The following is a 922,746-nucleotide window of genomic DNA, read 5'->3' as shown; positions in this document are numbered from 1 at the left end:
AGGCCTTCGCCCACTATCGCTGGTAATCGAAGAGACGAGTTAGGTAAGGAAAATCTATGGCACTTGATGTGCTCAGCGACCTCAATGAGGTCCGCAACATCGGCATCATGGCTCACATCGATGCCGGTAAGACAACATGTACAGAACGTATTCTGTATTACACCGGTAAGAACTACAAGATCGGCGAGACGCACGAAGGCGCCTCGACCATGGACTTCATGGCCCAGGAAAAGGAACGCGGCATCACCATTCAGTCTGCTGCGACCACCTGCTTCTGGAACCGTCAGACCCATGACGCCGACAAGAAGTTCCAGATCAACATCATCGACACCCCCGGCCACGTGGACTTCACGGCCGAGGTGGAGCGTTCGCTTCGCGTGCTCGATGGCGCCGTCGCCGTCTTCGATGGCAAGGAAGGCGTAGAGCCCCAGAGCGAGACCGTGTGGCGTCAGGCCGACAAGTACGGCGTGCCGCGCATCTGCTTCATCAACAAGATGGATAAGCTCGGAGCCGATTTCTACTACTCCGTCGACACCATCAAGAAGAAGCTCGGAGCCACCCCGCTGGTCGTCCAGCTGCCGATCGGCGCCGAGAACGACTTTGTCGGCATGGTCGACCTGATCCGTATGAAGGCGTACGTCTGGAAGGACGTCACCACCGATCTGGGTGCCCACTACGACACCGTCGACATCCCCGATGACCTCAAGGACAAGGCCGAGCAGTATCGTTCGGAACTTCTCGACCAGGTGGCCGAGTCCGATGACGACCTGATGGAGAAGTACCTCGAGTCCGGCGAGATGAGCGACGAGGAGATCCGTGCAGGCATCCGCAAGCTTACCATCGAGCGCAAGGCCTACCCGGTCCTCTGTGGTTCCGCCTTCAAGGACAAGGGCATTCAGCCGCTGCTCGACGCAGTGGTCGACTACCTGCCGAGCCCTGAGGACGTCCCTGCCATCGTCGGCTTCAAGCCCGGTGACGAGTCCCAGGAGATCGACCGCAAGCCCACGATGGACGATCCGTTCGCCGCGCTGGTCTTCAAGATCTCGACCCACCCCTTCTATGGCAAGCTCGTGTTCGTGCGCGTCTACTCCGGCTCCATCAAGCCCGGCGACACCGTGCTCGATTCCACGAAAGACAAGAAGGAACGCGTCGGCAAGATCTTCCAGATGCACGCCGACAAGGAGAACCCCGTCGACGCCGCAGAAGCCGGCAACATCTACACGCTCGTAGGTCTCAAGAACGTCTCCACCGGCGACACGCTGTGCGCCGACAACGCTCCTATTTCCCTCGAGTCCATGACCTTCCCGGACCCGGTGATCGAGGTCGCCGTGGAGCCGAAGACCAAGGCCGACCAGGAGAAGATGTCGATCGCGCTGGCGAAGCTCGCCGACGAGGATCCGACCTTCCAGGTCAAGACCGATGAGGAAAGCGGCCAGACGCTGATTTCCGGCATGGGCGAACTCCAGCTTGACATCATCGTCGACCGTATGCGTCGCGAGTTCAAGGTGGAGTGCAACGTGGGCAACCCGCAGGTCGCCTACCGCGAGACCATCCGCAAGGCCGTCATGAACCAGGAATACACCCACAAGAAGCAGACGGGTGGTTCCGGCCAGTTCGCAAAGGTCTTGATGAACTTCGAGCCGATCGACCCCGCCGAGGGCAAGGACTACGAGTTCGTCAACGAGGTCACCGGCGGCCACATCACCAAGGAATTCATTCCTTCGATCGATGCTGGTGTGCAGGAAGCCATGGAGTCCGGTGTGCTCGCCGGGTTCCCGGTGGTCGGCGTCAAGGCGACCGTCACCGACGGCCAGATTCACGATGTCGATTCCTCCGAGCTCGCGTTCAAGATCGCCGGTTCCATGGCGTTCAAGACCGCGGCCCCGAAGGCCAAGCCCGTCATCCTCGAGCCGATCATGGCCGTCGAGGTGCGTACGCCTGAGGAGTACATGGGCGACGTGATGGGCGACATCAACTCCCGTCGTGGCAACATCCAGGAGATGAAGGACGCCACCGGCGTCAAGGTCATCGAGGCGAAGGTCCCCTTAAGTGAGATGTTCGGCTACATCGGCGATTTGCGTTCCAAGACGCAGGGCCGTGCGATGTTCACCATGCAGATGGATTCGTATGCAGAGGTGCCGAAGGCGGTCTCCGAGGAGATCATCAAGGCCCAGCGCGGCGAATAAAATACTTCGCCCAAGGCGTGTCTGTCTCCAGTCGGCGCTAAAATTTTCTAGCGCTGACTGGGTTCGGGCACTTTGTGGCAGGTAACCCAGAAACCCAGTAAACTGTAGCGAGTATCTCGATGCCGAAAAGCTCGGGATTAACTACGAAACGTCCAGGAGGACAAGTAATGGCAGAAAAGGAAAAGTACGAGCGGACCAAGCCGCACGTTAACATTGGCACCATTGGCCACGTTGATCACGGTAAGACGACCCTGACCGCGGCCATCTCGAAGGTGCTGCACGAAGAGTACCCCGATCTCAACCCGGAGTATGACTTCGATCAGATCGACGCGGCTCCTGAAGAGAAGCAGCGTGGTATCACCATCAACATCGCCCACATCGAGTATCAGACGGCCAAGCGCCACTATGCTCACGTGGATTGCCCCGGCCACGCCGATTTCGTGAAGAACATGATCACCGGCGCCGCTCAGATGGATGGCGCGATCCTCGTCGTCGCCGCCACTGATGGCCCGATGGCTCAGACCCGCGAGCACGTTCTGCTCGCTCGTCAGGTAGGCGTGCCGAAGATTCTCGTCGCGCTCAACAAGTGCGATATGGTTGACGACGAAGAGCTCATCGAGCTCGTCGAAGAAGAGGTCCGCGACCTCCTCGAAGAAAACGGCTTCGATCGTGACTGTCCGGTCATCCGCACCTCCGCCTATGGTGCTCTGCACGATGACGCTCCGGATCACGACAAGTGGGTTCAGACGGTCAAGGACCTCATGGACGCAGTCGACGATTACATCCCGACTCCTGTCCACGATCTCGACAAGCCGTTCCTGATGCCTATCGAGGACGTCTTCACCATCTCCGGCCGTGGCACCGTGGTGACCGGCCGTGTCGAGCGTGGCCGCATCCCGGTCAACGCCCCGGCAGAGATCGTCGGCATTCGTCCGACCCAGACCACCACCGTCACCTCCATCGAGACCTTCCACAAGCAGATGGACGAGGCCGAGGCTGGCGACAACACCGGTCTGCTGCTCCGCGGCATCAACCGTGACGACGTCGAGCGCGGCCAGGTCGTGGCCAAGCCCGGCACCGTGACCCCGCACCACAAGTTCGAGGGCGAAGTCTACGTCTTGACGAAGGATGAGGGCGGCCGTCACTCGCCGTTCTTCTCCAACTACCGTCCGCAGTTCTACTTCCGCACCACCGACGTCACCGGCGTCATCACGCTGCCGGAAGGCGTCGAGATGGTTCAGCCTGGCGATCACGCCACCTTCTCCGTCGAGCTGATTCAGCCCGTCGCGATGGAAGAGGGCCTGACCTTCGCAGTTCGTGAAGGCGGCCACACCGTCGGCTCAGGCCGTGTCACCAAGGTGATCGAGTAGTTCTAGAACGTAAGTTGTAGATTTACTTACTGGTTGTGCCCCGCATCGAAAGGTGTGGGGCACAACTGTATTTAATAGTATGAGTACGTAAAGCAAAAGCCGAGAGAAACAGACGACTGGCGAACTGTACAGACGCCGTGGCATAATTGCTGAGGCATTTTATGGAATGCAAATCGTTTGAAAAGTAAATGACTAAGGTGACGAGACGTGGCACAAACTAGCAATGACATCAAAAACGGGTCGGTATTGAACCTGGACGGACAGCTCTGGACCGTCACGAAATTCCAGCACGTCAAGCCTGGCAAGGGGCCGGCTTTCGTGCGTACCACCATCAAGAACGTGCTCTCGGGCAAGATAGTCGACAGGACCTTCAACGCCGGCATGAAGATGGAGTTCGAAACCGTCGATAACCGTACGCTGCAGTATTCCTATGAAGAGGGCGACAGCTTCGTCTTCATGGATATGACCACCTATGATCAGGTCAACATCCCCAAGGATCTCGTTGGCGATCAGGCAAAATACTTGCTTGAAGGCACCGACTGCATCATCAGCTTCCACGACGGCACCCCGTTGAGCGTCGAGCTGCCCGCATCCGTCGTCTTGAAGGTCACGCAGACCGAGCCGGGCGTGCAGGGCAACCGTTCGAACGCCGGTACGAAGCCCGCCACTGTCGAGACCGGTGCCGAGATCCAGGTGCCGCTCTTCGTGGGCGAAGGCGAAATGGTCAAGGTGGACACCCGCGACGGTTCCTACCTCGGCCGCGAAAACAACTGATTTTCCCTTTCCGGCTTGGCACGTTATGGCCTGCCAAGTCGGAAAGCCGTATTCGCAAACGGTAATTCGCATATTTTTTACTGAGAGGCTACTGACTATATGGCACGTTCGACAGCTCGCAAGCGGGCGCTCAATACGCTCTACGAAGCGGATGAAAAGGGGCAGGACATCCCGTCGCTGCTCGCCGAACGCATTGCCGAACCGGGAGCCCAGACCCCGTTGCCGGATTACGCGATCGAGATTGTGCGAGGCGTGGCCGACGAGCAGGACGGCATCGATCACGCGCTCGACTCCCACTCCACCAAATGGCCGCTGAAACGCATGGCCGTGGTCGACAGGAACATCCTGCGGATCGCCGCCTGGGAGATTCTCTTCAATGACGAGGTGCCTGGCCGTGTGGCTATCGACGAGGCGTTGGGATTGGCGAAAACCCTTTCCGATGACGACTCGCCGGCTTTCATCCACGGCCTGCTGAGCGCGCTGTGCGATGACAAGGATACGGTCCTTGCCGACATCAGGGCGGCGCATGAAGCGCAGGCCAAGGAGAAAGCGGAACGTGAAGCGGCCGAGCGTCGCTCCAATTCGCCGACCGCTCCCGGGTTCCTCCAGTCCCGTGGCATCTCCGGCCAAGGCGATGGTGTGCCCTTTGAGACGGAGTCCGAGGCCGAACCGGAGACGGGTAACGCTCAATCCGGTGACGAAGACAATGCGGATTCATCTCAGACCGCCGGCACTGACCATGGTGCCGACCCGTCCGACGGGAACGGCGACGTTCCGGGTGAAGCGACGAAACCGACAGACAACGAAAACGAGACTTCCGACGATTCGTCCGGAACACTCGATAATCCTGCAGCAGCCGAAGCCGAGACATCCAAGGTTTCGGACGATGACGCCGTGGGCTCGTCGTCGCCCGTCGATGTGCCGATTCAGCCTGATACGGCTGGAGAGGAACAGTCGTTGCCGCCGGATGGTGACGATGACTCAACAATTGTGTAGTTCGTTCTGACCGCGGTACGGTGGCCGGGCCGCGAATGTGTTTTTCCGGTCCAGTTATTCCGAGTCCGCGCACGGGCCCGGCAAAGGGGGACTCGTGGTGAGTCAGCAAGCAGCGACAGCAGCACAGTATTCGAAAGACGATGCTGTGCTGTTGTTGGAAGATGGCCAGCTTTACGTCGGTGAGCCTTATGGAGCGTCCGGCTCAACGTTCGGTGAGATTGTCTTTGCAACGGCCATGACCGGCTATCAGGAGACGATTACCGACCCGAGCTATGATCGGCAGATCGTCGTGCAGACATTCCCGCATATCGGCGATACCGGAGTCAACGACGAGGATCCGGAATCCAAGCGGGTCTGGGTGGCCGGCTATGTCGTGCGTCAGCCCAGCCCGAATGTCAGCAACTGGCGTGCCAACGACAGCCTTGACGATGAGCTCAAAGGCGATTCCGTCGTCGGCATCAGCGGCATCGACACCCGCAAGCTGGTCCGCCACCTGCGCCAGAGCGGCGTGATGCGCGCCGGCATTTTCTCGGGAAACGCTTTGGTCGATGAGACCAGCGGCGAGCTGAAGTCCGTGGACGTGCTGTTGGACGAAGTGCTGGCCTCGCCGAAGATGCAGGGTGCCAGGCTCTACGACCATGTCAGCACCAAGGAGACCTACACCGTCGAGCCATGCGGCGACTTCGCGGGCAAGGAGCCCCTGTTCACCGTCGCTGCCGTTGACCTCGGCATCAAAGGGATGACACCGCATCGCTTGGCGGAGCGCGGCTGCCGAGTACATGTCGTTCCGTCAACCGTCACCCTGAACGATATCAAGGCATTGAATCCTGATGGCGTCTTCTTCTCCAACGGCCCGGGCGACCCGGAGGAGGCCGCGCCCGAAGTCGATTTGCTGCGCCAGGTGCTCGACGCCGGCTATCCCTTCTTCGGCATCTGCTTCGGCAATCAGCTCTTTGGCCGTGCGCTCGGTTTTGAGACCTACAAGCTCAAGTTCGGTCATCACGGCGTCAACCAGCCGGTGCGTGACATGACCACCGGCAAGGTCGAGATCACCGCCCACAACCACGGTTTCGCGGTCGACGCGCCGATCGGCAAGATCGTTGAATCTCCGTATGAAAACGGCAAATACGGTCGTGTGTTCGTCTCGCACATCGACCTGAACGACGATGTGGTCGAAGGCCTGCAATGTGTCGATATCCCTGCCTTCTCGGTGCAATACCACCCCGAGGCCGCCGCGGGACCCCACGACGCCGCCTATCTGTTCGACCGTTTCGTCTCGCTGATGCGTGCCCGCAAGGCGGGGGAGCCGGTTTCGTCCGTGCTTACGGCACCGACATTTTCATCTTCATCGAACACAACCGTCAATAGCCAATCCGCCGATAGCGCTGACAAGGAGAACAAGTAATGCCGAAACGTCAGGATATCAAATCCGTCATGGTCATCGGATCCGGCCCCATCGTCATCGGCCAGGCCGCGGAATTCGACTATTCCGGCACCCAGGCCTGCCGCGTGCTACGCGAGGAAGGCATCCGCGTCATCCTCGTCAATTCCAACCCGGCCACCATCATGACCGACCCGGAAATGGCCGATGCCACGTACATCGAGCCGATCGACGTGCCGATTCTCGAGCGGATCATCGCGCGTGAACACCCCGACGCCCTTCTGCCGACGCTTGGCGGGCAGACCGCGCTGAACGCCGCCGAAGCGCTGGGCAAGGCCGGGGTGCTTGACAAATACCACGTCGAACTCATCGGTGCCTCGCTTGAGGCCATCGACCGTGGCGAGGATCGTGAGCAGTTCAAGAAGGTCGTGGATTCCGTCGGGGGAGAGTCCGCGAAAAGCGATGTCGCCCATACGCTCGATGAAGTCGACGCCATCGTGGCCAAGCTCGGTTTCCCGGTGGTCGTGCGCCCAAGTTTCACCATGGGTGGCCTGGGTTCCGGCATCGCCCACAACGAAGAGGAACTGCACCGCATCGCCGGCGCCGGCCTCCACGATTCGCCGACCAACGAGGTCCTGGTCGAAGAGGGCATCGAAGGCTGGAAGGAATACGAGCTCGAGCTGATGCGCGACCGCAACGACAACGTAGTGGTCGTCTGCCCGATTGAGAACGTCGATCCGGTCGGCGTGCACACCGGCGATTCCATCACCGTCGCCCCGACCTTCACGCTCACCGACCGCGAATACCAGAAGATGCGCGACCTCGGCATCGCCATCATCCGCGGCGTCGGCGTCGATACCGGCGGCTGCAACATCCAGTTTGCCGTCAATCCCAAGAACGGCCGCATCATCATCATCGAGATGAACCCGCGCGTCTCCCGTTCCTCGGCGCTGGCTTCCAAGGCCACCGGCTTCCCGATCGCCAAGATCGCCACGAAACTTGCGCTGGGCTATACGCTTGACGAGATCCAAAACGACATCACGCAATCCACACCGGCCTGCTTCGAGCCGACCATCGACTACGTGGTCACCAAGGTGCCGCGTTTCACCTTCGAGAAGTTCCCGGGCGCTGACCCGACACTCACCACCTCGATGAAATCGGTGGGCGAGGCCATGGCCTTGGGCGGCAACTTCCAGGAGTCGCTGGGCAAGGCCATGCGTTCCATCGACAAGCGCCACATGGGCTTCAGCTGGGACGGAACCAAGCCGGATCAGGCCGAGGTCGACCAGCTGCTCGAAGACATGCGCACCCCCACCGAGAACCGCTACCTGCAGGTGCAACGCGCGCTTTGGGGCGGGGCCACGCTTGAACAGCTCTACGACGCCACCAAGATCGACCCGTGGTTCCTGCGTCAATTCGAGCTGATCAACCAGACCGCGATGGAAGTGCGGTTCACCGAAATCCTGTCGGCCCGGCTCCTGAAGAAGGCCAAACTGGCCGGCCTTTCCGACCTGCAGATCGCGCACCTGCGCCACTTGGGCGACGAGGGCGAGAACACGATCCGCGAGCTGCGCCATAGCTACGGCCTGCGCCCGGTCTACAAGACCGTCGACACCTGCGCTGCCGAATTCGACGCGGTCACGCCGTACTACTACTCCTGCTACGCGGACGAATCCGAACTCAAGCCGCGCGACCGCGAGGCCGTCATCATTCTGGGATCCGGTCCCAACCGTATCGGCCAGGGCATCGAGTTCGACTACACCTGCGTGCATGCGGTGCAGGAATTGGGCAAGGACTATGACACGATCATGGTCAATTGCAACCCCGAGACCGTCTCCACCGACTACGACATGTCCGACCGGCTCTACTTCGAGCCACTCACCTTCGAAGACGTCATGGAGATCTACGACGCCGAGAAGAAGCTCGGCCCGATCAAGGGAGTCATCGTCCAGCTCGGCGGCCAGACCCCGCTTTCGCTGGCCGCACGTCTCAAAGCCGCTGGTGTCCCGATTCTCGGAACGTCGCCGGAATCCATCGACCTGGCCGAAAACCGTGAGCTCTTCGGCGAGGTGCTGCGCCGCGAGAAGCTCAACGCCCCGCGTTACGGCACAGCGCTCAACATGGACGAGGCCCGCGAAGCCGCCCATTCCATCGGCTACCCGGTGCTGGTGCGCCCCAGCTACGTGCTCGGCGGACGTGGCATGGAAATCGTCTACGACGACGAGCAGCTCGAGAAATACGTCGACCGCGCGCTCGAGGAAGCCAAGGCCGACACCGTGGTCTCCGGACGCCTGCCCTCGCCGCTGCTGATCGACAAGTTCCTTCAGGACGCCATCGAAATCGATGTCGACGCGCTTTATGACGGCAAGGAGCTTTACATCGGCGGCATCATGGAGCACGTCGAGGAGGCCGGTGTCCACTCCGGCGACGCGGCCTGCACCTTGCCTCCCTCGACCCTTTCGGACGACCAGATTCAGCGTCTGCGCAAGGCGACATTGGCCATCGCCGAAGGTTGCGGCGTACGAGGCGTGATGAACGTCCAGTTCGCCTACATGGCCAACACGCTCTACGTCATCGAGGCCAACCCGCGTGCCTCCCGCACCATCCCGTTCGCCTCCAAGGCGACCGGTGTGGCGCTGGCCAAGGCCGCGGCCCGCATCATGGTCGGGGAGAGCGTGGCCGACCAGCGCAGGCGTGGATTGCTCCTGCCCAAGGGCGACGGCGGCACCATCCGACCTGGTCAGCAGGTCGCCGTCAAGGAATCCGTCTTGCCGTTCAAGCGTTTCCGCACGGTCGCCGGCAAATCCGTCGATACCCTGCTCGGCCCCGAGATGCACTCGACCGGCGAGGTCATGGGCTTCGACCGCGACTTCCCGCACGCCTTCGCCAAGTCCCAACTCGCCGCCTATGCCGGCGGACTGCCGACACAAGGCAACGTGTTCCTCTCGGTCTCCGACACCGACAAGCGCCAGCTGCCGCTGATCGCCACCAGACTTCAGGAGCTCGGCTTCACCGTCTGCGCCACCGAAGGCACCGCTTCCGTGCTGCGTCGCTATGGCATCGAGTGCAAGGTGGTCGGCAAGATCTCCGAGACCTCTGAACGCAGGCAGGAGCTGAAGGCCGAATACGGCGACGATTACATCGACAAGAATCCTGTCGAGATGATCGAGTCCCGGGAGATCAACATGGTCCTCAACACCCCGAGCACCCGCAGCTCCCGTTCCGACGGCTACGCCATCCGCGCCGCCGCCGTGATCGCCGATATCCCGCAGTTCACCACCATCACCGAGTTCTCCGCAGTCCTGCTCGCCATCGAGGCGGTCAAGGCCGACGACTACCAGGTGATGAGCATCCAGGAGCACGCCAAGCAGCTCTTCGCCTCCGAAATGGAGTAGCCAAAACGGACGTTTTCTCGCGTGTGGCTCTGCGATCATGCGAGAAAACGTCCCCGCTTTGCCTGAGCCAAGAATGGTTTTGCCGCCTGGAATCCCCGTATAACGCTGTTCTGTACTGACAAATGACTTCAAAGATGAAACGCATGAATCGTAAAAAGAACAAAAAGGTCATGGCCTTCATTTTGGCCTGCCAGATTGCCATCATTGCATTGGTATGTGGAGGCTTGTTGTTGCGGGACAGCCCCCTTGCGGAGGTTGAGTATAGTCTTTCAAGAATCTGGCCGGTGGTCGACCAGAAGGTCCACCTCCCTCAATCTCAGTTGGATAAGGGCAAAGTCGTCACTCTTGCGATGCGTTCCAGCCTGCCACCTGTTGAGAGGGGCAATTTTGCTTTGGATGCGGGTGGTTGGTACATGAAGGGCTTCAAATATGTGGTGGATATCGGGATTGCGGAAGCGGTTCCGCTCAATGAACGCGATAGGAACGGTACGGTAAAACAAGAGTCCTGGAACGATGGCCAAGACGATGCCAAAGCACATGTCGCGATGAGCAAGAGTGCGGATGACAAAGACAACGACGGTTTGGCAATTGGTGAGACCAAGGATTTTCCTGATGACGGCTGTTCGCTTACGTTGATCGGGTTGAAGGGTTACGCGCCTGTGCCACAACCGGGGAATATGGTTGGAGGAAACAACGATGGCTACGCTACGGTGTTGGTAACGCCGTATCAGAACGGGCCTGTGGTCAAGAAGAGTGCACAGGAGCCAGAGGACGATTCCGGCAAAGGTACGACGCGAACGGTGAAAGTCGGCAGCATTACCCATATCGACAAGTTGAATGTTTTTGCGCCATACACGCTTGATCATGACAAGCAAGGATATTCCGCGATTTTTTGCGTACAGGATTATGCGTCCAGAGGTTCATATCAGCGTTGTATGCCTAACAAATATACGCGTTTAAGACTTGGCGAGACAAAGACCTATCACACCAGCACCGGCAGCTCGGATGTCGATAATGTGGAATGGTCGCTGACTCTGCAAGCTCTCACTCAATCAGACGGTCTCCAGGCGTTCACCATCCAAGTCAAACGCCAGTAAGCTCGCGCGACGCGGTTGATGCGGTGTCAACATTTGTGATATCTGATTTAGTTGTTCTGGTGAGCTTGGCTTCTGCTGTTATCGATTGAGATTTTGTAGATATTCTCGTGCAGACATGCTATTGACATTCGAGGATTGGAAAGCTGCGGAGTCTCTGGTGATGATGACATCAGCATTATTATGTTCCGCGACCGCACGGATGAGACCGTCTTCAAAATCTGGTTCAGTGGAATAGGCCGATTCCCGGCATTCTGCCATACCTGTCGGTGGTACATCGAAAATGATTAGAAATGCCCGAATCAATGCCCTGCATGCTGGCTCACCGATGTATTTGCGGCAGATATAATAACAGTCCTTCAAAGAACCGGAGGTGACGTAACCGGTATCCTTACCGTCGACCAAGTGTGCCAACAGCTGCTCGTCATACACATGTTCAGGCCGATCAGGCACTATGTAATCGACAAGGATGTTGGTGTCGACCAGCAGCTTTAGACATCGCGGTTCTCCAGTTCTGCACGCAATTCGTCATCACTCATGGTGGCGAGTCTTGTCCCTCTGGGAACTTTTGATACGATTCCTTGCGCATTGGCGAATGCTTCCTTGCGTGCGCCGCGTTGTGTGCCGTTCATCCTGGTGAATCGTGGCACCACGCCGGTTTGTGCGATAGTCGACCACAGTTGGTTGATCAGTTTGTCGGCAGTCAAACCGGACTTGCGGATATAGGAATCCGCCAATTCCTCGGTCCGCTTGTCAATAGTCGCAGACACTGTTGCGGTGGCCATGCCGGTCTCCTTCGCTGGTTGGTGCAACGTCTAATGGCAAAAGCATATCAGCTATCTGTCAGACATCGCGATTGGCTCATCTTGCGTAAAGCCGGGATGCACAGCGCTTTGTGTCATGTTGTGGTATATGTGAAACGCATGGGAGGAAAGCCTGAGAAGAGTATGGGAAAAGAATCGCACTACTCCGATTCGGGCGTTTCGCTACACTGGAACCATCTATTTCAGGAGCGGAGATTATGAGCGTTGGTAATGAAGAGCATGTCGCTGGGCAGTCGCACAAGGGCCGTTTGATTGTCTTGACCGGGCCGACGGCCGTGGGCAAGGGAACCGTCGAGGCGAATCTACTCAGCAAACATCCTGAAGTCTGGGTTTCGGTTTCCGCCACCACACGCGATCCGAGGCCGGGGGAGGTCAACGGCAAGAACTACTGGTTCATGGATGAGGCAGAATTCGTAGCCAAGGAAAAACAGAACTGGTTCCTCGAAACCGCGGTCGTACATGGCATGGCCCATTACGGCACACCTCTGCAGCCGGTGCTCGATCACTTGGCCAAAAATATTCCTACGATTCTTGAGATCGACCTGCAAGGTGCCCGCCGCGTCAAGCAGCGTGCCGCCGAACTCAATCTTGAGATCGTCTCGGTATTCATCGCCCCGCCGAGTTACGACGAGCTGGTCAAGCGCTTGATCGGCCGTGGCACGGAGAATGAGGAACAACGTAAAAAGCGTCTGGAGACCGCGAAGGTCGAGCTGGCCGCCGAGCCGGAATTCGACGTCAAGATCGTCAACGACACCGTCGATCGCGCCGCCGACGAGCTCTGGGACGTCATCGCCAAGGAATACGGCATCAATAATTGAGTGAGGACTCATTGGCATTTCTCGTAGAGGGAGTTATTCAAAAATCTTGACTGTATTCTTTCCTTGGATATCAGTGTCAGACGAATTGGTCTTTTCTGATTTGCCGTTTACACTTGTTGTATTCGGTTTTAGCACTGTTGCAATGATTGGATTCGACATCGACGGTTGAAGGATACTCTTATGAAAGATATCGATTGGAAAGAGAACGCGATAGTTTTCGTCATCACCCTTGTCACTTATTTTGTGCTGGGGATTTTCTGGTTTGACCATGGGCATTTTTTGGCGGCATTGACTGATCCGAAGCTTTGGTCTCAAGCTATAGGTCTCTCCGCGGTCTTGGTGGTCGTGCATGTTGTCGAAGACATGCACAAGGCGAAAAAGAAGCGTGAGGCAGAACACTCATCGAGCGCGAGCAAACAATAGCTCTGTTTTTTATTAGTCATGGTTGTGCTTGATGATTGATGTGTATGATTCCGTATCGGCATTTCCATAACAGTGGCCCTGCATATGAATGAAGTCATATGCAGGGCCACTTGTGATTAATAAATAAACCACTAGTACATCACGCAAGACCGCTGAGCTTGTTGATTAATTCAGGATCGCGGGCCGAGCCGTAAAGCGGGGAGTCCTGTGGACTCCCCGTAGGCGAGGTGAGCGGCCGCTAAGGCCGTGAAGGCTACTTGAGCCCTGAGAGCTGATTTATCAGCTCGGGGTCTCTAGTAGCCCCCTTGTCAGCAGAACGGGCGAAGGCGGCGTAGGCCTTGAGCGCGAGGCTGACCTTGCGGTCGCGGTGGGCGACGTAGCCGTCTCCGGCTTCGAGCTCCTTGCGACGTTCATCGAACTGCTCGTCGGTGAGTTCCACGTTGATGGTGCGGTTGGGGATGTCGATGTCGATCATGTCGCCGTCCTTGATCAGGGCGATCGGGCCCTTGTTGGCCGCCTCGGGGGCGACGTGGCCGATGGCCAGACCTGACGAACCGCCGGAATAGCGGCCGTCGGTGATCAGCGCGACGTCACGCCCGATACCCTTGCCCTTGACGAACGAGGTGGGGTAGAGCATTTCCTGCATGCCCGGGCCTCCCTTGGGACCTTCGTAGCGGATGACCAGCGCTTCGCCCTTTTTGAGCTTGTCGCCCAGGATGACCTCGACGGCCTGTTCCTGGGACTCGACGATGTGGGCCGGCCCGCGGAACTTCCAGATGTTCTCGGGCACGCCCGCGGTCTTGACCACGCAGCCGTCGGGGGCGAGGTTGCCGCGCAGAATCGCGAGGCCGCCTTCCTTCACGGCCGGATGGTCGATGTCGTGGATGGCGCCATTGACGCGGTCGGTGTCAAGCGAATCGGAGAGCGTCTCGTGCGTGAACGGCTCGGGGGACTTGATGTGGCCCGGGGCTGCGCGGTAGAGTTCCTTGGCCTTGTCGAGGCAGGTCGGGCGCATGATGTCCCAATCGTTGAGCTTGGCCTGAAGCGTCGGATAATCGACCGAATGCACGTCCTGGTTGAGCTTGCCGGCACGGTCGAGCTCGCCGAGGATGCCACAGATGCCACCGGCGCGATGCACGTCGGAGATCTCCCAGTCGCCGGAGGGGCTGGCCTTGCAGATGCAGGGCACGGTGTGACTGATGCGTTCGATGTCATCGAGCGTGAAGTCGACGTCGGCGCTCTGCGCGGCGGCGAGGATGTGCAGCACGGTGTTGGTCGAGCCGCCCATGGCCACGTCCATGGTCATGGCGTTCTCGAAGGCGTGCTTGGTGGCGATGGCGCGCGGCAGCACGCTCTCGTCGTCCTCGTTGTAATAGCGGTTCGCCAGCTCGACGATCATCTTGCCCGCGCGCTCGAAGAGCTGCTTGCGATAGCCGTGCGAGGCGAGCGTGGTACCATTGCCGGGCAGGGCCAGGCCGAGTGCCTCGGTCAGGCAGTTCATCGAATTGGCGGTGAACATGCCGGCGCAGGAGCCGCAGGTGGGGCAGACGGTCTTCTCGTAGGCCAGCAGGTCCTCGTCGGAAACGTTGTCGTCGGCGGAGGCATACATCACGTCGATCAGGTCGGTGGTCTCGGTATTGCCGTTGGACAGGGTTGTCGAACCGGCCTCCATCGGTCCGCCTGAGACGAAGATGGTGGGGATGTTGAGCCTCAGCGCGGCCATGAGCATGCCGGGTGTGATCTTGTCGCAGTTGGAGATGCAGATCAGGGCGTCGGCGCAGTGCGCGTTGACGGAGTATTCAATGGCGTCGGCGATGATGTCGCGGCTCGGCAGCGAGTAGAGCATGCCGGTGTGGCCCATGGCGATGCCGTCGTCGACGGCGATGGTATTGAACTCGCGGGGGATGCCGCCAGCTTCGCGTACGGCCTTGGAGACGAGGCGTCCGACCTTGTTGAGGTGGACATGGCCGGGCACGAACTCGGAGAACGAGTTTGCGATGGCGACGATGGGTTTCTTGCCCAAGTCGTCTCCGGCCACGCCTGCGGCGCGATAGAGTGCTCGGGCACCGGCGAACATGCGGCCGGTCATGATATTATGTGAGCGCATTTGCATGGTTCAATTTATACGTTGGCTGCCATGCCGTCTGTTGCGTTTCGACCGCATAATGAACGGTTTTTTAGAAATTGCACGGTATGTGGGATACGCAGGTACCGAAATCATGGTATAGGCGTATACTAGAGATTTTGGATAGCTTTATTCTTTTTTAGGGAGCAAACAATATGGCATTTGGCACCGAGCCCACACCGAGCGGTCTTGCCGATCCGACGATTGACCAGCTGATGGAGAAGAGCGAGCACAACAAGTACTCGCTGTCGATTTTCGCGGCGAAGCGCGCCCGTCAGATCAACTCCTACTTCACCCAGCTCAACGAGGGTCTGTTGCAGAATGTCGGCCCGCTGGTGGAGTACCAGAACAACGAGAAGCCGCTTTCCATCGCCTTCCGCGAAATCAACGAAGGTCTGCTGGAAGAGACGCTCGGCGAGGACGACCTGAGTGAAGGCAGCCTCGACTAGTCTCGTTCTTCATTTTTTAAAGCCCGATTCCGCTATGGAGTCGGGCTTTGTTTTTCTCTATGCTATGCGTGTCAATCGGTGCGTTGAAATAGAGACATAAGGGTAGGCTTGCTTTCCGTATGTATACACGTCAGCCGCCTCAAACGGCTCTGGCATGGAAGAAAGAAGTTCACTGTGTCTACAGAAGTGACAAAAGAACGTCGCCTGATTTCCGCGGAATCGGTTACCGAAGGGCATCCCGATAAGGTCTGCGATCAGATTTCCGACGCCATCCTCGACGATATGCTTCGTCAGGATCCCCATTCCCATGTGGCCGTGGAAACATCGGCCGCCATCGGACAATTCCTTATTTTTGGCGAGGTGACCAGTTCCGGGTATTCCGACATCCAGCGCATCGTGCGCAATGTCGTCAAAAATATCGGCTACACCTCCTCCGAGGTCGGTCTTGACGCCGATTCGTGCGGCGTGCTGGTCTCGCTGACCGAGCAGAGCGCGGAAATCAACCAAGGTGTCGATCGTCTCAACCCCGAGCAGGAGACCGAAGTCTCGCGCGAGGAACGCTACGAGGCCCAGGGCGCCGGCGACCAGGGCATCATGTTCGGTTACGCCTGCGACGAGACTGACGTGCTGATGCCGTTGCCGATTTATCTTTCGCATCGTTTGGCCTATCGTCTGGCCCAGGTTCGCAAGGAGAGCATCGTCCCGCATCTGCGCCCGGACGGCAAGACCCAGGTCACCATCGAATACGACGATGACGACCGTCCGGTTCGTGTCGACACGGTGCTCATCTCCACGCAGCACGACCCCGACGTCGACCACGATTGGCTACTGCCGCAACTACGCGAGCATGTCATCGAACCGGTACTCGCCGAAGTCTGCGGTGACAAGATTAAGCATGACGATTACCGCATTCTGGTCAATCCGACCGGTTCGTTCATCTTGGGCGGTCCGGCGGCGGACGCCGGCCTCACCGGCCGTAAGATCATCGTTGACACCTACGGCGGAGCGGCCCACCACGGTGGCGGCGCGTTCTCCGGCAAGGACCCGAGCAAGGTCGACCGTTCCGCGGCCTACGCCACGCGCTGGGTGGCCAAGAACATCGTCGCGGCGGGGCTTGCGCACAAGGTCGAGGTGCAGGTGGCCTATGCCATCGGCGTCGCCGATCCGGTGAGCGTCAACGTCAACACCTTCGGCACCGAGATCGGGGGAGTCACCCGTGAGCAGATCCAGGCCGCGGTGCGCAAGGTCTTCGACCTGCGTCCGGCCGCGATCATCGACGAGCTCGACCTGCTTCGCCCGATCTATCTGAAGACTGCGGCATATGGCCACTTCGGCCGCACCGACCCGGACTTCACTTGGGAGGCCACCGACAAGGTCGACGAGCTCAAGGCGGCCATCGCCGAGCTCTGAGTTCATCAGTATATTCTCGTCAGGAATTCGTAGGCCGTGTCATGCATCGTTGGTGCGTGGCACGGCCTTTTGTGTGCGAAAAGTGCCTTTTGACCTCATTAGAATGCATATTTTTCACATCGGTGTGAAAAATGTGCGTTCTGGCGTCAATAAAACGCACATTTTACGCTTGAATCCGGAATACGCATGAATGGACATCAAACCCTGGCTCAAGCACAACGATTATCGGATTTCACAACCAGCAAAATCGTTACGGTGTCGTAACTGAGCAATAGGCTGAATATGATTTTGCATGAAGAGATGCAACGAAATGCACTTATTTTGGAGGTTGCGCATGGCCGTTATGACCGTAGCCGATATGGTTTCCATGTTCCTTAAGGACAATGGGAAAATCAACATCACCGCATTCGACGGTTCATCGTTTGGACCTCAGGACGCCCCTTTGCACATCACCGTGAACAATTCGCGTGCCGTATATTATATGGTCGACCATCCCAACGATCTCGGCCTTGCGCGCGCCTATCTGCAAGGCGACATCGCCTCCCCGGAGCTCATCCCCGGCAATCCGTACGAAGTGTTCAAGGAGCTTATGGCTCTCAAGCCGGATATGAAGAAGCCGAACCCTGCTGACTTGGCGCGTATCGTCGCCGCCGTCTATTCGCATGGTATCCGTCATCCCGAAGCGCCGTCCATCGAAGGGCCGAGCCGTTGGCGTCGCCGCACCGAAGGCCTGCTGCCGCACTCCAAGGCCGGCGATTCCGCCACGGTGAGCTATCACTATGACCAGTCCAACGAGTTCTATCGTCTCTTCCTCGGCTCGTCGATGACTTACACCTGCGGCGTGTTCAACACCCCGGAGGATTCGCTTGAAGACGCGGAATGGCGCAAGCTTGACCTTGTGCTTGACAAGCTCAACCTGAAGCCTGGCGATCGTCTGCTCGACATCGGCTGCGGCTGGGGCTCGATGGAAATCCGCGCCGCGCAGCGCGGCATCAAGGTCCTCGGTGTCACTCTGGCAGGCGAACAGGTCAAGTGGGCGCAGGAATGGATCAAGCGCGAAGGCCTCGAAGACCTCGCCGAGGTGCGTCAGATGGACTACCGCGACGTGCCCGAAGGCGACTTCGATGGCATCTGCTCGATCGGCATGATGGAGCACGTCGGCTTCAAGCACTATCCCTCCTACTTTAAGGAGATCTTCGACAAGCTCAAGCCCAACGGCCGCTTGCTGAACCACCAGATCACGCGAGTCAACTCCATGACGGGCAAGTCTGCCGGCGAGTTCATCGATCGCTACATCTTCCCCGACGGCCAGCTGGCTTCCCCGGGCGAGATCGAAACCGTCATCCAGGACACGGGCTTCGAGGTCGTCAATCAGGAGAACCTGCGCCAGCACTATGCGCTGACGCTGCATAACTGGAACAAGAACCTGGTCGCAGGCTGGGACCGCGCCGTCGAGCTGATGGGCGAGCCCAAGGCACGCCTGTGGGGTCTCTATATGGCCGGTTGTGCCCTGAACTTCGAGCTCAACAACATCCAGATCCACCAGTTCCTCTGCGTGCGTCCCGATTCAGAGACCGGTACCGACACCTACCCGCTGCGTCCGTGGTGGGTCGAGAACGCCGACGTTCTGCCGACGCCTTCCAAGGCCTGAGAACAATACAAAGCGTCACGGTTAAGCCGTGGCGCTTTTTTATTATGAGTCCACGTTATCATTGAAGCATGAGTGAACCGCAGGCCGAGCAGCCGGCGCTCGCCGGGCTGGCCCCGCGCAAGCGCCGCAAGACGGTCACCCATACCCCGGCCGCGAAAAACCCCATCGCACAGGTCGTTCTGGACGTGCAGGCCACACACCTGGGCCAGACCTTCGACTATCTCATCGACGAGAAATTCTCCGAATCCGCGCAGCCGGGCGTGATGATACGCGTGCGTTTCGGCGGCAGGCGCGTCAACGGCATCATCTGGAACCGTGTCGAAAAAAGCCATACGGCCGCCTCTGCGTTGCGCTATATCGAACGGGTCATGACCCCGGACGTGCTGGTGTCCGCCTCGATGCGGCGCGACATCACCGCCATCGCCGAGGCCTACGGCGGCACCCCCGCCAATATCCTGCGTCTTGCCGTGCCGCCGAGAGTCGCCAGGGTCGACAAGGAACAGCATCTGGCGATGGCCGGAACGTGGGTCGGCAGCCGTGGCCGGGTGAAATTCGACGAAGACGCGCTCGATCAGGGATCGCAACGGCTGCGGGGGAGCTATGACAACGCTGTTTCCCTGCAGGCCGCAATCGGCGCGGGAGGATTCTCTTCGTTCGTGCTCGACGCCTTGCCCGGAGCCGGTCGATCGGCCGGCGACCTGGCTTATCTGGCCAGTCTATCGCTCGCGTCCGGCCGAAGTGCCGTACTGGTGCTGCCGACCATGCGTGAGGTCAATGACCTCGCAACGGCATTGCGCCGATTCGGATTGAAACCATTTCGGAAGGCCAACGCCTCCAATGGCGGCTTCGTTGGCGATTTCGTGTTGTTGTCGGCGGCGATGGCCCCTTCCGAGCGCTATCGTTCCTACCTTGCGGCAGCCAGCGGGCAGGTTCGCTGCGTCATCGGCACCAGGGCGGCGATGTACGCGCCGGTGGAAGGGCCGGGGCTGTTCGCTGTTCTGGAAGATTCGGCCTACCAGTACGCCGACGGGATGATGCCCTATGCCGCCGCACGTGGGGTGTTGCGTCTGCGCGCCAAGCTTCATGGTGGCACTTTCGTGGCCATGGCCAATGCCTGCAGCGCCACCAGCGAGTGGGAGGTGAGCGGGAGGTCTGGTACAGCCGGTGAAGTTTCGCTTGACATCAATCCGACATCAGACTCAAACGCAAAGAACGGCATCGATGATTCCGTGTCACCGATTTCTGGCAGTATTCACTCAGTTGGTGCAATGATTGATACCATTACTCAGTCATCAGCCCAAGAGGTGGTCTCTGCGGCTTCTGCCACGCGCAATGCATTCGCAAATGCTGCCGATGCCGTAAAAGGTGAGATTGCGGCTGCAGTGAGTTCTGGCATGAATGCAGCATCCTCCGTAGCTGACGGGGTGAGCAATGTGGTTGCCAATACGGTTGAAATGGCGCGGAATAACATTGAATCCGCAACCGGAATCGATTCTATACAACGTGTAAGCACGGATGCAAACGGTACGGCGGAAGTAGAGTCTGCGGCATCGAATTCGCTGGCAGATATGAAGATTCCTGACGATGGGCCGATATTGGAAACCGGCGAAACCTACCCGTTGGCCGCGAGCAACGACTCGCAACCGGTCGGAGACGCCGATGCCGGCAGACGAGTAGAAGCGGATGATGCTGCCTTTTCTGTAGAGCCTGTCTGCCACGTCGAGGTCTGCGAGACGCCGGTCAGCGGGTTCAGCACGCCGGTGCATCCGTTGCCGGCTGTCGTCGATGACGTCGCGCCGTGGGTCCGCTGGCTCAACCGCGACGAGCTTGCCCGCCTGGCCGACCCGTCCATCGGCGCTCGCGTGCCGCATACCGCTGTCCGGGCTCTCTCGCAAGCCTTGGAGAACGGGCCGATTCTCTTCTCCATCCCGCACGACGGCATCGCCGAGGTATTGAGCTGTGCACGTTGCCATCGTCAGGCACGGTGCCCGCGTTGCACCGGGCCGTTGCAGCGGATTCGCGGTGCCGCGCCGAGATGCCGCTGGTGCGGGGCACCCGCCGGTGATTGGACATGTCCCAATTGCAAGAGTGCGCGCATGGGCGTCGTGCGTGTCGGCGCTGCCGGCACTGCCGCGCAGCTGCAGCATCTGTTCCGTGATATCCCGATGGTGCTCTCCAGCCCGAGCCAGCCCCATGGCATCGTCGATTGGGTGCCGGACCGGCCGCTGATCGTGATTGCGACACCGGAGGCTGAACCGAGGGTGAAGACCGAGGACGGCGGTATCGGTCATTATCAGGCGGTGGCCATTCTCGACGCATGGACGAGCCTTTACGCCCCGGGGGTGGACGCCCGTATCGATGCGCTCACCGCCTGGATGAGAGCCGCTTCGATGTGTGCCTGCCGCAAAGAGGGTGGGCAGGTCTTCCTGATTGGCGAGACCGACCCTGCCATCGCCGAATCGTTGGTGCGATGGGATTGTCGTATCCTTGCCGCCGCAGAGCTCGACGAACGCGCCGAGACCGGTCTCTCCCCGGTTTTCGCGGTCGCTTGCGTTTGGGGCCGACGGGATGCGGTGATGGAAACGCTGAACAATATAGGGGCATTGACTTCAGATTGTAGCCGGATCAGCACCGAGGTCGGCGTGCTTCCCGCAGTGCTTGGCCCCGTGCCCATAGCCCAGCCCAGAACGGTGGATGCCCGCGAGCTGGAGGCTACCCAGGACCGCGTCAAAGCCGTGGTCCGCGTCCCGCAACGTCAGCGTGCCCAGCTGGCCAAACGCTTGCATGTCGAGGTCGCTCGGCATGTGGCCACGCGTACACCGGGGGAATTGCGGTTCCAGCTTGACCCCAAGGACCTTATTTAGCCGGCAGCGCCATGTTTTTCGTTTCGTCGTCGTGCCATGAAAGCATGGAAAAAGAACCGATATCGAATGTTTTGTAAGGAGGAGCCATGAAAGGCTGGCCGGGCGAACCGGAAATGGAATACAACGTGATCAAGTCGGAGGATGCGGTGCAGGGCGCTGCCGGCAAACCGATCGAGAACGTGATCTTCGATTTCGGCAATGTGCTCGTGCGTTGGGATCCGCAGGCAGTCATGTTGCCCCGGTACTCCCAGGAGCTGACCGACAGATTCCTCGACAATGACGTTTCCGGCTTCTACGATGCCAGCGACGAGATGGATGTCGGGGGAAGGGCGGTTGAAGCCGTGGCTGCCGTGCGACAGAAGTACGGCGAGCCGTGGGCCGGGATGCTTGACTATTATTTCAAGAATTTCGAGGATTCGCTGGTCGGGCCGGTCGAGGGCATGCGCGTTCTGGTTGATGACCTGAAGGCCGCGGGTGTCGGCGTGTGGGGTCTGTCGAATTGGGCGACCGAACTGTTCCCGCCGGCAAAGAAATTCTATCCGATTTTAAGCGACCTGGACGATGCCGTGGTCTCCGGCTATGTCAAGTTGCGCAAGCCGCATCGCGATATCTTCGAATTCGCGCTGAAACGTTTTGACATTCCCGCCGACACCGCAGTGTTCATCGACGACAAAGCCATGAACATCGTCGGCGCGAACTCGGCAGGTATCCGAGGCGTGAGATTCAATGATTCCGGCAAATTGAGGGCGCTGTTGAGGCGCAGCGGCGTCGATATTCCGGGAATTCAGAGCTGAGAAGCGTACTGATTCGTCTTTCCGGGTTCAATCGGTCGTAATCCTGGTCATCTGACGGATATGAGAGGTCCATCGGTTTCGCTGTCCGAGGACTTTTCACGGTTATCATTGGTTGAGGTTGATTGACGATTTGAGGATTGGAATAAAGGAACCGTTATGTTGAAAGTATTGTTCGCCGGAACACCGGATGTGGCGGTTCCCGCGTTACGCCAGCTGGCCGAAGACAGGGAGCATTTCGAGGTCGTCGCCGTGCTCACCAGGCCCGATGCGCCTCAAGGCCGGGGTCGGAAGCTTACGCCGAGCCCCGTCAAAGAGGCGGCGTTGGGCCTCGATATTCCTGTTCTGGAATGCGACCCGAAAGAGCCGACCTTCATCGCCGAGCTCAAAGCCACCGGAGCCGAAGCCGGGGCCGTGGTCGCCTATGGCAAGATTCTCAAGGAAGACGTGCTGGGCGCGTTGCCGATGGGGTGGTATAACCTGCATTTTTCGCTGTTGCCGCAATGGCGTGGCGCGGCTCCCGTACAGCGCTCGGTCTGGAGCGGGGACAGCATCACCGGAGCCACCGTCTTCAAACTCACCCGCGGCATGGATACCGGCCCCATTCTTGCGCAGTCGACTTGCGAGATCGGTGCACACGACACTTCCGGAGATATCCTCGAACGACTGGCCGAAGACGGCTCGCATCTGCTGGCCTCGGCGCTGACGGCGATGGCCGAAGGCCGGATCGTGCTTCAGGAACAATCCCAAGGCGCCTACGAGGTGGCCAGGAAAATCACGCATGAGGATGCGCGCATTCGCTTCGATGTGCCGGTGTTCGCCGCCGACCGGCAGATTCGTGCCTGCACTCCCGAGCCGGGCGCTTGGTGCATGCTGCACCCGCAAGGTGTAGGTGACAGTGCGAGCCAGCCTGAGGCAGTCGAGGCTTCTTCAAACGCTGAACATGATATGGGCGACGCCGAGCCCTTCCATGTCTTGAAGGCGCGTCCGGCGGATATGAACGACCCTCAGGTGCCGAATGACCTCGGACCGGGCAGGCTGGCCAGCACCAAAAAGCACGTATGGGTGGGCACCGTCACCACTCCGCTCGAACTTGAAGAAGTCAAGGCGCAGGGCAAGAAGGCCATGCGTGCCGCCGACTGGGCGCGGGGAGCGCGCCTGTCTGCCGACGCCTACGTCGACTGAACTCAACGGGAAACAACATTTCAGCAGTATGTACAAGGAAGGCATAAGATGAAGGAACTCAACATAGCCGGGCAATCGGTGCCGGCGGTCGGAATCGGCACATGGCATATGGGCAATGAGCCGGAACAGCACGATGAAGAGATTGCCGCGATCAGGGCGGGCATCGAAGCCGGGGCGAGGGCGGTCGACACCGCCGAGACCTACGGCACCGGCAAGTCCGAAACGCTGGTGGGTGAGGCGTTGCAGCCGTTCAACCGCGACGACATCTTCCTCATCTCGAAGGTACGGCCGGAGAACGCTTCCAAGGCGGTTATGGAAGAGCATCTGGACGCGAGTCTCAAGCGTCTGCAGACCGACCATCTCGACCTGTACCTCTACCATTGGCGCGGCTCGATCCCGCTCGAGGAGACGGTCGCGGAGCTCGACCGTTTGCGTGAGACCGGCAAGATCGGTGCCTGGGGCGTCTCGAACTTCGATATCCCGGATATGCAGGAGCTGGTCGAGCTGCCGGCAGGTGGCAACGTCGCCGCCAATGAGGACCTTTACCATATCGAGTCACGTGGCATCGAATACGATCTGCTTCCTTGGCAGCGCGAACGCCATATCCCGCTGATCGCCTATAGCCCTGTAGGCGGTCTTTCCAACAACCTGAAAACCAGCATGCTGACCGACCCCGCGGTCTGTAAGGTGGCCGAACGGCACGGCGTCTCCACTTACGAACTGCTGATTGCATGGACAGTACGCGACGGCAACACCCTGGCCATCCCGCAGACCTCGAACCCCAAGCATATGCGGGCCAATATCGCCGCGGCCGGCATCGAGCTGACACAAGAGGATCTGGCCGAGCTTGACGGTCGCTATCCGGCACCGACCCACCGTATCCCGCTCGATGTGGACTGAGTCGGAGAGGCATCAAGGGAAGCGGATTGGTGATGAATGACGGCGAACAAGGCGGCAATAGCCAAGTGTCCGGTAAAGCCGGGGCAGGCGATTTGCCCAACGCAGGTAATGAGGACGGCGCAGGTATGAACAAACGTCATGATTCGCAGACCGGGAACAACGAAACCTTCGACGATCTCGCCCGCGAAAACGACAACCTGCGGGCCAAGAACCATGCGCTCGCCGTCGCCCTGACACGCGCCGGCAAGGAAGTGCAGAAAGCGAAGTCGCAGCTTTCGCTGATGGCCGCGCCGCCGCTGAACTTCGCCACGATGGTGTGCGTGGACTCGTGCAGCACCGACGAACAGGGTGTGCAGCGTGCCAAGGCCGAGGTGCTCTCGGGCGGCCGTCGGCTTATCGTACCGGTGGCCTCGAACGTGTCGGCCGCGCGTCTGGTCGGCGGTGCAACGGTGCTCCTCAACGAGAACATGGTCTTGGTCGAACAACGAGGACTTGAGATTTCCGGCGCCGTGCGTACTGTCAAGCAGGTTCTGGATGACGGACGGCTGATGGTCGCCGACGAGTCCGGCAACGTCACGTTGATCGAACGGGCGAGTGCGCTCGCGAATGTCGCCATCGAACCGTCGGCCCGTGTTCTGGTCGATGGCTTGACACGTATGGCGTTGGAAGTGCTGCCCGTGGAGAACGCCACCGATCTGGTGCTTGAGCAGACCCCGGACGCCACCTTCGATGACATCGGCGGCCTGGACTCGCAAATCGAACGTATCAAGGACGCCGTCGAGCTGCCGTTCCTGCACCGCCAGCTGTTCGAGCGCTACGATCTGCGTCCGCCCAAGGGCGTGCTGCTCTATGGCCCTCCCGGCAACGGCAAGACGCTGATTGCCAAGGCCGTGGCCAACGCGCTTTCCGGTGGAGATGCCGAAAACGGCGTGTTCCTTTCCGTCAAGGGGCCGGAGCTCTTGAACAAGTACGTGGGGGAGTCCGAGCGTCTCATCCGTCTGATTTTCAAACGTGCGCGCGCCCGTGCGGCCGAAGGCAAGCCGGTTATCGTCTTCATCGACGAGATGGATTCGCTGCTGCGCACCCGTGGCTCCGGGGTGTCCAGCGACGTGGAGACCACGATTGTTCCGCAGTTCCTGTCTGAGCTCGACGGGGTGGAAAGCCTCGACAACGTCATGGTCATCGGTGCCTCGAACCGTGTGGACATGATCGATCCCGCCGTGCTGCGTCCCGGCCGCCTCGACGTGAAGATTCGCATCGACCGGCCCGGCAGAAAGGCCGCGGCGCAAATCGTATCGCATTATCTTACCGACAACCTGCCATATGAGACAGGTCAAAGCGCGGCAACGCTGCGCAAGGTTCTGGTCGATAGTGTCTATGCCGAAGGCCCGCAGCGCCATATCTGCGACGTATGCGACGATCAGGGACGCTGGAGTCGGGTGACCCTTGCCGACGTGATGAGCGGGGCGAGCCTCAAAAACATCGTCGACAGGGTCAAGACCCACGCCGTCAAGGATTCGATTACACTGGGCCGTCCGATGGAAATCGGCGTTGATGCGGTGCTTCGCGCGGTCGACGACGAATTCGAGGAGACCGGTGATTCGGTGATGGACTCGGATCCCGTGCAATGGTCGAAAATCAACGGCATCGCGGGAGGCCATGCGGTGCGTATTCGTCCTGCGCAGTGATTCTTGCAGGCAAGGGGATGTAAGCGAATGAGCGTACGCAGGATGATGGGAACCGAAACGGAATATGCGGTTTCGGATATTGAGAGCGACCATGCCAACCCGGTCCGACTCTCGTTCGATGTGGTCAGCGGTGCCGCGAATCCGCAAACACAGCATATCCGCTGGGATTACCGGCAGGAAGACCCGTTGAACGACGCTCGCGGCACTCGTCTGCCCCGTGCCGCCGCACGGCCGGACATGCTTACCGACGAGCCGCAAAGGCAGATCGTCAACGTCATTGCCTCCAACGGCGGACGTGTCTACGTCGACCATGCCCATCCCGAATATTCGGCTCCGGAAACTATGGATCCCTTTGAAGCCGTCTGCTACGACCACGCCGGTGACCGGATCATGCTCGAAGCGGCACGGAGGGTCAATGAACGCAACGGTTCCCATATCGTCCTGCACCGCAACAACGTGGACGGCAAAGGCGCCAGCTGGGGCACGCACGAAAACTACATGATGCTGCGTCGCGTCCCGTTCGACGAAGTCGCGGCCTTGATGACTTTGCATTTCATCTCCCGTCAGATTTACACAGGCTCCGGTCGCGTCGGCATCGGCGAGAAAAGCGAGGAAGCCGGCTATCAGCTGAGCCAGCGAGCCGATTACGTCCATTCCATTGTCGGTCTGCAGACCACCTTCGACCGGCCGATTGTCAACGCCCGCGACGAATCCCATGTCACCGGTGACTACCGCCGCCTGCACGTCATTGTCGGTGACGCCAACCGTATGGACGGCCCGCAGGCGCTGAAGCTCGGCACGACAAGCATGCTGCTGTGGCTGCTCGAGCAAAGTGACGCCGCTGATTCGAATTCGGAGCTTGACTTGGATGCTCTGCTCGTCGATTTGCAGCTGGTCGACCCGGTTGAGGCGATGCACGTCGTCTCGCATGACCTGAGTCTCGCCGCTCAATTGCCGCTTGAGCAGGGCGGCACCACGACCGCTTGGCAGATTCAGATACGTCTGTTTTCAGCCGTCTGTGCTCAAGGCGCATCGACGTACGGAAGCGACAACCGCGGCGAGCCGCTATGGCCTGACGAGCCGACCAAACGAATCATGGAGATGTGGCGACAGGCGCTGATGGATGTCGCCGCCGTACGCCATGCCAGCGAAGACCAACGTCTGAAGATGGCCGACGAGGCCTCGCGTTTGGAATGGCTGCTCAAATGGCAGTTGTTGGAACGCCTACGTCGCAAAATCGGTGCCGACTGGTCCAATCCGAAACTGGCTGCTCTCGACCTGAGTTGGGCCGCGCTTGACCCGGCTCGTTCGGTTTTCGCCCGCCTGCAATCTCAGACGCAACGGGTGACGTTGAATCAAAATGACGATTCCGATCAGGCCGACGCCCAAGTCCAACGTGCCGCCTCAAATCCTCCTGAAAACACCCGCGCTTGGCTACGTGCGGAAATCATCAAACATTTCCCGCAGCAAGTCGTCGCCGCATCCTGGTCGCACGTCACCGTCACGCAAGACGCAAACGAAGGTGGCGATCAATCCGTCACCTATACAACGGATGCCGAAGGCAACCGCATGGCTCGGACGTCCGCCCATCTTTTCTCGCTCGACATCTCCGACTCCGCCCGCTGGTCCAAGACAACCTGCGAACAGTCGCTAGCCTACTCGCAAACTCACCATGAGTCCGCCGCGCAAACTCTGCAACGGCTCGCAAACATGGAAAGGCTATAGGCTCTCCATCAACTGCTGATACTCCGAATCGGGTGTAAAGGCGAACGGATCAATCAATTCAGCAGTGTGGCGGGTCGGGGCCGTTGTCTTCAGATGCGTCCAATCGCAGGTGAACGTGGCTCCGGCATCCAGTGCCTGACGGACGAATGCTCCCCGCAGTGCGGCCCGCGTGTCTTCCGGTGGGTTTTCAACGGCATGTTCCGCAGCGTCGTCAGTCACAAGTGTCTTCATCAGGCCATGCGCCACCAATGACGAATAAATGGATCCGTTGACGATGTCGTGGTAGTCCATATCGATTTGCCGCGCCTGCACCTCCGAGAGCGCAGGATTGCGCTTCGCCATTTCACTGAGCAACTGGTATTTCGCAACCCAGTCGACACGGTCGGACAACGTGCTGAAATCCTTGGCGTCCAATGCGTCAAGAGCGGTTCGCCATTCACACAAAATATCCGAGCAATCGGTGTTCGGCAAGGATTGCTCGATTTGCACACGATGCGATTCGATAAACCGTGAAACGATATCGAGATACAGGTACTGAATTTCCAAGGCCGTCACAGCGTCGGAATGCTGTCCATCGGCGAAAACGGTGGGCCGCAGCCCGAGTTTTTGCTGCATTGTGCGGAAGGCGTCGATATCTTCGAGCTGTACCACCGGTTTGCTGCAGCTCAGGTCGGCGCTCATCGCCTTGTTGGACCGGCTTGGGTCAGTCAGGGCGCAGCATTCAAAGCCCGAGGCAACAACGCCTTGTTTCGCGGCGCTCTCGATGGCACAGAGCACCAGATGCGTGGTGGCGAGTTTCATCTTCGTCGCCCACTGCGAACGGTTGGAATCGCCGATGATGACGTGCAGCCTGCGGAATTCGTCCGGGTCGGCGTGCGGCTCGTCGCGCGTGTTGACCATCGGCCGGAAACGTGTGGTGGAGGAGGAGACCCCCTCATCGAGGAACGCCGCGCGCTGCGTGATTTCGAAGCCGTTTTGCGTGACTCTTCCGGCACCGGTCAAGAGCTGACGGGTCACCAAAAACGGCAACAGCTGCGCCTTGATGATCGGCAAAGAGACATAACGCCGTACCAGATAGTTCTCGTGGCATCCGAACGCGTGACCGGCGGAATCGACATTGTCTTTGAACAGATGAATGGCTGCATGCTCGCCGTGGGTTTTGCGCAGACGCTGTTGCGCTCCGAGGGCAAGGCGACGCATGATGGATTCGCCTGCCAAGTCCTGTGTGAGCGCTGTTGCAGGGTCGCGTGCCTCTGCTGTGGCGTATTCCGGGTGCGAGCCGACGTCGAGATAAAGCCGTGAGCCGTTTTCCAAGTAGGTGTTGGTGGAGCGAGTCCGTGAAAGTATCGGTGCAAACATCATCATGGCGACCTGGCCGGGATCGCAGGGTTTATCGGTTCCTGTCACTGATACGCCGTATTCGGTTTCGACGCCGAAAATACGGTGGAACGAATCATAATCGGGGGAGCGGGACGTGGTGTTGCCGGGGCCCTGATTGCTGCTGTCGCGCAGCTGCGGCATCACTCGCCGCCTTTTTGGACGAAGCTGGAGACGTAGGTTTCCGCATCGGTTTCCAAGGTCGACGAGATGTCGTCGAGCACGGCGTCCAGAGCATCCTCCTGCTCTTGGGATCGGGCGGCCTTCTGCCTGTTTTGCGCAACCTGTGATTGAGGTTCAACGCTACGATGTTGCTGCTGGGCGAACTGCTGTGCCATGTCACTCCTCACATCAGGCAACCAGAGCAAACCCCATTGCTCGACGTTGCCGTCAATATGCATGTTTCTGTATTTACTTTAGCTCAAGCGATATTGAGCATCGCTTCTTGTTCATTGACTGATATCAAACCTGCGCCTATCGATACTCAGGGCCTGTGGCTCCACGCTTTTGCGGATGCGCCGGTTCCCGATGAATGAAAGAAAATCCCGATATGGGAAGCGTTAAAACCTAATCGAAAATGTCTCATTGGAACGGATACGCCAAGTCGACAAGATATGGCTTCAGGTCTTCGGTAATCGGACCGTTGGTGGCCACGATGTCGTTCTCGCCGCGCCAGTGTATCGGATTGCCGTTCCAGCGGCTCACCCGGCCTTGTGCCTGGCGAACGACGACGGTGCCGGCCGAGACGGCAGGAATATCCCACTGGTGCAGGTGCGGTTCGAAATAGGCGTCGTAAGTGCCGTCCGCCACCTTGCACAGATCGAGCGATACCGGTCCGATACGCTTGACGTCGGCCGGTTTGCCGGCTATATGGCTCAGGACGTGGAACGCGCGTTCTGATTCCGCGGGAACATGTGACATACCGAAACTCACTACGGAACCGTTCAGCGAGCTGATGGTCGAGGGAAATACCTTGCCTCTTTTCTCCCCGATAGGCGTACGACGAATGCGGATGGCTCCCTGTCCGCTGGCGGCCAGATAGGTCAGGCCCAGGGCAGGAGCATGCACGACACCCAGTACCGGTTGTGCCGAGTTTTCCTCGTTGAATTCGAAAAGAGAGACGGTGATGGTCCATTCGCTCATATTCCGTCGGAAATTAATGGCCCCGTCGATCGGGCCGACGCACCAGAAACGGTCCCCGGGTTTTGCGCCTTCGGGCCTGTCGCGCCACATGCCGTCAAACGGCTCAAGATAGTTGAGACGGTTTTCGATGAAGGCGACGAGTTTCTTGTCGATGGTGCTGCCAAGCTGTCTGGTGGTTGAAGGAATTTCCAGTTCGGCAAAATCCTGGGGATTGATCTGATCATGAAGCGCGTGTTTGCCTGCGTCCTGGGCCACCTGAGCCACTTTGAGCGCCAATGCTCTTGGATTAGTCGTCATATCTACCTGCCTGTTTTCTGCTTGCTGTCTATATACTATCCTGTAGGCTTTATAAGCTTCGCGCACGCATGAAAAAACCTCCGGTCGAATAGATCAATCGGAGGTTTCGCAGATCAGATGATCGTGATCGTCACATCACTTCTTGTCGGAGACTGCCTTCTTGAGCAGGCTGCCGGCGGAGATGCGGACACCGTAGGATGCCGGGATCTTGATCGTTTCGCCGGTGCGCGGGTTGCGGCCGGTACGTGCGGCGCGGCGAACGCGCTCGGCGGAGAAGAGACCGGTGAGCTTCAGGCCTTCGCCGGACTGCATTGCCTCGACGAACACATCCTGGAAGGCGTTGACGGCCGCTTCGGCCTGAGCCTTGGTCAGGTTGGACTTCTGTGCAATCTTCGAAACGAGATCAGACTTGTTGTATGCCATGAAGAATCCTTCTTGATTAGGGGCTTTCTAGTTTGTTGAAAGCCACGTTTCAGTAGTATAGTCTAGTCCAAAGTCTCGCCAAATACCGCCGATTACGGTACTTTTTTCCTTGATTTGTAAAGATTTCGGCCTTCCAAGGGTGTTTTTAGCCGTATTGGGATGAAAATAGCTGTCTGAAAGGGCTGAGGCCGGATTCCAAGCAGAATTCGGATCGGCGGGCCGTTATTTACAAAACCGGATAATAATCCTTGCGAATCTTCACAAGAGATTATGGTGATCGAGCCGTTTCATCGCCATTGCGCCGATCGGAATACGCAGCCAATAGAAACCGACGCGATAGAGCAGTGTGGCGCTCAACGCGACGGCGGGAGGCACGCCGATGGAGGTGAATGCGAAGGTCAGCGCAGCCTCGACCGCCCCCAGACCGCCCGGCGTGGGGGCCGCGCTGCCGAGTGTGTTGGCCAGAAGGAAGACGAAGATGGTCTCCAGGGCATTCGAGGAGTTGCCGAAAGCCATCAGCGCCGCCCAGAAGCCAAGACCCGTCGCGATATTCAGGATCAATGCGCCGAAAATACCGATGGCGAGTTTCTGGGGCTGCGCCAGCACCTCGACCAATTGATGGGCGTAGGAGCGCAGAAGCGGAAGGTATTTGTCGACGATCATGCGTCTGATCGGAGTGATGGCCATGCACAGGCACAGCAGTAGTACGATGGCGCCGATGACCACCACCAGTGTATTGGTCGGCACCATGCCGGAAAACATGTTACGGCCGGTGAACAGCCCCATGACCAGAAGTAATACAATAGTAGTCAAGCCCTGTACTGCCCATGTCACCGACATGATGGCGGTGGCGGCGGTGTTCTTGTATCCGTTCTTGCGCAGGAATTGGAGATTGACGAACGCAGGACCAACGCCCGCGGGCATGGAGACCGCAGTGAACCCGGATGCGGCTTGGGAACAGAAAAGATCGAACCAGTGACGCTTGCCGTGATCCATGAACGAGCCGAGCGTGACGGCAGACCCGACCCAGGCGAGCATGGAGAGCAGCAGACAGATCAGGGCCCAGACGATATTGGCGTGACGGACCGCTGCAATGACCTCGTTGGGGCGAAGCTGGGTGAAGATGACGGCGACGGCGATGATAAGCAGAGTGATCGAAACGAATGATTTGACATTGAAACGGGCCAGTGTCACCGGTTCCGGCGAATCGGTCTCATCGTGAGGGTCGAGCGCATTCAGACCGTCGCGCATTTCGCCGAGCAGCGCTTTGTTCCAACCAGGGAGATTGCGCGTGGCCGAGGGGATGGCTACTTTCTGTATGAAAGGGGCCAAGGAAATCAACGTCTGCCGGTCCCAGACCTTCAGTGCTGCTTCAATCGCGAGTTGTGGGGTGCTCAGCGTGGCGAGCAATACCAAAAGCTGTACCTTGTCCATGGCGATGTTGGTACTGCCGCTTGCGTAATCGCCGTTCTGCCAGCCGACGATGACATGCTCGCCATGGATCTGGGCGAGGGTGTCGGGGGTGATGCGTCTGTGGGTATAGCCCCGGCGATTCGCGCGGGCGAGATAACCCATATAATCGGTCATGGCTTCTTTGGTGAGGTTGCTGAGACCGGTGGGGCTCGGGGTGTCGGCCACGTTCAGCACCAGTACCGAGGATTCTTCGCTGTCCATCACGCCGTACGGGCTGGGTGTGGTCAATCCGCAGGATTGAAGACCCAGAAGCATCGAAAAATGGTGATGGACGGCATCGCTTGCCGAGCGGTCCCGTCGTATGGCGACGCCGGTAAACCGAAACCCCTGCCACAGCTGGTTCAGATACCCCGCGGCGTGGGGCAGGGAGTCCAGCACGGAGATGATATAGCGTTCGCCTTGTTCGTCTTTGGCGTCATAGATACGCGAGTTTTCAATCAGATCGTCGTCGAGCCTTGATTTGAGGGCTCCCGTTTCGGTTTCTTCTTCGCGTCGATGCAGTTCGGTGAGGCTCAGACCGATGTTGCCCACAGCCTGAACGATTCCTGAACCCCACAGCCCCTGGGTCCTGGTTCCCATAGCAAAGCGCAATACCAGGCCGATGATGCGGCCGACCGCGAAGGAGACGATGGTTCCGGCGACCGAATGCCATGAGACGATAACGAAAACCGCAGCCGCGATAAACAGCGTGTTCCAGCCCCATTTGACCGAGGAGCGAGAACGTTTCGGACCGGCTACGGTCAGAAACGCGCCGATGCCCGCATAGAAATCGGGGAGCATCGCCGGCCCCGCGCCTTCACTGGATTGCACGGCATTGATCAACGCCGGTACGCCTATATGTGCCAGAAGGAAGGAAAACCCGAGAATGACGGCATATCCGCAAAACAACGCCACTACCGAAACCGCTGACTGGAACCATTCCCTGTTGATGAGCAGATGGATCAGCACGCTGATGATGACGACAAAACTGAGGAATTGCTGAAGGACGGACACCGGCAGATCCATAAGCCAGGTGAAGGCCTGTCCGGCGGTTTTGGCGTCGTGTTCGACGCCGGTGGTGATGCCATGCAGGTACGTGGCGAAAACGATGACGACAACGGCCAGTATCAGCGCCCCTACAGCGTGAATCAGATCATTGGCATTGTGGGCACGCTGAGGGGCGACATCGTCGATATCGACCTCATAATGTCGCGCTGATTGCTTTGGCGGAGCTGAATCGACCGGCTTTATGGGATTCTGCGTCGGGTTTGGCGCTGGATCCGTCGTGGCCGCCGGTGGCCTCTCCGAAACCGATGAAGAGGGGGTTTTGTCGCTCATTGCCCGTCAAAACCCACCAGTTGCGCCGCCAGGCCAATATAGGTCTGTGGGGTCAGTGCCTTGAGACGCGTGGCGGTGGCCTCATCGAAGTCCATGGAATCGATGAATGATTCGATGTCGGCCTTCGATATGCTTTTGCCTCGCATGAGCTCCTTGACTTTTTCGTATGGGCGTTCCATGCCTTTTCGCCCGGCGAATTCCTGGGCGCGCATGGCCGTCTGGATGGGCTCGCCCAAGACCTCCCAGTTTTCATCGAGTTCACGGGCGATGACCTCGAACGCGGGATGGATGGACTTGAGGCCTCCAAGCAGGTTATCGAGTGCCAGCAGGGAATAGCCGAGCGCCGCGCCGACGTTGCGCTGCGTGGTGGAATCGGTCAGATCGCGCTGCCAACGGCTTTCAACCAGCGTGCTCGAGAGAGTGTCTAGCAACGAGCAGGAGAGTTCGAGGTTGGCCTCGGCGTTTTCGAAACGAATCGGATTGACCTTGTGGGGCATGGTCGACGAGCCGGTTGCGCCTTTGACGGGTACCTGGGCGAAGACACCACGGGAGATGTACATCCAGATGTCCACTGCGAGATTATGGAGGATTCGGTTGGTATGGCTGACGGTGCCGTAGAGTTCGGCCTGCCAGTCATGGCTTTCGATCTGGGTGGTCAGCGGGTTCCATGTAAGAGACATGCGGTTGGTGACGAATTCGCGCGAGATGGCCAGCCAATCGGCCTGCGGGCAGGCGATGGTATGCGCACCGAACGTGCCGGTGGCGCCGTTGAGCTTGCCGAGATATTCCTGTTGTTGAACGTGGTTCAGCTGGCGGTTCAGACGATGGACGAAGACCGCAAGCTCCTTGCCCAACGTCGTCGGGGTGGCCGGCTGGCCATGCGTCAGCGCCAGAAGCGGAAGATCCTTGAATTCCTCGGCTTTCTGCGCGAGAAAATCATTGAGCTCACGGGCTCGGGGCAGCCAGACCAACGTGACGGCCTTCTTGATGCAACGGGCGATGGCCAGATTGTTGATGTCCTCGGAAGTGCAGGCGAAATGCACCAGCGTCTTGAGGTTCGGCAGTTGCGTCTCGGCTCCGAGCACGCTTGACGCGGCTTCAAGCTCGTCGTCGATGTAGTATTCGACGGCCTTGACGTCGTGATGCGTCTTGGCCTCATAAGCCGCGTGGCGTGCAATGCCCTCGGCCCCGAAGTTTTCGGGTATGTCACGCAGATAGGTGACTTCAGCGTTCGTGAGAGGCTTGACGCCGTCCAGAACCGGCACATTGCCGTTACCGTCGAATCCGTTGGCCAGAAGAATCATCCATTCGATCTCGACGGTTATCCGTTCGCGGTTCAATGCGGGTTCGCTCAGATATTCAACGAGTGGGGCGGTCTGCTGGTGATAGCGTCCGTCCAGTGAGGTCAGTGCGATTGCCGGTGAAATTTGAGTCAGCTGCATAAGCCCTTACCTTAGCGCGACCCGTTGTCTGAACCGGCTATCCTCACCAGGGCTTGACGTCGGCGCCTTCCTCGCTTTTGGTCGGTGTTTTCTTGTCGCCGTTTACCGGACCGTTGGGCTGATTGGCCTTGAGCGTCTCCTCGACCTGCTTTTTTTGCTCGTCGGTCAATCCTTGGTTGCCGGCTTTTGCCGAATCGGAAGACGAGCCTTTGCCTTGGGCTGCGCGTCCACCGCTCTTTCCGTTGCCGTTGGTACTGGCTATCTTGTGCTTGACGGTAGCGGTGAGCTTGCCGGAGATGTCGCTGTTGACGCTGATGAGGTTCTTCGTGTTCGGGGCAAGCATACGACCCAGACGGCGGGCACTGTCGAATTGGGCGTTGGCCTGGTCGAGTTGGGCTTTGAGCCGTTGCGGATCGGCATTCGGCTTTTTGGCGTATTCAAGGCTGGCATTGAGGGAGGCCGTGGCCTGATTGTAAGTGTCTATGGCCGCCATGTTTGCCAAAAGCACTCCTGCGATGGCAAGGAACATCACGGCGAGAATCCCCATGATGATGCGTACCGGCAATGATGCCATTGCCGCCCGGTTCTTGCTGTTGGCTTTCAAAGGAGCTGAAAGTGTTGCCTTGCCTTGTTTCTTGCGTGCCTTGGGCGTTTTGGCAGGTGCTGCGGGGGGCAAAGGAGAAAGGGTTTTATGTTTCTTCACAGCAGTCTCCTTGAATTCGTCAGCCAGCTGCCCATTTCCATCGTCAGCGCAAGAGCCAAGACTATAGACAACGGCCAGACCAAGGGCATCACACGTTTACGCCGTTTGGGTGTGTTCACATCCCTGAAATGCTTGGAAACCGAGGCCACAGAAGACTTGTCAAGTCTGTGGCTGCGATCGAGCACTATGCATTTCCCGCTCATTTCGTCGGCTATTGCGCTCAGGTTTTTCTTATCCATTTTCGAGATTCCCGGCTGGCCGGTGGCGGGATCCTTCACCCAATCCTGATCGCCGGTGCCCGGCTGGTCGCTTGACGAGTCGGTGAGGCCTGCCTTGACTTCCGGAATCCGCCCGCCTTGGGTGCTGCCGACGGCGAGGGTAAAGGCGTCGTCAAGATACGCTCGAAGCGAGGAGAAGGTTCGACGTGAACCGGCGGATGTCTGTTCGCCGTCAGAAATGTAATAGAGTACGATTTTGTCGTGCGGATGAGCGGCGCGCATTTGCTTGAGCGTGACCAGCAGAGGGTCGATCGGAGCGTCCAGATTCGATCCGGCAGAGACGGCGGTCGGCTCCGTGCGCAACCCTGTTGCCCAGTTGTGAATGGCTCCGATATCGGGGGTGAGCGGCACATCCAACGTGGCGTTGGCGCCGAAGTGTACGGCGGCAAAGCTCGAATCGTCGTAGATGCCGGTCAGGTCATTGATGGCTTTCTTGGCAGCATCCAGCCGCGTCAATGTTTTGGAGGAGCCGTATTGGGCATCGGCAACGGCCATCGAACCGGTCACGTCGGTGGCGATGACCACGTCGGTGGTGTTCACCGCCCTGCTCGTCGTACTGGCGACGGTCGAAGGGGTCAATGCCAAGAGCGCGATGATGATGCAGATGGCACAACGGCGTATGCATGCCCACAGGGTCTCGTCGCTTTCGCCTTTCCTGCGTCGGTGAGTAGCGACCACGGCGATCGCAAAACCGATCATGATCAGCGCGATGGCGATGCCGGCAGGCCACCCCAGAGCGGGATTGAAACGCAATGTCATAAGGTTTTCGAGGTTCATCGTTTGAGCCTCCAAGCCAGGCTTATCCAAATCACTGCCAACAGCGCCAATGCCAATGTCCACCAACCCGGGGCGTCGACCAGGGCCGCCTTGCGGATTCTGTTTTCGTCCCTGTTCTTTCGTTTTTCGATCGTCTGTACAAGGTTTTCTATCGGTTTGCCGGAATGCACGGAGAAATACGAACCGCCGTGCGAAGTGATGTCGCGTTTCATCTCAATGGTCGTGCGGTCATTTTCGCTGCTCTCCGGCCCCGCATACAGGCCGTCGACAACGATTCCGGCCTTGTGCGTCAGATCCAGGGCCGAGCCCAACGTATAGGTCGATTTGCCGGAGAAATTGTCGGTGGCGAGCACGATCGAGGCTTTACCCGCATCGTCTTTGGACCGATTCGTCGAACCAAAAGTGAAACCGGGCAGCATCGCCGCGCAGCTGACGAGACCGTCGCCTATCAGGCTGGTCTTGTCCTTGCGGTTCTGGGTGCCTTCGATAAGGTCGGAGAACTTCTGCAGGGTACGTGGATCGGTGTTGTCGATTTTGTCTTGGGAGGAGATGCTTGCCAGGATGTCGCTTGCGTTTTTGAGTTGTCCTGAAACCAACTGATAATCGTCGGTCAACGGGAAAAGGGTGCGGGAAGTCGAATTGAAGAGGCTCAGGCCGATGCGTTCGCCCTTGAAATTCGAGACCAGCCGTTGGTAGGATGCCAGGACCTCATGGTCGTATGACAACATGGAAGGCGAGACATCCAGACACAGAACGATATCGCGATTGCTTGCCCGTTCGTCGGCCTCATCGACCGTAGAAGGTCTGGAAACCGTGGCCAGGGAAACCAGAAGGGCCAGCGCCAAAACGACCACCGCGACACGATTCAAAACCCGCCACTGCCGGAAAAGCTCTCCTACGTGTTCGGCATTGAGATCCTCATCGAGGTCGAAGACCGGAATCTGGGGCGACTTGTCGGGCCGACGCATGCCGACCAGTTGCCAAGCCGCGATGAGGACGATTGCGACCACGAGCCCGATCACGCAGGCCCAGGGCCAATGCCATTCGAGGTTCATTTCCGCCACCTCTCGATCAGATTGGAAACCCACTCGGCAGCCTGTTCCACGCTGATGTCACGGGCCTGCGCATGGCGTTCGACATCAGCGAATTCCGGGGGATAGAGCGCGCTGATGGTCTGGCGCAACAGCTTCATTCCCGGGTCGGATGAAGCGGAAACCGGAATGTGGTTGAGGTCTGCAAGCGTATAGGAACTGATGTCTTTGTTGGTTTTTACACCCGCAAAATCCCGGGCCACCTGTGCCAGTGCCTGCAAGGCTTCGTCCCTTGTCTTTTCGCCTTGCGCATGTTGCTCTACGATGCCGTTGATTCGTTTGCGCCATGCCGTTTTGTCGTTTTGGGGGCTATGGGCGCCATGAACCTTGGCAGGGGTCTCTTTCCTGGGTCTTGAAAGCACCAATATCGCGATGACCAGGATGACTGCGACACCAAAAGAGCAGATGAAGGCAACGATGAGTCCGGTCGGCATCGTAATCAGGCCTTCGGGTTTGTAATCGGCCATGCCGATAGTATTCGCGGTAAGGATCATGCCATTTCTCCCGCCACGAGGGGGAGGGCTTCAGGAGAGGTGAAGGAAGTCTGTTTCAACGTCACACTGACCAGATGAATGAATTGGGAGAACATGTCTTCGCTCGACGTGACACATATCAGTGTCGCACCGCTGGCTTTGAGCCGTTCCTGCAATTGGGCCGTCAGATATCGTCGATGCGTGTCGACGGACTTCGCCGTCTGTTCGCCTATCATGAATGCAGGAATGCGCCGCCCGTCCGCTCCGTCTGTGACCTGCCCGAATGGGACTTTTCTGAAAGGATTCAGCGTCTCGATGTCGATGAGCATGAGCGGGTGCATCGCGGCGATAAGCCGTAGGGAATGCAGGTGATTGTCGTTGAGAGCATGGCCATCGGTCGCGATGACCACCAGCGAACCCTTGTCGTTCAGCGTACGGGCGTACGAAAGCAGGGCTTCGAAATTGCGAGGAGGCCGACTTTGGCCCCTCACTGCGTCATCGATGGCCTTTTCGAATTGGGCCAGACCTCCCTTGAACGGCTTGCGTATGATGTTCAGGCTGTCCGCGAACACCAACGAGATTTTGTCATGGCGGCGGGCGCTCAGGGCCGCGAACATGCACATGGCGTTGCCCGCCACTTCCGTTGCGGTCTCTCCCGAGATTGTTCGGCCTTCCATTTCCAGACCGTTATCGACAAGCAGATGCACGCGCGAGGTCACCAGGCGTTCGCGGTCGATGACCATGGGATGGCCAAGTTTCGCGCTCGCCTTCCAATCGATGAGCCTCGCCTCGTCCTCGAAAGTGTAGTCTCTGGTCGACATCGGGTCATTGTTTCCGCCGAGCCGTGATGAAGAATGCTCGCCTTCGAGCACTCCCAAGGCGCGACGTACGGTAGGCAGGGTAAGTGTCGAGGAAAGCGTTTCGATCTGCCTACGTACTTTTCTTGATGCCGGTGAGACGTGACGTAGGTCGTGGCTCATGGAACAGGCACCGTTTCGACGATGGAATCGATGATCTGGTCGGGGCTTGTGCCTTCGGCCTGGGCCTCGAAGGTCAGAAGGATTCGATGCCGCATGATTTCATGCAGGAACTTCTTGATGTCCTCGGGAATCACATAGTCGCGCCCGTTCAGGATGGCCTGTGCCTGTCCGACGCGAACCAGCGAGATCGAGGCTCGGGGGCTTGCACCCAAACGCACTTTGGCTGCCAGGTTCTTGATCGGGTGGCTGCCGGCGCCGCGTGAAGTGGCGACCAGATCGACCACGTAATTCATGATGGCCTCGGAAACGTGGACACGCCGGGCGGCGGAGCGGAGAAAATCGACGTCGGCGATGCTCAAGGCGTTCTGTGCAGGGGTTGTGGTGTCCACCACGTCCGTCCCGCGGCTGGCAAGCATCGAAAGCATGCGCGTTTCGTCGGCGGCGCTTGGGTAGGTCATGACGGCTTTCATCATGAAACGGTCCATTTGCGCCTCGGGAAGGGTGAAGGTGCCCTCTTCCTCGATCGGGTTCTGTGTGGCGATCACCATGAACGGCTTGGGCAGGGCGATGCGCTCGCCGCCGATGGTCGTGGCGCCTTCGGCCATCGCCTCGAGCATGGCCGACTGCGTTTTTGCATTGGAACGGTTGATCTCGTCAAGCAACACGAAATTGGCGTGTATCGGGCCGATCTGCGTGGAGAACCGCTGCTTGGAGAAGTCGAAGATCTGTGTGCCGACGAGGTCGGACGGCATCAGGTCGGGCGTGCACTGCACGCGACGGAAGGAACCGGAAACCGAAGTCGCCAAAGTCTGCGCGGCAGTGGTTTTCGCCAGGCCGGGAACGGATTCGATGAGGATATGGCCGCCGGCGATCATCGTCGTGATCAGGGCTTCACGGAGGTTGACCTGTCCGACAAGCGTTTGCGCGAAACGCATACGAATACGATCGGCCAACTGTTTGGCGCGGATGCCTTCACTTGCTGCCGCGTTGGAGGTGGCGGGGGCCGGAATGGATGCTGCGGGCCGTTGCTGCTCGGCAGGTTGTGAAGAACGCGGATGTGGGGGGAAAATTGCCATAACGCTTCAATTCTTGATTCGGATGTTTATTGCTCTGTGTCAGGCATTGTAGCCGAGGGTAGAGCCGAGTGGGCCGTAAGGTCCCAATTGATCGGTGTGGTTCCCATTTGCTGCAGTGCGGCGTTGGCTCGCGAAAACGGACGCGAGCCGAAGAATCCCCTTGAAGCCGAGAGGGGGCTCGGATGAGGGGACTTGATGATGAAGGCGTTGGTCAGCAGCGGTTCGAGACTTTGGGCGTTGCGGCCCCAGAGAATGGCGACCAATGGCTTCTGGTTGCCGTTCTCGTCTTTACGCGCGTTTAAAGCCTTGATGGCGGCGTCCGTGATGTTCTCCCAGCCTTTCCCCTGATGGCTGTTGGGACGGCCGACGCCTACCGTCAGGCACCGGTTCAGCAGCATGACCCCTTGGGCGCACCAAGGCGTGAGATCCCCGTTTGGTGCAATCGGTACCCCGAGGTCCTCGTGCATCTCCTTATAGATGTTCTGCAGGCTTTTAGGCACCGGGCGCACATCGGGGGCCACGCAGAAGCTCAATCCAACAGGATGACCCGGGGTGGGGTAGGGGTCTTGCCCGACGATCAGAACCTTGATGGAATCGAACGGTATGGTGAAGGCGCGCAGGATATTATGACTCGCTGGCAGGTAACGGCGTCCGGCCCTGTGCTCGGCACGCAGGAAGTCGCCCATGCGGTGAATATCCGGTTCCACGTCGGCCAAAGCTCGCGCCCAGCCGGCCTCGACGAGCTCTGAAAGTGGTTTGATGTGGGTTTCGCTCATGGCACCTACTCTAGGTTCGGGTCAGTATGTTTGCTTTTCCTGAGGTTTTATCACAAAAAGAGATTTGACGGCGGAGGACGCTATAGTTGATAATGATTATGCGTAGCGGAACATATTGGAGGAGAACTTATGGCGCGTGACGACCGTAGCAACTATGAGTCTTATCAAAAGGACGCGTTCGACAACCCCCCCAAGGGGCCCATAGGTGTGCATCGTGGCAACACCTCATTGCTCTCCCGCTCGATTCCTTATTTTATCGTGGTCGTAGTGGCCGTTCTGGCCGGACTGTTGGTCTGGGGCTTCTATTCGGGTGAACTGCAAAAAACCTTTGCCGGGCACAACCAAAGCCAGTCCCAGACCACGACCAGTGAAAAGACCGAGAAGAAGAAGCCCGCCAAAAGCAAAACGGACACGAAGTCGAATACCAAGTCCGACGCCGACGCTTCCACCAACCAGCAGCAAGCGGCCCCTCAGCCTGCTCAGCAGGTGAATAAGCAGACGGCGGTCCAGGTTCTCAACGCCACCGGTACGACCGGCTATGCCGCGCAGAAGAAGGCGGTGCTCGATCAGGCTGGGTACTCCAACGTTACGGCCGGAAACCCGACCGGCGATGTACCGGCTTCGACTGTCGTCTGGTATGCCAATGAAGCAGACAAGGCGACAGCGCAGGACGTGGCCAACACCTTGGGAATCTCTTCAGTAGAGCAGAAGAGCGACGCCGGCCAGCCGATTGTCGTCTTGCTGCAGAACTGATTGGTATTGTTAGCTGTCGATTGAACAGGCTTACCGCTTTATTTGCTTATTTTTCCTTGTTTATGATGCAGTTTCGGCGTGTTTCGTGTTTTTGACTGGGGTTCTGTCTATAGTAAAAACTGTTACGTGATGTAGTATCCGGAATCAGCCGGGTACCTCATATTGTTTTCGCGTGACACTCGGATGAGAGAATGGTTATTATGGCACAAGGTACCGTGAAGTTCTTCAATGCTGGCAAGGGTTACGGATTCATCAGCCCCGATGATGGGAGCGAAGATGTTTTCGTTCACTATTCCGCTATTCAAAGCGAGGGCTTCAAGAAGCTCGACGACGGCGATAAGGTGGAATATGAATTCGAGCAAGGCCCGAAGGGCCTGCAGGCGACGACTGTCACCAAGATCTGATTGCTAGCGCATCGCTATATTTAACGTTGGGTCCGGTTTGCAAGAATCGGGCCCAACGTTTTTTCATGCCAACAGCGCAATTTCATCAATGTTGGCACTCGACCGATGGGAGTGCTAATCTTGAAATTAGCACTCGGGGCTCGAGAGTGATAATCGGCAGCTGACGGTTGGTTATCCGGCTCCTGGGATTTCGGGTGAGTCAATATAAGATGTGTAGCCACTTGTGGAGGAAACAATGGCAAAGATGATTGCATACGACGAGGAAGCTCGCCAAGGAATGCTTGCGGGTCTTGATGAACTCGCCAATACCGTCAAGGTCACGCTGGGCCCGAAGGGCCGTAACGTGGTGCTCGACAAGAGCTATGGCGCTCCGACCATCACCAACGATGGCGTTTCGATCGCCAAGGAAATCGACCTTGAGGATCCTTACGCACATATCGGTGCCGAGCTGGTCAAGGAAGTCGCCAAGAAGACCGATGACGTCGCAGGCGACGGCACCACCACCGCGACCGTGCTCGCGCAGTCGCTCGTGCACGAGGGCCTGAAGAACGTCGTTGCCGGATCCAACCCGGTGGCGTTGCGCCGTGGCATCGAAAAGGCCTCTGACGCCGTGGTGAAGGAACTCGTCTCCGTGGCCAAGGACGTGGAGACCAAGGACCAGATTGCCGCCACCGCAACGATTTCCGCCGGCGACCCCGAGATCGGCGAGAAGATCGCCGAAGCGCTCGACAAGGTCGGCCAGGATGGCGTGGTGACCGTCGAGGACAACAACCGCTTCGGTCTGGATCTCGACTTCACCGAGGGCATGCGTTTCGACAAGGGCTATATCTCCCCGTACTTCGTCACCAACAACGACGAGCAGACCGCCGTGCTCGACGAACCGTACATTCTGCTGACCAGTGGCAAGCTCTCCAGCCAGGAGGACGTCGTCCACATCGCCGAACTTGTGATGAAGAGCGGCAAGCCGCTGCTGATCATCGCCGAGGATGTCGACGGCGAGGCGCTGCCCACCCTGATCCTCAACAAGATCCGTGGTACCTTCAATTCCTGCGCCGTCAAGGCTCCTGGCTTCGGTGACCGCCGCAAGGCCATGCTGCAGGATATCGCCATCTTGACCGGTGCTCAGGTCGTCTCCGATGATCTGGGGCTGAAGCTCAACTCCATTGATATGTCCGTGTTGGGTCAGGCCAAGAAGGTCATCGTCTCCAAGGACGAGACCACCATCGTTTCCGGTGCAGGCTCCAAGGACGACGTCGAGGCTCGCGTCTCCCAGATTCGCGCCGAGATCGACAACACCGATTCCGATTATGATCGCGAAAAGCTGCAGGAGCGTCTCGCCAAGCTCGCCGGTGGTGTGGCCGTCATCAAGGTCGGTGCTGCCACCGAGGTCGAGGCCAAGGAACGCAAGCACCGCATCGAGGACGCTGTGCGCAACGCCAAGGCCGCCATTGAAGAGGGCCTGCTGCCCGGCGGTGGTGTCGCGCTCGTCCAGGCTGCCAAGAAGGCCGAGGACTCCGCTGACGTCAAGGCTTTGACCGACGAAGAGGCCACCGGTGCCGCCATCGTCTTCCGCGCCATCGAAGCCCCGATCAAGCAGATCGCCGAGAACTCCGGTGTCTCCGGTGACGTCGTGCTGAACAAGGTGCGTGAACTGCCTGAAGGCCAGGGCTTCAATGCCGCGACCAACACCTACGAGGACCTCCTCGAGGCCGGTGTGGCCGACCCGCTGAAGGTCACCCGTTCCGCCCTGCAGAACGCGGCTTCCATTGCCGGCCTGTTCCTGACCACCGAGGCCGTGGTGGCCAACAAGCCCGAGCCGAAGGCCGCTCCGGCCGCCGGCCAGGGCGCCGACATGGGCTACTGATCCGTGGCTGACTCTCGGAATACGCAGTGATAGAGGGTCATGAGGATTGAGAAAGCGCTGGTATCTTTTACAAGGTACCGGCGCTTTCGCGTTGCCCGGTTTGGCGGTCTGCCGCCACACCTGATTCAGGCCGAGAGCAGACCGCTCAGCGAGTCTTGTCTTGTGGCTGTGTTTTTCAACTGTTTGTTGTTCTGTCATTGTTGAGTCCGTAGCGGACTTGAAGCTCGTTGGTGAACCTATTCGCTACAGTGGTTGATATGTCAGCCAGTATTTTGTCTTTTCCGGATATCGAGGAAAGCTCAAGGGATTGTTTGTACGGCGAAGTCCGATCTGAACCGTCATCGAAAGGTCATCATCAGCGAATTTTGGGATTGATGGTCGCCTTCGCCGCTTCGTTGCTAGGGGTTGTGTTGCTTTTCGGCTTTGCGCAACCGGCTCGGGCGGCAAGCTCGTCAATGGGTGAAATCAACGCCGAGGTGACCGACCCGCAAAATCTTCTCGGTGGCAACGTCTCCCACGTCAATGACGAAATCGCTTCCATCAAACAGGAAACCGGTGTGACGGTGAGGCTTTTGTACCTGGCCAATTTCGCTGGTTCCAAAGATCCCGATACATGGGCGGGGGAGAGTCTTGAATCGACCAAGCCTCCCGCCAACACCGTCCTTCTCGCGCTCGCTTCCAACGACGGCAGACTGGTGGTCGCCGTCTCGCACAATTCCGATGACTGGCTGAAAGACAAAGACCATGTCTCCCGACTGTCTCAGGCTGCACTCGGCCCGATACAGAAGGGCGACGATCCTGATTGGTCCGGCGCAGCTTGCGCCATGATGGATGAGATCAAGGTTCTGCATAAGCAGGAGACTTCGAGAAAACCGAAAATCATCATCGCGGGGTCTATCGCGGTTATTCTTGTCATTATCGTCATCGGCGCTGTTGTCATGCTGCTCAGGCGTAGAGGAAAGAAGAAGAAAACCGGCGAATCGCCTAGCGACAAGGACTATCCAAGTGACGAAGGCCCGAAGACCGGGCAAACGGATAGTTCAGATGCAGCGAAACTCGTGAAACCCAAGGCTAAGGGGCCGCGTCATCGCAAGAAAAAGTGAGGAATAATCCGCCGAATGCCGTGATCGTTTGGCTGATTTCCCGCCACTGAATCCGGTCCCCGCCGTTTTGCTGAGTGATGAATAATGCACTTTGTGCAGGAAGTATTCAGGAAACATACAGACAGTTGAGCAATCCTTATCATTATGAGCAAACAAATAGAAGCGTCGATCGTGGTTGTGGATGACGAACCGTCAATTCGGGATCTGCTGGTTGCATCCCTGCATTTTTCCGGCTTCGAGGTGACTACGGCCGCAAGCGGCACCGAAGCCATCGAAGTAATCGAGAAGACCCAGCCCGATCTGATCGTCCTCGACGTGATGCTGCCTGACATCGATGGATTTACGGTGACACGCCGGATTCGCCAGGAAGGCATCGACGCGCCGGTGCTGTTCCTGACCGCGCGCGACGATACCCAGGACAAGGTCATGGGGCTTACGGTCGGGGGAGACGATTACGTCACCAAACCGTTCAGCCTGGAGGAAGTGGTCGCCCGTATTCGCGCCATTCTGCGCCGCACCCACGAACAGACGGAGGACGATCCCATCCTGCGTGTCGGAGACCTGGAAATCAACGAGGACTCCCACGACGTGACGCGGGCCGGACAGACCATTGATCTGAGCCCCACCGAGTACAAGCTGCTTCGCTATCTGATGGACAACGTCGGCCGTGTGCTCTCCAAAGCCCAGATCCTCGATCATGTATGGCAATATGACTGGGGTGGGGACGCGGCGATCGTCGAATCCTATATTTCCTATTTGCGCAAGAAGGTCGACGGCGTTGTCGTCACCGATACGGACGGCACCAAACACAAGGTGGTTCCGCTTATCGAGACCAAGCGTGGTATCGGTTATATGATTCGTGAACCGAAGGAATAGCAGCGCTGATGATGAAAGCACAGGCATCGGGCGATTCGCAGGAGCGTGGAGACGCGGAAACGGATGGGACTGCAACGAATGATGGTTCGTCGCAGCCGGAGGCGATACACGGCAAAAACGGCACATCCCAAAAAGGCAACAAACCGAGCAGATTCCCGGCTCTTGCCCGGATGCGTAGACGTTGGCTCGGCCGTTTGGACGCCGTACCTCTTTCCACCAAGCTGGTAGCCTGCACGCTTGTCCTGCTGATGGTCGGCACCTTTGGTATTTCGTTGACCATACGTCAATTGGTCAGCAGCTATCTGGTGGCGAAGACCGATACCCAACTGCGTGATCAGGCCCAATTGGTCTATAGCAACGTTGACCTGCTGAGTCGTAAAGACGAGAACGAGAACGTCGGGCCGAACGAATATTTCATGCAGTGGCGGGACTACAAAAGCAACGTCATCATCAGAACGCCGTTGGTTCCTGTATTGCGCAATAGTGTCGTTTCGGAGCCCGAGTTGCCACCCAACGGCTCCATGGGCGATGTCGAATATGACAAGCCTTTCACCGCCGCTGCCAACGTTCGTGAATTGAATTCGTCGGTCAAAACGGACAAACGTACCATGCAGGTGGCCCAGGCCCCATGGCGCGTGCTCGCCCTGGAAGGCAGGGAACGTGGACCCGATGGCACGAGCACGGTGAAAATGACGGTATATATCGGCATATCGATGGCCGACCAGATCGATATCATCAGCACGTTGACCCAATATTCGATTTTCGTCAGTATCATCATTGTTCTGCTCGGCGCGGTAGTGGCCACGTTGATTATTCAGCGCACCTTGCTTCCGCTGAAACGCATCGAGAAGACCGCTGCCAAAATCGCCGCGGGTGACTTGACCCAGCGTGTTCCGGCAGCGCCGGAAAACACCGAGGTCGGCTCGCTTGCAGCGTCGCTCAACGCCATGTTGGCACGCATCGAATCAAGCTTCCGCGAGCAGCAGGAAACCACGGACAAGATGAAGCAATTCGTCTCCGACGCGAGCCATGAATTGCGAACCCCTTTGGCCACGATCCATGGCTATTCCGAGCTGTATCACATGCAGCGCGATCTGCCGGGTGCTCTTGAGCGTGCTGATGAATCCATAGACCATATCGAGGCTTCAAGCCAACGGATGACCGTGCTTGTGGAGGATCTGCTTTCGCTGGCCCGCCTCGACGAGGGACGTGGCATCGACATGACCCAGCAGGTCGACCTGAGCCAGCAGCTGAAGGACGCCGTCGACGATTTGCATGCGCTGGACAACAATCGGCTGATCAGAAAAGGAAGCCTTGAACTCAATGCCAAGGACGGCAACAAGCCCTCGCATCTGGTGTTCCGTGAGGGCGAATTCCCCGCTCTGACGCTGACAGGAGATGCCTCGAGGCTGCGTCAGGTCATCACCAATATCGTCGGCAATATTCATCGTTACACGCCATCGGATTCGCCTGTAGAGGTCGGGCTGGCCGTCCTTCCCGCATCCATCAGTCCTGAATCGTTGCAACGCATGCCTCCAAGCCCTGAATCGTTGCGCTACTTCCTTGAGGCCGTCGAAGTCGGGCAATCCATGCAGATGGGGATGAACTATGCCGTGTTCAGCTTCATGGACCACGGTCCCGGCGTCCCCTCGGACCGCCAATCCCAGATTTTCGAACGCTTCTATACAGCCGACCCCTCGCGCGCCCGTCAAAAAGGCGGTACGGGATTGGGCATGTCCATTGCTCAATCTGTGGTGCGAGCCCACCATGGGTTCATCGATGCGACTACGACCGCCAATGGCGGCGGCCTTACTCTTACTGTCATTCTTCCCATCGGTCCTCTTGAACCTCAGGTGCCTGCCGTTGCCATGAAATCGAGGAACAGGAAAAACGGCAAAATCGGCAAAGAGGCAAAGCAGGATAAGCAGGAAAGACAGAACGCGACGGGAATCCACCAAGGCAAATGGTCCCGGCACGATAAGAGCTAGGGAACCGATCTTTCGCGGTTTGCGTAGTCGTTACGCTAGACTGGTAGGAGATCCAAGAAAACGGAACGTGAAAATGATATTCCGTCAAGAAATTACAGGATGAACGAGGTGTGTTATGCCCAGCGGGAAAGTGCGTTGGTTCGATGCTAAGAGAGGTTATGGCTTTATAACCGCAGATGACGGCAACGATGTGTTCTTGCCTGCGGCGGCATTGCCTGCGGGGACCTCGACCTTGCGTAAGGGAGCCAAAGTCGAGTTCTCGCTGGTCGATGGTCGCAAAGGCCCTCAGGCCATGGATCTTCATGTTTTGGGGCCCGCACCATCGGTGGTGCGCGCCACCAGGCCCAAGCCTGACGATATGGCAGCCATTGTCGAGGATCTGATCAAATTGCTCGATTCCGCAGGCAATTCCTTGCGACGCCATCGTTACCCGAACGCCGGCGAAAGCCGTAAATTGGCCACGCTGCTGCGTGCCGTTGCCGATGATTTCGATGTCGAGGATTGAGAAGAAAACGGAAAGCGAAATGACGGAAGACAGTATGGCGGAAACAACGGCGGATACGGACGAGCGTTCTGATGAAGAAGCCAAGCTCGACCCACGTGCTTTGGCTAAATCGGTGGTGCTGGCGGTCGCCGATGAACCCGATGAGGTGGGGGAGTTCGTCCAGGGCATCGATTTGGGCGACAATGTCACCGATTTTCGTTTTGTGTGCCTACGCAAGGGCTATGAGGGCTGGCAATGGGCGGTGACGCTCTACCACGATACGGAGCTCGATTCGTGGAGCGTCAACGAATCAACGCTGGTTCCCACCGAGGATTCACTGTTGGCACCGGCTTGGGTTCCCTGGAAGGACAGGCTTGAGGCGGCCGATCTTTCGGTGACGGATTCCTTGGGCACCGATCCGGACGACCCGCGTATGGAAGACGGGTTCCGCAAGACGAAGGCCGTGCAACAGGATTCGGCTGAAGATGCGGGAACTGGCCGGGCCGAAGGAAGCGGGGAACACGCAACCGGGGAAGTCGTGACGGACGTATCGGGTGTTGCCCAAAGCGACGAGGAAACGACAGCCGACGGCGAGGCTGATGGCGAGGCGAAAACCGACGAAGCCGCGCAAACGAACTCGGATATCGACCCCGAAACGGGATTGAGCCGTGAACTTGAAGACACTGTCGAGCAATTCGGGCTTTCACGCCGGCATGTGATGAGCCAATTGGGGCGCTCGCAGACCGCGAAACGTTGGTATGACGGGCAGCACGGTCCGAAGTCGCTTTCCACCAAGACGGCCGAGGGCAATCTGTGCTCGACGTGTGCCTTTTTCATCGGGCTCAAGGGTGACCTCGACACCATGTTCGGCGTGTGCGCGAATCGTTGGAGTCCCGATGATGGACGGGTGGTGTCCCTCGACCACGGTTGTGGAGAGCATTCCGAAATCGCACAGCCAGAGCCATCGCATCTTTGGGTACAGTCCAAGCCTGCATTTGACGATTTGCATATCGACATCATTGCCCAGGCGCCGCGTGAGGAGCGCGGTCAGGTCGAACTCATCGAATCGATCGACGAGGATGACGACAATGTCGACGCCCAATCCGATGAGGCCGACGATGAGACCGCGACCGACGTCGCTTCTGAGACGGACATCGCCGAGCACGCCGTTCCCGGATCGCTGGACGATGATGACGAGAGTGACGATGATGCGGACGAAACGACCGTGGTCGGCAAGGGCACCGTGGGCAGTGCAGTGACCGCCGAGGTTGCCGTTGAATCCACCATCGACCTGAGTGACGATGGTGACGGTTCGGATGATTCTGATGATGCCGACGATGCCGACGATGATTCGGCCGACAGCGACACTGAAGACGACGATTCGGATGAGGACGAGCCCGATACCAATATCAGCGATTCGTATATCGCAGACGATGTTGAGGACGCAGAGACCTTGGATTCAACCTCGAAAGCCAATGCTTCCGATGAAGCTGAAACCGAGACGCCTCAAGGCGAGCGTGTGAACGACGCAGACGACAACGATACTGAGGAACCGTCTGAAACAGGGGAGGCGGAAGCGGGCTTGGCAGCGCAAGAGTCGGCGAGCAGCGCTATGCCTTCTGCACAAACACAACCAGGTTCGGATGACGAGTGATGATCGGTGGTGACGAAAGCACGTATTCGTAAGCCGAAATTGCTATATACGGGTGGATTTTAGCCGTTTCCATTGCATTTGTTGCGTTCTCAGCGCAATCATCGCGCGGCACGAAATAAACGTCATCGTAAATCGGTAGAGTTAAATGGACTATCAAGAAGTGGAAGGACAAGTATGTTCGAACGGTTTACTGACCGTGCCAGACGTGTGATCGTACTGGCGCAGGAAGAAGCCAAGGCCCTCCAGCACAACTACATCGGTACCGAACATCTGCTGCTCGGCCTGATTCGTGAAGGCGAAGGAATCGCGGCCAAGGCGCTCGCCGCCAAGGGCGTCACCTTGGAAGATACCCGCAAGCAGGTGGAGGAAATGATCGGCAAGGGCAATGCCGCGCCGAATGGTCATATTCCGTTCACTCCGCACGCCAAGCAGGTGTTGGAGCTGAGTCTGCGTGAGGCGCTGCAGCTGGGGCATAGCTATATCGGAACCGAGCACATCCTGCTCGGCCTTATCCGCGAGGGCGAAGGCGTGGGCACCCAGGTGCTCATCAAGATGGACGTCGATCTGGGCGAGCTTCGCAGCTCCACCATCGATTTGATTCGTGGCAACTCCGGCGGAGCGGAAGGCAACGGCAAAGGCGATCTTGCCAACGCAGGCGGCGTGGAGAACAAGGGTCGTCAGACCGGTTCCGCCATTCTCGACCAGTTCGGCCGCAACCTTACCGCGGAAGCCGCTGAAGGCAAACTCGACCCGGTGATCGGACGCGCCAAGGAGATTGAGCGCGTCATGGTCGTGCTTTCCCGTCGCACCAAGAACAATCCGGTGCTGATCGGTGAGCCCGGCGTCGGCAAGACGGCCGTCGTCGAAGGCCTGGCGCAGAAGATTCACGCCGGTGATGTGCCTGAGACCCTGAAAGGCAAGCAGGTCTATTCGCTTGACTTGGCCTCCATGGTGGCAGGTTCGCGCTATCGCGGCGATTTCGAGGAACGCTTGAAGAAGGTTCTGAAGGAAATCAAGACCCGTGGCGACATCGTGCTGTTCATCGACGAGATTCATACCATCGTCGGCGCAGGGTCGGCGGACGGCGCTTTGGGCGCTTCCGACATCCTTAAGCCGATGTTGGCCCGTGGCGAGCTCCAGACCATCGGCGCCACCACCACCGACGAATACCGCAAGTACATTGAGAAGGATGCGGCGCTTGAGCGTCGTTTCCAGCCCATTCAGGTCGATGAGCCGTCCATCGCGGATACCATCGAGATTTTGAAGGGGCTGCGCAGCCGCTACGAGAACCACCACAAGGTGACCATCACCGACGGTGCGCTCCAGGCCGCGGCCGAGCTTTCCTCGCGTTACATCCAGGATCGCAACCTGCCCGACAAGGCCATCGACCTTATCGACGAGGCGGGCGCGCGCCTGCGCATCAAGCGTCTCACCGCGCCGCCGGAGTTGAAGGAGCTTGACGGCAAGATAGCCAAGATCTCCGACGAGAAGGACAAGGCCATCAAGGACCAGGACTTCGAGAAGGCCGCGGAATTGCGCGACCAGGAAGACAAGCTGCAGACCGAGCGCAAGGAGAAGGAAAAGACCTGGCGCGAGGGCGGCAGTGATGTCAAGATGGTCGTCGACGAAGAAGTGATCGCCGAGGTCGTTTCCTCGACCACCGGCATCCCCGTCTTCAAGCTCACGCAGGCCGAATCCAAGAAGCTTCTGAACATGGAGTCCGAGCTGCACAAGCGCATCATCGGCCAGGACGAGGCGGTTTCCGCACTGTCCCGTTCGATTCGCCGTACGCGTGTCGGCCTGAAGGATCCGAAGCGCCCTGCAGGCTCGTTCATCTTCGCAGGCCCCACCGGCGTCGGCAAGACCGAGCTGGCCAAGGCGTTGGCGCAGTTCCTCTTCGACGACGAGGACGCGCTGATCCGCGTCGATATGTCCGAGTTCTCCGAGAAGTACGCCGCGTCGCGCCTCTTCGGTGCGCCTCCGGGATATGTAGGGTACGAAGAGGGCGGCGAGCTCACCGAGAAGGTGCGTCGCAAGCCGTTCTCCGTCGTACTCTTCGACGAGATCGAGAAGGCTCACCCCGACATCTTCAACACGCTCTTGCAGGTGCTGGACGACGGTCATCTGACCGACGGCCAGGGCCGCAAGGTGGACTTCAAGAACACCATCATCATCCTCACCACCAACCTCGGCACCAAGGACATCGCCAAGGCCGCCAACACCGGTTTCAGCTCCGGCAACGACACCGAGTCGAGCTACGAGCGGATGAAGGGTCAGGTCACCAGCGAGCTCAAGCAGCAGTTCCGTCCTGAGTTCCTCAACCGCTTGGACGACATCATCGTCTTCCGTCAGCTGACCGAGCCCCAGGTGCGCCAGATCGTCGATCTGGACCTGACCCAGCTCAACGACCGCCTCTTCGAGCGTCACATGTCGCTCGAGCTGACGGACGCGGCCAAGGATCTGCTGGCGCAGAAGGGCTTCGACCCGCTGCTCGGCGCCCGTCCGCTGCGTCGTGTCATCACGCGCGACATCGAGGACGCCGTCTCCGAGCAGATTCTCATGGGCAAGCTCAAGAACGGCGAAAAGGTAGAAGTCGACGCCGAAGGCGAAGGCATCCTGGGTGAGTTCACTTTCAAGGGTGTGCCTTTCGAGGACCCGAACGCCAAGCCAGCGGATACTGACGCTGAAGGCAAGCAACCTGAACTGGTAGGTGCCGGTGCGCCGGTTGATACGGCTGCTGCCGAATCAGCTGCGTCCACCGATTCGGACGATTCCTCCGATGCGCCATCAAACGCTTCGAGTGCTTTCCCGGCCGGCTCCGGTTCGGATGCCCAAGGTAGCGATACCTCAGATGCTCCAAGTGAGTGATTGTAGTTAAGCGAACGCAGATTCAACGCGTCCGCTGTGCGAGGGTCCGGTTTCCTCAACGAGGAGCCGGGCCTTTGCGTATTCGCTTTTAAAAGCGCTCGTGCCAAACCGTAACAGGTGTTTTTCTCCTTACTGGGCTCAAAACGGTAAGGAAAGTGTTGTTCTGACCTGATTTTGTGCTTTTTTCACTGATTCAGTTCAAGGTTCCGGTGAACGGCTTGAAATTGAAATAAAACGTATTTTGAGTTTTGCTTGTAAATGAAAGAAAGTATCCTTAGATATATAAGAGTTATTTCTATCAAATAAGGAGGATGTGATGATGAAAACCGTAGATGAATCAAAGACGATTTCTGTGACCAATGATCGATACCGACTGAAATACCATGTGATGACGCCGTTTGGGTGGATGAACGATCCCAATGGTTTCTCGTATTCTAATGGTTATTACCATCTTTTCTATCAATACAATCCGTACAGTGCCGAGTGGGGGCCGATGCACTGGGGTCATTACCGCAGTCGTGATCTGGTGCATTGGGAGCAGTTGCCCATCGCCTTGGTGCCAGGTGACCCGGAAGATGCGAATGGCTGCTACTCCGGTTGCTCGATTGCCAAGGATGGACGGCTTTACCTGATGTACACCGGGCACAACCTGCTGAAGCCCGATGACCCGGATCATTATCGTGAGGTCCAGAACATCGCTTATAGCGACGATGGCGTTCATTTCACGAAATACGAAGACAACCCGGTTATTGCCACGCCGCCGGAAGACAATACGCAGGACTTCCGTGACCCAAAGATTTGGCAACATGACGGCCATTATTATGTCATCCTTGGTTCCCGTGGCAAGGACGGGCTTGGTCGCGTGCTGGTCTATCGTTCGGATGACTTGTTGCACTGGGAATACCGTGGGCCTATCGCCAAGTCCGACGGGGAGAAGACGCAGGGCCATATGTGGGAATGCCCCGATTTCTTTGAACTGAATGGCAAAGATGTTCTGCTGTTCTCGCCACAAGGCATTGAAGCCACCGAGAAGCAATACCTCAATCTCCACCAGACCGGCTACTTCGTGGGCGATATGGATTACGAAGCGAACCGGTTCACGCACGGCGATTTCAGCGAAATCGACCACGGGCATGATTTCTACGCCACGCAGACAACACAGTCGCCTGATGGCCGAAGAATCCTGATCGGTTGGATGGACATGTGGGAATCGGCTATGCCTGAACAGGAAGACGGTTGGGCCGGGGCGTTGACGATACCTCGCGAGCTGACGTTGCGCGATGGGCATGTCTATATGAATCCGGCAAGGGAGCTCAAGGAACTTCGGCAGGCGACCGTTCTCGACGAAAGCACGGAAGTACGTCTTGAGCGGTTGAACCTGCCTGATCCTCAGCATGTCGAGTTGCTGGTTGAGGGTGAACTCGCAAATTGGCAGGGACATCGTTTCGAAGTCATGTTAGCAACTGAATCTGGTCTGCTGATTTCACTTTCATATGACAAAGACTCGGGGGAGCTGGTTCTTGATCGTCCCGACAAAGGCGATGACGCCAAGCGTTTCGGCACCGTAAAGCGGAGCGATACGCTGAAGCTGCAGATTTTCATCGATACCAGCTCCGTCGAGTTCTTCGTCAACGACGGCGAAACGGTGTTCACCGAGCGCTACTTCACCGAGCAGAAGCCGACCATCGAGCTCAAGGCCGATGCCGAGCTGCCCATGCATTTGACTGCGTACACTCTCGGCTGAGTGGTCATAGGTGAAAACTAAGTCCTAAACAATGTGATTGGGTTCTAGCCTCATGGCCTATAATCCGGGTTCAAGAAATGAAGCAACGCGAAAGCCGGCCCCTATGAGAGACACAGGCACTCCGGCTTTCACATCCCTTTCCCCAGCGGGGCGGGCTCGGTTCAAGCTTAATATGAAAAGTGGTTTGCACCAAATCGATGGTGCAAACCACTTTTTGTTAGGCTATGAAAATCTAGCGCTTACTTCACGGCGTTGAGCCACTGTTCCTTGGTGGCCTTTTCACTCTCGAGCTTGGACTTCTTGGCCGGGTCGGACTCGGCGGCGATCTTGGCATCGAGCTCGTCGAGCTGGGCCTTGAGCTGGGTCTCGAAGCTGGAGACTCGGGCGTCGGCCTCGGGGTCGCTCTTCTGCCAGGCGGCCTGTTCGACGGCCTTGATCTTGTTGTCGACGGCGTCCAGCCGGCTTTCGATGCGGTGCATGTCCTCACGAGGCACGTAGCCGATCTGATCCCACTCGTCCTGGATGTCGGCCAGCGCCTGACGAGCCTTCTTGGCGGCCTTCTCGTCGGCGACCGGTACCAGAGCCTCGGCCTTCTTCAAGAGCTCTTCCTTCTTGGCAAGGTTGTCCTTCTCGTTGGAGCTCATCTGGTCGCGGTCGGCCTGACGCGCGTTGAAGAAGACGTCGCATGCCTCGCGGAAGCGTGCCCACAGCTCGTCGTCTTCCTTGCGCCCGGCACGTCCGGCAGCCTTCCAGCGGTCCATCAGCTCGTTGAATTGGTGCGAGGTGGCGCCCCAGTCGGTGGAGTCCTTGATTTCATTGGCTTCCTTGATGATCTCTTCCTTGACACGCTTGGTCTCCTCGCGGGAGGCGTCGCGGGCCTGAGCCCACTTGCGACGGTGCTGGTTGAAGGTGGTGCGTGCGGCGGAGAAGCGCTTCCAGAGCGCATCGGCGGTCGGCTTGTCGATGCGGATGGTAGTGCGCTGATGCTGCTGCCAAGCCTCGAAGAGCGAACGGAACTTGTCGGCGGTGGAACGCCAGTTCGTGTTCTCTGAAAGCGAATTTGCGAGGTCTTCGGCCTTCTCCACGATGGCTGTGCGCTCCTTGATCGCCTTCTCGAGAGCGGCCTTGCGCGCCTCGGCCAGCTCAGCCTTCTTGGCTTCTCCAGCCTTCTTCAGCTCCTCGTACTGTGCCTTGAGCGCGGCGATATCGCCGACGATGGCCGGATTGGTGGTTTCCTCGCCCAGGTTCTTGACCGATTCGTCGATCTCGTGGGGCTTGATGTTCGCGGCCTTGAGACGCGTGGCAAAGAGATCGAGCTTGGCCTTGAGATCGAGATAACGGCGGGCATAGAGCGTCAGTGCCTCTTCATTGGTGGCTCCGGGGAATTCACCGACTTCGCGTTCGCTTTCGCCTTCACGTACGTAAACCGTGCCCTTCTCGTCCACGCGTCCAAACGCTTCGGCAGCCTTGACGTCGGCCTCGGAGTAGGTGTGAGCAGGGGCTGTAACCGGGTGCTTTGCAGGTTTCTTGGCAAAGGCCAGGGGAGAGGGAACGTGCGGCTTCGGCGCAGGCTTGGCAGGCGCTGCCGATGTGGTAGGCGCAGGTGCACTCGGCGTGTCGTCAGGCTTCGGTGCGGCCGGCGCAGTCGGTGCTGCTGCGTCCGCAGCCTTCGGCGCCTGAGGCTCGGCCGGAGTCTGCGCTGCCGTCGTTTCTACTGGTTGGGACGTGGCGCTGGCCTGTGCGTCCGCGGCAGGCTGCCCTGCCTGTGCGTTGGATTCATTGGTGTTTTCGGTTTCAGTGACTTGTTCGTCGGCCATGGCCAGCTCCTTGAGAGTCTTCGTGTAACAGGTGTTGCGGGTTCGAGACGGATGCCTCATTTTTCCACAACACCATTTATTATAGGGAGTTATGGCAAAAGGCGCATCAATATCAGGATTTCCGGAATGGCTGCCCGAAGAACGGGTGGTCGAACAGCGTGTCATCGACACGGTCCGCAGGGTTTTCGAACTCAACGGATTCATCGGCATCGAGACCAGAGCGGTCGAGGAAGGCTCGAGTCTGCTGAAAAAGGGCGAGACCAGCAAGGAGATTTATCTGCTGTCCCGGCTGCAAGAGGTCGGACACGAATCCGACACCCCGATCGAGCATCGTCTCGGGCTTCATTTCGATTTGACCGTTCCGCTCAGCCGTTATGTGGTCGAGCATTCCGGTCAGCTCACCTTCCCGTTCAAACGCTGGCAGATTCAGAAGGTCTGGCGTGGTGAGCGTCCGCAGGAAGGCCGTTTCCGTGAGTTCGTCCAGGCCGACATCGATGTGATTGGCAACGGCGAGCTGGAAGACCACTATGAGGTCGAGCTGCCGTTGGTCATGGTTCAGGCGCTTGAGCAGCTGCGTCAGTTCGGCCTGCCCAAGGCCACGGTGCACGCCAACAACCGCAAGCTTTCCGAAGGTTTCTACCGCGGTCTGGGCCTGAGCGATATCGAAGGCGTGCTGCGTGAGATCGACAAGCTCGACAAGATCGGTGCCGACGAAGTGGTCAAGCTTCTGGTCAGTGAATGCGGTGCGAACGAGGCGCAGGCACGGGCCTGCCTTGAGCTGGCAGAACTGACCGCCAAGGACGGCAAGGAACTGCTCGAGAAGTTCGATGAATTGTGCGCTGGTCATAATATTTCGCAGGATACCGATGCCTACAAGCTCGCTCGCGAAGGCCTCGACACGTTGGCGATGATCGTCGACGAAGCGGCCATCACCCGTCCCGGTTCCGTCATTGCCGATCTGAAGATCGCGCGCGGCCTCGATTACTACACCGGATCGGTCTACGAGACGTTCCTTGACGGCGCCGACCAGCTCGGTTCCATCTGCTCCGGTGGTCGTTACGACAATCTCGCCTCGCAAGGCAACAGGAAATACCCGGGTGTGGGCCTTTCCATTGGATTGTCGCGTCTGGTCTCGTATATGCTGCACACCGCGGGCGCGCACGCTTCACGCGTGTCTCCGGCAGCCGTCATGGTGGCCGTGTGGAACGAAGACGACCGTCTGGATTGCAACCATATCGCCACTGCCTTGCGCGATCGAGGCATCGCCGCCGACGTCGCCCCGAAGGCAGCGAAACTCGGCAAGCAGATCAAGTACGCCGACAAACTGGGCATCCCGTATGTCTGGTTCCCGGCAGATGCGTCAGGCGACGGCGAGGGCAGCGACCATGACGAAGTGAAGAACATCATCACCGGCGAGCAGGTCCCCGCCGACGCCAAGTCATGGCAACCCGATACGCTGTATGCTCAGCAAACCGTCTCTTTGGACAAATAAAAGAGCGCGGATTCTCGCGGTTTTCGAGCGGTTAGTAGATAAGGAATAGAGGGAGCATGAGCCAGACGGCTTATAGAACACACCATGCCACTGAAGTCACCGAGGCCTTGATCGGTCAGAAAGTAACCCTTGCGGGCTGGGTCGACCGCAGACGCGACCACGGCGGCGTCGCCTTCATCGATTTGCGCGACAGCACCGGCCTGGTGCAGATTGTCATCTACGACGAGGAGATCGCCCGTCCGCTGCGCAGCGAATTCGTCATCCAGGTCGTCGGCGAGGTGCGCGAGCGTCCGGACGGCAATGAGAACGAGCATCTTTCCACCGGCAAGGTGGAGGTCGTCGTCGAGTCCCTCAAGGTGTTGGCCAAGTCCGACGCCCTGCCGTTCCAGGTTTCCACGGCCCTCGAAAACGAGGCGGAGAACAAGCTGCCCGGCGAGGACATCAGGCTTAAGTACCGTTACCTCGATCTTCGTCGTCCCTCCATGCAGCGCAACCTGAAGCTGCGCAGCGATATGACCCGTGCCGCACGCCATGCGCTGGAGGATATGGACTTCACTGAGGTGGAGACCCCGACCTTCATCAAGTCCACGCCTGAGGGAGCCCGCGATTTCGTGGTGCCGGCCCGCCTGGTTCCCGGTTCCTGGTACGCGCTGCCACAGTCCCCGCAGCTCTTAAAGCAGCTGCTGATGGTCGGTGGCGTCGAGCGTTACTTCCAGCTGGCCCGCTGCTATCGAGACGAGGACTTCCGTGCCGATCGTCAGCCCGAGTTCACCCAGCTCGACATGGAGATGAGCTATGTCGACCAGGAAGACGTGATGGCCATGGCCGAGAAGGTCATCGCCGCCATCTGGAAGACCCAGGGCTACGACATCAAGCTGCCGATCGATCGCATCACCTGGCAGGACGCCATGGACAAGTACGGTTCCGACAAGCCCGACCTGCGCTTCGGCAACCCGATCGTCGAGCTCACCGATTACTTCAAGAACACGCCGTTCCGCGTCTTCCAGGCACCGTACGTCGGCGCTGTGGTCTTCCCGGATGGTGCGGACACCCCGCGCCGTCAGTTCGACGCATGGCAGGAATGGGCGCGCCAGCGTGGCGCCAAGGGTCTCGCCTACGTGCAGTTCACCGGTGACGGCACCTTGAAGGGCCCCGTGGCCAAGAACCTTTCCGATGAAGAGCGCAATGGACTTAAAGAAGCCGTGGGCGCCAAGGACGGGGATGCGGTGTTCTTCGCCGCGGGCCCGCGTGAATCCTCCCAGCTGCTGCTCGGCGCCGCCCGCGTCGAGATCGCGCGTCGTGCCGGCTTGCTCGACCCGAAGAAGTTCGCATTCACCTGGGTGGTGGACTTCCCGCTGTTCAAGCGCGCCGATGACCCGGATGACGACGATGTGGCGGTCGGCAACTCCAAGTGGACCTCCATGCATCACCCGTTCACCATGCCGAGCGCCGACTGGATCGACAAGTTCGATAAGGATCCGGAGCATGCGATGAGCGACTCCTACGACATCGTCTGCAACGGCGAGGAGATGGGCGGCGGTTCGGTGCGTATCCACCGCAACGACATCCAGGAGCGCGTGCTCGACGTGCTCGGTATCGGGCAAGAGGAAGCGCAGGAGAAGTTCGGCTTCCTGCTCGAAGCCTTCAAATACGGTGCCCCGCCTCACGCAGGCATCGCGCTGGGTTGGGACCGAACGGTTTCGATCTTGGCCGGTTGCGACACCATCCGCGACGTCATCGCCTTCCCGAAGGCCGGCGGCGGCCGCGATCCGCTCACCGGCGCACCGGCCCCGATTTCGGACGCCCAGCGTGCCGAGACCGGCGTCGATTACGATCCGGAAGAGGACGAAGACTGATTTGATTTTGTAATATTCATTACAAATCGCCAACGTATGAATGTGTCCAGTTCATTTTGAGCTGGACACATTTGTATGCACGGGCAGCCGAAACCATTGATATTCTCAAAATGATAGGCAATATTAAACAAGTAACAATAATTGCTGATATGTCTCAATAATTTCGCTGGTAACTATGTGGTAACACTGTGCAGGTATACTGCTTTCATGTCTGAAACAAAAGAAACCACTATAAAAACGCGCGAAAATGACGCGTCGAAACCATTGATGGACGAAAACCATCCACTGGTTGAGCTGTCCCATGTGGAGAAGCATTTCGGCAAACTCCATGTTCTGAAGGATATCAATCTCAAAGTCAACAAGGGCGAGGTGCTGGTCGTCGTCGGACCTTCCGGTTCCGGCAAATCCACGATGTGCCGTACCATCAACAGGCTCGAGACCATCGATTCCGGCACGATCCGCATTGACGGCCAGCCGCTGCCGCAGGAAGGCAAGGACCTCGCCAACCTACGTGCCGAAGTCGGCATGGTCTTCCAGCAGTTCAATCTGTTCGCCAACAAGACGATTCTGCAGAACGTCACACTGGCACCTGTCAAGGTCCGTCACATGGACAAGAAGGATGCGGACGACCTTGGCATGGATTTGCTGGCACGAGTCGGAGTCGAGAACCAGGCCAACAAGATGCCGTCCCAGCTTTCTGGCGGTCAGCAGCAACGCGTCGCCATCGCCCGTGCGCTTGCCATGCAGCCCAAGATCATGCTGTTCGACGAGCCCACCAGCGCGCTCGATCCGGAAATGGTCAATGAGGTGCTTGATGTCATGATCAAGCTCGCCAGCGAGGGCATGACGATGATCTGCGTGACCCACGAGATGGGCTTCGCTCGCAAGGCGGCCGACCACATCGTATTCATGGCCGACGGGAAGATTCTGGAAAAAGGAACGCCTGACGAGTTCTTCGACCATCCGAAGACAGATCGTGCCAAGGACTTCCTCTCCAAGATTCTTACGCACTGACCTTTTTGACGTGCGTCGGTGATATCGGAGGTTTTTGTCAATCGCGATTGCCGTCAGCTGTGACACACGTCACGACATCAACAAGGCAACAGATCATTAATCCGCTAAACAGCGAATGGGGAAGTATCGGGAAAGCAACAATCTATGAAACCATCATTCAACCATTTTTCGCGCACCTGGCGCAGGGTCCTCGCGGCCTTCTGCGCACTGGCTTGCGTGTTTACCGTAGCCGCGTGCGGCACGGACAACGAGGCGGGCAAGATCCGCATCGGCATCAAATTCGACCAACCTGGGGTCGGCTTCAAGAAATCCGGCACCTACGTCGGATTCGATGTGGACGTGGCCCGCTACATCGCCCGCACCCTCGGCTATTCCGACGACGAAATCGTCTTCAAGGAAGCGCCGAGCAAGCAGCGTGAGGCCATGTTGCAGAACGGCGATGTCGATATGGTCATCGCCAGTTATTCCATCACCGATGAACGCAAGAAAGCCGTCACGTTCGCCGGTCCGTATTTTGTGGCCGGGCAGGACCTGATGGTTCGCAAGGACGACCACGAGATCACCGGCCCCGACAGTCTCAACGGCAAGCGTCTGTGCTCGGTGACCGGTTCCACATCGGCCGAAGTGATCAAACAGAAGTTCTCGTCGAAAGTACAGCTGATGGAGCAGCCCGGTTACGCGGAATGCGCGACCGCGTTGTTCAGCGGCATCGTCGACGCGGTGACCACCGATGACATCATTCTGGCAGGCCTCGCCTCCAACGCCCACGGCAAGCTGAGACTCATCGGCAAGCCGTTCACGCAGGAATACTATGGTGTCGGCGTCAAAAAGGGCAACCTCAAATTCGCCAGGAAAATCGACAAGGCCATCGCGCAGATGGAAAAGGACGGTTTCTGGAAACGCGCCATCACCGACAATACGCGTGGGGTCAAGTACAAGCCGAATATGAAATATAATCCGCCGAAGCCGGATCTCGGGCAGACGGGAGTCGCGAAATGAGTGAATTCCTGCAATTGTTCAGCCAATATAATGTTCCCGGCGCATTTCTGGTCAATATCGAGCTGACCCTTTTCTCGGCGCTGTTCTCGCTGGTGCTCGGAGTCATCCTCCTGATGATGCGCATCTCGCCGATCTCTTCTTTGCGAACCGTGGCGAGCGCCTACGTCGAGTTCTTCAAGAACATGCCATTGACCATCATCATGGTGTTCATGGTGCTCGGCGCCTTCGCCCAGCTCAAGCTGACGTTCTCCAATACGTTCGCCGTCAACTTCTTCTGGCTTGCGGTCACAGGCCTGTCGCTCTACACGGCGGCATTCGTCTGCGAATCCCTGCGTTCCGGCATCAACACCGTCCCGCTGGGGCAGGCCGAGGCGGCTCGTGCGCTGGGCTTGAATTTCATGCAGTCCGCCACCCAGGTCATTCTGCCGCAGGCCTTCCGCGGTTCCGTAGCGCCACTTGGCAACACATTGATCGCGTTGCTGAAGAACTCGACGGTAGCCGCGGCCGCGTCGGTGGCCACCGAAACGTCGAGCCTGATGAGCGAGATGATCGAGTTCCATGCGAATTCCATCGTCGCGATCTTCCTGATCTTCGCGTTCGGCTACGTCATTCTGATCATTCCCATCGGGGCGCTGACAACGGTGCTTTCGAACAAGCTCGCGGTACGGAGGTGAACGCATGAGCAAGAACAACAACGAATCGTCCGTACTCTTCGACGAGCCGGGGCCCAAAGGCAAACGTCGTATCCGCATCGCCAACTGGATCGGCGGCATCCTCGTCGCCATCCTCGTGGTCCTCATCCTCATGCGCCTGCACAACCCGCCGGACGGCGAAAACCAGCTGGACTGGGAGCTTTGGAAGCCGGCGCTTGACGGCGAGGCCTGGACGGACTTCTACCTGCCCGGGCTGTGGATGACCATCAAGGCCGCCACGCTCGCGGTCATCGGTTCGGTCGTCTTCGGCCTGCTCTTCGGCATCGGCCGATTGCTGCCAAGCAAGATCGTGAGGGCCGTTTCCGGCGTCATCGTCGAGTTCTGCCGCGCGGTGCCGGTGCTGATGTTCATGATCTTCTTCTGGAGGCTCTTCTCCTTCATGGGCATCCAAAGTGCTTCCTATTGGGCCGTCGTGCTCGGCCTGATCCTCTATAACGGCTCCGTGGTCGCCGAACTGGTGCGCAGCGGCGTAGGCAACCTGCCTGGCGGACAGCGGGAGGCCTCGTTGGCCCTAGGGCTCACCACCACGCAGTCACTGATGCAGATCGAAGTGCCACAGGCCGTCTACGCCATGCTGCCGGCCGCGGTGACCCAGCTGGTGGTGGTATTGAAGGATACCGCGCTCGGCTCGATCATCATGTACACGGACCTTTTGCAGGAATCCCGTCGTCTCGGTTCGATGTACTTCAACATCCTGCAGACGTTGGTGGTCGCCGGCGTGGTCTACTTCATCGTCTGCGCGCTGCTCTCCAAGCTTGCGGAATGGCTTCCGAGCCGTATGCAGGAACGCACCGCCGCACCGACCGAGCCGGAACCCGTCGCGCCGATCGCCATCATGGACGCCTCGAACGTCAACCAGATCGCGGTGGCCAAGGAAGTGGATGAGGATCGTTACGGCGGGGTTCCGCGTCGCTATCACGTCCATCACCGCGGTTCCAACGCTTCGGTGCGCGAATGGCGTAAGACCCGCTATATGCAGGGCTACGATGCCACGCACCCGGAGAGCGAGAAGGATCCCGAACATATCGAGTTCCCTGACATCCCGATTCCCGGACTGAAGCACGGTCCGCATGGGGCCAAGCCTGGCGAAGGCAAGAACGAGTAGGTTATAGCGTTTTGCCATGGTGACCATCACTTTGCGGGTGGTCACCATTTTTGTCGATTATACGTTTGCTGGTTGGTCGTGGGATGGGAGGATATGCGATGTTCGACACGCTCCGGGCTGAGCCGTAAAAACGTAGTCCTGTGGACTGCGTTTAGACGAAGTGGACGCGATATATCGAGCGTGAAGACAAAATCTTTGATTGTGTTCGGCCAAGTCTTTACGGTCGAACATCGCATATCCTTCCATCCCACTTATGCAGCGTTCAATATGACAGACATAATGTCATGGCATTCTATTCTCCGTACTGTAATCGGTCTTGAAAAGTCATTCAAAACGGCTCAAGGTAAATTTGCTGCGTAGCCGGTGACCTATAGACTTGGGGCTATGACACAGAGTTTAGGGCAGCTGGCACCGAGCTGGGACGGCGGCGGCGAGAAACGCAACATCGATGCCGACGAAATCTATGACAGGTTTTTCGAATGGGTGCGCGAGAACAAGGGCATCGACCCGTGGCCGCACCAGGAGGAGGCCGTCATGGACCTTCTGGCCGGCGACCATGTCATCCTGAGCACACCGACCGGTTCCGGCAAATCGCTGGTGGCGCTGGGCATGCATTTCGCGGCGTTGTGCACCGGAAGGCGTTCCTACTATACCGCGCCGATCAAGGCGCTGGTCAGCGAAAAGTTCTTCGACCTGGTCGAGGCATTCGGCCGTGACAACGTCGGCATGATCACCGGTGACACCAGTATCAATTCCGAGGCGCCGATTATCTGCTGCACCGCCGAGATTCTGGCCAATCAGGCCTTGCGTGAGGGCGTGAACGCCGACATCGGCTGCGTGGCGATGGACGAGTTCCACTACTATGGCGATGCCGAACGTGGGTGGGCCTGGCAGGTGCCCCTGCTGACACTTCCCAAGACCCAGTTCCTGCTGATGAGCGCGACACTTGGCAACGTCGATGCCATTGCCGACAAGCTCGAGGACATGACCCGCAGCGATGTGGACGTGATCGACGACGCGCCGCGTCCGGTGCCGTTGAGCTACGAATACACCGACAAACAGTTGGCCGGCACGGTCGAATTGCTGTTCAACCGCGGCGATACCCCCATTTATGTGGTCCATTTTTCGCAGGACGCTGCATTGGAAACCGCTCAGGCGCTTGCCAGCACGGGAGTCTCCAGCAAGGAACAGCGCAAGGAGATCAGCGAGGCCATCAAGGGCACGCGGTTCACCACGGCGTTCGGCAAGATCCTGCAGCGCCTGCTGCGCACCGGCGTCGGCATCCACCACGCGGGCATGCTGCCGCGCTATCGACGCCTGGTCGAGCAGCTCGCCCAGCAGGGACTGCTGCCGGTGATCTGCGGCACCGATACGCTCGGCGTCGGCATCAACGTGCCGATTCACTCGGTCGTGCTGACGCAATTGACCAAATTCGACGGGTTCAAGATGCGCAAACTGCGTGCCCGCGAATTCCATCAGATCGCGGGGCGTGCCGGGCGTATGGGATTCGATACCGAGGGGCTGGTGGTCGCAGAGGCCCCGGAGTTCGAGATCGAGAACGCCAGGGCCATCGCCAAGGCCAACGGTGACCCGAAGAAGCTCAAGAAGATCAAGCGCAAGAAGCCCCAAGAGGGTTTCGTCACCTGGAACAAGGGGACGTTCGACAAGCTTATCGAGGCGGCTCCGGAAACACTTGTACCGCATATGAAGATCAGCCATTCCATGGTCCTGAACGAGGTGGCGCAGGGCGGTGACGCACGCGAGCGTATCGACAGGCTCATCGATGACTCCTCACAGACCCCCGAACAGAAGGAACATCTGCACCAGCGTGCCGACGAGATTTTCCAGACCATGTTCGATTCGTCCTTCATTGAGGCCGAGGACAATGGCCGTGGTGGCAAGGATTATTTCCTTGCAGTCGATGTGCCGGACAATTTCGCACTCGACCAGCCGCTTTCGCCGTTCCTGCTGGCGGCGCTGGAACTGCTCGATCCCGAATCCGACACCTACGCACTTGATGTCATTTCTATGGTCGAGGCGACGCTGGAAGACCCCAAACAGGTCCTGAAAGCCCAGCAACGGCAGGCGCGTGACAAGGCGATGGCCGAGATGAAGGCCGACGGTCTCGATTACGACGAGCGCATCGATAAGTTGCAAGAGGTTACTTGGCCCAAGCCGCTCGAGGAAACGCTCGACGCAGCCTTCGACGAATACCGCCACGATGTGCCGTGGGCCAACGACTACGAGCTCAGCCCCAAATCCGTGGTGCGCGACATGGTGGAGACGGCCAGCGATTTCACCGGCTACATCGCCCGCTACAACATCGCGCGCAGCGAGGGCACGCTGCTGCGCTACCTTTCCGACGCCTACCGATCGCTGGCGCGCACGGTGCCGGTGGAGAAGCGCAACGACGAGCTGGAGGACATCATCTCCTGGCTGCGCGTGGTCGTGCGTTCCGTGGATTCCAGCCTCGTCGACGAATGGGAGAACGCTGGAGGCGATTCGGCCGCCGATGCTGAAAGCGTGGCGCTCTCAGCAGCCGCACCGGGTGGCAAGGCCGCCGTGGTGGAAGACAGACGCGGACTCATTGTGCTCATCCGTAACGCCATGTTCCGTCGTATCCAGCTGATGGACCAAGACCGTCCTGAGGAGCTCGGTGCACTCGACAAGGACTGGGGTTACGGCGTGCACGAATGGGACGATGCCCTCGGACGCTATTATGACGAGCACGAATACGTCGGCATCGACCAGAAGGCACGCAGCGGCGATCTGTTCATCCTGGACGATCGCAACGAGGCCAAGGAGCACACCTGGAAGGTGCGGCAGATTATCGACGATTCCGACGGCGAGCACGACTGGGCCATCACCGGTACGGTCGACCTCGATGCCACGCAGGAAAGCGGCGAGGTGGTCTTTCTCGATTATCGCGTCAGCGACGAACTGGTGATGTAAGCCCGTAATGGTAAAAGTGTGAAAATTCATCTTATTGACGTTCTTGGTGCAAGCAAGTTGCCGAAAATATGCGGATTGAGCGAGCATTCTTTGTTTTTAGGGTCTCTTGGTGCACCAAGAGACATAACAATTGAAGAATTCGGGTTCTTTTTGCGTTTTTTTGATGTCTTGGTTACGCCAAGATAGCAGAAAACGAACAAATGTTCGAATGCGAGGTATAGGATAAGAATATGACCGTGGATTTGTTCAGCGCCGCCGATGCGCCCGAAGACGTGACCCGTCCGCTTGCCGTGCGGATGCGGCCGACGACGCTTGACGACGTGGTGGGTCAGCAACAGGTCTTAGGCGAGGGCTCGCCGTTGCGCAGGCTTGCCAGCCCGGCATCCAAAGGTTCCTTGACCGCGCCGAGCTCAATCATCCTCTTCGGGCCTCCGGGAGTTGGCAAGACCACGTTGGCCTATATTGTGGCCCAGCAGTCCGGACGCGATTTCGAGGAGCTTTCCGCCGTCACCTCCGGAGTCAAGGATGTGCGCGCGGTCTTGGAGCGTGCACACGAACGGTTGGTGACGCAAGGGCGTGAGACGGTGCTGTTCATCGACGAGGTGCACCGTTTCTCCAAATCCCAGCAGGACGCGCTGCTTCCCAGCGTCGAAAACCGCGATGTCACGTTCATCGGAGCGACCACCGAGAACCCGAGTTTTTCCATCAACAAGCCGTTGCTCAGTCGTTCGGTGGTGGTCAAGCTTGAGTCGCTGGAACCCGGCGACTTGAAAACCCTGATTACGCGTGCGCTTGACAGTGAACATGGGCTTAAAAGCGAGGTCAAGGCCAGCGATGAGGCGATAAGCGAGATCATTCGTATGGCCGGAGGAGACGGACGCAAGACGCTCACGATCCTCGAAGCGGCCGCGGGTGCGGTCACCGGCGACAAGGAACGCAAGAAAGGCGCTCGCAAGCCGATCATCACCCCTGACGTCGTTTCCTCGGTCATGGATTCGGCGACGGTACGTTACGACAAGGACGGCGACGACCATTACGACGTCGCCTCCGCGTTCATCAAATCGATGCGGGGCTCGGACCCGGATGCTGCATTGCATTATCTGGCCCGTATGCTGCGTGCGGGGGAGGACCCGCGCTTCATCGCGCGTCGTATCATGATCGCCTCGGCCGAAGAAGTCGGCATGGCCGCGCCCCAGATCCTGCAGGTCACCGTCGCCGCAGCGCAGGCCGTCGCCATGGTCGGCATGCCCGAGGCACGGATCATCCTCTCCGAGGCGGTCATCGCCGTAGCCACGGCTCCCAAGTCCAATGCCAGCTACAACGCCATCAATCAGGCGCTCGCCGACGTCGACGCCGGCATGATCGGACAAGTGCCGCTCTGGCTGCGCAACGCCCCGACCAAGCTGATGAAGGACTGGGGCAACAAGGAAGGCTACATATACGCGCACGATGCCCCTGGGGCCGTCGCCACGCAGCAATACATGCCCGATGAACTGGTGGGACGTGAATACTATCACCCCAACAACCGTGGCTACGAGCGCGAGGTGGGGCCGAGGTTGGAAAAGATACGTCAGATTCTGCATGGCGGGGCTGCCAACGACCAAAAAGAATCAGGCGGTGCTTCAGACGGTCGAGACAAATAGCTGGAAACGATTAGAATTATTAAAGGATAAGGCAGCAGCCATCATCAAAGGAGTGTCTATGGCAGACGAAACCAACAAGAATGAGAAATTGATCGTCAACTGCATACCGGTTCGTGAAAAGGACAGGCAGCGGTTCATCGAGGCAGCGGGTGACGTACCCATCGAATTCTGCGGTGATTATAAGCATTATGGCGATATGAAAGTGAAGGCGCAGATACCGGAGGGGCTTCGCGGAAAAGCGACGGCGGTGCTCGGTAATTTCGACCCGTCCATTGCCGAGCAATTCACGAACCTCGAATGGTTGCAGACATGGAGTGCGGGCGTCGATGCCTATATCAAGCCAGGTGTGCTGCCTGAAAGTGTGACGATCACCAGCGCTACGGGTGCCTATGGCCAATCTGTGGGCGAACATATGATCGCCATGATGTGGGCGTTGATGAAGAACTTCACCCGGTATGTGTGCGATCAGACGAAACATCAATGGAAGGACGAAGGTACCGTACTCACACCGAACGGCGCGACGGCTCTGGTCATCGGCACCGGCGATATCGGCTCGCATTTTGCACGTCTCGCCAAAGGTGCCGGCATGCGTACGGTCGGTGTGCGGCGCAGTGCCGACAAACCTGTTGAAGGCATCGATGAGATGCATGGTTTCGATGAACTCGATACGTTGTTGCCGCAGGCCGATGTTGTGGCGTTGTCTCTGCCGAGGGCGGCCGATACCCATCATCTGCTTGATGCACGTAGGATTGGCCTGCTGAAAAAGGATGCCATTGTCATCAACGGCGGGCGCGGAGATGCTCTCGACGACGATGCCTTGGCCGAGGCTTTGAGTCGTGGTGCCATCCGTGGTGCCGGTCTGGATGTCTTCGAGACGGAACCGCTGCCGAGCGACCATCCGCTTTGGGATGAACCGCGGTGCCTCATGACCCCGCACGTCGCCGGCGGCAGCCATCTGGCCAGCAACGACGCCCGTATCGTCGACATCGCCGTCGCCAACGTGCGCCGATATGTCAACGGCGAGCCGTTGCAGGACAACGCGCATCGCTAGATACAAGGAATACCGGATGGCCGTGTGGCTATCTACCGGTTTGCATGCTGATAGCTGTGGTTCGACTCCATTGGAGTCGAACCACAATTGCTATCGGGAAGGAGAATTGGTCAGTTTGCCCTGAGGTTTTTCCGGCCGTTCCATCGATGCAACATGTATTGAAATATACAAGAATCCGTCATTCCGACGATTCGGAATAACGGATTCTTGGTTGATGCCAACCAAAACAAATTCAGCAGAAGCCGATCACGGGAATGGATGGGCTTTACTTATACGCCTCGTCCAGCTGGGCTTCCATGTCGTCGAAGCGATCGACCTGCGGGTGGAAGATCGGATGTCCGGCGGCGACCACGAGCAGCGGCTTCTCGAGTGTGCGCAGATTGTCGACAGGATTCTCGTCCAACACCAGCAGATCGGCGGACTTGCCGACTTCCAGCGAGCCGGTCTCGTCGCTCAGGCCCAGGATTTCGGCGGTGACCTGAGTGCCGGCGTGGAAGGCTTCGGCCTTGCTGAATCCGGCATAACGGTTGAGCAGATCCATCTCGCGCCACGTACCGTACTGCGGCACGAACGGCATGGCGGTGTCGGTGCCGACGCCGACCTTGATGCCGGCTTCGTGCGCCTGCTTCGCACCGTTGACCATGCCTTCGACCACCGGCACGGAGTTCTCCATCTGGATGTCGGTCATGTTGAGTGTTTCCTGAGAGAGATACTTCATCGGCAGACCGGCGGAAAGCGTCGGCTCCAAGGCGCTCCAGCCCCGCAGCGAGTTCGGGTTGTTCAGGAAGAGCTCCGTGAGCTCGTCGTCCAGCGTGCAACCGTGCTCGATGGTGTCGACGCCGGCCTTCAAGGCCCTGCGAACGCCTTCCTCGCTCTGGGCGTGTGCCGCGACGATGATGTCGTTGGCGTGGGCCGCCTCGCAGATGGCCCGCATCTGCTCTTCGCTCATCTGTGGGGCTCCGGCCTCGCCGAGCACCTGCGAATCGGTGACGCCGCCGGTGGCCGCGATCTTCAGCGCATTGACGCCATGGTCGATGCTATATTCTGCTTCGCTACGCGCTTCTTCCGGGGTGGTGCTCTCCATGGCCACCAGCGGAGCGCCATGGCCGTCGGGAATCGCGAGCATCGGGCCGGCGGCCAAAATGCGCGGTCCGACCATCTTTCCGGCGTTGATACGGTCGCGGATGGCGACGACCTCATACCCGACATCGCCGACGGTGCGGATGGTGGTGACCCCGGAGTTGAGCAACGTCATGATGTTCGACTTGCTGGTCTCGTACATGAAGAGTCTGCCCGGGGCCGAATGCACAAGCTTCGCGGTCTTGCGCTGGCCTTCGGGTGTGCTGCCCTTAGGGTCGAGAGGGCGCCCTTGAGAGAAGGTATGGGTATGGCCATTGATCATGCCGGGGGAGACGACCTTGCCGCTTCCGTCCAGCTTGTGATAGCCCGGAGGCACCACAACGGTCGACGAGGGGCCGATTTCCCGGATCTTGCCGAGACCGTCCACGACGATGGTCGTGTCGCTTAACGTGCGGCCGTCAACGTCGCCGGTGGCTATGGTGGCATGTTCGATGGCGAATGGTTCTATAGCGGTATTGCGTGGTGCGTGCATATCGTCTCCTTGATAAGCAAAACAGTTTGATTGAGGCTCTGTTCCACTCTATCAGGATTTATCACATAACATTGCGAAAGAAATGAATTTATGACTTCATTTCGTAGACATCACAAACAGATTGCGATGCGCCCCGCTATAACCGCACCACCGAAAGAATTCCGATTTTAAGACTCAGCAATACGGCAAGATACATTGCGCACAGAATAATGAAGATCATATCTTTTCCGGTTACGCGCATGGCGTGCCAGTGGGTGCGGTGGATGCCTTCCTCGTAGCTGCGCGCATCAAGCGCTAGCGAGAGGTTGTCGGAATGCCGCAGGGCTCCGGCGAAAATTGGGACGATGATGGCCACTATCGCCTTGATTCGTTTGGCAGGCGTTCCTGTTTCGATACTGCCGCCGCGTGCCGCCTGAGCGTCCATGATGTTGCGTGCCTCGTCGGCCAGCGTCGGCAGGAAGCGCAATGCCAGGCTCATCACCAACGCCAGTTCCTGGGTATGCAGGCCGAGGCGTCGCAATGGGGAAAGCAGAGAGCCGAATCCGTCGGTCAGCGCCGTAGGTGTCGTGGTCTGCAAGAGGATGATTCCCAGCAAAATGACCAGCCCGAAACGGCAGGTGTAGAGTATCGCCGCCATCACGCCCTCGTCGGTGATCGGGAAATTGAAGAGAGTTACCAAAGGCCTGCCCGTTCGCACGAAGAGCATATTGATGATGCCCATGACCAGAAGCAATATCAGGAATCCGCGCATGGCACGGAACAGGCGTTTCGGCCCGAGCTTCGCCGCCGCCGCGAGGACGATGACCATCAGCGCGGTCAGCCCAAGCTGCGGCAGGGAGCTGACCATGAACGAGGTGAACATCAGCACGAGGAACACGACCAGTTTGACCCGTGGGTCAAGGCGCGCGATGAGACTTGGACGTTGGCTGGTTTCTGAAGGCGTATCGTCGGTTGTCGGTTTGCCGGCACTCGCCAATTGGGCGGTTTCCTCGCCTGTTCCGCTCTGAGCGGTACCGTCTTGTGCAGTTTCGCCCAGAGTGATGACACGGTCGGCGAGCTGACGCGCCTGACGCGGTGAGTGGGTGATCAGGACTATTGTGACGCCATGCGCGTTGAGCGTGCGTACCAGCGCGTAGATGCGCTCGCTGGCCGTGGCGTCAAGTCCCGCCGTCGGTTCGTCAAGAATCAGAATACGCGGGCCGCAGGCGATGATGCCGGCGATGGCGGCAAGGCGTTGCTGACCGCCGGAAAGCGAGAAGGGGGATCGTTCGGCCAGTTCACTGATCCCCAGCAGATCCAAGGCACGTTCCACGCGTTGATTGACGATCTGCGTCGGCAGACCCTGATTGTTGGGTCCGTATGCGACATCCTGCTTTACGGTTTCGGCGAAGAGCTGGTGCTCGGGTTGCTGCATCACCAGCCCCACGCTGGAACGCAGCGCTTTCTTATCACGTCGTGACATCGAACGCAAATCGATTCCCGCCACGTTGATAGAGCCGCTATCGGGTTTTGATAATGCTGTCATCAGTCTTGTCAGCGTGCTTTTGCCGGTGCCGTTGCGGCCCATGATGGCCACGACCTCGCCCTGCCTGATACACATCGAAAAGTCATGCAAAGTGTCGCTGCTGGCCTTCGGATAGCGGAACGACACGTGTTCGAAGCAGATGGCGGGTCCATCGGCACTGGATTCGATGTCGGATGCCGCAGAAGTTTCGTTTTTTCTGTTTTGGCTTGCGGCGTTGCCGGTCCGTACGTGTTCGAGTTCCTCGGTTGTGTCTGTGGCAGTGTTGGCCGAAGCGCTTCCGCCGCCTTCGTTTTTCCCGGTTTTGACGTCGATCGGGTTTCCCGAATTTGCTGCGATGATCAGACCGTCGGGTTTCAGCATTCCCGTGTCGTCCGCATTGGTCACCGAAAGCTTCAATGTGGCCTCTATCTGCGAGAGCCTGACCAGCCTCCCGTTTTCGAGACTGAGGATCCGATCCGCCGCCTTCAGCTCTTCGGGTCGGTGCGTGACATGGACGATGGTGGTCCCGGTTTTCTGGAGATTGTCGAGCACGCGCAGCACATCCTGCTGGGCTTCCAGGTCAAGCATCGCCGTCGGTTCGTCAAGTACGATCATCTTAGGGTTCATTGCCAGTATCCCCGCAATGGCGATGCGCTGCTGCTGGCCGCCGCTCATGCGCGAGGGGTCGTCGAGCAGGGAATCGTGCATGTCGACCGCGTTGAGGGACTCGGTGACCCTTGCCGTGATCTCGTCGGGTTCAAGAGCCAGGTTTTCCGGTCCGAACGCGACATCGTCGCCCACGACGGTGGTGATGATCTGATCGGCCGGATTCTGGAAGACCGCGCCGATGTCTTTGCGTGCCTTGCGATAGAGATCGCTGTGCGGGGTACCGGAAGAAAACACGTCGTAGCCGAGCAAGGTCACGCAGCCGTCATCGGGCGCGGCAAGCCCTGCAATCAGGCGGGAGAGCGTGGATTTGCCCGATCCGTTCGGGCCGACCAGACAGATGCGTTCGCCGGTGCGGATATCAAGGTCGATGCCGTTCAGCGCCCACGACTTGCCGCCGTCATAGCTGAAACGGATGCCGTTCAGCCGGGCTGCAAAGCCATTGGTGTCGTTTGCTTGGGTCGCTTTCGTTTTCCCGGTCCTTTGAACGCGATTCGCATGCTGATTCTTGTTGCCGGTTTTATTATCGATATCGTGGGCTGTAGAATACGCCGAAACCGAGCCCTCGCGCTCAGAAGACACGTAGGGCTCGGTATCAGCGTCAGTATTGTCGACCGTAGTCATTTCTGCGAAATCCCTAACGGTTCAACAGGTTGGAAATCGGCTTGTATATGGCGAAGGTGACCACGCCGTGGATGGCGAACTTGATCAGGTTGAACGGCAGCAGAATCGGCACGACCATCGCCAGCACCTGCGCGGTGGTCATATGTGCGTAGATCGGCGTGATAATGATATTGCCGCCGATGGCCGCGATCAGACCGAAAACCACGCCGACCAGGATGCCGACCAATGCGCCGACACGGGTGCGCATGCGCTTGTAGACCATGGCCGCCGGAACGCTCAGGAACACGGAGACCGCGATGGACATGATGGCGCCCCACGGGTTCATGAACAGGTGGGGGATCCAGCTCAGGACACTGACGATGAACGCCGCCATCGGACCGAACGCGAAGCCCGCGACCAGGCAGATGATGCCGGAAAGGTCGTATTTCAGCCACGGCACGCCGGGCATGATGGGGAATTCGATAAAGGAGGCCGCCATCGCCAGAGCCACGAACAGCGCGTAGATCGCGATGCGCTGCGTCGACCAGCGGCCCTTGTCGGCCACACCGGTGGAATGAGATGATTGCGTCTTGTCCCGCTGATAGGGGTCGGACGGATTTTGGGTACCAGAAATATTGCTCATGATGAGCCTCGTTTCTTTCATCCGGACTGTCACCGTTGGCCTCGGATTTTCACCGGATCGACCGCTTTCGCGGCTCGCGGGCTTCGGCAATGCTGTCGTTTTGAAATCGACAGTGCCGTTACCGCCAATAAGGAATTTCACCTTCCCTGAAACTTGCATTCCTATCTATACCCGTATGCATACCCAAAAGTCAAACGTTTTTGCGCACATTGATGAATTACACACGCGTGCTGTATGCATCGTGACAATGCCCGGGGTTCTTTCCGGTCTTGTTGCCGCCATCGTGTGGGGGTGCAAGAATAGGGGATATGACTGAAAACAACAACACTGTGGATATTGATGGTGCCGAAGGCAGGGAAGGCGCCACTTCAGAGCAATCTCCGATTGAGAAACTGGCCATCGTCGTGGTGACATACAAGAGGCAGAAGCTTTTGGCGCGGCTGTTCGATTCCATCAAGGCGCTGAACGCCGCCCCTTGGCGTGTGGTCGTGGTCGACAACGAACACAGCGACGATACCAAAGTGATGGTGCAGCGGTTTTCCGACGCGATCGATGCCCAGTGGGGCAAGACCGAGCCGGATGAAAGCGGCAACACCCAGCGTGTGGTCTATGCGCCGCAGGCGGGCAATATCGGCGGTTCCGGCGGCTTCTCCAACGGCGTGAAAAAGGCCTATGAACTCGGGGCCGTTTGGTTCTGGGTGATGGATGACGACGTGGCCGTGCTCCCGAACGCCATCGGGCAACTGGCCAAGTGGACGCCTCGCCACGACGTGATTCAGGGTTCGCGTCTGGATTACGACGGCGGCGATTTCTATTGGCAGTACGATTTCATCGTCCCGCTCGGCATCCCCAATCCCATCGCGCCCGCTGCGTTCGGCCCTTCCGGCTATCGCACGATGGATACGATGTGCTTCGAAGGCGGCCTGTTCCGTCGCAATATCGTGGAAAAGATCGGCCTGCCGGACCCGCGCTTCTTCATCTACTGGGACGACACGATCTACGGCTATCTGGCCAGCAAGGTAACCGATCCGATCGTGGTCAACGACAAGATCATCCAGCGTACGCGCGATATCGGCAACTGGGACATCGCCGGCGTCCGCCAGCTCAATTCGACCTCCGACATGAACCGTTACCACATCATGCGCAACCGCGGCTACATGGCCCGCTACTTCATGGCTCATGGCGACTATCGACCGGCATTGTTCGCTTTGGGTACGCTGCTGACCGCACTCAAAGAGGTCATCCGTCTTGTGGCCGTCGACCGCGAGCATATCAGGACCGGCCTCAAGGCCATTGCCAAAGGTTGGGTCGATTCGCGCAAGCTTTTGCATGACCCCAATTGGCAACCGATGCCGCCGCTGAAATAACGATACGGGGAAGGTTATGCGTCTGCATATTCAATTTAGGTGCTGATACAAGCGTATTGGCCATCGAGTGCGGTACAATGTCAACGATTATTTTTTCCAACCTGTTACAAGAGGGGTTAGCGATGATTGAGACAGCACAGGCCTTTGGCGTTGATATCGGTGGTTCTGGTATCAAGGCGGCCCCGGTGGATTTGGAAAAGGGTGAGTTCGCTCTGCCACGCCTGAAGATCCTCACCCCTGAGGTTTCCACCCCGGATGCTGTCGCAGCCATCGTTCGTCAGGAACTCGAGCATTTTGAAGTTCCGGCAGGGGCTCCGGTCGGCATCGCATTCCCCGCACCGATCAAGCCCGGCAAGCCGCTTGATTTCATGGCCAATCTCGACAAGTCATGGATCGGCCTGGACGTCACCGAAGTCTTCTCCAAGGCTTGTGGGCGTCCGGTCACCGTGGTCAACGATGCGGATGCCGCCGGACTCGCCGAACAGCAGTACGGTGCGGCCAAGGGTGAAGACGGGTTGGTTATCGCCACCACCCTCGGCACCGGTATCGGAACCGCGCTCATCTATAATGGCGTGCTGCTGCCGAACACGGAGCTTGGACATATCCAGCTGGAGAAGGGCAAGGGCGACGCCGAGAAGTACGCGGCATCCTCCGTGCGCGACAAGAAGAGCCTAGGCTACAAGAAGTGGGCCAAGCGCCTGACCAAGTATTACGGCCTGCTTGAGAAATACTTCAGCCCCGACCTCTTCGTGGTCGGCGGCGGGGTGAGCCGAATGGCCGACAAGTTCCTGCCCTATATCGATATCAAGACCCCGATTGTGCAGGCCAAGCTGCGCAACGAGGCGGGCATTGTGGGCGCCGCGTATTATGCGACGACCAAGCTTGTCTGATCGTTGGTTTTTGGAAGTTCCGTTCGGTGGTTGCCGGGCGGAACTTTTGTTTTGACTGAATATCCTGAAGTAGAATCGTCTCTGGTGGCTGCAGCCAGATCTTTCGATCATTGACAGGCAAAGATGTGGTCGAGGATTGATGCGGAATTGCGACATTGAAATTATTGGATGTGAATGGAGATCATGCGTTTTTCGTCAAGGGTCGGTTCGACCAAGCTCAATCCCATCGCCAAAGCTGAAGCCGAGGCAAGAAGCCGAGGAATCACACTCGATACCGTTAACGATTCCAATCCGACGAAGCATGGTCTTGCCCCCGCGGAAGTGCCAGGCGTTTATACCGCCGAGCCCCGCGGGCCGTTGGCGGCGCGGAAGGAACTCGCTCAATTCCTTACCAAGAGAAATCTCGAGGAAGCTCCAGAAGAACAAGATTCATCCGAATCTGTCAGCCCCGATGATCTCTATCTTTTGAGCTCCACATCCGAGGCCTATACGTGGCTGTTCAAGCTGATGTGCGATCCGGGAGATATCGTGCTCGGCCCCAAACCGGGCTATCCGCTGATCGAATCCATCGGCGGGCTGGAAAACGTGGATACGCTGGAATACCAGCTGCAATTCGACGGGTCGTGGTTCATTGACGTGGCTTGGCTGCGCGAGCTTCTGGAAAGTCCGAAAGGCAAAAACGTACAGGCCATCGTCCTGATCAATCCGAACAACCCGACCGGCTCCTATGTCAAGCCGGACGAACGCGAAGCACTTCTCCGGCTCTGCAGCGAGCACGATGTCGCCATCATCGCCGACGAGGTGTTCTTCGACTATGACATGGAACCGTTTGAAGGCAACCGGCGGCTGGCGGGTGAGCAGGGTGCGCTGACGTTCGCTCTGGATGGCTTTTCGAAACTTTTGGCTGCCCCGCACGCCAAAGTCGGATGGATTCAAGTCAGCGGTCCAAAGGATCTGGTTGCCGAGGCGCAACGCAGGCTCGATATCATCGCCGACGATTACCTGCCGTTCAGCGACATCATTTCAGATCGAATGCCGGAACTGCTTGCTGCGGTTCCCGGACAACTTGATCGTGTGCAAAAGCGCACTCGGGACAATCTCAAGCGTCTGCACACCATGCTGGACGAGGACGAATCCGGCTTGGTCTCGGTCCTGCGCGCGGAAGGCGGCTGGAACGTATTGCTGCGTTTCCCCTCGGTCATCGACGAGAACGCGCTGGTGCTGCGTCTGATCCGTGATTTTCACCTGACCGGTCAACCCGGCTATTACTTCGATATGACCGAAAACGGTTATCTGGCCGTATCTCTGCTGCCTGAGCCGGAGGTCTTCGAACGCAACATCAAGGCTGTTCTGCAAGCGGTTCTGCTCGAGCTCGACGTCGTTTGAGATTGTGGTAAGCCAGGACGTTTCCGGAAAGCGGAATCCTCTGAGTCCGTTGCTTACGCGACGATGAACCACGAAGCCACGGCTTGGAAGAGCGCAGGATTCGTACGGGTCAGGGCGTCCTCACGACCGGGGACGAAGACGGTGAGCAACGCTATCGCAATGCTTGCCAGAGTAAGCAGAAGCATGACAAGGCGCAGGGCTACTAAGCCCCAATCGATTCCCGGCCTGAGGGTCTCGGACATAGTCAGTTGCCGGAATCGGAGACCTGATCTTACCAACCGATGATATGAATTCTGTTGTGGTAACGGTGCGGCCTTTTCGTCATCTCTTGGATTGGAATGTGGCTGCGGCATGGTCTTTTCCTTGTTCCGGCAAGGTCTTGCATCGCCGAGAATGGCTCCGACCACCACGATTGCGGACATCGCCACCAGCCAGCCGAAATCGACCATGTAACGCCAGCCGATACCGCCTTTGACAATGTCGACGAACAGCAGCAGCAAAGCCAGCGGCAAGGCGGCAACAACCAGGCGGAGCAGGCCGCTGTGGCGGATACGTTTCCTCACTCTGGGCACCAGCGGCAAGACGATGATTGCAAGTGCCGGGCACAGTGTGAAAAGTCCGCCCACCACTGGTTCCGCGTAGCTCCATGACGTCACCGGTGTGGGGTTGACGGCAATGAACGGGAAGTCATGCGTAAAACGCAGCGGCAGGAACAGGTAATAGCCGAGCGTAGGCAGCAGGTTGGCGGGGGAGTTGCGGTAATGGGTCATGTCGGCGACGGTGATCTGGTAACGTTCCCCGAAATTGAGGGGAGAACCGAATCGGATCGCATTGTACATGCACAATGGCACCACCACGACCAATGCCGGAAGCAATATCGAAACCAGTACGCCGATCGTCGTTTTGTGCTTCGCCGCTTTTCCTGCGGTCGCAGACCTGGTGCATATCGCACGAATCTGTGGCCAGAATATGGGGAAGGCCAACAGCGCGACCAAGGCAAACGTAGGACGGCAGCCAAAATTGGCCGCCATGCACAATGATCCTGCGGCCAGGTGTGGCCACGACAGGGCCGACGCCCGCTCAATGGTCAATGTATGACAGTGAGGCAGTGTCGAACCGGACCAGAACCACAGGCCCATCGTGCTCAGGGCGAGGGAAGCGGCAAACGGAACCGAATAGAAATTCATGCGAAATGCCAGATAACCGACCTGTGAACCAAGCAGGAAAAGGGTGATGGCCATTGAAACCGTGGCCACTGAAGTCCGGGGATTCAGCAATTTGAGCAGCCGGATAACCAGCAGGGAGCCGAAGAGCACGAAGACAAAGAGCAGAAACGCCACAGCCGCGCCCGAAGGGAGCATGGAACCGCCCGGAACGAAGAGTGAGGTCGCCAGACGGTAGGGGGCAAAAATCAACAGAGCCGGCAACACGCCGAAATACGAATACCAACGGCCCCGATAGAACGAGTAATCCCAGTAAATCGGCGAGACTCCTTTTTGCAGTACGGCCTCACGGGCTTGTGGATCATAAGGATTTGCCATGTCTTTCAAGGCTTGCGGCACGCTCAGGTCCAATGATGCGCGGCCGTGAAGCAAGGCATCCGCCATGTGGCCATACTGGTTGAAATCATAGGTGTAATTGCCGGGCTCTTGGAAGTTCGCTGAGTTTGCCGTCCAAATCGATTGCACAATCGAAAATACGGCAAGCGCTGCGATGACCGACATGAAACCGGCGAAGGCAAGTCGTTGCCGCACGCTTGAGGTGTCCAGACGCCATCGCCACAGGATTGAAGAGGGCATCCACAACGCAATCAGCGCGACGATGCCGGCCATGGCCGCTACGCGTCCCCAACTGGCGTGGAACGGAACGCGCACGTTGGCATGAACGGCGGCGATATCGACCCGGGTCCCAGCAGGTTCGTCGACCCACACCTTGATATCCGTGGCTCGGGATGAGGCTTTGAAGTCAGGGACGCGAAGATAGCGAGAGTTGGAGATGAGTGTGGAAACGGAACGGACACGGGAGGAATGTCCGGCGGCGTCCACTCGAAGACGGAAAGCCGTCGACGGAGCCTTCGATGTTGTCTTCGCCGCGTTTTCCGTGTTTTGGCTGGCGTCCGCAAATCCCAGAACCTCAGATGGCGTGGTGAAACGGAATGTCGATTCGGCAGGATCGACGCGGATATACGGTGAACTTCCATCGCTCTGGGTTGTTAGGAACGCCGTGGTCGGGTCGGTGACCAGGAGCGTGCCGTCTTTCTGCCGGGACAACCCCGGACCGAGCGCATTGAGCGCCGAAACGGAATCGCGGCTTGCGCCCAGCGTGCTCCAGAACTGCAAGTTGAATGCGAAACACTCGAGCAGAAGTATGATCGCGGCCGCGAGAAGCGCGAATATGGCGGTCTTGTGGCGGTGGGCAAAGCTGTTCGAAGAAGTGTTCACACGTTTATTCTATAAGCTTTATGTCTGGCTGAATTGAAAGAATTGACGATATGTCCAATTTCACACAGCATTTGCATGATTTCGCCTCTTCTTCGCGTTTCGGTAGGCTCGTAGAAGGAGCCAGAGATATTGCGCATCGTGTGAATACGGTGGTTGGCAGCGGTGTTTCGCGCCACGATGTCGGCGCGGCTTCACCGGCTTCTTCATTTCATTCGAAAGCCGGCAACACGACCAACGCCATGATGCAGGGACTTTTCGACCGTGCCGTTGCGTTGGGACCGATGGTGAAGCGGCATGTTTTCGAGGATTTTGCGGATGTGCCTGACGGACTCTCGCTGGGTTGGGCGCAATTGCCGCAGCTTGACGGGCGTTTTTTCGCTCTGGGAGTCTTTCTTGCCTCGAATGAATTCTGTCAGGTCGCTTTGGTCGACGGCAAAGGCCGGGTGTTTTTGGGTGGAGACCCGCAAATGGACACCCACGATGTCGAGCCTGCGCTCGTTTTCGGCAAGGAAGGTGATTTTTCGCTTTCCAATGACAGCAGGATGCGAGGCGGCCAGAGCGGCAAACCATCCTCGAGGCGAGCAGCCGTCCGCCATACCGGTTTTGAGACGATGTCGGCGAATGATGTAGATCGGACTGCCAAAGCCCACGGCATCGACGTGGTGCAGGGCGGTATCGTCGGCCGTGATATGTTCGGCCAGATGGCCTGGCTCGCCTCCTGGCTTAAGCGAGGCAACCGCTATACGTTGGAACAGATGCGGTATCGTCTTCCGGAAAGCCTGCGCCTCGATCTGGAATACAGGGACGCGATGGCCGTTGCCTTTTTTGCCACTTACATGCTTCCGCAGTTGGACGGCCGGCTTATCGGTTTCGGCGCCGGCAACATCTTCCGCAGGCTCAACCGGGAAGCGCCGCTCGGCGCGATTCGCCGCAGCGTGCGTGACAGTCTGGAGGCCAGGACGCATGGGTTGCGCGTCTCCGGCCTCGAGGACTATTTCGCCGATCTGATGCGTGAATCCGGGGCCTTGAAGCCGTCTGCGGGGCTTGAGGCCGTACATGGTGCCGAACCGTTGCATCTTTATACTTCCAGCTATTCCGGCGCCTACTTCTTTACATGGGATGATTCGCTCAACTTGGCGCCGGCTCTTGAGGCGCTGAACATCGAAGGCAATCTCAACCGCTTTTCCGCGGTCAGCGTTTGGCTTGAACATAATGCTCATACCGGGGCATCGCCCATCGAAGATACGGTCACGCGTGCGCAGGCTGCCCAGATCGACCATGCGTTACTCGCTAATCCTGCTCTGATGGCGTTGAAGCCTTTGCCTAGTCAGGGTGTCGAACTGCGTGAGCCGAGTTCAGCCTCGTTGACCCGAATGATCGGGATAGCAGGTCAGACCGCAGACCGTATTGCAGCCGATATCGCAAGCACCGACGCTGCCGGCCACGGCGTTTCCTCCGCAAGGACTTCCGCTTCTGCCGGCCGTGGCGAATGGGTCTATCGCCAGGCGCTTTCCACGTTGCTGCGTGAGATCAGGGTGCCGTATCGTTTCGACACCGAATTCCGTTCAAATCTGGAACTCGGCAATGTGGCCGTTTCTTTCACCACGGCCGGACGCACCATGATGCCGGCCAGCAGGTATGACACGCAACGTCATGCTTGGGTGGCGTTGAGCGACAACGAGCGTACAGCGATGAGCGAACGCTACAATCTGCGGGTCGGTCTGCTGATCGCCGCCCTTTGCTTCGGCGTTGATGAGCGCATCCGGAATGTCTCCATCCGCATCGATTCGATGGGATTGCAAGAGGCGGTCGAACAGCAGGACTCGGCGATTTCCAAACTCATGGCTCAGGCTTTGGGTGCATTCGAACGTATGCCAAGCGGGGATGTGAGACGTGGTGGTTCGAAGGCCGATCCCAAGGACGGCGATATCCACGGCGATCCGTCCCAGGCCGGTGCGGTTGCGGCCGGTCACGAGTCCATGCCCTTCGCCTCCGCATCCTCCCAAGCCACAGACGACGATAGTATGAACAAGTCTTCAGATTCTCAACGTGATTCCGAAGGACAAGAACGTCCGGATTCGAACGGCGATAGTCGGGAAACGAACCCGGATAGCGCGAGCAAGTCCACAGAGTTTTCTGATTTTGCTCACAATCCGGGAAACAACAATGAGACGAGTGAGAACGACAGCACGAGCCACGATATCGCCGGACAGGACAGGGACAAGTCCAAGGACTCCGATTCCTCCACTCCTCGACATGTCGACGGTAACGCCAACGATGATGAAGCTCATGGCGACGAATCACATGGCGACGAACAGATTGATGCCGAATTTGTCGATCTGATGAAAGGGATCGACCTTGACAGCATTGCGATGTCGGTGCCGCAAGGTGATCAGCACGCCGATGACATGGCAGATGAAGCCGATGGTCCTGAGGGAGACGGTGGCAATGATCCGTTGGCGGTATTGCGCAGCGGCCCGACCGTGCACAATATGGCAACCGTGACCTTCACCCGTGAGGAATTCATGCGTGCGATCGCTTCCGACGGGCTAGAGCATCCTATCGAGACTTTCCGCCGGTTCGGTGCCTCGCTCAATATTGACGGTGCCATCCCTCGCAACGCCAATCCGCAATTCACTTTGCGAGACAAGCGTTTCTCTCCTTTGGGAAGCCAGGAGGAGCCGGAACTCGCCGATGTGAAGATCGACGGGGAGGCCAGCCGTGTGCTCGGCACAGACAACATCACCGGGCTTTCCATCCAACGCGCCGACCTGCTGCAGCGTGCGGTGAGCGATTTCCATAGGATCGCCGAAGATGCCGGCCTTCCCAGCGTTGCCAAGGCACAACAGGCGATGGCCGTGGTACAAGCCAATGGTGACCCGGAACTTGGAAAGCTCGCACCAAGCGTGAGCAGCGCGTTGATCGATGGAGTGGACACACCGGACCTTGATTTCAGTGTGGCCAAGGATCTGGATGCCGAACGCGTGAAGGCACGTGATCTGCTGTTCTCCGGTCAGGTCGAACAGGCCGTCGCAAGCCTTGAAGAGGCCGTCGAGAACGTGGATGCGCTGTATGCGCCAACCGGTGCCCCCCGTTATTTCAACTCCTACGCAGAACGCGTGGTCTATAACCGTCTTTTCGCCACCAGCGATGAAACCACCGTGCTCATTCCCGACAACCTGTTTTATGCCCACATGGAACTGGCCGACGTCCTGGCCCAACTGCAGGGTGCAAAAGCCGCGTTGCCGCACTTGAACGCCATGGTCTCCTACGCTCCGGCCTATCCGCTTTCACACATGCGCCTTGCGGTGCAGCTGGCGCGCGAAGAGGATTGGAATTCGGCGCGGGCGGCCTGCCTCAACGCGTTGCGCGTTTCGCTCGACCGTGACGATGCGGCGTACGCATACTATCGTCTGGCCTATGCGGAATGGATGCTCGGCGATTTCGACGTGGCCGCCGCCTGCTACATCATGTCGGAGCATATCTCACCCGGCAAAATCGCCTCGCTCGACGGTGAGCTTCAGGAATTGCTGGCACGCGCGCAATCGCAGTGCATTCTGGTGCCGGTTTCCTTCGAAGCCGCGCAACAGGTGCTTGCCTCCCACGACCTGCCGGTGTGGCCGCATACCGAAGTCGGCGACATCGTCCGCGACGCGGCTCGTGTCTGCGTCGACAAGGCGTTGTTCGTGCCCGCCCGCACCCTTTCGGTGGCTGCGGCGAGGATGGACGACAGCGCCGACGACGGCATGGACATGGCCCAGGCGCAGTTCCTGCGTTCGCTTAATGCATAGTCCGATCCAAGTCCTCGTGTTTTTCGCCCGCCTTTCCCGACTTCCCCGTACAATCGGACAGTGAGTGCTTGCGGCAGATATCGTCATGTTTTTCGTTGCCGTATGCGGATTGGATAGGTAAGATGGCCAGGTCGACGAAACCCGAAACGGGACAAGGCAACACGAAGGCAACGCCGCAGGGTGACCAGCTGGCCTGGGATTTCGGAAGCGGAGAGCCCAAAGTCACCGAGAATGCCGGTGCCGCGCAATACGCACCGGGTTCGTTGCCATGGATCGCCGCGTTGCAGCATACCGATGCCGATGCCGCCAGACTTGAGAGGCTTGATGTTTCCAAGCTCACCAGCGAGGCAGCCTCACGGCTCTGGGCGCGGGTGGCCGCATGGGTCGAAAGCGACCAGATAGCCTATTACATCGATTCCGATCCTGTTTCCTCCGATGCCGCCTATGATACTTTTCTGCGCTGTCTGCAGGCGCTCGAAGCCGATTTTCCTGCGTTGGACAATCCGCAATCGCCGACGCATCGCGTTGGCGGCACCTTCTCGAACGAATTTCCGGATGTCAAGCTGCCTTCGAAGATGCTCAGCCTCGATGATGTCTTTTCCATTGATGAGCTTAAGGAATGGTACGAAGGCGTGCTGAAGGCCCTCGAATGGCCGGAAGGCAAGCCGCTGCCGATGACCTGCGAGGTCAAGATCGACGGTCTCGCGCTCGACCTGCTCTACCGTGACGGCGTGCTCGAGCAGGGGCTGACCCGTGGCGACGGCACCACCGGCGAAGACATCACCACCAACGTGCGTACCATCGCCTCGATTCCACAGAACCTCAAAGGCAGCGCCCAGGATATTCCTCGTTTCGTGGAGATTCGTGGCGAGGTGTTCATGCGATGGGACGATTTCCGAGAACTGAACAAAGTGAACGAGGATGAAGGCAAAGCGCCGTTTGCGAACCCTCGCAACGCGGCTGCCGGCTCGTTGCGCCAGAAGGACCCGAGAATCACCGCGAGCCGGCACCTGAGCTTCTACGCGCATGGTCTTGGACTGCTGCAGTGGGCACCCGGTAGTGTCAATGTTGGGCACGACGCCGTCAACGATCAATCAGAGGCCTACGATCTCTATCAGAAATGGGGGATTCCGGTCTCTCCGCACAATCGTGAGATCACGAGTTTCGATCAGATTCTTGACATGATCGATTATTACGGCGAACATCGCGGCGACATCGAACATGCGCTCGACGGCATCGTGGTGAAGGTCGACGATCTGGCGTTGCAGCGCAGGCTTGGCGCCACCTCGCGCGCCCCGCGTTGGGCCATCGCCTACAAATACCCGCCCGAGGAGGTCAACACCAAGCTGCTCGACATCGTCGTGCAGGTCGGGCGCACCGGGCGCGTGACGCCGGTTGCGGTGCTGCAACCGGTGTATGTCGCCGGTTCGACCGTGGCCGCAGCGACCCTGCACAACCCTTCCGAGGTGCGTCACAAGAACGTGATGATCGGCGACACCGTCGTGGTGCGCAAGGCGGGCGACGTCATTCCCGAGATCGTCGGCCCCGTGCTCGAGCGGCGAAAGGGGCATGAGGACGAACTGCATGAGTTCGTCATGCCGGAATACTGCCCGTCCTGCGGCGCGAAACTGGCCCCGGCCAAGGAGGGTGACAAAGACATCCGTTGCCCGAACGTCGAAAGCTGCCCGGCGCAGTTCACCCAGCGGGTGATGAACCTGGCAAGCCGCAAGGCGCTGGACATCGAACATCTGGGCGAGCAGAGCGCCATCGCGCTGACCAATCCCGAGGAGAACAGGCCGGAGAGCGTGGCGACCTACGCGCCGGATCTGCGCGATATCGAGGTCGGGCCGGGTGAGGAGCCGGAGCCGTATGAGCCTGCTGCCGGACTGCGGTTGCCGGATAAGCAGCGACCGGTGCTCACCAGCGAAGCGGGGGTGTTTACTCTTACTGCCAATGATTTGAGAAATGTCGAGGTCTGGCGTGAATCCGCCATCATCGAGGTCAGCGAGCATATCGACGAACAAGGTCGCAAGCACAGGCGTCGCAAGAACCGTGGCGGCTCTGGGTTGTGGCATCGGGTTCCCGCGTTCTGGACGGCGCCGATCGACGCCAAGAAGGCGAAGTCCTCATCTGTAAAAGCAACCGATGGGAGCCGGACTTCCGCTGCAGGTGCCGAAGCGGCTGCCATGCAGATGGAGTCTTCGACGCGTACTGGTGATGTTCACAACGCTGCCGCACAGCCGGAAGGCCAGGTTTCGCAACAAACTCTGGCAGGATCTCAGTCGTCTTCACGTGAATATCCGGGCTATGACGTTCCCGCTGACGCTGTGGTTGTCGGTTCGAAGCGTCGCAAGACCAGAAGCGGCACGAGTGTGCAGCCGGTCTATGTTCGTCCCGGCGAAAACACCAAGAAAATGCTTGAGGAAATCGGCAAGGCGAAGCAGGCCGATCTCTGGCGCGTGTTGGTGGCGCTTTCCATCCGCCGTCTAGGCCCGCCGACCGCGCGTCTGATTGCCAACCGTTTCGGCTCGCTGGAGGCCATAGCCGACGCGAGCGTGGATGATCTGGTGGCCATTGACGGCATCGGCGAGGAGATCGCGGAATCCGTGGTCACGTGGTTCTCCAACGCCCGCAAACCGGGGGACTGGCGTGGCAGGATTCTCGAAGCGTGGAAGGCCGCCGGTGTCGGTCAAAGCGTCGAGGAGAACACGTTGGAGCAGACGCTCGCCGGCAAGACTGTCGTCGTCACCGGCTCGCTGGAAGGCTACAGCCGTGAATCGGCCAAGGAGGCCATCGTAGAGCGTGGTGGGAAGGCTGCCGGCTCGGTGAGCAAGAAAACCGACTATGTGGTGGTCGGCGCGAATGCCGGCTCCAAGGAAGCCAAAGCCGAGGAACTGGGTGTTCCCATGCTCGACGAGGCACAGTTCAAATCCCTGCTTGAAACCGGAGAGCCCGGAGACAAGAGCTGAGCAGTGACTGCCGTCATCGTCGGTAATCCAATGGCCGCAGAGAGTTCGCGCTATCGATATTACGTAATACGTATTAACTCTGGCGAGCCGTCTGCGAAAACGATACAGTGGAAGTCGAACGAAAAAGGAAGGCGCAATGACGGATAGCGGCACGATTGAACGGCAAATCGAACAGCGGATGTATGAGCGTCTCGGCCATGTCATCGATCCTGAACTGGGCCGTTCCGTCACTGATTTGGGTATGATTCCCGCGCTTGAGGCCGAAAAAAGCGAAGACGGTGAAAACTGCTACGACCTGACCGTCCACGTCGAGCTCACCGTGCCGGGCTGCCCGCTTTCCAAGACCATCAGCGAACGCATCATGCAGGCGGTGCGGTCCTATCCCGATGCAACGTTGACGCCGCATATCGAAATCGGTGCGATGAGTCGCGAGAAACTAGAAAAACTGGTGGGCGAGCTCAAGGCCGAGCGACGGCAGAACCCCTTCAACAAGCCTGGAACGAAGACGCGTATTTTCGCTGTCGCCTCCGGCAAAGGCGGTGTGGGCAAGTCCTCGGTTACCGCCAACCTCGCGGCCACCTTCTCGGCGCTCGGTTATGACACTGCCGCCATCGACGCGGATATCTACGGGTTCTCCCTGCCGGCTCTATTCGGCGTGCATACGCGTCCCACGGACCTGAACGGCATGTTGATGCCGGTGGTCGCATGGGGGGTCAAGATGATCTCGATCGGCATGTTCGCCGGAGCCGACCGTGCGATCCTCTGGCGTGGCCCGCGGCTGCAGCGTTCGCTCGAGCAGTTCCTCGCCGACGTGTGGTGGGGCAGTCCTGACGTGCTGTTGCTCGATCTGGCGCCAGGCACCGGCGACATGGCCATCTCCGTGGCGCAGGCATTGCCCAACGCCGAGCTGATTGTCGTCACCACTCCGCAGCCCAGCGCCTCGGATGTCGCCGTCCGTTCCGGTTTGGTCGCCCTTCAGGTGCCGATGAAAGTGCGTGGCGTGGTGGAGAACATGAGCTATTTCGACCACAAAGGCGAACGCCTGCGTATCTTCGGCGAAGGTGGTGGCCAACGTGTCTCCGACCAACTGACCGACGCGCTGGGCTACGACGTCCCTCTCCTGACCCAGCTGCCCTTCCAACCCGCGATCCGTGAAATCGACGATTCCGGCCGTCCGGCTGTTCTCAATTCTGATGGCTCTCTCGCCGATACTCCTGTTGCCGAGGCCTTTAAGTCGTTGGCAACCCGATTGATGAGGTAGGAGACTCACATTTTCCGTGTCCATCTATTCGGATGCTCCTTCGGCTGGAGACACGTCGCGTAAAATTGGAAGGTATCCGTAGTATTAAGGATTTTTGGCGGTAGCTTATGGCTTTATCAGGTTTGTTGTGATGAACGTTTGTGGATTACCGACTCGAGAAGGATGCGCTTATGACAGATATAACAAACAGTGGTATTGATGTTTGCGACGCACAGTCTTTTTCAGCCGCCTTTCGCAAGTCAATTACGACATTTGATGACGCTCCCGCCCCTCAAGGCATGTCGCCGTTTGTCTCCGGTACAGAGACGAGGCGTGATATTGCTGTTGTCCCTTACGATCCGTCCTGGCCAGAACGTTTTGACCGGTTGCGGGCAACAATCGTCGAAGCACTTGGCTTTAGGGTTCTTTCCATTGAGCATATCGGTTCAACCTCTGTTTCAGGTTTGGCCGCGAAACCGGTGATTGACATCGATCTTACCGTTGCGGATTCGGACAAAGAAGGCTCATACGTTCCCGCGCTTGAGCGGTCGGGGTTTCGGCTGGTCATCCGTGAGCCATGGTGGTACGGGCATCGCATGTTCCGCGGCGACAATCCGGCATGCAACCTGCACGTCTGGTCGCTCGGCTCGCCCGAGGCCATACGACATCTGCTGTTCCGTAATTGGCTGCGCATGAATGAAGCCGACCGTGATTGGTATGGTGAGACAAAATGCAAGGCTGCCGAGTATACGGCCAAGACCGGTGAATTGCCATCGGATTACAATCGGCGCAAGCAGGAGACGATTCGCAAGATATACAAGAGGGTCTTCGAAGCCGCTGGACTCGTCGATACGAGCAATAACAGATCCGACGGTTCGGATGTGGCTGAAGGCTGATCTTGGCGCTTGAATCTTGTCAATGGTAATCAGATACTTCAGTGTATTGCACTGATGAGCGGCAAGCGGTTTGCGGGTATTTGTAAATCGTCAGCACGTCGTGTCTTTGATCTGTTTTAGAGATCGGTCCATCAGCGGTTCGAAGGCATGTCGAAGATGATGGAAAGATCCTTGATGTCGTTGTCGTCTCCCAGATACGATTGGTTTTTCGTCACGCTCGGCGGCAGCGAGATCTTATATGATTTCTTCGCCGAGCTGCCTTCGCTCGACTGCCACGTCCCGTCGTACCAATCTTTCGAACCGTTGAGGTCCCACGCATATTTGATGCCGCCGTTGCTGCTCACCTTCGCCGACATGTCGTTGGCCTTGCCGTCTTCGGTGTAGTGGATCTCCCAATCGCCTTCGATGCCGCGGCGTGGGATGGTCAATGTCATCGGCACGTCGTCCCATTGCTGGCCGTTGTTGCCGGCAGCCTTGAAGTGATCCACGCTGTAGGTGACGCTGTCGCCGGTATAGTCTTTGACTGAGAAATGGCCGGTGCCGAGTTTTATTCCCATCATCGACATCGTCATTTTCCCGCTCTGCTCCACGTTAAGCGAGATGGCGTTGACGTCGTAGCCTTCGCCGTTGACGTGAATCGACCACGTTCCGGCAGGGGCCCCGGGCTTGCCGAAGCCGCCGGTCGGCGACGAACCTGCTCTGCCGAAGAACATGGTGGCCGCCACGATCAGTATCACTGCGACGAAAGCAATACAAAGAGCGATGGCGACGTTGCGGTGCGTTCCGGTTTTCCGGGCCGCGGGTACGGCCATGGGCTCGGTCAGCGGCTGGACGGGTGCGATGGCCGGAGCTGTTTGCAGGGGCTGCGACAACGACTGTGTTTGGGCCGGCGGCACTGCTGAGGTTTGCTTGTTTTCTGTACCATACCGAGGGCTTGCGGCTTCAATCATAGCCTTATCGGACGGACGCGGGGAATACGTCACGTGAGATTCACTTGGCATGACGGGCAGAGGAATGCCGGAGGCTGTTTGCTGTGACGCGGGCATAGGTGGAGCCGGGAAGGAGGCGGTAGTGGGGTCCGCCCGGAGTGCTGAAGGTAGCGGTGGGGCGGAAACGTTCGTATCGGCTTGCGGGTATGACGGGGCAGCCTTGGTTCCACAATGCAGACAGAATGATGCACCATCGTCAAGCGGCGTCCCGCAGTTCTTGCAAAATCTCAATTCTTCCTCTTCCCTCATTGGCAATATGACTCAAGAATATCGCCAAGGCTGGAATCCGTGTGGACGGTGTCGGCCGGAAACAGGATATCCCCGAAAAGCCTGGGCTTATCGGGGATATCATAGCGTTGACGCGAATGGCTCAGCGTCAAAGACGATCAAAAGGCAATCAGCAGTTGAAGTAGAGCTCGTACTCGAGCGGGGTAGGGGCCAGACGCTGCTGGTCGATCTCGTCGCGCTTGAGCTTGATCCAGGTCTCGATCAAGTCGGAGGTGAAGACGTCGCCCGCGGTCAGGAAGTCGTTGTCCTGCTCGAGCGCATCCATCGCTTCGCCCAGCGAGGCCGGAACATGCTTCATGTTGTCCAGCTCCTCTGGCGGCAGCTCGTAGATGTCCTTGTCGACCGGAGCCGGGGGCTCGATGTGGTTCAGGACGCCGTCCATGCCGGCCATCAGCTGGGCCGAGAAGGCGAGGAACGGGTTGCAGGAGGGATCGGGGACGCGGAACTCGATGCGCTTGGCCGCCGGGGCGGTGCCGGCGAACGGGATGCGGATGGCCGCCGAGCGGTTGCGGGCCGAGTAGACAAGGTTCGTCGGGGCTTCGTAGCCGGGCACCAGACGCTTGTAGGAGTTGAGCGACGGGTTGGTGAACGCGAGCACCGAAGAGGCGTGCTTAATGAGTCCTCCGATATACCAGCGGGCGATGTCGGAAAGGCCGCCGTAGCCGTTCTCATCGTAGAAGAGCGGCTTGCCGTCCTTCCAGAGCGACTGGTGGCAGTGCATGCCGGTGCCGTTGTCGCCGGCGATCGGCTTGGGCATGAAGGTCACGGCCTTGCCCGCCTCGAACGCGGTCTCGTGCACGACGTACTTGTACTTCTGCAGGTCATCGCCGGCGTGCTGCAGCGTGTTGAAGCGGTAGTTGATCTCCTGCTGGCCGGCGCCGCCGACCTCGTGGTGGCTGCGCTCGAGGATCAGGCCGACCTTCTGCAGATTGGCGACCATATCGTCGCGCAGGTCCTGGTTGTGGTCCTGCGGAGCGGGCGGGAAGTAGCCGCCCTTGACGCGGTTCTTGAAGCCGATGTTCGCCGAGCCATCGGCCTCGACTTCGGCGCCCGTGTTCCACGGGGCTTCGACGGAATCGACTTCGTAGAAGGAACGCTGCATCGTGTTCTCATAGCGTACGGAATCGAACAGGAAGAATTCGGCCTCAGGGGCGAAGCAGGCGGTGTCGGCCACGCCGGTGGACTTGATGTAGGCTTCGGCCTTGGCGGCGACCTGACGCGGATCGCGCGAATAGGGCTCCATGGTGATCGGGTCGACCACGGAGTGCGAGACAACGAGCGTCTTATGCTTGCGGAACGGGTCGAGGAACGCCGTGGAGACGTCGGGCACGAGCTTCATATCGGAGTTTTCGATGGCTTGGAAGCCGCGGATGGACGATCCGTCGAACGGCTCGCCGTCGGTGAAGGCGTCCTTGAGGAATTCGCTGGCCGGCACGGTGAAGTGCTGCTGGCCTCCCAAGAGGTCGGTGAAGCGCACGGAGATGTATTCGACACCTTCCGTATTGATGAGGGCTTCGAGGTCTTCCTTCGTTTCAAGTGCAGTCAATGGACCGCTCCTTTCGTTGTACTAACAAGTTTCAAGTGTAGAGTAATGAGTTTCGTCACGTCGCGCGTTCGGTTACGAATATGTTTCGTAAGGCGTTTTTCAATTGATATTCGTTTGAATTTCAGGGAAATCAAATATAAAAAATCCTCTCGCAATTTGGTCACGAGAGGATGGGGTCACCGGCCACGCATGGCCCGACGACTGATATGCTGCGGGCGTGTGGGGTCCATGCCCTTGGGGATGCCGAGTCCGCGCTTTTCCTGTAGGGTGCGCAAGCGTCCGTTGAGGGTTTCGAGCTCGTCCTTGGTAAGCACGAAGCGACGGCGTGGATGAATCTTGTTCATAAAAGCGAATTTGTGTTCGACGGGCTCATAGCTCTTGCACTTCAAGACGGTTTTACGCAGGTCCTTGAGCCGGACCTGGCCTTCCCCAGTACCCACCGAAATGGTGAAGACCGGGATATCGCTTCCGGCGGTCACGCCTTTGATGGACTGCTTCTGGCGTTCCAGCGGACGTTTCGTGCGGCTTTCGCTGCCTTCGGCCAACAGGTAGATGCCGTTGTATCCCGTTCCGCGCCAAATCGCCTCTTTGGTCTTCGGATCGATCCAGACCGGGGTCTGAGGGAAGTTATAGCCGGCCTTGTTGATGTTGCCGAGCACGCTGACGGCTGCTCCCGGCTGACCTTCCAGCTTGGCATAGCCGACCTTGTCCGCGCGGTTGGTCAGTGTCATGGTGAAGAGCAGCACACCTACCATCACCAGCAAGATGACCATGAATATCCAGGTGAGCCAGCTCCAGTGCATCAACAGACCGACGATGACCCCGACGACCACCGGCAGCAGGAAGGCGCCGGCAAGCAGCCAGGGGAGCGCCCTGTCTTCCGCGTGCGTGTACTTATAGATCTGGCGAATCTGATTGATGACCTTTGGGCCCTTTTTCTTGTCTTTTTTCGCCTTTTTCTCTTTGGCCATCGACTTCCTCACTTGTATTATCAGGCACGAACAAACTAAATCACGATTTTAGGGAGTGGTTGCGACGCAAAACATGCGGTCAGGTCATCTATGCGAAAACCTGTTGCGAATTCGTGGGGATTTATCTGGTGTGCAAGGGTCGTCCATCCGCTTTGAGCAGGACCTCGCCGAACGCCTCGCTGAAAGTGGGATGCGGGTGGATGAGACGTGCGGCGTCGCCGAGCGGCACGCGGTTGCCGACGAGCTGTTCGGCCTCGGCGATCAGGTCGCCCGCGTCCGGGGCGAGCATGTGGACTCCCAGGATTACCGGTGTATCGGGTCTGTCGTCATGCGACCCGGTGACCACAGACATCGAGCCGGGCTCGCCGCTCATGAGGATGCGCGCGTTGCCCATCATCGGGTAGACGGTCTCTTTGGGGTCATGGATATCAGGGTTGGCCTTTGCCTTTTCGAGCGTCAGCCCCACGCTGGCGAATTCCGGGGTCGAGAAGACGACAACGGGAACCGTGGCGTTGTCGACGGGCTTGGGATTGAGGCCGGCGATGGATTCGGCGATGACGATGCCCTGTTCGAAGGCGCGGTAGGCGAGGGCCGGGCCTTGCGTGATGTCGCCCACCGCCCAGATTCCGGGTTGGCTGGTGGCGCCATTGGCATCGGTGTTCACCAGATCATGCTCGTCCAGTTCGATGCCGGCGTCCTTGAACCAATCGGCATTCGTATTCGGATCGCGTCCGATGGCCGCCAACACGACGTCGGCCTGAACCTCGTGCTCGGTTCCGTTTTTGTCCTTGTCGCAGGCGTAGCTGACTGTTGCCTCTGATCCGTTCGGTGCGTTTTTGACATCGGTGAGGTGGCTGTGGGTGACGATGTGCACTCCGTTTCGGGCCAGTGCCCGCGTCAGTGCCATCGACGTGCGGTGGTGCATATGGGAGAGCACGCGTTCGTGACGAATCAGCATGGTCACGTCGACGCCCGCCGCGTTCCACATCGAAGCGAATTCCACCGCTACGGCCCCGGCGCCGACTATGACGGCGGACTTGGGGAATCGAGGCAGATCGAGCGCCTGGGTCGAGTCGATTATCCGGCCTGCAAAAGGATGGTCCGGCAACGGCCTTGGACGTGAGCCGGTGGCTATCACGATGTTGTCAGCGTTGATCTCGAAGGAAGAAGAGCTGTCTGGACTATCCGGGTTGTTCGAGTTGTTGACGGATTGAGCGTCGTTTTTCGAAGTGCGTTCCGGCACTGTAGCATCGTCGGCGCTGCGATTGTCGGTATTCGCTACATCAGTGGTTACTCTGACACGATGATTCTCGACGATTGAGGCCTCGCCTTTGACGACGTTCACTTTTCTGGCGGCAAGCAGTGAGGCGAGTCCGTCGGTCATCGTCTTCACGGCATTGTCCTTGAAGGCTGCGAGTTTCGCGAAATCGATGCTGTCGATACTCGCGTCGATCCCCATACGCTTCGCGTCACTGACATTGTGAATCGCCCGCGTCGCGGTGATCAGTGCTTTGGAGGGGATACACCCGCGATTGAGACAGGTGCCGCCGAGCCGTTCTTCGCGATTGACCAGGATGACCGAAAGCCCCAGTTCGCTGGCTCGCAGTGCCGTGGCGTATCCGCCAGGACCCCCGCCGATGACGGCGATGTCGATATGTGTATTCTGCATGTTCGCTCCAAAATCTTATCAACGCCAATACTAACCGGCAGTTAAGGAAAACGCAGGTACTGATTGTGCCCAGAGACACAAAATGCCTTCGCACGCAATCCTATGAAAGCGTACAAAGGCATTTTTCTTGGGGCAACGATTCAGCGTGTCCGGCTTACTTCGGCCAATTGCCGCGTTTTTTGGACGTCGGCTTGGGGATACGCCAACGGCGGAGCTGAAGGGCGCGGCCCCAGGCGTAGGAACCCATGCGCGTGCCTTTGGCCACGGATTTTTCGCCGAACTTCTCGATCAGCTTCTGCTTGAGCTTGTGCCACATCAGGAAGATGTCGATGACCGAGACAATCAGATAGACGTAGGACAGCATCAGTATCGGCATGTAAAGCTCCGGCCACTTGACGGCGATGATAATGCCGAAAATCATGACGCCGAAAATCACCGGAATGAAGTATTCGGCGAGATTGAACCGGGCATCGACGTAATCGCGCACATAGATATGCGCCGGGTCGCGTTCCAGACGTGGCATATGGGCCACATCTCCGTTGCGCATCGCATCGTACTGTTCGTCTTCCCTTTTTCTGATACGCTCTTTGGCGGCCTTACGGTCGGCCTTGCGGTTCTTGGGAACGAGAGGGTGGAGGTTGCGTTTCTCGGCGACCTTGCGCTTTGGTGTGGGATGACCTTTGCTTTCCTGTTCCTCAGGTTCGTTCACTGCGGAATCGACGGATTTCTGTGCCGTTTCCTTGTCTTTGTCCTTGCTGAAGGGATTCCATGTCATTCTCTCGAGATTACGGGCAAGCCTCGACTCTCGAATCGAGGCAAAGAGCGGAGAATAAAGGTATTTTCAGTGATTTTCTCGCGTTTTCCCGGGTCTGTGTGATTATCGAGGTAACGAACAAATTTGACAAGGAGCATCACATGTCTGCATTGAGCAAGGAAGAACTGCGTTCGCGGGTTGATGACGATTTTGAGCGTGTAGTCGATCTGTTGAGCAGGAAGGTCGCGTTGAAATCCGTTTCGGCGCAGGGCATCACTGGGGAACACATGCGGCGTTCGGCGCAATTTGTGGCCGACGAGCTGAAAGCGCGTGGGGTGGACGCCAAAGTAGTGCAGTCCAAGAATCCCGACGGCACCCCAGGTGCTTTCGAGGTGGTCGGTTCCAAGATCGTCGACCCCAAGGCTCCGACCATATTGCTGTATGCGCACCATGACGTCCAACCGGTCCCGGACGCTTCGGCATGGGACACCGACCCGTTCAAGGCGACCGAAATCGACGGACGCCTTTACGGACGCGGCGCGACCGACGACGGCGGTGGCATCGCCATCCATTCCGGCGCGCTGCACGCGTTGGGCGATGATCTCAAGGTCAATATCAAGGTCTTCATCGAAGGCGAGGAGGAGATGGGCTCCGAGAGCTTCATCCCCTTCATCGAATCCCACCGCGACGCGTTCGATTCGGATGTCATCATCGTGGCCGACTCCGGCAACTGGAGCGCCGAAATCCCGAGTCTCACCACGAGCCTTCGAGGCAACACCGACCTGGACGTCACCGTGAAGGCACTGGAGCATCCGGTGCATTCCGGACAGTTCGGCGGTCCGATCCTCGACACGAATACCTTGTCGGCCATGCTCATTGCCTCGATGTATGCCGAGGACGGATCACTGAACATTCCCGGACTCACCGGCGGAGACCCAGTAGGAGGGTTGCAGCGCGACCTCGACGAGGCCGGCTTCCGAGCCGATTCCTCGGTGGTCTCCTCCTATCGCCTCGCAGGCTCCGGTTCGTTGGCCTCGAGACTGTGGACCAAGCCCAGTATCTCGGTTATCGGATTCGATGCGCACCCGGTCGAGGGCTCGTTCAACGTCATCGCCAACGAGACCCGTTTCCGCCTTTCCATCCGCACCGCGCCTGACCAGCGTCCCGAGGACGCGGCCAAGGCTGTCACGGATTTCCTGACCGGCCATGCCCCGTTTGGCGCCGAAGTTTCCGTCTCCACTCTTGATACCGGAATGGGCTGGAGCATGGATCCCGACGCCGAGGCCACCCAGGATGCGCTGAAATCGATGCGCGAGGCGTTCGGCGTCGAGCCGATCAACAAGGGTGAGGGCGGTTCGATTCCGTTCATCCCCGAACTGCAGCGCATCTTCCCCGACGCCCAGGTTCTGGTCACCGGCCCCGAAGACCCCAAGGGCAACGCCCACAGCCCCAACGAGTCCGTCGATCTGACGAGCCTCAAAAACAACGTCCTCACCGAGGCCCTGATCCTAGACAAGCTCGGCAAGTAGCTGCTAGCTCGCTCGCTTCATTACAACGGTTAGTCGTGGCGGAGCGGGATATACAATGTTCGGGACGCTCCGGGCTGAGCCGTTAAGAACGAAGCCCTGTGGGCTCCGTTTAGGCGAAGTGAGCGCGTGACTCGCGCGAAGGCAAAATCTCTGATTTTGCTCAGGCCGTGTCTTACGCCCGAACATCGCATATCCCGCTCCGCCACTAATGATTGAGGCAGCTGACTGGCTACAACCTTGAAAGTGATAAGGGATCAGGGTCGGTGTCACTGAAAGCGAATAGCTGCCGCGTGCACAAGGTTTCTTGATGTATTCGGGCACAATAACGCGGCCGATGTCATAGGGCCCCTAATTCATGCGGCAGCAATCCGCTGGTGAGCCACCTCCCGCAACCCCTGTCAGTCAGTTTCCTCTGTGCACAAGTGTGTGGGCGGGATATGCCATGCTGAGGAGTAAAGCTTGGCCTATGCAAAATCGTAGATTTTGCCTTCGCGCGAGTCACGCGCTCACTTCGCCTAAACGGAGCCCACCGGGCTTCGTTTCTAACGGCTCAGCCAGTAAGGGTTCCGAAGCATGGTATATCCCGCCCACACACGACTACCCGTTGGCAGTTGACAGGGGATTGCTCTAGGATGGCGAATTGACACGGGGGCTGGCCTGCAGGCTGGCTGAGATGAGGATTTCCTCGACCGAATGAACGTGAGTCCGGACAATGCCGGCGCACGGACGTCTCTCTTTCCCGTGCCTTGTATGCACACCGACAGGCGGTGTGCACCACAGAAAGGCACAAATTATGTCAACATCATCATCACCTACACCGTCGTTCGACAATGTGGTTACTCCGTCTTACAGCCTCAAATGGCGTGTCGTCGATATCGTCGTAGCGGCGGCGATCGGCGTCGCCAGCTCGTTGATCTATTGGCTCGCGGCCGTGCTCACCGCGGCTCCGTGGTCGCTGATCGACGCCATCATCCCCGGCCTTGCAGGCATCCTCAACGGCCTGTGGCTCTTCGCCGGCCCGCTGGCCTCCATCATCGTACGCAAGCCCGGTGCCGCGGTGTTCGCCGAACTCGTGGCGGCCATCCTCGAAGCGTTGCTCGGCAACCAATGGGGCGGCGTCGAAACCGTGCTCATCGCCCTCATTCAGGGTGTGCTCGCCGAGCTGGTGTTCGCCGCGTTCCGTTATCGCAAATGGAACATCGGCGTGACCATGCTTTCCGGTGCGCTTTCCGGCGTGGGTTGCTGGGCGTATAGCTTCGTCAAGAAACTCATCGCCATGAAGTCCACCGCCGCCTACGGCCCGGTCTATTTCGCCACCACCGTGGTCTCCGGCGTCGTCATCGCCGGCGCGTTGATGTGGCTGCTGTATCTGGCACTTGCCAAGACGGGTGCACTTGATAAATTCGCTTCCGGGCATACGAGGAAGGCGTAGTCTGTATAGACGTTGAACTTTTTATCGGTAATGGCGATGCAGGGAGTCGGATGCAGACGATGATATCCACGGATTGCAAACCGTGCACGGTGAAAGCCGGACAGGTCGGCGACAGCGTGCCGCAGTCCATACGCTTCGAACATTGGGGATATCGTCACGCATCCCGCGCCGAGTTCACCATTACCGATTTGAACCTTGACATCAAGGCCGGCCAACGCGTGCTGTTGCTGGGCGCTTCCGGCATCGGCAAGTCGACCTTGCTTGAGGCGACAGCCGGTCTGATCGGTGGCGTAGGTGTCAGCGACGGAACCCAATCTCAGCCGAATGAGAACCATACGGCTCAGAACCATACGGCCTATGAGGACGAAGACGGGGGCGTGAGCGCCGGACGTATCCTGATCGGTGGCACCCCCGTCACCCAGGCAAGGGGCAAGGTCGGGCTCGTGTTGCAGGATCCGGATGCCCAAGCCGTCTTCGAACGGTTGGGCGATAACGTCGCTTTCGGCCCGGAGAACATGGCCATGGCCCCGGAGCTGATCTGGCCATGCGTTCGCCGCGCGTTGGATGCGGTCGGCCTTGGCGGACTGCAGTTGCATCGCATGGTCACGCACCTGAGCGGCGGACAGCTGCAGAGGTTGGCGCTCGCGGGTGCGCTCGCCATGAATCCCGGTGTGTTGCTGCTCGACGAGCCCACGGCGAATCTTGACCCGGAAGGCGTTTGCCAGATTGTGGGTGCAGTCAAAAATGTACTTGACAGCAACCATTCCACGATGGTGCTGGTCGAGCACCGGGTCGACGAATGGGTCGATCTGATCGACCGTGTGGTGTTGCTCGGCAAAAGCGGTGGTACCACGGCTGCCAAGGTTGAGGCGGATGGAACTCCGGACGAGGTTTTTGGCGATAAATCCATCGATTTCGACGAACTTGGCATTTGGATTCCCCGAAAATACCGTCAACGTGAATTAGGGAGTCGTTTCCATTCGGGAATCAGTACATCGCACAATGGCCGCAATACCAAGAAAATCCCTGTTCTTTCCACCAGACATCTGGCTATCGGACGAGCGGGCAAGGCCATAGCCGAAAACATCAATCTCGATTTCAGCAGCTGCGAAGTGACGGCATTGGTCGGACGTAACGGGGCGGGCAAATCGACGCTTTCGCTTTCGCTGGCGGGGCTGCTTGAGCCGGTTTCCGGCGAGGTGGTGGCCCGAGGGCCTTTGGCACAAGGTGTCAAGACAACCGCGCCGATAGCTTGGAAATCCTCCCAGCTGGCCAGCCGAATATCATACGTGTTCCAGAATCCGGAACACCAGTTCGCCCGCGGTACGGTGCTCGAAGAAGTGATGCTCGGCCCGATTCAGGCCGGCACATCTGAGCAAGAGGCCAAAACCGCCGCGATCGAGCTACTCAAACACTTCAGGCTGGACCGGTATGCCGAGGTCAATCCCTATACGCTTTCCGGCGGGGAAAAACGGCGCTTGACCGTCGCGTCGGCTTTGGCATCGGCCCCACGAGTGCTGATCCTCGACGAACCCACTTTCGGCCAGGATCGCACCACATGGCTTGAAATGGTCGATCTTATCGCACAATTGCGTGACCAAGGCATCTGCATCATCGTTGTCACTCATGATCGTGACCTCGTGCGTGCTTTGGATGCCCGGGTTATCGAGTTCCGAGCCGATGGCAGCGACGGGCGGGATGATGGTGTAAGCCTCGAATCCGTTGTCGGTGATGGTGGCGAAGATTCCAGTAGCCAAAGCAGGCGATCTGCCAGCAAGATTGCGGAAACGTCGGAAGGCAGGCAACAAAGCAAGCCTGAAACCGTCGAAGTCAGCGCCATCAACGACCGACAGGAACCGGAGCATCAGTCCAGCGCTTCGCCGTTCCTGGCCACCCTCAACCCTTCGTTCCGTTTCATCGGCGGTCTGCTGGTGGCCCTGCCGATGTTGCTGAGCCTCGATTGGGTGTCCGCCGGTGTGGCTCTGGCCGTGGAATTCCTGTTGCTGGCCATCCTGGGCATATCGCCTTGGCGCGTGGTCAAGTCCACGTGGCCCGTGTTCATCGGAGCTCCCGGATCGGCTCTTGCCGTGGTGCTCTACGGCAAGGAGGGTGGTACCCTCTGGTGGCACTGGGGATTGATGACCATTACGGATCGTTCGTTGATGCTTGCGCTGGCGACGGCATTGCGTGTGCTGGCCATCGGCGTGCCCGCCATCATCGCCGTCATCGGCATCGATGCCACCGATCTGGCCGATTCCTTCAGCCAGATTCTCCACCTTCCCGACCGCTTTGTCTACGGTGGCCTTGCCGGCATGCGCCTGTTCTCGGTGCTGCGCGACGATTGGGCGGCGCTCACCGCCTCACGCCGTTCGCGTGGGCTGGGTGATGAAAACAAGTTCAAGGCCTTCTTCCCGCAGACATTCGCGCTTCTGGTGCTTTCCATCCGTCGTTCCACCATGCTGGCCACGGCGATGGAGGCGCGCGGTTTCGGCTCCGACCTGCCAAGGACACACGCCAGGGTGAGCCGCGTCCACCCCCGTGATTGGGCATTTTTGGCGGTCTGCCTGTTGATTCCCGTCGTCTCCTTGGTTGTTTCGGGCCTCTGCGGCACCTTTGCCTTCTTTGGCGGCTGAGCAATATCGTATAAGATCTCGACTGGATCATGGAATCCTTCTTGTCAATTCCGGATTTGGCCGTGATCTATGCAAGGAATGGTGTCGACGTCGCGTAGAGTAGAGCTATGCCTTTTAATCAGCACATCATTGACAATCCCAAGGCCGAACGCGTGCGGCGCGTTACGGAACTTGAAAAGACCAAAGGGCGAAAGAAGTCCGGGAAGTTCCTTATCGAGGGGCCGCAATCGGTGCGCGAAATCGTGCGTTGGATGCCGGACGTGGTGGAGGACTGCTATGTGCAGATGGACGAGCGGCAGTCTGGGTTGGTCTCGTCGGTGGTCGAAGACATCGCGCGCGAAGCCGATGAACAGGGGCTGTATCTCCATCAGGTGACTGGCGATGTGATGCATCGGATGAGCACGGACGCGCAGGGTATCGTCGCCGTCGGCGATCTTGACGTCATTCGCAAACGAATGGCTGAGGGTTTTGCGGGTGGTGAAGCCGGTGATTTGACGAACGCCGAAGTGGTCCACAACGTCGCCACCCGGCGCACCGAGGTACGAAACAGCGTCAGTGATAATGACGAAACCGGCAAAGGTACTGTCAACGGGAATGCGGAAACGGCTGCACAAAGAGATACGCATTCCGATGTCACAAGCGGTCGGAATCAGGATTCGCTCGGTGATAGCGTGGCCGCGTCACATGACATTGAGCACGCTGGAAATATGGATTCGCTTGGCGACACGGTGGCCGCGTTCTGGCAGATCCGTGATCCGGGTAACGCGGGGACGGTGATTCGCTCGGCCGATGCCGCCGGATGCCGTGCGGTGATTTTCGTGGACGATTGTGTTGATCGCTTCAATCCCAAGGTCATCCGCTCCACGGCCGGATCGTTGTTCCACCTGCCGGTGGTCACGATGAGCACCGAAGAGTTCTTTGCGTGGGCTCAGAGCCAAGGCAGCGAGGTGATGGCCGCGGATGTCTATGGCACTAAAAAGGTCAAGCCGGAATCATTGATTGACGTGATGGCCGGGCTCGGGCAGCGTTGCAACGGTGACCTCAATGGTGGTGGAGGTCGTGCTGCGGAGGCAACATTGGTTTCAGATGGTGACCAAGACAACGACGTACGCAACGATTCGGGCGAGAATAATGCTTCCAACCAAACCGGTCAAGGCTCACACACGATCCTCTTCGGTAACGAAGCCCGCGGTCTGCCGGCCGACGTGCTTCAACGCGTGCAGCGTATCGTCTCGATTCCGCTATACGGCAAGGCCGAATCGCTTAATCTCGCGACCAGTACGTCGGTGATGCTCTTCACGTTGGCGATGGCGCGAGACGCTGCGAAACGTCAGTAGGAAAGGTTTCTTTATCGTGTGACGGGAGACACAATCGCAGTGTGCTCTATGTCGAGTCATATTGAAACAATGAAAAGGCTGTAAATGCTTGGGATTCATGACTTTTGCGTATGTATCCTCAGGCGTTTCAAGGTTTGCAGAAAATTGAAGGAAAGGGTACTCGTGGCACAGAGTGCGTCATTCGATGCAGAAGCGGTGACCGATGCGGTCGCCGAGGGCATCTCGAAAATCAAGGGTGCCTCCACCATGGAGGAGCTCAAAGCCATCAGAACGGAATATGCCGGGCCAGAATCGGCGATGATGCTGGCGAACCGGTCGATCGGCTCCCTGCCGAAGGAAGAAAAGAAGGGTGCCGGCCAGTTGATGGGCAAGCTGCGCAGCGAGTTCGAGCGCACGTTCGGCATCAAGACCGCGCAGGTCAAGGCCGCCGAGGAGACCCGTCAGCTCGCCGCCGAAACCGTCGATATGACCCTTCCGATCAACCGCAAGCCGTTGGGCGCCCGTCATCCGCTGCCCAAGCTGATGGAGGACGTCGAGGACCTCTTCATCTCCATGGGCTGGCAGATCTCCGCCGGTCCCGAGGTGGAGACCGAATGGTACGACTTCGACGCGCTGAACTTCGGCCCCGACCATCCTGCCCGACAGATGCAGGACACCTTCTACGTCAAGGGCAACCAGGCCAAGGACGCCGCAGGATTCGTAGGCTCCAACATGGTGCTGCGCACGCAGACCTCCTCCGATCAGGTGCGCGCGCTGCTCACACGCGGTGTGCCGCTCTACATCGCCTCTCCCGGTCGCGTGTTCCGCACCGATGAGCTCGACGCCACGCACACCCCAGTTTTCCACCAGTGCGAGGCGCTGGCCGTCGACAAGGGCCTGACGATGGGCGACTTGAAGGGCGTGCTCGACAAGCTCGCCGTCGCGATGTTCGGCCCGGAGGCCAAGAGCCGCCTGCGCCCGAGCTACTTCCCGTTCACCGAGCCCAGCGCCGAGCTGGACCTCTGGTTCCCCGACAAGAAGGGCGGCCCCGGCTGGATCGAATGGGGCGGCTGCGGCATGGTCAACCCGAATGTGTTGCGTTCCGCAGGCCTCGACCCCAACGTCTACACCGGCTTCGCGTTCGGCGTGGGCATGGAGCGCACGCTGCTGCTGCGCCACGATATCAACGACATGCACGACCTCGTGGAAGGCGACGTGCGTTTCAGCAAACAGTTTGTGATGGGGGAGTGAACCAACAATGCCAATGGTAGATATTGACTGGCTCAAGGAGCATGTCGAGGTTCCGGCCGGTCTGACGTATGAGCAGCTCGCCAAGGATCTGGTTCATGTCGGTCTCGAGGAAGAGGAGATTCATTCCTCGAACGTCACCGGGCCGATCGTGGTCGGCTACGTGATCGATGCCACGCCGGAGCCGCAGAAGAACGGCAAGACCATCAACTGGTGCCACGTCGATGTCGGAGACAAGTACAACGACACCGACGAGAACGGCAACAAGGTGCCGCGCGGTATCGTCTGCGGCGCGCCGAACATGGCCGCCGGCGAGAAGGTCGTCGTCACGCTTCCGGGTGCCGTGCTTCCCGGCGACTTCAAGATCGAACCGCGCAAGACCTACGGCCACATCTCCAACGGCATGTGCGCCTCGGAGCGTGAGTTGGGGCTCGGCAGCGACCACAGCGGCATCATCCTTCTGAACGACTACGGCTTCAGCAAGGACGAAGCCGAAGCGTTGAAGCCCGGTGACGATCTGATGCACGTGCTGCACCTGGACCAGCCGGTGCTCGAGATCAACATCACCCCGGATCGCGGCTACACGCTGTCCTACCGTGGCGTGGCCCGTGAATACCATCATTCCACCGGCGCGGCTTATACCGACCCGGCCATCGAACTCAATGAGAAGGCGCCCAAGGGTGTCGAGGCCAGCAAGGCCGATATTGAGGTCGAGATCGAAGACAACAACCCGATTCACGGCGTGCCCGGCTGTGACCGTTACTATGCGCGCACGGTGCGCGGCTTCGACCCGGCGAGCCCGACGCCGAACTGGATGCGTCGTCGCCTGATTCGCGCCGGCATGCGTTCCATTTCGCTGGCCGTCGACGTCACCAATTACGTGATGATGGATCTGGGCCAGCCGATGCACGCCTACGACCTCGACAAGATCAGCGGCCCGATCGTCGTCCGCCGCGCGAAGGCGGGGGAGACCCTGACCACGCTCGACGGAAAGAAGCACGATTTGAGCGTTGAGGATCTGCTGATCACCGATTCGCCCGAAGGCAAGCGCAGCTCGAGAATCCTCGGACTGGCCGGCGTGATGGGTGGCCTTTACGGCGAAGTCACCGCTGAGACCAAGAACATCCTTCTGGAATCCGCGCACTTCGACCAGGTGACCATCGCCCGTTCCGCACGTCGTCACAAGACCCCGTCGGAGGCTTCCAAGCGCTACGAGCGCGGTGTGGACTATGCGTTGCAACCCGCCGCTGCCGAGATGGCCGCCGAGCTGATGGCCAAGTACGGCAAGGGCACGCCCAGTGACACCCCGATCGACGTCGACCGCACGCAACCGCGCGAAGCCATCGATTTCAAGTTCACCGAAACCAAGCGCCTCACCGGACTCGACACCTCGGATAAGCGCATCCGTGAGATTCTCGAGGACATTGGCTGCACGGTCAGCGCGGGCTCGGCCGAAGGCCATATTTCCGTAGTGCCTCCGACCTGGAGGCCGGATCTGACCATGCCGTGCGACTTGGTCGAGGAGATTGCACGTCTTGTCGGTTACGACGAAATTCCCGTCACCATGCCTCCGGCTCCGGTCGAGGGTGCCGTAGGGCTGACCCCCGACCAGCAGCGTCAACGCGACGTGGCCAACGAACTGGCCGAATACGGTTTGGTGGAGACGCTGAGCTATCCGTTCGTCGGTGACGCCGACTTCAAGGCGTTCGGCTACGACGTTGACGAAATCAAGCCGGTGAGCGTCGAGGTCGCCAACCCGCTGGCCGGCGACCGTCCGTACCTGCGTCGCGATGTGCTGCCGACGCTGGCCCAGACCGTCCAGCGCAACATCCGCCGCGGTCTCGAAGACATCGCGCTTTACGAAATCGGCCACGTCTATCTCTGGGACCCGAACGCCCCCGCCATTCCGGCTCTGCCCGGCGGCCAGCGCCCGACCGATGAGCAGCTGAAGGCGCTTGATGCCGGCCTGCCCGTTCAGCCGTTGCACGTCGCCGCGATTCTGACCGGCAAGGCCGTGGAAACCGGCTGGCTCGGCGAACACCGCGATGTCGACTACAGCGACGCGGTGGAAGCGATGAACCGCGTGGCCAACCGTCTCGGAGCCAAGGTCACCTTGGTCCAGCCCGAACCGCAGGACGTACCGATGCAGTGGCATCCGGGCCGTGCGGCCAAAGTGATGGCAGGCGATACGTTTGTCGGCATGGTCGGCGAACTGCACCCGCACGTCAACGCGGCCCTCGGCTTCCCGGAGCATTCCGCGGCCTTCGAGCTCAACCTCACCGCGCTTTTCGCCACGTTGAGCGGCAAACCGGTGCAGGCCAAGCCGATCTCCACTTTCCCGCCCGTCAAGCAGGATCTCGCCTTCACCGTCCCCGACACGGTCACCGCCGCGCAATTGCGGCAGGCCATCGTCGAGGCAGCCGGCGACAACCTCGAGTCCATCGAGCTCTTCGACGTGTTCGCTGGCGACCAGCTGGGCGAGCATCAGAAGTCGCTCGCCTACGCCGTCACTTTCCGCTCTCCGGATAAGACACTCAAGAGCGAGGACACGGAGGCCATCCGCAAGGCTATTGTCGATAAGGCAGCAACCATCGGCGCGCAACTGCGTGCCTGAAGCTCAGTCCTAAGACATCTTGGAAAATGCAGCGATACGGAGTCTGCGCGCCGATGAGGTTCGCAGGCTCCGCGATTATCTACTTGATTTTGGAGTGGCACGATGAATGAATCTCAGAATCCGTTCGATGCGAACAGCGAGGGCAGCGCCGGTCCGTCGACCAATGCCGCTCCCTCCGGTCGCCAGGCTCAACCGCAATACGGTCAGATGAAAGTTCCGGAATACGGTGCGATGGCCAGCCAGTTCCCTGCGCAATACAACCCGTACGTCTATGGCATGCCTGAAGAGAAACCGAAAAACCAAAACGGGCAGATGAATCCTCCTGACGGCCCCTTCAACCGTCAAGCAGGAGCGGGATACGGCAATGGTTTCGGAATCTATCAGGGCAATCCCGGCAATCAGAGCAATGCGCCTTATGACAGGTCCGGCCAGATGCCCGGGAACTACCCCAACAATCCGAATAATCTATACGGGCAGCCATACAGCAACGGCCAACCTTACAGCAACGCCCCGGTTCAGCCCGGCGGTCCCGGAACCCCTGGATACCAGCCTGACATGCACAATGGCGTCGATATGAACGATCCGGTCCAAAACCCTTATCTGGGGCACTGGGATCCGCTCGCGATTGTCTCGATCATTCTGTTGTTCATGCCAATTACGTTCCTGCCGGCCATCACCGGCGCGATTTCCATGTGGCGCACGAAGAAATACCATATGAAAGGCTTCTGGGTGGCCACAGTGTGCATGGTGCTCGGTGTCATCGCGACGATTTTCGAAATTTGGCTGTTTTCCAAAGGTCTCAATCTCAACGATTTCTCCCAACAGATGCTGAATCAGTATGGTTCCGGTTCGGGAGGTTCAGGTTCCGGAGGCTCCGGCAGCGGCGGTTCGGTCAGCGCTTAGATCCAGCCTCCAGTGTGCTGACAGCGTTAACAATATGCATTATCAGAAAGTCCTTGTCCATGCAAATGGGCGGGGACTTTCTGATATTCACAGTGATGAGCTTGCTCTGTTTCTTCTGGTTACAAGGTTGTATGGGTATCCGTCAGACTGTCGTTGTCAGGACGTAATGGATTGTTTCCTTTAGTGTCCACTATTTGGATGTATAACTATACATAGTAGTGAATATATGTATTCTTGACATCATCATTCAAGAAAGGTGATGCGCATGAGCACATACACAGTGGCCGTGGCTGGCGCCAGCGGATATGCCGGAGGAGAGATGTTGCGTATTCTTGCGGCACATCCGGCGTTCGAGGTGACCACGGTGACCGGCGACTCTTCGGCCGGAGACAAATTGGGGCAGCATATGCCGCATATCCCGTCGCTGAAGGATATGGTCATCGAGCCCACGACTCCGCAGAGGCTCAATGGTCATGACGTCATCGTGCTTGCTCTGCCGCATGGGGTATCGGGAGCATTGTCCGAAAAGTTGGATGCAAACCGTGTGATGGTTGATCTGGGTGCTGACCACAGGCTTGAATCCGGTGAGGCATGGGGCCGGTATTATGGCGGTGATTTTCATCAGCCTTGGATCTACGGAATGCCGGAACTCATCGTAGGCAAGGAGACCAGCGGCGGATATCAACGGCAACGCGAGGAATTACACGGTGCATCCTTGATCGCCGGACCCGGCTGCAACGTCACTGCGGTCACTCTGGCCTTCCAACCCGCTCTTGCTGCAGGTCTCATCGAAGCAGACGACATCGTGGCCGATCTCGCTGTCGGATATTCCGGGGCCGGCAAAAATCTCAAGCGAGCGAATCTGCTGGCGGCGGAGGCAATCGGGTCGGCGACGCCGTATTCGGTTGGTGGCGTTCACCGTCATATTCCCGAGATCGTACAGAACCTGCGACATGCGGCGGTCGCCTGTTCCGGTGGCACTCATTCAAATCCGACTTCCGTGAAAGCGCCTTTGGGAGATATCAACGTCGGTTTCACGCCGATACTGGTACCGATGTCCCGTGGCATTCTTGCGGTCGTTTCGGCCAAACTGAGTAGCAAGGGTGAGGCGATGGACGACGAAAACATTCGAGAGGCTTTCGCTGATGCCTATCAAGGCCAGAAGTTCATTGAGTTGCTCGACAGCGGTGACATGCCGGCTACGGCGAATGTGCTGGGGTCCAACGAGGCACAAGTCCAGGTCGCCGTCGATCGGAACGCGAAACGTCTATATGGATTTGCCGCCATTGATAATCTCAACCGCGGCACAGCAGGGCAGGCGGTGCAATCCCTGAACATTGCGCTTGGACTTCCCGAAGATCAAGGATTGACAACGATTGGAGTGGCGCCATGAGCGTGACATTTGCAGAAGGCTTTTCAGCCGCCGGCGTCAATGCCGCAATCTCATCCAACACATCGAAAAGTGACTTGGCGCTGGTCGTTAACGAGGGGCCGCTTGACGCTGCTGCCGGAGTATTTACTTCAAACCGTTTCTGTGCCGCTCCGGTGCAATGGTCGCGCGAAGCCGTCGCCGATGGACACATCAAAGCTGTTGTCCTCAATTCCGGCGGAGCCAATGCCTGCACCGGTGAGCCGGGACTGAAGCAGAGCGAAGCCACTGCTGTACACGCTGCAGAGGTTCTCGGCATTGGGGATTGCCTTGAAGCCAGCGATATAGCGGTGTGTTCGACGGGTCTGATCGGCGAATTACTGCCATTGGATAACGTGCTTTCCGGTATTGACAAGGCATGCGAAGCCTTAAGCGATGATGTGGATGCCGGAATGGAAGCGGCCACAGCCATCATGACCACAGATACCAAGCCCAAAACCGTGAAGTTGGAAGGGAGCGGATATCGGATCGGCGGTATGGTCAAAGGCTCAGGGATGATAGCCCCGCAGTTGGCCACGATGCTCTGTGTCATCACCACCGATGCGGTGGTCGATGCGGCTCAATTGAAGACAGTTTTGGCCGCAGCCACAGAGCAATCGTTCGATCGCATCGATGTTGACGGATGCATGTCTACCAATGATACGGTGTTGCTGCTGGCATCCGGAGCTTCTGGTGTCACGCCGAAACCTCAGGAATTCTCAGCGTTGGTCCATCAGGCCTGCGCCAGTCTCGCCCGTCAGATCATCGGTGACGGGGAGGGTTCCAGTCATGACATCAAGGTGAGTGTTAGCGGGGCCGAAACCGAGGGCGCGGCGCTGGCCTGCGCCCGTGCGGTCGCCGGTTCCAATCTCCTTAAATGTGCAATCTCTGGCAACGACCCGAACTGGGGGCGTATCGTCAGTTCTCTGGGTACGGTTCCGGTGGATGTTGCCGCTTATGATGCGCGGGAAGTCACCGTGGATATCAACGGAGTACGGGTTTGCGAACACGGCGGAGCCGGCGCTGACCGTTCTGAAGTGAAGATGGATGACAGAGAAGTGAATATCGACATCGATCTTAACCAAGGCCGGCAGACCGCAACCGTTTGGACCGATGACCTCACCGGCGAATATGTGCACATCAATGCCGATTATGAATCCTGAGATTTTGGAAAAGCAAGCAATCGTTCGACCCGTTTATCGATACGGCGGTGGTCGCAGAAGTGGAATATACGGTAATCGGATACAGGGAAACATGTGAATGAAGGGCAAAATGTCGACAAATGAAGACGGACAATTATATCGGTCGGTCAATCAGGTTGATGGTGAGACGAAAGCCGATGAGGACACGTTCGATGTCCACAACGACCTGAAAGACGAGCAGAAAGCTGAGGTGCTGATCGAAGCGTTGCCATGGCTTGAACAATTCGCCGGTCAACGTATCGTCGTCAAATACGGCGGCAACGCCATGGTCGACGAACATCTGAAACGTTGCTTTGCACAGGATATGGTTTTTCTGCGCCAGGTAGGTATGCACCCGATCGTCGTACACGGCGGTGGTCCACAGATCTCCAGCATGCTCAACGATCTCGGTATCCATTCACAATTCAAAGCCGGTCTGCGAGTCACCACGCCTGAAATCATGCGGGTGGTACGGATGATTCTCACCGGTTCCGTTTCTCGTGAGTTGATCGGGCTGATCAACGCTCACGGTCCACACGCGGTCGGGCTTTCAGGAGAGGACGGGTCGCTCTTCGGCGCGAAGCGGTATCGTCCGGTGATCAACGGGGTGGAAACCGACATCGGATTGGTCGGCGAAGTCACCGAAGTCAATCCGTCAGCCGTCGAGAACCTCATCGCTCAGAACCGGATTCCCGTGGTCTCCTCGATAGCTCCGGATACGGACGATCCCACCCAGGTGTTCAATGTCAACGCGGACGCGGCGGCAGCAGCACTTGCAGTGGCTCTTCACGCCCGAAAACTTGTCATCCTCACCGATGTAGATGGTCTCTATGCCGATTGGCCGGATAAAAAATCGCTGATCAGCTCCATCGGTGTCGACAGGCTGCGCGAGATGTTGCCTGGCCTGCAAAGCGGAATGGTACCCAAAATGCGTGCCTGTGTGCGCGCATTGGATGGAGGGGTGCCTCAAGCTCACATCATCGACGGCCGTCAGCCTCATTCGATTTTGAACGAGGTGTTCACCAGTGCCGGTATCGGCACGATGGTCCTGCCAGGAGAGGCCATGAAACTGCGACGAAGCTGAGTGATGACTCACAACAGCGGCAAAAGCATGGATGTCCAACGGTTGTTTGAAGGCGAATGCAGTGACGCTATCAAACGAGACTGGCCTGATATGGCTTCCGGCCATTCGATTCGACTGTCTACACATGATAACCATATAGGAAAATAAAGATCTTCAAGGAAACTGGCAACACGCGAATTTGAAAGTAGTAAAAATGAACAACGATTATCAGCATACGGTGCCATCGAAAGATTCCAATAACAACTACAGAGCCGAAACGACCAAGATCGGAACAAAAAGCGAACAATGGATCCGCAAATACGGAAAAGTACATACCCACGCTTTCGGCACTCCTCTGCGTGTGATGGACCACGGCGGGGGCATGCATGTATGGGATGTGGATGGCAATGAATACCTTGATTTCCTTGCCGGAATCGCCGTCAATTCACTTGGCTACGCTCATCCGAAATGGGTACGTGCGCTCAGTGACCAGGCCGGCAAGGTCGCGCATATCAGCAATTATTTCGCTTCCGTTCCCCAAATCCAACTTGCGGAAAAACTACTCGAAATCTCCGGTGCTCCGGAGGGTTCCCGTGTCTATTTCGGCAACTCCGGAGCTGAGGGCAACGAAGCCGCGATGAAAATGGCCAAGCTTTATGGCAAGACGCTGCCAGGCGGGGACCCGGAACATGGCGGTGTGCCCGCACGAATCCTTGCGCTGACCAAAGGGTTCCACGGTCGCACGATGGGAGCTTTGAGCGCCACCTGGAAACTCTCCATCCGTGAACCGTATAATCCGCTGCTTCCTGCGGTTCAGTTCGTCGAAGCAGGTGACCTTGACGCTATGCGGGCCGCATTCGATGAAACAGGCAAGAACGGTGTCGGCCCGGTGGCCGGCGTGATGCTCGAACTCATTCAAGGCGAGGCCGGCGTGCGTCCGCTTGACCCGGAATATGTCAAAGGTGTGCGTGAACTTTGCGATAAGAACCAGGCTCTGATAATTATCGACGAAGTGCAGACCGGCATCGGCAGAACAGGAAAATGGTTCGCCTTCCAGCGCGAAGACCTGTCCGGAGGGATTACTCCCGACATCATCACCTTCGCCAAAGGCGTGGCGGGCGGCTTTCCGATGGGCGGCATGATTGCGTTCGGCGAGTCCTTGGCGTCACTTTTCTCGCCGGGGCTTCACGGTTCCACTTTTGCCGGAGGTCCGTTGGCGACAACGGCGGGGCTGACGACATTGCAGATCATCGAGGAAGACGGTTTGATAGCGAATGCCGAGGCTCGTGGTGAGCAGTTGCGCGAGGCTATCATGGCTTGCGGCAATCCGCTGTTCGCTTCGCTGCGTGGCCGTGGGCTGCTCAATGCCATTCAACTCGTTCATCCTTGCTCGCACGCGGCCATGAACTGGGCGCTTGATCACGGTCTCATCGTCAACGCAGTTGCCCCGGATGCGTTACGTCTTGCCCCGCCTCTTATCGTCAGCAGCGATGACGTCAACGAAGCCGTATCGATTCTTGCCCAGATTCCCCTCGATTTGCCTGACGACTGATTTGCCGAGGGAATTGATGGAGAGAAAGCCGCATCATTGCGTTTTTGCGTTGGATGTTCATGATTTTGTGGCACGGCAACCTCAGAGCCCTGTTGAGCGAAAATCATTCCTGGGTATCAGCAATTTTGTGGTATATATACCAATATGCGGATAGAAACGTAATATTTCAGTTTTATGCAGTATATTTATATAGTCAAATCAATAAAAGGAGATGGTTATGGCAGGTCAGCTTCGACACATGCTCCGTGATGATGATGTCAATCATGACGAGCAGAAGCAAATTCTTCAACTGGGTATGAAGTTCTGGGAAGACCGCTATTACCACCGTCCCTTCGCCGGTCCGCAGGGAGTTGCAGTCATTTTCGACAAGCCCAGCACCCGCACGCGATCCAGTTTTTCGGTGGGTGTCGCCGAGCTTGGCGGCTATCCGTTGGTCATCGACAAATCCGGTTCGCAGCTAGGGCGCGGCGAGCCGGTGGCCGATACGGCACGTGTGCTTACACGCATGACCAGTGCCATTGTCTGGCGCACGTTCGGCCAGGATCGTGTGGAGACGATGGCCAAGTACGCCACCGTTCCTGTGGTCAATGCCCTGACCGACCAGTTCCATCCCTGCCAGATCCTCGCCGATTTCCTCACCATCGCCCAGCATCGCGGGGGAGTCGACGCCCTTGCCGGCCAGACCATTGCCTACTTGGGCGACGCGGCCAACAACATGGCCAATTCCTATCTGCTCGGAGGAGCGACCGCCGGCATGAACGTGCGTGTGGCAGGTCCGCAAGGCTTCCTTCCCGCGCCGTCGATTGTCGCGGACGCAAAACGTATCGCGGCCGAGAACGGCGGTTCGATTCTGGTCACCACCGATCCACAAGAAGCCGTGGCTGATGCCGACTGCATCTTTACCGATACATGGGTGTCGATGGGAGAGGAAAACGAGTATGCCGTTCGTTCCAAACCATTCTGGAATTATCAGGTCAACGAGGAATTGATGAAACTCGCCAAGCCCGATGCGCTGTTTCAGCACTGCCTGCCCGCCTACCGCGGCAAAGAGGTCACAGCGGCGGTCATCGACGGGCCGCAATCGGTGGTTTGGGACGAGGCCGAAAACAGGCTGCATGCGCAAAAAGCCTTATTGACTTGGCTCATCGGAACACTTCGAGATGACAAGGAACTGCTCAAATGAACGATACTGAAGAGAGCGATATTACCGGCGAAGTCGATGACGAATCGGCTGGTTCAGCCGAAACCGCATCATACGACGGACGGAACCCGGAAAACAGGCTCCAACACCCTACAAACAGGACAGCCCGGCTGAGCGTTATCCAGGAGATTCTTTCCAATTCGGTGGTCTCTTCGCAAGGCCAGCTGCTGGGTCTGCTCGCCGATCGGGGCATCGACGTCACCCAAGCCACGTTGAGCCGTGACCTCGATGAAATGAAGGCGGTGAAAACCCGTCTCAAAAGCGGCGAAATGGCGTATACGCTGGGCGTTGAGCCCGAGTTCGATGACGCCACCGCCGAAAAAATCGACCAGCAACTCTCTCGCGGTCTTTCCGGATTGATCACCTCGGCCGCTGCCGCCCGCAATCTTGTCATCGTTCACACTCCTTCGGGAGCTGCGCAATACATGGCCAGTGTCATCGACAAGCAGCCAATCGATGGGATTCTGGGTACGGTTGCCGGAGACGATACGGTGCTGTTGGTCTGCAGTGACGACGATGCAGCCGTGGCGCGGAAGCAATGGATTCTCGACATCGTTTCGCACGGGCAACGTCCGCGTGACTGATTCAGTTTCGTGAGTTGACTGGACTGCATAAGATTGTGATTATCTCTGTATGAGGCTGGTGAGTGCAGAGTAAATCACAGAAAAGCGCTGAAAAGTGTGATTATCTCTGTGCGAGGCTGTCGGCTGCGGAGTTAATCACGAAAATCGGTGGGAAAGTGTGATTATCTCGGCATGAAGCAGCTCAATGCAGAGGTAATCACGAAAATTGGGTGCCGGATGCTCGTCGTTATGTGGGAGGTTCGATGACGGCAGTCCAAATTATGGACATTCCATTAGCAAGATTGCATATTTATACGAAGTAGTGTATATATTGACGTATAACGCTTCGAAGAAAGGGCTGTCATGAGCGATAAAAACCGCATCGTACTCGCATACTCCGGAGGGCTTGACACTTCCGTGGCCATTCCGTATTTGAAGGAACGCACCGGCAAGGATGTCGTCGCCGTTTCCCTCGATGTCGGTCAGGGCGGAGAAAGCCTGGAGACCATTCGCCAACGCGCGCTGGCCTGCGGCGCCGTAGAAGCGTATGTAGTCGATGCCCGCGAGGAATTCGCCAAGGAATACTGCATGCTGGCGCTGAAGGCCAACGCCAAGTACGAAGGCGTCTATCCACTGGTTTCCGCCATTTCGCGCCCGCTGATCTCCAAGCATCTCGTGCGTGCCGCCCACCAGTTCGGCGCCGACACCATCTCGCACGGCTGCACCGGCAAAGGCAACGATCAGGTACGTTTCGAGGTCTCCATCGCCTCAATCGACCCGAACCTCAAGGCCATCAGCCCGATCCGTGACCTCTCGCTGACCCGTGACGTCGAGATCCAATTCGCCAAGGACCACAAGCTGCCGATCACGCAGACCGAGAAGAGCCCGTATTCCATCGACCAGAACGTCTGGGGCCGGGCCATCGAGACCGGCTTCCTCGAAGATCCGTGGAACGGACCGACCAAGGACTGCTATACCTACACCGACGATCCGGCCTTCCCGCCGGTCGAGGATGAGGTCGTCATCAAGTTCGAGCAGGGCGTGCCCGTCGCCATCGACGGCAAGGATGTCACCCCGCTTGAGGCCATCGAGCAGATGAACAGCCGCGCCGGAGCCCAGGGCATTGGCCGCATCGACATCATCGAAGACCGTTTGGTCGGCATCAAGTCCCGCGAACTCTACGAAGCACCGGGTGCTGTCGCCCTGATTGCCGCCCACGAGGAACTCGAGAACTGCTGCCTGGAGCGCGAGCAGCACCGCATCAAGCGCGACATCGACAAGCGCTGGGCCGAACTGGTTTACGACGCCCAATGGTTCTCGCCTGCCGTGCGTTCTCTCAACGCCTTCATCGAGGATACGCAACGCTACGTCTCCGGCGAGATCCGCATGGTCATGCACGGCGGACGCGCCGTGGTCACGGGCCGTCGCAGCGACTCCTCGCTCTACGACTACAAGCTCGCCACCTACGATTCCGGCGACACCTACGACCAGAACGCCTCCAACGGATTCATCTCGATTTACGGCCTGCCCGACAAGGTGGCCGCCGCCCGCGACGTCAAATTCGGCAACGGCATCGAAGTCCCGGACAACTCCGTCGAATAGGATTGAATGGACTATTAATTACTGTTGGAGAATCCTTATTTAAAGGTTTCTAACTGTGGGGAGGTCTGGGGATATACAATGTTCGGGACGCTCCTTGGCCGCTCGGCCGTGTCTTACGCCCGAACATCGCATATCTCCGAGCCTCTGTTGACTTATGTTTAATTGTTTTGCATGGAACAAATGAGGGTATGGGATATGCAATGTTCGACCGTAAAGACTTGGCCTGCAAAATCACAGATTTTGCCTTCGCGCTCGGATGTCGCGCTCACTGTGCATATGGTGAGTCCACTGGACTTACCATTTAGCGGCACAGCCCGGAGCGTGTCGAACATTGCATATCCCAGACCTTCCGCCACAGTCCGAATTAATTTAAAAGTTGTTGGTTGCACAATGAAGGGAATCAAAGGATGACGGAGCAGAAGAAAAAAGGGGACGGGCATCTGGCGCTGTGGGGCGGACGGTTTAAGTCCGGGCCTTCGCCGGAGCTGGCTCGACTTTCCAAGTCGACGCAGTTCGATTGGCGGCTGGCCGATGACGATATCGCCGGGTCCAGAGCCCATGCCCGGGCGCTCGGCAAGGCAGGATTGCTCAGCGCCGACGAATTGAAGCGTATGGAAGATGCACTCAATACGTTGCAACAGCTTGTGGATTCGGGGGAGTTTGCGCCTGTCGAGGACGACGAGGATGAGGCCACGGCGCTGGAACGCGGGCTGCTCGAGATTGCGGGAGACGAGCTCGGCGGCAAACTGCGTGCCGGGCGTTCGCGCAATGACCAGATCGCCTGTCTTATCCGTATGTGGCTGCGTCGGCACGCACGTTCGGTGGCGGGCTTGGCACTCGGCGTGGTCGATGCGTTGATTGGCCAGGCCGAGAAGGCCGGGGACGCGGTGATGCCGGGCCGCACGCATATGCAGCACGCACAGCCGGTGCTGCTGGCGCATCAGCTGATGGCCCATGTCTGGCCGCTGCTGCGCGACGTCGACAGGCTCGCCGATTGGGACAAGCGCATGGACGCAAGCCCGTACGGTTCAGGCGCTTTAGCCGGTAATACGCTTGGTCTCGACCCAGAGGCCGTGGCCCACGAGCTGGGCTTCTCGCGGGTGACTGCGAACTCCATCGACGGCACCGCAAGCCGCGATTTGGTGGCTGAGTTCTCGTTTATCGCCGCCATGATCGGGGTGGATCTGAGCAGGCTCAGCGAGGAAATCATCATCTGGAACACGCAGGAGTTCGCCTTCGTGCGCCTCGACGACGCCTATTCCACCGGTTCCTCGATCATGCCGCAGAAGAAGAACCCGGACATCGCCGAGCTCGCCCGTGGCAAGTCCGGCCGGCTCATCGGCGATATGACCGGCCTGATGGCCACGCTCAAAGGCCTGCCGACGGCCTATGCCCGCGATCTGCAGGAAGACAAGGAAGCCGTGTTCGACCAGGTCGACACGCTCGAAACCCTGCTGCCCGCTTTCGCCGGCATGGTGCGCACGATGGTCTTCGACCTCGACCGACTCAAAGCCCAGGCGCCCACCGGTTTCGCCCTGGCCACCGACATCGCCGAATGGCTGGTCAAGCAGGGTGTTCCATTCCGTCACGCCCACGAGCTTTCAGGCGCCTGCGTCCAGTTGGCCGAAGGCCGGGGCGTGGAGCTGTGGGATTTGAGCGACGATGATTTCGTCACGGTATTCAAGGATTTCCTGCCTGCCGATTGTGCCCCGCAAGTCCGTAGCGTCCTCTCGGTCGAAGGTTCCGTCGACCAGCGCAACGGCAAGGGCGGCACCGCTCCCGTGCGCGTGCGCGAACAGATTGCCGAAGCCAAGCGAATCGCCGCAAAAGCCCAGACATTCGCCGATTCCGTCAGCGACGGACCTGCGTACGTAACACCGTGCGCATAGTGATAGACGTTGGTATTTTTGACATTGCCTCGAGTACGATGACAAGCTGAAAGCCTAATACAAGAAAGGTACCGACAGCATGACATTGGGTATCGGGACTCCGATAGCGACCCTCGAGGCATTGTGGGCGAAGCATACGATTCATCTGGCCGAGGCTCCCGGCGGCGAACCGTTCGGTGTCAAAACGGTGGACCGAAAGGCTTCCGGCGATGCCACACCGCTGATCATATGCGCGATAGGCGATTCGATGATCGCAGGCTGCGGCACGCAGGACCAGCAGGAGGGCCTCACGCCCGATATCGCGCAAGGATTCGCCGACGAGCTTCAGCGTGACGTGGCGTGGGAAGCGCACGGCAAGCTCGGTGCCACCATGCGACGCGTCCGTTACCGACAGCTTGCTGAAGTTCTCAAGGCAGGCAAGAAGTTCGACATCCTGCTGATCTGCGCCGGTTCCAACGACATCATGGCCAATCGTACGCTCGACGAATGGCGTGACGATCTCGGTGCCGTGTTAGACGAAGCCAAACCGTTGAGCGAACACATCGTCGTGCTGAGCCCGGGTCAGATGCAGCACGAGCCTTCGCTGGGGCGTGCCCTGCGCCGGGCGATTCTGCGCGAGATGGACGAACAGGCCGCGGTAAGCAAACAAGTCTGTGCCGCGCACCACGCCACCTACGTCGACATGATCCATGAGAACGTACACGCCGACGCGCCCGACTTTTTCTCACCCGATCATTTTCACCCAAGCGCCCAAGGCTACCGTTACATGACCGAAGGCGTGGTTGCCAAGCTCAGCACCGTTCTCAAGGATTGTTGAACCGGCAGACGACGAATCGATGATGCGACCGACTCCAATGCTGATGAATCGAGGTCGGAAGACAACGTTTTGGCTTGTGCCTTTAAGACACGCTCAACCGTTTGTGCGCGTTGGTCGATTGTCGGTTCCGTGGATGCATGCTTCCCCGTATCGTAATTCACGATGTTGTGCAAGGTCAGGGCGGCAATGACGCGCAAATGGTTCCACGGCCTCATGGTGTGATTCGTTATCGAAAAGGCGCGTGGCGCAATAATCGTCGCAGTAAACGATACTGTCGCCATCACCTGCGAAAATAGATTGGTTCAGGAGTCGTTCGGCTCTGGTTGTTTTGACACAAAAGAATAGGGGAATACGGTTATGGCTCACGTCACCAATTTCAAGGAAGCGGGATTTGACTCTCTCTTCGATGAATTGAACTGGCGCGGGCTGATTTCACAGTCCACGGACCGCGATCAGCTCGCCAAAGCGTTGAACGGCGGGCCGATTACCTATTATTGCGGTTTCGACCCCACCGCGGCCTCGCTGCATATCGGCAATCTGGTACAGCTGATCAATATGCGGCACCTCCAGGAAGCCGGCCATCATCCCATCGCGGTGGTCGGTGGCGCCACCGGTCTGATCGGCGATCCGCGTCAAAGCGGCGAACGTACGCTCAACCCCAAAGACGTCGTCGAAGGCTGGGCCCGCAGGCTCAAGAAGCAGATCGGCACGATTCTGGTAACCGAAGGTGACAATCCTGTGCGTTTCGTCTCCAACTACGACTGGACCGCCAACATGTCGGTTATCGATTTCCTGCGCGATGTCGGCAAGAACTTCCGTATGGGCACGATGCTCGCCAAAGACACGGTGGCACGTCGCCTCAAGTCCGACGAGGGCATCTCGTTCACGGAGTTCAGTTACCAGGTTCTGCAGGGCAACGATTTCCTGCATCTTTTCGACGAATACCACTGCACGCTGCAGCTCGGCGGCTCCGACCAGTGGGGCAACCTCACCAGCGGTCTCGATCTGATCCGCAAGGTGCGCGGCGAGAACGTCAACGTGTTCACCAGCCCCATCATCACCGACAGCCAGGGCAAGAAGTTCGGCAAGTCCGAAGGCAACGCCGTCTGGCTTGACCCCACGATGTTGAGCCCCTACAAGTTCTACCAGTTCTGGTTCAACCAGCCCGACGGTGAGATGGAGAAGCTGCTGAAAGCGTTCACTTTCCTGCCCAAGGCCGAGATCGAGCGGCTCGCCCACGAGGCCGAGGTCAACCCCGGTGCCCGCGAGGCGCAAAAGGCATTGGCATGGGAAGTCACCAGTTTCGTGCATGGCGAGAAGACCACGCAAGAGGCGATCGACGCTGCTTCCGCGCTTTTCGGGCGCGGCGGCGACTTGAGGACTATCAGCTCCGACATGCTTGAATCCTCCATCGACGGGCTCAAGATCGAAAACGAGGAAGGCGAGAAGGTCTTCGCCAAGGCCGTCATCGGTGAACGTGTGGCTCAGGCCGCCGTTTCCGCAGGTCTGTTCAAGTCCATTTCCGAGGCAAGAAAGACCATCAAATCCGGTGGTGTCTACATCAACAACGTGCGTGTCGAAAACCAGAATCAGGAACTGACCGGCAATGATTTCCTTGCCGATCACTTTGCGCTGATTCGTCGCGGCAAAAAGGCTGTCGGCGCCGTGGAACTTGGCTGACAGCAAGCTTTAATCAAGCCGATTAGAATCTATTAGAAAAAATATTTAGGATTTCTCGTTCATTCACGAACACGGGAAAGCTAAACCCAAACAAAAGGTACAAGCATATGGCAGAAGAACAGCGCGGCAACCGCGACGGCAATTCATACGGTCACGGTTCGTCCCGTTCAGGTGGTGGCTATCGGGGCCACGGCGGATTCCGTGGCAACAACCACGGCGGAGGCTTCCACAAGGGTGGTCACGGCGGTTACCGTGGTCACGATGACGATAGGCGCGGCGGATACCGCGGCAATGGCGGCGGACACCGCGACTTCCATCGTGACGACCGTCGTGATGGCGGTCGCAGCGGCGGATACCGCGGGCACGGTGATTCAGATCGCCGTGACTTCCGTCGCGACGATGACAGGCGTGGCGGGTACCGCGGTGGAGACGACCGCAGGGACTTCCATCGCAACGACGATCACCGTGGAGGCTATCGTTCCGGCGGTTATCGCGGCCACGACGATGATAGGCGCGGCGGATACCGCGGCAATGGCGGCGGACACCGCGACTTCCATCGTGACGGTGAACATGGAGGGTACCGCGGCGGCAACGACCGTCGTGACTTCCATCGCGACGACAGGCGAGATTTCCATAAAGACGGCGACCACAGGGACTTCCACAAGGGTGGATTCCGGCATGACGACCGTCGTGGAGGATATCGTGGCGGAGACGATCGCAGGGACTTCCGCCGCAACGACGACCGTCGCGGCGGCTACCGTGGCCATGATGACGATAGGCGCGGCGGATACCGCGGCAACGACCATCGTGACGGCGAACGGCGCGACTTCCATCGCAATGACGAGAGCAGGGGTGGCTACAACTCCCGTGGCAATGATCGTCGTGATTTCCACCGTGACGACCGGCGTGGCGGCGACCGCAATGGATATCGGGGCTACGACAACCGTCGCGATGACCGGCGTAGCGGGTTCCATAACGACGGACGCGACGACTACATGCACAAGGGCATGCGCCGCAATTCCGACGGCACCACCTCGTTCCCCTCGCAGAACCCGTATACCGACCGTCGTCCGGGCGAGCCGCGCATGCCCAAGGGCATGGAATGGTCGATGCTTTCCAAGGATGAGAAGGAACGTCTGAGGGGACTTTCCAAGGAGCACGCCGAGAACATCGGTCTGCACATCCTCGCCGCCTATTCGCTTGAGGCGGACGATCCGAAGGCCGCGCGCGACCATGCCGAATGGGTGGCTCACCAGGCCTCCCGTATCGATTTCTCGCGCGAGACACTGGCGTTCATCGCCTATCGTCAAGGCGATTACAAGACCGCGTTGAAGGAATTCCGCACGGCCCATCGTATGAACGGCTACACCGACTATCTGCCGTTCATCGCCGATTGCGAACGCGGCTTGGGCAACCCGAAGCGTGCCATCGAAATGGCCATGTCCGATGACGCCAAAGCCCTTACCGGCGAGTCAAAGGCCGAGATGTTTTTGGTCTACGCCGGAGCGTTGGGCGATTTGGGACTGTGGGACAAGGCCGTCGACGTGGTCAGCAAGCTGGCCGACACCAAGGGACTCCCCGGTGCCTACCGTATGCGTGCGCTGCAGGCCGAGCAGTACTTCCTCGAGGAAGCCGGCCGTGGAGATGAGGCGGCTGATCTCGACACCACCATCGAGCAGCTTGAAAACAAGTATGCCGACATGGACGAGGACGATATCGATGCCGAGGAAGTCGTCATCGATTATGACCTCGAGCGTCTGCCGGACGACATGATGGAAGAACTCGGCATCACGGAAGACGATGCACAGTTCGCGCCCGTCGATCCGTATGAGGACGATGAGGATTACCGGCGCGATTCCGAGGATTCTGGTGATTCGGATGAAGATCATTCGGATGAAGATTCAGACGAAGAGGATTCCGAATCCGAAGAAGCCGTCGGCACGCAGCTTGATACGGATGCTGCACTCGACGATCAGTCCCAGTCCGCGCTGGATCCGGAAACCCCGGAAGCCAAGGTCAGTGCCGCGGCTACGGCCAAGGAGAACGCCGACAGCACGCAAATCGTCGACGAATCCGGCGAGCCCGTCGATTCCGTCGATGTCGAGGCCGGTCAAGAGACGCAAGGTGAGGACGAAGAGGACGACGATCCTGAAACCCAAGGCGAAGCAGACGACGACGAAAACGAGTTGCCCGCCGAGGAAATCACCGAAGGTGCCGACAGTTCCGACGATCCGGCTGTAGAGCAGGAAGACGCGGACGAAAAAGACGAATCCGACGAAGAGGAGTAACACCGAGCGTGCTCAAAGCAACCGAACAACCGATCGAACAAGCCTATAAGCTGGCATTGCTGGATCTTGACGGCGTGGTCTACCGTGGCAAGAACCCGGTGGATTACGCCAGCGAGTCGATCACCAAAGCGCAGCGGGCCGGCATGACGGTGGAGTACACCACCAACAATTCCTCGCGTTATCAGCAGACCGTGGCTCAGCAGCTTCGAGGTTTCGGTCTTAAGGTTGAGCCTTGGCAGGTCATCACCTCTTCGGTTGTCGCTGCCAGAATGGTGGCGCGTGCCGTGCCGGCTGGGGCCAAAGTGTTCATGGTCGGTGCCGGCCATTTGCGTGAGGAATTGAAGAAGCAGGGCCTCACCGTCGTCGATCGTGTCGAGGACAACCCGGTCGCCGTGATCCAGGGTTGGTATCCCGAGGTTACGTGGAACGAGCTGGCCAATGCGGCTTTCGCCGTCGAACGTGGTGCGAAATATTTCGTCACCAATCGTGATCTGACGATTCCACGCGAACTGGGGATCGCTCCCGGTTCCGGGTCGATGGTCAGGGCCGTCATCACCGCCACGGGTGTCGAGCCCGTGGCTTCGGCCGGCAAACCCGAATCAGCAATGTATGACGAGGCGAGGCTTCTGGCTTCGCACGACGGTGCTACATTGGTGCCCAAAAACCAATGCCTGGCCATCGGTGACCGACTCGATACGGATATCGAAGCCGGCAACCGAGGCGGATATGATTCATTGGTCGTACTGACTGGTGTCGCCGATCCTGTGCAGCTGATGTTGGCCGAGCCCCATTTGCGCCCGACCTTCATTTGCCGTGACTTGCGCGAGTTGCATGAGGCCATGCCGGCACCGGTCGAGGTCTCGAAGCACGAATGGAAGTGCGAAGCCGCTTCGGTAAGTCTTGACGGCAATGAAGTTCAAGTCAGCGATTGCAACGATATCAATGCGTTGCGCGCCACGTGCAGCCTGCTTTGGAATCTGGCCGACGACGAAAACATTGATGCTGCAACATTGCGGCTTCCTGATTTCAGGTTGTAGGAGCATTCATGGCTGTTCGAAACGAAGACGGTTCGCCGTTCGGCAACGGTGGGCAAGCACAATTCCAGTCCGAGACCTCTTTTGAGGATTTGCGTGAACGTTACGACGAGCTTGACGGCTTGGCCCAGATGGACGACGAGCAGAAAATCGAGGCATTCCGTGGCGTATTGGCGACGCTGAACACGAAATTGAACAGTCAACAGCAAGGATGACGGCAAACATGCGATTGGACGCGTATATGGCCTCTGAGGGTCTGGTTCATAGCCGTACCCAGGCCCAGCGTCTCATCCGTTCTGGAAAAGTAACAGTCGACGGTCGGCTTGCCGACAAACCGTCTGTGCAGGTAAAAAATGGAGCCCAGGTTTCGGTCGATACCGGAGACGACTACGCCTCTCGAGGGGCGTACAAATTGCTTGGAGCTTTTGAACGGTTCGGCGATTTGGGCTTGCCTTCGCCAGCAGGCTTGCGTTGCCTAGATATCGGCGCGTCCACAGGCGGGTTCTGTGACGTCCTGCTTCGGCATGGCGCCTCCTCGGTCATTGCACTTGACGTAGGCCATGGCCAGTTGGTCCCGCGTATTTCCCGCGATCCGCGCATCATCGAAATGAGCGGTGTCAACATCAGGGACGTCGAGCCGGAAGATCTGCCGTACCCTCCGGCGTTCATCGTTTCCGACGTATCCTTCATCTCACTGACCTATGTGATCCCGGTGATTGCCAAAATCGCTGCGAGACAAGCCGATATCGTGCTCCTGGTCAAGCCGCAGTTCGAGGTGGGCAAAGGGCATCTTGGAAAGAATGGCGTGGTGGAAGACGAGGAGCTGCGTCGTGCGGCTCTGAAAACCGTTTGTGATTGCGCCAAAGCCAACGGGCTCGATGTGGTGGCCACCTGCCCCTCGCCGATACAGGGGACGCACGGCAATCGGGAATACCTGCTTTATGCCACCTTGCGCTGAAGCTCGTCATGGTCATTTTCATTCCACCGATGTTCGATGAGAGTTGCTCTGGAAGTCTTGTCGAGTCTTAGATCGTTGTCATAGATGACTTTCTCAACCTGAGAATGGCTCGACAATGCCACGTATCCGGCATCGATATTCCGGCAGACCGTATTGCTTAGCGCCACGCTAGTGGCGACAATACGTTGAATGCTGTTGGGTTCGAGATACTTGCCCATTCCGAATCGTTCGAACATCGTCGACTGTATCGGTCGTATCTCGAGCCTGTTCGTTTCGGCGAAATCCTTGATGGCTGTATGCCCCGCTATCCTTGCGTTCGTGGCTTTAAACGATCTGGCATCGATGGAACCGTCGATTTGAAGGGTTTCTTTGACGACGATGTTCGCATCGGTGCTTATCTCGCCGATAAAACCAATGCGGCGTGAAGAGATATGCTGTTTGGCGCGTATACTGCCGTGTCCTGAAAGGCGGTCCGAAACGATCTTGCCTGAACAGCTCAATATGCCGCCATCCATCATGATTCTGCGCCCTCGGCACAGTGATGTGTGCAGAATCCCTCTCACAACAAGCGTATCGAACGTCACGTTTTCGCGCATTATGGTGTTGCCGTGGGTGATGAGGACATCGTAGTCGCCGTCCTGAATGGTTCCGCCGAAGGTATTGAGGTTCATGGTTGTCCCTTTCGGCTCTTCTCGAATACTGTTTGGATACTATTTCTCCGTATTACCGGAACTTTAGGAAAAAATAAAACCAATAACAGGAAATCAAGCAACATTCAAGATTTCTTGATATTACAAATTGATGATTTCTGTTTGGAATGCTGATTTTTCTGTCGAATAACCATGCCAGATCGACGTTTCCGGGCATGATGTTAGGCGAAGTCGCTTCTTGTCGGTTTGCCTTGGAGTAAGCTCTTTTGTAGATACGGTTCGGTTAGGATGTGAGTGGAAACAGATTTCGTTTCCGGACTCTCAAGTGTGAAAGAGGCAGGACGATGGTCGGTAAACGACATGCAGTCGTGGTCACACATGCCCGTCTTCGCGAGACCAGTCTTGTCGTGCGTGAGGCGGTTGATCAGCTGGAACGTGCCGGATTCTGTGTTCGTATCGTCGACAGCCTCGATCCGCCGAAATTCGGTGAGTCGTCTCCCATCGTTGGCAGCGATACGGAGATCGTCGTCGTGCTCGGCGGGGATGGCACGATTCTGGGGGCTGCAGAGCTGGTCCACAATACTGAAGTTCCTATTCTTGGTATCAATCTGGGGCACGTCGGGTTCCTTGCGGAATTCGAGAGCTTCCAATTGAGCGAGGCGATCGCCCGGGTGGCCGACCGGGACTATTCGATTGATGAACGCAATCTGGCGAGCGTTTCCGTGGTTTCTCCGGATGGCAGGAAAACCCTGAACGACTGGGCGTTGAATGACATCACCATCCAACAGGCCGATCGTGACCATATGATCGAGCTCTCCGTCGGTGTCGACGGGGTGGAAGCCAGCTCGTTCAGCTGCGATGGCGTGATCATCTCGACGCCGACCGGTTCGACGGCCTATGCGTTCTCTGCGGGCGGGCCGATAATCTGGCCGGACGTCAAAGCCTTGCAGCTGATACCGTTGGCCGCGCACGCGCTGTTCACACGCCCTATGGTGATCGGGGAGCATTCGCGTTTCAGCGTCGATCTGATCGATGATTCCCTGACCGAGGGCTGGATCTGCTGCGACGGACGAAGGAAAATGAGACTCGGATACGGGACACGGACCACAGTGCATCTTTCTGCGCTTACCGTCAGACTCGCCAGCCTTTCAGGCGTGCCGTTCACCAATCGTCTCGTCACCAAGTTCAATCTTCCCAGCGTAAGCCTTCGCCAGCGTTCGCGGCTCGAGGAGCGCAAGCGGGAGGGCATCATCGCCAGCGAAAACAGGGCGAAGGTAGGTCATCCTTTGGCGGCTGGGCAACAAGGGGAGTGGAACGGAGTCCGGACGGGACAAACGGATGATGAGATCGGGGCTCTTTCTACCGGCTTTTTGCATTCCGAACGTGGCGACGAAGAAACCGATGAAACCGCTGAGGGAAATAAACGGGATGTGACCGCCGATGGCGGCGGTCGAGGCCTGCCCGGGAAAAATGATGTGTCTGAAAGGTAAAAAGCGATGCTTGAAGAACTGGAAGTGAGCAATCTCGGGCCCATTCGTTCTGCCTTGCTAACTCCGAGCAAGGGCATGACTGCCATTACCGGCGAAACCGGTGCGGGCAAATCCATGCTGTTGAGCGCGATTCGCCTCATCTCTGGGGCGACGGCCAGCGTGGCACGCGTATCCGCCGGTGCGGATTCGGCTTGGGCCCAAGGAATTTTCGATGTCGACGAGAACGGCGAAGCAACACGTCTTGCGCAGGACGCCGGAGTGCTGGATACAGACAGTGAGAAGACGGATCCGGATCCCGACGAAATCGGCCGGCAAGAGCTTTTCCTTTCGCGTACGGTTCCTGCTTCCGGGCGTTCCAGAGCCGTATTGTGCGGGCACAGTGTTCCCAGAAACGTGCTTGGCAACATCGCCTCGCAACTGGTCACCATTCACGGACAGGCCGATCAGATGCGTCTGGCGTCGCCGGCGCGGCAACGGGAATTTCTTGATATGGCCGCCGACGACAAAGCGGAGCTCGATGCCTATCGGCAAGCATGGGAACAATTGCAGGCTATTGACCGACGTCTGCACTATGTCACCGATCAGGAGGCGTCAGCCCGTGCGCGGGCAGATTATCTGCGAGAATCCATCGAGCAGATCAACAAAGTCGATCCCAAGCCTGGTGAGGACGAGGAACTCAAGGAAAAGCGCTCGCGAGTCGAGAATGCAGCGGAGATCGCCCAAGGTGTGGGGTCGGCGCTTTCCGCGTTGGACGCTTCACAAGTGGATTCGGACAGCGACGCACAGGGCGCTTCCGATGCCATCACCCATGCCATCCAGGCATTGCGCACCATCCATGTCGGCGGGTCGTTTGGTGAGGCTGCCGACCGCCTGGAGTCACTGAACAACGATCTTTCCGATATCGTGTTTTCACTTTCCAACGAAGTGGACAGTGACGAGGACGCGGAAGGATTGGACTTCATCAATTCACGTATTCACGAGCTCGACGAGCTGACCCGTCGCTGGGGGCCGACGCTCGAGGATGTCATCGCTTGGCGAGACAAGGCTGCGTTCGAAGTGGAAGATCTGGACGCCTCTCCTGAAAAGGTCGATGAGCTCAAGGCAGAGCGCCAACAGGCCTTCGAAAAGGCTATGAAAGCAGCCGAGGCCTTGAGCAAAAAGAGAAAGCTCGCGGCAGCGGCTTTGGCCAATACCGTCACCAAAGAGCTTTCCGCTTTGGCCATGGCCGGTTCCGGGCTCGAGATACGAGTGACGCGGCGTGATTCAGCGGGAAAAGGCAACTCTGCGTCGAAGAAAAACGCAAAAGACGATGCTTCTTCCTGTGTCTCGACTTGGCCATTGGAAGTGAACGGCATCGATGACATCGAATTTCTGTTCACGCCGTTCCCGGGCTCGCCGCAACTGCCGATGGGGAAAAGTGCGTCCGGAGGCGAACTGAGCCGACTCATGCTCGCGTTGGAACTGTCCGTAGCCGAAAAACGTGGCGCTGACCAATCCGACATGACTTTCATCTTTGACGAGGTCGACGCCGGAGTAGGAGGCAAAGCAGCGGTCGAATTGGGCAAACGCTTGGCCAAGCTCTCCAAGACCTCACAGGTCATCGTCGTCACGCATTTGGCGCAGGTCGCCTCATGGGCCGATGCCCAATTCGTAGTGAGCAAGGGCAAGTCCGGAGTCAAAGCCAGAAATGCCGGTTCGAAGGCAACTGTAGAGACGACCGTCAACGAGGTCACCGGCGACGCCCGCATCCACGAAATCGCGAGAATGCTCTCCGGCAGCGAATCCGCCACGTCTCTAGACCACGCCAAAGAGCTCCTGGACGAAAGCAGAATATGAGAACCAACGAAGGCAAAGCGGCCATCTTTGATTTGGACGGCACCCTGCTCGACTCCATGGACGTGTGGCATCAGGTCGATGTCGATTTCTTCGCAGAACGCGGGTTGACGCTAACCGATGATTATATGAGCGACGTCTGCGCGATGAAACCGGACGAGGTGGCGCGCTACACCATCGAGCGCTACGGGCTTGACGACACTCCGAATGAGCTGTCGCGACATTGGGACGAGATGGTGCTCGAGGCATACGGCACGACGGTGCAGGCCAAGCCTCATGCCGTCGAGTATCTGGATGATCTCAAAGCCAGCGGAGCCAGGCTTGCGGTGGCGACGTCGCTGTCGCCCAAGGTCCGTGAGATTGCGATGCGCCACGTCGGCATCGATTCGTATTTTGAGACGGTCGTCAGCGTTGAGGATACGAAAGCCGCCAGCAAGAGCAGCCCGGAGGTCTATCTGCTGGCCGCGTCGCGTCTTGGCGTGCGGCCGGAACATTGCACCGTTTTCGAGGATCTGCTCACGGCAGTGCGTACGGCGAAGAAAGCTGGCATGGGCGTCTGGGCCATGGAGGACTCGTATTCAGCCATTGACAGAGATGAGATCGCCAGGATTGCCGATGGCGTCATCAATGACTTCGATGACGCCCCTCGGCAACTGTTATAGTTACGACTTGCACAGTTAGCATAACTGTTATATAGTATAGCTGAACAGTATAACAGTCTTATTAAAAGATATGCATGCTGTTTGATAAACGCAAACAGAAAGGGGCATAGATGAAACTGATCATCTCATCCGTGTCCGGAGAACCGATCTACGAGCAAATCAAACGTCAGATACGCGAGGCCGTGCTGAACGGTGAGCTCAAAGGCGGAGATGCGCTGCCGAGCCTGCGCAAGCTGGCCCGTGAACTGCGAATCTCCGTGCTCACCGTCACCCGCGCCTATAACGAGCTGGCGGATGAGGGCATCGTGGTCAACGTGCAGGGCAAGGGTTCGTTTGTCGCCGACAAGGGTGATGAACGGATGAAGAAGAAGCTCATCGGCCAGGTGCGCAACGCCTTGCGTCAGGTGGGAGCGGCCGCCAAAGCGGCTGATATCCCGCTCATTGACCTGATGGATATGCTCGAGACTGAGTATAAGAAAGCCAAGTGAATCTTCTGTCAAACCGGTGAACGTACGATATTCAGGAGCCTCGGGCAGTGCTCGTTGGTTGCTTTTCGTTCATCTGTTGACAAGGATTTGCGCCACTTCTTATACGATTCTTATCGGTTCATCGGTGAACAGGAAAGGAATACGATGATGACACAGTCATCACCTATGACGGCCAAACCGGATACACGCAGTGTCTCCGCTGTCAGCAGTGCCGAGTCAATGGCACTGAGCGTCACTGACGTGACGAAACGTTACGGCTCCAACTTCACCCTCGGCCCGGTGACCTTCGATCTGCCCATGGGCTACATCATGGGGTTGATCGGACCGAACGGCGCCGGCAAATCGACGCTCATCAAGCTCATCCTCAACATGGTCCATCGCGACTCCGGTTCGATCAGCGTGTTGGGGCGCGACAGCATCGCCGACGAGGTCAAGGTCAAAGAGCGGCTTGGTGTGGTGTTCGATTCCAGCTATTTCTCAGCCTACTGGAGTGTGAAGATGGCCGGACGGGTCATGGCGATAATGTATGACAACTGGGATCAGACAAGGTTCGACTATTATGCCGATCGCTTCGGACTCGGAATGGAGAAGATCGTCAAGGATCTCTCGCGCGGCATGCAGATGAAGCTGATGATCGCGGCCGCTCTCAGTCACGACGCGAAACTGCTGATTCTGGACGAGCCGACCAGCGGTCTCGACGTACTGGCACGGGACGAGCTGATGGACATCCTGCAAGGGTATGTGGAGGACGGGCAACACAGTGTGCTGTTCAGCACCCACATCACCTCCGACCTCGAACGAGCCGCCGACTTCATCACCTACATCACGCAGGGGCAGCTCTATTACACCGGTCCGAAGGACGAGTTCGAGGATTCCTTCCGCATCGTCAAAGGCGGTCTCGACCAGATTGCAGACATCGAGCCGAATGCCGTAGGACTGCGTTGCTTCGGCACCGGTTTCGAGGCACTGGTCCATCGTCAGGTCGCCGACAGCATCGTCGGTCAAACCTCTGCATTCATCAGCGAACCGGTGTCCATCGACGACATCATCCGCCTGACCAATACGGCCAAGGCACCAACGTCAGCGAGCATGAACGAGGAGTGAACGAAATCATGGATTCCAAACAAATCGGCAAAGCCTTCCGCATCGACATATACAAGGTCCTGGCGTGGGGCAACAGGAAAAGCGTCAACGGCGTTGGCGGCAGCGTGTGGCTGTTGGTGTCTTTGCCGCTGATATTCGCGATCATAGCCAGAATAATGGGCAACGAAGAGGTGATGGATCCCATGAGCGGGGCCGTCACCGGGATGCTCGTCTTTGTATCGGCCATGACCGGCATGATAGTCTTCAGCTATGAGGACCAGACGGGAAGCGGGAAACTCAATGGGCTTTTGCCTGCCACGCGGGCCAATCAGGTGGTCGGACGATACGTTCTAACGCTGATTGCCGTTGCCATCGCCGTTGTGCTGCAGGCTGTCTGCGGATTGATCATGTATACGCCGCAAAGGATGAATGTCGCCGTTGGCCTGACGCTGCTGGTGCTGATTGTGGCCCCCATCCTTGCCAGTCTGTACCTGCCGATCGGCTATCGCTTCCCCGCGACGAAGGCGATGGGCTATGCGCTCATCCTGCTGTTCGTCATCGGAGCGCTGATGGCGGTCGTCGCACTCACCGTGCCGGATGCGGTGTTGAGCCAGGTGATAACCTTCGTCACCGGCGCCAAACTTGGACCGATCCCGTGGGTGGCCATCATCGGCCTGATCGTGGCCGTGGTAATGTACATTCTGTCCTGCCGGTTGTCGATGCACATCTACGAGCGTAAGGAGTTGTGAACATGGATCTGGGACAGGTAGTCAAGGCGTTTCGTCTCGATTGGTGGCGCCTGACGCAAATCAAGAAAGCCGTCTCATGCCCGGTATTCTTGACGTTGGCGGTGGTGCTCGCGACGCTTGCGCGGGTGATCGGCAACTATCTGCTGCCCCTGTTCGTGTTCGTTCTCGTATTCTTCAGCTCGTCGATGACCGGTGTGGTGGTCTTCGGTCATGAGCGACGTTTGCGTGGCAAAGCGGCGGAGACGACGTCGCGCCACGTACACGGAGGCCAAGTGGTCGGTCGCTACGTCCTTGTGCTCGCGGTGATGCTTCTGACGTTCGTCGTCCAATCGGTCTGCGGCGCCATCATGTATCTGCCGGATTACCCCGGCAGTGTGATCTCTCTGAGTCTGGCCCTGTTGATGTTCTCCCTGTGCTTCAACGCCGTGGTGCTGCCATTGTGCTACTATTTCCCGGCCAACGCAAAGATTGTCGCGTTGGTGCCGTTGCTCATCGTGTTTGCTGTGTCGATGTCTCTTTCGATAGGCATACCGGAATCCGTGTGGGAGACCTTTGTCAATTTCAGATGGAGCTTGCCGGGGTTGCCGATGCCATGGCCGGCCATCATCGGCATGGTGGTGGCCATGGCCGTGTTCGCGCTTTCCTGCTGGTTCTCCCAACTGATGGTCGCACATCGGAAACCGTGAGTGTGGCGTGCGGCCGAGACCCGGTCGATCCACACGGATGGCGTATGTCGGAAACGTTCGATCGCCGGTGTCGAGGCGGCGGTAGTTAAAGGCGCATCGAGACGTCGCGGACGTAGCCGGGCATCGCGTCGATGTCGATGACGTCGGTAAAGCGTTCGGCGGCGTGTTCCAGATCACGCAGATTCCTAGGCGCCGTGGTACCGCTTGCCTGCGCGAGGCGATCCATGCACGCGAAATCGGTGCCCGTGGTGTCGAGGCCGAGCGCACGGCCGACCACTCGCGGGAACTTGTAGGGGCTGGCGGTGCTCAGCAGCACACGCGGCATGTCCTTTTCGCGAGGCATCTGCTCAAGCAGGTAGTAGCCGCAGGCCGTGTGCGGGTCGATGACGTAGCGGTTGCGCTTCCAGCAGTCGGCGATCGCCTGGCTCACCTGCGTCTCGTCGGCCCACCCGCAGGCGAAGAGCTTGCGGATGCGACGCAGCAGCGGCGTGGGGATTTCGAAGGCGCCCCAATCCTTCAGGTCGGTCATGCACGACTGGATGAGGCGCATGTCGCCGTCGGACATGTAGTAGAGCATCCGTTCGAGGTTCGAGGAAACTAGAATATCCATGGACGGCGAAGTGGTTTGGTAGAACGGGCGCTCGCGGTTGTAGGTGCCGGTCATGAGGAAATCGAAGAGCACGTTGTTGCGGTCGCTGGCGACGGTGAGGCGTCCGACCGGAAGCCCCAGCATCTTGGCGTAATAGCCGGCGAGGATGTCGCCGAAATTGCCGGTCGGCACCACGAACTCGACTTTGTCGCCGACCTTGATGGCCCCGCGTTCGACCAGCTGCGCGTAGGCGGAGAAGTAATAGACGACCTGCGGCACGAGCCGGCCGACGTTGATGGAGTTGGCGGAGGAGAGCGAGACGTTATTGTCATTCCGCAGTGTTGCGGCCAGATCCTCGTCGCCGAAAATGCGTTTGACCGCGGTCTGCGCATCGTCGAAATTGCCGCGCACGGCGCAGACGTTGACGTTCGAACCGCTCTGGGTGGTCATCTGCAAACGCTGGATCTCGCTGACCTTGCCTGAAGGGTAGAAGACCGTGATGCCCGTGCCGGGGGTATCGGCAAAGCCGGCGAGCGCCGCCTTGCCGGTGTCGCCGGAAGTGGCGGTGAGCACCATGACCTTCTCTGCCGCGGTATGCTGATCGGAGGGTTCCCCGTGTCCGTCGGATACGCCCGAGGCGGTGCGTGCCATAAACTGCGGCAGGATCTGCAGAGCCACGTCCTTGAAAGCGCTGGTCGGCCCGTTGAACAGTTCGAGGATGTAATCGTCGCCCAACGGTTTGAGCGGAGTGATGGCACCATCGAGCCATTGCGGGCCGTAAGCCGCCTGCACGCATTCGTCAAGTTCAGAGGCCGAGAAATCGGGCAGCAGTACCCCCAGCACAGTGCGGGCCATGTCCTGGTATGGCTTACCGACCAACGTCGCTACGTCGATTTGCCGACTACCGAGGTCATCGCTGACAAACAGACCGCCGTCGCCGGCGAGACCCTGACGGATGGCCTGACGGCTGGTCAGGTGTTCGGAAGCGCTTCTGGTGCTATGGAAAGTGGTATTCATCACAACTTGCCTCGTTTGCTTTGGGCGGTCACGTAATTTCGCTGTGTCCATCAGTCTAACTGAACGCAACCCCGAATACCGAAGGTGTCCGAATCGGCCATGGCAGCTCCGTTTTGGACGCGGCAAGGCTTACAATCGTTGGCAACAGAGAAGGCGCGTGCCGGCTTTTCAAAGTCACGGCGGATGCCCGATCGCAGTGAAACACGTTTTGAATTTGAGGGAGAGCAACATGCTTGCAAGCGGTCGTCAGGATTCGACGGTTTTGGATTCGGAGGTGTTCCGTCAGGTCTGCGCCATGGCCGACGCCGCAACGCAGGCGCAGCGGGTGCTCGCCGAAGCCAACAGCGAAATGAAGAACGCTTTGCTGGACGCGATGGCGGACGAACTTGAAGCGGCGAGCAAGACCATCGCTCAAGCCAATGATGTCGATATGCGTGCCGCCAGGCAGGAAGGTATGAGTGCCGGAAAGCTTGACCGTCTGCACTTCGACGAAACTCGTGTGAAGGCGGCGGCCGACTGCGTCCGCCATGTGGCCACCCTTCCCGACCCGATTGGTCAGGTCGTGCGCGGCTCGACGCTGCCCAACGGCTTGCGCCTGAACGAGGTGCGTGTACCGATCGGCGTGTTCGGCATGATCTACGAGGCCCGGCCCAACGTCACTGTCGACGTGGCCTCGCTGTGTCTCAAATCCGGCAACGCCGTCCTGTTGCGCGGCGGTCATGAGGCGCGGCATACCAACGAAGCCACACTTGCCATCATCCAAAAGGTCTTGCAGGAGCAAGGCTTTGATCCGGCGCTGGTGGCCTCGGTCGACCGGTTCGGGCGTATGGGCGCCACGGCGATGATGGAGGCGCGCGGCCATATCGACGTGCTGGTGCCGCGCGGGGGAGCGGGTCTCATCCAGGCCGTCGTGCGCAATTCCAAGGTGCCGGTCATCGAAACCGGGGCCGGAAACGTCCACATCTATGTCGACAAAGCCGCGGACTTTGCCAAGGCCATCCCCGTCATCCTCAACGCCAAGACGCAGCGGGTCGGTGTCTGCAACGCCGCGGAAAAGCTTATCGTCCACCGTGACGTGGCCAAGGAGTTTTTGCCATTGGCGGCACGCGCGCTCGCGGATGCTGGAGTGGAACTTCACGCAGATGATGAGGCATATGAGATCATCGAACAAGGCGGCATCGGAAACGTGAACCTGGTGCATGCCACGGGCGAGGACTGGGATACGGAATATCTGGCGTTGAAAATGGGGGTCAAGGTCGTGGGAACGCTTGACGAGGCCATCGAGCATATCAACGCGCATTCCACCGGCCACACCGAGTGCATCATGTCCGAGGATTACAGCGCCATCGAACGCTTCACCAAGCGTATCGATTCGGCGGTGGTCATGGCCAACGCCTCCTCAAGGTTCACGGATGGCGGTATGTTCGGTTTTGGAGCTGAATTGGGTATTTCGACGCAGAAGCTGCACGCCCGCGGACCGATGGGGCTTGCGGAAATGACCACGACCAAATGGATCGGCTACGGCACCGGCCAGGTGCGGGCCTGATGACAAGCGAAGGACATGATATGAACGACGCTGAACAGAGCAACGACGACGCCGGTATCAAGGGCGCTGACAACAATCTGGAAGGCAATATTTCCGCCAGCCAGAATCCCGACAACCAGCCGGCGACCGCTACCGCCACAACGGACGGGCAGAAAATACCGGAAGGCGAGCAAGGTGCGCAGGAAAAGGGGCAGGCCGACTACCAGTTGGCCAAAGATCGCGGAATCGATATGAGCAATCCCCGTATCGGCCTGAAGATCGCTTCGGAACGGCTTGCCATCGTGCGTTACGTTTTTCTGGTGCAGGTGGAGGACGGCATCGCAACCGCCGACCAACGAGCCTCTTTGGAATATGCGGATGCGGCGCTTGTCGGGTGGCCTGAAATGGATGCGGACGACGTCGTCGACCTTGATGAAGACGGCCAAAAGACCGTAGCCGAACGCCTTGCCGCCATGGAACGCTACATTGCCGAGTTCAGCAGGCAGGAGGCGCAAGGCGGCATCGACGCCATGACCGACCTGCTGATCCGTGCCAGCGAGTGCGTCGCCTCCGTGCGCCGCCTGTACCAGCCCGATTTCCCGATTCCGACGTTCGCCGAGATCCGTCGTGTGGTGCAGGACGAATACGACGAGGACATGGGCAAAATCGACACCAGCCAACATGCCACCGCCGAAAAGATCGAGGAACAGACGGAACAGGCCGACGAGAAACGCGAAGAGACCGTAACGGAGCAATCCCAGAACGAGAAAAACGCCAAGAACAAGGGCAACGGCAAGGCATGAGCGACGCCGAGACCTCGATTGGCCAGTATACAGCCGCCGGCAGCGGCGAATCTTCCAAGTCTGCGCACGTGGGTGCCATGCCGTCAGCGTCCAACGCCAAGATTTCACAGCATCACGAACCGGCACGCAAGATGTCCGGTCTTTCCCAGCAAACCGGTCCCGACTCTATCGATGCCGCAACAACCGGACAACAGGGACATCGCCACGGCAACGGGCATCGACGCATCGGCATCATGGGCGGCACCTTCGACCCGATCCACAACGGCCATTTGGTGGCGGCAAGCGAGGTGGCATGGGTCTATGACCTCGATGAGGTGATTTTCGTGCCGACGGGCCGACCCGCGTTCAAGCTCGACAAGGACGTGACCAACGCCGAAGACCGCTATCTGATGACCGTCATCGCCACGGCCTCCAACCCCAAATTCACCGTCTCCCGCGTCGACATCGACCGCCCTGGTGTCACCTACACCATCGATACGCTACGCGACATTCACGAGTTGAACCCCGACGCCGAACTCTTCTTCATCACCGGCGCCGACGCCGTCGCCGAAATCCTCAAATGGAAGGAAGCGCGGAACATGTTCGGTCTGGCACGCTTCGTCGCGGTCACCCGTCCCGGCTACCAGAGCCCCGAACACATGCGCTCGCAGGTCGAGGTCGACACCTTGGAAATCCCAGCGCTGGCGATCTCCTCGACCGACGTCCGTCACCGCGCCGCGTCGGGCGAACCCGTCTGGTATCTCGTCCCTGATGGCGTGGTGCAATACATTGCCAAACATGGGTTGTATGCCAAGGACTGATTGCGCTGTTTGTCCATTAGCACCTTGGCATGGTACGTTTGTATTGATAAGTGAGATTTAACTAACACTGCCAATGGAGGCATAACGATGAAAAAGACCCGGCTTCGTATCGTCCAGGTGTGTCTGTCCGCAATCGTCTTGCTGCAAGCGGTATCGTCTTTCGGCGGGGGATGGCTGCAGCGTTATTGGTATGTCGATTCGGTGTTTTTCGCATTGAACGTTTTGTGCGTCATGGTCGTGCTTAATGAGTTTCGGACGGTTTCCAAATCCGCTCAGCAGCCATATGGTTGCGGTCGAAGAGACGCGGACGAGGTGCGTGTGTCCCCGTCTCGTTGAGCGGCTAATATGGCTTTGGTTCATACAGACGATAACGTTTGGAGACATGGTGAGCGCAATCCTAGAAGGAAAGCCCAGTAAGAATCTCATTCTCGTCACCGGCAGGGCCCATCCCCAGCTGGCGGCGGACGTCGCCAACCAGCTTGGCATCGACGTTTTGGAGACCACGGCGTACGATTTCGCCAACGGCGAGATGTATGTGCGTTACACCGAATCGGTGCGTGGCGCGGATGTATTTGTATTGCAGAGTCATGCGGGTGACGTCAACAAGGCCATCATGGAACAGCTCATCATGATCGACGCGTTGAAGCGCGCCTCGGCCCGTTCCATCACCGCCGTGTGCCCGCTTTTGGGCTATTCCCGTCAGGACAAGAAACACCTCGGCCGCGAGCCCATCTCATGCCGTCTCGTTTTCGATCTGCTGCGTACCGCTGGCGCCGACCGTGTGATGAGCGTGGACCTGCACGCCGCACAGTCCCAGGGTTTCTTTGACGGTCCGGTCGATCATCTCATTGCCATGCCGGTGCTCGTCGATTACATTCGTGACCGTTTTGAAGGCAATCTCGACAATGTCGCCGTCGTTTCCCCGGATGCCGGCCGTATCCGTGTGGCCGAGCAGTGGGCGCAGCGCTTGGGCGGCGGCCCGCTCGCCTTTGTGCACAAAACCCGCGATATCAACCGTCCGAACCACGCCACTTCCAACCGGGTGGTCGGCGACGTGGTCGGCAAGGATTGTGTGCTGGTCGACGATCTGATCGACACCGGCGGCACCATCGTCGGCGCCTGCGACGTCCTCAAGCAGGCCGGCGCCAAGTCGGTGACCGTAGTGGCCACGCACGGCGTGCTCTCCGACCCGGCCGTCGAGCGCCTGAAGAACTGCGGTGCGCGTGAGGTCGTGCTGACCGACACCGTGCCGATCGACGAATCCAAGCGTTGGGACGGGCTGACGGTCCTTTCCATCGCCCCGTTGCTCGCCAGCGCCATCAAGGCCGTCTTCGAGGACGGTTCGGTCGCCAAGCTCTTCGACACCTATCCCGAGCATCACGGCCAGGGCTTCCTCTTCGCTTGATCCGGCATCGTCGGAACCCGTGAGTTCGATTGGTCGCCGACGACCGTTTTCGGTGTCTTGTCTGTCGAGCGTGTCGGGTTGTCAGCGGCAACCAGCATAATAGAAAGTCGGTTCGGTCTTAGGGCCGTTCCATTCCTCCATGGTGTAAAGGCAGCACACGGGTCTTTGGAACCCTTAGTCTTGGTTCGAATCCAGGTGGAGGAACTTGTTCAAGTCGGCTGGATTTCCGTGTATCGGATGCCAGCCGTTTTGCATATTTAGGTGAGTGTTTCGTTTTCGAGGCACCGGAATTGGAGTGGATATGGCATTGAGTGCGGCAATTATTCTCGCGGCCGGTGAAGGCACGCGCATGCGTTCGACCAAGCCGAAAGTGCTTCATGAACTCGCCGGCAAGACCTTCCTTGAACGGGTGATGGCCTCGGTTTCCGCGCTCGATCCCGCCACGCTCGCCGTGGTCGTGCACTATCAGGCCGATCGCGTGGCCAAGGCTGCTCAAGGTTACAACGAGCACGTCGAAATCGTCAGGCAGGACGACATCCCCGGCACCGGACGCGCCGTGCAATGCGCCATGAACCAGCTTGATGCCGACGGCGAGCTCGCCGGCCCCGTGCTCATCGCCGCCAGTGATATGCCCTTGCTCGACTCTGCAACGCTCGATGCCTTGCTCGCGTTCCACAAGGCCAGCGGCAATGATGCCACCGTGCTCACCGCCAAGCTTGACGACCCTACGGGATACGGCCGCATCATTCGCGACAGCGATGGCAGCGTGCTGCGTATCGTCGAGCAGAAGGACGCCAACAGCAGCGAGCTGGCGGTCCACGAGATCAACACCTCCGTCTATGTCTTCGACGCGGCTGTGCTTGCAAGAGCGGTGCAGGGTCTCGACTCGAAGAACGCGCAAGGCGAATTCTACCTGACCGACGCCCTCGAAAGCGCCCGCAAGAACGGCAAGGTCGGCGCTCTCGCGGCGGCGGACTCCCTGAGCGTCGAAGGGGTCAACGACCGCGTACAGCTGGCCCACCTTTCCCGTAAGCACAACCTGCGCATCTGCGAGGCTTGGATGCGCGAAGGCGTCACGATTCTCGACCCGGAAACCACATGGATCGAAGACGACGTCCAGCTGGCGCGTGACGTCACCGTGCTGCCGGGATCCTTCCTGAAAGGGCACACCACCGTCGCCGAAGATGCCGTCGTCGGACCTTACACCACGCTTATCGACGCACAGATCGACACGGGTGCGACCGTCGAGCGCAGTCGCGTGCAGGAAACGCATATCGGCGCCAACGCCAACATCGGCCCGTGGACCTACTTGCGGCCGGGCAACGTGCTTGAAGAAGGCACGAAGGCCGGTGCGTTCGTCGAGATGAAGAAGGCGCATATCGGCGCCGGTACCAAGGTGCCGCACTTAAGCTACATGGGCGACGCCGAGCTGGGGGAGAACTCCAACGTCGGCGGCGGCTCCATCACCGCCAATTACGACGGCGTGCACAAGAACCGCACCCACATCGGCTCGAACGTCCACGTCGGTGCAGGCAATCTTTTCGTCGCACCCGTCGAGGTCGGCGACAATGTCACCACCGGGGCAGGTTCGGTCATCCGCCACGCGGTGCCGGACGATTCAATGGTATATTCGGAAAACACACAACACGTAGTAGAGGGCTGGAAGCCCGAATGGGAGCGTTAATTTAATGGCAGCACTGCAAAGTTCGATTGATGCCCTGCGTCTGGCCGCCGCGGCGGCCGACAGGGTGAAGGCCACCGATATCGTCGCCTTCGACGTCACCGGCCCCATCGCCATCACCGACGCGATGCTCATCGCCACGGCCTCCAGCGAGCGCCAGGTCCTGGCCGTGGCCGAAGAGGTTGAAAAAGAACTGTACACCAAAGGCGGAAAACTCGAGCCCCGAAACCGCGAAGGTCTTGACGAGGCCCGCTGGGTGCTGCTCGACTACGGTGATTTCGTCATCCACATCATGCATGAGGAAGAGCGTCAATACTACGACCTCGAACGGCTCTGGCAGGACTGCCCGGCCATCGACCTCAAGCTGCCAAAAGCAGGCGATGACGAGACTGCCGACGGCCGAACCGGCGATGAACGCGGCTGAGACGTCGGCCAATACTTCAGCCGTTTGTTTGCCGATCCGGATTAAGATTTCAACCACTCCGTCCGTCTGTTAGGAGTTCAACGATGGATTTCAGCACTCTATTCGATCCCAATGTCCACGTCCGTTCATTGACCTTGGTACGGCACGGACGTACCTCCTACAATGCTACCGGACGCGTTCAGGGCACCATTGACATCCCTCTTGACGAAGTAGGCGATTGGCAGGTCCATCAGACCGGAAAGGCATTGAAAGAGCTGTATGTCGACGGTGAGAAGGATCAGGCACGACACCGTCTGATCGTCGCCTCCGACTTGGGCCGGGCCATGGCCACCGCCCACGCTTTCGCCGATCTCATCGGCGAGGAGGTTCACCCGGACCCGCGTGTGCGCGAACGCCATTATGGCGATTGGGAAGGCCATGCGACCCGCGAGATCATGGAAAAGTATCCGGATGATTTCGTCTCGTGGCTCCACGGCGAGGGCGGCGAGCTCAAGCACGATGTCGAACCGGACAAGCATGTTGGTCTTCGAGCCTCGCAGGCCATCGCCGAATGGGCAGGCAAGGCCGAGCCGGATACGGATCTCTACGTCTTTTCGCATGGCGCCTGCATCGCCGACACGGTGCGAACCCTGCTCAACGCAGACAATGACACGGATGCCAATTCGGCGGTCTTCTCGATGCGCAACGCGCACTGGGCCAGGCTCATCCCCATCGCCATCGCCGGTCAGCTGCTGCGCTGGGCGCTTTCCGATTACAACCACGGCCCGGCCATCGCCGATACCGAGCAATGGGAGAATCCTCAGCTCTAAACCGATAGTATTGCGTATGATAGAAAAGAACAATTCATATCGCAGTAATGATTCGAGGTGCCCGTATGAATGATTGCAGCAAACGCATCTGGTGGCAGGTTTATCCTTTGGGCTTCTGCGGTGCTCCGGTGCGTCCGCAGTCCGATGCCGAACGTGAAATAACGCCTAGGCTCGATCGTCTGGTCAACTGGCTGGACTACATGAAAGGCATGGGCTGCAACGGGCTTTTGCTCGGGCCGATTTTCGACTCCGACACGCACGGCTACGATACCATCGATTTTTACCGGATCGACCCTCGGCTCGGCGATGACATGGCTTTCGATCGGCTGGTCACCGCCTGTCACCAACGCGGCATCGCGCTGATGCTCGACGGTGTTTTCAACCACGTCGGCAGGGATTTCCCGGAGTTCCAACGCGAGCTCAAAGAAGCGCAAGACGAGATGGAAGCAGGCAAATCCGTCGGACACGACAGCGATGACATGTTCAGCTTCTCCGTGACGCAAGACGGGACGCTTGATTATGCAAAATTCGAAGGTCATGCCATCTTGCCGGCGTTCAACCACGATGCGCCCCGCGTCGCCGATCTGGTGACCGACGTGATGACCTACTGGATGCGACGCGGCGTCGACGCCTGGCGTCTTGACGCGGCCATGACGGTGCCGACGCGGTTCTGGGCGAAAGTCCTGCCGCGCGTGCGCCGTGAGATTCCCGACGCCTGGTTCATGGGCGAGGCCATACAAGGCGATTACCCGCAGTTCGTGCGTGATTCCACCATCGACACCGTCACCCAGTACGAACTGTGGAAAGCGATATGGAGCAGCCTCAAAGACGGTAATTTCTTCGAGCTCGACTGGTGTCTGAAACGTCACGATGGCTTCCTTGAGACCTTCATACCGCAGACCTTCATCGGCAACCATGACGTCACCAGGATCGCCAGCCAGATTCAGGACGAAGGGAAACTCGCTCTGGCGGCCGTGATCCTGTTTACCGTGGGCGGCACCCCGTCGATTTATTACGGCGACGAACGGGCGATGCTGGCAGAGAAAACCGATGGTGTCGGCGGCGACGACAAGGTTCGCCCGGAATACCCCGAGACTCCGGAAGACCTGTCTGACGACGGCAAGTGGATGTATACGCTCATTGGCCGGCTTACCTCGATCAGAAGCGCCCGGCCCTGGCTGATCGACGCCGCTACAGAGCCGACGTTGCTTGAAAACAGGCATTACGCCTACGATGTCACAGCCAGGGATGGCAGCGCCAAACTTCACGTCGATTTGAATCTCGACGCCACCCCACATGCGGATATCTACGAGGGTGTCGGCGGCGCGCCATTGCTGCACGTCGAACACCACACATGATGCATGATAGATAGACTCGGATGGGCGATGCGGTTTGTATCCTGTGATTATCTCAGTAGGCTTGCGGAGATAATCACGAAATCCGTTCTGTTTCTGTGATTGTCAATGCATTTGTTTTGGTCTGCAGAGATAATCACATAATTGGGCCTTTTTCTGTGATTATCTCTGTATCTCATCAAAAAGCGCGGAGATTATCTCGGAATTCGTAATCGACGTGTGGATAGCGATGTGTATAACCGAAAAGTTATGCACGAAACGCCCGAGATTTTCCGCACTGGCTATCATTCGACCACAGTACCTGTTTTTGCCCCGCAAATCGGAGCAAATTCATTAGAGTTTGTGATATGAAGATCAACAAACGTATCGAAGACGAACTGCATGAGGCAGCGAGCCATGGACGATGTCTGTACGTTGCAAGCCACGCTGACCAGGAAATTCTTTACAGGCTTACCCGATCGGGACAGGTGATCAGGGCAAGGCGTGGTTTGTACGCATTGCAAGACATTTGGCGGAATCTTAGCGTGCAACAGCAGTATGTATGGATAATACGAGGACTGCATATCTGGCGTCCGGAATTGATTTTTGCAGGTCTGAGCGTGATTGCGCTCTACGGAATCGAGTATCCTTTCTGGCTAAACGAGCAACAAACGATATTTCTGGCGTCTACAAAAGCAATTGGTGTTGCCAAAACAAGCAAAACACGATACGTTCACGTCACACCGAACGAGACGCTCTTTGACAAAGACCGGTCCATGACCTCGGTTACTCAGGCTTTGCTTGATTGTGCGGCAAGATTCGAATTCCACGAGGTGCTGCCGATAATCGATTCAGCATTGAGAAAACGGCTGACAACGAAGTCAGCGTTGATGCAGACCTCGAAGGCTGTGCCAGCTGTTGAAGCCAGAATTGGTGTGCTGCTGCGCTATGCAGACTCAAGAAGCGAAAATGGGGGAGAGTCGCTGTGCCGCGCAATCATCATCGAAGAAGGTTTCCCGGCCCCTGAACTGCAACAGGAATTCCGGATGCAGGATGGTCGAAGATATAGGGTTGATGGATTGTACCGGCTCGCAAACGGGAAAGCTGTCGTTGTTGAATATGACGGTATGAACAAATACACCGACGCCACTATGACGGGCGGACAGAGCATTCGTCAGGTTGTTCATGCCGAGAAGCAACGCGAGCAGGATTTGCTGAATTCCGGCGTTTCGCAAATAGTGCGTTTCGACTACAAAGATATATTGCAACGTGATACGGTGACGAAAAAGCTGATTGAGGCTGGTGTTCCCCGCATCGCTGACAGAACGATGTTTTGGAGCAGATAATCAACGCCATACCTGGTCACATTGGTTATCTGATTTGTTGGGCCACTTTTACGATGTTAAAGCAGCATAAATTCAGGAAAATCGTGGAATAAACTTCGAATCGAAAGTGTGATTAGCGTCTTCGACGTACAGAGATAATCATGATAATGGGGTAAAAGTGTGATTAGCATCTTCGGTGTACGACGCTAATCACAGAAAATGCACTAAAAATGTGATGTTCTCTGCATCATGAGCGATTTTACAGAATTAATCACAAAAATGAGGCCAAAACTGTGATTAATTCTGTAACTAGTCCGTTTGTTTGCATTGTGGCATTCCTGGTTGAGGCTCAGAAAAGACTCAGGCACACGCGCTTTGCCTTCGGGCGGATGCACCGAGGTCCGTCTTCTTCCGGTGCCGGTTCGGCGACCTCATAACAATCAAGGTTTTCGGACATAGATAGGCTCGCCGTATGAATATCGTCAATGATTCCAGATCCATCGACGTGGCGATCAAGCCATTGTCCGGTCATATCACGCGAAACGAGCAACGGCATGCGGTTGTGGATTTTCGCCGCCTCTCCGACGGCATCACAGGTCAGGATCGTAGCGGTGAGCGTCCATGGGGAATCCGCGTTGTCGCGCCACCACGAAAACAGGCCGGCCATGGCGAGCATGGCGTCGCCTTGAGCATGAAAATAAAACGGACGCCTGCCTTTGAATTCGAAATACCCGGAAGCTGGGATGATGGCACGGCGGCTTCGCATCGCGTCTTTGAATGTCGGCTTTTGCGCGGCTGTCTCCATACGTGCGTTATAGGTCGGATAGGCGAGCTCCCGCTTGTCGCTGTAAGAAGGTACCAGCGACCAATAGCCGCCCGAAAGATGCCGTCGACCATCCTCGCCTGCCGCGAGGACCCCGATGGTCTGCTTCGGTTCGACGCGAAACGTTCGAGCCGGCAGTGCATAAGTGTCGACGTCTTCATCGTCGACACCGAAATCCGAAGCAACGGAGGCCCAATCAAGGTCAAGCGAAAATCTGCGGCACATTCCCACTCCTTCGTCCACTCAGCCCTGACTGCTTTAGCCCTTTGGCGCATACCAGGCAAGGCAGGCATACAAAAAGAGGACCTCCATACGAATCACGGAGGTCCTCACACTGTTCGCGGCCGGGAATCAAGCGCCCAAGCCGTTCTCAGCAAGTTCAGTCCTTGCTGATGGTGGTGCCGGCCTTGGCGCCGGCGGAGAGATCCTGGATCTCGGTGATCTCGAGCACCGGGATGGTGGCGGGCTTCTTGGTGCCCTTTTCCTCGGCGACCTTGACCTGCTCGTCGTAGATCGCATCGTCGGAGTGCAGGGTCACGTTGCCGCGGAAGCGGTAGCCCTTCTTGCTTTCGAGGTTGGCGAAGCAGATCACCAGCGGGCTGCCGTCCTCAAGGTTCTTGTAGTGCTGGCCGGCGGTGCGCTCGTGATAGGCGAGGTGGTTGTCGTCGAGCACGTACATCGACATCTTCGGGCCGAGATCGAGCTGGCCGTCCTTGCTGACGGTCGCGATCCACGCGAGGTTGTTGTTGATGAATTCCTTCATTTCCGGGGTAAGCGTAGCCATAATGCTGTCCTTTCGTTCGAACTGCTCTACATACGCTTTTATTCTACGTCGTCAGGCACTCTTTCACTAGAATAAACGTGTGACATTGCTCACCGAGCATAACAATGCCGAAAATGCAGATGTCGCAAACCGGTAATGCGGCGAAAATATGTTGCGGCTCTCATCTTCACTCCCGTTTTCAATATCTGAAATCTCAAACTGAGACAGAAAAATGTAACCAACGCGTGAAATGTTTCCATAACCGTAATTTCCCCGTATTTCTAGGCGTGTCGCGAGAAGAATATGTCTATTTTGAATAGCGGCAAACAAGGTTTGCGTGTCTGTAGAAACGGCTTGAACAGCCCTACCTGCAGATTTCGGAGACGAAGGGCAATAAGCTCGTACGGGTCGCTAGAAGCCTTGAAGGACGCGGCAGAGTTGAGAGAGAAGACCTGATTCGTTCGCTGCTGTCTTAAGCGAACAAATCAGAGAAGGACAAGAGGGAGAAGGCCATGGCGCATACGTTTGCGACCTACCTTTCGTCGAAGGGCACCGACCGCCGCGGCTTCCAAGGCCTGCGCAGCCGTCTTTCCCGCAATTTCCCGCCGAATCTCGCCAGACTCATGCTGCTGTGTTGCGCCGCGCTGTGGGGCGGCAGCTATCTGGTCTCCAAGATCGCGATGACGGCGATTACCCCGCAATGGCTCATGGCCATGCGCACCGGCGGGGCGTGCCTGATCATGCTGCTTATTTTCGGCAAGCATATCATTCCCGCGCTCAACAAGTCGATGCAGGTTCCTGCGCTCGTGGTCGGGGTCACCTACTGGGGGACGATGGTCCTGCAGACCAAAGGGCTGCTGACGATCGATCCCGGCAGAAGCGCTTTCCTGACGGCTTCCTATTGTGTGCTGACGCCTTTCGCCGCTTGGCTGGCCACAAAAAACAGGCCACACAACATCAACATCATCGCCGGAGTCATCTGTCTGATCGGCGTCGGCTTCGTCTCGCTGAAACCGGGCGGCTTTTCGCTTGCCCTCACCTTGGGGGATTGGATGACCATCGCCTGTGCCGTCGTCTTCTCGTTCAATCTGACATATCTCGGCATCTATTCCAAGAAATACAACGCGATCGCGGTCACCTTCGTCCAATTCGCCGTCGCCTGCGTCCTGTTCCTGATCGGTGCGATTTTCACCGAACCGGCTCCGAATGCTTCCTGGCTGGAACCGAAAATCATCGTGAGTTTCCTTTACCTGTTCATCGGGGCGACGACCTTGGCGCAGATCATGCAGAACATCGGCCTGGCGCACGTCTCCGCATCGTCGGCCTCCGTGGTGATGTGCACGGAGAGCCTGTTTTCCGAATTGTTCTCGATACTCTTCTGGTCGACGACGCTGAGGTTGACGACGTTGGTCGGTTTCGCGCTGATCTTCCTGGCTGTGCTCATGTCTATCCTGCATCGCTCGGTCTTCGTCAATCTGTTGCGACGGGTGGAGGATTGGGTGCACGATTGTCGTAAAAAGTAGGGGTCACGGGTTAAGAGGTTCTCGATAATAGTCTGTTTGCAATCGTCATTCGAGTAATGCCGAAGAGCCGATTATTTTGATTCCGGTCAAAACCCCTGATTCGAGAATCGGTAATACTATCATCTGCGATACGTAATAATGGCTTTGCCGACTAAGGCTCAGTGCCAGGGTTTCAGCACGTCAGCCGGTATTTTCGAAGCGTCAAAACGGTAATGTGCAAGAATGGGCATATGGTTCGGCTGGTTGAGGTAGTCGTTCTCGCGATCCTTCTGCCCCATGTTATGGATGAGGTAGGGGATTGATTTTTCATCGCGCCGGTCGGAGACCATGCCGATATGACCATTGTGCTTTTGGTTGGCGAAGAAAACGAGATCTCCCTGCTGCCATTGGTCGGTTTGGGCTGTATCGGTAGTGAGGGCCTGTCCGTATTTTTTGAAGAACACGTCCAGCACGGCGGTTCGGCGGAAATCGATATTGGTGTCGAAGTTGGAGGCGGCGTTGCGGTAATCGGCCGGATGTGCGGCAATGTCGGCGTCAACCATGTCCTTGAGGCTGTATCCGGCGTTCTTGAACGCGCGCCAGATGGTATCGGTGCAGGCTCCGCGATTGTCCGCCGGGTAGCCGCCCTGCACGTAGCTGTCGTCATAGGTGGGATGGACATTCGCGTCCTTGCGTGCGCCTTGCACGAAGTCGCTGTAATCATCGATGCCGTTGTGGTTGTAATCAACGGAACTTTTGAGTTTTTGCGCGGATCGGCCCGGCAACGAGGGGGAAGTTTTAGGCGCGCTGGTGACATTGGCGCCAAGACCCGCCGAATTCGGTTTCCGGAACTTTAGGTAGAGAAAGCTTCCTGCGGCGACCAGAGCGGCCACGAGCAATATCGCGACCAATGCTGCCGGCCAATGACGGCGGCTTTTGTGCAGCTCCGACACCGAATATTGCGTGGTATGCTGTCCGTGTTGTTGCATCTGTACCTTTCCGTTGAAGGCTAATCTAGCAGGAAAACCTTGTCTCTGCCGATATTTTGGTATTTCTTGACAATGCCGATGAAATTGCTGTGCAACCGGCGTTCGTTTCCTGTAAGCGTTCGGCAAGGTTTTGCGTATTTTCAGCTTTTTCCAATTTCGTTCGATAGGCTTAGGTATCATGAAGAATTTTTTCAAGGGAATTTCGGTCTCGCAGATCATAGCCGGTGCGCTTGCTGCGGTCACTTCGTTCCTGTTGTCCGCGAAAATCGGCATAGCCGGTTCCGTGATCGGTGTGGCTGTCGGTTCCATCGTTTCAGCTGTGGCTTCGCAGATCTATCAGAATGTGCTCAAGGAATCAAGCAGGAAACTGCAGGAAAACGCCCCTCAAGACGATGACACCGGCAGACAGGCCGCCCTTGGTGCGGGTTCCGACGACCAAACACGGGTAATAGGCTCCGACGTCCAACACCACGGTCAGTTGCGGCAACTTCCGGCTCATGGTTCACGCGTCACGCCGATGCTGCGCGACGACGGAACATCGGCGAGTCTGGCGGCTTTGGCGTCCACCAGAAAGACGGACGCTGGCTTTGATCAGCACGATGCGACCAAGACGCTGACTGCCACCCAAGTTGGCAAACATGAAAGCGATGAAACCACTCCTGCTGCAGGCAAAGCCGATCGAAATGTCGAAGGGACTCAGGTCTTGGCGCCATCGGCTTTCGGCAAGACCTCGCTGATGCCGCCGGTCGCCCGGCAACAGCAGTCGAGAGCCGGTTCCGGCAAAACGCTGAAAAGCGGTCCCGGACAACACGATGGCCATATTCGTGTGTTCGATTCTTCGAAGCAAAAACGTTATAAGCGATTGGCGATCGTCGTTGCCGTCGTCAGCGCATTGGTCGCTGTAGGCATTACCGCAGGCATCATTTCACTGGCAACCAAAGGGCAGGGTACCGATGATGTGGTTCGCAACATCGTCACGAACTCGGCCACGAAGAATCGTCAACAGCGCAACGATCCAAGCAACACTGAAAGCGATAGCAACCAGAAAACCGACGGCAACTCACAAAAGAACAACGGCACAACAGATCAAAGCAATTCCGGTTCCAGCCCTGATTCCGGGACTTCAAGTGGGTCGACTTCCAATGGTTCAGGTGGCGGTTCAGGAAACGCAAACGGCGATAATTCAGGCAACGGAAATTCCGGTAACTCCGGCAACGGAGCGGATTCAGATTCCAACAATTCCAGCGATTCTTCCAATACCGGTACAAGCAACGGCAACAACAGCGGATCTACCGACTCCGGTTCCACTGGCGGATCGACTTCCGGCAGCACCGGTACTGGTGGCAATGGCTCTGGGTCTACTTCCGGTTCTCAGACGGGCAACGGCACAACAGGCACGAATTCCGGGGCAAAGAAGTAAGTATCTCGACTGAGCGATTGAAGTGGGGAGGCGGGTACGGGCATTGGATTTATCTTGTCTGATATCTTCCTGTTTCAGGCGTCGCTTTTCTGTTTGAGCCCTTGTTTCATCGTCTTGTTTGAGACAGATAATCAAGAGGAAAGCGTTGCTTTGCCTTGTTTCGCTTCGTTTTGAATACCGTTGATTGGCTTGTAACGACACGCCGGTTTGGCGATTGAGCGAGTTTGTTGTAAAGTATCTAAGGCTTCGCAAGGAGCAATAACTTAAACAAGAACGGGGCTATGGCGCAGCTGGTAGCGCATCTCCATGGCATGGAGGGGGTCGGGAGTTCGAATCTCCCTAGCTCCACAGGTAAGGCTTTCGAGGTTTTCCTCGGAAGCCTTTTTCATATCGTTTTCGCGTTGTACCCGGCGGTTCCCTGTTTTTTGTTTCTTTCTGGGTTGTTGTCCGTATGGCCCGTAATTAGCCAAGAGAACGTATGCTTAAGGTACACATTGGAGTACATATCCTGAGTAGTGATATTAGGTGCGGAATCGAACCGTCAACAACCAAGTGACGAGAAAAGGTGGTCATCATGACCGATTCATGGCAGACGGTCCTGCTGTATGGACCCAGCGTGGTGTTCGCCGTGTTGCTGCTGTTCTCGGTGATAAGGGAGCCTCGACGGTTCCGCAACGCGATTTGGCTCGCCCTGTTCCTGCTGTGCCTTTCGAGTGCAATGATGCTCGATTTCTGGCGGGATTGGGCATTGATCCCGATTGTGCTGGTGGTCGCTTTCACGCCGGTCGTCGTCGTCGGGTTTCTCCTTGTCAACACCATCGTTGTCGTAGGCCATGAAGGTTTTTCGCTTTCCACCATCCTGCCTGCGTTGTTCGCCATCGTCATGATGGTGTGCGTCGCGGTGTATCCGCTGACCTTTTATTTCAACGCGCCTCGGTGGGGCAAAGGCGTCGGCCTGCTGATCGCCTTGGAAGGCCTTTGGTTCTTCTTCACGTTCGCGGCGCTGCTGCTGTATTCCACGATTTACCGGATTCTTCCGAGACGCCGAAAATACGATTACATCATCATTCTCGGGGCGGGATTGCAGGGTACGAAGCCCACACCGTTGCTGCGCGGGCGAATAGACAAGGCCGTCGATTTGTGGAACCGGCAGGATCGGCACGGCCTCTTTGTGGTTTCGGGCGGTCAGGGAGCCGATGAGGAAATCAGCGAAGCCGAGGCCATGAAGCGGTATCTGGTAGAGGTTCGGGGAGTGCCGGCCACAGCAATCATCAAAGAAGACCGGTCTACTACCACCCTGGAAAACCTGCGCAATTGCAAGGCGATCATGGACCAGCGTGATGGCGTGAGCGGTATCGGTTCCGGCGAGGGCACCGTCGTGTCTCAGACGTCTGAGACAAAGTCCAAGCGCCTCGAACGTATGAAAAACCGCCTGTCCTGCCCCTACCGCGTGGCCGTGGTCACCAGCGACTATCACGTCTTCCGCGCCAGCGAATACGCCCGGCAGCTGGGGCTCAAATCCGACGGCATCGGCAGCCATACCAAGGGTTATTACTGGCCGACCGCCTTTATCCGCGAGTTCATCGCCATCAGCAAGGCGCATTTCTGGCCGTATGCGGTCATCGTCGCGCTGTGGGCGGTGTGGATGCTGCTGGCCAAGTGACGGAAGCGATGACATGGTTATCGTCGTCGGTCTTTCTATGATGTTGGCGGCCAACAGGGCCAAGTTAACTGACGTAACCGGCGTAACCATAGGATTGGTGTATTCGGCTCCAACACGTTTCGGCGTTCCGTTCATCGTTGGGGTGCGGCACAATAAAACCAGTGATATGACACAAAACTGTACGTCATACTATAGGGGATACCCGGAAACGGAGAGAATATGATCGACGAAGTCATTTTGTTGCGCCACGGAAGGACAGCCTATAATGTCGTCCACCGCCTGCAAGGCCAAATCGATGTCCCGCTCGACATCATCGGCCAGTGGCAGGTCGACCAGACCGGACTTGAACTTGCCAAGCGCTATTACTGGGCGAAAGTCAGCAATATAGCCGCCAACCCGGATCTGCTGCCACAGCCGGGGCCGCAGGCGGCCGAACAAAGCGATACCGGCGAATACCAAAAGGTCCCTGCAGGTGAGCGGAAGATGAAAGTGATTTCCAGCGATCTGTTCCGTGCCGCTCAGACAGCGCACGCTTTTGCCGACATCCTCGGTCTGCCGGTCACGCTCGACAAGCGTCTCAGGGAGCGCAGTTTCGGGCAATGGGAAGGCAAGACCCGTCCCGAAATCAAAGAAATGGACGCTGAAGCCTACCGTTCGTGGCGTGCTCACGAGGGAGGCGAGACCAAGTATGGTGTCGAGACGCGCACCGAGGTCGGAGCCAGAGGAGCCAAGGCCGTACTCGAACTGCTCAATGAGAACGCCCAAGACACGGCTGCGACCACGCTGATGCTTGTCAGCCACGGATCGTTCATCGCCGCGACCGTCGAAACGCTGCTCGGCATGGATCCGGAGGTCGACGAACTCGGCAACATCCCCAATGCCTACTGGTCGACACTCAAGCCTCGCATCCAACCTGACGGAAGCTGCAAGTGGACGCTCGCGGAATTCAATTGCGGACCGGTGATATCGACAATTGCCGATTGGTCCAACGGACCCGAGGAACTGCGCTACCCAGGTATGGAATTGATGAAACCACTGCCTGTCACCGATACCGTCTGAGAAGCCAATGTACGGGCGCGAAGATGGTTTGGCACAACATCTTCTGCCGGCACGTCTCCGTCTGAACGGAAATACCGGCCAAACCGAATCAGGCGTTACGTATCCGGCAAAGCCGCAAGCCGCATATATCTTTTGTCGGATACATAACGCTATGCGCAAATTATGGCCGAGAAGTTCCAGCTCAAGGGTTATCCTTGAATTTTGGGTTAACAGCAGGAATCCGGAATGGCGTCCACTCCTTTTGGTTTCAGGACAGGCGTTCCGGTGGCCAGGACGCACGGTCGACAATCCTACCGGCGTCTCCTGCAAGATCCGTACAGCGAATGACGCGAAAGGCGGGTGGCAGACATGTTGAGGATGTTCAATACGATCAACGGACAGGTCGAACAGATCAACAAGCTGGAAAACGGCTCATGGATCTGTCTGTCGAACCCAACTGACGTCGAACTGGCCACCGTCGCTTCGTCCACCGGCGTCGACCTTGCCGATCTGCGCGCCCCGTTGGATGACGAGGAGCGTTCCCGCGTCGATTCCGAAGACGACTACACCATGATCATCGTCGACATCCCGACCGTCGAGCAACGGGACGGACGTGACCATTACGAGACCATCCCGCTGGCCATCATCGTCGCCGCGCACACCATCATCACCGTATGCATGCAGGACACGCCGGTGCTCCACCCATTCATGGAAGGCACCATCCGCGGCTTCAACACCTACATGAAGACGCGGTTCGTATTGCAGATTCTTTATCGCAACGCCACCATGTACCTGCGCTACCTGCGCATCATCGACCGCAGCTCCGACAACCTCGAACTGAAACTCCAGCACTCGATGCAGAACCGTGAGATCCTGCAGCTGCTTGAACTTTCGAAGACCTTGGTCTATTTCACCACCAGCCTCAAATCCAACGAGATCGTGATGGAGAAGCTGCGGGTGACCGAAAAACTCAACTCGCTCACGCACATCAAGCAGTATCCGGAGGACGAGGACCTTCTCGACGACGTCATCACCGAAAACAAACAGGCCATCGAGATGGCCAACATCTACAGCGGCGTCCTTGCGAACATGACCGACGCCTCGGCCTCGATCGTCTCCAACAACCTCAACAACGTGATGAGGATCTTCACCATCATCTCCATTGTCCTGGCGGTTCCGACCCTGATCTTCTCGATGTACGGCATGAACTTCCAGGACGGCATGTTCGGCATGCCCTTCACCAATACGCATTGGGGCTTCTTCATCGTCGTGGCCATCTCGTTGGTCATCACCGGGCTTGTGGCGTGGTGGCTGACACGCTCTAAGCTCTTCAAGTAGGTTCTGGATGCGACGTTCAAGATTGAAGCCCTGTTCTTCATCAGGTAAAAGAGACATACGCCGGCATCTCAAAGCGACGCTTGCAACGGTTTGCGGGGTCGGTCTGCTCTGCTCGGCTTCCGCCTGTGGGGCGACCCAGACACCGCCTTCCGCCAATGTTCCCGAAGGACCGACCATCGCCATAGCCGTTTCCGGCGACCAACCAGGACTCGGCTTGGAGCACGAAGGCCAATACTCCGGTTTCGATATCGATGTCGCTGACTACGTCGCCCAGAAGCTCGGTTACGCCCGCAAACAGATCGTTTTCAAACCGGTGAATGTCTCATCTGCGGTCACGACGCTGGATCAATCCAAGGCCGATATGATCGTCTCATCGATGCCGGCCGCTATCACCGCCGGCTCAGGCCTGCAATTCGGGATGTCAGAGCCTTATCTCACCGATCCGCTGGGGCTGCTCGTGCCTACACGGCTGGAGCACGATTTCACCGATATGTCTTCATTGGACAACCAGGATATCTGCACGGTCAAAGGGACGGCCGACGGAGGCAAGTTGGCTTCGGCTGTTCCTGCCGTAAGGATCCAGGAGCGCGACACCTATCCGCAATGCCTCACCGCTTTGCTCGCTGGCGAAGCAAACGCCGTGGCTGCGGACGCGGCCATCCTGCACGGGCTTGCTTCCAGCGTCGTCGAGCACGATGTCATGGTTTTGGGCGAGGGGGCTTCGTCGTCGGCGCCTTTGGCCAAAGCGATTGCACGGGTCGCAACGGTTCGCCACGCCGTGATGATTCGTCCCTCGGACGGCGAGCTCACCAGGAAAATCAACACCATTCTGCACGACATGGTCAAGGACGGCTCATGGCAGAAAGCCGCCGATGCCATGAGCCACGACATCGGCTACACACCCGACCCGACTCTCAACTCTGCAATGGCACGTCACTGAGCTTCCCGATATCGCAATGGAACAAGGCTTATCCGGTTTGCCGTTTCGCTGGCCGGAATTCTGCCGATATAGCCGACTCCCGCTGCTTCTGTGATTATCTCTGTATCGTGGGGCAACTTGCGGAGATAATCACGAAATCAGGCCGTTTTCTGTGATTATCTCCGCATTTATGGTCGTAATACGACGGTAATCACATTATCGGGTCGTTTTCTGTGATTATCTCTGCACCTTCTTCAGCATGATACGTGAAATCGCTGGCCCGACTGCCGGATTCATCCCGGTTCACCATCGTCGGCGACCATCCTTCGGAAATTTGCCGGCATGTGTCCAGTTGAGCCGCGATAATTCCTAATTATGAGCGACAATGAGCAGGGCGCGGCTTCGAGCGCCAATACAGCAAGTGTTCCGTCATACCGATACAACGCACAGATGGCGCAGGACATCGAGGAAAAATGGCAGAAAACGTGGGATGAGAAGGGCACCTTCTGGGCCGCGAACGTCAAAGGCGATCTGAGGGACGGCAACGGGCAACTTGCCGACGGACGTACCCCGTACTTCGCGATGGACATGTTCCCCTATCCCTCCGGCAAGGGGTTGCACGTCGGGCACCCGCTGGGCTATCTCGCCACGGATGTGGTCAGCCGCTACCATCGTATGAAGGGCGAGAACGTGCTGCACGCCATGGGCTATGACGCCTTCGGCCTTCCCGCCGAGCAGTATGCCGTGCAGACCGGCCAGCACCCGAGGGTGACCACCGAGGCCAACATCGCCAACATGCGCCGCCAGCTGCACCGCATGGGCCTGAGCTTCGACAACCGCCGCACCTTCGCCACCATCGACCCCGGCTACATGCGCTGGACGCAATGGATCTTCTCGCGCATCTACGACGCGTGGTACGACCCCGATTTCGTCCGTCCTGACGGCGGCAAAGGCTCAGCACGTCATATCGACACGCTGATCGACCAGTTCAAGAGTGGCGAACGCGCCATCCCCGGCTTTGAGGGTTCCGGCAAGGGCTGGGACGAACTGACCGAAGCCGAGCAGGCCGACGTGCTGAACGATTTCCGTCTCGCGTATATCTCCAAGTCGCCGGTCAACTGGTGCCCTGGTCTCGGCACAGTGCTCGCCAACGAGGAGGTCACCGCTGAAGGCAAGTCCGAACGTGGCAACTTCCCGGTCTTCCAGCGCGAGCTGCGCCAGTGGTCCATGCGCATCACCGCCTACGGCCACCGCCTGATCGAGGACCTCGACATCATCGACTGGCCCCAGAAGGTCAAGCTCATGCAGCGCAACTGGATCGGCGAATCCCACGGTGCCTCTGTCCACTTCAAGGTCTCTACCCCCAACGGCGAGCGTGACATGGAGATCTACACGACCCGCCCCGATACACTCTTCGGCACCACCTTCGCCGTGGTCTCGCCCGAGCACGATTTGTTGGCCGACGCTCCTGCGGCATGGCCGGAAGACACCCCGGAAAGCTGGAAGGGCGGCTATGCCACACCTGCGGAAGGCATCAAGGCCTATCGTCTGGCGGCCGAATCCAAGACCGCGCAGGACCGCGTCGACGAGGGTGGCGAGAAGACTGGCCTGTTCACCGGGCTCTATGCCGTCAACCCCATCACCGGCGATAAACTGCCGCTGTTCACCGCAGACTATGTGCTGATGGACTACGGCACCGGCGCCATCATGGCGGTGCCCGGCGGTGATCAGCGCGATTATGACTTCGCCCAGAAGTTCGGTCTGCCGGTCATCTATACCGTCGAACCGCTGCCGGATTCGGGTGAGAACCTGAGCGATTACGAAGGCAAGGCGCCGTTCGTCTCCCACGACGGCATCGTCATCAACTCCTCGACCGAGCACACGCAGGCCAAGGGCGACGCGCTGAGCCTCGATGGGCTGCGCGTCAACGACGCCATCGACAAGGTCAACGCCTGGCTCGAGTCCGCGGGCGTGGGCAAGGGCACCGTCAGCTACCGTCTGCGTGACTGGCTCTTCTCCCGCCAGCGCTACTGGGGCGAGCCGTTCCCGATCGTCTATGACGAGGACGGCGTGCCGTATCTGCTGCCGGACTCCATGCTGCCGATCAACCTGCCCGACGTCCCGGACTACAGCCCGAAGACCTTCGACCCGATGGATGCTGAAAGCAATCCAGAGGCTCCGTTGAGCCGCAACGAGGACTGGGTCAAGGTCACGCTCGATCTGGGCGACGGCCCGAAGACCTATTACCGTGACACCAACACGATGCCCAACTGGGCCGGTTCCTGCTGGTATTACATGCGCTATCTCGATCCGAACGACACCGAGCATATGGTCGATCCGGACGAATACGAGTACTGGATGGGCCCGAACCACAACCAGGAATCGGGCAAGACCGGTGGCGTCGACCTCTACGTCGGGGGTGTCGAACACGCGGTGCTGCATCTGCTCTACTCGCGTTTCTGGCACAAGATCCTCTTCGATCTGGGGTATGTCGATTCTCCGGAACCGTTCCACAAGCTCTTCAATCAAGGCATGATCCAGGCCTACGCCTACACCGACGACCGTGGCCAGTACGTGCCTGCCGCCGAAGTAGAGGAAGGCCCGGCCACCAAGTCCGGCGAGCCGACCTTCACCTGGCACGGCCAGCATGCCAACCGCGAATTCGGCAAGATGGGCAAGAGCCTCAAGAACATCATCACCCCCGACGACATGTACGCGCGCTACGGCGCCGACACGTTCCGCCTCTACGAGATGAGCATGGGCCCGCTTGACGAGTCCCGCCCTTGGAACGACCGCAACGTCGTGGGCGGCATGCGCTTCCTGCAGCGGCTTTGGCGCAACGTCGTCGATGAGAACACCGGCGAGGTCACCGTTTCCGACGAGGCAGCGGACACCAAGACATTGAAGCTCTTGAACAACACCATCGCCGATGTGACCGTCGAGATGGAGAACATGCGCCCTAACACCGCCATCGCCAAGCTCATCGTCTTGAACAACTTACTCACCGGGCTCAAGACCGTGCCGCGTGCCGCCGTCGAGCCGCTGATTCTCATGCTCTCGCCGATCGCGCCGCACATCTGCGAGGAGCTGTGGCAGAAGCTCGGCCACGACGAGTCGCTGGCCCATGAGCCGTGGCCCAAGGCCGACGAGCGCTACGTGGGTGAGGATTCCGTCACCGCCGTCGTGCAGATCAAGGGCAAGGTTCGCGCCAAGCTCGAGGTCAGCCCCTCGATCGACCCCGACGAGCTCAAGGCGATGGCGTTGAAGGCCGTGGCTGACCGCTTGGGCGGCAAGGAGCCGCGCAAGGTCATCGTCAAAGCGCCGAAGATCGTCTCCATTGTTCCGGCCGAATAATCGATAAACGATACTCTCGTCGGTCATGGTATGAAATGGCATCGAACCGTATCTGACGATTGACGCGAAAAGGACACCGGAATTTAGACCCGGTGTCCTTTTCGCGTATTCAGACATGGTCCCATGAATTCAGCCATACATGATATACGGAAATTCGTGAATCTTGGGACTGAATAACGCTATTGATTCGTTGAATGGTTTCGCCTGCTTTTTGATTTCCGTGCCTCCGCATCAGTCTGAGAGTTGTGGATGAATGTGGATGATTCGGCGGTCGAAGGCCCGACACGCCTCAAATGTGGATAACCCCTATCATCCGACCACAGTGGCCGTTTCGGCTCGACTTTTGCCTGCCGGTCAGTCATGCTTGAAGGTATGGGTATTCATTTCGGCGACACAACACACGACGAAGGCCGGTCCGTGGCGACACGGCTTCGCTCGACCGCGATGTCCCGTGACGAATCATCTAGCAACAGGCGCAACCACGAGGGCCAGGAACTCTTGAGCGTCGGTCTGCCTCCTTTGCCGCCAATCGAGCAATGGCTTATCGAACCGGAAAATACACAGGAAAACCAAAAGGAAGGCAGCGCCGCTTCCACCAACGTCGAAGTCCGTGATTTGACGGGCGATCGTGATTCTCATCAGGATGCTTTTGTCGAGGAGCCGTCAGAGCAAACATCTTTCCAAACGGACGCCGCACGCAGAACCGTCCCTAGACTGGTGTTCAAACCCATGCAAGCGGTCGCGGTGATATTGGTGTTGGTGGTGGCGTTGTGCGCCAGTCTGACGATGCTGGTGACACAGGCCGTCAATTACAACAAGCAACAGGCCGAAGCTTCATCATTGGTAAACACTCGAGCCGGTGCCGGTTTGAAAACCAAAGATTCCGACCAGCCTGGGGGAAATCCTTCGAACAAGGGCAAGACTTCCGGTTCTTCTTCGGCTTCCTCTGAACAAGAGGAGCGCGATTCCGGTACAGACGCCGGCTCGTCGTACGCAGGCCAGCCCGCACAAACCGGAAGCGGACAGAACGCATCCTCGGGCAATGAGAGCAACCTCGTCAACCTCAATACCGCCGACAGCACACAGCTGCAGCAGATCAAGGGAGTGGGCCCGGTGATGGCCCAGAAGATCATCAACTACCGTTCGTCGATCGGCCGTTTCACCAGTGTCGACCAGCTGCTCAAGGTCTCGGGCATCGGGCAGAAGACGCTGGAGAAGATACGCGGGCAGGTGACGGTATGAACAAGTGGCTGAACGATTCTCGCGGTTATGAACAGGGCAGCAGGGACTGGCGGATGCTTCCGGTGGCGTTGTGCGTATGGGCCGTCGTATTGGCTTCGCACATGGTCTTTGCCCGCCTCACAGGGCAGCAAGGCGATTCGACTTCCAACGGGCAAGCTGCCGGCGGCTCAGGTGCGTCTGGTTCGCCGTTTGCCTTGGCTGCGGATTGGCTGATAGGTTCATCAAACGAGAGAATCGTCCTCCCGATGGTTATGCTTCTTGCGTTGATGGCTGCTCTGATTGCCCTGCTTGTCTTGTCCCGGCGATGGTTAGGACGCCATTGCGCAATAGCGCGGATATTGCGAGAATCGCGAGGCAATAAAAGAGTGTGGGCGGCGGTCCTCGCTTGTTCGGCTTTGACGGCTTTGATCGCCTCGATGGGTGCCGATATCAAGGCATATCATGACCCTGTCATGACCCTGGCCAGAAATGGCGAAAGTGAGGTCGAGGCAAGAGTGCGCCTCGATTCGCCGATAACCGCTGCAAGCTCATGGCAGGCGGACTGTCAGGCCAACGCGCATCTGACGGGCTTTATGCACGATGATGTTCGACAGGCCAGCAACTCTCGTATCGTTGTGTACATGAACAAACCGTTGTGCGGGAGGCTGTCGGATGGTGAAACCGTAACGGTATCCGGTAGGGTGGAAGCTGCGAGATACGGCATGCGACCAATCTGGTTGACCGCTGACGATGACGCCAAGATGCGGGTGCTCGAACGTGCCCCGCCGGTTGCTCGTCTGATCGATTCCATGCAACGTTCGTTCTTCTCGGTGACCGAAGGGCTTTCCGAGCAAGGACGGGTGCTTGTTCCTGGATTGACGATAGGCCTTTTGGGCCAGGATTTCATGGGTGCGGGCGTTACCGGGCGCGAACCGGTCAACGCCACGTTCGCGACACTGCTTGAGATGCATTTCAAGGATTCCGGCATCATGCATCTGATGGCCGTTTCCGGCGGTCATTTCGCGCTGATCGGCAGTCTGATACGCTCGGGTTGCGCCCGGTTCCTCTTGCCACGCCAGATGGTGGCGGTACTGACGGTGATGGCCTATGTGGCGCTCGCGAGCGCCATGTACCCTTCCGACTCGGTGATGCGAGCGCTGATCATGGGTGTCTTCGCTTCTTTGGCCTTGTTTGCCGGCAGAAGGCCGCAGGCGATCAGTGCGCTGTGCTGGACAGTCGTCTTCACCTTGCTGGCCGATCCCGCGATGGCGAGAAGCTATGGTTTCGCCTTGTCGTGTGCGTCGGTGCTGGGAATTGTGCTGTGTGCCGGCCCGATATCGGAGCATCTTTCGACACTCTTGCCGAAATTCCTTGCAAACGGCATTTCGGTGACCCTAGCCGCCCAGCTGTTCACCTTGCCGATACAGGTGATGATGACACCGACATTGCCGTTGCTGTCGGTTCCCGCGAACCTGGTGGTGGCTCCGTTTGTCGATTTCTCCACGCTGACGGGCCTGGCGGGTTTGGTCTTTTCGCCGTTGGCCCCTCATTTGGCGTTTGTGTTGGTGTGGCTGTCGAGTTGCGGAACTTCGGTGATGCAATGGTGCGCGGATACCATCGGCGGTGCGCCAACCGCCACCATGCCTTGGGCCGGTGGGGTTGGAGGGGCGTTGATGGTAGTCGTCTGCGAAGTCGGCACGGTACTGCTGTTCAGGGCGTTGTCCATTATGACGAAAAAGCGCAATCCGAAAGGCGTGGTAACCAGTGATGACGGTTTGCTCATGCGAGTGAAAAGCAAAGGAGCGATATGGGTCAAAGAAACCGAACAAATGTTCGAACAGGTTGGCAAGCCGAGTTGAACCGAGAGACACGGCGCATGTCCACCGATGACACCGCATCGAATATCATAGAAAGTCGTAGGAGTTCCGCCGCGATGGTGGCCATATCAGGTAACCGAAAGGAATCGAGGGTGTGATGGCTGGAAAAAGGACTGCACAACAGACCCGATTCGTACTGGTTGTCGGAGGAGACGAGTTTCTCAACGAACAGCAGGTGCGCGATTGCCGTGACGCTGCCGCAAAGAACGGCCCGGAAGCCGAGGTCATCGAACTCGACGCCGGCGAGGCGGGCCAATACGACTTCGACGAAGCTGTGAGCCCGTCCCTGCTCAGCGCAAGCTCCATCGTCATCATCCGTCACATCCAGAACGCCGACGACGCCCTGGCCGACACCATGGTCGACTATTGCGCCTCCATGGCCAAAGATCCTGCCGAAGCGACGGCCACGGTGATCGCCCAGCATGATGGGGGCCAGAAGGGCAAAAGGGTCATCGACCGGCTCGCCAAAGCGGGGGCCGCAAAGAAAAGCATTCCCGACCTCAAACGTGCCGACGCCAAACTGAACTTCGTCATCCAATGCTTCGAACGCCGCAAACGGCGCGTCGATCCGGCAGCCGCCCAGCAGCTGGTGGCCGTCCTAGGGGAGAAGACCGGTGAGCTGGCGGCCATGTGCGAACAGCTTTGCTTTGATTTCGACGATGACCCGATCGGCCTCGATCTGGTCAATCGGTATCTGACCGGCAACGCCGAAGTCACCGGATTCGCCGTGGCCGATGCCGCGCTTGCGGGCAACAATGCCAAAGCCATCATCGACATGCGCTCCGCCGTCGCCCAAGGCACCGATCCCATCGCCTTGGTGGGCGCTCTGGCGATGAAACTGCGCACGCTCGCCAAGGCTTCGGCGGTGCGTTCCGGTGCCATCTCCCAGGCCGAGGCGAAAACCAACCCCTGGGTGTTGCGCAACGCGACACGGCAGCTGAGCGGATGGACCTCGGACGGCCTCTCCAGATGCATCCGGACACTCGCTTGGGCCGACGAACAGAACAAGACCAACGGGGGAGACCCGATGTACGCGCTGGAACGCTCCATCGAACTGATCAGCCACAAAGGACGCATGAACGTATGAGCAATGAATCTTCGTATACCCTTGAAATACCGACCGAAACCGACATGCAGGATCTCGGAGAGAAAGTGGCGGCAAACGTCCACGGAGGTGACGTTCTTCTGCTTTCAGGGCCATTGGGTGCCGGCAAGACCACTTTTGCGCAGGGCTTTGGAGCGGGGCTCAATATCGACGAACCCATTGTTTCCCCGACCTTCACCATCGCCAGGGAACTCGATGGCAGGTTCGTCGACGGCACGCACGCCCATCTGGTGCATGTCGACGCCTACCGGCTGGGAGGCAACGATTTCGCGCCCGGACAAGACACCGTTGACAGGCTGCTTGACGAGTTGGAATCGTTGGGGCTTGACGAGGAGCTTGAAGATCCGGGCGAGCATACAGTCATTCTGATGGAGTGGGGCGAGCAGATGGCCTCCGCTTTCGCGCCCGAACGTCTCGAAGTGCATATCGACCGTCCGATTGACCGTTCAGCCATTGCAGCGCACATCGATGAGACGGATGCAGAACTGAGCGGTGACGGCATGCGTACGGTGACCTTCGTTCCCGTCGGCGCACGCTGGAAGGATTTCAACCAGCAACTCGATGAACGCCACTAGGCGAAGGCCGACGAATCCGTTTCGTAGGTCGTACCGAAATGTATCGGCACCGGCTGAGGAGCGTATAACCATGCCGAGTTTCGTCGGTTTTGTCGCCGTTGTACAGTAGCAAAGGCATGAATCGCCATCCGTCGTCAGCATTCGCAGTCCGGATGGTATGGAATCTAGGAGCGGCAAATATGGCGAACACCTTGGTCATCGACACCTCATTCGGTTCGACGGTCGGAGTCTTGGGGCACGAACCCATCGTGGAGACCGATTCTCGTACCCACGTCGAAAAGCTGCAGGTCAATATCGGCAAAGCAGTTGGCCAGGCCGGGCTCACGCCCAGCGACCTTGACCGGATAGTCGTCGGTGTTGGACCGGCGCCGTTCACCGGGCTCCGAGCCGGTGTCGTGGCGGCGAAGGCCATCGCATACGCCACCGGCGCACCATTGCTCGGTCAAGACATCCTCGAGCCCCAGGCGTGGATGTCGAAGCTGAAACGGCAAGGTGATACCGCACTTGCCAATGTCGATTTTCTCAATGATTTGACGCAAGATACCGGCTCTGAAGCCATTCACCATCTGACCTTGGCTGTCAACGACGCCCGTCGCAGGCAGCTGTACTTTGCCCTGTATGGTGATGGTTGCGAGCCTTCTGTTGCAGATAAGGCGGTTGCAAAACCGGGAAACGGGAATCCGCAACCGTTCGTTTCCCCGATTGTCGACATGGATATCGATTACCCCCAGCATATCGTCGAACGAATCAGGCAAGCTGTTGAAAATCTTGTTGAACGGGCCGGCTCTCAGGATCAATACCGTATCGACATCGTTGGCCATGGAGCCTGCAAGTATGCAGAAACATGGCAAGGATTCGGTGCATTGCTTGGACACATCATCGACCATTCCGTTTTGGATGCCGGGGCGGCAGGCCTGCGCATTTTCGCAGATTGCGCTGCACGGAACAATGGCATCAATCTTGCCGGGTCGCGTGATGCCGACACCATCGCAGACAATGATGGCGTAAACAAGATCAAGCCCGTCGAACCGCTCTATCTGCGCCGTCCGGACGTCTCCGTACCCAACCCGTTGAAGCATGTGTTGAACCACGCCGGAGCCACGAAGGCCTGAAACGCAGATGATCGTCGAATTCGGTGCGCTTGACCGGCAGCGGGTGCTAGAAGCCGCGGCCAGGCTCGAGACGGAACTTTTCGGCAGCGAGGCTTGGAATCTGGATACCCTGCGTTGCGAGATGGCGGACCCTTCCAGAATCTATCTTGCCGATATCACGGATTCCGCCAATCCCACGGACTTCACCGATGCCGCCGACCCCGGAGGATCAGGGCAGGATACCGCGGCCCGACGAAAATCACCACGGCCATCTCCGTCATATCCGCTTATGCGCGGGTACGCCGGCATGTGGCACGCCGACGGCCAAGCCGAAATCATGACCATCGGCGTCGCCAAACGTTTCCAGCGACAAGGCATAGCCGGCAACCTGCTCGACGGCCTGATCGACTATGCGCGGTCCTGCAAGGTCCGTCGAATCAAACTGGAAGTCCGGGTAGACAACGAACCGGCAAAACGCCTGTATCATAACCGTGGATTCAACGATATCGGCCTGCTGCGGCATTACTATCAGCCCGAAGACATCGATGCCGTCGAAATGGCGTTGGACCTCGAAACGCATATCATGGGATTCGGCAGCGTCAAACAGAATATGGAGCAAATGCAATGAGCGAACCGACAGTACTGGGCATCGAATCGACCTGTGACGAGACCGCGGCGGCCATCGTGCGCGGACGCACGCTGGTCTCCAACGTCGTCGCCTCCTCGATGGAGGAACACGCACGATACGGCGGCGTGATTCCCGAGATCGCCTCTCGCGCGCACGCCGAAGCCTTCGTACCCGTGGTCTCAAAGGCACTGGCCGACGCGAATATGGAGCTTTCCGATGTCGACGCCATCGCGGTTTCGGCGGGTCCCGGCCTGGCCGGCTGCCTTGCCGTAGGCGTTTCCGGGGCCAAGGCCTTGGCGTGGGCCGCCAACAAGCCGATCTACGGCATCAACCACGTCATCGGCCACATCGCCGTCACCCAGCTGCAGTTCGGCCCGTTCCCGAAAGACACGTTGGCGCTTATCGTCTCCGGCGGCCATACCTCGTTGCTGCACGTCGAAGACGTCGCCCGTCATGTGGATGTGGTCGGCACCACGCTGGACGACGCCGCGGGGGAGTGCTTCGACAAGGTCGCGCGTCTGCTTGGCTTCCCCTACCCGGGAGGCCCTCATATCGACCGGCACGGCCAGTTGGGCGACCCGCACGCCATCAAGGTGCCGCAGGGGCTCACCAAGGGCAAGGCCGGCAAGGAGCACCCCTATGACTTCAGCTTTTCCGGCGTCAAAACGGCCGTGGCTCGTTGGGTAGAGGCCCAGCAGGCGGCGGGCAAGCAAATTCCGGTCGATGACGTCTGCGCCTCGCTGGCGGATTCCGTGGCTACAGTTCTGGCCAACAAGGCCATGCATGGCTGCGAGGAATACGGTTCCAAGACGCTGATCGTCGGAGGCGGCTTCTCCGCCAATTCCCAACTGCGTGCCAAGCTGCTCGAGGTGGGTAAGGAGCATGGCGTCGAAGTCCGTATCCCGCAGATCAAACTGTGCACCGACAACGGCGCGATGGTCGCGATGCTGGGCGTCAACCTCGTCGAGGCCGGCGTGCGTCCCTCCGCTCCCGATTTCCCCATCGACTCGGCCATGCCCATGAACATCATCAGCGTGTGACGTGCCGTCGGTCGGAATCGCGACATCCCGCAAAAATCAAGCGACACGCCATCGGGGTTGCGAGATGACGATTCTTGTATAAGATATATTTCTTGTGCGGTGCTTGAAGCTCCGTACGGGACATTCCCGCATAGCTCAGTTGGCAGAGCGTCTGACTGTTAATCAGAATGTCGCTGGTTCAAGCCCAGCTGCGGGAGCTCAATGAATTCTCGGAATCTTAACGGTTCCGAGAATTTTCGTATACGGTCGGATCGCCTCATCGATGCAGGCGACCTCGCTACAAGTCTGGAAGCCTTTGGGCCGGTCGAAACGTGTCGGGCGAGCCAACACAGGCAACGGCGTGTCAATCCTGCCAAAGCATCTATGCCTTTTGTTACTGTACTGCCTTGTGACCGGAGATGTGATGGTCGCAAATTGACGGGGAACAAAGAAGAGGTTGATGTTGGGACACACCGTGAACGGCCCGAAAACGGCTGAAATGAATGTGTCTGATTCCTCCCGTGTACCGGACGCTTCCCGTCCTTCCCGCAACAACGCGATCGATGGCCTTCGTGCTTTGGCGATTATCGGGGTGGTGGCCTATCATGTCCGTCCCTCCCTTCTCAACGGCGGATTCCTGGGTGTCACCATCTTCTTCGTCATCTCAGGTTTTCTGATAACCGGCAGCGTAGAACGACGGATGTCCAGCTCACAAGGGTTTCACTACGCCAGCTATATTTGGCGCAAAATCAAACGTCTGACCTTCCCGTTGCTATCCCTGATCGCCCTGGTCGTGCCGGCCGCTTATCTGCTGTCTCCGGGCATGCTGCCAAAACTGCATATCGACGCGTTGCCCAGCGCCTTCTACGCCAGCAATTGGGTCTATATCTTCCGCAAGGTTTCCTATTTCAGCGCCGCAGGACTTCCATCGCCGCTTACGCACCTGTGGTTTCTCGCGCTCACCATGCAGTTCTATCTGGTCTGGATTTCCCTGCTCTGGCTCATGCATCGTCTCCATCTCAAGCTGCGCGCACGATTCCTGATCACCTTGCTGCTCGCCGTCGCCTCTACGGCTGAGATGGTATTGCTCTATACGCCCGGTGCCGACGTGTCACGCGTCTATTACGGTCTTGACACACGCTTTTCGGAATTGATGATCGGAGCTTTGCTCGCGTTCATGGTCGAACAGGCGCAAACAAAGCATGGCCAAAAAGCCGACGCAACGGACACGGAACGATCAGGTGCCCCGCGTTGGGCGACTCCTGCAAATCTTCTGCTCGCCGGAGCAGGGTGCTGTCTCCTTGCCGCGCTGATTATCTTGTATTGCGTTTGTAGCGGGAACGATGCCATGCTTTACCGCGGCGGTTTCCAAGCCGTGGCTCTGATCGTCGCCTCGCTTCTCGCCATTGTCCTGGTTCCGGGCAATCTTTGCCGTTCGCTCATGGGCTTGCGGGTCCTGCGCTATATCGGGTCACGTTCCTTTTCGATGTATCTGGTCCATTACCCGTTGCTGGAGTTCATGAACCCTGCCGTCCGTACGCAGCCGCTGCGCTGGTGGGAATGGATCATTCAGTTCATGGTGCTTTGGGCTGCCTGCGAGGCCTTCTATCAGGCAGCTGAAGTAGTTCGAAAAGTGGTTCCGGAGAACAAGGTGCCGTTGCGTGAGATGCGACTGGTCACCAAGATTCTCGCCACATGCGGTGTCGTCGCGGTGGTGGCATGCACGGCGCTTCCGGTTGATTTCAACCAGATTGCCGCCAAACGTTCAACGGTTTTGCATCAGGAATATCTTTCCGTCGAGCGCAGCCTTGGCATTGCCACACCGGTCAATCGCGACCTTCTGACGCTGCGCCGGTCGGCAGTGCCCAAGCCGTCGCTGAACCTTCCTCCGCGTCTGGTACCAAAAGCCGCCAAAGTTCCCAAAAACCTCGATACCAAAGGCTGGACGTATGACGTTACGACCGGCTTGTGCAGCGCGAACCCTCTCATTATCAGCGATTCCGTGGAAATGGGTGCCCATGATTTCGTCCAGGAGCACATTCCGGCGAGCGTGCAGGACAATATGGTCGGCCGTCATTTCTCTACAGGCTCCGACCTTTTCCACCAGCATCAGGCGCAAGGCCAGGCCGGCAGCGTCGTTGTCATGGCGCTCGGCACCAACGACAGCATCGCCGACGAGCAGCAAGTGGAGAATCTGATCGCGTCGGTGGGTGACGAACCTCTCTATCTCACCACTGTCCGTGCCCCTACCGGCTGGCAGGATTCCAACAACCAGATTCTGCGTTCAGTGGCCGCCAAACACAAGAACGTCGGTTTGCTGGACTGGTATTCTGTCAGCAACGGCCATCCTGAGTACTTCTATGACGACGGCACGCACCTGACACCTGGCGAGGGCGGTGGCCGCGAAGCCTACGGCATCATGCTGCGTCAGGGTCTGTGCGGACAATGATGATACACAAGCTTTCGGTGCAGCAAGGCGGCAACCAGATCAGTTCCCTGTTCCGGGGCATCTGAAGCAGCCTTGCAGATGGTCGTTGACGATGCCCATCGACTGCATGTAGGCGTATATGGTGGTCGGCCCGACGAATTTGAACCCGGCCTTTTTCATCGCCTTGCTCATATCAGTGGATTCTTTCGTTACGGCAGGGACCTCCTCGGGGCTCTTCGGTCTGTTCACGCGCGGACCGTCAGGGGCGAAGCTCCAGATGTACTCGGAAAACGGCATATCAAGATCCAGCGCAACCTGTGCGTTATGAATGATGGCTTCTATTTTCCGTCGGTTGCGTATGATGGCCACGTCGTTCATCAGTCGGGGAATCTCGGGCTCCATCTGAGCGACCCGTTTGATGTCGAAATCATGGAAGGCGGCATCAATGGCCTTGCGCTTGTTGATGATGGTGTTCCACGAAAGCCCGGCCTGCATGGCTTCGAGTGCAAGACGTTCGAACAGGGCCTGCGAATCATAGCAGGGCGTGCCCCATTCGGTGTCGTGATAGACCAGCATGTCATGGCTGAGACTGAGGTAGGATTCCGGCCAGCAACGATGCAGACCGTCATGATGAATCGTCGTCTGGGCGTTGGTATCCCCGGAGCCCGTTTCCGCTGCCTGCTTTTCGACACCCATAGCTTTAACGTCCCTTTCTTTTCGTCGATTACGTCTTTTTATACTCTTGAGCCTCGGCAGTTGTGCAAATCCGGTGCATAACTTTTGCGACACGCCCGGGCGTTGTGGATAACCGGGGTCATTCGACCACATCACCTGTTTTTGACCCTCTATTTGAAAGAGGCGAGGCATAGTGGAAGAAAAGGAACGATGACTACGAAGCGACGATGAAAAGAGGCATGGCCATGATCATGGACGAGCGGAAGAGGAGGAAGCTCAGGCGAGAAAGGCTGCGGCGGGAAAGGGAGAAGCTCAGAGAAAAGCTGATCGGTCTGATTTGGGGGTCGATGACCATACTGGTGGTGTTCGCCGTGCTGTTCATCGGTTTCGGCGCCTCGGAGCACGAAGCAATGGCCGCCACTAATGTGGTTTCCGACGCAACATCAGGCCGTTCCCCTGAAAACGACAAGAGCGTTGATTCCTCGAGCCGATATCCTTTGGGGTTCGTCGAGCCGATCGGATCGTTGGAAGCTGCGGTGCCGAGCGGCAAAGGCTGCAAGGCGGACATGAGCTGGCCCGTTGTGCCGCACGTGCTGATCAGAAAGTTCAAGGCGCCGAAGCAGGCGTGGGGTCCCGGCCATCGCGGCGTCGACATCGCGGCGATAGAGGATACTCCTCTGTTGGCCCCCGCAAACGGTTTCATCAGTTTTGCCGGCATTGTCGCGGGAAAATCGGTGGTGAGCATCCGTCATAAAAGCCTGACCCTTACCCTTGAACCGGCGCAGACCCTTTTGCCAATAGGCACACCCGTTGTCAAGGGATTGCCGATTGGTGTCGTCAAAGGAATTTCGGACCATTGCACGGGAATATGCGTGCATTGGGGAGTGCGAAAAACCAAAAAGGAATACCGCGATCCTCAACTTCTTGCGGCAAAGAGGAAAATAATACTGAAACCTGTTTTATAATCCTGCATCCGCCAACGAGATATATCCGGGCTCGATCAGCAGATGCTTGAGATTGCTCGCGCTTACAGCCAACGGCTTTTCATGGATGATGTTGATGGTTGCATTGCCGACGGTTGCCGTTTTGACGTAAGGCAGTTCGGTCAGCTTTTTCCCGGCTTCCATTGTGGCGGTGGCACCAGCGATGTCGCGTGTGAGTTTCTGGATGTTCTCCATACCTGTCATCCATTGTTTGCCGTTGACCACATCAGGCATCATATCGGTGTAGGCACCGTATCCCGTGATGATCGGCCAGGCCATATCGCCGTTACTGTCCGTTTGCGCCTGCCCTTCGTCGCTGGCATCGCCCTCTTTACTGTCCTTTGGCTTTGGAGGGGCGATTTTATTGAGGTTGTGCTTGCCGGTCAGAGTCCCGACTATGCCGGAGACCTCGATCTCGGGATTGATGTCGGCGGCCGTGCCTGTGTACTTCAGTGACGTCAGTTCGTCTACCGCTGCCGATGAGACGAAATCGTTCATCGACACAATGCCGTCGACATGCAGCGGCTTGCCGTCCTTGGATGAAGCTGTGAGCCTGTTGTTCAGTTCCGTCTTTACCTCGGCTGTTCTTGAGGCCTTGAACGAAACCGACTCCCAATCGGCCTGCGTGGTGGCTGCACTCAGTTTTTTTGACGGGCTTATGGCCCTGCCATCTTTGAAGTAGGGTTGCAACACCTCCCATATGCCCGCAAAAGCCTCTTCGGAGAACGCCTGAGTGGCATTGAGATTCGAATCGGCGTCAGCAGCTACAGGAATCATGACCTCAATCGATTTTGGATGCATCTTGGTTGTTTTTTCCAAAGCAAGTTTCGAGACGAGTTGCTGCGCCTGCAGCATGCCGATCTGACGTGGAGTCGACATGCTGACAAAAATATCCGGAGTGAATCCGGCCAACGGATTGGCAAGAACAACGGTGCGAGCTCCCGCTTTTTTTGCGAGTTTCAAGGTTTTGGACAGCCGCTTTCCGGCTGTGACCTCATCATTGTTGTCGGTATTGTCCTGGTCGTTTTCGTTCTGTGTCTGAGTCGGTTTATCGCTCGAAGAGGCAGATGGCTTGTCGAGCGCACCGTCGGTGGTCCGACGAGCGGCGTCCGACGGCTTTTGTGTATCGTACTTAGGCGCATCGGTGGGATTGGTGACGTAATCGCCATACTGTTCATTGCCTTTGTTTGCAGAGGTCGCAGGGGCAACGATCAGTATCGTGTGGTGGTTGGTGTCATCCGACGCGCTGGAAAGCTGATTGACCACGTAGTCCTGTACGTCGTCACTTTGCTTGCTCAGGTTACCATCCGTTCTCACTTTGATGTTCTTCGATTGGAAGCCGGCACCCGTAAGCGATTTTGTGATGGTGGGCACGAATTTGGCCCATTTGTTCAGCGGTGTGTGAGACGATATGGAAATTCCATCGGATGGCGTGAAAATCATGACGTGGCTCTTGGCGGCAGCCGAACTCGTCGAGACCTTGTCGGTGTCGATCGAGGTGGTTCCTGCATCCTGATGCCCTTCGCCACAGGCAGCCGACGTCATCGTCAGAACAGTGGCCGTGGCCAAAGCCAGGAAACGTGCCAAGGAATGCTTGCCGCGCGTGCTCATGAGTCATCCTTCGTTAAAGCTTCGAATCAATCAAGACCGATAGTAGTCTTGGGCCGATATGAAAGCGCCGTCGCATCCGATTGTTCAAACAAGCATGCGACGGCGTCGAACAGAGCGTTGATCAGCGCGATCCGCTCAGTTCCCGCTTCAGCCCTTCATCCAAGGCATCCATGAAGCCGACGGTATCGAGCCAAGGCTGGTCGGGGCCGATGAGCATGGCCAGGTCCTTGGTCATCTTCCCGCTTTCCACGGTCGTGATGATGACCTGCTCCAGGGTTTCGGCGAAATGCCCCACCTCGGGTGTCCCGTCGAGCTTGGCACGCTGCTTCAGCCCTCCGGTCCATGCATAGATCGAGGCGATGGGGTTGGTTGAGGTTTTTTCGCCTTTGAGCCAACGACGATAATGACGTGTCACGGTGCCGTGTGCAGCCTCGGCCTCCACGGTCTTGCCGTCCGGCGTCATCAATACCGATGTCATCAGTCCGAGCGAGCCGAAGCCCTGCGCCACGGAGTCGGATTGCACGTCGCCGTCGTAGTTCTTGCAGGCCCAGATATAGCCGCCGTGCCATTTCATCGTGCTGGCCACCATATCGTCGATCAGACGGTGTTCGTAAGAAAGGCCCTCAGCCTCGAAACGGTCCTTGTATTCGGTTTCATAGACTGCGGCGAAAATGTCCTTGAATGCGCCGTCGTAGGCTTTGAGAATCGTGTTTTTGGTCGACAGATACACCGGGTAGTGCCGCATGAGCCCGTAATTGAAGCAGGCACGCGCGAAGCCGCGGATGGAGTCGTCAAGGTTGTATTGCACTTGGGCGACGCCCGCACCCGGATAGTCGTAGACCACGTGTTCGATGGGCTCGCTTCCGTCGGCGGGCGTGAAGGTGACCGTCAGACGTCCCGGTTTTCCGACCTTGAAATCCGTGGCCTTGTATTGGTCGCCGAAAGCGTGGCGGGCCACGACGATGGGCTTCTTCCAGCCGGGGACCAGACGCGGGATGTTGGCGATGACGATGGGCTCGCGGAAGATCGTGCCGCCGAGAATGTTGCGGATGGTCCCGTTCGGCGACTTCCACATCTTTTTCAGGTTGAATTCCTTGACACGTGCCTCGTCGGGGGTGATGGTGGCGCATTTGACGCCGACATGGTGCTTGTTGATGGCGTTGGCCGCATCGATGGTCACCTGATCGTCGGTGGCGTCGCGGTTTTCGATGCCGAGGTCGTAATAGTCGAGATCGACGTCAAGATAGGGTAGAATAAGGCGGTTCTTGATGTCCTTCCATATCACCCTCGTCATCTCGTCGCCGTCGAGTTCGGCGATGGTGCCTTCGACCTTGATCTTTTCCATGCTCGCCCTTTCTTGTAATGTGGCAATATGTTGCCATTATCACGCCGAAATATGTCACAGGTGTTGCTTTGACTGACTGGCGAGACGCTCTTTTACGTTGGATTCTCGATTGTCGGTGCTCGTCACGTAGGGGAAGTAATCTGGAAGCCATGACTCAGGAAATTGAAATCGGTTTGGGCAAAAAAGGCCGTTTGGCTTACTCCTTGGACGATATCGCCATCGTTCCCTCACGCAGGACCCGCGATCCGCAGGACGTTTCGACGGCTTGGCAGATCGATGCCTACCAGTTCGACGTGCCGGTGCTTTCCGCTCCGATGGATTCGGTGACCAGCCCTGCCACGGCGATTGCCATGGGCAAGCTCGGCGCTCTCGGGGTGCTTGATCTTGAGGGATTGTGGACACGTTACGATGATCCGCAGCCGTTGCTCGATGAGATCAGCCAGCTTGACGAAGACAGCGCAACGGCCCGACTGCAGGAGATCTACGCGGAGCCGATCAAGCCGGAACTGATCACCAAGCGCCTCCACGAGATTCGCGATGCCGGTGTGACGGTAGCCGGTGCGCTTTCGCCCCAGCGCACCCAGGAGTTCTATTCGACCGTCGTCGACGCCGGGGTCGACCTCTTCGTCATCCGTGGCACTGCGGTTTCGGCCGAGCATGTTTCGCAGAAACACGAGCCTTTGAACCTGAAGAAATTCATCTATGACCTTGATGTGCCGGTCATCGTCGGGGGTGCGGCCAGCTATACCGCCGCCCTTCATCTCATGCGTACCGGTGCCGCCGGTGTGCTTGTCGGTTTCGGTGGCGGAGCCGTTTCCGCCACACGTGCAACCATCGGGGTGCATGCACCTATGGCCACCGCGATCGCCGATGTGGCCGAGGCCCGTCGTGACTATATGGATGAATCCGGCGGGCGCTATGTGCAGATCATCGCCGACGGCGGCATGGGCACCTCCGGTTCGTTTGTCAAGGCATTGGCGATGGGAGCGGATGCCGTTATGCTCGGAGCGCCTTTGGCACGTGCGCAGGAGGCCCCGGGCAAAGGCACACATTGGGGTGCCGAAGCTCGCCATCCGTCCCTTCCCCGCGGGAAACGGACAAAGGTCGGAACGGTTGCGCCGTTGCAGCAGATTCTTTTCGGACCCAGCCATAACGCCGATGGAACTGTGAACTTCATCGGTGCCCTTCGCCGGGCCATGGCTTCCACCGGTTATGTCGATCTGAAGAACTTCCAGCATTGCGACGTCGCGGTCACGCTTTCGCATTTGGGCTGAAATGATGGAATAATCTCTTTTTAATGCTGTAGGGGCTACCTGAGTAATCGGGTAGTCCTTTGTGTTTATTGGCCATTATTTTATATCGTATATTATCGTATTCGATTCAAGGTTTTGAAAAAATCTTGAAATAATCTTGATTTTTGCCAGATTTGCCTCTTCTTTCTTGACAATGCCCTTCATTTCTGTTGCTCTGGGTGATACAAGAGAACAGCGAAAAGGAGGCTCAATGATGGCCATGCAAACACAACCCCGACAGATGACGGTCACTCACCGTTCCGTATTGCCGGCCTACGACGGGTCGATTCGAATAGAACTGTCGAACAGACCCGTCCCTTTTCACATCTCACGCTGCTATCCCGGAACCTTGAGCGAGGCCGAATGCAGAAAATTCAGCCTGGCATCCTGCAGACTGGCGTGCATGAGCCTGGACGTAGTGAGAGGGCGAACCCCTCCGCAACGGCTTCAGCAAGCGCTGAGCGGTGCCTGTGTCCAACGTCTCGAAACAATGTCGTATCTGTTGGAAAACCATCTTCGCACCCATCCGGAGCTCAAGGCCAAGTTGTGTTACCTGCCGGCTATACCCATGCTGGTATACACGACGTTGGTCAGCCCAGATATCACGGAGACCGTCGTAAGCCTGTCGGTCGGCCAATCGACGTACTGGGTCACGCTGGTGTTCAGACGCAGCGGATCGCGCTGGATCTGCACCACTGCGGACCTGGGCTGAGCGTATGTTGATGGCTGTTCGGGCTAAGTCAAAGTTACGCTAACGTAGTTTTGGGGCAACGAGCGCGTATAGTTGAGCATATGTTGCGAGAATTCTATTTGGATCCTGTCACCAAAACCACCGATAAGGACACCATTTACTCCCTGCTGTCAAAGCGAGCAGAGAAAGATCCCGACGGGGATATAGCCGAATGGTTGGATGAAGATACCCAGCAGTGGCATACGGTCACGGCCGGAGAAATGCTCGGCCGCGTGCGCTCGGTCGCCAAAGGGCTTATCGGCCTGGGAGCCAAGGCCGGAAGCATGGTCGTCATTTACGCGGCGACCAGCTACGAGTGGGGAGTAGTTGACTTCGCCTGCGCCGCTATCGGAGCGGTGAGCGTGCCGATCTACGAGACCGACTCACCGAAGCAGGCCCAAGGCATCGTCGAGGATGTCGATCCGATAGTCGCTTTCGGCGGCGACGCCGAACACGCCCAGACGCTCGAGCAGCTGCGCCGTGAGCGCGACGGCCTGAAGTATGTGTTCAACCTTCAGGACGGCGGTCTCGACGCGGTCTCCGATTTCGGCACTTCGGTTTCCGACGAGACACTTGACGAAGCGATTTCGCGCGTCCGGGCCGACGACATGCTGACCATCGTCTACACCTCCGGTTCCACCGGCAAGCCCAAGGGCGTCATGCTTTCGCATCGCAACTTCGTTTCCACGGCCTTCATCGGCTGGGCGGTGCTCGACGACATGCTCTACCAGCCCAGCCGTCTGCTGCTCTTCCTGCCTCTGGCCCATTGCTTCGCCCGTTATATCCAGTATGTAGCCATTGGAGCGCACGGCGTGGTGGGCTATACCTCAAGCGCCAAGCATCTCTTGACCGACCTGCGCACCTTCCAACCGACGTATTTGCTGGGTGTGCCGCGTGTGTTCGAAAAGGTGTACAACGCAGCCTCGCAGAAGGCCGGAGCCGGATTGCAGGGTCGTGTGTTCAGCATGGCGTTCGACCATTTTGTCAAGTGGTCGAAGGACGGTCAGGAAGGCCGTGGTCATACCGTGGCCGAACGTCTCAAACACAAGTTCTATATGAAGACGGTCGGAGCCTCGGTGCGCAGCGCCCTGGGCCCGAAGCTCAAGTATCTGGCCTGCGGCGGCGCGCCGATGAATGCCGACCTGGCCCACTTCTTCAACGGCATGGACGGCATCACCTTCATCCAGGGCTACGGCATGACCGAAACCGCCGCCCCCTGCATCGTCGCCTTCCAGGACTTCAACAAGGTCGGCGCCGTCGGACGCCCCGGCTGCGGCATCGCGGTCAAGCTGGCTGACGACGACGAGCTGCTGATCAACGGCGAGGACGTCTTCCTCGGCTATTACAAGCAGCCCGAGCTCACCGCCGAGGCCACCGAGCCGGGCGGCTGGGTCCATTCCGGCGACATCGCCCAGATCGACGATGACGGCTTCGTCTACATCACCGGCCGCAAGAAGGACATCATCATCACCGCCGGCGGCAAGAACGTCAGCCCCGCTCCGATGGAAGACACCATCGGTACCTGCCCGATCGTCTCCCACGCGGTGGTCATCGGCGACGGTCGGCCCTTCATTGCCGCTCTCATCGAGTTGGATATGGAGATGGTTCGTTCGTGGCTGGCCAACAACGGCATGGATGAGAATATGCCGATATCTGAAATCTGCAAGAACGACGCGGTGCGCGCCTTCATCCAGCAATACATCGACCAGGCCAACAGCTCGGTCTCCCGCGCGGAATCCGTACGTAAGTTCGCCATTGTCCCGGACCAGTTCACCCAGGAAAACGGTATGCTGACGCCAAGCATGAAGGTCGTGCGCGGCGAGGTCCTGAAGCACTACGCCGATCTCATCAATACGAAGGTCTATACTCCGAAGGCGCGAGTCAAGCCGGCGCCGTCAGCCACGAACGGCTTCATCGACAAGACCGCGGAATCCGTGCGGCAGGCCACCGATGCGGTGACCCCAAAGGTTCGCGAGGCCTATGAACAGGCCAAGCAGAAAGCCGGAGCCCGCCTTGCCGAACGCGAGATGGAACGCGAGGGTGAAGACCCTTGGAAGCAATCGCCGAAGACGGCAACGCCGGAGCGCGATTCGCCGGCACAGAAGTAAATAACCGTTCACCGATATCAAGAGGAGCAGTGCATTGGCGTTACGAGAAATCAGGGTGGTTCCCGATCCGGTGTTGAGAACCCCGTGCGAGCCGATTCGAACGATCACACCCGCGGTGCGCAATATGGTGCAGGACCTGTTGGATACGGTCGACGACCCTGGTCGTGCAGGACTCTCCGCCAACCAGATCGGCATCAGCCTGCGTGCGTTCTCCTACAACATCGACGGCAAGCTCGGCTACGTCCTGAACCCGGTTATCGAAGAGACCAGGGGAGAGCAGTACGGCGACGAAGGCTGCCTTTCGGTGCCGAAGCTCTGGTACAAGACCAGACGCGCCGACTATGCACGCGTGCGCGGTATCGACCTCGACGGCAAGACCATCGTCGTCGAAGGAACCGGCATCATGGGACGCATGCTGCAGCATGAGACCGACCACCTTGACGGCCACATCTATCTTGACCGTCTCGAAAAGGAAGAACGCCGGGAAGCCATGCGCCGCATGCGTTCTATACAATAGAGACACATTGCGTTGATCGCATGATGCAATGCAATCAACGTCTTTTAGCGTCACCGCCTGAGTCCTATGAGCATGTATGGGATTCAGGCGGTGACGTATATGATGGCTCAATCCGGCAACACGCCGAACAGGCGGCGGAAGACAGCGCATCAGGCATGGAACGCGCTAATGTTCTATCTGTCGGACAATCATTTGGATCCGTTTATTGTGGACCGAGACGATTGCGCGTGCAGTGGCGGCAAGGCAAGCCGTAAGAGACAGAGAACAACAAATCGAAGATGATACGAGGGTTCATCAATGTACGTCGATCCTGAACGCAACCAGACATCAGGTAATCTCAAATGGATCTTGCAGTACTGCAAACCGGACCTGCCACGCGTGGCGGTGTCGGTGGTGCTGCTGTTTATCAACGACGCCATGGCGGTCACCATGCCGCTGTTGGCGGGCCTGATCGTCGACCAGGTCATCGGGGCCAGGCACTTCGACATGCTCACCCGCATTTGCGGTGCCATGATCGTGGTGACGCTGGTGCGCGTGGTTTCCCGCTATATCTACCAGATCCTGATGGAACGTTTCGGCCAGAATTCCATCTACCGGCTCGTGAGTGACGAATACGAGAAGCTGCACGAGCTGGACTTCACCTATTTCAACCACACCCGCAACGGCGACATCATGAGCCGTATGACATCCGACACCGAGGCCATACGCCACTTCCTGAGCTGGGTGAGCTACCAGGCCACCGACTGCGTGGTCATGTTCCTCGGTGCACTGTGCGTGATGTACACCATCGACTGGCGGCTGGCCCTGGCACTTACCTGCGTCACCCCGTTCATCTTCATCCTCACCCGCGCGCTCTCCAAGCGCGCCGCGCCGCTGTTCTACGCCATCCGCAACTCGCTGGCCGATCTCAACTCGATGGTCGAGGAGAACATCGAGGGCAACCGCGTGGTCAAGGCCTTCGTCCGCGAGGATTACGAGACCAGCAAGTTCGACGAGCGCAACGACGACTACATGCAAAAGAACATGGACTCGGCCTACAACAACCGCAAGTTCATGCCGTGGCTGGATGGACTGGGCTTCTCGCTGCAGCTCATCACGCTGGGCATCGGCGGATTCCTCGTGATCAAGGGATACATGACACTGGGCAACCTCGTCAGCTTCAACAGCCTGCTGTGGATGATCGACGGCCCGGTGCGCCAATCCGGATGGCTGATCAACGATTGGCAGCGATTCGGCGCCAGCTGTATCAAGATCCGTCGCCTGCTCACGGCCGAATCGCGTATTACCGAAAAACCGCACGCCGCACAGTCCGTCAAACAGGCGGTCGACATCCAGGAGCGGGTGGGCGTGCGCAAACCCGAGAACGCCACGCCGGACCGCATGAGCGGAGAGATCCGCTTCGACCACGTCAGCTTCGCCTTCCCCGACGATCCGGAGACACCGGTGTTGAAGGACCTCAATTTCTATGTGCCCGCCGGCACCAAACTGGGCATCCTCGGCGAGACCGGAGCCGGCAAATCCACGCTGGTCAACCTCATCGCCCGCTTCTACGATCCAACCGTCGGCACCGTCCTCCTCGACGGCATCGACGCCAGGGACTGGCCATTAAAGACCCTGCGCAACCAGGTGAGCATCGTGGCGCAGGACACGTTCCTCTTCTCCGACACCATCGGCGACAACATCGGTTTCGGCGCCGGTTCCGCGCGTTCCTCCGACCCTGCCTACATACGCCGCATGGCCGGCATAGCCGGGGCGGACGAATTCATCCGCTCAATGCCGGAAGGCTACGACACCATCGTCGGCGAACGTGGAGTCGGACTCTCCGGCGGGCAGAAACAACGTCTTTCATTGGCCCGTGCGCTGGCCGATGACCCTTCCATCCTGATCATGGACGACACCACCTCGGCGGTGGACATGGAGACCGAAGCGCAGATCCAGCAGCATCTGCGCGACATGGAGACGCAAAAGACGGTGGTCACCATCGCCCATCGCATCTCCTCGGTCAAGGACGCCGACCTGATCCTGGTACTGGAACACGGCCGCATCGTCGAACGGGGCGACCACGAGCATCTGGTGGCGGCCCATGGCCGTTATTGGGAGATATACCGCAAACAGCTGGGCGTCGAATCCGGCGGTTCCCAAGGATTCGAAGAGTAGGAAGGAGGCAATCATGGCAAAACGCAATACCTATAACGAGGACGAAGAGCTCGAGGAAAAGATCAACCTCCACGACATCGTCCGTATCGCCGCCTATCTCAAGCCATATCTCGGCCAGGTCGCGCGCATCGTCGTTGTGGTGCTATCGATGAGCTGCATCACCGTCGCGGCCCCGTATCTGACCAAGATCATGATCGACTCCGCCATCCCGCACAAGGATTTCGGGCAGCTGGGCCTGCTCGCCGGCGTGTTCGCCATGCTCATCGTGCTCTACGAGCTGGGCGTGCGCTACAGGACCGTGGCGATCACACGCGTCGGACAGTTGATGCTCAAGGACATGCGGCGCGACCTGTTCACCCACATCCAGACGCTGCCGTTCAGCTATTTCGACTCCCGCCCGCACGGCAAGATCCTGGTGCGCGTGGTCAACTACGTCAACACGCTTTCCGACACGCTTTCCAGCGGCCTGATCAACGTGATCGCCGACATCTTCACCTTCGTGGTCACCCTGGTGGTCATGTTCGTCGTCGATTGGCGGCTTGCACTATGGAGCCTTATTCTTTTTCCGCTGCTGACCATCTGGGTGCTGGTGCTGCAACGCCTGCAGAAGCACGCCTACCAGCTGCTCTCCAACAAGCAGAGCAACCTCAACGCCTACGTGCACGAGTCCATCGCCGGGGTCAAGACCACCCAGACCTTCGCGCGCGAACGCAAGCAGTTCGACACCTTCCAGCAGCAGCAGGGCACGGTCCGCAGCTACTACATGAAGGCCATCTACGTCCAGGACCTGATGTGGCCGGGCGTGCAGACCATCAGCGCCATGACCATGGCGTTCATCTACTATGTCGGCATCATGGGCCTCGGCGGGGTCAACGTCACCACCGGCGTGCTCATCGCCTTCGTCGGCTACGCCAACAACTTCTGGAACCCGGTGATCGACCTCGGCAATTTCTACAACCAGCTAATCACCTGCTCGGCCTATCTGGAACGCATCTTCGAGACGCTCGACATCACCCCGGAGATCACCAACAAACCGGGGGCCGCCGCCTTGCCGCAGATCCGCGGCAAGGTCGATTTCAACGACGTCGTCTTCCGCTACGAGCCCGATGGCCGCAACATCCTCAACCTCGTCGACTTCCACATCGAACCGGGCAAGACCATTGCGCTGGTCGGGCCCACGGGCGCCGGCAAGACCACCATCGTCAGCCTGCTCTCGCGTTTCTACGATGTCTCGGAAGGATCGGTCACCATCGACGGCTACGACATCCGCGACGTCACCCTGCAATCGCTGCGCCGGCAGATGGGGGTGATGCTGCAGGATACGTTCGTCTTCTCCGGCAACGTGCGCGAGAACATCCGCTATGGCAAGCTCGACGCCACCGACGAACAGATCGAGGAGGCCGCCAAGGCCGTGCACGCCGACGAATTCATCCGCGAGATGCCCGACGGCTACGACACGGTGGTCGAGGAACGCGGCTCGACCATGTCCGCCGGCCAGCGCCAGCTGATCTCCTTCGCCAGAGTGCTCCTTGCAGACCCGCGCATCCTCATCCTCGACGAAGCGACCAGCAACATCGACACCCGTACGGAAGAGGCGTTGCAGGCCGGTCTGCAGCATCTGCTCAAAGGCCGTACGAGTTTCGTGATCGCGCACCGTCTTTCCACCATCGAAAATTCCGACGAGATCTACTACATCGACCACGGCCAGATCGTCGAGCACGGCTCCCACAAGGAGCTTCTGGAGAAGAAGGGCGCCTACTACCGCCTCTACGAGTCGCAGTACGCCATGCTCAAGGTACGTGAAGGCAACGCCGATGGAGCGTCGGATTAGGCAGATTCACTCCATTCGACGGGAAGAGGTTTCGTTGACGATCGCTGTCAAAAGAAACCTCTTCCCTTATTCCGGGGCTGTGGTATTTTATTACCAGTGTGTTCAACGGAGCGCGAGGCAGTCACGTCGCCGAGCAATCCACTTAATATTGTCTAATCAAGCACACAAATTCGCGTCATGCACGTGACGGACTGTGTCGGTCGACCGAATCGCCTGCAAAGGCGAGGACGTTGCACGCAGACCCGCATGGCCAGGCAAGAACCGACTGAAAGGTAGCATTATCATGGCTCAGATCACTATGAGCGAAATGCTGAAGGCAGGACTGCACTTCGGCCATCAGACCCGTCGCTGGAACCCCAAGATGAAGCAGTACATCCTGATGGAACGCAACGGCATCCACATCATCAATCTCTTCAAGTCGCTCGACCTGATCGACAAGGCCTACGACTTCATCAAGCAGACCGTGGCCCACAACGGCACCGTGCTCTTCGTCGGCACGAAGAAGCAGGCCCAGGAAGCCATCGCCGCCCAGGCCACCCGCGTCAACATGCCGTACGTTTCCGAGCGCTGGCTCGGCGGCATGCTCACCAACTTCCAGACCGTCTCCAAGCGCGTCGCGCGTCTGAAGGAACTGGAAGAGATGGACTTCACCGACGTTCACGGCTCCGGGCTGACCAAGAAGGAGCTCCTGCTCCTGCAGCGCGAGAAGAACAAGCTGGAGAAGCAGCTCGGCGGCATCCGCAACATGACCCGCACGCCTTCGGCCATGTTCGTCGTCGACATCAACAAGGAAGCGCTGGCCGTCGAGGAAGCCCACAAGCTGAGCATCCCGGTCGTCGCCATCGTCGACACCAACACCGATCCCGACCTCGTGGACTATCCGATTCCGGCCAACGATGATGCGATCCGCGGCATCGAGCTGCTGACTTCGCTGATGGCCGACGCCGTCGCCGATGGTCTGCTCGAGCGCAGCGGCAAGGCCGAGAAGACCGAAGACAAGTCCGAGCAGCCGATGGCCGCTTGGGAGAAGGACTTGCTCAAGGACAAGGAAGAAAAGCCGGCGGAAGCCGCGACGGCCACCGCCGAGACCAGCCCGGCCGAAGCCAAGTCCGAGGAGACGAAGGTCGAAGAGGCCAAGGCCTGACCGACATTGCAGTCAAAGGCGGTGTCGGAAACTTCCGGGTCTCCGCACCGCCTTTGGCGCATTCAATACATATTTAAGTAGATTTTTTACAAGGAGATATCAATGGCAGCAGTTACAGCAGCTTTGATCAAGCAAGTGCGCGACGACACCGGCGCCGGCATGATGGACGTCAAGAAGGCGCTCACCGAAGCCGAAGGCGACGTGGCACGCGCCAAGGAAATCATCCGCGCCAAGGGCATCCAGGCCGCTGGCAAGCGTGAGGGCCGCACCGCTCAGGAAGGCACCATCGCCTCCCGCGTGGTCGACACCGACAAGGGACAGGCAGGCTATGCCGTCGAGCTCAACTCCGAGACCGATTTCGTGGCCAAGACCCCGAAGTTCGTCGCCTTCACCGATCAGGTCCTGAGCGACGCGATCGCCGCCGGCGCCAGCAACGCCGACGAGGTTCTCGCGGCCAAGTCCACGGACGGCACCGTCAAGGAGAGCGTCGAGGAAGCGGCGGCCCTCTTCGGCGAGCATGTCAAGGTCGGCCAGGTGGCCAAGGTCGAAGGTCCGAAGGTCGAGATCTACGCGCACAAGAAGTCCGCCGAGATGCCGCCGAGCATCGTCGCCATCGTCGCCACCGACGAGAAGGGCGCAGCCGTGGCCCACGAAGCCGCGCTGCAGATTTCCGCCATGGGCGCGAAGTGGCTCACCCGCGAGGACGTGCCGGCCGATGTGGTCGACTCCGAGCGCCGCGTGGCCACCGAGAAGTCCCAGGCCGAAGGCAAGCCCGAGAAGATCATCCCCAAGATCGTCGAAGGCCGCATGAACGCCTTCTACAAGGAGAACGTGCTGCTCGAGCAGGAGTATGTCAAGGACACCTCCAAGCGCGTGGGCGACCTCTTCAAGGAAGTCGGCGGCGAACTGCTCGGCTTCGCTCGTATCGAGGTCGGCAAGGGCGACGAGAAGTGACCTGTCGCTTTTCACGGTCTTGACCTGATTTGACGTTGGCTGGTATCTTCGGATATCAGCCAATTTTTATATATCCCTACACCTGTTGTGCACTTGAAAGCGATACTTGCGCATTTGACCTCTGATAAAAGACGATCTTCACTGCTCAACATGTCAATCACTACTGTCATGGCGCCTCGTTGCGTGACACGGGAGACAATCTGGAGGCCTGCTGTCGCTGTGGACAGATAACCTGTTAGTCAGTAATATGCCGCCAAACCCAAGGATAGAGAGGCCGCGATGACTAAAGACGACAAGGACGATACCAAGCGAAGAGTGCTGCTGAAACTTTCAGGTGAAGCATTCGGCGGCGGTCATATCGGCATCGATACGGCGGTTATTCGCCGTATCGCCCAAGAAATCCATACGGCAGTCGAGCAGGGCGTTGAAGTCGCAATTGTTGTCGGAGGTGGTAATTTCTTCCGCGGCGCCGAACTCCAACAGGCCGGCATCGAACGCAGCCGCGGCGATTACATGGGCATGCTCGGAACCGTCATGAACTGCCTGGCCTTGCAGGATTTCCTCGAGCAGGAAGGCCAGGCCACGCGCGTGCAGACCGCCATCACCATGGGACAAGTGGCCGAGCCTTATATTCCGCTCAAGGCCATTCGCCATCTTGAAAAGGGGCGAGTGGTCATTTTCGGTGCCGGCGCAGGCATGCCGTATTTCTCCACCGATACCGTCTCCATCCAGCGTTCGTTGGAGATTCATTGCGACGCGGTGCTGATGGGCAAGAACGGCGTCGATGGCATCTATACGGCCGATCCCCGCAAGGATGCAAGCGCCAAACGTTTCAAGACTCTGAGCTACAAGCGTGCCTTGGTCGACAACCTCGCGGTCATGGATGCGGCGGCGCTTTCCATGGCCCGTGACAACGACCAGCATATCCGCGTCTTCGGTCTGGAAGAGCCGGGCAATGTCACCAAGGCCCTGATCGGAGAGCCGATCGGAACCCTCGTGTCAAACCTGGAATCGGAAGTCGTCGAATAATCCGTCGACTTATCAGCTTTCGCTGTTTTTCAGTCTGACAGATAGTCAAACCCATAGGAAACGTAAGAAACCAGAGACTCGCGTCGCGGGTCCAAAAAGGAGAAAACAATGGCAAATCCTGTAGAACAAGCCAAGGAACAGATGAAAAAGTCGGTGGAAGCCACCAAAGAAAACTTCTCCGGCATCCGCACCGGCCGCGCCAACCCTGCGCTTTTGAACGGCCTCGTGGTCGACTATTACGGCGCTCCGACGCCGATCAAGGCCGTCGCGTCCATCGGCGTGCCCGAACCGCGCACCCTCTCCATCACTCCGTTCGACGGCTCGCAGGCCAACGCCGTGGAGAAGGCCATCCGTGACTCCGACCTCGGCGGCAGCACCCGCCGCGACGGCAACGTCATCCACCTGACCATGCCGGAACTGACCGAGGACCGTCGTAAGGAATACGTCAAGCTCGCCAAAGGCAAGGCAGAGGACGGCAAGGTCGCCGTGCGCAACATCCGTCGCAAGGCCAAGGAGAGCATCGACAAGTCGGTGAAAGACGGCGACATGGGCGAGGATCGGGGCGATCGTCTGCAGAAGGATCTCGACAAGGTCACCAAAGAGACCACCGAGACCATCGAACAGCTTCTTGATGCCAAGGAAAAGGAGATCATGGAGGTCTGATCGGCGTTTTGCACCTCCGTACGTTTCCGAGATTGAACAGGATGTGCGAAGAACCAATCAGGCAGGCTTGAAAGAGAAGGCAATGACCAGCAGACAAGGGCACGCGGCAGGCGACGAAATGAGTTCGACGCTCAACGACATCAACAAGAAGACAGGACGCAACATGCCTCAGGCTGTTGCCACCGCAGTGATTCTCATCGCACTTATCGTTGCCTGTCTGCTGATCAAAATCGATTTGTACATCCTGCTGATCGCCGTGTTTCTCGTCTTGGCTTTGCGCGAGCTCCACGTCTCATTCGCCACCGTTCACCTCTATATTCCTCTGGTTGTGCTGTGGGTGTGTTGTGCAGGCACATTGCTTTCCGTCTATTATGCGCCGAATCACGTTCTGGCGGCAGGGATAGGCATCAGTGTTTCGGCGGTTGCGGTCGCCATTGCCGCCAACATGCGCCATAACGTCGGCAAGCGTCTTGCCGGAGCCATCGAAGGCAAACGAAGCGCGGCAAAAGATGTCGAGAAGACTTCGATATCCTCGGCGGCCAATACGAAAACCGAAGAAAGCAGCATCGACAACGTTGCGGTTTCCGTGTTTTTGGTACTTTATATTCTGGTGCTGGCCTCGTGCATCATCCTTCCGGAGACTTTCAACGGCCATCCTGTGGCCCATGCCATTATGCTGATTTTCCTGCCTGCGCTCTCCGACACCGGTGGGCTTTTCTTCGGTGCGTTCTTCGGGCGTCACAAGCTTTCGCCGCGTATCTCACCCAAGAAATCCGTCGAGGGACTTTGCGGTTCCGTTCTTTTTGCCATGGTTGGAGCATTCGTGATTTTCGCCATCACGTATCCCGACCTATGGTCCACGCGCTGGTGGGTTCCTATACTTACCGGAGTAATGGTCGGTGTCGTCGGTACATTCGGCGATTTGTGCGCATCAATGCTCAAACGCGATATGGGACTGAAGGATATGGGGCATCTGTTGAAAGGGCATGGCGGGGTGATCGATCGCGTCGATTCGATTCTTCTGTGCGCGCCTTTCTTCACCCTCCTGCTGTGGGCGACCGGCATGTAACTCAGCGGTCCTTGTTTTTCTCTATACAACAGTTAAGGGGTTATTCCGCCTTGCCGGACGCTTCTGAGCTATCCGGCCTATTGAATGATGAATGATGATGAATGATGATGAATGATGATGAATGATGTTTCACAAGATCAAATAAAGCCCGAAGAAGACGCAAAGGTTTCTGGCGCTTCCGAATCCGTCGAATCCGGAGTGACCGCCGGGGGAGACCAGGGCGCGTTTCGTGATGTGCTGGCCAAGAACCACGCACGAAGAGGCAAGCCACCGCTGCATTTCGCCGATATGAGCGACGAGCAACGTATAGAGACGGCCAAGCAGCTGGGTATGCCGAAATTCCGGGTCAAGCAGCTCGGCAACCATTATTTCGAACATTTCAACAACGACGTCTCCACATTCACCGATTTTCCCGCGTCGAAACGTGACGAGGCGCAACAGGCGTTCTTCCCGACATTGATCACTGAGGTGACCCACCAGGTCGCCGACAACGGCACCACCATCAAAACGTTGTGGGAGCTGTTCGACGGCTCGCATATCGAATCGGTGCTCATGCGCTATCCGAACCGCGCCACGCTGTGCATCTCCAGCCAGGTCGGCTGCGGCATGGGCTGCCCGTTCTGCGCAACCGGTGGGCTTGGCCTGACGCGCAACCTTTCGACTGCCGAAATCCTCGAGCAGGTGCGCGTCGCCGCCAAGGCGATGGAGTCGGGAAAAGTCGCCGGAGGTCCCGGCCGCCTGAGCAATGTCGTCTTCATGGGCGAAGGCGAGCCCATGGGCAACTACAAGTCCGTGCTGTCCGCCGTCCGTCAGATCAGCGCCATGCCGCCGCTCGGTTTCGGCATTTCGGCTCGCAACATCACCGTCTCCACCGTCGGCGTGGTGCCCGGCATCAAAAAGCTGACTGCCGAAGGCATTCCTGTGCGTCTTGCCGTCTCGCTGCACGCACCGAACGACACGCTGCGCGACGAGCTGGTGCCGATGAACCGGCGTTTCAATTCCGAGCAGGTGCTCGATGCCGCCCACGATTACTACCTGGCCAGCCATCGTCGTGTCAGTATCGAATACGCGCTGATGCGCGGCATCAACGACCAGGCCGAGCATGCACGGCAACTTGCCCATCGCCTGAACCACTACGGCGACAACTGGGTGCATGTCAACCCCATTCCCCTGAACCCGATCGAAGGCTCTAAGTGGACGGCCTCGAAACCGGAGGACGAAGAACGCTTCCTCGACATCCTGCACAGCGCCGGCATCACGGCGACCTTGCGCGATACCAGAGGCTCCGACATCGACGGTGCCTGCGGGCAGCTGGCGGCCAAGAACATACGCGCCTGACCCGCAATCAGCTGATGTGTCTCTCTTCTTCGTGAACCTTTTATTGGTTGAGCGACATCAATCATAGATCTGTCGCTCAACCAGAAGTGTTACATGCCGATGGGAATCGACTTTCTCGTTCCTTAAGATATATCGCATCCGCACAGCATTTATGGTCTAGTCTGAGAACATCGATCTGTTGACGAAATAGGAGTTGCGTTATGTCTTTGGCGGTACGAGTGATTCCGTGTCTTGACGTGGACGACGGACGTGTGGTCAAAGGCGTCCATTTCGAGAATCTGCGTGATGCAGGCGATCCGGTCGAACTCGCCGGACGCTACTACGAGGAAGGAGCCGACGAACTCACCTTCCTCGATGTCACGGCCTCAAGCAGCCATCGACAGACCATGATGGATGTGGTCACCCGTACTGCCGGCCAGATCTTCATCCCATTGACCGTCGGGGGAGGTGTCCGTTCTGTCGGCGACGTCGACGCATTGCTGCGCAGCGGTGCGGACAAGGTCAGCGTCAACACCGCCGCCATCAACAATCCCGAGCTCATCAGTGAAGTGGCGCAGCGTTTCGGCAACCAGGTCTTGGTGCTTTCCGTCGACGCTCGGCGCGAAAAGGGAGAGCAGCACACCAAATCCGGTTTTGAGGTCACCACCATGGGTGGCCGTCACTCCACCGGTATTGATGCCCTGTGGTGGGCGAAACGTGCCCAGGAGCTTGGCGTCGGCGAGATACTGCTCAATTCGATGGATGCCGACGGCACCGGCGACGGTTTCGATATCGAGATGCTCAAAGCCATGCGAAAAGTGGTCAATATCCCTCTGATCGCCAGCGGCGGTGCCGGCAAACTCGAGGATTTTCCGCCTGCGGTAGAGGCCGGTGCCGACGCAGTCCTTGCGGCTTCCGTGTTCCATTACGGCAAGATGACCATCGCCCAAGTCAAAGAGACCATGAAAGAGCATGGCATTACCGTGCGCGAGCCTGTAGTGAGCCGATAAATCATAACGGATCGAATATTGCGTTGCCTATTTTTTTCAGTTTACGGCAAAGCCAGTGATGGCTTGCCTATTGTCCAAGTAGAGAAAATCGGGAAAGAACACCATGAAGAAGAACGATATCACTTACGATAACAGCACAACGCTGGACCCGCGGATTGCGGCACGTCTGAAACGCGACGACAAGGGACTCGTGGCCGCCGTCATCCAGCAGTACGACTCCAAGCAGGTGCTGATGGTCGGCTACATGAACGACGAGGCTTTGCGTCGCACCTTGGCTACCGGCCGGGTCACGTTCTGGTCGAGATCACGTAAGGAATATTGGCGCAAAGGCGACACCTCCGGGCACGTCCAATATGTCAAAGGCCTTTCGCTCGATTGCGACGGCGACGCATTGCTCGTCGAAGTCGACCAGGTTGGGGCGGCCTGCCACACCGGCGCACGCTCCTGTTTCGATGAAGGCGGCCCGATTCCCGTAGTTGTCGGTGAGCGTAAGCCCGAAGACGCCGCCAACGATATCTGTCGCTGAAAAGCAGCGGTTATGGCCACGGGTATGATGGCCGACGGAGACAATATCGGTAAGCAACGCTTTGAGGGGCCATGACACAAGGATTAACATTGAATCTGTTTGCAGGTCGGCATTTGGCATATATTCCATCACCGACCATCTCGAAAATCGTCATCCCGCGAATAACGCTGGGCAACTGGTCGATCGGCCCTATCCCTATTCGTTTCTACGCGTTGTGCATCCTTCTCGGAATCGTGCTGGCGGTATGGATCTGTGAAAAGCGGTGGAAGAAACTCGGCGGCAATTTCGATCAGATTCTCGACATCGCTTTGTGCGCGGTACCGGCCGGCATCATCGGCGCGCGTCTGTACCATGTGGTGACCACTCCGGAACGGTTCTTCGGGCCCAACGGCGACCCGATGGAAATACTGCGCATCTGGAACGGTGGCCTCGGCATTTGGGGCGGGGTGTTGTTCGGCGCACTGGCTGCTTGGGCCTGGTGCAGACATAAGCATTATCCGATGGCCCTGCTCGCAGACGCGGTCGCTCCGGGACTCTTGGTTGCTCAAGCGGTAGGAAGATTGGGCAACTGGTTCAATCAGGAACTTTACGGCGCTCCCACCACCTTGCCGTGGGGCCTGAAACTCAATATGACCGGCTCCGCGATAGGTCACGGCGAACAGTGCTACGACGGCGAGACCTGCCCGACCGGAACCCTGTTCCAGCCTACATTCCTTTACGAAATGATCTGGAACCTCATCGGAGCGGCACTGATCATCTGGATAGGCCATAAGGCCATGGACACTCTCAAAGCCGGAAGCCTGTTCACCGTTTACGTGATGTGGTATACCGCAGGACGCACCTGGATCGAGGCACTGCGCATCGATTTCGCACACGAGATCCTGGGTGTTCGCGTCAATGTCTGGGTTTCGATGGTCGTCTTCGTGCTGGGCGTGGTGGCGTTCATCGTCGTGCAGAGGTTGGGCAGCACCACGATAAGCCTGTCCGAGCGTCTGCGCACCTTGACGGAGGTCGAGCAACGTGCCGAAGCCGATGCCCAACAATCAAAAGAGACGGCGGAAAAGAAGTAGCCAAACATCGAACCGTCAGCATCCCGACATCTTTGCGACATCGGAAAATTCAATGTCTAAAAAAGTGATTAGGATTGCCAAAGGCTTTGTTACGAGCCGTTTTCAAGTCGTTCGCACAGCATAGGATATACAGTTATGACCATTCAAATCGCACCAAGCATTCTTTCAGCGGATTTCTGCAATCTCGAACGCGACCTCAAGGCCATAGACCACGCCGATCTGGTCCACGTCGATGTGATGGACCATCATTTCGTGCCGAACCTCACGCTCGGCGAGCCCATCGTCAAACGTATCTGCGAGGTGACCGATCTGCCGGTCGATGTGCACCTGATGATCGAGGATCCCGATCGCTGGGCTCCCGAATACGCCAAGCTCGGCGCCGCTTCGGTGAGCTTCCATATGGGGGCCGTCCATGCTCCGGTGCGTCTGGCCCGTCAGCTGCACGAGATGGGTTGCAAGGCCTGCTTCGCCGTACGTCCCGCCGAACCGGTCGAACCGATTTTTGACATTCTCGAGGAATTCGACATGATTCTGATCATGACGGTCGAACCCGGATTCGGTGGCCAGAAGTTCCTGCAAAACCAAATGGCAAAAGTCCGTCGCCTGCGTGACGAAATCACCCGTCGCGGCCTGAAAACCCACATCCAGGTCGACGGTGGGGTCAGCCCCAAGACGGCCGACATCGTAGCCAAGGCAGGTGCCGATGTGCTCGTCGCCGGTTCCGCGGTCTATGGGGCCGATGACCGTGCGAAGGCGATCGACGATATTCGTGCCAAGGCACAGGCCGCATATCAGGCCTGATCCTTACGCTTGTTGCAGATGAAGTGCGAAAACAACGGAGAGATAAGATGAAGACATTCGAATCACTGTTCAAAGAGCTGAGTGAAAAGGCGCAGACTCGACCAATCGGTTCCAAAACTGTCGACGAGCTTGACAAAGGCACGCATTTCATCGGCAAGAAGATCAATGAAGAGGCGGGGGAGACCTGGATCGCCGCAGAATACGAAGGCGCCGACCGCACCGCGGAGGAAATGAGCCAGCTCATCTACCACATCCAGGTAATGATGATCAAGCATGGCATCAGCCTGGAAGACCTGTATAAGAACCTTTAGGAATCGACGTCTCTGAGCATCGGAACGCAACGATACAACGAAAAAGCGAAGGAGGAAGAAGAAAATGCTGAGAATAGCCGTCCCCAACAAGGGCATGCTCTCTGAGCCCGCATGGAGTCTCTTGAAAGAAGCCGGATATCAACTGCGTACCCAACCACGCCAATTGGTGGTTGAAGACCATGACAACCAGGTCGAGCTTTTCTATCTCCGTCCTCTGGATATCGCCATTTATGTGGGTCAAGGCGCGATCGATGTCGGCATCACCGGCCGTGATATGCTGCGCAACACCGAAACGGAAGCCAGCGAGGACCTTCCGCTCGGTTTTGGGGCTTCGACGTTCCGTTTTGCGGCCCCGAAGGATTCACCGATCACACAACTCGAGGATGTCGACGGCAAGCGAATCGCCAGCTCGTTCGACAAGCTGGTCGGCGATTATCTTGCGTCCCACGGCCTGCATGCCGATATCACCCATCTTGACGGGGCGGTGGAATCGTCGGTCCAGCTCGGCGTCGCCGATCTCATCGCCGATGTGGTGTCCACCGGTACCACCCTGCACAATGCCGGGTTGCGCATCTTCGGCGATCCGATTCTGCATTCGGAAGCCATTCTCATCCGTTCCCCCCGTATCGCCGATAACGACAAACGCCTGTTGATCTTCAAGCGTCGTCTCGAAGGTGTGCTTACCGCCCGACGATATGTGATGATGGACTATGACGTACCTGTCAGCAAAGTCGCGGCTGCCGTGGCGCTTACACCGGGACTGGAGAGTCCGACCATTTCACCGCTACGTGACCAGCAGTGGTGTGCGGTTCGGGCCATGGTAGAACGCGAGAAGGTGAACCAGACGATGGATCAACTATACGATGTCGGCGCGCGAGCCATCATTGTCACCGCTTTGCAGGCTTCAAGAATCTGAATCAGGCTCATGAAACTTCCAATCAATTCCAACAACCGTTACAGTCCGGACGCGCGTGATATCTATATCACCGTGCCGAACCTCATCAGTGTTCTGCGCATCGTCTCGATACCCGTCATTTCGTGGTTGACTGCACAGCACAAAATGATCGCGGCGCTTGTCGTGCTTGCCATTTCCGCGGCAAGCGATGGTCTGGACGGCATCATCGCCCGGAAATGGAATCAGGTCAGCAAAATAGGCCAGATTCTTGACCCGGTGGCCGATAGACTGCTGATTTTCTGCAGCATTCTGGCACTCGGCTGGGCAGGGATAATACCATGGTGGATGCTTTTCGTGGTAGGCCTGCGTGACCTCATATTGTTGGTATTGATCATCGTCTTGGCACAGCACGACTATGGACCTTTACCCGTTCATTTCGTCGGGAAAGCCGGAACCGCATTATTGATGATTTCCATCACCGCGCTGATTTTCGCGGATCTGTGGAACAATACCTTCACGCAAATCCTCCATCTGGCCGCCTTGGCCGCAGGGATCTGGGGCATCATCCTGTATTGGATGGCCGGTTACATTTACATCCGGCAAGGCGTCACCTTGCTTCGCCACGAAACGGACCAATGATGACCAAGCCGGAACGAGCACCCGCATCCTTTCGTGTGGAAGTCGACGAACAACCGATCAAACGACGTGCGGTCTTCTCGAGCGACGTTCAGAATCTCGGCTCATGGCATGCCGTCAGCGTTGACGCGGCAACTGCCCTTTCCTCACGCCGACGCCGCAAAGTCGATGATGACAGTCTGCGACTCATCGACGATCTGACGAATCGCCCACTCGACCCTCTTTTTTCCGATGCGCGGCTCACACAGCAAAAGCAACGCTCGAAATTCTCTGTCTGGTCCACCCGCATCATCGTCTTCATCATCTGCATCGCCGTGGGCTTTCTCGGCATCGTTTTCGTCCGTCAGCTCAATACCGACCCCCGCAAACAGGTACGTGCAAGCCTTATTTCGGAACTGGAAGCGCAGAATGCCAGCCTTGACAAAGCAACCACAGAAGTCACCGACCTGCATACCAAAGTCGCCAGGCTTTCCGATTCCATGCCGAATGCCGGCCCCGATTCGACGCTTACTCAGGATGAAATGGCAAACGGAGCGCTGGCTGTCAAAGGTCCCGGCATCGTTGTTACACTCGCCGACCCTGTAGCTTCAAGAACCGCCAACGGCAACGGTCCAAGAGAAAACAGTACCAATCACATCCGGGTGGTCACCGATTCGGATCTTCAGAATATCGTCAATCTGCTCTGGAGAGCCGGAGCCGAAGCGATTTCCATCAACGGTTACCGCCTTGGCGTCTCCACTTCGGTGCGAACCGCTGGACAAACAATTCTCATAGGGGTGAATCAGGTAGCCAGTCCCTATAAGATAGAAGCGATAGGAAACCACAAAAACCTGTCGCAGGCAATGAACAACGAATCGCAACCTGACTTGTACCGCACGCTTAACGCCGCGGGTATCAACCCACAGGTGTCAAGATCCTACTCATTGAGGCTGGCGGCGGCGCAAACCGCAAGTGTCGTGCACGCGAAAAGGAGCAAATGATGGCAGCAGTGCTCGGTCTGATCATCGGAGTCATCATCGGCATCTTCGTGAAGCCGGACATCCCCATAGTCCTCCAGCCGTACCTGCCGATCATGGTGGTGGCGGCCCTCGATGCGTTGCTCGGGGCGGCAAGGGCGTATTTCGAACGATCCTTCTCCGACAAAGTGTTCGTCATATCCTTCATCTCCAATGTCCTGACAGCCACACTGCTCGTTCTTCTCGGCAACCAGCTCGGCGTCGGCTCCCAGTTGCAGACCGCTGTCATCGTCGTGCTCGGCATACGAATCTTCTCCAATGTCTCCGCCATCCGTCGCTTCATCTTCAAGGGCTGATGGAACATGGCAGACAAAAGGAAACGCAATATTCTCAGCAGCATGCATATCCAGCATGCGCAGGATCGTGAAAACGATCGTACAGATACCGGCTCTTTTCCTCTGGTTCGTAAAAAGCCGCGAAAAATGGGAGGCGGACTCGTCACCAGGCTGATGACCAGCCTCCTGATCGTGCTTTTGTGTGCCCTGCTCGGCTTCGGCTACGCCATCCAGCTCAACAACAAGACCTCCAGCTACGAGACGATGAGCGAAGAGGAGCTTACCAGACTCATCAGCGAGACCAGCACACAGGTGCAGAACCTTCAGCAACGTAAAACCGAGCTGACCGGCCAGCTCAATTCCTTGAAGGCCGCCGCGAACAAACAACAGGAAGCGCAGCGCATCGCGCGTGAAAACGAAGACACCAGCGGCATCCTTTCCGGGCGCCTGCCAGCCAAGGGCAAAGGCGTCATCATTACGATTTCACAAGGAAGCAAGGAACGCATCGACGCCGCCACGATGTTCCAGCTGCTCGAGGAGCTTCGCAATGCCGGCGTCGAGGTGATGGCATTGGACAACGTGCGCGTGGTGACCTCGACGTATATCACCGATACCAAAAAAAGCCTTGAATGCGACGGGCAGACGTTGAAGACCCCATATACGCTCAAAGCCATCGGGGATCCGCAGAACCTGCAGAACGCGGTCAATATCGCCGGGGGTGTGGGCTCGAGGTTCAAGGTCAAATTCGGCGCCAAGGTCACCGTGACCCCGAGCGAAAGTGTAGATATCAGCGAGACACGCGATGTCGGGCAATATCAGTACGCGAAAACGGTAGAATGAAAACATGACTAATCCGATTCCAAGTGCGGGCGAAACGACCATCATCGGCCTGCCTGCTGTCAATATTCCTGTGACCTCGGCGGGGGACCGTCCGCTGACCCAAGACGACCTGGACACCATCACCAAACTGTCCCCAGGTTCGGCATTGCTGATTTCCACCAGGGGAGCGGTGTCGGGTTCCCGTTATCTTCTCGATGAGGACGAGGTGAGCGTCGGACGCGACCCACATGCGGATATCCTTTTGGACGATTCCACGGTTTCCCGTGCTCATGCCGTTTTCCGTCGCAGCGGTGACACATTCGAGGTTGCCGACGCCGGCAGTCTGAACGGCACCTATGTCAATCGTCAACGTGTCGATCGCGCGATACTGCACAACGGCGATGAGATCATGATAGGCAAATTCCGCCTGGTGTTCTTCTCGCCGTCCGCGGTGGTTGCCCAATAAGCAGGCAAGGCCGCGCGCTGAACAGTGATTGCGAAGAGGAAAGGAGACTGCCATGGACGCCAACGATACAGCGCCATCCATTCAGGGCGTATCGTCTCGTTTTCCTTCTCCGGGCAGGTTTCCCGAAACGGGGCATACCACCTCTGCAGGGTTGGTACAGGGGGAGTTGTTCTCCGAATCCAACGATGAGACGGCCACACGGGGCTATCGAGGAACGGTGGCTTCCAAAGTGGCCGGCATCACGTATCGTCAACTTGATTATTGGGCCCGCAAACAGATTGTAGTGCCTTCCATCACCCAATCGCATGGCTCCGGTTCAAGGAGGCTGTATTCATTCAAGGACGTCCTGATCCTGGCCGTTTCCAAGAAGCTTTTGGATACCGGCGTCAACCTGCAGAACGTCACCGCGGCGATAGGTTTCCTTTCGCGGCATCGCACCTCGCAACTCGAGCATATGACCATCATCTGCGACGGCCAGGATGTCAAGGAATGCGAAAACGGCGACGAAGTGCTGAAACTGATCGATCAGGGCACAGCGGTTTTCGCGGTTTCGGTGGGGAAGTTGTGGCATCAGGTCGAAGAGCAACTCGAGCAGGAAAAATATGTGGATGTCACGCCGGCGGATTCGACGGCTTCATCGTTGCCCGTGTCGCCTGTTGATGACATCGCCGCCGAACGCATGCGTCAAAAACTGGAAACCCAACGTCTCGAACGAGCCGAGCGGCATTGATAACGAACATGTCTGGGCAAATTGCGGATTCATCCATCGTTGTTATGTGTCCGTAACGATTTCTTGACTCAATCAGTAGAATAGTAATGAGTATACGTCGATATAAAGGTTGAAGAGCTATGGCCGCTATACTTCCCGGGTTTCTATGGGTTTTCGCGTTGCTGTGGGCATTGGGGATTTGTGCGATTTGCCTGGTCAACGGGGCACTGCGCAAAAAAGACGACCATCGCAAAGTCGAGACAGTGCAATGGTCGGTCGTCATCATGCAAATCGTCTCGATGTTCCTGTGTTGCGCGCCATACGGCGTCTACAAGCTGTTGCATGCCCAGATCCGAAGCGATATCCGCCATATATACGCCATTGTGGGGATTCCATCAGCCGTTGTGTTGGGCATCTTCTTCGCTTTCGAACTGGTGCTGATGTACCTGCAGGCCAAACAAGCCCAGAGAAGCATCATCGACGAAGTGCTCTCAAAGCGTCATCATGGCCAAAACTCGACGAACTCGACCTCGAAGACAGCAACCGGCCAATAATTCAAGACTTCCATCTTTCCGATTCTTCCTACGCTAATCCGTAAGCTTTCGCACGCTGTCCCTTTTGACGAGAAACATGGGAAGTATCACGTGTTTGTCTACGTCACGGTCGCGTCGTGCATCGATGATCATCTCCACGGCTTTCCGGGCCTCGGTGTGGAATGACTGGTAGATGGTGGTCAATGGCGGTCCCATGACGTCGGCTGGGTAGTCGTCTTCAAAGCCGATGACGGAAAGATCTGATGGGATGCTCAGCCCGCGTTCGTAGGCGGCACGATACACGCTCATGGCCATACGCTCGTTGCTGACGAATATGGCAGTGGGCCGATCGGACAGGTCCAACAATGTGCAGGCCGCACGATACGCGTCACCGGGGGTCAGATCCGTATATTGTTCCAGCGATGAGGTGAATTCCACATCCGTATGGTGAGCAGCGGCAAGAAAACCACCATCAAGTGCAATCGCCGATTGTGAATCCTCCGGTCCGTTGATCAGCCCGATCTTTTTATGCCCCTGTTCGATGAGATATTGAACAACCTGAAAACTGCCGGTCCATCGATCAATGGAAATCCACATGGCATCGTCGTCGACCGGCTTGATGGGGTTGACGACGACATAGGGAATGTTCCTGGAATCCAGCAGTTTCTTCTGTGTTTCCGGAATCTTGGATATCTGATGGATGATGACGCCTGTCGGATTCCGGTCGATGATGCCCCTGAAGCAGCGATCCATATCGAGCCCGGCGTTGAGCTGAGTGATGCTCAATGAATAATCCGCTTGCTGAACCCAATAGGAGACCGAACGAATGAATGAAAGCGTGCAATCGGACTCAATATGGTCCAGAACCAGTTCGATGCTTCGCGAAACTTTCGTACTCGCCAAAGGCTTGAAATAGCCGTTATCTTTCAGAATCTTTTCTACGTGTTTCCGAGTCTTGGCCGAAATTCCCTCTCTGCCGTTGATGACTTTGGAAACAGTAGATGGAGACACGCCTGCTATTTCCGCCAATTCATTGATTTTCATGTTTATTCACTTCTTTTCAATGCCTCAGCAGATTGCAGTCGTAAAGCTGCTGAATTTCTTTAATCGGTAATGAATCAAGTGTAGCAAACATATTGTATTTTAGAAAATTTCTAAATTTAACTTGCAATTTTCTAAATCTTTGCCTATTGTGATTTATGTAACAGATAAACCCAAGGTGAGGAAGCCTGGTCATGAGTAGTATCACCAACATTAAAACATTTGATTTCCGCTTTCCTACGTCCAATACCCTATCCGGTTCGGATGCCATGAATCCCGACCCTGATTATTCTTCGGCGTATGTAGAAGTCCACACCGACGCCGACGACGGCATCAAGGGCACCGGATTCGTGTTCACCATCGGCAGGGGCAATGACGTGGTCTGCCGCGCCATCGAATCCCTTTCCCATACTTTGGTCGGCCGCAACACCGAAGAGCTGCTCGACAATATGCGCTTGGCCTGGGACCTGCTCGTTCATGATTCCCAGCTGCGCTGGTTGGGCCCGGAAAAGGGAGTCGAGCACATGGCCATCGGCGCCGTGCTGAGCGCCTTGTGGGACATCAAGGCCAAGCGCGCCGGCAAGCCGCTGTGGAGGTTGCTGGCCGAGATGGAACCGGAAGAGCTGGTTTCCACACTCGATTTCCGTTACATCACCGATGCCCTGACGCCGCAAGAGGCCATCGACATCCTCAAGGACGGCGAAAAGGGCAAGCAGGAGCGCATCCAGCATCTGCTCGAGGTCGGTTATCCCGGCTATTCCACGGCCGCCGGCTGGCTCGGCTACGCCGATGAGAAGATGGTCGAAATCGCCAAGGAGGAGACCGAGGAAAAGGGCTTCAAGCAGATCAAGCTCAAGGTCGGACACAACGTGGACGACGATATCCGCCGTCTGGCACTTGCCCGCGAGGCGATCGGACCCGATGTCCGGCTTGCGGTCGACGCCAATCAGGTCTGGGATGTTCCGCAGGCGATCGAATGGATCAACAAGTTCCAGGACTTCAAGCTCGCCTGGGTCGAAGAGCCCACGAGCCCGGACGACGTCATCGGCCACGCCACCATCGCCCGTGCCATCAACCCGATTCCGGTGGCCACCGGCGAGCAGATGCAGAACCGCATCATGTTCAAGCAGTATCTGCAGGCCAACGCCTTCGGCATCATGCAGATCGACGCGACCCGTGTGGCGGGCCCGCAGGAGATCGTGCTCGAATACCTGATGGCGAAGAAGTTCAACAAGATCGTCTGCCCGCACGCCGGGGGAGTCGGCCTGTGCGAGGCCGTCTGCCACTTCGCCATGTTCGATTATTGCGCCGTGTCCGGTACGATGGACGGCCGCATGATCGAATATGTCGACAATCAGCACGAATACTTCGTCCATCCGACCCAGATCGAGAACGGCAATTATGTCACGCCGACCGCTCCGGGCAACGGAACCGAAATGACCGTCGAAACGGCGAAGAAGTATCTGTATCGCGGCTGATTTCGCATTCTTGAGTTGAGTGTTGCTCAAGAGAACATTTGTGATTGGCGTTTTCGTCATCGGTGCTGAAACCTCGGAAACGCCAATCGAAAAATAAAACAGAGCCGGCATCCGAACCCGACTCGGAATAGAACAAGGGAGTTATTATGGATTTGCATCTTCAAGGCAAAGTTTTTATGATCACCGGTGGTTTCAAGGGCATCGGCAAGGGCATCACTATGCAGCTCGCACAGGAAGGTGCCACCGTCGTCGTTCTCGATATGGACGAGAAGGAGAAGCCGACGTTCTGCAAGGACGTGGAACAGTACACCAAGAACTACGACACCTATATCATCAATCTGCGTGACACCGACAAGATCGCCCCGATCGTCGACGAGACCTACAAGAAGTATGGCCATATCGACGGCATCGTCAACAACGCCGGCGTCAACGACAACAAGGCGCTCGAAACCACATCCTGGCGCGAATTCGAGGAATCGATACACGGCAACCTCACCCATTACTATGAGATGGTCCATGCCGCCTGCGCTTACCTTAAGGAAAGCCATGGCGCCGTGGTGAACATCACCTCCAAGACCGCCGTCACCGGCCAGGGCAAGACCAGCGCCTACGCCGCCGCCAAGGGTGGCATCCTGGGCCTCACCCGTGAGTGGGCCGCGGCTCTCGTCGGTGATGATGTGCGTGTCAACGCCATCGTCGTCTCCGAATGCTGGACCCCGCTCTACGCCGACTGGATCAAGACCTTCGGCGACAAGGCCCACCAGGATGCCCGCCTGAAGCTCATCACCGACCATATCCCGCTCGAGCACCGCATGACCACACCCGCTGAAATCGGCAACACGGCTGCGTTCCTGCTTTCCGACCGCGCCTCGCACACCACCGGCCAGTGGTGCTTCGTCGACGGCGGCTATGTGCATCTCGATCGCGCCTTGGCCTGAGGAGACCCGACATGTCCGAAAACAATACAGTTCAGACAAAGAGCCCTCAAACCAAAGGCTCCAAGGCGACGATAGCCATCATTCTGGTCACCTCCCTGTTCTTCATCTGGGGGCTCACCATGAATCTGGTCAACGCCTTGGACAGCCCGTTCGGCCATTACATGCAGTTGAGCCACACCAAGCAGTCGTTGTTGCAGGTGGCTTACTACGGCGCCTACTTCATCATGGCCATTCCCGCCAGTATGATCTCCAAGCGCTTCGGTTACAAGGGCGGCGTGATTTCCGGCCTCGTGCTTTTCGCGGTCGGCGCCTTCACGGTCATCCCCGCGACCAACGCGGCCAGCTACGGCCTGTTCCTCTTCGCGATGTTCGTCATCGCTCTGGGCGCTTCGTCGCTGGAAACCAACTGCAACCCGTACATCACCAAGCTGGGCGATGAAAAGGGAGAGTCGTTCAGACTCAACCTGGCCCAGAGCTTCAACGGTGTCGGCAACGTGGTCGGTCCGCTTATCCTCGGTCAGATTCTTTCCAAGACGGTCGATCCCGGCAAGCCCGGATTCGATGTCGCCAAGATGAAGTTCCTCTCCGACACCCGTATGATCTACATCGTCATCGGCATCATCCTGATTCTGGTGCTGCTGGTGTTCGTGTTCTTCAAGCTCCCGACCCCTCCTGGGGACGAGGACGAGGAAGCCGACAATTCGTCCGGCTTCTCCACGCTGATCCATCGGCCTTACTTCGTGCTCGGCGTGCTGGCTGAGTTCATCTTCATCGGTCTGCAGGTAGCGGGCATGGCCATTTTCTCGGCCTACGCCTTGAAGCACTGGGGAGCCGGTATCAGCGCAGGCCTCGCCGCTTCGATGCTGGCACTGCTTTCCGTGTTCTTCACCGCCGGCCGCTTCCTGACCACGCCGCTGATGGCACGTTTCGACGCAGGCAAGATCTTGGGCATCTACATGACGATCAGCGCCGTACTGATGGTCGTCGCGTTCCTCGGTCTCGGCAAGTTCTCGGTGATCTGCTTCATGGTGGCCTATCTGTTCATCTCGATTGGCTATCCGACCATCTTCTCGCTGACCATCAAGGGCATGCACGGCAATGCCGCCAAGACCGGTTCTTCGGCCCTGACGATGAGCATTGTCGGAGCTGCTTTGATCCCGCTGCTGCTGGGCGCCATCCAGGACGCGGTCAGCATCGAGGTTGCGGTGCTGGTCATGGTTCCCGGCTTCCTCTATGTGGCTTGGTACGCCATCTGGGGATCCAAGATCGGTTTGAAGAAGGAGGCCTGAAATGACGGAAGCGAAGCTCAAGGTCATCGACTCGCATTTTCACATGTGGGATCCTGCGGTGCAGAATCTGCCGTGGCTCGATGGCATGAAGATCAACCGCAAATACACCTTCGAGGATCTCAAGGCCGAATATGAACATGTCGGCGTCGACTTCCTGGGCGGCGTGTATGTGGAGGTCGATTGCGTGGACCATGAGCAGGAAGACAGGCTCGTCTACGACAACGGCGACCCGCGCATCCTCGCCAGGATGTTGCGTGCCAGCCTTTCTCCTACGATGCGCGTGCCGCTCAACGCCACGGGCATCCGTGAGCCGCTGCACATCGACAGCGAACCTCGTGGCCGTTGCCTCGAACCCGACTTCATCGGCGGACTCAAGGCTTTGGCCGCCCACGGCATGCCGTTCGAACTGTGCTGCCGAGGTGGCGAGCTGGGGGATATGGCCAAGGCGTTCGGCCAGGTTCCCGAGGTCACGGTGATCATGGATCATCTGGGCAACGTCACGTCCCTCGATTCCGATTCGCGTGAGGCGCTCAAGGCCATGGCTCGGCTGCCTCACAGCTATATCAAGGTTTCGGGAGACAATCCCGTCGACCCGGATATCGTGAAGTACGTCCGCGACGTGTTCGGACCGCGCAAGGTGCTGTTCAGCTCCAATTGGCCGGTCGTCAACGAGCATTCGTCGTTCGCCAAGCATTTTGAGCTCATGCTCAAGATCTTCGGCGAGGACGAGGACTTCTTCATGAACAACGCCCGGAAAGCCTACGGAATCGAATTATAACAGAAAACATTACCATTGAGTAGTAATGGGATCGGCGAACAGGTGTCTGCATGGGAATGCGGCGTCGGTTGCGCGTCATCGCAGCAGACGTATGTATCCTTGTGCTAGACACCTGTTTGTGCGTGTTTGTACGGCATCAAGAAAAAGGAGTCAGATAAATATGAGCAAGGTTTTCGACGGCGTGTACTGCCCGTCAATCACGATAACCAAGGACGACGGAAGCATCGACTATGAGATGTGGGGGAGACACCTCGACCACTTGGCCGAAGCGGGCATCGACGGTATCCTGATTTTCGGAAGCATAGGGGAGTTCTATGCATTCCCGCTGAGCGTCAAGGAAGAGGCAGCCGACTTCGCCATCAAACGCGTCGCAGGCCGCGCGAACGTGCTGATCGGAGTAGGCGGCACAAACCCCGATGAAGTCAAGGAGTTCAGCGCCTATGCCTCGAAGGCCGGCGCCGATGCCGTCGTCGCTGTGTCCCCGTATTATTTCGGACCCTCGAATGCCGCGGCCGAGCGGTATTTCGACCTTGTGTGCGAATCGTCGTCCATCCCCGTGATCCTTTACAACTTCCCGCCGCGGACCGGCACCGATCTTTCTCCGGAACTGGTCGCCGAACTGGCGGCGAAGCACCCCAATATCGTCGGTATCAAGGATACGGTCGACACCATCAGCCATACCCGCAAGATGATCGCGGCCGTGCGGAAGGTGAACCCGGAATTCAGTGTTTTCTCAGGATTCGACGAGTATTACACGCCGAATCGCGTGGCCGGCGGCAACGGCGTCATCTGCGGCCTGACCAACGTGGAACCCGAGCTGTTCGTCAAGATGAACAAGGCCTATCACGATGAGGATTATCCCACCATGCTCGCCTGCGCGAAGAAGATCAACAAGCTTATGGCGATCTACGACGTCGCCGATCTGTTCGTCTCCGCGATCAAGGGCGGCGTCAAGGCCAAGGGACTGCCGATCAGCACCGGCATCCGAGAGCCTGCCGTCCAGCTAACCCAGCAGCAATACGAAACGATCCAAAACCTGCTGAAATAAACAACGGGATTTCATAGGATACGTCTCAATGACAAAACACTATTGAGACGTATCCGGCAACAAAACATTCGCCGTGTGATATGCATACAATAACTTGCATAATCACACGGCGATTTTATGTCAGACTCCTGAAAGAAAAGCAAAATACGGTAGGGGGACGTGCTGCGTTATGTTAGCAAGCTCTGCTTGGTATATAACTGCGAGACGTTGCATCAGATTTCTTCAAAATCAAAAATCCAATGATAGTAGAAGTACACCGCGTTATGTAAGCAAGCGAAGCTTGGTATATAACGTGGAGACCGCGAGCAGTTATGTAAGCAAGCTTGCTTGCAACATAACTGCGAGACGTTATGTCAGATTTCTTTGAAATCTGACATAACGTACATTATCGGATAATCATTAACACCTAGACCCGGTTGGCTTATCCGTTTATCCGGCTACTAAGGCATCACAAGAAAACAGCTCATAGCCAGTTACTGCGTTATCAACCAGCTCGCCGCTGCATCGGTTGAGACAACCAACAGGTTTCTAAAAGCAAATCCAGGATTCGCAATAAAACTGAAAACAAAAAGGTGGCCGTCTTTCTTGTAAAGCCAGCCACCGTTCAATTGATATTTATTTCCGTACGTGATTCAATCCCAGACGAACGATCACTCGTAATCCGGGAACCAACCTTCACGATGCATCTTGAGCCGCTTATCGAGCAATTCCTTCAATTCGTCTTCCGTGCGCCGTTCCATGAGCATGTCCCAGTGGGTTCTAGTCGGCTTCTTGATCTCGTCAACCTCATCCGGATCGGCGTCTTCACGTTTGGCGACTTCGCCGCAACGGCATTCCCATTCGGCAGGAACGTCGGCTCCTTCAGCGAACGGCAGAATCGTACGATGACCTTTCGGACATACATACGCAACATCAGTTCTTGCCGCAAAATCAACATTTTCATCGGATTCGAGTGATTTCGCTCCGATACTCATACCGCGCAAGCTGCGTTCCGCCATACATTCTCCTTGGTGTTTAGTCTATTTCTAAAGTACAGAACAGTTCGGACGAGACGATTATTCCCTCGTCCGTTTCGTTAACCGCTCAGTCGACTCCTGAGTACGCGACGATACCGCGGTTGACGAGCTTGTTGGCCTTTCTCGCGTTCTCCTCCAGATGCGGATTTTCCGCCTCGTAGTAGGCGTTCGCGCTCGAAATCTGCTGAAGGACGTCGGAAAGACGCTTGGCGTTGCGCACGAAATCGCCGCCGGTCAGTTCGGTGCCGTGCAGAATCTGAGCGAGGTCCTCTCCCCTGGCCCAGTCATACATGACGTCGACGAGACCGAAATCAAGCGGTTCCAGCTCGTCCAGATCGGCGTCTTCGCGCATCATCTCGACATCGGCGAAGACATCCCTCAACCGCCGACAGCTGGTCGCCACAGCGCCACCAGGGCCGCCGGGATACCGCCGCGGCTCGTTGTCGCCTCCCCTGCGTGCCTGATAGACCAGCGCAGACAGGGTCGCGGCAAGTTCCGCTGGCTCGAGATCGTCGAGGAAACCGTCGTTGATGGCTTCGGAAAGCACCAGATCGTATTCGCTGTACAGATGGCGAAGCAACTGGCCTCGGATGGTCAGCTGATAATCGCGTACGATTTGAGGAGGCCGAGATTCGGCATTTTGGGACAATACTGCAATGTCGCGATTAGAAGTCGACAAATCCGACACGCCGTCAGTGTTTTCTGAAAACGACTGGTGGGTACCATCTTCCTGCAACCCTGCCACACCGTGCTTTATGCGGGTTTCCTTGAGATAGCCCAGCGAGGAGAGCACGTTGCATATCTGGTCGAACTGACGTGCCACAGAGCCGGTGCGCGATTCGTAGCGTCCGCGCGCGTGCCGCAGTTCCTTGGATTCACGCAGCCAGCGATGCCCCCATTTCAGATGGTTCTGGAAGTCAGGGCAGGACTTGCAGGGGTGTTCGCTTTCCTCGGTTTTCAGTTCGTCGATACGTCTGTCGAGGGCACGGAACGCCTCACTGCGGGCCTTGTCGCTGGCAAACCTTCGACGTTTGAGGTGCCGGCGTTCGTCCTTCTGCAGGTAGGAAAGTTTCTGACGGATGGTCATGAAATCCTTGAAGTCGCCGTGCGAGCAGGTAAATGCCTTCTCATAGCCCTCGACGGCCTTGCTCAGGGTCTGGATACGTGATTCCAGATCTTCGGCGGATTCGTTGGCCTCCCATTGCGCGAACGAGTGATCGAGCGTATCTCGAGCGGTCTCGTAACTGCTGGAATTGAGCAGGTTGACCGCCATGTTAAACGTCGGTTTGAAGCTCGAATGCAGCGGGTAGACGCGTTTGCTGGAAAGCGAGGCGGCGGTAGCCGGTACGAAGTCCCGATGATCGACAATGACCGCGTGGCCGATGGTGTCGATGCCTCGCCTGCCCGCGCGACCCGTAAGCTGGGTATATTCGCCCGGCGTCAACGTCACGTGGTCCACTCCGTTGAATTTCTCGAGTTTTTCGATGACCACGCAACGGGCCGGCATGTTGATGCCCAGAGCCAGCGTTTCGGTGGCGAAGACCATCTTGACCAGCCCTTCTTCGAAAAGCCGTTCGACGATCTGCCGGAAAAGGGCCACCATACCGGCATGGTGAGGTGCGAAGCCCTCTTCTAGAGCGTAGCGGAAACGGGCGAATCCGAGGGCTTTGAGATCTGAATGGTCGAGTTCGCCTTCCACCATCTCGTCGACGATGGCGCGGATACGCATCACTTCGTCTTTGGTGGTCAGTTCCAGCCCCGCACGAAGGCATTGCTCGACGGCTTCGTCGCAGCCGTTGCGGGAGAAGATGAAGTAAATGCCCGGTAGGAGACCCATGAAGTTCAGTTCATCGACCACGGCCCATCGGCGCGGAATATAGCGGCGGACCTGACCGGGGCGACGGCGCTTCTCTGCTCCCCCGCGGTGTCTGTTTCTGCCGCCACGCCGTTCTTCGTGAGCCCTCGAGACGGCTTTTCTGTCGAGCTGGTCGATGCGGTCGACGAGTTTCGCGTTCAGCTTGTCGGTCTGCACACCGTTTTTGCTATGACGGTAAAGGTCGATGAGTTCCGGTTCGTGCTGGTCGTCGCTCTGCACCATGACGTGCTGTTCAAGCGGTACGGGTCGTTTCTCGGAGACCACAAGCTGCGTGGCCCCACGCACGGATTCGATCCATGCGCAGAAGTCCTCGACATTGGAGACGGTGGCGGAAAGCCCGACGATTTTGACGGACTCGGGAAGATGGATGATGACCTCTTCCCACACCGGTCCGCGGAATTTATCGGCGAGATAATGAACTTCGTCAAGGATGACATAGCGCAATGCCCGCAGGGTCTCCGAATTCTCATAGAGCATGTTGCGCAGCACCTCGGTGGTCATCACTACGATGTTGGCTTCAGAATTGATGGACGTATCGCCGGTCAGCAGGCCTACGTTCTTGGCACCATATACATCCACCAGGTCGTGGTATTTCTGGTTGCTCAGTGCCTTGATGGGCGTGGTATAGAACGCTTTGACGTTCTTTTGCTGTGCCAGGTGCATGGCGAAATCCGCGACAATCGTCTTGCCTGCGCCCGTCGGTGCCGCAACCAGGACATTTTTGCCGGCCTCGAGCGCCTCATCGGCTTCGATCTGGAAAGGGTCGAGCTCGAACGGAAGACTTCTGGCGAATCGTGCGGCCTCCGAGCGTTCATAAGCACTGTGTTTTTTGAACGCGGCATAACGTTGCGATGGCGACATCGGCACTTCCTCGGATGAAGCCGTATCAACCGGTGAAGTGAAATCCTCGTGATCCGGATCGAGGCGTTTTTTGTGGCGATAATGGTGTGAATGACTCATAAGAATGAAACTGTCGATTCATTGAAGACGGATATGCTTTTGCCTGTCGAAGAGGAACACACAAAGGGTAGCAAAAGCGTCATTTAATTGGACCTCGAGATTTTTTGACCGGTATCTATCGGAAGCCCCTCGCTCGCAGTTGCCCCGGCATTCTCCACGATTGCGCTGAAAGTCTGGTCTGTCGACTGTGGAATCGTCTGATTGCTTACCGGCGTCGGATTAGCGGTGAACGGAACGCGGTTATGCTTCCATACGCTCCAACGCTCGGCATGACGATTATGTCTGGTGATCCGCCTGCGTTCGACTTCGGTCTGGGCGAGGCTGTAGCGGTGTGCGGCTGTGGAAAGAGGTTGCGTGAACAACGGCTTTTCCCTGGCTGCGTTTCCCGGTTCCGTTTGCTGCATCGCATTGAGATAGTTCTGAATTTCCTTGCCGGTACCGGCAACGCTATGGGCCGCACGAACAGCGTGAATACCGGCATAGACCAAGCCGACGGCAAGGGCCGCAAGCATGACTACGGCGACGATAATCCAACCCCACCAAGGCATGTGATTCCCCTTTCCGGTTCGGCTCGTTACGGTTTATAGGTCTATCTTAGCAAATCAAGGTTCCGGATTGTCGCGCAAGCCTACTTATCCTGCTGGATGTTGTTTTCAAGAGTCAATTCACGATGGGCCCGGGCGACGATCATCGTCAACAGCGGCTCCGGCGCGACGGCGATGATATGGCGGGCGTGCGCGATGGCGAAAGCGACGAACCACGAATCCGAGGAAACTGTGAGATGGACTTTCTCCCCTTCGCCGCACGGTTCGACAGTGGCTCCGGGCAGTGTTTTGATGAACGGCAGATCCGGTTTATCGGTGATGAACACGGTCGAGGTGCCGTTGTCGAAGCTCCACTTGCGCAGTTCGGCGACTGGGACGTCGGGAATATCAAGTTGGCTTGTCGGCTCGACAAGGTCCGCCTTCTCGATGCGAGAAAGGCGCAATACCTGCCAAATACGTGGCTGGCCGGTGGCCTTGTTGATGGTCGTGTCTTTGGAGACGAACTTCTTCTCGTCTTTGGGCGCGGCCTTGGCCACGTCGGTCCAAACGGCGACATAATAGACGCCTTCATCCACGAAGATCTTGGAGGGCGCGACGAGCTTGCGGCGGGTACGGCCGGTACCGTCGGTGTATTCCATATCCAACAGCGAATCGGTGGAAATCGCACGCTTGACCACGCTGAAACTGCGAGGCTCGACTTCATAGCCGGTCAGCGAAAGCCAGGGCGTCTCCCCCGGCTTGACATGCTGGCGAAGACGGACATACAACGATTCCGCCTGTTCGCGCTGGGCAGTGGGAAGCAAGGAGGAGTGCGCGAGGTAGCTGACGGAGGCCGTCAGCATGCTCAGATACTGTTGCGAAATACCGGCCAGACGCTCAAGGCCGAGCGAATTGGTGGCCGAGACGATGCCGTCGGCGTCCAGCAGCGACCAATCGATATCGAAGAACTGGCTGCCTGCCATCTCGCCGTCATCGGAAACAGTGGTAAGCGTGTTGATGTCTTTGCGGATGACGGCAACACCCTTTTTCTTCTCGTCCTCTGTTTTCGGCTCTCCGATGAAACGTGCCGCAAGCTCCTCCAGGGAATATTCCTCACCCAAATGCGCAGAGAGGAACAGCATCAGGCGCAGCCGGCGATCCACCTCGCTGCCGGTCTGGAAGGAGGAATTGCGCTTCGAGTGCGATTTTCCGTTTTCAGGGTCGACATCACTGTTCGCCGTGGTCTTGCTGATGGACGGAGTGACGATGGTCTCTCCCATCTCGCCCTGGCTTTCGTCGGCCAACGTGAAATTGACCGCGGCATTGAGCCTGCGGTTCCAGGCATCCACCGCTTCCTGAGGGGAAACGACCGAAGAGCCCGGGTGCTCAAGCATGAACATGGCCAGATCGTCGGAATCCGTGTAGGCGACGTTCATATGCCCGCCGTCCACATCGATGGTCGCGGCGAAACGCCGTTGATCGACGACCTTCATCAGATTGTCTGGAATCGGCTGCGTGCCAAGCCCTGGGGCGATCGAGTCAAGCCCGAGTCCCGGAGTCGGGGTCTGCGGCACACGCGGTGCGGTACGTGAAGTGTGCTGTTGCTCCTCGTGTTTCGCCGACGACGAAGAAATCGACATCGAACGCGCCAGATAGTTCGCGGCGGCAAGCACTGGCAGATCTTCCTGCTTGAAACGCAGACGTACCCTTGGCTCATCGCCCAATTGCAGACGATAGGATGCGAAATCCTGCCCTTCGGATTTCGATGAGTATTCGGGTTGGCGGGACTCGATGGCGATGCCCATGGCCGCCAACTTGGCACGATCGCGCTGGAATTGCTTGGCGAACGCGGCCTTCGCAGCCTGATCGGCCAGCTCTCCATACGAATCGGCATAGGCCTTGACGCGTTGTGCTATCTGCCTTGAAGTCAACCATTGTGGGAACGCAGATGATAGAACGGCGAGCACATCCAGTTCGTGCTTGCCCCACTTGTCGGAAAAACGTCGCCTTCCGTTGCTTCCTTCTGCCATTAGTCCTCACGTATCGTTAATGTTCAAGTACAAGTGTGCGACTTGTGACGCACGCCCTTATCTATATTAGATGCTTTTTCCGGTAAATCGCGTAATTTCGCAAATTTAATTCTTTTTATCACGTTTTTACGCTTATTATGCGCATTTCACGGCCATTCAACCGGTTCATGGACACCATTTATTGTATTTTCAACTTAATTACATCAAACTTCGATAATCAATGACCGGAAAATGGCAACGCCATAATTCCAACGTTGCGATGTTCGATTAAAGCCACCGATCACCAAAGCCATTCGTCCGGTTCGATTCCCTGCGGTCCCACAAATTCCCCGTTAGGCACATAGCTGGGTTTGCCCTGATCCTTCAGAACGGCATCGCCGTAAAAGACGATATCGTGGCCAAAGGTCCAGTCGCCGTCGATGGTCACGGAATTGGCGGCCGCCAGCGATGGTATCGCGTACGGGAAACGGTCGTTGAAATCCTCGATATTGCGGTAATATCTCGGGTCCAGCTTCACCGACGGGAAGAGGTAATTGCCGTCCTCCATTTCGTAGGAATCGGTCAGATGGAACCGGTCAGAACGCATGATGAACAAATCGTCGGTGGTTTTGACCGGCAGGAAGCGCATGCGATCGACCTGCACGCAGATCGCGCCGTCGAAAAGCCCGATGGCCGCACCCATGGCGGTTTCCAGCTGCACCACTTTTACGGTAGCCGGATCGGTGGGGTCCACGGTCTTGTAATTGCGGATAATCGGCAGAGGCAATACCCCGTCGTATTGTTCCAGCATGGCCTTCAGCGCGTCGATGCGCACCCAGATGCTGTTCGTGTTGAAATAAGGGTGACGTTCGATGTCTTGTGCGGCCTCCTTATCGTCGGGATTGACCTGGGTCATTTCGCGCAAAACAAGACGTCCTGTCTTCTTGTCACGCACGAAGTGTCCGCCCTTGCGATCCGCATAAGTGCGGTTGGCCACCTCGACCATAAAGGGCGCCCCGGTGTTCTCGAAATACTGGGCCAGCGTACGTGAAGGACGTGCGCCCAGATTATCGGAATTGGATATGAACAGATATTCAAAGCCTTTTTCGGCCAGGATGTCCAGAAGACCGGATTCCCAGATGGTGGAGAACAGATCGCCGTGGCCGGGTGGGCACCATTCCAATTCCGGATTATCCGGAAATTCGACGGGTTTGCCGGTTCCGAGGTCGATTTTGGGTTCCTGATGCTGCACGATCTCCAGAGGAACGTCTTCCTGATGGAAGTTCTTGCTTTGTGTAAGCGCCTCGATGGTGTCCTTGGAGGTACGGAACGAATTCATCATGGTCAAAGGAAGCGGCACGTTGAGGCGCTCGCGAGCCGTAACGACCTGACCCAGAATGATGTCGATGAAACGCATCGGCCGAGCCTTGTGACGGCGGACAGGAAGCAATGATTTCGCCTTGTCGAGCCCCATTGAGGTGCCGAGACCGCCGTTGAGCTTAAGGAACGCGGTCTTGGCGAACGCATGGACCGCCTGATCGTGGTCGATGGTCTTGTACACATCATGGAAGCTCGGCACATCCTGCAAGGGCTCCACATCGTTCTCGCGAATCCAGCTGCTGGCATCATTGTGCTGCCATTCCTCGTAGAGCCTTTTGAATTGTGCAACGGCCACATCGCTCATATGTGCTTCACGCATCTTTTGCGCCGAAGCGTCGAAAGCGTCCTGCAAACCGCACCTCTTTCGTAGTCGAGTTTCCTTTTCTCTTCATCGGCAAAGCTCGGGGCCAGAACCGATAAGCATAGTTGTTAACTCTACTATCTTTTCTGAAAGCTTGCTGGACGGCAGACCGCTCGAACGTAAACGAACAGTAAAAATGTGCGTTTTCAGCACAATCCAGAACGATTTCAATACGTTCCTGCCGTTCTACCGTGCAGCGGTCGGTGCGTTCGGCGGCAAGGATGTCACGGTCATCCTCTCCGTCGGCCATCATTTCGAGCGCGGGAAGTTGGGCGAGGTTCCGGGCAATATCCATACCTATGAATCGGTGGGTCAGCTTTCCGTGCTGCGTCGGGCCTCGGCGTTCCTGACCCACGGCGGCATGAAGAGTCAACGAAGCATTGTATTACGGAGTACCGCAGCTTTCGGCTTCTGCCGGCACAGTGCCTGCCGAGGCCACAATATTTTTAGCTCAGCCTTGCCGCCACACCTGCTTGGCGCGGTTGAAGGCGGACCAGGCCTTGGGCCAGCCGACGTAGAAGGCGAGATGCGTGATTTCGGCGGCGATCTCGTCGGCGGTGATGCCGTTGGCCTTGCCCATGTTCAGATGCGCATCGAGCTGCTCGGTCGCACCCATCGCGATGATCGCCGCGATGGTGATCATCGAACGGTCGTGTGCCGAAAGGCTCTGCTCGTCGGCCCACACCTCGCCGAAAAGCATATCATCGTTGAAATGCGCGAATTGCGGGGCGAAATCGCCCAACCGGTCGTGCCCCGCCGACTGCTTGATTGCCATTTTCAAATCCTCTTCTGTTGATTATTGTCATGCATACAACGCAAATCCTTACTGTATTGACTTCAAGCGCTCGAAGTCAATACGATGAGAGTCATGAATCAGATTTGGCATTCCATCGGCGAGGCGGCGCTCTATTGCGGCCTGCCCGAAAGCACGCTGCGCTACTACGAGGACGTCGGCATCATCAGCCCCATTGCACGCGACCCCGACACCGGCCATCGCGCCTACAGCGACGACGATCTGCAGGCGCTGCTCATCATCTCCTGCCTGTCGGCGACCGGCATGCCGCTGGCGAAGATGAAGGAGTACATGGCCAACCGAAAGCGCGGGCAGGAAGGTGCGTCGACCGAAATCGAGCTGCTGCGCGACCAGAAACGTCGGCTTACCGAGGAACGCAGATTCCTGAAGGCCCGCGAGGAATACGTCACGCTGAAAATCAACTACTGGCAGGCCGTCGCGGCCGGCGACGAGGCGGAAGCCTCAAGGCTCGGAGCAGTGGCCGAGCAAAAGGTCAAGACGCTCAGCCACTGGAAATCGGCGAAATAAGCCAAGCTCGACGACTTTGACCAAAGCGACATTGAATATCAACAATATAGTAAAGAAGAACGTTATGGAATACATCGATCTAGGAACTTCAGGAATAAAAATCTCCCCGATGTTCATCGGAGGCATGTCCTTCGGCGAACCCGATCCGGCCCAGCACGTCTGGACGCTCGACCAAGAGCAAACGCAGGCGGTCATCGCCCGCGCCCTCGAGCTCGGCGTCAACGCCATCGACACGGCCAACTGCTACGCGCGCGGCACCAGCGAGGAATATATCGGCCAGGCGCTTCGGAATCTCAACGTGCCTCGCGAGAAAGTCGTTCTGGCCAGCAAGGTGTATTTCAACGAAGGGCACTCCTCCGCCGCAGCGATCAAACGCGAGGTCGAAGGCAGCCTGAAACGCCTTGGCACCGACTATCTCGATCTCTACATCCTGCACCGCTTCGACTACGGCACGCCCATCGAGGAAACCATGGAGGCGCTCGACGGCCTCGTACGCGAAGGCAAGGTGCGCGCGCTCGGCGCCAGCGAGATGTATGGCTACCAGTTCCACAACCTTGAAGCCGCGGCCGAGCGCAATGGTTGGACGAAACTTTCCACGGTGCAATGCCATTACAACCTCATCTACCGCGAAGACGAGCGCGAGCTCATCCCCGTCGCCCGGCAATACGGAGCCATCCCGACCGCTTACAGCCCGCTGGCCTCCGGCCACCTCGCGCGCAAGACCTGGGACTCGGATTCCTTGCGCGGCAGAACCGACAGAGTCGAACACAGCAAATACGACCACGATCGCGCGGCCGACCAGCCGATCATCGACCGTGTCGCCGAGCTCGCGGACCGTCACGGCGTGAGCATGGCCCAGATCGCTCTGGCCTGGCAGTGGGTTCACGGCCCGGCGGCACCAATCGTCGGCTGCAACTCCCCCGAACGCGTCGACCAGGCCGTCGCCGCCCTCGACGTCAAATTGAGCGAGCGCGACATCGCCTACCTCGAGGAGCCATACAACGCCCACGAGCTGGTCGGCCCGCTCGCCCGCCCCGGTGAAAAGCCACTCGCCGGCACCACCACGCCGCCATTGGCGAAGTAGGGGAGAAACAAGCAGAGGGTCCCCATGTCAACCAAACGTCCGGAAACCTCTATAAAGACACATCAGGGCTTGGCTCCGACACGCAAATAACCGTATTCCACGTCGGCACCAAGCACGATGCGGAATCTAGTGCCGCTGATGATGATGGCGCCGCTCGATTTCCTCTCGTTTCGTGGCTTCCCGCTCGGCATGCTCTGTGCGCCTGTCCTCGCGTTCACGACGCAGCCTGATATGGGCATCGGCGACGCTCTCCCCATCCTTGGTGAGGTATCGGCCGACGAAACCGTCCGCGATACGCTGGTGAGTTCCGGTCACCGTATCGTTCATTCTGCGAAAGCCACCGTGAGCCGCCTCCGCGATCTTCCTGTTTGCCTTCACCAGTTTTGACTTTGCCATAGCCGTCCTTTCCCGCCGCGCATAACCATACCCGACACCTGTTGGGTTAATATGGAGCCAGCATAACGAGCGGGAACACGACCGACAACCGACAGTTTCGTCAAAACCGTCGGAGTAATGGGGAGGAAAGCTTGAACACCAAGGGAAACAAGCGGAAACAGGAATCGCAGGAAAAAATAGAAAACGCCTTCATCGTCTTGCTTCGTAGCAAAGTCGCGGACGAAATCTCCGTCACCGAGATCTGCAAGAAAGCCAGCGTGAACAGAAGCACCTTCTACGCGAGCTACATGGACATCAGGGATCTCATGGACGCGATCGGGGAACGGATGCTCGGCGCCTTGCACAGCATCTACGCCGACGAGGAGACCCGCGGATACAACTCGAACGATTTCTCCAAACTTTTCGCGCATATCAAGGACCATCAGGACTTCTACCGAGCCTATTTCAAGATGGGACTCGACCTAAGACTCCAGCCTAATCGATACGACACACATCTCGCCAAGAAATACTACCCTTCCGGCGACATCGACTACCACAGAGCCTTCTTCAGGGCCGGCATCACCGCGATCATCAAGAAGTGGCTCGACGATGACTGCGACCTGAGCCCCGAACAGCTCTTCGACATCCTCAAGGACGAATACCGCAATAAATCTTGAAGAGACGCGGATAGCAACACAGAAAATTTGTACGCAAGGCGCGCCGGTCTTGGTCAAGGCGGGTCAATGGCAACTACCACGGAGCAACCGAATCGCCACTCGCGAAATCTTCGTTTACCACGCTACCAACCATGTTTATTGAGCTGCCGACCATTAGCCGAGCTTGCCCGTGCGCTTGGCCACCTGGGACATGAGTGTAACGGCCAAACGTTTCGGGTCGACCGGAGAATCGGCATCAAGACTGTCGGCGAGCACATTCCACAGTCCGCCGACGACGAACAGGTCAGCCAACCGCTCATCGCCCAGCTCAGGACCGTGCCAGGGAAGGTTCAGCTGCGGGAAACGCTCGGTGAACACCTCGTTTTGAATCGGCAGCGCCAAATCAAGCAACCCATTGTCCCGCAAGAGCCGCAGACGGGGCCTGCTGGCCTGAAAATACACGAAATAATGTCGGATGCCTTCGGCAAACGACATGTCGCCCATTTGCTCGTCCTCGTCGACCAACCCGGACATCAGACCCTCAAGGTAGCGACGCGCCACATCCGTTTTGCCAGTAAAGTGCCGGTAGAACGTCTTGCGCGAGATTCCCGCCGCGGCCGCGATTTCGGAGACGGTCAAGAACGCAAAGGGATTCGCCTTCAGCTTGGCGAACAGCGCGTCGATGACCCGATCCTCGACCTGATTTTCTTTATCAGTCATATAAACCTCGATATCCTCGCCACCGCAAGGTGACAATTCGCATGAATCTGTGTCACCCGGTGGACTTCCACGCCTAGAACGTCCTACCTTCATAGGGTAACAAATGTCACCCTGATAGAAAACCGCAGTTCGTGGAACCATCACGTGTGACGGAAAGGTCGATACATGTCAATATTCCTGAGTTTTTGGATCCTGCCCATCGTCTTCGTCATTCACGATTTCGAGGAGATGATCATGGTACCCGCGTGTAAGCGGCGGGAATCAGGCAGCATGAATCCCATCAAGCGCCGGGCGTTCGGCGCGGTCACCGACGGCCCGGCGCTCTGCTCCGGCGTCGCCGAGGAGATGGTGTTGCTCGTCATCGTCTCCATCGCCTGCTCGCTCACCGGTGGCACCACCTTGTACCTGGCAAGCTGCGTGGCCTACACGTTCCATCTCGTCGTGCACGTCCTCGCCTGCCCGTTGGCACGAGACTATGTGCCCGGCGCCGTCACCGCCCTGATCGAGATGCCGTTCATGGCCTGGCTCATCATCGCCTACTGGCGCATCGACCAGTCAGGTCTGGCGGTCTACCTGTTCTGGCAAGCCGCCGCCCTTGTGGTGTTCGTCGTGAACCTCAAGCTTATTCACACGCTGATGCCCAAGATTCAAACCGTGCTGTTGAGATACGCCAATCGTTAAAGGCACATCAAACGCTCAGTTCCCGCAAGTACTCGCGCTTTCCGGGGAACAGGAGCGCGAGGAGCAGGCAGAGCGCGAGCACTGGTATCCATATCCGGTAGACGCCGATGTAGGCGCCGGTCATGGCCTGCACGGTATGCGTCGACAGAGCCGTGATGTCGCGCGTGGTCATAGAGACGAAGACGGAGACGCCCAGCACGGAGCCGATCTGGCGGACCACGCTGATTACGCTCTGGGAGGCGGTCAGCAGCTCGCCCTGCAGGCTCGAGGCGGCGAGCACGTTGATCGGGCCGGCGATGATGCCGAAGCCGACACCGAGAACGAGCGCCGCGAGGGCCATGGCCGTCACGCTTGAGGGATCCACGACGGTCAGCAGCACATATGAGGCGAGTACGGCGAACAGTCCGGTCAGAACGAGGAGGCGCGGGCCGAGCTTGCCCACGGCAAGTCCACCGAGGCCGCCGAACGCGAAGACGGTCAGGGACATGGGCAGCAGGATCATCGCCGCGTTCAACTCGCTTTTGCCCTGCACAGCCGTGAAGAAGGTCGGCAGGATGACCAGCACGCCGATGTAGAAGAACTGGGCGACGAGGGCGACCAACGAGGCGGCGCTGAACTGGCGGAACCCGAACAGCCGCAGGTCGACCATCGGTGAGGCCACATGGCGTTCGACAAGCACGAACGGGACCACCGCCACGACACCCGAACCGAGGCACAACCAGACGCGCGGGTCGGCCATCCCCCAGTCCTTGGACTCGATGAGACCGAAGGTGACGGCGAACAGGCCGGCCATGGACACGACGCTGCCCAGCCAGTCGATGTGGGCTTGGATTCGCTTCTCGCCCTTCAGGTCGAGGGCGCAGAGCGAGAGCACAAGCGCGATGACGACGATCGGGACGTTGACCAGGAAGATCCAGTTCCACGAGAGCCGGTCGGTGACGATTCCACCCACGGTCGGACCGAGCGCGGCGGCACCTCCCTGGGTGAGGCCGAGCGCGGCGACGACCTTGACACGGTCCCTGACGTCCCACGCGGAGATGCCGAGCGTGTTGGCGACAGGCAACAGCACCGACGCCCCGAGGCCGGAAACGACACGCCCGGCGATAAGCACACCGAAGCCTGGCGCCAGCCCGGCCACCATGCTTCCCGCGCCGAACAGGAGCAGACCGACGACGAAGAGCCTCCCGCGTCCGTAGATGTCGGCCAGACGGCTCAACGGTATGGTACAGGTGGCCACGATGATGGTGTAGACGTTCAGAGCCCACGAGAGCCGGTCGAGCCCCACGCCCAGCCCGCGCTGCATGGCCGGCAGGGCGATGTTCATGATGGTGGTGTCGAGCATCACCAGCGCGATGCCCAGACACATGGCCACCGTCAGCGCGACCCTTCTGCCACGCGACGGCGCCGCTTGCGTTTCGATGTTTTCCACAATCAACCTCCAAAAGATGAGTATTTGCTCAGTTACTTGAGCGAGAATACACCCGTAAAAAGAACCCGTCAACCTAAATATGAGTTTATACTCATTTTATTTCACGTGCAGACGGCTCTGCGTCAGCCAGATTTCTAAGAAAATCATTCCAATTCCAAAAAATCTGAGCGTATACTCAGAACAGCAAGCAGGGAACGAAAGGGAACGGTAATGACGAAGCAACCGACGCAGCAGCGTGCCAGAGCGAAGGTCAGGCGCATCCTCGACACTGCCAAGCAGCTGTTCCTCGAAGGCAACTACTTCGAGGTCACCACCAACCAGATAGCCCGCGAGGCCGGGGTGTCCATCGGCACGCTCTACACGTATTTCGCCGACAAGGAAGCCATCCTGGCCGCGCTCCTCGAGGAATACGACGAGTCGTTCAACGACGTGTTCGCACACGTCGACACCCAGGAATCGTTCAACCTGTTCCGCAACGACAAGAAAGAATGGCTCGGCCGTCTCATCGACCAGCTCGTCAACAGCGAGGACCGGCAGTTCCATCTCCAGATCGAGATGCTCGCTCACGCCGTGCCCGCCGCCAGGCAGGTCCAGGAACGGCACAGCGAGAGGATCAAGGACCTCGTCCACCAATGCTGCCTGTACTACACCAACGGCGGTGACGTCAAAAACCTCAAGACGCTGTCGACCATCATCTTCGACTTCACCACCGCCCTCGTCGACGAACTGCTCTACACCGACCACACCAGCCAGGAGCGCGACCGGATCCGGCAGTCCGGCATCGACTCCCTCACGCTGATCATCGAGCGCAACATCGACCAATAGACATCTTGTCCCGGCGTTTGGTCACGTCTCCAGCCAACCACAATCCCCTATCACAAGGACCTTGGCGGTAAGTTCATCGTACCGTGAGGAAAGAATCTCCACGGATGGGTTATACGTGAAGATGTCAAGTGGTTCTATCACCCTTCTGCATCATAAAGTCGGGCAAACAAAGCTTTAGCGGACGGCACCACACGGCAGGGCGTTTTTTACATGCTCTCCTTTTTCAGGCCGCGGACCGCCAGTTGAATCCAATCAGCTGGCGGTTCAACGGTTGTTTCTTCTCAATTCAATTTTCAGCGATATTCGCGGTCAACTTTCCGCGACTTACATACGCGGTAAGTGATATCGCAGTTGAAGGCCTCTGCCGTTAATGCATCTTTCCTCCTTGTCCCCTTAGGGGTACACTTTCCCGGTATTCGTTGCGGCCGCGTCTTGTCTCGTCTTGTATAGGAGATGCGTGAAGCGCCTACCTAGAAAGAGACGAAACAATGAATGTGAATGGTTACGAAGGTCCCATGCGGTCTGGAACGCGACCAAGGCTGGCCGTGGCCACCCAGAACCTAGTCAAGTCCTATGGTGATTTCAAGGCGGTGGATGGGCTGAACCTGCAGGTACCGATGGGCGGCGTCTACGGCCTGCTCGGGCCGAACGGAGCTGGGAAGTCCACTACGATGAAGCTGCTGCTGGGGCTCACCTCACCGACTTCCGGCCGGATGTGGATGCTCGGGTCTGAAGTCGATGGCAAGCGGGGTGTGGGTCACCGCATCCAGCCGGGCCGTGTCGGTTCGATGATCGAGGGACCAAGTTTCTATCCCGGCCTTTCCGGTTTGGACAACTGCCGGATGGTGGCGGATTATCTTGGCCTGCCGGCTTCGGAGGCGACACAGGTGCTGGACCGGGTCGGTCTGAAAGGCCATGAAGGCAAGAAGGCGAAGGACTATTCGCTGGGCATGAAGCAGCGCTTGGGCATTGCCATGGCATTGATTTCGAGGCCGGAGCTGCTGTTGCTCGACGAGCCTACGAACGGGTTGGACGCCGAGGCGGTGGTCGAGGTCCGTGAGATGATCATGGATCTGGCGGCTCGTGAGGGTGTCACCGTCATCATCAGCAGCCATATCCTCTCCGAAATCGAGAAGATGGCACCGGTGGTCGGCATCATCGCCTCCGGCCGTTTGCTATATCAGGGTTCCTTGGACGATCTGCGCGAACAGGGGCATATCGATATCCGCGTCTCCGACCCGAGAGCGGCAGCGGAAATGATCGGCCAAAACGGCATCGTCTATCGGTTCGTTCCGTCGACCTGTACGTTGCGGATTCCGGAATGCCCGGATGGCCGGATTGCCGGTCTGGTCTCTCAAATGGTCAATAGCGATATCGCGGTCTATCGCGTCGCCTCCGAACGCAAGAGCCTCGAAGAGGCGTTCCTCGAACTGGTGGAAAGCCCTGATTCCGGTCGCGTCCAGACGCAGGTTACGGGAGGTGCTCGATGAGTTCGGTTACAAAGGGCTTTGCTTCCAGTCCATATGACAATTTGTATAGCAGCCAGCCGGCTAAAAAACCTTCTGCGGACCCAAACCGCGACGTGACTATCAAAGGCGGTATCGTCACCGCAATCCACATGGAGTTGCGCAAATTGAAAGGGTCGTCGTTCTGGTGGATGGCCGCAGGTATGGCATTGCTGACCTCCGCATGGTCGGGCGCGGCATTCGCAAAGCGGGCCGGCGGCAATCCCGCACTCCGTACCGTTCTGCTTGCCGATAACGAACCGTACAGCTTCATCAGCCTGATGGCTCCAATTCTGGCCGCGCTGCTGACCAGTCGTTTGGCAGTGATGGAAACGGGCGGGCGCATGAACCTCAAATGGCTGTCGTTGGGCCAATCGGAAGTGACGAGGTTCCTCGCCAAGTTCGCAGTGGCGGGGTTGGCACTCGCGATGTGCTTCATCATTCCTTTGGTGTGGATTCCGATGGCGGCGAAGGCAAACGGCTTCAGCTTTGCCGGAAGTTTGGCGAGGCTGTTGGCGGTGACGTCGCTGATCGCGTTGTTCTCGTCGCTGGCGGTCACGGCCGTCCAATTGCTGATTTCCATGGTCATCGACAAACAGGCCGTGGGCCTTGGCGTCGGCGTCATCGCCGGTCTGATCGGTTCCGGCCTGATTGCGATGGACAAGCCGCAGTTCGGCTGGCTGTTTCCCGCTGGCATCAGTTCAGCCGCCGATCCCTTCGTGAGCCTTGCCACGGCAGACGGATACGCCCATGTGACGATGGTCGGTAATCCCTGGATCTGCGTAGTGACCAGTTTTGCCGCTTGTGTGATTTGGACGGTCGGTTCGGCGCTGATGATCAAAGCGAAGGAATCAAGACGATGAACGGAAACATGATGATAAACGAACAGGTGACCATGAACAAGCGGATGGGCGACGCTCACCATACTCCGGATATGATCTCTACGAGCTTTACCAGTGACCATGGAACAACAACAAGGCGTCGATCCAAACCGTCCGTGACTGCGGCACTTCGTTGGGAGATGCGCAAGGCAGGCAACCTGTGGTATTGGATCGCGACAGTGCTGTTCGATCTCATCGGGATGTTCAACGGATGGAGCCAGTATGTCGACTATCGCAAGGATTTCCAGGCCCAAGGCGTGACGTGGGCGGCGGTCTGGGGCCAGGCCATCCTGCTGCCGAGCATGGTGTTCATGCCGGTTCTCGTCGCCGCCTTCGCCGCCCAGATCGAATCCAACGAGCACGTCGGCCGCAACTGGCAGCGCCTCAATGCCAGCGGCACGGCATCCACGGCCATCATCGGGAAGATGCTGCACGGACTGTTGGCTTCGTTCTTGACCGTCGCGGTGTTCGAGGCTGAATTTCTTGTGGTCGGCAAGGTGGTGCTGAGCTTCAGCCTGCGTGACGTCGGCCCATTCCTGCTCCGCGGCGTGCCGATGACGTTGGCGTTGTGGGCGATCATGACCCTCACCCAGGCGATTTCGGCGAAATTCGAATCGTTCGCCGGCACGATGAGCATCGTTCTAGCGCTCACTCTATTGGGATGCGTGCTTTCGCTGATTGTCCCGCCACTGACGTTGGTATATCCTTTCTCTCTGGTCACCGGCGCTTCGGCCGCGCGTGATCTGGGCAATATCGCGTCTTTTGGCTCCATTATGGTAGCGACGTTGATGGCTGCGTTCTGGATTATCGTCGGCGGGCTGCTGTTCCGCAGGCTCACCCGTAAGGCCGTGTGATGGGCTACAAAGTTATACGCCAAATCAACCATAATGGAGCGAAGAGAACGGTACGGCCATCGTGGAGGAGGACAGTATGAGGGAAGCAAAGCCGATGAATCGGTTGCGTCAGTCTTGGTCTCGAATGAACGGCGCCCATGTCCTTGCCGTGCTCTGTGCCTTGTACGAGACCGTGATCGTCACCCGTCTGCTGCTTGTTCCCCATATTGCCAATTCGACCTTGCGTGTGGCGATATCGGCCAATACGTGGACGATGCCATCATTCGTTCTGATCGTCGTTGTGGCGGTGGTCGGGATATGGTTCTGCCGTCGTTGGCCATTCGAAATGCTACTGGCGGAAACAGCTTTGCTCCTGCTAGTCTCAGCGCTTTACGGTTCGGCCTTCAGTTATCTGTCGGTGCCTTGGGCGGTTGCCTTGTACTTTGCGGCGTCTGGCAATGAAAGCATGCCATTACGGGTATGCGGGCTTACTGCTGCCGGCCTGCTGGGATTGGGCAGCGTGGTTTTGGCGACCGTATGGCATCAGGATTCCGGGTTGACCAACTTTCTCTACCCACTCGTTCTGCTCTACGTCATCTTCGTCGCAACCGGGATGATGGTACGAAACTGCAGGGAACATCGGCGGTCCGAGCAAGCATTGCACGATGAGCAGGAACGTGGTGAGAAATTGGCGTTGCAACGTGACAAGGCCGTGAGACAGTCGCGGATAGCGGCGGAACTCCACGATAGCGTTGGCCACGACCTCACCGCCATCATCGCCCTTTCCGAAGGATTGGATGACGTAAGCGACAAGCCTGAGATTGACGATGCCATCGGTATGATCAACGATTTGGCACGTCAGGGGCTTGCGGACACCCGAACCGCAGTGAAGGCGCTGCAGCCGGATAATCAAAGCAAAGACGGGCATACCAATCAGAAGAATTCCCATAGTGCCGTACCGAAAGTTGCCGGCGATATCGAAAGAGATATACAAAGCCGCAACGCAATCATGCCTATTCAGGATGTTCTGCACGATTGGGACGACATCGAACCCATTCTGGGCCATTCCCGACAAATCGGCATCGCCACGGCCTTGACGGAAACCGGACGTCGACCGCAGGATCCGCAACAGGCGGACTTGAGCTTCATCATCACCCGCGAATCCATCACCAACGCGATTCGGCACGGGCAGGGAGTCAGTAGAATCGTCGTCTCCTGGGACCATGACGGGCGCGGCGGCATCGCGATTGCCGTGCGTGACAACGGGAAATCAGCGGATGGACCGAATCAAGACAATGTTGTCGAGAAAAATTCGGCTATTCCCAATGGCCAGAAGGACGAGACAGGTCTTGCCGATTCACAGCGAGACGCCGGAGCAGATCAACCGGGATTCAAACATGCCGATGCCATCTCTCTGGAATCAATCGAACACAGCGACGGTACGGGATTGACGCGGCTCGAAAAAAGCGTCGAAAGGGTAAGCGGTACGTTTGCCGCTGGGCCGGATGCCGACGGTTGGACGGTGAAGGCATATATCCCGTCTCTGACCGAACCCGTTGATAGGCAATTCCAAGGCGGCGTGCAGATATGATTCATGTCATGATCGTCGACGACCAGCGGCCGGCCAGAATGGGGTTTGCTCTGATGGTCGCCAAAGACCACGAGCTTCAGGTGACCGGACAGGCAGAAAACGGGCAAGTGGCACTCGATGCGCTCGCTTCATTGCAAGCGGCGGGTAAGCCATTGCCTGATGTAATACTGATGGATGTGCGTATGCCGATTATGGACGGCATCGACGCGACCGCCGCAGTCAAACAGCGATATCCGAATATCAGGATTCTGATACTGACCACCTACGACCAGGACGATTACGCGTTCGGGGCTCTGGGAGCGGGCGCGTCCGGATTCCTGCTCAAAGACGTACATACAGCCGACCTGTGTCGTGCGATTCATTCCGTATATGTTGGCGACGCGATCCTCACACCACGCATCACCGCCGAGGTGATCAGGCGAGGAATCCCCAAAACGAACGCCGAAACAGAGCAAGCCGAACTGCGCGCCCGCTTCTCGACGCTCGGCAGGCGTGAACTTGAGGTCGCCTCCCTGGTCAGTGAGGGACTGTCAAACGCCGAAATCGCCGAACGTTTGAGTATCCAGCCCGATTCCGCCAAGAAAACGGTGAGCCGCATCCTCGCCAAGCTCGACGCCCGAGAGCGCGTCAACATAGCCGTTCTCTGGTATAAAGCCGGCATGAACGATGCGCGATGAATGGAAATCAGCAAGATATTGCATCAAGAAAATCGGGCTGTTCAATAAGTCAGTTATTGGGTTATCAAACAGAAAAGACTGAAATCTACGGCAATCGTGTCCAATCGTGTCTTATCGTGTCTGGAAGTACAGAGACATGCTTAGAGGAACCACCTTTAGAATTGTTTGCGTCTCAGAATTCTCAGATAGTTCTTTTTAAAGTCACGACGGTTCCTGAACATTTTACGATCAGTGGCCGTGTCTTCTTTTTCCTCAAATTTCAACGCTGTCAGTTCGATGGTGCACATCAAGTCCGCTGCCTGTTCGAGGCGGTAATCCTTCGGTTGAGCGTCACGGTATATGACAGCTTCTTTGGACAGAGCATAGCCGATGGACGATTGAAGAGCATTGGTGACGATTTGCTGGCCATTGTCGTAATATACCTTGATTGTCTCATACGATTGGAACTCATCGAGATGAGAGAGAAAGAAATTCGCCAAATCACGTTTTAGCTGCGCCTCAAACCGAGTTTTGTTATCGCCGAACATGCTCTTTCGGTGAGCGAATGTCACATACCTGAACGGGAGATAACGAGCCAGCGTGAAGAACGCGGAAAACAGCCGCTTGCGATCCGCCAAAGGCATATTCCCATAATCGTCGTGACCATTGAACAACGGACCAGCGTGAAACGGGATATCGGGCAGTCCAGAATCCCGTAAACGACGCTCATATCGCTCGATGGGCTCAGCAATGGGTGAAGATTGGACATGCAGCACAAGCGTGATGAGATAGTATTCGGATAATTTGCCCCACTCACCGGATTCATCCACGAAGATACTCAGCTCGCTCAACGGAGTCCCCTGACGATACGGCGTATAAAGTAATGCCGGGGGAATACCCCCGGCGACTTGGAGCCTTACCCTTTCGGGATAAAGCACTATTCATTGTGTCAGAGAACATCTCAGTATGCAAGTTTGTTTCAGCAGAAGCATCAGAAATACCGGCCAGAATGTGTGTTCAAAATAGGCATCGAAGTGTTCTGCCATATAGCTTAGAAGCTGTTTGAGATCGGCTGCGGGGATTTGAATTTTCTCTTTGCTTACTCCCTCAATAGTCCGGACTGTTTTTGGACACACATTCTGGCCTATAACCCTCTAATCATGTCTGAAAAAAGAAAAAGCCTGAAATTCCGATGTCTTGAAAACTTTGGAATTTCAGGCTTTTCTCGTCGGGTCGGCGGGATTTGAACCCGCGACCCCTTGCTGGATTGACGGTAGAAACGACTGGTAACGGACAGTGCTGGAAAATGCCGGTAACGTAGGAATCGCAACGATAATCAGGATGATCCGAAAAACGGTAGGGACGACTAGTGACGGTAAATAACGGAGGTCATCGTGTCTGAATCGTGTCTGAAAGCGACATCTACCCTGTTTACTTGACCAATATTCTGTCTGGGCTTTCCGCGCTCCGATAATTCGGACACATACGTATATGCATGCGCAGGCAGGCCCCGAAACTACTCAATCACGGCGACCTATGCCGTACTTTTACACAGAACACGACAAACCATGCTTCGAGAAAGCGGAAACGGTGTCGCCCTGGTGGCTTGGACTCGGCAATAGCATCCATCTATTAGAATTTTTGATTATGGGCATTTCACGTAGGTTCGCGATGACACGGTCGGCCCTGCTCGACTTCGCGCACGATGGCAGGCGCTCTGGAGCGCTCATGCTGGCGGCGGCCGTGCTGGGTCTGCTACTGGCGAATCTGCCGGCCACGGAACCCTTATATCGTGGCGTGGCTGATTTCCGCATCGTCGTTCCGCTGCCGGAATTGACGATGGGGCTCGGCGATTGGGCGCGCGACGGGCTGTTGGCCGTTTTCTTCCTTGTGGTCGGCCTCGATCTGAAATGCGAGCTGACGACGGGCTCGCTCTCCCGCGTGCGCGATGCCCTCGTCCCCGTGATCGCGGCGGTCGGCGGCGTGCTGGCACCGATACTCCTCTACCTGCTGGCCAATGCCGGATCTCCCTCTACGCTAAGCGGATGGACGGTGCCTACCGCCACGGACATCGCCTTCTCGGTAGCCGTGCTGGCGATGGCCGGCGGGAAGGGGGCGTCACGGCTGGCACCTTTCCTGACCACCCTGGCCGTGGCCGACGACGTGATCGGCATACTGCTCATCGCCGTCGTCTATTCGCATGGCGGCCGACTATGGGCGCTTATACCTCTGGCGTTGTGTCTGCTGGCGTGGTGGCTGCTCGCACGGGTGGAAAAGCCCATATGTCTGCTCATGGCTCCGGTCGCTCTGGTCGCATGGTACATGGCATTGCTCTCGAGCATCCATCCCACCATCGCCGGGGTCGTCCTCGGTCTGCTCGCGCCCGGCCGTCCAATGCACGCGAAGACCCGTGTCCGCGCCGAACGGTGGTCGAACGCCATCGGGCCGTTCTCCTCGCTGATCGTCCTGCCCGTCTTCGCTTTCTTCGCCATGGGAGTCTCCTTGCATGGCATGAACATCCTCACTCTGGCAAGTCCCATATTCCTGGGCGTGTTCTTTGGTCTGGTCATCGGGAAGCCGCTCGGCGTCACCTTGGCCGGAAAGGCCTGCCATCTCTGCGGACTGGGCTCGGGGCGCCGGCCGCTGGTCCGAAGCAAGAAGGGAACGGGTACGGCACGAATCGCCGCTCTTGAGGAGATGGGCATGGCCCAGCTGTGCGGCATCGGGTTCACGGTCGCCTTCCTCATGGCCGACCTCGCCTTCGCCGACCCGGTCTACTCCGGCATCGCCAAAATTGGCGTCCTCGCCGGATCCATCACCGCCGCGCTCATAGGATCGTCCGAACTGCTCATAGCCGGACATCGCAAACATTCCAACGAGTAACGGGAACTCCCGGCAAAACCAATGGCGTGACTTCCGACCCATCACATGCTTCCTGTGATTTCCGCTCTGTCGACAAGCTTGCGTAATTCATCAATAAGCGGTATAGATCGGCGTCGGCCGCCCGAAACCATATCCTGCCCAGAATGGGCTCGCCGACGAAGTGAAACGTTACTTGCAGTCGGTCTCACGACCGGCTCGTTCTTTTGCGTAACCGACGAACCGGTCGACGGCCTCGGGCGTGCGGTGGTCGAAGAACAGGCTCGTCTCCGTGTCGAGTCCCCTAATCGCGGCCATGTCGTCGCCGCTCAGTTCGAAATCGAAGATGTCGAGGTTCTCGGCCATGCGAGCCTTATGAGTGGTCTTGGGCAAGACCACGATTCTGCGCTGGGTCAGCCATCGCAGGATGACCTGCGCGACCGATTTTCCGTTCCGTCGGGCGATGGACCGCAGAACAGGGTTGTCGAACATGCCGGACCTGCCCTCACCGAACGGGGCCCACGCCTCGTGCACGACGCCAAGCCGGTCCATGTTCATGTGAGCGGCGGCCTGTTGGTCGAACGGATGGGTCTCCACCTGGTCGACCATCGGGGCGATCCCGTTGAACGCGGCCATGTCCGCGAGGCGGTCCGGGTAGAAGTTGCTCACGCCGATCGCGCGAGCAACGCCGTCATTGTAAAGCTTCTCGAGCGCATGCCACGCCCCGTAACAGTCCGCGAACGGCTGGTGCAGCAGCACGAGGTCGAGATAATCGGTTCCCAGCTTTCGCAGTGAACCGTCGATGGATCTCAGCGTGTTCTCATAGCCGTAGTTGCTGATCCACACCTTGGTCGCGACGAACAGGTCCTTCCGTGCGATGCCGGATTGCCGGATACCCTCGCCCACCTCAGCCTCGTTGAAATACGACTGGGCGGTGTCGATGTGACGGTAGCCGGTCTCGATCGCCTCGCGCACGCAGCGCGCACATTCGTCACCACCTATCTGGAAGACGCCGTAACCAATCTGGGGCATCTCAACCCCGTTGCTCAAAGCAATGTTCCTCATTATCGTTCCTTTCGATTGCCGTTGTATCCAGCTGATTCCACACGATATCCTCCGGTAGCAGCTACCGGTCAAACCGCGACACACCGGTAGTAACAACCGGACGCTGAGACCCCGCACGACGTGCGATAATGACGACAACCAACCCGAGACTTCGACGGAACAGGAAACCCTTATGATGGACGCAGCAGAAGAACACAGGCATCTGTACACGATGAAAGAGACGTGCGGGCGTATCGGCATGAACTACGAGGCGCTGAAATTCTACTGCAACGAAGGTCTCGTGCCTGGACTCAAACGCGACGAACGCAACCATCGCGTCTTCGATGAGCACCAAGTCGCCTGGCTGGAGGGCCTTGGATGCCTGCGCCGCTGCGGCATGGGCATCAAGGAGATGAAGCAGTACAGGGACCTCTGCTTAGGGGGCCGGTCCTCCATTCCCGAACGACAGAGCATGCTGGACGCCAAGCGCCATGAGCTGCAAGCCCAGGTCAAGGAAATCAGAGACTCCATCGCATACATCGACCGCAAGCAACGTTTCTACGACGACGTCCAAGCCGGACGCGCCGAATACCACAGCAACCTACTGCCAGACAAACTCGAGAAGCCAGACAACGAATAAAACCGAATACACCATTCTCACGCTGCTGGCCATACTCAAATTTGACGGAACCGGATGATGAAAGGCTCAATAGCCATTACCAGCGGATTTCCGTCTTAAATCAATCGGACTGATACGATTGCCAGTAATGGAAGATCCGCGAATGGAAGGGAACAATATGAGAGCCAGCCAAGAGGCTTGTGCCCAAGTTTCTGCCGCATCGTAGAAAGACAAAGCCCCGGGAGCTTGGTTCGGAAACCAGAGGCTTGTCCGGGGCATACGCGGAGAGTATATCATGAATGCGTGTCCAAAATCAGCATCGAATCGTTCTGCCATATAGCATAAAAGCTCTTTAAGATTGGCAACGAGAGATTCAAACCTGCTCTTTGCATACTCTCTCAGTGCTTCGATGCTGATTTTGGACACACATTGTGGCCCATACTCCGCTACCGTCACAGGTGCCGAAAACGACGGAGGTCTGCGGTCATCGTGTCTAATCGTGTCTGAGAAAAGAAAAAGCCTGAAATTCCGATGTCTTGAAAACGTTGGAATTTCAGGCTTTTCTCGTCGGGTCGGCGGGATTTGAACCCGCGACCCCTTGACCCCCAGTCAAGTGCGCTACCAAACTGCGCTACGACCCGAACAGTGCAAAGCACCGAAAGAAAAGTTTAGCACAAACGCAACGGTAACACTACTATCGGCGTGGCGCGGAAGAATAAGGGATTTGGGTCATCAAGACGAAAGACAGGAATAACAAATCAGAGCCATTGAAAACGGACAAATAAATACGCTAAAATATGCGAGCTTACTGCACGGGTACCCTAGGTAAAACCAAACGTGACGTGCGTCCATCATTGAAGGCGAACGTTGCGGAACCAATATCTTGGATTTAAAAACAGGAATGCAAGTCGAAAGCACAAAACAAACTCACGACTCACATTCCCCTCGTGATATCTTTACTTCTTCTTGCCGTTCGACTTGCGCTCGCGGATGTGCACCGAGATCTGGATCGGGGTGCCTTCGAAACCGAACTCCTCGCGCAGCTGACGCTCGATGTAGCGACGATAGCCGTGCTCGAGGAAGCCTGTGGCGAAGATGACGAAGCGCGGCGGACGCGTCGACGCCTGCGTGGCGAACAAAATCCGCGGCTGCTTGCCGCCGCGCAACGGGTGCGGGTGGGCGGACTGGATGCGGCCGAGGAACGAGTTGAGCTTGCCGGTCGGTATGCGCTTGTCCCAGGAATCCAAAGCCGTGTTCATCGCAGCAAGCAGACGGTTGGTGTGCCATCCGGTCTTGGCGGAAAGATTGACACGCTGCGCCCACGTGACCTGATCGAACTCGGTCTGCCATAGGCGCTCGAGGCGCTGCCGGTCGAATTCGTCCATCAGGTCCCACTTGTTGAACACCAGCACGACGGCACGCCCGGCGTCCACGGCCTGGCTCATCACCTTGAGGTCCTGGTCGGCGATCGGCTGCGAGGCGTCGAAAAGCACCAACGCCAGCTCGGAACGTTCGATGGCGGCCTGCGTACGCAGCGACGAATAATATTCGGCTCCGGAAAGCTTGTGGAGCCTGCGCTTGATGCCGGCCGTGTCGATGAACAACCAATCCTCGTCGCCGATGCGAATGACCTCGTCGACCGGGTCGCGCGTGGTGCCCGCCAGATCGTTGACCACGCTGCGTTCCTCGTGCGCCAGCTCGTTCAAGAGCGAGGACTTGCCCACGTTCGGCCTGCCGATCAGGGCGACACGGCGCAGGTTGGTCGGCGTGAGGAAACCGGAGGTCTTCTTGGCCTTGGCCAGGGTGTCGACGGCCACGTCGAGCAGGTCGCCTACCCCCCTGCCATGCATCGCTGAAATCCCGTACGGTTCTCCCAGCCCGAGCTTCCAGAAGTCGGCCGCCAGATATTCGTTGGAGCCGTCGTCGATCTTGTTGACGGCCAACACCACCGGCTTGCCGCTTTCGCGCAGCATATGAACGATACGTTCATCGGTGGAGGTAATGCCGACCTGACCGTCGACCACCAGCACCACGGCGTCGGAAAGCCCCACGGCCACCTGGGCTTGCGAGGCGATTGCGGATTCGATGCCTTCGACATCGGCTTCCCAACCGCCGGTGTCGACGAGTTTGAAGTCCGTGCCGGCCCATTCGGCGTCGTAGCTCACACGGTCGCGGGTGACGCCCGGGGTGTTCTCCACGACGGCCGCGCGACGGCCGAGAATGCGGTTGACCAAGGTCGACTTGCCGACGTTCGGACGGCCGACCACGGCGAGCACGCCGACGGCCTTCTGGTTGGCGGCCGAAGCCGAATCCCCGGTCTCGCCGGCCAGCAACGCCTCGTCTTCCTCGTCAAGGTCGTAGCCTTCGAGATTGGCGGCATACTGCTTGTAGGACTGTTCCTCAGCGGCGGCGTCGACCAGCTCGACGAGCCTGTCCAATGTCTCTTCAAACGTGAGGTCGGAATTGTCGACGGTCGTCACGCCTTCGGCCGCTTCGAGGAAGCTTGTGGCCTTGGAATCGGCCTTGTCACGGGCTATGACGTTATCGGCGCCGACGCCGGTCCCAGCCGCAGACTGTCCGGTTCTCCGAGCCTGACGCACTTCGGGTCGCGCGGTCAACAGCACCCGCACCTCCGCATTGGGAGCGACGACGGTGGTGATGTCACGACCTTCGGCGACGATGCCGGCGCCTTTCGAGAACGAATCCACGGAGACTTCACGGTTGATGTACGCCCGTTGCGCGGCGATCAGCAGATGCCGCACCGGTACGATATTCGAGACTTTCGAGACGTGGGACGAGACACGCGAATCGCGAATCGCCTCGCTGATGTCTTCGCCGTCGACCAGGACCTTCGGATCGTCGGGGTCGACGCCGATATCGAAGTGGTCTCCGGTGAACAGCTCCCCCACCATTTCGGTGATCGTCTGTTCGTCGACAGTCTCGGCATCCAGGTCGGCACCTTGTTTCAGGCACCACCAGGCAGCGGCGCGATACATGGCCCCGGTATCGAGGTAGGCGTAGCCGAAATACTTGGCCAGCGCCTTGGACGTCGAGGATTTGCCCACACCTGCGGGCCCGTCAATGGCTACGCGTATCACAGGCCTACCTCCTTGGAAAGCGAGCGAACCTCGGTCTGCGAAAGCACGCGGTACGAGCCGGGCTTGAGATCGCCGAGTTTAATCGGTCCGATCTGCGTACGCACGAGCCTACGCACCGGAAAGCCGACGGCACCGAAGATACGGCGGACGATGCGGTTCTTGCCGGAATGCAGCACCACCTTGACGATGGTCTGATCGCGCGAGGAATCGATGATGGCGCAATGGTCGAGACGGATAAGCCCGTCGTCCAGGTTGACCCCCTGGCTGACCAGTCGCCGACAGATGTTGCCGCTGATTCGCCCGTCCAGCGTGGCGACGTAGGTCTTCTTGACCTCGTAGCGCGGATGCATGACGTGCTGGCTCAGCTCGCCGTCATTGGTCATCAGGATGAGGCCTTCGGTTTCGTAATCGAGACGCCCCATATGGAAAATGCGCTCGTATTTGTCGCCGACGATGTCGCGGAGCGTATAGCGCCCCTTCGGATCATCCATCGTCGAAAGCACCTTCTTGGGCTTGTTCAACGCCAAGGTGATGTGCTTGTTGTTGAGCCGGATCCTCGACCCGTCGACCCGGATCTGCTGGCTGGACGGGTCAACGCGGGTGCCGAGCTCGGTCACCAGTTCCCCGTCGACCTCGACCCTGCCCTCGGTGATGATTTCCTCACACTTGCGCCTGGAGCCGAAACCGGCCTGTGCCAACAGCTTTTGAAGTCGAATCCCTTCATCGTAATTATCGTGATGCGCCTTTTCGGCGTGTGAATATGCGTGTGGCATCGTTCTCCCAACGTGGCCTTGCGAAACGGCTTGATTCCAGCGTTTCGTCGCGTACTGTACTCGCAGCGTTCCGACCTTGAAAAAATGTCCGAACACAACTTGTTTTATTATACAGTAGTTACTGCCCCTTTGCTATTATGAAAGATTGTATGGCGTGATTCGCCACTTTGACAATAAAAGGAACAGTGATGACGGAACAACAAGCACAACATACGGAAAATAAGACTTCGCCGGTCATTTCCATTTCAGGAATCTGCAGCGAACTTGTCGGCAGTTTCCTTATTTTTATCGCAATCTACTTGGTATCGGCGCTCAGCCCGTCATTGTATGGCCCAAGCGCGATCCTGGTCGCCGCTGCCACCGGTCTCGCCTACGCTGCGATGACCTTTGTCTTCGGCAGGTTCTCGGGCGGCCAGTTCAACCCGGCTGTGACGCTGGCGGCGATGCTGGTCAGCAAGATCGGTATCGTCAACGGCATCTGCTACATCGTGGCCCAGGTCGTCGGCGCCATTGCGGCCGGCGGCGTCGCCAAGCTGGTGCTGCCGACCTCGAAGGCCGCTCCGGCCAGGATGTGGTTTGCCAACGCGGTCAACGGCTATGATCAGGGATCCATTTCCGCCACCCAGCTGCAGCAGGCAGGCGTGAGTTTCGGCATTCTCTTCGCGGTTGTTGTCGAAGTCATCGCCACCATCATTGTCGTAGCGGCTTCGTTGCGTGCGATTGACGACGACGGCAAGGCCACCTCCAACGCCGCGGCCATCATGGGCGTCGCCTATGCGCTCGGCGTCACCTTCACCTATCCGGTCACCGGTTCGTCGCTCAACCCCGCACGCGCCACCGGCATCGCCATTTTCGCCAACAACGCCGGTCTTGCCACCCACCCGTTGCAGCAGCTCTGGATCTTCTGGATCTGCCCGATTCTCGCCGCGGCCATCGTCGCCATCGTCGTTATCATTGCTCAGATGATTTCCAGCAAGAATTCGGAGGATGCCGAAGCTCTCGACGTCACCGCCGACTGGGAGCAGGAAGACGCTCAGTCCGAAAACGGGAGCGCCGATGACGATGAGTCTGCTGACGCCGAGAAGTCCGATGATTTTCAGATGCCCTCCCTCACAGAATCAGAGATTCCCTCCGAGACGACCGATGAACCCAAGCCCGAAAACGACGCTACGGTCGAAAGCCCCCAAAACGAGGAAAGCCAAACGGATACCGACAAAGATTGAGACAATCGCTTTACATCATCAACTGAATGCTGAAGTAAACGACCAGTAATCCGATTCCCAAAGCGATGCCGATAAAGGCATCAAATCCTACGGAACGTATCTTCCAAGGGCTTCGGTCTTTGAAGATTAATCGAATCAATCCGGTAATGATGGCCGTCGCAGCGAATACCGCTGTGGCGGCCATCGTATATCCGAAGCCAGCCAACACGGCGGCAATGATGACGACGATAAGCACTCCCCATTCGAATAGTGGTTTGCCTTCGTTTTTCTCGGAGACATACGGGTGCTTGTGGGACATGGCCATTCCTTTTGAAATAAAAAATACCGGTACATCGGCTATATTAGCCGCGTACCGGTATTTAGTGTATCGGGCCATCAGAAGTTCGACATACAGCCGAATTCAAATCAGTGGAAGAAGTGGCGCGTTCCTGTCAGATACATGGTGATGCCACGCTTTTGAGCCGCCTCGATGACTTCTTTGTCACGAATGGAGCCACCTGGCTGTACGATGGCCTTCACACCGGCATCGATCAGCGCCTCGGCACCATCGGCGAACGGGAAGAACGCATCGGAAGCGGCCACAGAGCCTCGCGCGCGGTTCGCACCGTCGGCCAAAGTGTTGGCACGTTCGACCGCCAAATGACAGGAGTCGACACGGTTGACCTGGCCCATACCGATACCTATCGTCGCCTGATCGTGGGCAAGAAGGATGGCATTGGATTTCACACAACGAATCGCACGCCACGCAAATTCCAAGTCCTTGAGCGTATCGGCGTCCGCAGCCTGACCGGAAACCAGCTTCCAGTTTGAAGGGTCATCACCGGATGCATCGATCCTATCGATGGACTGCACCAGGATGCCGCCGTCAATCTGACGGAACTGCATTTCAGTGTGTGGCCTTTGGGCGACTTTGAGGATGCGCAGGTTCTTCTTGTGCGCCTTAAGGAATGCAAGAGCCTCAGGCTCATAATCAGGGGCTACGATGACCTCGGTGAAAATCGGGCGGACATTCTGCGCCATCTCAAGGGTAATCGTTGAATTGGCCGCGATCACGCCACCATACGCGCTCATCGGATCGCAGGCATGCGCCTTGAGATGGGCCTGTGCAACGCTCTTGCCGATTGCAAGCCCGCAAGGATTGTTGTGCTTGCACACGGCAACGGCGATCTGCGGCGCGAAATCCCAGACCGCGCGCCAGGCGGCATCCGCGTCCACATAATTGTTGTAGCTCATCGGCTTGCCGCCGAGCTGCTGCGCATGGGCGAAGCCGGTCTGGTCCAGCACGTCGACGTACAGGCTGGCCTGCTGGTGCGGGTTTTCGCCGTAACGCAGCCCATGTGCATAGTTCCATGTACGGGTCAGCTGGGAGGGGGACATCTCGGTCTGATGGGTTTCCGGGGCCTGTTGCGTTTTCGATATCTCGTCTGAAATCGACGAATCCGTCGAAGAGACACCGGCAATGTTCGTCGGTTGGGGCCAATGGCTGCCGGTCCACTCGGCTATGGTGGCGTCGTAAGCAGCTGTGGTTGCGAAGGCCTTGGCGGCCAGCCAGCGACGTTCTTGAAGCGAGAATCCGGTACCATCAGCCACACGTTGCGCTGCAAGGGCGTAATCGGCAGGATCGGTGATTACGGCAACGCTGGCACTGTTCTTCGCGGCTCCACGGATCATGGAAGGCCCGCCGATGTCGATTTTCTCGATGACGTCGGATTCACCAGCTCCGGACCGCACAGTATCCGCAAAGGGATAGAGATTGACGATGACCATGTCGAAAGGCTTAATATTCAATGATTCAAGTTCTTCAGCCTGCGCGGGATTGGTCATATCGGCCAAAATACCCGCATGGATGTGGGGGTCGAGCGTCTTGACGCGTCCTCCAAGGCTTTCGGGGAAACCGGTGACCTCCTGTACTTCGGTCACGTTCACACCGAGTTCAAGAAGTCGTTTCGCGGTGGATCCGGTGGAAACGACTTCGGTTCCTGCCTTGACGAACGCCTCGGCAAGCCCTTCGATGCCGGTTTTGTCATAAACCGATACCAGGGCCCGTTTGACCATGCGATTGGTTGCTGTCATCTGTCTCTCCCTTTGTTGTGGCGGTACTATGGGATTTCCGTCTCATCTTCCGGTGCAAGACCGGTTGCTGATGACGAGACCGAAGAATTGGAAATATCAGGGACCGAAGTGTCGTTATCGGCATCACTGTGGCTGGCGCCCGTTTCGTTTTCACTCGTTTTCCCACGTGATCTCAGATATCCGAAGAACAGCCGCATCGCAAAAACCATCGCGACGACCACAACGGAAAGAAGCCATGCAAAGGAGAAACCAAGGGCGCTCGGCAAACAAACCACCCTGGAAGAAGCCGCCGAATCGACACCGACATGGGCCAGACGATGCTGACCCAAGGCTCCCGAAGAAAGGCCGAAAAGGATGTTCATCAGCAAAGCCATCAAGGCGCTGGTCAGGAAGAAGGAGAGAATCGGATACCAGAACTGAACGATGATTCTGCCGACGTTCACCGGCTCGCCCGGTTTTCCTGCCCCGATGGCAAAGCAACGTGGCAGGAACAATTCGGTGATACCGATCAGCAATCCGCAGACGAGGGGTATCGATATGAAACAGATACGAAGCATATCGTTGGAAACGGCCTGCGGGAATATCGCAAAGACAGGCACGGTGGGAAGCCCCGCTGCGTGATCGTTCCATAATGTAAACGACGCCAGATCTCCTATGGCAAATCCCGACCCGAACAACCATGAGACTGCCCACAGGCAAAGATTAGGCAACCACGCCAGAGTACAGATTGTGGTCATGATCCGTGAGCCGGTCTGCATGCTGGCCATGTGAAAGACGCGAAGCATCGCACTCTGATTGGTGACGATCCAAACAATCAAGGTGATAAGACCAATGGCGAAATAACCCAACAGCAGTGCGGCCGTATTGACGAAACCGAGTTTCACGCTGACGGCCAGACGCTCGGAAATGTTGTCACGAACGAATTGAACGCACCGTTTCATCAGTTGCGACTGCGGCAAGGCGCCACAAAAGAAACCGACCGTATATACAGTGGCCGTCTTAAGGATTATGAACCAGACAGGATCTTGGAGAATGACCGCGACGTTCTGCTCAAATATCCACATGATAGCTATCCACAGCAATAGGCCGGTGACATAGGCTTGGGGACTTCGGGAAAGCGTTTTGGTGAGCCAAGCAATCAGCCAGACAAGCAGAAACGTCAAAAGCAGGGGAACGATGCTCAATGTGATGGCCCCGGCCCGGAAACCTGCACCTTGGCTTAAAAGCACAATCGCCAATGTCAGGGCAACAGACTCGCTGGAGAGGGTTCCCCCGCCTTCTTCCATGGAGACGATCAGTAATGTCAGCGCCATGAATAACCCCAGGCACACCGTGAAGATCACAGATGCACCAAGAGCTGTAAGAATTCCTTTAAGCCATGGCCGCTGGTATTTGCTCATGCCTTGAAAGTACCGCCGTTCATGAGCTGGCGAACGAGCTGGGCGGCCTGCCCGGGGGTCTTGCCTACCGCAATACCCGCGGCTTCAAGGGCCTCCTTCTTGTCTTGGGCAGTACCTTTGCCTCCGGAGACGATGGCACCGGCATGGCCCATCTGTTTGCCTTCAGGCGCCGTAAAGCCTGCAATGTAGGCAACCACCGGTTTGCTCATATGCTGCTTGGCCCAAGCCGCTGCATCCTGTTCGGCGTTACCGCCGATTTCGCCGATCATGATAACGGCTTTGGTCGCTTCGTCGGCTTCGAATTGCTGCAACGCCTCGACCAGCGTCGTACCCACTATCGGGTCTCCTCCGACACCGATGCAGGCCGTGAAACCGATGTCCGAAAGCTCACCCATCAGCTGGTAGGTCAGGGTTCCCGATTTGGAGACCAGACCGAGCGGACCGGAAGAAACGATTCCGTCAGGAATGATGCCGAGATTGATGCCATGATCGGCAGAATCGTCGACCTTGGGAAGCTTTAAGAGACCGGGGCAATTGGGCCCTATGATCCTGATGCCCTTCTGCAACGCCAACTCGACGCAATAGGCCGTGTCGGCCACGGGGATGCCTTCGGTGATGACGACGATGAGACCAATACCGGCGTCGATGGCCTCCAACATCGCGCTTTTCGCAAAGCGCGGAGGAACGAAAATCACGCTTGCCTTGGCACCGGTGGCTTCTTTGGCTTCCCCACAAGTCGCGTAGACAGGGATGGCGATATCGCTGTCGGACGCTTCGACGTGAAACGCCACATTCTGGCCGGCTTTTCGAGGGTTCACCCCGCCGACGATATTCGTGCCCGCATTGAGCATACGCGAGGTATGGGTCATGCCTTGGTGACCGGTCATCCCTTGGACGATGACAGGGGCATCATCTTCAACGAACAATGTCATTTGGTGGCCTCCTTGGCAGCGGGCTTTGCCAGCCTTGCGGCCTCTTGTGCAGCCTCTTCCATGGTGCTGCTGACATGGATGTTGGGATTGTGCGCGTTCTCAAGAATCTTCAAACCAAGTTGTGCGGCATTGCCGTCGAAACGTACGACAATCGGCTTGGAGACATTCAGTGTCGTAAGGGCTTCGAGGATTCCATGCGCCACCTCATCGCAGGCCGTGATGCCGCCATAGACGTTGACGAACACCGATTCCACCTGCGGGTCGGACAGCACGATGGAAAGGCTCTCGCTCATGACCTCTGATGACGCCCCTCCCCCGATATCGAGGAAATTCGCGGGCTTGGCGCCGTTTCCTTGTTCCTCTCCGGCACCAGAGACGGCATCCAAGGAGCTCATCACAAGCCCTGCACCATTGCCTATGACACCGACCTCACCTTTCAGATGGACGTAATGCAACCCGTGCTCTTTCGCACGTTCTTCGAACATATCGGTATGCGTGGTGTCGGCAAATTGCTTCCATCCGTCATGGCGGAAGGCGGCATTGTCGTCCAACGATATTTTGGCGTCAAGGGCACAGAGCTTCTTGGAGGATTCATCATCGGGATCGCCGATCTTCGCCAAGGGATTGATTTCGACCAGTGTCGCGTCATTGTCCTTGAAGCATTTCCACATTTTGAGCAACACGTCAGCGGCCTGATCGACGTCGGCATGATAGAAACCGATCGATTCCGCCATTTTACGGGCAGCGTCGATGTCAAAATCCTCCAGAGCACTGATGTGCAGGCGTTTGACCGATTCCGGGTGCTCCCTTGCGATTTCCTCAACCTCGGTGCCGCCATTGGCTGTTGCCAACACATCGAAATCTCGGGAGGAACGATCGAGGGAAATGGAGACATAGTATTCATGGAGCACATTCTTGGCTTCAGCAACCAAAACGCCGTTCACCTTGTGTCCGCTGATGGTCATCGGCAGAATCTGTTCCGAGGAGAGGATAGCCTCATCCTGCGTCTTCGCGAGTTTCACCCCGCCTGCCTGTCCACGATGTCCGGCACGGACCTGCGCTTTGACGACACACGGATAACCGATTTCATCGGCGGCAACGGCCACTTCATGGGAATTCTGCGCGAATACGCCTTTTGGTATGTCGATGCCCTGTTGCGCAAGCAACTGCCTTGCCTGATATTCATAAAGATCCATAAAACCCTCTTATCGATTGATGCTGATTCAGCCCGTGCCTTCGCGTTCGGCGCTCTCTGTCAGGCAGGCATGGTCACCAAGGAGCTGATTGGCACATCGCCCAGATCGTTTCGTCCCGTAAGACCGATGAGTTCCATGACGAAGCTGAAACCGACAACTTGACCACCGGCCTTGGAAATAAGGTCTGCAGCTGCCTTGGCCGTACCACCTGTAGCAATCAAATCGTCGACAATCAGCACTTTGTCGCCAGGTTTTACCGCATCTTTTTCGATTTCGACCTTGGCCTCGCCGTATTCCAAAGAGTAGCTTTCTCCGATGGTCTCGGGAGGCAGTTTGCCGGCCTTGCGCACGGCGAGAAAACGCTTGCCCAGCAGCGCCGCAAGAGGAGGTCCGATCAGAAAACCACGGGCCTCCAAACCGGCGACATAGTCAAAGGAATCGGCGGGAACTGGCAGTGCCAATTCCAGTGCCTTCATCAGGATGGAGAATCCACGGGAATCCGCGAGAACCGGAATGAAATCACGGAACAGCACACCCTTTTTCGGAAAACCTGGAATCGTCCGGATGAGCGAGGCCATGTATTGCGCATCCTCTGCGCCGACCTTGCCGAGCTCTGTGATGGTGATATCCGATTGTGTCATGAGCAAGCCTTACTGCCTATTGGCCATTGATTACTGGATGTTGAGTCGATGTTAAAGGCATCAACCCGCAATTATGAATATGGAATTACTTGTCTTTTGGACTGTCCTCTTGTGTCGTGGCATCATCCTCGGAAGCGTCACCGGCATGTTCATCATCCGAATTCTGTTCCGCTTCGTTGGTGTTATCGTCACTGTCAAAAGGCTCCTGCGCCTGACCATCGACTTTCGTCGACTCGCTTGCGGTGTTGTCGACGTCCTCTGCATCATTTGCAGAATCCGCATCATCGGACACAATCGGGTTGCCGTCCTCGTCCACTTCATCATCGTCAATGAAAGCTGGACGTTCGTACTTCTTGCTGATGGCACGGAAGGTAAAACGAAGTTTCGAACCTTCGGAATCGATGACGATCTCTTCATACTTGGTATCGACGGAAACGACCTCGCCGATGATGCCGCCAATGGTCTGTACCAATTCGCCAGGCTGTAACGAGCTGCGGAAATCCTGGACCTTCTGCTGCTGTTGCTTGGACTTGCGCGATTGCCACCACATCAAAGCGACCATTGCGATAAGAAGGACGAAAATAAAAATTGTATTGCCACCAGTCACAGGTAACTCCAATCGGACGAAACGTTAATAACGGACTTGCTGAAGATGCCAAACTCTCTGATATCTACATACCTACCGTACCGGATTTTAGAATAACTTGTTGACATCATCTTTGGGGACGAGACCCAGATGTTGCCAGGCTTTTTCGGTCGCGACCCTTCCCTTCGGAGTACGGACCATGAATCCTTCACGCACCAGATACGGCTCGCAGACCGTTTCCACCGTTTCCGATTCCTCTCCGACCATCGCCGAAAGATTGTTGAGACCGACGGGCCCGCCGTCGAAATTCTTGACGATGGCATTGAGCACGGCCAAGTCAAGCCTATCGAGGCCTTCGGAATCGATCTGGTAGAGCTTGAGCGCGGCTTGGACGTCATCGGGCCCTATCTCATCGAGATCGTGGACGATCGCCCAGTCACGGACACGACGAAGCAGACGGTTGGCGATGCGGGGTGTGCCTCGGCTACGCAGGGAAAGCTGTCGCGCACTGCCCGCGGCGAGGTTGATACCGAGCACCCCCGCACTGCGTTCGATCAGCCGCTCCAGCTCCTCATGAGGATAGAAATCCAAATGGGCGGTAAAGCCGAAACGAGCACGCAGCGGCGAGGGCAGCATACCTTCACGCGTGGTGGCACCGATAACGGTGAAGCGAGGCAGGGTCAGCGGAATGGAGGAAGCTCCAGGCCCTTTGCCCACCATCACATCGACACGGAAATCCTCCATGGCAATGTAGAGCAGCTCTTCCGCAGGCCGAGGCAGACGGTGAATCTCATCGATGAAGAGGACCTCGCCTTCATCAAGGGAGCTCAGAATCGAGGCCAAATCGCCCGCATGCTGAATGGCTGGCCCTGATGTCACTCGAATCGGCACCTGCAGTTCGTTGGCCACAATCATCGCCAGCGTGGTCTTGCCGAGTCCCGGAGGGCCGGCGAGCAGAATGTGGTCCGGCGGTACGTCACGTTTTCTGGCAGCATCGAGAAAGAGCTGCAATTGGGCTTTCAACAGAGGCTGGCCGATGAAACCGTCAAGCGCCTTTGGGCGAAGTTCCTCATCGCTGACGGGCTCGTTGCCGATCGGCTCGGAGGAAATCATGCGCAACGATTGTTCGTCAGCCCCTATATTGGATTGTGATCCGTTGTTCTCTTCCATGATGATTTAGCGCCCCCGATCCAAGGATGTCAATGCCAGTTTCAGGACTTTGGGAATATCCGTATTGTCCAGCGGCGTCTTGATGTCGTTGTCTTTGCAAACCTTGGTGACCGCGCGAGCTGCATCGTTTTCCCGCCAGCCCAAGGAGACCAGGCCTTCGATGACTTCCGTGGTGCCGCTGTCGTATTGAGGCTCGGACGAGGCACGGCCGCTTTCGATCTCATCGAGATTGATGGATCCGCGCAGCTCGAGAATGATCTTCTGAGCGCCTTTTTTGCCAAGCCCCGGGGCCTTGGCCAGAGCCGCCGCATCCCCATCCATGACGGTTCTGGCAAGTTTTTCCGGCGGGAGCGTCGAAAGCAGTGAAAGAGCCACACGCGGCCCGATGCCGCTGACCTTCTGCAACTGCAGGAACATGCGTTTCGAGGATTGCGAAAGGAATCCATAGAGTGCAACAGCGTCCTGCGAGACATTGAGCGAGGTGAACACCTTGGCATCCTGGCCGGAATGCAGGGCCGAAAGCTCCGCGGCAGGCATACGCACTTCGAAACCGACGCCGTTGACATCGATCAGGGCGGCGTCGCCTCCGACGCTTTCCACCCTGCCGTTGAGCATTCCAATCATCTGTCACTCCCACTGCCGAGAAGTTCTGATCCGACTAAACAAAATTTACAATTGCAGACGAAGCGAAATCGAGGTTGGCAAAGTTTCCGATTACAACAGATAACCCGACATCTCAATTATTCGAACATCTGTTCGATAGCTTACATGCCCCTATCGACGCTATGGCGTTTCTTGGCATGCTGCTGGGCCTGCGCCCATTGGCGCTGGGCCAGAGTGAGATGCTGTTCGCGCTCCCCGCCTTGAAGCGCACCCGAGGGACGCAGCGCATGGCATATCGCCTGCGCCAAAGCATCGGCGGCATCGGCGGGTTCCGGAATCCTGTTGAGGTTCAGGATACGCGCGACCATACGTTCCACCTGGATCTTTTCGGCACGCCCGTTGCCGGTCACGGCCATCTTGGCTTCGGTCGGCGTGTGTAGGGCCACGGGGATGCCACGCTGCGCCGCAGCCAGCATCGCAAGTCCCGCCGCTTGAGCTGTTCCAAGAACCGTATTACGGTTCTCCTGTGCGAAGACGCGCTCGATGGACACGGTGTCGGGTGAGAAACGCTCGATCTTGGCGGCAAGACCGTTGTATATGGCCAGAAGCCGCAGATCCTGCGAGATATGCGGGTCGCTGCGTACGACGTCTACATGAACAAAAGAAAGCCGGCGCGATGCGTCGGCTTCGATCACACCGACCCCGCAGCGGGTGAGCCCGGGGTCGACGCCAAGGATGATCACAGCGAATTACTCCTCTGTATCCAACTGTTCCATGACCTCGTCGGAGGCGGTCCAATTGCTGTAGATGTTCTGCACATCGTCGAGGTCATCGAGGTTGTCGATAAGTTTGGAGACCTTCTGAGCATCCTCAAGGCCCAGGTCCACCTCGGTCTTGGGAAGCATGACCAGATCCGCCGAATCATAGTCGATGTCGGCCTTTTGCAAGGCCTCGCGCACCGCGACCATGTCTTCCGGACCGGTGATGACCGTGTAGACATCACCCTCGTCCTTGACGTCATCGGCACCGGCTTCGGCAGCGATTTCGAAAAGCTTGTCGTAATCGAGCCCTTCGGAAGGCACCACGATCTGGCCCTTGCGCTCGAAGTTGAAGCTCACGGAGCCGGAGGTGGCCAGAGAACCATTGCCCTTGGTCAGAGTGGAGCGCACTTCGGCGGCCGCGCGGTTGCGGTTGTCGGTGAGGCACTCGATGATCAGGCCGACGCCGGCTGGCGCATAGCCTTCATAGTTGATGGACTCGTAGTTGGCGGCACCGGCCTCGGCACCGGAACCACGCTTGACGGCACGCTTGATGTTGTCCGCCGGCATAGAGGCCTTCTTGGCCTTGACGATGGCGTCGTAAAGGGTCGGATTGCCGTCCGGATCGCCGCCGCCCAGACGGGCCGCGATCTCGATGTTCTTGATCAGTTTCGCGAACAGCTTGCCGCGCTTCGCGTCGATGGCGGCCTTCTTGTTTTTAGTGGTCGCCCACTTGGAATGCCCTGACATATTGCTCCTAGCAGGTATACGAATACGTTAAACGTAACAATTTTAAAGCGGTTTCACGACAATACACGTGCATAGACCTCCAAAACGCGGTCGGCCACTTCCGGCCAGTCATACCGTTTCGAGTGTTCAAAGCCCGTTCGGCGCAGATGTTGCCGACGTTGCGGATTGTCCAGCAGCGAAATTATCTGACGCGCGCAATCGTGCCCGTCGCCATTGGCGAACAAAGCCGCATCCTTGCCGTCTTGCGCAACGGCCGCAAAGGCCTCAAGGTCGCTGGAGACCACAGCGCACGATGCGGCCATGGCTTCAACCAGAACGATGCCGAAACTCTCTCCTCCTGTCTGCGGAGCCACGTAGACATCGAGCGATTTGTAGAACCGAGCCTTGTCCTGGTCGCTGATCCTTCCGAGGAATTCGAAGTGACCGACCAACGATCCGCTTGGGTCGATCTTGGCCAGTATTTTCAAAGCATCGCGCTGGCCGGTACCAGCACAAAGAAAACGTGCCGAAGGATAACGCTTTACGATGTCATACGCGGCACATGCGAAGACCGAGAACCCTTTTCGGCTTTCACCCATGCGTCCCAGAAAACCGATTGTCGGTGCAACCTTTGTCCCCTGCCAAGATTGTCTGGGCTTCGCATTGGCGAAAAACCCACGATTGATGCCGTTGGGAATGACGTCATATCGAATCTTGCGAGGCCCATAATGCTTCACCACATCCTTGGCTGCATCCGAGACGCAGATGCCTGCGGAAAGCGAAGACAGATATTGCCTTAGATATCCTTGGAAAACGCGCAATGCCAACGGATAGGGGTCGAACGCAGCATGGAAGGTGCCGACGAACGGCGGATGGTGAATCATCGTCAGCGGCTTGTGGCTCAACGACGGGGTCTCCGGCTCGTGCAGATGGACGATATCGAAATGGCCCTGTTTGACCCAACGACGGGTGCGTGGGCCGACGAAGCCGAAATAACTGAGACGCGCCACCGAACCGTTGTAGGGAATCGAAAACGAGGAATCGTTTGTCGTCACCCATAGCGGCATGTCCCTGGTGCGTCTTCCGGGCGCAAGCACCTCCACGGTATGCCCGCGTTTCATCAGTTCCTCCGCGAAATCACGGATGTGGAACTGAACGCCGCCAGGCGTCTCAAACGAATACGGGGAGATGATGCCGACATTCAGTTTTCTGCCATGAAGCGGGTCCGGACGCTCGGCAGTGCCTTCGTTTTCTACATAGGACATGATTCTTTATTCTGCCATAGATTCGGTATTTCGGAGTTTGATTCTCGTCTTATCATCATTGAGACAATAATCACATTCCATTTTTACCTGCGTGATCGCTGTTCTGGATTTGTCTGAGCTCGGCCATCACCTCATCGGGAACATCCTTAAGACGCGAAATATCGAGATCCTCGATGAAAATCGGCTGCAGCATGTGCCAATCCTCGGGATGCGCAGCAATATCACGGCTCCACACGTCCACCCATGCCTGACTGATGGCGTGAATGGCCTCTTCACGAGGCAGACCGCGGAACTGAGCGATATCGATCGGAGCGCTGAGATCGACGACGTAACCGTAGCCGATGCCCGCTTTGCGTCGTGCCTCGCCATGAAGCCTTTCACGGAACATATTGACCACGAACAGCGGCTTGCCGGTATCGAGAGCCAGCGTCGCCGGCCCCCGCGCCACCCTGATGGTGGAGCCGAAGGCATGCACAAATTCACCGTACCGGCTCAAATCACGGTCGGCAAGCAGAGGCACCAGTACGTGAGGCTTGGCCAGTGCCCCCTCCAGTTTCTCGATCAAGTGGGGCTGGCCGGTCAGCAGTACCGTGATGTCCATACGCTTGCGGATTTCGATGAAGACGTCAAGCAGTTTCTGGTTTTTGAGCCGTTCCGCGGTCACAGTTACCGGCGCGATAACATCCGCCGCGAGAAACCCTTCGTAATCCCAGTTACCTTGATGGCTGATGGCCATGGGCGCACTGCCGGGATTGTCGTGCACCAGTTCTTTGCAGATGGGCAGTCCCGGTCCGATCGGCCTGGCCCGGGCCAGCAGCCGTTCATCGCTCTGCCCGCCCACCGTCATCGCCTCTGCGAAATACGTGAAATAGGAGCGCATGCCCTTGTGGCTCGTCTTGCGCAGCATTGTTTGCGATACGCTTCCGTCACGTGATTCAAGGACATGACGCAGGTTGCGCTCAAGCTGCTGCACTCCCCCGATATGCAACAGCCAGCAGATATCGGCAGCACAGAGGAAAAGGCCACGAAGCAGTGGCTCGGGGATGATCCTTGGGTGTTTGGCAAGAAATACGAGAAAATTATCGAACATTGCGGTTATTGTCCTTCAGGCTTGATGGAGATGCGGCCATATTGCCCTGCCGCCGTCTCTGCAAACGAATCACATACCATGTTGTGTTCGTAACGTAACGCCGCGTCAAGACGGTACGCAAAAGCCTGTCCGGCAACCAAACGAGGTATCGCAAGACAGGCTTTGCACGTGGTTTCAGATTGCGCCGTCGGCTTTCATCTGCCGGCGTACTTCAAAGATGCGCTGGAAAACCGTGATGGTTCCCAGAACCGCGAGGATGAGGATAAACGCCAAAAGCCACAAAGGGCTGCCGAAGATGCCGGTCAGCAGCATGCCGATCAGAATGATCACCAAACGGTCGCTTCTGGTGGCAATGCCGTTCTTGGCCTCATATCCCACCGATTCGGCACGGGCACGGGCATACGAGGTCACGAACGAGGTCATGATCGCATACAATGCCGCACCGACTCCGAGGTAACTGACGATATCGGGTGCACTCGTTGTCGCCGGATTGTACCACCAGTCACGATGCAGGCAGAAGAAGATGATGACCGCGACCAAAACCGCCCAATCGGCAATGCGGTCGAGCGTCGAATCCAGGAAAGCTCCGAATTTGGTGCCTCCCGTGGTCAACGCCGCCACCGATCCGTCCAATGAATCGAACGCCGCAAGAATGGCCAGCAGTATGGAACCTGGGATGAGCCAGCCGGTGATTCCCGTGGCAATGGCCACGAGAATCGTACCGACTGCCCCGATAACGGTCACTGCGTTTGCCGTCAGACCCATCGCCACCAACAGTTTCGCTATCGGGGCGATGAGGCGTTTGAACGGCGGTCGTAGTTTCTCAAGCATGCTTCAGCTTTTCCTTGGGGCTTGGTTTCTTACTTCGTCGCTTCGGCGAAATCGTCGGCGTTGTTGACCTGGGCACGGGACTTGATGACCTTCAGGATGTCGGCCTTCGCCGTCTCGACCGGCACGCCGTTGAGCTGGCTGCCGTCGCGGAAGCGGAAGCTCACCGCGTTCTTGTTGACGTCATCCTCGCCGACGATCAGAGTGAAGGGAACCTTCGACTTCGAGGCATTGCGGATCTTCTTGCCGAAGCGGTCGTCGGAAGTGTCCATCTCGCAGCGCACGGTCTCCTGCGTCAGGGAATCGATGAACTTGCGCAGATGAGGCGCGAACTCGTCGGCCACAGGGATGCCCGTGACCTGAACCGGGGCCAGCCAGACCGGGAAGGCGCCTGCATAGTGCTCAAGCAGGATGGCGAAGAAGCGCTCGATGGAACCGAACAGGGCACGGTGGATCATCACCGGACGCTGGTGGGTGCCGTCCTTCGCGATGTACTCGAGCTTGAAGCGCTCAGGCAGGTTGAAATCGAGCTGGATGGTCGAGACCTGCCAGGTTCGGCCGATGGCGTCACGGGCCTGCACGGAGATCTTCGGTCCGTAGAAGGCGGCCCCGCCCGGATCGGCGACGAGCTCGAGCTTGGATTCCTCGGCGACCTCGCGCAGCGTCTCGGTGGCCTCGGTCCAGATCTCGTCGCTTCCCACAAACTTCTTCTCGTCCTTGGTGGAGAGCTCAAGGTAGAAGTCGTTCAGGCCGAAGTCCTTGAGGACCTTCAGCACGAAGTTGAGGATGGACTTCAACTCGCCCTTCATCTGCTCACGGGTGCAGTAGATGTGCGAATCATCCTGCGTCAAGCCGCGCACGCGGGTCAGACCGTGGACCTCGCCGCTCTTCTCGTAGCGGTAGACGGTGCCGAACTCGAAGAGACGCAGCGGCAGCTCCTTGTAGGAGCGCTGGCGGGACTTGAAGATGAGGTTGTGCATCGGGCAGTTCATCGGCTTCAGGTAGTAGTCGAAGCCCTGCTTGGTGACGTTGCCGTTCTCGTCGCTCTCCTCGTCGAGGTGCATCGGTGGGAACATGCCGTCCTTGTACCACTGCAGGTGGCCGCTGGTCTCGTAGAGGCCGCCCTTGGTGATGTGAGGGGTCTGCACGAAGCTGTATCCGGCCTTGCGATGCATCTCACGGGAGTAGTCCTCCATGGCGTTGATGATCGCACCGCCCTTCGGGTGGAAGACGGGCAGGCCGGGTCCGATCTCCTCCGGGAAGGAGAAGAGGTCCATTTCGGCTCCAAGCTTGCGGTGGTCGCGCTTGGCGGCCTCCTCCATACGGGTCTGATAGGCCTTCAGGTCTTCCTTGGAAGCCCAGGCCGTGCCATAGATACGCTGCATCGACGGGTTGTGCTCGTCACCGAGCCAGTAGGCGGCCGCGGTACGTTCCAGCTTGAAAGCCTTGATATAGCGAGTATTGGGCAGGTGTGGCCCTTGGCAGAGGTCCTTCCAGACGATGTTGCCGTCACGGTCGAGGTTGTCGTACATCGTGATCTCGCCCTGATTCGGCACCTCGGTGCCGACGGTTTCGTCGATGTCTTCCTTCTTCTTGCCGATGAGCTCAAGCTTGTAAGGCTGGTCGGCCTCTTCGGCCTTGGCCTCGTCCTCGGTGACCACACGACGGCGGAACGACTGTGAGGACTTGATGATGCGCTTCATGCGCTTGTCGATTTCCTTCAGGTCTTCGGGGGTGAAGGGCTTGTCAACGTCGAAATCATAGTAGAAGCCGTTTTCGATGGCCGGGCCGATGCCGAGCTTGGCATCCGGTCGAATCTCCTGAACGGCCTGCGCCATCACATGGGTGGCGGAGTGGCGCATAATCGCCAAACCGTCCTCGCTGTCCAAGGCAATGGGTTCGACGGTGTCGCCGTCATGAAGCGGGGTGTAAAGGTCACGAGGCTTGCCGTTGAGACGCACGGCGATGATGTTCTTGTCTTCGGCAAAGAGATCGGTGCCGGTCTGTGTGGCTTCCACCTCCTTTGCGCTTCCGTTGAGTGTGATGGAGATGGTTTGTTCAGCCATGGTATGGTGTCCTTTGCTTTCAGGGTCCGCGTTACTAGGGGCAGACCTGGACGGTAATTCAACAGTGCCAACAATATGAGAGCAGGCCGACATGGCTGCGAAAGCGATGCATCCACAAGGCCACTTACTGTGCGGGGTTTGGGGATATGCCTTGTTCGGGACGCTCCTTGGCCGCTCGGCCGTGTCTTACGCCCGAACAAGGCATATCCCCAAACCCCAATCAAGAATGATAAAAATATTCAGCATCCAGAAAGAAAAACATATAGCCCTTGACACTGTTAGAGAATTATAAGCGAATAAAAGAGCGGACAACGGGACTCGGACCCGCGGTCTCGACCTTGGCAAGGTCGCGCTTTACCAACTAAGCTATGTCCGCAAAAAGATTAGATACTAATCGTGGGTGATGCTGGAATCGAACCAGCGACCCCTTCCGTGTGAGGGAAGTGCGCTAACCGCTGCGCTAATCACCCGATTGTATTCATTTATGAAACAAAAACCGGAGTCTCCTCCGGTCCTTGTGGGCGATACAAGATTCGAACTTGTGACCCCTTCCGTGTCAGGGAAGTGCGCTAGCCTCTGCGCCAACCGCCCAGGTTGTCTTGGAATCAAAAAGCTTCCGCTTTCCTCTTCCGAGGTGGGTACGAGAGTCGAACTCGTCTATACGGCTTTGCAGGCCGCTGCCTAACCGATTGGCTAACCCACCGTAAGGTCGTTACAACTCTTCGGACCTAGAGCGGACAACGGGACTCGGACCCGCGCTCTCGACCTTGGCAAGGTCGCGCTTTACCAACTAAGCTATGTCCGCAAAGTCTCAGTGAATTCCTTCACCGAAGCACGAGAGATAACTATATATGGTCTTCGGCCATTTGACAAATGGCTGCGTGTCGCCCCGAAATATCAATATTTCTGCCGAATAATTGGTCACTTCCTTACCCCGTTCCACAATGTTTGTTTCTACTCTCGTAGATGAAACTCATTCACCGATGGCATAAGCCCTCAAATTTCAAGGTTTCTAGCAGTTAAATTAGAATTTATGACAACAGATGCGAAAACAGCGAAGCCGATCATGGTCTGCGCCTTCGAAGGATGGAACGACGCCAGCCAGGCAGCCACCAATGTAATCCGCCATCTCGTGGCCACCTACGAGTCACGTGAGATCAGACATATTCGCACCGACAGCTATTACGACCTGCAGTCCGCACGTCCGATGATCTGCCATATCACCGGTCAGGCACGCATCGTCTGGCCGCAGACGACCTTCTACGAAATCACGATTGCCCCGGAAACCCATATATACGCCCAGATAGCCCCGGAACCCAATTACCGGTGGATCGATTATTGCCGTCATTCCCTGCGTATCGCCGATGAACTGGATGTCAGCGAAATCGTGACCTTGGGATCGATGTTCGCCGACTGCCCGCACACCCGTCCACTGCCCATCGAAGAATCGGCGTTGCGGCGCGGAGAATCAAGCATCCGGGGGGGCGCGGTCAAGGATTCGCAGAGGCACAGCAAAGGCAGCAACCCTTACGACGGGCCGGTCGGCATCCCTACAGTACTCGACATGTTCGCCGAGCAGGAGGGGTTCAGCACCAATTCGATGTGGATCTCCGTACCGCAATACCTGGCCGGGGACGAATGCCCGCAAGGCACACTGCAGATATTGCAGAGGCTCTCGCAAATATTGGGCGTTCAGCTCAACACCGGAACACTGCCGCAGCAATCCGTGACCTGGAAGGCGCAGGCCGACGTCCTCGCCAATTGCAACGATGACCTGAAATTCTACATCCATCATCTCGAGGCCAAATACGACCTCGACCAGCAACTCGACAAGCTGGGCAACGGCATCGTCTCACGCGGTGACGAGATAGCTCAGGAAGCCGAGGAGTTCCTTTCACACATACAAGACTGAAAGTCTGCGCTAACAGATACTTCGATCACTGATAAAACAAGAACTCACGGGATCAAAACAACAGAAGGTGCCTGCCGATCGTCTATTCGGCAGGCACCTTCTGTTTGCTCGACGCAGCTTATTCAAACAGCATCGAACACACTCAAATCAGAGCGGCAATCGGTGCAATCGTTGATGTTACAGCCTCGGCAGTCGCGGGTGAGGCCTGAAGCACGCCGGCAATCAAAAGAATCGCGACCACGACGGCGATGATGATGCGGTAGATGGCGAACGCCCTGTACGAGAAGGTCGAAACGAATTTCAGAAACGCGATGATGACGAAATAACCGACAATAAAGCTGACCACCATCGCAGCCAACGTCGCACCCCAGCCCGGGAAATTCGGCTCGCTCTTGTAATCCCCGACAGCCTTGACGGCTTCCAGAATGCCGGAACCGAATACAGCGGGAATGGCCATGATAAAGCTCACTCGCACGGCATCCTCGCGCGTATAGCCCATCGCACGCCCAAAGGTAATGGTGCCGCCGGAACGGGAGACGCCGGGAATCAGCGCCAGCATCTGGCCGACGCCGAAAAGCAGGGCGTCCTTCCAATTCATCTCGCGAACGGTCTTGCGCTCGGGGAATCTTGCGTCGACGACCCACAAAAGGATACCGAACAGCAGAAGCACTGTCACCGTGATCCAAAGGTTGCGAAGCGTGGTTTCGATGGCTTTCTGAAAGAGGACGCCTGCGATGAGAATAGGAATGGTGCCGATGATGATGTACCAGCCGAACGTCGCGTCGCGGTCGCCTTTGCCGAGCCGGGATTTCCAATCCGTGCCGCGATGGCCGAACAGGCACGAGAACCAGTGCGAAAGAATCCTGACGATATCACGTCTGAAATACAAGATGACCGCAAGCTCTGTGCCGAGTTGGATGATGGCGGTGAACGCCGCGCCCGGGTCGGAATTGAGCATCAGTTCACCGACAATGCGGATATGTGCGCTGGAGGACACCGGAAGGTATTCGGTGAGCGCCTGGACCAGTCCCAGAACGATGGCTTGGAAGAAATTCATAATCCCTCTTTATGCGTGTCCCCGTCAGGAAGAGTCTTACTCGCATTCGTCAATACGGCGGGTAGCCTACGGGGTTCGTGTCTAACGTGTTCAGCCTACCCAATGTATCGGAACTCCGTGTGTCTCGACTGTGATTGTCTCACATCGCATACGCAATGGGAATACAGAACCGCACAAGAAAGTCCATTGCCCGATAAGCCGCGAACCAGAAAATCCGCTTTGCAAGTGCTGGTAGGATTCCTTTATGGCTACTGAAAGCAAAAGAAAGGTAGCATCATGGCAAAATACCGTAAAAGCAGGGCGTTCGCGCCAAAGGGATTCTTCGAGTGCGAAGGCAAAGGTCTCAAATGGCTGGGCGAGGCCCAATCACAGGGCGGACCGCGTGTGGTCGACGTCTATGGATGGGGAGACGGATGGCTCGACATCGAGCGGGTGAACTCCTGCTCTCCCACCCCCAAGGCGGCCCATGACTTCGGGGCCGCTCTTGCACATATGCACGACGCAGGCGCCGACTATTTCGGTTCCGCACCGGCCGGTTATGACGGAACATGCTATTTCGGCCCGCTGCAGGATCCGGTACCGATGGATACCGGCAAATGGACGAACCCCGTTGACTACTTGGGTGAGGGACGTCTGCTGCCCATGGTCAGACTCGGGGTCAAACGCGGTGAACTGAACGACAACGATCTGGAAATGACGCAGGAAGTCATCGATGTGCTGCCCGATCTGCTCGGGCCTGCCGCGCAAGACAAACCGGCACGGGTGCATGGCGATCTGTGGAGCGGCAATGTGATGTGGACCGACGATTCCGGGCAGAGCGAAGCCGTTCTGATCGATCCGGCCGCGCACGGCGGTCATCGAGAAGAGGATCTCGCGATGCTCAATCTTTTCGGCATGCCCTATTTGGACGAAATTCTCGACGGCTACGAATCAGCGCATCCCCTCAAAAAAGGGTTCCCCGATAGAATCACCATCTGGCAGCTCTACCCGATCGCCGGGCACTGCGTCTTCTTCGGTGGCGGCTATGTCAGCGAATACCGTGCCATGTGCCGTTCGCTGCTGTCCTGAAGACCATTCCTAAATCCTTATGCGAGAAGCGCTTTCGTCCAAGACCGTATCCGAGAGCGCTTCTCACTATCACCGTTGCAATACAATACTCTGAAAAGTGATGGATTCGTGTTTTTCAGTGAAGGGCGTCTTTGAGCTTATCGAAGAAGCCCTTTCTGTTTGCCGCCGGCCGTGAGCTTTGATTCACCTTGACGGCGTTTGCGTCGTGGCTTTTCGCGAATTGCTCGATGAGGTCGCGTTCGCCGTCACTGAGCTTGGTGGGAATATGGACGCTCACATGAGCTACCAGGTCACCGCGTTCTTCGGGCTTGCGCATCTTCGCCACGCCGATTCCCCTGATGGAAACGGTTTCCTCTGGCTGGCAGCCCTCCGGAATGCTGATGGTCTGCTTGCCGTCAAACGTATCGATATCGAGGTCGTGACCGAGCACGGCCCAACTCATCGGAATCTGTATCCAACAATGCAGATCGTCGCCTTCACGCGTGAACTGCTTGTCCGGCTTGATACGGATATCGATATAGAGGTCTCCCGCAGCGCCGCCGCCTTCGCCGACCTCGCCCTGATTGGCAAGGCGCAGGCGGGTATTGTCTTCGATCCCGGCCGGAACGGTGACACCGACCTCACGCGTAGTACGGATACGGCCATGGCCCTGGCAGGTCGGGCAGGGATGTTCGATGATGGTGCCGTGGCCTTCGCAACGCTCGCATTGCACCGTCGTCATCATCTGGCCAAGCATGGTCCGCCGGACTTGCTGGCGCACGCCCTGACCTCGACAATCCGGGCAGGTTACCGGGTTTTCACCGTTTGCCGTACCTTTGCCGCCGCATTTCTGGCACAGGCCGAACGTATTGATCTTCACATGCGCGGTTCCGCCGAACACCGCTGTCTTGAGATCGATGGAAGTGCTGGAAAGCGCGTCACGCCCAGGCTGGGTACGCGGAATCGGACCTTGCCCGCCGCCACCGAAGGCGTTGCCGAAGAACTGGCCGAAGATGTCGCCCATATCGCCGAAACCTGCGGAAGCGAAGCCTGAACCCGCATTCGGGTCGTTGGGATCAATACCGGAATCGTACATGCGACGTTTGTCTGGGTCGCTCAGCACATCGTAGGCGTTGTTGACTTCCTTGAATTTGTCCTCATACTGAGGACCCGCGATATCTGGATGGTATTTGCGGCTCATCTTGCGGTAAGCCTTCTTGATTTCCTCGTCGCTTGCGCCGCGCTCTACGCCCAATACTTCGTAATAGTCTGTTTCTGCCACTGAAATTCCTCGAATGTATGATTCTAACCGAATAATGTTTATGGTACGTTCTGCCAGTTATTGTTTCATAAGCCTTGGAATACTAAGCCGTCTCATCGCTGGCTATCAGATCCGTGAGGTATCTGGCCACGGCCCGCACCGCCGTGATCGTCGTCTCGTAATCCATATGCGTGGGACCGATGGAACCGACAAACGCCACGGGACGCGAAACCGATTCCTTACCTTCTTCCCCGTCAGAATCGTTATCGGCGTCCGACACCTCGTCCGTCTCGCTACGGCCGTAGCCGGAAGAAACCACAGAGGCGTGAATAAGCCCGGGCGTCCTGGTCTCGGAGCCGATGGCCACACCGACCTCGCTTTCCTCACTGAGATCACTCATCAGATGCATGAGAACGACCTGTTCTTCCAACGCGTCGAACAACGGCGCAAGGTCGGCGCGCGATTGTTTGTGGGCGAGCTGCGAAGTCCCGGCCATATACATCTGCCCGGTGCCTTCGTCGTGAGCCATGGATTCGACGGTTTTGGCAAGGCTCTCCCCCAGCGGACGTACTGAACCGTATTCAGGCGCTTTGATGATAGTGCGGATACGACGCGCGGCCTGCACCAGCGGCATATCCATGCATTGCGCATTGACGAGCCCGGAAAACCTGTTCAACGCGATGGCGTCAGGCAACTGCCTCAAGGTAAAGGTATGCTGAGCCACCGAACCTGAATCCGTGATGATGACGGTAAGCATGGTGGCGGCGTTCAACGGGACGATCTCTATATGTCGCAGCTTTGATTTCGACAGCGCCGGAGACGAGACCACCGCGACCTGCCCGGTGATATTGGCCAGGAGACGTGCAGCTCTCTGCAACGTGTCCGACAGGCTTACCGAACCGGAAAGAAACGTGGTGATTCCACGTCGTTGCGCTTGCGAGAGCGGGACAACCGAAGCGAGCCGATCGACAAAATAACGGTAACCACGTTCGGTGGGGATGCGTCCGGCCGAGGTATGGGGCTGAATCAGATATCCTTCTTCTTCCAAAGCCGACATGTCGTTTCGTATGGTCGCAGAGCTTACCCCCAGGTTGTGCGCCCGCGTCAAAGCCGTCGACCCGACCGGCTCCTGCGAACGGATGTAATCCTCGACCACGGCCCTCAGCACCAGCATGCGTCTCGACTGTGTCATCGGTCCTCCTTCCATGGTCGTTTCGACACTCAAAGCGATATCCAAATATTGATAAGTATATCAAAGTATTAGCACTCTTGGTTGGAGAGTGCTAATCGTTCCACTCTCAGGATATTCGGCCATATTGCAAGGTTTTGTTTACGTGAACGCTAACATAACAAAACATACCAAAGGTGTTCAAAACCTCACTTTTCGTCGGCTCTTAAAGTTAGCATGAAAGGGCAATGTGAGGGTGCTCTGCGGCGCGGAATAAGCCGCGTTTGCGGCATCCAGAATATTGGAAGGAAAGTATACACCTATGACCGATTTCACTTGGTCGGATTTGGACGAGCGCGCCGTCAAGATGGCGAAGGTGCTCTCCGCGGATGCGGTTGAGCGGGCTGGCAGCGGCCACCCAGGCTCTCCCATTTCCCTGGCTCCGATTGCCTACACACTTTATCAGCATTACATCAAGCACGATCCCAACGACCCCCACTGGGACGGCCGCGATCGTTTCATTCTCTCCGGTGGCCACGCCTCGCTGACTCAGTATGTTCAGCTTTATTTCGCCGGCTACGGTCTGACGCTTGACGACCTCAAGTACTTCCGCGGCGGCGCCGACACGCGCACCCCGGGCCATCCTGAAGTCGGCCTGACCCCCGGCCTTGAAATGACCACCGGCCCGCTCGGCCAGGGTCTCGCTTCCGCCGTCGGCTTCGCCTATGGCCAGCGCTTCGAGCGTGGCCTGCTCGATCCGAACGCCCCCGCCGGCACCTCGCCCTTCGACCACAAGGTCTGGGTCATCTGCGGCGAAGGCGACGTCGAGGAAGGCGTTTCTTCGGAAGCCTCTTCCCTCGCCGGAAACGAACGTCTCGGCAACCTCACCGTGATCTTCGATGCCAACCACATCCAGATCGAAGGCGACACCAAGCTCACCTTCTCCGAAGACATCCTCAAGCGTTATGAGGCTTACGGCTGGTACACCGACGAAGTCAGCTTCGTCCAGCCCGACGGTTCCTACAAGGAAGACACCGAGGCCCTGGCCGCGGCGCTCGACAAGGCCGAGAAAGTCACCGATCGCCCGAAGTTCATCAAGGTCGACACCCTGATGGCCTGGCCGACCCCCGGCAAGACCAACGACGAATCTGCGCACGGCTCCAAGCTCGGCGCCGAAGCCGTCGCCGGCCTCAAGAAGGTTCTCGGCTTCGACCCGTCAGTGGACTTCCCCGTTGACGAAGAGGCTCTGGCCCACGCCCGTAAGGTCGCCGACCGCGGCCTCGAGGCTCACAAGGAGTGGAACGAGAAGCTCGCCGCTTGGCGCAAGGCCAACCCCGAGCAGTCCAAGCTCTATGACCGCATCAAGGCCCACAAGCTGCCCGAAGGCTTCGACGAGGCCATCGACGAGCTCGAGAAGAGCTTCGCCGCCGGCGATCAGGCCGCGACCCGCAAGTCCTCCGGCCAGGTTTTGAACGCCATCGCCAAGGTCATGCCGGAACTGTGGGGCGGCTCCGCCGATCTCGCGGGCTCCAACAAGACCGACATCGACGGCGCTGAGACCTTCGGCCCCGAAGCCGACGAGACCCGCACCTGGCCCAAGGCCAACAAGTACGGCCGTCAGCTGCACTTCGGCGTGCGCGAGTTCGCCATGGGCGCCATCACCAACGGCATCCTACTGGGCAGCGACACCCGTCCCTACGGCGGCACGTTCTTCCAGTTCTCCGACTATGAGCGTCCGGCGGTCCGTCTCGCCGCGCTGATGAAGCTGCCGAACCTCTACATCTGGACTCACGATTCCGTGGCTCTCGGCGAAGATGGCCCGACCCACCAGCCGATCGAGCACCTGGCCGCCTTCCGCGCCATGCCTGACATGGAAGTCGTCCGCCCTGCCGACGAGTTCGAGACCGCCGAGGCCTACCGCTACTTCTTCGAGAAGAAGAACACCCTGCCGACCGCGATGATCCTGACCCGTCAGGGTGTGCCGACGCTTGCCGAAACCGCCGAAAAGGCGCATGACGGCGTTCGCAAGGGCGCTTACGTCCTGGTCGACACCGACGGAGAACCCGATGTCATCATCATGGCCACCGGTTCAGAAGTCCAGTGGGCCGTCGAAGGCGCCAAGACCCTCGCAGCCAAGGGCGTGAAGGCCCGCGTGGTTTCCTTCCCGTGCATGGAATGGTTCGAGGAACAGGATGAGGATTATAAGGAAGCCATCCTTCCGAAGTCCGTTCGTGCCCGCGTCTCCATCGAGGCCGGCATTGCCATGCCTTGGTACAAGTACCTCGGCAGCTGCGGCAAGCCGGTTTCCATCGAGCGCTTCGGCCTTCAGGGCGACGGTGCGCAGAACATGATCGACCTCGGCATCACCGCCGAGCATGTGGTCGAAGCCGCCGAAGCCTCCATCGAAGAGGCTCGCGCCTGAGGTCCTGACCTCAACAATGCATAAGCGATGCGGTTGTTTGCCAGATTTCGCAAGAGCCGCAAGTAGCCGCATCGCTTTGAAAAACAAAAACTTTCCAATACCGATATTGGAATAAGGAGATAAGAATATGACAGAAGCAACGCAGCGCACCAGCGATTCCGGTGTCTCGATCTGGCTCGATGACCTTGATCGTACGCGTATCACCTCCGGCAACCTGCAGGAGCTCATCAAGGACAAGAACGTCGTTGGCGTGACCACCAACCCGTCCATCTTCCAGAAGGCTCTGGCCCAGGTCGGCCCGTACGACGAACAGCTCAAGGAACTCGGCCGCATCAATGTCGAGGACGCCGTTCGCGAACTGACCACCACCGATGTGCGCAACGCCACCGATATCTTCCGTGAAGTCGCCGAGAAGACCGATTACGTCGACGGCCGCGTGTCCATCGAGGTCGATCCCCGTCTGGCCCACGACACCGAGAACACCGAGAAGCAGGCTGAGCTGCTCTGGAAGATGGTTGATCGTCCGAACGCGCTCATCAAGATCCCGGCAACCCTTGAAGGCCTGCCGGCCATCACCGCCACGCTCGCCAAGGGCATCTCCGTCAACGTGACGCTGATCTTCTCGCTCGAGCGCTATGAGCAGGTCATCGACGCCTACATCTCCGGTCTCGAGCAGGCCGCGAAGAACGGCCACGATCTGAAGCACATGGCTTCGGTCGCCTCCTTCTTCGTCTCCCGCGTCGACACCGCCGTGGATAAGCTGCTCGAAGCCAACGGCTCCGACGAAGCGAAGGCTCTGGAAGGCAAGGCCGCTGTGGCCAACGCCCGCCTTGCCTACAAGCTCTATGAGGAGAAGTTCGCTTCCGATCCTCGCTGGCCCGCACTCGAGGCCAAGGGCGCCAAGAAGCAGCGTCCGCTGTGGGCTTCCACCGGCACCAAGAACGCCGCCTATTCCGACTGCAAGTATGTCGACGAACTCGTCGCTCCTGACGTCGTCAACACGATGCCTGAAAAGACGCTGAACGCCCTCGCCGATCACGGTGATGGCAAGCCCAGCATCGCCGGCACCTATGAGGAGAGCCAGGCCATCATGGACAAGCTCGCCGCACTCGGCATCAACATCAAGGACGTCACCGACCAGCTCGAAGCCGACGGCGTCTCGAAGTTCATCGCCTCCTGGGATTCCGTGCTTTCCGACACGCAGGCCGGTATCGACCGCGTCAACGGCTGATTCCTTTTAAGGGTAGTCGCAGAACCCCGGAGATATACGTTATTGTGGACGCTCCTTGGCTGAGCCGTTAAACTGGAAGTCCAGCGGACTTCCAGTAGGCGAAGTGAGTGCGATATAAGAGCACGAAGGCAAAATCCATGATTTTGCTCGGCCATGTCTTACGCCACAACAACGCATATCTCCGGGGTTCTGCTTATGCCAAAGGAGACTCTTTCTGCCAGCGAATAAAAGAATATATTCAACCAAGCTTTGCGTCTGCGCATCACCTATCCGTCGGCCTGAGCTCATGTTAAAGAGCATCATAAACAAATAACCAACGCAGTGAAGGTCGGGAAATAACTGTTTCCTAATTTGACTTAGCTCTTCAATAGCTTCTTAGACCACTCAGCGAGGAGTGACTTTACGGCTTCGGGGTTGTCGACGTGGATGTTGTGACCGGCGGGATCGATGATTTTGTAGACGGCGTTCGGATAATGCGGGAGCAGGGCCTTTTGGTCTTCGTTGCCGACAATCTGGTCCTGTTGGCCGGTCACTATGAGCGTGGGACCATGGTAGGTACCCATACGTTGCTCGGGGTCTCCATCGAGCCAATAACGCTGCCCCAGTTTGGCGTTGGCATCACGATCACAGAGTTTGGTTCCGGGGAGGATATAGCGCTGGTAGCGACGCCAGGCGTCGAAAGACTGGTTAACGCCCATGGTGACGAAATCGATGACCTTGTCTTGTGGCAGGCTCTGGGTCAGCTGCGGGTTCGCGTCAGCAACGACGTGCTTGGCCAAACGACGATGCGACATCACCGGGTCGACTACGGGAGCGATTAGAGCCATACCGGCCACGCGTTTGGGCTCTCGGGAAAGAGTGTCACGTACCAGCGCTCCGCCCATGGAATTACCAAGAAGAGCAAAACGTTTATTATCACCGACCAATTCGTCGACGGTATCGAAGAACCAGTCCGCAAGCTCCGGTAATCCGCCAATTCCCGGCAATGCAGACGTCCGGCCATAGCCCGGCAGATCCATATAGATACGTTGTGTCCCTTCGGCAAACGCGTCATCGAGCATCATCAGCGAACGATGGTCGACACCCATGCCATGGGCGATGACGATGGGCAGCCCTTCCCCTTTGACAACCGTATACGCTTCAGGCTGCACAGCCATATCACTACTCCCCTTTTTACCTGCTAAAATCTTCGATCCAACGATACACCTTCACAAACCGGTCAAATCGAAGGCACAATCACAAAGCCATATTCAAAAAAGACCAAACCGCAGCACTCATAGATGTGCTTCAATCCATTGGGCCACACCGTCGTCGTTGTTCGACGGGCAGAGCTCATTGGCGATAGCCTTGACCTCGGGTTTAGCGTTGGCCACAGCGACACCGCAACCGGCATGTTGCAGCATGTCTATATCGATCAGGTCGTCGCCGAAGGCAATAGTATCGTTCATGGAAATATCAAAATGGCGACAGGCTTCACGCATCGCGTTGAGTTTCGTGGCTTTGGGATTCATCAGCAGCCAGAGCACATCCTCGGAAATAAGCAGCGACATATCTTTGGGTAGCAGGGACTTCAGCCGCTCTTTCTGCAAATCCGTGGGAAACATCATGATCTTGTCGGCCATGCCTTCGCGCAGATCGCTGAAATCAGTGCGTGTATACTGCTGATTCGGCCAGACTTCATGCAGATCGAAGTTCATATAACGGGTATCGTCGTATTCGATGCCCATCCGCAAATCGGGCATCTGCTCGAGCAGACTCTTGCAGATCTCAACGCAACGGGCTACAGAGACTCCGAAACGGAGGATGTTCGGATTGCCGACATTGCTGTTGTCGGCTACTTCCTGCACGCTCGAGTGCGCGCAATCGAGGTCGACCACGCCGCCGTTGTGATAGGCGCACGCCGAGGCGCCGATCCGATGGACGAGATCGAACGCTGTCAACGGCGGTCTGGCCGTCGCCACCATCACCACGTTGCCGGCTTTGCGTGCCGCGTCGAACGCCCGCTCGCTGCGTTCGGAAAGCCAACGCCCGTCGTAGTCGTCACCGCACAGCACGGTCAGGTCCAAATCGACCACCAGCAGCTTGCCGCCATGCGAAAGGTCAATATTCATAGTATTCGTTGCTTCCTCATAGCTCCGTCCAACAGTTTGAGATACAGAGCATCACCAAAACAAAAATGCGTTCCACGGTGATTCCATGAAACGCATTTACCTAAAAACTAGATAATCACTTGATCAGGTTGAACTTGGTCATCAGACCCAAAGCGATGATGATCGCTACCCAGAGCAGGGCAATGATAATCGTCCAACGGTTCAGGTTCTTTTCTGCGACACCGGAAGTACCTGCGTTCTGGGTCAGACCACCGCCGAACATATCGGAGAGGCCGCCTCCCTTGCCCTTGTGCATGAGAATCAGCAGCGTCAGCAGCACGCTGAAGACAACAAGGATAATTTGCAGAACCAGCTTGACGATTGCCATTGTCGACACAGTTGAACCTCCAGTTCGAAACACTAGTTAATAAGTATACCTCAAAGTACGGAAAACGTTCCATTCATCGCCGATGACGCTTCGTTGATTCAACGGGAAGACGTCACGGTTTTCAACGTGAGGCGGCAGATCTTCGAAAGCTCGTCCGCATCGAGCGAAGCGCCTCCGATGAGGAATCCGTCGACATCGGGCTGGCTGATCAGCTCGACGGCGTTCTTCGAATTCACCGAGCCGCCGTAAAGGATACGCACAACGTCCGAGACCTTGGAGCCGAACGTCTCGTGAAGGTTGCTGCGGATGGCCTTGGCTGCGTCCTGGGCGCTGGCCGGAGTCGCCACCAGCCCGGTGCCGATGGCCCAGACGGGTTCGTAGGCGATAATCAGCTTGGCGGCTTCCTCGTCGGAAAGATCGCGGGTGACGTCGTGGACCTGTCCGACCGCGAAATCGAGCTCGATGCCCTTGCGACGCTCCTCCATGCTCTCCCCCACGCACAGGATCGGCTGCATGCCGGCAGTCAATACCGCTCGTACCTGGTCGACGATATTGGCATCGTCCTCCGGATGGTACTTACGCCGTTCGGAATGACCGACGATGACGTATTTGCAGCCGAGCTGGGCCAGCATGTCGGCGTTGACGTCGCCGGTGAACGCCCCTTGGTTGGTCACCGAAACGGTCTGCGCGCCATAGTTGATCTTGAGCTTGTCGGCCTCGACCAGGACCTGTACGCTGCGGATCGAGGTGAACGTCGGCATCAACGCGACTTCCACGCGCTTGTAGTCGAAATGGGCGTCGCGCAGGAGCCACGCAAGTTTTTGCACGAAATACGTGGCTTCGAGATGATCGAAATTCATCTTCCAATTGCCAGCCACCAATGGAATACGTGCAGAGGACATTGCTTTCCTTCCCAACCACGGAATTACGGTTTATCTGCTCCAGGCCGCTGCAGCTACTCCCCGTATGAGGGTTGCAGCAGGCAAGTGCAAAACAAATGCGGACATACCGAATGGCATGTCCGCAAACATTCCTGTTAGTAGTGTAGCGCATCTCGGCTACTCAAGCCTCAACACACCGCACCGCTGACGGTTTCGAATCGATTACTCAAGCACCTTGAGGCCAGGCAGGGTCTTGCCTTCGAGGAACTCGAGGGAGGCGCCGCCGCCGGTGGAGATGTGCGAGAAGCCATCCTCCGGGAAGCCGAGGTTGCGCACCGCAGAGGCGGAGTCGCCGCCGCCGACGATGGTGAAGGCGCCCTTGGCCGTGGCATCGACCATGCCCTGGGCAACGGCCTTGGTGCCGGCCTGGAACTGCTCAACCTCGAACACGCCTGCGGGGCCGTTCCACACGACCGTCTTGGAGTCGACGATCTTGTCGTGGAAGAGCTTCTGGGTCTTCGGGCCGATGTCGAGGCCCATCATGTCGGACGGAATCTTGTCGGCGTCGACGGTCTGCGGGTTGACCGGAGTATTGCCGTCCGGGAAGCCCTTGTTGACCACGACATCGACGGGGAGAATGAGCTCCACGCCGTTCTTCTTGGCCTCGTCCATATAGCCCTTGACGGTCTCGATCTGGTCCTTCTCCAGCAGCGAGGTGCCGACTTCGTAGCCCTTGGCTGCGAGGAACGTGTAGGCCATGCCGCCGCCGATCAGGAGGCGGTCGGCCTTCTTCAGCAGGTTTTCGATGACGCCGAGCTTGTCGGAGACCTTCGAGCCGCCGAGCACGACGGTGAACGGACGCTCCGGGTTCTCGGTGGCGCGGGAGAGGGCCTTGACTTCCTTCTCGATGAGCTTGCCGGCTGCACTCGGCAGATCGGCGGCCACATCGTAGTCGGAGCCCTGTGCGCGGTGCACGACGCCGAAGCCGTCGGAGACGAAGACCTCGCCCAAAGCGGCGATCTTCTTGGCATACGCGGCGCGCTCGGCGTCGTCCTTGCTGGTCTCTTCGGGGTTGTAACGCACGTTCTGCAGCAGCACGACGTCGCCGTCCTTCATGGCGGCGACCTTGGCCTGAGCATCTTCACCATACGTATCGTTGGCCAGCGTCACGTCGACGCCGAGCAGCTCGCCCAGGCGCTTGGCGACCGGTGCCAGCGAAAGCTCCGGGACGACCTTGCCCTTCGGACGGCCGAGATGGGCCATCAGGATGACCTTCGCACCATCGGCACGCAGTTCCTTGATCGTCGGCAGCGCGGCGCGAATACGGCCGTCGTCGGTGATCGTGGTGCCCTTCAGCGGCACATTGAAATCAGCACGAACAAGAACCTTCTTGCCTTTCAGGTCCCCTAAATCCTTGAGTGTCCTCATTGGTATCCTTTCCTTGAAAATCGTTCCCGGCTCGAAAACTCGTTTCCGCCAGCCAGGCAAAAGCATATAGTTGTGACCTATGTCACTTGCAATGGTACAATCCTCGCCCAACAAGAAAGCAGTTTTTGGCAAGGATTGACCTGAAAATACCCTAGAATTTGTGAGCGCTCACATCATCTTCTTGCCAGACGAATCAAGCTATTTCAGATTGCATAAATGTCTCTTGGCGGCTGGTACCCACGAAGAAGTACGCCATCCAACACGACAAACCCACACTACTCGCTCTGTTGCTGTTCCCTAGCCTTTTTCGTCTTATTGGCCAGTTGCAGCAGACGACGGATACGCCCGGCGATGGCGTCCTTCGTGATCGGTGGGTTCGAAAGACGGCCGAGTTCTTCGAGACTGGCATCCGTATGCTGAAGCCTCAAGTCACCGGCAGCCTTCAAGTTTTCGGGAATATCGTCTCCGAGAATCGCAAACGCCTGCTTGACCTTCTGTGTGGCTTCCGCCGCGGCTTTCGCGCTACGACGCATGTTCGCATCATCGAAATTCGCAAGGCGATTGGCTTTGCCGCGAGCTTCACCGTCCGTGCGCTTGCCGGTCCATTCACGGGCTGAACGAGGTGCCCCCATCAGCATCAGCATGCGCTCGATGGAATCTGAGTCACGAAGTGTAATACGTTCGGAACTACGGACCTTCCTCGCTTGGGCTGAAATGCCGAGCCTGCGGGCGGCCCCCTGCAATGCCGTCACCGTCTCATGCGAAGGGCAGATGATTTCAAGATAGCTGGATTTGCCCGGATCAGAAATCATGCCGCGGGCGAGGAACGCACCACGCCAGGCCGCCTTGACCTGCGCGATATTGCCGCTGATGACCTCGGCCGGAAGCCCCTCGACCAGATGCATACGCCGATCAAGCAAACCCGTCTGCAAAGCCAAGGCGGTCGCCCCGCGTTCGACAAGCAGATCATAACGTTGCACAATGCCGTTCGGAGTCTGCCTGCTGATTTTGGTGACTTTGGCTTCACGCTGAAAATAATGTGCGATCGTTTGTCGCAACCATTCGGTCGCCTCAAGCGAATCGAACTGTGCTCGGATGACAGCCTTGTTGCCGACGGGACGCAGACCTCCCCCGAACCGCATCATCGTCGCGGCTTGCGCCATCTTCGCGGCCGGCAAATCCGTTTGTACGCTTGCCAACTCGCTTTTGACCTCGTTCAGAAGAGCCAAAGCCCAACCTCCTACTTCCCGTTCTTCATATAAGTGTAATTGGAGCATTAAACGGAGTCATCTCGCGCCATGCCACGGCTATCTGTGATAGCGAATGACTTGGACAAGAATCCACCGTTTTACATCCCTTTGCCTGTTTTATGTCAGTACCTTGATATCCAGATCAATCGTTCATTGAAAAATAATTGACGATCTCACCTAAGCTATTGTCGCTCATGACGATGCAACTCCCGTGCGGATACCGTGACACTCAGCCCATGAGCCCTGAATCGTTTCGCCAATTCATTGCTGATCGCAACGGAACGATGCTGCCCGCCGGTGCAGCCGACAGCAATTGTGACATAATGCTTATCTTCCTGAGCGTAACCCTTGATGGCCACCATGATGGCCTTCTCATAAGCGTCAATGAATTCTTTGGCTCGCTCGTCACAAAGAACATAATCGCTGACGGCCTGATCGTTGCCGTTGAGTTCACGCAAGCTTGGCACCCAATAGGGATTGGGTAGGAACCTGACGTCGGCGACGAAATCCGCGTCGAGCGGAATCCCGTATTTGAAACCGAAACTGAAGATGTGGACGGAAACGGTTTTTGCGCCGCTGCCAAGCAGAGCTTCGTAGAGTTTCGTCGAAAGCTGGTGGATGCTGAGCGCTGAAGTATCGATGACGGTATCGGCCCGTTCCTTGAGATTTTCAAGCAGCTCGCGTTCCTCGCGGATGCCGTCGATGAGACGGTTGCCATGCTGAAGCGGATGCGGGCGACGAACGGACTCGTAACGCTGCACCAGAACCTTGTCGCTGGCATCAAGGAAAAGGATGTGCGTGCGTACGCCCAGATCATCCAAATGGCTCAGAACAGCGGAAAGATCATCGAAATAGCTCCGTGAACGCACATCGATAACCGCCGCAAGCTTATGGACTTTGGAACCGGAGGAAGTCATCATGTCGACCAGAGGGATCAAAAGCTTTGGAGGAAGGTTGTCGACCACGTACCAGCCCATGTCCTCTACACAGTCGGCGGCATGCGAACGGCCGGCACCGCTCATGCCGGTGATGAGCATGACTTCGAATTGACTGGCGGGTTTGGGTTCGTTGTTTTTCGTTGTTGGTGAAACGGCCTTTCCCGTGTCGTTCACGTCGTTCACGTTTGTTGCAAGGGCCGTCTTTTCGGCCTTGTTTCCGGTGTCGTCCGGTCCTTGCGTTTCCGAAATCACAGTGCCTCCTGTAAGGCGCTTCTCATCGCCTGCTCAAAATCTGCCGTTCCTATGATATGCGCCCCTACCGTCATCAACCTCACCTGGGCTATAGCCTGATACAGCAGCATTTCCTCGCCGCCGATGGCCGTTCCGCCGTTGGCGCACCAGACCTGCATGAGTTTGGTGGGGCGGGGATCGTAGACGACGTCCAGGAGGGTGCCGCTTGAGAAGATGTCGGCAGAATCATCTAAGAAATCGGCCAATTCCTTGGCACTTTCGTCCGCCCCATGAGCAGGTATGGTGTTGATGACGATATCAGCCTGGACCAGATACTTCGACACCTGCGAAAGCGGCACCTGCTGATAGAACAGATTATCCTGCGACTTCGCCAGCCGTTGCATCGGGTCGTTTTCACGCTGGTGGCGGGCGCATACCGTCACATTGGCGATGCCACCTTTCCCGGGCACCGTGATTTCCGTACATGCCGCCAAAGCTGAAAGCGCGGTGTTGCCATTGCCGAGGATGACCGCTTTCGCTCCTGGATGCTCAGACTTTCCAACACTATTGTTATCAGACGTATCAGGAATGACGGCTGTCATTGATGTCTCAGACTGGGAATTATCGAATTTAGGATTCCGAGATTCAGTCTTCTTTTCCTCGAACAGTTGCCAACAATGAGAAAGTGCTTTTACGATGCCTTCGACATCGGTGTTGTACAGTTTGATATCCGGTTTATCGGTACCCTTGTTCCATGAAAAGATGGCGGTATTGGCCACATGAAGCCTGCGCGACCAAGTATCTGCCGGAGTTCCATAAGGTTGAATCGTGCGTTTCAGCGGCATGGTCAGGCTCAAACCGGCCCATGAAGGATCTAGGCTCTTGAGGAAACCGTCAAGGTCTTCTTCACCGACCTCAACACGGTCGTAGTACCAATCGCCGAGACCCAGAGCCTTATAGGCTGCGTTGTGCAGCACCGGCGAAAGCGAATGTGCGATCGGCTTTCCTAGAACCGCACAGCGATGCTTGATTTCATTGGCCATTGGTTGACGCTTTCTCTCTCTGCATTTACTTTCCCGCTATTACCGGCAAATACCAACGAATAATGACAACTGCATGGCCTTCGCAGACAAACCGGAAAACATAAAGAATTAAGGAACCACACCATGAACCGATTCTCTATCGAATTTGCAACCTGTACAAGCGTGATCAAGCGAAATTTGTCACTCTAACACCCCATTTTGATCGATTAAATCCATGAGGGCATCACAAGTCAAAGGAGTCTTCGCATTTGACGTTGGTGATGAAATAGCGGCGTCATTTATGTACGTGATACCTTCACTAATATCACCGTGCTTGAAAGGATGTATCATCCATATCCGATCAGAAGTCATTTCTAATTCAATCGGGCTACCATGGCATGTTACTTCCATGAGAACCGAATCTTCATCCGCAATAGTAGTATCTCCGGGCTTTGCACTCTGAGGCTCAATATTCTCCTCATGAAGTTTATTCAGCCCGATATACCCGGTTTTTACATTTATTTTATAGCCTTTGCCCAGTGCCGTTTTCTTCGCATAAGCTGTTAACTCCGCAACCGTCTTTGGAGGTCCAGCTTTCTTCGGCGAATTTGCCGTCTTTGGCGATTTGCCTTTGCCGGCCTCAGCCCCAGCAGAGACCGAAGTAGTGTTGCTCGGTGCCTGCGGTGAGTTTCTATGACTGAGAGTAATCAATACTCCAATAAGGACGACCACTGTAACCAATACAATGATGACATCGACAACTTTCTTGGATACTCCAGCGCCGGCAGACACTGCGGATTGAGTGCTTGTTTCGGCATGAGGCAACTCTTCAGGTTGCCGAACAGTTGACATCGCAGCATCATTCACCGTTGCGCCAACTTCGGGAACCGGCCGCGATTGCTGTTTCGGCAAGGGCACAGGCGGAATCGGCTGTTGCCCAGAATAATCATTCGACTGAGGACCAGATGCCATTTGCGGCACCTGATTGGAATTTGAAGATTGACCAGACACTGATGGCGACGAGACGACTGACGACAATCTCATTCCACAATTCGGGCAAAAGGCACTCTCATCATTGACATTCGAACCACACCGTGCACATTTCATAATATGATCTCATTCATACAAATATGAGCTATTTCTTATTAGTCATCATCTCTGTATGAATCACTCCCTTCCACAAATATAAAATCAGAAACACATGACATGGCTATTGCTTTATTAGTCAATATAAAGATAGTGTCTAACGTTTTTCACAGAAACCAAGACTGTTCTACACGCATAGGTTTGAGTCCCGATTGCAACAGACAAGACATGCCCATCAGCCGAATAACGTGAGACAACGGAATTTAAATCACCAACAGGAATGAATCTGGCCAGCTCCTCAGTGGAACGAAACTTATGCACTCACCTCACACGACCGCGATACAGATACCGTAGATTTCCTCTCCACACCACTTCGCTGGTCACTTGCCGGTATCGTTCTTTTCATCCAGGTGCAAAGCGTTATAGATGGATTCGGCTTTCCGTTCGCCGATACCATTGACGGACTGGAGTTCTTCGACGGTTGCGGCACGGATACCCTTTACCGAGCCGAAGGCACGCAGCAGCTTTTTCTGGTAGCTTTCGCCGATGCCTGGGATGTTGTCGAGCGCAGAACGTAGGGCACCTTTGCGGCGGGACTTGCGGTGATAGGTGATGGCGAACCGGTGGGATTCGTCGCGCACGCGCTGCAGCAGGTACATGCCCTCGGACTGCCGTTTGAGGATGAGCGGGTAGTCCTCCCCGGGTATCCAGACCTCTTCAAGTCTCTTGGCCAAACCGCAGACCGCCACGTCATTCACACCGCAGTCTTTCAGGGCTTTGACGGCAATCTCCACCTGGGGCTTGCCGCCATCCACCACGATGAGGTTGGGTTTGTAGGCGAAATGACGAGGATGAGTGTCTTGCTGAACGACAGCATCCGCACTGGTCAGACCCGCTGCTTCGGAATTTACATCTTGTTTGATGGCATTTTGGTCATCACCGTTGCCGCTGATTTGTGATTCCTGTGACCGGTTTCTCGAAGTCGATCTGGCCGACACTTTGGCATCCTGCCGGGAACCTGTGGCAACGGCATGAGCATCACTCCCCTCACCGGTCTGAGACGGCTGACCAGATGATGCCGCGACCGCTTGCGCCTGCTGCCGCGCCTGCTCAACACGTTTCTCGTTGTCGATGCTTTCGCCGGTGTCGCCGGCAATGTTGCCGTGGCGGAACCTGCGGGTGAGGGTCTCGTACATGGCGCTCAGATCGTCAAGCGCACCCTTGCCGTCCTTACCGCGTATGGCGAAACGACGGTATTCGGATTTCTTGGCTATGGCATCCTCGAAGACGACCATGGAAGCGACCTGGTAGATGCCACCGATGGTGTTGGAGATATCGTAGCCTTCGATGCGCAACGGCGAATCGGGAAGCCCCAGCGCCTTGGCCACGTCGTTCATCGCCTGCGTTCGAGCACCGATATCGCTGATACGGCTCATTTTGCTGCGTTGTAGCGCCTGTTTGGCATTGGCATCGGCACGGTCCATCAGCGCCTTCTTCTCGCCACGACTGGGCACGCGGATGGTGACGGCCGAACCGCGCAGACCGCTCAGCCATTCCTCAAGTTCGCCACGGCGGGACGGCTCAATCGGAACCAACACCTCACGCGGAATCGGCGAGATGGGAGCCAGCAAATCGCTACGTCCGGTCTGCATCTGACGTTCCCGGCGGGTCCGGGTCGCCTGAGCACGCGAAAGACTGTCGGTGGCGGTGATGCTTTGGGTCGCTCCCAAAGCATCACGGCGTTCGACGATGTCGATGGCGCTATCCGCAGATACGGGGACCGATGCCGGGCCGTCATGGTCAGGATCTGCGGAATCCTTGGCAACATCGCTGTCTTGTTCCAGCAATTCCTCGCCGTTGCTGGGAAGGTTCAACGGAACATTGGCCTGGCTCTCCGTCTCTTCCATCATGTCGGAATAGACCTGCGTGATCAGGTCGGCGATGAGGTCGGCATCGTCGATGTCTTCGACCCGCTTGACGCTCCAGTTGCGTTCGCCGCGAATGGAACCGGAACGCACGAAGAACGCGTGGATAGAGGCTTCCAGTTCATCGGATTCCATGCCGAACACGTCGGCGTCCACATCCGAATCGAAGACGACCGCATTCTGCTCGGACATAGTCTTGAGCATCGAAATCTGGTCGCGCAGGCGCGCCGCCTTCTCGAATTCCATATCATTGCTGGCCTGTTTCATCTCACGTGTCAACCCGGCGATGAACGTGGTGCCGTAGCGGCCGGTGAGCACGCCGACCAGCCGCTCGCACATACGGCGATGGTCCTTTGCGCTGATCCTGCTAACGCACGGCGCCGAACATTTTCCGATGGATGCCAGCAGACACGGTCGGTCGGTCAGCTTGGCACGGTTGAAGACGGTTTTCGTACAGGTCCGTACCGGAAACGCCTTGAGCAGCTTGTCAAGGCTGTGGCGCAAATCCCATGCCTTGACGTATGGGCCGAAATATCGGGTGTCACGGCGCTTGCGGTTGCGGGTCACCCACACTCTCGGATATTTCTCGCCCAGGGAGACGGCCAGGTATGGGTAGGTCTTGTCGTCGCGGAAGACGACGTTGAATCGCGGGTCGAATTCCTTGATCCATGTGTATTCGAGCGTGAGCGCCTCGAGCTCGGTGGCGACCACCGTCCATTCAAGGCTTCGAGCGGTGAGCACCATGTTCTGCGTGCGCGGGTGCAATTCGCTCAGCGGCTGGAAATAGAAGGTGAGCCGGTTACGCAGGTTCTTGGCCTTGCCGACGTAGATGACCCTGCCATCACCGTCACGCCATTTGTAGACGCCCGGATCGGTGGGGATGTCACCGGTGGCGGGGCGGAACAGATCGCGGGTGTCGCCCAGCAGACGCTTCGGTTTGCCGGCATCCGCCTGCGCCGTCTTGCGCCAAGCGCCCTCGTCGCGTCGCTCTTCCATAAGGATTCATCCCCTTCCTTTTCTTATGGTTGGCCGCTGTCGCATCCGGCGACAGGCTGTGTCAGTGCCTCAGCATGGGGCCGAGATACTTGCCGGTCCAGCTCTTTTCGCATTTGGCCACATGTTCCGGCGTGCCCTGGGTGACGATGGTGCCGCCGCCGTCGCCGCCTTCGGGGCCGAGATCGATGATCCAGTCGGCGCATTTGACCACGTCGAGGTTGTGCTCGATGACGATGACCGTGTTGCCCTTGTCGACCAGACCTTGCAGGACCTGCAACAGCTTGCGTACGTCCTCGAAATGCAGACCGGTGGTCGGCTCATCCAGGATGTAGACTGTACGGCCGGTGGAGCGGCGCTGCAACTCGGTGGCGAGCTTGACGCGCTGCGATTCACCGCCGGAAAGCGTAGTGGCGGGCTGGCCCAGGCGGATATAGCCCAGGCCGACATCGACCAAGGTGTCGAGATAGCGGGAGATGCCGGTATACGCCTTGAAGAAATCGGCCGCTTCGGAGATGGGCATGTTGAGCACGTCGGCGACGGATTTGCCGTTGTATTTCACTTCGAGGGTTTCGCGATTATAACGCTGGCCGTGGCATTCCTCGCATTGCACATAGACGTCGGGCAGGAAGTTCATTTCGATCTTGATGGTGCCGTCGCCGTGACAGGCTTCACACCGTCCGCCTTTGACATTGAACGAGAACCGGCCGGGGCCATAACCGCGGACCTGGGCTTCGGGCGTCTTGGCAAAGAGCTGGCGGATCTTGTCCCATACACCCGTATAGGTGGCCGGGTTGCTGCGCGGCGTGCGGCCGATCGGGTTCTGGTCGACGTGGATGACCTTGTCGCACTGCTCGATGCCTTCGACGCGCGTGTGCTTGCCCGGCACGATGCGTGCGCCGTTGAGCTTGTCGGCCAAGGAGGGATACAGGATCGAATTGATCAACGTCGACTTGCCGGAACCGGAGACTCCGGTGATGCAGGTCATCACGCCAAGAGGAATGGATACATTGATGTTTTTGAGGTTGTTCTCACGTGCGCCGACAACCTTGAGCTGCCGATCCCGGTCGGTTTTGCGACGTTTCTTCGGCACTTCAATCTCGCGTCTGCCGGCGATATAGTCACCAGTGATGGAGCGTGGGGCGTCGACGACATGAGCCGCAGGCCCTGAATAGACGACTTCCCCGCCCTTCTCGCCGGCTCCGGGGCCGATGTCCACCAGCCAGTCAGCCTTTTCGATGGTCTCCTGATCATGCTCGACGACAATCAGCGTATTGCCGAGGTCACGCAGATGATGCAGTGTCTTGATCAGGCGTTCGTTGTCGCGCTGGTGCAGGCCGATGGACGGCTCGTCGAGCACGTACATCACGCCGACCAAGCCGCTGCCGATCTGCGTGGCGAGCCTGATGCGCTGCGCCTCTCCGCCGGAAAGCGTTTTGGCGGCACGCGAAAGGGTCAGATAGTTGAGCCCGACATCGTTCATGAACCCGAGACGCGCACGAATCTCCTTCAAGACCTCACCGGCAATGACGGCCGCCGAGCCCTCAAGACGAAGCGAGCGAACCCATTTGAGGCTGCGTTCGACTGGCATATCGCAGACGTCGGCAATGGACTTGCCGTCGACGGTGACCGACAGCACTTCCGGACGCAGACGCTTGCCCTGGCAGGTCTGGCACGGCACCTCACGCATATAGGACTCGTAATACAGCTTCATCTGATCGGAGTCCGTTTCGTCATGGCGACGCATGAGCGTACGCACCACGCCTTCGAAACCGGTGCTGTATTCGCGCAGACGCCCCCAACGGTTGCGGTAGGAGACCTTGACCTTGAAATCATGGCCGTACATGATGGCATGCTGAATCTTCTTGGGCAGGTCTTTCCAAGGGGTGTCGAGGCTGAAGCCCATCTCCTCGGCAAGACCTTCGAGGACGTGACGATAGTATTCGCCGGTGCCCTTGGTCATGCCCCACGGTTCGATGGCGTTCTCGTTAAGCGATTTGCTCGGATCGGGAATGACCAGTTCAGGATCGATCTCCAATTTGTAGCCGATGCCGTCGCATTCCGGGCAGGCGCCATACGGGGCGTTGAAGGAGAAGGTGCGCGGCTCGATCTCGTCAAGCTCAAGCTGATGGCCGTTCGGGCAGGAACGCTTCTCGCTGAACGGCTCGCGACGATTCGGATCCTTTTCATCCAGATCGACGTAATCGATGACCACGATGCCTTTGGCCAGTCTCAGCGCGGTTTCTATGGAATCGGTGAGACGCTGGCGGATGCCGTCCTTGATGACCAGACGGTCGACCACGACTTCGATGGTGTGCTTCTTCTGCTTGGTCAGCTTGATGTCGTCGGAAAGCTGACGCATCTCGCCATCGATCAACGCACGCGAGTAACCGTCGCCACGCAACAGCTCAAGCAGGTCTTCAAATTCGCCCTTGCGGCCGCGTACGACCGGTGCCAGAATCTGGAAACGTGTCCGCTCCGGCTTCTTCATCAAAATATCGACCATCTGCTGTGGCGTCTGGGCGCTGACGACCTCGCCGCAGACCGGGCAGTGCGGGATGCCGGTGCGGGAAAACAACAGACGCAGGTAATCGTAGATCTCCGTGATGGTGCCGACGGTGGAACGCGGGTTGCGGTTCGTGGTCTTCTGATCGATGGAAACGGCCGGGCTCAGGCCCTCGATAAAATCGACGTCCGGCTTGTCCATCTGCCCCAGGAACTGGCGGGCGTAGGCGCTGAGCGATTCCACATAACGGCGCTGGCCTTCGGCAAACAACGTATCGAACGCCAACGAGGACTTGCCGGAGCCGGAAAGCCCGGTGAACACCACCATACGGCTGCGCGGGATGGCGAGGTCGACGTTCTTCAGGTTATGCTCGCGAGCGCCCTGGATCGTGATCTTCAGATCGCTGGGAATGTGCGAGATATCCGCCACGAGCGAATTCCCGGTCTTCTTGAGCGGTGCTTTCGCGATCTCCTGGGACAGGAACGAGTCGCTGTCCATCAGCTTGCGCGCGACCACACTTGCCGACGAATTGTCGGTTTCCCCTGATTGATGCGCCGTTGATGCTGTTGCCAATGCTTACCTCCGCTTGATGCCGAATGCTCCACTGTAGATTAACCCATCATAGTGGACGGTTCGAACAATTGTTCGACTATCTATGAAGTCGGTTCGATCCCCGATATATCCTCAGATGCCAGAAGGTGCAATAAAGCGGTATTTTCATGACTCGTTATCGACAATCCACGTTTACGCCGTTATCTCGATTACACCATATCGCCTTTTCTCTTCATGAAAAGCATACGTGTCGCTATGATGGCATGTTGGTATATTTCGCCGTAATTCGGTAACAGCAACAGGACAGGTAATAAGGTATGGCAATCGAGGCGCAAGGGCTGGAAATTCAGATCGGGGCACGGACGCTGCTCAATCCCACTGATTTTCACGTGAGCAAAGGCGACAAGATCGGCTTGGTCGGGCGTAACGGCGCCGGCAAGACCACCCTCACGCGCACCATCACCGGCGACCTGCTGCCCACGGCCGGCAAGGTACGCGTTTCCGGCAAGCTCGGCTACCTGCCGCAGGACACCCACGCCGACGACCCCGAGCAGAGCGCGCTCGACCGGATGATGAGCGCGCGCGACATCGCCAGCATCATCAAACGTATGCGCAAGGCCGAAAAGGAAATGACCAACGAGAACCCGAAGGTCATTCAAAAGGCGATGGACAAGTACGACAAGGCCATGCAGGCGTTCGACAAGGCCGGCGGCTACGCAGCGCAGTCCGAGGCGATCTCGATGGCCGCGAGCCTGGGACTTCCCAACGAGACGATGCAACAGCCGATCGGCACGCTTTCCGGCGGTCAGAAGCGGCGCATCGAGCTGGCCCGTATCCTGTTCTCTGACGCCGACACCTTGATTCTCGACGAACCGACCAACCATTTGGACGCCGATTCCATCGAATGGCTGCGCGGCTATCTCAAGCGTTTCGAGGGCGGGTTCCTCGTCATCTCCCATTCCACGGAACTGCTGGACGAGGTGGTGAACAAAGTCTGGCATCTGGACGCGCAGACCGCACAGATCGATATGTATTCGCTGAGTTGGAAGGCCTATTTGAAGCAACGTGTGGTGGACGAGGAGCGTCGCCGCCGCGAGCGCGAGGTGGCCGAGAAAAAGGCCGCACGCCTGATGAAGCAGGGAATCCGTTTGCACGCCAAGGCCACCAAGGCCGTCGCCGCGCAGAACATGATGCGTCGCGCCGAACGGCTTTTGAGCGAGACCAGCGAGGCGGAACGGCAGGAGAAGGTCGCCGACATCCGCTTCCCCGAACCTGCCCCTTGCGGCAAGACGCCGATCATGGCGAAGGAGATCTCCAAGGCCTTCGGCTCCAACATTGTCTTCACCGGCATCGACCTGGCCATTGACAAGGGCTCGCGCGTGGTCATTCTGGGTTACAACGGCGCCGGCAAGACCACGACGCTGCGTATCCTGGCCGGCGAGGACAAGCCCGACACCGGCGAGGTCGTCTACGGCCACGGCTGCAAGATCGGCTATTTCGCCCAGGAGCACGACACTCTGGAAATGGACGCGACCGTGCTCGAGAACCTGCAGCACGTCGCCCCCGACCTTGACGACACCCACGCCCGTTCCATCCTCGGCAGCTTCCTCTTCTCCGGCGACGACGCGTTCAAGCCGGCCAGGGTGCTTTCCGGCGGCGAACAGACCAGACTTGCCCTGGCCACGTTGGTGACCTCGCGCGCCAATGTGCTGCTCTTGGACGAGCCGACCAACAACCTCGACCCGGTTTCGCGCGACGAGATCCTCAAGGCCATCGCCAAGTACGAGGGCGCCATCATCCTCGTGACCCACGACGAGGGTGCGGTCAAGGCGCTCAACCCCGAGCGGGTGCTGCTGATGCCCGACGGCGACGAGGACCTGTGGAGCGACGATTATCTGGATCTGGTGGCCGAGGAGTAGGTATCGTGGCCAAGCTGGGGTAACATCGAACCAGACATGGGCGGACACAGGAGGTCGGCGATGGACGAGGTAACGATGACGGAACTGATGCGCAAATCGATGCTGCAACGGCGGGCCTACAGTGTCGAAACGGTACGAGGCATGGAAAAGCCCCTACTGGATCGAGGCGTTCCGCTGATGCGTATGGCCGCCTCGGCTGCCGCAAGGGTCACCGCCGAACTGCTTGACGACCATGATATCGACATTGACGAAGCGAAAGTCGTGCTGCTGGCCGGTGCCGGAGATAACGGTGGTGACGGCCTGTTCGCGGCTGCGCAGCTGGCTCGCTCAGGTGCCCAGGTCACCGCAATCGCGGTCGGTAAATCACTGCATTTGCAAGGACTGCTGGCCTTCACCCGCAGCGGCGGAAGGCTGCTGATCATCAATCCGGAAGCGGATATTCCAGGGGTTTCCTCCGGTTTTGGCGCAGGCGAGGCCGGAGAACGGCTGCAAGCGGCAATCGAACTGGCACGGCAGGCCGACGTCGTGCTTGACGCCATGACCGGTATCGGCGTGCACGGCGCTCTGCGCGGGCCTGCCGCAACGATGGCGAGCATGCTTCATCCCGCCCGCGAGGATGGTACAGATCCGGAGAAACCGCCGTTCGTCGCTGATACCGAACAGGAACAGAGGCCGCTTGTGGTCGCCATCGATACGCCTTCAGGAATCGGCGTCGACGATGGAACCCTGCCTGGCAGCTATATTCCCGCTGACGTCACGGTGATGTTCGGCGCGATGAAACCCTGTGCGATGCTGCCTCCTGCAAGTTTCGCCTGCGGACGCGTCATGTTGGTCGATTTCGGCTTCGACATCACACACGCCGTTCCGGCCGTCTCTTCGATCGACGGCACAGCCGGCAGGATGATACGGCTGCCGCAACCGTTCGATTCCAAATATTCGCGCGGCGTGGTCGGCCTGATCACCGGTTCGGCGAAATACCCGGGCGCGGCCGTTCTGAGCTCCGGCGCGGCCGTCCGTTCCAATATCGGCATGGTACGTTATCTGGGACCGGTCAACGCGTCGGATATGGTGCTGCGCAATACGCCGGAAATCGTCATCGGCAAAGGTCGCGTCGAAGCTTGGGCCGTCGGCTCAGGCGTCCCGACAGGCGAAGCCGCGAATAATACCGCCATCCGCAATTCTGGCAGGCACGGCATTACCGCCTCCGACGGCCAGCGCGAAGCCATCGCCGCGCTGCTCAAGCATTACGCATTGCCGGATGAACACGCTTGTGCAACCGCGGAAGAGACCGAAATTCCGGTCCACGATCTGGACAAAGAGGCAACGTCCCAGGTTTCACAACGGACCGGAACCGTTCGGGACAACGCCAATCCGGATGCCGATGTCGAACGCGAACCGTGGACCATGCCGCCGATCTGCGTCGACGCCGGCGCACTCGACCTGCTGCCGAAGCGCGTGCCGCCGCATGTCGTCATCACCCCACACGCCGCCGAACTCGCCGCATTGCTGCGTCTTCGTGGCGAAAACGTGGACACCGCATCCATCATCGCGCAACCCTGGCACTGGGCGAAACGGGCCCACGAACTGACCGGCGCGACCGTGCTGCTCAAGGGCGCAGTGACCATCGTCGTCGGCGACTCCAACGTGACCGGGCTACCGGCCGACACCGAAACGGGATCCGAAAACGGCGACGGTACGCGCAAGATGACCACAACGTTCATCTCCGGCAGCGGCCCGGCATGGCTGGCCACGGCCGGGGCCGGTGACGTTCTGGCCGGCGTCATGACCGCAATGCTCGCCCAGCAAGGCGATGGCGAGCTGCAGCACGACCCGAGCCTCGACGTCATGACCGCCGCCAGTGCCAGCTATATCCACGGTTACGCTGCAAGCCTCGCCTCGGGTTCCGACCAGCACGGCTGGGAACCGCCAGAGATTTTCGACGAAGACGGCACTATCACGCCGGATGGCAAACCGGGGCGCCCGATCGTGGCGACCGACGTCATCGCGGCACTGCCCCAGGCGTTCGAGGAATTGCTGCAGGACTAGATATCGACGGCTTCGCGTGGCCGGTTTCAACATTGATGGCGCGATAATCAAAACGAGAGATCATAAGAGAGAGAAAAGAAAAAATGATGACCAGGCCGGAAAACAACGAAGCCGACAACCGCAACGCCGCCATCCATGATGTCATGTTCGATTTCTGCGGAGTGCTGCTCGAACTGAACTACCGCCCATGTTTCGAAGGGCATTTCCCTGAAGCCATCATCAACCAGGTCTGCTCGGACCGGGACGTCTACGGGTTCTTCGCCGCCGAGGCGCGTATGGACGCCGGCGAGGACTTCGCGGTGGTCATCAAGGACGTCGAAAAGGAATACGGCGACAAGGCGGCCACGATGTTCCGCTACTATATCGAGCATTACGGCGATGCTCTGCCGAAGACAATCGACGGGATGGAAATCCTGCTGTCGGATCTGCGCCGGGCCGGTTATGGCGTGTGGGGTCTGACGAACTGGTCGGCCGAGACCTTCCATTTCGCCTTCGAAAAATTCCCGCAACTTGAAAACCTGCTGCAGGGCACGGTGGTTTCCGGCGTCGAAAAGATGCACAAGCCGAACGCCGATATCTTCAACCTTGCCTTGACCCGTTTCGGCCTCGACGCCGCACGGACCGTGTTCTTCGACGATACTCAGGCCAATGTGGACGGCGCGAAAGCCGTCGGCATCAAGGGAATCCACTTCAGCGACGCAATCCAAGCCAGAAAAGCGCTGCGGGGCTTGGGCGTGAACATCTGAAGACAGCCGCAGCATCGGCCAACCGCAGATACATGGTCGTCCAAACCCAATCGTCTGCCGACGGACGCAAACCCAATAGCCGCATCCAGAAAACTTGATAACCTTCGCCGCACTGACAAATGTTCGACTGCGCGGATCAAATTATTATCAATTTACAATAATATTTTACTGAAGATAGTTATAAGCCAACACTGCTGATACACGCGTTGTTATAAACTGCTGCTATGACACTGCTGCAGCTGAAATATATCGTCAAGATCGTGGAGTGCGGCTCGATGAACGAGGCCTCCCACGAGCTCTACGTCTCCCAGCCCGCGCTGAGCTCGTCGGTCAAGGAGCTCGAGCACGAGATGGGCATCGAGATCTTCACCCGCTCCTCGCAGGGCATCGCCCTGACCGTCGACGGCGCGGAATTCCTCACCTACGCCCGCCAGGTGCTCGACCAGACCGAGCTGATGGAGGAACGCTACAAGCACGCCAAGCCGCGCAAGCAGCTCTGCTCGGTCTCCACGCAGCACTACATGTTCGCCGTCGAGGCGTTCGTAGAGATGATCAATTCGATCGAATCCGACGAATACGAGTTCACGCTGCGCGAGACCCGCACGCGCGACATCATCGATTCCGTCGCCAACATGCTTTCTGAAATCGGCATCCTCTACCTCTCCGACTTCAACAAGGACGTCATCGGCAAGCTGCTGCGCGGCAAGCACCTCGAGTTCCATCCGCTCTTCCGCGCCGGCCTGCACGTCTTCATCTCACGCGACAATCCTCTCGCGTCCAAGGAAAAAGTGACGATGGACGACCTCAAACCGTACCCGTTCATCCAGTACGAGCAGGGCGAGGAAGGCAGCTTCTACTTCGCCGAGGAGGCGGTCTGGCCCAAGGACTCCCCCAAACTCATCACCGTCACCGACCGCGCCACGATCCTCAACTTCATCATCGGGCTCAACGGCTACACCATCTGCACCGGCATCGACAACGGCGACCTCAACAACGAGAAGATCGTCACCGTCCCACTCGACACCGACGAGACCATGCTGGTCGGCTGGATCACCAACGAGCGCGCCAACCTCTCCAAAGCCGCCGAAAGCTACCTCGCCAAACTCAAGTCCGTCATCGCCAGCCACGGCTACACGCTCATCGAATAGCCTAATCTTTTGTGCGGTCGCCTTGTCCTGTCCGTTCTCGCTCACAACAGGCAGGACAAGGCAGCCTGCGTCAATGTATCGACATTTCGGTCCGGTATCTTGCCGATATATGCAGTATTGCGTGCATTCAAATCGAGTGCCTTGAGCTGTTCCACTTCAACGAACCCCGATACCGCGCGCTGACCGTTGACGGTTCGAGCATCCAGTTCGTCCATGCTGAAATGCAATGGATAGCCGTTGTCGTTACTGGTAATAGGGCAAATCATCGTCAATGCACAACGAGTGTTGTATTGGTTGTTGCTCACTACAACAGCGTATCTACGTTTGGTTTGTTCGTGGCCACGTGAGGGATCGAAATCGGTGCATATGACATCCCCTTTGAAAAATCTCATCAGATATCCTCCGCACCTACTGGCGCGCCGGTGTCCCATTCCTCACCCCAATATGGGCCGTTGTAGCCACGGAAGAGATCCGCGAGCACAGGCACGTCATATCTACCGACTTTCACCGTCCGCACGCCACTTGGCGTCAGAATGATGGAACCATCCTTGTATTCCACATTGAGCTCGGTGCCGTCCCCTATGTTGGCTTCGTCCCTGATCTCCTTGGGGATGCGAATGCCTTCGCTGTTGCCCCATTTCGCCACCGTCACCTTCGGCATAGGAGCACCTCTTTCCAAAACACGTGTACACATCTGTATATCCTTTCTGTATCATACCATGATTGACATGGGTCATTGATGTGAAAGGATAGGGGCACACCATCCATAGCGCAACTTTGCCGGTTGAAATTGTGGATATGTGGATGCATCGATGACTATCCACATATCCCTTCCATGGAAACGCAGAAATTATTCCCGATCGCGCACTGGACCGCCGACGTTTCCGTATTTCCTGCCTGCGTAAACGCCGTAGATTGAGACCGCGACAAGGATGACCAGCACGATGGCAAGAATGGCGTAGAGGTTCACCACGTCGTAGGTGTGCAGGGCCAGCCCGAAGACCACCAAGATCACGCCGCCGAGGATGAACATGAACCCGCCGAAACGCTGGCAACGACGCCACGATTCACGGCTTTTGAAGGCTCCCGGCACACGGACACCGCTCCATCGATTCATCCTGGTGTTCGGCATGACGTTGCCGACGACGATGAACACCAAACCGGTGACGACGTTCAGGATCGCCTCCAGAGGTATGACCGATCCACCGCGCCCTTTGCCGAACGCGTCGGCGATGAACCACACATTGAGAACGTTGAGTACCACGAACATGCAGCATCCTCCGATAATCCACACGCGCACCGTCGTCTTAGCGCTCATGCCGGCATTCGACTGCTTGCGAGCGGAACGTTCGACAGGAATCTCGCAGACCAGCCAGACCAAGCAGACCAGCAACGTGAACAACGGGAAGAAGAGCCAGTCGCCCTTGCCGCCCCAGCTGTCGAGCTCACCGTGCGCATTGTAGTGCATGGGCACGCGATCGGGCATATACGGCAATGCCAGCAGGTAGACAATCAGCGGCAGCAGCCCTAAAAGCACCATCGCCAGGTTCCAGCCCTTCGCACCGGCAATCGCGGATTTCCAGTTTCGGTTTCCGGACCCTTGAGACGCGACAGGCCGACGGCCTTTGATTTCGGGGTCATCGCCATGCTCTGATTCTGCTGCCGATTTCCGTTCCTCATCATGACCACTCATGATTATTCTCCTTGTTTCTTTTCTTTGCCGCAGTCCGCCGTTTCGACCACTACCCCACTGGTTGCGGATGATGGCTTCCTCGTTTCGGCGAATTTCGCGCTATAATCCGAAGCTTTGGAAATCGCCTCGTTGCGTTGCAACTCCTTCAACCAGACGATGGTGTCGTCGAGCACGGTCAGATTTGGCTCGTACCAGATCGTCGTGCCCTCGCGGCTGTCCGTCACCAGCTCGGCCTCGCGCAGCTTCTTGAGATGGTACGAAAGCCTTGACGCCGACAATCCCGTGGCCTGCGCGAGTTCTCCGGCGTTCATCACTCTGCGCCGCAGCAACTGCAGAATCTCGCGCCGCGCCGGGTCCGCGAGCGCCGACAACGTGGTCTGCACACCCATGGTGCCTCCTTCTTATACATCGAACATCGTTATATTTCAAATAATATTGAAATATACGATTATCGTACCGCGCTTCTCGATTTATTTCAAATTATATTGAAATAAACATTCGTAAATTTCGGAACAGCCCCGCGGACTTCAAGCTCTCAGAAGTGGACAACCCTTCATCACTGATGTACAGTTTCTTTTACATAGTAAAGTTTGCTTTACTTTTCTTGATAATGCATCTATCCATCAAAGCGGTAATGGAGGAACACATGAACAGGCAATCCGAGACACATCCGCGGGTAAGCGGTCCATTTGAAGACACTGCCGGCGAACCGGAAACGATCGATCAACGAGCCCAGCAAACCAACGTTTCCGCAACCAGTGCCTTCGGAGCGAAAACCATTTTCGGCGGCGGCAAAGTTGCGCTTTGGAGTATGAGCATTGGCATGGGATGCATCATCGGCATCGCTGTGGCCGCAGCCATCGAGCTATTGGCCGGCGGCTCGGTTCACGACCGGACGGAACTGGCCATCGCTGAAGGAATCTGCTCGTTCTTGGTAGCCGCTGGTCTAACGTGGATTATTCTGGTGGACAAGAGAACGTTGAAAGGCTACGACCAGCACCAGGAAGAAAGCGTCGAGAACTCCTGGATTCAGCGGTCTGCAGTTTACGGATTCGACGGCATCTTACTCGCCAATGCCGTGTTGAGCGTGGTACTCACTTTCCGCGACAAACCAATCGGCAGCACGGTGGCTCAATACTGCCTCGGCGGATGTGTGCTGATCGGAATACTTTCTTGGGGCATCGGCTATCTGGTACTCTACATCAAGGGCACTCGATGAGAAATCGTCTTACACAACTGCGAACCGAAAAAGGTCTGTCGCAGGCGGCGCTCGCCGAACTTGCCAGCGTAAGCCGTCAGACCATCATCTCCATCGAAAAGGGCCGCTTTGACCCGTCTCTGCCACTGGCGTTCCATCTCGCCTCGATCTTCGGCTGCACCATCGAGGACATCTTTGATCCGGACGAAAAAGTCGACGAAGAATGAGACTACTGTAAATCCGTCGTCCAAATCTGCCGATTTACAGCATACCACCCCACATGTTTTTGGCATGATCGATTTTGGCTTCTATCTCCCTTAAATCCGCAGCTCTGCGCCTGTCTTCTTCACTGGTCCCGGTCATGCTGTTTACTTTGTGCTCGAGACTATGCTTCACCCCGAACACCGCGCATAACGCGGCTGCACCGACTAGCACGACGATAACCAGCCACCCCATCACGACTCCTTCGTCTCCGACTTTGTGTTGTCGTCAGTTCGTTTGGCTTTCAACTCTTCTTTGGCGCGTAGATGACGTTGTCGATCAGGTTCTTGTAGTGGTCGGTGATGACCTGGCGCTTGGCCTTGAGGCTCGGGGTGAGCATGCCGTTGGCCTCGGTGAACTCGTCGGGGACGATCTCGAACTTGCGGATGGATTCGGCGCGCGAGACCAGCTCGTTGGCCTTGTTGACGGCACGCTCGACCTCGGCGCGCACGATCGGGTTCTCACTGGCTTCCTTCAGGTCCTTGACCGGTTCGGCGCCCTCGGAGACGAGCCAGGCATTCGCGTCCTGCAGGTCGATCGAGATGATCGCGGCGATGAACGGCTTGCGGTCGCCGACCATGACGCATTGGCTGACCACCGGCGAGGTCATGACGGAAGCCTCCACCTCGGCGGGCGAGACGTTCTTGCCGCCGGCGGTGATGATGATGTCTTTCTTACGGCCGGTCAGCGTGACGAATCCATCGGAATCAAGCGAGCCGAGATCGCCGGTATGAAGCCATCCGTCGACGATCTGTTCGGCGGTGATCTCAGGATGGTTGTGGTAGCCGACGCATACCGCACGGCTCTTGATGCACAGCTCCCCCGTATCGCTCACACCGACGGTGACGCCTTGCAGCGGGATGCCCACGGTGCCGATCTTGTAGCCTTTGGTGGGGTTGACCATCGCCGGCGCACAGGTTTCGGTCATGCCGTAGCCTTCGAGCAGGGGCAGGCCGACGCCGTTGAAGAAGTGGGCGATGGTCGCGTTGAGCGGGGCGCCGCCGGAGACCGCATATTCAACCCTTCCACCGAAAATCTGCATGATAGTGGAATAGACCAGCTTGTTGTAAAGGGCGTGGCGTATACGCAAGGCACGCGGAATCGGCTGTCCGGACTGCTGGGCCTTCGACCAGGCGATGGCCGTTTCGGTGGCGTGGGAGAAGATGCGGCCGGCGGCACCGGAGCCGGCCTTCTGCGAGGCGGCGTTGTAGATCTTTTCGAAGATACGCGGGACCGCGAGGATGAACGTCGGCTTGAACGTGCGGAAATCCGCCAAGATAGTCTTGAAATTGCTGGAAAGCCCCAGAGTGACCGTTCCTGCAAAGCAGACCAGCTGCATGAACCGGGCGAAGACGTGCGCCAACGGCAGGAAGAGCAGCAGCCTGCGGCCGGGTTTGTTCAGGATGTCGCCCATGGACTGCACGCCGGAGATGGTGATGAACACGAAATTCGAATGGGTCAGTTCGATGCCCTTGGGCGTGCCGGTGGAGCCGGACGTATAGACGATAGTGGCCAGATCGCCGCCTTTGACCGCCTGTTCACGTTGCCAGAACTCTTCGTCGGTGACGTTCTGACCGAACTTCTCGATGGTTTCGATGGCACCGGCGGCGATGACATAGACGTCTTTGAGGTCGGCGCAGGAATCGCGCACGGCATCGATCTTGTCGCGCTGCCCGTCGTCTTCGGCGAAGGCCATCCTGACGTTGGAATCGTTGAAGATCATCTGCACCTGGGCGGGCGAATTGGTCTCGTAGACGGGAACCGTGAGCGCGCCGATGGACATGATGGCCATGTCAAGCGCCGTCCACTGCCAGGAAGTGTGGGCGATGATAGCCACACAATCCCCCGGCTTGACGCCGCGCGCGATCAGTCCTTTGGCAAGCGCGATGACCTTATCCCGAAATTGCGTCGCCGTGAAGGACTTCCACTTGCCGTCACCGCCTACGTACTCGACCAGTGACTCATCCGGCGTGCGCTTGGCACGGTCGTCAAGCAGCGTGAAGATGTTCCGGTCGCTTTCGATCGGACGGACCAACGGCTGTGTATATTCCTGCTGCATACGGCTCCCTTATTGACGTAATACTAGTTAAAACTTTACCCCCAGCTCAAGAAATCAGCGTCAAGAACCACATTTGACCAAATAAGTTAACGTTTGATGTCATGCACCATATTTGGCCAAATATGCATCTGCACGCTCCTTGATATCGGTATCGAGCAGCGGGTTGCCGTCGGTGGTGACCATGCGCGAGGCGGCGGCGAAGATCTCGCGCACGTTGGCGATGGAGAGGACCGGGAAGCCGAACTCCTGCTCGACCGACTTGACGGCGGACATGTCGGAGTCCTTGGTCTTTTCCATACGGTCGACGGAAAGCACCAAGCCCACGATGTCAACATCGGCCGCGGACTTGAGTTTCGGAACGACCTCGCGAACCGCGGTGCCGGCGGTCATCACATCGTCGACCAGCAGGACCTTCATGCCGTCCTCAAGCGGCGTGCCGACGAGGATGCCGCCGTCGCCGTGGTCCTTCTTTTCCTTGCGGTCGAAGGTGTAGCCGACCTCCATGCCGTGCATGCTGGTCAGCGCGATGGATGTGGAGACCGCCAGCGGGATGCCCTTGTAGGCTGGGCCGAAAATCGTGGCGATATCGCTCGGCAAGGTGCCGTCGGCGATGGCCGAGGTGATCTTTTCGGCGTAGAACGCACCCAACGTGGCGATCTTGCGGCCGTTGTTGAAGGCACCGGCGTTGATGAAGTACGGTGACTGTCTGCCGGATTTCAGCGTGAAGTCGCCGAATTTCAACGCTCCCGATTGCAAGAGGAACTCGGTGAAACGTTCGTCTATCGGAGTCATCGCGCGGTTTGTCGGATTCTGTTTTTGTTGCTTGTTATTGCTGTCGGCCATGTTCCTAACCTTTCATACCAATAAAAATCTTAAAAATATCTACTGTCTGGATGACATCACCAAGTCTGGCCTTTGGCCAGTTTCGCGGCCAGTTCCGGACGGGAGTCGAGCAGATCGTCGAGCTCACGAGCCACGCGCATCGGGGCGGTCGGGTCGACCAACGCAGCGGCTCCGACCTCGACGGCGTTCGCACCGGCGTAGAGGTATTCCAACGCCTTCTCCCCCGAATCGATGCCGCCGATGCCGATGATCGGAATGCCGGGGATGGCCTGACGCACGCGCCAGACGAAACTCAGGGCAATCGGGAAGATGGCGGGGCCGGAGACACCGCCGGTACGGTTGGCAAGAATCGGCTTGCCTGTGTTGATGCCGATACGCATGCCGACCAGTGTGTTGATGAGGCTCAGCGCGTCGGCCCCGGCATCCACCGCGGCGTGCGCGACCTGAACGATGTCGGTGACGTTCGGAGAAAGCTTCACGATCATCGGCTTGCTGGTCAACGCCCGCAAATGCTTGATAAGGCGGCTCAGCGCAACCGGATCAGTGCCGACGCTCATGCCACCGTGGCTCACGTTCGGGCAGCTGACGTTGATTTCGAGCATGTCGGCCTGGGAGTCGGCGAGTTTGGCAACCACCTGTGCGTAGTCCTCATCGCTGTGTCCGGCGACATTGGTGATGACCATGGCACCGAGTTTCTTGAGCCGTGGCAGTTCGTCGGTCAGATAATGGTCAACACCGGGATTCTGCAGGCCGACCGAGTTGACCATGCTGGACGGGCCTTCGGCGGTACGCGGTCCGGGATTGCCCTCCCACGGCACCGGCGAGACGCCCTTGGTGCAGATGGCGCCCATCTGGCTCACATCGTAGTAGTCGCCGCAGGCGTCGAGTTGGAACGTGCCCGAGGCCGTGCCGACCGGGTTCTTCCATTCCGTGCCCGCGACGATGGTCTTGTGCCGCCATTCGTGGGGTTCCAAGACGTTCATCTGCTCGGCCTGTTGCGTTTGCTCGTTCATCGCAGCGTTTCCTTCATTCATCGTATTCGTCATTGCACTCACGCCTCCCAGCCCAATTGTTTGGTAGTAAAGACGGGCCCGTCCTTGCAGACCTTAAGCCTTCCTTGCGGTGTATCGACCACGCAGGCCACACACGCGCCATAACCGCAGCCCATGCGGGCTTCCAGGCTGAACTGAGCTGGAATGCTGCGCTTGCTGGCCCAAGCCGCGACAGCCTTCATCATGGGTGTCGGCCCGCAGGAAAGGATGATCGGTTTTTGGCTGCCGTGGCCCAATTCGTCTTCGATATCATTCAGTAAATCGACGACGTTGCCATCGGCGTTGGTGATGCTATGCGTCGCATCGGCATACGGCCTGACCAGGCCGTCGGCGAAACGCGCGTCTCGATAGCCGAAAACCGAGGTGACCTGTGTGCCGTCGTCACGTTCGCTGAGCCGTTGCGCAGCGTAGAGCAACGGCGGCACTCCCAGACCTCCGCCGACAAGCACGTAGTTCGCAGTCTTTCCAGTATCGAACGGGTTGCCAAGCGGGCCGAGGACATCGACGGTGTCGCCGGCCGTAAGCCCTGAAAACTCTTGCGTTCCAGCGCCTACAATCTGGTAGATCAGCGTGACATCGTCGCCCTCGACCTTGGCCACGCCGAATGGACGGGGCAACGCCATCGTGGCATCGGCGGGATACAGGTTCACAAACTGGGCCGGCTGCACGGTTGCGGCGACGTAGGAGTCGCGGATGACCAGCTCGTAGATGCCTTCCGAGAGCATCGACGCGGCGATCACCTCGTCGGTGCGTCTGCCGGGCTTTCTTCCGGCTTCGGCCGCCTGCCGCTCGACGGTTTGCGTGGTGACCGTGGGCATGAAAGTAGTTGCGCTCATGTTTCTCCTTTTGAAATTCTTTTCGTAAGCGGATTGGGTAATTAAGATTGCAGGGCTTTTCTCAAGTCGTCGCGCATCGCAACCGCAGCAGCCCGGGCGCTTCGAGCGACCAGATCGAGCGCCTCTTGCGAGGTCATGCTTTCGCTGTACTCCCCCGACCTCTTCCATGCGCCGATGATGCCGCGCGACGAGTTGACGATGGCACCTCGTCCGCTGGAATCAAACATGCCGGCAACATCCGCCGCTGTGCCACCCTGTGCGCCGTAGCCGGGCACCAGGAAGAAGGTATGCGGCATACGCGCGCGCAGCTCCCGTCCCTGTTCGGGATGGGTGGCACCGACCACCGCGCCGAGCCGCGAGTAGCCGTACTTGCCGATGGAATCGGCACCCCAGCCTTCCACCAGGTCGGCTACGTGTTCGTACACCCGCTCGCCGCCGGCAAGTTCGAGCTCCTGAATCTCCGCGCTCGAAGGGTTCGAGGTGCGCACCAGCGCGAAGATGTCGCCGTCCGACTGTTTGGCCGCGTCAAGAAACGGGGTCATGCCGTCGGTGCCGAAGTACGGGTTGACGGTGATGGCGTCCTCATGCCAAGGATGGCCGTTGATGTCGCCGTCCAGAGAATTGACGCCTGTCAGGTGCTTGGCGTAGGCGGCGGCCGTGGAGCCGATGTCGCCGCGCTTAATGTCACCGAGGACATACAGGCCTTGTGATTGCGCGTACTGGCAGGTCAGACAGTAGACGTCGAAGCCCACCGAGCCGTAGGCCTCGTACATCGCAATCTGGGGCTTGACAGCCGGTACGAGGTCTTTCACCGCGTCGATGATCGCGCGGTTGAAACCGTAGAAGCCGGTGACGATCTGCGCGGCCGGCGTCTCGCCCGACCAATCCATGCCATGCGTGCCGTTCTGCTCTTCCTTCGGTTCTGCGAATCCGTCCTGTGCGAGGATGACCTGCGGTGGCACCAGCGCCGGAGTCGGGTCGAGTCCGACCACGCTGGGATTGTCTTTCTGCTCGATGGCCTCAATCAGTCGGTCCATGGCCTTGGTTCCTTTCTTTCCGCGTTGTATCAGATGTTATGTTATTGGACATAACAGTTGATTTCACTGTTATGCTCGTCTATATATCAGTGCTTGGTTCCCCGCTTGCCGCTTGACTTTGCCTATATCACTGCGCTCCCAGCCTGCTGAACACCAGCTTTGAGCCGATGATGGTCGCCATGGGCCTGCCGGTGAGCTTCCATCCGTCGAACGGGGTGTTGCGTCCCTTGGAATGGAATCGGGAGGAATCGACCGTCCATTGATGACGGGTGTCAATCAAAGTCAGATCGACGGTTTCGGGATGTTCGACTTTGTTCAAATCCAACGTCCGTTTCGTCGCGCACTTCGACGAGGTGTTGAGCAGCATTGCCACGTCCGTCGGCGTGTGGCCCAACAGCCGTTCCGGTGCCAAGGCCATGAGTTCGATCAACCGTTCGTCGCTGATGGCACCGCTTTCGACCAGTACCTTATGACAGACTCCGTACGCGCATTCCAAACCGATGATACCGTTGGGCGCATCCGCCAGGCCAGACGCCTTTTCCTCTGCCGTGTGCGGGGCGTGGTCGGTGGCGATCATATCGACGGTGCCGTCCGCAATCGCGGCAACCGTAGCGCGACGGTCCGCTTCACTTCTCAACGGCGGATTCATCTTGGCCATCGCGCCGTACTTGAGGATATCCTCATCACAAAGCGCCAGATAGTGCGGAGCAGTCTCGCAGGTAATCGGCAGCCCTTCGGCTTTGGCTCGGCGAACGGCGTCGAATGCACCGGCCGTAGAGACATGCTGGAAATGGATATGGGCACCGGTTCGTCGTGAAGCTGCGATATCGCGGTTGACGATCGTCAGTTCGGTTTCGGCAGGAATTCCTGCGATGCCAAGTTTTCTGCTGACCGCACCGTCGTTGATGGCTCCGGAGTCGTGATGTTCGCAATGTTCCAGCACCGGCAACCCGGTCGCTTTCGCATCGGCGAGCACCTCGTCGAGAATCGTGTCGGTGATGGCCGACCCGTCGTCGGTGATTCCACGCAGCGGATGCTGCGAAACGGCGCCGGCTACGTTCGCGGCCGTCTTAGCTATGGCATGATTATCGACCGACGATTGCCCGGTGTGGTCCATGAACCTGGCATAATCCGCCGGCCTCGTCGGTCGTTTCCCGGCACGCCCCAGCGAGGCACAGACGGAGAGGTCGTAGCGAACCGGCAGCTGTATATGGTGCAATTGCTCGTATCGTTGCAGGTAGTCAAGCGTATTGTCAACGCCGACTTCCTTGAGCTCCTCGCCGCCGTCAACAACGTCCTGAACCTCGATGTCACGTCCGTCGGCCGCGGGCAACGTGTTCGGCATGATCAGCACGCGCGTGTAGCCGCCGGCCGCTGCAGCCTCACAGCCGGAGACCATCGTCTCCTTGGCTCGCTGACCCGGATCGCGGAAATGCACATGCGGGTCGGCAAGCCCCGGCGCGACAATCAGCGACGAACCGTCGATATCTCCGGATACGACGGCGTCCGCTTCGGCAAGCAACCGCTTGGTGTCGGTTTCCGGCACGATAAGATCGATACGTTCGCCGGTGTCCCACACCGCGATGTCATGAATGGTGAGCATATGCATTCCGTTCTATCCGTACTCTGCTTATTTGTTTGCATTGCACCCCGATCGGTGTCGTTCATTCATCGACGAGGCTTTTCTCTTGTCTTTAGGCCCGGAACCCAACCAAACCGACGAATCCCGGTCTTAAGACAGCATCGCTATCGTTCCGCTTCCTCGTCGCAGTAATCGCAACGGTATTCGCGTCGTTCGGCGTTGGCCAAATGGAACCGCTGTTCCAATCCCGTTTCGGTGGTGGTTACGCAGCGCGGGTTCTTGCAGGAGATAACGCCGACCAGATGCTCAGGCAGTTCCGGCTTCGCCTTGTCGACGATTTCGCCGCCGCGCACGATATTGACCGTGGCACGCGGGGCGATGAAGCCGAGCGCGTCGAGATTGAGGTCTTCGACATCCTCGAGCTTGATGATGTCCTTGGCTCCCAGTGCATGGCTGCTGGCGTTCATGATGAGCGCGAGCTTGGTGGTGGTCGGGTCGACCTTGAGATAGTGCAGGACGGTGAGCGCCGTGCCCGCATCCACATGGTCGATGATGATGCCGTTGGTGATGCTTGTGACTTCCATCAGGCCAACACCTCCTTGCTTGTCTCGTAACCGGGCAGTTTATCGCCCAAAACCGAGCTTTCCAGCGCCATGCGCATCAGCATGCCGCGGCGCACCTGCTCGAAGTAGGCGGCGCGCGGGTCGTCGTCGACTTCCTTGGCGATCTCGTTGACGCGCGGCAGTGGGTGCAGCACGGCCATCTTCGGCTTGGCGAGCTTCATCTTGGCCCCATCCAGGATGTAGGTGTCGCGCAGACGCAGGTAATCGTCCTCGTTGAAGAAACGTTCCTGCTGCACGCGGGTCATGTAGAGCACGTCAAGGTCGCCGATGGCCGCCGAAAGATCCTTGACCTCGACGTAGGAGCAGGTCGGGCTTTGGTCGATGCGATCGAGCACATATTGCGGGGTTTTCAGCTCGTCGGGGCTGATGAGCACGAAACGCACGTTGCCGAAGCGGCAGAGCGTCTCGATCAGCGAGTGGACGGTGCGTCCGAAGGTCAGGTCGCCGCACAGCCCCACGGTCAGGTCGGTGACCCGCCCGAACCTCGCCTGGATGGTCGAGAGATCGGCCAGGGTCTGCGTAGGGTGCATATGTCCGCCGTCACCGGCGTTGATGACCGGCACGTCCGAGGATTGCGCGGCCACGAGAGCGGCGCCTTCCTTGGGGTGGCGCATGGCGATCAGGTCGGCGTACTGCGAGACGACCTTCACCGTGTCGTGGATGGTCTCGCCTTTGGTGGCCGAGGAGAGCTGGGCGCCGGCGAAGCCGATCACCTTGCCGCCGAGCCGGAGCATCGCGGTCTCGAAGCTCAGGCGCGTGCGCGTACTCGGCTCATAAAACAAAGTGGCCAACACCCGGCCTGTGCAGGTGTTCGCCACTTCTTTTCTGTGGGAATCAATGTATTGCGCTTTGTCAAGCAATACCTGAATCTCGGAAATCGGTATATCATCCAACGTCACCACGCTGGAACCGACCAATGAATGTTTGGGAATTCCATCACCGGAATTCCTCAAGGAGACTTTCACGCCCGTCGAATCTGACAACGGCTCACCTTTCTCTTGGAAGAAGGTGGCCACTTCATGTGACCATTGACAAGATACTCGCACGCGGCGACACCTGTCGGCAATCTCACAGTGCCAAGCGTGTTAGACAGCCATACCCGAAACCGGCAAACAGCGAGAACGGCGGCTTTTCGGGCGGTTTCACCGTTGTTCATTGGGTTGTGATTTTGCGGCAGAAAAGCATCGTTTTGGAACGATCGCGACATTTCCACCGATTTCCATCCTCACAGCCCGTAGAACAGCCGTTCCATCACCTCACGGCACCGGCGCATGACGGCCTGCAGGTCGTTGCCGAAGTATTGGCCGCGGTTCGCGTCGTAGCCAAGGAAGGTCGCGACTCCCCCGAGCCCGTAGAAATCGGAGGGCAGCACGTCGGCCTGTTGCAGTCTCGCTCCCCACAGATAGTTGCCGTTGCGGGCCGCGGTGAGCATCTTCCACGCTTTGCGCAGCGCCTCGGCGTCGGCGGCGTCGATATATTCCAGACGCTCAAGTTCGTCCAGCGCCGCCAGCGTCGAATTGACCCGCAGGCTTTCCTGCTCACCCGCATGTTCGAGCTGCAGCAACTGCACCGTCCACTCGACGTCAGAGAGCCCGCCCGCACCGAGCTTCAGGTGCTGGTTGCGTTTCACACCGTGCGGCAGCCGTTCCGCCTCCATCCGCGCCTTGAGTTTGCGGATCTCACCGATCTCCTCGTCAGTCAACGGACGGTCCATATAACGCAGGGGGTCGGCGAGCTGGGTGAGGAAATCCCTGGCGAGCTGGACATCGCCGGCGGCGTACCGTGCCCGCAGCAACGCCTGCCGTTCCCACGTGCTGTACCACTTCGTATAGTAGTCACGGCATGATTCGTAGGAACGGATCAGCGGGCCGTTCTTACCTTCCGGCCGCAGCCCGAAATCGAGGTCGATTTTCGGTTCCAGACTGGCCGGCCCTTGCAGGATGTTACGCAGGTCGTTGACCACGTTACGGGCGAAATCGGCAGCGGTTTTCCTTGGATCGTCGCCGTTTTCATGCTCTTCGCCCGACATCGGCCGATACATCATGATGATATCGGCGTCGGAGCAGAAGTTGACTTCGCGCCCACCGTAACGTCCCATGGCGATGACGCTGATGGCTACCGGCGCGGATTCCAGTTTCATTGCTGCGCACTGATGGCGGATGGACCATTGCAGGGCCGCTTCGATCGCGGCATCGTAGACGTCGGTCATACCCGACAATCCGTGCCCGTCGTCGACGACACCGGAGGTCCAGCCCAGTCCGATGCGCTCGATTTCATGGCGTCGCATCGCGCGGATGGAAGTGGCGAAATCGTTCATATTGTCGGCATAACGTGAGACCGCTGCCTGTGCCCGCACGTCAAGGCTTTCGCGGGTTCGCGGCACGAGCATCGCTTCGTCGCCGAGCCAAGTCACCGATTCGATGGACTGGTTGAGCGCGTCGCCCAGCAGCCTCGAGTTGGAGAGGATATGGCAGAGCCTGATCAGCGCCTGCGGCGAATCACGCAGGAAACCGAGATACTGGCTGCCGCCGCCGAAGCGTTCCTCAAGCTTGCGCCATTGCAGCAGCCCCATATCGGGGTTCTGGCCTTGCGCCAGCCATTGCAGAATCGAGGGAAGCAGGATGCGGTTGATCTTGGCCGCACGGGAGACGCCTTCGGTCAGCGCGCGGACGTGGCGCATGGCGGCATCGGGGTCGGCAAAACCGATGGATTCAAAGCGTTCGCGGCTCGCCTTGTCGCTCAGCGTCACCTGATCGTCGTCCAGCTGCGCCGCGATGGGCAGCATCGGACGGTAATAGATATCGGTGTGCAGGCGTCGCACCTCACGGCGGACTTTGTCGTATCGTTCCACCAGCTGGTCGGGCAGCAGACCGAAGGCCCGGCCCATACGGCGCAGATCGGTGTTGCCGTCGATTGCCTTGGAATCGGCGTTGCGCACGATATCGAGGCCGCCTTGGTTGGCCTTGCCCAGATCCGGGAACAGATGCGTACGTTTCAGTTCCCACATCTGCGCCCGATGCTCAAGCACCCGTTCGAAACGGTAATCCTCGTCAAGCCTTGCGGCCTGCGGGCGCGCGACGTAGCCGCCGGCGGCAAGCGCCTGCAACGCGCCGAGCGTGGAACGGCCATGCAACGATTCGTCGGACCGGCCGTGGACCAGCTGCAGCATCTGCACAGTGAATTCGACGTCGCGCAGCCCGCCTTTGCCGAGTTTGATCTCACGGTCGCGCAGGTCGGGAGCAATATTGTCTTCGACGCGTTTACGCATCTTCTGGCAGTCATAGACGAAATTATCGCGTTTTGACGCGGACCAGACCAACGGACGCGTCAGATCGAGATAGACCTTGCCGAGCTCTTCATCGCCGGCGACCATCCGCGCCTTGAGCAACGCCTGAAACTCCCAGTTGCTGGCCCACTTCTCGTAGTAGACACGGTAGGAATCGACCGTGCGCACCAGCGGGCCATCTTTGCCTTCCGGACGCAAGGCGGTGTCGATCTTCCAAAGCGGTGGCATATCAACGCCGGGCATCACCGATTGGCAGATCCGTTGCAGCGTCATCGCTATTTTCGTGCCGATACGGGTCAGGGCGACGCCGTCGATGGGCTCTTCGCCTTGTGCAGCAAGCGGTTCCACCACATAGACCAGGTCGCAATCGGAGACGTAATTGAGCTCCTGGGCGCCGAGCTTGCCCATGCCGATAACCGTGAAACCGCAACGTTCGCTGCCTTCGACCTGTGTTCTGGCGATATCAAGTGCGGCGGTGATGGCGGCGTCCGCGAGGTCGGAAAGCCGGGCGCTGATCTGCGGCTGGATGGCTACGGGATCCTCCGCCGCGGTGTCCTCGGCCATGATGGCGGCAAGTTGCAGATAGTAATGCTCGCGCAAAGCTTCAACGGCGGCAGACATAGCATTGGCTGTCGGCACATCCGCGGATTGCGAAGCGACTGCCTTGACCGCTTCGCGCATATGGACGATACGTTCGGCTCGTGTAAAAGCAAGACTTCCGCACGGATCACAGGCCGCAGCGGACACGAGCTGCGGGTGCGCATGCATCAAGGCGCCCATGGAATCGGAAGCACCCAACACCCAAATCAATCGCGAAAGCGCTTCGGGTTCGTGAAGAAGTTGGTCGACGTCACTTCGACGCGAGTCGGAAGCGCAAGACCGCTCGTCGGTTTCAGCCTGTATGGCAACTGCCTCTCCCTCAGGGACTTTCGAGGCGGAGCCAGCGCTTTCATTGGCAACAAGGTCGTATGTCGATTTTCTGGAAACCGTGAATATTGCCGCAAGATGCTTCAACGCGATATCAGGATCACACGCACGCTGCAAGGATGTCAGAACAACCTGCAGGTTTTGACTGTCGAGCCCCGAGTTTTCCAAGCAAGCGAATCGCTTGCGCGCTTCACCGAGATCCTTCACTCCCGCATGAATCAGGTCGTGTGTGGTGATTTCGAATTTGTCGGAAGCTTTCATGATTCCAATCTACAACCGGGGCACTCTATTAGACGAATGAAAATCCATAGGATTATTGTTCATCCCTGTCTTCCCTGGATTGTTCATCGTCATCGCCATTCCCCTCATCAGCGTTTCTCCAGCTTTGGACCCCGGCAAAAATGCCATATCCGGTCACGATGAGAAGGCAAAGAACAAAAACGAGGTTCGGCCAGGTAAAGAACGTGCCGGCTTTGGCCGCCTCACTGCCGGACTGGACAAGCCAGATGAGACAGGCGACGGACATCAACAAATACAGGATGGCCCTGCTATGTTCGGAAAGTTTCATCACCATGACCTTTCATATACCCCATGACCAACCATAGTCATCATATTGAAAAATAAATACCATTGTTGATAATGACCATAAAGAAAGTGCATGCAGATCGTATCAAACGAATCCTGCATGCACTTCCCGTTTATATCAATCAATCAGCTCTTCTTGCGCTTGGACATGATGTCCACCGCGACTGCGAGCAGAAGCACCAGGCCCTTGATGGTCTTGACGACTGCGGTGTCAACGCCCATGATCGACAGACCCTGGTTGATGACGCCCATCACGAATGCGCCGACCACAGCGCCCGGAATGGTGCCGACGCCGCCGGCCACTGCGGTGCCGCCGATGAAGCAGGCCGCGATGGCGTCCATCTCAAACTCCATACCGGTCTGGGCAGTTGCGGAAGCCAGACGCGAGAGCATGCAGATCGCCGCGACCGCAGACAGGAAGCCCATATGGACGAAGAGGATGAAATCAACACGCTTGGTATTGATGCCGGAGAGGATAGCGGCCTTACGGTTGCCGCCGACCGCATAGACGTGACGTCCGAAGACGGTGCGTGTAAGGATGAAGTTGTATACCAGCACCAGCACGCCGACGATAACCAGCATGATGGGGATACCGCCTTGATTCTCATTGCCGGAAGAGGCGATGAGGTAGGTGACGAAAGCGATGACCGCGCTGATAAGTACGCACTTGATGACGGTCATGATCATCGGCTCCGGCACCAGGCCGACCTTTTCGGTGCGCTTGCGCTTCGCCAGCTGGCTGTAGACATAAGCCACGATGCAAATCACTCCGACCACGATGCTGAGTCCGTCGAACGGCCCCCAGAATCCTAGGATATTCGGCAGATAGTTACGGGCGATACCGCGGAAGGCATCAGAGGTGATAGGCACGGATTCGCCGACGATCACCGTTGCGAGTCCTCGGAACATCAGCATACCTGCCAATGTGGTGATGAAGCCGGGGATGCCGACGATTGCGACCCAGAAGCCCTGCCAGCAGCCGACGATCAGGCCGACGATCAGCGAGACGACGATGGCCAGCATCCAGTTCATTCCCTGCCGTTCCATCAGCAGCGCACAGATGCCGCCGATGAACGCGACCAACGAGCCAACCGACAGATCGATGTGGGTGGCGATGATGACCATCACCATACCTATGGCCAGAATGATCACATAAGCGTTCTGCTGGATCAGGGAGACGAAGCTGTTCGGCTTGAGCAACACACCCTTGGTGAGTATCTCGAAGACGACGATGATGACCACCAAAGCCGCGACGATGCCGTACTGACGCGCGTTGTTGGCGATGGCGGACACAATCGTGCCCTTGCTTTCCTTGTCTGTTTTCTTGGTAGGCGATACGACTGTGGAACTCATCGTGCTGCCACTTCCTTTTCTTTTGTCATACCCTTCATCAGGTATTCCTGACTGAATTTGTCCCTATGCACTTCATCGGTGATCACGCCTTGGCTGACCGTGTAAATACGGTCGCACACCCCGATAAGCTCGGGAAGCTCCGAGGAGATGAAGACGACCGCTCTGCCCGCATCGGCGAGCCTGTCGATGATCTCATAGATTTCGTATTTCGCACCGACGTCGATGCCTCTGGTCGGCTCGTCCAAAATGAGCACATCCGGATTCGAAAGCACCCACTTCGCCAAAACGACTTTCTGCTGGTTGCCTCCGGAAAGAGAACTGACCGGCTCGTCGATGCTGGTGCATTTGATGTTGAACCGCTCGCGATATTCCCCGACCCTCTTGCGTTCGATGTTGTCGTCCATGACACCGAACTTGCTCATACGTTTCAGGCTTGCCATCGAAGCGTTTTCACGAATATTCTGCAACAGGTTGAGCCCGTACATCTTACGATCCTCGGTGGCGTAGGCCAAGCCGGCATCGATGGCGGACTGCACATTGGGCAGATTCACCTGCTTGCCTTTGACATACACTTCTCCCGAAATGTGGGAACCATAGGAATGCCCGAAGACGCTTCTGGCCATCTCGGTACGACCGGCACCCATGAGTCCTGCCAAACCGACGATCTCACCGGCGTGAACGTTGAAGTTCGCGTGGTCGACGATGACGCGGGTGACATCCTGAGGATGGTGCACGGTCCAATCCTTGACGCGCAGGAACTCCGGCCCCGGCTTGTTCGAAGGATGTTCCGGATAGAGGTTGGTCAGCTCACGGCCGACCATCAGATGGATCAGCTCGTTCTGGTCGAGCGGTTCATCCTCGTCGACATGCATCGTACCCACCGTCGAACCATCACGGATGATGGTGACGTTGTCGGCGATATCGGCCACTTCGTTCAGCTTATGGCTGATGATGATACTGGTCACGCCCTGCTTGTCTCGCAGTTCACGCACGAGATTGAGCAGATTCGCCGAATCCTCGTCGTTCAATGCGGCTGTGGGCTCGTCCAGAATCAGCAGCTTGACGTTCTTCGAAAGCGCCTTGGCGATTTCGACGAGCTGCTGTTTGCCGACGCCCAGATCCATGATCTTGGTGTCAGGAGACTCCTCAAGCCCCACACGTTTCATCAGCGCGACGGCCTTCGCGCGTGTCTCGTCCCAGTTGACGATGCCGCTTTTCTGCTGTTCATTGCCGATGAAGATGTTCTCGTCGATGGGCAGATATGGGCTCAGTGCAAGCTCCTGATGAATGATGACGATGCCGTCGGCCTCGGAATCATTGATGGTCTTGTACTTGCATACCTTGCCTTCGAACGTGATGGTGCCGCTATAGCTGCCGAACGGGTAGACTCCCGAAAGCACATTCATCAACGTTGATTTGCCTGCGCCGTTTTCTCCGCAGATCGCGTGGATTTCTCCTCGCTTGACCGTGAGGTTCACGTTGTCCAGCGCCTTGACGGGTCCGAACTTCTTGGTGATGTTTTTCATGGTCAGTATGACGTTGTCATCTGGCATGACTCATACCTCCTTCTCGCTGCAAGCGGGGTTGCGGACCGCCCATTGGGCAAATCCGCGCCCCGCATGCCTGATGGATGTCAAACTACTTGACATCGGTGCCCTTGGTCAACGCGTCGAAACGCTGCTGCGTCACATACTTCGCCTTGACCAGGTCGGTCAAGTTGTCTTGCGTGATGTTCTGAGGATCAAGGAGCTTGGAAGGCACGTCAATGTTGTTGTTGTTGAACTTGCCGTTGATGCCGGTGACCTTCTTGTTCTCCGCGATCTCGATGATCATATCGTAGACGGCGTCGGCCAGCTTGTTGACGTTCTTGAACACCGTCTGGCCCTGAGTGCCCTTGGCGATGTTGGCCACGGCGATCTCCATGGCATCCTGACCGGTGATGTACGGCCATGAATCGGTGCCGGGCTGCATGTCGGGGCGCTTCTCCTGGATGGCGTTGATCACGCCCTGGGAAATGCCGTCATACGGGCTGAGGACCGCGTCAAGCTTCTCGCCGTGCGCATAGGTGGAGTCGATGATGGATTCCATGTCCTTCTGCGCCTGCTCGGCCTTCCAGGACTGCACGGAGATCTTCTGCCAGTCGGACATCTTGAAGTCCGCCTTGACACCGCCACCGTGGTTCGAAGGGCTGACGAGCACGCCGGACTTGAAGTACGGCTGCAGCAGCTGCCAGGCGCCCTTGAAGAAGTACTTCGCATTGTTGTCGTCAGGAGAGCCGGAGAACAGTTCGATGTTGAACGGGCCCTTGGCGCCCTTCTTCAGGCCGAGCTTGTCGATCAGGTAGTTGGCTTCGAGCACGCCGGTCTGCTCCAGCTGGAAGGTGGCGTAGTAGTCGACGGCCTTCGTGTTCATGATCAGACGATCGTAGGCGATGACCTTGGCACCCGCGTCCTTGGCCTTCTCAACGGCCGGCCCCACCGCAGTGCCATCCTTGGAAGCGACCACGACGATCTTGGCGTTGTTGTTGACCATGTTCTCGATATCCGCGTTCTGTTGCGGCGGCTTGTCGTCGGCGAACGAGAGCAGGACCTTGTAGCCGGCTGCCTCGAGCTTCTTCTTCAGATTGTTGCCATCCTTGTTCCAGCGTTCCTCGGACTTGGTCGGCATGGAGATACCGATGGTGTCGCCCTTCTTGATCTTGCCTTCCTCACTGGCCGCGCCGCCGCTTCGCGACGAACCGCAAGCTCCGACTCCAACGCACATAATCGCACCCAACGCGAGCGCAAGCATCTTCTTTGGTAGTTTCATTACTCTCTCCTTCAACTTCGAAAGAACGGAATCAGATCATTCTGAAACCCAAAAATATTTTGCACCTTTTATGTTAAGTTGTCAAATTCAAAAATAGCTTTTCCTGAATTTTATTTTCGATTCTCGAATTTAATATATAGAAAAACCGCCAAACTTACCCCGATAAACGACATCAAAAGGCCATAACATCGGCTATGCTGAATCTATGGCACGATTATTCGGTTCTCAGACTTCCCTTCGCAAAGCGAATCGTGAGACGATACTTGAGCATATCCAGCATCTGGGAGCCATGACCCAAATCGAACTCGCCGAATCAACCGGTCTTTCCACCGCCACCATTTCCACTTTGGTACGTCAGCTTGTCGAAGAGAACAAGCTCACCACGCAGAACACGGTGAGAAACGGACGTCGGGCCACGCTGGTTACGCTGGTGAGACAACACGGTCTCGGCATAGGCCTTCACATCAGCCGTCACGATTTGCTGTTGACGATCATCGACGCTTCGAAGGACATCGTCGCGGAACATGATCTTCCTCTGGCAAAGGACCATAAAACCGACACCACGCTCGAACGCGCCATCGTGCTGATCAACGAAACCTTGGAAAACATCGGTGCCGAGGCCAGCGAAATCCTTGGCATCGGCATGGCGGTCTCCGCGCCCGTAGATAACAAGACGCATACCATCTCCCTGCCCGGCATCCTCCCGGGATGGGACGGGGTCGACATCACCTCTCCCCTGTCCAACACCTTCCACGTACCGGTGATCATCGAAAACGATGCCAACGCCTCGGCGGTGTGCGAGGGCTCGATCGGCTGCGTGCAGGGAAAACCGGATTACGTCTTTATCCAGGCCGGCGAAGGTACCGGCGCCGGCATCATCATCGACGGAAAGCTATGGCACGGCGTGACAGGATTGGCCGGCGAAATCGGACATATCCAGGTCGATCCCCTCGGCAGCATCTGCACTTGCGGAAACCGGGGATGCCTTGATACCGTTGTCGGCGAAGACCGTCTGATTTCGTTGCTGAGCGTGACCCACGGCAATATGACCCTTTCGGATCTGGTGTCTTTGGCGCACAAAGGAGACCCGGGGTGCCGCAAGGTCATTTCGGATGCCGCAGTACGAATCGGCAACGTCTGCGCGGACCTCTGTATTTCCGTCGACCCCGAAGTGGTCGTATTGGGAGGCAGGCTTTCCTTGGCTGGCGCAGATTTCATCGACCCGTTCTCCGAGTCCCTGCAAAGACTGCTGTTTCCCTATGTCCTGAAACCGATCGAAGTCATACCTGCGCAGCATCCGGTGAACGCGGCTTCGTTGGGGGCGGCCATTCTGGCGTTGGAAAATGCTGAAAAACGTCGATAACATAGACCACAATTAAAAGTATCTGTACGAAAGAGGCGATGATGTCTGTTCGCAACGAGGTGCCGTTGATCACCATGCGCAATGTCACAGTGCGCTTTGGTTTCGTAGAGGCACTCAAGTCCGTCAATTTCGATATCAGGCCCAAGGAGATCATCGCCATCGTGGGCGACAACGGGGCAGGCAAATCGACAATCATCAAATTGCTGGCAGGATTGTTGCAACCGACCAGTGGGGAAATCGAGTTTCAGGGCGACCCCATAACCATCCACAACATTCATGAGGCCAATGGCCTTGGCATTGTTTCCGTATTCCAAGGCCAGGAGTTCTGCGACAACCTTGACGTATCCTCAAATCTGTTCCTGGGACGGGAACTTCGCGATTCGACGGGCATGAGGGATGATGCCGCCATGAACAACGAGGCCCGCAGAATCCTGCAGGAATTCAACTCACCGATCCGTGTAGGGCAACCGATTTCCTCCCTCTCTGCCGGGCAACAGCAGACCGTGGCTCTGGCAAGAACCATGCTCAACGACCCAAAACTGATTCTTCTGGATGAGCCGACATCATCGCTTTCGATGATACAGACCGCCGAAGTGCTCAATTACATCAAACGATTGCGCTCCCAAACCCGTTCCGTGGTACTGGTCGGCCACGATCTTCCCGATGTCTTCGCGGTCAGCGACCGAATCATTGTTTTAAGACACGGACGCATCAAAGGCATTCATGAGACCAATGAAACGAGCTATGAGGAGATCATCGCCGAAATCGCAGGGGTCGATGACAAAATAGGAGCTCATGAATCCAACGTCGGATTGAAGCAGTATAAAAGCGTAGTCCAAAACAACAGGCTCATAGACAGAACCAAAGAGATGCAGAATCTCGAACAACACAACCTGAACAGCGTCAAACAGGCCGATGAACGGCATTCTTCATAAAACGGCCATGGCGCGAGCCCGTCATCATCTGTTCTCAAGTCAGGAGACAGCTGTGTGTGCCAGGTTCCTCAAATTGATCAGACAGGCAGCGAACCAATCCATTGTTGAATGAACAACCGAAAGAAATCCAATATGAACAACATGAATCCCGTCAATCTCGCGATTGCAATAGCCATGGGTATCGTAGGGCTTGCTCTCGGCTTCTTTTTCGGCTTGATGCCGATGCGCACCTACAAAATGACGGACAAACAGAACCGCTTGCAGCAATGGCTGGCCATCGCCTTTATCCTCGTCATTATCCTGCTGATGTATTTCAAACAGGACGCAGCCTCGTGGGCGATCATTCTCGCGGCCATCGTCGGCATGGCCATCGCCAAAATTCCGGCGATCAACCGCCGGCTTCTCGCGAAATTCAAGTTTTTTAAGCCACGCAAGGCACGAAACAACAACCAGGCGAGCGCTGCAAACCATCCAAAGTCAAAGAAGAACAATCGCAAAAAGCATCGTCACGTCCACTGATCGACATTCACCGGATTGCGATATTCATCCTGCGCAATCCTGAATTGGGATCGCAGAAGTCGTTATTCGACGACCTTGAACAGCGGCTCGACGTTGGCCCAGATATGCCGGGCCAGTGCGGGGCGGTTCATCGTGTAGAGATGAATGCCGTCGACGCCATGCGCCACAAGGTCCGCAATCTGCTCGGAGGCGTAGACGATGCCGGCCTGCTGCAGGCAGGGCAGATTCTCACCCCACTTGTCAACGATGCGTTGCACGCCCGCCGGAATCTTGGAACCGTTGCGTTTGGTCATGTTGTTGATCGATCTGACGCTGCGTATCGGCATGATGCCCGCCTCGATCGGCACGTCGATGCCCTTGGCTCGCGCCAGATCGAGGAAGCGGTAGAAGTCCTCATTGTCGTAGAACAGCTGGGTGATCAGGTGGGTCACCCCGGCGTCCACCTTCTTTTTGAGGTTATCGACGTCCACTTCGAGGCACGAGGCTTCGAGGTGGCATTCCGGGTAGCAGGCGCCCATGATCTGCATGTCGGGGTCGTGCCGGCGGATGTAGGCGGCCAGGTCGCTGGCATGTTCGAAATCCCCGCAAGGCTCGTTGCCTTCGACGTAATCGCCTCTCAACGCCAGCACGCCGAAAACCCCCGCCTTTCGGAAGAGGTCCAAAGCCTCATCAACCGATGCTTTGTCGCTGTATAAGGCGGTCAAGTGGGCCACGACCGGGATGTGATAGTCGGCATTGATGGTGTGGGCTATTCTGGCGGTGTTGAGCCGGTTGGCATGGCTGCCGTGACGATAAGTGACCGAAATGAAGTCAGGGTCCAATCCTTGAAACCCGTCGAGCGCATCATAGATGGTGCCTACCGGGGCGTGCGGCTTGGGCGGAAATACTTCCAGCGAAAAAATCGGCGAATGCATGTCTTGTCTCCTGTGACAAATCGTGTGGCCGGCATCATTTTGATTCTGCTTGATGTCGGCCACACGTTGAACTACTTCAATATCGGCTTAGTTACGCGAGGCCTGCGAATCGTTCGCCAATTCGGCGCGAACCGTCTTGGCGGCCTCGACCATGTGTGTCAGGCTCGGCCAGGTCTCCTCGTTGCCGCGGGTCTTCAAGCCGCAGTCGGGGTTGATCCACACGCGGCCGGCGTCGGCCTTCTTCAAGATCGCGTGGATACGCTCGACCAGTTCCTTCGTGGACGGGATGCGCGGCGAATGGATGTCGTAGACACCGGGGCCAACCTCGGTTTCGAAATGCGCGTCATGAATGGCGTCGAGGACGACCAAATCGCCTCGGGAGGCTTCGAAGGAGATCACGTCGGCATCCATGTTGTCGATATCCTTGATGATGTCGTTGAACTCCGAATAGCACATATGGGTGTGAATCTGCGTGGTCGGCTTAACAGCGGAATGCACCAGACGGAAGGCCGGAATCGCCCAGTCAAGGTACTTCTTGTGCCAGTCGGAGCGGCGCAGCGGCAGCTTCTCGCGCAGCGCGGCCTCGTCGATCTGGATGACCTTGATGCCCGCGGCCTCGAGGTCGAGCACCTCGTCTCGGATGGCCAGCGCCAGCTGCTGGGTCTGCAGCTCGTTGCTGATGTCCTCGCGCGGCCACGACCAGTTCAAAATGGTGACCGGGCCGGTGAGCATACCCTTGACCACGTGCTTGGTGCGGCTCTGGGCGTACTTGCTCCAGCGCACGGTGATCGGCTCGGCGCGGCTTACGTCGCCCCAGACGATCGGAGGCTTGACGCAGCGGGTGCCGTAGGACTGCACCCAGGCGTTCTTGGTAAAGAGATAACCGTTCAGGTGCTGGCCGAAGTACTCGACCATATCGTTACGCTCGAACTCGCCATGCACCAACACGTCGAGGCCGATCTGCTCCTGACGGGCGATGACCTGGTCGATCTGGCTGGCGATGAACGCGTCATAGGTCTCCTGCGCGATCTCGCCTTTACGGGCCTTGGCGCGCATGGAGCGGATCTCACGGGTTTGCGGGAAGGAACCGATGGTGGTGGTCGGCAGTTGCGGCAGGCCGAGCTCCTCATGCTGGAGCTTGCGACGCTCGGCACGGGCCGGCTGGCGCACGAAGTCCTTGTCGGTAAGCGTTGCAAGACGCTTGGCCACAGCCTGATCTGGCGCCACACGGCTACCGTCGAACAGGGCCTGGTTGTCGGCAAGAGCCTGCGATTCCTTGCGCAACGTATCGTCGGCATCGGCCAGCTTGGCCACGTCGACCAGCTCGTCGAGTTTCTCGACGGCGAAGGCGAAGTGCTTCAGGACCTCCGGCTTCAATCCGGTCTCGCCTTGCGTGCTGAACGGGACGTGCAAGAGCGAGGAGGCGGTGGAAACCGCGACGTTACCGGTCTTGGTCTTCAATGCGTCAAGGAGCCCCAGGCTCTGCGCGTAGTTGTTGCGCCAGATGTTGCGTCCATTGATGACGCCGGCGAAAATCGTGGTGTTTTCGGCCACACCGTATTGCTCGATAGCGGCGAGATTCTCGTCGCGGCCTTCGATGAGATCGAGACCGACGCCGTCGAAGCCAAAGAGATTCACCGTCTCATAGATGTCGGCGATATTGCCGAAGTAGGTGTTGAGCAGCACCTTGACGTTCTTGCCTGCAACGGCGGAACGCGCCGGCAGAATGGCGGAATAGAGCGCCTTGAAGAGTTCGGTGTCACCGTCCTCCTTGTCGAGCACGAGATACGGCTCGTCGAGCTGCACCCACAGTGCGCCGAGTTCGGCGAATTTGCGGATGATCTGCGCATAGACACCCGAGACCGCGTCGACCAGGCCGCGGTCGAGTTCCAGCTCTTCGGCCTGCGGGTTGCGGGCCAGCTTGAGGAAGGTGTAGGGGCCGATCAGCACCGGCTTGGTCAGTATGCCTTGCGCTTTGGCTTCGTTGAATTCGTCGAACGGTTTGGTGGAATTGAGCTTGATCTGCGTGGACGCATCGATTTCTGGAACCAGGTAATGGTAGTTGGTGGTGAACCACTTCTTCATCGGCAGCGCGGTGACGTCGCCTTCCGGACCCTGATAGCCACGGCCCATCGCGAAGAGGGTGTCTTCGGGATTTTCGAAGGAGAGGCGACGATAGCGTTCGGGGATCGCATTGAGCAGAATGGCGGTATCGAGCATCTGATCGTAATAGCTGAAATCGTTGCTGGGGATCAAGTCGACACCGGCGTCGGCCTGCAGCTTCCAATGCTCGGCGCGCAGCTGCCTGGCCGTCGCGCGCACGTCGTCGAGGCTGGACTTGCCCTTCCAATAGCCTTCGATGACCTTCTTCAATTCTCGGTCGCGCCCGATGCGCGGGAAGCCGGAAACCGATGTGAGAGCAGACATATTTCCTCCAAAAATCGACCAATGACTATCGAAATCTTATCAAACATCGGCGTTCTAAGCTCATCAGTCCACTTAAGGTGTCGTTATAGATTGAGATTATATATGCTCAACCGTCATTGCCAACATCCTGTCAAGCTTCCGATCGAGTATCCTCGCCGATTACACGCAACTGGTCGCCGAGGTCGCGAAGAACCTTGCGCAGCTTGCGGTCGCTGATATCGCGCAGCTCGAGGTCGGCGAGACGTTCGGCCTGCTGCTCTTCGGTCAGCGAATCGATGTCGGTGACCGTGTCCTTGGTGGCGCGCTCGCGTTTGCGCAGCGCCTTGAACCCGTCGGCCATGGCGCGGGTGACGACCAGGAAACCGGTATGGCCGATCATCTGGTGGTCGGGGCGCACGGCGAGACCCTGTGCCTTCCATGTGCGTTCGAAGGTCTCCTGGACTTCCGGTTCCGTCCAGCAGCCGGCTTCGCGCAACGCCTCGCAGAACCGCGACATCTGCGTGGTCGTGGTGACGTAGGCGACAAGCACCCCGCCGGGAGCGATGACCCGATAGGCCTGTTCCAGCCGATTCCACGGGTCTAGCATGTCGAGCATGATCCGGTCGAAGGAATGTTCGGGTAGCGTGGCGGCCACCGAGTCAAAATCGCCGGTGAGCAAATCCCACCATTCCGGACGTTCGCCGTAATAGAGCGTCGCGTTCGCCGCGGCGACCTTGGCGAATTCGGGACGCATCTCGATGGTGGTCAGGTGGCCGGACTCCCCTACGGCGTCAAGCAGGTTGAGGCTCATCGCGCCACTGCCCGCGCCGGATTCCAGTACGCTCAGCCCCGTGCGGATGTCGCCGAGCTGAATGACCTGGGCGATATCCTTCGGATACATGATCTGCGGGCCGCGGGGCATGGAAAGCACGTAATCAGCAAGCCGCGGACGCATGACGGCGTAGTCCCAGCCGCCTATGGCACGGGCCGCCTTCCACGGCTTCGGCTTGTTGTGCCCGGGCGTGCCACCCGTCGTCTGCGCCTCACGCTTCGAAGTGACGGTAGTGACGACGACACCTTCCGTGCCGCCGATCACGTCGTCGTGCAGGATGATGCCGTGGTCGGTCTGGGTGGAGCCGCCAGGCACCAGCTGGTCGGTGATCTTCTTGCCCTTGCGGTCCGTGAACTGAACCTTCTCCCCCGCCTGCAGCGCCCCACGTCTCGGCATACCCACGCCATCCTTCGTTACTTGAACAATCAACCAACGTATATATTCTCATACCATGCGGATTGGCGAATTACGTCAAGCGATATCCAAGCGATTACCGACGACGCAAACGCGATAGCGACGTTGCCGGCGGCAACCGCCTGTCAGCCGGAATTCAGGCCCGTCTACTCTTCGATGGCGTAGGCCGACCAACGGCCTTCGTCGTGTGTCACCTTGAGCGGCAGGCCGAAGATATGGCTCAGGCGTTCGGCGGTGAAACCGTGCTCAAGGTCACCGGTGTAAATAATGGTTCCGGGCTGCGGGTCGGCCCCGGCGACGTTGTCCGCATGCGCGTCGGTCTCGTTGCCGGCCATGCGTCCCATGATGGCGACATGGTCGAAACCCTGCGGAATCTCCTCGAGCCTGTGCGTCACCAGCAGCACGGTACGCTCGGTGTCGTGCCGGCCGATGTCGCTCAGCGCACGCAACGCGAGCTCCCGGCCGCCGAGGTCGAGCCCGGTGGTCGGCTCGTCCAAAATCAGCAGATCGGGATTGCCCATCAACGCCCGGCAGATGAGCACACGGGTGCGCTCGCCTTCCGAAAGTTTGAACATCTGCTTGCCTTCGAGGTATTCAATGCCGAACATGGTCATGAACCCGCGGGCCTTGTCGTAATCGGCCTGCGTGAACTGTTCGCGCCAACGGCCGGTGGTCGCGGTCAACGCCGTCAAAATGACGTCAAGCGGGTCCTCGCCGTTAGGGAACGAACGCGACAGTTCTGCGGAGCTCAGCCCGATCCGATTGCGGTAGGAAAAGACATTGACCTTGCCAAGTCGGTTGCCCAGAATATCAACGGTTCCTACTGAGGGGAACCCGCGGGTCGCCATCATCGCCACGAGACTGGATTTGCCGATGCCGTTGGGACCGAACAGCACCCATTTCTCGCCACGTTTGAGGTCGAGGTTCACGTCGGTCAAAATGACGCGACGGTTCCTACGAAATTCCACATTGCTCAGTTTCAGCGCCGAAACAGCCTCGCCCATTGTCATCCCTTCACCGTGAATTTGCCTTTGATTGCGCGGATCGCATCCGTGCTCATTAGACTAATCCCGAAAAGTCGCCCAAAATGTCTTGATTCCATATTGTGACGAAAACAGAAACCGTTGAAGAGAGAAACGTCTAGAAGAAACACTTAAGTGAGAAAACTCGCCACCATAATAATGACGGCAAAGAAATAAAGGCAGCAGCCCACCACGATTTTAAGAGTACGCAACGCCCGTTTCTTGCCGAGCGCGGCGGAAAGGCAAAGCGCGGTGGCCAGAACGACGACAATGGCTAATACCACGTACAGCACATACTGGAACATGTCGTACCTTTCCCGCTTACCGATTCATGACTATTGGCAACGGCGATGATTCTGAATCATTCATATTTCGCAATCCAAATCTAACATTCTTTGAATCAATGACCAAAATCGTGCCGTCACCGCAAAACCTGACGATACACGTCCATCGTCTCGTCGGCGATACGTTCCCAGCTGAACTCGTCGCGGGCACGCCTGAAACCGGCCTCACCCATTTCCCTGGCACGCTGCGGGTCGGCCATGAGACGGTTGATGGCCGCAGCCATATCGTATACGAAATCGTCGGGATGCGTCGGCGTGCCGCTGCCATCGTGCTTCTGCTCGATCGGCACCAGGTAGCCGGTGACCCCGTCGACCACGACTTCGGGAATCCCACCCGTGGCGCTGGCCACCACCGGCAGGCCGCAGGCCATCGCCTCGAGGTTGACGATGCCCAACGGTTCGTAGATACTCGGGCAGACGAAGGCGTCACATCCGTGTTCCAACGCGTTGAGTTCGGGGCGTGGCAGCATCTCCTCGATCCAAATGACGTTGCCGCGCGCGGCTTTGAGCTTGGCGAACGAAGCGCGCACTTCGGCGCCGAGTTCCTCGGTATCCGGCGCTCCGGCACACAGCACGACCTGAATGCCCTTGTCGACCAAGTGGAGGGCGCGCAGAAGATAAGGCAGGCCCTTCTGCCGTGTGACGCGACCGACGAAGAGCAGCGTGGGCAGGCTTCGATTGATATGGTAACGTTCGAACACCTTCCAGGCCGGATCATCGGACTCGGGCGTGGTGAAGTCGGCGATCGTGATGCCGTTATGGACCACGGAGATTTTCGCCGGATCGATGGCGGGATAAGCCGTCAGAATATCCTGCTTCATACCAAGCGATACCGCGATAACACGGTCGGCGTGGGTGAAGGCGTCGCGTTCGGCCCACGAGCTGAGGTTATAGCCGCCGCCAAGCTGGTCACGTTTCCACGGACGGAACGGTTCGAGGCTGTGCGCGGTGACGACAAGCGGGATCTCGTGCAGCTGAGCCGCCAGTCTTCCGGCGAGACACGCGTACCACGTATGCGCATGAACGATATCTCCGTCGGCGTCACCCGCCATTTGAAGATCGACCCCGAACGTCTGCAAGGCCATGTTGGCTTGCGACAATTCGCGAGGCACATCATAGCCGACCACGCGCAGACTGCCGCCAGAAACCTGAGGAACCTCATCGGGTTTTCTTGCCCCGTCGAACGCACGGACCGTGACTTCGGCGCGTTTCGCGAGCACTTTCGACAACTCCTCGACGTGCACGCCAGCACCGCCATACACATGCGGCGGGTACTCGCGGGTCAGCAAATCAATCTTCATACGAGTCAATCAACCTTATTCGCCCATCAATATTGAACAACTGCCTGCAAGCCCAACGATTCCCGTCAAATCGCGGTGCCGTTGGAGTCAAGGTTCGGGTTGTGGCGGTAATTGCCGGCGGTGAAGAACAGGCTCAGCACGCCGACGACGAAGATCACGGAAACAGTGACGATCAGCCACAACGGATGCTTGGGCACCCACATCAGAACCGCGAAGGCGATGCCGGAAAGAACAATCAGGGTCCAGCTGATGATCCTGAACCACTGATGCAACGAATGCGGGGCGCGCATGACCTTCGGATCGCTGTAATTCGGATCGAGATTCTGCGCCGGCGCCGAAAGCGTCTCGGCCTTGGGTTTCCACTCGGTATCGCCGTTTTCCTCGAGGCGACGGCTGCGCTCTTGCAGTGAGTACTCGTCAATGAGCCCTCCTCGGCCACGATTTTGCGGCTGATTGGGCTGTGGCACCCCCCTGCGGCTCTGCTTGGCTTGGGCCCGACGTTCGGCGCGATTCGGCATCTCTGTTCCTTTCGGCTTTTGAATTTCGTCCTAAATATGGATTTTAGTCCTAGGCCTGTCAAACCGACGGCTCACATTTTTCGGCCACGCTAAAAATGCAAGCCTCTACAGTGTCATCGGCTTCTGAGTCGAAACAATCGGATCCGGAAGTTCGGTGGCGCCATTGAGGAAACGATCAACCGCCGAAGCACAACTTCGACCCTCCGCAATCGCCCAGACGACAAGGCTTTGGCCACGGCCGGCGTCGCCGCACACGAAGACACCCTCCTGGCTGGTCTCGAATTGCTTGTTGCGGGACACGTTTCCACGACCGTCGAGTTCGACCGGCAACTGGTCCAGAAGCGTCGACGTATCCGGATGCTGGAAACCGGTGGAAATCAGTACCAGATCGGCGTCGATGATCCGCTCCGTTCCTGCGACGTGCTCTCGTTTGCCGTCTTCATCGCGTCTGACGTCAACGACCTTGACGCCGGTGACATGGCCGGACTCATCAGCGAGGAACCTGCTGGCGAGGCCTGTTTCATCAAGTGTGACCCGTTCGACGCGTTGCGCTTCCTCGATGCCAGCGAAACTGACGGTATCGGTGCTGTATTCATAGGTGCCGCCCTCCTGCATCGAAGTAGTGGGCTGGTAGAGACGCGCGTACGTGGGCCACGGCTGGCTGTCCGGGCGAACCGTGGGTTCTTTGGGGTTGATCTGCAAGACGGTGACGCTGGCGGCACCTTGGCGGATGGCCGTGCCCAGGCAGTCCGAACCGGTGTCTCCGCCGCCGATGATGAGGACGTTCTTGCCGTTGGCATCGATGTTGTTGACCGGCTCCTTGCCTTCGACGCGCCTGTTGGCATCGGGCAGGAAGTCCATCGCGAAATGGATGCCGTCGAGCTCGCGGCCCGGCACGTTCACATCGCGCGGGACACCCGAACCGATGGCGACGACCACCGCGTCGTAGCGCGACCGTAGCTCGTCCCAGCTCACGTCCTTGCCGATCTCAATATTGGTGCGGAAGACGGTGCCTTCGGCCTCCATCTGCTCGATACGACGGTCGATCAGGTGCTTGTCGAGCTTGAAGGACGGGATGCCGTAACGCATCAAGCCACCGATCTCGTCGTCGCGCTCGTAGACGACGACGGTATGGCCGGCGCGGGTCAGCTGCTGGGCGCATGCGAGGCCGGCGGGGCCGGAACCGACGATGGCGATGGTCATGTCGGTCAGTCGCTGCGGCGGCATCGGCTTGACGTAACCGAGCTTCCAGGCCTGGTCGATGATGGTCTGCTCATCGGCCTTGATCATGGTCGGCGGCTGGTGGATGCCCAGCACGCACGCCTGTTCGCACGGCGCCGGGCAGATCAGCCCGGTAACTTCGGGGAAATTGTTGGTGGCCGAAAGCCGCTGATAGGCCTCTTCCCACTGACCTTGCCGCACCAAATCGTTGAAGTCGGGGATGATGTTGCCCAGCGGGCAACCTGTCATGCAGAACGGCGTGCCGCAGTCCATGCAGCGCGAGGCCTGCTCCTTGGTCCACGGCTGGAAGCCGGACTGGGCGTGCACGTCCTTCCAATCATGGATGCGCTCGGCGACTGGGCGGTCCTGTGCCTCGTGGCGGGTACGTACTTTCAGAAATCCTTTGGGGTCGCTCATCAGTCCACTCCCTCCATCACATGCTCATAGACACTATCCCAGGCTCCGGGGGCGTTGAAATCGACATTGTCGGCCTGCGCCGCCTCCATGGCCGCGCTCATCGCGACGAACTGTTTGGGCACGATGTGGGTGAACCGCGAACGCGTCCCTTCCCAATCGTCGAGCAGGCCGCTCGCGAAGGCGGAACCGGTTTCCTCCGCATGCTTCTTGACCAACGCTCGAACCTGCTGGGATTCGACATCGTCCAACGCCTCGAAGAGCAATGAACCGGACTTGACCGCTGCCGGATTGACCTTGTTCATATCCAGATCGAGTACATAGGCGTGGCCTCCGGAGAAACCGGCGCCGAAGTTGCGTCCGGTGGGGCCGAGCACCACCACGGTGCCGCCGGTCATGTATTCACAGCCGTGGTCGCCCACGCCTTCGACGACGAACGTGGCGCCGCCGTTGCGCACGGCGAAGCGCTCCCCCGCGCGTCCGGCGACGTACATCTCGCCGCTGGTCGCACCGAAACCGGTGACGTTGCCGGCGATGACGTTGGTGTGTGGGTCGAAGTGCAGCGTTCCGTCTTGAGGGCGGACGATGATGCGTCCGCCGGAAAGCCCCTTGGCCGCGTAATCGTTGACCTCGCCGTAGATGCGCAGCGTCTCGCCGCGCGGAATGAACGCGCCTATGGACTGGCCGCCGGAACCGCGCAGGGTCATGTCGATGGTGTCGTCGGGCAGGCCTTTGGCGCCGTAGCGTTTGGTAATCTCGTAGCCGACCATCGTGCCGACGGTGCGGTTGACGTTGCGAATCGGCAGGTCGAGACGCACCGGCTCGCGATGTTCGAGCGCGGGTTTGACCAAATCGATAAGCTGGTTGTCCATCGCCTTGTCGAGCTCATGGTTTTGTGCGATGGTCTGGTGCAGGATCGTGCCAGGCGTCGGTCCGGACTGAGCAAGGACGTTGGACAGGTCGACGCCGTTGGATTTCCAGCGTTCCACTGCTTCATCCTGGTCGAGGCATTCGACGTGGCCCACCGCCTCCTCAAGACTGCGGAAACCGAGCTGCGCCAACAGTTCTCGCACCTCGCGGGCGATGAACATGAAGAAATTGACCACATATTCGGGCTTACCGGTGAACCGTGCTCTGAGCTCCGGGTCCTGGGTGGCGATGCCCTGCGGGCAAGTGTTCAAGTTGCAGGCGCGCATCATGACGCATCCTTCGGCCATGAGCGCCGTGGTGGCGAAACCGAACTCCTCAGCGCCCAGCAGCGCAGCGATGACTACGTCGCGGCCGGTTTTGAGCTCGCCGTCGCACTGTACGACGATGCGGGAACGCAGGCCGTTCAAGACCAGCGTCTGCTGGGTTTCGGAAAGGCCTATCTCCCAAGGCGTGCCGGCGTGCTTAATCGCATTCAAGGGCGCTGCACCCGTGCCGCCATCGGAGCCGGAGATGAGCACGACGTCGGCATGGCATTTGGCCACGCCGGCCGCCACGGTGCCGACCCCGAATTCGGAGACGAGCTTGACATGGATGCGGGCCTTGGGATTGGCCATCTTCGCATCGTAGATCAGCTGTTTCAGGTCCTCGATGGAATAGATGTCGTGATGGGGCGGCGGGCTGATGAGCTCGACGCCGGGCGTGGCATGGCGCACCTTGGCAATCCACGGCGGCACCTTCGCGCCGGGCAGATGGCCGCCCTCGCCGGGCTTGGCGCCTTGGGCGAGCTTGATCTGCAGGTCGGTGGCGTGCACGAGATAGTCGCTGGTCACCCCGAAACGCGCCGAGGCAATCTGCTTGATACGGCTGGATCGCATCGGGTCCTCGATACGGTCGTCGGACTCGCCGCCCTCGCCGGAGTTGGAGCGCGCCCCGATGGAGTTCATCGCGATGGCCAGCGTCTCGTGGGCCTCCTGCGAGATGGACCCATAGCTCATCGCGCCGGTCGAGAACCGCTTGACGATCTCGCTTTCCGGCTCGACCTCCTCGATCGGGATGGGCTTGCGGCCGCCGGCGAATTTCATGAGCCCTCGCAGGGTCATCAGCCGGTTGGAGGTGTCGTTGACATGCTTGGAATAGCGCTTGAACAGGTCGTAGTCGCCACGCTGGGTGGCCTGTTGCAGCAGGAACACGGATTCCGGATCGTTCAGATGGTCCTCACCGGTGCGACGCCATTTGTATTGGCCGCCGACACGAAGCCTGCGGTGCGGGGTCGCCGTCCACTGGTTCGGATACGCGACGCGGTGGCGGGTGGCGACTTCCTCGGCGATCTCGTCGAGGCCGATGCCGCCGACACGCGAAGTGGTGCCGGTGAAATATTCGTCGATGACGTCCTGGTTAAGGCCCACAGCCTCGAAAAGCTGGGCGCCGCGATAGCTCATGATGGTGGATACGCCCATCTTGCTCATGATCTTCAACACGCCAGTGGATAGCGCCTTGCGCAGGTTCTCCACTCCGGTTTTGGCGTCGACATCGAGGAAACCACCACGTGCCAGATCCTCGACGGATTCGAAGGCAAGATAGGGGTTGACGCAGGCGGCGCCGTAGGCGATCAGCAGGGCGACGTGGTGAATCTCGCGTACGTCGCCGGCTTCGACGGCCATCGAGATCTGGGTGCGGGTGTGCATGCGCAGCAGATGATGCTGTACGGCGCTGGTCAGCAGCAGCGAAGGAATCGGAGCCCACGTATGGTTGGAATCACGGTCGGAGAGCACAATGAAGTTCTTGCCTTCGGCGATGGCCTGGTCGACCTCCTTGAAGATCTCACCCAGCCGCGCCTCAAGCGCCTTGCCGCCACCGGCGACCTGATAGAGGCCGTGAACGACGAACGGCTTGTAGTAGCCGCCGAGCACTTTGGCGCGATCGAGACGCTTGAGCTGCGCCATCTCGTCGGAATCGACGACCGGATCGGGAATCACGATCTTCTTCGCGGAAAGCTCCAGATCATCGAGCAAATTGGGTTCCGGGCCGATCGCCGAGGCCAGCGACGTGACGATTTCCTCACGTTCCCAGTCCAGCGGCGGGTTGGTGACCTGCGCGAACTTCTGAGTGAAATAGTCGAAGAGCATGCGGCTATGGTTGGAAAGCACAGGCTGCGGGGTGTCGTTGCCCATCGCGCCGATCGGTTCCTTGCCGGTGTTGGCCATCGGCGCCAGCAGAATCTTCAGGTCTTCCTGCGTATAGCCGAATGCGCGTTGACGGCGAACAACCGAAACGTTGGAATGGCGGACATGCTCGCGCGCGGGCAGGTCGCTCAAGCGCACGGCATTGCCTTCGATCCATTCGCGATACGGATGCTGGGTCGCGAGTTGGTGTTTGATTTCCGTATCGGGAACGACGCGCCCTTCGCCCGTGTCGATCAGGAACATCTTGCCGGGTTCGAGCCGGCCTTTGGCGACGATATGGTCCAAGGGCGTTTCGGGAAGCACCCCGGCTTCGCTGGCCAGTACGACATAGCCGTCATCGGTCATCTGCCAACGCCCCGGGCGGAACCCGTTGCGGTCGAGCTGTGCGCCCACCAACGTGCCGTCGGTGAAAACGATGTCGGCCGGACCATCCCACGGCTCGATAAGACTGTTGTTGTATTCGTAGAACGCCCGGATGTCGGGGTCGAGCGTCTGGTCCTTCTCCCAGGCGGGCGGCAACAGCATCAGCACGGCGTGCGGCAGGCTGCGTCCGGCCAGGTGCAGCAGTTCAAGACATTCATCGAAGGTTCCGGAATCGGAGTAGCCCGGCGTGGCGACGGGCAGTAACGGCTTGAAATCGCCCAGCAGTCTGCTGCTGAACCGTCCCTCGCGCGCGGAGAGCCAATTGCGGTTGCCTTGGATAGTGTTGATCTCGCCGTTGTGAGCGATCATGCGGAACGGCTGTGCCAACGGCCAGCTCGGGAAAGTGTTGGTGGAGAAGCGCGAGTGGACGATGGCGATAGTTGTTTTCATCGTCGACGAAAGGAGATCCGGGAAGAAGCTCGTCAGCTGCATCGTGGTGAGCATGCCCTTGTAGGTGATCGTCCGGGCGGAAAGCGAGGCGAAATAGACACCGGCCTCGTGTTCGACGCGCTTGCGCACGCGGAAAGCCTTGCGTTCGAGGTCGATACCGCCCAGGCTTCCGACCTGTCCTGCTTGGTCATTCTGAATATTCCGGCCGTCCAGACCATCCTGCGGAGCCGAGGCCATCACCAGCATCTCGAAGGACGGCATGGATGCGAGCGCCTGCAGCCCCAATCCATCCGGATTGGTCGGCACCGTGCGCCAAGCGAGAACCTGCAGTCCCTCATCGGCCACGATGCCTGCAATCTGACGTTTCTGGCCGCTGGCCTTGGCAAGGTCACGGTCGAGGAAAGCGATACCGGCCGAGTAATGGCCGGCTTCCGGCAGCTCAGCGTCCGCCACTGCCGAGCGGATGAATTCATCGGGCATGGCCATGAGGATCCCGGCTCCGTCACCGGTGTTCTCCTCGGCGCCCACGGCCCCGCGATGGTTGAGATTGACGAGCACCTCGATGGCGTCGTCGACGATCTTGCGCTCCGGTTTTCTGTTGAGGGTGGTGACCATGCCGACGCCGCACGCATCATGCTCTGCCGCAGGGTCATACATACCTTGCGCATGATGAATCGTCAAATCAAGTGGAGTTTTATCAGTCACCACAATCACCCCTAACTTCTGTGGAACCGCAACTTCGTTGCAAGTGCTTTCACAGACTAGCGGCATGTCATGTCAGAAATGTGTCGTTGTCCAATTTCAGACGAATTCTTCCATATTATGGACATTCTTCCAGTAACGTGTGCCATTTACAGTGATTATCTCTGTATGCCACGCCCATCAACAAAGATAATCACGTTTCCGTGCCAATTTTTGTGATTATCTCTGTATCTCCAACAGTATTGCAGAGAAAATCACATTTCCACGGCAAATTCTGTGATTATCTCTGCATATTGGGTAGTTGTATGTACGCCAATCACATAAATGCGGCCGTTCATGCTGCTACTGTCGGCGGCACCGCTGCACCCAAACCTTCACCAACCGCAGATGTCGAGCACCTCGGCGATGACCGTGTCGTTGAGCAACCGCCCTTTACGGGTAGGGACGATGCGATTGCCATCAAGGATCTCGATCAGTCCGGCACGTTCGATGCCTTCAAGCCGGCTCCGGTCGACCGTATGCCCCGAGGCCTGATCGACGCGCGAAATATCAAGCCCCTCGTGCAGACGCAACCCGAGCATCACCGTCTCCTCTAGGTTCTCCTCGTGGGTGATGGCCTCGCTGCCGGCCCACGGCACACAGCCGGCGTGCATCGCCTCAGCCCACTTGCGCGGATGTGCGATGTCCCAAGCGCGGATGCCAAACTGGTTGTCGTCCGATTGCCCGCCATTACCGACTCCTGATGTGCTGCCTTCATCACCTTGTTCGACTTGCGAGAGACCAGTAAAATCCATTTTGGTATGGGCCTCATCGTTGCCGGTAGAGGCAACAACGGTTTTTCGAAACCCGCCTTCATCCACATCGCGTGCGCCACCGTCCGCATGCTCACGCCACGCGCCGACGCTCGACGTGCGGTAGTGCGAGTGGGCGCCCGGGCCGATGCCAGCCCAGTCGACGTTGCGCCAATAGCCCAGGTTGTGCCGGCTTTCATAACCCGGCCGCGCCCAGTTCGAGATCTCGTACCATTTGAGGCCGGCCTGCGCAAAGAGGTCGTCGGCGAGCTCGTATTTCGCCGCCTCATCGTCGTCATCGGGCTTGGCGATCTGCCCGGCCTTGATCTGCCGGCCCATCTTGGTGGTCGGTTCGACGGTCAGCGCGTACGCCGATATATGGTTGACTCCCAGCTCGATGGCCGTTTCGACGGACACACGCCAATCATCCATGCTCTCGCCGGGCGCCCCATAGATAAGGTCGACGCTGGAACGCAGCCCGACCTTGTTCGCCGCCTTGACTCCGGCGACGACATTGGCCGGCGTATGCGTGCGGTCAAGCGTTTTGAGCACATGCGGCACCGCCGATTGCATACCGAATGAGATACGCGTGAATCCTGCGGCTGCCAACGTTTCCAAATACCGTTCGTCCACCGTGTCGGGGTTGGCTTCGGTGGTGATTTCCGCACCGTCCTCGATACCCCAGATATCGTTGACCGCGCCTAGCATCCGCCCAAGGTCCTCCGCAGGCAACAATGTCGGCGTCCCTCCCCCGAAGAACACCGTCGCCGCGCCCGGTTCGTCGATGCCGTGCCGCTCCTGCCACGCCCGCACGAGCTTCATCTCGCCGATGGCGAGGTTCGCGTAATTGCCACGCGACGCGCCAGAACCCATATCGACGGCCGTATACGTGTTGAAATCGCAGTACCCGCACCGCCGGTAGCAAAACGGCACATGAATATACACTTCGAACATAACGTTTCAGTCTAGCGTGAGGACGATATTGACCGGATAAGCCGCCCTTTGCGTTTCTTGTCAAGAACGATTACTTCCCAAGCAACTGGCGGTGACTACCCGTCTCCACCAGCAGCAGAGTCAATGTCTCATGTTTGACACGATAAATCAACAGCCAGTCTGACTCGATATGCAACTCGCGGAAAACGCTCAGATTCCCTTTCAGCGCATGGTCATGGTATCGACGACGCAAGGTCTCCTTGTCCTCGTTGACCAGCACACGCACCACCCGCTCGAGTTTGTCGAGATCGTAGTGTTTTCTGCCAAGCGCCTTTGCCTGACGCAGAAATGTCGGCGAGCGCTCAATGCGTTGAAGTGCCACGAATCTCCTCCATCAGGTCGTCCACGCTGTCGAACGAACGCGTAGGCTCGCTCGCGGCCTTGAGCACTCTTTCCTCGAAGCCGGATAGTTCAGGTCGGAAAGGCAACGCCTGGTCGACCACCGTCTGATGCAGAAACATGTTGAGCGCGGTTGACATATCCAGTCCCAGCTTGGCAAAGACTGAGCTCGCCTTCTCCTTGGTTTCGGTATCGGTCCTGAAGTTGATTCTCGTGACCTTCGGCGCACTTGCAGACAAACTCATAATTGCTCCTTATATGTCTATTGTACGTACAATAGTATCACGTTGAACCTTAAAAGAGAGATAGCTTAGCTCCAATACAGAATCTAGTTGTATTCATACCGATTTCGATACAAAATTCGGTGTATTCATCCAATTTTTCGAAGAAAAACCGGTTACGCTCATCAACAGAGAGCAGAATCAGCACAATAGACAATCCGCTCTGCTATACGTTAGGCTAAAGAGAAACCGACAACTGGAAACAGCCGAAGGAGACATCATGAGCGACGAGAACGTGTTCATCATCGACGGCATCAAAACGCAATGGGACGACGACTCACTGCGCATCTCCGAGCAAGGTTTCGACCGCACCGCGCTTATGGACAACCGCGGCAACATCCTTTCCTCCACATTCGGTAAAGAAGGCATTCCATTCCTGAATCATTGGTTCGCCCGTGTCAAGCCGATGATCGACGAGTTCCGCGCCATCGACCGGGAATACGCCCATGCCTGAGGTATTCTTCCTCGCCGGTTACAGCGTTACTTCAGTACTCTGGACAAAGAACATGGTATCCATGTGCACGTAGCGCGCGGATCGAAAAGAGATCTTGCGCGCTTTGTTTTACAAAGTGACGGCACAGTAGTTTTCGCTCATAACCATGGTCACATTCCGTCAAAACATATCAAGCTGATCGAAATTGCCATCAGACAAAACTTTGACGAAATCGTTGATGATTGGCGTCGCCTTTTCGGTAGTAACATACACTTCGATAAATAATTCAGAGCATAAACAGTTGGGTAAAAAAACCGATATCGTATTTAGGCCCACACAAAATCGGCATCGGGACCGGCGCCTATTTCGAAATGATATTTTGCGATGCCAAGGTCGGTGCGGGTGCAGAGGCCTAGGCCGGCTTTGGCTTCGACCGTGCGGCCATCGGGTTGCAAAGTGAACGTGAATTTCTGCTGGTTCAACGACGTGGGGGCAAGCAATGCGGCCTCGACGCCGGCTCGGAACCATTGCGGCGTCGCCACGTTTTGTGGAACCTGAGCAACTTGATCGTATTGCTTGCAACGATGCTGTTGGCCGTGATTGGTGCCATAGCCCATGACGATGGCGAACCTTGGCCGCTCACCGCGTTCCAGCGCGACATGCTTGGAAAGGTGACGTCCGAACTGACGCACCCAACCAGTATCGAGACCGAGCTGCGTGGCGCGCAACAGCACGTGTGCGCCGTAATAGCCGCAACGTTCCTCCCAGTCCGACGTACGATCCGAGACGATGGCGACGAGGTTGCGGGCGCCTTTGTAGATGCCGTAGTCGGTGAGGAAACCCTCGAATGCGGCAGGATCGTTGAGCTTCAACTGCATGCTCAGGTTGCCTTTGCGGTTATATTGGTCGATGGTCCTTTGAAGCTCATCGACAATATCCTGCGGAATCGGCTTGTCGGTATAATGCCGAACGGCATGACGCACCCGAATCGCTTCGCTCAGTTCCATCATGAACCTTATTTCACGGCCTTTTCGGCGGCGCGAATCTTGTTCTTGGTGTCGATGTCCATGGACTTGTTGGCTCCGGCCTCACCGGTCGAGAGGGCGGCGACGAACGCCTCCTGCGGCACCTCGACATGGCCGAGCATCTTCATGCGCTTCTTGCCGGCCTTCTGTTTCTCCAAGAGCTTGCGCTTACGGGTAATGTCGCCGCCGTAGCACTTGGCGAGCACGTCCTTGCGCAGGGCGCGGATGGTCTCGCGTGCGATGACACGGGAACCGATGGCGGCCTGGATGGGAATCTCGAACTGCTGGCGCGGGATGAGCTTCTGCAGCTTCTTGGTCATCATCACGCCGTAGCTGTAGGACTTGTCGCGGTGAACGATGGCGCTGAACGCGTCGACCTTCTCCCCTTGGATGAGGATATCGACCTTGACGAGGTCCGCGGCCTGCTCACCGTCCTCGTGATAGTCGAGCGAGGCGTAGCCTTTGGTGCGGCTTTTGAGCTGATCGAAGAAGTCGAAGACGATCTCGGCCAACGGGATGCGGTAATGCATCTCGACGCGCTCGGGGCTCAGGTATTCCATCGTGCCCATCTCGCCGCGATGGTCCTGGCACAGGTCCATCACCGAACCGATGAACTCCTTTGGCGTGATGATGTCGGCGGCGACCATCGGCTCGACGATCTGCTTGATCTTGCCATCCGGGAATTCGCTCGGGTTCTTGACCTCGTGCAGCGTACCGTCTTCGGCGGTGACCTTGTAGGTCACGTTCGGGGCGGTCGAGATCAGGTCGAGCCCGAATTCGCGGCTCAGACGTTCGACCACGATCTCCATGTGCAGCAATCCGAGGAAGCCGCAGCGGAAACCGAATCCCAGCGCCACCGACGTTTCCGGCTCGTAAGTCAGGGCCGCATCGTTCAGCTTGAGCTTGTCGAGTGCGTCGCGCAGTTCCGGGAACTGGGCGTTGTCGATCGGGAAGATGCCAGCATAGACCATGGGATGCGGGTCGCGGTAGCCGGGCAGCGGCTCGGTTGCCGGACGAACGGCCGAGGTGACGGTGTCGCCGACCTTGGATTGGCTGACGTCCTTTGCTCCGGTGATGATGTAGCCGACCTCACCGGCGCCAAGCGCCTTGGTGGGAGCCATATCCGGGCTGATCACACCGATCTCGATGGGTTCGTGCGTCATGCCGATGCCCATCATGTGCACCTTTTCGCGGCTTTTCAGCTCGCCGTCGACCATACGGATGTAGGTGACGATGCCGCGGTAGGTGTCATAAACGGAATCGAATATCAGCGCACGGGCGGGAGCCTTCGGGTCGCCGTGCGGCGCAGGAATTTCCAGCACGATCTGGTCGAGCAGATCCTTGATGCCCTCACCGGTTTTGCCGGAGACGCGCAGCACGTCGCTTGGCTTGCAACCCAACAGGTTCGCGATCTCCTCGGCGTGCTTGTCGGGTTCGGCACTGGGCAGGTCGATCTTGTTCAGGACCGGAATGATAGTCAGGTCGTCCTCGATGGCCATATAGAGGTTGGAGAGTGTCTGAGCCTCGATACCCTGCGTGGCATCGACCAGCAGCACCGCGCCCTCGCATGCGGCCAGCGCACGCGAGACCTCGTAGGTGAAATCGACGTGGCCGGGGGTGTCGATCATACCCAGCGTATATTCCTGTCCGTCGAAGGTCCATGGCACGCGCACGGCCTGCGATTTGATGGTGATACCGCGCTCCTGCTCGATGTCCATGCGGTCGAGGAACCGGTCGTGCATCTCGCGTTGCGGCACGATGCCGGAGAGCTGGAGGATGCGGTCGGCCACCGTCGACTTGCCATGGTCGATATGCGCGATGATGCAGAAATTACGAATCAGCGATTGATCGGTGAATCCCGGTTTGTTCTTCGCCTCAGTCACTGATGTCACTCCTTCATACCCAAACGTTTCGTAACGGGGTCTCTCCGACTCCGCTTTTTCCTATTGCTATGTCTTATTCTATCGGCCGAGGTGGGCAAAGGATTGCCGGAGATTATTGCCGAGGAACCTTATAAAAAGTATAAGAAATCATGCAATGGTGAAACACGCAACGTCATTTCCTTCAAATACGCACGAAATATCGGCATACAGTGTTATTCTAAAGTCTTGTATGTCCTTATAGAAAACGTTGTTTGGAGAAATTGTGGCAAACATTAAGTCGCAGAAGAAGCGCGTGCTGACCAATGAAAAGGCGCACAAGCGCAACGTGTCCGTGAAGTCCAGCCTGAAGACTGCGATTCGCAAGACCCGTGAAGCCATCGAGTCCGGAGACAAGGCGGCAGCCCAGGCTGCTTACCAGATCGCCGGCCAGAAGCTCGACAAGGCCGCCAGCGCGGGCGTGGTTCACAAGAACCAGGCCGCCAACCGCAAGTCTAATCTCGCGGTTGCCATCAACAAGATGTGAGCTTTTCGCTTTAGGCATCGACCTTAGGGTCAGTAAAAACTCCTTCGGTTTCCAGGATTTCAATATCCTTTGGAAACCGGAGGAGTTTTGTTATTGTGCCGTCGGCTCCACCGCGTCGAACCTGTGGCTCAGAACGAAATCCTGGTCAGCGCGAAGAAGAGGAACGCCGCCAAGGTGAAGATGAACAGCGGTGAGCGCCAGCCACGGTAGGCGTGCTTGGGGCTACGGTTGCGGCGGTACCAAGCCATGATCTTGTCCTTGTTCACCACCACCAACACGATGGCGACGACGAAGAAGACACCATCGAATGTCCACTGCGCCACGGTCTGCATGGGCTCGGCAAGCATGCCGAACAGCCTGCCGACTCCTTCGCATATCACGAGATTATAAAAGATGTGCATGCTCATCGACCATGCCACAGAATACTCGCTGGCCATCCAACCGAGCACCAAGCCCAGCAGCACGGCATTGAAGCCTTGGCTGATGTCGCCATGGATGAAACCGAACAGCAACGCTGACGTTACGATGGCGAAAATCCTGCCATAGCGTTCCAGATTCGGCATCACGATGCCACGCATCAGCAGCTCCTCGGTCACAGGCCCGACGAAACCCAACGAAAGCAGACCGAAGATCGAGCTGCTCACCATCTGGTCGATCTCGTCGCCATTGCTATGTTGCGACCATCCCAACAGATCCAGCGCGCCTTGGAAACCTTGGGCGAACAGGTCGCCGACCGCCGAGAAAGCCAGCATCGCGACAAGCAAGCAGAGCCACATCCGCCAGTTCATCGGTTTTCGGGATGAGAGACGTATCGTGAAGCGGATTGATCTTGAGCCTTGCGATTTGTCGATATAGAGCTTCCGACACGCCAGCAGCACGACAAGGATGGCGATCGGCTCGCTGACGGTGCCGACCACGGCGTCTGTCTTCTTCTCCGGCATATGGCCAAGCATGGCGAAAACAACACCAATCACCTGCAATACAAGCCACAGCACTATAAAGCCCCAGATGATTGCGGCCTGGTGCCCCACATCGTGCCGTCGCTGCCCGTCTGGGCTCAACGGTTTAGCTTCAGCTTGCGGTTGTTGGAATGGCGCAGGCAGGTTGGAAAATCCACCTTGAACATTCAATGCCGTCGCAGCTCTTTCATCAACTTCTCCTTCTGCAGCAACGGCGTTCTCACCATTCTCACCGTCAACAACGTCAACGCCATCAACGCCATTAACATGGTCAGAACCGCTCAAACGGTCACCGTCTCCTTGACAACCAGAGCCGCTTAAACCGTCATCTCCTTGATAACCAGAATCATCTACGCCATTATTTCGGTCTATATTGCCAACGTTATCCATGCCATTCGAAATGTAGGAGTTATTCGGGTCTCGCGGAACGTCCGTGACGTTCAACCCGTTCAAGCTCCCCATGTCACCTGTCGCCTTCTCCCCTGTCTCGACCATCTTCTCCTCCGCGTCTCGATTTTGTTGGAATATATTCAAAATACCATAATCGTATCGAAATTCATAATTTTTTTAACGTTTATCATTAATTCTTTGTTGATTAGTGATATGCTCTTGCTATCAGTCAGTTTACAATCGACAAAGGAGCAACGCCATGTATGAAACAAACAAAGTCGACGCCTTCATCATGTGGGCCGCGAAAATCCTCGAATGGTTCAACATCGTGGCATCGGTGGTTCTGCTGGCCGGCACGATTTATCTCGGTGTCGGGCAACCTTGCCCAAGCTGGATCAAAGAGGCCACCATTCCAAGTATTTACGGTTTTACTTTCGGTATGACATTCTCAGTCATATCCCATCATTTGGTTGCTTTGGGCTGGTACGCTATGGAAGGCATTGCCATTCTCTTGATTCTGGCGTATGCATTCCACAATCTGAGCGCGGCCTTCAAAACCTTGCACCAGCCAGTTGATGGTCAGAACCCGACCCCGTTTCAAAGCTCAATCACGAAAAACATTCACGTCTCCGGAATATGCTTCATCGTTGTTGCAGTATTGGATATGATCGTTTCGTTTGTAATGGGAGCCATTGACGGAGCTTCTGATTACTTCCTGTCACACACTGAACATTTAGATAGTGCGGATATTTCCAACGCTTGGCTGCCTTGGCTCATCATCGGTATCTTCATTCTCTGCATCACTCGCATTCTGCGCTATGGCGAAAAACTGCAGCAAGAATATGACGAGTTGATTTAGAGAGGTAAATCATGATTTTCAAGCAACACTCGGCACGTTCAGCAACTCGAGATACCACGTCATCACCGAACGATGAGAACCAATCCGCGAATACCGCAAATGTAGCGGACCAAAACGACACCGCCGATACCCTATCAGAAAATCGGGATTCTTTACCATTGACGTATGAGGAGAAAGTCCGCCTTGCCCAACAACAGCACACCACGACCGACGCCATCACTCCATCCGTTCCAGCAGCCGATGAACCTCACCAGCCAAAAGGAACCATCGTGCTGGAACTCGACAAGGTGATGGTCGACCGGCATATGTCGCTCAAGGAGCTGGCGGACGAGGTGGGCATCTCCAACGTCAATCTTTCGAAAATCAAGAACAACCGCGTGGCAGCCATCCGCTTCACGACACTGGCCGGCATCTGTGAAGCTTTGGACTGCCAGCCCGGCGACATCCTCAAGTACGAGACAAAACAATCGATGCGATAAACGCCCGTCCAAACGACGAAAAGCACGTTCCTGGTCCGTTTTCGTGACTTTCGTCGTTCGCCTCGAATTCGAATATCTGGACTTCCAGGCGAACGCGATGACAGAATCCGCAGGCAATCAATGATTACAACGGGAAGTACCTTCGATATTCTCCGGACGCAGCATCGATGCGGGATCCTCGTGCCGCTGACTGACCACTTGGGCCTCATATAAACCGCGGTAATACGGGCAATCGGACAGCAATGTCTCGTGATCACCCTCTCCGACGATATCGCCGTCACGCAGGACGACGATATGACTGGCGTGGGTGATGGTGGTGAAACGATGGGCGATGAGGATGGTGGTGCGCCGCGCCCCCCTCTTCCGTATTATCCGCCCGATCCAGTGAGTTGAAGAAATGCTTCTCGGAAAGGGCGTCCACGGATGCGGTCGGCTCATCCATGATCAGCAATGACGGCCGCCTGAACAAAGCGCGGGCCAGGGCGACTCGCTGCCATTGCCCAATGGAAAGTTGGTAGCCACCCTCGAAGTGCCTTCCCAATACAGTATCCAGCCCCTCGGGCAGCGACTGCCCGAGCCTCTTCATCCCTACCAGATCAAGCGCATGTTCAATGGCATCATCATCGTCGATGCGATCCGGATCGCCAAATCCCACATTCTCACGCAAGGGCCGCTCATATCGTATATAATCCTGGAAAATCGCGGAACACCGCTCGTACAATGACGTACGGGAATATTCACTGATATCTCTGCCGTTAATGAAAATCGACCCTTCAGTGGGCTCATAGACACGTAAAATCAGTTTTGCGATCGTCGATTTACCCGCACCATTGAGTCCAACCAGAGCCGAACATTGACCGGCGGGAAGATCAAAGGAGACACCATGGAGAATCTCTTTGCCATCGATGGAACCAGGATAGGCAAATCGTACGTTTCGGAAGGAAACGGTCACGGGCGTTCCATCATCGAGTTTCTCGTCGCCGGAGCGGATCACAGCCGGCTCAATGTCCATGAGATGAACCCAATTGCCGGCGTACAGCAGACTCTGATAGACGCTGGAGACCGAAACCAAAATGAGCAGTACCGATTGTCCGAATGAACCTGTCGCGCTGATATAACCGGCCAGCTGCCCGACGTTGCCTGTATGCATGGCCTGAATCGCACCTACGGAGACCGCCCCGATATTGGCTAGGGTCGTAAGAATCCCCAAGCCAAGCGCAATCCACAGATAGGTACGCGACATAGCGAGATCCTGTTTGAGAAAACCTGCGATAAGCGTCTTGTAACGTCCTGACAACAAACCACCCAGACCAAACAGATGGACTTCCTTGGCTGCATTATCCGATGTCAGAATCGAACGATAATAGTCCGACAAGCGTTGTTCGCCTGCCCGCTGGTAATCGATATTGTACTGTTTGGAACTGGCCATCAATGTGCCGATGGTACCTGGAATAGGCGCCAGCAGAAGGAAAAAGGCCACCCATTTGTTCCATGAAACCAGTAAGGAGAATACGGATACGATAGTGAGCAGCGACTGTAGAAAATCACGTGCGCTATCAAATATAGCGAAGATATGTCCGCCGGTATCCCCTCCGGCCCGCTGTATGCAATCGTTGGTCTGTGCATCCTCGAACTGCTGCGTTTCGAGCGTAGTGAGCTTATCGACGATACTGCAATTAGCGTGGTAGGATAGTTTTTCTCGAATTGAGTCGGAGAGATATTTAATGACGTTCTCGGCCACGAACATTGACACTAAGACCAGAGCAAAAAATATCGCCGAATCGACAACCTTCGCAAGCACACCCGTAGCCACGGAATTCACGATCTGCGTTGTGGCCAAAATCTGTAGGGGCGACAGCAGGGCCCGCACCACAGTAAGAACAAGGAGGACAATGACGGATATCGGTGCTACTGCCGTCAATAGCCGTAATGACTTTCGCAATGTCGTCAGAGACGGGATGCGAGAACGCCCCTTTGCCGCAGGCTTATCATTCCTCGTACTATCACCAGCTTCCATGCCGCTCCCCTTCAAGTCGATTCCATAGATGCGATATGGCCAATGCTACGAATCAGCCAATAACCATCTTTTTCTAATAGTCCACCTGACCCATATATATCATTGACGTGCATATGAAACAAATCCTCTTGTCGAGAACGGATAAAAGAGATCTTATCTGCTCTCGAACCCGGGAAGGGTTCCTTCAGCAGAAAATCTTGGTCGATTCTCGGTTTTTCGCCCGCTCTAGCCAAGATAGCATCAATGTGTCATTTGAACTTGTCGCAATTCTAAAGGCATTATCGTTCGCAGTCAGAATTGGTCACATCTGTCAACGATTACCGTCAGCTTTTTCGTCGTCGCCCTTGACCGGCAACGGCAGCAACGCATGATGGCGTTTGATCGCCCCCGGCACCTTCCAATCGAAACGGACGGACAATACACGCAGGACGACAACGAAAGCCACAACGGCAATATCGCCGATGACTTCGAATGTGAACGGGATATGCCCACCCTGATAGGCACGGGTGACGAACACCGTCAGGACGCTGCCGATCAACGCCGGAACGGTGTACCAATGACTGTCGCGGATGACCGCAGGCACATCGTTCAAGAGCATGTCGCGAATCAGCCCTCCCCCGATGGCCGTAATCAACCCCATGAAGACGGCGGTCATGCCGGAGGTGTGATAGATCAGCGCCTTTTGCGTCCCATTGACCGCATACAGCCCCAACGCCAAGGCGTCAAGCGCCACCATCGGCCATTTGAGCCTGTCCACCTCGGGATAGATGACAGCGACGGCGACGCCGGTAATCAATGAGGTGATGACCAGTCCCCTGTCGGAAACACCGACAGGTGGCAATGCACCAAGCAGCACGTCACGGATGATGCCGCCGCCGAGGCCGGTGAGCCAGACGGTCAGGAGGATGGCGATGAAATCATACTTTTTCTTGACGGCGCACAGCCCGCCCAAAAGACCGCAGCAGAAAGTCGCGATATATTCGATGGCCCAGAAAAACACGTTACTTTCCAGCGCCAACTGCATATCGCACATCCTTTGCATATTCGTTTGAATAATTGAAGAATATACCAGGTAACGGCCAAACACGGCTATCCAACACTCTGTTCGCATGCGATACTGTAATCCTTGGGTTTATTGCAGCGTCCCGTTGAAGCGGCGCAGCGATTCAGACCGAATCCTCACATACAAAACGGCCTGCATCGTCTCCAAACCCCAGGAAACAATGCAGGCCGCTTCAACAAACCTCAAAGCCGGCAATCGGCGAAGCCGTTCAGCAGACCTTCCACATCCAGTCGTGCGGATCGTCGATCTCACCCATCTGGATGCCGAGCAGCTCGTCACGCAGCTGCAGCGTGAGGTCGCCGGACTTGTTGCCGTTGACCTCGACGTCGAAGGTCTCGGACTTGAAGCGGCCGATCGGGGTGATGATGGCGGCGGTGCCGCAGGCGAAGACCTCGGTGACCTCGCCGGACTTGATGTCTTCCAGCAGGTCGTCGAGCTTGATCATGGTCTCGACGACATCGCGGCCGTGGTCCTGCGCCAGCTGGATGAGCGAACGGCGGGTGACGCCGGGAAGGATGTTGCCCGTCAGCGACGGAGTCTCCAAATGGCCGTCCTTGTGCACGGTGAACATGTTCATGCCGCCGAGTTCCTCAAGGTAGGTCTTGGTGGCCGCGTCGACGAAGCAGACCTGCTCGCAGCCGTGGTCGGCGCCGCGGTACTCGCCCAGCAGGGAGGCCGCATAATTGCCGCCGCACTTGGCGAAGCCGGTGCCACCGGGGCCGGTGCGGAACCACTTGTCCTCCACCCAGATGCTCACCGGCTTGACGCCGCCCGGGAAGTACGGGCCGGAGGGCGAGGCGATGACGCAGTAGTCGACGGTCTGCGGGGCGCGCACGCCGAGGAACGCCTCGGAGGCGAACATATACGGGCGCATGTAGAGCGTGTACTCGCGACGGGTCGGCACCCATTCGACGTCGCGCTTGACCAGCGCGGCGACGGAACCCAGGAAATCGTCCTTGGAAAGTTCAGGCAGATAAAGGCGCTTGGCGGAATTGGCGAAACGCTCGGCGTTCGCGTCCGGACGGAACAGCCATGTGCTGCCGTCGGCGTGGCGATAGGCCTTGAGACCTTCGAAGCACTCCTGCGCATAGTGCAGAACAGAGGCGCCAGGATCCATGGCAAGCGGGCCATACGGTTCGACCCGGCGATCGCCCCAGCCGCTGGACTTGTGCCATACCATGTGGACCATGTTGTCGCTGAAAAGCTGGCCGAACGCCGGCTTGTCAATCAGCTTCGCGCGCTCGGCGTCGGTTGCGGGATGTGGGTTGTCGAGAACCTCGAAAGGCTCGGTCAATTGCGACAACGCTTGCGGATCATGATGGGTTTGCTCAGTCATTTGCACTTCTTCTTTGCTTCAGCCGCCGTGACGGCCGGAATGGTGGTTTGCCGTACGCTTGTGGCGCTTTGGTTATGCTGCTACCTTTGCACAGAACCGCACAGGTATGGTGGAATAGTTCACATTCTGAAAATCCTGCCTAGTCAATCGAAAACAATCACCTATCAAAACCAAAGAACAAAATGACCCGTGCAGCCGATATAAACGGACTGCACGGGCCAATATGAAGAGATTTACGGACCAACAAAGAATCCAAAAATCTCAGATATCGCTAACGATATCTGCTGATCACTTCTTGTCGGCGTCAGCAGCTGCGGCATCAGCAGCAGGAGCAGCGGCGTCACCTTCGGCCGCGGCGCCTTCAGTGCTTTCGGCGGCGGCATCCTCAGCGGAGACCGCGGTGGTGGCGGTGGCGTCCTCAGGCACCTCGACGGTGACCACGGACTCTTCGGGATCGGTGTTGACGAGCTCGACGCCCTTCGGCAGCTCGAGATCATGAGCAAAGACCTTCTCGCCGTCCTGCAGGCCATCGACATTGACGTCGATACGCTCGGGCAGCTGGTCGACGCTGGCACGCACACGCAGCTGCTGAATATCGACGAACGCGACTGCCGCGCCCTTCGGGGTACCCACGGCGAAGACCGGGACCTCGACCTCGATCTTCTCGCCCGCCTTGACCTCGTAGAAGTCGATGTGCTCGACAATGCGCTTGACAGGGTTGCGCTGGACGTCCTTGACGACGGCCATCTTGGAATCCTTGCCGTACTTGATGGTGAACAGCGCGTTCGTGCGGCGCAGGGCCAAGGTGGTCTCACGCATCGGCAGCTTCACGAAAACTGGGTCGTTGCCGCCGGCGTAGATGGTGGCCGGAATCTGCTTGGCCACGCGCATACGGCGGGCCACGCCCTTGCCGAACTCATTGCGGACTTCGCCTTCGATGGTAATGGTGTTTGCCATAATCTAATCTCCTTGAGATTTACCTACTAATACACTGCGTTGTTTCGGTGCACCGACGCGCCGAAATCACAGCCTCAAAGAGACCCAAAACATTCAGCCCAGTCGATAACGGGAATCGCTTCCCCTCGCCAAAGCGCGGCAGATATTCAGACCTGCCGAAACAACACTCAATATCATATCAGCCGGCCTGACATGCCACCTCACATTGTCGATAATGGCGTAAAGCGATGTCTCCGATTGCAAAATCCCGCTCCAGCCTTCATTGGCGGAACGAGATTTTTATGGCACGAAACTACCGATACGGCGAATAATACATCACCAAAGACCGATGACCTTCCACCAGCCGACGCCGACGGTCAGGAAGATGACGGTGGTGACCATGGCGCAGATGATGCCCACACGAAGGAATTCGGAGGTCTTGAGATAATCCGCGCCGTAGATCAGGGCGGAGGGGCCGGACGCATAATGCGTCATGGCTCCGATCAGACCGGAAAGAGCGCCAAAGGTGAGTACGGCAACGGGCGCAGGCGCACCTGCAGCGATGGTGACGGTGACGAAGAGCGTGTACAGCGCGACCACCTGAGCCAGCTCGGAGGCGAACAGATAATGGACCAGCACGTAGCAGATGCCAAGAATGAAGAGGACAGCATACCAAGGCATGCCACCTACCATGTGTGCGATCAGGCCGCCGAGCCAATCGGTGACGCCGAGGGTGCTCAACGGCTTGGCCATGCCGACCAGCACGCCGAAGAAGATCAGCGTGGACCAAGCGGACTTGTCGTTGGCCATGGATTTCCAAGTGATGATTCCCGTGCACAGTAGGATGGTGACGCCGAGGAAGGCGACCGTGGTGGCCGAGATGCCGGTCATCGAACCGGTGGCCCAGAGGATGAGCATCAGCACGAAGGAAAGCGCCATGACCCATTCCTTGGGGCTCAGCGAACCCATCGCTTTGAGTTCCGCTTTGGCGTCCGTCCTGGCGGTGGGCACATGCTTGATGGTCGGCGGGAATATCTTGTAGATCAAGATCGGAATGAGGATCAGGCAGAGCAGACCGGGAATAATGCAGGCGATTGCCCACGTTCCCCAGCCGATCGGATGGTGCATCTGCGAGGCAAGCTGAATCACCACGGGCCCGGCGGCCATGGAAGTGGCGAACATCGCCGAAGTGATGGCGTTGACGTTGTTGGCCGTGGCGGAAAGGAACCCACCCAGCTTCTTGCGGGATTCCTCGGATTCGGTGGTCGACCCCTGAACCTCGCTGATCGATTGGATGATCGGGAACAGAATGCCGCCCAGACGTGCGGTATTGGAAGGTGTGGCAGGCGCCAGCACCAAATCAGCGGCCGCAAGGCCATAGGAGATGCCGAGGGAGGATTTGCCAAGCCATGAAATGAAGACCAGCGCGATGCGACGTCCCAGACCGGTCGAGACGAAGCCCTGGGCAATGAAGAACGCCGCGACGATCAGCCAGATCGAAGCACTGCCAAGGCCCGAGAACGCCTCTTTCGAAGGATCCATCGCCCCGGTGAGCATGGCCACGGTCAGGCCGATGATGGCGACAGCGGAAGTCGGCAAAGGCTGGAGAATCAGGCCGAGAATCGTACCGACGAACACGCCCAGCATATGCATGCCACCTGGGTGCACCCCTTGGGGAGGCGGTATGACGAAAATCGCAAGTCCGACAACCACGCAGATGGCGGCCTTGATGATCTTGGTCTTGTTAATGGCGATGGCTCCAGACGACGGAGCCGGGGAATTTGCTGCCATAGCTTCTCCTTAAACTAGTGGACGGTGCCTGATAAATGGGCTTCTTTGCCACTCAGCAGATCGTTTTTCTAGGCTATCCGATAGGCAATGTTGTCCACAAATAACATTTTCTAATATGCGTCAATCCTTGAAATTCCGACGTTTTATACAGATCAACCGTCGTGTATACGATATTGGAAATATTTATTTGCGGGGCCGCCATCCTCTTGTATAGCGTGAACACGTAAGCACATGCTTCGGTAAAGACGCCGAGGCCTTTAAGAGAATGCGAGCGATGATGACAACGATGAACGCGTTACACGATTCCTTTGTCAACCGTGATCTGGCCTACTCCTACGACGAACGCAAGGAACTGGGCATCGATGGCCTGCTTCCTGCGGCCGTCCAGGACCTCGATCACCAGGAGGCCGTGGTCTATGAACGTTTCCAGTCGAAGACGACCAATCTGGAAAAGCGAATCTATCTGATGAGCGTATGCCGCAGGAACCGTAACCTCTTCTACGTGAGCATGGGTCGTCACCTGACCGAGTACATGCCCATCGTCTACGCGCCGACCGTGGCCCAGTCCATCCAGCGTTACACAGAGTTCTACACCGGCAGCGATGTGGCCTACATCTCCATCGACCACCCCGACCGCATCAAGGCTGCGCTCAAACAATATGCCGGCGATCGAGAAATCGACCTGGTCGTGGCCACTGACGGCGAAGGCATCTTGGGCATCGGCGACTGGGGTTCCAACGGGGCGGAAATCCTTACCGGCAAACTCGCCGTCTACACGGCCGCAGCCGGCATAGACCCCTCACGCGTGCTGCCGGTGATGATCGACGTCGGCACCGACCGCAAGGAGCTGCTCGACAACCCGAATTACATGGGCAACCGCTTCAACCGCGTGCGAGGGCAGCGTTACGACGATTTCATCGACGACTTCGTGCATGCAAGCCTCGATCTCTACCCCAGCGCCCTCATCCACTGGGAGGACTTCGGACGTTCCACCGCGGCGCCGATTCTCGAACGTTATCGCAACAACGTACTGACCCTGAACGATGACATCCAAGGCACCGGTGTGACCATGCTGGCCGCACTGATCGCCGCCCGCAACATCGCGAAAACCGATTTCAAGGACACCCGCATCCTGGTCTACGGTGCAGGCACCGCCGGAGTGGGCATCGCGGACCAGCTGGTCGAGGATCTCATCGAACGCGGCGGCATCGACCCGGAGGTCGCCTTGCGTCAGGTGGCGCTGGTCGACCGCTTCGGCCTGATCGAGGAAGGTCAGGACGACCTGACCGAAGGCCAGAAGAAGTATGCCCGCAAGCCCGGGGAATTCGCCGGACTCAGCGACCCGACCGACTTGGCAGCCATTGTCGAGGCGTTCAAGCCGACCGTGCTTATCGGCACCTCCACCAATACCGGTGCCTTCACCGAGGACGTGGTGCGCACGATGTCCAAGTACTGCGAGCGCCCGCTGATCTGCCCGATCTCAAACCCGACCGAGCTGATGGAGGCCAAGGCGGTCGATGTGATCAACTGGAGCGACGGCCGTGCGTTCGTCACCACCGGCACACCTTCCGATCCGGTCGAATACAACGGGGTCACGCATTACGTCGGCCAAGGCAACAATGCGCTGATGTACCCTGGCATCTGCTTCGGCGCCATCGTGGGCAAGGCCAGCCATATCAGCCAAGGCATGCTTCTGGCCGCGGCATACGCCATCTCGGATATGATCGACGTCGACAAGCCGGGCGTGGCCGTTCTGCCACCGGTCAGCAGTCTCACCGAAATCTCACGCCGCGTGGCCTACGCGGTGGCCAGCGAGGCCATAAAGGAAGGTCTCAACCGCGAGCCCGTCGGCGACGTGAATGCGGCACTGGACGCGGCCACCTGGCATCCCGGATACTAGGATTCCGCAGCAAAACGATTGATGACAATACTCGTTTTGCTCATCGGTAGAGACGAAACCCAACAATAACCATCGCTGACAGCGGACGATTCGACTTTGCGGCATCAGGTGCAGCATATGAGGTTGAATCGTTCGCTGTCAGCCAATTTCCGGACAATCATCATTTAAACTGAACCGTATCAAAGGGGATAGAAGGGCAGGTCATATGGCTTCTATAGAAAGTATTCGTGATCTCGAATTGTTCCGTCTGGTGTGTGAGCTTGGAAGCTTCACCGATGCGGCAGCCGTGGCCCATGTCTCCCAACCCACCGTTTCGCAGGCAGTGAAACGCATGGAAATGCGAATCGGTTCCCCGCTGATTCGCCGCAGCCGTTTCGGCGCGGACGGAGGTCTTGTCATCACTGCGGCAGGACGCGTGCTGGTACAGCGCAGCAAAGCTATTTTCGACCAGATCGACGGGCTTAACGATGATTTGAAACACCTGAACTCACCCAGCCGCTATCGCGTCGGCCTGCCTCCCATCCTTTCGAAATATCTGTTCGGCAATAATTCATTCGCGACTTTGGGCGATGCCGTGGGCGGCAACGTCGCCATCTCGACGGTGGGTTCGCAAGCCATGTTGCACAAGATCAAGCAGCATACCGTCGATTTCGGAATTATCGCCGTCAGCGGGGATGCACCCGATATCCCCGGCATCGATATGGTCAAGGTGGCCAGTTCATCATTCGGCCTGGTGACCTCGCGCAACCGTAAAGGCATCACCCCGCGCGTGGACATCGGCACGCTTCAGAGGGGTGACGGCGATCTCAATTTCGTGACACTCAACCATGAATATGTGCATGCACAGGCCTCTGATCAATTACTGAACGAGCTGGATATCCCCATGCCGACCATCGAGGTCTCCGATGTCAACATGATGAAATCCATCATCGCTTCAAACCAAGCCATAGGGCTGATGGCCTCCATAGCAATCGAGGACGAACCGGAATTCAGATTCGTACCGCTTGACGGCGCGCAACTGCCTTCTTTCGACATCTATTCTTTCATGAATCATGCGGCCCGTCACGAACAAGGAGCCGAGGCGTTCTCTTCACTGGTCAACCGTCGTTTTGACAGAGACAAGAACGGGAAAAGCTGAACTCGCGATCATATCTGGATTCGCATAGCGATACCTTACAATGGAAGTGAAACAGCTCAACGGCTTGTCGTTCATGTCCAGGGAGGTCCTATGAGTCAGCAATACACCAGCAAGACACGGCTTATTCGACTCTTGACCGGCCTGACGGTCTCTATCGGCACGTTCTATGCACTCGCCGACTATCTTTTCCGCTTTGTTCTCGAGCCCGGCTCAAGGCATTCCCTGTTCAGCAGCAACCGGCCGGATACCACTCTTGCCTCCCGTCAGCCACACCACGACGCCGATGAGGAGGCCGAGGCCGTACGCTGGTTCGACAGTGCCAAGCGCGAAGCGAAAATCACAGCCCGAGACGGGACACGCCTGCACGGCTGGATGCTCGACCCCGACTGCGCCGACTCTCCGCGCCATCTCTATGCCATTTGCGCTCACGGATTCTCCGGAGATCCGAAGGAGATGGCGAAATATGCGCATCGTTTCGCCGGCATGGGTTTCACCGTGCTCACCCCGGCCAGCCGTTGCCACGAATTGAGCGGCGGGAAATACATCGGCATGGGCGCCTTGGAACATCGTGACCTGCTGCTCTGGATCGAAACCATCGTCACCACCGACCCGAAAGCCCAGATCCTGCTGGACGGCAATTCCATGGGAGCGGCAACGGTGATGCTCACGGCGGGCGACCCGCATCTGCCGAAGAACGTCAAGGCCGCCATCGCCGACTGCGGCTACACCAGCCTTGAAGACCAATTCCTATATAGCGCGAGACACCTTTACCACGCCCCGACGTTCCTGGCCCGCCCGGTGATCGGCATCATGAGTTCCATCGCACGCAGGCGCGCCGGTTACGATTTCAAGGAAGCCTCGTGCGTCAACGCTTTGGGACACACCTCGATTCCCATGCTTTTCATCCATGGATCGGCAGACGACTTCGTCGACCCGGCAAGCCTCGACCGCAATTTCCGGGCCTGCGCAAGCACCGTCAAGCAAAAACTCATGATTGCCGGGGCCGCGCATGCGATGTCGGCCTCTACCGATCCCAAACGCTATTGGAAGACCGTAACGGCGTTCGTGGGCCGTGTGTTCCGCCTGGAGCGGCCCAAAGGCGTCGGAGGGTATATCGTTTTTAACTGATAGCGCAAACCGTTTGTTTCCGTACGTTCAGGCGGCAATCCATTGTTGCGGCTTCACATATCCGTTTGCACAGGCACAGTATTTTCTTCCCTACTGTTTCAGCTTCGAAAGCATGGCATGACTTACCTGTCGCGTCTAACCGCCTTACGCTACCGTAAGGTGACGAAACACGACAAATCCTATAGAATTGGCTTTATTACTTGAAATACCGCCATAACAGAAGGTCGAGGAAAGCGCACGTGTCAGTCATCAATTCACTGAAAAAGGGAACGCTGAAGTTAAGTCAGAAGGCCTTCCATCTGGGAAGCGGTTTCGAGCATCCGGTCAACACCGAGGATCCGGAAACACCCGATTTCAACGACGAACGCCATCTCGCAACCGTAAAACCCGTCGATTTCTCAACCCTGCCCCACACCCACGAATGGGGTCCGGGCTACCCCACCAAGCTTTTCGTGGACGAAAAGACCGGCCTGCTAACCGTGACCACGGCTGGGAATCCTCCCGTAGACGACGACATGTCGATCTACGATCTCTACGTCGAGCGCGCACAGCGCATGGGCGACGATCCTCTCTATACTTTCAAAGTCAACAACCAATGGGTCACCAAAACGGCCAACGAGTTTCTCGAGGACGTACGCGCTGTGGCCAAGGGCCTGATGCACTACGGCCTTGACAAAGGCGATGGCGTCTCCTTCATGTCCCACACCTCTTATGAATGGGACGTCGTCGACGCGGCGGTTATGGCCGTGGGCGGCGTGCTTGCGACCATTTACGACACTGATTCGGCCGAGCAGATCCGCAATATCGTCAACAATTCGGATTCACGACTGCTCATCGTCGAAACCAATGACATGCGCGAAAAGGCGGACGGTGCCGTTGAAGACTGCCCCACGCTGGAAAAGATCTACACGCTTGAGGCGGGCGCACTTGAAGAGCTGCGTGATTACGGCAAGTCGGTAAGCGACGAAACACTCGACCAACGCATCGATTCCATCAAGAAAACCGACCTGTGCTCCATCGTCTATACCTCAGGTTCCACCGCAGCACCCAAAGGCGTCGAGATGACGCACGAGCACTACTGCACCACTGCGCTGAATCTGCGCGATTACATGCCTGATCTGCTCCATCAAAAGGGCAAATCCGTCCTGCTTTTCCTGCCACAGGCACATACCTTCGCCCGTGCGGTCAATTACATCGTGGTCGCCAGCGATCTGCGCATCTACATCGCCGGCGGCATCAAAACGCTGATCAGCGACCTGCAGGTCTCCAAGCCCATCGTCACCATCCTCGTACCCCGCGTATTGGAAAAGGTGTACAACGCCGCCTCCCAGAAAGCCGGAAACGGGCCAAAGGGCGTCGCATTCGCCGCAGCCGTTGTGGCGGCGCAGGAATACGAGAAGGAAATAAGCGAAAACGGCAAGGCCGGCTTCACCACGCGCGCACGCCGCGCCGCCTTCGATCCGATCGTCTACAAATCGTTGCGCGAAGTCCTTGGCGGGCAGGCCGAATGGTTCGTCGCCGGCGGCGCTCCCCTCGACCCGGAGCTGCTCGCCTTCTTCCGCGGTGCCAATGTGCCCGCCTACGAAGGCTATGGCCTGACCGAAACCACCGCACCTTGCGCGTTCAATCCTAAGGGAACGCCGTTCCATGAGGGATCCGTAGGCGTGCCTTACCCCGGCTTCTCGATTCGTTTGGCCGAAGATGGCGAGATTCAGGTCAAGGGCACCTGCGTCTTCCACCGTTATCACAAGAACGACGAGGCCACCGAACTGGCTTTCACCCCCGACGGCTGGTACGCCACCGGCGATCTCGGCCGTATCAGCGACGACGGTTTCCTCTATATCACCGGACGCAAGAAGGACCTCATCATCACCGCCGGCGGCAAGAACGTCGCCCCCGGCCCGATCGAGGAGATCATCCAGCGCTGCCCGTTCGTTTCGCAGGCTCTGGTACTTGGCGACAAGCGCCCGTTCATCTCCGCGCTGGTTACTTTGGACGAAATCTCGCTGCGTTCCTGGCTCGATGCCGCCGGTCTGGACCAAAACATGCCCATGGAAGAAGCCTGCAAGAACGCCGTGGTGCGAGCGGAGGTGCAGAAGTGGATCGACAAGGCCAACGAAGGAGTCTCTCGCGCCGAATCCGTGCGTAAGTTCATCCTCCTGCCTGAAGAATTCACACAGGAGAACGGCCTGATGACCGCCTCAATGAAGGTCAAGCGCCCCGCGGTCATCAAGCGCTACGCCAATCTGCTCAACACGCAGATGTACACCAAGAAGAAGTAGCCGTCTCCGTTTCGTTGCGTACCTCATTTGGTGCTGGTAAAGGGCATATTTGTTATCCTTATATGCGGTTTACCGGCACCAAATCGTATGCGGTGACATTTTTGTCGGTTTCCCAAACCTTAGTGCTGGTAAACGGACTTTTACGAATTGTTTAGTGCCGTTTACCAGCATTAACGTGTATGCGAATAAGCGGTTGCTCGTATTCTGTATGCTCACACGACAGTTGGGCTGCTGATCTGTATAACAGTCGAATTCCGGTACCTATCGATCATTCGTGAGTTTTTTCACGTTGCTGCTGGAAAACCGGATATTAACGGCCGCAATAATCCGTTTTCCAGCAGTAAAAGACGTCGTTGGTCATCATTGATAGCCCCGTATCAGTTTTTCATATGGCACAATGCGTGCATTTTGGCCGGTTGACGGCTACTATGGCAACAAGTGCCGCGAATGTGTCCCGCTCAATTGTTCAGTTGAGGTATGGGACGCGGCGCAAGTAGCGAGTAAGTATTCATCACGAAGCGGGAGGGCACCCATGGACTGGAGCTTTATAGCCCATAACGCCCACTACTTCGTCAACGCCGGTTACATGACCGTCTTCATCTCGTTCTTCGGTATCGTCTTCAGCATCATTTTGGGCATGGTTTGCTCGGCAATCGAAGTGGCGAATGTCCCGGTTTTGAAGCAGATCATTCGCATCTATATTGAACTTTCCCGCAATACACCGTTGCTGGTCCAGTTGTATTTCCTGTATTTCGGACTGCCGAAACTCGGCGTCTCGTGGTCGGCGGAAACCTGCGCAATCGTCGGACTCACCTTCCTCGGCGGGTCGTATATGGCCGAGGCATTGCGCGGAGGGTTCGAAGCCGTGCCACAGGTCCAGCGCGAATCGGCGCAAGTGCTCGGTTTCAGCCCTTCGCAGATGCTTCTCCACGTCACCGTGCCACAGGCGCTTTCCACTGCCATTCCGGGAGTGGTGGCCAATATCATCTTCCTGGTCAAGGAATCCTCAGTGGTCTCGGCCATTGCACTGGCCGACGTCATGTACGTCACCAAGGACTTGATGGGTCAGACCTACAACACCTACGAATCGTTGACTTTGCTGATCGTCACCTACCTGATTATCCTCCTGCCGATCTCCATCATCGGCACGGTTTTGGAGAGGAGGTTCGACTATGCACGGCGCTGAGATACTGTTGCAGCCGGGCGTCTTCCCGCGTCTGCTGCAAGGCCTGTGGGTCACGATCTGGATTGCCGGGGTTTCCGTCCTGCTTTCCCTGCCGGTCGGACTGATTGTCGGCTGGCTGATGACCATGCGCAATCCGATCGTGCGGTTCATCATGCGCGTCTATCTCGATTTCATCCGCATCATGCCCCAGCTGGCATTGCTGTTCATCGCCTTCTACGGTTTCGCACGCGCCTTCAACTGGAACCTCGATGCCACCGGTGCCTGCGTGCTGGTCTTCGTGCTTTGGGGCGGGGCCGAGCTCGGCGACTTGGTGCGAGGCGCGCTGGAATCGATTCCTCGCACGCAGTACGAATCGGCTCAGGTGCTCGGTCTCAACTCCTGGCAGACTTTCAGCAGGGTCATCCTTCCCCAGGCCCTGCGCCGCCTGCTGCCTGCCAGCGTCAATCTCATCACCCGCATCGTCAAGACCACGTCCTTGGCGGCGTTGCTCGGCGTGATCGAGGTCATCAAGGTGGGCCAGCAGATCATCGACGCGAACCGCTTCCAATATCCGAACGCGACGCTGTGGATCTACGGCGTGATCTTCTTCATGTATTTCCTTGTATGCTGGCCGCTCTCCATTGTGGCCAGAAGGCTTGAAAAGAGGTGGGCTCATGACTGATACGACGGTTACGACGATTCCAACATCACAGGCGAACGCGAACGCCCCGCACGAAACCCTGCATATCCGGCATATCACCAAACAATACGACAACGCCGACAAGCCGGTTTTGAACGACATCTCCTTCGACGTGCCAGCCGGCCAGGTGTTCGTCATTCTCGGGCCTTCCGGCTCGGGCAAGTCCACGCTGCTGCGCACCATCGCGGGGCTCGAACCCATTCAGGGCGGCGATATCACCATCGGCGACGAAGTGCTGCGCGCTTCCGGCAAGAAGAAGGACACCGGCAAATCCCGCACGACCAGCACGTCTGGTTCCAAAACCGGAAATGATGATGCAAACCCCGTCAAAGTAGGCATGGTCTTCCAAAGCTATGACCTCTTCCCCAACAAGACCGTGCTCGGCAACATCATGCTCGCGCCGGTGCTCGTCCAGAAGCGCAAGAAGGATGAAGTCAAAGCCGAGGCCATCAAACTATTGGAACGCGTAGGGCTCGCCGACCGCCAGGACGCGTGGCCGCACGAGCTTTCCGGCGGGCAACGCCAGCGTGTCGCCATCTGCCGTGCCCTGATCGAGCACCCTCAAATCATGCTTTTCGACGAAGTGACCGCAGCACTCGACCCCGAAATGGTGCGGGAAGTGCTCGACGTCATCGTGGAACTGGCGGACAGCGGCCAAACCATGCTCATCGTCACCCACGAAATGGCATTCGCCCGCGCGGTGGCCGACCATATCATCCTGCTTGAGGACGGCGGTATCGTCGAGGAATCCGACGATGCAGAACAATTCTTCACCCATCCACAATCCGAACGCGCCCAGCAGTTCCTGAACACGTTCACGTATGCTCGTGAGAGACAATAGCTGATATTTTTTATCAGCTCCAACCGAACAACAAACAAAGGGAGGTCGAAATGATGAACCGGAACTTACCGAATATGAGCGTGACGGCACGAATGTGCAACGCTACGGAGCCGAACCGATGTCAGCTCATGGCCTCCATGTCTCGCTGATCTGCATTCATCAGATCTGACATCTCGGGTTTGCCAATCCATTACGTAGATATACCGATTTGAATCTGCAATGGACAAACCCGTGCAACATTGGAATTTCGATATTCCATCTTTTCAGATAAAACCATCACTTTTTATATTCACTTCCGATATTCCTTAGTAAAAGAAAAGAAAGAAACAACCATGACAACGAACGTATTGAAACGAGCGGCACAAGTAGCGATTTCAGCGGTAGCGGCCGTGGCCATGCTGGCGGGATTCGCCGCATGCGGCCCAACCGGTGCCACGCCAAGCAGCGACAATAATTCCGGTTCCAGCACCTCCGGAGCGGGCAAGCAGCAAAGCGCGCGCACGCTTGCGGAAATTAAGAAATCCGGCAAACTCAAGGTCGCGGTCTTCTCCGACAAGGCACCGTTCGGCTACGTCGACAAGGACGGCAAGAACCAGGGCTACGACATCGTCTTCGCCGAGCGTCTGGCCAAGGACCTCGGTGTCAAGCCGGAGTACACCACCGTCGACCCGGCGGCCCGTGTCGACGTGCTCGCCAGCAACAAGGTCGATGTCACCCTTGCCAACTTCACCGTCACCCCCGAACGCGAGGAGAAGGTCGACTTCGCCAAGCCGTACATGAAGGTCGCGCTGGGCGTGGTCTCCCCCGAGTCCAAGCCGATCAAAAGCGTCGACGAGCTCAAGGGCAAGACGCTGATCATCGCCAAAGGCACCACCGCCGAACCGTACTTCGCCAAGTACCCCGACATCAAGCTACAGAAGTACGATCAGTACGCGGACGCCTACAACGCCCTGCTCGACGGCCGCGGCGACGCGATGAGCACCGACAACACCGAGGTCCTCGCGTGGGCCAAGGCCAACAAGGGCTTCACCGTCGGCATCACCAAGCTCGGCGACGAACAGCCCATCGCCCCCGCCGTGCAGAAGGGCAACAAGGAGCTGCTCAACTACATCAACGAGGAAATCGTGAAGCTCGGCAAGGAGCAGTTCTTCCACAAGGACTACGAGCAGACCCTGAAGCCGGTCTATGGCAGCTCCTCCAACCCCGACGACATCGTGGTTGAGGGCGGCAAGCTCTGAGTATTCTCGGCTTGGTGAATAAAGCCCAGAAATAAATCGGCTACATATAAGTTGTGCCTGTTCAATCGTATAGATTGCGATCGAACAGGCACAACTGTTTACAGAGCATGCTTTATTTTGTCAAACCAACGATTTAGGTACGCTTAGCTCATGTCTTTTCCCTCGCGGAGGGTCTGGAAGCGAAAGCCGGATGTCCCTCAAGTTTCATAGGGCCCGGCTTCCGCGCTTTTATACAGCGATTCAGAAGCCCAGACGTTCGAGCTGCTTCGGGTCGGACTGCCAGCCTTTGGCGACCTTGACGTGGAGGTCGAGTTTAGACTTTTGGCCGACGATGCGGTTGACGGCGGTGCGCAGGCGCTTCTTGACCTGCACCAGGTGCTCGGCGCGGTGGCCGATGATGATGGGCTTCTGCGAGTTGCGTTCGACGAAGATGGAGACCATGACATGAGCCTTGCCGTCGGCCGTTTCGGGATTGTCGGATTCGCCTGGACGGTCGATGGAGTCGACGACCACGGCCAGCGAATGCGGCAGCTCGTCGTCCAACTCCTCGAGGAACGCGCCACGCACCAGCTCGGCGATGGTATCCTCAGGCTTCTCCTCGGTAATCTGGTCATCGGGATACATCTGCGGGCCTTCGGGCATGTTGTCGATGAGCACGCGCTTGACCTCAGCGACATTGTCGCGTTCCAAGGCACTGACCGGCACCACATCGGTGAAGTCGGTGAACTGGCTGATCTCGATGAGCTTGGCCATCAGCTCCTGACGATTGAGCTCGTCGATCTTGGTAACGATGGCGATCAGCGGCACCTTCCAAACGAACTTGCCGTGTTCATGATCATCGTCGTGCTTACTGCTTTGAGCACCGTTACCGCCTTTGCCAGCACCGGCATGCTGTTTTCCGCCGATTTCACTGCCGTCCTTGACCTTGCGGGCAAACTCGCTGCGCAGTCGGCTCAGGATGCGCTTGTCCCCCGGCCCGATCTCTTGGTCGGCGGGCAGCAGGAACGCGATCTCGTCCACGTCGCTCAGCGACTCGTCCACCACATCGTTGAGCCTCTGGCCGAGCAGCGTGCGAGGACGGTGGATGCCGGGAGTGTCGACCAGCACGAGCTGGGCGTTGTCGGTGGTGAGAATCCCACGAATAGCCTTACGTGTGGTCTCCGGGCGCGAGGAGGCAATGGCGACCTGCGTGCCGATGAGTGAATTGATAAGCGTGGATTTGCCGACGTTCGGCCGTCCGACCACGGCGACGAAGCCGGAACGATACGGCTGGGATTGCGCCTCGGTATTGCTATCGACCTTCACCGCTGCCGAAACCGGCTTCCCTGCCTGCTTGCGTCCGTTGGACCTGCCGTTGGCTGCCATGTGCGCGTCGGCACCTTGCTTATCGTTCATTCACGCTCCGTTTCTTCCTCATTCGAATCGAACAATGATTTTATTATAAATTAAGGGTAATCCGTTCACTGCTAACCGCGATAGATAAAACCTTTGGTATGCGGAGGCTCAGTCCTCGGTCTCGTCGCCTTTATCGGCTCGCGAATCACGATGATGCTCGGTTTCGCTGTCATCGTCTTCGGTTTTGAATGTCGCTGGTTCGACCACGATGGTCGAAACCTTTTTGCGACGACCCGCGGAATCGACGGCGGTCAGACGTAGACCTCGCGTCACCGCGCTCATGCCGACAATCGGCACACGGCCGAGCAGTTTGGTCAGGAGACCATAGACGGTATCCACGTCGTCCTCATCGATATCAACCTCGAAAAGCTCTTCCAAGTCGGCAATCGGTGTGCGGGCCGGCATCTGCCACTTGCGCTCCCCGATCTTCTTGGGCTCGGTGTGCTGGATGCGGTCATGCTCGTCCTCGAGTTCACCGACGATCTGCTCGATGGCGTCCTCGATGGTCACCAGTCCGGCGATACCACCGTATTCATCGACCACTACGGCCACATGCTGCCGGGTGCGCTGCATCTCATGGAAGAGATCATCGACCGGCTTGGATTCCGGCACCAGCATCGGCTGCCGGCAAATCGACTTGACCTCGCGTGTGCGGGCCTCGGGGTTGAAGGCGGTGGCACGCACGGCGTCCTTCAGATAGGCCATACCGACCAAATCGTCAACGTCCTCACCGATAATCGGGATACGTGAAAAGCCGGAACGTGAGCACAACTGCAGGAAATGCTCGAGCGTGGAATCGGATTCGACGCAGATCATGTCGGTGCGCGGCACCATGATCTCACGGGTCAAGGTGTCGGAAAGCATCAGCACGTTGCGCAACATCTCGGCGACTTCGGGGTCGAAATCGTCGGTTTCGACCAGCCGATCGATGGTCGCACGCCCCTGTTCGCGCTGAATCTTCTCGAGCTCCTCGTCGTCGGAAAGCTCGTCTTCCTTGTCGCGGCGACGCTGGTCCTTGCCTTCCCCGGCCTTGGCAAAAGGCGTCAACGCAACTGCCAGTGAAATGGTGCCGGAAAAACACATCATCACGTCGAGCGGCTTCGAAGCACCGGCGGAACGCGGGCGAAGCAGCACCGAGACCACGGCCACGATCAGGGCGAACACCACTCCGGTGACCAACGCGATCCACAGCAGCTGCGAAACGAGCATGACGATGATCGCCACCAGAACGCCGTCAAAAACGTTGCAGAAAATACGGAAGAACGCGCAGGAGCCGGAAGTCGCATAACGGTCGACGATCAGCCGCTGCACCTGGTGAACCTTGCGAATCTGCTTGGCCTGCGCAAACTTGCCGAGGTCCTGGTCGTCGGTCTGGATCTCAATGATCCGATTGTTGAGACTGGCCTTGGTGACGCGCGAGACGGCCGACTCGCTCGATGCCATCATCAGCGAAAGCCACACCAGCAGTGCCGCCACGATAACGAGCACAACAACGGTGACGACGGTCAGGATATCCATATTCTTACGTACTTTCCTATTCCCCAATATGTTTTGCGATTTGTTGCGATAGACATTTCATCCATCTTCACATCGGTATCTTCGAGCTTATTCGCAAGGCACGATAGCGGTCTTGCGTCGACGGCCAAACACAGCAAGGCCGCAAGACTGATTATCGAATCGGACGAAAACGGAATCGAAACGCATTTCGCCACAGGCTGGAAATCCACTCACGATTCCTTATTGTTGCCCGAGGTATGGTTCGCGTCCCATTGCTCGAGCAGGTCCGTAGAACCGGCAGGTAAGACGGCCTGCGGCACCGGCTGGTCGCGAACGGCGAAGAAGGTCAAGAGCAGCTGACGCTGCAGTCCGAACATCTGGCGTTCCTGCTCGGGGTTGATGTGGTCGTAGCCCAGCAAATGAAGGGTGCCGTGGATGGCCAGCAGCATCATCTCGTCCATCGTAGAATGGCCGGCCGCTGCGGCCTGTTGCGCAGCCACCCACGGACAGATGACGATATCGCCCAACACACCCTCCATGATCTGGCCGTCTTCGCCCGGCCGCAGCTCGTCCATGGGGAAGCTCATCACGTCAGTCGGTCCTTCGAGCTGCATCCAGCGCATGTGCAGCTGGGCGATCGGGTCGGGGTCGACGAAGAGGATGGTCAGGTCAGACTGCGTGCTCACCTGCATGCGTTCCATCACCCACAAACCCAGGTCGGAGAAGAGTTTCGGGTCGATCTGCCAGACCGTCTCATTGGTGACTTCGACGCTCAACGGCGTTCCTTTCCATTCGGTTTGTGTGCGGGCTCTTTGGCGGCATGCTCATCGTAGGCCCGCACGATCTTGCCGACCAGCTCATGGCGTACCACGTCTTTGGCGCCAAGATGTGCGAAACTGATGCCGTCGATACCGCCCAGAATCGATTCGATGGACTTAAGCCCGGAATGTGGTACGGCCAGATCGATCTGGGTTACGTCGCCGGTGATGACCATCTTGGTGTTGAAGCCAAGACGTGTCAGAAACATCTTCATCTGCTGCTCGGTCGTGTTCTGCGCTTCGTCGAGAATGACGAACGCATCGTTCAGCGTGCGGCCACGCATGTAGGCGAGCGGCGCGACTTCGATGGTGCCGTCGGTCATGTAGCGATGCATCTGGCCGGCGCCGAGCATGTCGGAAAGCGCGTCGTAGAGCGGACGCAGATACGGGTCGACCTTGTCGTTCAACGTTCCGGGCAGATAACCCAGGCTTTCGCCGGCCTCGACCGCCGGACGCGTGAGGATGATACGGCTAACGCGACCATCTTCGAAAGCACGCACCGCCTTGGCGACGGCGAGATAGGTCTTGCCGGTTCCTGCCGGTCCGATGGCAAAGGTGATGGTGCTGGCATCGATTGCTCGAACATAGAAGACCTGACCGGCGGTTTTCGCACGGACAGGCTCGCCGTTGGCGAAGGCGATGACGCCGGGGACATGGCGGTTGGCAGAGGAACGTTTGGCTTCCGCAACGTCATCCTCACCATCGACATCGAAACGTGATTTCGGCCGTTGACCCATGCCGGCACCAGCGAACCCCCGTGTATACGAATGCTGCGCATAGCCGCGCCCGCGGCCGCCGTCACCCATCAGTCCAGCCTTCTTGCCGACCTGCCGGGCTTCGAGCATCCGCCGCACGTTCATCGCGTCGGCCGGCGCCTTGTAGGCCGCGTCGATGATGTTGTTCAGCACGTCGAAGACCTTGTCGGCCTCAACGTCGTCGCGCTTGTTGTACGCGGCGATCTCGATACGGTTGCCCCGCACGAACACGTTGACTTCGGGGAAGGCGTGCTGCACCTCGGCGAGCACCTTGTCACCCGAACCCAACACGGCAACCGGATCGAGTTCGGTAGGAATGGTGATGACACGTTTTGCGCTGGCCAACCCCGACTACTCCTCCATCGTTTCGCCGGTCAGCACATGCGCATGCACGTGGAAGACCGACTGGCCGGCGTCCTTGCCGGAATTGAAGATCAAACGGAACGCGCCATGGAATTCCTTGTCCGCGATGGACTGCGCCACCTCGACGATATGCGCGAGTTCCGCAGGGTCGGCCTTGGCCAGTTCGGCGACGTTGGCATAGTGCTTCTTCGGCACGACCAGCACATGGACCTTCGCCTTGGGGTTGAGGTCGTTGAATGCGTAGGTGGTGTCGTCTTCGTACACCTTGGTGCTCGGGATTTCACCCGCGATGATCTTGCAGAACAGGCAATCGTCGGCCATATATGCTCCTTGCTCAAGCTTTCGGACGCGTCCGCGCCCCTACTCCCCCATGCTATTAGCTTGCACGGATAATTACGCTGGCATCACAAGGCGATTTGAAGATATGCCCGTGCCGTCAAACCGTCGACAACAGCACCGTAAAATGGAATCTCGATGATCCGTCGCGCAACCAGACGATGTATAGGTTATTCTCAGACGAACCGGCCCAACGAACGTGACAGCAGCGAGAGAGCCACTGGACCGGCGGTCGAGGCACGCATGATGTTGGCCCCAAGCACGCACACCTCAGCACCGGCATCGGTGAATTGCCCGACCTCGTCGTCGCTGATGCCGCCTTCCGGGCCGACCACGACGTAAATCGTACGAGGTTTGCCGTCGTCGAGACAACGCTGCTCAAGCGCGGCGACCTTGCGCTCGATCCCGTCCCACGTCGCGGTCGCATCCTGGTGCAGGACGATCACGAGCTCGTGGTGGACGCACGCCCGACGGCAGATCGCGACGATGCCTTTGCTGCTCACACACTCATCCAGTGTCGGTTTCCAAGCCCTGCGCGACTGTTCGGTGGCGGCGACGAGCGTCTGGTCCCATTTTCTGTCGGTGCGCCCGGCCTTCCACTTCGATATCGAACGGTTGGCCTGCCACGGCACCACCTCGTCGACGCCGATCTGCGTGGCCATGTCGATCGCCTCAACGTCGTGACCGGTTTTCGCCAGTGCCTGCACCAACGCGAGTCTGGTGACCGGCCGCTCCTCCGTGGTGAATTCCGAGACTTTGACCAAACCGTTCTGTGTATCGGCCACTTGCGCGTCGATACGCAGCCCGTGGCCATCCGAAAGCTGCAGTTCGTCGCCACGTTGCAGGCGCATGGCACCGATCGCGTGTCGTTTGAGCGCAGGTGGCAGGGTGATGGTCCATCCCGCACGCAGCTCGTCGCGATTGACCGGCACATCGTCGTGCGCGGCATCAAATACAAAAAGTGGACTTGTCATAATTCAAGGCTACCGGAACCACGGACGAGCGACCAGGCAAGTCAGCCGAACCGCCGCTTTTACTTTTACATGTTGACGGCCAGTCCGAAAACTCGCATTCAGCAACCGGCATCATATTTATCAAGTATCGAGGAGAGGACTTCAGTTCCCGGTCTTGGTCCTCCGCCGTTCGACACACCCACCTGCCGAACGGCGACAGAATGGTGTATAGTACTATCTGTTGCTTAAACGACACCTGCCCAGGTGGCGGAATGGTAGACGCGCTAGCTTGAGGTGCTAGTTCCTATAATTTTACAGGAGTACGGGTTCAACTCCCGTCCTGGGCACGAAAACTAAAGACTTGAGACCCCTTGGAAATCAAGGGGTCTCAGTGTATTCGACCGCTTTTCAGTGCTGAATACGAATCAGATTTGAGCACAAAACGGCATAAAAGGGCACAGAACTTTCAAACGGTTTCGCTAACAAAGGACTAAAATCACATGCGGATCATCAACATCGAGTCGGTCGACGACGAACGGGTGGCCGCGTATGTGAGCTTGACCGAAGCACAGCTGCGCAATCGGCTCGAACCGGAAAAGGGCATCTTCATCGCCGAATCTCCCAAGGTCATCGATCGAGCACTGGCCGCCGGACGCGAACCGGTCTCGTTGCTTGTCGAGGAACCCTGGCTTGACGGCATGGCAGACATGTTCGAGCGTATCGACGAACACTGGGGTGACGAGGTTCCGGTCTATGTCGCTTCACCCGAGCAGTTGAAGAAACTTACCGGCTATCGGCTCCATCGCGGAGCTCTGGCCGCCATGCGTCGCTGGAAACTGCCGACTGTCGCTGAGCTCTGCAAGGACGCGCGACGCATCGCGGTGATGGAGAATATAGTCGATCACACCAACGTCGGAGCCCTGATGCGTTCGGCCGCGGCGCTCGACGTCGATGCGGTGCTGGTTACTCCTTCGTGTGGCGACCCTCTGTACCGTCGCGCGGCACGCGTCTCGATGGGTACGGTATTCCAAGTTCCGTGGACCCGTATCGACGCGGAAACGCTGGAAGATAGCGACGACGCGCACGTCAATGGTTCCGGAAGCGACCACCAGACGGAGACCATGGCAAACGGCGAAACAGCCGGCGACACCGACGGGCATCAGGCGACTGAAACCGGCAATAGCAATCCCGTCAACCGCCACACCAAAGAGGAGGATCGGAAATACTGGCCGGTCCGCGGATTGAAGGAACTCCATGACCTCGGCTTCACCACCGTCGCCATGGCATTGACCGATGATTCCATCAGCCTTGACGAGCTGACCAGGCGCCTTGACAATGATTCTCAGGAACCCGATCATATCGACAAACTCGCCCTCGTTTTCGGCACGGAAGGCGACGGGCTTTCGCATCGCACCATCGCCAACACCGATCTCACCGTCAAAATCCCGATGAGCAACGGCGTCGACAGCCTCAACGTGGCCGCTTCCAGCGCCGTCGCCTTCTATGCGACCCGTGCCAAGAAAAATTAGACGTTTGCAGACCTCCTAGGCGTTTCGCGTCGGCTCAATCCGATACAGTGATTGGTAGAAGCGTCGTGTGCAAAGATGGACCTCTTGCGACACGGCCGGTGGCGTGAGTTCGATTCGCATTGCGTCAGCGCCGGGTCAGCGATTGGCAATAACCGGCGAATAGCGATAATCAGGAGGCAAGGAATGGCGAAAAATCCTAAAATACTGGCTATCGTATTGGCGGGTGGCGAAGGAACTCGCCTCATGCCGTTGACACGCGATCGCGCCAAACCCGCCGTGCCGTTCGGCGGAGTCTACCGTCTCATCGATTTCCCGTTGAGCAATCTGGTCAATTCAGGTTATTCGCAAATCGTCGTCTTAACGCAATACAAATCCCATTCCCTGGATCGTCACATCTCCAAGGTCTGGCGTTTTTCTCCCCTGCTAGACGCGTACGTCTCTCCTGTCCCGGCGCAACAGAGGCTCGGCAAACATTGGTATCTGGGGTCTGCAGACGCGGTCTATCAGACCATCAACATCATCGAGGACGAGCAGCCCGATTATGTGGTCATCGTCGGTGCAGACCACGTCTATCGTATGGACTTCGGCCAGATGCTGAAACAGCATATCGAATCCGGTGCGGCGTTCACCGTTGCCGGCATCCGCCAGCCCATTGAGGCTTCCAACCAGTTCGGTGTCATCGACGTCGATCCGGACCATCCTCACATGATCCGCGGATTCAAGGAAAAGCCCGAAACCACTGAAGGTATGCCTGGGCACCCTGACCAGATTCTTGCCTCAATGGGCAATTACATCGCCAATACCGACGCACTGTTCGATGCCCTGGCACGCGACGAAAAAGCCGAGAACACGAAACACGACATGGGCGGTGACATCGCGCCTTACTTCGCCGAGCGAGGCGAGGCGGGGGTCTACGATTTCAGCGAAAACGAGATTCCCGGAGCCACCGATTACGACCGCGCCTATTGGCGCGACGTGGGCACCATCAAGCAGTTCTACGACGCCCACATGGATCTGATCGAGTACAATCCCCCGTTCAACCTCTACAACCAGGATTGGCCGATCTACACGCTTTCCGGCAATCTGCCACCTGCCAAGTTCGTCCGTTCGGAAACCAACCGAATCGGCAGGGCCACCGAGTCCATCATCTCCCCCAGCGTCATCGTTTCGGGCGGCGACGTACAGCATTCGGTGCTTTCACCTAACGTCCGCGTCAATTCCTGGTCGCAGGTCGTCGATTCCATTCTCTTCGACGGAGTCATCGTCGGCCGCCGTGCGCGCGTTTGCAAGGCCATCTTGGACAAGAGCGTTATTTTGGAAGAGAACGCGACCGTGGGCATCGACCATGAGCATGACCTCGCCCGTGGGTTCACAGTCAAGGACGGCATCACCATCGTGCCGAAACGCACGATTATCAAGGACTGATATAGATTACAATCCTTGAAATAAATGCAGGAGGGCCGGACCTACGTCGAATAGGTCCGGCCCTCGTATGTCGAAATGTCGAATCAGTACTTCGGCATGTTGTCGAAGTTGAAGCCGATGGCCTCCAGCTGTTCGCGGCCTTCGGGGCGAATCATGTCGAGCGTCCAGCGCGGCTGCCACGTCCAGTCGATGCGGAACTCCTCCACCAGGCCGGCCAACGTCGAGGCGCATTCGTCCTCGAGCAAGTCGGTCAACGGACAAGCGGGAGTCGTGAGGGTCATCGTGATGATGGCGCGCCCTTTTTCGTCGATCTCGATGCCGTAGACCAGACCCAGATCAATGACGTCGATGCCGAGCTCGGGGTCGATGACCTGATGCAGGGCTTCACGCACGTCGGCGGCCGTGGCCTTGCCGATGTCGTTGAAGGAAGTCAGCGGGATACCGGTTTCGGTGTCCTTGACAGTGTTGCCGACCGATTCATCCTTGGTTTCAGCCTTAGCGGAATCCGTTTCGTTCTGTTTGTCGAACTTGTCGAGCGAACCCACCGCCTGCGGATTGGCGACGGCCGCCACACCCTTCTCCTCGCTGCCAAGCGTTTTGACCGCCGAGTCGAGAATCGAGGATTGCGGTGTCGGAACGAGGTTGTCGTTACTGGCCATGTTGTCTCCTACTGTAATGAATCACCAATCATTATGTCATCTATTCCATGCGTCGGCGCAAGCGCATAGCATAATCGTATTATTCCCGGATTGCGAACCGTGAATACACGTCTGTGGCCCGCGTTTTGTCGCCAAACGCTTGGTGGCTTAGCGTGCCTGACGATTTTATTTATCCGCCGCCAGCGCCTTGGCGAGTGAATCCTTGAGGCCGGCCCAGCCCAGCAGCGCACATTTGATACGCATCGGGTATTTCGAAACGCCCTGGAACACCACGGCATCACCCAACGCCTCTTCATCGGCATCGTTGTCAAGCCCGGCGCCGCGTGATTTCATGAGCTTCTGGAACACGCCCTCAAGCTGCATGGCTTCCTCGACGCTTTTGCCGTCGACCAGATCGACCATCATCGACAGGCTGGCGGTGGAGATGGAGCAGCCGCTGCCGTCCCAGACAAGGCGCTCGATCTTGTGCGGCTCGTCCTGTGAGACCTCGACATGCACGGTCACCTGGTCACCGCAGGTCGGGTTGAACTGATGGGATTCCCCCGGCGTGCAGTACTCGTGGCTGGCTCGCACCGTCGTTTCGCCGGTATCGTTGCCTCTACTCGGCTCCTTCGTGACGTCCTCGGCAAAATGCTCTTTGCCGTGCGGATGCTTCGAGGCGTCAAGAATGACCTCCTGATACATCTGCTCGAGATCGTCACCGCTCATACCAAAATCACTCATTGCTCACACCTCAAAGAACGCACGGACCTTGCCGGCCGTTTCGACTACCTGCTTGGCTTCCTCGACGGTATTGTACACGGCGGTCGAGGCGCGCGACGAGGCGAACAGGCCGAAATGACGGTGGACGGGCTGAGCGCAGTGGTGGCCCACGCGCACGGCGATGCCCTGCGCGTCGAAGAACTGGCCGACGTCATGCGGATGCACGCCTTCGACATCGAAGGAGATAGTGCCGATGCGGTCCTTGGTCTCCACCGGACCGAGCACACGGAAACCTGGGACATCGTTCAACTTCAAAAGCTCGGCGGTGATGGCCTTCTCATGTTCCTCGACGTTTTCCATGCCGATCTGGCGCATCCAGTCGGCGGCCACGCCCGCGGCCACGACCTGCGCGACCGGCTGGGTGCCAGCCTCGAAGCGTTCAGGAGGCGCCATATACTGCGCCGGCTTGTCCAGCCACGCCAGTTCGACCATCGACCCGCCGAAGCTGGCCGGCGGCAGGGCTTCCAGCAGTTCGCGCTTGCCATATAGGAATCCGGCACCGGTGGGGCCGTACATCTTGTGGGCGCTCCACGCCGCGAAATCGACGTCCATCTTATGGAAATCAATCTTGAGATGGGGCACGGACTGGCAGGCGTCGAGGATGACGATGGCACCGACCTCATGCGCGCGCTTGACAATAGGCGCGATATCAGTGATGGCTCCGGTGACGTTACTGATATGGGTGATCGCCACGATCTTGGTGCGCTCGGTAATCACTTCGTCGGCAGTATCCGAACGAATCCGCCCGTCATCGGTCAAATCGAACCACTTGAGCGTGGCACCCGTACGCAAAGCCAGCTCCTGGAACGGCAGCAGCACAGAATGATGTTCGGCTTTGGAGACGACGATCTCGTCGCCGGGACCAACGGCAAACCGCTTGGCGGCCGCTCCCCCACGTCCAAGCGAGGCGTTGCCGATGGCGGTGGCCAGCAGGTTGAGCCCCGCGGTGGCCCCAGCAGTGACGACGACCTCTTCCTCGCCCTCTTCATAGTTGGCGCCGACCAGCTTAGCCACTTTGGCGCGGGCCTCCTCAAAGGCGACGGTGCTGCGCGAGGCCAGTTCATGGGCCCCACGGTGCACCCCAGCGTTGATGGTCCTATAGAACTCCGACTCCGCATCAATCACGCACTGCGGCTTCTGCGCGGTCGCCGCCGAATCAAAGTACACAAGCCGATGCCCATGCACCTCCTGATCCAAAATAGGAAACTGTTCCCTAATCTTCAAAAAGTCGACCATACTGCCTTCTAACTGTATAAACATTCGACTCCCGCGGCGGGCCGGGATATACAATGTTCGACACGCTCTGGGCTTCGGCGTAAAGCTTTCAGTCCTGTGGACTGAAAGTAGCCGAAGTGAGCGCGATGTATCGAGCGCGAAGGTAAAATCCGAAGATTTTACCGGCCGAGTCTTTACGGTCGAACATCGCATATCCCGCCCCGCCGCTCTTAACGTATCCAACTCCACGATACTCAAAAAGAGAGAACTCTTAAAGAGCGTTTCGCGTCGATTAAAACAACTGAACCAAAATGAAACCGCTCAAGCGCAGCTTGCAGATTTCGATACTCGATGTATCGAAATCTTCCAAAGCCCTTCAAAATCAACCTGATGAACTAATGCTACATAAGCGGATTGGGGAAAATATGCGATGCCGAGGAGTAAAGCTTGGCCTACCGGCCTGGAGGGTTCCGAAGCATTGTATTTTTTCCCCAATCCGCGACCAACCGCTAAAAGCAAGCTAAACAAAATCTCAGCAACAACCTAAAGCGATCAATCGGAAAGAATCACGCCATAGCCGATTCGGTAGCCCCTTCCGGCAGATACTGATCATACCCAGTCTCTTCCAGTTCATCCGCCAGTTCAGGTCCCCCAGTCTTGACAAAGCGTCCACCCGCAAACACATGCACGATATCCGGCTTGATATACTTCAAAATCCGGGTGTAATGCGTGATGAGCATGATGCCCAGCCCAGTGTTCTCCTTGGCGCGGTTGACGCCTTCGGAGACGATGCGCAACGCGTCGACGTCGAGGCCGGAATCGGTCTCGTCCATGATGGCGAACTTCGGCTTCAGCAGCTCCAGCTGCAGCACCTCGGCACGCTTCTTCTCACCGCCGGAGAAGCCCTCGTTGACGGAACGGGAGGCGAACTTCTTGTCCATCCTGAGGTTCTTCATCGCGGCCTGCAGTTCCTTGGTCCAGGTGCGGATGGCCGGGGCCTTGCCGTCGACCTCGGTCTTGGCGGTGCGCAGGAAGTTGGTCATGGAGACGCCGGGCACTTCGACCGGGTACTGCATGGCGAGGAACAGACCGGCCTTGGCACGTTCGTCGGCGGTCATCTTGAGGATGTCCTGGCCGTCGAGCAGGGCCTCGCCGGAATCGACGAAGTACTTGGGGTGGCCGGCCAGCGTGTAGGCCAGCGTCGACTTGCCGGAGCCGTTGGGGCCCATGATGGCGTGCGTCTCGCCGGAGTTGACGGTCAGGGTCGCGCCCTTCAGGATCTGCTTGCGGCCTTCTTTGGTCTCCACCGATGCGTAGAGATCCTTGATTTCCAATGTAGACATTTACTTATCCTCCAATACCGCTTGCATATCGGCGCTTTCACCGCGCGCGAGCCTACGGTCTATGACATTCATAAGGTGTTCGGCGATGCTGGGCACGCCGATTTGTTCGATCAGGTCGGCGAAGAAGCCGCGGACCACGAGCTTGCGGGCCTCGGATTCCGTGATGCCTCGCGACTGCAGGTAGAAGAGCTCCTCGTCGTCGAAATGACCGACGGAGCTGGCGTGGCCGGCACCGATGATGTTGCCGTTTTCGATCTCGAGGTTCGGCTCGGAATCGGCTATCGGCCCAGGGGTCAGCACCAGGTTGCGGTTGAGCTCGTAGGAGTCGGTGTTCGGCGCCTGCGGCTGGATGAGCGCGTTGCCCACCCATGTCGAATGCGCGTCCTTGCCGTCCAGCGCTCCCTTGTAGACCACACGGGACTTGCACTCCGGGTAATTGTGCACCACCATCGTGCGATGCTCGAGATGTTGGCCGGCTTCTGCGAAGTAGATGCCGAGCATATTGAGGTCACCTTGCGGCCCGCCGAACTCCTGATCCATGCGCAGACGCACGATGTCGCCGCCGAGGGTGACCACGGCGTGACGCAGCGAGGCGTTGTCGCCGACGTGGATGCGCTGGTTGCCGACGTGCTTGGAGCCCTTGTCCCACTCCTGCACGAAGGTCGTGGAGACGTGGGAGTCACGCCCGGTGATGATTTCGACACCTTCGGCCAGGCGGGCCTTACCCTGGTGCCGCACAACGATGTCGCCGTGCGTGCGGTCGGCTACCTGAAGTACGAGATGGAGCGCATCGAGATCGGTTCCGTGTCCTTCAACGTCAACCAAAACCGGTTGATCCAGCTCGCCGGAGACGGTGACGACGACGGTCTTGCTGCCGCTGTTCCATTCGACGGCCGAAACGCGGTCGTTCGGCTTCATAACAGTGCCGGAAGGCGCCTGCTTGCGCTCGACAACCGACGTGGTCACCTTGCTGCCGTCGATCGGGCTACCGTCGATATTGCTGACGGTGACCTTGGTTTCGCCGCTTGGGGTGAAGACGTCGAAGAACTCGCTGATGCGATCAAGCGGCGTATAGCGCCAGTCCTCCTGCTTGCGTGTCGGATTTTTGAAGTCGTCCACCATAAACGAGCGGGGCTCGTTGTCGGCGCTGGACGGCATCGCAGCCGGCACCGCATAGGGATCATTGGGATCCGCTACTGGGATATTCACTTCTTGTTCGGCCATCGATCAGCCCACCGATCCTTCCATTTGCAACTCGACAAGCCTGTTGAGCTCCAACGCGTATTCCATAGGCAGCTCACGGCTGATCGGCTCGACGAAACCGCGCACGATCATGCCCATGGCTTCCTTCTCTTCAAGCCCGCGGCTCATCAGGTAGAAGAGCTGGTCTTCGGAGACCTTGGAGACGGTCGCCTCGTGCGCCATCGTCACGTCGTCCTCGCGGATGTCGACGTGCGGATACGTGTCGGAACGCGAATAGTCGTCGACCAACAGTGTGTCGCAGACCACCGAAGAGCTCGAGCCCTTGGCGCCATCGATCACCTTGACCAAGCCGCGGTAGGCGCAGCGTCCTCCACCGCGCGAGATGGACTTGGCGACGATGGTGGAGCTGGTGTGCGGAGCCAGATGAATCATCTTGGCGCCCGTGTCCTGATACTGGCCCTTACCGGCAAAGCTCAGCGACATGGTGGAGGCCTTGGCGTAGGGCTCGGCCAAGATGCAGGACGGGTATTTCATGCTCGCCTTGGAGCCGATGTTGCCGTCGACCCATTCCATGGTGCCGCCCTCTTTGACGTAGGCGCGCTGGGTGACGAGGTTGTAGACGTTGTTCGACCAGTTCTGCACCGTGGTATAGCGCACGCGGGCGTTCTTGCCGACGATGATCTCGACATTGGCGGCGTGCAGGGAGTCGGTCGCATAGATCGGGGCCGTGCAGCCCTCGACGTAGTGAACGTAGGAGCCTTCCTCGGCGATGATCAGCGTGCGTTCAAACTGTCCCATGTTCGGGGTGTTGATGCGGAAGTAGGCCTGCAGCGGGATGTCGACGTGAACGCCTTTAGGGACGTAGACGAACGAGCCGCCCGACCATGCCGCCGTGTTGAGCGCCGCGAACTTGTTGTCGTCATAGGGAATGACGGTGGCGAAGTATTTACGAACCAGATCCGGGTACTCGCGCAACGCGGTGTCCGTATCGGTGAAGATCACGCCTTCCTTCTTCAGGTCGTCCTGGATGGAGTTGTAGATGACCTCGGACTCGTACTGCGCCGCCACGCCGGAGACCAGACGCTTCTTTTCCGCGTCCGGAATACCCAGCTTGTCGTAGGTGGTGCGAATATCCGTAGGCAGGTCGTCCCAGCTCTTGGCGGGCTTGTCGATCGGCTTGACGTAATACTTGAAATCCTCGGCATGGAATTCGGAAAGGTCCACGCCCCACTTGGGCATCGGCTTTTCGATGAAGGAACGATAGCCCTTGAGCCTCATGTCGAGCATCCACTGCGGTTCGCCCTTGTCGGCGGAAATCGCGCGGACGACATTTTCGTCGATGCCCTTCTTCGCGGCTTCACCGGCCGCATCGGAATCGTGCCAGCCGTAGTTGTACTCGCCGAATTCCTGGATGATCTGGTCATCCTGTTTGATCTTATCCTCGTTGACACGTTCGCGATCAGCCACATACTGGCTCATCTCCGTATCAGACGCGGCGTTTGGTGTTGGTTTTTCTGCCACCGTACGCTGCCTCCCATCATTGACTACACTCACCTACCAACGTAACAGAATCGTGGCCGGATTACTAGAGTCCAGCTGAAATCACCGACGTTAGCGAAAGTGATTTACTTCACAATTTATAAAAAGTGCCGTAGATAACACGTATACAAACAAAGGACCCTGAGCGAACAGGATCCTTTGCATATCAGCGCAATACGCCACTATCACCGATGGCGATCACCACAACTCAGTCTTTGGAGATCTCGCCGTTCTTCCGCGCTTCCTGATGCTGGAGAGCGGCGCCGACCAGACCCTTGAACAGCGGGTGCGGCTTGGTCGGGCGGGACTTGAACTCGGGGTGCGCCTGCGTGCCGACGTAGAAGGGGTGCACGTCCTGGGGCAGCTCGACGAACTCGGTAAGCTCGCCGTCCGGGCTCTGACCGGAGATCTCGAGGCCGGCCTCCTGCAACGCCTTCTTGTAGGCCACGTTGACCTCGTAACGATGGCGATGGCGCTCGGTGACGTTCTTCGTGCCATAGAGCTTCTCGACCAGCGAGCCATCCTTCAAGACGGCGGGATAGGAGCCGAGACGCATGGTGTGGCCCATGTCGGAGTTGGCCAGGATGTCCTTCTGTTCCTCCATCGTGGCGATCACCGGGTTCTTGCAGCCGGGCTCGAACTCGGAGGAGTCCGCGTCCTCGAGCTCGAGGACGTCGCGCGCATACTCGATGACCATGCACTGCAGGCCGAGGCACAGGCCCAGTGCGGGCAGCTTGTGCTCACGGGCGTAGCGCAGCGCGCCGATCTTGCCCTCGATGCCGCGAATGCCGAAGCCACCGGGAATGATGATGCCGTCCATGTCGCGCAGCTCGGCGTCGGCTCCGGCCTCGCTCTCGCACAGGTCCGCAGCGACGAGCTTGACGTTCGCCTTCGCGTAGTTGCCGAAACCGCCGGCCTTGACGGCCTCGATGACGGAGAGGTAGGCGTCGGGCAGGTCGATGTACTTGCCGACGATGGCGATGTTGACTTCCTGCTTGGGATGATGCACGCGCTCCAAGAGGTCGTCCCACTCGGCCCAGTCGACGTCGTGGACCTGGACCTCGAGGGTCTTGCAGACGTAGGCGTCGAGGCCTTCATTGTGCAGGATCTTCGGCACATCGTAGATGCTCGGGGCATCCACGCAGTTGACCACGCCGTTCTCGTCCACGTCGCACATCAGGGAGATCTTATCCTTGATGGACTGGTTCAACGGGCGGTCGCTGCGCAGCACGAGCGCGTCCGGGGTGATGCCGAGCTGGCGCAGGGTCATCACGGAATGCTGGGTCGGCTTGGTCTTCAGCTCGTGGGCCGCCGGCAGGTACGGGACCAGGGAGACGTGCACGAACATGCAGTTGTGGGGTCCGAGCTCGCGCTTGACTTCGCGTGCGGCCTCGAGGAAGGGCTGCGACTCGATATCGCCGACGGTGCCGCCGATCTCGGTGATGATCACGTCGACGTCGTCCGCGGCCTGGGCACGCATGCGGCTCTTGATCTCGTTGGTGATGTGCGGGATGACCTGGACGCACTGGCCGAGGTACTTGCCGGCGCGCTCCTTCTCGAGCACGGACTGGTAAATCTGGCCGGTGGTGACGTTGGCCTTCTGGGAGAGGAAGACGTCGAGGAAGCGCTCGTAGTGACCGATGTCCAGATCGGTTTCGGCGCCGTCTTCGGTGACGTAGACCTCACCGTGCTGGAACGGGTTCATCGTGCCCGGGTCCACGTTGATGTAGGGATCGAGTTTCTGCTGCAGAACGCGCAGACCGCGGCTGCGCAGAAGACGACCGAGAGAGGATGCTGTCAGACCCTTACCGAGGGATGAAACGACGCCACCGGTGACGAAAATATGCTTGGTGACATGCCCATGGGAACTATCATTTGTATCTTTGACCATGGAACTTCAGTCTATCAGCGCCTATTGACCCGGCGTGTTCGTAAGGCTCGGCCCTCATCAACCGATAAAACAACCGAAATTCGCCATTACAGCGACTTGGATGACGACGTTTGCCGAGCCCGGCAGCAATCTGTGAGCAAGGCTACTTATTCAGCCTTGTCGGCCAGCAGATGGGAGACGGCGTCGAGGGCGAGCTTGTAGCCGTAGAAGCCCATGCCGGTGATGGTGCCGGTGGCAACCGGGCTGATGACGCTGTACTTGCGGAACGTGTCGCGCGCCGAGGGGTTGGAGATGTGCACTTCCATCAACGGCAGGCCGGCGTCGGTGACCATCTTGGCCGCATCAGAAAGCCCGTAGCTGTAATGGGTGAATGCCGCCGGGTTCATCACCACCGGGGTCTGCTCGTCGACGGCGCGGTGCATCCAGCCGATGACCTCGGCCTCGTCGTCGGACTGGCGGACTTCGACCTCGAGGCCGAGCGCATGCCCCCATTCGGTGCAGTCCTTGCGCAGGGTCTGAAGGTCCTGACGTCCGTAGATATCCGGTTCGCGCACACCCAGACGTCCGAGATTCGGTCCGTTGACAACGATTACCTTGGTCATGATGATTGTCCTTTTGTATGGTTGAAATATTAAAACGCAGGTCGGCGCATGCGTTTTCGGCAATGGCGAATAGCGGTATTCCTCAGCACCTATTCCGCGACCCGCGCATGGCTTAGTTGCGGATACGCTTAAACGCCTCGACGAGCGCATCCATCGGCGGATCCTCGAGATGCATCGGATGGCCGACGCCATCGAGGATGACGAAACGCAAGGTGTTGCCGCGCGCCTTCTTGTCCTTGTGCATCAGCGCCAGCACATCATCCCAATTGCCGCCATCCCACGAAATCGGCAGACCTAGCGAGGAAAAGATCGAACGGTGCAGACCGACGGTCTCCTGGTCGATATGGCCGAGGATGCAGGAAAGTTCCGCCGCGTAGACGCAGCCGACGGCGACGGCGTTGCCGTGACGCCAACGGAAATGCTCGAGTTTCTCGATGGCATGGGCCAGCGTGTGCCCATAATTGAGGAATTCACGCAGCCCTGCTTCCTTCAAGTCGTTGGAGACGTGATAGGCCTTGACGCGCACCGTGCGTTCGATGAGCTCGGCGACCACATCCTCAAGCGGCGTTCCCAGAAAATCGTCGCCATCGAAGTGTTTCAGCTCGTCGGCATGCTCTTGCAAGATGTCAAGAATCTTGGCGTCACAAATGAATCCGGACTTGGTGACCTCTCCGAGCCCTTCGGTGAAGATGTCGCGCGGCAGGGTCTTCAACGTGCGCAGGTCGGCGAGCACAGCGGCAGGCGTATAGAACGAACCGACCAGGTTCTTGCCTTCGTCGGTGTTGATGCCGGTTTTGCCACCGGTCGAGGCGTCGACCATTGCAAGCAGCGAGGTCGGGCAGTTGACGTAGCGAATGCCACGCATCCAGGTAGCGGCGATGAAACCGGCCAAGTCAGTGGCCGCTCCCCCGCCAAGGCCGACGATGGCATCGGAACGGGTGAAACCTATCTCCCCGAGACGTTTCCAGATGGTTTTGGCCACGTCGATGGTCTTGCCTTTTTCCGCGTCGGGAATGACCATGTCGTAGACTTCGTAGCCGGCCTGACGCAACAGGGCACGCGCCTGGTCGGAATGACGCTGCACGGGCTGTGTGTGAATAAGCGCGACGCGCAGCACCTCGGTGCCGAGCACATCCGACAAACGGTTCAACGTGCCTTCGCCGATACAGACGTCATAAGGCTCGATGCCCGAACCGGTGACATGGATGATGCGTTCCTGAATCATATTGCTCAGCTTCCTTGCCGCCACGCGCGGCGTCGAACCATGGGTGTGCACATGCAGATTGGCGATCTCGCGGAACACGGGATCGCGCTCGTCGAAGAGCTTCAGCCAACGCTTGTTCGCGTCGCCGTTGAGCATCGGTCGGTTGCCGCCGCGCGAGGCGCGTTCCATGGCCTCGTGTTTGTCGGCCTCGAGATAGACCAGTTTGCCGCTATCGGCGATGTAGTCGGCCAAGGCCTTCTGCGTGGACGGTGTCATCGGAGCGCCGCCGCCCAAAGCCAATAGGCCGTCAAACGACTCGAGCAGATCCGCGATGACTTCGGCCTCAAGCTTACGAAACGCAGGTTCTCCATATTTTTCGAAATATCGGGGAATCTTCATGCCGGTTTCATGTTCGATCTCGATATCCGCGTCGGCGAAATCGACACCGAGCATCTGCGCCGCCTCGCGCCCCACGCGCGTCTTGCCGGCACCGGGCATGCCGATGACCACGGCAAGCGGACGATGACCACTCATAGCGAGCTTCCCCTCTGCATTCGCATTCTTCCTTCTCTCATTGTTGAACCGGTTCACTGCCGTATCATCGTGCCGGCCTTGCATATAGTCGCGCACAGCCGGCACTTTGGTCGTGTTATTGCTAGATATCGTTATAGATGCGTTTCAGCGTCTCAGCGCATGTGCTCCGGCCACGAATCGAGGTAATTCCGTGCGTTACGACGCGTCTCCTCGACACTGTCGCCACCGAACTTCTCAATGACGAACCCGGCCAGCGTCAAGCGCACCATGGCTTCGGCGACCACGGCCGCGGCAGGAACCGCAGTGGTGTCGGAACGCTGGTTGATGGCCTTGGCCTCCTCGCCGTTGGCGACATCGACGGTACGCAACGCGCGTGGAATGGAAGGAATCGGCTTCATCGCGGCCCGCACACGAATCGGCTGTCCGTCGGACATGCCTCCTTCAGTGCCGCCGGAACGGTTGGAATACCGACGGATATGGCCCTTGTCGTCCACGAACATCTCGTCGTGGGCCTCGGAACCGAATCTGTCGGCCTCGAGGAACCCGTCGCCGACCTCGACGCCTTTGATCGCCTGGATGCCCATCAATGCGCCAGCCAGAGCGCCGTCAAGTCTGCGGTCGCTTTCGACATACGTGCCCAACCCGGCGGGAACACCGTAGGCGATGACCTCCACCACGCCGCCGAGCGTATCCGCCCGGGCCTTGGCCTCATCGATCTTCGCCATCATCCGCTTCTCGGCATCCTTGTCGAGCGTGCGCACCGGTGAGGCGTCGAGCGCTTCCACATCGGAAGGCGTCGGCATAGGGGCGTCGGCTCCGATTTTCTCGCCGCCGAGCGCGACGACATGGGCCACCGTGCGAATGCCGACGGACTGTTCCAGGAATTTCGCGGCCACTTCTCCCAACGCCACGCGTGAAGCCGTTTCGCGGGCGCTGGAACGCTCGAGCGCGTTTCGGGCGTCATCGAAACCGTATTTGCGCATGCCGGTCAGATCGGCATGTCCCGGACGCGGTCGGGTCAATGGCTCGTTGCGTCCGGTCGGGGGAAGCTCGTGGTCAAGCGGGTCGGCGCTCATCACTTCGGTCCACTTCGGCCATTCGGTGTTGGCGATCTCGATGGATACCGGCGAACCCAGCGTCTTTCCGTGGCGTACCCCGGTCAACATACGCACCTTGTCCTGTTCGAACTTCATGCGCGCCCCGCGGCCGTAGCCAAGACGCCGCCGCGCCAGTGCATCCACGACATCCTGCGAGCGCACCTGGACCCCTGCCGGAAGCCCTTCGATCATCGCGACCAGCGCTTCGCCGTGCGACTCCCCTGCCGTCTGCCAACGCAACATGCTTCACTCCTTGTCGAACCTTGACGAGCTGGAACTCAAGAAACCTTGATTTTTTCGCTTTTTCGCGCTTTCCATTCGTCAAATAACGGGTTTATGCACTATCTTACCGATATGGCCTACATTGCTGCACTGCCGAGTCTGCTCTGCGGACTGGCTCTGGTTGTCGAAGACATCCGTCGTTTTCGTGTGCCCAGAACATGGGTGCTATTGGGAGTATTGAGCCAATTCGCGGTCTTCTTCGTCCTCGCCATCGTCGAACGCGATCCCGCCGAAGTCCTGCTGCCGCTCGGATATGCGCTGTTGTCGGCTGCTATCCAGTTCCTGCTTTCGCGTCTGAAGCCCGGCGCCCTCGGATTCGGAGACGTCACCGCCTCGTTTCTGGTCGGCCTTGCCGTCGGCTCGTTCGGACTGATGCCCTACCTCTATTGGTGGCTCACGATGGGCGTCCTAGGATTGCTCTGGCTCCTCCTCTGGCCCAGAATCGTCAAGCCCTCATTCCCCACCAACTCACCAAAAGCCCCCTTCGTCCCTGTCATCGTATTCGCAGGAATTCTTGCAGCACTTTTGCCCGCTATATAGCCGCCTTGGCTAAGTTCTATTTAGTAAGTTGCGTTGAGTGGTTGGTCGCGGAGTTGGGGGAATATACAATGCTTCGGCACCCTCCAGGCCGGTAGGCCAAGCTTTACGCCTCAGCATCGCATATTCCCCCAACTCCACTCATGTAAGTTAGAAATCTTACGTAATGAGAATATTTTTATACCAGCATAAGTGGATTTGCCGGGATATGCGATGATCGGGCATAAGACACGGCCGAGCAAAATCAAAGATTTCGCCTTCGCGCGAGTCACGCGCTCACTTCGCCTAAACGGAGCCCACAGGGCTTCGTTCTTAACGGCTCAGCCAAGGAGCGTCTCGAGCATGGTATATCCCAGCAAATCCACGACCAACCGCTAAAAGTAACTTAATAGAAAACTGGGCCACAGATAAACGATAAAATTTAAAAAATAGCTCAGTTGGCGTTTTGGTTTTGGGTTTTGTATTCTTCGCGGATCTGGTTGAATTCGTCTTGGGTGGCGACGAACTTGGTCTCGCCGGTCTGCAGATTCGTGGTGACGAAATAGAGCCAATCACCCGGGGTCGGGTTCATGGCGGCCTGGATGGCTTCGTCTCCCGGCGAGCTGATCGGGGTGGGCGGCAATCCTTTGTTGATGCGGGTGTTGTAGGGGTCCGAGGCATCGCCCAGCATAGCGTCGGTCAAATCGCTCGGTTTGACGTTGGCTCCATAAGCGACCGTCGAATCCATGCCCAGCGGCATATCCCCGTCGATCCGGTTGATGATCACGCGCACGACCTTACCGTAGTATTCCGTACGGTTCACCTCGGATTCGGCGATGGAAGCCATGTTCAAGATGGTTTCGCGCTGCGCTCCCGAAGGCACGTTCAGTTTGTTGAGTTTGGCCACACGCTTGTTGACGATCGATTTCAGGATCGAAGAAGCAGTGCTGCCTTTTTTCTTCACGTCGTAGACGCCGGGTTCAAGCCAGCCTTCGAATTTGCCGCCGGCCTCCGCGGGAAGGATCCCCTGTCCGCCGCCGTTGATCACCGCGTCGAACTGCGACCGGTCGATGCCGGAAAGCTGTACAGCTTGCGATATGACGTCTGCGCTGCGCTCCCCGGCCTTTACTTCCAAGAACCCTGTAGCCTTGGTCCTGTCAGAGAGAATTTTCACCGCGTCCATAGACGACATATGTTTTTTGAGCTGGTACGTGCCCGGGTACAGCGTGCTGTTGTTGGCCGCAACCGTGCTCACGAACGTATCCGCATTCTTGACCACGTGGGCTTTGACCAGATGAGCTGCAATGGAGGCGACGCCCTCACCGGTCTCAACGGAGAACCAGATCTCACCGGTTCCAGGCCCCTGATAATCGACGGAAACCTCCTGCTTTTTATCGGCACCGAGATGGTGGGACACCGCTCGTATACCGAAGAAGTCGCCACAACCCACGACAATCAGGGCCACGACGATGATTGCCGCGATGCTCATCCGCCGACGACGCCGCCGCATCCTGCGCTGACGCATTTCGTGTCGCGACTGAGCAGGGGGCCTTGGCGGCTGGGCAGGCGAAGAGGAACCGGTGGAATCGACCCACTCGGCGTTCGTGTCGAAAAGCTCGTTGAAGTCTTCTGGCATGAATTCCCTCTCTGCTTGCGCATCGTCAGTTACGCGTGTCCAAAGCCGACTGGAGGATAACAACCGCCGACTGCTGGTCGACCACCGGCCTATGCTTTCTGCTTTGAACGCTAGCTTGGCTCAACTGGTGGTGTGCACTCACCGTGGTGAGACGCTCGTCCTGAAGTACTATTTCAGGAACCTTGTCTATTTTATATTCCTCGCTGTGGACGGCGGTGTCCAACCTTTTGGTCAGATTCGCAGCCCATCGTCTGGCTTTTTTGGCGCTTTTCCCCACTTCCCCGCTCAGCAGGAGCGGCAAACCTACGACGACCTTATCGACATCGGCATGCTCGTCGATGAAGTCCACGACCGCATCCAAAGCGCGGAAGGAATCGCCGTAGGCTTGGATATTGCCTTCCGGGTGCGCCAACGTGAGCTCAGGGTCGCTCAAAGCCAAACCGACCCTGGCATCTCCCAAATCGACACCCAACCAAGTCAACTGCGTCAGTCCTTGTGCACTGCCTGACGCAGGGCCTTCAACGCCTCGTCGATCTTGGAGGCATCGGCTCCGCCGCCCTGGGCGAAGTCCGGCTTACCGCCGCCACCGCCGCCGAGCACCTTGGAGGCCACACGCACAAGGTCTCCGGCCTTGAAACCGGCTTTGCGCGCGTCGTCGTTGGTGGCCACGGCGACCATCGGCTTGCCCTGCTCGTTGACGCCGGAAAGCGCGATGACCGCGGCCTTCGCCTCGCCGATCTTGGCGCGGATGTCCATCACGGTCTTGCGCAGTGCGTCGAACGAACCGAAGTGGCCGACGTTCGAGACCACCAGCTCCACCGGAGCATCGGCATCGGCTTGTGCTTGCGCGATCAACGCCGGTACCGCAGCCTCAAGCTGGGATTCGTAAAGCGAGTTGAGACGCTGATCGGCCTCCTTGACTTTGGCTTCAAGGGAAAGCACACGGTCGCGTAGTTCTTCTGGACGTACCTTGAGTTCGTCGGCCAAGCCGGAGACGGTCTTGTGCTGCGCATCGTTGAATTCGTAGGCTTTCTTGCCCATGAACGCTTCGATACGACGAACACCGGAACCGACGGAGGACTCAGAAGTGATGACGAACTCGCCGATTTTACCGGTGGCATCGAGGTGGGTGCCACCGCAGAGCTCACGGCTCCACGCGTCCTCGCCGATGGTCACCACGCGCACGCGGTCGCCGTACTTCTCGCCGAAGAGATGCATGGAACCAAGCTTGATGGCTTCCTTATAGTCCATCTCGACCATGGTGACCGGCAGATCGTCGCAGGCGCGCTCAACGACGCGGGCCTCGACCTTGTCGATCTCCTCGCGTGTCATGGCCTGAGGCCACTGGAAGTCAAAATGCAGATAATCGGGAGCCACAAGCGAACCACGCTGGGTCGCCTGCTCGCCGAGCACCTCGCGCAACGCCTTGTGCAGCATGTGGGTGGCCGTATGGGAACGGGCCAGACCACGGCGACGCTCCTCGTCTATGGTGGCGTTGACCTTCTCGCCGACGCTGAGCTTGCCTTCGGTAAGCCTGCAGCTGTGCACGATCAAGTCCTTGATCGGCTTCTGCACGTCATCGATCTCGAGCACGGCACCGTCGTCGGAGATCATCTCGCCCTCGTCGGCCAGCTGGCCGCCCTGCTCCGCATAGAACGGGGTGCGGTCGAGTACGATCTCGACGTTGGCCGGGCCTTGGACGCTTTCCACGCTGCCCTTGCCCTCCTCGAAGATGCCGAGGATGGTCGAACGGCTGGAGTGGTCCTTGTAGCCCAGGAATTCAATCGGCTTGTCAAGGGTCTTCTTGAAGTCGTCGTAGACGCTGACGTCCACGTTGTGGCGCTTCTTCAGCGCGTCGGCGCGGGCACGAGCCTTCTGCTCGTCCATCAGCTCACGGAAGCCCTTCTCGTCGACCTTCACGCCTTGTTCCTCGGCCATCTCGCGAGTCAGCTCGATGGGGAAACCGTAAGTGTCGTGCAAAGTGAACGCATCGTGTCCCGAGATTTCGGCGTCCTCGGACTTCTTGGCCTTCTTGACGGCCGTGTCGAGGATGGTGGTGCCGTTCTCGAGGGTGCGGCGGAAGGCGTCCTCCTCGCCGTACGCGGCTTCGGAAACGTCGTGGAATGTGTCGTTCAATTCCGGATAACTGGGCACCATCGCGTCCTTGGAAACCGGCAAGAGGGTCGGCAATACGGGTTCGTTGACGCCGAGCATCTTCATCGAGCGCACGGTGCGGCGCAGCAGACGACGCAGCACATAGCCACGGCCGACATTGCTGGGGCGCACGCCATCGCTCATGATCATCAACGCGCTGCGCACGTGGTCGGCCACGACACGGAAGCGCACATCGGATTCCTGATCGGCGCCGTATTTGTGGCCGGAGATCTTCTCTGCGGCCTCGATGACCGGGTAGATCTCGTCGGTCTCGTAGATGTTCTCCTTGCCCTGCAACAGGTAGGCCATGCGCTCGAGGCCGGCGCCGGTATCGATGTTCTTGTGCTCGAGCTCGCCGACGATGTGCAGATCGGTCTTGGACTTGACGTTGTCGACGGCGTAGTTCTCGAAAACGAGATCCCAGATTTCGATGTAGCGGTTGTCGTCGGCCGACGGGCCGCCTTCCTTGCCGTACTTCGGTCCGCGGTCGACGTAGATCTCGGAGCAGGGGCCGCCAGGGCCGGGGCCGCCGGTGGTCCAGAAGTTGTCTTCCATGCCGAGGATCTCCATGTGCTCGGGGTCCATGCCCTCGTTGGCCCAGAGGCTGCGTGCCTCGTTGTCGTCGGTATAGGTGGTGACCCACAGGGTTTCCGGGTCGAAGCCGAGGCCGCCCTTATCCTGCGGAGTGGTCAGCAGCTCCCACGCATAGTGGATCGCCTCGGCCTTGAAGTAGTCGCCAAAGGAGAAGTTGCCGACCATCTGGAAGAAGGTGCCATGGCGGGTGGTCTTGCCGACCTCGTCGATATCAAGCGTGCGCACGCACTTCTGGTTGCTGGTCACGCGCCTCGACGGCGGTGTCTGTTCACCCAGCAGATAGGGAATGAACGGTACCATGCCGGCGATGGTGAACAACGTCGTCGGGTTCGGCGAAATCAATGACGCCGAAGGGAGGACCAGATGGCCTTGACTCTCGAAATAATGTTGGAACCGACTGGCGATTTCAGAGGTGCGCATACTTGCTGCTGCTCCTTGCTTCATTCGCAACGAAACTGTTGCGATTCTAATAATCACATGGAAATTGAAACTTCATTACCGGAACCGATCATTCGGCTCTGTTATCCCAAAGTTCTTTTCTCACAATATTATTTATATTTATTATTTATTGCACTGTATCTGCCGCGGCCTTGATTCGCCCCGTTATTGACAAACCCCGAACGACGCCAAGCAGAAGGAATCAGCCGAGCTTATCGGCGTATTGCGAATTCAATTCCTGCTCACGGGCAATTCGCGTGGCGTTGAATTCATCGAACAAACCACGCAAGGAGCGTTGCATCACGTGGTCCTGATCGGGACCAAGCACGAATTGACGCGCCTTATCAGGCGTATTGGCACGCACATAAGCCTCCGCCTTGGATACGGCCACCACACCGATGAGAACGCCAAGCGACACCCAGAATATTCGTTTGACCATCGTTACTCCTTGCCGGCTTTTGCCTTGGCCGTCGGAACCTTCGCTTTGGCAGCGGCACCGCCGGCAGCGGCCGCGCCGTGCTGATGCATGAAGCTTTGTGCGGTGGATTTCAAGGCATAGAAGGACGAAGCCAGTTTGATGACCGGCTTGCCCAGGAACGAACCATAAAGATCGGTCAATGCTCCGATGTTGCCGACAGTCGTGGAAGCAGCCGAGGAAATCTTGTTGACATCCTCAAGCGACTTGTTGACCTGACGTACCGTGGTCACGCCTTCGTCAAGCGCCGGGATGGCATGATCGCCGGAATCCTTGACGGTCTGCGCGAGCTGGTCGAACAGCTTGCCCAGCCTGATGAGCGGATAGATCAGGAACCCTGCCAACACAGCGAATGCTATGGCGGCGATAAGCCCTGCGATATCTCCAATACTCATGTAAGCCTCTTTCCGATACGGTTCCTCGACATTTGCGCCATAATAGAACACCAGACTACCCAACGCCAACGACGCTGAAAAAAACAGAAATCATTGATTATAGGAGACGATCGTCACCGCTGACTCGATCGGCTTGCCGGTGTCGAAATCGAGCGAGGTGACACTGCCGTTCGCAGGCCGCTCGGAAAGATCGTAACCCGGGCCGGCAAAACGGTGCATCAGGCTTAAGAGCGTGTTGCCGTGCGAAATCTGCAACACATCATCGCCGTCCTTGAGATCGGGGTTGGCCGCGATCAGCGCGAACCCGCCTTCGATGCGTTTCCAGTATTCCTCGTCGCTTTCGGCGTCGTGGAACGGGTCGGCTTCCTTCAGGAAATCCCTTGTCCCCTTTAACCCGTATTGCTCCACAATCTGGTTATAGGTCTTCGCACCGTGCGGCGCGCCGGCGGCCCACCACGCCATACTCATGTCCTGACCTTCGAAATACCCATAGAACTGTTCACGGAAATGCATGTCGGCGACGAGCTCAGGGCGTTTGTGGCCGTTTTGCTCGTTGATATCGAGAATACGAGCGGCGGTCTGCTCCGCTCTGGTCGTGTCGGAGCAATAGGCGGCGGCGAAATCAATGCCTTTGAGTTTCTCCCCCGCCTTGTCGGCGTCGGCGATGCCGGAATCGGTAAGCGGGGAATTCGACCAGCCCTGCAGGCGGTTATAGCGATTGAAATAGGTCTGCCCATGGCGGACCAGATGAAGATGCAACAACATGGCTCCATTATCTCACAGCGCCGTATCTCATTATGCGAATCCGTTTTTGTCGTTTTCCGCCCGTATGTCTATGGTTAAAGGAGTTTCACGATGCAATGAAAGGAGCTGTCGATATGATTTCGACATCACGGTTCCTGTTGCATTTCGTCTGGCGTGGCTGGCGTAGCTAACACAAGTTGTTAAGTACCCAGAATTGAATATCGTGCCCGCGCCTTGGCGTCATTTGTTTCCATAGCATTCCTAGCCGTTGTTTTATTGTGGCAGCGTAATGGAAGATTGAATCACCGTTGTGGTTTATTCGGTGTTTTTTGTATTTTTAGATACAGGCAACAATCTCACTTGGTGTGGGCAATACCTACCAATCGAAAGAGCAACAGGAACGTTATGAGCTATGAAAACCACCAAACCTCGCACGGCAAGGCGCTGACCGCGACCATCGTCGTCATCGCCCTCATTCTCGTAGGCGGGTTCACCTATGAACTCGGCAGACGGGCCGGCATCAAACAGGCATCCGGCGGCAAGGCCGTCAGCCAATCGGTGCAGTCGTCGACGGGTACGAAAAACGGTATGAAACGTGTCGGCATCCTCCAATACGTCAGTCATCCCGCGTTGGACCAGATTCATAAAGGCGTGGTCGACGAACTGAAGAAGGAAGGATTCGTCGACGGCAAGAACATCCAGATCTTCGACCAGAACGGACAAGCCGACCAGAGCAAGCTCGCCACGATGAGCGAGCAGCTGGTCAACAAGAAGTCCGACGTCCTGGTCGGCATCGCCACCCCCGCCGCCCAGGCGCTGGCCAACGCCACCACCACTACTCCGATCGTGCTCGGCGCGGTCACCGATCCGGTTGCGGCAGGGCTAGTGAAAGATATGAAGGCACCGGGCAAGAACATCACCGGCGTCTCCGACCAGCCGCCGGTCGCCGCCGAAATCAAGCTCGGCAAGCAACTGATGCCCCAGGCCAAGACGGTCGGCATGCTCTACGCCTCCACCGAGGTCAATTCCAAGTCGCAGGTCAAGACCGCCACCAAGGCGGCCGAAGCGCTCGGCATGAATGTCGAGAAATTCCCGGTGCCGTCGACCAACGAAATCGCGCAGACCGTGCAGGTGATGAGCGACAAGTGCGACTTCATCTACACCCCGCTCGACAACACCATCGCCAACGCCATGCCCACGGTGACCGAGGAAGCCAACAAGAAGGGCCGTCCCGTCATCAACTCGGTGGATACGATGGTCAAGCAAGGCGGACTGGCGACCATCGGCGTCAACCAATACCAGCTCGGGATCCAGACCGGCAAGATGGCCGCGCAGATCCTCAAGGGCAAGGGCAAGCCGGCCACCATGCCGGTCTACACGTTCTCCACCGGCGACACGATCATCAACAAGGAGCAGGCGCAACGTCTCGGCATCACCATCCCCGATAATCTGCGCAAGAGCGCCAAGCTCGTCAGCACGGAGGTCGGCAAGCAATGAGCATGATCATCTCATCGATCGGTCAGGGCATGCTGTGGAGCATGCTCGGCCTCGGTATCTTCATGACCTACCGTATCCTGGGCTTCCCCGATATGACCACGGAAGGCTCGTTCCCGCTGGGCGGTGCGGTGTGCGTCGCGGCCATCACCGCTGGTGTCAATCCGTTCCTGGCTACTTTGCTGGGCGTTTTGGCCGGCATGTGCGCGGGCCTGGTGACCGGCCTGCTCTACACGAAAGGCAAGATCCCCGTGGTCCTCGCCGGAATACTGGTGATGAGCGCGTTGAACTCGGTGATGCTCTTCGTCATGAAGTCCCCGAATCTCTCCCTGCTGAACCTGCCGAAGATCCAGGATGTCTTCATCCCGCTCAATCTGCCGACGAACTACGACACCGTCTTCATCGGACTGCTGGCCGTGACCATCGTCATCGGCCTGATGTCGCTGTTCTTCAACACCGAATTCGGGCAGGCCTACATCGCCACCGGCGACAACGAATCCATGGCCAAATCGCTCGGCATCCACACCGAACGGATGACCAACGTGGGGCTGATGGTCTCCAACGGCCTGATCGCCCTGTCCGGCGCGCTGATCAGCCAGCACGACGGATACGCCGACGTGAGCAAGGGCGTGGGCACCATCGTCATCGGCCTCTCTTCCATCATCATCGGCGAGGTCCTTTTCGGCGAGCTCTCCTTCTTCCAGCGCATGCTCGCCACCGTGGTCGGCAGCATCATCTACCAGCTGCTGATTCTTCTGGTCATCCGTCTCGGTTTCGACACCACCTACCTGAAGTTCTTCTCGGCGGTCGTGCTCTCAATGTGCATGCTCATCCCCCAGTTCAGGCGGGCGTTGCACCTGACCACCGGCTTCGAGAAATACTTCAGGAAGAATGACGTCGTGGCAACCAAGGGAAAGGCGAACGCATGAACGACGAAACGATGACAAAGCCGAACAACGATGACCTCGCCCTGACTGCCAGCGTTGCCGAGGCACAAAGCGTGAGCGACCCGAAAGACATTCGTCTCGCCATCGAGCATTGCTCGGTGAGGGTCAACAACGGCATAGACGACACCAAGGAGATCCTGACCGACGCCAACCTCGCCGTGAAACCCGGCGATTTCATCACTGTGCTCGGCGGCAACGGCGCGGGCAAATCGACGCTGTTCAACATCATCGCCGGCGGCATCCACCCTACGACCGGGCGCGTGCTGCTGAACGGCGAAGACGTCACTTCGACCTCTCAGGAGACGCGTGCCAAATACATCGCCCGTGTCTTCCAGGACCCGAAGATGGGCACCGCGCCGCGGATGACCGTCGCCGAAAACCTGCTGCTCGCCACCCGTCGCGGCCAACCCCGCCGCTTGAAGATGCGTGAGATGGCACCCAACCACGACCGCTTCTTTCAGCTGTGCCGAGGCATCGGCAACGGACTCGAGGAACATCTCAACACGCCGGCCGGCAACCTTTCCGGCGGCCAACGCCAGGCACTGAGCCTGATCATGGCGACCATCACCAAACCTGACCTGCTGCTCTTGGACGAGCACACCGCGGCTCTCGATCCGAAGACCTCCAAGCAGCTCATGGCCATCACCGCCAGCACCATCGCGGAGCAGCAACTGACCTGTCTGATGATCACGCACCGCCTCGATGACGCCTTGAAATACGGCAACCGTCTCATCGTACTGCAAAAAGGCCAGATCGTCCGTGACCTGAACGCCGAGGAGAAGAAGAAGCTGACGATGGCCGACCTGCTCGAATTCTTCGAGGACGGGTTCTAAATCCAACCGCCTGCCGTCGAACGGCAATTCACGACAACGCCAAGGGCCCTGTGAGCTTGAAACTCACAGGGCCCTTGCGGTATGTCCTTTAAAGGAATGGGATTCAGAAATCAGCGAGCGTAGAACTCGACGACGTACTGAATGTTGACCTCGACCGGGATCTCTTTGGTCTCCGGCTTGCGGGTGAGAGTCGCCTTGAGCGAGGCGAGGTTGACGTCCAGGTATCCGGGAACTGCGGGCAGCACATCGCGGTGCACGCCTTCAGCGGCGATCTGGAAGGGAACCATGGTCTGGCTCTTCGGCTTGACCTGGATGGTCTGGCCGGGCTTGACGCGGTAGGACGGACGGTCCACCACGTTGCCATCGACCATGATGTGGCGATGCACGACGAACTGACGTGCCTGGGCGGTCGTGCGGGCGAAGCCTGCGCGAAGCACCAGAGCGTCGAGACGGGTCTCGAGATCGATGAGCATGGCGTCACCGGTCTGGCCCTTGGTGTGGGTGCCCTGTTCATAAGCTGCACGAAGCTGCTTCTCGGAGAGACCGTACTGGGCGCGCAGACGCTGCTTCTCGCGCAGACGAACCGCGTAATCGGATTCGGTGCGGCGACGCGTGCGGCCGTGCTCACCCGGAGCGTACGGGCGCTTCTCGAAGATGCGCTGAGCCTTGGGGGTCAGTGCGATGCCGAGGGCACGCGAAAGGCGCACCTGACGGCGAGAACGCTGAATGTTAGTCATTCTGTTGTTCCTTTGTATTCTGTCGTTATCTGAACGGAACGCGGAATCAAAAGAAACCGCGCTGAGCCGGGCCTCTCCAGTGCTTCAAGGCGCCAAGCGCCAACGACATCCCCGTTTTGCCGGGCATATCGCCGACCCACTGATGGGCTAAGACTCCAGATAATGTCCGCCTTATGGCAGACACAAACTCTTATTTTACCCGCAGGGTAAGGACGAACATAACGACGGTGCCACCCCGCTCCGGCCATGACTTCTACGTCTCCGTCCGCGATGCGGACCACGCGCCGGTGCAAAGGCGCAGATCCGACGTCAGTGGGTGTAGGAATTGCTGATGAAATCGGCGATGAAGCGGTAGATGCCCACGCAGATCGTGACCACCGAACGGGAGCTCAGGATAAAGGCCAACACGAACCACAGGACCCGATAAACGGTCTTGCGCGTGGTGATGCGGGTAAACACCCACGTCTTCCCCGCCACGAACCCACTACTGTGCAGCGGGACATAGCCGCCGCAGATCACGAACATACCAACCGACTCCAGCAGCATGGACACCAGGAAGCAGACACACAGGATGGAGCCGACGGTCAGCTGGATGGCATCGAGCCAGTCGATGAATTGCCAGGAGGGGAGATTGCGGATGATGACGCCGAAGTCGTCGATGAACTTGCGGTGCCACTGTCCGTCGGTGCCCAGCAGCAGCTTGGCGAAGGTGCCGGAGGTGCGGGACTCGCCGACCGCACCAATCGTATAGAGCGTCACGCAGAAGAGGACGAAGAATTCCAAACACCTCGACAGGAACCCGGTCCTGTTGGCCTCGAATGACCCGTTGCGAATGAGCAGCACCAGCGACGCCAGGTATTGAAGCAGGATGACGACCATCAGCACGGTGCAGACCGCCGAATAAGCCAGCGACAGATAGACGAAGAACAAGCCGCCGATGATGCCGCACAGCACATAGGCGACCACCGCCCCGCTGACATCGCTGCCCGCCGGCGCGAGATAGTCGTTGATGTCGGCCTGGTGTCCGGTTCCCGGCTCAACGCCGCCATCCACCGTTTCGTAATACATATCATACCGGCCGTCCGCCATGGTCGGATCGCCGCGATAGACCGCTGGTCTGCGCACGGCCTTCCACTGCAGGAAGCACACGACGACCTCGATGACGATGGCTGCCACAATTTGTGAAATAATCCCTGTCATTTTCCTCTGAACCCCTCGGTTTTGCCTGAACCTAGACGATTATATGCCCGTGCCCACGCGGCGAGCCGACACCTTACAGCTTCTCGATCGGAGCGACGCGCAGCATGAGGCGCTTGACGCCGTCAGAGCCGAAATCGACCGTGATGATCGAGTTGCGGCCCTTGTCCTGCGTGTCGACGACGGTGCCCAGGCCGTACTGGTCGTGAGTGATCTTGTCACCGACCGAGAAGTCGGCGATGCTCAGTTTGTTGTCTTTCTTAAGCGACGAAGCCGGCACCGAGCGCGACGCGGATTTGGGCGCGGTCCGGCGCGTGGTCACCTTGCCGCCGCGGGTGTGCGAGCCCGAAGAGTATGAGGACGAACCGTAGCCGGAACGGGAGCCGTACGACGAGCCACCCGACGAATGGGAACCGTAACCGGAATGCGAGGAGGAGCTGCGATAATCCGAACCTGCTCCATAGAGCGAGCGGGAATGCGAGCCGTAGGACGAAGAGCCGGAACGGGAACCGTAGCCAGAATGGCCGGAACCGTAGCTTGAGCGGGAACCGTACGACGAGCCATAACCGGAACGCCCAGAACTACGAGAGCCGCCATACGACGAGGATGACCCGGAAGCGCCGAACGTGGAACCGGAAGAGAAACCATCGTCATCGTCCCAGCCGCCGAACTCGTCGTCGAAACCACTGTCGCCGGAGCCACTGCCCCACCCGGAGCGCATGCGCTCGACGCCGGCCTCGCGACGCTTCCATTCGATCAGCTCGTCGGGGATCTCGTCGAGGAACTGGCTGGGCATCATGTCGTTGGCCTGGCCCCACTGCGAGCGCACCGCCGCGCGAGTGACGTAGAGCCGCTGCTTGGCGCGGGTGATGCCGACGTAGGCCAGACGACGCTCTTCCGAAAGCTCCTGTTCGTCCTCGAGCGAGCGGGAATGCGGGAACGTGCCCTGCTCCATGCCAGTGAGGAACACCACGGGGTATTCGAGGCCCTTGGCGGTGTGCAGGGTCATCAGCGTGACTTTGCCGCTGTCCTCCCCCTCGCCCGGCAACTGGTCGGAATCGGCCACCAACGCCGTGGTCTCGAGGAATCCGGAAAGCGTGGCGTCGGGCGTCTTCTGCTCGAACTCGGCGGCCACGGACTGCAGCTGCGAAAGGTTCTCGACACGCGACTCGTCCTGCGGGTCGGTGGAACGCTGTAGCTCTTCGAGCAGCTTGGATTGGCTGAGCACCTGCGCCACGATCTCGGAAGGCTTGGAATCGTGATCGGCGGCAAACTGCATCAGGTCTCGCATCAGATCGCGGAATTCGCCGAGCTTGGTGCGGGTGCGTGTGGGCAGGTCGGCAATCTGATCCATCTGGTCGATGCCGTTCCAGAACGGTACGTTGTGCGCCTCGGCAAAAGCGGCAACCATGGATTCGGCCCGCGCTCCGAGGCCGCGTTTGGGCGTGTTCATGATACGGCGCATGTTGACGCTGTCGGCGGGGTTGGTGATGGCCTGCAGGTAGGCGATGGCGTCCTTGACCTCACGGCGCTCGTAGAATTTCGTGCCACCGACGAGCTGGTAGGGAATGCCGGCGTTGATCAGCGCCTCCTCCAGCGCGCGCGACTGGGCGTTGGCACGGTACATGATCGCCATGTCCGAGTAACGGTAGCCGTGCTCGCTTTTGAGATTGGCGATCTCGTTGGCGATCCAGCCGCCCTCCTGCTGGGCGTTGTCGGCCGCGTAGCCGACGATGGGCTCCCCTTTGCCCAGCGCGGTCCAGAGTTTCTTGGGCTTGCGTCCCGTGTTTTTGGCGATCACTGCGTTGGCAGCGTCGAGAATGGTCTGCGTGGAGCGGTAGTTCTGCTCGAGCATGATCGTCAGCGCCCCCGGGAAGTCCTTCTCGAAGTCCTGGATGTTGCTGATGTCGGCGCCGCGGAACGCATAGATGGACTGGTCGGAATCGCCGACAACGGTGACCCAGGCCGGGCCTTCGCGTCCTGCGGTCGCTTGGTTGGAAGACTGCGAGCCCATGGCGGGACGATCGGGGTCGTCGATGCCGGAAAGCTCGCGCACCAGCTGGTACTGCGCGTGGTTGGTGTCCTGGTATTCGTCGACCAGAATGTAACGGAACTTATGATGGTAATAATCCGCGACTTCGGGGTGATCATGCAAGAGCTCGACGGTACGGACAATCAGATCGTCGAAATCCACGGCATTCGCCGCGGCCAAGCGATGCTGGTATTCCGCGTAGATTACGGCATACACCGCATCTGCGTTGTCGGCACGTCCCATCTGATAGCCTTGCTGGCCGGGCTTGTAATCGGGTGCGTAAGTATTGAGCAGTTCTTTCCATCCGACCAGTTTGTTCTTGTAATCGGAGATCTGACCGAGGATGGCACGAGGCGTATAACGCTTCAGATCGACGTTGAGACTGGTAGCGATGAGCTTGATCAACCGTTGGCTGTCGGCGGTGTCGTAGATGGAGAAGCCGGAATTGAGACCGATCGTTTTGCCGTCGCGTCGCAAAATGCGCACGCAGGCGGAGTGGAACGTCGAAATCCACATATGCTCGGCGACCGGGCCAATCAAGGTCCTCAAACGCTCGCGCATTTCGGCGGCGGCCTTATTAGTGAACGTGATGGCCAGAATCTGGCTGGGCCATGCGCCGAATTGGGAAAGAATCCACGCCACTCGACGGGTCAGCACGCGCGTCTTGCCCGACCCGGCCCCCGCACCGATCAGCAAGGCCGGCCCACGATACTGCACCGCCTTGGCCTGCTGCGGGTTCAAATCACCGACGAGTTCTTCGGCGCTTCGCGCAATCAAATCCGGATCCTGTGCCACACCCATTCCCTTCACCAAGCCGTTTCGCGAGCGTCGCCAAGAGCCGCGCCCGCCTGTCATAGGACTTCATTTCTATCACATCCAGTTGTCATCGTCTCATCGGCCCGCGGCACGAGGCGGAACGGTCATATCACGCAACATATAAGTCAAATCGATGACGGATGCTAGATGCCGTTTATCAACGTCACCTCCACTGATTATGCTCGTAGACCATATATGTATGCGTGGCGTCGGGCATCGCCAAAATCTACCGACGGAAACGAGAGGAAAACATGAAGGAACTTGAAGACAGGATTCGCCGGGACGGAACCGTGAAACCGGGCGAAGTGCTCAAGGTCGACGCCTTCTTGAACCACCAGTGCGACGTGACGCTGTTCAACCACATGGGGGACGAATGGGCGCGCATCTTCGCCGGCAAGAAAATCGACAAGATCCTGACAATCGAGGCCAGCGGCATCGGCATCGCCTGCATCGCAGCCCAGCATTTCGGCAACGTTCCTGTCGTGTTCGCCAAAAAGACCCAATCCATCAACTTGGACGGCGACCAATATACGGCAAAAGTCTATTCCTATACCAAACAGAAGGAATTCCCGGTCATCGTCTCGAAACGCTTCCTGAACCCCGGCGAGCACGTTTTGCTCATCGACGATTTCCTCGCCAACGGCAAGGCCATGCACGGTCTTATCGATATCTGCAACGAGGCCGGCGTCAAGATCGAAGGAATCGGCATCGCCATCGAAAAAGGCTTCCAGCGCGGCGGCAAGGAACTGCGTGAAGCCGGTTATGAGGTAGCATCGCTGGCCATCGTCAAGTCGATGGACGGCGAAAACGGAACCATCGAATTCGCATAGTTCCTGCTGACTTCAATTATTTGAACGTACTGCGGCCTGCACGGGAGACATGATTCCCGACGGCCGCTTTTTGTTGTCTGTTTCGTGTTGTCCGTTGGACGCATGCCTATTGGTCAGCGTTCATCACCGGCACCTTGCAAAATTCAATATGGTCATCGCCAACAGCACCGTAAACTATCATCAAAGATGAATCTTTGGCACCAAACAGACCGCATTGTTCTCAAAGAAACGCCCTGAACCCGTTCTGCCCACTGACGAGCGTATGCTTTCAGCTATCAGCACTATCTCAATTTCATCAAGAAAAGAGACCCTTTGAGCACTGATCAGCACGGCACCCACGAAGAGGCCGAACCAGCAAACATCATCCCCAATAATGAAAACAAGTCTGATGATAAATCGACTGTGACTTCACCAACCAAGCAGGCGGCAGCCGATAATAATGTCTCAGGACTTGCCTCCCACCTGCCGTGGCGCAAACGAAACGACGACGATTCCGCCGCGAACGGATCGAAGCAGCCTAAACCCAGCACCGAAGAAGCCCTGACCAGCCTCAACGGGCAGATCTCCTTCTGGCGCGGCGTCCCCTTCGGCCTGCAGCACGTCATGGCGATGTTCGTGGCCAACCTCGCCCCGATCTTCCTGGTGACCGCCGCCGCGCATCTGAGCCCCGCGCAATCGGCGATGATCATCCAGAACGGTCTGCTGGTCGCCGGCCTCGGCACCTGCCTGCAGCTCTACCCGATCTGGCGGGTCGGCAGCCGCCTGCCGATGGTCACCGGCATCTCGTTTACCTACGTCGCCGCCGCGACCGCCATCGTCGGCAAGCAGGGCTACGGCGCCCTGGTCGGCGCCATCATCGTCGGCGGGCTTATCGAGCTGGTGCTCGGCCTGACCGCGACCTTCTGGAAGAAATATGTGCCGCCGATCGTCTCGGCCATCGTCGTGACCTCCATCGGCTTCTCGCTGCTCTCCACCGGCGCCTCCTCATTCGGCGGCGGCTCGGGAGCCAAGGACTTCGGCAGCTGGCAGAACCTCACGCTGGGCCTGATCTCGCTGGTCGCATGCCTCGCCTTCCAACTGCTGATGAAAGGCACCGCCAAGCAGCTTTCGGTGCTCTTCGGCCTGGTGGTCGGCTATGTGGTCGCAATCTTCATGGGCAAGGTCGACTTCTCCGGATTCACAGGCCTGCAGGTGGTGAGCCTGCCGCGCTTCATGCCGTTCAAGCCGACCTTCGACGCCGGCTCCATCATCTCGTTCGCCCTGCTCTACGTGGTCTCCTCGGTCGAGGTGCTCGGCGACACCGCGGCGCTCTCCAAGGTGGGCCTGAACCGCTTGCCCACCGACCGCGAGACCAGCGGGGCCATCGCCGGCGACGGCCTGATCTCCACCGTCTCCGGGCTCTTCGGCTGCCTGCCGCTGACCTCGTTCGCCCAGAACATCGGGTTGGTGGCCGTCACTAAGGTCGTCAACCGCAAGGTCATCCTCTCCGGCGGCTTCATCCTCATCCTGGCCAGCTTCGTGCCGGCCGTGGCCCAGGTGTTCAACTCGATGCCGCAGGCCGTGCTCGGCGGATGCACCATCATGATGTTCGGCAACATCATCCTCTCCGGTTTCCAGATGATCGCCGAGGCAGGCTTCAGCCAGCGCAACACCACCATCGCGGCGCTCTCCCTGACCATCGGCATCGGTTTCACGCAGGTCGGCGGCATCTTCGCCCAGTTCCCGCAGCTCTTCCAGTCGATCTTCGCCACCAACTGCATCGCCGTTTCGTTCGTGGTCGCCATCATCTTGAACGCTGTACTTCCCAACGAGTCGCATTTCCTGGTCAACACACATAACGGTTCCGGAGAAAACAATACCGCAGAAACTAAAGACTGAAGCTAAAACAGGCTCCTTCGCCCAAAACATCGCAATTTCGTGCTGGTAAACGTACTTTAATCTCTTATTACAGTACGTTTACCAGCACTATCACATTCCGATGCCGGGAAACGCACCGCAACCGTTTATCTGAGTCCGTTTACCAGCATCAAACGCAATCGACTACTTGCTAATGCCCATGTACTCGTTGATGATGTCGTCATAGATGCCGATGAAATCGAAGTACATCGCCTTGGGCAGGCTTTCGTTGACGCAGTGCATCGTATCGTTGCCCGGACCGAACATCACGTAGGCGGTGTCCTTCGGGCTGTCGAGCAGGAGCACACTGCCGTCGGTGCCGCCGGATACGCCGAACATCGGGATCTCGCCGGGCTTGCCCTGTTCCTTCAAATGGCGCTCCCCCACCGACTTGACGATTTTGGCGAGCTTGGCGTCCTTCGGGCCGATCGCGGGGACGATATCCATACCGACCTCGTAGGAGACGGTGGCCTTGTGACTGTCGTTGAACTTCGCCACCTCATCGTCCAAAACAGCGAGAATCTCTTTGTTGCTGAACTCAGGGATGATACGCATGTTGATTTCGGCACTGGCGGACTCAGGAATCGCATTGACCTGCTGGCCGCCACGGATGACGTCAATATTAAAGACGGTATCGCCGAGGTCCGGGTTGCTCTTTCCGGCCGCTGCGGCCTTGATGCGCTTGGAAATGGTATCGAGGAATTCGATCAGATTCTCCACTGCGTTGATGCCCGCGGCCGGAGTGGAACTGTGCGCAGCCTTCCCCTTCATCGCGATGTTCAGGTTCAGCTCGCCCTTGGTGGCGTAGACGATGTTGTAGCCGGAAGGCTCGCCGACGAGCAACGCCTCGACGCCTTTCATGTAACCCTGCTTTTCGAGTGCAGCGGCACCGGGCATGCCGACCTCTTCACCGGCCGTGACCAGGAAACGCACGGTGCCGCGCATCTGCTCCTCATGCTTTTTGAGATTGAGCATGGCGATGACCATGGCGGCAAGGCCGGCCTTCATATCGGTCACGCCGCGGCCGTAGACCAGATCGCCGTCTTCGGTGAGCTTGAACGGATCGGTCTTCCAGCCTTCCTGCTGGGCCGAGACGGTGTCCATATGCCCGGTCAGCCCGAGAATCGGCTCGCCATGCCCGAGTTCGGCGACGAGGTCGGCACGTGTCGGGTCCTCTTCAAGCGGCAGAACCTTGCAGGGCACGCCGGCTTTATCGAAAATCGCCTTGATTTCATCCGCTACGACCTTTTCGTTGCCGTTTTCGGTACGTAGTCCTACGAACTTGCGCAGCAGGTCCATGGCTTCTTGCTCGTTCATGATATTCCCTTTCAAAAGATGACAATATGCATATTCTTCTATTAAACCACTTCACTCGTTCACCAATTATCACAGGCAAACGTTTCGATTTCAAGACACCAACTTGTCCAACAGACATGAACGATTGCTCCCATTGCTCTGCAGTAAGATCCGCAAATCCGACTGCAGCGCAGATCGCTATCGCCGGCATTCACCCGTTGCAGAGAACGGTGTACAGTATGGTTTTGCACTTTCAACGCTTCGCCAAGGAGAGTATATGGAGATTGGATCATTGGCAGAATGGGCCACGGCAGTAGCAGAGACCGCAGCGGTATTAGTGGCGCTGTTCCTACCGTATTTGGAACGTCGTCGAAACGACCGCAAAAATTCACGCAATCTCAAGATCATGCTGCGTGGCATCATCGAACGCGCTTTGAAAGACCAAAATTCTCACTCACTCGAGTCTTTCCTCAACCTCTCGTCACTGACCGATGCCGGCGAACGCGATAAGGAAACACTCGACACCGCACGACAGATTCTTGAACTGTTTCAAACCACCGAGATGAATGTTTCAGAGCGTCATGAAGAAATCATCGAATTACTCAGCACCATACAACCGTAAAAATCCTATTCGGTTTTTAGAAAAATTCAGGAATCATGATGCTAAAGCAGAAGTCGCCATCCCGCAACAACGTTCGGGATGGCGACTTCTGCGGGATAATATCTTGAGGCTGATTCTCACCGCTGGCTGGGATTGTGGTTGTCCGGATTCGGATCGGTAAAGACGTTAAGCGTGTCCATATCCGCGTCGCTGATGGTGAAATCGACATCGGCGTTGTTTTCGATATGTTCACGATGCGTGGCTTTCGGAAGCGGCAGCACACCGTTCTGCAGGCAGAAGCGAATCGCCAGCTGGGCGGTTGAGACCCCGTACTTTTCGGCCATCGCCTTGAGTTCCGGCGAACCGAGCAGCCCACCGGTGGCCAACGGCGAATAGGCCTCGATCAGCAGGCCGTGCGACTGGGCAAATGTCCTGTTGCGCGGCTCAGTGGCACCTACGTAATACTGAATCTGATTGACCGCAGGCGTCACCTCGGCATGGTCGAGAATGTTCTTCAAATCGTGGTCATCGAAATTCGACACCCCGATGGCACGCACGCGGCCGGACTGGTAGATCTTCTCCATTTCGCCCCACACGGCGAGGTTTTCCTTGTCCATGCGCATGTGCCCCGCGTGGCTCCACGGCCAGGGCGCGTGGATGAGATAGAGATCGAGGGTATCAAGCCCGAGGTTCTCCATCGTCTCTTCGAAATGCGGCAGCACCCCGTCCGCCGTCTTGACCTCGGCCGGAAGCTTCGAGGTCACGAAAATCTCGTCGCGCGCCACTCCCGACTCGCGGATCGCACGTCCGACGCTGCGTTCGTTGCCATAGACGTAGGCGGTGTCGATATGGCGATACCCGGCGTCCAGCGCCATCCGCACCGAATCATAAGCCACTTCCCCATCGGGAATCTGCCAGGTGCCGAACCCAATCTTCGGAATCTTCACCCCGTTGTTCAGCGTATAAGTATCAGTAAGAATCGTCATCGTTTCTGCCTTTCAGGTAATGGTGGAACCACTGCTGCTCAGTGTAGCCCTTCATAGATATCACGGTGACGGATGACGACGAGGCCGGAAAGGTACATCAGGGCGATGACGACGAGGACCAGCACGATGATAGGTGTCCAAGTATGCAGGAGACCATTGAGCGCGCCGAGCGCCACCGGGCCGACCGCCGCCAGCAGATAGCCTCCGGACTGAGCCATGCCGGACAGACGCGCGGTGTCTGCCGCGTTCGAGGTGCGCTTCTGGAAGAAGATCACGCAGATGCTGAACGCCGCTGCCGACGCCATACCCATCAGGGCAGCGGCCACCACATTGAGCGGCAGGTTCGCACCCGGCACGAGAATGCCCAATACTCCAAGGGCGAATCCCCCGCCGACGATGCCGTTGATGATGGCCAGCCCATGTTTGCGCTCGGCAATCATCGGCACCGTCAGTGTCAGCGGCATGCCAGTCAGCTGGAAGAGCGTGGCGAGATTTCCCGCCACCACAGAGCTGAAACCTGCCTCCTGCCACATCGAAGGCAACCAGGTAAGCAGGGAATAATACAGCATGGATTGCAAGCCGAAGTAGGCCAAAATCAACCATGCCAGCGGCGAGCGCCACGGCGTCCTGTCGACCATTGGTCGGTCGACGGGAGTGTCAACGGCAATGTGCGATGAGCCGGAACGACGTTGGTTGAGCACGGCAATGAATATCCACACAATCAGCGCGACGGGGCCCACCAGCGCAAACATCGCCATGCTTGACTGGATACCAATCTTTGAGGCGACGACGCCAGACGCGGCAGTGCCGAGCGACGCGACGATGACCTGCGCCATGGTGTAAAGGGTGGTCATGCCCGCGATGTTATTTGGGAAACGATCCTTGATGACGGCTGGCAGCAGCACGTTGCCGCCAGCGATACCAATGCCGAGAATGGCGGTTCCGACCATCAGCGCCCATGACGAAGGAATGACACGCAGGTAGCTGCCGACACTCAGAATGATCAACGAGACGACCAGCACTTTGTCGCTGCCGTGTTTAGCACCGAACTTGCCCATCATCGGCGAGGCGAGTGCGAATCCCAACAACGGGATGGTGGTCAGCAACCCCGCCAGTGAAGTCGGCAAGCCGATTTCGGCCTTCAGATCATTCAGCAGCGGCGGCATCATAGTGATTGGCATACGCAGATTCGCACCGGCCAGTATCAATCCCAAAACCACCAGCCATGCGCCTCTGCTCATATGCTTGCTCACTATTCATCCTCCTAAACCACTTGTTGATATTCGGCAACACGCATCGTCTCTCGCCTTAACAGGCGAACAAACCATTATCGTGTTGCCACTTTGACATTTATTCAATTAGGAACAGGCGTCAACTCACCCGATTCGGGCCGCAAAACCACAATCCTCAATGCTCAACCGTAACCGACCTGCCGACAGACTTTCTCTCAGGCTCCGACAGGGTTCACACATGTCTATTGCGCAAGATCTTTCAACGTGTCGCCGGCAATCCTGTATGTCGTCCAATCGGACATCTGTTCGGCACCCAACGACAGGTAGAAATCGATACTTGGCTTGTTCCAGTCCAGGCACCACCATTCCAAACGGCCGCATTTGCGCTCGACGGCAATTCTGGCCAGCTCTTTCAATATCGCTTTACCATAGCCGTGTCCCCTGTATTCCGGCGAAACATACAAATCCTCCAGATACAGGCCTGCTCTGCCCAAAAACGTCGAGAAATTATGGAAGAACAGTGCGAATCCGATCTCCTTGTCGCCGAGACAGGCGAAAATGACCTCCGCCTTCTGCTTGTCGAAAATCCACTCCTCGAGCGTTTCCTCATCGGCGACGACCTCGTCCAGCATTTTCTCGTAATCGGCAAGTTCCTTGATGAATTTCAGAATCAACGCGACGTCTTCGCGCCCAGCATATCTGAATTTCAGTTCGTCGTCCATGTTATTCCTTCCTTTCAAGAACGCGGTTGGTTTAAACCAGTCATCACCTTGCCGCCGGCGATTGGGCGAAGAACTCTACAGGAAACAGACATTTCCTCACTCTATACGCGCAATGGCGGATTCAACATCTCATAATAAAAATCGCTGGCTACCATCAGTTTTGTACAGCAATATATCAGCAACGGAAGAATCGCAGAGACAGCACAACATATAGCATATGAGAGGCTGATTCTATCCATAGAAAGCTTCTCCGGCCATCCCGTCAATCCGAGACTATTCGCCATTTATATACACAAGGCGACGATAACTGTCACTGATTCGAGAATATTCCCAATTTATAGACACTAGCCGATGCTAAACGTCATCAGCTCAAGACTATTCTCCATTTATGCCCACTAGACAACTCTATATGTCACTAAATTGAGAACAATCTTAGTTCCATGCCAATTGGGCAGCAAAAACGCTACTAAACCCAACGCAGAGGCCGGTTTAGTAGCGTTCTAAGCCCTAGTACGATTGCCGTTCACCATACGAACAGGGTGAACGACGACCGCTGACGCTCACTCCCACTCGATGGTGGCCGGCGGCTTGGAGGTGCAGTCGAGCACCACGCGGTTGATGCCGCGGCACTCGTTGGTGATGCGCGTGGAGATCGTGGCCAGCACGTCGTAAGGCAGACGGTACCAGTCGGCGGTCATCGCGTCGTCCGAGGAAATCGGCCGCAGCACGATCGGCGAGCCGTAGGTGCGCTCGTCGCCCTGCACGCCCACGGAGTGGACATTGGCCAGCAGCACCACCGGGCATTGCCAGATGTCGCGGTCGAGGCCGGCCTTGGTCATCTCCTCGCGGGCGATGGCATCGGCCTCGCGCAGCAAATCGAGCCTTTCCTTCGTGATCTCGCCGATAATGCGGATGCCCAGGCCCGGGCCCGGGAACGGCTGGCGCCAGACGATCTGGTCGGGCAGGCCGAGCTTGGTGCCGATGGCGCGCACCTCGTCCTTGAACAGGCTGCGCAGCGGCTCGATGAGCTTGAACTTGACGTCGTCGGGCAGGCCGCCGACGTTGTGGTGCGACTTGATATTGGCCGTGCCGTCGCCGCCGCCGGATTCGACGACGTCCGGGTAGAGCGTGCCCTGCACGAGGAACTTGACTTCCTTGCCGCGTGCCCCGGCCTCCTCAAGCACCTGACGCTGCGCCTTCTCGAAGGTGCGGATGAACTTCTCGCCGATGATCTTGCGCTTGCGCTCCGGCTCAGTGACACCCTTCAAAGCCGTCAGGAACTCCTCAGAAGCGTCAACCTCAATGAGGCGAATACCCGTGGCCTTGACGAAATCGTGGCGGACCTGTTCGGCCTCGCCCTTACGCAACATGCCGTGGTCGACGAACACGCAGGTGAGCTGGTCGCCGATGGCCTTGTGCACCAAGGTCGCGGCGACGGCGGAGTCCACACCGCCCGAAAGCCCACAGATGACCTCGGCGTCGCCGACCTCCTCGCGGATTTTCTTCACCTGGGTGTCGATGATGTTGTCGGCGTCCCAATCGCTGGGCAGACCGGCGCAGCGATGGAGGAAGGTTGAGAAGAGATCTTGGCCCAGCGGGGTGTGCTTGACCTCGGGATGCCACTGCACGCCATAGAGCTTGCGGGACTCGTCCTGCATCGCGGCCACGGGGGCGCCCTGCGTATGTGCCAAAACCTCGAAGCCGGCGGGTGCCTGCTCGACGGCGACGCCGTGGCTCATCCACGTGGTCTGCTCGGCAGGGGAACCGGCCAGCACGCCTTCGGCATCGTCGATCACCGCTTCGGTCTTGCCGTATTCGCCGAGCGCCGCCTTGTCGACCTTGCCGCCGAGCTCGTTGGCCATGACCTGGAAGCCGTAGCAGATACCCAGCACGGGCACCCCAGCGTCGAAGATCTTCTTGTCGATATCGGGCGCGCCCGGCTCGTAGACCGACGCGGGGCCACCAGAGAGGATTATGGCCTTCGGGTCCTTGGCCAGCATCTCGTCCACCGGCATGGAATGAGGCACCAACTCGGAATAGACATGCGCCTCGCGCACGCGCCGTGCGATAAGCTGGGCGTATTGTGCACCGAAATCAACGACAAGCACTGGACCTTTTGCCATGGACTCTCCCTATATATAAATAGTATGAAACAAATATAAAGTAGTGTCCATTCTCGCGGTTCAATGCGACAAAATCAAGTGTTCTCCACATGGCATCGGAACAAACAAAAAACAACATCACAAAAAACAACACGCCGCGTGAATTTTCTGTGAATCGAACATCGCTAAGCGTTGGCGTTACGGAGTTTATGGCTCAATTTCAACGTTTGTAAGTTGTTTTGTTACGTGCGAAAATCTCACAATTTATTTGTAGAATATAACATTATTTCACAAAAACAGCGCAAGACAGCACATAGATGCAAAAAAACGTCCAAAAGTCTGAGTCGACACGTAAAGTGAACATCGATTGGGCACAAACCCTGAACATCAATAGTAACAAAGGTTTGAGCCCGAAGAAAATAATCAATTGCACACAATGTGTACAGGAGTACAGGAGCATAAATGACTAGTCCTGTTATTGGCACCCCGTGGAAGAAGCTCGGCAAGCCGGTTTCTGATGAGGCTCTCGAAGGAGTCGACAAGTATTGGCGCACCGCCAACTATCTTTCCATCGGCCAGATTTATCTGCGTAGCAACCCGTTGATGAAGGAGCCCTTCACCCGCAAGGACGTCAAGTACCGTCTTGTGGGCCACTGGGGCACCACCCCCGGCCTGAACTTCCTGTTCGGCCACATCAACCGTCTCATCGCCGACCACCAGCAGAACACCGTGTTCATCATGGGTCCTGGCCACGGTGGACCCGCAGGCGTCGCACAGTCCTATCTCGACGGCACCTACACCGAGTATTATCCGAAGATCACCAAGGATGAGTCCGGGCTGCAGAAGTTCTTCCGCCAGTTCTCCTATCCGGGTGGCATTCCTTCGCACTATGCCCCCGAGACCCCGGGTTCGATGCACGAGGGCGGCGAGCTTGGCTACGCGCTGAGCCACGCCTATGGCGCCATCATGAACAACCCGAGCCTGTTCGTCGCGGCTGTGGTCGGCGACGGCGAGGCCGAGACCGGCCCGCTGGCGACCAGCTGGCAGTCCAACAAGCTCGTCAACCCGCGCACCGACGGCATCGTGCTGCCGATCCTGCACTTGAACGGCTACAAGATCGCCAACCCGTCCATTCTTTCCCGTATCCCCGATGAGGAGCTCCACGAGTTCTTCGAGGGCATGGGCTACGAACCTTACGAGTTCGTCGCCGGATTCGACGATGAGGACCACATGTCCATCCACCGCCGCTTCGCCGATATGCTCGAAGAGGTCTTCGACAAGATCTGCGACATCAAGGCCAAGGCTCAGACCGACGACATGGATCGTCCGACCTACCCGATGATCATCTTCCGCACCCCGAAGGGCTGGACCTGCCCGAAGTACATCGACGGCCAGAAGACCGAAGGTTCCTGGCGTGCTCACCAGGTCCCGCTGGCTTCCGCCCGCGATACCGAGGCCCACTTCCAGGTCCTCAAGGGCTGGATGGAATCCTACAAGCCTGAAGAGCTCTTCGACGAGAAGGGCGCCATCAAGCCTGAAGTCACCGCGTTCATGCCGAAGGGCGAACTGCGCTTGGGCCAGAACCCGAACGCCAACGGCGGCCGTATCCGCGAGGATCTGAAGCTCCCCGATCTCGATGCCTACGAAGTCAAGGGCGTCAAGGAGTTCGGCCACGGCTGGGGTCAGCTCGAAGCCACCCGCCAGCTGGGCAACTACACCCGCGACATCATCAAGATGAACCCGGATTCGTTCCGCATCTTCGGACCCGACGAGACCGCTTCCAACCGTCTGCAGGCTGCCTATGAGGTCACCAACAAGCAGTGGGACAACGGCTATCTCTCCGAGCAGACCGACGAGCACATGGCCGTCACCGGCCAGGTCGTCGAGCAGCTCTCCGAGCACCAGATGGAAGGCTTCCTCGAGGGCTACGTCCTCACCGGTCGCCATGGCATCTGGAGCACCTATGAGTCCTTCGGCCATGTCATCGACTCCATGCTCAACCAGCACGCCAAGTGGCTCGAGGCCACCGTGCGCCACATCGATTGGCGCAAGCCCGTCGCTTCGATCAACATGCTGATCTCCTCGCACGTCTGGCGCCAGGATCACAACGGCTTCTCCCATCAGGACCCGGGCGTGAGCTCCGTGCTGCTGAACAAGACGTTCAACAACGATCACGTTGTGGCCGAGTACTTCCCCGCCGATGCCAACATGCTGCTGGCCGTCGCCGAGAAGGCCTTCAAGTCCACCAACAAGATCAACGCCATCTTCGCGGGCAAGCAGCCTGCGGCCACCTGGCAGACCCTCGACGAGGCTCGCGAAGAGCTCAAGAAGGGTGCAGCCGAGTGGAAGTGGGCCTCCACCGCCAAGAACAACGACGAAGCGCAGATCGTGCTCGCCTGCGTCGGCGACGTCCCCACGCTCGAGATCATGGCCGCCAGCGAGAAGCTCAAGGCGTTCGGCATCAAGTTCAAGGTCGTCAACGTCGTTGACACCCTGAAGCTGCAGAGCCCCAAGGAGAACGACGAGGCTCTGAGCGACGAGGAGTTCACCGATCTCTTCACCGCCGACAAGCCGGTCCTCTTCGCGTATCATTCCTATGCGCACGACATCCACGCCATCATCTATGACCGCCCGAACCACGACAACTTCAACGTTCACGGTTACAAGGAGCAGGGTTCCACCACGACTCCGTACGATATGGTGCGCGTCAACGACATGGATCGTTACGAGCTGACCGCAGAGGTGCTGCGCACGCTCGACGCCAAGAAGTACGCCGACGATATCGCCAAGCTCGAGAAGTTCCGTACGGACGCCTTCCAGTTCGCGGTCGACGAGGGTTACGATCACCCGGATTACACCGGCTTCGTATACTCCGACGTCAAGAACCAGGACAAGGAAGCGGCCGCCAAGGCAGCCATGAGCACCGGCAGCGACAACGAGTGAGCTGATTCTCATTCGTCTACGCTTTAAGTAGCCATTTGATGGAAAAGGGCATCGGGTTTCGACCCGGTGTCCTTTTCTGTTGTTCAATTTCAGTATTGTCAAACCGAACGTCGGCTACGTCACACCTCCGCCTAAAATGGAAACGATCGATATCGTAGTTGATCGAAAAGATCGTGCGCAACATGCATAAAGGAGTTATCTCGTGACAAACGAAGTCATTTATATCGCAAGCCCAGAAGGCAAGAACGGCCGTAACGTAGTGGCCTACGGCGTAGTAAAGGCACTTGCCGCTCAAGGCAAGACGGCAGTGTTCCGTCCGGTGGCCTGCAAGAAGGAAACGTTTACTGCCGAACTGCTCAAGGCCGCCAACGCCGGCCAGTCAGTTGACGAAGTTCGCGGCGTATGCCCCAAGTGCGCGCGTAAAGACAAGAGCGGCGCCCGCGGTGATATCGTCGCCGCCTACAGCGCCGAGCTCGAGCGCACGAATCCGGATTCCATGGTCATCGTCGGCAGCGACGGTTCCGCCGTCTTTGACCCGGAAGCGTTCACGCTCAATGCCGACATCGCCTCCGACCTCAAAGCCAAGACGTTCCTGGCCATCTGCACCATTCCGCGCAACGGCGAACAGGTGAAGGCCACCGTCGAAACCTGCACGGCCGAAGTCGAACAGGCCGGCGGCAAGGTCGCCGGCGTCTTCGTCACCGGCTGCACCGATGAAAAGGCCGCAGATGCCAAGGAAGCTCTGAAAGACTCCCCCGTTCCGGTCTGGACCATCCCGGCCGTCGATTTCCCCTCCGACACCGATCCGGATGCCGCTGACAAGGCCGCCAAGGCCTTCGCCGACAACGCTCCCGCCTCCGAGGTCGTGGCCGCGGCCCGCACGTCGTTCGACGCCCCGACCACCCCCTACGCCTTCCAGAACGGCCTGCTGGCCAGCGCCAAGGCCCACAAGAAGACCATCGTGCTGCCGGAAGGTAGCGAGGACCGCATCATCAAGGCCGCGGACTACCTCTTGGAGCGCGACATCGTCAATCTGATCATCGTCGGCGACAAGGACGCCATTCTCGCACGCGGCAAGGAACTCGGCCTGAAGTCACTTGAGAAGGCCAGCTATCAGCCGATGGACGACGAGAGTGTACTCGAACCGATGACCACCAAGCTCTGCGAGCTGCGCGCCAAGAAGGGCATGACGCCAGAACAGGCCCGCAAACAGCTGACCGACCCGAGCTACTTCGGCACCATGCTCGTGGTGCTTGGCAAGGCCGACGGCCTGGTCTCCGGCTCGATCAACTCCACAGCCAACACGGTGCGCCCGGCACTGCAGGTCATCAAGACCAAACCCGGCGCCTCGCTGGTCTCCGGCGCGTTCCTGATGTGCTTCAAGGACCACGTGGCCGTCTTCGCCGACTGCGCCATCAACCTCAACCCGAACGCCGAGCAGCTGGCCGACATCGCCATCCAGTCCGCGCAGACCGCGCGTGCCTTCGGCGTCGACCCCAAGGTGGGCATGCTCTGCTACTCCACCCTCGGTTCCGGCAAGGGCCCGGACGTCGATCTCGTGGAGGAGGCCACCAAGCTCGTGCACGAGAAGGCCCCGGATCTGCCGGCAGTCGGCTCCATCCAGTTCGATGCCGCCTGGTCGCCCACCGTGGCCGCCACCAAGGCCAAGGGCAACAACGTGGCAGGCCATGTCAACGTCTTCGTCTTCCCGTCGCTTGCCGCCGGCAACATTGCCTACAAGGCCGTGCAGCGCACCTCGGGCGCCCTGGCCATCGGCCCGGTGCTGCAGGGACTCAACAAGCCGGTCAATGACCTGTCGCGCGGCGCCAACGTCGACGACATCATCAACACGGTCGCCCTGACCGCCGTAGAAGCGCAACAGTAATATAAAATCAAATTCCACCTCAAATCCCGGCATACTCGCCATATCGAGATGCCGGGATTTCTCATTTCATAATACGAATTCAACCAAAAACATTCAGGATTGCTTCGCGCGTACTTCGCCACTTTCAGCCCTCTCTTGTAACAGCTCGTGAGTAAACTGGAAACTTGGTAGCCGTGGTAACGTCCACGGGTCAATCAATCGATATGGAGGATGCAAACAATGGCGAAAACCGTCCTTGTCATCAATTCCGGTTCCAGCTCAATCAAGTACCAGCTGGTGGATCTAGGCTCAGGGGACGCTCTTGCCAGCGGCCTCGTTGAGAAGATCGGCGAACCCATTGATGGCCATTACAAGCATGAATACAATGGCGAGAAGCACGAGCTCGATGAGCCGATCAAGACCCATGCCGACGGTCTGAAGCGCGTCCTCGGTTTCTTCAAGGAATACGGCCCCGATCTTCAGGAGTCCGGCATCGTCGCCGTCGGCCATCGCGTGGTGCAGGGCGGTTCCGTCTTCCCGCAGCCGGCGCTGGTCAATGCCAAGACCATCCAGCAGGTCAAGGATCTCGCCGTGCTCGCCCCGCTGCACAACGGCCCTGAGGCCACCGGAGCCGAGGTCATGGAAGAGCTGCTGCCCGACGTACCGCAGATCTTCGTGTTTGATTCCTCCTTCTTCTTCCAGCTTCCCAAGGAAGCCAGCACCTATGCGCTCAACAAGGAAGTCGCCGAGAAGTACAAGATCCGTCGCTACGGCGCCCACGGCACCAGCCACGAATACATCGGCTCTGTCGTCCCCGGCATCGTCGGCAAGCCCGCCGAAGGCCTGAAGCAGATCGTGCTGCACATCGGCAACGGTGCTTCCGCCTCCGCACAGATCTCCGGACGCCCGATCGACACCTCCATGGGCCTGACCCCGCTCGAAGGCCTGATGATGGGCAGCCGCACCGGCGACATCGACCCGGCCGTGGTCTTCCACCTGATTCGCAACGCCCACATGGACGTCGACCAGCTCGACACCCTCTTCAACAAGCAGTCCGGCATGATGGGTATGACCGGCTACGGCGACATGCGTGAGGTCGATCGCCTCATCAAGGAAGGCAACGAAGACGCGATCACCGCGATGGGCGTCTACATCCACCGCATCGTCGGCTACATCGGCAACTACACCGCTCAGATGGGTGGCGTGGACGTGATCACCTTCACCGCCGGCGTCGGCGAGAACGATGACGCTGTACGCGCCCGCGTATGCAAGAAGCTCGAGCCCTTCGGCGTCAAGCTCGACAAGGAGAAGAACGAGACCCGTTCCAAGGAACCGCGCATCATCTCCACGCCCGACAGCTCCGTGATCATCGCCGTCATCCCCACCAACGAGGAGCTGGCGATCGCCCACAAGGCCGACAAGATCGCCGCCGCGGGCAAGGACTCCTACGGCAACGTCTTCCAGAAGTGAGCCGTTTCGTTTCGCAGGATGATGATATCGGATTCTGATATTCTGTGAAATGACGATAAGGCCGGAACCGATGGAAACATTCGGTTCCGGCCTTTGCCATATCTTCAGGCGACGTGTTGGATAGCCCAAGCGATATCAGACATCGCGCTCAAGCATTTCACTTATCCACGTCTGCCATCTGCGCCAATACGCGCCGCGCGGTCAGCCAAGCATCTTGTACCACATGCCCGGGAAGTCAGGGATGGTCTTGCGGGTGGTGGCGACGTTGCGGATTCGGGTATTCGGCACTGCAAGGCCGACCATTGCGGCAAACGTCGCCATGCGGTGGTCGGCGTAGGTTTCCATGATCTCACCGTGCAGCAGGTTACGCGGCACCGGCGTGATGGACAACCCGTCGGGCAATTCCTCGGCCCCGGCCCCGATACGGGTGATTTCGGCGACCAAGGCCGCCAGACGATTCGTCTCGTGCCCGCGCAGATGGCCGATGCCGACCAGCTCGCTGGGGCTATCGGCCAGAGCAGCAAGAGCGGCGATGCTGGGAGCGATCTCCCCTGCCGCAGACATGTCGAACGCCTTGCCGAGCCCGCGAATCGATCCGTTCATCGAAACCGTCAATGTCCCGTTTCTCGGCACGGAAACCGACTTTTCAGGATTGCGCACATCCGCCATAACCTCGTCGAAAGGCCGGCCATCCAACGTGACCGAAGCTCCCATCTTCTGCAGAATATCGGGAAGCAGACCACCAGGCTGCGTGGTGGAGGTCGGCCAGTTCGGCACGCTCACCGTGCCACCGGCAATCATCGCGGCGCCGAGGAACGGGGCGGCGTTCGACAGATCAGGTTCCACCACTACTCCGTCAAGCAGTTGCAAAGCGCGATGGGGCACCTGCCAGTGACCGATTTCAGGCATTTCGGCGTTTCCGCCGGCACCGTTGACATCGGCCATGGTCATACGAATATGCGGCATGCTGGGAAGCTTGGCTCCGGTATGCCTCAAGTCCAAACCTTGCGGCAGACGCGAACCGACCAACAGCAGACTGGAGATGAATTGCGAGGATGAAGACGAATCGATGGCCACAGATGAAAGCTGTGAGCCAGAAGGGCTAGAAGAGGAGTTCGAATCCGCATAATCCTGCTCATTTTCATCGCTTTCCCGGATTTCCTGCGACGTAATGGTGAACGGCAGGAATCCGGGCTTCCCTTCGTATTCGACATACGCTCCCAACTGCTCGAGACCGTCAAGCAACGGGTGCATCGGACGCGCGTAAGCCTGCTTGTCACCGTCGAAACGCACCGGGCCGTCGGCAAAGAGCGCCAGCCCCGGCACGAAGCGCATCACCGTTCCGGCCAGCCCGCAGAATACCGTGACATTGCCGTTGAATCGGCCGGAGGCGGGCGGCGTCACCGTCACGCGGGTTTCCTCGCCCTTATCGAATTCGACACCGACTCCGAGCGTCCGCAGTGCGCCGGCCATCAGTTCCGTGTCGCGCGAGCGCAGCATGCCCTCGATCGTGACCGGTCTGTGCCCGAGCGCGGCCAGAATCAGATACCGGTTCGACAACGACTTGCTGCCGGGGATGACCACGGTCGCGTCCAGCCTGCCTTCGGCGAGCGGAGCCGGCCACGGGTCGGGCAGCCCAGACGATTTGGATTTGGCGGGCAATGAGGAATCCACATGTTCATTTGGCTTATCGTTCTCGCAATGAGAAGGCCCGGCCGGGCTGTCATTGCGGCGATCATCACAGCTGCTGTCAAAGGCTTCAACGCTTGTCATAGTCGCGATTTTAGTGGAACTCCCCTACAGTTGCCTCCAAATATCCAAACGCGGCAAGCAACCTGACCCAAGTGAAAAACCCAATCATCTTCCGACTTTTACGGACAAGCAATACAGCAAAGCAAACCAACTTGGTCCAAGTGAAAAAATCAGTCATTCACAGACTGTCCTGACAGGCGTTGCAACGCGTCGAGCACATCCACCGCATTGCGTGCATGGTTGAAATCACTGGCATAGTTGTCGAACGTTTCCATGTGTTTGAAATCCGTGTTCTTGATGAGTTGAGCGCGAAGTTGCTGGTACTCATGGCCGTGCGGCCCGTTGGCGGCATCGCTCGGCGCTCCCAGAGCCTTCAGCCGGGCAACTATCTTCACATTTTTGTTCGCATTCGCCGACATTGTTGCGTACAGGTCATGGGTCTTGTTGTCCTTTGCCTTTTTCAAAGGCTTCAAAGCGGCCGAACAGGCGTCCACGTAACCGGAAAACTGGGTGTAATTGGCATCCAAAGACGGTTGCTCGGGCAGGTTCGCGCAAGACGATTTCGAATTCGAAACCGCAAGTATGGTGGTTGAGTACGCGGTAATCAGCGACTTGTCCTTGCGATAGCTTGACAGATAATCGTTGAATGCTTTATCATCCTTTTCCCCGTTGGCGTCCATCTGCTTGGCAAGTTCCTCGTTGGCCGTGTCCGCGGCTTTGATGACGGCGCCCAGATCGTCGAGGTCAACGGACTCCAGACTTCCCATGCCTTCGATGTTAAGCGCCTCAACGGTGGAGTCCAGCAGATTCCATTGCCGGGCGACGTTGCCCACAGCCTTCGCCGTCGCTTCCGGATTCCTGGCGTTATCGGCCTTACCTGGCCCTTTCAGGTACGCTTTGCGCGCCGTTGCGCCGGCTGCTGCGGACTTCTTCTGTGCGCTTTCGGTTTTGTGGGCGCGGTCGACGCACCACTTGAGATGAAACGCATTACGCTCGGCGAGCAGGTCACGGCCATACTGTTCCACGTGCTCCCTGATGCCGAACGACGGATCCGCGTCCGCTTCCAGATCATCCATCCGGTCAACCTGGGCCGTGATATCGTCTGCATCCTCATCGATCGGGACTATCTGCTTGGCGGCCTTATCGCTGGAATCCAAAGCAGCATTCACCGCAGCGACCAAGGACTTCATCGCGGCATCGCCGGAATCCGAGAGCGGCGCAACCGTGCTTCGGCACGAGGCCATCATCTTGTCGTACTTCGCCTTATCCTTGTCGCTTTCTGAAATACTCCCCCAATTGCCGCCACAGGTCTTGTACATTGTCGAAATGGCCGGCGCATGGTTGGCGTAATCGTCGAGCGGGGCCTTGTAAGCGGCATAGGCCTTGGCATAGCGATCGAGTTGCATTTTCACTTCCACAGTATCCATGCCGTCGAGCCCAGCAAACGTCGCGTTGTCGGCGTCGGTATCGGAAACAAGGGAGTTGAGCTTCGTCGTGTCCGCTTTGCCGACGTTCTTGCTACGAATCATATCCAGCACTTGCTTGTCGATCGCCGAACGATCGCCGCGAAGTCTGGAGACTTGATCGCCCACCTTGTCGACGATCGGCCGGCCGGGAGTGGACATTTCCTTCTTGATCATTGCAATCATCTGCTCGGCACGCTGGACCCTTCCCCTCATCCCGAAACCGATGGCAGAGGCCAGAACAATCACGATAATCACCACAACGGCGACAAGAATCTGAAGCTTGTCGATCTTTTTATCCATGTCGCTATTTTGTGGGGAAGGCTTGTTGAAGTGCGTATCTATTGGCGTGTTGTCGGATTCCATTACCCAACCGGACGTGGGTAAAGCGCCGGAAACATCAGTACTCGGCTTCCTATGGCTTGGTTCATAATCGCCTGCTGCGGTTTGAACAGTCAGACTAGTGCGATTGGCTTCATCGGCCCGTTCGGTTTCGAGAGTCCGCTTGGCTTCGAAAGTCTGTTCGGCTCGATCGGTTTCGCCGGTGTACTCGGCCTCACTACTATCAAATGGAAGCTGCGAGGCTCCTTCATCTATGGGCTGTTGCCGATCATCATTGCGTTTCATGTGATATCAAACCCTGTCATTCGCTCCGTTGTCTCTTATCTGAAATCATAGTCCGGCCCTAAGCCGCGGAAATCCGAATATCTCCAGCCGTACGACACGCCGAAGGTTGTTGACCCTGACATATTGTCAGGGCATAGCGTTTCTTTTGCGACCGCAAGCCGGCCACAGACGAGATACGAAGGAGGAACACAATGAGCGACACCAATACTGATAAAACGTCATGGGCATCGACCGAGCCAATCGGCCTGAGAGTCAGCGAAGTGGCGCAGATGTTCCACGTCAGCGTGCGTATGCTCCGGCATTGGGAAGACCTTGGTCTGCTCTCTCCGAGACGCGATGCCAGCGGTTATCGGGCTTACGTGCCGGGTGACCTGAATCGACTCCGTCGTCTGCTCGTCTACAAGGAGCTGGGCGTACCGGCCACGCGCATCGGGCGCCTGCTCGATGCCCCTGCGCCGCAAGTCGTCAAGGAGCTCAAAGCGGGACGAAACGACCTCGAGAAGAGATTGCACCATCTCCGCAAAATCCTTGACGAAACCGACCGGCTCATCGACATGGCAGAGAAAGGAACGACCATGACCAATACAGAAAACGCCAATCCCGACCTGAGGCAGAGCGAGGCCAAAAATCGTTGGGGCGACACCAAACAATGGATGGAATTCGCCGAACGCCAGACCACCACGGACGGGAAAACGAAGATGAAGCAAGAGCGACACATGCGCGAAGTCGAGACGAAACTGGCCGACGCCAAGCGCCGCGGCGTCAAGCCCGGCAGCGACGAGGCCAATGAACTCGCCGAACAACATCGTGCGTCGCTCTACCACTACGAGGTCACCCCGTCCATGCAGGTCTGCCTCGGCAGGATGTACGCCGCCGACCCGCGCTTCAAAAAGCACTACGACGACATCGAGCCCGGCCTAGCCCAGTGGCTCTGCGAAGTCATCGAGTCCAACGCCGCCACCCGAGGCGTCGACCTCGACAACGTGGCGTGGAAGTGACATTCGTCAACGAATTCGGTGGTTTCGCATTACAGCAGAACACGGAACCACCGATTTGTCTAGAGGCCGAAAGGAACCAACGTCAGATGGCGGATGTTACCTTCGTTTTCGATAGCTGTGGCGCCAAGCGTGCGGGCGACTTCGTCTACGGGCTGGGCTGGCGAATCGAGCAGGGCTCGCGTCAATAAGCCTCGGTAGTGCTTGGCCATGTGAGAGATTGTCTTGTTGCGCGAGTCGGCGATGCGGACGTCCCACCAATGGGCTCGCGCGTTTGACACGTCTGGTTGAGTGACTCGATAGAGTTCCGAACGCAGATCGACAGTAACGTCGGCAGTATCGTCACAGCCCCCTATTGAGGATTCTCGCGTTGCCGAATCGTCCACCGACCTGCCGTTCTTCGCCTGCGGTTTTGGAGCCTTGGTAAAACCGGCCTCCGGACTCCACCCCGCGAGCGCCTTGCGCCAGAACGTTTTCAACGGACCGATGCCGGGAAGCGAGACATTCATTGAAAGCCGATAAGAGGGTATCAAGTCCTCGCCCGTTGTCACACCGAACAAACCCGAGAAAATCAGCACACCATCACCTTGATGCAACTGTGCGGCCTCGTACAGCACGCCGGTATAGACCTCACGCGCTGCCGCGGTCGGGGCATTGAGAATATCACGCTGGGCAACGACCTCTCGCATCCCCTTGGCACCGACCTTCAATATTTCGCCGGCATCCTCGCGTTTCGACGTCTCGACCAACGCGCGCAGAACCTTTTCTCTGGCGTCATTGAGTTCGGAAAAGGACAAGCAGTCGAGATCGAACGCGCGCCCGGCAGCCGGTGCGGCCTTACCTTCGGATGGCGGTAAAAGAAGATGCATGATTCACCAGTCTAGCCAGTCGGCAGGCCGAAACGTCAAGAAACATGAATCCGACACATCTCCATAGGCGAATCCGCATGGCTGTACATATTAATCGGTATAAAATCCATGACACACGGCGTTGAAACGCCCTGCACAGGCAATGTAATTGCAGCAACCAAAGCGAAACGCCGTTCCTGGCTCTTGCGCTGAATGCATATTCATTTTTCACAGCATCACTCCACGAACTATTGCAAACAGCGAGTAGCCGAGCTGTCAAGTGCCAGATGGCCAAATGTAGAAAAGACCACAAAAGAGCACGAAACCCTTGTTTAAACCGGGCGGAATTGTTATCTTCTTCATACATCAAAATGACAGAAGGGATTTCAATGACTGTCACTCTCAATACCGCTTCCGGCCAACCGTGGGCCGACAACAACCATTCGCAGACCGCCGGTGTTCGCGGCCCTGTATTGCTGCAGGACTATCAGCTGGTCGAGAAGCTCGCGCACTTCAACCGCGAGCGCATCCCCGAGCGCGTGGTGCACGCCAAGGGCGCCGGCGCCTACGGCACCTTCAAGCTCACCCGCGACATGAGCGAATACACCAAGGCCGACGTCTTCAACGGCGCGGGCAAGGAGACCCCGATCTTCCTGCGCTTCTCGCAGGTGGCCGGCGAGCTCGGCTACCCCGACACCCTGCGCGACGTACGGGGCTTCGCGCTGCGCTTCTACACCCAGCAGGGCAACTACGACATCGTGGGCAACAACACCCCGACCTTCTTCATCCAGGACCCGCTGAAGTTCCCCGACTTCATCCACTCCCAGAAGCGCGACCCGCGCACCCACCTGCGCAACGCGACCCGCCAGTGGGACTTCTGGGCGCACTCCCCCGAGACCGTGCACCAGGTGACCTACCTGATGGGCGACCGCGGCAACCCGGCCAGCTACCGCACCATGAACGGCTACGGCAGCCACACCTTCAAGTGGGTGGCCGCCGACGGCACCGCCTTCTGGGTCAAGTACCACTTCATGAGCGAGCAGGGCGTGGTCAACATGAGCGAGGAAGCCGCGGTCAAGGCTTCCAGCGAAGACACCGACTACCTGCTGCACGAGCTGTTCGACGCCATCGAATCGAAGAACTACCCGTCCTGGAAGGTCTGCGTGCAGATCCTGCCCTACGAGGAAGGGCTGGATTATAAGCACGACATCTTCGACATCACCAAGGTCGTCTCGCACAAGGACTACCCGCTGATCGAAATCGGCGAGTTCACCCTGAACCGCAACCCCGACAACTACTTCGAGGACGTGGAGGAGGCCGCGTTCGCGCCGGCCAACTTCGTACCGGGCATCGAGCCCTCCCCCGACAAGATGCTGCAAGGCCGCATCTTCGCCTACAAGGACGCCGCACGCTACCGCCTCGGCGCCAACTACGAGCAGCTCAAGGTCAACCGACCCGTAGTCGAGACGCACAACTACGAGCGCGACGGCTTCATGAGCAACAACGCACAGGACGGTGCCGTCGACTACGAACCGAACAGCTACGACGGCCCGGCCGAGGACACCACCGCCCGCAATCATGGCGACCAACTGGAAGGCAAGACCGGCAACTACGCCGCCTACGAACCCGACAACTTCTCCGCCGCCGGCGACCTCTACCGCATCCTGAGCGAGGATGAGAAGCAGCGTCTGGTCGCCACCATCGCCGGAGGCCTCGGCCAGGTCGAGGGCGAGCACGCCCACGAGATACAGGTGCTCGAGACCCGCCAGCTCTACAAGGCCGACCCCGACTACGGCACCCGCGTGGCCGAAACGCTTGGTTTAGATATGGACGAGATCAAAAAGTAATCTCTTTTTAATAAGGTGATCTACACCTAGAAACAATGAAGAGGAAATCCTTCCTGTGTGGGGATTTCCTCTTCATTGTTTTTGAACGGTTCTAACTGGTCTTCAATGGTAGAAGCCGGTCAGTCATCGCATACGGCAGGTAGTAGCTCACAAGTACATGTCCGCGAGGTACTTGTAGGTGTTCTTTCGCGCCTCAAGGCTGTAGACCGGGACATGAACCATCAGCTCATCGATGTGGAACGCCGCAATCTCCTCGTCGAGGATGTCCTTGACCTGCTGCTTGGTGCCTTTGATCAAAATCCTGTTGTCATAAGCGTGCTTCAAGCGGGCTTCGTCAGCCTCAGTGTAGACATACGATTCCGCACGGTCCGGCGATACCAATGTGGCCTGTGGTTGGCCCAAGGTGAGATAGGACAGCTCGAACGACTTCTCGTGTCGATGCAGCTCCTCCTCAGTTTCGCAGATCAGCACGCGATAATCCATGCTGACGATGGGATGGTCGAAGAAGACACTCGGCTTGAAGGAATCACGATATGCCCTGAACACCGCGGGCGAAATGCCGGGATTGTAGCCGAACCATTTTACGAAGCTATAGCCCAGGCCCAACTCGGCGGCCTTCATCGCCGACTGTCCACTCGAACCGAGCATCCACGGCTGCGGGATGTCTTCGTCTGTATCAGGCGCGGCGAAAACGTTGCGATAGAGCGGGCTAGCATCAGCGGCCTGACCATCGGTAAGCAGCGCCAGAATGTCGTTGATCTTGCCGTACATCTGCGGGTCACGATCAAGCATCGGCCGTCCTTCGGACAAGGCCATGATTTCCGCAGGGCCGCCGCCCGGGGCACGTCCCAGACCCAAGTCAATCCGTCCCGGTGCAATCGCCTCGAGCGTCTTAAAGGTCTCCGCAATCTTCAACGGGGAATAATGCATGATCATGGTGCCGCCTGTACCAAGGCGCATCGTCTTCGTGGCGGCCGCGTAATAGGCCACCAGCAGCTCGGGCGCAATGCTCGCGCTGGCCGGGAAGCCATGATGCTCGGAGAACCAGTAACGGCTATATCCGAGACTTTCGGCATATTGCACGAGTCCCCTGGTTTTTTGCACGTTCTCTTTCGGCGTCTCGCCGGTGTTGAGCATCAACAAATCATGAACTGCTAATTTCATGGTTGCTCTCCTATCCTTATCCGTATCCCGGTATTTTCTTCTCGTCGCGCTTCTCGGCGTTCCTCTTGCGTAATCCGTGGCCGAGCTGGCCGGATCGCTCTGGAATGTATCGTCAACGCTACAGCAATGCCGTTCAGGAAATCAACGATTTCCGCTTTGGCCCGAAACGCTTTGATTTTCGAATTGTGTTTTTATTGAAAAACGATATGCCTTTTATTGAAAAACGATATGAACCGCTTATGATAAGTAACCAACGGATAGCCTGCGCGACAAAGGAGACTGAGATGAGAGCCCAAGAACACACAAACACTTGCGGCGGCAAAATTCGGCAAGACACATCCGACACCGAACCCTACAAGCGCAAGGCGCATATGTCGCACCACACGCTGGCGGTTCTGCTCGAAGCCACGGACGTCTTCGCGGTCGTGATATGCCTGGCCATCGTGCTGCTCGTGCTTCCCGCAGCCGAAAGGGTCGGCGACCTCAGGCAGGGCTCCGCTCTGTTCGCCACAACCGGCATGCTGCCTTTGGCCGTGGTGGCGGTATACGCATGGCGACTTTTTGTGGCAATCGGACGCGAAGAGACCTTCACCAACAGCAACGTCCGCAATCTGCGTACGATTGGCGGGGCTTTCGGCGTCTCGGCAGCAATCTGGATCATCGAGCTGGTCGCAGCCGCCTTTGGGCTGACCAACACACGCGGGCGAACCATACTGGGCACGGGCGTGGCCTTCGTCTTCTGCACAGTGCTTGCCGTGGTATCCGTGGCACTCGCCTCATTAACCGCCGCCGCGACCGAACTCAAAGACGAAAACGACCTGGTGATCTGACATGGGACGCATCACGGTAACCCTCGACGACATCCTCGCCGACCGGCGCATGACACTGACCGAACTCTCGCAACGCGTGGGCGTGACGGTGGCGAACCTCTCGATCCTCAAAACCGGCAAGGCCCGTGCAGTGCGCTTCACCACGCTGGCCGCCATCTGCCAGGAACTGGACTGCCAGCCCGCCGATTTGCTGCACTACGAACCGGAGGGATAGCTCCATAACCCTTACTTCAGTTCGCCACAACGCAGTGGCCCGACAACAACAGTCAACCATACGATTTTGAAAAGGAAACCACCATGTCTAAGGACAACTATACCCAAAAACGGCCTGTAACGAACGAAACCAAGCACAAAACAGGATCTACCACGAATCCCTACACAGAACCTTCCGTTTCTCCATCCGAAGCCATTGCCCAGAACGAAGTCAGCGACGCAACCTCTGCGAGCGCCGATGCCGGAACCATCGACACAAGCACAGCAAAGAACACGACCAATACAGCGAATGCAAGTTCCAACGCGGTGAGTGCGACGGTTCCGCCTGCCCCGCTGACCAAGGCCGACAAAGCCTCGCTAATCTGCGCAATCGCACTCTCGCTGCTTTGGTGCATTTGCGTTTCGCCTCTGCGTCTTTCAGGATATTTCGCAATCGCGGGAGGTGTGGCATTGAGCGTCTGCCTGTTGACATTCCTCGGTTGCGCCTGGTTTTTAAGACGAAAACAGGAACCGCAGAACCCGAAAAAGCCCCCTGAATCGCAAGACACCGAGCAGGCAAAACCGGTGAAACAGCAGCATCCGCACATGTCAAAACTGTCACTCGCCCTGCTTGTCTGCACTGTGGCGCTTATGCTCGTACCCGCGTTCTCTCAAGCCATCTGGCTCCGCGCACTCAATGCTTGCGCCTTGGCCATAACGCTGCCCCTGACTGTTCTGTCGCTGAGCGGCGAAAACGATGACGAACTGTTCCGCATGCGCGGGGTCTTGCATGGGCTCGGCACATTCATCACCGAACAGTTCCGTCATTGGTCCGTTTTGGGACGCGTCGCCTCATCGTGGGTAAAAGGGCGCGGACACGCGGTCGGCAGTATCATCATGGGTGCGGTGTGCGCGATCCTGATACTGTCCATCGTGGTTCCTGCACTATCCTCCGCTGACGGCAATTTCGCATGGATCGTCAACCGTCTTTTTGATAATGCCATCGACATCGATTTCGGTTCTCGCCTCCTGGATGCCATTCGTTTCATAGTGATCATCCCACTCGCTTTTTCCTTGCTCTTCGGCCTGCGTTACCCGCATCATAAAGCCGATTTCCGCACAAGTATCTCCCATCATCATGCCTCGACCGCTACGCTCAACACGATGCTTGCCATGCTCGACGCGGTGTATCTGGTATTTGCGATCATTCAATCGACATATCTGTTCGGCGGCGTGGACACGCTGAAACGCTTCGGAGGCTACGCAGCCTACGCCCGCGCGGGATTCTTCCAGCTTGTCGGTGTCACAGCCATCAACCTCATCATCGTGATGGCCTGCCTCTACCTGCACAAGCACGGAAAACGTGCGAAGTCCCTGCTGACGCTCGAACTCGTGCTGGTCGCCTCCACGACGGTGATGTTGGTCTCGGCCGTCTGGCGTATGAGTCTGTACGTCAATAAATACGGCCTGACGCGCCTACGCCTGCTGACATACTGGGGTATGGTCGCCATCGCGTTCCTGCTCGTGGCCACGGTGTGGAAACTGCTAAGCCCGACGTTTGAACTGTTCCGTGTCGCATTTTTCGGTACGCTCGCACTGTGGCTTGTTTTTGCTTTCATTCAGCCCGACACCATCATCGCCAACGTCGATGTGGACGGCTACTTGAACGGCAATATCGAAGTAGTCGATACGGATTATCTCGGTCAGCTCCCCTCGTCGGCCATCGGCCCGCTCAACCGCTTGAAGGCTCAAGCTCCGACCGAATCGACAAGAGACGCCGCCGCGGACGCAATCCACGAAATCGAGATAAACACCAGCGAAACACAGTGGCCGGTATGGGGAATCTAGGAGGGATGATCGAGCGCCCCATCCTTCCCTATTGCTATTAATCATTACCTGTCAGACAGCACTTTCCAATCGCTGCCTGACAGGTATCATTTATACTGGGTTTGAAACAGTTGAATCGATGAGGAAAAAGACGAAAACAGGAAAGCAGATAACCGATGACCGCCAATGATGACGTGATAAAAGCGCAAAATTCCGCACCGACGGACGCACAGGAAATCGAGGACAACCGCGAGAACTGGAACGATCGCGCCGAAGTGCATTTCAACGGAGGCTACGGCGACATCGACGCGCTGATCAATGGCTCGCCGCTGGCGAATCCGGTCGTCAGACGTGATTACGAAGTGCTCAAACCCTATCTGCCGAACCATTCGGTTCAGGGCCAGCGGCTGCTGCATCTGCAGTGCCATATCGGCACCGACACCGTCTGCTGGGCCAGACTCGGCGCGAAGGACGTCTGCGGACTGGACTTCTCCTCGTCCTCGTTGCGTTACGCGCGGCAAATTGCGCAGCGAGCAGGAGCTGCCATCACCTACGTCGAGGCCGACGCACGCAAGGCGGTCGAAGTGCTGCCCGGCAAGCAATACGACGTCATCGTCACCAGCGTGGGAACGGTGACCTGGCTGCCGTCGTTGGAAGGCTGGGCGCAATCCATCGCCGCGCTTCTGGCGCCAAATGGATTTTTCATGATCCGCGACAACCATCCGTTGCTCTTTGCGCTCGGCGAGGACGGGCTAAGCATCGGCAACAGCTATTTCCCGGGTACCGAAGACTCCTACGACACCGAAAACACCTATACCATGGCCCCACAAACGGAGAATTCCGATGACGCGAATTCGAAAAATACTGTCGGCAGCAAAAGCAATGCTTCACCAAAGCCGAAAATCACCCATACCCACAACCACAACTGGGCCCACGACTTCGACGAGATGACAAGAGTCCTGATCGACGCGGGACTGCGCATCGAGCGCATCGGCGAATATGACGTTTCCGATTGGCAGTCCTTGCCGATGCTCGAATATGACGAGCAGGACGAATCATGGCATATGCCCGAAGGCTATCCACGTATTCCTCTGACGTTCTCGATTGTGGCGCGAAAAGTCTGAATCCCGCGGGAAGCCCACAAGTTGGTGATATCTGGAATTTTGCGCAAATAGATTTTGGGATTCGACAGGGAAGCATGGCTCTTATCAAATCTTAAAAAACCAAAGTGCGCAAACTACCTACCGGACACCACCGGTTCTTCGGTCGTATGAAGACTGTGGCCGTCTACTCCGAGTACTGGGAACGACTCCCTGCGAGTAGGTCATCGAAAGACTGGCAAATACATCGGCTGGTACAACGGCAAACGCATCAAGGCCAGCCTCGGCTACAGGAACCCGGACCAGCACCTCCGGGCTCTCTGCCTCATGGCATAACCAGACAACGAAAACAGGAAAAGCATCTCCAGCTTTTCGTCCGCACCCTCTTATCCTTCTAAGGTTCTATAGACTTAAAAGATATTCTAATTGAGAAGCTTTCTTACGGTCTTTAGCTTCATTCTTATGCTTTATCTTTTGCAGAGAATGCGAAAAAGCAAGTAGTCTACTACCTAAATATGTTTCTTCAAACAGTGAACGTAATTTTCCATTGCGCAGTAAAAGCTTTGCAGTGAATCTTGCAGTAGTTTTGAATCTTATTGACTTCTGAATTGGGTACAAGCGCTTGAGATAAAGGGCAAATTGTTCCAGAGCATTCCTTTGAAGCTCTATATCTTTTTTAGACCTTGTCTCATGTTCATTCCAACGGTATGAAAAGCAGTAGTCAAACAAGAAGCTGCTTTTAGCATTTTCAGATAATAAACTTTTAAGTCCCACCTGGAGACGATATACGCGAATATGTTCGTTCGGGAAAATAACACGAAAAACTTTCCCGTCGAGAACTTGGTCAATATAACAGCAGTATAAATCCTTATACTGTTTACTACTCTTTTCTACAGATTCCAAGATAGGGGTCAACACATCTGTTTCAAAACGTGCAGGATTCATTTCTCTTACCATCGGCAAGACGGAATCTGCACTTCTTCGCGAATACTCTGAAATTAGGAATTGTCCTGCTTTTTGGAGATCACTATCAGTCAGTTGAAGGAGGAAGTACGAGGTAAAATATTCTTGGAATGAACGGTGTGTAAATGTATATTGTCCGCCGTCTTCACAAATGAGACATACCGCTTTAATCAAGTCTTCGATAAAGCTACTTGGCTTAAACCCATATTCTTTACCAATCTCTTTCAACTTTGCGCTCATTTCGTCATACGTAAAAGTGAATTCGCCTTCCAAATAAGTCTTATAACAGAATTTTGCGAATGCATTCTTAAATTCATCCATCGATAGTTTGGTACGCATCTGTCGTTTATAGCCACTTTTAGTAGCATCGTGCTTTTGAAAGAGCGTTTCAAAAGCACGATTATAAAAAATGTGAATCTTATCAGGAATTTCAGCATAACTCTCATAGGTCAGCAACATTATCGTAAGCAGCAAAGGATTAGATGCAAAAGATTCATGCTTGTGATAAAGACTAGCGTCGAGAGCCTTTGCAAACCTTTTCTTTACACCAGAATCGTAATCGAGTTTATTAATAAGACTGACTGCTTGGACTTTGTTAAGTGGACTTAAATCAATCACTTCAAATTCCTCAAACTCTTGAAAATCACTGATTTTCCGACTTGATAATATCAAAGGCGTATCGGGATATTCATCAGCCAAATCACGAAGTTGACGCACAAATTCACGTGCAAGTGACTCCGGCAACTCATCAAAGCCATCAAGAAGTATTGCCAAACAGCTTTTTGACAATGCATATTTCAAGTTTTGTTGCGTTAAGGTGCAACCAAAATGATCAAAAGAAAGCCGGATTTGTTCTTTTAGAGTAGTCGGATTTGAAATATTGTCTCTTAATTCAATAAACACCGGGACATATTCTTTTTCCTCTATTGCACTCAGCAACAGATGTTTCATCATCGTACTTTTGCCAATCCCAGCAGTACCTTCAATAAGGATATGCTTTGATATCTTAATGACAGAATCAAATGAAGCCGAGTTGATGCTCTCATGTTGAGAATTACGATAATAAAGATCGGGACATTCAAAGAAAGATTCTAACGGTTCTGGAGATTGATATAACAAGGTTTTCATTTTACCGTAACGATTTGCTATTCTTTTAATATAGTCATTGAAGTACTTTTTATTGCCAATCTTCCATTCATCCCATCTCTCCTTCCCGAACTTCCAAAGCTGTTGTACAGCACTTTCTCCTAAATTCTCTGCCTCTTTCGTGGCCACAGCTTCGACATCAATAGGCATAGTCTTCATTGACGCTCTCCTTAAGCACTCTTCTATAATATATTTCAATTATATAACTTTTTACTATGCTTCCTCTAAACCAGAGTACTATTTAGCAAGTAGTTTCTTTCCGGATTAATGAAGCTTGTCGGGTTTAGGCCAGAATGTGGTGCTTAAGATCGGGGTTTGGCCTTGTGGGAGTAAGCGTTTCGTTCTGTTCTTTTTTCCCGGGATAAAAGCGGTGGGCTTCACGGGTGATTCTTGTCTGTATGAGGGCGAGGTCGAGGCAGGCGAAACGGTGCCCGCGTTGCGGCGGGCGGATGAAGAGGAACGGGCGCACCGCGGCCGGCACGCAGCGGTGGAAATGCCCCGAATGCAACGCGGGCACGACGGCCCCCAACCACAGGCAGGCGATGCTCCGCCAGCTGGACTCGTTCGTCGCCCGGCTGCTGGGCGGCCATACCCTTGCCGAGGAGGGGCGCTCGTTCCGGCGCGACCGGCGATGGTGCTGGGAGGTCGACCCCGTCATCCCCATGACCACGCGGGGATCCCATGTTTTGGAGACGGACGGCACGTATGTCAACGGCCGCTGCCTGCTGGTGCTCATGGACGGGGAGACCGGTCTGGTCGTGCGGATCCGCTGGTGCGCCCACGAGTCCATCGCCGAGTACCGGGACCTGTTCCATGGGGTGCCCGCGCCCGACGTTCTGGTCAGCGACGGGATGCGCGGCATGACCGCCGCCGCGAATGCGGAGTGGCCCGCCACCCGGTTGCAGCGCTGCCTGGTGCACGTGCACCTCGACACGAACCGAGACCTCACGCACAGGCCCAAGACGCAGGCCGCCAGGGAGCTGCAGAAGCTCTCGTCGAGGCTGTTCAAGGTCAGCGACGCCGAAGGCGCGGCCCGTTGGGGCGAGGGGCTCAACGCGTGGTACGAGCGGTGGAAGGCCATGGTCAATGAACGCACCACGGCGAAGGACGACCCGGCCCGCGCGGCGGGAAGGAAGTGGTGGTGGACCCACGAGCGGCTCCGCCGCTGCTACAAGAGGCTCGAACGCCTGTTCCGCGACGGGAGCCTGTTCGCCTACACCGACCCCGCCCTGGCCGCCGGGGGCGGGGTGCCCCGCGACACCAACGGGCTCGAGGGCGGGATCAACAGCCCGATCAAGCGGATGCTCGACGACCACCGCGGCATGCCCTGCGGGCACATGATGCGCGCCTGCGAATGGAAATGCTACACGAGAAGCCCACACCCCGACACCGGCGCCCTGCTCGACACCTACCTCGAAAACAGGAGGCGCAAGGCCGAAAGGGCCAGGAAGGAGACGGCCAAGGAACAGGCGAGGACGGGCGACGAACCCGTCATAGGCACCGGCATCGACTGGAACGAGTTCCACACCGCCACCCGATACCCCGACGCCACCGACTAGAAAGCCAACCCTAAAACACCACGAAATGGCCTATAACCCACCTTGTCAAGTTCAATCATTTTATAGGCGTTAAAACGTCTAAATAGAACTCGGACTCAGAAGCACCGTCACAGAATAAATATACTGGACAATATCAGATTACTTTATCGGCTTTCTACTTCATTAAAGTTGGACAAACAATTTTCAGCGAATACTAACGCATGACGAAGTATTGCTACTCCTCTTTTAACGAATTGCCGGACCGTCCGCCCTACTTAATCGGATGGTAGCCCGACAATTGTCCCTACCCACTTTTTTATTCTATTTCAGAAAATTTTATACCTTTAAGTAACCTCATAACAAAGCTTCTAAATAATCAGATCGGTATCCCTTAATCCAAGTAGTCTAATCAGTCTGTTTGTATCTGTCTTAGTTATAACGCAAGTTGAATATCCATCCGAAGTCGGAGAAATCGCCTCTTTCCAACTGCCACATATGTTAGACCAGCACTAAATAATCATACACAGAAATCCGAGAACCGTTCTGTCAAGAATAACAATATTGTCCTTCACGCCAACTCCTCATCACACGTTGATATATATAATCAGAAAACTATCGTGTTTTTGGAACCAAACAATATCCGACAATTTAGTACACCAGTTTTTCAAAGCCAAAAGTCGGGATGACAGGATTTGAACCTGCGACATCCTGCTCCCAAAGCAGGCGCGCTACCAAACTGCGCTACATCCCGATGTGCCCACAAAAACAAGCACAACAAATAAGTATAGCGCAACCCCGGCCATGCGACTCGCTAAGATAGGCAAGAGCGTCTGGATCAGGCGAATCTCGAACACAGAAGGTAATTTCAATGGGACTGCATCAGCGAACGGAGACCTCGGGGCTCGTCTCCTTCATCATCTGCGCCATCGCGGGAGCGGGCGTCATGGAACTATGCGTCTCGCTGCTACCGGCTGCATGGATGATCAGCCGCCGCCAGTTCGTCATCGCCTCCATCATCATCGCCGCGTGCGGCACGATCTCCTTCATCTTCGGCTATGCCCGGCGTTCCAGCTCGCTCAACACCCACAACCGCCTGATAGAAATCCTGCGCCGCCTGGTCGAGATCCTGGCACTGGCGACGGTCTACGCCTCCACGCTGTTTCTCGCCTCGTTCGCCCTCTTAAGCATGGCCGGCACCCTGATGGGCACGATGTTCCTCGAATACATCGTCGCGATCTGCGCCGGTTTTTCAGGCGTCGCCGGTTATGTCACCTTCGTGCAGGCCGAGCTGATGGACGCCAAAACACTGGCCGGCCTGCTGCCGCTTTTCGTCGTGGCCGGCGTCAGCGTCGCAGGGCTCACGACCGACGACCCGAACTGGTACACCAACAATTTCTCCCAGCTCGGCGACCGCACCACCTTCGCCGCCCGCATGTTCAACTCGACGCTGATCCTCGCCGGCATCTGCATCATCATCGTCAGCTACTTCGCCATCTCCGAGCTCGTGACCTCCTACCGCCAGCGCCGCGAATGGCACCAAGAACAGGGTCCGTTGCGTTCCAGCCGCATCAAGCACTACAAAGCGCGTCTGATCTGCCTTTCGGCAATGCTCGCCTTCTCCGGCCTCGCTTTCATCGGCATCGGCACGTTCCGCTATACGCCGCATCCCATTCTGCACAACGTCTTCGCCCGCGGCATTGTCTGCGTGATGGGCCTGCTGCTGCTCGCGCTCCCCTGGCTCGCCCCACAGCTTTCCGTGGCCATCTACGCGGCCGGTTACCTCGCCATTGCCGTCTGCGGCGTCGTGCTCGTGCAATGGCTGAACGGCGCCAACACGATGACCAACGTCGAAGCGTTGGCCGGTCTCGTCTTCCTCGGCTGGTTCATTATGTTCTCACGTCAGATCGCCGCCATCGAAGCCGATCGTATCGCCGAACAAGTGCTGCGTATCGATCAGGAAGAGACTGCTGCGGACTCGACCACAGCCACGGCCGCAGCCAACATCGCCGCCACCATCCCATCCTCAGTCGACAAGAACCACCGCATGCATTCGCGCATTGCGGCGACGCAGTAAACGCCGTCGAATTCGACTTTGGAAATGATTATAGAATTGCACTACATCTGAATTTCAGAGTATCGCTGCATAAATTCCAGTGCGAATAATCAGCAGATGAAACGCGCTCTGCTTCCTGAACCGCATATAATACGTTCTTTTTTAAAAAGACACATCTTCTACCGTAAAAGAAAAATCGACAATAAAAGGTGAGCTCGCCTATTCTTTCGTTGTCAATTGCTCACGCAACCGGCGAATCTCCTCGTGTTGAATGGCGATGGTGGAATCCGCGGCCTGAATGCCGATCCCAGTCAGCTCCTCCCACGTCACCCAAGCGGACTGCACGTGCTCGTCCTTGTCGAAATGACGCGGCTTCTGCTTCCACGCCGAGAGATGAAGCACGAAAATATGCGCGAGTTCATTGGTCATACCGCCGGAAGAATAAAAATTGCCGACGTGTTCGATACGCACCGATTGTCTGTTTTTCGGCGTGACCCCGGTTTCCTCCTGCAGTTCGCGTAAGGCCGAGGTTTCAGGCTCTTCACCCTCCTCCATCAGCCCCGCCGGGAAACCGTAAGCGAACTTGTTGGGCCCGACACGATACTCGCGTTCCAGCAAATATCGGTCCGTCAGCTCGTCGTGAACCAGCATCACCACGGCCTGCGGATGGACCAGAATCTGGCGACGCACCGTTACTTTCCCGCCGTCGGTACCAGCGAGCGCCAGCTTTCGATCATCGATATGGAAAATCGCCCCGCGATAGACGGTTTCGCTTGAAAGCATCCGCACCGGCGTTTCCATATCGACACCGTCACTCGAGGCCTGCAAACGCCTGCTGACCTCTTCCTGGATACGTTCCGTCCGTGTTGATTCTGCTGATTCTGCTGATTCTGTTGAGCCCATCATTCACCTTCCCGTCCGAGCACCAGCTGCCACGGGTCGGTGACGATGCCGACGCGCTGCGCTTCGGGACGGAAACCGGTGGCCTGCTCCACCCCGTCGGCGATATCGTCAAGCGCATACCTGAACCACATCGACTCGATGGCCGAATGCGGAGTGTTAATCAAAGCCGGCCGCATGGTCGCTCGCGCGCCCGTCTCGCCGTTCTGCCGCCGCAGACTCGCCTCGTACCACGCCTGCTGCAACGCGTCAGTGGCCGGGTGGTGGCGCAGGTCGCTGGTCACGTAGACATCGGCACCGCTGGCCCGGACCTCGTCGAAATCGGAATCCCCCGATCCGGGCAGCACGGCGATTTTTCGGACTTCGGCATCGAGATCGCCGGCGACCTGAATGCCATAATTCGTCTTCGGCACCTCATCGGCCACACGCTGGGCAAATGTCCGCAGCGTCATCGGTTGCGCAAGCGTTCCGACACGTCCCAGCCCTACGGCATGGCCGTGTTCCTCACCTGCCGGCACCAGCGGCACCTGGTCTTGCAAACCGAATGCATCCGCGGCGGCCTGCGCGACCCCACGATAGGCGACGTCGGCGTTGGTGTGTCCGACCCACAACCCGCAGTGCGCCCGGTAGAGCTTGCCGGCGATGGCTCCATGGACGCCAAGCCCGGAGACCTCGTGCACCGCACGGAAGAAGAGCGGATGATGGCAGATAAGCAGGTCAGCGCCCATCGCGAGCGCCTTGTCGACCACGGCCATGGTCGGGTCAGCGGCGAAGACGATCGTGCCGACGGTATCGTTCAGATCGCCGACGATCAGCCCTGGATGGTCCCAATCCTCGGCGTACTTGAGCGGATACAGAGTCTCCAATACCTTGACGACTTCGGCAAGTCTTGGCTTTTCCTGATCTGACATATTTCCTCCGAACTATTCGCCATCCATTCCAATGGATATCGGTGCTTGACAACACCACCGAAACCGACATCATTACGCAGCGCTTTATCGCGTTTCCGGCCGATAAACGAAAGATGGCTCCATTGCTTACCACAATAGAGCCATCGTCGAACACTTCCCAGTTGGCAGGCAGCCCGGAGAAAATCCCGATTACGGCCAATCCGTACGCTCACCTACCAGCGACAAGCAGCATCAGCGATTTCCACTGGCCATCAGTGCGCAGCGGCCTGCCAGTCGGAGCCGATGCCGATCGACACGTCCAGCGGCACGGCCAGATCGACGGCGTGTTCCATGGCGTCGCGCACCAACTCACTGACCTGCTCGCTCTCCCCCGGCGCGACCTCAAGTACGAGTTCGTCGTGGATCTGCAGGATGACACGGCTCTTGACACCTGATTCTCGCAACGCGTGGTCGGCCCGAATCATCGCAATCTTCATGATGTCGGCCGCCGAACCTTGAATCGGCGCGTTGAGCGCACCACGTTCGGCGGCGTCACGCACCTGCCTGCGCGAGGACTTGAGCCCCGGGAAGTAACGGCGGCGCCCGAACATCGTCTCGGTGTAACCCTTCTGACGCGCGGTGGCGACCAGCGACTCGAGATAGTCGTGGACTTTGCCGAAAGTGGCAAAATACTTGTTTTTCAGCACGTCGGCTTCGGCGGGGCTGATCTTCAACTGCTGCGAAAGCCCATAGGTGCTGAGCCCATAAGCCAACCCGTAGCTCATCGCCTTGACGTGGCTGCGCTGGTCGGAGCTGATTTCATCCATCGGAATGTCATACACTAGACTGGCCACATACCGGTGGAAATCCGCACCCGACTTGAACGCCTCGATCAGCGATTCGTCGCCGGAAAGGTCGGCCATGATGCGCAGCTCTACCTGCGAGTAATCGCAACTCAGCAACGACTCGAAGCCCTCGCCCGGCACGAACGCGGAGCGAATCTCACGGCCTGTGGCGTTGCGGTTGGGGATGTTCTGCAGGTTCGGATCGACCGAGCTCAGGCGCCCGGTGGCCGCGACGGTCTGCTCGAAAGTCGTGTGGATACGTCCGTCTCGCGCGTTGACGGCTTCCAACAACGTCTGCGCAATCTGCTTCAACTTATTGGTCTCGCGATGACGAAGCAGGGCTCCGAGGAAGTTGCTGGCCTTCTCGTCCTCGGCGTATTTGACATACAGGTTCTGCAAGGTGGCTGCGTTGGTGGTGTACGAGCCGGATTTGGTTTTTCTTGAAGGCTTGAGTCCCATTTCGTCGAACAGCACCGTCTGCAGCTGCTTCGGACTTTGCAGGTTGAGCTCGTGGCCGGCGGCCTCAAAGGCGATCTGCTGGGCCTGGTCGGCATCGGCCGTGAAGCCGTCGAGCAGCTCGTGTAAACGTCCCAGATCCACCTTCGCGCCGGCGTCCTCGATGTCGTAAAGCACCTGTGAGACCGGCAATTCGATGGAACGCAGCAGACCGAACTGCTTGCGCTGGTCGATCGGGGTCTTCAGGAAATCGGCGAGCGCCCGCACGATGGCGGCGTCCTTGACGGCTTCCTGCTGGGCTTCCTTTGATTCCTCAGCATTCGAAGCAGCGTCGTCGTCCTCACCGAAATCAAGCTCTCCCTGCGCCTTCTTCGGCTTGCTCTCCGGGATTTCCAGCTTGAGGAAATGTTCCGCTGCCTTTGCAAGGGTGTCGGCGTGGAAATCGGGATGGACCAGATATCCGGCCAGTTTGGTGTCGAACAGCGGACGGGCAAGCGCAATACCGACGGACGCCAGCAGATGCAGGTGCTCCTTGTAGCCATGCACCACCATGGAGCGGTGATAGGCGCCCAGCAGTGTCTGCAGCTCGTCGCGCATGACATCATCGATCGCCGACGCCGCAATCACAGCCGCCTCATCGCCGACGAGCATGACAACGGTTTCAAGCCTGGCATTCCCCGGTTTCGAACGGCCTGCGGCATAGAGCACCCACGAATGGCCCACCTGCTCGGAGCATTTCATGTCGTGATCGACCAGCTCAGGCCCTTTGGCACCTTCGATGATGGCCTGTTCATCCGACCGCTCGTCGCTGTCAGACTTGGAAGAGCCGGCTTCTGCCGGACCATCGGCCTCGCTTGATTTACCCGTATTGCCAGCGTTATCAGCCTTATCGGCACCAGCTGCTTTACCGGCTTTCGCCGTTGCCGCATCGCCCTCTGCTCCGAAAACTTCCAATACATGATCCGAAATACCAGATATATCCGCGACGAACTCCGGACCCATGTTCTTGTTGATCCAGTCGCCCAATTCGCCGGCATCGGCGATCTCGGTAATGTTCGGCTCTTTGATGCTCAGCTGGTCGTCCTCAGCCGGCGTGGAATCCTCGGTCACGTTAGCGACGTCAGGCATGACCCCGCCGTTGAAGGATTTGACCAGTCGGTTCTTGGACCGATTGCTGAACTGAAGCTTGGCGAAAATGGCGTTGACCTTGTCAATGTCCATACCGCCGAGGGTGAAGTCGTCGATGGAGGCGCCGAGGTCCATGTCGCGCAGCACGGCATTGACACGACGGTTGAGTTTGACCTGTTCGATATTGTCGCGCAGCGCCTGCCCTTTCTTGCCTGGCAGTTCGTCGGCGTGCTCGATGATCCCCTCGAGCCCGCCGTACTGGTTGATCCATTTGGCCGCGTAGCCGTCGCCGACGCCCGGAACTCCGGGGATGTTGTCGGCGGTCTCGCCGCGCATGGCCGCCAGGTCCGGGTATTGCTGCGGGGTGACCTTGTACTTGTCGACGATGGCCTGCGGGGTCATGTGCTTCAGATCTTTGAAATGGTGGCCTGGGTAAAGCACGGTGATATCGTCATCGATCAACTGGAATGCGTCCCGGTCGCCGGAGAGCACCAAGGTCTTGTATCCGGCGTCCTCGCCCATCGAGGCCATAGTGCCGATGATGTCGTCGCCTTCGTAGCCCTTCTTTTCCACATAACGCACGCCCAACGCCTTCAGGAGGTCTTGAATGATCGGCAGCTGGCTCAACAACTCCTCCGGTGCGGCGTCTCTCGTGCCTTTGTATTGCGGCAACATCTTATTGCGGAACGTGCCGCCGGCCATGTCGAAAGCGACGGCGAGATGATCGGGTTTCTCGTTATCGAGCACCTGCGCGAGCATGGTCGAGAAGCCCCAGACAGCGTTGGTCGGCTGGCCGGTGGAAGTGGTGAAGCTTTCGACAGGCAGTGCGAAATAGGCGCGGAACGCGAGGGAATGGCCATCCACCACCAATAGCGTGCCTTTGGTCTTCGAGGCCGTTGCTGCTGTCGGGACTGCCTTGGTTTCCGTATCGCCTTTGGTTTTCGAGACCTCTTTCGTTTTCGTGTCATCACCCGTTTTCGAGGTATCGTTTGATGCTGTGGTGTTGCCGGCCTTTTCGGTATCGTCGCTATCGCTCATAAGATCGTCATTCCTTGCAAATTCGTTTCGTACGCCGTGTTCTATCCACTATACAAATATCGCCTGCCGATTCATAGGCGAATCGACAGGCGACTTCATAAGATTTTGCCTTAAGCTCAGCGTTGCTTGGGTTCCGGCTTCGGATCGCCGTACTTGGCGATGATGGCCATGGCCAAGCGCTTCTTGGGGATGCGCTGATCCATAGAGGTCTTCTGGATCCAGCGGAAGGCGCCCTGCTCGGAGAAGTCGGCCTTGTCCATCAGCAGGCCCTTGGCGCGGTCGACGAGCTTGCGCTCTTCAAGCGTATCCTCGGCCTTCTTGAGCTTTTCTTCGGCTTCCTTGAGCTGGGACTCGGTCTCCTTGAGCTTGCCTTCGTTCGCTTCGACGGTATCGAGCAGATCGTTGATCTCGGCGAAACGGCCCATGGCCACTTCCAGCGCGGGGAGCAGCTTGGACTCTTCGTACGGCTTGGTGACGTAGGCCATGGCACCGGCACCGGTGGCCTGCTTGACCAGATCGGGCTGGGAATAGGCCGTCAGCATGACAACAGGCGCGATGTTCTCGTCGCAGATGGTGCCGGCGGCGGTGATGCCGTCCATGCGAGGCATCTTGACGTCCATGCATACCACATCCGGATGGAACTTGCGGGTAAGTTCGACAGCTTCCTCGCCATTGGCGGCTTCACCGACGACCTTGTAGCCGTTGTCTTCGAGCATGGCGACCAAATCCATACGGTTCACGGATTCGTCTTCGGCCACAACGACGGTGCGCTGATGCGGCTCGCCCTCTTTTTCGGCTTTTTCGTTCTTGGCTTCGTCGGCGACGGATTCGATGTCATCGGTGGCGGCGGCCTTCAATTCCTCATCGGTCAGTATCTGATCCATATCATTTTCCATTTCTGTATTCACTCCTGCACCCGTATCTTCGCGCCTTCTCAAGTCTCTTATGGCAAATGTCGAGTACAAAGTACATTGATACTATGATATATCAATCATTCAAAAGTGATAAACTCACTCAACGTGCCCTTGGTGGGACTCGAACCCACACTGCACAGATTTTGAGGCTGTTTCCTCTACCAATTGGGATACAAGGGCTTGTATCTGGCCGCAACTGCAGAATTGCAACCCTTTAAAAGTAGCATAATCAAGCGACGTCAGAGTGTCGATTTCGTCATCTGCGTGTCTTCTCGCACGTTCTGCTCAATGGCCGGTTCAAGAAACGAGACGATTCCCGGTTCCAAAACGTTTCCGTTTATCAACCAGGAATCGCCTTCAAGAAACAGCCGGGCTTTCAGCTAACGGCTAGAAGCGTTTCGCCAAAAACCTTTTCACGGTTTCAGTCAGCGTCGCAGGCACCCACGGTGTGGACGTAGATGGAATCGGTGCGGCCGGACTTCTGCTCGCCCTGAGCAGAAGACAGCACGACGATCTTGTCGCCGTTGACGACCTTGCCGGCATCGCGAAGCAGCTTGTCGGTGAAGATCATCAGCTGATGACGGTTCATGTCGTGATAGTCGGCGTCGGTGCAGAACGCTTCGGTGCCCCAGCTCAGAGCCAGCCAGTGATAGGTGTGCTCGTTGTTGGTGATGCCGTAGATCGGGGCGGCCGGACGTTCGCGGGAGACGCGGTGCACGGTGGAACCGGTCTGCGTGTAGGCCACAATGGCCTTGGCATTGGTCTTGTCGGCGAGGTCGACGGCGGCGGAGGAAACGGCGCCGGTGCTCGACATGTCGAGATTGCTGATGGAAGGAATGCGGTCGAAGCCGTGCTCGGTGGCGTAGCCGGAGATGCGGGCCATCGTGTTGACGGTCTGAGCAGGATAGCTGCCGACGGCGGTCTCGTTGGAGGTCATGGTCGCATCGGCACCGTCGAGGACGGCGTTGGCGCAATCGGAAGCCTCGGCGCGGGTCGGGATCGGGGAATTGACCATGGAGCCCAACACCTCGGTGGCGACGATGACGGGCTTGGCGTACTCACGAGCAAGCTCGATGCAGCGCTTGGTGACCAGCGGCACCTCTTCGAACGGCATCTCAACGGCCATGTCGCCGCGGGCGACCATGATGCCGTCGAACGCCTTGACGATGTCCTCGAGGTTCTCGACGGCCTGCGGCTTCTCGATCTTCGCGACGATCGGGATGCGACGGCCTTCCTCGTCCATGATCTCGTGGGCGCGGTCGATGTCGGTCGCGAAACGCACGAAGGACATGGCGATGATGTCGGCGCCGGTCTGGATGGCCCAACGCAGGTCAGCCTCATCCTTCTCGGTCAGGGCCGGGAGACTGACGGCCACGCCCGGCAGGTTGATGCCCTTGTGGCTGGAAACCGGTCCGGCCACGACGACCTTGGTGTGCACGTTGTTGCCCTCGACCTTGGTGACCTCGAGGCGGACCTTGCCGTCGTCGATCAGGATCGGGTCGCCGACATGGCAATCGCCGGGCAGCCCCTTGAAGGTGGTGGAAGTGATGTGCTCGTCACCCTCGATGTCGTCGGTGGTGATGATGAATTCCTGTCCGGCCTTAAGCTGGACCTTGTCCTCGCCGTCGGCGTTCTTCTTGAACCAGCCGCAGCGGATCTTCGGGCCCTGCAGGTCGACCAGGGCGGCGACGTTGCGGCCTGTGGTCTTGCCGGCTTGACGAACGTTGTTGTAGACCTTCAGGTGGTCATCGGTGGTGCCGTGCGAACGGTTGAGGCGCGCGACATCCATACCGTTCTTGACCAGTTCGGTCAGGTTCTCCAGCGATTCGCTCGCCGGCCCGATGGTGTCTACGATTTTTGCTTTCCTCATGAATACCTGCCTATTCTTTTCTGACATTTGTTTGGCGGAAATCTTCCCGCAACATCTATCCAGTCTACTAGCATCCGCAAGCAATGTGGCCTGTTATGGCGACTTTTATGTGAGCGCTCACATAACCATGGATCGACCTTCATCATTTCGTTTTGGAGGCGTCTGCTTTCATCTTGATGACGCTGGCCGCAGCCGCCGTCCCGATGGCTACGACGATGACAGCAAGAGACACCCACGTGGGGATTTCCGGCACCTGGGCAATCGGCCTGCCACCGTTGATGAACGGCAGTGAATTGCCGTGAAGCGCTTCCATCAACAGCTTGACACCGATGAACCCGAGGACTACTGCCAAGCCGTATGGCAGGTATTCCAGTTTGTCGAGCAGGGCACCGAGCAGGAAGTAGAGCTGCTGCAGACCGAGCAGCGCGAAGACGTTGGAGGTGAAGACGATGAACGGGTCTTTGGTGAGCCCGAAGATCGCGGGGATCGAGTCAAAGGCGAACATGACATCGGTGGTGCCGATGGTCAGGAAGACGATGAGCATCGGGGTGAAGAACTTCTTGCCGTCCTTCACGGTCCGGATTTTTTCGCCGTCATACTCGTCTGTGATTTTCACCACTTTGCGAAGAGCTCGAATGATCGCATTTTCGTGATACTCCTCATCCTCATCGTCGCCGGCCACCAGTTTGACGGCGGTATAGATCAGGAACGCCCCGAAAATAAAGAAAACCCATGTAAAACGTTGGATAACGGCCGCGCCCACCAGAATGAACAGCCCGCGCAGGATGAGCGCGATGGTGATGCCCACGCTCAGCACGTATTTCTGGAGCTTTTTCGGCACGGCGAAGTTCGTCATGATGATGACGAAGACGAAGAGATTGTCGATACTGAGCGAATATTCGGTGAGCCAGCCGGAATAGAACTCCAGCGCCGGCTGCGAGCCCGACACCCACCAGACCAGACCACCGAAGATAAGCGCCGCAACAACGAAGAAGGCGATATGCTGCACGCACTCCTTGGTGCTGGGCACATGCGGCTTACGTCCGATCACAAACAAATCGGCAACGAAGAAAATCGCAAGTACCACATATGTGGCGATCATAAACGCTAAGGGTGTTTCGGCCATGTTTCCACCCTACGGGAGGGCGATGACCTTATGCAACGTTGGTTATCTGCGGTCATTGATCGTTGTTGATCACGATGGGGGTTATTTCTGCGCTTCGGTGATCTGGCGCAGTTCCTTTTTCAGGTCGCGGATCTCGTCGCGCAGACGGGCGGCGAGCTCGAACTGGAGCTGCTCGGCGGCCGTGTGCATCTGCTCGCTCATCTGGCGGATGAGGTCGGCGAGGTCCTGGGCGGGCAGGCCGGCGTTGATGATGTCGTCGTGATGCTTCTGCAGATCCTTCTCGTCGAGGCTGGTCAGGGCGATGCGCTTGTTGGACCCGGCACGTTTCTCGTCACGGTAGCCGCCGGCCAGCAGCGTTTCGGTGTCCACATCCTCACGAGCGAGCATGTCGGTGACGTCGCTGATCTTCTTGACCAGCGGCTTCGGGTCGATGCCATGCTCCTTGTTGTAGGCGATCTGCTTCTCGCGGCGACGGTTCGTCTCGCTGATGGCCGTCTCCATGGCGTCGGTGACCTCATCGGCGTACATGATGACGGTTCCGGACACATTACGCGCGGCACGGCCGATGGTCTGGATGAGCGAACGGTGCGAGCGCAGGAAACCTTCCTTGTCGGCGTCCAGGATCGCCACCAACGAGACCTCGGGCAGATCCAGGCCCTCGCGCAGCAGGTTGATGCCGACGATGACGTCGATCTTGCCTTCGCGCAGCTCGCGCAAGAGCTCCACACGGCGAAGCGTGTCGACGTCGGAATGCAGGTATTCCACCTTGATGTCGCGCTCCAGCAGGTAGTCGGTGAGGTCCTCGGCCATCTTCTTGGTCAGCGTCGTCACCAGCACGCGCTCGTGCTTGGCGACACGGTCCTTGATCTCGCCGAGCAGATCGTCGATCTGCCCTTTCACGGGACGCACGTCGATCTTCGGGTCAAGCAAGCCGGTCGGCCTGATGACCTGCTCGACCACACCGTCGGAAAGACCGAGTTCGTAGTCGCCGGGGGTGGCGGAAAGATAGACCGTCTGCCCGACCCGATCGAGAAACTCCGGCCATTTCAGCGGTCGATTGTCCATCGCCGAGGGCAGGCGGAATCCGTTCTCCACCAGGGTGCGCTTGCGGCTGGCGTCGCCTTCGTACATACCGCCGATCTGCGGGACGGTGACGTGCGATTCGTCGATGACCAGCAGGAAGTCGTCGGGGAAGAAATCGAGCAGGGTGTGCGGCGGGCTGCCGGGCTTGCGCTGGTCGAAGTGACGGGAATAGTTCTCGATGCCGGAGCAGAAACCGACTTGCTGAATCATCTCGAGGTCGTAGTTGGTGCGCATCTCAAGACGTTGGGCTTCGAGCTCCTTGCCTTGTTTGCGCAGCTCGGCCGTGCGGTCGACCAATTCCTCCTTGATGGTCTTCAAGGCGTGTTCGGTACGCTCGGGACCGGCGATATAGTGCGAGGCCGGGAAGATATGGACCTGCGACTCGTGGGCGATGACGTCGCCGGTCAGCGGGTGCAATGTGGAGATGCGGTCGATCTCGTCGCCGAAGAACTCGATACGGATGGCCAGTTCCTCGTAGACCGGGATGATCTCGACGGTGTCGCCGCGCACGCGGAAGGTGCCGCGGGTAAAGGCGATATCATTACGTTTGTATTGCATCGAGACGAACTTACGCAACAGGGAATCACGGTTGATTTCCTCCCCCTCGTGCAGGAAGAGCATGCGCCCGGCGTATTCCTCGGGCGTGCCCAAGCCGTAGATGCAGGAGACCGTGGCCACCACCACGCAGTCGTCGCGGGTCAGGAGGTTCGCCGTGGCGGCGTGGCGCAAGCGCTCCACGTCGTCGTTGACGTTCGAGTCCTTTTCGATATAGGTATCGGTCTGGGGAATATAGGCCTCGGGCTGGTAATAATCGTAATACGAAACGAAGTAGCTCACCGCGTTGTCGGGCATCAGCTCGCGGAACTCGGCGCACAACTGCGCGGCCAAGGTCTTGTTGGGTTCCAATATCAGCGTCGGACGTTGCAGCTTCTCGATGAGCCACGCGGTGGTCGCGGTCTTGCCGGTGCCGGTGGCGCCCATCAGCACCACGTCGTTCTCGCCGTTGTTGATGCGCCGCGCGATCTCGTCGATGGCCTCGGGCTGGTCGCCAGACGGCTGATACGGCGCCTTCACCACAAACGGATGATGCGACCGCTCGATATTGAACCCCATATTTGTCCGTCATTCCTTCCATTGCCAGACTTACCGACAATCTCGGCCGTGCCTGCGTTATTCCTGACATCAGCCCGCTACAAACCGAACCGTATTTACCATAGAATCATTTTGCCGTCGTTCACCGCCATTGTGCGAACAGCATATCAAGATGCTCGAACATTTGTTCGATTGGTTGTGTCGAGTCAATGACCACGTCGGCGATGGCCTCGCGTTGCCCGCGGCTCGACTGGTGGCGTATCCTGCCTTCGGCCTGTTCTCGGCTCATCCCCCGCGCCTCCATCATCCGTTGGATGCGCACCTCTTCCGGCGCTTCGACCGTAAGGATGTGGTCGAATGAAAACGGTATGGTATCGATGACTTCGGCCAGCAACGGCACGTCGTGGACGATCACGGAACTCAGGGAAGACTGCCCGGAGTTCTCGCGTTCGACTGTGCGTATCCTGTATTTTTCGACAATCTGGCGTTCCAGTTCCTGCGCCCGCTGGTATATCAAAGGATGTTCGATTTCGTCAAGCCTCTGCCTGGCATCAGGGGCAGCCTGCGGAGAAAAGACATGCGCCGCCATCCATCGACGATTCAATGAACCGTCAGGATTCATCGCCTCAGCTCCGAATTCCTTGGCAATTCGACGCATTCCAACGCTCCCGGGCTCGACCACCTGACGGGCCAGCTGGTCGTAATCGACAAGGCAGGCGCCGAGTCCCTTCAAATGAGCGGCGACGGTGCTCTTACCCGCCGCGATGCCTCCGGTCAATCCGATTCTCATGCATCCCCCAATTTCGTCTGCTTCGGCAAGAAACAAGAAGGTCGGCACAGACCTCAAGCCTGTGCCGACCAATCTCACGAAATCAACGTGAAATCACCTTTGGCGACTTCACTTCTTTTCCTTGAGGAGCTCCTCACGAAGAGCCGCCAGTTTGTCGGAACCAGCAAGCGTGCCTTCGGACTCGTTCTCCGAAGAATACTTGGTGGATTCTCCGGCGGACTTCTCCTCACGAGCGCCCTGGCCATCTTCAGCCGCGGACTCGGCCGCACCTTCGATTTCCTTGGCGACGAACTCCTTATGCTGCTCCCACAAATCGTGAGCGGCCGCATACTGGTTCTCCCACTCCTCGCGCTGCTTCTCGTAGCCGGCGATCCATTCGTTGGTCTGCGGGTCGAAGCCTTCGGGATACTTGTAGTTGCCGTCCTCGTCGTAATCGGCGGGCATGCCGTAGAGCGCCGGATCGAAGTCCTCGCTGGACGGGTCGACGGAGTCGTTGGCCTGCTTCAAGGACAGGGAGATACGACGACGGTCGAGATCGACGTCGATGACCTTGACGAAGATCTCTTCGCCCTGCTTGACGACGGTCTCCGGGTTGTCGACGTGACGGTTGGCGAGCTCGGAGATGTGGACCAGGCCCTCGATGCCGTCTTCGACGGAGACGAACACGCCGAACTGCACGATCTTGGTGACCTTGCCCTTGACGATCTGTCCGGGAACGTGGGTGCGTGCGAAGCGCTGCCACGGATCTTCCTGCGTCGCCTTGAGGGACAGCGAGATACGCTCGCGATCCATATCGACATCGAGCACCTCGACGGTGACCTTGTCGCCGACCTTGACGACCTCGGACGGGTGGTCGATGTGCTTCCAGGAAAGCTCGGAGACGTGGATGAGACCGTCCACCCCGCCCAGATCGACGAACGCGCCGAAGTTGACGATGGAGGAAACGGTGCCTTCACGGATCTGGCCCTTCTTGAGCTGAGCCAGGAAGGTCTCGCGAACCTCGGACTGGGTCTCCTCGAGATACTGGCGACGGGAGAGCACCACGTTGTTGCGGTTCTTGTCGAGCTCGAGAATCTTGGCCTTGATCTTCTGGCCGATGTACGGCGAGAGATCGCGGACGCGACGCATTTCGACGAGCGATGCGGGCAGGAAGCCACGCAGGCCGATGTCGACGATCAGGCCGCCCTTGACAGCTTCGATGACGGTGCCTTCGACAACGCCGTCGTCGTTCTTGATCTTCTCGATATCGCCCCAGGCGCGCTCATACTGGGCACGCTTCTTGGACAGGATCAGACGCCCTTCCTTGTCTTCCTTGGTGACGACAAGGGCTTCGACGGTATCGCCGAGCTCGACGACGTCGTCAGGATGGACGTCCTTCTTGATGGAAAGTTCGCGGGAGGGAATGACGCCCTCGGTCTTGTAGCCGATGTCGAGCAGCACTTCGTCGTGATCGATCTTGACGACCGTGCCGGTGACCAAATCACCATCATCGAAATTCTTGATAGTGGAATCGACTGCCTTGATGAAGTCCTCTTCGGTACCGATATCGTTGATCGCGACCTTGGTGACTTCGTTATTGTTCTCTGCCATTAAACGTGGTTTCTTTGTTATTAGTTGGATGGATAATTACCTATTAAGTTATGTCGGCGACCTTACGGCCACGCAAGTCATAAGATTACTAGTCGGCCTAGTCAAAGCATTCCAAAGAATCCGGGCGTGTCGCCGTCGGCTCAATGAAGCTTGCGCTCGGCCATCTCCACGACGTTCGCCAGGAGCATCGCACGGGTCATCGGCCCTACTCCCCCGGGGTTCGGCGTGTATGCGGAACTCAAGGCGTAACAGGCCTTGTCGATGTCACCGCGCACGCGGTAACGTCCTGCCTGCTCGTCATAGACGCGCGAGACGCCGACGTCGACAAGCACCGCCCCCGGCTTGATATCCTCGGGCCGCACGAATCCGGCGCGGCCGACGGCGGCGATGACTACATCGGACGCACGCATATGCTCGCCGATATCCTTGGTTCCCGTATGGCAAAGGGTCACGGTCGCGTTCACATCTTTGCTCGTGAGCATCAGGCCGATGGTGCGGCCGACAGTGATGCCGCGGCCGATGACGCAGACATCCTTCCCGTTCAGATCGATGTCGTAATGCTTCAGAAGCGTGATGATGCCACGCGGCGTGCAGGGCTGCGGCGCGGGGTTGCCGCCGTCGATATGCGCCACGAGTTCACCCAGATTGACCGGGTGCATGCCATCGGCATCCTTGGCCGGGTCGACGTGGGCGATGACCGCGTTGGAATCGACGCCTTCGGGCAGCGGCAACTGCACGATGTACCCGGTGCATTGAGGGTCGGCGTTGAGCCGCTCGACGGCGTCGATGATTTCCTGCTCGCCGGCGGTCTCGGGCAGCTCAACCGCGATGGAGGCGATGCCGACCTCGGCGCAATCCTTGTGTTTGCCCGCCACGTATTTGTGCGAACCGACGTCGTTGCCGACAAGGATGGTACCCAAGCCCGGCTTCACGCCTTGGGCCCTGAGCCTTTCCACACGCCCGCGCAGATCCTGTTTGATGGCCGCGGCCGCGGCCTTCCCGTCCAATCTGAGAGGAGTCCGTTGCACATCTGCCATGTTGGTTCCTTCATAGAAATACGTATTTCGACATTCCGTCCGGCCGTGTTCAAGCCAGACACCATAGTTATCGATTGTAAAGTGCAGACCGCCCACAAACGCAGGCGTGTCCACTATCGACGCCATACCCTTTGCTTATAACCGCTTATAAGCCAATGATTCAAACCTATTAAAAGACCAACTAAAACAACGAAATCCGCAGGAGCCCTGCAGCGCGACGTTCGGTTCCGTGCTGTCAAAACCAAAAGTTTGGATATACGAGTATGACCGTATTCGTTGTTTGACAACGATTCTCGTTTCCGTATATCGCCTTGTCGTTATACTGAAATGAAAGCTATACAAACCAACGGCTAACGGACATCGACCAGGGGGTCAGTATGAAGCGATTCGGATGGCAGGCCAAGGCTATGGCCTTCGTAGGCTCTCTTTGCCTGGTTTTCGGCCTTGCGGCCTGCGGCGGCGGCAATGACTCCCAGCCGCCAAGCAAGACGAACGACAGCTCCAAGCAGGCAAGCGGACCGATCAAGGTGGTGGCCTCCATCAACCAGTGGGGCTCGCTGGCCAGGCAAATCGGCGGATCGGACGTCAAGGTGACCTCGATCGTCAACACCGTCTCGGTCGATGCCCATGATTTCGAACCGCAGACCGCCGATATGGCGAAACTGCAAGGCGCCGAAATAGTGGTCGTGAACGGCGCGGGATACGACAATTGGGCCAGCAAATCCATCGTCAAGGGCACCACCAGCGTTTCGGCGGCCACAGCGGTCGGGGCAAGCACCGGGGACAACCCGCACCTCTGGTTCTCCAAGGACGCACGCAAGGCGATGGCGACGGAACTCGAGGATGCCTTCGCCAAGGCGCGGCCCGCAAAAGCCAAGCAATTCCAGGCCCGTCTGAAGACCTGGAAGGCGAGTGAGACCAAGCTCGAAGAAACGATGAAGACATTCTCGCGCAAGTACAAGGACGCCACCTACGGCGCCACGGAACCGGTCGCCTATTACCTGATGGACGACCTCGGATTCACCGACAAGACCCCGAAAGGCTATACGCAGGCCGTCGGGAGCGAAGGCGAGCCTGCGCCGAGCGACTTGCAGAAGTTCCAGCATCTGATCTCCGGGCGCGACGTCAACCTGCTCATCAACAACACGCAGGAGGCGAGCAATACCACCAATCTCCTGACCGGAACGGCCGGACGCACCGAAGTGCCCGTCGTCGATGTCAGTGAACAGATGCCGCAATCCGAGACCACGCTTACCGGCTGGATTACGGCGCTGACGAAAAGCATCGACAAGGCCATGGCTGATTTCAAAGCGAGCGTTGCCGGCCATGAGAAGGTGAACACCGGCAACAGCGGCAGCAACAGCAACGACTCCGGGCAGTCCGGCAATGGAACGGATTCCAGCCAGCAGACGCCTGCGGCCCCGGGCACGAGCAACGGTTCGGTACCTTCGAATGCAGGACAGACCGACCCCGGCAAGTAATCCCGCTTTCGCCAAACGAACAATTCACTGCTATTTGAGAATGATTTTCAATTTCAATTATACTATATTATATATCAATCCGTAAGCAGTGTTTCATTCGATCGCCAGCGAAAGAACAAGAAGATGAACGCAGAGACGAAACCCGAAAGCCTTCAGGAAGCCGGAACCGCAGACGACAAACCGGCGCTGGTCTTCCGCGACGCCGGCATCAAACGCGGCGAAAGAATCATCTGGCAACACGGCAATTTCTCGATTCCCTCAGGTTCCATCACCGCCATCGTCGGGACGAACGGCGCCGGCAAAACCACGATGATGAAGGCGGAACTCGGTCTTCTGCCGCTGTTCAACGGCAGTCTGACCGTACTTGGCGGGCCGGCGGGAACGACCAACCACCTGATCGGCTACGTGCCGCAAAACTATGCCGGCGACATCGAGTCGAACCTCACCGCCGAGCAATCCGTGCTGCTCGGGCTCACCGGAACGCGTTTCGGCATCCACCCCGTCACACGGGCGCAACGGGCACGGGCGCGCGAGGCCATGTCCTTCACCGGCGTGGACGATAAACGTCATTACCGGCTTTCCGAGCTGTCGGGAGGCCTGCGGCAACGCGTCGCCATCGCACAGGCTCTGGTGAGCGGTCCGAAACTGCTGATGCTCGATGAGCCGCTGGCCAATCTCGATCTTGCCGCCCAACGCGAGACGGTACATGTGCTGGCTCGACTCAACCATGAAATGGGCATGACCATTCAGGTGGTGGCTCATGACCTCAACATGCTGCTGCCGATTCTCGACAGCGCGGTCTATCTGCTGGACGGGCACCCGCATTACGCACGGATGAACGAGGTGCTGGACGCCGATCTGCTGACCCATCTCTACGGCACGAAAGTGCAAGTGGTCACCACCCCTCAGGGAGATATGTTCGTCACTCCGGACCCGGATGAACCGGAGGACATCACACCGGATATCCACAATCCTGACGAAGTCGCCGGGTTCCACCGTCATCACGCCGAAAACCGCGAGCAGGAGGCGGAGCTATGAGCCACATTCAATTCGGATTCAATCGTGAATGGCTGGAAACGCTTTCGATGCCGTTCATGCACAACGCCTTCATCGCAGGCCTGTGCATCGCGCTGGCCGCAGGCGTGATGGGCTATTTCACCATCGCCCGTCACTCGACCTTCGCCGCGCATGCCTTGGCGCATATCGGGCTGCCCGGAGCCACGGGGGCCGTCTTGCTCGGTCTGCCGGTCTCGCTTGGCCTCGGCGTCTTCGCACTTGGCGGGGCGCTGACCATCGGGGCGCTGGGCAAGAAGGCCTCGCAGCGCGAGATCGCGACCGGCACCGTGCTCGCTTTCGCCACCGGTCTGGGCCTGTTCTTTTCCCGTATGTCGAGTTCGGCCGCGCAGCAGATGCAGGCGATATTGTTCGGTTCGATCCTGACCATCACGGGCGATCAGGTCTTGGGCTTCGCGATGTTCGACGTGCTGCTGCTCGCGGTGATGGCCGTGGTCTATCGCCCGCTGCTGTTCAGCTCCCTGGACGAGCAGGTCGCCCAGGCCAAGGGAGTGCCGATAGGCGTGATGAACGTGCTGTTCATGGCCATCATGGCCGGCGTCATCACCATCGCGGTGCCCGCGGTAGGCACGCTGCTCATTTTCGCGCTGGTGGTGACCCCCGCCGCCACGGCGAACATCCTCACCAGTACGCCGTTGCGTTCGATGGTGCTTTCCAGCCTGCTGTGCCTGATCTCGATCTGGGGTGGGTTGGTGGTCTCGGCCATGATGCCCACTCCCCCAAGCTTCGTCATCGTCACCATTTCCACGCTGTTCTGGCTGCTCGCCAAAGGCGTGGAGGCGTTGCGCCGCCGCTGAGGCCGTTCCGGCCGGACAACCGAGCTACCGGACCACCACAACGTTGGACCGCCGGATCGCCGGGAAACGATATTTATACATACCTATACCATTGAGGGCCATCTCCTGATATCGAGATGACCCTCAACGTTACGTCAAAAACCGAATCAACGGTTGCAGCGGCCCAGCTTGAAGCCGGAAGAACCGCTACTTCTTTTTCTTGGAACCCTTGGCGTCCTTGTTTTCGGCCTCGACCCTGGCCAGCGTCTTGTTCGCCGGCTCCTCAGGCGCCTGGGAATGGTGCTTGGCATCTTCGGGCGTGGGCTCGGCATATCCCAGATTGACGTCGAGCAGGTGCTGCGCCTCATCCTCGTCGATATGCTCGGAAAGCGCGATCTCCGAGGTGAGGATGTTGCGGGCGCGGGTCAGCATGCGCTTCTCGCCTGCGGAAAGCCCGTGCTCGTCGACGTCGCGCTGAGCCAGATCGCGTACGACCTCGGCGATTTTGTTGACCTCGCCGGTGGCGATCTTCTCGACGTTGAGCTTATAGCGCCGTGACCAGTTCATCTTCTCGTTGTCGACGATCGGGGTACGCAGGATCTCGAAGACCTTCGCGACCTCCTTGCCGTCGACGATATTGCGGATGCCCACCTTCTTGGCGTTCTCAACCGGCACCTCGATGACCAGACCATCGCTGGAAAGCACTGAAAGCTGTAGATAATCGCGCGTAACGCCCTTTACCGTACGCTTCTCGAAGTTTGTCACCTTCGCCGCGCCGTGACGCGGATAAACGACGACATCCCCAACCTTGTAATCCATGGAACCTCCGAAAACCCTTAAACGCAATGTGTCTAAGTTTTTCACGCGCTGCGGACGTTTATCCTTGCTGCGAACCGATAGAAACTGCTAAAACCGATGAAAACCACAGTTGAAAGCCAATTGGGTGCGCCGGAACCTATAATAGGTTATTTGTAGCAATGTTTTTGAAAGCGGAGGACACATGCTCAACACTTCGGCACATCAGAAGACACCGCGCACCATCTTGGTGGTCGAGGACGAGCCTGATCTCGCCACGGCGATCGCCCAGCGCATCACTGCCAACGGATGGACCGCACGCGTGGCAGGAGACGGGGCGAGCGCCGTACGCGCCGCCAGCCAGATCAAGCCGGACCTGGTGATCATGGATATCATGCTGCCCGTCATGGATGGCATCGAAGCCACCAAACGCATCATCGCCGAACGCCCGGTGCCGGTGCTTATGCTCACCGCCCGCGATTCAGAGGCCGACAAGGTCATGGGACTTTCCGCCGGTGCCGATGACTACATGACCAAGCCGTTCTCCCCGCGCGAACTCATCGCCCGTTGCGAAGCCCTGTTGCGCCGTGTCGAGCGTGCCACCCTCATCGCCAAGAACAACGAGAACGAGAAGGTGCTCGACTTCGGCACGCTGATCATCGACCCGCGCCAGCGCATCGTCACCCAAAACGGCAAGCAGGTGCATCTCACCCCTACGGAATTCGACCTTCTGGCCACGCTGGCCCGCAAACCCAAGTCCGTCTTCAAGCGCGAGAAGCTGCTGGAAGAGGTGTGGGACTGGCCCGATGCCTCCGGCACCCGCACCGTCGACTCGCACGTCAAGGCTTTGCGCCACAAGCTCGGCAGCGATCTGATCCGCACCGCCCACGGCGTCGGCTATGCGTTCGAGCCGCCGGAAGACGGCACCGTCTCAACACCTGCCGCGCAGTGACCATAAACAATCGACAGCCCTACGGGGCTGCTTTTTGTATACCCCCCAATTCCGAAAGAGCACAGTGACCACAACGATGAACAACCATACCCATCAGCCCGGCAAGAAAATATTGGACAACGAGCGTCCGATAGGATTCTTCTCATCACTGAAAATGGAGCTGAGCATCATCATCGTCGTCGCCACCGCCATCGCGTTCGTCATGGCGTGGTTCCTGCTGAAAGTGGGGCTGAGCGGTTGGATCGCCATGCCGCTCACCCTCGTGGTGGCACTTGGCATCACCTACTTCTTCTCGCGCGGACTCACCTCCCCCTTGCGCCAGATGCGCGATGCCGCAAGGGCAATGAGCGAAGGCGATTATACGGTGCGCGTGCACGTCAGCGACCAAAGCAACGACGAAGTGGGGCAGCTCGCCCGTTCGTTCAACGAGATGGCCGAGGAACTGCAGCACGCCGACCAGATGCGGCGTGACATGATCGCCAACGTCTCCCATGAATTGCGCACTCCCGTCTCGGCCCTGCAGGCGATGCTTGAGAACCTCGCCGACGGCGTGGTGGACCCCACCCCGGCCAACCTCGAAGGCATTTTGAACCAGACCCACCGGCTTTCCGATCTCATCGCCTTCCTGCTTGACCTCTCGCGCATGGAGGCCGGAGCGGCGAGCCTCAACATCGAGCAGTTCAACTTCGCCGACTTCATCGAAGAGACGCTGGAACCGCTGGAAATCGCCGATGCCGGCCACGCCCACGACGTCGATGTGCACGTGCCGGATTCCATCGAGATCGAAGGCGACCAGGACAGGCTGCGCCAGCTTTTCACCAATATCATCTCCAACGCCTTCAAACATTCGCCAGACAACACCACGGTGCTCGTCGAGGCCCACGAAGACAAGATCCACGGCACGGTGATCACCAACGTCGTCAATTTCGGCTCGCAGATTCCACCGGAAGCGCGTGCGGACATCTTCCGCCGCTTCGTCAAGGGCAAGTCGGGCCCGGGCACCGAATCCGGCGGCACCGGCCTCGGACTCTCCATCGCCCGTTGGGCGGCACAGCTGCACGGCGGCAACGTCAAGGTCGTCGACGACAACCGCGGCACCGATTTCGAGATCACCCTGCCGAAATTCCATATCGCCGCCGACGAACCAACAGGGAAAACAACGCTCTGACGGTCTCGGCAGGTTATCCGTTTAGGGCCCGTCCTGTATTGGTCCCATTTTTCCGGTATCCTCTCACGCGTTCTCACATAATCGAACATATGTTCTATTTTATTGTCTCGACCTTTTGACACAATAATATTCGAACAAACGTTCGATTATTGGGAGGCGTGCGATCATGACCACGACATCATGCAGATTGACATGCGGCGACCCTGGGCAGGATTGCAGGGTCACCCGAGTTTTTCGTTCGACGCTTGCGCCGACACCCATCCCCATCGCCCTCGAAGCGGTGCACGCAGGGTTTCCGTCGGTCGCGCAGGATTATTTTGCAGGTGATTTCAGCTTCGACGAACACATCATCCGCAACCCTGACACCACCTACATCATCACCGTCGCCGGTGACTCCATGGAGGGCGCCGGCATCTGGGATGGCGACCTTCTGGTGGTCGATCGCTCGCTTGAACCGCAGGTCGATGACGTGGTGGTGGCCGTGCTTGACGGCGAACTGACCGTCAAACGCCTTCTTATGCGCGGATCGACGCCAATCTTGCATCCCGAGAACCCTCGTTACCCTGATTTCTCGCCCCAAAACGCCGAGGAACTGGTGATATGGGGTGTGGTCACCGGCAATTTCCACATCCAAAGCCGTTCCAGCCGGTTCGGCTCTGCCCTGCCGGGCATCACCCGTCCCGGCATGTCCAATGCATCCGCATACCATTCCGGTGCCACCGAGAAGGCGAACGGAACCACCGGGCTCGCTTCGCGCAGCCCGGGTTGGTCGGGCGGCGCCACCATCTACCCCTTCCCCCAACGCGGCAACTAGCAGAACGTATGAGCGAGTCATTTCAAGTGCTGGCTGACGCCAACAGCTTCTTCGCCTCCTGCGAGCGCGTTTTCGATCCGCGACTGGCCGACAAACCCGTCGTCGTGCTCTCCAACAACGACGGATGCGTGGTGGCCCGCAGCGCGGAGGCGAAACGGCTGGGCGTCAAGGAGGGAACGCCGTGGTTCAGCATCCGCGAAGAGGCACAACAGGCAGGCGTGGTCGCGCGCAGCTCGAACTACGAGTTGTACGCCAGCCTGTCGGCACGGATGATGTCGGTGATGAGCAGGTTCATGCCAGGTCAGGAAATCTATTCCATCGACGAATGCTTCCTCTCTCCTTCAACCGACGCCTCGCAGACCATGCAAATCTCCAGGTCCATGCGCAAAGCCGTATTACAAGGAGTCGGCATACCGGTGAGCGTCGGCATCGCTCCGACCAAAACATTGGCCAAGGTCGCCAACCATTGGGCCAAACAGCATCCGGAAAGCGGCGGTGTGAGCCTGTGGCGCGACATCGAAGCACAATACGGCGATGCGGCTCTCGCTTCCATACCGGTCAGCGATGTATGGGGCGTGGGCAGGCGACTCACACGCAAGCTGCAGGCCATGGGCATCGTCACCGCGCTCGATCTGCAGCGCCAAGACCCGGTATCCATCAGGCACCGCTTCTCGATTCTCCTGGAACGCACCGTGTTGGAGTTGAACGGTATTCCCTGCATCGTCGGCGACGCCAGCGCCAACGACGGCAAACGCAAGTCCGAGATACTGTGTTCGCGCATGTTTTCGAAACCCGTCACCGACATGGCTCAACTGAATCAGGCCCTGAGCGTCTACGCGCAGAAGGCGTGCCGCAGGCTGCGCCGCCAATCAAGCCTGTGCTCTTGTGTTGCCGCATTCTGCGCCACCAGCCCGTTCGGGCCTGAAAACAGCTATCAGTCCTTTCATGCGACAACCACCTTGCGCGACCCCAGCGACGACCCGCTGGTCATCTCCAAGGCCGCATGCGAGGCCATGCGTGGCAGAGCCGACCCGCATGCCCGCTATATCAGGGCCGGGGTGCTGTTGCTCGGCCTGCAGGACGCCAAAGACTTCACCACCTTGCATGGATTTGAAGCCAGGCGCGACGACCACAATCTGGGAGGTGTAATCGATGAGGCCAACAGAAAATTCGGCACAGCCCGGGTCGGCATCGGCTATGGCGGTATCCGCGGAAAAGGACGCTGCGATGAAGACACCGGGGCTTCATGGACCATGAGACGTGAAATGCTCTCCCCGCGAGCCACCACACGCTGGGATGAGATGGCCATAGCCCATGCCAATTAGCGAATGCAATCAGCAGATACGGCAGTTGTCATACATTGATAGGATTCATCGAATTATCCGCACAGTCGGCTGATAGAAGACGATATGGCCGACGAATCTCGTCATTGCGAGCGGTTCGGCGTACAGGCCAGCGCAAGCCCGATGACTCTCCTGGCCCCCGCCGCCGTCAACGCCGACATGCACTGGCCCATGGTGGCGCCTGTCGTGACGATATCGTCGACAACCACGAACAACGAATCATCACCGCTCAAATCTTGGGCAACATGCACATGCCCGTCGATTCTTCGCGAACGCGACGCGGCCCCTGCCGCCTGCACCGATTTGCCATGCACGCCTTCAAGCTTCAACACCGGTTTCGTGACAGCGCAAAGCCCGTCGACGTTCAGGCTTCGCGACATCAACCTGGTAAGCGGCAACGTCTGCCATCGTCCACGCCGATGCATCGAAGAAGGCGACGAAGGTGCCGGAACCAACGCAAGGGCACAGCCATGGGCGCAAGCCCCTTGCCGTCGCAGCACCTTTGCCGTCAAATCAGCCATCAATACAGCGAAGATACGGTCGCATTCCTCGTCGCCGTGGTCTTTCCAGTTGAGAATCGCATGTCGAACGGCTCCCTGATACCAAGAGCACCCATAGCAGTATCCGACTTTCCCCGGCAATTGCCTCGAATAGGCATGCCGGAAAAGGGCGGCGCACGAAGGACAAAGCACCTCATCAGGCGCATCGCATCCGGCACAGCCCCTCGGCAGGAGCAGATCACGGATGGCGATGCACCAGGCGCTGAACGCATCATGAATTCTTAAGTCGGCGGTTTTCATACCCCAAAGCTATCCGATTTTCCCGTGAGACCGAGGAAAAACAGATCACTGTGGTCGAATGCTCCAGGTTATCCACATCCCGGGCGTGTCGCGGTATTCAAGCCGCTTGTCGGAAAAGCACCAAACGCAACGAATCGAAACCGACGATAAGAACAAAAGACGTAGAGACGGATATGCCGCCCGGAGACAAGGAGAATCAGGACACAGACAAGGCCTCGATAAGACGGTTGCAGACCTGAATCGTATCCCCGGGGCCGGAGACGAGGATCGGCTTCGTGCCGATGATGGCAGCAGGATAGTCGTTGCCGTCCGGATCCATGCGGTCGCCAATGAAAACAACCTGATCGACCGAGCAGCCCACAATGCAGCAAAGCCTACGCACGGCATAGGCCTTGTCGACCCCACGGGCCGAGACATCGATACTGGTCGAACCCCCAGAGCGCACCACCAGATCGGGCAGATCGACGCCAACCGCCTTGGCAAGACGGTTTTTCTTGCTGTTGTCCGGATCCCAACGCTCCTTGGCATCTACCGGCGCCTCCTGTCCCAATGCGGAAAACGTGATCTGACTGCCTCGGTCCTCGATACGCGGCCCCCAGGTATGTTCCAACCAGATTCCCTGTTCGCGTGCGTGCCGTTCGATGGACGCGATGGCGCTTTTGCGGTCGGCGGTATCCAGGTCATTGGAATAGAGGCATCGCCATCGCCCCTGACGCCAACGGAAATAGCGTGTGCCGCTGGTCGGCATCACATGGATGCGCGTGCGGTCGGCATCTGGTTCGAGCACATCGAGCACTTGGCTTTTCGCCAATTCAAAGCGGCCGCCGGTGATGAGGGCCACATCGATGAGGCGTGTCAGAGTCGAGAAACGTGAGGCCATGTCGTGATGCATGGGTTTTTTCGAACGGGCCAAGGTGTTGTCCAGGTCAAAGGCAATCACCTTTGTACCCTTCACAAGCGCGGAAAGATCGTGATCCCGCCACATTTCTATCGCCGCATTCGCGTCTGCCGCCATCAATCGCTCCGTTCTTTGACATCGACTGCCCAATATACCCAATATCCCTTTATGCTACGACTACCAATGCCTATGCCGCACCATAGAATGAAACCATGTTGCGACCACCTTGGCAGACCCACGTCTATCGGAACCGGCACGGACGCGGTACAAGAACCCCGATGTTCGGTGTACGCCTGCCTCGCTACCGCTCCCGTTGCGGCATGTTCGACGATATGGTCTCCTCCCAGATACGGCGGCTGCTCGCAGCGTGGCCGGAGCTTGTGCGCCCGGTGCAATTCGCCGTCGAGGACGTGCCGCCTTCCACTCCTGCGCCTTGGGAGCCCAGGCGCAACCCGACCTCGCAGAATTTCGCGGCGAACCACGGCATCCCCGCACGCATCGTGCTCTACCGCATGCCCATGCAGATGCACCATCCCGACAAAACCGAACTCGAATGGGCGATACGTGACGCCTTGGTCTCCAGACTTGCCGACCTCTACGGCCGTAGACCCGAGGAAATCGACCCCGACTGGACCGGTACCGAGTTATAGCACCCGGCTGATATGCCGTCGATTTCGGCATATTCAAGGTTTACGTCTGGTATGCCGACTTCCACGCCATTCAGCCATGCCTGCAGTTAGCACGCAACGTCAAGCACATAGTGAAGCAGGCCACACACCCTCATTTCAGTGCACGATCCCGGCATTGTCGGTGCTCCATACCTTCATATTGCGCGGCTCAAGGCCCGACGCACCAAGATAGGCGACCGAAGCGAGCTTGGCATTCGTGACATCGGACTGGGTAAGCCTCATGCCCATCGATACGTTTTTGCCGTTCTTCAACCGAAACATCACTGCATGGTCGCCGACGTCCTTGGCAACGATGCTGGTCCCGGCCTTGGATGGAAGCGTGACCTGCTTGCTCCCTGCGGGTTTGCCGGAAGCATCATACCCTTGCAAAGTGGCTTTGGTCTCGCGCTCCGCGCTATTGAGCAGCAACAGCGTCCCATCGGTATGGTCGGGAAGCACGACCGCCGACTGAGCATAGGCCAACGAAGGTGTGACATAGGCGAAATCGGTACCCGAATCGGCATTTTGGGTCACTTTGACCGCTACGTTGACAGGGGCGGCAGCATTTGCCTCAAGCCCAATCACGCCTTCGGGCGCCTTGCCCAGATCGATCGGAACGACTTTGCCGGCCTCAAGACGCTGCGTCTTTGCCGACGACGCTCCTTTGGCGTCAACCCAGGAAAGGTTCAGATCCGTATCCTGCTCGGCACGGGCGTATACCGTCACCTGGTCACCGTCGACGATTCCGGGCAGATATGCCTTCTTGGAAGCGGCGTCCAAAGGCACTGCATAATCAGAGCCTTTGGCGTTGAGCCCTTCAAGCTCCACGCTGCGTACAACCGCCGCGATCGGCGTCTCCTTGCTTTTGACTTTCACGAAAAGAGCCTCGGCGCCGGATGCCGCCGCGGATAGTTCCAGGGTGGCCTCGCCATTGGCACCGATATTGACGACGTTGCCGGTGGAAAGCCGCAACGGGGAACCGTGTTTGGTGCTCCATACCTGAACCTGCAACGAGGTGGCTTTCGACGAGAAATTGGCTACGGACAATTGCTGCGTGACACCGGTGGTGGTGGGTCCAAGCAGGAAATCCTGTTCGAGTGCGGGAACGACGCAGGTTGAAGCAGCCAGGCCTTTCAGATCGCCCTCGCTGGCCCACGAAGCCACGGATGCCGCTGCACCCGTACCGGATTTCGCTTTCAACAGACGCGTTTCGAAGGCCTGTGACCCCTGATCGGCAGAACCGGAATAGGTCTTGACCGTAGCGCTGTCGAGCGTGTCGCCTCCGGTCAGCTTCTTGTTATCGGCAACACTGCCATTGGTGACCGCGCCGACACTCGCTTCATAGACGGAGCCGAAAGCGGCGTATCTGGCCGACGAAGCGACGTTGCCTTCCGTGGCTTGGAAGGCGCTGTCACCATATTTTCCATTGTCTGAAAGCGCCATACGGGACGGACAATAATAGGTCAGATCCGTCTGGTCGACTTGTTGCGCCCCAGCGGCGTTGCCTGCTCTGCCGGAGTCGACGAGCCACGCAGGCAAAGGCACCAGCACCACCGCTACCATCAAAGCCACCAGTACCGCCACGGTAATCACCGCCAACACGAAACGAGAAGCCGACCGCGAGCGTGAATCGTTCACACTCGCCGACTCCGAATCGGCCATCGAGCCCTGCACCTGCCGGATATCCTCGCTGCTGCCGGGATAATCGGGTCCGTTGGAAACCCCGGAAGCCGCTGGAGGGGCGGGAACGTTTGGTCCGAGAGAGGGAAGCGCAGAACCAGGGTTGTCGTCGTCCATGTCATTATTCATGATGTTCTCCGTATTCTTCATGCCTGTTCCCGTCCGTATCCGCGCGTTCTGGGAATCGCCACCAGCACATAGACAGCCATGACCAGTCCCAAGCACCATAGCCAGGTTTTCCGCCAGGCGCTGTGTTGTGCGGCATTTTGCCCCTTGATCGGCACACCTTGTTTCTTTTCGTCCACCTTGGTCAGTCGATAATAGGTTCCTTGCGTTGCGTTCACCACGGATTGGACCCCGTCGCTGGAATTGATGTTGCTGATCAGACGCAACGTGGCGTCACGATCGGAGGTGGATTTATCAGCGGAGACATAGATACCGCCGAATCCGAGCTTGGCTAGGGTTTCAATGGCATCATCGTTGCCGTTGGAAAGCAGTTCGCTGCTGGCCTTTGCAATCTGATCTGCCGACAAATCGCCGGCACCGGAGGCCACGCTGGCCTTCCATGCCGGTGAAACGTCAACGAGATCGCCACGCCGCGAGCGCATCACAGAAAAATCGATGTGGTTGCCGGTGACGGCCTGAAGTGCCAGTACGCGATGGTTTTCCTTGTTCTGCAGATAGTCCACAGCCACCATCGGCAATCCGGCGTCGCTCGCCTCGACTTCATTGCCCCGAGACATCATGCCGAACGCTGCGGCCGAACAAGCGGAAAGCGCCAGTACCAGGACAAGCAGGGCACGACCGAATTTGATGGCTATGCCCTTGACTTTGTCCTTGACACCGTTGGATTCAGCGTTCGTTCTATCCTGCTCGCTTTCCGAAATCCTCAAAGGCACGAAACGCTTGACGGCACCGCCGGAGACGATGCAGGCGCAGGAAAGCAATGCCAAAAGGGCCAGCACCACGCCCGGAAGCACAGACGCGGCGAAGGCGTCACCGCCCTTGAGTGACACACAGATTCTCGAGGCCGCCATGGCCAGTACGAGGCCGGTGAGCGCAACGAACCACATCATCCGCGAGGCACGAAGAGCGAACGGCAGCAGCAACGCGGCCAGAGCCACCACCACGATGACGCACAACGCCGCCAGAATCGCCAAGGTTTCAAAGCCGCGCTGGCTGTTGAACAGCTGCACGCGCATATCAACCCCGAACGGAAGGGCAAAGGCGCGGGAGATGATCTGTCCTGCGGAGAGGGACGCCGGAGCGGAATCCGGCACAGGCTGAAGGACATCGGCGAAAAGCTGCCGCCATGCCCCGACGCTTGCATAGTGGACGCTGTTGACCAGCGTAGGCAGCAAAAGCACCAATCCAGGCACCGGGATGAGCAGCAGCATCAGCCGATGCGAACGCACAAGGATCAGGAAGAACACAAGGCAGACAATCAGCGGGAATATCAGCTGCGGTTCGCAGGCAACCGTGACCGCGAAACACAACGCCGCGCAACCCGCAGCCTGCACGGACGCATGCGAGTGCACCAAATCTTCAGTGCCATACATGCCGACGGCCCTGAACGTGAACGCAAAAGCCGCCGGAAGGAACACCATCACCATCAACAACGCAATATTCGCGCTCCCGAACGCGCCCAAGGCGAAGGCCAAGGCCACCCACAGCAGGCCGACGACCACCCGCACCCAGTCGGAACGGGTGAATACACCCGCCAATGCCCAGAAAGCAAGCGCCATGGCAGGGGCCGCAAGGAAGAACATCAACGATATGGCGATGACGGGATGTCCGATCGTAACGACCGAGGCCACAAGCCAGACCATCAGCCATGGAGCAGGGGGCGCAGGCACACCGACGCCGACACCGAAGGCCCACGGGGTGCTTGCGGCGCAAAGCAATGTCGAGAAACCTGCCCCACTGGAAAGCCACGACGGCGAATACAGGCTGGCGCCGCCCAATGCCTGGCGGAATACGTTCCATTCGAAGACGATGACCGTCACCAGAGCCACGACGGCCATAAGAGCCGCAAAGCCGAAACGCCGTATCGCACGCATACGCAAATGGCTTTTCGCAAGAGGGGAAAGAAGCTCGATGTGCTGTTGGCTGTCGAGGGCACGGCTGCGTTTACGCCATTCCCCGATCTGCTTGCGATCGGCGCAGAGCAGGTCCAAGGCGGGCGCCCCGGCCCCATGACGCATGCTTTGCTGTCGCCGGGCATGGATCATCTGCGGCAACTGGCCGAGCATACGCCACGGCAGGCAGAGTATGCACCAGGCACGCCACGGGCTTTTGGCAAGAAGGGCACCTATGGCATGCCACAGGGCACGCAGCAGGTTGAGCACCCACACCAGCGGCCAGAACAACGTGCGGATATCGGTGTAATAGTATTTCTGGGCGGCATCGAGTGTGGCAGATGTCGCATCCACCGGATTCTCCTCGTCGATAGGCGCGCCGGTCCTTGTCCGAATGCCTTCGAAACGTGCGCGACGGTGGGCGATATGGGCCTGCGGCACGACGATGACCCGGCCCCCGGACTCACAGATACGACGTGAAAAATCGGCGCCCTCGGCGAACGTCGTAAACCACGGATTGATCTCCCCGACGTCTTTTTTGGTCTGCAACGGCAACAGGGCACCTGCCAAAGAGACCGCAAACACATCAGCACGCCCGTCATATTGTTCCTGATCGGGTTCACCGTCGACCACGAGGCTTTCCAGACGATGTTTGCCCGCGTAACTGCCGACGTTATGAAGCGCAGAACCAGACCAATCGAGCTGTTTGGCACCGATCAGCGAAACCGTGGGCGTGTTGTGCCAAGCCTCGACCAAAGCCTCCAGGCAACCGGCACCCACAGGCCTGGAATCGTCGTGCAGAAGCCAAAGCGCACGGACGGAGGCGGGGAGACTGGCGTAGAGGAAGGCCTTGGCGACTGCATCAGCGAAGGAACGCGCCCCGGCGGCTCGCACCAACTGGACATCGACACGCTCGGGGGGATCGGCAGCAAGCTGCGCCGCCCCGCCTCCGGGTTCGGGCAGGGCAGAGACGGTGAAGCCCGTACGCATCGGCTGTGCGGTGCCACCCGTGCAATCGGCGACGACAATGGTGCGTGGCAGGACCTTCTGGACCATCAACGCACGCAGAGTAGCGGGGAAAAACCGTACATCATGTTCGACCGTGACAATCGCGGCGACGCTTCGATCGACGCTCTGCCCCTTGACTCGGGGTCTGGAGCCGATGACCTCGGCCACAATTCGCTGTATATCGACACTGCCGTTGGAACTCATGCTCACCAGTGTAGACGATGGCCTCTCTACCGTGCCGGCAGCAATCGAAGTGAAAGAATTCACGGTTATATCGGACATTATGTATCATGAGTACCCATGCGTAATGCGTCTATGGCAACGGATTTTCAGGAAAAATTCAACCTCTAGGCATACAATGCCCTCTAGGAATAACGAATGGCAGTCCCGTGATGGCTTTGAGACTTCGGCTGGCGGGTAAACAGAAAGGCGAGGTATGGCTTCACACCGTATCAAAGACCTCAAGATACCCAACCTCGCAGGCTGGCGCTCCCCCAAGCCCATGCACGGTACCGCCTATATCGTTCGCCACCGGCTACGCAGCGCCATCATCATGACGTTGGTGGCCATCGTCGTATGCGTATCCACCGCGGTAGGTGTGGCCGCATTCACGTTGGCGCATGCCCCTGTAGCGGTCAAGCCCATCATCCAGCCACATGGCAAAGAAGAGAAACTCGTCGATCCGAATGCCGGCAAGCCCATCGAATTCCTGGTTCTGGGACAGGACACGCGAGCGGGCGGAGACAACGCCGCACTCGGCGGCAGCGACGACGAAGGCGAACACAACGCCGACACCACCATGGTCGTGCAGATCAGCGCCGACCGCTCCTATATCAATCTGGTCTCCATCCCCCGCGATTCCATGGTCGACGCACCGAGCTGCCAGACCAGCAAAGGCATCATTCCCGCACAACACAATGTGATGTTCAATTCCATCTTCGCCTCGGGCTGGAACCAAGGCGGCGACCTCGCCAGCGCCGCGAGCTGCACGATGAATGCCGTCAACGCGTTGACCGGGCTGAAGCTCGAGCACTTCATCGTGGTCGATTTCCAAGGCCTGCAAGGCATGATCAACGCCATCGGCGGGGTCAACGTCTGCCTGCCGACCGACACGAAGGACGATTACACGGGACTTGACCTCAAGCGCGGCCTCCAGCACCTCGACGGCACGCAGGCCACCGAATACGCCCGTATGCGCCACGGGACCGGCACCGACGGCAGCGACATCATGCGTACCGCACGCCAGCAGTATCTGGTCAAGGAGATACTCACCGAGGCGTTGTCGAAGAACCTCCTGACCAACAGTGCACAGCTGTACCGTCTGGCCAACGAAGCGTTGAAATCGTTGAGCATCTCAAGCGGCCTTTCCAGCGTCACCACGTTGGCCGGACTCGCCCTGAGCCTGCACAGCATCAAACCCGATCATCTCTATGCACGCACCATTTCGGTCGTCCCGGCGCCCACCGATCCAAACAACCGTGTGGTCTGGTCCGATGACGCCGATCAAACCTGGGCCAAACTGCGCGAATACAAGCCGCTGACCCAACAGGACACAGGCACGGGCGCTCAGAACCAGAGCCCGAGCCAAGGCCAAGGCACGACGGGTCAAAACCAAGGCCAGGATGCCAATGGCACCCAAACCCAGCAGGGCACTCCCGATCCGAAGACCGGACTCATTACCGCCTCCGACGGCAGACTCATCGACCCCGTCACCGGAGGAACCGTGGACCCGGAAAACGGCATGATCCATGATCCCGTCACCGGCCAGTACATGGGGGTGGCCAACCAGTACCTCAACGCGACCGTATGTGCGGTTCCTGCGCAGAAGTAGGCAAACCCTCCCCTCTTCGCATCCTCCCGCGAGTAAAAGTAGTAACTGCTCTAAGCTTTCGGGAGGGTATATGGTCAAGCAGTCAGGTGGATTCGACGCGCAGGGAACCCCACCCAGCTTCATACCCTCCGGCGCACGCAAGCGTCCGGACACCGGACGGGTACCGGTTCCCTCCGCCACCCCGCAGGTCCCTCCCGCCTTTTCTCCTGCCAAACCCCGCAAAAGGACGGCCAGTCACCGGCCAATTCAAAAACCGGACCAGCCACCGGCCCTAGCCCCGGCCCAGCCACGCACACCCCGTCAGAGTACGGGTTCCTCGCGCATCGCGTCCCCGGCACGTTCCTCGTCTTCACGGAGTTCAAAACGGGAATACAACGGTTCTGCGATATCACCGAAACGTCCGAGCCGAGCCCAACCTTCGGGGTTCGGCTCGGGATTCGGCAATGAGGCGACCAGACCACACAAAAAACACCATTGGGTGCTTTCCGCTCTGCTCGCCATTGTTCTGGTCATTGTCCTGGCGATCTTCGGCTGCTGGAACTGGGCCAATTCGCAACTCGACAAAAGCGATTGGCTGACCGGCAAAGTCAATACCAACGGCACCTCCTGGCTCGTGCTCGGTTCGGACGAACGTGACGATTCCGGAGTCGGGGGAAGCGCCGACGACACTCCGGGCTTCCGCACCGACACCATACTCGTGCTGACCAAGCCCTCCCACGGTTCCTCCTCGCTCATTTCGATTCCGCGTGATTCGCTGGTCAAAGTCGATGGAACGAACATGAAGATCAACGCCGTGGCCGAAACACAAAGCAAAAAGACACTGACCGGCAAAGTGGAAGATATCACCGGCCAGAAAATCGACCATGTCGCCGAGATCAAATTCAATGGGCTGACCCACGTGGTTGACGCCCTTGGCGGGGTCAAACTCTGCTACGACAACACGGTCAATGACGCTTACTCAGGACTCAACTGGCAGGCTGGTTGTCATGTGGCCGATGGCGGCACGGCACTTGCCTTCTCGCGTATGCGTTACTCCGATCCAAAAGGCGATTTCGGACGTGCCGAGCGACAGCGTCAGGTCATCGGGGCCATCATGAGCAAGGCCTCATCGTCCGATATCATGAAAAGCCCGACAAAGGCGCAGAAAGTCGCCAAGGCGGCCCTTTCCTCCATCGAAGTCGATAAGCAGACCAACCCGCTCACGTTGCTGTCGATGGCCAAGGCGTTCAAAGCCGCTACAGGGAAATCCGGCATCTCCGGCTCCGTTTATTGGACCGACCCGGACTATTACGTCGATGGAGTCGGTTCGAGCGTTCTTCTGGACGATTCGAAAAACCTCGAATTGTTCTCTCAGCTCGCATCCGGAGACCACAAGCCGGGGACCGTCGGCACTCTGGCGGAATCGGTTGGACAAAATTAACACTATTTTTTTCGGTGAAAACCCTTGAAAAAATCTGCTTTTCGTGATTATCTAAGTAGTGGAATGCAGTCGAGGACAACAGGAAGGTCGTTTGCTTCTATGAGTAATGCTTTTGATTGGCGAGCCAAAGCGGCATGCCGCGACAAGGATCCCGAGCTTTTCTTCCCCGTCGGCAACACGGGCGCCGCCTATCAGCAGATCGAAGAGGCCAAGGCCATCTGCCGTACCTGCAAGGTCATCGACGCGTGCCTCAAGTGCGCACTCGACACCAATCAGGACTACGGCGTCTGGGGCGGCCTGAGCGAGGATGAGCGCCGTGCCCTGAAGCGCCGCGCCATGCGCGCCCGCCGCAGTCAGAACATGCAGATGCAGGTCTGATCGCGGCTTTGCGACGCGCCGTCATGATGCGTCGCAAAGCTGAGATTTGTTGCAGCCTTTATAGTGATGTCCCTTCCGGTTTATCATCGGGAGGGACATCACTATATGCCGTTATGCGAAAAACCATCTGCAGGAATCAATCACCGTGCGTATCACGCTCTCGTGCATGACTGAATCAGGACACAACCGGACACACGTGACGACAAGATACGAGATACGGGTGCGGGCCGGTACAAGGCCTTTCCCGGCCCTGTGCCGGCCCGCACTCCGCAAAATCTCATCCGGCGGATTGGCATCCTTCAGCGCAAGGATCAGTCGCCTTCCTGTGCCGCACGCAGGTTGATGTCGAGAATGACCCTGGTGCCTCCCCCCTGACGCTCGCCCCAACGCACGGTGCCGTTGAAGTCGTTGGTCACGAAGGTGTTGATGATCTGGGTGCCAAGCCCGGAACCCGAGGTTCGGGCCATGCCGTTGTCTTCCTCCGCGGCCAGTCCGGAACCGTCGTCTTCGACCACCACGTTCAGATGATTGCCGCTGCGGCCTACCGAAATGGTGATGTTGCCTTCCTTGCGGCCTTCGAAGCCGTGCTCCACCGCGTTGGTGATCAGCTCGGTCAAGACCAAGGACAGCGGCGTGGCGTCCTGTGCCGGCATCATACCGAACTTGCCGATGTAGCGGATATGGATATGCTGGTCGTCCATCGTAGCCAAATCGACGCTCATCTTGAGCAAGTTGGAGATCACGGCGTCGTAATCGACGATCTCGTTGACGGTCTGGCTCAGACCTTCATGCACGGTGGCGATGGTCTGGATGCGCCGCTGCGCCTCCTTGAGCTCCGTTTTGACCTCCTGGGATTTCGTCTTCCTGGCCTGCAGGCGCAGCAAAGCCGACACCGTCTGCAGATTGTTCTTCACCCTGTGGTGGATTTCGGAGATGGTGGCGTCCTTCGTCTGCAATTCCTGCTCGCGGCGACGCAGTTCGGTGACATCGCGGCAGAGCACGATGGCGCCGGCCCGGCCCGTCTCATTGTAGAGCGGCAGCGAATGCATCGAGACCATGGAATTGTTGGCGTCCAGCTCGCAGTCGGCCGCCGCCTTGCCGCTCAAGACCAGCGGGAGGGTCTCGGGGACCGGATCCTTGGGATGGAGCAGCTGCGTCCCGATTTCGCTTAAATAGTGCCCTTCCATTGCGGTGATGTCACCGAGCCTGCGGAAACAGCTGATGGCATTGGGAGCGGCGTACTTCACGATGCCGTTGGGATCGAGAATGATGAAGCCGTCCGAGACCCTGGCGTTGTGCTGCTGGCTCATCAACGCGTCGTGATAGGGGAATTGGCCACGGGGAATCATCTCGAAGAGCATCTTGCCGGCGTTGATGCTTTCGGATTCGTAGCGGCCGTTGGATTCGCGGGTCGACATATTGGTCTCCCGCACCACCACACCAAGCGTCTTGTTGCCACAGCGCACCGGCGCGTAGACGTTGCAGACACTCGATTTGCCGACCTGATGCAACGTCGTGGTATGCAGAACGCCGTCGACGTTCATCGCCGTGTCGATTTCATCAACGAGATTTTCGGATACCTCATTGCCTACGGCGTCGTCGCTACGCATCGTCATCACCGTGGAGGGACGGCACTGCTCGGCGACGATGTATTTGCCATCGTCACGCCGAAGCACCAGAAGCAGGTCCGCAAAACTCAAATCGGCGATGACCTGCCAGTCCGCCACCAACAAATGAAGCCATTCACGGTCGCCGGCGTCAAAATCGGACTGCGCGGCGAGAATCTCATCAAAATCAGCCATGGTTCAATCATACTATGAGACGGTTGCTTTGATATCGCAAGGCTGAAAAATACTATGTCACGAACTTAGGTTACGATAACGTAAGTTACGCTTGCGTAAGCAGTTGCTGTTTCATTGGTGTTTTCACCTGTCTACCCGCGGCGTAAAAACACCTGAGACTCTGGAGGGGCCATGTCCGACAAGTCCGCCAAAAAAACGATCGACGACGCCATTGCCGCAAATCGGAACCGCCACGCCCCCAGTCGAAATGACGTTCTCTCTCCATCCGCGGCAACAGCACAAAACACCCCCGATCTTTCCGATTCGGCACAGTCCGCAGAACCCTCCAAGGCCATCGAAACCTCCGTCACCGAGGCACGGCAACAGGCCATGGAGGCCAAAGCCGACGCCATCCGTACGCAAGCACATAGCAAGGCCGACACCATTCGCCGTAAAGCCGACGAGCGGGCGGCATACGTCATCGCCCGAGGCGAGGTCAAAGCCGCACGAGCGCTGGGCATCGCTCCCCCGCCCATGCCCGGTCGCAAAGTACGTCTCGACGTCCACGGACGCCCGAAACCGTTGCTGCGCGGCTGGATTCATGCCGTCGCGGCGCCGCTGGCTCTGGCCGCCGGAATCGTGCTCATCTGCCTTGCCGAGGGGACGGCACTGAAATGGGCGTGCGCCGTCTTCATGATCTGCTCGACGTTCCTGTTCACCAATTCGGCCGCCTACCATCTCGGTGACTGGTCGCCGAAAACCACCGATCTGCTGCGCCGCATCGACCACATGAACATCTTCCTGTTAATCGCGGGCACTTATACGCCGGTTTCGTTTGCGTTGACGCCCAACTGGCGCAACGGGGTCATCGGCGGGATGTGGGCCTGTACACTGGTGGCATTGCTCATCCACGTCATCTGGATCAACGCCCCACGCTGGCTCTACACCGCCGTCTACATCGTCTTCGGCGTCTCCGGGGTGGCTTTCCTCGACCTTTTCTGGTTCTCGCCTTACGCGGGGCCGGCGGTGGTCGTTCTTCTGGCGGCAGGCGGCGCCTGCTACATCGCCGGGGCCATCGTCTATGCGCTGCGGCGTCCGGATCCGTGGCCGCGCGTCTTCGGATTCCACGAGATCTTCCACCTGGGTACCGTGGCCGGGTACGCCTGCCACATGGTGGCCATCTACATGGTCATCGTCAGTCTCTGGCAAGTGCGCCCATAGGCAGCCGGCCGTCCATTCGCCTCAAGAACGCAAGACATGATACAAAAAGGTCCGGAACCACGAAATGGTGGATCCGGACCTTTTGATATTCACCTTACGAATAAGGCATATAGAACAATAACGACGATTGGCCTTACTTCATCGGCTTGGAGTCTATGATCTTCACCGTGATCTCACGGCCATTGGGAGCCTTGTAGGAGACCTCATCGCCTTTCTTGGCACCCATGATGGCCGTGCCAATGGGAGATTCGGGGCTGATGACGTCATAGTCGGTCGCCACGGCGATATCACGGGAGCCGAGCACGTACTTCATCTCCTTGCCCGCAAGCTCCACGGTGACCAATGAGCCGTTGCCCACCTTTCCCGCCGGCGGCGCCTTCAGAATCTTCGTGTTGCGCAATTTGACGATCAGCTCGTTGATGCGCCCCTCGTTCTTGCCCTGTTCCTCACGGGCGGCCTGATAGCCGCCGTTCTCGCTCAAGTCGCCTTCGGCGCGAGCCGTCGCGATGCGCTGGGTGATCTCGTCACGATAATCACCCTGACGGTAGGCCAGCTCCTTTTGAAGCTTGTCATAGGCTTCTTGCGTGAGCAGAACGGTCTTTTCTTCCTCTGCCATGATTCTTCCTTGCCTTGTTATCGGTTTTGTGTTCTGCGCCCGGATAGTGCCAGACGGTAGAAAACAAATATGACCGGCGCTGCAGCCGGTCAATCGTTTTGGATTTCCGTGCTTCAGCGCGTGGAGATGATGTCGATGACAAACACCAGCGTGTCATCGCCGCCTATCCCGGCCTGCGGCATACCTTGCCGGCCATAGCCGTATTCCGGCGGAATCGAAACCACCAGACGCGAGCCGACATTGTGGCCCGGAACCGTACGGTCCCAGCCTTTGATGACCTGGCCGACACCGATGCCGAAACTCGCCGGCTGGTGACGCTCGAAACTCGAGTCGAAGGGTTCGTCCTTGCCCCAGACGACCCCATGGTAATTCACCGTGACCGTGTCGCCTGAACGAACCATCGGGCCGTCGCCCTCGATAAGTTCGACGGCCTTGAGCCCGGCCGGGGCGGGGGTGTCGGGGAACTTGATAACCGGCTTCGCGCCGAATTCGGCATTCACCTCGGGCATATTCGTAGCCATACGTAGGCCTCCTTGTAGTTTACATTTTCATTAGGTTAGCACTGATGCACCCCGATGTTCATCATCGTTTCGAAAGTGCACAGAACTTACGAGAGGGGGTCGTCCATTTTCGGGCATGTGGGATGCCGTTCTTTGTCAGCATTCCACGACGTTGACGGCCAGTCCGCCTTCCGATGTCTCCTTGTACTTCGACATCATGTCGGCACCGGTGTCCTTCATGGTCTTGATGACCTGATCGAGGCTGACCATGTGCTGCCCGTTGCCGAGAAGTGCCATACGCACCGCATTGATCGCGGTGTTGGCGGCCATGGCGTTGCGTTCGATGCAGGGGATCTGAACCAAGCCGGCCACCGGGTCGCAGGTCAGGCCCAGATGGTGTTCCATGGCCACCTCCGCGGCGTTCTCGACCTGCCGTGGCGTGCCCTGCATGACCTCGCAGAGCCCGGCCGCCGCCATCGAAGCGGCGGAACCGACCTCGCCCTGGCACCCCACTTCGGCACCGGAAATGGAGGCGTTGCGCTTGAAGAGATAACCGACGGCTCCTGCAGCCAAAAGGAAGCGGATGACGCCTTCCTCATTGGCGGAACCGGCGAAATGCCAATAGTATTCAAGCACCGCCGGAATGATGCCTGCCGATCCGTTGGTCGGCGCGGTGACGATACGGCCGCCGCCGGCGTTTTCCTCGTTGACCGCGAGCGCGAAAAGATCGACCCAAGTGCATTCCGAGGTCTCCAGCACGGCGGCCGGCCGACGTACGTTATGGGAGAGGATATCGGCATTGCCGGAAAGCTCGCGATAGATCTTCGGCGCGCGCCGGGGCACGTCAAGGCCTCCGGGCAATGTCTTCTGCGTCGACGTGCAGCCGTTTTTGACACAGTCGTCCATGTGATGCCAGACGTTGAGCAACGCTTCTTTGACCGCCTTCGGCGTTCGGGTGGCCGTCTCGTTGGCCCATACGATTTCAGAGATGCTTTTGCCTTCACGCTTGCATATCTCAAGCAGTTCGTTGGCGCTGGAGAAGGGATACGGGGCCTCGGGCGGGAAATCGTTGCTGCTGTCGACGCTCGCCTCCTCGGCGAAGGTGCTGCCTTTCGGCGCCTTCTCGTGAATGCCGATCATCAGATCGTCGGCGTGCCCAAGTCGTACGAACCCGCCTCCGATGGAATACCAGACCTGGTTGTCCATTGCTTCGCCGTGATCGTCAAACACCTCGAAACGCATGCCGTTGGGGTGCGCGGCCAACATCTTCCAACGCTCGAAGACGACATCGTTGTCGTAATCGAACCTGATCTTGTGCTTTCCGTCGAGATTGAGCCGTCCGGTGTTCTCGCACTCCTCTTTGATATTGAGGAGATGATCGGTGTCGACCGTGGCCGGCACGTTGCCTTCCAGCCCAGCCACCGCGGCCCTGTCGGTGCCGTGGCCAAGCCCTGTCATCGACAACGAGCCGTAAAGAGTGACCCTGACCCGGCTGACACGGCCCAGCAGGTCACGTTCGTCAAGCGAGGCGACGAAATTGGAGGCGGCGATCATCGGGCCGACGGTATGCGACGAGCTCGGTCCCACGCCGATTTTGAACATGTCGAGAATAGTGAACATGCCATTATTCTAACGTGCCTTTGTACACCGCAGGTTTCTTTGTGTGCGAATCTGCAAAATACCGATCATATGAACTATTTCAATTGAGCAAACCCGATCGTCCGCAAATCCTAAAGATAGATCAACCAAATTTCAAGACGAATCGTACAGTACTCCCGGTGGGACTCGAACCCACAAGCCAATGGCGGCTGATTTTAAGTCAGCTGCGTCTACCAATTCCGCCACGGGAGCACATCGGCAAATACCGACAGAACGATATTATGTCACATCGCCTCTACCGTAAAATCGCCCGAAATGTCGTCGAAAAACACCGAGCGCCGAAACCGGGACGGCAACAATCAATCAACATTCCTTTTTCAACAGCCTTGCGCCGTAATCGAGGACGATGCCATCCAAAAGGCCGTGGTCGCTGGAAATGAAGGAATCGATCGACGTGCCGTGGTCACGCTGCACGGCCTGCGAGACGCGAGTCAGGATGCGGTTCCAGATCAGCGCTCCCCCGCCGACCACATCGATGCGGCCGGGATGGATGGTCTTGTAGGTGGCGCGTTCGGCGCGGGTCATGTTGAGGAACCGGTCGTCGACCGCGAAGATATCCTTGTATGACACACGTACTCCGTCGACGGCACGGTGATCATAGTGTTTCAATCCCAATACCAGCGCGGTCATCGTGGTGACCGACCCTGAGACACCGATGATGGTGCCGGTTTTTCCTGCCGGCACATGTTCGAACGCCTCATCGATGTGCCGGTCGATGTCTTCACTGGCCTCCGCGACCTCATCTTGTGTCGGCGGGTCGGAGCGCAGATGACGTTCTGTCATACGAACCGAACCGATGTTCATCGAAAACGCGGCTTGCACGCTTGTGGAGGGCGCGGATTTTCCGTCGCCCCCCATGACCATCTCAGTTGAGCCTCCTCCAAGGTCGACTACGAGATACGGCGCTTCCAAGCCTTTGCGGGGCACGCTGCCGGTGGCTCCGAGGAAACTCAGCGACGCTTCTTCGGTGCCCGGAATCACTTCGGGGCGCACACCCAGAATCGAGCTGATGCCATCCTCGAAATCTTTTCGGTTCTCGGCGTCTCTGGTGGCCGAGGTGGCAACGAAACGCAATCCGTCCACCGGATGATCGTTGAGCACCTGCGCAAAATCCCTGGCTGCGGCATACGCGCGTTCGAGTGCGGCGTCAGCGAAACGGTGGGTCTTGTCGACGTCCTGTCCGAGCCGGATGACCTGCAGCATACGGGGTACGATGTCTTCGACGCTGCCGTCGGCAAACACCTTGGAAACCTTGAGACGGATGGAATTGGTGCCGCAATCGATTCCGGCAACGGTCACAAAATCCTTGTTTTCGTCTCTCATGGAAGCACCATCCGTTTCGTGTCAATCTGTTTTCGTGTCAATCGGTTCTGCTGTCTCCGACATTATCCGCCCACCGCAACATTAGCGACATTGTGGCCGCGGCCGAACACCCACATCCGTGCCGCGACACGCACGGCTGCCACGTCATCGACCCGTTCAGTCCAACGACGTCGTGCAACGGCAGACGTTCGGGGCGAACTCATCGGCGATGCGTTCCATCACCATGTCACCGATGGGATTGGCACCCTCACCCATCACCAGCGTCTGCGCCACGAGCGCGTGCAGGCATTTCACACGTACGGGCATTCCTCCCGCGCTGGTACCCGCGATATGCTCCTCACTGTCGCCAAGCCGCTCCGCAAGCTCGTGACGGAAGGCAAGATAGAGCCGATGCGCCCGCTCGTATTGTGCGTGAATCGTTTCGTCGTTCTGGACCAGATCGGTATAGTGCCGCATCGAACCATCGGCTTCGACCCGAGAGACGGCCTTGGTGGCCTCCGGACTGGTCAGATAGCAGGTTGTAGGGAACGGAGTGCCGTCAGGCAGCACAGGACGCGTCACCACCGCCAGCGGCCTGCCGCACACGCAACGTGCCCCGACGGCGACCATGCCACGCGGGAAACGTCCCAGCTGTTGCTTGACCAAAGCGAGATCGTCGTCGCTGGCTTTGTCCGCCATCACGCGGCCCACCAGTTCTTCGGCCATTGCTTTGAGGCCGCTTTCATCAATCGGCATGATCGAAGAACGGGTTCCCTCTCCGGCGAAAGACTGCCGTTGAGCATCTTGTACGTTCGGATTCGTGGATTCTGTAGGTTGAGATTGCTTTTCTTGCACGCTGTTCCTTATCCGTTATGGGTTTTAAGTTTATGGTCGATCATCAGGTCTTGCCTACCGCTGTTTTATAGCATCGGATTGCACACCGGTCATGGTGAGACGTTCAAAGCCGAAAAAGATCCATGAACGTCTCGATCAATCCGCGCATAGCCGAAACCGGTTATTGCCCAGCCGTCTTCGCACCCGATTTGTCGCCGTTCTTATTGTCGGCACCGGTCTTCTGGCTCGGTTTGTTCTGGGAATTGACGGTGTTCTTGCTGTCTTTGGCCTTGCCGTCCGGTTTCGCTTCACCATCGGTCTGTCCGCCCACCGCCTTGGGAGTAGTGACTTCGCCGGCCTTGCCTTTCTTCAAGGGCTCATCGGCCTTCTTGAAACCATAGGCGAGTTCCCGATACCAAGGCAAACTGGGCGCGTCCGAATCGGTCTCGTTCTGCTCGGCACTCTCCGATTTCGGCTTCACACCGGTGACCGCTTCCGGATGCTCGACGTGGATGGCCTGTTCTCCAGGAAAGACGAACCCCAGCCTCTCTCGTGCTTGGGCGGTGACATAGGCGTTGTCGTTCCAACGCGAGATGTCATTTTCAAGATTCTGTTTTTGGGACACCAAAGCGGCTTCCTGTCGCTTGAGCCCGTTGAGCTCCGCAAGATTCAAGGCATAGCTGTGAAAAGTCGCCGCCAATTGGATGGCGCCGAGAACGACGATGAAAAACGCGACGAAGAACGCAATCGGGCCTGAGCCGCGACGTCGGCTCTGCTTCTTGCCGCTCGCCGTTTTGCCTGTGTTCTTCGTAGTGCCCATAAGACATAAAATACCCGTCACATTCGACTCCGTAAAGTGAATGTGACGGGCAAAGCTCACAGCACAACAGCGCTGCGAATGGGTTTAGTCAGCAGAAGTTACTTCATGTACTTCTTGCAGGCCTTGAACGCGGAATAGCCGGCGTACTCGGCGGTGGAGCCAAGCTCCTCCTCGATCTCCAAGAGGCGGTTGTACTTCGCGATGCGCTCGCCACGGGCCGGGGCACCGGTCTTGATCTGACGGGTGTTCTTGGCGACGGCGAGGTCGGCGATGGTGGTGTCCGGGGTCTCGCCGGAACGGTGGGAGACCATGGAGGTGAAGCCGTTGGCCGTGGCGAGCTCGATGGCGTCGAGCGTCTCGGTGACGGTGCCGATCTGGTTGAGCTTGACCAGCAGAGAGTTCGCGGCGTGCAGATCGATGCCCTTCTGCAGGCGCTTCGGGTTGGTCACCAAGAGGTCGTCGCCGACGAACTGGAGCTTGTCGCCCATCTCGGCGGTGATCTTCTGCCATGCGGGCCAATCTTCCTCGGCGAACGGATCCTCGATGGAGACCAGCGGATACTTGGAGACGAGCTCCTTGTAGTAGTTGAGCATGTAGTCGGCATCGCGATCGGCGCCGTCGAAGTGATAGGTGTTGGTGTCCTTGTTGTAGAACTCGGAAGACGCCACGTCGAGGCACAGGCCGATCTGCTCGCCCGGCTTGTAACCCGCGGCCTCAATGGCCTGCATGATGTACTTCAGGGAATCCTCGTTGGTCTTCATCTTCGGAGCGAAGCCGCCCTCGTCGCCGAGACCGGTCTCGTGGCCATCCTTCTTCAGGATGGACTTCAGGGTGTGATAGACCTCAACGCCGGCGCGCAGGGCTTCCTTGTAGGAATCGAAGCCGTAGGGGGAGATCATGTATTCCTGGATGTCGGTGGCGAAATCAGCGTGCGCGCCGCCGTTCATGATGTTCATGTTCGGAACAGGCAGGATGTGGCCGTTGGTGCCGCCGATGTAGCGGTAGAGCGGCAGTTCCGCGGATTCCGCGGCGGCATAGAGGGCCGCGAGCGAGACGCCGAGGATGGCGTTGGCGCCGAGCTTGCCCTTGTTGGGGGTGCCGTCGAGCTCGATCATCGTGTCGTCGAGGGCACGCTGGTCGGTGGCGTCCATGCCGATGACCTTGGGGGCGATGACCTCGTTGACGGCCTTCACCGCGTCGAGGACACCCTTGCCCTGATAACGGGACTTGTCGCCATCGCGGCGCTCCCAAGCCTCGGCCTCGCCGGTCGAAGCGCCGGAGGGAACCAGGCCGATGCCTTCGGCACCATCGACGGTGTCAAGAACGACCTTGACGGTCGGGTTTCCACGGGAATCGAGAATCTCGCTGGCATATACGCTTTCAATTGCTGCCACAATGTCTCCTTTAAAGATGGACTTACACTAACAGTTCCAAGGTTAATGGCTTTGATGGACGTAAACCAGCGAAATCGGCTATTTTATGTGAGCGCTAACATTGATGTCGCCGTATCGTTCCACTCCTTTCATCATTTCGACTGTCTTGACACAGAGCGCACTACCGGTGCGCCCTCAGCGCGAACCTCCACGCCACGCCAGATCTTCGAGCAACTGGTCAGCCCAGCCCATCACCTCGGGGCTGGTCATCGGCTTGCCGCCCAGCGCTCCTCCGAACGGGGCGGGAATCAGGAGCGTATGAGTGACCGGACGATACTGCGAGCCCTTGTAAATCCTGGAAAGTCGCATTTGCAACGATTCCGGCGGGTCAATCTTGGCGATGCGCACACGGTTGCCCTGCGTGACAATTTCGCTGATGCCGAGCGCACGGGCCTTGCTACGAAGTCTGGCGACGTCGAACAGCGTGTCGAATTCCTCCGGCAACGGGCCGTAACGGTCGGTAAGTTCCTCTCGCAGCTCGGTAAGATCGTCTTCAGTGCGCGCGCTGGCCAACTTGCGGTAGGCTTCGAGGCGAAGCTTGTCCGAATCGATGTAATCGACCGGAATCGAAGCCTCGATGGGTAGGTCGATGGTGACCGCGACGGATTCTTTACGTTCCGGCTCCTTGTATTTCTCGACGGCGTCGGAGACCATGCGCACGTAGAGGTCGAAACCGACGCCCTCAATGTGACCGCTCTGCTCGCCGCCGAGCAGATTGCCGGTTCCACGCAGTTCGAGGTCCTTCATGGCCACGTCGAAGCCGCTTCCGAGCGCAGTGTTCTGCGCGATGGTGGCCAAGCGGTCGTGCGACTGCTGGGTCATGGGCTTCGACGGGTCGTAGAGGAAGTAGGCGTAGGCACGTTCCCGGCCTCGTCCGACACGGCCACGCAGCTGATGGAGCTGGCTTAAGCCGAAACGATCGGCGTGGTCGACGATCAGCGTGTTGGCATTGCTGATATCAAGTCCCGTCTCGATGATCGTAGTGCAGACGAGTACGTCGATGTCGCGATGCCAGAAGTCCTGGATGATATTGTCAAGCTGTTTTTCCCCCATCTTGCCATGGGCGATGCCGATCTTCGCTTCCGGGATGAGCTCGTGGATTTTCGAGGCGACCTTGTCGATGTCGTTGACACGGTTGTGCACGTAGAAGACCTGTCCGCCGCGCAACAGCTCACGACGAATCGCAGCGGTGACCTGCGCGTCCTCGTAGGCACCGACGTAGGTGAGCACGGGCAGGCGGTCTTCGGGAGGGGTGGCCAACGTCGACATCTCACGAATGCCGGTGACGGCCATCTCAAGCGTTCTGGGGATCGGGGTCGCCGAAAGCGAAAGCACGTCGATGTTGGTGCGCAGCGCCTTCAGGGTCTCCTTGTGTTCGACGCCGAAACGCTGCTCCTCGTCGATGATCAGCAGGCCCAGGTCCTTGAACTTGATTTTCGGGTTCAGCAGCTTGTGGGTGCCGATAACGACATCGACTTTGCCAGACTCAAGGTCTTTGAGGGTTTCGTCGATCTCCTTTTTGCTTTGGAATCGGCTCATCGCGGCGACGTCGACCGGGAAGCCCTCATAGCGTTGCGTAAACGTCTCGTAATGCTGCTGCACCAGCAGCGTGGTCGGGGCCAGAATGGCGACCTGCTTGCCGTCCTGCACAGCCTTGAATGCGGCACGCACGGCGATCTCGGTCTTGCCGAAACCGACGTCGCCGCAGATGAGGCGGTCCATCGGTACCGGCTTTTCCATGTCGGCCTTGACCTCGTCGATGGTGGTGAGTTGGTCGGCCGTCTCCTGATAGGGAAAGGCGTCCTCCAGCTCTTTCTGCCACGGGGTGTCCGGGCTGAAGGCGAAGCCCTTGGCCTGCTGACGGGCGGAGTAGAGCTTAACCAGGTCATCGGCGATTTCGTGGACATGCTTGCGCGCCTTGGCCTTGGTCTGCGCCCAGTCGGAACCGCCGAGTTTGTTGAGCTTGGGCTTGTCGGCGCCGATGTATTTGGAGACCTGATCGAGCTGATCGGTGGGGATGAACAGCTTGTCAGCCGGCGCGCCCCGTTTGGACGGCGCGTATTCGATGACCAGATATTCGCGGGTGGCGCGGTTGGCGCCCACCCCGGTGGTACGCTGGCGCATTTCAACGAAACGACCGATGCCATGTTGCTCGTGGACGATGTAGTCGCCGGCCTTGAGCTCCATCAGATCGATGGCCTTGTGGCGGCGACGCGAGGTCTTGCGCTGGGCGACGGCACTGGTCTTGCCGGTTAGGTCGCGCTCGGTAAGCAGGGCGAACTTGGCGGCGGTATCGATGAAACCGTCCATGGCCTGCGAGCGCACGGTGTCGAATCGCGTCACCCCAGTCTGGCCGAGGGCACGCCTGAGCCTTGACAAGGTTCCGTTGGCAGCAGCGGTAATCGTCACCTCGAAACCGTCATCTATCAGGCCTTCGACGCCGGTGGTGGCACGTTTTTCGTCGCCGCGATACTCCTCGGGAACCGAAGCGCTGAACTGGACATGACCGGCCATGTTCTGGTCCACACCAAAACTGGTAAGCCTCCAGACATCATGGTTGGAGAATTCAAGCGAACGGACGGTTTCTTCGAAGTCAAGGAAACTCGCTTGGTCAAAACTGATGGGCGCACCTGCCCCGTGACCGCTTGCGGCCACATGCCAGCTGGCGGCGAGGAACTCGTTGGCGGTTTTGGCGAGGTCGGCGGCGGCACGACGCAGTTTTTCAGGGTCGGAAAGCATGATGACCGCGTCTTTTGGCAACATGGTGGCCACCGGCTGCATATCGTCGATCAGCGCTGGAATCAGCGATTCCATGCCTTCCACCGGGATGGAGTCCGCGATGGATTGCAGCATGTCGTCGGCGTTGGGAATCTGGCCGATCAGCGATTTTGCACGGGCACGCACCTTGTCGGTCAACTGCAGTTCACGGCAGGGCGTGGCCCAGACGGTATCGACGCCGTCACCGTAGGTGCGCTGATCGGAGGCATGGAACTCTTTGATGGTGTCGATCTCGTCGCCGAAGAACTCGATACGCACCGGGTGCGGAAGGGTCGGCGGGAAGACGTCGACGATACCGCCGCGCACCGCGAACTCGCCGCGGTTAACGACCAGATCGACACGGGTATAAGCGTTTTCGACCAGTCTTGCAGAAACCTCATCCAGCGCAATTTCGTGTCCGACCTTGAATACCAATGGCTCCACATCGCCCAGCCCGGCCACCACCGGCTGGATAAGCGAACGCACCGGCATGACGAGGATTCGGATCGGGCCGAACATGGCACTGTGCTCCTGCGGGTGGCATAGCCTGCGGAAGACGGCCATGCGACTGGCCACGGTGTCGGCACGCGGCGACAGGCGTTCGTGCGGCAACGTCTCCCACGCTTCGAGCTGGCTCACCTCGTCTGGATCTCCCCCATACCACGAACGAATGGAGTTGACGGTCTCCTCGGCCTCGCGGCTGGAGGACACGACCATCACCACGGAAGAGTACTGTGCCCGCGCGGCCGCGAGCGCCGGTCGGATGCCCTCCGGAGCGCCGACCGTCAGCGCCTGATCGGCAGCACCCTCAGGGGCTTCGATTTCGCCGGCGAGCAAATCACGGAACGCCCCATCATCGTCAAGACGCGGCAAAAACTCTGCAAGTGAACCGGACATATCCTGCGCCGACGGTTCTTTCTGTGTGCCTTTATCGGGCTTCGTCACCGGATTGGTCTCTGATCGAGATGTAGACGTTGGCGTTTCATCCTTGCTATTGCGTTTCGTTGCGTGTTCGGAACGGCCTTTTGCTTCAGCGGCCATTGAACCGCTCCTGAGCCTCGCCAAGACCTTCGAACATAATGGTTTCCGCAGCGTCGGCGCCGTCGGCCAAAAAGTCGGGAAGCTCCTTGCGTTGCTGCCCGGAGAACCCGCCGAGCACCCAATTGACCGTGTTCTCATGAGCGTGCGGACCGCGCGCGGCGTGGCCGGTGCCCATACGAACGCGTGCATACTTGTTGGTACCCAGTGATTTATCAATCGAGCGGATGCCGTTGTGCCCGCCAGCCGAACCACCGGCCTTGACCTTGATCCGGCCGAAATCGAGATCCATGTCATCGTGAATGGCGATGATACGGCTGGGATCGATGTCGTAGTATTGCGCAATCGATGAAACGGCATCACCGGAATCGTTCATATACGTCAACGGCTTGGCAAGGAAGAACTTGAGGCTTGTGCCGTTGAGATTCATCACACCCTTGCCCAGCTCGGCCAATCCTTTATGGTCGCTCACACTCACCGACCAGCGCTGCGCCAACACGTCGGCGACCATAAAGCCCATATTGTGGCGGGTGCCTTCGTATTTCTTGCCGGGGTTGCCCAGTCCTGCGATCAACCAGAATTGTGATGCCATCTCGCGCTACGTTCTTTCTTATCGGCGATATATAAGCGATATATCAGGTCTTTAACGTAAAACCGCATCGAAGCGGGCATGGCAGAATGCACCGAAACGCGGTTATCCGATATCCATCATACCGATTCCAACCGACGCGCGACTACGCCGAACGGCAAACAAGACAGGCGGCCGACACCCTGATCCGCAGCAATTACAGATCGAGGTACCAATACGTCATATCGAGATATCGTGAGCCATCCCAACAGGCCTGCGGCAAAAACCCATAGCGCGTGAAGCCGAAACGCTTCATCAGGGCGATGGAGCCGGCATTGCTGGCGAAGATCAGCGCGTTGGCCTTGCGGTTGCCGAGTTCCCTGGCTTTGTCGACAAGCCAGGACACCATCTGCGTGCCATAGCCTCGATGCTGCGCGGCAGTGGCAATGTAATAGCTCAATTCAACCACGCCGTCATAACCGGCACGGGGATGAAAACGCGACAGGGAACCGAAACCCACTACTTCCCCGTTCTCGTCCTCCAAGACCACCACAGGAAAATCATGACGCGGCTCGTGGCTGGCCACCCATGCGCGCCTCTGTTCAAGGGTACGTGGGGTCAAATCGGCTGTGGAGCCGCCGGCGATGACGGCCTCGTTGTAGATATCGGTGATCGCCTGCAGATCGCTGTCCACCGCCGCTCGAATCATGGCTATCCCTCGTTTCAGTTCCGCGAAGTTCTGGTTTCCAAGACTTATTGATTGAATATAGTAACGGCGTTGTATGAACAGCATCGGAATATCGCTGCTCATACAACGCCGTTATGGTGGCCTATCGGCTTATTGCTGTTGGCCTTCCAGCTGCAAGGCGCGGTTCAGCTGGTCGTTGAGCTCCTGCTGGGCCTTGCCATAGCCGGCCCAGTCGCCCTTCTTCATCGCGGCATCGGAGTCCTTCATGGCCTGGCCTGCCTTGGCGAGCGCATCCTTGAGCGCGGGATCGTTGCTCGACGATCCGCTTGCGCCGGTTGCGCCGGTTGCGCCGGAACCGTCGTTCTTGCCCTTGGATTTGTCGCTGGAATCACTCTGAGGCGCGGAGTTGCCGGACGAGGAGTCACCGGCTGCTGCCCCTTCCTTGTTTTCGGCATCGCCTGCGGAAGCACCGGAGTCACCGCCGAAGACCTGATCGAGCGCCTCGTCCAAGGTGTCGGCAAAACCGACCTGATCGCCGAAGGCCACGAGGACCTTCTTCAAAAGCGGGAAGCTGGTGGCGCCGCTGGACTTGACGTAGACGGGCTCGACATAGACCAGGCCGCCACCCAGAGGTAGGGTCAGCAGGTTGCCGCGCACCACCTTGGTGGAGCCGGCTTCCAGAAGATTGAGTTCCTTGGAGACGTCCGCGTTGGAGTTGAAGTTGTTCTGCGCCTGACCGGGGCCCGGCACGTTGGCATCCTTCGGCAGCTCCTGCAATCGTATGGTGCCGTAATTCGGCCCGATCTTGCCCTTGGTATTGCCCGCGTCCGAATCGACGGAAAGGAATCCGGTCAGAATCTCACGCGTGGAGCTGCCTGCGGGGATGTAGGTGGAGGTCAGCGAGAACAGCGGCTTCTTGGAACCGCCCGTCTTCAGCGTCAGATAGTACGGCGGCTGCAGCACATCGCGCTGCTGCGCGTCCTTGGCTTCGGTCGGGTCGACCGGGGTCTGCCAGAAATCCTCGCCCGAGAAGAACTGGCCGGGGCTGGTGACGTGGTACTTCGAAAGCAGCTGGCGCTGCACCTTGAAGAGGCTTTCCGGATAGCGCAGATGGCTCATCAACTCCCCCGAGATATCGGAAATCGGATGATACTGGCCCGGGAAGATCTTCTGCCAGGCCTTGATGACCGGATCCTTCGTATCCCAGGTATAGAGATCAACCGAACCGTCATAGGCGTCCACCGTGGCCTTCACGGAGTTGCGGATGTAGTTGGCAGGTTGCGAATTGAGCCCCTGCACGGTCTTGGAGGTGATCGTGGTCGAATCCTGGGTGGCCACGCCGAGATCGGTCATCTGCGAATACGGATAGGCATCCGAGGTGGTATAGCCGTCGACGATCCACTTCACGCGCCCGTTGACCACGGCCGGGTAGACACGCCCGTCGAGCGTCAGATACGGGGCGACCTTGGCCACGCGGTCACGCGGGCTGCGGTCGTAAAGAATCTGCGAGTCGGAGGTGACGCGGTCGGAGAAGAAGATCTGGTCGCTGCCGAAACGGATGGCGTAAAGCAGACGGGTCAGCATGTTGCCGACCTTTGGCCCGCCGTTGCCATCGAAGGTATTGGAAGCGCCGGTTGAGCCCTTCGGGTAATCGAATTCCCATGGTGCAGTGCCTTTGGGCGAACCGACGATGGAATATTGCGGCGAATTCGGTGAGAAGTAGATGCGCGGCTCATAGTGCTGCGACTTCGTCAACTTGCCCTGGGTGGGGATGCCGGATTCGAAGAACTCGGGATTGCCGTCGCTGGTCACTTTGTTGCCGTACGCGGCGACGACGCCGTAGCCATGGGTGAAGACGGTGTGGTCGTTGACCCAGTTGCGGTTGTCGTTGCCGTTGACGTTGAGTTCGCGGGCGGCGATGACCGTATCCTGGCTCTTGCCATCGATGTCGTATTTATCGACCGCGAGCGAATCGGCGAACTGGTAATACTGCTTGGACTGCTGCAGCTGCTTGAACGTCGGCGAAATGACCTCCGGGTCGAGCAGACGAATCTGAGCCGTGGTCTCGGGGTCGCTGGCCAACGCACCGGACTTGCCTTCGGTGACGGCGTTGTAGCCGCCGACCTTGACCTTGTCAAGTCCGTAGGCCTGCTGGGTGGCCTTGATATTGCGGGCGATATAGGAGGATTCCATCTCCTGTTCGTTCGGGCTGACCTTGAAGCGTTGCAGCAACATGGGCCAAAGCATGCCGAGCACGATGGCCACCACCACGACGGCGGCGACGGCGACCATCGGCACGCGCCAGGCCTTCACTGCCGCCACCACACGCACATCCGGCGAGGCGGGGCCGTCGAAGGAATGGGAGCGCATGAGCCAGATGCCCAGCAGAAGCCCGAGAATCGCCGTCAGACCGGCGAGGATGAAAGTCACCGGTACATTGGCGTGCACCGTGGTGTAATCGGCACCGGTGAAGCGGTTGCCGACCTGGGTGAGCGTGTTGAAGACACCGATGACCTGGCGGACGGACCAAGCCAGCATGTTCAGGATGAACCAGACGCTGATCTGGCGGCGCGCGTACTTGGTCATGGTCATGATGCCGTGTCCGTTGACCGGCATGGTGATGCGGATGCCTCCCATGGCGAAGTGCGTGACGATCGAGAAGAGCAGACCGAAGAAGAGCAGCATCCTCAGCGCGGAGAGCATCAGGTTCAGGCCGGGGAGAATGAAGACATAGAAGCCGTTGTCGATGCCGAATTGCGGGTCAGAGACGCCAAACGGCTGGGCATGGAACATCAGGAGGACCTCGGACCAGTTCGAGTTGAACTGGAAACCGAAAACAAGACCGACAATCAGCGAAACGATGACCGCCACGCGCCTGGCCGTCTTGGAACTGACGGACTTGCCGACTTCGACGACGTCACCTCTGACGCGGATGGTGGAGCCGTCTGCGGAATCCGGGCGCTTGCGAATGGCCATGGTGGCGGCGAAATAGCTCACCAGAGCCATCAACACCGCAAATGCGATCCAGAGGCCCACCTTCGTCCACAGCTGAGTCCACACCACCGACTGGAATCCGAGCTGGCCGAACCACATGAGGTCCGTGACGAAGTGATCGAGACCGAACAGCAGGGCCAGAAGCAGCGCCACGACCACCACCACACCGATGAAGACCTTCGTCCCCTTGGACGTGCTTTGGGGCCGGTTGTTCGCGCGCCTCGTCAGACGCGGATTACCGGTGCGCGGCGGCCAGAAATCACCTGCCGAGAAATTCGGTCGTTTGTTTGAAGATTGGGCGTCGTCATCGCCGTCGGTATGGATATGCAAGATCGTAGGATCGTCGTCATCATCATTCTGGCGATAACGATTGGATCCGTTGCGCGGGTCCGGGAACCCGCCGAAAAAGTCAAAGAAGGACATGTCTCAATCGTAGCGAAAGGTGTCGCCCGTCACAGACGGATTTCAGGCGAATACGGTCTGCACCAGCACCATATAGAGGACGGTCCCCACGAAAATCGCCAACAGCGAATTGTGCCGCCAGCGGTATATCAACACGAGCACCGCGATGGCAATGAGCATGGGTATGCCGTGGTCACCCGAAACGAACGATACGTTTTTGAGAGAATAGACCACCAACATACCGGTCATCGCATATGGCAGCACATCACCCAGGTAACGGATGAGCCGAGGAGGCGTTTTGGAATCGGGGAACAGCAGGAACACCGTAAAACGAGTGACCATCGTGGCGAAGACGACCACGGCAATGGTGATTACGGACTGCATCGTGCTCATCGTCATCATCGCTTACCCTCCTTTTCATGGCTGCCTGCCGCCGCTTGCACGACAGCGCCGTCATCGGCTTTGCCGCCGATGTCGGCAGATTCTCCATCTGTATATGTATCCAGGTCTCCGGCAAAACCGCCACCGTCGCCGCGACCGGACGAATCCGACTTGAGCTCCTCCAATCGGGGACGCAGCACCAAAAAGACGACCAGCATGCCCGCCAGCGCAGGCAACATGAAATCCTTCGGGCCAAAGGCCAGCAGACAGGCCAGAGACACCACCAGACCCACCAACGCCGGCGTATGTCCGCGCAACGTGTGCGGGGACGACGACCATTGGTCCAAGAGAATCGAAACGAACATGGCGACCATGGCGAACTCGACGCCTTTGGTGGAAAAGGGCAGCACACCCCCGATCAGCCAACCCAGCGCGGCGCCAGAAACCCAATAGCAGTAGTCGAGTACGGAGACGGCGAGCATGAACCAGCCGCGGTCAATCTCCGGTGACACCTTGGCCGACGAATTGATGGCGAACGTCTCGTCGCACATCCAGAAAATAAGCAGAGGTTTCTTCCAGCCCAGCCCACGGAACGGGCGAAGCATCGCCAGACCGTAGAAAAAATGACGGCTGTTGACCATCAACGTCATCACGAAGGCGGCGAACGGGTTGAAGGCGCTCAACAGCAGATCGATGGTGACGAATTCCATGGATCCCGCGAAAATGAACGCCGCCATGCAGACCGGGTAGATGAGCGGGAATCCTTTGGAAAACATCAGCAACCCGTAGGAGAGGCCAGTCAACACGAAGCTGGCGCAAATCGGCAGGGTACGCGGAAACGCCTCACGAAACGCCGCCGACACTGTTTTCCCGGACGCCACCGACATCCATCCTCCTCCTCCAAGAGATGCCGAACTCGCTTGCGGCATCACCGGCAATACTATAAAAACGATCTGGTATGCCCTCAATACCGGTCACACTGTGAGCATTCAGCGCTGCCTTGCAAGTAAGCCCAACCTCCATACGCATCCCTGTATCGACACCAACCAGGCCCGTCAAACGTCGGAACAGGCAGTCGCCGCACCGCAACCGCACCGACGCAACAGCAGCTTCCAGCAGACAGATACATGCATATTGTCCACTCGCCCACGCTTGGCGTGACTGGCGCATATAGTGAAAACGAAATCCGCATAGTGGATGCGATGGCATCAATTGCATCACACAGAGTTATATTGGAAGTTTTATGGCAAATACCATTGACACCGCAACATCGGAACAGCCTGTCGAGCCGCAACAGGATAAGGTGTCCCTCAATTCCCACGACAACGGCCAAGGCCGAAACACCCTGAAATTGAACGGTCGGCAACGCCTCGTCGTCGCGTTCACCTTCTTCTCCATGTTCTTTGGAGCTGGCAACCTCATCTTCCCGCCGCTGATGGGCGCCCAGGCGCAAAGCGCGGCGCTGCCGGCCACCATCGGCTTCATCGTCTCGGCGGTGGGCCTGCCGATTCTGGGCGTACTGGCAGTGGCTTCGGCGGGCGGCTTCGAGCACCTTGCCTCGCGCGTCTCCCCCAAATTCGCCGCTGTGCTGGCGTTTGTCATCATCATGGCCATCGGCCCCTGCTTCGCCATTCCCCGCACCGCCACGACTTCCTATGAAATGGCGATTACCCCCTTCGCGGGTGAAAACAACCGCTTGGCGCTGCTGCTCTATTCAATCGTCTTTTTCGCGTTGTCGTTCCTGTTGAGCCAGCATCCCGAAAAGCTCTCGAAGTCACTGGGACGCTTCATGGGACCGCTGCTCCTGGTGCTGATTGCGGTCATGTTCGCTGCCTGTATCTTCATCGGTCACGCGTCGCTCGGCAAACCGTTCGGCGACTATGCGCACGGCTCGCTGATCTACGGATTCGTCAACGGCTACCAGACGATGGACCTGCTGGCCGCGCTGTATTTCGGCATCGTCATCTCGGCCAACATCTCCCAGTTCGGCGTCACCGAAACGAAGGCGAACCGGCGCGAAACCGGCATAGCAGGAACCGGCGCAGGCATTCTGCTCATCATCATCTATGCGGCGCTTTCGTTCATCGGGGCGGTAAGCGGTTCCATCAAATCCGCAAACGGCAAGAACGACACCGGGGCGACGGTGCTGACCAATCTCACCACTTCGGCTTTCGGCTCGATCGGCACCGCATTCGTCGGTCTCATTTTCGTACTCGCCTGCTTCAACGTGTGCACCGGTCTCATCTCCACGTGCGCGACCTATTTCGAGAACACCTTCCCCACCGTTTTCGGGCATCCGGTCAGGTATCGTGCATGGAGCGTCTTCTTCGCCGTGTTCAGTTTCATCGTCTCGAACGCGGGTCTGAGTGCCATCATCACCGTCTCGCTGCCGGTACTCGGCGCGCTCTACCCCATCGCCATCGTGCTGGTGCTGCTCAATCTCGTCGAAAAACCATTCTCGTCCAGATTCCCGCGCGTCTATTTCTGGACAGTGCTGCTGGTGGCGCTGTTCACCATCTTCGATTGCATCGTCAAGCTGCTCGCCGTTTTCGGACTTCCAGTGACATCGGTAAGCCAAGCATTGGCAACCCTGCCTTTATACGAGGCCCAGCTCACCTGGCTTATCCCCGCAGTCGTTGGCATCGTCATCGGCATCGTCGACAGCCTGATTCGCCACGGCCGTCAAACGAGATAAACACCATATAAATAGTGTGGGATTCCCTCTTCAACGGAAGGAATCCCACACTATCATTCAAGCGTATCGACGACATTCGCCATCAGCGCAAGTTCGACACGCTCTCAGCTCAGGCTTTGGTGATATGCCCGCCGAACTGGTTGCGCATCGCGGTGACCACGCGCAGCACGTCGTCGGCGCCGCCGCGGGATGCCTGACGAGTGAACAGGCCGGCGCTGATGGCCGGAGTCGGCACGCCGAGCTCGGCCGCCGCCTCGATCGTCCACTTCGCCTCACCGGTCTCGTCGGCCACAGGCGGCATCTTCTTCAGATCCGGATCGTCCTTCATCGCCCGGACCACCAGATCGAGCAGCCAGGAATCGACCACGCTGCCAGCGCGCCAGGAAGCCATGACCTTGGCGGGATCATCGACATACTCACTGCGTTCCATCGTCGCGAAGCCCTCGCCGAACGCCTGCATCATGCCGTACTCGATACCGTTGTGCACCATCTTGGCGAAATGGCCGCCGCCGACCGGGCCGGCGTGGACGAGACCGTCCTTGCCTTCCGGCTTCAGCGCCTCGAGAATCGGCAGGACACGCTGGTATTCCTCATCGGTGCCGCCAGCCATCAGGGCATAGCCACGCTCTTCGCCCCACACGCCGCCGGAGACGCCGCAGTCCATATATTCGATGCCGTTTTTCGCCAGCTTTTCGGCGTTGAGCTTGTCATCGGTATAACGGCAGTTGCCGCCGTTGACGACCATGTCGCCCTTTTCGAGCAACCCCATCAGCTCGTCGAGCGTACTGTCCGTGGCTTTGCCTGCGGGCACCATAATCCAGACGATGCGCGGCGCATCAAGGCGCGAGACCAGTTCCTTGAGACTCGAGACGTCACGACCGGATTCGGGGCTCAGATCGTATCCGACGACCTCGTGTCCCGCCTCACGAATCCTTTTGGCCATATTGCCGCCCATACGTCCTAGCCCAATCATGCCAAGCTGCATCATTTCCTCCTTGAGAAACAACCTCTACTATCAATAAAAGCATATCATATACTTTATAGATATTACTTTTATGGTTTTTGGACTTCTTTTTTTATCAATATCCGTTTTTTACGAGTATATTCGAATTTATTGAGAGACTTTTGATAGGCTGAGAACATGAACAATGAACGCGAGAGGCCAACGGAAAACCTTAATGGCCAGTCTCAGGTACAGGCAGAAAAGCATCCGGAACACCATCCGATGTCCAAGGTCGATTCAAATGTACAAGGCGACTCAGGGCAAAACCCATCAGATTCCCCGGATTCAGCGCAGAGTCCGATTCCCTTGCACCATGCCGTCGCCGAACAGCTCGCGATCGACATCATCGAACATCGTTGGCAGCCCGAAACCAGCATCACGCTCAACGACATACAGGAACGTTTCTCGATTTCCAGGACCGTGGCCCGCGAGGCGGCTCATGCCCTGCAGTCAGCCAATGCGATCATCGTCAAGAAACGAGTAGGCCTCATCGCCCAACAATTGGACCAATGGCTGTCGCTGGACACCCAGGTCATCGAGTGGAAACTCCATTCCAGCTATCGCAAGCAACAGCTCCTCACCTTGACCGAGCTGCGTCTGGCCGTTGAACCGATCGCCGCCGGCGATGCAGCGTTGCATGCGCCTATGGAGACCAAGGCTTTGATGCCGGTTCTTGCCAGCGAAATGCGTAAAAAGGGGGAATCCGGCGATCTCGAGGAATTCCATAAGCTCGATATCCGCTTTCACGACGAAGTGCTCAGCCACAGCGGCAACGAGCTTTTCACCGCGCTCTCCCCGCTTGTGGACATCGTATTGAAAGGCCGCGTGGAGCAGGGGCTGTACCCGGTTCGGCCACGCCCAGACGCGCTGAACGCACATGAAAAAGTGGCGGAAGGCATTTGGAAAGGCGACGCGCAACTCGCCCATGACGCCATGACCCATATCGTCGACGAGGTCCGTACCACCACGCAGGATTCATGACAGTCATCCCATCGATAGATTGACCTGAATACACAATCGGGTTCTGCACCATCTTAAAAAAGATGACGCAGAACCCGATTGCGATTGTCTACAGATTGTGCAGAATCGAAGAGGAACGAGGTCAGGTCGCACTCAACAGGCGATGGCCTTGCCCCTCACCGGCTGCCAACCGCCGCCTCAGACGAACAGCGACAGGCAGAGCACCGAAAGCAATCCCACAACGGAAATCACCGCCGTGGCCACCGTCCAGGACGACAGGGTGTCCTTCAGGGAAAGGCCGAAGTATTCCTTGATCATCCAGAAACCGGCGTCATTGACGTGGTCGCAGAAAACGGAGCCTGCGCCGACGGCCAACACCATCAACGCGGGATTGGCACCGGTGGAGGCGATCAGCGGCAGCACGAGGCCCGCACCGGTCAGGGACGCGACGGTGGAGGAGCCGACGCAGACGCGCAGGATGGCGGTGATGAGCCAGGCGGCGATCAGCGGCGGCATGCTGATGTTGGTGAACAGATGGGAGACATACGTCGAGACACCGCCGTCGACGAGCACTTGCTTGAAGGCGCCGCCGCCGCCGATGATCAGAAGCATCATGGCAATCTGCTTGACGGACTGCTCCATGGACTTGGTGATCTCGCCCATCTTCCGGCTCTGGTGGAAGCCCATCGACCACATGGCGAAGAGCATCGAAATCAACATGGCGATGTCGGGGGCGCCGATGAACTGGATGGCCTCGTTGACGACGTTCTTCTTGGGGATGACGAAGGAGCAGATGGTCGCGAAAGCGATCAGGATGACCGGCAGGAGCGAGGTGAACACGGAGATGCCGAAGCCCGGGGTGTCCTCGGTCTTGAATTCCTTGTATTCGCCGAGTACGGTGATATCGATGTCCTTGCGGTACAGGCCCGGACGCAGCTTGTGCAGCAGATGGTTGAACAGCGGACCGGAGATGATGACCGTCGGAATGGCGACGATGATGCCATAGATCATCACCTGGCCCATGTCGGCGCCGAGCGTGCCGACGATTGCCGTGGGCGCCGGGTGCGGCGGCAGGAACGCGTGGGCCACGTTCAAGGTGACGGCGGCGGAAAGGCCAAGCTCCATGAAGGGCATATCGATTTCACGGGCGATCACGAAGATGATCGGCAGCAGGACGACGAGGCCGACCTCGAAGAACAGGGCGATGCCGACGATGAACGAGGCCAGAACGACGGCGATCTGAATGTGCTTGCGCCCGAATTTGTCGATCAGCGTCATCGCGATACGATGGCCGCCGCCGGAGTCGGAAACCAGCTTGCCCAGCATCGAACCGAAACCGAAGATGACGGCAAGATGGCCGAGCTGGCCACCGATGCCGGTTTCGATGGTCGTGGGAATCTTGGCGATTGGAATCTGGAGGACGAGCGCCGCCAGAATGGAAGTGATGACCAATGAGACAAACGTATTCAGTTTGCATTTGGCGATCAGGAATATCAGCACTGCTACGGCACAGGCTACGATTACTAATGGCATTCCTTTACCCTTCTCGTTAAGGATTGTTGATTGTTCTTTTCCGCCCCTATAGGCACGGGAAAAATCTGGTTGGCCGACCTTCGTCGGCTTTGTGTCAGCGGAGCAGATAACCACCATCGACGGGAAGCATCACACCGGTGACATAGTCGGATGCGGATGAGCATAGGAACACCATTGCCCCCATGAGTTCGCTTGGCTCACCCCAATGACCGGCAGGAATATGGTCGTGGATCTCGACGCTGCGAACAGGATTGTTTTGCAGCGCAAGGGTCATCGGCGTATTGATATAGCCTGGCGCCAGACCGTTGACCTGCACGTTGTAGGGCGCAAGTGCATCGGCATAAGCCTTGGTGAGACCTACCACGGCATGCTTGCTTGCGGCATAGGGGAAGATCCTCTTGCCCGCGCGGTAGGACTGCATGGAACCGATATTGACGATCTTGCCGCTGCGCTGCTTCATCATGACCTTCGCGACTTCATGCGAAAGGTAATACAATGAATTGAGATTGACCTCAATCACCTTGCGCCAATCCTCGTCTGGAAAATCCGCCAGATCGTGGCGAAGCTGGATGCCAGCATTATTGACCAGCACATCGATGCGGCCGAATTCCCTGAGGGTCTGATCGACGATATTGTTTGCGGCACCGTCGGCAGTGATGTCCTGCTTGATGAATACGACCTTGCGGCCGTTGCCCTCCACGATCTTTCTGGTCTCGTCCCAGCCGTTCTCGGTGGCGCTGACAACGCAGACATCCGCCCCGACGGCACTGACCGCCTGGGTATAGTACTTCCCCAGTCCGCTGGCACCTCCGGTAATCAGCACGACCTTGTCGGTGAGTTCAAAACTGTGAATTGAAAAATCGGCCATATTCCATTCCCTTTCTTCGGCTTTAACGGCGACCAAGCACCATGCAGGTCATTGCCGCAGCGACGAGGACCTGGCCCGCGCTGCGGCAATTGCCAAGACTTGGTTGCCGATCAGGCGAGCTTACTGGTTTCTTCGTATTTCCTGATGACCTCGACGGCACGATCCTCGACCGTTGCCGGATCCCCCTCGACCGAAATCGTCACACCGTTTTCGTCCGCCTCGAGAGGCTCGAGGTCCGCGAACTGACTGGGCAGGAGCGAAGGCGGCATGTAATGGCCCGTGCGCTTGGCCAGACGGCCCCCGATAAGCTCCTGCGTCCCGGCAAGATGCACGAACAGGACATCGACATGCTTGTGCAGCACCTCACGATACGCCTTCTTCAACGCCGAGCACGAAACCACGGTGGAATTGCCCTGCTTGTCCTGATCGGTCATCCACTGGCTGATGGTTTCAAGCCACGGCCAACGGTCCTCATCGGTAAGCGGTATACCATGGCTCATTTTGTCGACATTGGCCTTTGGATGGAAGTCATCGCCTTCAGCCATGACAAAACCCAAACGGTCTCGAACAGCTTCCGCCACAGTGGTTTTGCCGCATCCGGCAACACCCATGATGACAACATGGATACTCATATTAACCCTCCTGCGTCCTTGCATTGAACAAATGACGGAAGTTACTATATGACGATAAACCTGTTTTGTCAAAAGAATGACCAATATTTTTAAACGTAGTATTTATTATACGCTATCGGCAATCGTCCGTTTTCGATTTTTCAGAAGTCGAAAACCCTGACACGGATTTGAACGAATTTCCAACGATGTACAGCGTTTTGCCTGAATTCTTTCTTGACCGTCAATCCGGAAATCTCAAAGGCCCAATCGCGAAACCGAACCGGCCTTTGACACGGTTTAGAGACGAAAATCACCTTTCTTCCGCACCCCTGCCAAGAAAAAAAACAAAGCCGGATGAGATTCGTCATCCGGCTGAAAACCTCCGAGCATCGACTTTCGTCTGCCGGAAATCACTGTTGCTTTATTGATACCGTCACTCGGTACCGTCCTTGGCGATGGCACCGGTCGCGCGGCCGATGGCCTTGAGGCCGTGGTACATCACCAGCACCGCGACGGTGCCGATGGCGATGCCGTTGAACTTGACGCCGGAGATGGCGAAGCCGAAGTCGGCGATGCCGATGATCATCGTCACCGCGGCGGTCATGTTGTTCAGCGGCTTGCCGAAGTCGACGTGGTTGTCGACCCAGATGCGCACGCCGACCATGCCGATCATGCCGTAGAGCAGGGTGGTCACGCCGCCCAAGACGCCGGAGGGGATCGTGTTGATGACCGCGCCGAACTTCGGGCACAGGCTCAGGATCAGGGCGAAGGCGGCCGCGCACCAGTAGGCGGCGGTGGAGTAGACGCGAGTGGCGGCCATCACGCCGATGTTCTCGCCGTAGGTGGTGGTGCCGGAGCCGCCGCCGAAGCCTGCGATCGTGGTGCCGAGGCCGTCGGCGAAGAGGGCGGTGCCGATCTGGTCGTCATAGTCGCGGCCGGTCATCTGGGCGACCGACTTGACGTGGCCGACGTTCTCGGCGATGAGGACCATGACCACCGGGATGAACATGGGCAGCACCGAGAAGTCGGCCTGCGGCATGTGGAACTGAGGGAAGCCGATCCACGAGGCTTTCGCCACTGCGGCGAAGTCGACCTGACCGCGGAAGCAGGCGTAGGCGTAGCCGACGAGGACACCGAGCAGGATATTCAGGCGGCCAATCAGGCCCTTGAAAAGCACCGCGATCAGGAGGACCGCGACCAGCGTCACCGCCGCGGTGTCGGGGGCCTTCTGAAAGTTGGACCAGACCGAGGGGGCCAGGTTGAAGCCGATGATGGCGACGATGGCGCCGTTGACCACCGGCGGCATGATCAGATCGATCCACTTGGCGCCGGCGAAGTGGACGAGGATGCCGACCAGCGCCAGCAGGATGCCCGTGCACATGATGCCGAAGCCCGCCGCGGGGATGCCCGCACCGAGTCCCTTTTCCGCCTCGACGGCCGTAATAGGGGCTATAAAACCAAAAGAGCTACCCAGATAACTGGGTAGCTTGTTTGTATTGATCAACAGGAACAGCGCGGTGGACATTGCGGTGAAGAACAATGTCGTCGACGGATCGAAATGCGTCAGTATCGGAACGAGAAACGTCGCGCCGAACATCGCGATCACGTGCTGGGCACCAATGCCCGCCGTTCGGCCCCACGTCATGCGCTCGTCAGGGTCGATCACCTCACCGGGATTCAACGTCTTGCCGTCACCGTGCAATTTCCAGGTGAACATGTTACTCATCCTTCGCTCTCCTTTTGGGCATACTTTGACCACTAATTGAAAATAGAGGATTTACCGCGCGGCTTTGATTTCGTCGCGCGCCTTGGGATAGTTTAATGCGCCCTTGGACATTCGGCGTGTCGCGTTCACGTAGTGGACATAGGGAAAAACTAGAGATGAGGGGTGACGGACTGTACCACGTCTACCAGGTCGCCGTTGGAGAGCAAGGGGCGCTGGAATTCGCGCCACGGGTCGACCTTGACGACCCAGCGGCCCGTGTCCTTGTCGTAGACCGGGCGGGCGGTCTGCTCGAAGTGGATACGCTCGTCGGTGCGGCCGGTGTTGGGATCACGGCGCGAATAATGGAAGCAGGTGCAGTTGGTGATCTTCCAATTGTCGCTGTCGGCGCGGCGCAGGAACTCCTCGTCGGAGAGATCCTCGAGGGTGAGCATCAGCGGGTGAGCATCAGCGAGAGCATGAAGTCGCCGTGGGTCACCGCGATGACGGACTGCGCCTCGGCGCGGCGGTTCAACGAAGTCAGGAGGTTGTGGGCGCGGTTCTCGGCCACGTCGGCGATGGATTCGCCGGCCGGCGGGCGCCAGTAGAGCGGGTCGGTTTTCTTGAACATCCAGTTGCGCTCGTAGTTGGTCTTGAAGACCTCCTGGGTCACGGTGCTGATCTCGCCCCAGGAGCGTTCACGCAGCACGCGTGTCTCCTCCCACTTGGCCTTGGGCAACGCCATCGTCGCCGCGGTCTCGCGGGTGCGCACGTAGGGCGAGACGAGGTAGCGGTCGAAAAGCTGTTGCTGCTCGACCAGCCAGCGGCCGATGCAGTAGGCCTGCTTGCGCCCGGTCGCCGTGAGCCTCCACGAGCGGTCGGGCACGGTGACGTTATCCTGCGTAAAGAGCGAATTGTCACCGTGCTCCCCCGCCTTGACGATGACATTCGCCTCCGACTCCCCGTGTCGAATCACATACAAATCCAATGGCATGCCCATGTGCCTTGCCTCGTTTTCAATATCTTTCCATTGACCTTCATTATTTGCTACAAGTCATTATCGCACAGGAAACGCGGCGGAGGCCAGCAGCGAAACGAGACAAAATCGAATTCAACGTCAAATACCTGGAAGACGGAAACGTCGTTGAGCGTTCCATCGAACGCTCAACGACGCCATGAGATGATGGACGGGCCCTGGATCTCAGAGAAAACACCCCTTCCCGTGTTCCGCAACTTCCCCGAGCACAGAACACAAGAAGGGGCATCCAGCGAACGTTTCAGTCCGCCAAAACCGTTCTCGCCGTAACGACCAGCGAATCAGCCTTCGATGGCGATCTGGTGCTTGGCCTCGACCTTCGGCGCCGGCTGCACCTTGGCGATCTCAAGGCTCAGCGTGCCGTTCTTGTAGTTGGCGTGCACGTCGGATTCCTTGACCTCATCGCCGACGTAGAAGCTGCGCGAGCAGGTGCCGGCGTAACGTTCGCGGCGCAGCCACTTGCCCTCATCGTTCTTCTCGTCATGACTCTCGTCGCGCTTGGCGGAAACGGTCAAGTAGCCGTCATGCAGCTCAAGGGCGATGTCGTCCTTGTTGAATCCGGGCATATCGATGGAGACGTCGTAAGCCTTGTCGGTCTCGCGAACATCGGTCTTCATCATGTTGGCCGAGGAAATCGGGTTGCCCATGCGGTTGCTGGAGTCACCCCAGCCGGCGAAGAACGGATCGTCGAACAAATCAGAGAACGCATCATGCATCAAAGCCGGAAACATAGCCATAATCAATACTCCTTGAAGTAGGAGGCAAGTCTCTTTACGTCCGCGGCCGGAGCCAAACCGGCCAGATGACGAGAGGCTCCGGAACCTTGCGGCTCCAAGTCTTTATCGTGTCACTATGTCCAACCGTTATTCCCGCTCCGGCTTCCCGGTTTTAACCTGCAGTGAACAAAACTTGAGCCAGATCGACTCAAGTTTTGAAAAAGACTGAATTTCGAGGTTTAAACCTACTACGAGAAGGACACAAACAAAAATGGATGTTCGCCACCTCAGACACCTTGCATATCGGCATTAGCCGGAACAACGGAAACGATGTCCCTACCCTCGGAGTCCATACATCCCCGGCAACGAGAAAAAGCGAGAAACACAATGACACCCTCATCACTTCAGAGACAGGAAAACGGGAAACGGATCAATCGCTGATATGACGAAGAATCCATCTCCCGTTCGCTTCATGAAGTCCCGTTATCGACTACTCGCCCTTGTACGGGTAATCGCGACGGCGCTTGGCCCGGAACTCACGCACCCGCTTGATCTTGTTCTGTCGATTGAACTCGATGACCGAAACCCCGTCGTAGTCGTAGGATTCGCCCTCGCGTTCCCGCCCTGCGAGCGTCCAGAAAACGGTGATTGACGGCTGCCCTTCACGACCGCGGGCATGGGTGAAATTGGCTATCTTCCACATCGACACGGCCTGGTGCTCCAGCGAATCCTCAATCCAGTGATGAATCTGGTTGCGGTTTTCGTAGATATGCCCGTTGGATTCCTCATAGACGCAATCAGGAGCGAAAATCGCGTCGAGCTTGTCGAAATCGCGGGTCACCCACATGTTGAAGTAGTCGGAAATGGCACGCTCGCGCTTACGTGCCCTCGGTATCGATAACGTCACTGTCGCCATAACCATCATCATACGCTATACAAAGCGCGTTACACGGCCGCGATATCGAATTTGTCTCGAAAAATTATGGCTTCACGGTTTTCTGCGGCGACCCGTCGCGCAATCACGTATGATTGCTACATTTATTCAGCAATAGCAAAATACGGCAACGGAATATCGCAACCTACGAAAGCCGCTTGCCGAGATAATCCTTCAAAACCACTGCCTGGTTGTTGTGTGGGTCTTTGGCGCCATAGAGCAAGGTGACTTTGGGCTGTTCGTGGCATATCGCGACCAACTTGCCGACCGTTTCCGCGTTTTCGTCTAGCTCTTTGCGGTATTTATCGGCGAACTCGTCGAACTTGGCAGGATCGTGGCCGAACCACTTGCGCAGCTCGGCGCTCGGCCCGATTTCCTTGAGCCACAGATCGAGTTTCGCCTTCACCTTTGAAATGCCGCGCGGCCAAAGCCTGTCGACCAAGACGCGGTAGCCGTCGGCATCTTCGGCCGCCTCATACACCCGTTTCAACGCAATCGTCATATCCCCGCTCCTTTGGCTCGTATACCTCAGCCTAGCGCAGATAGGAACGGAACGACAGAGCAAATCGGATATCGGCGAAAAAATCAAGATTCCTAGATACGGCCGTCGCAACCATCGAGGATAAACGTCGACAAGCCGTCAGTTCATCAGGAAATCGAGAACGTTCATGCCGGCGTCGGTTTCGGCGCGATAGAGCTCCGTGAAGCCGCATTGGGTGCAACTGACGGTGATGAACTTCTTGTTCTGCACATTGAAGAGCTTGGCGAATTCCCCGCCCGTCGCCTGGAACTGATCGGAAATGTAGTGTTGGCAACCGCATTTTTCGCATACGTACTGTTTCTGCTGCATTGGAGGGCCTTTCGTCTCTGCAAAATATTGACTTGGTCATTCAATTTAACCATGAGCCCGAGGCAGAGAATACGACATTGCGATAACGAATATCCGTTTTATCTGTGCAAACCGTATCGTGAGAACGTTGCGCTTGACATCTTGCCGGCTTTTCTAGTGAGGCTACGCATAACGGCCACGGGCAATGACAACCATTGAACAATGAACCTCATATAAACAAGGGAGCGCCGCAACGAACCAGCACCGCGGCACTCTCTCCCGGAACCTGAACAGCCTAAAACTCGCGTATTCGATTTTTGGACGGACTCAGACAAGAACCTCGTCGATCGGCTGGTCGCCGTCGTAGAAGGCGATGGTCTTGCGCTTGGCCACATCGGCGCTGAGCACGCGGGCGATGACCGCCGCGACGTTGCCGCGCGAGGTCGCACGTTGCTCGGGCGTGGCCGGCTTGCCGTCGATCATCGTGTGGTCGTTAGTTAGAACGATTTTGTCGGTTTCGGGCTCGAGCGTCAGCACGCCCGGACCCAGAATCGTGTATTCGAGCGAGGAATCAATCAGGTGCGCGTCGGCGTCATGCTTGGCCTGCGCGTACGGCAGGAACGACTCCGGCCAGCCCATCGTCTGCGGGTCACGGTCGGCCGTATCGTAGGAGACCATGACAAAGCGACGTACGCCCGCTTTTTGCGCCGCATCAATCGCGTTGACCGCGGCCTGATAGTCGACGGCATGAGTCCTGTCAGCGTCGCCACCACCGGCACCGGCCGAGAACACGACAGCCACAGCGTCTTCAAACAAGCCAGCAAAGCTGTCGACGTTGGCATGTTCCATATCGAAGACCACCGGATTTGCGCCGGCCTTACGCACATCGTCGGACTGCGCAGGGTTACGGATAACCGCATCGACCGCGAATCCCGCAGCCTTCAGCTTCGGCTCGGCGAGCAACGCCACCTTGCCATGCCCGCCCAAAATCACCACACGTCGCTGATCAGCCATATCGATTCCTTTCAAAAATCGCAACGTCCATCGTTATTGATGGATCATAACCATCATTATCATGCCATAAAAACACCGTTACGCGCACAGAGCGAATTGTCGGACTCGAGGCTGCGAGATTTATAGTCCGGTTATCTGCTACGAAGCCTGTCAGAACTCGTTATCTTGCTCATTTAACCACCAGTATTCTAACGGTTAAGCCATTTATCCACTAGAAAACTACAGCTTAAGACTTTATAAGATACGGCATCGGTTCTGCGAGTCATTTAGGAAAAAAGAAGAATCACATGGCCGAAATTTTATAAAACCGCCGACACATTTTCTTAAAACACATGGCAGCAACTCCATAGAATAAGATTTCAGGCGGAAACCAACGCTCCATGAGCGTCATATTCGTAAGAATGATTATAAAGATACGACGGAGAGATATCGATAGATCCATCTTGCCACGTCAGTACACCGTCTTCCAACTGAAAATGCTCAAAAACAGCCTCGTCACGCAACGGGGCAAACGCGGGAACATCATCAAACATTTCGCTAAAATCGCAAAGCCGAGTTTTCCCGTTCGAAAACGTAACCACCATGGTATAGTCCCCGGTCGCATGAGCATCAAGGACCTCTAATTCACCACTCGGAGAATCCGCATAAACGATTCCATCATGTACGAACATCAAAATCTCCTTATGACAAAGGCTTTATTTTATTAAAAGGCTTACCGCTTATAGCTTCATTCCATGCAAGGTACAATTCACTCTCATGCAATTCAAGCCACGCGGCCACCAATTTGTATTGTCTTTCCGGCAAAGAACCCGCCAACACTTCACCATCGATGCCGATGGAAGCCTTAAAATCACCATACTTCACATGTACGTGCGGCTTATGATGTTTGCCTTCATCCTGATACACCATCTTGATGATGATTCCGAAAAATCTGCTTACTTCCGGCATTCGATCACCTCTTTTAGTCCTAGTCCTAAATCTCATTGTAGAGGAAATCAGCAACCTTGAAAGAAGTCTTTCTCAATATCATCTATAATCGAAAAGTCACTGTGAACCGCAATCATTCACAATACGATTTCGATTTATCACATCAGTCAGGAGAACAGCTATGACAATTCAGCATATTGCCTCTCCTCTGATGACTACCAAAGGGCTCGCCGGGCTGCTCTACCGGATGGGACGAACCTTTGACGGGCTCAATACCTCGCGCATGGCAACCGAAGAGTTTCTGCGCACCGGCAATCCCAACGTCGTCGGTTCGCGCAACGACTATGCACTGCTTTGCGATTTGAAAGACGCCTCCTCGTATGTCATCGAATACGACTATTCGACACGGCCTATGGATCTGGCATGGTTCACCGGCATCAACGCGAAAATGACCCGCACCGCAGCCATGGAGCCTGGCGTTCTAAGAACGACGGAAAACGTCATCGTCTCCACCCGCCGAGGCACCTATACCCCGCCTGTGCCTTCTGCCGCGGCAATCGAGCAGGAACTGGATTTAGTTTCTGACGACAGCACGTCAGTAGCGTCAAGCACAGCAGATAGCCCCGCAGCACCCGCACACAATGTGCAGCCCCTCGAACGTGCCTCACACCTCTTCGCAACGCTAGCCAAGATGCAGCCGTTCGGCGACGGCAACAAACGCACCGCCCTACTCGCCGCCAACGGCCTGCTGCTCAAGCTACATTCATCCGCCATCCTCGCCGTCCCGGTAGAGCCACCAGACCGCGATACCTTCAACGACAAACTGAGTGCTTGGTACTTCGATAATGACCCATCTGTTATCGATTGGTTTGCTAATTGGAACCACACGCATTGCACAGAGCAATATTCAAACTCAAAGAATATAGCTTATCCCAATCTATAAAGCCAATTACGGTTATGTACACACAAGCACTTCCGAACAGTTAAAATATGATTAAATCATATTCATTCCATTAAAGCTCTTTTCTCCAATTGAAGCATATTATCCATTGCTTTATATAATTTGCCCTTTGTCTCTTTTGCAAGAGCATCAATCTCAACAGTTTCAAGGATATCGCTCAAGTTGATATCCGACGGAAAATCAACGATTTCGCGCTGTTTATTCTGGTTAGTTATTGACGAATTGCCACTACCTATTCTCTCACGAATATGTTGCATTCTACCAATTGTCGTTTCCTGTTTACCTTTCGGGAAGACCTCAAGCCTCATGCTCGGTTTCAAAAGCGATGAAACTTTATCCGGATAAAGCCAATATGCATACACCCAGTCATCATTTGTTGCACCAAAGTAATCATTCATCTTTTGAGTATGAAATCCATAGTATGTCATTCGTCCTTTATTCCAGCACCAATGATTACTTATTTGGCCTTTATCTTGTAAATCATCCATAACAGGATCATAGACTTTCTCAATCAAATACTGTTCAACCGCAGATTGATCAGTACATGCTTGACTCACAAAATCAAAAACCTCGGAATAATTACGATACAAGTTATAAGCAAGCTTATTCTGTTCTTCATCGTTCACAATATTCTCCTTCTTTAATAACCTCACATAATCTTCAATAAGAATCTGAGTGCGCCCCTGCGCAGAGTCTCTCAAAGATTCCAACACTTTAGCTACAGACGAATAAGATAATGTCAGCCAAATAGCTGGATTTTGGCACTGATCTTTCGGAATTTCAAAACCTTCAGGTGCTAACAATACGTAAATACGATATTGACGATTACCGTATGTGGATTCAATGTATTGGTGATAATCGTCCAATTGACGATTATGCAATCCAGAATCAACTTTGTTCTCAATACACATCACCATTCTGTCATCAATTGTTTTTGCTAAAATATCAATCCTGTCCTCAGATTCTCTGACAACATTCAACTCCGATAAATCATCAGCAGCCAGAGGAACGAAACTTGCAACGCCGCTCTCTGCAAACTTCTCTGAATTATCTACATAAAGTTGTGCAAGCAACCGATGAATAAACAAATCACCAAGCCCATGAGGTCCCGATGGATCCATAAGCCATGCAAGAAACGCTGAATGCTTAATCTCCTGACGTCCCATGTCAACGGCGTCGAAGACATTTACTCGGTTGAGTCTCTGATTAAGTTGATCGAAATCCGGATCGGCAAGCAGCTCCATTGCCTTTGATGCTAAAGAATTATTCTCCGACATAATTCATCTTTCTTGATAATCTTTCATAATCTACTCTCAATATATAACACATCAATGCGCTGCCGAACAGTCTCATAAGCTTACCATCGCTGTCGGGTTTCGGAACTTTCGCGTTGTCCTATAACAACTTTGCGATCGACGCAATGACTTTGTACGAAAGGTTCGTTGGAATCAACTCTTCTCTATCGTACAAATGAGCGTTTTTACACAGAACTCCGTCTTTATGCCGTTACATAGCACCAACGCGATTGTTCTACCATAGAAATCGATCTCTGATTTGTTACTACACTCAAATAGTAGATCACTCTATTTGTTGTAAATCATTTGAGGCTGATCATATTAGCAAGTTATGTTGCATTTGCACAACATCCACGTCTCATTACCGATTAAGAAACGTCGTGCCTGTTTCTACTTCGTCAGGCGCAAGAATGTCCCGCTCATCAAAATAAGCGATTGGGTTTTTGGAATCGTTGCGTTTTAACGTTTTCCCGAGCCATGCATCGTATTGGCGTTTCACCGGTTCACCGATGAAGCCCATGCGCATGTCCTCACGTTTGATCAAACCTCGAACTTTTGCCACGCACGACTGTGTTTTCGGGATTGAGGATAACAGCCAAATCACAACGTACCGCTCGGCCAGGCTCAAGTTTCCACCAACTGTTGCCGGCATGCCACACCTCTTCGGGTGACATACCTTCCTGCCAGCCGATAAATTCGCGGTATCCGCCTTCTGGCAGTTCCTCGTGACGAACCGGCTTACGCGGACCAAGCTTCATCGTAATAATCTCGCTCAAAGACACCCGCCTTTTATCAATCTAAACTTGCTTACTAGTTTCCATGATACTAAGCAAGCCGCACCGATCAATATGTACCTCTAAAGAATGACCAACTGCTGCTTAGATAACAAAAGTGGCCCGATACCAGATGATATCGAACCACTTGTAAGGGTTAAGCGTATCACAGTCTCACACGTTGAACTTGAAGTCTACGATGTCACCGTCCTGCATCACGTAGTCGCGGCCCTCCTGGCGAAGCTTGCCCTCCTCCTTGATCTCGTTCATGCTGCCCTTGGCGGCGACGAAATCGTCGTAGGAGACGATGTCGGCCTTGATGAAACCACGTTCGAAATCACTGTGGATGACGCCGGCGGCCTGCGGGGCGGTCCAGCCCTGATGAATCTGCCAGGCGCGCACCTCCTTGACACCTGCGGTGAGGAAGGTCTGCAAGCCGAGCACGTCGAAGCCCACGCGGGCCAGCTGGTCGAGGCCGGATTCCTTGAGGCCCGCGTCAGCGAGCATCTCGCGCGCGTCGGCCTCGTCGAGGTCGGTCAGGTCGGACTCGAACTGCGCGTTGAGGAAGATCGACTGCGCAGGCGCAACGGAGTCGGCTAGCTTCTTCTGAAAGTCCGTATCGCCCAGCTCGGTGTCGTCAACGTTGAAGACGTAGATGAACGGCTTGGCGGTCATCAGATGCAGGTCGTAGATGTCGGCCTTGTCGATTTTGCCGGCGGAGGCGGCGTGGTCGATGGTCTCGCCTTCCGAAAGAATCGACTGCGCTTTCTTGACCGCGTCCATATATTCCTGCGTGACCTTCTTGCCACGCAGCTCCTTCTCGAGCTTGGGCAGCGCGTTCTCGATGGTCTGCAGGTCGGCAAGCATCAACTCGGTGTTGATGGTTTCGATGTCGTCGGCCGGATCGACACGACCGTTGACGTGGACGATGTCATCATCCTTGAACGCACGCACGACCTCGCAGATCGCGTCGGCCTCGCGGATGTTGGCCAGGAACTTGTTGCCCAGGCCCTCGCCCTCGGAGGCACCCTTGACGATACCGGCGATGTCGACGAAGGTGACGGTGGCGGGCACAATCTTCTCGGTGCCCACCAGCTTGGCGAGCACGGGCAGACGCTTGTCGGGCAGCGGCACGATGCCCGTGTTGGGCTCGATGGTGGCGAAAGGATAGTTCTCCGCAAGCACGTTGTTGCGGGTCAAAGCGTTGAACATGGTGGACTTGCCGACATTCGGCAGCCCGACGATTCCGATAGTTAAAGACATACCTCAAGTCTAGCGCCGAGACGGACGAAAGCGACGATCCTATTAGAATGGAATCAACGGTCATTGCGCCCGCAACAGTTGCATCATCGGCGATGAAAGGACACGCATGAGAAAATATGCCGCTTTCAACAGGCACGGACACGGCACAACGCAAAATCGCGGCAATGAACGCACCAGACATGCGACAAACTTCGTATCCGCAGAATCTTCCCCGATGCCACCCGAACCAGAAAGCTTGAAACCACGGCGCCAACGCCAATTTTCCCGTATTATGACGCGGATACTGAGTATATGCGTCATTGCGGCCCTCCTCCTTGCAGCGGCTTATGGAACATGGGCGCTGATCCTTCACCCCCAGGCGATGCCACCGAGCAGAACCGCCAAAACCAGCGTCCAGCAATTCGCATACGACAGTTCATCCCTCTTCCTCACCGACCGGAAGCTGGCCGACGAAAAAGGCAATACGAACTATTCCCCCACCTCGATGTGGACGGCGCTTTCGATGGCTGAACAGGGATCGGCAGGAACCACCAAAACCGAGTTGCAATCCGTCCTTGACAACGGCACGCAGCCCAACACCGATGACTATCATTCGCTGATGCTCTCCATCAACGGCAGACGCCATGGCAAATCAAGGATGCAGACCGACAATTCGATATGGGTCCAGAAAGGCCATCCGCTCGATAAGGATTACAAAAAATCCATGAGGACCGGCTTTGACGCCGAGATGAAAACGGTCTCAGGCGATGCCTCCAGGCAAATGAGCTCGTGGGTGGACAGGAAGACGCATGGGATCCTCAAGCCCGATTTCGCTTCGAACAACTCCACCTTGACACTTCTCAACACTGTATATGCCAACGGAAAATGGCAGGATCCATTCGATGCGGACGACACGACTGACCAACCGTTCCATGGAATGAAAGGAGACTCGACGATTCCCATGATGAGTCAGCAAGCGACGATGGACATGGCCAGAGGCAAAGGATTCAGACGTGTCGACAAAAAATTCGACGACGGTTCCACATTGAAAATCGTGCTGCCCGACCAGAAGTCAGCGGCAAGCAAGCTGGCCGGAAAAACCGACTCTCTACGCGCAATGTTCAACGCAAAAAGCGAGGAGACCAAAGTCGACCTTGAACTTCCGAAATTCAAGGTGGCCAACACGTTTAACGACACGATACCGACCTTAAAAAAGTTGGGAATCCGTTCGGCATTTGACTCGTCCAGTGCGAATTTCTCCAAAATGGCAAGCAGCGAGCAGTTCTTCATTCAACAAGTCATCCAAGGCACCAGCATCGATGTGGGCGAAACCGGTGTCAAAGCCGCCGCATACACCAAAGTCGCGATGCTGACCGGCGCACCGAATCCAGGAAGAGTCAACATCGAAACATTCATCGTCGACCATCCGTTCCTCTACGAATACGACACCCCTGACGGAGTCCCGCTGTTCATCGGCATCGTGCGGAACCTGTAGACAGACGACGAGTATAGCAACGGTCCGATTGCCTGACGTCGGCAGATAACCAACAAAGCAACGGCGGCAAATGCCCCAACCGGCAACCCAACCGTGCAAATCGGGACGCGCATAAGCGGTCAGCATCCTCAAACGTCCAGCAGCTGATTGTATTGGGCAGATTTGTCGCGAAAACCACCTATAGTCACTCTTATCATCAATCACAGAAGAGGTCGCTGAACCCATCAGTAACCGACCAGAGGCACGGCGGTGCCCGCGAAGGCCGGTGAAAGGGAGTCCAGCCGAAATTTCCGGTCGCCTCCGCGGCGGGAAGTTGGGCCTGGGTCCAAGAGATCCAGGACTGTCGCGGCCAATGCCGCGGAGCGCTATCGATGAGAATCGTTGTAGGCTTTTTCGCGATGAGGCGTGGCTCGATATCATAGCTCGGCTTTCAAGCGACAAATGCACTGACGGCCATTCGCATCTCTGTAGGCTTCTTCCCTACCGGAAGGAAAGCAGTATGTCGGCAACAACCGACCATACCGAAAGTGGAACCAGCACTTCGTCCCAGTCTACGGCGACAGGAGCGAAGGCCGGCAAAGCAGCACACCAATCGGCCGATCCGAACATCAAGGCCGCGGCCACGCACCCCATCCCCTCGCTTGGCGACAAAGGCAAAACAGGCAACGGCGGCGTGCAACGCAACCTGAAGACCCGCCACGTCTCGATGATCGCGCTCGGCGGCTGCATCGGCACGGGCCTGTTCATGACCTCGGGCTCCACCATCTCCAAGGCAGGCCCCGGCGGCGGCTTGGTGGCCTACATCGCCATGGGCATCATGGTCTACTTTTTGATGACGAGCCTCGGCGAGCTGGCGACCAACCAGCCGGTCTCTGGCTCCTTCGCGACCTACAACGCCAAATACGTCGACCCGGCTCTCGGCTTCGCCATGGGCTGGAACTATTGGTTCAACTGGGCCATCACCGTCGCCGTCGATATCTCCACCGCGGCCCTCCTGATCCAATATTGGCTGCCCCACACTCCTGGCTGGATCTGGAGCCTCATCGTGTTGGTGGTCATCTTCCTGATCAACGCCCTGACCGTCTCCGCGTTCGGCGAGACCGAATATTGGCTGTCGCTGATCAAGGTCATCACCGTCATCGTCTTCCTCGTGTTGGGCTTCGCCATGATCTTCGGCATCATGTTCCATCCTGCGGTCGGCTTCGGCAACTTCACCTACAAGGACGCCCCGTTCGTCGGCGGGTTCCCGGCCATCCTGAGCGTCTTTCTCATCGCCGGCTTCTCGTTCCAGGGCACGGAGCTCATCGGCGTGACGGCGGGCGAATCGGCAGATCCGGAGCACGCGGTGCCAAAGGCCATCAACAGCGTCTTCTGGCGCATCCTGCTCTTCTATGTCCTTTCGATCTTCGTGATCGCCGCGCTCATCCCCTACACGAGCCCGAACCTGCTTTCGGCGGCCGACGGCAATATCGCGATGTCGCCGTTCACGCTGGTCTTCAAGCGCGCCGGCCTCGCCTTCGCCGCAAGCCTGATGAACGCCATCGTGCTGACCGCAGTGCTTTCGGCGGCCAACTCGGGCATGTATGCCTCGACGCGCATGCTCTATTCGCTGGCCGGCGACGGCTACGCCCCGAAGTTCTTCTCGCGCACGACCAAACACGGCATTCCGCTGGCCGCGCTTATCGTCACCACCATCATCTCCCTGGCCACCTTCGCCGCCTCAATCTTCGGCCAGAAGATCTACATGTGGCTCGTCGCGGCCTCGGGACTCACCGGGTTCATCGCCTGGGTCGGCATCGCCATCAGCCACTTCCGCTTCCGTCGCGCGTTCATCAAGCAAGGCCACCAGCTTTCGGAGCTGAAGTACCACGCGAAGCTCTTCCCGCTCGGCCCGATCATCGCGCTCATCCTGTGCATCGTGGTGATCGGCGGGCAGAACATCGACGCGTTCGTCCACTGGGATTGGCAGCAGATCGGCATCACCTACATCGGCCTGCCGTTGGTCCTGATCCTCTACATCGGCTACAAGATCAAGTACCACACCCACATCATCCCCCTGGATGAAGTGGACGTTTCCCCATCTGATATCTCGAAGGAGAGCGAAAACAAGGAAACGACGGTCTAGAAAACCGATATTATAGTGGATCTTTGGGTGCGTCCGGCAAATGGAAACATGCCGGACGCACTCTGTTTATGAACCGGCTAATACTTCAGCTCTCCGACGGTATGAACGACTCGAAAATGAAGTAGCCGAAATCACGAACGCAATGTTCGAGCTCTTCGGCACTACGCGGGGTCCAAGCCACCGGCACGGCACCCAACGCACGAACCAAGCGCAGCTGCGGCGAACGACCACCATGCCAGTCATAGGCCACGAAATCCGGACGCGACACCCAGTTGAAGCCGAGTTTGCCCGCGATCCAAGGGATGATGCCACGTTGCAGCGAGTGCAGATTCGTCTGCAAATCAGTATTTCGGTCAATCGGGAATGGCGATGAAACGGCAAGCTGTCCGCGGAAAACCTCGGGATGGTTCTGCCGATACCAACGCATGGCCAGCGGATTGAACGACTCCACCACATACGCTCCGTCATAGTCACGCAGCAGCTTGTCGCCGCTTTCCATCAGCAAGCGTTGGCGAGCGCCCCACGAATTGCCTTCGAATTTGTACTCGACGATAATCGGCACACGCCCGCCTACAACCTTCAGCACGTCAGAGAACAGCGGGACGTGCTGGTACTGGCTTTGCTGCGGCAACGGCATGATCTTCTCCGCCTCCAACTCGGCTTGCGAAAGAGGCTCGGCCTTGGCATCCCCGTATACGCTCGGGTTCGGGAACAGCGGGATATGACGCAATTGGTCGTATGTCAGATCAGCGACACGTTGAGGGCAACCGGCCACACGCAGCAGGTCCGGGTCATGAGCCACCACGACCCTGTCGTCGGCCGTGAGCTGCAGGTCAAGTTCGATGCCGTATCCTGCCTCGCAGGCCGCGGCAAAGGCGGCAAGCGAGTTTTCCGGGGCGATGGGTCGCTCATCATTTTCCCGACCCGCACCATACCCGGCCTTGCGGGCCATACGACGGGCGAGTCTGATATATTCCCCGTCGCTTTCACGGTATTGCGAAGACAGACCAGAACCGGCGTCGTGAAGCCCGCGATGCGCATACCAGACATCCGGCATGGCCGGCACACGATTGCGTTCGCGGTCTTTGCAAGACCTTGGCGACATGGCCCAGATACCTGCACCCGCAAGCGCCAACCCGGCAAACACCGCACGGACGAGAAGCGATTGCCGACCTTTCCCGACAGTGTTACGTCCATCGTGCCTCGATACTGAACGATGTGGCATCGCCGGCCCTCCTTCAAAATGGCTTTGCACAAACATAGCAATATCCATCATAGGGATATTGACGAACCGAAGCGACGGAAACGGCACGGCATTCTCACATCAGTTTCCGTGGAACGGCCGACACCCCCACCCGGCGACCACAGCCTCAACGGCAATCCCATGACGTAAGACGCGAAACAATACAATGGGATGAAATCAGACGAGACACACTCCCCACAAAAAGCATGCGTTTCCTACCACTACCGACGATGGATAAGCACCTTGGCGTCGTTGACAACCACCGTCCATGCGTCTTCAAGGACGTGCGTGACATGCCCGCGCCGCCGTTCCAGCGAGGCGATGAGCCGGGCGGCACGTCCCATGAATGGATGATCGAGGTGCGGAATGACACGGAAATCGACCAGATTGAGACCGGCGGTGTCGTCGAGGTCGGCTGCAACCGCGCGATCGTCCATCGGCTCGATATAGCTGATGTCGGGAGCGGCGACGACGGCCCCGGCCGAGACGCCGACGTAGGGCTTGCCGGCGTGCACCAGAGACGCGATGACACGTCCGGCGCCGCTGCGTTTCAGCTCATGCAACAGATGGAAGCTGTTGCCGCCACCCACCCAGATGACATCCGACGCCGCCAGGGAACGTTTGACCTCGTCGCGCATCGTCGTCGCCAAATCGACGGTGCGAACCCGGAAACCGTTGAGCCGCATCGCCAGACGGACCAGAGGGCGGAACCAGCGGCTGAGCTCGTGGTCGTCGGCGGCGGGGATATAGGCGATCCGCCATTTCGGCGACGCCGGGTCGCGATGGCGACGGGAGAGCCCTCGCCGCAACGCGTGGAGGGCCGGCAGCACGCGGGACGCCAATATCATCCTTGCCATGCCGGCCTCCTTTCTGCCGATTGAGGCTCATCACCGTTTGCGTTCGCAACTGCGCCGGTTTCAAATGCTCCTGCATCGGCGTCCGCACTTGCGTTTCAGAGCATATCTTATAACCGAAAAATGCGCAGAAACGCCGCAAAAACGTCATGGCGCGCGCCTCGAGGAGACACACGCCATGGCCATACATTTATTGCCGCCGGTCAGCCGTTCTGGATGGCGTCGACGCCGCTGATCACCGCGCCGCGGAAACCCTGCTTTTCCAGTTCGGTGACGCCTTTGATGGTGGTGCCGCCCGGCGAGCAGACCGCGTCCTTCATCGCTCCGGGGTTGGTGCCGGTGGCCATGTAAAGCGCTCCGACGCCCTCGGTCATCTTGGCGGCGAGACGGTAGGCGGTCTCGCGCTTCAGGCCGTACTTCACACCGGCGTCGGCGAGCGCCTCGATGTAAATGGCGGTGAATGCGGGCGCGCAGCCGGCCACGGACGAGCCGATGTCCATCAGCGGGGTGTCGACCCGTTCGATCAAGGCGATCGGCGAGAACAGCGCCTCGAAAGTCTCACGCTGGGAATCGGTGAGCGTGTTCGCGTTCTCAGTGACGAGGATGCCCTGACCGACCTCGATGGGTGTGTTGGGGATAACGCACTGCACGTGCGCACCGTCACCCAGAAGCCCCTGATAATAGTCAAGATTGCGGCCTGCGGCGATGGAGACCACGAATTTGTCTTCGGCTTTCAGATCGTCCAGGACATCGGCGAGCGCGGTTTCGATCTGACCAGGCTTCACGGCCACGACGATGACATCCGAGGCGACGACGGTCTCCTTGGCGTTATGGGTGGCCTTGGCGCCGATAGACGCCGTAGCGGCCTGCACCTTGTCGAAATGGCCGGAGTTGGCGACGATCTGCGAGCCGTCGATCACTCCCCCGTTGGCCAGACCTTTGGCGATGCCCTGCGCCATGTTGCCGAAACCGATGAATCCCACCGTGACGTCGTTGATATCGCTTGCCATAAGAACTCCTTGCTGTCGCGTTGTCTGCGGTTGTCTGTCTAAGTCTGTGTTCGTCCGTCATGGTGTACCCGGCGCGCGCCGGCCTGCTGGCCACGGCGGCCGGGACCTCGTGACAATAGAAGAACCCGTCCCGATATCAAGCTTATGGCAACCCCGGTCCCAAAAGAGCATGAAGGCGGTTCCCGCCAATCCGGTTCCGCCCCGACCCGGCGCCAGAACTCATGATGGTGCCAAGACAACGAAGCGGGTCGTCCATCCGATCACCACCGTGACCGAACGAACGACCCGCCATTGCGCAATCAGTGCGATTGCACTACTCGAGCATCTTGTTCAGACGGCTCCTGAACAGCCAGATGATGAAGCCGACCAGGCAGGTCAGTACGCCGATGACGATGAAGAACATCGATTCGTGGCCCTTCTGATAGAAGTTGATCGACAGCGTGGCCATGCCGGAACCGGTGGAATTGACCAGGTTCCAGACCGTCACGACCTGCGCCAGGAACGCCTGCGGCGCAAGCTTGGAGCTCACCGAGCCGCCCAACGGGGAGACGATGGCCTCGCCGATGGTGATGATGGCGTAGAAGGCAATCAGCCACATCGGGCTCTGACGGCCGCCATTGGAAAGCATGGAAAGCGGAATGGCCATGAACAACGGACCGAAGCCGTAGCAGAAGACGCCCACACCGAACTTCACGGCCGTGGACGGCTGGTGACGGTCGAGGGCCTGCCAAAGCCAACTGAAGAACGAGCCGAAGACGACGGCGAAGATCGCGCTGGCCGTCTGGAAGCTCGCCGGCGAGAAGTGGATACCGAACAGGGTGGTGTTCACGTTCTTCTCGGCATAGACGGCGAGCACGCTGGTGGACAGGTAGAAGATCATGCCGGTCAGCGCCACACCGATGAAGAAGATGACGAAAGCGCCCATGCGGACACGCTCGCGACCGTTGGTCTTCTTGCTGCGCACGATGTAGATGATGTAGACGAACGGGATGAAGACACTGATGGTGCTCACACCGTTGCTGAAGGTCTTGGCCGTCAGGATTCCGGTGGCGAACAGGACGATCAGGGCGACCAGCACCACGACGAGGGCCACGACGAGAACCGTCATGTCCTTCTTCTTCTGTTCGGGAGGGAAGGGATCGGTGGGCTCGGCGCCGATGTCGCCGAACACCTTCTTATGCAACAGCGCATAGGTCAGGAAGCAGACGCCCTGCACCAGGGCGGCGAGCGCGAATCCGGCGTTGTAGTTGAACGCCATGGCGATGGCGCCGGTGATCATCGGGGAGATCGCGCCGACATTACTGACCACGTAGAGCATGCCGAAACCGGTGTCACGCTTCGGATCGTCCTTGCTGTACATTCTGCCGACCAACGCGTTCTGGGCGCTGCCCATGCAGGCGAAGCCGATCAGCAGCACCACCTGGGAGGCGAAGTAGAACGGGATGCCGCCGTGCGGGACGGCGAGCAGGGCCCAACCGACGAACAGCGAGAGGTTGCCCCAGAACATCGCCCGCTGCAGGCCGAAGAACCGGTCGGCGAGATAGCCGCCCAGAAGTCCGGCGAGCAGGGAGAGCGTGGTGTAGACCGTGGTGAGCTGCGAGGCGACGTCCTCGCTGAAGCCCAGGCCACCCTGTGCCGCCTGCTTATACAGATAGTAGATCAGAATCGAGGAAACGCCATAGTTGGCGAACCCCTTGCCGAATTGCACCACCGACAGGACACCCATGCCAAGCGGATGACCCAGGAAGGTTCGTTCCTTCTTCATATTGCTTCTTTCTCGCAATGATTCGCATCCAGAACCACCGCCCGATCGCCTTTGGCAACGGTTGTCGCGTGACGACCGTTGTAGCGGACGGCAATGCCGGACACATAACTTTTCCATTATGGTTCCGCACCGGAAACCGGCAAGGTTCCGAAATTGTCATTAGGTGGATATTTTTTGCATCAACCCGATGCCGCAGAGCACGACGCGGCGGTATGAATGAGACCGATTCTCTTTCTTACCGACACATCAGAGCGTGACGGCAAAGCCGAATTCCAGGTCCTGCTCGCCGCTGATCGCATAGCGTTCACCGACGTCCGCACCCCAGCTGTCGATGCCGCCGACGCCACGCACGGCGCCGTAGACCGTCAGCACCGTGCGCCTGACGGGCGGCAGCTCCTCCTGGTGGTCGGCATTCTCCAGCTCAAGGGGCGTATAGGGCAGACAGGTGAACGACAGCGGCCTGTCGACGCTAGCGACGGTAAGGCTGTACGGGGCGCGTGAGGCGTCGGCGTTGTTCAGGGTCGTCTCGCGGGTGATCCTGACCCAATCGACATCGGTGCGCATACCGCATTCCTGCGGGACCAGATACGGGGTGACCGGCATGCCCTCGACCTCGACCAGCTGACGACGCCCCGAGCCGAGACGGTCGGGGTAGGTCTCGCCGGGCAGGCCGAAATAAGCGAACCCGGTGGCCGGCGTCGGCATGACCATCCTCAGACCGAACGCCGGCAGCTGCGGCAGGCCGGGCTGGCCGTGGTAGCGGACGCGGACCGAAAGCCGGCTCGTGGCATCGAAGCGGTAACATACATCCACGCTGGTCGACGGATTCGTGGGCGTGACGAAGACATAGCTCAGCGAGACGTCGGAGGCCTCCAGCTTTCCGCCGGTGCTGCCGTCGGCGGGAGTATAGGGGATGGCGACCGGTTTGCCGTCCACCTGCAGCTTGGGCAGCCCCTTGACCGCACTGAACAGTTCGGCTCCAACCCATTGCGCCGAACGGACAGAGAACCCGTTGCCGCGGTCGTTGTCGGTCGTCGCCCTCCAGAAGGTCGGCCGCGGCGCGCGGTAGAGCCACTCCCGGCCCCCGACCCGCAGCGATACCGGCCCCTCGCCGTAATCGAACAGGCAAGCGACACCACCAGCGTGCAGGCCGATCATCTCCTCGTCGATGATGACGGCGATTTTTTCACTCATTGTTGCCATACTCCCGATTCACCTCCTGCATCGCGGGCTTCGGACTGCCGTCGGCGAAGAGCAGGCCGTCGCCGGAGAACTGCCGCTCGGTGGGCCTGTCGTCGAAGTCGCCTCCGTAACGCATCACCTTGCGGCCCGTCGACGGATCGCGCACCTGCAGCGCCTGGTCCTTGAAATCCCATATGAATCCGCCGACATAGAGCGGGTAGCGGTCGAAGAGCGCCATGTAGTCGGCCAATCCCCCGACGGAGTTGCCCATGCTGTGCATGTACTCGCACAAGATGAAAGGTTTCTTCGGATGATCGTCAAGATAAGCGGCGACGTCGTCGGGCGAGGCGTACATCCGACTCTCGAAATCCGAGACGCGGTCCTCGTATTCCCGGTTGTGTACGACCCCCTCGTAGTGGACCGGCCTGGTCGGGTCGGCATTTTTGTAATACTCATTCATGGCCGCGATGTTCTCGCCCACATAGGACTCGTTGCCCAGAGACCAGAAAAGGATCGAGGGATGGTTCTTGAGCGTCTCGTACTGCGTCCTGGCGCGATCGATCACCATCTCACGCCACTGCGGGAAGCTGCCCGGCACGTTGTATGACCCGTCGATGCCGCCCAATTTGGACCAGGTGCCATGCGACTCCATGTTGGCCTCGGCCATCACGTAGATGCCGGCCTCGTCGCACATCCGGTACCACGGCAGCTGATCGGGATAGTGGCAGGTGCGCACCGCGTTGATGTGGTTGGCGCGGATCGTCGCCATATCGGCATCCATGTCCGCCTGCCTGATGGCGCGCCCTCTCACGGCGCTCCACTCATGGCGGTTGACGCCGTTGATTCTCAGCCGTTCGCCGTTGAGCCGCACCACCTTGTCCGCGCCGATCTCGATGCGGCGGAAGCCGACCTCCTGGGGCACCACCTCGACGACGGCGCCCCGCGCGTCACGAACCGTGACGGTGAGGGTGTAGAGGTAGGGGTCGGCATGCGACCAGAGATGAGGATCGTCGACCGTGATCGCCGGCCAGACGACGTGCTCACATGCCTGGAGCGTCTGGCTGCCGCCCAGCGCCTCGCCGTTCCTATCGGCCAGTTCGATCTCCACCCGCGATCCTGGGCTCACCGGTGAGAGCGCCGCGGAGACGTTGAGCACGCCGAGCCGGTCATCTTGCTCCAAGGTCGGCTTGACGTCGAGATCCTGGACGTGCGTGGCCGGCAGGGAAAGCAGACTCACCGGCCGGAAGATGCCGAAGAAGCGGAAGAAGTCCTGGTCCTCGATCCAGCTGGCCGTGCAATGCCGGAACACCGCCACCGCGATGAGATTGTCGCCCTGATGCACATAGGGGCTCAGGTCGAAAATGCTGGGCGTGAACGAATCCTCGGCGTAGCCCACGAACTCGCCGTTGCACCACAGGTAGAACGCACGCTCGACGCCCTCGAAGCGGATGTGCAGCGGACGGGACGCCCACGTCTGGTCAAGCTCGAAATGCCGGCGGTAGAGACCGACATGGTTGTCGGGCGCCTCGGAGAAGCTGCCGGCCTGCGGGTCGTCGGGAGGCGTCGTGTACGCCGGGCGGCGGAACACCGACCCCTCCCACGGGTAGGCCGTGTTGGTGTATTGCAGTTGCGCGTGGCCGGAAAGCTCGATATGCCCCGGCACCTCGATGAGGCCGAACCCTTCCTCATCCGAGCACAAGTCATAAAACCCCTCCCCGATCGCCCCGGGGTTCTCGGCGTAGTGGAAACGCCATTGGCCGTCCAGCGACCGCACCAGGCTGGAACGGCCGCTCTCGGCCTCCCCTGCGTCCGCGTAGCAACGGTGGTCGGAATGCGCCGGCAGTTCGTTGACCCTGAAGGTCTGCGGCTGGTCAAGCCACTCCAACGATGGTTTCATGACTTCCTCTTTTCCTCGTTTCTTGAGGCCGCACCCCTGTCCGTTCGAGCGCGGTCGAACCGTCCTACGACCGGCAGGCGTCGACCTCGAAAAGACGAGATTGATAGTCCCCTTGACGTATCCACGTCGTCCATGGCCCGAATCCGGAATCGGAGATGTCGAAACCACGCCGCATCAGCTCGTCTCCATAGAACCGCTCCCCGTCGACGCGCGGCATACGGTAGGCCGTGTCGTGAACGCTATATTCACATTCCGGATCCAGCCCACGCAGCGCCAGCGCCCGATACCCCTCGTTGACGGGCTGGCGTGCGCGATAATAGCCGACCAAGGCATGCCTCCTGTCCGGCGAGACGACCATCCAGGCGGTTTCGGACCCTTCGGGAAGCCCTACCGGATTGGGGCCGAAGGGACTGATGAGCCGGTAGAACAGGCCATGGCCGATCAGCTCGGCATGCGATTTGAAGAAAGCTATCTGACGCCGAATCTCCTCCTGCTGCCCCGCATCGATCTTGTTGACGTCCAGCTCGTAGCCGAATGTGCCGAAATAGGCGACGTCGGCGCGGGTCTTCAACGGCGTGTCGCGGAAAACCTGCTGGTTGGGCGACGCCGATACATGGCTGCCCATGCTCGAGATCGGATAGGCCAAGGACGTGCCGTATTGGACCCCAAGCCGCTCGACGGCGTCTGAATCGTCGGAGGTCCAGCCCTGCGGGGCATAGTACAGCATGCCCGGATCGAAACGACCGCCGCCCGAGGCGCAGGACTCGAACAGCACCTTGGGGAATTCACCGGTCAGACGCTCATAGAGCGCGTAGACGCCAAGTATCTGGCGATGGTAGACCTCGCCCTGGCGGTCCGCCGGCAGGGACGGCGAATACACATCGCTCATCGAACGGTTCATATCCCATTTGACGTAGCCGACCAGCCCCGTGCCGAGAATCGTCTCCATCTTCCCAGCCACGTAGTCGACGACTTCCGGCCTGGTGAAGTCGAGTTCGAACTGGTTGCGCCCATACAACGGTGGGCGTCCGGGCACGTGCATCGCCCAGTCGGGGTGCGCGCGGTAGAGCTCCGAATCCTCGCTGATCATCTCCGGCTCGAACCACAGGCCGAACCCCATGCCGGTGGCGGCGATGCGTCTGGCGAGCCCCTGAACGCCATGCGGCAGCTTCCTGCGGTCGGCGAACCAATCGCCCAGCGACGACTCGTCGTTGTCGCGTTGGCCGAACCACCCGTCGTCGAGGACGAAGAGGTCCACGCCGAGATCGTGGGCCTTTTCGGCGATTTCGACGAGCGAATCCTCATCGAACTTCATGTACGTGCTTTCCCAGCTGTTGATCAGCACCGGGCGGGTACGCTCACGCCAATAGCCCCTGACCAACCGGGTGCGATACAGCTCATGGAAGGTCTGGCTCATCGCGTTCATGCCTTCGCCGCTGTAGACGATGACCACTTCGGGGGTCTGGAACGTTTGGCCCGCCCCAAGCCTCCAGGAGAACCCCTGGGGATGGATGCCCATCATGACACGGGCGACATGGTAGTTATCGACATCGGCCTGGGCGAGGAAATTGCCGCTGTAGACCAGGCTCATCGCGAAGCACTCGCCATCGTCCTCGGTGGTCTCGGGCCTCTTAAGAACCATCAGCGGGTTGAACTGGTGGGAGCTGTGACCACGCAGGCTGTAGATCGACTGGATGCCAAGGGCCAAAGGACGCTCGCGGATATGACGCTCCCTTCCCCACGCCCCCGTCAGATAAAGCATGTTCCACCGCGATTCGGGCAGATCGATGCTGGCGCTCATGGCCGCCTCGATGCCCAACGCCTTCGTGCCACGATTGACGAACCTGGCGTTACGCGTCAGGACGGCCCGCCGCTCATAAAGCGTGTAGGAAAGCTCGAGTCCGCAGCCGGTGAGTCGGTCGGCCAGGCTGATCGTCAGCGTGGTCGCCTCGTCGTCATTGTCCACATAGGTCGCCGGGAGCCCCTCGAGTCTTGGCTTGCCCAGCATGATGGTGTGCGAGACATAAGAGAAGTCCATGACGCGGCTGCCGTCGGGATTGACGACGGTGGCTGCCATATCGCGCGTGTCGCCGTTGCCCGAGACCGGATACTCCTGCTTGATATCCTCCATCGAGAAGCTCTGGTCACCCGCATAGACGCAGGATGCCATGTCCCGACGGTCGTTGACCTGCATATGGCTGAAGTTCTCACGGTCCCGAAGCGGGGCCCCGAAATAGAGCTGGCCGATCTGGCCGTTGCGCAGGATGTCGATGATATACGAAAAATACCGGTTGTATATATGGAACACCTTGGTCCGTTGATGAAACACAATAGGCATGACTGCCTTGCTCCTTCACAAGTCCGTGTTATACGCGCGAGGTTCGTCACGGCTACGACGTCGTGACGAACCATTGATTCCGATGGGGCCGGCTGCCGTCTCAGCGCAGGCTGGGCAGCAGGAAGCTCTTGAGATAGTCGTCGGGCGAATGGTGCGCGAGCCAGTCCTCGATCTCGTCGGGGGTGCGCGCGAACTTCGTCATGAGCTTGGTCTCGCCGTCCTCGGTCACCTCGAGATCGTCCTCGATGCGCACGCCGATGCCTCGGTACTGCTCGGGTACCAAGAGGTCGGCCTCGTCGAAGTAGAGCCCCGGTTCCAAGGTGAAGACCATGCCCGGCTTCAGCGGACTGTACGGATACATCTCGTCGCGCGAATGGTAGGAGTCATGGACGTCGATGCCCATGAAGTGACCCGTGCCGTGATAGAGCCAGCGATACTGCTGGTGGCCGTCAGGGCGCAAAGCCTCCTCGGCGCTCACCGGCAGGATGCCCATGCGCTCCAACGAGTGCGCCACCGAGACCATCACGGCCTCGATCATGTCGTGGTAGACCGCACCCGGCTTGTTCGCCGCGGCGATGGCGGCGTTCGATGAGTCGAGCACCGCCTGATAGACCTCGCGCTGGGGCTTGGTGAACTTGCCGTTGACCGGGAAGGTGCGCGTGATGTCGGAGCAGTACATGGAGTCCATCTCCACACCTGCGTCGATGAGGAACAGGTCGCCGTCCTTGAGGCGGGCGTTGTTGGCGTGATAGTCGAGGATAGTGGCGTGCTGGCCGGAACCAGCGTTCGTCGGGAAGGAGACCTCATTGCCCTCGTAACGGGCCGACTGGGTGAACGTCGACTCCAGCAGGCGCTCGCCGCGCTCGACTTTGCGGGCCACCGGCAGCATGTCGGCGACGCGGTCGAAGCCACGCTCGGCGGTGCGCACGGCCTTGCGGATCTCCTCGATCTCGAGCTTCGTCTTGATGATGCGCCCCTCGTCCTCGCGCTCCTCGAGCACGGCATCCACGCCGGCGTTGCTCTTGGCGTCGCCAAGGCCGCATTCCCGACGCACGGCGTCGACCTTGGCGTCCAAGGCCTCGTCAAGGCCGCGCAACAGGCGAATGCGGATGCCGTCCGGGCTTGCTCCGGCCTTCAGCGCCTCTGGCAGCTTGTCGATGGTGCGAACCTTGATCCCGCTCATGATCTCGAAATCCTCCGGCAACGGCCTCGGGCCGATCCAGAACTCGCCGTGCTTGGAATCCGAGAAGAAACGCGGATTGGTGCGGTCGATGAACGGCTCCAGATAGATGGTGTCGTCGTGGCCGATGCTGCCGTCGGCATTCACCACCGGGTCGATGAGCAGGACGGCACCGGACTCGTAATCCTTGCCGAGACCGGTCAGATGGGTGAAAGCGGTGCCCGGATGATAGAGGAAATCGATGTCCCAGGTGCGGTGGCGAGGCACACCGGCGGGAATCACCAGCCGCTCGCCGGGCAGCTCCCCTGCCAAGCGGTCGCGGTGCTTAGCGGCGTCATCGGCCAACGGGCTGCGCTCATAGCGCACCTTGGACACGTCGGGATCCCAGTCCTTGAAAATGATGTCTTCGAAGCCCTTGCCTTCGCAGCGCAGCCCACCCGCCAGCTTGCGTTTGGCCACCTCGGTGCTGTTGTCGGCCGCGGCAGCCTTCAGCGCCGCCAACTGTTCAGAATCGTAATTGCTCATATTGTTTCTTTTCCTTTATGCGCTCCGCACTTCTTTGCACGCAGCGCTATCTGTTCATGATATTGCCGGTCCTGAACCGGCTTGCCCGAATGTCTCTTATGACGGAAGATTACCGGGCAGGTAGCGTCGGGTGGGGCACCGACCGAACAAACCAGCCGATGTCCCACCCAATGCGAAGCTGAATGTCAGCTCAGCAGAGCATTGCTCATCTTCTTGCGGAAGACGATAATCACCACGGCGACGACAATCTCGCAGATGCCCAGAATCAGGAACAACGGCAGTTGCTGAACCAACGAGGTGAGTTTGCCGAAAAGCACCAAGGAAATGGCGGTACCGATCGAGGCAGCGAGCGTGAAACCGGTCTGCAGCTGGGTCTCATAGGACTTCGGAGCCGCAGCCGCGATGGCGGAGTTCGCAGCGACCGCGTAGGGGAAGCCTCCGAGATTGGAAACGACATAGTAGAGCAGAATCCAGAAAACCGAATACTTCTTGATCGAGGGATTGAGCATCACGGTGGGCACGATGAGCAGCAGGTTCGAGATGCCCTGGAAGATGTAGCCGAACCACAGACGGTCGACGGACTTCCACTTCGCGCCGAGCTTGGTGGCCCACAGCCAGCTGTAGAACACGCCGGCAATAAGAGCGATGACGGCGACGACCGTCTGGAAGGATCCAGGAGCGATCTCGATACCGAAGAAGTTGCGGTTGATGCGCTGGTCGAGGAACATCAGCAACGTGGTGCCCTGCACCGCGTAATCGACGCCGATGACGATCTGCATGATGATGATTGGCGAGATTGCGGCGACATGCATGCGGTCCTTGCCCTGGATGCGCTTCGATTTCCAGATGACGGCGAAGAAGACGATGGCGATGATGAACGTGCACGAGCTGATGGTATTGGCCAAGGAGCCGATGGTGGCCTTGTGCATGGCGAACACGATCGCGACGATGACGGCGATGACGACCACGGCCGCCACAGCGATGATGCTGTACTTCTTCTTCTCGGTCGTAGAAAGCGGACGCGAAGGCTTCTCACCAAGCGAGCCGAAGAAACGACGCCCTGGGATGGCGATGGCGGCGGCATAGAGGAAGGCCGCGACGGCACCGATGGCGAAACCGTAATGATAGTTGATCAGGCCAAGCTGCGCGGCGATGATGGGCGTGATGAAGCCTGCGATGTTGTTGGCGATGGTGTGGACGGCGAACGCACCGTCACGACGGCTGTCGTCGCGCTTGAAGAGCAGGCCGGTCAGCGAGGCGTTGGAGGCACCCATGATGGGCAGGTTCATCAGAATCATGCCGACCAGAGCGAACACCCTGCCTTGCGACAACGAGAACGCCGGAATGGCGAGGATGCCGCAGGAAAGACCCTTGGTGATGTTGCCGATGACCAATGCCTTACGGGCTCCGAATACGCGATCGGCCAGCCAGCTGCCGACGATGCCGAACATCGAATTGATGGCGCCGACGATGGCAATGAGCTGCGCGGCCTCGCCTTGGGTGAATCCGAGTCCCTGGGTCCACGGCTTGTAGAGATAGTAGATCATGACCGCGCCATAGGCGCCCCAGCAGATCGAATTGAAGAAATTGCCGGCTGCCAGCGAGGCTATGCCTTTGGGATAGCCGAGGAACGACCTATCCGAACGAAGTTCATCGAGTTCTTTCTCCTCCTGCGTCTTCTCCACTGCCTCATCCTGCGTCTTGGCAGGGTCGGGCTGTTTAAGTGTTTGCTTGTCCGTCACCATGATGGTTCTCCCTTTCTCTTTGAGAACGGCATCCCTACCTCATTGAGGGGACCGGACGAAGCCGTGAGTCCCAAAAACGGTAGCACCGCCGCTACATTGAACGAGGATAGACGGCGAACAGGTGCCGAAAAGTGAAAAGAATCTCTAAAATGTGGACAATTGTTTGCCACGTGTCGATGACGTTCCACGAGGTTTCAACGGGACTCCCCAATTTGACTGAAAACTGCTCAGCACCCAGCATCCGACAGTTTTCGATAGTCGTTTCCATCTTGTGCCACAGCCCTGCCACTTGCTTCGATTGTCGCCAGCCTCGAGCAACAGACAGAACGACTTTGCCGGCGGAAAACGAGATATTTCCGTTTTCCGCCGGCAAATCCGGATAAGCCATCGAGAAAGCAATCAGCGCACGCGAAGGAACACGCGCATCTCGTTCTCCCCACGATTGGCCCACATGAAATAGGGAATGAGCGTGATCGCAACGGGCTTGCGCGCCTCGGAACGCCATGGCGCGTACAGCGGTGCATCCTCGGCATGCTCCGAGTCCTCACGCCAACCGGGCACCTGAAGCTCGACCACATCGCGGCTCACCTCTTCGACCTCGCCCTCACGCTTGTCGCCGACGCCCTTCGCGCCGGCCTTGAACTCGCAGGGCATGACCTTCACACGGGAGGGGTCATCGACGACACCACGACCATCGACCACCAGCCGATGCAGATGCCCGCCATTGTCGCGTTCTTCGGCGCAATAGGTGATCGGGCCACGGACGATGGCCACCTGCCCGGCGTCCTCGCTGACCAAAGGATTCGCCGCGACGAGACGCACCGGCATCGGGAAGTCGAAGCGAATGGTATCACCGTCATGCCATGATCCGCTGAGGTACAGGTAGCCGTCACGTTCCTCCCGGCTCATCCCGTCTGGAGCCGTGACATGCGACGAAGCGCCTTCGCCGGCCCACTTGGGCATGCGCAGCGCGATGGCGGCATCGAGCGATGAGGCGCCATCGGGCAGCGAGAGCCGCAGGCTGCCCTTGCCGCTCCACGGCAGCCCGGCCTCGACCTCGAAGCCGACGGGCACACCGGCCAGCTCCGCCGTGCCCTCGCAGCCCACATAGAGGTGGACGAACAGCGTCGAACCGTCGTCGCTCAACCCATAGGCATTCTGCTGGATCGATTCCACGGTACGCGCGATGTTCGGCGGGCAGCAGGCGCAGCCGAACCATTTGCGGCGCACGTCCTTGACATGGCTGAAACGACTGTCGTGATGATGGGCGTTGTCGGGACGCACCTCCAGCGGATTGACGTAGAAGAAGCTCTTGCCGTCCAGCGCCATGCCGGCGAGCACCGTGTTGTACAGCGCCATTTCCATGACGTCGGCGTACTCCCCTTTCGGCTCAAGCTCGAGCATCCGCCGGGCGAAAAGCGCCAGTGCGACGGACGCGCACGTCTCGGAGTAGGCCAGATCGTTGGGCAGGTCGTAGTTGTACGAGAACGCCTCGCCGTCGACGGTGCCGCCGACGCCGCCGGTGATATAGAGCTTCTTGTCGACGATGTTGCGCCACAGCCTACGAACGGCGGCATTGAGGTCCTTGTCGCCGGTCAGTCTGGCGACATCGGCCACACCTGAATAGAAATATCCGGCGCGCACGGCGTGTCCCACGGCCTCGTCCTGCTCGACGACCGGCTCATGGGCCTGGTAGTAGGCGTATGGCATCGGCTTGCTGTCGTCAGGCTCGACGGGCTTGCCCTCGTAGGCCGCGCGCTCACGGTCCTCCTGCTCGAAATAGAGCGGCTTGGTGCCGCGCTCACGGACGAAATAGGTGGCCAGATCGAGGTATTTTCTCAACCCTGTGGCCTCGTAGAGCCGCACCAGCGCCATCTCGGCGATTTCATGACCGGGGTAGCCATGCCTCTGATGCTCGCCGGGACCGAACGTCTCGTAAACGTAATCGGCGTAACGCTCGGCCGCCTTGAGCAGCTTGTCCTTGCCAGTGCTCTGGTAATAGGCGACGGCCGCCTCGATCAAGTGGCCCATGCAGTACAGCTCGTGGTAGTCCTTGAGGTCGGTGAAATGCCGGTCCATGCCGTTGAGAATGTAATAGGTATCGAGGTAGCCGTTGTCAAGCTGCGCTTTGCAGACGATGTCGATCGCGCCGTCGACCGTCTCCTCGAGCTTGGCGTCGGGATGCTGGACCAGCGAGTAGGCCGCCCCCTCAATCCATTTCCACAGATCGGAATCCTGGAAGACGAAGCCATAGAACTTGTCGGGGTCGGGCTTTCTCGGATCCTTTGGCAACACATCGAAGCCACGGTTGGTGAACTTCGGGGGCTCGAATGCCTTGCCCTGGGATTCGCTCTGTGCCCTGCGCTCGTTCTGGCGCGCCGCCGCCTTGAAATTGTGCATGGCATAGCTGGGTGTCGCCTCGGGCACCCGATCATTGAGAGTCTCCCACTGGAAAGGAATCATGCTGGTACGCACGAGTTCCTGTTCCGACGACCAGAACCGGTCGGTGACTTTTACGTTGCCGATCCCCAATGGGTGGCTGTGCACGTTCCTATCGCAATCAACCATGCGATGCTCCTTTTACGCTTCGTTGCCGGGGCAGTTTCCTCCCCTTGGTGACAATATAGGAAACCACATGACCAGCACGAGTGGACAATCATCGTTTTTCGTTCATGATGATTGGCGGATTCGAATACATCACACGATAAGCATTGCTAAGTTATATTAATATCAAAGAATTATCCATTAAATCAGAGAAATTGACTATCTCCGAAATTATTTCCACCTATAATCGGAACGATGAATAAGTCACCCATGCATAACGAAGTGTCGAGCACAACCCGAATCCTCATTCCCACCGAAGAGCCATCCATGCGTTTCGAATCGTGCGGGCAGTTTATCGGGACCCCGGGCTGGATCCACGAACAACGGACATTGCACAGTTTCGAGCTGATTTTCGTGCGTCGCGGCACACTGCCGCTACGGGTCGGCGACCGTTCCTTCAGCATCGGCCGCGGAGAGTTCATTCTCATTCCGCCCGAGACCACACACCAAGGCGACAGCCATCTCATTGACCCGCTGGAATTCTTCTGGATGCATTTCCGTCTGCCCGAATGGCGATGCGGGGAGTTCACAGGGCAGCCGACGCCTCTGCTTGACGGCGACGAAGCCTTCAAACAGAGGCCGAAAGCCGAAAGACCCAACCCCCAAAGCCCTGAGCCGGTCCAACAGCAACACAACATGGCAGCGACATGCGAGCCGCTCTCGATTCCGTTTTACGACACCCCGTCCAACACCGACCGGCTGACCATCATGTTCGATCAGCTGCTCGATATCTACCAGATGTCCTATCCCTCCGCCAGCAGGTATTGCACCTGCTTCGCCACATGCATCCTGTATGAGATCTCATCAGCCTGCCAAGCCGACCAGCCGATGGACGAAACTGGCAGCAAACAAGGCCTGCAGGAAATACAGGAATGGATTCGCATGAACGCATTCGAGAGCATCAGCGTCAACCAGATCGCCCAGCGCTTCAACTATTCGGCCAGTTATCTATCGACCATCTATAAGCAGCATTTCGGCGTGACGATCACGGCGCACATCACCGACATCAGGCTTGACCACGCCAAAAACCTCCTGCTCTCCACCTCGCTGGACATCCAGGAGATCGCCGAGAACATCGGCTACAACGACGCCAAATACTTCATGCGGGTCTTCAAACAACACGTCGGCATGACCCCCACACGTTACCGGGCCAGTTTTACCAAGCGGCATTTCAACAACCACTGAGCGTGTACGAGGGTACGGAACTCCGCGCTCTCATACACCCATACGGCAGGTGGCTGCATGGAACGCACTCTGATACGTTCCGCACAGCCACCTGCCGTCAACTCCGCACACTCAGCCGACAAGCAATTTCAACATGCCGTCATGGACGGGCAGGTTCAGATCGGCACCGTTGTGGCCGCCGATGGTGATGCCGGTACCGTCGAAGGTCGAGGCGTGCGCCCTCGCGCCGTCGGCGCAGTCGGTGACCTCGAGCGCGACGAGAGTGCGGCCCTCGGCATCCTTCGAAACGGTGGCCTGCGTGTAGCGGGCGCCGTCGAGTGTGACGTTCAGGCGCTTGCTCTCGGAGGCCACGATGTGGAAGCGGCGGCCCACGCCGTCGGCCGGGGTCAGGTGCATCGCGCCATCGGCCGCGTCCTGGCCGTCACGCCTGCCGCCATAGACGATCCAGCCGAACACCGGATCGTCGGCCACGATCATCGCGGCGCCGCGCAGGTAGCCGCAGTAGCCGAGATCGATCTCGCAGCCATACTGCCACACGCCGCGGTACGAGGGCTGCCCCAGCCACGTGGTGGTGTAGGGCGTCGGCTCGTAGCCGCCGCTCGAGGCACCCTGGTTGGCCTTGCCGCCAAACCAGTAGCCGTAGTCGCTCTGCTCGTCGCCCGCGTTCTCGAGGGCCCACGAGCTCATCAGTGAGGCGGAGGCCAGGCGCAGCAGGGCGAACGGCGAGCCGTCGGCGTAGAGGGCATCCTCGAGCAGCGACCAGCCGCCCATCTGCGACATGTAGCTCAAGGTGTATTGCGCCACGTCGTTGCGGATGTCGGAGCCGGTGATGAAGTAGCCGTTCTCCAGCCAACCGCGGCAGGCGATGTTGCAGGCGCGCTGGTAGTCGTCGAAGCGTTCGACGTCGCGGCGTCGGTACGACAGCACGCTACGGCGGTCGCTGTTCCACGTGGACATCGCATGGGTGCGGCCCCAGTCGACCACGGCCTGCGTGGATTCGAAGCCGGTGGTGTCGAAGGCGTACTCCGAGCCGAACAGGTTCTTGCCCTGGCGGATCAGGAAATCGGCCTTGTGGTTCCAAAACTCCTCGAGCTGACTGGCCTTGGCCATCTGGCCCTCGGCGCGCAACGCGGCGATGACCTCGGAGATGATGACCTCGTTGTAATAGCCGGTCTTGTAGGGCGAACGGTTGTCGAGCTCATCGTCATAGCGGTAGTCCAGCTCGTCCGGGTAACGGTACATGGCGATGAACGTGCCCCATGCGCGCTTCAGGTACTCGTCGGCGTTCAGGGCGGTCCAGTCGGGGTGGCGCTTGGCGACCTGGTACATGCCGAACCATGTCTGCGCCACGTGCGGATAGTCCCACAGGCGCCAGATATGCGCGTGCTCGCCGTTGGTGAGGTTGCGCTGGTCGCGCAGCGTCTTCCAGTCGGGCACCCCATAGACGCCGTACGGATAGTCGTCGGTGTCCCGACGCTGCAGGCCGCCCCACACGAAATGTTCCAGGTACTCATCGAGCGCCTCGACCTGCTCGCGGTCGGGGTCCACAGCGTTCTTGGCCGAGAGGAAGGCGGGCTTGGAAAGGCCCGGGTCGTCACAGGTAACCTCGTAGATGCGCCAGCCGGAGATCTGGTCGTACCGGTCGGGATTGAGCACCACGCCGGTGCGCGTGTTGCGCTCCTGGAACAGGCCCCGGTACCATTTGGAGTCGTCGTGGTTCTGCAGCGAGGTGATGTAGTTGGCGCGCTCCTCGATCAGCTCGCCGACCGGAAGCGTGGAGAAAGCCTGCAGCCAGCCGACCCGGCCGTCGCCGTAGTGCACCGTCAGCAGGTTCTCGCCCAGGCGCGCCATGCCCACCGCGTAGATGGTGCGGTAGGTCTTGCGTCCGGAGCCGTCGGCGCACACGCCGAGCTCTTGCTCGCTGACCTTGCGAATCGCGGTCTGGTCGGGGTACTGGGCCGTCAGCTCGACATGCTGGTAGATAGAGTCGAGCTTCAGCAGCATCTCCTGGTCGCGCGGCACGGTGTAACCGGGGACGGCCTCGATGTCGACCTTGCCGCGGGCCACGAGCTCGGCGCGGGCCGCCTCGTAGTCGGGCTCCCAGACGAAGTCGAAGGTGAAGTCGCGGGTTTGCCCAGCCTTGAGATCGATGGTGCCGGTCGGCAGGTTCCAGCGCCCGCCCTCGTGGGTCGAGGCCTCGGCGGCGGCCGCCTGCGCGCACAGGTGAACGCGGTAGCCGCCGGCGCCGTCGCCCTCCGAGTCCGGCTTGGACTCGAGGTCGAAGAACTCCCAGCTAGCGCCGTCGCGCGGCACGCACATCAGATAGGGCGGCTTGCCGTCACTCGGCGTGGCCATGGTGAACGAGTTGTCGCCGGCCACCTGCGTGTGGCGGATCATACGCTGGGCGGCGTCGACCTGCCAGTCCATCTCGCAGTTGAACGGCAGCTTTACGTTGAGGTCGGTCAGGGTGACGGGTTTGCTGCCGGGGTTGATCAGGCGCAGGGTGTAGCTCAGGGTGCGTCCCTGAAGGCGGAAGGCCATGCCGACCCCGAGCGGGCCGTCGGTGAACTTCAGGTCGCCGTTGTCGTCGAACCGCCCGCGCTTGCCCGAGGTCGCGTATTCGGTGCCGTCGACGAGCGTAAAGGCGATGTCGCCGAACGGGACCTTGGGGTCGATCGCCTCGATGCTGCCGTGCGGCTCGGTCAGGCTGGAGAGGCGCCCGTCGGTGATGACCGCGGCCTGGTAGCCGTTGGCCAACTCGCGACTGACGTCCACACGCTTGGGGTCGTCGACCATGTAGTGACGCAGCATCCGCATCCCATTGGCTCCGGCGGCAAAGCCCAGCGGGGTCTTCTGGAAACGGATAAGGAACTCGGCCACATCTTCCTGGCTTACGGCCTGCGCCATCAGGAAGGTGAAGGTACGGGTCTCGCCCGGCTTGAGGTCCAAAGCACGGGTCGGGGTCGCGAAGCGGTATCCCGCGTAATCGGCGGAACCCCTGCGCGCCTTCGAATACAGATAGCAGCGGTACGCGAAGCCGTCGCCGAGCGCCTCGCACAGCTCGACCTGCGCGGTGTAGTACGGCACGATCACCAGACGTACCCCGTCCTCGCCCTGCGGCCCGGACAACAGATAGCAGTCCGAGGACTCGAAGCAGCCCGTTGCCGTGGCGGGCGCCGCCGCATCTTCCAGCCGGAAGTCGACGGACAAATCGTCGATGCAGGCGGCCTCGTCCCCCGTGTTCCTCACGTCCAGGTCGTACTTCACGTACGTGCCCTTGGGATCGGCCTCGAACCGGCCGGAGCAGTCGAGCGTCGCGAAATCGCCGGCTCCCCCGCTCCTGCCACCCATCGTCACCATGACGGCTGGCTTGCCGAGCCTCCAGACGCTGCCCTCATCGCCGTGAAGCGTTATGCCATTACCTTGATTTTCAAACCGCAATGCAGTCCCCATTCACCAAAACAAACGGCGCCACCGGCATGTCGTCGATGGCGCCGAACCTTACCAAAACGCAGGCCACCCCGCGGTTCCAGCCGCGAAGTGGCCTACAGCAACCTTCAGCACACCTTCATATACATCTGGTAGCATTCCTGATCCAGTTGCTCCAACGGCACGAAACGCGTTCCGGTCGCCTTATGCACGAACGTCAGTCCGTCGCCCTCGCGGGTGAACGCGGCGTCGGCGTCCTTCGAGTCGACCGGCAGCGACAGGAAGTCCGTCTTGTCGCTCAGCGCGGCCAGCACGTACGGGCCCCACGCGACCGCCGCGATCTCGGGCTTGTCCGGGGTCGGCACGACGCGGAAGTGCGGGTCGAAGTCAAGGCTGATCGAGGCGCCGTCGAAACCGGAGCGGCCCAACGCCTCAGCGTCAAGCACCAGCTCGGCGCCGTCGTTACGCAGCATGCCGGCCACAGTGGCCTCGTCCAGGCGCTTGCCGTCGACCGTCACGCGCACCTTGCCGCGGGTCCAGCCGGGCACACGCAGCCAGAGCTGGTCGTAGTCCGCGTGCTTCACGTCGATGGCCACATGCTCCGGGTGCTTGTCGTCAAGCGCGACCTTGAGCGCCAGGCCGTCCTCGGCGTCGTCGAGCGTGCCGTTGAGGTACATCCTCACCGACAGTGCACTCTTCGAACCCTCGCGCGCACCGACGTAGTAGGCGCCCTGCGCATAGTAGAAGTGCGATTCCAGGCCGGTTCCGTGGCAGCAGCTGTTCTCCTCGTCGAACTCCTTGTGGCCGCCGGGCTGCGTGGGGAAGAAGTAGATGCTGCCGCCGCGAGGCACCTTGTCGGTGGTGGCGGCGATGTGGTTGACCACCGTGTCCTCGTAGTAGTCGCCGTAGCTGGCCTTGGGCTCGTACTGCTCGAGCGCCGTCGCCAGCTTCAGCAGGTTGTATGAGGCGCAGGACTCGGCGGTGTTCTCTGTCAAAAGGGAGCCGATGTGGTCGGGCTGATGGAACATCTCGCCCTGACCGACACCGCCGAAGGCGTAGGCGTGGTGGGCCAGCACCGAGTCGAAGAAGAATTCGGCCTGGTCGAGGTAATAGCTCATGCCGGTCTGCTTGTAAAGCTCGACCGAGCCGATGACCTGCGGGATGTGCTGGTTGCCGTGCATGCCGCCCAGCGCGTCGATGTGTTCACGCATCGGCACCATCAGGCGGTCGTTGTCGAACATGCGCGCGGCCTCGAGGTGCTCCTTCTTGCCCGTGACTCCGTAGAGCTTGGCCATGGACTCGTTCATGCCGCCGAATTCGCCGGCGATGTACATGCTCCACATGTTCTGCAGCTGCTCGTGCGGCAGGCGGGAGAGGCGATCGTAGACCCAGTCGCCCACCTTTGAGGCCACATCGAGTGCGGTCTTGTTGCCGGTGTAGTGGTACGCGTCGAGCAGGCCGGCCAGAATCTTATGCAACGTGTAATACGGTGCCCAGATGTCCGGATACGGCGCGTAGGTCTCCAAGAGGTCGAACTGCTTCTCGGAGTACGCGGAAAGGAAGCCGGGTTTGAATCCGGGGAGCTTGGAGAACGCGTCCTGCACTTCGGCCAGGCCGTCGACCAGATAGTCGGCCTTGCGCTTCATCTCGGGCTCGCCCGTGGCGGCGTACGCCAGCGAATACCCCGAAAGGTAGTGGCCGGTGGTATGCCCGCGCAGGTTGGAGTCCGGAGCGTCCCAACCGATCATCGCGTCGGCGCCCTTGGTATCCAAGCCGCTGGCCTTGCGGAACTCGTAGAGCAGCTGGTCGCAGTCCACGGTCTTCAGGAACGCGACGCGGTTGCGCTGGTTCCTGGCCAGGAAGCCGTCACCGGTCAGGCGCACATGGCTCAAATCCACGGCGTTGAGCTTCGGGGTGGCGTCCACGACCTGAACCGGGTCGGACTCGCCGACCGAGACCGTGCCGGTCACCTTGATCTCGCTACCGTCGATCACACCTGTGTACTGCTTGTCGCCGAGCTCGTCGGAAACATGGTCTACTCCATCATCCCAGTTGACGCGCTGTGAGACAGTATTGCCATCCTCGGTGAGCACTGCCACGAACATCGGCAGATAATACTTCACCCCGCGTTGCGCCTTGATCTTGACAGGATAGACCTTCTTGACCTTGATGTCGTTGGCCTTCTCGAGCACCTTCACGGTGAACTCGCGCGTGGCCGAGGCCGAACCGCGCGTCACCGTGGCCGTCAGTCGGACGTTGCGGTCTCCCCGGCCGTAGTCCGGCATGTGCACCTTGCCGTCGGGCTCTATCCATCGCGAATCGCTGGTCTGCCACGAGATCGACGTCCCCGAAGCACCACGGACCGGCAGGTTCAAATCAAAATCAACAGTGCCTGTATTGCCAATGTAGATCAGCTGCGCATCGCGCGCGACCGCTTGTTCATCATCGGAAGGCGACGGTCCGCCATGCGTCTTCACATCCGACCTCTCCTGCTCACTCATCATTCCTCCTCATTAGGGGTTGTTGCGGTGGCCTCGAAGCCACCGCCGAGTTTCCCCTCGAGTATAAGGATGATACTTATGCCTCTGTTGTATTTGAGTGTGCGATTAGGTGGATTTTTCCCCTTACCGGGCACACGGAGAGGCAACCGCGTTGAAACGCAGGCGGATGGCATCAAGCCGCACCTCGTAATCGCAATCGGGCACCTGCGCCAGGCGCTCGGTGTTGTTGCAGATCATCAGCGCCATGCGATGGCCGGCGCGAATCAGCGAATCAGTGGCCAGCATCGGGATACGCACCGTGATCCACTCGTCCTGGGGCGCCGGAACGTGGTGGTCGAAGCCCTCCCTGTGGTCGGTGGATATCCAGCCGCGGGTCACCACACGGGAGATTTCCCGGGATTTCCTGGGAATCCACACCTTGTAGACCGCCTTGTCCTGCGGAGTCGTCTGCCAATGGACGGTGCGCTGCTGGTCGATCTCGACCATCGCATGGGTGTCCGGCCCCGGCTCGATATAGGTGCCTTCGCCGTATTCGATCAACGACGCGCAGAGGTTGCTGCGCGGCACGCTCGCCTTGACGCTCACCTCGACCTCGACATGGCCGGAGACATGCATGTCCTGCTGCAATGGAGCAGAGACGTAGAGCAACCGTTGAGCATCGGCCTTGTCGCACGAATAGGCGTCGACCAGCTCATTGATTCGGCCGCCTTTGAGACTCGCCACCAAACTTGTCTCGCCCGTGCGCGCCTCCGAATCCGCGCCGACTGCCTCGACCAGCTCGCCGAGTCGCGGATCCTCGCCGCCCGAGACACGGTAGACGTGCATGCTCGCCTCCGGTTCGGGCCAATTGGAACCCTCGTGCCAATTGCCGTCGATGTCCTCGACGCTGGCGATGGGCTCGTTCATGATGCCGTTGTCGATACCCTTGAGCCAGTACTCGAACCAGCGGTCAAGCGTGCTCATCCACACGTCGTTGCGGAAATCGAACGGATCGTCGTGGCCGTATTGGTGCACCCAGATCTTCCTGGGCACCCCGTTTTCGCCGAGTTCACGCCAGTAGTCCTCGACCTGGTTCATCATCACGTTGAGGTCATTGACTCCATGGACGATGAACACGCTCGCCTTATAATCCTTGGCATGGCTGGCGTAATTGCGCTGCGCCCAGAACGCGTTGTAGTCGAGGCTCGCCTTGTCGGACCCTTCGCGCAAGGTGTCGAGCCCGCCCATGAGGTTGAAGCGTTGGAGCTTGCCGTCGGCCGTCGATTCCAGGCTCTGTGCGAAGTTGTCAGGCTCGAACCAGCCACCGTCCGCATCGTCGCCGTCGAGCAGCGCCGCATTGGGATGATACCAGCGATATTGGCTGCTGATGGCGGAGATGGGGACGATGGTGCGCAGGCCTTCGATGCCGGTGGCGGCCATAGCGTTGGCGACGCTGCCGTCGTAGGACTTGCCGATCGCGCCGACCAGCCCGTTCGACCAATACGCCTTCAGCTCGTTGTCCGGAGTACGCCGCTCACGGGTCATATAGCCCTTGGCACGTCCATTGAGCCAATCAACAACGGCGTTGGCGCTGGCAACGTCGTTGGGGCCGCCGATGTCGCAGAAGCCCGCCGAAAGCGAGGTGCCGGCCGTGGCGAGCAAAATCACCGCATAGCCGCGCGGCACGAAATAATTGTCGTAGAAAAAGGGATAGCAGCTCAGGGTGCTGTTCCACACATCCTCGGGATGCTCGTACTCGTTCTTCTCCCCGTGCCGCTCATAGAGGGCATAGTACGGGCTCGGGTCCATGATCGCCGGTATCTTCTCCTTGCCGTCGAGTTCGGCGGGACGAATGATGTCGGCCCTCACCAAATCGTTACGACCGTCATGGTCGGTGTCGACCGGCAATTCGATGTACACGAACTGCCGTATCGCCTTCTGATAGGAATAGCGTTCCTCTGACATGATTAATCTCCTTTGAAATCCATCGTTGAACTGCCCGATACACTGACCACGAGCCGACGACATGAACTTGTTCTTTCTTCACAGTGCACAACATACCGGACGAAACAGGCACTTTGCGCCAAAATCTAACGCAGACCTTTCAAATCTCCGCGGTCCAGCGCCTGACGATACAGATGGTCGAAGACGTCAGGACCGACGAAAAGACCGTCGTGCTGGTATTCGTTGGTGACCCAGGCGTGGGAATTGCCCACGCGCGAAAGCATGTCGAGCTGCATGCCGGAATCGACATACAGATCGTCGAAATAAACCGCGGCCTGCAGCGGAACCTCGTTGCGCTTGAGCTGGGTGGTGTCGTAGATCTTGCCGAAACGGGTGTCGCCCATCAGTTCTTCGACCGCCGCCTTGAACGGGCGCAAGGCTTTTTCCTGCTCGAACATCCAAGGGAACACCGCCTCTCCGGTGAACAGCAGCGGACGATGGCGGGCGTCGAATTCAGGATGTTCGTCGCGCACCTGCTGGGCCGCCCAGCCGATGGGCTCTTCGAGCTCGCCGTCGGCGTAGATGAACTCCTGCAGCGGCCAATACAAGGCGTTCGACGACGTGGTCTCCATCACGGATTCGAGGAACCGGTCGGAAAGCGGGGAACGGCTTTTGGCCGAGCCATCACCGGCGGTAAAGGCGGTATCCATCAGCCAGTGCAGTCGCTCGGGGCCGGGCTGCATGCCGAAATCTCTGCCCAGAGTCTGCAGGCGTTCGACACTCAGCGGATCACCGTTGGGCAAGGTGATGGCCGCCTTCCCTTTGCGCGCGGAGAGTTTGTCGGCGACCGCGGCCACACGGTCGACGTCCTGGGGGTAACGCCGATAATAAAGATGGGTCTTTTGCACCATTCTCGGGAAAGTGTGTTCGTAGACTTCGCGGGCGTTGGCCGGGATATGCGGGATGCCGCCCATCGTAAAGCTCGCGCTCAGACCTTCGGGATACAGGGAAAGGTAGGCCAGCGTCAGGAACCCGCCATAGCTCTGCCCGAGCGTCACCCATTTTCTTCCGCCGAATTCCGTACGGCGCAGATGCTCGAAATCACGCACGATGGAACCGGCCAGGAAGGCCTTGAGATATTCGGCCTGACGATGGGCGCCTTCGATATTGCCCATCACATTGGAATCGACGCAGGAGGAACGGCCGGTGCCCCGCTGGTCGGGCAGGACGATGCGGAAATGCTTGATCGCCTCGGCGATCCAACCGTCGCTCGACGGATTGAGCGGGCGCGGTCCGGCACCTCCGGGCCCACCCTGAAGGAAGACCAGCAGCGGCAGATCGTCGTGGACATGCTCGGGGGCGGTGACCACCCGGTAGAACAGGCTCAATGATTCTCCGGCGAACCCCTTGCCCGGATCACTGTCGCGCCAATCGAGCGGTACTTTTATGGAATGGTCCTCAACGGCGAGCCCAGGTACATAGTATTTGGCCAACAGTGTCATGTTCGTCTCCCCAACTTCGACAACCGACGAATGTGTTGATTAACAGTGTAATAGTGCATGGAACATATAGGTCAAATCGTTTCCACTACGTGACATGGCAACGACAAGTCCTGCAAGAGAGCAAACCGGCATATGAAAGATATACTGCCGGAACACGGAACACGAACGAGGGACAGGCTAGTTGCCCTTTGCCTTTACATCGACGGCGATGGCGACGCCTCGCAGCCCACGCCTTCTCATCCCTGCGCACGATAGCCGCGATGCCGCCGAAGCGATACGCTTGAGGCATGACGACATTACGGCGGTTCGGGGCGTGGCTTGCGCGCAACCAGATGGCGGGAGACGCGCTTCTGGCGCTCGTCGCGCTGTTTTTCGCGCTTATCAGCACCACCACCGACGAAGGCGGGCTGTGGGTCAGCTATAGCGAGGGCTGGCAGTTCGCATGGTCGTGCGCGCTGATCGTGCCGGTCATCTTCCGTCGCCGTTATCCGCAGGTCGCGGCCCTGGCATTCGCGGGTCTTGCCGTCCTGCAGCTGCTCTGCGGGCCGGGCTACGTCTTCGGCGACACCCTCGCCGTGGTGATGCTGTATTCGGTGATCGTCTACGGCGACCCGTCGCACAGCAAGGCCTTCATCGTTCTGGCCTTCATCGTAGGCGGCGCGGCGGCACCGATCATCACCTGGGGCATGGAAATAGGACCCGTGCACAACCCTCACCAAGCGGGCGACACCGCAAGCTACACCTACTATTCCTGCCAAAGCGTCTACACGTCCGGCTTCAACGCCACCTGCAGCAGGAATTTGGCCGGAACCGTCTTCTTCATGCTCGTCGGCATCGTCACCATGCTCGCCGCCGCCTGCTTCATGGGCTACTGGTCGCGCACCAGACTCGACAACGCGCGGCTGCTGCGCGAACGCAACATCGCCTTGGCCGCCCGCGGACAGGAGGATCTCGACATCGCCCGTACCGCCGAACGCGCCCGCATCGCCCGCGACATGCACGACGTGGTGGCCCACACCCTCTCCACCATCATCGTCCAATCCGACGGCGGCCGCTACGCCGGGGCCCATGACCCGGCCAAGGCAAGGGCGATCATGGAGACGATCAGGCACGAATCGCACAAGGCCCAACGCGACATGTCGGATCTGCTCAGCACCTTCGGCGGTGCCCCGCACCTCGGCTATGACGACATCGCCGCGCTGGCCTCCCAGGCCGATGCCACCGCACACGCCACGGGCGGCTCGGTGAAGCGGATCATAGAAGGCGAAGCCAAGCCGCAGCTTCTCGGTGGCAAGGCACAATCCGCCATCTACCATGCCGTGCAGGAAGCGTTGACCAACGCCCGCAAATACGCCGGCAAAGGCGTGGAGGTCACGGTGAGGGAAATATGGAACGACACAACGCTGCGACTTGCCATACAGGACAACGGCAACGGGGCGGCCGCGGCGATGGACGGGCATCGGCCGGGCATCGGGCTGACCGGCATGCGCGAACGCGTCGAGGCTGCAGGCGGACGAATGCAGGCCGGGCCCAGAATAGGCGGCGGGTTCGCCGTCGAGGTGCGCATTGCGTTAGGCGGGAGCGGTGGCTCCCACCGAAATAGCGATAAAAACGCGAATCATCACGACAGCGAAGACGACAACGGCAATCGCCATCAGAACCTCGACGCCATCGAACGCAGGGCAACCGAAAATGCCGATGCCTTTCCGTACGAAAATACCGATACGCCCGTCTCTTCTCCAGACGTCACCGACCAGACCGGCAGATACACCCAGTCAACGAACAGCACGGCATCGCTTCCTAGACCATCGTCCGACGCCCGTTATCCCGAACTCATAGAAGACGAACCGGATCCCGAATCCCGGCACGCAAGCATATTTCAACGGTTCTCTTCGCTCTCACGCCGCCTCTACTCTGCCGACGAACCGCGTAACGGCAGCGGCACCGGCAATGGTGCAACCGAACACGCAGACCTCAATTGGGTGGAACGCATCTCACGCTTCTTCGCACACCACTATCTGCTCGCCGACATCATCCTCGCGGCCGTTTTGCTGTTGCTCGCCGCCCCGTCAGGCCTCATCACGTTCCGATACGGAGGCGCAAACGTCGGCTATACCATGGTCTTCGGCACCACTGAACGGGCGTCGACGCCTCAGCTGCAAATAGTCGATTTCGCCATCGATCTTGCCGGGTTCACCGCCCTGGCCTTGCGACGCCGGCTCCCCCAATGCGCCGCCGCACTCATGGTCGCCGCAGCAATGGTCTCGTTGATCTTCTGCGCGGATATACCGGTCGTCGTGCTCTACGCCCCGATATCCCTGTATTCGGTATGTCTTTATGGCAAAGGGCATTCCCGCCGTTGGGCCGGTCTGGCCGCGGTTGTGGGATCGGCGGTATTCGGCATCCGGTTCAGCGGATCGTTCGTCGGCTATCCGACACTGGTGGATTGGGTGACGAACCGGCAACGGTACGCGGTCTACGGCAACCGCGGAAGCTATCCCTTTGAAATCGCCATGTTCGTCATCATCGCGCTGGCCATATGTGCCATGGCCATCACCGCGGCGTTGTGGACGCGCGCGAGCGGAACGAACATGATGGTGCTCGAGGCCCGGCACCAGGCGTTGGAAGCGGAATCGAAACGGAAACAGATCGCGGCGGCCAACCACGAACGCGAGCGCATCGGGGCCCAGATCCGCGGCGAGGTCAGCGAAACGTTGACCGGGGTCATCGACAAGGCCGACGCGGGCATCGCCATGCTCGACCGGGATGCGGCGGCAGGCGTTTCCACCTCGCCGCAGGCCATCATCGAGGCGTTCCGCTCCATCGGCGAACAAGGGCGTGAGTCACTGGCCCACATGCGATCGCTGCTGCGCGTGCTGCGTGAGACCGGCGGCAGCGACGACAACCCCGCCGCCTCCCAACCGCTGCTGCATCCGGTGGCCGTCACCGCGCCCGAACGCATGACTAGCGAGGGACACAGCACCGACGCCGACCGTTGAAGCGCACGTCACGCATTCAACATCCTTATGTGAGAAAAGTGCACTTTAGCATGGCTGAAACGCACTTCTTGCACACGTCAGGTCGAAAAGTGCACTTTACCTTTGCTCAAACGCACTTCTTGCACACGTCAGGTCGAAAAGTGCACTTTAGCATGGCTGAAACGCACTTCTTGCACACGTCAGGTCAAAAAGTGCACTTTACCTTTGCTGAAACGCACTTCTTGCACACGTCAGGTCAAAAAGTGCACTTTACCTTTGCTCAAACGCACTTCTTGCACACGTCAGGTCAAAAAGTGCACTTTACCTTTGCTCAAACGCACTTCTTGCACACGTCAGGTCAAAAAGTGCACTCAAGCGAAGCCGGAACACACTTCCCCGCTATGGATATGCAAAACATGCGCGTTGCCGCAGCGGTTTGCTAGAGTGGAAGGCATGAGTGAAACGCAGCCTATCCGAGTCCTTATCGCCGACGATCAGGAGCTGGTGAGAGCGGGTTTCGCGATGGTCATCGATTCACAGGACGACATGCAGGTGGTCGGGCAGGCTTCCAACGGCGCCGAGGCGGTGTCTCTCGCGCTCGATCTCAAACCGGATGTGGTCTTGATGGATGTGCGTATGCCCGGCACCGACGGCATCGAGGCAACCAGACTCATCATCAACGCCGAGCGCGAATCGGGCAACGACGTAGCGAAAACCCACGTCATCATCTTGACGACTTTTGACCTCGACGAATACGTGATGAGCGCCATCGACGCCGGAGCCTCCGGGTTCCTCCTGAAGGACACCGAACCGGAGACCCTGCTCTCCTCGATTCGCACGGTCTATCAGGGCAACGCCATCATCGCCCCCACCGCCACCAAGCGACTCATCGAGAAGATGGTGGAAGGCAAGCTCGGTGCCACCCGAATTGCCGCGCGTGAAGCCCAATCGGAAGGCGGAACGGCAGTCGATTCCATGAGGCGCCGCATATCGGATCCCACAACCGCCGATGCGTATAGCGGCACACGTGCCAATGACGAAACTCCATCCGCAAACGGCCCGGGCAACACTGGAAACCGGCAATCCACAGACGCCGGCAACGGCGACGGATCTCACGACGCCGCGTCATATCATGACCCGGCGGTCGAGACGTTGACCGACCGCGAGCGCGAGGTCCTGGTCGAAATCGCGCACGGCCTCTCCAATCAGGAAATCGCCGACAAGCTGTGCATCAGCCTGCCGACCGTCAAGACCCACGTCGCCCACATCCTGCAGAAAACCTACTCGCGCGACCGGGTGCAGGCCGTCGTCTTCGCCTACGACAATGGGTTGGTATAGGCGCGATTTTCCGGCTAGAAGGCAACACAAAGGTCCTGTTCATCTCCCTTATCTGAGAGATCAACAGGACCTTTATTCGATTCACCACTTCAGATGGCGGCTTGCCCCATGCTACGCCTCGGCGAGCGCCTCGACCGGCGGGGTCTTCACCGCGCGCCTGGCCGGCAGGATACTCGAAGCCAACGCGGCGAGGGCGGCGATCAGCAGGACGATGCCGTTGAATTTCCAGTCGAAGAGGTAGGCCGTCTTGCCGTAGAGGGTGAAGACCATGTAGGAGCCCAGCCAGCCGAAGGCGGTGCCGAGGACGACGCCGACCACACCCGAGACCAGCGCGATCAGCAACGACTCGCAGGCCAGGGAACGCCGCAGCTGGCCGCGCGTCATGCCGATGGCGCGCAGGGTGGCCGATTCGCGGGTGCGTTCGATCACCGAAAGGCTCAGCGTGTTGGCCACGCCGATCAGCGCGATGAGCACGGCGACGGCGAGCAGAGCGACCAGCACCCTCATGATGGTGTCGATCTGCGTATCCCACATGACGCGTTCGGCGATCGGACCGGTGATGTTGACGCCATCGGTGGAGCCCAACGCGTCCTGCACCGCCGCGAAGGTGTCGCTGACGCTCGCCGCGTTCATGTCGAACTTGGTGAGCAGCATATGCCCATCACTCTTGACCCCATTGCCGGCAAGCACCGACTGGTCGACGAAAACGACCATGGAATACATGCTGGTGAGCTTGCGGTAATCGACCTGCTTGACCTTCATCGCAGGCAGTTCGACATCGTTCTTCGAGCCGTTCTGGCCGACATCGATGAAATGGACCTTGTTGTCGGTGAATTTCACTTTCTTGCCGGTTTGGGCGTTGTAGAGCGGAGCGAGCGCCGTGCCCGGGGTGATGGCGACTCCGGAAAGGTCGGAGTGCATCACCTTTTGCAAGGCCTGCTTGTCGTTGACGCCGACCAGCAGGGCACTGAGCTTGCGCTCCGATCCCGTACTTTCGATACTCGCCGTGGCAGTAGGCGCGTAGAACGTGCCCGAGATGCCCTTGAGCTTAGCCACTTTGTCGGCCGCATGTTGGCTCAGGCCGTTGCCTTCGGCCACCATATCGACGCTGTAACGCGCGTCAAGTGTGGAATCCATGGTCTGTTTGCCGCAGGCCGCACCGGTGGCGATGGTGGAGACGAGGGTGACGCCGATCAGGAGGGCCACTCCGGTGGCGGCGACACGACGCGGGTTCTTCTGGATGTTGCCGTCGGCGATCTTGGCGGCCGGACCGACGTGGGCCACCAACGCTCCGATGCCGCGCATCAGCACCGGCAACCAGAAGGTGGCGGTGAGGGCCAGGCCGATGAAGAGCAACGCGCAGCCGCCCACGGCGGAGAGCAATGCGAATTCGTAAGTGGTGTCGTTGCCGTTGCGGGCCGTGTGGGTCAACACCTCAGGAATCTTGCTGGCGCCGAGCGCACAGCAGACGACGCCCAGGATGATCATCAGGCTGCCGAGGATGCCACGCACCCGTCCGGCTTTGCGCGTATCCGTGATTTCCAGCGGACGCAATGCCTCGAGCGGCGTCACGGAGGTCGCGGAACGCGCGGAGCCGATGGAGGCGAGCACGGTCATGACGATGCCGAAGACCAGCGGCACGACGATGACCGGCCAGGAGATAACGAGCTTCATCCTGTCGCCCTGGTCGCCCAACGACATACCGACCTTGGTCATCACTGCCATAAGGCCTATGGCGACCACAATTCCCAGCGCCGAAGCGATGAGTCCCAAGGTGCCGGCCTCGAAAAGCACGGAACGATAAAGCTGGCCCTTCTTCGCGCCGATGGTGCGCAGCAGGGCGAGCGTGCGGCGACGTTGGGCGATCAAGACCTGGAAGGTGTTGGCGATGACCAGGGCCGCCACGAACATGGCGAGGATGGCGAACACCATCAGGAAGATCTTCACCGGCGAGCTGCCGTTGGAGCTCAGCGATTGTATTTCCTGGTCGCCGATGTGTTGACGGGTATCGACGGTCATCTTCTTGCCGAGGATCTGCTTGATCTGCGGGATGGCCGTGGCCGATTTGGACGGATCCACGTTGACCAGCAGACCGTTGGAAGGAACGTCGTTGAAGGAATCGACATGATAGAGATCCGCCAGCGCCTGCGGGGAGACCAATGTCGCTCCGCCATACACGGTGTAGCTGCCGTTTTGGTCGTGGGTAAGGCCGACCAGCTTCGCCTTGACGATTGGAGCATTGCTGGAATCGTAGATCGAAAGTGTGAGTTTCGCCGTGTCCCCGATCTTCAGATGCAGCTTGTCAGCCATGGTTTCGGGTAAGGCGGCTTCGACGGCCTTTGTCGGGCTATGGCCTTTGACCACCTCGACCGGCTGAAGCCTGGTATTGCTGGAGCCCAGGCTGTACATGGTGGTGGTGGTCGTGTCGCCCTTCTTGACGTGTCCGTCACCATAGACCAGTGGTTGCACGCCAGTGACGCCATCGACCTTCTTGACCTCGTCCATCTTCAAGGTCTGGACGGTCGGCGACGCGTCATCGCCCGAGGTGTTGCTGTCAGCCTCATTCGAATTATCCATCAACGCCACGTAGTCGGCCTGCATGAAGCGCGAGGTCATCTGCGTGCGCAGCGAATCGTCCATCGCGTTGCCGAACAGGAAGGTCGCGGCGATGAAGGCCGTGCCGATCAGGATGGCGATGCCGGCGGGAATGAGCATCTTCCCGCTCTTTTTCATCAGTTTGAGTGTTACCGAAAACATTGTTGGTTCCTTAGTCTGCTACAGGTGCGGTTGCCGGATGAGATGCGCTTCGCTTCATCGCGAAACCCGCGCGTGCCTGGGCTTGCCATCCATCAGCTGGTTCATCGTGGGCATCGCACCCTGCCGGGCAGCGCGTTCGCTCTCCTCCATCAGCAGCTGACTCATGTGTTCGGCGGTGGGGTGCGGTTCGTCGGCCACGATCCGCCCGTCGGCGAAAACGATGGCACGGTCCGCGTAGGAGGCGGCCACCGCGTCGTGGGTGACCATGACCACGGTCTGTCCGAACTCGCGCACGCTACGCTTGAGGAAACTCAGCACTTCGGCGCTGGAGACGGAGTCGAGGTTGCCGGTCGGCTCGTCGGCGAAGACGACCTGCGGCTTGGAAATCAGGGCGCGGGCGATGGCGACGCGCTGCTGCTGGCCGCCGGAAAGCTCGTTCGGGCGGTGCTTGAGACGTTGCGTCAGGCCGAGGGTTTCGACCAGCGTGGCGAACCACTGCTTGTCGACCTTGGCGCCGGCCAGCGTCAGGGGCATGACGATGTTCTGTTCGGCGGTAAACATCGGCAGCAGGTTGAAGGACTGGAAAATGAAACCGATCTTGGTGCGACGCAGCATGGTGAGCTGGTTGTCATTCATCTTCGTGATGTCCTGCCCGCCGAGGATGACGCGGCCGCTGGTCACCGAATCGAGGCCGGCGAGGGTGTGCATCATGGTCGATTTGCCGGAGCCGGAAGGCCCCATAATCGCGGTGAACTTGCCTTGCTCGAAGCCGACGTTGACATTGCGCAACGCGTGCACCACGTTCTCGCCCTTGCCGTAGTCCTTGATCAGATCGATGGCCTCCACTGCGAATTCCTTGCGTTGATGGGGCTGCGGTTGCAGCTGCCCAGGCTGCGGCGGAATGAACGAGGGTGCCGTAATGGCGTTATTGGCGTCGGCGCCGAGATTGCCGGCGTTCGTATTTACGTTACCATTGCCGCCTGCGTTCGGGTTGATAATGCTGCGAAAATCGTTGCCGGCATTGCCGCCGTAGAAGTTGCTGGGGTTCATATGGACTCCTTTGTTGAGGTCATTGCTTGTCTGTTACCTCAAATACTAAAAGAATCCGCCAGTCTCCTCCATCGTGCGCAGGAATGAATTATCACCGTCACCAAGCAGATAGCATCCTGCAAATCATCCTCGAGGATGATTCAGGAGGGACAGTTGCCAAAATGGATAGAATGGTTGACAAATGCGTAGGCGACAACCACGGAAGAGAGCAGAGGATGGCTGAGGAATACGGGCTTCAAATCACGACCCGACTAGGCCAGGGAGTGACCGAGGAGATATTGAAAGATCCCAAAGGCCTCGACAGAATCGACGAAACCGGAATCAAGCGGCTGCAGCACCTGCAAAAGCTCCTGCAGCTGGTCTGCGACCAGTATGGCGCACGACTGAACATCGATGAGGGATGTGAGGACGTGGTGTTCCTCCACGTTCCCGGCGTCGGAGACCACGAATACCCCGAAGACGCCTGTTGGTTCAAAGGCATCACCTGCTGGAAGAACCGGGGCGAGGCCTACGGATTCGTGGCGACGCGCGGCGGTTATTCCATATATTCAGTCGGCATCGAACGCAGTTACGTTCTCGACTTTGAAGCGCGGCTGACCACCCCGCAGGAAGCGGCCCTATGGCTCGCTCAAAAATTCGATGAGACCGACAATTTGTTGTTTTGGCGAGACCGGCCCACATCCGAACGCAAAAAAGAACTGGACGACCTTCATGACTTCTGTACCGAAGACCCGGGATGCCGGGGATACGGCAGGCCATGGCAACTGCCGGCGATTATCACCAGACACGTGAGCCCTTCGCTCTACAGCGTGGGCCGGCGCGAGCGGGGCAAGGTGTGCGTCTTGCGCAGGCACGGCGGCTACGCCTTGGAATACACCGCACCGCATGGCGAGACATACCGCCGGCTCGAAGACGACTACCGCCAGGCAATCTGGTGGTTCGCTCAAGGGGTATGGCGCATGCAAGCGGTCCAAGGCCACATCTGGCAATTCGGGCTTGACACCGAGGCCATCGACGACCGGGTGCTGCTCGGCCTCGCGTTCTACAATGCCGAGCATCTCCTACTGGAGCGCGACAAATAGGCAAACGCCGGCCACGCGCCGCATCCGTCTCGATAGCCGACGACGACTTACATCCACGGTTGCGCCATAAATAAGCCGCTAACACACCCAACGGCTCAAAATGGTGGGAAAGTATATTGCGCGTCATCAATAAGCCTGTGATACTTGCTCAGTGGCTTATTGATGGCGCAATTCTGTAGGCTGGTGGCTGCCGACCCCGTCGCTACTTGGCCAGGCCGGAGGCACGCACCGCCTCGAAGCCTCCCTTGAGATCGTCGAGGATGTCGTCGATGTATTCGGTGCCGATCGACAGGCGGATCGTGCCTTGGTGGATGCCCTGGCTTTCCAGTTCCTCGCGCGTCTCCTGGGCGTGGGTGGTGGAGGCCGGATGGACCACGAGGCTCTTGACGTCGGCGACGTTGGCCAGCAGGCTGAAGAGGTGCAGGTTGTCGATGAAGACGCGCGCCGCGTCCTTGCCGCCCTTGATGTCGAAGGTGAAGATCGAGCCGGCGCCGTTCGGGAAGTACTTCTCGTAGAGCTCATGGTCGACGCGGCCGGGGATCGAGGGATGCGAGACGGACTCGACCTCGGGAACGGTCTGGAGGTACTCGACCACCTTCAGCGCGTTCTGGACGTGGCGTTCGACGCGCAACGACAGCGTCTCGGTGCCCTGCAGCAGCAGCCACGCGGCGAACGGGCTGATGCAGGCGCCGGTGTCGCGCAGGAAGATGGCGCGGGCGCGGGTGACGAAAGCCGTCTGGCCCAGCGCCTCGTAGAAATTCATACCATGATAGGAGGGGTCCGGCTCGGTCAGAGTCGGGAACTTGCCCGGCACCTCGGCCCAGTTGAAGTGTCCGCCTTCGACGATCAGGCCACCGAGCGTCGTGCCGTGGCCGCCGATGAACTTGGTGGCCGACTCCACCACGACGTCTGCGCCGTGCTCGAGCGGGCGGAAGAGATACGGAGTGGCGAAGGTGTTGTCGACGAAGACCGGCAGATGATGCTTGTGCGCGATCGCCGAGATGGCCTCGAAGTCGGGCAGGTCGGCGTTGGGGTTGCCGAAGGTCTCGAAGTAGACGAGCTTGGTGTTCTCCTGAATCGCGCCCTCGAAGTTCTGCGGGTCGGCCGGATCGACGAAGGTGGTGGTGATGCCGTCGCGCGGCAGGGTGTGACGCATCAGGTTGAACGTGCCGCCATAGATGTGCGACGAGGAGACGATATGGTCGCCGGTCTGCGTGATGTTGCGCAGCGCTGCCTCGACCGCCGCCGCCCCGCTGGCCAGTGCAAGCGCCGCGGTGCCGCCTTCGAGTGCGGCCATGCGGCGTTCGAAAACGTCCTCGGTCGAATTGGTCAGACGTCCGTAGATATTGCCGGGGTCCTCGAGCGCGAAACGCGCCTCGGCGTGGTCGAAGTTGTGGAAGACGTAGCTGGTGGTGGCGTAGATCGGCACGGCACGCGCGTCGGTGGCGGGGTCGGCCTCCTCCTGACCCACATGCAGCTGCAGCGTCTCGAAATGATACTTCTTCGGTGTGGTCTCGTCGCTCATAACGGCTCCTTTGATATACGTGAATGCACAATATGGTTATCCCAAGTTTGAGCGTAAACCGGCAGGACACGCACGGCAAGCGCGACGCTATCCCGGTAATCTATAACGCCTTGAAACTCTTAGGAATTCCGCCATTTTCATGCGATAAATAAACCAAAACCGACTACTGCCAATCGTGGATAACCATGCCCTGCCCCACCCCGCGCCTGCTGCATACGCCATCGATGCCAAATTCTCAGTTTGACGATCATCTTGGTGGCACCAAGACCCTCATTTTTCACTGAATTGATACCCAATCCTTCGGATTCGGGTATCTTGGTGCACCAAGACCACCTATTTTTCGTGAAATCGATAGCAATCTACCGATTTCGGGTGACTTGGTGGCACCAAGATGCCTCGATTCAGGCAAATTCAGCCATCATCGCGCAAAACCTAACAACGAAAGCACACGGCGAATGACACAAAGCCAGGATTCCCCTATTCTTGCCCGATGAACTTCTCCCCGCCACGTCATCTGGCGGACAGAGCAAGCGGGTCTGTCCTCGGCACGGCTAGAGTCGTTAGCAGCGACGCCGCAGGCAATCCCGCCCGCGACGGACGCCGATATTATTCATAGACTTTCTGAAAGGTCATGAAATGCAAGAAGATACGACGCTCTATGAGCGCAACCCCAAATACATCCCCCGCGTGGCTGCCGTGCACGATATGTGCGGCTACGGCAAATGCTCGCTGACCGCTGCCATCCCGATTCTTTCGGCGTGCGGCTGCGACGTGTGCCCGGTGCCGACGGCGCTGTTTTCGGCGCACACCAAGTTCCCGGTCTATACGTTCCACGACACCACCGATATCCTCTCCGGCTATCTTGACGCGTGGCGGAAGGTCAACGTCGAGCTCGACGGCGTCTATTCCGGCTTCCTCGGTTCGGCCGAGCAGGTCGACATCATCAAGCGCCTTTATCGCGAATATCCGAAGGCGCTGCGGCTGGTCGACCCGGTGATGGGCGACGGCGGGCAGATGTATCCCACCTATTCGAAGGAAATGTGCGAGGCGGTCAAGACGCTGGTGGACGGCGCCGACGTGCTGATGCCGAACCTCACCGAGGCCTCAATCCTCACCGGTCGCGACTACCCGGGCCAGAACCTCAGCGACGACGAGGCCACCGATTGGGTCGGCGCACTGCTTGACATGGGTGCGAAGAACGTCGTATTGAAGGGCATCGACCGCGGCGACGGCAAACTGCGCAATTTCGTGGGTAGTGCGAGCGCCGGGGCCAGCGCCCGCGTCGAACTCGCCCACGACAAACTGCCCTATATGATCCACGGCACCGGCGACGCCTTCGCTTCGGCACTGTGCGGCGCGGTGATGGCCGGAAAGAGCCTCGGCGAATCGGCCCAGGTGGCCGGCGAATTCGTGCGTCACGCCATGGAATCCACCCGCAACCAGCCTGATTTCGAAATGCGAGGCGTGAGCTTCGAGCTCAATCTGGGCGAGCTGACCGAGCTCGTCGGCTGAGAGCTTCATCTGCGGTTCGCCTGACCGTTGCTGTGGTGTGGGTTTCATTTTCGCTTTTGTTCTGAAACCTCCGCACGGCATCGGCTCAGAATCGAGATATCGTCTCTGTTTCTTGGCATTGCGTATGGTTTGCCAAGAAACAGAGACATTTTTGTGTCCGGTCTGTTTCATCAAAGCCATCACAACAAGTCATTGAAACAGAGCCGGCATATCGCCTCCGAAAACTGACGATTCCCGACATTGCATTGCATTTCAGTATCACACCAACCCGGAAGCCCGGTTCCATATTCAAAGCGCGATGGCACAGAATCGACAACAATTCATCGACGACGATCACCGATAAGAACAGACAAGCATTTTTGGATGTGGATGAATTTGTGTACACTCCCGACCTTCTTCACAGGGTTTTCCACCGCCGACGCTGACGGGCGCAACATTGTCCACCACCGACACCACGACTTACGCACAGGCCACCGAAACCGTCCACAACATTAACCACAATTGCATTACGCAAATACAAAGTTATCCAGAGAAACGCCGTGAAAAACGCAAACGGCCATCATTCGACCACAGCGCCCGTTTTTCGCCCGATAAAAACGCGAACCATGCAACACTGAAATGCATGAACACCAATATTTCAGCAGCACAGAAGAATCGATCGGCCACTTGTTTCGGGTGTGGCACCGATCTCGACGACCTCTCCTCGGAAGGCCTGCTGGCACAGCTCGAAGAGCAACTGGCCATGCCCGATCTTTCGGCCAAGCAGCTTGGAACCATCGGCGAGCAGTATGCGGCGGCATGGCTGGCGCAACTCGGCTGGCACGTCCTGGCCCGCAACTGGAGCACGCGGTTCGGCGAGCTCGACATCATCATGATGGCCCCCGAGCACATCGTGGTGTTCGTCGAGGTGAAAACGCGGCGGACACAGCGATACGGCACCCCGCAGGAGGCCATCACTCCACATAAGCAGGCCAATCTTCATCACGCTGCCTCCCTGTGGCTCGCAGGACCCGGAAAATCGATACGGCGGTCCGGCATCCGCTTTGACGCCATGTCGATCCTCCTTCAAGGCAACCGCCCTAGGGTCCAGCACATACCGGGGGCATTCTGATGGCCATCGGGACGGCGATGTCGGTCGGACTGGTGGGGCTCAAGGCCAACGCCATCCAGATGCAGGCCTTCATCTCGCCGGGATTGCCCTATTTCTCCATCATCGGCCTGCCGGATGCCTCGCTGAGCGAAGCGCGCGAACGGGTGAAGTCCGCCTGCCAAGCCAGCGGGTTCAACTGGCCCGAGACGCGTGTGACGGTCAATCTCTCCCCCGCATCCCTGCCCAAACGCGGCTCTTCGCACGACACGGCCATCGCCGTTTCCGTGCTGAGCGCAGCCGGCGTCATCCCCCACGACTGTCTGGCCGACACCGTAGTACTCGGCGAACTCAACCTTGACGGCTCGGTGCTGCCGGTCACCGGGGTGCTGCCCATCGCCCTGTACGCTCGGGAACACGGCATCGATCAGATCATCGTGCCACAGCGCAATGTCGAGGAAGCCGAGCTTATCGAGGGCCTCAGCGTCATCGGTATCCGTCACTTGGGCGAACTCATCGAACTGATGGGAGGCGAAGCGAAATACCGGATCAGCGAAACCCGTATCCCCGACGATCAGCCAATCAGCGAAGACGAAAACCTTGCTCCATCGGTCGGAGACATGGCCGAAGTCATCGGGCAGGAACGAACCAAATGGGCACTTGAAGTGGCAGCCGCCGGCGGCCATCATCTGCTGATGACCGGGCCTCCCGGCTCAGGCAAGACCATGCTCGCCTCGCGTATGCCCGGCATCATGTGCCCGTTGAATGAGCAGGAACAGCTCGAAGTGGCTTCGATACGCTCGTTGTGTGGAACCTTGCCCAACTACGGGATCAGCGACGTGCCTCCGTTCGAGGCTCCGCACCACACGGCCTCCACGGCGTCACTGGTCGGCGGCGGTTCGGGCATCGCCACCCCTGGGGCCATCACTCGCGCCCATCGCGGAGTGCTGTTCATGGACGAGGCACCGGAATTCTCCCCGCGTTCGTTGCAAACGCTACGAGAGCCTCTGGAATCCGGTTATGTAGCACTTTCGCGCTCCAAAGGGACCACCTACTATCCCGCCAATTTCCAGTTGATCATGGCCGCCAACCCCTGCCCTTGCGGGTACGGATACGGCGACGGTTCGCGCTGTACCTGCAAGGAGAAAGACCGCATCCGCTATTTTTCAAGGCTTTCCGGCCCGATTCTCGACCGCATCGATATCCAGGTCGAAGTCCCGCCGGTGGAGCACCTGATGACGCAGAGCTCACAACCGCAGACCACCAGCGAGCAGATGCGGCGCAAAGTCACCGATGCCCGCCACGCAGCACAGGAGCGTTTCGCCGCCTATCACTGGACCTGCAACGCGCAGGCCTCAGGAACGTGGCTGCGCAAGAACACCTCGGAGGCAGCTCTCACCCTCATCGACCAAGCGTTGGAAAACGAGCGGCTGAGTCTGCGTGGGGCCGACCGGACGCTGCGGCTGGCATGGACTCTTGCGGATCTGGGCGGCAAGCCTTCACCGGGCCGTGAAGAGATGATGCAGGGCATCGCCTTGCGAACGAAGGAATCATGATGGACACAATCGCACAGACAGCTGTTGATACATCATCCGCTACGGCAACGGGAAGAAAGACAACCGGCACACCAGCCGTCGACGACGATACGCTGGCCCGGGCCATCCTGACGTTCTGCATCGACAGCGCCGACGCGCTGCTATTCGCTACCATCAAAGGGGCCGGCGATGCCGTCACCGCCCTGCACCTGATCGCCGATGAGAAAGGCGGCACTGCCAACCGCAACCGGCTCGATGAGGTCTTCGCCATCGGAACCGCCAAATGGGGACGAAAAGTCAACGCACGAGGCATGAGCTCATTCCACCACGGGCTGGAACGCTGGCGGGAACGCCTGCACCAGCTGCCTTCAAACGCCGAAAAGGAGCTTCGGGACTTTTTCACGCAAGGCGGGTCACAGTGGATCATCGGACCGGCCAGCCCCTACTGGCCGACTCAGCTCGACGACCTTTCCATCAGAAAAGACTGGGCCTCACCGCTGTGCCTATGGGGCGTCGGCGACCCGGCGGCGTTGACCAGCTGCCCGCAGCCACTGGCCGTTGTCGGCTCGCGCGGTGCCGACGATTACGGACGATACGTGGCCAGAACCGTTGCGAAAAAGGCTGCAGAACAAGGGCACCTTGTGGTGTCCGGAGGCGCATTCGGCATCGACGCCGCGGCGCATTGGGGCGCACTCGACGCCATGAGCGGCATCGGCGCAGAACAAAGCGGACGAACCGTAGCGGTGTTCGCCGGAGGTCTCAACCATATCGGCCCCGAACGCAACCAACCCCTGTTCGAGCGCATCAAAGCCAACGGCGGGGCTCTGATCAGCGAGTTGTGCCCGAACACCATCCCCGAGGCACGACGGTTCCTGTTGCGCAACCGCATCATCGCAGGCCTGGCCTCCACAGTCGTCGTCGCCCAGGCACGCAGTCGCTCGGGAGCGCTCAATACGGCCAATTGGGCGGCAGAGCTGGGACGGGAGGTCTATGCGGCTCCGGGCAATATCAACATCCCCGGCAACACCGGCTGCAATTGGCTGATCCGAGACCATCGCGCCACCATCCTCACCTCGGTCAACGCCGTCGACGAGATCTGCCATGAAGGCCATGCCCCGCTCACCTTGTACGACGAAACGAAGCATCCGATCACAGAAAACAATGCCACGACAGAAAGCCAAACAGCGGCGCCGGCAATCGAACCCGTTGCCGAAAGCGGAAAGGAAAACCATGGAGTCTTGGATCACCAGCAATGCCAATCCGGCCATCCGAGCGGCGGCCGGGAATGCCCTCCCAGTCAGGTCCCCTTGCCGGGCGGCGCCAAGATCCTTCTTTCCGTGCAGAAAAGCACCGCGAACAAGCATGACGGGCCCGAGCAGACCGCGTCTCACACTGCGACATCCGCGAGAGAACCGACCTCCGCCCAACAGGAGGTGCTGACCGCCATCCGTCGTTGCCGCAGACAAGGCGGCGCGGCCACACATGAGACCATCCTTGCGATGCTCAACACGCACCGTCCTGCCGGCAGACATCGGGCCGAGACACGAGGCTCTGCCGATGGCGCGGCACCAAAACTCGAATCGTGGAATATCGGAAGGCTCGAAGGCGAACTCGGTGAAATGGAACTCTACGGAATGCTACGTCTGGAAGCAGGCACCGTGCATATCGTCACCCACAGCGCCAAAAGCCCAAGGCGGCGCCCGACCGATTAGTCCAGCACAGCGAACGAAAGGGCGACACATGCGATCACATCAAACCGCACGAGAAAGCGTCAGCGCTGCCACTGGCAACGCTTCAGATCGACGACCCAACCCTCTTCACCGGCGTTTTCATGTTTCGGCGCAGGAGGCAGGAACGACACGCCTTCGTCCTCAAGCAACGCCCGCTGACGGTCAGGACCGCCGAACGCGAATCCCGGAGCCAGCGAACCGTCGCGAAAGACGACACGATGGCACGGAATCACGCCCGGCTCAGGATTGGAATGCAACGCATAGCCCACGAACCTGGCGTTGCGCGGATTGCCCGCGAGCGCCGCCACCTGGCCGTACGTGGCCACCTTGCCTTCGGGTATGCGCTTGACGACATCGTAGACACGTGCATTGAAAGATTCGCTCATACCCCCATGGTACGAGTGCCACTCCCGTTTGGGAAGAGCTCACCTACCACGTTCCTGCAATATGCTCTTGCTGGCCTTGTGCCATAATCGGGGGTATGAGTCCAGAGCAAGTTGAAGACATGTACGACGCGGTGATCATCGGTGCAGGGGCGGCCGGATTGTCGGCGGCACTGGGAATTTTACGAAACGACAAGATCAAGGAAATGGCCGCCAAGGGCCATCGCCCGAAACTTCTGGTGATCTCGAAACTGCAGGCGTTGCGCTCGCATACCGGTAGCGCTGAGGGCGGCATCGCGGCGAGCCTCGGCAACATCGAGCACGATGACTGGCACTGGCATTATTACGACACCGTCAAGGGCGGCGATTGGCTGGTCGATCAGGACGCAGCGAAGATACTGGCGCAATATGCCCCGCAGACCGTCATCAATCTCGAACGCAGCGGCGTAGCGTTCTCGCGTACACCGGATGGGCATATCGCCCAGCGCAAATTCGGCGGACATACCAAGGATTATGGTAAGGCGCCGATAAAACGAGCGGCTTATGCGGCCGACCGGATCGGTCACCAGATCCTCTACGCGCTGTGGCAGCAGTGCATCGGCGCAGGAGTACAGTTCGCCGAGGAATGGTACGTCACCGATCTGGTCTTGAACGATGCCAAGGATCGGGCCTGCGGCGTGGTCGCATTCGACACCCACACCGGCAAGACCCACCCCATCGCCTCCCGTAACGTCCTCATGGCGAGCGGCGGAGCCGGAAGACTCTTCCACACGACCTCGAACTCCTGGGATCTGACCGGAGATGGTATGGCGTTGGCACTCAAGGCCGGACTGCAGCTTGAGGATTGCGAATTCGTGCAATTCCACCCCACCGGTCTCGCCCACACCGGCATCCTGCTTTCCGAAGCCTCCCGCGGCGAAGGCGGCATCCTACGCAACGCCGACGGAGAGGCCTTCATGGCCCGTTACGCCCCGGAGCACAAGGATCTGGCGGCACGCGATGTGGTCAGCCGTTCCATCATGGCCGAGGTCGACGCAGGACGAGGCGTAGCCGACCCGAAGGAACCGAATGGCCCGAAAGACTGCGTGTGGCTGGACATGACCGGCATCGACAAGGCGCATATGCTGGACGTGCTACCCCAAGTGGTCGAAACCATCCGTGACTACGCGGGATTGGACCCGAGCCGGGACTGGGTGGCGGTCAAGCCGACGGCGCATTACACCATGGGCGGCATTCCCATCACCACCGACGGTCAGGTCTACCAGTGGCGCGACGGCAAACGTGATATCGTCGAAAGCCTGTATGCGGCCGGCGAATGCTCGTGCGTCAGCGTCCACGGCGCGAACCGCTTGGGCGGCAACAGCCTGCTCGACGCCTGCCTGTTCGGCACCCGCGCCGGCGAATCCATCGCCCAGGCCATCGGCGACGAAGCGAACGATACCGGCAGCAGCGACGAACAATCCTGCGATAGCGAAAACCGGAATACTACGCAACTGGCGGCCGACAAACGTCAGTCGTCAATCAAAACGTTATTGACATCATCCACTGACGATGATCTTGCTGGAACCACCGGAGTTGCTAGCAACGTATCCGCGTCCATCTCACTGCCCGAAGGCGAAGCCGCTTCATCTTCCACGACGGATGTTTCCGACCATGAACCGGATGCCGGCCGCGATAATCCTTATCGGCTGCTGGCCGACCTCGGCACGACCATGGAGCATGCGGTGGCGGTGCGTTGCGACGCCAAGAGCATCGCCGAGGCGCAGCACATCATCGCCGAACAACTGCTGCCCCGAGCCAAGGCCCTCCGCACCCATTCAAGCGCCACCGCCTTCAACCAGGAACTCACGGCGATATGGGAGGTCGGCAACCTCATCGAGCTGGCCCAGGCGATGCTCGACGCCTCGGCCGCGAGGCACGAGTCTCGTGGCGCCTTCGCCCGTACCGATTTCCCGCAGCGCGACGACGAGCATTTCCTTGCCCATTCCATGGCCGACGCCACAGGCGACGTTTTCTGGCAGCCGGTCCATATCGTTGACATGCCGCCGAAATCGCGAGCCTACTGACCAAGGCGACGAATCCAATAATCCATCCGAAGTCCCTACGTCCTGCAGGCCACGGTTCGTGGCAGACTGGCAGACGGAAGCAACGATGAAGGCAGCGGCAATGAGTGAAGATGCAATACACAGCACAACGGTGACCATCCGAATCCATCGGTTCACCCCGAAATCGGGACCCGAGCACGCACGCCGCCATTCTTCGAGCCCGTTCGGAGGCAAGGCACGAGGCGGCAGCCCGTTCGGCCCCTCACCTTCACGACGCCGTATCCGCGGCCGGCATTTCACGCAGGATTACACCATCGAGACGCATGCCGGGCAGACCGTACTCGACTGCCTGCTCGCCATCAAACGCGACCTCGATCCGACGCTGGCCTTCCGCTATTCGTGCGGCCACGGTATCTGCGGCTCCGATGCAGTGTCCATCAACGGTACGCCGACGCTGCTCTGCACCGCCAAAGTCGAGGAATACGCCAAGCCGAAATCGAACCAAAACATGGCGAAAGCAACAGCCGGTGACGGGTTTCGCCGGACCGGAGACGTAGAACAAACAACCGGCAAACCCGTTATCGACCTCAATACTAAAAAGGCTTCCGAGAACGGTAACCAACCAAAAGATGCCAATCAACGTCCAAGCGGTTCGAACAACCCCGATACTTTGGGCAACTCCACAGAAAACCACGACAATACCTCTGGCCTCGCTGTCATCGAAATCGCGCCGCTGCCCGGCTTTCCGGTGCTCCGCGACCTCATCGTCGACATCGACCAGATGATGAACCAGATCAAAAAGCTCGAGCCCTATCTTAAGGCCGACGGCAAGCTGGCCACCACCGAAGACGGCAAGATCGACATGTTCGAATACCTGCAAAATCCCGAAGAGCTGAAACGCTATGAACTCTTAAGCAATTGCATCTCGTGCGGCGTGTGCGAAGGTAGCTGCCCGGTCTACGCCGGCGGCGAGGCGTTCATCGGCCCGGCAGCGCTGATCGCCGCCTCCCGCTTCATCAGCGATTCGCGCGATGAGGCCACCAATCAGCGGCTCGATGACATCGCCACCGCCGACGGCATCGCCGCCTGCCAATCCGTGCGCGCCTGCAGCCGCGAATGCCCCCGCGGCATCGACGTGGGCGAAGAGATGTGGCAGCTTACGGAACGTGTCAAAAGCCGACAGGGCCGGTGATCAATCCCCCTCCCGCCTCATCGTGATTCCGCTTTGGCGATTGCTAGCCGTATCATAAAATCGGTAATCGATGGTGCTATACGTGCCGATGACAGCAGAAGTGCAGGGTGGAAGATGAACAAGACAACATACACCAATATGGCCAAGGTTTGGGAATTTGCGGAAACCCATGCATTAAGCGAAGAAAACGACGTGCTGCGCAAGGCCCGTGCCGACGCCGAAAAAGCCAAACTCCCTCAAGGTTCCGCCGCACAGGCCAATCTGCTGCGTTTCATCACCCGCAGCCTGAACGCGACCTCCATCATCAGCATCGGCACCGGCTCGATCGTCGAAGCGCTGCAACTGGTGGAAGGCCTGGGCGGCGCCGGGCAGCTGACGGCAGTGGATTCCTCGGCGCGTGGCATCACGATGATCCGCAGCCTCTTCGCCGATATCTCGGACTCTGCGGAAAACCGCACCACGTTACGTGCGGTCAATACCTCTCCGGCCGTTTTCCTTCCCCGTCTGAATGCCGGAACCTACGACCTCATCGTCGTCTCCGGCGTTGCCTCGAACTATGAGCCTTCCTTCGCGGAGGCGGCCAATCTGCTGAAAACCGGCGGCAGAATCATTTTCACGGATATGTCGGGCCTGGCCTATCCCGATAATGGCAAGGCGGAGGCCATGCTCGCACTGCTCACCAACGTCGAGGACGACGATCGTTTCGAAGCGACGCTTACACCGACGGGAACCGGCATGTTGATTGCCGCAAAACGTTGAAGCCGTCATTTATTTCGTCATTCCACCGATTGCCAGCATCACCGCCTCTTCGGGGTCATCGGTGAACTGAACCTTTTTGAGGTCCTCTTCCGCAATCAGCCCACGCTCGAGCATCGGCCCGCGCACCCAGTCGAACAGGCCCTTCCAATACTGGGTGTCGAAGAGCACCACCGGCTTGGGCGAGGTCTTGCCGGTCTGCACCAGCGTCAGGATCTCGAACATCTCGTCGAGCGTGCCGAAGCCGCCCGGGCAGACGATCAGCGCCGAAGAATATTTGACGAACATCATCTTGCGCACGAAGAAGTAACGGAAGTTCATCCCGAGGTTCACCCATTGGTTGAGTCCCTCCTCATGCGGCAACTCGATGCCGAGCCCGACCGAGACGCCGCCGGCCTCAGCCGCCCCACGGTTGGCGGCCTCCATGATGCCCGGGCCGCCGCCGGTAATGACCGTGATCCCACTTTGCGCGGCCATCTCGCCCATGCGCATGGCCTGACGGTATTCCGGCTCGTTCTCCTTGACGCGCGCCGAACCGAACACGCACAACGCCCGACCCAGGTCCGCGAGTGCATCGAAGCCCTCCACGAATTCCGACTGGATGCGCAGCACTCGCCAGGGATCGCCATGCCGCCAATCCTTGCCGCCACGAGCTTTCGCCACGCGTGAAGCGGCCTTCGAGATATTCCCGTCGTTGCAAGCCTGATTGGCCGTACCTGACGTAACAACAGTATCGTTTTCGTCCGTCTGCCCATGATCGTCTTCGCCATCAGGATACGACAGGAGCGCCTGATCCGGGGTCTGCTCGGGAATCATCGACCCGCGCATCAGCACCGACCCGCTGCGATGCGTCTCGCCCAGCGGTGATTGTTTGCCTTCTGTCTGCCCCATACATGCCTCATTCCTCTGAATATCAAGCGTTTTCAGGCTATCGCAACCTCCCGAACGCATATCCGAGTCCACAGCGTCTATTGCATGAAGTACCACTGAATCACGCCGATCCCAGCTTTCAAGCCCTATGACGAATCATCAAGCGCGGATCATGACGCGTTTTCATTGCTGCAACGTCGCCATCGAATCGAGTGTCGCCAATACCTTCAACTGACGACGGCCGAGCAGCTTGCCGCCCAGCCATGTGCCGACGGCCAATACCACCACCCCGTCGATGACGGCGCAGACGCCCAAGGCCCAGAACGGCCAGAACCGCGAGAACGGGATCAGCATCATCAGCCCGCTGGGCAGCACCAGCACGACCACCAGAAGCATATACAGCAGCGGCATCACGAGCTGCGCAAGCGCACGGCCCTGCGGCGTGACAAACGGCTTGTCGATCGACGGCACCGGATAGATGGCCATGCACGACATGACCTCCGCGACACCGAGCCCCACCAGGTCGAAGGCGACGCCGAAACCGAAGAAGACGGACATCTGCCGCCAGTCACCGGCGTTGGCCCAGCTGCCGGTGAACACCATCAGCACCAAGGCGATCAAGGCCAGATACACCAGCGAAAAGACTGCGTAGACGCGCACACGGCCGCGCCTGTCGTCGCAGCCCTTCAACCCGGCCAATACCTGCATGGCGAATCCCTGTCCGTCGTAGGCCAAGCCGTTGCTCTCGACGAAATTCATAAACAGGCCGGCGAGGATAAGGGCAGGAAAAGCGGCAAGGGCGTGGCCGTGGGCGGTCACGAGCATGATGACCGCAAACAGCAGCGGCATCAGCAGGAACATGAATTGACGGGGGTCATGCCGCAGATAGGTGACCAATCGTGCCGACACCGCGCCGGACGGCGAATCCGGCATCCAGCCGAACGCCCCGATGCCTTTGATCGTGGCGGAGTGGCTGTCGTCGCTGCCGGACATCAGCCGCTCGTGCTTCAGGCACCACAAACCGACCGCAAAACAGAGCACCCATGTCGCCGCAAGCACGACCAGACGGCACAGCAGCGCGCCCCACGCCCCGCTCGCCACGTCGAAAGGCAGCGCGAAGGCCGCGGCCAGAGGCGTGAAGGAAAGCACCGCCGTCACGTCGGACAACGAACGCATCGCGGCGGAGATCTGCGCTTCCGTCCCAGCAGTGATTTCGACGCTTCCGTTCTCGGACAGGCTTCCGCCCGCCGCTCCGCCACCCAGCATGGCCGGGATTTCGACGATGGCCAGGAAAATCAGAAACATGACGATATAGAGCACCGCCTGGCCGTGCTTTGTTCGCACCAGGGCGTCGAGCAGCGAGGTGACCATACGGCCGAGCATGCAGATGGTCAGGATGGCCAGAGGCGCCGACACGAGCGCGGCGACAACCATTCCCTCGCCGAGCCGGCGGTAGGCCATCGCCCATTCGGCGAGCGCCACCATACCTGCAATCGCCGGAATACCGGCCATGCTCGAGGCGATAAGACCGGTCTGCAACGTTTTGTCTTCAATGCCGAACAGCGCAAAACGCCTGACACCCATCGCCGTGCCGCCGCCGATCATCATCGCCTGCAGCATGACCACCATCAACGTCAGCAACGAGCCAAGCAGGACCATGGCGAAGCGCATCGCGTCCACCGGAGCCATGTCGCCCGGCACATGCGGGTCCGGGCCGAACCGCCAGGCGAAGATGCCGACACCGACGACAAGGGCCAGAGCGATCAGCGCGGTCAGGACGAAACTGATTGTCTGCCAAGCCGACTTGCGCATCGTCGCCCACGTCAGCGCCCACTTCAGGCGCACCATGGTTGCTATCTCGCCCATCGTTCACGCCTCCGGGTTGGGGCCTGCTGGATTGGGGTTGACCGAGTTGGCCAGGCAGGGATTGGCCGGGCTCGAACCGGCAGGATTACCTGATTTATCTCGACTGGCGAAGTTGGTTGGAGCAATCTGACCAGCGGAACCGGCATGGCCGTTTGGATTGATATGACCAGCGACGTTTGCCTGACCAGCTGGGTTCACCATGCTCGCTGAACTGGCCGCAGCACCGTTGCCGCCGCCGTCGAGCCAATCGAGGTGCGCGGCGCCGTGCCGACCGCCGACCAAATAGAGGAACCGGTCCTCCAAATCCTCTCCTGCCTCGACCTGCGCGACGGTGCCGGCCGCGCGCACACGCCCGTGGTCGATGACGGCAACGTGCGTGCACATCTTCTCGACCAGAGCCATGACGTGCGAGGAGATGATGACCGTGCCGCCCGTGGCCGCATACTCGGCCAGCACGTCCTTCAGATTCGCGCTGGACACGGGGTCTACGGACTCGAACGGCTCGTCGAGCACAAGGATGCGCGGACTGGCGATCATCGCCGTCCCGAGGCAGATTTTCTTGGTCATGCCGGCCGAATAACCCGAAACCATCTTGTCGCCCGCCTCGGCCAGGTCAAAGGCCCGCAGCAGGTCGTCGGCACGCTTGGCGACTTCGGCGCGCTTCATCCCTCGCAGCATGCCGGAATAGATCAGCAATTGCCGGCCGGTGAGCCGGTTGAAGATCTGGTCGGCCTGAGGCATCACGCCGATGGACCGCTTGGCCCGGTTGACGTCGCTCCACACATCGAAACCGAGAATGCTAATCGTCCCGCCGTCGGGCATCAGAAGCCCGGTGACCATGTTGAGCGTCGTGGTCTTGCCCGCCCCGTTGGGCCCGACCAGACCGTAGAACGAACCGACGGGAATATCAAGCGAAAGGCTGTCGACGGCCGTCTTGTCGCCGAAGCGCTTCACCAGCCCCTGTATCGACACCGCCATTGCTTCGGTATCGTTGGAATTCCGTCCGTAGCCCACCGCCGATGCAGCCTCGTCCATCGTCTCATCCTTCGCTCATCACGACATCTTCGTTCTCTTCAAAGGATACAGGACACCCTGCAGATTAGACAAAAGCAATCAATATTGCGGGTTATAGGCCGATAAGCATCTCGCCAAGAAATGAAAAACCGCGAAACCTTGCGATTTCGCGGATTTGAATGGTGCGCACGGCAGGATTCGAACCTGTAACCTGCTGATCCGTAGTCAGCTGCTCTAATCCATTGGGCTACGTGCGCAGTGTCAAGAACCTTGTTTTTGACAACTCATCTAATATAACGTAGGTTGCCGATTCGCGCAAGCATGGCGTGTCGTGCCAACCCCGGTAAAGAGACTGCCCTGCACGTTTTTGACCAAACGCGTGTATCTTGCCCCGGACGAAAGCCTTGCCGTCTCGCGCGCCACTGCACGTCTTTAACCAAACGCGTGTATCTTGCCCCGGCGCGACGAACGCCCGGCCGTTGCCGACGAGACGACCATCTTCGGCACGCCCTCGCCGTTGACCGCCGTGGCGTCGACGATGACCTGTTCTACGTCATCCATCTCCGGCAGCTGGAACATCGTCTCCTCCAGCGTCTTTTCGATGATCGAACGCAGTCCGCGTGCACCGGTGCCTTCCCTGATGGCCTTGGCGGCGATGGCGGCGATCGCCTGATCGGTAAACGTCAGTTTGACCCCGTCGACGGCGAACAGCTTGCGGTATTGCTTGACCAACGCATTGGCCGGACGCACGAGGATGTCGCGCAGGTCCTGCTCGGTGAGTTCGTCAAGCACGCTGACCACGGGCAGACGCCCGATGAACTCCGGAAGCAGACCGAAATCGCCCAGATCGTCCGCGTCGACCTGCCGCAGCAGGTCGGCTGTGCTCTCGTCCCGCTCATCGAACGTCGCGGTAAAGCCGCTCTCGCGCGCCCCGAGCCGCTTGCGCACGATCGCGTCGAGGCCGACGAACGCGCCGCCGCAGATGAAGAGGATGTCACGTGTATCCATTTTGACGGTGTTCTGGTCGCGGTGCTTGCGCGTGCCTTCGCCCTCCAGCGGCACCGAGGCGATGGTGCCTTCAAGGATTTTCAGCAACGCCTGCTGCACACCCTCCCCGTTTACATCGCGGGTCAGAGAGGCGCTTTCGCCGCTTTTTCGGGCGATCTTGTCGATCTCATCGATATAGACGATGCCGTGTTGGGCACGTTCCACGTCACCGTCAGCGGCCTGCAGAAGCCGTTGCAGCACACTTTCCACGTCGTCGCCGATGTATCCGGCCTCGGTCAAGGTGGTGGCGTCGACGATGACGAACGGCACGTTCATCACCCGGGCCAGCGTCTGAGCCAGATAGGTCTTGCCGACGCCGGTCGGACCCAGCAGGAGAATATTGGATTTGGCCACTTGCACGTCTGCCAGTGGATCGGCCACCCGTCTGCCGGAACGCCTCCCGGGACCTGCCTTGGCATCCTCTGCAGTGCCAGACCTATGCGACGCACCCGAAGCCGCAGCGGCCTTGCCCATGCCGGCCCCGGAGCCATGAACACCCTCGCCCATTTCCATATTCACGCGCTTGTAATGGTTGTAGACGGCTACGGAAAGGGTGCGCTTGGCCTGTGGCTGGCCGACCACATACTGGTCGAGATAGGCGTAGATCTCGGAAGGCTTGGGCAGATTCAGCGCGTTGATCTTGACGTCCTTGTCATTGTCGTCGTTGATCAGGTCGACGCATTGGGCGATGCACTCGTCGCAGATCGCCGCACCCTGGCCGGTGACGAGCTTACGCACCTGACGCTCGCTTTTGCCGCAGAACCCGCAGCGCGGGATGGAGTCGTTATAATCCACCACGTCGCCCATGCCTTCTCCTTACACGCATTCGCGCTCCCGTGCCTTTTGACACGGTGACGCCCGTTACGCCAAAGCCGTTTGCGTGCCGCACCAATGCAGCAACACACCAAACGGCAATCGACGCTCTTCCAACTGGTCCGTATACGACGATACCCCTCACGCGCGAACGTGAAGGGTATCGTTACCAAATCAACCGATTTGTCTACCTGACGAAGCCGTGGCCTCAAGAGAAGCGCGAGTTACTTGCAAGCTATTTTGCAAGTTATCTGCGATCTGCCACGAGATTACTTGCGGTTGGCGAGCACCTCGTCGACCATGCCGTATTCCTTGGCCTCGGGGGCCGTCAGGAAGGTGTCGACCTCGATGTCCTTGCGGATGCGCTCGGCGGACTGGCCGGTGTGCTTGGCCAGCGTGTTCTCGAGCCATTCGCGCATGCGCAGCATCTCCTTGGCCTGGATCTCGATCTCGGTGGCCTTGCCGGCGCCCTGATCGATGGCGGGCTGGTGGATCAAGACGCGCGCGTTGGGCAGCATCAGACGTTTGCCCTTGGTGCCTGCGGCGAGAATCACCGCGGCGGCCGAGGCGGCCTGACCGAGACAGACGGTCTGCACATCCGGCTTGATGTATTGCATCGTGTCGTAGATGGCCGTCATCGCGGTCATCGAGCCGCCGGGCGAGTTGATGTACATCATCACGTCGCGGTTGGGGTCCTGGCTCTCCAGGACCAAGAGCTGGGCCATGATGTCGTCGGCTGAGGTGTCGTCGACCTGCACGCCCATGAAGATGATGCGGTCTTCGAACAGGCGGCTGTAGGCGTCCTGCGTCTTCATACCGTAGGGCGTCTTCTCGCTGAACTGCGGCATCACGTAACGGCTTTCAGGCCTGAACCCTGCCACGCCACGCGGGCCGGCGAGACGCTCGGCACGAGCTACAAACTTCGCTTCTTCACTTGCCATCTGTTCACTCCCCTGCCTTCGCTGTGCGCATGCTGCCTGGTGTGGTCACGATCTTGTCGAAGAACCCGTAGTCCAGCGCCTGCTGGGCGGTGAACCAGTGATCGTACTCGTTGTCGCGGTAGATCTCTTCCAAGGTGTGCCCGGTCTGGTCGGCGGTGAGCTGCGACATGGTCTTCTTCATATCCATGATCAGCTCGGCGTTGATGCGCACGTCGGTGGCCGTGCCGCCGATGCCGCCCGAAGGCTGGTGCATCAGAATGCGCGTGTGCGAAGTAGCGAAACGCTTGCCCTTGGTACCGCTGGAAAGCAGGAACTGGGCCATGGAAGCCGCCATGCCCACGGCCACGGTCGCCACGTCGGGCTCGATGAGCTGCATGGTGTCGTAAATGGCCATGCCTGCGGTCACGGAGCCGCCGGGCGAATTGATATAAAGCCAGATGTCTTTCTTCGGATCCTCGGCCGCAAGCATCAGCATCTGTGCGCAAATGACGTTGGCATTGGAATCCTTGACCTCATCGCCAAGCCAGATGATGCGTTCCTTGAGCAACCTATTGAAAATCGGGTCCGTCATGGACGGGGCCGAATCCCCTTCGTCCATCGACGGCGTAGATGTCAGCAATCCTGCCACCGTATCTCCTTGATATTCACGTGTTTATTACCGTTTACGATATTACCCGCACTTATACGACACTTTTTCTTGTTTTGCGCTCAGCGCTGGAAACACGGCGTTTCAGAGCATCCAAGAAAACCTTGGAAACCAAAGCCGAGACCGCGACGCCGATGCCCACCGGTACGAAAAACGCCATCGGCGCGCGGGTCAGTTCCATCACCAGACACATCGCCATCAGAGGAGCCTGCTGGGAGGCCGCCAACAGCGCGGTGGCCCCCACGAGGGCGCATGCGGTGATCGTGTCATGCGGACTGATCAATATCCATGCGAAACCAAGCAACGCACCGAGGGTGGCGCCCAGAGAGATACCAGGTTGCAAGACGCCACCGGATGCCCCTGCACGGATGGTACCCAGCGTCAGCACGGCTTTCGCAACCAACAAAGCCAGCAGAACCGGTATCAGACCGCCGGCCTTGTCTGCCACGCAGGCAAAGGCGTATTGTGCCACCGAGCGGCCGTTGCCCATGATCTGCGGCAGCCATATCGCAACGACACCCGTCGCCAAGGCGGCCAGCGGCATCATCCAGAGAATGCCGGCACCTTTGGGTTTGTTTCCTTCGGCCCACTGCGAGCCCTTGCGAAACATCGCTCCGGCAAAGCCGCAGACCACACCGGCGAGCACAGCAAAGAGAGACAGTGTCCATGTCGGCACCACGGCCTTGCCCATCGCGGCCATGCCGTAGAACGTGTCACGTCCGCGAATCAAAGAGGCGACATAGGCCGAAACCACCGAAGTGCCCAGAGCCATGCCGACGGTCTCGATGCCGACGTCGGCCAAAAGAATCTCAATGGCAAAGAACGCACCGGCGAGCGGAGCATCATAGACTCCGGCAAGTCCGGCTGCGGCCGCACAGCCTACGACCATCGTCCGGTCCTTTGCGTCCAAATGAAAAAGACCGGAGAAGCGTTGACCCAGCATCGCCCCGAACTCGCGTGGGGCCACCTCGCGGCCGACCGACGAACCGGCGCCGACAATGAAAATCTGAAGCAGCACATGCACCGTGGTCTGCCAAGCCGGCATGCGCTCACCCGCGACGGCCTTCTTGACCGACGGCACCTTGGTGGTTTTGGTGCGCAGCAGCCACCAGACGATCGCTGCGAACACGGATCCGGCCACGACCGAGGCAACGCGCCGCCACGGCACCACCTGATACGGACTCGGATTCTGCGGATTCTCGACATACCCCAGCATCAGCCGTTCGACGCCACTGAGCATGACACCAAGCAGCCCGGAACTCACGCCGACAGCACCGCCCAGCAGGAAAACCGTCGCTAAAACCCAAATCTTACGACGACGCCCGTCAATCATTCTCATCGACGTTCCTCTCCAATACCATCACCTCTGTTGCGGCTTTAATCCCATATCCAATTTTGAGCAGGCAAATTAATCTGACGTAATGGTAGCAAACATCATCTCGCGGACATCCTAAACGGTCATTACCAACAATTCCTCAAGATTCCATCATGTTGGTGCCACCAAGTTACCCTTTTTATTAAGAATCAAGTCGCAATCTTCAAAAAACCAGGGTCTTGGTGCACCAAGATGGCGTTTAATCAGCAAATCAAGATCTAATCTGCAAAAAATGGGGTTCTTGGTGTCACCAAGAGCAATAAAATGACGAGATTATCTTTAACTTTATAAAAACATATCTAAAGAAAATATGAAAATGTGGGGTGTAGAAGAATTCTTCCACACCCCACATCAGACAGTCAAATCAGACGGCAAAGACTCACTCGGCCTTGTCGTGATCGCTGAGCTCGTCGGCTACGGCGGCAGCGGCGGACGCGGCCTCGACGCTTTCGTTCTCTTCGGCATCCTCGGCGGCTTCGTCATCGCCAAGGAACGGGGTCAGATCGAGATCCTTGCCGTCGCAGGTGAACTTGACGGCGCGCATGCCGGCCAAGAGGCCCTTGGAACGGCCGACTTCCTGGACGGCGGAGCCGAGCTGGCCGTTCTGAACGATCGCGTTGATGAAAGCACTCGGATCCATGCCGTACTGCTGGGCGATGGAGGCGAGGAAGTTGGTGACGTCCATCTGCGAGACCTTGACGTCGAGCTGCTCAGCGAGGGTGTCGAGCACGATCTGGTCCTTGAGCTCCTTGTCGGTGGCCTCTTCGGCTTCCTTCTTCTGCTCGTCTGTGGCCTTCTTCGGGTCGGCCGTGACCTGCTTCAGGTGGTCTTCGATCATCTCGTCACGAACGCCCTTGGGCAGCGGGATCTCCACGTCCTTCTTCAGGGCGTCGAGGAACGCATCGCGGGCCTCGTTGGCCTGCTTGCCTTCGCCGTCACGCTCGCACTGCTTCTTGATGTCTGCCTTGAGCTCATCCAAGGTGTCGAACTCAGAGGCTTCCTGAGCGAAGTCGTCGTCGAGCTTCGGCAGCTCTTCGGCCTTGACGGAATTGACCTTGACCTTGATCTGGGCTTTCTCGCCTTCGTGGTCGCCGCTTTCCAGCGTGCCTTCGAAGGTGGTCTCCTCGCCTGCGGACAGGCCGTCGAGCGCTTCATCAATGCCGTCGAGCAGCTTGCCGCTGCCGAGCTCGTAGCTCACGCCTTCCTGGGAATCGACGTCTTCGCCGTCGATGGAGGCGGTGAGGTCGATATTGGCGAAATCACCCTTCTTAGCCGGGCGATCGACGCCCACGAGGGTGCCGAAACGCTGACGAAGGTTGTCGAGGCGCTTGTCGACGTCCTCATCGGTGACCTCGGCCTTGGCAACATCGAGGGTCATGCCGTCGAGCTTCGGCAGCTCGATTTCCGGGCGGCGCTCGACGGTGGCGATGAACTTCACCTTGGTGTCATCCTTTTCGCTGGTCGGCAATTCCTTGACATCGAGCTCCGGCTGAGCCATCGGGCGGATCTTCTTCTCCTCGAGGGCCTTGGAGTAGAGCTCCGGGACCGCGCTGTTGACGGCTTCACCGGCGACGGCGCCGAAACCGACGCGCTGGTCGATGATCTTGCCGGGTACGTGGCCCTTGCGGAAGCCCGGGACGCTGATCTGCTTGGCGATCTCCTTGCGGGCCTCAACAAGATACGGGTCGAACTCTTCCGGATCGACGGTGACGGTGAGCTTCACCTTGGTGGGCTCGAGATTCCTCACGCTGATTTTCACGCTAGTGCTCCTGACGATTATTCCTACTATTCCTGCCTAAAGGCAACCCTCATATAATAACGCGCCTCACGGACTCTGCAATAAGCGCAATCTGCCATTTTCTGGCACCCTGCTCGCGCAGAAATTCCGCGATGTCGAGATCGGCCGCATCGTCGCGCCAGCAAAGGTTGCGAATAATCTGCGGTTTGATGAGCACGTCATGCGGAGTATTGGTATCCTGCGCAATCTGGGAGATGACGGCTCGCACCTTCTTGAGACGTGCGAACCGGTCGGGATGATGTACCGACCAATATTTCATGGAACGCGGCGCATTGACCTGCTCTTCTCGCGGCGGCGCCGGCGGTTCCGGCCAGTCCTTGGGCTTGAGCTCGAGGGCCTCCTGGATGGTTTCCTTCCACACATTGGGCCGTATCGAGCGCTGGATGGGCGCGTAACGCTCGAACATCTTGTCCTGCTCGTTGCCCATGTGGATGCGCACACGTTCGTTCAGGCTGCGGATGGCGCGGAACTGGCGGGTGTTGTGCGGCTTCTTCTGCGCCGCCTCGATGATGGCCGCGTCGCTTAAGAGCAACGTCGGTGCGATGTCATCGGCGCGGGCGAGTTCGTCACGCTTTTCCCAGAGCGCCTTGGCTACGGCCTGGCCGCGTCTGTCATGGCCAAGCACGGTGAAATGGGAGATGCGCATCCACGGCACCGGATGCCCCGGCTGAGGTCCTGTCCCTTGGGCGAGCGCGTGGTCGAATTCTTCCTCGGCCCATTCGGACTTGTCGGCTTTTTTGAGGTCGGCGCGCATATGCTGCTCGAGCTCGATCAACAGCTCCACATCAAGCGCGGCGTAATTGCGCCAGTCACGCGGCAACGGCCGGTACGACCAGTCGGCCGCGGAATGCTCCTTGGCGAGCGTGATGCCAAGGTAATGCTCGGTGACGGCGGCCAGGCCGAAACGTTTGAGACCAAGCAGCCTCGCCGCGATCTCGGTGTCGAAGAGCGCATGCACCTTCATGCCCAAATCGGTGAATCCGGGCAGGTCCTGCAACGAATCATGAATAATCCATGTCGCGTCGCCAACGGCCTTGTTGAACTCATTCCAGTCCACGCCGACCTCGTTGAGCGCTATCGGGTCAAAAAGGACGATGCCGGAGCCGGTACGTTTGAATTGGACCAGCCAATCCTCGTGGCCATAGCGATAGCCCGAGGCGCGCTCGGCGTCGGCAGCCAGCGAACCGCTGCCCGCGGCCAGCCTGTCGCAGGCTTCATGGAATCCGTCGAGGGTATCAATGACCTCGGGGACGCCCCCACGTGGCTCAGACTGCAACCGTGGCTCGCTCAAAACCGAACTCCTACTCCGCCTTCACGCAGCCTTAACGCCACACCTCAAATCCTAAGCGTTGCTGACTTTTCACCGTGATGGACACCGCTATACACTAAATCCGGCGTCCACCATATCGCGAGCCTTGGGCAGCAGAGCCTATACGGTTTATTCTCGAAACGGAAGTCTGTCAAACACGCTTCGCTCGCTTCCGACAAGCGACTTCTTTGCCGTCTTTCTTTGAGTAGCAATGCTTGGAATGTCTCTCCACTCACAACCGCTTAATGACAGCGAACCGTTCGCAGACCACTTTGGTGTCGTCGTCCACGGTGAACGAATCGTCCCCTATCTCCTCGAGGAACTCGGGGCTTCCCCAAAACCGTTCGTGGGCCTTGCGCCAGCCGGCGGCATCGTCGTATTCCTCGCCCTCACCTCGGGCATGCTCATCGGTGATATCGCGCAACTTGACGATCTTGACCTCCATCAGCCGAGTCACGCATGCCGGTTTGTCATCGGAATCGATCACCACAGCCAGCTTCCCGACCTGCGGCAACGGTTCATGGTCATGCTCGTACTCGGCAAGCAGCGAGCTCGTCGTGGTTTTGCGCCCCTCCAGTATCGCTTCAACCAGCTGGTCACGCAAAGGACCAGGGAAGGCATATTCATCGCGCTCAAGGGTGTCCAAATCAATGGTTTCAAGATCGATATCCGCGTTATCGTTCATTTCTGCTTCAGCATTCATTGCCATTCTCCGTTCTTGATTTTCTGGTTGACACCATTGCTGAATTGACTGTCAATATCCCGCCATATCCATGACGTCTATCGGTTACTGCGAACGCACCACATCCATGAAACGAGGGCCATAAAGATGCAGCTTGTTCTCTCCGACGCCATTGACTGCAAGGAACTGCGCGTCGGTGACCGGTTTGATGCGGGCCATGTCACGTAGCGTCTTGTCGGAGAAGACGATATAGGGAGGTTTGCCGATCTCCTGGGCGATGGTGCGCCGCAGCTCGCGGAATTTCTGGAACAACGCCTCATCCTCCTCGCTCGGCTCGTAGTCACCGAACGATCCGGACATCGAGCCAGACGCCCCTGCGCCATTGGCGGTATCGGCATCGTAGGAGCCAAATGCTTTGCCGGAAGCATCGACCATCGCCTTCTTGCGTTGAATCCGCTTGATCTCATAGTGGAAATCAGGACTGACGGTCTCGCCGGCGCGCGCCCCGAACCGCACGACCGGCAACCTGCTCTCTGAGATGAACAGGTAGCCATCGGTCGCCATCTGGTTGATGACATCGCGAATCCGGGCGTCCGGGACATCGTGCAACGCCCCGTAGCTCGGCACCTGGTCCAGGCGGCGGCTGATGAGATCCTGCGCCTTCGAGCCACGCAGCACCGAGACGATCTTGCCCATGCCGAAGCTCTGGTTGAGATCATGGACGCAACGGCTGACGGCACGGGCCACCGACGAGACATCGATGGTCTCGAACGTGCTTTCGCAGTTCGCGCAGTTGCCGCATTTGTCTGGCACCGAGTCGGCTGCCCCATTCGTGCCTGATTCGGATTCGTCGTTTCCCTTGATATTCCCTGCGGCATTCACGTTGTTCGGATCGGCGAAATAGCGGACGATGTAACGATGCAGGCACTCGGTGGTTCGGCAATAGCCGATCATCGCGTTCAGGAGTCGGCGGTGGTTCTGGCGGACGATTGCCTGCTCCTCCTCGCTCATACGCTCGTTGTCGGAATCCATGTCCAGCAGCCTGCGCCGGGTGACGATGTCCGACTCGTTCCAGAGCAACGTGCACCGTCCCGGTTCCCCGTCACGCCCGGCCCTGCCGGCCTCCTGATAGTAGGCCTCGATGCTCTCAGGCATGTTGTGGTGGATGACGTAGCGGACGTTCGACTTGTCGATGCCCATGCCGAAAGCATTGGTGGCCACGACCACCGGCACCTTGTCGGTGACGAAATCACGCTGTGCCGCCTCGCGCGCCTCGGCGGACATGCCACCGTGGTAGGCCACGGCCCCGATGCCGTGGCGGTTCAGCTCATCGGCCAGCGCCTCGGTCTCCTTGCGGGTAGCGCAATAGACGATGCCCGACTCGTCGGCATGGTTGCCCGCATAATCGGCAATCCACAGATTCTTGCGTTTGGTGGGCATGTTGATGATGTCAAAATAGAGGTTCGGCCGGTCGAAGCCTGTGACCGTGACCTTGGGAGCCTTGAGCCGCAGAAGACGCACGATGTCGCGACGCACTTTTTCGGTCGCGGTCGCCGTGAACGCGGCCACGGTCGGCCGCACCGGCAAACCGTCGATGAACTCGCCGATGCCCAAGTAGGACGAGCGGAAATCCTGCCCCCATTGCGACACGCAGTGCGCCTCGTCGACCGTAATCAGCGAGATGTTCACCTGCGAGGCGAAGTCGCGGAAACGCTGCGTCTCCAAACGTTCCGGTGCCACATACAGCATCTTCACGTCGCCTTGCCTGGCCTGCGCGAACACCATATCCTGCTCGTCGGCCCCTTGCGTGGTGTTGATGAACGCCGACTTGATGCCCGCGTCATTCAGCACGTCCACCTGGTCACGCATCAACGAAATCAATGGCGAGATGACGATGGTCAGCCCCGGCAGCATCGTGGCCGGCACCTGATAGCAGATGGATTTGCCGGCACCGGTCGGCATGACTCCCAGCACGTCATGGCCGGAGAGGATGGCATCGACCAGATCCTCCTGCCCTTCACGGAACGAATCATAACCGAAATAACGCTTCAGCGCCGCAAGCACATCGCCTTGGTCGAATTTGCGACTATCCGCAGTTGGTCTGGCCTCAGCCGCACCCGCAGCATCCCCTTGCATATCCTGAAGATGCAGGGCCCATGCCTCGTCCTCCTCGGACGGATCCGCCTCTTGCATCCGCCACTGCGTTTCGTCACCAGCAGGGGCAAAGCGCCCGTCCTCAGCCGGATAGTCGTCCTCGGTCATACCAACCAATCCATCGTCTTTCTATTCGTCGTTACTTCCAACACAAGGCAATCAGCCGACGATCCCGTCTTTCAGCTCGACCCCCGCTTCGGCCATTTCCTGGCGTGCGCTCACGCCCTGATCCTCGCTCACCGGTTCGGTCATGTCCTCGAACACCGTGACACTATAGCCCAGCTTCCTGGCATCGAGCGCGGTCTCCTTGACACAATGCGATTCGGCCAGACCGACCACATCGACATGGTCAACACCAGCGTCCTTCAACCCCTGGGCCAGCGTCTTGCCGTCCTTCTGCATCGTGGCGAACTCGGCGCGCGTCTGCACACGGTCGGTGTTGTCTTCGATGCCCTCGAAACCAGAATATGCCGAGGCATATTGCCCCTTCTTGAAATGATGTTGAACGCCAAGCGCGGCAATCTGCGGCATCAGCTCGGCATTCGGTGTGCCCGCCACACCGTGTTTCGGCCAGGAATCCACGAAATCGGGGTGGTCGGAGAAATGCGAGCCCGGCTCGATATGCCAATCCTGCGTGGTAGCGACATAAGTGTAATCATCGCCATGCGCCTTCACGTATTGCGCAATTCGTTCGGCCACCGCGGTGCCGCCCTCGACACCGAGCTCCCCTCCTTCGCAGAACGTGGGCTGCACATCCACAATGATCAATGCCTTGCCTGCCATATCGACTCCTGTCGTCACATGAATCCAAAACTTTCGAATTCTCAAACAACCCTACAAAGAATGCTCTGTTTGCACAACCAAACGCGAATCGCGCCATTCAGCTCTTGAAATCGTCTCCGTCAATCCGCTTCAGTGCATCCTCGACGCTGACGCACAGATCCGGAAAATGCCTGATCAGATCCTGATCGCCGGTCACCACCATATCGGCACCTGCCTGACGAGCCGCGGCAATAATCAAGTCATCTTCGTAATCAGGATGCGCAGAACGTAATTTCAGCGCATTTTTGCAAACCTCACCGTCAACAGCAGCGACTTCGCAAACCTCAATGATTGATTGAACACTGTTCCAACCAATCTGGGCGACAAGCTGCTGGACGGTGGCCTGTTCAACACCTGCCATGGCATCTTTGAACTCCCGTTTGGTGTTGACTTTCACAATGTAATCGACATCTTTGAGCGACAATGACACGCACATAGGATTCAAATTCAAATCGGCGCAAGCGTCCATGAGCTTCAACGCTGCAGACTCCCGCAACGAACGATGCATGACGATATCGATAAGAATATTGGTATCAAATACAATATTGTGTTTGGTCCCTTTTATCATACTGCCACGCTTTCTGCCACGCTTTCTCGGATATAATCCTCATATCGCTGTTCGTCCGCATAATCATGCAGCTCTTTGGCGGACATCGACTTGAATGGATCGTCACCACGCCCGATAAGCCCCATATCTTGCAACGTTCGTGGAACCACTCCGCTCATATTGTCGATCTTCTGAAGTTTCTTGCGTTTTTCGAGCTCCCGATCTTTTTTCTCAGCAGCCGTGTCCAAATCGGGAATCTCTCCAGAATCCTGGATGAAGTCCCACAACTCGCGGATCACAGAACTCGGAGTCTTGCCGATACGCTTCAGTATCTCGTCAACTTCGTCTTTCAAATCGGCATCGATACGAATGTTCATCTGCACCATCGTCATGGCAACTCCCTTTACCCCGGACAACCAATCCTCACAGCTATATAATATATTATATGTATAGCATTATAAATGTCAAATCAATAAAGAAGGCATCATCCAGACCGGTTTTCATTGAATTTCATCCGATAAAAGTCATACGCTATACGCGATATACAAATATGTCAAACGAGCCAAGTTGACCTTGCACAGGCAACACATCAACAGTCGAAATCAGCAACCGAACCGCGAACCGTCACCAACACCGAATCACAAATGTGATATATTTGCAACATAGTGATAAATACATCACTTCACGTGCAGCCAAGAACGGTCCGTAACCGCCGGAAAGGAACCGAAGATGCCAACATCGTCACATCGTTGCAACCCCAACAGTTGGTCGCTCAACCAGATTCGCCGAGCGCAATTCGCCGGTATGTTGCTTGCCACCCTTGTCTCGCTTCCCGCAATATTTTTCCCCGACACTTGGCTTTGGCGGCATTGTCTCTGCATGCTCGGATTCATCATTCTGACAGGAATCGATGTCGCCCTCAACAAGCTCATTTCACGTGGACCGAACGGTGTGTTCACCTTGGGATTGAACGACTCTGCGGAAAACAGACTGAAAGACGAGAGCGCGCTGCTCCATGAGAATCAGGCGAATACCATATCCATTTTCATTCTGTTCCTAGTGCTCATCTGCATCGCCATGATCAACCAGTTTGTGCTGAACAACTGGCTGCGTTTCAACGTTTATCTTCTGCTTTTCCTTGTCTCATTGATGGCGACGTTGCAGCTAGGCTGTTATCTCTATCTCGAACACCGAGACCTGAAGGCCGCCGATGCCAAGGCTTAATACCACACTCAAACAGGTACGGCAGAACGCCGGCATGACACAATCAGAACTTGCCGTGTTGGTCGGTGTACGGCGCGAGACCATCATCCGGCTTGAAGCCGGCGCATATAACCCATCGCTGAAGCTGGCACTTGACATCGCCCACGTCTTCGATACCACTGTTGAAAAACTATTCTCTTTCGACGAATGAAACACGCCAAAGAGCACGGACGCAACACGCGACGATAACAAACCTTCAGCATCATCTTGGTATCGATAGTGTCCATTTCCATAGGTCAGAGGCGGAATTATCCTTGTTAATATGAATTACCGCGAAACCCAACCCGAACGTACCGATCTGCCTCTGGTCGTCATCCCCTCGATGTTCGCGGCCATGGCCCAGCCGCTCGCCACCGGCATGCGTATCCTGCGCAACGTCGCCCGCGTACGCACCTACCACGATTTCGACATCGAGCCAGAAACCATCCTCGAACGCTGCAAAGACGCCGATATCGTCGTGGTCATCGGCTTCCACGTCACCGGCGACCTGCTCGAGCAGTTGGGCAGCCACGTGCGCTGTTTCGTCTTCGGAGGCACCGGCGTCGCCAATTTCATCGACCTGAAACGTACGCGGGAACTGGGTATTCGCGTGTGCAACACCGTCCACTACGGCGACGAAACCGTTGCGGAATATACGTTCGCGCTGATTTTCGAACTGGCACGCTCCGTCGGCGCCATGGATCGCGGCATCCGGGAAGGCAACTGGAGCGGGCTGGAAGGCACGTCGCTGAAGGACAAGACCATCGGCCTCATCGGTTTCGGCGGCATCGGCCAGACGGTCGCCCGCATCGCCTACGGCTTCGGCATGCACACCCTGGTCTGGAATTCGCACGTCAACGCCGCCACCGCGCGCTCGTTGGGTGCAACCAGAATCGAAAGCATCGGCGAGCTCATGGCGCATTCGGACATCATCAGCGTCCATCTGCCCCTGAACGACGAGACGCAGGCGGTCATCACCGCCGACGACTTGGACCAGCTGAAATCCGACAGCTACTTCATCAACACCGCCAGAGCCGAAGTCATCGAACCCGGCGCGCTGGCAGCCCGACTCGACCGCGGCGACATCAAGGCCGCCATCGACGTCTACGACAAGGAACCGCTGCCGGCCGACGACCCGCTGCGCTCGACGCCCCACACCATCCTCACCCCGCACGTCGCCTGGCGTGCCGACGACGCCTACCGCGACCTCTCGCGCCAGATGGCTCGTTCCATCCTCGCCTTCTGCAACGGCGAGCGCTTCAACGTGGTGGAGTAGATACCGACTTACAGCGACGCAGCAGCAACCAGCTCGCGGGTGTAGTCGGCTTTCGGGCAGTTGAGCACGTCATCGGTGGCACCGCTTTCCACCACCTTGCCGTTATGGAGCACGACGATGTGGTCGGCGATGTGCTGCACCACGCCCAGATCATGCGAGATCATGACGATGGCCGTTTCCGGACGCGACTTGCGGATGGCCGCAAACGCCTCGAGAATCTGCAGACGGGCCGCCACATCGATTGCGCTCATCGGCTCGTCGGCGACGATGAGCTTGGGATCGGTGACCAGCGCACGGGCGATGGCGACGCGCTGAGCTTGCCCGCCTGAGAGGTCGACGGGGTATCGATTCAGGAATTCGTCGGGATCGAGACCGACCAGCGTCAAGGACTCGCGCACTTTTACATCGATATTCTCTTCATCGTTGTTGGCGCTATTCGCACTGTTCGTCCGTATCTTGCCCTGTATTTTCAACGGCTCGGCCACGGACTTGGCCACGTTCCAACGCGGGTCGAGCGAGGAGAACGGACTTTGGAATATCAGGCTCGATTCGCGTCGCAAAGCCTGGTATCCCGCGGATTTTAGGCCTTCGACCGGCTTGCCTTCAAAGCTCACCGTTCCCGAAGTCGGCCTGTCAAGCCCGAGCAAGATCCGGGTCAGCGTAGACTTGCCCGAACCCGATCCGCCAATCAGCGCGAGACACTCCCCCGAACGCACCTCGACGTCAACACCGTCCAACGCAATCTGCCGGTCCTTGCCTTTTCCGAAAGTACGGCTTATGGCGCGGCCGTTCAGCAATATCTCCCGTTCAGTCATCGCGATCCTGCTTTCGCTGCAATGTCAGCTCTCGTGCCGCGCCGACCAGTTTTTCCGTCTGCCCGGCTTGTGGATTTTCCAACAGTTCGGCGGTCTTCCCCGATTCGATGATTCCACCTCCGTCGAGCACATAGCAACGCGTGGTGGCGCGGGCGAGCACCGAGAAATCGTGGGTGATGAAGAGCATCGAGGCCCCGGCCTTGTCGACGAGCGTTACCAGCAGGTCGACGATCTGACGCTGGGTGATGGAATCGAGCGCCGTCGTGGGTTCGTCTGCGATGATCAGACGCGGCGAGGTGATCAGTGCCGTGGCGATGCCGACGCGCTGCTGTTGGCCGCCGGAAAGTTCGCTGGGATATTTCCTCGCTGTCGCCTCATCGAGCCCGACCTTGCCGAGCATCGCGGCCACGCGTTCCTGCCGATCGGACTTGTGCAGATCGTAATGGAGTTTCAGCGGCAGTTCGATCTGTTTGCCGACGGTCAGGACCGGATTCAGGGACGTCGCAGGATTCTGGAATACCACGCCGACATAGCGCCCGCGCAAATCGGCGAGTACGGTTTCAGGCGACCCGACAACCTGCGTGCCGTCGAGCGTAACGGAACCTTTCGCGGTTGCATTCGCCGGCAACAGACCGAGCATCGCCTTGGAAATCATCGATTTTCCGGAACCGGACGAGCCGATCAGGCCCACCCGCTCGCTGTCGCCGATATCGAGATCTACACCGCGCACAATCGGCTTACCACCGATGGCAACGCCAAGGTTCCTGACTTCAACGCTCATGGTTCGCCTTTCCGTCGGGAAATTCGGCACCGTTCCTGACGTAATCTGCAGATCTGCCAGCAACAAAACGAGATGACACCGTTGCTTCTGTTTGGGAAACCGCCATTTCAGGACCTCCTCAATTCCGGATTCGCAACGGGATCGAGGGCGTCGCGCAGCACGTCGCCGAAGACGTTCAGCGCCACCACCACGAGCGTGACGATGAGGCCCGGCCAGAGCACGGTCAGCGGATAGACGTTGATGAACTTGACCGACGTGGCCAGCGAATGGCCCCAGCTCGGCACACCGCTCGGCACGCCGACGCCGAGGTAGGTCAGCCCGCTTTCGGCAAGCACCGCGGTGCCGGCAGAGAGCGAAAGCTGGACCATAATGGTCGGCATCGCGTTGGGCAGGATATGGTGCACCATCACAGAAAAGCCCGAAGCACCATACGAAAGCGCGGAACCTACATAGTCGGAATTGGCCGCCAGCAACGCCTGCGGCCGTGCTATACGCGCCAGATTGAGACCGTAGCCGATGCCGCAGGCGATGACGATAACCGCCACCGAAGCCCCCATCGGAACCGCGAGAATCAGGGCGATCAGCACGGTCGGAATGGAAATCAGCGCATCCACCGCAACCACCGAGATGTTAGAGAGCGCCGTGCTGCGCGAAACCATCGCTCCGAGCAGCACGGTGCCGAGCGCTCCGGCAACAACCACCGCAAGGACAGCGATGAACAAGTTTGTGCGAGCCCCGGCCATCAGCCAGCTGAACACGTCTGCCCCGGTGCCGTCCGTGCCGAGCCAGTGAACCGACGACGGCTTGGCCCAAACATGGTAGCCGTCCGTCGCCCACAGCGATTGCGGGGTCCAGATCAGAGAGACCAGCGAAACCGCCACCCACAACGCCAACACGACCAGCGCGAACCTGCCTTCGCCGCGTCGCCACATAGAACGCAATACAATACCGGCTTTGCTGGAATGGTGCGTTTCCGAATCGGTCGATACGTTCTGCGAATACCGGATCGCCATTGTTTCGCCGGAATCAGTACGGTCTTGTTGCGTATCCATCGGTTCCTCGCTGATTCGATTCGTATCGTGCGCGTCGTATTCGTCGTTTCCTGTCATTGCGCACCTCTCTGCGTGGCGTGCTTCAAGCGCGGGTCGAGCAGACGATGCAGCAGGTCGACCAGGAAGCCGACGAAGAGGAAGAACGCGGCCAGCATGAAAAGCTCGCTCTGCACCGCGATCAGGTCGCGGTTGCCGAGGTCGGTGACCAAGCCAGCACCGATGCCGGGCAGCGCGAAGAGGTTCTCGATGACCATGACGCCGGTGATCATGCCGGCGAACATCAGCCCGACCACACTCACCAGCTGCGGCGTCGCCAGTCGCAGCCCGACTTTGAGCGCGGCCTGACGTCGCGTATAGCCGCAGGCCATCGCCTGGTCGATATACCCGCTTTGCATCACGTCGCCCAGCGCCGAACGCGTATAGCGCATCAGGCTTGCGCCGTCGATGATGCCGACCGTCAACGCCGGCAGCACCAGCGAGACCAGTGCCGTTCCGAAACTGCCCCAACCCGTCTCCGGAAATCCTTGCGACGGCAAGATACCCAGCAATCCGGTGCCGCGCCCGAAGAGCAGAATCAGCAGCAGACCGCCCCACAACGCCGGAATGGCACCGCCGACGATAGCGACGAAATGAAAGACCGAACGCAACGCCGGTCGCGTGGCCAGCGTGGCCACCACCCCAAGCGTCAGACCGATGGCGAGCGCCACGATGAGCCCCAGCACGATCAACGGGAAGGTGACGGCGGCGCGCATGGCGACCATCGAACTGATCGAACGGCCGGTGAGCAGTGACGTGCCGAAGTCGCCGCGCAGCAAACCGCCCATCCAGCTGAAATACTGCACCGTCAGCGGCCGGTCGAGTCCCATCTGCGAGCGCAACTGTGCCACACGCTCCGGCGGCGCGTTCAGCCCGGCCATCACGCTGGCCACATCGCCCGGCAGAATGCGCAGCGCCGCGAAGATGACCACCGAAATAGCGAGCAGCGCCGCCACAAACAGCAGAAAGCGCCGAATGACGAATCGCATCTACTCACCTGTTCCTTCCCGGATCACATTTCGAAACAAACATCTGCAATCTTTTCTCGGATCCTGTGATTAACTTTGCACATATCTTTCCTATACAGCGATAATCACGTTTACAAGTCACATTCCGTGATTAACTCTGCATATACATCGCAGATACAGCGATAATCACATTTTTGCGGCATATTCTGTGATTATCGCTGCATGAACACTCATTTTGCAGAGAAAATCACGATTCCGCTCTCTATGCCCTAATTTTCGTCCCATTCTCATCGTGAATCATGAACCACTTGTCGCACACCCTATACAGCCCGCTACTTGCCCTCCGCCGTGTACGTCACCCCGTAGAGCGGCAGCAGCGTCTGGTTCAGGTTGAGCGGGAAACCGTGCACGCCTTTTTTCATCGCGGTGGTGATGCGGTAGTTGAACAGCCAATCCGCCGGCGCGTCGACGCTCACGACCCGTGCGGCACGAGCCAGCAACGCATCACGCTGCGAATCACTGGAAGCCGCCATCGCCTGGTTGTAGTAGTCCTTGACCTTCTGGTTACTGTAGTTGTAGTAGTACGCGTCGTTGACCCACTGCGCGAAATCGTGGCTTTCGTTGTGGTCGACCAGGGAGAGGTCGTAGTCCTTGTTCTTCAGCACGTCCTGCAGCCAGGTCGAGAACTCGACCACGTTGACCTTCAGATCGATGCCGATGGGTTTCAACTGGCTGCGCAGCTGGTCACCGAGCTCGGTGCCGTAGGTGTTGGCGTAGGTCAGCCGCAGCGTCAGCGGATGGTCGGGCGAGTAGCCGGCTTGTTTCATCAGCGCCTTGGCTTTCCCGACGTTGTGCGGGTAGAGGCCGGTCAGGTCCTCATAGCCCGGGTCGAGCGAAGGAATCGGCCCGCCCAGCGGCTTGTCGGCCCCGCCGCGCGAGGCGATGAGCTGCTGGTGATCGATGGCGTAGCGGATGGCCTGACGCACGCGCACGTCCGAGGTCTTCTCGCCTTTGGAATTCATGGCGAGCACGTATTTGTCGGTGTCGTCGCCCGCGGCCACGGAATAATGCGCAGCGTCCTTTTCGAACGGCTCGGCGAGGTTTTCGGTCACAGGCGCCAGCACATCGACATCCCCGCTTTTCAGCGCGTTGACGGCCGCGTTGTCATCGTTGAGATAGCGCAGCACGACGCTCGGGGTCTTGGCCTTGTGGCTGCCCCAGTATTTCGGATTGGCCTTCAAGGTGATGGAATCGTTCGGCACGAACTTGGCGACGGTATACGGCCCGGAGCCCACGGCCTGCGTCTTCATGTCATAGTGGGCGTCGCGATCGAACACGAGTCCCGGCCGGCAGGCCAGCTCCCACAACAGCTCGGCGTTGGGCGCACTCAGGTCGAGCCTGACGGTATCGGCGTCCACGGCGGTCACGGATTTGAAGTTCATCAGCGATTCGGAATCGTGATAGTGCTTGGCGACCAGTTCGTTGATGGACCACGCCACGTCATCGGCGTCAAGCTTGTCGCCGTTGGAAAAGGCCATGCCCTTGTTCAAGTGGAAGGTATAACTGGTGCCGTCAGCGTTCTTCTCCCAGCTTTTGGCCAGTCCGGGGATGACCTTGTTCTTCGAATCGCGCGCGACGAGCCCTTCGTAGACGTTGCCGACCAGCACCTGATCGAGCGCGGAGCCGGACTGGTTGCGGATGTCGAGGTTCGTCGGCGCAAGCTTCAGCCCGATAGTGACGGTTTCGGCTTTGTGTATCTCTGCCACTCCGGTGTCAGCTTTCCGATTCCTGATCACCGCAAAGGCGACGATCAATGCCACCACGATGACCGCCGCGACAATCGCCCAGATCCAACCTTTTCCCCTGCCGTTTCCGCCGCTGCTATTTCCTCCGATGCCACCAGCGGCCCCCTTGACATGTGCGTTGAGCGTCTCATCGGTGCTGGCCGCGTTGTTCGCATTGACCTTGACACTCGAGTTATCGCACGCTTCTGCGTTCACGCCGGAGCCCCCAGCGTGAGCAGAACCGCCTGCAACATTCACGCTGTCGCCAACAGCATGAACCGAACCATCCAGAGCGTTCGCCGCCGTCCTGTTGGTGTCGTTGCCTGTTACGTTCTTGTCGGTTGCGTCGTTTTCGCCGTACGCACCTGGATTGGTAGGCATACATTCCTCTTTGATAGAAATCATTGAATTCGCTAGCCGCCTTCACAGGTCGACTGCAATTGAACATCATACGAATACCGATAGATTTACGCCGCCGGCAGCGTATGATGGAACCCAAGACGAAAGGCGATACGGCGCACGAACCAAGCGCCGCAACATACGCCGGTAAACTCCAAGGGAAACGGACGAAAATGCTACTCGCGATTGACATCGGCAACACGAACATCGAAATCGGCGTGGCTTGCGACAGTTCCCCCGACACTGCCATCACCGATACATGGCGCATCACCACCAAAACGTTCCGTACCAGCGACGAATACGGCTTGCTGCTGCTTCAATTCCTCGATTCAGGCGGATACGCCCCCGATGACGTCGAGGATGTCATCATCGCTTCCGTCGTCCCTCAGATCATGCATTCCTTCCGTTCCTCGATCGTCAAGTTCCTCGATATCGATCCGATCATCGTCGGCCCCGGCGTCAAATCAGGACTGTCCATCCGCATGGACGACCCGAAATCTTTGGGTGCGGACTGCCTGGCCGATTGCGTCGGCGCATACGCGATATACGGCGGCCCGGTGCTGGTAGCTGATTTCGGCACGGCTACCACCTTCAATTATGTGGACGGCAACAAATCCATCACCGCCGGGCTGATCAGCCCGGGACTGCAGACCTCCATCAGCTCCTTGGTATCCGGTACGGCCCAGCTGCCCGAAGTCGAGATCACACGGCCGGCCTCGATTCTTGCCAAAGGCACCAAAACAGCGATGCAGGCAGGCCTATATTACAATTTCCTCGGCGGCATCGAACGCACGATCAGCCAGTTCCACCGCGAAATAGACGAGGATTTCAAGGTGGTCGCCACCGGTGGCCTCGGCTCGGTGTTCAAAGACGACACCGAAGCCATCGACGTCTACGACCCCGACCTCATCTTCAAAGGCATGTCCGTCATCTATCATCTCAACGCCTAGCACGGATGAGACGAATAGGACGTATAGATAAGGTGCATAGCACGCATCCTTATTGCAGGCTGAAGCCCTGATTCGTGCCGTATTCCTTGATGTCCTTCTGCCATAGCCCGATTCCCTGCATCAGGGTGATCTTGGGACCGGGATCCTGCGGCAAGGTCAGCGGACTGCCGTCAGGATTGGTCTGCCCGGCGTCGATCCGGTCCTGTACCTTCTGCACCGAACGTGCGGCGTTCGCCCACTTATAGGACTGACCGACCGTCCCCTTGAAATCGCCTCGCGCGTAGACTTCGAAGGGAAGATACTGATAGCCGACCGACACGTTCTCGGCGGCGCGCGAAAGCACACGGTTGAACTGCTGCCCGCCAAAATACGGTATGTCGATGCCACGCGAGTCCCGAACCGTGGTCTTCGTCAGAAACGCGCGGCTGTTCAATGTCGCTTTGTCCGCGGGAAATGCTCCGCCGTCGACACGTTTGGCGATGCCGGAACGGTCGAGGCAGACGTAACGGATGAAGCGCATCGCCGCCTCGGGCTTACGGGTCAGATGCAGCACCGCGAGCGCCGAACCGCCATTCTCCGAATTGGCACGCGAGCCATCGGCCGTCGGCATTTGCCCGACACGCCAGAGCCCCGCGCTGCCCGGCACGTCGGAGAGCAGCAGCGAAGGCATCCACGCCCCGGTGAACACGGAGGCGACGCTGCCCGTCGCAAGCGCGTTCTTCCAGCCTTCCGACCACGTGTTGAGCTGGGTGTCGACAAGCCCTTCGTCGATCATCTTCTGCCAGAACGTCGTGAAATCCTGGGTGCCTTTGTCGTCGGCGAGATTCACGGTGACGGTTTTGCCGTCACCGGTGGTGTGAAACGGCCGTCCGCCGTTAAGCCAGATCATCGCATTGTAAAAGCTTGCGTCACCGGAATCGGCGGCAATATAGACGCCTATCGCCTTGAGCTTTTTGGCCGCCTCGTAATAGTCGTTCCATGTGTGGATCTGCGAGGCGTCGACACCGGCCTGGCGGAAAACGTCGTCATTGTAGAAGAACGCCATCGGCCCCGAATCCATCGGCACCCCGTAAACCTGTCCGTTGACGTGAACGCTCGACCATGTGCCGGGCGTGTAATTGTCGCCGTAACCTTGGGTCGCCTCGGTGATGTCACGCAGCTGGCCGCTCACGGCGTACTGCGGCAGGGCGAAATACTCGAGCTGCACCACGTCCGGCATATTGTAGCCGTCCTGGATGGCGGAATTGAGGTTGTCGTAACCACTCGTGGACTTGATGTCGACACGGATATCGGGGTTGGCTTTTTCGAAATCCCTGGCCTCGGCCTGCATGCTCGGTTCCCACGACCAGACCGTGATCACGGTGCGGTTGTCCTGAGTCCCGCAGGCTGCCGTCGCCGCAAGCATCAGCGAAGCGCACATCGCCGCAAGCAGCCTCAGATGCCGCCGAACCCTGCTCATTGTGCCCCTGTCGTCAATCCGTCGTTCATTCAACGACAAGTCTACCGTCACCTTGGGAACCGTCGGAAGCGCGACATAAAAAATGTTCCGCGGACCCAATTGAACAATCATTCGGGTCCGCGGAACATCATCTATCGTTTTGGCCGATCATCGGCGGCAGTTACTTCTCCTTGACGGTGTAGCCCTGCTGCTTGGCATAGTTGACCATGTTCTTCTGCCAGGCTTCGATACCCTTGTTGAGGGTGATCTTCTTGTCGGTGAAGGCACCGCCGGCGTCATCGGCGAACACGCCACGGGCATAGACCTCGAACGGCAGGAACTTGTAGCCGGGAATCACGTTCTTGGCGGCCTTGGCGAGCTCCTCGTTGAACTTCTGTCCACCGAAGTACTCGTTGGGCTTGCCCTTGTCGTCGGTCATCGAGGTCATGTTCAGGAAGTCGCTGGAAGAAAGCGTATCGTTGTCGGCCGGGAAAGCGCCGCCATCGACGCGGGTCTTGATGCCTTCCTTGTTGTGGCAGGCATATTCCATGAACTTGTAAGCGGCCTTGGCCTTGGCGCTGTCCTTGGTCTTGATCAGAGCGAGCGAGGAACCGCCGTTTTCGGAGTTCTCGGTACCGCCCTTCTCCCAGGTCGGCATCTGCGCCACGCGCCACTTGCCGGAAGCCTGAGGAGCGCCGGAAAGCAGGTTGTAGGGCATCCATGCGCCGGTGAGCAGCGAGGCGATGGAGCCATCGCCCAAGCCTTTGTTCCAATCGTCGGACCAGCCGGCGGTCTTGGTGTCGATCAGGTCTTCATCGATGAGCTTCTGCTCGAAATCGGTCCACTTCTTGACCTTGTCGTTGCCGGCCAGATTGATGGTGACGGTCTTGCCGTCCTTGCTGGTCTCAAACGGCGTCGCGCCTGCTTGCCAGGTCATCGAATCAAAGAAGCCCGCATCGCCGGAATCGGAGGTGATGTAGTTTCCGGTGGCGCGAATCTTCTTGGCGGCCTCGTAGAACTCGTCCCAGGTCGTCGGGACCTCGGTGACGCCGGCCTTGTCGAAGACCTCCTTGTTGTAGAAGAAGGCCATGGGGCCCGAATCCATCGGCAGTGCATAGACGCCGCCGTTGACGTTGACCGAATTCCACGTGCCCGGAGTGTAGAAGCTCTTATAGCCTGAGGCACCCATATCCGAAAGGTTGGTCACATTGCCACGAATGACGTACTCAGGCAATGCGTAATATTCGATCTGCGCGGCGTCAGGAGCGCCCTTGCCTGCGGACATGGCGTTGTTGAGCGCGGTGTATTCCTTCTTGTTCGTTCCCGCGTTGGTCACCTTGACGGTGATATCGGGATTGGCTTTCTCGAACCCTTTGACGGTACGAGGCAATGTGGAATCCCAAGACCACACCAGAATCGAGGTCTTACCCCCCTTCGAAGAATCTGCAGAGGAATTGCCGGAACCGCCGCACGCGGCCAGCGGTACCAACATGGCAGCCGCTCCGACCATTGCGATCACTTGCTTAGTGAACTTCATCGTTCTTTCTCCTTCCCCAAATGCGTTAGGCAAATGGAAATCCTGTTTAACGTAACCAATCTTCACTCATCTCGATATCCCTTCAAACCGATAAAGGCCGAAACCGGATATTCGACAATCGATTGTTCAAATGATTGCGATAACATTTTTAATTATACTTCACACATATGCAGTTTGCAAAGCTATATACGAGCGTTTTTCTTTTTCTTCCCACGAGCTTCCTCTACAAAGCCTGATAGATGACCAGCCCCTGTCAAAGCCCGCAAGAACGTTGTTTTATTTGTAGATTTTTCGTCATCCTTTCACTATGATCAAACCATTCGGCGAAATACAGGCCGTATCCCCCGTCTCGGCATATTGCGCCAGCGAAGATACCACGACTTTTCCGTCAAACCTGACCGTTACGTCACCACTGCCACGGTTGAAATAGAATACGAAATCATGCTGGCCATCTTCGCCGCTTCGCTCTACGCGAAGGACTTGACCGACATCCGCAGCGGAAGAATGCCTGATACCCATATCATCAAGCACTTTCGGCAGGGAAATCCGCAGACCATCGCGGCCCAATTTGCCGCCGACATAGGCACACTGGCCCGAACCGAATGGATTGACCACAATAGCCGGCACGCCATTCATGCCGGTGCGCGGATCCGCCTGATAGGTCTCCAATACTTTCGCATCGGGAGCGGTCGAGGTGATCCAATCGGCCAGATCGTGGGCCACTGCCCCATTGCTCAGGTCCAGATGGTCGAGGGCGCCGGGGAAATCATCGCCCATCGGCGTGAACTCCTCACTTCGCACCCCCACGACATCCTGAATCGAACCGGGATAGCCGCCCAGCCAGATATGGTCGCGTTCGTCCGAAATCCCCGTATAGTAGGTGACGAAAAGCTTTCCGCCATTCGACACGTAATCACGGACACGTTGCGAATCGGTCTGGCTCAGCAGATACACACACGGAAGCACCGCGGCTTCATAGCTGTCCCAATCGCCTCTCATCGGCACCATGTCAGCGGTGATGCCCAAATCGGCGAACGCACGGAACCAGTCCAGGGGCTCGGTGAGATGGCGAACGTTCTGCGTCGGATTCGCGCTGTGTTCCGTGGCCCATTCGCTCTGGTAATCGAAGACGACGGCAACAGAGGATTTCTTCAGCTCGGTCCCCTCGAGACCGGCGTCCGAAAGTCGCTGCAGATCCTCGCCGAGTTCGCAGACATCACGGAATATCTGGCTGTTTTCACTGGCGTGCGGCACCATGGCGCTGTGGAATTTCTCAGCTCCGGCACGTGACTGCCGCCACTGGAAATAGCAGATGGCATCGGCACCCATGGCCACATGTGCCAGTGCGTCTCGCACGGTCTGCCCGGGTTCCTTGCGATAGTTGATCGAACGCCAGTTGACGGCGGCCGTCGAATTCTCCATCAGGAACCACGGACGCTTTCGCGACAGGCCATCGACCAGCGAAGCCGAATAGGCCAACTCGTCCAGATGCTGCTCGCCCGGGGTGAAGTAATGGTCGTTGGAGACGAAATCGACTTCGTCACTCCAGTCGTCATAGTCAAGCGCCGACCCGACGGCGCTCACCATGAAATTCGTGGTCAGCGGCTTGCCGGGCGTGATCTGCGCCAAGGCATCCCGTTCCGCCATGAAGAAATCCTTCAGGGCGTCGGAACTGAAACGCTTGAAATCAAGCAGTTTCCCGGGGTTCATGAAGTTGCCCTCGCCGATATAACGCGGCGGGATGATCTCGCTGAAATCATTCATCCTCTGCGCCCAGAACGTGGTGCCCCAGGCGTCGTTGACCGCCTCGATGGTGCCGTAGCGAGCCTTGCACCATTTCTGGAAGGCGCGCATGGCATCATCGGAGTAGTCAAAACGGTTGTGGCAACCATATTCGTTGCCGACATGCCAGGAGACCACGTAGGGATTGTCCTTATAATGCTCGGCCATCTTGCGGCAAAGCCTCAGGGCGTATTTCCGGAAGATCGGTGAGGTCGCTCGCCAATGCTGGCGGGCGCCCGGCCAACAGATGTTCCCGCGCTCATCACGCCAGAGCACCTCGGGATGCGCCTGCGTCAGCCACATCGGCGGCGAGGCCGTGGCGGAGGCCATATCCACCGCAATGCCGGCACGCCCGAGCTTGTCGACGATGCGGTCGAGCCAGCCGAAGTCATAGACCCCGTCGCTGGTCTCGATCTTGGCCCAGGAAAAGATGCCAAGCGAGACCAGATTGACCCTGGCCTTGTTCATCAGCCGGATATCGTCGTCCCAGATCTCCTCAGGCCACTGCTCGGGGTTATAGTCGCCGCCGTACCAGAGTCTTTGGTTTTGCCCGTCAAGCGGTTGTGGCCAACGATACGTTCTCCGTGCACTCATGCTGTGTATCCCTTATGTTGTCTCATCGGACGCTATTCTTTGACGGCGCCTGCGGCGAGGCCGGACTGCCAGTACTTCTGCAGGAGCAGGAACGCGATCACGAGCGGGACGATGGTGACCAGGCTTCCGGTGATGACCAGGTTCTGGATGGCCTGCCCGCCCGCGGTGGAGGCCTGGTCCTTCCACTGGTTCAGGCCGATCGTGAGCGGGTACCAGTCCGCGTCCTTGAGCATGATCAGCGGCAGGAAGTAGTTGTTCCACGTCGCCACGATCGTGAACAGGGCCGTCGTGACGATGCCCGGCGCCAGGAGCGGCAGGGCGATCGTGAAGAACGTGCGCATCTCGCCCGCCCCGTCCACGCGCGCCGCCTCCAGCAGCTCGGTCGGCACGGCCTGCTCCGAGAAGATCCACATCAGGTACAGGCCGAACGGGCTGATCAGGCTGGGCAGGATCATCGCCCACGGCGTGTTCGTCAGCCCCAGCTTGGCGAACAGGAGGAACTGCGGGACCGCCAGCGCGATGCCCGGCACCGATATCGCGCCGATCACCACCGCGAACACGGCCTTGCGGCCCGGGAAGCGGAACTTCGCCAGCGCGTAGCCGCCCATGATCGCCAGCAATGTGGCCCCGCCGGCGCCGACCACCACGTAGAGCAGCGTGTTCAAAAGCCACCGGCCGAAGATCCCGTCCTGATAGGCGAACACCTCCCGCAGGTTGTCCCACAACGCGAACGTATGGCCGAAACCGAGGCCGAACGTCGAGGTGAAATCGGCCTGCGTCTTCGTGGCGTTGACCAGCAGGTAGACGAACGGGAACAGGCAGTACACCGCGAACACCGCCACCACGACCGTCAGCGGCCAGCTGCGGCGCGGGTTGTCCGGGTTGCTGAACCCGCTGCGCGCGCTCCTCTTCCGCTCGGCCGCCTCGTCACGCGCCACCCGGCGCCGGCGCACCCGCTCCGCCCTCCTGGCGGCACGCTCCTGCGCCCTCAGCTCCGCGGCCGACAGACGGCCGACACCCGATTCGGTCTGCATGCCCGTAACCCCGCTCATCTCATCTGCTCCTTCATGCTGTTGAGCTGCACCGCGTACGCCACCGCCATGGTGATGATCGCCATCACGATCGCCAAAGCCGCCGCATAGTTCGACTGCCCGCCCGTGAAGCTCAGGTTGTACGCGTACATGTTCGGCGTGTAATACGTCGTGATCGCGTTGCCCGGCACCATGTTCTGCATGATCGACGGCTCGTTGAACAGCTGGAAGCTGCCGATGATGCTGAAGATCACCGTGATCGCCAGGCTCCCCTTCAGCTCCGGCATCTTGATCCGCCGCACGATCTGCCACTCCGAGGCCCCGTCGATCGACGCCGCCTCGTACAAGGAATGCGGGATCGTCGACAACGACGAATAGAAGATCAGCATGTTGTAGCCCGTGAACTCCCACGTCACGATGTTGCCGATCGACGCCAGCAGCACCGACGGCTGCAACACGTCCAGATGCGTGCCCAGCCAGCCGTTCAGCGAACCCACCAGACCGTACTTCGCCCCGTACATGAACCCCCAGATCAGCGTGGAGACCACCGCCGGCACCGCATACGGCAGGAACGTCGAGATACGGAAGAAACGCGTGCCGTGCAGCCGCATCGAATCCAACGCCAGCGCCAGCAAAGCCGACAAGGCCAGCATGATCGGCACCTGCACCAGGGTGAACAGCGTCACCCGCCACACCGAACCCCAGAACTGCCCGTCACGGAACAGACGCAGATAGTTCGCGAACCCCACGAACACCGTCCCCCCGATCATCCTCGTCTGGAAGAACGACAGATACACCGCATACACGATCGGCACGATGAACACGAACAAAAACACCACCACAAACGGCCACAAAAACTTCCAGCCACGCCAATCCACACGATGACCATTCACCGGCACCGAGTCGGCGTCTCGACTTTGCCCGGCAGAAACCTCTACTGCACTCATTTTGCATCTTCTCCTTCGAAGAAGGTTCGGCGGCAAGCCTTACCGCTCGCCAACCAAAAATGGTTACGTTACCATTATAGCATTCCCGCCAGCAAGAGATCTATTTTTCTTTTCAAGCGTGTCATCTTGCTAGCGGGGAACGCCATAGCCCATCATCGAATCAGTCCATCTCGTACCCTTGCTGTTTGCCATAGTCGATGAGCTGCTTTTGCCAGCCTTTGAAGCCCTGATCGAACGAGACCTTGCCAGTGACTGTCTGACCGGCGGTATCTCCGTAAATGGAACGAGCGTAGACATCATAAGGCAGGAACTGCCATTTGGTGTTGACCTCAGCTGCGGATTGAGAAAGAACCTCGTTGAATTTTTGATCGCCGAAATAGGGATCCGTCCGTTCCTTGAACGCTTGGGAATTGAGAGTTGCCCTATCCGAGGGGAACTGACCCAGATCTATACGGGTTTTTATGCCCTCAGCGTTGTGGGACGCAAAATCAATGAATTTCCATGCGGCTTTGGTCTTTTTCGAGCTGGCAAGGATCGCCAACGTCGACCCACCATCCTCGGCATTCGACTTCACCCCGGCTGTAAAAGCAGGATTCTTTGCGACTCTCCAATTGCCGGCCTGTTTGGCCGCATAATCATCAAGCATGGAGACCATCCATGCGCCTCGCGTCAACGACGCAAGCTTCCCATCATTCAAAGCATGGGCCCAATCGTCCGACCACACCACGCTTTTGGTATCGATCAGACCTTCCTGAATCATTTTCTGCCAGATGGCCTTATACTTCTTATATCCGGAATCATTCAACAAATCGATGCTGACATGGTTCCCCTTCGTTTTAAACGGGTGCCCGCCGGCAGACCACAGCATCATTTCAGCAATGGCCGGGTCGGCAGCGTCGGCAGTGATGAAATAGTCCGGCCCAAGAGCATGGATCTTTTTGGCTGCCTCATAATACTCATCCATGGTTTGCGGAACCTGCGTGACGCCCGCACGATCGAAAACCGCCTTGTTATAGAACAAAGCGACAGGCCCTGAATCAATCGGCAAACCGTAGACGCCACCGTTGATATTCACCGATTTCCACGGGCCAGGCGTATAGAAGTGCGAATACTTGCCTGCACCCAGATCAGAAAGATTCTTCAGCGACTTGCCCATGACATATTGGTTAATCGCATAATATTCGACCTGAGCAACATCAGGAGCACCTTTCCCTGCCGAAATTGAGTTGTTGAGCGCCTTGTATTGTTCGACACCGGTTCCCGCATTGGTGATCTTCACCTTGATTTTCGGGTTTTCCTTCTCGAATTTCTTCTTGACATTCGTTATTGTGGGTTCCCAAGTCCAAACGTTAATCGTGACAACCCCATTGTCACTCTCATCCTGAGCCTGTTTGGAACCATTGCCACAAGCCGCCAGTGAGATCGAAGTCGCGGCGGCCAAAACAACAGCGGATATTTTCTTCAAATACTTCATCGTATTCACTTTCCATGATAGCTTTTATTGCTTTTTAATGTCCTTCAACTGTTCCCGAAAGGGCATCATCTTCTAAAATTCGAGTTCAGATAGCCACCTCCTTGAGAACAGCGACATCCCAAGGCCTCAGCGTGATGCCGCGCAAAAAGTCGACGACAACCCGCTGTCCGTCCAACGCAGTACAAGGAACGGCAAGCTGCTCATGAACTTGCATATCACTGAAGTTGAAAAGCCAGTGAAGTCGCTCCCCCTTGGCATTGACCGCAGAATTATGGGTTACGAAATCATGCTCGGGCAGCCATGGAGAAGCCGGCAAGGCAAAATCAAGGATGGAAGCGGCAAGGTCCGCATTAGGCACCGTCCCCACCATGGTGACCCTGCCAGCTCCCGCAGCCGCAGTAGTAACCACAGGCACATCCAATGCAGCGGATTGTCTGACTCGAGCCAGAACCGTCGATCCTGAACCGCACAGATAATCCAGCCACTTGGTGGCACACGAACCCTGCCGTATCGAAGCCCCGTTCTCGGCTTTCACCTTAAGATCGTGAGGCAATGCCGAAAACTCCTGATAGCTTGCCTTAGCCAAATCGCCAAGCATGGCCGGCATCGTCTCTTCCCTTGCACGCGCCAAATCGTCGGCATACGTTGAACGAGGGCCAAGGATGAGGTGACCGCCGGCCAAAACATATTGGCGAAGCCATTGCAGCAAAGCGTCGTCGGACACATATTGGGCTACAGCAATAAGAACGGGATAGCGTTTTGCGAATGCGGCGGGGCCAGTGGCAAAATCTTGAGGCGTCGACAGTTCACCCGTGAGCTGTTTGTCAAAGACGATACGTGCCTGATGGCCCGTCAGGAATACTCCCTTATAAAAGGCCTCACTAATTTCGTCATACACCTTTGGATTTCGCGTACGATGAGCAGCCCGGGAATAATCGTTGGCAATGGGTGGTTCATATGACAGCGCCCACCTGGAATCCACAGAATAAAGCATGGCCACGTCGGCGTCAGGAACCAGTCCCTCGAGATCGGCGGATGCCGCCCTGAGCTCATGCCCCAACGCCGCGGTCTCTTTATATACCCTTCCCGGTTTGCCGTCATGGGGAAGGATGGCCCCCCAATACATTTCGGTACCGAAGTGGGTCTGCCGCCAATGCCAGTACTCAATCATCCTGGAACCTCTGGCTACCATCTGCCAAGCGCCCAAACGCTGCTGGCCGGGAAACGACGGGAATTTATCGGCCGAGCCGCCGATGGCCCCGCCATCAGTTTCCATCACGTAAAAAGGCTCCTGTTTCATCGCATACGTACGATCCGAAAGCAAAGCAGTCTGCCACGCACCGGCAGGCACCCAATCAATATCAATCGGTTCCGGATCCTTGAGACTCATGGAATTCTGCATCTGATAGTAAATATCACTTCCGGCTACATCAAGCCTTTGCGCCGAAAGGCCTTCGTCGAAGGTATCACGCCCCAAAGCAGCATTGACGGTGATGACTTGATCGGGACGACGATAGCGTTCGACGATTGCACGCTGCCTGCCCAGCATCTCATCGGTAAGCAGAGCCTGATACCGGCGCCATTCAATGTCATATTGCGGTTGACAATTGCCGGCGGGCTTCCACAAATCGTCCCAGGTGCTCAACTCATGCGACCAGAACACCAATCCCCACTGCTCATTGAGATTTTCCACGCTCCGATACTTATGACGCAGATAATCTTTGAATCCCTCAAAACTCGAAACCGAGTAATCGATGCGCAATCCCGGCTCGTTATGCAGCTGCCAACCAATGACTGCCGGATGCGAAGCATAACGCCGAACTATCTGTTCAATGATACGGTGCTCATAAAAGACATACGAGGACTGAGAATAGTTATGTTCTTCCCTCCAGCCATAGGGCATCGGCGAGCCGTCCGGATTCCGCAAAGCGATTTCGGGATGCTTACGGGCCATCCACTGCGGGATGGCAAAAGTGGGCATACCGATAATGGCCGATATCCCGTTCTCGTACGCTTTGTCAAGAGTCGGCTCAAGCCAATCGAGATCAAAAACACCGTCTTCCGGCTCCCAATGCGACCAGCTGCCCTCCCCAACGCGGATAATGTTGACATCCGCCCCACGCATAAGCCTTATGTCTTCATCCAAATGCGAGGAACGCTGATACTCCGGATAATACGCCGCACCGAACAGGATTTTTTTACTCGACATTGTCCCTCTCCCTTGATGGTGAACGTTCACTTTTTTAACGTTTAAAAACCCGTCGAAAAATTTTAAACCAAGTATATCACATTTTTTTGAGCACGTTCACTTCACGTAATTATCGATGTCCAAGCGACGTCGAGGATTCGCGGATACAGAGCTTGGGAGCGATGCCGCGACGAACGGGGTCCATGTCGGGATCCTTGATTTTCTTGATAGCGACGTCCAGCGACAAGGCAGCCATCTCGTCAAACCCTTGCTGAATTGAAGTGAGACTGGGCGTGACGAATGAATCCACAGGAAGATCGTCATAGCCGCAGACCTTAACATCATCAGGCACGCGAATCCCCCGATCTCGAAAAGCACGAATCACACCGTAAGCCATTTCATCGTTGGCTGCGATAACGCCATCGGGAAGATTACGCGCAATTGAGATACCGGCCTGGTACCCGGATTGAGCACTCCAATCTCCTTGATACAGGTGGCCTGTCACAGCCTGACCATCATGGCGGAATGTCGACCATCCCTCAAAACGCTTGACCGTCGAATACCATCCTTCAGGGCCATTGACAAAATCTATGCTCCTGCAGCCTTGATCGACAAGATGCGACATCAGCAAAGAAACCCCCTGACGCTGATCCATGTCAACGTACGACACATCCGGAAGATTGGTGAAAGAACCACCCGCACTGATAATGGGCAAATCCGAGATCGTACGCACCATCGGTTCCTGCCAGCTTTGTTCAGCCACGACGATAATGGCGGCAACGTCGAAACTGAGCAACTTGTTGATTGCCCTTACGCTGGATTCCTTCATGCTGTTTTCCTGCATCGCGACTTTGATGGAATAATCGTTGATCGAAGCGGCCCTTTCAAGCGACCACAGGACTTGGATCGGACCTGTCTTACTGGAAGAAGGAACCAGAATGCCTATGGTGTCGGGTTTCGAGCTACGAAGCATTCTTGCGTTCTCATTACGCTGGTAGCCGGTGATACGAATCGCATCACGAACAGATTGCAAAGTCGTTTCGCGTACGGAGGAAGGATTATTGAGGACTCTCGAGACCGTTTGGTGAGAGACACCGGCGATTTTGGCAACATCGACTATGGACGCCGGACGCTTGCCTTTTCTAAGAGCCATGATTTCCCCTAACAGCTGTAAGTCATACATTGAATCGTCTTTAACCATACTGCCTGAAGGTGACCAATTCCAAAAGTTGATTTGACATCTTCAAGATGAACGTTCATAATCAGACATGAAAGGCAGCTCCTTAAAAAGTGAACGTTCATTTTTCTGCCTTCTCAAAGATGAGATTTAAAGAAAGGGGACAGCAATGAAAAGAATCACCAAACAAATGCTTTCATTCGCTGTAGCTACTGCTTGCATCGTGCCTCTGGGCGCCTGCGGGTCCAACTCCACATCATCAAACGGGGTGACGGAACTGACTTTATGGTCATGGGACCAGACCGTAGAAGCGATGACCAAGCAATTCAACACCTCTCAGAAAAAAATTCATGTCAAGTACGTCAACCCGGCTTCCGATGCGGTGAAACAATATGTGGCTCTGAACAATGCCATCCAGGCAGGTAAAGGCGCACCCGACATCACACTTGCGGAATACATGGTGCTTCCACAATATTCGCACATGAACGCTTTCGTCGACCTCAAGGGCAAAGGTGCCGACAAATACAAAGACCTGTTCACGCCAGGCACTTGGAATTCAGTCAATTTCAATAATCAAATCTACGGTATGCCGATAGATTCCGGCCCTATGGCATTGTTCTACAATAAAGAGGTCTTCGACAAGGCCGGCATTCCGGAGCCACCGAAAACCTGGGACGAATTCTATCAGGACGCGAAAAAGATACGTGCCACAGGATCCTATATCACCGCCGATTCAGGCGACGGAGCTTTTTACAACAGCATGGTCTGGCAAGCCGGCGGCCATCCCTATAAAGTCAATGGAGACAAAGTGTCAATCGACTTGACTGATGACACCGGTTCACAGCGCTTCATCAAGCTCTGGCAGAAACTCATCGACGAAGATCTCATCGATACGAACAGCACCATGTGGACCGACGAATGGAACCGCGCTCTTGGCGATGGTTCAATCGCCTCATTGCCGAATGGCGCATGGATGGCTTTGAAGTTCGCCCAGGGAGCACCTCAGGCTTCTGGCAAATGGCGCGTTGCCACAATGCCAAAGTGGGGATATTCCGGAGAGTCCAACTCCGAATGGGGTGGATCTTCACTGGCACTGCTGAAGACCTGCCCCAAGGAAAAACAAGATGCAGCATGGCAATTCATCAAGTATGCCGCAACCGACAGCAAAGCCATCCAAACCCGTGTCGACGGCGGTTCATTCCCAGCCACCAAGAAGATTCTGCAAAGCGAAAAGTTCCTGTCGGCGACCAACCTGAATGGTTCTGACGGCAAGCCAATGCAGTATTTCGGCGGCCAGGAATATAATCGCGTCTTCGAACAAGCAGCCAAAGATGTCACTTCAAAGTGGACCTTCCTGCCTTTCGAAATCTATTCCCGCAAAACTTTCGGTGACTCTGTGGGCGATGCCTATCGTAAGAAGATTCCACTGACGAAGGGCATCGCCGCGTGGCAGGATGTTCTTGTCAAATATGCCAAGGAACAAGGATTTACCGTCAAGTAGATTCCCGTTTTGACGTCTAGCATATTGGTTTCAATCGGTATTTCCTAATGACGTCAATATGATAAGGCCCGTGTCGGAAGAAGCGAGATTTTGCCTTTCCCGACACGGGCCTTTAGCGACGTTTACAAGCCACACGACGGCAGGAAGAAAAAAATTTATACAATATGGCATAGAATGGTAACGTAAACATAGATACACGAAGAGGTAAATCCATGTCAACCAACCGGGTAGTGTCAATGCAGGATGTCGCCCAAGAGGCAGGAGTCTCTCCACAGACGGTCTCACGGGTGGCCAATCACAGCAGTGCGGTGAAGCCCGCTACACGCATACGCGTCGAAGAAGCCATGCAAAAACTCGGTTATCGACCGAATTACGCGGCACGCGCGTTAAAACACGGACATTTCAACAATATCGGCGTTGTCCTCTTCAATATGACCTCGTACGGCAATGCCCGCATTCTCAACGGCATCACCAACGCTGCCCTGGACAATGATTATGCCGTGACTCTCCACCAAATCAGGTACGACAGCATCCACACCCTTCAGGCAGCGATCAATCGTATGAAACAACTGCCGGTTGACGGAGTGATCGTCATCCTTGAAAAGAATCTTCCGGATGTCAATTCGTATGTGCCATTGCCTGATCTGCCTGTCGTCCTCATCAGCGAGGAGCCTTCAGACCACTGCCCCACCGTTGACGCAGACCAATACGGATGCTCGATCGCCATCGTCGACTATCTGCTCAGCAACGGTCATTCCACCGTCTATCACATCGCCGGCCCGACTTCCTCGCGGGCGGCACAGAGTCGTGAACGGGGTTGGAGGGATGCCCTTGAACAAGTCGGAGCCCCGATACCGCAGACCTTTATCGGCGATTGGAACGCAGACAGCGGTTATCAGGCAGGATTGGCCTTGGCAAACAATCCGCAATGCACAGCCATTTATGCGGCGAACGACCAGATGGCCTATGGCGTCATCCAAGCCTACGAACGTAAGGGCAAGAAAGTGCCAGGGGACGTCAGCATCGTTGGCGTCGACGATTCATTGGTCGGCCTTGTACCCCGTCTCAATCTGACGACGATGAGAATGCCGTTCGATCAGATCGGACGCACCGCTTTCGACATGGTCAAATGGCAATGCAACGGCCAACACGTGCCCGCTGGTGTGAAAACCGTCATTCCAACTCAACTCATCGAACGCAAATCCGTACGTTCGATCGGCTAAAGGCTTCCTCTGCCGATTTCGAATTGACATCGACTGACGTACATATTACATTCTGCGTTTGGTTTGGGCTCGCTCGGATCAGCCAAGCGGAACCTGCGAGAGGAACGTGCGCGGATCGTGGCTGACCGGATCGATGAAACTCATCGAACGGGCCACCAGTTGCAGCGGATTGGAAAAATCAGTGTAATCCGGTTGTGTGATTTCCGGGTACAGATCGTCGCCTTTGATCGGCAGGCCAAGTGCATTCATATGGACACGCAACTGATGCGTCTTGCCGGTTTTCGGATGAAGGATATAACGGCGGTAGCCTCGAGACACGATTGGTCCGTCAGTCTCCCCCAACTCAATGACGGTTTCCGCGTTCACCGCTCCGGGGACCTCATAGGCTTGGAGCCGGCCACGACGTTTGACGATATGCGAACGACGTCTCAGCGGAAAAACCGACGGCGAATCCAAGCGTTCGATCGTCCCGGTTTGCGGCCGGACGATCGACTTTGCGGGAGCGAGGCATTCGTAGGTTTTCTTGACCTGATGGTTCTGGAAGAGCATCTGGTAGGCGCCTCGCAGCTTGGGTTCGCGTACGAAGAGCACCACTCCGGCGGTCAGGCGGTCAAGCCGATGTGCCGGCGTGATCTGAGGCTCACCAAGCCGCTCGCGCAACCGAACGAGCGCGGTCTGCCGGTACCACATTCCCCGCGGCGTGGTCGCCAGAAAATGCGGCTTGTCGACCACGATGATGTTGGTATCCTCATAAAGAACCGTCAGCTCGAACGGCACTTCCGGTTCATCGAGCACGAAACGATGCTTGGACTGCAAAATCCCTCTACTCGACGGTGACGGACTTGGCGAGATTGCGCGGCTTGTCGACGTCGTAACCCTTGAGTGTGGCCACGTCAAGAGCGAACAGCTGGAGCGGAATCACATCAACCAACGGGCTCAAAAGGGTCGCGCATTCGGGACGCCAGAACACGATATCCGCGTATTTCTCCGCATCGGGATCCCCTACCTCGGCCACAGCGATGGTGAAGGCACCACGCGCTTTGACTTCTTCGATTGAGGAGATGACCTTCTGGTGCAGCACATTGCGCCCACGCGAAGACGGGACGATGACAACGACCGGCTCGCCCGGCTCCACCAGCGCGATTGGGCCGTGCTTGAGCTCTCCCGCGGCGAAGCCCTCGGTAAAGGTATAGGCGATTTCCTTGAGTTTGAGCGCACCTTCCAGGGCCACCGGATACCCCACGTGACGGCCGAGGAAGAGGAACGATTTGGCATTCAAAAGCTTTTTCGCGGCATCGGAAACGGAGGCGGCCTCATTGTCGAGCACCCATTGGATCTTTGCGGGCATGGCTTTGAGCTGGTCCAGGATCTGATGAATTTCGTCGCGGTATAGCGTGTTCTTGACCTGTGCGAAATACAGCCCCAACAGATAGGCGGCCACGATCTGGGCGACGAACGCCTTGGTCGAGGCCACCGCGATTTCCGGACCGGCGTGGGTATAGAGCACCGCATCGGATTCGCGGGGAATTGTGGAACCCTGCGTATTGCAGATCGCCAAGACCTTCGAACCCTGCTCGCGGGCGTGGCGCAGAGCCATCAGCGTGTCCATGGTCTCGCCGGACTGCGAGATGGCGACCACCAGCGTGCGCGGGGTGAGAATCGGGTCGCGATAGCGGAATTCGTGCGCCAGCTCGACCTCGACGGGGATGCGCACCCAGTGCTCGATGGCGTATTTGGCCACCATTCCGGCATAGCTGGCGGTGCCACAGGCCACGACGATGATCTTGTCGATCTGTTTGAAGGCTTCCGGATCGATATGAAGCTCATCAAGTTTGATTTCTCCGTTTTCGTTGAAACGGCCAATTAATGTATTACGTACCGCTGCGGGTTCCTCGTGGATCTCCTTGTCCATGAAGGAATCCCAGCCGCCCTTTTCGGACGCGCTGGCATCCCAGTCTACAGTGAAACGCTTGGAATCGGTGACCGGATTGCCGTCGAAATCGGTGACGGTGACGGTATCGCCGGAAATGCAGACCGCCTGATCCTGGTCAAGCTCCATGGCCTCTTTGGTATAGGCGACGAATGCGGCCACATCGGAGCCCAGGAAGTCCTCGCCCTCGCCAAGACCTACCACCAACGGGGAGTCGTGACGGGCACCGACGACGATATCAGGCTGGCGGACGTCGACGGCCAGAATGGTGAACGCCCCGGAAAGCATGCGGGCCATGCGTCGCAACGCCTCGAACAGGTCGGGCTTGCCGGTCTCCTCGATGATGGTGTTGGCGATCTTGCCCAACAGTTTCGCAGCCACTTCGGTGTCGGTGGCGGAAAGGAAGGTGTAGCCTTCGGTCTGCAGGTCCATTCTCAGTTTTTCGGCGTTTTCGATGATGCCATTGTGGATGATGGCGATCTTGCCGTCCTGGCTCAAGTGCGGGTGGGCGTTGACATCGCTCGGCTCGCCGTTGGTGGCCCAACGGGTGTGGCCGATGCCTACGGTCGCGTCCGGCATGGGGCTACGCTCAAGGTCGCCGGCCAGATTGCTCAGACGACCGGACTTCTTGCGTACGGCGACGGTATTCATCCCCGGGGCCGCCAAAGCGACGCCCGCGGAGTCATAGCCACGGTATTCGAGGCGCTGAAGCCCCTGCATGCACACTTCCAGCGGTTTTCCGCAAGCTGTTTTGTTTCCAGCAAATCCAACGATTCCACACATAGCAACCCAGTCTACGTGACAACCCCGAAACGCAACACCACCCCCGCGAAAGTTTCACCATCCCTCACCCTTGTAGTTCGGCTTCTGCATTTATTTAAAGTATCAACTGACGTGCTTGGGGGTTGGAATATACAATGTTCGGGACTCTCCGGGCTGAGCCGTCAAGCAGGAAGTCCAGTGGACTTCCTGTAGGCTCAGTGAGCGCGATCTATCGAGCGCGAAGGCAAAATCTCCGATTTTGCACAGGCCGTGTCTTACGCCCGAACATCGCATATCCCAGACCCCAAGACTCAACAATTAAAAAAACTATGAAATATAAGTTCGGTTGAGTGGTGGGGTGGGGATATGCGATGTCAGACCGTAAAGACTTGGCCTGAGCGGCCCGGAGCGTGTCGGACATCGTATATCTCCACCCCACCACGTCAGTAAGCTACCTACAAACACTTAGAAGGAAAACAAATCAGAGCACGTGGCTCAGGAAATCCTTGAAGCGGGGCTCCTGGGGATGGTCGATGATGTCGGGGCCGCCGTGTTCGACGACCACGCCGCCGTCCATGAAGACGACCTGGTCGGCCACTTCGCGTGCGAATCCGATCTCGTGGGTCACCACGATCATGGTCATGCCGGCGTCGGCCAGCGAGCGCATCACGCCGAGCACCTCCCCCACGAGCTCAGGGTCGAGCGCCGAGGTCGGCTCGTCGAAAAGCATGATATCCGGGTGCATCGCCAAAGCGCGGGCGATGGCCACACGCTGCTGCTGCCCGCCGGAAAGCTGCATCGGGTAATAATCGGCACGGTCGGCCAAGCCGACGCGTTCGAGCTCGGCCATGGCCTCCTGCTTCGCCTTGGCCTTGGGCACCTTGGCGACGTGTACGGGCGCCTCCATCACGTTCTCCAAGACGGTGCGGTGCGGGAAGAGGTTGAAACGCTGGAAGACCATCCCCAGTTTCTCGCGCTGCTTGGCGATCTCCTTGTCGTTCAGGGTCTGCAGTTCGTCTTTGCCGCCGTGGTTGACGTGCTTGTAGCCGATGAGCTCGCCGTCGACCTCGATGCTGCCGCCGGTCAGGGTCTCAAGCTGGTTGATGAGCCTGAGGAACGTGGATTTGCCGGAACCGGAAGGTCCGAGGATCACGGTCACCGTGCCGGGCATCACCGTCATATCGATGCCTTTGAGCACGTGCAGGCCACCAAAGGCCTTGTGCACCTGCGTCGCCTTGACGGCAGGAACCGTGGCGCTGCCAGCCGCGGCTTTCACGGCACTGTCGGACTCCTGCTGGCTCGCCGTGGTCTGTGTCTGCGTTTTCATTTCGTTCGTCGTCATATCGTTCATCTCCGTGAAGTGCCTCAAGCGTTCAATCCAAGGAAGGTCGTCGCGCCTTCGTGGCCTTCGGCCACTTTGGCTGCCGGCTTTTCGCCTTTGGTATCGCCGCCGTCGGTGACGTTGCCATTGGAACGTTCGTTGAACCCCTTGCCGAAGTACCGTTCGATCCGCGCCTGCACCACCATCAGGATGGAGGTGATGACCAGGTACCAGAAGCAGGCCACCATCAACAGCGGAATCGGCTTGTAAATGCGGTGGGCGATGGCGTCGGAAGCGAACTGGAGTTCGAGGCTGAACGGCACCGCGGAGACCAGCGAAGTGGTTTTGAGCATGCTGATGACCTCGTTGCCGGTGGGCGGCACGATGATGCGCATGGCCTGCGGCAGAATCACACGGCGCATGATCATGGTGCGCGGCATGCCGAGCGCTTCCGCGGCCTCGCTCTGACCGGGATCCACGGCTTCGAGCCCGGCACGCACGATTTCGGCCAGATACGCGGATTCGTTCAAAGCCAATCCCAACATCGCCGCGAGGAATCCGGGGGCGATGAGGTTGTTGAGCTGTTCGGTTTTCATCTGCCAGAAATTGATTTTGGTGAAGGGAATGCCGAGTGAAAGCGTCGGGATCAAGACCGCAAACAAGCCCCAGAACACCAGCTGTGTGTAGATAGGAGTGCCGCGGAAGAACCAGATCCAGAACCAGCTGACCCCGCGCAGCACCGGGTTGACGGACTTGCGCATCACCGCGAGCAGCACGGCCAGCACGATGGCGATGAGCATCGAGGTGACGGTGAGGATGAGCGTCCAGCCGATGCCGTTCAAGACGTGCTCGTTGAACAGGTATTTCCAGACGGTCGGCCATTCGAAGTTGCGATTGGTGACCATGCCGTGCACCAGCATCACCGCGAGGAACGCGACGATGATACCCGCAATCAGCGAACCGGGACGATGCACCGGCCTTGCGTGGATCCGATTGGGGATGTCAAGCCCATCCGATTCATGGTTACGCGTCATAACACACCTTCCTTTAACACCTGGCACATTCAATGGCACCCGGCGCCTATCTTATTGAGATTCGACCACATACAACCTGCTTGTATATTATACGAAGCTATGCATAATTGCCATTTTATTTCATATACAGAACCAAAAATCGAAAACAACGGTCCGACCGACACCCATATAAACAGCATCGATCGGACCCCTTCAGCTTAAATCCGATATCGGTTCACGCCGCGAAATCGTTGATCTTGGATTCCTTGATGGCACCACTCTCATTGCCCCAGGACTTGAGGATCTTCATATAGGTGCCATCGTCCATAAGCTTCTGAATGGCTGCCTGCACTGCCTTTGCGGTCTGGGTATCGCCCGCTTTGAGCACCACGGCCTCGGGAGTCGTGTCGAAGGTTTTGCCCATCAGCTCGAGTTTTTCACCGTTCTGCTTGACCGCATAGCCTGAGACCGGCGAATCGGCGCAGAAGGCGTCGGCCTTGCCGGTGGCGACGTTGGTGGCCACGATCGTCTGGTCCTTCATCGACTGGACGTCGATGGCCTTCTTGCCGGAGGCGGTGCACTGGGCATTGAGTTTCTTGACAGTGGTCTCCTGGACGGTGCCGGTCAGCACCGCTACGCTGCTGCCGCACAGGTTGTCGGTCGTCAGCTTCTTCGGGTTGCCCTTCTGAACGACGAAGGAGGAGCCCACGTTGAGGAACGAGACGAATTCGCCGGCACCCTTACGATCCGGAGTGACGGTAAAACCTGAGATGCCGGCATCGTATTTCGAACCGATGCCAGGCAGGATGGAATCGAACTCGGCGGTGGTCGCCTCGAACTTCAAACCGAAAATGGCCGAAATCGACTTGGCCAGATCCATCTCGTAACCGATCGGCGTCTTGCCGTCCTTGTCGAGGAATTCGGCGGGAGCATAATCCGGTGAGACACCGATGGTGAACTTGCCGTCCTTCTTGATCGAATCCGGCAGCATGGCGGTGATCTTGTCGTCCTTCTTCACCGAGCTGGTGTTGGAGGCGCTGCTCTTCGGAGTCGCGCTCTGGTCGCTTTCGTCGGTCGTACCGCAAGCGACCACACTGGCCAGCATCGCCGTGGCGCAAACGCCTGCCAGAATGCCCTTGACCGTCTTGGAAATGTGGAACGTCATCTTGAATCCTCTCTTCGGGGCGGACCCGTGCGTTCCGCCTTGTGCTTATAAATGTATAATATACTAACCCTTGCATTTATGCAAATAAGCCGTCTCAATAAATGGACATAAGACGATTCTGTTCAATGTTCGCGGTGACGGGAGTCGGCAACATAAGACGTTTCCAGCACTCCCCACAGTTTTGTGCTGGAAACAACGCAAATATGAGATCAAAATAAGTCGTTACCAGCATAAATGTGTGGGAACTGCAGGAAACGACGCATACAAAGCCCGTGCATCAGCGACTAGAGGGCAGCCGGGAGAAACCAAAACCATCTCGGCTACGCGAGTCCAGGCAACCAAGACAGGAGGGTATTAGCGCACCAACTTGTTCTTGTAGCGCATCGCACGCAGCGCTTCACGCTTGTCCTCGGCCTCACGCAGCGCCTGACGCTTGTCGTATTCCTTCTTGCCGCGAGCCAAGGCGATTTCGGCTTTGACCCGTCCGTCTTTGAAGTAGAGGCTCAGCGGCACGATCGTATAGCCTTTGGCCTCGGTCTGGCGGCTGAGCTTGGCGATCTGCGAGGCATGCAGGAGCAACTTGCGCTTGCGCTTGGGGGCATGGTTGTTCCACGTACCGTTGAGATATTCGGGAATGTTCGCGCCTTCCAGCCACATCTCGCCATTGCGGTCGATGGAGACGAACGATTCGGCAAGGGACGCGCGGCCTTCACGCAGTGACTTGACTTCGGTGCCGGTGAGCACCAGCCCCGCCTCGTAATGGTCCTCGATGGTATAGTTGTGCCGCGCCTTGCGGTTCTGCGCGATGAGTTTCGTACCTTGTTCCTTCGCCATGCCTCTCCCCTTTGTCTGTTGCCACTGCCATTCGCTCGTTTCGATATGCCGACCATAGCACAAACGCGCCACCCGGCAAGGGCGACGCGTTCACGGTTCCGGGCTATCGGCGACGTCGGCTCGACGCCGGCCTGCGGCCGTCAGTAAATGTATTCGTAAGCACTTGAAGCGCCGATGGTCTCGTAGGCCGGGAACGTGGCAAATCCGGTCCCGCCTTCTGAGATCATCATCATGCCGCCGTTGATCGACTCGACCACCGCGACATGACCGTACGTGGGGTCGGAGATCCAGTGTCCGCCGACGCTCTGTCCGCGGGCGAAGACGACGACCGCACCGACGGCCGGGGTGCGGCCGACCGACCAGCCCAAGGCACGCGCGGAATTGGCCCAGTCTCCGCCATTGCCCATGGTTCCGGTGACCGGCTTGCCCAGCTGGTTGCGGCGCATCCACGCCCACAACGTGCACTGACGGGGCGGGTACGGCGCATACCCACCGGTATTGGTGGAGATGGGGACGTTGGTGCTTCCCGATGCGGGAGGCGTGTAGCTGCTGCCGCCGCCCGACGAGCCACCGTTCCACGTCTGCCCGCTGGAATGCGCATTGTAGTTGTTGTTATAGGCAGCCGCCTGGGCTTGGGATTGCGCATCGATCTGAGCCTTCAATGAGACCATCTGCGCTGCCGCCCTTGCGGAATCCGTGGTGAGCTGGCTCTGCTGGCTCTGCAAGTAATTGCGCTGGTTCATACCCTGCTGAAGCAGAGCCTGCAGACTGCTCTGCTTGGCCTGTGCGGTCTGTGCAGCCTGCTGGGCGGCAGCTGCATCGCTGTCGGCTTGGACCTTAAGTTTGGAAATCTGGTCCTCAATCGCTTCGAGACGCTGCTTGCGGTTCATGGAGGAATTCAACGTGTTGGCATCTTCATCCGCGGCATTGGCCTCGCTGCGCTTGACAGCCGCCTGGGACTGCATCTTGTCCACGAAATCCTGTGTAGTGGACGACTTGGTGACCACATCCATGACCTGCGTGGCCTGGGTGGCGTGGAAACTGTCTCGTGCCACTTCAGCTACGCCCGCCTTCGCATCATCGTAATCGATGCCTGTCTGCTTGATCTTGGCTTCGAGGTTGTCCTTGTCTTTGATGGCGGCGTTGAGACGATCCGTGGTGGACTGCGCTGCGGTCTGGGCCTGCGTGGCGTTGCCCTGCGCGGCATCCGCAGCCTGCTGAGCCGCAGGAATCTGGTTGTCCGTCAAGTCGTTGAGCTCAATGATCTTGTTCGCCAAATCCGAGTTGACACCGGCGAGCTGGCTACGCAGATTGCTGGTTTCCTGTTGCTTCTGCTGATATTCCCCCCATGTGGCGGCCTCGGCTTGTTTCGGATCGACGGTGAACACCGCAGCGGCGCAAGTCAGAAGCGTGGCGACGGCAAGCACCATCCCCGCAAACGCACGTAAACGTCGAGTGACTTTCAGCACGACAACACCTTCCTTAAGTAATGCAATATTAGCATTGTAACAAACACCTGCCATCAAAACAAGAAGCAAGCCTGCTACAGCATGATAATAGGTTCTGAATTCTAGACCTGGAGATATCGCCGTAGGGATACCGTCGAGACGATCGCGGAAAGCAGCATCGCGCCGACAACCAGCGCCGGGGCCATCAGCCACACCGTGGTCTGGTTGACGAACGGCATCCACTGCACCGTCTTCGCGAGCCAATCGGTGATGAACAATTTGACGATGGCGCTCAACGCCGCACACGAGAGCAACGAACCCAGAAGCGAGGCCAAAACCCCCTCGAGCACGAACGGCAATCGAATCGTCCAATTCGAGGCTCCGACCAGACGCATGATCTCGGTTTCGTTTTTTCTGCTGGCCGCACTCATACGTATGGTGATTGCCGTAAGCAAAACGGCCACGACGACCATCACCGCCGCCAGAACCAAGGTGACCACCGTGCCTTTGTTGAGCACAGCGAAAACCGGATCGAAGATCTGGCGTTGGTCGAGCACCTCCTCAACGCCTTGGCTGCCCGAAAGCGTCTCCGAGACCTCCTGGTATTTGGTGGGGTCTTTGAGCTTAAGCCTCAATGAATCCTGCATATCCGCAGCCGTCAGGGTACGGCCCTGATAGATGCCGTTGGGATACTGCTTGAGGAAGGTGTTCTTGTAAAAATCCTCGCGACTTTCATATGAAATCTTCGAGACCACATTGCCGAGTTCGCTATGGATCTTGTTCTGCAGCGCGATGATTTCCTTCTGGGTCGGGGCTTTGCCCGCCGAGCAATTGGCTGCCTGGCTGGTGCCGTCGGGGCAGAGCCAGACCACGACCTCCACCTCTTTGTACCAGTCCCCTTTGGCGCGGGTGATCTGCGCCTGCATCAGGCCGGAGGCACCGATGAAGAGGAAGGAAATGAACGTGACCAGAAGCACGGAAAGAATCATCGAGACGTTCTGCCGCAGACTCGTCCATGTTTCAGAAAGGATAAACCGTGCTCTCATTTCCGCTCCCCCGCGTTCTTTGCATTGTTACGGTCTTGTGCGTCCTGAACCTGTTTGGTTTGCCCGCTGCCTTTGGCCATCGGCTCGCGTTTCGAATTGGCTTGTGACGGCGGAACCGGGGGTGCCGGCAGAGACGGCGCCTTGGCCTTCGTCTTGGCGGATTTTGCAGTCTTCTCCGTGTTTCCGGCCTGCCGGGTTTGTCCGGAATCCGATACCGGCTTGCGTGCGTTGGTCATTTCCTCGGGCGTGAGTCCTTTGCCCCATGTCATCGTGGTTTCGGCCGACTGGAATGCCTCGCCGTACCGTCCCGTTCTGCCGGAATGCATGGCATTGGCAAGGCGGGCGATGCCTTCGTTCTCGCCGGTGCCGTTCGCTACGGCGTCGGCGACGGCGTCCATGGCCTGGGTAGCGACGATGGACCGGTCGCTGACTGGCGCATCGGTGGACTTGCCCGACGCAGAGACGCTGCCAATCGCCTTGACGGTCTGCGGGCGCTTGAATTTGCTGGCGGCGGGATCGATGACCTGTTTCGCCTTCGACTCGACCTCGGCATCCGGGAAGTATCGGGCCGAATCATAGCTACCCTTGGCTTCGTCACGCACGATTATTCCGGCGTGCAGCTCCACGACGCGCTTACGCATGGAATTGACGATCTCCTCGTTGTGGGTGGCCATCACGATGGTGGTGCCGGTGCGGTTGATGGCATCGAGCACCTCCATGATGCCCAGCGAGGTGGTCGGGTCGAGGTTGCCGGTCGGCTCGTCGGCCAGAAGGATCTGCGGATGGTTGACGTAGGCCCGGGCGATGGCCACGCGCTGGGCCTCGCCGCCGGAGAGCTCGTGGGGGTAGTTCTTCTCCTTGCCGGTGAGTCCTACGGTCTCAAGGACTTTGGGCACCAGGGACTTGATGGTCGAACGGCGGGTGCCGATCACTTCGAGCGCAAAGGCGACGTTCTGCCAGACCGTTTTGTTGTTCAGCAGCTTGTAATCCTGAAAAATGAATCCGATCGAACGACGATATTGAGGAATCTGACGGGCGGTCAATCGGCGCAGGTCGTTACCGGCCACGCGGATTTCGCCGTCCGTGGCCTCTTCCTCGCGCAGCAGCAGGCTCAACAACGTCGTTTTGCCGGAACCGGAAGCGCCCACCAAAAAGACGAAATCTCCACGTTCGATGTCGAGGTTGATATGGTCGAGTGCGGGCCTGGTGCCCTTGGGATAGATCTTGGAGACCTTGTCCAATGTGATCAACGCCATGATGCCGTTTCCTTACTGTTTGCCGCTCAAGTTATAAGTCTAGGAACATCAGTATCGCAGATTGTCCCGATTGCGCCGAAATGGTTGAAAGTCTTTACTTTTTATCGTGCTCTTTGCTGTCGGCCTCGCTCTGCTCCGCCTCAAGCGCGGCCTGACGGCGCTGCTCATGGCGCCAACGGATGCCGGCGTCGATGAACCCGTTGATGTCACCGTCGAAGACGGCCTGCGTCTGGCTGGTCTCATAGCCGGTGCGCAAATCCTTGACCATCTGATAAGGATGCAATACATACGAGCGCATCTGGTCGCCCCAGCTGGCCTTGATGTCGCCAGCCAGTTCCTTCTTCTTCTTGGCTTCAGCCTCATGGCGAAGTACCAGCAGTCGGGACTGCAGCACGGCCATGGCGGCGGCGCGGTTCTGGATCTGGCTGCGCTCGTCCTGCATCGTCACGACGATACCGGTGGGCAAATGGGTGATGCGCACCGCGGAATAGGTGGTGTTGACGCCCTGGCCGCCGGGGCCCGAAGAGCAGTAGGTGTCCACGCGGATGTCGGAATCGGGGATGTCGATATGATCGGTTTCCTCAACCAGCGGCACCACCTCAACGGCGGCAAAGCTGGTCTGGCGGCGGCCCTGGTTGTCGAACGGGGAAATGCGGACCAGACGATGGGTGCCGCCCTCGACCGAAAGCCTGCCGTAGGCGTAAGGCGCGTCTACCTCGAACGTGGCCGATTTGATGCCGGCCTCCTCGGCGTAGGAGGTGTCCATGACCTTGGCCTTGTAGCCGTTGCGCTCGGCCCAACGCAGGTACATACGCAACAGCATCTGCGCGAAATCGGCCGCGTCCACGCCGCCGGCTCCGCTTCGGATGGTCACCACGGCGCTGCGCTCGTCGTATTCGCCGTCGAGCAGGGTCTGGATCTCCATCTCGTCGAGGTCCTTCTGCAGCTCGTCGACGCCTTTCTGCGCCTCCTTCATCGAATCGGGATCGTCTTCCTCCTGCCCCAATTCGTACAACGTCTCGATGTCGTCAAGCCTGCTCGAAAGCGAATCGAGCTTCTTGATCAGCCCCTGCTTGTTGGAAAGCCGACTGGTGACCTTCTGCGCGTTCTCCACGTCGTCCCAAAGATTCGGCGCCGATGCCTCTTTCTCGAGTTCGGCGATCTCGGACTTCAGACGCTCGACGTCCAGCGCCTTTTCAATCGTCTCGTATTTGCTACGCGCCTCGCCCAACGACTGGGAAAAATCAAATTCTGCCATTGCACTCCACCTTAACTTCACTCACTGAAAATTTTCTGACCGTCGTTCTCACCGCAAGGTCGTCGCCGGAAACCCGATACCGATTCCCGCGGTTGTTTCGACCTGCCTGATTGTCGGGATGCCTGTCATTGCCTTCGACACATTGCCAGACGAAAAACCAATCACCTTGACCGACGCGACCTTGCCGTTACCACATAGATAAGGCCGTCAAAGACCCGCATAGATCGCAGGAATCACCAGCGCGAGCAGCATGGCCGCAGCCACCACGATGCAGATCGCCCGCACGATGTTGCGGCGACGGCTCTCGCGGCGTTCGCGTTCTTTCCTGTAATCACTCACAATCCTTCATTGTATCGGTCCTGCGGGATTTAGTGTCTTGAAACCTTGACTTCTGAACCACAAAAAGACAAACAAGACAGCGTGCGCTAGATTAGAGACATATTTATTTACGACGATGCGACGAAAAGGAGCAAGTATGAGCGACGAACGGACGGCTTGGGGCTGGGGGCTGGCTTCGATCGACGAGGCGGGCAACACACTGGATGTGTGGTATCCGAAACTGGAAATGGGCACGGCGCCGAGCGAGGCCGATCGCCCCCGCCACGGTTTCGGCGCGCTTGTAAGTACCACCGCCGACGCACGCGGGGTACGCCGTGAACCGGTGTTCACCGTCTCATCGCTCGACTCCCCCATCGTCGACGCCGCCGACGCCTATCTGCGTCTGCACCTGCTGAGCATGTGCATGGCCGAGCCGAACACCATCAACCTCGACGGCATCTTCGCGGTACTCGCCAACGTCGTGTGGACCAACTACGGGCCGTTCTCCGCCGAAAACTTCGCGCTGCGCAAGTTGGATGTGATGAACACGATCGCAAAGTCCGGCAGCGTGGCAGGCGGCACGCCTGCTCCCCACGTCGATGTCAACGTGCTCGGCGTCGACAAGTTCCCGCGCATGGTCGACTACGTGGTCCCCTCCGGCGTGCGCATCGGCGACGCGGACCGCGTACGTCTCGGCGCACATCTGGCCGCCGGCACCACCGTGATGCACGCCGGCTTCGTCAACTTCAACGCCGGCACGCTCGGCACCTGCATGATCGAGGGAAGGGTCTCGCAGGGCGTCGTGGTCGGCAACGGTTCGGACGTCGGCGGCGGCTCGTCGATCATGGGCACGCTTTCCGGCGGCGGCAAGCTCCGCAACTCCATCGGCGAGCACAGCCTCTTGGGAGCGAACGCCGGCATCGGCATTTCGCTCGGCGACAACTGCGTGGTGGAGGCGGGCCTCTACGTCACCGCCGGCACGAAAATCACCATCCACGACAAGGCGAAGATCGCCGCGGGGCAACCGCTCGAGGTCGTCAAAGGCTCGGATCTTTCCGGCAAAGACAACATCCTCTTCATTCGCAATTCGGTGAGTGGAGCCATTGAGGCCCGCTACCGCAAGGTCGGCATCGCGCTGAACGAGAAGCTGCACAAGAACTGAATCCCCAACACAAAGGTCGACCGGTAGCATTGTGACAGTGGCGGAATATCAACACTGTCCAGCGTCTACCGGCCGACCTTTGTGCTACCTAGCGCTGGTCCATCGGCACATAGTCCCGTTCGACCTGCCCGGTATAGACCTGACGCGGCCGACCGATCTTGGTCTGCGGATCGGCCAGCATCTCGCGGTATTGCGCGATCCAGCCGGGAATGCGTCCAAGCGCGAAAAGCGGGGTGAACATCGGAGCATCGAAGCCGATGACACGATAGAGCAGGCCGGTGTAGAAATCGACGTTCGGATAGAGGTGGCGAGAGACGAAATAATCGTCGTGTGTGGCGATGTCCTCAAGTTCTGTGGCGATATCGAACAGCGCGCGCTCGTCTGCTGGAAGACGCCTGTCGACGTCGCCTCGCGCCATCAGCTGCTCCAAATAGTGTTTGGCGACCACGGCACGCGGATCATGGCATTTGTAGACGCGATGGCCGAAGCCTGAAATGCGGGCGCCGTTGTCTTTCGCATGTTCGACGAATTGGCCGACGGACTCGCCGGAGTCACGGATCACCTCAAGCTGTTTCAAGACCGCCTCGTTGGCGCCGCCGTGCAGCGGACCTGAAAGCGCATTGACTCCAGCCGCCACCGCCGAGTAGAGATTGGCATGGGCGCTGCCCGCGATACGCACCACCGAGGTCGAGCAGTTCTGCTCGTGGTCGGCGTGGATGATGAGCAGACGGCCCAGCGCGTGGATGGACAGATCGTCCGATTCATAAGGTTCGTAGGGCACGGCGAAACACATGCGCAGGAAATCGTCGACATAGCCGCGCGCCACGTCCGGGTAGAGCATCGGCTCGTCGCGACGGCGGCGGTAGATATAGCTGACGATGGTGCGGGCCTTGGCCATGATGATGCGCGCCGATTCGTCCAGCTGCTCGGGGTCGCTGATATCGGTGGTATCGGGATAGAAGGCCGCGAGCGCGTTGATGGCCGAGGCAAGCACGCTCATCGGCTGGGCCGAGCGCGGGAACGAGGCCATGAAACTACGGAAATCCTCGCCCACCATCGTGCGGTGGTTCAGGTCCAGGCAGAATTGATCGTATTGCACTTTTGTCGGCAACTCGCCATGTTGCAGAAGCCAGGCCACTTCAAGGAAATCGGACTGTTCGCACAGCTGCTCGATCGGGTAGCCGCGATAACGCAAAATGGACTTCTGCCCATCGATAAAGGTGATTTTCGACTCGCATTGGGCTGTTGTCAGAAAGCCGGGGTCGAGAGTGACGAACCCGTCGTTCTTAAGGCTGGAGACCACGATGCCGTCCGCCCCTTCCGTGGCTTTGACCACGGGCAAATCGAACTTGCTCGCATCGACATTGAGTTTTGCCTCTACCATGGCTTCCACCTTCCTCTGCGGCCCGGTTGAGGTTGTCAGCGGCACTGAGGCATGAATCAGACAAATCCGAAAGCACCACCGCAACCCATCAGGGATTGAACACACCTTATTTCATGAATGTAAACTGCAGCGGCCGATGTCCACGTTCCGTACATTTCCGACGATTCGCGGCTATGAATCCGGTCCAGCGTAACGACAAAAAGCGGCACCCGCATTCGAATTGCGGATGCCGCCTCAACGGTGGTATCGAATCAGGTCGATGACACCTGAGTCCTACGAGCGATTACTCGCGGACGGTCAGGATCTCCGGACCGTTGTCGGTGATGGCGATGGTGTGCTCGCTGTGTGCCCCGTTGGAACCGTCGGAACTGCGCAGGGTCCATCCGTCCTTGGCGTCCTGATAGATCTCGTCGGTGGTCTTCATGAACCACGGCTCGATGGCGATCGTCAGGCCCGGGCGAAGCTTGTAGCCGTGGCCGGCCTTGCCGTCGTTCGGGACGAACGGGTCGCCATGCATCACGTGGCCGATGCCGTGACCGCCGAATTCCATGTTGACGGTATAGCCGTGCTCGTGCGCCACGTCGCCGACTGCTGCGGAAACATCGCCCAGACGATTGCCGGGCTGCGCCGCGGCGATACCGGCCGCGAGCGCCTCTTCCGTGCACTTGATCAGCGCGATATCCTCCGGATCCGGGTCCTTGCCGACCACGAAGCTGACCGCGGAGTCGCCGCACCATCCGTCGACGCTGATGGCCAGGTCAAGGCTCACCAAGTCGCCGTCCTTGAGGTTGTAGTCATAAGGCACGCCATGCAGCACGGCATCATTGACAGAGACACAGATGTAATGTTTGAAGGGCCCTGTGCCAAAATCAGGGGCGTAATCCACGTAGCAGGATTCGGCGCCCTTGCGGCTTTCGATGCGACGGCGCACAAGGTCGTCGATCTCCAGGAGGTTGGTGCCGACCTTGGTGGTTTCCTGCAGCTCCTTCAAGATGCTGCCGACGAAACGGCCGGCCACCTTCATCGAAGCGATTTCCTTTGGCGTTTTCAATTCGATCATGCCTTCACCCTACTTCGTCAGGCCAACAATATTGGGGCTTTCTTTCGATTCGCAGCTTGGATTTTCCCTCAGCCGGCAATATCGTTGAATGCCACATATGAAAACGTCCCGACGACCGAGCATTTGCTCGCACTATCGGGACGTAATCGAAGCAAAAACCTTGCCACCAATAAGTGTCACGAAGGTTTCGTGACACGATTATCTGCCGATGCCGGTATCAGTTCTTGCCGAAACGGAAGGCGCGGATGATGGCCAGAATGCCCATGACGACCATGGCCACGCCTGCGAAAATGACCAGTATGATCACCGACGCGAACGGCGAGAAGAGCACGACGATGCCGGCAAGGATGGAGATGATGGCGTAGAAGATGGCCCAGCCCGACTTGGGCAGGCGCCACGTTTCGACAAGTGCCATAACGCCTTCCATGATCCAGCCGATGCCGACGGTAAGGGTGACCAGAATCGTCAGCATGGCCGTCGAAAGAACAGTGTTTTTGAGCATGACCACGCCGCCGATCACCAGGATGATGCCGACGATGATATCAAGCACACGCCAGCCGCCCGGCAGCCCGTTCTCGACAATCGCACCGATGACACGGATGACACCGGAAACGACGAAATAGACGCCCAACGCAATGGCCACCGCCACCAACGTTTTGCCAGGCCAGATCAACAACGCCAAGCCAAGCAAAAGGGCGACGACACCGACGACGCCGTAGACGATGCGGATGGTCCTCTTCGCTTGGTTCGGCAGCCAATTCTCGGCGAGCTTGAAGGGGTTCAGACGCCACCATTCGTTGCTGCCGGGTTGAGCCGAGTGAGCATTGAAACGGTTGCCACCTGCCGTTGGCCCGCCATTGTTGGGCTGCTGACCGTTCGGTCCGTATTGGCCTTGACCGTTCTGATTGGCATAGGGGTTTGTGTAGGGATTGCCATTGACGTAAGGATTGCCGTTTTGGTATTGCCGATTGTATTGGTTGGGATCTGCGGCATACGGGCCATAGCCGTTGGGACCATAGCCGTTGTACGGAGGCTGATTCGGATTCCCGCCCTGGCCGTTATACACGTACGGGTTGGCGTTGGGGCCTCCTTGTGGAGCACCACCTTGATTCCCGGCATACTGGCCGTAGTGCTGAGAGCCTTGCCCGGTATTTCCAGTATTGCGCGAAGACTGCTCGGCGCTGTCGTACTGGTTCTGGTTACCGCTCATGGCATTGGCGCCAGAAGCATAAGCCCCATATTCTGGCTGGCCTTTCGGCTGGCCGTTGGGATTCTCCTGATTGTTGTCGTTGCTGTCATTCACATTCGAACCATTATCATTCGTATTGTCGTCTGACATGTGGATTCCCCTTCCATGGTTTCCGTCGCCATCAAAACGTATAACGGCGTTCACTTCGACCGCTCAACCATTCAACAGAATAAAGCCGGAAGCTATTCCTTCATAATTGAATTTAACCTTCTTAAGATAACCCCAAGTCCGGATTAAACCAGCCTGATTACACCCGTTTTCCCCTTTATTACGCACAACTTCTTGTCAGCGAACGCCGATACAGTAGAGCCATGTCTACACCTTTGATTTCAGGCCTTGATACGACCTCATTCTCCAGCACCATCAACCCGGGCGACGACCTGTTCCGTTTCGTCAACGGCCCGTGGATCGACACCTATGAGCTACCTGACGACCGTTCGCGTTACGGCGCTTTCGACAAGCTCGCCGAAGATTCCGAAAGCCAGATTCGCGACATCCTCGAAGACGAGAACTGCCCGGCGCACAAGTCCCAAAGCCTCTACCGCGCCTTCCTCAACACCGATGCCATCGAAGCCGCCGGCATCAGCCCCATCAAAGACGCGCTCAACCGTATCGACAACGCTGCCGACAAGGCTGAACTCACCAAGGTCTTGGGAACACTAAGCACGCTCGGAGGCCCTGACCTCTTCGATTGCGGCGTCTACGGCGACCCCGGCGACCCCGAACACAACATCCTGCACATCGAGCAGGGTGGTATCGGGCTGCCCGACGAAGCCTACTATCGTGAAGACCACTACGCACCGATTCGTGAACAGTACATACACATGGTCACCAAGCTGCTGATGCTCGCCGATTACGGCGACAGTGCAAAGTGCGAAGCCGACGCCAAACACTTCCTTGAGATCGAAACTCGAATCGCCTCGAACCATTGGGACAATGTAGCGACCAGGGACTCCCAGAAGACCTATAATCCCACCGATTTTGCAGACCTCAACTCGACGCTCTCCCACTTCGACATCGCTTCGTGGCTTGAAGCCTGGCAGGCAGCCTACAATGCGTTGCCAGCCTCGAAGGCACAGCCGCTGGACCTCAAAGCCGCGTTCAGACGCACCATCGTGCATGAGCCGAGCTTCCTTTCCGGCCTCGACAAGTTCTGGGACGGCAGCGAACTCGAGGACCTGAAGCTTTGGGCACGTGTGACGATGGTCAGCGGCTCCGCCAGCACACTGAGCAGCGACTTCGACAAGACCCAGTTCGATTTCTACGGCCGTGTGCTTTCAGGAGCCAAGCAGCAGCGTGACCGTTGGAAGCGCGGCGTTTCTCTGGTCAACGGCATCTGCGGAGAGGAGGTCGGACGCGAATACGTCCGCCTCCACTTCCCCGAAAGTTCGAAAACACGAATGGAACAACTGGTCTCCAACATCATCGAAGGCTATCGCGTCTCCATTTCTACAAGCAACTGGCTTGGCGAGGCAACCAAGACCAAGGCCCTTGAAAAGCTTTCGAAGTTCACCCCGATGATCGGATACACCAACCATTGGCGCGACTACACCGCCCTTGACATCAAACCCGAAATGAGCCTGATGGAGGATCTCAACGCGGCGGTCGCCTATGAAACAGGCTTCCAGTTCTCCAAGATCGGTCAGGTCGTGGACCGCGGCGAATGGCTGATGAACCCGCAGACGGTCAACGCCTACTACGAGCCGTCCATGAATGTCATCGTCTTCCCGGCAGCCATCCTGCAACCGCCGTTCTTCAACCCGGATGCCGACGACGCCGCAAACTACGGAGGCATCGGCGCGGTCATCGGCCACGAGATCGGGCACGGATTCGACGACCAGGGCAGCCAGTACGACGGCGACGGCAAGCTCAACGACTGGTGGAGCGCGGAAGACAAGGCGAACTTCCAGAAACTCACCACCGCGCTGATCGACCAATACAACGGGTTCATCCCCTCCCAGCTTGAGGAGAAGTATGGGGATGACTTGAGCCAAGCCCCACATGTCAACGGCGCGTTGACCATCGGCGAGAACATCGGGGACCTGAGCGGTGTCAACATCAGTCTCAAGGCCTATGCCTTCGCGTTGGACAAGGCCGCCGGGCGTTCGGTCGACGGTTCGCCGCAGGCAGTAGCCGCGTCGCTGGCAAGTGCTCCGGAAATCGACGGATACACCGGCCTGCAGCGTTTCTTCCTAAGCTATGCCTCGATCTGGCGCACTGCGCAACGCGAGGAGCTGACCGAGCAGTATCTGCAGATCGACCCTCACTCCCCCGCAGAATTCCGCACCAACGGCATCGTGCGCAACGTCGACCTCTACTATCAGGCCTTCGAAGTCAAACCCGAAAACAAGTTGTGGCTAGCACCCGAACAGCGAGTATCCATCTGGTAGGAAACCTTCGTTCGATCACTTTGGACGGATCAGCGCAAGAAGATTACGTATGTAGCGATTGAACGGACGGATCGACTAAAAGCCAGTGGCCGGAACGTATTGACGACGTTTCGGCCACTTCTGCATTCGGCCTCGGGTTTTATCCCACCGACGCCACCAACCGGTCGGCGGTCTCGTGCCCTTCGAACACCTCACTGGCATCCCACGATTCGTCCTCGGTTTCATCGTCTGAGGACTGACCATCGTGCTGAGCATGATTGGCCGCCGGCCCACTGACTGTTTGCGTGTTCTCATCCTCACCAGAAGCACGATTCTGGTCTCCTGCGGACACTTGGGCCTGCAATTCGCCACCTTCAGCCGCCGCACCCTCAGCTCGTTCCTGCTCCGCATTGAACGGGTCATGCCCATTGCCCCGCTCTTTTGCTCCCGGTTTGACGCGTTGGAAAACGGAGATGCCAAAACTGAGGTCATGGCCTACGCTGGTCGCTTCCATCACCATCCTGCTATGTTTCGTGCCGTCTCGGGTCCATTCCTCGGTCGCCAAATTGCCTGTGGCGATGACCGGATCACCTTTCTTGAGACTGGAAAGCACATTCTCTGCCAGCTGGCGGAACACCTTGACGCTGATCCATGTCGTAGGTCTGTCCCGCCATTCATTGACCGCAGGATTGAAATATCGTGTCGTACAGCCGATTCTGAACGACGCGGCGGCCGGCCCTCCCTCCTTACCGAAACTTTGAGGGTTCGCACCCATAAATCCTGAAATCGTCACCGTACCTTGCTGTGCCATCGACTCTGCTCCTTTGAAAAACGTCTGCTTGATTGTGGACTGCGGAGCCCGCCAGATGACCCATGAGATTCACATACATTCGCGATTGAGCCCCAGCGCTGAAATGGCCATCGACGAACCCCGCGGTTCTTCCAGTATGCGGTCTGGAACCAAGGATTTTCAAGCCGAAACGGGCACTGTGGTCGAATGATCAGGGTCCCGGCGTGTTGTGGATGCAATGTGGACGAACAAGCCGCTATCCACCGCAAAAACCGAAATGTGCATAACAAAAGCAGCCGCAAACCCATCGCCGGGAAAACGAGATAACGATAGGATCAGGAAACAGGAATATCAATAATGCCGAATAACGAACTGAAAATAGCAGAATATTACCGATAATAGAGTCGCAAAGCCCTCCTCTCCCTGATACAAATCACTACAGCGAATACGGCCGACCACACAAAAACGGGTGGGCGGCACTGCATACCAATCAGTACACAGCGCCGCCCACCCTATTGCAAAGAGCACCGATCACTTTCCATCCGCGCTATTTAGTGTCTTTCAGCGCCACAAGCGCAGAGAGGTGCCACACGCTTGGCACTGCCAAGCAAACGCATAGTGAAAGCGCCGGAATCACTCACTCATAGTCATAGAAACCGTGACCGGTGGACTTGCCCAGCTTGCCCTTGTCGATATAATCCTTCTTGATGCGTTCCGCGAACTCGCGCTGCACCGGATCCTTGCTGTCCTTCGAGAGGTTGTAGGGCGTCATCATGCCGACGGTGTCGTAGATCTGGAACGGGCCGGAAGGCGCGCCGGTGGCGATGCGCCAGGTCTTGTCGATATCCTCGGCCGAAGCCACACCACGCACCCACAGGTCGGCGGCCGCATTGAGCAGCGGCACCAGCAGCGAGTTGAGCAGATAGCCCGGCTGTTCCTTCATCACGCGGATCGGCACCATGCCGATCTCCTCGGCGAACTTGGCGACCTGCTCGAAGACGGCGGGATCGGTCTTCGGCTGAGCCATGACCTCGCCGGTGTTGAATTTCCAGATCTCGTTGGCAAAGTGCAGGCTCATGAACTTCTGCGGCCGATCGGTAAACGGCGCGATCTTGCTCGGTAGCAACGTCGAGGAGTTGGTGCAGAAGATGGTCTTGGCCGGCGCATATTCGCTGACCTTCTCCCACGTGCTCTGCTTGATGTCGAGACGCTCGGGAATGGCCTCGATGATGATGTCGGCATCCTTGACCGCGTCCTTCAGGTCGGCGGTGGCGCGGATGCGCGAGACGGCGGCATCAAGCTTCTCATCGGTGGCGTCGGCAATGTCGCGCTTGTACTGCTTCTTCAGATACTCCCAACGCTGTGGGAGCTTGGCCAAAATCTCGTCGCTGATATCGTAGGCGACCACGTCCTTGCCCTTATACGCCGACTGAAAAATGATCTGCGAGCCCAAGACGCCAGTGCCCAAAACCGTAAGATTCTGCATTGATTGTTCTTCTTTCGTTATTGCCGCCGCGCTTGCCACACCACCGATCCGCAACGGCCTGCGTACGCCGGAGCGGCATCTGACCTACGGTGACGCTCCAAACCCTACCTACTCAATGTTCACAAAAATGTGGCCTACATCACATTATACTCATCATGCAGATAGCAATGAGACGATTCCGATATGGTTCGTCGCATTCCCGGATTTCGGTGTCACCAAAACGACATGTGGCCGTCTTCGTAATAAGAAGACGGCCACATTGGCTTTTGGTAACGCTCTATGATTCAGAGCATTGCGGCGTAACGCTGCGCCAACGTATCGGCGGCCTCGGTTGCAGGAACCTTCACCGCGTTCTCCCCGTTGCGGTCGCGCACCTCAATGGTGCCGTCGTTCAAGAAGTCGCGGCCGACCACGGCGACCAGCGGCACGCCCAGCAGCTCGGCATCCTTGAACTTGACGCCGGGCGAAACCTTCTTGCGGTCATCGTAGATGACCTCGAGACCCTTGGCCTCAAGCTCCTCGACCAGCTTCTCGGCTCCGCCGAACGCCTCGTCCTTCTTGCCGGTGGCCACCACGTGCACCGCGGCGGGCGCGATGTTGACCGGCCAGGCCAGGCCTTTCTCGTCGTGATGGGTCTCGGCGATGCAGGCCATGACGCGAGAGACGCCGATGCCGTAGCTGCCCATCCACACCGGAACCGCCTTGCCGTTCTGGTTCAAAACCTTGAGACCCAGCGCCTCGGAATACTTGAGACCGAGCTGGAAGACCTGACCGATCTCCACGCCGCGCTCGAAGCTCAGCGGGCCGGAGCCGTCCGGGCTCATGTCGCCGTCACGCACCTCAGTCGCCTCCACGGTGCCGTCGGCCTTGAAATCGCGGCCGTAGACCATGTCAAAGGCGTCGACGCCGGACTTGTCGCCGCCGGTGACCCAAGCCGAGCCCTCAGCGATATGCGCGTCGACCAGATAACGCACCGGATCCTTGATAGTGGAACCCTCCACGCGCGCCTGCGGGCCGAGCACATTCGGCCCAATATAGCCCTTGACCAGTTCCGGATGGGCCTTGAGATCGGCCTCGTTGGCCTCTTCGATCTCGGCAGGGGCGAACTGCGCCTCAAGCCTCTTCATATCGACCTGGCGATCGCCCGGCAGCGCCACGACAACGACTTCGCGCCACGGCTTGCGGTGGTCCTCGTTCTCGTCATCGGGCTCGCCCGGATGCTTGACCGCGATGACCACGTTCTTCAGCATATCGGTGGCGGCCCAGTCGCGGCCGTCCTCACGCGGGTAGAGCTTGTTGCACTGCGCGACCATATCGTCGACGCTGCCCGCCTCGGGTAGGTCCTTTAAAGACATCGCCGGAGTCTTGGAGCAATCCACGGCCGGCACCTCGGGGGTCGTCAACGCTTCTACGTTCCACGCCTTGCCGCTCGGGGCCTTGGCGAAGGTGTCCTCACCGATAGGCATCGGGGAAAGGAACTCCTGCGACTCGAAGCCGCCCATGGGCCCGGAGACCGCGTGGACCATGATGTATCCCAGATCGAGACGCTGGAAGATGCGCTCGTAGGCGTCGCGCTCCTCGACGTAGGCCTTCTTCAGCCCGTCCTCGTCGATGGTGAAGGAATAGCCGTCCTCCATGATGAACTCACGGCCGCGCACGAGGCCCGCGCGCGGACGGAACTCGTCGCGGTACTTGGTCTGGATCTGATAGAGGGTGACCGGCAGGTCCTTGTATGAGGAATACATGTCCTTCACCAGCAGGGTGAACATCTCCTCGTGGGTCGGGGCCAGCAGATAATCGGCTTCGTGGCGATCCTTCAAGCGGAAGATGTTCTCGCCGTATTCCTCCCAGCGGTGCGTGGCCTCGTACGGCTCTTTGGGCAGCAGGGCCGGGAAATGGACTTCCTGACCGCCGATGCCGTCGACCTCCTCGCGGACCACAGCCTCGATTTTATTGAGAACTTTCAGACCCAGCGGCAGCCAGGTCCAGATGCCGGGCGCGGCCTTGCGGATATAGCCCGCACGTTGGAGCAAACGAGCCGAATCAACATCGGCGTCGGCGGGGTCCTCGCGCAGCGTGCGCAGGAACATGGTGGACATACGAAGTGCTTTTGTCATGGTTCCTAAATTATTCGCGCGAGCCGACATTGGCGGCGGTAAAAAACAAATGTGGATAAGCGCCCAACCATGCACATTCCATCCACAACACGCTGAAACCCCGAGCATTCGACCACAGTGTCCGTTCAAGCTTGCATTGTTTAGCATTCAGACTTTAGCGTAAATGATACGCAATCGACGAATTCGACGTTCATTCCCCAATAAACCGAAGTAAGCAAAAATGAAAATCAATAGATATTGAATTGAAATATCAATAGATAAGGAATATAATGTGAAACGCAAGAAGTTGGAAAGAGAATTACGGGGGCCCGCTCGCGAACACTGTCTCGATATCGCATTCCACGAAGGCGGCAATCATACGATCGTGTCTATCGGAAGCGTTCAAAGCACAATCCCCCCGCCATCGCGAAATCAATGAAATCACGGCAAACAGCATCATCAGATATTTCGAAAGGAATTTGAATGGTCAACAGTGAAGTCACCGCCATCGCGACACGTTCCGGCAAATGGTGGGCCATCGAAGTTCCGCAACGGCCAGGATTGTTCACCCAAGTCAAACGGCTCGACCAGGTTGATGCCATGGTTCACGACGCCGCGAAATCGCTCGGAAAACCGGTCGGTGCGGTTCATCTTGAAATCCGGCTCGGCGACGCGCAGGATGATGAGATGATCAGTGAGTTACGTGAGGCTCGAGACGAGGCGGCAAAGGCGCAGGAAAGGGCTTCAACCCTCACTCGCCATACCATCGCCTCATTACGCAAACGCGGCTTCAAACTTGCGGATATCGCCCGAATCATCGGGTTGACTATCCAACGGGTCAGCGCGTTGCAGTATTCGTGAATCCTCTACTGAAACAAATAGCGCACGCTTAGGCAAAGCAGCAAGTCAAAATCAGACAAACGCCCGCCGTAACCTCTGATTTTGACTAGAACAGCTCGTCTTGGGCGAATTCGTCCTCGTCGGACGGCAGCTGACCGGCGGCCTGCTTGGTGAAGGCAACGCTGCCCTCGTCGGCGAGACGGGCACAGGCGGCCTTGGAATTGTCGCGCAGCTTGCCGTCGAGCAGGACGGCATCAGGCGATACCAGGAACGCGCGTTCGCTGATGTCGTCGAGATAGAGCCCATCAAGGTTCTCCACACGTGAGAGCGCGACATAGCCCATGCCCGGCGCGAAGGTGCGGCGCAGGTTCATCACGGCACGGTCGAGGGTCATGCCCTGTGACTTGTGGATGGTGATGGCCCACGCGCAGCGCAATGGAACCTGCTTGACGCTGGCCAGTATGGTTTCGCCGTCCATCATGTCCCACGAAGCCTGCTTCATGGTCACGGTGTTGCCGTTTTCGAAAGCGACGATAGGCCAACCGCCCTTGGCCTGCGAAACGAACCCCTCCACCTTGCCGATGGACCCGTTGACGTACTGGTGGTCGGCGTCGTTGCGCAGCGCCATCACGGCGGCCCCGGTTTTGAGCTCAAGCTTTTCGGGGGCGAGCATGTTCTTCTTCAGCCGCTTGACCAGATCCGCAGGGCCGGCCGACTCGGCGACGTATTCGTGCGTCTCGTCGTGGATTTGCGAAAGCCGCAGATCGTTCAAGGTGTCGGCCTGTTTGTTGACCGGGAAGAGGTGGACGGCCACTTCCCCTGCAGCCGGCGACTTGCCCATACGCCCGGCGAGCACATCGTGGTCTTCCTGGGTCACGCTGCCTTCGCGGATATCGGTAAGGACGGTGAGCAATTGGCCATCGTCCTGACGGTGCTGTTCGGTGAGATAGCAGACCACTGGATTAAGTTCGTCCCAGACCAGCGATTCGGTGACGAAGCCATCGGCGTCCTTGCCTGCATCGGCATAGCGCTGACGGGACATGAGGAATTCGGGGCTCGGCGGCAGAGCGTCACGCCCACGGAACGATTTACGAACCGGCGGCAGCTGGAAGAAGTCGCCGGAAAGCACGACCTGCAGGCCGCCGAACGGCTCGGGGCTGTGGCGCAACGCCCGGCAGACGTCGTCGACCATGTCGAAAAGCCACGCGGGCAGCATGGAAACCTCATCGATGACGAGGATATCGGCTGCCTCGATCTTGCGCTTGCGGCGCGAGCGAATCCGCTTCATCAGCGTCTCGGTCATCACCTGCGAGACGCCAACGCCGGACCATGAATGGATGGTCTGACCGTTGATGTGCGTGGCGGCGATGCCGGTGGAGGCGGTGACGGCGACAGAAGCACCATGGGCACGGGCGGCGCGGATGAACTCGTTCAAGACGTAGGTCTTGCCGGCACCTGGCGCACCGGTGATGAACGCGTTCGCCCCCGCGCCGAGAATCGTCAGCGCCTCCGCCTGCTTCATGCCGTTCCCACTTCCTTATTCAGGCTGCGATGAAAATCAGCAAATCCGCGTAATAATCCTGATTTTCATCGCATCTTCATTTGAGCTTGCGATGAAAATCACCGAAAACCGATCTAAACACTGATTTTCATCGCAGATGCCGCATCACTCGGCGTTGAGGCTCGTTTCCACAATGTGCTTGCAAATGGCCTTGGCCTGTGCCTCGTCCGGGCCGGGAACCGGGGCCATAAAGGCCTCGCGGTAGTAGCGCAGCTCGTCGAGCGACTCGATAATATCGGCGAGGGCGCGGTGGCCGCCGTTCTTGGGCGGACGGTTCACATAAACCGCCGGGTACCAGCGACGGGCCAGCTCCTTGATGGTGCTGACGTCGATGCTGCGATAGTGCAAATGGCTCATGAAGTTCGGCATGAAGTGGTCGAGGTACTTCTTGTCGCTGCCGATGGTGTTGCCGGCAAGCAGCGGCTTGACCCCGTCCGGCGTGAAGCGGGCGACGTACTCGGTGATCTTCTTTTCGGCATCGGCAAGGCTCAGGCCATGCTCCCATTCCTTGATCAGCCCAGAGCGGGTGTGCATCGCGCGCACGAAGTCGCCCATGTGGTCGACGGCCTTCTGCGAGGGCTTGATGACGTAGTCCACGCCTTCGTCGAGCACGTTCAGATTGAAATCGGTCGGCACCACGGAGACCTCGACCAGCTCGTCGCCGCCGAAGATATCGAGGCCGGTCATCTCGCAGTCGATCCAGATCAGCCGCGACCCCTCGGCCGTATACGTCTCGTCATCCTGAGCATTCACCATAATTCGTTCCCCTTTTATCTTTGACCACAGAACACTACAGATTATCTCACATGTGTGACGGCGTTAATGATTATTAAAAAAACTAACTGACGTGGTTGGGCGGGGATATACAATGCTGAGGCACCCTCCAGGCCGGTAGGCCAAGCTTTACGCCACAGCATTGTATATCCCCGCCCAACCACTCAACCTTAAATTGTTTTTATTCGCTTCTTAGCCGAGCCCCGAACGCCATAATCTTTTAATAACACCATACCATTCGGTTGCTTTACCACTTTCCCGTTGAGTGCTTGGGGCTGGGATATGCGATGTCAGACCGTAAAGACTCGGCCTGTGCAAAATCGAAGATTTTGCCTTCGTGCTCTTGGCGAGCACTCACTTCGCCTACGGCCAATCCACTGGATTGGCCGCTTAACGGCTCAGCCCGGAGCGTGTCGGACATCGTATATCCCAGCCCCAAGCACGTCAGTTGGTCTAACTGGAATCAGATTTGAAACTCAGTCATTGTGGAAACCGCTGTAGTTCGGGGCTTCGGCGGTCATCACGATGTCGTGCGGGTGCGATTCGCGCAGTCCGGCGTCGGTGATGCGCACGAAGCGGCCCTTCTCGGCCATCTCCTTGATATTGTGCGCGCCAATGTAGAACATCGACTGGTGCAGACCGCCGATGAGCTGGTAGAGCACCGCGTTCAGGGAACCGCGATACGGCACCTCGCCTTCGACGCCCTCCGGGATGACCTTGTCGTTGCTGGTGACGTCGGCCTGGAAGTAGCGGTCCTTGGAGTAGGACTTCTTGCCACGCGGTGCCATCGCGCCCAGCGAGCCCATGCCGCGGTAGAGCTTGTACTGCTTGCCGTGCAGGAAGACCTTCTCGCCTGGGGTCTCGTCGCAGCCGGCGAGCGCGCCGCCGAGCATGACCGTCGAGGCGCCTGCCACAAGGGCCTTGGCGATGTCGCCGGAATAGTGGATGCCACCGTCGGCGATGCAGGGCACGCCGGCCGCACGGCAGACCTGGGCCGCGTCATAGACGGCGGTGAGCTGCGGAACGCCGACGCCCGCGACTACACGCGTGGTGCAGATGGAGCCGGGGCCGACGCCGACCTTGACCGCGTCCACACCCGCGTCGATCATGGCCTGCGCGCCGGAGGCGGTCGCCACGTTGCCGCCGATGATCTGCACACCGTTGAAGGCGCGGTCGGACTTGAGCCTCTTGATCATGTCGAGTGCCAGATGGGCCTCGCCGTTGGCGGTATCGACGACGAGCACGTCGACACCAGCCTCCATCAGAGCGCTGGCGCGTTGCCACGCGTCACCCAAGAAGCCGATGCCTGCGGCCACACGCAGACGTCCTTGGTCGTCCTTGGTGGCGTCCGGGTACTGCTCGGTTTTCACGAAGTCCTTGACGGTGATCAGACCGGCGAGCTTGCCGTCCTTGTCGACCAACGGCAGCTTCTCGACCTTGTGACGCGCAAGCAGGTCGTGGGCGTCTTCACGTGAGATGTTCGCCGGTCCGGTAATCAGCCCGTCCTTGGTCATCACATCACGAACCTTGAGCTTGTCGTAATCCGAGGGAGCGATGAAACGCATGTCGCGGTTGGTGATGATACCGAGCAACCTGTTGTCGCTGTCGACGACGGGCAGGCCCGAAATATGGAAACGGCCACACAGCTTGTCGAGATCGGCAAGGGTGGCCTCGGGATTGACGGTGAGCGGATCGGTGATCATACCCGACTCACTGCGCTTGACGATATCGACCTGCGAGGCCTGATCGTCGATGGAAAGGTTGCGGTGCAGCACGCCGATGCCGCCGTTTCGTGCCATGGCGATGGCCATGTCGGATTCGGTGACCGTGTCCATGGCTGCCGAGATGGCGGGAACCTTCATGGTGATTTCGCGGGTCAGATGCGTTGTCGTATCGACCTGTGAGGGAATGACATCAGTCTCGTTGGGAAGCAACAAGACATCGTCATATGCCAGACCCATCTTCGCAAAGATAGGAGGTAGAGGATTGTAGGATGACTGGATATCAGATTGTGAGTTAATAGCCATATCACAACTATATGGGCGCGGGCTGACGAGCGTCGACATTGGTTGCGATTACTACCGTTTTCGGTGGTGTCGCGCGTTTCGTACGTCCAGACCCTCTTCTTTTTGTAATTCAAGCCACCGTCGCATCAGATACGGCGACAGCGTGCAAATCGTCAGGATCACGGCCGCGACAACCATGCCGATGGCCACATACTGCCATTTAAAGAACAAGATCATGATCGAGCCGAAGGAAATCAGCGCCGCCCATCCCCAGAGAATCAGCACGGCACCTTGAACGCTGTGACCAATACGCAACATGCGGTGATGCAGATGCATACGATCGGGGTGCATCGGCGACTGGCCTTTGCTCAGGCGGCGGACGATGGCCAGGCACATGTCGAGCACCGGCAGGAAGAGCACGAGAATCGGCAGCAGAATCGGCATGAACGCAGGCAAGTAGAGGCTGGTATGCACCGAAGCCGGATCGAGATGTCCGGTCATGATAATCGAGGCGCAGGTGATCATATAGCCCAGCAGCATTGAACCGGAGTCCCCCATAAAGAGTTTCGCCGGATGCCAGTTATGGAGCAAAAAGCCGACACAGATGCCGACCAAAGCCACGTCAAGCAGGGTGGCCATCGAGGCGTAGCTGGGTGTGGCCCGCGCGATGACGTAGGAATAAATCGCGAACGCGATGCCGCCGATGGCGACGATGCCGGAAGAGAGACCGTCAAGGCCGTCGACAAAGTTGACTGCGTTGATCGAGGCGACGATGAGAAAAGCCGTAATGGCCATGGAAATGCTCGGCGAGGCCGTGACCAGAGAGCCGAACGGCAGGAAGATGATCTGCACACCGCCCCACGCGACGAACACGGAAATCAGGAGCTGACCGGCCAGTTTGAGCATCCAATCCAGATCCCACAAATCGTCCGCCACCCCCAGCAGGCAGATCATCACCGCGCCGGCGAGGACGACCCAAGCCTGATACGAGCCGACGAAAAGGCCTGAAATGAAGGGCATCTTACTGGCGAACACAATCGAGACCACCAGCCCAATCAGCATCGCCACTCCACCCATACGCGGGGTCGGCACCTTATGCACGTCACGGGCGCGGACTTCTCCCACCGCTCCGACTTCTATGGCAAGATGACGGACCAGAGGGGTGACCAGCCATGTGGCTCCTCCCGCAATCGCGGCGATGAACAGGTAGACTCTCATGCGTTGGGGCTCTCGCTTTCGGCGTCTTGGAGCGCGGCACGCACCTGCGCCACGCTGATGACTCCCTCACGAACAATCGAAATCCCGTCACGCTCGTTTGGATCGGCGGCAACCACCGTGCTCGCGACATGGCTCGTGGTGGGACCTCCGTCAAGATAGAGGTCGACGTCGTCACCGAGCGCCGCAACGGCTTCCTCAACCGTCTGCGGGCTTTGACCGCCACTGCGGTTCGCGCTGGAACAGGCCAAAGGCCCGACGGCACGTAACGTCTTGAGGCAGGCCGCGGAATCGGGCACACGCACGGCCTGGGTCTTGCTGCCGTTCAGCTCGTCACGCAACGTGACCAGTTTCGAGCCGGCTAAAGCCACGACGATCGGCGAAAACGGACCGGGCAGAAAAGCCTTGGCAAGTCGGTCAAGCGGCATCGGAAGATAGAGATCAAGCCCTTTCAAATCATCGACCGAGGAGAGCAGCACCTGCAGCGCCTTGCTTCGCGGACGACGCTTCGCCTCATAGATGCGGCTGACGGCCTCGGCGCTGAACGGGCTGGCGGCAACGCCGTAGACGGTATCGGTCGGCAATACGACGAGTCCCCCATCGTTGACGATCTTGGCCGCCAAAGCCAGGGATTCTTCATCAATCGCACGCACGTCGCTCATATTGCCTCCAACACAAAGTATGCATTCATTGCATCATTGCGCCCCGACTTCACCGAGCAGAACCATAGAACCGTTACCAATCCTCACATATCCGTCAGTCAGTCTTGTCTTACCGGTTGGCAGATACCGCCGAATCGCCCTTCGTCAATGCGCCAATATTGCAATACAGCGCGGCGAGCAGATGAAGAAAACTATCCCTTGACGGCAAAAAGATAACGCGGCCTACCGGTAAGATCATCACCCGTATGCGCCGTGCGGAAACCGTGGGCCATGGCGAAATCGGCCAGCAGACGCGCCTGCGAGATGTCGTGCTCCATCACCAGCGCCCCGCCGCTGCGCAAGAGCTTCGACGCACGAAGAATGATCCGTTCCGGGATATAGGTCCCGTCGGCCGACCCGCCGTAAAGTGCCATCTGCGGGTCATGGTCGCGCACTTCCGGCTGCTGCGGGATCTGGGAGGACGGGACGTAAGGCGGGTTGGTGACCACGGCGTCGATCGTTCCGTCCAATCGCGCCAGCATCATGGCGTTCGTTGCGTCGGCATGGAAGAGATGATAGTGGTAACCGGCCAGCGAATGGTCTTTGAACACCTTCTGCTGGTTGCGTTTTGTCCATTTCAGGGCTTCTTCGCTCATCTCTACCGCCCAGACCTCGCTGCCGCTCAGCTCCGTGACCAGCGAAAGTCCGATCGCCCCGCTTCCCGCGCACAAATCGACCAGACGGCTGGGCTTGATATGGTTGCGCACCAGCCAGTCGATGGCGGCCTGCACCACGGTCTCGGTTTCAGGGCGCGGGATGAAGACGCCGGGGCCGACGTCCAGATCGAGGTATCGGAACGGGGCGTGGCCGACGATATATTGCAGCGGCTCGCGCTGTTTACGCCGCGCGAGCATCACGACGAAACGACGGACGGCCGCATCGTCGGCCTCGGCCTGTCGATCTCCCGGGTCTTGGGCGTCACGATTATCGGCGGATTCGTTCTGCTGAAGCGCTTTGTCGTTTTCGCCGTTCTTCGAATCAGCGTCAATACGTATTACATCTGGATTACCGAGCGTTCCCGTTTCGGTATCCGACTTGACCACGCTGTGCAACGGCATATCCAACAAGATCGATTTCTCGACGTCGCCTGGCTTGACCCCAAACGCCTCAGCCAGCAATAATTTGGCATCGTTGCGAGGCGTTTCCACGCCGGCCTTGCCCAGCTCCTCGCTGGCCAGCCGAATCATGGCATCAGTATCACGTTTTGCCTGCGTATCCGCCATTTTCGCCCCTTCATTGCCGCTCGCACGATTCACCGTGTACCTGTGGTTCATTAGACAATCAAGCCTTGTGCGCAAGTCTGCCACGATGGCAAGTCAACGGCGTATTGACTCAGTCCGTCTTGGCCAACCGCGCGGCCTCGTCGGCCTGGATGTCGCTGTCGATGACGGCCTGCAGGTCGCCGTCGAGCACCTGGTCGAGGTTGTAGGCCTTGTAGTTGGTGCGGTGGTCGACGATACGGTTTTCAGGGAAGTTGTAGGTGCGGATACGTTCGGAACGGTCGAGCGAGCGCACCTGCGAATGACGCATATCCGCCGCCTCCTCGGCTTCCTTCTCGTGTTTCATCGCCAACAGGCGCGATTTAAGCACGCGCAGGGCGGCGGCGCGGTTCTGGATCTGCGACTTCTCGTCCTGCATGCTCACCACGACGCCGGTGGGGATATGGGTCATGCGAACGGCAGAATACGTGGTGTTCACGGACTGGCCACCGGGGCCGGAGCTCATGAAAATGTCGATTTTGAGGTCTTTGGGATCGATCTCGATCTCATCGTCGTCCTCATCGGCCTCCGGGAAGACGATGACACCGGCCGCCGAGGTCTGGATGCGCCCCTGCGATTCGGTGACGGGGATGCGCTGCACGCGGTGTACGCCACCCTCATACTTGAGCGAGGCCCACACGCCGTCCTCGGGTGCCGGGTTTCCTTTGGCCCGGATGGCGACCTGCACGTCCTTGACGCCGCCGAGCTCGGTGCTGTTCTCACTTTGGATAGTGGTCGACCAGCCGCGTTTTTCGGCATAACGCGTGTACATGCGCAACAGGTCACCGGCGAACAGCGCGGCCTCTTCCCCGCCGGTGCCGGCCTTGATCTCCATGATGGTATCGCGAACATCGTCGGGATCGCGCGGAATCAGTGCACCACGCAGCTTCTCTTCGGCTTGGGGAACCATGGCTTCGAGCCGTTTGGCCTCGTCGGCGAAATCGGCGTCCTCCTTAGCCATTTCCTTGGCGGCTTCGGCATCCTCTTTGGCGTGCTGCCAGGCACGATAAGCTTCGACGATGCTGCCCAACTGGGCATGGCGACGCCCCAACTTGCGAATCGCCTTGGGGTCGGAGGCGACCTCGGGCTGGCTCATCTGCCGCTCGATGTCCAGGTATTCCTCCAACGCGCTTTGCGCCGCCGGGAATTGCTCGTCTGCCATGCAAAAGTCCTTTTATAATATTGCCGCTGTTTTCAAGATTGAAATCACGAAATTGGGTATGAAAAACGCCAGCCCGGATTCGGGTCGAAAACCCGATACCCAGAGGCTGGCGAATGAAAAATGCTACTTGGTCTTCTTGCCGTAGCGCTTCTCGAAGCGGGCGACGCGGCCGCCGGTATCGAGAATCTTCTGCTTGCCCGTGTAGAACGGGTGGCAGTTCGCGCACACATCAACCGTCATGTGATCGCCCTTGGCGGTGCTGCGCGTGACGAAAGTATTGCCGCAAGAGCAGGTGACCTGCACTGCGTGATAATCGGGATGAATACCCTGCTTCATAATGTCTCCTAAGGAATTCAGGTGACCCGGGTCGCCTAACCCCAATGGTCAGACGTGAACCGGAACTTTGATATTCTATCAGCGAGCATTGACTTGGTTCGTTCTCATCTGCCAAAACACAGGTGAGAAAAAGAACGATCTGAGTCATACGACGCCTGAAATGTACAACAATTATCGACAGCCTTTCATCCCGATTTCGTCTTTGGGCTGATTGCCGACCTTTATAACACGCCGTAAATTCGACCGTATGCCCGTCGGATTCCCTTGATACTTTGATGCTATCAACAAATCCACGCAAAGGAGCCAGAAATGACCGATATGCTGTATTTTGAAACGCACGGCAAAACCCACACGATGTATCTCCCCAGCCACGAACGTGCCCTGGAGATCGAAGCCGACATCATGGCCAACCCGTCCGGCATATTCCCCATCGAAATTGTCGTCGGCAAAAAGACCTATACGCTCTACATCAATCCCAAGGAATGGAGCTATTGGCAGTTCCTCGAGACAAAAGGCGGGTTCAAGGTCGCGCCAAGCTACTGAGAAACGGATGGCGATACACCGCAGGCACGGCGGTTTCATGCAAACATCCTCCATGCGCCGGTCACACTACTTACCCGGCAGGCGATATACGGATCGGTAGATGGGCTTGAGCGTTACACCGATCAAATCCGCGACCTCTTCCTCGACATGTTCGGAGCGTGCGGCCATCGCGGATTGGGCATTGACCGATAATCCTTTTTTCAAAGGCGTTATCGTCAGCACGAGTTGGTTATGGTTGGATTCAAGCAATGAAACGTAATCCTTAAGACTGACCTCCCACAAATCTCCATTGGCAAAGTTGTCGTCAACCAATGTATCACCACACCAAAGCCAGCCAACATCTCCACGATATCGAATTATCAACCGCAGATCCGCGATTTCTTCGCTTTGCCGACAACTGGACACAGTGATGACATAACGCGTGTTGCTTTTCCGATTCACGACAACCCTGTCAGCCAACCCGTCAAGACGCTCGGAAGACCTCTCTGCAATGATTTCGTTCAAAGAACCTTCAGACAACACCTGTATCGAGGGATTCCTATACGTCGATTCCGCAACAATCCTTCCCCGATACGGGTAGATCATCGTTGCATCGTTGACGATTGTGGAGCCATCTTCGGCCACAGAATCACAGGCATCTTCAAATACCAGCAAATCGCCATCACCGACGTTCATTCCTTCGGCAACGGCACGTGTCACACACAGTATCGATACCTGTGAAGCACCATTTGAAATCTCAAAACGCTGAATCGCGGGTTCGCTGTCGCAATGAACGGTTTTTCCGTCGCTGAAACGGAACCAGCAATCTTTCATGCCTTCAGGACGAAGGAAAACAAACGTGGGCTTTTCTTCGAACCCGGAGTGAACGACGGTAACAGGTTGGGCGGTGGCAGCCACCAATTTGACACCATCCAAATCCATGTTGAATGGCAGAATGCAGTTTTCTCCCGAGGCAAGACCGATATGCTCAAAAGTGGCGGTTGATCCATCAGCAAGAGCAAGCCTGATGTTTTCGTCTTCGACAGGATCCATCCGGGCATGATCCTGGAAGTTATCGATGTAGACAAAGCCTCTGTAACCATCAGTGCGCAAAGACCACCGCAATGATTCCATATCATCTTGCCGAATCGAGTACTGATCCGAAGGAATCACCGTCTGCAGAGGGCAAAGTTCATCAGCAAATGCCTGAGCAAAATAATGCAACGGCTTCAGACGTCGATAAGATTCGCGTATCTGTCCGAAAGCTCCCAACGAAGCCTGGAAATCGTAGGAAACTTTCGGAACCTGACTTTCATTGAGATACACATTATTATCAACCGGATTCGAACCGCCGTGGTACATGTAGTACCCGAGGAAATTGCATCCCGACCCCATCTTTACATTCGCCAGGGCATCAACGGATTTCATTGGCAAAATGAATCTGTACTTATACGAGCTGAACATACCACCACCCATTTCACAACAGGCATAGGGCATGGTTTCGGGATCATAGGACGGGTCAAATTCCTCGCCGCGCGGACAATCAGGCGAATGATAATCACGGTATAGATATTCATCGGTCAGTGGATGTTCGCCGCGCGCCTTATAAAACAACCAAGGCCGATACGGATATCCTCCCCACAAGGGTAAGGCGCTTTTGGGAGCCGGCGAACCTCCCCAGCCCGTCGAGGTATAGAAAGGAACATCAATCCCCTCTTCTTCAGCTATGGCTTGTAACGCCTTGATGTAATCAGCTCCATCAGCGCCAACAGGAACCCATTCGTCCGATATTCCCGTCGTCAGCTCCCAGGGAGCACCAGAGTGCATGTATTCATTATCAAGCTGAGCGGCAATGATGGGACCGCCATCCTTGAAATACAATCCTTCCAATTGCAGAGCAATATGCCGATATAGATCCCGCACCTCTTCAAGAAAGCCTTGATCAGTTGAACGGACTGCATATGGCTTGCCATAAAGCCAATCCGGAAGGCCGCCGTTGCGCACTTCTCCATGACAAAACGGTCCCAGCCGAACAATCACTCTGAGCCCGTGTGAACCGCAAAGTTCGACAAAATGCCGTAAATCGCGCCTTCCTGAAAAATCCCATTCATGATGGTGCTCTTCATGGTGATTCCAAAAGATATAGGTGGAGACAACATTGATGCCTCCTGCTGCCATTTTTGCCAACTCCCTGTCCCATCGTTCTTCAGGAAGACGAGAGTAATGGCACTCTCCGCAAATCGCGAAGAAGGGTTTACCGTTAACAGTCATATAGCCGTTGGTAAAACCTATGGAGCAACCATCCGGAGCGGTATCATATCCGCTTCGTGTCAATTGCAATGCAACGATGGGATTCGGTTCAAACCCACTCAGGTCATGAAAATGGATACTCATATTGATCGTCATTCCTTCAGAGGTTTATTCTTTGACGGCGCCTGCGGCGAGGCCGGACTGCCAGTACTTCTGCAGGAGCAGGAACGCGATCACGAGCGGGACGATGGTGACCAGGCTCCCGGTGATGACCAGGTTCTGGATGGCCTGCCCGCCCGCGGTGGAGGCCTGGTCCTTCCACTGGTTCAGGCCGATCGTGAGCGGGTACCAGTCCGCGTCCTTGAGCATGATCAGCGGCAGGAAGTAGTTGTTCCACGTCGCCACGATCGTGAACAGGGCCGTCGTGACGATGCCCGGCGCCAGGAGCGGCAGGGCGATCGTGAAGAACGTGCGCATCTCGCCCGCCCCGTCCACGCGCGCCGCCTCCAGCAGCTCGGTCGGCACGGCCTGCTCCGAGAAGATCCACATCAGGTACAGGCCGAACGGGCTGATCAGGCTGGGCAGGATCATCGCCCACGGCGTGTTCGTCAGCCCCAGCTTGGCGAACAGGAGGAACTGCGGGACCGCCAGCGCGATGCCCGGCACCGATATCGCGCCGATCACCACCGCGAACACGGCCTTGCGGCCCGGGAAGCGGAACTTCGCCAGCGCGTAGCCGCCCATGATCGCCAGCAATGTGGCCCCGCCGGCGCCGACCACCACGTAGAGCAGCGTGTTCAAAAGCCACCGGCCGAAGATCCCGTCCTGATAGGCGAACACCTCCCGCAGGTTGTCCCACAACGCGAACGTATGGCCGAAACCGAGGCCGAACGTCGAGGTGAAATCGGCCTGCGTCTTCGTGGCGTTGACCAGCAGGTAGACGAACGGGAACAGGCAGTACACCGCGAACACCGCCACCACGACCGTCAGCGGCCAGCTGCGGCGCGGGTTGTCCGGGTTGCTGAACCCGCTGCGCGCGCTCCTCTTCCGCTCGGCCGCCTCGTCACGCGCCACCCGGCGCCGGCGCACCCGCTCCGCCCTCCTGGCGGCACGCTCCTGCGCCCTCAGCTCCGCGGCCGACAGACGGCCGACACCCGATTCGGTCTGCATGCCCGTAACCCCGCTCATCTCATCTGCTCCTTCATGCTGTTGAGCTGCACCGCGTACGCCACCGCCATGGTGATGATCGCCATCACGATCGCCAAAGCCGCCGCATAGTTCGACTGCCCGCCCGTGAAGCTCAGGTTGTACGCGTACATGTTCGGCGTGTAATACGTCGTGATCGCGTTGCCCGGCACCATGTTCTGCATGATCGACGGCTCGTTGAACAGCTGGAAGCTGCCGATGATGCTGAAGATCACCGTGATCGCCAGGCTCCCCTTCAGCTCCGGCATCTTGATCCGCCGCACGATCTGCCACTCCGAGGCCCCGTCGATCGACGCCGCCTCGTACAAGGAATGCGGGATCGTCGACAACGACGAATAGAAGATCAGCATGTTGTAGCCCGTGAACTCCCACGTCACGATGTTGCCGATCGACGCCAGCAGCACCGACGGCTGCAACACGTCCAGATGCGTGCCCAGCCAGCCGTTCAGCGAACCCACCAGACCGTACTTCGCCCCGTACATGAACCCCCAGATCAGCGTGGAGACCACCGCCGGCACCGCATACGGCAGGAACGTCGAGATACGGAAGAAACGCGTGCCGTGCAACCGCATCGAATCCAACGCCAGCGCCAGCAAAGCCGACAAGGCCAGCATGATCGGCACCTGCACCAGGGTGAACAGCGTCACCCGCCACACCGAACCCCAGAACTGCCCGTCACGGAACAGACGCAGATAGTTCGCGAACCCCACGAACACCGCCCCCCCGATCATCCTCGTCTGGAAGAACGACAGATACACCGCATACACGATCGGCACGATGAACACGAACAAAAACACCACCACAAACGGCCACAAAAACTTCCAGCCACGCCAATCCACACGATGACCATTCACCGGCACCGAAACCGAATCTCCATCCTGCTTTGGAACCGAATCGTTTTCAAAGCTCATATCTCTCCCACCTTTGCCCACAAACCCTAACCAGCTACAACCAATCGTATTTGAAAACTGGCTTCGTCAGCGAACCTACCGAATACCATAGGATTCACGCTTCCGAAGCCAGTGCAAATTCGTTTCAACAGTAGTTTCGGCTACTTGTTGACCGAATACCCTTGTCCATTGCCATATTCGACAAGTTTGTCCTGATACTGCTGCAGAGCATTGGAAAGCTTGTCCTTCTTGGAATATGCGTTGGCGATGAAGTCGCCATAAATCGACTGGGCATAGGCGCTATAAGGCAGGAAGGTGAAATCGCTCACTTTATAGCCAGCGGCTTCGGAAAGCACCTGATTGACCTGCTGGCCTCCGAAGAACTCATCCTTCTTGTTCTTGAACGCATCAGAATCAAGAATCGACTTCAATGCCGGGAACGTGCCGGTGTCGGCCATGATCTGCGCACCCTTGCCATGGGTTTCGAACTCCACGAACTTCCATGCGGCTGCCTTGTTCTTGTTATCGCCCTTGGTTGGTATTACAAGTGCCGAACCGCCGTCCTCGGCACCCATCTTGCTTCCCTTCTCCCATTGCGGCATTGGCGCCACACGCCAGTTGCCCTTCTGGTCGGGAGCACCATTCTCAAGGTTGACGGGCATCCAGCCGCCAATCGCCAGAGAAGCATCGCTTCCGTCGTTGAGCGAACGGTTCCAATCATCGGTCCAATTGCCGACCTTGGTGTTCACCAGATCTTCATCGATGAGCTTCTGCTGGAAGTCGACCACTTTCTTGATCGCTTTGTCCTTGACCGTGAGATTGAGGGTCAGGTTCTCACCATCCACCTTCACGGGGTTGGCACCGGCCTGCCATATCATCGCGTTGAATTCGCTGTAGCTGTCCTTATTGCCAGAATTGTTGGTGATGAAGTATTGATCGCCGAGCGCATGAATCTTTTGAGCATCCTCATAATATTCATCCCATGTCTGCGGCGGATCGGAAATCCCGGCTTTGTCAAAAATTGCCTTGTTATAGAAGAACGCCATAGGACCGGAATCGATGGGCATGCCGAACGGCTTGCCCTCCACCTGCAGTTTTCGCCAGGCTCCTTGGGAATAGTCATCGGCGAATTTCTCTGCCTTGTATGCACTCAGATCATCAATGCTCTTGCCGATGGCGAACTGGGCCACATCAGTGCCCTGCAGCATACTGACATCGGGGATGCCCTTACCAGCGGCAACGGCGTTCTGCAGGCCTGTCGCCGTTTCCGATGCGGTTCCTGTACTGGTGTATTTCACCTTGACCTTCGGATACGCCTTTTCGAAGCCTTTGACGAGCTGATCCATGCCTTCGCCCCAGCCCCAAACGGTGATCTTGCCGGAAACATCCTTGTCGTTCGCTCCGGAAGACGATCCCTTGCTGGAATTTCCGCAACCTGCCATCGGCACCAACATGGCAACCGAAGCGGCAATCGCCATCACCTTTACCATCTTCTTCATTTCTACCTCCTTGTAGTTGCGGGAGCTGGACAACTCCCGTATCTCCCATTTACTGTAACTCGAATTTGTTTTCTCTCCTCCTTAAATTTTGCTCTAACATAGTGAAAAGTTGCTCTATCCGATCAATTGAGCATTGAATCAAATGCCGAACCGGTCCACGTCAGATCAATGTATGCCGACGCTCAAGATCGTCAGCAAACAAATTCGCCTGTATATGGCTCGGGTCGAGAGCCAAAGCCTGCGAAAGGAAATCTTCGGCCTTTTGCTGATTGCCAAGGCCTATATATGCCAGCCCCATAAGGTAGAGGCAATGGACACGGTTCATCTTCTGGTAATCGTTGTCGAAGATAAGGAAATCAGGCAGGGAAACCGCGAAGTAATCCATGGTGAACTCATCGTCAAGATGCTGCTCACCGTAGTCGAGCAGACGGTAGAACCGGGCGTTGGCAGCTCCCCGCTCCCCAAGCTTTTTGTGCGCAAGTCCTTGGAAAAGGATCATTTCGGCCGGCTGGTCGTTATAATACATGGCCCCTTTCACCTCATCGGGACCGACCGTTGCCTGCCGCAATTGGCAAGTCGAAGCCTTTTGATCACCCAAATGCGAAGAGACGATTCCCAGATAGTAATGGATGTCGTTGTCCTTCTGCCCCTCAAGCTTGCCTTCACCCAGATTATGGGGGTAGGTCAAGGCCTGTTCCAGCAGTTCCTTCGCCTTTTGCCATTGGCCCGCCGCCATGGCGTCTTTGGCGAGCAGGGTCAACGAGATACGATACTGGCCTGTGACTTTGCCCTCGCCTCCTTCCCACGGGTGGAAACGACGTTGACCCATGAGCCGGTAGGCCAAGTCACAGTGACCGGTCTGATTCAAAACCGTCAGATATTCGATGGTGAGGTCGTCGCGACTGGCGACAACATCGGGATGCCGTTCAAAGTCCTCCAATCGTTGGCCGTATGTCCAACCAATCTTGCGATGAAGCTGGTCACATTCCAAAAACACCTTGGCATCGGATTGATCAAGCCTGTAGGCTTCCTCGATCTCCTTTTGTGCCGATTGGGCGTCGCCCCGTTTATTGAAGTAGGCCAGCGCGAGGTTGCGGTGAACGGTGGGGAAAGCAGGGTCCAAATCCCGTGAATGTTCCCAAAGACCGATCGCCTTCTCCGACAGCGTCTTGTCATAGTAAAGGCAGCCGAGATAGTACGGGGCCTTGCTTTCGTCGGTTGTCTGCATGGCAGCCGAAAGCGGGGCGATGTCCTCCAGCTTGTTCGGGAAGCAATAGTCACTCGGGGCGGCCTGCGCGGCACGGAATGCTTTTTCGGCTTCTTTCGTACGACCCGATTGCTGAAGATAATAACCTTGATAATATCTGACCATCGGCTGGTTCTTATCACTGTGTGCAAGCACATCCAAAGCCTCGTCCAATGCGCCGAAAAATGCATAGTCGCGCGCGGTCTGCAGATAATTCTGGTAGAAGCCCCTCATCGAATTTGCCAGCCTCGTGGAATCCGCACCAAGCAGGACCGCCTCGTAGCCAGAGACGAAATCGAATTCGTTGAGTTTAAGATTGGCCTCGGCTTGCCGCAAGGCATCCTCCTGCCGACCCAGCTTTCTCAACGTGTACGTCTTAAGCGCGCGAGCCTTGATATTCATGGTGTTTCGGGTCAGCGCCGAGTCCGCATATTCCAAGGCGTGAGCAAAATCCCCGCGTCTGGCGGCGATGGCAGCCATATAGAACAACGCGCGTTCCTTCTGGGCATCGTCCCAAGTCGCTTTGTAGAAGGCATCGAACGCCTTGTCGCAATCACCTTGATAAAACAGCGAAACCCCAAGGTTATAGTATGGCTCGCAATCGTAAGGCCGGGCGTTTCTCAAGGTCAGACGTTTGATCGCCTTGCGGAAATGACGCTCGGCGTCACTGAAATCACCACGGCGAAGGAGCAGACGGCCATAGGCGTTGTTGATACGAGCGTCCATCGGATCACGTTTGAGCCCTTCAAGATAATACGGATCCGGCCTATATGTGGCGTGACGGTACTGCTCAAGATGCAGACCCGTGAGCAGCAGCTCCTCATTGGTCGCTATTTTCTCCGGCAGGTCGGCGGCCTGGGCCGGAGCGGGCATTTTCGCAATCGTTTCCGGAAGCGGGGTGTAAGACACCAATTCCCGTCCGCCCGCATCGCACACGCGAACCGTTATCTCGCTTTTGGCCATGCCCTGTGTTTTGAATTCCGCGGTGAACACATCGTTGGGGCCGAGGGTCGCACGGCGGAAGAACAAGTCTTCCCCGCCTTTGCTTCTCACCGTTACGGTGGCATCCTTGAAAACCTGCGTCGCGTATACCGTCACCCTGCCCTGCGAGCCGGAGAGCCCTTGGGCCTCGACGCCCTCCTTCTCACCGGCGGCACCCAGAACATCCTCGGGCCCGACCTCAAGGTTCACAGCCGCATCGACACTGGCGTTTTTGACCTGGCCGACGGCTTTATACGGCATGAAATACTGCGTGAACGTCTTGCCTTCAAAAGGTTTCAGCCAGCTGAAATCCGGCTGGTTGTCGGTGAACACGCCGGTCATCAATTCCACATACGGGCCGTTGGCATCAGTCAGGTTGCGGTCCCAAGCCTTTCCAAAATCACCGCATCCCCATGTCCATTGCTTTTTACCTGGGGAAATATGATGGTCGGCGACATGCAGGATGCCCGCACCTTTGCCGAAATCGTAACCGCCGACGAAGTCGTAATCCGAGTGTGCGGCCATATAGCTTGTGGGGACGGGAATGTTCTTGTAACGGCCGATATCGACACCGTCGGAATAATCGTGCTTGTAATAGACACCGGTCGCAATCGGATAGCGGCTCACGGCTCGCTTGCCGTGATCCATCACCGCCGTGACGTCTGGTGGCATGATCGTCTTGGTATGTTCGTTGACGGGAACCGCAGGATTCGCCCACCACAGAAAACTTTGGGGAAGCGACGTACCGTTATAAAGCTGAGCCGATATCTCGATATAGGCCTTGCCCGGGTGCAATGCGATTTTTGCCGTCACCTGCGTGCCGTACATCTGATCGGTATCGTGGCAGAGTACCGCTTTGCCCCCGTCGGCCAGATCCTCGATTGAGTAATCGACAGGCAGATATGTGGTGGGACGGTGGTGCTGCGGCCAATTGAACTCGATTCCCCCGGAAATCCAAGGGCCAAGCAGCCCTACCAAAGCAGGTTTGATGACTTCGTTGCGATAGACGAAATCGTAGCCGTTGGTCTTGTCCGTCGCATACTGAATCCGCCCGCCAAGTTCGGGCAGCACGGTCACTTTGAGGTATTCGTTTTCGATGATGACGGCCTTGTACGTCTTGTCATGGCATTCGTCATTGATCGTCTCGATGACGGGATATGGGTAGACACGGCCTGAGCTGCCCTGATAGACACGCTTCTCTATGAATTCCGGGTTCCTGTCCGGTTGGCCGACTTCATAAGTAGGAATGATGAGCGTCGTATCTTCAATGGTCACTGACATTTCTATCCCGCTTCCCTGTCTATCCGTAACTTCTTTGTATTTACGAACTTGCTCCAGTATAAAGTCGAGAAATGGTTTGTAAACATTAAAAATTGTCCTAGAATATAAAATAATTGCTATTAAACCAGCATCATGGAGCCGCAATGAAGCCAGCTGAACGCAACATCGACAACAATAGGTCGGACTTTTACATCTACACGCCGAGCAGAACGGCGACGTCGACCTTCTTCTATCCGCTGCGCATCGGCCTGTTCCGCTACGAAAGCGGATATCGGCAGGAACGCAGCTCATTTGACAGTTTCCTGCTGATGTATATCAGAGACGGCACATTCACCATCTCGACGCACGAAGGAACCCAGATTGCGCGAAAAGGCGATTTCGTGTTGCTGGATTGCTACCGATTCCACTCCTATGAGACCAGAACCGGATGCGAGGTTCTTTGGCTCCATTTCGACGGAACCATGTCAAGGCCATATTTCGATCTCATTCACTCAAGACTCGGCACTGTTTTCATCATCAAAAACCCAAACCGTGCGCTGACCAGGATGTCGAATATCATCGATGTCTTTCATTCTCAATCCAGGATTTCTGAAGCGCAAATGTCGAAATACATCACCGATATCCTTACCGAACTTGTCATCGGCACCGAAGAACAGAAAAATACGAAGCAACGCAAGCCGCACGATATCGACGACGTACTCACGTTCATCGCCTCGAACCTCGAAAAACCGCTCACCGTCACACAACTCGCGCAGAACGCGTTCATGAGCGAATACCATTTCATACGGGTATTCAAAAAAGAAACAGGCTATACACCTCACGCCTATCTCCTCGACGCAAGAATGCATGCCGCAAAATACCGGCTGATCAATTCCAACATCCCTTTGAAACAGCTGTGCGCGGAGTGCGGATTCTCGGACACCAGCGCCTTCTGCGCCCTGTTCAAACGGAAAACGGGAATGTCGCCCATGGAATTCCGCAACAGGAGCATGATCAAGGAATGAACCATCAAATCGCAAAATCACAACGCGACTGCAATCACACTTTCAGCGGCGCAGATGATACCGATGTCCAGCCGGAGCCGAAGGAATTCATCATCGCCAACGCAAGCACAGGGATGAAGGCGTTGCTGACGGATTACGGTGCCAGATTGATGGCCCTGTATGTGCCGAACCGTGACGGAACACCGGTCGACGTCGCGCTTGGGCTGGGTGATGCCAAACAGTATGAAAACGACGAAAGCTGTATGGGGGCTATCATCGGCCGAAACGCCAATCGCATCAAAGACGCACAATATTCGATAGGCAGCCATCGATACGTTCTAGATGCCAATGAAAACCGCAACAGCAACCACAGCGGGCCGAACGGATACGAACGCAGAATCTGGGATTGCACGAAAGCAGATGGCCGATCTCTCACCTTCAGTTTGTTCAGCCACGATATGGATCAATGTCACCCGGGAAACTTCCGTATCAAGGCATGTTATACCCTGATGGACAACAATGAACTGCGACTGGATATCGAAGGCGTCGCCGACAAGGCGACCATCGCAAACCTCACGACCCACATCTACTGGAATCTGGAAGGGGAAGGACAAGGAACCATCGATAATCATCTGTTGCATATTCCGGCCACAGGATATCTGCCGACCGACGCACAGTTCGTGCCTTTGGCTGGCGGCGCACGACCCGTCGCAGGAACGCCGATGGATTTCCGTTCACCCATTGCCATAGAGAAGGCGCAAAAACGCGAAACCCGTAACGAGCAATTGCGAATCGGGCACGGATACAACCATACGTTCGTATTCGAGCAAGCCGCAGATAAGGGGCAGCGGAAAACACGGAAATCGAATCAGACTGCTGAGACCGATACAGGGGCCGAGAAAAGAAACATCCGCCCGGCTGCAACCGAATATGTGCGCGAAGGATCCCACGATATTCCCGCGCAACGTCTTCTGGCACAGGTCCGGGCACCACAATCAGGAATTGGCATGAACGTCTACGCCAATTCCCCATGCATTCTGCTCTATACCGCCGGTTTTCTTCCTCCCATGCTCGGCAGAGACGGACACCACTATCAAGCCGCAAGCGGGTTATGCCTCGAACCGGGCTTCGCTCCGAACGCAATCAACGATACAACCCAAATCAGCCCGATTCTCCAAGCCCAAGAACACTACCGGCTCAATGTAAGATACCAATTTTTCGACGAATAGCAGACAGCAAAACAGAAGCCGACGCTCCGACTGGGAGTTATTGTAAAACGATAATAATTACATAAAGGCAATGAGTGGGGCCTCAGGGGCTTGAACCCTGGACCGACGGATTATGAGTCCGCTGCTCTAACCGACTGAGCTAAAGCCCCACGTTGGCAAAACCAACTTACCTACTTTATCAAACGCTCTGACCAGTGATTCGCCGGCGGGTTCGAACATCCGTATCGGACATTGGTAAGGCAATGAGCCAAAACACCGAATCATGCCATCTTCCGCCGCGGCGACAAGAACTGTATCGCTGAAGCAAAACCAGATGCGCCGAATCCTATTTTCTGCTTCTCACCGCGCGGCCGGAGGCAAAACGGTCCAACGCGCCGGTTTTGGCGATGGCAAGGTAGAGGAACCAGCTCATCACCCCGGCAATGAGTATGCCACCGATGATTTCGCAGGTCATATGGGTCAGGCCTCGCGGACTGACCAGGGCAACACCCTGCAAACGTGTGAGCAGAACATAAAAACCATATTCCACCGCCGTCAGAGCACCGGAGGCGACGCTCAGGGGCAGATTGAACTTCCGGTAACGGAAAATCGCGAAGGGGACCTCCGCAAACAATCCCTGTAAAAGCGCCGAAAGAAAGACGAAAGTAAAGGAATACTGATTGCCGAACAGCGTTTCGGTCAGGCTGCCGATGATATCGACGTACATCGCGGCACCGGGTTTGCGGATGATGAGCAGCGCCAGCGGACCGGAGAAATACCAAAACGCGTGAAACAGGCTGGTGATGCCGGGAAGGACGGCGCGAAGCAGCGGGGCGATCCACGCATAGGCGAAATTAAATCCCCAGAAGAAAACGCCACAAGCCACACCAAGTGCCGCGCCAAGGGCGATGTCCGCAGCACGCCAGCGCAAACGCGAAACCGAAACGACTATGGGCTTGGAAGCGGGTTGGGAGAAGGACCTGGATTCAAGTTCGGTTTGGGCCTTCGTTGGTTGGGAGGGTGCCGAAGACCCGTGAACGTTTGAAGTAGTCATTAAAGAAGAATCCGACGACAAAGAAGCCTCGGATTGCGCGGAAACGTATCGTCCGAAATCCGTTTGTCCGTTCGATTTCTGATCCGTTCTCGGTCTGTTTTCGTTCGCGGATTGATCCGTATCATTCGGGAATTTGGTATTGGGGGCAGAGTCGTCCACAGTAGTTCCTTGCATTCAAACTGTGCACAGCGTGTTAACCTCGACGCCCCTTGACCTGCACAGTTCGGGCGGAGACGCCAACCGCCACTCTATCAGCATCGGTTTTGCCGGCACACCCTCCGTGCTATCGACGCTGGTTATGGCCTACCCAAAATCGTTGGCCCTTCTTGGAAAATCACGGAAACCAAGAATCGAAAAGTAATCATGTATACATACCAAGCGAGCCATGGCAGAACGGCTGACGCTACCTTCAGGAGTTCATGAACGCAAGCGGATTGTCTATGAACCTGCGCAACCCCACTTTCGCCGCCCCCAAAAGCGCGGGCCGGGTATTGACGTCGGGCAGCAACACCCGTGGCTGCACCTCGGGATAACTCAATATCTGCAATTCAAGCTCATGACTGAGCCTGCGGGTCAGCGTCTTTCCGAACCTGTCCCAGAGACCGCCCAGAACGACCGTATCGATATCAAGGATATTGATGGACGACGCAAGCACGGATGTCAAAGCACGCACCGCCCGGTCGACCGCGGCTACGGTGCGGTCGTCGTGCGCCTTGTAACGGGCAAGCACCTCGTCCACCGCTTCCATTCGTGTCGAGACCCCGGGATCGGCGACGCCGGAAGCCTCCACCAAGGCCTTGCGCCCGGCGTACATTTCCAGGCATCCGCAACGTCCGCAGGTGCATTGCGGCCCGTCAAGCGCGACAGAGACGTGGCCGAGCTCGCCGGCGAACCCGGAATCACCGCGGTCGACCTGGCCATGCCGAACCACGGCTCCGCCGATGCCGATATCCGTGGAGATATAGATGAACGAGTCGGTCGGGCCCACCACGCTTTTTCTGTTTCGCGGTGTGGCATACCCCGGTATCTGCGCCAAAGCGGCCAGATTCGCCTCGTTGTCGACCAGCGCATCCAGCCGTTTGACCACGTTGAACCGCGAAAGCTCCAATTGCTTCCAACCAAGATTTTTGGCGGACAACAGCATCATATCGTCGGTGACGAGTCCGGGAAGCGCCAGCACGGTACCGACGAGACGTAAGCCCTTCTTGCCGATTTCCTGCTCGCCGACGCTCACGAGCTTGTCAAGCTGGGCGAAGACCTCATCGGGATCGCTGGCCTCCATAGACCGGCTCACCCAACGTTCGGCCACCACGGAACCGTCAAGCGCCAGCACGATGAAGCCATATCCATCGGTATTGATCTGCAGCCCTATCGAGCAGAAGCGCCGGCCGGAAATATTCAACGGAGTACTGGGCCTGCCGTAGGTCGTGCCCGCGGAAACCGGCGTCCCCTCCTCAAGAGCATCGGAAGAGACCAGCATGGGCACCAGAAGCGACATCGTGGCTTTCGTCAGCCCCGTGGCCTTCGCAAGCTTGGCACGGCTCATCGGCTTGGGCGATTGGAGCAGCGTGGAGAGGACCACCGAAAGATTGTGATTACGCAAATCATCCTGATTGATACTTTTCAGCGCCATAACCGCCTCTTTCTAAACAATATGTTCACTGTATCAGCCGGGACGAAATACCGCGCGCAACCATGGCTCAGATCGTCGCCTTCCCGTTCCGGTTATTTCAATGGTTATCCCTAGGACACGAATGGTCATCCATCATATTTTGGCCCTGTCCTTGCACGGCCGATATCTTCGATACACGATTGTGAAAACCGCAGAAACACGGTACCATTGAAATAATCTATTGATTTAACTAATATGGCCGGTATAATCCACAAATGGATTGTCAGTAGACTCGTTTCAAACGCGGCAGTACAGGCACGTAGCGGTGTCCGGCGTAACCAGAAAGGCAGGAATGATGATCGAGCAACAATCACAAAGCGGTTCCGTTCACCAGACGTTGGTGGCAGGAATCGACACCTCGACACAATCGACCAAGGTCCGCGTCACCGACGCCGATACAGGCGAACTCGTGCGCTTCGGGCAGGCCAAACACCCCGACGGCACCAGCGTCGATCCGGAATACTGGTGGCAGGCTTTTCTTGAAGCCAGCAAACAGGCCGGCGGCCTTGACGATGTGTCGGCCTTGGCTGTCGGCGGCCAACAACATGGCATGGTGCTGCTCGACAAACGCGGAAGGGTGATTCGTGACGCGCTGCTTTGGAACGACACGCGTTCGGCGCCGCAGGCGCAAAACCTCATCACGCGGCTTGGAGCGCCGGAACGTACCGGCGAGGACGAGCCGGAAGACGTGGTGGCACGCGGCAGACAACGTTGGGTGAAAGCTGTGGGTTCGTCGCCCGTCGCCTCATACACATTGACCAAGCTAGCCTGGGTGGCCGAAAACGAGCCGGAAAACGCGGCAAGAATCGCGGCGATCTGTCTGCCGCACGATTGGCTCAGCTGGCGCATCGCAGGCTTCGGACCGGTGGAGGCTGGCGAGGACGCCCATCTGGATGCTCTCTTCACCGACCGTTCCGACGCTTCGGGCACCATCTACTTCGATTCCGCCAACAACATCTACCGCTACGACCTGATCGAGATGGTTCTCGGCCGTCGTGATGTCATCCTTCCCAAGGTCCTCGGTCCTCACGACAGCGCACCGGTCAAGGCGGCTTCCGCCGTCGCCGGCGCGTCCGTCGATGGCGGCTGCCTGATCGGGCCCGGCGGCGGTGACAACGCCATGGCATCGCTTGGCCTGGGCATGTCGGTGGGTGATGTGAGCGTATCGCTCGGCACGTCGGGAGTGGCAGCAGCCATCGCCGAAAACCCGGTGTACGATTTGAGCGGCGCGGTCTCCGGTTTCGCCGATTGCACCGGACACTATCTTCCGCTGGCCTGCACCATCAACGGCTCACGCATCCTCGACGCCGGTTGCGCGGCACTGGGCGTGGATTACGACGAGCTGGGACGGCTCGCCCTTGAGGCCGAACCCGGTGCGGGCGGCCTTACCCTGGTCCCCTATTTTGACGGCGAGCGCACCCCGAACCGTCCGGACGCCAATGCGACACTGAGTGGCATGACACTCGCCAACACCACCAAACAGAATTTCGCCCGTGCTTTCGTCGAAGGCCTGCTCTGCTCGCAACGCGACTGCCTGGAAATCATCAAGGGGCTCGGCGGCAGCGTCAAGCGCATCCTCCTGATCGGCGGCGGCGCGAAGTCCGAGGCCGTACGCACCCTGGGTCCGGCGATTTTCGGGATGAGCGTCACGCGTCCGGCCACCGACGAGTATGTCGCCATCGGCGCCGCCCGCCAGGCCGCGTGGGTCTTGGGCAAGGACGAGAATCCCCCGCAATGGAACCTCAAGATCGACGGTACCGAAACAGCCGAGCCGACCCCGCAGGTCTATGAGGCCTACGTGAAGGCACGAAACTAAAAGCCTTTCATCAGACACCATAAGCAAACAGGATTGTCGCGTTCTCGTCTTTTGGAAGACCACGGCAATCCTGAACTATAGAAGAACTTCAACAACGTTCGCCAAAACCGAGAAACAGGAACATACCCGTCCCCTCCGTTGCGGGTTTATCAGCCCTTGCTCGGAAGAATCAGCTCCAGTATCTTTTCCCACTCGACCACAAAATCCATACCTTCCAGGTTGTGCAGCCAACGGAATTGCAGGCCATCCATCGCAGCCAAAACCTGCCTGGCCGTCTCTTCCGGATTTTTCGCACCATCGCGTTTACTGGCTATCGCATATTCTTCAAGCACGCTCTGCTCACGATTCATGAAAAACTCATGAGCGGGATGGTTCTCATTAAGGGACTCGGCCTGAAGCAAGGTATAGAGACGCACAAATTCAACCCGCTTGGTGTTCACCTTTGCCGTAGCAATGGTCAGATCGTGGATACCTACCGGATATTCCCTTCCGATGGTATGCACTTCATACAAATCCTTCTTGATCCCCAGCTGCTTCGCGATGTCGTTGCTGACCATCCTGTCGTTGTATTCCACTACGGCAAGGAGAAGTTTCTCCTTGGATCCGAAGTGATAGAGGACTCCGGCTTCCGTGATATGTTCCGCTTCCGCCACCTCGCGTATAGTCAATCCCCAAAAACCATAATTCGATATCAGAGAGCTTGCAGTGCGCAGAATACTGGTCTTGCGCTGTTCCTTTGTCATTTTTTGGGCTGAACTACGCCGAGGCATGCCGAGTCCTTTCAATAGTGAAATATTAGTGCCATAGTAGCTCTCCCCATCAGATGAGAATAGAGGGGAATGAATGACACCGACATTCAAACCCCTCTATCGTACCTTTCCCCCACTAACTATTTAGTGAAACCGGCGGTGAGGCCTGCCACCATCTGCTTTCTGCCCACAATGTAGGCTGCGAGAATCGGCAGGACGGAAATCACGACAGCGGCCAGAATACCCGGGACGTCGACGGTGAACTGCCCTTGGAACTGCCAGAGCGAAAGCGGTATGACCCTGTTCTTGGCACTTTGCGTCAAAATCAAGGGGAACAGGAACCCATTCCACACATTGAGCGCATCGTAAATCGAAACGGTGATCAGCGCCGGTTTGACCATGGGAATGGCCAGACGCACCATGATCGAGAACTCAGAGGCTCCGTCGACCTCCATCGCCTCGAACAGGGACGAGGGGATGTCGCGTAGGAAATTGACCAGGATCATGACGGTAATCGGTATGGCGAAGGCCGCCGACGGCAAGATCAACGCCCACAAGGTGTCGTACAGACCGATTTTGATGATGATGTAGTAGATCGGGATGATGGTGGCCTGCATGGGAATCGCAAGACCGGAAATGACCAGTTTGTACGTTCTGCGAGACCATACATCCGTACGACGGATGATGAGATAGGCGGCCGGGATGGTCACCGCGAGAATCAGGATCACCGTCACGAGCGTGACGATCACCGAATTGCGCACATAGAGCAGGAAGTTGTTCTGGAATACGCGCTGGTATGCCGAAAAGGTGACATGTTTGGGAATCGAGAGCGGATTGTCGCTGAAAATGGCCATCTGGTCGCGCAGAGACGTGATCACGATGTAGTAGATCGGCACGATGATGATGAAGAGCCAGATCCAGCCGAGCAGCCCGCCGATGATATTGTAACGTTTGTGTCCAATGGTTATCATGATCAGACGCCTTCCATTTGACTTTCCATTTTGTCGGACCCTGAAATCTTGTTGAGCAACTGCGAGATCACAATGCCCAGCACCAGAATGATGACGCCGACCACGCTTGCACCACCCATGTCATAGCTGCTGAACCCTCGGATGTACATATCCAACGGCAGGATTCGCGTCGAGTTGGCAGGCCCGCCACCGGTCATCACATAGACCAAGTCGAAGTAGGTCAACGAGCCGACGATCATCAACGTCGAATCCGTGGCGAAGGTGTATTTCAGCTGCGGCAAGGTGATATTGAAGAACTGCCTCAATGTTCCCGCTCCATCGATTTCCGCAGCTTCATAAAGGCTCGCGGGAATCTGGCGGACCGCACCCTGATAGAGCAGCGAGTGCAACGGAATGAAGCACCACGAGACGACCAGGATCAGCACCCACAGCGCGGTTTTGGGGTTACCCAGGAAATTCTGCTGAAGCCATGGCCACCCGAAGGCCTTGCCGATGCCGTATTGCGGATCGAGCAGGTTTTTGAACGAAATCGCGACCGCCGTCGAGCTGAACAGCAGAGGCAGGAAATAGAATACGGCAAGGAAGGAACGATAATGTTGTTTTCCAGCCATGAACACGCCTAAAAGCACCGACAGAATCGTCTGGAGCACCCAGCTGACCACCGTCAGGATAATCGTGAGTTTCAGACCGCTGAACACCAACGGATCGGCCAGCATGCGTTTCCAGTTGCCCAATCCGTTGAAAGTCACAGCCCCCAAACCGTCCCAATTCATAAACGAAAGAATCACCACGCCAAAAAGCGGAATGACCGCGAAAATGCCGAACAAGACCAATGCCGGAACCGCGTACCACATGGAAGGACCAACCCTCACACCCGAACGGTGTTTGGTTTTCCCGGTGCTTCTCGCGGTGTCGCCATCCTCCAATATTTTTTTACGTCCCAAAATTTCTCCTTCAATCGGAATCATCATCGATTGACGTTCCGGCGGGCATCACTGCCATACCCGCCGGAACACGAACCGAAGTCCGTCACTTGATGGTTGCGTTCATCTTTTCGACGAACTGGTCAGGAGTCTGCGAAAGCAGGAACACCTGTTCAAGATTGTTGAGCACCGCTTCGGCCTGGGCGCTGGGCAACGCCTGATCCCAGGAAAGCTGGAACGCAGGGGTGTTGGCCATGGCGTCATAGACCCACGTGTAGAACCCAATCTTGCCATCTGCGGCCTTGACCTTGCTTTCGATGTTCTTCACCGGTGGAACAGCGCCGATCTTGAGCATCTGATCGACCATCGAGCTGCTGTAGGTGGTGTCTTTCAGGAAGGCGATGGCGCTCTTCTGCTGCGAGGCCTTCGCCTTGGAAGAGACCGACCAGTAATTGGTGAGATTGCCGGTCAAATCCTTGGGGTCGCCTTTGCCGTCCTTCACGGAGGGGAAAGGAGCGAAGGCAAGCTGGGAATCGGCGAAGTCCTTTGAAAGGGCCTTGAAATCAGGGAAAGTCCACGAACCCATCAGCTCCATTCCGGCGGTTCCGTTGACGATCATCGAGGTGTCCTTGCGATCGTCCGCGGTCATCGACGAATACACATTGCCGAAGGCTCCGGCCTTGACCAGTTCCTGAATCATGGTCATCGCACGCGTGATAGCGGGATCGCTCCAAGCCCCTTTTTCACCCTTTTCCACCCTCTGGAAGACTTCAGGGCCACCGATGCGATCGACAAGATACGACGCCCACATGAGATATGGCCATTGGCTTCCGCCAGCCAAAGCGATCGGGGTCTTGCCGGCGGCCTTGAGCTTGGCGACGGCGTCAAGCAGTTCGTCCCAGGTCTTGGGAGCCTGTTTCACGCCCGCGTCGGCAAGCACTTTCTTGTTGATATAAAGCACCACGGGCTGAACGCCTTGGGTGGGGATGCCGTACAGTTTCCCGTCGATATAGCCTTCGTCGGCAACGGCTTTGAAGACCTTCGACTTGACCGTCGAATTCAGATCCTTGCTGACATCGGTGATCTCGCCGGCTTTGGCATAATCCCTCAAGGTCGCGCCGCCCCAACTGTAAATCATCGTTGGTGCATTACCCGCGCCGACCGAGGTGCGGATCTTCTTTTTATAGGAATCGTTGGCGAAGTATTCGGCATTGATCTTCTGGTCGGAATGCTTGCTGTTCCACTGCTCGACAGCCTGCTTCGTCGGGCCGAAGTTGTTGTCGCTGATGCCCCACATGGTCGCGCCATCGCTGGAAGCGGATCCCCCTCCCGGAGTCGATCCGCAACCGGCCATGCCGACCAGCATCGATGCCGCTGCAATGAGAGCTGTAATTTTACCCGTTGTCTTCATCTTGCTCCTCCTCGAGTCAAAACAAACTGCTTTAGACCCCCACAACGATGGGGTCGCGCTCACCTTGAGCACAAAAACAGTATATACTTAATGGTTATTAAGTGCAAATTAATAAGTGATATGTTGTATGATGTAATCGTCGTATAGAGATGCACCGGCATGACTTCCGTCCTAGATGGAACATCCCACAACGAAGTGCAGATTATCGAAAGGAATATATATGGTATCCGCAGCAACTCACCCGACCACTCTCCACGTTTCGGCCGACGCCGGATCGCCGGCGGACGGATCGGAACTTCATCCGTTTGCCCGTATCCAGGAAGCCGCAGACATCGCCTTGCCGGGCGACACCGTCTTGGTGCACGGCGGCATGTACCGCGAAAGGGTCAATCCCCGAAACGCCGGGACCAGCACCGCGCGCATCACCTACGAAGTGGCGAAAGGCGAGCACGCAGTCATTTCCGGTGCCGAAAAGGCCAGCACTTGGCAGGCCGATGGCGAAGGTATCTGGCACATCGAGGTTCCGAACACCCTGTTTGGCGACTTCAACCCCTACGCACAACCTTTGGAAGGCGACTGGCTGGTAAGCCCGGACCCGGACGATTGGCAGCTGAGCCTCGGCGACGTCTATATCAACGGCAAGTCAATGTATCAGGCCCGGACCTATGAAGACATGGCCAAAGCAGAACGCCGGGCATACGGCCCCGGGCCAGACTGGGTGAAGATCGATCTGTCCATCCCCCACGCCGACGACACCGTTTACCAGTGGTATGCGCAAGTCAACGCAGACACAACGACGATCTGGGGCAATTTCCACCAGCTTGACCCCAACAAGGAATCCACGGAATTCAACGTCCGCAAGGAGTGCTTCTACCCCGACAAGACAGGCATCGGCTATATCACCGTTCGCGGCTTCGAGCTGTGCCAGGCGGCCTGCCCCTGGGCCCCGCCGACCGCAGACCAGCCCGGGCTCATCGGACCGCATTGGAGCAAGGGCTGGATCATCGAAGACAACGACATCCACGATGCCAAATGCAGCGCCGTAAGCCTTGGCAAGGAAGCCTCCACCGGCGAGAACGAATCGTATCTGGGAGGCCTCAAACCCGGCTACCAATGCCAGCTCGAAGGCGTGTTCCGCGGCCGCCATATCGGTTGGGACAAGGAGACAGTCGGGTCGCATATCGTACGCAACAATGTCATCCACGACTGCGGGCAGAACGGCGTGGTCGGCAACATGGGCGGGGCGTTCTCGACCATCGAGCACAACAAAATCTACAACATCGGCATCAAATACGAGTATTTCGGCCACGAAATCGCGGGTATCAAGCTTCATGCGGGCATCGATGTGCGGCTGATCAACAACGATATCCACGATTGCATCCTCGGCACCTGGCTCGACTGGCAGGCCCAGGGCACCAGGGTGACCAGAAACGTCTACCACGATAACGTCCGCGACTTCATGATCGAGGTGACGCACGGCCCGTGCCTGTTCGACAACAACATCTTCGCCTCGGACTATAACTTCGACAACGCGGCCCAAGGCAGCGCCTTCGTCCACAACATTTTCTGCGGATCGACCAGAAAAATCACCGTTCCGGACCGCTTCACGCCCTATCATTTGCCGCATTCGACAAAACTGCTTGGAACCGCCTGCGTCTACGGCAACGATGACCGCTTCTATCAGAATGTCTTCACCGGATCTGCCGTGCTACCAGGTACCGATACCCGCGGCACGGAAATCTACGACGGCGCACCGGCCAGCACGCAGGAATTCATCGAGCGGGTGCACGCCATGGGCGGCGGAGACGTCGATATATTCGAGCAGGTCCCGCAGCCTGCCTATATCGATGGCAACGCCTACTACAACGGCACTAAACATTACAACCGTGAAGAGCACAGCTACAGTAGCAGCGAAGCAATCGACATCGCCATCGAAGAAAAGGACGATGGAAGCGTGTGGTGCTCGCTTTCCGTTCCGGAGACGCCGAACGTCCGAACCTCGATTGTGGATACACAGCTACTGGGCACACCGCGTATCACAGGCGAAGCCTACGAGAACCCGGACGGAAGCCCGTTGAAAATCGATACCGACATAGCCGGCAATCCTCGCGGCGAACATCCGGTTCCGGGGCCGTTCGCGAATTTGGATACCGCAAAAGATGGAATCCGCGTGTTCTGATCCCGACAAATCAGGGTTGAACGTCGGGAAAGCCGGTATCTGGTCTAGTCCAGATGCCGGCTTTCTTATCAACGAGGCGAATCTGTTTCCTCTACCGAAAATGCACCGCGCTCTTTACGCTTGCTCTTTACGTTTGATTCATCCAAACGCTGCAGCCATAATCACGTTTGATTCATTCTGCTGCCGCAGCCATAATCACGCTTCGTCCGTCTCGCCTGTGGCCGCTTTCCATTCATCTGCACTCCAGTCCTTAGGCACCTGGCGAATCACCTTGCAGGGGTTGCCGACCGCAACGCTGTCGGCGGGAATGTCGCGGACGACCACGGAACCGGCACCGATGACACAGTTGTCGCCGATCGTCACGCCCGGGCAGACCACCACATTGCTGCCGAGCCAGACGTTGTTGCCGATGGCCACGTCCTCGTTGTGCTGCCAGCCTTCCAGCCGCGGCTTGATGGGCACCGCGTGATTGGGCGTGCAGATACTGCACCGCGTGCCGATCAGGCAGTCGGAGCCGATGGATATCGGCCCTCCCCCGACGATCAGCAGATCCATGTTGATGAACGTCCGCGCTCCGATTTTCAGCCCAAGCCCATAATCCAGATGGATCGGCGGCCGGAAGTCGACACCCTCCTCCGCCCCCGGCACCAGCTTGCGGAATAGCCGCATCGCCTCGTCCGGATCGTCGAAATAGATCCGGTTGATCTTCGCGCAGGTCGATTGCGATTGCCAGGTCAGCTTCGGCAGAATCTCGGACTTGCGATATTGCAGCCATTCATCGTCGAACAGTCTCGCAAAGTCAGGGTGTTTCGCTTTCAGCTCTTCGACTTCGTCTTCCATGGCGCTTTGATTCCTCGCAATCGTTATCTCTTCACGGACATCCTGCCGCAATCGGTACTTGCTATGCCCATGCGAGTCCTGATTCTTCTTGGCATCACCAATATGATATTGTTTTTCATCCTTTAAGTCAAACGAATTAATTATATACGAAATGCCCTAGACGTCTGGTCTCACAGAGAACTCCGACTTGCCTAAACCCCTCTCGACCGAACGCAAGCCATGGCCGCATGGGGGAATCAAGCTGCGAATGCCCCGACTCAGGCATCAATTTAGGTGAAATTCCAACGATTGAATTGGTATAAAACAATTTGGGTACCGAGCAGAATTCACTCGGTACCCAAATTCTTGGAACTGTCTCAATCAGATCGTTATCACCTGACGCACATTGGCGTTGCTTCACAGGTCCTGCGCGGCGAAGAGCGCGCCGGGAGCGTTGGTCTTGTCGAAGTGGTCGGCGGTGACCAAGAGCTTGTCGTTGGTGAACGCCATCTGGCCCAGACGCGACATCTCACGGCCATAGCCGGAGAGCTTCACGCCGCCGAACGGGATGTCAGGCAGCGAGGCGAGCGGGGTGTTGACGAACATCATGCCCGTGTAGACCTTCGCGGCCACCTCGGCGCCATGGTCCTTGTCGCCGCAGAAGAGCATACCGCCCAGCCCATAGGGGTTGTCGTTGGCGACCGCGATGGCCTCTTCTTCGCTGTGGACCTTGTAGATCGCCGCCACCGGACCGAACATCTCGGTCTTGTAAGCCGGGTTGTCGGGGGTGATGTCGGTGAGGACGGCCGGACGGAAGAACTGGCCCTTCGAATCGATCTCCGGGAACTGGTAGGCGATCTTCGCGCCCGCAGCCACGGCCTCGTCGAACTGATTCTGCAGCTTCTCCTTGGCGCGCTTCGAGTTCATCGGGGCGATGGTGGTCTTGGGATCCATCGGGTCGCCAGGGGTGACCTTGGAGAAGGCCTCGACCATATCGTCGACGAAGCGGTCGTAGACGTTGTCCATGACGATGAAGCGCTTGGCCGAGGTGCAGACCTGACCGGCGTTGTAGAGGCGGACGCGCCACGCGATGTCGGCGAGAGCGTCCATGTCCGCGTCACCCAGAACGATGAACGGATCCATACCGCCCAGCTCCATGGTGCTCTTCTTCAGCGCCTTTCCTGCGGCACCCGCGACGGCGACGCCGCCACGCTCGGAGCCGGTGAGCGCCGCCCCCTGCACGCGCGGATCCTCGATCGCCTTGGTGACCTGATCGTAGGTCAGGAACATGTTGGTCAGCGCACCCTTGGGGGCTCCGGCCTCCTCGACGACCTCGCAGAACCGCTTGGCCGAGGTCGGGGTATTGGAAGCGTGCTTCAGGATCATCGTGTTGCCCAGCATGAAGTTCGGCGCAAACACACGCATGATTTGATAGTACGGGAAGTTCCAAGGCTCCACCATCACCACGACGCCGACAGGCTGGTGCAGCACCTGTGCATCTCCGGCGACGATACTGTCGAGCTTGTCCGGCTTCAAGAGATCCTCGCTGTGATCGGCGAACCAATCGGCGATGATCGCGCACAGCTCGACCTCACCGGCGGACTCCCCCACCAGCTTGCCCATGTCGACCGTGCAGATCTCGGAGAGTTCGTCGGACTTCTCGCGGAAGAGCTCCGCGACCTTGTGCAGGATCTTGGCGCGCTCGGCGATCGGCTGACTCAACATGTCATGGAAGGTCTTGTCGGCCAACGTGATCGTGTCCTGCAACTCCTCATCGGTTGCGAACGGATACTCCTTTACCAATTCGTTGGTATATGGATTGACGGTTTGATAAACCATAGCTACCTCCTTGTAGGTGTTTATTTATCATACTACAAAGGTGTATCCAGAGAAAATTCGTCCAGCGTAAATCGAACGTGAAGCCGAGATAATCATCGCCGAGCGAAATGCCCGAAATCCCCCACGGACAAGCCACACAAACAGATTATCGGCCTGTCATCCACAGACAACAGGCCGATAACGGAACGGAAAAAATCTCGGAATTCAGACCAAACCCCTAAAGCTTGCCGAAATCACCAATTCAAACCTTCACTGGGCTCATCGACGGGCTCATGCCGCACACCGGAAAGCATCAACGCGCCCAGCTCCGTGGCGGCACGCCTTTCGCGGTTTTCCAGCTCCGGAGTACCGAAATCCTCCTTCGTGGCCATCAGGCTCGTGGCCGTCGGCACGGCGCGGAAGAACGCGAACAAGCCGCGCATCACGACGTCGGGCACCAAGGCATGGCGGTTCGAGCCACCGGTCGCGGCCAAAACCATCGGCATGTTGGTGATAGCGTCGCGAGGAACAAGATCCCAGAACGCCTTGAACAGCCCGGAATACGAAGCCTTGTAAATCGGTGAGGCCACGATGAGGCCGTCAGCGACGGTAACCGCGGTTTTGGCTTCCTCAAGCCGATTGCTGGATTCAAAGGTCACCGAAGCCTTGGCTATGTCTTCGGCAAGCCCCTTAAGATTGACCATCTCGACGACAACAACCTTGCCACGAGCCTCAAGATATGCCTGGGCCTTATCGGTGATCTCCTTGGCAAGCCTGCGCGTGCTGGAAGGTTCCGAAATGCCGGCATTGACCACCGTCAAGCGGTACTGCTTCACCTCGGCCTCAGCCTTGGCGGCCAGCGTCACAATGTCTGTCGTCTCCTCAGGACTCACGGTTTTCCTCCCTACACCTGACAACTTCAATTTTGTTCTTTGCTTCAAACCCTACAGGCGCACCGCAAAGGCACAGCATTCGGTAATTCAAGTACCCGATAACTACTTGCTAACGTACCACGTTCATACGTCCAAAGCGAGGCCAAAACATCAGGCAACACAAAGGAAAACGTGATTGTGTTCACATTACGCCGTCACACGCAAATTATAGCGCAACAAAGCATCAGGCACTTGATAGAAGCTGCATATTCAATATCGGATTCCGCAATCCACCATCCACATACGTGATTGCGGAATCCGGTTGTGGGCATACGGTTTCGAATGCCCGGTTTCGTCACGACGCCTGAACGCCGGCAACGTGACGAAACGATACCTTGAAATCACGCTTACTTGTTGGCCTCAACGTGCTTGGCGAAAGCTTGCGCGAAACCGCGCAGGAAGTCTTCGGAAGCCTCGACGACCAAGCCGCGCTCGTCCAGACCGGTGATGGCGTTAAAGTAGAGCTCGGGCTGGCCCATGAGCTTCATGTCGAGGAAGAGGACGACGTTGCGCAGGGCCTGCTGGGCCTGGGTCGCGCCGAGGGCACCCATGGAAGCGCCGATGATGGCGGCGGGCTTGCCGGCGAAGGAGCTCTTGCCCCACGGACGGGAGGCCCAGTCGATGGCGTTCTTGATGACGCCGGAGAAGCTGCGGTTGTATTCCGGGGTGACGAAGAGCACGCCGTCGGCGGCTTCGACGGTCTGCTTCATCTCGACGACCTTTTGCGGCAGGTTCTCGTCGAGGTCCTGGTTGTAGAGCGGCAGGTTCATGTCGATGTAGTCGAACTCGACGCCTTCGGGCGACAGGCGCTCGATGTTCTTGGCGAGGTTCTTGTTATAGGAATCTTCACGCAGGGATCCTACGAAAACGGCGATCTTGGTCATTGTTGCTCCTTGGTTCTTGTCATTTGTTCGTTATCGTTTCCACGAGCCGAAACCGGGTTGCCCAAGTCGGCTCTCCACATATCTCAAGCCCAGCCACCTTGTGGCCGTGCGTACCATATTGCAATACGTGAGCTTGTTACTGGCAATACTAAGCACTTATCGAAGAGCTGTCATATTCCGCCACGGGATAAGCGGGAATAAATCGAAGGAAGACAAAGTGTCTAATTATTTTCCCGAAACATACGCGGCAATCCCGCCTCCAACCCCAACCGCCACAATGGATGAGCACTCTTCAAACCTCGTCGCTAGACTTTAAGTCATCGAGCAACATCTATCCGAAACGAGGACAATTGAGCGCCGATCTGACCGTCATCAGCCCGCTTTCCTGGGTTCAGGAGGCCTTCAGAGGCTATTTCGACAAAGCTCACATGACTGATAGCTCACAATCGCGTATGGCTTCCGCAAGAGTTAACTCCAAAAACAACGAACCAAAGCCGACAGCAACGTCGGCAATACGCCCGCAATCGGGAAATCCTACCGATTATTGGAAGGCTACGTACGATTACGGATTCGAACCGGCTCGCGGAGTCGGCGACGACGCCGCCGTGTGGATAACTCCCGACCTGCTGATTGCGAACAATGCGTGGCGGGAACGGAAGGGTTTGCCGCCGCTGCTTTTTGAGGCTCCGGCCGCCGATTGGCTCGAAACATTGCCTTGGGAGTTCACACGACGAAAGGTACTTACCGCACCGGTTTCGCAAATTCGTTCTTGGACCAAATTGCCGGATGGCCTGGGTGAACGCCCGTGGTCGCAACTGAGCGGCGGACGGGTGCCCGAGTTCAGGGCCGCACGCCGAAATCTTCGTGAGCTGCAGGATGCCTTGCGCCGGGCTCCCGACGATTCCCTGATTACCGTCAATACCCATATCGACGGCATCGGCGAGGAATGGTGCGTCATCGTGGACGGCGGCAAGGCCGTGGAATCCTGCGGATATTGCGTTCATCGTTCTCTTGACGAAGACAGCCACGACGTTCTCACCGTGTTCGACGGCGCGCGATTCCACGAATCCTACCGAACGATTGCCGAATCGTTCGCGACGCAGGCTGCGCAGGCAAGCCATCTGGATAATGCCAGTATCATCGTCGGATTCCGGAATACCAGCGGTGTCGCAAAAAATGCGGAATTAGCAAATGCAGAATCGACAGATACAGAACCGGCAAACGTGACGTCAGGGAACACGGAACGCACGAACGGAAAGTCAGAGGATCCAAAATCAGCAAATACGAAACCGGCAAACGCCGAGCCAGCAAACCCAGAACCGGTGAATCCTCGCCTCTCGATTCCAGGGATTGAACCTATCATCATCGAAGCCGATCCGACGTGGTGCACCACCCCATATCCATACGAAACGACCGAGGCAACCAACGCCTTTTTGAAAGCGATATCGGATAGCCGAATATACAAAACCGATGACGGCATCTTCAAAAACCGGAACGGACAAAGCGTGCCTGCGACCGCCGTTTATGCCCCAGACCCGTGGATGGCTCGTCACGCCGCGCATCGATATGATCGCTTCTGAATACCGATAACAGAACACGGCAGATCCTTGTGCAACCGTCGAAAGTGTATTGTTGAAGGCAGAGAAAAGCAGTAACAAGCAGATGAAAGAGAATGACACGATGAAGTCCAATCCCCGACACGGTCCACGGCATATCAACGGTTCTGCAGGCACCGCCTCAGCTCACAGAGGCTCATCGGTGCTTCGGCTCGTGGGGGCGGGCGTTCTCGTGCTGGTCGTTCTGGCGGCCGTGGGTGCGGCGTTGTTCTTCGGCATGCGCAGCCACAGCGCCTCCACGACGGCCAGCGACAACGCGGAGTCGAACGTCGCCGTCAGCAGGAAAACCACACCGAAGCCGGTGACCACGCACCACGGCAACTCCCCCGATTGCCCGGACCAGGACTGCATCGCCCTGTTCGTCAACGGCGACCTGCTCTTCCACGAGGGGCTGTGGGAGCATTTCCAGAACAATCCGAGCGCGACCGACGGCACGGCCTTCAACTTCGACCCGCTCTTCGCGAATATGAAGCCGTATATCCAGCGGTCCGACATCTCGGTGTGTGAGTTCGAGACGCCTATCGCGCCTCGCGGCGGGCCGTATTCCGCCTACCCGATCTTCAATATTCCCCCGGAGGTCGCGGACGCCGCGGCGCACGTAGGCTATAACGCGTGCACGCACGGCACGAACCACTCCTGGGATCAGGGCAGCGCCGGCATCGCGCGACTGTGGGATACGCTGGCTGCTGACGGCATCGCGCAGACCGGATCGTACAAGACCGAAGAGGATTCGAAGAAACCGCTGGTCATCAACTCCCCCACCGGCGGCGGCAAGCTCGGGCTGATCACTGGAACGGTCTCCCTCAACGGGATGACCGCCGACCACGACTGGCAAGTCGACCGGCTGCGCGAGGCTGGCGACCCGAACCACGAATCCGACATCCAGAAAGCCGTCGCCAAGGCCAAGGCGGCACGGCAGCAGGGTGCGGACGTGGTGGCGATCGCGATGCATTCGGTGCAGGAATATCTGACGAAGGCCGATTCCTGGCAGATCTCGGAAGCGCACGAACTCGCGGATACCGGTGCGTTCGACGTCATCTACGGCGCCGGCTGCCACTGCGCGCAACCGATCGAAAAGTATCACAATACGTGGATTGTCTACGGGCTCGGCAACGCGGTGACCGTCACCTCCTACATCCCCGGCAACGAGGTCAACAACCAAGGCGTGAGCGCGCGCATCCAGTTCGCGGGCAAGCGCGGCAAGCCCGGCACGTGGCGGGTCAACCGCATCGACTGGGTACCGACGGCCAATATGCAGCAGGGGCAGTACCGATGGTGTCCGATTTCGGGCGACCATCCCGACGGCTACTGTTGGAGCCAGCAGACCGACACGCAGCAGGAACAACGCATCAATACCATCATCTATTCGCTCGGCGCCGATAGCAATGTCGTACACGAGTGGCGGTTGAGCGACGAGCAACAGCAGTCGCCGCAAAAACAGCCGCAACCACAGCAGCAAACACAACAGAAGAAGTAGGAACAACAGCTACAAGCATCGTTTGCGAAGCTTTGCGGTCACGGCTGCAACAAGCAGACTTCGATTACAGCTCGGTAGGCGCTACACCGTAAGCAACCTCGACAACAAAAGGCCGCAGAAAACTGATTCATCCAGCTTTCTGCGGCCTTTACTCATATCCTTTATTGGCATGCATTCAAAGGACTCGCGCGCCTAGACGCTCACGCCATCGAAGCGCCAAGCTCCTTGATATGCTCGATCTGCTTGGCCACGGCCGCGCGGGCCTTCGGCGAATCGTCACCCATCTCGAGGTTGTCGACGTAGACCAGCTCGGCGTCGTCCACGCCGCAATAGTGGTGGAACATGTAATAGATGACCTGCTTGTGGATGGCGTCGTGGATGCCGGACTCGCGGTACCACTGCTCCGAACTGCCGGTAAGCATGATGACACGGAACTTCTTGTCGGCGATCGCGGACTTGCTGCCGTCGGGGTTGTAGCCGAAATGGCGGCAGAGCACGCGCTCGGTGAAGCCCTTCATCATCGCGGGCATCTGGCACCAGTAGACCGGGAAGACCAGCGCGATCACGTCGGCTTCGAGAATCTTCTTCTGCAGCGCGGCCACGTCGTCGGGCATCGGTGCCTCGTCGAGGTACTGCTTGCGGTCGGACATGCGATAGGTCGGGTCGAACCCGATGGCGTGCAGGTCGACGAACTCGGTGCCCGCCGACGGGTCTTTTGTCTTCGCGCCCTCAAGGAACGCCTTGCCAACGGTCTGCGTCAGTGATGCCGGTTCCGGATTCGCGGTAAATGCTAAGAAATTGGTCATGATTCTTATTGTAGGAGAAGCCCACTAACAATTCATACAAATTCTTGGTGATATCAGTTACGCGCCGCGTTTGTAACGCCATACGTTACTGATGCGGCATCAATAAGCGCTATTAGACGTTAAATGTCCTTCACCTGAGGGTTTGTTTGTTGCGCTATATGCTACAAACGAAGTATCGGCTTCACCATTTGATGCGAAATACACTATCTCAGTGCTTCAGTTGTCGCGCTAAAGGTTACAAAAAGTCAGTCTCACTATCTGCCGAGGAATATGTTTCTTAGATACTTCACTAATCGTGTTATAGACCACAAATGGAGTATCGATTTCTCGTCTGATACGCAACGCACTCTTGCTCTGCCTCAATCACTGCCGTTTACTTAACCGATAAAACCTCAGATCCTTAATCCGTCTGCGGCCCCGGGCCAAAAAGCACGAAGCCGCCGGCTGCATCGACCGGCGGCTTCGCGAACTGGACACTGCCCAGCTTAATCAGTTAACAACTTTAGCAGAGCCTGGAACCAAGAATCAACTCGCTCACTCGTAGACCGCGACCAAGCGACCGCGGACATCACCGGCCTGGAGCTTCTTCAAGCCTTCGGGAATCTCGTCGAAAGAGATCTTGGTGGTGACCGGGTCGAGGTCGCCGGACTCCATGAGCTTGTAGACGCCGGCGATGTCGCCCTTCGTGCCGCCGTTGGAGCCGAGCAGGTTGACCTGGCTCATGATGAGCGCCTTGGTGTTGATGGTGCTTTCCAGCCGTCCCATGCCCACGAGCACGACGGTGCCGTGCGTCTTGTACGCCTCGACCGCCTGGGCCGCGGTGGTACCGAAGCCGGCGAAATCGATGACCTTGTCGAACTTGACGCCCTCGACCGCGAACTCGTCGATGGACTTCTTCACGTCGATGGCGCCCAGATCCTTGGCCATCGGCCACGCGGATTCCTTGACCTCGGCGACGTAGAGGTTCGCGCCGAGCAAGTACGCGACGCGAGCGCCGATCTGACCCAGCCCGCCGACGCCGATGATGCAGACGTCCTCGCCCTTCTTGACGGCCGCGCGCGTGGCGACGGCGTGGTACGAGGTCATGCCCGCGTCCGTCGCCGCCGCACCCTTGACGAAGTCGACCGAAGCGGGAATCGGCACCAGCGCCTGCGCGCCGATCGCGATCTTCTCACCATAGCCGCCGTCGAAGCCACCACCAGGAGTGCCGGCCGAAGTGGTCGGGCAGATTGCGACACGGTCGCCGACCTTGAAGCCTTCGACGCCCTCGCCGACCTCGCTGATGACGCCCGCGTCCTCATGGCCGAGCGTGAACGGAACGGTGTGGCCCTTCATCCAGCCCGGATCGGTGAGGAACCCGACATCCGTGTGGCACAACCCAACCGCCTTCGTGTCGACGATGACCTCGCCGGCCAAGGCACGCGGCTCCGGCACCTCTTCCAGCTTCAGCGGCTTGTTAGTCCCGTAAAATCTCCATGCTTTCATAGACATAGATAATATAATCATTTATTGAAGAAAGCTGCTCTTAATATTTTATATCATTCTTCCATAGGTTTTTTGGACTGATATCTCTTCCTTTGTAGTTTCAAATTTTTCAAATCCAACCCACGGTTCTCATTATCAGACGGTAGTTGCAAACTATCGAATAGAGAAAGAATCCCGTTAAGATCTCGATCATCCATTAAACGATTCTGCAAATCAAAACCAGTTATGTACATTTGCGACAATAAATTTTTAATCAGTTTAAATAAAATAGGTTGATTTAATATGGAAGACATACTTTTAATTAGAGAGTTACATATTTCCTTCCATTTATTTGGCCGAGTCGCAAGTATAAAGATAAAACAAGAAAGAATATTGGGACAGCGAGTTTTATAATCCGAGCACTCTTGGTTTATAGAGATAATATCGTTTATTAAGGAACCAAGCCTCTCAGTAGCTAGGTTGTTTGAAATCTCCATACAAAGAAAGGACCAATAAGACGCTTCTATATACGAATAAAGCTGGTAATCTGTATAATCAATCGGTTTTTCATCAGCACTTATCTTTTTAATAGCAGATAAAAGAGCCCTCTTCGCCTCTGGGGAATTACGATAAAGCAGAAAGAACATTCCCCAGCCGTATACAATTTCTTGTAAAGCAACGTTTCTCCAGCAGTCATCCTGTTCATCAAGATAGTTTGACCATTTCGTTATCAAAGATAAAAAATTTAGAACAAAAAACCATTTATCTTCCAACGAATCGTTAAATTTTTCAGTAGAAATGTAAATTCCCTTTTGACTAAAATCATCGGAGTCAGAGGCTTGAAAAACTTGATCAACTAAAAATTGGGAACCATTCGAAATATCCAATAAAGAATCAGCTTCGGCTTCAGCCTCTATTGGATCCATTGCACGACCATCTACCATCTCCGCGTTATCAGAAATGTCAGATGGAGCTATCTCAGAAAAATCAACTTTTACTTTCCCCAAATATTCTTTCTCAACTTTTTCATATTCAACAACCACGTTTTTAAGAACTTTACTACTTGTGCCATCAAGTTCGGTGAACATTTCAATCACATTTGCATAATGCAAACTATTGGATAATAAATAATCCAAAAATTCTTCACCTGATTTACCTATGTTATATGGTTTTACGAAAAGAGCACCATATAACAGAAGATACGAAGCCCTGGAAAAAAGCAACATGTCATGTTTAGTAGCTTTATCGTTAAACTCTGAAAAAATATGAACTTGTGTAAGAAGACTGAGAAAGTCGTCTGAATTGGTCTCGATATTTTGCTTTTTGAAAAAATCTACAACTATTCGATTAACTTCACTTTTTTCGATTACTTGTACATCTTTACGAATCATTGTTTCAGCAATTTTAGCAAGAACCCTATGAATATCTCTAGGCGTTATATTAGTCCCTAGAATACGATCCCCAACAAGTTTAGCTAACTTATCACAAAAGGCTTGCAGAAGAATTGCTTGGGACGATGCAGTAGCAACAATATCTGGACTTGATTTAACAATAGACAACAATAATTCTGCATTCATATAGGTTCTAGGGAGATTCATTCTTCCCATTGTGTCGTATACAATCTGTGCATAGTTATCTCCATCTTCAGTGGATTCATGCAAACATACTTTAGCCAAGCGATTGATATCTTTTTTACGTACTGAATCTAGATAATATGTTGAATATTCGATGCCACACTCATTTAATAACTGAAAAATTTCTTGAAGCTGACTGTCTCTACAGCCAAGAAAACATTTGAAAGGCTGGATACTCTTTAAACTTTTTAGAAACGATTTCGCTGTACGAATTGAAGCCTTTTTCTGATTATCGGTAGTTAATACATCATCAATTGTAATAAGAAGCGACTTAGGGTCGACACCAGGCCTTGCCAATCTTTCATTAATCGCTGACTCAAGATCATTAGAACAAGTTTTGTATGATAAATTGATAATGTCATTTTTAGTTTTATCATGATTTTCAGCTGCAATAGTCAAAAGTGCTGTTGTCAGACCAGAATTAACCCCTTGTGCAGAAATCAGAATTACCGAAGGCTTACATTTGATTATTTCCTTCGAAGATATTCGATTAAAAGCACCACTTTCGTAATCTTTTTTTCTTTCTTTTTCAGTAGAAAAAAGCGTAGGTCGCTTCCGAATAAACCCACAAGGACATATTAAGTCAGCCCCATTTTTAATTGAAAAAATCTCTTTATAATCACCTGTACCTTTTTCTAATCGTTTTTCTATATTTAGATCCTGCTGTTCACGCTGACTCTGTAACAGTAAATTATCTATGAATTGAGGCAATTCAGTATAACGGTTTCCATACGGGACTACTTGAAGTTGATAATCTTTACATATAATTTGGCTTTTTCCTAAATCACGAGAACTGCACAAAAACAAATCGTTATTTTCTCCGGTTTCAGCAAAATTCATGAAAGTCTCAAACTGTGAAGTAAAATCTAAATCTCGTATCCCCTCGCCAACCGCTAAGAAAATCAACTGACGTGTCATCAAAAGAGATTGGAAAATTTCGCTTCCGTTTGACGAAGCTAATTTCTCGTATTCATCAGAAGTGAAAATAATTGACGCAGGATCTTTATAGTATCCATGAATATGGAAAATACACATTTCTTCATTAGAAAAAGCCAATTTAACTTTTCCAACATCACGCCAAGTCAAACTCACTACATCTATTCCAATATCGATTGCCCGTCGTTCAAGGATGTCATCATAGTTTGTTGTAATAATAATCTTTCCCGAGTAAAGCAACTTGTCAATGAGATTACTATTGTTTATCTTCTCATTTTTGCACAATGCTGAAAGCCAGTTCCGAAATTCCTGTTGTGAGTTAAAGGAATCTTTTAATAAATCAGCTACAGCTAATAGAGACGAGCTGTCATCAGCCTCAAAGAGCAGAGTTCTAAGTGCAGCGGCACCAGATTTGTCTAAGTCTCGCATTTTTTCTAAATGGTTTATACCGTCTTGAATAAGGTTCGTCCATGAGGCTAAGGGCGAATCCTTGCCCACAGCAGCTGACGTTAGTCCTGCCCCAACAACAAAACATGCATCACGACTTAACTTTTCATTCATAATTTTTCTGACCATCACCGAAAGTTCCTTCCCCGTTAAACGAATACGACACTAAATTTTTTGACTTAATTCCTTATAAATCGACTTATCCATTGCAAACAAATACAACCCATGAACACCTCTCTTAAGGAGGACACTTAACTCATTTCGGAAGAGATTTTCGGCTGACGTATCGCCTAAATCTTTGCGATCGGGCTTCGCCAAGTAGTTGGCACTCTCGTCTGGATCGAAAGTGATGTGGCCATCCTTGTAGCCTACTGACGGGCCAATGATGACGCCGGCGTAATTAAGATCGAAACCTTGAATGGTAAAGGTGGAACCTATCTCATTGATGGTGTGCGGCTGCTCGGCCCACGCCAATTCATTGCCCACTCGCTTTGACTCGGTCAGATCAGTGAGCTGGTAATTCCACGGCTGGCAGAAGTAATCCTCCGTCGTTCTGCTTTTCCAATGCTTGTAATAACCATTCTTGGTGAACGTATCCGTGTCTTCGGTATACTCGATCGGACTGAATTTCGGCAGACCCGGCTTTGAACCATACTTCCAAAGACCATCAGCGTCACTATACATTTCTACATTCCAGAAGCCATTTGGGTCGGTGCTATTAGGAGATTTAGACGAATACTTCCAGTCGTATGTCGCAAGCACACGTGAAAGACCCTGACCATTCCATCCATCGGGCTTCAGCTCGGCCTTCTCTTGAATAGCCTTGAATAGTTCAACGGGCGAATCGAAAACCTTGACTTCATAAGGCTTACGCTTCCAACGAATCTTTCCATCTCCGGCTTTAGCTTCTGCCTCAAGATCACGTTCACCTGGATCGACCGGCAGCTTGCCAATATGCCCGTTGTCGGCAAAATCGTCAATCCAATCAATCATTTCCTGACTGGCAGCCATACGGAACTGATGCTCCATACGAATATGCGCAACATCTGTTTTCAGAGGCGGTAAATCTTCATCCGGCCCGAGTTCGACAACTTTTGCAGCTTCAATCTTGCCAGTATGCGTCTGGCTTCCGTTCTCAATTTCTTTCTTCGGAAAAAGCTGCTGATAAGTCGCGGCATTCATCTTCTGCTTGGCTTGAAGAATCTGCTTCGGGTCGAAAACAGCGATGACCACTTTAGCTCGACGCAACAAATCATAAAGCTGGTTCTTACCCGAATATCCCTGGTCACCTTGCGTCAACAGAAGATGCGCCTCATCGACCAATACGATATCGGCCTTACCGTCAGGCTTATTGGGATCGCCACGACCCTTGCTGCCATGCATGGGCTTACTGAAACGGTTGATGAACTTGGTCGGCTTCATCACTACTTGATCAAACTTCTTCTGCAAACCCAGCTTGGTAGCAATTTGATTGTAGACAGTGACCTGTTCGTTATGATTTACCAAAATATACGCAGGATAGTCTTTATCTGCCCGCTGTGATTCAGCCTGCTTGTTTTCTACATCGGCTTGCTGAGCCCGCGCATCCTCGACTTCCGTATAAATGCGATAGAACAAATGGCTCAGCAACACTGTCTTTCCGGTACCTGCAGCACCCTCCACAAAAATAAGTTTCGGCTTTTGTTCCTTGCCTTGGGCCTCAACGCTTTTATCCGCCAAAATCGCCGAAAGCTGTGCCAAAATTGATTCCTCAGCCTCAATCTGTTCATGACTGAGCTTATGAAACGGCGAAGCCTTGAACAAAGCAGAATCACGGATAATCTGCTCTGCCGGGAAAAGTTCCGGATTATCATCATGCAACTCAAGCCAAATCTTGGAGAAAAACTTGTTGAAATCCTTCTCCGTGTAATAATCGCCTTGTGCATTCGTTCGTCCATTAATCAGTTTTTTAACCGAATCCGTGCTCGACATATAGTGCATGAAACGATTCTCAACGTCCAGTGTCAACGACTTGTTGAATTCCGGATGCCCGATGACATACTGCAAATACGAATCGCTATCTTTCTCAACAGCCTGGGCAACCGACTCCCAATCTTCTCGCGTTTTCGGATCGTCGTTAAGATGCTGAGAAGTACGATGAACAATGTCGTTCGTCTCACCTACGTAAACGGTATATTCGAGTTTCCCTGTGTGTTTATTCTCCCAGACGGCTTTGTCTTCAGGATTGGAACTTACTACATAAACCGTCGGATATCCAAGCACGAAGTGCATCAGCTCAGGCTTCTGCTGTAAAAACATGCCTTCAACTATGGAATCGCGAGAATCCTTATGCAGCACAGTCGCAGCTTTGAAATCTTCGGAATCCGCATCGCCATATGGCAACTTCACAATGATCGGCTCTTGAACATCATTTCTCATGTATCAATTATTGCGCAATACTGCTAGCTTTTCCGTCGCGACACTCCGATGCAAAAGAATTATTCATATTTAAAAATGTGCGTAACTCTCTACGCCAGCTTATAAAAGGTAATTCCATCAGGACTTCTTTGTCGTCGTTCCAAAGCAAACCGAGTACGCTTGTTAAGCATGATCAGTGAATTCACCATTCAAGCAATCCGAGATTTCAATCGCAAACGTGACTGGGACCAATACCACTCACCCGAAAGCCTCGCCAAATCCATTAGTATCGAAGCCGGCGAACTGCTCGAATGCTTCCAATGGTCGCCGGATGTCGCAAATCCTGATATCGACCACGTCAAAGAGGAACTGGCCGACGTTCTGACTTATTGCATTGACCTCTCCGAAAAGCTGGATTGCGACATGGATGAAATTATCATAGATAAACTTGAGAAAACAAAAGCTAAATATCCCGTCAAAAAAGTAAAAAATAACTTTAAAAGATATCGCCAATTACACCAGTAAAACAATAATTCATTAAGATTTTACTTAATCACATATTTGCATTCGGTTTAAAAGGATCGACTTTCCAACGAATAAGCATCCAAGTGCCATCCTCATAAGGAAAAGCCGTATCATAATCCTCTATGGATTTAACACGAATCCATTGAAGCCGAGTTTGATACTTATCACCATTTCCTGGTTCAAGCTCCACAGTTACAAACGCAGAAGCTCCAGCCACATTTTCAATTTTTAAAATATGAGTCGATTGAATCGGATGACTCGCGTATTCTTCTTTAACTTCCAAAGTCAATCGACCAATACTTCTCTCTGTAGGATTAGCTACATGTTCTGCTATTTTCCGATAGTTTTTCTGTTCCCAACCACTAAAGAAATAACGACTATCTTTCCTAATTCCACTGGGATCAGGGTTTTCCTCCTCAGTACCTGTCTCATAGGGTTTCCATTTGTCCACACTCTCTTGATTTTTTCTACTTTTCTCAAATAGCTTTATTAAATCTTGGAAAGTTACAGGGTCTTGAGCAGGTTTCGCTAATTGTTGAGCTCGCTCTTTTTGAGCTTTAGCCCAATCAGTAGCCGCAAATAGCAAATTCCACGCTTTTGTAGCAACTATAACATTGTCAAAATCAATCAATTCACCGTGCATGATTCCGTTTCTATATAAATCATGCACTTGATCACCAGAAAATTTATGGAACCCTTTTCTATATATTTCACTTATCCTTGGCAACGCTTCTGTAACCGCAGTCGCACTATCATACGCTTTCATGTCATCACTTTCACGAGCCGACAAGGCACGCCGCTTTTTAGGATCAGTATCATTAACTAAACCGTCGACCTGGGAAATAAGTATAAAAACTGTACTGTAATATCTGCCATCACAGAAATCATCTACTGCTTTTCTAATCAATGGCATTCGTTCTCTAACATTGAGATTCGACTGTACCATTCTCAGTTGTAATTCGATATGCTCGCGTGAAGAATACCAATCAATTAATCGTTTTTCTGCAACATCGGGATTATCTGTATTAATAATCTCTTTTACATCACTGATGGGGAACGAATCACTAAAAATCCAGTTCCTGTTTCCAAGAAGATTATAAAACTTATCTACTAAATGTACTAGTTCATCAATATTTTTCTCAGTGTTTTTAATCGTTTCCCTGACAATTCGTCCAGCTTTTCCTGGACATAATTCAAATACCTGCATTGCTTTAACTTGAGCTCGCAGCTCCACTACAGAAGGCAAATCAGACGCATTGTCATAATTTTGAACATTATCTTCCGCCATTATCGAAGCTCCTCTATATTAACCTGTCATAATCTTTTAAGAATTTGATAAAATCTCTGTCTAATTGGCAAAAGCGTATTTTAAACGTCAAACAAACGCTGTCATGCAAACTTGTACTGCATATCCGCTGGAATATTGGCTAGCAAATCGCCTTCTGTCAGCTCGAAAGATCTCGGATCTATGGCTTGCTGTGGGAGAGCGTTGCCCCAGGCTTGCTGACACATCTGGACCAGAGTGCTGCCGTCGACAAGTTGGATACCGGCTTCATTCGCATATTTGACAGCTTGGGCGGTATAGGTGCTTGTCGTAATGAAAATCAGACCTTGCGCATGTTGTATTTCATTGGCACCTGCAAGCTTGCGCAAAAGCGGCAGACCGACATGACGATAGGGCTCGAAGCACTTGCATTCCGCAATGTATGAGTGACCATCTTTGGTCATTTTCAAATCAAAACCACCATCGTTGTTGGACTGGGTAACCGCAACCTGGTAACCATAATGCCGATAGAGATCAGCACAGAACAGCTCGAAATCGGTAGGCTGCGACGAGAAACTGTCGACAATCGCCTGAACCGAAGTGGCGCGTTGCCGCACCTTGACCCGCTGGACTGCCCGCTGGCGCTTAAAAGATTCCGAACGCGAATAACCAATCGAATTCCCGTTACGCCGCATGTCGAGTACAAGGCCGTACAAGGTCAATGGATTCTTGGATTTGAATGAAAACCCGGCTACTTCGAGCGTGCTCTTCGGCTTGCAGATTTTATTGTTTGAATGCCGCCGATCGGCGGTGCCATTCTTCTTGGCGAATCGCCAGAATGGGTAATTCAAAACAAAACTGCCGATTTCATTAGCGTCCCGCGAATGGCTGATTCTCACTCCTTTAGGCACTTCAACGTTGCAGATTTTGCGCACTCTTCCCCTCAGCCATAGCTGCCAAAATTCGCGAAGCAACAGGACAACCAGAATAATGCCGGCAACAGCTATCGCCAACGGTATCGCATGCGCCTTCAAAACCGGTATGAGTTTGATGAGCTTGTCACTAACGTCGGAATCAGTCATAAATGAAATAATACCTTTAGATAATCCCTATTCCAGCAGCTGCAACAAATCGTCCTTTGTGAGGTTCGAGATGCCGGCGGAGGTGCCGGTGCCGGCGTTGTCGACGAAACGGTGGGCCAGGTCGCTCTTGGATTGCTGCATCTTGAGGATGCGCTCCTCGATGGTGTCCTTGGCAACGATCTGGTAGACGTTGACGTCCTGGGTCTGGCCGATGCGGTGGGCACGGTCGGTGGCCTGCTCCTGCGCGGCGGCGTTCCACCACGGGTCGGCGTGCACCACCACGCACGCGCCGGTGAGGTTCAGGCCCGTGTTACCAACACTAATTTCATCATCATGTAGATTTGATATTGTAGTATATACAATATATTTTAAATATTCTTGTACAAACTACAATAAGGAACTCATGAAACGTACCGATAAACTACTCAGGATGCTGAACGCCAGAGGCGGTACCCTCTCCACTTCCGAGATAGTCAACGCCGGATTTTCGCCAGGATTTCTGACTTACTTGGCCCAGAAAGGCGAAATAGTCAACGAGACTCGTGGAATCTGGTCGATTCCAGAAACCCCTATCGATGATCTAGCAACAATCACCAAACGTTGGAAGCGATGCATCATCTCTTACGGCACGGCACTCTGGTTGCATGGTCTCAGCGACCGCACGCCACACACCATCGATTTGACCGTTCCCGAAGGATATATGCCACGCACCGCACACAAAGAATTCCCGAATATCAATTTCCATACAGTAAATAAAGAAAAATATTCCATAGGGCTGAGCAAAGCAAAAACGCCTGCAGGGAATATGGTACCGACCTATGACAAAGAACGCTGTATCTGCGACGCCCTCAAAGCGAGAAACTCAAACAGCATTGACATCCAGCTTTTTACCGATGCTCTGAAACGTTACTTTTCCGATCCAAAACTCAACATGAAAAAGTTGTCACAATATGCGAAACTGTTAAAAGTAGAAAAAGAGCTGCATAGATACACCGAGGTATTGCTATGACCAAAATCAAGGACGCCAGCCTACGCGGCAAAGTACGAAATCTGGCACAGAAGAACCATCTGTCGGCGCAGGAAGTGCTGCAAATGGTCATCTTCGACCACTTTCTTGAACGCCTGTCCCGTAGCGTTTATTCGAATAAATTCATCATCAAGGGCGGCTTGCTTGTTTCCTCCCTATCGGGAATTTCCAGCCGTACGACCATGGATCTGGACGCAACCATCCTTGGAATCAAGATGGAAAGAACACATCTCACACAAGTCATCAAAGAGATTTGCGACATTGACTTGGGTGACGGGTTCTCATTCTCGTTCGAACGATTGGACCCCATTCGACAGAAGGATATGTATGCCGACTTCAGAGCACATCTGCGCGCACAATTCGGTCGTATTGACGCACCTCTGAAATTAGACCTAACAACCGGAGATGCCATTACTCCCGAACCTATCGATTATGGGTATGAAACGCTATTCGAGAACAAGACAATCCGACTTAAGGCTTATCCCATCGAAACCCTTATCGCTGAGAAATTCGAAACTATCATGCGTCGTGGCACAGAGAATGGACGAGCTCGAGATTTCTACGATCTGGACATTCTATATCGTCGTTATGGCCAAAACCTCAATCCCCTTACCCTCCGCCAAGCAATAACCAATACAGCCAACCATCGCGAATCCTTGGCGGAAATCAATAATTACCGGCAAATCTGCTCCACGCTTCAAAGCTCGGAGTACCTTCGACAGGCCATCTGGAAACCCTATATTAAGGCGAATCCTTACGCAATCGGCAGAAGCTTCGAAGACACCATCAACAGTGTTCTTGCCTTAGGAAATCTGGCCAATTTATAATCTAGATAACGGCCTTACACTGAATAACAAGAAACTCAGGCATATTTAGACACAACTATTAATGTTTTTATGCTAATTGCAAAATTCCAAAAACAACACGAGGTACGCTAGCAGCAGTTCGCTCGCGTACCCCGGTATCATACGTTTACCCCAGCAGCTGCAGCAGATCGTCCTTGGTGAGGTTCGAGATGCCGGTGGCAGAGCCGGTGCCGGCCTTGTCTACGAAACGGTGGGCCAGGTCGGACTTGGACTGCTGCATCTTCAGGATGCGCTCCTCGATGGTGTCCTTGGCGACGATCTGGTAGACGTTGACATCCTGGGTCTGGCCGATGCGGTGGGCACGGTCGGTGGCCTGCTCCTGTGCGGCGGCGTTCCACCACGGGTCGGCGTGCACCACCACGCACGCGCCGGTGAGGTTCAGGCCCGTGTTGCCGGCCTTCAGAGAAATCAGGAACACCGGGGTATCGTCGGCGTTGAACTGGTCGACTAGCTCGAGGCGCTTGCGCTTGGGGGTGGCACCAGTGATGACGTTGTAGGCCACATGGTTCTTGCGCAGGCGCTCGGCAATCAGGTCGAGGAAGCTGGTGAACTGGGAGAAAATCAGCATCTTGCGGCCGGCGTCCTGGCAGCTGGAGACGAGCTCTTCGATGGCGTCGAGCTTCGCGGAAGTCACCTTACGTGGTTTGGCAGTCGCCTTGCCTGCGGCTTTACCTGTGATAGTTGCCGCATCGCCGTCACCAACAGCTTTGCCGGAGGCATCGGTCTTCGATGCCATCGATGCATCCGAACCACTGGCTGAGCCTCTACCCGCTCCGGATAAACCGCCATTCCCAACAATCGCGTTCGCCGAGGCATCGGCGGTCTCGCTGAGCTCGTCGATATACTCGTCAATCGGCTCGTCGTCGGCGCGCTCGGTCTCGCGGCTAGGCATGCCCCAGACGTGCGCATCCTTCTTGACGACGTTGCTACCGACATTGCTGAACAGCAGCCGCGGGTCGCAGCAGGCCTGGCGCAGGCGGGTGAGCTGGGCCAGAATCTGGATCTTGCCGGTCTTGTATTCGATGTCGCGCTGCTTGTTCAAGGTGGCGCGCAGCTGCTGCTCGAGCGCGGCGTACAGCTTGCGCTGCTCCCCCTCGAGCTGGACGGTGAGCACGTTCTCGATCTTGTCGGGCAGGTCCTTCAAGACTTGCGACTTCAGGCGCCGCAGAATAAACGGGCCGACGAACGCCTGCAACTTGCGCTGCGCGTTCTCGTCTCCGGAAAGGATCGGCATCTCGAAGCGGTCGCGGAAATGCTTGTAGGCCCCGAGCATGCCAGGCATCAGGAAATCGAAGATGCTCCACAGCTCGGAAAGCCGGTTTTCAATCGGCGTACCGGTCAGCGCGAAATGGTGCCGCGCGGCCACAGTTCGCACCGCGCGGGCGGACTTAGTGGCGTGGTTCTTGATATATTGCGCCTCGTCAAGTGTCATACAATAGCATTTGAGACCATCGTAATCGTCGATATCACGGCGCAGCAGGTCGTATGAAGTAATCAATACGTCCGGCGCAACCCACTGTGAAGCAGCGATGTCATCGTCATCCAACGGTTGCGGGCTATCGGCACTCTGCCAGCCGTCATCACCCGAAGCGGATACAACGGGATTGCCGACGCGAGCCGCGGAAACCGAGGAGCTATCGGCCAGCCGTTCCCCTGCAACCTGCAGATTAGAAGTCAGTGGCTCCGTGCCCCCAGAACCAGCGAGCATCTGATTGCAGCTCAGAAGGTCAACATCATCCATCGCCATATCGAAACTTGCCTGCTGCGCCCCGGAAACATTCTGATGAACAGTTAGAAGCTCGGTATTACCGCTATTTGAATCGGAATAATCGGCTTTACCGTGCCACTCCCCAGTCGCCGGTCCGAAGCTTCTGACTCCAGACGCTTTCCGTCCTTCATACCAAGCTTTGGTGTTCTTAAGCGTCGCGCGACGGGCGGCCTTGGAGCCAGCCAGCACCTGCACGTTGAGCTCCGGAGCGAATTTGGCGCATTCCGCAGCCCAGTTGTAGACCAGCGACGCCGGGCAGACGATGAGATTCGGGCCGATTTGGCGCTGTTCACTCCGCCGTGAAACCAGATATGAAAGCATCTGCACGGTTTTGCCCAAGCCCATCTCGTCGGCCAAGATGCCGCCAAAACCCTTGTCGGCCACGGCATTGAGCCATCGGAATCCTTCGACCTGATACGGCCGCAGCACGTGCGCGAGCGACTTCGGCACCTTGTAGGTCTTCGGGTCGATGACACGCAGATCATTCAGGTAGCTGCGGAATTCGTCGCTTTTGTCTTCGTCGTCGGCCTCGTTATCAAGGTAATAGGCCTCGTAGGCGGGCACGGAAACGGCCCCGGAGTCCAAATCGACCGGCTTCAGCCCCAGATCACTGCTGACCTCGTCGAGCTTGCTGGTGTCGACGTCAGCCATATTGACGAAGGCACCGTTGCGCAGACGGTGGAACTTGCGACGCTTGCGATAGCTGTTCAGAAGCGCCGGTACTTCGGACGGGTCGATTTCGTCGGCGATCGGCGAGATCTCGACCAGCCCGGATTTGATGGACAAGCCAATCTTGAACACGGGATGCGGCGAGGAGGTGAGCCCGTCGAAACTCGGCGTGGAGAACACTTCTCCCAGCCCGCGCAAAACGGGCAGTCCTTCGTTCAAAAGCTTGTAAATCGCCTTGTCGTTGTCCTCGTCGATGCGCGCTATCGGACCGTCGGGCATCGGGAAGTACTGCCGCACTGCCTCCACGGCCAAACGCTCGGTTTCGCGATCGCGGGCGACCGGTTCGTTCGGACCGATGCCGGAGAAGACATGGAAACGTTCATCGCCGTACCTGGCCTGCACGTCGCAGGTGATACCCTTGCGGTCGCGGTCAAGATACGTTTCAATATGGCAGGGCACACGGCGCATTTTGATAAGCTCAGGAGGCAGTTTGACGGCGATGCCGTGGTGGGAGGTGCCGCGCGAGGTGGCCGGCGTCAGGTCGTCGCTCACCACGGATGCCGAACCGGGGATTGCGTCTGTTAAGTTTTGCGATGAACCAGATGCAACAGGTCCAGCTGTCGCTCCTTGCAACGATTGGCCGGCATCGGTTCCGTCGGATACGGAACTCTTGTTATTCCCATTATCGTCAGCATCGTTACCGTCGTTAACACGGCCATCACCGTTAACGCCGCTACCGGGATTGTCGACTTCTCCGGCATGACCGGTTTCGCCTTCATTATCACCATCGCCAGCGTTACCTGCACCATTCGCGTTATCAGCGCTGTCACCATCGCCAGCACGGCCGGCATCGCTGATCTTCTCGCCACCCTTCCCGCCGTCTGCAGGAACCGGGTCGAGCGCGGGCAGCACCGTACGCGAAAACTCTTCGATATCATCGCTGCTCAAATACAGATCCCCGCGTTCGTCGCCGGCGCAAAGCACTCCGAGCAGATTGCGGTTCGTGGTCATCACGCTGGAACAACGATGGATTTCAGGAGTATCCAAATCGAGAGAATGACCGGCTGCAGGGCTGCCTACCACCACGAACGACGAGCCGCGTCCGATAATGAATATTTGGATATTAAGGGCATGACGGATAACATAACCGTATTTTTGAGACTGATTATTATCTTTTTGTCCCAAAGATTGCCGAGCCTGCGGATTCCCGCTATTCCCAGCGTCGTCACCCTCGTCATCGACACGAACGACTTCCAGACCCAGATCAGGGTCACCATCGACCACGCGAACAGGTACGGCTGCCGCGAAGCTGCCGTGGGCCGGTACGTAGTCCAATGTCACATCAGCATCGACGAACAAATCCAGCAATTCCGCGGTCTCGTCGTCGGAGAGGCGCATTTCCTGGGCTTCCGCCTTGCTCTGGTAGAACTCATAATCGCCAGAAACGCTTTTGCGGATCTCGATGGCACGGCCAAGGATAGCCAGAATCGAGCGCGAACGTTCGTCGAACGAATCGCGGGAATGCACGAACGCAAGCTTTTTGCCGTAAGTGACGAATTCGCGGCGTTGCACGGCCTCGACCAACGCACGCACATCTTTCACCACGTAGGAAATGCCCTTGGACGGCACCGCGATATGCAGGCGCAGGTACCAGTCGCGCGCCGAATTCTCCAGCATCGGGCGCAGCACAACTGAGCCGATCGGCATGTGGCGGCTCAAGGCCACCCCACTGCCGATATCGCCGGAAGCGCGGCTGCTGACCTCCTTCAAGAGATCGAGCTGTCGATTCTTGGCCTGTTCGGCGAGCGCCGAATCTTCCTGCTCCATAAAAGAGCGCAACACCCGCGAAGTGCGGCGAACGACTCTCTGCCGGCGAGCGCCTACCCCGCTATTGCCCCGGGAGCCCGACGCGGCCACGCCGTTGCCGAGTTCCTCGAACTTCTGCGGCGTGTCGTTGTATTGCATAATCAGTGCGATGACATGCTTGCAAATCGCGCCGAAACGGCCGAACGCCGGGCAGGTGCAGTCCGCATCGATGATCTCGCCATGATTCTCGTCGATGCGGGCGCTCACAGCGTAATCGTCGGCGAATTCGTCGGCAGGTTCCACGGACGCGGCCAACAGCGTGCCGTCCTCGCCCGGCGTGCAGGTCAGATCGTGCATCCGTCCGCTGGAAATGACTTCATAAGCACGATAGAAACTCTTGCCGCCACGCTGCCGCAAGACTTTTTCGGGCACGGCCGGTTCGTTGGCACCGAAAGTCACACCGCCGTCAGGATCAGCAATCCCGCCGAACGTATCGTCGCCGGAACCGGCACCAAGCCCGAATCCCCCAGAGCTGCCGGTCCTCGACCCATACACCGACGCATGCCAATCCAAATCGCGTTCCCCTTTTCGCTTTCGCCGCTATCCTGTCGTTTGTCTGACGCTGGTTGCAATGCCGAAAATACCATTATCAGATATCTCCGATATCAAAGACCGCAAACTTCTATCTTACCCCTTTTCGTAATTCGGCGAGATACCGTTTCGTCTGGCTGCCGAATCGGTCCAGAGAAAGATCATTGAAAGCGAAATCAGGTATCGGACGAATATCGGGTCAGCGGGTATCAACACGGGACACAAAATCGACAAGCCGACAAAATCCGGAAACCAACACGGAAACCAACACGAGAAAACATTATGGAGCGTTATGATATGCCACGAAACGCAACCTTTCAGCCTTAGCTGAACGTTGCGGCCTTTTGCGCGGGTTTGTGGGACACTGTCAACAACACGCGAATAATCGGATATAACAGAAAACGAACACAGCGGACATGACCAGCAGAGACAATCCGACAAACAAGGAGAACAGGACTTTGAATACCAACACAGACAACAGCACCACCACAAACGGCACTGGGCAAAACGAAAATCCGCACGGCTACGAATCTGGAGCTAAGACGCAGACCGCCTACTTCGCGGGCGGCTGCTTCTGGGGCGTCGAACGGTATTTCCAAGGCGTCGACGGGGTCACCGACACGCAGGTCGGCTACGCGCAGTCGCGCAAGGAGAACCCGAGCTACGAGGAAGTCTGCAGCGGAGCGACGGACGCGGCGGAAACCGTACGCGTGACGTATGACCCGAAGCGTGTGACCCTGCGGACGCTGACGCTGCTCTTTCTGGACGTCATCGATCCGTTCTCCGTGGACCGGCAGGGCAACGACACCGGGAGGCAATACCGCACCGCGATGTTCTATCTCGATGAGGTGCAGAAAGCCATATATGACAAGGCCTTGCAGCAGCTCGCCGCGCGCGAGGGACGCGAGGCGGCGGTGATCGTCGAGCCGCTGCGCAACTTCTATCCCGCGGAGGGCTACCATCAGGATTATCTCGACAAGAACCCGGGCGGCTACTGCCATATTTCGGTGGCCAAGCTGATGAACGTGGGCAAGCGACAGCGCTATATCGAGAGCATCTGGCGGCTCGACCCGGAGCAGTATGCGGTGACGCAGGAGGCGGCCACCGAGCGCCCGTTCGCCAATAAGTACGATCAGAACTTCGAGCCGGGCATCTATGTGGACGTGGTGAGCGGCGAACCGCTGTTTCTCTCCACCGACAAGTTCGACGCGGGCTGCGGCTGGCCGGCGTTCTCCAAACCGATCGACGGCTCGTCGCTGACCGAGCACCGCGACACCAGGCTTCCCGGGCGGCCGCGCATCGAGATCCGCACCGCCGACACGCAAATCCACCTGGGCCACGTCTTCGACGACGGACCGCGCGATCGCGGCGGACTGCGCTACTGCATGAACTCCGCCTCGCTGCGTTTCGTGCCGCGCGAGAAGATGGAAGCGCAGGGCTACGGCAAGTATCTGCCTTTGCTTGATAAGGCCCAGTGAACCGTACGCAAGCGAAGCGGGTACCGATCGGCCCAAATCATCCTGATTGTGACCGAGGCCTTTGCTATATGAAAGCAGTATGGATGACTGTGATATCCATACCGCTTTTTGATACCAAAATCCGTATTATTCCAACGATTCTCGGTTCTCCATAGGACGTTCGGTCAAAGCGCGTCCTTTAGCCTTTCAGATGCTTGGCGAGGTAACGGCCGGTGATGCTGGAGGGATTGTCGACGATTTCGTCGGGCGTGCCGGTGGCGACGATTCTGCCACCTTCCTCTCCGCCGCCCGGGCCCATGTCGATGACGTAGTCGGCGTTGGCGATCATATCGAGGTCGTGCTCGATGAAGACCACCGTGGCGCCGCCGCTGACCAATCGCTGCAGCACGTCGATCAAGGTGCGCACGTCAAGCGGATGCAGGCCGGTCGTTGGCTCGTCGAGCACGAACAGTGATGTGCCCTGCTTCTTGCCGAGTTCGTTGGAAAGCTTGAGGCGCTGCGCCTCGCCGCCCGACAGGTTCGGGGTATCCTCGCCGAGCGTGAGATAGCCGAGGCCAAGGTCATGCAATGTTTCGAGTGCCTTATGGATGCGTTTGAGCAGAGAAGAGGTAATCATATCGCCGGATTCAACCTGGCCCAGCGATCCAGCGGAATTTCCGGAACCTACCGAGGTGCTGAGCTGGTTATGACGAACGGAACCTACCGAAATGCCGGACTGTCGACGGTTGGCGGAACCGTGTGCAGATGAACCATGGGTTGAGCTGGAATCTTCATCGAGTGCGAAAACGTCCAACGCATCGTCGACTTCCAGATCGAGCACTTCCGGCAACGTCAGTCCTTGCGGATGCGTCGGTGTCGCAAGCCGTATATCGTTGACTTCCGGGCGATAACGCCGTCCCTCGCAGGTCGGGCAGGTGATGGTGACATCGGGCAGAAACTGGATGTCGAGACTGATCTGGCCGGTGCCGTCGCATTGCGGGCAGCGCAGCGATCCGGTGTTGTAGGAGAATGCCGAAACCTTGAGCTTGCGTTTCTTGGCTGCGGCCGTCGAGGCGAAGGCCCTGCGCAGCATATCCATGATGCCGGTATAGGTGGCGAGTGTCGAACGCACGTTGATGCCGATGGGAGTGGAATCAACCAGACGCACGCGCGTGACGCCGGCGGCATCGAGAGCACGGACGTGGGACGGCAAAAGCTCATGGTTTTCCTGCGCTTGCAACGCGGGAATCAGCGATTCCAGAACCATCGTGGTCTTGCCGGAACCGGAAACGCCGGTGACAGCGGTCATCCGCCCACGCGGAATCGCGACATGCAGCGGGTGCACGGTATGGATGGGGCCAGTACTCATGATCATCCACTGGGAATTGCCGGCAACGGCCCCTTCTGAATCCGAAACCATTTTATCCGCATTGTTTATATTACTTTTCAAAGACCTGGTTTCATCACCCAAGGAAGAAGGCTTTTCCTCTTCTCTGTTATGAAGAAGAACACTGTCATCATCCAAACGCGAGGTATCCATAAACTTGCGCAGACTATCGGCAACCGGAGGCAAAGCCAATCGCTGACGCACCACCACAGGCTGGGAACTATCGAGGAAACCGGCGATGCGCGACTTCGGGTTGTGCAGTATCTCGGAGGGTGAGCCCTGCGCGAGAATCCTCCCACCTCGGCTACCGGCGCCCGGCCCCATCTCGATGAAGTAATCGGCGGCGGCAAGCACATGGACGTCATGGTCGACGAAGACAACCGAATTGCCGGAAGCCAGCAGATCGTGCATCACACCGATAAGCCCTTCGATATTGGCCGGATGCAAGCCTGTGGAAGGCTCGTCGAGCACATAGAGCACGCCAGTGGTCTCGTTGCGTACGGCACGCGAAAGCTGGGCACGCTGCCGTTCGCCGGTGGAAAGCGTCGCGCTGGCACGGTCAAGCGTCAGGTAGCCCAAACCAAGCTGGATGAGCCTACGTCCCATATCCTCCAAGGTGTCGACCAGGCTCTTGGCCATCTGGCGCATGTCCTGCGGCAACGAATCCGGAACCGCCTTGGCCCATTCAAGCACCTTGCGCAGCGGCCAGGAAGTGACTTCGGCCAGATTGTACTTGCCGATTTTCGGGGCACGCGCGGCGACATTCAGCCGCGAGCCGCCGCAATCCGGGCAGACGCGCTCGACCAGGAACTTCGAGACCTTGGCCATGCGTTTCTCGTCACTGGCGCGGTCGAGTTCCTTGGTCACGGTCAGACGAGCGTTGCGGAAAGTGAAATCGAGATGGTGCACGCCCTTGATCGAAGTGATGGTGATGGGTTTCTTCTCTTCCGGCCCGTTGAAGACGATGTCGCGCTCACGCTCGGTGAGTTCCCTGAACGGCACATCGGTGCGCACCCCGAATTCGCGGACGATATCGGGCTGGACGTTGAAGCCGAACGTGCGCCACGGCACGACGGCGCCTTCGTCGATGGTGAGGCTTTCGTCGGGGACCAACGCGGCATCGTTGACCTCGTGGATGGTCCCGGTCCCCTGGCATTTCGGGCAGGCACCGGTGGAATTGAAGGCCATCTGCTCGGCGCTGGGCGGTTCGACGAGTGCGCCACAGACCGCACAATGGATGGGAATCTCGGCGGCGACGTCAAGTGTCGGCTTCTGGTAGTGCCCGTTCGGGCAGCGATGCGAGGCGAGGCGTGAGAACATCAGCCTCAGCACGTTCAAGGTCTCGGTAGAAGTACCGAAGGTCGAGCGCATGCCGCCAACGCCAGGCCTCTGACGCAAAGCCAAAGCCGGTGGAATGAACCGTACCGAGTCGACCTGCGGTTTCTCAGCTTGCGTCATACGCCGACGGGTGTAGGTCGAAAGCGCGTCGAGATAGCGACGGGAGCCTTCCGCGTAAAGCACACCCAGCGCCAGCGACGATTTGCCGGAACCTGAGACCCCGGCGATGCCGACGAGCTCGTTCAGAGGAATCGAAACGTCGATATCTTTGAGGTTGTGTACGCGGGCACCGCGCACCTCGATAGCCTGCGGGACAGAAGAATTCCCAACGTCAATATCACTCATGCCTTCGCTATCACTCATAGCACCCACTGTATTCGCCGCGCCCTAACACGGCTATGTAAAAAGTGCGTTTTACGCCGCGCTTAACGCACTTTTCGCACATGCACACGTAAAAAGTGCCATATACGACGCGTTACTCGCACTTTTCTCACCCTGATGTGCAAAAAGTGCGTTTTAGACGAGTGCACGGTTCCAGCAAGCTCCATAACTGGCGCAGATTCGTTAGCTGTTCACATTTGAACAGACTACGGCGATGAAATACAAAAAAGGTGCCGCGATAATCCGCGACACCATTGACTAATGCCTTTGATGAGCCCAACGGCTATTTGCCATTCGACTCGTCACTCACGCCATCTTGCGTATTTCAGCGCGAACGGCGGAACGGGGTCGAATGACGCTTGCCGTGCCCGTGGCGAAAGCCCTCGGCCTTACGCGAGCGCTGGCCACGGTTGTCGGAACGGCCCTCATAGCCCTCGTTGCGGCCATGGCCGTGTCCGTATCCTTCGGACTTGCCGTGCCCGTTGTGACGTCGATCTCCACGGGAGGAGTAGGCATCGCGCCCATATCCACCCTCATAGCCGCCGTCGCGACCGCCGGAGCGCTTGTCGCCATAGTGCTTCTTGCCGCCACGCTTGCCGCGGTCATCGAAATCGGAATGACGCGAACGCTTGCCGCCGTTCTTGCGATAACCGTCATCGTAGAAATCACGCGAACGGCGGTCATCGCGACGGCCGCGCGACGAACGTCCGTCGATGGGGCCTTGCCCGTCATCGTAACGGGGATTGCCGTGGCCGCGATGTCCGTCACGGCGAGAATCGCGGAAGCCGTGCGAAGACACATCGTCGAAATCGCGATGCTTGCGCGCACCTCCTCGTCTGCCGTCGTAGCCGCCCTCGTTGAAATCGTCACGGGATTCATGGCGATCACGTTTATCGAGGGAACGATGCGCGCCTTCATGACGGTTGTTGCGGTCACGACGTCCGCCACGGTCCTTACGACCGTAGCCACCTCGACCTCCACGGCCTTCGTTGCGTCCACCACGACCGGTACGTCCGGCTCGGCGGTTGACCACCGGCACCGTGAGCGTCCAGCCTTCGACCAGCGGGGCATGCTCCCCCACCAGTTCCTCGAGTTCGGGAGCACCCGGAACGATTTGCTGACTCTTGGCCTTGATACCGGCACGGCGCAGCATCTGGCGGGCGTCGCGACGCTGCTGCGGCAGCACGAGGGTCACCACGTCGCCGGATTCGCCGGCACGTGCGGTGCGGCCGGAGCGGTGCAGGAAGGATTTCGGATCCTCCGGCGGCTCGGTCTGCACGACCATTTCCACGTCGCTGACGTCGATGCCGCGCGCGGCCACGTCGGTGGCCACCAGCACATTGACGTCGCCTGAGGTGAAGGCCGCGAGGTGTCGGTCACGCTGGTTCTGCGAAAGATTGCCCTGCAGATCGACGGCGGGGATGCCTTCTTTGACAAGCTTGTCGGCCATCTTCTTGGCCTGGTACTTGGTGCGGGTGAAGAGGATGCGCTTGCCCTTGCCACTGGCGAGCTCGCGGATGACCTCGTATTTGTTGCCCTGTGAGACCTCGAAAACGTGGTGGGTCATGGTGTCGACCTGCGCGTCGGCGGGCGCGATCTCGTGGATCTTCGGGTCGTGTAGGAATTGCTTCACCACTTTGTCGACGCCGTGGTCGAGCGTCGCGGAGAAGAGCATACGCTGGCCGTTCGGGTCGACCTGTTCGAGCAGGCGCTGCACGGACGGCAGGAAGCCCATATCGGCCATTTCGTCGGCCTCGTCGAGCACCGCCACCTCGACGTCCTCGATGGACAGCGCGCCTTGACGCAGCAGGTCCTCGAGTCGGCCCGGGCAGGCGACGATGATTTCGGCACCGGCCTTGAGCTCGTTGATCTGACGGCTATATTTGACGCCGCCGTAAATGGTGGCGGTCTGCATGTCGTAGGCGGCGGCGAGCGGAGCCACGACCTCGTTGATCTGGTTGACCAGTTCACGTGTGGGTGCAAGGATCATGCCGTGCGGATGCGGCAGCATCGCGCGCTTGCGGGCGTTCCGGTCGCCGCGGTCCATACGCTCGAAATCGCGCATCACCGCCTCGCCTTCGCCCGTTTCGCCTAGACGAGCGACCAGAGGAATCGAGAACGCCAAGGTCTTGCCGCTGCCGGTCTCGCCCCGGCCGAGCACATCGCGCCCGGCCAACGAGTCGCCGAGGGTGTCGGCCTGAATGGGGAAAGCGACACTCTTGCCGTCGCGAGCGAGGACGCTTACCAGCGGACCCGGCACACCGAGTTGCGCGAAAGTGCGCTCGGGCTGGTCTCCGCTCTTGGCGTACGCAGCCGCGCTTTCGGCCGCTTCTTCGGCCTTTTTCGATTTGGAATTATGGGAATCAGGATTATTCATTTCGTATTCTGCATGCCGCTCGCCGCTAAAATCGGCAGAGTCGTCTGAATTATTTTTATGAGTACGACGCTTCGGCACAATAGCCTTTCAAAAGATTGAAGCCGACCTGTCGTTTATAGTTGCGGACCCCGGCTTCATAATGGACAATTCAGTATATCAGACGCGCCCCACATTATCCGTGAAACGATTCCTCAGTTCGATTCCACGACGGCACCGCTCGGCGGGGTCTGCTTCTTGTGGCGCGGGCTCGGCTGCTTGGCTTGAGGAACATCCGTGTATGGATGGCCCATGCTGGCCGTGGACGTGTAGAAGCTCTTCGTCGTGCCATTTGCATTGACATTGGGCAACGGCGAGCTGGGGGCGTTTGGGGCGCCATCGGGATGTCCGGTTTCGCCGCGACGGTAACGTTCCATCATCCGTTTCTGCAGGTCGGTGGCGCTCGGCGGCGTCCAGGAAAGGGCGTTGGCACCGGCCTCTATCGTCTCGCGTATCGATTCGGCCGACCCGCCGGAACTGGCGACCACAGGGATTTCGGGATACCGGTCTTTGATGTGTGCGACCACTTCGGCGGTGTTTCTGCCGGCGGCAACGTTGATGATCTTCGCGCCCGCTTCGATCTTGCGCGCCACCATATCGCCCCATTGCACCACAGTCGCCATGACGGGAACGTGGACGGTCATGGCGACCTCGCGCACGATCTCGACCTCGCTGGGAGCGTTGAGCACGACGCCGGCAACCCCCTGCATCTCGGCGAACACAGCGAGTTCAAGCACGCGTGTACCGGTGGTGGTACCTCCCCCAACCCCTACGAAAACCGGGGCCTGAGCCACGGAAAGCACGGCCTGATTGATGACCGGCTGACCGGTGAACGGGTAGACGGCGAGGATGGCGTCGGCGTTGGTGTTGTGGATCACGGCGGCATCGGTGGTATAGGCGAACGAACGCAGGCGCCTGCCCTGCAACAGCAGACCCGAGGATTGCTCGATTTCGGCCGGCACACGGGCATCGGCCGAGCTCAGCGGGTTCTCGATAGGCAAAGCCTCCGGCAGACCAGCCGGCAAGTTGGTCATATTCGCTTCCATCGCGCCGCTCCCTTCAAGGGTTTCCAAATACTTTTCAATCCGCCAGTCGCGGTCGGCTTAATCAAATCAAGCATAATCGTATGACGTCACAACGTGCAGGTTGAAATGAGCACATTACCAGACCCAACATATCGCTGAGTCCATTTGTTCCCGCTTGAACGTCATTTCTAGACAAAACGCACAAAAGCGACATTAAACGGAGAGCCGAGAAACCTTCAAACGTCTACTCGATATGCCAAAATTGGCTTGAATCCGCGGGTTGGTCAAACCCGGCGGAATGGTTGAAACGCAATGAGACAAAGCACACATTAACAACGAAGGAACGAATACTTGGCTGAGTTTATTTTCCAGATGATCAATGCTCGCAAGGCCTATGGCGACCGTGTGATCCTTGACGACGTGACCCTGAGCTTTTTGCCGGGCGCGAAAATCGGCGTCGTCGGACCCAACGGCATGGGCAAATCCACCCTCTTGAAAATCATGGCAGGTCAAGAGACCGTCTCGAACGGTGAAGCGAAGCTGACTCCCGGCTACTCCGTCGGCATCCTGCAGCAGGAACCGCCGCTGGACGACACCAAAACCGTCGGCGAGAACATCAAGGCCGCGTTCGGCGAGATTACCGACAAGGTCGACCGCTTCAACCAGATCGGCGAGGAAATGGCCAATCCGGACGCGGACTACGATGCGCTGATGGCCGAGATGGGCAAGCTGCAAGAGGAGATCGACGCGGCGAACGGCTGGGACATCGACTCCCAGCTCGAGCAGGCGATGGACGCGCTGCAGTGCCCCGACCCAGACACCCCAGTGAAGGTCTGCTCGGGCGGCGAGCGCCGTCGCGTGGCGCTGTGCAAGCTGCTGCTCGAAGCCCCCGACCTGCTGCTCTTGGACGAGCCGACCAACCACCTCGACGCCGAATCGATCCTGTGGCTCGAGCAGTTCCTGCACACCTACAAGGGCGCCGTCATCGCCGTAACCCACGACCGCTACTTCATGGACAACGTGGCCGAGTGGATCTGCGAGGTCGACCGCGGCCACCTCTACCCCTACAAGGGCAACTACTCCACCTATCTGGAGACCAAAGAGAAGCGTATGGAGATCCAAGGCGCCAAGGACGCCAAGCTCGCGAAGCGATTGAAGAACGAAATCGCGTGGGTCAAGAGTTCGCCCAAGGCGCGTCAGGCCAAGAACAAAGCCAGGCTCGAACGCTACGACGAGATGGAGAACGAGGCGCGCAACTCCAAGAAGCTGGACTTCTCCGAGATCGTCATCCCGCCGGGGCCGCGTCTGGGCTCTCAGGTCCTCGAGGCCGAGCATATCCACAAGGCCTTCGGCGATCGCGTGCTGATCGACGACCTGAGCTTCACCCTGCCGCGCAACGGCATCGTGGGCATCATCGGCCCCAACGGCGTCGGCAAGTCCACCCTGTTCAAGACCATCGTCGGCAAGGAGCCGCTCACGAGCGGCAAGCTGACCATCGGCGAGACGGTCAAGATCTCCTACGTCGACCAGAACCGCGAGGGCCTCGACCCGAACAAGAACCTCTGGGAAGCGGTTTCGGACGGCAACGACTTCATCGAGGTCGCCGGCGTCGAAGTGCCGACCCGCGCCTACGTCGCCAGCTTCGGCTTCAAGGGCAGCGACCAGCAGAAAATGACCGGCATGCTTTCCGGAGGCGAACGCAACCGTCTGAACCTTGCACTCACCCTGAAGCAGGGCGGCAACCTGCTCCTGCTCGATGAGCCGACCAACGACCTCGACGTCGAAACGTTGGAATCGCTGGAGAACGCGCTCATCGAATTCCCTGGCTGCGCCGTGGTCATCTCCCACGACCGCTGGTTCCTCGACCGCATCGCCACGCATATCCTCGCGTGGGAGGGCGACGACGACAATCCGGCCAAGTGGCACTGGTTCGAAGGCAACTTCCAGGCCTACCAGGACGACAAGGTCAAGCGCTTGGGCGAAGAGGCCTCCCGCCCCCACCGCATCCATCGCAAGCTAACAAGGTAGAGAAACTAATCGGTCGTTTCATTCCTATTGACGTGGTGGGGATGGGGATATACAATGTCCGACACGCTCCGGGCCGCTCAGGCCAAGTCTTTACGGTCTGACATCGCATATCCCCATCCCCACCACTCAACCTTTCTAATGATAAAGTCGCGCTGATGAACAAGTCTCTCTTTAGCGAGTTCGTCCCGTTGAGTATGGATGGCGGGGATATGCGATGCTGAGGCGTAAAGCTTGGCCTACCGGCCTGGAGGGTGCCGAAGCATTGTATATCCCCGCCATCCATACGTCATGTAGACGGCTTTGCAGATATATCAAAATCCGATAAGCCTAGGGAAAAATAAGCGGATAAAAAAAATGGGGGCGAAAAGTTCGGCGGCGCGGATAGACTCGCATAAGCGTTTATTCGACAGAAATAAGGAGTGATATGGCGGAAGTCAAGGCGGGCAACGCGGCACAGCAGGCGGTGGAAGCACTCAAGCTCAATGCCGGTCAAGAGCAGGGCGGACGCACCGTCTTCCGCGACGCCACGAACCTCTACTACCCCACCGAACGCATCTACGGCGGCCAGATGACCGCACAGGCCATGATCGCCGCGGCCGACACCACCGACGAAAGCAAAGTCGTCAACTCCATCCACGCCACGTTCATCAAGGTCGGCAAGCTCGACGAAGAGACCCGATACGAGGTCGAATCGCTGCGTGACGGCCGCTCCTTCTCCACCCGCCGCGTGGACGCCAGGCAGGGCGAACAACTGCTGTTCACGGCCACGGTAAGCCTGCAGAAGGCCGGCCAGTCGGGCGTTGAGTTCAGCGACGCGATGCCAGGCAACCTTCCTGACCCGGAGACGCTGACCAGCGCCAAAGACCTGATGGAGCCTTACGCCGACAAATCCGGGTTCGCCAAATATTATGCTTCGCAATCGCCGTTCGACATCCGTCACATCGGCTCAACCGTCATGCTCGCCCCCGACAAGGAGAGCGCTAATGCCGACTCTGGCAAACAGATGGTGTGGATGCGCATGGCCAGCCCGGTCACGGCTTCGCGCAACGTCCATCGTGCGCTGCTGGCGCTGGAATGCGACCAGGTGATGATGGAACCGGACCTTCGCCGCGCGGGCCTGAGCATTTCCACGCCCGGCATTTTCTATGCTTCGATCGATCACGCGATGTGGTTCTACGACGATATCGATATGAACGAATGGCACCTTTACGTGCAGGACGCCCCGGTCGCCGGTCACGGCCGTGCCCTCGGCGTCGCCAAGGTCTACTCCGTCGACGGCAGGATGCTCGCCGCGATGACACAGGAAGCCACCATCCGTGTGCCCGAAAAGAAAGACGAGAAAAAGAAATAAATCCTGCCGACCGGCAAGACCGGTAATCCGGCAATTCGGCGGACGGAACAGCCCAAGCCAAAGCAATCGGCCAATCCCGACGATAAAACGAAAAACAAATGCTGCCGGCACGATCAGTCAATCGCGCCGGCAGCAGCAGTATGAGATAACCGAAAAACGTTAGCCGTGGGGCTGGGTCTCGGGCGGAATCACGGACTCGTAATGTTCGCCGTTGAGGTCCTTGACCCAGGCGTCGTGCGCCTGCTTCAGCAGTTCGGGATCGGTCAATGCGTCGTAGATCGTAAGCGCGAGGATCTTGCAGGAATTGATCAGACCCTTGTGCGCGACCGAAGACTTTCCGTTGGCGACCCACTCCCAGGTGTGCGGCGAGCAGCCCTGCGGTTCGCAGGCATAGGCGAACTGCGCGGTGGGCGCGCACCAGCTGACGTCACCGACATCGGTGGAGCCGATGCCCTTGGTGCTGGTGGTGTAGACGATCGGGCTGATTTCGGGGCACACCCCCGCCTCGGAAATCCGCTTGATCTCTTCATCGGATTTTTCGGGGAACGCGGCCTTGTTGCGGGCGATCACATTCTGTTTGATGCTCGGCGCGTTGTTGCTGGTCAAAGCTCTTTCGAACTTCTCCTCCTCATCGCTCAGATGCAAGGGGCCGACGAGCCGAAGATTCTTGTCCATCATCTCGGTGAGCGGATGGTTGGGCAGGTAATCGGCGCATGCGGAATCGAAATCGATCGACATTTCGGTACCGGTCATCAACGCGGCGCCTTTGGCGATATTGACCACACGTTCGTAGATATCCTTGGCTTGGCTGAGCTTCGGCGCGCGGACGAAGAAATAGAGCTTTGCAGTGGGATGGACCACGTTGGCGGATTCGCCGCCGGAATCGAGGTAGGCGTAATGGATGCGGGCTTCCTCGATGACATGCTCGCGCAGGAACTGGACGCCCACCGTCATCAACGTGGCGGCGTCAAGCGCATCCCGGCCCTGCTCAGGGGCCGAAGAAGCATGGGCGGCTATGCCCTTGAACGAGAAGTTCGCCTGCATCACCGCCAGAGTCGCGCAGGCCACCATGCCGCCGACATCCTGCGGATGCCAGGTGAACACCGCGTCCAGCCCGTCGAAGACACCCGCACGGGCCAGGAACGCCTTGCCGTAACCGCTTTCCTCGGCCGGGCAGCCGAAGAGCTTGATGGTTCCGCTCATGCCTTTCTCTTCCATGAACGTCTTGATGGCCACGGCGGCACCCACGGCGCCCATGCCGAGCAGGTTGTGCCCGCACGCCTGACCGGGGCCGCCCTCGACCACGGGCTTGCGCTTGGGATTGCCGGCTTCCTGGCTGGAATTGCCCAAGGCGTCATACTCACCGGTGATGCCGATTTCCGGCTTGCCTGATCCGTAGGTGGCGATATAGGCATAATCCATGCCTCCAACGCCCTTCTGAATCCTGAAGCCTTCCTTTTCCAACAGCTGATAGTGCTGTTCTACGGATTTGGGAACCGTAAACCGGGTTTCCGGGGTCTCCCAAATATGATCGGACGCCGCAATGAACTCGTCTTTCTTTTCGTCGACGATGTCCATGATGCGTTGCTTGTCAGTGTCAACCATGACATTTCCTTTCTAATAATTACCACAAATCATCATTGAATATCGGTATCCGTGCCTTGTTGCACGAAAGCCGGGAATCGATGCCCCGATTATCTGAGACCAAAGTCGGCGCACGATAATCAAACCGAAAAGCGATACGCGATCATCGACAGCGAAAACCGAAATCCTCACTATCCAATCGCGACGGTTCAGTCTTTCTTCTGCTCCGGGACCTTCACGAACAGCACCGTGATCGCCACACAGACCGCCACGCCTGCGAGGAACAGGAAGGCCGGGACGAACGAGCCTCCCATCGCCTTGACGAGGTAGCCGATGGCCGCCGGCGCCACGAATCCTCCGAGCGTGCCGCCGGTGTTGACGATGCCGATGACGGAGCCGATGACGCGTGCGTCCATGATCTTATGAGGCCAGGTGAAGATGCTCGTGAACACCAAAGCGCAGATCATGCTCAGCAGAATGAGCATGATGATGGAAACCACAAGATTCTTCGAGAGCACGAACGCCACGATCAGCACGGCCACAAGGAGAGCCGAAACGACGGTCGCCTGGCGTTCCTTGTGCAGGAAGAACTTGGAAAGCAGCGTACCCGAGAAAATCGTGGCCACGGTGGTGAAAATCGCATTGAAGGCCAGAATGTAGCCCATCTTGCCCATAGACATGCCGTACGTCTTGGTGATGTAGGAAGGCAGCCAGGAGATATTGCCGTAGGAAATGACGTTGACCAGGAACATGGCGATGAACAACACGATGACGTTGCGGTTTTTGATGACCTGAGTGAATTTCGGCTTCTCTTCCGGCTCCGCGATAGCAACTTGCGCAGTCTGTTTGCCCGGCTCGACCTGTTCGACTTCATCGACCGCATCGGCTTTCTCGACTTCGGTTGCGTCCTCTCTCTTGCCGTCCGTGACGAATATCCATATCATCAGGAACGCGACGAGGTAAAGGCTGCCCAGAACGGCATAGGCCACACGCCAGTTGCGGACCACCAGATGGGCTCCCAGCGTGAAAGCGAGGATGGCTCCGATACCGTTTGTCGACAGAATCAGCGACTGGACGAACGTGCGTTTTTTGCGCGGGAAGTTCTCGGCTATTGCCTTCGAGCAGCTAGGCGGATAGCCGCCGTGGCCGAGGCCGGCGCCGAAACGGATGACGATGAACAGCGCAAGACCGCTGACGGCCCCGAAAAGGTAGGAGAAAATGGCTATGAACACCATGGAGGCCATCAGCACCCGCCTGGCACCGAACTTGTCGGCCAGCCAGCCGCAGGGAACCTGCATAATCGAGTATGCCAGGAAGAACATCGACATGATGAGCCCGGTCTGGCCGGTGTCCAAATGGAACTGCGACGAAATCGGGATAATCGCGGTCGAGATCATGTTCTTGTCCATGTAGATCACGGAATAACCTGTCATCAAGGCCGCGATGAGCATGACCCCGCCGGTCTTTGAACCCGCTTCCAGCTTTTGAGCGCGAGTTTGCTCCATTCCCTTATTTCCTGCCATATGCCCCACCTTTGGAGTAGATCTAACAGCTCTGACACAAGACATAGTACTGCCAGAAAACAGGAAACAACGAGAAATGTTCGAATTACCGAAGAATAATTATTGCTTGGAAATATCGTCTTTGCTCATGGAGCTTCCGGCGGCGAGCTTGCGCTGGCGTTCACGGCGCTTGGCGGCCTTGATCTTCGGGTTCTCCGCGCCTTCGCTCGGCGGCAGCTGGCAGAGCCATTCTCCGATGATGCCAACCACCATGTCGGCGAGGCAGATGATCGTGGTCACCGAGCATTGGATGATCACGTTTTGGAAATACGGGATGCCCCAATGACCAAGACACAACAGAAACTGTGCAAAATACCAGCCGGCCAGCCCGGCTCCGGCAATGCCGAGCGCCTTGCACAGCACCAGCGTGTAGACGGCTTTGGTGGGGTCGATCCAGCTTTTGCGCCTGGCCGGGTCGGTGATGGCATATTGGTGAACCTGCAGGGCCAGTATCAGAACCACCGCACCGAGCAATACCAGGATGAAGGCGACGAACCAAGGCGCGCCAATCAGCGAAAGCCCGCTCACTTCATCGGATTTGACCAGCATCGCACCGAAAAGCAGACCGATCAACGCTGCTATTACGTAATACCACCATGGGGTTCGTCGCGCACTCATTGCGTCTCCTCCAAGATCCAGCGGTCGTCCACCTTGCCGACGCGCGCTGCATCGGGTGCCATGGCCAGCAGGAAGGAGACCGGGTCGCCGTCGAGCCTCGCGTCTGGATCCATATCAAGCCAGGGGGCGAGGATCTCGGCCTGCTTTTTCGCCGCCGCCAACGGCAGTTCGATGGCATGTGCGATGGCTTCGGCAGTGTCTTCGGCGGCGCTTTCAGTCGCACCGCCGCCGTCTGATCCGGTTACGTCCTTGAGGCTCATGGTCTCGCCCTCGACATCGACCAAACGCAACGCGACGGCCCCTTCGTGGGCTGCCGAAAGAGAATCGAGCAACGACACGATGGCCTGCGGCTTCAATTTGGTGGTCAGTTGGATGACCGCTGCACTGGCGTCGGAGCTGTCGACGCCCATGACATGGTAGAGCGGTGAGATCCCTTCGATCTGATTGCCCGGCACCGCGTCAAGCGAGACGATAACAGCGCGGAACCGCTTGGCTGCATCGCTGGTTTTGCTGCGCATGGCGATGATGGCACGTCGCGGGACCGCGTAGACGTCCTCGGCTTGGTCTCGCTGGAGAGCCTGTGACTTTTGGGCTTCATCCTGGCGCTGCTGCTCACCTATCGTCGCGCCCGCCAACGAGGCCTTGGTAGGAGCGGCACCGCCGAGCAAACCCGTCACCGCGGTATCATTGCCCTCGGAAGTCCCGCCCGTACCAACCGTCACGGGCACATCGGCGATGGTAAGCCTTGTTATGGCTTTATCGTCCTCGTTTTCGACCTCATTATCCTGTGTATCGGCCGAATCCTCGAGTTTCAGCGTGACTTCGGCATGTACCGTGCCTTGGGCGACGGCTTCAAGCAAGCGTTGCCATACCTCGGCGCCGGCCGCGACATCCTCGCTTCTTGTCTCGTCGAACGAAAGCGAAAGCCGCGCTCCTACGCCGAGGGGCGTGCCATCAGCTGTCACGCCCCTCGACCCTTGCGAATCATCAATCAACGAATCCGACATAGCTCACTCGGATTCTTCCGTCTTCATACCCACGGAACGCTTGAGCGAGTCGGGAATCGGCACCGGCGGGATATCGGAATCGGGACGCGACGCGTCGGAAAGCCAGAGCCCGCGTTCCGGAGACATCTTCAGATTGGCGAAGATGACCTTCAGTTCCTTCTCGTTCAAGGTCTCCTTGACGAGCAGCTGACGTACCAGCTCATCGAGCACGTCACGGTTGGCCGTGATGATCTTCCACGCCTCGGTGTGCGCGGTCTCGAGCATGCCGTGCACCTCTTCATCGATGATGTCCTGCGTACGCTCGGAATAATCGTGGATGAAGTTGTTGGCGGAATCCTCGCCGTGCTCGGAATCGCCCCACTTGACGGCTCCCAGTTTGGAAGACAGGCCGAATTCGATGACCATCTTGCGGGCGATCTGCGTCGCCTTCTCGATGTCGTTGGAGGCGCCGGTGGTCGGATCGTGGAAGACGATCTCCTCAGCGGTGCGCCCGCCCATGGCGTAGGCCATCTGGTCCAACAGCTCGTTGCGCGACTGGGAGTAGCGGTCCTGGGTGGGCATGACGGCGGTATAGCCCAGGGCACGGCCTCGCGGCAGAATCGTCACCTTGGTCACCGGGTCGGTGTGGTGAAGTGCGGCGGCGACCAGCGCATGGCCACCTTCGTGATAGGCGGTGTTGCGCATCTCGTCCAGAGCCATGCCACGCGACTGGCGCTTCGGGCCGGACTGGACGCGGTCGATGGCCTCGTCGATGGCACGGTTGTCGATCAGCTGCGCTCCCACACGGGCGCAGAGCAACGCCGCCTCGTTCAGCACGTTGGCCAGATCGGCACCGGTGAAGCCGGGGGTGCGGACCGCGACGGTGTGCAGATCGACGTCCGGGACGAACGGCTTGCCCTTGGCGTGCACCTTCAAGATCTCCTCGCGGCCTTCCAAATCGGGGGCCTCGACGGCCACCTGACGGTCGAAACGGCCGGGGCGCAGCAGCGCCTCGTCCAAGACATCCGGACGGTTGGTGGCGGCGATGATGATGAGGTTGGTGTCGTTGTCGAAACCATCCATCTCGACGAGCAGCTGGTTCAGGGTCTGCTCGCGTTCGTCGTGACCGCCGCTCATGCCGGAGCCACGCTTGCGGCCCACCGCATCGATCTCATCGATGAAGATGATGGCCGGGGCGTTCTTCTTGGCCTCTTCGAAGAGGTCGCGCACACGCGAGGCACCAAGGCCGACGAACATCTCGACGAAGTCGGAACCAGCCATGGAATAGAAGGGCACGCCCGCCTCACCGGCAACGGCTCGTGCGAGCAGGGTCTTGCCGGTTCCAGGAGGGCCGTAGAGCAGCACGCCACGCGGAATGCGCGCGCCGAGCGCCTTGTACTTCGAGGGATCCTTCAAAAAGTCCTTGATTTCCTCGACTTCGGCCACGGCCGCTTCCTCACCGGCCACGTCGGAGAACTTGGTGGTCGGGGTCTTGCCGTCCAGCAGCTTGCCGTTGTCTTTCTTGCCGCCCATGCCGAATATGCCGTTCATGCCGCCGCTCATCCGGCTGAACAGCCACCAGCACAGCAGCAGCAGAATCACGAAGGGCAGCAACGTGGAAATGAGATAGGCCATCATCGAATCGGACTGCATGTCCGCGCTCCAGCCGTTCTTCGGATCGGCCTTCTTGACGGTTTTCAGTACCTCGGGCCCTTCGGCCAAGGTGTAATAGAACTGGACGTCACGGCCGTAATCGTGGTTGGACTTGGTGTTCGGGTCGGTCTTGGTGAAGTTCTGGTCGAGTTTCAACTTGACCATCTGTTTGTTGTCGATGATCTGGATGCGGTTGGTGCTGCCCTGTTGGATGAGCTCCATACCGTCCTTGGTATCGATGGTCTGCGTGCTGTTGGAGTTGAACAGCTCGAAACCCGCGAACACCAGAATGACCAAAACCACGATCCAGAGCACAGGTGACTGCCAGAACGGCCGCTTCTCGTTGGGGTTCCGGTCGCCTTTGTTGTTGCGGTTGTTGTTCTTGTTGCCGTTATTGGGATTGTTGCCCCTGTTGAAGGGGTTGAAAGGATTGTTGTTATTGTTGTTCGGCCCATTTGGGTTGCCCATCGGCCCCAAGGGATTACGGGGATTCTGAGGATAGCTCATACTGCTGCTCCTTCATAGACTGACGGCTTCAAAACCGCGATGGAATCAAGATTGCGGAAATGCTCGTTATAGTCAAGCCCGAAACCGACCACGAACTCATCTGGTACTTCGTAACCCTTATATTTCAGCGGCACCTCGACCTCTCGGCGGGATGGTTTCTCCAGCAGCGCAAACACCTCGACGCTCGCCGCCCCACGTTCCCTGAGTTCATTGGTCAGCCAGTGCAGCGTGAAGCCTGAATCGATGATGTCTTCGACGATCAGGATGTTGCGCCCTTTGACGTCACAGGACAAATCCTGACGGACGGTGATCTTCCCGCTGCTTTCAGTCCCCTCCCCATAGGTGGAAAGGCTCATGAAGTCCATCTGCGCATCGATGCTCAAAGCCTGTGAGAACGCTGCCAGCGTGTTGACAGCCCCCTTGAGCACGGCCACAAGCAAGAGATCCTTGCCTGCGTAATCTTTGCTCACTTGCGCTGCCACTTCTTTGATCTTGCGCTCGATCTGTGCTTTTGACACCAGTTCATGATCAATCTTGTCCTGTACATCCGCAATTTGCATAAAAACCATTTTTACACACGCGAATGACGTGTTTCTGCCTATTGACTGAATATCCGCTGGGAAGTGAAACAGCACCTTGCCCGTGCCAGTCGGTCACCAACGCCTCGATCGATAATACGTGCCGCAAGGAAAACGGTACATCGAGCCGCGCAAGCACTCGGGCGATGGTGCGACGACGAATCGCCGAATGGGCCTCAAACAACGCATCGACCCGCATCACGGCTGCCGCCCCATCGACCTTAAAACGAACGGCCTGACGATACAAATCGTCGGTCTCAAGCTCAAGGAAATCCCTGTCTGCGCTTGCCACGCGCGCCGCCTGCGCCAAATGGGCCGGGACGTCGCCGTTGAAGAATCCGGACAGGTAGGGCATCAGGGTGTGTCGCACGCGGGAGCGCAACGGGTAATGCTGCGGCAACGGCTCATCCGTTTCGAAGGCATCACCATTGGTCGGGTCATCCCACCATTCGATTCCCAGTTCCCTGCAGATAGCAGTGGTCTGGGCACGTGTGACGTCAAGGAACGGACGGATAAAACGGATGTCGCCGCGCACGAATGCGGAAGGCATACCGGCCAGCGCGTCGATACCGGCCGAACGGGTCAATACATCCATCAACACCGTTTCCGCCTGGTCGTCACGGGTGTGCGCCAGCAGAACCGCGGAAGCGTGCAGATCACTTGCGGCCTCTACGATGGCCTCATAGCGCGCCTGCCGCGCGGCATCCTCGACACTTCTGCCGCTTTCGATTGCCTTGACGTCGATGACCCGCACGATGACGGGGTCGAGTCCCAGGCCTTTGCAACGCGCTGCCGCGAGCCGGGCGACCTCTCCTGAACCGGGCTGAAGCCGGTGGTCGACGATGACGGCCCCACAATGCACGCCCAACATCGCGCAAACGATATGGCTTACGGCCGCGAGCGCCATCGAGTCCCGTCCGCCCGAGCACGCCACCAGGACCGTCGGAGCGTCGGCGGCGGGAGCGTGTTCGCCGTGTTCGGCGAAACGGGAATCCTGACGCCGGATTCCCGCCTCTGCAAGGGCGCCGCGAACCTGACCGACGGCTTTTTTCATCATCGCCGAATATGCCATCCTCTTCCCCTCTCTTAGAGCCCGGCCAGCGCCGAGATGAAGGCATCCACCGCGTTTTTGGCGGCCAGATAGTCCTGCGGGTTGTTGACGATGACCGCGAAGGCGAGCACACCGCCGTTCCTACGCGAAACATTGCCGGCGATTGACGTGACCTGATCCAGGGAACCGGTTTTGACGCGCAGCAGACCTGCCGCGTCCGGGTCTTCAAGACGGTTTTTGGCAGTACCCACCAAGCCGGGAACGGACAGCCCTTCGGCGGCGGCCGCCCCAGGTCCGGCTTTGAGATTGTGGGTCTGCACTTCGACCAGGGTCTTGACCTCAAGCGAAGAGCCTTCGGAGAGACCTGAGCAATCGGCCATAGTGAGGTTCGTCGTATCGACGCCGAGCTTGCCGAGTCTGGCCTTGACGGCCTGCGTCGCACCAACCGGGCTGTTGGCCTCGCCGTTTTTGAGGGCCAGAAGCCTGCCGAACTCCTCGATCAGGGTGTTGTCGGAATGACGCAGCGTGAAGGCCATCACCTCGGCCAGGCTCGCCGAAGCAACCGTGGCGACGCGTCTGGCGGTCTTCGCCGTTTTCCCGGCTGTTATATCGTCTTCTACCCCGATGCCGCGTTGGCCGAGCAGGGAGGCGAACACTGTTGCCGCATCGTGGGCCGGCGTGGTCGACATTTCCGGATAGGCAGTGTACAGGTCAGGGTCGTGCTCTGCGCCTTGCCATTGCCGCCCTCCATCGACGGCCATCGAGGAGATGCCGGTGAAATTGGTGTTGCCCACATTGTTGGAGGCGATGGCAGCCGGGGAACGAACAGCGCCGAAAAGCGTATCGTCGTATTGCAGATGAATCCGGCTGATGTCTCGCTTGTTGAGCTGGGCCACGGTTTGGTCGGCAAGGGTGGCGAGACCGGCTCTGCCGTTGATGTGGTTGGGGTCGCTTGCCCCTGCGCCCAGCAGCATATCCCCGTCCGATTTGAGCGTCAACGTCGTCTGTCGGGCATCGCCCGCGCCGGCGGATACCGGTTCAAGCAGGGCGTCCGTATGAAAGACCGAACCCATATCGAGGCTCGAAGAAGCAGCCAAAGCCGTCAGGGTTTTCATGGTCGAAGCCGGTTCACGGGGCGTATCCGGGGCGCGTGAATCGACGATCTTGCCGTCGGCGTCGGCGACGGCAAGCGAAAAATCATTTCCCAGACCGGCGGTTGAAGCAAAGGCGTTGATCACCGCCTCCGTCGCGTTTTTGTCGATCGGCTTGTCCAAATCCGCCGGGCCTGCGATGGATTTGGCGTCAATGATGGATCCGGAAAAGGCAGGAGACGTTTTGCCTGCGGGAAGTATCGTAAGCGGACCGGGCATCACCCCGTTGATGTCAGCGGCGAAATAGCCCGCCGCGACCAGCAACGTCACCAATACGGAAACGACGATGCGCCACGCACGGTTGCGTTGCACATGAACCATCTTGCGCGCGTGCGCCCCGTGTCTAAGATGAGATGATTGCGCAGTATCCACTTGCTACTCCCCTATGCTCCAAAAGCCAATCTAGCCTTTGTGCTCGATGGGCTTCCACTGCGCCTTCGAGAAGATGGCCTGGAAGGAGATCGGCACGTAACTGGCCATGTAGATGGGGAAGCTCAGCACATAAGCCAGAAGCTCCTTGTTGGAAGCGCCGATCTGGCCACGCTCGGCAAAGACCGTGAGCGCCGCCAGGAACATCATGCCCAAGAGACCCAGACCGCCGCCGACCAGCCAACTGGACAGCGAATTGAGCTGGCTTGGCCATGAGACGAAACCGAACGCGGCGAACAGCAGCCCGAGCAGCACACGCAAAACCCCGAGCACCGTGAACGGGCAGATCAACATGGTGAAATCGACGGCGGAGAAATCGCGTTCGCGCACTGCGCGGCGGATCAGCTGGGGGCCGTAATAGCGGAATACCTGCAGGAAGCCCTTGCTCCAACGCAGCCTCTGCCTCCAGCTTTGGCCGAAGGAATCGGGCTGCTCGTCGTAGAGGATGGCGGTGCCGCAGTAGCCGATGCGGTCGCCGTGCAGCACAGAGTCCATGGTGAACTCGAGGTCTTCGGTCAACAGATGGAATTTCCAGCCGTTGTTGCGCTGCATCACCTCGCGCGAGAACATGAATCCGGTGCCGCCGACGTGGCAGCTGGAGCCGAAGAGCATGCGCGAGTTGTTGAGGAAGCGCGACTCGCGGATGAACCAGAGCGCCGAACCGGAGGAGACCCAGTTGTCGGAAAGGTTGGTGGAGTTACGGTAGCTGGTCAAAATCTTGAAACCCGATTGGAAGGCCTTGTTCATCTCCTCTATATAGTGCCGGTCAAGCCGGTTGTCGGCGTCGAAGACGAAGAAGGCGTCGTAGTCGCCGGCGACGCCCTGCTCGATCATCGCATCGAGCAGGTAGGTCAACGCGTAGCCTTTGCCGACCTGTTGCAGATTGTGGCGTTCGACGACGTGGCAGTCCATCGCCCGTACCACTTCGGCGGTTTTATCGGTGCAGTTGTCGGCCACCAGCCAGATGTCGACAAGACGCGAGGGGTAGGTCTGGGCTCTGATGGAATCGATGAGATGAGGCACGACATTTTCCTCATTGCGCGCCGAAATCAACACGGCATAGCGTTTGTCCATCGGAGCTTCAGGAAATGTAATACGGTGATGGAACAACGACGCGACGATGCAGACCGCCTGATAACCGAGGCTCGCCGCACCCAGAATGAACATCAGGATGTCCAGGATATTGAGCAATACCATTTCAGCGCCACCTGACCCTCGGGTTATCCGTTTTTGTGTCATCTACCGTATCGTTGACCACTTTACCCGAGGTCGCGCCCTTGCCTTTCGGCACACGGTTCCCGCCCTTCGCATCGCGCGCACCCTTGGGCTTGTCTTGGTGCAGCTCCTGGGTGTCAAGGTCGTCGGCACCATCCGAGTCGCTGCCCTTAAGCGGTTTACGCTTGGTCTTTTCGGATCCGGCAAGCACTCCCTTGGGGATGGCGATGGTCTCGGATTCGTCGAGGTCGTGGCTGGTGGCTTTGGCATTGGACTCGACTGAGATGCGATACATCTCGTCGCGCAGGTTGCGCAGGTTGTCGTCGACGGGGACACGTGCGCTCGTGCCTTTGGCGGCACGCGGCATATGTTCGGCGACCGGCTGAACCACATGCTCGTTGAACGCCTCGGCCCCGGCGACGACCTTGGATTTCTTGACCGGCTCCGGGTCGCTCATCAACGGCGACTCCACCAGTTCGTATCGCTTGGTATACACCTTGAACAGGGCCTGCAGGCTGGCGGTGATGGGCAGAGCGAGGAAGGCGCCGAGCGCGCCGAACACCGCCCCCAGGACCAGCACCGAAAGGAAGGCGATGGCCGGGTTCAGGTCCATGGTGCGCTGCGAGACCTTCGGCGAGATGATCAGATTCTCGATCTGCTGGTAGATGACGATGAAGACGACCACGGCCACCCCGTAGACGAACCCGCGCGAGCTCCAGGCGAAGATGACCGGAAGCGCGCCGCCGATATAGGTGCCGATGGTCGGCACGAACTGCGAGACGATGCCGCAGAAGAGAGCCAGAGGCAGCCAGTTGGGCACCTTGATGGCCATCAGGAATATCGAGGTGAAGAAGGCGTTGAACGCCGCGAGGATGGTGCGCGAGAAGAGGAAACCGGAGATCTGGTCCTGCACGATGGTCCAGGCCAGCAGGAAGCGGCGCTGGGTGACCGGCCCGAGCCACTGGCACAGGCTTCTGCGCATCTTGGGGCCGGCGGCGGAGACGTAGTAGGTCACCATGACAATGGTCAGTACGTTGAGCAGTGCGCTGAACACGCCCATCGTGGTGCTCAACGCCTGTCCGGCGAAATCGGTGACCCAGGAGGTCTGCACGTTCTTGGCGATCTCGCTTCCCAGATTGGATATCTCCGGGAGCTTGAAATCCGTGTATTGGGCCACCAGATGCTGCGCCTGCGCGTAGAGATCGGGGATGCCTTTGATCATCGAAATCATCTGGACGACGAACATGTTGCCGAACAGACCCAACAATGCGATCACGATGACGATAAGTCCTATGAGGCACACGGCTGCCGCGGCCCCGCGTTTCCATCCGTGACGCACGAGACGAACGACCAGGGGTTCCATGGCGAGTGCCACAAAAATCGAGATGACGATGTCGAGGACGATGAACGCGACCTTGCCCCACGACCTGAAGATGAAGATGCAGACGAACACGGCTATTGCGGTATAGAGCAAGGCGCGGCCCCACCAGTCCGGCGGCCTGCGGGAATCGCCCTTCTGCGGGAAAACCGAGGCGAAATCTATCTTTTGGCTTTCGCTGCCACCAGTTTCTTGTCCACGTTTCTTCATGGTTTTCAATCCTACCCCGCCCCATGTGTAGACGACTTGGAATATCCTCATATATCATGGTCAAAGTTTCCATCGTGATACCCGCGTACAACGAGCAGGAGCGCATCGTCAGCTGTCTGAGCAATGCCGTCTGCCAGTCCGTTGCACCCTACGAGGTCATCGTCGTCGACAACAAGTCAAGCGATAAAACCTGTGAACTGGTGCAACGCTTCATTGACCATCAGCCCAGCCCTTCGCCGGTCAAATTAGTCCACCAGGACAAGGAACAAGGGCTTATTCCCACGCGCGATTTCGGTTTTTCCGCGGCGCTTGGCGATGTGTACGGCCGTATCGATGCGGACTGCATGCTCAAACCGGACTGGGTGGAGGTCGTCTCCGATATCTTCGAGCGTGACCCGAGCGCCATGGGCGCCACCGGCCCTGCGGTCTATTACGACATGCCCGCGGAACGACTCGGATTGGAAGGCGACAACAAAGTACGCAAGGTCACCTATCGCGCGGACGACGACAAGGTGCTGCTGTTCGGCTCGAATATGGCGGTGCGGGCCAGCGCGTGGGAGAAAATCAAAGACAACGTGTGCCGTGACAAGGCGGACATCATGCACGAGGACATCGACATCTCCCTGCATCTGCTTGACCAAGGGCTGAAAACCGTCTACTGCGAGGCAATGATCACCGGGGTCAGCGCACGTCGCATGGACACCTCGTTCTCTTCATTTCGCAAGTATATGCAGCGCTTTCAGAACACCTTCGACGCCCACCCGAACCATACGCGTGCGCACGACACCGAACGGACGCTGTACGCGCTCTATCCGGCGCTGCGGGCCTTCTACCCGGTCTATCAGAAATACCTCAATCACAGGAACGTCAATCCGGCACGGCGCATCTGGAGCAAGGAACAGCACGAAATAAGCAACCACCGCTGAATTGAATGTATTTCGCCGAGCAATCAAAAAGTTCGCCGTCAGGGTGTAAGCTGTATGGCTTGCATCTTCAGTAGCTCAGTAGCATGGTCGCGAAATATACCCTTGGCCTCACGACAACGGCGATTACTGCAGATGCTGCATTGCAGATAGCCATGGATCGTATACCAAAGATGGGGAGTGCAAATGGAAACGCAACTGGTGGCGTGGGGCTGGCAGGCCCTTTATCTTTTTGAGGCGTTGGTCCTCTCGACCTCCATAGGTCTCGAGCGCCAGGCCAAGCACAAAGACGCCGGTACGCGCACCCACGCCTTGGTGGGCGTCGGCTCGGCGCTGTTCGTCATCATCAGCAAGTACGGCTTCCTGGACGTGCTCACGGCCTCACCCAACATCCGAGTGGATGCGGCACGTGTGGCCGCTCAGATCGTCTCCGGCATCGGCTTCATCGGCGCGGGCGTCGTCTTCACCCAGCGTTCGCACGTCCGGGGGCTGACCACGGCCGCCTCGATCTGGATGACCGCGGCCATCGGCTCGGCCTGCGGTGCCGGCCAGTTCGTGCCGGCACTGACCTGCACGGCCCTTTACTTCCTGGCGGTGACGCTGCTGCCTTTCCTCACCAGGCTGATCGCGCCCGGAATCGGCAACGATGACATCCTACGTTTGAGGTATCGCGACGGACACGGCATATTGCGTTCGATTCTTTCGGTGTGCGCCCAGCACAGTGTCTCCGTCGAAGGCTTTTCCACCAGAAAATCAAAGGACGACGATGACGAAGAGCCTGGCAGCCGCGGTCATGTGGTTTCAGCCGACCTCGAGGTGCGTGGACGTGACAGCAAGGAGCTGATCGGCGACCTGAGCAATATCGACGGAGTGATTTCCGTCACAAGAATCAATAATAACGATTGACGTTCTGCCGATAGTCCCTTCCTGATCGTTTCATCTGGCACTATCGGCAATTACCGTGATGGGTTAATATCGGACAGATGCTATATTGGGTACGTTCGTCTGATTACTAAATTTTCGAGAGGCCAGGTTGGGTATGCCAAATCAACAGGGGCTCCTGTTGCGCGATGATCTGAAACGCGTAGTGGAAACGTTGCACTCCGAAGAGGACAACGTCACCCCGTATCGCGAGGATTACCGTCACTTGCTCGATAACCACGGCAAGATGATCCGGGCTTCTGTGGTCCTGCTGTTTTCCTACGCCACGCAATCGGACAGCCCGCAACCCGCAGCCAAGGACGTGGTCACGGGGGCGGCCGCCATCGAGATGCTGCATCTGGCCACCTTGGTGCACGACGACGTGCTCGACAACGCCTCGGTACGACGCAATCAGCCGACGGTGCAAACGGTACGTGGCAACAAGGCCGCGATTTATCTGGGCGACCTCATCCTTTCGCGCTACATGGAAATCATGTCCATCATCTCTCCGGACAAGGCCTTCATCGCCGAGCAGGCCCACACCGTCAACGAGATCGTTTGCGGCGACTTGCTGCAGGAATGCGCGCGACACGATACCAGCACCACCAAGGAATACTATGAGAAGGCCATCGCGGGCAAAACAGCGGCTCTGTTCCGCCTGGCGGCCATCACCGGCATCAAACTCAGCGTCAGCGAGCCTACAGCGCAGGCTCTGGAGCAAGCCAAGACATTCGGACTGCACTTGGGCATGGCCTTCCAGATTCTCGACGACGTGGAGGATTTCAACGTCGCCCACGACACCGGCAAGCCGAAGCTCGAGGACATTCGCGACGGCATCTACACGCTGCCCGTCATTCTGGCGATTGCGGCCGACCCGGCGTTCACGGATATCGTCAAACGCGACGACCCGCTGCAAGTGCTCGATTACTTCAAGGCCCATCCGCAGTTCATCAAGGGTGCCAAAGACGAGGCACGCAATCACCTACAGGCCGCAAAGGCCGCCATCACGGACAATGCCTACCCGCCGATCAACGCAGGCACCGCCAAGGCGCTGACCGACGTCATCGACAGGTTCATCAAGACCATCTGAATTCCGAATCAGCGATTTCGCATACAACATATGGCAATGCATTTGACGGGCGGATGCTTGGTAAGCATCCGCCCGTCAAATGCATAGAGGCTTATATTCGAGCCCCATATTGCCGGACGTTTCTCCTCCGACCTGTTGCTGTTATTTGCTGTCGTTCAGCGCGCCGTTTCCAGCTCGCCGACGTCCAGGCGGTAGAGCTCACGGAATCGCTCATTGGTGCGGTAAAGTTCGGTGGGAGCGCCTTGCATGGCGATCTTGCCGTTGTCGAGGAAAATGACCTTGTCGGACTGTTCGAGCCCTTGCAGATGGTGGGTGACCCAGAGCATCGTCCGCTCGCCGGCGGCGGAGAAGATCATCGACATCAGCTCGCGCTCGGTGATCGGGTCAAGGCCGATGGTCGGTTCGTCCAGCAGGATCACCGGAGTGTCTTTCAGAACGATGCGCGCCAGGGCGATGCGTTGGCGCTGGCCGCCGGAGAAGCGCTGGCCGGCCTCGTCCACTGAAGTGTCGATGCCGTCGGGAAGAGCGGCGACCGTCTCGTCGAGCTGCACGGCCTTGAGCGCCGCCCACACGTCGTCATCGGTGGCGTCGGGAGCGCCCAGACGCACATTTTCGGCGATGGTGGAGTTGAAGAGGAAGGCCTGCTGGTTCAGGTAGCCGAAGACGCGGGCACGTTCGTCCTGCAGCGCCGCGACGGGAATGCCGTTGATGGTGATGCTGCCCTGCTGCGGAACCAGATCGCCCAGCAACAGCTGGAGAATTGTCGTCTTGCCTTCCCCGCTGGGCCCGAGCAGCGCGACCTTCTCCCCCACTTTGATATGCAGGGTGAAGTCATCGAGCAGCGTCGGCTGGCCGGGACCGTAGGCGAAGGTGACATGGTCGAAATCGATGGATTTGATAAGGCCGTCGAGCTTTTGCTGCGCCACCGGGGCCTGTTGACGCGCTTCGACGCGGTTGGTGAGGTCGTTCAGGTGCTCGAGGGAATCGCTGTACAGCGGTATCTCGGCAGTGGCCTGAGCCACGTTGATGAAACAGTCGACCAGCGGGAAGACCGCCAGCACGATGGAAGCGGACCAGTCGGCGATGGACTTGGACCCGGTCATGGTCAGCCCGGCCCCGACCATCAGGCCGATGGCGATGACACCGAAGACAATCTGGATGGCGAAGTTGCGCCAGCGTTCGAAGGCCTTCTGCTGGTCCTTGCTCTCCTGGATGCGTCGGTATTCGTCCGCTCCGATGGCCACGAAGTCCTTGTCTTTGTGGGTGATCACCCAGTCGCTCAGGCCGAGGTAGCTTTCGGTGACCTTGGTGTATTCCTGTGCCTGCTGCTGCTTTTCCAGCTCGAAATGGCCGGTTGAGAAGCTCAACGAGACCAACGGAATCAGAATCAGCACCAGCGCGAGCATCAGGAACAGCAGCAGCGAGGAGGTCCAGGAGAAGATGCCCATGGCGATGGTGACCACGATCCAGAGGATATAGGCCACCACCGTGGGGAAAATGGTGCGCAGGTAGAAGTTCTCGAGGTGATCGAGATCGTCCGCCAGCAGGCTCAACACGCTGCCCGTGCGTTCGTGTTCATTGAGGAACGCGGCGTCCTTGGAGAGGGTGCGGTAAAGCTGCACGCGCAACTTGGAGATGACATGGAGCACCCAGTCGTGGCTTTTGAGCTGTTCGACGTATTTGAAGACCGGTCTGCCGATGCCGAAAGCACGCGTCAGGACGATCGGAACGTAGACCATGAGAATGTTATAGGGCATACGCGCCGAGCGGTTGATGAGGTAACCGGCGGTGAACATCAGGGCGGCGGCGCAGACGAAGGTCATGGACCCCAGGAAGAAGATCAGGGCGAGCGTGCGCTTGTTCTCCTTCAGGTACGGCCAGAACCAATGGTCGTTGTCCCATATCTTGAGGTAGTCGCGCAGGCTTTTCTTTCCGCCCGGCTGCGAACTTGGAACATCGGAGGCGGAAACGGGGGCTTTGCTGGTTGTGTCGGTTTCACTCATTGTCGTGCCACTCAAACCGTTCATATTCTTGGTTTCGGTTGTGTCGATACTTGCTTTACTTGCCGTTTCAGTCGAGGTACTGGTCAATCTGGTTGCCTCCCATCTCGCTGATGAGGTGGTCGAGGGGACCACCGGCACCGATCAATTCCTTGGGCGTGCCGGATTCGACTATCTTTCCTTCGTCGAGGACGAGCACCTGGTCGACGTTGGCAAGCCAGTGCAGTCGATGCGTGGCCAGGATGACCAAGTGGTTGTCCATAATCGGAAGCAGGGTCTTCTTCAAGTCGTATTCGGTTTCGATGTCCAAGTGGGCGGTGGGCTCGTCGAAGAGCAGTACCTCGCGCGACTGGTCGAGAAGGACTCGTGCAAGCGCGATGCGCTGGGCCTGCCCGCCGCTGATGCCGCGGTTGCCCTCCCCGATCAAGGTGCCGAGCCCCTCGGCAAGTTCGTCCAGCCACTCGTCGAGTCCGGCTTCATGGGCGGCCGCCTTGACGTCCTGTTCGCTGGCATCGTTGACATAGAAACGGATGTTGTCGGCAATGGAGCCGCTGAAAATGTATGGAGTCTGAGGAATGTAGCTGATATGGCGCTGCCATGCCTCGACGTTGAAATTCTTCAACGGCTTGCCATCCAGCTCGATGAAACCAGCATGGGGAATATTGAATCCTGCGAGCAGATTGATCAGCGTCGACTTGCCGGCACCGGACTTGCCGATGACGGCGATTTTGCCGTAGCCTCTGAAACTCATGGAGACATGATGCAAGGCATCCGGCTGGGCGGCCGCCTGGATTCCAGAAATGCCGGTTTCAGCTTGAGCCTGCTTTGTGTCTTGATCGCCTTGACCTTCGCGCTGCTGTTCCACAGCGTTCATCGCGACGCTGTGACTTGCCACACTCTGGCTTTCGTCTTCACCTTCCGGCTTGCTACCGGCAGGATAGGCGAAGTCGACGTCTTCGAGTTTGAGCTCGCTGTCGGCCTTCCAGCCGTCCCACTTGGTTTCGGTGTCCTGCGGGGTCTCCGGGCCGTCGATGAAGCTCATGATATCGTGCAGAGCGTTCTTGCCGTCGAGGGTGGCGTGGTAGTTGTCGCCGAACTGACGCACGGGCAGGAAGTAATCGGGGGCCATGATCAGCGCGAACATGGCCGGGAAGAGCGGCATGGTGCCGTTGACCAAGCGCAGGCCGAGAAAGACGGCCATGATGGCGATGCCGAGCGTGGTGAACCAGTCGAGGGCGAAGGTCGAGGTCATCGCGACCTTGAGCACGTCGATGGTGCGTTTGCGGAACCGTTCGCTGACGCTGTAGATCTCGCCTTCGTATTCCTTGTCGACGCCGAGCATCTTCAGGGTCGGCAGGCCGAGGATGCTGTCGACGAATTTGGTGTTGAGGATATTGAACTGGGCATATTGCTTGTTGGAGCGGTCACGTGCGGCAAGTCCCAGAATGACCATGAAGAAAATGATCAGCGGGTACATCAGCAGCAGCACCAGGCCGCTCACCCAGTCCTGCCACCATACGGCGATCAGGATGACCAACGAGATCAACATCATGTCGGTCATCTTCGGCAGGAGGATCTCGATATAGTGCTCGACCTGGTCGAGGCCGTCGATGAGCATCGTCACCGTCGAACCGGTGCCGCGTGAAGCCAGCGCCTGCGGACCAAGCCGGAAGATCTTGTGCTGGAGCTGAGGTCGTATCTGCCCTGCCACGTATTTGCCGTATTTGCTGGAAATATGCTGCTTGGCCACATCGCACAAATGACGCACGGCATAGAAAGCGAGAAATTCCAGAGACGGGCCTATGAGCGCGGAAACCGCATGAAGCTTCCATATCTCTACCAGTCCCCGCGCCAAGCCATGGGCCTGGCCGACGATGGACAGCGCCTGCAGAAGCGAAAGCAAGGCCAAAAGCCCCATACGCTGCCGCACCCCGTCGAACCTGAATAGACTTTTATCGATCACGACCAGTCCCAACTACTAACGGATATTTTTTAAGACAAAGAAAGCCCGATACTCCCCCGCATCAATGAACATTATTGCACATTCATCGCTGCGGGATAAGAGCATCGGGCATTGATCTAACTTTCAGGCGAAAGAACGAACATCAGTCCGTCACTCGGCCAAAGCCGCCTTGATGGCTTCTGGCGAGTTGTCCGTGAGCAAACGCTTGCGCTGGATGAAATACGACCAGCTGAAGTAGATCAGGACAATCGGCAGGAGGCAGCAAAGCACGATGGTCATGATTTCCAGCGTGTACTGCGAAGACGAGGCGGTGGACACAGCCAGGCTCTTGGACGGATCGGTCGCGATCATCACGTTCGGGAAAAGCCCGTTGAAGATGAAGGCGATGATACCGGCAAGGGTGACGCCGGAAGCGAGGAAGGCGAAACCTCCGCGCTTCTTGTAGGCTGCAAGATGTCCACAGATCGTCGCGGCCAGGATGACCACGGTGATCAGCAGTGTGGACTTGGTGCGACGCTGATAGAAATCAGTGAAGATGAACGCCAGGATGACGAAGATCACGAGCGCCGGGTAGGCGATCCAGTAGGTCTTCTTGGAGGTGTTGAGCATCCTCTCGGACGTCGCTTCGTCGAGCTTGAGGCTCAGGAAGTGCAGACCGTGCAGGAAGCTGAAGAACACCACAGCCACACCACCGACGATGGAGAGCAGGTTGACCACGTCGAAGAAACCGGCGTGAACGTTGCCCTGAGCATCCATCGGAACGCCCTGGATGACGCTGGTGAGCATCATACCCAGGCCGAACGGCGCGATGACGCTGCCGGCGAAGTTGGCCCACTGCCACACGTTGCGCTCACGATCGGTGATGGCGTGTGCGGCGAACTCGAAGGAGACGCCACGCAGAATCAGGCCGACCAACACGATGAAGAGCAGCAGGTAGTAACCGGAGAAGAGGCTCGCATACCACAGCGGGAAGGAAGCGAACATGGCGCCGCCGCCGGTGATGAGCCAGACCTCGTTGCCGTCCCAGTGCGGGCCGACCGCACGCATGTACAGCGCACGCTCATCGCCGTTATGGGCCAGCACGCGGGTGGCCATGCCGACACCGAAATCAATGCCGTCAAGGAAAAGGAAGATGGCGAATACCAAAGCAATCACAAAGAACCACAGCAATTGCAGGAAATTGTTGCCATCGATCAATGGCTTAGCGAGAAATTCAGTCATGCCAACGCCACCTTTCTATTGGCCGCATGGGCGCCAACATGTGCACCCGCGGTAGCCGTTTGTGCAGAACCTTCAACATCCGGCTCCGGTCCCTGATGAAGCACGCGGCGGGAGTAGAAGATCATCACGCCGCCCATGAGGCAGAAGAGCAGGAAGTAGACGATATTGGTGATCAGCAGGCTCGTCACGGTAGCCGTCGGCGAGACAGCGTCGGCGATGGTCTGCAGGCCATAGACGATCCACGGATAGCGGCCGAGCTCGGTGATGAGCCAGCCACCGGTGGTGCCGATGAACGGCAGATAGGTGCACACGCCCAGGACCCAGAGCTTCCAGCGGCTGTCCGCCAGAGTGTTCTTGGAGGCGCGGGTGAACCACAGCACGCAGATGGCGAGAATCAGCACGGCGAAACCGACGGCGGCCATGAAGCGGAAGCTCCAGAACAGCACGTTGGCAGGCACGTAGTAGTTCGAAATCTCAGGATGCTCGATGCCGTTCTTGATGATCTTGCCGCGCTCACCGAGGAACTGCTGGTTCAAGGTGTTCATGCCTTGAATGGTTCCGCCGTAGAGCTTGTGGAAAGCAAGCAGGGAGAGCATGCCGGGGATCTCGAGACCAGCGGCCGTGTGGCTGCCTTCGTTCATGAAGCCGACGACCATCCAAGGCGCCGGGCTCTTGAGGTCCTCATAAATGCCTTCGGTGGCGGCGAACTTCATCGGCTGATCCTTGATGATCTCAAGGGTCTGCAGGTCGCCGGTGATGATGACGAGGATGGAGCCGATCAGCGCGATGATGGCGCCGACGCGGATCGAACGGGTGAAGAAGGCGCGGTCGGCGTTCTTGTGCATGAAGCCGAAGGCGCTCATGCCGACCACGACCATGCCGCCGAGCATCAACGCGCCCGTAGCGATGTGCGGGAACTCACGCCAAAGCTGGGGGTTGCTGATGACAGCAGCGAAATTCGTCATCTCGGCATGGCCCGTCTTCTTGTTGATGCCGAAGCCCACAGGGTTCTGCATGAAGCTGTTCGCCGCGAGAATCCAGATGGCGGAAACCGTGGAGCCCAACCAGGTCAGCCAGATGAAGATCACATGCACACCCGGCTTGAAGCGGTTCCAGGTGAACATCCAGACACCGATGAACGTGGACTCCATGAAGAACGCCAGCAGGGCCTCGATGGCCAGAGGAGCTCCGAAGATATCGCCCATGAAACGCGAATAGTTCGACCAGTTCATACCGAACTGGAATTCCTGGATGATGCCGGTCACTACACCAACAGCAAAGCTCAAGAGGAAAATCTTCCCCCAGAACTGTGCCATACGCTTATAAATGTATTTCCGCTTCGCTACGTATAACGTTTCCATTACAGTCACTGTAAATGCCAAGCCTATGGATAACGGTACGAAGAAGAAGTGGAAGACCGTCGTCATCGCGAACTGGAATCGCGATAACCCTAAAACAGTCATTTTAATCCTTTCTTCCCAAGTATTCCCTACTCATAAAAGCACGGAATCAATCACTTTCCAGCATAGTACCAATATTGGTCAACTCCAAGACGGCACGATCGGAAATCATCTTTTTGGCGACACTGGCAATCCAACCCTTGAGGTTCCAGTGACCAAACATGTCAATCGATGCAATCCCTGCAGTCGGTCCCAACGAGCAAACCGTGCCAAGAGCCTTGAAAACGAATTTCTTGGTGGGCTGCCCGTTCATCAACGCGATGAGATTGTCGGCCGCGCAATCGGCCTGGGCGATGGAGATCTGGGCGGTGGTCGGGTACAGACGCCCGTTGCTCGGATTCATGACCCCGGAGACATCGCCGATAAGGAATTGATCGGGCTGGCCATTGACGCGCAGGTCATCGGCGACGATCACACGATTGCGCTTCTGGTCATAGCCGGAATCCGCAACGACATGGCTGCCGTGAACACCGGTGGTCCAGATGATGGTGTTGGCCGGGAACTCCTGGTCGTTGCTCATCACGGCATTGGGCTTGACTTCGGTGATGGGAGTGGAGACGTGGAAGGTGACGCCCTTCTTCTCAAGATACTTGACCCCCCATTGGGCCAGATTCTGGTCGAACATACCGAGGATCTTCGGCCCGGCCTCGATGCAGTCGATCTTGACTTCGCCGAGAGGGAAACCGTATTCCTTGGCGAGACGGGGAAGGCGGTGGACGAGCTCGCCGAGATATTCGATACTGGTGAAGCCGGCGCCGCAGACGATGATGCGCAGGTCGTTGGGGTCGTGGCTGGCCTTGTAGCGCTTCAACGTGTCTTCAAGATGCTTGCGGGCCGCCAGTGCGGTATCGATATCGATGATAGGCCACCCGTTCTCGTTGGCACCAGCGATGCCGAACGTCTCGGACTCGAAGCCCAGACTATTGACCAGATAATCATATTGGAGCGGCGCATTGTCCTTGAGCTCGACGCTCTTGGCGTCCTGGTCGATGCGGACCACTTCATCGATGATCACCTGAACATTGTTCTTACCGGCGAAGGCCTGACTGACGTCAAAGGTAATATCCGCAGGTTCTTTGGTCCCTGCGGCGACTTCGTGGAGCTGGGTTGACTGGTAATGGTACGGGTTTTTGTTGACCAGCACGATTTGTGCATCCACGCCTGAACCAGCTAATTTCTTGACGATACGCATCCCGGCGTATCCTGCTCCAAGAACGACGATTCTCTTCATTCCAATCACTTTTCCTTATAGCTTAATCACAGAAAAGATGAAGTCTTATCGGACTTCATCATTGCCAACACACTTCAACAATATATGAAAAGCTGAACAAAAAACGATTAAAACCTTGCAAATAATAGGCTAAACAAGCATTTTCCCGCTCTTTTATGGCATATGTCACTTCTCAAGACGCTTTTTGTTATGGAACAGCATTTTTCGCGACGCAGAGCAATTATTTTGTCGCATAAAATGTTAAAACAGGCCTATAAGCCAAAAAGAGTTCGTTACGACCGGGGCATGGCCTATGGTCCGAAATATCGTTCGATACGCGTACCTTGAAACAAAACGAGGGCGTATCGCAAGATTGGCACTCCCGATACACCCTCAAGATTTCCGATTGGCCTTTTGCACATGGCCAGCGCCTGCTCATATCCTTTTCGATATTGCCGCCTGCCAACGCCACAGGCCAGTCTGGTGCCGACGCCTAGCAAAAAGCAGGCATCGACACTAGAGACGACTACTCCTTCATGATGCCGGAGACATCCGTCAGTTCGGTGACGGAACGATCGGCGACGGCCTTCTTGGCGACGGACGCCTTGGCGCCCTTGAGCTTCCAATGGCCGCCCATGTCGACTTCGGCGATGCCGGTCTTGGGCCCGAGCGAGCACAACGTACCAAGTGACTTGTAGACAAACTTCTTCGGCTCCTTGCCCGCAATACGCGCCACGATGTTATCGGCGGCCGTATCGGCCTGGGCGATGGAGATCTGGGCGGTGGTCGGATAGAGACGCCCGTTGTCCGGGTTAGGGACGGCGGAAACGTCGCCTACGAGGAACTCCTCCGGATGGCCTTTGACCGACAGATCGTCCTCTACGACCACGCGGTTGCGCTTCTGGTCGTATCCGGAATCGGCGATGACGTGGCTGCCACGCACGCCGGTCGTCCAGATGATGGTGTTGGCCGGGAAGGCGGTGTCATTGCTCATCACGGCGTTGGGCTTGACCTCGGTGATCGGGGTGCCGGCATGGAAGGTGACGCCGTGGTCCTCGAGGTACTTGACGCCCCAATCCGCCAGTTTCGGATCGAACATCGGCAGAATCTTCGGTGTCGCCTCGATGCAGTCGATCTTGACCAAATCAAGCGGAAAATCGTATTCCTTGGCCAGCTCAGGCAGACGATAGACCAGCTCGCCCAAATATTCGATGGATGTGAAGCCGGCGCCGCAGACCACAATATGCAGGTCGTTTTCGTCGTGGCTGGTCTTGTAGTTCTTCAGGGTGTCCTCAAGATGCTTGCGCGCCGCGAGCGCGGTATCGATGTCGATGATCGGCCAGCCGTTCTCGTCCGCACCCTTGATGCCGAACGTCTCGGACTCGAAGCCCAACGCGTTGACCAAGTAATCGTAGGAAAGCGGGTTGGAATTCTTCAGCTCGACCTTCTTTTCGTCCTGATCGACCTTGGTGACCTCATCGATGATCACCTTGACCTTGGGATCAACGGCCTTGCGCACGTCAAACGAAATCTGGTCCGGTTCCTTGGTACCTGCGGCGACCTCGTGCAGTTCGGTGGACTGATAGTGATACGGATTCTTGTTGACCAGAATGATGTCGGCGTCGACGTTGGACTTGGCAAGTTGCTTCGCCGTACGCATTCCGCCGTAACCTGCGCCAATAATAACGATTGCAGTCATCGTAAACCCCCTTCGTTGGGAATCATAGTAAGGGCAAATACGCATACATTGCGTATCAGCCCTCGTCCAATACTTACAAAATTAAAACTATCCTTTTAAAAAATGAAAAACGATTTAAATTGCAGAATCAGATACATTTCTGCACGAAGCGACTACCCAATATGACATATTTCACAAAGTGTGACGAAATAAAAACCGGGAAAGCGACTGCCTTCGTTCGATCAGACAGACAGCGTTCACCCGGCACCGGCCGGCAATCCTCCCTATAAGATGTTCAAGAGCGGTTTACGGCACAGGGACGGAACCGGGGCATATCGGAGCAGCAGTCATACCGGCAATCGTTCACTTCTCTTCAGCGCACACAGTATGCTGAACGCGGCTCCGTCAACAACTATCGTGATGACAATTTGCTGAAAGCTCGTCGTTTCATATCCTCCCTAAAAGCTCGACATCATTGCGTTTCACGGTGAGTCACTGCGGGTTCATTTTGAGTTCGACTTGAGATTATTCATGATGATTTGGCGTGATTACGATGAAGACAGCAACGGTGCCGAACACCCCGAAACGTCAATTGGGAATAAGCCTGAGCCTACTGTTGATTGATGTTTGAGAAACCTTGAAAAAGTACCCCCCAAGAGAGTCGAACTCTTGTTGTCAGATTGAAAGTCTGGTGTCCTAACCGTTAGACGAGGGGGGCTAACAACCTATTCATCATAAAATACGAACTCGACTCGAGCAAGCCTCGGCGTGTTGGCAAACTTCAATAAATTGCAATACGCAAACATTTGCGAATCCACAAAACTGTAATGCCTTAAACTGAACGGCAAGTCACGCAGGGCCATCCCATGCGGCTCAACCGTTGAAAAGCAGAGACAGGCGGGCAGCGACATAGGCCGAACATCGAAAAGACACAGCGAATCAGAGGCATCCCGCCTCGGCTTCGCTTCCCGCAGCCTCAAACAGCAGGAACTTCAAACAGCTTGGTAAGTGAAATCGTGAATCACGCGACCCGCGGCCAAGCCCTTTTTCTCGAAATTGGTGAGCACACGGCCTTCGAAACGTTCCGATTCCCTGAAATCGGCGTGGGGCAATGACTCGGCCTCATCCGCCGTACCCTTGCCGACATGCTCAGTGGGCAACGAAACGGTCAAGGTACCGATATTGGCGAAATCAGCGCGACTATCCATCACCTCATGAACGTGAAGCGCATAATCCTCGATATCGGTGGCCAACCTCCACACCTTCCCCTCGCCCAACGCCTTGCGGATGTCGGACGCGAGCGCGGGCTGGACGATACGCCGCTTGTGATGGCGCATCTTGGGCCACGGGTCGGGAAAGAACGTCCACACTTCGGCGGCCACACCCGGTTCGCACGCGCCGAAAAGCTCCGGGGCATTGATCTGGGCGACGCGCAGATTGGCGAGGTTGAGTTTGCCGGCACGCAGCATGGTATGGGCCACACCAGGGTCGTAGACCTCAACCGCGAGGAAATTGACCTCTGGGTGTTCGCCCGCAGCGGCGATGATGTTTTCGCCCTGCCCCGTGCCGATTTCCATGACCAACGGATGGTCGTTACCCCAGGTCTTGCGCACGAAATCACGGTCGAACACAAATCCCTGCCTCAAATCAAGCGAGCCCTCCCCCGCGTTGACGTCAAGCAGGAAATCCGGCGAATACCGCTGCCAGGCCCGCTTGTAGCGATCATCGAGACGCCCCTTTCTCCGGACGTATGAGAGCACATGATGGATTCTTTTGTCGTTTTCCTGCACGAACCCCAAGTCTAACGGAAGGCAAACCCCGGAACCTTCACCCGGCCCGCGTAGACTGTTGGCTATGAACGACAACGATTTCAATGCAAGCCCGAATCAGGCACCCTACCAATACAGCGGCGCAAACCCACAGACGCCGAATTACCAACCATACGGCTTCGCAGGTCCCGGTTCGGTGCCGCCCTCAGGCCCAGGTCCAATGCCTCCTTCGGGCCCAGGTCCAATGCCGCCCATGGGCCCTCAGGGCTACTACGCGCCGGCTCCGAACCAGAAATGGAACACCCTGTGCATCGTCGGTTTCGCGCTTTCCTTCTTTATGCCGTTCATCGGGCTCATACTTTCCGTGATCGCGCTGGTACAGATCAATCGAAGCGGCGAAAAAAGCAAGGGCATGTCCATTGCCGGAATCGCCATCGGCGCGGTGTTGACGGTATTGGACATCATCGTCGCCGTCGCCATCGTTTCGGCATTCGGTTACGCGTTCAACCATATGGATTCGGATTATCCGGAATGCCACGGCTCGGACTGCTATTCCGATCCATTCGATAACGACGGCGATGACCCGGACGATCCGGATGACGAAGACAATCCGGAAGGCGAGTACGGCAATCCCTTCGACGACGATAATGATAACGCGTCCTATCAAAACAAGGACCACAATGACACCTATTACCGTTGTGACGATTTCGGAAGTGAAGGCCACGATCACTCTCGCCAGGGATGGAGGATGATGGACCATTATCATGGCCCGCAGCATAGGCCTTCTGCCGATCACATGTGCGAATAAATCCTGAAACTCAGACAACAAACTCAACCGTCTTTTCGTTTCGGATTGTCCTTTTCACCATGGCTAGGATGTATATGCAAGCGTTGGTATTTCGGCGCTACGATGGCTTCCATCAGGTGCACTGTTTTCGTGGCGACACGCTGAAACGGCAGCAGGGTTGCGCTCTGCCTGATTCTGAGTAATATTAACACTCGGCTGCTTGATGAAAGCAAGCCACGGCTCCGTAGCTCAGTTGGTTAGAGCGCCGCCCTGTCACGGCGGAGGTCACCAGTTCAAGTCTGGCCGGAGTCGCTCGAATGGTCTTAAGCCCGGTTCGCCGGGTTTTTGATTTATTCATGGCTCTGTAGCTCAGTTGGTAGAGCGAACGACTGAAAATCGTTAGGTCAGCGGATCGATGCCGCTCGGAGCCACCACTCAGGTCTCGAAACCAAGTAATTGTAATGGTTTCGAGGCTTTTTCATTTCACGCTGGCAAGTGGATATCGTCCAAACCCAGCGTTTACCCAGCGGATTTGGCAGGAAGCGGGCTTGGCCTGGTTGGCTCCGCGCCAAGCCTGCTTCAACTATTATCGGCACTTAAAGCTGCTGGGCTACCCAATCGACGATATACGGGGCGACGCCGTCGATCTGGTCGATGGCGATGTCGAAATCTCTTGGGCCGCCGTACCACGGGTCAACCAGGTCGATGTCGGACTCGTGCCCTGGCGCGGGCTTGGGCAGGTTCGGGTCGAAGCTGCGGTAGAGATGGACCTCGGGCTTCTTATCGGCCGGCAACAGGCGCAGCAGTCCCCTTTCGTGCGATGCGGTCATCGGCAGGAACAGGTCGCTTTCATCGATCTCCTCGGCGGTGATGCGATGCGCGAAATGATGCTCGGGAATCTCGTAGCCACGCTGGCGCAGCACGCGCACGGCGCGGGGGTCGATCGGGTGGCTGTGTTCCTCGTCGCTGACGCCGCTGGACATCACGCGCACCCGGTCGCCCAACCCGCGCTCTTCGAAGTTGGCACGCAGAATGATCTCGGCCATCGGGGAACGGCAGATGTTGCCGGTGCAGACGGTCATGACGGTGTACAGGTGGTTGGACATGGTTGCAGTATCTTCCTCTATAACAATGGAACTATCGATACAGCCATCATAACGACTCGGCCGTAACTGGCCCGGATCCGACAACCAAATAGCGACATTGCCGGCAATGCAAACAAAGCAAACGAAACCGGCACGGCGATCGTCCATAACCAATCGGATAGATTTCAAACGGGTATCAGGTATCGCCGCAACTTAAAAAATAACGCAGACACAGCTAAAACAACTGTATAACTGTATCTGCGTCGACGATTGCGTTTACCTGACTTCACCGATTCTTCTGATAGGTGACGAAGCGATAGGCCTCGACGGCGCCTTCGCGCTTACGCGGCGACATCCACGGCCCGTCGTCCTGCACGTTCCAAGCCCCGGCACGCACCAGCTCATCCATATCGGGCCCATACGTGTCCGCGTCGAAACGACCGCGGATATAGGTGACATAGGCCTTGTTGGCAAAAGGCATGATGGAGCGGAACAGCTGCGCTCCCCCGATCACCCAGATCTCGCTGCGGTCGAGACCGTCGTCGGGAATGGCCTCCTGACGCGCGAAATCAAGCGCCGCGTCGATGTCGTTGGCCGTGGTCGCCCCGGCAGCATGCCAGTTCGGGTCATGCGAGACGACGATATTGTCGCGGTTGGGAAGAGGACGATATTTCGGATTCAGCGAATCCCATGTCTTGCGCCCCATAATGACCGGGTGCGAAACAGTCAGTTCCTTGAAACGCTTCATATCCTCGGCCAAATGCCATGGCATCCCGCCTTTGAACCCCATCGCATCAGGACGGCCTTGCATATCCTGCGCACACGCCCAGATGAGATTGACCGAGAACGTCTTGACGACATCGTCTCCCCAGTCCTCGGTGACTTTTTGCCCGGCAGGTCCGGGCTCGGGTTCGTGATAGCCGGTTCGGCTACTGTCATGCTCCATTTCATGTACTCCTTGAATTAGGCAATATTTTTAGTCTAACGAACGCCTCAGACGCGATTTCGCGCCGATTGAAACAGAACAAATCCAAAGGTATACGCAACCATAAGAACGCGAACGGGAATGTCTACGAATACAGGTCTAACACGGACATGCAAGCCTTGACCAGACAGACATCCGTGCCGAATCCATCGCTTATCCGCACTTTTACCAGAAGTCCGCCTCAGACTGCAACCGGCGCCTTGATGGCCGGATGGTGCTGATAATCGACGATTTTGAAATCCTCGTACCGGTAGTCGAAAATCGAGGCGGCCTTGTTAATCTCGATTTGCGGATAGGGGTACGGATCTCGCGAAAGCTGGGTCAGGACCTGTTCGATGTGGTTGTCGTAGACGTGGCAGTCGCCGCCGGTCCAGACGAACTCCCCCGGCTCAAGGCCGGTCTGCTGAGCCATCATCAACGTGAGCAGAGAATACGAGGCGATGTTGAACGGCACCCCCAGGAACATGTCGCAGGAACGCTGGTAGAGCTGGCAGGAAAGCTTGCCGTCGGCCACATAGAACTGGAAGAGCGCATGGCAGGGCGGCAGGGCCATTTCTTCGACCTCCGCGGGATTCCATGCGGTGACGATCATCCGACGAGAATCCGGATGCGTCTTGATGAGGCCCAGCACATTGGAGATCTGGTCAATGGTGCGGTTCGGGTTGTCCTTGGTCGGTGCCGGCCAGCTACGCCACTGCACGCCGTAAACCGGGCCCAAGTCCCCGTTCTCATCGGCCCATTCGTCCCAGATATGCACGTTATGCTCCTGCAGCCAACGCACGTTGCTGGAGCCTTTGAGGAACCACAGCAGCTCGTAGGCAATGCCCTTGAAATAGACCGTCTTGGTGGTCAGCAGCGGAAAACCCTTGGAAAGGTCAAATCGCATCTGTCGGCCGAACAACGAAATCGTGCCCGTGCCGGTACGGTCGGTTTTGAGCGTTCCGTTGGTGAGGATGTCACGTACCAAATCCTCGTAAGGCATAGGGATGTCGGTGTTCGGACGCGCGGGAATCTTACGGCGAATGTCTTCAAGTTGTTCTTGGTTCAGCATAATCATTCATTCTAGCAACCTCAGCGATTTCTTCATAGAGGGGAAATACCGTAAAACCCAATCTTCTTCTGCACGGCACAACGCGATAACGGGTCGAATCCCGATATCCATTAAACCTTCGAACCACTTTCCGTAATATTCATGGCTGCTCTCCACTCATCCACGAGATAATGTTCGGATTTCGGCGGTCTTGGTGGCACCAAGTGAGGCAAAATTGATAAAATTCTTCCTCATTCTTTAAAAAAGGGGGTACTTGGTGCACCAAGACCGCCAAAAAATACAGAATTACCATCAATTTGAAGATAAAACGAGGACTTGGTGCACCAAGTAGGGCCAAAAACACCAATTTGAAGGTACTTTTTCTAGAATCAGAGGATACGGACTGCAATGTTTCATACGTTCGGCGGGACTCTGGGATAGATTGGTAGGGATATGCCTTGGATTATCGCAAGGCCGTACGCAAGGAGGTACACAATGGCAAAGAAACTGTGGGTGGAGCGCAACAAGGACGGTTCCTGGGACGCGTTCAGCGACGAGGGCGCGCACTTGAAGTTCGGTCATGGCAAGGGCCAGTTCAACCCTGGCGACCTGATGAAAGTGGCGCTGGCGGCCTGCGGCGCGCTTTCCAGCCAGATGACCATCGAGAATTCGCTCGGCGAGGGCAAGGGCGCGAAGATCGTCGTCGACGGCGACTCCGACCCGAACGCCAACGTCTACACCGCTTTCCACGAGCAGGTGGTCGTTGACGCACAAAGCGCCGGCATCCACGGCGAGGACGTCGAGAAGCTCAAGGACCGTGTGGAAAAGCACATCGAGAAGTCCTGCACGGTGATGCACACCTATGAGCGCGCCACGCCGGTGACGATGGAAATCAAGGTACTCACCAAGTAAAGGTGATTCCATTACAAATAAACAATGTGGTGCGCTCCCCAAGGAATGCACCACATTTTCATATCCGCACGCTTCAACGGCAGCGACAACCGCACATCTACAACACTCAAAATCTGATGTCTATAGTAATCCATCATGCGTGTAATACAATACCGCACAAATCAACGAATTCAGACGCGCTGGCACGGATACGAAAAATGCGGGGTGAACCCTTGAATGGGATTCACACCCGCATTTTACATAAAAACTTTCAGGCCTCGTGCTCCGGATCGATGGAGGACTCGATGGCTTCGGCCGCAGAGCTGTCGGCGGTCTTCACGGAAATCTGCTCGACGCCTTCGATGCCTTCGATGGCACCGTCGGAGCGGGACTTCTCGGCTTCGACATACTTGCGCGGAACCACATAGACCGGGCCGGCCGCGTGCTGGATAAGCCCCTGGCTGGTGGAACCGACCAAGAGACCGGTGAACCCTCCCTTGCCGCGGGAACCGACCACCACGATGTCGTGATCGTAGCTGGCCTTGGTCAAGGCGCTGACAGCGGATTCCGGAACGATGGTCTTGGTGATCTTGAGATCCGGGTGAGCCTCGCGAACAGGGGCGATCTGCGTTTCGAGGTCTTCCATATAGGAATCGTAAACGCCGTCCTCATCGCTGACGCCCTGCAAGCCTGCCACCGCGTCGATGACATCGAGCTCGGCACCGCGGTCCGCGGAAAGATCCGCGGCGATCTGCAGCGCCTTCAGCCCCCACGCGCTGGCGTCGATGCCGACGGCCACGCGCTTGATGGTGTTGTTCAGATGCATGGTCTTGCCGTCGTCGTCGGTATAGGGCACCACGATGATCGGGCAATAGGCGTAGGCCGGCAGCGACGAGCTGGTGGTTCCCAGAAGGCGCTCGGCGAGGCCGCCCTTGCCACGGTTGCCGATGACGATCAGATTGTAGTTACGGGAAAGCTCGACGAATACCGAAGAGGGATCGCCGGTGACGATCAAGGTCTGCGCCTCGACGCCCTGCTCGTCGGCGATGGCCTTGGCCTTGGAAAGAATCTCCTGCGCGTCGATATGGGCCGCGTTGTCATCGCCCATGGAAGTATACGTGGAATCGAACGAGACCGCCGCATAGCTTGGCAGCGAATAGGCGCAGACAATCTGCAACATCAGCCCTGCATGCTTGGCATAGTTTGCGGCCCACCAGGTCGCCTTGTAGCTGGCTTGCGAACCATCCACACCTACCAGAATAGCCTTGTCGTTTACCATGACTACCTCCTTGACATACGTGACACCGTTGATAACGGCTCTACCTCAAGAATACCAGCTTTAAGAGCCAGCTGCCGAATTCTTCGTTATATAAGAAAACGCCCCCGAAGGAGCGCATCTTGAACACGGCTTTCTTTGACCCTGCCTTAAGCGGTATCAGAGAACCCTGCGGATGGAGTAACCACCGCTGAACACGACCGGCACCGAATCATACTGCGTTCCGTTCAGCTGGGCGTTCACCACCATGCCGTTGCCAACGTATATGGCCGCGTGACCAGCATTGGCGATGATATCGCCCGGCATTGCCTGGCTCAAGTCGGCCACAGGCCTGCCGGCGGTCGCCTGGGCGCCGGAGGTGCGCGGCAATGCTACGCCTATCTGGGCAAACACATACTGCACAAACCCCGAGCAATCCCAACCTGCCGGAGAGGTGCCGCCGCTCACATACGGAACCTTGCCGATAAACTGATTGGCAAAGGTGAGCAGGCTGGAAACCGACTGCCCGTTAGGAGGCGTGACGGTGAAATTCTGGGGTGCCGACAAAGAATCCCTCGCAGCGGAACGGGAAGCGGCCGCAGCCTGATCCGCACGTGCCTTGGCGGCAGCGGCATCCTTCTCGGCCTGCGATTGAGTCTGAGGAACATCCAACGATTCGATGCCTCCCCAATCCGACTTGGCGTCGACACTGGTGGAGGTGGATTCCTTCAGCAGGTCTTTGCGAACGGTATTGACCTTGCGGAACGAACGAGAAGAAGTGACCGGATCGTTGCCTTCATTGGCAGCGAAGGCGGATGGAGAGAATGCAGCGAGGGCCGAGGCGCTCAATGCGAACGCAGCCAATGATGCACAGATCTTCGAAGCTTTTATCATGTCTATCAGATTACCATGAAACTTCTACATTATGAATCGGCGACAACCTGTCGGAACAATGAAACCGACCGAATCCCAGCCTGAGTGAATGAACCGATTTCCTCGATTACAGCACGAATCGCAGGAAATCGTAACGTAGTCATCGCCTGTGTAATCTTCACAAATTTCTATGAAAGCAAAACCGAAAAAGAGACCGCAGCCTCAGTAATGAATAATCTGGTGCGCGGCGACCTGGCTGGCCGAATAGGTCTTTGAATAGGTCTTGCCTTGCATTACGGAACCGCATTCGGAAGTGACGACGGAACCGTCCGTATTGATCTGCTCGATGACGGCGACATGGCCATAGCTCGGGTCGGTGCCATCCTGGCCGGGTGCGAAGACCATGATATCGCCTACGTGACGGGCCGAATTATCCACCCAGTAACCCAAAGCGCGAGCCGAATCCGCCCACTGGGCACCGTTACCCATCTGCGAACCTGCAGGAAGCCCAAGCTGATGCCGGCGCACATAGACCCACCAGGTGCATTGGCTGAACTCATAGGCATTGCCGGCGTCCCCCGTCGCATGGTTCGGGTTGAAACCGGCAGGCAATGCCTTGTAATCCTGATCCATCAGATTGGCGATCTGCGGGTTGTTGGCGATGGATTTCGACATCGCCGAAACGTCAAGCGAGGTATTCGATTCCCCAAGGTTCCAAGTGCCCTGCGAACCGGCAGACCGCAAGGGAACGCGGTCTTCGGAACGCGAAGCGGCATGAACAGGCTTCAACGTAGAGGTAGTAGTGGTTTCCTCGCTCGCGCCCAAGCTCGGCCTGCTGGGATTGCCGGCCATTACAGCCGTGGCGGTGGCACCGACCAATGCCGCCAGAGAAGCCGAAACGACGGCGGCGTGCCGACGGTTTTCTGATTCACGGGCCAGACGAATGGAACGACGCGTTTCAGGTGCGATCTCGTTGAGCTTGTCGACGACCTCCGGGGTCAATCCGACCATGGCGCCATTGGTTGCCACAGCCTGCGCCTGCCGCACCGCTTTCAACGAGTGCGTCCCCTTTGCGGGAGCGAAAAGGGACGAAACGGCGACAGACCGCTTCATACCTCTCCGTGCCTTGTGCGCAGCGCGAACCATAAACCAACTCCTTGCGGACAACATTCCAGCAGAAATGCCTTAACGAACTTTACAGGTACAACACCGTATCAATAAGACATCGCAAAACGCATCTACCATTTCTTAATTTCTGCTACAAGAATACTTCAAGCCCTGATTTTTTTAAACACAATCAAACAGATACTGTATAAAAACCGCAGAATCCTATCGGTTTGTCGGCGTGTCACATTTCCTTCACAAAAACATACCAACGAAACAGGCCGGATTCCAAGGCGGCGCCACACGCCGGCCAAGCCGTAGCATCCGCCGCAAACCCCTGCAAAATCAACGAAACGGCAAGGCTCATACCTGTGTGGAAGCCATGATGAACGTGCCTGCCTCGCCATCCGCCTCCAGACGCACACGGCCGTCGGCAGCCGGAACGAAAACCGCCTCGCCCTGATGAAGGACCTTGGACTCGTACGAGGTGACGACCTTTACCGCACCTTCTATACACACCACGATTCTTGGACCAACATGCCTGTTGGTGAGCGTCACCCCGGTCATGAGCCTGCCGTATCGGCGAGACAGCCTCTCCATCATCGGCCAAGGACGCTGGCCGGTGCCGACCCTGCCATAGCTCAACATGAATTCGTCGATTTTCGGCCGGTAGATGACCCGGTTGCCGAACACCGCCCCCCAATCGGCCATCCAGCTGACGCTCGGGTCGACAGGCAGCGACGAATTGCAATCAAGGCTTTGCAGGAAGTCGGGGATGTCCTTGTGCTTCACCGTCATGCCAGCACGTAATACATTATCGGAATTGGTCATGATTTCCACTCCGGTGCCATGGATATAGGCATGTGGGGTTCCGGCCGGGATAAAGACGGACTCGCCTTCCTGCAAAGCAAGAGGATTCATCATCAACAGCGCCAATACACTGGGATCGCCCCCAAAAGCTTCTTCGGCGACAAGAGCGTGGTGGAAGGCCAGCCTGGAGTGTTCACTGGAAACCTGGGAAGCCGCATTCGCCAAGGCCTCGCGCAAACCGGTGACGGGACCGGCCGAAACGGCCGCATGGAAGGCGCGGAAAATGCGTTTATGGGTCGGCTGCCAGACCCTGGAGGCTATGGGCATCAACGCATCGGCCTGTCCGAAATCGTCGTTTTCGGATTCCGGCGAACGCTGGGACGTGTTGAACATTGCATGTATGCCGTGCATGCCTCCCATGACATGCATGCCGTGGTGCGGCTGCGGGGTCAGCGCCTCCACCATGCGCCGGGCGACGGGATGGTCCACCAACGTCAGATTGGAAAGCATGAACGTCGGCGTCGCGAAACCGACGGACGCTTCGAAGGGCTCCAGAGCGACGACCATCTCGTTCTTCGCCACCGGGTCCTTGAAAGAGCGTTCCGGCGCTTGAACCGGCACGCGCCCCGCGTTCTCGGCGTTGAAACCCGCACGCGCCTGGAAATCGACGGGATGGACCTGCAGGGAAAGCGGGATACGTGCGGAAATGACTTTCAGAAGATACGGCAAAACCGGACCGAATGTATCGGAGCAGCGAGCGCCAAGCATGTCTTCCGGGTCGGCACGGATGAGATCGGTCAACGTCATCCAATCATGGTGCTCCCCGGTCGCTTGCGTGCCGACGACACACGAATTGCGCAACCTCGCCAACGCCTTGTCCCGTTTATGCTTCTTACCTTCAGAACAATTTTCCAAGGCCTGTTCCGGATTCAGATCCACCCGCGAAGGCCACTGGACGTGACCGCTGAACCACATCTCCGCAAGCGGGCCATCATCGTTGATCGCACCGGCATCAGACCAGGGCCGCCGGGCTCCCGCTGCAGGCAGCCGGCTTTCGCCGACGAATGATTGCCCCTCGCCGCCCCGAGACGCGGGATTCTCGCTTTCCGAAGACGAAGGCGCGTCCTGAGACGAGAGCTGGGAGGCGAACATCGTCTGCAAATGGGTATAGGAACCCCAGGCATACCGCTTGACAACCGGGTGGATCGAATACACTTGCAAAACTCCTTGTAGGTAACGTTGACTCCATGCTCTCACGGCTCTCATACCGATTCGCGAACAGAATCAGCGTATAGCCAACTTAAGGTTAACCCCGGATACTAAAATCGGACGCATGAAGTTCGCACCGATCATCAACCCGGATGTCTGTAAGCCCGCGCCGAAGCCCGTTCAGGTCGATTTGCGCAAGACGTTTCTGATCATCACCAGCTGGTGGCTCATCGCCCTTGCGGTCAGCGCCGTATTGCTCGTCTGCGGATTCCACGTCGTCGAGGCGATCATCCTGTGTTCATCAGGCGTCATCATCGGTGTACTGATGCTGATTTGGGAGCATTTTGACCGCTGGGATTATCGCAGGCTCGGAGCCAACTGAAGCCACCATACGATCAATTGGACTGTTTTTGGATCCCGGAAATTAGACACTGATTCGGCGTTCAATCGACTGGCAATAATCAATAATTACCAATAATCAACACTTACCAATAGCCTTAAGAACACCAACGCATACCCGGCATATCCAACCACTACGAAAGAAGCTCATATGCGCGTCATCTACAACGAGGAACTCAAAGCGGTCGCCGACGATCTGGAGCGCATGGCCAACGGTGTCTGCGCCGCGATTCACGGTGCCGGAAAAGCCCTGATGGACCGCAACGCGGACGCGGCCAAATCCGTGATCGACGGCGACGCAGCCATCGATGCGCTGGAAAAGCAGGTTCTCGACCAGTGCGTCAAGCTGTTGGCCCAGCAAAGCCCCGTGGCCACGGACCTGCGCGTGGTCGTCGCCACGCTGCGCCTGGCCTCCACCATCGAGCGCATGGGCGATTTGGCCCAGCACATCGCGCAAACAGCGTACCGGGCCTACCCCGCCTCGGCGCTGCCGGAAGACGAGAAGACGCGTCACATTTTCTGGTGCATGCGCGCCCTGCTCGACGTCACCGCCGACAGATTGCCGGAAATGCTCGCCGACCGCGACACGACGCTGGCCCAGCAGATTATCGCCGACGACAACAAACTCGACGAGCTGCACCAGGAAAGCTTCGAACTGGTGCTCGACGACTCATGGGAAGGCACGAAACAGCAGCTTATCGACGTGGTGCTGACCGCACGGTTCATGGAGCGTCTCGGCGACCATGCCGTTTCCACGGCCCGTCAGGTGGTCTATATCGTTTCCGGCTTCGACCCGAGCAAGGAGCCCCGGGACCTGGACGAGGACTGAGCCTCGAATATTTGCCGGTTCATATAAACCGGCCCGCATAAACCGCCATTGCAAAATAGGTCATACCAAGATATGTCATCACAAGATACAGCATTCCGCGACTGACATATCAGCTATGAAGATACGAAAAGGCGAACCGCAACATCACGCGGTTCGCCTTTTGCCGTTAACAGTAAAGTCGAGACTTACTTCTTGGCCTGACCCTGCGCAGCCACAGCGGCAGCGCCCGCCTTCGCGGCTTCGGGATCGAGGTACTCGCCACGAGGCTTGATCGGCTTCATATCCTCGTCAAGCTCATAGACCAGCGGGATGCCCGTCGGAATATTGACCTTGGAGATCTCTTCCTCGCTCAAGCCGTCGAGCATCTTGACGATGGCGCGCAGGGAATTGCCGTGCGCGGCGATCAGAACGGTCTTGCCGCTACGAAGCTCAGGGACGATGTCGGAGTTCCAGTACGGGGTGACGCGCTTGACGACGTTGGACAGAGCCTCGGCCTCGGGCACCGGATCGCCGGCGTAACGAGGGTCGTTGTTCTGCGCGAACTCGTCGTTGGGATCGATGTCCGGCGGCGGGGTGCCGTAGGAACGACGCCAGATCATGAACTTCTCGTCGCCGTACTTCTCGCGGATCTCGGACTTGTTCTTGCCTTGCAGCGCACCGTAGTGACGCTCGTTCAAGCGCCAGCTGCGCTTGACGGGAATCCAGAGGCGATCGGCCTCGTCCAACGCGTAGTTGGCGGTGTTGATTGCGCGACGCAGCAGCGAGGTGAAGACGATGTCGGGAAGGACGTTCTTCTCCTTCAGCAGCTGGCCGCCGTGCTTGGCTTCCTCGACGCCCTTATCGGTGAGCGGAACATCCACCCAGCCGGTGAACTGGTTTGTTTTATTCCATGCGCTCTGGCCGTGCCGGAGCAATACTAATCTATAAGACATAATTCAATGATAGGCGATAAATAAGACGGGCGGACGGTAATATTGTGAACGCTCACAATATACCATTTGCCAATTGTCTCACCCTCCGTGGCAACGGATCGTCGATCGCGGCTATCACCAGACACCGGCTAGAGGCCAAGAAACGTTCTTCAACGATCATGGCTACCGGCAACCGCTTGCATTGCGGCAGATTGCGGCGTATTCCCTTTCGTCGCTCAAACGCCGAGCAGGACCTGCTCAATTTTGACGATGACGAACAGGACGGCGAATACCAGCAAGGTCATGCTGCACATCGGCAATGCCTTGACGAAGTTGCCGGCGAGCACGCCGTTGATCATGCCAAAGCCGACCATTGCCGCCAGAACCGCAAGAACAAGCGCCAAAACAGCCAGTATGATGCCGGCAAAATGAACGCTTTGAGTGGCGATGAACAGATCGATCAACCCCACGAAGCCGAGCACGACCGTCGCCGCCAAGCACACGAAATAGACGAACAGCAGCACACTTCTGGCCCCGCGTTTGCCAAGCCGCACGCCGAGGGTCATCTTGCCGCTGACCTTGTCTTCGTCGACGTCACGCAGATTGTTGACCATGAGAATGGCGCAGGAATAAAGCCCGCAGATGACCGCACCATAGACACCCCAGATATCGAGGCGGCCGGCCAACACATATTCGCTGCCCAAAACGGCCACCAGACCGAAGAAGATGAAGACGCCGACCTCGCCGAAACCGGCATAGCCATACGGATGTTTGCCGCCGACATAGAACCATCCGGCAAGCAGGCACAGCACACCGAGCGCGATAAGCCACCAGTGACCGGTAATGATGGTGATGGCAAGGCCCGCCACGCAGGCGATGAAGGCGTTGACGCCGGCGGCAGCGAGCACCTGCCCGGGCTTGACAAGGCCGGAGACGGTGAGACGTTGCGGTTTGGCCGTCTTCACTTCCGCGTCCCCACGCCCGGCATCCGTGCCACGAATACCATCAGAATAATCGTTGGCGAAATTGGCGGCGATTTGGATGAACAGCGCGACGACCACACAGAGCACCGCGAGCAACACGAACTTCCCCCATGACACACCTGCGGGCGAAGCGCTCAAACCGCTGGGCTCCGCCACACAGCCGACCAGCTCTTTTGCTCCGGTGCTGCAACTGGCTGCCTGCGCTTCCAGCAGAGGATAACCTGCGGCGATGCCGACCAGCACAGGCGCGATAGACGCCGGCAACGTCTTGGGCCGCAGCCCGTTAACCCACAACGACATGTTCTTCATTCCCTGTACTCCTGCTTCCTTGTCTTTTCGGTTCCCGCGAATGCAGCGTCCATACAAAGAAGCATCAGGTTAGATGACCGACCTGATGCCTCTTCTCAAATCAACGACCTATCAGTTGAGCGGCTTGACCAACGGGAAGGTGATGGTCTCGCGGATCGTCGCGCCGGTCAGGGCGATCAGCAGACGGTCGATGCCCATGCCCATGCCGCCGGTCGGGGGCATGCCCACGCCGAGGGCCTCGAGGAAGTCCTCGTCGATGTCCATCGCCTCGACGTCGCCCGCGAGCGCGTCCTTGGCCTGGTCGACCAGGCGCTGGCGCTGCACCACCGGGTCGTTGAGCTCGGAATAGCCGGTCGCCAGCTCGAAGCCGCGCACGTAGAGGTCCCACTTCTCGACCATGCCGGGCTTGGAGCGGTGGGCCTTGACCAGCGGGCTGGTCTCCACCGGGAAGTCGCGCACGAAGGTCGGCACCGTGGCTCCCAGATCGGCCTCGTAGAAGTGCTCCCAAAGATGCTCGACCAGCTTGCCGTGGTTCTCGACCTCGTCGCGTTCCACACCGAGCTTGTCGGCGATGGCGCCCAGGTGCTCGACGCTGGTCTCCGGGGTGATCTCCTCGCCCAGCGATTCGGAGAGCGAGTCGTACATGGAGATCTTCTTCCATTCACCGCCGAAGTCGTATTCGCTGCCGTCGAGCAGGGTGACCTTGGTGGAGCCGAAGGCGTCGATGGCCGCGCGCTGGATGAGCTTCTTGGTCAGGTCCGCGATGGTGTCGTAGTTACCGTAGGACTGGTAGGCCTCGAGCATGGTGAACTCCGGGGCGTGCGTGCCGTCGACGCCCTCGTTGCGGAAGTCGCGATTGATCTCGAAGACGCGCTCGATGCCACCGACCAGGCAGCGCTTCAAGAACAGTTCCGGCGCGATGCGCAGGTAGAGGTCGATGTCGAAGGCGTTCATGTGGGTGGTGAACGGACGGGCCGCCGCTCCCCCGTGCACGGTCTGCAGCATCGGGGTCTCGACCTCGAGGAAGTCATCCTGGGCGAAGGTGTTGCGCAGCGAGGAGACGACCTTGGAGCGCTTGCGTACCATGTCTCGGATCTTCTCGTCGGCGATCATGCCGATATACGGTTTGCGCGTGCGGGTATCCTCGGTCAGCTCCTTGTGCAGGGCCGGCAGAGGCTGCAGCGCCTTGGACGCGATCTTCCACTCGCTGGCGAAGATGGAGAGCTCGCCGGTCTTGGAGGCAATCACGCGCCCCTTGAGATAGAGGTGGTCACCCAGATCGACGAACTGCTTGAAGCTCTTGAGCGAATCGGCGCCGATCTCCTTCTTCGAGATCATGCCCTGGATCTTGGTGCCGTCGCCGGCGGAAAGCTGCACGAAGCACAGGCCGCCACCGTTGCGCAGGAACAGCACGCGCCCGGCGATGGAGACCACGTCTTCAGTCTCCTGACCGGCCTCGAGCTTGCCGTCGTACTTGGCGCGGACGGCGGGGATGGTATCGCTCGGGCGGACGACGACCGGATACGGGTTAACGCCGTCCTTCAACATCTGGGCGCGCTTGGCCACGCGCATCTGCACCTGCTCGGGCTGGCCTTCCGGGCCGAACTGCTTGTTGGTCGGATCGATGGCCTCATCGAAGGATTTGCCTTCATTGATATTCTCTGCGATGGCCTCGTCCTGCTTAAGCCGCAGCTCCGCACGCTCGACGGTGGACATTACCGGGGCCTCGGCCTCTTCTTCATTCCGGTTTTCGCCGGTCTCATTGGTTTCGCTCATAGTTAATGAGTGTACCGAGCAGCCGATACACACGTTACGCATTCTTACGGAATTTTTTGCGTTGTTTCCAGCACTCCACACACATTTATGCTAAAAAGAACGCATCCTGCAGCGCTGAATACGTTGTTTCCAGCACATATACACTGCCTAGTGCTGGAAACAACGCAAAATGAGACCAATCAGCCGACATCGTAACCATCTGCAGTATTCTCCGTGAGAACTCGACAACAGCGACGGGCGATATTCACATTCGACACGCACGCTGGACTCGTCCCCGGGTTCGTTGTATCATATCTCTGTTGTTCATCGGGCTGTAGCGCAGCTTGGTAGCGCGCTTCGTTCGGGACGAAGAGGCCGCGAGTTCAAATCTCGCCAGCCCGACCAACTAGAAACCCCTTGTTTTGCAAGGGGTTTCGTCATGTCTGAGACACTGAAAAAGCATTTTTATGTTATTACCATGGTATTAAGCAGAAGCGGGAGTCTCAGAACGCGCGTCTTCACCGGACGCCGAAAACACGATACGACATCACGAAAGAAACGGAACCGACTTGCAAGGAACCAAGTTGAAGAAAAGCATCATTGCCCTGGCCTGCGGCGCATTCGCATACGGAGCCGCGGAATTCATGATGATGGGCGTCCTGCCCCAGGCGGCGCGGGACATGCGTGTGAGCATCCCGTCAGCCGGCAACTTCATTTCGGCCTATGCCATCGGCGTGTGCGTCGGGACCCTGATGCTGATTTTCGGGCGCAAGGCCGGCCCTAAAAAGCTTATCGTCATGTTCATGGTCATCGCCTTCGCCGGCGATCTTTTCAGCTCGCTCGCGCCGACCGCCACATTGCTCACCATCGGCCGTTTCATCTCCGGGCTTCCCCACGGCGCGTTCTTCGGCACGGCGGCATTGGTGGCCAAAACGTTGGCGCAACCGGGAAAAGAAGCCAAAACGGTCTCGCTGAGCATGACCGGGCAGACCGTGGCCAACATGCTGGGCGTGCCGGCCGCCACCTTCATCGCCGAGCACTTTTCCTGGCGTTTCGCCTTCCTGATCCTTGCAGGAATCGCCGCCCTGACGGTGGTGCTGGTGGCGGCATGGATACCGCACATCGCGCCAGTCAAGGACGCCGGCATTCTCGGACAGTTCAGGTTCCTGACCAAGCTTGGGCCCTGGTTCATCCTCATCGCGGTGTTCACCGGTAACGCCGGCATCTTCACCTGGTGGAGCTATGTGTCGCCGTGGCTGCAGAAAGTCGGCGGCTACGCCTCCGGCACGGTGCCGCTGCTGATGATGCTCGCGGGCTATGCGATGGTGATCGGAGGACTTCTTGGCGGGCACTTGACCGATCACTGGCGTGCCGCAGGAACGGCCTCTCTTGGCCAATGCTTCAGCGTCATCGGCTTGGTTCTGGTGTTTTTCGTGCCCGGAAACAAGCTTGACACGGCAGTCTTCACCTTTATCATCGCCTTCGCCCTGTTCTTCATCAACACCCCGCAGCAGCTGCTGATGGCCGAAGCCGGCCAAGGCGGCGGAGAACTGATCGGCGGGGCGGCGGTGCAGGTCGCGTTCAACCTCGGCAACGCAGTCGGTTCGGCGGTGGGCGGCGGCATGCTCACCATCTCGCACATGAACTACCACTTCCCCGCGTTGGGCGGCATCCCCTTCGCGTTGGCGGCCACCATCCTGCTTGCCGTGTATTCGCTGCGTTACGAAACCCGCACCTCGGCTTTCGAGCGTCTGCAGCCGGTCGACGTCTGAGATTCGCCGGCATCAATCCTCTTGAAACCGGTCGATAGCCGGCCGTTGGAACAAACCGGATAACAACTTCGCGTGAGGATATCAACAGCATTCCCTAATTGCTCAAGGAAAATATCGGAGTATATATCGTCATATCTCAGGCCAGATCAACGAGCCGAGCATCGCATAATGTTTAAGGTCATAAGGTCGCATCAGCAGCATCAAAAATCTACCGGCTTGTTTCCGTCAAAAAATCAGCGCTATACCTCAGCCGGATCTTCGTCAATTGACGTCTGAGGCCCTCGAGAAGAGCACAGGAAACCGATCACCATCGGGGTCAAGAGCATCAGCTGGAAGACGAATCGCGTGGGCGAAGGGCGGCCCGGGCGCGACAGGCTTTCGGCACACACATAGAGGCTGGCGGCACTCAGCAGCCAGGGTAGGCATTTGAGCAACAGGTTCCGACCGGCGGCGGAAGCACGAGCCATGAGATCAGCGGCCGGCCTATCAGCAAGGTCATCTGTGTCGATTGCGTTGAACCGGCTCGTCTCTCCATCGGTTCCGACGGTCCGGTCGGTTTGCACAGCCTGGCCAAGGCGAGCGTCACTGTCAGTACGACGATTCCGGTTCATCATCAGAATCGTCTGCCGGCGTTCTTTCCTGCGTCGCCACAGGTAATACAATATGAATCCGGGCAAAACCGACGTCCACAGCGCCATGAAGAACGGAATATTGACGCCCGGCGTATCGACGAGCGTGCGGTAGAGCTGCTTGACCGTCTCGCTGGCCTCGGTGGGCGGGGTGTGCGGCTGGAGCACGCCGTAGGTGTAGGCAGCCGTGTCCGAAGTGGTCATCGGCAGCATCACCACGGAAACCGGCTTGGGAATCGGCTGGTATTTGACGCTGAACGCATCGAAGGTCATCCATCCCGCCTCAAGGCAGAAGAAACCCTGCAAATAGGAATCGGGATGGCGCAGACCGACGTCGAGCCAGGCCTTGGCAAGGCGCGAAACCGGGACCTTGCCCTTCACCGTCCAGCCGATGGCCGGTACCGCAAGCCACGGGTCGTAGTCCCGACCGATCCGATCCCACGAATATTCAAGGTAGTTGTCGACGGCGGCACGATCAGCATCGCCGATATCGTCGGGATGGTCATGCGCGGCCCGTGCCATCATCTGGATGGGCAGCGCCAGCGCAGCTTCCGGCGTGCCCGGCACCACGTTGATATATTGGTAGGCGAATTTCGGTATCGCCATGTCCACGATGACGAACAGCACCACCGCAAACGCCACGGCAGCCGCCTTGAATTTCGCTGCAAACCTGCCGATGACCAGCGCCAGCAGGCAGAGCACGATGATATAAAGCCCGAGTTTGCGCGTCAGCGCCACGAGCAGCCCGTCCAGCGCGAACGCGGTGACGAACCAAGGGTTGCGCAGGAGGTCGAGTCTGGTATCGACCAATTTGCAATACATTACCGCCCATAGAACGAAGAACATCGCGCTGGTCGTGTCTTTAGCGACCGACATGACGCACATCGGCACCACCGGGAAGAAGCAGAAGAACGCGGCAAAACCATGCAGCATCTTGCGGTTGAGGTCGGTCCGGCCGAGATACGCGAGCAGCCAGGCTATGCCGAACGCAAAGCCTATGGCCTGCAGCAAAGCGTATATATACATGCCGATGTTGTAATTATCGAACAGCGCTTTGCCCAGCGCCGCGAACCAGCCGTAAAGGTAGGTATCGAGGAAGGGGTGATGGTCCCAGATCTTGCCGGCGTTCATGCCATAGAGCGGCATACCGTAATATTCGGCGATCTGGTCGCCGGTGTCGAAATGGATGACGCCCGGAAACAGCAGAACGATATACGGCAGCCAGCAGCACAACAGTATCGAGGCGTCGGCGGCGATGGCGGAGGGACGTTCGACGTAGCGGAAATGGAAATAACGACGGACAGCGGCGAAACGTCTGTGCGACATGTTCGCAGAGGAGGTCGATGCCACATCCGCATTACCTGGATTCTCGGGATTCCCACGAAGTCTTCCTTCGCAAGAAGTAATTTTGCGGGCAAGCGCAGGCTTTCGAGTCATCGCAGTTACGGAATCATCGCTGCCATCATCGACATTCGAAAGGTCTGTCGAACCCGCTTCATCGCCAGCAACATTGACCTTGGAACCATCGAATACGCGGGTTCTCGCGAATTGAACACCACGGAACGCGATCATATAGAGCAATGCAAAAAGCACGGCATAGCCGATCGCCTCCAGATAGAGGTAAACGTGGTCGAAAGGAACCCAGCCGAACTGTGCGGCCTGACTTGAGCAGGCAACCATAAATCCCAGAACAGCGGGAATCAGCAATCCGGTTTTCGAAGGACGCAGGAAGACTCGCAGCTTTGGCCACACGCCGCCGCCTTTTGATTCGGCCGTGTACGACGAGAGCTGCAAGGCACCGCGATCATCCGGACCACCTGCACATGAGCCGGTTGCAGCGCCCGCGGTCACTTTTCGCATCGCCGACGTATCGACTGAACGACCGATCACCTTATCTTCCACCGCTGCTCCCCTACGCTGTATCGGCTATTGCCACTCCGAAACCTATCGAATATCTATGGTCAGTCTAGCGTGCCGGTTTGTCGAAATATCATCGGACACCTCACCCGCGCTTTCGACCGGCCGGAAATTGCAGCGCCTGGCGAGGCTACACGAAAACCCGATATATCTGTGACATAGCTCACATCAAAACAAGGCCTGTGGATATCGCAACCGGCAATAGACTGGGAACCAGCACACGACAAAGGAGCAGTCATGGACGACAACGCGCAAGGCACGACGCCAGAAGACCTGTTGAAGGCCTTCAGTGAGGCACATTCCTCGATTCCCGGCCAGCAGGAAAACGACGCAAGCGACCTGAACAACGCCGCCGCGCCCGCAACCAACGCGACATTCGATACCGACGAATTCCTCAAGGGGCTCGATGCCTTGTTCGACGCGCATGAGGCACGTGACAAGGCCGAACCATACCTGAAGCAGGCGATGGCGGACGCCGAGAACGCCGGGGATGATGCGGGGCTGCTGACCGTCTTGAACGAGACCATGGGCTTCTACCGTTCGCACGGCAAGCACAAGGAGAACCAGTGGGTCATCCAGCGGGCGCTGGAACTCGGGCTGAAGATGGGCATCGAGGGTACCGAGGCCTGGACGACCACGTTGATCAACGCGGCGACCGGGATGCGCGCGGCCAAGCAGTACGACCAGGCCGAGGACCTGTACAAACAGGCGCTGGCATCGGCACAGAAGACGCTCAAACCCACCGACCGGCGGATGGCGGCGCTGCACAACAACATCTCCATGCTCTATAGCAAGACCGGGAAGCTGGAGGCGGCGCAGCACGAGCTGGAAACGGCGCTTTCCATCCTCGAAGATTCAAGCACCGATCCGGAAACCGATATCGACGTGGCCTCCACGCATACCAATCTGGCGCTGGTGCTGCTGCAACGGGCGAGTGAAGCGGCGCAGGACGGGCAGACGCAGAATCAGCCGGAATCCGACAAGACCTCGACCCAAACCGATGAGCCTTCATCACAAACCGACAAAGCCTCGACCACAACCGTCGAAACACTCCTCGACCAAGCAATGAAACACTCCTTGAAAACGCTGGAAATCTACCGCAACGGACATCTTGAACACAGCGCCCATTTCGCCTCGGCGTTGGCTGGATACGCGCAGACCTGCTTCGCGGCAGGGCTGTTCGACAAGTCCATCGACTCCTACCGTCAGGCACTCAGGGTCATCGAAGAATGCTACGGCACCGACACCGATTATTACCGCATCACCGCGGGGAATCTCGCCCAGGTGGAGGAAACCGCGCGCGCGGCACAGCAAACGGCCGAAAAGAGCGACGAATCACAATCCGATAACAACGCCGGTCGGCAGGGAGATTCTGATATGGCCGGCAGTACTGCCAATAATGCCAATGCCACCATTCCTCCCACAGCGACCTCGCCGACCGAAAAAGAAGCCCCGGCAACTTCAAGCAACAACCAATCGACCTCCCTTGGCGGCACCACCGCAGCAACCAAGCCGGCCATCTCGGGGCTCAAGCTCGCACGTGCCTACTGGGAGCAGTGCGGCAAGCCGATGATCGCGCAGAAATACCCGGAATATCAGGGACGCATCGCCGCAGGACTGGTCGGTCACGGCTCGGAATGCTATGGATTCGACGACCAGTATTCGCAGGACCACGATTTCGGCCCCGGCTTCTGCCTGTGGCTCACCGACGAGGATTACGACGCGATCGGCGAACAGTTGCAGGCCGACTACGAGGCGTTGCCGCAGGAGTTCATGGGCTTCGGGCCGCGTGAATCCACGGCACGCGCGCAGGGCGGTTCACGGCGTACCGGCGTCTTCCGCATCGGCGATTTCTTCGCGTCCATCACGGGCTATCCGCAAGCCCCCAGCGAAAGCAAACCGCACGAATGGCTGCTGCTCGACGAGCCGACGCTCGCTGCGGCGACCAACGGCGAGATCTTCGCCGACCCGCTCGGTGCCGTCTCCAAGACGCGGCAGGGCTTCAAGATGATGCCCGACGACGTGCGGCTTTCGCTGATTTCGCGCCGCCTCGGCATGATCGCTCAAGCCGGGCAGTACAACCTCCCCCGCATGCTGGGGCGCGGCGACGGCGCGGCGGCATGGCTTTCCATCCGTGAATTCACGACGAACGTCTGCTCGTTCGTCTTCCTTTTGAACGAGCCAATCCGCGCCGGATACATGCCGTATTACAAATGGCAGTTCGCGGCGCTACGCCGGCTTTCCGGGCGTATGTCGACCGTGCTGCCGGACGTCTGCGAACAGCTTGAAACCATCCTGCGGCTTTCGTCGGCAGCCTGCTTCGGTGGCGCCGGATTCGGGGAAGGCGGCAAGGGCTCGGCTCCTGCGCAAGAGCAGGTGCAGAGCACTGTCGAACACATCTGCACCGAAATCGTCGCGGAGCTCAAGGCCGAGGGTTTGACCAACAGCGACGAGGAGTTCCTGGAATGGCAGCGACCGTACGTCGAGGCCCATATCGGCAGCGACAATCCGGTGCTGCACAGCCTGTAAACCCATAAACGCGCTGAACGCAATACATTGTAAAACCACTAGAGTTGATGGCAGCACATCAATGAATGAGTCAACAACGATATGTGAGACGGACATATCGAAGAAAAGAGCAACGATGACTGAAAACGCAACGAGGCCAGAGACGCCGACGGACACTTCCGCCGAGGATCAGGCTCGGATCGAGTTGATGGAACGCGTGGTGAAGCACGAGTGGAACCAGTTCCAGAAGACCGACAACGAGGGCGGACGCGCGGCCTGCCAAGGCAATTGGCCGACCTTCCACCAGATGCGTCTCAGCCAGTTCGCCACCTGGCCGGTGCCACTGCTGGAAAGCTATGCCGACGATCTCGACGAAGCGGATCGCATCGGCCGCAACCTCATCACCGAAAAATATGGCCGCATGATGATTTCGACCTGGCCGGAGGAATACCACGCCAACATCGAGCCGTACATTCCTGCGCGTTCCGCCGAACGCAAGGCGGCTCAGGAAAAGGTCATCGCGCAGCAAGTGGCGTGGGCCGACGATTTCCGCGGCCGCTACCCCAAGCTCGGCCGTGAGATGCGCGTGCTGCGCACGGCCGAAGACACCCACGAAAACACGTCGTTCGAGACCTACCTGCGCGGTGAGCTCGGCACCTATTCCGACAAGACGTTCGGCCTCTATCAGGACTTCATCACCAGCCTCGCTACGGCCAAGCGAAACCTCACCGAAGAGACCATCCGCAACACCGTGCTGCTCGGCGGATTCAAGTCGCTCGACGATGCCGAAGCGTTGCAGCAGTAAGCGTGGCACAGAGCCGCATGGAGCGGGTTGCGACAGTAGGCGTAAAGATATGAGCGGTGCGTTAGAGTGGCACGCATGCGATTGCTGAAACGATTCCTGCCCTCTCTGGCCGTCTTTGTCGCCCTTGTCGCCGTTTTGACGGCACTGGGCACCGCAATGACGACGCCGTGGAGCGTGAAACCGTTGACGCAGCATATCAAGGTGGCTTCGGCAGATTCCGCCATACAGGCCCGCGACACGGCAGAAGCGAACGCATTGGCAGAAGATACCGGCAACGCCCACAATACTGATATTCAAGCCGGGAAAACCGGCATCGGCACCGATCCCAAAAACGTTCTCAACACCGATCAGGAAGGCACCTATCAGGTAAAAGCCGAAAACCTGCGCATCAGGCTCGCCCCGAACGTGACCATCAACGCCATCCTGCGCTCCCCCATCGGTGCACCCGGTTTACGGCCAGCGACATTGTTCATCCATGGAGCAGGCACCGGCAAAGCCAGCGAGGTCTACGGCGACATCGCCTCGGCCATGAGTTCGGCGGGCATCGTCACGCTTGTGCCCGACAAACGCCTCGACACCTACACCACCTTCCACCGCGACTATTATGCGATGGCCGAAGACTACATGACCTCGCTCAAGACTCTGCGCGCGCAACCCGACGTGGACCCTACGCACGCCGGCGTCTACGCGGAATCCGAAGGCACGTGGGTCGCCGAGGCCATGGCGCACCGCCACCCCGGCGCCATCCCCTTCATGATGCTGACCTCGCCGCCGGCGGTTTCGGGGCGCCGGCAGATGGCCATGGCCGCCAACACCTACGTCGACTATATCGGCGCACCCAAGGGCCTCAACCGCGACGTCGACAAGTTCGTCAGTCTCGATTTCGCCCCGCTCGGGCTGCAATATGCCGATTTTCCCGCCGAACGCTACTTGAAGGACCTCACGATGCCCTTGCTTATCAGCTTCGGCACCGACGACCTTTCCATGCCCATCGAGCAGGGAGCCGCCGACATCATCGACGGCGCGGGCGCCGCCGGCAACAAGAACGTGCTCGTGCGCTATTACCACGCCAATCACCAGATGCGCGTCGGCGCGCACACTTCCGTGCCTGGCCTGCCGCTCGACACGCACTATACACACGACCTCGAGGATTGGACCAACGCCATCGCCGCCGGCACCAAAGCGAGCGATTGGGCTACGCCACAGATCGCCGGAAGCCAACCACAACAACGCTTCGGCGTTCCATCCAGCGTCAAGCCAGGACTTATCGGGTCGCTGGGCACGATATTGACGCTGTTGACGGTGATTGCGTTGTGCGTTGCCATGACAGGAATCATCGGTATTTGTATTGCATTGAGGAATTTAAACAAACGCGCCAAGCGAGATTCCTCGAGCCTGACCGACAGGAATATTACCAACCAATCTTCGAGGCAAACCGCCGAGGCTCGACCCTCTCAAGGCGATACCGCCCGCAGCCGCTTCCCGCATCAGCTCACAGCAGCGTTGGCCTTGAATGACTGCTGCGCGGTGTTGTCAATCGCCGCCTTTTTCACGTACGTCATGATCGCGGCAAAATCGGCCTTGACGTTGACTTCGCGCGGAACGCTGCTCAGCTGGGGCTGGGTGCTGTTGCAAATCATCGCCTTGGTCAACGTCGCCCTGGTCACCTGGCTGATCATGGAACTGTGGCGTTCGCACGGCAGCAAGGATCCAAGAGACGAACAGCCCCAAGGTTTCTGGACTCCCGCGCACTTCGTCGCCGCAGCTCTGTGCGTCATCGCATCGGCGGCTTCACTGATACTGATGGCGTTCTTCGGGCTTTATGCCCTATAACCCACAAAATGCCGGCGCAACGTCACCCTCGCTGCACCGGCATTCAATATATCGGCTTTGATTCACCACGACTTATCGCCGCCTTCTGGCCCTCCATTTTGCCGCGCCTTGATGAATCAGCGACGCCAAGCCGAGCAGCACCGCCAGCGCAATCAGCAACCCGCCCAGCGCAACGATGCCGATGGCGATCAGCGAGCGCACATCGACGCCCCCGGGTATCGGCGCGAAGACCATCGGAAACGCCGAGCCGACAATCAGCATCAACGCTCCCAAAAACAGCGGCAGCAGGCTCAGTACAATGGTCGCCTTGCTCGGCCCGGCCGGCGGCTGCGGCTTCGGCATCTGCGGCGGCACGTCGCGCGGCACACGCACGTAGGCGCCAGATGGAGCGGAACCACCGGTGGCGAAGTTCGACGGCGGCACGTATCCGCCCTGTCGCGGCATCTTCGCGGTAGCGCCACCAGCTTCCGTCCCGGCTCCTGTCCATGTTTTCGTTCCGGCCTCGCTGCCAGCCCCGGTTTCGTCTTCGGTCTCAGTCTCTGCCGCCGTCGACGCATCATTTGCAGGATTATCCCTGTTTGTGTGATTATCATCTTCAGCTTCAGCCATATCGAGACTATTGACCGAAGCCGGGATGGCCTCTGTCACGTCATTATCAGCCCTCTGATTCGGCATGACTTCGGTATCGGCGGCAGCAACGTCAGCGCTGGCATTCTGGGCTGGCATAGCGACAGTCTCAGTAATATCGTTGTCGGTTGCAGAATCCGTCATATCGTTCTCCCTGTTCGCATTCGATTCGCTGCTCATTGTCATCGCATCCACGCTCCCGTTGTCTTGCCTTTGACGAACTGCGCATAACTCGGCACCGTGCTTTCGGCGGGATACTGCACCGTGACGCGCCCCTCGATGATATAGGGGGCGTCAATCGTGAGTTCCGGCCCGTTCTTCGGCATCTTCTTGTTGAGAGCGAACCATTGGTAGTCCTGATCGTTGCCATAGCCGCTGCCGTAACCGATGCGCTGATAGCTCATCCCACCGATGCCGACCTGCATATTTCGGCCGATGGCGACATAGCCACTGCCCAGCGATCTTGTGCCGATTTCGCTGCCTGCATACACCCCGTTGATGATGATTTCCCCGTCATCCACATCAACACCCATCACGCTGCCATCGACTCTTGCGTCGGATTCATGGCTGAGCTCGTAGGAACACCCCGCAGGCAAGGTGACGAAAACCGTCGCCTGCCTGTCGGTCAGGTGAATGGTCCCGGTCGGGCAACCGGACTGAACGGTGCTGCCGTCTCTCAACGTGACCTCGTGCTTGCCATGTGTTTTGGCGTAATCGCTGAAGTCGATGTTCACCGCATCGTCGTCAAGCCGGCGGCCTTTAACCGCAGTCCCCTGCGCCAGTTTTTTCAATTGTCGGTCGTTACTGGCATCGATGGCTTTGAAACCGCTGACATCAATCTGGTGATAGCCCTGGCTTTGCTGCTCCGAACCGGTCAGTACCGCGGAATATCCGATATCGCCGATAAGGAAGACCACCGCCACAAACGCGGCAATCCAGACCATCGGGTGCAGACCTCCGGCACGATGCCCGGCCAAGCCGAGTATGGCAATGAGCACGCCGAGCGCTATCAGCACCCCGCCGATCCAGAACGTTCCGTATTGGAAAATCGTGCCCATGTATCCGCCGTTGCTGAAGCATTGTATTGCAACCAGCGCACCCGAGAGCAGGATGCCGCCAAGAGCGAGCAGAACGACCACGAAACCGGCCGGCTTGCGTTTCGCCCGCCTCGACCCCCACGTTTTCGCGGCGTTCTGGGCGATGTTTTCCCGATAGGATTTCGCCGACTCGGCCATATACGTGGGCGGCGCGGCATAAGCCTGCGACGGGCCGCTGGCAAAAGGCGAAGTCGGCCGGCGCGAGGAACCGGCATCACCGGCCGTGCCTCGCGAGGTATCCAGATTCACGCCGAAATCGTTCTGATACGCATTGGCATCAGCAGCATTGGCACCAGCAGCACCGTCAAAACGGTCGCCCGACTTCATGCCTTCCGATTCACGAAACGTCGCCTCGTTGGTTCCTTGGGATTGGGTTCGCGCGTTGCTCTGGCTTTGGTCGGTAGGCTGTGGCGCATACGGAGAGGGCTGCGCATTCGCATAAAAAGTCTGGTTTACGTTGCCGGATGGACTATAAGGCATCGGCCCCGGCTGACGATATTGGCCCTGCGAAGGCTGCTGCCACGGGCCTTGATATTGCGTTTCCCGACCGTTGTTAACAAACGTCGCTCCGCGCTGCCGCTGCGCCTTGTTGGCAAGACTGTTGATCATGATCAACAGCACCGCTACGGCGATGAGGGCGAGCAACACGCCGACCCCAGGCGAGACGACCGCAATAAGGATGAAGATAATCGGGCCGAGCAATGACCATTGCCAATGACCGTACACCAGTTCCTCGCCGGAGATCCTGCCGTCACGGCAATCCGGCAGCAGCACCCACGCCGCCGCGTAGAAGGCCGCGCCGAAGCCGAAGGCCAGCGTGGAGGCGGCGACGACGGCACGCACGAAAACGGGGCTCAGCCCGTAGCGCACCGCGATGCCGTCGCATACCCCGGCGATCCAGCGGTTGTTGCCGCGCATCAGGCCGCTGCCGCGGATCCAGGCGAAGAAACGGTCGACCTTGTCGTGCCGAGGAGGCACGGGATTGCTCATATTGGCAGGCTGTTGGTAGCCGCCGTACATGTTGTTGCTCATGGTTCCATTACAGCATCCCGCAACGCACAAAAGGGTCAGGGAACACCCTGATTTAACCCTGATTTTTTCCGTAACGCACCCCGAAATCCGCAAAACCATGCACAATGGAGGTATGAAGCCATCGAATCACGAGCCGGACAACCGACCACGCCAGCAGACCTACGCGTGGAATCGATATGCGCCGTCCGGCGGATTCCCTGTGACTCCGAAGCGACGTCTGCCCCTGCTCAGGCCCAAAAAGAAACGCATCTTCTGCGGGGTATGCCGGGGGCTGAGCCTTCATCTTGGCGTTCCGGTGGTCTGGATTCGCCTCGCGTTTATAGCAGCAACGTTTCTGTTCGGCGCCGGCATCGCGGCCTATATCTTTTTGTGGGCGTTCGTTCCCGCCGGAGACCCGCTTACCGCCGAACAGCAACAGCGCGAGGCAGCATGGAAGAACGAACATGCGCCATTGTCATACGGGAATATCGACCATACGGCAAACGGTCAATACGAAACTTTCGATGGTTTCAATACATCCAATGCGGCCGCCGCCGACATCTCGCGACAGACGGCCCAACGTTTCTCATCGCCTTCCGCCGCATCCGACACGACCAACGACAACGCCGGCACCGAAAGCGAACCAGGCGACGAATCGGGCAACGGCCCGGAAAACCTCGCCCAGGCATTCAAGAACGCTTCAAAACCCTCGATTATCGCGCTTGCAGGAATCGTGTTGATCGCATTGGCCGTAATCCTGGAATTGAGCCCGTTGCCCAGCGACCTCACCTTCGGCATCTTCATGGCCCTTTGCGGCATCGGCGTGGCCTGGATCCGTTTCAACGCCGAGGACGGGCAGATACGTTATCTGCTTATCGGCGTGGCGCTGATGGCCCTGGGCTATTTCGTTTGCGCCGATTCCGAGACATTCAGCCATCATCTCCCCTTTTCCGCTGCAATCGCCGGAGTGGCGCTGCTGGCCGGGGTGGCGCTGGCCATCATCCCGCTGGCCAACCGGTTCATTCACGAACTGAGCCACGAGCACGCACTGAAGGAGCGCGAGGAGGAACGCGCCGACATGACCGCCCACCTGCACGACGGCGTGCTGCAGACCCTCGCCCTCATCCAGCTGCACAGCGACGAGCCCAAAACCGTCTTCACCCTGGCCCGCAAGCAGGAGCGCGAGCTGCGCCGGTGGCTCTATCAGGAACGCATCCCCTCCGACCGTTCAGTGAGTTCGGGCCTCAAAGAGATCGCGGCGCATATCGAGGACGAATTCGGCGAACCGATCGACGTGGTGAGCGTCGGCGATACACGGCCCAGCGCCCAGACCGACGCGTTGCTGAACGCCAGCGAACAGGCCATGCTCAACGCCGTGCAGCACGGCGCGGAACCGATTTCCGTCTACTGCGAGGTCGGAGGAGCGCAGGCCGAGGTCTTCGTGCGCGATCACGGCGACGGGTTCGATCAGGACGCCATTCCGCCCGACCGGCTCGGCATCCGCCAATCCATCATCGGCCGCATCGAACGGCGCGGCGGCAGTGTCAAGATCGTCTCTCGGCCGCATTGGGGCACGGAGGTGCATATGACCATGCCGATACCGAAAGAAAACGGCAGCGCTGATGGCACAATGGCAGAAGAGACGAATACAGAGGCATACCGGCAATGAACGCAATGAACGATGACATCCAGACAAGGCAGAACGCAGGTACGGACCCAGCTTCCGCCAACAGGAATAAGGCCGAAAGCGACAATCACGGCATCCGCATAGCCGTGGTCGACGATCACGAGATGTTCCGCGCCGGGGTCATCGCCACGCTGAGCCCGCATTTCACCATCGTCGGTCAGGCGCCGGACGTGGAGGGTTCGGTGGCGATGATCGCGGCCACCAAACCCGACGTGGTACTGCTCGACGTCCACGTGCCCGGCGGCGAGGGCGGTGGTGGCGCGGAAATCCTGCTCAAATCGCACCCGCTCTCCCCCGATTCGGCGTTTCTCGCGCTTTCCGTCTCCGATTCGCCGAAAGATGTCGGCGCGGTCATCCGCGCGGGCGCACGCGGCTACGTCACCAAAACCATCAGCGGCGGCGACCTGATCTCCTCGATCATCCAGGTGAACGAAGGTTATGCCGTCTTCTCGCCAAAACTGGCCGGTTTCGTGCTCTCGACCTTCCAAGGCGCGGGGGCGGCCGAGCACGACGACGAGCTCGACAAGCTCTCCCATCGCGAGCAGGAGGTCATGCGCCTCATCGCGCGCGGCTACACCTACAAGGAGATCGCGGCGGAACTGTTCATCTCCATCAAGACGGTGGAGACCCACGTCAGCGCCGTGCTGAAAAAGCTCCAGCTCTCGAACCGCACCGAGCTGACCCGCTGGGCCGCCGACCGCCGAATCGTGTGAGAGTGTATGGGTTCAAACAACCAGAGACTTCATTTCAGCACAATGAAGCAAGTTTCCGCTACGCAGCGGAGAGCCGGCGACGCATATATTCACTACGACTGATGTGGTACTTCTTTGCCTCTGTATCCACCATATCAAGAATGGATTTCGGAATTCTCAGGCTGATGTTCACCATGTGCTCGTCACCATGGTCGAGATGCAGACCATAATAGACGTGACCCCTCAGTCCATCGTCAAGCATTTCCGATTCTGCCTGCTCCGCATTTGTTTCAACCTGCTTTTGGGTCATACCGAACTGCTTCAGCAGTTCCTTATCACGTTTGCTCATCGTCATGGCTATCTCCTCAGCCTTTCTATCTCATTGACGCATTTCTTGGTCGGTGGGGTAAACGCATGATAAATCAGCACCCTACTACTCAGTACTTGGTAAAGGATCTCAACATTTCGTACACGCCCGTCAAGCCCGATCGCCATCCAAGTACCGTCTTCTCGTTGTACATCTGTCATCACACTACGGAACGCGGTAACCACATCTTTTTCGGATAATTCCGGATGGCGTTCGTGAACCCTGTCCAAAACAAAAATTTCCACTTCCACCTCCCGTACCACATGTGTAGCACAAGTATAACACAGCTGTGACGAGTATCCGACATCTCTGATTTCCGATTATTGCATTCAGTAGTGCGAATCTTTTGTTGCGGAAGAACATACATCTGTAAAACAACGGCAGAACCGGCAGATCAAGGCGACCAGAACCAAAAAGCGGCCTCGCACCATCAAGTGCAGGGCCGCTTCAATCGAACCATAACAACAGACTTATGGTGCAGCAATCAGCGGAAGGTGTGGCGGTAGCTGCTGTTGTGGGCGATGGCAATCCCGAAGGCCGCAATGACCACGATGAGGGCCAGACCTATCCACGGGATAGAGCCCGTCATGGGCAGCGAGGGCTGAGGCTTCTCAATAATCCGTATCTTTATAGGCGCCGACTGGTTACCTTTCGCGTCCGTGGCCTGTATAGTCATGTTGCCCAAGGGCATGTCGTCCGGTATGGTGAAAGACCATGTCCCGGCAGACCCGGGATTGTAGTAGCTGCTTGACCCGCTGCTCGGAGTAACGGCCAGGGTCGTAGTCGTACTCTCAGGCCTGCGTACAGGCGAATTCGGGATGGGAACGGTCGAGGGCCAGCCCGATGATGCCGACACTTGCGGAATGCCATCTGGCATGTTCCATAGAGTACCAGAAAGATTGTCGCCCGGGAGAGCATGTTCAGGCATACCTTCCAAACAAGGCGGTGCGTAGTCCATGCGGAAATAAGCGTCACTATAATCAGAGGATTTCCCGTCCGCAGTAACTCTGGCAGAAACCCGCCATCGATAGATGGGATACTCGTCAAGCCATTTGATGTCCTTGCCGTTGATGTACATAGTCGTGGTGGCTTGACTGTCGGCAGTGCCATACTCGGTCACCATGCCGTCCCCCATCTGGGTAATCAGTCCATCAGCTCTGACCATGGACGCAGGCACGGGGAAATTGACCATATCTTCGTCAACGACGCCGGCATAGGTAGGTATCGCATACAATTGGATTTTTGCACCGGGTATCACCGTATAGCTCAATTTGACCTCGAGGTAAGGTGTATCCGCTCTTGCAGTCCCGTGGTTAGACACGTAGTTCAGCACACCATTGACCGTATGCCCGTGCTGCGTGACCTCGATGCCAGTGAGCTTGGCAGGCTTCCACTGCGCATAGAGATTGATGATCTGCCGGTTCTGTGCGTTTGTGACCTTGAGCTTTCCTTGGTTGGGATAAGATCCCTTGTCAGTGGCGGTCGGGATGCCGCCTCCGGCGGAAGCCACGTCCCAATTGTCTAGCTTGAAGCCAGGCAATGTGTACCCTACGGCTGGCAGAGTGACGGGATTCGTGGTCGCTGTATGGTCGTCCGAGTCCAGAAGCACCGGCAGGTCGTCCATCGAGCCCGAGGTACCGGAGTGGTTCGCATCGAAGTGGAGGAACGCGTAATACTGCCGCGTGTACGTGACCGCCTTATCCCCACTCAGCCGATGCGAATCGTCCATCATATCCTGCCAGTATGTGTTGCTAGGGCTCTCCTGCGGCGTCTCAGTGAACAACGGAGTGTAGTCGAGCGGGCTTGTCTGCTTCCACGGACCCGTGTCGCCTTGTGCAGAATCCCCCGGGTAAGTTTGCCACGAGGGAGCAGACGACGATTTGATGATATGTGTTTTCGGCCCCAGCGTGATCTGCTCCAAAGCTTGGTCGCTACTGAAAAACCCTATGAAACCTCCGTCTTCGACGCTGCTGGTATCCCAGCCACTCAAGTCCAAGGTTTTCAAATCATAACACGACTGGAACACAGCTTCCATGTTTGTGACGCTGCTGGTATTCCAGTGTGAGATACCGACAAGTGTAGTGGTCGAAAAATCGAAACCACTAAACATGCAGAGCATGTTGGTGACTTTGCTGGTGTCCCAGCCACTCACATCGAGACTAGTCGGACCATCTTTGAAGTCGCTGAACATGTAGACCATGCTGGTGACTTTGCTGGTGTCCCAGCCACTCACATCGAGACTAGTCAGACCCCGACAACCGGCGAACACACCGGCCATGTTCTCTACATTGCTGGTGTCCCAGCCCCCTACATCAAGACCAGTCAGACTCCAACATTCGTGGAACATGTAAGCTATGTCGGTGACTTTGCTGGTGTCCCATTTGTTTCCGACGTGGCTTACGTCGAGGCCATGTAGATTATGGCACTCCGCGAACATACCGCTCATAATGGTGACTTTGCTGGTGTTAAAGCCCCCTACATCAAGACCAGTCAGACTCACACAATCCTCGAACATATTTTTCATGCTCTTTACACTGCTGGTGTCCCAGCCTGCTATATCGAGGCTTGTCAGCTTCTCACAGCCGTAGAACGCTTCGACCATGTCCTCGACACTGCTGGTGTCCCATTTGTTTCCCACGTGTCTCAGCCTGAGACCATTCAATTTCTTACAGTTGCGAAAACCGAACCGCATTGTTTTGAGATTACTGGTGTCCCAGCCACTCACGTCGAGGCTAGTGAGCGCACTATCACCATCGAACATGAAGGAAAGATTAGCGTTTTGACTGGTGTCAACCTTATCGATGCCATCGATGGCGATGAGCTTTGGCATATAACCAAAGTTGAAACCGCCTTGGTTTAAAGGGTCATATGAAGGATCATATGAAGGGGCATATGTGCGCTTAAGCATGATGGGCTTCTCAATGACAATTTTCGTGATCAGGCTGCGGTAGTCTACATCATTTGGTGTGCCCCCCGGATATCTGGCCCAAGGAACGGTCATATTCGGCAGAATAGGTTTAGCCAGCGAGCCAAGATTGCTAGTGATCCGCAGGACGCATTGGCCAGACTCCATACCCAAGCTCCAAGAGAACTTGCCATCGATGCGCACGCTTTGTTGAACGCTATCGCAGTTGGTTGCGGCAGGTATGAGAGGATCGTCTTGCGGCTGGGCCGTGTTATCGCCTTTCGGCTGGGGCACGGTGGATTTCGCCGCTGGCGGCTGGGATGCGGGCAGTTGCGGAGCGGACGGCGACGATACGGCGGATGCGGCTTTCGGCACGTCGGCTTTTGGCTTGGCGACCTTTGACGCGTCGTCGTGGTGCGCGGCGATAGGCACCTCGTCGGCAGCCCCCGCGGCCAACGGCGACAGCAGGGCGGCGACGGTGGCCAGGACAGCCGCGAAGGAGACCGCCGCGTGGCGGGTCTTCCTCCCGCGCCGTACATCCTTGTGCTTTGCTCGCACGTTCCTACCCAACATACTTGCACTTCTCTTTCTATGATCCGTCAAACACCTTGCGTCTACTGGCGTTGCCAGACCAAAGTGATTCCTGTCACATTTCTACTTCCATATTAGACATATAGCGAGTCAAATACTCTGCCAACGTACTAATATGCAGTCTCAAGATTTATGTAGCCGTCATAGCTTTCTCAGTATTCTTTGCGGCAACAGCGAGCTCAGCACCCGCGGATGCCCCATATGCGTCCACCCGGCATCAGGCGTGCCGTCGTAATGGCGAGGCGGAGGCAACAGCAGCCGGTAGCTGCGGGCCAGCAGCCAAAGCAGCCCCGGCAGGAAGATGGCAATCGCCACCAACACCGCCACCAACACCGCGTCTCTGGAACCGTCGTAGCGCGGAATGTCTTTGGGGATGTTGCCCCGTTCGGCGGTGATGACCAAGCGTTCCGTATTGACGCCATAGGGCGTACAGGTCATCAAGGTCACCAAGTCGCGCCCCGGCACCACTTTGTAGAGGTGCACATCCGTCGGCGAGACCACGTTGATGGCCTTCACACGATAACCCATGGTGCGGTTCAGCGTCTGGATGTAGATCACGTCGCCTTTCTTCAGCTCGTCGAGCCGGGTAAAGAGCTCCGCGTCCACCAGCCCTCGATGACCGGTGAGCACGCTGTTGGTCGACTTGCCGCCGACCGGCAGACTGGTGCCGTGCAGATGGCCGACGCCGACCTGCAGCACGTCCTTCGAGGTGCCGTGGTAAATGGGCAGACGCAGGGATATCTTCGGAATCCTGATGGTGCCCATCACCCCGTTTTTCGTCTTCAGCAGCGACTGGTAACGCTTGTCCTCAAACGATTGCTCGTCATTGCCGGCGTCCTGCGCGAAAGGATTGGACGTCTTGCCGAGCGAAAACTGGCCGGATCGCGCGATGTCGGCGTTGTAGCGCTGGGCGTCGTGGTACTCCTGTTTGATATGGCCACGTGGCCAACGCGCCATCTCAGCGGCCGCCTGCGCCGAGGCGATTGCTTCGTTTCGCGCACTGATCATCCTGTTGACGGGTACCCACAGTATCACAATCACGACTGCGATGACACAGAAATTGTGCACACATTGAAGAATGAGACGGCGGACGAACCGAGCATTGCTGCGACGCCTCCGCACGACCTCCCAGAAAGGCAAGGCCCCCAAAGGCTTGGCGACGACCGTACGCCGTGAACCTTTGAAACGCTCTTTCTTCATCGATACCCCATGACTGATTGATACCTACGGCACCGGCGCACTCACCGTGCCCTGTACGTTCTGTCGCTTTTGCGGACGATGCCGATGACAGGCGTGACGAGTGAGGCAACACAACAACCCCATTCGTCACGCCTTGCAGTCATCAGCGATCAGACCGCATAGGCCGGATGATCAGTCATCCATGTCGTCGGCCATATCACGCCGACGCAACACGGTGGTGCCCACTGCGACGCCACTGAGGACAAGGGCCAGCAGCACCACGAGCAGGATGCCTGCGCCACCGGTCATAGGCAGATTCGAAAGCGAATCGACGTTCTTGACCTGCACATCGAAGTCATAGCTCTTGGTATCCGCTTTGTTCACGCTGAGTCCTTCGCCATCACCCTTTACGCTGGACAGATTCCAAAGATCAGCAGTGAAGTCGAAGTTGGAGTTGTTGGGCGCGGTCGCCTTCGCGATCTTGACGGTGAACGTCGGCTTCACCGTGCCCTGCTGGCCAGACGCAGCGTTGGTCTGCACGAACTTGTAGGTGCCTTCCTGAAGACCGGAAACCCTGATCGCGCTGCCGTCAGAAACACCCAGCTCCTCAACGGAACCGCTCGCGTTGTAGCCATAAGCATAGGCCTTGGCCGGAGCGGTGTAACCGGTAAGCGTCTTTTCGCTGGCCGGGCCGAACTTCAACTGGGTCTCGGTGGTACCGTCCACCTTATAGACCGTGTACTTCGCGCCGAAAGCGGGGGACGTATCGTCCTTGAGCACGTTGTAGATAGTGACTTCCCAGTTCTTCGGACCAGCCGGAGGGGTATGCGGGCTAGGAATCTTGCATGCAGCCAGAGCGGCATTCTCCGGCTTCTTGCAGTCGATGCCAGGATCGCCGGAATGTACGAGCCATGCCGTGTTGCCGGTGTCCTTGGCCGTATCGACGAGCTTCATATCGTAAGTCACCACGATGGCATCGTCAATCGTGTAATTCATGATATTCACGAACTTGATGACGAAGCCGTGCTCCGTGACTTCCACTGTGTAAGTGGTAGGACCGGCAGTAATCTCTATTCCTCCAATCGTGACCTTAAGGTTATCGACGGTATAGGTTGGAGTTGCCGCCTCATCAGAAATGTTCGACAGACCGTCGCCAGCCTGATCGTGGATTTCGAACTTGTACGTCGCGTAGTTGGTATACACCGGCACCTTCGTATTGATGGTGAAGTCGAGCTTGTCGCCGACAACAGCGGTCTTGGTATGATCGCCGGTAACACCGTCATAGGTCTTGGAGATATCCGGGACCTTGTTCTTCGCCTCAATCTTGCCGAGCTCTTCGGCGTTGAGGTGATCATAGGTGCCAACCGTGGTCCCGACCAAGATCGGGATCGTCTTCGTGTCGCTGTTAGACGGCTTGGAAGGATCCGCTATGGAGACAGAAGAGGTATCCTCGACCAGATACACGCCAATCGGAAGGTTCTCAAACACCGCGTCACCGTTGTCAGCAACTGTCTGCGAAGGAGTAGAGGTACTACTCATACCGTCCGAGATAGCGGTCTGCTTATCCAATTGCATCACAAAATTACGGAGCATACCAGCATGCGTCGTGCTACTGTCCTCAACCCAGTTCTGCTCGACCCAGCCGATGGCATTGTCCGAAGGAACCGTCTTCGGCGTCTCCGGCGTAGGAGTCACGGCCGCAGCGCGATCTTGCTCGGCCTTATCCGCGGCTTTATAAACAGCCTTGTCGACATCACCCGCACCACCAGCGGTCAGGGAGTCGACCGAAAGACTCGTCATCTTGGTTGTATCGCTGGGCTGGGCCGGGTCATGAACATCATGCGTCGCATAGGCATATTTGCCGAGCTGCAGCGCCTTGTATGTATGGCCTGGAGTCCCCTTGGTGATAGTAATCTTGCCGGTATTATACATGGTCGTCAAGTCGAGATTGGTATCATCGGCGACAGCCGTTCCTGCTCCTACCGCGCCAAACGCCAGCAGCGTCGCGGCCGACACGGCCACGGCCGCGGCATTACGCAGCCATTTATTTCCCATCTTCATTATTTGTATTACCTTCCTTCACTTCTATTGATTGTTTGTAATCGACAGTTTTGTTTGCCTATGCGCCGTGAAATCACATCCTTTCCGATTCCCTAACTTCACCTCGACGCAAAATTGCCAAGGCGACAAGTGCAAAAAAGCAATAAACATAACGGCAACCCCCTAAGCCCCGAGCAGCTTACGCAGATTGGTGACGTAGTGGCGGCTCACCGTTTCCGTGACCCCGCCCGAGAGCTTGGCCATCATGTTTCCCGAATAAGAAATCTCCAACGACTGCAGATATCGCAGATTGATAATCACCTGACGCGAGACCCGCACGAAATCGGCCTTGGAAAGGCATTTCGCAAAATGCGCAAGCCCGTCCTTTATCGCCAACGTGCGGATTCTGGGACTGCTGACCGGCTCTTCGGACGCAGGTTCCGCAGACGCGTTGTCTCTATACTGCTGGGCGTCGGAATCAAAAATCTTCAACAGCAGCAACTCGCCATCGATTTCGATGGCAACGATATCGTTCTTACGAACGACTTCCAGCCTGCCCCCGGATTGCACCGAGACGATCGAGGAAACCTCCTGCTCCAACGCCGCGATGCCGCGAAGAAGCCGAGTCACCTCTCCTGTGGGTTTGGCGGCATGGACGACCACGCGGATCTGGTCGTTGCGCAAATCCGAATCCGACTGAAAATCAACGTTCATCCGGCTCTCCTCCCCTCACAGTCTCCTAAAGCACAATACGTTAATTGTATCACTATGTCTAAATAATTGTCTACGCTCGTTTCGCGCAAATGCAATGAAACGCGATATACCGATAGAATTCGGGTATTGACAGTCAACTGAAAACAATGCGAAAAAACGCGACATATCGACGAAACCCGGGCCGATGCAGCTCGAGTAGTACGCGGTCATCAACGCCGACGACTGCCTCAGATTCGACTACCCCGACGCAACGCTTCCCGGCATCCGGCCCGCAGGCAAATAGGTAATCGCTAAAAACGCAGAAGACAGCCGCATCCGATTCGTCTCCACCGACGACGGCATTCGCATTTCTCACGCGCCGAAATGGCTCACCGAGCAGAACTGACGGTTGGGATAGCACCGGTCTTATTGCGCTTGCGCCCGGCCCGCCTCGCCACAATGCGGCAGAGCTCCGGTCTTACCATAATCTGCAAGTAGAAAAAACCATAATCTTAAAGTAGAGATTACCATAATCTGCAAGTAGAAAAAACCATAATCTTAAAGTAGAAGTCCCCATAATCTTAAAGTAGGAAAGACCATAATCTGTAAGTAGGGATTATTTGCCTTGACTTCTCGCCAAAAAACAAAATTGTTAATTATAATGCCCAACTTGGCAATGAAATAATGAATTGAGCATTATAATTAACAATATGAACGATAAGCGATCCGAAAAATTACCCGTTATGGTGCCACGCACGGCATTGCTGCGCCAACTGGAAAAGCACGACGCCACCGACGAGATCAAGGTGCTCATCGGCGTGCGGCGCTGCGGCAAATCCACTCTGCTGTGTCAATACCGTCAAAAACTCACCGACGCCGGCATGCCGCAATCGAACATCTTCTTCAAGCGCTTTGACGATTTCACCACGCCTCTCGATTACAGCGCGAAAGACCTTTACCGCGACCTCGAGCAGTCATTCGCCAAAGCCGACGAAACCCAGCCTTTCTATGTCTTCCTTGATGAGATACAGGACGTGCCCGGCTGGGAGAGAATCGTCCGCCGTCTGCACACCAGAAGCCGCACCCGCGTCTTCATCACCGGCTCCAACGCGCAACTGCTTTCCGGCGACCTGGCGACGTATCTGGCCGGACGATACCTGCAGATCCCCGTCTACCCGCTCTCGTTCGCAGAATACCTCGACTATCGCGGGCTGCTCGGCGAGAATGCCACGGCCAACACGGACTATCTTTCGGACTACATGCGCTTCGGCGGCATGCCCGGACTGCTCAAATACGGCCTGCCCGACGAGACGCAGGCGCGGGAGGCACTCGACGACATCTACCAATCCATCGTCGTCAAAGACGTGGCCGAGCACAACAGCATCCGCGACATCCCGGCGCTGAACAAGATCAGCCGATACCTCTTCTCCACATCCGGCAACCTCTTCTCCACACGGAAGGTCGCCAACACCCTGCGCAGCGCGGGCACCGACGTCGCGCCCAAAACCGTTGAAAGCGACATCGCCGCACTCGAGCACGCCTTCATCATCCACCGCGCCAAGCAAGAGGGCATCGCCGGCAAACGCATCCTGCGGCCGACCAACAAGTATTATCCGGTCGACAACGGATTCCGCAACCTTGCCAACGGATTCGCCGGCAAAGACATCGGCGCCCAGCTCGAAGGCGTGGTCTACATGGAACTGCGCCGCCGCGGGTACGCCGTCACCGTTGGGACTGGGGCGAACAGCGAGGTCGATTTCGTGGCGCGACGCGGACCGAAAAAACAATACATCCAGGTCACCCTGTCGATGCTCGAGGAAGGCACGCGCGAACGGGAAATCGGCGCCCTGCAAAGCCTGACCGATGCGTTCCCTCGCACCGTCATCACGCTCGACCCGCTCTCCGCCGGCGTCACAGACGACGGCATCCGCATCGTCCACGCGCCGAAATGGCTCACCGAGCAGAACTGACAGTCGGGCAACGCGGGCCTATTGAGCTTGCATCCGGTCTCTCTTGCCACAATGTGGCAGAGCTCAGATTTTACCATAATCTGCAAGTAGGAAATACCATAATTTATAAGTAGGAATCACCATAATCTGCAAGTAGATATCATCAACCAAACCTCTCGACGCTGAAAACAAACGACACAGGACGTTAACGAAAAACCTCGAGGTTTTATGATATTTCGCATAAGTGACGTTCCGGGGCATTCACTGCCATTATAACCGATCGCGAAACGACAAACACAAGCGTTGACAGCCCTTACGCCATAAGCCGTATCAATTCCGACACCTCATCGAGATTTTGCGTTTTGAGGCATCGCCTATAGCTGATGGAGAAGTGTCTTGCTATTTTGTATACGAAAAGATATTCTTTATGTATACGAAAAGAAAAGAGGTGGGGATTTGCTGGTTTGCCTGCATCCAAGAGTGTTGGAGAAACGTCCTTGGCTCGATGAGAAGGAAATCGTCGCGGCATGGACTGGTGCCGCGCGCATGCTTCCCCGCCAGGGCGGCTATGAGCCGGACCAGATGCTTGCTCTCGGTTGGGACTGGCATGGCAGGCTCACCGAGATGATCGCGTATGCGGGCATGGAGGACGATGAGTGGATCATCTTCCACGTCGCACCGGCAAGAAAGAAGTTCCTCGCCGAGATGAGGTTCAGCGAGGTCGAGATTCGTCAGCTGTTGGGAAGGAGATAACCCATGAAGGACTACAGGGCAAAAGGCGGAGTCGAGGTCACCGACGAGATGGTCGACCGGTGGGACAAGGACGCCGACAACGGCATCTACCACGGCACCCCCGGCAAGCTTGTCGTCAACAAGCCGCTCGGCCGCCCGCCGCTGTATGAGGAGCCGATGGTGCCGGTGACGTTCCGCATGCCGGGCAGCGAGGCGGAGGCGCTCCGTAAGGCCGCTGACAAGCGCGGCGTGAGTTTCGCCGATCTCATGCGCGAGGCCTGCCACAGGGAGCTTGGACGGCAGAGCGCATAAGAGCGACATTGGAAGATTTACAAACTTGGTTTTTCCCCGAGCGCATGGAGGCAGAATTATTTTGTGCCTACCTTGTATCTGGAAACTCAGCGAGCCATGTGGCGGGAGGCTCTGCCCGAGGCCGCGTGACGAGAGCGTGCGACGCGATGGCGGTGCTGGCGGACGATGGATGCGGCGATGCCGATGACGGCTAGGGCGAGGGCGGTGAGAACGGCTGCGATCGCCGCCATCATGCGCCTGCCGTAGTCGTTGGGGTAGGTCTTGTCGAGCGCATGGTCGCGGACGCCGGAGACCAGAAGGCGGTGGTCGTTGATGCCGTAGGGGAAGCAGGTCATGAGCGTCACCCTGTCGACGCCGGGCTCGACCTTGAGCTTGCTGTCGTCGTCCGGCCTGATCAGGCTGATGCGGTCGACGCGGTACCCCAGCTTTCGTCCGGGAACCTTGACGTAGAAGACGTCCCGCTTTTTCATCTCGTCCAGGCGCGTGAACATCAACGCCTTGGTCATGCCGTTGTGCGCGGCGATGACGGCGTGCGTCGAAGCCCCGCCCACGGGCAGGGAGGTGCCGTGCAGATGCCCCGCCGCGATTTGGAGTATCGGCAGGGCGGTGCCGTGATAGATCGGCAGATCCACGGAAATCTTGGGGATGACGACAACGCCCATCATGCCGGCACCCTCGTTGAGCAGGCTCATATAGCGCTTGTCGTTCGTCGCAGCGGCGTCGCTCTCACCGCTGTCCGACGCAGCGTCATTCATAGCATTATTAGACGTTCCGTTATGCCTCTCTCCGTTGTCCGAAGCGGTGTTATCAGACGTTCCATTACGGGACGTTCCGCTGCCCGACGTTCTATTATTAGACACGCCTTGACCGAAGTTCTCTGCGTCAGTATACGGATTAAGCATACCGATCGTCTGCTGCCCCGATGCGGCAAGCTCGCGGTTGTATTCGTCGGCGTCGGCGAGCGCCTTGGCCGCGTCCGGATTCGCGTCCATTTTCCCGGATAAGACATTGGAAGATTCGGCCTGCTTGTAGGTGCTGACCGTCTGGGCGGCGAACGGATAGCCGAAAATGCACACCCCGACCAGCAGCATCAGCACCGCCACCGCCTTGATGCCTGCGATCATCAGATCAATCGACTTCGCGCCCTTGGGCCGCCTCGGAGCCGCGACAATCTGCGAAAAAGAAGAGGCCATGCGCTCCCGGCCAACACCTTCGAGACGCTCCGGAACGGACTTTCTCGATTGCTTGGCTTTGGAACGCATGGCCTTACTATATCTCCAATAACTACCGGCTATTGCTGATTACTACCGAATCAGCGCAGGCCTAGCGGCCTGCCGAGTAAGCGTCTTTGCGCACACGCTGCAAGTGACGCATACCGAAGAACAGAGCGAGCGCAGCACCAATCACCAGTGCACCGGCCACCAACCGCATAATGATGCCGACAGCACCGGTAGCAGGCAAACTAAACACCGACTTGGTGTTCACCACCGTCAGCTCATTGGTATTATCGGCAATGGATGTCAACTTATTAGCGTCAGGAGTCAGCACATACTTGTACGAGGCCTTCGACGGAGCAGCATCATCGACCGTATGCGACACATCAACCTTGAAGTTGAACCCCGGCGTAAGCAGATAACCATCAGGCGCCTTAGTCTCCTTGAACGTATAGGTACCATCGTCAAATCCCTTAATCCAGAGAGGATCCGCCGAAGTCGTCAACACGTCGCTACTGCCCTTCTCACCGGCCTTAGCCGTAGCATATACGTCGTAGACCTTGCCGTCAACAAGCTGGGCTCCCTTGTGCACGAAGTTCAACGGCGTGGTCGAGTCCGGATCTTCAAACACCTGGAACTTTGCGCCAGGCAACACATCCCCGGTCTCCTGAGACTTCTTGGTCAGTTCGATGGAACCGGTAAAGACATATACATCCTTGCCGGGTATCCGAGTCTCTCCGGAGCATAGTCCGTAATAAACGTCAACCCCGTTAACATTCCCATCACTATCAGTCTTCGCGTTTTCATTAAGCAACGCATAATACACAACCTTGATTTCTTTACCAATCGCAGTGTAATCTTCAGCATTTATTTTATTCGTAATATAGTTTGAGAAATCAAAAATAACCATGGCTCCCGCAACACTAGTATTAGAATCTACTGCATCTCCGTTATAATGTTGAACTCTTATCGTATAATCTGTTCCTAATGTAAGAGGCACATTATCGATGGTTGCAACCGCTCCAAAAGTATCGGGAACGTATGTAAACCCTTCTGAGAATCGATCAACAAGCTCCAATACATATTTCCCCTTATCTTCCTTATCATGGAGATTATAAAGCGGGACTTTATCGGTAATAGTGAACTGAACATTATCGCCAATCTTATGCGTTTTTTTATCTACTGCTTTATGCGGAACATCCTCTGAAGTTTTCACATGAATTTCGCTTGTTCCCTTTTCGGGAATCAAATTTACCGAAGTACTCACCAACATCGGTACGGGTCTAACCATTTCTGTAGGTGACGGGAAGCTAGTCACATCACAAATAAGATAGATTCCATTGACAACATTAAGCTTGAACGAAGTCGCTTCATCACCAGCAGGCCCCTTCTCTTCACCGAGATTATTGACCTTTGGAGCAAGTTTCTTAACAAACTTGCGTACATTACCTTCATAGGGAGAAATCAGCTCACTACCGTTGTCGGAATCTTGACCCCAGTGCCACACGAGCCAGGCCATTGGATCGCTTTGACTCTTTTCAGGAATGTTAATATCAGCGGCTTTCGCAGCATTAAGGATAGCAGTCTTTACATCGTCACTCTCAACCGTAGATACGCCAAAAGTTCCTTTATCTCCATCGACATTGATATAATCAGCAAGTTTCACTAACTGATATGTATGGTTAGCGATGCTTTTCTTATCTCCACTAAGCGTCAAATCGACTCTATGCGGATCACGATAATACGATGGCGTTGCCGAGGCACTGACGGCGCCTGCGGCCATCGTGGCCACGCTCGCCACACATGCAGTCACCATCGCCAGCAGCTTCATCAGCTTTCCATTTTTCATCGACAATCCTTCCTTCACTCACCCACAAAACTTTCAGGTATCACTACAGCCTTCACCGCCACTTCCGCGATTCGAGGCATAGCTATCGCTTTACTATTCCAGTATTACACTCATTGCCTAGCTGCATAAGACGTTCTTCCCAAGCGGTCGAAATTCGCAGGTGAAATGCATCAATTCCACAGTGAATTGCAGCTGCTGTATCAGCGGCTTGCCGTTTTAGCGGCTTTGCGCACACGCTGCAGGTGACGCACGCCGAAGTATATGGCGAGCGCAGCACCAATCACCAGCGCGCCAGCCACCAACCGCATGATGATGCCGACAGCACCAGTGGCAGGCAACTTAAGCACCGAATTGGTATTCACCACCGTCAGCTCATTCATGTTGTCCGCGATAGATGTCAACTTATTAGCGTCAGGAGTCAGCTCATACTTGTACGTGGCCTTCGACGGAGCAGCATCATCGACCGTATGAGACACCTTAACTTTGAAACTCAAGCCCATAGGAAGCAGATAACCATCAGGTGCCTTAGTCTCCTTGAACGTATAGGTACCATCCTCAAATCCCTTAAGCCAGAAGGGATGAGCTGATGTTGTCAACACGTCGCTGCTGCCCGACTCACCGGCCTTAGCCGTACGGTATACGTCGTAGGTCTTCCCGTCATCTGCCTGCCCCTCGTATACGAAGTTCAGCGGCGTAGTCGCGTCCGGGTCTTCAAACACCTGGAACTTTGCGCCAGGCAACATCTCCCCGGTCCCTTGAGACCTCTTGATCAGCTTGATGGAACCGGTAAACACATATACTTTATTGCCCGGTACAGTTGTCCAATTGCACCCGGGTTTATAATCCAATTGAACGTCGTTGACATTGCCATCAGCGTCAACTTTTGCGTTCTCGTTGAGAACCACATCATAGGTAATCGTAATACTTTTTCCCGCTATATCATAGTTTCCCTGCTGTATCTGAGCTTGGACATAAGGCGTCAACAGGAAATACATTTCCGCACCAGCCACCTTGGCATCAGCCGCAACCGGACTGTGGCCATACCTGGTATAGACTTTCAACGTATAATCCGTGTCTTTGATAAGCGTAGTATCACCGATCTTTACCACAGGCGTGGATGAATTATCATACGTAAACCCATCATCAAGCTGATCATCAATCTCCAAACCAGCACTATATACATTCGTAGCAGTAAATAAAGGAACATGACTTTCAATCGTGAACGGGACCGTGTCGCCAATCTTATGCGTATTCTTATCGGCATGCTTCGTGACTTTGACGTTTGAGGCTTTTACATCGATTTCACTGCTGCCCTTGTTCGGAATCTTGCTTACCGTAGTGGAGACCAACATCGGTACGGCTCTGGACAATCTATTATTCTCCACCACATCCGTTATATCGCGAATAAGATAAATGCCATTAACCAGATCCATGGTAACAGAAGTATCGCCTTTGGCACCCTCCACCGGCTGGAGCGCCGTTGCATCCAAAGCCTCACTTTCCTTCGAAAGCTTGGTGACAAACGTACGTATACTGCCAGTATACGGAGACGTCAGCTCCTGTTCCCCGTTCCATTGCTGAACCAGCCATGCCATCGGATCGCTTTTAGACCCCGCAGGAACATCGCCGGCTTCATTGATGGCTTTCACCAAAGCTGGATTGTCCTGAATAGTGGAAACACCAAACGTCCCACCGACGGCGTCGACGTTAACATAATCTGCAAGCTTCGTCGCCGTGAATTTATGCCCGGCAATCGTGTATTCACTACCCTTGATAGTTAGGTTGACATGGCTGTTATCCCCAGAGTCGTCAGCGGAAGCGCTCACGGCACCGGCTGCCATCGTGGCCATGCTCGCCACGCATGCAGTCACCATCGCCAGTAGCTTCATCAGCTTTCCGCTCTTCATCCACTATCCTTCCTTGCACGTCAACGACATGGCCCGTTGGCGCGACTACAGCTTTTCGCCATTGATGGCATAGTTCCAGCTATAAATGTCCTGTTTATACTTCTAGTATTACGCTCATTGCCCAGTTCAATGTGCCTCAATCCCTAAGCGGTCGAAAATCGCCGGTAACCTGCGTCATTCGGCCCACGAATTACTGCCGTTAAATGAACAATGCTGTTCATAACCCGCGCGTCAACCGACAAAACGCACGCAGCAAGTCGCATCAACACGATTTGACGCGACTTGGCGACGACCCAGACCAGACCGCAGCCACCATCGTTCATTGCCATACCAAGCCGACGTCATCGTCAGGGGCTGGGGCATGGTTCAGGGCTGAGCCCCAGGCACTTTTTACACGGCACCGTGAGAAAAGTGCGTTCTAGCGATGTTAAATCGCACTTTTTACACAGCACCGTGCGAAAAGTGCGTTTTAGCGATACTAAATTGCACTTTTTACACGGCACCGTGCGAAAAGTGCGTTTTAGATGGCGCAGTCACCATTTTTGCACGCCGACCCTGGCCCGTCGTCCGAAACACAAGGTGCAAACGCCAGCAGTGCAAACCGGCAGTCATCTCCTGCCCATGCTGGAATTGCGCAAACCAAGCGCCTAGAATAATGTGAATGGCGATGGAACGTAGATTACTGATGTGCCGCACGCGGCCGGTGCTGGCTTTTGACTACGACACCGATACCGGGCAGGCCGCAAGCTCGGGGACGGTGCTCGACGACGCGCGCCTCCCCCTCGAGCTGCGGGAACACGGCCGTATCGCCGCCACCAAGCTGGCCCGGCAACAAGCGTCTCAGTGAATTCCATCGCCGGGTAAGTATCACGGAATGCTGCCTGCCCGCCAATTCACACAAAGACACACGCAGAAACTGAACTCACTCCTTATGCATACAACGTCACCCGCAGCAAAAACGTGACGATTTTTACCGGTTAACAGCGGATTTCTACCAGTCAGCGGCGATTTTGGCACCTTGGCGCTTTTGCTCGCTCATTCTTATATTGTATGACTTATAATTGTGACGGTATAACTGGGCTTGCTGTAATACAAAGAACGAGGATTAGGCAATGACGAATATGGCAAAGATACGTAGAACGCTGGTTCGTAGCGTCGCGATTTTCTTTGCCGCGCTGTTGGGTGCCATCCTCATCACCGCACAATGCGTCACCCCAACGGCTTCGGCCGCGCAGCCCGTCACCCGGAGTGGAGGCTGCGCCACCGGTACCAGCACCATCGCGCAATGCTTCCCCGACCCGGTACTCGCTGCTACCGTGGCTGCGGCCGGGAGCACCAGCGGGCATCCGCTCACCACCGCGAGCAAGTTCGACGCCACCGTCGCCTCGCACGTCAAACAGATTTCCATCAACCCGGACAGCAATAACCTCGCAAGCCTTGAAGGCATCGACCTGCTGACCAACCTCAGGATCCTCCACATTCCAAGCAGCCAGCTCACCGACATCTCCCCCATCGCCGGGCTGACCAGCCTGATCGACCTCACCATCAACAACAGCCCGAATGTCGCGAGCTTCACGCCCGTGGCAGGGCTGAGCAATCTGGTCAACTTGAGCCTCAACGGCGACGGCATCGACAGCAGCAGCAAGCCCCTGCCGAATCTCTCGCAACTTTCCAGCCTCATCTACCTGTCGCTCGACAACAACGCCATCAAAGACATCACCCCTCTGCACGGGCTGACGCAGCTGATGCGCCTGAGCATGATTGACAACAACGTCTCCGACATCTCGACCTTGAAAAACCTGACGAACCTCACGTACCTGTACCTGCAGAACGACCCGGAGCTTCCCGCGTCTGTGGAGGGCAACGGCGTCACCGACCTGCAGCCGATCAAATATCTGCCGCTGACGCAATTCACCATCACCAATCAGCGTCCTACCGGCTTGGCGGAATCGACCAGCACCGTTACCATCAACGTGCCCAAGACCACCGACGGATCCTTCCTCGCGCCGACGCCCGGCAGCATCCAGCCGAGCTCAGGCTCTTACAACCCCACGACCGGCACGGTGACGTGGAACAATCTCGAACTTGAATATGTCAACGATGTCTCCGTCGGCTTCGAAACCACGCATTTCCCCTGTTTCGCCGACACCTGGTGCAACGCGTATAGCGGCACGGTAGGCCGCAAACTGCCGTTCACGCCTGAAACGTTCAGCCTCGACCCGAGCCCGAACACCCAGGCGCAAGACCCGGTGACCACGCCGAAGACGCCGCAGGAACCGGAGCGCCCGAAGCCGACGACACCGCAAAAGCCGACGCCGAAGGACCCGACGCCTGATCCCGAGCCACAGCCGTTCGATAATCCGAAGACGCCGGACCACAAGAAGCCGACGCTGGTGAAGCCGAAACCGGTCGTTGTGGCGCAGCAGCCGGCCGCCCAGCCGCATGATTCGTTGGTCACAACCGGCGCGACCATCACCGTGGTCACGGTAGTCGCCATCGTGGCGCTGGCGCTCGGCATCTACCTCGTCGCAGAAAAGAAGAAGCGCGACAAGCAGTAAGGGTAATCATATAGGTGCAATCCGGCGGTAAATCGCTCCACCGCCGGACCCGCCTTGCTACCCCGTCAGGGGCGGCTCGGTACCGGCGCTACTCCAACTTCCAGACCACCAACAGCAGGCAGCCCGCAAGTATCGCAGCCTCCCAGAGGGGATCCACCCTGGCCACCATCGCAAGCAATACAACCGCCGCGAGCCGGCAGAGCCCGGAGTTTCCGGGATTGTTATCGTTATGAGAAACCATTTCTGGCCTCCAATATTTCGTAATTTCAGCCGGCCTTATGGTCCCGGTCGGTCGCCCGCACGTTTATCCGCCCCCCGACGTCCAATCGGAATTGCCTTCAATGTGCGTGCGGCATTACCAACGTCTCACATTCAAAACGGATTTGCAAATTAAAACGGGCAAATCCATGAAAATTCAAGGTTCCTTGATGTGCTTGCAATTCCTTGAGGGTTTGTGGTATGTTCGTTGTATCGGCGGAATCGTCCACTGCGGGTCTAAGGTCTGGGTCTTTAAATCTTTTAACCCGTTGATTTTCGCCGTAGGGCGTTTGGTTATCATCGTCCTTATTTCGTAATTGATTTGTGCGGGTCGCCGGCTTAGGCTGGCGGCCCGCACGAGTTTTCTTCCAAGCGGCAGCTCAACGCATCGATGCGGTATATCTCTTTGGGCTGACAGCCATAGCTTGCGGATACGCCTATCGGCGCGCCCGTGTATGGGCATCTTGGCACTGGGTGGGTTGCTAGTCTACTTATCCTGCGTTTGGGCGTGGCCTGCTGGGGGCTCGTTGGGGTGGCGGTATTTGAGGATGATTAGGAGGGAGACACCGATAATGAGGACGGACAGAGCCGTCACCGCGCCCATAATCGCGGCCATGACTTGACGGCCGAAATCGCTCGGGTACTGCTTGTCGAGCGAGGGATCGCGGTGGCCCTGTACCAGGAGGCGGTGGTCGTTGACGCCGTAAGGGTAGCAGGTCATCAGCGTGGCGCGGTCCGCGCCCGCCTCGACCTTGAGCCTGCTGGTGTCGGTCGGCTTGATCACCACGATCCGGTCGATACGGTAGCCCATCCTGCGGCCGGGCACGTGGATGAAGAACGCGTCGCCCTTCCTCATCTCGTCGAGACGCGTGAACATCAGGGCGTTGGCCAGCCCGTTGTGCGAGACGAGCACCGTGTGCGTCGACGGGCCGCCCACCGGCAACGAGGTACCGTACATGTGCCCGGCGCCGATGTCCATCGTGCCCGAGGACGTGCCGTGGTAGATCGACAGGTCGACGGCGATCTTCGGCACGACCACCATGCCCATCACGCCACCGCCTTCGTTCAGCAGACTTTGGTAGCGTTTGTCTTTCGCCTCCACGGTGTTGTCGTCGGCATTATCATCATCACCGCCGCTGCCGTCGGCGTTGCTACCGTCGGCATCGTTGCTGAACGGATCGGCGACGTCACCCATCACTGACTGGCCGGACTTGGCGAGTTCCTGATTGTATTGGTCGGCGGCGGCCAGGTCCTGCAGCTCCTCGGCGCTGGTCTCGTGGTCCAGCCGCCACTCAAGGTCCTGAGATTCCGAAGCCTGCCTGAACGCGTTGACCCCTTGCAGCACGAATGGATAGCCGATCGACACCAGTCCGCCAACGAGCAGCAGGACGAGGACCAGCTTCTTTATCAAGGTTCCCAGATCGTTGCCACGGGCACCCTGATCCAGTCCTTCATCATCGGCGATGACGGCGCTAAAGGACACCGGCCCGGCATACCGCTCCTCAGGCGGTTCGTCCTGTTTCTTCTTCATCGCGCAGCGTCCCTAACAGATTGTCCTACTGCCGATGCGGCGACAACATAGGACACCGAACCCGCATACCGCTCCTCAGGCGGTTCGTCCTGTTTCTTCTTCATCGCGCAGCGTCCCTAACAGATTCCCCTATTGCCGATGTGGCGACGGCCGCACACCGCAGACCGTCGCCACACCACAACAGGCATACTTCATCATACGTTAAGGCCGCTCATGTCGCTCCTGCGCTTCAGCTTCCGAACGCCCACAAGGATACCTGCGCCGCACAGCACCGTCATCACGCCCAGCAGCGCGCGCACGCCCATGCCGACCGGGCTCGTCGCCGGCACATCCCTCAACGACCCGATATACCGCACATTCACCACACGGCCGTTGCCGTCTCCGGCCCCGCCGCCCAGGCTGGCCATCCCATACGGATCGCTCCCGATTGACTGTGTCTGGCTTTTCGTGCCGTCGCCGTTGTCGTCGTGCTGGATGGTGATCTCGAACTCGAAGCCGGATACCAGGGTCCACCCATGGGCCGCAGTGAGCTGCTTGAGGATATAGGTGCCGTCCGCCAGCCCGGTGACGTTCATCTTGCCCGAGGCGCCGACGGTGATCCTGTCGGTCGAATTCGTCTCGGAGGCCGAAGCTGCGCAATATTGCGAGGGCTCGGTCAGGCTGCCTTTGGAGACCTCGTTGAATCGTATCGGATGGTCCGGATCCTCCTTATGGGACACGCTGAACTTCGCGCCTTCCATAATGTAACCTCCGGCTTCAGAAACTTGTTGTATAGAAAAGCCGCCGCTATAGATGCCGACACGATTCGCCACATCATAAGATGCACCCGCCCACGTTATTTCACAGCCGCATGAATTAATGTAATATCTCATTTTGGCGTTGTTGTCGACCGGATCCCCCTTGCCTGCGTTGCTGTTGACGACAGCATGGTAGACGACCTTCAGGGATTTTCCTAAAATTTCCTCTTTATCGGTTCCGATACCGAATCTGCTGTATATATAAGGCGACAAGTCGAAATATATCCGAGCTTCTGGAACTTCATCGGACGAATCGGCAAGATTCGCATGGCCACCTTTTGTGTCGCAATCATCATCGTTAGTGCTACAAGTCTTGTCGAAGACATACAACTTATAGCCCGCAGGCGTTGCCGCTGTCGCTTCCGGAATGGTCACGCCATCCAATATGACCTTCGCGTCGAATTTACCTTTCACATACGAAAGCCCCGCAGAGAATTTATCAACAACTTTAAAATGGTAGTCTCCATAATCACCATACCTGCGATCCTTGGGCATAACGATGTTGATCGTGTATTCGGCCGGATCGCCGACGTTGTACGTTTTATCCTTAACCTTCTTGGTGATCCGCGAACCCCTGCCGCTTCCTTTCCTTGCGATTTCCTTCGTCCCCAGAAAATCAGAGCGAGATACATCAAGATAACCGCCGACCGTACTGACGACGGCCCTTTGACCACCAATACTAATCAGATAAATCCCGTTGGGAAGGTCAACGCTATAAATCCGGTTGTAGTCTTCGTCATACGTTACTTTCGGATTACGACAGCTCCCAGTGCAGAAAGGAGGACTAGGTTCACTTCCATCCCAAATCTGCCAATCACTATCATTAAAATATGGAAGAAAAATTTCTGAATTCTTCACAAAATCACGAACATGGCCCTCATAGGGCACGGCCGTCTCGTCCGCGTCCCCTTCCGCCGACCATTTGTTGACGAGCCAGCGCATCGGGTCCTTCGCGGAGCAGGCGTCCCCGTAGCCGGAGGCGTCGCAGAGCTCCTGATAGGTTATTACATGACCATAAATTGGACGACCATTAAGCACCTTGGAAACGGTAGTCGCATCCAATGTATTCTTGTCACGGTCCTGGTTAGTGTAATCGGCAAGCTTGATCCCCTGAATGTCGTTACCTGCTAAACCATCTTTGAAATTTTTTATTTTGAGTGTGACGTATGGTTGTGGTCCGTGGGTTGGTGTCTGTTCGGCGTCGGGTTGGCTGGCGTTGGCGCTGACGGCGCCGGACATGAGGGTGGCGGCGGCCACCAGGCATGAGACTAGGGCGCCGAGAGCGCGTTTCCATTGCTTCTTTTTCATGTGTCCTGTCCCCGACAAAATCGCCTGTCCTTGCTTTTCCTGTGACTCGTATAAGTCCGAACTGTGACCATCGGCACTCAATGCGTGCCGTGCGCTTAAGGCGCCGACTCGAAAATGCTGTTTGCGCATGGGTCATCGCCTCCCGTATCCGGTGTCCTTGAATCTGCCGGGCTTCGAATGCTTCTTGTTGCGGTGCATGAGGGCGTAGCCTATTGCCGCTATGGCGAGGAGCACCAAGCCGATCACCACGCGCATCAGGATGCCCGCTGCGCCTGAGGCCGGCAGTTCCTTGAAGGACTGCACGTTGGAGACGGTGAACCCGTTGGTGCTCTCCTTCTGCTTGACCAGGCCGTACAGGTCGCCGGTCTGCGAGTAGGAAACGCCGGTCAGCGCATTGCTGGCGTCGAAGTTGTGAGTGAGTGTGACGTTGAAGGAGAAGCCCGTAGGCAGCATGTAGCCGTTCGGGGCGTGGGTCTCCTTGACGGTGTAGACGCCATCGGCCAGCCCTTCTACCTCGATCTGGCCGGACTGCGGCACGACCAACGTATCAGTGGTGGTTGCCGTGGTGAACGCTTCAGGAAGAATATAGTCGGCGCTGGCAGTCCCCTCGCCGCCGGAACGCACGAATTTCAGAGGATCCGCCGCATCCTTGCGACGAATCTGGAACTTGGCACCGGGCAACGCCTTACCGGTCGTCTTCGAGATCTTGTCGACGGTGAAGCCGCCGGTGTAAAGCTTGACGGTCGGGCCTTCGAGTTTGACGTCTTTGCAGGTGACTCCCGTGGTGTCGTTGTATTCGGTCTCGGATTTGCTGGTGGTGGCATCGGCGTCGTTGCCGGTGAAGGCCTTTGCGTTGAGGTAGGCCGTGTACGTGATCTTGATGGGCTCGGTACCCAATGAATAGTCGAGGTTGGTTATCTTGCTGTTGACGTATGAGGAAAAATCAAAGGTGAGCTTCGTGGCCGACGAACTCGTGTCGGCAGTCAGCTGGTAGCCGGTGCCGGACGAGGCCTTATTGAGCTCCTGGCCGCCGATGGTGACGGTGGGGTGCGCCTTGGCGGGGTCGTAGGTCAGGCCCTTGCTGAGTGTGGTGTTGACCTTGAGGGTGAAGTCGGTGGCGAAGGTGTAGATCGGTACCTTGCTGCCGACGGTGAATACGATCGGACTGCCCACGTCGTAGGTGTTCGTGTTGTTTTCCACGATTTGCGTGGTTTTGATGCCTGTGGTGTCCGCGGCGGGGGCGACACGGCCCGTGGCGGAAGCGACATCGGAAGAGGAGATGAACGGATTGGCGTCGACGACTCCGGCAGATGGACTCGTCTCGAGCGCGGACGCGCTGGTAGCACCCATGGCCAGCATGGCCACACATGCGGCCAGCGAGGTCAACGCCTTAGCCAATCCGTTCATTCTCATTGTTTGTTCTTTCTTGTTACTGGATGTTGCTCAGCATGCATCGCGTGTGGGCTGCTCTGCCGGCCAACCGGCCAACGAGACAACCCACAAGCGACACACCATCATTTAGTGACGGCGAACAACCTTGCGGGCGTTCTTGCCCTTTCGCATGCTCATATAGAGCACTCCGGCCACGCCAAGCAACACCACGCCCAGAGCCACGCGCATCAGGATGCCGACGGCACCTGCAGCAGGCAGCTGCGTGAAGGACTGGATGTTGTAGACCTTGTATACAGCCGTGCTGCCGACCTGCTCAGCGAGGCCGAACTGGTCGTCCTCACCGAACGAGTACTCCACGTCACTGGTCGGCTGACCTACACCATCCGGATCGTTGGAGCGGGTAGTGTGCGTGATTATGGCATTGAAGTGGAAATCAAGGAGCTTGTAACCGCTAGGAGCCTCCTTCTCCTTGATAGCATAGGTGTCATCACTCAGACCGTTGACTTTGAACGGAGCCTCCAAAAGATCAGTGGTGGTTTCGCCCGGTTCAGCAGTACGATACTGATGCACACCATTGGCGTCAGCGCCTTCATCGACGAACTTCAGAGTATTTCCGGTAGCATCTTTCCCACGGAAGATATTGAACTTAGCACCAGTCAGCTTCTCAGCCTTGTTGGTCTCAGAGTACTTCTCAACGCTGAAGCTTCCGGTGTAGATGTAAACGTTCGGAGCGTTGGTGGTAACGATGTGGTCATCGTTGGTGTACTGAATCTTGGCCTTGTTGATGATGCCGTTCCCATCGACGCCGCTATTCCCGTCGGGGTTACCAAGCGTCAGCGCGTCCTTGTTGACCATCGCGTAGAAGGTGATGACGATATCCTTACCAGCCAAGCTGTAGTCCTTGGGATCAGAATCAATCTTCTTCTTGATATACTTGCCGAGGCCGAAGGTAATCTGAGCTCCGGCTACCTTGTCATTGCCGGTAACCGTATCCCAACCACCAGTGGTATTGGCCTTTCCCACGGTCAAATCATAATCAGCGGCAGTAAGTGTCGTGCCACCGATCTTAACGACCGGCTTGGTGCCATAGGCAAGATCGTAAGAAAGTCCCTTACCAAGGTTATCGATGACATCCAGCGTCATGCTCGTAAGATTCGTGTACACCGGAACCTGGCTCTTAATGGTGTATTTGACATAATCACCAACGTCATAGGTCGGATGCTCACGCTTCTTCGTGATCGTGATGGGCTCAATCTTGGCCTCAATCTCGCCGGTACCAACACTCTGATCGATATAGCCCTTAGTGCTAACCAAAATCGGGATAGAAACCTCAACCTTGCCTCCAGTGACATCTTCAATGAGATAAATGCCATTGGGAATGCTGAAGCTTGCTCCACCAGCAGTAAAGGTCGCGGTGTTGGGAGTGGTCGCCCCAGCGATAGCGGTCTTAATGTCACTCTGCTTTACCAGCTCGTTGACGAAATTACGACGTACGCCGGCATACGGAGAAGCGGTTTCGTCGGTGGTGTCAGGCCCCCACTTGGCGACCAAAGTAGCCATGGCATCTTGATTATCAGTGAGTGAGGTACCGCTAGCTACAGCAGCAGCCTTAATCGCAGCTTTCATATCAGCAACAGTCTGAATACCGACTGAATCCGTGGTCTGATTGATATAGTCGGCAAGCTTCACCGCATTGAACTTATGACCATCCAATGTCGTTGCATCACCGGTAATAGTCAGATCCACTTTTTCGTCAGGATCGGGATCCGCTGCCGAGGCACTGGTGACGCCGAAGCCCATCATGGCCACGCCGGCCACGCAAGCGACGAGGGAAGCCATAAGCTTCGTTACTCTTCCTTGTTTCATTGTCATTCCTTTTCTTTTTACATTTTCAAACATTGCAAATTACAAAATCCGTTTTGCACATCTCCCGACTAGCCGGGGCCGCGGATGGACGGCCGTACCACACTGCCGTCGGCAGAGACGTACCAACGCGAACGTCCGTTCATCACTTGCCTCCCTTCCTGTGCTGCGATGTCGCCACCGCACGGGAAGCAAAGCGCTGACGCAACGCGATCGCACCCATCGCTATCGCGGCCACGACCAGCACGACCAGCCACGACCAGGCCGGAAGCGTTGACGTCTTGGTAATCGCCGTGTTGGACTGGGTTGCCCCTTGGCTTTCGTCTTCGCCTTCGCAATAAGGCAGCGTGGAGACTCCCGTCACGTAGCTGATGCCGTTGGCACTGTTGCGGACCCTTCCGGTAGACCGTTCCACGCACTTAGGCACGCTGTGCTGGTCTTCCTGAGGCGTCTTCTCGAGGGAATCACGATGGTCTTGCAGCGTACCGCCTGCAAGCGCGTTGCCGTTGGCGGTATTGCCTGTGCCGGCAGCCAGAGGCACCGTCTGACCGGCGACCGCCGTAGGTGACGCGCCGAACTGAGGAGCGCCGGCCAATATGGTGGCAGGCTGCATAATGACGTTGATGCCGTTGGAGTTGCCAGCGCCCGCAACCGCGCCTTCGCCGTTGCCGGAAACCTCAGCCCCCTGCTTGACCCACTGGGCATACATGATGTTGATGCCGGGCTTCATGTTGAGCTCGACGCCCGGAGCCCAGGCAGTGCTCGAAGTCGGCACACGGCTCCAACCGCGGAACGTATAGCCCGCAACCGTGTACGCGTTATCGGCGAGCGCACGTTTGTAGGCGCTCATAGCCGCCGCATTCGCGGTGAACACGTCGTCGTTCATGGTGCCGCCGGCCTTGAGACCTTCAGGCTCGTTGGCCATATAGCGCACGGTGTACTGCTCGTTGTCAACGGGCTGCTCGGAACCTGCCGCGCCGCCGGTGGACTTCCATTGTGCATACAACGTGACCACTTCACCGCGATCGAGCGTGATCTTGTCGCCGGCCTTATAGGCCTTGCCGGGCTTGCCGTTCTGGTCGTTGCCGCCATTCCAGACGGTGTTCCAACCTGTGAAGCTATAGCCTTGCGTCGCCATCGAGGATTGCGGAACCGTCTGCGGTTTCTTCGAGACCTCGGCGCCCGTCACTTGGATCGCACTCGGCAGTCCGCCGGAAAGTTTGGAATCGCTAAGCGGAAGGTTGGCGTCGAAGCTGATCTGCGCGGTCTGCTGCCAAAGGTAGGTCTGGGGCTTCTGACCGGTAGTGCCTGTTCCAGGGCAACGCTCGGCAAGCTGCTCGTTGGCGTCGCTGCCCTCGTCGCTGGCCCAGCTGTCGTCGTCACGAGCCCAGCGGCCGGTGTAGCCCTTGGTGTTCATGGGCTCGCCGCTGAAGAACTCGGGCGTCAGCTTCGTCTTGGGGCCGACGGAAAGTTCGTTGAGGTATTCGGGCAGCACACGGCAGGTGCCGGCGTCGGCCTTCACCGTGCCGTTGGAGCAGGCGGCGGCATCCTTGGTGGCCTGTACGTGGGTGGTGTCCCAGCTGGAAAGATCGAGCGAGGTGATGCCCGTGCCCTGGAACATATAGGTCATGCTGGTGACCTTGGACGTATCCCAACCGGAGACGTCGAGGGACTTGAGGTTGCTGTCGCCGCCGAACATATCCCACATCAGCGTGACGTGAGGCGTCTTCCACATCGAAACGTCCTTGAGGTCGGTGCGGGCGCGGTTGCGCTGGAACATGGCGGCCATGGAGGTGACCCGCTCCGTCTTCCACTTGCTCATGCCGCGAACGTCCGAAAGGGCTTCGTCGTAACGGAACATGCCTTCCATGTTCTGCACGTTGCCGGTGCTCCAACGCGAAAGATCGCCCAGATGCGTGAGGGCCTCATCGAGATAGAACATGTATGACATATCGTTGACGTGGGCCGTGTTCCACTTGGTGCCGCCGAGGCCCTTGACCTCGTTGAGCGTGGAGCAACCGGCGAACATCGCCTGCATGGAAACCGCCGAAGACGTCTTCCACGCGGAAAGATCGAGGGCAGAGACCGAGTTCAGGCCCATGAACATCCGGCTGAAGCCGCGGACCTTGCTTACGTTCCAATGGGCGACACCCGAAAGGTCCGAGGGGCCTACCTGCTGCGCGTAAGCGGGGTTGCCCGGAAGCGGGAGGTTGGGCACCTGCTCGACCATGGAGAACATGGACGGCATCAGCTCCACCTGGCCGGTGTCCCAATTGGCCAAGCCGTCGACGGTCTTGAGGTTCCTGCAAAGGTAGAAGAGCTTCGACATGTCTTTGACAAGCGAGGTGTTGAAGCCGGAAAGATTCAGGTGCGTCAGCGCACCGTCGCCGCAGAACATACGGGCCATGCCGGTGAGCTTCGCGGCGTGCCAAGCGTCCATGCCGGCTATTGAAGTCAGGGCACTGTCGCCGTTGAACATATCGGACATATCGGCGACCTGGGAGACGTCCCAACCGGCGACATTGACGGTTTGCAGGGCGCCATCGCCTTGGAACATGGCAGACATGTCCGTGGCCTCCGACGTGTTCCAGCCGGAAAGGTCAAGATTGGTCAGCGAGGTGTCGCCATGGAACATCATCGTCATTTTTTGAGGATGGGCCGATTTCCACACCGCAAGATCGATGTTTTGAAGATTCGGGCAATCGGCGAACAACTGCGAGAAATCACCACCGGCGTTGCGCACGTCAAAATTGGCTTGATTACTGATCCGGACTTCCTTCAACTTCGTCATTGAGGAAAACATTCCGGCAATGTTGCCGCTGAGACGGACAACGCCTGTGGTGTTTGCGAAATGGATGGCGGAGACCTCATTATGCAATGGATTGTTTATCGACCAAGGAGCACCAGCGGAACCATCGATCGAACCCGGGCCAATCGTAACTACGCAATCGGCCCCATTGCGTGAAGAAGACCAGTAAGCCTGACCGGACGAACCGCCCCAATTGCCGGAATCTCCGCAACTCGCCCCGTCGCCCTGCGCTGACACTGTGGAAGCAGAAGAAGTATCAGTCGCTTGCGAACTCGGTTTGTCGGAAGACGGCAATTGTGAAATGCCAGGTTGCGCAGATTGCTGGGAAGTCGCGCCGACAGGGCTTTTCTGCCCCTCAAGCGCTGAACCTTGCCCAATTTTCGTACCGGTGCCGTCAAGCTGGGTTGACTGATTGGTTTCGGAAATATTCGAGATACTCGAATTTTGAACGGTTTCCTCGCCATTGGCCGACACGATAATCGGGCAAACAAAGAACGCCAACGCAACAACCGCGCCGACGAGTGTTCTTTGCCGCTTTCCCATTACCTCTGCGTCTTCCTTCCTTCACTTGCCTTGTGACCTCGCCACAGCCGTTGAATTGTCGTGGGACCCAACGGACATAGCTACGCCATCTATATATAAGTATTACGCAATTTGGCTAGATAAAAGTGGAGTTACTGCTAAGCGGTCGAAAATGCCATGTGAAGTGCGTCTATTCAACGGTGAATTTCAACCACCAAATAAAAATTTCATCCAGTAAAAAAGGACGACCTAGAAACCGTCGGAAACAAGAAAAGCGACCCAGGATCAAGCCGGTTGAGCGCTTCGGCCTTGACTCCACAAAATACCAGGTACTGCCTATACTTGTTACCGAAAGTAATGTTTATCACTACTTAGGAAATCAACGGCATTTCAGAGAGGAAGATTGGCAATGGCAGCAAAACAACACAAAGGCCGCTTCGGAAAACGGACTTTACAAGGCATAACAAGCGCGACAGCGGCCATCCTGGCCACGTTCATGCTTGCCCCGACCGGAGCCCAGGCCGTTGAACCGGCTACGCCAGCCTCCCCATCGGCAACGGTATCCACGGCAAACGCACAAGTCGCCGCGGATCCGTCACAGCATTCGCTAACGCGGCAAGCACCCCAGCACGCCAATGCCCAAGACGACACCGATTCTGACGTAAGCGTGACAAAGGCAGACGCCAATGCGTTGCTGAAGGTTTTGCTTGCCGACGATTCCCTCTCGGTTTCAAATGTAAAGCTGACCGGCTCCCCCGAAGCGGCCGGAACCTTTGCTCATGGACAGACAACGTTGGGAATCGACAACGGCATCCTCTTCTCCACCGGCAACCTGACCGACAATATGGAGTCGTCGCTCAATGCTGACGGCGACCCCGACTTGGATGCCATACTTGGCGGCCCAAAGACCCATGACGCGATTTCATTGGAATTCGATTTCGTGCCCAAAGGCTCCACGCTGTCGTTCAACTATGTATTCGGATCAGAGGAATATCCGAAATTTGTAGGAAGCGACTATAACGACACCTTCGCTTTCCTGGTCAACGGCAAGAACGTTGCGCTGATTCCCGGATCGAATGACCCCGTAAGCATCAATAACGTCAACGCCGACAAGAACAGCGAATATTTCGTCGATAATTCCGATTACACAATAAATTCCCTTCCAGGAACCGGTTTCGGCGGGCTTACCAAGGTGATGCCGGTAAACGCCCCGGTCACCAAGGACCAAACAAACCACATCAAAATCGTGATTGCCGATGCAGGAGACCAAGTGCTCAATTCATTTGTCGCGATTCAGAAGAACAGCATGAAATCCCTGGGTACCGTGAACGTTCATTATGTAGACACCACAGGCAAGCATCTGTCAGACGACGTGGCTCTTACCGGCAATATCGGCGACCCATATACAAGCGAGAAAAAGAGCTTCAACGGATACACGTTCCAGCGCGTGCAGGGCAATGAGCATGGGACCTTTGTCAATCAAACGCAGGAAGTGACCTATGTCTATTCGGCCGTTACAACCCCCGCGAGCACCCAGCCCAAGCCTACACTTGCGGAAACAGGAGCGACGGTACTTCCCGTGGTTGGTCTGATGTCTCTTCTGCTGACGGCCGCTTGCGGAATGCTGTTAGGCAAGCGCCGCAACAGTTGAGCGCCTTCCCCCTTCGGCTCGAGTTGCGGCAAGTCTACGGCTGAAGTTGCGGCAAGTCTACGGCTGAAGTTGCGGCAAGTCTACGGCTCGAGCCGAAGGCCGGTACCGCCAGCTACACATTTTTGGCCTGTCTCTTAACAGCAACACGCCAAAATGGGCAATCGCCACGGCGTACCGGCTAGCTCGGTAGCCAATCAGGACTCCAAAAAACAAGTGGGTTCCGGATGCTAAACGTATCCGGAACCCACTTTTGTAATGCGGACAGGGCGAGATTCGAACTCGCGGAGGATTGCTCCTCAACGGTTTTCAAGACCGTCTCTTTCGACCGCTCAGACACCTGTCCATGTTGCGGTTAACGGCTCGCACCGCAAACGCAACGTATGAAATTATAACAGCCGCCCGCAGACACTCACACGCCGACGTAACCGCTGCTTTATAAACTGCCAAAATGCCAAGATGCCAAAACAAAAGCGCCGCGGCTTCTGCCATGCATCCACATTGGGCAGGACCGCGACGCTTTCAACGTTACAGCTACGGCGCTCACGCCTCCCACTTGGTGGGCTCGATGACCTCGCGGCCGCCCATGTAGGGGCGCATGGCCTTCGGAATCTCGATGGAGCCGTCCTTCTGCTGATGGTTCTCGAGGATGGCTACGAGCCAGCGCGTGGTGGCCAGTGTACCGTTCAACGTGGAGACCGGGCGGGTGGAGCCGTCCTCGCAACGCTCGCGGATGTTGAGGCGACGGGCCTGGTACTCGGTGCAGTTCGAGGTGGACGTGAGCTCGCGGTAGCGGCCCTGCGTGGGCACCCAAGCCTCGTTGTCGAACTTGCGTGCGGCGGAGGAGCCGAGGTCGCCGGCGGCGGTGTCGATAGTGCGGTAGGGCACCTCGACCTTGGCCAGCATCTGCTCCTCCATGCCCAGCAGCTGCTGGTGCATCTTGCGGGAATCCTCCTGCTTGCAATAGACGAACATCTCCACCTTGTCGAACTGGTGGACGCGGATGATGCCGGACGTGTCCTTGCCCGCGGCACCGGCCTCGCGCCGGTAGCAGCTGGACCAGCCGGTGTACTTCAGCGGCCCGTTGGACAGGTCGAGGATCTCGTTTTCGTGCATGCCCGCGAGCGCCACTTCCGAAGTGCCCACGAGGTACTGGTCATCAGGTTCGCGCAGACGGTAGATCTCGTCTGCGTGCGAATTCAGGAAGCCGGTTCCGGCCATGACCTCGGGACGCACCAGCGTCGGGGTGATGGCGAGCGTGAAGCCGTTCTCCTCAGCCTGGTCGACGGCCATGGTGAGCATCGCGATCTGCATGCGGGCCACAGCGCCGCGCAGGAAGTAGAAGCGAGATCCGGAGACCTTGACGCCACGACGCATGTCGATGCCGGCCACACCGACGCCGAGCGTCAGGTGGTCCTTGGGTTCGAAGCCCTCGGCCTTGAAGTCGCGCGGCGTGCCGACCTTCTGCACCACCACGTAATCGTCCTCGCCGCCTTCGGGCGCTTCGGGCTCGACGATGTTGGAGAACTGCCACATGGCCTTGGTGTAGGCCGCGGAAGCGTCGTCGGAGGTCTTCTTGTACTCGGCGACCTTGCCCGCCAGATCCTTGGTCTGCGCGATCAGCGTGGCCTTCTCTTCAGGAGCGGCGGCAGCGACCTTCTTGCCCATGGCCTTCTGGCTGGCACGCGCCTCCTCATAGGATTTCAGGGCGGCACGGCGGGTTTCGTCCTGCTTCAAAACCTCGTCGACGAGTTCGACGGATTCTCCGCGCTTGCGCTGGGAATCGCGCACGACGTCGGGATGTTCACGGATAAATTGGATATCTAGCATATCCTCAAGCCTACTTCCGTAAAGGGACACTTACGGCGGTTTTGCGGCCCGCCCGTAAGCGCCGGTATTTGTATCGTTGTTTTATTAATTGCGGCTATCGGTTTCGCAATCGTTCTGCCACGAAAGCGAATGGAAAACGAAGAACGACAAGGCGACATAGCGACCGGCCAACCGGGTCACAGGAACAACCCGACGATGTTGTAGAAGATGGCGCTGACCGCGACCACGCCGACGACCACGATGAACACGTTGCTGATCTTGTGAGCGTACTCCTTCAGCGCCGGCACCTTATGCACGCCGTACATCGGCAGGAGCAGAAGGATGAAGGCGATCAGCGGGCCGGCCATGGTCTCGATCATGCCGATGGCCGAGGGGTTGGCCCAGGCCACGAACCAGCAGGCGAAGAACATCAGGACGCTGACGAGGACGTTGAGCTTCTTGCGCTCTACCACCACGCCTTTGGTATGCGCCACCTTGCGGATGATGCCGCCGAGCCCTTCCTCGACCCCCAGATAATGGCCGAGGAACGCCTTGAAGATGCAGACGAACGCGGTGATCGAGGCGATCCAGGAGATGGCCGGGGTGCCCAGCATATTGGCGAGATAGCTCAGGATGGAGACGTTCTGCGCCTTGGCGCGCGCCACATCGCCGGGAGTGAGCGCCAGATCGCTGCTTAAGACGAAGAAGAGCACAACGGTGACCATCATGGGCTCCCCGACCTTCAAAATCCTGCCGATCTTGTCGTCGGAATATTTGCCGTACCGCCTGCGAACGTTGACGGAGAAGGACGAGACGATGGCGGAATGGTCGAAAGTGAGCACGATGACGGGGACCAGAAGCCACAGGCTGAGCAGAAGCGCGCCGAAATCAAAGCCGCCCGCGGCGTTTCGCGGGATACTGGTCAGCATCGAAGGGTTCCAGCGAGGGATGAGGTAGAGCGCGAAAATCACCAGCACGGCGATGACCGGCCAGGTCAGCCAGCTCATCACGCGGGTGACGGTACGGGTGCCGCAGACCATGATGGCGATCAGCACCGCGACGAGCACGAGGGAAAGCAGCCAGCGCGGCGGGGTTTGCATATGCAACTGATTGACGATGAAACTTTCGGCCGTATTGGTGATGGAGACCGAATACATCAGCAGAATGACCAATACCTCGACGAAATAGATAATGGTGAAGACCATGCCGAAACCGAAGCCGAAATGCTGCTCGACAACGTCGGTGATGTCGTCGTCGGGGTTACGGGCCGAAAGCACGAACCGGCACATCGCCCGGTGCGCGAAATAGGCCAGCGGATAGGCCACAAGCAGCATGAGCACGATGCCGATGACGCCCGCCCCACCGGCGTCGATCGGCAGGAACAGAACGCCCGCGCCGATCGCCGTACCGAACAGGCTCAGCATCCAACGCACGTCCTGGCCGTGCCATTTGAGCGCGGAGGCCTTGTCGTCCTGATAATCCTTGCTTTTTGCTTGTTTGTTTCCGGACGTATCGGCTTGCGCGCTCTCTGCCCGTCTTTGCGCCAGTTTTTGTACCGGTTGCTCTTCTTCACTCGTCATGAATCCACTTTCCCTCATGTTTTGCTGGATTTTTCAAACCACTTCTTATAGGTCACTGCCCTAGACGGAGCAAAAACACACGTTACCGGGCAGCTATGCCGTTGCGATCACGCAATATTTGAATGGAACGAAACCGATACATCAATCCGAAATATCGCTGCAGACGGCGGTCGACGACGAATGCGATCGACGGGTCGAAGCGAGAATGCTGGCGTTCATGGCAATCAAAGAGCGGCACACAGCATTGGCCGTGATGCCTGCTTCAATTCCTTTACCTAGCATGGTTCCCAAGTATATTGAAGCCTGCACGCGCTCGACCGTCCGGTGACAAATAGTGAGACGGGATTGTTTCGTGACCGTTTCCAAGGCAAACCAAGCAAACAGGCGAACCAACGTGTAGGATTCGTTCATCTTTTTTCGACTTTCGGGCGCAACGTCACTGTATCGCGACACAATAGAGCCATGTCTCGAACCGTACTTGTCATCGTCATCGCCGTGGTTGCGGTATGCGTTCTCGCCGTTGCCGCCGCGCTGGCACGGCGCGCCTGGTGGCGGTGGCGCAGGGTACAGAGACTCAACCAACGTGACGACGATCAGGTCCGGTACGCCTTCATCATCAACCCTTCGAAACCCCAGGCCGCGCGTGCACGCCTGCACATCGAGGAATTCTGCAAAGACCATGACATCGCCGAGATCGAATTCATCGAAACGACGCTTCAACGGGACGGACGCGTTTGTGCGCTGGAAGCGCTGGAACACGGCGCCAACGTCCTGGTGGCTGTGGGCGGCGACGGCACCGTGCGCACCGTGGCCAGCGCCATAAGCGGCACCGGGCACACCTTGGGCATCATCCCCATCGGCACCGGCAACCTTTTCGCCCGCAACATGGGCATCCCCGTCGACGACATCAACGCGGCCCTGGCCATCGCCACCTCGCACGGCGAACGCATGGTCGACATGGGACGCATGGCACTGCTCGACCGGCCCGACGACGACCATGCCCACGCCTTCCTCATTATCGCAGGCATCGGTTTCGACGCCGACATGATCAACGACACCGATCCGGAATTGAAGAAAAACATCAGTTGGCTCGCCTATTTCTCCGGCGGCATGAAGCATCTGTTCGCGCCGAAATACCGCGGGGCCGTCACCATCACCAGCGCCGACGGAAGCTCTCACACGGTCGGCGAGCTGCATTTCCGTACGTTCATGGCCGGCAATTGCGGCCAGATTCCCGTGTTCTCGCTGATGCCTGACGCCTCGTTCGACGACGGACTGCTCGATTTCGAAATCATCGATACTTCCGGCGGCATCCTCGGATGGATGAACCTTTTCGGCGACGTGATGCACCAGACCATCACCGGACGCGCACAGCAAAGCCCGCTTTCCACCAATTCGACCATGGACCAGATCCAGGGCATCAAGGCAGAAATCCAGCTCGAAAAGCCCGCGCTGGCTCAGGTCGACGGCGACATGCTCGGCTCGACCAGCCACATCCGTTTCAGCGTCGAGCCCAAGTCGCTGCGCGTGCGCGTCCCGGCCAAGGCCGAGCTGGAGCAGATCTAAGTATCGCAACTACTCTTCGACTGTTTTCACAGCCATCTCACGGTCATTTCCCGATTACTTCGCAATCGCTTCGGCCACTTCCCCGCTTACTTCGCGTCTGTTTCCCGCCTACTTCGCGCCTACTTCGCGTAACCGGTCAGTTCCAGCTTCTTGGAGACGTACTCGCCGATATACACGCCGCTGGTGCCGTCGTAACCCTGCTTTTTGACCTCGTCCTCGAGCCAATCCTTGTCGTGGCCGATGGCCTCCAGCACGTCCGTGTCGACCTGACCATCGACGATCAGCGGCAGGCGCAGTGTCTCGTCACCATAGCAGATGACGGTCAACTGGCCGTTCTGCTCGAAGTAGGCCTTCAGCACTTTGGAAATCTCGTAGACGCCCTGCGAGCGCAGCTTGAGCATCAGGTCGCTGGCCGAAACGCCCTTGCGCATGCAGGTGGCGACATCGACCTTGCCGTGCGAGATGAGCATGACCGGACTGCCGTCGATGAGTTTCTTGATTGGCCGGCTGTTCTCCTTGCCGAACTTGATGAGCATGCACAAAAGCATCCACGTGATCAGCACGAAGACGAACTGGAGCACGGTGATCTGCTCGTTGTAGATCACGCCGCCGATGATGGCGCCGAGCACGTAGTTCTGGATCTGGTCCATGGCGCTGGTGGGTGCGAGGTTGGATTTGCCGAAGAGGTTGATGTGGACGATCAGGAAGGCGATGCCCACGACGAGTTTGACGATGAGTGTGGTGCTGATAAGCATGGCGGTTCCTTACTTTTCTTCTTTGACGTCGGCGAGCATGTGGGTTTCGGTGAGTTTGTAGGCGGTGTAGTCCGTGTTGAGGTTGACCGTATAGTATTTGTCGCCGATTTTGACGATGACGTCCTGATTCAGGTATTTCGAATTGACCAGCACGTCGTTTTCGGAAACGTGCCGCTCCTTGGCGACGTGCTGCACAAAACTGACCATCTGCTCGCTTTTGGCGCTGGCCGTCTCGCTTTGCTGGAACTGCGTGAAGCCGCTGCCGAGCACGAGCACCACCAACAGCAGCGCGATGATGCCCAAGTCCCGGTATTTCGTTTTGAGCCGGTGCCGCAGATAGAGCACGAAGAACGCGACCAGCGCCACGCACAGCGCGATGATGATGACGAATCGGACGACCTGGTTGATGCCGTGCTGGTTCTGCAGGTAATTGATACCGTAAAATGTCATGGAAATGCCTCAAACGTAGGTTGACAGGTTATTTCTCCCGTTTCATCGTAAGGGCGTCGCAATACGTAGGTCGGCTTTGGCGCTGATAGAAGAATTTATATGACATTTTCCAGCCGACTGACCGCTATAGGCACCAGATCTCGCAGGATTGACCCGCTCGTTTCGCTTCGCATTTCCAGCCATCAACGCACTATCGTGTTTCAACGCGTCTCAGCTGCTGCAACACAAAACTGTGCGAAAAGTGCACTTTAGCCCCCGTTTAAACGCACTTTTTTGACGGCACCGTGAGAAAAATGCATATTGGACTTTTCCAAATGCACTTTTTTGACGCTAGCGTTAAGAAAGTGCATATTGACGCATGTAAAACGCACTTTTTATACATCAGATATCTCAGTTCGCACAATCGCCTTGTGCGATTGGTTGTGACAGCGCACAAAACTTGCGCTTTCGCCGCGCGACTGTGGCACAATGGAAGCATGGTTGCAAATAATGCGGGCAAACCCGCCACACAAGCCGACCTCATTGACGTCGATGAGGTCATCGGACAATACTATGACGCCATCCCCGACCCCGCCGACCCGGCGCAGCGCGTCTCGTTCGGCACTTCCGGGCACCGCGGCTCGTCGCTGAAGACCTCGTTCAACGAGGCGCATATCGTCGCGATCAGCCAGGCCATCGCCGAATACCGCAAAAAAGCGGGCGTGACCGGACCGCTCTATCTCGGCCGCGACACCCACGCGCTTTCCGGTCCGGCGATGAAGACGGCCATCGAGGTGCTCGTCGCCAACGGCGTGACCGTGCGTATCGACTCGCGCGATGACTTCGTGCCCACTCCGGTCGTCTCGCACGCCATCCTCACCCACAACCGCGCCGCCGACGGCTCGCAGCGCTTCAAGGGCGAGGGGCTGGCCGACGGCATTGTGGTGACCCCTTCGCACAACCCGCCCACCGACGGCGGTTTCAAGTACGATCCGGTCACCGGCGGTCCGGCCCCGGCCGAAGCGACCGAAGCCATCGCCAACCGCGCCAACGAGCTGCTCGGCTCGTTCCGCAACGTCAAGCGTGTGCCCTACGACGAGGCCATCAAGTCCCCGCTGGTTGAACGCTTCGACTACCGCGACCATTACGTTTCCGATTTGGGTGACGTCATCGACTTCGACGCCATCCGCTCCTCCGGCGTGAGGCTCGGCATCGACCCGCTGGGCGGCGCTTCCGTGAATTACTGGCCGCTGATCTGCGAAAAGTATGGCCTCAGTATCGGCGTGGTGCGCCCCGAGGTCGACCCGACCTGGCGATTCATGACCATCGACCACGACGGCAAGATCCGCATGGACCCCAGCTCGCAGTATGCGATGAAGGGTCTGGTCGACGAACTGAACGCCGGAGCGTGGAGCAAGTACGACCTGGTGGGCGGCACCGACCCCGACGCCGACCGCCACGGCATCGTCTGCCCTGACTGGGGCGTGATGAACCCGAACCACTACCTCGCCGTGTGCATCGCCTACCTCTTCGGCGGCGCACGCCCCGGCTGGCCCGAGGGTACCGGCATCGGCAAGACGCTCGTCTCCTCCTCCCTGATCGACCGCGTGGCTGCCTCCATCGGCGCCAAGCTCGTCGAGGTGCCGGTCGGCTTCAAGTGGTTCGTCGACCCGCTCTTCACTGGCGAGGTCGCGTTCGGCGGCGAGGAGAGCAGCGGCATGAGTTTCCTGCGCCGCGACGGCCACGTGTGGACCACCGACAAGGACGGCATCATCCCCGACCTGCTCGCCGCGGAAATCACCGCCAAGACCGGCAAGAACCCGGCGCAACTGCATCAGGAACAGGTCGCCAAATTCGGCGAAAGCTGGTACAAGCGCGTCGACACGCCTACCACGCTCGAGCAGAAGCAGAAGTTCGCGGATCTCACCCCCGATGCGGTCTCGGCGACCACCCTGGCCGGCGAGGACATCACCGCCAAACTCACGCGCGCGCCCGGCAACGATGCTCCTATCGGCGGCATCAAGGTGACTACCAAGAACAACTGGTTCGCCGCCCGCCCCTCCGGCACCGAGAACATCTACAAGATCTACGCCGAGTCGTTCGTCTCCCCCGAGGCGCTCGACCAGGTCCTCGCCGAGGCCACCGATGTGGTCGACAAGGCGTTGGACGAATAACCAATAGCACAAAGGTCGGCCGATAGGAAAGTTGAAACAGCGCAATCAAGCGGTTTCAAAAATCCTACCGACCGACCTTTGTGTTTTCGCCGCCGACACGTAACCTTGGAAACATGACTATTACGGTTTCTACGGACGGCAGCGCGCTGGGCAACCCCAACGGGCCGATGGGATGGGCGTGGGCGGACCATGCGGCGAATGCTGCACGGACCGACGGCCACCAGCACGACGGCGACAGTGACGCGGGCGGCGCCACCAACGGCACCAACCAGATCGGAGAGCTCTGCGCGGTGCTCGAGGCGTTGCGGGCGCACCGTGGCGCTGAACCGCTGACCATCGAAACCGACTCGCAGTACGCCATCAATTGCTCGACCACCTGGGTCAAGGGATGGAAGAAGAACGGCTGGAAGAACTCGCAGCACAAGCCCGTGAAGAACGCCCCGCTGATCAAGGCCATCGACGCGGAAATCGCCGCCCGGCCCGGCCCGGTGAAGTTCGTCTGGGTCAAGGGACACAACGGCAATCCAGGCAATGAAAAAGTAGACGACCTGGCCCACACCTACTCCGGCGACGCGCGCAGCGGGGTCAAGGACGGTTACCTGCCGCTGGAAGGCTGGCAGTCGCTGCTCGCCTCGGCCTATGCCAAGGGCGTGGATATTCCCGCCGACGCACGCATGCTTATCGACGGCAAAATCACCGAGGAACAGTATCATCTCGAACGCGGCACACAGTCGGGCGGCGGGCTTGATGACGGAAACGAGGACGGTTCCATGGATAGCGACAGCCAGAACGCAGAGAACGGAAACACGACCGGTCAGACTGACGTTTCGGCTTCCCGCAAACCGACACTCGCCGAACGACTTGCTCAGCCCGAAGGCGTGCCCGAGTACGATTTCAGCGGGCGCAAGCCGGTAGTCGCGCATCATCGAGCGGCCGAGAACGACGAAACGACGGATGAAAACGTCCGTCACGACGAAGACGAAGAGAAGCCGGATACGATCGGCCGAACCGTACGTTCTCATCCCAATTTCAGCGGTTCGCCTGTAGGAGACGACGTCACCATTCCTGCTGACCGGAGCGAGACCCCCACCGAAACCGAGTTGCCGGTCTCGGATGAGACGAGCGAATCCGGCAAACCTGCCGAAACGGGCAACTCCGCAAACACCGGCGAGGCCGAACGCTCAGCTGAAACGAATACATCTCCAGTATCCGAGAACACCGATGCCAACGGCACTGGCGGCGACGATAAAGCCAACAATAACGATGACGCCGACAATCACGATGACACCGATGACAGATTGAACGGCACTAGTGACGACGCCGACAACGGCCACAAATCCGACGATACCGACACAGACGACGAAGGCTATATCGACGCCACCGCCAATGAAAACGATGATGCCGACACCGACACCGATGACGACACGAACGCCGATGCTGGTGTTAGTGCGGGCGCCAACGCCAATAACGATACCGTTGATATCGTCACCAACGACGATGCCGCCGCGGTCGAAAACGACGAGAGCAGCGACACGCCACGCGCCACCGGTTCCAGCCCGAAGCCGGAAACGAATCCGGAACCTCGATATATCCACAACGGGCTGAGCGTGAACGGCACGTTGCGTTTTTCGCCGGCACCGCAGACCAGCCCGACATACAACGGTCGGCCGCGACACATCCGCGGCATTATCGCCATCGACGGATATGTGGCCGGAGATGGCACCATCGTACTGAATAATGTTCCGTTCCTCATCGCCAACGAGAAACACAAAAAGTAACAGAAACAAACAAAACATGAACACAAATAAAAGTATCGGAACACCGATACTATGGATAGTGACGCTCGTCACTATATGACTGAGCTGGCCTGTTAAAAGGAGTATCAATGGATAAGGAACAACAAGACGCGCTTAAGAAGGCAGCTGGCATCGAGGGGGCCAAGTTTATCAAGGACGGCATGATCGCGGGCCTCGGCACCGGCTCGACCGTGCGGTTCCTGGTCGACGAGCTCGGCCGTCGCACCCAGGAGGAAGGCCTCAAGTTCACGGGCGTGACGACTTCGCGTCGCACCGCCAAGCAGGCCGAGGGCTACGGCATCAAGATCGTCGACATCGACGACGTGGACCATATCGATCTCGCCATCGACGGCGCCGACGAAGTGGACAAGAACTTCAACGGCATCAAGGGCGGCGGCGCGGCCCTGCTCTGGGAGAAGATCGTCAACGAGAACGCCAACTACAACATCTGGATCGTCGACGCCTCCAAGGTGGTCGACACTATCGGTGCGTTCCCGCTGCCCGTCGAGGTCATCCCCTACGGCTCCGCCCACGTCATCAAGAAGTTCGAGGACAAGGGCTACAAGCCGGTGCTTCGCCGTAACGCCGACGGCACCGAGGTCCGCACCGACGAGAACAACTATGTCGTCGACCTGCATCTCGAACGCATCGACCACCCGCAGGATCTCGCCGAAGACCTCATCAACACGGTCGGCGTGGTGGAGCACGGCCTCTTCCTCAACCGCGTGGACAAGGTCATCGTCGGCAACCCGAACGGCCCGCGCGTGCTGACCGTTTCCGAGAACTGATTCCGGGCCCGGGTTCCAGCAAATAAAAAATGCGCCATATTTGCGCCGCTAATTGCTTGTAAGCGGCTCGAATATGGCGCAATTCCATGTTTGCGCTACTTGAGCGCTTCGACCGCCTTGCGAGCGGCGTCGTAATCCGGCTCGGTGCCGATTTCCGGAACCTGCTGCGTGTAGGCGACCTTGCCGTCACGGTCGACGACAACCACGGCGCGTGAAAGCAGTCCCTTCATGCCACCGTCGGCGATGGTCACTCCGTAATCCTCACCGAACGAGGAACGGAACGCAGAACCGGTGACGACGTTCTTGATGCCCTCCGCCCCGCAGAAACGGCCTTGCGCGAACGGCAGATCCTTGGAAACGCAGACCACGACGGTGTCTTCGAGCTCGTCGGCCATCTGATTGAACTTGCGCACCGACATCGAGCAGACGTCCGTGTCGACGGACGGGAAGATGTTGATGACAACCTTCTTGCCCGCGAATTTCGACGAGTCGAAGTCGTTGAGATCGCCATCAGCGAGCGTGAAAGCCGGAGCTGCAGAGCCGACGGCGGGGAGATTTCCTACGGTATTGGTGGCCACGCCACCCAAAGTAATTTGTGCCATACCTCATGATTTCACGAAACGCGCCGATATGCCAGCGTTTTACGCTACCTGATAGCAATTCACGCGCTTTGGCGCCAATAATCCGGCCATATCGGGAAACGGAAGCGCAGCGAAACGGAAACGCAGCGAAACGGGACGCACATCAACAACAAAAGGCCCGGAGCCTTGCGACCCCGAACCTTGGTAAAAAGCTTTATTACTACTTGCGCTGATGACGAGTCTTACGCAGCAGTTTGCGGTGCTTCTTCTTGCTCATCCGCTTGCGGCGCTTCTTGATGACAGAACCCATCTGAAGCCTCCAATCCTTGACTATAAGTTTGCAACTTTACCTATGTTACTCGCTCTTGCCGACTTAAAACGCTGTTGTTCCCATTTCCACCAGACCAGCGCAAATCACACAACGAACGCGTCACCTCAGCATTGCCTCGATCCATTAAACACGAACGCCGGGAGATTCGACCTAAAGCGGGAATTTCGAATAGAAGCGTTGGATCGAATCCTTGGGACCCGTGGCCTGAAAAACGACGGTATCGTTCTGCCAGACCGCCGTGGCCGTCTTGCCCTTGTCTCCATTGGCTTTCACCACGTATTTGCCCGTGGCATTGCCGGAAACCTTGACGTCACCACTGGCCACATCCGTACCTTTGAGCGCGCCGACCAGCGTGTCATATTGCGTTTTCGCCGTATCGTTGCCGGACCATTGCGCCACCACAAGCGTGACGTCCTTGGCTATGTTTCCTGTCGAATACGTGAGCGTGTATTCCTCCAGCGGGGAGGCGGACGTCCAGTTTGCGCTGGGAGCGGCTTCCGTACGCGCGAAATTGACAACCGTGTCGGGCATCGCCTTCAGCAGAGGCGTGGCGTCCTGCGGCAGCTCCTTGGCCTTGATGCTCGGGGTGGTGGGCTGGGGCTTGGCGGAAGTCGTCTGCTGCTGTTTTTGTTCTTCGCTGGCGCTTTTGTTCATCGCCCAGCCCGGCCATACGAACGCGGAAAGCAGGGCAAGGACGATTACCACCGCAGCCGCAATCACGACGGCGATCAATTTGCCATGAGAAGAAGAGGAATTCCTTTGTTGAGTCGACATAGCCGCAATTATTTCACATCGGGCTGACGCTGGCCAATTGGGGAAATTCAAAACAATGTCGACTTCACGACACAACTTCAGCCGTCAATCTCCATCCAATTCCCGTATTTTCATATTCTTGGTGGCACCAAGAGGCGCAAAAATCAAAGAATTGATATGAATTCTGTAATTTTTGGGGTACTTGGTGCACCAAGAGGGCTAAAAAATGAAGAATCGGCATTCAATTGCCTCGATTCCGCGGACTTGGTGCACCAAGATACCTATTATTCCGCAATATAACGGTTTCAGGACTCTCATGTTTGGTCGGTGAAAGAATCATTGACGGGGAATTGAACATTCTCCTGATTTCCCGATTTCATGATTTTCCTCCGACTGACTTGCCCTTGTCGGCAAAATTGGCTAGCGTCGGCATCATGGCAAAGAATGCGACACAGTATGTCTGCTCGGAGTGCGGATGGAACGGCGTGAAATGGTACGGGCGCTGCCCAGAATGCGGCGCGTGGGGCACCATCGAGGAATTCCACGAGGCACGGCCCGCCGCCGCGTCACGCACCGCCGCACCCGGACGGACCTCGCGCACGCAGGCCAGCTCCGCGGTCATCGCAGGCAGCGCCGCGGCCAAGCCGATTACCGAAATCTCGACTGAAGGCGCGAAGCGTATCCCCACCGGCTTCGGCGAGTTCGACCGGGTGCTCGGCGGCGGCATCGTGCCGGGCTCGGTCGTGTTGGTCGCCGGCGAACCTGGCATCGGCAAATCGACGCTGCTGCTGGAAACCGCGGGAAACGTGGCACGCGGCAACGCCAAGAAATCCGTCCTGTATATTTCGGGCGAAGAATCGCAGGCGCAGGTGCGTATGCGGGCCTCCCGCATCAACGCGCTCGAAAGCAACCTGCTGCTGGCCGCCACCACCGACCTGGCCACAGTGCTAGGGCTGATCGAGCAGGAGAAGCCAAGCCTCGCCATCGTGGATTCGGCGCAGACCATCGTCTCGCAGGACGTCGATGGCATCTCCGGCGGCTCCACGCAGGTGCGCGAAGTGGCCAGCGCCCTGATCGACACCGCCAAAACGCTTGATATCCCGGTGATGTTGGTCGGCCACGTCACCAAGGACGGCTCCATCGCCGGTCCGCGCACGCTCGAGCACCTGGTCGACGTGGTCTGCCAGTTCGAGGGTGATCGCGTCACCGCACTGCGTATGTTGCACGCCGCCAAAAACCGTTTCGGCCCGACCGACGAGGTGGGCTGTTTCGACATGAGCGGCGAGGGCATCGAAGAGGTCAGCGATCCCTCCGGCCTGTTCCTTTCGACCGAAGACGCGCCGGTGGAAGGCACCTGCGTCACGTTCACGCTCGACGGTCACCGCAGTCTGCCGATCGAGGTGCAGGCATTGGTCACCAAATCCGTTTTGCCTACGCCCCGCCGCAACACCAACGGCATCGATTCGAATCGCCTGGCCATGCTTTCGGCGGTGCTATACCGTCACGGGCGCGTGAATCTTCTGGCCAATGACCTCTACGTTTCCACCATTGCCGGCGGCCTGGCCAAGGAACCGGCCTGCGATCTCGCCATCGTCGCCGCATTGGCGAGCGCCGCCACCAGCAAACCCATCGCCCGTACCACCTGCGCGATGGGCGAGATCAGCCTCACCGGCCAGGTACGCCCCGTCCCCCAGCTGAGCCATCGCCTCAACGAGGCCGCACGCCTGGGCTTCACCCGCGCCGTAGTCCCCACCAACCGCAGCCGTCGCAAACTCAAAGCCGTCAAAGGCTTGGAAATCATCGAGGTCTCGTCCCTGCGCGACGCGCTTGAGGCACTGAGCGTTTCGAAAGGGAGATAGTGCTTTAATCGTCATCAAAACACGAGATTGTAGGTAGGAAAACATTCAAGCTTTTTGACCTACAATCTCATATAACCGGGAAGTCATTTAAATGACTTCTCAAATCGATAAACCGAACATATTACCAATCACGACTTATCATTTCTGACATAATCATTACATTACTCCCTCAGCTTTCGTCACTCACGGAATCATAAGACGAACAGATTGCCGAAATCAGTGCCGCGATGACAAGGATGATGACACCTACGCAAAGGAGCCTGCGCAGACGATGGCCTCGACGCGGTACCTGCATGACCTCACTCAAACTCGACCATGAATTCATGTTCCATATCGAACCCGTGTTGGTGCCCGCAGGCTCACCCGGTTGCGCGTCCGCAACGGTTGTCGCCGTCTTCTGCACGCCGTGCTGTGCCAGCCGAGAGACCGGCGAGGAAATGTTGACGCCACTCATGCAGATTCACCGTCGCATCGATAGGAAACATGCTGCGCCACCAATGACGCTTCAAGGGTTGGTATCATCTTCGTTCTCCTTTGACCGGCATAATTGCCACCGACAATGCCGTTTACGTTTCCACCCTACGGGCCGAAATCCGAAAACCGTATCGGTGAACACCCTGAAACATCCCTGATTTATCAACCCTGAAAGCCCTGAGTATGAGCGACTCCAATCAAGGAAAGCGCAAGCCGGAAAATGGATTTCTCTCAATAACGTATTTCTAAACCCATCAACTAAAACTTCGCATCAAAGAATCTCATCTGCAGCCGATTCCCAAGGAATTGGTAGAATGAACCCGGCAGGAAACATAATGTCGGCAAAAGCCGGGTCTGTGTTTTCGAGAACATTCATTATGGGAGGGGATACAACGATGAGCGTTGCATTTGAGGATATGAGCGAGTATGCACAGCACGTGGTCAAGACGCTGGGTCTTGAGGCGCATCCCGAGGGCGGCTGGTACCGTCAGACCTGGCTGAGCCTGCAGGCCGCGGCCGGTACGGCAACGAAGCAGGCCGCACAGCGCGGCGAAGAGCTGCGCACTACCGGCACCGGCAATGCCGCAGCTTCGGCAGGTTCCGTCACAACCGACGTAGCGTATTCCGAGTCTACCTACGCCGCCACCGCCGCCGATCTGAAATCGATGAAAGCGACCGAAGGCCGGCCGCTGGCCTCACTGATCTACTTCCTTTTGGCACAGGGCGATGCGAGCGCCTGGCACAAGGTGGACGCCACGGAAATCTGGCTTTGGCACGGACCGGCCACCGTCGGCCTTGAACTGGGGGGATATGGCGACGCACCGGCCGACGAATCCGGACGCACACTCTACACGCTCGGACAGGGACTTGCCTCGGCCGATGTGGATACGTCATCGACGCCGGTAGGCCAAGTGGTCATACCCGAAGGCTGCTGGCAACGCACCGTGCCCGGCAAGGGCGACGCTCTGGTCTCCTGTGTGGTGAGCCCTGGCTTCACCTTCGACGGCTTCACGCTGGAATAGGAAGAACCTGGTTTCAGTCTCACCACGTCCGAACGACAGAACACCAAGTCGCACAACGGCGACTGCACAACAACAAAGCATCAAAAAGAGGGTCCCTGCCTAAAATCTGCAGAGACCCTCTTTTACGGCCTATCTATACAAGCCAAACCCGCTATGACACGTAACAACCAAGCATTCATATAAGCGGGACACACCGGTTTACGGTCTACAGTCTACGGTCTACGGTCTACGGTCTACAGTCTACGGTCTACGGTCTACTCTCGATCGCGACGCCCGAATCCGTTCATCAAACAGCCAATAACAATCCAGCCAACACCGGTCTCACTTCGCGTCAACAATCTCCAGCGTCTGATCGGCGTAGTCCTTCAGTGCGACCTTGAGCTCGTCGGTGCCGTCGAACTTGACCTGGCCGCGCAGGAATTGCGTGAATTCAACGCGCACCTTGTGGTCGTAAAGATCCAGCCAATCGTCGGTGACACAATACGGCTCGATGACCCGCTCGTTGATGCCGGTCTCGTCGCTATACGTCGGCTTGGTCCCGATGGAAATCGCGGCAGGCCAACGCCACGGCGAACCCTTGGCCATACGCATCTGCGCCGAGGGAGATGCCAGATTCGCGGCGTTCACACCGCTGGACGCAGTGCTTTGTGCGGCGTTGTTCGCGCTGCTAGCGGCAGTACCGCCATCAGAAGTACCGCCATCGTTATTCGCATCATCGTCAATCGGCCCCAAATCGACTAGCCAACCGGCGTACACCCCGTCGACGGGTACATAGCCCTCGACTTTCTGCGCCAGATTCGCGGTCGGGAAGCCGATCTCGCGCCCGCGCTGCTCACCATGCACCACAGCGCCTTCGACCGCATGGTCGCGCCCCAGAATTTCAGAGGCAGCCTTCACACACCCCTGCGAAAGCAGATAACGCACGTTCGACGAGCTCCAGACGCGCACCTTGCGGCAATTGTTCTGCTTGCTCCACGCGCGCAGTTCGGCCTTGTTCATGGCTTCTCGCGGGTCCTGCGGCTCACCGGTGCCTTCCGGCATCTTCGGCTCGAAATGCGACGGCACCCACGTATAGCCGGGCCCCAAATCATCGACCACGTCGAGCTCGAAGACGCGCGTGGCCTCGCAAAGCTCCTGAATGGCCTTGATATCGCCCTTGCGGTTCGCACCCATTGCCGCGTCCTGGCCGAGCACGAGCGTACGCATGCCCAGCTTGCCGACCATCTGGCCCAGGAAGAAACGGAACGATTTGGCCGCAAACGCCATTGTATAGTGCAGCACCAGCACGCGGTCCACCCCAAGTTCGTCCATGACCCGCGCCCGCTGCTCGACCGAACTCAGAGCCTGCGTGTCCACGAAATCCACCGGCAAGTCCATGCCGTCGTGCTCGTTGGCATAGGTATGCGCAAGCGCCGGCCGCGGATCGAGAATCATCGCTACGGACAGGGAATCGGTCTTTTTCGCCAGCTCCACCACGCGGCGCACAACGGCCTGATGCCCTTTGTGCATGCCGTCGAACACGCCAATCGTCATCACTACGCGCTTGTGCGAACTCAGGGTGGGCCAATCCACCAATCCGTTATCGTCGGGTGTCAACCTGGTGATTTTCATCAAAATCCTTTGTCTTGTCTGCCGCAAGCCATCTTATCAGCCAAGCCGCCTGCGCGAAAGCCCCTTTTCTTTTGAGCCTTCACACAGTTGGCGGGAAAACCACTACGGACTTGAGCTCATGGGCATTGGCCGGTTCCACGATGCCTACAATCTCACCGGTTTGCGGCAGAAATACCGCAGCGATGGTATTCGTCTCGTTGCTTCTGTCGTTTTGGGCACAAGAATCGGCGCCGGAGAGCGTATTGGAGTCTGCATTGTCCGCCATCGGCATCGGCAGTCTGCGACCGAAACGCAGGTTCCGGGCGTCGGCATCGGTGATGGGAACGGTCGGCATCGTACGTTGCGCGGCCTCAAGCATGGTCAGAGAGCGACGCTTCAGTTCTTCGGCATCAACGTCGAGCACGGCCTTGTTCAACGTCAGCGTCAAGCCCTCACGATTGGTGAAGGTATGCGGCTTGGCGTGGGCGGTGACCACGCGTTGTGCCAGTTGCGGAGCGGTCAGATCGAACCTGCCGACCCGCGTACGCCGCAGCCTTGTCAGGTAACCGCCGACGCCCAGAAGCTGGCCCAGATCACGTCCGAGCGAACGGATATACGTGCCCGTAGAGCAGCTGATGCGTACGTCCACGTCCACGACAGGAGTCCGTCCAGCAGCCTTTTGATTTGGTTCGTCTTCGATATCTCCGGCAGGTAAGCCATCCGTTTCTGCTTCGGCGTTGCGAGCGCCAAGCACGGTGAATTCGCTGATGGTGACCGGACGGGCGGCAAGTTCCACGGCCTTACCCTGACGGGCCAGCTCGTATGCGTGACGGCCATTGACACGAACGGCGGAATAGGAACTCGGCACCTGCTCGATATCACCGGTCAGATGCTCGTTGATGGCCTGCTTGATCTGTTGAAGTGTCAGTATACGGATTTTGTCGTGTCCGTCAGCACAAGACGTTCCACCATCAAAAACCTGTAGCAAGTCGTCGGCCTTTTCGATATCCGAAGAAGTCTTGGACAAGCTTCCATCGGCGTCGCGACCTCCATCCGACACGGCTACGATATTGCTTTCCCTATGCATATTCACGCCGCTATCGGTGGCATCATCATCCGATTCCGCCGGTATGGCCTGCACGGTTTCGTTTCGAGAATCATCGGCCAGTTTCACGGGGGCAACCGTCATGATGTCGCCTTCGGAATCGTCGGTGGTGCTGGCCTGGCCGAGCCGGATGGTCGCCTCGTAGGTCTTGGTGTGGTCGACGATATAGTTCAACAGCCGCGTGCCGTGGCCGAAACCGATGACCAATACGCCTGAGGCCTGCGGATCGAGCGTGCCCGCGTGGCCGACGCGACGCATGTGCAGTTCCCCGCGTACGGCCGCCACCACGTCGTGGCTGGTCACGCCAAGCGGTTTGTCGACCACCAGAAGCCCGGAAAGTTCCGGCTGCTTATTCTTCTTCGACACCATCATCCTCAAAGTCGGCGGCGGTCTTCTTCTTGCGCGGCTCGACGTACGGATTCGCCTCGCCAGCATATTGCGCGGTCTCGCGGGCCTTGTCGAGCTCCTCGTCTCGCCTATGGGCGGTGACCAGAATGTCCTCGATCTCGTGCGCCTCGCTCGGCACCTCGTCATAGATGAACTGCAGCTGCGGAGTCAGCCGCAACCCGGCCTTGGCGCCCACCAGCGAACGGAGCCTGCCGGTGGCCTGCTTCAGCGCCTGCTCGGCACGCTTGCGCTCCCCTTGCGCCTTGCCCTCCTGGCCGAGCTGGGTCCAGTAGACGCGCGCGATCTGAAGGTCGCCGGTGACGCGTACGTCGGTGATGGTGACGCCATTGAGGCGCTTGTCATGCAATGTGCGTTCCATCGACGAGGCGATGACACGCTGAATCAACGCCGCGATACGCGCGGCCCGTGGATTGGTTGTTGCCATAACGTTTCCTTTTATTACTTACTCTGGCTGTTACGTTTCATAATACAGACCGACTCGAATACGTGTTTCGAACGGCATTTGTCTTACAGTATCGGAAACGATACATTCCAAATCATCCCATACGAGGTTTCTGCACTGATTCGCTTATAGTACAAAGCGGCACCGTCAACGGCGCTCAATAGGTTTCTACCAGCACTAACTATCCCTAAGGTGCTGGAAACAACGAATTTAACGGAGCCAAATACGTCGTTTCCTGCACAACAATAGGGTTTACTGCTGTAAACAACGCGTTTTCGTTTCCGACCCACATAGTGCTGTCGCCCGCCGCGCACAACCAATGGCACGACGGGCGACTAACGCTCAATCATCAAGTCGGTCTGATACAGACCGGCTTATTCACTTCTTCTTGGATTCGGTCTTCGGTTCAGGCGCCTTGAGATCGCCTTCGGACTTTCCGGAGCCCTTGTCTTCCTTCTTAGAAGGCTGACCATCCTTGCGCTCGATCTCCTTCATCTCGAAGGTCTCGATGATGTCGCCTTCCTGGATGTCGTTGAAGGAGCCGAGGTTGATACCGGCCTCGTAGCCTTCCTTGACGGACTGCACGTCGTCCTTGAAACGACGCAGCGAAGTGATTTCCAGATCGTTGACCGTGGTGACGCCATTGCGCAGGATACGTGCCTTGGTTCCACGCTTGACCTCGCCGTCCTGGACCATAACGCCGGCGATGTTGCCGAACTTGGAGGAACGGAAGATCTGGCGGATCTCGGAATGGGAGGTGGTGACCTCTTCGTACTCCGGCTTGAGCATGCCCTTCAAGGCGGCTTCGATGTCCTCGATGGCCTTGTAGATGACGGAGTAGTACTTGATCTCCACGCCCTCGCGGTCGGCGAGATCGGCGACCTGACGGTTCGGACGGACGTTGAAGCCGATGATGACGGCCTTGTCGACCGTGGCCAAGTTGACGTCGTTCTGCGTGATAGCGCCGACGCCGCGGTGGATGACCTGGATGCCGACCTCGTCGGACACCTCGATCTTCATCAGGGAGTCTTCCAGCGCCTCGACGGAACCGGAGGAATCGCCCTTGATGACGATGTTGAGCATGTCGACCTCGGACTTGGCGAACTGCTCCTTCAAGCTCTCGAGCGAGACGACCTTGCGGCGCTTGGCCAGCTGGGCCGCGCGTTCGGAGGCCTGACGCTTCTCGGCAATCTGGCGGGCGGTGCGGTCGTCGGGGGCGACCAGGAAGAGGTCGCCGGCGCTCGGCACGCTGGTCAGGCCCAGCACCTGGACAGGTGTGGAAGGCGCTGCGGCCTTCATGGTCTTGCCATCCTCGTTGAGCATGGCACGCACGCGGCCGTATGAAGTGCCGGCCACGATGGCGTCGCCCACATGGAGCGTGCCCTGCTGCACCAGCACGGTCGCCACGGCGCCGCGTCCCTTGTCGAGCCTTGCCTCGACGGTCGCGCCACGAGCGTCCATATCGGGGTTGGCCTTGAGGTCGAGTTCCGCATCGGCGGTCAGGAGGATCGCTTCAAGCAGCTTGTCGACGTTGGTGCCCAGTTTCGCGGAGATGTCGACGAACATGGTGTCGCCGCCGTATTCTTCGGGGACCAGGCCGAATTCGGTCAACTGGCCACGCACCTTTTCGGGGTTCGCGCCTTCGACATCGATCTTGTTGACCGCGACCACGATCGGCACCTTGGCCGCCTGCGCGTGGTTGATGGCCTCGACCGTCTGCGGCATCACGCCGTCATCGGCCGCGACAACGAGCACTGCGATGTCGGTGAGCTCGGCACCGCGGGCACGCATGGCGGTGAACGCCTCGTGACCAGGGGTATCGAGGAAGGTGATCTTGCGTGGCGTGTCTTCCAGATCGACGGTTACCTGGTAAGCGCCGATACGCTGGGTGATGCCACCGGCCTCTCGCGCGGAGACGTTGGTCTTGCGGATGGTGTCGAGCAGGCGGGTCTTGCCGTGGTCGACGTGACCCATGACGGTGACCACCGGCGGACGCGGCTTCAGGTCCTCGTCATCCTGCAGTTCTTCGGCATCAAGATTGATGTCGAACTGCTGCAGGATCTCCTTGTCCTCCTCTTCGGCGGAAACGATCTTGACATTCCAGCCGATCTCCTCGCCCAGAATCTGGAACGTGGCTTCATCGAGGGACTGGGTGGCCGTAACCATCTCGCCCAAGTGGAACATGACCGTCACCAAAGCGGCAGGATTGACGTTGATCTTTTCGGCGAGGTCGGCGAGCGTGGCTCCTTGACGGAGCTTTACGGTCTGACCATTGCCGGCGGGGATGCGAACGCCGCCGATGGTAGGAGCTTTGATCTCCTCGTAATCACGACGTTTCGCGAGCCTGTTCTTACGAGCCCTCGAGGACTTTCCGCCCTGACGACCGAACGCACCTGCTGCACCGCCGCGACCGCGACCGCCGCCACGCGACGGGCCGCCGCCGCCCTGATAGCCGCCGCCGTTGCCGTTGCCGCCACCGAAGCGGCTGCCGCCACGACCTTGGGATTCGCCCTGGCCCTGACCAGGACGGTTGTGTCCCCACTGCCCTGGACGTGCACCCTGGGACGAGCGTCCGTTGCGGAACCCGCCACGACCACCGTTACGTCCTCCACGGCTGTTGTTGACCGTCGGACGAGCCATCGGATGCGGGCGCGGGATGCCGCTGGGCATAGGCGCATGCATGCCCTGCTTGCGGCTGAACGGGTTGTTGCCCGGACGAGGCCCGCTCCCTGCATGCGCCGAGTGCGGGGTGGGTTGCGCCCCACCATTGCCGGGACGCGGGGAACCGCCGTTGTGCGAACCATTCGCACCCGGCCTCATGCCGCCATTGTTGCCATGGAAACGCTGGTTGTTGCGCGGCCCGGGCATACCGCCCTGACGACGCCCATGATCGCGACCACCGTGTTCATTATGCCCACGATTGCCCTCATATTCATGGTTTCCTCCCTCATGGCGCGTTCCATGAGGCTGGCCACCACGCGAAGACTCATGATGGGAACCGGCGCCGGGCTTGGCGGGGAAATGCGAATGAGCCTGCTCCCCCGGCTTTGCACTGGTCGGGTTTTGACGCTGGTGATTGCTGCCCGGCTTGGCGCCGTGGGCGGAAGGCTTGGACTTTGCCGAAGCGCTGCCGGCTCCGGAGTTGTCATTTTGAGGAAACGCGGCCCGCAATTTGCGAACGACCGGCGCCTCCACTGTGGAGGATGCGGATTTGACGAACTCCCCCATGTCCTTCAGCTTCTGAAGGACGGCTTTACTATCTACGCCAAACTCTTTAGCGAGTTCATATACGCGCTGTTTTGCCACTCAGTTTTCTCCTACTATTGTGACCGCGCGTACATGCACGGTCAATGTATTGTTACGGCGAGCTTACCCAGACTCATCGTGCGACCATGATTGTGTTACCTCGTCTCCGCCGACATGCGGACACACTGCGTGCCCGCACTCGGATTGCTGATTTCCAGCATACTCGTGATGCTGGATTGCAGACTATTGTTCGTTTCCTGCCGTTTTGCCCTCTTCGGCCGCCTTTGCCGCAGCCTGAGCCAGAGCTGCAGTATGGGCCTCGCTGGACTCGATACCGATCTTCCAACCGGTGAGTTTGGCGGCGAGACGGGCGTTCTGGCCTTCCTTGCCGATGGCGAGCGAAAGCTGGTCGTCGTGGATGTAGGCGATGGCCGTCTTGTTCTTCTCGCTGACGATGTCGACACCGGTGGCGACGGCCGGCGAGAGCGCCGAACCGACGAACTTGGCCGGATCCTTCGACCAGTCGACGATATCGATCTTTTCAGGTCCGAGATTTTCCATCACCGCACGCACGCGAGCGCCGCCGGGCCCGATCAGGGCACCCTTGGGATTGACGCCTTCGGTGTTGGCACGAACGGCGATCTTCGTACGGGCGCCGGCCTCACGGGCGATGGCCATGATCGAGACCGCGCCGCTGACCAGCTCGGGCACCTCACGCTCGAAAAGCTTGCGCACCAGCTCAGGGTGCGAACGCGACACGACGATTTCGGGACCCTTCAGGCCACGGCCGACGGTGACGACATAGACGCGCAGACGGTCGCCGTGGCGATAATGCTCGCCCGGCACCTGCTCACGCTTGGGAAGAATCGCCTCGACATCACCCACGGCGACATGCACATTGGCCGGATCCTTCGTATCCTGCTGGATGACGCCGGTGATGAGCTTGCCCTTCTGGCCGGCGAAGGCGCCGAGCACACGCTCGTCCTCCGCATCGCGGAAAAGCTGACGAATCACCTGGCGAGCGGTCGAAGCCGCCAAACGTCCGAAATCATGCGGGGTGTCATCGTATTCTTCGCCGAGTTCCGGACGCGGGTGCGGGTCCTCCTCGGTGGGTTCCACAGGCTTTTCGTCCCTCGCCCAGATGGTGAAGGTGCCGGCACGATCGTCAAGTTCGACGCGGGCGTGTTTCGCCGCATGTGGTGTTTTGCTGTAAGCCAATAGCAACGCTTCAGAAAGTGCGTTGTCAAGTGTTTCAGAATCGATTCCCTGCCCTGCCGCGAGCTGATGAATACCTGTCAGGTCCAGTTCCATGGTCGCAAGACCTCCTATATGAAATTATCTGCCGAGCTCTGCAAGCTCTATGAAGTCATAATCATTCAGTATTCTAGTGTTTTATGCAGACACGTCGCGTTTTTTCCTCTTTGCGCAATTTCCTCAGTCGGCGTGTCCTTCCGGGGATTGCCATAGCGGCTTTCATCATTCCTCTTTCGGCCTGCAACGCACCGAGAATCGAATCACCCGTGGAGTCCGCAGGGCCCTGCAAAGTCGCCTATACCAATGCCGTTATCGACAACGCCCATGCCATCGCAGGCAACCCGTTCATCGACCGCTATCTATCCGCCGGCAACGCGGCGAAATCCTGGCGTGAAGCGGCCACGCTCTGCCCCTCGCAATTCAGCGTATACACCATGAAAAGCGCACAAATGCAATGGTTGCAGCGCAATCTCTCTTCACTCGTCGACGCACCTGCGGCCCAACCCGACGCCGCACTTGCCAGTCTCGACAATATCGTCGCGCTGAATATCGGCAACGACACCCTCGGCTCGTTGGCTTTGGCGGAAGACAGAGCGGGCTTTGAAATCGAGCTTCTCGCCGCCAAAGGCATTGACAATGCCACCCTGCAATTAAGCGACGACCACAAAGCCATCGCCTCGCGCCTTATCTCTTTGGAAACGCGGGACGCCGGTGCTGCCAACGCTCCCAACGACCCGCGCGAGAAAGTCTACGACGTGGCCAACCTCGTCGCTCATCCTGATACCATAACCGACCCGAGCACCGGACTACGGGCCTCAACTGTCGCGGTTGCCGAGATGAATTGTGCCAGGGAATCGCTGACCGCGCTTTCGCAGGCGTTGCCGGAAGCGTCCGAATCCGACGATTCCGCTGCGGGCACCGGTTCCAACCCCAACAATCCGAGGACCGAAAGCAGCAGCAAATCGTTGGCCGTGCTTTCCGAGCTCATTTCCTCGCGTATTTATTTGGCACTATCGCTGGGATATCCGGCCTTTGATGCCGCTTTGTACGAGTGATTGTATGAGGATTCCTGCTCGGTGCGGCACGGCGCGCGGGCAAACGGTAGACGACGTTGCAAGTAAACCGTAGACGACGGTATAGGCATTCCCCACCGTGACGAATGTCTCACAATACGGCCGCCTGATACGGCTTCAAGCCCAGCACCTTTGAGCCGCCCGGCACTTGGGCTGTGAGCTGCTACGAAAACGCCCCCGAAACCGAGGCTCCGGAGGCTTGACGCGGATAAGGCGAGATTCCGTCAAAAGCATGGCCGGAATCGTTGGAATCATTGGCCTTTGCATGTCCACCCGAAGCGCCCGCGCCCCGCATCTCGCCCCGTTAGAAATGTTTCCTTACGGTTACATACGGGCCTATACGACACACCGCCAACTTGAAAACAGAATATTCATCGGTCGCGTTTGCCGCGCTGCTCATGACAGAGCCATAAGCTCACGATCGATGGCACGACGGATGAACTCGCTACGGGAGATGCCCTGCCCCTTGGCCACACGATTCATCGCCTTCACACGGGACTCCGCCACCGGTGCGGAAACCGTCTCCATCGTTCCTTCTCCATGGGACGCCCCTGCATAACCTGCGAAAAATCAAAATCGGAATAATCGCCGGCTTCCACCTTGTCGACCGTACGATTCACATCGCCCTCGGTCGTCCCAAAAAGCCTGTACAGTTCCTCGTCGCACATAATCCGCTCCTCGCTAAACCTAATGAGTTTTCTTGCCTGAGCCGATATATCGCCTATACAATGCCGCGTATTGGGAAGGATCGAGTCTGATGCCGCTGGTGTTCGAGGGAACATACTCCCCTCTGCCCAGCGCCTTGGGATCAGGGCCAGCGACGAGCGGCTCATCCAACGGTTTGACGATGGTGTCGAACATCCGTTCAAGCAACGACAGGTCATCGTCACGCATGGCCGCGATCGACGCCTGGTCATTGAATTCCTTGGTCACCAATCCCCAATCGAAATGCCAACCGGCATCATGGGCGACCAGCTCCCAGAAGAACCGCTGCGCACGACCATTACCCTCCCGGAAGGGATGCAGGTTGTTGAGGTTGTCGTAGCTGACGCTCAGCCGTTCGACGAACGTCCTACGGTCCATGCCCCTGAACATGCCATCCTCACGCAACACGGACTCTACATATTGCGCTCCGGTCTCAAGGAACGCGACCGGCAGGAATGTCGAACCGCCCTTGGAGATATCCACTCTACGAAACTCGCCCGCCCATGGATACACCTCGGAAAACAATGAACGATGAATAAAACACAACTGGCCGATGGTCCCATCAGCCCGCAGCCGCTCTCGCCGCAACCCGGCACTGGAATAAGTGACGAGCATGCTCTCCGCACGCAGCAGATCCTTCTGTGTTTTCGCTCCGACCAGATTGACGAGTACATCCGTGCCACTTATAAGATACGGATCGACAAACCCACCGTCATCAGGCATGAGACATCTCTAAACGAACTCGGTTCCTAACGCGCCTGCCCCATTCATCGAAATCTATGCCACCGAAAATATATTCCTTCGCATCCGCCATGAACCGCCCATCCACATGCTGCCCCTCCATCTCCGTGGAGTGCACAGCCTGGTACACATCCTGCGCGCGCTTCTCAACACCAGTCATAGCCGGCCTCCTTCATGGGCAATAGGAATTGACTTATATTCAGCATAACGCATTCGCGCCATATAAACGAAAATCTTGACCTCAAGAACAATCTCCACAGATAGGTATACTTGGAGCATGTCGGGTACGGCAGCGTTACCCATCCGGACCATAAAAGGCGGGCAAGAAGCTTTTCACCGGATGGCGTCGAAACCGACGGGGCGTCCCTGAATCGTCCCTCTACTAACGCCGCGGGCCGGCATCCGAATCAAATCGGATGCCGGCCCAACGGATTTTTGCTCTTCTTCTCAGCCAGTGATGTTGTGGGTCAGCCAGAGGGCCACGGCATGGCTCAAAGTCTTGGCGCCCAGTTTCTTGCGGATCGTGCGGGTGTGCGAGCGTATCGTGGCCGGGGCGGTGTTGAGGGATTCGGCGATTTCCTCGTTGGTGAATCCTTCCGAGGTCTGTTGGAGAATCTGTTGCTCGAGGTCGCTCAGGGAGTCGAAGATGTCGTTTTGCTCCGGGGTGGCCTCTGCGGCCTGGCAGGCGTCTTCCGGGCTGGGGAACGATATGTCGGTTTCCGGCGAGAACGTATCTCCGGCGGCGACGTTGTTGAGAGCCGCGACCATTTGCTGCATGTTGCCTTTGACCATGAATCCTTGCGCGCCGGCCTGTGAAAGCTGCCGGGCGTATTTTCTGGGGCTGAACGAGCTCATCGCCAGGATGGGCACCGCGCACCGTCCGCGGCGGATACGGCGGCAGACCTCCATGCCGGTGGTCCCGTCGAGCTCGACGTCGGTGATGAAAAGATCGGGCCGCCATTGCTCGTCCAGGCAGCGACGGACGGCCTCGTCGGCGCTGGCCGTGCTCCAGGCGACGACAAGGCCCGGCAGCAGTTTCGGCAGCACCGACGTGATCCGGTCCAGCGAGAGCCTGTCGTTGTCCAGTATCCCCGTCTTCAATGCCTGTTTCATGCCCCTCCAGTCCTCGCCTGCCTATCCCCATGCCAATTCTACATTCCGGAACGACGCTCCCCCGTATAAGGCTAGCGTCGCACCGTGGACGGGTTGCGGCGGCGAGGTAGAATCTGGGAAGTGCCGGCGGTGGCGTCGCCGCATGTCAAGGCGGGTTTCGGAGGGATTGCATGTCAAAGATACTCGGATACGTGAAGGCTCCCGGGAAACGAGGCCTCTGCATCTGGGCCGCGGCGTGCTGCCTCGTCGTGTGCGCCGAAACGCCGTTCTGGCATCCGCATGGCCTGTGGTCGTGGGTCTCGCTTCTGGTCCAGTTCCTGCTCAGCATGGCCATCGCGGTTTCTCCGGTGCCGGCGTGCGTCGCCCACATCCTGTTCTATGGCGCGGTCGAGGCTTTGGGATTGCCGGTGGCACAATCCGCTTTCGTTATGCTTCCCGTAATCGGCCTATTGGCCTACCAAGCCATGCCGCTGTATGCGATTGGTGGGGTGTGCCTGCTTTCGGCCGCCAACATGCTGTTCAACGTCCACGAGCATTATCGGGGTGCGGTCACCAGCGGCCTGGCGGCGGGCATGTTTTATCTCGCCGTCGCCGTCGTCGGCATCATCCTGGCCAACAGGCGGGACTCGATAGCCGCGAGGGAGCGGCTGTTCGAGGCGCAACGCGCGCAACGCGAACTCGACGAGATCAAGGGCAACCAGCGGCTCGCCAAGCGGATCCACGATTCGATAACGCAGGAGATCTCGGCCATCGCGATCCAGTCGTGGCAGTGGAAGGACGACGACACGATCCCGGAAGAGCCGAAGAAGGCTCTGGATGCCATCTACAAGGCCTCGCAATCCGCTCTCAACAACATGCACGAGGTCGTAGACGTCCTGAAACTCGACCAATCCGACGTGACGGAACCACAAGCGGAGAGCAATGACGATACTTCCCGTCCCGTCGACCTGAATCAGGCCGTCCGCGAACTGGTCGGCAAGGAGCAGCGGTCGATGGACGGGCTCGGCTACCGCGGCCGGTCGGCGGTCGGCCGTTACGATTCTGAGATTCCCGTAAGTGAGGACGAGGCGGCGATCGTCACGGACTGCATCCGGGAGCTGTACGCCAACATCATCAGGCACACCATTCCCGGAAAGGACACCTTCGCCCTGTCCGTCTCGATCGACGCCGAAAGGGTCACGCTGACCGAGACGAACACCATATCGCGTCCGCAGACCGGCGACATTCCGCTCGGCCATGTACGGCACGGCCTGGGCCTCAAAGCCCACCGGCGCGAGATCGAGGACGCCGGCGGCGTGGTACGCTCGCGGGCGGACGACGACGGCTGGTTCATCCATATCGAGATACCGCTGAAAGGAAGACAAAAAGACTGATACCGGCCTCCTTCCGGCTGCACAGCCGGTGACAGCGCCCTCATCTTCCAGCCGGCCGCAATCGCCCTCCCCCGCTGCATGTTCGTGCACTCTTTCCGCCTGCGACTGCACAAACGTGCAGCGCTTTCCGGTTTCCGGCCCCGGCAGCGGCCAGCCGACGTATCGTCATTCCAGTCCCCGCGATAAGGCGGGCAACGGGAAAGGAAAGACGATGACGGGTTTGCGGGTCAGCCATCTGACGAAACGTTACCGGGGCAACGACTTCGATTCGCTGCACGACGTCAGCTTCGAGGTCGGCAAAGGCGAGATCGTGGGGCTTGTCGGCAAGAACGGCGCGGGCAAGACCACGCTGATGAAGATGATCGCGAAGGCGCAGAGGCCCTCGTCCGGCAGCGTGTCCTACAACGGGGCCGACATCTTCGGCCAGGATCGCGTCCTGGAACCGTTCGGCATCATGATCGGCGCGATATTCCTGCCGTACCTGAGCGTCGAGGACAACCTGTCCTTCTACCTGAAACTGCACGGCAAATCCAGATACGAGCCGAACATCCGCCCCACCCTCGAACTGGTCGACCTGTGGAGGAAACGCGAGCGGAAGCCAAGCGGGTTCTCGTTCGGCATGAAGCAACGGCTCGCGCTGGCGATGTGCATGGTCGACGAGCCCGAATTCATGATCCTGGACGAGCCGTTCATCGGCCTGGACCCCGACGGGGTGCACGAACTCATCGGCGTGCTGAAACGCTGGGCGGCCGACCGCGACACCACGATCCTCATCTCGAGCCACCAGCTGGCGGAACTCGAGGCCATCTGCACACGCTACCTGTTCCTCGACAACGGCAGGCTCGCCCGCCAGCTCGCCGGGACCGGCAACGAGCTCACCGTCATCAGGCTCTCCCGGCCGCTGGACGACCCGCGGGACTTCAAAGGCATGCACCCGCAGGTCGCCGCCGTCTCCGCGGACGGTACCTCACTGAGCATCGACACCTCCAAAGGCCCATTGAACGGCGTGCTCTCGGAACTGACCCTCACCTGCGGCGTCGCCGGCATCACGGTCCAACACAACGGACTCGACACGCTTTTCGGAAAGGAACAACAATGACACGCCTCATCTTCAGGAACCTGCTGCGCACCAAGGAAGCCATCATATTCCTCTGCTTCAGCCTCTTCCCTATACTGCTGCCCATCGCCGCGCAGTTCAGCACGAAATTCATGCAGTTCAGCGGCGACAAAGGCTCGACCGACTGCCTCTCCTTCTTCGGGGCCGTGCTCAACGTCAACTACCAGACCATCCTGCCCATGATCGTGCTGATCTACCTGGTCGCCACGACCTTCTACACCGAGGCCCGGGAAGGCACCCTGTTCCTCTACAAGGACATCAGCAGGCGCAAGGTCTTCATGGCGAAGACGGCCGCGCTGGCCGGGGTGGTCGCCATATACGCCGTCCTGCTGTTCATTGTCAGCACGGCCGTCTATTACCTCTACATGACCGGCCAGCCCTACGCCTCGGGCACGTTCCTGCCCATCGACGCCGACACCGCCCAAAGCGCCGCGTTCGACATCATCGGCACCATATTCGCCATGCTGCTGTGCCTGCTGGTGGCGGCCCTGGTCTCCCAACGATTCGGCACGGGCATCACGATGCTCGTCTCCATCCTCTACATCCTGACCTCGCAAATCGCCCCGATGCTCGACACCCTGCGCTATTTTCTGCCCAACGCCTACAGCGCGCTGGTCGACACCCTCGGATTCACGCCCGCGATGGGCGCGGCGACAGCCCTGTTCATCATCTACAGCGCAATCCTGCTGGCATGGGGCAACCACGCCTACAAGACACTCGAATACTAGAACCACACAGACCGGCACGACGGAATCAACAGGCTATGACCTCCCCGCCCACGCCGGTAGGCGATGCCATAGCCGAAAGCTTCCATGAGCAGGCCGATGATGAGGTAGACGCCATCGTCAATCTTGTCATCCCAGCGCCGAAATCGTTGCTGCTACTGGCTTTTCGGCAAAACAAATGGGTTCCAAGCAGATGCTCGGAACCCATTTTGTAATGCGGATAAGGCGAGATTCGAACTCGCGGAGGATTTCTCCTCACACGCTTTCGAGGCGTGCTCCTTAGACCGCTCGGACACTTATCCATGTGCTGCGAAAACGCAACTTTTCTAGTATAAGGCAACGTGCCAACCGGCGCAACCGGGCGTGGCGCACTTAATCGAGCGTGCGGCGGGCGCGGATGGATCGCGCCCGGCCGGCAAGTTCGGAGTCCGGCGGGTAGGCAACGTGCTCCAACGTCAGACCGCAGGCAGCGATGGGGCCGGTCGAGCCTTCGCGTTCGGGTTTGGCCATCTTGTGCGCGAACCATTCGAGCGACTTGCGGTGCCGGCCGACCTGTACGCAGGCGTTGACCAGCGAACGCACCATATTGTGCGCGAAGGCGTCGGCCACGATGGTGAAACACACCAGCCCGGACTCAAGCGACGGCACGATGTAGTTCTGATTGGCTTCAGCCGTTGCCTGAAACGCCACCGGGGACGTCAATTCAGCCAATCGGACGGTTGAGTGATGATCCGATTCTTGGCCATCCATTGCTCCTGTCGCGTCCGCGGCCGCCGAATCCTCGGGTTTTGACGTGGATCCGAGGGCGGCGTCGCCAATTGCCGCAGTATCCAGTTCAGCCGAATCATGATAAGAACCGAGAGCATCACCATACATCCCTGTTACGGGCACACGCCGCCACACCGCCTGCTTGACCTCGCGGATGGTGGTGCCGCCGGGATTGGGGGTGGCAAAGGAGCCGAAATCATGCAGGCCGATAGTCATGGCCGCGGCCCGGTTCATCGCCTGAATGTCAAGCGTATCTTCGATATTCCAGACGAAACCGCGCAACCTCGGATCGGCCGATCTCAACCCATCCGAAATCCGATAGACATACGTACGTTGTAAAGCCGAGAAACGGGCGTCGAAGCCATCCGGTGCCACCGACACATGGTGCAGAGCGATATCGGCCGGCAACGCGTGCCTTAGGCGCCGTTCAAGGGCCACCGTAGCGGGAACATCCATATGTCCGACGCAACGCTGCAGGGTCTCTTCCGACACGTCAAGATGGCAGACTTGCTGCGCAGCATGCACTCCCGTATCGGTTCGGCCGGCAACCACCAATTGCAGTGATTCATCGGCTCCAGGCCGCGCCTCAAGCCGGCAATCGCGTTTTGCTCCGCCAGAAGCGGCATCACTTGGTTGAACCGTTCGCCCGGAGCGGCCTGACACATGCAGAATCTTACTGAGTGCCTCCTCAAGCTCCCCCTGCACGGTACGCAGGCCGGGCTGCTTCGCCCAACCGTGGAAGCCGCCGCCGTCGTATGCCAAGTCAATTCGTAGTCTCATCGTTGCCAGTATACGTGCCGCACCGTCTTGCGAACCCGGTACATCAGAACCAACAGCAAAAATACGCTGAATAGAAGAAAAATGTGACTAACTCTGTATCGTTCACGAACATGCAGAATAAATCACAAAAAGACCGACGAAAACGTGATTATCTCTGCAAATCCGCAAATATGCAGAATAAATCACAGAAAACAGGAGAAAACTGTGATTATCTCTGCATTGCGCCTGAACATGAAGAACAAATGACAGCATTAGACAAGCTGGAGAGCAAACCGTCATGATAGGGAGCGCACCATCGTACTAGACGAAAAGAAGGCCGGAGACTTGCATCTCCGACCTTCTTATGAAAAGAACTCAGTGAATCCTAACGACTCACTTCTCTTCCTTGTCAGCCTTCTTGGCTGCGGACTTCTTCGCAGGAGCCTTCTTGGCCTTCGCATCGGCGTCCTTGGCTTCGGTCTTCTTGACCTCGGCCTTGTCGGCGGCGACATCGGCGTTGACCTCAGTCTCCTTGGCCTCGGCCTCGTCGACAGCCTTGTCCGTCTTGGTCTCGGCGGCCTTAGCGGCGCTCTTCTGAGCCTTGGCTTCGGTCTCTTCAACCTGAGCCTTGTCGACGGCTGCCGCAGCGGAGGCTTCCGCTTCCTTGACCACGGACTGCTTGGCGCTGACCGGCTCGGTGACGAGCTCGATGATGGCGCGCGGCGCGTTGTTGCCCTTGGCCGCGGCGATCTTGACGATGCGGGTATAGCCACCCTCACGCTGCTTCATCTGCTCGGCGATCTCCGTGAAGAGCTTGTGCACGATGGACTTGTTGCGGATGACACGCATCACGCGACGGCGATGAGCGAGGTCGCCCTTCTTGGCGAAGGTGATCAGGCGCTCGGCCACCGGACGGAGGCGCTTGGCCTTCGGCAACGTGGTGACGATGCGGCCGTGCTCGAACAGGCTGGTGGCCATGTTCGCGAGCATCAAACGCTCATGAGCCGGGCTTGAAGCCAGGTGCGGCCCTTTTCTAGGTGTAGGCATTATTACTCCTTAACGCCCCGGTTTTACGCCGTTCAGGTGGGCATACGCCCGAACATCCGAACGGCACCGAAGCTTAAAATGAAGTTGGCTCTTACTCGTCTTCGGGCGAGAAGAAGGTGCCACCTTCAAGGTTGTTGGTATCGAAGCCCAGCGGAGAGGCCTTCAGCGAGAGACCCATGCTTTCGAGCTTCTCCTTGACCTCATCGATTGACTTCATACCGAAATTACGGATGTCGAGCAGATCCTGCTCGGTGTGGGACACCAATTCACCAACGGTGTGGATACCTTCACGCTTCAGGCAGTTATAGCTGCGCTGGGTGAGATTGAGTTCCTCGATCGGAATCGACATCTCCGGGTTGACTTCTTCTTCAACCGGAGCAGGGCCGACCTCGACGCCTTCCGCCTGCGTGTTGAGTTCACGGCACAGGCCGAAGAGCTCAACCAGGGTGGAACCGGCGGAGGCGACGGCATCGCGCGGCGAAATCGCCGGCTTGGTCTCCACATCGAGGATGAGCTTGTCGAAGTCCGTGCGCTGTTCGACACGGGTGGCCTCGACCTTGTAGCTCACCTTGAGCACCGGGGAGTAGATGGAATCGACCGGGATACGACCGATCTCATCGTTGTCCTGCTTGTTCATCTGCGCGGGGACATAGCCACGGCCGCGCTCGACGGTGAACTCGATCTCGAGTTCCCCATCTTCGGCGAGGGTGGCGATATGCATATCCGGGTTGGCGATGGTGACGCCGGCCGGAGGGGTGATATCCCCCGCGGTGGCCTCGCCCTTGCCGCTTTTACGCAGATACATGACAACCGGTTCGTCATATTCACTGGTAAGCACGATTCCCTTGATGTTCAGCAGGATTTCGGTGACATCCTCTTCGACGCCTGGCAGAGTGGTGAACTCGTGCAGGGCACCGGAGATACGCACGGAAGTGACTGCAGCCCCGGGAATGGAGCTCAACAGAGTACGACGCAACGAATTACCGAGCGTATAGCCGAATCCCGGCTCGAGCGGCTCGATGGTAAAACGAGAACGCTGCGGATTCAGTGATTCCTCAGTAAGTTGCGGACGCTGTGCAATAAGCACTGTGTTATCCTTTCAGCTTCTGACTGGTGGTGCACTCACTGGTCATAAGCGGGTTGGACGGATGGTTAAATGAAGTGCTTCAGACGCGGCGGCGCTTCGGAGGGCGCACACCGTTATGAGCCTGCGGGGTGACATCGGTGATCGAACCGACCTCAAGACCTGCGGACTGCAGGGAGCGGATGGCGGTTTCGCGACCGCTGCCCGGACCCTTGACGTAGACGTCAACCTTCTTGACGCCATGTTCCTGCGCCTTACGGGCGGCCGATTCAGCGGCCATGCCTGCGGCGTAGGGAGTGGACTTACGTGAGCCCTTGAAACCGACATCGCCACCGGAAGCCCAGGCCACGACTGCGCCCGAAGGATCCGTGATGGAGATGATGGTGTTATTGAAAGTGGACTTGATGTGCGCTTGGCCGACCGGTACCGACTTGCGGTCACGGCGACGGGGCTTGCGCGCGGCTTGCTTTGCAGCTGCCATTGATCCTCGTTTCCTTACTTACGAATGATTCCTACGTCACGAAGAGCCTGGAACGCACGCAACGAACTTGCGACGCCCCGTCCCTCTTCATAACTGCTTGAGGCCTTACTTGACGGCCTTCTTCTTTCCAGCGACGGTACGCTTCGGGCCCTTGCGGGTACGGGCGTTGGTCTTGGTGCGCTGACCGCGCACGGGCAGACCGTGACGATGGCGCTGGCCCTGATAGCAGTTGATCTGAATCTTGCGACGAATATCCGCATCGACTTCACGACGCAGATCGCCTTCAATCTTGTAGTTGGCCTCAAGATAGTCACGCAGCGTAATAAGCTGCTCGTCGCTCAGATCCTTGACGCGGGTATCCGGATTGACTCCGGTGGCGGCAAGCGTTTCCTTCGCGCGAGTACGGCCGACACCAAAGATATAGGTGAGGGCGATCTCGATGCGCTTCTCATTGGGGATGTCGACTCCGGCAAGACGTGCCATTGCGATTCCTTCTATGTTTCCGTAGGTTTGTACCAAGTCACCCGGTTTCCCGGCTCGGGCCTACGTACCCGGGGTTCAGCTTTTGGGCTGCGACTCAGTACCTTTTATCTGGTCGGAGGTTTTCCGCTCAGCCTTGACGCTGCTTGTGGCGCGGGTTGGAGCAGATCACCATGACGCGACCGTGACGACGGATCACGCGGCAATTCTCGCAGATCCTCTTCACACTAGGGCTGACCTTCATGGTTTTCCTTTTCTGTACCTTTACTTATAACGGTACGTAATACGGCCGCGGTTCAGGTCGTAAGGGCTCATTTCGAGGACCACACGGTCCTGCGGGAGGATGCGGATATAATTCTTGCGCATCTTGCCCGAAATGGTGGCCAGCACGATGTGCTTGTTTTCAAGTTCGACGCGAAACATCGCGTTCGGCAGTGCTTCCACTACCTGACCTTCAACTTCAATCACACCGTCTTTAGCCATGAGCCTCATTCCGTTCTTTGGCTGATATTACATGTATGGCGCATCCGAAAACACACCAACTTCTTACTATATCAAAAGAAGGGACCAAATGCGACACGGCGTGTTGCATTCAATCCCTTCTTGTGGTAGTGACGGATTTGTACGTTACGAGGTCAATTGCATATCAGGTAACGAACCGGTCTCCTACCGAAAATCTCCCTCAGTCCAGAGCTGCGAAGATGTTCTTGGAAATGTCGTCGATCTCGCCTTGCCCGTCGATGGAGACAAGGCAGCCGCGCGACTTGTAGGTGTCGAGCAGCGGAGCCGTCTCTTCGTCATAGGTCTTGAGCCTCTGGGCAATCGCCTCGGCGTTGTCGTCGGCACGGCCCTCTTCAGCGGCACGCTTGGCGATGCGAGCCATCAGGATGTCACGGTCGGCGTCGAGTGCCACGACCTTGTCAAGCGGGGTGCCGAGCTCTTCGAGCATCGTGTCGAGCGCCTCGACCTGGGCCGCGTTGCGGGGGTAGCCGTCGAGGATCCAACCGTTCTTGGCGTCGTCCATGGCGAGACGATCCTTGACGATTTTGTTGGTCAGTTCGTCGGGGACAAGCTTGCCCTTGTCGGTATAGCTCTTGGCTTCTTGGCCGAGCGGGGTGTTGTTCTTCATGTTGTAGCGGAAAATGTCGCCGGTGGAGATGTGCGGGATGCCATAGTGCTCGGCGATCAGCTTGGCTTGCGTTCCCTTGCCCACTCCTTGCGGGCCCATGATCAATAGACGCATATCAACATCCACTTTCTTTTTGTTGTCGTTATCAAAATGATGCCTGCCCGTATATCTACAGACAAGCATCATTTCATTATTGTTTAAACATTATCAACGCTCAGGCCAAGTGAGGTCACTCGGACTTATCGTCAGTGTCCTGATCGTCTTCGGAAGAAGCTGTGTCGGCGTCCTTGACCCCGGAATCGTCAGCCGCAGCGGTATTCTCGGTATTTACCGTCTCGGTACCGTCTTCCTCGGTAGCCTCGCTTTCGGTGCCTTCCAGGACCGCGGTCGTTGCCTCGGACTTCTTGGACGTACTGACATCCTCGCCCTCGACGTGATCGGTGTCTTCAAGCAGGAAGCCGGTGTACTGGAACTGCTCGGTCTGGGCCTTCGCCTGACGCAAGGTGTCGAGGCCGACGCCCGCGATAATCAGGATGGTCGTGCCACCGAACGGAAGCCGGTTGTTGAGCTTCAGCATCATGATGAGCATCGTAGGAATCAACGCGACGAAGAGCAGGTAGACGGCACCGACCGTGTTGAGCCTGTTCATCACATAGCTCAGGTAACGGCTGGTGGCACTGCCGGCACGGATGCCGGGGATGAAGCCACCGTACTGCTTCATGTTGTCCGCCGTCTCATCGGGGTTGAAGGTGATCGACGTATAGAAGAAGCAGAAGAACACGATCATCACAGCGTAGAGCGCGATGTACCAGATCGAGGTGGTGTTGGCCAGATTGGTGTTGATCCACTTGACCCACTTCTGGTCGGACTTGCCGAACTGCGCGATCAGTGTCGGAATCGCCAGAATCGAGGAGGCGAAAATCGGCGGGATAACACCGGACATATTGATCTTCAGCGGAAGATAGGTGGAAGAGCCACCGTACATCTTGCGGCCGATCATACGACGCGTGTACTGCACCGGGATACGGCGCTGGGCCAGCTCGACGAAATCGACGAAGATGAGAATGACGACCAAGACCGCGACAACGATGCCGAAGTAGATCCAATTGCCGTTCTTGCCGTTGGTGCCCCAGCCGATCTGCCAAAGCTGCGGCAGGAAGCCGGAGCAGATGGACATGAAGATCAAGACGGACATACCTTGGCCGATGCCCTTGTCGGTGATCAACTCGGCCATCCACATAATCAGGCCGGTGCCACCGGTCATGATGAGGACCATGACCACGAGGTTCCACACCGATCCGTCAGGAACGACCTGACCGCACTGGTAGTTGAACAGCGCACCGGAACGTGCAGTGACCAGAATGGTGGTGGACTGCAGAATCGCCAGGCCGATGGTGAGATAACGCGTATACTGCGTCAGCTTGGTCTCGCCGGACTGGCCTTCCTTGTGCAGCGCCTCGAAACGAGGAATGACCACACGCAGCAGCTGGATGACGATGGATGCCGTGATGTACGGCATCACGCCCAATGCAAAGATGGAGAGCTGGAGCATGGCGCCGCCGGAGAAGAGGTTGACCAACCCGACGAAGTTCTCCTGCGTGGTCTTCATTGTGCCGACGCACTGCTGCACTACCTTGTAGTCCACACCCGGAGTCGGGATGAACGAACCGATACGGTAGATGATAATGATGCCGAGCACGAAGAGGATCTTGTGGCGAAGTTCCTTCGTCTTCAGGGCCTGGATTAACGTCCTCACCTGGATTTCCTTCCCTATTCGGCACAACTGATGTACCGATGCAAACACACTAAATGATAATCCTAGCGTCAAGCATCTACCAAACGCCACTGATTACACGACAAAACCCATCATTCTCCATCAATCTTGGATTTCATGCCGTGTCGTAAACCAATAAAGTGGTCCTCCTCGCTGATTGCAAGGAGGACCAGATACAACGCGTTTCGAGCCTAAGCCGAAAAGCGCAAAGACATCCGAATTACTCTTCGGAAATAGAGCCGCCTGCAGCTTCGATCTTGGCACGAGCGGACTTGGAAGCCTTCACACCCTTGAGCGTGAACGCGACCTTGGTCTCGCCGTCGCCCAGGACCTTGACAGGGTATCCGGCGCGAACGGCACCGGCCTTGACCAAGTCCTCGACACTGACCTCTCCACCCTTCGGGAACAACTCGGAGAGAGCGGAGACGTTGACAACCTGGAACTCCTTCTTGAAGGGGCTCTTGAAGCCGCGCAGCTTCGGCAGGCGCATATACAGAGGCAGCTGGCCACCTTCGAAGCCAGGACGAACCTGATAACGCTTCAAAGTGCCCTTGGCGCCACGTCCCGAGGTCTTACCCTTGGAACCCTCACCACGACCCACGCGGATGCGGTTCTTCTTAGCACCCGGCGCAGGACGCAGATCGTGCATCTGCAAAATCGTGTTTTCTTCTTGTTCTGCCATATCAGGCCTCCTCAACCGTGACCAAGTGGCGAACCGCATTGATCAGACCGCGGGTTGCAGGAGTGTCCTCACGGACAACCGTCTGACCGATCTTGTGCAGGCCGAGCGTGCGAACGGTGTCGCGCTGGGCGGGCTTGCGGTTGACCAGACCTTTGGTAAGTGTGATCTTCAGATCTGCCATTACTCTTCACCGTCCTTGGATTGTGCGGCTTCGGCCTTGGCGTCCTCACGGGCCTTGCGGGCCGCTGCGATGCCTTCGGCGCGAGCACGAAGCAGGGTGTCGGGAGCGACTTGTTCAACGGTCAAGCCACGGCGTGCCGCGATCTCTTCCGGCTCCTCGAGCTGCTTCAGCGCATCCACGGTGGCGCGAACCACGTTGACCGCGGTGGCGCTGCCCATGGACTTGGTGAGAATATCGGAGATGCCAGCGCACTCCATGACGGCGCGAACGGCGCCACCGGCGATTACACCGGTGCCGGGAGCGGCGGGACGGAGCAGAACGGTGCCTGCGGCGTCATGGCCGATGACCGGGTGGGTCACGGTGCCACGGACACGCGGCACGCTGAACATGTGCTTCTTGGCGTCAAGCTGGCCCTTGGCGATGGCGGCAGGAACCTCACGGGACTTGCCATAGCCAACACCTACGGTGCCGTTGCCGTCTCCGACCACGACCAGAGCGGCGAAGCTCATGGAGCGGCCACCCTTACGGGTCTTGGAAACACGGTTGATGGTCACGACGCGATCGAGCAGCTCATCGCCACGATTTTCCTCGTGACGGCCGCGACGACCACCGCGACGGTCGTCACGACGACCCTCGCCACGTCCACCACGACGGCCACCACGGCGATCATCATTGCGACGATCGTCACGGCCACCGGCGGCACGCTGACCTTGCTTGCTATCGTTGGACGCCTGCGTGTTCTGATTTTCTTCAGTCACTTGGGTTTCCTTTTCGTTGTCGCTCACAGTGCAAGACCTCCCTGACGGGCGCCCTCAGCTACGGCTGCGACGCGACCATGATACTTGTTGCCGCCACGGTCGAAGACGACGGAGCTGATGCCCGCGTCCTTGGCCTTCTTGGCAATCAGCTCGCCGACCTTCTGTGCGGCTTCGGTCTTGGTGCCCTTGAACCCATCGAAATCATGGGTGATGGTGGACTCGCTGACCAAAGTGATGCCCTTGGTGTCGTCGACGATCTGAGCGACCATGTGACGATTCGAACGGGTGACGACCAGACGCGGACGCTCCGCGGTGCCGCGCAGGTGCTTGCGCAGACGAGCGTGACGACGAAGCCTTGCGACTTTCTTGCCTTTACCGAAAATCTTGACTGTCATATCACTTACCAGCCTTTCCAGCCTTGCGCAGGATGTGTTCGTCAGAGTACTTGATGCCCTTGCCCTTGTAGGGTTCCGGCTTGCGAAGCGCACGGATATTGGCCGCGGCCTGACCGACCGCCTGCTTGTCAATACCCTTGACGACCACCTGGTTGGCGTTCGGCAGCTCGAAGGTGATGCCCTCGGGCGGGTTGACGGTGATGGTGTGCGAATAGCCGAGCGAGAACTCGATGCCCTTGCCCTTCATCTGCGCACGATAACCGGTGCCGACGATGTCCAGCGTCTTGGTGAAACCAACGTGGACACCCTCGACCATCGAAGCGACGATGGAACGGGCCAGACCGTGGTCTGCACGGGTCTGCAGCTGGTCATCAGCCGGGTCGAAGTAAATGGTGTTGTCTTCGACGCGGGCGGTGATGCCGTCGGGAATAGTGTAGGAATCAGAACCCTTGGCGCCTTTGACGCTGAAGTTCTGTCCGTCGATCTTTACTTCCACGCCTGCCGGGATGGTGACGGGGAGCTTACCAATATGTGATGCCATGTTTAGCTCTCCTTCCTCACCATACGAAGGCGACGATCTCGCCGCCGATGCCCCGGTCGAGGCAATCTTTCTGGGTCAACAATCCTGCACTGGTCGAAATGATCGCGACACCCATGCCACCGAGTGGCATCGGCAGTGCGTCCGACTTTGCATAACGACGAAGGCCGGGCTTCGAGATGCGCTTGATACCCTGGATGGCACGTTCGCCATTCTGGCCGTACTTCAGCGTGATCTCAAGATTCTGGCCGACGCGAGCATCCGTGGCGGTGAAGTCTTTGATATAGCCTTCACGCTTGAGGATCTCGGCGATCGCCGCCTTGAACTTGGAGTACGGCATGGAAACGGTCTCATGCTTCGCCGCACTCGCATTACGCAGACGCGTAAGCATGTCTGCGATTGGATCTGTCATTGTCATGTGGGCTAACGCCCTTTCTCGCCGTGGTTTCCTCCGCCGGAGCAGGTATTTGCAACCTGCTCCGGCCGAGGACCTTCAGCGTCGATGTTTACCAACTGGACTTCGTAACTCCGGGCAGCTCGCCGCGGTGCGCCTTCTCGCGAAGGCAGATGCGGCACAGGCCGAACTTGCGATATACGGAGTGGGGACGGCCGCAAACCTGGCAGCGCGTATAGCCGCGTACCTTGAACTTTGGTTTGGCAGCAGCCTTATTTCTAAGAGCGGTTTTTGCCATTTCAGTTCTCCTTGAAGGGGAAGCCAAGGTGCTTGAGCAGAGCCCGAGCTTCCTTGTCATCCTTGGTGCTGGTCACCACGGTGATATCCATACCACGCTGATGATCGATCGCGTCAGGATCGATCTCGTGGAACATGGACTGCTCGGTGAGACCGAAGTTGTAGTTGCCTTGGCCATCGAATTGACGATCGCTGATACCGCGGAAATCGCGGATACGCGGCAGAGCCAGAACGAGCAGCCGGTCGAGGAACTCCCACATGCGGTCGCCGCGAAGCGTCACGTATGCACCGATGGCCTGACCTTCACGCAGATGGAACTGTGCGACGGACTTCTTGGCCTTGGTGATCTTCGGCTTCTGGCCGGTGATGGCGGTGAGGTCCTTGACGGCGCCTTCGATGAGCTTGGAGTCGCGGGCCGCAGCGCCGACGCCCATGGAGACGACGACCTTCTTGACCTTGGCGACCTGCATCGGGTTGGAATACTTGAATTCCTTCTCGAGCTCAGGCACGATCTTATCGATATACTGCTGCTTCAGGCGCGGTGTTGCCGGCGCTTCGACTGTTGTATCGCTCATGCCAGCTCCTTTCCTGATTTCTTGGCGATGCGGGTACGCACGGTCTTGACCTTGCCGTCAACGGCCTTGGTCTCCACCTTGACGCCCACGCGGGTCGGTTCCTTGGTCTCCGGGTCGATGACCATCACATTGGAGCGATGAATCGGGGCCTCAACGGAGACGATGCCGGACTGCTGACCCTGCTGGGTGGCGCGCACATGCTTCTTGACGATCTGCACACCCTCGACGATCAGACGATCGTTGGGCAGTACCTTGCTGACCTTGCCCTCTTTGCCGCGATCCTTGCCGCGGATGACCTTGACCTGATCGCCGGTCTTGATCTTGGCTACCATCTCAGATCACCTCCGGGGCGAGGGACACGATCTTCATGAAGCGCTTGTCGCGCAGTTCACGGCCGACCGGTCCGAAGATACGAGTGCCCTTGGGCTCATGGCCGGAGCCAAGAATAACCGCAGCGTTCTCGTCGAACTTGATGTATGAGCCGTCTTTACGACGATGCTCTTTTACTGTGCGGACGACAACGGCCTTGACCACGTCGCCCTTCTTGACCGACCCGCCAGGGATCGCGTCCTTGACGGAGGCGACGATGACGTCGCCGATGCCGGCATAGCGTCGCTTCGATCCGCCGAGCACTCGGATGGCCAAGATCTCCTTGGCACCCGTGTTGTCGGCGACATGAAGCCGCGTTTCCTGCTGAATCATTGATTCTCCTTAGCCGCGCTGGTTCTCCCCTGCCACCCGTGAAGGTGAGCAGCGGAGCCTTGCCGAACTTATTACTTGGCGCGTTCGACGATGGAGTCGAGACGCCAACGCTTGGTCTTGCTCAAAGGCCGAGTCTCCATGATACGCACGAAGTCGCCGTTGTGGGCGTCATTGTGCTCGTCATGAACCTTGACCTTACGAGTGGAACGAACGACCTTGCCGTAGAGCGGGTGGGTCGAACGCTGCTCGAGCTCGACGGTGATGGTCTTGTCCATTGCGTCGGACACGACGTAACCGCTACGAGTCTTACGGAAGTTGCGCTCTTGCTTTTCAGCCATGCTTACTTCTCCTCAGTCTTCGTGTCGCCCGACTCAGGCTCTTCGCTGATGCCGAGTTCACGCTCGCGCAGGACGGTGTACATCCTGGCGATGTCGTGCTTCACGGCCTTGAGCCTAGCGGAGTTGTCAAGCTGACCAGTGGCGTTCTGGAAGCGCAGGTTGAAGAGCTCTTCCTTGGACTTCTTGAGGAAGCCCTCGATTTCGTCATTGGTCTTCTCGTTGAGATTCTTGATGCTGTAGTCTGCTGTTCCGACTGCCATCAGAGATCACCGCCTTCACGTGCGATAATGCGGCACTTCATCGGCAGCTTGTCGATAGCACGGCGAAGGGCTTCCTTCGCGGTCGCTTCCTCGACGCCACCGATTTCGAACATCACGCGTCCGGGATGCACGTTGGCGATCCAGGACTCCGGGGTGCCCTTGCCGGAACCCATTCGGCTTCCGAGCGCGTGCTTGGTCAAAGGACGATCAGGGAAGATCGTGATCCACACACGACCGCCACGCTTGATGTAGCGGGTCATGGCGATACGAGCAGCCTCGATCTGACGGTTGGAGATATAGGCAGGGGCCAAAGCCTGAATGCCATAATCGCCGAACGCGATCTCGTTGCCGCCCTTGGACATGCCGCGACGCTTCGGACGCTGCTGTTTACGGTACTTAGTCCTCTTTGGGATAAGCATATCTGCTCACTCCTTTGCTTCCGAGGCGGCAGGCGCTGCGGCTGCTGCGGGCTCGGCGGCCGGGGCCGCGGCCTGCGGGGCCTTGGCTTCTGGCTTGGAACCACGAGCGCCGGACGGACGAGAACCACGGCGCGGGCGACGATCGCCGCCACGGCGTCCACGGTTGTTATCCTGCTGGGCCTGCTGCTCATCGAACTGACGTTCAGTCATGTCGCCCTTATAGATCCAGACCTTCACGCCGATACGGCCATAGGTCGTACGGGCTTCGAAGAAGCCGTAATCAATGAGAGCGCGAAGGGTCTGCAGCGGAACGCGACCCTCACGATAGAACTCGGAACGGCTCATCTCGGCGCCTCCAAGGCGGCCGGAGAGCTTGATGCGGATACCCTTGGCGCCAGCGCGCATCGCGTCCTGCTGAGCCTTGCGCATGGCACGACGGAACGTGACACGGTTGGTCAGCTGCTCGGCGATGGACTGAGCGACAAGCTGGGCGTCGATAGAGGCGTTCTTGACCTCGAAGATGTTGAGCTGAACCTGCTTGCCCGTGATCTTCTCGAGCTTGGCGCGAACGCGCTCGGCTTCGGCTCCGCGACGACCGATGACAATGCCCGGACGAGCGGTGTGGATGTCCACGCGCACGCGGTCACGGGTACGCTCGATGACGATACGGGACACGCCCGCACGCTCGAGGTCCTTGTTCATGGCCTTGCGAATCTTGTCGTCCTCGAGGACGAAGTCGCTGTAACGCTCACCAGGCTTGTTGGAATCGGAGAACCACTTGGAACGGTGGTCTTCAGTGATACCCAGGCGGTAGCCTAACGGATTGATCTTCTGACCCATCTTTAGCGGGCTCCTTCCTTGCTGGCGACAACGACGGTGATGTGGCTGGTGCGCTTGTTGATGCGTCCGGCGCGGCCCTGTGCACGAGCGCGGAAACGCTTGAGCGTCACGCCTTCGTCCACATAGGTCTCTTTCACATACATATCGTTCTCACGGAACGCCTCGCCGGCCTTATCGGCCTTGACGCGTGCGTTCGCAGTGGCGCTGCGCAGAACCTTGAGCACTGGCTCGGAGGCATCCTGCGGTGCGAATTTCAGAATGGTGACGGCTTCGCTCACTTTTTTGCCTCGGATGAGGTCGACCATGCGGCGAGCCTTGCGCGGCGTCACACGGACGTGACGTGCGATTGCTTTAGCTTCCATAATCTTTCTCTTCCTTTAGCGACGAGCTTTTTTGTCGTCATGAACATGACCACGGAACGTCTTCGTCGGTGCGAATTCACCGAGCTTGTGGCCCACCATGGACTCGGTCACGAAGACCGGAACATGCTTGCGACCATCATGCACAGCGAAGGTGTGACCGATGAAGTCCGGAGTGATCATCGAACGGCGCGACCACGTCTTGATGACGTTCTTCGTGCCCTTCTCGTTCTGTTCGTCGACTTTCTTCTGTAAATGGGCGTCGACGAAGGGGCCCTTCTTGATGCTACGTGACATCTATTCGACGCTCCTTACTTACGGTTCTTGCCATTGGGACGACGACGAACAATCATCTTGTTCGAAGCCTTCTTCGGACGGCGAGTACGAACTTCGCCCTTGCCCCACGGCGACACAGGCGGCTTGCCACCGCGAGTGGTACCACCATGCGGGTGGTCGACCGGGTTCATGGACTCACCACGGGTGATCGGGCGACGACCCATCCAACGAGCGCGACCGGCCTTGCCGAGCTGCACGTTGGCATGATCGGAATTGCCGACCTCACCGATGGTGGCGCGGCAGCGGGCGTCGACGTTGCGGATTTCTCCGGACGGCATACGCAGCTGGGCGTAAGCACCGTCCTTGGCGACGAGCTGAACGCCTGCACCAGCGGAACGCGCGATCTTGGCGCCGCCCAAGGGGCGGAGCTCGATAGCGTGGACGATCGTACCGGTCGGGATGTTGCGCAGCGGCAGATTGTTGCCAGGCTTGATATCGGCATTCTCGCCGGTCTCGATGACGTCACCCTGCTTGATGCCCTTGGGCGCTACGATATAGCGCTTCTCGCCATCTGCATAATGCAGGAGGGCGATACGGGCGGAACGGTTCGGATCATATTCGATCTCAGCAACACGCGCGGGAACGCCGTCCTTGTCCCACCTCTTGAAATCGATGAGACGATACTGACGCTTGTGGCCGCCGCCGCGATGGCGCGAGGTCACACGGCCGTATGAGTTACGACCGCCAGTACTGTTGAGTTTGCGTACCAGCGACTTCTCAGGCGTGGAGCGCGTGAGGTCGGAGAAATCCGACACAGACGCACCACGACGGCCCGGAGTCGTCGGCTTATAAACGCGGATAGCCATAATGAGTTCTTCCTTTGACTTTTTCGGCTATTGCTTCAGTTGCCGAAGATGTCGATCGACTGGCCCTCGGCAACAGTCACAATCGCGCGCTTTTCATTGACGCGGCGACCGAAACCGGTGCGGGTGCGCTGGCGCTTGCCGGCGCGGTTGAGGGTGTTGACGTTCGTCACCTTAACATTGAAGATTTTTTCGATGGCCTGCTTGATCTGAACCTTGTTGGCATCAGGAGCGACCACGAAAGTGTACTGACCACGGTCACCGGCGGCATAGCTCTTTTCGGAGACTACCGGCTTGATGATGACATCGTGGGCTGGGTTGTGAATAGCTACCATATCGTTCAGGCCTCCTTGGGCTCAGTCTTGGCAGCGACGAAGGCATCAAAGCCCTCTTTGCTGAAGACGACATACTGAGCGGTAACCACATCGTAGGTGTTGAGCTGATCTGCGAAGAGCACATGCACCGTCGGGATGTTGCGAACGGAAAGCCACTCGTTGACGTTGTCACGCGAAAGCACGACAGTGGTGAACTCGTTTTGGCTTACCGGGGTCAGCGCGGCGATGGCGGCTTTGGTGGACGGAGTGTCCTTGATACCAAAGTCGACAACAGCGACGTGACCGGCGTTCGCACGGTTGGAAAGCACATAGCGCAGTGCGCCGGCCTTCATCTTCTTGGGAGTGCGCTGGGAGTAATCGCGCGGCACCGGGCCGTGAGCGATACCACCATGGACCCACTGAGGAGCGCGGATCGAGCCCTGACGAGCGCGACCGGTGCCCTTCTGCTTCCACGGCTTCTTGCCGCCGCCGGAGACGTCGCCACGGCTCTTGACCGCGTGCGTGCCCTGACGAGCAGCGGCGAGCTGAGCGATGACAACCTGATGAATCAGCGGAACGTGAGCCTCGACCTCTTCATTGGAGATGCCGAAGATCTCGACCGGCGCTTCGACGGTGCCGGCGGACTTGCCCTTGGCGTCGGTGACATTGAGTGTTACTTTTGCCATGATTTATCAGGCTCCCTTCACAGCCGAACGAAGCAGGACGATGCCACCCTTGGGCCCTGGAAGAGCGCCCTTGATGGCGATGACGCCGTTCTCCACGTCGGAGGAAACGACCTCAAGGTTCTGCACGGTGGAAGTGACATGGCCCATACGACCGGCCATACGCTTGCCCTTCAGGATACGGCTCGGAGTCGCGCATGCACCGACTGAGCCGGGGCGGCGTTCGTTCTTGTGAGAGCCGTGAGTACGACGATAGGACTTGAAGCCCCAACGCTTGATGGTTCCGGCGAAGCCCTTGCCCTTGGTCGTACCGGTGACGTCCACTTCCGAACCATCGGCGAACAAGTCGGCGGTCAGTTCCTGACCGGGCTTGAACTCGTCGACGTTGTCCGTACGGACCTCGACCAGATGACGACGCGGGGTAACGCCCGCCTTCGCGAAATGACCAGCCATGGGCTTGGTCACCTTGGTGGGATCAATCTGGCCGTAGCCGAGCTGAACGGCCTTGTAGCCGTCGCTCTCTTCGGTCTTGACGCAAGTGACCACGTTCGTGGACACATCAACGAGCGTCACGGGAACGAAGAAACCCTGCTCGTCCCAAACCTGCGACATACCGAGCTTGCGGCCCAGCAGCGCAGAACGATTTGCTTTCTGCAACGACATGCTTCTCCCCTCCTTTACAGCTTGATCTCGATATTGACATCCGCAGGCAAATCGATGTGCATCAATGAATCCACGGCCTTGGGGGTCGGGTCCACGATGTCGATGAGGCGCTTATGAGTGCGCATCTCGAAATGCTCGCGAGAATCCTTGTATTTATGAGGAGAACGAATTACCACAAAGACGTTCTTCTCAGTAGGCAGAGGAACCGGGCCCACCACAGTGGCACCCGCGTTCGTGACCGTTTCGACGATTTTCTTCGCCGATTGGTCGATGACCTCATGGTCATAGGACTTAAGCCTGATGCGGATTTTCTGTCCCGCCATTGCCGTCCGCCCTTTCTAGCGATTGTTGACATTACCAACCTATTCAGGGACACCGGCGCGTACGACCCCCGGGAAATCCCGTGGCCTAACCACATCAGTGTGCAGCACTACAGCGCCTTCGAGAGGACGGCACCGGGCTGCACTCGCTCTTTTTCTTACAATTTGCGAGCCCAAAACAGGCAACTGTTCTATTAAAGCATCGGGGGGCTACTAGAAAAATTCGGGCGTGTCGGCGATATTGCCCGTTTTTGCGCGGCTTTTGGCGCTAATCTTACTTTCGATTCTGACCGCCGCAGCCATTCCCCCATCGCCAAAGGACGGGGATGCCATGAATCCTTTCACATCCTCGCAATGCTCGATCAGTTCCGGGTTGCTTTTCACCGTTGCTTCGAATAATGACAAACGATGCATACCTGTTTTCTCAAAGCCTAAAAGCGCCCCTTCAAGATGATCTTGATACAAATCACGGTGCTTGCCGATCAGGTATCGCAGCAATTCCAAACGTGAATTCATGCTCACGATATTCGAAGAAGCGGGGGCCGTACGATAACGAATCAACGGTTTTTCGACCATCGCGACGCGGCTGGGTCGTTCGTCTTGCGCCAACGTCTCAAACAACGACAGGTAGCAATCCCAATCCTCGAACCCCTTGCGCATGCTTTCGTCGTAGCCTCCGCTTCGCCGCAAAGCCGAGACACGGAACATGCAGGTCGCCGGTGCGGCATTACGGCACAGGAACTTCTCTACCTCTCCACCGCTGGGCCTCACCGTGGCGCCCAGCACTCCGAACGTGCGCATCCACGACGAGGCCGCGAATACTCGCTCGTCCGCCATCAGCTCGGTCCGCGTCGCCTCGATATACTCCGGTTCCAAGCAGTCATCGCCGTCAAGCACCACTACCAACGGCGTAGAAACCCGTTTGATACCGGTGTTGCGGGCGGCGCTCGGGCCTCCGTTGCGGGCCCGATGCACGACTTCGAGCGCGGGCCTATGAGCCAATACGGCCAACGTCTTCTGCGTTTCCTCGTCATCCGAAGCGTCATCGACCACGATGACACGGGCCGGCGGGCACGTCTGGGCACAGGCGGATTCGACACTCTGCTGGATCGAGCCCGCCTGATTGAAGCAGGTGATCACCACCGTCACGTCGTTCGCCGTATCGTTCATATATCTATTCTACGTATTCGTGTGCATGCGCTCCCACCTTATTCGCCCGACTTCATAAATTTGCTTTCCGGCACTGGCCAACCTGTCCCTCCCATTCACTCGGCAATAACGCGAATATCGTCTGAGATCATGGAGTATGCCGTTGACGCAGGGGTTCACGCAACGACGCACGCCGCATGTTTGCTACCGGTACCGCCTCCATCCACTTTTGCCAATTTCTTTGCCAAATGTAAGATACATACGGGAGGCGGCCATGCCGAAAGCAACCACAGCTTCGATCAAAACGCAGAACCTGCACGCGGTTACGGCGCATATCTATACGCATAGCGGCGTGACCAAGCAGAACCTGCAGCAAACGCTGGGGCTGAGCCTGCCCACCATCAGCCAGAACCTGCAAAGCCTTGAACGCAACGGGCTGATCGCCAAAGGCGAGACCCTGGATTCCACGGGCGGGCGCAGGGCGCGCACCTACGTTTTCAAGCCTCAGACACGTTGCGCAATCGGCGTGGGAACGACGAGCGACCAAGTCACGCTTTGCGCGGTAGACCTCAAAGGCAATGTCATCGCCGAAGAACGCCATGACGCCACGTTTAGCGCCGCCCCACGATTCATCGCAGATCTCGGAGGGAAAATATCGCGGTTCGCCGCCGACCTCGAAGGCCGAGGATCGCACGTACTGGGCGCGGCATTCGCCATCAAAGGGCTTATCTCCGAGGACGGCAGCGAAGTCATCTACGGCAACATCATGAACAACACCGGTCTTCAGGTCAAAGCGCTCGAGACGGCGACGGGACTCAGGTGCGCACTGATCCACGACTCCATGGCTTCGGCGTCGGCTGAATTATGGTTTGATAAAACTTTGCAAGACGCAATATGCCTGTATCTGGGTCAACGGCCAGGCGGCGCCGTCATCGTCGACGGATCGATCAGCCTCGGCCCGAACCGGCGCAACGGCACCATCGAGCATATGACGCTCGTGCCCGACGGCCTGCCCTGCTACTGCGGCAACAAGGGGTGCATGGACCCTTACTGCTCCACGGAATTCCTGACTTCGCGCGGCAAAGAACACCTTGACGAATTCTTCGAACACGTCCGCTCCGGAGACAAGGAAGCCCGTCGACGCTTCGACACGTGGCTGGGCTATCTCGCGCAGACCATCAACAACGTGCGCAACGTCCTCGCCTGCGACATCATCATCGGCGGCACCGTGACGCAATATCTTGAAACGCAGGATTTCGAGCGGCTCAAGGCCAAATGCGACAGGCTCAACACCTTCCAATCGGATACCTACGAGATCCGCAAGAGCATCTGCGGGCAGAATCAGGAAATCGTGGGGGCCGCGCTGCACTATATCGCCCCATATGTAGAGGCAATCTGCAGATAACGGTTCTCCCCCCCTGCTTTACAGCCGCCGGCTCCATCATCTATGCATCGGGCGAGTGAGCCGTTTCGTGATTGCTTCTGCACTCCGGCCCTTCATACAGCGATAATCACACTTTGACGCTGATTTCTGTGATTATCTCTGTAGATGCAACGAAAATGCGAGGAAAATCAGGATTTCAAACGGATTTCACTGATTTTCCTCGCATGCTTGTGCATTAAGCAGTCAGTTAGACTCAGACGATCTGGCAGAACTCGATGGTCTCGCGGTTCGGGCCGTAGACGTTGAAGAAGCGGATGCCGTTGTCCCAGAACGTCGGAATGGACTGGATCTCCTTGTCTTTGAGCTCAAGTCCGAGCGCCTTGGCGTTTTCGAACGCGGCCTCGATATCCGGGGTATCCAACGCCCAGTGGTTGATGGCGCCGTCCTTCATCGCCACCGGATCACCTTCCCAAGTCTCGATGGTCAGGTGGCCGTAACGCAGGAAGGCGCAACGGTTCTTGCCGTTCGGGAAGAGACCGGCAAGCTCGAAACCGAGCTTCTTGGTATAGAACTCGATGGTCTCGTCCAAATCCTTGGCGGGCATACCGGAATGCTGGAAATCTGTGGTGAAATCAGACATTGGCTTCATAATGAACTCCTTTGTAATGCTTTATGTACTGTAGCGGAGGTCGTTTTATGCGGCTGGCGGCAACCCTATTGACGACCTTCCGAAAACCTGTATCCCCTTCGGACGACTCGTGTCAGCGAAGGAAAGACACGTGGCTCGAAATTATCTACTTGCCGACCTTGACCACGGCCTTGGAAACGCCCTCGATCTTGCCGTCGAGGAAGTCCTGCACATCTTCGAGCTTGAATTCGTGGCTGATCAGCGGGTCGACGTCGACCTTGCCGCTTTCCAGCAGGCTGATGGCGTCTTTGAAAGTCAGCGGGTTGATGAAGGAGCCCTGGATGGTCAGCTGCTTCTTGTAGATGTCATACGTGTTCATCTCGAAGCTCGCCTCTTGCGCTCCGACGCCGAACATGAGCACCTGAGCGCCCTTCTTGGTGGCCAGAACCGCGCTATGCTGCGTCTGCGGAAGACCGACGGCCTCGATGACGATGTCATATTCGTTCTCGGGAATCGAAACCTTGTTGGTGTTGAAGATGTTCTTGACGTTGAAGAGCCGCTGATTGAGCTCGAGCTTTTCGTCGAACAGGCCGGCGAAATCGACCTGATGGATGCCGTAGGCCTGCAGGATCTGGACGAACAGCTGGCCCATGAAGCCGTCGCCGATCACCAGCGCCTTCTGATAGGGATGGATGTCGAGCAGATCAACGCCGTGCACCGCGCAGGAAATCGGCTCGATGGTCGCCGCGTCCTTGAGACTGACGGCATCCGGCAACTTGTAGACCACCGTCGCGGGAGCGGTGAACTGCTCTTCGAGGCCGCCGTCGCGCGTGACGCCGACAGCGCTCAGCGAATCGCAGAGCTCAGGGCGCTGGGTCAGGCAGTATTCACACTGGCCGCAGTAGATGTTCGGGTCGACGGCCACGCGGTCTCCCGGCTTGACGTTGGTAACACCTTCACCAATGGCCTCGACCACGCCGGAATTTTCGTGACCCAGCACAATCGGCGGTACGGCGGAAGCTGAACCCGGGCGTCCGGCATACAGATCGTGGTCGGTGCCGCATACGCCCGCATACGCGGTATTGATCAGCACCTCGCCCGCCTTGAGCGCGGGAGTCGGCCGATCCTCGATCTCGAATTGCTTCACACCGGTTAATACAAGCGCCTTCATGGCTGTTCCTTTCGCATGTTTTACTGCTTGATTTGCACCCGCCCGCCGCTGAGTTCTGCGTTGATTCTCAACGAAAGTCGACATCGGCTTGGCGCCGCAACAAGGTCACTATAGCTCTTGAAAATAAGTTATGCAAATCGACTTTCTAAAAGTTTTGCGGTCTGTTACCTATTGGGCTATCCACGTTATATGTCTGCTCTCGTATCAGTGCGAGCAGAATCAACAAAATCAACACTGAATATTGATTTTGCTCGCATGTCCGATTGAGCATGCGATGAAAATCAAGAAAATGTATCCAGAAAGCTGATTTTCATCGCATGTACACTTTTCCGACGGACGTCATATGCGACGGGACCAGCAAAGAATCGTCCGAATACAAGAAATCCCTCCGCAACCAATCGGCTGGGAGGGATTTCGTAACAGCTTGAAAGCGAAAATCAACGCTTCGAGAACTGAGGCGCGCGACGTGCCTTGTGCAGACCTGCCTTCTTGCGCTCCACGACGCGGGCGTCGCGGGTGAGGAAGCCGGCCTTCTTCAACGCGGCGCGGTTGGCGTCGCGGTCGATGGCGTTCAACGCACGGGCAACGCCGAGGCGGATGGCGCCGGCCTGACCGGTGATGCCGCCGCCCTCGACGAGGACGATGACATCGAACTTGTTCTCAAGCTTCAGCAGAACGATCGGGGAGTTGACCTCACGCTGCTGCAGACGGGAGGGGAAGAACTCCTCCAGGGTGCGGCCGTTGATGGTCCACTTGCCGGACCCGGGAACCAAGCGCACGCGGGCGATGGCTTCCTTACGACGACCCGTGCCGTAGCCCGGGGCGATCGTGGAAGCACCGGTGCCAGCACCGGCGTTGGTTTCAGTGGTGAATGATGTAAGTTCCTCTTCGGTCTCTTGAGCCGCGGAGTTATTGGTTTCTTCAGCCATGATTCGTTATCTCCTCTCGGTTCACTTGGCCTGCTGCGAAACCGCAGCGATCTCAATCGGCTGGGGCTTCTGTGGGGTGTGCGGGTGATCGGGACCAGCGAAAACGTGGAGACGATCGAGCTCGACCTTGGACAGACGGTTCTTCGGCATCATGCCCTTGACTGCTTCGCGGATGATGCGCTCAGGATTGTGCTTCAAGAGATCGGCGTAGCTGTCGGCGCGAAGGCCGCCGGGACGACCGGAGTGCGCATAGAGCACCTTGTCCATCTTCTTACCAGTCAACGCGATCTTTTCGGCGTTGATGATGATCACGTGATCGCCCAAATCGGCGTTGGGAGCGAAGGTCGGCTTGTTCTTGCCGCGCAGCAAAAGCGCTGCCCTGGTCGCAAGCTTGCCCAGCACCACGTCGGTGGCGTCAATGATGTACCAGTCGTGAGTCAGATCAGCTGGCTTCGGTGTGAAAGTTTTCACGAGTGTACCTTTTCTTTATATTGTGTTCCCGGCCAAATCGGCAAAACCTTGACGATGATGCCTTTCCGACCGCTTTATCCGTGGGCTCCCTGAAAGTCCTAGTGCGAGTGGGAAAGCGCTTTGAAGGACCCCTCTAGGGAAACACAACAACTCACCATTGTACCTACTCCCCTGACTAAGCGCAACACGACATCGCCGTTCAAGGTCACGCAGCAGATACCCGATGAACAACTCCTTCCACAACGACGCTCTCATCGCCAGGCAGTCCGTCCCATTATCCCGCTGCCAACAAGACGATACTGCCGGCAAATGTGCCGTTCATCGACCGGAAATACAGCAAAACCAGCAGGATCGACCGGTTGGCAGCGCGATTGTTTGTTGGCAGCAGAAGTTCTCAGCCAAGGCGACTGGCGGCGGCGTGCTGCACATCGGTGGAAACGTCCTGCGCAAGCCGGCCCAAAGTAGCCTGCGAACAGTTGGGATTGAGCGCGACGGCACGACGGACCATCGCCGAAAGGATCGATGGCGCCTTCGGTTCGGATTCGACGCCCAGTTTGCTTAGAAAATCAAGCGTATCGGCTGTGGTTTCCGGGTTTTCGGCACCCTCGAGACGCATCTTCCACGAAGTCTGCGGGTTGTGCAGCGCGGCCTCCCGCACCTCAATGACCCTGTCTTTGGTAAGCCTGCCGACCAGCCAGTTCTTGTCGTCCGCGTTGGAGGCGACGGCCTTGCGCACCTCATCGTTCTCGTCCTCGGAAAGCTTGACTAGGATGTTCGGGAAGGGCATGGTCGAGGCCAGAAAAATACGGTCCTCCACAGGGGTGTGCTCATTGCCGGCCACCGCCTCTAGCAATGCAGTCGCACGCGAGAAAGCAGCCTGATCGGACCTGTCGGGCAACGGCTTGCGAGCAGCCGCGCTCAATTCGGCGGAATCCTCAGTATGTCGAAGCTCCTCGTAGGTGTCGGTCAGCGGCTCAAACTCAGCGTCGGCGACGGCCGAATCGCCGTCGGAACCAGCGGCCGCGGCGGTGGAATCATCGGAATCCTCGACAGACCCATTGTCTTCAGCGCTATCAGAAGCATCGGAGGCAGAAACCGAAACGCCGTCTTCCGCACCCGAAGGAGCGCAGGCATCCCTTTGGGCGGCATCCGCATCCGACGTATCTTCTGGCACGACGTTTTGATTCTCGTTCGTTTCGCCCTGTTCCGTTTCACTCATATCCCCAGCTTAACGCGAACGGGAGAACCGTGGTCAAGACAACAGCGAAGCGCCCACGACCGAAAACGCAATACGCATCAGAGACGCAACAACCTCGCCTGGGCGTTGAACGCCTCACGAACGCGCGTCTCGAAATCCCCCGCGTTCGCCGACGGAACAGCGAGATGTATGGTGACGCGATCGGTGAATTCCCTGCCTTCCTCATTGCCTCCAACTTGCGCAAGCAACTGCTCGAAACGGCCCAGCCAAGAGTATTGAAGCACCACGCGATAATGCCGCATCGGCACGATCCGCTCGACATCGGCCGCCTTTACCGCCATCGAAGCGGCCGTGGAATAGGCACGGATCAGTCCGCCGGAACCGAGAAGTATCCCGCCGAAATATCGGGTGACGGTGATGACGCAATCAGTGAGCCTGCCCATGCGAATCACGTCAAGGATCGGCTTGCCCGCAGTGCCGCTCGGTTCGCCGTCATCGCTCATCCGCTCTTTGGCCGCCCCAAGAGCGGCGCCGTAAATCGCCGCGAAGGCGACGTGACGGGCTTTCGGATTTCGGTCTCGTACGGATTGAACGAACGCGAGCGCCTCGTCCATGGTCTTGATATGACAGGCGTCACCGATGAATTCGGACTTCTTCTCGATAAACGAAGCCTGCGCGGACGTGCCGGTATTGGTAATCGTGGAGAATCCATCGATAATGTCGTTTCGCTCGCTGCCCATCAGCCCCCCGTTCTTCGATAACCGTATCGATAGTCCCACTCTACTTTCGGCTACAGGCACAATATCTTGATTCCCGTGATTACGGCAGTTCCGAACAGCGAAAACGGCGAATGAACGCCTATTGATATGATGTATCCCACACTTGAGAAAAAATGCTCGATTGTGAAAGTTTATATCAGAATGTAATAAACTTGGATATTTGAATCGGTTCTCGGACTCTGTCTGTTAGACTGCGACTAAGGAGCAAGGGACAAGGACGTTCCTGCGCTCCCCATACGAACCGTGCAGGCTATACGAACTATACCAGCCAACCATATGGGCTATCCGGACAATGGACACAACGCCTGCCGTCAGCGTACGCGGCCCTATACTGACTGTATGCGAATCACCACCGAACGACTTATTCTGCGGCCTTGGAAACACGGCGACCGACACGAGGCCGAATCGTTGTTCCGTTACGCTTCAGACCCGGAAATCGGGATCCGCTGCGGGTGGATGCCGCATCGCAACGTCGAGGAAAGCCTGAACACCCTCGATAACGTCTTTACCGGCGACGAAAACTATGCCATCACATTGCGGGGCGACGGGAATGGCACAGCAGACGGCGCGCAACAAACCGACAACGGCATTGCCGACAAAGCCGGAAAGCGCTCGACAAGTGATGCCGACAACGAAGAACATCGCAATCGCCACGGCAATCTAGATACCGATATCACGACCGATCAGGTTATCGACAAAGCTGCGGATGCCAAGCCTGGCGACGACAGCCCGATCGGTGCCATCGAGCTCAAGAAGGCCGAGCCGGGCGACCATGCCGGCGAATTCGTGCGCGAAGCCATCGACGCGCATGCCCTGTTCGAAGGCGTCGACCCGGCACCGCTGGAACGCGCGCTGGCCCATTACGACGGCGACCGGGTGCTTGGCTACTGGGTCGGTCGTCCGTTCTGGGGGCAAGGTCTGATGACCGAAGCACTACGGGCGATGCTCCGACACGCGTTCGTCGACCTCGGCTGCAACGCCGTCTGGGGCGGACACTACGCCGAAAACCCCGCTTCCGGTAAGGTGATGGAGCACTGCGGCATGCGCGCGGTATGCCGCAAGGACAACGATTACTTCCCACTTATCGACCGGCACTACGATGCGATTTTGCGGGTGATCACCAAAGAAGAATGGGAACGCGGTTAACATAAATCCGACAAACCATACTGCCGGCGACCAAAGTCAGTCCCGCCAGTCCTATCTCAATTACTTGCCTGTCACTCACCATTTATTGAACGGATGGGCAAACAGACATTTGATCGAATTCGCCGAAATCAGCACTTTCCGCTTTGAAGGACGAAACGCAAGAATTTCACCGCCATTGATAAGACGGTACACACTCGAACGCGAGCATCTCAGTACTTCGCAAGCTTCTTTCAAGGTGAGCAATTGTGGCAAATCCGCAAAATCCGGCATACCGGGATTGTCCAACGGGATTGTTTTTCTTGATTGCCTCATCACCATCGCATCGCTTTCGTAATAATCGGTCGGTGAACCTGTAGATAAGAACCATGGCCGAAATATTTCGACCTATAACCCAATATTTCGGTTGATACCCCTAACCTACAGGTTCGTTTTGAGTTCAATCCTTCGTTATTTTTGGAAGAGACGATTTGACTTGATTTGCAGTGAAATCGGCAACGTTGCCAGATACCCCGAAACGCAAGTCGGGAGTAGACTCAAGCCTACTCCCGATCAGTCTTTATTTATACCTCTAAAGCGGAGCCGGAGAGATTCGAACTCTCGAACCGCTTGCGCAGTTAACACCTTAGCAGGGTGCCCCTATCGGCCACTCAGGCACAGCTCCGAGCTGCGTACGCATTCGCGAGCGCAACGTTTCATTACTATAACAGCATCCGGCGACGCACGCCACTCGGAATCCCACCCGTGTCTTCGTCGCTTGTATGCAACACGGCCTTCAGCTCGAGAGAACAACAAACACCATCGGCAGCATGGCCGAAACGGATACGGTGGCGCATTCCTGCTTTCTACATCGTTTCCGGGTCAGGGCTGCGATGGCCGGAGAATGTGATGACGACAGCGACAATGACCAACGCGACCCCGGCGAGATCGCCCCACGTCGGGATTTCGCCGATAATCAGGCCGACCAGCAGCGCCATGACGGGATTGATGGCCTGGATGACGGAATAGCGGGCGGAACTGACGCGACGCATGATGATCTGGTCGATGATATAGGGCAGGAACGAGGCGAAAACCGAAACCACCAGCATCACGCCAAGCAGTTTCAACGCTCCGAATTGCCCGCGGGCCCACGTCGCGCTCGGCTTGGGCTGAGCGACGCCTTTGAGCGCCGGAACCGCAAGGAAAACCGACTGCACCAGCCAGCCGATCAGCATACTGACGCTCAGGGAATCGAGCGGATTCGCGCGCCGGGCCACCATGCGGCCGAAGACGATATAGCAGCCCCACATCGCACCGTCGATGAGAATGGCGATGAGACCGATCAGAAAATGCGGATATTTAGTCGGGTTCGAGAACGAGACGCCGGCCAGCAGCACCACACCGCACGCCGCGAGTACGATGCCGACACGCTCGCGCCAGCTGTGGCCGGTGATGACGGCGACGCCGAGCGGGCCGACGAACTCGATGGAGACGGCGATGCCCATGTCCATGTTGCTCATGCCGAGGTAAAACAGGGTGTTCATCAGCATCACGGAAATGCCCGCGAGCGCGACGATCCACCAGTCGCGGGAACCATGCGGCAGGCCGGCACGTTTCGCCTTAGCGAACGGACGACGCCAGGCCAGCATCAGAATCGCCACGAAACCCACGCGGTACCAAGCCGCGAGCAGCGGGTCGAGCTGGGTGAACGCCAGCTTCGCGACCGATGTCGCCAGATAGATCATCAGGCCCTCGCCCATGATGATGAGCACCACCGGAATGCGGTTGAACACGGCGTCCAGACGGGAGGCCGGTGCCTTGGCGCGTGGCGAACGCGATTGTTGATCTGATGGTTGTTCGAGCCGGTTGCGGGGAGACGATGAAGACGAAGGCATAATTATCTAAACTACACCTCGTTGCCCAATAGTTGAAGGGAGTTTTTGCAGGTTGAAACGACGGCGAATACGAGCGATCAACAGTGCGTGGATATTCTTGCGAAGCACACGACGCTCTTCCGGACTTTGAGCTGAAAATCACGAAAGCACACTCAATCGGCGCCAGTTTTATTGACGCAATGCCGACATCCCTTAAGCTCAACGGCGATACCAACCAACAGCAACACCTATCAACGACAAACCGAGCGACGACAATGCCGATTCTCCGCAATCCTGCGACTCTCCAGATCAAAGACAATGCGATTTCATTCGCCACACGCCGAATTTCACGGCCGGAGAGAACCGTGACCGTCCGCAATTAGAATGGAGACATGAGTACAGCACCAAGGAACGCCGCCGCGAAACGCGACTGGGGCCACGACGAGAGTGGCTGCACGGTGCTGCATATCGACATGGACGCCTTTTACGCCTCGCTGGAAATCGCGCGACATCCGGAACTGCGCGGGCGTCCAGTAATCATCGGATGGCCAGGGCCGCGAAGCGTGGTCTCAGCGGCAAATTACGAGGCACGCAAATACGGGGTCAATTCGGCGATGCCGATGGTACGGGCAAAGCAACTTTGCCCGGGCGGTGCGTACGTGCGCGTCGATATGACGTATTACCGCATGATGTCGAAACGCATCTTCGACGAAGTCTTCCGGCAGGTCACCGACCAGATCGAACAGGTCTCGGTCGACGAAGGCTATATGGACGTTTCAAGCGCGCTGCTGCGCTGGAAGTCGCCCAGCATCATCGGAGCGTGGATCCGGGCGCAGGTCGCGGCGCGATTCCATATTACATGTTCAGTGGGTATCGCGGCCAACAAACTGGTCGCGAAAATGGCCTCGACCAACGCCAAACCGGACGGGATGCTGCTGATTCCGAAGGCACGGCACGCTGAGTTCGTGCAGATGATGCCTTTGCGCGGCATTCCCGGCATCGGGCCGTCGCTGGAGAAACGGCTCAACGAATGGGGTGTCAAAACCGTCGCCGATCTCGCGAAAATGGACGAAACGGCAATGCTCCAGGCGACACGGTCGAAAATCACCGCACATAATCTCTATCTTGCCGCCCGCGGGCAGGACGAGCGGCCTATCGTCACGCACGCGCCGGAAAAATCCATCGGTGCGGAAATCACGTTTGAACAGGACACGCGCGACGCCTCAAAGGTGCGGGAACTGCTGCACCATTGCAGCAACGAAGTGACGCACGCATTGCGTTCCAAAGGGCTTGTCGCGCGGACGGTGACCGTGAAACTGCGGTTCGCCGACATGAGTTACTCGACCAAAGCGCATACGCTCGAACGGCCCATCGACACCGCCGCCACCATGTACCCCGAGGCCGTGGCACTGCTCAAAGCCATGCTCAAGATGCCGGCCGACGCACCCGACGATACTCCCCTACCCCGCGAAATCCGCCTGGCCGGGGTGAGCGCCAGCTCGTTGAGCGCCAAAGACACCACCCCGGTGCAGCTGAGCTTCGATGACATACTAGATGACAATCGGGCAGACGGAGTCGAACCTGGCAGCGAAGACGGCAACGGCCACGACCGTATCACGTCGGCACACGGCAACACCAATGGCGCGAATGAAAACGCACACGCCGAGCCCACCTCACAGCGTGATAATCAGCGGGACAACCAGTGTGACAACCATACCGGTGAATCCATGAAAACCGACAATATGCGTCATGCGTTCGATAATCCTTCAGATACGCCAAGCGCCGATCTTTGCGACAAGAAAGACACGCATCATGCTCAAAAACCAGCTATAAACCGAGACAATCGCAACGAACGCATCCGCAGCGCCGAAACCGTACTCGACGCCGTCCGCGAGCGCTATGGCTCCGGCGCGGCCAGCCTCGGTCTCGAACATGGCGAATGGAAGGCCAAGCAGATCGCCAACAGCAGCAAACCCGAGCTGTAATGCAGGCCAGCGCAGCTTGCCCTTGTACTGTGTCCAGACCCCAGCCACTAGCCCAGTTCGCCTGAGGATGCGATGAAAATCAACGAATCAAAGCGTAAACGCTGATTATGCTCGCATGTCCAATCGAACATGCGATGAAAATCAAGATTTGAGGAGCAAAACGCTGATTTTCATCGCAACTTCAGCACGCGACCATCTGCCTACGCGTCCATGATGACCTCACCAACAGTCCCTTGCGCCGGGCATAGACCAGTAGCGCAATTCCCGCGACGCCCATGAGAACCACCGGGACGATGCTGGCTTCGAGGCCGAACTTGCCGCCGGTCATGATATCGGAGCCGGACCATTGAGGCACCAGCCACGAATCCTGCTTGCCGTTGCCGGAGACGATCGAACCGAAAATCGGTCCTTCGGCAATGTTCCACATGATGTGCTCGCCGATGCACACCCAGAGCGAACGCGTGACGAAGTAGAGCGCCGCGGCCAGTATACCGTCTTCAATGGCGATAGCGACGCCTCCCCACACCGTGCCGTCCTGATTGGTCACATGCAGCAGCCCGAACACCAGAGCGGAGACGACTACAGCTCCCCACGAGCCAAGCCATTCCTCAACCAGACGCAGCAACATGCCGCGCATGACGATCTCCTCGGCGACGCCGGCGCAGATTCCCATGGCCAGGATGTCGATCCACGGATTGTAGTGGGTATTGAAGCCGATCACGCGATAATTACCGGTGACCGCGAGCACGGCAATGCATATACCGATTGCCGCAAAACCAATGGCAAGCCCCAAGAACAGGCCGGGCCAACGTGAAGCGCGCAGTTCGAGCGGATGGCGGCGACGCTCCATGAAACGGACAACGATTACATACCCCACGATAGCCGCGATCATCTCGCTCAGCATCTCCAGCAACGTCACCGGTGAATGCACGTCCTGCTGCGACAATGCGCTGACACCGGCACCGGTGGCGACGGCATATGCTCCCATCAGCACCATGGCGATAACCACCATGGCCACGAAAAATATGGCGAGGAACACGATGCCCCGCAGCAACGGATTCATCCTGCGGGGCCCGACGGATGCGTTGTCTGCGGCATGCAGCCGCTCTGGATGATCGTCAGTCAACAAATCGTCATTACGCAGCCCATAGTACTTGTGCATATTCAACAGAATAGTAGACATGTTGAAGCCGGTACGATGAAAATCAAGATTCTATAGGTCTTTCCCTGATTTTCATCGCAAGTTCAACTGAACATGCGAGCAAAATCAAGATTCCCGAACCATAATGCTGATTTTCATCGCAGGTTCACAACCTCTTGCCGTGATAAAAAAACCAAACCCTTTATCCACAGGGTTAGGCACATTCAGCAAGCACATGCCATACTTTGTCCACAAAACGCCCGGACAATGGCGAAAGAGGCTATCATCCGACCACATGACCTCGATACAGTTGACATCACCCCTATAAGACATCGTATCGTAACAATATGAAAATCAATCCACGACTGCAGACCAGCCTAAGCAAAGCGGAGTCGCAACGCCGCTGCCTTCACACGACGAACCACTGTGAACAGCAGACGCTCAGCAAACTGGCCAAATCCGGCGAAGTGACCCGAGTGCGGCACGGCCTTTATGCCAGAACTGTCATTTGGCAAAGCCTTGATCCCAATGAACGCTATCTTTGGACAATCAGAGGGCTGCACAACTGGCATCCGGAGTGGATCTTTGCCGGCATAAGCGTCATCAGCGCGTGCGAAGTGGAACATCCTTACTGGCTGCACGACGATGACAAAGTTTTCGTTGCCACCGATAAATCCTCTGGTGCGTTTTCACCAAAAGGTATCCAGTACATCCATAAGCAAGATCTTTTACAATCCCGGAAATCCAATCTATCCATAACTTCTGTGTCAGAAGCACTTTGCGACTGTGCTGCACGATATCAATTCCATGAGGTATTGCCGATGTTTGATTCGGCACTGAGAAAGCATCTGGTCGCCGCCGATGACATACGACGTATCGGTGAGCAATCGCATCAGGCAAGTAGCAAAGTCGCACGATTACTCCGATACGCCGATTCCTTAAGCGAGAATGGAGGAGAATCACTATGCCGAGGCATCATGATCGAAGAAGGATTCGGCAAACCTCAACTTCAACACGAGTTTCGAATCCCCGATACCGACGGCAAAATACGAACATACCGAGTGGACATGCTATATCACCCGCCAGGCAATGGATTGGTGGCGATTGAATTCGACGGCATAGACAAATACACGAACCCGACGATGACAGGCCAACACACCATTCGCCAAGTCGTTCATGCGGAGAAGGAGAGGGAGAACCTCTTGCTCGCCAAAACTCCTATCCGGCAAATTGTCAGAATCGATTTTAAAGAAGCTTTGCAGCGCGTCCCATTGGTAAAGAAACTGACCGCAGCAGGAATATCACGTATGCGATTATCCGGCCACCAATAATGAAGTTGCGATGAAAATCAACAAATCAAAGCGTAAACGCTGATTATGCTCGCATGTTCAATCGAACATGCGATGAAAATCAAGATTCGGAAGGCAAAACGCTGATTTTCATCGCAACTTAGGAACAGACCGACCGACAGGAACGAGCGAACCGGCTTCGAAGATAGTCGCTCAGCGGCTCAGGCGAGCTACTGCTTCGACGATGGCGGCGTCGGGGGCGGTGGCGGAGAAGCGCAGGTGCGTTGGGTCGCCGTAGAACTCGCCGGGGCTGGCGATGATGCCCAGACGCGCCAAATCGTCCATGTCCTGCCAACAGTCGCCGGACTTCGCGCGGACCCAGACGTAGAGCGCGCCCTGGGGCATGCGCGCGTCGTAGCCCGCGGCACGCAGTCCGCCGACCAGCTGGCGCAGGCGCTTGGAATAGCGGGCATGCTGGGCGCGGACCGCATCAGTATCGTGCAGCGCGGCAGCCATCGCAGCCTGAACCGGGCCGGCAATGATCTCGCCGATCTGCTTGCGATAGACGGTCATCGGACGGACAAGCTCGGGGTCGCCGGCGATGAGCGCGGTACGGTAGCCGGCCATGTTGGACTGCTTGCTCAGCGAGTAGAGCACGAGGATGCCCTCGGCACTGCCATCACAGACGTCCGGCTGTAGCATGCAGGGCGCAGGCGCGGGCTCGGTGTCGTCCTCTCCAGCCCAAGTGAGCAGGCCATAGCATTCGTCGGAAAGCACCACGGCGCCGATCTCGCGGGCGGCCTTGACAATGCCGTGCAATTCCTCGGCCGATAGCACCTCGCCCGTGGGGTTGCAAGGCGAGTTGACCCAGACGGCCTTGACACCGGGGATGGAACACCACGAGTCCACATCGGCGATGTCGGCGGCTTTGTAAGTCTTGGCACCGGCCAGTTGGGTGCCGATATCGTAGGTCGGGTAGGAAACGGCGGGCTGCACGATGACGTCGCCCGGCCCGAAATGCAGCAGCGAGGCCATGAGCGCGACGGCTTCCTTGGACCCGACGGTGGGTACGAAATCAGCGTCGATCGCCTTGAAATCGACACCACGATTCGCCCGGAACCACTCCTGCACGGCTCCGCGCAAGGTCTCAGTCCCCACAACGGTCGGATAACCGTGGGCGTTGGGCGCATCAGCACCATCGGCGAGCGCCTGCTGCACGCTTGCCGGCACGGGGTCGACCGGCGAACCGACGGAGAGATCGATCATGCCGCCGTCGGCCTGCGCCGCGATCTTTTTATACGGCGCCACGCGATTCCAATCGTAGGGAGAATCGAACCTGTAAAAACCCATTGCCGTCGCCTTTCGCATCGCTGTATTCGTAAGAAAAGTCTACTTGCGATAATACCGGCAGCGACGCCAAACGACATGCAAAATATCACATGGAAAACCAATACTTCTGCATCTTTCAACAGCTAACAAACGACTGATTGAGTATCATGACAGGTACAACAACGAAACTACATAAAAATAAAAACGAAGGGTTATAGGCCAAAAAGAGTTGGTTATGACCGTAGTTTAACCTTGTGGGAATAGCGTTTCATGCCGCTCTTTTCCCGTTTCCGAAAAGTCAGAGTGCCATCGGGCCGGTTCCTGGGCTATGAGGAACAGGTCTGGACAGACGAAACGGTACACAGAACACTCGTGAGACCACTTAAAAAGAGCTATCCCGCTTTACCGGCAATCAGAATGGCGGCATACCAACATCCGTGGTTTGGGGTTATAGACCCAAAATATCGACGCTAAACCAACTTTTTGACCTATAACTCAAAACGGAACGTTTCCAGAAGCAGGCTTCACACATTTTGGAATCGACAAGCAGGAAATTAGAATTTCCCCATATTGGATGAGCAGCACTCAGATTTTCTTGAAATGCACGCTGGAATCAGCCAGAACCATATCCGAATCACCAATCGTTAAACCTCTACGCGAGAACAGGGCTCAGTAGACCGGAGTACAGAAAAGATGCGGAGCTGTCAATATAGGTACACTAAAACCGCCGAACTCCATAGCAAAAAGCGAAGTTCGACGGTCTGAAAAGAAAAAATCAGTCCTGGTTCTGCGGGGGAAGCGCGGCGATTCGCGCCTCGTCCTTGCCCGACGGGCCGGCCGCCTGCGCGCCGCCCAAATCACCAAGATCGTTGAAGTAGGTGACGGCCGCGTCCTTGTACCACGACCATTCTTCCGGTACGTCGTCTTCGTAGAAGATGGCCTCGGTGGGGCACACGGGCTCGCACGCGCCACAGTCCACGCACTCGTTGGGGTTGATGTAGAGCGTACGGTCGCCCTCGTAGATGCAGTCGACGGGGCATTCGTCCACGCACGCCTTGTCCTTGACATCGATGCAGGGCTGAGCAATTACATAAGCCATCGAGGAGGCCTCCTTACAACCTAAACTTTCTTAAGGTTACGTGGACGCAACGACGGCACAGCCCTACGCGAAGACCAAACTTTCTGCTCATCGCTGCCACAGAAATATACCAAGACCATTACCGGCAACAATAGCCAGGGCCATTCCACTTCAATGCAATGCTGCACCCCCAGAACACATCGGCAACGCAGGTACGGCAAGCGACGGATTCAGGCCAGACCTGCCCCAACATCTCACGACACCGAAAAATACGGTCCGCTAGGCGCGGCGGGTCTCGGTATCCGTCTCGACGATGCCGGCCTCGGTCTTGGCCTCCTCGGCCTCTTTCACGGCTTCATCGAGCTTGCCGCGGCCCAGCAGCGAATGACGGTATGAGTAGCCGAAATAGATGCAGAAGCCGATCAGCAGCCAGACCAGGAAACGAAGCCACGTCAACACCGACAGGTTGATCATCAGCCAAAGGTTGGCCACGGCGATCAAGATCGGCACCCAGGGATTACCGGGGATTTTGAAGGCGCGCGGCAGGTCGGGACGCTTCTTGCGCATAATCGGGATGGAAATCGCGACCAGCGTGAACGCCGAAAGCGTGCCGATATTGACCATATCCGCCAAGATGGAAACATCAAAAGAAGAAGCGACGATGGCGAAGAGCACGCCGACGGCGATCTGCAGTCTGGCCGGAGTACCGTGCTTGCCGACCTTGGAAAGCCCGCGCGGCAGCAGACCGTCACGGCTCATCGCGAAGATGACGCGGGTCAGGCCGAGCAGCAACACCATGACCACGGTGGTAAGCCCGATGACGATGGCGAAGGAGATGATCTTGGCCGCCCAAGTCGCGCCCGCCAGCTCGAAGCCGGTGGCCAGCGACGGATCCTTGGCCTTCGCCAAATCCTTGTAGGAGACCATGCCGGTGGTGACGATGGCGACGAGCATGTACATGATGACGACCATCACCATACCCATGCCGATGCCCAGAGGCACGTTGCGCTTCGGGTCCTTGGCCTCCTCGCTCGCGGTGGCCACCACGTCAAAACCGAGGAAGGAGAAGAACACCAATGCCGCACCGGAAACGATGCCGGAAATACCGTAGACAGTGGGCTGCTGGCGGGTGAGCCACTGGAAAAGCGGCTGGGTCATCACCCCGCCCGACGAGGGCCCGAGCACTTTGCTGGCAGGTTCGCTCGGCGGGATGAACGGGGTGAAATTCGATGCCTTGACATAGAAGAATCCGACGACCACCACGAAAACGACGATGCCGATCTTCAGAATCGTGAACGCGCCATCCACGCGCGCGCCGATCTTGGTGCCGAGTACCAGCAACACCGTAAAGAACGTGATGACGATCAGCGGCGCCCAATCAAACGTAAAACCGCCGAAATGCAGCTCCGTACTGGTGTGGAAACCCATGAGTCGCAGAAAATCGTTGAGATAGACGCTCCAATATTTGGCGACCACAGAGCCGGCAAATAGCATCTCGAGGATGAGATCCCAGCCGATGATCCACGCGACAATCTCACCGACCGTCGTATAGGTGAACGTATAGGCCGAACCCGCTGCAGGAATCATCGAGGCGAACTCCGCGTAGCACATCACCGCGGCCCCGCAGATGACGCCGGCGATCAGGAAGCTCAAGATGGCGGCCGGACCCGCGTGATAGGCAGATGCCTGTGCGCCGATGGAGAAGATACCGGCACCGACAGCAACGGCCACCCCCATGATCGCCAGGTCCCAGGCGCCAAGGCTGCGAACCAACTTACGATCGCCGGTGGCGGTCTCCGCAAGTGCCTGTTCCACCGACTTCGTCCTGAACAGCTCCATTTCGGTATGTCTCCTTTTTCAGCTGACCTTCAACCCACTCAACTAATCGTTCCGTCTACCCTCAACAGGATAAACGAGGGTCATCACCACGGTGTTACTTTGCACGGTCCTTGTCAGCCGCTTTTTCGTCCATGATCTTCTTGACGTCGGCGTCCAGCTCGCCGGTGCCCAAGCGCGAATGACGGTACGAATAGCCGAAATAGATGCAGAAACCGACCAGAAGCCAGACCACGAAACGAATCCAGGTCAAGACCGACAGGTTCACCATCAGCCAGAGGTTGGCGATGGCGATCAGGATGGGCAGCCATGGGTTGCCGGGAATCTTGAACGAGCGGTGCAGGTCGGGGCGCTTCTTGCGCATGATCGGCACGGAGATGGCGACCAGGGTGAAGGCCGAAAGCGTGCCGATGTTGATCATGTCGGAGAGCACGCCGATATCGGAGCAGGCGGCCACGAGGGCCACGACGACGCTGGCGACAACCTGCAGCTTGGCAGGCGTGCCGTGCTTGCCGACCTTGGAGAAGCTGCGCGGCAACAGGCCGTCACGGCTCATCGCGAAGACCACGCGGGTCAGGGAGAGCAGCATGACCATCACCACGGTGGTCAGGCCCAGCACGATGGCAAACGAGATGATCTTGGCGGCCCAGGTAGCGCCGACCAGCTCGAAGCCGGTGGCCAGCGACGGGTCCTTGGCCTTTGCCAAGTCCTTGTACGAGACCATGCCGGCCGTCACAATCGAAACGAGCACGTACATGACGATGACCAGCAGCATGCCGATCCCCAGGCCGAGCGGGACGTTGCGGGCCGGGTTCTTGGTCTCCTCGCTGACGGTGGCGACCGCGTCGAAGCCGATGAAGGCGAAGAAGACGAGAGCCGCGCCTGAAATGATGCCGGAGACGCCGTAGATGGTCGGCTGCTGGCCGATGACCCACTGGAAGAGCGGCTGGGTCATGATGCCTTGCGAGGCCGCGCCGGGAACCGAGCTTGCGGGCTGGGACGGCGGGACGAACGGCGTGTAGTTGGAGGCCTTCACATAGAAGAAGCCCACGACCACCACGAAGACGACAATGCCAATCTTCAGAATCGTGAACGCGCCGTCCACACGCGCGCCGATCTTCGTGCCCAGTACCAGCAAAACCGTAAAGAACGCGACGACGATCAGCGGCGCCCAATCAAACGTGAATCCGCCGAAATGAAGTTCAGTGCTGGAATTGACGCCCATCAGATGCAGGAAATCGTTGAGGTAGACACTCCAGTACTTCGCGATGACCGAGCTGGCCATCAGCATCTCGAGAATGAGGTCCCAGCCGATGACCCAAGCCATCAGCTCGCCGACCGTGGTGTAAGTGAAGGTGTAGGCCGAGCCGGCCGCGGGAATCATCGAGGCGAATTCGGCGTAGCACATCACCGCCGCCGCGCAGATGATGCCGGCGATCAGGAAGCTGATGATGGCGGCCGGGCCTGCGTGATAGGCGATGGCCTGTGCGCCCACGGAGAAGATGCCCGCGCCGACGGCGACGGCCACGCCCATGACCGCCAGATCCCACGCACCCAAGTTGCGGACCAGCTTGCGGTCGCCGGTGGCGGTTTCGGCAAGCGTCTGCTCCACGGATTTTGTTCTGAACAGATTCATTCTCTTCCCCCTCTTGCACGCAGCGGTGCAATAGCATCAACGGAAAGCATAAGAGCAAGAAATCACGATATGGTCATTCCATCCGTATCGTGAACATTTTATTGGCGACGCACTCACCGCAAATCCATGCCCACCACGACGGGTTCAGGCACCAGACGGATGCCATACGCCGCCTCGACACCATCCTGAATCGTGCGCGCGAGCTCGGCGATATCCTTCGCGCCGGCCCCTCCCCGATTGGTCAGCGCCAGCGTGTGCAGCGTCGAAAGGCCGGCCTTGGCGTCGGGGCGCACCTTGAATCCCTTGTGGAAACCGGCATGGTCGATCAGCCATGCGGCCGAGGTCTTGACACCGGGTTGTCCATCAGGCAGAATCGCATCAAAGCGCGGAGCATCGGCGGGTAGATGAACCGCCTGCGCTGGTTCAAGTATCGGGTTCATGAAGAAGCTGCCGCAGCTGTGACGGTTGAAATCAGGCTGGTCTTGAAGCGTGGCCGCAGCCACGTTGTGCTCATCCCTGCAACCGCGCATCGAGGGCAAGGCGTATCTGTTCGGATCCTCCAACATGCCTTTGGTGGCACGGACGCTCAGCACGGCCGCACGAATCGCAGCAATGGGCTTTCGCTCCCCCAACTCGACGCCGAGCGCCTTGGCCAGCTGACCGAATGCCACTTCGTCGCTCTCGCTTCGCCGCAGCGCGAACGTCACGGAAAGCACCACGTAGCGAGGTGTCGGGAAATAGTTGCCGGCAGGGGTCGCCGGAGCGCTATACATACTGGATTTCAAGGCGGAATTACGGTAGCCGAAACGCATGTCTTCACGTTCAAGCCGGCAAACGCTGCCGTTCTTACGGTCAAAAACCCGAACCGAGGACACCGCCGAGGCGACTTCCTGGCCATACGCGCCGATATTCTGCACCACCGAAGCCCCGACGGTTCCCGGCACGCCCGACAGGCCTTCCACCCCGGAAAAGCCCGAAGCGACGCAGAAGGCCACGAAATCATCCCAGCTCGCCCCGGCCTGCGCCGTGATCACGACGGAGCCTCCATCGGCTTCGGCTTGATCGTCCACTACCGAAATCCCGCGTCGCGCATCGCGCACCACGACGCCATGGAACGGTGCGTCCGCAACCAACAGGTTCGAGCCGCCGCCGATGACCAGGAGCGGCAACCCTGCTGCATCGGCATCGCGCACCTCGGCGGTGAACGCCTCTTCGCTTTCGGGTTCGACGAACCGATCGACTGCTCCGCCCACGCCGATGGTGGTCAGTTGCGCCAGCGTCGGTGCTGGTGACATTGTTGCTGCTGTTTGTGGCGAATCCTTCTGCGTAATCATGACGTGGTCATCCATTTTTCTCGTGTCTACCGCCGGTATTTTTGTCCTCGAATATGAAAAAAGCCCGACCGAAGTCAGGCTTCAAAACCGCTAAAACTCAACGAGTCTCGCGATGCACAGTTTCCTTGCCGCAACGAGGGCAGAACTTCTTCAGCTCGAGACGATCGGGGGTATTGCGACGGTTCTTGGTCGTAATGTAGTTACGCTCCTTGCACACCGTGCATGCCAGCGTGATGCCCGGACGGACTGCGGCGCTTTTGCTTGCCATTGGTTCACCTTCTGCGTGTTGTTCCTTACCGACTTCTGTCGGTAGTTTGTAGCGGGAAAGAGACTCGAACTCTTGACCTTACGATTATGAGTCGTACGCTCTAGCCAGCTGAGCTATCCCGCCAGAGAGCCTCGGGTGAGAATCGGACTCACGACCTCTTCCTTACCAAGGAAGTGCTCTACCACTGAGCTATCGAGGCGTGGCGGATAGTGGATTCGAACCACTGAAGCTATCAGCGGCTGATTTACAGTCAGCTCCCTTTGACCGCTTGGGAAATCCGCCATTACTTGCTTCGTAACTTTGAAAGCCTTGAAGCAGGCAACTTGACTATAATGCCATGAACCGGAGACCTATGCAAGCCCGCGACACGCCTAGTGTGTCGAAAACAACGCCATCGCACCGAAAAAACGTTGCATTTCCGGCGAAAACGGTCTTTTTTAGCGTCACCAATCCAACGGCATCTTGCATACGTGACGCCAGAACCGGCGTTTGCGTCACCAACGCAACCAAACCTCACCAAACCTTGCAGACGTGACGCTGAAACCAACAGTTGCGTCACCAACGCAATGGCGCAGCCAGCCATCCACGCGTTCAGGCGATACCGTCATCCTTCAGCGACTGGCAGACTTCGATGACCTTGTCATTGGCTTCGGTCTCGCCGATGGAAATGCGGATGCCCTCGCCGTCGAACACACGCGTGGACAGGCCCGCAGCCTTGAAGCGGGACTCGGCCTCAGCGGTTTTGGATCCAAGCGGCAGCCAGAAGAAGTTCGCATACGGATCCGGGAAGTCCCAACCCTGCTCGCGCAGCGCCTTAACGATACGGCCGCGTTCGCCGATCAGCGCCTGCACGCGCTTCATCAGTTCATCCTTGGCATCAAGGGAAGCGACGGCCGCGACCTGGGCAGTCTGCGTAACGCCGAAGGGAATCGACATCTTGCGCATGCCGGCAGCCACGTCGGCCCTGGCGATGCCGTAGCCGATACGCAAGCCGGCCAGACCGTAGGCCTTGGAGAAGGTGTGCGCCACGACGATATTCGGGTATTCACGATAAAGATCCATGGCCACACTGGTATCGGCAGCCGTATTGAAGTGGATATAGGCCTCATCGAAGAGCACGATGACATCGCTGGGGACCGCCTTCATCAGGCGGCGAGCATCGGCGTCGGAGACCGACGTCGAGGTCGGGTTGTTCGGGTTGTTGACGATGATCAGGCGGGTCCTGCTATTGATCGCAGCGATCATCGCGTCGATGTCGTGGCCGCCGTCGGGGCGGTTGGCGATCTGGACGCTGGCGGCACCAGCGCCGGAGACGATGATCGGGTAGGCCTCGAAGCTGCGCCACGGGTAAATCACCTCATCGCCGGGGCCCGCGAGCAGGTCGACCAGCTGGGTGATGACTTCGGTGGAACCGCAGCCGAGCACGATTTCGGCAGGATCGACCTCGTAATCCTTGGCGAGCCTGCTGACGACCTGCCAGCCGGACATGTCCGGATAACGGTTGATACGGTCGAGCGCCTGGTCTTCGATGGCCTTCTGGACGCTGGGCAGCGGCGGGTAAGGATTCTCGTTGCTGGAGATCTTGAAGGAGCGCTGGCCCGCGAGCGCGGGAGCCGGTTTGCCTTGCTTGTAGGCTGGAATGGTATCAACGATGGCACGATGTTTGAAAGTCATAACGGCATTGTAAGCCGCGGCGTAAGATATTGCACATTGTATGTCTGGTTTTAAGACGATATACAAAATGCGCCCCGGCCGTTTGGAGGCTGGAACGCATTCTTAGAAAACTTGCGCGAAAGCGCAATCAGTTCAGGATTGCGAGCACGTCGCGGGCGCCGACGATGAGGTAATCCTCACCGTTGTAATGCACCTCGGTGCCGCCGTACTTGGAATAGAGAATCTTGTCCCCGACCTTGACATCCATCGGGATACGCTTGCCGTTGTCGTCGCGACGACCCGGGCCGACGGCCAGGATTTCGCCCTGCTGCGGCTTCTCCTTGGCGTTGTCCGGAATATACAGGCCGGAGGACGTCTGCGTCTCCGCTTCGGCTTGCTTCACAATAATCTTGTCTTCCAACGGTGTAAGTGAGATCGACACTGTGGACCTCCTCTTTCTTAAGTGAGAGTTTTATTTCTCGCGCGAGGACACCGCTTTCAGAGGCTGACGATCACTTTCGGCACCGTCCCTTTGCGCTTACCTGTCTATCGTAGCGCGAAAATTAGCACTCTGCCAACCCGAGTGCTAACGCTGAGAGTGAAACCTTCACATTTAAGCCGAACACTGCCGGAATTCCTGCGAATTTCGCTGATAACAAATTCACTATCGAAACTGAAACAGGCTCAGACGTTCCTGCGTTCAAGGATCTTCTCCAACCCGGTTCCCAGCGAATCCGACGACAGCGCCGGGGCTTCCGTATCCGCCGAAACCTCCGAGGCGTGGAACTTCTCGGGATCGCTCGTATAGCTGGTCTTCTCTTCCGCAGCCTTGCCGTTGCGCTGGGCAGCGGCACGCGCACGCCTGGCCGCGGCACGAACGCGCTTGCGGTTCTTCTTCGAAATCAGCTTGCCTACGGAACCTTTCGCCTGAGCAACAACAGACTCGACAGCGGCACTGGACGAAAGCGACGAGCCCGGATCCTCTTGCTTGGCCTCAGAGCTTCGATCCGCGGATTTCTCCGTGCGCTTTGCTGCCGAGGAAGAGGCATCTTCGTCTTTCGCCGCGACCTTGGCCTTGGCGACCTGACGGGTGGACTTGATTTCAAGGCTCTGCGGCTCCTCGCTTTTGACTTCCACGCCATTGCGCGGCGCACCGAGCGAGAACGAAATGAGATCCTGGTTCGGGGCCAGGTCAACCAGATCCAAAGCCTGCGCCGGATGCACCTGCTTCAACTCGTTGGTGGCATCACTCGCCTCGACCGTTCGATTCTTCGCGGCGGAATCGATCGAACCGGAACCCTGAGCGGCTTTAGCCGCATTGGGGCGACGCTTACTTGAGGGCTTGAATGCCTTGGGAGCCTTCTTCGCCGACGCGGAGACATCCCCCGCCTTCGCTTTCGCACCAGACGCGGAAGCCAATGGCGACTGACGTTGCGGCTTGACTTGAGCCGCGGCACGGGCCTTGCCCTCCTGCCGCTTTGCCGCACGCTCGGACTTAGCGACCTTCACATCCTTAACCACGTGCTTGGAGACTTCGGCAGCTTTTTCGCTCCTCGCGCGTGATTCAGGCTTTGACGACTTGGCGGCGTTTTGACCGGTCTTGGCCCGCGCCTTGGAACGGCGGCTTTCGATACGTTCCTTTTCGGCCTTGGTCTGGCTCACGGCTTTCTGAATTTCCTGCTCGGCCATCAAGCCGGTCGGCTGCTCGTCACTGGAAACCGAGCCCGCGAAATTGTTGTCCGCGACCTGCGCACCGGCCTTGGCCGCTTGATTGTTGGCAGCAGCGGAACGGTCATGCTGAGATTGATTGGCCTTGGCCCGAGCAGCACGCTTCGCCTTAAGGTCGCGTTCCCAAGCCCTGGCATGATTGGCCGTACGCACGCCCAACGCCACGACCAGCGCGAGCAATACCGCAGGAATCAAAGCGAACAATGGGCTGAACTTCAATGGGAACGAAATGGCAAGAACCACAATCGTAACGGCAAGCAACACAGCGGAAATGATGGCACGTCTGCGTGCCGCCTCGCGCCGAAGCCTGCGTATGCGCGCGACCCTGGCGCGTTCCTTCGTGGCCTTCGTGGGTCGTGCAACCGATGCTCCCGCAGGACCTGCGACAATATCTTTTCGCTCCGATTGCATGACAATCCCTTTCGCCGAAGGCTGGCGTTCATCACTAAAACGAGTACCGCTTTCGGCATCCACCAGATGCAACGACGGCGAGTACTTGTCCTCGCGATGCTCGACCACCTTTTTCATACTATCCGCAGTACGCCGCGGAAGCCAGCCGAGTAACAGAATGGCGAGAATGACCAGCACAACAACACCGCTCACCCACGCATAATCCATAATCTTAAGGATAGAGAGAGTTAGTGACTTTTTACATCCGTGTAATTCGCGTGTTTCATCCGAGCAAACGTTGCGTAAAACCGTGCGGCGCGTCCTCGGCCAACAGACTATAGACATCGTGGTCACGCCACTGATGGTGAATGTACATGCTTTTCAAGCGCATACCTTCGTGGTGGGCCTGCAGTTTCTCCGCCACCCTGCGGGAACGCTGGTTTTCCGGCAGCATCGTTATCTCCAGACGGTGAAGCCGAGGCCCGTTGGGGCTGAACATCGCCCAATCGGCAAGCATCGCCACCGCCAATGGCGCGACACCGTGGCCGGCATGCCCCTGATCGACCCAGTAACCGATATTGCCGCAACGAGACGATCCATAGCTGATGGCGCCCACGGAAATCTGGCCGATGATCGCCATCTGGTACTCGATGACGAACAGCGCGCCACTACCCGCCGCCTCATCGCTGCGTTGATGTTGCAGCCACGTGTTGAACGTCAAGGCCGGCCCGTGCATCGGATCGTTGGAATCCCAAGGAGCAAGCCATGCGGCATTGCGCTGTCTGGTCTCATTCCAGCCTGCCTCATCCTCCGCGACCATCGGGCGCAAGCGGATCTGAATGGCACCAACCGGCGGCACAAGCTGCGCCGGCATAACGATGGCGTTGGGATTGGGGGCAAGCGCGTTGCGCAGCGAACGAAAGACAGACACACGTTTATATTACCCATTTGCACCGTACTTGCGTGGGCATTGCCGATCTTCGACGCAAAATGGCCAGGTAGTATGAAGGCATGGGCGAGAAATGCGAAAATATCGATGCGCTGAAACGCGACATGCGACGCGAGGCCATCGGCAGACGAAGGCAAGCGAGCGGGGCCGAACGGACTGCAGCCGGCAAACGACTGGAAAAACTTGGCGCATCGCTGTTGGATGGCACGGATGGCCAGACCATGGGTTTGGAGCCCGGAGACACTGTTGCCGCTTACGTTTCGATGGGGACGGAAGTGCCGACGCTGGGGCTGTTGGACGAACTGGTCAGGCGTCGGTTGCGGGCGCTTGTCCCACGGCTCGGCAAAGGGCGCGATATCGGATGGAGCGAATATTGCGGCGAATCCGGGCTGCGCCAGATGTCGCACACCGCAACGGGCGGGCTGAGACCGGCGGAACCGGACGGCAAAGTACTCGAGCCGAACGCCATCGCCGACGCGAGCATCGTTTTCATACCGGCTTTCGCCATCGACCTCGACGGCACTCGGTTGGGTCGCGGAGGCGGCTGGTATGACCAGGTTTTGAAGCTTTGCCGGTCCGATGCGCTGAAAGTCGGCGTCTGCTGGGATTCCGAATTCATCGATCGCCATGGCGCCGTACCCCGCGAACCCCACGATATTCCGGTCGACGCGGTGATGACGGATAAGCGGGTCATCGCCTTATAGCGCGACACAACCTCTGCAGACATTTTCAGCAGGCCGTCGCCACGCGCTAAACAATCAAACCGACATAAACGTGATTTTCTGCGCATGAAGGCGTTCGTACTGCTGAAAATCACACTTTCGACCCGCTTTTTGTGATTATCCGCGCATCCAGACATTTGTTACGATGTTAATCACACTTTGAACCGCAAATCTGTGATTATCTGCGCATCAACGCGTTATCTACGGAGATAATCACACTTTCATCCTGATTTTCGTGATTATCTCTGCATGGTTGAAACGGATTCACGCATAATCACGGTTCTTCCGGTTCTTGCGCCAACGGTTTCTTACCGACTTTCTGATGCAGTCCTCACTTCTGAGCGAATACGCAGACTTCACCGGAAACGAACGAGCGTCAGGGCTGGGACTAGGATATGAACAGTTGACTTGTTGAGTGTTTATTTTCCTGGAGGGACCGTTGCCTACTTATCACTATCGTTGCAAGAATTGTGGATACGATTTCACCGAACAGCAGTCATTCTCCGACGATCCCATCACCGTCTGCCCGAAGTGCGGCGAAGAGCAGGTGCGCAAGGTCTACTCGGCGGTGCCCATCGAGTTCAAAGGGCACGGCTTCTACCGCACCGACAAGGGCGGTTCGTCGTCTTCATCCAAGAAATGACTGCTGTCAGCTTGATCTTTAGAGATCCCAAGAAAGCCGGAACTTGCCTGACGCGAGCGCCGGCTTTCATGTTTTACCGCTCAAGGATTATCGGTTTATGGCTTTGGCACTTTTAAATGGCGCAATGATGCACTATTGCATTGATATTCACGCATTTTTGGCGTTGATACAGCGACAAAGCAGCCTTGCGAAATTGTAGTCGCAACGACGCAAGCGTTGTATCATCCATCGCGCGATGCGGGAATCAGCAAAACAGCATTTCTGATGTGGATAACTCGTTTTGCTTCTCCACCACGACACGCCTCGAATGTTGATAAGCCGTAGCATTCGACCACAGTACCCGTTTTTGCCTCGGTAATTTTGCGTTCTGGTCCATCATAGAACCATGAACCTTTTTAGCCATGGAAGCAAACAAGGCTTAAACGTCAAGAAACCGACGCTTAAGCAACGACGCACGATGCGGCAGACACGTACCGCACTCGCGGCGCTGTGTGTCGGGCTTGCCGTTTTCTTTGCATTACAGTCTATTTCCAGCAGCGTCGCCACCAAAACCGCCGTCACGGCCACGCGTGCCATCAAACGCGGGCAGACCATCCGCGCCGATGATCTCAAAACCGTACAAATCGCCGACAGCCCTGCATTGGCCAACGTTTTCAGCTCGGATGGCGACGTAAAAGGACTCGTGGCGCAAGTGGACATCGAAAACGGCAGCGTCATCTCCCGGCCCATGGCGCGGGCCTCGCCAGTGATCGGACACGGACTGACCACCATAGACGTCAAAATCAGCGGGTCGTCAAAGGCCTTGATTCCCGGCGACAAGGTGTCGCTTGTCGGCAGCGGCGGATGCGCATCCCTGCCGGATGCACCAGATCAAAACCCTGCCGCAAACCGGCAGACGGAAGCCGATACGGAACCTGCAAATGCGTCTGACGCAAGCACAACAGGAACCGGAGAACCGGCAAACGGGCAGACACCGACCGGTCAGGTCGAAGAACCGGACACCGACGTCGGTACAGCGCCGAGCACGGCAACACCTCCAACGCAATCGGATGAACAAACCTGCATATTGGCGAGTCAGGCGACGGTCACGGGCAACCCGCATCGCGACGAGAGCGGCAATGTCACCACGATGCTGGCCATGCCACCGCGGGATGCCGCACGAATCATGGCGGCGCAGGAGCGTATGCCGATTCTGGCCGCCAAACTCTAGGAAAGCACGCGATTCCCAGAAACAACCGATTCTAAGGCGATAACAGTAAAGGATGACGGCCTGCTAGCAAATCATCCTTTACCGATAAAACTGACGAATTCTACTTGTCCCGCTCGCTGAAAATACCCCAGTGCGGCGGCAGCTCACGGAGGATGCGGCTGTCGTCATCGGCCTGTTTGCTGCCTTTCGGACGGCGGTCCGACGGATCGAGCTCAACGCCGTCGACGTCGAAGCGTTCGTTGCCTTTGCGTACCACACGCTTGTGGGTTCGGGTTGACCGACGATTCGGATCGTAGGCCACCGCCATCAGCGAACCTCTCGATACAGGTCGCTGATACGGCTGACAATCCGGTCAACTTCCTTGTCCGGATTGACGAACGCGGCCACGCTCCAAACGGTCATGACCGACCAGCCGAGCGATGTCAGGTCCTGCATCAGCACACGGTGACGTTTGCGCGTTGACTGGACGCCCATGAACTGCGCGTCATCGGTCATCACCGCCAGCGAGAACGGCTTGTCTTTCAGGCCGACGACCAGAGGAATGGAGGTAGCACCATCGAAACCATAATTGGCGGCCACCTTGAGCCCGCGCGCACGGATGCGGTCGGCCAGATCGTTGAACAGGACGTTGTCGCCTTTAAGCGACACCGAGGGACGCACCACTTCCCTGCCCAGGCCCTCGGCCCACTTGAGCATGACCTTCAACAGCTTTGGACCTGGCTGGTGGAGACGGTCATCTTCCATATCCGCAGAAGCGAACGCAGAGATGATGTCGACATTGCGATCGGCCAGGGCGAGGGCATCGAGCAACTTGCCGTCGCCGCCCTCGCCTTCCAACGTTCCGAACTGCTGGAGAAGACGGCCGTGCGAGGTCTTGGCGAAGCACAGCGAAAGGATGACATCGGTGGCGCGCACCCCGGTCACCTCATCGAGATCGACCAGACGTACGTGGCGAAGGAAGCGTCCCATGGCTTCGTCCTTCAACGACAACGACTTCAACTCGGCGCCGAGCCTCGTGCGGAAAACCGGAGTCAGCGTGACCACCGCGAGCAGATAACCGGTCGGCACGACGGTAAAGGCCCCGGCACGTTGCTTGATCACGGCAATGACCTCATCGATTTCCTGTTGGCTGCTTTCCACCAATCCAGTGGCAAGCACGGGCACGCCGTTGGCTTCGACCCTGTGGAAACGCACCTTGCCCTGCATCGATTCCGTGGCCACATCCTTGCGGGCGCTACCGTAACCTTGGGCGGAAAGGAAGGACGAGAGACGCGGATCGCGGCATACCGGCCGTGTTTCAATGGTGACCTTGGGCAGCAAAGCGACCAAAGCGTTCAACGATTCGGAGGTGATGGTGGATTGGTGGGCGATGAGAACAACACGCTTGGCGCGGCTCAGTATGCTCAGCAATTCAAGGGAAGGAATATGGGAGGCCGCATCGATGATGGCCACATCGGCCAGAGGCTGGGGGTCGCTCAACACGGCAAGCGTGAAAGGCGTGGCCATGATGACCGGCTTCGCCGCCGCAAGAATCCGAGGATATTCGCGGATGATATGGTTCAACGGCACATTCATATTGCTGGCCAGCAACGTGTGCAGCTGGTTGGCTTCCTGCGTGTGAGAGAAGAGCATATCGCACAGATGGCGCATGGCCTCCTGCTCGAGCATGGGCCCTACGGAGTTGACGTGGTCGACATCGACCTGCACAAACCGGTCGGCTGCGGACTGCAAGGCGGATCCGTCCTGGTTGGAGATAATCGCCGAAGACCGGACGATATCTTCAAAGACCGTCGTCCACCAGGAGAGCTGAAGCTCCCCTTCCACGGCGTCCACGGACACCCGGCGGTTGCGCATGTCCTCAATCAACGCGTCAAGTCCCACGGAATGGAACTCACGTTCGAGGCTGGCGCGTCCCGGCAAGGTGTCCAGCGCCACGCGATCCGAATACAGTGCCTTGAGCCTTTCTTCGAGTCTCGCCAAATCGACACTTTGCAGATCTCCGCCCTCGAGCGTGGTAGCGAGCACGGTATCGAGCGCCGTAATGTCGTGCATCAGCGATTCCTGCGTTTCCACGATCGTATCCAACTTCGCAGGAAGCACAGGCCAACCGCCATGAGGCACGATTTCATGCCACTGTTGCGATTGCTTGTCCACAACCTGCAACGCCTCGTGCAGATCTTCCACCTGGGAGCCGGCCCGCAGCAGGCTCTTGGCCTCCTTGACGTGGCGACGACGCTCCCAGAAGCCCATGCTCGTCCCCTCGGCCTTACGTTGAGCCTTTGGCTTGCTGGCTTCGATCATCGAATCGATATCGCGTTCGAAAATTTCGGGCTGGAACACGTCGAGCACGCGACGCAGGTTCTTCAGGACAGTGACCTGACGGCCCCATTCCTGCGCTGTCGACGGCACCGGGAAACCACAGGTTTCAGCGACCGACGCCACTTGCTCGCGCGTGGCGGGAAGAAGGCGCTGAAGCAGGTTCTCGACCTTCTGATAGGCGTTGACCGCCTCGTCCTGTGTGAACAGCGAGGCCCCATACCACGGTGTGGTCTGCGGGCCGACGGTGAATTCACCGTATTCGCCGGCCTTACGAAGCTTTTTGATCCATTCGTCCATGTGGGGGGCGATGGCCCTTGCGGATTCATTGGAAAGACGGACATGGGTGGCCGGATGGGTCGGCATCGCGGAAATGCTGGCCAGATTCTGAATGGTCTGGTAAGCGGAGACACCCCATTCCTTGCTCACCCCGTGCAGGTCTCCGAGGTAACGGGTCAGACGCGAGCGCACCCCGACGAGTTCATCGGCAACCTGATCGAAGCGGGCGACGGCGGCACCCGGCTTGAAACCAACGGCTGCGATCAGTTCCTTATCGATCTGCGACGCCGCCTTGGAATCGGCCATATCGACCACGCGGCCGCCCATATGGCAGGTTTCCATTTCGTGAGTGAAACGTTTCTTCTGCCCTGCCACCGCCGGTACGTAAAGCACGGTTCTGCCGGCGCTGATGCAACGGGAAGCGATAGCCGCGGATATCTGCGCCGTGTCGTTGCCCGGCGCGACGTCGGCAAACAGCGAATGTCCCTGTGCCGCCATATTCGCGGCATAACGCACAATATTGTCGACATCTCCGGCTTCATGCTCGCTATGCGGATCGGCATCGAAGGGGCTGAAGCTCGGCAATTTCGTATCTTTCAAGGCGCCGATGGCGTCAGGGGCACCGGCCAACGCGTCAAGGGCGGCGTTGCCGCTCGGTTTGCTGGCCAGAGCATCGATGATGCGACGGCTTTCGGCGAGCATCTTGGTGGCGGGATCCATGAAGCAGCCCAGGATGATGTTGCGCTCGATGTCGAAATCCGCTATCGTCGGCTTTACCTCATCGACGATGGCGGTGAACACGGAAGAAGTATCGGGGGTGCCGCTGGCATAGTTTCTGCCATCGAAAAGAGCGACCTCGTCGATGTCAAGATGTTGGTCGTGCATGGCCGTCGTAAACGCGGGATTGAGACTGACATGGCCGGTGAAACGGATGACGGCATCGGTCTCACGGCCATCCGGCTTATGGTGGACCTCAACCGGATAGAGCAGAACGGGGACCGAATTGCCAATCCAGGTGGCCACACCGACCACCAACGACAGCTCGGCGACTCCGGCGGACCTGGTTTTGGCGGCTCTGTCGTCAAGAACGCGCTCAAGCCTGCGGCCGGCGGCACGCAACATTCCAGCGTCACGGAACATGGAATCAAGGGTAGTGTGCCCGCTGGCAAAGAGCTGCGCGATGCCGGAGGGGTGGGCGTGGGTCAAATCGAGCTGTGCGGTGAGCTGCCCGACGTCTTCCAAAGGCGAAGGCACAAGCCCGTTGCGATAGCTGTCATACCATTTGCGCATCCGTTGGATGCCGTTCATTGTCTGGTTCGTTTCGCTCATTGTTTACGTCCCTCCCCAACCTCTTTACAGTATTCGATATATCCTGAATTATATGAAAGCGCGGCGTCGATATCATCGTTGCCCACCGCCGAAAGCCATGCATACAAATCGTCATACAGCGAGGGGTTCATCGCCAGGAACGGCAGAAGCTCGGGGTGTTTCGCCATTTCGAACTGTAGCGAAAAATCCGTGGTCGCCTTGGCGTCCTGCGAACTCATACCCTCCACTTCGACTTCGGGCTGCGGCTGGTCGAATTCGCCATTTGATACCTTTTCGAAAACCGATCCAGGTTCGAAAGCGGGTTTGAAGCCCTGCTGCGCGTCGGACAAGCCGTCATCGCCATTCACGACTCCAGAGGTCATTGGCGAGTCTGCAACGTCCCTGATCGGAGGCATGAACTTGTTGCGTTCCTCAGCGGTCTTGCCCTGCGCCGAATCGTTCTGCGAATTCTGCGAACCACTGAAATCCAAACGAGGACGAGCGCCGCCACCCTCACTTTGACGAGGATCGCCATCCATCGCGACGAATACCGGGGTGTCCTGATCGACCGGGGTCTGTCCGAATGCGGAAAAACCGTTTATACCATTGTCTGTCCGCCGCCTTGCTTCGTCTGCGGAAACGGTTCCGTTACTGTCGGCGTCGGTGTTATCGGCGTCGCCGTTGATGTTGTTACCAGCGCCGGCACGGAGATTGCCGTGATCGTTGGAAGCTCGAACCCCAGCTCCGTTCATATTGGGCTGCGACTGCGCCGCTATCGGCGAGCCCATCGGTTGCTGCTCGTTGCCAGTCTTCTGGGAACGCTGTCCGTTATTTCGGCGGGAAGGCAAAGAGACCTGTCGCGTCTGAAGTCCGGCCGACGACGATATATTCTCGAGCGGGACCGCAGTATCGTTTGCCGCCGGCTGCGAAACCTTGTTGCCGGCATCGGCGAGCCTGCCGGGCTCTTCGGCCTTGTCTTCGGCAACACTCGTCATGGCGTCTTTGAACAGGTCACGAGCCTTGGAGTCCTCGGCTTGCGAATCAGGCGTCATCACGTTCAATGAAATCTGGTCGATGGCGTGATCGACTTGCGGCTCTCCGACATTCTGGCCTGCGCCGGCCTCGACCGGCAGCGGGGTTTCGCCAGCAAGATCGTCTGCGTTCGCACCATTGTCGTTCGCCGCCTGCCCGCTGATATTGTGGGAATCGGTCTTGCCGTCTCTCCCGGCGGTTGCCGAAACCCCGATACGATTGGCCACATCCGCCGCGCTGAAAGCCGTGGTCGGTTCCCCGGCACGTAAGTTCAGAATGTCATCGACGGACATTTCGTTAAGATCGGGCTCTATATCGGTGTTTTCACCACCGCTTGCGGCATAGTCGAACAAATCGGTAACCTGGTTGCCGCTCTCAGGACTTTCATCCACCTCGACGCGTACAAAGTCAACCGGGACATCGCCGAACTGCAATCTCATGGGCGAATCCGGAAGGATGAAATCCTGATTCGGCGTCAACGGCCGCAGCCCTTTTTCATCGACCACATACGATCCGTTGGTGGAATTCAAGTCAGTGAGCGATGCCCCGCCATTGGCCGCCACGGTGAATACCGCGTGCCTCTTCGACATCGAACGCGTATCGTCGTCGATCTCCAAACGACGATGCCCGTCATCGGAAAGCGGGCGCAAAGGTCTGCGTCCGATCTCAACGTTTTCGCCGGGGCCGACATCGACTTTCGTAGAGCCATTGACCTTGATGACCCAATGTTTCGTCGTTCGCGGATCAGACACCTTGCGGCCTCCCATATACACTTCTGTTCATGCTCGTTCCATTCTGCCATGTTTACCTTGAGCCGAGAAGGAAAATGACAGACATTGACAACACTCACGCATGAGTCTGCCCTCGCCTTTTATGTAGAGGACATACCTTAGGTACTACGATAGCCGACAAAATGAACAAACCCTGCGAGTGGAGATTCCACACGCAGGGTCTGCAACAATTTCCGGGATTAAACGGCTACGGTTCTAAACCGCCGCGGCCGTCGCTACCCGCAAAGAAGAAAGAACTACTTGAGTTCGACGGTGCCGCCGGCCTCTTCGATCTCGGACTTGGCCTTCTCGGCGTCGTCCTTCTTGGCCTTCTCGAGGATGGTGGTAGGAGCACCGTCGACGAGCGCCTTGGCGTCAGCCAGACCCTTGCCGGTGATGTTCTTGACGGCCTTGATGACCTGGATCTTCTTGTCGCCGAAGGAGGAGAGCACGACGTCGAACTCGGTCTTCTCTTCAGCGCCATCGCCTGCGCCAGCGGCAGGAGCGGCGGCAACGGCAACGGCCGGAGCGGAGGCTTCGACATCGAACTCGTCCTCAAACTTCTTGACGAAGTCGGAGAGTTCAACCAGGGTCATTTCCTTGAACGCGTCGAGGAGCTCATCGCTTGAGAGCTTAGCCATAATAGGCTTCCTTTCTTTTCCGATGACGGATGTTTATTGGTTCCGTCACCTAAATTTTTGAAATTTTTTAATTATTGACTACTGCAAAACTGCCTGACATTCACACGGCCGCAACCGCGGGAAAAATCAAGCGGCCTTTTCCTGCTTCTCGCGCAGCGCATCGATCGTACGCACGGCCTTGGTAGGCAGAGCGGCGAAGGTGCGAGCGGCCTTGGCCATGGATTCCTTGAGGTCTCCGGCCATTTCGGCAAGCAGCGTATCGCGGGACTTGAGGCTCGCGAGTTTCATGAAGCCTTCGGCGTCGTACATGGTTCCGTCTGCGAAACCACCCTTGATGACGAGGGCCTTGTTTTTCTTGGCGAAGTCACGCAGGATCTTCGCAGCCTCGACGTAATCACCCTTGACGAAAGTGATTGCGGAGGGGCCGGCGAGGACTTCATCGAAGCCTTCGTATCCAGCCTCTTTGGCGGCGATGCGAGCGAGCGTGTTCTTAGCCACTGAGTAGGAAGTATCGCGGCCTAGCTTTTCGCGCAGATCGGAAATCTGCGGAACGGTAAGCCCGCGGTACTCGGTCAGGTAGACCGCGTCGGCGTCACGGAATTGCTCCGTGAGCTCCTCGATCACCTTTGCCTTATCGGGCCTTTTCATGGCGTTCCTTCCTGAGTCGACCATTGATTAAGGAAATCGGAATGCTTCAGCTTTTCGGGCGATATCGCGAATGCGACGAACGCATTCAGCAATAACTGTATCTCTACAAAAAATGCCCTGCGCACAGGCAGAGCAACAATCACGCCATTTTCATGGCTTGTTCCCTTATACAAGGAACGTTCATATCGTTCAACCTATGCTGGCTTGGCGAACCAAACTTCGAGAGACCTTGCAGCCTCTAACCAACAGTCTGTGGTTTACAGATACATACTATACGGAACCCGCCCGACTGCGCGACACGCGCGACGTCAACCCGCTACGAGGATGCGATGAAAATCAGCGACATAGCCCCATTCCGCTGATTTTGCTCGCAACTCAAAATGAGGATGCGATGAAAATCAGGATAATGAGCATAAAATCCTGATTTTCATCGCATCCTCATGGTCAGCGAGCGATCAAAGCACGGCCTGAAGCGCGAAGTCGAGGATGAAGAGGACGGTGACCACCCACATCACCGGGTGGATGTCCTTGATCTCCTTCTTGCAGATCTTCACCAGGCAGTACATGATGAAGCCCGCGGCGATGCCATAGGAGATGGAGTAGGAAAGCGCCATGAACACGGAGGCGAAGAGAGCCGGGATCGCCTCGGCGAGATCGTTCCACTGCACTTCCTTCAAGCTGGAGGCCATCATGCAGCCGACCACGACCAGGGTGCCGGCAGTGGCAGCGGACGGAATCGCGGAGACCAGCGGCGAGAGGAACATCGAGATGAGGAAGCAAGCGGAAACGGTGACCGAAGTCAGGCCGGTGCGACCGCCCGCGGCGATGCCTGCGGAGGACTCGACGTAGGTGGTGACGTTGGAGGTGCCGAACAGGCCGCCGATGGAAGTGGCGATGGAGTCGGCGAAGAGGGCCTTGTCCATCTTGGAGCTGAAGCCCTTGCCGTTGGCCATGTTCCTGATGTCCTCGTCGGAGAAGATGCCGGTCTTGCGCCCTGTGCCCACGAAGGTGCCGATGGTGTCGAAGGTGTCGGACATGGAGAAGGCGAAGATGGTGACGATCACGAGCGGCAGACGGCCGAGGTTGCCGAACAGCGCCGGGAAGCCCTGCGGACTGAAGATCGCGAGGAAGGTGGTGGGTAGCTGGGCGAAGGTGTCAGAGATGGAGACCGCGTGGCTCATGTTGGTGATGCCGAAGGGGATGCCGATAAGCGCGGCGGCGATGATCGCGATCAAGAGCGACCCGCGAACCTTGAGCAGGGTGAGCACGATGGCGATGGCCAGGCCGATGAGGAAGACCCAGAGGGTCGGCGTGTTGAGCGTGGCCAGTCCAGGGGTGGCGTTGATCGGGCCGCCCTTGGCCGCGGCCTTCGGGTCGCCGGGAGTAAAGGAGATGAAGCCGACGTTCAACATGCCGACGTACATCACGAACAGGCCGATGCCGCCGCCGATGGCGTGCTGCAGGGACTCGGGGATGCAGGCGATGACGAGCTTACGGATGGAGGTGACGGTGATCAGGATGTTGATCAGGCCGCACAGGAATGTCATACACAGCGTCTCCTGCCAAGTGAAGCCGAGGCCGGCGCACACCGTGTAGGCGAAGAAGGCGTTGAGACCCATGCTGGCGGACTGGGCGTAGGGAACGTTGGCGAAGAGGCCCATGACGAGCGTGCCGACGATGGAGGCGATGATGGTGGCGAGGAACACGGCGCCCCATGGCATGCCGGTGGTGCTCAGCACTTGCGGATTGACGACGATGATATAGCTCATCGCGAAGAAGGTGGTGATGCCTGCTGTAATTTCAGTGGATACTGTGGTGTGATTTTCTTTAAGATGGAAGAACCTGTCCATCATTCTCTCTTCCTTGGTTTTGCACCGCCAAGTCAGAGCTATAGAGAAAGGGGCGGTCGGCGTTCAAGGCGTTACCACTACAAAACCGACGACTTCACTAGCTGTTGATAGATGAATTGACGATACGGAGGTTGCTGCGACTCGCCCGCGTTCCCGCGGACATCTCGAATATAACACCGGTCCTCCCCTACGTCTGTTCCAGCGTGTCTGATATCTTGTTGACTTAAAAAACTCGATCACCCGAAACGGCCGGAGATGTAGCGCTCGGCCTCTTCGTTTTGCGGGTTGTTGAACATCGTGGTGGTGTCGGCGAAATACTCGAGATGGCCGGGCTTGCCGACGGCCTTCAAGTTGAAGAAGGCGGTGTAATCGGCTACGCGCGCGGCCTGCTGCATGTTGTGGGTGACGATGACGATGGTGTAGTCGCGCTTGAGCTCGTTGATGAGATCTTCGACCGCGAGCGTGGAGATCGGGTCGAGAGCGGAACAGGGCTCGTCCATCAGGAGCACCTGCGGGTGGACGGCGACGGCGCGGGCGATGCACAGGCGCTGCTGTTGGCCGCCGGAAAGCCCGATGCCCGGTTTGTCAAGCCTGTCCTTGACCTCGTTCCACAGATTCGCGCCGCGCAGGGCCCATTCCACGAGCTCGTCAGCGTCGGCTTTTGAAATATGGCGGTTGTTCAAGCGAATACCGGCCAAGACGTTCTCGCGAATGGACATCGTCGGGAACGGATTGGCCTTCTGGAAAACCATGCCGACATCGCGGCGCACGGCCACCGGATCGACCCCCTTGCCATAGAGATCACGCCCGTCGAGCAGCACCTTGCCCTCGACCCGCGCTCCCGGCGTGATCTCGTGCATGCGGTCGAGCGTTCGCAGGACCGTGGATTTGCCGCAGCCGGACGGTCCGATGAACGCGGTGACCTTGTTGGCCTGAATGTTGAGATTGACGTCCTGAACGGCCAGGAAATCGCCGTAGTAGACGTTCAGGTGTTCGACATCGATGCGTTGCCCCATGTTGTCTCGCTTTCATTGTTGATACCTATATCGGAATCTGTGTCACCTTACGTATCGCGCAGTTTCAGACGCCACCGTCCCAAAAGTACGCTTTACCGAATCCAGAATGCACTTTTTGCACGCCAGCGTCAGAAAAGTGCGTTTTGGAACAGCTAACATGCACTTTTTGCACATTACCGTCAGAAAAGTGCGCCGTATCGAGGCCGATGGGCCGCCATACGTGATGAATCGCGCGATGCCGCCTTTCATCGAGATGCCTCCGTGCTGAACAGTCGCTGTACCAGGCGGCCAACGAGATTCAAGACCAGCACAATGACAATCAGCACCAACGCCGCCGCCCAGGAACGCTCGGTAGGAATGGACGCGACGCACCCCGGGCCGGCGCTCGGCGGGCAGGTCACGGACATCTTGCTATATTCCTGATAGACGAAGACCGGCAAGGTAGTCATCTGGCCGGCGAACAGGTTCCAGTTGGTGGTGGCGATGAACCCTGCGGTCATCAGCAGCGGCGCCGTCTCGCCGATGACGCGGGCGATGGCGAGGATGACGCCGGAGACGATGCCGGGTAGTGCGGTGCGCAAGACGACTTTCACGATAGTCCGCGATTTGGTGACGCCAAGCGCGTACGACGCCTCGCGCAGGTCGTCGGGGACGATCCGCAGCATCTCGACGCTGGAATTGACGACGGTGGGGATCATCAGAATCGAAAGCGCCACCGAACCTTCGAACCCGTTGGAAACCCCGGGCCCCATCAGAATTGCGAACAGCGAGAAGGCGAACAGGCCCGCGACAATCGAGGGGATGCCGCTCATCACGTTGACCAGAAGCGTGATGGCCTTGGCGAATCTGCCGCCACGCGCGTATTCGACCAGATAAATCGCGCACATCAGGCCGACCGGCACGGAAATCAGCATCGCGCCAAGCGTGACCTCGAGCGTGCCGATGATCGCGTGTTCGATACCGCCGTGACCCCCGGTTGGTGTCGGCAAGCCGCCGATGACGCCGGACATGTTGAATGTCAGGAAGTTCAGATTGAGCCGTTTGACACCGCGAGCGATGGTGGTCCAGAGCAACGAAATCAGCGGAATCATGGCAATGACAAAAGCGAGGCCGATGATTCCGGCCATGATCCGGCTCTTGAACTCGCGGCGTTTGAGCAGGGCTTCCGATGGCCTGAACTTCGAGAAATCAGGAGTCGGAGGAACGCATTGCGAAGCGACAATTGCATCATCCTCGTTCGTCTTTCCTAAGACTTCAGCATGGCTGCCGCAATTTCCGGAACCCAAGGAACGTTCGGCTTTAGCATAATTGCCGTGATTCCCAGAATGCAGGGAACGTTCGACTTCAGCGGTTGTATCGTTCATCGCGCACCTCCCCTCTTTGTAATACGTCTGGCAAGGAGATTCACCCCGAAGGTGATCACAAACAAGACCAGACCGGTGGCGATCAAGGCGGAGACACCGAGCGAATCGGCCTCGGGATATTGCGCGGCGATGTTGGCGGCGATGGTCTGGCTTTTCGAGGCCTCAAGCCAGTGCCACGAATAGGTCATGCCCGGCGAAAGCACCATCATCACCGCCATCGTCTCCCCCAGCGCGCGTCCGAGTGCGAGCATCGAGGCCGAAACCATGCCCGACCGCGCGAACGGCAGGGCGGTCAGCTTGATCATCTCCCATTTGGTCGCTCCGAGCGCGAGCGCCGCCTCCTGATTGAGCCGCGGGGTAGCAGCGAAAATGTCACGGGTCATCGAGGTGATGATCGGCATGATCATGATGGCCAGAATCACCGCGGCGCTGGCGACGGTGCGCGGCGGGTTCGCGGCGGGTCCCGCAAAGAGCGGAATCCAGCCCAGATGTGTGGAAACCCAAGCCCAGAACGGGTAGGTCGCCGGCACCAGTACCAGCGCGCCCCACAGGCCATAGATGACCGAGGGGATCGCGGCCAGCAGGTCGACGACGTAATTGAGCACCGTTTGGATGCGCTTGCGTGCGTAAAACGTGATGAACAGCGCAACACCGACGGCGACAAAAAAGGCGATCGCCAGCGCCAGCGCCGCAATCACCACCGTACCGAACACCAGAGGCCCGACATATTGCCAGAACCCGTGCGCTTTGCCGCCGCTTAAGGAGGCGAAAACCGCAGCAGTCCGGTCCTGCGGGCCAGCGAAAATCGGCCAGGCACGCAGCAGCAGGAAGAGCACCACAGCGCCCAAAGCCACCAGGATCAAAGCGCCGCAACCGACGGCCAGGGCGTGAAAAACCTTGTCTTGGCTGTGTTTGGACGGTTTGGCATTGCTGAAATCAAGGCCGTCTCGGCGACCGCCTGCACCACCACCGGCCGGAGCGCTTAAAGTCGCGCTGACCTGGCCCGTGGCCGCAGACACCACCTGCCCCACGCTGCTACTTTCAGATATATTCGCCATGCTTTTCCTTACTCGAAGTTTGAAGCGAGCCGAATCGGTTTTGCAATCCTGCAACCAACCGGTTTCCGGAAAAAGTGAATCGTTGGGTCGGATTGTTTCGTCTACCGAATGATCTCGTGATAATCTCGTCCAGTAAGCTATGTATTTGTCTGCTTGATAATATCTTTGGACTAATTGTTAGCTATTTCGATTATTCCGTTATTCAGTTATTCGATTATTCAGATATTCGTATATTCAATTCTTCGTCTACAAGTACCAAACTATTTTGCCTGTATCGTATTGACGGATTTCAAAGCCCTCTGCGTCAACGCTCCCCCAAGAGCGGCCGAGCCGGTGTTGTCCGCAGCCACTTTCTGGCCGCTGTCGCTCAAGACATAACCCAGCCAGTCACGCACGAACAAGCCGGTTTTCGCGTCTTTGTAAGCCGGGCACGCCACTACGTACGAGGAGGAGACCACCGGATAGTCGCCTGCACTATCCGTGGCATAGTCCACGTTCACCACCACGCGTTTGCTCCCCTTGGGCATTGCGCGCAACGGCGAGGCGTTGACGGTTTTCGCAGCGGCATCAGCGGCGGGCGCGACGTAATCGGAACCTACTTTGACGCTGACCGTGCCGAAATTGCCGGCCTTGGCGAGGTCCGCGTAACCGATGGTGCCGTCGGCCTGGCCGATGCTACTGACCACGCCGTCGGTGCCTTTGGCGGCCTGACCGACCTCGTTCGGCCAGTTTTCCTGCGGATCGTGGCCCCAGTCGTTCGGCGCGGCGGCCTTGAGATAGGAAGTGAAATTATTGGTCGTACCGGATTTGTCGGAACGATGGACCACGGTGATCGGCGTGGCAGGCAGGCTCACCTTGGGGTTTTCGGCCTTGATGGCCTCGTCGTTCCACTGGGTGATCTTCCCGTCGAAAATACGCGCGATGACGCCGGCGTCCATATTCAGGTGCTTGCCCTGCCCTGAAATGCCTTTGAGATTGAATACCACCGCAATCGGGGAAACGTAAACGGGAACGTCGAAAGCGCTGCCGGATTTACAGACGCTTTTGGAGAGCTCCACCTGCTCTTCGCTCAACGGGGCGTCGGTCCCCGCCCAAGCGATGGCACCGGTCAAAAACGTGGAGACCCCGGCACCGGAACCGGAAGGGTTATAGGCGATTTTCGCATTGCGGTTTTTGCCTTGGTACGTGGCGATCCACGCTTCCACGGCACCCTGCTGTGAAGAGGCACCGGCGCCATGAAACTCGCCGGAAATGCCGGAATTCTTGCCTTTGGTGGCTCCGGTGGTATCAGCTGGGGTATTGTCACCGCAAGCCGAAAATGCCGCCATCATCGCAAACGAGGAAACAACAGCGATGAGGCGCTTACACGTGGTGCTGTGCATGATGTTGCTCACGGTTTCATTATGACAGATGGTCTGCCGAGGGCCATTAGACACTTGCGTGATGCTTGGTCGGGCTTTTGGCTTTGGTCGCCGACCAATCGAAAGATGGGCCTCCGACCTCGCTTTGAAATCAGAACCGACCTTTTCGCTTTTTGGTAGGGATTTATTGACCGTAATTATTGGCATTATGTTATTTTTATCGTATTACATAACGGCCAAATCATTGGGCCACAGCCGACCAACCATCTGGTACACTACCCGACCTTTTCTTGCCGGAATCCTTCGAATACGGGAAATCCGAGCCTTTGCTTTTCTCATTGGGCGAACAAGGCTCGGAATGATTGACGAACGATTACAGCCTGGTGACGATGTCGACGGCGAGGCGGGCGGCGGTGTCGGCGTATTCGGAAATATCGAATTCCTTGAACTGCTCGTAATCGGTGTCGGCCTCGTCGGAAAGCGCGCGGATGACCAGGGCGGGCACGTCGTTGCGCGCGGCGACATGGGCCACGGCCGCGCCTTCCATCTCCACCGCGTCGGCGTGGGTCTTTTCGGCGACCACGGCCGCGGCTTCGGGGGTGCCGATGAAATTGTTGCCCGAGGCGATGACCCCGGTCATGTGGTGGATGCCCATCTCGTCAAGCGCGGCGTCGGCTACGTCGAGCAGATGCCGGTCGCTGTGGAATTCCTCGGTTTCCGGCTTCCACTGGGCGATCATGCGCATGTCGGAATCGAGGTAGCGCAGCGTGCCGCCGAGCACGATGTCATCGATATGCATCGACTTGTTGAGCGAGCCGGCGATGCCGGAGAAGATGACGGCGTCGGGATGATAGGCGTCGACGAGCGCCTGGGTGGTGGCCGCGGCGTTGACCAGGCCCATGCCGCCCACCGTCGCGGCGACGGTGATTGGCTCGCCGGACTTGGAGGTGAGCGTGCCGACGTTGATATCGAGGCTCGCGGTCTTGTTGTGCTTCACGCCGTCCAGGGACTTGGCGATCAGCGCGACTTCCTCTTCCATGGCTCCGATAATGGCGACAGTCTTCATAGTTCCTCGGTTTCTGTGTTTTTAAGCGACGTTATTTTCGTATAAAGCTGTTTTCAATATATTCAGACACGGATATGACATTGCGGACGGAATTGTGTACCACAAAATGCCATATCCTACTCCGTCACGATTGTACCGTTCAGGCACCGCGGCGGACGTCCACGGCGTTGGCAAGCTCGCGCAGCAGCCGTTGCGTCTCGGGCCAGGCGATGCACTTGTCGGTAATCGACTTGCCATACTCCAGCTGTGAAAGCGGGGCCGCAGGCTGGTTGCCGCCGGCGATAAAGCTCTCCATCATCAGCCCGGTGATATCGGGCTCGCCTACCGCGATGCGTCCGGCCAACTCGCGCGCGACCTCGGCCTGACGAATCTCGTTCTTGCCGGAATTGCCGTGCGAGCAGTCGATGATGAGCCCATGGCAGGCGGCGGAATCCGCCGGCATTTCGCTGCGGATGGAATGCATGGCCTGGTTGACGGAAGCGGTGTCGTAATTGGGGCCGTGCGAAGAACCGCGCAGCACGACATGGCAATCAGGGTTGCCGAGCGTCTCGACGGCGCTGGCGCGGCCGAGGTGGTCGATGCCGAAGAACGTGTGCTGTTGGGTAGCTGTATAGCACCCGTCGATGGCGGCTTTCACCGAGCCGTCGGTCGCGTTTTTGAAGCCGATGGGCATCGATAGGCCACTGGCCAGCTGGCGGTGAATCTGCGACTCGGTGTTGCGCGCGCCGATCACGCCCCAGCTCACCGCGTCCGAAATGTATTGCGGGCTGGTCGGCTCCAGGAATTCCGTGGCCGCGGCCACGCCTTCACCCAGCACGCCGATCAGGGTCTTGCGGGCCAGCAACAGGCCCTTCTTGATGTTGTGACTGCCGTCGAGGTCCGGATCGTTGATCAGACCCTTCCACCCCACCGTGGTGCGCGGCTTTTCGAAGTAGACACGCATGACGATAAGGAGACGGTCGCCGAGCTCGTCCTTCATCTTGGCCAGACGGTGGGCATAATCCAGCGCGGCGGCGGGGTCGTGGACGGAACAGGGGCCGGTGATGACCAGAAGCCTGTCGTCTTTCCCGTACAGGCAATCGCGGATTTCATTGCGGGAACGAACGACCAGATCCGTGGCTTCGTCGCTCAACGGCATGCTGGAAAGCACGTCTGCCGGGGTGGGCAACGGCTCGAGTTCGAAGACGCGGCGGTTGACGATGCGGTTGACCCCGGCCTCGTCCTCCCAGCGTTTGATGCCTTTGACCTTCAGCGGGTTCTCGCCGTTTTTCAGCGCCTTTTCGAAGGCGGCGCGATTTTTGGCGTCGCCGATGCTTTGGTCAGTCTGAGCCTCTGCATTGCAATCAAGTCCGTTACCGTTGTCGGACGTCGACGCGCCCTCAGCGTCGTGTAAAGTCGAACCCATATTCATTCCCCCCACTTATTGATTGCCGGTTAAGCGTTATTCGCGTTCCCGCATCGCACTATAACCACTATCGACGGTGGCATATGCGGTTTCATCATCCCTGACTTCAAGAATAGGCCACACCACAGCCTACGCCTATAAGCCACTCGCCATGATAACGATGCGATGAAAATCAGCGAAAAGCGCTTTAAATCGTGACTATGCTCGCATGTTCAATCGAACAAGCGATGAAAATCAGCAAAACGACGTCAAAACGCTGATTTTCATCGCATCTAAGCCGTCATTCGCCATCGAGCTTGCGACGGGCGGTCACGGCATCAGCGAGAGTGTGCAGCAACTCGCTGGTACGGTCCCAGGAGATGCAGGAATCGGTGATCGAACGGCCGTAGACCAACTGGTCGAGCGGAGCCGGCGACTGGTGGCCACCGCGGATGTTGCTCTCCATCATCACGCCGAAGATGCCGGGCTCGCCCTTGGCCAGACGAGCGGCGATCTCTTCGATGACCTCGGCCTCACGTACCTCGTCCTTGCCGCAGTTGCCGTGGGCGGCGTCGATGACCAGGCCGTGCTCGCTCGGGCCGGTGACCTTCGACTGCTTCAGCGTCTCCAGCGCCTCGGCCACGGACTTGGCGTCGTAATTCGGACCGGAATTCGAGCCACGCAGGACGATATGGCAATCGGGATTGCCCTTGGTTTCCGCGGAAATCACACGTCCGTCGAGGTTGATGGAAAGGAAATGATGCTCACTGGCGACGGCATAACAGGAATCCGCCGCGACCTTCACCGAGCCGTCGGTGGAGTTTTTGAAACCGATGGGCATCGACATGCCGCTGGCCAGCTCGCGATGGACCTGGCTTTCGGTGTTGCGCGCGCCGATGGCGCCCCAGCTGACCATATCGCAGATATATTGCGGGGTGATCGGATCGAGCCATTCGGTGGCGGCGGGCAAACCTTGATTCAGCACGTCGGCGAGCACCTTGCGGGCCAGATCCATGCCCTTGCGAATATTGAATTCGCCGTCGAGGTCGGGGTCGTTGATCAAGCCCTTCCAACCCACCGTGGTACGCGGCTTCTCAAAATAGACGCGCATCACAATCATCAGACGGTCTTTGAGTTCCTCATTGACCTTGGCCAGACGCTGGGCGTAGTCTAACGCCGCCTTAGGGTCGTGAATCGAGCAGGGACCGACGATGACCAGCAGGCGGTCGTCGCGGCCGTGCAGGATATCGCGGATCTCCTGACGGCTTTTCAACACCAGATCGCTCATCGGTTTGGTCAGCGGGGTTTCCTTCAGGAACGCGCGCGGTGCAGGAATGGGGTCAAGCTGGCGGATGTTGACATCCACGGTTTCGGGGTAAACGGCTTCCTCGCTAAATCGCCGTGCGTCCTCAGAACTTCCAGGCCCTCGCATAATCGCCATGATTCCCCTCCTCTTGCTTGATGTAAATATTATTCCGCTGCTGCCTTATGCCGCAACAGGGTGCTTATTATAATCGATTGAACAGTGTAATACCGCCGAATAGTCACTTATTGACTTTGGCTCCGGTCCAACGTACCAGCGCATAAAAAATAATCCCGGCTATCACTGCTTTGACACCAGACGGCACGAGTACATTGGCATCCTCGATGCCGGCAAGCACGCCGATGACATCGATGCCAAACATAATCAGCGCGAAAACAAGCGCCCAAACAATCGGATGATTCAAAAAATAATGTCTCATTGACCTACTCCTTTGTCTGCTCAATGTTAGGCGGCCTCGCGCTATGCGAGCGCTCTCCGAGTATATATAATCGTCAAACAAAAACTTATTCAACGACCTTCGAATGGTTACCTGAGACCGGAAATCTCCGGCCTCAGGCGCGTATTGTCCAGAAACAGCCTACAAGGCTGTTTCTCTATGGCCAATGCGCCTGCAATTAGAGAATCTCGCTCACGCTCGATACTCAATTCTACTGGAGGCCGCTGTGAAGCGACCTCCAGCGCTCTCGCACGAAAAGCCCACAGGGCTTTTCTTACGCGAGCGCCCTAATTAGTCGACAATCATATCTAACTCAACCAAGCGCCAACTGGTTTCCTGAAACCGGCAGGTGCCGGTTTCAGGCGCGTGTTAGCTGCAAACAGCCCACAGGGCTGTTTGCCTCAAGCTAACGCGCCCATACTAATCATTAAGAAAAAAGCGACTCAGTCTTGAGCCAACTCGTTACCTGAGGCCAGAAATCCCTGGCCTCAGGCGCGTATTGGCCGAAAATAGCCCACTGGGCTATTTTCTTCAGGCCAATGCGCCCATTGGATCCCAAGCCGGGAGCATGGTGGCCGGCTCGGTGAGGGCGGCCTGGTAGTCGGCGGGGAGCATCAACTTCGGGACGGCGACCTCGTAGACGTACTCGGTGAACCAGTCGTCGGCCATGGTGAAGTATCCCTTGTCGGCGACCTTGCAGCCCCAGGAGTTCTCGACGCGCCAACGGTTGGTGGTCGTGCCGTCGTCGGCCACGTCGACGCCGACGAACGCCATCGCGTGGTTCATCGCGGAGTCGCCGTAACGCACGCGGTCTTCCTTGCTCATATCGAAATCGACGTCGTAGACCTTGCCGTACTCGTAGAGGTCGGTGGCCCAGGCGCCGTTGTCGCGGTCCATCATCGGATGGCAGTCCGCGCCAAACCAAGCGGGCGTGCCCTGCTCGGAGAGGATGCGGCGCACGCAGTCCTTCATGAACTGGTTGGGCACGTTCAGGTACTCGGTCGCATCTCCGCCGATGACGTTGCCCAGGTGCTCGATGCCGATCTTCTTGCCCTTGGCGTGCTCGGCGCGCGGGTCATCCACGAGGCAGACATAGTCCTCGAGGTGCGCCGGCCCGACGTACTTCTTCCAGAACTCGACCGGCGAGATCTCGCCGTCGCGGTGGAAGTTGCCGTCCTTATCGGTCCACTCCCAGTCGAAGCTCTTCGGCGGCTCGCCCAAGTGGATGGTGAGCATGCGGTGACCGGCCTCGACGCCCTCATCGACGATCTTGTCGATCGCGGACGGATCGGCGTACATATGCGCCACGGCGGTGTGCAGCATACGGCGCAGCTGCGTGTTCATCTCACTGGTGTTGGTCGACGAGGCGGTCTCCGGGAAGAAGTCCTTCGGCACGGCGCCGTACTTCTTGTAGATGTTCATGGCCATCGTCCACTGGCCGCCGTCACCCATCACGTCGGCAAGCAGGTGCTGCATAAGCTGGGAGTCAGCGGGTTCGCCGGCGCGCACCAGATCGGCGACGTCACGCAGGAAGTAGTTGATGCGCTCGAGCTTGTCGTAATACATCGCATAGTTCTGCGAGAACTCGAACTTGTCAAGATTGAGGTTCTGCTTGGCGACGAAACGCGCCACGTTCAGCGAGCTGAAGAGCCAGCAACGCCCGGAACGGTTCTGGTTGGTGACTTCGCCGTTGTCGACGGTCACCGAGAAACGACGCTGAAGCCTACGGGCACGGTCGTAATTGTGCGCCACCGGGTTGATGCCGGAAGTGGTGACGGCATTCATGGCCAGCGTGTTGACGGGTTTCGCTTCGAAATCGTCCTGCAACTGCCCCAGACGGTCGGCACTCAGCGGCTTCATTTCACTCATTAGACAATGCTCCTTTGGTTGGTTTACTTTCCACCATATTCCATGCGCTGTATCCGACACGCGAATTGCAATCCGAGGTATCGCGAAGCCTTGGAATCAAACGTCATCAATACATATGAAGGAACTGGACAAGAAATCTGGTCGAGAAAATACGAAAGTGCGCCATGACCCAATCGCCACAGCGCACCCAACCGTTATGCAAAACGGGTAAGACTACCGCCTCGCAGGAGCCCCGCCGGCAGGCTCGCCGCCTTCAGGGAAAATGACATCATCGCTGTTGACACGGTTCTGATTATTGGCCGCAAACCTTGCGTTGGCCGGTACCCCGCCATTGATCGGCGCATTGGCAGCAGGTGCGGCAGGCGCATCACCGACCGAAGGATTCTTTTTCGAAGCGTTATTCACCAGATTGGAAAGCTGTTGCATACCGCTTCTGGGAGCGGGATCCTGCTCGGAATCCGAAGCATTGCGCGCCTGCGCCTGTGCCTGAGCCTGAGCCTGTTGACCACCATGTTGCTGCGGGACCTGGGCCGGCTGCTGCACCGGGGCTTTGACCGCATGATTACTAGGCGCGTAAGAGGCCGGCATCTGCACAGCCGCAGCAGGAGCCTGGCCTGTACCGGTAGCGTTGCCCGAGTTCGGGCGCGCCTCGCCTTGGTCTTCGGGCTCGCGCTTTTGGTCTTGTTGCTGGTCTGCCTGCGCGGCATCGTCGAGATCGTTGGCTACGGCATTGACCACCGGAACGTTGACCCCGGACTTCTTGTCATCGGCAAAACCGAATCCGGAGAACGCATTGGTGAACATCGAACGGAGCTCGGTGACACGCTGGGTGATGGTCGATTCGCGCTCCTGGAGATCCTTGATGCGCTTGGCGAGCCCATCAAGCTCGCCCTGTGCGGCCTTGCGCCGTTCCTCGACGCGAGCCTCGGCGTCTTTCTTGGCCTTGGAGATAATCTCTTCGGCTTGCGCGTCGGCTTCCTGACGCTTTGAAACCGTATAGCTGTCGGCCTCGTCCCTCAGATCCTTGGCCTTGGAGACCAGGCTGTCCGCTTCCTTCTTGGCCGCGGCGCGGCTCTCTTCCAGCTGCTTCAACAGATCGTTGACCTTGCTGGTCGCCTCTTCCTGCTGCTTGGAGATATCAGAACGAATCTGCTCGACTTCGGCATTGACCTGGCTCAAGGTCTTGGTGCGCTGGACTTCCGCCTCATCGGCGATGCCCTGAGCCTTGGCCTTCGCGTCATCGGTGATTTCGGTCGCCTTGCGCTGGGCCTCGGTGGTCATGCGGGAGACCTGCTCACGCACGTTGGCGAGTTTCTTGTTGGCTTCGCCCAGAGCGGTCTCGATCTGATCGCTGGCGTCACTCTTGAGCTTGGCGACTTCGTCGTTCGCGGCCTTGCGCTGTTCGGCGACCTGCTGGGTGGCCTTGGCCTTGAGCTCGGCGATCTCGCGGTCCTGCTTCGCCTTTTCGCTGGCGAGACGCTTGTTGTGTTCCTCGCGCGAGTTGGTCAATTCGATTTCGATGGTGTCGCGCTGCTCGGTGACCTTCTTGGCCGTCTCTTCACGCAGTCTGGTGGCATCCTGCTTGGCGGAAGTGGTGATCGACTCGGATTCGGTCTGCGCCTTGGCCAGGATGGTGGCCGCCTTCGAATTGGCCTCGTCGGTGATGTGCTGCGCATCGAGCTTGGTGTTGTTGATCAGGGTTTCCGCCTGATGCTGGGCCGCAGCGCGGGTGCTTGCGGCATCCTGCTTGGCGCGGTTGACCAGTTCCGTGCTGGTCTGCTCAGCGCTGGCGAGCATCTGCTGGGCATTGGCTCCCAAAGAAGCGAATGAATTGCCCTGCGACGCCTTCTTCGCGTTCTTCTTTTCCTCTTCAAGCTGCGCACGCAGTTGCAGAATCGCCTGGTCACTGGAATTGACCTGTGCACGCATGCGATCGAGCGTCTGATGCAACGAAGCCAACTCCTGGTCTACCTGCTCCTTGTTATACCCGCGCAATTCTGTCGTGAAGCGGTCGTCCGCCATAGTGATTCCTTTCGCCTTGCGACCTAAAGCCACAGTTTTTGAAAGCCGATACATACTATTGGCTCATTGTAGTGTATTTTTCAAGAGATTTATGCCGAAACGTCTCTAATCCACACAGACACCACGCGATTCGGAGTGTCCGGATTCTAACGGCTGCCATCGAGGATGGGCCCAAGGCGGCAGCCACTTGAAAATCTTCAGGCCATGAGGATGTTCGATGACGTCGGCTCGAGGAAGTAACGAGCGGTCTGTCGCACCACCACACGGCATGCCTCCACCTGCTGGTTGAATGTCAGACCATGCTGCGGATGGGGTTCCTCGTTGATGATCGGGAGGCTGACGAATCCGGAAAGCACTTTGTGCTGGCCGGTCGTCCATTTCATCAGATTGTAGAAAAGGGAGTTGCAGACGAACGTGCCCGCGTCCGAGCTCAAGGCCGAGGGAATTTCCTCCGAGGCAAAATTATCGAGGATGGAACGCAGCGGAAGTTTCGTCCAGAAGGCGGCAGGGCCGTTCGAAGCGATCGGCTTGCGCGAAGCCTCGTCCGCAGGTTCGAACGGCAGGCCCGTCATCTCGCCGGAAATCGTCGTACGGGCGGTGTCGATGATGTTGTTGGCGCAGCGTTCGAGCAGAATACCGCGAGCCGCGGCTTTGAGCCCCGTGGCAATGACGATATCGGGATGCGTGGCCTGAAGCGTTTCCCTGAGCAGAGGCCAGCACTCGTCGACGCTTATCGGCAGATCGACGGCGTTGATCGATATATCCACGTCCCGTAAGAGGTCATCGCCCTCAAGGCCGGAAGCGTCGCCAAGCCCATCGTCCGCGAGCGCATGCGGCACCACATGCGAAGGGTTGCTTTTGATCCCTTCGTAAGGGTCGAAACCGGAGATGACAACGTTCAAGTGTTCCATGCTCTCCAGTCTAGCGCGGAGTGTGGCGCTGGTTATTTTATAGGGATTTCTATCCGTTTATAATTCTGGCATCAAGAGATTTCGGATATCCCGTGAGGGTTCATTCCACAAAGATTATTCCCGTACGATCAGCGCGAGCAGACGGCCTTCGTGCGATTTATGCGCAAGGCTCGCACGACGATGCGAGTAGAAAAGCGGGTTTTCGAGCGTGCACAGGCTGTGGCGCACCTGGCCGATACGCTCCGAAAGTTTGGGGCTGCCCTCGCCGTCGACGGCGCACAAGGCGGCAAGTTCCGCGTCCTGATCGAGGTATTGCGTGGCGGCACCGACACGTGGGGCCGAGCTGATGACATTGTCCGCCGGTATGCCGGCCTTGGCGAGCTCCTGCAGCGCGGCTTTGGCGATGTCGATGCCGGGGCCGCCGAAGTGGGTTAGGGTGAAGGTCCCCGGGAACTGCGCGTCGAATTCGTCGGCGATCTGGTCACCGACTTCGTAGCAGTCGCCGCAGATGCAAGGGCCGAGCGTGGCCACGATGCGGTTCGGATGTGCACCTTTGGCCACCATCAGATCGACCGCGGCGCCGATGACCCCGCGTTGCAAGCCCTTCCGCCCGCAATGTGCCGCACCGATGACACCCGCCTGCAGGTCGGCCAGCAGCACGGGCAGGCAGTCGGCCGCGAACATGCCAAGCGCCACACCGGTTTTCGAGGTGACCTCGGCGTCGGCTTCAAGACGCGGGTAAGCGGTCGGAGAGTTCACACCGGCTTTCGCTGCGTTTGAAGAAGATTGATTATTGTTGGCGATATCAAAGTTTGATGTTTCAGCCTTTGCCACCATTGCGGAACTATTGCCGGATACGGATTCGCGGATTTCGACGCACGTCTGGGTTCCCATGATTTCAGCGCCGTCAACGGTGTCGATTTCCTCAGCATCCTGTTCCACCGTCAGTTCACCGGTAGCCGCCGCGGATACGTTGCCGTGGCGCTGACCGGAGTCGATAATCGTGCCGGAGAAATCGCAACCGTACGGTGCGTTGCGCTCGAAAAACGTATCGACATCAACGACCTTGCCCGAATGAACCTGCGCCACCAATGAAAGCGGAGCCCCGACGGCCTTGGCCAACGCCACGCGGTTCGCCTGAACTGCGGACGGGCTGTCTCCGGATTTGCCGCCAAGGTTGAGATTGCCCCAATCGCCGGCGCTCAAACCGCCGAGCCGCGTGGTGTAGACGACCTTGACACCTGGCGCCAGGTCGATGGGAATCGTGACGGGAATGGGATTGCCGAATGTATCCGTCGATGGAATGGCATTGCTATTGAGAATCGTGCCATCTTGGTTTGCAGTTTCACTCATGCCGCCACCTTATCGCAAGACACACTCCGATATCAATGCAGCTGAAGTCCAACCTCACGGTCCTCCTCATGAATGTCACCACTCAATCGCCCCATTTCGACCATCTTGGTGCACCAAGACACCCCAAACGAGTGGAAAAGTGTGAATTCTCCCTTAAAAGGTCATCTTGGTGCACCAAGATGCCCCAAATGAACAGAAAAATGTGAATTTCCCCCTTAAAGACCCATCTTGGTGCACCAAGATACGAATATTCGAGAGAATTGATACCGTATTGTCCCAAAACCGGCAACTTGGTGGCACCAACATGGCCAATAACGAGGGTTAAGCGTTCATTACGGTGTCAGAGCGACAGCCAGAGGAGAAGAAATTCTCTATTCAGCCTTGAACGTGCGCTGCTTGGCACGCGAGCGAAGCATCGAGTGTTCGGGCACCGAGAACGGCAACGGCATCGAAAAGACGTGCGCAGGATTGTTGATCTCCTCGACCGGATTGCCGTCGGCGTCTTCCATACCGCCTGCCGCGACCGTATAATCGACCGGCTCGCGTCCCGGAATCAGGAATTCGATGAGCTGGCCGGGTTCGATCTTGTTGCGGCTCATCAGGGTGAGGCGCCGCGCGGCAGCGTCGTAGCCGATCACCTCGCCGACCACCAGCCAGTCGCGGAAGTAACCACCACGATCCGTATTCTGGCCGGCCTTGTGCTCCGGGTAGTAGAAACCGGTGGAATAGTCGCGGTGCGAAACCTTGTAGGGTTCGTCCTTAAGCCATTGGGGCAGCTCGACATGCTTTGGTTCAGCGTTCTGGGCTTTCGTGGCCTCGGCACCCACCAACGCCGGGACGCTCGCGGAAATCGTCGCCTTGGCCGCGGCCTCGGCGCCCGCATTCTGCACGCCACGGAAACCAATGGATCCGCTGGATTCAAGCTCCCCGACAGCGCGGGTCGCCCGCACGACGTCGGAACGACGCACCATGTCGTGCAACGGCTTCAAGCTCTTGCCGTCAGCGTCCTCGAAACCGCGCTGCACCATATATTCATTGACCGCGCACTTGTAGGCATTGGTGATTGCCGCTACGTAATACGCACTCTTGGCCCGCCCCTCGATCTTGAGACTCGAGGCGCCGGCGTCGATCATATCGTCGACATGCTCAAGCATGCACATGTCCTGCGAATTGAAGAGGAAGGTGCCCTCGTCGTTCTCCTCGACCGGGAAGAACTGGCCGGGGCGCTTCTGCTCGACGACGCTGTATTTCCAGCGGCAGGGCTGGGAGCATTCGCCGTGGTTGGCGTCGCGTCCGTTCATGTAGTTCGAGATGAGGCAGCGCCCGGAGAACGCCATGCACATCGAGCCGTGCACGAAGGTCTCGATATCCATATCTTCAGGGATGTTGGCGCGGATGTCGCGGATGGCCTGCAGGTCGAGCTCGCGGGCCAGCACGACGCGGCGCGCACCCAGTTCGTAGAGCGCGTTGGCGGCAAGATAATTGGTCACGCCGGCCTGGGTGGAGACGTGCAGCTCGAGCTGCGGGGCGATGGAATGAGCGGCCATCAACACACCGATGTCGGTGATGATCAGCGCGTCGATGCCGGTGGCGGCGAGGTGGGCGATATAGGTCTTGATATCCTCGACCTCACTGTTGTGCGGCAGGACGTTACAGGTCACATACACCCTTGCCCCACGCTCGTGGGCGTAGGCGGCGCCAACCTTCAGATCATCCATGGAAAGGTTCTTCGGGGCCGAACGCATGCCGAATTCCTTGCCCCCGCAATAGACGGCGTCCGCACCGAAGTCGATGGCCGTCTTGAGACTTCTGAGGCTGCCTGCCGGCGCCAGCACCTCCGGCCTGCGCCGCCGCACCATCCTCGTCTGGATCGGCTCGTTTCCATTGTTTCCGGCCATTACATCATCCTCATTATTCTCATATTCGCCCAACCGCACCGTTTCAGTCTAGACCAACGAGGCCACGGCAACGTGCGACATAACGTCACAACCTCAAGAAGCATCCTGTCACACCCCGACCGTGGAGGTCGTACACACGAGTAGGAATCAAATACGTTGTTTCCAGCATCAACTGCGTCTATTGTGCTGGAAACAACCCATTCTGCGACAATTTTTGCGTTGTTTCCAGCACCTATCATGGATATACTGCTGGAAACAACCCATTTAAGACGCAGAACCGCTATCCGCGACGACGAACACGAGCCCGACTCAGGCGTTGAGCTTGGCGAGCTCCTCGGCGCTGAGCTTGAGGTCGCCGGCCTTGAGGCTGTCGAGAATCGTTTCGGGGCGATGGGCGCCGGGGATGACGAAGACATGACGCCCCAGGCTCAGTTCCCAAGCGAGCACGACCTGCTGGTGGCTCACCCCATGGGCCTGCCCGACCTCGCGGAACGGGTCGTACTTGGTCTCGTCCTTGGCCTTGCGGTAGCCGCCGAGCGGGCTCCAGCAGACGAACGGCAGCCCCAGCTTCTCGCAGTAGTCGAGGGTGTCGCGGGTGGACTGGTAGGTGGGCGAGAACTGGTTCTGCACCGCGACGAGCTTGTCGCCCAGGATCTTGCGCGCGATGTCGATCTGTTCGACCGAGGCGTTGGAGATGCCGGCGAGCTTCGCCACGCCCTCGTCCAGCAGCTGCTTGATGGCCTCGACGGACTCGTTGTAGGGCACGTTCGGGTCCGGGCGGTGCAGGTAGAGCAGGTCGATGGTGTCGACGCCGAGCGCGAGCGCCGACTGCTTGCCGGCCTCGACCAGATGCTCGGGCTGCCCGTTGACGCCCCAGGTCGGGGTGGTGCCGTCTTCGGCGAAGTTACGGAAATGGCCGACCTTGGTGGCGATGGTCACCTCGTCCTTGGGGCCGTCCCAGCTGGCCATGGCCTTTCGTACCAGCTTTTCGCCGGTCTGTTCCTCGCCGCCGGAGCAGTAATACGACCATGCGGTGTCGATGTGACGGCATCCGGCGTCGAGCGCGGCGTGGATGGTCTCGATGCCCTTGGCCTCGCCGAGGTTGTTCTCGATGGTCAGCGGCATCTCGCCCAACCCGATGGCGGTGGTGTCGAGCGGACCGAGATTACGATGTAATACCATATTATTCCTTTGTCAGTATTTATTATCGATGCTCCCAGCCTACGGAACCAAGCGGATTTTCTCCACCTCATTGCCGCCAAGACACTTTGCTGCCGGCAAACGGCACGTAAGCCACAATCATATGCCGTCTACCAGCAGCAAAAAGACGAACTGCTTCTCTAACGAGCAAATAAATAATCGAGCTATGCAAAGTTCGCCTTACAAGCTAAAATACAGACAGTCTCTTTGCGAACGTTGAATAGGAGAAAGGTCGCGATGGCGCCGACGATACCAGATTGTGATTTTATCCGGGAATTGGGATCCGGTTCCACGGCCGACGTGTATCTCTATCGTCAACACAACCTCAACCGCGAGGTCGCCGTCAAAGTAGGAAAGTCCAGGCAGGACCGGAATTTCGACGAAGCGTTCGAAAAAGAAGCGAAGATCATGGCCAAGTTTTCGGCCCATCCCTACATCGTTTCCATTTACGGCTCAGGACTGACCGGCGCAACGCACCTGCCGTACCTCGTCCTCGAATACGCGCCGCACGGCTCCTACAAGGAAATCATGCGCAACCGCAGGCTCACCGTCGCCGAGATGCTCGACCTCGGGGTAAAGCTTACGGGGGCCTTGCAGACCGCGCACCGACACGGCATCGTCCACCGCGACATCAAACCGGCCAATATCCTCATCACTTCCGCGGGGCAGCCGGCCCTTTCCGATTTCGGCATCTCGACGAGCATCTACGAGTCGAAATCACGCACCGGCTTCTCCGTGCCGTGGGCGCCGCCGGAAGTGCTGACCGGCAAAGGCGGCGGCACCGAGACCTCCGACATCTACTCGCTGGCGGCCACGCTGTACGGCCTTCTGGTCGGCAAATCGCCCTTTGAATACGCCTTCCACCCGCGTACGCAAAACGAGCTGGCACAGCATATCGTCTCGGACCGACTGCCGAAAAACGCCATCGAGAATGTACCCAGGCAAATCGAACAGATCCTTTTGAAGGCGATGAGCAAGGATCCGGACGCCCGTTACCTTTCGGCGCAGCAGTTCGGCCGCGCCCTGCAAGAGGCACAGGAGACCTGCGGGCTCAACATGACGCCGTTTGTGGCGGAGGGTTGCGACGAATTCCCCGCGCATCATACGATGCCGCAATCGGGCAAGGGTCGTTTCGGCGCGAAAGTGGCGGTACCGAAGCGGAAACGTTCGAAGAAACCGCTGGTCATCGCCATTACTGCGTTGGCCGCCGTGGCCGTCGTCGCGGCTGTCTTCGTTTTTGCGGTGATACCTCATATGGATTCCAAACAATCGGACGAGCGCACGCAGGTCGATACGATGCAGACGACGCGTTCAAAAGGTCACGATTCCGACAATACCAAGGAAAACAAGAAGAACGGCACCGACGACGCCCAAAAGGATGACATCACCAAAGAGGACGCGGGAGCGGCGGTTCCGCAGGCCACGAACCTCGCGGGAGCCTCGGACGGCCAAAACGTCACCTTCACATGGAGCAACCCCGCACCGAAAGCCGGAGACACCTACGCCTGGTCGGAAGTCCAAGACGGATCAGCCGCGCCGGGCACCCAGACCTCCATCGTCAAAGACCCCAAGGTCACGTTGAACGTGGCCAGCGGCAACCCCCAGACCTGTATCCAAGTGAGTATCGTAAGAGCCGACGGACGCATGTCCGCAAGCCCTACGATGGCCTGTGCGGCCACCAAACAATAAGCAGGCAACACCGGGCGAACAAGAGAGACAAGATTTTAGGTCGGTCGTCCAAGACCGTCCAAAGGAAGAGTAAGGAAGCAGCTGATGAAGGCATCCCGTAAACCACAAGGTGAGCACAGTGTTCGTCTTGCCTTGAGACGCCTGAACTCTCAGACGAACCGCCGCTGGCTCACACCGGTACTCGTGCTGCTATTGCTGCTGGGCATCGTGGCCGGAGCCATCATCATCAACACCCTGACCCGCACCCACGTCCACCTCGACGACGGCACGGTCTGGGTCACCTCCTTGAAGGACCGCAAGGCCGCGCGTTTCAACGTCAAGCTGCAACAGGCCAACGGGGCCGTCGCGCCGACCACCCCGGCCTTCGACGTCAGCCAGCACAACGACGACGTGATCCTGTCCGACGCAGCGAAGGCGCAAGGCATCGTCGCTTCGAACCTCGGCATCCACGGCAAGGCCGAGGTCCGCAATTCCACTTCGACCTTCATCGGTGGGGCCACCGCGGCGTTTTTGAACCATAAGACCGGCAACGTGTGGGTCGGCGATTCCAATAACCTCGATTCCGTCACCCCCAAGACCTCGGCCCCGCAGATGCAGCTCGGAGCCCATGGACTGCTTGCTCTCGACCGCAACGGCGCGGTATACGGATACCGGCCGGCCGACGGAACTGTCCTCAAAATGGACGACGCGCACAGTACCCCGAAAACGCTCAAATCCATCACCGGAGGCAAGCAGACCAACGCCGACAGCTTCACCGTCATCGGCGACCGCCCCGTCATCGCCGTCAAACAGAACATCATGTGGCAAGGCGGCAGCGCGCAGATCGATTCGCGCGGACCGGTGAGCTTGCAGGCCCCGGCCGTCGACGACGCCCAAGGCGACTGGGTGGCGGCAAGCGCACGAAACGGCGTCTTCACGATCGATTTCAAACATGGCAACAAAACCGCCGCGTTTATGAGCAAAGGCACGGCCGAAGCCGCGCAGCCGGTCTCATCCAAGGGCTGCGTGTATGCGGCGTGGTCGCAGCAGGCGCACAACTATATCCGCCTGTGCTCCGCCGACGGCGCGGCCGACGCGAACCAGGGCAGCACTTCCAAGGCGCAATGGCAGACCCTGCAATCCATTTCCCCCACCTCTCAGCTCGTCTTCCGCACCAACCATCGTCTCGTGGTCCTGAACGACGTGACCAACGGCAACGTGTGGAACCCCGACCAGTCCAACAAGGTCATCAAGATTCAGTGGCGTCAAATCGAGACCAAGAAGACCACCAACCAGCAGAAGAACTCCGACTCCGCCAACAATCAGACACAGTTCAAGCCAACGTGCTCCGCCAAATCCGGCGAGATCAAGGCCGAGGACGACAATTTCGGCGCACGCGTGGGCGATCAGCAGATTCTCGATGTGCTGCGCAACGACGAACAGAGCGACTGCTCGGTGCTGCACATCACCAAAGTCGGCCCCGTTTCCGGTGCGGGCATCACCGTGGCCCCCATCTATTCCGGACGCTATCTGCAGCTCGACACAACCGGCGCCACCGCAGGCAAGACAAGCTTCACTTATGAGATCAACGACGGACGCGGGCAGTCCAGCTCCGCCACGGTCAACCTCAACATCACCGGCAGCACGGCCAACCAGCCTCCGGCCCAAACCGACACCCCTCCCGAATACGACGTCGAGCAGGGAGCCACCTTCACCGTGAACGCCTTGGGCAGCTTCACCGATCCCGAAGGCGACGCGATGACACTGGTCTCCGCCGTGGCGCAGAACAACGACCAGGTCGCCATCTCCACCCGCGCCGATGGCCAGCTCGTCTTCAACACCGGGTCGCTGACCGGTGGCCGCGTGGGCGTGGAAGTCACCGTCTCCGACGGACAACATACCGGAACCGGACTCATCTATTTCTCGATACGCCCCGCGAATACGCTGCCGGCCCTGATCGACGCAGTGACCAAGAACACCACGCCCGACACCTCCACCACCGTCGAGCTCAAACAATACGTCCACGGCACCAGCGCGCAGCCACCGGTGCTTTCCGCGGTCAACACCCCGACCGGCACCACGACTTCGACCAATTCCTCCGACCTTTCCTTCACCTTCAAAGCCAGCAACCCTGGAACGTATTACGTTCCTTACACCATCAGCCAAGGCAGCATCGAGGCGCAAGGGCTGGCACGTATGGAGGTACAGCCGGTGGCCGGCCAATCGGCCAAGCCCGTTGCCGCCAATGACGTGGCCCTTCTGGGAGCGGACCGCACCGCCATCGTGGAACCGCTGAACAACGACACCGATCCGATGGGCGGGGTACTTTCCGTCACCTCCGTCAACGTCGACCCGAAGCTCGGCATCAAAACCGGCCTGGTGGCGCATAAGCGCGTCTATATGACCGCCCGGCAGATTCCTACCAAGCCCGTGCGTCTCACCTACACCGTGGCCAACGCGTCCGGCTCGACCCGAGGTACGATAGTCCTGCAGCCACCGGCCCTGACCACCGCCAACGCGGCCCCGAAAGCCGCCAATATCACCGCAAACGTGCGCACGGGCGGCATCGTCAGCGTCGATGTGATCGACCACGTCTCCCACGCCGACGGCACCACGGTGAAGCTGCAGAATTCCCTGCAGTTCAGCAAGAAGACCTTCAAGGGCCTGGTCTTCGTCTCCGGAGACAACGTGCGTTACCAGGCCTCGAACACCCCCGGCGTCTATCCGGTGACCTACACCGTGCGCGACAATCTCGGCAACGCGGCCTCCGGCGTCATCACCATCACGGTGCACGCCAAGGACGCCAACAACAAGCCCGCCCCCACCCCGCAGGATGCGCAGGCGCAGGTGGCCGCCGGCCAGAAGGTGCGTATCCCCATCACCTTAACGGGCATCGACACCGACGGCGACGACGACACCCTGCTCGGCCTCGGCGACAAATCGCCGAAGATGGGACGCATCGATGAGGTCGGCGCCAACTATATGGTCTATGAGGCCTATGGCGATTCCTCAGGAACCGATACCTTCTCCTACGCCGTCGAGGACTGGACCGGCCAGCGAGCCCAGGCCCAGATCCGCGTGGGCGTCTACAAGGGCACCTCGGATTCCGGCGTATACGCGCGCGACGACCAGGTGACGCTGCGGCCCAATACCGAAGCCAACGTACCGGTGGCGCAGAACGACATCTCCGGCGACAACACCGACCTGAGCGTCGACAAAAACCTCCAGGCGCAAGGCATCACCGGCGCCAGCGTCGCCGACAACATGATCTCCTTCAAGACCCCGGCTACCGCAGGAACGTCATACATCGTCTACACTGTGCATGACAAAGCCGGCCTTTCCGACACGGCCACATTGACCGTGGTCACCGATCCGAACGCGTCCATCGAACCGCCGACCGCCTACGATTACCGCGTCCCCTCCGCAGCGACGCTCGACAAGAAATCCGTCGACGTCGATCTCTCGCAATGGATCGCCAACCCCTCCGGCACCACCCAAGAGCTCAAGGTCGACATCGACCCCACAGCCACCGACCACGCCCATCTCAAAGGCGGCGCGAAATCCACCACGGTGACCATCGATCTGACCGACGAGGCCAGAAGCGTGCCCTACACGGTGACGAACACCACCTATCACGTCACTTCCACCGCCTTCGTACAGGTGCCGCAGTACGGCGTCTTCCCGCCGATGCTGCGCCCGAAGGCACCGCCGATAAGGGTCAACGCGAAGCGCAGCGTCAATATCAATCTCGCGGATTACGTGCGCGTAGGTCCCGGTAAGACCGCTTACGTCGACAAGGATTCGATCAGCGCCACCAAGAGCGCCAATTCGGATTACTACGTCAACGACCAGACCATGAAGTTCACCGCGCCCAGGGACTATGCGGGCCCGGCCTCCATCACCTTCACGGTCTCCGACGGCAAACGAGACAACAGCAAAGACAAGAACGGCTCCAAGCAGGCCAGGATCATCAATTCATCCGTGCTGACGTTGCCCATCACCGTCATCGGCCGCAACGTGCCGCCGCCGACCTTCTCCTCCTCCACCATCAGCGTCGCGGCAGGCGAGGACGCCAAGACCATCGATCTGACGGCCCTGACCCACGCCCCCAGCGGCCTGGACGAGGATGAAAAGGACTACACCTATTCCGGCGGCGCGGCATCCGGAGCCATCGAGTCTCATCTGAGCTCCAACGGCAAGCTCACCGTCAAGGCGCCGACCGACGCCACCGTCGGATCGATGTCGAGCATCCCGATCACCATCAAATATTCCGCCGGAACCGTTTCCGCGGGAATTACGGCGCAAGTGGTGCAATCCACACGGCCGCTCGCCAAGATCTCCGGGGTGTCCAAGCGGATGAACGCCGGAGATTCCACCACCGTCAATGTCCTCGACGGCGCCTTCAACCCGTTCCCCGACAAGTCGCTGACCGTGGTGAGCTGCCAGGCCGACGACACCTCGAAACTCAAGGTCGACTGCGGCTCGAAGGGTTCTATCGGCATCCACGCCGCCGCCGACATCGGCGCTTCGTCGAACACCGTGGTGGTCAACGTCCAGGACGCCACCAAGACCAAGGAACGCGAGGTCAGCGCCACCATCACCATCTCGGTGATCGACAAGCCCGCCCCGCCGCTGCTCTCTCCGGTCGCCGGCCAGCCCGCCGACGGCGCGGTCAACCTGAGCTGGACACCCGGCTCGGCCAACGGCAGCCCCATCAGCGACTACGAGGTCGATTACGACGGCCAGAGCAAGTCGTGCGGCGCCGTGACCACCTGCAACGTCACCGGCCTGACCAACGGCAAGACCTACAGCTTCAGTGTCAAGGCCAAGAACGAGGCCGGTTGGTCGAAGCCGTCGAACAAGGTCGACGCCATGCCCGACAAGGTGCCCGACGCACCCAAGGGTATCAAGGTCAAGGGCGACTACCAGAAGGTCACCGTCAGCTGGGACGCACCCAGCTACACCGGCACCAAGCCCGACGATTACACCGTGACCATGAACGGCAAGGTCAAGCACACGAGCGGCTTGAGCCAGACCTTTGAACTCACCAACGGGGAAACCACCGACAATTCAACGTTCACCGCCACCGTACGCGGCCATAACCGGGCAGGAGACGGACCGACGAGCGAGGTCGCTTCAGCCGGCAACAACAACGCTTGGGGCGATCCCGATTCACCGAGTGTGTCCATGTCCCAGACGCCGAACAGCGACAAAGTCAAGGTTTCGGTCATCTTGGGCGACATGCATCATGCAAGTTGCGGTTCCATTGAGACATCAGGTGATATCTCGCCTACGCTCAGCTGTACCGATCTGGATGATACGGTCACTTTGAACGATAGCCAATACAAGAAGACCCAATCCCTGAAAATCACGGTCCATCCGAAGAAGTCGGCGAAGACGGTCAGCGCCGAAACCTCGATCATTCCCGCCTACGACATTCAGACGCCGACTGTCAGCATCAAAAGGGACGGGGCGAGTTGCAACGCCTACATTACGGGCAACGGAAAATACAGTTCGTTCAAGCTCAATGGCTCAGACGTAGGGAAAACAAGCCCAGTACCGTACGCTTCCATCAAGCCTTGGGACACATGCCCGCCGATTAGTGTGGTGGAGACATTGAACGGTGCCGACGGAACAGCAACCACGGCCTCATCGGACGACGTATATGATTCCGAACCGGCAAAGGTCGACGAATTGCCGACGCTGTCATGGTCCGACACGGATCCGAATGTCATCGACGCGACCGGCGGCAAAGTGACGGATTATGGCCACGGCACCTCACAGCTGATCATTCACGTTTCAGGTAAAAATGATCTGCCTTGCGATGGGTGGAAAGCCGGCTCCGGCACACCCTGTAAGGTTCCTGCAGATTACCCCAGCACCAACGCAAGCTATTCCTGGGAAGTCAGGATTACAGCCGACAACAGCATCCATGAACCGGACAAATACAATGCCAGCAAGAGCAGCGGCTCAATGAGCCTGCAAAAAACACGCAAGAGCACAACCACGGGAAACGACGATACGGACAAAGGCGAAGGTGAAGACAAATCCGCCGAATCGCAGAGCCTCGTCGACTACTTCCCCACCCTGCAGAGGATGGTCATCCAGCGTAATCTCGCTGCCGCAGCCAAACAACAGGAAGTGACGCGATGATCACGACCAGGAAAACGAACGAAACGAACGACGTTGCCGCAAAATCGGCCATGCCTTTGCACGGCAACATTCGCGCACCCGAAAAGTACCACGGCAAAATCAACCCATACATCAGTAACAATCCATACATCAGTACCCATCAATCGGCTCATCCGGCAATCATAAAGGAGAATCTATGAGCACGCACAAGGCAGAACCGTCAAACGATGAGACGGAGATTTCGGATGCCACGCATCTGTCGACATTCGGCGCCGCCGACGACACCACGAACAGCGGCAAAAGCGCGTTCCCCTCGCTGCCGAAACGCTCGAAGTCCAAAGGCAAGTCGAAAGCCAAGCACACCGCCACCGATCCAAGCGACGACAGTACCGTACTCGGTTCCCTTAATGGTCTCGGTGAAGGCGAAGCCATCTCCGAGGAAACCGTGCTGAGCACCTCGGCGTCCAACGGCAACACCGAATCACCGGCCATTCCCGCCGAAAATCCAGGCAGTTCGAACGTGTCCGACAACGCAGGCGCAAACGTCAACGATTACACCGGCAACGCCTATGCCCAGCAACCCGCAGCCGCCGCACCGGCCGGCCGGAACACCGCATCCGCGCCCTCGACGTCATATACGTCTCCAGCAGCCGCCACTTCGACCAGCAGCGTAAGCCCACAGGCCTCCTCTGAACCTTCCGTCAGCCCGGAGTCGCTTTCGGCCCCATACGCCTCGGCCTCGCCGGTTTCCAACATCATCGCGCCGCCCAGCGACTCCATCCTCGACTTCAAGCGTTCCTTCGACGCGCTGGTCGACAACATCGGCAAGGTCGTCGTCGGCAAACCCGAACCCATCAAACTGTGCGTCACGGCCCTGATGGTCGGCGGCCACGTGCTGCTGGAAGACAACCCGGGCACCGGCAAGACGCAGCTCGCCCGAGGCCTGGCCAATTCCATCGACACCTCGTTCAAGCGCATCCAGTTCACCCCTGACCTGCTGCCCAGCGACGTGGTCGGCGTGACCTTCTACGACCAGAAATCCGGCGAATTCGAGTTCCGCGAGGGCCCGATCTTCGCCTCAATCGTGCTGGCCGACGAGATCAACCGCGCCTCGCCGAAGACCCAGTCCGCGCTGCTGGAAGTCATGGAAGAGCAGAAGACCACCGTCGACGGCAAGACCTACGAAATGCCGCAGCCCTTCATCGTCATCGCCACGCAGAACCCGCTGGAACAACTCGGCACCTACAAGCTGCCCGAGGCCCAGATGGACCGCTTCCTGATCAAGACCTCCGTGGGCGCGCCCGGCCACGACGTATCGATCAGCATCCTCAAAGACATCGACATCACCGACCGCGCCAACACCGTTTCCGCCGTCCTGAGCGGCGACGACATCATCAGGCTGCGCAAGACCGCCAAGGACGTGCGCGTCGACGAACGAATCCTCGAATACATCGAACGTCTGATCGAGGCCACCAGACTCAGCGAGAAGCTTCGCGTGGGTTCCTCCATGCGTGGCGCGCTGGCCCTGACCCGCTGCGCACGCATCTGGGCCGCCGCCGACGCGCGCGACTACGTGCTCCCCGACGATGTGCAGGACCTCGCCGTGCCGGTGCTCGCCCACCGCATCATCCTGAACGCCGAAACCGCGTTCAAGGGCGAAACCGCCGAACAGATCATCGCCGAAATCCTCGAATCCGTTCCGGCACCTGCCATGGGAGTCTGAAAGTAACGCCATGCATTTTTCCAAAACCCGACACCAAACGCCTACAACGCCACCCGGTTTCCCCGTATCCGCCCGAAACGGGACCATGGCGGTAGGCACCCGCGGACGAAAAAGCCATCGCGGCTTCAAAGGCCGTAAGCCCAGCCTGATACAAGGCAACACCCGTTTTGCGCACCTCACGCTCAAAGTGCGGCATCAAGCAGCCGGTTTGCGCAAGAAGCTGCCCGAATGGCTTACCGCCTACGTTTCACCGCTCGGCTGGTCGGTGACGGGCATCGCCGTGGTCTGCCTCTCGGCATTCCCGGCGTTGGGATGGCATGAGCTGCTGGTCTGCGGCATCGTCGGTCTGGTCATGCTGGCACTCGGCATCGCCATGTCGCTTGGCAACACGAAATTCCACGCGGCGTTATCCGTTTCAGATAACCGTATTACCGTAGGTGATAGCGTCAAGGTCGATGTCAACGTCTCCAACCCCGGCAAAAGCCCGACCGTAGGCGTTCAGGGAGACCTGCCGATGGGCGAGATGCATCAGCGCTTCCGCATCCCCGCTTTGGCCCCCGGCAAGGTCAAAGACGAACAGGTCGAGTTCCGTGCCACCTCACGCGCGGTCCTTGACGTGGGTCCGCTGAAAATCAGCAAGGGCGACCCCTTCGGCATCGTACGTCACGAGCAATCGCTTTCCCAGTCCGCGAAGGTCTATATCCACCCGAAAACCGTTTTCCTCAACACGCTCGATTCCGGCATTTTCCGCGACCTCGAGGGCAGCCCTTCCGGCCAGGTGGTCGACGACGACCTCGATTTCTACGGCCTGCGCGAATACCGTCCCGGCGACGACATGCGTAACGTCCACTGGCTTTCCTCGGCGAAAACCGGCACCTTGATGGTCCGGCAGTACGAGGCGACCAAACGTACCGATACTTCCATCACCCTCGGCGTCAACCCGACCGATTACTCGACCGAAGACGAGTTCGAGCTCGCCGTGAGCGTCGCCTCCTCAATCGGCACCGAATGCCTTGTCGAAGACCGCCCGCTGGCCGTCCAGGCCGCCGACAATTCCCTGATCCCGCACGGGGCAATGCCGTTCCTCGACTGGATGAGCGGGGTCAAGCCCGATATGGACGAAAACCCGAACCTCGCCGTTGCCACGCTGAAAACAAGCCCCGGCGCCTCCTTCTATTTCTTCGTGGTAGGATCGGGCGCCAGACTTGAACGCCTCCGTCGCATCGCCGCCGCGCTGAGCCGAGAATCCATCTGCGTGATGCTGCAGATCGACCCCATCGCCGGCAACGCCATCCACCAATACGACGACTTCACCCTGGCCACGCTTTCGGCGCTCGACGACCTGCCTCTGATCATGGAGGCGCTGAAATGAGCGGCAACAACCCTATGAGCAACACCTTCAATACTTCTGCAGACCAATCAAACACCACTGCGTCGGCTGCGGCTTCCCTGCCCGATTTCACCGGCACGAGTGGCACGACCAACACCACCGGCACATGGGCGAGCACGACCCGGGCACCGATCGCGTTGACCGCGACCAGCGACGGCCAACGCCAGATATTCGTGGCCGTACGCCGTCCCTGGGCCACCGCCTCCATCGGAGCCCTGCTCGTCCTGGTCGCGATTTGCCTCAATTCCGCCAATCTCATCGACGTCTACGGCAACGTTCTGACTTGGGCTTTCACAGCCGTTCCGGCAGCGCTGCTCGGCGCGCTGATCGCCTTGGCCGGCGTCAATCCAGCGCTCAAACTCTGGTGGCAGATCGTCTTCCTGGTGCTTTCCCAGTTCCTCGTCGGCCCCGTCATCGCGCTGAATGACACGACCATCGCGCATATCGTGCCGAGTCTCGATACTTTAAGTCAGGGCTTCACGCAGACCTTCGGCTCGTTCAAATACGTCATCGCCGTCATTCCCCCGCTCGGGTCCGCCAACGGCAGTCTGATGGCGCTGTGGACGCTGAACCTCTGGACGGCGTTCCTCGCAGGCGTTTTCGCGGTTTCGGTAAGTTCCAAATTGAACCTCATCACGGTCTTCCCGTTGGCGCTGAACCTTGCGGTCAGCGCGCTTCTGGGCACCGCCTACGGCACGTTGCGCCCGGTCTGCGGCATCATCGCCATGCTGGCACTGGTCATCTGGCTCGCCTGGCGCTGGCAGTCCTTCGATATCCGCCGGCCGGTGAGCATGATCATCATCATCGTCCTCGCCGTCGGCCTGGCGATCGGCGCGACCCTCATCGTCCCCCAGCATCGCCTGACCCTGCGCGACCGCTACAACCCGCCGCTCGACCCGCACCAATACACGAGCCCGCTGAGCGATATGCGCTCCTACGTCAAATACCACAAAAAGGAAACGCTGCTTTCGGTCTCCGGACTCCCTGCCGGCACGCCGGTGCGTCTGGCCGTCATGGACCGCTTCGACGGCAATGTCTGGAACCTTTCGGATTCCAGCGACGCCAGCGATTCCTCGGATTATCGCAAGGTTGGCAGCGGCATCGCCAACACCGCGCAAGGCCAGCATTTCAAGGCCACCTTCAAGGTCCACAAAGGCTTCTCCGAGCAATGGCTGCCGTTGGCGGGCGCCGCAACGTCAGTCGGCTTGAACGGCGAGAATTTCTACTACAACATGGGCACCGATTCCGCAATCGTGCCGAATACACCACTTGGCGGACAGACCTATACCGAATCCGGTATCATCCCCGAAGTACCGGTCCAGCAACAAGTGACTCACGCCCACGCTCAGCGTATTACACAACCTGCGGCGAAGGACATCCCCGACAGTGCCAGCAAGCTTGCCCCGGCACTGACCGGCAAACAGTCCAGCGACGGCGCGACCGCGCAGACGCTGGCTACGGCGTTGAAGACCAAGGGCTGGTTCTCGCACGGTCTCGCCGGCGATTATCCTTCGCTGCCCGGCCACGGCAACTTCCGCATCGACTCCATGCTCGGCGGCACCGCGATGGTCGGCGACAGCGAGCAATATGCCTCGGCGATGGCGATGATGGCCAGAGAGCTGAACCTCCCCTCGCGCGTGGTGCTCGGCTTCGTGCCGAAGGACAAGGACGGCAATATCTCCAAGTCCCGCACCTCGCACGGCAGGAACGGCAAGACACAGACCGATTTCACCGGCAACGACATCGAGGCCTGGGTCGAGATCGACTTCAAGGATTACGGCTGGGTTCCCTTCTATCCCACACCCAAGGAGACGAAGGTCCCGAACAAGAACCAGGACCTGACGCCTCCGAACCCGAAGACCCTCGTCCGTCAACCGCCGGTGCCGCTGGTCGATCCGCTGCACGACCAGAACCAGGCCCGCGACCAGTCCTCGCTCGACGGCGCGGATGCCGGCGATCAGAACGGCAACGCCACGCTGATGAAGATTCTGGCCATCACCGAAAAGGTCGCCGTCTACGGCAGCCCCGTGTGGATCATCCTCATCATCTGCGCTCTGATTCTTCTGCTCAAAGCCATCCAGCTGGCCGTGATGGCCCGCCGCGGCAGTTCCGGGCAGCGCATCGCCTCCGGCTGGAGGGCCATCGGCATGCTCGCCGACCAGAGCGGCATCAAGACCTCCGGCACCCGCCGGCATCAGGCCGCCCAGATCGGCACGGCGATCAAGGAAGCGAACGACGCCGCGACCATGGTCCCCGAGGCTGAACAAGCCACAACCCCCAAGGCTCGAAAAGCCGCAGAAAAAGCAGCCAGGAAGGCAGCCAAAGCGCAAAAGAAGAAGACCTTCAAGGGCCGTTCGATTGACATGGACCAGCTCCGGCTGCTCTCGCGCGAGGCCGACTGGGTCGCTTTCTCCGGCAAGAAGCCCGACGAGACGGCCTCAGCGGATTATTGGAAGCGGGTCAAGGCCATACGCAAGGCCATCCTTGCCGACCAGCCTCTCATGCGTCGTCTGCGCACCCGGCTTTCACTCAAGGGCGTCCTGCATATGCCGCACTTCAATCTCAAACGATTCAAGAAGGCAAGTGCCGCAGGTGCCGCGAATCGTACAGGTTCCGCAGACACTTCAAAGGCCAAAGCCGGCAAAAGGTCGTCACGCAAGGCGTCGAAGGCGAATACGACAAAAGACGCGTCTATACTGGCTAATGTGCACGCAAAACGCAAGTCCACCGCACGGAAAGGTCGTTGATTATGTCTGATCACCCACACATTCGTGCGGCCATGGGCAGCGATATCGGCAAAAAACGACGCAACAACCAAGACACCGGGGTCAACGAGCCCGGCGTCTATGTGGTGTGCGACGGCATGGGCGGCGGTGTCGGCGGCGAACGTGCCAGCGCTCTTGCCGCACAACACTTCAAGTCCGTCGCCGGCGAGCCGGTGAGGTCGCGCAAAATCATCGAATCCGCTTTGGACGCCGCACAACAAGATGTCTACAAACTGGGTCATGACTTGGGCGGTGTGGCCGGAACGACGGCCACCGGCATCATCCTCCCCGCACGCCCCGGCGAAGACGGCGGCGAGCAGGCCCCGCTTTGGTATGTGATCAACGTCGGTGATTCCCGTACCTATCATTTCGACTTCGACGTTCGGGGCAACGCCATTGCGTCCTCGATCAGCCGTATCACCAAGGACCATTCCCAGCGTCAACAGGCCATCGATTCCGGTCTGATGTCGCCGCAGATGGCCAACGCCACCATCCCGCGCAACGTCATCACCCAGTGCATCGGCGCCCCTCAGGGCATCAAGCCGGATTTCTACGCGGTAGTGCCGTGCGGTCGATTCATCGTCTGCTCGGACGGGCTGTATTCCGAGGTCGCGGACAAGAAAATCGCGGCGATCAGCCAGGCGAACCCCGACCCGCAACGCGCCGTCGAGGCACTGATCCAGGCCGCCCTGCACGCAGGCGGAAACGACAATATCACCATCGTCGTGGTCGACGTATGGCCGAACACGCCAACCGAGGAGCCTTGGCACGCCAGCAAGCTGGACGACGGAGAGGAGCTGGAGACCATCGGGGACGTCACCCTCGACAGCCTGCATACATAGATAGCGCCAATCCGCGGGTTTCCACATCTTCCGCATACTGCCCGGGACGACAGAACGGGAACCAGCCAATATAATCTGTCAATAAGGCAGTAAATAATCGAAATACAAGCCGATGAACGCCGAGCGATTCATCCGATAAGAAAGAGAAGTGAAGCAGATGGTTGATTACGATACCGCCGTCGCCATTGTCCAGGATTCCGAAGCGGACCCCGTCATGCTGGCGAAAGTCGCTTACGAAAACCCCGATTTCGGCGCGAACGTGGCCGCGAACCCCCGTGCCTACCCGGGGCTGAAGCGCTGGCTGGCCCAGTTCGGCGACGACCGTGCCCGTGAAACGCTCAAATCCATGGGATTCGAGGTTCCCGATCAGGGTGTCGTCGCGCAAGAGGATCCGGCGCAACAGGCTACGGCACAGGCTTCGATGCCTTATATCGCCGACCAGCAGGCTGCAAGCGATCAGTATGCCGCCGCCAATCAGTATGCCCAGCAACCGGCTGCCACCAACCAATACGCGGCGCAACCTGCTACAGCCACCGGCCAGGAGACGCCCGTCGCCACCAACGCCTACGGCTACACCGCCGAGCAGGCCCTGGACCCGAACACCGACCAGATGACCATCGCCAGCATCGCCCAATATGCCCCCGAGCTGCGCCCGTGCCTCGCCCGCAACCCCAACACCTACCCGGAGCTGCTGAACTGGCTTGCCCAGCTGCACGACCCCGCCATTGACGCAGCTCTTGCCACGCGGCAATAGACGCAGCAACGAGCACGGCAATACGTCGGATCATATCCAAGCCGTCTCATAACCGCTATCGAACAAAACGAATGTCCCGCTATCCAGCCTTTCGCCGGATAGCGGGACATTATTCGTTACTGGGTATTTCCTAAATTTCAGAAATCCGCTTCACGCTGCAAGCATGGATCAGCCTTCGTCCTCCGTGAGTTTGAAGAACTGGTCTCCGATACGCAACGTCGTGGGAGGCGAAAGCCGGACAGGACTGTCCTTGACCTGCTGCTCGTGGTCGTCGGTGACGATATACGTGCCGTTGAGTGAGCCGTAATCCTCAAGCCACAACGTGCCGTCCTTGTCGTAGCTGACCGCGGCATGGTTGCGCGAAACCGTACGCGTCGGGTCGGCGAGCTTGATGGACATCGCGCCTTCCGGCACGGTGGCCGAAACATTGCGGCCGAGCAGGGCGCTCTTGTCGAGAACGATATCCTGACCTGTGGCGTCGTTGTGCAGCCGATAGCGCTTCTTGGGCTTTTCGGACATGAAAGCGGTGGACAGCACCGTCCCGTCCCAGTCCTCGATGTCGCCCTCGCTGTTGGTCTGCGGGGCGGAAGACGTCCACGAGGCGTCCGCGGCAGGCTTCTGCGCGGCCTCGTCGGCCAACGTCTGCGGAGTCTGAACTACGCTTGAATCCTGTTGAGGCTCATCGGCCGTGGTCGCGGATACAACTGTGGCGTCGTCGTCATACCAACCGAGCTCCGGTGGCGGCGGAAAAGGCAAATTACTCATATCTGTCATATTACCGCGGAACCGCAACATTTTCAGCTGTTGTGGTCACGGACGCACTGAGGCAAAAGCGACGGCAGATACGAATTTGTCCCGGTGCGCCGTAACGCATCGGGACAAATACAGCCGTTTAGCTTTTTGAGGCTCTAAAGCCTACCGACTCAGGCTTGCGAGGCGGAATTGTCCGAACCGCCATCAGCGTCGGTGCCGGAGCCCATGCCGAAGTCGGTGTCGCCACCGAGCTCGCTGGCCCCGCCCTGATCGTTGAGGAAGTCATCGGGGTTGAAGTCGTCGCCGAGTTTCAGGTCGCCGAAGTCGATATTGGAGAAGTCCATATCGTCCATGCCGCCTTCGCCGAACTCGGAGGACGCGTCGCCGCCCAAGCCGAAGTTCGGGTAGATGGTGTCGCGGATGGCCTTGTCGGGCTCGACCGTCGCGTTGCGGTAACGCGCCAGACCGGTGCCGGCAGGGATGAGCTTGCCGATGATGACGTTCTCCTTCAAGCCCTTGAGCTCGTCGGACTTCTGCTCCAGCGCGGCCTCCGTAAGCACACGGGTGGTCTCCTGGAACGAAGCGGCGGACAGCCAGGAATCGGTGGCCAGAGACGCCTTGGTGATGCCGAGCATTTCGGGACGGCCGGCAGCGGGCTTGCCACCCTCCTTGACCGCCTGCATATTGGCGTCACGGAACCTCGACTGATCGACCAACTGGCCGGGCAGCAGGTTCGTGGTACCGGAATCAATGACCGTGATGCGGCGAAGCATCTGGTGGACGATGACCTCGAGGTGCTTGTCGTGGATATCCACACCCTGGGAGCGGTACACGTCGTGCACGCCCTCGACGATACTGACCTGAGCCGCACGGGGCCCAAGGATGCGAAGGATCTTCTTCGGATCGACGGAGCCTTCGATCAGCTGAGTGCCGACCTCGACGTGGTCGCCGTCTTTGACCAAGAGCGGCGCACGACGGGTCACCGGGTAGGTGATCGGCTCGATGGTGCTATCGTCCGGGGTCAGCGTGACCTGACGGCCGTGATCGGAATCCTCGACCTTGACGGTACCGGGATATTCCGTGATCGGCGCCTCGCCCTTAGGCGTACGCGCCTCGAAGAGCTCGGTGACACGGGGAAGACCCTGGGTGATGTCGGAAGCGGAAGCGACGCCGCCGGAGTGGAAGGAACGAAGCGTCAACTGCGTACCAGGCTCGCCGATGGACTGTGCCGCGACGACACCGACGGCTTCGCCGACATCCACCAAGCGATTGGTGGCCAGCGACCAGCCGTAGCACTTCGCGCACACGCCGCGCTTGGACTCGCAGGTCAAGACGCTGCGCGCCTTGACCTCTTCGACGCCGTGGGCGACCATATCGCGCAGAACGTCCATGCTCATGGCGTCTCCACGCTTGTAGAGCACGGTCTTGCCGTCCTTGGGGTCGATGACATCCTCGGCCAGCAGACGCGAATACGGGCCACCGTCAGCGGCACGCACAAGCACGAGATTGCCGTCCTCATCGTGGTCGGCGATCTTGATCGTCAGTCCGCGCTTGGTGCCGCAATCCTCTTCGCGTACGATGACCTCCTGGGCCACGTCCACGAGACGACGGGTGAGGTAGCCGGATTCCGCGGTACGCAGTGCCGTGTCGGCCAGACCCTTGCGGGCGCCGTGCTGGGAGATGAAGTACTCCAGGACGGAGAGGCCTTCGCGGTAGTTGGACTTGACCGGGCGGGAGATGATCTCGCCCTTCGGGTTCGCCACGAGTCCTCGCATACCGGAGATCTGGCGAATCTGCATCCAGTTGCCTCGGGCTCCGGACTGCACCATGATGTTGACGTTGTTGTCGTCCTTGAAGTTATCGCGCATGGCGTCGGCGACCTTGTCGGTGCATTCGGTCCACAGGTTGATGAGCTCCTGACGGCGTTCCTCTTCGGTCAACAGACCCATGTCGTACTGGTCGTTGACCTTGTCGGCCTGGCCTTCGTAGTCATGGATGATCGAAAGACGTTCCGGCGGCTCGACGATGTCGGAGAAGGACATGGTGACGCCCGACCAAGGAGCGCGGGTGAAGCCGAGATCCTTCAGGGCGTCCAGCGTCGCGGCCACCTGGGCGGTGGAGTAACGCGTGGCGATGTCGTCGACGATGCCGGAGAGCTTGCCCTTGGCGACCTGCTCGTTGATGAACGGATAGTCGACAGGCAGGGTCTCATTGAACTTCAAGCGGCCGTAGGAAGTGGCGAAGAGCACGGAACCGTCCTTGAAACGCTCTTCCTTGACTACGTCCGGGCTGCCCGGCTCGGGGTCCACGACCTTGAGTTCGGCCGGCTCCCAATCAGTGGGAAGCACGAAATCCTTCGGCAGACGCACGAGCACCTTGGCCTGTACGTCGACGTCGTGACGATCGACGGCCATACGCAGCTCTTCGGGGCTGCCGAGCACACGGCCCTGGCCCTTGGCGCCTTCCACCACGGTGGAAAGGAAGTAGAGACCCAGGATCATGTCCTGAGAAGGCATCGTGACGGTGTGGCCGTCCGCCGGCTTCAGGATGTTGTCGGAAGCCATCATCAAGGAGCGGGCCTCGGCCTGTGCCTCGACGCTCAGCGGAAGATGGACTGCCATCTGGTCGCCATCGAAGTCCGCGTTGAATGCGGCGCAGGCGAGCGGCGGCAGGTGGATGGCCTTGCCCTCGACCAGAATCGGCTCAAAGGCCTGGATGCCGAGCCTGTGCAGCGTAGGCGCACGGTTCAGGAGCACCGGGTGCTCGCTGATGACGTCTTCGAGCACGTCCCAGACGGACGAGTCCTGACGGTCGACCAAGCGCTTGGCGCTCTTCATGTTCTGCGCGTAGTTCTGGTCCACGAGCTTCTTGATGACGAAGGGCTTGAAAAGCTCCAGTGCCATCGGCTTCGGCAGACCGCACTGGTGCATACGCAGCGACGGACCGACGACGATCACGGAACGGCCGGAATAATCCACACGCTTGCCCAAGAGGTTCTGGCGGAAACGGCCCTGCTTGCCCTTGAGCATATCGCTCAGGGACTTCAGCGGACGGTTCGAGGCGCCGGTGACCGGGCGGCCGCGGCGGCCGTTGTCGAACAGGGAGTCGACGGCTTCCTGCAGCATGCGCTTTTCGTTGTTGAGCATGATCTCGGGTGCGCCGAGTTCGATGAGCCTCTTCAAGCGGTTGTTGCGGTTGATGACGCGACGATAGAGGTCGTTCAGATCGGAGGTGGCGAAACGGCCGCCGTCGAGCTGCACCATCGGGCGCAGGTCCGGAGGAATGACCGGGATCGCGTTCAACACCATCGCCTCGGGCTTGTTGTCCGTGGTGAGGAAGGCGTTGACGACCTTCAAACGCTTCAGGGCACGGGCCTTGCGCTGGCCGGAGCCGGTGTCGATCTCTTCGCGCAGCTGCTTGGCGGCACCTTCAAGATCGAAGTCGCGCAGGCGCTTCTGAATGGCCTCGGCACCCATGGAGCCTTCGAAGTAGTCGCCGTAGCGGTCGCACATTTCCTGCCACAGGTCGACGTCACCTTCCATATCGCCCGGCTTCAGGGTCTTGAAGCGGTCGAATACAGCGTTCAAGCGCTGTGCCTGATCGTCGTAGCGCTGACGGATCGCCGCCATCTCGCGCTCGGCGGAGTTGCGCATCTTGGACTTGGCGCTGCCCTTGGCCTCGCCACTCTCCTCGAGCTCGGCCATGTCGGCTTCGAGCTTCTTGGCGCGTTCCTCGATCTCGTTGTCGCGGCGCTTGGAAAGCTGCGCGATCTCGGTGTCGAATTCGTCCTGCAGATCCGGCAGATCCTGCTGGCGCTGCGCCTCATCGACGCTCGTGACCATATAGGCCGCGAAGTAGATGACCTTCTCGAGGTCCTTCGGAGCGATGTCGAGCAAATAGCCCAAACGGCTCGGCACACCCTTGAAGAACCAGATGTGCGTGACCGGTGCGGCCAGTTCGATGTGGCCCATGCGCTCACGGCGGACGCGGGATTTGGTGACCTCCACGCCGCAGCGTTCGCAGACGATGCCCTTGAAACGCACGCGCTTGTATTTGCCGCAGGCGCACTCCCAGTCACGGGTCGGTCCGAAGATCTGCTCTCCGAACAGGCCGTCCTTCTCAGGCTTCAAAGTTCTATAGTTGATGGTTTCCGGCTTCTTGACTTCGCCGTAGCTCCACTTGTGGATGTCCTCGGTAGTGGCGAGTCCGATCCTCAGTTTGTCAAATGCGTTGACGTCCAGCACTATGTTGTCCTGTCTTCCAATTGATAACAATCACGATTATTTTCTGGCGGCCTGCCGGGCTTGGTGTTCTTATTCGCCAAGCCCAGGCTCAAGCCGTTTGTTGAAGCGTTGCCTCTAGCGGTATTCCGGCTGAGGCGCCGCCTGATCGTCCTTGGCCGAGGCGTCCGGGCGGGCGCCGATGTTGAAGCCGAGATCGTTCGAGTTGCCCACAGGGTCGTCCTCGGCGTCGTTCAGGTCGATGGCCACGCCGTCGGCGTTCAGCACTTCGACGTTGAGCGACAGCGACTGCATCTCCTTAAGCAACACCTTGAAGGACTCGGGAATGCCGGCCGGCGGCAGGTTCTCGCCCTTGACGATGGCACCGTAGGCGCGCACGCGGCCGTCGACGTCATCGGACTTGGTGGTCATCATCTCGTGCAGCGTGTAGGCGGCGCCGTAGGCCTCGAGGGCCCACACCTCCATCTCGCCGAAGCGCTGACCGCCGAACTGGGCCTTGCCGCCCAACGGCTGCTGGGTGATCATGGAGTACGGGCCGGTGGAACGCGCATGGATCTTGTCGTCCACGAGGTGGTGCAGCTTGAGCATGTACATATAGCCCACGGAGATCGGCTTCGGGAAGGGCTCGCCGGTACGGCCGTCAAAGAGGGTCGCCTTGCCGTCTTCGCCCACGAGCTTGTTGCCGTCGCGGTCGGGAAGGGTGCTGCGCAGCAGGCCCTGGATCACGTCGGGACGCACGCCGTCGAAGACGGGGGTGGCCACCGGGGTGTTCGGCTCGCCGTGCTCGGCGCCCTGCGGCACGTACTTCTTCCATTCGGCCTCGAGATCAGGGTCGAGCTTGATGTCCCAGCCTGCGTGAGCGATCCAGCCCAGGTGCAGCTCGAGGACCTGACCCAGGTTCATACGGGACGGGACGCCCAGAGGGTTCAACATGATGTCGATCGGGGTGCCATCGGGCAGGAACGGCATGTCCTCTTCCGGAAGGATGCGGGAGATGCAGCCCTTGTTGCCGTGGCGGCCGGACATCTTGTCGCCCACCGTGATCTTGCGGTGCTGGGCGATGTAGACACGAATCATCGAATTGACGCCGTTGGGCAGCTCGTCGCCGTCCTCTTCGGCCTCGTCGCGGGTGATCTCCTTGATGGAGATGACCGTGCCGGTCTCGCCGTGAGGCACACGCAGCGAGGTGTCGCGCACTTCGCGGCTCTTCTCGCCGAAGATGGCGCGCAGCAGACGCTCCTCAGGGGTGAGCTCGGTCTCGCCCTTAGGCGTGACCTTGCCGACCAGGATGTCGCCGGCCTCGACCTCGGCACCGATGCGGATGATGCCGCGCTCGTCGAGGTTCGCCACCGCTTCCTCGCCGACGTTCGGCAGGTCGCGGGTGATCTCCTCGGCACCGAGCTTGGTGTCGCGGGCGTCGATTTCATATTCCTCGATGTGGATGGAGGAATAGGTGTCGTCTTTCACCAGCCTCTGCGAGATGATGACGGCGTCCTCGTAGTTGTAGCCGTTCCAAGGCATGAACGCGACCAGCACGTTCTTGCCCAGCGCCAGGTCGCCCTTCTGGGTGGCGGGGCCGTCGGCCAGAACGCTGCCACGCTCGACGCGCTCGCCGTCATGGACCAGCGGACGCTGGTTGTAGTTGGTGGTCTGGTTGGAGCGCTGGAACTTGGCGAGCTTGTAGCTCGACTGGGTTCCGTCGTCGTTGGCCACGCGGATGATGTCGCCGGAGACATAGCTGACGACACCGTCCTTTTCGGAGAGGATGGTGTCTCCGGAATCGTAGGCGGTGCGCCATTCGGCGCCGGTGCCCACCAGCGGGCGCTCGCTTTGCACGAGCGGGACGGCCTGACGCTGCATGTTGGTGCCCATCAGTGCTCGGTGGCCCTCATCGTGCTCCAGGAACGGAATCAGCGAGGCACCGACGGAGACCATCTGGCGCGGGGAGACGTCCATGTAGTCGACGTCGCTGACCGGCACATCGACGGCCTCGTCCTCGCCGGAACGGACCAGCGCGGTCTTCTCGACGAAGTTGCCGTTCTCGTCCAGCTTCTGGTTGGCCTGGGCGATGACGTGCTCGGCATCGCGGTCTGCGGTCATGTACTCGATCTCGTTGGTCACGTGGCCGTTGACGACCTTGCGGTACGGGGTCTCGATGAAGCCGAACGGATTGACGCGTCCGAAGGTCGCCAGCGAACCGATGAGGCCGATGTTCGGGCCTTCAGGGGACTCGATCGGGCACATGCGGCCGAAGTGGGACGGGTGGACGTCGCGGACCTCCATGGAGGCGCGGTCGCGCGAAAGGCCGCCGGGGCCCAGCGCGGAGAGACGACGCTTGTTGGTCACGCCGGAAAGCGGGTTGTTCTGGTCCATGAACTGCGAGAGCTGGGAGGTTCCGAAGAACTCCTTGATGGTCGCGTTGACGGGGCGGATGTTGATCAGGGACTGCGGGGTGATGGCCTCGGCGTCCTGGGTTGTCATACGCTCGCGAACCACGCGCTCCATACGGCTCAGGCCGGTACGCAGCTGGTTCTGGATGAGCTCGCCGACCTGGCGGATACGACGGTTGCCGAAGTGGTCGATATCGTCGGTCTCGACGCGAAGGTCGACGTCCTCGCCGTTGCGACGTCCCGGGAAGGTCTTGTCGCCGGCATGCAGCGCCACGAGGTACTTGATGGTGGCGATGATGTCTTCGCGGCTGAGGCTGCGATCGGTCGGCTCGGCCTCGAGGCCCAGCTTGCGGTTGATCTTGTAGCGGCCGACGCGTGCGAGGTCGTAACGATGGTTGTTGAAGTAGAAGGACTCCAAGAGGTTCTTGCCGGCTTCCGGCGTGGCGGTGTCGGCCGGACGGATCTTGCGGTACAGGTCGGTCAGGGCCTCGTCCTGCGTGTTGATGGTCTCCTTTTCGAGGGCATCGAGCACCAGCGGGTAATCCTTGAAGGACTTGGCGATCTCGTCCTTGGTCATGCCGATGGCCATGAGGAAGACGATGGCGGACTGCTTGCGCTTGCGGTCGACGCGCACGCCCAAAACGTCGCGCTTGTCGATCTCGAACTCGAGCCATGCGCCGCGCGACGGGATGATCTTCGCGCCGAAGACCTCCTTGTCGCTGGTGCGGTCGGGGGTGCGGTCGAAGTAGACGCCCGGGGAACGCACGAGCTGCGAGACGATGACACGCTCGGTGCCGCCGATGATGAAGGTGCCGTGCGGGGTCTGCAGAGGGAAGTCGCCCATGAACACGGTCTGGCTCTTGATCTCGCCGGTGTCGCCGTTCTCGAACTCGGCGTTGACGTAGAGCGGTGCGGAATAGGTGTAATCCTTCTCCTTGCACTCCTGGACCGTGTGACGCGGCTCCTCGAAGTACGGGTCGGAGAAGGTCAGGCTCATGGTCTGCGCGAAGTTCTCGATCGGGGAAATCTCCTCGAAGACCTCCTGCAGGCCGGAGGTATGGGCCACATTGTTGGTGCCAGCCTTGATATCGGCTTCGGCCTTCTTCTTCCAGCGTGCGTTGCCGATGAGCCAATCGAAGCTATCGGTCTGCACCCCCAGAAGGTAGGGCACATCGATGGGTTCCCTGATGGAACCGAAATTCACACGGTCCGACGCCTTATGCAACTTGATGTCGTGCTCATCGGCGCGTGCGATGACTTGTGTGGTGTTCGTCTTGAGCTTATTTTCAGCCAATGGACGTTCCTTATCGCTCGCTTGATCTTTGTCTATTCTTCACCGAGGAAACGCGCCGCAAACGGCTACACTACGCGGGCGCTTCGTCGTTAGAGCATGCCCGCAATATGACACACCTTATGCAAAGTATCTATTATACACGAAAGGAAGACGAAATAGCAACTATTTCACCATCGAAACACCCCGATCATCAGAACAGAATTCCCATTGTTCAATAATCGGGGTGCGGTTGAGTTCGAGCAGAGTTACTCGGCGCGGGCCATGGCCTGGTCGTAGTCGCGCGTGCCCTTGAAGACTTCCTTCATCCAAGGATTGACACCCAGCTTCTTCGCCCTGTACAGAATGTAGGCGAGCGCGCCGATGTTGACGGCCAGAGCGACGACGGAGACGGCCAGGTTGACGTTGTAGTTGTTGACCGAATTCACCGCGAAACGGGAGTGCTTGGAGTCGAGGAAGAGCGGGAAGACCTGGGCGAACATGCACCACATGGCCAAGGTCGCCGCCCTGTTCTGAATCCAGCCGCCCTTGTTCCACAGGAAGTTGGCAAAGGTCGGGGCGAGCAGCAGCGCCAGGCCGCAGTACCAGGCGTGGGTCGGCAGGCAGTTGTAGGTGTAGCAGAAGTTCCACAGATCGTAGGCCAGGATGAAAACCCAGGTCATGTCGGGCCAGAGCATGTCCTGCTTGCCCTTGGAAGCGTAGATGCCGAACCAGCCGGTCATGCAGAAGATGTTGATGAGGCCGGCCACGCCGTTGAAGACGTTGAACCAGCCGCCCATAAGCGTCACGCCTTCACTGGAGACGAAGGTGGTCCCCCAGCCGCGGAACGCCGATTCGAAATCGGAGACGACGGCGATGAGGATGTTGATGGCGACGATGATGAATGGGAAGCACTTGAACCAGTGGACCTTGCCGAGTTTGCCCCAGCCGTACTTCAAGATCATGAAGCCGATGCAGCCGGCCGTGGCCGCGTAGAGCTTGGCGTAGTGGAACCAGCCGTTCATCTCTGTGTAGGTGGGGTTGTTCAGGGCCCAGCTGGCGCCCATGGCCGCACCCACATAAATGGAGACGAAATAGACGGTCAGCGCGGCGGGGATACCCACGAAGCACAGCAGACCGCCGACTTTGCTGCGTCGGGAGATTTCATTGGCGGCGATAAGGGCCACGAAAACCAGCGCCCATCCCAGCCATTGATACAGGGCATTGCCCCCATAGACTTGGAATAACATGGTACTTACCTACTTCCTTTCCTTTGTTGTTGATTGTTCTTGTTGTTCTTTCAGACGTTTAGACAGCTGAGACGGCTGAGAAGAAGGCTGAGATGATTGACTCCCAGTTGCAGGAGCATCCAAGCGCGAACCACGGGAGTTGCGATAAGACTCCAGATGGAGGGTCTGCGCCAGGATTTCGATGATGGTCTCATCTGGCGTATCCGGGTGCGCACGCAGGATGGCGATCAAACCGGAAATCAACATGGCCAAGGTCTCGTGCAAATGACGTACGGGAAGCCCGCCATGCAACCGCGCGAAATCCTGTGCCGCGGTGTGTTCGATATAGTCCGCGACGCGCTGCGAGACCTGATCGACGAAACGTATGTAGAGCTCGCCATTACCCGATTCGACCAGATGCTGGCTGAAGGGCCCCTCGTCGTTCAGGATATCGCGCATCAGGCGAACGATGTCGTTCATCGCTTTATCGACGTTGCCCGCTTGCCTGGTCTCGTTCCAAGTGTCGATCCGGTCGATAATCCGGTCGACGGCTTCGTCGAGAACCGCTTCGGCCACGGCATCCTTGTTTTTGAAATAATGGTAAAACAGCGAGCGGGTCATCCCGACTTTGTTGGCGATGTCCTTGATGGTGATGTGGGTAAAACCCTTTTTCAAACTCATTTCCTGGGCGGCGCGAACGATTTGATCGCGTTTGCTTTTCGCTTGTTCGATGCCGGAATGCAATAACGTATCCGCCTGCTTGCTCTCCACTGTAACGGTACTCATCGCTGAAACCCTTTACTTCTACGGCCGGCGCCAAACCGCATTCGCCGGCATCCCCATAGATGCCGTTGACACATTGTCAATCTCTGTCTTCATAGTGTAATACCAAGATTGACAATGTGTCAAATTGCAAAGTGCCGTATAAAAATAATCGTAAAGATAACGTTTTGTTGGCTCACCAGTCACAATCGACGAGACAACCAGCACGCCCATAAAGCGACGAATAACCGCACGATCAAAGGGCAAGAACCATCAGGGTCGCGTTGTCGTCTTGGAAACTTCGCGTATCATAGTAAGATTACATATGATATTAAGCGGTTGTTACTGAGAATTCTAGATTGCATCGGAAGAGCTCATGAGAAGAATCATGGTACTTGGCGCAGGTTACGCGGGCCTACACGCAGTAAAGCAGCTCGTCGCCCAGAACCCCAACGCGGAAATAATGCTGGTCAACAGGGACCCTTACCATTACGACACCGCACGGCTTCATGAAGTGGCCGTCGGCAGAACCGACCCGTCCGAAATCAGCTTCAATCTTCGCGAAACGGTCAATCCCGGAGTCACCGTCGTCATCGACGAGGTGACGAGGATCGACCACGACATCCGAGCCGTTGAGCTGCGCCGCAACGGACTGGTATTCTACGACTACCTGATCAACGCACTGGGCGGGGCGTCCTCCACGCCCGACGTTCCGGGAGCCACCGGCAACGTCCTGCCTCTGATCACCCTCAACGACGCGATGAGCGCACGAAGTCACATCGAGCGGGTGCTCACGGATTACCACCTCAGCCAAAACCCGTACGACCTGCGTATCGCGGTGTGCGGAGACGGGTTCTCGGCCGTCGCGTTCATGGCCGCGCTGCTCTACCAGCTTCCCGGCCTCGCGAAACAATTCGGTGTACCGGCCGAACGCATGGAGGTCCACTGCTTCGCCTCCAATCCCAAACCGCTGTACCGTTTCGACCCGAAACTCACCGAATGGATCATGGAGTATCTGGGCAGCAGAGGCGTTGTCTTCCACGCCAATTCGCGCGTCACGCACGTGGAGCCGGGAGCCGTCTTCGTCGGCAATCAGACTTTCCACGCCAACACCATCGTCTGGGCGACGGGAATCCGAGGCAGCCAGGTCGTTCCGGTTTCCGGCTATGCCCAGAAATTCAGCCGCGTCATCGTGCGCGACGACCTATCGGTGGTGGAGGCCGACGGCGGCTGGCCACGCGAATTCGTGATCGGAGATGTTTCCGCCGTGCCGAACCCGCAAAACGGCCGCGTCTACCCGGCCAGCGCCCAGCTCGCCATTCAGCAAGCGGATTGTGCCGCCGCCAATGTGCTTTCGCTGATGCAAGGCGGACGCACCTTCAGGTTCGTCTTCAGGCCATACGGCACGATTCTGCCGCTCGGCCCCCATTCCGGCGTCGCCCAGCTTGAGGACTCCAGGGGCAACTACACGCGGCTCAAGGGCGCCAAAGTGCGGCTGCTCATCAACAGGATGAACAAGTACTTCAGGGACTCCATCGTATAGGAATCATTTGAGAACCCGGGCATATTGGAAAACTCGGGTATTATTCGGGATTCCCGAAGACACAGTCTGCGCGGTTGTTCGGGATTTCTGGATTTCGGAAGCGACAGCCTTCCCTGCTGTTCGACGCCCTGTTTGCTTACTTGTCCGCTTACTCGACGGTAATCGGAACTTTCTCGCTTTTCACGCCCGGATGGTCTTTGAGCCGCAGCTGGGCCAGATACGTGCCGCGTTCCACACGCGGAAGCTGCTCGTCGGGAACGCAAGTGGATCCGGTGCTGTCGGCCGGCCAGGTGATTTTCTGCACGTCCTTGTCCCCCTTGGCCATCAAGAGATTGCGCGGATCCGCAGGGCAAACGGCCGAACTCCAGACGACACCATTGCCTTGGCCGCTCTTCGTCTTGCCGTCGCCTGAATCCGCACCAGCGTCGGAAGACGACTCCGAACCGGAAACGTTGGAAATCGTAAGGATGCGTGAAGCGTTCGAGGCGTCGACCAGGCAGGAATCGCCGCCTTCATAGCGGATGGTCGCCTTGAAATCAAGCGTTCCGCCAACCCCGACACTTTGCGAGACCGGAGTCAGTTCAAGCTTCACGTCCTTGGCGCCGCATTTCTTTACACTGCTTTGGTTGGCCTTATCCTGATTATTGCTATTATCGGATTTCTTGGAAGATGCGGCCTTCTTGTGATGGCCGGAAACGGACGAGTTCGAAGCCGCCGCCCCGCCGTGATCATGATAGGTCGCGAAGACGCTGGTCGCGAGTTTGTAGATACCGAACCCGATCAACGCCAGAAGCGCCAGCGCAACCACGCCCACGACGATGCGGCGGCGCAGATAGACGCGCTGCATCTCCTTGGTTGTCTTGCGCTTTCCCCGGCGCTTCTGCGGTTGCTGAGTGGTCATACCTTCAAGTGTAAACGACCTTGCTGAATTCAGGCGCCTACCGATACTTTCCAACGAGAAGAAACACATGACGGCTTCGCCGCCCTATAGTTCCGTTGCACCAGCCAACATGACGCATCAAAGGTGAACGGGCCGACGACACCGACCATCGACGCCTCAACGCGGCAGATGCAACGAACCGTTCGGACCGATTTCTATGAGACCGTCTTCGTCGAGGCTGGCGATGCAAGCGTCCAGCTGAATGTGATCGTCCCAGAGTTTTTCGACATCGCCGCGCGAAAGCGACGCGGCTTTATCTCCGGATTCCGTACCCGAAAGCGCGCGCAAGGCGTTCAGAACGATACCCCGCACCTGTCGGTTGGTGCCCTTGAAGCTCTGGCGCGGACGTGTGCGCTTCTCGCCCATATGCGGGCAACCGGCGGCGTAGAAACGGCTGTGGGCGGCCCACGGGTCCTCGTCGATCTTGGGATTCTTGGCGGTGCAGACCAGCGCGCCCAGCTCGATCAGCGCTTCGTTCCATGTCACGCTCTCCTTCGGGTCTTGCGGCAGGACGGCGTTGGCCAGCTCGCGTTCCGCGGGTTTCGTGGCACCGCCGAAGGATTCCTCGCCTTTGAACGTGCGCCAGAGCACACGGCGAACGTTGGTGTCGAGCACGGCGATGCGACGCCCGAACGCAAAACTCATCACCGCGCTGGCCGTGTAGTCGCCGATGCCGGGAAGCGCGACCAGCTCATCGTACGTTTTCGGAAGCTCGTTGTGATATTGTTCGGCGACGGCCTTCGCGCATTCCTGAAGCCGCAGCGCGCGACGCGGATAGCCAAGCCTGCCCCACGCGGTGATGACCTCGGCGGCGCTCGCCTTCGCCAGGCTTGCGGCATCCGGCCAGACCTCCATCCAATCGGTCCAGTATTGCACCACGCGGCTCATCTGCGTCTGCTGGCTCATCACCTCTGAAATCAGAATGCCCCAAGGCGTCGTACGGCCAAATCGCCACGGCAGGTCGCGCGCGTTTTCGCTCCACCAAGCGAACAGCTCCTGCTTCATCGTCTCGAGTTCACAGGCGCCGAAACCCTCGATCCCCTCATGCGGATTCTCGGACGTGACGAATGAACCGGCGTTCGTTTCTCGCGTGGTTTCTCTGGATTCCGTCATATCAATATCGTTCTGAGCCATCCGAACCATTGTGCCCTGACGCCGATACAGTTCGCGCCGCCTGCCGTATAAGCCGAGATATCATCATTGCCCTGACTTCCGGGGCAAGTCCAATACGCCATCCGCCGCATGGTCCTGTTCCGATATCCTTCACACCGATCACCCGGTGTCGCTTCGCGGGGATAGTTTTGAACCATGACAGACACAGCGAAAACGGCCGGAAACGCCGGCAAATCTGAGAATCCCGAGAACAAAGTCACCGATATGTACGAGTACGGCTATCGCAAGTCCAATTACGGGCCGGACGAGCTCGTGACCGACGCACACGGCAATCCGATCAGCGTGGTCGACGCGATGATGAGCGCCAAGGACGCCAGCGAGGCCAAGACGGTGACGCCGCACCTGTGCTACTACTCCCCGCGCATCCCCGGCAACACCGGCTCCGCCATCCGCCTGTGCGCCGTGACCGGCACGATCCTGCACCTGATCGAGCCGCTCGGCTTCAATTTGAAGGACACCAAGCTGCGCCGCGCCGGGCTGGATTACCACGACATGGCCCACGTCGTGCTGCACCCCGACTTCGACGACCTGGTGCGCTCCATGCCCAACTCGCGTATCATCGCGTTCACCGCGCACGCCACCAAGCTCTATACCGACGTGCAGTACCGCCCGACCGACATTCTGCTGTTCGGCCCGGAGCCGGGCAACATCCCCGATCCTATGGACATCATGGAAGGCCCTCACGTCGCCGAGCAGGTGCGTCTGCCGATGCGGCCTTCGCTGCGCTCCCTCAACCTCACCAACTGCGCCTCCATCGCCATCTATGAGGCGTGGCGGCAGCTGGGATTCAAAGGCGGAGAGTAGCCCTCCCGCTCCCGGCCCCTCAGGCAGCCCCGGTCCGGTCGCCTAATCCCCGGGTCTCTCATCCCAATTTTGCGCCATAAATAAGCCGTTGACCATCAACTACCGGCTCAAATATGGCGCATTTTTATATTTGCATCATATTTGAGCCACTCACAGTTTCTGAGTGGCTTATTTATAGCATGAACAGATGCTGTGTTTGGAGATTCAGTTCTTGAAACTGTGGATCGGGGCGGGAATGCGGCCGCCACGGGTGACGAACGCCTCACACGAGGTCTGGTTGACGGGGATGATCGGAGCATAACCCATCAGGCCGCCGAAATTGGCGACTTCGCCGACACTCTTGCCGTAAACGGGAATCACGCGCACGGCGGTGGTCTTCTGGTTGACCATGCCGATGGCGGCCTCGTCGGCGATCATGCCGGAAATCGTGGAAGCGGTCGTCTCCCCCGGAATGGCGATCATGTCGAGGCCGACCGAGCAGACGCAGGTCATCGCCTCAAGCTTTTCGATCTTCAGGCATCCGGAAGCGGCCGCGTCGATCATGTTCTTGTCCTCAGAGACCGGAATGAACGCGCCGGAGAGCCCGCCGACGTACGAAGAGGCCATGATGCCGCCCTTCTTGACCTGATCGTTGAGCATCGCGAGCGCCGCGGTGGTGCCGGGGGCGCCGACCTGGTCAAGCCCGATCTTCTCAAGCACTTCGCCGACCGAGTCACCGACGGCCGCGGTGGGTGCCAGCGACAGATCAATGATGCCGAAGGGCACGCCGAGCTGCTTTGAGGCCTCTTGGGCGACCAGCTGGCCTACACGGGTGATCTTGAAGGCGGTGCGTTTGATGGTCTCACACAGGAATTCGAAGTCTTTGCCTTTGGCGGCATCGAGCGCACGCGAGACCACGCCGGGTCCGGAGACGCCGACGTTGACGACCACGTCGCCTTCGGTGACGCCGTGGAAACCGCCGGCCATGAACGGGTTGTCGTCGGGGGCGTTGCAGAAGGCCACGAATTTGGTGCATCCGTCGCTGTCGGTCTCACGCGTGGCGTAGGCGGTGTCTTTGATGACGTGCCCGAGCAGTTCGACGGCATCCATATCGATGCCGGTTTTGGTGGAGCCGACGTTGACCGACGAACAGACGATATCGGTTTGCGACAATGCCTGCGGGATCGATTCGATGAGCATGCGTTCGGCCGGTGTCATCGATTTGGAAACCAGTGCCGAGTATCCACCGATAAGATCGACGCCGACCTCCTTGGCCGCACGGTCGAGCGCATGGGCGATGTTGACGAAATCAGCGGGCGAATGGCAGGAGCTGGCCCCTACAAGCGCGATCGGGGTGACGGTGATGCGCTTGTTGACGATGGGGATGCCGAAGTCGCGTTCGATGGCCTTGCCGACCTTCACGAGATCGCGCGCTTTGTCGGTAATTTTGCGGTAGATGTTGTCACAGACCGTATCCACGTCGGCGGCGGCGCAATCGAGCAACGAAATGCCCATGGTAATCGTACGCACGTCGAGCTTTTCCTGCTCAATCATCGCATTGGTCTCGCGGACCTCCATAATATTCAGCATTTGCTTGCCTCTCTCATACGCTTCTGGCACAAATCTCTTATTATGACGTCTGTTGGTGCCACCAAGCAGGCCATTTTTCCGAGAATCATACCCAATTCATTCGTTTTAGGCGGTCTTGGTGCACCAAGACCACCTAAAACACCACAATCACATCCCATTTATGGATAATCACGCTGCTTGGTGCACCAAGACCCCACAAAAATGAAGAATGAAGGAGATAACTATCACATCAAGAATATCTTTATTCAGATTCGATGCATACTCGTGAAGATTTCCTCACGCTGGCAGCGGATGCGCACGCCGATCTTGTCGCCGAGCGCTTCGAGGCCGTCGACCAACGCCGAGAATTCTTCATCGGACTTGGAGTAATCGACAATCATCATCATGTTGAAGAATCCGTCGATGATGGTCTGCGAAATGTCGAGAACATTGACTTTGTGCTGCGAAAGATAGGTGCATACCTGCGCTATGATGCCGACCGTATCCTGCCCGACCACCGTGATGACCGCTTTATCCATGCCAACCCCTTACCCGATTTTGAAAACGTCGATGGCCGACCGATGCCATTGCAACTTCCAAGTATAAATGCAATGTGGGCGGCAAAGGCGTCGGTGTCCGGAATGCTAACAAATAACAGTTTATATGTACTATCGGCAAACACTACCGACAAACGCGAGCCCGGCCGGACGACGAAACATGCGACCGGCAAAGCGACCCCCGCTCCGCGTCCGGTACAGCCGTACACTGCGACATTCACTGTCAAATGCCGGCACGCGACGAATATATAGATTATTTTTTGAGACTCGGACGAAGCCTGTACGCCGCGGGCATGCCGACCGCGGCGATGGCGAAGAACACCACCGCACTCAAGAGACTGGGCAGGTAGGTGCCGGCCATATCGAAGACGGCGCCGTGCACCGTGGCCGACAGCGCGAGCGCCATCGTGCCCGCCACCTGCACGCCGCTGAAGATCTCGGCGTAGTCGCGCGGCCCGAAGCAGCGGCGCACGAGCCACGGCACCGCCACCAGCACCACGCCCTGGCCCAGCCCCGCGAGGAAGCCGAACACCGTGGCCGGACCCGGCGAGGCGATCAGCATCATCAGCAGCCAGCCGGCGAGACCGACCAGCGAGTAGGCCGCCAGGACCAGCTCGACCCTGAAGCGGTCGAGGGCCATGCCGATGCTCGCCTTGCCGAGGGCCGCGCCCAGCATGATGCCGGAGACCACCAGCGCCCCCTGCGTCAGGCTCAGCCCGCGCGTCTGCTCGTAGCCGGAGACGTGCTGCACCAGCCCGGAGGTGAACTGCAGGAGCACGGAGATGACTGCCAGCAGCACGAAGGTGAGGGTGCGGTAGGCGTCGTGGGCGCTCATGCCCTCGAGATCGCCGGTGGTGGCAGCCGTCTCGGCGCCCTTGCGTTCGCTGACCGAGTCGGTCGATGTGGCCGCCGTCGAAACCGGTGCCACCTTTCGACCGTGCCCGTAGGCGTATTCGCCTCGCGAGGCGTCGGGCAGGAACTTCAGCACCAGCAGCGAGAACGGCAGGATGCACACGGCAAGCACCAGCGCGGTGAGCCTGTAGGAGGTCCGCCAGCCGAAGTCCGAAATCCACGAGGAGACGATGGGATTGAAGATCGTGCCGCCGATGCCGGAGAGCCCGAGCGCGATGCCCATGACCATGCCGACCTTCTCCTCGAACCAGTTGGAAAGCAGGACGCTGGGGGCCAGCGAGACGGGGATGACGTAGGCGACGCCGAGGACGACGAACGCCACGTAGAACTGCCAGAGCGACGTGAAATAGGAACCGAGGAAGAACACCACCGAGCAGACCACCACGCAGCCACTGATCAGCAGCCTTGAGTCGACGCGCCGCATCACGCGTCCGGCGACGAGCATCGTCAGCGCCCCCACACCGTTCATAATGGTGGTTGCCAGCGCGACCTGTGCTCGCGTGACCCCGAGATCATGGCTCAGCACGGCATAGTAGAGGCCCGGCGTGTTGATGACCATGCCGAATCCGACCAGCGAGAGCACACAGCAACCTACGAATACCAGCCACGGACGGGCTGCGGAAAGTCGAGACGACGACATGAAAAAGCCTCCCAGCAAAATCTCAAAACCACTGGAAGGCTATAGCAACGAGGCAGCGCAAGTACATGGCCTGTGGCCGCATCTTCACACAGCCATACAAACCCCATACGTGCTGCCCGTTTTCATCACATCCCTACGCATTTTCCTTACATAGAAAATATGACGAAAACCGATATATCACGGAGCGTTCACACAGTGACACGAAACGCCCACACGCAATTCCGCAAATGCATTACGTACAAGGGCTGCAGGTCTCACCGCTCAGGAATGGCGAAATCTACATCTCCTTACGCGCCGAATCGGAGGCCACGGCCGCCAAAGCGCGCGGAGCATGGAAGCCACGATGCGCAAACTCGTCGGCGACGGCCTGAGCCACCGCTCGCCCCTGGCCCTTGTCGACCAACGCGATGATGGATCCGCCGAAGCCGCCACCGGTCATGCGGGCGCCGTACGCGCCGTGCTTGCGCGCGACGTCGACCGCGACATCCAGCTCGGGGACCGTGACCTCATAATCCTTGGCCAACGAATCGTGGGAGGCGTTGAACAGGCGGCCGGCCTCCTTGACATCCCCTGCCGCGAAAGCACCAACGAATTCCGGCACGCGCCAGATTTCGGTGACGACGTGACGCACGCGCTTTTTCATCGTCTCGTCGGGCAATTTGTCGAGCACCTCCTGCAGCGCGGCCTGGGCGGCATCGGCGTCGTCACCGGCGCTTTGAGAAATCCTGTCGGCGACAACGCGCAGGTTTTCGACACCCAGCGTCTTCGCGGCGTCCTCACACATACTGCGGCGTGCCTCGTACTGGCCGTCGTTGAGTTGATGGCTCGCCTGGGTGTCGACCACGAGCAGCTCAAGCCCCAGCGTTTCGAGATCGAACGGCTGCTGCGAAACGCTGTGCAGCGCGTCGAGCTCAGGGCGGCAATCCAGCAGCAGCGCATGGTTGGGGGTGCAGCGCATGGACGCGTTCTGGTCGAGACCGCCGGTCGAAGCCCCGGCCATGTCGTTTTCGGCCTTCATCGCGGCTTGGATCAGTGTCACACGCCCTTCATCGCTTCCGCCGAAGCCGAGCTGATAGATGTCATCGAGCGCGAGCGCCGTGGAGCAGGTCATCGCGGCCGACGAGCTCAGCCCGCCGCCGACCGGCACACACGAGACAAATGCGGCATCGAAGCCCTTCACCGCGTCGAATCCCGCCTCGCGCAGCGCCCATGCCACGCCGACCGGATAGGCAGCCCAGCCTTCGACATCCCGCGCCTTGAGCCCATCGAGGTCGACAGTCGCCGGTTTACGGTCGCCGAAGCTGGAGACAACGCGCACCACGCCACTTTCCTTTGGCGCCACGGCGATGAACGTGCGGTGCGGCAAGGCGATGGGCAGGCAGAGTCCGGCGTTGTAGTCGGTATGCTCGCCGATCAGGTTCACACGCCCCGGAGCCGACCACACACCGGCGGGGGCCTCGCCAAACGTATCGACAAAGAGCTCGGCGACCTGACCTACCGCGTCTTTGGCGTCAAGCGGCTCAAGATATTGGACGTCTCTGATAGTGCTCATTTGATTTCCTCCATGAAATGAATGTGACGGAGATGCTGTTGGTAACGGTATTGACGGTAGTTGCGCAGTAATGACGCAGCAACGCGGCAGCGAAGCCGGCCGGCTCAGTCGATGTCGATCGGGCCGAGCTCGTGGAAGCGGGCGGCGATGCGTTCCGGCGTCGTGTCCGAAACCCACGCGGCCATGCCCGATTCGCTGCCGGCCAGATACTTGATCTTGTTGGCGGCGCGGCGGAATGAGAAGAACTGCAGGTTGAGGCGGTAGTTCTCGCGACGCGAATCGTGAATCGGAGCCTGATGCCAGGAGGAAATGTAGGGCAAATCCATGCCCTTGCCGTCGCCCTTATCGAAGAAGGCGTTGCCGCGGCGCAGCAGATGCGAATACATCGAAGCCAAGTCCCAGCGTTCCTGGTCATTGAGCTCGTCGAGGGTCTTGACACCGCGCACCGGCGCGACGTGCACCTCCAACGGCCAGCGTGCGGCCGCCGGAACGTAGGCGACCCAGCTTGAATTGCGCATCACCACGCGTGTTCCGGCCTCGATTTCGGCGTTCATGATGTCGCGCAGCAGGTTGCCGCCGGTGCGCTCGAAATAGGCCTGCGTGTGCTGCAATTCGGCCTCCATTTTCGGCGGGATGAAGGGATAGCAGTAGACCTGGCCGTGCGGGTGCGCCAGCGAGACGCCGATTTCGGCGCCGTGGTTCTCGAAGGGGAAGATCTGCTCGATGCCGTCCATATGCGAGATCTCGGAAGTACGGAAAGCCCATGCCTCCACGACCGTGCGCAGACGCGAAACCGGCAGGTCGGCCGGCAGCCCGTTTTCGTTGGGGTCGAAGCAGATGACCTCGCAGCGCCCGGACGCGGGCTTCTGCTGCCACAGCGCATTGCCGTCGACGTCGGTGACCACGTCCGGCACGCCGGGTACCTGCACCATCGAAGGGAAACGGTTTTCAAAGATGACCACGTCGTAATCGGTGTCGGGCACCTCGCCGTCCTGATAGGGGTCGCCGGGCTTGCGTGCGGCCAGCGGGTTGCCTTTGGCCGTGGCCCCCGGTCCGGCGGTGATCGGCCGGTTCATGCGTGCCGCGGCCATCGGAATCCAGTCGCCCGTCAGCGGGTCGCGGCGCATGATCGGCTCGGCGTACGGCACTTCGTTGCCGTCGGCGTCACGATGCGGCGCAAATCGGTCGGCCAGCGGACGCGGGTCGACGAGCTCGCGGGTCTTGGCGCCGGAAACGTACTCCGGGTCGTCGTCCAGATAGAAGAAATCGCGTCCGTCCGCCAGCTTGGTGGGCGTGATGCGGATATGCTCGGATGCATATTCCCCTGGTTTGTAATACTTGAATTGCTCTTGCTTCATTGCTGTTCCTTTGTATAGGTTGGTCATTGAGCCACCGATTGCGGCTTCAGTCCTCGATCTGTCCCGGGCCTTTGGTCAAGACCAGATGCTTGACCAGCTTGCGCGTCTCCTCGGCCGAAGTCGGGTCGAGCCCGTCGTCGGTGATCAGCGTGTCGACCTGATCGAAGCGCGCGAAAAGCGAAAGCGAGGTGCAGCTCCATTTGGTATGGTCCGTGAGGATGATGGTCTTGTCGGCGATATCCATCATGGCCATGTCCGTGGCGGCCTCGAGCGAGTTCGGCATGAGGAAGCCACGCGGTACCGAGACGGAATGCGTGCCCAGGAATACGGTGTTGACTCGAAGCGATTCGATGACCTTGTCGGAAATCGGGCCGACCAGCGAGTTCGAGCGGGTGATCACGCCGCCGGTGACGATGACCTCCACGTCCTTCGATTCCAGCGCCTGAACCAGTTCCGCCACCGGTATGGAGTTGGTCAGTATGGTGATATTGCTCGCGCGTTGGCTTTCCAGCAGATGCTGGGCAAAGATGTATGACGTCGTGCCACCGCCGATGGCGATGACGTCACCGGGCGAAACGTACTTGACGGCTTCCTGCGCGATCGAGTCCTTGAGCCCGATGTCCATCTGCGATTTGACGGAGAACAGCGGCTCGCTCAAGAGCGTGCTGGTGGTCACCGCCCCGCCGTGGACGCGCTTGAGCAACCCCTTGTCGGCGAGGTCGGCGATATCGCGACGCACCGTCATGGCCGAGACACCGAGCTCCTTGGAAAGCGCGGTGATTCGTACCGCGCCGCGGGTACGAAGCCTGCTTAAGATCAAATGCTGCCGTTGTGACGAAATCATATGAACATTATCGCACAAATGTGAGCATCAAACAAACCCACTTGAGCGTTTCATCCGGTAACTTTACCAAAACCGAACAATTTGAGACATCACGGCTTGACTTCTGCCCACGTTGCGATCAGGCTGTTCCAAGCAGATAGCAGACAACTCCCTTCAATTTATCGGGACCGCCAGCAGAGATCTTCAAAACCGTTGGGACATAAAGCCTTCCACATCAAACAGCAAGTGGCGACTCTAAGCACTATGCCGCAAAACCTGAAGACTCTTCCCTATCAATCCCCGATCCATCGATCTTAGAGCCCAAGGCCGGTCCAGTTTCAATGTTGGGTATCTTGTTGTTGCTGCTGTTCCTGGGGCTGCTGATAGCCCTGTCTGTCGGGAATGGCGTTATTGCCCGTGGTGGACTGCTGCTTGGTATTGGTGGATGCGCTTGTGCTGCCCACATACTTCGGGTCCGGGTTGCCGTAGTTGCCGTCGTTAGGCGCGCCGATGTCCGCAAGGTACTTGTTCATGAACTCTTTCCACGCCGGGGTGGCGACGTACATGCCGTACCACTGCCCGTAGGCCTTATGGTTGATGACCTTGCCGGTGAAGGAGACCGGTACCTCGGCGTTGTTGACGGAGACGAACGAGGCGACCTGGTTGGGCGCGAAGCCGCCGGTGGTCATATACGTGTCTTCGTTGGTGCCGGTTTTGGCGAAGGTCTTCCGCCCGCCGTCCAGCTGCGTCATCGTCGCCTCGCCTCCGGGCTGGACCACGCCTTGGTTCATCGCGTAAGCCGTGGATTGGGCGATACCGGGCTCGATGGCCTGGTGGCAGTTGGCCGAAGGCACCTTCATGGACTTGCCGGACTTGCTGATGACCTTTTTCAAGGCAATCGGCGTGCATTCGACGCCGTTGGCGCCCAAGGTGCCGAAGACGTTGGCCATCGTCAGCGGCGAGGCCGCCACCGAACCGATCGTCATCGAACCGTTGAAGCGTTCCAGACTCTTGCGCGTGGACGGATCTGGGTCGCCCGACGCATTGTGATAGCCGACCGCTTTCGCGGCCTCGCCGATGGCGCACAACCCGATCTGCTGGGTCATGCCGGCCTGCGTGGTGTTGTGCGAACGGACAAGGCCCTGAAGCGGGGATTCCACGCTGGCCGTTCCGCCCTCGGAGTTGTGCACGTTCCAGCCTGAGGGCTGGCCACCATAGTTGGCACAGGCGAACGAGCCCGCCGGGTAATAGCTGCTCAGACGCAGCGGCTGCGAAATCGACTTGCCGGCCTGCATCCACGCCACGAGGTTGATGGGCTTCCACGTCGATCCGACGCCCCAACCGGAAGAACCGCCGTCTTTCTCGTCGACCGCATAGTTGACCGCCGTGTGCGTGGGATCGCTTTTGGCGGCATCCGTCGGGTCGTAGATGCGGTTGATGCCGAAGCCGAGCACTTCGCCGGTGCCGGGCTTGATGGCCGCGATGGTCACCTCGAAACCGCTGGGATCGTCGACCGGAATGGTGTCGCGGGCCGCCTGCATGGCATCGGCGTTGGCATGCACATCCATCGTGGTGTAGATGCTCAATCCACCTTCATTGAGCAGCTTGGTGCGGTCGGCCTCGGTTTTGCCGAATTCCTTGGAGTTGAGAATCTGCTTGGTGGCGTAATCGCAGAAGAACCCTGCGTCGCCGGCGACCTGGCAGCCGACCTGCGTGGAATTGTCCTGCAGATTCAGGGTGTTCGCTATGGGCTCGGCGCGGAACTTGTCGTGGTCGGACTGCGAGATGAAATGCTGCTGCAGCATCAGGTCGAGGACGATGTTGCGTTGTTTTTGCGTTTCGGGCTGGTTGGCGGGCACCGAAGGATCGTACTTCGCCGGGTTCTTGGTGATGGCGGCGATGGTGGCCGACTGGCCGATGTTGAGATCGGCTGCAGAAACGTTGAAATAACGCTTCGCAGCGGTTTCGACGCCATAAAGGTTGTGCTGCCCGAACTGCGCGATGTTGAGATAGCCCTGCAGGATCTCGGCCTTGCTGTATTGCTTTTCCATCTGCACGGCGATCAGCATCTCGCGAATCTTGCGTGCGATGGTGTCTTCGGAGGCATGGTATTCGGCGATGGGATCGTTCTTTTCCTTCGCCTCGATAATCAATACGTTCTTGACATACTGCTGCGTGAGCGACGAACCGCCCTGGGTGTCGCCGCGCTTGATGAATGTCTGGACGAAGGCTCGCAGCACGCCCTGCATATCCACGCCGGCGTGTTCGAAGAAGCGGCGGTCCTCACGGGCGACCACGGCCTGCTGCATGGGCTGGGAGACCTGGCGCAGCGGGACCACGGTGCGGTTCTGCGCATAGAAGGAGGCGATGACGGTTTTGCCGTCGGAGGCATAGATGGTGGACTTCTGCGGCAGGCTGGTGACGTCGAAATCGATGTCTTCGGTTTTCAGCGTCGGCGCGATGGTACGGGCCGCCGAATTGAGCCCGAGCACTCCGGGAATGAAGAATATGCCGCCGACCACACCACCGGCGATGCAAAGGGTGACATAGGTCAGTAGCAAAGCGATCACGCGCCGTACCGTGAGGTTGTTCTTCATTTGAGGCATGGTGTCATTCTAGGATATCGCCTCTACCGAAACGGCCGAATGCGTAGCCTTGTCGCCCAATTCATAGACCGGCCCGGAGAGTCTGAAAACTTGCGGGAAGCGAGCCGAGAATTCCCTATACATGCCTTGATACGAGTTCGCGGCCCGAAGCCTCAAAGGCGACGAGCCGCGAACCAAGTTTACAATCACGAGGCAGCGATCAGCGATTCAGTGACGGGAACGACGAATCAACGCACCAGGCTGATAGATGATGATGGAACGGCCTTCACGGGCGATCCACCCGCGGTTGGCGAAGTCCATCAGCGCCTTGTTGACCGTCTCACGCGAGGAACCCACGAGCTGGGCCATTTCCTCCTGCGTCAGGTCGTGCGGCACCTTCACGCCGGATTCGACGGGCTCGCCGAAACGCGAGGCCAGATCAAGCAGCGTCTTGGCCAAGCGGGCGGGGACGTCCATGAAGACCAAGTCGGAAATCTGCTCGTTGTTGGCGCGCATGCGGTTGGCCATCACCTGCAGCATGTCCACGGCCACGCGCGGGTGCTTGTTGAGCCATGAGAACAGGGTGTCGTGCTCGAGCCAGCCGACCTGCGTGCCGTTGTTCATCGCGATGGCCGAAGCCGTGCGCGGCCCGCCTGCCGGGTCGAACACCGGAATCTCGCCCAGGATCTCGCCGCGGGTGTGGATGCTCAAAAGCTGCACACGGTTGTCGCTTGCCTCGCGCGTGAGCTTCACTTTTCCGCTTTCCAGCAGATACATGCGCTGGTCGGTGGAACCTTCGTGAAAGATGTAATCACCCTTCTCGAATTCCGCGCGCTTCATGTAGGGCATGAGCTCCTCCGCATCAGCGTGGGAGACATGCTTGAACAAGGTCGTCTGCAGAAGTTCATTGTCCGCTTCACTTGTCCCATTCGGACTTACCACGAGAATGCACCTCCAAAAAAATATTAACTGCCGTACTACCAGAAATTCATTGCCTAGAAACTGGTCAAACTCAAATCTATCTTAATTGTAGCTCAGTTTGGCATACGTTTCGAGGTAAGAGGAAAGTGTTTCAAACGGGACATCCGTTTGCCGTTTGATGGGTGCCACGCGTTTGACGGCCGATTTGACGGCTTTGTCGCTCAGCTTTTCCGGAGAGGTTTTCAGTATCCTTCCCATTTTTTGCGCATCGATGTCATAGGCAAGGGTGACATGGTGCAGCAACGCTCCCGGCCCGCCGTCACCTGCCGGATAAAGACGCTGCGCGGCCCCGCCGATCTTGCCCTGACTCGAGGCGATGTCGTTGGTACCGCTGAAAAACGCGTCAATACCGAGACCACGCAACGCATCGATCACCCACTGGTCGCACAGACGGAACGATTCATTGACCCCAAGAGACGCGACAAACCCCTTGGGCGCGTAGAGGGAGTAGGTGATGACGTCACCCGGTTCGATGAACATCGCGCCGCCACCGGTGCTGCGGCGAACAATGTCGAAACCCTCCTGTTTGGCGGCTTGCACATCGACCTCACGCTCAACGGATTGGAACCTGCCGACCACAACGGCGGGCTCCGCCCAGTGCCAGAAACGCAGTGTGGCGGGCCTCTGGCCACGAGCCACCTGCCGCGCCCAATCCTCGTCCGTCTTCATCTGATCGGCAGGGCTTCGCGCAATGTCATGCACCACTAATGGGTGCAACGCGTCCCAACGTTTTTTATAGAGTTGGTGAAAAGCGTCATTATTTGACGTCAATCTGTCTGAAACGTCAACAACGCCAACCTTTGCACGAATTGAACGGCCCTTTTCGTCTGAAGCACCGTTTTGCCCCTTGTGCAAAGCCCTTTGGTAGGCGGCAGATATCGCAGCACCGTCCGCGCCGACCAATTTGAGCGACGGATAGTGCGAAAAAACACCGGCCAACGGCCTGCCCGCGATAAGCGAATCCTCCAGCTGCGCAAGCATGGCGCGGGCGGCGTCATCGTCGCCCAAAACGAAAAAATCTCCATCGATCGTACAGGTTACCGGTTTGCCGGACTCATCGACAACAACCTCGACCCCGACCAGCTTGCCGCCGGGGGTCTTGTATTCGCCACGCATAACAATCACCATATCAAAGCGCGGCGCGGAAAACGTTGAGGACGTTTCCGCGCCGCATGAAAAACAAATACATCAATCACCAAGCTCCGCCTACAGCAACCACGTCCCCGGAACCATGTCCGTCGTTCGGTTTCGGCCTCTTTCAAGACCTGACGCGGAACCGAATCCTTGCTATTCCAGCAGTTCTACGCCTTTGGCGTCCCTGTGCCAAGGCGAGCCGTAGTTGGAACTGAGGATGAGCACCCCTTCGATCAGACCCCAGATGAAGGCCGCGACGGGGCCGAGCCCGAACAGTACCCAGCCGATCAGGGTCAGCAGCAGCTGGGCGACGGCCTTGCCATAGAAACCGAGATAGAAATTATGGACGCCGAGCCATCCCAAAAAGATGCCCAACAGCCCCGCGGCCATCTTGCTTCTGGGCTGGTAGCCGTAAGGCAGCGGTTGCGGCTGGCCATATTGCGGGGCGTACGGCTGGCCCTGCGGGTAACCGTTCTGGTTGCGCGCGGAATAGGGCTGGCCATAGCCGCCGGAAGCATAGCCATAGCCGGTTTGGGGCTGGGAATACCCGGGTTGGCCGTAACCTTGCTGACCGTAGTTGGGCTGGGCATAACCGGGCTGACCGTAATTCAGCTGCTGTGACCGGCCAGAACCCGGTTGGCCGTAGTTAGGCTGGGCATAGCCGGATTGGCCGTAATTCGGCTGACCGTAATCAGGCTGCTGCGACGACTGCTGTTGTCCGCGGTTCTGTTGGCCGAAACCGGGCTGCGGGTTGGATTGAGCGGCACCGCTTCGGCCGTAGTCGGGTTGTGCGTACTGTTGGCCCTGCCCCTCGTACTGGCCGCGAGCCCCGCCATATTGGCTTTGCTGGCTCTGGCCCTGGGAGACGTCGAAATCTTGCTGGCCTTGTACCCCGGGTTGCCCGACTTGTGGATCTGGTGTATCGTTCATGCCTTCAAGTCTAGCCCCAAGAGTCGAGACCGGCATATGAAAACGCTGGGAAACGGCTGGAAATCCGGACGCCGTTGGTTTCAACGCAATTTCGGGCACCTTCGTTGATGGAAGGTGCCCGAAATGCATGAATAACGGCATGACCGAAGACGTTGGTTTCAGCGATTGCCGAGCATCTTTCGGCAGTCACACCATAACAGTTGCGTTCATCTCGTGTCACCCTGATTTCGGCAACCAGACTGCAACGGTTTCAGCCATCGCACTACCGCATTCGGTAATCACGCCGTGGAGGTTTCGACGAGTACACCACCCCCGTTTCAGCGATCAGAGCCTTGCGAGGATATCCCGGCCGACTTCGGCAGTGGTGCGCTGCTTCTGCGCGTTTTCGGCGATATCGGCCTCGACGACCTGTTCGATGCGCTCGGCTGGCTCATCCATGCCCAGGTGACGCAGCAGCATCGCGGTGGAGAGGATGGTGGCGGTCGGATTGGCGATGCCCTTGCCGGCGATGTCGGGCGCCGAGCCGTGGATGGGTTCGAACATCGAAGGGTATTCGTTGCTGGCGTTGATACAGCCTGAAGCGGAATAGCCGACGCCGCCGACCACGGCGCCCGCCTCGTCGGTGATGATGTCGCCGAAGAGGTTGTCGGTCAAGATCACGTCGAAGCGCGAGGGCTCGGTGACCAGGAAGATGGTGGTCGCGTCGATGTGCAGGTAGTCGTGGGAGACCTCGGGGTATTCGGCGCCCACCCGGTCGACGATGCGCTGCCACATGTCGCCGGCGTTGGTCAGCACGTTCTTCTTGTGGACCAACGTGACGTGCTTGCGACGCTTCATCGCCAGGTCAAAGGCGTAACGCACCACGCGCTCGACGCCGTACGCGGTGTTGGTGGAGACCTCCGTGGCCACCTCCTGCGGAGTGTCCTTGCGGATGGCGCCGCCGACGCCGCAGTACATGCCCTCAGTGCCCTCGCGCACCACGACGAAATCGATGTCGCCGGGGTTCTTCAGCGGCGATTCGACGCCCTTGTAGAGCTTGGACGGGCGCAGGTTGACGTACTGGTCAAGCGAGAACCGCAGTTTCAGCAGCAGGCCGCGCTCCAGCACGCCGGCGTGAATGCGGGGGTCGCCGATGGCGCCGAGCAGGATCGCGTCGGTCTTCTTGATGCGTTCCAGCTCCTCGTCGGGCAGGATCGCGCCGTCGCGCAGATAACGCTCCGCGCCGAGGTCGAAGTCCTCGTACTCGAAATCGGCCACACCTTGCGTGGCCTTCTCCATGACCTGCTGCGCAGGCGGGATGATTTCCTTGCCAATACCGTCACCGGGAATGACGGCGATATGATATGTTTTTTTTGTGCTCATAGCCGCGACGTTAGTCCCGAATTCGGCACTGTCCACTATTTGGTCCGGAAAATGGACATCAACGATTCTGCGATTCCTTCCGTTCTGGAGGCTCTTGGTGCCACCAAGCAGGCCAAAAAACGAAGAATCAACCCTCATTCTCAAAATTCCGGGCAACTTGGTGCACCAAGCAGGCCAAAAAACGAAGAATCAACACCAAAAGACACATTTCCACCCATCTTGGTGCACCAAGCAGGCCGAAATTCAAAGAATCAACCCCTATTTTCAAAATTTCGGGCAACTTGGTGCCACCAAGAAAGCGATATGGGAGCGAATGAGATTATCTCGCTACTCTTCGATTCCCATGGCATGAAGACACCAGGCGTTCTCGTCGCTGACTTCCTGCCACTGTTTGTAGCGCCCGGAAGTGCCACCGTGCCCGGCCTCGACCTCGATGCGCGCGATGGCATCGATACCCCGCGACTGCAAGCGGGCGATCCATTTGAGCGGTTCGACATAGAGCACACGGGTATCGTTCAGCGAAGTGGTGGCGAAAATCTTGGGATAGCGCAAAGCCCTACCATCGGTTTCGCAATCACCGGAATGTCGTGTGTCGTTTTCCAAGTTTCCGTTCCTGCGATTCGCCGACGAACCCGTACCCTCCGCTTCACCCTGCCAATGACCGAACGGCGCATTTTCGTAAGGAGAATACGACTTCATATAGTCGTAGACATTCTTGTCGTGAAGCGGATCGCCCCACTCGTCCCACTCGGTGACGGTCAGCGGCAGCGACGGGTCGAGAATCGAGGTGAGCGCGTCGACGAACGGCACGTCGGCCTCGATGCCCGCGTAGCATTCCGGCGCCATATTCGCCACGGCACCCATCAAGAGCCCTCCTGCCGAACCGCCGTTGGCAACGCTGCGGCGCGGATCCGCCAGCCCCGCCTGTTGCAAGGCTTTGGTGGCGTCCACGAAGTCATTAAACGTATTACGTTTATTCAGCCTTCTCCCCTGCTCGTACCACGCTCGGCCCATCTCCCCGCCGCCGCGCACATGCACCACGGCGTAGAGCACCCCGCGGTCGAGCATACTTATTCGCGCCACGGAAAAACCGGGGTCGCTGTCGGCCTCGTACGCCCCGTAACCGGTGATGAACATCGGGGAGCCGGACGTCGAAGAACCACCGGATCTGCGGCTATCGGCTTTCCCGCCCGCGCAATCAAGCAGGTCGATCCTGCTGAAATCTTCGCCCAGCGCGGCCATGGCCTTGCAGCGATCCGGCCGCCAGACCAAGGAAACCGGCACGAGTTCACCGTCGCGCACCCGCACCCAGATGCGGCGCTCGCGGTAGTTCGCGGCATCGAAACCGCCATGTACCTTCGCGCGTTTCAAGAGCCTGCTGCTGCCGGTGGCCACGTCCAGTTCGCGCAGCTGACCGGGTTGCGTATAGCTTGCGAACGAGTAGCGCAGGCGCGGCACATTGTATGAAGGATTGCCGCCGGCTCCGATGGAATACAGATGACGGTTGACGCCATCCTCGTCCGGCTTGAGCTCACGGAAACGCCACGGACGATGGGCCAGAAAGTCTTGCAATGCCTCGTTTTTGGCCATCACCGCCACATGCGGCAGGCTGTCGCTCCGATAACTCAGCACGACGAAATCGCGGTACATCGCGATGCCCTCGATGCCCAGCCCGCGAGCGCCGCGCAGGATTTCGGGGTTGTCGGGATTGTTGTACGGCGTATTGACCGGCTTTTCGCGCGCTCCCGGTTCGACCTCATCGCCGCGCTCGCAGCCATATGGCGAACCCTGCGCGACAATCACGCCCTCACCCAAGGCATACGGCGGCTCGTGGGCGCTCAGGTCGACCACATCCACTTCGAAATTCGGGTTGTTCGCATTGTGGTAGACCAACGCCAGCGGGATGTCGGCCCCGGCTTCCCTGCCGCCTTCGAACCTTGCGAAACTCACGTCGTATTCGACACCTTCCCGCCGTGGGATGAACGCGCGGAATTCCCCTTCGGGGTCATCTACCGGCAGCATCAGCACCTCGCTGGTCGTCTTGGACGAGCAGCCGATGACCATGTTGCGCTCGTCAAAGCTCAGCCCGACGCCGATCCAGAAGTGTTCGTCGGCTTCGCGGAACACCTCAACGTCGTCGTCGACGGACGTGCCGACCCGATGCCGCCGAACCGCGCAAGGTCGCCACGATTGGTCGAGCATCGTGTAGAACACCCACTTGCCGTCAGGTGTGAAGCAGGCCTCGGCGATGCCGCGGAATACCTCAGGCAGCTCATGGCCGTCCTCGAGGCTACGGATGCGGTAATCATAGCGTTCGCTGCCGGCGGTGTCGACGCCGTAGAGCAGCCAACGGCCGTCACGGGTCAGGTCGAGCCCGCCCAAACGGAAGAAATCGTGGCCTTTCGCCTCGATATTCGGATCGAAAACGATTTGTTCTCCCGGCTGTCCTCCCGGCGCATCGCCAGCCTCGATCGACGGGGGATCCCAGTCATCCGGCCCGGCGATCGGCAGGCGGCACTGCACCCCATACTGCAGACCCTCCTGGGTGCGCACGAAATACCAATAGCCGTCCATCCGCGTCGGCACGGACATGTCCGTCTCGTCTACCCGTGACTTCAGCTCTTTGAACAGGCGGTGCTTGAGAGCGTTGAAACCGGCCGTCCTCGCCCGGTAATATTCGTTTTCCTCGCGCACGAAGCGTTGCAGTTCCGGCGAATTCTTGTCGCGCATCCACTCGTAGGGATCGCGGAAGGTATCGCCGTGAACCGTGCGCATGTGCTGCCGGCACGGGGCCTGCGGAACGGTCGGGGTATCGGCGGCTTGCGCCGAGCGTGCCATAGCGTTCGTTTCGTCAGTCATAAGCATCCAGCCTATACTCATCGAACGAACAACACCGCCCAGCGAAGCCAGAGACGACCGCCTGAAAGAACCGAGGCGCAAGAGCCTCAAGCGGCTTTCCGCCCTCACCGCCACCTCTATTTGTCCCTTTTACATGCTTGCCCTCAGGCTCTCGGTAAAAAGTGACATTTACGGCCGCTATTTGTCACTTTTTACCTAGGCCTTCCAAACAAGCACGTAAAAAGCGACAAATAGACGCACACAAGACGCGACATTCGACACCATGATTCATTTTCATCACAATCACGGCAGCGCGATAGCCACATTCAAGCGGCGATCGGCATCATCTGCCGCCGTCGACCCACGGAACTATTGCGCGCGACGAACCATGGCGGCGTACTGGTCCGCGTCCATCAGCTCCGGCTCGTCGTCGTCCAGCTCGATCTTCAGAATCCAGCCCTCGCCGTACGGGTCGTTGTTGATGACCTGCGGATCGTCGGAGACGGCCTGGTTGACGTATTTGACGGTGCCTTCGACCGGGGAGATGAGGTTCTGTACGGTTTTCGCGCTTTCCATTTCCACGATTTCGTCGCCGGCACGCACCGGAGTATCCGGTTCGGGCAGGTCGACGTAGACGATTTCGCCCATCTGCGAGGCCGCATATTCGGTCAGTCCGATGACGGCCAGCCCGTCGGCATCGTCGACCCAGACGTGGTCGGCGGAATATTGCAGGTGGTCGGGCACATCCAAAGCCGGAGATTTGGAGTCTGCACCAGCCATCTGCGAAGCGGAATCGGTGACTTTGCCGGTCTCGTCGTTATCAACATCGTTCATATCGTTTTCGTTCATACCCACAGATTACAGCATCATCCGCTTGCCGGTTTGCATGTCGCGAAACAATCAGGCGTTCCGCTTGCAGCAGCAAACAGAACGCCTGGTAACAGCATTCATCGAAATGAATCGAACGCAACCGCCGTTAGCGCACCGGTCCGGAAGGCTGGGAGCCGACGACCTGCACCAGCGTGCCCTGCGGGCAGTTGTCGTAGATCCACTGGGCGTCGCCGACGTTCATGTTGACGCAGCCGTGCGAGCCGTAGTGGGCCGGGTCACCCTTGGCGATGCCCGTCGGGTTCCAGTCGGCGGTATGGAAGCCCTCGCCGCCGTTGAAGTAGCTGACCCAGCGCACGTTCGGCGAGACATAGCCCGGCCCGCGCATGGTCTGAACCGCATAACGCAGGTAGATGAAGTAATTGCCCAAGTCGGTCTCGTCGCCGCCGGGTGCGCCGGTGCAGACGAGGAAGGTCTTGACCTGCTGGTCGTTCTTGTAGACCGTCGCGGTCTGGCTGGAGAGGTCCACCACGATACGCATCTCGGACTTCTGCTGCTTGACGTCGAACTTGGTGATGTCGGCGGCCTCCTGGATAGTGGCCGGCTGGCCGCTGGTCATGGCGTTGTATACCTGATCGGCCACCGCAGCGCCGTCTTTGACCTTGACGCCGTTGACGCCCTTGGTCATCGTGAGCATCACCTTGCCGGTGCCGTCGACGATGTCCTGCTGGCTGACCATATTCTGGTTGAGCTGCTTGGGCATTTCGCTGTTGATGTAGCTGGTGATGGCGTCCTTGTCGATGCCGAGGCTGATCTGCCCTTTTTCAATATCGGTATTGGGCTTGATCCACGCCGCCAGCTGCGCCACCGGCACCTCGAATTGGGTGGCGTCGCCGTTGCCGATGACGATCTTGTTGGCCAGAAGCTTGTTCGCCGCGTCCGCCGCCGTTGCCGCGGTGCTTTGGGAGACGGGGGTATCGATGGTCTTATAGGTCACTTTGACGGATTTGGTTTGCCCGGGATCCGCAATCAAGGTGCTGATCGAGTTCTTCACGCCCGACATTTCGGGGGCGCGCCCTCCATGGCCCGCATTGGCCACGAACTTGTTGGAGTTGCCGTCGAAGGCCACGCTCGAAGGAACGGCCTGGTCGCTGTCTTTGACAAAGGTCTTGGTCAAGTATGTGTCGATGGGCAGGTCGTCCGTCTTGGCGACAAGCTTGACGCTGGCTTTGGAGAAGGGAACGACACGGCCGGCCCCATCGCCCTTGGCGGCCATGAGATTGCGCACCGTCTTATCGACGTCGACGTTCACACCCAGATCCTTGAAACCGGCGGTGGCCTTCTTGCCCTGCCCGTCGCTGATGGCGAGCTTCGAGTTCTGGACCTCGTGATCGACGGTCTGCTTCAATTGCGCGGCGTTCTGCCCGGCCACGGCCACATTGCCGAGACGGACACCCGGCGCCGCCTTGTCTTTGTAATACCAGCGGGCAGTGAAGAATGATGCGATCAACGCGACTGCGAGCACCGCCAGCACCACGGCTGCGATGATGATGGCCAGACGGCGCTTATCCGGCTTTTCATGCTGCGCCTGAGCACTGATGCCGAGTGCGGCAATATCGGCTTGGCTGAGCTCGCTCGTCAATGCCTCAGGCTCATTGCCGCTGTTGTTCACGTTGTCCATTCTTCCTCCACATACCCTTCTCGGCGTACTGACGTACAAGATTATCCTAAAGATATGACGTCACGGCATTGCAGAAAGCGTCAAACGAAGCCGTTCACCAGATAGCGAAAAACAAAACGCCTAAACAGATCATCACACGGTATCTAAATACTTACGATGACAACAATTATCGGTTTTCGCACTACAGTTCCTGCCCGTACCACTCCTCGATCATATAACGGGCGACAGTAGCCTTGCCGGGCGCCGCTATCCGGCCGACAATCAGAGCTTCTCTGAATTCGTCTCTGGAGAGGAAACGGGCATCAAGGGTTTCGCCGCCATCCACCGAGACCTGCGTGCCGAGCGCCCGCGCCTTGAACGCGACCATCAGCGAACCGGGGAACGGCCAGGGCTGGCTCCCCAGATACTTCACCTCGCCGAGCGCAAGCCCCGTTTCCTCGGCCACCTCACGCTTGACGGCGTGCTCGAGGTTTTCGCCGGCCTCGACGAACCCCGCGCACACCGAGTAATGCGACGGATCCTTCCATGCCCGGTTATGCTGCAGCAGCAATCGGCCCTTCCCGTCGACGATGGAGACGATGACGGCCGGCTCGATTCGGGCAAACAGCGGAGAGCGATGAGCCTTGCAGCCTTCGTTGACGCAACGCTGGGCCCATCCGGCCATGGCCGGCACGACCCGGGAACCGCAGCGCGGGCAGTATTTCTGGGAGGCGCGCCAGTTGCTCAAAGCGACCGCGGTGGTAGCCTCCCCCGCCTGGCGTGCCGAGGCGTGCGGGGCGAACCCTATCAGCGACACCCAGTCGAAACGTTGCAAGGCACGTTGAAGCACCTGGTTTCGTTCGGCTTGTGGATTCCCGCCATCACCCGGTTCACTTATCCTGCTGGCAAAAACCGAGACATCGAGAGCGACAACCGACTGAGGATGTTCGCTGCCGGCACCGTAGCTGCCGAGAAATACGGGAATGATACCAAGCCGGTTCGCGGTTTCATCGATAGTGTCACCTATATTTTCGCCGATACCGGGGTCACCTTCACTGGCCGCAACCCCTTTTGCCTGCGCCTTCGCATCGTCAGCGCCTTCGCCGGGCTGCCCGGTAAGCGCGCGCAAAATGTATTGGCCTGGCACACCTGCCAAACGCATCTTCGCGGTTTCGAAATCGACCCGCGCCGCCTGCCCGTCAGGAACGGCCACGAGCCCGTCACGCACGAAGATGACGCTGGTCGAGGGCTGCGAGAGCACATCGGCAATCAGATCGGGGTCGCTTCTGCGTTCGGTCTGGTAATCGATATCGCCCTGCGCGAGCGGCAGGAAGGGCAGCACCTGCGTCAACGCCAACGATGAGAACGAAGCAGCCATATCAACCTCTTTAACTTTCCGGTGGGACTATTCCTATACCTGTATCTGTCTTTGCACCATTACCGTCGTTCTACGCGTTGAACCAGGTCCAGCAAAGCGTTGGCGAGCGCATCGGGATGTTCGACGGCACTGAAATGGCCGCAATCCGGAATCGCAGTGAACGCGACGGAAGTGGAGGTCATGGCATCGGCGATCGGACGCATCTTGGCCGGCGGGCTCGAGGGGTCGTTCTCCCCGCAGACCACCGCGGCCGGGGCGGTGATATGCGGCAGCAGGTCCGTGGTGTCGGCACGGCCGGCGGCCATGCGTTCGCGCCAGGCAAGTCCCTCCGGACGTTGATCGCGAATCCAACCGGACAGCAGATCCTCGAAATGCGGGCTGCGCTTGATGCTCGAATCACCTGCCTGCGGTCGGGCGAAATGCATCACCGGTTCGACGGTGTTGTCGTCTTCGCAGGTTTTGGCGATGTTCAGGCGGTTCGCGCGAGCCTCGTGGCTGTCCGCAAGGGTGGTGGTGTCGCACAGGGCAAGTCCGGCAACAGAGCCGGGAAACAGCCGCTGGATATCCATCGCCAGGTAACCGCCCATCGAAAGGCCTACCCAAATGGCCTTTTCGTGGCCGGTGACGTGCAGCATCGAAACATAGGCTTCGACCACCTTGTCCATCGCCTCGACATAAGCGCCGTCGTCGGCGAGCGCTCCGGTGGCTGAGGCATCCGGTATCGCCGCGTCGCCGGCACCCGGCGTGTCGGGCGCCCAGATCGGGAACGGCGCCATCCCGCGCTCGCCGCCCAACCGAATCAGGCTTGCGGCGCAATCATCCCACATCCGGGCATCCACGGGGAAGGCATGCAACAGAATCAGCGGCGTGCCTTTGCCGGAACGGTAGATTTTATTGCCAATACGAATATTCATGCCACTCTTTCCTGGTCGACCCGCAAGATCACGGTCAATACATTCTGTACCATGCGATATCCCTCATGCCAAATCGACGCAACGGGGCTGCGAGAAAACGCGATACCACGCACTTGCACCATTGCCCGATATCGTGATTCCAATGGCTACTCGCCAACTCCGGCCCACGAAAGCGCGCGACGCACGATCTGGCCGTGTCCGCCCGACATCTGCTCGATGAACGTGTCGAGCTGCTTGCTTTCGACATCGCACCATTCCACGTCCAACGCGGGGTCGAGCGGCTTGCAATCGCCGGAGATCTGCACCACATAGCACAGCGCGATGGCATGCTGACGCGGGTCGTAGAACTCGGAAATACCCGGGGTCGGGAAGAACTCGGCCACGGTGAAAGGCTGCAGGCTCGCGGGCAGGATCGGAAGGGCGAGGTCGCCCAGGTCCTTGGCGATGTTGCGCGCGATGGCCTCGCGGATGGTCTCGTGGAAAAGGATGCGGCCGGTGATCAACGTGCGTTCCACGGATCCGCTGTCGCGTACGCGCAGCAGGGAGCCGACCTGCGAAATCCGGCCCATGTCGTCGGTGCGCACCGGAACCACCTCGGCGTAGACGATGGGCAGTTTGGCGCGCGCCTCGTCGATATCGTGCGGTGTCAACCATCCCGGAGGGTTGCCGTTGCTGCCGCCACGCACAAAGTCCTCGGGCGTGATGCCGTCAAATTCGCCACGATGCCGCCCCGCATCGAAATCGCCCTCGTCGGGCACTTCATCATTCAAGACTGCCATGGCTCCATTATCGTGTCTCTGGCTGACGAATGCGCGAATCGAACGGCCTTTTCGTCGCTGGCGTAGCTTTGTTGGGGTTTACTGCGAGACTGAGTGATACATCGTTCGCAGGCTTTCGACCACGAGACGGTGCAACGTACAAGCGGAAGGAGCCACAACATGGCAACGCAGACTTTGACGGCAACAAACTTTGAAGAGACCATCACCAACAACGACCTGGTGTTCGTTGATTTCTGGGCCACCTGGTGCGGCCCGTGCAAGGCTTTCGGCCCGGTTTACGAGAAGGCCAGCGAGGCCAACCCCGACATCGTCTTCGGCAAGGTCGACATCGACCAGAACCAGGAGCTTGCCACGGCCGCCGAGATTCAGGCCGTCCCCACCCTGATGATCGCCAAGAAGGGCCAGATCATCTTCAAGCAGGCCGGGGCCCTTCGCGCCTCCGACCTTGACGAGGTCATCAAGCAGGCCCGCGCCCTTGATGTCGACGCCAAACAAGGCACCAACGCCTGAAATCTGGAAGCCGCTGCTCGGACCGGCAATCGCGTTGCAGGCAGCGCTTGAGCAATTTCACGTAAAACGATTATGCCGATAGTCGACCATGTTTGGCTATCGGCATATCTGTCGGCAAAACGACAAAATAACTGCGTTTCACAGAGTAATACATAATCGTTTCAAGAACAAAACCGCTGTTATGGACAATTTTCCGAGCGATTTTCGTGGCGGTGCGTTATAATTGTGGTTGTTTTGTGATGTAGTGATGTACCCGCGAAGGCGGATTGAGAAGTTGCGACGTTGCATCTCGCACGTAAGAGACACGCGAGAAAGAGTTGAGCGAGAACTGAACGGTACGTTGTTGATTCGACGTGCCAAGAACTGTAGGACTACCTAGGAGCATTAGAGGCATATGGCTGACCACCGTAAGCAAACCAAGACCTTGAGGTCGCTGAGCAAACGCCAGTGGACGAAGATCGCGGCCGGCGCATTAGCGGTTGTGGCATTGGTGGGCGGCAGCGCTATCGTCGTCCATTCCCATAATGCACGTCAGAATTCCCTTACTCAGGTCACCTCGTATTCCGCGACGGACTCCAACGCACTGAGCGTCTCCCGCGGCACCGACCGAGAAGACCTTCGCGGCGGCAAAGCCGGCGACACCTACGTCACCGTCAAGATCAACGGCAAGAACCGCGCAGTCGTCGGTTCCCACTTCACCGACGTCAAGTCCGTGCTCGACCAGGGCGACATCACCCTCGAGACCGGCGATGTCGTCAAGCCCAGCCTCAAGACCAAGGTCAACGAATCCACCGTCATCACCATCGAGCGCGCCGACGCGAATCTCGAGACCTCGGACGCGGCCATTGGTTTCAACACCGTGACCAAGGAGACCTCCGACCTGCCCAAAGGTCAGCAGAAGGTCGAGTCCGAAGGCCAGGAAGGCGTCATGGAGACCACGAGCCTGGTGACCAAGGCCGGCAAGAAGACCATCTCCTCCAACGTTTTCACTTCATTCGTAAAGAAAGCTCCCGTCGACAAGGTCATCCTTGTAGGCACGGGCTCCGGCTCCTCCGTTTCCAGCGCGGCCGCGAACATCGGTTCCACCGTTCCTGCCGGCGAGATGCAGCAGTGGGCGCATGACTATCTGCTTTCCAACGGCGGCTCCGAGGCCGACTTCACCGCCACCGTCTACATCATCAGCCACGAATCCGGTTGGCGCGTCAACGCGCAGAATCCGTCCGGAGCCTATGGCCTGCCCCAGGCACTGCCCGGCGGCAAGATGGTGAGCGCCGGTGCGGACTGGGCCACCAACTACCAGACGCAACTCAAGTGGTTCTGGGGTTACTGCAACACCACCTACGGCAGCGTGCAAGGCGCCTACAACCACTGGCTGAGCGCCCATAGCTACTGAGTTCTTAGAGTTTCGACGTTGTAAGTAATCGTTTTGGGGCTTTCGGTTCACGCCGGAAGCCCCTGATTTTTATCTGAGTACTGAATTGGCCGTCACTATGTGTAAAACACAGTGACGGCCAAGTAGCTTAGCTAAGAAAACGTCAGTCCTTGCGGAAGCCCTTCGGATTCTTGGTCTGCCAATTCAGGGACGAGGAGGCCATCTCGTCGATGCCGAGCTCTGCCTTCCAGCCAAGTTCGCGCTCGGCCTTGGAGGAATCCGCATAGCAGGCCGCGATGTCGCCGGGGCGACGGGGCTTGATGGTGTACGGGATCTTGTGGCCCGCGGCCTTCTCGTAGGCCTTGATGACCTCGAGGACGGAGTAGCCATGGCCGGTGCCAAGATTGTAAGTGTAGACGCCGGGCTTGTTGATGTGGTCGATTACCGCGACGTGGCCGCGGGCGAGGTCGACGACGTGGATGTAGTCGCGCACGCCGGTGCCGTCGGGGGTCGGGTAATCGTTGCCGTAGACCTGGACCTCCTTGAGCTCGCCCAGCGCCACCTTGGCGATGTACGGGGTGAGGTTGGCCGGAATGCCCTTCGGATCCTCGCCGAGCAAGCCGGACTCGTGGGCGCCGACCGGGTTGAAGTAGCGCAGCAGCACGATGGTCCAGGAATCGTCGGCAACGTGGACATCGCGCAGGATCTGCTCCTGAAAGAGCTTGGAAGTGCCATACGGGTTGGTGGTGCCGCCGACCGGGCTCTCCTCGGTAAGCGGCAGATGCTCGGCCGCGCCATAGACGGTGGCGGACGATGAGAAGATGAACTTCTTGACGTCGTGGTCGCGCATGGCCTTCAAGAGCACCATGGTACCGGTGAGATTGTTGTCGTAGTACTCAATCGGCTTGGCGACGGACTCGCCCACGGCCTTGAGACCGGCGAAGTGGATGACCCAGTCGACGTCGTTCTCCTCGAAGATGCGATTCATCAGCTCTTCATCGCGTACGTCGCCGTCGTAACGCTTCACGGTCTTGCCGGTGATGGTCTTGACGCGATCGAGCGCTTCCGGCACCGAATTGACGTAATTATCGACGCTGATGACGTCGTACCCCTTGTTCAGCAGCTCCACATCGGTATGAGTGCCGATGTACCCGGCTCCCCCGGTAACCAACACAGTTGTCATAATTCTCATGCTCCTTGATTGTGTCGTAACCTAACAAAACTTAACATTAGCACACATTAGCTACCAAAACCACTTCGACACGAGGACACTCTAAAGGTCTCATAACCATTGGAAAACCTTGTTTACACTTCGTAGAAAACCACTTAATTAAGGTTTCCGCGACACTCCGTACGCCGAAATCGGCCTAAGAACCATGTCTCACAAATCTTTTATGCCAAGACAACCGAACAGCAGTTATCGAGACAAACCTATTGGCCTTGTTTCTTGTACTTGGCCTCGGTGGCGGCCTTGGCGGGCCTCCACCAGCTCTCGTTGTCGGTGTACCACTGGATGGTCTCTTTGAGGCCTTCAGCGAAGTCGGTGTGCTTCGGCTTCCAACCCAGCTCGGTCATCAGCTTGGTCGGATCGATCGCGTAGCGGCGGTCGTGGCCCGGACGGTCGCGCACCCAGTCGAACGCATCCTCGCTCTGGCCCATCACGCGCAGGATGTCGTGGAGCACGTCGAGGTTGTTGCGCTCGCCGTCCGCGCCGATCAGGTAGGTCTCACCGATCCTGCCCTTGGTCAGGATGGTCCATACGGCGCTCGAATGGTCCTCGGTGTGGATCCAGTCGCGCACGTTGAGGCCGTTGCCGTAGAGCTTCGGGCGAATACCGTCAAGAATGTTGGTGACCTGGCGCGGGATGAACTTCTCCACGTGCTGGTAGGGGCCGTAGTTGTTGGAGCAGTTCGAGATCGTGGTCTTGAGGCCGTAGGTGCGGTGCCAGGCGCGCACCAACATGTCGGCGCTGGCCTTGGAGGACGAATACGGGCTGGACGGACGGTACGGGGACTCCGGGGTGAAACGGTGCGGATCGTCGAGCGCGAGGTCGCCATAGACCTCGTCGGTGCTGATCTGGTGGTAGCGCACGTCGTACTTGCGCGCCGCCTCCAAGAGGCGGTAGGTGCCCACGATGTTGGACTGGATGAACGGCTCAGGGTCGATGATGGAGTTGTCGTTGTGCGACTCGGCCGCGTAATGCACGATGGCGTCGTGGCCGGGCACGATCCTGTCGAGCAGCTCGGCGTCGCACACGTTGCCGTGCACGAACTCGACCTGATCTTCGGGCAAGCCCTTGATGTTCTCGATATTGCCGGCGTAGGTCAGCGCGTCAAGCACGGTGACATGGGTCTCCGGATGATGTTCCGCCACATAGTGCACGAAATTCGAACCGATGAACCCACAGCCACCGGTCACGATAATGTTCCTAGGATGAAATACTTCCTCAGTCATAAATCCCAGTCTAAAACTTGGATTTCCGTGAAACCGCCAAACGGCCAACTCCGTCAAATGAATCCGCGAAAACATCATCACGCCAATCGTTGTTCAATTTTAAAGATTGTGATATAATAATTGAACATCACGATAGTTAGAGGAAAGCGGCGGCTATGTTGTCGAGGAAGCAGTTTTTGACGCTTGCGTATCTGCGGACGCATTCGGACGCGCAGCAGCGTCTTATCGCGGCCGGGACCGGGCTCTCGCTTGGCAGCGTCAACAAGGCCATGAGCGAACTCACTGACGCGGGTTTTGTCGCCGACTCTCGCATCACCACGGCTGGCATTGAAGCCCTTGCACCGTACAAGGTAGACAACGCCGTCATCATGGCAGCGGGCCTGTCGTCCAGGTTCGCGCCGATTTCGTACGAAAAGCCGAAAGGGCTTCTGAAGGTACGCGGGGAGATCCTCATCGAACGTCAGATCAGGCAGCTGCAAGCGGCCGGCATCCACGACATCACCGTCGTGGTGGGCTACAAGAAGGAGTTCTTCTTCTACCTCGAACAGAAGTTCGGCGTCTCCATCGTCGTCAACAACGAGTACGCGACGCGCAACAACAACGGGTCGCTGTGGCTGGTACGCGACCGACTCTCCAACACCTACATCTGCTCTTCCGACGACTACTTCACCGAAAACCCCTTCGAGACGTACGTGTGGAAGGCCTATTACGCCGCCCAGTATTCCGAAGGCCCCACCAAGGAATGGTGCATGACAACCGGTGCCCACGGGCGCATCACCTCGGTAGAAGTCGGAGGCTCAGACTCGTGGTTCATGCTCGGCCACGTATACTTCGACCGCGCCTTCTCGAAGAAGTTCCGCGCGATCCTCGAGGCAGAATACGACCTTCCCGAAACTCGCGACAAGCTCTGGGAGTCGCTCTACATCGAGCACATCAAGGAGCTCGACATGGAGCTGCGCCCCTACAAGAAGGGCGTCATCAACGAATTCGACTCGCTCGACGAGGTGCACGCCTTCGACCCGGATTTCCTGCAGAACGTCGACACGGATATCTTCGACAACATCGAACGTGTGCTGGGCTGCGACCGGGAGGAGATCCACGACGTCTACCCACTCAAGCAAGGCCTGACCAACCTCTCGTGCCACTTCTCCACCGACAGCGGCGAATACGTCTACCGCCACCCGGGGGTGGGCACGGAGCTTCTGGTCGACCGCGGCGCCGAGGTCGACGCGCTCAACGCCGCCAAACGGCTCGGCCTCGACAACACCTTCATCTACGAGGACCCCAAACGCGGCTGGAAGATCTCACGGTTCATCGACCACGCATGCAACCTCGATTCAAGGGATCACGCCCAAGTCGGCCGCGCCATGCGGATGGCGAGGACACTGCATGAGAGCGGTACGACGGTCAGACGCGAGTTCGATTTCTACAAGGAAGCCAGACGCTATGAACAACTCCTGCGCCAGAAGGGACCCATCGATATCCCCGGCTTCGAAGAGATGGCCGTAAAAGTGGCACGCTTGGAGCAATATGTGACCGCCGACAACGCCCCGAAATGCCTCTGCCACAACGACCTCTTCTCCCTCAACTTCCTCATCGACGAAGACGGCTCGTACTCGCTAATCGACTGGGAATACGCCGGCATGAGCGACTACGCCAACGACTTCGGCACCTTCTGCGTCTGCGACCAGCTCGACGAAAACGAGGCCGACGCCGCCCTGGCCGCCTACTTCGGCCGCACACCGACACTAGCAGAACAGCGCCACAACTACGCGCACATCCAACTGGCCGGCTGGTGCTGGTACCTTTGGTCGCTGGTCAAGCAGGCCCAAGGCGACTTCGTGGACCAATGGCTCTACATCTAC

General features: G+C 58.0%; 732 protein-coding genes, 25 tRNA genes, 12 pseudogenes and 2 riboswitches (1 of these 771 only partly in view). Of the genes and pseudogenes, 297 read left to right on the top strand and 472 right to left on the bottom strand.

All coding sequences use genetic code 11. The annotated features are described in order from the left end of the window. The 8 genes and pseudogenes from rpsG to OZX75_RS03785 all read left to right on the top strand — a co-directional run. Nucleotides 1-26, top strand: partial view of a 30S ribosomal protein S7 gene (gene rpsG, locus OZX75_RS03820; protein WP_277147056.1) — the 3' end only. The gene continues 445 nt to the left of window position 1, outside the view; only the last 26 of its 471 coding nucleotides appear in the window; the start codon falls outside the window, past its left edge; it ends in the stop codon at nt 24-26. A 30-nt stretch (nt 27-56) separates the two neighbouring features. Further along, complete coding sequence (fusA, locus tag OZX75_RS03815; RefSeq protein ID WP_277147054.1) at nt 57-2,186, top strand: elongation factor G; 2,130 nt, start codon at nt 57-59, stop codon at nt 2,184-2,186. A gap of 167 nt (nt 2,187-2,353) precedes the next feature. Then, entirely contained in the window at nt 2,354-3,556 is a 1,203-nt protein-coding gene (tuf, locus tag OZX75_RS03810; RefSeq protein WP_277147052.1) for an elongation factor Tu, read from the top strand. 207 nt (nt 3,557-3,763) lie between these two features. Beyond that, entirely contained in the window at nt 3,764-4,330 is a 567-nt protein-coding gene (gene efp / locus OZX75_RS03805; protein ID WP_277147050.1) for an elongation factor P, read from the top strand. 99 nt (nt 4,331-4,429) lie between these two features. Beyond that, a pseudogene (gene nusB / locus OZX75_RS03800) lies at nt 4,430-4,820 on the top strand (transcription antitermination factor NusB); the annotation flags it as partial. Nucleotides 4,821-5,423: 603 nt separating this feature from the next. Next, on the top strand, nt 5,424-6,731 hold the full coding sequence (carA, locus tag OZX75_RS03795; RefSeq protein ID WP_277147048.1) for a glutamine-hydrolyzing carbamoyl-phosphate synthase small subunit: 1,308 nt from the start codon (nt 5,424-5,426) through the stop codon (nt 6,729-6,731). After that, a complete protein-coding gene (gene carB / locus OZX75_RS03790; protein WP_277147046.1) occupies nt 6,731-10,102 on the top strand; it encodes a carbamoyl-phosphate synthase large subunit in 3,372 nt (1,123 codons plus the stop codon). Before carA ends, carB begins: the two co-directional genes overlap by 1 nt. A gap of 134 nt (nt 10,103-10,236) precedes the next feature. Next, nucleotides 10,237-11,199, top strand: a complete 963-nt coding sequence (locus OZX75_RS03785; RefSeq protein ID WP_277147044.1) for a hypothetical protein — start codon at nt 10,237-10,239, stop codon at nt 11,197-11,199. A 78-nt stretch (nt 11,200-11,277) separates the two neighbouring features. Here OZX75_RS03785 and OZX75_RS03780 read toward each other — a convergent pair whose 3' ends face one another. Together OZX75_RS03780 and OZX75_RS03775 are read right to left on the bottom strand one after the other, a co-directional pair. Then, nucleotides 11,278-11,682, bottom strand: coding sequence for a type II toxin-antitoxin system VapC family toxin (locus tag OZX75_RS03780; RefSeq protein WP_277160643.1), 405 nt, complete (start codon nt 11,680-11,682; stop codon nt 11,278-11,280). 5 nt (nt 11,683-11,687) lie between these two features. Continuing rightward, complete coding sequence (locus OZX75_RS03775; RefSeq protein WP_277147040.1) at nt 11,688-11,981, bottom strand: hypothetical protein; 294 nt, start codon at nt 11,979-11,981, stop codon at nt 11,688-11,690. Nucleotides 11,982-12,217: 236 nt separating this feature from the next. Between OZX75_RS03775 and gmk the strand changes: the two genes are divergently transcribed. Together gmk and OZX75_RS03765 are read left to right on the top strand one after the other, a co-directional pair. After that, nucleotides 12,218-12,838: a guanylate kinase gene (gene gmk / locus OZX75_RS03770; RefSeq protein WP_277147038.1), complete on the top strand. Its 621-nt coding sequence runs from the start codon at nt 12,218-12,220 to the stop codon at nt 12,836-12,838. Nucleotides 12,839-13,018: 180 nt separating this feature from the next. Then, a complete protein-coding gene (locus OZX75_RS03765) occupies nt 13,019-13,261 on the top strand; it encodes a hypothetical protein (protein WP_277147036.1) in 243 nt (80 codons plus the stop codon). A gap of 253 nt (nt 13,262-13,514) precedes the next feature. Here the strand turns inward: OZX75_RS03765 and ilvD are convergent, their stop codons facing one another. After that, a complete protein-coding gene (gene ilvD, locus OZX75_RS03760; protein WP_277147034.1) occupies nt 13,515-15,374 on the bottom strand; it encodes a dihydroxy-acid dehydratase in 1,860 nt (619 codons plus the stop codon). Between the two features lie 167 nt (nt 15,375-15,541). On the opposite strand from ilvD, the gene rpoZ reads away from it, so the two are divergent. From rpoZ to dop, 9 genes are all read left to right on the top strand, one after another. Then, nucleotides 15,542-15,835, top strand: coding sequence for a DNA-directed RNA polymerase subunit omega (gene rpoZ / locus OZX75_RS03755; RefSeq protein ID WP_277147032.1), 294 nt, complete (start codon nt 15,542-15,544; stop codon nt 15,833-15,835). A gap of 186 nt (nt 15,836-16,021) precedes the next feature. Further along, on the top strand, nt 16,022-17,245 hold the full coding sequence (gene metK, locus OZX75_RS03750; RefSeq protein ID WP_277147385.1) for a methionine adenosyltransferase: 1,224 nt from the start codon (nt 16,022-16,024) through the stop codon (nt 17,243-17,245). A 334-nt stretch (nt 17,246-17,579) separates the two neighbouring features. Further along, entirely contained in the window at nt 17,580-18,896 is a 1,317-nt protein-coding gene (locus OZX75_RS03745) for a class I SAM-dependent methyltransferase (RefSeq protein ID WP_277147030.1), read from the top strand. Nucleotides 18,897-18,964: 68 nt separating this feature from the next. Continuing rightward, nucleotides 18,965-21,760, top strand: coding sequence for a primosomal protein N' family DNA-binding protein (locus OZX75_RS03740; protein ID WP_277147028.1), 2,796 nt, complete (start codon nt 18,965-18,967; stop codon nt 21,758-21,760). 86 nt (nt 21,761-21,846) lie between these two features. Beyond that, entirely contained in the window at nt 21,847-22,554 is a 708-nt protein-coding gene (locus OZX75_RS03735; protein WP_277147026.1) for an HAD family hydrolase, read from the top strand. A gap of 156 nt (nt 22,555-22,710) precedes the next feature. After that, nucleotides 22,711-23,736: a methionyl-tRNA formyltransferase gene (gene fmt / locus OZX75_RS03730; RefSeq protein WP_277147024.1), complete on the top strand. Its 1,026-nt coding sequence runs from the start codon at nt 22,711-22,713 to the stop codon at nt 23,734-23,736. 48 nt (nt 23,737-23,784) lie between these two features. Then, nucleotides 23,785-24,636 carry an aldo/keto reductase gene (locus OZX75_RS03725; protein ID WP_277147022.1) on the top strand — a complete coding sequence of 284 codons (852 nt, stop codon included), beginning with the start codon at nt 23,785-23,787 and terminating at the stop codon, nt 24,634-24,636. A 125-nt stretch (nt 24,637-24,761) separates the two neighbouring features. Next, nucleotides 24,762-26,324, top strand: a complete 1,563-nt coding sequence (gene arc, locus OZX75_RS03720; protein WP_277147383.1) for a proteasome ATPase — start codon at nt 24,762-24,764, stop codon at nt 26,322-26,324. 27 nt (nt 26,325-26,351) lie between these two features. Next, nucleotides 26,352-28,049 carry a depupylase/deamidase Dop gene (dop, locus tag OZX75_RS03715; protein WP_277147020.1) on the top strand — a complete coding sequence of 566 codons (1,698 nt, stop codon included), beginning with the start codon at nt 26,352-26,354 and terminating at the stop codon, nt 28,047-28,049. Here the strand turns inward: dop and OZX75_RS03710 are convergent. Then, nucleotides 28,044-29,570: a proteasome accessory factor PafA2 family protein gene (locus OZX75_RS03710; protein WP_277147018.1), complete on the bottom strand. Its 1,527-nt coding sequence runs from the start codon at nt 29,568-29,570 to the stop codon at nt 28,044-28,046. The two genes, dop and OZX75_RS03710, sit on opposite strands and share 6 nt — an antisense overlap. Further along, nucleotides 29,570-29,764 (bottom strand): ubiquitin-like protein Pup, encoded by a 195-nt coding sequence (locus OZX75_RS03705; protein WP_277147016.1) that lies wholly within the window; start codon nt 29,762-29,764, stop codon nt 29,570-29,572. Before OZX75_RS03705 ends, OZX75_RS03710 begins: the two co-directional genes overlap by 1 nt. Before the next feature lie 36 nt (nt 29,765-29,800). On the opposite strand from OZX75_RS03705, the gene OZX75_RS03700 reads away from it, so the two are divergent. Further along, nucleotides 29,801-29,962: a hypothetical protein gene (locus tag OZX75_RS03700; RefSeq protein WP_277147014.1), complete on the top strand. Its 162-nt coding sequence runs from the start codon at nt 29,801-29,803 to the stop codon at nt 29,960-29,962. Nucleotides 29,963-30,008: 46 nt separating this feature from the next. Here the strand turns inward: OZX75_RS03700 and OZX75_RS03695 are convergent, their stop codons facing one another. From OZX75_RS03695 to OZX75_RS03645, 11 genes are all read right to left on the bottom strand, one after another. Beyond that, nucleotides 30,009-30,866, bottom strand: a complete 858-nt coding sequence (locus tag OZX75_RS03695) for an inositol monophosphatase family protein (RefSeq protein WP_277147012.1) — start codon at nt 30,864-30,866, stop codon at nt 30,009-30,011. Nucleotides 30,867-31,001: 135 nt separating this feature from the next. Further along, complete coding sequence (locus tag OZX75_RS03690; RefSeq protein ID WP_277147010.1) at nt 31,002-31,289, bottom strand: HU family DNA-binding protein; 288 nt, start codon at nt 31,287-31,289, stop codon at nt 31,002-31,004. Nucleotides 31,290-31,547: 258 nt separating this feature from the next. Continuing rightward, nucleotides 31,548-34,079 (bottom strand): lysylphosphatidylglycerol synthase transmembrane domain-containing protein, encoded by a 2,532-nt coding sequence (locus OZX75_RS03685; protein ID WP_277147008.1) that lies wholly within the window; start codon nt 34,077-34,079, stop codon nt 31,548-31,550. Beyond that, nucleotides 34,076-35,521: an adenylosuccinate lyase gene (gene purB / locus OZX75_RS03680; RefSeq protein WP_277147006.1), complete on the bottom strand. Its 1,446-nt coding sequence runs from the start codon at nt 35,519-35,521 to the stop codon at nt 34,076-34,078. Before purB ends, OZX75_RS03685 begins: the two co-directional genes overlap by 4 nt. 43 nt (nt 35,522-35,564) lie before the next feature. Next, nucleotides 35,565-36,224 (bottom strand): DUF6466 family protein, encoded by a 660-nt coding sequence (locus tag OZX75_RS03675; RefSeq protein WP_277147003.1) that lies wholly within the window; start codon nt 36,222-36,224, stop codon nt 35,565-35,567. Then, nucleotides 36,221-37,279 (bottom strand): vWA domain-containing protein, encoded by a 1,059-nt coding sequence (locus tag OZX75_RS03670; protein WP_277147001.1) that lies wholly within the window; start codon nt 37,277-37,279, stop codon nt 36,221-36,223. The genes OZX75_RS03675 and OZX75_RS03670 overlap by 4 nt, the downstream gene beginning before the upstream one ends. Then, nucleotides 37,276-38,334, bottom strand: a complete 1,059-nt coding sequence (locus tag OZX75_RS03665) for a vWA domain-containing protein (protein ID WP_277146999.1) — start codon at nt 38,332-38,334, stop codon at nt 37,276-37,278. Before OZX75_RS03665 ends, OZX75_RS03670 begins: the two co-directional genes overlap by 4 nt. After that, on the bottom strand, nt 38,331-38,837 hold the full coding sequence (locus OZX75_RS03660; RefSeq protein ID WP_277146997.1) for a hypothetical protein: 507 nt from the start codon (nt 38,835-38,837) through the stop codon (nt 38,331-38,333). The genes OZX75_RS03665 and OZX75_RS03660 overlap by 4 nt, the downstream gene beginning before the upstream one ends. Nucleotides 38,838-38,860: 23 nt before the next feature. Next, on the bottom strand, nt 38,861-39,823 hold the full coding sequence (locus tag OZX75_RS03655; protein WP_277146995.1) for a DUF58 domain-containing protein: 963 nt from the start codon (nt 39,821-39,823) through the stop codon (nt 38,861-38,863). Next, a complete protein-coding gene (locus OZX75_RS03650; protein ID WP_277146993.1) occupies nt 39,820-40,899 on the bottom strand; it encodes an AAA family ATPase in 1,080 nt (359 codons plus the stop codon). Before OZX75_RS03650 ends, OZX75_RS03655 begins: the two co-directional genes overlap by 4 nt. A 26-nt stretch (nt 40,900-40,925) precedes the next feature. Next, complete coding sequence (locus tag OZX75_RS03645) at nt 40,926-41,675, bottom strand: uracil-DNA glycosylase (protein WP_277146991.1); 750 nt, start codon at nt 41,673-41,675, stop codon at nt 40,926-40,928. A gap of 129 nt (nt 41,676-41,804) precedes the next feature. Here OZX75_RS03645 and OZX75_RS03640 point away from each other — a divergent pair, with 129 nt between their 5' ends. The 10 genes from OZX75_RS03640 (at nt 41,805) to OZX75_RS03595 (ending at nt 55,413) form a co-directional block, all read left to right on the top strand. Continuing rightward, complete coding sequence (locus OZX75_RS03640) at nt 41,805-42,428, top strand: LytR C-terminal domain-containing protein (RefSeq protein ID WP_277146989.1); 624 nt, start codon at nt 41,805-41,807, stop codon at nt 42,426-42,428. 200 nt (nt 42,429-42,628) lie between these two features. Further along, nucleotides 42,629-42,832, top strand: a complete 204-nt coding sequence (locus tag OZX75_RS03635) for a cold-shock protein (RefSeq protein WP_277146987.1) — start codon at nt 42,629-42,631, stop codon at nt 42,830-42,832. Nucleotides 42,833-43,067: 235 nt separating this feature from the next. After that, a complete protein-coding gene (groL, locus tag OZX75_RS03630) occupies nt 43,068-44,696 on the top strand; it encodes a chaperonin GroEL (protein WP_277146984.1) in 1,629 nt (542 codons plus the stop codon). A gap of 374 nt (nt 44,697-45,070) precedes the next feature. Next, entirely contained in the window at nt 45,071-45,799 is a 729-nt protein-coding gene (locus tag OZX75_RS03625; protein ID WP_277147381.1) for a TPM domain-containing protein, read from the top strand. A 144-nt stretch (nt 45,800-45,943) separates the two neighbouring features. After that, nucleotides 45,944-46,675: a response regulator transcription factor gene (locus OZX75_RS03620; RefSeq protein ID WP_277146982.1), complete on the top strand. Its 732-nt coding sequence runs from the start codon at nt 45,944-45,946 to the stop codon at nt 46,673-46,675. 11 nt (nt 46,676-46,686) lie between these two features. Then, on the top strand, nt 46,687-48,663 hold the full coding sequence (locus OZX75_RS03615) for a sensor histidine kinase (RefSeq protein ID WP_525930272.1): 1,977 nt from the start codon (nt 46,687-46,689) through the stop codon (nt 48,661-48,663). Between the two features lie 115 nt (nt 48,664-48,778). Beyond that, nucleotides 48,779-49,168: a cold-shock protein gene (locus OZX75_RS03610; RefSeq protein ID WP_277146980.1), complete on the top strand. Its 390-nt coding sequence runs from the start codon at nt 48,779-48,781 to the stop codon at nt 49,166-49,168. Between the two features lie 34 nt (nt 49,169-49,202). Further along, nucleotides 49,203-50,801, top strand: coding sequence for a DUF3027 domain-containing protein (locus OZX75_RS03605; protein ID WP_277146978.1), 1,599 nt, complete (start codon nt 49,203-49,205; stop codon nt 50,799-50,801). 174 nt (nt 50,802-50,975) lie between these two features. Then, nucleotides 50,976-53,669, top strand: coding sequence for an ATP-dependent Clp protease ATP-binding subunit (locus OZX75_RS03600; protein WP_277146975.1), 2,694 nt, complete (start codon nt 50,976-50,978; stop codon nt 53,667-53,669). Between the two features lie 316 nt (nt 53,670-53,985). Further along, nucleotides 53,986-55,413 carry a glycoside hydrolase family 32 protein gene (locus OZX75_RS03595; protein WP_277146973.1) on the top strand — a complete coding sequence of 476 codons (1,428 nt, stop codon included), beginning with the start codon at nt 53,986-53,988 and terminating at the stop codon, nt 55,411-55,413. A 239-nt stretch (nt 55,414-55,652) separates the two neighbouring features. Here the strand turns inward: OZX75_RS03595 and OZX75_RS03590 are convergent, their stop codons facing one another. Beyond that, nucleotides 55,653-57,230 (bottom strand): DUF349 domain-containing protein, encoded by a 1,578-nt coding sequence (locus tag OZX75_RS03590; RefSeq protein ID WP_277146972.1) that lies wholly within the window; start codon nt 57,228-57,230, stop codon nt 55,653-55,655. Nucleotides 57,231-57,321: 91 nt separating this feature from the next. On the opposite strand from OZX75_RS03590, the gene hisS reads away from it, so the two are divergent. From hisS to OZX75_RS03545, 9 genes are all read left to right on the top strand, one after another. Further along, the gene (gene hisS / locus OZX75_RS03585; protein WP_277146970.1) at nt 57,322-58,722 is read left to right on the top strand and encodes a histidine--tRNA ligase; all 1,401 of its coding nucleotides are present in this window, start codon (nt 57,322-57,324) and stop codon (nt 58,720-58,722) included. Nucleotides 58,723-58,778: 56 nt separating this feature from the next. Continuing rightward, nucleotides 58,779-60,578, top strand: coding sequence for an aspartate--tRNA ligase (gene aspS / locus OZX75_RS03580; protein WP_277146968.1), 1,800 nt, complete (start codon nt 58,779-58,781; stop codon nt 60,576-60,578). 267 nt (nt 60,579-60,845) lie between these two features. Further along, nucleotides 60,846-61,592, top strand: a complete 747-nt coding sequence (locus OZX75_RS03575) for an amino acid ABC transporter ATP-binding protein (RefSeq protein WP_277147377.1) — start codon at nt 60,846-60,848, stop codon at nt 61,590-61,592. 144 nt (nt 61,593-61,736) lie between these two features. Then, nucleotides 61,737-62,591, top strand: a complete 855-nt coding sequence (locus tag OZX75_RS03570; RefSeq protein WP_277146966.1) for a glutamate ABC transporter substrate-binding protein — start codon at nt 61,737-61,739, stop codon at nt 62,589-62,591. Then, the gene (locus tag OZX75_RS03565; protein WP_277146964.1) at nt 62,588-63,265 is read left to right on the top strand and encodes an amino acid ABC transporter permease; all 678 of its coding nucleotides are present in this window, start codon (nt 62,588-62,590) and stop codon (nt 63,263-63,265) included. Before OZX75_RS03570 ends, OZX75_RS03565 begins: the two co-directional genes overlap by 4 nt. Before the next feature lie 4 nt (nt 63,266-63,269). Continuing rightward, nucleotides 63,270-64,409, top strand: coding sequence for an amino acid ABC transporter permease (locus OZX75_RS03560; protein ID WP_277146962.1), 1,140 nt, complete (start codon nt 63,270-63,272; stop codon nt 64,407-64,409). A 384-nt stretch (nt 64,410-64,793) separates the two neighbouring features. Continuing rightward, nucleotides 64,794-67,361: a DEAD/DEAH box helicase gene (locus tag OZX75_RS03555; protein ID WP_277146960.1), complete on the top strand. Its 2,568-nt coding sequence runs from the start codon at nt 64,794-64,796 to the stop codon at nt 67,359-67,361. Nucleotides 67,362-67,591: 230 nt separating this feature from the next. Further along, complete coding sequence (locus tag OZX75_RS03550) at nt 67,592-69,004, top strand: replication-associated recombination protein A (protein ID WP_277146958.1); 1,413 nt, start codon at nt 67,592-67,594, stop codon at nt 69,002-69,004. A 58-nt stretch (nt 69,005-69,062) separates the two neighbouring features. Next, nucleotides 69,063-70,055, top strand: a complete 993-nt coding sequence (locus OZX75_RS03545; RefSeq protein ID WP_277146956.1) for a D-2-hydroxyacid dehydrogenase — start codon at nt 69,063-69,065, stop codon at nt 70,053-70,055. A 265-nt stretch (nt 70,056-70,320) separates the two neighbouring features. Here the strand turns inward: OZX75_RS03545 and OZX75_RS03540 are convergent, their stop codons facing one another. The 3 genes from OZX75_RS03540 to OZX75_RS03530 all read right to left on the bottom strand — a co-directional run bounded on the left by OZX75_RS03540 (nt 70,321) and on the right by OZX75_RS03530 (nt 75,083). Then, nucleotides 70,321-71,667: an amidohydrolase family protein gene (locus tag OZX75_RS03540; protein ID WP_277146954.1), complete on the bottom strand. Its 1,347-nt coding sequence runs from the start codon at nt 71,665-71,667 to the stop codon at nt 70,321-70,323. A 136-nt stretch (nt 71,668-71,803) separates the two neighbouring features. Continuing rightward, entirely contained in the window at nt 71,804-74,461 is a 2,658-nt protein-coding gene (locus tag OZX75_RS03535; protein ID WP_277146953.1) for an energy-coupling factor transporter ATPase, read from the bottom strand. Nucleotides 74,462-74,474: 13 nt separating this feature from the next. Further along, nucleotides 74,475-75,083, bottom strand: coding sequence for an ECF transporter S component (locus OZX75_RS03530; protein WP_525930266.1), 609 nt, complete (start codon nt 75,081-75,083; stop codon nt 74,475-74,477). 5 nt (nt 75,084-75,088) lie between these two features. Beyond that, nucleotides 75,089-75,241, bottom strand: a riboswitch (FMN riboswitch). Between the two features lie 150 nt (nt 75,242-75,391). Between OZX75_RS03530 and OZX75_RS03525 the strand changes: the two genes are divergently transcribed. The 3 genes from OZX75_RS03525 (at nt 75,392) to OZX75_RS03515 (ending at nt 78,726) form a co-directional block, all read left to right on the top strand. Further along, nucleotides 75,392-76,450: a glycosyltransferase family 2 protein gene (locus OZX75_RS03525; RefSeq protein WP_277146949.1), complete on the top strand. Its 1,059-nt coding sequence runs from the start codon at nt 75,392-75,394 to the stop codon at nt 76,448-76,450. Nucleotides 76,451-76,572: 122 nt separating this feature from the next. After that, nucleotides 76,573-77,340, top strand: a complete 768-nt coding sequence (ppgK, locus tag OZX75_RS03520) for a polyphosphate--glucose phosphotransferase (protein WP_277146947.1) — start codon at nt 76,573-76,575, stop codon at nt 77,338-77,340. Between the two features lie 183 nt (nt 77,341-77,523). Beyond that, complete coding sequence (locus OZX75_RS03515; RefSeq protein WP_277146945.1) at nt 77,524-78,726, top strand: pyridoxal phosphate-dependent aminotransferase; 1,203 nt, start codon at nt 77,524-77,526, stop codon at nt 78,724-78,726. 53 nt (nt 78,727-78,779) lie between these two features. On the opposite strand, the gene OZX75_RS03510 is transcribed toward OZX75_RS03515, so the two are convergent. Beyond that, nucleotides 78,780-81,167, bottom strand: coding sequence for a hypothetical protein (locus OZX75_RS03510; RefSeq protein WP_277146942.1), 2,388 nt, complete (start codon nt 81,165-81,167; stop codon nt 78,780-78,782). Nucleotides 81,168-81,217: 50 nt separating this feature from the next. On the opposite strand from OZX75_RS03510, the gene OZX75_RS03505 reads away from it, so the two are divergent. The 4 genes from OZX75_RS03505 to OZX75_RS03490 all read left to right on the top strand — a co-directional run bounded on the left by OZX75_RS03505 (nt 81,218) and on the right by OZX75_RS03490 (nt 90,063). After that, nucleotides 81,218-84,958 (top strand): tetratricopeptide repeat protein, encoded by a 3,741-nt coding sequence (locus tag OZX75_RS03505; RefSeq protein WP_277146939.1) that lies wholly within the window; start codon nt 81,218-81,220, stop codon nt 84,956-84,958. Nucleotides 84,959-85,080: 122 nt separating this feature from the next. After that, nucleotides 85,081-87,927, top strand: coding sequence for an NAD-dependent DNA ligase LigA (gene ligA / locus OZX75_RS03500; protein WP_277146937.1), 2,847 nt, complete (start codon nt 85,081-85,083; stop codon nt 87,925-87,927). Nucleotides 87,928-88,063: 136 nt separating this feature from the next. Continuing rightward, nucleotides 88,064-89,188, top strand: a complete 1,125-nt coding sequence (locus OZX75_RS03495; RefSeq protein ID WP_277146935.1) for an Mrp/NBP35 family ATP-binding protein — start codon at nt 88,064-88,066, stop codon at nt 89,186-89,188. Nucleotides 89,189-89,358: 170 nt separating this feature from the next. Next, entirely contained in the window at nt 89,359-90,063 is a 705-nt protein-coding gene (locus tag OZX75_RS03490) for a GrpB family protein (protein WP_277146933.1), read from the top strand. Nucleotides 90,064-90,194: 131 nt separating this feature from the next. Here the strand turns inward: OZX75_RS03490 and OZX75_RS03485 are convergent, their stop codons facing one another. The 6 genes and pseudogenes from OZX75_RS03485 to OZX75_RS03465 all read right to left on the bottom strand — a co-directional run bounded on the left by OZX75_RS03485 (nt 90,195) and on the right by OZX75_RS03465 (nt 96,301). After that, complete coding sequence (locus tag OZX75_RS03485) at nt 90,195-90,935, bottom strand: hypothetical protein (RefSeq protein WP_277146931.1); 741 nt, start codon at nt 90,933-90,935, stop codon at nt 90,195-90,197. A 282-nt stretch (nt 90,936-91,217) separates the two neighbouring features. Then, nucleotides 91,218-91,301: pseudogene (locus tag OZX75_RS08635) on the bottom strand (zinc-ribbon domain-containing protein); the annotation flags it as partial. 148 nt (nt 91,302-91,449) lie between these two features. After that, on the bottom strand, nt 91,450-92,886 hold the full coding sequence (glnA, locus tag OZX75_RS03480; RefSeq protein ID WP_277146930.1) for a type I glutamate--ammonia ligase: 1,437 nt from the start codon (nt 92,884-92,886) through the stop codon (nt 91,450-91,452). 176 nt (nt 92,887-93,062) lie between these two features. Beyond that, on the bottom strand, nt 93,063-93,857 hold the full coding sequence (locus tag OZX75_RS03475) for a DUF4191 family protein (RefSeq protein ID WP_277146927.1): 795 nt from the start codon (nt 93,855-93,857) through the stop codon (nt 93,063-93,065). Between the two features lie 121 nt (nt 93,858-93,978). Continuing rightward, nucleotides 93,979-95,526 carry a dihydrolipoyl dehydrogenase family protein gene (locus tag OZX75_RS03470; protein ID WP_277146925.1) on the bottom strand — a complete coding sequence of 516 codons (1,548 nt, stop codon included), beginning with the start codon at nt 95,524-95,526 and terminating at the stop codon, nt 93,979-93,981. A 154-nt stretch (nt 95,527-95,680) separates the two neighbouring features. Further along, on the bottom strand, nt 95,681-96,301 hold the full coding sequence (locus tag OZX75_RS03465; protein WP_277146923.1) for a DUF3043 domain-containing protein: 621 nt from the start codon (nt 96,299-96,301) through the stop codon (nt 95,681-95,683). A 140-nt stretch (nt 96,302-96,441) separates the two neighbouring features. On the opposite strand from OZX75_RS03465, the gene OZX75_RS03460 reads away from it, so the two are divergent. The 21 genes from OZX75_RS03460 to OZX75_RS03360 all read left to right on the top strand — a co-directional run bounded on the left by OZX75_RS03460 (nt 96,442) and on the right by OZX75_RS03360 (nt 125,191). Continuing rightward, complete coding sequence (locus OZX75_RS03460) at nt 96,442-97,809, top strand: dipeptidase (RefSeq protein ID WP_277146920.1); 1,368 nt, start codon at nt 96,442-96,444, stop codon at nt 97,807-97,809. Between the two features lie 793 nt (nt 97,810-98,602). Further along, the gene (locus OZX75_RS03455) at nt 98,603-99,241 is read left to right on the top strand and encodes an ECF transporter S component (RefSeq protein WP_277146918.1); all 639 of its coding nucleotides are present in this window, start codon (nt 98,603-98,605) and stop codon (nt 99,239-99,241) included. Between the two features lie 59 nt (nt 99,242-99,300). Beyond that, complete coding sequence (locus tag OZX75_RS03450) at nt 99,301-101,874, top strand: ATP-binding cassette domain-containing protein (protein ID WP_277147375.1); 2,574 nt, start codon at nt 99,301-99,303, stop codon at nt 101,872-101,874. A gap of 107 nt (nt 101,875-101,981) precedes the next feature. After that, nucleotides 101,982-103,211: a TrmH family RNA methyltransferase gene (locus tag OZX75_RS03445; protein WP_277146916.1), complete on the top strand. Its 1,230-nt coding sequence runs from the start codon at nt 101,982-101,984 to the stop codon at nt 103,209-103,211. A 162-nt stretch (nt 103,212-103,373) separates the two neighbouring features. Then, the gene (gene pheS / locus OZX75_RS03440) at nt 103,374-104,441 is read left to right on the top strand and encodes a phenylalanine--tRNA ligase subunit alpha (protein WP_277146914.1); all 1,068 of its coding nucleotides are present in this window, start codon (nt 103,374-103,376) and stop codon (nt 104,439-104,441) included. A gap of 7 nt (nt 104,442-104,448) precedes the next feature. Then, nucleotides 104,449-107,052: a phenylalanine--tRNA ligase subunit beta gene (pheT, locus tag OZX75_RS03435; protein ID WP_277146912.1), complete on the top strand. Its 2,604-nt coding sequence runs from the start codon at nt 104,449-104,451 to the stop codon at nt 107,050-107,052. A gap of 102 nt (nt 107,053-107,154) precedes the next feature. Next, nucleotides 107,155-107,955, top strand: a complete 801-nt coding sequence (locus tag OZX75_RS03430) for a hypothetical protein (RefSeq protein WP_277146910.1) — start codon at nt 107,155-107,157, stop codon at nt 107,953-107,955. Between the two features lie 265 nt (nt 107,956-108,220). Further along, entirely contained in the window at nt 108,221-109,348 is a 1,128-nt protein-coding gene (gene argC / locus OZX75_RS03425) for an N-acetyl-gamma-glutamyl-phosphate reductase (RefSeq protein ID WP_277146908.1), read from the top strand. After that, a complete protein-coding gene (argJ, locus tag OZX75_RS03420; protein ID WP_277146906.1) occupies nt 109,345-110,526 on the top strand; it encodes a bifunctional glutamate N-acetyltransferase/amino-acid acetyltransferase ArgJ in 1,182 nt (393 codons plus the stop codon). Before argC ends, argJ begins: the two co-directional genes overlap by 4 nt. Nucleotides 110,527-110,623: 97 nt before the next feature. Further along, the gene (gene argB / locus OZX75_RS03415) at nt 110,624-111,628 is read left to right on the top strand and encodes an acetylglutamate kinase (protein ID WP_277146904.1); all 1,005 of its coding nucleotides are present in this window, start codon (nt 110,624-110,626) and stop codon (nt 111,626-111,628) included. A gap of 193 nt (nt 111,629-111,821) precedes the next feature. Further along, complete coding sequence (locus tag OZX75_RS03410) at nt 111,822-113,159, top strand: acetylornithine transaminase (RefSeq protein ID WP_277146902.1); 1,338 nt, start codon at nt 111,822-111,824, stop codon at nt 113,157-113,159. Nucleotides 113,160-113,376: 217 nt separating this feature from the next. Beyond that, nucleotides 113,377-114,342: an ornithine carbamoyltransferase gene (gene argF / locus OZX75_RS03405; protein ID WP_277146900.1), complete on the top strand. Its 966-nt coding sequence runs from the start codon at nt 113,377-113,379 to the stop codon at nt 114,340-114,342. Next, entirely contained in the window at nt 114,339-114,944 is a 606-nt protein-coding gene (locus tag OZX75_RS03400) for an arginine repressor (RefSeq protein ID WP_277146898.1), read from the top strand. The genes argF and OZX75_RS03400 overlap by 4 nt, the downstream gene beginning before the upstream one ends. Before the next feature lie 342 nt (nt 114,945-115,286). After that, nucleotides 115,287-116,525, top strand: a complete 1,239-nt coding sequence (locus tag OZX75_RS03395; protein WP_277146896.1) for an argininosuccinate synthase — start codon at nt 115,287-115,289, stop codon at nt 116,523-116,525. A gap of 407 nt (nt 116,526-116,932) precedes the next feature. Beyond that, nucleotides 116,933-118,414 (top strand): argininosuccinate lyase, encoded by a 1,482-nt coding sequence (gene argH / locus OZX75_RS03390; RefSeq protein WP_277146894.1) that lies wholly within the window; start codon nt 116,933-116,935, stop codon nt 118,412-118,414. A 79-nt stretch (nt 118,415-118,493) separates the two neighbouring features. Then, nucleotides 118,494-119,231, top strand: a complete 738-nt coding sequence (locus tag OZX75_RS03385) for a GDSL-type esterase/lipase family protein (RefSeq protein ID WP_277146892.1) — start codon at nt 118,494-118,496, stop codon at nt 119,229-119,231. A 357-nt stretch (nt 119,232-119,588) separates the two neighbouring features. Continuing rightward, nucleotides 119,589-120,911 carry a tyrosine--tRNA ligase gene (gene tyrS / locus OZX75_RS03380; RefSeq protein ID WP_277146890.1) on the top strand — a complete coding sequence of 441 codons (1,323 nt, stop codon included), beginning with the start codon at nt 119,589-119,591 and terminating at the stop codon, nt 120,909-120,911. A gap of 107 nt (nt 120,912-121,018) precedes the next feature. Further along, nucleotides 121,019-123,199: a helicase gene (locus OZX75_RS03375; protein ID WP_277146888.1), complete on the top strand. Its 2,181-nt coding sequence runs from the start codon at nt 121,019-121,021 to the stop codon at nt 123,197-123,199. Between the two features lie 8 nt (nt 123,200-123,207). Continuing rightward, complete coding sequence (locus OZX75_RS03370) at nt 123,208-124,236, top strand: HAD-IIA family hydrolase (protein WP_277146886.1); 1,029 nt, start codon at nt 123,208-123,210, stop codon at nt 124,234-124,236. Nucleotides 124,237-124,244: 8 nt separating this feature from the next. Continuing rightward, on the top strand, nt 124,245-124,448 hold the full coding sequence (locus OZX75_RS03365; RefSeq protein WP_277146884.1) for a hypothetical protein: 204 nt from the start codon (nt 124,245-124,247) through the stop codon (nt 124,446-124,448). An 8-nt stretch (nt 124,449-124,456) separates the two neighbouring features. Next, nucleotides 124,457-125,191 carry a TlyA family RNA methyltransferase gene (locus tag OZX75_RS03360; protein ID WP_277146882.1) on the top strand — a complete coding sequence of 245 codons (735 nt, stop codon included), beginning with the start codon at nt 124,457-124,459 and terminating at the stop codon, nt 125,189-125,191. On the opposite strand, the gene OZX75_RS03355 is transcribed toward OZX75_RS03360, so the two are convergent. Then, entirely contained in the window at nt 125,173-125,862 is a 690-nt protein-coding gene (locus tag OZX75_RS03355; protein WP_277146880.1) for a hypothetical protein, read from the bottom strand. The genes OZX75_RS03360 and OZX75_RS03355 overlap by 19 nt on opposite strands. Before the next feature lie 323 nt (nt 125,863-126,185). Between OZX75_RS03355 and OZX75_RS03350 the strand changes: the two are divergent. The 7 genes and pseudogenes from OZX75_RS03350 to OZX75_RS03320 form a co-directional block, all read left to right on the top strand. Continuing rightward, a pseudogene (locus OZX75_RS03350) lies at nt 126,186-127,148 on the top strand (NAD kinase); the annotation flags it as partial. Between the two features lie 189 nt (nt 127,149-127,337). Further along, nucleotides 127,338-129,167 (top strand): DNA repair protein RecN, encoded by a 1,830-nt coding sequence (gene recN / locus OZX75_RS03345; protein WP_277146878.1) that lies wholly within the window; start codon nt 127,338-127,340, stop codon nt 129,165-129,167. Next, complete coding sequence (locus OZX75_RS03340) at nt 129,164-129,826, top strand: HAD family hydrolase (protein WP_277146875.1); 663 nt, start codon at nt 129,164-129,166, stop codon at nt 129,824-129,826. Before recN ends, OZX75_RS03340 begins: the two co-directional genes overlap by 4 nt. 110 nt (nt 129,827-129,936) lie before the next feature. Continuing rightward, nucleotides 129,937-130,314, top strand: coding sequence for a GntR family transcriptional regulator (locus tag OZX75_RS03335; RefSeq protein WP_277146873.1), 378 nt, complete (start codon nt 129,937-129,939; stop codon nt 130,312-130,314). A 165-nt stretch (nt 130,315-130,479) separates the two neighbouring features. After that, nucleotides 130,480-131,418 (top strand): ABC transporter ATP-binding protein, encoded by a 939-nt coding sequence (locus tag OZX75_RS03330; RefSeq protein WP_277147373.1) that lies wholly within the window; start codon nt 130,480-130,482, stop codon nt 131,416-131,418. Between the two features lie 8 nt (nt 131,419-131,426). Next, nucleotides 131,427-132,146, top strand: coding sequence for an ABC-2 transporter permease (locus OZX75_RS03325; RefSeq protein ID WP_277146871.1), 720 nt, complete (start codon nt 131,427-131,429; stop codon nt 132,144-132,146). 2 nt (nt 132,147-132,148) lie between these two features. Then, nucleotides 132,149-132,832, top strand: coding sequence for an ABC-2 transporter permease (locus tag OZX75_RS03320; RefSeq protein WP_277146869.1), 684 nt, complete (start codon nt 132,149-132,151; stop codon nt 132,830-132,832). 85 nt (nt 132,833-132,917) lie between these two features. On the opposite strand, the gene thrC is transcribed toward OZX75_RS03320, so the two are convergent. After that, entirely contained in the window at nt 132,918-134,438 is a 1,521-nt protein-coding gene (gene thrC / locus OZX75_RS03315) for a threonine synthase (RefSeq protein ID WP_277146867.1), read from the bottom strand. A 229-nt stretch (nt 134,439-134,667) separates the two neighbouring features. Between thrC and OZX75_RS03310 the strand changes: the two genes are divergently transcribed. From OZX75_RS03310 to OZX75_RS03265, 10 genes are all read left to right on the top strand, one after another. Beyond that, entirely contained in the window at nt 134,668-135,984 is a 1,317-nt protein-coding gene (locus tag OZX75_RS03310) for a glutamate-5-semialdehyde dehydrogenase (protein WP_277146865.1), read from the top strand. A gap of 230 nt (nt 135,985-136,214) precedes the next feature. Next, nucleotides 136,215-136,766: a phosphoribosylglycinamide synthetase gene (locus OZX75_RS03305; RefSeq protein ID WP_277147371.1), complete on the top strand. Its 552-nt coding sequence runs from the start codon at nt 136,215-136,217 to the stop codon at nt 136,764-136,766. 77 nt (nt 136,767-136,843) lie between these two features. Beyond that, entirely contained in the window at nt 136,844-137,566 is a 723-nt protein-coding gene (nadD, locus tag OZX75_RS03300) for a nicotinate-nucleotide adenylyltransferase (RefSeq protein WP_277147369.1), read from the top strand. 382 nt (nt 137,567-137,948) lie between these two features. Next, entirely contained in the window at nt 137,949-138,971 is a 1,023-nt protein-coding gene (locus OZX75_RS03295; RefSeq protein ID WP_277146863.1) for a ribose-phosphate diphosphokinase, read from the top strand. A gap of 133 nt (nt 138,972-139,104) precedes the next feature. Further along, nucleotides 139,105-139,175, top strand: a tRNA-Gln gene (locus tag OZX75_RS03290). Nucleotides 139,176-139,272: 97 nt separating this feature from the next. Continuing rightward, entirely contained in the window at nt 139,273-140,655 is a 1,383-nt protein-coding gene (glmU, locus tag OZX75_RS03285; protein WP_277146861.1) for a bifunctional UDP-N-acetylglucosamine diphosphorylase/glucosamine-1-phosphate N-acetyltransferase GlmU, read from the top strand. A gap of 4 nt (nt 140,656-140,659) precedes the next feature. Beyond that, nucleotides 140,660-141,076 carry a ribosome silencing factor gene (gene rsfS / locus OZX75_RS03280; RefSeq protein WP_277146859.1) on the top strand — a complete coding sequence of 139 codons (417 nt, stop codon included), beginning with the start codon at nt 140,660-140,662 and terminating at the stop codon, nt 141,074-141,076. An 83-nt stretch (nt 141,077-141,159) separates the two neighbouring features. Then, complete coding sequence (locus OZX75_RS03275; RefSeq protein WP_277146857.1) at nt 141,160-141,885, top strand: histidine phosphatase family protein; 726 nt, start codon at nt 141,160-141,162, stop codon at nt 141,883-141,885. A gap of 65 nt (nt 141,886-141,950) precedes the next feature. Continuing rightward, nucleotides 141,951-143,243 (top strand): alpha-amylase family protein, encoded by a 1,293-nt coding sequence (locus OZX75_RS03270; protein ID WP_277146855.1) that lies wholly within the window; start codon nt 141,951-141,953, stop codon nt 143,241-143,243. A 344-nt stretch (nt 143,244-143,587) separates the two neighbouring features. Continuing rightward, entirely contained in the window at nt 143,588-144,565 is a 978-nt protein-coding gene (locus OZX75_RS03265; protein WP_277146853.1) for a hypothetical protein, read from the top strand. Nucleotides 144,566-144,893: 328 nt separating this feature from the next. Here OZX75_RS03265 and OZX75_RS03260 read toward each other — a convergent pair whose 3' ends face one another. Beyond that, a complete protein-coding gene (locus OZX75_RS03260) occupies nt 144,894-145,592 on the bottom strand; it encodes an SOS response-associated peptidase (RefSeq protein WP_277146852.1) in 699 nt (232 codons plus the stop codon). Nucleotides 145,593-145,746: 154 nt separating this feature from the next. Further along, nucleotides 145,747-146,151, bottom strand: a complete 405-nt coding sequence (locus tag OZX75_RS03255; RefSeq protein WP_277146849.1) for a pyridoxamine 5'-phosphate oxidase family protein — start codon at nt 146,149-146,151, stop codon at nt 145,747-145,749. Between the two features lie 602 nt (nt 146,152-146,753). On the opposite strand from OZX75_RS03255, the gene OZX75_RS03250 reads away from it, so the two are divergent. Next, nucleotides 146,754-147,653: a DMT family transporter gene (locus OZX75_RS03250; RefSeq protein WP_348519493.1), complete on the top strand. Its 900-nt coding sequence runs from the start codon at nt 146,754-146,756 to the stop codon at nt 147,651-147,653. A 158-nt stretch (nt 147,654-147,811) separates the two neighbouring features. Here OZX75_RS03250 and OZX75_RS03245 read toward each other — a convergent pair whose 3' ends face one another. Beyond that, a complete protein-coding gene (locus OZX75_RS03245; RefSeq protein WP_277146845.1) occupies nt 147,812-148,840 on the bottom strand; it encodes a DUF1287 domain-containing protein in 1,029 nt (342 codons plus the stop codon). Between OZX75_RS03245 and OZX75_RS03240 the strand changes: the two genes are divergently transcribed. The 16 genes from OZX75_RS03240 (at nt 148,800) to OZX75_RS03165 (ending at nt 168,318) form a co-directional block, all read left to right on the top strand. Beyond that, a complete protein-coding gene (locus OZX75_RS03240) occupies nt 148,800-150,041 on the top strand; it encodes a hypothetical protein (protein ID WP_277146843.1) in 1,242 nt (413 codons plus the stop codon). The two genes, OZX75_RS03245 and OZX75_RS03240, sit on opposite strands and share 41 nt — an antisense overlap. Before the next feature lie 275 nt (nt 150,042-150,316). Next, nucleotides 150,317-150,389: transfer RNA gene (locus OZX75_RS03235), tRNA-Ala, on the top strand. A gap of 226 nt (nt 150,390-150,615) precedes the next feature. Further along, nucleotides 150,616-151,704, top strand: a complete 1,089-nt coding sequence (locus OZX75_RS03230; RefSeq protein ID WP_277146841.1) for a YdcF family protein — start codon at nt 150,616-150,618, stop codon at nt 151,702-151,704. 219 nt (nt 151,705-151,923) lie between these two features. After that, nucleotides 151,924-152,763 (top strand): histidine phosphatase family protein, encoded by an 840-nt coding sequence (locus tag OZX75_RS03225; RefSeq protein WP_277146839.1) that lies wholly within the window; start codon nt 151,924-151,926, stop codon nt 152,761-152,763. A gap of 348 nt (nt 152,764-153,111) precedes the next feature. Beyond that, on the top strand, nt 153,112-154,080 hold the full coding sequence (locus tag OZX75_RS03220; RefSeq protein ID WP_277146837.1) for a magnesium transporter CorA family protein: 969 nt from the start codon (nt 153,112-153,114) through the stop codon (nt 154,078-154,080). Between the two features lie 7 nt (nt 154,081-154,087). Then, nucleotides 154,088-155,020 carry a transporter substrate-binding domain-containing protein gene (locus OZX75_RS03215; RefSeq protein ID WP_277146835.1) on the top strand — a complete coding sequence of 311 codons (933 nt, stop codon included), beginning with the start codon at nt 154,088-154,090 and terminating at the stop codon, nt 155,018-155,020. A 354-nt stretch (nt 155,021-155,374) separates the two neighbouring features. After that, nucleotides 155,375-158,353 carry a leucine--tRNA ligase gene (gene leuS / locus OZX75_RS03210; RefSeq protein ID WP_277146833.1) on the top strand — a complete coding sequence of 993 codons (2,979 nt, stop codon included), beginning with the start codon at nt 155,375-155,377 and terminating at the stop codon, nt 158,351-158,353. A 372-nt stretch (nt 158,354-158,725) separates the two neighbouring features. Continuing rightward, a complete protein-coding gene (locus tag OZX75_RS03205) occupies nt 158,726-159,595 on the top strand; it encodes a ComEA family DNA-binding protein (RefSeq protein ID WP_277146831.1) in 870 nt (289 codons plus the stop codon). Continuing rightward, on the top strand, nt 159,592-161,433 hold the full coding sequence (locus tag OZX75_RS03200; protein ID WP_277146829.1) for a ComEC/Rec2 family competence protein: 1,842 nt from the start codon (nt 159,592-159,594) through the stop codon (nt 161,431-161,433). The genes OZX75_RS03205 and OZX75_RS03200 overlap by 4 nt, the downstream gene beginning before the upstream one ends. A gap of 115 nt (nt 161,434-161,548) precedes the next feature. Further along, nucleotides 161,549-162,538, top strand: a complete 990-nt coding sequence (gene holA / locus OZX75_RS03195) for a DNA polymerase III subunit delta (RefSeq protein ID WP_277146827.1) — start codon at nt 161,549-161,551, stop codon at nt 162,536-162,538. Beyond that, on the top strand, nt 162,535-163,131 hold the full coding sequence (tsaE, locus tag OZX75_RS03190; protein WP_277146825.1) for a tRNA (adenosine(37)-N6)-threonylcarbamoyltransferase complex ATPase subunit type 1 TsaE: 597 nt from the start codon (nt 162,535-162,537) through the stop codon (nt 163,129-163,131). Before holA ends, tsaE begins: the two co-directional genes overlap by 4 nt. A gap of 179 nt (nt 163,132-163,310) precedes the next feature. Next, complete coding sequence (gene tsaB, locus OZX75_RS03185; RefSeq protein WP_277146823.1) at nt 163,311-164,243, top strand: tRNA (adenosine(37)-N6)-threonylcarbamoyltransferase complex dimerization subunit type 1 TsaB; 933 nt, start codon at nt 163,311-163,313, stop codon at nt 164,241-164,243. 7 nt (nt 164,244-164,250) lie between these two features. After that, nucleotides 164,251-164,850 (top strand): GNAT family N-acetyltransferase, encoded by a 600-nt coding sequence (locus tag OZX75_RS03180; protein ID WP_277146821.1) that lies wholly within the window; start codon nt 164,251-164,253, stop codon nt 164,848-164,850. Further along, on the top strand, nt 164,847-165,890 hold the full coding sequence (gene tsaD, locus OZX75_RS03175) for a tRNA (adenosine(37)-N6)-threonylcarbamoyltransferase complex transferase subunit TsaD (protein ID WP_277146818.1): 1,044 nt from the start codon (nt 164,847-164,849) through the stop codon (nt 165,888-165,890). Before OZX75_RS03180 ends, tsaD begins: the two co-directional genes overlap by 4 nt. Before the next feature lie 124 nt (nt 165,891-166,014). Beyond that, nucleotides 166,015-166,087 (top strand) — tRNA-Asn (locus OZX75_RS03170). Nucleotides 166,088-166,329: 242 nt separating this feature from the next. Next, nucleotides 166,330-168,318 carry an acyltransferase family protein gene (locus OZX75_RS03165; protein WP_277146815.1) on the top strand — a complete coding sequence of 663 codons (1,989 nt, stop codon included), beginning with the start codon at nt 166,330-166,332 and terminating at the stop codon, nt 168,316-168,318. A 39-nt stretch (nt 168,319-168,357) separates the two neighbouring features. Here OZX75_RS03165 and OZX75_RS03160 read toward each other — a convergent pair whose 3' ends face one another. Continuing rightward, nucleotides 168,358-168,993 (bottom strand): DNA-3-methyladenine glycosylase I, encoded by a 636-nt coding sequence (locus OZX75_RS03160; RefSeq protein ID WP_277146811.1) that lies wholly within the window; start codon nt 168,991-168,993, stop codon nt 168,358-168,360. A gap of 206 nt (nt 168,994-169,199) precedes the next feature. Here OZX75_RS03160 and OZX75_RS03155 point away from each other — a divergent pair, with 206 nt between their 5' ends. Further along, a complete protein-coding gene (locus OZX75_RS03155; protein ID WP_277146808.1) occupies nt 169,200-169,937 on the top strand; it encodes a M23 family metallopeptidase in 738 nt (245 codons plus the stop codon). Here the strand turns inward: OZX75_RS03155 and OZX75_RS03150 are convergent. Together OZX75_RS03150 and OZX75_RS03145 are read right to left on the bottom strand one after the other, a co-directional pair. Continuing rightward, nucleotides 169,932-171,566 carry a substrate-binding domain-containing protein gene (locus tag OZX75_RS03150; RefSeq protein ID WP_277146806.1) on the bottom strand — a complete coding sequence of 545 codons (1,635 nt, stop codon included), beginning with the start codon at nt 171,564-171,566 and terminating at the stop codon, nt 169,932-169,934. The genes OZX75_RS03155 and OZX75_RS03150 overlap by 6 nt on opposite strands. Nucleotides 171,567-171,687: 121 nt before the next feature. After that, complete coding sequence (locus tag OZX75_RS03145; RefSeq protein WP_277146804.1) at nt 171,688-172,911, bottom strand: NADP-dependent isocitrate dehydrogenase; 1,224 nt, start codon at nt 172,909-172,911, stop codon at nt 171,688-171,690. 149 nt (nt 172,912-173,060) lie between these two features. Between OZX75_RS03145 and OZX75_RS03140 the strand changes: the two genes are divergently transcribed. The 25 genes from OZX75_RS03140 (at nt 173,061) to OZX75_RS03020 (ending at nt 196,810) form a co-directional block, all read left to right on the top strand. Beyond that, the gene (locus tag OZX75_RS03140; protein ID WP_277146802.1) at nt 173,061-174,185 is read left to right on the top strand and encodes a GuaB3 family IMP dehydrogenase-related protein; all 1,125 of its coding nucleotides are present in this window, start codon (nt 173,061-173,063) and stop codon (nt 174,183-174,185) included. A gap of 172 nt (nt 174,186-174,357) precedes the next feature. Then, the gene (locus OZX75_RS08630; RefSeq protein WP_525930271.1) at nt 174,358-174,915 is read left to right on the top strand and encodes an Rv3235 family protein; all 558 of its coding nucleotides are present in this window, start codon (nt 174,358-174,360) and stop codon (nt 174,913-174,915) included. A gap of 80 nt (nt 174,916-174,995) precedes the next feature. After that, on the top strand, nt 174,996-177,041 hold the full coding sequence (locus OZX75_RS03130; protein ID WP_277146798.1) for an AMP-dependent synthetase/ligase: 2,046 nt from the start codon (nt 174,996-174,998) through the stop codon (nt 177,039-177,041). 34 nt (nt 177,042-177,075) lie between these two features. Next, entirely contained in the window at nt 177,076-177,558 is a 483-nt protein-coding gene (gene def / locus OZX75_RS03125; protein ID WP_277146796.1) for a peptide deformylase, read from the top strand. Between the two features lie 297 nt (nt 177,559-177,855). Next, a complete protein-coding gene (locus OZX75_RS03120) occupies nt 177,856-179,715 on the top strand; it encodes an ABC transporter ATP-binding protein (protein ID WP_277146793.1) in 1,860 nt (619 codons plus the stop codon). Between the two features lie 13 nt (nt 179,716-179,728). Continuing rightward, on the top strand, nt 179,729-181,546 hold the full coding sequence (locus OZX75_RS03115) for an ABC transporter ATP-binding protein (RefSeq protein WP_277146791.1): 1,818 nt from the start codon (nt 179,729-179,731) through the stop codon (nt 181,544-181,546). A 283-nt stretch (nt 181,547-181,829) separates the two neighbouring features. After that, nucleotides 181,830-182,690, top strand: a complete 861-nt coding sequence (gene rpsB / locus OZX75_RS03110; protein WP_277146789.1) for a 30S ribosomal protein S2 — start codon at nt 181,830-181,832, stop codon at nt 182,688-182,690. Between the two features lie 102 nt (nt 182,691-182,792). Beyond that, nucleotides 182,793-183,644, top strand: coding sequence for a translation elongation factor Ts (gene tsf / locus OZX75_RS03105; protein ID WP_277146787.1), 852 nt, complete (start codon nt 182,793-182,795; stop codon nt 183,642-183,644). 279 nt (nt 183,645-183,923) lie between these two features. Then, nucleotides 183,924-184,673, top strand: a complete 750-nt coding sequence (gene pyrH, locus OZX75_RS03100) for a UMP kinase (protein WP_277146785.1) — start codon at nt 183,924-183,926, stop codon at nt 184,671-184,673. Nucleotides 184,674-184,781: 108 nt separating this feature from the next. Continuing rightward, nucleotides 184,782-185,336, top strand: a complete 555-nt coding sequence (frr, locus tag OZX75_RS03095; RefSeq protein WP_277146783.1) for a ribosome recycling factor — start codon at nt 184,782-184,784, stop codon at nt 185,334-185,336. A gap of 82 nt (nt 185,337-185,418) precedes the next feature. Then, entirely contained in the window at nt 185,419-186,405 is a 987-nt protein-coding gene (locus tag OZX75_RS03090; RefSeq protein ID WP_277146781.1) for a phosphatidate cytidylyltransferase, read from the top strand. 117 nt (nt 186,406-186,522) lie between these two features. Further along, a complete protein-coding gene (gene rlmN, locus OZX75_RS03085; RefSeq protein ID WP_277160652.1) occupies nt 186,523-187,743 on the top strand; it encodes a dual-specificity RNA methyltransferase RlmN in 1,221 nt (406 codons plus the stop codon). 200 nt (nt 187,744-187,943) lie between these two features. After that, the gene (hisF, locus tag OZX75_RS03080; RefSeq protein ID WP_277146777.1) at nt 187,944-188,732 is read left to right on the top strand and encodes an imidazole glycerol phosphate synthase subunit HisF; all 789 of its coding nucleotides are present in this window, start codon (nt 187,944-187,946) and stop codon (nt 188,730-188,732) included. Between the two features lie 103 nt (nt 188,733-188,835). Further along, on the top strand, nt 188,836-189,258 hold the full coding sequence (hisI, locus tag OZX75_RS03075) for a phosphoribosyl-AMP cyclohydrolase (protein ID WP_277146775.1): 423 nt from the start codon (nt 188,836-188,838) through the stop codon (nt 189,256-189,258). Between the two features lie 113 nt (nt 189,259-189,371). Continuing rightward, entirely contained in the window at nt 189,372-190,328 is a 957-nt protein-coding gene (gene lgt, locus OZX75_RS03070) for a prolipoprotein diacylglyceryl transferase (protein ID WP_277146774.1), read from the top strand. A 135-nt stretch (nt 190,329-190,463) separates the two neighbouring features. Then, nucleotides 190,464-191,129, top strand: a complete 666-nt coding sequence (rpe, locus tag OZX75_RS03065; protein ID WP_277146773.1) for a ribulose-phosphate 3-epimerase — start codon at nt 190,464-190,466, stop codon at nt 191,127-191,129. Between the two features lie 47 nt (nt 191,130-191,176). Next, nucleotides 191,177-191,440, top strand: coding sequence for a phosphoribosyl-ATP diphosphatase (locus OZX75_RS03060; protein WP_277146772.1), 264 nt, complete (start codon nt 191,177-191,179; stop codon nt 191,438-191,440). A 64-nt stretch (nt 191,441-191,504) separates the two neighbouring features. Continuing rightward, on the top strand, nt 191,505-192,356 hold the full coding sequence (gene hisG / locus OZX75_RS03055; RefSeq protein ID WP_277146771.1) for an ATP phosphoribosyltransferase: 852 nt from the start codon (nt 191,505-191,507) through the stop codon (nt 192,354-192,356). A 9-nt stretch (nt 192,357-192,365) separates the two neighbouring features. Next, on the top strand, nt 192,366-192,974 hold the full coding sequence (locus tag OZX75_RS03050; protein ID WP_277146770.1) for a CDP-alcohol phosphatidyltransferase family protein: 609 nt from the start codon (nt 192,366-192,368) through the stop codon (nt 192,972-192,974). Then, nucleotides 192,974-193,951, top strand: a complete 978-nt coding sequence (locus OZX75_RS03045) for a DUF881 domain-containing protein (protein ID WP_277147367.1) — start codon at nt 192,974-192,976, stop codon at nt 193,949-193,951. Before OZX75_RS03050 ends, OZX75_RS03045 begins: the two co-directional genes overlap by 1 nt. After that, on the top strand, nt 193,951-194,283 hold the full coding sequence (locus tag OZX75_RS03040) for a small basic family protein (RefSeq protein WP_277144945.1): 333 nt from the start codon (nt 193,951-193,953) through the stop codon (nt 194,281-194,283). The genes OZX75_RS03045 and OZX75_RS03040 overlap by 1 nt, the downstream gene beginning before the upstream one ends. A 6-nt stretch (nt 194,284-194,289) precedes the next feature. Then, on the top strand, nt 194,290-195,102 hold the full coding sequence (locus OZX75_RS03035) for a DUF881 domain-containing protein (protein WP_277146769.1): 813 nt from the start codon (nt 194,290-194,292) through the stop codon (nt 195,100-195,102). A 4-nt stretch (nt 195,103-195,106) separates the two neighbouring features. Then, on the top strand, nt 195,107-195,547 hold the full coding sequence (locus tag OZX75_RS03030; protein ID WP_277146768.1) for an FHA domain-containing protein: 441 nt from the start codon (nt 195,107-195,109) through the stop codon (nt 195,545-195,547). A gap of 52 nt (nt 195,548-195,599) precedes the next feature. After that, nucleotides 195,600-196,277, top strand: a complete 678-nt coding sequence (locus OZX75_RS03025) for a MerR family transcriptional regulator (protein ID WP_277146767.1) — start codon at nt 195,600-195,602, stop codon at nt 196,275-196,277. Between the two features lie 119 nt (nt 196,278-196,396). Further along, nucleotides 196,397-196,810 carry a hypothetical protein gene (locus OZX75_RS03020; RefSeq protein ID WP_277146766.1) on the top strand — a complete coding sequence of 138 codons (414 nt, stop codon included), beginning with the start codon at nt 196,397-196,399 and terminating at the stop codon, nt 196,808-196,810. Nucleotides 196,811-196,843: 33 nt separating this feature from the next. Here OZX75_RS03020 and OZX75_RS03015 read toward each other — a convergent pair whose 3' ends face one another. Continuing rightward, nucleotides 196,844-197,833: a LacI family DNA-binding transcriptional regulator gene (locus OZX75_RS03015; protein ID WP_277146765.1), complete on the bottom strand. Its 990-nt coding sequence runs from the start codon at nt 197,831-197,833 to the stop codon at nt 196,844-196,846. A gap of 191 nt (nt 197,834-198,024) precedes the next feature. Here OZX75_RS03015 and OZX75_RS03010 point away from each other — a divergent pair, with 191 nt between their 5' ends. The 5 genes from OZX75_RS03010 (at nt 198,025) to OZX75_RS02990 (ending at nt 203,361) form a co-directional block, all read left to right on the top strand. After that, nucleotides 198,025-199,308 (top strand): enolase C-terminal domain-like protein, encoded by a 1,284-nt coding sequence (locus OZX75_RS03010; RefSeq protein ID WP_277146764.1) that lies wholly within the window; start codon nt 198,025-198,027, stop codon nt 199,306-199,308. Between the two features lie 146 nt (nt 199,309-199,454). Then, a complete protein-coding gene (locus OZX75_RS03005; RefSeq protein WP_277146763.1) occupies nt 199,455-200,246 on the top strand; it encodes an SDR family oxidoreductase in 792 nt (263 codons plus the stop codon). Between the two features lie 11 nt (nt 200,247-200,257). Continuing rightward, entirely contained in the window at nt 200,258-201,535 is a 1,278-nt protein-coding gene (locus tag OZX75_RS03000; protein WP_277146762.1) for an MFS transporter, read from the top strand. A 1-nt stretch (nt 201,536) separates the two neighbouring features. Then, nucleotides 201,537-202,313, top strand: coding sequence for an amidohydrolase family protein (locus OZX75_RS02995; protein WP_277146761.1), 777 nt, complete (start codon nt 201,537-201,539; stop codon nt 202,311-202,313). Nucleotides 202,314-202,473: 160 nt separating this feature from the next. Next, complete coding sequence (locus OZX75_RS02990; RefSeq protein WP_277146760.1) at nt 202,474-203,361, top strand: dihydrodipicolinate synthase family protein; 888 nt, start codon at nt 202,474-202,476, stop codon at nt 203,359-203,361. A gap of 650 nt (nt 203,362-204,011) precedes the next feature. Here OZX75_RS02990 and OZX75_RS02985 read toward each other — a convergent pair. The 7 genes from OZX75_RS02985 to OZX75_RS02955 form a co-directional block, all read right to left on the bottom strand. Further along, nucleotides 204,012-204,359: an RNA polymerase-binding protein RbpA gene (locus OZX75_RS02985; protein WP_277146759.1), complete on the bottom strand. Its 348-nt coding sequence runs from the start codon at nt 204,357-204,359 to the stop codon at nt 204,012-204,014. A gap of 85 nt (nt 204,360-204,444) precedes the next feature. Then, on the bottom strand, nt 204,445-207,114 hold the full coding sequence (locus OZX75_RS02980) for a DEAD/DEAH box helicase (protein ID WP_277147365.1): 2,670 nt from the start codon (nt 207,112-207,114) through the stop codon (nt 204,445-204,447). A 182-nt stretch (nt 207,115-207,296) separates the two neighbouring features. Continuing rightward, nucleotides 207,297-207,761: a hypothetical protein gene (locus tag OZX75_RS02975; protein WP_277146758.1), complete on the bottom strand. Its 465-nt coding sequence runs from the start codon at nt 207,759-207,761 to the stop codon at nt 207,297-207,299. Between the two features lie 80 nt (nt 207,762-207,841). Then, nucleotides 207,842-209,767, bottom strand: a complete 1,926-nt coding sequence (locus tag OZX75_RS02970) for a helix-turn-helix transcriptional regulator (protein ID WP_277146757.1) — start codon at nt 209,765-209,767, stop codon at nt 207,842-207,844. Nucleotides 209,768-210,047: 280 nt separating this feature from the next. Then, nucleotides 210,048-211,445, bottom strand: a complete 1,398-nt coding sequence (locus tag OZX75_RS02965) for a UTP--glucose-1-phosphate uridylyltransferase (protein ID WP_277146756.1) — start codon at nt 211,443-211,445, stop codon at nt 210,048-210,050. Then, on the bottom strand, nt 211,438-211,860 hold the full coding sequence (locus OZX75_RS02960; RefSeq protein WP_277146755.1) for a hypothetical protein: 423 nt from the start codon (nt 211,858-211,860) through the stop codon (nt 211,438-211,440). Before OZX75_RS02960 ends, OZX75_RS02965 begins: the two co-directional genes overlap by 8 nt. 78 nt (nt 211,861-211,938) lie before the next feature. Next, nucleotides 211,939-212,262, bottom strand: a complete 324-nt coding sequence (locus tag OZX75_RS02955; protein WP_277146753.1) for a carboxymuconolactone decarboxylase family protein — start codon at nt 212,260-212,262, stop codon at nt 211,939-211,941. A gap of 93 nt (nt 212,263-212,355) precedes the next feature. Between OZX75_RS02955 and OZX75_RS02950 the strand changes: the two genes are divergently transcribed. Beyond that, nucleotides 212,356-212,808: a MerR family transcriptional regulator gene (locus tag OZX75_RS02950; RefSeq protein WP_277146752.1), complete on the top strand. Its 453-nt coding sequence runs from the start codon at nt 212,356-212,358 to the stop codon at nt 212,806-212,808. Nucleotides 212,809-212,872: 64 nt separating this feature from the next. Beyond that, nucleotides 212,873-213,892, top strand: a complete 1,020-nt coding sequence (locus tag OZX75_RS02945; protein ID WP_277146751.1) for an aldo/keto reductase — start codon at nt 212,873-212,875, stop codon at nt 213,890-213,892. A 126-nt stretch (nt 213,893-214,018) separates the two neighbouring features. Here the strand turns inward: OZX75_RS02945 and OZX75_RS02940 are convergent, their stop codons facing one another. Beyond that, nucleotides 214,019-214,288 carry a hypothetical protein gene (locus OZX75_RS02940; protein ID WP_277146750.1) on the bottom strand — a complete coding sequence of 90 codons (270 nt, stop codon included), beginning with the start codon at nt 214,286-214,288 and terminating at the stop codon, nt 214,019-214,021. 131 nt (nt 214,289-214,419) lie between these two features. Between OZX75_RS02940 and OZX75_RS02935 the strand changes: the two genes are divergently transcribed. Beyond that, the gene (locus OZX75_RS02935) at nt 214,420-214,944 is read left to right on the top strand and encodes a TetR/AcrR family transcriptional regulator (protein ID WP_277146749.1); all 525 of its coding nucleotides are present in this window, start codon (nt 214,420-214,422) and stop codon (nt 214,942-214,944) included. 153 nt (nt 214,945-215,097) lie between these two features. Here OZX75_RS02935 and OZX75_RS02930 read toward each other — a convergent pair whose 3' ends face one another. Then, a complete protein-coding gene (locus OZX75_RS02930; RefSeq protein ID WP_277146748.1) occupies nt 215,098-215,643 on the bottom strand; it encodes a TetR/AcrR family transcriptional regulator in 546 nt (181 codons plus the stop codon). Between the two features lie 165 nt (nt 215,644-215,808). On the opposite strand from OZX75_RS02930, the gene OZX75_RS02925 reads away from it, so the two are divergent. After that, entirely contained in the window at nt 215,809-216,324 is a 516-nt protein-coding gene (locus tag OZX75_RS02925) for an HXXEE domain-containing protein (protein WP_277146747.1), read from the top strand. Between the two features lie 7 nt (nt 216,325-216,331). Here OZX75_RS02925 and OZX75_RS02920 read toward each other — a convergent pair whose 3' ends face one another. Next, nucleotides 216,332-217,753 carry an MFS transporter gene (locus OZX75_RS02920; protein ID WP_277146746.1) on the bottom strand — a complete coding sequence of 474 codons (1,422 nt, stop codon included), beginning with the start codon at nt 217,751-217,753 and terminating at the stop codon, nt 216,332-216,334. 210 nt (nt 217,754-217,963) lie between these two features. Between OZX75_RS02920 and OZX75_RS02915 the strand changes: the two genes are divergently transcribed. The 6 genes from OZX75_RS02915 (at nt 217,964) to OZX75_RS02890 (ending at nt 224,065) form a co-directional block, all read left to right on the top strand. Next, nucleotides 217,964-218,578 carry a TetR/AcrR family transcriptional regulator gene (locus OZX75_RS02915; protein ID WP_277146745.1) on the top strand — a complete coding sequence of 205 codons (615 nt, stop codon included), beginning with the start codon at nt 217,964-217,966 and terminating at the stop codon, nt 218,576-218,578. A gap of 515 nt (nt 218,579-219,093) precedes the next feature. Further along, entirely contained in the window at nt 219,094-220,068 is a 975-nt protein-coding gene (locus tag OZX75_RS02910) for an ABC transporter ATP-binding protein (RefSeq protein WP_277146744.1), read from the top strand. Further along, the gene (locus OZX75_RS02905; RefSeq protein ID WP_277146743.1) at nt 220,065-220,946 is read left to right on the top strand and encodes an ABC transporter permease; all 882 of its coding nucleotides are present in this window, start codon (nt 220,065-220,067) and stop codon (nt 220,944-220,946) included. The genes OZX75_RS02910 and OZX75_RS02905 overlap by 4 nt, the downstream gene beginning before the upstream one ends. Next, on the top strand, nt 220,943-221,818 hold the full coding sequence (locus OZX75_RS02900) for an ABC-2 transporter permease family protein (RefSeq protein ID WP_277146742.1): 876 nt from the start codon (nt 220,943-220,945) through the stop codon (nt 221,816-221,818). The genes OZX75_RS02905 and OZX75_RS02900 overlap by 4 nt, the downstream gene beginning before the upstream one ends. Nucleotides 221,819-221,894: 76 nt before the next feature. Then, nucleotides 221,895-223,388, top strand: a complete 1,494-nt coding sequence (locus tag OZX75_RS02895) for a sensor histidine kinase (RefSeq protein WP_277146741.1) — start codon at nt 221,895-221,897, stop codon at nt 223,386-223,388. Next, nucleotides 223,385-224,065 (top strand): response regulator transcription factor, encoded by a 681-nt coding sequence (locus OZX75_RS02890; protein ID WP_277146740.1) that lies wholly within the window; start codon nt 223,385-223,387, stop codon nt 224,063-224,065. Before OZX75_RS02895 ends, OZX75_RS02890 begins: the two co-directional genes overlap by 4 nt. A gap of 155 nt (nt 224,066-224,220) precedes the next feature. Here OZX75_RS02890 and OZX75_RS02885 read toward each other — a convergent pair whose 3' ends face one another. Then, nucleotides 224,221-224,895, bottom strand: a complete 675-nt coding sequence (locus OZX75_RS02885) for a DUF3800 domain-containing protein (protein WP_277146739.1) — start codon at nt 224,893-224,895, stop codon at nt 224,221-224,223. 796 nt (nt 224,896-225,691) lie between these two features. On the opposite strand from OZX75_RS02885, the gene OZX75_RS02880 reads away from it, so the two are divergent. Next, complete coding sequence (locus tag OZX75_RS02880) at nt 225,692-226,927, top strand: Na+/H+ antiporter NhaA (RefSeq protein ID WP_277146738.1); 1,236 nt, start codon at nt 225,692-225,694, stop codon at nt 226,925-226,927. 168 nt (nt 226,928-227,095) lie between these two features. Here the strand turns inward: OZX75_RS02880 and OZX75_RS02875 are convergent, their stop codons facing one another. Continuing rightward, nucleotides 227,096-227,968 carry an aldo/keto reductase gene (locus OZX75_RS02875; RefSeq protein ID WP_277146737.1) on the bottom strand — a complete coding sequence of 291 codons (873 nt, stop codon included), beginning with the start codon at nt 227,966-227,968 and terminating at the stop codon, nt 227,096-227,098. A gap of 172 nt (nt 227,969-228,140) precedes the next feature. Between OZX75_RS02875 and OZX75_RS02870 the strand changes: the two genes are divergently transcribed. Further along, nucleotides 228,141-228,587 carry a MerR family transcriptional regulator gene (locus OZX75_RS02870; protein WP_277146736.1) on the top strand — a complete coding sequence of 149 codons (447 nt, stop codon included), beginning with the start codon at nt 228,141-228,143 and terminating at the stop codon, nt 228,585-228,587. 546 nt (nt 228,588-229,133) lie between these two features. On the opposite strand, the gene OZX75_RS02865 is transcribed toward OZX75_RS02870, so the two are convergent. The 3 genes from OZX75_RS02865 to OZX75_RS02855 all read right to left on the bottom strand — a co-directional run bounded on the left by OZX75_RS02865 (nt 229,134) and on the right by OZX75_RS02855 (nt 232,437). Then, nucleotides 229,134-229,207: transfer RNA gene (locus OZX75_RS02865), tRNA-Pro, on the bottom strand. A gap of 315 nt (nt 229,208-229,522) precedes the next feature. Continuing rightward, on the bottom strand, nt 229,523-231,664 hold the full coding sequence (der, locus tag OZX75_RS02860; protein ID WP_277146735.1) for a bifunctional cytidylate kinase/GTPase Der: 2,142 nt from the start codon (nt 231,662-231,664) through the stop codon (nt 229,523-229,525). Then, nucleotides 231,661-232,437 (bottom strand): pseudouridine synthase, encoded by a 777-nt coding sequence (locus tag OZX75_RS02855; protein WP_277146734.1) that lies wholly within the window; start codon nt 232,435-232,437, stop codon nt 231,661-231,663. The genes der and OZX75_RS02855 overlap by 4 nt, the downstream gene beginning before the upstream one ends. 188 nt (nt 232,438-232,625) lie before the next feature. On the opposite strand from OZX75_RS02855, the gene OZX75_RS02850 reads away from it, so the two are divergent. Further along, the gene (locus tag OZX75_RS02850) at nt 232,626-233,660 is read left to right on the top strand and encodes an MIP/aquaporin family protein (protein ID WP_277146733.1); all 1,035 of its coding nucleotides are present in this window, start codon (nt 232,626-232,628) and stop codon (nt 233,658-233,660) included. Between the two features lie 10 nt (nt 233,661-233,670). On the opposite strand, the gene OZX75_RS02845 is transcribed toward OZX75_RS02850, so the two are convergent. The 20 genes from OZX75_RS02845 to OZX75_RS02750 form a co-directional block, all read right to left on the bottom strand. Further along, the gene (locus tag OZX75_RS02845; RefSeq protein WP_277146732.1) at nt 233,671-233,958 is read right to left on the bottom strand and encodes a DUF3017 domain-containing protein; all 288 of its coding nucleotides are present in this window, start codon (nt 233,956-233,958) and stop codon (nt 233,671-233,673) included. Between the two features lie 107 nt (nt 233,959-234,065). Then, complete coding sequence (gene purH, locus OZX75_RS02840; protein WP_277146731.1) at nt 234,066-235,733, bottom strand: bifunctional phosphoribosylaminoimidazolecarboxamide formyltransferase/IMP cyclohydrolase; 1,668 nt, start codon at nt 235,731-235,733, stop codon at nt 234,066-234,068. Between the two features lie 26 nt (nt 235,734-235,759). Continuing rightward, on the bottom strand, nt 235,760-237,133 hold the full coding sequence (locus OZX75_RS02835) for a cell division protein PerM (protein ID WP_277146730.1): 1,374 nt from the start codon (nt 237,131-237,133) through the stop codon (nt 235,760-235,762). Next, nucleotides 237,130-238,065, bottom strand: a complete 936-nt coding sequence (gene sucD, locus OZX75_RS02830) for a succinate--CoA ligase subunit alpha (protein ID WP_277146729.1) — start codon at nt 238,063-238,065, stop codon at nt 237,130-237,132. Before sucD ends, OZX75_RS02835 begins: the two co-directional genes overlap by 4 nt. Next, entirely contained in the window at nt 238,062-239,261 is a 1,200-nt protein-coding gene (gene sucC / locus OZX75_RS02825; RefSeq protein ID WP_277146728.1) for an ADP-forming succinate--CoA ligase subunit beta, read from the bottom strand. Before sucC ends, sucD begins: the two co-directional genes overlap by 4 nt. Before the next feature lie 59 nt (nt 239,262-239,320). After that, entirely contained in the window at nt 239,321-239,902 is a 582-nt protein-coding gene (locus tag OZX75_RS02820) for an adenine phosphoribosyltransferase (RefSeq protein WP_277146727.1), read from the bottom strand. An 85-nt stretch (nt 239,903-239,987) separates the two neighbouring features. Beyond that, the gene (locus tag OZX75_RS08625) at nt 239,988-240,464 is read right to left on the bottom strand and encodes a preprotein translocase subunit YajC (protein ID WP_525930265.1); all 477 of its coding nucleotides are present in this window, start codon (nt 240,462-240,464) and stop codon (nt 239,988-239,990) included. 132 nt (nt 240,465-240,596) lie between these two features. Further along, the gene (gene ruvB, locus OZX75_RS02810; protein WP_277146726.1) at nt 240,597-241,658 is read right to left on the bottom strand and encodes a Holliday junction branch migration DNA helicase RuvB; all 1,062 of its coding nucleotides are present in this window, start codon (nt 241,656-241,658) and stop codon (nt 240,597-240,599) included. Nucleotides 241,659-241,664: 6 nt separating this feature from the next. Continuing rightward, nucleotides 241,665-242,282, bottom strand: coding sequence for a Holliday junction branch migration protein RuvA (ruvA, locus tag OZX75_RS02805; RefSeq protein ID WP_277146725.1), 618 nt, complete (start codon nt 242,280-242,282; stop codon nt 241,665-241,667). Nucleotides 242,283-242,422: 140 nt separating this feature from the next. Beyond that, nucleotides 242,423-243,004 (bottom strand): crossover junction endodeoxyribonuclease RuvC, encoded by a 582-nt coding sequence (gene ruvC / locus OZX75_RS02800; RefSeq protein WP_277146724.1) that lies wholly within the window; start codon nt 243,002-243,004, stop codon nt 242,423-242,425. 6 nt (nt 243,005-243,010) lie between these two features. Then, entirely contained in the window at nt 243,011-243,769 is a 759-nt protein-coding gene (locus tag OZX75_RS02795) for a YebC/PmpR family DNA-binding transcriptional regulator (RefSeq protein WP_277146723.1), read from the bottom strand. A gap of 53 nt (nt 243,770-243,822) precedes the next feature. Continuing rightward, nucleotides 243,823-245,013 (bottom strand): glycosyltransferase family 4 protein, encoded by a 1,191-nt coding sequence (locus tag OZX75_RS02790; protein WP_277146722.1) that lies wholly within the window; start codon nt 245,011-245,013, stop codon nt 243,823-243,825. Between the two features lie 70 nt (nt 245,014-245,083). Continuing rightward, the gene (locus tag OZX75_RS02785) at nt 245,084-246,103 is read right to left on the bottom strand and encodes a phosphatidylinositol mannoside acyltransferase (protein WP_277146721.1); all 1,020 of its coding nucleotides are present in this window, start codon (nt 246,101-246,103) and stop codon (nt 245,084-245,086) included. 174 nt (nt 246,104-246,277) lie between these two features. After that, nucleotides 246,278-246,934 (bottom strand): CDP-alcohol phosphatidyltransferase family protein, encoded by a 657-nt coding sequence (locus tag OZX75_RS02780; RefSeq protein ID WP_277146720.1) that lies wholly within the window; start codon nt 246,932-246,934, stop codon nt 246,278-246,280. 29 nt (nt 246,935-246,963) lie between these two features. After that, nucleotides 246,964-248,997 (bottom strand): threonine--tRNA ligase, encoded by a 2,034-nt coding sequence (thrS, locus tag OZX75_RS02775; RefSeq protein WP_277146719.1) that lies wholly within the window; start codon nt 248,995-248,997, stop codon nt 246,964-246,966. Between the two features lie 303 nt (nt 248,998-249,300). Beyond that, a tRNA-Gly gene (locus OZX75_RS02770) sits at nt 249,301-249,373 on the bottom strand. Nucleotides 249,374-249,394: 21 nt separating this feature from the next. Beyond that, a tRNA-Val gene (locus OZX75_RS02765) sits at nt 249,395-249,467 on the bottom strand. Nucleotides 249,468-249,515: 48 nt separating this feature from the next. Further along, nucleotides 249,516-249,588, bottom strand: a tRNA-Val gene (locus OZX75_RS02760). 41 nt (nt 249,589-249,629) lie between these two features. Next, nucleotides 249,630-249,700 (bottom strand) — tRNA-Cys (locus OZX75_RS02755). Nucleotides 249,701-249,729: 29 nt separating this feature from the next. Further along, nucleotides 249,730-249,802: transfer RNA gene (locus tag OZX75_RS02750), tRNA-Gly, on the bottom strand. Between the two features lie 228 nt (nt 249,803-250,030). Here OZX75_RS02750 and OZX75_RS02745 point away from each other — a divergent pair. After that, nucleotides 250,031-250,909, top strand: coding sequence for a PAC2 family protein (locus tag OZX75_RS02745; protein WP_277146718.1), 879 nt, complete (start codon nt 250,031-250,033; stop codon nt 250,907-250,909). A gap of 142 nt (nt 250,910-251,051) precedes the next feature. On the opposite strand, the gene uppP is transcribed toward OZX75_RS02745, so the two are convergent. Further along, complete coding sequence (gene uppP, locus OZX75_RS02740) at nt 251,052-251,966, bottom strand: undecaprenyl-diphosphatase UppP (RefSeq protein ID WP_277146717.1); 915 nt, start codon at nt 251,964-251,966, stop codon at nt 251,052-251,054. A 276-nt stretch (nt 251,967-252,242) separates the two neighbouring features. On the opposite strand from uppP, the gene OZX75_RS02735 reads away from it, so the two are divergent. Then, entirely contained in the window at nt 252,243-253,034 is a 792-nt protein-coding gene (locus OZX75_RS02735; protein WP_277146716.1) for a fructosamine kinase family protein, read from the top strand. A 115-nt stretch (nt 253,035-253,149) separates the two neighbouring features. Here the strand turns inward: OZX75_RS02735 and dnaJ are convergent, their stop codons facing one another. Continuing rightward, nucleotides 253,150-254,295: a molecular chaperone DnaJ gene (dnaJ, locus tag OZX75_RS02730; protein WP_277146715.1), complete on the bottom strand. Its 1,146-nt coding sequence runs from the start codon at nt 254,293-254,295 to the stop codon at nt 253,150-253,152. 82 nt (nt 254,296-254,377) lie between these two features. After that, nucleotides 254,378-255,466 carry a heat-inducible transcriptional repressor HrcA gene (gene hrcA / locus OZX75_RS02725; RefSeq protein WP_277146714.1) on the bottom strand — a complete coding sequence of 363 codons (1,089 nt, stop codon included), beginning with the start codon at nt 255,464-255,466 and terminating at the stop codon, nt 254,378-254,380. A 298-nt stretch (nt 255,467-255,764) separates the two neighbouring features. On the opposite strand from hrcA, the gene tkt reads away from it, so the two are divergent. Further along, nucleotides 255,765-257,864: a transketolase gene (tkt, locus tag OZX75_RS02720; protein ID WP_277146713.1), complete on the top strand. Its 2,100-nt coding sequence runs from the start codon at nt 255,765-255,767 to the stop codon at nt 257,862-257,864. A 127-nt stretch (nt 257,865-257,991) separates the two neighbouring features. Then, on the top strand, nt 257,992-259,095 hold the full coding sequence (tal, locus tag OZX75_RS02715; protein WP_277146712.1) for a transaldolase: 1,104 nt from the start codon (nt 257,992-257,994) through the stop codon (nt 259,093-259,095). Nucleotides 259,096-259,451: 356 nt separating this feature from the next. On the opposite strand, the gene OZX75_RS02710 is transcribed toward tal, so the two are convergent. The 12 genes and pseudogenes from OZX75_RS02710 to uvrA form a co-directional block, all read right to left on the bottom strand. Then, nucleotides 259,452-260,252, bottom strand: a complete 801-nt coding sequence (locus tag OZX75_RS02710; RefSeq protein WP_277146711.1) for an alpha/beta fold hydrolase — start codon at nt 260,250-260,252, stop codon at nt 259,452-259,454. 117 nt (nt 260,253-260,369) lie between these two features. After that, a complete protein-coding gene (locus tag OZX75_RS02705) occupies nt 260,370-261,206 on the bottom strand; it encodes an HAD hydrolase family protein (protein WP_277146710.1) in 837 nt (278 codons plus the stop codon). A gap of 115 nt (nt 261,207-261,321) precedes the next feature. After that, the gene (gene secG / locus OZX75_RS02700; RefSeq protein WP_277146709.1) at nt 261,322-261,573 is read right to left on the bottom strand and encodes a preprotein translocase subunit SecG; all 252 of its coding nucleotides are present in this window, start codon (nt 261,571-261,573) and stop codon (nt 261,322-261,324) included. A 98-nt stretch (nt 261,574-261,671) separates the two neighbouring features. Then, nucleotides 261,672-262,475: a triose-phosphate isomerase gene (gene tpiA / locus OZX75_RS02695; protein WP_277146708.1), complete on the bottom strand. Its 804-nt coding sequence runs from the start codon at nt 262,473-262,475 to the stop codon at nt 261,672-261,674. A 201-nt stretch (nt 262,476-262,676) separates the two neighbouring features. Then, complete coding sequence (locus OZX75_RS02690; RefSeq protein ID WP_277146707.1) at nt 262,677-263,882, bottom strand: phosphoglycerate kinase; 1,206 nt, start codon at nt 263,880-263,882, stop codon at nt 262,677-262,679. Between the two features lie 275 nt (nt 263,883-264,157). After that, on the bottom strand, nt 264,158-265,111 hold the full coding sequence (whiA, locus tag OZX75_RS02685) for a DNA-binding protein WhiA (protein ID WP_277146706.1): 954 nt from the start codon (nt 265,109-265,111) through the stop codon (nt 264,158-264,160). Between the two features lie 203 nt (nt 265,112-265,314). After that, a complete protein-coding gene (gene rapZ, locus OZX75_RS02680) occupies nt 265,315-266,244 on the bottom strand; it encodes an RNase adapter RapZ (RefSeq protein WP_277147363.1) in 930 nt (309 codons plus the stop codon). Between the two features lie 74 nt (nt 266,245-266,318). Continuing rightward, nucleotides 266,319-267,344 (bottom strand): shikimate dehydrogenase family protein, encoded by a 1,026-nt coding sequence (locus OZX75_RS02675; RefSeq protein WP_277146705.1) that lies wholly within the window; start codon nt 267,342-267,344, stop codon nt 266,319-266,321. A gap of 180 nt (nt 267,345-267,524) precedes the next feature. After that, nucleotides 267,525-268,295, bottom strand: coding sequence for a hypothetical protein (locus OZX75_RS02670; RefSeq protein ID WP_277146704.1), 771 nt, complete (start codon nt 268,293-268,295; stop codon nt 267,525-267,527). A 69-nt stretch (nt 268,296-268,364) separates the two neighbouring features. Continuing rightward, a pseudogene (locus tag OZX75_RS08620) lies at nt 268,365-268,430 on the bottom strand (zinc-ribbon domain-containing protein); the annotation flags it as partial. Nucleotides 268,431-268,789: 359 nt separating this feature from the next. Then, entirely contained in the window at nt 268,790-271,261 is a 2,472-nt protein-coding gene (uvrC, locus tag OZX75_RS02665; RefSeq protein WP_348519491.1) for an excinuclease ABC subunit UvrC, read from the bottom strand. A gap of 130 nt (nt 271,262-271,391) precedes the next feature. Further along, on the bottom strand, nt 271,392-274,331 hold the full coding sequence (uvrA, locus tag OZX75_RS02660) for an excinuclease ABC subunit UvrA (protein ID WP_277147361.1): 2,940 nt from the start codon (nt 274,329-274,331) through the stop codon (nt 271,392-271,394). Between the two features lie 371 nt (nt 274,332-274,702). Here uvrA and OZX75_RS02655 point away from each other — a divergent pair, with 371 nt between their 5' ends. The 4 genes from OZX75_RS02655 to OZX75_RS02640 all read left to right on the top strand — a co-directional run bounded on the left by OZX75_RS02655 (nt 274,703) and on the right by OZX75_RS02640 (nt 280,244). Beyond that, nucleotides 274,703-276,304: an ABC-F family ATP-binding cassette domain-containing protein gene (locus OZX75_RS02655; RefSeq protein WP_277146702.1), complete on the top strand. Its 1,602-nt coding sequence runs from the start codon at nt 274,703-274,705 to the stop codon at nt 276,302-276,304. Between the two features lie 60 nt (nt 276,305-276,364). Further along, nucleotides 276,365-278,350 (top strand): bifunctional ADP-dependent NAD(P)H-hydrate dehydratase/NAD(P)H-hydrate epimerase, encoded by a 1,986-nt coding sequence (locus OZX75_RS02650; RefSeq protein WP_277146701.1) that lies wholly within the window; start codon nt 276,365-276,367, stop codon nt 278,348-278,350. A gap of 83 nt (nt 278,351-278,433) precedes the next feature. Next, entirely contained in the window at nt 278,434-279,096 is a 663-nt protein-coding gene (locus OZX75_RS02645) for an HAD family hydrolase (protein WP_277146700.1), read from the top strand. A gap of 224 nt (nt 279,097-279,320) precedes the next feature. Beyond that, nucleotides 279,321-280,244 (top strand): LysR family transcriptional regulator, encoded by a 924-nt coding sequence (locus OZX75_RS02640; protein ID WP_277146699.1) that lies wholly within the window; start codon nt 279,321-279,323, stop codon nt 280,242-280,244. Between the two features lie 41 nt (nt 280,245-280,285). Here the strand turns inward: OZX75_RS02640 and OZX75_RS02635 are convergent, their stop codons facing one another. From OZX75_RS02635 to OZX75_RS02620, 4 genes are all read right to left on the bottom strand, one after another. Continuing rightward, nucleotides 280,286-280,636 (bottom strand): type II toxin-antitoxin system PemK/MazF family toxin, encoded by a 351-nt coding sequence (locus tag OZX75_RS02635; protein WP_277146698.1) that lies wholly within the window; start codon nt 280,634-280,636, stop codon nt 280,286-280,288. Beyond that, nucleotides 280,636-280,905, bottom strand: coding sequence for an AbrB/MazE/SpoVT family DNA-binding domain-containing protein (locus tag OZX75_RS02630; RefSeq protein ID WP_277146697.1), 270 nt, complete (start codon nt 280,903-280,905; stop codon nt 280,636-280,638). Before OZX75_RS02630 ends, OZX75_RS02635 begins: the two co-directional genes overlap by 1 nt. A 189-nt stretch (nt 280,906-281,094) precedes the next feature. Next, nucleotides 281,095-281,937: an SdpI family protein gene (locus tag OZX75_RS02625; protein WP_277146696.1), complete on the bottom strand. Its 843-nt coding sequence runs from the start codon at nt 281,935-281,937 to the stop codon at nt 281,095-281,097. 2 nt (nt 281,938-281,939) lie between these two features. Beyond that, complete coding sequence (locus OZX75_RS02620) at nt 281,940-282,326, bottom strand: metalloregulator ArsR/SmtB family transcription factor (protein ID WP_277146695.1); 387 nt, start codon at nt 282,324-282,326, stop codon at nt 281,940-281,942. A 257-nt stretch (nt 282,327-282,583) separates the two neighbouring features. On the opposite strand from OZX75_RS02620, the gene OZX75_RS02615 reads away from it, so the two are divergent. Further along, nucleotides 282,584-283,156 (top strand): hypothetical protein, encoded by a 573-nt coding sequence (locus tag OZX75_RS02615; protein ID WP_277146694.1) that lies wholly within the window; start codon nt 282,584-282,586, stop codon nt 283,154-283,156. Continuing rightward, nucleotides 283,153-283,362: a helix-turn-helix transcriptional regulator gene (locus OZX75_RS02610; RefSeq protein WP_277146693.1), complete on the top strand. Its 210-nt coding sequence runs from the start codon at nt 283,153-283,155 to the stop codon at nt 283,360-283,362. The genes OZX75_RS02615 and OZX75_RS02610 overlap by 4 nt, the downstream gene beginning before the upstream one ends. 34 nt (nt 283,363-283,396) lie before the next feature. Here OZX75_RS02610 and OZX75_RS02605 read toward each other — a convergent pair whose 3' ends face one another. From OZX75_RS02605 to OZX75_RS02540, 14 genes are all read right to left on the bottom strand, one after another. Beyond that, nucleotides 283,397-283,591 carry a hypothetical protein gene (locus OZX75_RS02605; RefSeq protein ID WP_277146692.1) on the bottom strand — a complete coding sequence of 65 codons (195 nt, stop codon included), beginning with the start codon at nt 283,589-283,591 and terminating at the stop codon, nt 283,397-283,399. 49 nt (nt 283,592-283,640) lie between these two features. Next, on the bottom strand, nt 283,641-285,455 hold the full coding sequence (locus tag OZX75_RS02600; protein WP_277146691.1) for an AMP-dependent synthetase/ligase: 1,815 nt from the start codon (nt 285,453-285,455) through the stop codon (nt 283,641-283,643). A 99-nt stretch (nt 285,456-285,554) separates the two neighbouring features. Next, the gene (gene pyrE, locus OZX75_RS02595; RefSeq protein WP_277147359.1) at nt 285,555-286,247 is read right to left on the bottom strand and encodes an orotate phosphoribosyltransferase; all 693 of its coding nucleotides are present in this window, start codon (nt 286,245-286,247) and stop codon (nt 285,555-285,557) included. A 107-nt stretch (nt 286,248-286,354) separates the two neighbouring features. After that, nucleotides 286,355-287,311 (bottom strand): dihydroorotate dehydrogenase, encoded by a 957-nt coding sequence (locus OZX75_RS02590; RefSeq protein ID WP_277146690.1) that lies wholly within the window; start codon nt 287,309-287,311, stop codon nt 286,355-286,357. 38 nt (nt 287,312-287,349) lie between these two features. After that, a complete protein-coding gene (locus OZX75_RS02585) occupies nt 287,350-288,186 on the bottom strand; it encodes a dihydroorotate dehydrogenase electron transfer subunit (RefSeq protein WP_525930264.1) in 837 nt (278 codons plus the stop codon). Between the two features lie 41 nt (nt 288,187-288,227). Next, nucleotides 288,228-289,223, bottom strand: coding sequence for an orotidine-5'-phosphate decarboxylase (gene pyrF / locus OZX75_RS02580; RefSeq protein WP_277146689.1), 996 nt, complete (start codon nt 289,221-289,223; stop codon nt 288,228-288,230). Nucleotides 289,224-289,350: 127 nt separating this feature from the next. Continuing rightward, nucleotides 289,351-290,826 (bottom strand): dihydroorotase, encoded by a 1,476-nt coding sequence (locus OZX75_RS02575; protein ID WP_277146688.1) that lies wholly within the window; start codon nt 290,824-290,826, stop codon nt 289,351-289,353. A gap of 143 nt (nt 290,827-290,969) precedes the next feature. Further along, a complete protein-coding gene (locus OZX75_RS02570) occupies nt 290,970-291,389 on the bottom strand; it encodes an aspartate carbamoyltransferase regulatory subunit (RefSeq protein ID WP_277146687.1) in 420 nt (139 codons plus the stop codon). Next, nucleotides 291,389-292,345: an aspartate carbamoyltransferase gene (gene pyrB, locus OZX75_RS02565; protein ID WP_277147355.1), complete on the bottom strand. Its 957-nt coding sequence runs from the start codon at nt 292,343-292,345 to the stop codon at nt 291,389-291,391. The genes OZX75_RS02570 and pyrB overlap by 1 nt, the downstream gene beginning before the upstream one ends. Before the next feature lie 308 nt (nt 292,346-292,653). Continuing rightward, on the bottom strand, nt 292,654-295,902 hold the full coding sequence (locus tag OZX75_RS02560; protein WP_277146686.1) for a bifunctional [glutamine synthetase] adenylyltransferase/[glutamine synthetase]-adenylyl-L-tyrosine phosphorylase: 3,249 nt from the start codon (nt 295,900-295,902) through the stop codon (nt 292,654-292,656). 52 nt (nt 295,903-295,954) lie between these two features. Further along, the gene (locus OZX75_RS02555; protein ID WP_277146685.1) at nt 295,955-296,209 is read right to left on the bottom strand and encodes a carbon starvation protein; all 255 of its coding nucleotides are present in this window, start codon (nt 296,207-296,209) and stop codon (nt 295,955-295,957) included. A gap of 143 nt (nt 296,210-296,352) precedes the next feature. After that, the gene (gene mmsB / locus OZX75_RS02550) at nt 296,353-297,579 is read right to left on the bottom strand and encodes a multiple monosaccharide ABC transporter permease (RefSeq protein WP_277146684.1); all 1,227 of its coding nucleotides are present in this window, start codon (nt 297,577-297,579) and stop codon (nt 296,353-296,355) included. Continuing rightward, on the bottom strand, nt 297,576-299,132 hold the full coding sequence (locus tag OZX75_RS02545; protein WP_277146683.1) for an ATP-binding cassette domain-containing protein: 1,557 nt from the start codon (nt 299,130-299,132) through the stop codon (nt 297,576-297,578). Before OZX75_RS02545 ends, mmsB begins: the two co-directional genes overlap by 4 nt. 85 nt (nt 299,133-299,217) lie before the next feature. Continuing rightward, nucleotides 299,218-300,387 (bottom strand): substrate-binding domain-containing protein, encoded by a 1,170-nt coding sequence (locus tag OZX75_RS02540; RefSeq protein ID WP_277146682.1) that lies wholly within the window; start codon nt 300,385-300,387, stop codon nt 299,218-299,220. A 205-nt stretch (nt 300,388-300,592) separates the two neighbouring features. On the opposite strand from OZX75_RS02540, the gene OZX75_RS02535 reads away from it, so the two are divergent. The 3 genes from OZX75_RS02535 to OZX75_RS02525 all read left to right on the top strand — a co-directional run bounded on the left by OZX75_RS02535 (nt 300,593) and on the right by OZX75_RS02525 (nt 303,204). Next, on the top strand, nt 300,593-301,750 hold the full coding sequence (locus tag OZX75_RS02535) for an ROK family transcriptional regulator (protein ID WP_277146681.1): 1,158 nt from the start codon (nt 300,593-300,595) through the stop codon (nt 301,748-301,750). A 38-nt stretch (nt 301,751-301,788) separates the two neighbouring features. Continuing rightward, nucleotides 301,789-302,685 (top strand): ATP-binding cassette domain-containing protein, encoded by an 897-nt coding sequence (locus OZX75_RS02530; protein WP_525930263.1) that lies wholly within the window; start codon nt 301,789-301,791, stop codon nt 302,683-302,685. Nucleotides 302,686-302,817: 132 nt separating this feature from the next. Continuing rightward, nucleotides 302,818-303,204 (top strand): hypothetical protein, encoded by a 387-nt coding sequence (locus OZX75_RS02525; protein ID WP_277146679.1) that lies wholly within the window; start codon nt 302,818-302,820, stop codon nt 303,202-303,204. A 62-nt stretch (nt 303,205-303,266) separates the two neighbouring features. Here the strand turns inward: OZX75_RS02525 and metF are convergent, their stop codons facing one another. The 12 genes from metF to OZX75_RS02465 form a co-directional block, all read right to left on the bottom strand. Continuing rightward, nucleotides 303,267-304,118: a methylenetetrahydrofolate reductase [NAD(P)H] gene (gene metF / locus OZX75_RS02520; RefSeq protein ID WP_277146678.1), complete on the bottom strand. Its 852-nt coding sequence runs from the start codon at nt 304,116-304,118 to the stop codon at nt 303,267-303,269. Between the two features lie 87 nt (nt 304,119-304,205). Beyond that, nucleotides 304,206-306,545 carry a 5-methyltetrahydropteroyltriglutamate--homocysteine S-methyltransferase gene (metE, locus tag OZX75_RS02515; protein WP_277146677.1) on the bottom strand — a complete coding sequence of 780 codons (2,340 nt, stop codon included), beginning with the start codon at nt 306,543-306,545 and terminating at the stop codon, nt 304,206-304,208. Nucleotides 306,546-306,675: 130 nt separating this feature from the next. After that, nucleotides 306,676-307,752 (bottom strand): tRNA (adenine-N1)-methyltransferase, encoded by a 1,077-nt coding sequence (locus OZX75_RS02510; protein WP_277146676.1) that lies wholly within the window; start codon nt 307,750-307,752, stop codon nt 306,676-306,678. A gap of 164 nt (nt 307,753-307,916) precedes the next feature. Then, on the bottom strand, nt 307,917-308,774 hold the full coding sequence (locus OZX75_RS02505; RefSeq protein WP_277146675.1) for an ABC transporter ATP-binding protein: 858 nt from the start codon (nt 308,772-308,774) through the stop codon (nt 307,917-307,919). Between the two features lie 149 nt (nt 308,775-308,923). Next, a complete protein-coding gene (locus OZX75_RS02500; RefSeq protein WP_277146674.1) occupies nt 308,924-309,097 on the bottom strand; it encodes a hypothetical protein in 174 nt (57 codons plus the stop codon). Between the two features lie 116 nt (nt 309,098-309,213). Continuing rightward, the gene (glgA, locus tag OZX75_RS02495) at nt 309,214-310,437 is read right to left on the bottom strand and encodes a glycogen synthase (RefSeq protein WP_277146673.1); all 1,224 of its coding nucleotides are present in this window, start codon (nt 310,435-310,437) and stop codon (nt 309,214-309,216) included. A gap of 65 nt (nt 310,438-310,502) precedes the next feature. Further along, complete coding sequence (locus tag OZX75_RS02490) at nt 310,503-310,955, bottom strand: tripartite tricarboxylate transporter TctB family protein (RefSeq protein WP_277146672.1); 453 nt, start codon at nt 310,953-310,955, stop codon at nt 310,503-310,505. A 105-nt stretch (nt 310,956-311,060) separates the two neighbouring features. Further along, the gene (gltD, locus tag OZX75_RS02485) at nt 311,061-312,593 is read right to left on the bottom strand and encodes a glutamate synthase subunit beta (RefSeq protein ID WP_277146671.1); all 1,533 of its coding nucleotides are present in this window, start codon (nt 312,591-312,593) and stop codon (nt 311,061-311,063) included. Continuing rightward, nucleotides 312,593-317,221: a glutamate synthase large subunit gene (gene gltB, locus OZX75_RS02480; protein WP_277146670.1), complete on the bottom strand. Its 4,629-nt coding sequence runs from the start codon at nt 317,219-317,221 to the stop codon at nt 312,593-312,595. Before gltB ends, gltD begins: the two co-directional genes overlap by 1 nt. 371 nt (nt 317,222-317,592) lie before the next feature. Next, nucleotides 317,593-318,963 carry a radical SAM family heme chaperone HemW gene (hemW, locus tag OZX75_RS02475; RefSeq protein WP_277146669.1) on the bottom strand — a complete coding sequence of 457 codons (1,371 nt, stop codon included), beginning with the start codon at nt 318,961-318,963 and terminating at the stop codon, nt 317,593-317,595. Nucleotides 318,964-319,033: 70 nt separating this feature from the next. Continuing rightward, nucleotides 319,034-319,324 carry a type II toxin-antitoxin system RelE/ParE family toxin gene (locus tag OZX75_RS02470; RefSeq protein WP_277146668.1) on the bottom strand — a complete coding sequence of 97 codons (291 nt, stop codon included), beginning with the start codon at nt 319,322-319,324 and terminating at the stop codon, nt 319,034-319,036. After that, nucleotides 319,305-319,586: a type II toxin-antitoxin system RelB/DinJ family antitoxin gene (locus tag OZX75_RS02465; protein WP_277146667.1), complete on the bottom strand. Its 282-nt coding sequence runs from the start codon at nt 319,584-319,586 to the stop codon at nt 319,305-319,307. Before OZX75_RS02465 ends, OZX75_RS02470 begins: the two co-directional genes overlap by 20 nt. Before the next feature lie 256 nt (nt 319,587-319,842). Between OZX75_RS02465 and OZX75_RS02460 the strand changes: the two genes are divergently transcribed. Both OZX75_RS02460 and OZX75_RS08615 read left to right on the top strand, forming a co-directional pair. Next, nucleotides 319,843-320,076: a hypothetical protein gene (locus tag OZX75_RS02460; RefSeq protein ID WP_277146666.1), complete on the top strand. Its 234-nt coding sequence runs from the start codon at nt 319,843-319,845 to the stop codon at nt 320,074-320,076. A gap of 3 nt (nt 320,077-320,079) precedes the next feature. Next, nucleotides 320,080-320,340, top strand: coding sequence for a DUF4160 domain-containing protein (locus OZX75_RS08615; protein WP_525930270.1), 261 nt, complete (start codon nt 320,080-320,082; stop codon nt 320,338-320,340). 41 nt (nt 320,341-320,381) lie between these two features. Here the strand turns inward: OZX75_RS08615 and OZX75_RS02455 are convergent, their stop codons facing one another. Continuing rightward, nucleotides 320,382-321,065 carry a nitroreductase family protein gene (locus OZX75_RS02455; protein ID WP_277146665.1) on the bottom strand — a complete coding sequence of 228 codons (684 nt, stop codon included), beginning with the start codon at nt 321,063-321,065 and terminating at the stop codon, nt 320,382-320,384. 5 nt (nt 321,066-321,070) lie between these two features. After that, on the bottom strand, nt 321,071-322,963 hold the full coding sequence (lepA, locus tag OZX75_RS02450; RefSeq protein WP_277146664.1) for a translation elongation factor 4: 1,893 nt from the start codon (nt 322,961-322,963) through the stop codon (nt 321,071-321,073). A 262-nt stretch (nt 322,964-323,225) separates the two neighbouring features. Between lepA and rpsT the strand changes: the two genes are divergently transcribed. Next, nucleotides 323,226-323,486 carry a 30S ribosomal protein S20 gene (rpsT, locus tag OZX75_RS02445; protein ID WP_277144664.1) on the top strand — a complete coding sequence of 87 codons (261 nt, stop codon included), beginning with the start codon at nt 323,226-323,228 and terminating at the stop codon, nt 323,484-323,486. Nucleotides 323,487-323,614: 128 nt separating this feature from the next. Here the strand turns inward: rpsT and OZX75_RS02440 are convergent, their stop codons facing one another. Then, a complete protein-coding gene (locus tag OZX75_RS02440; protein WP_277146663.1) occupies nt 323,615-324,940 on the bottom strand; it encodes a CPBP family intramembrane glutamic endopeptidase in 1,326 nt (441 codons plus the stop codon). 154 nt (nt 324,941-325,094) lie between these two features. Here OZX75_RS02440 and OZX75_RS02435 point away from each other — a divergent pair, with 154 nt between their 5' ends. Together OZX75_RS02435 and OZX75_RS08610 are read left to right on the top strand one after the other, a co-directional pair. After that, a complete protein-coding gene (locus OZX75_RS02435; RefSeq protein ID WP_277146662.1) occupies nt 325,095-325,694 on the top strand; it encodes a hypothetical protein in 600 nt (199 codons plus the stop codon). 158 nt (nt 325,695-325,852) lie between these two features. Further along, nucleotides 325,853-326,173, top strand: coding sequence for a helix-turn-helix domain-containing protein (locus OZX75_RS08610; RefSeq protein ID WP_525930262.1), 321 nt, complete (start codon nt 325,853-325,855; stop codon nt 326,171-326,173). Between the two features lie 277 nt (nt 326,174-326,450). Here OZX75_RS08610 and OZX75_RS02425 read toward each other — a convergent pair whose 3' ends face one another. From OZX75_RS02425 to OZX75_RS02405, 5 genes are all read right to left on the bottom strand, one after another. Further along, on the bottom strand, nt 326,451-328,190 hold the full coding sequence (locus tag OZX75_RS02425; RefSeq protein WP_277146661.1) for an ABC transporter ATP-binding protein: 1,740 nt from the start codon (nt 328,188-328,190) through the stop codon (nt 326,451-326,453). A gap of 310 nt (nt 328,191-328,500) precedes the next feature. Next, nucleotides 328,501-329,214, bottom strand: a complete 714-nt coding sequence (locus tag OZX75_RS02420) for a trimeric intracellular cation channel family protein (protein WP_277146660.1) — start codon at nt 329,212-329,214, stop codon at nt 328,501-328,503. 247 nt (nt 329,215-329,461) lie between these two features. Beyond that, nucleotides 329,462-330,589 carry a branched-chain amino acid aminotransferase gene (locus tag OZX75_RS02415; protein WP_277146659.1) on the bottom strand — a complete coding sequence of 376 codons (1,128 nt, stop codon included), beginning with the start codon at nt 330,587-330,589 and terminating at the stop codon, nt 329,462-329,464. A 288-nt stretch (nt 330,590-330,877) separates the two neighbouring features. Next, nucleotides 330,878-331,546 carry a 50S ribosomal protein L25/general stress protein Ctc gene (locus OZX75_RS02410; RefSeq protein WP_277146658.1) on the bottom strand — a complete coding sequence of 223 codons (669 nt, stop codon included), beginning with the start codon at nt 331,544-331,546 and terminating at the stop codon, nt 330,878-330,880. A 315-nt stretch (nt 331,547-331,861) separates the two neighbouring features. Then, on the bottom strand, nt 331,862-333,316 hold the full coding sequence (locus OZX75_RS02405) for a DASS family sodium-coupled anion symporter (protein ID WP_277146657.1): 1,455 nt from the start codon (nt 333,314-333,316) through the stop codon (nt 331,862-331,864). Nucleotides 333,317-333,581: 265 nt separating this feature from the next. On the opposite strand from OZX75_RS02405, the gene maeA reads away from it, so the two are divergent. The 8 genes from maeA (at nt 333,582) to OZX75_RS02365 (ending at nt 343,708) form a co-directional block, all read left to right on the top strand. Further along, nucleotides 333,582-335,216, top strand: a complete 1,635-nt coding sequence (gene maeA / locus OZX75_RS02400) for an NAD-dependent malic enzyme (protein ID WP_277159537.1) — start codon at nt 333,582-333,584, stop codon at nt 335,214-335,216. A gap of 205 nt (nt 335,217-335,421) precedes the next feature. Further along, on the top strand, nt 335,422-336,354 hold the full coding sequence (locus tag OZX75_RS02395) for a LysR family transcriptional regulator (protein ID WP_277146655.1): 933 nt from the start codon (nt 335,422-335,424) through the stop codon (nt 336,352-336,354). 90 nt (nt 336,355-336,444) lie between these two features. Continuing rightward, nucleotides 336,445-337,482 (top strand): alpha/beta hydrolase, encoded by a 1,038-nt coding sequence (locus OZX75_RS02390; RefSeq protein WP_277146654.1) that lies wholly within the window; start codon nt 336,445-336,447, stop codon nt 337,480-337,482. Between the two features lie 239 nt (nt 337,483-337,721). Beyond that, complete coding sequence (locus OZX75_RS02385; RefSeq protein ID WP_277146653.1) at nt 337,722-339,764, top strand: AMP-dependent synthetase/ligase; 2,043 nt, start codon at nt 337,722-337,724, stop codon at nt 339,762-339,764. Nucleotides 339,765-340,296: 532 nt separating this feature from the next. Next, a complete protein-coding gene (locus tag OZX75_RS02380) occupies nt 340,297-340,950 on the top strand; it encodes an amino acid ABC transporter permease (protein WP_277146652.1) in 654 nt (217 codons plus the stop codon). Further along, complete coding sequence (locus OZX75_RS02375; protein ID WP_277146651.1) at nt 340,937-341,611, top strand: amino acid ABC transporter permease; 675 nt, start codon at nt 340,937-340,939, stop codon at nt 341,609-341,611. The genes OZX75_RS02380 and OZX75_RS02375 overlap by 14 nt, the downstream gene beginning before the upstream one ends. After that, a complete protein-coding gene (locus tag OZX75_RS02370) occupies nt 341,604-342,470 on the top strand; it encodes an amino acid ABC transporter ATP-binding protein (RefSeq protein WP_277146650.1) in 867 nt (288 codons plus the stop codon). Before OZX75_RS02375 ends, OZX75_RS02370 begins: the two co-directional genes overlap by 8 nt. A 332-nt stretch (nt 342,471-342,802) precedes the next feature. Continuing rightward, nucleotides 342,803-343,708: a cysteine ABC transporter substrate-binding protein gene (locus OZX75_RS02365; RefSeq protein WP_277146649.1), complete on the top strand. Its 906-nt coding sequence runs from the start codon at nt 342,803-342,805 to the stop codon at nt 343,706-343,708. Between the two features lie 240 nt (nt 343,709-343,948). On the opposite strand, the gene OZX75_RS02360 is transcribed toward OZX75_RS02365, so the two are convergent. The 6 genes from OZX75_RS02360 to OZX75_RS02335 all read right to left on the bottom strand — a co-directional run bounded on the left by OZX75_RS02360 (nt 343,949) and on the right by OZX75_RS02335 (nt 349,846). Next, a complete protein-coding gene (locus OZX75_RS02360; protein WP_525930269.1) occupies nt 343,949-345,073 on the bottom strand; it encodes a GTPase Era in 1,125 nt (374 codons plus the stop codon). 138 nt (nt 345,074-345,211) lie between these two features. Further along, nucleotides 345,212-346,621, bottom strand: a complete 1,410-nt coding sequence (locus OZX75_RS02355; protein WP_277146647.1) for a hemolysin family protein — start codon at nt 346,619-346,621, stop codon at nt 345,212-345,214. 209 nt (nt 346,622-346,830) lie between these two features. Then, the gene (ybeY, locus tag OZX75_RS02350) at nt 346,831-347,376 is read right to left on the bottom strand and encodes an rRNA maturation RNase YbeY (RefSeq protein ID WP_277146646.1); all 546 of its coding nucleotides are present in this window, start codon (nt 347,374-347,376) and stop codon (nt 346,831-346,833) included. Continuing rightward, the gene (locus OZX75_RS02345; RefSeq protein ID WP_277146645.1) at nt 347,373-348,518 is read right to left on the bottom strand and encodes a PhoH family protein; all 1,146 of its coding nucleotides are present in this window, start codon (nt 348,516-348,518) and stop codon (nt 347,373-347,375) included. The genes ybeY and OZX75_RS02345 overlap by 4 nt, the downstream gene beginning before the upstream one ends. Before the next feature lie 6 nt (nt 348,519-348,524). Next, complete coding sequence (locus OZX75_RS02340; RefSeq protein ID WP_277146644.1) at nt 348,525-348,857, bottom strand: histidine triad nucleotide-binding protein; 333 nt, start codon at nt 348,855-348,857, stop codon at nt 348,525-348,527. Nucleotides 348,858-349,048: 191 nt separating this feature from the next. Then, nucleotides 349,049-349,846 (bottom strand): 16S rRNA (uracil(1498)-N(3))-methyltransferase, encoded by a 798-nt coding sequence (locus OZX75_RS02335; protein ID WP_277146643.1) that lies wholly within the window; start codon nt 349,844-349,846, stop codon nt 349,049-349,051. A 237-nt stretch (nt 349,847-350,083) separates the two neighbouring features. On the opposite strand from OZX75_RS02335, the gene OZX75_RS02330 reads away from it, so the two are divergent. The 3 genes from OZX75_RS02330 to glgC all read left to right on the top strand — a co-directional run bounded on the left by OZX75_RS02330 (nt 350,084) and on the right by glgC (nt 352,779). Continuing rightward, nucleotides 350,084-350,172 (top strand) — tRNA-Leu (locus OZX75_RS02330). A 153-nt stretch (nt 350,173-350,325) separates the two neighbouring features. Then, nucleotides 350,326-351,354 (top strand): TrmH family RNA methyltransferase, encoded by a 1,029-nt coding sequence (locus OZX75_RS08605; protein WP_277146642.1) that lies wholly within the window; start codon nt 350,326-350,328, stop codon nt 351,352-351,354. Nucleotides 351,355-351,537: 183 nt separating this feature from the next. Beyond that, a complete protein-coding gene (gene glgC / locus OZX75_RS02320) occupies nt 351,538-352,779 on the top strand; it encodes a glucose-1-phosphate adenylyltransferase (protein WP_277146641.1) in 1,242 nt (413 codons plus the stop codon). Nucleotides 352,780-352,862: 83 nt separating this feature from the next. On the opposite strand, the gene OZX75_RS02315 is transcribed toward glgC, so the two are convergent. The 10 genes from OZX75_RS02315 to aroC all read right to left on the bottom strand — a co-directional run bounded on the left by OZX75_RS02315 (nt 352,863) and on the right by aroC (nt 365,071). Beyond that, entirely contained in the window at nt 352,863-353,438 is a 576-nt protein-coding gene (locus tag OZX75_RS02315; protein WP_277146640.1) for a metal-sulfur cluster assembly factor, read from the bottom strand. 165 nt (nt 353,439-353,603) lie between these two features. Continuing rightward, nucleotides 353,604-354,161, bottom strand: coding sequence for a Fe-S cluster assembly sulfur transfer protein SufU (gene sufU, locus OZX75_RS02310; RefSeq protein WP_277146639.1), 558 nt, complete (start codon nt 354,159-354,161; stop codon nt 353,604-353,606). Between the two features lie 3 nt (nt 354,162-354,164). Further along, nucleotides 354,165-355,436, bottom strand: coding sequence for a SufS family cysteine desulfurase (locus OZX75_RS02305; RefSeq protein ID WP_277146638.1), 1,272 nt, complete (start codon nt 355,434-355,436; stop codon nt 354,165-354,167). 545 nt (nt 355,437-355,981) lie between these two features. Then, entirely contained in the window at nt 355,982-356,758 is a 777-nt protein-coding gene (gene sufC / locus OZX75_RS02300) for a Fe-S cluster assembly ATPase SufC (RefSeq protein ID WP_277146637.1), read from the bottom strand. Continuing rightward, entirely contained in the window at nt 356,759-357,982 is a 1,224-nt protein-coding gene (gene sufD / locus OZX75_RS02295) for a Fe-S cluster assembly protein SufD (protein ID WP_277146636.1), read from the bottom strand. A gap of 3 nt (nt 357,983-357,985) precedes the next feature. After that, on the bottom strand, nt 357,986-359,440 hold the full coding sequence (sufB, locus tag OZX75_RS02290; protein ID WP_277147350.1) for a Fe-S cluster assembly protein SufB: 1,455 nt from the start codon (nt 359,438-359,440) through the stop codon (nt 357,986-357,988). Between the two features lie 268 nt (nt 359,441-359,708). Next, nucleotides 359,709-361,391: a CTP synthase gene (pyrG, locus tag OZX75_RS02285; RefSeq protein ID WP_277146635.1), complete on the bottom strand. Its 1,683-nt coding sequence runs from the start codon at nt 361,389-361,391 to the stop codon at nt 359,709-359,711. A gap of 146 nt (nt 361,392-361,537) precedes the next feature. Beyond that, a complete protein-coding gene (locus tag OZX75_RS02280) occupies nt 361,538-361,993 on the bottom strand; it encodes a type II 3-dehydroquinate dehydratase (protein WP_277146634.1) in 456 nt (151 codons plus the stop codon). Nucleotides 361,994-362,105: 112 nt separating this feature from the next. Next, a complete protein-coding gene (locus OZX75_RS02275; protein ID WP_277146633.1) occupies nt 362,106-363,731 on the bottom strand; it encodes a bifunctional shikimate kinase/3-dehydroquinate synthase in 1,626 nt (541 codons plus the stop codon). 152 nt (nt 363,732-363,883) lie between these two features. Then, on the bottom strand, nt 363,884-365,071 hold the full coding sequence (gene aroC / locus OZX75_RS02270; RefSeq protein ID WP_277146632.1) for a chorismate synthase: 1,188 nt from the start codon (nt 365,069-365,071) through the stop codon (nt 363,884-363,886). Between the two features lie 93 nt (nt 365,072-365,164). On the opposite strand from aroC, the gene OZX75_RS02265 reads away from it, so the two are divergent. Continuing rightward, nucleotides 365,165-365,650, top strand: coding sequence for a peptidase A24 (locus OZX75_RS02265; protein WP_277146631.1), 486 nt, complete (start codon nt 365,165-365,167; stop codon nt 365,648-365,650). Between the two features lie 430 nt (nt 365,651-366,080). On the opposite strand, the gene mltG is transcribed toward OZX75_RS02265, so the two are convergent. From mltG to OZX75_RS02235, 6 genes are all read right to left on the bottom strand, one after another. Then, nucleotides 366,081-367,262 (bottom strand): endolytic transglycosylase MltG, encoded by a 1,182-nt coding sequence (gene mltG, locus OZX75_RS02260; RefSeq protein WP_277146630.1) that lies wholly within the window; start codon nt 367,260-367,262, stop codon nt 366,081-366,083. Between the two features lie 25 nt (nt 367,263-367,287). Next, complete coding sequence (gene ruvX, locus OZX75_RS02255) at nt 367,288-367,743, bottom strand: Holliday junction resolvase RuvX (protein ID WP_277146629.1); 456 nt, start codon at nt 367,741-367,743, stop codon at nt 367,288-367,290. A 5-nt stretch (nt 367,744-367,748) separates the two neighbouring features. Then, nucleotides 367,749-370,430 carry an alanine--tRNA ligase gene (gene alaS / locus OZX75_RS02250; RefSeq protein WP_277146628.1) on the bottom strand — a complete coding sequence of 894 codons (2,682 nt, stop codon included), beginning with the start codon at nt 370,428-370,430 and terminating at the stop codon, nt 367,749-367,751. Nucleotides 370,431-370,650: 220 nt separating this feature from the next. After that, the gene (locus OZX75_RS02245; protein WP_277146627.1) at nt 370,651-370,887 is read right to left on the bottom strand and encodes a hypothetical protein; all 237 of its coding nucleotides are present in this window, start codon (nt 370,885-370,887) and stop codon (nt 370,651-370,653) included. 2 nt (nt 370,888-370,889) lie between these two features. Further along, complete coding sequence (locus OZX75_RS02240; RefSeq protein ID WP_277146626.1) at nt 370,890-371,318, bottom strand: DUF948 domain-containing protein; 429 nt, start codon at nt 371,316-371,318, stop codon at nt 370,890-370,892. A gap of 90 nt (nt 371,319-371,408) precedes the next feature. Continuing rightward, nucleotides 371,409-372,083 (bottom strand): histidine phosphatase family protein, encoded by a 675-nt coding sequence (locus OZX75_RS02235; protein WP_277146625.1) that lies wholly within the window; start codon nt 372,081-372,083, stop codon nt 371,409-371,411. A gap of 384 nt (nt 372,084-372,467) precedes the next feature. Between OZX75_RS02235 and trpX the strand changes: the two genes are divergently transcribed. Genes trpX through OZX75_RS02220 form a run of 3 tightly spaced genes read left to right on the top strand, consistent with a single transcriptional unit; the run spans nt 372,468 to nt 375,336 of the window. Beyond that, complete coding sequence (gene trpX, locus OZX75_RS02230; protein ID WP_277146624.1) at nt 372,468-373,559, top strand: tryptophan ABC transporter substrate-binding protein; 1,092 nt, start codon at nt 372,468-372,470, stop codon at nt 373,557-373,559. Continuing rightward, nucleotides 373,556-374,485, top strand: a complete 930-nt coding sequence (locus tag OZX75_RS02225) for an ABC transporter permease (RefSeq protein WP_277146623.1) — start codon at nt 373,556-373,558, stop codon at nt 374,483-374,485. The genes trpX and OZX75_RS02225 overlap by 4 nt, the downstream gene beginning before the upstream one ends. After that, nucleotides 374,482-375,336 (top strand): ABC transporter ATP-binding protein, encoded by an 855-nt coding sequence (locus OZX75_RS02220; protein WP_277146622.1) that lies wholly within the window; start codon nt 374,482-374,484, stop codon nt 375,334-375,336. The genes OZX75_RS02225 and OZX75_RS02220 overlap by 4 nt, the downstream gene beginning before the upstream one ends. A gap of 110 nt (nt 375,337-375,446) precedes the next feature. On the opposite strand, the gene rpsD is transcribed toward OZX75_RS02220, so the two are convergent. The 3 genes from rpsD to OZX75_RS02205 form a co-directional block, all read right to left on the bottom strand. Further along, nucleotides 375,447-376,073 carry a 30S ribosomal protein S4 gene (rpsD, locus tag OZX75_RS02215; RefSeq protein ID WP_277146621.1) on the bottom strand — a complete coding sequence of 209 codons (627 nt, stop codon included), beginning with the start codon at nt 376,071-376,073 and terminating at the stop codon, nt 375,447-375,449. A gap of 309 nt (nt 376,074-376,382) precedes the next feature. Next, on the bottom strand, nt 376,383-377,273 hold the full coding sequence (locus OZX75_RS02210) for a hypothetical protein (RefSeq protein WP_277146620.1): 891 nt from the start codon (nt 377,271-377,273) through the stop codon (nt 376,383-376,385). Nucleotides 377,274-377,346: 73 nt separating this feature from the next. Continuing rightward, nucleotides 377,347-380,103 (bottom strand): ATP-dependent helicase, encoded by a 2,757-nt coding sequence (locus OZX75_RS02205; protein WP_525930261.1) that lies wholly within the window; start codon nt 380,101-380,103, stop codon nt 377,347-377,349. A 266-nt stretch (nt 380,104-380,369) separates the two neighbouring features. Here OZX75_RS02205 and OZX75_RS02200 point away from each other — a divergent pair, with 266 nt between their 5' ends. Both OZX75_RS02200 and OZX75_RS02195 read left to right on the top strand, forming a co-directional pair. Next, the gene (locus OZX75_RS02200) at nt 380,370-380,948 is read left to right on the top strand and encodes a xanthine phosphoribosyltransferase (RefSeq protein WP_277146618.1); all 579 of its coding nucleotides are present in this window, start codon (nt 380,370-380,372) and stop codon (nt 380,946-380,948) included. A gap of 540 nt (nt 380,949-381,488) precedes the next feature. Beyond that, the gene (locus OZX75_RS02195; protein WP_277147349.1) at nt 381,489-382,826 is read left to right on the top strand and encodes a nucleobase:cation symporter-2 family protein; all 1,338 of its coding nucleotides are present in this window, start codon (nt 381,489-381,491) and stop codon (nt 382,824-382,826) included. Between the two features lie 162 nt (nt 382,827-382,988). Here OZX75_RS02195 and OZX75_RS02190 read toward each other — a convergent pair whose 3' ends face one another. Next, a complete protein-coding gene (locus tag OZX75_RS02190; RefSeq protein ID WP_277146617.1) occupies nt 382,989-384,161 on the bottom strand; it encodes an ArgE/DapE family deacylase in 1,173 nt (390 codons plus the stop codon). Nucleotides 384,162-384,417: 256 nt separating this feature from the next. On the opposite strand from OZX75_RS02190, the gene OZX75_RS02185 reads away from it, so the two are divergent. Next, the gene (locus OZX75_RS02185; RefSeq protein ID WP_277146616.1) at nt 384,418-384,762 is read left to right on the top strand and encodes a hypothetical protein; all 345 of its coding nucleotides are present in this window, start codon (nt 384,418-384,420) and stop codon (nt 384,760-384,762) included. A 116-nt stretch (nt 384,763-384,878) separates the two neighbouring features. On the opposite strand, the gene OZX75_RS02180 is transcribed toward OZX75_RS02185, so the two are convergent. From OZX75_RS02180 to guaA, 4 genes are all read right to left on the bottom strand, one after another. After that, nucleotides 384,879-385,727: an aldo/keto reductase gene (locus OZX75_RS02180; RefSeq protein ID WP_277146615.1), complete on the bottom strand. Its 849-nt coding sequence runs from the start codon at nt 385,725-385,727 to the stop codon at nt 384,879-384,881. A gap of 38 nt (nt 385,728-385,765) precedes the next feature. Continuing rightward, nucleotides 385,766-386,968, bottom strand: coding sequence for a CynX/NimT family MFS transporter (locus OZX75_RS02175; RefSeq protein WP_277146614.1), 1,203 nt, complete (start codon nt 386,966-386,968; stop codon nt 385,766-385,768). Between the two features lie 233 nt (nt 386,969-387,201). Further along, nucleotides 387,202-387,681: a GNAT family N-acetyltransferase gene (locus OZX75_RS02170; RefSeq protein WP_277146613.1), complete on the bottom strand. Its 480-nt coding sequence runs from the start codon at nt 387,679-387,681 to the stop codon at nt 387,202-387,204. A gap of 560 nt (nt 387,682-388,241) precedes the next feature. After that, a complete protein-coding gene (gene guaA / locus OZX75_RS02165; RefSeq protein WP_277146612.1) occupies nt 388,242-389,804 on the bottom strand; it encodes a glutamine-hydrolyzing GMP synthase in 1,563 nt (520 codons plus the stop codon). A gap of 441 nt (nt 389,805-390,245) precedes the next feature. On the opposite strand from guaA, the gene OZX75_RS02160 reads away from it, so the two are divergent. The 3 genes from OZX75_RS02160 to OZX75_RS02150 all read left to right on the top strand — a co-directional run bounded on the left by OZX75_RS02160 (nt 390,246) and on the right by OZX75_RS02150 (nt 396,060). Beyond that, nucleotides 390,246-392,726, top strand: coding sequence for a phosphoketolase (locus OZX75_RS02160; RefSeq protein ID WP_277146611.1), 2,481 nt, complete (start codon nt 390,246-390,248; stop codon nt 392,724-392,726). A 202-nt stretch (nt 392,727-392,928) separates the two neighbouring features. Next, nucleotides 392,929-394,611: a phosphate acetyltransferase gene (gene pta, locus OZX75_RS02155; protein ID WP_277146610.1), complete on the top strand. Its 1,683-nt coding sequence runs from the start codon at nt 392,929-392,931 to the stop codon at nt 394,609-394,611. Nucleotides 394,612-394,830: 219 nt separating this feature from the next. Further along, nucleotides 394,831-396,060, top strand: a complete 1,230-nt coding sequence (locus OZX75_RS02150) for an acetate/propionate family kinase (RefSeq protein WP_277146609.1) — start codon at nt 394,831-394,833, stop codon at nt 396,058-396,060. A 201-nt stretch (nt 396,061-396,261) separates the two neighbouring features. Here the strand turns inward: OZX75_RS02150 and OZX75_RS02145 are convergent, their stop codons facing one another. Continuing rightward, the gene (locus OZX75_RS02145) at nt 396,262-397,833 is read right to left on the bottom strand and encodes a 3-phosphoshikimate 1-carboxyvinyltransferase (RefSeq protein ID WP_277146608.1); all 1,572 of its coding nucleotides are present in this window, start codon (nt 397,831-397,833) and stop codon (nt 396,262-396,264) included. A 149-nt stretch (nt 397,834-397,982) separates the two neighbouring features. After that, nucleotides 397,983-399,578: a hypothetical protein gene (locus OZX75_RS02140; RefSeq protein WP_277146607.1), complete on the bottom strand. Its 1,596-nt coding sequence runs from the start codon at nt 399,576-399,578 to the stop codon at nt 397,983-397,985. Between the two features lie 144 nt (nt 399,579-399,722). On the opposite strand from OZX75_RS02140, the gene OZX75_RS02135 reads away from it, so the two are divergent. Together OZX75_RS02135 and OZX75_RS02130 are read left to right on the top strand one after the other, a co-directional pair. Then, a complete protein-coding gene (locus OZX75_RS02135; RefSeq protein ID WP_277146606.1) occupies nt 399,723-399,953 on the top strand; it encodes a hypothetical protein in 231 nt (76 codons plus the stop codon). 140 nt (nt 399,954-400,093) lie between these two features. Continuing rightward, nucleotides 400,094-400,900, top strand: coding sequence for a MerR family transcriptional regulator (locus OZX75_RS02130; protein WP_277146605.1), 807 nt, complete (start codon nt 400,094-400,096; stop codon nt 400,898-400,900). 59 nt (nt 400,901-400,959) lie between these two features. Here the strand turns inward: OZX75_RS02130 and OZX75_RS02125 are convergent, their stop codons facing one another. Beyond that, nucleotides 400,960-401,766, bottom strand: coding sequence for a YaaA family protein (locus OZX75_RS02125; RefSeq protein ID WP_277146604.1), 807 nt, complete (start codon nt 401,764-401,766; stop codon nt 400,960-400,962). Nucleotides 401,767-402,134: 368 nt separating this feature from the next. On the opposite strand from OZX75_RS02125, the gene OZX75_RS02120 reads away from it, so the two are divergent. Further along, the gene (locus OZX75_RS02120) at nt 402,135-403,592 is read left to right on the top strand and encodes a catalase (protein ID WP_277146603.1); all 1,458 of its coding nucleotides are present in this window, start codon (nt 402,135-402,137) and stop codon (nt 403,590-403,592) included. Between the two features lie 147 nt (nt 403,593-403,739). Here the strand turns inward: OZX75_RS02120 and OZX75_RS02115 are convergent, their stop codons facing one another. Next, nucleotides 403,740-404,756: an MsnO8 family LLM class oxidoreductase gene (locus OZX75_RS02115; protein ID WP_277146602.1), complete on the bottom strand. Its 1,017-nt coding sequence runs from the start codon at nt 404,754-404,756 to the stop codon at nt 403,740-403,742. 284 nt (nt 404,757-405,040) lie between these two features. Between OZX75_RS02115 and OZX75_RS02110 the strand changes: the two genes are divergently transcribed. The 4 genes from OZX75_RS02110 (at nt 405,041) to OZX75_RS02095 (ending at nt 408,729) form a co-directional block, all read left to right on the top strand. Next, nucleotides 405,041-405,586 carry a DUF2975 domain-containing protein gene (locus tag OZX75_RS02110; RefSeq protein WP_277146601.1) on the top strand — a complete coding sequence of 182 codons (546 nt, stop codon included), beginning with the start codon at nt 405,041-405,043 and terminating at the stop codon, nt 405,584-405,586. Nucleotide 405,587: 1 nt separating this feature from the next. Then, nucleotides 405,588-405,800 (top strand): helix-turn-helix domain-containing protein, encoded by a 213-nt coding sequence (locus OZX75_RS02105; protein WP_277146600.1) that lies wholly within the window; start codon nt 405,588-405,590, stop codon nt 405,798-405,800. 83 nt (nt 405,801-405,883) lie between these two features. Further along, nucleotides 405,884-407,626 carry a DUF4153 domain-containing protein gene (locus OZX75_RS02100; protein WP_277146599.1) on the top strand — a complete coding sequence of 581 codons (1,743 nt, stop codon included), beginning with the start codon at nt 405,884-405,886 and terminating at the stop codon, nt 407,624-407,626. Nucleotides 407,627-407,781: 155 nt separating this feature from the next. Next, nucleotides 407,782-408,729 carry a class I SAM-dependent methyltransferase gene (locus OZX75_RS02095; protein WP_277146598.1) on the top strand — a complete coding sequence of 316 codons (948 nt, stop codon included), beginning with the start codon at nt 407,782-407,784 and terminating at the stop codon, nt 408,727-408,729. Between the two features lie 378 nt (nt 408,730-409,107). On the opposite strand, the gene OZX75_RS02090 is transcribed toward OZX75_RS02095, so the two are convergent. Continuing rightward, entirely contained in the window at nt 409,108-410,973 is a 1,866-nt protein-coding gene (locus OZX75_RS02090; protein ID WP_277146597.1) for an NACHT domain-containing protein, read from the bottom strand. Between the two features lie 239 nt (nt 410,974-411,212). Here OZX75_RS02090 and OZX75_RS02085 point away from each other — a divergent pair, with 239 nt between their 5' ends. Continuing rightward, entirely contained in the window at nt 411,213-412,373 is a 1,161-nt protein-coding gene (locus OZX75_RS02085; RefSeq protein WP_277146596.1) for an IS1249 family transposase, read from the top strand. A gap of 656 nt (nt 412,374-413,029) precedes the next feature. Here OZX75_RS02085 and OZX75_RS02080 read toward each other — a convergent pair. Then, nucleotides 413,030-413,103, bottom strand: a tRNA-Pro gene (locus OZX75_RS02080). A gap of 117 nt (nt 413,104-413,220) precedes the next feature. Between OZX75_RS02080 and OZX75_RS02075 the strand changes: the two genes are divergently transcribed. Then, nucleotides 413,221-414,426, top strand: coding sequence for an ABC transporter permease (locus OZX75_RS02075; RefSeq protein ID WP_277146595.1), 1,206 nt, complete (start codon nt 413,221-413,223; stop codon nt 414,424-414,426). A gap of 198 nt (nt 414,427-414,624) precedes the next feature. Here the strand turns inward: OZX75_RS02075 and OZX75_RS02070 are convergent, their stop codons facing one another. The 11 genes from OZX75_RS02070 to OZX75_RS02020 all read right to left on the bottom strand — a co-directional run bounded on the left by OZX75_RS02070 (nt 414,625) and on the right by OZX75_RS02020 (nt 429,164). Next, a complete protein-coding gene (locus OZX75_RS02070) occupies nt 414,625-415,311 on the bottom strand; it encodes an NUDIX hydrolase (RefSeq protein WP_525930260.1) in 687 nt (228 codons plus the stop codon). Continuing rightward, the gene (locus OZX75_RS02065) at nt 415,308-416,216 is read right to left on the bottom strand and encodes a Nif3-like dinuclear metal center hexameric protein (RefSeq protein WP_277146594.1); all 909 of its coding nucleotides are present in this window, start codon (nt 416,214-416,216) and stop codon (nt 415,308-415,310) included. The genes OZX75_RS02070 and OZX75_RS02065 overlap by 4 nt, the downstream gene beginning before the upstream one ends. 251 nt (nt 416,217-416,467) lie before the next feature. After that, a complete protein-coding gene (gene polA, locus OZX75_RS02060) occupies nt 416,468-419,662 on the bottom strand; it encodes a DNA polymerase I (protein ID WP_277146593.1) in 3,195 nt (1,064 codons plus the stop codon). Between the two features lie 116 nt (nt 419,663-419,778). Continuing rightward, nucleotides 419,779-420,558, bottom strand: a complete 780-nt coding sequence (locus OZX75_RS02055; protein WP_277146592.1) for an ANTAR domain-containing response regulator — start codon at nt 420,556-420,558, stop codon at nt 419,779-419,781. 124 nt (nt 420,559-420,682) lie between these two features. Then, a tRNA-Leu gene (locus OZX75_RS02050) sits at nt 420,683-420,756 on the bottom strand. A 241-nt stretch (nt 420,757-420,997) separates the two neighbouring features. After that, nucleotides 420,998-422,446, bottom strand: a complete 1,449-nt coding sequence (pyk, locus tag OZX75_RS02045) for a pyruvate kinase (RefSeq protein WP_277146591.1) — start codon at nt 422,444-422,446, stop codon at nt 420,998-421,000. Between the two features lie 142 nt (nt 422,447-422,588). Further along, complete coding sequence (locus tag OZX75_RS02040; protein ID WP_277146590.1) at nt 422,589-423,572, bottom strand: TerC family protein; 984 nt, start codon at nt 423,570-423,572, stop codon at nt 422,589-422,591. 81 nt (nt 423,573-423,653) lie between these two features. Beyond that, the gene (gene uvrB / locus OZX75_RS02035) at nt 423,654-425,768 is read right to left on the bottom strand and encodes an excinuclease ABC subunit UvrB (protein ID WP_277146589.1); all 2,115 of its coding nucleotides are present in this window, start codon (nt 425,766-425,768) and stop codon (nt 423,654-423,656) included. 121 nt (nt 425,769-425,889) lie between these two features. After that, nucleotides 425,890-426,537 carry a dephospho-CoA kinase gene (coaE, locus tag OZX75_RS02030; RefSeq protein ID WP_525930259.1) on the bottom strand — a complete coding sequence of 216 codons (648 nt, stop codon included), beginning with the start codon at nt 426,535-426,537 and terminating at the stop codon, nt 425,890-425,892. Nucleotides 426,538-426,645: 108 nt separating this feature from the next. Beyond that, on the bottom strand, nt 426,646-428,127 hold the full coding sequence (rpsA, locus tag OZX75_RS02025) for a 30S ribosomal protein S1 (RefSeq protein ID WP_277146588.1): 1,482 nt from the start codon (nt 428,125-428,127) through the stop codon (nt 426,646-426,648). A gap of 140 nt (nt 428,128-428,267) precedes the next feature. Beyond that, entirely contained in the window at nt 428,268-429,164 is an 897-nt protein-coding gene (locus tag OZX75_RS02020; protein WP_277146587.1) for a bifunctional methylenetetrahydrofolate dehydrogenase/methenyltetrahydrofolate cyclohydrolase, read from the bottom strand. Between the two features lie 377 nt (nt 429,165-429,541). Here OZX75_RS02020 and OZX75_RS02015 point away from each other — a divergent pair, with 377 nt between their 5' ends. From OZX75_RS02015 to OZX75_RS02005, 3 genes are all read left to right on the top strand, one after another. Continuing rightward, complete coding sequence (locus OZX75_RS02015; RefSeq protein WP_525930258.1) at nt 429,542-430,645, top strand: metal ABC transporter solute-binding protein, Zn/Mn family; 1,104 nt, start codon at nt 429,542-429,544, stop codon at nt 430,643-430,645. Between the two features lie 123 nt (nt 430,646-430,768). After that, nucleotides 430,769-431,683 carry an ATP-binding cassette domain-containing protein gene (locus OZX75_RS02010; RefSeq protein WP_277146586.1) on the top strand — a complete coding sequence of 305 codons (915 nt, stop codon included), beginning with the start codon at nt 430,769-430,771 and terminating at the stop codon, nt 431,681-431,683. Further along, the gene (locus tag OZX75_RS02005) at nt 431,680-432,516 is read left to right on the top strand and encodes a metal ABC transporter permease (RefSeq protein WP_277146585.1); all 837 of its coding nucleotides are present in this window, start codon (nt 431,680-431,682) and stop codon (nt 432,514-432,516) included. The genes OZX75_RS02010 and OZX75_RS02005 overlap by 4 nt, the downstream gene beginning before the upstream one ends. Before the next feature lie 186 nt (nt 432,517-432,702). On the opposite strand, the gene OZX75_RS02000 is transcribed toward OZX75_RS02005, so the two are convergent. Further along, complete coding sequence (locus tag OZX75_RS02000; RefSeq protein WP_277146584.1) at nt 432,703-433,314, bottom strand: CarD family transcriptional regulator; 612 nt, start codon at nt 433,312-433,314, stop codon at nt 432,703-432,705. A 181-nt stretch (nt 433,315-433,495) separates the two neighbouring features. Here OZX75_RS02000 and OZX75_RS01995 point away from each other — a divergent pair, with 181 nt between their 5' ends. From OZX75_RS01995 to OZX75_RS01980, 4 genes are all read left to right on the top strand, one after another. Next, the gene (locus OZX75_RS01995; protein WP_277146583.1) at nt 433,496-434,242 is read left to right on the top strand and encodes a response regulator transcription factor; all 747 of its coding nucleotides are present in this window, start codon (nt 433,496-433,498) and stop codon (nt 434,240-434,242) included. A gap of 76 nt (nt 434,243-434,318) precedes the next feature. Further along, nucleotides 434,319-435,410, top strand: coding sequence for a sensor histidine kinase (locus OZX75_RS01990; protein ID WP_277147340.1), 1,092 nt, complete (start codon nt 434,319-434,321; stop codon nt 435,408-435,410). A 166-nt stretch (nt 435,411-435,576) separates the two neighbouring features. Beyond that, complete coding sequence (locus OZX75_RS01985; RefSeq protein ID WP_277146582.1) at nt 435,577-436,224, top strand: LexA family protein; 648 nt, start codon at nt 435,577-435,579, stop codon at nt 436,222-436,224. 8 nt (nt 436,225-436,232) lie between these two features. Beyond that, entirely contained in the window at nt 436,233-437,549 is a 1,317-nt protein-coding gene (locus tag OZX75_RS01980; RefSeq protein WP_277146581.1) for a Y-family DNA polymerase, read from the top strand. Between the two features lie 101 nt (nt 437,550-437,650). Here the strand turns inward: OZX75_RS01980 and OZX75_RS01975 are convergent, their stop codons facing one another. Next, nucleotides 437,651-438,367 (bottom strand): ComF family protein, encoded by a 717-nt coding sequence (locus OZX75_RS01975; protein ID WP_277146580.1) that lies wholly within the window; start codon nt 438,365-438,367, stop codon nt 437,651-437,653. A gap of 196 nt (nt 438,368-438,563) precedes the next feature. Next, nucleotides 438,564-439,382: an HAD-IIB family hydrolase gene (locus OZX75_RS01970; protein WP_525930257.1), complete on the bottom strand. Its 819-nt coding sequence runs from the start codon at nt 439,380-439,382 to the stop codon at nt 438,564-438,566. Nucleotides 439,383-439,477: 95 nt separating this feature from the next. Between OZX75_RS01970 and OZX75_RS01965 the strand changes: the two genes are divergently transcribed. Next, complete coding sequence (locus OZX75_RS01965) at nt 439,478-439,915, top strand: metallopeptidase family protein (protein WP_277146579.1); 438 nt, start codon at nt 439,478-439,480, stop codon at nt 439,913-439,915. A 135-nt stretch (nt 439,916-440,050) separates the two neighbouring features. Here OZX75_RS01965 and OZX75_RS01960 read toward each other — a convergent pair whose 3' ends face one another. Both OZX75_RS01960 and OZX75_RS01955 read right to left on the bottom strand, forming a co-directional pair. Continuing rightward, nucleotides 440,051-441,763, bottom strand: coding sequence for a DUF5719 family protein (locus OZX75_RS01960; protein ID WP_277146578.1), 1,713 nt, complete (start codon nt 441,761-441,763; stop codon nt 440,051-440,053). After that, nucleotides 441,760-444,903, bottom strand: a complete 3,144-nt coding sequence (locus tag OZX75_RS01955) for a glycosyltransferase family 2 protein (protein ID WP_277146577.1) — start codon at nt 444,901-444,903, stop codon at nt 441,760-441,762. The genes OZX75_RS01960 and OZX75_RS01955 overlap by 4 nt, the downstream gene beginning before the upstream one ends. A gap of 232 nt (nt 444,904-445,135) precedes the next feature. On the opposite strand from OZX75_RS01955, the gene OZX75_RS01950 reads away from it, so the two are divergent. The 3 genes from OZX75_RS01950 (at nt 445,136) to OZX75_RS01940 (ending at nt 448,328) form a co-directional block, all read left to right on the top strand. Beyond that, nucleotides 445,136-446,530, top strand: a complete 1,395-nt coding sequence (locus OZX75_RS01950) for an LCP family protein (RefSeq protein ID WP_277146576.1) — start codon at nt 445,136-445,138, stop codon at nt 446,528-446,530. A 70-nt stretch (nt 446,531-446,600) separates the two neighbouring features. Beyond that, nucleotides 446,601-447,950 carry an LCP family protein gene (locus OZX75_RS01945; protein ID WP_277146575.1) on the top strand — a complete coding sequence of 450 codons (1,350 nt, stop codon included), beginning with the start codon at nt 446,601-446,603 and terminating at the stop codon, nt 447,948-447,950. 99 nt (nt 447,951-448,049) lie between these two features. Then, a complete protein-coding gene (locus tag OZX75_RS01940; RefSeq protein ID WP_277144447.1) occupies nt 448,050-448,328 on the top strand; it encodes a WhiB family transcriptional regulator in 279 nt (92 codons plus the stop codon). 311 nt (nt 448,329-448,639) lie between these two features. On the opposite strand, the gene OZX75_RS01935 is transcribed toward OZX75_RS01940, so the two are convergent. After that, nucleotides 448,640-450,130, bottom strand: a complete 1,491-nt coding sequence (locus OZX75_RS01935) for a sensor histidine kinase (protein ID WP_277146574.1) — start codon at nt 450,128-450,130, stop codon at nt 448,640-448,642. A 369-nt stretch (nt 450,131-450,499) separates the two neighbouring features. On the opposite strand from OZX75_RS01935, the gene trhA reads away from it, so the two are divergent. Further along, on the top strand, nt 450,500-451,330 hold the full coding sequence (gene trhA / locus OZX75_RS01930; protein WP_277147336.1) for a PAQR family membrane homeostasis protein TrhA: 831 nt from the start codon (nt 450,500-450,502) through the stop codon (nt 451,328-451,330). Between the two features lie 133 nt (nt 451,331-451,463). Here trhA and OZX75_RS01925 read toward each other — a convergent pair whose 3' ends face one another. The 14 genes from OZX75_RS01925 to OZX75_RS01860 form a co-directional block, all read right to left on the bottom strand. Beyond that, complete coding sequence (locus OZX75_RS01925; protein ID WP_277146573.1) at nt 451,464-451,946, bottom strand: GreA/GreB family elongation factor; 483 nt, start codon at nt 451,944-451,946, stop codon at nt 451,464-451,466. Between the two features lie 113 nt (nt 451,947-452,059). Further along, on the bottom strand, nt 452,060-452,467 hold the full coding sequence (locus tag OZX75_RS01920; protein WP_277146572.1) for an FKBP-type peptidyl-prolyl cis-trans isomerase: 408 nt from the start codon (nt 452,465-452,467) through the stop codon (nt 452,060-452,062). 135 nt (nt 452,468-452,602) lie between these two features. Continuing rightward, complete coding sequence (locus OZX75_RS01915; RefSeq protein WP_277146571.1) at nt 452,603-454,066, bottom strand: L-serine ammonia-lyase; 1,464 nt, start codon at nt 454,064-454,066, stop codon at nt 452,603-452,605. 150 nt (nt 454,067-454,216) lie between these two features. After that, a tRNA-Leu gene (locus OZX75_RS01910) sits at nt 454,217-454,297 on the bottom strand. Between the two features lie 111 nt (nt 454,298-454,408). Next, nucleotides 454,409-455,428, bottom strand: coding sequence for a Ppx/GppA phosphatase family protein (locus tag OZX75_RS01905; RefSeq protein WP_277146570.1), 1,020 nt, complete (start codon nt 455,426-455,428; stop codon nt 454,409-454,411). Nucleotides 455,429-455,584: 156 nt separating this feature from the next. Further along, nucleotides 455,585-456,163, bottom strand: a complete 579-nt coding sequence (locus OZX75_RS01900; protein ID WP_277146569.1) for a DUF501 domain-containing protein — start codon at nt 456,161-456,163, stop codon at nt 455,585-455,587. Nucleotides 456,164-456,422: 259 nt separating this feature from the next. Continuing rightward, on the bottom strand, nt 456,423-457,061 hold the full coding sequence (locus tag OZX75_RS01895; RefSeq protein ID WP_277146568.1) for an FtsB family cell division protein: 639 nt from the start codon (nt 457,059-457,061) through the stop codon (nt 456,423-456,425). Nucleotides 457,062-457,159: 98 nt separating this feature from the next. Further along, nucleotides 457,160-458,455, bottom strand: coding sequence for a phosphopyruvate hydratase (gene eno / locus OZX75_RS01890; protein WP_277146567.1), 1,296 nt, complete (start codon nt 458,453-458,455; stop codon nt 457,160-457,162). 174 nt (nt 458,456-458,629) lie between these two features. Next, nucleotides 458,630-462,148 (bottom strand): transcription-repair coupling factor, encoded by a 3,519-nt coding sequence (gene mfd, locus OZX75_RS01885; RefSeq protein ID WP_277147334.1) that lies wholly within the window; start codon nt 462,146-462,148, stop codon nt 458,630-458,632. 133 nt (nt 462,149-462,281) lie between these two features. Continuing rightward, complete coding sequence (gene pth, locus OZX75_RS01880; protein WP_277146566.1) at nt 462,282-462,881, bottom strand: aminoacyl-tRNA hydrolase; 600 nt, start codon at nt 462,879-462,881, stop codon at nt 462,282-462,284. A gap of 193 nt (nt 462,882-463,074) precedes the next feature. Beyond that, entirely contained in the window at nt 463,075-463,566 is a 492-nt protein-coding gene (locus tag OZX75_RS01875) for a GNAT family N-acetyltransferase (protein ID WP_277146565.1), read from the bottom strand. A gap of 129 nt (nt 463,567-463,695) precedes the next feature. Next, a complete protein-coding gene (locus tag OZX75_RS01870; protein ID WP_277146564.1) occupies nt 463,696-466,962 on the bottom strand; it encodes a UPF0182 family membrane protein in 3,267 nt (1,088 codons plus the stop codon). Nucleotides 466,963-467,004: 42 nt separating this feature from the next. After that, the gene (locus OZX75_RS01865; protein ID WP_277147332.1) at nt 467,005-467,340 is read right to left on the bottom strand and encodes a branched-chain amino acid transport AzlD family protein; all 336 of its coding nucleotides are present in this window, start codon (nt 467,338-467,340) and stop codon (nt 467,005-467,007) included. Then, on the bottom strand, nt 467,340-468,209 hold the full coding sequence (locus tag OZX75_RS01860) for an AzlC family ABC transporter permease (RefSeq protein ID WP_277146563.1): 870 nt from the start codon (nt 468,207-468,209) through the stop codon (nt 467,340-467,342). The genes OZX75_RS01865 and OZX75_RS01860 overlap by 1 nt, the downstream gene beginning before the upstream one ends. A gap of 356 nt (nt 468,210-468,565) precedes the next feature. On the opposite strand from OZX75_RS01860, the gene brnQ reads away from it, so the two are divergent. After that, nucleotides 468,566-470,017, top strand: a complete 1,452-nt coding sequence (brnQ, locus tag OZX75_RS01855; protein WP_525930256.1) for a branched-chain amino acid transport system II carrier protein — start codon at nt 468,566-468,568, stop codon at nt 470,015-470,017. A 109-nt stretch (nt 470,018-470,126) separates the two neighbouring features. Here the strand turns inward: brnQ and gnd are convergent, their stop codons facing one another. Next, nucleotides 470,127-471,002, bottom strand: a complete 876-nt coding sequence (gene gnd / locus OZX75_RS01850) for a phosphogluconate dehydrogenase (NAD(+)-dependent, decarboxylating) (RefSeq protein WP_277147328.1) — start codon at nt 471,000-471,002, stop codon at nt 470,127-470,129. A gap of 156 nt (nt 471,003-471,158) precedes the next feature. On the opposite strand from gnd, the gene OZX75_RS01845 reads away from it, so the two are divergent. Beyond that, the gene (locus tag OZX75_RS01845; protein WP_277146562.1) at nt 471,159-472,001 is read left to right on the top strand and encodes a FadR/GntR family transcriptional regulator; all 843 of its coding nucleotides are present in this window, start codon (nt 471,159-471,161) and stop codon (nt 471,999-472,001) included. A 177-nt stretch (nt 472,002-472,178) separates the two neighbouring features. Here the strand turns inward: OZX75_RS01845 and OZX75_RS01840 are convergent, their stop codons facing one another. The 12 genes and pseudogenes from OZX75_RS01840 to OZX75_RS01785 form a co-directional block, all read right to left on the bottom strand. Continuing rightward, complete coding sequence (locus OZX75_RS01840; protein WP_277146561.1) at nt 472,179-473,513, bottom strand: gluconate:H+ symporter; 1,335 nt, start codon at nt 473,511-473,513, stop codon at nt 472,179-472,181. A gap of 94 nt (nt 473,514-473,607) precedes the next feature. Further along, nucleotides 473,608-474,381 (bottom strand): glucose 1-dehydrogenase, encoded by a 774-nt coding sequence (locus tag OZX75_RS01835; protein WP_277146560.1) that lies wholly within the window; start codon nt 474,379-474,381, stop codon nt 473,608-473,610. Between the two features lie 110 nt (nt 474,382-474,491). Next, nucleotides 474,492-475,013 carry a gluconokinase gene (locus OZX75_RS01830; protein WP_277146559.1) on the bottom strand — a complete coding sequence of 174 codons (522 nt, stop codon included), beginning with the start codon at nt 475,011-475,013 and terminating at the stop codon, nt 474,492-474,494. A 412-nt stretch (nt 475,014-475,425) separates the two neighbouring features. Then, on the bottom strand, nt 475,426-476,718 hold the full coding sequence (locus tag OZX75_RS01825) for a uracil-xanthine permease family protein (protein WP_277146558.1): 1,293 nt from the start codon (nt 476,716-476,718) through the stop codon (nt 475,426-475,428). Nucleotides 476,719-476,867: 149 nt separating this feature from the next. Beyond that, nucleotides 476,868-477,694 (bottom strand): annotated as a pseudogene (locus tag OZX75_RS01820) (histidine phosphatase family protein). 317 nt (nt 477,695-478,011) lie between these two features. Further along, complete coding sequence (locus tag OZX75_RS01815) at nt 478,012-478,467, bottom strand: Hsp20/alpha crystallin family protein (protein WP_277146557.1); 456 nt, start codon at nt 478,465-478,467, stop codon at nt 478,012-478,014. 469 nt (nt 478,468-478,936) lie between these two features. After that, a complete protein-coding gene (locus OZX75_RS01810) occupies nt 478,937-479,362 on the bottom strand; it encodes a nuclear transport factor 2 family protein (protein ID WP_277146556.1) in 426 nt (141 codons plus the stop codon). Between the two features lie 163 nt (nt 479,363-479,525). Further along, nucleotides 479,526-479,882, bottom strand: coding sequence for a DUF488 domain-containing protein (locus OZX75_RS01805; protein ID WP_277146555.1), 357 nt, complete (start codon nt 479,880-479,882; stop codon nt 479,526-479,528). 138 nt (nt 479,883-480,020) lie between these two features. After that, complete coding sequence (locus OZX75_RS01800; protein ID WP_277146554.1) at nt 480,021-480,230, bottom strand: zinc ribbon domain-containing protein; 210 nt, start codon at nt 480,228-480,230, stop codon at nt 480,021-480,023. A 306-nt stretch (nt 480,231-480,536) separates the two neighbouring features. Beyond that, nucleotides 480,537-481,223 carry an SDR family oxidoreductase gene (locus OZX75_RS01795; protein ID WP_277146553.1) on the bottom strand — a complete coding sequence of 229 codons (687 nt, stop codon included), beginning with the start codon at nt 481,221-481,223 and terminating at the stop codon, nt 480,537-480,539. Nucleotides 481,224-481,582: 359 nt separating this feature from the next. Continuing rightward, the gene (locus OZX75_RS01790) at nt 481,583-481,894 is read right to left on the bottom strand and encodes a DUF2442 domain-containing protein (protein ID WP_277146552.1); all 312 of its coding nucleotides are present in this window, start codon (nt 481,892-481,894) and stop codon (nt 481,583-481,585) included. Nucleotides 481,895-481,904: 10 nt separating this feature from the next. Further along, the gene (locus OZX75_RS01785) at nt 481,905-482,171 is read right to left on the bottom strand and encodes a DUF4160 domain-containing protein (RefSeq protein WP_277146551.1); all 267 of its coding nucleotides are present in this window, start codon (nt 482,169-482,171) and stop codon (nt 481,905-481,907) included. A 160-nt stretch (nt 482,172-482,331) separates the two neighbouring features. Between OZX75_RS01785 and OZX75_RS01780 the strand changes: the two genes are divergently transcribed. Continuing rightward, nucleotides 482,332-483,093 (top strand): Fic family protein, encoded by a 762-nt coding sequence (locus tag OZX75_RS01780; RefSeq protein ID WP_277146550.1) that lies wholly within the window; start codon nt 482,332-482,334, stop codon nt 483,091-483,093. Nucleotides 483,094-483,155: 62 nt separating this feature from the next. Here the strand turns inward: OZX75_RS01780 and OZX75_RS01775 are convergent, their stop codons facing one another. From OZX75_RS01775 to ychF, 4 genes are all read right to left on the bottom strand, one after another. Continuing rightward, nucleotides 483,156-484,388, bottom strand: coding sequence for a PDDEXK-like family protein (locus OZX75_RS01775; RefSeq protein ID WP_277146549.1), 1,233 nt, complete (start codon nt 484,386-484,388; stop codon nt 483,156-483,158). A gap of 379 nt (nt 484,389-484,767) precedes the next feature. Further along, nucleotides 484,768-484,950 (bottom strand): hypothetical protein, encoded by a 183-nt coding sequence (locus tag OZX75_RS01770; protein WP_277146548.1) that lies wholly within the window; start codon nt 484,948-484,950, stop codon nt 484,768-484,770. Continuing rightward, nucleotides 484,937-485,182, bottom strand: coding sequence for a hypothetical protein (locus OZX75_RS01765; RefSeq protein ID WP_277146547.1), 246 nt, complete (start codon nt 485,180-485,182; stop codon nt 484,937-484,939). Before OZX75_RS01765 ends, OZX75_RS01770 begins: the two co-directional genes overlap by 14 nt. Before the next feature lie 171 nt (nt 485,183-485,353). After that, nucleotides 485,354-486,442 (bottom strand): redox-regulated ATPase YchF, encoded by a 1,089-nt coding sequence (gene ychF / locus OZX75_RS01760; RefSeq protein WP_277146546.1) that lies wholly within the window; start codon nt 486,440-486,442, stop codon nt 485,354-485,356. A 361-nt stretch (nt 486,443-486,803) separates the two neighbouring features. On the opposite strand from ychF, the gene OZX75_RS01755 reads away from it, so the two are divergent. After that, nucleotides 486,804-487,916 carry a serpin family protein gene (locus OZX75_RS01755; RefSeq protein WP_277146545.1) on the top strand — a complete coding sequence of 371 codons (1,113 nt, stop codon included), beginning with the start codon at nt 486,804-486,806 and terminating at the stop codon, nt 487,914-487,916. A gap of 198 nt (nt 487,917-488,114) precedes the next feature. Next, a riboswitch (Lysine riboswitch) is annotated at nt 488,115-488,292 on the top strand. 123 nt (nt 488,293-488,415) lie between these two features. Next, entirely contained in the window at nt 488,416-490,041 is a 1,626-nt protein-coding gene (locus OZX75_RS01750; RefSeq protein ID WP_277146544.1) for an amino acid permease, read from the top strand. A gap of 85 nt (nt 490,042-490,126) precedes the next feature. Here the strand turns inward: OZX75_RS01750 and OZX75_RS01745 are convergent, their stop codons facing one another. The 11 genes from OZX75_RS01745 to OZX75_RS01695 form a co-directional block, all read right to left on the bottom strand. Further along, on the bottom strand, nt 490,127-491,146 hold the full coding sequence (locus tag OZX75_RS01745) for a glycerophosphodiester phosphodiesterase family protein (protein WP_525930255.1): 1,020 nt from the start codon (nt 491,144-491,146) through the stop codon (nt 490,127-490,129). 359 nt (nt 491,147-491,505) lie between these two features. Beyond that, entirely contained in the window at nt 491,506-492,141 is a 636-nt protein-coding gene (locus tag OZX75_RS01740) for a Type 1 glutamine amidotransferase-like domain-containing protein (RefSeq protein WP_277146542.1), read from the bottom strand. Between the two features lie 200 nt (nt 492,142-492,341). After that, complete coding sequence (gene proC / locus OZX75_RS01735; RefSeq protein ID WP_277146541.1) at nt 492,342-493,148, bottom strand: pyrroline-5-carboxylate reductase; 807 nt, start codon at nt 493,146-493,148, stop codon at nt 492,342-492,344. Between the two features lie 313 nt (nt 493,149-493,461). Next, entirely contained in the window at nt 493,462-494,913 is a 1,452-nt protein-coding gene (locus OZX75_RS01730) for a peptide MFS transporter (protein WP_277146540.1), read from the bottom strand. Between the two features lie 246 nt (nt 494,914-495,159). After that, nucleotides 495,160-496,116 carry a beta-galactosidase small subunit gene (locus OZX75_RS01725; protein WP_277146539.1) on the bottom strand — a complete coding sequence of 319 codons (957 nt, stop codon included), beginning with the start codon at nt 496,114-496,116 and terminating at the stop codon, nt 495,160-495,162. Continuing rightward, on the bottom strand, nt 496,100-497,992 hold the full coding sequence (locus OZX75_RS01720) for a glycoside hydrolase family 2 TIM barrel-domain containing protein (protein WP_277146538.1): 1,893 nt from the start codon (nt 497,990-497,992) through the stop codon (nt 496,100-496,102). The genes OZX75_RS01725 and OZX75_RS01720 overlap by 17 nt, the downstream gene beginning before the upstream one ends. Nucleotides 497,993-498,056: 64 nt before the next feature. After that, on the bottom strand, nt 498,057-500,330 hold the full coding sequence (locus tag OZX75_RS01715) for an alpha-galactosidase (protein WP_277146537.1): 2,274 nt from the start codon (nt 500,328-500,330) through the stop codon (nt 498,057-498,059). Between the two features lie 100 nt (nt 500,331-500,430). Then, entirely contained in the window at nt 500,431-502,035 is a 1,605-nt protein-coding gene (locus tag OZX75_RS01710; protein WP_277146536.1) for an aminopeptidase P family protein, read from the bottom strand. Nucleotides 502,036-502,220: 185 nt separating this feature from the next. Beyond that, nucleotides 502,221-503,780 carry an oligopeptide:H+ symporter gene (locus OZX75_RS01705; protein WP_277146535.1) on the bottom strand — a complete coding sequence of 520 codons (1,560 nt, stop codon included), beginning with the start codon at nt 503,778-503,780 and terminating at the stop codon, nt 502,221-502,223. 91 nt (nt 503,781-503,871) lie between these two features. Further along, complete coding sequence (locus tag OZX75_RS01700; RefSeq protein WP_277146534.1) at nt 503,872-504,168, bottom strand: hypothetical protein; 297 nt, start codon at nt 504,166-504,168, stop codon at nt 503,872-503,874. 11 nt (nt 504,169-504,179) lie between these two features. Beyond that, nucleotides 504,180-506,348: a glycoside hydrolase family 127 protein gene (locus OZX75_RS01695; protein WP_277146533.1), complete on the bottom strand. Its 2,169-nt coding sequence runs from the start codon at nt 506,346-506,348 to the stop codon at nt 504,180-504,182. A 231-nt stretch (nt 506,349-506,579) separates the two neighbouring features. Between OZX75_RS01695 and OZX75_RS01690 the strand changes: the two genes are divergently transcribed. After that, the gene (locus tag OZX75_RS01690; protein WP_277146532.1) at nt 506,580-507,569 is read left to right on the top strand and encodes an AraC family transcriptional regulator; all 990 of its coding nucleotides are present in this window, start codon (nt 506,580-506,582) and stop codon (nt 507,567-507,569) included. A gap of 111 nt (nt 507,570-507,680) precedes the next feature. Here the strand turns inward: OZX75_RS01690 and OZX75_RS01685 are convergent, their stop codons facing one another. From OZX75_RS01685 to OZX75_RS01670, 4 genes are all read right to left on the bottom strand, one after another. Continuing rightward, nucleotides 507,681-510,929, bottom strand: a complete 3,249-nt coding sequence (locus tag OZX75_RS01685; RefSeq protein WP_277146531.1) for a DUF5695 domain-containing protein — start codon at nt 510,927-510,929, stop codon at nt 507,681-507,683. Nucleotides 510,930-511,126: 197 nt separating this feature from the next. Beyond that, nucleotides 511,127-513,502 (bottom strand): beta-L-arabinofuranosidase domain-containing protein, encoded by a 2,376-nt coding sequence (locus OZX75_RS01680; protein ID WP_277146530.1) that lies wholly within the window; start codon nt 513,500-513,502, stop codon nt 511,127-511,129. A 120-nt stretch (nt 513,503-513,622) separates the two neighbouring features. Continuing rightward, the gene (locus OZX75_RS01675; protein WP_277146529.1) at nt 513,623-515,443 is read right to left on the bottom strand and encodes a CocE/NonD family hydrolase; all 1,821 of its coding nucleotides are present in this window, start codon (nt 515,441-515,443) and stop codon (nt 513,623-513,625) included. A 125-nt stretch (nt 515,444-515,568) separates the two neighbouring features. Next, complete coding sequence (locus OZX75_RS01670) at nt 515,569-516,924, bottom strand: alpha/beta fold hydrolase (RefSeq protein ID WP_277146528.1); 1,356 nt, start codon at nt 516,922-516,924, stop codon at nt 515,569-515,571. A gap of 287 nt (nt 516,925-517,211) precedes the next feature. On the opposite strand from OZX75_RS01670, the gene OZX75_RS01665 reads away from it, so the two are divergent. The 4 genes and pseudogenes from OZX75_RS01665 to OZX75_RS08595 all read left to right on the top strand — a co-directional run. Further along, nucleotides 517,212-519,923, top strand: coding sequence for a sensor histidine kinase (locus tag OZX75_RS01665; protein ID WP_277146527.1), 2,712 nt, complete (start codon nt 517,212-517,214; stop codon nt 519,921-519,923). A 50-nt stretch (nt 519,924-519,973) separates the two neighbouring features. Continuing rightward, on the top strand, nt 519,974-520,345 hold the full coding sequence (locus OZX75_RS01660; protein ID WP_277146526.1) for a hypothetical protein: 372 nt from the start codon (nt 519,974-519,976) through the stop codon (nt 520,343-520,345). Between the two features lie 10 nt (nt 520,346-520,355). Beyond that, nucleotides 520,356-520,676, top strand: a pseudogene (locus tag OZX75_RS08600) (response regulator); the annotation flags it as partial. A 354-nt stretch (nt 520,677-521,030) separates the two neighbouring features. After that, nucleotides 521,031-521,240, top strand: a pseudogene (locus OZX75_RS08595) (response regulator transcription factor); the annotation flags it as partial. Nucleotides 521,241-521,351: 111 nt separating this feature from the next. Here the strand turns inward: OZX75_RS08595 and OZX75_RS01650 are convergent. Both OZX75_RS01650 and OZX75_RS01645 read right to left on the bottom strand, forming a co-directional pair. Then, nucleotides 521,352-523,997 carry an ABC transporter permease gene (locus OZX75_RS01650; protein ID WP_277146524.1) on the bottom strand — a complete coding sequence of 882 codons (2,646 nt, stop codon included), beginning with the start codon at nt 523,995-523,997 and terminating at the stop codon, nt 521,352-521,354. Nucleotides 523,998-524,051: 54 nt separating this feature from the next. Continuing rightward, nucleotides 524,052-525,047, bottom strand: coding sequence for an ABC transporter ATP-binding protein (locus tag OZX75_RS01645; protein WP_277146523.1), 996 nt, complete (start codon nt 525,045-525,047; stop codon nt 524,052-524,054). A gap of 170 nt (nt 525,048-525,217) precedes the next feature. On the opposite strand from OZX75_RS01645, the gene OZX75_RS01640 reads away from it, so the two are divergent. After that, on the top strand, nt 525,218-526,129 hold the full coding sequence (locus OZX75_RS01640; RefSeq protein WP_277146522.1) for a hypothetical protein: 912 nt from the start codon (nt 525,218-525,220) through the stop codon (nt 526,127-526,129). A 202-nt stretch (nt 526,130-526,331) separates the two neighbouring features. Here OZX75_RS01640 and OZX75_RS01635 read toward each other — a convergent pair whose 3' ends face one another. Continuing rightward, nucleotides 526,332-527,654, bottom strand: a complete 1,323-nt coding sequence (locus tag OZX75_RS01635) for an O-acetylhomoserine aminocarboxypropyltransferase/cysteine synthase family protein (RefSeq protein WP_277146521.1) — start codon at nt 527,652-527,654, stop codon at nt 526,332-526,334. 636 nt (nt 527,655-528,290) lie between these two features. On the opposite strand from OZX75_RS01635, the gene OZX75_RS01630 reads away from it, so the two are divergent. The 4 genes from OZX75_RS01630 to OZX75_RS01615 all read left to right on the top strand — a co-directional run bounded on the left by OZX75_RS01630 (nt 528,291) and on the right by OZX75_RS01615 (nt 533,500). Then, the gene (locus tag OZX75_RS01630; RefSeq protein ID WP_277146520.1) at nt 528,291-529,166 is read left to right on the top strand and encodes a pyridoxamine kinase; all 876 of its coding nucleotides are present in this window, start codon (nt 528,291-528,293) and stop codon (nt 529,164-529,166) included. 742 nt (nt 529,167-529,908) lie between these two features. Next, nucleotides 529,909-530,277: a YraN family protein gene (locus OZX75_RS08590; protein WP_525930302.1), complete on the top strand. Its 369-nt coding sequence runs from the start codon at nt 529,909-529,911 to the stop codon at nt 530,275-530,277. After that, nucleotides 530,277-531,809, top strand: coding sequence for a YifB family Mg chelatase-like AAA ATPase (locus OZX75_RS01620; RefSeq protein ID WP_277146518.1), 1,533 nt, complete (start codon nt 530,277-530,279; stop codon nt 531,807-531,809). The genes OZX75_RS08590 and OZX75_RS01620 overlap by 1 nt, the downstream gene beginning before the upstream one ends. Then, nucleotides 531,806-533,500, top strand: a complete 1,695-nt coding sequence (locus OZX75_RS01615; protein ID WP_277146517.1) for a DNA-processing protein DprA — start codon at nt 531,806-531,808, stop codon at nt 533,498-533,500. The genes OZX75_RS01620 and OZX75_RS01615 overlap by 4 nt, the downstream gene beginning before the upstream one ends. Nucleotides 533,501-533,559: 59 nt before the next feature. Here OZX75_RS01615 and OZX75_RS01610 read toward each other — a convergent pair whose 3' ends face one another. Then, nucleotides 533,560-533,904: an MGMT family protein gene (locus OZX75_RS01610; protein ID WP_277146516.1), complete on the bottom strand. Its 345-nt coding sequence runs from the start codon at nt 533,902-533,904 to the stop codon at nt 533,560-533,562. A gap of 95 nt (nt 533,905-533,999) precedes the next feature. Here OZX75_RS01610 and OZX75_RS01605 point away from each other — a divergent pair, with 95 nt between their 5' ends. The 3 genes from OZX75_RS01605 to OZX75_RS01595 all read left to right on the top strand — a co-directional run bounded on the left by OZX75_RS01605 (nt 534,000) and on the right by OZX75_RS01595 (nt 537,897). Further along, the gene (locus OZX75_RS01605) at nt 534,000-535,967 is read left to right on the top strand and encodes an FAD-binding protein (RefSeq protein ID WP_277146515.1); all 1,968 of its coding nucleotides are present in this window, start codon (nt 534,000-534,002) and stop codon (nt 535,965-535,967) included. A gap of 100 nt (nt 535,968-536,067) precedes the next feature. Next, nucleotides 536,068-537,138 (top strand): succinate dehydrogenase/fumarate reductase iron-sulfur subunit, encoded by a 1,071-nt coding sequence (locus OZX75_RS01600; protein WP_277146514.1) that lies wholly within the window; start codon nt 536,068-536,070, stop codon nt 537,136-537,138. 114 nt (nt 537,139-537,252) lie between these two features. Next, complete coding sequence (locus OZX75_RS01595; RefSeq protein ID WP_277146513.1) at nt 537,253-537,897, top strand: O-methyltransferase; 645 nt, start codon at nt 537,253-537,255, stop codon at nt 537,895-537,897. 9 nt (nt 537,898-537,906) lie between these two features. Here the strand turns inward: OZX75_RS01595 and OZX75_RS01590 are convergent, their stop codons facing one another. The 15 genes from OZX75_RS01590 to OZX75_RS01520 all read right to left on the bottom strand — a co-directional run bounded on the left by OZX75_RS01590 (nt 537,907) and on the right by OZX75_RS01520 (nt 554,170). Continuing rightward, nucleotides 537,907-538,785 carry an LOG family protein gene (locus OZX75_RS01590; RefSeq protein ID WP_277146512.1) on the bottom strand — a complete coding sequence of 293 codons (879 nt, stop codon included), beginning with the start codon at nt 538,783-538,785 and terminating at the stop codon, nt 537,907-537,909. Between the two features lie 162 nt (nt 538,786-538,947). Beyond that, a complete protein-coding gene (locus OZX75_RS01585; protein ID WP_277146511.1) occupies nt 538,948-540,630 on the bottom strand; it encodes an ABC transporter permease in 1,683 nt (560 codons plus the stop codon). Between the two features lie 3 nt (nt 540,631-540,633). Continuing rightward, nucleotides 540,634-541,665, bottom strand: coding sequence for an ABC transporter ATP-binding protein (locus tag OZX75_RS01580; RefSeq protein ID WP_277146510.1), 1,032 nt, complete (start codon nt 541,663-541,665; stop codon nt 540,634-540,636). 159 nt (nt 541,666-541,824) lie between these two features. Next, nucleotides 541,825-541,901: transfer RNA gene (locus OZX75_RS01575), tRNA-Arg, on the bottom strand. Nucleotides 541,902-542,076: 175 nt separating this feature from the next. Continuing rightward, nucleotides 542,077-543,498 (bottom strand): ATP-dependent Clp protease ATP-binding subunit ClpX, encoded by a 1,422-nt coding sequence (gene clpX, locus OZX75_RS01570; protein WP_277146509.1) that lies wholly within the window; start codon nt 543,496-543,498, stop codon nt 542,077-542,079. Nucleotides 543,499-543,773: 275 nt separating this feature from the next. Then, on the bottom strand, nt 543,774-544,445 hold the full coding sequence (locus OZX75_RS01565; RefSeq protein ID WP_277146508.1) for an ATP-dependent Clp protease proteolytic subunit: 672 nt from the start codon (nt 544,443-544,445) through the stop codon (nt 543,774-543,776). Nucleotides 544,446-544,449: 4 nt separating this feature from the next. Then, on the bottom strand, nt 544,450-545,043 hold the full coding sequence (locus tag OZX75_RS01560; protein ID WP_525930301.1) for a ClpP family protease: 594 nt from the start codon (nt 545,041-545,043) through the stop codon (nt 544,450-544,452). Between the two features lie 82 nt (nt 545,044-545,125). Further along, a complete protein-coding gene (locus tag OZX75_RS01555; RefSeq protein WP_277146506.1) occupies nt 545,126-546,430 on the bottom strand; it encodes a chloride channel protein in 1,305 nt (434 codons plus the stop codon). Between the two features lie 415 nt (nt 546,431-546,845). Next, complete coding sequence (tig, locus tag OZX75_RS01550) at nt 546,846-548,225, bottom strand: trigger factor (protein ID WP_277146505.1); 1,380 nt, start codon at nt 548,223-548,225, stop codon at nt 546,846-546,848. Between the two features lie 49 nt (nt 548,226-548,274). Continuing rightward, nucleotides 548,275-549,555: an HRDC domain-containing protein gene (locus OZX75_RS01545; RefSeq protein WP_277146504.1), complete on the bottom strand. Its 1,281-nt coding sequence runs from the start codon at nt 549,553-549,555 to the stop codon at nt 548,275-548,277. 250 nt (nt 549,556-549,805) lie between these two features. Further along, complete coding sequence (locus tag OZX75_RS01540; protein ID WP_277146503.1) at nt 549,806-550,276, bottom strand: ASCH domain-containing protein; 471 nt, start codon at nt 550,274-550,276, stop codon at nt 549,806-549,808. An 84-nt stretch (nt 550,277-550,360) separates the two neighbouring features. Next, nucleotides 550,361-552,391, bottom strand: coding sequence for a DNA helicase RecQ (gene recQ / locus OZX75_RS01535; protein WP_525930300.1), 2,031 nt, complete (start codon nt 552,389-552,391; stop codon nt 550,361-550,363). A 177-nt stretch (nt 552,392-552,568) separates the two neighbouring features. Then, the gene (locus OZX75_RS01530) at nt 552,569-553,192 is read right to left on the bottom strand and encodes an isochorismatase family protein (RefSeq protein ID WP_277146501.1); all 624 of its coding nucleotides are present in this window, start codon (nt 553,190-553,192) and stop codon (nt 552,569-552,571) included. Between the two features lie 97 nt (nt 553,193-553,289). Next, on the bottom strand, nt 553,290-553,799 hold the full coding sequence (locus OZX75_RS01525; protein WP_277146500.1) for a type II toxin-antitoxin system VapC family toxin: 510 nt from the start codon (nt 553,797-553,799) through the stop codon (nt 553,290-553,292). Next, the gene (locus OZX75_RS01520; protein ID WP_277146499.1) at nt 553,796-554,170 is read right to left on the bottom strand and encodes a type II toxin-antitoxin system RelB/DinJ family antitoxin; all 375 of its coding nucleotides are present in this window, start codon (nt 554,168-554,170) and stop codon (nt 553,796-553,798) included. Before OZX75_RS01520 ends, OZX75_RS01525 begins: the two co-directional genes overlap by 4 nt. 337 nt (nt 554,171-554,507) lie before the next feature. On the opposite strand from OZX75_RS01520, the gene OZX75_RS01515 reads away from it, so the two are divergent. From OZX75_RS01515 to OZX75_RS01505, 3 genes are all read left to right on the top strand, one after another. Further along, nucleotides 554,508-555,002, top strand: coding sequence for a hypothetical protein (locus tag OZX75_RS01515; RefSeq protein WP_277146498.1), 495 nt, complete (start codon nt 554,508-554,510; stop codon nt 555,000-555,002). Beyond that, a complete protein-coding gene (locus tag OZX75_RS01510) occupies nt 554,989-555,192 on the top strand; it encodes a helix-turn-helix transcriptional regulator (protein WP_277146497.1) in 204 nt (67 codons plus the stop codon). Before OZX75_RS01515 ends, OZX75_RS01510 begins: the two co-directional genes overlap by 14 nt. A 111-nt stretch (nt 555,193-555,303) precedes the next feature. Continuing rightward, the gene (locus tag OZX75_RS01505; RefSeq protein ID WP_277146496.1) at nt 555,304-556,296 is read left to right on the top strand and encodes an NAD(P)-dependent oxidoreductase; all 993 of its coding nucleotides are present in this window, start codon (nt 555,304-555,306) and stop codon (nt 556,294-556,296) included. Nucleotides 556,297-556,304: 8 nt separating this feature from the next. Here OZX75_RS01505 and OZX75_RS01500 read toward each other — a convergent pair whose 3' ends face one another. The 5 genes from OZX75_RS01500 to OZX75_RS01480 all read right to left on the bottom strand — a co-directional run bounded on the left by OZX75_RS01500 (nt 556,305) and on the right by OZX75_RS01480 (nt 562,113). Further along, entirely contained in the window at nt 556,305-557,111 is an 807-nt protein-coding gene (locus tag OZX75_RS01500; RefSeq protein WP_277146495.1) for an ABC transporter ATP-binding protein, read from the bottom strand. Beyond that, entirely contained in the window at nt 557,104-557,892 is a 789-nt protein-coding gene (locus OZX75_RS01495; protein WP_277146494.1) for an ABC transporter ATP-binding protein, read from the bottom strand. Before OZX75_RS01495 ends, OZX75_RS01500 begins: the two co-directional genes overlap by 8 nt. A 107-nt stretch (nt 557,893-557,999) precedes the next feature. Beyond that, nucleotides 558,000-558,824 (bottom strand): ABC transporter permease, encoded by an 825-nt coding sequence (locus OZX75_RS01490; protein ID WP_277147581.1) that lies wholly within the window; start codon nt 558,822-558,824, stop codon nt 558,000-558,002. A gap of 173 nt (nt 558,825-558,997) precedes the next feature. Further along, nucleotides 558,998-559,969: an ABC transporter permease gene (locus OZX75_RS01485; RefSeq protein ID WP_277146493.1), complete on the bottom strand. Its 972-nt coding sequence runs from the start codon at nt 559,967-559,969 to the stop codon at nt 558,998-559,000. A 311-nt stretch (nt 559,970-560,280) separates the two neighbouring features. After that, nucleotides 560,281-562,113, bottom strand: a complete 1,833-nt coding sequence (locus OZX75_RS01480; protein WP_277146492.1) for an ABC transporter substrate-binding protein — start codon at nt 562,111-562,113, stop codon at nt 560,281-560,283. A gap of 191 nt (nt 562,114-562,304) precedes the next feature. Here OZX75_RS01480 and OZX75_RS01475 point away from each other — a divergent pair, with 191 nt between their 5' ends. Then, nucleotides 562,305-563,081, top strand: coding sequence for a type III pantothenate kinase (locus OZX75_RS01475; protein ID WP_277146491.1), 777 nt, complete (start codon nt 562,305-562,307; stop codon nt 563,079-563,081). A gap of 49 nt (nt 563,082-563,130) precedes the next feature. On the opposite strand, the gene OZX75_RS01470 is transcribed toward OZX75_RS01475, so the two are convergent. The 8 genes from OZX75_RS01470 to OZX75_RS01435 all read right to left on the bottom strand — a co-directional run bounded on the left by OZX75_RS01470 (nt 563,131) and on the right by OZX75_RS01435 (nt 575,273). Next, a complete protein-coding gene (locus OZX75_RS01470) occupies nt 563,131-564,540 on the bottom strand; it encodes an ABC transporter substrate-binding protein (RefSeq protein WP_277146490.1) in 1,410 nt (469 codons plus the stop codon). 160 nt (nt 564,541-564,700) lie between these two features. Continuing rightward, complete coding sequence (locus OZX75_RS01465; RefSeq protein ID WP_277146489.1) at nt 564,701-566,056, bottom strand: ABC transporter substrate-binding protein; 1,356 nt, start codon at nt 566,054-566,056, stop codon at nt 564,701-564,703. Between the two features lie 294 nt (nt 566,057-566,350). Continuing rightward, a complete protein-coding gene (locus OZX75_RS01460; protein WP_277146488.1) occupies nt 566,351-568,432 on the bottom strand; it encodes a beta-galactosidase in 2,082 nt (693 codons plus the stop codon). A gap of 32 nt (nt 568,433-568,464) precedes the next feature. Then, entirely contained in the window at nt 568,465-569,466 is a 1,002-nt protein-coding gene (locus tag OZX75_RS01455) for a carbohydrate ABC transporter permease (protein ID WP_277147571.1), read from the bottom strand. A 14-nt stretch (nt 569,467-569,480) separates the two neighbouring features. Beyond that, nucleotides 569,481-570,410 carry a carbohydrate ABC transporter permease gene (locus OZX75_RS01450; protein WP_277146487.1) on the bottom strand — a complete coding sequence of 310 codons (930 nt, stop codon included), beginning with the start codon at nt 570,408-570,410 and terminating at the stop codon, nt 569,481-569,483. Between the two features lie 160 nt (nt 570,411-570,570). Further along, a complete protein-coding gene (locus tag OZX75_RS01445) occupies nt 570,571-571,884 on the bottom strand; it encodes an ABC transporter substrate-binding protein (RefSeq protein ID WP_277146486.1) in 1,314 nt (437 codons plus the stop codon). Between the two features lie 85 nt (nt 571,885-571,969). Next, nucleotides 571,970-574,093: a beta-galactosidase gene (locus tag OZX75_RS01440; RefSeq protein WP_277146485.1), complete on the bottom strand. Its 2,124-nt coding sequence runs from the start codon at nt 574,091-574,093 to the stop codon at nt 571,970-571,972. 109 nt (nt 574,094-574,202) lie between these two features. Then, nucleotides 574,203-575,273 carry a LacI family DNA-binding transcriptional regulator gene (locus tag OZX75_RS01435; protein WP_277146484.1) on the bottom strand — a complete coding sequence of 357 codons (1,071 nt, stop codon included), beginning with the start codon at nt 575,271-575,273 and terminating at the stop codon, nt 574,203-574,205. Nucleotides 575,274-575,418: 145 nt separating this feature from the next. Between OZX75_RS01435 and OZX75_RS01430 the strand changes: the two genes are divergently transcribed. Then, nucleotides 575,419-576,750 (top strand): ABC transporter substrate-binding protein, encoded by a 1,332-nt coding sequence (locus OZX75_RS01430; RefSeq protein ID WP_277146483.1) that lies wholly within the window; start codon nt 575,419-575,421, stop codon nt 576,748-576,750. A 236-nt stretch (nt 576,751-576,986) separates the two neighbouring features. Then, nucleotides 576,987-577,973, top strand: a complete 987-nt coding sequence (locus tag OZX75_RS01425; RefSeq protein WP_277147579.1) for a LacI family DNA-binding transcriptional regulator — start codon at nt 576,987-576,989, stop codon at nt 577,971-577,973. 78 nt (nt 577,974-578,051) lie between these two features. On the opposite strand, the gene OZX75_RS01420 is transcribed toward OZX75_RS01425, so the two are convergent. The 11 genes and pseudogenes from OZX75_RS01420 to OZX75_RS01370 all read right to left on the bottom strand — a co-directional run bounded on the left by OZX75_RS01420 (nt 578,052) and on the right by OZX75_RS01370 (nt 590,345). Next, a complete protein-coding gene (locus OZX75_RS01420; RefSeq protein ID WP_277147577.1) occupies nt 578,052-578,768 on the bottom strand; it encodes a pseudouridine synthase in 717 nt (238 codons plus the stop codon). 28 nt (nt 578,769-578,796) lie between these two features. Beyond that, complete coding sequence (gene glmS, locus OZX75_RS01415; protein ID WP_277146482.1) at nt 578,797-580,686, bottom strand: glutamine--fructose-6-phosphate transaminase (isomerizing); 1,890 nt, start codon at nt 580,684-580,686, stop codon at nt 578,797-578,799. 460 nt (nt 580,687-581,146) lie between these two features. After that, entirely contained in the window at nt 581,147-582,007 is an 861-nt protein-coding gene (locus OZX75_RS01410; protein WP_277146481.1) for an amino acid ABC transporter ATP-binding protein, read from the bottom strand. 23 nt (nt 582,008-582,030) lie between these two features. Continuing rightward, a complete protein-coding gene (locus OZX75_RS01405; protein WP_277146480.1) occupies nt 582,031-583,020 on the bottom strand; it encodes an amino acid ABC transporter permease in 990 nt (329 codons plus the stop codon). Between the two features lie 214 nt (nt 583,021-583,234). Next, nucleotides 583,235-584,164, bottom strand: coding sequence for an ABC transporter substrate-binding protein (locus OZX75_RS01400; protein WP_277146479.1), 930 nt, complete (start codon nt 584,162-584,164; stop codon nt 583,235-583,237). A gap of 354 nt (nt 584,165-584,518) precedes the next feature. Then, a complete protein-coding gene (smpB, locus tag OZX75_RS01395; RefSeq protein ID WP_277146478.1) occupies nt 584,519-584,998 on the bottom strand; it encodes an SsrA-binding protein SmpB in 480 nt (159 codons plus the stop codon). 140 nt (nt 584,999-585,138) lie between these two features. Beyond that, nucleotides 585,139-586,428, bottom strand: coding sequence for a CHAP domain-containing protein (locus OZX75_RS01390; RefSeq protein WP_525930299.1), 1,290 nt, complete (start codon nt 586,426-586,428; stop codon nt 585,139-585,141). Nucleotides 586,429-586,568: 140 nt separating this feature from the next. Next, nucleotides 586,569-587,492, bottom strand: coding sequence for a permease-like cell division protein FtsX (gene ftsX / locus OZX75_RS01385; RefSeq protein WP_277146476.1), 924 nt, complete (start codon nt 587,490-587,492; stop codon nt 586,569-586,571). A gap of 251 nt (nt 587,493-587,743) precedes the next feature. Further along, a pseudogene (gene ftsE, locus OZX75_RS01380) lies at nt 587,744-588,748 on the bottom strand (cell division ATP-binding protein FtsE); the annotation flags it as partial. A gap of 94 nt (nt 588,749-588,842) precedes the next feature. Beyond that, nucleotides 588,843-590,006, bottom strand: coding sequence for a peptide chain release factor 2 (prfB, locus tag OZX75_RS01375; protein WP_277146474.1), 1,164 nt, complete (start codon nt 590,004-590,006; stop codon nt 588,843-588,845). Nucleotides 590,007-590,213: 207 nt separating this feature from the next. Then, the gene (locus OZX75_RS01370) at nt 590,214-590,345 is read right to left on the bottom strand and encodes a hypothetical protein (RefSeq protein ID WP_277146473.1); all 132 of its coding nucleotides are present in this window, start codon (nt 590,343-590,345) and stop codon (nt 590,214-590,216) included. A 136-nt stretch (nt 590,346-590,481) separates the two neighbouring features. Between OZX75_RS01370 and dapD the strand changes: the two genes are divergently transcribed. Next, entirely contained in the window at nt 590,482-591,486 is a 1,005-nt protein-coding gene (gene dapD / locus OZX75_RS01365) for a 2,3,4,5-tetrahydropyridine-2,6-dicarboxylate N-succinyltransferase (RefSeq protein WP_277146472.1), read from the top strand. 88 nt (nt 591,487-591,574) lie between these two features. Here dapD and OZX75_RS01360 read toward each other — a convergent pair whose 3' ends face one another. The 3 genes from OZX75_RS01360 to OZX75_RS01350 form a co-directional block, all read right to left on the bottom strand. Beyond that, nucleotides 591,575-592,870 (bottom strand): citrate synthase, encoded by a 1,296-nt coding sequence (locus OZX75_RS01360; RefSeq protein WP_277146471.1) that lies wholly within the window; start codon nt 592,868-592,870, stop codon nt 591,575-591,577. Nucleotides 592,871-593,153: 283 nt separating this feature from the next. Then, nucleotides 593,154-593,930, bottom strand: coding sequence for a type I methionyl aminopeptidase (gene map / locus OZX75_RS01355; protein ID WP_277146470.1), 777 nt, complete (start codon nt 593,928-593,930; stop codon nt 593,154-593,156). Between the two features lie 217 nt (nt 593,931-594,147). Then, nucleotides 594,148-595,140: an HdeD family acid-resistance protein gene (locus OZX75_RS01350; protein ID WP_525930298.1), complete on the bottom strand. Its 993-nt coding sequence runs from the start codon at nt 595,138-595,140 to the stop codon at nt 594,148-594,150. A 350-nt stretch (nt 595,141-595,490) separates the two neighbouring features. Here OZX75_RS01350 and OZX75_RS01345 point away from each other — a divergent pair, with 350 nt between their 5' ends. After that, nucleotides 595,491-597,569 carry a M13 family metallopeptidase gene (locus tag OZX75_RS01345; protein ID WP_277146468.1) on the top strand — a complete coding sequence of 693 codons (2,079 nt, stop codon included), beginning with the start codon at nt 595,491-595,493 and terminating at the stop codon, nt 597,567-597,569. A gap of 139 nt (nt 597,570-597,708) precedes the next feature. On the opposite strand, the gene OZX75_RS01340 is transcribed toward OZX75_RS01345, so the two are convergent. The 3 genes from OZX75_RS01340 to OZX75_RS01330 all read right to left on the bottom strand — a co-directional run bounded on the left by OZX75_RS01340 (nt 597,709) and on the right by OZX75_RS01330 (nt 601,923). After that, a complete protein-coding gene (locus OZX75_RS01340) occupies nt 597,709-598,359 on the bottom strand; it encodes a single-stranded DNA-binding protein (protein ID WP_277146467.1) in 651 nt (216 codons plus the stop codon). Nucleotides 598,360-598,975: 616 nt separating this feature from the next. Then, a complete protein-coding gene (locus OZX75_RS01335) occupies nt 598,976-599,824 on the bottom strand; it encodes a 3-hydroxyacyl-CoA dehydrogenase (RefSeq protein ID WP_277146466.1) in 849 nt (282 codons plus the stop codon). Between the two features lie 284 nt (nt 599,825-600,108). Continuing rightward, nucleotides 600,109-601,923 (bottom strand): proline--tRNA ligase, encoded by a 1,815-nt coding sequence (locus OZX75_RS01330; RefSeq protein WP_277147574.1) that lies wholly within the window; start codon nt 601,921-601,923, stop codon nt 600,109-600,111. A 480-nt stretch (nt 601,924-602,403) separates the two neighbouring features. Between OZX75_RS01330 and OZX75_RS01325 the strand changes: the two genes are divergently transcribed. Next, a complete protein-coding gene (locus tag OZX75_RS01325) occupies nt 602,404-602,781 on the top strand; it encodes an XRE family transcriptional regulator (protein ID WP_277146465.1) in 378 nt (125 codons plus the stop codon). A gap of 85 nt (nt 602,782-602,866) precedes the next feature. Here OZX75_RS01325 and OZX75_RS01320 read toward each other — a convergent pair whose 3' ends face one another. The 8 genes from OZX75_RS01320 to rpmE all read right to left on the bottom strand — a co-directional run bounded on the left by OZX75_RS01320 (nt 602,867) and on the right by rpmE (nt 611,774). Beyond that, entirely contained in the window at nt 602,867-604,282 is a 1,416-nt protein-coding gene (locus OZX75_RS01320; RefSeq protein WP_277146464.1) for a PIF1 family DEAD/DEAH box helicase, read from the bottom strand. Nucleotides 604,283-604,426: 144 nt separating this feature from the next. Next, the gene (orn, locus tag OZX75_RS01315) at nt 604,427-605,077 is read right to left on the bottom strand and encodes an oligoribonuclease (protein WP_277146463.1); all 651 of its coding nucleotides are present in this window, start codon (nt 605,075-605,077) and stop codon (nt 604,427-604,429) included. A gap of 494 nt (nt 605,078-605,571) precedes the next feature. Further along, nucleotides 605,572-607,122, bottom strand: coding sequence for an IMP dehydrogenase (gene guaB, locus OZX75_RS01310; protein ID WP_277146462.1), 1,551 nt, complete (start codon nt 607,120-607,122; stop codon nt 605,572-605,574). A gap of 51 nt (nt 607,123-607,173) precedes the next feature. After that, complete coding sequence (locus OZX75_RS01305) at nt 607,174-608,319, bottom strand: MraY family glycosyltransferase (protein WP_277146461.1); 1,146 nt, start codon at nt 608,317-608,319, stop codon at nt 607,174-607,176. Further along, a complete protein-coding gene (locus OZX75_RS01300; RefSeq protein WP_277146460.1) occupies nt 608,316-608,978 on the bottom strand; it encodes an L-threonylcarbamoyladenylate synthase in 663 nt (220 codons plus the stop codon). The genes OZX75_RS01305 and OZX75_RS01300 overlap by 4 nt, the downstream gene beginning before the upstream one ends. 191 nt (nt 608,979-609,169) lie before the next feature. Beyond that, a complete protein-coding gene (gene prmC, locus OZX75_RS01295; protein WP_277146459.1) occupies nt 609,170-610,240 on the bottom strand; it encodes a peptide chain release factor N(5)-glutamine methyltransferase in 1,071 nt (356 codons plus the stop codon). Nucleotides 610,241-610,349: 109 nt separating this feature from the next. Next, nucleotides 610,350-611,438, bottom strand: a complete 1,089-nt coding sequence (gene prfA, locus OZX75_RS01290) for a peptide chain release factor 1 (RefSeq protein ID WP_277146458.1) — start codon at nt 611,436-611,438, stop codon at nt 610,350-610,352. A gap of 123 nt (nt 611,439-611,561) precedes the next feature. Further along, nucleotides 611,562-611,774, bottom strand: a complete 213-nt coding sequence (gene rpmE, locus OZX75_RS01285) for a 50S ribosomal protein L31 (RefSeq protein WP_277146457.1) — start codon at nt 611,772-611,774, stop codon at nt 611,562-611,564. Nucleotides 611,775-612,083: 309 nt separating this feature from the next. On the opposite strand from rpmE, the gene OZX75_RS01280 reads away from it, so the two are divergent. Further along, nucleotides 612,084-612,317 carry a hypothetical protein gene (locus tag OZX75_RS01280; RefSeq protein WP_277146456.1) on the top strand — a complete coding sequence of 78 codons (234 nt, stop codon included), beginning with the start codon at nt 612,084-612,086 and terminating at the stop codon, nt 612,315-612,317. Between the two features lie 66 nt (nt 612,318-612,383). Here OZX75_RS01280 and OZX75_RS01275 read toward each other — a convergent pair whose 3' ends face one another. The 5 genes from OZX75_RS01275 to OZX75_RS01255 all read right to left on the bottom strand — a co-directional run bounded on the left by OZX75_RS01275 (nt 612,384) and on the right by OZX75_RS01255 (nt 621,649). Then, nucleotides 612,384-614,690: a beta-galactosidase gene (locus tag OZX75_RS01275; RefSeq protein WP_277146455.1), complete on the bottom strand. Its 2,307-nt coding sequence runs from the start codon at nt 614,688-614,690 to the stop codon at nt 612,384-612,386. Nucleotides 614,691-614,714: 24 nt separating this feature from the next. Continuing rightward, the gene (locus OZX75_RS01270; protein WP_277147571.1) at nt 614,715-615,716 is read right to left on the bottom strand and encodes a carbohydrate ABC transporter permease; all 1,002 of its coding nucleotides are present in this window, start codon (nt 615,714-615,716) and stop codon (nt 614,715-614,717) included. A gap of 14 nt (nt 615,717-615,730) precedes the next feature. Then, the gene (locus OZX75_RS01265; protein WP_277146454.1) at nt 615,731-616,663 is read right to left on the bottom strand and encodes a carbohydrate ABC transporter permease; all 933 of its coding nucleotides are present in this window, start codon (nt 616,661-616,663) and stop codon (nt 615,731-615,733) included. A gap of 140 nt (nt 616,664-616,803) precedes the next feature. Further along, entirely contained in the window at nt 616,804-618,141 is a 1,338-nt protein-coding gene (locus OZX75_RS01260; RefSeq protein ID WP_277146453.1) for an extracellular solute-binding protein, read from the bottom strand. A gap of 160 nt (nt 618,142-618,301) precedes the next feature. Then, nucleotides 618,302-621,649, bottom strand: coding sequence for a DUF5107 domain-containing protein (locus tag OZX75_RS01255; RefSeq protein WP_277146452.1), 3,348 nt, complete (start codon nt 621,647-621,649; stop codon nt 618,302-618,304). Nucleotides 621,650-621,792: 143 nt separating this feature from the next. On the opposite strand from OZX75_RS01255, the gene OZX75_RS01250 reads away from it, so the two are divergent. Both OZX75_RS01250 and OZX75_RS01245 read left to right on the top strand, forming a co-directional pair. After that, a complete protein-coding gene (locus tag OZX75_RS01250; protein WP_277146451.1) occupies nt 621,793-622,653 on the top strand; it encodes an AraC family transcriptional regulator in 861 nt (286 codons plus the stop codon). Then, nucleotides 622,650-623,861, top strand: a complete 1,212-nt coding sequence (locus tag OZX75_RS01245; protein ID WP_277146450.1) for an aldose epimerase family protein — start codon at nt 622,650-622,652, stop codon at nt 623,859-623,861. The genes OZX75_RS01250 and OZX75_RS01245 overlap by 4 nt, the downstream gene beginning before the upstream one ends. A gap of 75 nt (nt 623,862-623,936) precedes the next feature. Here the strand turns inward: OZX75_RS01245 and OZX75_RS01240 are convergent. From OZX75_RS01240 to OZX75_RS01230, 3 genes are all read right to left on the bottom strand, one after another. Next, nucleotides 623,937-624,010 (bottom strand) — tRNA-Ile (locus OZX75_RS01240). 176 nt (nt 624,011-624,186) lie between these two features. Then, complete coding sequence (locus OZX75_RS01235) at nt 624,187-624,894, bottom strand: ECF transporter S component (RefSeq protein WP_277146449.1); 708 nt, start codon at nt 624,892-624,894, stop codon at nt 624,187-624,189. Nucleotides 624,895-625,303: 409 nt separating this feature from the next. Further along, nucleotides 625,304-626,527, bottom strand: coding sequence for an ROK family protein (locus OZX75_RS01230; RefSeq protein ID WP_277146448.1), 1,224 nt, complete (start codon nt 626,525-626,527; stop codon nt 625,304-625,306). A 334-nt stretch (nt 626,528-626,861) separates the two neighbouring features. Here OZX75_RS01230 and OZX75_RS01225 point away from each other — a divergent pair, with 334 nt between their 5' ends. Next, nucleotides 626,862-628,382, top strand: a complete 1,521-nt coding sequence (locus OZX75_RS01225) for a xylulokinase (RefSeq protein ID WP_277147569.1) — start codon at nt 626,862-626,864, stop codon at nt 628,380-628,382. 149 nt (nt 628,383-628,531) lie between these two features. Here the strand turns inward: OZX75_RS01225 and OZX75_RS01220 are convergent, their stop codons facing one another. The 4 genes from OZX75_RS01220 to OZX75_RS01205 form a co-directional block, all read right to left on the bottom strand. After that, a complete protein-coding gene (locus OZX75_RS01220; protein ID WP_277146447.1) occupies nt 628,532-629,125 on the bottom strand; it encodes a TetR/AcrR family transcriptional regulator in 594 nt (197 codons plus the stop codon). 146 nt (nt 629,126-629,271) lie between these two features. Beyond that, a complete protein-coding gene (locus OZX75_RS01215; protein WP_277146446.1) occupies nt 629,272-630,102 on the bottom strand; it encodes a carbohydrate ABC transporter permease in 831 nt (276 codons plus the stop codon). A 2-nt stretch (nt 630,103-630,104) separates the two neighbouring features. Further along, on the bottom strand, nt 630,105-631,046 hold the full coding sequence (locus tag OZX75_RS01210) for a carbohydrate ABC transporter permease (RefSeq protein WP_277146445.1): 942 nt from the start codon (nt 631,044-631,046) through the stop codon (nt 630,105-630,107). A gap of 85 nt (nt 631,047-631,131) precedes the next feature. Beyond that, nucleotides 631,132-632,436, bottom strand: coding sequence for an extracellular solute-binding protein (locus OZX75_RS01205; protein ID WP_277146444.1), 1,305 nt, complete (start codon nt 632,434-632,436; stop codon nt 631,132-631,134). A gap of 220 nt (nt 632,437-632,656) precedes the next feature. Here OZX75_RS01205 and OZX75_RS01200 point away from each other — a divergent pair, with 220 nt between their 5' ends. Beyond that, the gene (locus OZX75_RS01200; RefSeq protein ID WP_277146443.1) at nt 632,657-634,615 is read left to right on the top strand and encodes a right-handed parallel beta-helix repeat-containing protein; all 1,959 of its coding nucleotides are present in this window, start codon (nt 632,657-632,659) and stop codon (nt 634,613-634,615) included. 195 nt (nt 634,616-634,810) lie between these two features. Here the strand turns inward: OZX75_RS01200 and OZX75_RS01195 are convergent, their stop codons facing one another. The 4 genes from OZX75_RS01195 to OZX75_RS01180 all read right to left on the bottom strand — a co-directional run bounded on the left by OZX75_RS01195 (nt 634,811) and on the right by OZX75_RS01180 (nt 639,068). Beyond that, nucleotides 634,811-635,455, bottom strand: a complete 645-nt coding sequence (locus tag OZX75_RS01195) for a sugar O-acetyltransferase (protein WP_277146442.1) — start codon at nt 635,453-635,455, stop codon at nt 634,811-634,813. Nucleotides 635,456-635,851: 396 nt separating this feature from the next. Beyond that, on the bottom strand, nt 635,852-637,273 hold the full coding sequence (locus tag OZX75_RS01190; protein ID WP_277146441.1) for an NAD-dependent succinate-semialdehyde dehydrogenase: 1,422 nt from the start codon (nt 637,271-637,273) through the stop codon (nt 635,852-635,854). 233 nt (nt 637,274-637,506) lie between these two features. Continuing rightward, a complete protein-coding gene (locus OZX75_RS01185; protein WP_277146440.1) occupies nt 637,507-638,145 on the bottom strand; it encodes a CE1759 family FMN reductase in 639 nt (212 codons plus the stop codon). Between the two features lie 386 nt (nt 638,146-638,531). Beyond that, nucleotides 638,532-639,068, bottom strand: a complete 537-nt coding sequence (locus OZX75_RS01180; RefSeq protein WP_277146439.1) for an NADPH-dependent FMN reductase — start codon at nt 639,066-639,068, stop codon at nt 638,532-638,534. 959 nt (nt 639,069-640,027) lie between these two features. Here OZX75_RS01180 and OZX75_RS01175 point away from each other — a divergent pair. Further along, nucleotides 640,028-640,648 (top strand): hypothetical protein, encoded by a 621-nt coding sequence (locus OZX75_RS01175; protein ID WP_277146438.1) that lies wholly within the window; start codon nt 640,028-640,030, stop codon nt 640,646-640,648. Nucleotides 640,649-640,730: 82 nt separating this feature from the next. Further along, the gene (locus tag OZX75_RS01170; RefSeq protein WP_525930254.1) at nt 640,731-642,161 is read left to right on the top strand and encodes a CapA family protein; all 1,431 of its coding nucleotides are present in this window, start codon (nt 640,731-640,733) and stop codon (nt 642,159-642,161) included. A gap of 200 nt (nt 642,162-642,361) precedes the next feature. Here the strand turns inward: OZX75_RS01170 and OZX75_RS01165 are convergent, their stop codons facing one another. The 4 genes from OZX75_RS01165 to OZX75_RS01150 all read right to left on the bottom strand — a co-directional run bounded on the left by OZX75_RS01165 (nt 642,362) and on the right by OZX75_RS01150 (nt 649,866). Then, nucleotides 642,362-642,967 carry an NAD(P)H-dependent oxidoreductase gene (locus OZX75_RS01165; protein ID WP_277146436.1) on the bottom strand — a complete coding sequence of 202 codons (606 nt, stop codon included), beginning with the start codon at nt 642,965-642,967 and terminating at the stop codon, nt 642,362-642,364. A gap of 534 nt (nt 642,968-643,501) precedes the next feature. After that, nucleotides 643,502-644,452 carry a zinc-binding dehydrogenase gene (locus tag OZX75_RS01160; protein WP_277146435.1) on the bottom strand — a complete coding sequence of 317 codons (951 nt, stop codon included), beginning with the start codon at nt 644,450-644,452 and terminating at the stop codon, nt 643,502-643,504. A gap of 53 nt (nt 644,453-644,505) precedes the next feature. Next, nucleotides 644,506-647,577: an SIR2 family NAD-dependent protein deacylase gene (locus OZX75_RS01155; protein ID WP_277146434.1), complete on the bottom strand. Its 3,072-nt coding sequence runs from the start codon at nt 647,575-647,577 to the stop codon at nt 644,506-644,508. 36 nt (nt 647,578-647,613) lie between these two features. Continuing rightward, nucleotides 647,614-649,866, bottom strand: a complete 2,253-nt coding sequence (locus tag OZX75_RS01150; RefSeq protein ID WP_277146433.1) for a DUF2075 domain-containing protein — start codon at nt 649,864-649,866, stop codon at nt 647,614-647,616. Between the two features lie 168 nt (nt 649,867-650,034). On the opposite strand from OZX75_RS01150, the gene OZX75_RS01145 reads away from it, so the two are divergent. Continuing rightward, nucleotides 650,035-650,370: a nucleotide pyrophosphohydrolase gene (locus OZX75_RS01145; RefSeq protein WP_277146432.1), complete on the top strand. Its 336-nt coding sequence runs from the start codon at nt 650,035-650,037 to the stop codon at nt 650,368-650,370. Nucleotides 650,371-650,398: 28 nt separating this feature from the next. Here OZX75_RS01145 and OZX75_RS01140 read toward each other — a convergent pair whose 3' ends face one another. From OZX75_RS01140 to OZX75_RS01130, 3 genes and pseudogenes are all read right to left on the bottom strand, one after another. After that, nucleotides 650,399-651,658, bottom strand: a complete 1,260-nt coding sequence (locus OZX75_RS01140; RefSeq protein WP_277146430.1) for a hypothetical protein — start codon at nt 651,656-651,658, stop codon at nt 650,399-650,401. Nucleotides 651,659-651,759: 101 nt separating this feature from the next. Beyond that, entirely contained in the window at nt 651,760-652,716 is a 957-nt protein-coding gene (locus tag OZX75_RS01135) for a restriction endonuclease (protein ID WP_277146429.1), read from the bottom strand. A gap of 27 nt (nt 652,717-652,743) precedes the next feature. Further along, nucleotides 652,744-653,040: pseudogene (locus tag OZX75_RS01130) on the bottom strand (helicase-related protein); the annotation flags it as partial. Between the two features lie 79 nt (nt 653,041-653,119). Between OZX75_RS01130 and OZX75_RS01125 the strand changes: the two are divergent. Next, nucleotides 653,120-653,725, top strand: coding sequence for a type IV toxin-antitoxin system AbiEi family antitoxin domain-containing protein (locus OZX75_RS01125; protein WP_277146426.1), 606 nt, complete (start codon nt 653,120-653,122; stop codon nt 653,723-653,725). Further along, nucleotides 653,722-654,570 carry a nucleotidyl transferase AbiEii/AbiGii toxin family protein gene (locus OZX75_RS01120; protein ID WP_277146425.1) on the top strand — a complete coding sequence of 283 codons (849 nt, stop codon included), beginning with the start codon at nt 653,722-653,724 and terminating at the stop codon, nt 654,568-654,570. The genes OZX75_RS01125 and OZX75_RS01120 overlap by 4 nt, the downstream gene beginning before the upstream one ends. 145 nt (nt 654,571-654,715) lie before the next feature. Here OZX75_RS01120 and OZX75_RS01115 read toward each other — a convergent pair whose 3' ends face one another. Then, nucleotides 654,716-659,425, bottom strand: a complete 4,710-nt coding sequence (locus tag OZX75_RS01115; RefSeq protein WP_277146424.1) for a DEAD/DEAH box helicase — start codon at nt 659,423-659,425, stop codon at nt 654,716-654,718. A gap of 476 nt (nt 659,426-659,901) precedes the next feature. Here OZX75_RS01115 and msrA point away from each other — a divergent pair, with 476 nt between their 5' ends. After that, nucleotides 659,902-660,921 (top strand): peptide-methionine (S)-S-oxide reductase MsrA, encoded by a 1,020-nt coding sequence (gene msrA, locus OZX75_RS01110; RefSeq protein ID WP_277146422.1) that lies wholly within the window; start codon nt 659,902-659,904, stop codon nt 660,919-660,921. A 178-nt stretch (nt 660,922-661,099) separates the two neighbouring features. Here the strand turns inward: msrA and OZX75_RS01105 are convergent, their stop codons facing one another. From OZX75_RS01105 to OZX75_RS01095, 3 genes are all read right to left on the bottom strand, one after another. Continuing rightward, on the bottom strand, nt 661,100-663,988 hold the full coding sequence (locus OZX75_RS01105) for an excinuclease ABC subunit UvrA (protein WP_277146420.1): 2,889 nt from the start codon (nt 663,986-663,988) through the stop codon (nt 661,100-661,102). Nucleotides 663,989-664,331: 343 nt separating this feature from the next. Beyond that, the gene (locus tag OZX75_RS08555) at nt 664,332-666,383 is read right to left on the bottom strand and encodes a DEAD/DEAH box helicase (RefSeq protein WP_348519488.1); all 2,052 of its coding nucleotides are present in this window, start codon (nt 666,381-666,383) and stop codon (nt 664,332-664,334) included. A 191-nt stretch (nt 666,384-666,574) separates the two neighbouring features. Continuing rightward, entirely contained in the window at nt 666,575-667,453 is an 879-nt protein-coding gene (locus OZX75_RS01095) for a dioxygenase (RefSeq protein WP_277146419.1), read from the bottom strand. Between the two features lie 342 nt (nt 667,454-667,795). Here OZX75_RS01095 and ettA point away from each other — a divergent pair, with 342 nt between their 5' ends. After that, complete coding sequence (gene ettA, locus OZX75_RS01090; protein ID WP_277146418.1) at nt 667,796-669,472, top strand: energy-dependent translational throttle protein EttA; 1,677 nt, start codon at nt 667,796-667,798, stop codon at nt 669,470-669,472. 424 nt (nt 669,473-669,896) lie between these two features. After that, nucleotides 669,897-670,823 (top strand): acyl-CoA thioesterase, encoded by a 927-nt coding sequence (locus tag OZX75_RS01085; protein WP_277146417.1) that lies wholly within the window; start codon nt 669,897-669,899, stop codon nt 670,821-670,823. A gap of 159 nt (nt 670,824-670,982) precedes the next feature. Here OZX75_RS01085 and OZX75_RS01080 read toward each other — a convergent pair whose 3' ends face one another. The 10 genes from OZX75_RS01080 to OZX75_RS01035 all read right to left on the bottom strand — a co-directional run bounded on the left by OZX75_RS01080 (nt 670,983) and on the right by OZX75_RS01035 (nt 683,745). After that, nucleotides 670,983-672,428, bottom strand: a complete 1,446-nt coding sequence (locus tag OZX75_RS01080) for an amidohydrolase (RefSeq protein WP_277146416.1) — start codon at nt 672,426-672,428, stop codon at nt 670,983-670,985. 188 nt (nt 672,429-672,616) lie between these two features. Next, nucleotides 672,617-673,930, bottom strand: a complete 1,314-nt coding sequence (locus OZX75_RS01075; RefSeq protein WP_277146415.1) for an MFS transporter — start codon at nt 673,928-673,930, stop codon at nt 672,617-672,619. Between the two features lie 99 nt (nt 673,931-674,029). Continuing rightward, nucleotides 674,030-674,587: a DUF3180 domain-containing protein gene (locus OZX75_RS01070; RefSeq protein WP_277146414.1), complete on the bottom strand. Its 558-nt coding sequence runs from the start codon at nt 674,585-674,587 to the stop codon at nt 674,030-674,032. Further along, nucleotides 674,584-675,594, bottom strand: a complete 1,011-nt coding sequence (locus OZX75_RS01065) for a 2-amino-4-hydroxy-6-hydroxymethyldihydropteridine diphosphokinase (RefSeq protein ID WP_277146413.1) — start codon at nt 675,592-675,594, stop codon at nt 674,584-674,586. The genes OZX75_RS01070 and OZX75_RS01065 overlap by 4 nt, the downstream gene beginning before the upstream one ends. 3 nt (nt 675,595-675,597) lie before the next feature. Further along, the gene (gene ftsH / locus OZX75_RS01060) at nt 675,598-677,733 is read right to left on the bottom strand and encodes an ATP-dependent zinc metalloprotease FtsH (protein ID WP_277146411.1); all 2,136 of its coding nucleotides are present in this window, start codon (nt 677,731-677,733) and stop codon (nt 675,598-675,600) included. After that, nucleotides 677,730-678,293 carry a hypoxanthine phosphoribosyltransferase gene (hpt, locus tag OZX75_RS01055; RefSeq protein ID WP_277146409.1) on the bottom strand — a complete coding sequence of 188 codons (564 nt, stop codon included), beginning with the start codon at nt 678,291-678,293 and terminating at the stop codon, nt 677,730-677,732. Before hpt ends, ftsH begins: the two co-directional genes overlap by 4 nt. Then, nucleotides 678,262-679,383, bottom strand: a complete 1,122-nt coding sequence (gene tilS / locus OZX75_RS01050; protein ID WP_277146408.1) for a tRNA lysidine(34) synthetase TilS — start codon at nt 679,381-679,383, stop codon at nt 678,262-678,264. The genes hpt and tilS overlap by 32 nt, the downstream gene beginning before the upstream one ends. A gap of 14 nt (nt 679,384-679,397) precedes the next feature. Continuing rightward, nucleotides 679,398-680,834, bottom strand: coding sequence for a D-alanyl-D-alanine carboxypeptidase/D-alanyl-D-alanine-endopeptidase (locus tag OZX75_RS01045; RefSeq protein WP_277146407.1), 1,437 nt, complete (start codon nt 680,832-680,834; stop codon nt 679,398-679,400). Between the two features lie 81 nt (nt 680,835-680,915). Next, nucleotides 680,916-682,139 carry a glycosyltransferase family 2 protein gene (locus OZX75_RS01040; protein ID WP_277146405.1) on the bottom strand — a complete coding sequence of 408 codons (1,224 nt, stop codon included), beginning with the start codon at nt 682,137-682,139 and terminating at the stop codon, nt 680,916-680,918. A 1-nt stretch (nt 682,140) separates the two neighbouring features. Beyond that, nucleotides 682,141-683,745: an AI-2E family transporter gene (locus OZX75_RS01035; RefSeq protein ID WP_277146403.1), complete on the bottom strand. Its 1,605-nt coding sequence runs from the start codon at nt 683,743-683,745 to the stop codon at nt 682,141-682,143. A 56-nt stretch (nt 683,746-683,801) separates the two neighbouring features. On the opposite strand from OZX75_RS01035, the gene OZX75_RS01030 reads away from it, so the two are divergent. The 3 genes from OZX75_RS01030 (at nt 683,802) to OZX75_RS01020 (ending at nt 686,679) form a co-directional block, all read left to right on the top strand. Beyond that, a complete protein-coding gene (locus tag OZX75_RS01030; RefSeq protein WP_277146402.1) occupies nt 683,802-684,671 on the top strand; it encodes a glycosyltransferase family 2 protein in 870 nt (289 codons plus the stop codon). 183 nt (nt 684,672-684,854) lie between these two features. Then, nucleotides 684,855-685,574, top strand: a complete 720-nt coding sequence (locus OZX75_RS01025; RefSeq protein WP_277146400.1) for an MgtC/SapB family protein — start codon at nt 684,855-684,857, stop codon at nt 685,572-685,574. A 133-nt stretch (nt 685,575-685,707) separates the two neighbouring features. Then, a complete protein-coding gene (locus tag OZX75_RS01020; protein WP_277146399.1) occupies nt 685,708-686,679 on the top strand; it encodes a polyprenyl synthetase family protein in 972 nt (323 codons plus the stop codon). Nucleotides 686,680-686,834: 155 nt separating this feature from the next. Here OZX75_RS01020 and cydC read toward each other — a convergent pair whose 3' ends face one another. The 8 genes from cydC to trmB all read right to left on the bottom strand — a co-directional run bounded on the left by cydC (nt 686,835) and on the right by trmB (nt 698,010). Continuing rightward, nucleotides 686,835-688,682: a thiol reductant ABC exporter subunit CydC gene (gene cydC / locus OZX75_RS01015; RefSeq protein WP_277146397.1), complete on the bottom strand. Its 1,848-nt coding sequence runs from the start codon at nt 688,680-688,682 to the stop codon at nt 686,835-686,837. 67 nt (nt 688,683-688,749) lie between these two features. Continuing rightward, nucleotides 688,750-690,597, bottom strand: coding sequence for an ABC transporter ATP-binding protein/permease (locus OZX75_RS01010; protein ID WP_277146395.1), 1,848 nt, complete (start codon nt 690,595-690,597; stop codon nt 688,750-688,752). A 195-nt stretch (nt 690,598-690,792) separates the two neighbouring features. After that, on the bottom strand, nt 690,793-691,863 hold the full coding sequence (gene cydB, locus OZX75_RS01005; protein WP_277146393.1) for a cytochrome d ubiquinol oxidase subunit II: 1,071 nt from the start codon (nt 691,861-691,863) through the stop codon (nt 690,793-690,795). Beyond that, complete coding sequence (locus OZX75_RS01000; RefSeq protein WP_525930253.1) at nt 691,860-693,326, bottom strand: cytochrome ubiquinol oxidase subunit I; 1,467 nt, start codon at nt 693,324-693,326, stop codon at nt 691,860-691,862. Before OZX75_RS01000 ends, cydB begins: the two co-directional genes overlap by 4 nt. 46 nt (nt 693,327-693,372) lie before the next feature. Continuing rightward, a complete protein-coding gene (locus OZX75_RS00995; RefSeq protein ID WP_277146391.1) occupies nt 693,373-694,554 on the bottom strand; it encodes an NAD(P)/FAD-dependent oxidoreductase in 1,182 nt (393 codons plus the stop codon). Nucleotides 694,555-695,059: 505 nt separating this feature from the next. Then, complete coding sequence (locus tag OZX75_RS00990; RefSeq protein WP_277146390.1) at nt 695,060-696,232, bottom strand: NAD(P)/FAD-dependent oxidoreductase; 1,173 nt, start codon at nt 696,230-696,232, stop codon at nt 695,060-695,062. Nucleotides 696,233-696,857: 625 nt separating this feature from the next. After that, nucleotides 696,858-696,929 (bottom strand) — tRNA-Glu (locus tag OZX75_RS00985). A 274-nt stretch (nt 696,930-697,203) separates the two neighbouring features. Next, nucleotides 697,204-698,010, bottom strand: a complete 807-nt coding sequence (gene trmB / locus OZX75_RS00980; RefSeq protein ID WP_525930252.1) for a tRNA (guanosine(46)-N7)-methyltransferase TrmB — start codon at nt 698,008-698,010, stop codon at nt 697,204-697,206. Nucleotides 698,011-698,065: 55 nt separating this feature from the next. Here trmB and OZX75_RS00975 point away from each other — a divergent pair, with 55 nt between their 5' ends. The 3 genes from OZX75_RS00975 to OZX75_RS00965 all read left to right on the top strand — a co-directional run bounded on the left by OZX75_RS00975 (nt 698,066) and on the right by OZX75_RS00965 (nt 699,201). Next, nucleotides 698,066-698,788 (top strand): DUF4190 domain-containing protein, encoded by a 723-nt coding sequence (locus OZX75_RS00975; protein ID WP_277146388.1) that lies wholly within the window; start codon nt 698,066-698,068, stop codon nt 698,786-698,788. Between the two features lie 217 nt (nt 698,789-699,005). Then, nucleotides 699,006-699,079, top strand: a tRNA-Asp gene (locus OZX75_RS00970). Nucleotides 699,080-699,125: 46 nt separating this feature from the next. Beyond that, nucleotides 699,126-699,201, top strand: a tRNA-Phe gene (locus OZX75_RS00965). A gap of 162 nt (nt 699,202-699,363) precedes the next feature. On the opposite strand, the gene OZX75_RS00960 is transcribed toward OZX75_RS00965, so the two are convergent. The 3 genes from OZX75_RS00960 to OZX75_RS00950 all read right to left on the bottom strand — a co-directional run bounded on the left by OZX75_RS00960 (nt 699,364) and on the right by OZX75_RS00950 (nt 701,819). Continuing rightward, on the bottom strand, nt 699,364-699,873 hold the full coding sequence (locus OZX75_RS00960; RefSeq protein WP_277146387.1) for a low molecular weight protein-tyrosine-phosphatase: 510 nt from the start codon (nt 699,871-699,873) through the stop codon (nt 699,364-699,366). Between the two features lie 265 nt (nt 699,874-700,138). After that, entirely contained in the window at nt 700,139-700,798 is a 660-nt protein-coding gene (locus tag OZX75_RS00955; protein ID WP_277146386.1) for a dihydrofolate reductase, read from the bottom strand. 220 nt (nt 700,799-701,018) lie between these two features. After that, nucleotides 701,019-701,819, bottom strand: a complete 801-nt coding sequence (locus OZX75_RS00950) for a thymidylate synthase (protein ID WP_525930297.1) — start codon at nt 701,817-701,819, stop codon at nt 701,019-701,021. Nucleotides 701,820-702,362: 543 nt separating this feature from the next. Between OZX75_RS00950 and OZX75_RS00945 the strand changes: the two genes are divergently transcribed. Continuing rightward, nucleotides 702,363-702,779 carry an OsmC family protein gene (locus OZX75_RS00945; protein WP_277146384.1) on the top strand — a complete coding sequence of 139 codons (417 nt, stop codon included), beginning with the start codon at nt 702,363-702,365 and terminating at the stop codon, nt 702,777-702,779. A 250-nt stretch (nt 702,780-703,029) separates the two neighbouring features. On the opposite strand, the gene OZX75_RS00940 is transcribed toward OZX75_RS00945, so the two are convergent. From OZX75_RS00940 to manA, 4 genes are all read right to left on the bottom strand, one after another. Beyond that, nucleotides 703,030-704,037 (bottom strand): universal stress protein, encoded by a 1,008-nt coding sequence (locus OZX75_RS00940; RefSeq protein WP_277146383.1) that lies wholly within the window; start codon nt 704,035-704,037, stop codon nt 703,030-703,032. Nucleotides 704,038-704,193: 156 nt separating this feature from the next. After that, nucleotides 704,194-704,907, bottom strand: coding sequence for a C40 family peptidase (locus tag OZX75_RS00935; protein ID WP_277146381.1), 714 nt, complete (start codon nt 704,905-704,907; stop codon nt 704,194-704,196). Between the two features lie 201 nt (nt 704,908-705,108). Next, the gene (locus OZX75_RS00930; protein ID WP_525930251.1) at nt 705,109-706,032 is read right to left on the bottom strand and encodes a CHAP domain-containing protein; all 924 of its coding nucleotides are present in this window, start codon (nt 706,030-706,032) and stop codon (nt 705,109-705,111) included. Nucleotides 706,033-706,353: 321 nt separating this feature from the next. Then, the gene (gene manA, locus OZX75_RS00925; RefSeq protein ID WP_277146379.1) at nt 706,354-708,015 is read right to left on the bottom strand and encodes a mannose-6-phosphate isomerase, class I; all 1,662 of its coding nucleotides are present in this window, start codon (nt 708,013-708,015) and stop codon (nt 706,354-706,356) included. Nucleotides 708,016-708,133: 118 nt separating this feature from the next. Between manA and OZX75_RS00920 the strand changes: the two genes are divergently transcribed. Continuing rightward, nucleotides 708,134-708,391 (top strand): hypothetical protein, encoded by a 258-nt coding sequence (locus tag OZX75_RS00920; RefSeq protein ID WP_277146377.1) that lies wholly within the window; start codon nt 708,134-708,136, stop codon nt 708,389-708,391. Between the two features lie 168 nt (nt 708,392-708,559). Further along, entirely contained in the window at nt 708,560-709,237 is a 678-nt protein-coding gene (gene phoU, locus OZX75_RS00915) for a phosphate signaling complex protein PhoU (protein WP_277146376.1), read from the top strand. A 185-nt stretch (nt 709,238-709,422) separates the two neighbouring features. Here the strand turns inward: phoU and OZX75_RS00910 are convergent, their stop codons facing one another. The 3 genes from OZX75_RS00910 to lysS all read right to left on the bottom strand — a co-directional run bounded on the left by OZX75_RS00910 (nt 709,423) and on the right by lysS (nt 713,216). Continuing rightward, complete coding sequence (locus tag OZX75_RS00910; RefSeq protein WP_348519487.1) at nt 709,423-710,169, bottom strand: phosphoglyceromutase; 747 nt, start codon at nt 710,167-710,169, stop codon at nt 709,423-709,425. A 215-nt stretch (nt 710,170-710,384) separates the two neighbouring features. Then, a complete protein-coding gene (gene menA, locus OZX75_RS00905; protein ID WP_277146373.1) occupies nt 710,385-711,431 on the bottom strand; it encodes a 1,4-dihydroxy-2-naphthoate octaprenyltransferase in 1,047 nt (348 codons plus the stop codon). A 120-nt stretch (nt 711,432-711,551) separates the two neighbouring features. Next, nucleotides 711,552-713,216 carry a lysine--tRNA ligase gene (gene lysS, locus OZX75_RS00900; protein WP_277146372.1) on the bottom strand — a complete coding sequence of 555 codons (1,665 nt, stop codon included), beginning with the start codon at nt 713,214-713,216 and terminating at the stop codon, nt 711,552-711,554. Nucleotides 713,217-713,523: 307 nt separating this feature from the next. Between lysS and OZX75_RS00895 the strand changes: the two genes are divergently transcribed. After that, nucleotides 713,524-713,600: transfer RNA gene (locus tag OZX75_RS00895), tRNA-Pro, on the top strand. Nucleotides 713,601-713,779: 179 nt separating this feature from the next. Beyond that, a complete protein-coding gene (locus tag OZX75_RS00890) occupies nt 713,780-714,967 on the top strand; it encodes an MFS transporter (protein WP_277146370.1) in 1,188 nt (395 codons plus the stop codon). Nucleotides 714,968-715,206: 239 nt separating this feature from the next. Here the strand turns inward: OZX75_RS00890 and OZX75_RS00885 are convergent, their stop codons facing one another. Continuing rightward, entirely contained in the window at nt 715,207-717,498 is a 2,292-nt protein-coding gene (locus tag OZX75_RS00885) for a DUF6020 family protein (RefSeq protein ID WP_277146369.1), read from the bottom strand. 252 nt (nt 717,499-717,750) lie between these two features. On the opposite strand from OZX75_RS00885, the gene OZX75_RS00880 reads away from it, so the two are divergent. The 3 genes from OZX75_RS00880 (at nt 717,751) to OZX75_RS00870 (ending at nt 722,659) form a co-directional block, all read left to right on the top strand. After that, nucleotides 717,751-720,042, top strand: coding sequence for a DUF4037 domain-containing protein (locus OZX75_RS00880; protein ID WP_525930250.1), 2,292 nt, complete (start codon nt 717,751-717,753; stop codon nt 720,040-720,042). 187 nt (nt 720,043-720,229) lie between these two features. After that, on the top strand, nt 720,230-720,826 hold the full coding sequence (locus tag OZX75_RS00875) for a DUF4125 family protein (protein WP_277147557.1): 597 nt from the start codon (nt 720,230-720,232) through the stop codon (nt 720,824-720,826). A 75-nt stretch (nt 720,827-720,901) separates the two neighbouring features. Beyond that, the gene (locus tag OZX75_RS00870; RefSeq protein ID WP_277146368.1) at nt 720,902-722,659 is read left to right on the top strand and encodes an alpha/beta hydrolase; all 1,758 of its coding nucleotides are present in this window, start codon (nt 720,902-720,904) and stop codon (nt 722,657-722,659) included. A gap of 72 nt (nt 722,660-722,731) precedes the next feature. On the opposite strand, the gene OZX75_RS00865 is transcribed toward OZX75_RS00870, so the two are convergent. Both OZX75_RS00865 and OZX75_RS00860 read right to left on the bottom strand, forming a co-directional pair. Then, nucleotides 722,732-723,430: a hypothetical protein gene (locus tag OZX75_RS00865; RefSeq protein ID WP_277146367.1), complete on the bottom strand. Its 699-nt coding sequence runs from the start codon at nt 723,428-723,430 to the stop codon at nt 722,732-722,734. Nucleotides 723,431-723,468: 38 nt separating this feature from the next. Next, nucleotides 723,469-725,415 carry a PspC domain-containing protein gene (locus OZX75_RS00860; RefSeq protein WP_277146366.1) on the bottom strand — a complete coding sequence of 649 codons (1,947 nt, stop codon included), beginning with the start codon at nt 725,413-725,415 and terminating at the stop codon, nt 723,469-723,471. 112 nt (nt 725,416-725,527) lie between these two features. On the opposite strand from OZX75_RS00860, the gene OZX75_RS00855 reads away from it, so the two are divergent. Further along, nucleotides 725,528-727,063, top strand: coding sequence for an ATP-binding protein (locus OZX75_RS00855; protein WP_277146365.1), 1,536 nt, complete (start codon nt 725,528-725,530; stop codon nt 727,061-727,063). Continuing rightward, nucleotides 727,060-727,794 (top strand): response regulator transcription factor, encoded by a 735-nt coding sequence (locus OZX75_RS00850; protein WP_525930249.1) that lies wholly within the window; start codon nt 727,060-727,062, stop codon nt 727,792-727,794. Before OZX75_RS00855 ends, OZX75_RS00850 begins: the two co-directional genes overlap by 4 nt. A gap of 58 nt (nt 727,795-727,852) precedes the next feature. Here OZX75_RS00850 and OZX75_RS00845 read toward each other — a convergent pair whose 3' ends face one another. From OZX75_RS00845 to OZX75_RS00825, 5 genes are all read right to left on the bottom strand, one after another. Further along, complete coding sequence (locus tag OZX75_RS00845) at nt 727,853-728,128, bottom strand: CopG family transcriptional regulator (protein ID WP_277146364.1); 276 nt, start codon at nt 728,126-728,128, stop codon at nt 727,853-727,855. 496 nt (nt 728,129-728,624) lie between these two features. Then, nucleotides 728,625-731,618 carry a BspA family leucine-rich repeat surface protein gene (locus OZX75_RS00840; protein WP_277146362.1) on the bottom strand — a complete coding sequence of 998 codons (2,994 nt, stop codon included), beginning with the start codon at nt 731,616-731,618 and terminating at the stop codon, nt 728,625-728,627. Nucleotides 731,619-731,777: 159 nt separating this feature from the next. Next, the gene (locus OZX75_RS00835) at nt 731,778-732,836 is read right to left on the bottom strand and encodes a class C sortase (protein ID WP_277146360.1); all 1,059 of its coding nucleotides are present in this window, start codon (nt 732,834-732,836) and stop codon (nt 731,778-731,780) included. 171 nt (nt 732,837-733,007) lie between these two features. Then, nucleotides 733,008-734,876 carry an isopeptide-forming domain-containing fimbrial protein gene (locus OZX75_RS00830; protein WP_277146359.1) on the bottom strand — a complete coding sequence of 623 codons (1,869 nt, stop codon included), beginning with the start codon at nt 734,874-734,876 and terminating at the stop codon, nt 733,008-733,010. Nucleotides 734,877-735,038: 162 nt separating this feature from the next. Next, the gene (locus OZX75_RS00825; RefSeq protein WP_277146358.1) at nt 735,039-735,569 is read right to left on the bottom strand and encodes a LytTR family DNA-binding domain-containing protein; all 531 of its coding nucleotides are present in this window, start codon (nt 735,567-735,569) and stop codon (nt 735,039-735,041) included. Nucleotides 735,570-736,291: 722 nt separating this feature from the next. On the opposite strand from OZX75_RS00825, the gene OZX75_RS00820 reads away from it, so the two are divergent. From OZX75_RS00820 to OZX75_RS00810, 3 genes are all read left to right on the top strand, one after another. Further along, nucleotides 736,292-737,518: an ATP-binding protein gene (locus OZX75_RS00820; protein WP_277146357.1), complete on the top strand. Its 1,227-nt coding sequence runs from the start codon at nt 736,292-736,294 to the stop codon at nt 737,516-737,518. Between the two features lie 459 nt (nt 737,519-737,977). After that, nucleotides 737,978-738,250 carry a hypothetical protein gene (locus OZX75_RS00815; protein WP_277146356.1) on the top strand — a complete coding sequence of 91 codons (273 nt, stop codon included), beginning with the start codon at nt 737,978-737,980 and terminating at the stop codon, nt 738,248-738,250. A 3-nt stretch (nt 738,251-738,253) separates the two neighbouring features. Continuing rightward, entirely contained in the window at nt 738,254-738,541 is a 288-nt protein-coding gene (locus OZX75_RS00810; RefSeq protein ID WP_277146354.1) for a ribbon-helix-helix domain-containing protein, read from the top strand. An 86-nt stretch (nt 738,542-738,627) separates the two neighbouring features. On the opposite strand, the gene OZX75_RS00805 is transcribed toward OZX75_RS00810, so the two are convergent. The 3 genes from OZX75_RS00805 to OZX75_RS00795 all read right to left on the bottom strand — a co-directional run bounded on the left by OZX75_RS00805 (nt 738,628) and on the right by OZX75_RS00795 (nt 743,511). After that, nucleotides 738,628-739,803 (bottom strand): class C sortase, encoded by a 1,176-nt coding sequence (locus OZX75_RS00805; RefSeq protein WP_277146353.1) that lies wholly within the window; start codon nt 739,801-739,803, stop codon nt 738,628-738,630. 61 nt (nt 739,804-739,864) lie between these two features. Then, complete coding sequence (locus tag OZX75_RS00800) at nt 739,865-741,604, bottom strand: SpaA isopeptide-forming pilin-related protein (RefSeq protein ID WP_277146351.1); 1,740 nt, start codon at nt 741,602-741,604, stop codon at nt 739,865-739,867. A 200-nt stretch (nt 741,605-741,804) separates the two neighbouring features. After that, the gene (locus OZX75_RS00795; protein ID WP_277146350.1) at nt 741,805-743,511 is read right to left on the bottom strand and encodes a SpaH/EbpB family LPXTG-anchored major pilin; all 1,707 of its coding nucleotides are present in this window, start codon (nt 743,509-743,511) and stop codon (nt 741,805-741,807) included. Between the two features lie 667 nt (nt 743,512-744,178). Between OZX75_RS00795 and OZX75_RS00790 the strand changes: the two genes are divergently transcribed. Beyond that, complete coding sequence (locus OZX75_RS00790) at nt 744,179-744,358, top strand: hypothetical protein (protein WP_277146348.1); 180 nt, start codon at nt 744,179-744,181, stop codon at nt 744,356-744,358. A gap of 265 nt (nt 744,359-744,623) precedes the next feature. Next, nucleotides 744,624-746,069 carry a leucine-rich repeat domain-containing protein gene (locus tag OZX75_RS00785; RefSeq protein ID WP_277146346.1) on the top strand — a complete coding sequence of 482 codons (1,446 nt, stop codon included), beginning with the start codon at nt 744,624-744,626 and terminating at the stop codon, nt 746,067-746,069. An 88-nt stretch (nt 746,070-746,157) separates the two neighbouring features. On the opposite strand, the gene OZX75_RS00780 is transcribed toward OZX75_RS00785, so the two are convergent. The 6 genes from OZX75_RS00780 to OZX75_RS00755 form a co-directional block, all read right to left on the bottom strand. Continuing rightward, nucleotides 746,158-746,310 (bottom strand): hypothetical protein, encoded by a 153-nt coding sequence (locus OZX75_RS00780; RefSeq protein WP_277146345.1) that lies wholly within the window; start codon nt 746,308-746,310, stop codon nt 746,158-746,160. Between the two features lie 504 nt (nt 746,311-746,814). Beyond that, nucleotides 746,815-747,858: a class C sortase gene (locus tag OZX75_RS00775; RefSeq protein ID WP_277146344.1), complete on the bottom strand. Its 1,044-nt coding sequence runs from the start codon at nt 747,856-747,858 to the stop codon at nt 746,815-746,817. A gap of 194 nt (nt 747,859-748,052) precedes the next feature. Then, nucleotides 748,053-750,092: an isopeptide-forming domain-containing fimbrial protein gene (locus tag OZX75_RS00770; RefSeq protein ID WP_277146343.1), complete on the bottom strand. Its 2,040-nt coding sequence runs from the start codon at nt 750,090-750,092 to the stop codon at nt 748,053-748,055. Nucleotides 750,093-750,095: 3 nt separating this feature from the next. After that, nucleotides 750,096-751,376, bottom strand: a complete 1,281-nt coding sequence (locus tag OZX75_RS00765; protein WP_277146342.1) for a SpaA isopeptide-forming pilin-related protein — start codon at nt 751,374-751,376, stop codon at nt 750,096-750,098. 105 nt (nt 751,377-751,481) lie between these two features. Then, nucleotides 751,482-753,221, bottom strand: a complete 1,740-nt coding sequence (locus OZX75_RS00760; protein WP_277146341.1) for an isopeptide-forming domain-containing fimbrial protein — start codon at nt 753,219-753,221, stop codon at nt 751,482-751,484. Between the two features lie 142 nt (nt 753,222-753,363). Continuing rightward, nucleotides 753,364-756,570, bottom strand: a complete 3,207-nt coding sequence (locus OZX75_RS00755) for a BspA family leucine-rich repeat surface protein (protein WP_277146340.1) — start codon at nt 756,568-756,570, stop codon at nt 753,364-753,366. 388 nt (nt 756,571-756,958) lie between these two features. Here OZX75_RS00755 and OZX75_RS00750 point away from each other — a divergent pair, with 388 nt between their 5' ends. Then, nucleotides 756,959-758,200, top strand: a complete 1,242-nt coding sequence (locus tag OZX75_RS00750; protein ID WP_277146339.1) for a choice-of-anchor L domain-containing protein — start codon at nt 756,959-756,961, stop codon at nt 758,198-758,200. A gap of 258 nt (nt 758,201-758,458) precedes the next feature. Here the strand turns inward: OZX75_RS00750 and OZX75_RS00745 are convergent. The 4 genes from OZX75_RS00745 to OZX75_RS00730 all read right to left on the bottom strand — a co-directional run bounded on the left by OZX75_RS00745 (nt 758,459) and on the right by OZX75_RS00730 (nt 761,997). Further along, nucleotides 758,459-758,543: transfer RNA gene (locus OZX75_RS00745), tRNA-Ser, on the bottom strand. A 197-nt stretch (nt 758,544-758,740) separates the two neighbouring features. Next, entirely contained in the window at nt 758,741-760,027 is a 1,287-nt protein-coding gene (serS, locus tag OZX75_RS00740; protein ID WP_277146338.1) for a serine--tRNA ligase, read from the bottom strand. A gap of 176 nt (nt 760,028-760,203) precedes the next feature. Then, on the bottom strand, nt 760,204-761,586 hold the full coding sequence (locus OZX75_RS00735; protein ID WP_277146337.1) for an SLC5/6 family protein: 1,383 nt from the start codon (nt 761,584-761,586) through the stop codon (nt 760,204-760,206). A gap of 141 nt (nt 761,587-761,727) precedes the next feature. Continuing rightward, nucleotides 761,728-761,997 carry a hypothetical protein gene (locus tag OZX75_RS00730; protein ID WP_277146336.1) on the bottom strand — a complete coding sequence of 90 codons (270 nt, stop codon included), beginning with the start codon at nt 761,995-761,997 and terminating at the stop codon, nt 761,728-761,730. Between the two features lie 51 nt (nt 761,998-762,048). Between OZX75_RS00730 and OZX75_RS00725 the strand changes: the two genes are divergently transcribed. Continuing rightward, nucleotides 762,049-763,152, top strand: a complete 1,104-nt coding sequence (locus OZX75_RS00725) for a diacylglycerol/lipid kinase family protein (protein WP_277146335.1) — start codon at nt 762,049-762,051, stop codon at nt 763,150-763,152. Nucleotides 763,153-763,271: 119 nt separating this feature from the next. Here OZX75_RS00725 and OZX75_RS00720 read toward each other — a convergent pair whose 3' ends face one another. Further along, the gene (locus OZX75_RS00720; RefSeq protein ID WP_277146334.1) at nt 763,272-763,907 is read right to left on the bottom strand and encodes a DUF421 domain-containing protein; all 636 of its coding nucleotides are present in this window, start codon (nt 763,905-763,907) and stop codon (nt 763,272-763,274) included. Between the two features lie 9 nt (nt 763,908-763,916). Then, complete coding sequence (locus OZX75_RS00715; protein ID WP_277146333.1) at nt 763,917-764,357, bottom strand: DUF3290 domain-containing protein; 441 nt, start codon at nt 764,355-764,357, stop codon at nt 763,917-763,919. 476 nt (nt 764,358-764,833) lie between these two features. Here OZX75_RS00715 and pgm point away from each other — a divergent pair, with 476 nt between their 5' ends. From pgm to rpiA, 3 genes and pseudogenes are all read left to right on the top strand, one after another. Next, a complete protein-coding gene (pgm, locus tag OZX75_RS00710) occupies nt 764,834-766,510 on the top strand; it encodes a phosphoglucomutase (alpha-D-glucose-1,6-bisphosphate-dependent) (RefSeq protein ID WP_277146331.1) in 1,677 nt (558 codons plus the stop codon). Nucleotides 766,511-766,623: 113 nt separating this feature from the next. Continuing rightward, nucleotides 766,624-767,400, top strand: a pseudogene (locus OZX75_RS00705) (ribonuclease H family protein); the annotation flags it as partial. 995 nt (nt 767,401-768,395) lie between these two features. Further along, entirely contained in the window at nt 768,396-769,094 is a 699-nt protein-coding gene (rpiA, locus tag OZX75_RS00700; RefSeq protein ID WP_277146329.1) for a ribose-5-phosphate isomerase RpiA, read from the top strand. 95 nt (nt 769,095-769,189) lie between these two features. Here rpiA and tpx read toward each other — a convergent pair whose 3' ends face one another. The 3 genes from tpx to OZX75_RS00685 form a co-directional block, all read right to left on the bottom strand. Then, nucleotides 769,190-769,696, bottom strand: coding sequence for a thiol peroxidase (tpx, locus tag OZX75_RS00695; protein ID WP_277146328.1), 507 nt, complete (start codon nt 769,694-769,696; stop codon nt 769,190-769,192). Nucleotides 769,697-769,895: 199 nt separating this feature from the next. Then, nucleotides 769,896-769,985 (bottom strand): 30S ribosomal protein bS22, encoded by a 90-nt coding sequence (locus OZX75_RS00690; RefSeq protein WP_004268639.1) that lies wholly within the window; start codon nt 769,983-769,985, stop codon nt 769,896-769,898. 171 nt (nt 769,986-770,156) lie between these two features. Next, complete coding sequence (locus OZX75_RS00685) at nt 770,157-770,780, bottom strand: hypothetical protein (protein WP_277146326.1); 624 nt, start codon at nt 770,778-770,780, stop codon at nt 770,157-770,159. 413 nt (nt 770,781-771,193) lie between these two features. Here OZX75_RS00685 and radA point away from each other — a divergent pair, with 413 nt between their 5' ends. Further along, the gene (radA, locus tag OZX75_RS00680; protein WP_277146324.1) at nt 771,194-772,618 is read left to right on the top strand and encodes a DNA repair protein RadA; all 1,425 of its coding nucleotides are present in this window, start codon (nt 771,194-771,196) and stop codon (nt 772,616-772,618) included. Nucleotides 772,619-772,787: 169 nt separating this feature from the next. Here the strand turns inward: radA and OZX75_RS00675 are convergent, their stop codons facing one another. Beyond that, the gene (locus OZX75_RS00675; protein ID WP_277146323.1) at nt 772,788-773,072 is read right to left on the bottom strand and encodes a hypothetical protein; all 285 of its coding nucleotides are present in this window, start codon (nt 773,070-773,072) and stop codon (nt 772,788-772,790) included. A gap of 415 nt (nt 773,073-773,487) precedes the next feature. Here OZX75_RS00675 and OZX75_RS00670 point away from each other — a divergent pair, with 415 nt between their 5' ends. Continuing rightward, on the top strand, nt 773,488-774,114 hold the full coding sequence (locus tag OZX75_RS00670) for a cupin domain-containing protein (RefSeq protein WP_277146322.1): 627 nt from the start codon (nt 773,488-773,490) through the stop codon (nt 774,112-774,114). 321 nt (nt 774,115-774,435) lie between these two features. On the opposite strand, the gene OZX75_RS00665 is transcribed toward OZX75_RS00670, so the two are convergent. The 5 genes from OZX75_RS00665 to nusA form a co-directional block, all read right to left on the bottom strand. Further along, nucleotides 774,436-775,725 (bottom strand): riboflavin kinase, encoded by a 1,290-nt coding sequence (locus OZX75_RS00665; RefSeq protein ID WP_277146321.1) that lies wholly within the window; start codon nt 775,723-775,725, stop codon nt 774,436-774,438. 79 nt (nt 775,726-775,804) lie between these two features. Beyond that, a complete protein-coding gene (locus tag OZX75_RS00660) occupies nt 775,805-777,175 on the bottom strand; it encodes a tRNA pseudouridine synthase B (protein WP_277146320.1) in 1,371 nt (456 codons plus the stop codon). Beyond that, nucleotides 777,159-777,641 carry a 30S ribosome-binding factor RbfA gene (rbfA, locus tag OZX75_RS00655; protein WP_277146319.1) on the bottom strand — a complete coding sequence of 161 codons (483 nt, stop codon included), beginning with the start codon at nt 777,639-777,641 and terminating at the stop codon, nt 777,159-777,161. Before rbfA ends, OZX75_RS00660 begins: the two co-directional genes overlap by 17 nt. 396 nt (nt 777,642-778,037) lie before the next feature. Continuing rightward, the gene (infB, locus tag OZX75_RS00650) at nt 778,038-780,965 is read right to left on the bottom strand and encodes a translation initiation factor IF-2 (protein WP_525930248.1); all 2,928 of its coding nucleotides are present in this window, start codon (nt 780,963-780,965) and stop codon (nt 778,038-778,040) included. A 183-nt stretch (nt 780,966-781,148) separates the two neighbouring features. Then, nucleotides 781,149-782,216, bottom strand: coding sequence for a transcription termination factor NusA (nusA, locus tag OZX75_RS00645; protein ID WP_277146318.1), 1,068 nt, complete (start codon nt 782,214-782,216; stop codon nt 781,149-781,151). Between the two features lie 83 nt (nt 782,217-782,299). Here nusA and OZX75_RS00640 point away from each other — a divergent pair, with 83 nt between their 5' ends. Continuing rightward, nucleotides 782,300-783,214: a hypothetical protein gene (locus OZX75_RS00640; RefSeq protein ID WP_277146317.1), complete on the top strand. Its 915-nt coding sequence runs from the start codon at nt 782,300-782,302 to the stop codon at nt 783,212-783,214. Nucleotides 783,215-783,628: 414 nt separating this feature from the next. On the opposite strand, the gene OZX75_RS00635 is transcribed toward OZX75_RS00640, so the two are convergent. The 4 genes from OZX75_RS00635 to OZX75_RS00620 form a co-directional block, all read right to left on the bottom strand. Continuing rightward, a complete protein-coding gene (locus OZX75_RS00635; RefSeq protein ID WP_277146315.1) occupies nt 783,629-783,760 on the bottom strand; it encodes a ribbon-helix-helix protein, CopG family in 132 nt (43 codons plus the stop codon). Between the two features lie 159 nt (nt 783,761-783,919). After that, on the bottom strand, nt 783,920-784,660 hold the full coding sequence (locus OZX75_RS00630; protein ID WP_277146313.1) for a Fic/DOC family protein: 741 nt from the start codon (nt 784,658-784,660) through the stop codon (nt 783,920-783,922). Then, on the bottom strand, nt 784,653-784,838 hold the full coding sequence (locus OZX75_RS00625; RefSeq protein ID WP_277146312.1) for an antitoxin VbhA family protein: 186 nt from the start codon (nt 784,836-784,838) through the stop codon (nt 784,653-784,655). Before OZX75_RS00625 ends, OZX75_RS00630 begins: the two co-directional genes overlap by 8 nt. Before the next feature lie 287 nt (nt 784,839-785,125). Beyond that, nucleotides 785,126-785,791 (bottom strand): response regulator transcription factor, encoded by a 666-nt coding sequence (locus tag OZX75_RS00620; protein ID WP_277146310.1) that lies wholly within the window; start codon nt 785,789-785,791, stop codon nt 785,126-785,128. Between the two features lie 170 nt (nt 785,792-785,961). On the opposite strand from OZX75_RS00620, the gene OZX75_RS00615 reads away from it, so the two are divergent. The 3 genes from OZX75_RS00615 to OZX75_RS00605 all read left to right on the top strand — a co-directional run bounded on the left by OZX75_RS00615 (nt 785,962) and on the right by OZX75_RS00605 (nt 789,009). Beyond that, complete coding sequence (locus tag OZX75_RS00615) at nt 785,962-787,164, top strand: sensor histidine kinase (protein ID WP_277146309.1); 1,203 nt, start codon at nt 785,962-785,964, stop codon at nt 787,162-787,164. A gap of 211 nt (nt 787,165-787,375) precedes the next feature. Next, a complete protein-coding gene (locus tag OZX75_RS00610; RefSeq protein WP_277146308.1) occupies nt 787,376-788,263 on the top strand; it encodes an ABC transporter ATP-binding protein in 888 nt (295 codons plus the stop codon). After that, a complete protein-coding gene (locus OZX75_RS00605; protein ID WP_277146307.1) occupies nt 788,260-789,009 on the top strand; it encodes a hypothetical protein in 750 nt (249 codons plus the stop codon). The genes OZX75_RS00610 and OZX75_RS00605 overlap by 4 nt, the downstream gene beginning before the upstream one ends. Nucleotides 789,010-789,223: 214 nt before the next feature. On the opposite strand, the gene OZX75_RS00600 is transcribed toward OZX75_RS00605, so the two are convergent. Together OZX75_RS00600 and OZX75_RS00595 are read right to left on the bottom strand one after the other, a co-directional pair. After that, a tRNA-Ser gene (locus OZX75_RS00600) sits at nt 789,224-789,308 on the bottom strand. Nucleotides 789,309-789,378: 70 nt separating this feature from the next. Further along, nucleotides 789,379-790,554, bottom strand: coding sequence for a tRNA pseudouridine synthase A (locus OZX75_RS00595; protein WP_277146306.1), 1,176 nt, complete (start codon nt 790,552-790,554; stop codon nt 789,379-789,381). A 110-nt stretch (nt 790,555-790,664) separates the two neighbouring features. Between OZX75_RS00595 and OZX75_RS00590 the strand changes: the two genes are divergently transcribed. Next, a complete protein-coding gene (locus tag OZX75_RS00590) occupies nt 790,665-790,835 on the top strand; it encodes a hypothetical protein (protein ID WP_277146304.1) in 171 nt (56 codons plus the stop codon). Nucleotides 790,836-790,926: 91 nt separating this feature from the next. On the opposite strand, the gene rplQ is transcribed toward OZX75_RS00590, so the two are convergent. The 30 genes and pseudogenes from rplQ to OZX75_RS00440 form a co-directional block, all read right to left on the bottom strand. Further along, on the bottom strand, nt 790,927-791,580 hold the full coding sequence (gene rplQ / locus OZX75_RS00585) for a 50S ribosomal protein L17 (RefSeq protein WP_277146302.1): 654 nt from the start codon (nt 791,578-791,580) through the stop codon (nt 790,927-790,929). Nucleotides 791,581-791,671: 91 nt separating this feature from the next. After that, on the bottom strand, nt 791,672-792,667 hold the full coding sequence (locus OZX75_RS00580; RefSeq protein WP_277146300.1) for a DNA-directed RNA polymerase subunit alpha: 996 nt from the start codon (nt 792,665-792,667) through the stop codon (nt 791,672-791,674). A 79-nt stretch (nt 792,668-792,746) separates the two neighbouring features. Further along, nucleotides 792,747-793,145: a 30S ribosomal protein S11 gene (rpsK, locus tag OZX75_RS00575; protein WP_277146299.1), complete on the bottom strand. Its 399-nt coding sequence runs from the start codon at nt 793,143-793,145 to the stop codon at nt 792,747-792,749. 105 nt (nt 793,146-793,250) lie between these two features. Then, a complete protein-coding gene (gene rpsM / locus OZX75_RS00570) occupies nt 793,251-793,628 on the bottom strand; it encodes a 30S ribosomal protein S13 (protein ID WP_277143870.1) in 378 nt (125 codons plus the stop codon). Between the two features lie 127 nt (nt 793,629-793,755). Further along, nucleotides 793,756-793,869, bottom strand: coding sequence for a 50S ribosomal protein L36 (gene rpmJ, locus OZX75_RS00565; RefSeq protein ID WP_043164480.1), 114 nt, complete (start codon nt 793,867-793,869; stop codon nt 793,756-793,758). 20 nt (nt 793,870-793,889) lie between these two features. Beyond that, a complete protein-coding gene (gene infA / locus OZX75_RS00560; protein WP_003808114.1) occupies nt 793,890-794,108 on the bottom strand; it encodes a translation initiation factor IF-1 in 219 nt (72 codons plus the stop codon). A gap of 199 nt (nt 794,109-794,307) precedes the next feature. Then, nucleotides 794,308-794,868, bottom strand: a complete 561-nt coding sequence (locus OZX75_RS00555) for an adenylate kinase (RefSeq protein WP_277146298.1) — start codon at nt 794,866-794,868, stop codon at nt 794,308-794,310. Nucleotides 794,869-795,178: 310 nt separating this feature from the next. Continuing rightward, nucleotides 795,179-796,510, bottom strand: a pseudogene (gene secY / locus OZX75_RS00550) (preprotein translocase subunit SecY); the annotation flags it as partial. Nucleotides 796,511-796,748: 238 nt separating this feature from the next. Next, nucleotides 796,749-797,210: a 50S ribosomal protein L15 gene (rplO, locus tag OZX75_RS00545; protein ID WP_277146297.1), complete on the bottom strand. Its 462-nt coding sequence runs from the start codon at nt 797,208-797,210 to the stop codon at nt 796,749-796,751. A 1-nt stretch (nt 797,211) separates the two neighbouring features. After that, nucleotides 797,212-797,391 carry a 50S ribosomal protein L30 gene (gene rpmD / locus OZX75_RS00540; protein WP_277146295.1) on the bottom strand — a complete coding sequence of 60 codons (180 nt, stop codon included), beginning with the start codon at nt 797,389-797,391 and terminating at the stop codon, nt 797,212-797,214. Continuing rightward, nucleotides 797,391-798,176: a 30S ribosomal protein S5 gene (gene rpsE, locus OZX75_RS00535; RefSeq protein WP_277146294.1), complete on the bottom strand. Its 786-nt coding sequence runs from the start codon at nt 798,174-798,176 to the stop codon at nt 797,391-797,393. Before rpsE ends, rpmD begins: the two co-directional genes overlap by 1 nt. Further along, on the bottom strand, nt 798,173-798,544 hold the full coding sequence (rplR, locus tag OZX75_RS00530; RefSeq protein ID WP_277146293.1) for a 50S ribosomal protein L18: 372 nt from the start codon (nt 798,542-798,544) through the stop codon (nt 798,173-798,175). The genes rpsE and rplR overlap by 4 nt, the downstream gene beginning before the upstream one ends. Nucleotide 798,545: 1 nt before the next feature. Further along, nucleotides 798,546-799,085, bottom strand: a complete 540-nt coding sequence (rplF, locus tag OZX75_RS00525) for a 50S ribosomal protein L6 (protein ID WP_277146292.1) — start codon at nt 799,083-799,085, stop codon at nt 798,546-798,548. Nucleotides 799,086-799,101: 16 nt separating this feature from the next. Beyond that, on the bottom strand, nt 799,102-799,500 hold the full coding sequence (rpsH, locus tag OZX75_RS00520; RefSeq protein WP_277146291.1) for a 30S ribosomal protein S8: 399 nt from the start codon (nt 799,498-799,500) through the stop codon (nt 799,102-799,104). An 88-nt stretch (nt 799,501-799,588) separates the two neighbouring features. Further along, nucleotides 799,589-799,774 (bottom strand): type Z 30S ribosomal protein S14, encoded by a 186-nt coding sequence (locus tag OZX75_RS00515; protein WP_091847705.1) that lies wholly within the window; start codon nt 799,772-799,774, stop codon nt 799,589-799,591. Nucleotide 799,775: 1 nt separating this feature from the next. Further along, nucleotides 799,776-800,348: a 50S ribosomal protein L5 gene (rplE, locus tag OZX75_RS00510; protein WP_277146290.1), complete on the bottom strand. Its 573-nt coding sequence runs from the start codon at nt 800,346-800,348 to the stop codon at nt 799,776-799,778. Continuing rightward, on the bottom strand, nt 800,345-800,680 hold the full coding sequence (gene rplX / locus OZX75_RS00505) for a 50S ribosomal protein L24 (protein ID WP_277146289.1): 336 nt from the start codon (nt 800,678-800,680) through the stop codon (nt 800,345-800,347). The genes rplE and rplX overlap by 4 nt, the downstream gene beginning before the upstream one ends. A 1-nt stretch (nt 800,681) precedes the next feature. Next, nucleotides 800,682-801,050, bottom strand: coding sequence for a 50S ribosomal protein L14 (gene rplN, locus OZX75_RS00500; protein ID WP_091847708.1), 369 nt, complete (start codon nt 801,048-801,050; stop codon nt 800,682-800,684). A gap of 71 nt (nt 801,051-801,121) precedes the next feature. Further along, the gene (rpsQ, locus tag OZX75_RS00495) at nt 801,122-801,388 is read right to left on the bottom strand and encodes a 30S ribosomal protein S17 (RefSeq protein WP_277143842.1); all 267 of its coding nucleotides are present in this window, start codon (nt 801,386-801,388) and stop codon (nt 801,122-801,124) included. A 2-nt stretch (nt 801,389-801,390) separates the two neighbouring features. Continuing rightward, entirely contained in the window at nt 801,391-801,648 is a 258-nt protein-coding gene (gene rpmC, locus OZX75_RS00490) for a 50S ribosomal protein L29 (protein ID WP_277146288.1), read from the bottom strand. Further along, nucleotides 801,648-802,067 (bottom strand): 50S ribosomal protein L16, encoded by a 420-nt coding sequence (rplP, locus tag OZX75_RS00485; protein WP_277146287.1) that lies wholly within the window; start codon nt 802,065-802,067, stop codon nt 801,648-801,650. The genes rpmC and rplP overlap by 1 nt, the downstream gene beginning before the upstream one ends. 6 nt (nt 802,068-802,073) lie before the next feature. Next, entirely contained in the window at nt 802,074-802,907 is an 834-nt protein-coding gene (gene rpsC / locus OZX75_RS00480; RefSeq protein WP_277146286.1) for a 30S ribosomal protein S3, read from the bottom strand. A gap of 2 nt (nt 802,908-802,909) precedes the next feature. Next, on the bottom strand, nt 802,910-803,269 hold the full coding sequence (gene rplV, locus OZX75_RS00475; RefSeq protein ID WP_277146285.1) for a 50S ribosomal protein L22: 360 nt from the start codon (nt 803,267-803,269) through the stop codon (nt 802,910-802,912). A 15-nt stretch (nt 803,270-803,284) separates the two neighbouring features. Continuing rightward, nucleotides 803,285-803,563, bottom strand: a complete 279-nt coding sequence (gene rpsS / locus OZX75_RS00470) for a 30S ribosomal protein S19 (protein ID WP_091847714.1) — start codon at nt 803,561-803,563, stop codon at nt 803,285-803,287. A gap of 14 nt (nt 803,564-803,577) precedes the next feature. Continuing rightward, the gene (gene rplB, locus OZX75_RS00465; protein ID WP_277146284.1) at nt 803,578-804,408 is read right to left on the bottom strand and encodes a 50S ribosomal protein L2; all 831 of its coding nucleotides are present in this window, start codon (nt 804,406-804,408) and stop codon (nt 803,578-803,580) included. Nucleotides 804,409-804,443: 35 nt separating this feature from the next. After that, on the bottom strand, nt 804,444-804,740 hold the full coding sequence (gene rplW, locus OZX75_RS00460) for a 50S ribosomal protein L23 (RefSeq protein ID WP_277146283.1): 297 nt from the start codon (nt 804,738-804,740) through the stop codon (nt 804,444-804,446). Nucleotides 804,741-804,745: 5 nt separating this feature from the next. Then, on the bottom strand, nt 804,746-805,405 hold the full coding sequence (gene rplD / locus OZX75_RS00455; protein ID WP_277146282.1) for a 50S ribosomal protein L4: 660 nt from the start codon (nt 805,403-805,405) through the stop codon (nt 804,746-804,748). 6 nt (nt 805,406-805,411) lie between these two features. Next, nucleotides 805,412-806,065: a 50S ribosomal protein L3 gene (gene rplC / locus OZX75_RS00450; RefSeq protein WP_277146281.1), complete on the bottom strand. Its 654-nt coding sequence runs from the start codon at nt 806,063-806,065 to the stop codon at nt 805,412-805,414. Nucleotides 806,066-806,079: 14 nt separating this feature from the next. Continuing rightward, a complete protein-coding gene (gene rpsJ / locus OZX75_RS00445; protein WP_003808013.1) occupies nt 806,080-806,388 on the bottom strand; it encodes a 30S ribosomal protein S10 in 309 nt (102 codons plus the stop codon). Between the two features lie 210 nt (nt 806,389-806,598). Further along, complete coding sequence (locus tag OZX75_RS00440; protein WP_277146280.1) at nt 806,599-807,555, bottom strand: glycosyltransferase family 2 protein; 957 nt, start codon at nt 807,553-807,555, stop codon at nt 806,599-806,601. Nucleotides 807,556-807,808: 253 nt separating this feature from the next. Between OZX75_RS00440 and OZX75_RS00435 the strand changes: the two genes are divergently transcribed. Continuing rightward, nucleotides 807,809-808,939 carry an ROK family transcriptional regulator gene (locus OZX75_RS00435; RefSeq protein WP_277146279.1) on the top strand — a complete coding sequence of 377 codons (1,131 nt, stop codon included), beginning with the start codon at nt 807,809-807,811 and terminating at the stop codon, nt 808,937-808,939. A gap of 232 nt (nt 808,940-809,171) precedes the next feature. Here OZX75_RS00435 and OZX75_RS00430 read toward each other — a convergent pair whose 3' ends face one another. The 6 genes from OZX75_RS00430 to OZX75_RS00405 all read right to left on the bottom strand — a co-directional run bounded on the left by OZX75_RS00430 (nt 809,172) and on the right by OZX75_RS00405 (nt 814,055). Continuing rightward, nucleotides 809,172-809,570: a VOC family protein gene (locus OZX75_RS00430; RefSeq protein WP_277147553.1), complete on the bottom strand. Its 399-nt coding sequence runs from the start codon at nt 809,568-809,570 to the stop codon at nt 809,172-809,174. A 142-nt stretch (nt 809,571-809,712) separates the two neighbouring features. Then, complete coding sequence (locus OZX75_RS00425) at nt 809,713-810,717, bottom strand: zinc-dependent alcohol dehydrogenase family protein (protein ID WP_277146278.1); 1,005 nt, start codon at nt 810,715-810,717, stop codon at nt 809,713-809,715. A 437-nt stretch (nt 810,718-811,154) separates the two neighbouring features. Next, entirely contained in the window at nt 811,155-811,646 is a 492-nt protein-coding gene (gene rpsI, locus OZX75_RS00420) for a 30S ribosomal protein S9 (RefSeq protein ID WP_277146277.1), read from the bottom strand. 21 nt (nt 811,647-811,667) lie between these two features. Continuing rightward, complete coding sequence (gene rplM, locus OZX75_RS00415) at nt 811,668-812,117, bottom strand: 50S ribosomal protein L13 (protein ID WP_277146276.1); 450 nt, start codon at nt 812,115-812,117, stop codon at nt 811,668-811,670. Between the two features lie 394 nt (nt 812,118-812,511). Next, nucleotides 812,512-813,336, bottom strand: a complete 825-nt coding sequence (locus OZX75_RS00410; protein ID WP_277146275.1) for an AbrB family transcriptional regulator — start codon at nt 813,334-813,336, stop codon at nt 812,512-812,514. A 77-nt stretch (nt 813,337-813,413) separates the two neighbouring features. Then, nucleotides 813,414-814,055, bottom strand: coding sequence for an IMPACT family protein (locus tag OZX75_RS00405; RefSeq protein ID WP_277146274.1), 642 nt, complete (start codon nt 814,053-814,055; stop codon nt 813,414-813,416). Between the two features lie 378 nt (nt 814,056-814,433). Between OZX75_RS00405 and OZX75_RS00400 the strand changes: the two genes are divergently transcribed. After that, entirely contained in the window at nt 814,434-815,240 is an 807-nt protein-coding gene (locus OZX75_RS00400) for a GNAT family N-acetyltransferase (protein ID WP_277146273.1), read from the top strand. Nucleotides 815,241-815,315: 75 nt separating this feature from the next. Here the strand turns inward: OZX75_RS00400 and OZX75_RS08585 are convergent, their stop codons facing one another. From OZX75_RS08585 to OZX75_RS00390, 3 genes are all read right to left on the bottom strand, one after another. Continuing rightward, nucleotides 815,316-815,510 (bottom strand): helix-turn-helix domain-containing protein, encoded by a 195-nt coding sequence (locus tag OZX75_RS08585; RefSeq protein ID WP_277159793.1) that lies wholly within the window; start codon nt 815,508-815,510, stop codon nt 815,316-815,318. A 304-nt stretch (nt 815,511-815,814) separates the two neighbouring features. Next, a tRNA-Ser gene (locus OZX75_RS00395) sits at nt 815,815-815,901 on the bottom strand. Between the two features lie 181 nt (nt 815,902-816,082). Next, nucleotides 816,083-816,976, bottom strand: a complete 894-nt coding sequence (locus tag OZX75_RS00390) for an EamA family transporter (RefSeq protein WP_348519499.1) — start codon at nt 816,974-816,976, stop codon at nt 816,083-816,085. A 506-nt stretch (nt 816,977-817,482) separates the two neighbouring features. On the opposite strand from OZX75_RS00390, the gene dinB reads away from it, so the two are divergent. Beyond that, complete coding sequence (gene dinB, locus OZX75_RS00385; RefSeq protein ID WP_277146271.1) at nt 817,483-819,075, top strand: DNA polymerase IV; 1,593 nt, start codon at nt 817,483-817,485, stop codon at nt 819,073-819,075. 181 nt (nt 819,076-819,256) lie between these two features. Here the strand turns inward: dinB and OZX75_RS00380 are convergent, their stop codons facing one another. Continuing rightward, nucleotides 819,257-820,258 carry a CPBP family intramembrane glutamic endopeptidase gene (locus tag OZX75_RS00380; RefSeq protein WP_277146270.1) on the bottom strand — a complete coding sequence of 334 codons (1,002 nt, stop codon included), beginning with the start codon at nt 820,256-820,258 and terminating at the stop codon, nt 819,257-819,259. Nucleotides 820,259-820,563: 305 nt separating this feature from the next. Between OZX75_RS00380 and OZX75_RS00375 the strand changes: the two genes are divergently transcribed. Continuing rightward, nucleotides 820,564-821,547: a hypothetical protein gene (locus OZX75_RS00375; RefSeq protein WP_277146269.1), complete on the top strand. Its 984-nt coding sequence runs from the start codon at nt 820,564-820,566 to the stop codon at nt 821,545-821,547. Between the two features lie 171 nt (nt 821,548-821,718). Here OZX75_RS00375 and dapC read toward each other — a convergent pair whose 3' ends face one another. The 13 genes from dapC to OZX75_RS00310 all read right to left on the bottom strand — a co-directional run bounded on the left by dapC (nt 821,719) and on the right by OZX75_RS00310 (nt 833,688). Next, a complete protein-coding gene (dapC, locus tag OZX75_RS00370) occupies nt 821,719-822,855 on the bottom strand; it encodes a succinyldiaminopimelate transaminase (protein ID WP_277146268.1) in 1,137 nt (378 codons plus the stop codon). A gap of 754 nt (nt 822,856-823,609) precedes the next feature. Continuing rightward, nucleotides 823,610-823,933, bottom strand: coding sequence for a ferredoxin (fdxA, locus tag OZX75_RS00365; protein WP_277146267.1), 324 nt, complete (start codon nt 823,931-823,933; stop codon nt 823,610-823,612). A gap of 258 nt (nt 823,934-824,191) precedes the next feature. Further along, nucleotides 824,192-825,751, bottom strand: coding sequence for an amino acid permease (locus OZX75_RS00360; RefSeq protein WP_277146266.1), 1,560 nt, complete (start codon nt 825,749-825,751; stop codon nt 824,192-824,194). A gap of 94 nt (nt 825,752-825,845) precedes the next feature. Then, nucleotides 825,846-827,384, bottom strand: a complete 1,539-nt coding sequence (locus tag OZX75_RS00355) for an amino acid permease (RefSeq protein WP_277146265.1) — start codon at nt 827,382-827,384, stop codon at nt 825,846-825,848. Nucleotides 827,385-827,497: 113 nt separating this feature from the next. Then, on the bottom strand, nt 827,498-828,718 hold the full coding sequence (locus tag OZX75_RS00350) for a UDP-N-acetylmuramate dehydrogenase (RefSeq protein ID WP_525930247.1): 1,221 nt from the start codon (nt 828,716-828,718) through the stop codon (nt 827,498-827,500). Nucleotides 828,719-828,815: 97 nt separating this feature from the next. Beyond that, the gene (gene rpmG, locus OZX75_RS00345) at nt 828,816-828,986 is read right to left on the bottom strand and encodes a 50S ribosomal protein L33 (RefSeq protein WP_277143788.1); all 171 of its coding nucleotides are present in this window, start codon (nt 828,984-828,986) and stop codon (nt 828,816-828,818) included. Nucleotides 828,987-829,035: 49 nt separating this feature from the next. Then, nucleotides 829,036-829,109 (bottom strand) — tRNA-Met (locus OZX75_RS00340). Between the two features lie 4 nt (nt 829,110-829,113). Beyond that, a tRNA-Thr gene (locus tag OZX75_RS00335) sits at nt 829,114-829,185 on the bottom strand. 1 nt (nt 829,186) lies between these two features. Next, a tRNA-Tyr gene (locus OZX75_RS00330) sits at nt 829,187-829,268 on the bottom strand. A gap of 309 nt (nt 829,269-829,577) precedes the next feature. Then, nucleotides 829,578-830,660, bottom strand: a complete 1,083-nt coding sequence (locus OZX75_RS00325) for a histidinol-phosphate transaminase (RefSeq protein WP_277146263.1) — start codon at nt 830,658-830,660, stop codon at nt 829,578-829,580. A gap of 127 nt (nt 830,661-830,787) precedes the next feature. Then, the gene (groES, locus tag OZX75_RS00320; protein WP_277146262.1) at nt 830,788-831,081 is read right to left on the bottom strand and encodes a co-chaperone GroES; all 294 of its coding nucleotides are present in this window, start codon (nt 831,079-831,081) and stop codon (nt 830,788-830,790) included. Nucleotides 831,082-831,323: 242 nt separating this feature from the next. Further along, a complete protein-coding gene (locus OZX75_RS00315) occupies nt 831,324-832,985 on the bottom strand; it encodes a hypothetical protein (protein WP_277146261.1) in 1,662 nt (553 codons plus the stop codon). 55 nt (nt 832,986-833,040) lie between these two features. Beyond that, nucleotides 833,041-833,688: a GNAT family N-acetyltransferase gene (locus OZX75_RS00310; protein ID WP_525930246.1), complete on the bottom strand. Its 648-nt coding sequence runs from the start codon at nt 833,686-833,688 to the stop codon at nt 833,041-833,043. Between the two features lie 80 nt (nt 833,689-833,768). On the opposite strand from OZX75_RS00310, the gene OZX75_RS00305 reads away from it, so the two are divergent. The 3 genes from OZX75_RS00305 (at nt 833,769) to OZX75_RS00295 (ending at nt 836,281) form a co-directional block, all read left to right on the top strand. Further along, entirely contained in the window at nt 833,769-834,410 is a 642-nt protein-coding gene (locus OZX75_RS00305) for a 5-formyltetrahydrofolate cyclo-ligase (protein WP_277146260.1), read from the top strand. A gap of 457 nt (nt 834,411-834,867) precedes the next feature. Next, nucleotides 834,868-835,071, top strand: coding sequence for an FmdB family zinc ribbon protein (locus OZX75_RS00300; protein WP_277146259.1), 204 nt, complete (start codon nt 834,868-834,870; stop codon nt 835,069-835,071). A gap of 457 nt (nt 835,072-835,528) precedes the next feature. After that, on the top strand, nt 835,529-836,281 hold the full coding sequence (locus OZX75_RS00295; protein ID WP_277146258.1) for an SAF domain-containing protein: 753 nt from the start codon (nt 835,529-835,531) through the stop codon (nt 836,279-836,281). 100 nt (nt 836,282-836,381) lie between these two features. On the opposite strand, the gene OZX75_RS00290 is transcribed toward OZX75_RS00295, so the two are convergent. From OZX75_RS00290 to OZX75_RS00195, 20 genes are all read right to left on the bottom strand, one after another. After that, nucleotides 836,382-836,588 (bottom strand): hypothetical protein, encoded by a 207-nt coding sequence (locus OZX75_RS00290; RefSeq protein WP_277146257.1) that lies wholly within the window; start codon nt 836,586-836,588, stop codon nt 836,382-836,384. Next, nucleotides 836,588-840,205, bottom strand: coding sequence for a PDDEXK-like endonuclease domain-containing protein (locus OZX75_RS00285; RefSeq protein WP_277146256.1), 3,618 nt, complete (start codon nt 840,203-840,205; stop codon nt 836,588-836,590). Before OZX75_RS00285 ends, OZX75_RS00290 begins: the two co-directional genes overlap by 1 nt. Next, complete coding sequence (locus OZX75_RS00280; RefSeq protein ID WP_277146255.1) at nt 840,202-841,968, bottom strand: variant leucine-rich repeat-containing protein; 1,767 nt, start codon at nt 841,966-841,968, stop codon at nt 840,202-840,204. The genes OZX75_RS00285 and OZX75_RS00280 overlap by 4 nt, the downstream gene beginning before the upstream one ends. Before the next feature lie 275 nt (nt 841,969-842,243). Next, complete coding sequence (gene rplL / locus OZX75_RS00275) at nt 842,244-842,627, bottom strand: 50S ribosomal protein L7/L12 (protein WP_277146254.1); 384 nt, start codon at nt 842,625-842,627, stop codon at nt 842,244-842,246. A 126-nt stretch (nt 842,628-842,753) separates the two neighbouring features. After that, on the bottom strand, nt 842,754-843,275 hold the full coding sequence (gene rplJ / locus OZX75_RS00270; RefSeq protein ID WP_277146253.1) for a 50S ribosomal protein L10: 522 nt from the start codon (nt 843,273-843,275) through the stop codon (nt 842,754-842,756). Nucleotides 843,276-843,730: 455 nt separating this feature from the next. After that, nucleotides 843,731-845,125: an NCS2 family permease gene (locus tag OZX75_RS00265; RefSeq protein WP_277147549.1), complete on the bottom strand. Its 1,395-nt coding sequence runs from the start codon at nt 845,123-845,125 to the stop codon at nt 843,731-843,733. Nucleotides 845,126-845,361: 236 nt separating this feature from the next. After that, a complete protein-coding gene (gene pstB / locus OZX75_RS00260) occupies nt 845,362-846,141 on the bottom strand; it encodes a phosphate ABC transporter ATP-binding protein PstB (RefSeq protein ID WP_277146252.1) in 780 nt (259 codons plus the stop codon). A 245-nt stretch (nt 846,142-846,386) separates the two neighbouring features. After that, entirely contained in the window at nt 846,387-847,505 is a 1,119-nt protein-coding gene (gene pstA / locus OZX75_RS00255) for a phosphate ABC transporter permease PstA (RefSeq protein WP_277146251.1), read from the bottom strand. Next, the gene (gene pstC / locus OZX75_RS00250; protein WP_277146250.1) at nt 847,502-848,563 is read right to left on the bottom strand and encodes a phosphate ABC transporter permease subunit PstC; all 1,062 of its coding nucleotides are present in this window, start codon (nt 848,561-848,563) and stop codon (nt 847,502-847,504) included. Before pstC ends, pstA begins: the two co-directional genes overlap by 4 nt. A 260-nt stretch (nt 848,564-848,823) precedes the next feature. After that, the gene (gene pstS, locus OZX75_RS00245) at nt 848,824-849,945 is read right to left on the bottom strand and encodes a phosphate ABC transporter substrate-binding protein PstS (protein ID WP_277147547.1); all 1,122 of its coding nucleotides are present in this window, start codon (nt 849,943-849,945) and stop codon (nt 848,824-848,826) included. Nucleotides 849,946-850,297: 352 nt separating this feature from the next. After that, complete coding sequence (gene mtnN / locus OZX75_RS00240; protein WP_277146249.1) at nt 850,298-850,990, bottom strand: 5'-methylthioadenosine/S-adenosylhomocysteine nucleosidase; 693 nt, start codon at nt 850,988-850,990, stop codon at nt 850,298-850,300. 139 nt (nt 850,991-851,129) lie between these two features. Next, complete coding sequence (locus tag OZX75_RS00235) at nt 851,130-852,401, bottom strand: 3-deoxy-7-phosphoheptulonate synthase (RefSeq protein WP_525930245.1); 1,272 nt, start codon at nt 852,399-852,401, stop codon at nt 851,130-851,132. A 274-nt stretch (nt 852,402-852,675) separates the two neighbouring features. Beyond that, nucleotides 852,676-853,815 carry a 3-deoxy-7-phosphoheptulonate synthase gene (locus tag OZX75_RS00230; protein ID WP_277146247.1) on the bottom strand — a complete coding sequence of 380 codons (1,140 nt, stop codon included), beginning with the start codon at nt 853,813-853,815 and terminating at the stop codon, nt 852,676-852,678. A gap of 103 nt (nt 853,816-853,918) precedes the next feature. Continuing rightward, nucleotides 853,919-854,116, bottom strand: coding sequence for a hypothetical protein (locus OZX75_RS00225; protein WP_277146246.1), 198 nt, complete (start codon nt 854,114-854,116; stop codon nt 853,919-853,921). A gap of 549 nt (nt 854,117-854,665) precedes the next feature. Further along, nucleotides 854,666-856,003: a C1 family peptidase gene (locus tag OZX75_RS00220; protein ID WP_277146245.1), complete on the bottom strand. Its 1,338-nt coding sequence runs from the start codon at nt 856,001-856,003 to the stop codon at nt 854,666-854,668. A 213-nt stretch (nt 856,004-856,216) separates the two neighbouring features. Beyond that, nucleotides 856,217-858,025 carry a cell division protein gene (locus tag OZX75_RS00215; RefSeq protein WP_277146244.1) on the bottom strand — a complete coding sequence of 603 codons (1,809 nt, stop codon included), beginning with the start codon at nt 858,023-858,025 and terminating at the stop codon, nt 856,217-856,219. Between the two features lie 197 nt (nt 858,026-858,222). Beyond that, nucleotides 858,223-858,936, bottom strand: coding sequence for a pyroglutamyl-peptidase I (locus tag OZX75_RS00210; protein WP_277146243.1), 714 nt, complete (start codon nt 858,934-858,936; stop codon nt 858,223-858,225). Between the two features lie 114 nt (nt 858,937-859,050). After that, nucleotides 859,051-860,289, bottom strand: a complete 1,239-nt coding sequence (locus OZX75_RS00205; RefSeq protein WP_277146242.1) for a purine nucleoside phosphorylase YfiH/LACC1 family protein — start codon at nt 860,287-860,289, stop codon at nt 859,051-859,053. 371 nt (nt 860,290-860,660) lie between these two features. Further along, nucleotides 860,661-862,148 carry a peptidase U32 family protein gene (locus OZX75_RS00200; protein ID WP_277147545.1) on the bottom strand — a complete coding sequence of 496 codons (1,488 nt, stop codon included), beginning with the start codon at nt 862,146-862,148 and terminating at the stop codon, nt 860,661-860,663. A gap of 348 nt (nt 862,149-862,496) precedes the next feature. Beyond that, nucleotides 862,497-863,369, bottom strand: coding sequence for an aldo/keto reductase (locus tag OZX75_RS00195; protein WP_277146241.1), 873 nt, complete (start codon nt 863,367-863,369; stop codon nt 862,497-862,499). 294 nt (nt 863,370-863,663) lie between these two features. On the opposite strand from OZX75_RS00195, the gene OZX75_RS00190 reads away from it, so the two are divergent. The 7 genes from OZX75_RS00190 (at nt 863,664) to OZX75_RS00160 (ending at nt 878,661) form a co-directional block, all read left to right on the top strand. After that, complete coding sequence (locus OZX75_RS00190; protein WP_277146240.1) at nt 863,664-865,076, top strand: serine/threonine-protein kinase; 1,413 nt, start codon at nt 863,664-863,666, stop codon at nt 865,074-865,076. 81 nt (nt 865,077-865,157) lie between these two features. After that, a complete protein-coding gene (locus OZX75_RS00185) occupies nt 865,158-871,208 on the top strand; it encodes an Ig-like domain-containing protein (RefSeq protein ID WP_525930296.1) in 6,051 nt (2,016 codons plus the stop codon). A 175-nt stretch (nt 871,209-871,383) separates the two neighbouring features. Continuing rightward, a complete protein-coding gene (locus OZX75_RS00180; RefSeq protein WP_277146238.1) occupies nt 871,384-872,910 on the top strand; it encodes an AAA family ATPase in 1,527 nt (508 codons plus the stop codon). A gap of 85 nt (nt 872,911-872,995) precedes the next feature. Beyond that, complete coding sequence (locus tag OZX75_RS00175; protein ID WP_277146237.1) at nt 872,996-874,282, top strand: DUF58 domain-containing protein; 1,287 nt, start codon at nt 872,996-872,998, stop codon at nt 874,280-874,282. Continuing rightward, nucleotides 874,279-877,047, top strand: coding sequence for a transglutaminase TgpA family protein (locus tag OZX75_RS00170; RefSeq protein WP_277146236.1), 2,769 nt, complete (start codon nt 874,279-874,281; stop codon nt 877,045-877,047). The genes OZX75_RS00175 and OZX75_RS00170 overlap by 4 nt, the downstream gene beginning before the upstream one ends. 2 nt (nt 877,048-877,049) lie before the next feature. Continuing rightward, nucleotides 877,050-877,907: a PP2C family protein-serine/threonine phosphatase gene (locus OZX75_RS00165; RefSeq protein WP_277146235.1), complete on the top strand. Its 858-nt coding sequence runs from the start codon at nt 877,050-877,052 to the stop codon at nt 877,905-877,907. 157 nt (nt 877,908-878,064) lie between these two features. Next, nucleotides 878,065-878,661, top strand: a complete 597-nt coding sequence (locus OZX75_RS00160) for a variant leucine-rich repeat-containing protein (RefSeq protein WP_277146234.1) — start codon at nt 878,065-878,067, stop codon at nt 878,659-878,661. 168 nt (nt 878,662-878,829) lie between these two features. On the opposite strand, the gene OZX75_RS00155 is transcribed toward OZX75_RS00160, so the two are convergent. From OZX75_RS00155 to OZX75_RS00135, 5 genes are all read right to left on the bottom strand, one after another. Then, entirely contained in the window at nt 878,830-879,426 is a 597-nt protein-coding gene (locus OZX75_RS00155) for an FHA domain-containing protein (protein WP_277146233.1), read from the bottom strand. A gap of 158 nt (nt 879,427-879,584) precedes the next feature. Then, nucleotides 879,585-883,658: a DNA-directed RNA polymerase subunit beta' gene (locus tag OZX75_RS00150; RefSeq protein ID WP_277146232.1), complete on the bottom strand. Its 4,074-nt coding sequence runs from the start codon at nt 883,656-883,658 to the stop codon at nt 879,585-879,587. Between the two features lie 114 nt (nt 883,659-883,772). Next, nucleotides 883,773-887,339 carry a DNA-directed RNA polymerase subunit beta gene (gene rpoB / locus OZX75_RS00145; RefSeq protein ID WP_277146231.1) on the bottom strand — a complete coding sequence of 1,189 codons (3,567 nt, stop codon included), beginning with the start codon at nt 887,337-887,339 and terminating at the stop codon, nt 883,773-883,775. A 245-nt stretch (nt 887,340-887,584) separates the two neighbouring features. Then, complete coding sequence (locus OZX75_RS00140; protein ID WP_277146230.1) at nt 887,585-888,565, bottom strand: DUF5692 family protein; 981 nt, start codon at nt 888,563-888,565, stop codon at nt 887,585-887,587. 9 nt (nt 888,566-888,574) lie between these two features. Further along, nucleotides 888,575-889,330 (bottom strand): TetR/AcrR family transcriptional regulator, encoded by a 756-nt coding sequence (locus OZX75_RS00135; protein ID WP_277146229.1) that lies wholly within the window; start codon nt 889,328-889,330, stop codon nt 888,575-888,577. Between the two features lie 352 nt (nt 889,331-889,682). On the opposite strand from OZX75_RS00135, the gene OZX75_RS00130 reads away from it, so the two are divergent. After that, complete coding sequence (locus OZX75_RS00130; RefSeq protein WP_277146228.1) at nt 889,683-890,849, top strand: NAD(P)/FAD-dependent oxidoreductase; 1,167 nt, start codon at nt 889,683-889,685, stop codon at nt 890,847-890,849. Nucleotides 890,850-890,997: 148 nt separating this feature from the next. On the opposite strand, the gene OZX75_RS00125 is transcribed toward OZX75_RS00130, so the two are convergent. Both OZX75_RS00125 and OZX75_RS00120 read right to left on the bottom strand, forming a co-directional pair. After that, nucleotides 890,998-891,750 (bottom strand): hypothetical protein, encoded by a 753-nt coding sequence (locus OZX75_RS00125; protein ID WP_277146227.1) that lies wholly within the window; start codon nt 891,748-891,750, stop codon nt 890,998-891,000. Between the two features lie 156 nt (nt 891,751-891,906). Continuing rightward, nucleotides 891,907-892,794: an HhH-GPD family protein gene (locus OZX75_RS00120; RefSeq protein ID WP_277147543.1), complete on the bottom strand. Its 888-nt coding sequence runs from the start codon at nt 892,792-892,794 to the stop codon at nt 891,907-891,909. A 303-nt stretch (nt 892,795-893,097) separates the two neighbouring features. Between OZX75_RS00120 and OZX75_RS00115 the strand changes: the two genes are divergently transcribed. Further along, the gene (locus tag OZX75_RS00115; protein WP_277146226.1) at nt 893,098-893,766 is read left to right on the top strand and encodes a tRNA (cytidine(34)-2'-O)-methyltransferase; all 669 of its coding nucleotides are present in this window, start codon (nt 893,098-893,100) and stop codon (nt 893,764-893,766) included. 204 nt (nt 893,767-893,970) lie between these two features. On the opposite strand, the gene OZX75_RS00110 is transcribed toward OZX75_RS00115, so the two are convergent. The 17 genes from OZX75_RS00110 to OZX75_RS00030 all read right to left on the bottom strand — a co-directional run bounded on the left by OZX75_RS00110 (nt 893,971) and on the right by OZX75_RS00030 (nt 916,545). After that, nucleotides 893,971-895,335 carry a PFL family protein gene (locus tag OZX75_RS00110; RefSeq protein ID WP_277146225.1) on the bottom strand — a complete coding sequence of 455 codons (1,365 nt, stop codon included), beginning with the start codon at nt 895,333-895,335 and terminating at the stop codon, nt 893,971-893,973. Between the two features lie 245 nt (nt 895,336-895,580). Further along, nucleotides 895,581-895,853: an ACT domain-containing protein gene (locus OZX75_RS00105; RefSeq protein WP_277146224.1), complete on the bottom strand. Its 273-nt coding sequence runs from the start codon at nt 895,851-895,853 to the stop codon at nt 895,581-895,583. 271 nt (nt 895,854-896,124) lie between these two features. Continuing rightward, the gene (locus tag OZX75_RS00100; RefSeq protein ID WP_277146223.1) at nt 896,125-897,423 is read right to left on the bottom strand and encodes an MFS transporter; all 1,299 of its coding nucleotides are present in this window, start codon (nt 897,421-897,423) and stop codon (nt 896,125-896,127) included. Between the two features lie 277 nt (nt 897,424-897,700). Continuing rightward, nucleotides 897,701-898,975: a galactokinase gene (galK, locus tag OZX75_RS00095; protein ID WP_525930244.1), complete on the bottom strand. Its 1,275-nt coding sequence runs from the start codon at nt 898,973-898,975 to the stop codon at nt 897,701-897,703. A 104-nt stretch (nt 898,976-899,079) separates the two neighbouring features. Beyond that, nucleotides 899,080-900,333: a galactose-1-phosphate uridylyltransferase gene (galT, locus tag OZX75_RS00090; protein WP_277146222.1), complete on the bottom strand. Its 1,254-nt coding sequence runs from the start codon at nt 900,331-900,333 to the stop codon at nt 899,080-899,082. Nucleotides 900,334-900,379: 46 nt separating this feature from the next. Continuing rightward, nucleotides 900,380-901,177 (bottom strand): DeoR/GlpR family DNA-binding transcription regulator, encoded by a 798-nt coding sequence (locus OZX75_RS00085; protein WP_277146221.1) that lies wholly within the window; start codon nt 901,175-901,177, stop codon nt 900,380-900,382. Nucleotides 901,178-901,494: 317 nt separating this feature from the next. Then, nucleotides 901,495-903,762: a transglycosylase domain-containing protein gene (locus tag OZX75_RS00080; RefSeq protein WP_277146220.1), complete on the bottom strand. Its 2,268-nt coding sequence runs from the start codon at nt 903,760-903,762 to the stop codon at nt 901,495-901,497. A gap of 207 nt (nt 903,763-903,969) precedes the next feature. Next, entirely contained in the window at nt 903,970-904,689 is a 720-nt protein-coding gene (locus OZX75_RS00075; RefSeq protein WP_277147538.1) for a Crp/Fnr family transcriptional regulator, read from the bottom strand. 75 nt (nt 904,690-904,764) lie between these two features. Next, entirely contained in the window at nt 904,765-905,847 is a 1,083-nt protein-coding gene (locus tag OZX75_RS00070; RefSeq protein ID WP_277147536.1) for a lipoate--protein ligase family protein, read from the bottom strand. 162 nt (nt 905,848-906,009) lie between these two features. Continuing rightward, nucleotides 906,010-906,786 (bottom strand): TM2 domain-containing protein, encoded by a 777-nt coding sequence (locus OZX75_RS00065; protein WP_277146219.1) that lies wholly within the window; start codon nt 906,784-906,786, stop codon nt 906,010-906,012. 324 nt (nt 906,787-907,110) lie between these two features. Continuing rightward, on the bottom strand, nt 907,111-908,148 hold the full coding sequence (locus tag OZX75_RS00060) for a 3-isopropylmalate dehydrogenase (RefSeq protein WP_277146218.1): 1,038 nt from the start codon (nt 908,146-908,148) through the stop codon (nt 907,111-907,113). A 327-nt stretch (nt 908,149-908,475) separates the two neighbouring features. Beyond that, nucleotides 908,476-911,007: a S9 family peptidase gene (locus OZX75_RS00055; RefSeq protein WP_525930243.1), complete on the bottom strand. Its 2,532-nt coding sequence runs from the start codon at nt 911,005-911,007 to the stop codon at nt 908,476-908,478. A gap of 348 nt (nt 911,008-911,355) precedes the next feature. Continuing rightward, nucleotides 911,356-911,766 (bottom strand): glycine cleavage system protein GcvH, encoded by a 411-nt coding sequence (gene gcvH, locus OZX75_RS00050; RefSeq protein ID WP_277147532.1) that lies wholly within the window; start codon nt 911,764-911,766, stop codon nt 911,356-911,358. Between the two features lie 196 nt (nt 911,767-911,962). Further along, on the bottom strand, nt 911,963-913,495 hold the full coding sequence (locus tag OZX75_RS00045; protein ID WP_277146217.1) for a L,D-transpeptidase: 1,533 nt from the start codon (nt 913,493-913,495) through the stop codon (nt 911,963-911,965). A 181-nt stretch (nt 913,496-913,676) separates the two neighbouring features. Continuing rightward, complete coding sequence (gene nudC, locus OZX75_RS00040; RefSeq protein WP_277146216.1) at nt 913,677-914,852, bottom strand: NAD(+) diphosphatase; 1,176 nt, start codon at nt 914,850-914,852, stop codon at nt 913,677-913,679. Between the two features lie 59 nt (nt 914,853-914,911). After that, complete coding sequence (locus tag OZX75_RS00035; protein WP_277146215.1) at nt 914,912-915,766, bottom strand: alpha/beta fold hydrolase; 855 nt, start codon at nt 915,764-915,766, stop codon at nt 914,912-914,914. 146 nt (nt 915,767-915,912) lie between these two features. Then, a complete protein-coding gene (locus tag OZX75_RS00030; protein ID WP_277146214.1) occupies nt 915,913-916,545 on the bottom strand; it encodes an NUDIX hydrolase family protein in 633 nt (210 codons plus the stop codon). Nucleotides 916,546-916,704: 159 nt separating this feature from the next. On the opposite strand from OZX75_RS00030, the gene trxA reads away from it, so the two are divergent. Together trxA and OZX75_RS00020 are read left to right on the top strand one after the other, a co-directional pair. Continuing rightward, complete coding sequence (trxA, locus tag OZX75_RS00025) at nt 916,705-917,055, top strand: thioredoxin (RefSeq protein WP_277146213.1); 351 nt, start codon at nt 916,705-916,707, stop codon at nt 917,053-917,055. A 394-nt stretch (nt 917,056-917,449) separates the two neighbouring features. Then, nucleotides 917,450-918,448 carry a G5 domain-containing protein gene (locus OZX75_RS00020; RefSeq protein WP_277146212.1) on the top strand — a complete coding sequence of 333 codons (999 nt, stop codon included), beginning with the start codon at nt 917,450-917,452 and terminating at the stop codon, nt 918,446-918,448. 142 nt (nt 918,449-918,590) lie between these two features. On the opposite strand, the gene galE is transcribed toward OZX75_RS00020, so the two are convergent. Further along, nucleotides 918,591-919,610, bottom strand: a complete 1,020-nt coding sequence (gene galE / locus OZX75_RS00015; RefSeq protein ID WP_277146211.1) for a UDP-glucose 4-epimerase GalE — start codon at nt 919,608-919,610, stop codon at nt 918,591-918,593. Between the two features lie 248 nt (nt 919,611-919,858). Then, entirely contained in the window at nt 919,859-920,881 is a 1,023-nt protein-coding gene (gene rfbB / locus OZX75_RS00010; RefSeq protein WP_277146210.1) for a dTDP-glucose 4,6-dehydratase, read from the bottom strand. A 155-nt stretch (nt 920,882-921,036) separates the two neighbouring features. On the opposite strand from rfbB, the pseudogene OZX75_RS00005 reads away from it, so the two are divergent. Then, a pseudogene (locus OZX75_RS00005) lies at nt 921,037-922,608 on the top strand (phosphotransferase); the annotation flags it as partial. Between the last annotated feature and the right edge of the window lie 138 nt (nt 922,609-922,746).

The sequence above is a fragment of the Bifidobacterium sp. ESL0800 genome, assembly GCF_029395355.1.
Lineage (GTDB): Bacteria > Actinomycetota > Actinomycetes > Actinomycetales > Bifidobacteriaceae > Bifidobacterium.
Note: the sequence above shows the minus strand (reverse complement) of the source record. Positions and strands in the feature narration are given on the sequence as shown.

Coding starts and splice junctions, on each gene's coding strand:
- fusA (WP_277147054.1), top strand. CDS start 57: ATGGCACTTGATGTGCTCAGCGACCTCAATGAGGTCCGCAACATCGGC.
- tuf (WP_277147052.1), top strand. CDS start 2,354: ATGGCAGAAAAGGAAAAGTACGAGCGGACCAAGCCGCACGTTAACATT.
- carB (WP_277147046.1), top strand. CDS start 6,731: ATGCCGAAACGTCAGGATATCAAATCCGTCATGGTCATCGGATCCGGC.
- OZX75_RS03785 (WP_277147044.1), top strand. CDS start 10,237: ATGAAACGCATGAATCGTAAAAAGAACAAAAAGGTCATGGCCTTCATT.
- OZX75_RS03775 (WP_277147040.1), bottom strand. CDS start 11,981: ATGGCCACCGCAACAGTGTCTGCGACTATTGACAAGCGGACCGAGGAA.
- gmk (WP_277147038.1), top strand. CDS start 12,218: ATGAGCGTTGGTAATGAAGAGCATGTCGCTGGGCAGTCGCACAAGGGC.
- OZX75_RS03765 (WP_277147036.1), top strand. CDS start 13,019: ATGAAAGATATCGATTGGAAAGAGAACGCGATAGTTTTCGTCATCACC.
- ilvD (WP_277147034.1), bottom strand. CDS start 15,374: ATGCAAATGCGCTCACATAATATCATGACCGGCCGCATGTTCGCCGGT.
- rpoZ (WP_277147032.1), top strand. CDS start 15,542: ATGGCATTTGGCACCGAGCCCACACCGAGCGGTCTTGCCGATCCGACG.
- OZX75_RS03745 (WP_277147030.1), top strand. CDS start 17,580: ATGGCCGTTATGACCGTAGCCGATATGGTTTCCATGTTCCTTAAGGAC.
- OZX75_RS03740 (WP_277147028.1), top strand. CDS start 18,965: ATGAGTGAACCGCAGGCCGAGCAGCCGGCGCTCGCCGGGCTGGCCCCG.
- OZX75_RS03735 (WP_277147026.1), top strand. CDS start 21,847: ATGAAAGGCTGGCCGGGCGAACCGGAAATGGAATACAACGTGATCAAG.
- fmt (WP_277147024.1), top strand. CDS start 22,711: ATGTTGAAAGTATTGTTCGCCGGAACACCGGATGTGGCGGTTCCCGCG.
- OZX75_RS03725 (WP_277147022.1), top strand. CDS start 23,785: ATGAAGGAACTCAACATAGCCGGGCAATCGGTGCCGGCGGTCGGAATC.
- arc (WP_277147383.1), top strand. CDS start 24,762: ATGAACAAACGTCATGATTCGCAGACCGGGAACAACGAAACCTTCGAC.
- dop (WP_277147020.1), top strand. CDS start 26,352: ATGAGCGTACGCAGGATGATGGGAACCGAAACGGAATATGCGGTTTCG.
- OZX75_RS03710 (WP_277147018.1), bottom strand. CDS start 29,570: ATGCCGCAGCTGCGCGACAGCAGCAATCAGGGCCCCGGCAACACCACG.
- OZX75_RS03705 (WP_277147016.1), bottom strand. CDS start 29,764: ATGGCACAGCAGTTCGCCCAGCAGCAACATCGTAGCGTTGAACCTCAA.
- OZX75_RS03695 (WP_277147012.1), bottom strand. CDS start 30,866: ATGACGACTAATCCAAGAGCATTGGCGCTCAAAGTGGCTCAGGTGGCC.
- OZX75_RS03690 (WP_277147010.1), bottom strand. CDS start 31,289: ATGGCATACAACAAGTCTGATCTCGTTTCGAAGATTGCACAGAAGTCC.
- OZX75_RS03685 (WP_277147008.1), bottom strand. CDS start 34,079: ATGAGCGACAAAACCCCCTCTTCATCGGTTTCGGAGAGGCCACCGGCG.
- purB (WP_277147006.1), bottom strand. CDS start 35,521: ATGCAGCTGACTCAAATTTCACCGGCAATCGCACTGACCTCACTGGAC.
- OZX75_RS03670 (WP_277147001.1), bottom strand. CDS start 37,279: ATGAACCTCGAAAACCTTATGACATTGCGTTTCAATCCCGCTCTGGGG.
- OZX75_RS03665 (WP_277146999.1), bottom strand. CDS start 38,334: ATGAACCTCGAATGGCATTGGCCCTGGGCCTGCGTGATCGGGCTCGTG.
- OZX75_RS03660 (WP_277146997.1), bottom strand. CDS start 38,837: ATGGCCGATTACAAACCCGAAGGCCTGATTACGATGCCGACCGGACTC.
- OZX75_RS03655 (WP_277146995.1), bottom strand. CDS start 39,823: ATGAGCCACGACCTACGTCACGTCTCACCGGCATCAAGAAAAGTACGT.
- OZX75_RS03650 (WP_277146993.1), bottom strand. CDS start 40,899: ATGGCAATTTTCCCCCCACATCCGCGTTCTTCACAACCTGCCGAGCAG.
- OZX75_RS03645 (WP_277146991.1), bottom strand. CDS start 41,675: ATGAGCGAAACCCACATCAAACCACTTTCAGAGCTCGTCGAGGCCGGC.
- OZX75_RS03640 (WP_277146989.1), top strand. CDS start 41,805: ATGGCGCGTGACGACCGTAGCAACTATGAGTCTTATCAAAAGGACGCG.
- OZX75_RS03635 (WP_277146987.1), top strand. CDS start 42,629: ATGGCACAAGGTACCGTGAAGTTCTTCAATGCTGGCAAGGGTTACGGA.
- groL (WP_277146984.1), top strand. CDS start 43,068: ATGGCAAAGATGATTGCATACGACGAGGAAGCTCGCCAAGGAATGCTT.
- OZX75_RS03625 (WP_277147381.1), top strand. CDS start 45,071: ATGGTCGCCTTCGCCGCTTCGTTGCTAGGGGTTGTGTTGCTTTTCGGC.
- OZX75_RS03620 (WP_277146982.1), top strand. CDS start 45,944: ATGAGCAAACAAATAGAAGCGTCGATCGTGGTTGTGGATGACGAACCG.
- OZX75_RS03615 (WP_525930272.1), top strand. CDS start 46,687: ATGAAAGCACAGGCATCGGGCGATTCGCAGGAGCGTGGAGACGCGGAA.
- OZX75_RS03610 (WP_277146980.1), top strand. CDS start 48,779: ATGCCCAGCGGGAAAGTGCGTTGGTTCGATGCTAAGAGAGGTTATGGC.
- OZX75_RS03605 (WP_277146978.1), top strand. CDS start 49,203: ATGGCGGAAACAACGGCGGATACGGACGAGCGTTCTGATGAAGAAGCC.
- OZX75_RS03600 (WP_277146975.1), top strand. CDS start 50,976: ATGTTCGAACGGTTTACTGACCGTGCCAGACGTGTGATCGTACTGGCG.
- OZX75_RS03595 (WP_277146973.1), top strand. CDS start 53,986: ATGATGAAAACCGTAGATGAATCAAAGACGATTTCTGTGACCAATGAT.
- OZX75_RS03590 (WP_277146972.1), bottom strand. CDS start 57,230: ATGGCCGACGAACAAGTCACTGAAACCGAAAACACCAATGAATCCAAC.
- hisS (WP_277146970.1), top strand. CDS start 57,322: ATGGCAAAAGGCGCATCAATATCAGGATTTCCGGAATGGCTGCCCGAA.
- aspS (WP_277146968.1), top strand. CDS start 58,779: ATGAGCCAGACGGCTTATAGAACACACCATGCCACTGAAGTCACCGAG.
- OZX75_RS03575 (WP_277147377.1), top strand. CDS start 60,846: ATGGACGAAAACCATCCACTGGTTGAGCTGTCCCATGTGGAGAAGCAT.
- OZX75_RS03570 (WP_277146966.1), top strand. CDS start 61,737: ATGAAACCATCATTCAACCATTTTTCGCGCACCTGGCGCAGGGTCCTC.
- OZX75_RS03565 (WP_277146964.1), top strand. CDS start 62,588: ATGAGTGAATTCCTGCAATTGTTCAGCCAATATAATGTTCCCGGCGCA.
- OZX75_RS03560 (WP_277146962.1), top strand. CDS start 63,270: ATGAGCAAGAACAACAACGAATCGTCCGTACTCTTCGACGAGCCGGGG.
- OZX75_RS03555 (WP_277146960.1), top strand. CDS start 64,794: ATGACACAGAGTTTAGGGCAGCTGGCACCGAGCTGGGACGGCGGCGGC.
- OZX75_RS03550 (WP_277146958.1), top strand. CDS start 67,592: ATGACCGTGGATTTGTTCAGCGCCGCCGATGCGCCCGAAGACGTGACC.
- OZX75_RS03545 (WP_277146956.1), top strand. CDS start 69,063: ATGGCAGACGAAACCAACAAGAATGAGAAATTGATCGTCAACTGCATA.
- OZX75_RS03540 (WP_277146954.1), bottom strand. CDS start 71,667: ATGCACGCACCACGCAATACCGCTATAGAACCATTCGCCATCGAACAT.
- OZX75_RS03535 (WP_277146953.1), bottom strand. CDS start 74,461: ATGACTACGGTCGACAATACTGACGCTGATACCGAGCCCTACGTGTCT.
- OZX75_RS03530 (WP_525930266.1), bottom strand. CDS start 75,083: ATGAGCAATATTTCTGGTACCCAAAATCCGTCCGACCCCTATCAGCGG.
- OZX75_RS03525 (WP_277146949.1), top strand. CDS start 75,392: ATGACTGAAAACAACAACACTGTGGATATTGATGGTGCCGAAGGCAGG.
- ppgK (WP_277146947.1), top strand. CDS start 76,573: ATGATTGAGACAGCACAGGCCTTTGGCGTTGATATCGGTGGTTCTGGT.
- OZX75_RS03515 (WP_277146945.1), top strand. CDS start 77,524: ATGCGTTTTTCGTCAAGGGTCGGTTCGACCAAGCTCAATCCCATCGCC.
- OZX75_RS03505 (WP_277146939.1), top strand. CDS start 81,218: ATGTCCAATTTCACACAGCATTTGCATGATTTCGCCTCTTCTTCGCGT.
- ligA (WP_277146937.1), top strand. CDS start 85,081: ATGGCCAGGTCGACGAAACCCGAAACGGGACAAGGCAACACGAAGGCA.
- OZX75_RS03495 (WP_277146935.1), top strand. CDS start 88,064: ATGACGGATAGCGGCACGATTGAACGGCAAATCGAACAGCGGATGTAT.
- OZX75_RS03490 (WP_277146933.1), top strand. CDS start 89,359: ATGACAGATATAACAAACAGTGGTATTGATGTTTGCGACGCACAGTCT.
- OZX75_RS03475 (WP_277146927.1), bottom strand. CDS start 93,857: ATGGCCAAAGAGAAAAAGGCGAAAAAAGACAAGAAAAAGGGCCCAAAG.
- OZX75_RS03470 (WP_277146925.1), bottom strand. CDS start 95,526: ATGCAGAATACACATATCGACATCGCCGTCATCGGCGGGGGTCCTGGC.
- OZX75_RS03465 (WP_277146923.1), bottom strand. CDS start 96,301: ATGACATGGAATCCCTTCAGCAAGGACAAAGACAAGGAAACGGCACAG.
- OZX75_RS03460 (WP_277146920.1), top strand. CDS start 96,442: ATGTCTGCATTGAGCAAGGAAGAACTGCGTTCGCGGGTTGATGACGAT.
- OZX75_RS03455 (WP_277146918.1), top strand. CDS start 98,603: ATGTCAACATCATCATCACCTACACCGTCGTTCGACAATGTGGTTACT.
- OZX75_RS03450 (WP_277147375.1), top strand. CDS start 99,301: ATGATATCCACGGATTGCAAACCGTGCACGGTGAAAGCCGGACAGGTC.
- OZX75_RS03445 (WP_277146916.1), top strand. CDS start 101,982: ATGCCTTTTAATCAGCACATCATTGACAATCCCAAGGCCGAACGCGTG.
- pheT (WP_277146912.1), top strand. CDS start 104,449: ATGCCAATGGTAGATATTGACTGGCTCAAGGAGCATGTCGAGGTTCCG.
- OZX75_RS03430 (WP_277146910.1), top strand. CDS start 107,155: ATGAATGAATCTCAGAATCCGTTCGATGCGAACAGCGAGGGCAGCGCC.
- argC (WP_277146908.1), top strand. CDS start 108,221: ATGAGCACATACACAGTGGCCGTGGCTGGCGCCAGCGGATATGCCGGA.
- argJ (WP_277146906.1), top strand. CDS start 109,345: ATGAGCGTGACATTTGCAGAAGGCTTTTCAGCCGCCGGCGTCAATGCC.
- argB (WP_277146904.1), top strand. CDS start 110,624: ATGAAGGGCAAAATGTCGACAAATGAAGACGGACAATTATATCGGTCG.
- OZX75_RS03410 (WP_277146902.1), top strand. CDS start 111,822: ATGAACAACGATTATCAGCATACGGTGCCATCGAAAGATTCCAATAAC.
- argF (WP_277146900.1), top strand. CDS start 113,377: ATGGCAGGTCAGCTTCGACACATGCTCCGTGATGATGATGTCAATCAT.
- OZX75_RS03400 (WP_277146898.1), top strand. CDS start 114,339: ATGAACGATACTGAAGAGAGCGATATTACCGGCGAAGTCGATGACGAA.
- OZX75_RS03395 (WP_277146896.1), top strand. CDS start 115,287: ATGAGCGATAAAAACCGCATCGTACTCGCATACTCCGGAGGGCTTGAC.
- argH (WP_277146894.1), top strand. CDS start 116,933: ATGACGGAGCAGAAGAAAAAAGGGGACGGGCATCTGGCGCTGTGGGGC.
- OZX75_RS03385 (WP_277146892.1), top strand. CDS start 118,494: ATGACATTGGGTATCGGGACTCCGATAGCGACCCTCGAGGCATTGTGG.
- tyrS (WP_277146890.1), top strand. CDS start 119,589: ATGGCTCACGTCACCAATTTCAAGGAAGCGGGATTTGACTCTCTCTTC.
- OZX75_RS03375 (WP_277146888.1), top strand. CDS start 121,019: ATGGCAGAAGAACAGCGCGGCAACCGCGACGGCAATTCATACGGTCAC.
- OZX75_RS03365 (WP_277146884.1), top strand. CDS start 124,245: ATGGCTGTTCGAAACGAAGACGGTTCGCCGTTCGGCAACGGTGGGCAA.
- OZX75_RS03360 (WP_277146882.1), top strand. CDS start 124,457: ATGCGATTGGACGCGTATATGGCCTCTGAGGGTCTGGTTCATAGCCGT.
- OZX75_RS03355 (WP_277146880.1), bottom strand. CDS start 125,862: ATGAACCTCAATACCTTCGGCGGAACCATTCAGGACGGCGACTACGAT.
- recN (WP_277146878.1), top strand. CDS start 127,338: ATGCTTGAAGAACTGGAAGTGAGCAATCTCGGGCCCATTCGTTCTGCC.
- OZX75_RS03340 (WP_277146875.1), top strand. CDS start 129,164: ATGAGAACCAACGAAGGCAAAGCGGCCATCTTTGATTTGGACGGCACC.
- OZX75_RS03335 (WP_277146873.1), top strand. CDS start 129,937: ATGAAACTGATCATCTCATCCGTGTCCGGAGAACCGATCTACGAGCAA.
- OZX75_RS03330 (WP_277147373.1), top strand. CDS start 130,480: ATGACGGCCAAACCGGATACACGCAGTGTCTCCGCTGTCAGCAGTGCC.
- OZX75_RS03325 (WP_277146871.1), top strand. CDS start 131,427: ATGGATTCCAAACAAATCGGCAAAGCCTTCCGCATCGACATATACAAG.
- OZX75_RS03320 (WP_277146869.1), top strand. CDS start 132,149: ATGGATCTGGGACAGGTAGTCAAGGCGTTTCGTCTCGATTGGTGGCGC.
- thrC (WP_277146867.1), bottom strand. CDS start 134,438: ATGAATACCACTTTCCATAGCACCAGAAGCGCTTCCGAACACCTGACC.
- OZX75_RS03310 (WP_277146865.1), top strand. CDS start 134,668: ATGCTTGCAAGCGGTCGTCAGGATTCGACGGTTTTGGATTCGGAGGTG.
- OZX75_RS03305 (WP_277147371.1), top strand. CDS start 136,215: ATGAGCAATCCCCGTATCGGCCTGAAGATCGCTTCGGAACGGCTTGCC.
- nadD (WP_277147369.1), top strand. CDS start 136,844: ATGCCGTCAGCGTCCAACGCCAAGATTTCACAGCATCACGAACCGGCA.
- OZX75_RS03295 (WP_277146863.1), top strand. CDS start 137,949: ATGGTGAGCGCAATCCTAGAAGGAAAGCCCAGTAAGAATCTCATTCTC.
- glmU (WP_277146861.1), top strand. CDS start 139,273: ATGGCATTGAGTGCGGCAATTATTCTCGCGGCCGGTGAAGGCACGCGC.
- rsfS (WP_277146859.1), top strand. CDS start 140,660: ATGGCAGCACTGCAAAGTTCGATTGATGCCCTGCGTCTGGCCGCCGCG.
- OZX75_RS03275 (WP_277146857.1), top strand. CDS start 141,160: ATGGATTTCAGCACTCTATTCGATCCCAATGTCCACGTCCGTTCATTG.
- OZX75_RS03270 (WP_277146855.1), top strand. CDS start 141,951: ATGAATGATTGCAGCAAACGCATCTGGTGGCAGGTTTATCCTTTGGGC.
- OZX75_RS03265 (WP_277146853.1), top strand. CDS start 143,588: ATGAAGATCAACAAACGTATCGAAGACGAACTGCATGAGGCAGCGAGC.
- OZX75_RS03260 (WP_277146852.1), bottom strand. CDS start 145,592: ATGTGCCGCAGATTTTCGCTTGACCTTGATTGGGCCTCCGTTGCTTCG.
- OZX75_RS03255 (WP_277146849.1), bottom strand. CDS start 146,151: ATGGCTACGCTTACCCCGGAAATGAAGGAATTCATCAACAACAACCTC.
- OZX75_RS03250 (WP_348519493.1), top strand. CDS start 146,754: ATGCTGCTGTGTTGCGCCGCGCTGTGGGGCGGCAGCTATCTGGTCTCC.
- OZX75_RS03240 (WP_277146843.1), top strand. CDS start 148,800: ATGAAGAATTTTTTCAAGGGAATTTCGGTCTCGCAGATCATAGCCGGT.
- OZX75_RS03245 (WP_277146845.1), bottom strand. CDS start 148,840: ATGATCTGCGAGACCGAAATTCCCTTGAAAAAATTCTTCATGATACCT.
- OZX75_RS03230 (WP_277146841.1), top strand. CDS start 150,616: ATGACCGATTCATGGCAGACGGTCCTGCTGTATGGACCCAGCGTGGTG.
- OZX75_RS03225 (WP_277146839.1), top strand. CDS start 151,924: ATGATCGACGAAGTCATTTTGTTGCGCCACGGAAGGACAGCCTATAAT.
- OZX75_RS03220 (WP_277146837.1), top strand. CDS start 153,112: ATGTTGAGGATGTTCAATACGATCAACGGACAGGTCGAACAGATCAAC.
- OZX75_RS03215 (WP_277146835.1), top strand. CDS start 154,088: ATGCGACGTTCAAGATTGAAGCCCTGTTCTTCATCAGGTAAAAGAGAC.
- leuS (WP_277146833.1), top strand. CDS start 155,375: ATGAGCGACAATGAGCAGGGCGCGGCTTCGAGCGCCAATACAGCAAGT.
- OZX75_RS03205 (WP_277146831.1), top strand. CDS start 158,726: ATGGGTATTCATTTCGGCGACACAACACACGACGAAGGCCGGTCCGTG.
- OZX75_RS03200 (WP_277146829.1), top strand. CDS start 159,592: ATGAACAAGTGGCTGAACGATTCTCGCGGTTATGAACAGGGCAGCAGG.
- holA (WP_277146827.1), top strand. CDS start 161,549: ATGGCTGGAAAAAGGACTGCACAACAGACCCGATTCGTACTGGTTGTC.
- tsaE (WP_277146825.1), top strand. CDS start 162,535: ATGAGCAATGAATCTTCGTATACCCTTGAAATACCGACCGAAACCGAC.
- tsaB (WP_277146823.1), top strand. CDS start 163,311: ATGGCGAACACCTTGGTCATCGACACCTCATTCGGTTCGACGGTCGGA.
- OZX75_RS03180 (WP_277146821.1), top strand. CDS start 164,251: ATGATCGTCGAATTCGGTGCGCTTGACCGGCAGCGGGTGCTAGAAGCC.
- tsaD (WP_277146818.1), top strand. CDS start 164,847: ATGAGCGAACCGACAGTACTGGGCATCGAATCGACCTGTGACGAGACC.
- OZX75_RS03165 (WP_277146815.1), top strand. CDS start 166,330: ATGTTGGGACACACCGTGAACGGCCCGAAAACGGCTGAAATGAATGTG.
- OZX75_RS03160 (WP_277146811.1), bottom strand. CDS start 168,993: ATGGGTGTCGAAAAGCAGGCAGCGGAAACGGGCTCCGGGGATACCAAC.
- OZX75_RS03155 (WP_277146808.1), top strand. CDS start 169,200: ATGAAAAGAGGCATGGCCATGATCATGGACGAGCGGAAGAGGAGGAAG.
- OZX75_RS03150 (WP_277146806.1), bottom strand. CDS start 171,566: ATGAGCACGCGCGGCAAGCATTCCTTGGCACGTTTCCTGGCTTTGGCC.
- OZX75_RS03145 (WP_277146804.1), bottom strand. CDS start 172,911: ATGGAAAAGATCAAGGTCGAAGGCACCATCGCCGAACTCGACGGCGAC.
- OZX75_RS03140 (WP_277146802.1), top strand. CDS start 173,061: ATGACTCAGGAAATTGAAATCGGTTTGGGCAAAAAAGGCCGTTTGGCT.
- OZX75_RS08630 (WP_525930271.1), top strand. CDS start 174,358: ATGCCCTTCATTTCTGTTGCTCTGGGTGATACAAGAGAACAGCGAAAA.
- OZX75_RS03130 (WP_277146798.1), top strand. CDS start 174,996: ATGTTGCGAGAATTCTATTTGGATCCTGTCACCAAAACCACCGATAAG.
- OZX75_RS03120 (WP_277146793.1), top strand. CDS start 177,856: ATGTACGTCGATCCTGAACGCAACCAGACATCAGGTAATCTCAAATGG.
- OZX75_RS03115 (WP_277146791.1), top strand. CDS start 179,729: ATGGCAAAACGCAATACCTATAACGAGGACGAAGAGCTCGAGGAAAAG.
- rpsB (WP_277146789.1), top strand. CDS start 181,830: ATGGCTCAGATCACTATGAGCGAAATGCTGAAGGCAGGACTGCACTTC.
- tsf (WP_277146787.1), top strand. CDS start 182,793: ATGGCAGCAGTTACAGCAGCTTTGATCAAGCAAGTGCGCGACGACACC.
- pyrH (WP_277146785.1), top strand. CDS start 183,924: ATGACTAAAGACGACAAGGACGATACCAAGCGAAGAGTGCTGCTGAAA.
- frr (WP_277146783.1), top strand. CDS start 184,782: ATGGCAAATCCTGTAGAACAAGCCAAGGAACAGATGAAAAAGTCGGTG.
- OZX75_RS03090 (WP_277146781.1), top strand. CDS start 185,419: ATGACCAGCAGACAAGGGCACGCGGCAGGCGACGAAATGAGTTCGACG.
- rlmN (WP_277160652.1), top strand. CDS start 186,523: ATGAATGATGTTTCACAAGATCAAATAAAGCCCGAAGAAGACGCAAAG.
- hisF (WP_277146777.1), top strand. CDS start 187,944: ATGTCTTTGGCGGTACGAGTGATTCCGTGTCTTGACGTGGACGACGGA.
- hisI (WP_277146775.1), top strand. CDS start 188,836: ATGAAGAAGAACGATATCACTTACGATAACAGCACAACGCTGGACCCG.
- rpe (WP_277146773.1), top strand. CDS start 190,464: ATGACCATTCAAATCGCACCAAGCATTCTTTCAGCGGATTTCTGCAAT.
- OZX75_RS03060 (WP_277146772.1), top strand. CDS start 191,177: ATGAAGACATTCGAATCACTGTTCAAAGAGCTGAGTGAAAAGGCGCAG.
- hisG (WP_277146771.1), top strand. CDS start 191,505: ATGCTGAGAATAGCCGTCCCCAACAAGGGCATGCTCTCTGAGCCCGCA.
- OZX75_RS03050 (WP_277146770.1), top strand. CDS start 192,366: ATGAAACTTCCAATCAATTCCAACAACCGTTACAGTCCGGACGCGCGT.
- OZX75_RS03045 (WP_277147367.1), top strand. CDS start 192,974: ATGACCAAGCCGGAACGAGCACCCGCATCCTTTCGTGTGGAAGTCGAC.
- OZX75_RS03040 (WP_277144945.1), top strand. CDS start 193,951: ATGGCAGCAGTGCTCGGTCTGATCATCGGAGTCATCATCGGCATCTTC.
- OZX75_RS03035 (WP_277146769.1), top strand. CDS start 194,290: ATGGCAGACAAAAGGAAACGCAATATTCTCAGCAGCATGCATATCCAG.
- OZX75_RS03030 (WP_277146768.1), top strand. CDS start 195,107: ATGACTAATCCGATTCCAAGTGCGGGCGAAACGACCATCATCGGCCTG.
- OZX75_RS03025 (WP_277146767.1), top strand. CDS start 195,600: ATGGACGCCAACGATACAGCGCCATCCATTCAGGGCGTATCGTCTCGT.
- OZX75_RS03020 (WP_277146766.1), top strand. CDS start 196,397: ATGGCCGCTATACTTCCCGGGTTTCTATGGGTTTTCGCGTTGCTGTGG.
- OZX75_RS03015 (WP_277146765.1), bottom strand. CDS start 197,833: ATGAAAATCAATGAATTGGCGGAAATAGCAGGCGTGTCTCCATCTACT.
- OZX75_RS03010 (WP_277146764.1), top strand. CDS start 198,025: ATGAGTAGTATCACCAACATTAAAACATTTGATTTCCGCTTTCCTACG.
- OZX75_RS03005 (WP_277146763.1), top strand. CDS start 199,455: ATGGATTTGCATCTTCAAGGCAAAGTTTTTATGATCACCGGTGGTTTC.
- OZX75_RS03000 (WP_277146762.1), top strand. CDS start 200,258: ATGTCCGAAAACAATACAGTTCAGACAAAGAGCCCTCAAACCAAAGGC.
- OZX75_RS02995 (WP_277146761.1), top strand. CDS start 201,537: ATGACGGAAGCGAAGCTCAAGGTCATCGACTCGCATTTTCACATGTGG.
- OZX75_RS02990 (WP_277146760.1), top strand. CDS start 202,474: ATGAGCAAGGTTTTCGACGGCGTGTACTGCCCGTCAATCACGATAACC.
- OZX75_RS02985 (WP_277146759.1), bottom strand. CDS start 204,359: ATGGCGGAACGCAGCTTGCGCGGTATGAGTATCGGAGCGAAATCACTC.
- OZX75_RS02980 (WP_277147365.1), bottom strand. CDS start 207,114: ATGTCGCCATCGCAACGTTATGCCGCGTTCAAAAAACACAGTGCTTAT.
- OZX75_RS02975 (WP_277146758.1), bottom strand. CDS start 207,761: ATGCCTTGGTGGGGTTGGATTATCGTCGCCGTAGTCATGCTTGCGGCC.
- OZX75_RS02970 (WP_277146757.1), bottom strand. CDS start 209,767: ATGGCAGAAGGAAGCAACGGAAGGCGACGTTTTTCCGACAAGTGGGGC.
- OZX75_RS02965 (WP_277146756.1), bottom strand. CDS start 211,445: ATGCGTGAAGCACATATGAGCGATGTGGCCGTTGCACAATTCAAAAGG.
- OZX75_RS02955 (WP_277146753.1), bottom strand. CDS start 212,262: ATGGCAATCAAGCAGTCGGCGGGGCACGACCGGTTGGGCGATTTCGCC.
- OZX75_RS02950 (WP_277146752.1), top strand. CDS start 212,356: ATGAATCAGATTTGGCATTCCATCGGCGAGGCGGCGCTCTATTGCGGC.
- OZX75_RS02945 (WP_277146751.1), top strand. CDS start 212,873: ATGGAATACATCGATCTAGGAACTTCAGGAATAAAAATCTCCCCGATG.
- OZX75_RS02940 (WP_277146750.1), bottom strand. CDS start 214,288: ATGGCAAAGTCAAAACTGGTGAAGGCAAACAGGAAGATCGCGGAGGCG.
- OZX75_RS02930 (WP_277146748.1), bottom strand. CDS start 215,643: ATGACTGATAAAGAAAATCAGGTCGAGGATCGGGTCATCGACGCGCTG.
- OZX75_RS02925 (WP_277146747.1), top strand. CDS start 215,809: ATGTCAATATTCCTGAGTTTTTGGATCCTGCCCATCGTCTTCGTCATT.
- OZX75_RS02915 (WP_277146745.1), top strand. CDS start 217,964: ATGACGAAGCAACCGACGCAGCAGCGTGCCAGAGCGAAGGTCAGGCGC.
- OZX75_RS02910 (WP_277146744.1), top strand. CDS start 219,094: ATGCGGTCTGGAACGCGACCAAGGCTGGCCGTGGCCACCCAGAACCTA.
- OZX75_RS02905 (WP_277146743.1), top strand. CDS start 220,065: ATGAGTTCGGTTACAAAGGGCTTTGCTTCCAGTCCATATGACAATTTG.
- OZX75_RS02900 (WP_277146742.1), top strand. CDS start 220,943: ATGAACGGAAACATGATGATAAACGAACAGGTGACCATGAACAAGCGG.
- OZX75_RS02895 (WP_277146741.1), top strand. CDS start 221,895: ATGAGGGAAGCAAAGCCGATGAATCGGTTGCGTCAGTCTTGGTCTCGA.
- OZX75_RS02890 (WP_277146740.1), top strand. CDS start 223,385: ATGATTCATGTCATGATCGTCGACGACCAGCGGCCGGCCAGAATGGGG.
- OZX75_RS02880 (WP_277146738.1), top strand. CDS start 225,692: ATGGGCATTTCACGTAGGTTCGCGATGACACGGTCGGCCCTGCTCGAC.
- OZX75_RS02875 (WP_277146737.1), bottom strand. CDS start 227,968: ATGAGGAACATTGCTTTGAGCAACGGGGTTGAGATGCCCCAGATTGGT.
- OZX75_RS02870 (WP_277146736.1), top strand. CDS start 228,141: ATGATGGACGCAGCAGAAGAACACAGGCATCTGTACACGATGAAAGAG.
- OZX75_RS02855 (WP_277146734.1), bottom strand. CDS start 232,437: ATGCCACACGCATATTCACACGCCGAAAAGGCGCATCACGATAATTAC.
- OZX75_RS02850 (WP_277146733.1), top strand. CDS start 232,626: ATGACGGAACAACAAGCACAACATACGGAAAATAAGACTTCGCCGGTC.
- OZX75_RS02845 (WP_277146732.1), bottom strand. CDS start 233,958: ATGTCCCACAAGCACCCGTATGTCTCCGAGAAAAACGAAGGCAAACCA.
- purH (WP_277146731.1), bottom strand. CDS start 235,733: ATGACAGCAACCAATCGCATGGTCAAACGGGCCCTGGTATCGGTTTAT.
- OZX75_RS02835 (WP_277146730.1), bottom strand. CDS start 237,133: ATGAGCAAATACCAGCGGCCATGGCTTAAAGGAATTCTTACAGCTCTT.
- sucD (WP_277146729.1), bottom strand. CDS start 238,065: ATGACATTGTTCGTTGAAGATGATGCCCCTGTCATCGTCCAAGGGATG.
- sucC (WP_277146728.1), bottom strand. CDS start 239,261: ATGGATCTTTATGAATATCAGGCAAGGCAGTTGCTTGCGCAACAGGGC.
- OZX75_RS02820 (WP_277146727.1), bottom strand. CDS start 239,902: ATGACACAATCGGATATCACCATCACAGAGCTCGGCAAGGTCGGCGCA.
- OZX75_RS08625 (WP_525930265.1), bottom strand. CDS start 240,464: ATGGTCGCTTTGATGTGGTGGCAATCGCGCAAGTCCAAGCAACAGCAG.
- ruvB (WP_277146726.1), bottom strand. CDS start 241,658: ATGGAAGAGAACAACGGATCACAATCCAATATAGGGGCTGACGAACAA.
- ruvA (WP_277146725.1), bottom strand. CDS start 242,282: ATGATTGGAATGCTCAACGGCAGGGTGGAAAGCGTCGGAGGCGACGCC.
- OZX75_RS02795 (WP_277146723.1), bottom strand. CDS start 243,769: ATGTCAGGGCATTCCAAGTGGGCGACCACTAAAAACAAGAAGGCCGCC.
- OZX75_RS02790 (WP_277146722.1), bottom strand. CDS start 245,013: ATGTCCTATGTAGAAAACGAAGGCACTGCCGAGCGTCCGGACCCGCTT.
- OZX75_RS02785 (WP_277146721.1), bottom strand. CDS start 246,103: ATGTTCGATAATTTTCTCGTATTTCTTGCCAAACACCCAAGGATCATC.
- OZX75_RS02780 (WP_277146720.1), bottom strand. CDS start 246,934: ATGCTTGAGAAACTACGACCGCCGTTCAAACGCCTCATCGCCCCGATA.
- thrS (WP_277146719.1), bottom strand. CDS start 248,997: ATGGCTGAACAAACCATCTCCATCACACTCAACGGAAGCGCAAAGGAG.
- OZX75_RS02745 (WP_277146718.1), top strand. CDS start 250,031: ATGACAACAGATGCGAAAACAGCGAAGCCGATCATGGTCTGCGCCTTC.
- uppP (WP_277146717.1), bottom strand. CDS start 251,966: ATGAATTTCTTCCAAGCCATCGTTCTGGGACTGGTCCAGGCGCTCACC.
- OZX75_RS02735 (WP_277146716.1), top strand. CDS start 252,243: ATGGCAAAATACCGTAAAAGCAGGGCGTTCGCGCCAAAGGGATTCTTC.
- hrcA (WP_277146714.1), bottom strand. CDS start 255,466: ATGACACAGTCGAGACGCATGCTGGTGCTGAGGGCCGTGGTCGAGGAT.
- tkt (WP_277146713.1), top strand. CDS start 255,765: ATGACCGATTTCACTTGGTCGGATTTGGACGAGCGCGCCGTCAAGATG.
- tal (WP_277146712.1), top strand. CDS start 257,992: ATGACAGAAGCAACGCAGCGCACCAGCGATTCCGGTGTCTCGATCTGG.
- OZX75_RS02710 (WP_277146711.1), bottom strand. CDS start 260,252: ATGGCTGTGCAGCCTGAAGCGTATACGGTTGTCAAAGGGGAAGGGCTG.
- OZX75_RS02705 (WP_277146710.1), bottom strand. CDS start 261,206: ATGAATATTGACCTTTCGCATGGCGGCAAGCTGCTGGTGGTCGATTTG.
- secG (WP_277146709.1), bottom strand. CDS start 261,573: ATGGCAATCGTCAAGCTGGTTCTGCAAATTATCCTTGTTGTCTTCAGC.
- tpiA (WP_277146708.1), bottom strand. CDS start 262,475: ATGTCCTCTGCACGTATTCCATTGGTGGCTGGCAATTGGAAGATGAAT.
- OZX75_RS02690 (WP_277146707.1), bottom strand. CDS start 263,882: ATGAGGACACTCAAGGATTTAGGGGACCTGAAAGGCAAGAAGGTTCTT.
- OZX75_RS02675 (WP_277146705.1), bottom strand. CDS start 267,344: ATGGCCAATGAAATCAAGCATCGCTGTGCGGTTCTAGGAAAGCCGATC.
- OZX75_RS02670 (WP_277146704.1), bottom strand. CDS start 268,295: ATGGCATCTGGTCCTCAGTCGAATGATTATTCTGGGCAACAGCCGATT.
- uvrA (WP_277147361.1), bottom strand. CDS start 274,331: ATGGACAGCGACTCGTTCCTGTCCCAGGAGATCGCGAAAGCACCGCTC.
- OZX75_RS02655 (WP_277146702.1), top strand. CDS start 274,703: ATGGCAATCGAGGCGCAAGGGCTGGAAATTCAGATCGGGGCACGGACG.
- OZX75_RS02650 (WP_277146701.1), top strand. CDS start 276,365: ATGGACGAGGTAACGATGACGGAACTGATGCGCAAATCGATGCTGCAA.
- OZX75_RS02645 (WP_277146700.1), top strand. CDS start 278,434: ATGATGACCAGGCCGGAAAACAACGAAGCCGACAACCGCAACGCCGCC.
- OZX75_RS02640 (WP_277146699.1), top strand. CDS start 279,321: ATGACACTGCTGCAGCTGAAATATATCGTCAAGATCGTGGAGTGCGGC.
- OZX75_RS02635 (WP_277146698.1), bottom strand. CDS start 280,636: ATGAGATTTTTCAAAGGGGATGTCATATGCACCGATTTCGATCCCTCA.
- OZX75_RS02630 (WP_277146697.1), bottom strand. CDS start 280,905: ATGCCGAAGGTGACGGTGGCGAAATGGGGCAACAGCGAAGGCATTCGC.
- OZX75_RS02625 (WP_277146696.1), bottom strand. CDS start 281,937: ATGAGTGGTCATGATGAGGAACGGAAATCGGCAGCAGAATCAGAGCAT.
- OZX75_RS02620 (WP_277146695.1), bottom strand. CDS start 282,326: ATGGGTGTGCAGACCACGTTGTCGGCGCTCGCGGACCCGGCGCGGCGC.
- OZX75_RS02615 (WP_277146694.1), top strand. CDS start 282,584: ATGAACAGGCAATCCGAGACACATCCGCGGGTAAGCGGTCCATTTGAA.
- OZX75_RS02610 (WP_277146693.1), top strand. CDS start 283,153: ATGAGAAATCGTCTTACACAACTGCGAACCGAAAAAGGTCTGTCGCAG.
- OZX75_RS02605 (WP_277146692.1), bottom strand. CDS start 283,591: ATGGGGTGGCTGGTTATCGTCGTGCTAGTCGGTGCAGCCGCGTTATGC.
- OZX75_RS02600 (WP_277146691.1), bottom strand. CDS start 285,455: ATGCAGCAGGAATATACACAGCCGTTGGTCCGTCCGATCGAAAGCGAC.
- pyrE (WP_277147359.1), bottom strand. CDS start 286,247: ATGACTCCGATAGACGAACGTTTCACCGAGTTCCTCTTGCAATCGGGA.
- OZX75_RS02590 (WP_277146690.1), bottom strand. CDS start 287,311: ATGAACGAGCAAACGCAACAGGCCGAGCAGATGAACGTCTTGGAACCC.
- OZX75_RS02585 (WP_525930264.1), bottom strand. CDS start 288,186: ATGAGCGCAACTACTTTCATGCCCACGGTCACCACGCAAACCGTCGAG.
- pyrF (WP_277146689.1), bottom strand. CDS start 289,223: ATGGACCGACTGATTGAGGCCATCGAGCAGAAAGACAATCCCAGCGTG.
- OZX75_RS02575 (WP_277146688.1), bottom strand. CDS start 290,826: ATGCTCACCATTCATGACATCGCGGTGTGGGACACCGGCGAACGTATC.
- OZX75_RS02570 (WP_277146687.1), bottom strand. CDS start 291,389: ATGGAAGTCACAAGCATCACCAACGGCATCATCATCGACCATGTGGAT.
- OZX75_RS02560 (WP_277146686.1), bottom strand. CDS start 295,902: ATGAAAGCTTCCGACAAATTCGAAATCACCACACACGACCTGATTCAT.
- OZX75_RS02555 (WP_277146685.1), bottom strand. CDS start 296,209: ATGAAACTTTCCGAACATAGCAGGGCCATCCTGTATTTGTTGATGTCC.
- mmsB (WP_277146684.1), bottom strand. CDS start 297,579: ATGAGTTCCACAGTCGTATCGCCTACCAAGAAAACAGACAAGGAAAGC.
- OZX75_RS02545 (WP_277146683.1), bottom strand. CDS start 299,132: ATGCCAGATGACAACGTCATACTGACCATGAAAAACATCACCAAGAAG.
- OZX75_RS02540 (WP_277146682.1), bottom strand. CDS start 300,387: ATGAAACTACCAAAGAAGATGCTTGCGCTCGCGTTGGGTGCGATTATG.
- OZX75_RS02535 (WP_277146681.1), top strand. CDS start 300,593: ATGGCACGATTATTCGGTTCTCAGACTTCCCTTCGCAAAGCGAATCGT.
- OZX75_RS02530 (WP_525930263.1), top strand. CDS start 301,789: ATGATGTCTGTTCGCAACGAGGTGCCGTTGATCACCATGCGCAATGTC.
- OZX75_RS02525 (WP_277146679.1), top strand. CDS start 302,818: ATGAACAACATGAATCCCGTCAATCTCGCGATTGCAATAGCCATGGGT.
- metF (WP_277146678.1), bottom strand. CDS start 304,118: ATGCATTCGCCGATTTTTTCGCTGGAAGTATTTCCGCCCAAGCCGCAC.
- metE (WP_277146677.1), bottom strand. CDS start 306,545: ATGTCTGCTCTCACATCGGTTTCCGGCTTCCCGCGCATCGGGCGCGAC.
- OZX75_RS02510 (WP_277146676.1), bottom strand. CDS start 307,752: ATGCCGAGACGTGGGGCGCTGCAGGCGGGGGAGAAGGTTCAGTTCACG.
- OZX75_RS02505 (WP_277146675.1), bottom strand. CDS start 308,774: ATGGGCGAGGCTGTTTCGGCGCTGAAACTGAGCAATGTGGAATTTCGT.
- OZX75_RS02500 (WP_277146674.1), bottom strand. CDS start 309,097: ATGTTCCAGTATGTGCTGTACGTGGTATTAGCCATTGTCGTCGTTCTG.
- glgA (WP_277146673.1), bottom strand. CDS start 310,437: ATGAAGATTGATTTGCTGACCCGCGAGTACCCGCCGCATGTGTATGGC.
- OZX75_RS02490 (WP_277146672.1), bottom strand. CDS start 310,955: ATGCCGAATCGCGCCGAACGTCGGGCCCAAGCCAAGCAGAGCCGCAGG.
- gltD (WP_277146671.1), bottom strand. CDS start 312,593: ATGAGCGACCCCAAAGGATTTCTGAAAGTACGTACCCGCCACGAGGCA.
- hemW (WP_277146669.1), bottom strand. CDS start 318,963: ATGTTCGAAGTGTATATTCATGTGCCGTTTTGCTACCGGCGGTGCGGG.
- OZX75_RS02465 (WP_277146667.1), bottom strand. CDS start 319,586: ATGAGTTTGTCTGCAAGTGCGCCGAAGGTCACGAGAATCAACTTCAGG.
- OZX75_RS02460 (WP_277146666.1), top strand. CDS start 319,843: ATGAGCGACGAGAACGTGTTCATCATCGACGGCATCAAAACGCAATGG.
- OZX75_RS02455 (WP_277146665.1), bottom strand. CDS start 321,065: ATGATGGAACTGAGCGAAGCGATTCGGGTGCGTCATGCCGTTCGGCAT.
- OZX75_RS02440 (WP_277146663.1), bottom strand. CDS start 324,940: ATGGTCGAGACAGGGGAGAAGGCGACAGGTGACATGGGGAGCTTGAAC.
- OZX75_RS02435 (WP_277146662.1), top strand. CDS start 325,095: ATGTATGAAACAAACAAAGTCGACGCCTTCATCATGTGGGCCGCGAAA.
- OZX75_RS02425 (WP_277146661.1), bottom strand. CDS start 328,190: ATGGAAGCTGGTGATAGTACGAGGAATGATAAGCCTGCGGCAAAGGGG.
- OZX75_RS02420 (WP_277146660.1), bottom strand. CDS start 329,214: ATGCAGTTGGCGCTGGAAAGTAACGTGTTTTTCTGGGCCATCGAATAT.
- OZX75_RS02415 (WP_277146659.1), bottom strand. CDS start 330,589: ATGACTGAGCAAACCCATCATGATCCGCAAGCGTTGTCGCAATTGACC.
- OZX75_RS02410 (WP_277146658.1), bottom strand. CDS start 331,546: ATGGCAAACACCATTACCATCGAAGGCGAAGTCCGCAATGAGTTCGGC.
- OZX75_RS02405 (WP_277146657.1), bottom strand. CDS start 333,316: ATGGCAGCAAATTCCCCGGCTCCGTCGTCTGGAGCCATCGCCATTAAC.
- maeA (WP_277159537.1), top strand. CDS start 333,582: ATGCGAGCGATGATGACAACGATGAACGCGTTACACGATTCCTTTGTC.
- OZX75_RS02395 (WP_277146655.1), top strand. CDS start 335,422: ATGGCTTCTATAGAAAGTATTCGTGATCTCGAATTGTTCCGTCTGGTG.
- OZX75_RS02390 (WP_277146654.1), top strand. CDS start 336,445: ATGAGTCAGCAATACACCAGCAAGACACGGCTTATTCGACTCTTGACC.
- OZX75_RS02380 (WP_277146652.1), top strand. CDS start 340,297: ATGGACTGGAGCTTTATAGCCCATAACGCCCACTACTTCGTCAACGCC.
- OZX75_RS02375 (WP_277146651.1), top strand. CDS start 340,937: ATGCACGGCGCTGAGATACTGTTGCAGCCGGGCGTCTTCCCGCGTCTG.
- OZX75_RS02370 (WP_277146650.1), top strand. CDS start 341,604: ATGACTGATACGACGGTTACGACGATTCCAACATCACAGGCGAACGCG.
- OZX75_RS02365 (WP_277146649.1), top strand. CDS start 342,803: ATGACAACGAACGTATTGAAACGAGCGGCACAAGTAGCGATTTCAGCG.
- OZX75_RS02360 (WP_525930269.1), bottom strand. CDS start 345,073: ATGGCAGCCAACGGCAGGTCCAACGGACGCAAGCAGGCAGGGAAGCCG.
- OZX75_RS02355 (WP_277146647.1), bottom strand. CDS start 346,621: ATGGATATCCTGACCGTCGTCACCGTTGTTGTGCTCGTTATCGTGGCG.
- OZX75_RS02340 (WP_277146644.1), bottom strand. CDS start 348,857: ATGGCCGACGATTGCCTGTTCTGCAAGATCATCGCGGGTGAAATCCCG.
- OZX75_RS02335 (WP_277146643.1), bottom strand. CDS start 349,846: ATGACAAGTCCACTTTTTGTATTTGATGCCGCGCACGACGATGTGCCG.
- OZX75_RS08605 (WP_277146642.1), top strand. CDS start 350,326: ATGCGGATCATCAACATCGAGTCGGTCGACGACGAACGGGTGGCCGCG.
- glgC (WP_277146641.1), top strand. CDS start 351,538: ATGGCGAAAAATCCTAAAATACTGGCTATCGTATTGGCGGGTGGCGAA.
- OZX75_RS02315 (WP_277146640.1), bottom strand. CDS start 353,438: ATGGCCAGTAACGACAACCTCGTTCCGACACCGCAATCCTCGATTCTC.
- sufU (WP_277146639.1), bottom strand. CDS start 354,161: ATGAGTGATTTTGGTATGAGCGGTGACGATCTCGAGCAGATGTATCAG.
- OZX75_RS02305 (WP_277146638.1), bottom strand. CDS start 355,436: ATGGTCGACTTTTTGAAGATTAGGGAACAGTTTCCTATTTTGGATCAG.
- sufC (WP_277146637.1), bottom strand. CDS start 356,758: ATGTCTACATTGGAAATCAAGGATCTCTACGCATCGGTGGAGACCAAA.
- sufD (WP_277146636.1), bottom strand. CDS start 357,982: ATGGCCGAACAAGAAGTGAATATCCCAGTAGCGGATCCCAATGATCCC.
- sufB (WP_277147350.1), bottom strand. CDS start 359,440: ATGAGCCAGTATGTGGCTGATCGCGAACGTGTCAACGAGGATAAGATC.
- pyrG (WP_277146635.1), bottom strand. CDS start 361,391: ATGGTCAAAGATACAAATGATAGTTCCCATGGGCATGTCACCAAGCAT.
- OZX75_RS02280 (WP_277146634.1), bottom strand. CDS start 361,993: ATGACCAAGGTAATCGTTGTCAACGGACCGAATCTCGGACGTCTGGGT.
- OZX75_RS02275 (WP_277146633.1), bottom strand. CDS start 363,731: ATGAGTGGTCATCGTCCGCTTGCCGTGGTCATCGGCATGCCCGGTGCC.
- aroC (WP_277146632.1), bottom strand. CDS start 365,071: ATGTTGCGTTGGCAGACGGCAGGGGAGTCGCACGGCGAAGCGCTGGTC.
- OZX75_RS02265 (WP_277146631.1), top strand. CDS start 365,165: ATGCACTATCTTACCGATATGGCCTACATTGCTGCACTGCCGAGTCTG.
- mltG (WP_277146630.1), bottom strand. CDS start 367,262: ATGCCAGAAGACTTCAACGAGCTTTTCGACACGAACGCCGAGTGGGTC.
- alaS (WP_277146628.1), bottom strand. CDS start 370,430: ATGCGCACCTCTGAAATCGCCAGTCGGTTCCAACATTATTTCGAGAGT.
- OZX75_RS02245 (WP_277146627.1), bottom strand. CDS start 370,887: ATGGTCAAACGAATATTCTGGGTGTCGCTTGGCGTTCTCATCGGTGTG.
- OZX75_RS02240 (WP_277146626.1), bottom strand. CDS start 371,318: ATGAGTATTGGAGATATCGCAGGGCTTATCGCCGCCATAGCATTCGCT.
- OZX75_RS02235 (WP_277146625.1), bottom strand. CDS start 372,083: ATGTTGTTGCATCTTCATCTGGTCCGCCATGGGCAGACCTATTTCAAT.
- trpX (WP_277146624.1), top strand. CDS start 372,468: ATGAGCTATGAAAACCACCAAACCTCGCACGGCAAGGCGCTGACCGCG.
- OZX75_RS02225 (WP_277146623.1), top strand. CDS start 373,556: ATGAGCATGATCATCTCATCGATCGGTCAGGGCATGCTGTGGAGCATG.
- OZX75_RS02220 (WP_277146622.1), top strand. CDS start 374,482: ATGAACGACGAAACGATGACAAAGCCGAACAACGATGACCTCGCCCTG.
- rpsD (WP_277146621.1), bottom strand. CDS start 376,073: ATGACTAACATTCAGCGTTCTCGCCGTCAGGTGCGCCTTTCGCGTGCC.
- OZX75_RS02210 (WP_277146620.1), bottom strand. CDS start 377,273: ATGACAGGGATTATTTCACAAATTGTGGCAGCCATCGTCATCGAGGTC.
- OZX75_RS02205 (WP_525930261.1), bottom strand. CDS start 380,103: ATGGGTGTGGCACAGGATCCGGATTTGATTGCGCGAAGCGCCGAAGAA.
- OZX75_RS02200 (WP_277146618.1), top strand. CDS start 380,370: ATGAAGGAACTTGAAGACAGGATTCGCCGGGACGGAACCGTGAAACCG.
- OZX75_RS02190 (WP_277146617.1), bottom strand. CDS start 384,161: ATGAACGAGCAAGAAGCCATGGACCTGCTGCGCAAGTTCGTAGGACTA.
- OZX75_RS02185 (WP_277146616.1), top strand. CDS start 384,418: ATGGAGATTGGATCATTGGCAGAATGGGCCACGGCAGTAGCAGAGACC.
- OZX75_RS02180 (WP_277146615.1), bottom strand. CDS start 385,727: ATGACGATTCTTACTGATACTTATACGCTGAACAACGGGGTGAAGATT.
- OZX75_RS02175 (WP_277146614.1), bottom strand. CDS start 386,968: ATGAGCAGAGGCGCATGGCTGGTGGTTTTGGGATTGATACTGGCCGGT.
- OZX75_RS02170 (WP_277146613.1), bottom strand. CDS start 387,681: ATGGACGACGAACTGAAATTCAGATATGCTGGGCGCGAAGACGTCGCG.
- guaA (WP_277146612.1), bottom strand. CDS start 389,804: ATGGCAAAAGGTCCAGTGCTTGTCGTTGATTTCGGTGCACAATACGCC.
- OZX75_RS02160 (WP_277146611.1), top strand. CDS start 390,246: ATGACTAGTCCTGTTATTGGCACCCCGTGGAAGAAGCTCGGCAAGCCG.
- OZX75_RS02150 (WP_277146609.1), top strand. CDS start 394,831: ATGGCGAAAACCGTCCTTGTCATCAATTCCGGTTCCAGCTCAATCAAG.
- OZX75_RS02145 (WP_277146608.1), bottom strand. CDS start 397,833: ATGACAAGCGTTGAAGCCTTTGACAGCAGCTGTGATGATCGCCGCAAT.
- OZX75_RS02140 (WP_277146607.1), bottom strand. CDS start 399,578: ATGGATAAAAAGATCGACAAGCTTCAGATTCTTGTCGCCGTTGTGGTG.
- OZX75_RS02130 (WP_277146605.1), top strand. CDS start 400,094: ATGAGCGACACCAATACTGATAAAACGTCATGGGCATCGACCGAGCCA.
- OZX75_RS02125 (WP_277146604.1), bottom strand. CDS start 401,766: ATGCATCTTCTTTTACCGCCATCCGAAGGTAAGGCCGCACCGGCTGCC.
- OZX75_RS02120 (WP_277146603.1), top strand. CDS start 402,135: ATGACTGTCACTCTCAATACCGCTTCCGGCCAACCGTGGGCCGACAAC.
- OZX75_RS02115 (WP_277146602.1), bottom strand. CDS start 404,756: ATGAAATTAGCAGTTCATGATTTGTTGATGCTCAACACCGGCGAGACG.
- OZX75_RS02110 (WP_277146601.1), top strand. CDS start 405,041: ATGAGAGCCCAAGAACACACAAACACTTGCGGCGGCAAAATTCGGCAA.
- OZX75_RS02105 (WP_277146600.1), top strand. CDS start 405,588: ATGGGACGCATCACGGTAACCCTCGACGACATCCTCGCCGACCGGCGC.
- OZX75_RS02100 (WP_277146599.1), top strand. CDS start 405,884: ATGTCTAAGGACAACTATACCCAAAAACGGCCTGTAACGAACGAAACC.
- OZX75_RS02095 (WP_277146598.1), top strand. CDS start 407,782: ATGACCGCCAATGATGACGTGATAAAAGCGCAAAATTCCGCACCGACG.
- OZX75_RS02090 (WP_277146597.1), bottom strand. CDS start 410,973: ATGAAGACTATGCCTATTGATGTCGAAGCTGTGGCCACGAAAGAGGCA.
- OZX75_RS02085 (WP_277146596.1), top strand. CDS start 411,213: ATGAGGGCGAGGTCGAGGCAGGCGAAACGGTGCCCGCGTTGCGGCGGG.
- OZX75_RS02075 (WP_277146595.1), top strand. CDS start 413,221: ATGGGACTGCATCAGCGAACGGAGACCTCGGGGCTCGTCTCCTTCATC.
- OZX75_RS02070 (WP_525930260.1), bottom strand. CDS start 415,311: ATGATGGGCTCAACAGAATCAGCAGAATCAGCAGAATCAACACGGACG.
- OZX75_RS02065 (WP_277146594.1), bottom strand. CDS start 416,216: ATGTCAGATCAGGAAAAGCCAAGACTTGCCGAAGTCGTCAAGGTATTG.
- polA (WP_277146593.1), bottom strand. CDS start 419,662: ATGAGCGATAGCGACGATACCGAAAAGGCCGGCAACACCACAGCATCA.
- OZX75_RS02055 (WP_277146592.1), bottom strand. CDS start 420,558: ATGGAAAATGATATGGATCAGATACTGACCGATGAGGAATTGAAGGCC.
- pyk (WP_277146591.1), bottom strand. CDS start 422,446: ATGAGGAAAGCAAAAATCGTAGACACCATCGGGCCGGCGAGCGAATCG.
- OZX75_RS02040 (WP_277146590.1), bottom strand. CDS start 423,572: ATGGCCGAAACACCCTTAGCGTTTATGATCGCCACATATGTGGTACTT.
- uvrB (WP_277146589.1), bottom strand. CDS start 425,768: ATGGGGTTCAATATCGAGCGGTCGCATCATCCGTTTGTGGTGAAGGCG.
- coaE (WP_525930259.1), bottom strand. CDS start 426,537: ATGAGAATCGGATTGACCGGAGGCATCGCGGCGGGTAAGAGCACCGTC.
- rpsA (WP_277146588.1), bottom strand. CDS start 428,127: ATGGCAGAGAACAATAACGAAGTCACCAAGGTCGCGATCAACGATATC.
- OZX75_RS02020 (WP_277146587.1), bottom strand. CDS start 429,164: ATGGCAGATGTGCAACGGACTCCTCTCAGATTGGACGGGAAGGCCGCG.
- OZX75_RS02015 (WP_525930258.1), top strand. CDS start 429,542: ATGAAGCGATTCGGATGGCAGGCCAAGGCTATGGCCTTCGTAGGCTCT.
- OZX75_RS02010 (WP_277146586.1), top strand. CDS start 430,769: ATGAACGCAGAGACGAAACCCGAAAGCCTTCAGGAAGCCGGAACCGCA.
- OZX75_RS02005 (WP_277146585.1), top strand. CDS start 431,680: ATGAGCCACATTCAATTCGGATTCAATCGTGAATGGCTGGAAACGCTT.
- OZX75_RS02000 (WP_277146584.1), bottom strand. CDS start 433,314: ATGGATTACAAGGTTGGGGATGTCGTCGTTTATCCGCGTCACGGCGCG.
- OZX75_RS01995 (WP_277146583.1), top strand. CDS start 433,496: ATGCTCAACACTTCGGCACATCAGAAGACACCGCGCACCATCTTGGTG.
- OZX75_RS01990 (WP_277147340.1), top strand. CDS start 434,319: ATGAACAACCATACCCATCAGCCCGGCAAGAAAATATTGGACAACGAG.
- OZX75_RS01985 (WP_277146582.1), top strand. CDS start 435,577: ATGACCACGACATCATGCAGATTGACATGCGGCGACCCTGGGCAGGAT.
- OZX75_RS01980 (WP_277146581.1), top strand. CDS start 436,233: ATGAGCGAGTCATTTCAAGTGCTGGCTGACGCCAACAGCTTCTTCGCC.
- OZX75_RS01975 (WP_277146580.1), bottom strand. CDS start 438,367: ATGAAAACCGCCGACTTAAGAATTCATGATGCGTTCAGCGCCTGGTGC.
- OZX75_RS01970 (WP_525930257.1), bottom strand. CDS start 439,382: ATGGCGGCAGACGCGAATGCGGCGATAGAAATGTGGCGGGATCACGAT.
- OZX75_RS01965 (WP_277146579.1), top strand. CDS start 439,478: ATGTTGCGACCACCTTGGCAGACCCACGTCTATCGGAACCGGCACGGA.
- OZX75_RS01960 (WP_277146578.1), bottom strand. CDS start 441,763: ATGAAGAATACGGAGAACATCATGAATAATGACATGGACGACGACAAC.
- OZX75_RS01955 (WP_277146577.1), bottom strand. CDS start 444,903: ATGAGTTCCAACGGCAGTGTCGATATACAGCGAATTGTGGCCGAGGTC.
- OZX75_RS01950 (WP_277146576.1), top strand. CDS start 445,136: ATGGCTTCACACCGTATCAAAGACCTCAAGATACCCAACCTCGCAGGC.
- OZX75_RS01945 (WP_277146575.1), top strand. CDS start 446,601: ATGGTCAAGCAGTCAGGTGGATTCGACGCGCAGGGAACCCCACCCAGC.
- OZX75_RS01940 (WP_277144447.1), top strand. CDS start 448,050: ATGAGTAATGCTTTTGATTGGCGAGCCAAAGCGGCATGCCGCGACAAG.
- OZX75_RS01935 (WP_277146574.1), bottom strand. CDS start 450,130: ATGGCTGATTTTGATGAGATTCTCGCCGCGCAGTCCGATTTTGACGCC.
- trhA (WP_277147336.1), top strand. CDS start 450,500: ATGGAGGCCAAAGCCGACGCCATCCGTACGCAAGCACATAGCAAGGCC.
- OZX75_RS01925 (WP_277146573.1), bottom strand. CDS start 451,946: ATGGCAGAGGAAGAAAAGACCGTTCTGCTCACGCAAGAAGCCTATGAC.
- OZX75_RS01920 (WP_277146572.1), bottom strand. CDS start 452,467: ATGGCTACGAATATGCCCGAGGTGAATGCCGAATTCGGCGCGAAGCCG.
- OZX75_RS01915 (WP_277146571.1), bottom strand. CDS start 454,066: ATGTTCACTATTCTCGACATGTTCAAAATCGGCGTGGGACCGAGCTCG.
- OZX75_RS01905 (WP_277146570.1), bottom strand. CDS start 455,428: ATGAGAGACGAAAACAAGGATTTTGTGACCGTTGCCGGAATCGATTGC.
- OZX75_RS01900 (WP_277146569.1), bottom strand. CDS start 456,163: ATGCCGATTGATGAAAGCGGCCTCAAAGCAATGGCCGAAGAACTGGTG.
- OZX75_RS01895 (WP_277146568.1), bottom strand. CDS start 457,061: ATGGGCACTACGAAGAACACAGGCAAAACGGCGAGCGGCAAGAAGCAG.
- mfd (WP_277147334.1), bottom strand. CDS start 462,148: ATGTCCGGTTCACTTGCAGAGTTTTTGCCGCGTCTTGACGATGATGGG.
- pth (WP_277146566.1), bottom strand. CDS start 462,881: ATGGCATCACAATTCTGGTTGATCGCAGGACTGGGCAACCCCGGCAAG.
- OZX75_RS01875 (WP_277146565.1), bottom strand. CDS start 463,566: ATGATTCGAGCGGCGGTGGACAGCGATCTGCAGGCGATCACCGATATC.
- OZX75_RS01870 (WP_277146564.1), bottom strand. CDS start 466,962: ATGTCCTTCTTTGACTTTTTCGGCGGGTTCCCGGACCCGCGCAACGGA.
- OZX75_RS01865 (WP_277147332.1), bottom strand. CDS start 467,340: ATGACGATGAGCACGATGCAGTCCGTAATCACCATTGCCGTGGTCGTC.
- OZX75_RS01860 (WP_277146563.1), bottom strand. CDS start 468,209: ATGTCGGTGGCGTCCGGGAAAACAGTGTCGGCGGCGTTTCGTGAGGCG.
- brnQ (WP_525930256.1), top strand. CDS start 468,566: ATGGCAAATACCATTGACACCGCAACATCGGAACAGCCTGTCGAGCCG.
- gnd (WP_277147328.1), bottom strand. CDS start 471,002: ATGCAGCTTGGCATGATTGGGCTAGGACGTATGGGCGGCAATATGGCC.
- OZX75_RS01845 (WP_277146562.1), top strand. CDS start 471,159: ATGAACAATGAACGCGAGAGGCCAACGGAAAACCTTAATGGCCAGTCT.
- OZX75_RS01840 (WP_277146561.1), bottom strand. CDS start 473,513: ATGCCATTAGTAATCGTAGCCTGTGCCGTAGCAGTGCTGATATTCCTG.
- OZX75_RS01835 (WP_277146560.1), bottom strand. CDS start 474,381: ATGGCCGATTTTTCAATTCACAGTTTTGAACTCACCGACAAGGTCGTG.
- OZX75_RS01830 (WP_277146559.1), bottom strand. CDS start 475,013: ATGAGTATCCATGTTGTCATCATGGGTGTTGCCGGATGCGGCAAAACC.
- OZX75_RS01825 (WP_277146558.1), bottom strand. CDS start 476,718: ATGAGTAACATGTTCACCTGGAAATTGCACGGTGACGGCAAGACGTTG.
- OZX75_RS01815 (WP_277146557.1), bottom strand. CDS start 478,467: ATGGCTATGTTTCCGGCTTTGATGCATGATGCGTTCTCTGATTTGTTC.
- OZX75_RS01810 (WP_277146556.1), bottom strand. CDS start 479,362: ATGGCGACAGTGACGTTATCGATACCGAGGGCACGTAAGCGCGAGCGT.
- OZX75_RS01805 (WP_277146555.1), bottom strand. CDS start 479,882: ATGACGATTGCGTTGAAACGGGTGTATGAGGCGGCCGAAGATGCCGAC.
- OZX75_RS01800 (WP_277146554.1), bottom strand. CDS start 480,230: ATGCAGCAGAAACAGTACGTATGCGAAAAATGCGGTTGCCAACACTAC.
- OZX75_RS01795 (WP_277146553.1), bottom strand. CDS start 481,223: ATGGCTGATCAGCGACGTGTGGTGATTTTGGGCGGGCATGGCAAGGTG.
- OZX75_RS01790 (WP_277146552.1), bottom strand. CDS start 481,894: ATGTTCGTACATGATGGAATCGTTTATGCGGATTCTCCGAGTGGTGAA.
- OZX75_RS01785 (WP_277146551.1), bottom strand. CDS start 482,171: ATGCCGGAAGTAAGCAGATTTTTCGGAATCATCATCAAGATGGTGTAT.
- OZX75_RS01780 (WP_277146550.1), top strand. CDS start 482,332: ATGACAATTCAGCATATTGCCTCTCCTCTGATGACTACCAAAGGGCTC.
- OZX75_RS01775 (WP_277146549.1), bottom strand. CDS start 484,388: ATGTCGGAGAATAATTCTTTAGCATCAAAGGCAATGGAGCTGCTTGCC.
- ychF (WP_277146546.1), bottom strand. CDS start 486,442: ATGTCTTTAACTATCGGAATCGTCGGGCTGCCGAATGTCGGCAAGTCC.
- OZX75_RS01755 (WP_277146545.1), top strand. CDS start 486,804: ATGCCACCGAGCAGAACCGCCAAAACCAGCGTCCAGCAATTCGCATAC.
- OZX75_RS01750 (WP_277146544.1), top strand. CDS start 488,416: ATGTCGGCAACAACCGACCATACCGAAAGTGGAACCAGCACTTCGTCC.
- OZX75_RS01745 (WP_525930255.1), bottom strand. CDS start 491,146: ATGTCGCCAAGGTCTTGCAAAGACCGCGAACGCAATCGTGTGCCGGCC.
- OZX75_RS01740 (WP_277146542.1), bottom strand. CDS start 492,141: ATGGCAAGGATGATATTGGCGTCCCGCGTGCTGCCGGCCCTCCACGCG.
- proC (WP_277146541.1), bottom strand. CDS start 493,148: ATGGCAAGCGATATCAACGACGTCACGGTGGGATTCATCGGTTTCGGC.
- OZX75_RS01730 (WP_277146540.1), bottom strand. CDS start 494,913: ATGAAGAAGGAACGAACCTTCCTGGGTCATCCGCTTGGCATGGGTGTC.
- OZX75_RS01725 (WP_277146539.1), bottom strand. CDS start 496,116: ATGGCAACAATGAGTGAAAAAATCGCCGTCATCATCGACGAGGAGATG.
- OZX75_RS01720 (WP_277146538.1), bottom strand. CDS start 497,992: ATGAAACCATCGTTGGAGTGGCTTGACCAGCCGCAGACCTTCAGGGTC.
- OZX75_RS01715 (WP_277146537.1), bottom strand. CDS start 500,330: ATGCCTATTGTGTTTCATCAACGGACCAAGGTGTTCCATATATACAAC.
- OZX75_RS01710 (WP_277146536.1), bottom strand. CDS start 502,035: ATGAGCAATTACGATTCTGAACAGTTGGCGGCGCTGAAGGCTGCCGCG.
- OZX75_RS01705 (WP_277146535.1), bottom strand. CDS start 503,780: ATGGTGACGGACAAGCAAACACTTAAACAGCCCGACCCTGCCAAGACG.
- OZX75_RS01700 (WP_277146534.1), bottom strand. CDS start 504,168: ATGGCTTATCCGGATTTGCCGGCGGAAAACGGAAATATCTCGTTTTCC.
- OZX75_RS01695 (WP_277146533.1), bottom strand. CDS start 506,348: ATGGTTGATTGCGATAGGAACGTGCACAGCCACCCATTGGGGATCGGC.
- OZX75_RS01690 (WP_277146532.1), top strand. CDS start 506,580: ATGAATAAGTCACCCATGCATAACGAAGTGTCGAGCACAACCCGAATC.
- OZX75_RS01685 (WP_277146531.1), bottom strand. CDS start 510,929: ATGGTGACGATGGGTGGCAGGAGCGGGGGAGCCGGCGATTTCGCGACG.
- OZX75_RS01680 (WP_277146530.1), bottom strand. CDS start 513,502: ATGATGAGTGAGCAGGAGAGGTCGGATGTGAAGACGCATGGCGGACCG.
- OZX75_RS01675 (WP_277146529.1), bottom strand. CDS start 515,443: ATGTCAGAGGAACGCTATTCCTATCAGAAGGCGATACGGCAGTTCGTG.
- OZX75_RS01670 (WP_277146528.1), bottom strand. CDS start 516,924: ATGACACTGTTGGCCAAATACTATGTACCTGGGCTCGCCGTTGAGGAC.
- OZX75_RS01665 (WP_277146527.1), top strand. CDS start 517,212: ATGACGACATTACGGCGGTTCGGGGCGTGGCTTGCGCGCAACCAGATG.
- OZX75_RS01660 (WP_277146526.1), top strand. CDS start 519,974: ATGGCTGAAACGCACTTCTTGCACACGTCAGGTCGAAAAGTGCACTTT.
- OZX75_RS01650 (WP_277146524.1), bottom strand. CDS start 523,997: ATGTTTTCGGTAACACTCAAACTGATGAAAAAGAGCGGGAAGATGCTC.
- OZX75_RS01645 (WP_277146523.1), bottom strand. CDS start 525,047: ATGAACCCCAGCAACTTCTACGGCGGCAATGCCGGCAACGATTTTCGC.
- OZX75_RS01640 (WP_277146522.1), top strand. CDS start 525,218: ATGGTTGACAAATGCGTAGGCGACAACCACGGAAGAGAGCAGAGGATG.
- OZX75_RS01635 (WP_277146521.1), bottom strand. CDS start 527,654: ATGAGCGACGAGACCACACCGAAGAAGTATCATTTCGAGACGCTGCAG.
- OZX75_RS01630 (WP_277146520.1), top strand. CDS start 528,291: ATGCAAGAAGATACGACGCTCTATGAGCGCAACCCCAAATACATCCCC.
- OZX75_RS08590 (WP_525930302.1), top strand. CDS start 529,909: ATGCCCGATCTTTCGGCCAAGCAGCTTGGAACCATCGGCGAGCAGTAT.
- OZX75_RS01620 (WP_277146518.1), top strand. CDS start 530,277: ATGGCCATCGGGACGGCGATGTCGGTCGGACTGGTGGGGCTCAAGGCC.
- OZX75_RS01615 (WP_277146517.1), top strand. CDS start 531,806: ATGATGGACACAATCGCACAGACAGCTGTTGATACATCATCCGCTACG.
- OZX75_RS01610 (WP_277146516.1), bottom strand. CDS start 533,904: ATGAGCGAATCTTTCAATGCACGTGTCTACGATGTCGTCAAGCGCATA.
- OZX75_RS01605 (WP_277146515.1), top strand. CDS start 534,000: ATGAGTCCAGAGCAAGTTGAAGACATGTACGACGCGGTGATCATCGGT.
- OZX75_RS01600 (WP_277146514.1), top strand. CDS start 536,068: ATGAGTGAAGATGCAATACACAGCACAACGGTGACCATCCGAATCCAT.
- OZX75_RS01595 (WP_277146513.1), top strand. CDS start 537,253: ATGAACAAGACAACATACACCAATATGGCCAAGGTTTGGGAATTTGCG.
- OZX75_RS01590 (WP_277146512.1), bottom strand. CDS start 538,785: ATGGGGCAGACAGAAGGCAAACAATCACCGCTGGGCGAGACGCATCGC.
- OZX75_RS01585 (WP_277146511.1), bottom strand. CDS start 540,630: ATGGGCGAGATAGCAACCATGGTGCGCCTGAAGTGGGCGCTGACGTGG.
- OZX75_RS01580 (WP_277146510.1), bottom strand. CDS start 541,665: ATGGACGAGGCTGCATCGGCGGTGGGCTACGGACGGAATTCCAACGAT.
- clpX (WP_277146509.1), bottom strand. CDS start 543,498: ATGGGCGACGTGGTGGATTATAACGACTCCATCCCGCGCTGCGGGTTC.
- OZX75_RS01565 (WP_277146508.1), bottom strand. CDS start 544,445: ATGGCAAGTGAAGAAGCGAAGTTTGTAGCTCGTGCCGAGCGTCTCGCC.
- OZX75_RS01560 (WP_525930301.1), bottom strand. CDS start 545,043: ATGGACGAAGGGGATTCGGCCCCGTCCATGACGGACCCGATTTTCAAT.
- OZX75_RS01555 (WP_277146506.1), bottom strand. CDS start 546,430: ATGAGAATGATTGACGGGCGTCGTCGTAAGATTTGGGTTTTAGCGACG.
- OZX75_RS01540 (WP_277146503.1), bottom strand. CDS start 550,276: ATGAATGCTGAAGCAGAAATGAACGATAACGCGGATATCGATCTTGAA.
- recQ (WP_525930300.1), bottom strand. CDS start 552,391: ATGCAAGGGGATGCTGCGGGTGCGGCTGAGGCCAGACCAACTGCGGAT.
- OZX75_RS01530 (WP_277146501.1), bottom strand. CDS start 553,192: ATGGCAGGCAAGGCATTGATCATTGTGGATGTGCAGCCCACGTTCTGC.
- OZX75_RS01525 (WP_277146500.1), bottom strand. CDS start 553,799: ATGATAAAAGGGACCAAACACAATATTGTATTTGATACCAATATTCTT.
- OZX75_RS01520 (WP_277146499.1), bottom strand. CDS start 554,170: ATGACGATGGTGCAGATGAACATTCGTATCGATGCCGATTTGAAAGAC.
- OZX75_RS01515 (WP_277146498.1), top strand. CDS start 554,508: ATGCCAACATCGTCACATCGTTGCAACCCCAACAGTTGGTCGCTCAAC.
- OZX75_RS01510 (WP_277146497.1), top strand. CDS start 554,989: ATGCCAAGGCTTAATACCACACTCAAACAGGTACGGCAGAACGCCGGC.
- OZX75_RS01505 (WP_277146496.1), top strand. CDS start 555,304: ATGAATTACCGCGAAACCCAACCCGAACGTACCGATCTGCCTCTGGTC.
- OZX75_RS01500 (WP_277146495.1), bottom strand. CDS start 557,111: ATGACTGAACGGGAGATATTGCTGAACGGCCGCGCCATAAGCCGTACT.
- OZX75_RS01495 (WP_277146494.1), bottom strand. CDS start 557,892: ATGAGCGTTGAAGTCAGGAACCTTGGCGTTGCCATCGGTGGTAAGCCG.
- OZX75_RS01490 (WP_277147581.1), bottom strand. CDS start 558,824: ATGTGGCGACGCGGCGAAGGCAGGTTCGCGCTGGTCGTGTTGGCGTTG.
- OZX75_RS01485 (WP_277146493.1), bottom strand. CDS start 559,969: ATGCGATTCGTCATTCGGCGCTTTCTGCTGTTTGTGGCGGCGCTGCTC.
- OZX75_RS01480 (WP_277146492.1), bottom strand. CDS start 562,113: ATGCCTACCAATCCAGGTGCGTACGGCGAAAACGACGCAACCGACAAG.
- OZX75_RS01475 (WP_277146491.1), top strand. CDS start 562,305: ATGCTACTCGCGATTGACATCGGCAACACGAACATCGAAATCGGCGTG.
- OZX75_RS01470 (WP_277146490.1), bottom strand. CDS start 564,540: ATGAGCAGGGTTCGGCGGCATCTGAGGCTGCTTGCGGCGATGTGCGCT.
- OZX75_RS01465 (WP_277146489.1), bottom strand. CDS start 566,056: ATGAAGTTCACTAAGCAAGTGATCGCAATGGTCGGAGCGGCTGCCATG.
- OZX75_RS01460 (WP_277146488.1), bottom strand. CDS start 568,432: ATGAGTGCACGGAGAACGTATCGTTGGCCACAACCGCTTGACGGGCAA.
- OZX75_RS01455 (WP_277147571.1), bottom strand. CDS start 569,466: ATGCAGACCGAATCGGGTGTCGGCCGTCTGTCGGCCGCGGAGCTGAGG.
- OZX75_RS01450 (WP_277146487.1), bottom strand. CDS start 570,410: ATGAGTGCAGTAGAGGTTTCTGCCGGGCAAAGTCGAGACGCCGACTCG.
- OZX75_RS01445 (WP_277146486.1), bottom strand. CDS start 571,884: ATGAAGTATTTGAAGAAAATATCCGCTGTTGTTTTGGCCGCCGCGACT.
- OZX75_RS01440 (WP_277146485.1), bottom strand. CDS start 574,093: ATGTCGAGTAAAAAAATCCTGTTCGGTGCGGCGTATTATCCGGAGTAT.
- OZX75_RS01435 (WP_277146484.1), bottom strand. CDS start 575,273: ATGGTTAAAGACGATTCAATGTATGACTTACAGCTGTTAGGGGAAATC.
- OZX75_RS01430 (WP_277146483.1), top strand. CDS start 575,419: ATGAAAAGAATCACCAAACAAATGCTTTCATTCGCTGTAGCTACTGCT.
- OZX75_RS01425 (WP_277147579.1), top strand. CDS start 576,987: ATGCAGGATGTCGCCCAAGAGGCAGGAGTCTCTCCACAGACGGTCTCA.
- glmS (WP_277146482.1), bottom strand. CDS start 580,686: ATGTGTGGAATCGTTGGATTTGCTGGAAACAAAACAGCTTGCGGAAAA.
- OZX75_RS01410 (WP_277146481.1), bottom strand. CDS start 582,007: ATGACGACGAACGAAATGAAAACGCAGACACAGACCACGGCGAGCCAG.
- OZX75_RS01405 (WP_277146480.1), bottom strand. CDS start 583,020: ATGACGCGTAACCATGAATCGGATGGGCTTGACATCCCCAATCGGATC.
- OZX75_RS01400 (WP_277146479.1), bottom strand. CDS start 584,164: ATGACGTTCCACATTTCCAAGACGGTCAAGGGCATTCTGGCAGGCGTT.
- smpB (WP_277146478.1), bottom strand. CDS start 584,998: ATGGCGAAGGAACAAGGTACGAAACTCATCGCGCAGAACCGCAAGGCG.
- OZX75_RS01390 (WP_525930299.1), bottom strand. CDS start 586,428: ATGGTGCTTGCCGTCGCCACGCTTCTGACTTGCGCCGCTGCGGTGTTC.
- ftsX (WP_277146476.1), bottom strand. CDS start 587,492: ATGAGAGCACGGTTTATCCTTTCTGAAACATGGACGAGTCTGCGGCAG.
- prfB (WP_277146474.1), bottom strand. CDS start 590,006: ATGGCAGAATTTGATTTTTCCCAGTCGTTGGGCGAGGCGCGTAGCAAA.
- dapD (WP_277146472.1), top strand. CDS start 590,482: ATGAGCGACGAACGGACGGCTTGGGGCTGGGGGCTGGCTTCGATCGAC.
- OZX75_RS01360 (WP_277146471.1), bottom strand. CDS start 592,870: ATGGTAGAGGCAAAACTCAATGTCGATGCGAGCAAGTTCGATTTGCCC.
- map (WP_277146470.1), bottom strand. CDS start 593,930: ATGATCGAATTGAAAACGCCAAAGGAAATCGCTTCGATGAAGGTGGCC.
- OZX75_RS01350 (WP_525930298.1), bottom strand. CDS start 595,140: ATGAGCGGTAACCAGAACCAGTACGACAGCGCCGAGCAGTCTTCGCGC.
- OZX75_RS01345 (WP_277146468.1), top strand. CDS start 595,491: ATGTCTACACCTTTGATTTCAGGCCTTGATACGACCTCATTCTCCAGC.
- OZX75_RS01340 (WP_277146467.1), bottom strand. CDS start 598,359: ATGGCACAGCAAGGTACGGTGACGATTTCAGGATTTATGGGTGCGAAC.
- OZX75_RS01335 (WP_277146466.1), bottom strand. CDS start 599,824: ATGCAGAATCTTACGGTTTTGGGCACTGGCGTCTTGGGCTCGCAGATC.
- OZX75_RS01330 (WP_277147574.1), bottom strand. CDS start 601,923: ATGTCCACCATGTTCCTGCGCACGCTGCGCGAGGACCCCGCCGACGCC.
- OZX75_RS01325 (WP_277146465.1), top strand. CDS start 602,404: ATGGTCAACAGTGAAGTCACCGCCATCGCGACACGTTCCGGCAAATGG.
- OZX75_RS01320 (WP_277146464.1), bottom strand. CDS start 604,282: ATGAAGCAGGCGGAGGCGCTGACGATTCTCGGCGCGGGGGCGAACGCG.
- orn (WP_277146463.1), bottom strand. CDS start 605,077: ATGGTGAATGCTCAGGATGACGAGACGTATACGGCCGAGGGGTCGCGG.
- guaB (WP_277146462.1), bottom strand. CDS start 607,122: ATGGCTATTAACTCACAATCTGATATCCAGTCATCCTACAATCCTCTA.
- OZX75_RS01305 (WP_277146461.1), bottom strand. CDS start 608,319: ATGAGAGTCTACCTGTTCATCGCCGCGATTGCGGGAGGAGCCACATGG.
- OZX75_RS01300 (WP_277146460.1), bottom strand. CDS start 608,978: ATGAGCGACGTGCGTGCGATTGATGAAGAATCCCTGGCTTTGGCGGCC.
- prmC (WP_277146459.1), bottom strand. CDS start 610,240: ATGGCGGATACGCAGGCAAAACGTGATACTGATGCCATGATTCGGCTG.
- prfA (WP_277146458.1), bottom strand. CDS start 611,438: ATGGCAGACGAGCAATTCCCGGCGGCGCAAAGCGCGTTGGAGGAATAC.
- rpmE (WP_277146457.1), bottom strand. CDS start 611,774: ATGAAGCAGGGTATTCATCCCGATTATCACGCAGTGCAGGTCACCTGC.
- OZX75_RS01280 (WP_277146456.1), top strand. CDS start 612,084: ATGACCGATATGCTGTATTTTGAAACGCACGGCAAAACCCACACGATG.
- OZX75_RS01275 (WP_277146455.1), bottom strand. CDS start 614,690: ATGAGTATCCATTTTCATGACCTGAGTGGGTTTGAACCGAATCCCATC.
- OZX75_RS01270 (WP_277147571.1), bottom strand. CDS start 615,716: ATGCAGACCGAATCGGGTGTCGGCCGTCTGTCGGCCGCGGAGCTGAGG.
- OZX75_RS01265 (WP_277146454.1), bottom strand. CDS start 616,663: ATGAGCTTTGAAAACGATTCGGTTCCAAAGCAGGATGGAGATTCGGTT.
- OZX75_RS01260 (WP_277146453.1), bottom strand. CDS start 618,141: ATGAAGAAGATGGTAAAGGTGATGGCGATTGCCGCTTCGGTTGCCATG.
- OZX75_RS01255 (WP_277146452.1), bottom strand. CDS start 621,649: ATGTCAGTGACCATTGAAGATACGACGCTCATCATTCCTACTTATGAA.
- OZX75_RS01250 (WP_277146451.1), top strand. CDS start 621,793: ATGAAGCCAGCTGAACGCAACATCGACAACAATAGGTCGGACTTTTAC.
- OZX75_RS01245 (WP_277146450.1), top strand. CDS start 622,650: ATGAACCATCAAATCGCAAAATCACAACGCGACTGCAATCACACTTTC.
- OZX75_RS01235 (WP_277146449.1), bottom strand. CDS start 624,894: ATGACTACTTCAAACGTTCACGGGTCTTCGGCACCCTCCCAACCAACG.
- OZX75_RS01230 (WP_277146448.1), bottom strand. CDS start 626,527: ATGGCGCTGAAAAGTATCAATCAGGATGATTTGCGTAATCACAATCTT.
- OZX75_RS01225 (WP_277147569.1), top strand. CDS start 626,862: ATGATCGAGCAACAATCACAAAGCGGTTCCGTTCACCAGACGTTGGTG.
- OZX75_RS01220 (WP_277146447.1), bottom strand. CDS start 629,125: ATGACAAAGGAACAGCGCAAGACCAGTATTCTGCGCACTGCAAGCTCT.
- OZX75_RS01215 (WP_277146446.1), bottom strand. CDS start 630,102: ATGATAACCATTGGACACAAACGTTACAATATCATCGGCGGGCTGCTC.
- OZX75_RS01205 (WP_277146444.1), bottom strand. CDS start 632,436: ATGAAGACAACGGGTAAAATTACAGCTCTCATTGCAGCGGCATCGATG.
- OZX75_RS01200 (WP_277146443.1), top strand. CDS start 632,657: ATGGTATCCGCAGCAACTCACCCGACCACTCTCCACGTTTCGGCCGAC.
- OZX75_RS01195 (WP_277146442.1), bottom strand. CDS start 635,455: ATGGAAGACGAAGTCGAAGAGCTGAAAGCGAAACACCCTGACTTTGCG.
- OZX75_RS01190 (WP_277146441.1), bottom strand. CDS start 637,273: ATGGTTTATCAAACCGTCAATCCATATACCAACGAATTGGTAAAGGAG.
- OZX75_RS01180 (WP_277146439.1), bottom strand. CDS start 639,068: ATGACCAAGATCGCCGTTTTCGTAGGATCCCTGCGTGAAGATTCCTAT.
- OZX75_RS01170 (WP_525930254.1), top strand. CDS start 640,731: ATGAAAGAGAATGACACGATGAAGTCCAATCCCCGACACGGTCCACGG.
- OZX75_RS01165 (WP_277146436.1), bottom strand. CDS start 642,967: ATGACCAATTTCTTAGCATTTACCGCGAATCCGGAACCGGCATCACTG.
- OZX75_RS01160 (WP_277146435.1), bottom strand. CDS start 644,452: ATGAAAGCATGGAGATTTTACGGGACTAACAAGCCGCTGAAGCTGGAA.
- OZX75_RS01155 (WP_277146434.1), bottom strand. CDS start 647,577: ATGGTCAGAAAAATTATGAATGAAAAGTTAAGTCGTGATGCATGTTTT.
- OZX75_RS01150 (WP_277146433.1), bottom strand. CDS start 649,866: ATGAGAAATGATGTTCAAGAGCCGATCATTGTGAAGTTGCCATATGGC.
- OZX75_RS01145 (WP_277146432.1), top strand. CDS start 650,035: ATGATCAGTGAATTCACCATTCAAGCAATCCGAGATTTCAATCGCAAA.
- OZX75_RS01140 (WP_277146430.1), bottom strand. CDS start 651,658: ATGGCGGAAGATAATGTTCAAAATTATGACAATGCGTCTGATTTGCCT.
- OZX75_RS01135 (WP_277146429.1), bottom strand. CDS start 652,716: ATGACTGATTCCGACGTTAGTGACAAGCTCATCAAACTCATACCGGTT.
- OZX75_RS01125 (WP_277146426.1), top strand. CDS start 653,120: ATGAAACGTACCGATAAACTACTCAGGATGCTGAACGCCAGAGGCGGT.
- OZX75_RS01120 (WP_277146425.1), top strand. CDS start 653,722: ATGACCAAAATCAAGGACGCCAGCCTACGCGGCAAAGTACGAAATCTG.
- OZX75_RS01105 (WP_277146420.1), bottom strand. CDS start 663,988: ATGAGTGATAGCGAAGGCATGAGTGATATTGACGTTGGGAATTCTTCT.
- OZX75_RS08555 (WP_348519488.1), bottom strand. CDS start 666,383: ATGAATAATCCTGATTCCCATAATTCCAAATCGAAAAAGGCCGAAGAA.
- OZX75_RS01095 (WP_277146419.1), bottom strand. CDS start 667,453: ATGACCAACTTGCCGGCTGGTCTGCCGGAGGCTTTGCCTATCGAGAAC.
- OZX75_RS01085 (WP_277146417.1), top strand. CDS start 669,897: ATGGCGGAAGTCAAGGCGGGCAACGCGGCACAGCAGGCGGTGGAAGCA.
- OZX75_RS01080 (WP_277146416.1), bottom strand. CDS start 672,428: ATGGTTGACACTGACAAGCAACGCATCATGGACATCGTCGACGAAAAG.
- OZX75_RS01075 (WP_277146415.1), bottom strand. CDS start 673,930: ATGGCAGGAAATAAGGGAATGGAGCAAACTCGCGCTCAAAAGCTGGAA.
- OZX75_RS01070 (WP_277146414.1), bottom strand. CDS start 674,587: ATGAGTGCGCGACGAACCCCATGGTGGTATTACGTAATAGCAGCGTTG.
- OZX75_RS01065 (WP_277146413.1), bottom strand. CDS start 675,594: ATGTCGGATTCGTTGATTGATGATTCGCAAGGGTCGAGGGGCGTGACA.
- ftsH (WP_277146411.1), bottom strand. CDS start 677,733: ATGAGCTATCCTCAGAATCCCCGTAATCCCTTGGGGCCGATGGGCAAC.
- hpt (WP_277146409.1), bottom strand. CDS start 678,293: ATGCAAATTGCGGATGTACAGGACAAGATTGATCATGAACTGGTGTCA.
- tilS (WP_277146408.1), bottom strand. CDS start 679,383: ATGGCATATTCGGCGATGATGAAAAAAGCCGTCGGTCAGGTTCGCGGC.
- OZX75_RS01045 (WP_277146407.1), bottom strand. CDS start 680,834: ATGGTTCATGTGCAACGCAACCGTGCGTGGCGCATCGTCGTTTCCGTA.
- OZX75_RS01040 (WP_277146405.1), bottom strand. CDS start 682,139: ATGGTATTGCTCAATATCCTGGACATCCTGATGTTCATTCTGGGTGCG.
- OZX75_RS01035 (WP_277146403.1), bottom strand. CDS start 683,745: ATGAAGAAACGTGGACAAGAAACTGGTGGCAGCGAAAGCCAAAAGATA.
- OZX75_RS01030 (WP_277146402.1), top strand. CDS start 683,802: ATGGTCAAAGTTTCCATCGTGATACCCGCGTACAACGAGCAGGAGCGC.
- OZX75_RS01025 (WP_277146400.1), top strand. CDS start 684,855: ATGGAAACGCAACTGGTGGCGTGGGGCTGGCAGGCCCTTTATCTTTTT.
- OZX75_RS01020 (WP_277146399.1), top strand. CDS start 685,708: ATGCCAAATCAACAGGGGCTCCTGTTGCGCGATGATCTGAAACGCGTA.
- cydC (WP_277146397.1), bottom strand. CDS start 688,682: ATGAGTGAAACCGACACAACCAGCAAAGCCCCCGTTTCCGCCTCCGAT.
- OZX75_RS01010 (WP_277146395.1), bottom strand. CDS start 690,597: ATGGGGCTTTTGGCCTTGCTTTCGCTTCTGCAGGCGCTGTCCATCGTC.
- cydB (WP_277146393.1), bottom strand. CDS start 691,863: ATGACTGAATTTCTCGCTAAGCCATTGATCGATGGCAACAATTTCCTG.
- OZX75_RS01000 (WP_525930253.1), bottom strand. CDS start 693,326: ATGACTGTTTTAGGGTTATCGCGATTCCAGTTCGCGATGACGACGGTC.
- OZX75_RS00995 (WP_277146391.1), bottom strand. CDS start 694,554: ATGAAGAGAATCGTCGTTCTTGGAGCAGGATACGCCGGGATGCGTATC.
- OZX75_RS00990 (WP_277146390.1), bottom strand. CDS start 696,232: ATGACTGCAATCGTTATTATTGGCGCAGGTTACGGCGGAATGCGTACG.
- OZX75_RS00975 (WP_277146388.1), top strand. CDS start 698,066: ATGAACGACAACGATTTCAATGCAAGCCCGAATCAGGCACCCTACCAA.
- OZX75_RS00960 (WP_277146387.1), bottom strand. CDS start 699,873: ATGTCCAACCACCTGTACACCGTCATGACCGTCTGCACCGGCAACATC.
- OZX75_RS00955 (WP_277146386.1), bottom strand. CDS start 700,798: ATGGAGCATGACAGTAGCCGAACCGGCTATCACGAACCCGAGCCCGGA.
- OZX75_RS00950 (WP_525930297.1), bottom strand. CDS start 701,819: ATGCCTTACGAGGATTTGGTACGTGACATCCTCACCAACGGAACGCTC.
- OZX75_RS00945 (WP_277146384.1), top strand. CDS start 702,363: ATGGCAAAGAAACTGTGGGTGGAGCGCAACAAGGACGGTTCCTGGGAC.
- OZX75_RS00940 (WP_277146383.1), bottom strand. CDS start 704,037: ATGGTAAACGACAAGGCTATTCTGGTAGGTGTGGATGGTTCGCAAGCC.
- OZX75_RS00935 (WP_277146381.1), bottom strand. CDS start 704,907: ATGATAAAAGCTTCGAAGATCTGTGCATCATTGGCTGCGTTCGCATTG.
- OZX75_RS00930 (WP_525930251.1), bottom strand. CDS start 706,032: ATGGTTCGCGCTGCGCACAAGGCACGGAGAGGTATGAAGCGGTCTGTC.
- OZX75_RS00920 (WP_277146377.1), top strand. CDS start 708,134: ATGAAGTTCGCACCGATCATCAACCCGGATGTCTGTAAGCCCGCGCCG.
- phoU (WP_277146376.1), top strand. CDS start 708,560: ATGCGCGTCATCTACAACGAGGAACTCAAAGCGGTCGCCGACGATCTG.
- OZX75_RS00910 (WP_348519487.1), bottom strand. CDS start 710,169: ATGTCTTATAGATTAGTATTGCTCCGGCACGGCCAGAGCGCATGGAAT.
- menA (WP_277146373.1), bottom strand. CDS start 711,431: ATGTCGTTGTGGGTTAACGGGCTGCGGCCCAAGACGTTGCCGGCGTCT.
- lysS (WP_277146372.1), bottom strand. CDS start 713,216: ATGAGCGAAACCAATGAGACCGGCGAAAACCGGAATGAAGAAGAGGCC.
- OZX75_RS00880 (WP_525930250.1), top strand. CDS start 717,751: ATGGACGACAACGCGCAAGGCACGACGCCAGAAGACCTGTTGAAGGCC.
- OZX75_RS00875 (WP_277147557.1), top strand. CDS start 720,230: ATGGAACGCGTGGTGAAGCACGAGTGGAACCAGTTCCAGAAGACCGAC.
- OZX75_RS00870 (WP_277146368.1), top strand. CDS start 720,902: ATGCGATTGCTGAAACGATTCCTGCCCTCTCTGGCCGTCTTTGTCGCC.
- OZX75_RS00865 (WP_277146367.1), bottom strand. CDS start 723,430: ATGACGGATTCTGCAACCGACAACGATATTACTGAGACTGTCGCTATG.
- OZX75_RS00860 (WP_277146366.1), bottom strand. CDS start 725,415: ATGAGCAACAACATGTACGGCGGCTACCAACAGCCTGCCAATATGAGC.
- OZX75_RS00855 (WP_277146365.1), top strand. CDS start 725,528: ATGAAGCCATCGAATCACGAGCCGGACAACCGACCACGCCAGCAGACC.
- OZX75_RS00850 (WP_525930249.1), top strand. CDS start 727,060: ATGAACGCAATGAACGATGACATCCAGACAAGGCAGAACGCAGGTACG.
- OZX75_RS00845 (WP_277146364.1), bottom strand. CDS start 728,128: ATGACGATGAGCAAACGTGATAAGGAACTGCTGAAGCAGTTCGGTATG.
- OZX75_RS00840 (WP_277146362.1), bottom strand. CDS start 731,618: ATGTTGGGTAGGAACGTGCGAGCAAAGCACAAGGATGTACGGCGCGGG.
- OZX75_RS00835 (WP_277146360.1), bottom strand. CDS start 732,836: ATGAAGAAAGAGCGTTTCAAAGGTTCACGGCGTACGGTCGTCGCCAAG.
- OZX75_RS00830 (WP_277146359.1), bottom strand. CDS start 734,876: ATGAAGATGGGAAATAAATGGCTGCGTAATGCCGCGGCCGTGGCCGTG.
- OZX75_RS00825 (WP_277146358.1), bottom strand. CDS start 735,569: ATGAACGTTGATTTTCAGTCGGATTCGGATTTGCGCAACGACCAGATC.
- OZX75_RS00820 (WP_277146357.1), top strand. CDS start 736,292: ATGGTGCCACGCACGGCATTGCTGCGCCAACTGGAAAAGCACGACGCC.
- OZX75_RS00810 (WP_277146354.1), top strand. CDS start 738,254: ATGAAGGACTACAGGGCAAAAGGCGGAGTCGAGGTCACCGACGAGATG.
- OZX75_RS00805 (WP_277146353.1), bottom strand. CDS start 739,803: ATGCGTTCCAAAGCCAAGCAATCGAGAAAGTCCGTTCCGGAGCGTCTC.
- OZX75_RS00800 (WP_277146351.1), bottom strand. CDS start 741,604: ATGAAAAATGGAAAGCTGATGAAGCTGCTGGCGATGGTGACTGCATGT.
- OZX75_RS00795 (WP_277146350.1), bottom strand. CDS start 743,511: ATGAAGAGCGGAAAGCTGATGAAGCTACTGGCGATGGTGACTGCATGC.
- OZX75_RS00790 (WP_277146348.1), top strand. CDS start 744,179: ATGGAACGTAGATTACTGATGTGCCGCACGCGGCCGGTGCTGGCTTTT.
- OZX75_RS00785 (WP_277146346.1), top strand. CDS start 744,624: ATGACGAATATGGCAAAGATACGTAGAACGCTGGTTCGTAGCGTCGCG.
- OZX75_RS00780 (WP_277146345.1), bottom strand. CDS start 746,310: ATGGTTTCTCATAACGATAACAATCCCGGAAACTCCGGGCTCTGCCGG.
- OZX75_RS00775 (WP_277146344.1), bottom strand. CDS start 747,858: ATGAAGAAGAAACAGGACGAACCGCCTGAGGAGCGGTATGCCGGGCCG.
- OZX75_RS00770 (WP_277146343.1), bottom strand. CDS start 750,092: ATGCGCAAACAGCATTTTCGAGTCGGCGCCTTAAGCGCACGGCACGCA.
- OZX75_RS00765 (WP_277146342.1), bottom strand. CDS start 751,376: ATGAGAATGAACGGATTGGCTAAGGCGTTGACCTCGCTGGCCGCATGT.
- OZX75_RS00760 (WP_277146341.1), bottom strand. CDS start 753,221: ATGAAACAAGGAAGAGTAACGAAGCTTATGGCTTCCCTCGTCGCTTGC.
- OZX75_RS00755 (WP_277146340.1), bottom strand. CDS start 756,570: ATGGGAAAGCGGCAAAGAACACTCGTCGGCGCGGTTGTTGCGTTGGCG.
- OZX75_RS00750 (WP_277146339.1), top strand. CDS start 756,959: ATGGCAGCAAAACAACACAAAGGCCGCTTCGGAAAACGGACTTTACAA.
- serS (WP_277146338.1), bottom strand. CDS start 760,027: ATGCTAGATATCCAATTTATCCGTGAACATCCCGACGTCGTGCGCGAT.
- OZX75_RS00735 (WP_277146337.1), bottom strand. CDS start 761,586: ATGACGAGTGAAGAAGAGCAACCGGTACAAAAACTGGCGCAAAGACGG.
- OZX75_RS00730 (WP_277146336.1), bottom strand. CDS start 761,997: ATGAACGAATCCTACACGTTGGTTCGCCTGTTTGCTTGGTTTGCCTTG.
- OZX75_RS00725 (WP_277146335.1), top strand. CDS start 762,049: ATGTCTCGAACCGTACTTGTCATCGTCATCGCCGTGGTTGCGGTATGC.
- OZX75_RS00720 (WP_277146334.1), bottom strand. CDS start 763,907: ATGCTTATCAGCACCACACTCATCGTCAAACTCGTCGTGGGCATCGCC.
- OZX75_RS00715 (WP_277146333.1), bottom strand. CDS start 764,357: ATGACATTTTACGGTATCAATTACCTGCAGAACCAGCACGGCATCAAC.
- pgm (WP_277146331.1), top strand. CDS start 764,834: ATGGTTGCAAATAATGCGGGCAAACCCGCCACACAAGCCGACCTCATT.
- rpiA (WP_277146329.1), top strand. CDS start 768,396: ATGGATAAGGAACAACAAGACGCGCTTAAGAAGGCAGCTGGCATCGAG.
- tpx (WP_277146328.1), bottom strand. CDS start 769,696: ATGGCACAAATTACTTTGGGTGGCGTGGCCACCAATACCGTAGGAAAT.
- OZX75_RS00690 (WP_004268639.1), bottom strand. CDS start 769,985: ATGGGTTCTGTCATCAAGAAGCGCCGCAAGCGGATGAGCAAGAAGAAG.
- OZX75_RS00685 (WP_277146326.1), bottom strand. CDS start 770,780: ATGTCGACTCAACAAAGGAATTCCTCTTCTTCTCATGGCAAATTGATC.
- radA (WP_277146324.1), top strand. CDS start 771,194: ATGGCAAAGAATGCGACACAGTATGTCTGCTCGGAGTGCGGATGGAAC.
- OZX75_RS00675 (WP_277146323.1), bottom strand. CDS start 773,072: ATGAGTGGCGTCAACATTTCCTCGCCGGTCTCTCGGCTGGCACAGCAC.
- OZX75_RS00670 (WP_277146322.1), top strand. CDS start 773,488: ATGAGCGTTGCATTTGAGGATATGAGCGAGTATGCACAGCACGTGGTC.
- OZX75_RS00665 (WP_277146321.1), bottom strand. CDS start 775,725: ATGAAAATCACCAGGTTGACACCCGACGATAACGGATTGGTGGATTGG.
- rbfA (WP_277146319.1), bottom strand. CDS start 777,641: ATGGCAACAACCAATCCACGGGCCGCGCGTATCGCGGCGTTGATTCAG.
- nusA (WP_277146318.1), bottom strand. CDS start 782,216: ATGGAACTGGACCTGACAGGTATTCATCAGCTCGCGGCAGGGCAGGGA.
- OZX75_RS00640 (WP_277146317.1), top strand. CDS start 782,300: ATGCAGACACGTCGCGTTTTTTCCTCTTTGCGCAATTTCCTCAGTCGG.
- OZX75_RS00635 (WP_277146315.1), bottom strand. CDS start 783,760: ATGGAGACGGTTTCCGCACCGGTGGCGGAGTCCCGTGTGAAGGCGATG.
- OZX75_RS00630 (WP_277146313.1), bottom strand. CDS start 784,660: ATGCCTGATGACGGTGGGTTTGTCGATCCGTATCTTATAAGTGGCACG.
- OZX75_RS00625 (WP_277146312.1), bottom strand. CDS start 784,838: ATGACTGGTGTTGAGAAGCGCGCGCAGGATGTGTACCAGGCTGTGCAC.
- OZX75_RS00620 (WP_277146310.1), bottom strand. CDS start 785,791: ATGAAACAGGCATTGAAGACGGGGATACTGGACAACGACAGGCTCTCG.
- OZX75_RS00615 (WP_277146309.1), top strand. CDS start 785,962: ATGTCAAAGATACTCGGATACGTGAAGGCTCCCGGGAAACGAGGCCTC.
- OZX75_RS00610 (WP_277146308.1), top strand. CDS start 787,376: ATGACGGGTTTGCGGGTCAGCCATCTGACGAAACGTTACCGGGGCAAC.
- OZX75_RS00605 (WP_277146307.1), top strand. CDS start 788,260: ATGACACGCCTCATCTTCAGGAACCTGCTGCGCACCAAGGAAGCCATC.
- OZX75_RS00595 (WP_277146306.1), bottom strand. CDS start 790,554: ATGAGACTACGAATTGACTTGGCATACGACGGCGGCGGCTTCCACGGT.
- OZX75_RS00590 (WP_277146304.1), top strand. CDS start 790,665: ATGCAGAATAAATCACAAAAAGACCGACGAAAACGTGATTATCTCTGC.
- rplQ (WP_277146302.1), bottom strand. CDS start 791,580: ATGCCTACACCTAGAAAAGGGCCGCACCTGGCTTCAAGCCCGGCTCAT.
- rpsK (WP_277146299.1), bottom strand. CDS start 793,145: ATGGCAGCTGCAAAGCAAGCCGCGCGCAAGCCCCGTCGCCGTGACCGC.
- rpsM (WP_277143870.1), bottom strand. CDS start 793,628: ATGGCACGTCTTGCCGGAGTCGACATCCCCAATGAGAAGCGCATCGAG.
- rpmJ (WP_043164480.1), bottom strand. CDS start 793,869: ATGAAGGTCAGCCCTAGTGTGAAGAGGATCTGCGAGAATTGCCGCGTG.
- infA (WP_003808114.1), bottom strand. CDS start 794,108: ATGGCTAAAGACGGTGTGATTGAAGTTGAAGGTCAGGTAGTGGAAGCA.
- OZX75_RS00555 (WP_277146298.1), bottom strand. CDS start 794,868: ATGCGTCTATTGATCATGGGCCCGCAAGGAGTGGGCAAGGGAACGCAA.
- rplO (WP_277146297.1), bottom strand. CDS start 797,210: ATGGCAGAACAAGAAGAAAACACGATTTTGCAGATGCACGATCTGCGT.
- rpmD (WP_277146295.1), bottom strand. CDS start 797,391: ATGGCAGATCTGAAGATCACACTTACCAAAGGTCTGGTCAACCGCAAG.
- rplR (WP_277146293.1), bottom strand. CDS start 798,544: ATGACAGTCAAGATTTTCGGTAAAGGCAAGAAAGTCGCAAGGCTTCGT.
- rplF (WP_277146292.1), bottom strand. CDS start 799,085: ATGGCATCACATATTGGTAAGCTCCCCGTCACCATCCCGGCAGGCGTG.
- rpsH (WP_277146291.1), bottom strand. CDS start 799,500: ATGACAATGACAGATCCAATCGCAGACATGCTTACGCGTCTGCGTAAT.
- OZX75_RS00515 (WP_091847705.1), bottom strand. CDS start 799,774: ATGGCAAAAACCGCTCTTAGAAATAAGGCTGCTGCCAAACCAAAGTTC.
- rplE (WP_277146290.1), bottom strand. CDS start 800,348: ATGAGCGATACAACAGTCGAAGCGCCGGCAACACCGCGCCTGAAGCAG.
- rplX (WP_277146289.1), bottom strand. CDS start 800,680: ATGGTAGCCAAGATCAAGACCGGCGATCAGGTCAAGGTCATCCGCGGC.
- rplN (WP_091847708.1), bottom strand. CDS start 801,050: ATGATTCAGCAGGAAACGCGGCTTCATGTCGCCGACAACACGGGTGCC.
- rpsQ (WP_277143842.1), bottom strand. CDS start 801,388: ATGGCTGAAAAGCAAGAGCGCAACTTCCGTAAGACTCGTAGCGGTTAC.
- rpmC (WP_277146288.1), bottom strand. CDS start 801,648: ATGGCAGTCGGAACAGCAGACTACAGCATCAAGAATCTCAACGAGAAG.
- rplP (WP_277146287.1), bottom strand. CDS start 802,067: ATGCTTATCCCAAAGAGGACTAAGTACCGTAAACAGCAGCGTCCGAAG.
- rpsC (WP_277146286.1), bottom strand. CDS start 802,907: ATGGGTCAGAAGATCAATCCGTTAGGCTACCGCCTGGGTATCACTGAA.
- rplV (WP_277146285.1), bottom strand. CDS start 803,269: ATGGAAGCTAAAGCAATCGCACGTCACGTCCGTGTGACGCCGCGCAAG.
- rpsS (WP_091847714.1), bottom strand. CDS start 803,563: ATGTCACGTAGCATCAAGAAGGGCCCCTTCGTCGACGCCCATTTACAG.
- rplB (WP_277146284.1), bottom strand. CDS start 804,408: ATGGCTATCCGCGTTTATAAGCCGACGACTCCGGGCCGTCGTGGTGCG.
- rplW (WP_277146283.1), bottom strand. CDS start 804,740: ATGGTAGCTATTCACAACCCAGCCCACGATGTCATCATCAAGCCGGTA.
- rplD (WP_277146282.1), bottom strand. CDS start 805,405: ATGGCAAAAGTAACACTCAATGTCACCGACGCCAAGGGCAAGTCCGCC.
- rplC (WP_277146281.1), bottom strand. CDS start 806,065: ATGTCGTTGCAGAAAGCAAATCGTTCTGCGCTGCTGGGCCGCAAGCTC.
- rpsJ (WP_003808013.1), bottom strand. CDS start 806,388: ATGGCGGGACAGAAAATCCGCATCAGGCTTAAGTCCTATGACCATGAG.
- OZX75_RS00440 (WP_277146280.1), bottom strand. CDS start 807,555: ATGAACGATACGGCGAACGACGTGACGGTGGTGATCACCTGCTTCAAT.
- OZX75_RS00435 (WP_277146279.1), top strand. CDS start 807,809: ATGCCGAAAGCAACCACAGCTTCGATCAAAACGCAGAACCTGCACGCG.
- OZX75_RS00425 (WP_277146278.1), bottom strand. CDS start 810,717: ATGAAGGCGCTTGTATTAACCGGTGTGAAGCAATTCGAGATCGAGGAT.
- rpsI (WP_277146277.1), bottom strand. CDS start 811,646: ATGGCTGAAGAAACCAATAACTCCGCGGCTCAAGAGACCGAAGAGGAA.
- OZX75_RS00410 (WP_277146275.1), bottom strand. CDS start 813,336: ATGAGTGAAACGGAACAGGGCGAAACGAACGAGAATCAAAACGTCGTG.
- OZX75_RS00405 (WP_277146274.1), bottom strand. CDS start 814,055: ATGGGCAGCGAGCGAAACGACATTATCGATGGATTCTCCACGATTACC.
- OZX75_RS00400 (WP_277146273.1), top strand. CDS start 814,434: ATGCGAATCACCACCGAACGACTTATTCTGCGGCCTTGGAAACACGGC.
- OZX75_RS08585 (WP_277159793.1), bottom strand. CDS start 815,510: ATGCCGGATTTTGCGGATTTGCCACAATTGCTCACCTTGAAAGAAGCT.
- OZX75_RS00390 (WP_348519499.1), bottom strand. CDS start 816,976: ATGGGCGAGGGCCTGATGATCTATCTGGCGACATCGGTCGCGAAGCTG.
- dinB (WP_277146271.1), top strand. CDS start 817,483: ATGAGTACAGCACCAAGGAACGCCGCCGCGAAACGCGACTGGGGCCAC.
- OZX75_RS00380 (WP_277146270.1), bottom strand. CDS start 820,258: ATGTCTACTATTCTGTTGAATATGCACAAGTACTATGGGCTGCGTAAT.
- OZX75_RS00375 (WP_277146269.1), top strand. CDS start 820,564: ATGAAAATCAATCCACGACTGCAGACCAGCCTAAGCAAAGCGGAGTCG.
- dapC (WP_277146268.1), bottom strand. CDS start 822,855: ATGGGTTTTTACAGGTTCGATTCTCCCTACGATTGGAATCGCGTGGCG.
- fdxA (WP_277146267.1), bottom strand. CDS start 823,933: ATGGCTTATGTAATTGCTCAGCCCTGCATCGATGTCAAGGACAAGGCG.
- OZX75_RS00360 (WP_277146266.1), bottom strand. CDS start 825,751: ATGGAGCTGTTCAGGACGAAGTCGGTGGAACAGGCACTTGCGGAGACC.
- OZX75_RS00355 (WP_277146265.1), bottom strand. CDS start 827,384: ATGAATCTGTTCAGAACAAAATCCGTGGAGCAGACGCTTGCCGAAACC.
- OZX75_RS00350 (WP_525930247.1), bottom strand. CDS start 828,718: ATGATTACGCAGAAGGATTCGCCACAAACAGCAGCAACAATGTCACCA.
- rpmG (WP_277143788.1), bottom strand. CDS start 828,986: ATGGCAAGCAAAAGCGCCGCAGTCCGTCCGGGCATCACGCTGGCATGC.
- OZX75_RS00325 (WP_277146263.1), bottom strand. CDS start 830,660: ATGACTTTCAAACATCGTGCCATCGTTGATACCATTCCAGCCTACAAG.
- OZX75_RS00315 (WP_277146261.1), bottom strand. CDS start 832,985: ATGGATTATGCGTGGGTGAGCGGTGTTGTTGTGCTGGTCATTCTCGCC.
- OZX75_RS00305 (WP_277146260.1), top strand. CDS start 833,769: ATGGGCGAGAAATGCGAAAATATCGATGCGCTGAAACGCGACATGCGA.
- OZX75_RS00295 (WP_277146258.1), top strand. CDS start 835,529: ATGCGGCAGACACGTACCGCACTCGCGGCGCTGTGTGTCGGGCTTGCC.
- OZX75_RS00290 (WP_277146257.1), bottom strand. CDS start 836,588: ATGGCGGTGGCCTACGATCCGAATCGTCGGTCAACCCGAACCCACAAG.
- OZX75_RS00285 (WP_277146256.1), bottom strand. CDS start 840,205: ATGAGCGAAACGAACCAGACAATGAACGGCATCCAACGGATGCGCAAA.
- rplL (WP_277146254.1), bottom strand. CDS start 842,627: ATGGCTAAGCTCTCAAGCGATGAGCTCCTCGACGCGTTCAAGGAAATG.
- rplJ (WP_277146253.1), bottom strand. CDS start 843,275: ATGAAAAGGCCCGATAAGGCAAAGGTGATCGAGGAGCTCACGGAGCAA.
- OZX75_RS00265 (WP_277147549.1), bottom strand. CDS start 845,125: ATGGACAGGTTCTTCCATCTTAAAGAAAATCACACCACAGTATCCACT.
- pstB (WP_277146252.1), bottom strand. CDS start 846,141: ATGGGGCAACGCATCGATGTCGAACACCTGAACGTCTACTACGGCGAT.
- pstA (WP_277146251.1), bottom strand. CDS start 847,505: ATGAACGATACAACCGCTGAAGTCGAACGTTCCCTGCATTCTGGGAAT.
- pstC (WP_277146250.1), bottom strand. CDS start 848,563: ATGGCGAATATATCTGAAAGTAGCAGCGTGGGGCAGGTGGTGTCTGCG.
- pstS (WP_277147547.1), bottom strand. CDS start 849,945: ATGCACAGCACCACGTGTAAGCGCCTCATCGCTGTTGTTTCCTCGTTT.
- mtnN (WP_277146249.1), bottom strand. CDS start 850,990: ATGAAGACTGTCGCCATTATCGGAGCCATGGAAGAGGAAGTCGCGCTG.
- OZX75_RS00235 (WP_525930245.1), bottom strand. CDS start 852,401: ATGAATATGGGTTCGACTTTACACGACGCTGAGGGCGCGTCGACGTCC.
- OZX75_RS00230 (WP_277146247.1), bottom strand. CDS start 853,815: ATGGCGATTATGCGAGGGCCTGGAAGTTCTGAGGACGCACGGCGATTT.
- OZX75_RS00225 (WP_277146246.1), bottom strand. CDS start 854,116: ATGAGACATTATTTTTTGAATCATCCGATTGTTTGGGCGCTTGTTTTC.
- OZX75_RS00220 (WP_277146245.1), bottom strand. CDS start 856,003: ATGAGTGAAATGAAGCCGCTGAGTGCCGACCGTCTGGGGCAGTTGCAG.
- OZX75_RS00215 (WP_277146244.1), bottom strand. CDS start 858,025: ATGGCGGACGACCGCTTCACGACAGAATTGCGCGGGTATAACAAGGAG.
- OZX75_RS00210 (WP_277146243.1), bottom strand. CDS start 858,936: ATGGAACACTTGAACGTTGTCATCTCCGGTTTCGACCCTTACGAAGGG.
- OZX75_RS00205 (WP_277146242.1), bottom strand. CDS start 860,289: ATGAGTGAAACTGCAAACCAAGATGGCACGATTCTCAATAGCAATGCC.
- OZX75_RS00200 (WP_277147545.1), bottom strand. CDS start 862,148: ATGGTGCGGCGGCGCAGGCCGGAGGTGCTGGCGCCGGCAGGCAGCCTC.
- OZX75_RS00195 (WP_277146241.1), bottom strand. CDS start 863,369: ATGGTATTACATCGTAATCTCGGTCCGCTCGACACCACCGCCATCGGG.
- OZX75_RS00180 (WP_277146238.1), top strand. CDS start 871,384: ATGAGCACGCACAAGGCAGAACCGTCAAACGATGAGACGGAGATTTCG.
- OZX75_RS00175 (WP_277146237.1), top strand. CDS start 872,996: ATGGCGGTAGGCACCCGCGGACGAAAAAGCCATCGCGGCTTCAAAGGC.
- OZX75_RS00170 (WP_277146236.1), top strand. CDS start 874,279: ATGAGCGGCAACAACCCTATGAGCAACACCTTCAATACTTCTGCAGAC.
- OZX75_RS00165 (WP_277146235.1), top strand. CDS start 877,050: ATGTCTGATCACCCACACATTCGTGCGGCCATGGGCAGCGATATCGGC.
- OZX75_RS00160 (WP_277146234.1), top strand. CDS start 878,065: ATGGTTGATTACGATACCGCCGTCGCCATTGTCCAGGATTCCGAAGCG.
- OZX75_RS00155 (WP_277146233.1), bottom strand. CDS start 879,426: ATGAGTAATTTGCCTTTTCCGCCGCCACCGGAGCTCGGTTGGTATGAC.
- OZX75_RS00140 (WP_277146230.1), bottom strand. CDS start 888,565: ATGTTATTCCAAGTCTATGGGGGCAATGCCCTGTATCAATGGCTGGGA.
- OZX75_RS00135 (WP_277146229.1), bottom strand. CDS start 889,330: ATGAGTACCGTTACAGTGGAGAGCAAGCAGGCGGATACGTTATTGCAT.
- OZX75_RS00130 (WP_277146228.1), top strand. CDS start 889,683: ATGAGAAGAATCATGGTACTTGGCGCAGGTTACGCGGGCCTACACGCA.
- OZX75_RS00125 (WP_277146227.1), bottom strand. CDS start 891,750: ATGACCACTCAGCAACCGCAGAAGCGCCGGGGAAAGCGCAAGACAACC.
- OZX75_RS00120 (WP_277147543.1), bottom strand. CDS start 892,794: ATGAAGCAGGAGCTGTTCGCTTGGTGGAGCGAAAACGCGCGCGACCTG.
- OZX75_RS00115 (WP_277146226.1), top strand. CDS start 893,098: ATGACAGACACAGCGAAAACGGCCGGAAACGCCGGCAAATCTGAGAAT.
- OZX75_RS00110 (WP_277146225.1), bottom strand. CDS start 895,335: ATGCTGAATATTATGGAGGTCCGCGAGACCAATGCGATGATTGAGCAG.
- OZX75_RS00105 (WP_277146224.1), bottom strand. CDS start 895,853: ATGGATAAAGCGGTCATCACGGTGGTCGGGCAGGATACGGTCGGCATC.
- OZX75_RS00100 (WP_277146223.1), bottom strand. CDS start 897,423: ATGTCGTCGTCTCGACTTTCCGCAGCCCGTCCGTGGCTGGTATTCGTA.
- galK (WP_525930244.1), bottom strand. CDS start 898,975: ATGAGCACTATCAGAGACGTCCAATATCTTGAGCCGCTTGACGCCAAA.
- galT (WP_277146222.1), bottom strand. CDS start 900,333: ATGAAGCAAGAGCAATTCAAGTATTACAAACCAGGGGAATATGCATCC.
- OZX75_RS00085 (WP_277146221.1), bottom strand. CDS start 901,177: ATGATTTCGTCACAACGGCAGCATTTGATCTTAAGCAGGCTTCGTACC.
- OZX75_RS00080 (WP_277146220.1), bottom strand. CDS start 903,762: ATGCCTCAAATGAAGAACAACCTCACGGTACGGCGCGTGATCGCTTTG.
- OZX75_RS00065 (WP_277146219.1), bottom strand. CDS start 906,786: ATGAACGATACACCAGATCCACAAGTCGGGCAACCCGGGGTACAAGGC.
- OZX75_RS00060 (WP_277146218.1), bottom strand. CDS start 908,148: ATGAGCACAAAAAAAACATATCATATCGCCGTCATTCCCGGTGACGGT.
- OZX75_RS00055 (WP_525930243.1), bottom strand. CDS start 911,007: ATGACTGACGAAACGAACGCTATGGCACGCTCGGCGCAAGCCGCCGAT.
- gcvH (WP_277147532.1), bottom strand. CDS start 911,766: ATGGCTGGTGCAGACTCCAAATCTCCGGCTTTGGATGTGCCCGACCAC.
- OZX75_RS00045 (WP_277146217.1), bottom strand. CDS start 913,495: ATGGACAACGTGAACAACAGCGGCAATGAGCCTGAGGCATTGACGAGC.
- nudC (WP_277146216.1), bottom strand. CDS start 914,852: ATGGCTGCTTCGTTCTCATCGTTGGCGTTGACGCAGGTGCTGCCCTTC.
- OZX75_RS00035 (WP_277146215.1), bottom strand. CDS start 915,766: ATGAATATTCGTATTGGCAATAAAATCTACCGTTCCGGCAAAGGCACG.
- OZX75_RS00030 (WP_277146214.1), bottom strand. CDS start 916,545: ATGGCAGTCTTGAATGATGAAGTGCCCGACGAGGGCGATTTCGATGCG.
- trxA (WP_277146213.1), top strand. CDS start 916,705: ATGGCAACGCAGACTTTGACGGCAACAAACTTTGAAGAGACCATCACC.
- OZX75_RS00020 (WP_277146212.1), top strand. CDS start 917,450: ATGGCTGACCACCGTAAGCAAACCAAGACCTTGAGGTCGCTGAGCAAA.
- galE (WP_277146211.1), bottom strand. CDS start 919,610: ATGACAACTGTGTTGGTTACCGGGGGAGCCGGGTACATCGGCACTCAT.
- rfbB (WP_277146210.1), bottom strand. CDS start 920,881: ATGACTGAGGAAGTATTTCATCCTAGGAACATTATCGTGACCGGTGGC.